Here is a 905,390-nt window from a genome sequence, read left to right on the forward strand (position 1 = left end):
TAACGATATCGATCTCATGGCGTTTTAGAACCTCTAGAACTGCGCTCGCATCACAAACGTCGGCGTGCTCGAACCTATAATTGTGGGCTTTCTCTATTGGCCGCAGCGACGTGAGGTTTCCTGCATAGGTGAGCTTGTCCAGATTCGTCACACGGTAGTCTGGATTGCTACACAAATGACGGCAGACCGCCGAGCCAATGAAGCCGGCTCCTCCGGTTATCAGAAAGTTCATGGCGCCCCTCCTAGTGCACTCACCCCTTGAGCACCCCCATGACGACGTTATCCAGCGAGCATTGGCGCTAGGTTCCCGTCTGAAGCTGATGCCTTGGCCGTGCTCAGGCTGTTCTGGGTAGCATGCACAAGCTCTGCCCGCCCGTCGGGCCGCCGAGCGCTCCTTCGCCGGGCAAGCGCGCTCGCGACGCCTCGTGAAGACAAATAGTGGATCCCTACGTCCTAGGCAGTGATACTCATCGCCATAGCGACAGCTCATCCAACGAAATGCCCCTCCCCATTGTTGATATTTAAGACGACGCCCCGATTGGAACAAACAGCTTGTCGCCATTATGGTCGATCTCGATCACCTCGTTCTTCCGGCTCAAACGTTCCGCAAATCCGCTATGGAAGATGACGGCATTCATATAGGCGAAGGCCATCGCCAGCGCTCCGCTTCGCAGCGGATAATCAACCAGCGAATGAATAAGAAGAAAAGACACTGAAAGAAAAGCGGCTTTCTGAAGTGGATCACGACGAACGCTGACCGAGGCAGCCATGAGCAATACGAAATAACCCGCCATTAGCAAGATAGCAGGAATACCACCTTCGAAGGCTATCTCAAGATATTCATTGTGTGCATGATTTACGAATTTTTCGAAGATCATGGTTTCCTTCTCGTAAATCTGGTAGGCCTCTTGAAAATTGCCGAACCCAATGCCTGTCGCCCAATTCTCCTTTATTCCATCGATCGTAGTGCGAGCAAACTCACCTCGCCCGAACGCCGGATCGACTGCGTCCGCATCAATCTTGGTCCACGCACCTATTGTGTAGACGGAAAGCCCCACGAAAATCACTAGAACGCTGAACCCACTTGCCCTCGAACGGGCAGAGAGAAAGACGACGGACAACACGGTAGTCGCCAACCCAATCAGGACACCGGCACGGGAACCGGCGGCCAGGAGCAGCAGCAATAGCGAGATCAATCCGATCGATCCAGATAAAAGATGCCCTCGAAATATTCCATAGTAGACGACGAACGGGATCGAGACAAATAACAGAGCTGAAAAGTGATTTACGTTGGCAAAAAGACCAGCGTTAATTGTAAACGGCAAGAGGCCGACAATGGCGATGTTGTTCGAAAGTGAATATTGAATCGCTCCTGCCAAGCCATTGCATATAACGCCCATGAAAAAGAACGGAAGAAGTGCGTTGACCTGCTCGACGCGCAGCCGCAGTACAGCAAGAAAAAACGCCGAGGCGGCCAAAAGATAAAGCAAACATTCGACTGTGCGGCCGACCCCAACGCTAATGAAGCGAAATTGCATCTCTGCAGCCCACGTATCTCCAAGCAGCAGTTTCGGCCGCAAACCGTTGAAAACCGCTGCCGGCAGGGGGACGATTTGCAAAAGTGCCAGCAAGACGGCAAGAGCGAGCAGCCACAGAACAGAAGGCGAGGTTCTTTGGCTAGAGGAGTGCGAAAAGACGGCAGCCGCTGACAAGAATGCCGCGACCTCGATCAGCGTATCCGTATAGAGGCCGCTCGCAGTACCGCCGCCGATCAGCAGCGATACAAATAGGACCGTGCCGAGGAGATATTTGTCCCACTCCGATGGCCGGCTGCTCAAGACGGAAGCCTCTCAATACTCAATTTGTGCATCGCCAGCGTACCGACATACCGAAAGCGCCAGCTCTCAGCAATCGTAGCAGTCTCCAGGCGGAGCAACTGCATTGGACATGCGGACAGTCCAACTGTAAAAGTCTGGCTCAGATTCTGACGGTTATATGTTCCCTCCGGAATGTTCAGCCGCGCTATCTCATCGCTTGGATCCACACACCTCACCGACCAGAACAATTCCTTTGGGAGCTTTAGATTTTTTGCCGATGCAGCCACGGAAATCTTGTATGAACCAGGAGGTAATTCGATATATTGCTGAAGAGCTGCGCCCTTGACTGGCGTGTTCAAGAATCGGGCTGTCGCCCCGCCCTCACCCTCAACTGCGCCCAGGGATGTTGCGAATGTAACTTCCAGACCGGATTGATCAGGGACCTGCCAGTCAAACGGCTTGCCACCAAAGCCCGGCTCGAATGTGCTGTTGAAGACATACCCGCCCAGCTTCCGTTCTTCGTCCGTGAGACTGAAAAGAAACAGCCGATATGCTGATTCATATTTCTTTTGACCAATATAGCCATTGATGACACCGGACAGTTCGTCCCTGGTCGGTGGTGCCGCTGATTTATTTAGATCGAGTAACAGTCGATTTGCGGCATCGAGCCCTTCCGACGTACCGCGAAGCGCAGCAATCAAACTTGGCCTCCAGGGTGCTTCTGCCCCGATGGCTGTCAGCACGGCCTGATATCCTTGGGGATCTGAGAGAATTATCGGTATTCCCTGCGCGATCGCCTGAAATTGGTCCGGCCATCGCCGCAGCAACACGTCGATCTCACCAACGGCTTTCGACAGATCGCCCATCTCAATAGAGTGACCAATTAACTTTTGTAGCGCGTGGATTTCTGTTTTAGAAAGTCTTCGAGCTTGATCGAAAAGCTGGTAGGCTTCCACTTTTTCCTCTTGGCGATATTTAATCTCTCCGATCAAGCTATAAAGACGCGCGTCGGCCAGATTAAAGGCAAGCGCTCCTTGGGCCTTCGCAAGCAAGCGGTCAAGATCAGGAGGATTGCTCATGTCGTTCAGTTCGCTGGTGATTTCAGCCACCAACGCGTCGACATTGAGCGGATCCAGCGCAAGCGAGACGGCAGGGGTTTCGGCCTCAAGAAACCGACTTAGCCCGATCGAGGAAGCCGCCAACGCCAGTACGGATGCGACGAACCAAACGCTTGAACGCCGGAGATTTTGCATAAGCGGGCTGGCCTGCGCCGTCATCGACTTTGCCCTCAATTTTCGGGGTACTCGTGTCCGTACCGTAGCTGTAGTACTGATAGTTCATGTATTTGTAGGCATAATTGTAATCGAACTTGTTCACTGCAAACTTCGACATGGCGGCTCCAACCACGTTAGCGCCGGCGGCCTTTAGACGTTTCAAAGCTGTCTTTGCCGACTTGCGTGTCACCTGATTGGTGGAGATGACCATCAATGTTCCCTCGGCAAGCCGGCTTAGGATGGGCGCATCTGAGAGGCCGACAATCGGGGGCGCGTCGATGATAACCAGATCGAAGCGTTTGCCGAGATTTGTAACAATCAGCGCCATCTTCGGGGACGAAAGCAAATCCGCAGGATTTGGCGGGATCGTTCCAGAAGTCAGAACGGTCACGTTCGGATATTTTGTTGCCCTAAATATACTGGAAAGATCCTCCTTCCGGACCGTGTTTGTCAGCAGATTGCTGAGCCCGATCGTGTTGTCGAGACCGAACATGCGGTGAAGATTCGGCTTTCGCAGGTCACCATCGACAATGAGAACTCTTGCACCGAGTGCTGCAAAATCCTGCCCGAGCTTAAACGACGTGGTTGATTTGCCTTCAGAAGGTTCCGAACTCGTGACTAGCAGTGATCGCGGCGCACCTTCGGCCCCGGAGAATTGCAACGATGTTCGAAGCGAGCGGTAGGCTTCCGAAAGTCCAGATTTCTGATCGGCGATGCTCGCTATCAGTTCGCGGTCGTCGACAAGAGGCAAGATGCCAAGCATCGCCAGCCCCAGTTCTTTTTCGATCTGCTCAGGATTCGTAAAGGTATTGTTCAATAACTCGATAATGTAAACAATTGACGCACTCAGAGCCATGAACAGAGCCAGCGCGATTGCAACATTAACGCTCAAGCGTGGAGAAAAGGGTCTACTAGGCTGATTCGCAAAGTCGACAATTGCTGCACTCTGTGTCTTAAGTTCCGAGCTGACACCAACCTCATTCAGCTTGGCGATCAGATTGTCATACTGCGATCTGTTCGAATCAACGTCGCGCTTCAGAATTGTGTACTTGATGTTCTTGTCATTGAAGACAACTTGCTGTTTTTCCATTTCAGCAAGTTTGGACTTGAGGTCAGCCTCCTTGTTCAGCGCCTCCTGATATTTTAATCGCAGGGAATCGGTGATCGCCAGAACACCGTTGTTATATACTCGTTGCAATTCCTTGATCTGCGACTGAAGCTGCTGCATTTCCGGAAAACCGGGTTTCAAGATCCCCAATTTCTGCTGATATTGGCCGGTCAGGTCCGCCAGTTTTTCGCTGAGCTTCTGTAGACCCTCACTTTCGAGTACGGGCGCCAGGCTTGCCCCGCGGCCCTTCTCAATCTGGTCCACTACCCGTCCTGCATCGAGACGGTCCTGGATGGCTGTCGCAAGAGCAGTGTTCAGCGCCTCGATGTTCGACCCTATAAGCGATTTGTCGTCCCCCGTGACCGTGATGCCGGCGTCCTTTGCATAAGCGACCAGATCCTCTTCGGATTTTTGAAGCTTTTGCTTCACCTGCAAGACCTGTTCCTGGATGAATTGCCGTGCCAGGTCCGAAGTCTCGCTGGTTTGATCAAGTCGTTGATCAATGAAACTTTGCGCGACCTGATTGGCCACGTCACTTGCATATTTTGGCTTCTGGTCAGCAAACGCAATCGACAGCAGGCTCGTATTGGGGACCAGGTTCACGCTGAGGTCGTTCAGGATGCGATCGATCGCAATTGCTTCACGTTGCTCCGGGGTCTTTTCTTCTGTGGACGGCGATTTGGAAATTCCAAAAGCACGATAGAAGATGTTGCTCATCGAGAAGTCCGGCGTCGGGAACAGAAAATCGGGCTTTTCGCTGAGCCCAAGTTGAAACACTACACGCTGTGCCAACGCGCGGCTTTTAAGTTTTTCGCGGGCGGTCAAAAAGGCTCGGACATCACTGTTCTCCGAAACCACTTCGATGTCTTGGAAGACCTTGGCCGACGGTACCAGAACCTCCAGTTGTGTTGTTGCCTGATATTTCGGCGTTTGCATCATCGTAACGACGATGCCGGCTACCAAACCAGCTGCCATCATCATGGCGATTAGCCATCGATATTGAACCACATAAAAGAGCAGCTTGAGTGGATTGAACCCTTCATTCTGCTCCGTGTAGTCGTGACCATAGGTGCTATAATTTTGCGCACCGTCATAATAGAGGTCCGCAGACAACGCGTGGCTGTGTCCTGGACCTGCAATTTGATGCTGTCTGTTACGATCGAGCATGGTGCGGGGTGATCCTAGGTTTTGTCTGCGTTTGACTGGCTACACTTATATTCCGGGAATCACAGCAATCCGAGCTGCGTTCGAGGCGACACCAAGGGCGTCCTTTAGATTATTTATCGCAATTTTCGACTTTGAAGCGAATACGACGATCTTGTCACCACCGTAGATGCGAGGATTCCTGCTTTTGCCAGCACGAATGTCCTCCACATTGTAATTCGCGACCAACGTATTGGGTCCGAAATTGCGATAGACAAAAACCTTTTTTGCGTCCCCGATATTATTGAAACCACCGGCGACCGCGATTGCATCAATTAGAGATGAATTGCTCGACACCGGAAAGATGCCGGCCTTGTTGACCTCGCCATCCACGGTTACGCGTTGCCCGATCGATTCCCTCACGAAAATCGAAACGTCAGGGGACTGCAGATATTTGGCGCCATAGGCGGTCTCGATTTCCTGCTCCAACTGACGGACGGTCTTCCCCGCGGCAGTAATGGCGCCGACAAGCGGAAGCGAAATCTGGCCATTAGAGTCGACTTGAACCGTTCTATTCAAATTGTCGACCTGAAAGACATTCACATCGAGCACATCGTTCGGAGACAAAGGCTGCTCGCTGCCGTTCTGCGTGTTTTGCGGTGCCGGCAGATCCTTGACCACCCGCAGAGCACCACCGCCCGAAATTGGCGCCGACGACGATGTCAATTGCAGCGCATCGACCGAACCCGACGAAGGCGCTGTCGTCGACGAAGTGCTCGTGCATGCCGACATTCCAAGTGAGGCGAGCACGACGAACACGGGTGCCATATGGCTTCTTGCGAAACGAAACATATGCATCATGCTGTTCCGCCTTTAAATAACCGGCCAAATCCTCCAAAACGGCCGCCATTGCCGGCGTTTGGTCCTTTTGGGCGTGCTTTTCCAACCGGCTCGATAGGCCGGTTCGCTAATATTTCTCCTGGACGCTTCAACACCATGTTGCGGGCCTCGTCTTCGCCACATCGCTTTGCAGCTGCGGCAGCCGCCTGCGAAAGTCCAGGGCGCCGGCGCGTAGCGCTATGACTGTCCGATGCGATAATATCCACCCTACCCTCATCAATCAGCTTTTCCGAATAGTAAAGTGCAGTGCGTCCAAAAGCACCAACAATCGAGTCTGCAGTAAGCTGGATGAGGCAGCCCACTGCGTTCAACCTCTCGATAACGTCGTAATTCGTTTTGATCCAGGTCAAACGCTCGGGGTGAGTAAGAATCGGGATGAAACCGGCGTTTATGAGGCGTAGTACGAGATCCTCCATTCGCGGAGGTAAAACATGATGCGGCGGTTCGAACAGAAAATAGCGTGACCTGTTTAAGGTCGGCACGCTGCCACCCGCTAGTTGGTCCGGAAGATTCGGTGCTATGTGAACATCGGCGCCGACGTAAAGAGCAAGTGGTATAGCAGCGCGGCGGAGCGCCTGGTGCAACTCTTGAACCGCCCGGACAATATTCGATGTTCCGTTTTCGTATACGCCCGGCGTCACGTGCGGCGTGCACGCCATATGGGTCGTTCCGTCGGCAACCGCCAGCCGAGCCATTTCCAGCGATTCGGCAAGATTGGGTGAGCCGTCGTCGAGGCCGGGCAAGATATGGGAATGTAGATCGATCATCGGCGTTTGCGGCTGCAACGAAGCAACGTGGCGACATCATCGCAAAAAACCACAAATGCGTCACCTGGAGGGCAGCAAATGACCCGCTTGCCATGCTCACTCAATAGGATGAATGGCGGATCCCAATTACTGGCTGTCAGAGTCGTCATCATGCAGGCCGATGATCAGCGCCACACTGCCGCTAAAAGCGGCAGATACCCGCACAAAAGGACCGGAACTAAAACAGGCGACGCCTGCAATCGCTGATACACAAAAGAAAACGGGACCAAGCGGTTGGCGGAGCTTCATTTTCGTCCCTCTAGAAACCTGTGGCCTGACGCGCCAACGCAATCGCCCAAGACGAATTACTTTGGCGCCAGATCGAAGCAATAGAGCGACACGGTTAACAAAATTTCGCGAAGCTAGAACCGTCCGAGCGGAAACATCTCCATCGACACCAGCAGGCATTGGGTATCGGCAGGAACAACACAGCAGAGGCGCTCGCCCCTGCTGCCGCCATTTGTTAGCACCCGCTTACTGGCTGACCCCGTGGTCTTTATCAGCCGTTGCAGCCAGAATACCGGCCCCAAGAGCCATGCCACCAAAGATGTAGAGCGGCGTGTTGTTATTATTGTTGGCACCACCCGTTTGGGCAGTCTGCTCAGAACCGAGGACATTGAGGCAAATCTTGTTCTCGACACGGGAAATGTCGAGGGTCGAATTGGTCGGCACGCTCAAATTGCACCCGCCAACATGGACCGAAGCCGAGCCCTTGCCGCCAACCACGACGCGGCTGCCGAAATCCAGAGCGCCGCCCGCTTGAGCCGGGCCATAGCCAGCAACCTGCGAGATCATTACATCGCCATCGACGTGACCGATTGACCCAATCGGGCCTACGCCCTGATAGGCGGTTGCACAGGTGCACGATGCATCCTGCGCGAAAGACGGAACCGGGCCGAAGCCGGCCAACGCAACAACTCCGGCCAACGCACTTTTCACAACTGGGTTCATCCGCATCAATCCTTCTGTCCCACGTTACCTGAGGCCCACCCAACCACCAAGCTATTCATCAGCGCGTAACAGCTTTCTGCGCCAATTCCAACCTATTTCGCATATGCGAGATAATTTTTGGTTTCAGTGTGATTGATAGAACACACACTTGATTAAAGTAGATGCACCATCTGTGCAACGGGCTGGGATCGCGATTGGCCGAAGGCCGATCCGACATTCTTTGCGGCCGCTGAAACAGCATCCGCCCGGACGCGGTGCAGCGTAGCCCACCGGCTTTGACATCCCCCGGGTTTCGTTGATAACACACAACAGGTAACTAGAAGTCTCGCTAGCAAGTCCGGTAGGCCGAGCCCGCTTGGGCGGGTTGGCCGCACAGCAGGCCGCTCTCAATCAGCTTCGCGGCCAAATCCGTGCCATCAGCCATAAAGCACTGAACAACGAGGGCGTCGCCAAATTTCGACGCGATATTGCCGTCGCAAGGTGTGCCCGTGCCGACTGGTTTGCACTTCACGGACCGCCCTTGATAATCTCGGCGCGCGACTTCTGTTGCCATGGCCTGCATCGATCGGGGTTTGGTGAAGCCCGCTCCGCACAGCAAAACCTTGCGACCAGCGACGCGCAGATCATCGATAGCCCGGATGGAAAGCTTGCCATCGAACTGCTCCAGCGCTTCAGTCGGCCTAGATGCCGATGTATTTGATTTCTTTTGTTTAACGACGATGCCGAGGAAGATAGCGGCAAAAGCCAACGCTATTAACGCAAGCATACCTTTCTGTCTAAACGACAAGATTCTCTCCTTTCCGAGATCCCGCGTCGTGCACCGGCAAGCTCAGGGGGCCATGTGACGAGTTCGGCCCTTAGCCAACCGTCTCGACGGCCTCCCCGCAGTTTCGTGCTTTATCCGGAAGTGCTCATCATAACGCCATTCCGAAGATGAACAGCAAGGGGAAAACCACGAAGTCGGATGTTGGCAAAGCTCGAGCTTCATCCGTAGCCGCCCGAGATGACCCTAAGAGCCGCCAGACCAAGATGTTCCGGTCTTAACCTGCATGCATATTGCACACGCCCGACGGCAGCCGCGACTTGCTCTTCCGGTGCCGTGCCATATCGCGCAGGCTGTTTCTCAAGCCAATCCAGGTGGTGGCTCGTCGGTTTCAGGCACAAACGTCGCCGCGACCAGCTGCTCCTTGTCCTCCCCAAACCATCGCCGGTACGCCGGCGCCGCTCAACCCACGTGATACATCGATCTGACGCTTCGTCACAGCCTCCTCACGCTTGCACTTGGAGTAGCGACAGCCTACCTCCGCGAGGCGGCCGTCATCACAGGGGACTTTAAGTGAAACAGCTGCCAGCTCCACGAACTCATAGCTCGGCTCGACGAGTTTCAGATATTCGCTGATGTTGTGCGGCGCCCAATTGGCGGGGTTTTTGGCGTCGTTGGTTGGTTTGCGTGTTAGTTCTGATCCTGCAGTCGGCTCTGTCGTTGTAGCTGCCTCGAGAGGTAGCTTGCTGCTATGCAGTCGAATTATACAGGCGGGCGGATGAAGCCGCCGCGGATTTCAATGCCAGGCCAGACGAACGAGACTTGATAGCCAAGAGCGAAAATACATTCGCCTCCGCCGGTTCAAGCGTCCGGCCGTCATAAAATTCAAACCCCGCGCCAGCCAAGCGCTCGCGGATCTTCCCTTGTTCTTTGGCCCCGTCGAAGTATATCGCCTTGACGCGGTCATCCTCGAACAGTGACCACGCGCCGCAGAGGACCTCCCACTCCATCCCCTCGACATCAACTTTGATGACGATCGAACGGCCAGGGATTTCAATGTCTGACAGCGGCAAAAGCTTAGCGGCGAACGTCAGCCCTGGGATATTGTAAGAATTAACGTGATCTTCTCTTGTGGTCACGTGGGACACGGCCCCCCGTACAAACGTTGCGGTCGCCGCAACTTCCGCGACACCCACATTCATGCAGTCGAACCCATGTTCCTTCCCGTTCGCGGCGAGACGCACGAAGGTGCTCGGATCAACCTCGAATGCCATTATTCTGACGCCCGGCTTTAGCCTCGCGGATCGTGCGATCACGGACGAAAAGATTCCGATATTAGCTCCGACATCAAGAAAGGTGTCACCGCGGTCGATAAGAGCGATAAGATTCATCAGTGTCGCGGTTTCGTCTTTCAGCAGGCTATATTTTCGAGAAGCGTTCGAGGCCCTCAAGTACCCATTTTCTCTGGCCGAATTCACAAGCAATTTCAGCCCAAAGACATTCACATTAGCGTCATCTGTCCCATAAACCGCTCTAGTGACAAGCCGTCTGAAACGTGGCTTTTTGATAAATAGGCGATCGACAATTTTCCCGAGAAACATCTGTACCCTCATCCCGAACTCAAGCTTACCTACATTGCGCACAAATTTGCAACATCGGGAACTTTTAACCGCTGCGATACCAAGTGGTTTGCGGTTGCCGCTCCGCTTCATTGAAGCCCGCGGACGGCTTCGAAAGCAATGGGAGATCGCCGGCACCCCGGGGCGTGCCGGCATTAGCGGCGATGTCGGTCAGCTCGAAGAACTGGTGCTTCGCGTGGCTGCAGCATAGCCCCGGCGTAATCGCTCCCCGAGTCCGCGATAGCATTGTAGCCGCCACTAAACCAAACTGCGTCTCGTCAGCGTGCGCATCAAGCCTCGTTAATTAGCAGGTTCTTAAAATAATCAACCGTCCGTTCGATGCCGTCGCGCAACTGAGTCTTAGCTTCCCAACCAAGCACGGTGCGAGCCTTGGTAATATCTGGTTGCCTTTGCCTAGGATCGTCCGATGGCAGTACCAGATGTCGAATCTCGGAGCGCGAGCCGGTGACCTGGATGACGAGAGAGGCCAGTTCCAGCATCGAAAATTCGCTCGTGTTTCCGATGTTAATGGGTCCGATGACCTCGCCCGACGTCCCCATTAGCTTCATAAGCCCTTCGATCAGGTCGTCTACATAGCAAAAAGACCGTGTCTGGCTGCCGTCCCCGTAGATCGTTATCGGATGACCTAGCAGTGCCTGAACGATAAAGTTGGACACAACCCGACCATCTTGTCGGTGCATCCGCGGTCCGTAGGTGTTGAAAATGCGCGCCACCTTGGTTTCAAGGCCGTGCTGGCGATTGTAGTCAAAGAAAAGTGTCTCGGCCGCGCGCTTGCCCTCGTCGTAGCAGGATCGCAGGCCTATAGGATTTACGTTTCCCCAGTACTCCTCGGTTTGAGGATGAATGTCAGGGTCGCCATAGACCTCGCTGGTAGACGCCTGCAGCACTTTGCACCGCAAACGCTTGGCAAGTCCTAGAATGTTAATTGCGCCGTGTACCGAGGTCTTCAGGGTCTGGATAGGATCGTGCTGATAGTGGATTGGCGAAGCCGGGCATGCGAGATTGTAGATTTCGTCAACCTCCACATAGAGCGGAAAACAAACGTCGTGGCGCAAGAACTCGAAGCGAGGATTGGCATGCAGATGATCTATGTTGCGCTTGGTCGAGGAAAACAAATTGTCAACGCAGATTACCTCATGGCCCTGATCGAGCAGCCTGTCGATAAGATGCGAGCCAAGAAAACCGGCGCCACCGGTAACGAGAATGCGTTTGCGGCTTTCGGAAATGGGTGGCAAGGATCATGATCTCCTACATGGAAGGCCTGCGGTCTAACGCAGATACCGGCGTTTAGCAAACGCGTTGAGACATATCGGCCGGCAGTGGCCAGCTGTGGCGCAGCACGAAGAACTCGCGCCCCAATCGGCTCTCAATCTACCTTTTGCACACCTTCGACGATCAGGTTCCAGACCGCGTCCTCCTCAACCGAGGCATAGGCTAGAGGGGCAGTCGCGCCGATCTGCAGTACACCAATGGGATCACCGTCAAGTCTGGTCAGCATATCGTGGGCGGTTGCGCCAGTCTCTGTCAAAGAGTCGATCATTCGCTGTCCTGTCACCTTTAGGTCAATGATCGCAATCGACGTGGCGGACCCGGGTCGCCGAATGCGGAGCGTCGCAACTGGCGTCGGGCCGGTATAGGCCCGCGCCACGACTACCGTCAGTTTTGTTACCTCGACCAGGAAACCCAATTGGAAATAGAAGGGTGTGTTCGAAATCTGAGGGTTAATGGTGCTCGGCAATACCCAGCGCCCATCAGCGGAATATTCATCGTATCGCTTTGACAACATCGGTCGGGACTGGCCTCTTCCGCCGACCATTGCGAATATTTCTCTCGGCCCGTCATTGCCTATCAGCCGGTTCCGAAGCCCCTCGACATACGGGTACCGGCAGCAATACAGCATGTCGCCGTCAGAGTACGATCCATCGAGCCTCTGGCCATCGAAGAACGTCCTGCTCGACGCCTCCCGCGGAGTGGCCTCGCACCGAAACACCGCCTCGCCGCCCGCATTATAGAGGATGGTCCCTGGCCGCACTACTCGCACTAAATTGCTGCTTACGAATAGCGTTGTTGGCATGTCGAGTCGCGTGCGGCTAACCTCAGTGAACGACGCCGACACGTCGCTCTCGCCCCTCAGGCTTCGGAGACCGCTATGAGATTTCAGCTGATTATCGGTGAATATGGACTTGGGCGTACCAAAGGTGCCGTTGAAGGCCCGTGAAGTGGGTGAGGCTCCATAGCCGTCGATGCGGCAACGACGAATTTCCAATGTGTCGAGCGCGTCAATGGGGCCGACATTGCGTAGGATACTGTCGCTGATGGCGACCTGGTAAGCGCCCGTTCCCTCTGAGATCGACTCGTAATCTACCCCCTTCATTTCGGCCAGATCAACGAACTTGTCCAACTCGACGCGACCGGAAAATTTGCTGCCGTTATCAGTGAAAAACTGCCCCTGTGAGACATACATGCCACCGTCCCCCAAAACATCGTTCAGGACGGCCCGCTGATAGTTGGCGATGGTGATGCGACCGTTGCGCGCAGAGGTACCCCCGTCGTACTTCGTCCAGCCAGGATCGGCCATGCAGCGAAGGCCATTGATCTCGATATATTTTGTCTCAAGGTATGTGCTGTCACGGACCAACGAGATGATCCGCGCCGGTCCGTTGTATTCAGCGCTGTCGGTCACAACAGGCCAGTCCGAATAGTAATGGAATCGCAGCGGTTCGGCGACCGTCAATTCGAAGCCGTTAATCGCCGTGATCACCACATATTCGAAGTAGACAGATGTGTTCGGGAATGCAGCAGTCTGCGTCGCGAAACCGTAGATCAGAGCACGTTCACCAATCACGAAGGACGAAGGCACCTCGCCGGACGCAAGCGTGACCCTCGTGCTCCCCGCCGCAACGGTTTCGATAAGTTCCCCGTACCCGTACAGAGGGGTCATAGTACCGATTAAGGATCGACCACCGCGATAAAAGATGGATGGAAATACGAGGCATTCATTATTTGCAGAAATGGTGTGAGCGCCATGGGTAGTAGCACGGATGTTCTGGAACGATGCACCGTACCCGTCGATGGTCAGGACTTCCCTGATCCCGGTAAGCCAGAGCGGGTTGGTATATGAGTATTTCCTGCCCGGCCTGAGACGAATATGAAGCCTACCCCGACCCCTTGCCCAGTCTCCGATGGCAGTGGCAGCGGCGTTTTCATCAATAGCCGTATCCGCTATATTTGTTCCCATAAAACCGAACATCTCGGGACGGACGACGTCTTCGGCAATTTCCCACCACGCGCCGTCGCGCGACCGCACTTTGCCCCCGAGAGGCTCAATATCAACTTTCTTATAAATTGCGGCCCCGCCATCATCGACTGCCGCATAGCCCTTTACCCGAAGAAAACTCGTGCCGTTTGGCACGTCAGCGCCCGACACACCAACTGCTGTATCGTAGATGGGCGGGGCCACATGCCCGAAGGCCCTGAAGGCTCCCAGAGCCGAAGTCGATGCGACGCCAATTAGGGCAGCGCGCCTACTGATCCGCGATATGCAGTTCGACAATGTTAGATCTCTATCCCAAACACGCGAAAAGCGGGCGCCGCTCGCAAGCGTTCCTGTACCGACGCAAAATCCCGGACCAACAGAGTGTTCGAATGCTTCAATGAATTCGCAGCGGATGTTAAATTACGCGTATAAGGATCGTAGTGGAAACGACTGAACCCTATTCTCCCCAAGGCCTCCGAGATGCTTGGTGTAAACAGTTCAGTAGAGATGGCAAGAAGCCTCGGATCAGCGAGCGTCAACTGCGCTCCCGAGAACACTTCTTCTTCATATCCCTCCACATCAATCTTGAGTAGTAGCGGACATCTCCCGTTCAGAACGGTATCGAGCTTGCGCATGGGAAGCAGACGAGTCACCTGATCCCCCTCCCTTGCGACATGATTCATCGTATCTTGGTCGACCGAAAAATTCGCCAGTCCATCCTGCTGGCCCAGCACAACCTCGTGTACGGAAACCAGTTCGGCCATCCGATTTACCTGAATGTTCGCAGACAAACGGCGAACAGTCTCCGGTACCGGTTCAAACGCAAGGGTCTGGGCCTTGGCTACTCCAGAGGCCAAGATCGTGTAACTGCCAATATTGGCGCCGACATCACAGAACAAGTCCGAAGGCCGTAGTAGATGTAACAGAAATCCCATTTCCGGAAACTCGTGCAGTCCGCAATAAATATTGCCCGTGGCACCCGTCATGCCGCGGCTTGCCACCAGCTTAGTGCCTTCAATCCATTCAACTGTGACATTATTCTTAAGCCGACTCCTTGCTTGCCACAACAAATAGCGAGACAATGCCCGTCTCTTGAATTTACCGGCGATAGGATGCTCTAAAATAAATTTTATTGTACGATTCATTTCCGTTTTCCCACTGCAGATTTTGCGCAATTTCCCCCAATCACTCTTCTTTGGCAATTTCTGATTTCAATTCGTGAATCATTCTTCTTATCGACAAGAAATACCAAAGCTTATAAAATGCATACATAAATCCCGCCTGTCCATCCATAAAACCTAGACGAACCACGTACGAATAAGTAAAATACAACCAAGAAAACCACCAGCTCGTAATATACTTATATTTCAATCCCTGTCTTCTAGTAAATCTTTCAGTTTCCGTCGACCCTATTTCGAAATAGCGTCTGGCCTCCCACTTTGCGTACTGAACATGCTTCGTCAAGAATTTGCCAAGTCCATTATAATCCTCATGGTTTATTGGGGTATTTATCTCACCGATGGCTCCCTTTAGCACTGGATGCTCATGAACCTCCATGTCAAGGGAGCTCCAGTTGGATTCCTCGATTCGCTCATATAGGCCGGAGCCCACCCTAAACAATGAAAGCTTACGTTGAGGCACTCCGTAACGCAGCTCGCGACCAAGGAAATGATTTGTATATGTAAGCCAGAATCCCACAAAGTTCTGGTCATCAATAGCCTTTACCAGTGCGTCACAAAATTGGTTATTTATATATTCATCCGCATCAAGAAAAAGAACCCAAGGTGTCTCGAAATGGTAATTTAGCAAAACCCAATTTCGTTTCTTTGGGTAGTGGCCGTCCCATTTGAACTCCAAAATTATGGCATTGAAGGCCGCGGCAATTTCCCTTGTGCGATCCGTACTGCCTGAATCAACCACCACGATTTGGGCGAACCGTTCCAATTTCTCGAGGCACCGAGGCAAATTGTGCTCTTCATTCTTGACGGGAATGACGACAGTGACCGGAAGTTGGGTCAACAGCGAGCCAACTGTTCTGGAATGTGCATCGTCTCCGAAATTATGGCCGCGAGAGACCGCATCATCTTGCATCATCTTCGTTCTCTTTATCTGCCTCGCGGGAAGCCCTCTTGCGCGAAGACATGCCATCGGCAGGATTTGTGGGTTCGGTCGACCTCGGCGGTTGAGCTTGTCGCTCCCCGACCTTTCTCGCAGGATTGCCAGCCACAACGAGCCCTGGGGCGACGCTTCGCACTGCAACAGCTCGTGCTCCAACAACCGCACCTGACCCTACTTCCACGCCGGGTCCAATGAATGCGTCCGCGCAAATCCAGGCGTTGTCCGCGATGTGGATTGGTGATTTCAAGAGCGTCATTGAGGGCGACCGGAAATCATGAGTACCAGCACACAGGTGGGCTCCTTGCGATACGGTAGCGTTGGCCCCAATTGTGATTGGGCCCAATGCATAGAGAATAGCACGGTCGCCTATTGCCGAATGGTCTCCGATCGCGAGATTCCATGGAATCGTGATTCGGACGGTGGGATATAGATGAACATGTGAGCCTACCTGAGCTCCGAAGAGCCGCAAGAGAACACTCCGGATCGCCCAGAACGGCCGCGGCGAGAAGCGGAAAAACGGCCAAGCCAAGGACCATAAGACCCGACCGACTTGCTCCCGGCGGCTCCATTTCGCTGCGGAGCGGTTCGCTTCGATGTCAACCTTCAGGGGAATGCTCGAATTTAGCCGAGAACTGCGGGCCATTACACTTCATTGCTCAACTTCAACGCACGGAGGTGGCCTTCCACCATCGAGCATCCAGCGGTAAACTTGGATATGGTGCCGAGCGATCTCATCCCAAACATACCGCTCCTCCACCAGACGTCGACCTGACGTGCCATAGTACGCAAGATCAGGGCGCATTAAGGCCTGTGAAAGTATGGCTGCAAGGGCAGCCGGATCCGTCTCGATCCGTATTGCCGCCGCCTCCGCAAACCCTTCAGGCAGATTGCAAGCGTCAGTCATGAACACAGGAAGCCGGTAGGCCCAGGCCTCCAGCACCGACATGGGCAGCCCTTCGGAATACGATGGCAGTATGAACGAATCAGCTTGCCGTAGCGCAGCGTCCTTCGCTGCGCCGTAGAGTGGGCCCACAAACACTACATCATTCTGGAGTCCCCTCTTCGTTACCAATTCTCGAAGCCGAAGCTCGTGGCCGCCGTCGTCCCACCCAGCGATCACGATCTGCCACGCAGCGGCTATCGTCGGAGCATCGCTCCGAAGTATCGACCAAGCCTCGATCAACTCTTCGATGCCTTTCTTGGGATGTAGCCTGCCAAGGGAAAGCAGGACACGTCGCCCGGCTGCAGGCTTAATTTTTGGCGCTAGGCCATCGCTTGGCCGGTCATGAGGAAGGTCTATACCATTGGGAATGATTGCGATCGGGTTGGCAAGCCCATAGCTTCGGAACGCTTCGGCTTCGGATCGGTTCAGCGCATGGAGGCACGATGCCCCCCGCAAATTCGACCTTTCAAAAAGTATCTCGACAGCTTTCTTTTTCCATCCTGAATTTCGCAAAGCCCAGGGATCTAGCATTCCGCGAGGCGAGACGATCACCTTCCCCCCGGTTCGCCGTCGCCAAGCAGACACCTGAACTGAAGTCGTGTGCCAGATTCCATGCTGATGCACCACATCGAAGCGTGTCTGGCTCAGCGCGTGGCCGATCGATGGTGCATATCTGATCGAGGAAACGCCGTAATGCGGAGCCGCAAGGGGAACGATCGGCGACCACGAGCTGATGTCTTGGGCCGTGAATTTGTCGCTGTACCCTAAGACGGAGATGTCAGTATGTGCCTTATGCAACGATAAAGCGGATCCGCGAACCGAATTGTACAATCCCCCGGCGAGCCTTGATATGCTTCCAGTCACGATGGCGAGCGCGAGATTCTGTCGCACAATTGGCGCCGTCATAAGCAACCCCATGTTAGGTTGCACTTCATTGTCCGACATCGCTCATCGATAGCTAGACCTTCTAAAAACCAAGTGCGCCGGCCGTGCGATCTCATTTCCTTACGCCTAAACTTCACTGTGGAAGATCGTCAGGTGGGAGCACCATCTCGCCTGTCTGGAGAATGATTCGACGTATTTTGGCCGGCGCCCCGGCAAGGAGCACATTTGGAGGGAAATCACCACGCACAACACTGTTCGCCGCAACAATCGTTCCAGCGCGTATTGTCGTGCCGGGACCTATATAAGCGCCACGCCCTATCCACACATTTTCTTCGATAATAACCGGAGCCACTTTGTAGTCCTGGCCTCTTACACCGGAAGCGGGTTTGAACCGATGTTCCTGATCACGAATTGACACATACTCTCCGATAGCGACGTTTGAACCGATTCTAATCAGTTCACTTGCTACCAAATGACAACCTGTATTTATACTGGTTCTATCTCCTATCGTTATCTCTGCTGCCAGGGCTGTTTGAAAGAAGAGGCTGTGGCCGAGCATGCAGTCCTCGCCAATGCCAATGTTGAGCATTGGCCGGGACAGCCGGAGCCCACCCCATATCAAAGTGCCTTTGCCTACTTTCCGAAAGAAAAGTGGCACAGTTGAGCGATAAAATACCCCCCGAGCAGTTGGCAAAAAAAGGTGCACCTGTTTCATCTCAAAGATCCGGGCCATGAGAAAACCCAGCAGCCGTGCCCCGCAGCGTTCAGCTTACGAATCATGGACATCTTCATCTGAGCTAAACGATCCCGCCGCCCGTTCACCCAACACCGCAGTGACGAGCCGCTGTCTGTACCGCTCCCATGAAAACGTGCGAGCGTGATCACGGGCCGATAAGGACATTCGATCGCGCAAAGCGCGATCCGACACGATCTTTGCAATGGCTTCTGCCAGTGCCAGCGGACTTCCTTCCTCGACAATAAGCCCATCTGTGCCGTGTCGAACTACCGAGCCGGCGGCCCGCGTCGTGACGGTGGGCACCCCGGCTGCGAGCGCTTCATAGGTGACTCCTGCCGATCCCTCCACTAAGCTGGGCAGCACGAGGACATCGGCTCGCTGAAATTCGATATGCACCTTGTCACGTGGAACCCTTCCAAGGAAGGTAAGTGCGCCGACCTCTGGTCGGGCACGAATGCGAGGTGACACCTCCCCCGCAACACGAAACTCATAGTGATCGCCCGCCTTCATCAACATCTGACTGGCTTGGCCAAAAATGTGAATTCCTTTTCGGAGATCCGCCGTTCCTGCGAAGAGCACGCGTCCGCGTTGCGGGCGGGGCGCGATGTCGAACCAACTCGGTGCGACAGCGTATGGAACGATGCGCGTGCGAGCCGGCTCGACACCGAAATTGTCCACCAAATCGGCTCTTACAAACTCGGACGGACAGACGAGTATATCGGCGTGGTCGAGCATTGTGGCATATGGCCGAAATCGTGGGCCCATAGCCTCAGCGAAAGTCGGACGAGGATCGTCCCATCCTGGATATCGCTCATGCTCCGCCCGAAGTATCCGTTGCCACGAGGGTGCAATGCAGACATCGGCCCCCGTGACGATCCCCTTCGCCTTGGCGGCCGCCAGCAGGTGCCCGGTTTCATGCATTACCGAAAACAAGTGGGTAGCAGCTCCGAAACCAGTATTTACCATCCTCTCACCGAGAGCGACTGCAAACTCCTCCCAGAGACGAGTTGTCGCAATGGCGTCCGCCGACCGGAGCCGAAGCATATGACGTATTGACACCCAGTCAAAGGTCCGGCTCTTCCTAGCGATGCCCGTGGGCAACTGACGCCTTCCTAGGGCACGCACTTGCGGAAGTCTCTGCCCGGACAGGCGAAATACCGCCTCGGCAAAACGCCCAATGCCCACAGTACCACACATGTCAGTGTAAAAAGCTTCCAGGACCCCGCTAGCCTCGAACGCTGCGGGTATTGCATAGTTGTGCCGGGATCCAATCTGCGCGGCAATCACTCTCGCGTGTTCACATGTCACGGAGCAGTCGCCCCCCGGCCCGTGTAACCCGACGACCGTTTGGCGCTTTGCACGCGGCTGGCCGCGTTCACTCCATTACCTATGATTGGACCACCCGTGACTGGGGTTCCAAGGAAATAGCGGGCACCGTAGATTGCACCACCGTAGAGGATCATCACATTAAAAAAATAGAACGCATAGGCCGTAGGCATGATTAGCGCGGGAGCCAGGCCGCAGGCATAGAAGGTGGCCGCCCAGACATCACCACGGTTGGCTCGAACCCACCACCTACCCATAACATATGCCATTGCAACAAAAAAAATGACACCAAAAAAGCCAAATTCGAGATACGCATCTCCCATGGCCGTCGAGGTTGCCCCGGTACTCCCTGCATAATAGAGTTGGTTGTACAGGCGCTCGGCAACGCCCAGATCAAACATCAGCCAGTTCTTCAAGTCTGCGCCGACAAGCTGGGCTGGAACGTACTGAAATATGATCCGGTTCCAAGATCCGGCACCAAATGTGTGGAAGCTCCACTGGTCTGCCAACCGAACAAGGTAAAGCGCGTTGGTGAGTTCAGGGCTGGCGTGTTCCGTCGCAAATGGCGTTAACGACCAGAAGTCAATGGCCCTGATTTGCGCCAAAGTGGGCATTTTCCATTCCCCGGTTTCGCTCGCGATGCTCCGTAATGCGCCCACGCCGAAGATGACCAAGGTGGCAATAGGCATACCGAAGATAATAAAAATACGCGGGACTATCACGTGACGGGCGAACCATACTGCAAGCACCACGCAGGTAAACATTTCAACCATCGCTCGACGCCGGAAATAAATCAGTATTAATGGAATATACAGCGCGGCAGCCGACGCAAGCAAAACGTATGACGCAGTACTCCTGTATTTCAGCGCAAGATAGATTGACAAGAACAGCGAAATAACCTTCACATTGAACACAAAGTACATGATCGTAAGGGGACCTGACCACTGCGTCATATTCAGTTCGTCCGGTGGCCGCATGCCCATTCCGATTTGCATAACCCATGCAACGGCTGAAATGGCAAATCCGATACGCAATAGGCCCTTGTAGGAGGGAACCCGGAACCGGAAGCTGGGTGAACTCCTGCGAACCGCACTTACTCCCCAGTTCCACCCGAGATGGATGCTGAGGAAGCAAGCTAAAGTGAACAGGTTTAGAGTGACAAAGTACTCCGATTCAACGAATGTCACTGCCTGGCGGACTTGCCACAATTGCGGCACGACCCAGCCCAAAAATACCGCAGCCACCAGCGTGGGGAACTCAAGGTATCCGGACGGCTTTCGAAGACCGAAAATCACCGCCAAACCACACGAGCCAGTGAGACACCAAAAGGCGAACTCAACCATTATGCTATTGCTCCCGTAGGAACTTGAGCGTTATCGCTTCGCGCCTTACATGCTGATCGTACCACATAGCTTTCCATGTCCACTGCCGAAGGCCAAGACTCACATGCCGGTCCGTATCGCTGGCTGGGTGGCCTTACGGCGCTCTTTTGTAACCCGGGAGCCGCGTTACGCAACACCGCCTATCAGGAGCGTCACTTAGTTTCTTGCCGGGAACTTGCTCCCGAGACAAGCGCGAGACATTCAGCCAACGTGGCGTAATGCGGGCGTAGCCAGCTTCCCACCGTTACATCCGGCAAGTTTCTTTTTACCATCATTGATACAAACAGCAGACTTGCGACGTTCGCCACAAGAATTGAGAGTATTACAGAATACATCCCGATAAAAGCCATCGTCGATGCGCAGACCAGCAAAAATGATACAATAAACAAAACGTGCGCTAAGACAATAATACGGGTCTTACGCAATATCTTGCAGGTTTCGAAAAGCACATCCTTTACTGGATTGAAGGCGTACGCGACCGCCAAGAGCGATCCCATTGTTCCAGCAGTCGCAAATTTTTCTCCAAATAAGATCGGTGCGACTGCCGGAGCTAAGATAATTGTGGCGGCCGTCCCTGCAAAGGACGCAACCCAGGTCAACCGCATGATCCGAAGCACTATGAGAGAGAGGTTCTCACTTGTCCTATTCGCAAATGCAGGAAGTGCCACTGATCTTATTGCAGTACTAAACACGCCCGTGAACAACGATGAAAGCGTCACTGCTACAGCATAGTGTCCGACAATTTCCGGCTGCCACAGCAGAGCCACTGCGATGCGGTCGGCCTGCGCAGTGAACAGCCTGGCTGCAGTGCTCAAGTGAAGCGTTGCGGCAATCGTCAACAGCTGTTTCCCGATATGCCAGTTCGGCTCACCACTAAGCCCAACCTTCATTGTTGCGGCTCGCATTGCAAAAACCATACCGATACTGATGATTTGGGCCGCCACAAAATACTCGACACTGGGCAAAAACATGAAAGACGCAATACAGAATCCACAATATATCAGCGGCTGAGACACAGTAAACGCTTGCAAATAGAAGAACTTCTGCCGTGATCTCAATATACCTCTGTACATATCCCCGATTATCCCAAATAACGCAGAAAAGAAGGCAAAGGCCACGCCAACCAATACCGGAATCCCCTCTCCATATCGCATCATGACGATGTACATTGCGCCCGCGCAGGCAGGCGCCAGAAGAAACGATAGCAGCCGAGCCACGGACAGCGCAGCCCGTTCGACCTGGTCCCTATTGTTGGCTCCCGCAAGAAGCACTACCGCGTCGGAAATAGATATCTGTACCAATGTGGCGAACAAACCACCCCATGTCAGAACTATCGCAAGTATGCCGCGACCCTCGGGTCCCAACACCCTGGCTGTAATCATGCCTGAAACGAGCCCCGCCGCGAGCACGACGCCAGATGCGGCGAAGGATCCGAAGGCAAATCGCGCCCATGCCGTGTGCGTCCCTTTAGACACGGAGGATTGAATCTAAAAACTGGTTCCGAATCCAAGCGGAGTGCCGCTCGTATTCCCGCTCGTGGGCCTCTTCGTCAATCTGAAACACCCCCCCAACACGCTTTATCGGGGCGTAGGAAAACAGATCAAACCTCGAATCAACTGGCACAATACGGGCCGGCCGACCGAAGGAGAGTGCGGCCACTCCGGCGTGAACGCGATCTGTGACAACACCGTCACAGTACTTATAAATCGCCAGCATGTTTAGTGGATTATATGTTATGTATGAGTTAGGGCGGCTGAATGTCAGGTAAGGGAATGGATACAAACCATGGACAGGCCGTATCACCCTCCACGGCCCGAGCGTTTCTTGGTAGGTGCGTCGGAAATCCGCGTGCCGTTCTAACTTCCAGGGTATGCGGCGTTTCGTCACCTCAAACGAAACATCTGCTCCAATAAAGCTGGTGTCCTTTGAAGTCGAATTGACCGTTAGGAGTGGCTCTTTCATACTATGAAAGCTGGAGCATATATATGGAATGTTCGGGGATAGCGTGGGAATGTCGTCAAGGCGGCTAACAAAAAATGCGAAACAGATGCCGTCGAGACTTGGATTTACGAGATCCCCGATCTTTTCATATGTTAGATGATCCCTAGTGTGAATTGCTGTCGGTGGATATTTGGCCAAGAACGCGCGAAGGGCCGGTATTTCTGCATCGAAGGCGTTTGAATGGACGCTGATTAGACTATACGTCGAGCCCTTTTCAATTATGTGTTTGATGAGGTCACCGTAGTGTGCTGTAAAACCTCGCAGTATCGGTCCCGAAAACACATAGTGATCCGCCTCGGTCCAACTTCTGACGTCAAAACAATTGTTTTCAAAGCGTCCCGGCCGAAAAGCACGCTTAATAGGGCCATCAAATGGCACGACGCGATGGTTTGGCAATTCTTTCTGTAACACACGTTGCAGCGATGTTTGATAGAATGCATCCCCCAAGTTGTTCCAAGTGGAATTCTCAACAGCGATTGTAAGCAACCCTATTTTCTCCTGTGACTCTCGTTAGTTTCGGTTTTGCAGACCGACTACAAAAAACTGACTTAGTTTGCGAGCTGGCTTACTAAACACAGCAAAATCGACGATCCCTGAATTCAACCAGCGTCTTCGAGAATACAACGACTCGATGTTGTGACTAATGTAGGACGTAAGCCCTCTTGTGCTGGCCCCGCCATGCATCATGTCCACCAAAATATGGTCGACTACGACCGAGCCAAATCCAAACAGCTCCGTAGCTCTCAGCATCCAATCATAATCTGATGCTATGGCAAAAGAGAGGTCGAAAGCTCCAACCTGTTCAGCTACCCCGCGCCGCACGTAAAACGTTGGATGTGCGGGCATCCATCCAGAACGAAAGCCACGCGGCGGTCGCGGCGTCGCGGTCCACCTCCGAACGAGCGCTTTGCTCTCGTGATCCTTTACGAAGTCCAGATGACCAATTGCGATATCGGAGGTCGCAAGGGCAGTCGCGAGGCGCCCTAGGACCGACGCATCATGGTAAGCATCGTCCGAATTCAGCACACCTACAGCATCGCCGCTAAAGAGGCCGAGCGCCTTATTGAGGGCATCGTACATGCCTCGATCCGGCTCGCTAACGACCACCATTTGCTCCTGCGGGTAGGAGCGGATGATCGAAAGCGTCTCATCCGTCGACGCACCGTCGACTACGATCAGCTCTTTGTCTTCATGCTCCTGAGCGAAGAAGCTGTCCAGCGTATGGCCGATAGTGCCGGCGGCGTTCCGGCAGACCGTAAGGACTGAGATCTTCACGGGCTTCGTCCTAGCACTACTGTGCCGCGACCCGGCTATGCTCCTCGTCGAGCCGCCGATGCTGCACCTCCTGCTTTACGGAATGGAGGTCCGCTTCCACCATCTCGCCCACCATGTCGTCGAAGGAAGTGGATGCCTTCCAGCCCAGCACGCGCTGGGCCTTGGCCGGATCGCCAACCAAGAGTTCGACCTCTGTAGGCCGGAAATATCGAGGATCGACTTCGACCAGCACACGCCCGGATTTCCCGTCGAAGCCAGTCTCGCTCACACCCTCACCTTGCCAGCGTATGTCGATCCCTACCCTGGCGAAAGCGAGCTCGACGAACCTGCGGACGGAATGTTTATGACCTGTCGCCAGTACGAAATCGTCGGGTTTCTCTTGCTGCAACATGCGCCACATCCCCTCCACGTAGTCGCGGGCATGGCCCCAGTCACGCTCTGCTGAGAGATTACCCAGATAAAGCCTCTCCTGCAGGCCGAGGCTGATCGCGGCGACGGCCCGCGTGATCTTTCTGGTTACGAAGGTTTCGCCGCGAATCGGGCTTTCGTGGTTGAAAAGAATGCCGTTAGAGGCGTGGATGCCGTACGCTTCGCGGTAATTGATGACGATCCAATAAGCGTATAGCTTGGCGGCGGCGTATGGTGAGCGAGGATAGAACGGCGTAGTCTCGGACTGCGGTGTCTCCTGCACCAAGCCATAGAGCTCCGACGTGGAGGCCTGGTAAAATCTCGTTTTCGCCGTCAGTCCAAGAATCCTGATCCCCTCCAGCAGCCGCAAAGTTCCAAGGGCATCGGCATTGGCGGTGTATTCTGCGGTCTCGAAACTTACCTGGACATGCGATTGCGCGGCAAGATTGTAGACCTCATCCGGCTGCACGTCCTGAATAATACGGATGAGGTTAGTTGCATCCGTCATGTCGCCATAGTGAAGCGTCAGTCGCAAGTCACTCTCGTGCGGGTCTTGATAGAGGTGGTCGATCCTGCCGGTATTAAATGAGGAAGAGCGGCGTTTGATGCCGTGAACTGTGTATCCCTTGGACAGAAGCAGATCGGCGAGATAGGCGCCATCCTGGCCCGTAATGCCCGTGATCAGCGCGGTCTTTTTTTTGGTCATTCGACACTCCGGTCAGCGAAACGTACTTCTGATATTCTTGCGGTGGCTTGAAATCGATGTGCGCCTTTGAACGATCCAGGACCCCACCGCCAAGGGCCGCCAGACTATCGACGAAACCTAGTCGAAGGCTGTAACCGCGCCTGCCGTTCTCCTCACGTGGAAGCGATTGATTTCACCTGCCATGTAAGAATTCAACCGACGGGCTGGAATTGGAGTGAAGCCGACGTGGAATAGCCGCCAAATTCCGAAACCAGCCTCGATATCTCGGTGGCAAAGCGCTCTGGACCAAAGTTGCGGGCGCGGGCTATTGATTCCGATCCAGCTTGGATCAGCCATTCGGAGTTTTGATCTGCCGCAGAAAGAAGTGCGGCTAAGAGCTCGGGCTTTTTCCCCGCCCGAAATCGGATTGAATTGCGCTCCGAAGCAAGGTCGTCTCCGCTACCGACAGCGCTGCTTAGTATCAACCCACAACCACATAGCGAAGCTTCGTGAACCACCAACCCCCAAGCTTCGACTAAGGACGGCAACACCAAAAACCGCGCTGAGCTATATCGGCTGGCCAGTTCGTGCGGCTGCACAAAATCCTCGACGACGATTTGGGAATGCTCGGGTATTTGCTTTCGCAGCTCGCCGCTTCCACAAATTCGCAGAGTCCATCCAGGTCGTTGGCGGGAAAATTCGGCAAACGCACTGGTGAGGCCGAGGATGTCCTTGCGGTGGATCAGTTGCCCGACAAACAGAAATTCGCGCGGTCGCTCGTTAAGCGGGCGCCCAGGGGAGAAAAGTGAAGGGTCGGCTCCATACATCCCGGTGCGAATGAGGTTGGGTGGCATCCCGAAGTGGCGCATAAGTCGCTCCCCCTGGCGACCTGGCACGAGGAATGCATCGAAGTGTCGGCGATAGCGAAGCCGAAAAGCCAACGGCCCGAGCAGCAGCTGGCGAAAATCCCCCCGCCAGTTGGCATCACTCAGACCAACCACCTGTCCGCCCGCAAGCTTCACCTCACGGCCAAGCGCCGAAAAAGCAGGATAGGACCAGCCGGACTGCATGAAAAGTCTCGGCACTGGCACACCGATATCGGACCAAGAAACGGGCTTTCTCGCGTTAATCCAATTCACCGGCTGACCAAGTACCTGTTCCATGCCGTCGATCGGGACTACCGGGCGAGATCCAATGACCACGCAGGGCATATCCACCCTTTCCGCGGCTGCCCGTATGAGTCGAGCGGCATATTGCGGAAGGCCATGCCAGGAAAAAGCCACTCCCTCTGCATGCGGCTGACGCATTACCATGCACCGACCTCGGTTAGCATCGATTCTAGCATCCCTGGTTTATTTCCTTGACCGAAATGCCTTCGGTTTTTGCTCGCACTATCGCGTTAAAAGACGAGATGCCAGTGCAGGCACCGTAAACGCCTTCTAGGCCTATATCCTGCACGTCGACCAAATCGGACCGGTGCTTACCTCCACAATGCTGGTTGGCTGCCACCGCACCGTGAAAAGTCAACGCGCACCGAACCCTGTCAGCATGGTTCGCATAGTGCGAAACACAATGAGCATGTCGAGCCAAGGAGAGAAGTTCTTGATGTAATAGAAATCATAGTGAAGCTTTTCCAAAACGTCGTCTACTGCTGCAACATGGCCCTGGTTGACTTGCGCCCAGCCGGTGATGCCAGGCCGAACGATGTGACGGTACCGATAGAATGGCAGCTCCGCCTCGTACCATTTTGACAGCACGAGTGCTTCCGGCCGCGGACCGATCCAGCTCATCTCGCCGCGCAGGATGTTGAAGGCCTGCGGCAACTCATCGATCCTGGATTTTCTTAAGAACTGCCCCAATCGGGTGATACGTGTGTCGCCGGCCTTCGTAATGGCCGCTTCCTTCTCGTCGACAGCTGTGTCGCTGAGCTTCATCGTTCGAAACTTGTAGACCTCGTAGGGATGCCCTCGATAACCCATTCGCTTCTGTCTAAATAGCGCCGGTCCAGGCGAATCGATCTTAACCGCAATCGCCACGAATAACAGCAATGGCGAGAAAACAACAAGCACAAATAATGCAGAAGCCCAGTCTATCGCCTGCTTTATTTTCAGGTAGGCTTGGTTTGGATTCAAGGAGCCTAGAGTGTTTTCAGAAAGATGCTCGATCTCTACCCTGCCTGTGAGCGACTCGCTTATTTGCTTGACATGATAGACGGGCGTTCCCGAGAGAGCGCGGTCGGCAATATACCGCTCCCACTCGTCGGAAAGGTCGGCTCGGAGGTCAGCCACCACACCGGTCGCATATTCAACGACCATGTCGGGTGTACGAATTCTGTGCCAGTTCACACCAGGTATGCTTTCCAGCCTATGGACGTCTCCGCCGGGAATTATCGCCAGCCGGTGTGCATCGAGCCGACGCGTCACCAGGCTCAAGCCAAAATACCACAACGTGGACTGAATGAAGCTTGCTGCGGCTTGGAACCGGCTATAATCGAACCTGAAGAAGAAAATGGTAACGAAAACGAGGCCGTAGGTCAGGGCGAAGGTTGGCAAAATATAACCAGCCGCTGCGACTCCCGGGAAATTGCCGATTCGCTTGTAGAAAGAATAGCCTGTCGCGTGTGCGATAAATGCTGCAAAAATTGTAACCTGCATGTTCGACGACCAGATTACCCTGGGATCAACCGACATGCGAACAAACGCCGGCAGCAGAATCGCGAACGTCAATCCGCCAAGCAGCTGAAAGCGCATCCGGAGCAGGAAGTGCCTTCTGTTGGGGAGTTGGATGGTGGTGGCGTTCAAATTGAATCCCGCGAACCAGACCCTAGGCGTTTACGTGAAACCTGAAGTTTAATAGACGGAATGCCGCTCTCGGCCGACACTCGAGTAAGCTATGCCTTCCTTCACAACGTCCACGCCGCGGTAGACGTTTCGAAGGTCAACCATCACCGGCATCGCCATAACTGTGCGGAGCCGCTTCAGATCGAGCGACCGAAACGCATTCCACTCGGTGACGATGACGATCGCATGCGAGCCATCGGCAACTGCATAGGCGCTTTCCCCGAACTCAATGCCCTCAATCATCTTGCGCGCCTGCTCCATGCCGACCGGATCATATGCCTTAATCGAAGCGCCCGCATCCTTGAGTGCCTGAATGATAGCCAATGAGGGCGCATCGCGCATATCGTCGGTATTCGGCTTGAATGTAAGGCCCAGGATACCGATGGTCTTGCCACGCACCGAGCCGCCGCAGGCCTCGATCACCTTGCGCGCCATCGCCCGCTTGCGCTGGTCATTTATGGACACAGTCGTTTCGATGAGCCGGACGGGACTTGCCGCGTCCTGCGCGGTCTTGACCAGCGCCAGGGAATCTTTCGGGAAACAGGAGCCGCCATAGCCCGGCCCGGCATGAAGGAACTTTGCACCAATGCGGTTATCCATGCCGATGCCGCGCGCGACGTCCTGCACATCGGCTCCTAATCGCTCGCACAGATCCGCAATTTCGTTGATGAAGGTGATCTTCATGGCTAGAAATGCGTTGCCGGCATATTTGGTAAGCTCCGCCGTACGCCGGCTGGTATAGAATATCGGTGCGACATTCAGCGAGAGGGGACGGTAGATTTCGCCCATGACGGCTTTGGCCCGTTCGGCATCGGTCCCGACAATGATGCGGTCGGGCCGCTTGAAATCCTCGATTGCCGATCCTTCGCGAAGAAATTCCGGATTGGAAACCACCGCAAAATCGGCGGTGGGATTTTGCTCCCGGATGATTCGTTCTACCTCATCGCCGGTACCGACAGGGACGGTCGATTTCGTCACCACGACCGTAAATCCCTTGAGCGCGCGCCCAACTTCGGCGGCCGCATCGTAGACGAAGGACAGATCGGCGTGCCCATCGCCACGTCGTGACGGCGTGCCCACGGCGATGAAGACGACATCCGATTGAGAAACGGCATCGGCCAGATTGTCGTCGAAACGCAAGCGACCTTGCGCGGTGTTCGTGGTGACGAGGTCGTCGAGCCCTGGCTCATAAATCGGCATCTTGCCGAGTTTGAGCATGGCAAGCTTTTCCGCATCACGATCGACGCAGCAGACCTGATGGCCAAAGTCGGCGAAACAGGCGCCCGAGACGAGCCCTACATAGCCGGCACCAATCATTGTTATTCGCATATCGCGTACTCTCAATCAGCGCCGACGAGACGATCTCGCCAGACAGCGCCTATCCCCACCGAACGACGGCTACCGCACTCCCGGGTGAAAACCCGAGAGCCGATCCTACAACAATTTGCATCGCCTCGCCGCACCTCGATGCTTGCGATTCATGCGATGGCGACGAGATCCCTGGCATCAAGGTCGACAGGTATCTCGCCATTCATGATGGCAACCAGAACCCGAGCCCTTCCGGCTGGATCGAGCCGGTCAAGGCGACCGATCATTTCCGCGAAAGGGCCAGAAAGGATCCGGACCGAGGCACCGGCTTCAAGACCGCCGCTGAAGTCGAGCAGGCCGTGCCTGCCGGTCAACGCAATGAAGCGCTCTATCAGACCGGAGGGGACAGGCAAAGGCCGGTCTCCTTGCATGACGAGGGAACGCACACCGAACGTTCCGTTGATCGAGCGCCAACGTTGCAGCGCGACGTCAAGGGCGATGAACATATAACCCGGGAAATAAGCTGCGGACCGTGTTTCGAGCCGGCGGGCATGACGCACGGTTTTCTCACAGCGCGGCACAAACGGCTGAAATCCCTGGATCCGGAGATGCCGTTCGGCGACATGCTCCTTTCCGGGAAAGACGCCGGCCGCATACCAGCGGGTTGCCTGCCTGGCGGCTGGCTCTGTCGACAGGATATTCGCCTTACCCGTAGTTTTTTCCGCGCTACTCACGTGTCTTCCCTCGGCGGTTTGCGGCAGGATCTAAGGTCAACGGTTAGGACAGTGTGTGGATACCAGCAAGCAACCAAGCCACTAGAGTCAAGGCGGTTGGGTTAATAATTTCCTACAAATTGTCCGGAAGTTTAGTTGTGCCTAAATAATCATCGGGCCGCTTTCTTTTTCAGCTGGCTGAGATGCTATGTCGAGCAATTTGTCTCCATACGTAGGTGCGTGGTTACGCTGGTTGTGACGAATCGCCCGTCGGTTCTGGTGCTTAGTCCGTCGACTTGAAGCTAATGTGACGGGCTCGCTGGATGGCGTCGCGCTGCAAGCCTGCCGGCCAGCGAGACAGATCCTGCACGGCCACACAAACTACGACGAAAAACCATTTCGAGAGGTCGTCGCGGAGACCACGTTACCATAGAGAGTCATGGGATTCAGGCAATAACATGGTGACAGTGATGCAACGTGTAGTTCCGTTTTGACTTCAGTTCCGCTTGACCGGTTCACTACCGCTTCAGCAGCGACCAGACAGCCGGCACCAGGCTCGCTGCCAGCGCAACCTTGATCAGATCACCGACCATAAAGGGCAACACCCCGAACTGCCAGGATTTTTCCGAGCCGATCAACAGCGCCAGCCAGGCAAAGCCCATTGCCATCATGACGATCTCGGCCACCAGCATGGCATTGAAGAGCTTGATAGGATGGCGATCCCAGCCACGGTCGGCGGCCGAGCCGACGATCGCCGCCATGACGACGAAGCCGGCTAGATAACCGCCGGTCGAACCGAGCATGTAAGCGACACCGATGCCCTTTTCGGGCGTGCTCTGGAAGACGGGAAGGCCCAACGCGCCCTCAGCCATGTAGAGAAGCAGCGTTGCGACACCGAGGCGCATGCCGAAGGAGGCAGCGATCAGCAAGACGGCGAGCGTCTGCATCGAGATATCGACCGGTCCGAGCATGACCTTCGTCTTGGCAGACAAGGTCAGCAGCAGCGTTCCGGCGAGCGCCAGCAAAAGCTGTCCCGCCAAGCGGGCCGCGCCCTTTTCAGGCAAAGCGAGAGAAATGAGCGGACGCATCGTCGTTGCAATTGCCATGGTCTTCCCCGTTCCGGATTGCCGCCGAACGCGGCCTTGCGTTTTCCTATATTGGCTTCCGTGCTATGCGGCAATCGGTTTTGCCCTCGCCCCAAAAAAGGTCGCGACGTTCGCATGGCGCTGAAATTCGATACACGGTTCGATCCGGCCTACGGCCAGGGCGTAGCCGTTGCGCCTGGTATTCAACGCGTCACCGCCAGGAACCCAAGCCCGTTCACATTTCACGGAACCAACAGCTATATCGTCGGGCGCGAGACGCTGGCGGTGATCGATCCCGGACCGGATGACGAGGTACATCTTCGAACACTGCTCGAAGCGATCGGGACAAGGCCGGTCAGCCATATCTTCATCAGCCACACGCATCGCGACCATTCGCCGCTGGCGGTGCGGTTGAAGCAGCATACCGGTGCGGTGGTTCTGGCGGAGGGCCGGCATCGCCCGGCGCGGCCGTTGCGCACCGGCGAGGTCAATCCGCTCGATGCCAGCGCCGACACCGACTTTGTTCCTGATGTCGCGCTGCCTGACGATATGATGATCGACGGCGACGGCTGGGCGATCCGGACGGTGCTGACGCCCGGCCATACCGCCAATCACGCGGCCTTCGCGCTGGAGGGAACCGGCATCCTTTTCTCGGCCGATCACGTCATGGCGTGGGCAACCACGATAGTCGCGCCGCCGGATGGCGCGATGGCCGACTACATGACATCGCTCGATCGGCTGATCGAACGTGACGACCGGCTGCTGCTGCCCGGTCATGGTGGGCCGGTGACCGAGCCGCGCAGCTTCATGCGCGGATTGAAAACGCATCGCAAAATGCGCGAACGGGCAATTCTGGAGCGGATCAACAGCGGCGACCGGACAATCAAGGACATGGTGGACGCGATCTATCGAGACACCGACCCGCGCCTGCATGGCGCAGCCGGCCTGTCGGTGCTTGCCCATCTGGAAGACTTGGTGGCGCGCGGCCTGGTCCACACCGATGGCGCGCCGGCTATCGACGGCATCTATTCGCCGGCAAAGTAGTACCCTTCGGATATCACTCCGCCGGCGCGACGCCCACCTGGCCGGCGACTTCCTCGTCAAGCCCGGCAAGGAAATCGGTGATGCGCGCTGCATTGTCGCCAAGGTCGTAGCGGCCGTAACGCGAGGCCGAGCGCATATCGACGATGACCGCATCGCCGTCATCGGTCACGCGGATGGCGACATCGGCGGGAAGGCCAAGCAGGAAGCTCTTAGCCAGCGCATCGACCGTCACGTCGCTTTGCCCTGCTGCGTCTGGAAATGGCGCCGTGAGCTGCCAGCCGCGCCGATCGAGCACGGTTTTGACCGCCTCCAGAACGCGATCGAAAGGCAAGGTGTAGCTGCGTCCGGTAACAAGCGGATAAGCTTCGATTTGCAGGCGCTGCTCGCCGGGCGTCGGCGGCAAAAGCTCGTTCATGTCCTTTGTCCGGGTAGAAATATCGAGCGCCGGCGGGTCGTCAAAATCAGTCGAGATGTCGCGCAGCGGCGGATAGGTCGCTGTCCAATAGGCCGCGACAGCGTAAGGGATGAGCACCAGAAGCGCCAGCAAGGCGCCGGCGGTCAGGTCATGGCCGCCACGATCACCGAAATTCCACAATCGGGCAAAGGCAAACCCGGCAAACAAAAGCGCAACCGCGGCCAGCAAGGCGACAATGCCAAGCACCCACAGGAAGGCCGGGGTCTCGACGAGGTCATAGCGATGGCCGATGAGAGCGGTCAGCAGCAGGACTGCCGAAAACGCGCCGGCGCGCCGCGACCAACCGGCAGCCCTCGACGTCTGTCGCTCGGGAATTCCCGTCATTGTCTTCCGCGCTGCCCCAACCCGAACAAAGGCATAGTGCCTTTCAGCAGCCGCTTGAAGGCGCAAAGACGCCGCATCTCCGGTCAATCCGTCGGCAGGTGATAGTCCCGGAACTGTTGGCGCAAGGTAATCTTCTGGATCTTGCCGGCAGCGGTGTGAGGGATTTCGCCGACGAATGCGATGTCGTCGGGCATCCACCACTTCGCCACCTTGCCGTCCATGAAAGCGAGGATGTCCGTCTTGGTCGGCTCCCTGCCCGGCTTACGCACCACCACGAGCAAAGGCCGCTCGCCCCATTTGGAATGCGGAATGCCGATGGCGGCGGCCTCCGCCACATCGGGATGGCCGACCGCGAGGTTCTCGAGCTCGATGGACGAGATCCATTCGCCGCCCGACTTGATCACGTCCTTGGCGCGATCGGTAATCTGCATGTAGCCGCCGGGATCGATGTGCGCGACATCACCGGTGTCGAACCAGCCGTCTTCATCGAACTGTTCGGATCCGGTGCCGCCATAATAGGCGCGCGCGACGGCCGGCCCGCGGACCTTGAGCTTGCCGAAGGTCTTGCCATCCCATGGCAGTTCGTTGCCGGCATCGTCCGTCACCTTCATTTCGATGCCGAACGGCGTAAAGCCCTGCTTCTGCTGGACGCCAAGACGGGCCTCGCCCATCAGCCCGGCATAGTCCGGCTTCAGGGTGCACAGCGTGCCGAGCGGCGACATCTCTGTCATGCCCCAGGCGTGGACCACTTGCACATCGTAATTGTTCTGGAACTTCGTCGTGAGCGCGCGTGGACAGGACGAGCCGCCGATGACGACTTTCTGCAGATAGGGCAGTTTCTTGCCGGTATCTTCCAGATGCTGGAGGAGCATCATCCACACGGTCGGCACGGCGGCGGTGAAGGTCACCTTCTCGGTGTCGAGCAGCTCGTAGATCGAAGCGCCATCCATCTTGCAGCCGGGCATGACCAGCTTGGCGCCGATCATCGGCGCGCTCTGGGCAAGGCCCCAGGCGTTGGCGTGAAACATCGGCACGACCGGCAGTATGGTATCGCGCGACGACAGGCCCATGGCGTCGGGCATCGCGGCGATCCAGGCGTGCAGCACGTTCGAACGATGGCTGTAGAGGACGCCTTTCGGGTCGCCCGTCGTGCCCGAGGTGTAGCACATGCCGGCGGCGGTGTTTTCATCGAATGTCTTCCAGGCGAAGTTGCCGTCGGCTTCAGCAAGCCATTCTTCATAGGCAACGACATTCGGCAGCGCAGTCTCCGGCATATGCGCCGTGTCGGTCAGCACAATAACCTGCTTCAGCGACTTGACCGCGCCGGCGATCTTTTCGAGCAGCGGCAGGAAGGTCAGGTCGACGAAGATCGCCTTATCCCCGGCATTGTTCATGATCCAGGTGATCTGCTCGGGAAAGAGCCGCGGGTTGAGCGTGTGATAGATCGCTCCGACACCCATGATGCCGTACCAGGCCTCGATGTGGCGCGCAGTGTTCCAGGCCAGGGTCGCGATGCGGTCGCCAAGCCCGAAACCATCACGATCGAGCCGCCCGGCAACCTTGAGGGCACGATCATGGATTTCGGCATATGTGCTGCGCACGATCGGCCCCTCGATCGAGCGCGACACGATCTCGCGTCTGCCGTGCTGCCTCTCGGCGTTGTCGATCAGCTTGTGGCAAAGCAGCGGCCATTCCTGCATCAGCCCGAGCATCTTGTTCCTCCCGTTATTTTTTTGCCATTGTGCGACGAACCGGCGAATTGTCCAGTCAGGACCGGGCTGGAGCGATGCGTAGAGCCAAATGAGGCGAAATTCGCCACAATCCGGCCATGCTCGGCGCTAACGTGGATTAACGGGCGGGGCGCGATTGGCGAATGAAAGAGGTTCGCATGGACCCGCAGTTCGACGACAAAGCCCTCGAAAATACACTTGCCGAAAGTCTGGCCGATCTGGTAGCGGCCGACGTCGCGCCGGCCGATCTGGTGCCTGACGCCAAAGCCGTTTCCGAAGATGAATTCGTCGAGGTCGTCGGTGGCGCCCTCGAAGCGGTCGGCGGCACGCTCTTGTTCAAGATGTGCGTCGAGAACGAGGGCGAAAGCCAGCACGTCGCTGCCGCGTGCGTCGGCGACGGCGGCAATCGCCAGTTCCTGCTGCTCACCTTGCCGACCACCGGTGGTGCGCTGAAGGTCGAGACCACCTCGAAAAGCACCAATCCGGTGGCCGGTATTGCCGCCGCCTATGCCGGGCTGATGGACGCATTCCAGGCCGCGGCCTGATTTCCAGGCGGGATACCGGAGGAGAGCGCAAGACTACCGCCTGCGGGCGACACCTGCCTGGTGGCAGGCAGCTCTTGCGCAAGGCTCTTGCCGGACACATCTTGGGCCAGACACATCTTGGGTTGAGGCAAGGAGATCCGACATGGACCAGATCGCAAACCCGTCACCCGGCTTTCAGCGCAATCCCGGCAAGACGATCACTGTCGAACCTTACAAGGGTACCGTGACGGTGCGCGCCGGCGATGTCGTCATCGCCTCGTCCAGCAAGGTCAAGGTGCTGACCGAATCGCCCTATCCCCCCGTTTTCTACATTCCGTTCGGCGACATCGACTTCAAGCAGCTTGGCAAGACGGAACACTCGACTCATTGCCCCTACAAGGGCGATGCCAGCTATTGGAGCGCGCTGCCCGCCGGCGATGCAGGCAAGGATGCAATGTGGGCCTATGAGCGGCCCTTCGACGAGATGGCGGACATCCGCGATCACGGCGCGTTCTATCCGAACAAGGTGACCGTCGAGGCCACGCCCGACTGATCAGTCGGTGGTGTCTTGATTGCCGACGCAGTCGGCATCGTCGAGCCGCACGAAGGTGAGGCCCTTGGCCTTCAGCGCCAGAAGTCCCTGCACCACGCCTTCGCCAGCGGCATGGGTCGGCTGGTTGATGTGAGCAATGATGACGTCGCCGTCTTTTGCTGCCGCAATGCGCCGGGCAGTCTCTTTTGCGCCGAGCAATGACCCGCCGTCGCCGTTGACAGTGAATCCGGCGATCTTGAAGCCAAGCTTGCGTATCATCGCGATTGCTGACGGGCTGTATTCGGCGGTTGCGCCGCGAAACCATTTCGGCGCCGGTTCGCCGGTCACGGCAAGAGCGGCAGCACCCGATTCGACCTCGGCCAGCACGGCCTCCGGGCTGCCGGCACTGCGAATGCCGTAGATCTTTTGCGGTGTGTCGACGGCCGGGACGTGGCGGCCGCCATGGTTTTCCAATTCAAACAGTTCGGGATGCGCCCGCATGATCTCGACGGCGGCGGCGTTGTGCTTCAGCCAGATGCCGGTGACGAAAATGGTGGCGGGAATGTTGTTTTCCACCAGCGCCGAGAGAATCCGTGTGTCGGTCCTTCCGCCGCACGCATCGAGCGTCAGCGCGACGCGGCCGCCGCCCGCCTCGGCCTTGATGTGCAGCGTAGGTGCGACGAGCAACTGGGCGTTGCCAGGAGAGGCAGCCCACAGCGATATGGCAACGGCGCAAAAATACTTTTGGAACAGGCGCATCGATTATTCCAGGTCGGCCGGATCAAGGTTGAAGCGGCGAGCCCGAGACCGGCATCAAGGCGGAAATCGGGACGATGCCCCTGCAAAAGCGTCGGCAGCGGCAATTTGACCGCCGGCCTGACCTTTGGCAAGCGCGAGGTCACAATGCGTGCTCCACGTCCTTAACCGTACGTGAAAGGATCGCGCGCACCGCGTCGACCACCGCTTTGACCTCAAGTCGCCAGACGCAGCAAGCCTTGCTCGGATCGGGACGGCGGCACAGGTCCCTGGCTATGCACTCGCAAGGCATGGAGGGCCGCAGCGTAACGCTGGCCACGCCGACAGGTCCCCAGACGGCCGGGTCGGTCAGGCCGAAGAGGCCGACAACCGGCGTTCCCGCGGCGGCGGCCATGTGCATCGGGCCACTCTCGTTGCCCATAAACAGGCGTGCCTGGCCGAGGACCGCCAGCAGCGTTGCAAGCGACAGCGCCCCGACCAAGTTGACGACCGGCGAAGCGCCCTTGGCGACGATGCGCTCGGCAGATGCCCGTTCACTGGGCCGCCGACAAGCAGGAAGTCCAAGCCGGTCTGTCGCGAGAGCTCGTCCATCGCCAGCGCAAAACGTTCCGGTTGCCATTGCCGCCCTCGGAAGCTCGCTCCCGCATGAACGGCTATGAAGGCTTTGCGCCGAAGATGATGCCGGTCGAGAAGCGCCAATGCCTTGGCGGTCTCTAACGGCAGCGGCTCAATCGTCGGGACCTGCGCACGCAACTCCACGCCAAGCGCCTCAAGCGGCGAAAGATAGCGGTAGAGATAATGCTGGCCACCAAAGCCAAACGGCTTGGCTAGGACGTTGGCGGGCTGGCGTTTCAGCCAGCGCAACGGTTTTTCGGGAGGATCATATCCGACGCGGGTCTTGGCGTTGACGAGCCTGACGATGATGCGTGAGGTTTTGGAATCGGCCAGGTCGACGGTCAGGTCAAATCGGAACCGGCACAGAGCGCGCACCATCGCATAAAGCTCGCGACCACGCTGCACAGGGGTGCCACGCATCCGTACGCGTCGGAACGCCACTACGTCCGAGGCGATGCCATGGGCCATCAGGAAATTGGCAAAGCTCGCCTCGCAAAGGAACACGATCCTGGCCTTTGGATATTGGAGGCGCAGATTACTGGCGAGCGCGGAGGCGAGGACAAGATCGCCGATGAATTTAGTCTGAAGGATGAGAATCGAGCGGGACGTGCGTGGGCGGGTTCTGCAACATCTGTTTCTGGCACCGGAGCGGGTTCGGAGGCTGGAAACTGGGCAGAAACGATGTCGGGATTTGGAGCCGTCACGCGCACGTTCGCGTGAATTTCGTTACAAATCGGTAAGGTCAGATACTTGGTGGATTCCAACGCATACCGCGGCCGTTCTTTGCAGCCTGCGCCGCCGATTGCGCGGCGCATCTGTTCCAGATCGAGCAGATCAAAGTCGACGCCGCGATCCCAAAAGCGCCATCAAAGCGCAAGCTTACGGTGCCTGCTTCGCGTCTTTAACCGCACATGAAGGGTCACGTCCACCGTGCCATCAACCGATTAATCTCAAGCAGTCAGATGCAAGCTTTGTTCGCACCCGCCCGCGGCACACTTTCGTGGAACACATACATAAGATTGTCAAAGCGGTCTTCACGAAGACTATTGCCACCCGAAGCTTCCGCCATTGTGTGCGCCCCCAGGGATCAAGCCACATGACCCACTAATCTAGTGAGAGTTGCTCTGTGCCTTTTCCTGGCCTTGAGACTTCGACCACCAGACAAAATACAGCGAGCCCATCCTCATCATAGGCACGCGGCGGTCGCGTTCTCGGGCTCGCAACTCACGATAGGTCTTCATCTTCAGAGTGCCGCCCGGCAACCTGATACGCACTGCCATCGGTCGAACTCCCGTTGTGCAACGCAGCAATTGTGTGCAATGCGGCAAGTAGAGACCTTCCGTTACGGAAGAGTCAACAGCAGCATCATCAACTTAATTTGCGAGCTCGCCTGCGGAGGCTCCGCGCGGCTTTCCCAGGCGCATGGCAAGCCGAAAGAATTGATGCGTCACCCTGGCGACTGTTCATCAATCAGGCGCTGGCGGTTCGACCACCAGGTGAAATAAACCCGGCCGATCTTGACGACGGGTATGCGGCGGGCGCGCTCGCGGTCGCGCAGTTCGCGGTACACTTTCACCTTCAGCGTGCCGCCCGGCATTCTGATACGCACTGCCATCGCTTCCGCCGCCCCAAATTGTGCAATGCAGCATCGCCTTCCGTGGCGGAAGAGTCAACGCCTGACCGCTGACTTTTTCTGGGATCTGTCGAGCGGTCGCGGAAGTTTTGGCGCGCACGGTGGTTCCTGATCCAGCACCGAGGCATCAGTGCCCAGTCGGGATGGTCGGGTGCGGGGGCTTTTTCCTAGGCGAGGACTTGTTGGGCGAGGATGGACGATCGGGCATGCCGCTCGGCCACCAGACGACGAAGTAATTGCCGACCTGCCAAACCGGCACCTCGCGCTTCTGCTCGCGCCGCCGCAGCTCGTCCCTTTTCTTGATCTTCAAAGTCCCGCCCGGAAGCCTGATTCTTATCGTCACGTGTCCTCCCGCACCCCTCCAAGTACGAACGATAGTCGTAACAGTTTCATCCCGGCTAAGCAATTTCGCCCAGGTCGAGCAATTTCGAGCGCGGTAGACGCAGGACTCGGGACCGGAGCGAGATCGGCGGCACCGGCTTCATTTGAAGAAATCCGCAATGCCGTTGATGGCCAGCACCGCATAGACGATCGGTCCGGCGATAAACGCACAATAAAGACAGAGGATCGCCGCCAGCACGAGCAGCAGCGGCTTGTCGCGCGCGACGGCGCGGAGTTCGGACTTCACCGACCAGCGCGCCGCAGCGGTTTGTCCATCATCAGACATGTGCACCATCCCGCGGCCATTTCACACGGCGGATCGAAAACATCAATCTTGCTCGCTGCGCGGAAGAATCTTCGGTCGGTCGGGATCCATTCACGATCCGGCTTTCGCAGCCTGCACCGCCGCTTGCGCGGCGGCCAGCCTGGCGATCGGCACACGGTAGGGTGAGCACGAGACATAGTCGAGGCCGACCTTCTCGCAGAAATGGATCGAGGCCGGGTCGCCGCCATGCTCGCCGCAAATGCCGAGCTTGAGGTCGGGCCGCGTCGCCCTGCCCTTCTCGGCCGCCATCCGCACCAGCTCGCCGACACCCTCTATGTCGAGGGACACGAACGGATCCTGCTCGATGATGCCTTTTTGCCGGTAGGTCTCGAGGAACGAGGCCGCGTCGTCGCGCGAGATACCGAACGTGGTCTGGGTCAGATCGTTGGTGCCGAAGGAGAAGAATTCGGCCGCCTCCGCGATGACGTGGGCGCGGATCGCAGCACGCGGCAGTTCGATCATCGTGCCGGTCAGATACTCGATCCTGACACCGGTCTCCTCCATTACGCTTTTCGCCACAGCGTCGATGCGCGCCTTGACGAAGTCGAGCTCCTTCACCAGCCCGACCAGCGGCACCATGATTTCCGGCACCACCAGCGCGCCGGCCTTCCTGCCGGCCTCGACGGCCGCCTCGAAGATGGCGCGTGCCTGCATCTCGGCGATCTCGGGATAGGAGACGGCAAGCCGGCAGCCGCGATGGCCGAGCATCGGATTGAACTCGTGCAGCGCTTCGGTACGCCGCCTGAGCTTGTCCGGCGACACGTTCATGGCAGCGGCGACCTCGGCCACCTCCTCTTCGGTCTTGGGCAGGAATTCGTGCAGCGGCGGATCGAGCAGACGGATCGTCACCGGCAGCCCGGCCATGATCTCGAACAATTCGAGGAAATCCGAGCGCTGCATCGGCAAGAGCTTGGCCAGCGCCGTTCGCCGGTCCTTTTCCGTATCGGCCAAGATCATCTCGCGCATGGCAACGATGCGGTCGCCGTCGAAGAACATGTGCTCGGTGCGGCAAAGCCCGATGCCTTCGGCGCCGAAGGAGCGCGCCATGCGCGCGTCCAGCGGCGTCTCGGCGTTGGTGCGCACCTTCATGCGGCGCGCCCCGTCGGCCCACTCCATGATGGCGGCGAAATCGCCTGAGAGTTCGGGCTGCAGCATCGGTACGACGCCTTTCAGCACCTGGCCGTTGCCGCCGTCGATGGTGATGATATCGCCCTTACGGAAGGTCGATCCCATCGCCATCAGCGTGCTGGCCTTGTAGTCGACGCGCAGCGAGCCTGCCCCCGAAACGCAAGGCTTACCCATGCCGCGCGCAACAACAGCGGCGTGGCTAGTCATGCCGCCGCGGGTCGTCAGGACGCCTTCGGCCGCGTGCATGCCATGGATGTCTTCGGGGCTGGTCTCGATGCGCACCAGGATCGCCTTGCGGCCTTGGGTCTTGGCCTCCTCGGCGTCGTTCGAGGAAAACACGATTTCGCCTGTCGCAGCACCTGGAGACGCCGGCAGGCCAACGCCGATGATGTCGCGCGCCGCCTTCGGATCAATCGTCGGATGCAGCAACTGGTCGAGCGAGGCGGGATCAATGCGGGCGATGGCCTCCTCCTTTGAAATCAGCCCGTCCCTGGCCATGTCGACGGCAATCTTCAGCGCCGCCTTGGCGGTGCGCTTACCGGACCTGGTCTGCAGCATCCACAATTTGCCGCGCTCGATGGTGAATTCGAGATCCTGCATGTCGCGGTAGTGCTTTTCCAGGCGATCGGAGATGCTGACGAAAGCCTGGAAGGCGTCAGGCATCAGCTTCTGCAGCGACGGCTTGTCGGAACCGGCGGTAATGCGCGCCGCCTCGGTGATATTCTGTGGCGTACGGATGCCGGCAACGACATCCTCGCCCTGGGCGTTGACCAAGAACTCGCCATAAAGCTGCTTTTCGCCGGTCGATGGATTGCGGGTGAAGGCAACGCCAGTGGCCGAGGTGTCACCCATATTGCCGAACACCATGGCCTGGACGTTGACCGCCGTACCCCAGCTTTCGGGAATGTCGTGCAGGCGCCGGTAAGTGATGGCGCGGTTGTTCATCCAGCTGGAAAACACCGCGCCGATGGCGCCCCAGAGCTGCTCGTGCGGATCCTGCGGAAACGGCTTGCCTAGTTCCTCCTCGACTTTGGCCTTGTAGAGCGCGATCACGCCTTGCCATTCGATGGCCGTCAGCTCGGTGTCCAGCTCATGGCCGAGGCCGCCCTTCTGGTCTTCGAGGATTTCCTCGAACACCTCATGGTCGAGACCCATGACGACATCGGCATACATCTGGATGAAACGGCGGTAGCTATCATAGGCAAAGCGCGGATCGCCTGAATCGGCGGCCAGGGCTTCGACCGTCTCGTCGTTCAGGCCGAGATTGAGCACGGTGTCCATCATGCCAGGCATTGAAGCGCGGGCACCGGAGCGCACCGACACCAAAAGCAGTTTCGACGGATCGCCGAAACGGCGCCCGGTCAAGCGGCCGATATGATCGAGGGCGACCGCAACATCAGCCTCCAGCGAGGCCGGATAGGTGTGGCCGTTGGCGTAATAGGCGTTGCAGACTTCGGTGGTGATGGTGAAGCCCGGCGGCACCGGCAGGCCCAGGCTGCACATTTCGGCAAGGTTGGCGCCCTTGCCGCCGAGCAGGTTGCGGTCGCCGGCACGGCCTTCCGCGGCGCCGTCGCCAAAGGTGTAAACCCATTTGGTCATGCTTACTCCCCGGTTGCAGGAGATTGGAAATATAGGCAAATCGAGCGATATGATGGTGCAGTGCGAAAGGCAAGCCGTCGGCAATGCCCGCCGGCCTCTACAATCGATTAAGAGAAAGCGGGGTCGAAAAGACCTGCTTTTGCGCTTCTCGTAAGCCACACAAGGCAACGAGGGCTGGGACCAGCACCATCGCCGAGGCTATCTTTTGGTTCCCGGCTGTAAGCGCGATTCAAAACGTCGCGAACATTCTCAGGTCCTGTAGCCATGCTGTCCGTTTATCCCCAGCCTCGAAGGACTGGCAAGAAAACCGGATAGCTCACGTGCCACCTAATCCGGACAACTCATCTGCTTATGACATTTTGTATCTTCGCCGTTGAGCTTTCCCCCCGCTCGTCTTATAAGCCCGCGCGCTGGGGGCACGTGCTGATGGGGCGTCGCCAAGTGGTAAGGCATCGGTTTTTGGTACCGACATTCCCAGGTTCGAATCCTGGCGCCCCAGCCAATTTCTCTCAGTCCGCTCCTGACGGCTCCGAATGCACGTGCTCACTGGAGTCCTCCGCTCCATAGGGGCACGACAATTTACGCGCGAGAGAGAGACAGCGTTTGACGTATCGCAAGGTTTTATTGACGAATGTGGCGGCTCAATATGTAGTTCAGTTGATTTGGACAAATCGGATACGGTCGTGACGGGGAAGCAATAGCCTCGCCTCGCACCATGCGGGAGCCGATGTCGACCTCGGAGCCGGGCATTACATGCCAACGCCCGGCCCGCAAACAACATCGCAGGAGCAGAATGAGATTACACCCAATTGCCGAAAAAGCAGCCTTTTTCGTTACGCTGCTTGCCGTTCTCCTGCTCGCACTTCTGCCAGTTTTCCGTCTCAAGGAGCTCGGTTTTGGCATAGGCTTCCACTGTGACAAGCTTAATCACGGTGTCGCTTTCGCGGCCCTGATGCTTGTTGGCAGCCTCGGTTGGCCGGAACGCAAAATGAGTTTGATAGCCTTCCTCGCTCTGGTTGGTGCTGCGATTGAAATCCTTCAGGGTACGACCTTAATAGGACGGGATCTCGATGGGTTTGATTGGGCGGCTGATTGCTTCGGCATCGGGTGCGCTCTGGCAGCCATCGGCTGGGCAAATTCGCTTGTTCGACGAGCGACTTGAGGGACATCTCTGAACGGCGCCAATCTGTTCCGGTAGATATACTCTCAAGCGCCGAACGGATGTAGGTCGCCGTCATGTTGCCGTTGGTTGCCGCGGTTACTTTTTGCTGCGAGACCGTACAATTCGAATGCCGCGCAAGGCCTGCAGGAAGGGCCTAACCGTCCTCATCGGCACGGAGTTGCTTGACGCGCCGACGTGCCCTCGTCTCTTTCGACATGCGTTCCGAGTCCCGACCATCTCGGCCCAAACCGGCGCGTTTGCAGTCCGGGCATTGTTCCGATGGTCACTAGGTGTTGCCGGATTCTGATTGAACCGCATTTCAGTTTGCCGTGTCTCAATGTTAGTTGCAGACAACTTGGTCGGGGGCTGCCACTTGCGGTTATCTGTCCACAAGAAAATGGCGTCGACGGCAGAGGGCGAGGTGTGGCAAGAATCCTAGTTTAAGGTCAACTTAGTTGGCCGGCCTGACGATGCATATTGAATAGAAATTTGGCGCTTTACTGCCAGTGCGACCTGGAATTCACACTTATAACTTAATTTTTTCACTAATACAATCGCCAGTTCTTGGCCGCATTCGCGTGATATGACCATGACTGTTTTTACCTAAAATACACATGATTATGCCACTCTACTATTAAATTAAATAAAGCAAAATTGATTTATGAGTAATGTCCGTTGTGTTATTCTGTGATATCAGAATGGTTAGTATATCGTAAAATACCATGTATCGTAAAAATACCATTGATAGCACTTATCAGCTATTAGAACTATTCCGTGTTAGATTTTGCTCTTCATCCCTATCGTCGACTATCCTGAAGTATATTTTTCTCCACAAGGTGACAATCCTGCCACCGATCAACCATTCTATCAGAGCCTGCAGGTATGTGATTTGGCGCTAATATACACCCTCTAGTAGGCAGACATCCGCGGGGCGCTATCGAATCAAGAGGGATTATGGATGGCAACTCTGCACTACGCATCGGGTGGATCCGCCACCGAAATCGCAACCGCCGGCTTCAATCTGGCTGACGTTCAGTATGTTTCGCTGGTCAACGCATTGCCGGAAGGCATGAAGGGCCTGGTCTATCTCAATGAGCACGAGGGCGTAACCGCATCCTTCATCGAGAAAATGACCCCCTTCCTTGGCAATCCGAATGTGTTTGGGTTCTATCTTGTTGACGAGCCCGATCCCACCGGCAGGTGGGGCACCTACGCAACCGCTGAGAACCTGAAGGCGGAATCCGACTGGATCCATGAGCATTTTCCAGGTGCCAAGACCTTCATCACCATGATGAACATGGGATCCCCGACCAATCCGGATTTTACGAATACCTACAATCCGGCCAACACGCATATCGACTATTTCGGCATAGACCCCTATCCGGTGCGCACGGGAACGGACACGGTCGACTACGACATGATCGATCGAGCCGTGGCTGCAGCGGTGAAATCCGGCATCCCGGTTAGCAATATCGTTCCGGTCTATCAGGCCTTCGGCGGCGGTAACTGGGAGACTTCCGACGGCGGAAGACAGGTCATGCCCACCCCCGAACAGATGCAAATCATGATCGATCATTGGGCCGCATTGGTTCCGTCACCTGCCTTCGACTACACCTATAAATGGGGAACGCAGAACGGCGACACCGCGCTTGAAAGCTCCCCGGAACTGCAGGCCGTTTTCCGGGAGCACAACCTCGCTACCTCCGGGACCGAACCGCCTCCCGTCGACACAAGCGACACCTTATACGGCACCAGCGGCGACGATGTGTTCCACGGCGCCGGCGGCCACACGATGATCGGCTATGGCGGCAATGACACTTATTATGTCGAGGATGTCCGCGATAAGGAGGTTGAGGCGGCGGGCGGCGGTGCCGACAAAGTGTTCGCTTCGGTTAGCCATGCGCTTGCGGCTGGCTCCGAGATCGAACTTCTTGCCACCAACAGCCCGTCCGGCACCACGGCAATCAACCTAACCGGCAATGAGTTCGCCCAGACCATCCAGGGCAATGCCGGCGCCAATGTCATCAACGGCCTCGGCGGCGCCGACACCATGACCGGCTATGGCGGCAACGACACCTATTATGTCGACAATGCCGGTGACAGGGTGTTCGAGGCGGTGGGCGGCGGCTCAGATAGGGTGGTCACTTCGGTGAGGCATGCCCTTTCGGCCGGCTCCCAGATTGAGCTTCTCGCCACCACGAACCCGTCAGGCACGACTGCCATCAATTTGCTCGGCAACGAGTTCGGCCAGACTATCCAGGGGAATAACGGCGACAACATCATTAAAGGCGGCGGCGGCGCTGACACAATGGTCGGCTATGGCGGCAACGACATCTACCACGTCGAGAATGCCGGCGACAGGGTGGTTGAGGCGGCCGGCGGCGGTGCCGACAGAGTATTTTCCTCGGTGAGCTACGCTCTTTCGGCCGGCTCGCAGATCGAGATTCTTGCCGCCGACAACCCGGCCGGTACGACGGCTATGAATCTTACAGGCAACGAATTCGGCCAGACAATCAGGGGCAATGCAGGCGGAAATGTCATCAACGGCGGCGCTGGCGCTGACAAAATGGTTGGCTATGGCGGCAATGACACCTACTTTGCGGATAGTGCCGGCGATAGGGTATACGAGGCAGCCGGCGGTGGCACTGACAAAGTGCTTGCTTCGGTGAGCCATGCGCTAACAGCAGGCTCGCAAATTGAGTTCCTCGCCACCACCAACCCGTCCGGCACGTCGGCAATCAACCTGACCGGCAACGGCTTCGCCCAGACCATCCAGGGCAATGCCGCCGCCAATCTCATCAATGGTGGCGGCGGTGCCGACATCTTGACTGGTAACGGAGGCAATGATGCATTCGTGTTCAACAGCGCTCTTGGGGCCGGCAATATCGACAGGATCACCGACTTCAACAAGCTCCAGGACAAGATCCAGCTCGACGACGCGGTTTTTGCCGGGCTTAAGCTGGGTGGCCTTTCATCCGATGCTTTCTTTGCTGGCACGGCCGCGCATGATAGCTCCGACCATATAATCTACAACAGCTCAACCGGGGCGCTGTCTTTCGACAGCGACGGGATCGGTGGCGCAGCTCAAATACAGTTCGCCACTCTCTCTCCAGGTCTGTCGCTTGCGGCAGGTTCGTTTCTTGTGATCTGAACGACCCGGAACGGCGGACCTTCTGCTCGAGCCGGTCCGCCGCTCCGTCTTTGTTCAACCGCAGTATGACCGAGCGCGAATCAACAGCTCGGGGTTTGAAAACGTCCAATTTGACGTGTCGCCATCTGTGCGCATCGGCTAAACGACCGCGGCTAGGCGGCGCACGCACCCGGAGACGACCCTCAGCTATCAACGCCCTTCCTAGCACGCGGCAATACTCACTGTCGGTGAATGTGCAGGCACCTCATCTTGGACACTCCCAGCGTCCCAGCGTCGGCAGGCATGTGCGTTGATCGTGCCACGACGCATGGATTTCATCCTGAGCAAGGTCCGGTGCACCCAGAACATTGGATTAAATTCCCTTCCGAGTCATTGTCTAATCGGCGAACGGCTTGCTGCCCGCCATTGAGGTGTCCTTGTGGCGGTTGCGACAGGGATGGTGGATGCTCATCAGTGAGTGGCAATTGCCGGCACGCTCTCACGGGCAAGTTATTCGACGTAGGGAACCAGATCGCGATGAGCCAGGGCAGGCAACTCAACCGGCCGGCCATCAGGAATGCCGGAGAGCTTCAGCTTGGCTACGACGGATCCTTCGAGGCCGCACCCGATCACTTCGAAAGGCTCAGCGATACGACCCAGATCACTGAGCGCTGAGCGGACTTGCGGCCAAGGAAACTCGGAGCATTCCTCCCAGACCACCCCCTCCCTCAACACGGCATCGAAGACGCCGCGGCACTGGCCAGAGTGGGGTATGGTCGAGAACCTCCAGCAGATGCGCTCCCGCTCGCAGCTCCACGGTCGGCCCCGGGGCACATCAGTATAGCCGCCCTCCTCGGCGGTTTCATCCGAAATCAGCTTCGGCTTTTTCGCGGAAAGGCGCCATGGCCGGCCTTTGCCGAGCACGTCATGGAGCGACTCGATGGCTAGTCACGATTCAACCACAACAACATCCCCTCTCCAGAGTGAAGTTCCCCGCTAATCAAGCTATGAACCACCTCAATCCTCGAACCGGGATGCGCTTCCGAATACCTGACAAGTCGCTTCTGAGCCTCTTTCGACATCGTGGTGGATGAATAATGACGCCGGTCTTTATCTGCGTCGCTATTATCTAGATATATCAGGGAACCAGGTTTCATTAGGGGAAGAACAGATTCAACACAACGCCACCGCCAACTTCCATCGATGATAGCCAGATCGAATGATTGTTGCGATATCCAGCCCAAGTCATAATAATCTGAATTTTCCGCATGCCGCACGGTCGCGTTAAATACCGATCTTTCCTTCAACCTTTTATTTGTGGTCTCCGCCCATTTCTTACTATCTTCTATGGAATTAACCGCCTTTGCTCGCTCAGCAAGCCAAATTGTTGAACTCCCGGACCCGAACTCAATAACGTCTCTGGGTTTGGCTTTGAGAAATTCTCCTATTATCGGAATCACCGAAACGGGCCACCATGGCACTGCCGGGCGAACGCCGAACAGGCGCGATTGCGTGAACTCCACAGCCACTCGCGGCAGGTGGCGCAGCTCTTTCCACGGCATGAGATTTCCGCTTTCACTATGCAAACGCGATTTCCTGCTGGGGCCCCCGGCGATCAGCTTTGTGATGGGGTTCATAGGTGATATCCTTGCTGTCGTTTCAGTGGGCAGATTGGTTATTTCAGACTGAAGCAATAATCCCTTTTAGGGCAATACGTCACCGGCTTTCAAGATAGTCGGTTCTACCTAGGCGATGTGAGCGGATGAAGCCCGGTGTGAGTGCGACAGTGGAAGCGAAATTAGTTTCGTCTTCTCGCGTGTGGGCCGACGCATTTGAAGCATTGAGCTTGTCGACATCTTGTTCATGAAGGCGGCCTCTGTATTGGCGAAAGGCCCAGCTTTTGTTCCCATTGGCATTGTGCGGAAAGAAAGGGGACGATGCCGCCCTTTGGTGGCGCCTGCCGGTCGGCTTTGCTGGCATAGCCGTTGTCGGCGACTGCTGCACACAGCTGGAAGCTAGGCGACGGTCTGTCCAGTCTCGCGGCCGAGCAATTCAGCGTAGGCGACAAGATCGCCGTGAACGGCGGCGGGCAGTTCGACCGTGATCTTGACCGGGCTATCGTCGGGAATGGTGGCGAGTTTCAGCTTGGTCAGGACGAATCCTTCGGCGCCGCTCTCGTTCAGCACCAAAGCCTTCGGCGATGCGTACCAGATCATTGAACGCAGAGCGGATTTGCGGCCAAGGAAACTCGGAGCATTCCTCCCAGGCTTCGCCCTCGCGCAACGCGGCATCGAGCTTGCCCGCTACACCGGCGAGAGTCGTAGCGGGGGTGGTTGAGAAGGCTTCCAGAAGATCCTTCGTCCGCTCGCCAGCCTCGCGTTCGGCTCTGAGCGCAGCAATGTAACCGGTCTTCTCGGCAGCCGCATCCCAGCGTGCCTGATGCGCAGCAAACTCCGTTTCGGCCTTCTCTCGGAGAGCGGCGGCATTCGGCCCGTTGCCGAGCACCTTATTGAGTGCCTCGATCGAGTAGAGTGTCAGTTCCTCGCCATCGGGCAGGCGGACGTCTACACAAGGAAAGCCGACACATTCGATAAGCCTGGCCTCCAGGCGCTGCTGCCTACGGCAAAGCCGATCGGTCAACCTGTGGGCTGTCTGCCATTCCCGCCGAAGCGCCAGTGCTGGGTCGAAAGGCACGTTGGTCCTGCCGGCATCGCCTGCGGACGCGTTACCTTCAAGCGTCCACGCGGTAGTTGCCACCACGGTTCCCGCAAGCACTCGCCTGCGGGTGACGAATGGCAGACTCGTGATATTGTCGGAATCAGTCATGATCCGAGCTCCTTGGAAGCCTAGGGTTGTGATCAGGCCGGGTAAGGTGTTGCACCACCTTATTCGGCCGTTTTACACGGGCTCGTCCTGCCCCCGTTCCAGTATTGTTGGGGCGGAGCGAGCGCAGTATCCACTCTACGGTCTTAAACGAAAAACTTGGCACAATCAAGACTTCTGGCATCAAATGATGCGTAAGGTATAATAATGATAACGAGTGAGCAGTTGCGAGCAGCCCGCGCACTTTTGCAATGGGATCAAAAAGCCCTAGCCGCGAAATCAAAAGTGTCTGTCGCAACCATTAAGCGACTTGAGCCGCTCGCTGGCATGTTGAAGGCCAACCAGGTGACGATCGAAGCATTGACGCGCGCACTGGAAGCCGGTGGCGTCGAATTCATTCCCGAAAATGGTGGCGGGCCTGGCGTTCGGCTAGCACGTCCTCTGGAAAGAAAATGACTGCAGCAAAACGGACGGGCAAAGACTTCGTTCATCTAACTCCGGCCCAGTGTTTTCGATGACGGTTGCGGTGCGTCCATCTGCAGCTCAACTTACGATGTCTTTGTTTGTTACAGACGGATTGCCCTCACTAGAAATGCGGGAGCATCCCGCGAAGTCAAGGCCGAATTGGCGAGCAGGCAAGCGACTGCAGAGAGCAGAAATCAGCCGACAGCTGGAATGGTACGTGAGCGGCACATTGCCGCCCCTACCCGCCCTCGGCCGTTACGGACCTGCCAACCAAACGCTGGCCGTCGTATACTAGACCGGCAGGCGCACTCTCTTCTTACATCATCGAAAACAGGATCGAAAAGACGCGCACGGGCGATCTGCGTAATGCGGAACGGCTCGCTGCCAACGAGTTCGGCAGCTCTGGCCGACATTGGCAGCACCACAGCGGGATTCTCGACCGTTAGTTCGCCGCCCCGCGCTCGGCGCAATTGTTGAGCGCAATGAGGTTTCTAGCCCGGGCCAGGCAGTCAGGCTGCTCATTGCGATACCGGGGTCCTATTTCCATGATGAGGACGGTCCCAAGAAAGAAGACGAGCTCGCTGAAAATGTCATCCCTTCGATATCGCCCCACCCGACCGGTAAGTGCAGGTCGCCCAGACCTGCGCTGCATCCTCCTGCGGGAGGTAGGTTCGATGGAAACCCTGCGGGCGCCCGAAGGAATTATGGACATGCAGGTGCCCCGCGACCGGCGCCATGGCCCGCAGCTGCTCGCGGAAGTTCAGGCCGCAATGAGTGGATCCAATATAGGCGTGACTGAAATCGATGAGCGCCACCAGGTTCGGATGGCCGACCGCCTTTACCGTCTGCGCCACCTCGGCCGGGGTCTGCCGGCACTGACCCGGGTCCATGGTGAAGCGGTTCTCGAAGGCGATGCGCACACCATAGGGCTTGCAGAATTCGGCGAGCTCGAACAGAGCTTCGCGTTCGCGTTCCCCGAAACCATCGAGAACCTGGTCGGCGCGAAAATGCCCGCTATGCTGGACAAGCACGCATCGATCCGGTCGCAGAGTTCCACCAAGGCCTTGGCGGCTTCAATCTGGTAACGGCAGACCGCGGGGTCCATGAGGTTCGATGAGACGACGCCGTGAACCGTATAGCGGAAATCGAATTGGCTGGTCAGTTCGAATAAGCCTCTCGGCTCGCTCGGGGATGATACGGCACCCGCTATGAGGTCGAGGGTGGTCAGTCCCAGTTCAACGGCTTCGACGGCTATATCGGCAAAGCTGCGAAAATCCGCCGCAAGGCTCTCCAACCCGCCATTGGCAGAGATTGAGTTAAAACCTGTGGCGATAATGTTGCTCATGCATCCGCCGATGACGGGCGGCCAGGAATCCCAGGCCGGTCCGGATCACCTAGGTGAGATGGCAATTGCCGAACCGATGCCACTCTCGAACGAGTCTTCGTTCGCCCCCAGGTGCGATCAAGCGGGCTACCTGTGATCAGTAGGCCACATTAACTCGGACTGGACCGCAACGACCTCGAATCTCATAAAGCAGACTGCCTGCCCCGGACCCGCAAGCTCTGAAGAGCACCTCTCGTTCCGGACAGACTTCATACAGAGAGACCCTTCCTCCGCGTAAACTATTACGGTCTCAAGCAAATCACCTTGTCATCCTGGCGAATTCATCCGCCTCCAGAGCTGGTAACTGGCAAGATGCGCCGGATGAGGCAAAATCAAGTCGAACGCCGGAGGCCTTGCCTCTGCAGAATTTCCGGGTTTGCGATTCATTGGTGCGGCGTGCTTGCGAAGCCCAGGAAAAGACCGGTGAAGTTCGCAACACGTTGAATTCTCGGCGACACGCAGACGTTACAGCCCGCCTGTATGCACCCGCAATGGCTCAGATTTGTCTGGGTACGGTCTACTCGGCGCCTGGAGAGGCGAAGTTTTCCGGATTGAGGCGCTTGGGCCACTGCGCGCCAGGGCAGAGCGATCAGATTCGTGTCATACCGTCAAAGGCAAGACACTCGCAATTGGGGGAACAGATGAAGGAAGAGAACGACGTTGAGAAGCTGGTGCGCACGCTGCGTGCTCGAGCACCTGATGACGCGGCGGTATTGCTGGCCCGAGAGTCTCCCGAGTTCATTCGGGACACACTAAAGTTGTTGCCGGACCGGCACGCCCGTAAGGTGGCGGAGCATTTGCCGCCGCATATGCGGCCTGCAAAGCCTCATGGCGATGGCAAGGACCTCGCGATCCCCGAGTCGCTCGTCGAACTGATGGACCCGATTCCCGCCAGCGTTCACGTCGGCACCACGGTAGCCGCCGCAGTGGAGGCCGTCAGACGCACCCCGGTGCCGACCGAGCTCACTTATCTCTACGTAACCGACCAGGGCGACAAACTGGTCGGCCTCGTGGTCCTGCGCGATCTGATGCTGAGCGAAGCGGACGCCACGGTGGATCAGATCATGCTGCCAAAGCCGTTCGCCCTCCCCGGCGATCTGTCCTTGAGCGACGCCTGCAAGGCTGCGGTGCGCCGCCACTACCCTGTCTATCCGGTGGTGGACGCGGAGGACCGGCTGCTCGGGCAGGTTCGCGGCTGGCGCTTGTTCGAGCAGCAAATCATCGAGATTTCTGCCCAGCCTGGCCAGATGGTGGGTGTGCAGAAGGAGGAGCGTTCTTTCACGCCTCTGTTTTCAGCCTTCCTGAAGCGTCATCCCTGGCTGCAGCTCAACCTGCTGACGGCCTTCATGGCCGCTTTCGTGGTCAGCTCGTTCACAGGCACGATCGAGAAGATCGTCGCCTTGGCGGCGTTCCTCCCGGTCTTGGCCGGGCAGAGCGGAAACACCGGCTGCCAGGCATTGGCTATGACGCTGCGTGGCCTTGCCCTGGGCGATGTGGACAAACGACCGAAACTGCACCTGCTGATGAGGGAGGGCGCGCTCGGGATCGCCAACGGCGTGCTCGTCGGTCTTGTGGCGGCTGCGGCCATGTGGTTCTACGCCTCGCGGCAACCGGAGTCGGCCGCCCAGGCGCCTATGCTGGCACTTGTCATCCTGCTCGCCATGTCCGGATCGTGCCTCATGTCCGGAATCTCCGGCGTGCTGATCCCATTGGGCCTGCGGCGGATCGGCGCCGATCCGGCCGTAGCTTCGGCGATCTTTCTTACCACCGTCACCGATATCGTAGGCATGGGCCTGATGCTGGGGCTCGCCACCATGCTCGTGCTGTAGTTTTGGCGTGTCCGCCGATGCGCGTCCTGCACAGGACGCGGTCGGCGGGATCACCACCGTGGGATTTTTGGGGCTTTGAACCGCCGTGACTGAGCAGGTTGCGATACAGACGGATTTTGCGCGCAATTTAGCCGCAGGGATGGGCTTTCTGGCCCAGGAACTCACCGCGGGCGTGAAGCATTGCCCGCCAGCTCTCCGATCGCCCCCGCAATGCGACGGAAGACCTTCGGATGAGCCACATGTGACATCGATGGGTCAGGCAGCGACCAAATACGCGCAGAATCACGCGAACTATATTGATCTTGAAGAAAGCTAGATTCGCTATGGTACGATGAGTTTTGTTAGTTTCCATCGTGACAGAATACTTCGACAATACAGCAACGCTGAGAAGGTGTTTTGGCAACCAGCGCAGCCGAAATACGAAGGAACCCGATAGTTTGTTGCGCGGCTGCAACAGCTGTTGAAAACTCGGACGATTTCGTCAAAGTTCAGTCGCCTTTTTTCTTGCGGTCGTGCTAAGTCGTTCGCAGTGGTCGGGTTTGGGGTGGGTTCTCGGCATGCAATCCTCGTTTCGAACGATCGTCGGCTGCGCCGCGGCGCTGCTTTGTACTGGCATATTGCCGGCCGGCGCCCAGGGTCTTTTTTCGGCCTATGACGATGCTTTTTCAGCCCGCATCGCCAGTCCGGCCGACAACGGGACGCTCGCCCAGTTCGTCACGGTTGCCGTCAACGCCGGGCAGTACGATCAGGCGATCTCCTCAATCGAGCAGTATCTGATCAAATATCCCCGCGATGCGCGCGCCCGGCTGGCGGCCAGCCGGTTGTACTATCATGTCGGCTCCTATGAACTGGCCCGGCGACAGGTGCAGTACGGCATCGAAGTCGGCGGCCTGTCGGCAAGTGAGCAGCAGGAAGCCGTTCGCCTGCTTGCCCGCATCGAGCGCGCGTTGCGTGGCGTCACCTGGGAACTCGCCCTGACCGGCGGCGTATTCAGCGCATTCACCGATTTTGAGCCAGGCGGGGCGCAGGACGACGAGAGCTTCGTCTCGCCCTATGGGCGGGCGGAAGGCTTTGTCCGGTGGGACGTCGGCACGCCAAGTGCCGACGCCCTCGTCCTATCGGGGGCCTTGACGGCGACAGAGCGCTTTTTCACGGCAGACCTGTCGGTTCCGGGTGGCAAGGAAACCTTCATCCACGGCAACGCCGCGATCACCTGGGACAAGGGATTACCCAATAGTGGGATCGATTCGCTGCGCCTGCTGCTTTCCGCCTTCACAGTTACGGATCGCTTCGACAGTGATATCCAGGAAACCGGCATCGGCCTCAGCGGACGCTTTCTTGTGCGCCCGACGGTCGAGACGACGCTTTTCGCCGGTGGCGGCTACATCGATCTAAGCCCCTCGCAAGGCATTTTTGCCGACAGCAGGGTTTTCTATGAGGCAGGCGGCAGCTACCGCTTCCGCAATGGCCAGGCGCTCGGACTGCGCTTTGTCGGCTCGAATGACTTCGCCTCCGGATCTGGCGAAATCGGCCGCAGCTACACGGGCGAGGTCCGCTATGGCGGCCTGTTGATGAACGTACCGGATCTTTTCGCATGGTCGCACCAGGTCGCCTTCCTGGCCGGCCATAGCGACGCTCCCGATCTGTCCGTCGGCATCGGCACAAGTATCAAGAGCGACTTCTGGCGCGTTGCCTCGGAAAGCGATTTTCAGCTGACGGAGTCTCAGAAGATCAGCGTCGATCTCGCCTATCGCGAAACCAACTTCGACATCGCCAGCCGCGACCGAAAATCGTTCGAAATGCTCATGAGCTACACGTTGACGCTCAATTGAAAGAGGCCGCGATGAGGACCCCGTACCGTCAGATCGCCATTTTTGTCGCCTGCCTTGCCTTTGCGGCACCGTCCGCCGCTGAAACGGTCGGGTCGATGACGGCCTACCAGACCAACATCGTCCGCAACAACGGCGGGACAATGGACGTAGGTGCCGGCGTCGAACTCGGCGACCAGCTGCGCAGCGATCCCACTGGTCTTGGAATGCTGGTGTTCCGGGACGAATCGAGCGCCAAGATTGGTCCGAACACCAACCTGACGATCGATGAATTCGTCTACAATCCGGGCTCCGGATCGGGAAAGATCGACATCGGGATGAACAGCGGCCTGGCCCGTTTCTATGGCGGCCAGGTTTCGAAAGGCGGCGTAATGCAGGTTGCGACGCCGCATATGGTGCTGGGGGCCAGAGGCGGCATCATCGAAGTACTGGTGGCAGCCGGCCAGACCGTCGGCATATTGCGCGCCGGCCGCATGACCTGCACGATCAATGGCAAACGGCTGGTCATCACAAACCCGGGCTTCGCCTGCACGTCCGAGGATGGCAAGCTGCTGACCGGCTACGGCGGAATCGACACCTTCCCGATATTGGACAGCATCGACCGGATAGCCGGCACCGGCCTGCCAGGCGCGCCGGGTCCGGGACTGGACGTAAGCGCGCTTTGTGCGTCGGGACTCGGCGGCTCGCTCAAAGTCTGCGATTCCACCGACGGCGCATTGCCAGGAGTGGTCATGGAGTTCCCCGACAGCCCAACGCCACCTGTGGGCGGCGGTGTGGAGGATGAGGGTGGGTGTGAGGGTGAGGGTTGCTGCTACTACTGCAATTAAGCCCGGCGGCACGACATGAGCCTCTTGGTCGGTTCGCGCTGGGCTGATTGGCGGCAAGCTGCCAGGCGCAAAATATCCGGTCTTGTGATCGTGCTCCTGCTGCTCGCTTGCCATTTAGCTTTCGACGGGCCGCTGTCGCGGCTGCGCGAACGCACCTACGACTTCTACCAGTTTCTCGCCCCGCGCCAGGCGACGAGCAATCCTGTCGTGATCGTCTCGATAGACGACGCCAGCCTCAAGGCACATGGGCGATGGCCCTGGAACCGTGGCCTCTTGGCCGATCTGGTCGATGGCATCACCGAATCCGGCGCCGCGGTGATCGGGCTTGCGCTGGTGCTGCCCGAGGCCGACACCTCGCCTGAGGGCATCGCCGGAGACAAGCGCCTGGCAGCGGCACTGGCGAAAAACCGAACGGCGCTTGCCGTCAGCCTGGGCAACGAGGCGACGGTTTCAGAAGCAGAGCCCAAAGCCGGCTGGTCGATCGTCGGGCAAGTACCCGACACGCTTCCCGGCTTCACCGGTTTGACCGGCTCGCTTGCCGACTTCTCGAAGGCCGCCGCGGGGCTCGGCGTAATTCGCACCTTGCCCGATCCCGACGGCGTACTGCGCCATGTGCCGCTGCTCTGGCTTCGCAATACCGCTCAAGGCGTGCAGCTGTGGCCGTCCTTCGCGCTCGAGCTTCTGCGCCTTTACGCCGGACAGGACGGCTACATAGCCCGGATGAATGCCGCCGGGTTTGACGCACTCAGGATGGCCGGCGCTATCGTGCCGCTCGAGCCGGAGGGGAGCATCCGCCTTTGGGAAACCGCCACGGATACGCTCCGTATATCTGCCAGCACTATCCTTTCGGGTGACAGTGACCTGCGGCTGCGGGACGCCATCGCCATTGTCGATCTGTCGGCCGTGGGACTGACGCAGTATCTACCCACCCCGACGCGTCCAGCGCGACCAGGCGCTGACATCCACGCCGATGCAATCGGTCAGTTGCTTGCCGGGCGCTACCTTGCAGAGCCAACGCACGCGCGCACGGTGGAGCGGCTCTGGTTTGTCCTCACTGCCGTCATTTTCATCGGGCTTTCCGGAGTGCTCGCCGGGCGGATCGTGCTTGGTGCCCTGGCTCTGGCGCTGCTGGCCGTCACGCCCTTCGTGTTCGGCGCTCTCGAATACAGCCTGCAGGGAGAACTCTATGACCCGCTGCAGCCGGCGCTTGCGACGATCCTGGTAGCCGGCTTCGAAGGCTATGCCCTCTACAGGCGCAGCGAGCAGCGCCGGTCCACCCTGGCACGGCAATTCTCCCAATACCTGTCGCCCTCCGTGGTGCAGCGCCTCGCAAACTCGGATACCGAAGCGATTCTATCCGGAGAGAAGCGCGAGATCACAATCCTGCTCAGCGACATACGCGGCTTCACGACGATGAGCGAACAGCTCGATACCCAGGAAATCGCAAAGGTGGTCAATCACTTCCTCGGCATTGCGACCGATGAGATCCTCAGGCGGGACGGCACCATCGACAAGTTCATGGGCGACGCCGTGCTCGCCTTCTGGAACGCGCCGCTTGATCAGCCGGATCATCGCGAGCGCGCGCTCGACGCGGGCCTTGCCCTGATCGAGCGGGTGAAGCGCGAAGACGCCGCCTTCAGCGCGGACGGCCACCCCTCCATCGCAATCGGCGTCGCCATCGAGACCGGCATCTGCTCGGTAGGGAATTTCGGCTCCGAACGACGCTTCGATTACACCGCGATCGGCTCGCCGGTGAACCGCACGGCACGGCTCGAGTCGACGACCAAGAAGCTGGGCATCCCCCTGGTGCTTGGCCCCGGCTTTGCGGCAGGAGCATCGATGCCGGTCGTCCAGGCGGGTGCCTTTGAACTTCAAGGTTTTAAGGGCGAGGTGCCGGTTTTCACCATTCCGGAGATGTTAGCCACTCACCAGCGTATGGGCCGGGAAGATAGGGGCCAACACGGCGAGCAATCTGGCGCCCCAGCCACGCTGGACGGTTCGCCGCTGTCGCCGGAAATGGCTCCGCCTGATCTTGCAGCCCGAACCTGATCGGATCCAGTGGATAGCGGGGTCGGCCCAGTATCGTGACCTGACTACCCGTTTCGGGAGACCTCGCAATTTGCGTGCCCTCCCGTTTGTCATTCGCCGCGCATCGTCGCCTGGAAGCTCGGCAGGTGCTTCTTCTGCGCCTCGAGCATTCTCTCGCGATAGACACCATAGATGACGTCGGTGTCGTGCAGTGTGACGCCGGCAATTGTCGGCGAGGCGAAGACCGGCAGTTCGATGCCGCGTTTCGAAAGCGCCTCGGCGGTGCGGGCGATCAGCTCATGCGCCAGGATCATGGCAAGCACGTTCGAGGAACCGGAGACCGGCCGGCTCCAGCCCTCGACCGGCACGATGGCATCCTCGATCGGCGAGCAGGTGTCGATGACAAGGTCGGCGGCATCGGCAAGCCGCTTGCCGGAAGAGTGCGTCGCCGGCTTGTCGAGATTGTTCTTGCTGGTCACCGCAACGACGAAGATGCCGCGTTTCTTAGCGTAGAGCGCAGTGTCGATGCCGGACGAATTGCGGCCGCTGTGCCCGAAGATGATGATCGAATCGCCTTTGTTGAGTGGCTGGTGGTCGAGGAATTTCTCGGCATATTTCTCGGTCCGCTCCAGCCATAGAAGTTCGCGCACACCGCCTGCGCCGAGCACGTTGCGCTACATGACACGCGGGTCGGTCAGCGGATTGAAACCGACATAGCTGCCGTAGCGCGGAAACACTTCCTGGACCGTCAACACCGAGTGGCCTGCGCCATAAAGATGAACCAGCCCACCGCTCTCGAGCGTGTCGGCAGAGCGGCTGGCCGCCTCGCCAAAGGCTTCGGCATTGGCTTTCGAGGCCTGTTCGATGAGGGCGGCAAACCGGACTGGTTGTGCCGCTGGTGGTGCCGGCGCAGATCAGCATTAGCGATCACGAGTTGTCGGTGGAGGTGCGCTGGCCGATGACGTGCGTCGAACCGAACGTGACGTGCTCCCACCAACGCGGATCACGCTCACCGGCGTAGCTTTCAGGCGAAGCCACGCTATGCGGCGCTGCTGGAGGGCGGCCGGCTTCGAGCGTCGGACGACCGGTTCGCGCTGGTGCAGATGGACATCGACGGTGAGGCCTCAACCTGCGTGGAAGACGCCCTGATGGAGACTGCCTCTGCCTCACGCCGCCTGGCATGCCGCAGCACCGGCCGACGTCACGCCGTACGGGACGTGCTCGTATGCGCCTGGCCTGTCGCGATGGCGACAAACCGGCGCTTGACCGCCGCAAACAACGCCGGTGGCAGCGGCCCGTAATAGCCGCTCTCCGTCTCCAGCGGCCGTATGTCGGGCCCCGGCCAGGCGAACCGGTTACTTTCCGTCAAAACGATCCACGACCGCTCACCGTCAAGGCGCAAGCGCAGCTTGACCGCAGCCGGGATCTCGATGGCATCATCGGGATCGGACGGCGGCGTATGCGTGATCGGCAGGACCCGGACGACCGGCGAGCCGTCCTCCTGCATCGCGACCAGCGCAAGCACCAGGCAGGGCCGGTCCTTGTCGCCTTCCTCTCGGCCTTCGCGGTGTTGCCAATGCCAGAGGTAGGAGTAACGGAAGACATGGCCGACCTTGATTTCAGCCGGTAGCATTTTTTGCTGTCAGCCTGTTGCCCCGGAGGGTTTTGACCCAGAGGGTTTTGACCCAGAGGGTTTTGAATCAGAGAGCTCGTGGTCGAGATGGTCGAGATCCGGCTCCATTTCAGAGGCTTCGACCGCGGCGATGTCGTCCGCGCCGAGCTCCGCTGTCAGCTCGACCCGCCGGTCGCGCTTCGACAGCCGGACAAAATCCTCGTAGGCCAGCAGCACCGTGCGCGGGCGACCGTTCTTGGTGATGATGACCGGGTCGCGGACCGCGGCATCCTGATAGGCGCCAAAATTTTTAGAGACGGCGGCGGCAGTGACGGTCGTGGTCATCGGCGAGACTCCTTTATTCCGGAATATAGGGGTTTTCCGGGATTTCCGCAAGCGTCGGGCGCCCGCTAGATGGAAACGAGGCAGTGACAGGGCAGCTTCCAGAGGCCCTCGTCCGTTCGCCTGATTTCGTTCTGCGAGTGCGCCGCCGCCGATATCGATCAAGACACAACATCCAGAACACCTCACTTGGCAGGCCGCAACTGGAACGATGCCGGAGGTTGCTGTGACGAAAAGGAATAAGGCTGTCTGTGGCAACGGCGGAAGTCGCTGAGAACGTTCAAAGCATCGTCGGGGCGGACCTGTGGTTTTCCACTATTATGATCGGCTGGTGTCCGAATTTTCTACCCGACATCGCCGACTCGAGTATTAGATTTTGCTTATGGAGCGTCGGCACGCCATCCGAAGGATTAAGGACGGGCTTTGGGAGGGTCTATGACATAGACGATGAAAAGGTTGTCTTCGTAGACAGCGTAGCTCTGACGAATTTGCGGGCTTGAGGCATTGGAGTTGCCAATGGGCGGATTTCTTCTTCCGAGCAGATTTCCAGGGCTCGGCTGATGGTTCCTCGAGGGGGCCACGTTCGCGCGCACATTGGGCGACCCCACGCCAGAACCGCACGGCATGAGCTTCCAGCGCCGGTTGCCCTGGGACGGGAGGTTGGGGGTGGCGCCAAGAGGTGGGGGAGGATGATCGCCACTAAGCACCGACTTACGCTGCAAATCTTGGCTCCGGTACTCCCGTCACGCCGTGGCCGGTGATGGCAAAGAGGCTGCCCCGTAAAACTCCGTCGCCCGGAAAACGCGGCAACGGCGGCTTGGCCATCGACGTGACGTACAGGGTGTCGAGCTTCGGCCCGCCGAACATGACGCTGGTAATCTTCTTGACGGGCATGTCGATGATGCGGTCGACGCTGCCGTCGGGCGCGTAACGTACCAGCCTGCCGTCATAGACCAGCGCGTTCCAGAGGAATCCTTCCGCATCGACGGTCGAGCCGTCGGCCGCCCCTCCCCGGCTGGTGTCGACGCGGGTGAAAGTGCGTCGGTTGGTGGCGGCACCGGTTTCGATGTCGTAGTCGTAGGCCCAAATCTCGCCGGTCCAGGTGTCGGCGAAATAGAAGGTGCGGTCGTCCGGGCTCCAGCACGGACCGTTGGAGCAGATGATGCCGGAATCTATTCTGGTGACGGAGAAATCCGGATCAAGCCGGTAGAGCCCGCCGGAGGGCCCCTCTTCCATCGTGTCCATTGAGCCGGCGAAGAAGCGGCCGCGCCGATCGACCTTGCCGTCATTGAGCCGATTCATCGGCCTGTCCGGCTCCGGATCGTGGATCGGCGTGACCTCACCGGTGGCGAAATCAAGCAGATGGAAGCCGCGCTGCAGCGACACCACCGCGCCACCGCCGTCCTTGCGCAATGCCATCGAGCCGATCTTCATCGGCACGTCCCAGCAACGGATCTCGCGGCCGTCTGCGGTCGCCCGAAACACGCGCCCGTCGAAACTGTCGATCCAGTAGAGGCGCTCCTGTTCGACGTCCCACAGCGGTCCCTCGCCCAGCGTGGTCTTCACGTCCACCACGACCTCGATCTTCATGCCGTCCTCCTCTGTTCGAACCTTGCAGAAACCGGTCAGAACGCGACCTGGCCGCCGCCCTTCAATGACAGGATTTCGCGGGCCTCGTCGGGCGTCGCCACTTCCATGCCGAGGCCTTCGATGATCTTGCGCGCAAGCACCACCTGCTCGGCGTTCGATTTGGCAAGCTTGCCCTTGCCGGCCCACAGACTGTCTTCGAGACCAACGCGAATATTGCCGCCAAGCGCTGCCGATTGCGCGGCAATGCGCAACTGGCTGGCGCCCGCACCCAGCACCGACCAGCGGTATTGCAAGCCGAACAGGCGATCGGCGGTGCGCTTCATATGGGCGACGTCTTCGGGGTGCGTACCGATGCCGCCGAGCAGGCCGAACACGGACTGTACGAAGAACGGTGGTTTCACCAGCCCGCGATCGGCGAAATGGGAGAGGTTATAGAGATGGGCGATGTCGTAGCACTCGAACTCGAAGCGCGTGCCGTTGTCGTAACAGGTTTCCAATATGTACTCGATGTCCTTGAACGAGTTGCGAAAGACCAGGTCACGCGTCGCTTCCAGGTGCGGCCTTTCCCAGTCGAACTTGAACGTTTCGTATTTGTCGACGAGGTGATAGAGCCCGAAATTGATCGACCCCATGTTGAGCGAGGCGACTTCCGGCTTGAACTGCGCGGCGGGGCGCACACGCTCCTCCACCTTCATGTAAGGACTGCCGCCAGTGGTGATGTTGATGGCGGCATTGGTGCCTTGCTTGACGCGAGGCAGGAAACGCGCGAACGCCTCCGGCGTCTGGTCGGGCTTGCCGGTCTCAGGGTCGCGGGCATGCAGATGCAGGATCGCCGCACCAGCCTCCGCCGCCGCGATCGCCTCCGAGGCGATCTGGTCCGGCGTGATCGGCAGATAGGGCGACATGGTCGGCGTATGGATTGCCCCCGTCACCGCACAGGTGATGATGACCTTGCCCTTGGCTTGCTGAGCGCCGGGCTTGCGGCTTGTTTCCGTCATCGTCCAAACTCCTGATCCGATTTTTTCTTGTGCGCCGCCAGCGCCATCAGCCGGCGGTCGCGCCAGACCTGCCGTTCGCCGAGTTCTTCTCGCGGCAGCCGTTTGCGGCGCTCGGCCTCGACCGTCTCCATGACCTCGCCGGCCCAGTCGACGCGACGCAGCATCTGCGGGAAGATGTTGGAATAGATCGTCTGGTAGCGCTCCACATAGTCGCGCACGCCACCAGGCGCGTTGAGGTCGATGGTTTCAAACGGACCCATGAACGACCAGCGCAGCGCCAGCCCGTCGCGCAAACCCGTGTCGACGTCCTCGACGCTGGCATAGCCGTCGGCGACGAGCCGGAACGCCTCCTCCAAGAGTGCGCCCTGCAAGCGGTTCATGATGAAGCCGTCGAGTTCGCGCTTCATCACCAGCGGCGCATGGCCCGCCTCGACAAGAAAGGCGCGGGTCCTTTCCACCGTTTCGGCGGAGGTCCATGGCGCCGGCACGACTTCCGCCGCCGGGATGAGATAGGGCGGATTGATCGGGTGCACGACGAGGCAGCGATGGCGCCCCTGAAGGTGATCGGTGAATTTCGACGGCAACAGCGCCGAGGTGGAACTGGCGATCACCGCCTGCGGACCGGCAAGGGCGTCGATCCGGGAAAACACTTCACGCTTCACCTCGAGGTTTTCCGGTGTGTTCTCCTGGACGTGGACGGCATCGGCCAAGGCTTCGCCAAGCTCCGCCACAATGGTGATGCGGCCGAGCACGGCATCAACCGGCTGTCCCTGCAGCAAATCGTTGGCGGCGAGGTCGTCGAGCACGCCGGCGATATAGTCGCGCGCACCGCTGGCCGCGGCAGGAGCCTGGTCCCACATGCGCACATCGTGCCTGGCACGGGCGAAGCTGATAGCCCACGCTCGCCCGATGAAGCCGCTTCCGACAATTGTTACCTTCGCCATGATCTCCCCCTCAGAGTGTCTCGACGTTGCCGTCGACGCCGAGCGACTGGCCGGAAATGTTGACGCCCGCATCGGAAAGCAGGAAAGCCACCATCGCCGCGACATCGTATGGGCTGGTCATGCGGCGCAGCGAGATATTCTGCAGATAGCGTTGTGTCATCTCTTCGTTTGAAACACCTAATTGCTTTGCCCGGTCGGCAATGACCTTGTCGATGCGCGGCCCTTCGATGATGCCGGGCAAGATGGCATTGACCCTGATCCCATGCGGTCCGAGTTCCTTGGCAAGACTCTGGGTCAGGCCGACAACGCCGAACTTGGCAGCCGAGTACGGCGTACGGAACGCGTAGCCGTGTCGGCCGGCGGCCGAAGACATCGAAACGATCGAGCCGCCGCCTGCCGCCTTGATTAGCGGCACGGCACGCCGCGCGCACAGGAACTGGCCGGTCAGGCAGATATCTATGCAACGCCGCCAGTCCGCCGGATCGATCTCATCGACGCCGCCGGTCGGCCCGGCAATGCCGGCATTGTTGATCAGGGCGTCGAGCCCGCCGAGCTTCTCCTTGACAGTCTCGAACAGCCGGTCGACATCGTCGTCGCGAGAAACGTCGGCTTTGAATGCTGCTGCGAGCGAAATCCTCTCTGGAGCGGCGGCCAGCGCCTCGTCGGAAATATCGCAGATCACGACACGTGCGCCCAGCCGCGACAGCGTCTCGGCAATGGCAAAGCCGATGCCGCCGGCACCCGCCGTGACCAGCACGCGCTGGCCTTTGAGCCCGGTCAGGAATTCGTCCGCCGATGCCGGTGCGCTTGAGCTCATTGTTCCATCCCTTTCACTGAATCCGCCTTTCGCGCAGCGCCATGACGGCGCCGAGCACCACCAGCCCGAACAGGATCGCCCGCGTCGCGTAAGGCAGCGTCGTGCCGGCGAGCAGCATCTGCAATGCCGTCAGGAGCAGCACCCCGCCCAGCATGCCGAGATAGTGGCCGCGTCCGCCGGTGATCAGCGCACCGCCGACCACGACGACGGCGATGGAGGGCAGCAGATAGTCGTCACCCATGCCGAGGCTGGCCTGGCCGGAAAAGCCGGTGAGCATGATCCCGACGACCCCCGCGCAGACTGCCGACAGCACATAGACGAGGATGAGCGTGCGACCGACAGCGATGCCGGAGAGCTGGGCTGCGCGCAGGCTGTTGCCGATGCCGTAGACGCGGCGGCCGAAAGCGGTGCGGCCAAGCAGCAGCACGGCAAAGACGACGAATGCGATCATGAACAGCACCACCGGCGTGATGGCGAATACCTTTCCGGTCATGAACCAGCGCAGCATCGGTGAAGAGAAGCCGGCCGGCGTGCCTTGCGAGTAGAGCAAAGCGAAACCTTGCAGAATGCCGTTGGTGGCCAGCGTCATAACGATCGGCGAGATGCCGAGAAAGACGATGCCGATGCCGTTAGCGAGACCGATCAGGCAAGCGACCGCGAGCACTGCCGGCAGCGCATAGACAAGTGCAGCATCCGACCCATTGACCATGCCGGCAAGCAGGATTCCCGACAGGCCGATCGTCCACGGCACCGACAGGTCAAGCCCGCCGGTGAGAACCACGCTGCCTTGCCCAAGCGCCAGGATGGCAAGGAAGCTCGACAGCACGAACAGCGAATTCCAGTAGCCAAAATTGACGATGGCGCGTCCGAGCCAGATCTGGGTGACGATCACGACAATGGCAAGACAGACATAGGCCGGCAGCGCATAGCGCAGCGTCTCGGCGTTACGCACATGGAAGGCCGGCTGAGGCCTCTGCTGGTCGCCGGCGCTGCCCCGGGCAATTCTCAGCCGCCGGTCGGTGCGATCGATCTGCGAGGGCAGCATTCCGGCGCGCCACGCGGCCAGGCGAGCCCGCAGCGCACGTAGTTGGCGGGCAAGCACGGAGCCATGCGACAGGGAACCCGCAAGCACGGCAAGGATCAGGATCGTGCCTTCGGCGATCGTCGAATAATAGGCCGAGACGTTGAGCACGAGCAGTATGTTGACAACCATCATCAGGATGTAGGCACCGAAGACGGTGCCCACCGGCCCACCTTGACCGCCGCCCAGCCTTGTACCGCCGACCACGACCGCCGCGAACATCGACAGCAACAACGGGTTGCCGACCAGCGGATCGCCGCTGCCGGTCTGGGCGCTGATGAAAACGCCGGCAAGCCCATAGCAGCCGCCGGCGATGACATAGACGAGGAAGCGCACGAGAACGACGCGCACGCCGACCGAGGCGGCGGCATCCGGGTCGCTGCCGAGCGCATAAAGCGCTGTCCCGAAGCGTGTGGCTTTGAGCCAGAACCAGCCGAGCAGGACGACGCCGATGACCACCAGCGGCATCGGTATCCAGCCTGCGAGGGCATCACCGAGATAGAACGCGCCAAGATCGGGCGAGACGAAGCCGCCGGGCTTGTCCATGACCAGCAGCGTTACCCCCTGCAGGATGAACATGGTCGACAGCGTGACGACGATAGGCTGCATGCGCAGGACGGCAATGAAGCAGCCGTTGAAGGCGCCGACCAGCATACCGACGCCAATTCCGGCCAAAGTCCATAGCGCGACACTCGTGCCGGTCGCCATCGGATCCATGCCGTTTGCCAGGACGACATTGACCAGTGAGATCACCGCCCCGGCGGACAGGTCGAAACCGCCGGACAGGATGACTAGTGTCTGGCCGATCGCAGCCAGCGCCGAAGTGGCGCCGCCGCTCGACAGGAACGAAATGTCGAAATAAGTGAGCCGCCCGGCACCGACCAAATCGACGACCAGCAGGAGCGCCGCAAAGACGATCGCCGCGATGATCGCGCCGCGATGCCGCGCGAGGAGCCGCGACAATGTCGCGGTCGGTGACGCGGCGGCCAAGCTCGTTACGCTCATTCCGCCGCCTCCCGGACCAACTCGCCATGGCCAAGCGCTGGCCGCATGATCGCGCCTTCCGTGATCTCGTCGCCGGTAAGCTCCGCCACCGGATGGCCGTCATAGAGGACGAGCACCCGGTCGCATTGATGGACCAGCTCGGGAATTTCGGTTGAATGCAGAAGGATCGAGCCGCCGGCCGCCACATAGTCGCGCATCATCACGTAGAGCTCGTGCTTGGTGCCTACGTCAATGCCGCGGGTCGGGTCGAAAAGCAGCAGGATCCGGCTTTCGGCGACGAGCCATTTGGCAATGGCTATCTTTTGCTGGTTGCCGCCCGAGAAGGCCCCTGCCCTCGTCCACAAGGCTCGACGGTCGACCTCCACGGTCGAGAAGGCGGACTGAACGGCCTTTGCCTCCTCGTCTTTTCTGATCAAGCCAAACCGGGTGAAGCGCGCGACCACAGGCAGCGATGCATTTTGCCGGCCCGAGAGCTTCAGGAACAGGCCTTCGGTCTTGCGGTCCTCCGGCACCAGCCCGATTGCCATGTTGGGCTTGAGCGCATCGGCGGGCGAGCCGAGCCACACATTGCGGCCGTCGACCAGGATGTGGCCGCGCTCGATCTCGGCCATGCCGAAGCATGCGAGGAACAGGTCGAGCTGACCCATGCCCTGCAGCCCGGCAATGCCGAGGATCTCTCCCTTGCGCAGGTCGAAACCGACGCCGTCGAGCTTCCTCCCGGCTTTGAGATCGCGTACGCCGAGCACCGGCGGACCAAAGGCGGCCTCGCTTTCTGGTTTCGGCGGGAAGGTCTGGGCGATGCTTCGGCCGATGATCTTTTCGATCACCTCACCATCCGAAACATCGGCAACCGGCGCGGTCACGATGTGGCGACCGTTCCTGAGAATGGTCAGAGTGTCGCAGAAAGCCCGCACCTCACGTATGCGATGGGTGATGAACACGACCGTGGTACCGGCCGCCTTCAATTGCGTGATGATCGCGCCCAGCCACTCGACATCGCCACCTGACAGCGTCGAAGTCGGCTCATCGAGCAGAAGGATGCGCGGCTTGCGATAGAGCGCGCGCGCGATTTCGATCTTCTGGCGGACGGCGAGATCGAGCGTCGCTACCTCGGCATCGAGATCGACCGTAAACCCCAGATCGGAGATGTGCTTGCGGACGGCCTTGCGCGCGCTCAACCGCCTGATCAGGCCGATCGGACCGACGGGCGCGTATGGCAGCAACATGTTATCGAGAACGCTGAGATCGCGTACCAGCGTCATTTCCTGGAAGGCTGTCTGCACGCCTTTGGCGTGCGCGGCGCGCGGCGAACCGAATGGCGCCGGTTCGCCAAAAACGGTGATTTGCCCGTCGTCGGGCCGTACCAGCCCCGACAGCAGCTTGACGAGCGTGGACTTGCCGGCACCGTTCTCGCCAAGCAAGGCATGCACGCTGCCGGAATTGATCTCGAAGGAAACGCCATCGAGGGCGACCGTCGCGCCAAACGCCTTGCGGACGCCCTCAATGCCGACAGCTGTCGAATGCGCTGACATTATGATCCCAGTATGATCCCCGTGCTGGCCTGCATGAAGGGTGCGTGGAGCGTCTCGAAAGCACCCCGCGCCCCACTTCGGAGAGCCTACTGCTCGGGCTGGCCTACAAGGGCAGCCGCGAGACCGATTTCGGGTGTCTGATCGGAGAAGATCGAGGCGAACCAGCCTGGGTTCGAGACCAGCGACGGCTTGAACGCGTTGCAACCAGCCTTCATCTCCGCCCAGGTGCCCTCGTCGCAAAGCTTTATCGTCTCGTTGGTGACGACAGGCAGCGGCAGGATCGTCTTCTTGGCAACTTCCTTGCCTTCAAGCGCCTCGACGGCAAGCTTGAGAGCGAGTGCCCCGGAATAAGGCGGCGAGGCGTAGGAAATGCGCGAGGCGCCGAGCGGCGCATAGGGAGACGTCGCGCCCTCGACCTCCGTGCCCTCGGGCAGCATCTGGATACGCCCGCCATTGGAACCCTCGCCGGCGCAAGGCAGGAGTTCGCTGGTCTTCTTGCCGGCCTCGAGCTGCATGGAATTGGCGGTGAAGCAGCCGACCTGCATCCATAGCCCGTTGATGTCGTCCCAGCTGCGCGTCGCCAATATCTTGGAAAGTTCGGTACGTGCCACCGCCTGGCTCCACATGCCGACAGCCTCGCCGACGATCTTGATGTCGGGATGCTTGGCAAACACCTCCTTCGCGGCCTTGGTGCGCAGATCATCGACCGAGGTGCCGGGAACGCCGGTCACCGCGATAATGTTGCCCTTGCCTTTGAGCTTCTTGACCAGCCACTCCGCCGTTACGCGGCCAGCCTCTTCCTGGTCGATATGGACATTGTAGGCGCAAGGCTCCGTGATCTCGGCATCATAGGCAAACACCTTCACGCCCTTATCGCAGGCGTTTTTCACAACCTGGTTGAGGGCTGTCGGCGAGATCGGGAAGATCACGATGGCTTCGGCGCCGGCTTGGACCATCGCGTTGATCTGCTGGATCTGGCGCTGTGCGTTCGGCCCCGCCACCTGGACCTGGAGGTCCACCTTGTCGACCATGCTCTTGTGCGACGCCATCGCCTTGACCATGTTGGCGGCCTCGGCCTGCCAATCGTTGCCGATGAAGCTCATGCTGAGAAATATCTTGTGCTTGCCCGCCGCTTCGGCGGCGGACATCCCAAAAGCGCAAACAGCCATGCCGGCAAGCAGCGCGAGCCGCCGGGCTTTCGATCCGATACCCATTCGAAACTCCTCCCAGTTCAGACGACCGAATGCCTCCCAAGGGCACGAAACGTACGCCTTGTCATTCGAGACGCTTGACCGTATCATGCTTTGATCAAAGATCAATGATGAAATCGCTGAAGAGGCAAAAGCCGGGCACGCGGGCGCTTGACGCGGCAATTCGAACCTTGCATTCCGGGCACAGGCGCCGGGTAGCGTCGCCCGGAATGGGGGAAGGTTGGCAGAAATGGCTGGGGCGGCATTCAGGAAGCCGGGCGTCGAGATCACACCGCTGTCCAGGGAAACCCTGCAGGACAGGGTTTACCGGCACGTTACCGAGTTGATCCTCGACGGCAGCATCGTTCCAGGTGAGATGGTGACGGTCCAGAGCCTCGCCGACGCTTTCGGCGTCAGCCCGATGCCGGTTCGCGAGGCACTGCGGCGTCTGAGCGCCGCCAACGCCCTGATGGTGGTTTCTGGCCGTTCAATCGGTATCCCGGCGTTAAGTCGTGCGCGGCTTATGGATCTCAGGAACGTCAGGTTCGAAATCGAGGCGATCGCCGCCGCATGGGCCGCAGAACGCATTGACGATCACGGCGTGATGCTGCTTAGCCAGCATCTGGAGGCACTCGAGCAGGCCAATGCCGCCGGCGACGTCAAATCCTATCTCAGGGCCAATTACGCCTTTCACTTTTCCATCTATCGGGCCGCGGGCTCGGAAAACATGCTCAGCATCATCGAGAACCTGTGGCTGCAGATCAGCCCCTATTTCAACATGCTGCATGATTCTGGAAACTATTCGACCGCCAACCAGCACCATCAGCAGATGTTTGCAGCGCTGCGAGACCGCAATGCGGAAGGGGTCCGGGCGGCGGTTCGCGCTGACATCGACGCGGCTTTCACAGTACTGATCAAACTGCTGAAGTAACATTCCTCGAAGGCGCGCCGGTACGGCGGCGAGCCGCCGCCAGGCACGAACATGTCCATCAGTTACGTTTGGAACGTACGCGAAGTAGAAAACATTGTTGGCGACGGCAGAAATGGGCCGGATGATACGGTGGTCACGAAAGCCAGGCTGGATCACAATCTGTCTGAGGAACAGGACGAAGCTGACGCCGCCTTCGATCACGAGGCATCTTGGCCGGGTACGCGCTCGCTCGTGCGTATTTTCTATGAGACCCGCTCACCTCTAGTGCGCCATCTCAATTTCGAACTTGATCCTGGCGTGTAGCAAAACCTCGCCCGTCTCGGTGCGAACGATCATCGCAAAGCTGCGGTCAGAACCGTCAGCGTTGTCTTTCACGATCGCCGCCTTTGCGGCTTCGACCTCCGTCACCTATCCGTCGCGAACGGTTCATGCTCGGGAAGGTGATGATGCAGCACTTCGACAAGGTTTCGCTTGTCGAATGTCTGGCCGCAAATTGGGCAGAACTCCAAATGCCCCAGCTCGTCGTTGTCCGGCGACCTCTGGGTTTTGCCCTTCATAGTTGGCGGATTGTGCTTATCCCGTCTCACGTCGTCACCCATCATAACCTGTTGGGATAGCGCGACGGCATTTGGGGGACGATTTGGCCGCTGGGCGTACCAGCTGAGAGCGTTCGCCCCCAGCTGGAGCGGATTATACGCCCGTTCATGCATCATTACTAATTTAACAAAATGATCATGGTACGTTCCCTTAGTCGCCAGTGCGATCGGGCCTAGACTCGATTCCGTGCGTAAACGAGTGAGTAGCAAGGGGGCGGCTAAAGTTCATTCGTCCGATGGAGCCCAAGCTGGTCTCAAGCCACCCGAGGGTGAACACTGGATCACGAGATCAAGCGCGAGGGCTTAAGCCAATTCGCGGCCCCTCGCGGTTGGTGCCCTCGGGGGAGACTCGACCTGATAGCTTCGAGGAGCTTGGCCTCGTCCGACCCCGTCTCCTGAAAGGCTTCAGAAGGCCGTTACCAAGCAGTTGAGGGATCAAAACTGACGCCCGTCGGGGATGGATGAACCAACGGCAGGCAAAGAGCGTAAAATTTGAGACCGGCGTCGGCTCTGCTGCCTCGCGCGAAGGATCGAACCAGCAAGACTTTGTGTGATGGGAAGAAACAAGGCCGGCTGGCCTAACCTAGAGTATCCGTCTTGGTCAAGGACTCGATGGGGCCCATTTTCGGTCGTCGCTGATTAGAGTGTTTGCGAGGACGATGAGCTTTCGCATGATAGCGGTAATGGCGACTTTTGGTGGTTTGCCGCCGGCTCTGAGGCTTTCGTATTTTACCTTGAGTGGTTCGTTGAAGCGGGTGGCGACGAGGGCCGGCATATAGAGTGCCTGCCTGAGGGTTTGCCGGCCGCCCTGGATGAAGCTCTTACCCTTCCATTGGCCGGATTGGCGATCAACCGGTGCGAGGCCTGCGAGACTTGCAGCCTGCTTGTTGGCAAGGGTTCCCAACTCCGGCATGTCAGCGACGAGGGCGAAGGCGGTCGCCTCGCCGAGCCCCGGAATGCTGATGAGAATGTCGAAGCGGCGGCTGAGATCAGCTTCGCTGGCGATCCGGATACGGCATTCGGCGTCGATCGCCGCGATCTGGGCGGCGATCTGTTTCAACCGTTGCTCGGCCTGGCGCTTCAAAAGCGGGATGGTCAACGACTTTTGTCGGTTCAATGTGGCGGTGCGGTCCTTGATCAGCGCTCGCCGGGTGGCGACCAGTTCGCAAAGCGTATCAAGGGTCTCGTTGCGGATCGGTCGGATCTGCGGCGTCATCAGCGCTCCGAAGCGAGCCAGCATAGCGGCGTCGATCCGGTCGGTCTTGGACAACTGGCCGGCGGCCTTTGCGAAGGCGCGCGTGTGCTGCGGGTTCATCTTGACCAATGGCAGGCCCTTGGCACCCAAGGTGCGCTCGAGCAGCCGGTGGTAGGCGCCGGTTGCTTCATAGACGATACGGGTGGGCGTCAGTTGCGCCAGCCAGCGGATCAGCTCGCGCAGGCCATTAGCGTCGTTGGCATATCGCCGCTCCGTCCCTTCCGGCAGGAGATGGACGTCTAGGCGATCTTTCGAGATGTCGATTCCGAGCGTGCGTGCTATGATTGCGGTCATCTTTTCCGTCCCGTGCTTGTCATCCGGGCCTGGAAACCCGGCTATCCGTTCAGGCCTCATGGAAAAGAGAGGGGCGATCATCCTCTAGCTCGGTCCATCACGACCGGCGGTTCATCGATCCCACCCCTCCCGCCGCCTGCGGGTGGTGAAGGCCCGCAGGCGGCAACCCACTTTGGCCTCGAAACAACCGAAAGTCATAAGACAAGCGGTTCAGCTTTTGATAGAATCGCCGAGCCGTTCTATCTCTTTGTTTTGACGCAATTCCAAACGGAAAACCGTTTCACACGTTTCCTGGAATTGCTCTAGCGCCAAGCGGAGCAGGAAAAACATGACCCTGACCAATCGAGACATTGTCGAGCTGACGGCATGGCGCCGCAGGCTGCACCAGCATCCGGAAATCTCGAATGAGGAAGAGAAAACCGCGAGCGAGGTTGTCGATTTCCTCGCCGACACAGCGCCGGACAAGGTGCTGACCGGGTTGGGCGGCCACGGTGTGGCGGCGGTATATGAAAGCGGCAAAGCCGGTCCGACAGTCCTGTTCCGGTCGGAACTCGATGCGCTGCCGATTTATGAGCTTTCAGGCGTTTCTCATTCGTCGCTCGTACCGGGAAAGTCGCATATGTGCGGCCATGACGGACATACCGCGATCCTCGCCGCACTTGGCCGCCAGTTCGGGCGCGAAAGACCGGCCCGCGGCCGCGTCGTGCTGATGTTCCAGCCGGCGGAAGAGACCGGCAATGGCGCGGCCGGCGTCATCGCCGATCCGCGCTTTTCCGAGATCGCGCCGGATTTGGCCTTCTCGCTGCACAATTTGCCCGGTGTGCCGTTCGGCGAGGTGCGTATCAAACCCGGCGTGGTCAACTGTGCTTCACGCGGGATGCGAATATTGCTGGAGGGCAAGACCGCGCATTCGTCGATGCCCGAAACGGGTGTCTCGCCAATGATGGCGGTCAGCCAGCTGATGCCGGCACTGCCCGCGCTCGGGCGCGGAAGCTTCGCTGACGACGATTTCAGTATGGCGACCGTCACCCATGCCCTGATGGGCGAAGCCGTGTTCGGCATTGCGCCGGGAAATGCGGAAGTGTGGGCGACGCTGCGCACAAGGCGCGATGAGCGCATGGCGGACCTGTGCGCCGCTGCGGAAGCGCTGGCGGAAAAGATTGCTGGAGAGCATCGTCTTTCGGCCCGCTACGACTATCACGAGATCTTCGTTGCCAGCGTCAACGCGCCGGATGCCGTGGAACATCTGCAGCGCGCGCTCGACGAAGAAGGTGTGCCACGCACAGAGGAAGCCCTGCCAATGCGCGCTTCGGAAGATTTTGGCCTGTTCGGCCATCGGGCAGCGTCCGCCATGTTCTTCCTCGGCGCCGGCGAGCGGTATCCTGCGCTGCACAACCCCGACTATGACTTTCCAGACGACCTGATCCCGATCGGATCCAGAATATTCATGCGCACGGCTCGCAACCTTCTGGGCTGATTGGCTCCGGGGCTGGCCGCCTATTTGAGCAAAAGCTCGATCTCAGGCGGGATATTAATGACGTCGCCCGGTTCGTCATCGGTTCCACCAATGACTGGGGCGTTCACTCCCACGACCCCGGCACTCGGCATGTTCCCTTACCTCAACGATCGTTCGTTCGTCTGAGTTCGTTTCTGCGAGTGCGCCAGTCTGCCCAATCAACCGGCTCTGAGTTGACGACCCTTAAATCGGCTGGAGTAAACAGCTCTGTGAAGAGCACCAGGTTTTGACATGGCCAGCGTGCACTCGGCGCCAAGATGCCGTCGAAGCCGAGAAAGGCGGCTGCATCACCGATCTCCTGCGTTCGTTCGTAGCTCAGCGATCCATAGGTTTCGGGCGAGACTCCGAGGGCTTCCAATGCAGCAAGATCGGCTATCCTCAGCGTTCGTTGGGTGCGGACCAAAATCCGGTGAAGAACCGACCGAACTTTCGAGGGAAAGACAGGTTGCCGACTGAGGTGGAAGTGGATCTCTTCTAGGGCGCCTTCGCGCTCGAGCGAGGTGGAAAGGACATCGAAGGTGCCCGGATCCCATCGAGCGCGAGACGGATAGCCCTCCAAAGGCTCCCGCTCTTCCCGCACAATGCGCCACACTTCACCTTCAAACGAAACGCCGTCATGAGCGTCGAGCGCGTCGAGCAGATCCGGATCGCGCGCTCGCCGCTCCACCCGAAAATCTCAGACGTATGCGCCGGCGTCGAGCCGCTCAATTACAGCCAGAACTTCCTGCGTCCGGTCCGCATTGATGAGATCTATGGCACGCTCATTGTTGAGGAGCGGATGACGCGAATGCAGCCAAAGCCGCGTTTCGTCGGCTGTGTAAAAATCCGACAGGCGCTCGACGACGTAGCGCAAATCCGCGATGACCGTCTGGGTCCGCAGATTTGGGGAACCGTTACCATGAGACCACCGCGAGACGGTCGCCGTCGACACGTCAACGATGTTGGCTATGTCCTTGCCCTGAAGTCCACCGCGTGAGCGCAGATCATCCAGAATTCTCACCACCGCTGTGCTCATGACATTACCCTTGAAGCAGCTCTGGGCGCCGTTGTCTGCCGGCGCGGCGGAACCAGTGCACCTGATTGGCCCGATCGAAATTCTTGCCCATCGGGCAAACACTCCAGGCCAATAATTACAGATTGATTTCACGAATGTCAATCTGTGGAACCAATTCGTAACGGCTGAGTTCGCTGGTCGCCGCCGCAGATCGCGCTATACGCAACGCCCAAATCACCTTCGCTTGCCGTCGGGACACCCGCAACTGGAAACGATGGCGGGCGTTTCTGTGACGAACGGGCTATAAGGCTATCTGTGGCAGCGAGCCTGGTTGAGGAAAGCCCAACCGTCATGAAGCCAATGACCGAAGAGCATCTCGCGGTGCTACGCAGGCACATGGTTGAGATGATTGCAATCTATACCGACCTTGCAAGCGAAGAACTTGGCAAGGCGGCGCTCGATCAGCGGGTGATGGCAGCGATGCGCCGAGTGCCGCGGCATCTCTTCGTGCCGGCCTCGGTTGCGACTTATGCCTACCAGGACACTCCCCTGCCGATCGGCTTTGACAAAACCGTCTCGCAGCCTTTCATCGTCGCTCTCATGACCGATCTCCTCGCGCCGCAACCTCACGAGGCGGTACTCGAGGTCGGCACCGGCCTGGGCTACCAAACCGCAATTCTGGCCGAGCTCGCCGGGCACGTTTGGAGCGTCGAAATCATCGAGGAATTCGCAAGCCATGCGGAGGCTCTCCTGCAAGGCCTCGGCTTATCCAATGTCGGCATTCGTGTCGGAGACGGGTCTCGCGGCTGGCCCGAGCACGCCCCATTCGACAAGATCCTGGTCACGGCGGCGGCTGAGCGGACACCGCCGGCTTTACTGAAGCAGCTCAAGCCGGGGGGACGCCTGGTTCTGCCTTTGGGACCTGAAGAAACACAGTTTCTGACTGTCATCGACAAGGATGCTTCAGGGCAACTCGAGACGCGGCAGCTTATCCCAGTTAGGTTCAGCCGGCTCGAAACGGGCTAATGAAAGGTGCAGACAGCCGCGGCGGGTGGTTCCCATCGTCACCCTAGCCAATTACCCGGCCATCCTCGTCGGTGACCCATTAGCTTTCAAAGCGGCCATCAGCATCGGCCCGACCGAAAACTTCCCTGACGGCACCTTCGATGACGACGCCCGCGGTCACGTATTTCCACAGCGCCACGAGCAGCTTCCTTGCAAGGGCGACGATGGTTGTCTTTTTGAGGCGCAAGCTTGCGCGGCGCTTTCAAACTTTTCCACTGCAAATTTCGCCCGTTCTCAATTTTTTGCCTTCATTTCTCACGACTCAATTAGCATCCTCTGATGGAACGTCGTCACGCCCTCCGAAGAGTCACGAACGGGTTTTGGGAAGTCTATGATATAGATGACGACGAGGTTGTCTTCACAGACGGGGTAGCTCTGACAAATTTGCAGGGGGAAGAGGCACTCGACGCCCTGGAGTTACTAAAGAGCGGATTCCTGATCCCGAGCAAGCGAAAGTATTCCCCATTCTGACCCGGCGGTGAACTGCTGTCCGACAAGGTGCAGCATGGAATTCTCGCGCATTTCAGATGCGCGACAATTCATGTCGGCCCTCAGGTGGCAAGGTTTCGCGCAAGGCCGGGCGGAGCCCGTTATCTTCGGAGATCGCGACAGCCAACGACCACTCGGATGCATTCTAGCGCTGCTAGGGGCCTTCGTGATGTGAGCTTCACCTGAGCAAGTCTTGCTAGACTTCTGCTAGGCCATTTCAGGGGACTTGGAAGCGGCGCCTATTGCCTGTGGACGTTGCGACACAGCAGCGATTGGGGCACATTCCAGGCCATGTGCAATCTCTACAACATCACGACCAGCCAGGAGGCAATTCGCCAGTGGACACGCGCCTTGCGCGATATCCTCGGCAATCTCGAACCCTCCGTCGACATCTATCCCAATCAGCCAGGCCCGGTGGTGCGCAATGCGCCGGACGGCGAACGCGAACTGGCCAATCTGCTGTGGGGCATGCCGACGCCGCTAGAGCGGGTGAAGGGCAAGGCCGACTACGGCACCACCAATATCCGCAATCCGCAATATGGCCATTGGCAGCAATATCTCGGCATCGAGAACCGCTGCGTTGTGCCCGTCACCAGCTTCGCCGAACCCAGCCCGACGCCCGGCGACAAGGACCCAGAGACCGGCATCCAGCGCAACTACTGGTTTGCACTCGGCGAGGACCGCCCGCTGTTCTTCTTTGCCGGCCTGTGGACGCATTGGCAGGGCATTCGCAAGGTCAAGGACGGCGCCGCCGATCACCAGGTCTATGGCTTCATGACGACCCAGCCCAACGCGCTGATCGCGCCGATCCACGACAAGGCAATGCCGGTGATCCTGACCACACCGGAAGAAACCGAGACCTGGCTGACCGCGCCATGGTCGGAGGCAAGGCACCTGCAGCGCACGGCGCCCGATGATGCGCTGGTGATCGTCGAAAAACCGGCGACGCAGATCAAGTTTCCGCAGCAGGCACCGGCGCAAGGCTCATTGTTTTAGCGCTTGAATTTCTGCAGCACCCAGATGTAGCCCTTGGGCGGATGATCCTGGTCGATGAACTGCGTCTTCACCGTCGTGTCCTTGCGGCTGCATCGCTTGCACCTGAATCTGATGGCTTCCAGCGGCTTGTTCCAGCCCACCACCTGGGCCACGTCATTCGCCCTGAAGCGCCCGACGTGGTAGCAGTGGCCGCATTCCACGATAAGCAGCATGTTGGCCTTGGCGGCACGCCCAACGCTGTCCATCGGCCCGGCCATGGCTCATTTCCGGGTCGAGTAATCCTCGGGGAGGGGAAGCAGGCCAAGCTCCGCCATCCGATAATCGGGCTCCTTCTCCGCGACGCTGGCCAGCACCTCGTGCAATTTCTCGACAAGCCCGCAAAGCTGCCAGAACAGCTCGCCATGCGCCTTCAGATGCAGCTGCGACGACTGCACCGTCCGGCGCAGGCTCAAAGGGTCCCTGATGATCGCCTCCGCATCCCTCGCCGACAGCCGGTCGAACCGGCTTTTTCGTCTGCCCATCGCGGCTCTCCTCGATTTGTGAGCAACCGCCCCGCCTACTGACAAATAGGAAGGCATTCCTCGCAGAGTCAATTCGCTCTTGACATTTTTGTTCCTGTTTTGTTCAATTTCAACAGGAACGATCGGAGGCACCGCCATGGACCACATCGTGACGCTAGACAGCCGCCAGGAGGCTGCGCTGCAGGCCATCGCCGACAGGTTCATTGCATTGCATAAGGGCGATGCGGTGAAGGCGCTGAAGGAGATGATTGTGCTGAATGGGCATTTGCAGGAGCGGCTTGACGGACTCTCGGCTCCGCGTCGGGCAAACATTAGGAGGAACGACAATGGGCATTATTCGCCTGGACGCTGAAGCGAAAGCCGAACTCCATTCCGAAGCGGTCAAACTCATCGCCCGATACGACAGCCCCCTTGAGACCGTAAAGGCGCTCATGGCGTATAATTGCGAGCTTGAGAGTCAAATTCTGGCTCTCGCTCACCGGCACCCTGGACTGGTAGCGTTCGGTTACGACGACACGCTGCCAATCTTGGGATGAGCCATGAACGTCGGAACGACCGCCATGCCGCCCGACGGGCATGGTGATGACGGCGAGTGACTCAGGATCTTCGAGATGAATGAACACGGACGATTCGCGACAAATATGACAACCAGGGCAGCCGAGCCAGCCGGCGCCGATAGCTCGCTTGTTAGCAGCACGACGGGGTCGAGTTGACCATGCAGGATCTTATCAGCTTTTTGGAAACCAACTCCGCGCTGATGCTGGCCAACCCAGCCGCCTTTGCCAGTTTTGCCGTCCTTTTCGGAGGAGGCGGATTTGCCATCGGCCGCTATTTGTTTACCGAGCGTCTCGCCAATCTGGAAAGCCGCATTGCAAGACGTGATGAGGAAATCACTGAGCTAAAGACTGGGAAGAAAATGCAAGATGACGAGCCGGCCATGGTGCCTATAGTCGGCACTGCTGCAATAGGTCCAATCAGTCGAAGCGACTCTGGAGCTCTGGCCATCGGACGAGCCCAACGCACCGACCCGGCAACGGCAAATGAAGGACGACGAGCATACTAAGGCCAGCCATCCTCTCTCTCCAAAAAGCGCCGAAACTTGTTGTGTCCTTATTGCCTTTAGACCCGCTGATAGCCGCGGCCTTGGCCAATCACCAGCCAACTGAGCAGCAGAAGGCCGGATGCCATGCACCGAGTGATACCAATGACACGCCGGTCTGTTGCTGAAGATCTCGAAAGCGCAGCTGAGCGCATAGCCGACACGTCTCGCGCAGATTTGCAGATCCTCCTGCGTCGCGCTGCTTTGATGCTCCGAAACGTCGGTGGCGTGCCGCTGGAGCCCGCGACGGCAGATGCACTCGATTCCGTAGCAGCCGAGATGAAAATCGGCAGGCCAGACCTTATTCAGATCATTTTGCGAGAATGGCTGGAAACCAATGCCTATTTGCCGGTTCGGGCGATCGACGAGGAAAGCGACACGGACGGGAGCGCGTAACTACCCTCAGCTAAACTCGGGGTCCAATCGCTGACAGATTTTCCGTGTCTTTCGAAGTGTCCTGTTCAAAGCGAAGTGGAACGCGCAAGCTCTCACCCCGCTGCCGTTCCAGTCCACATAGGAGGCGAAAACGCGATCGAGGCTTTCAGGCTTGGTCCAGTCCTTGGTCCAGCGAGGTTGCTATTGCCTTCGGACGTCAACTTAACTTTTGGCCGTGCGCGGGGCGGATCCGTATCCCCGTTGGCCGCTGGCCGTGCAAGGTTGCCCGCCGGTGGCGCCGCCACCACGGACCCGGCGCTCGAAAAGGAAGTCACGCCCAGTTCAAGACAATGCTAAGCCGGGCCGGGTGACAGTTCCGCATCCCAAGCGAGACATCCCGATCGGCACTCTCAAAAGTATCGAAAAACAATCCGGCGTGAAGCTGAGGTAGAGAAATGCGCAACTACATCGGACTGATCCACAAGCAAGCGGACAGCGACTTCGGCGTCTCCTTTCCCGATTTTGCGGGCCTGGTGACGGCTGGCGTCAGCCTGGATGATGCCCGCGCCATGGCCGAGGAAGCACTGGCCTTTCATGTCGAGGGGTTGGCCGAGGACGGCGAGGCCATTCCCGAGCCGTCGTCCCTCGAGGAAGTGATGTCGGACGAGGACAATCTGAGCGGGGTCGCCATCCTGGTTCCCTTGAAAGCCGAAGCGGCGAAAGTCGTGCGCGTCAATGTCACCATTCCCGAAGATGTTCTCGACCAGATCGACCAGTATGCGGAGCGCCACGGCTACAGCCGATCCGGATTTTTGACTGCGGCGGCGAAAAAGGTGATGCAGATCGAGGCAGCGTAGCCCCTCCAAGGATTAGGCTTGGGATGGACTTGAAAGCTGGGCCTTCAGAAGAAAACAACCATGTCTCATTTCGTGAGGCACGATGCCTATGTTCCGCCGCAAATGCGACCGCACTTGGTAAAATCAGCCTGCGTATTAGTTCATAGGCTTCAACGGAGTACCAGACGATGACCATATCAAAAGCCATTGCCGCCATGCTCGTAACCGCCGCGCTGGCAGGCTGCGCGCAGACCGAAGCTCAGCAGAGAACCAGCACCGGTGCGCTGCTCGGCGCCGGCGCCGGCGCGCTTGCCGGCCAGGCGATCGGCGGCAACACCAAGAGCACGGTCATCGGTGCCGGAGCCGGCGCCTTGCTGGGCGCCGTCGTCGGCAACGCCACCGCCCCGCAGCCGCGCGGCGAACAGCTTTGCCGCTATCAGGATCGCAACAGCGGCCGTATCTACACCGCGCCCTGCGACGACCGCTATTACAACGGCGATTATTGACCATTAACGCTTATCCCCGTCACTATTACAGGGAGATCGCCCCACCGGGGGTGAGGGGCAGCGCAAAGTTCTGAAATGCTGGCACCGCCCTCACCTGTCTGTCGGCATATCTCTCTGATCGAAGCTGTCGATTGGCGCCTCGTCGAGCACCGCGAGCGCCATGTTGTCGATGTCGAGCGGGATGAGGGCCATGGCTCAGGCCTCCGTCTGCCTCGTGGGTCGGGGATAACGGGGCATGGCGCCTCCACGGCAAAAAGCCGCTTCAAGGCGGCCGGGGACTTTTTGTGATTTGTGGCCTGGGCGAACCGTCGCACGTTTCGTGCATGGAGCCGTCACGGCGCCAACGCCCGTCTGCGTGACCGGTCTTTTTCCATTACAGGGAGGAAGAAGGCAATGCTTCGGTTATTGCAGTTTCACGACACCGCCGCGCAACGCGGCGATGTCTTGCCTGAATTGTGTCAGCCGATGCGTGCGCTGGTCGAGATCCCTGTTTCGGCTGACTTGGCAAAGGCGCTTGGTTTCATCCTTCCGGCACCTCCCGCCATAGCCAGGCCCTTGTCCAGGGCATCCTGAAGAGTTGGTGTGTAGTAGGCGGTGTTTTCCAGACCGCTGAAGAAGTTTATGCGATGAACTTCCCCCTTCTTGCTCATGACAATGCCCGCTTTTCGGAGCACTTCCTGAACTGTTTTGTACTTCACGTTCATAGTTACCTCCCTTACCGAGACAGGCAGCATCGCCCTTTCTTGTAACTGTTTAGTGCCGTCGATTGGCCAAAGTGCAACATGAATGTTGTAGCAACCCGCAAAATTCAAATCACTCTGACGCAGCGCAGCGGTGAACTTGGGATTCGCCACAGTGCCCGACCCGGCGTCCCGAAGGGCGGGACGTCTGACGCCTGCCCCTTCGCCCGATCACGCCTCGGTCGTCATCAGCGCGATGCACGTTATGTGCTTCAGGCTCGACACCGTGCGGTCCCAGTTTGCCGCCAGTGCTAGCTCGGCATCGGTGGCGAATTCGCTGAACCCAACGATTGGGACGCGCGGTTCAGCGAAATGCTGGTGGCGGCGCTCGCCATCAAGATGGCGCATTGCTTGACCTACAAGGCCAGCATGATTGACGTCGCCCTCAGCCCCAATGACAGAGCGCTGGTGCAGATCGAACCCGTCTGGCGGCTGGTCATGGACCGGGCTTGACCGCCTCGAGCGCCGGGCTCCGCCCAAAGCGCTGCACCACGAAACGGCCCATCTTCTGGCCGGGCACTTCGATCAGCGTGTAGGTGGTCCAGGACAGCAGGCACACAACCGGCAACACGACGGCAACAACGATCGCAAAGCGCAGCGGTGCCGACAGCTCGTGGCCGAACTGGGTGATGACCAGAGCCGCAACCGGCTGGAGAACCAGCAGATGGATCAGATAGATGCTGAAGGAAAGCTCACCCATCAGATGGAAGAACCTGTTGGCGAGCGTCATGGCGATCTTTCTGGCCACGATGCCCGCTATTCCCGGCAGCATCCGGTAGAGGACCAGGGCAAAGAAACCCACCACGAGCGCTTCGCGCATCAAAAACTTGCCAGGCCCGTAGCCGCCGCCGAAGGGCAGCGCGGCCAGAGCCATGGCCAATGCCAGATACATGAAAGGCCGCTTCTGCCTTTGATGGACGACGCCCGCCAGCAGCATCCCACACAGGAAAATCTGCATCTTCAGCGGCAGGAACGACGGCATCGGAAAGTGCACCGATAATTGTCCCATCAAGAACACGATCGCGCTGCCGACCGCCGCGACAAGGATGCCGCTCCATATCCAGTCAAGCCTGCGCACCAGCAGCATGACGGCCGGGAAGAGTGCGTAGAACTGCATCTCCAGCCCCAGGCTCCAGTCCGGCAGCGGCGTGCGATAGGCGAAATTCGGCACCAGGCCGAACAGGAACAGCAGATGGGCGCCGATATTCTTCACGCCGCTGTCGAGATAACGCTCGGGCGCTTGCGGCGACCGCAGCAGGAACTCGTCGATGACCATCCTGGACTGGTAGAGATAAGGGCCGAGCGCCAGGGCAGCGAACAGCATGAAGTAGAACAGCGGCGCTATCCTGAAGTAGCGGCGGCTCCAGAATTTCAGCCAGGTTTCCGGCCTTTGCCAGGGTTCCTTGTCCTGGCGCAGCTGGTAGTGGAACACCATCAGGAAGCCGGACAGCATGATGAACAGATCGACGCCGAGATCTGGTTCGACAAGAATAGGAATCTGCCAGCCGGTCAACAGCAGGCAGTGCCCAATGAGTACCCAGATCGCGGCGAGCGCCCGAAGCCCGTCCAGGCACTCGATGCGCGATGACCGGCCTTCCGTCATGCCGAACTCCTCGATGGCCATGTTGCAATGCAGCATGGCGGCTGACGGAGGAATGTCAACCGTGCCGAGGGAACACGATTTGCGCTGGGTTGTTACGCAAAAACGCTCAAGGCCATGATTTGCATGCGGCCGCGCATTTGTATGGCTGACTGCCATCATCTATAATGACGATTAGGTTCGGTCACAGAACGAGTTAATCCGAGCTGCTCTTGAACGGCGTGCCGCGCCAAAGCGTCGATGAGACGTTGAGCCGGACGCCAATTGCCCCGCTGAAAGGCAATCGTGCCGGTCAACCGCATCAATGATCAATTCCGTGTCTGCTTTCGGTGGGTAGCTGGGGCGGCAGAGGATGTAGAAATCACCGACTATCACTAAGGATATCGCGACTGTCGATGCCCTTGGCAAACAACCTAAGCAAACCAACCTATCGCTCACTGCCAGGAGCTTAACAATGTTGAACCTCGACACCCCGATCCATCCGGGAGAAATCCTTCGCCAGGAATATCTCGCACCGCTTGGCCTGAAGCCCTATACGCTGGCGAAGAAGCTGCATGTACCGCGCACCCGCATTGAGCGCTTGACGCACAAGGCGACCCCGGTCACTCTGGATACCGCTCTGCGCCTGGCCAAGTTCTTCGGCACCACACCGCAGTTCTGGATGAACATGCAGGCCAGCTATGACCTCGCCGTCCAAGGCCGAGCGGAGCAAGCCGAGATTGCTGAGATCGAACAGCTCAAAGTCGCGGGCTGAACAGTTTTGCGGTCGCGACACCCGACTGGAGACGAAGCGGTCTGGAGCCGGCATGGCGGCCAACTGGCGAGGCCGCATCTTAGGCACAATATTCGCCTTCCGGTCTGCAGCAGCCGTGAATGTCATCGGTCAATCCAGCGCGCGCAGATAGCGGATGGGGCGCCCACCAGCAATCCGGTCGGCGGCTGTCGCTATCGAATTGGCGTCGATTCCGAAGTGCCGGTAAAGATCACCGATTGTCCCCGACTGGCCGAAGTGCTCGACGCCGAGACTACGCGTGCGGTGGCCGTAGACTGAGCCCAGCCAGCCGAGTGCCGCTGGGTGGCCGTCTGCGACGGTGACGATCGCACAATGGGCTGGAAGGTCGGCGAACAGCCGTTCGACATGGCTTCTGGCATGAACAAGGCCGCGCTCACGTGCGCGGCTTGCCGCAGTCCAGCCTGCGTTCAACCGGTCGGCCGAGGTCACCGCCAAAAGACCGACGTCGCGACGATCCTCGGCCATCATACCGACCGCCTCGATGGCTTCCGGCGCGACGGCGCCTGTATAGGCGACGATCACCTCGGCATTCGGACCCGGGGGCCGCAGCCAATAGCCGCCATCGACAATATCCTGCTCGACGTCCTGCGTCATGGTTCGAATGATCTGCGCAACCGGGCGCGTCGAGAGCCGCAGATAGACCGAGCCGCCGGTCTCGTCGCGCAGCCAGGTGCGCTCCGACTGCACGGCGTCGCCGTCGCGCTGCATGTAATCCAGTGCAAAACGCGTGATGACGCTCAACTCATCGACGAATGCCGGCTCGTAGGCGGCAAGCCCGTCCTGCGCCATGCCGATCAACTGGGTGGCGATCGACTGATGCGCGCCACCCTCCGGCGCCAGCGTGACGCCCGAGGGGGTGGCTGCAAGGAGAAAGCGCGCATCCTGGTAGCAGGCATAGTTGAGCGCATCGAGACCGCGCTGGATGAACGGATCGTAGAGCGTGCCGATCGGCAACAGCCGTTTGCCGAAGACCGAATGCGACAACCCGAGGGCCGAAAGCAGGATGAACAGATTGTTCTCGGCAATGCCGAGCTCGATGTGCTGGCCGGAGGGGCCGAATTCCCATTTCTGCACCGAGGCTATGCGTTCACTGCGGAACGTGTCGGCGAGCGAGCGACGCGCAAACAGGCCGCGCCGGTTGACCCAGGGTCCGAGATTGGTGGAAACGGTGACATCGGGCGATGTCGTGACGATCGCGTCGGCAAGCGGCCCGCCGGCCCGTGCAATTTCATCCAGGATCCTGCCGAAGCCGACCTGGGTGGAAACGCTGCCCCTGGCTTCCGGGCCGAGACGATCGGGGACGAGTATCCGTTGGGCGTGCCGGCGGCGTCGGCCTTTCGCGGCAAAAGGCACCGCATCGAGGAAATGTCGGAGATCAACCTTGCCGATTTCCAGGCCTTCGAAGGCATCCCACTCCCGCCCCTCGCCGATCGACATCGCAGCACGAAATAGTGCCATCTGATCCTTGGTCATCAGCCCGGCGTGATTGTCTTTGTGGCCGGCGAGCGGCAGGCCGAAACCCTTGATGGTATAGGCGATGAAGCAGGTAGGCCGGTCGTTGCCGCGCGCCCTCTCGAAAGCTTCGATCAGGCACTGCAGGTCGTGGCCGCCGAGATTTGTCATCAGCGCGGCGAGTTCGGCATCGGACCGCCGGTCGAGAAGCGATTTCAGGACCGGCCTTTCGCCCATGTCGGCAAGCAGCCGCTTGCGCCATGCGCCGCCGCCCTGATAGGTCAGCGCCGAATAAAGCTGGTTCGGGCAGGCGTCGATCCAGGCCTTCAGCGCCTCGCCGCCCGGCTCGGCGAAGGCGGCCTCGAGCATCGAACCATATTTCAGGATGACCACATCCCAGCCGAAATTCCTGAAGATGCTTTCGAAGCGTTCCCAAAGTCCTTCGCGCACAACGGCATCGAGGCTCTGGCGATTGTAGTCAACGATCCACCAGCAATTGCGCAGGCCGTGTTTCCAGCCTTCCAGCAGCGCCTCGAAGATGTTGCCTTCATCCATCTCAGCATCGCCGAGCAGCGCGACCATGCGGCCCTCGGGCATGTTTTGGTCGCGAGCGCCGAGATAATCCTGCACAAGGGAGGCAAACAGCGTCTGCGCGACGCCGAGACCTACGGAGCCGGTGGAGAAATCGACGTCGTCGACATCCTTGGTCCGCGACGGATAACTTTGCGCGCCACCGAAGGCGCGAAATCCTTCGAGCTGCTCCCTCGTCTGATTGGCCAGAAGATACTGGATGGCGTGAAACACCGGCGAGGCGTGGGGCTTCACTGCGATGCGGTCGTCCGGCCTCAGCACTAAGAAATATAGCGCGGTCATGATCGTCACCAGCGACGCCGAGGACGCCTGGTGTCCGCCAACCTTCAGCCCGTCGGCGTTCTCGCGCAGGTGATTGGCGTTATGGATCATCCATGTCGACAGCCAGAGCACCTTCTTCTCCAGCGCCGAAAGTGCCTCCAGTTTTTGTTTGTCCATGCTGCAAGACTCCCGGTTGCGATCGTCGCAATCATAGGGCTGAGCAAAAACCGATTGTCGCTAAACTTGCATGAGATTGGCAGCTGCGTTAGCTGCTTTCGGCAATATCGACCAATGGAGTAACGTTCCATGCCAAAACGGCGACTGGACGATATCGACCGAAAGATCATTGCCGCGCTGCAGGTCGATGGCAGGATGACGGCGCAGCAGCTTGCCGAGCGGGTCGGCCTTTCGGCCTCGCCCTGCGCCCGCCGGGTCCGCCTGATGGAGGATATGGGGGTGATCACCGGCTATGCCGCCCTGATCGACCAGGACATGGTTGATCTGCCGATCTCGGTGTTTGCCTCGATCAAGCTGGAGCGCCAGCGCGAGAACGAGCTGAAGCGGTTCAACGCGGCGATCGCACGCTGGCCGGAGGTGGTCGATTGCTATCTGATGACTGGCCAGCGCGATTATCTGCTGCGTGTGGTGGTGCGCGACTTGCACGCCTATGAGCGCTTCCTGAAGGAAAAGCTGACGCGGCTCGATGGGGTCTCCTCGATAGAGTCCAGCTTCGCGCTTGCGCAGATCAAGCGGTCGAACCGGCTGCCGGTCGGGACATGATTTTTTCCAAACATTGGCAAGTCAATCGCCCAAGTCATGGTGAATTCAGCCTACCACAACTGGCTCCAGAAACGCGCCACGAGACGTTGTGTACGGCCTCGATGCTTCGTCTGGCGGCGCCGGCCTGGATACTCAGCCACCTCACCGTACCTGTAGCCACGTGTCCCTGGAACATGACGCCATCGCCGAAATCCTCGATGCGGTCACACCTACCGAGTGCCACAACCACATCGAAAACGCTGGGTACAGCTCAACCTAAATGCGAACTGCTCAAGCCGGACCATCAGCCTGGCAGCCGTCCTCGCACTGGGCTCCGACGAATGATGCGGAACACACGAGTCATCTCTTGATGGCTGCACGCGGCATTGTTCATGACAAGGCCAAAGATGTCATCGAACTACAGACTGGGTCGGAGGATTTCGCGGAAATGCTGCGCATTGTGCCTCGGCCACGGCGGCAACGCCCCGCTCCACAATGCTGGCTTCGTGCTGGATGATGAAATTTTGCCGATTTGCGCAAGCCTCTTCGCACGGCTCGTAGAAGAACGGGACGACAATATGTATGCTATAGTGCCTCCGAATTGACACTTGCCACCATCGAAGTCGGCGCCCTCGACCCAATTCAAGAGCAGCACTACGAGACAGCAGCTCTGAGACAAAGCCAAACTTCCTCGAACGTGAGCCGCAGTGCTCAGCGCGGCAGTGAATATCAAGTTCTATCATGCCGTGAAAGCAACTTCGCTGCGCCCTGCTGCCGAGCAGCGTCTAGCGCCGCATAACCCTGCTCCCGAGATTCCTGATCGCTTGCCGGACAGGCTGGAAGCCCGCAATACGGTGCTGCCTCCGTAAAAACTGGTCCTGATTGAGACAACTTTACCGGCTCAAGAAACGAACCCTCAACAGGCAGTCTCTACATCAGGTTAAGCTAAAAGGGGGGGTGTTATGCGGGTAACCGAGCTGACCGAACGATTTTGGCGTGCAGAACGCGGCAACCTCGCCGTGGTGTTTGCATTGGTTTTGCCAGTCGTGCTTTTGGGCGTCGGAGTGGCGATAGACTTTGCGCGCTTGAGTCGAACCGCTCAACAGTTGCAGGAGGGAGCTGACGCCACGGCCCTTCAGTTGGCCGTGGCAAACGCGAACAGCAGCGACATGACGTCGGAGGAGCGTCAGGCGAACGTTGATACTTTCGCCAGCCCCACCTTTGTGGCCACGCGAAGTCCCTATAGTGGTGACGCCCACCAGACGGTTGGATCGACCAATCCCACAATCGTGACGGTTGTATTGCACCAACCGCAGGAGTTGGCCTTCTCGGCAATCCTTGGCCTCGATAGACTTGATATCAGCCGAAGCGCAACCGCGATTGCCTATCCTCGATACCCTGTCTGTCTTCTCGTGTTAGATCAGTCCGCCTCGAAAGCTTGGTCGAATTCGGGGACTTCATCGATAAATGGCCAGAAGTGCGTTGCGCAGGTGAATTCAAGATCGGGGTCTGCGCTGGCCACGAATGGCTCATCGTCGGTCAGGACATTGGTGACGTCAGTCGTCGGCCCCTCCGGGCCGTCTCCCGGCTTCAACCCTCAACCGCTTTTCAATCAGAAAGAGCTGGCAGATCCCATTATCTCCCGACTGGTCTGGCCAACAGACAATGTCTGCACCTACAATAATCTGGTGATCAAAAACGCCACCGCAAATCTCACTCCCGGCACTTTTTGTGGAGGGCTCACTCTATCGGTCGGAGCGGTGGTCAATCTTGCCGCGGGAACATATGTTATCAGGACGGGAGGGCTTTCGCTCTCCTCCGGCGCGGTTCTCAATGCAGCTGAAGGTACTACCATCGTTCTACTCGATGATCAGGCAACCACCACAATGCAGGCCGGCGCCAAGCTACGCCTTACGGCGCCGACCAGCGGCCCGTGGATGGGGATCGTGCTAGCTCAAAAACCCCAAAGCATGGAGAGAACCTCGACGCTCATTGGCGGAGGCGATACAGATCTAGGCGGCATAGTCTATCTGCCGTCACAAAAACTTTTTCTTACAGGTGGCGGTGCATTGTCGACCGACAGTAAGCCTCGCATCTTTGTCGTCAACCGGATCGAGATGAACGGCAATGGGTCAATTTATCTTGCTGGCGCAAGTGACTTGTTGACGACGAATTCTGCTACCAGACTGATGAATTGAACTTGCTGACACCGGGACGAGGAGGTTCGTTGCGGGCGACGCCGGCGTAAGGAGTCGGCGATGTGTGCCAGGCAGCATGTTCGTTCGAGGCGTGACGCCCAACGACGGCCCGCGGTCAGGCCAGCCGCTTGACTGGCGTTTCGGCCCAAAGCACTGGCTCCGAAATGCGGTAGAATTGTCGCGTCGCGGCCAAGGCGGACGGGCCGACGTCGACCATCACGCCGATGATGGTCATGTCATCGCACTTGGATGAAGGCCCAAGCTGCCTTGGGCACCAGCCGATCGATGCCAAGCGGTCGAACCAGTAATCCTCACAGACAATCGTCAGATTGCTTATGCCTCTTTGAATGCAGAATTCCAGAATTCCGCAGTAGATCACGCCGGCGGCCTGGCAGGGTCGGCCGGGCTCGCGAAAATCCCGGGCCACGAAAAATCTCGTCCACTCATAGATATCGGCTCGGCGCGGAACGCCACCTTCGGCAAGTTGCGGAAAGATTTCGCTCATCAGATGCGGTCTGAGGCTCGGCACCAGGCGGGATCCGGCAACGACACCCCTTCCCGGCTGGATGCCGAGCAGATGAATCGCTTCTGGTGTATCAAAGGGATCGATCTCGCGACTGTCGGGGCGCCTCAGCTCGTGCCAGCCACGTTCATCGACATAAATTTCATGTCGCAGGCGGAAGTAACTGTCGAGATCCCTTCGATAGGCAAAGCTGTTTGACGCGTCGACGACGTGGATCTGAATCATTGCGGTTCCTCGAGATGGAACCCCATCCGACCACGCGACGATTGCCGATGAAATACCCAGATCTGAGGATGGATCAAAGTTCGATTTCGCGCCTGCGATAAGCCTCGACGATAGCGTGCACGACGTTGGCGGTGCTGAGCTTCTGCTTGATGTTGCGCAGATGGGTCGTCACGGTGTTTTCCGAAATACCAAGTATTCGGGAAACTTCCCATGCGGTCTTCCCGCCAGCGACCCACTGCAGGATTTCACGCTCCCGTTGGGAAAGCTTTTGTCTCGGCCGCCTGAGCGAGCTGCCAACGAGTCGTTCGGCAGCTGAGTAGGCATGGCGCGCAAGGGCATGAACGGTGCAGCGCACCGTCGGCGCCAAATCAATTTCGCGTCCCGCAACCGTTACACAGGCCGGATCGCCAAATGAAGCCTGGATTGGGATGCAGATCCCGTCCCAAAGCCCAAACTCTTTTGCCTCATCCATCACCTTCCTGGCATTGCTGTTCGTCAAGCCGTGATGGACGTCCCTCCAAAGGAACGGCCCGATCGCACCACGGCACAAAGCAACGCAAGGGTCATGGCGATAGTGTCCGGCAGCCATATAGTGGTCGTACCATTCCCCCGGCCAACCGTTGACAAGGATGTGTCCATCCAGCGATCCGGTGTCCTGGCGTGGCAATTCGGTGACGAGACAGGCTGCATAGCCGTGACGTTCGATGCTCTTGCGCAGTTGCCGAATGATTTCGGCGACGCTGCTTGCACGATCAATCAGCGAGGTTGCTTCAAAGATTTGCGTTAGCTGGTGCTGTAAAACGCTCCCATGAACCGCCGACATTTCACGCCCTTCAATGTACTGAGACAAAGAAAGAATAAATAAGTTAGGCCCGACCGCAACCTGCGGCATCACGTTTGACTACTATAGTGGTGGCACTAAAGGGCGCGTTCTGACTGCCTCGCCGCATGAGGCTGAGGTCGGTTTTTGCTCGCAATCTGAGGTTGCTTCGCCAAGGTACCGGCTTGTCGCAGGAACAGCTTGCGGACCTTGCCGGCCTTGATCGCAACTATGTCGGCAAGCTCGAGCGGGAGGAGAACTCACCGACCGTCGATACCTTGGAGGTACTGGCGTTAGCATTGCAGGTTGACGTGGAGCAGCTCATCCGTCGCAACGCGCCGTGATCCACCGGCCAGGAGGCCAAGGAAGGATTAGGATTTTCTGCTCCGTCGCGCACGCGGCGTCACGGCCAGGGCGTCTTTGCCTGGCCGTTTGGTCAATACCTCGATGTCGACGCTTAATGCAGTGGCAAGCTTTGCAAGCGACAGAAGCGTAGGATTGCGCCGGCCGGCCTCGAGACCACTCAGATAGGCGCGCGTGAACCCTGAACGGAACGACAGTTCCTCTTGAGAGAGGGCTTGTGCGCGCCGAATCCTCTGTACGTTCAGGCCGACAACCACCCGTAGGTCCATGAGGGCATGGTCGTCGCCGCGTACACTTTAGGACGACACACTATAGTGAACATTCGTCATTGACAGGCGTCGCCATTGCTGCTTTTCTCATCATATTGCGGAACGCCATTCCGAAATAAGGAACGCCAGTGACAGGAAATCTTTCGTTGGAACGTGGCCTTGCGGTTCTCAATGTCCTCAAGGAAGCGGACGAAGCGGTCGGGGTGCGCGAACTCGCCCGCCGGCTTGAGCAGAGTGCTCCCGCCGTGCAGCGAATTCTGAACACCCTGGCAGAGCAGGGCTATGTCGAGCAGTCGCCAGACTCGCGGCGCTACCGGCTCGGTCACTCCGTTCTGGCGCTGGCGCGGAAGGTCCTGGGCAGAGATCGCCTGGTTGGTTTGGCTGAAATCGAACTGCAGGCGCTGGCCGCCGAAGGTTGCTTCAACGCATTCCTCGGCATCAGGCGGGGCAATTGCGGTATTTATCTCCTGACCGTGCAAAGCAAGAGTCCGGTCGTCATTCGCTCGTCACCCGGCGAAACGTTCCCCTTGCACTCCACCGCGTTGGGCAAGGCACTCCTGATGGAGCTGAGCGGCGAAGCAGTCATTGGGATCCTTGGACGCGGTCCGCTGGAGCAGGTTGCCGTACGCACCGTCACGGACCCGCACAAGCTCGTGGCTCAGATCAGGGCGTCCGAGTCTGTCGGTTACACAACCTCCCTGGATGAGAACTTTACCGGGCTGATCGCGGTCGGCGCACCGCTTCGCGATGCATCGGGCACAATCATCGCTGCGATAAGTGTGGCCTACCCGCGGTCTGTGGGGCCGCATGTGGAGATCGCCGAGATTGGAGAGGCAGTAATGGCAGCTGCGGCACGCATCTCAGCCGGCCTCGGCTTTCCAGAAGCAAAACAGCCTCGGGATTCCCACCATGCTGCTTAACGAGGCCCGCCTGAAACAATACATCTCGGCAGCTGGGCTTGATGCCGTTATAGCCACGACGCCGGAAAACGTGACCTATATGAGCGGCTTCTGGGCTTTGCCGCAATGGATTCGTCGTGGCCCGCAGGCCTATGTGGTGTGGCCGGCTCCTGACAAGGGCACGCCTGAAATCATCGCCAGCACCAGTACCCTCGACCTCGTTGCCGATCAGGAAGTCTGGGTAAGCAAGGTGCGGCGCTACGGCGATTTTTACGCCGATGTCGGTTCCTCGACGGCCGTGGACCGCGCCAATGAACGACACCTCCAGCTTCGCGACCTGCCGAGGCATGGCGATGCCATTGCGGCTTTGATTGCCGCATTGGAAGAAGCCCAGCTCGGCCGTGGGCGGATCGGCATAGACGAGGCGGGGCTTGCGCCAGGATACCAGGAAACCCTCAGAGCCCATTTTCCCAATGCATCGTTCCTACCAGCCACCGCGCTGCTTCGCGAGGTTCGTGCCGTAAAGACGGCAGATGAAATCGAACGGCTCGGCCAAGTTGCCCAGATTGCCGAACGCTCTATTCAAGCAGCGCTCGCCGTTGCTCAGGAAGGCGTCACCGAAGCAGATCTGGCGCGCGCTTTTCACGTCAGGACGGTAGAGGAAGGCGCCCTGCCCGTCCTGGGATGCATCGGCTTTGGCGAGCGCAGCGCTCTCATGAACGTCCAGCCGTCTGACCGCAAGTTGCGCGCTGGAGAAATCATCCGCTTCGACGTCGGTGGCCGGTTTCGGCACTACCGCGCAGACATTGCCCGCATCGCCACGCTGGGCGAGCCGCCGCCGCAGGCGCATCGGCTTCAGCAGGCGCTGCTGCGCGGCGTTCAGCATGCCTGCGACATTATCCGGCCAGGCATGCCGGCGGCACAGCTCTTCGAGACGGTGGTGCGTGTGGTTCAGCGCGAAGGAATTGCCCACTACGAGCGCGATCACGTCGGCCATGGCATCGGCCTTGATGGTTATGATGCGCCGACGCTCTCGGCGCGCAGTACAGACGTCCTTGAAGAAGGAATGGTGCTGTGCATAGAGACCCCCTACTACGAAATCGGCCGCTGGGGACTCCAGGTGGAGGACATGGTGGTTGTTCGCCAGGGCGGCGTGGAGCGGCTGACGCAGACGCAAGCCGCGATCATCCAGGTGCCGTCATGAGTCGCGCGACAGGTTTTTCCTGTATTCGATGCGGTGCCTTGTTCCCGATCGATACCAAAATCGACTCACGCGGTTGCCCGATATGCTGCGCCGAAGCCCCAGCCAATCTTAAGGTCGTCTACGATCCATCCGGAGCTACATCGGCCGCTTCCGCAGCGCGTGCCGCGCTGCCCTCGCTCTGGCGCTATGCCGACATGCTTCCTTGTGGGCCCAGCGATGCAATCTCGCTGGGCGAGGGCCTGACCCCCCTGCTGAGCGCCGAGAGGCTGGGAAAGCAGCTCGGCGTCCCCAAGCTTCTTATCAAGGACGAGGGCGCAAACCCTACGTGGTCCCACAAGGACCGCTTCTCGACCGTGGCGGTGTCGATGGCACGTTTGAGTGGGGCGCGGGTCGTGGCGACTGCTTCGTCGGGCAACGCCGGGGCCTCACTTGCCGCCTATGCTGCACGGGCGGGCCTGAAGTGCGTCGTTGTCACATTCTCAGGCACCGCCGGCGCAATGTTGGCCCAGATCCGCAAATACGGCGCAAGCGTCGTATCCCTGGCCGACAAGTCCCATCGCTGGCCATTGCTTGCCGCTGGTACCGAGCGCCTCGGATGGTTTGCGACGTCCCCGTTTCACAGCCCCGTGGTCGGCAGTCATCCGGTCGGGATCGAGGGCTACAAGACCCTGGCTTACGAGATCGTCGAACAGATGCACGGATCCGTGCCGGACTGGTGCGCCTTGCCTGTTTGCTATGGCGACGCGCTTGCCGGGCTCTGGGCGGGATTCAAGGATCTTCTCAGCCGAGGCAAGATCGATCGGTTGCCGAGACTCGTGGCGGCGGAAGTGCACGGATCTTTGGCCAAAGCGCTTGCCGGCAAGGCCGACCTGGTCGCCGAGGTTCCCGCGGGTTTCGACACGCTTGCCATCTCGATCGGCACCACACGAAGCACGTTTCAGGCGCTCAATGCGCTGCGTGAATCCGGCGGCATGGCGATGCCGGTCGGCAACTTCGGCCTGATAGACATGCAGCAGCAGCTTGCGGCCACCGAGGGAGTATTTGCCGAGCTTGCCTCGGTGACGCCATTTGCAGCGATTGAATCCTTGAGACGCGAGGGCACGATCGCGCGGTCGGACAGCGTCGTTGCCATCGTGACAGCGAGCGGCCTCAAGGATTTGGATAGTTCGACCGGCCCGGACCAAGCACAACAATCATTTCGGTCAGTTGTCGACGCGTGGAAAAACCTTGCCGAGGACTGCGACTATTTCACGCCCTCTCACGAACAACGCGCGACCAAGATGTGCTGAAGAGAAGATAGAGACGATCATGAACAGATGCGACTTCTGATCGATTGATGATCTCGTCCACCACTGGACGGTATTGCGACTTCCAAAAGCTATCCACGAGAGGCAAATCAACTCGCTTGGCGAGCGGACATCGATTCAAACATGATGAAAGGGGAATTTTCGTGCTTCGTAAAACGCTCATCGGCTGGCTCGCAGCCATCGGTATCGCAATGGCAACTCAAACGATGGCTGAGGAAACGCTCAGAGTCGGCGTCACGCCAACCGGAGTGCCGTTCACGTTTGTCGACACCGCAACTCGAAAGCCGACTGGCGCGATGGTCGATCTGGCAAGTGCGATTGCCGCGAACCTTGGTACGACCGCCGACTTCCAGGTAAACGCTTTTCCAGCCCTGATCCCGGCATTGACGACCGACAAGATCAATCTGATTTCCGCCAGCATGTTCATAACCGACAAGCGCAAGCAGGTGATCGATTTCAGCACGCCGGTTTACGCTTATGGCGAGGCGATGTTTGTTGCTGCCGGCGACAGCAAGAACTACACGATCGAGGAGCTGAGGGGCGAGACTGTCGGGGCGCAGATCGGCTCGACCTACGCTGACGCTCTCGAAGCGCTTGGCGTCTTCGGCCAAGTCAAGCTCTACGACTCTATCGCTGACATGATGCGTGATGTGGTCCTGGGCCGCATCAAGGCCGGCTTTGGTGACGCCCCGATCGTCGCATATCAGCTTTCAAAGAACCCTGAACTCGGTGTTCGCCTCGTCGACGGCTATCGGCCGATGAAAAAAGGCGAAGTCGCGTTGGCGGTTGCCAAGGAAAATCCACTGCTTCTCGAAAAGGTGAATGCCTCCATCGCCAAGCTGAAGGAAAGCGGCGAATTAAGCCGAATATTTGCCAAATATGGCCTCTGAAACCATCCCGCATTGACCTCGAAGCAAGCGCCGGCTGGCAGGACCATAGGATCGCATCGAAATGACCGGCTGTGAGAGCCGGGGTACGTGCCAAGAGGAAGCCGGCCATGACCAAGTTCATCGCGCACGCAACGGAATATCTACCGCTTCTTCTTCAAGGCGTTTGGCTGACCGTCATGATAACCCTTCTTGCGCTCTGTCTTGCGACGGCGCTCGGCCTTGTCTGGGCGCTTTTCAGGACATCGGGGATACGCTGGCTCACCTTGCCGACGCGGCTTCTTGTCGACTTCGTGCGCGGCATACCACTGCTGGTGGTTCTCTTTTATATCTACTTTGTCGCGCCCGAGATCGGCATCAACCTGACTGCGCTCGGGGCTGGCACGATCGGGCTGGGCCTGGCTCACTCCTGCTATCTCGGGGAAACCTTCCGGGCGGGCATCGAGGCGGTCGACAAAGGTCAGGTCGAAGCGGCAAAATCGATCGGGATGAAGCGTGCGTTGATGATGCGCCGCGTCGTGCTGCCGCAGGCAGTCAAGATTATCCTGCCGCCTTACGCCAACAACATGATCATGCTGCTGAAGGACTCCTCGCTTGTGTCGGTGATTTCGGTTCAGGAGTTGACGATGCAGGGTAAGATGCTTGCGTCGTCCACATTCGACAACATGACAGTGTTTACCTTGGTTGCACTGCTTTACCTGTGCCTGACGGTTCCGCTGAACCTCTTTATGCGCAGAGTCGAGAGCTATCTTGGGGCGGCGGGATGATTACCTTCGAAGACGTGCACAAGTCCTTCGGCGCCCACGAAGTCCTCAAGGGGATCAACGCCGAGATCGCCAAGGGACAGGTCGTATGTTTGATCGGGCCCTCGGGTTCCGGCAAATCGACGCTTCTACGATGTGTGAACGGGCTTGAGACCTATCAGCGCGGTCGCATCAGCATCGACGGCACCGTAGTGGATGCCGCCTCGCCCCAGGTTCACGCCATCTGCACCCGCGTTTCCATGGTTTTCCAACGCTTCAACCTGTTTCCGCACCGCACCGCCCTGGAAAACGTCATGGAAGGGCCGCTTTACGTGCTGAAGGAAAATAGGAACCAGGTCCGCGAGCGGGCCATGGCATTGCTCAATCGCGTCGGCTTGGCCGACAAGACGAATGCCTATCCCGCGTCATTGTCGGGCGGCCAACAGCAGCGCGTGGCCATCGCCCGCGCCCTGGCGATGCGCCCACAGGCCATTCTTTTCGACGAGCCCACCTCCGCACTTGACCCTGAAACGGTCGGCGAGGTCCTGCAGGTCATGCGCGCGCTCGCAGACGAGAACATGACGATGCTCGTGGTTACGCACGAAATTCAGTTCGCCCGCGAGGTTTCCGATAGCGTCCTCTTTCTCGACGGCGGCCGGATCGTTGAGCAAGGCCCGGCCAAGGAGCTCCTTCGACATCCGAAACACGAACGCACTAGAGATTTTCTTCACCGGGTCATGCACCCTGTCTGACTCCTGGCCGATGTCGCCTAGCCTGGATTCGGACCTGTCACTGCGTAGCGGACAGGCCGCCCAGCCCTGCGAGGACGGCGTTTAAAGTTCTGCGGTTCCAAGGGAATCTCGTCCATGCCGTCTCTTCGGCCGGACGAATTTGCGTCAGAACAGTTGGTTCAAGAGGAATCGAGACTGGCCAATCCTTCAAACCGGCGAGCCAGTCGGGGTTGTAGACCGTATCGGAATGACGATGCCCTTCATCTGGCATTATCACGACGGTGGAGGCTTCCGGATTTTGCCTGGCGAACCAGGCGCCGACCAAGGCTGCGGCGCCGCTGGTCGGCCCCATGAAGAGCCCGTGATCGCGAAATAGCCCATGCGCCATCGCGTAAGCTGGCAATGCGCCCACCCAATGAACATCGTCGATCATCTCATGACGAACATTGTCCGGCAAAACGCTATTGCCGAGCCCGCGCAGCATGCGACGTCCGACAGGCTGGCCAAAGAGCATGCTTCTGTGGGTATCGACAGCAATCATCCTGAGATCAGGAAAGAGCTCACGAAGGAAGCCTCCGGTTCCACAAAGCGATCCCCCGGTGCCCACGCATCCGACAAGGCAATCGATGTGGCCGAATGATCGAACAACGAGGTCGGCCAGGCGCGCGTAGGCAAGGCGGTTTTCCGGACTGTCGTATTGTCGAGGCCAATACGTGCCCGGGCTATCTTGCAGGGTCTGCTGAAGATACAGGAGCCGACCGCGCTGATTGCCGTCTCCTTGAGGATCGTCGATGGCCATGACTTTGGCACCAAGTTGTTCCAGTCGCCGCCTGAGTTTCAGGTCGATGAGGCTGGAGGCCGTGACAAGTGTAAGCGCATAGCCACGAGCCGCAGCTAGCATGGCCATGGCGAGGCCGAATGTGCCCGACGTCGTTTCGATGATGTGACCTTCCCGCATGAGGCGCCCTGACGCTTCCGCCTGATCGACCATGAACCGGGCGGGCATCAGCTTCATGAGGGAAAAGCAGGCGGCGTTGAGGTTAGGTGCGAGTTGGGCAAAACGCGGTGTCTCATAGGCGCGTAAATAGTCTTGCGCCGCGCTCACTGGATTAGCCCCGTTTCGGCATTAAGGGCAGACGTATGGACGCCTTGGAGGCCTGCGCCACTCACCTGCCTTGCGAGTTCAGCAGCGCGCATGGCCGCCCTGGACGCTGCCGCATCCAGAAGGATGCCGATCAATGTTCCGCTGTGGGCCACCTGCACACCGCACGCATTATGCGCCCGTGCTATATCCAAAACGGTATTGAAGGATGCCTTCGGCAGATGCCTCTGACTGATACTGGCGCTGATGGTTGCGACACGTCCAAGCAGGCGGGGATCTTGGTGCCGGATGGAGCGGTTCGCCAGTCCCCGCAGAACACGGAACAGCCCGATTTCCTCACCATCGTAGCGTGCCCGCGGCATTGTTAGCGTATCGATCGGCCGGGCACTGCCGTCCCTGAACCCTACCAAGAGAAGGGGTGGGAACTCGCCACCGAAGTGTTCGATCGTACGGCCTTCCCGGTGGGCGAAAAGGATAGGTTGGTCGCCGTAGGCAATGGCGTCGCTTGCGCCTTCGGCGGCCACCGCCAGTCGCGCAATCGTGGACTGGCGCAGCGTGAGGCCCGCTGCAGCTGCCACCGCACGAATCGCCGCAATGACATCTGCGGTCGAGGAACCGTAGCCATGCCCTATCATAATTGGGCTTTCGATCGTAAGTTCTCCACCTCCTTCAGCCATTCCGATATGCTCGAGCGTAAGGGCTGCCGCGCGAGCCGCTTTGGTCCGGTTTGCAGGCCGCGGTCGAATCCCATTTTGTTCATGCGGCCAGAAAGTCGCCAGCGACTGTTGCGACGTGAGCGGCAGGGTTATCAGTCCGCGACAAAGCCTTCCGTCTTCCCCTTCAAAGACGCCTTGGAGGAATTCCCCGTGATGGGCGTGCGCTCGTCCCACTCCTACCGCCAGAGGCAGCCTGATAGTATCATTATTGATGTTGCTCGAACTTGTGCGATGGCCGGATCTCGGCATCCCCGTCTTTGTCACCACGTCATCTCCTCACCTGTAATTGACAGATGATGCGTATGACTGATCCATGCTGTCACTCGCCAAATCTTGGTAGTGCCAAAGGCAAGCGCATCATGCAAAGATACAGACAAGATCGTCCCCACCAATTGGGGCGTCCAATACTGGGCTAGACACAGCAGCACTGGCCGAGCGCGGTTGGTCATGCGGACAACCGTTCCAAAACAAGTGCGCCACGCACGCGTGTCTTCATTATTGTCCTTGTAAGGAGAGTTGGCCTGCTCACCCTGTGTCAATACTGAGATTTGGCGATAGCCCGCAGCGGCCAAAAGCGCTCAAACGCGTTTTGTCGCCAACTTGACTTTGAGCAGAGATGCGGACCTCCATCCAACTTGCGACCCTCAATTATGCACTTGTGATCGCGGAGGAGGGCAGCTTTCTTCGTGCCTCGCGACGTACAGGGATCGATCACACCGCGCTCAGCCGGCGCATCCGCGATCTGGAATACGCGGTGGGTACGAGGATATTTCATCGCCATGCCCGCGGCGTCGGCCCAACCCCGGCCGGCGAGCGCTTCCTGGAGCGTCTGCGCTCGGTGCTGCTCGAGCTCGACAACACGCTCACTCTGGCCAGATCCGGCACCAAAGATGACCAACAAAAGCTTTCCATCGGCTCCAACGGGATCATCCTTGCCGGGCGAGCCTTGGATGCAATCATCGAGTTCGGGCAATCTCATCCCAATGTGACCGTCAGCTTGACAGAGAGTCCTTACCCTTCGCCTGAGGCTGCTCTGGGTGCCACCCAGGTCGACGTGGTCGTGACCTCCTCCTCCCGATTTACCGGCGGTGCGTTCGAATTGACGCTGTGGAAAGACACTCTGGCTGTCGTTCTTGCCTCAAATCATTCTCTCGCAAGCCGTTCCGTGATCGAGTGGCACGAGTTGCACCAGGAAACGTTGCTGGTGCGCAGGGGCGAAGCATTTCAGCTCGCCGACGCTGTTGGACGCGGCGTGCAGCTTCCTCCAGTCGTCGAACATCACGTCAGTGCGGGGATCCTTTTGCGCCTTGTCGGAAACGGGCTTGGAGTCGCTCTGATCCACGACCGAGATGCCGATAGTGTTCCTCAGGATGCGGTCTGTCGTAAGCTGCGGATCGGGGGCAAACCAATCCAGATCTCCAGTTTAGCCCGTTGGCGCCCCGACAACGCCAACCCCGCCCTGCCGACCTTCATCTCTTTCCTGCGCGATCGGTATTCGTGCTGACAGTCATCCGACCGGCATGACCCAACAGTCACCCGGTTTTCAGAGTGCGTCTGGCCGTTGCAAACGCCCTGTCAGTTGGTAGGAACCGGGCCAGCATTGGCGCGATCGGTTCCGGGCCAATCTCATCAAAGCGTCCGCGCTTTCAACGCTCTTGCCTTGCAAAACTGGAACTATACTCCACAATTGCAAGGATGAGCGAAGGCACGGCCGACGCGGTTTGAGCGTCGAGATCGGCCTAGCCGCTGCAAGTTGTCGGGCGGACCTTCCGTTGGATGACGCATTGGCTCGCCTGATAGGCGACTAGGGAAAGCGCATCCCGATCCCGGCCGCCATGAACAATCACCGCCCAGTCGGTCGAGGACGGGCGGGTATCCATTCCAAATGAACGAGACATGTCTGAGCTGCTGTGGTTTCGGTTGTGACGCCTTCTCGGCGCTTACGGGAGATCGCAGCGTGGCGGGGAGCAAGCGTTTGAAGGCCGTCGTTTCGCTGGCTGCGGATCTGGCCCTGTTCACTGCCGGCTGACCCAAAAAACCTCTCGTTTTCCCACTGTCGTTCCAACTGCACGTCAAACGCTGCCGGCTGAGGCTTAGCCATCCGGGGCGGTCCCGGTCGCGCAACATCAGAACCCAGGAGTGAATGACATGCAGGACGATACAATGGTCATGGAAAAGTCTGCCGTTAAGAAGGCGCCGCGGGAGCCAAGGAACGGCGTTGACACGCCCACCCTTCTGGCCACCATCAACGCCGTCGCGGGGCAGCCCGAGCTTGCCAAGTTCCGGTTCCGTGCCAAGAGCCGCTGGATTGCCGGCACGCACAGCAGCAGCACTATGGCCAACTTCTTCGGCGCCGGCGCCGAGCAGTCTCACAAGATGGCCTACCAGGCTGACAGCGACCATCCAGCGGTGCTGTGCGGCACAGACAACGGCCCGACGCCGGTCGAATATCTTCTCCACGCGCTTGCTTCCTGCCTTACGGCCGGCATCGCGAACATCGCGGCCGTGCGCGGAGTGACGCTGCATGAGGTGGAATCGACCGTCGAAGGCGACATCGACCTTCGCGGCATCCTCGGCATCTCGAACGAGGTCCGCAACGGCTACCAAGGAATCCGTATCTCCTTCAAGATCAAGGGCGATGCTCCCGCTGAGAAGATCGAGGAAATCGTGATGCAGTCGCGCGCCCGTTCCGCCGTGTTCGACGTGCTGACCAACGGCGTGCCGGTCTCGGTTGCCGTGAAAGGCTGACTTCGGTCCGCAAGAGCAATATCGCCGGCCTCGTCCTGGAAAAAGGATGGCGCCGGCGATCTGTTGCCCCTGCTTACGAGGCGCGAATCCCATGCAGCGTACAGACGTAGCCATCATCGGCGCCGGACAGGCGGGTCTCGCCATGAGCCGGTGCCTGTCCGAGCGCGGCGTCGACCACGTCGTGCTGGAGCGCGGCCGGATCGCGGAGCGCTGGCGCAGCGAACGGTGGGACTCGCTCCGCCTGCTGACGCCCAACTGGATGACGCGCCTGCCCGGCGGCGGCTATCGCGGCGCCGATCCCAACGGCTTCATGACAATGGCTGAGACCGTCGCGTTCCTGGAGGATTACGCGTGCTCGATCACCGCGCCGGTGGAGGACGGTGTGGAGGTGCTTTCGGTCGAAAAGATCGACGGAGGCTTCCGGCTGCTGACCGATCGCGGCCAATGGAGCGTGCGTGCGGTCGTGATCGCGACCGGATACAGCGACGGGCCCCGAATTCCATCAATCGCAAAGCACATCTCCTCCCGTATCAGCCAGATCGTGCCGCGGGACTATCGCAATCCTCTGCAGCTGGCTCAGGGCGGCGTTCTCGTGGCCGGGGCCTCTGCGACCGGCATACAACTTGCGGAGGAGATCAATCGGTCCGGCCGCCCGGTAACCCTGTCGGTGGGCAGCCATACACGCCTGCCGAGGCTTTACCGCGGGCACGACATCCTGTGGTGGCTCGACCGGCTAGGAATGCTTGCCAAGCCCGTCGCCGAAGTTTCGGATCTCTCCGCGGCACGGCGGCAGCCCTCCCTGCAGCTCATAGGGACACCCGAGCGCAGGTCGCTCGATCTCGCCGGCCTTCGGGAGCAAGGCGTTCGTCTTGTCGGTCGAGCCATTGCCGCTAGCGATACACGCATTCGGTTCAATGTTGATCTCGCCGACACGACGGCGGCGGCGGAACGCACACTGAGGCGCGTGCTGGCCAACATAGACCGCGCGGCCGCCGCCGAGGGCCGCGACTCAATCGATCCCGGTTCCATTCCGAGCCTGATCCTGAGCGCCGAACCGACTGAAATCGACCTCATCGATGAGGGTATCGAGACCATCATATGGGCCACCGGCTATCGCCGGGAATACCCATGGCTGAAGCTGGATGTGTTCGACGCCCGGGGCGAAATCCTGAACGATGGCGGCGTGTGCGCGTATCCGGGACTCTACGTGCTCGGCCTCAATTTCATGCGCCATCGAAGCTCCAGCTTCCTCGACGGCGTCGGCCGCGATGCCGAGGCTTTGGCGGCTCACATGGCAATGTTTCTCGACGCCTCTCGTCGAGCCGCGGCCTGACCGCCGAATACAACGCTGGCGCGGCAAAAATCGACGTTGCCTTCAACGATGACGCTCACGGCCGACCACGACAAGAGGCTCCACTGGCGCCGTAGTCAGCGCTCGCAACCATGGAGAAAATCAAAATGAGTGCAATGGTGAACCCATCCCTCTCGATCACCACAACGCGAGGTTTGCGCTGGGCCGGCGGAACAATGCTGGCCGCAGTCTGGCGTTTCATTCGCATCCAGCGGGACCGTCGACAGCTTCATGAGCTGCCTGACTACCTCCTGCGCGACGTCGGCATCACCCGCTTCGAGATCAACTGGATCACCTCGTTTGCCGGGCGTGATGCCAGCCGCCGCTCGCGTTTTTGAGGCGGGAAGAGGGAAGGGCGCAATGACCGCCGCATCGACGTTCCACGTCTCGCATAAGGCGTGCCACGCACCGCTTGTCATCGCCCTGCACTGCTCCGGCGGCAGCGGACGGCAATGGCGCAACCTGGCGGAGCGGCTCGATGACAGCTGCCGGTTCATCGCACCCGACCTGATCGGCGCGCCGGGCGGCGGCACCTGGACTGGTGCCGGCGCTTTCCATCTGGCCGACGAAGCCGTCGGGATCCTGGAGATGATCGACCACCATGACGGGCCTGTGCATCTTGTTGGCCATTCCTATGGTGGCGGGTTGGCCCTGCATATAGCAGCGACGCGTCCAGACCGGCTGGCCAGCCTCTCACTTTATGAGCCGTCGGCCTTTCCACCTGCTGCACGAGCTGGACTCTGAGGGCCACGAGGCGCTCGGCGAGATCTCCGCGATCGCGGGCGCGATCCACGACGGCCTGATCAACGGTAGCTATCTCTCCGCGACAGCTCGTTTCATCGACTACTGGACTGGAGCCGGCACCTTCAACGCGATGAAGCCGGAACTGCAGGCGGCACTCGTGCGGTTTCTGCCGAAGGCCAGCCTCGACTTCCACGCGTTGATCCATGAGTCGATGCCGGCAAGCGAATATGCCCGATTTGGCTTTCCGGTCTTGGTATTGCGCGGCGAATTTGCACCAGTTCCGACGCGGCTCATCGCTCGCGAACTGGTTTCCCGAGTTCCGGCCGCGATCGGTACGATTGTTCCTGGCGCCGGACACATGGGGCCGCTGACCCACGCAGATCTGGTGGCGGATCGTTTGATCCGGCAGATTTTGTCCCATGACACCGCGGGATCGCGAGCTGCATAAACGCAACTTGCCTGTCCTATACGCAGCACGACCCTTCGAAGCAGATCCGTGGATGCGGAGGATTCACACTGTAGCTTCTGCGCGATCACGTATGATATCTTCGGCCGGCTCCTCCGTGTCGAAGAAATTGTCCCTCATGTGCATTTCTGTGTAGAGCCTGTCCGCTTCCGCGAGAGTGGCATCCGCGCCAGCGATCTTGCCGCGCCGCATCGCAAGCCCGAGAGCTAGCAAGGAGCGGGCAAGCTCCGGCCGCAATTCAACCCGCCTGGCAAGATTGCAGGCCTGTTCGAGCAAGCTAATGGCCGATCTGGAAGGTTTCAGCTCGGCAAGGCCGCGCAGTACGATGATCTCGCTCCACGGATCGCAACGTCCCCGTGCAAGCTCGAGCGCATGGCCGAGATTGGCCGCAGCTTCCGGCTCACAGAGGCGCGCACGCACGGATGCGAGCACAGCGCGCGCGTGACATTCGAACTGGGCAAGATCGAGCCGCTCCGACTCGGTCACCGCCATTTCCAAAGTGGCGCCCGCGTCGCGGTTGCGGCCTAGCAGGAATTCCGCATGCCCGAGCACCGTCAACAGCCATGGCCGGAGTAGGATAGATCCGCTGGTCGCGGCTTCGGAGGACCACAATTGCAGCGCCTCGACAAGCGTCGGCTCGGGTCCGCGCAGGACGCCCACCACACCGGCGAAATAGGCGGCCGCGCAGCTGTCGATCGGGCGCGCCACTTCGGCAGCGACCTTCTGCAGTTCGGCAAGCGAGCGCTCCGCATCGTTGAACCGGCCAAGGCGCGCTTCCGCCTGCGCGCGGTGCCCCAGGTACCAAACCGCACGAGCACCGAGCTGTCCGAAACGCTCAAGACGCCAAGCTTTGGTGAATCTCTCCTCATGCGGAACAAGCCGCTCCAGCACCTGCCGCGCCTCGCTGCGTATCAGAAGCGCCTGTGAGGCGGCCAGATCCGACTCGCTTATGCAGCGCTGCACGCCGTTTGCCGTTGCGCCGCGCTTGAGTGTATCGGCCGGTTCCAGCGCCTCCTCGTAGCGGCCGTGGGAGCTGTTGAGATAGCTCAAGTGGAGCAACACGTCGGAGATGAGTTGCGGATCGCCCAGTTCCATGGCCAGTTCGCGCGCTTCCAACAACTGCGGCAGCGCTTTCCGGTAGGCCCCGAGGGCGCCGTAGGCGGGCCGCATCCGCACCCGCAAGTTGATTGCCTGGGCGAGTGTTTTCGGATTTCGGGGCAACGCGGCGACCGCCTTGCGGGCGCTTTCGAGGAACTGGACCGCGGCGGAATAGGCCGAGCGTTCCTCGGCCCGACCCGCCGCTTGCAGCAGATAATCTGCGGCAGCTTCCCATGCCTCGGCACGAAGCGCGTGTTCGGCCAGTTCCTCGATGTGGTGGTTCAGCGATCCGGCATAGAGTCTGTCCATCGCAACCAATGCAGCCCGATGCAGCCTTTTTCGATCCTCCGCCAGCAGGGATTCATAGGTCACCTTCAGCGTCAACGCATGCTTGAAGGTATATTCCACGTGAGGATAGCTCTGGACCTCGAACAGGAATTCCAAAGTCTGCAGTTTGGCCAGGCATACCTCCAGCTCCGCCTCCGAGAGCGGCGAGAGCGCCCTCAGCAGCGGATACGGAACATTCTTGCCGACAACCGAAGCCAGTTGGAGTGCCTGCCTTTCCGAGTCACCCAGCTGCTGGATGCGTGCGGCGATGAGCGATTGAACAGTCGACGGAATGGTGATGGATTCCACCGGCCTTTTGAGCTCGTAGCGGCCGGACTGGCCGGCAAGTGCACCGTCCGCAACCAGTCCGCGCACCATTTCTTCCAGGAATAGCGGCGTGCCCTCGGCACGCTCGGCAAGTGATTTCCGCAGTTCCCCCAGACTGGGATCGGATCCCAGCAATTCGGTGAGGAACTGCTCCATTTCCTCCCGCGCGAACCTCTCCAGCCTTATCTGCTGGAAATAGCCGCGACGGTTCCATTCGTGCCGGTACTGCGGCCTATGGGTGGCGAGCAGCATGATACGGTTGGCGCCCATGACGTCCACCAGCCTGTTCATTACCGCCTCGCTCTCGGCATCGATCCAGTGCAGATCCTCGATTAGCACGGCTACGGGCGCGGCTCGGCTCAAGGCAACGAGAAAAGCGCTCATTGCCTCTGATACCCGTGAGGTCCGCTCCCGCGCATCGAGATGCCGCCAGGAAGAGTCATTGACTGGTAGGTCCGCGAGGAAGGAAAGCGGCGCTGTATGACGGGGATCCAGGTTCAGCTCCGCCTGTTTGAAGGCAAACAGGCGCTGGGCTTCCGCCAAGCCGTTTTCGCCGCGAATGCCACATGCCGAGAGCAGCAGCTTCTTTACAGCGCCCAGAGTAACTGACGAATCAAATTCCAGACCGCCGCATTCAAGCACAGTAAAACCGGCCACCTCGTCGAGGGAGAGAAATTCATGGGCAAGCCTCGACTTGCCCATGCCGGGGTCGGCGACGATCCCGACGACCTGGCCGTGGCCCTCCCTGACCCTGCGCCACGTTGCAAGAAGGCTTTTGAGCTCGAGCTCGCGCGCGACCAGTCCGGTGAGGCCGCGGTTGGCCCTCAGGTGCCAGCGAGATAGAGCGTGATTTTCGCCCAACAGCTCGTAAATGCGTTCGTCGCGGCCAAGGTGCGGATGCTCCGAATGCGCTAAGCGGTGCATCTGCACATAGCCCCCGGCGGCTGCGCGCGCCCGGCCTGTTGCGGCGATCGTCGCACGATGCAAGGCACGCATCAGCCGGTTGGCCGCACGCGGCGCAGCTCCAGCCAGTTCAACCTTGCTGGCTTCGGTCGTCCATTGCTGCCGTACGATCACCTCGCCGGTGTCTATTCCGGCCCTCAACTGGATCCCGCCCTGGGAAAGCTCTTCCACTGCCAGCTTGGCCGTAAGCGCGGCGCGGCATGCAAGATAAGCATGATCCTCGGTGGCGCGAGCGAGTCCGAATGCTGCGGTGATTGTCCCGTCAGCAGCCGACGTGACGACGCCGCCATGGCTCTCCACGACCTGTATCACCCGATCCTCGACGGGCTGGAATTCGCGGATCGCCTCTTCCGGATCTTCCGCTTCGAGGAGATGCAGGGGGCTGACCACTTCCGCGGCAAGCACGGTTATGTACTGCCGAGAGCGGTTGATTCCCAAGGACGCGGGAGGGCCTGCCAGTTGCTGCGTCTGTTCGGGGTCGGCAAGGAAACGACGCGTTTCGTCCACGAAAGTCGCAAATGCCGGTTCATGGCCAAGCAGCACGTGATTGGCGCTGTCAAGCGAGACGAAGCGCGCGCCGGGGATTTTGCCGGCCATCGCCTGGCCATGATCGAACGGAATGACCGCGTCCCCCGTGGCATGCATCACCAGCGTCGGAACCCGGACCCGCGGTAGCAGCTCGTCCACGTCAATGACGGCCCCTTCCTCGAAGATGCGATGGGCAATCTCGGGCGAGACGGTATTGCGTTGCAGCTCGTTATACCAATTCCTCTGCTCCGGCGTTGCTTGCGGAATGAAGAGGGAAGTGAACATCTGCCGGAACACCGGGTCGTCTTGGCCCCAGCCTTCCTGTATCAGCGCTCCCATCGCTTCGCGGCGCGCTATTTCGCGCTGATTGCCCCGTTTGCGCCAGCCTTTGGTAAATCCGCCATAGAGCACCATCCCGGCCACGCGCTCAGGGTGCCGGACGGCATAGGCGATCGAAACGGCGCACCCCTGGGAAATGCCAAGCAGGGAAACGCGGCGCAGACCGGCCGCATCGATAATGCTCTCCAGGTCGGCGACCATGGCCTCGAAGGACAGGTCGGCGGGATACCGGTCCGACAGGCCGTTGCCGCGCTGGTCGTAGCGTATCAGCTGGTAGTGCGCCGAGAGGCCCTCGATCCAATGCTTCCACACCGGACTGTCCCATTCGAGCTCGAGATGGGACATCCAGTGCGCGGCCCTTACCAAAGGTGGCCCTTGACCACTCAAGGAATAGGCCAGGCGCGCGCCATCGGGCGTCGTGCACCGGCGGATCTCCTGCACGAGGACCCGCTCCGGCGCGGGGCGGAGCTGTATCTCCGCTGCAGGCCAAACCTGCGGAGTGACGGTCTCACCGCTGGGAGCGGCCGCGGCGTCGGTTCTCGAGGCGCGGCTCTGGACCATGGCGGATTGCCGTGCTGCCTCGCTCAGCCGGCGGATATCCGCTCGAAGAGCCTCGTCTTCGGGCTCCAACCCGTGAAGGACATGGGCGTACGGAAGCGCCCGCGCCGGCTCATCCGCCAGCCGGTCGACGAGCACCCGAAGGATGCGCAGATGCGTCACGTTCAGTTCATCAGCGGTCGCAATGCGCCAGGCTTCGAATTCCGGACAGCGCGGCAGTGAGAGGTCATCCAGGAAACGTCCGCGGAACGCTCCGGCGAGTGCCTCCAGTTTCTCCCCTTCGAGAGCCTCTATGTCGCGGGTGCCAAGACCGCGGAGCGGCGCGATGTCCATTAGGATTTCGCTGGTGTTCAGGCGAACTGCGTTGCGGTCGGCTTGCAGGACCTCGCCGTCCCCGAGGTCGACGACCTGTCGGATCTTGGAGAGGCTCCAGCGCAGGGCGCCGCGAGGATCGTCCGGTACCTCCCAGAACATCTCGCAAAGGCGCTCGCGCCGCTGTGGGCGCTCTACGAGCGCAAGATAGGCCAACAGCGCCCGCGTTTTTTTCGAAGGCGGCAAGGAAACGACCTCGCCATGGCGAAGGACGGTCAGATCTCCGAGAACGCGAATTTCGAGCGACACTTTGTTGATCCTAGTGCGCCTACTAATTTAGCGATGGATTGTATCAAGTCCGTGCCGCTGCCGAAAGCGTTCGTTTCCGGAACGCGAGGTTTCGGTTTGCGGGAAGGCTGACACGGACAAGTGCGCATGCAAGCTGAGCCGGAACGGGATCGCGCCTGTTCCGCTCGCTTGATGGTGGCGACGGCACTGTGAAAAGCCTAGAGGCGGGGATCTCACGCTGCCGCGCGCACCCATCGGGGCAGTAGGCTCTCGGGATTTGCGCATGCGCCGGGCGTGTAGTTAGCGCCGATGAACTCGAGCCGGGCGGCGAGCGTGCCTTCCCGCCAGGCCGCAAGCGTATCCATGCAGCCACCGATATGCTCGCCGCCGGCAAAAACCTGCGGAATTGTAGGCGAACCGATCCGGGCCCTCAGGGCCTTGCGGATTTCCCCGTCCAGGCCGTTCTTCTGGAATTCCGGAGTATCGATTTCGATGGACGTGTAGGCGATTCCGGCACGGTCGAAGAGCTTTCTTACCGTCCAGCAGAATTCGCACCATGTCAGCGCGAACATGACCACCGGATGCTCCGGATCATGGATCGCCTTGTCGACAAGCGCATGCGCCGACTGATCGATTTGGATTTCGTTTACGGGTGCCGATGAAAGGGCGAAGGACGGCGGCCGGTCGAAGCGGTAGCCGGGTGTGGAGTGAGAGATCGCCTCTTCGGCGGGCGACATTTCCTCGCTGATGTGATCGAACAGGATCGTGCTGAGATACCGCTCACCCGTATCAGGCAACATACAGAGCACGTTCCGGTCCGGGCCGACGCGTCGAGCAATTTCCAGTGCCCCGCTCAAGGTTGCTCCGCCAGAGATGCCCGCCAGTATTCCTTCTTCCGTCGCAAGCCGGCGCGCGGCTTCCAGAGCGCTGGCGCCTGAAACGGGTAAGATCTCGTCCACAAGATCGTCAGCCATCGCGTTGCCGACGATCTGCGGAATGAAATCAGGGCTCCAACCCTGCATTGGGTGTGGCCGGAAGCGAGTATGCGCCCGAGTCGGCAGCCCGTGTTCGTCGAAAGTTTGGGGAATGCCACTCGACAGCAGCGCCGAATTGTCGGGCTCGCAGACTATGATCCGCGTTTCCGGCCGCTCGCGCTTGAGCACTCGCGCCACACCGGCCAGCGTTCCGCCGGTGCCGGTGCCGGTGACCCAGTAGTCGAGTGGACGGTCCTGGAATGCCGCGATGATTTCGAGCGCTGTCGTGCGGGCATGAATATCGGCGTTGACGGGCGTCTCGAATTGCCGGCAGAGGAACCAGCCGTGCGCTCCGGCCAGCTCGACCGCCTTGGCGAGCATGCCGCTGCCGCGCTCGACGGCAGGGGTCAACACGACCTTGGCACCGAAGAAACGCATCAGCTTGCGGCGTTCGAGGCTGGCGTTTTCCGGCATGACGATGACCAGAGGGTAGCCTTTCCTCGCGCAAACCATGGCAAGACCTATGCCTGTGTTGCCACTCGTCGCCTCGATCACCGTCTGGCCAGGCCGAAGTGCACCGGAGCTCTCCGCTTCTTCGATGATCGCGGCGGCAAGACGGTCCTTGACCGAGCCGCCAGGATTGAACGCCTCGAGCTTGGCATAGAGCGAAGCGGCGCCGTTGTTGATACGGGAAAGGCGAACGACCGGCGTATCACCGATGGTGTCGAGAATGCTGTCGTAGATACTGCTCATCTCAGCTGGTCCTTGCTTGGTGAGGACGGTGCTCCGCCCGTTTCATCGATCTCTGAGGTTGGCAGGAGGCCGTGGTTTGCAGCGTTCGAACCAACGTGGAAGTAAATGGATTTCGACGTTTGAATCAGCGGCACATCGCAGGATCCGGAACGCGGCTGCATGGGACCTGCGCTCTTGCGCTGGATGATGCCGCCAATGCGCCCAGAACCACGAGATTGGCCGCGCCTGCGACAAATGCCACTAGGAAAGCGGGCCCATAGCTGCCGAAGTTGTCATAGACAAAGCCGCCGAAATATCCGGCCACGCCCATCCCCACCCAGGCGATCAGCATGACGATGCCGAGTGACTGGCCAAAGCGTTCGGCTGGCGCAAATTGGCGCACGCAAAGGATCAGGCATGTCATGTTTCCCGCAAAGCCGAAGCCAAAAACCGCCGACAGCGCCAGCAGGCTCAGCTGCTGGTCTAGCGCGGGAAAAATCGCAACGCATGCCGTCTGAGTAAACGACGCCAGGGCGTAGGCAGAAATGTTGCCTGCCCGGTCGGCGAGGAGCCCGAATGCGATCCGCCCGATGGCGCCGAACAGCATGGCGATCAGCAGGCTCAGCGATCCGACATCCGAAGATCCGCACACGGCCGTGACGAAGCTCGTGAGGTGCATCAGCGGGACGCCCATGCAGGCGCAGCAGAGGAAGGCTGCGGCAGATAGCAGCGTCACCGGGGAAAGGCGGCCACCTTGGAAGCCTGGTTTCGCTGAAAAATGCACCGGTGCGGCAACGATCCGATCGACGGGCGGCGCCTGAACCGCCGGCATGAAGATCGCCAGCGCAGCCATCGTCGCCACAGCCATGATCGCGTATGCGAGGCGCCAGCCTACGCCGTCGATCAAGGTATTTGCGGCGTAGGGCATTATGCCCTGGCCTAGGGCTCCGCCTGCTGTGACGATCCCTATCACCAGGCCGCGGCGGCGGTCGAACCAGAGTCCGGTCACGGCAAGTACCGGCGCGTAGAGACAGGCAAAGCCTAGCCCGCCCAAAGCGAAGTTGGCCGCATAGATCTGCCAGAGCGAAGTGGTGAAGGAAAGCGCGGCGAGCGCGATCGCCATGCCTGCCGAGCCGATGAATAGCAGGCTTTTGATATTCAGGCGGTCCGACAGCCGGCCCCAGAACAGCCCGCCCAAGGCCATGCCGACGCTTGATAGCGTGTAGGCAAGGCTGATGTCGGCTCGCGACCAGCCAAACTCCGCCTCAAGCGGTCTGATGAAGACGGATGTGAGCGCCAGGCTGCCAAATCCGAACGCCATGGCGATCGTGGCGCCGGCCGCAGCCAAAAGGCCGCGCGGCCGTATTGCGCTGTCCCGAACCTTCCTGGCTGCCGTTGGTGATATTCGATGATTCGACATGTTCCTGCCTCGAAAGACCTCTTCGAAGCTTTCATCGGCCATCGATATGGAAGCAGGCGTGTGCGTCAGCGTGGAAAGCTTCAACGCAGGCCGTGGAAACGGCGGTACTAAGACCTGCAATCTCATCACGGCGAAGGGTTGGTCAGAACTTGCTTCCTGCGAATGATCCCTGTGGGGTTTCAGAAAGGCGCAGAATGGCGCAACCGCGACGTGGTCGTCTGCAATCGAATGTGTCTCGGCATCTCACACTGGCGCCGATATCCTCCATTCTAATCCGCACAGCGCTCTAGGCGTGAGCTTTCGGGAGGTTGTCCATTCGGACCGGACCGTGGAGACTGGAGTTACCACGCTTTAGCATCCACCGGAGGGTCCGAATGAACATCCACAAGAATGGCCGTCTCACACCGCTGCGTCGAGAGAGGATAGCGCTGTGGGGTGGCTCTCTGTGCACCGTCAGGCCCAGCAGACAACCGTCAGGCCGATCGGCCTGACTTCGTCTCGGAACGCATTCGGCCGAACGCCCTGTCGGTTGCCATGAATCGTGCCAACATCGGCGCGATCAGCTTTGCCGGATCTGCGATTGCCTGGCCGCTTTCACGGCCAAGCACATCGGCATAAGCGACAAGGTCGCGATGAACGGCGCCAGGCAGTTCGACCGTGATCTTGACCGGACGGTCATCGGGAATGGCGGAAAGTTTCAGCTTGGTCATGATGGATCCTTCGGCGTGCCGTAAGGCACAAGAACAAGGTCGCGATTGACAATCACGCGAACCGGAAAACCCGGCCGCACGGTGAGCGTCGGCTGGACATTGAGCTGACTGCGCACGAGCTGCTGGCCAATATCGGAGGCCGAATCCTGCGCGCTTTCGCGGATGGCCTTGGCGATTTCGCTTTCGTCGTCGCTGGACCCAAGCGATGTCCCAATGCCCAGCAATGTCGAGAGTGCTGCGGCACGGAACATCTGGCCCCAATGACGGTCGACCTCGTCCTCCGGCCCGGAAAATCCCTCAGCGTCTGCGCCCTGCTGGCGCTCCAGGACGATCGAGGTGCCATCCGGCATGATCAGCCGGTTCCAGACCAGCAGCACGCGCGACTGGCCGAAGGCGACGTGGCTGTCGTACTGGCCGATCAGCCGCGCACCCTGCGGGATCAGGAGATGGGCTCCTGTCGGGCTGTCGTAGACATTTTCCGTGACCTGAGCGGTGATCTCGCCGGGCAGGTCGGAGCGGATGCCGGTGATAAGGGCAGCTGGAATGACGGTGCCGGCTTGCACCACATAGGGCGAGGCCTTCTCGACGAGCCGATTGGGACTGACGGTGCGACGGTCTGGCTCGGCATTGACGAAGGCCAGCTTGCGATCCTGCATGTTTTGCGCGGCCCCAGGATCGATCGGTGGTGGCCCGGGGGGCTGAGTCAGACCAGATTGGGTGTCCGGTTCTATGACTCTGCTGCCAGCACCCTGTCGTGCGGGACCAGCTCTCGTGCTCGTATCGGTGAAGAGCTTCGCCACGCGTGCGGCCTCGATCTCCGCCAGTCGGCGCTGCTCCTCCGGATCGGCGCGCGGTCCACTGACTTTGGATGCCCCAGCCGGCTGGCCGCGCTCCTGGGCACGCAAGATCGGCCGGCCCAAATCGCCAGGCAGCGCGGGGCCGAGTTGCGGAACACCGGCATAGTCTTTCGGCAGCTTCTGTAGCCCGTCGGCCGTTGAGCGGGTTTCGGTGGTGAAGAGCTCGGGCCGCTGTTCGGTTCCGCGCTGTCTGGTGTCGAGTGCCCAAATCAACGTGCCGAGGATCGCAGCGCTGGCAACTCCACCAACGCCTATCAGCACCTTGCGCGACAGTCGCGTGACTCTGGCCGGTTCGGGCCGCAGGCGCAGTTCCGCTCGAATGTCCTGGTTGGGTGCATTTGCAGGGTCGCTCATCGGAACAGCCTCGTGCCGCCGGGCGAGGTTCGTTTGCCGTCCGTGCGCACGATGCGGACGCGCTTTTCACTTGTTTTGTCGCCGAGCCTCAGTTCAGCGGCGGCAAACAGCCGATCAACGACATAGTAATTCTGGCGAGCACGGTAGTTGACCAGTTCCGAGCCGCCCGACGGGCCGATGACGAAGAGCGGCGGCATTTCGCCCTGCCCTATGCCTGACGGGAACTCGATGTAGACTTTTGCACCGTCGTCGAAGGCGCGAAGCGGCCGCCAGGGTGCTGTGTCGCCTTCGATGCGATAGCGAAAATTCAGCTTCTGGATGTCGACGCCGGAGGCGACCGGCTGTGCGGCGGAAGCCTGCGCGTTCTGCCGCCGCAGCGCAATCAGCTGGTCCTGCGGATACTGCCAGGAGACCGAGGCCATGTAGGTCTTTTCGGTCGAGCGCAGCTCGAGATGATAGGTGCGGCGGTCGCTGTTGATGACGAGATTGGTCTGGAGATCCGGCCGTGTCGGCTTCACAAGAATATGGACCTGCTGGCGCTCCCCTGCCCCGCTTTGCGTATCGCCGATGATCCAGCGCACCGTGTCGCCGGCGGCAACAGGCCCGGAGCCGACAAGCTGCTCGCCGGGCTGCAAGGCGATGTCGGTGACCTGGCCGGGCGCGGCATAGATCTGGTAGAGCGCGCCCTCGCTCCAGGGATAGAGCTGGATGGCATTGACGAAACCGTCGCGAACCGGCTGCATTCTTGCTGCCTCGTTCGCCTGGCTGATCCGCTGCTTCGGATCGGTCGGCTCCGGCCTCACCTTCGTGGCTTCGACCGGTTTCAACTGACCAGGCAGCGGAAGCGGTTTCGGCACTTCCACCACCTTGACCGGAGCAGGCGGGTCGACGTTGCGCACGGCAGGCACTGCATCGTCATAGGCGATCTGCGGCGGAATGTATTTTTTCGACGCACAGCCGGCGAGCGCCGATGCTGACAGCAGTGCCAGGATAAGCATGCGTGCCTTGGGCCCATTGCGCATGGCCGGTCTCGATGTTCTTGCTCGTGCCGCACGCATCATGAAAGCTCCTTCGACCAGTTGATGGCGTTGACATAGACGCCGAGCGGATTGGCTTTCAGCCGATCGGCGTCGCGGGGTTGCTGAATCACGATTGTGAGGATTGCGGTCCAGCGCTCGGTGCCGGCCAGATTGCCGTTTTCGTAGCGGCGCTCGACCCAGGCGACGCGGAAGGAATCGAGCGAAGCACGGATGACGCTGGAAACCTCGGTCGCGATCTGGAGTTTGCCCACTTTGGCAAAAGGGTCATTCAAGCGAGCGTAATCGTTGAGGGAAATGACGCCTCTGTCCGTGGTGTAATCGTAGGCGCGCAGCCAATTTTGGCGGACGATGACCGGGTCGGCCGGAATGCTTCTGACCTGTTCGATGAAGCGGGCCAGATGCCAGGCGATCTGGGGATCGGTCGGCCGATAGTCGGCAACAGCCGGGGCGACAAGCTGCGCCTCGCCAAACTTATCGACCTGAACCACCCAGGGAACCACCGAGCCGCGTGTCGATTGCCAGACCAATGCGGATGCAAAACCGCCGGCCAGGAGGAGCGAGCTGAAGGCCATCAGCCGCCAGTTCTTCGCCTGGACGCGAGCCGAGCCGATGCGCTCGTCCCAAATCTGGGCTGCACGCTGATATGGCGTCTCAGGGTGAGGCGTTTTTGAGTAACGAACCAAAGGGCGTCTAAAGGGGGTCATCGGCGGTCGTCCTGATCGAGGGAAACATTCATCGAGCCGCCGCCATCGTTGCTCGAGTGGACCGAATGGGCGGCGATGCTGGCGCCGTGGCTCATGGCCTGGCTGCGCTTCATGCGTTTTGCCCATGCGGGCGGAGAGTCGGCACTGGCCTCGGTGGTCGGCCAGTCACCGGAGGAAGCCGTGCCCGACGAGTGCTCTCCACTCGTCGCAGTCCAAGCCGCAAAGCGGCCGGCCTCATAGCTGTCGGACAGGGCCGACGCAGCGCGCGACATGGCCTGCCTCACCGGTCGAACGGCAGCGCTGGCACCGGCCCTTGCGACGCCCGCCATGCCGGCGGCGACCGAGCCTGCACCACCTCGTCCAGATGTCGCTGCACCAAGTTCCCAGGCGGCCGAAGTGCTGCCGGCCAGGTGCGCGCCGCCGCGCGCAGCCGCTGCCGACATGCGCGCCCCGGCATTGAGTGCGCCTGCAGCACCGCCCATTGCGGCGTGGGCACCCATAGCGCCGGCCACGCCAAGGCCGCCAGCGACGAGGCTCGTGCCAACAGCGGCACCTGCGCCTAGTTGCGGGGCACCAGAGACCAGCCCCGTCGCAATGCCGGGACCGAAGATCGACAGCCCCATCAGCGACAGAGCGCCCAGGACAAGCGACAGCGCATCCGTGATCGTCGGTTGTTCGGCGCCGAAGCCTTGGGTGAACTCGCCGAACAGGCCCGAGCCGATACCGACGATGACGGCAAGGACCAGAATCTTCACGCCGGAGGCAACGATGTTGCCGAGCACTTTTTCGGCAAGGAAGGCGGTCCGGTTGAACAGCGCAAAGGGAATCAGCACAAACCCGGCGAGCGTCGTCAGCTTGAATTCGACCAGCGTGACGAAGATCTGGACGGCCAGAAGAAAGAACGCAATCAGTACGATCGCCCAGGCGATCATAAGCACTACGATCTGGACGAAATTTTCGAAGAACGAGACGTAGCCCATCAATTGGCTGGCGGCCTCGAGGATCGGATTGCCGGCATCGATGCCGACTTGCGCGACGCGGCCCGGCTGCAGCAATGCCGACCCTGAAAGTGCCGAGCCTCCAGCCTTCAGGCCGAGCCCGGAAAAGCTCTCGAAGACGATACCGGCCAGACGATTAAAGTTGCCGATTATGAAGGCGAAGAAACCGATATAGAGCGTCTTCTTCACCAGCCGGTGCAGCACGTCCTCGTCAGCACCCCAGGCCCAGAACAGGCCGGCCAGTGTGATGTCGATGACGATCAGGGTCGAAGTGAGAAACGCAACCTCCCCACCGAGCAGACCAAATCCGGAATCGATGTAGCGAGTGAAAGTCTCCAGGAAGCGGTCGATGACGCCGGTGTCGTTCATGGCGCCACCGTTTCCGAATGGAGCCGGTCTTCCGCCGGGGACGGCGTTGGCGGCTGCAGCGGCAAAATTCCGCTCGGGTCTTTTTCGATCGACGGAGCCGCGTTTGGCACGATCGGGCGGGATGGCCACAGGAAGCGTCGGCGGCTTTCAGCCCAGGCTTTCCTGCAGGCGTCGTCATCAATCGCCGCCATGCCAATGTCCCGGCATCGGGCAAGGTCGACCCTTGCTGGCTCGCCGCCCGGATGTGCGGAGCGCGGGGAGGACGCGTCCTGCGAGCCGTCGCCGCGCAGCGCCATGAAGGCGGCGGTCATGGCGGCGCCAAGGGCAAGAACGGCTATCATCCGGGCGGCGATCTTGAGATCCATGCGGTCTTCGCCTCAGTCGTGGAACATTCTTACCGGTGACGGGCTGTAGCTGCTGCCCGTCATGAAACGGCTGAACTGTTCCCGTGCCTGCTCCTGCGCGGCTGCCCTCCTCGCCTGCTCAAGGGCCTCGGCCCTTCCTTGTGCCGCCAGCATCGCGGTGAGATCGGCAACTTGCTTGGCCTGCACGGCAAGAAGCTGGTTGCCGGCCTGCGTCGCCTGCAGCACGCCGACAGCCGACTGGCTGGCGCTGACCAGCGCACTCGTCTGCTCCTGTGTCCCTGCGATGTTGTCGACTGCGACGGCGCCGGTTTTCAGAGAATGCTCAAAGGCAGACACCGAGGTCTGCCAGCGCTGACGCGCGCCCTCGACAAGCTGCTGGCTGGAGAGATCCGAACCGAAATTCGTGTAAGTGGAGGCAAACTGGCTCTCGATATCCTGGACGCTATAGGCCAGCTTCTCGGCCTCGCCGAGCAGGCTCTTCATCTGGGAAAAATTGCCCTCGATCTGGCCAAGCAGCGAGGTCGGCAGCGCCGTGAGATTCTTCGCCTGGTTGATCAGCATCTGCGCTTCGTTCTGCAGGGAGGTGATCTGGTTGTGGATCTGCTCCAGGGCGCGCGATGCCGAAAGCAGGTTTTCGGCATAGTTCTTCGGATCGAACACGATCAGCGCCGATGCCGGTGGCGATGACAGCGCCGTGGCGATGGCGATGGCTCCGGCCGCCGCCATGCGACGAATAGGGCTGCCTGCAAGAATGGAATTCATGACGAAATCTCCTCTGTGGACTGGCCGATCACGTTGGTGAGACCTGGGATGAGGCCGGCCGCCCAGGAGAGACCGCGCTCCGCTAGCCAGGCCTCGAGGAAATGGTCTCGGCCGGCCTCGGCGATTATCCGATCGATCGCGACCTGGTCCGATTTGGACGATGTGGCGCAGAGCGCCAGCGCGATCGGACCGAGCCCCAGTTCGAACAGACGGTTGCCGCGGCGGCTTTGACAGTAATAGTCGCGCTTCGGTATCGCCCGGGCGATGATCTCGATCTGGCGATCATTGAGACCAAAGCGTCGGTAGATCTCAGTGATCTGCGGCTCGATGGCGCGCTCGTTCGGCAAGAACAGCCGCGTCGGGCAGCTTTCGACGATTGCCGGCGCGATTGGCGATCCGTCGATGTCGGAAAGTGACTGCGTGGCGAAGACAACGCTGGCGTTCTTCTTTCTCAGCGTCTTCAGCCATTCGCGCAGCTGGTCGGCGAAACCGCCATCGTCGAGGGCCAGCCAGCCCTCGTCGATGAGCAGCAGTGTCGGCCGGCCGTCCATCCTCTGCTCGATGCGGTGGAACAGATAGGCAAGCACCGCGGGAGCAGCACCCGTGCCGATCAGGCCCTCGGTTTCGAACGCCTGGACGGAGGCTTCGCCGAGACGCTCATGCTCGGCATCAAGCAGCCGGCCAAAGGCACCGCCGATGCAGTAGGGACCAAGCGCCTGTTTCAGCGGCGAGGACTGCAGCAGCACGGATAGGCCAGTCAGTGTCCTCTCCTGGACTGGCGCAGAAGCCAGCGACGTCAGCGCCGACCACAGATGTTCCTTGACCTGCGGCGTGATGGCCACGCCTTCGCGCAGTAGAATGTTGAAAAGCCAGTCGGCCGCCCAGGCCCGCTCTGGCGTATGATGGATGCGGGCAAGCGGCTGCAGCGACACGGTATGAACGTCGTCCGACAGATCAGCCAAGGTTAGGAAGGGCAACGGATCGTCAGACCCCTGCCCGCTTTCAGCATTGCTTCCGAGACTGTGCCAATCACCATTCATGGCGAGCATGGCAGCGCGGATTGAGCCACCGAAATCGAAGGCAAAGACCTGGCTGCTCTCGTAACGCCGGAACTGAAGCGCGATCAGCGCCAACAGGACCGACTTGCCGGCGCCCGTCGGGCCGATGACGAGGGTGTGGCCGACGTCGCCGACATGCAGGCTGAACCGGAACGGTGTGGCGCCTTCTGTTCTAGCGAAGAACAGCGGCGGCGCTCCAAGATGCCCGTCCTCGATCGGACCTGCCCAGACCGCGGAGAGCGGAATCGTGTGCGCGAGGTTTAGCGTCGAAAGCGGCGGCTGGCGAACATTAGCATAGACATGGCCAGGAATGCCGCCCAGCCAAGCTTCGACGGCGTTGACGCCTTCGGCGATGCAGGTGAAGTCCCTGCCCTGAACGATCTTTTCGACCAGACGCAGCTTTTCGTCGGCAATCGAGGGATCGGCATCCCAGACCGAAACGGTGGCGGTGACATAGGCTTCGCCGATCTGGTCAGAGCCCAGGTCCTGGAGCGCCGCGTCCGCATCGGCCGCCTTGTTGGCGGCATCCGAGTCGATGAGAACGGACGCCTCGTTCGTCATCACCTCCTTGAGGATCGCCGCGACGGATTTCCGTTTCGCGAACCACTGACGGCGAATCTTCGTCACCAACTTGGTCGCGGCGGTCTTGTCCAGCATGATCGCCCGCGTCGACCAGCGGTAGGGGAAGGCAAGCCGATTAAGATCGTCGAGAATCCCCGGGAAGGTCATCGTCGGAAACCCGGTTATGGTGAGTGTGCGCAGATGCGCATCGCCAAGCCTCGGCTCTAACCCGCCGGCCAACGGCTGATCGATGAGCAGAGCGTCGAGATGCATCGGCGTTTCTGGCACGCGAACGCGATGCCGCTTGGTCGAAATGGTTGAGTGCAGGTAACTCAGCGTCTCTCCATCATCGAGCCAGTGAGCTTCGGGAACGAAGCCTTCAATGAGGTTGAGCACGCGGTCGGTGCGATCGACAAAACTCTTCAGGAGCTCCCAAGGGTCGACGCCGGTCTTTTCCCGGCCTTCGAAGAGCCAGCTCTCCATTCGCGACGCTTCCTCGGCCGGAGGCAGCCACACGAAGGTGAGAAAGTAGCTGCTTTCAAACAGCACACCGGAGTCTTCGAACTGTTCGCGACGCTCGATGTCGAGAAGTGCGGATGCGCAATCCGGGAACCGGCTGTCGGGGTAGCCGCTGGCAGGATTGCGCTGCGCTTCGACAAAAAGTGCCCAGCCGGAGCCGAGCCGGCGCAGCGCGCCATTGAGCCGCGCGGTCGTGCCGAACAGCTCCGCCGGCGTGGCGGAGTCCAGATCCGGCCCGCGAAAACGCGCCGTCCTTTGAAAACTGCCGTCCTTGTTGAGCACCACGCCCGGCGCTACCAGGGCAGCCCACGGCAGATAATCGACGAGGCTGGCACTCTTCTTTCGGTATTCCGCGAGGTTCAACATGATGAGGACCTCAACAGCCGAAGTGCGAGGGATAGCGAAGGTGCCGGCGGGCCACGTCGACGAACTGCGCATCGCGCCTTGCCGCCCAGACGGCCGCGAAATGCCCGACCGCCCAGATGATGAGCCCGGCGATCCATAAACGAAGCCCCAATCCGATCGCGCCGGCCAGCGTGCCGTTGGCGATGGCAACCGCACGCGGCGCGCCGCCGAGCAGGATCGGTTCGGTGAGTGCGCGATGAACCGGCGCGAAAAAGCCGCGGACTTCCTCCTCCATCAGATGAGCGCTCCGCCGCCGAAGGAGAAAAAGGACAGGAAGAACGAGCTTGCTGCGAAAGCGATCGACAGCCCGAAGACGATCTGGATCAGCCGGCGAAATCCGCCCGATGTGTCGCCGAAAGCGAGCGACAGGCCGGTGACGATGATGATGATCACCGCCACGATCTTGGCGACTGGCCCCTCAATCGATTCGAGAATTTGCTGAAGGGGCTCCTCCCAGGGCATGGAGGAGCCGGCAGCATGGGCGGGCGCAATCGTCATGATCGCGGCGGTCGCCGCATACGATAGCTCCACGGCAAGTTTGCGGATAGCCGATGAATTGAAGCGGATCGGGGTCATTCTGAAGCTCCAAAGGGCGAGTGGTGATTCACGGTCATTGTGGGCTCGAGGTTTGCTTCCAGGATGCGGTAGTCGCCGGTGGCCGGATCGAGCCCGTCGACCAAGGCGATTTCGACGAGCCGGCGCGCGGGGCCACGGCCGGCGAGGACGGCGATGAGGTCTATGGTTTCGGCTATCAGCGCGCGCGGGACCGTAACGACGGCCTCCTGTACGAGCTGTTCCAGTCGCCGCAGTGCGCCAATGGCAGAATTGGCGTGGATGGTGCCGATGCCACCGGGATGGCCGGTGCCCCAGGCCTTCAACAGATCGAGCGCTTCCGCGCCGCGTACCTCGCCGATCGGGATGCGGTCGGGCCGAAGCCGCAATGATGACTTCACTAGATCGGACAGCGAGGCGACACCGTCCTTGGTGCGCAGCGCTACAAGATTGGGCGCAGCACACTGCAACTCGCGTGTGTCTTCGATCAGCACGACGCGCTCGGCGGTTTTAGCCACCTCCGCCAAAAGAGCGTTGACCAGCGTGGTCTTGCCGGTCGATGTGCCGCCGGCCACCAGCACGTTCTTCCGTGTCTCGACGGCAAGCTGCAGTACGTCAGCCTGGCCTTCGGTCATTATGCCGGCAGCGACATAATCTTGAAGCGTGAACACCGCGACTGCCGGCTTGCGGATGGCGAATGTTGGTGCCGTGACGACAGGCGGCAACAGACCCTCGAACCGTTCGCCCGTCCCGGGCAGTTCAGCCGAAACGCGCGGCGAGCCCGAATGCACCTCCGCACCGACATGGTGCGCGACCAGCCTGACGATCCGTTCGCCGTCGGCCGCGATCAGGATTTCATTGCTTGCAACGAGTCCTTCGCTGAGACGATCAACCCACAAGCGACCGTCGGGATTGAGCATCACCTCGACAATGGCTGGATCGTCAAGGAAGCCTGCGATGGCCGGGCCGAGAGCGGTGCGCAGCATGCGCGCGCCGCGCGACACCGCTCCCTTGCTGGCATGATAACTGGTGGCCACGATGGTCCCCGTTTTCTCGCGGCGGACTGGTTGGTGCCGCGCTCGGGGATAATTAGAAAAAGCATGAACATCGACCCTGCAACAAGTAAAACCGGCTATCGCGGCATGACGTGCAGAGACTTGCGAAATGCGGTGCCGCGACCGCGATAGCTCAGCACCCGGTGCCCGACAGGACATCGCCGCTCCAGCAGAACGGCCGGCCATATCTAGGGCCGCAAGCGAAGCCCGATTAGGAAATCATTGTTGGCATCGACGTTTCCAAGGATCGGCTCGACGTGCATGTTTTGCCGTGCGGCGAGACGTTCTCGGTGGAGAATGACCACGCCAGGGTGAAGGATCTGGTTCGGCGGCTGGCAGCCCTTTCGCCGGCCGTTGTCGCCGCCTTGGCAGGCGCCGGCCTGACGATTGTCGTGGTCAATCCGGCGCGGGTGTAGGCGAGGCTAGCAGGTATGTTGAAGAGCCTCGAGAACTATGGTGGAATTGCCAGAAAGGTAGATTTTTTGGAGTTTCTCGTGTCCCTGAACATCAAAAATCCGGCCACCGTTGCTCTCGCCGATGAACTCGCACGCCGCCAGGGTATCAGTAAGACAGCAGCCATCCATCAGGCCCTTAGCGAGCGCTTGCATCGCTTGGGCTTTAGAGAGACCGCTCAGGAGCGTCTGCTGGCAGAATTGCGCGCCATCCCAGAAAGAGTGGCACGATTGCCTGAACTGGATAGTCGCAGCGACGAGGAGATCATAGGGTATGACGGGCATGGAATCCCTAGCTGATGGTGATCGATACGTCAGCTGTTGTAGCGATCCTTCGGAGCGACCCTGAGGCAGCAAGGCTGGAACGAGCGCTGGTCTCCGACCCAATCCGACTGGTCCCGGCAACGTGCGTGCCCGAGGCACGCATGGTGCTGGTCAGCAGGCGGGGCGAACACGCGTTGGCCGAGATCGATCTTTGGCTGTGCAAAAACGAGGCCGACATCGTTCCTGTAGACTCCGAATTGGTTGATCTGGCGAACCCAGGGTTGGCTGACCTACGGCAAAGGCCACGACGCGCTGAATTTTGCCGATTTCCTCTCCTATGCTTTGGCAAAGCGTGCAGACGAACCGCTGCTTTTGATCGGCAAAGACTTCTCCCAAACGGATATCGAACCGGCATGAGCACGAGACTCTAAGATCATCGGCTGTCTCCAGCTTGAACCCTGTAATAGCGCCCAATTAGTTTCGATTCTGTCGGCTGGGCCTGCATCAAGGGGTGTCATGCCAACTTGGTCCCAAAGCAGAGCAAGCTGGCGTCTTCAGTCCCTCGGATGTGGCGCTGCTGGGCCGCGTCTTCGATCGGTTGGAAGTTGAGGGCCAATCCAGCCAGCCAACATGTAGCTCAGACATTCACAGCCGCGACGCTGGTCGCGCGAATAAATGATTGGCCTCGTCGAAAACGGCCCTTGGGAGGACCCGAAGCTCGCTCGCTTCGTAGGGGAGATGCTCGAGATACTGCGTCGTCAGCCGGGCAACCACTTGTGCTTGGGCCAGGTCGCGACGGCGCTTGATTGGCTCGCGATCAGCTCGTTTTGAGACCCAGAATTTGTGAGCGGCAAAAATGCGCGGATCGGGAACCACGAGCCGCAACGGTCCGCCTTTTTCATCGATGGCGATTGCTTCGAAAGCAGGGGCATTTTCCAACCATGCCAGGCCGGCGATCTCGGCGGCCACCAATTCGTCGTCGGCCTTCCCGACAGTTTCCCGGCTCGGTTTCCACGCCGGGTTTGCAAGCGGTTTGATCAGATCCACGAGGTATCCGTCGCGGTTCACCGCGCGGAACGTGGCGGATGAACGCTCGAAAGACCGATCGACCTTGCGCAAAAGGTTGATGAGCGCTCCATGTTCCACATTGGCGCCAGACATGATCCTGAGGGACTGGCGCGAGTCCATGAGGAGATCGATATCTTGCGTCGATGTGATTCCGGGATCCACGAACACTCCGGCCGCCGCCTCATAGGCGTAGATCGCATTCGTGCCTGCAATACGAATGCCTTCCCCGAGAAGACCGGCGTTATCGATTGCTCTGATAATTCTTGCGGCGATCAGGGGAACACGTCCAAGCCGGAGCGCGCGATTGACAGCAGATTGGCGCTCCATCTGCTCCTGTCGCGCAGAGAGCGTTTCTTGGGCCGACGCGCGAGCTGCTTCCCAATCCGCCTTGAGAGCTTCGCTCGTCGGCGAGCGCCGACCCTCTGCCTTTTGGTGTCGTACGCCCGCGGCGTCGTAGTAGCTTCGCATCAGGTGGTCGATGCTGTTCACGGTGTGCCAGACGAGGGATCCCCGAAAGCTCTTGGCCTTCCTTTGGGCCTCCTTGAGCGCAATGAAGCGTTGGTCGGAATTGACTTTTTCCCGACGCTGATCGTTATTTAATTCAACAAAATCAGCCAATTCAACAGTTATCCTACGTTTAGCTCCGAGCTGTTGCAAAGACACAATAGGCGGCGGAGTGGCGGATTGCAACAGCTCTCACGTGATTCCATTGCGACTGTTGAAGTAGCTGAATTAATTAAAAAATATGACGACGAAGCAGCTTTTCTACGGCAGCGCAGTCGAAGCAAAAGCGCCGCTCGAACGCGGCCTTCGCTAGTTCTATTCGATCCGCAGACCGGGCCGGTGCAAACGGTCTGAGAAAGCTACCAATGTGGCGGAACAAATCATGATCATTTCTCATTGTGGTGATCATCAAGGGAGATTGAGCATGGGCGACCGGCACAACCCAAAAATCGAGGCATCGGCAAATGTCGAAAAGGACCCGGAAGATTGGGTCAGCGGAGATGACCCAATGACTCCCGCACAAGCCTCCTATTTGAAAACTCTGGCCGAACAGGCCGACGACCCTGACGCCTATGCTGACGGCCTTAGCAAGGCGGAAGCTTCTAAACGCATTGATGCACTGCGGGAGAAGTTAGGCCTGTAGCGTCCGCTCGTGGGTTTTCGTCTCCAGCGAAGGACAGCCGATCGGGTCGGATTGGGACACTTTCTGAATTCAGCACGTTGCTGCTCGACTCGCGATCGAGACGACAAACGGCGGAGGGGAGTGGCTCATACGGGCAGCAGCCCGGCATCCGCCTAAGCTCGGCAAGACTCGCGCCCGCCGGTCCAATCCTGCTGTCGAAACAGATCAGGACGTCCCGATGAGGGCGATGGTCAGCAGAGACACAAAAAGGATAAGGGCGATTGCAGTGCCCCAGAAGAGAACTTTTTCGGTGCCGCGTTGCTCTTCCTCGCGAGATACGTCTTTCGCCATTGCATGCATCCTTTGCGAAGGTCAACGACTTAGCAACGTGCCGCGCCAAGGCTGAGTTCCCGCAACTGTCTTGCCCCTTCGGCAATGAGAGAAAGCTCTCGGACTCAAGCTTGGTGTTGTCCAACCGTCGGTTGGTGGACGCATTGCAGCTGATGCATCTAAAGTCCCTGTGATCCGCGCGCACAGGGCGTGCCCGACCCCGAGCCCCCGCCCGGTGCAACAGCGCTTGATCGGCCCCGCCGCGCCAAACTGTGCGGCGGGCTTTTTTACTCACGCGATGGAACACGGGCGCGCACGGAAAGTTCTGCCCCGGCAGCAAACTCTTTCCCTCATATTTTTGCTGCCAGATCGGATAGCTCCGATCGGCCCGCGTCGTTCTTTTCCTCCGGCGACGCGGGCTCGCCGTCCTCGCTATCGGTTGAGTAGCCACAGAACAAACGAAAGCACGATGCTGATCAGAATCCCGGTGCCGATCGGAGCATAAAACGTGAAGTTCTCACGTTGGATCACGATGTCACCGGGCAATCTGCCTAGACCGACCCGCGACAGCCAGGGCCACAATAGGCCTATGGCAACTATGATCAAACCAACGACAATCAGAGTTCTGGACATAGCGGCATCCGGCCGGGAATATAGTGGGTGCCCATGGCTGGGCTCATTCTCATTGCTGTTTTGCTGTCGTTGCGTCTCAATTTCTTTTGGTTCTTTCTTGTCGATCTTCGCCGTCTCGTTGTCAGCATCGCCGACCACCGGGCCGAACTTGCGCTTGGCCTGCGTGTGAGGTGAGCCCCGGCAGAGCAGGGCCGGGAATCGTCCCTTGACGCCGTTTGCGTTGAAGGCTGCGATGGTGGTCATTCGTCACCTCAAGCCGATCCGCTCGAATTGCAACTCCGCGGATGCCGTGACAAAGCTCCCTTTCCTCGGCTTGGAAGTGCTTAGCTGTCTTGGCGGCTTCATCGATCTTACGCCAATCGTTTCCGTGCCGCCGCACAAGCTCTCGCGCCTGGGCTGGCGATACACTTTGCGTTTCGACGATGTGGTTCACTTCCGTCTCCTCGCCTTTCAGGGGACGCGAACGAGGGCTCGTTGGCCGTCTGGCCGCTGGGTTTTTTGCATCTCGTCTGGGCATGAATGGACCTCTCCTGGGGCAGAATAAACGGTCTGGCGCGGCGAAGGTTTCCACGCTAGCTCGTTGAGCAGTTTCACCGATCGCCTCATTGGCTTCCCCTTGCGGCTCTGACCATGCGTTCTGGTGTTCTTGGACCCAAATGAGCTGCACCGCGTTGTTTGCTAGCAGTGCTGTGCTTCGCAATCTGATGGAAAAATCCGACGCCCCTGCTGTACCGCAGACAGCTCCTGGTGCCGAAGCGCGCTTTCCGTACGATCGAGCGGCGGTTGAGCGGTTTCGACAGGCATTCCCGCGCGCCAGGTGGAGTGACGAGCGCAGAAGCTGGTTCGTGCCGGGAAAGACTGCCGCGCGGCGCATCCAGCGCTGGCTTGCGCAAGAGGCGGATCTACGAGTAGCACATGATGACAGCAAGGGACGAGACGCCTTCGCCTTCGATCCCCTGTCGAGCCGGTATCTGGAAGTCGCGGACGACCTGCGCATCCGCACGCCATATTCGCGGACGGTTCTCGAAGAACTGCGAGCCGTTCCATGGGCGAGCTGGGACGACGAACTGCGGGCCTGGAGGGTGCCTTTCCGCTCATACGAGGAGTTGAGGCGCCATTGGCCAAGCATCGAAAGGGCCGCAGGCCGCGCAGAACCGGAGGAGAGGAAACGGCGACGGGAAGCGTCCAAAGACTCCGAGGAATATAACGCCGCCAGATTGCGGTATGCCGAACGCAGGCGATGTCGCTATCCACTGCCCCCTGACGATTTACCCCGGCTTGGCCGTGCGGTGGCAACGGAGCAATACGGCATCGTGGTCTTCACCGAGATATCGGGTGAACTCGTCGACGCCTCGGAGTTAGCAGCGTTCTATCCGCATTTGATCGAGGCGAACGTCGACCATGTCTGGGGCAGATGGCGTCCGGCGACGTTGGCTGAATTGATTAGAACATGGCCCGCTCGGCGTACTGCCGGGTTAACGGAACGGCAGCGAGGCTGGTGGCAACCAACGCTGCCCGAGCTCAGGATCGCTCGCCAAAAAGCTCGAAGCCTGGCGCGCAGAAGGGCAAGGGTTGTGTCATCGTTCTAGCCTTTCAGGCTCCCCGCTTCCGGCGTCTGTCCGGTTGCCCCTGGTATTGAAATGTCACCCCGATCGCCGCCGCTCCGCTAACACATGGCTGGGCGGGCGCGCCAAGATCATCGCTGCATGTCAAACCATTTCTCCAGAATTTGACGCACACAAGGCCGATCCGAGGCCAACTGGGAGTGCATACCCCAGCATGGAATTGTGCGTAACCGTACGAAGTCGATTGCAAGCAACCAACCTGGTTGGCCGGGCATTAATTTAGCAAAGCGTGAATTAGGAAAGCATCGGGAGGAAGACCATGCTGCACGTTAACATGCCTCGCGAATTTGAGGTAGGCGATGAGGTTGCGCTAGCAGGTACCGTCATCACGATTCTCCCCAGCGGGCGCGCCAGGGTGAGCATTCCTTCGTATGACCATCCTTATACGATTGATCCGCCACCCAAAGTCCGGGCCGGCGACGGAGTGGTTCTTGTTGGGGACGTTACCCGCATCGATCGCGGGGCGAACAAACTCTCTGTGCGGATTGACTGCGGCGGGGTGATCACGGTCGACAAGTCGGCAATCACTCGGCTGAGAAAGCACCGCCGGACTTCAGCGGGTTGACGCTCCGGCGATACAACGGCCGGTGTCGGCGTAGGCAAGATACAAGCGCCTTTGAACAGCCCAAGGGTGCGGCGCGGTCCAGCCGGCTATGGAGCGGACGAACGGATCAATGGGAGCTCGATGGCTAGGGCACGCGTCCAGCGTAGTGCGTACTTGGCGTCTTCGGATTACTGATGGATATGGATCAAGTCAGATCTGGGCCTATCGCAACCGCGCTTCACCTGCCGTCCAGCGTTCGCATTCGCGATCGTCGCTCTCGGCAACAGGCGGCGCGCCCGCCCAGGACGCGTCGCATGTGTGCGCTGTGGGAGGAGACGCCCAGCACATTTCGTGTGAAGGCAACGCGGGCGTCCCGCTCGACCGCAACCTTTCTCTGCAATGAGCGCTTGGTCGCCGGTCGGCAGTTTCAATCGCGATGGCTCCGGCTCGTACCCATTATGGAGATCACATGTTCGTCCTGGCCCCCGATGCCGGCAATAGGTCTGCTTCGGAGTGTCGCCACGAAACTGGGCGACATGGTTGCGGTGGAGTAAGCGCCCTCCCCTGGGTTAACAACCCGGTCGGTGACGGCCGCGACCGCATCGACAACAACCGCAACGGCAATCAAGTCGTCGCTGAAAGCCCGCAAGGTATCTGTCACGAAATAGCGTGCCGGCGAAGCTCCGCCCTCGCGACGGGGATTCGTTGTAAGCCGATCGGACGGCAACGCCGGCCAGATGAGCGAGAACTTACCCTCGGTGTTGGTCTCGACCAGGCTCGACGTGTCAACGGTCGTCGGTAACTGCCGACTACGAGTCGAGGTCGTAGGGCTCGTGGCCCAGCTCGTTGTGATGAAGCGCCTCTGACATACACCTGATGTCGAACGCGTGGCCGCACGCAGGGCAGACGACGAAACACTCCTCCTCCCGAAGTGGCGATGCATCGTGGTCTTGGGGGATGGGGATGCATTGTATTCGTCGGGCATTGGGTCCTCCGGCAACGCCGCCCGCCATGCTGGAACGCCTGCCGGCAGGATTTGTTTCAAAGTTACTGCGCCTAAGAAAAAGCCCTGGGCATCGATTGTGGCCCGATGTCCGGTTTCGACAGCGATGCCGTGCCACCAGACAGTTCAAAGTGATTTTCATATGCAATCTTTGGTTACGGCACGGCCAAGAACCTGTTCCCGCGGGCGGCAAGGCTCGAATTCAACCAAGCATGCGCGGTCGAAAGAACTCCAATCCGGCAACGCACACTGCTAGGCCGAGATCGACTATGGAGACGAATGCCGAGGCCCGCCACTCCGATGAAAGGTGATCTGATGGGCATCAGCTGCGCAAAATGGCTCCGCAATCGGGCACCGGGGGTTGGGCTGTCGAAGCGCCTGTCTTGCCGGCAGCTCATCCAGTCGCTGGCGGCGCTGGCGGGACATCGTCAGCTATCTCCTGCCTGAGCCTTGGTCCTTTGCTGAGCCGGCGACCGAGCGCATCGACGAAATTGTCGTAGCGCTGCAAGCCCTTGGCGCGCGCCTCCGCTTGCGCCGATTCCGGCAAGGCTGGAGTCGAGTTGAGCCAAAACCGGACGAACAATGCTAGCGTCTCAATAGCAATTCCGACGTCACGCTCGACCCGCTGCACGCGTCGATCGATCTGGTCGAGGCGGCGAGTTATCGCCGCTTGCTTTCGTTCTTCGGCGTCCGGCGACAGGAACGAGGCGAGCGCAGCCTCGGCGACCAGTGACAGCGAGACCTCGCGCCGCCCAGCGTAATCGGCGAGCGCGTTCATCACGTCAGGGTCAACATAGGCAGACAAACGTCTTTTCTTGGCGTTCTTCATGCGCTCAAAGCTCAATGCCATCATTGGGGTCAAGGGCGGCCTGACGTGCTGCGCGTCTCATGGCTTGATCGACACTGCGGCGACGAACGGCGTCATCATCGGGCTCGTCCCTGTCGAGGTTGAACTCATCGTCGCAGCGTGGCGTTCGCTCCGGCGCGATATCTTCGTGTTCGGGAAGCTCGGGCTGGCGGCGAATGCCGCCATTGGCCGGATCCTCGTCCTGCTGATCCCTGGCAGGCCTCAGCTTGCGAGATTTGCCTTCCGGCTCAGCAAGAAGTGTGGTGTCGGTCCAGTCGTCAGAGCGAGCGTTTTGCGTTGTCTCTCCGGTCCTTGGTGGCGGCAAGACACGCTCGGCAAGACGCGGGTCGGCAAAGTAGCGTGCCTTCTTCGCACGGATTGGGAACTGGCCCGAGATCATGATGATCGCATCGGTCGGCGGCAGCTGCATGATCTCGCCCGGCGTCATCAGTGCACGCGCCGTTTCCTGCCGCGACACCATCAGATGCCCGAGCCAGGGCGACAATCTGTGCCCCGCATAGTTTTTCATGGCGCGCAACTCGGTCGCGGTTCCCAGAGAGTCTGAGACGCGCTTGGCTGTCCTCTCGTCATTGGTGGCGAAGCTCACTCGCACATGACAATTGTCGAGGATGGAATTGTTCGGTCCGTAGGCCTTCTCGATCTGATTGAGCGATTGTGCGATCAGGAACGACTTGATGCCATAGCCGGCCATGAAGGCCAGCGCGCTTTCGAAAAAATCGAGCCTGCCGAGCGCGGGAAACTCGTCCAGCATCATCAAGAGACGCTGTCGATGATCCTTCGCGTGAAGATCTTCGGTGAGCCTGCGGCCGATCTGGTTAAGCACAAGTCGGATCAGCGGCTTTGTGCGACTGATGTCTGATGGCGGCACGACCAGAAAGAGCGTCGCCGGCCGTGTCTCCTCGACGAGGTCTGCGATCCGCCAGTCACAGCATGACGTCACCTTGGCCACAACTGGATCGCGGTAGAGGCCCAGAAAACTCATGGCCGTCGAGAGCACGCCGGAACGCTCGTTCTCGGACTTGTTGAGCAGTTCCCGTGCAGCCGACGCCACCACGGGATGCGGGCCTGCATCACCCAAATGCCGCGTGAGCATCATGGCGCGCAGCGTTGCCTCGATTGGCCGCTCTGGATCGGAAAGGAAGTTCGCCACGCCGGCGAGGGTCTTGTCTTTCTCCGCATACAGCACGTGCAGTATTGCGCCGACCAGCAGCGCATGGCTGGTCTTCTCCCAGTGGTTGCGCCGTTCCAATGTGCCTTCTGGGTCGACCAGGACATCCGCCACGTTCTGCACATCTCGAACTTCCCACTCGCCCCGTCGCACCTCCAGCAGAGGATTGTAGGCTGCGGATCCAGCATTGGTCGGATCGAACAGAAGCACCTGGCCGAAACGGGCCCGCCATCCGGCCGTCAGTTCCCAGTTTTCGCCTTTGATGTCGTGGACGATTGCCGAACCCGGCCAGGTCAGCAGTGATGGCACGACCAGGCCGACGCCTTTGCCGCTTCGGGTCGGTGCGAAACATAGCACGTGTTCCGGACCGTCATGACGCAGATAGCGTCGGTCCAACATACCCAGGACCACCCCATCCTGACCGATCATCCCAGCGGCCTTGATTTCGTCTCGCGTCGCCCAGCGCGCCGAGCCGTAGGTCGTGGTGTCCTTTGCCTCGCGCGCCCGCCACAGCGACATCCCGATCGCTGCGGCGATCGCCATGAGGCTGCCGCTCGCCGCAATCGCCGCGCCCTCCAGGAAGACCTTAGGCGCGTACGCGTCGTAGAAAAACCACCACCAGAAAAAGGCTGGCGGCGGATAAACGGGCTGTCCAGCCAGTTCGAACCACGGTGGACCGAGTTGGCTTTGAAAGCCGAGCCGCCCTGCCGTCCACTGTGTGGCCCCCCATGTTGTCGCGACGATGATCAGAAAGGCGGTGAGGACCTGGCCCCATAAAACCTTGCTTGCCGGCATCCGTCGTTTCCCCAAATGGATGATCGGAAACAACCGAAAAGCTCGAATTCCCGACTCCGCAAGACAAAAGGAGCGGTCGAAGCAGCAGCGCGTACCCGGACGTGAAAAGACTTGCCCGATGCGGTCTCGAATGGATGCCGAGCCAGCGCGACCAGGATTTGTTCATCGCCTCGCTGATCGTTGCTGAAATCCGCCGCGGGATTCTGGAGGAGCGCGGGGCAACATGCCTCGACCGCCGGGAATGATCTCGGCGTTCTCTGTCGACGCACAGCCGCCGCCATGGCTTGCCGGAGAGCTTCAAAGCGCTGGCGACCGCCTCACCTCGCGACCGTGTTGCGTGGGTCTACGCGCCAAGGGAGCTATACAGAGCGGGCGGCCATACCGGCCGATGCTCTCGTGCCGATTCCCGACGAAATCGACGACCGCACCGCGGCGGCTGTGATCATGCAGGACTTACTGCCAGCCATTTCGCGACGGATTTCTATCCCGTACAGCCCGCCGACATAACGGACGGGACCGCAAAGGCTCGTCTTCCGCGATCACGGAGTTACCTGTATTTCCAGACTCATTATTATTCCCGGTGGCGGACCCCAACCCGCTGGGCCGGCGTCTACTAGGCATCTATCCCAACTGCCCCAATGACGCCGGCCACTTGCCGCGGCCGCAGTGACGCCGGCGGTTAAGGCCTTCGCGCATGGGACTAACACTTCGCGATTGCTATTGGTTTTTCCGCGTGGTCCAGGCGGCCTTCGCCGGCCGAAATGGGCTCTCCAACGTAAACGCGTCTGGCAAAATTCCCTTTTCGACCTGCGTCCATGTGACTGGAGCGGCTATCGGAAAGCTTGAACGGGCTCGAGGCGAGTAAGCGCCGACAGCTGTGTTGCCGCGGCCATTGCGGAGGTAATCCAGAAAGATGCGCCCACAACGAGCCGACGGCGCAGCCGACAAAAGATAGCGATCGGGATGCTTGCTGACCAAGTGCTGCGCCAGCTTTCGGGCATACTGCCGGGCGGCGTCGTGGGTGATCACCGCCTGCACAGGCGCCATCACATGCAGGCCCTTGCCGCCGGTCACCTTCGGCCAGCTATCGAGTCCTTCCGAACGCAGCATGTCCCGGACCTTCAGAGCCGTCTCGACGATCATCTCCCATTCGACCCCTTCGCCAGGATCCAGATCGATGACAACCCGGTCGGCATGCTCGATATCATCGACGGTGGCGTTCCACGGATGCAACTCGACAGCGCCTATTTCCACCAAGCCAAGCAGGCCATCAAGATCATCGACCCACAGCCTCACGCCTTCTCCACCCTCGCGCTTCTGAACACGCAGTTGGTGCACCGTATCCGGAATGTCGGGCAATCTGCCCTTATGATAGAAGGTGACCCCGTGCGAGTGGCGAACCAGCTTGAGCGGGCGCCGGCCGAGGTGGACAAGCGCCTTTTTCGCCACCTTCGTCCAATAGCTCATCAGCTCCTCTTTCGACGGCACCAGGGCGTCGGGCAGCAGTTGCAGAATGTTCTCGCGAGGGACGCCGAAACTTTCACTGGACGGCCGCGTCTTGCCGACCAACGGCGCACCGGCTGCTGGGCTCAGATCGTCGCGCAGGCCTTTGAACACGGCTTCCCGCAGCAGCCCGTCATCGGTGATGCCGCTGTACTGGATTTCGGCCTCGACTGCCGGCTGCACCCAAGTCGCCTTGGGCTTGTCTATCGGTTCGGCGAGTGGAGATTTACTGATGATCAGTGGGTCCAGCCGTTCGCGCACTTCGCGTGAGTCGGTGAGGCTGTAGCCGCTCTGCGCCTTGCCGGCGTAGTGGATGCGATTGCCCTTGCGACGGCCGAGATAGAGCGAGGCAATCCTGCGTGGCCGCGCACCCAACTTCTCGACGAAGGCGACGATCGGAAAATTGTCGCTCTTGACGCATTTGAGCTTGAGCCAGCTCTCCTGCCGGCCGGAGCGATAAGGGGAATCAGCACGCTTCGAGACAATCCCCTCAAGGCCCATTTCGCACGCGTGCTCGAACACAGTTGGGCTGTCGCCATCCACATGATCGACGTAGACGAGCGCCGGGGGCGCGTCTTTCAATAGACGTTGCAATGCCCCCTTGCGCTCGAGGAGCGGAGCCTCACGCAGATCTTTGCCGTTGAGGTGGAGGAGGTCGAAGGCGTGAAAGACCAGCTTCATCGACTCGGCCTTTCCAAGTTCCCGGCGTAGCGCCTGGAAATCCGGACGCCCCGTGGCGCCGAACACTGTCGCTTCGCCATCGATGATTGCCAGCTTCGCTTTTAGCTCAGCCGCAGCGCGGACGATCGGGAGGTATCTGTCGGTCCAGTCGTAGCCGTTTCGTGTGAAGGCCTGCACGCGCCCCAAATGAATGATCAGCTGTGTGCGGTAGCCATCATACTTGATTTCGTGAATCCATCCGCTTCCCTTAGGTGGCTTATCGACCAGCGTGGGCATTTGGAATTCAATGAAGGACAGCCGGCCAACGCCAAGCTCGGTAAGCATGCACCCCTCACTCCAAACACTGCGATTTAATTCAATATCGCTGGTTCGAATCGGTTCCGAAACAAAGCGTAGGTAGGGGCGCAGATCGCAACCTCTCCATAATTGGCGACCTCTTGACGACCGCCAAAGCCGCCCCAGACTCATGGACATGGCTTGGAAAATTGAGGACATCAATGTCGGCGAAGAGGTGGCAATTGCCGTCACGGTCCTGAAGCTGCTCGACGACGGCAGAGCTAGCGTCAGCATCCCCTCCTACGGATTTCCGCATTCGATCCCGGCACCGAGAAGGTCAAACCGGGTGACGAGTTACAGCTGACAGGCGAAGTGGCGCGCGTGGACGAGGAGGATCGGACAGTGACCTTGAAAGCGGGGGCGCTGATCACCGTCGATGCGGACACCATCACGGCCTGGACGCCGAATTCGCGCAGAAAGGAGCCTGTGCTCCGAAGCGAGGCGGATTAAAACCAACAACGAGGCCGGCTACAAAGGCAAGGATCTTGATCGGTCCGATCAAGCCATCGGACGCTTCGCCGAACTGACCGTCCAGCAAGCCCGAAAAGATCGACCAGAATTGGCTGGCCTCATTCAGGCGATCGTCCACTGCAGGTTGGAAGCGCGATGGACCCGCGGGAGCTGATGGCGGCCGACAACATGACACAGAAGGAAATGCCAAGAGTCGAGGCTCGTCATTGCGCCCGCCATGATGCGCTTCGGCCGGCCTTGACGATCGACAGCCCAGCGCCAGTATCCTGGCGATGGAGGGGAACGATATCGGCCCCCATGTGTTAGAAATCCATGGATACTATGGAACCCCAGGGCCACGGGATGGCGGCCCATATTTTGACATCGGAAGTTGCCAATGCCAGGCAGCGCATCCACCGGACCGAGCTCGCGCTTCAACGCACTGAAGAAATGCTGGCCGAGAATCTCGCGCTGTGCAGCAGGATGCGAACTGCGGTCGAGGCCGCAGACCGCTTGGTGAAGATCGATTCCCTCAGCACTGAAGGACGTCGCGCGGGTTGAACTGGGCCGGCGTTTCATTCGTCGCGACCTTCAGGCCACCGGAGCCATCACTCTCGCTCTAGAACTGTGCCAGCCACATCGACCGTCTGGGCTGCACGCTTGCGAACAGCCGGAACCAACGGCGACCACAAGCGGTTTACCAATCGAAGGGACCGCAACGGATTCGGAATAATGGAACTTTTGGATATGGAACTGGCGAGAGCCCGACAGCGGCTTAACCGGGCCGAGCGCTCCCTCGAACGTGCAAATGAAATGCTGGATGAAGGCTGCGGTGTCGGCATCAATATCACGCTGTGCAGCAGGATCCGGGCTGCGCAACGACGCGTGGCCGAGGCGAGATTGCGGTTGACGAAGATCGAGCCTGGCCAGCCTGGCCGCACGGAGCAGCTCAAGGTTTGAGCCTATTGGCCGATAGCCGCACAGCGATCTAGCGGCAGAGCGATAGGTCTGGCCGCTTATGCGAAGCGGATGCGGCGTGGGCTGAACCGGCCTGCAGCTCGTGCGCCTGGCGATCGAGCTGACCTGCCCAGCCGGCGTTCTGCCGAGCGAGGAGGCGGTCAACCTGCTCTATGGACCTTTGCCGGTGCATGAGGGTGAGGCGCTTGCAAAGGCCGTCAGTGACCAAGCCCTAAAGCTTCGGCCGTAGATCACTGGTCAACAGACGCGCTTCTCTCAGGATCGAGCCACGATCGAGCCCGATCAAAGATGCAATGTCACGTATTTGCTGCTCAGTGGCACCGGACTCCCGTGCAAGCGCGCGTACATTTTCGTCCGTCAGGCCTGCCAGCCTTGATTCTTCGGCCATCACACCAATGCCTTCGGTTGGGGCAGGAGTGCGATGGTCGCTCCCAAGCGTCAGCGCCCATGGTGCGTAGCTGGCGATTTTTCATAGTACGTTCTCGCACCGATTTTAGCCAGTGGCCTTCCTATTAGGCAGTGTCTCGGGTGACACTACCTCCTTTTGTGGTCCTGATCCTCGTCGTCGAAGCCCAGCAGCGAAGCGTGACGTATGTACTTATGTTCGCCACGAAGGTGCTTGATCCGCAGCTTCACGCCTGGCTGGACCCAGTGCGTCGCGGGTCGCTTCTCTTTCCGGAGCTGGTGCGGCGATGATTGAAGAGCCTTGGGATCACCAGGCAGCGATTCGCTGAACTGGATCCTGCTGTTCGACTTGATGATACCGAACAGGATCTCGCGGCGCGCCTTGCAGCCGATGTGGCGCAGATCGTGGCGTCGAGATGCATGATGTCGAAGGCGCCGAGGATCATGGCGTAGGGGTCGCTGTGGACGGCCCTCTGTAGCGCGTCGAAGTCCGGCAGGCCGGCCGCATTCGTGACCACTGCCTCACCCTCAAAGATCGCGTTCTTAACATCGAGCTCGCGCGCGGCTTCGACGAGGCCGGTGTATTTACTCGTCCAGTCCGCACCACTTTTGGTAAAGGCGCGGATATCGTCGGGGCTGTTGATGACGATCTGCGTTCGACAGCCGTCGAGCTTGATCTCGTGAATCCAGTGCTCACCCTCGGGCGGCTTTGAGACCAGCCTGGGCTCCATCGGCGGAATGAACTCGAGGCGGCCGCCGCCGGTACTTACAATTTTACGCACCCAGTCAAAACTAGATACAAAGCTATATTAGCCAGAGTGAACGGAACGTGATTCCACAGGGGTGTGGCAACAAAAGCTGCTTCCCGGCGTTGCTGTTGATCCGAATCCGAAGGAGGGCCAGCATGGCTGACGACAGGAGCAAGCGGGATTTCCGAGACCGCAACCGCATATCGGCGGACGAAGACTATGAGGTAGAATACTTCGCCGAGCAAAAGGGCCTGACGCCCGACCAGGTTCGGCAGTTGATCAAGACCTACGGCAACGATCGCGGCCGCCTTACAGAAGCAGCAAAATCGCTTCGTCTCAGTTGATCCCTGAACAAATGCACCAACACAATGCCGCGATATTTCTTCGACTTCGCGGATGCCAATGACGTATATCCGGACGATCAAGGCACCGATCTTCCAGACGTCGAAGCAGCCAAGGTCGAGGCTGCAAAGGCCTTGGCGGCGATCGTGAAAGACAAGGCAGACGGTTCTGACCGCAGCTTTGCGATGATCGTTCGCACCGAGACGGGCGAGGTTTTGCTACACGCTAGGATCAAATTCGAAATTGAGATGGCGCACTAGAGGTGAGCGGGCGTCATAGAAAATACGCACGAGCGAGCGCGTACCCAGCCAATATCAACATTGAGAGCACATAAAGAACCAGGAGCAACGGAACCACAGATGGTTCGCGATCGAAGGTGTCAGCTTCGTCCTGTTCCTCAAACAGGTTGTGATCCAGCTTGGCTTTCGTGACCACCGTATGGTCCGGCCCATTTTGCCGTCGGTCTCTCTCGAAATCCTTGTCGCGATATCCGCTCGGATCACTGGATCCTCCGGCAGGTCGCTCGGGGTCACCGCGTCAATGTCGAATAAGCCCGCCCCCTCCGGAAGAGGACGCGGCCGGGCCGATCGGTGAGAGACTTGCTGCGTTAAGATGAACCGCCGCGCCGGTCGGGTGTTACAGCAGTAAAAAGTCCCGCCGCACATGCCAGGACGGCGGGACCCGATCAAGCGACTTGCACCAGGCAGGGGGGATGCGGGGGGTGGGCTTGCCCGGTTGCGCGCGGACCCTCAGGGACCATAGGCGCATCAGTTGCCATGCGTCCACCAATCAACGGTTGGATCACTAGACTAGCTTCGCCCATCGCAACGATTTCGGGAACTGGTCAGATCATCCCGGGTCGCTATCGTCAGCATCCGAATGAAAGGAACGCAAGGCCGCCGATGACGTCCTACAAGTCACGCTGCGAGCTGATCCTCGCGGGCATCCGCGAAACGAGCAAGGAGCGCTAGGGGCGGTCATTAAAGCGATCGGGGCGAGCGGCGGAGCCGAGCCGAAATGGACATTTGGCTTCCCCCAAACCACTGCCTCACCAAGCCGTCTTTCCGAATATTCTACGGACAATCTCGTCTTCATTCGCATCAAAGCAGCGGCCGTGACTGAGAATCACTCGCCGCGGTTGCCACGACTGGAGTTTGCCTATTACGGCCCGTGCTTTCTGCCGATGCAGGAGAATTGGCAGCCGCATGCCAAAGAAGGTCCGCCCGTGCGGGTGAGCCATCCCAGTCAGCTTCGTCACCGTGCGCCAAGGCTCATCGATCATGTCCAATTCGAGATTGATGATCGTGTCTGTAAGAATCAGCGTCTTTGACGCTTGGTGGAAGAATATGAACTCTTTGAAGTAGCCGCCGGGAAACAGTGTCTGGTCCATGTCCCGCCGCCACTCCTCCGGCGGATCGGCTTCCAAATCTCGAGCGAACGTCACATCAGCATGCCGTGCGCGGGCTCTTTGGCGGACTCCGGGCGATGCCCATGTGATTGCCTCTGGAAAGACTTTCGACCACTCACGAGCGTAGTGAAACTGGTTGGGTGACACGAGGTGGCGAATTCTGCCCAAGTTCCGTAACTCTTCGGCCACCGTCGAAGCAAACTTGATGGGCGAATGAAGGAACAGATCGCCGTTGGACAGGCGCACCACCGTCATCCGAGTGGTGAATGGCAGCGGAAGTTTTATTCCTGCTACCGTCAGATATTCAAACCGATGTATAGTGTCTTTACATAGCAGAAAGGAACACAGGATAATGAAACGGGCCGTCGCTTATATCCGCGTTTCGACAGCACAGCAGGGCAAGTCTGGCCTGGGCCTGGAAGCGCAGCGGGTGGCGATTGCGAAATTCGCTGAGGCTGAAGGCTTAGCTGATCGCCGAATTTCGGGAAGTCGAGACAGGCAAAGGCGCGGACGCTTTGAACAAACGTCCCCAGCTCGCAGCGGCGTTGTCGGAAGCCAAGCGCAACGATTGCGCGGTCGTCGTCGCCAAACTCGATCGGCTGTCCCGTGATGTGGCCTTTATCTCGGCTCTTATGGCGAAGCGAACGCCGTTCATTGTCGCAGAGCTGGGCGCGGACGTATCGCCTTTCATGCTGCACATCTATGCAGCCGTTGCGGAACAGGAACGCGCAATGATTTCACAGCGCACGAAAGACGCGCTCGCAGCCGTCAAGGCCCCTGGCGTAAGGCTCGGCAATCCACAGATCCGCAAGGCTCAGAAAGCCGCTGCAGAGCGCCGTACGGCCATTGCCGACGGCTTCGCATCCAACGTCCTGCCTATTATCAGAGAAATTCAGGCAACGGGCGCATCCATGCGGGAAACGGCCGCCGGCCTCAATGCGCGGGGTATCCCGACGGCTCGCGGTGGCACATGGGCGGCAACGCAGATCAGCGATATTTTGAAGCATAGCGTGGTCTGAAGGCGCAACCGAGGGCATAGACGTGCTGCTACATCAAACAAGCGAAGGAAAAATCCCTCAGTAAACGGCGTTCCTATCTGCGGCGAGCTTCTATAGTGCCCGCGACTGTTAGTAGTTTCATTGGAGCCACGAGCCTCACCTCCCTCGGGAAGTCCTTCAGTCGCTTCAATCGTACGACGGGTAAAATACAAAACGGCCGTCACTGGCACGGTTGCTGGCCACAGCGATCCGGGGATGACCGATCTCTCGGTGGCCGAATTTCCTTCCAACTGACGGTTGGTGGACGCGTTGCAGATGATGGGCCTAAAGTTCCTGACGGTCTGCGTGCACCGGGCAAGCCCACCCCCGCATCCCCCAGCTTGGCGCAAGTCACTTGATCGGGTCCCGCCGTCATGGGGCATGTGCGGCGGGACTTTTTTGTGGTCCTGGTGGAACACTCGTCTGCGATTCACGGTTTGATCAAGCAGCAGCGTGCCCTCAGGTCAGAGGCACGCAAAAAGATAGGACTGCGACGCTTGGCCACTTGGACACAAAGAGATGAGAGAGAGCAGCGCACGTCAGATGCTGCACGGTCATTAATCGATGTCGAGCGCGCGGCCCGAGACGCAAAGACGGCTCGGCTCCGGGAGCAGCGGCTGAAGGCTGAGAAAACACCCTCCTTGGAAACACGCGATGGAACAGCTTCGCAGTGAAATGGCTGTTTGGCGGACCCCGGCTTTTGGGTAGCGCTGGCGGTCGTTCTGGTTCCCTACGGGGCCGGCGTTGCCCTGCTTCTGTGGGTAGCTAGTCCCCCGGCTCTGCAATAGGGCGGCTAAAGGGGTTTCATCTTCCCTCAATCGCTTCAATCGATGACGCCGCATAACGGTTCGTTAGGCCTGTTTGAGGCCGTGATGGGACTGTCTCCAAACGTTTATCGACCGTCTTCGAAGCGCTCGGTAGGCGGGCAGGCATGCATCATCTCCCAATGGGTGTCGCCCTCGCCATTTCGCTTGCATTAGTCGTGACGGCGATTGCCGCGAAGATCAGTCGGAAGGCTGCGGCACGCGATGCTCATCCGTCCCTGGCGATGTTCCCATGAGGGGCACGCGAGACGATGTGGAGGCGGGACCGAACATCGGGCACACCGAGCCCTAAACTGAGGGCCGTAGCATCCCCTCCTCCTTCGCAGCCTCGAAGGCCATACGTGCCTCTTCTGGTGCCCGCCAATGCCTCTGTGCAGAGCTGCACAGCCTTCTTATACTTGGGTCTCTTCTTGGTCAGATGGATTTCTGAGCCGTCGGGAAATGCCAGTGGATTCTACGTGTCATTGTCCGCTATTGACAGCCGAAGGGCATCGGCAACTTCGACTATGGCGTCTCTTATCTCTTGGTCTGTCGCGACCAAATGAGGTGCCGCCTCCCGAACCCGGCGTAACGCGACAGAAATCGATATTGTGTCCTCCCAGTCAGCCCTGTTGAGGACTGCATCAATTGCCTGCTCCAAAACTGGATTGATCCTTGCAACGCCCATCCAACCCCCCGGTTGTAAGGGTTCGATGATACTACCGTGGTCTTAAGGATCAATTCGATGTACGAAAGCGAACGGAAGGGGTCGGAAGGCTGTCCCCGCTCTTGTAGTGCCGGAATAATCACAGCGAGGCAAACATGCACCGCCAAGTTTCACTGAGGGCGACGGTTGGTCCACTTCAGGAGTTCCTTAACTCCTGCCAGTGCGTTGTTGACGTGGCACGTCACATTGGGACCTTCAGTCCTGACGTACACCGGAGGGGAGAACCAATGGGTTGCCATGAGGGGAACTTAGGGCGGCAGGATCAGGCTGCCCACACAGTCGCAGCGCCACACGCATTTAGGGCACAAATGCAAGCCCTCCCCGGTTAAGGACGCGCAGCGGTCGATCCGTCTCGGTGCAGCCACTGTCGGGGTCCGTCGCCATCCCTTCGGGGCGGCGGGCCTCCGATGATAGTTGGAGTGGACCAGAACGTCGGCCGATCTCGCGCTCCAGGGCAATGCGGGCCTTCCCTAGTGAGATCAACAGCCACTTCAAAACGGCTTCGTCCGTTTCGGCAGGTTCACCGAAGCGCCGGTCGCGTTCAACGATCCTGTCCTGTATGAAGGATTTCATACCGAGCGACAACGCTCGTCAGGATTTCCTGATGATGGGAGACTTTCCGCGCTACAATCGGGCATAAAGTCGAAGGCGTTCATAAAGAACTGCCTCCTCGAACTCGCCCTCGAGAAGAGTTCCATTGCGCTCACGCTCAGGCGCTCCGCCTGCTCGCTTCCTACTGGAATGCTTTCCTCGGCGCATACACGATCAAAGACCTGCTTCAACAGAATCAGGTCGCCAGGATAGGCAGTACCACTGGTTGAGCTGCTGCTGGTCATAGGCTGTCACCATTGGGGCGGACGCGCGGCGGGCTCCCTCTAGCCGAGCCCAATGCCAAATCGCCTAAGCTTCAAGTCGCACGACCCAGAGCGGATGAAACTACAGCCGCTTCCGTTCCCGGCAGTTCGAACAGCATGGGCAGATGGCGACACTCGGCTTCGTCCACGATCAGCTCCTCAATAGTCGCGATGGAAAGATGGCTTTTAAGGCGCAGCCGGACAACCGCCGCGAGTTTGTGAACGGGGACCGGTACCGCCCCGGCGTGATGGTCTAGCAGACTATTGATCTCGGCAACTATCTTTGGATCGGCGGCGTGGGGTAATGGTAGCATGGAAGCCTCCCCTTCGGAAAAGTAACTATAAGCCGATGGGGACGATGAGTCTGGCCGCGTACGTTTTTAACCAAACATCGTGGACAGTTCACAGCCAACACGTACTCACTCTTTGTCGGCCTGATCGATTCATCAAGAAAAGACTTATGCTCATCCGGCAACCCCTCTTCTACGGGAAGATTTAGCGCCTTGCGAAGGTAGTTGCGGATGGCTTCTGCCCTGATCCACCGTCGTACAAGGTCAGCGATAACCTTCTGCTTCCTTTTGTCGACCTCAACCATGGGCGAGCCTGCATGCTACATACAACCGAACCAGCTAGGAGCCGGACTTGTTCCTCGGGAATGTTCGGTAGAAATTTCTGAGCGGGGGATGAGTGGCTCGCGTGCCCCCCCGGCGCGCTATGCGGTTCAGTTCGAATTCCGTCCTGGCACGTGCGGCGGGAAAACCGGGGCGGCTTCTACGTCCGTCACCTATCCATCGCGAACGGCTCATGCTCGGGAAGGTGATGATGCAGCACTTCGACAAGGTTTCGCTTGTCGAATGTCTGCCCGCACATTGGACAGAATTCCAAATGCCCCGGTTCGTCGTTGTCCGGCGACCCGTGGATTTTGCCCTTCATAGTTGGCGGATTGTGCTTATCCCGTCTCACGTCGTCACCCATCATAACCTGTTGGGATAGCCCGACGGCATTTGGGGGACGATTGGCCGCTGGGCCTACCTACCGGCTGAGAGCGTTCGCCCCAGCTGGGCCGGATTATACGCCCGTTCATGCATCATTGCTAATTTAATAAAATGATCATGGTACGTTCCCCTAGGCGCCAGTGCGATCGGGCCTAGACTCGACTCCGTGCGTAAACCAGTGAGTGCAAGGGCCGCCTCGAGTTCATTCCGCCGATGCAGCCCAAGCTGGTTTCAAAGCCGCCCGAGGGCGAACACTGGATTCACGAGGTCAAGCTCGACGGCACCGCAACGTCAGTGGATGCGGATTGTTGCCCACAGCGTATATTTCCGGAACCTAATATAACCAGAAGGATTGAATGGCGGTCTCGTGAGTGCCGTTCATGCCTTTGCAGTTTGTAGAGCCGTTGATGCCGACCTTGGTGGATAAGCCTCCAGAAGGAGGCGACTGGATCCACGAGGTCAAGTTCGACGGCTACCGCTCGCAGGTCATCATCGACGAAGTGGGCACGCGAATCTTCACGCGCAACGGAACGGACTGGACGGCGAAGTATCCCGACCTGGTCGAGACGGCCAAAGGACTTGTTGTCGACAGCGCCATCATAGATGGGGAAATCATCGTTCCGAATGAAGCTGGTCTCGCCGATTACGCTGCTTTGCGGAAGGCGATTACCCGTCGCCAACATGACCTCTATTTCGTCGCCTTCGATCTCCTGCACCTCAACGGTCATGACCTACGCGACGTGCCCCTTGAACATCGGCGCGAACTGCTGGTTGGCTTGATCCCTGCGGCAAGTCGCATCCAATTCAGTGAAGCTCTTCCGGGGAGGCCAAAGCTAGCTTTCATCTACTTGATAAGGCCGGTCTGGAGGGGATGGTCTCCAAGCGCCGTCGCAGTAAGTATCGCAGCGGGCGGTCGATCAACTGGCTGAAAGTGAAGTGCTACACCGTTGACGAATATGAACTGCTCGGCGTCGACCGCGAGGCGGGCAAGCCAGCCTTCGCCCTAGCGAGATCGGCACGCGCAAATATGTCGGACCTGCTTTTCATCAATTCGAGCCTCGGGATTGGCTGTTTGCTGAGATGCATCCAAACGACGCCCTTATGGCAAGACTGAAATGCGCCCAAGAAGAGCCACCAGTTCCGCCTGACGTTTCGTTTCGGTCTTGGCGAACAGCGAGGCAAGCTGGGAGCGGATCGTGGTGCGGCTGAGGCGCCAACTGCGGGCAATTTCCAAAGGCGCATCGCCCTGAGCCAAACGCAACGCGAGGTGCGTTTCCGCGCTCGTCAAGCCAAACATCTTTTGCAGTGTCTGAGGATTTGGCCCCGACCTGTTCTCGCGGTCCAGCAACGCCACAATGCTCGTTCCGTCAGGAGCGATAAACCCGTTCTCGTCCAATATCACCGGCCTGTCGCCGCTGCTGCGGATCACTACCCACGATAGTGAGCCCGGCAGGAAATGGGCCGGAACATTCGCGATCAGCCGCCTCAAGGCCAGCGAAAGCCCGCTGGCCGTATCGGCCACTTCGCCCTGGCGCTCCAGCGTGGTTTGAGCGGCGGCGTTCCATTCGACCACTTTCCTCTCGCGGTTCAGCACGAGATAGCCGCAGCCGATGCGATCAAGCATGCCGGTTATGGATTCCAGGCTGCGTGCTCTTGGCTCCCCGACCCCTGCGCTCAGTCGATCTGATTGACGATCTGAATAGGCATAAGAGGGCCCCTTTGTATGCGCCTCACGGTCATACTTGGTCCTCATCACAATGTATCGGTTGCCAGCTGCAGCTTCAGTGTGTCTATCGATCAGAGTCATTTTCTACCCCTGCCCAAAGTTTCACCAGCCCGAAGCAAATGGATTCCTCAACCACGCTTCCACAATACGCGGTTCTATACGAACCAAATTGAAGATTGTCGTTAGCTTCGCATCCAGAAACTTATCTCGGAATGCATTTCTTAAGATTTCTTCATGCCGGCAAGCTGCCGATAGTATTCCTGCTCACCTGTTTCCGACACCACACGGCCCTCCCACGAAAGGGCAAGATTATCAGAACTTCGTACAGCTCTTTTATCTCAAAACTGACCATAAATATGGGAGATCCCCATGACCACCACCGCCACCACGCCCCGCTCAACGAGCGTTACGAGCACCACCGAGTCAGCCAAGCCGTATCGCGGACGGCGGATGTCAATTTCCCGAAAAGCTCAACCTCAGGGGGGCAGCATAGTAAGCAATCTGCCTACGGTCTGCAGGACTAGCATCAACAGAAAAAACCCAAAGAACGACCCAAGAACCCCCGCCACCATAACGGTGCGACGCCTGCCTCGCATGCTTCCTCCCTAGAAAGCGCTTCTCCCTCAGGGAGTAGACATCGCTGCTAGCTAGAAAGCCAGCTAATTGTCGTGGGGGTGTTGCTTGCTCGACCACCAGATCAGGTAGATTGATCCCATCCTAAGCACCGGGACGCGCCTGTCGCGCTCGCGGCTACGCAACTCGCGATAGGTTTTCACCTTCAGAGGCGCGACAACGCAAAGTTCACCGGCCCGGCCAAGCGCCGACTATTTGACAAGCGCGCAAATGGCATATGCTGTCAGCGTCCAAGCTGTTGGGGGCGTAGTGGCTACATGCGCTTGTGCTACCCACCCTTGAGATGGGGAAGTAACCGGCAAGCTCCTAGAAATTAGAGCATTTGAATTTGACGCGCTGGCACCGCCACCTATGACGACTTTTGGCTTGGGACACCAAGCCTGTGCGGATTTGTCTGCGCTTGTATCACTCGCACTTGCATAGTGGGTGATTTCCCAGCCGCTGACGCCGTCCTTCCCCGCTGGACCCGCAGCCCCCATTGCACCTTTAGGTCCCTGCTTGCCGGGCAGACCTTGTGGACCGACAGGCCCTTGGGGGCCAGGGGGCCCCGCCGTTGCACAGCCTACAAGTAAGGCGACACATGCGAGAGTGGTAATAATTCTCATGACCACCTCCCCGGTTTCCCGGTGAGCTTGACGACAAAAAACATTCGCCAAATCAAACGAATGTATCACCCCGCGATTGTCGTGGATAGGAACGTAATCGGCGGCTAACGGAACGTCGTATATGCGCCGTGACGACGGGCAGCCAGCAATCGTGGCGTAGAGTGTTGACGCACCTTCCTTGCGGCCTCTTTCAAGGTTATCGGGTCATCGTCCAGTATGTCTTCTCGGTTTCGCCTCATGTGAAACCCTTGCACAATTCCCAGGCGCTCGCCCGGTCATTTTTGCCCGCCCTGGGGCGCCGACAACGCTGCGTCCTTCTTCTTTTTCAAGCGCTGAGGCACTTTAGATCGGACCTCCGCTACGCCGTCAGCAGACTTCTTCCGCAATTGAGGCGTAACAAATTTGTCGGTGATGAACTGTTCCAAGCTGCCAATGAGAGGATCGAGATCCTTGAACGAAGGGTTCCAGCCACGATGGGCGGAAGCATTGCCGGCATTTATCAGCACCTCGAAATCGTCGCGTTGTGACGGGGTAATCAGGCCCGAGTCCTCCATAGTTTTTGATCTTGGCTTCAAATGCCTGCTCTGGATCGACGCCAAGAACTTCCGATGCCACATCGAAGGCAGAGCGGATCCCGATTGCTGCGAGGATATTCAGATCGTGGTCAAGAGCTTCATAAATCTGAAACAGGCAAGCTTCAGGGATAAGGCTTTGCGGGTACGCGGCGGGATGGCTAGGGATGGCTGGTAGCGAATTTCAAGTCCGGTGCCTTGGCAACAGCGCGTCGCGACTGAACGGATTCATGCGACGCGCCTTCCCGCAGCCTTTTTCCGATGAGACTTGACCGCCTCAAGCAGTTCGCGCTCGCTGGTGTGAGCATTTCGAAAAATGGCCACAACCATTACTGTCAAGATTTCGGCCGCCTGGTCCAAAGGGTCGAGATGCTCATCCGCGCAGACCTGATCGAACACGCGTTCGCAAATAGCCAGATCATGAGGGCTGAGGCAGGTGCGATTGAAATGCCGACGCAGCATCTGTGCGAACCTTTTCAGGGCCCGCTACCGTGCTTGCGGCGGGCTTTTTGCTGATGAACCGCTGAAGCGATGGCTGTTTGAATGACAATGTCATCCGCAGTGCATAGGAATCAATTTACTTGGTTCCTGACTGCTCCGTTATTAAGCCCAGCATAAGCGCACACTCACGGGCTTTATATTGTCCGGTAATCATAAGTCTATAGTAATCCTGCCGCTTGTTTTCCGGGACGTGAAATCCGCGCCGAAATTCGGCTGCCTCTTTCGGAGTTCGAGTGCAACCGAGTTTGCTGGCGGTGACTTTCAAACTCGCCAGTGAGCATCCGACCTTTGCCGCAATGTTTTTCAACGGCTCGTTGTTACCGTATCCATCCAGAATTATCCTGCGACGAGCTTCGCTGTTGAGCCTAGTGGCCATTTTGGTGGTCCTCAACTGATATTCCACGATGCCCGATTCTATACGCACCAGGTTGAAGAGTGTCGTTGGCGTCGCATCCAGAAACTTATCTCGCAATGCATTTCTTGCCGTAATCCAGCGTGATCGCCGTTTCACTCGACTCGAGTTCACCAGTCTTGCCAGATGCCCGAAGTACACCACATGATTGAGACGGGCATGGGCATACCCGATTCGGATATGGCACCACGCGATGGACACTAAGAGGCAAGACGAGGTCCGTGCGGGGCAGCCGCGGGACCGTGATCGGCGTCGTTGGCCGCGCGAAGATCAACCCCACAATGAGGACGCTCCATCGCCCGCGCCGGCGTTCGAACCTCTGCCCTTTTCGACGCTGGAACTGGCGCCAGAGGATCAGTTCGCCGCTTGGCAAGCGCATATGGCGCCGCTTGTCGAGGTCAGGTTGCCCGATGACAAATCGTTGAACGATGGCTTTCCCGCCGACCACACGGCTTGGAATCTCGGTGGCATGCTGATGATTCAACAGCGCGCGCCGGCACATAGCTTCATGCGTTCCGCCGCGAAGCTCCGATCCAGTTCGATCGATCACTGGTATATCGTCTTGCCTCGTACCGGCCGGTCGTGGACGGAGATCGATCGCCGCGTTGCGGAAAACCAGCCGGGCAAGTTGGAGATCAGATCACTTGGCTATCCGTTTCGCGGGAGGGTAACGGACTCGGAAAGTCTCGTTCTCTATCTGCCGCGTGATTTGTTCTCTGATGCGGCGTCAACCCTCGATGCAAAGAACAATTCAATTCTGTCCGGTAACTTTGCCAACCTTTTGGTCGACTACGTCAACAGCATCGAAGCAAGGCTGCGCAGTCTCACCGCTGACGATCTACCCCGCATTGTGCACGTAACACGCAGCATGATCATTGCCTGCCTCGGGCCTCCGGCCGAACAGGCTGCGGCCGCCGAACAATTGAGAAGTGTCGCCCTAATGGAGCGAGCGCGTCGATACGTCCAAAACAATTTGGATGCAGCTCATCTCACACCGGATTCAATGTGCCGGGCGCTCGGCGTATCGCGCTCTCGTCTCTATCAGGTGTTCGAACCGAGCGGTGGCGTTCTCCATTACATACAAAGTCGCCGCCTTATGGCAGCCCATGTTGCGCTTAGCGATCCAGCGGACAGCCGGCGCATTGTTGAAATTGCTGAGGCCTTTGGGTTTAGTTCAGCGGCTAATTTCAGCCGAGCATTCAGCAAGGAATTCGGTTACAGCCCCCGCGAAGGCCGCAGTACTGTGGTATTGCCGCGCCCCGCCCACTCTGTTTCGCATGCCGGAGACAAGGAGGCCTCTTCCTTTGAAGGTTGGCTCAAGGCGCTCGGAAACTGATTACAGGATCGCGAAGCTGATGGGGCTGACTCAGAAGAGGGGTTGCCCGGGGCGGCGAAGGTCACGCCACCTCATGGATCACAATATCTTCGTGTCGCGCCTACTGCGCATCAATCACACAGCTGATTCTGGCCAATTCACGGTTTGTTAACGAACTGTGACGGTTTCATCGTTATCGATAATTTGCCGCCAATCACGGCGGAGAATACATGGAACTAGGCTGCGGGCGGCTCTTATTAAGACTGCGATTTGAAAGTTTGCCAAGCTCGACAGTTATGCTATTTTTAGACTGGGGGTCGCGAGTCTGCACCGCCTATGGAGGTGGTTCTTGCCCTCAGAGGCTTCAGGCGTCGGCACGGAGAGTGAGGGGCCTTCATCGAGCGATGCTCCAAGTGTCGGCGAAGGCGTTCTCGCAGACCTTTTGGCGAACACGACCGAACTTTTGTCGTTCTATGACCGTGACTTTCGCCTGACGCACTACGCGGCCAGGCTCAAAGGCGTGTACGGAGGCGCGGTAGCGCCAGGCGCCGCCGTCTGGGAGATCTACCCGAGCTTTCTCGATACGAGCTATCGCGACGAATTTCTTCGTGTGTTCCAGGGTGGCTCTCCGGCAAGCATCGACTTGCCGCGATCATCGGGCGGAGCGCACCGGTCCGTTTTTGTGTTCACCACGGCAAATGGTGCGGGAATCATCGAATTAAGGGAGGACGGCGGGCGGAGCGCAGCGGAGGAACAAGAGCATATAGTTCTACTCCATCAGGCGACGCACGACGTGCTAACCGGACTGCAGAATCGGCGGCGATTCGGCGAGCGGCTGCAGCAGGCAATGGCGGCCCTCGGCGGATCAAAGCCGAAAGCCGCCCTTCTGCAAATCGACCTTGACGATTTCAAAGCGGTCAACGACACGCTCGGCCATGGAGCAGGCGACACTCTTCTTCAACTCGCGGCGGGTCGTATCCGCGACGCACTGCAGGACGGCGAATCCGCATACCGGTATGCCGGCGATGAGTTCGCTGTCATCCAATTGGGAAAGGAGCAGCCAGCAGAGGCTGAGCGCCTCGCCGGATCGCTAGTCGACGCGTTCAAAGACCCGTTCGTCATCAACGGCATTCCCGTGTTCGTCGGCTCGAGTATCGGAATTGCTTTCGGGCCGGAGCACGGGACCGATGGCGAACAGTTGATGAAAGCCGCTGACATTGCTCTTTACGCAGCCAAGACAGATGGACGCGGCTGCGCTCGAACATTCAACCGTTCGATGCTGCTCTTGCTCGAGCAACGCGAGAATCTCAGGCGCAGCCTTCGAACCGCTCTGGAGCGCGGCGAGCTTTATCTGGAGTATCAGCCGCTCATTCGGCCTCCCTCGTCAGTGACCGGTTTCGAAGCGCTGCTGCGGTGGCGGCACCCCGAGGTCGGAATCATTCCACCCAACGTGTTCATACCGATCGCCGAAGCCGACGGTCTGATGGACGAGATTGGACGATGGGTGCTCGAGGAAGCCTGTCGCCAGGCGTTGACGTGGCCTTCCTCGCTGACAGTCGCAGTGAACCTGTCGCCGGCTCAGTTCCTCAGCGGTTCGCTGACGGACACCGTCGCTCAGGTCGTCGACGCAGTTGGGATTGAAGCCGACAGACTTGAACTTGAGATAACCGAGAGGGTTCTACTTGAGAAGACGATCGACAATATAGACACATTGAATACGCTGAATGTCTTGGGAATACGAATATCTCTAGACGATTTTGGAACATACTATTCTTCGTTGAGCTACCTTAAAAATTTTCCCTTCGATACGTTGAAGATAGATCAGTACTTTATTGCGGACTTGGAGACCGATCTCAAAAGCCAAACGATCGTGCGATCGATCATGAATCTGGCGCACGGCCTCGGGATAAATGTCACTGCCGAGGGGGTCGAGACCCCGGCACAGGCACGGTGGCTGATCAAGGAGAATTGCGATTGCCTGCAAGGCAACTTCCTGGGAAAGCCGCTTGGAGCCGAGGCGATCAGCGGTTTCATCAGGCGGTCCCCGCTGAGGGTGGTACGCGCGATGGAGGAATCAAAACAAGCGCTCTAGCGCCTTGCGCCCTTCGTTAACGGTGAGGCGGAGATTTGTAGAACGATCGAGGCAGATACCGCGCAATTCTTCGAGTCGGTGCGAGACTGACTCATTACGGGCGCGGGAAATTTTTCATCGCGGAGGCCATCACCCCGCGAGAGCTCAATACTGATGGAACAAATGAGGATGCCGATGGGACCTGTTCATCATGACCTAGCTGGCGAGCCGACTTTTGAGCCGATGATCCAGATCGACATGGAAATCAAAGCGTTTGTCTCCGCTTGGAAACATTGCGATTATGTCTCGACATACGTGGCCCGGATGATCAGTCAAAACAGGTCAGACTCGGTCCACCATTCAAATCTCTTTTCCTCTGCCTTCAACGAATTGCTGGAAGTCGCCTTTCGTACTCGCCATGCCGACGGCGAACTGGCATGCAGGGTGTCTCGCCATGGCGCGACGGATAGGATCGAGTTGACATTTCCTTGCGTGCCAGAGGAGCGCCAATTCTACGAAGAAGCCGTGTCGCAGTTCGTAGGAATAGAGGCCAGAGAGCGGTATCTCAATTCGGTATCTGGGGATCTCGCGCCGAGCCGCGAGGTCGTACTCCTGGAACTGGCTGTTGACTACAACGCGACACTCTGGATCGAGGACGCCGACGGCGATGCAATCAAGCTTGTCGTGGACCTTCCGCTTGAGGGCTTGCAACATTGAGCCCTTACGACCTTCTCCCGCGCTTCAAGACGCAATACGACGCCAATAACCAGGAGTTCTCCATTTCGGGAGTGGTCCGGCCTCAGGCGATCGATGAACTTGGGCCGAGCATAGCATTGCTCCGCGATGCGATCGGCCATGTGCGCGGCGTTCTCTACGTCAATGTCAGGCGCCTGACGCAGATGAACAACGCTGCGTTTCACAGCTTTTCGAGGATCATCATCGACGCTTGTCGCGCTCGACCCGATCTCAAATTCGTGGTCATCACGTCAAGTGTCGTCGGATGGACCTCGCGAAAATTCGGTCGCCTGAGCGCAATCGAACCGAACATCACGGTCGAGGAGTATGACACCGAATTCTATCCCGGGCAGGGTTTCCTTGAGGAAGGCGGGTTCGTACCCATCCTGCGCACTCAGACAAAGTTGACCTGGCGCCACGAGCGCGCAATCTTGCCGCGACACGGCATGAGGTCCGGGATCGTCATGGCTGACATCTGTTGCGGGATCGGTGATTTCGCCGTGCTCGCGCAGAAGGAGTTCCAGCCGTCGCGGATCGTCGCCCTCGACCACTCCATATCAAGCCTGACCTATGCTCGACGAGTGATGCGGGAGTTCGACATCCGGGGCATCGAATATACCTATGGCGATGCGTCGGAGATGCTGCTCGACGAAGCGCAGTTCGACCTGGTCACCTGCCGACATTCCCTTCAAATCTTCAATCGACCTGAACTCATTCTCAAGGAGCTCTACCGCATCTGCAAGCCAGGCGGGCGGGTCTATATCACCAACGAGAAGAATTCGCATTGCCTCGGCGAGCCGCGCGCCGAAAGCATTCGTTGGACCTACAACGAGGTGGCGAAGCTGTTCGGGCATTTCGAGATGGACGTCGAGCTTGGACCCAAGAGCCGGCGATACCTGATCGAAGCCGGATTTGAAGACATCCGTGTGGAGACCTTCATGGTCACTAACCTGGACGGGGATCCGCAGGACTTCGCCGATGTCATTGCGGCCTGGGCGGATGTCTATGCGGGCGAGATGGCGACCAGACGCGGCGATGGACCGGAGTTCGTCGCACGGTTTCGGCAAGGCTTCCAGGACCACATTTTCGTTGCGCTCCACCCCAAGGGTTATGCGGGTTGGCCGATCTGGGTGGCATCGGGGCGGCGGCCGCAATGAAAGCCGATGATGAGCAAACACCGCGATTCGGCCTGCGCTCCTTTCGAGCGAAATTCGTATTGGTCGTTGGCGGCGCCGTGCTGTTCGACCTCCTGCTGAGCGGTGGCCTGGCGCTTTGGAATGTTCAAACACTGTCGCGCGACGCCACATCCGAAGTCGGTGAGGGCCTGACGACCGCAAACCAAGAATACATTCGTTCCTATGCCGAATCGACAGCGTTAAGCGTCGACCTGCTGCTCGATCGAGTCCATGGGGACGTCAAGGCGCTGGCGGGCGTGCTGCAGGCCCAGATCGACGATCCAAGCAGGCAACAACAGGTCGGGGCCACGCTTTCGAAGGAGGTGCCCGGCTCCGTGAGGGTCGTCTACGACGCACAGGGCGATTGGGCACAGAACCTGCCGGGAGCGCCTTCCGTGGTCAGCGTCTGGGGCTACCTGCTGGGCGCCGACCACAGTCCAATGCCAAGCGTTCAGCGGGAAATAGAAGACAGCACCGTGTTGGACCTCATTGCGCCGACGCTCATGGCCAGCGGGTCGTCCAAACTGCAAATGTACTATATTGGTCCAAAGGAACGGCCGATCTTCAGGACCGTACCGTATACGGACCAGGCACAGACCTTCGACCGGCTCTATCCAGGCCACAACAAGGCGGAGTTCTGGGAGTTTTTCTTTCCGGGAATCTATGGGTCATGGCAGCAATGGGCCAAGAATCCAGCCTCGCGTCCGGTCCCTGACGATATCACCCAGACAGCGCCTTACACCGATGCGATCACGGGAAAGCTAATCGTCAGCTTTTTCCACCCGCTGTGGACGCGTGATCGCACCGGTATCGCTGGTACGGCGGGAGCAGACATCACTCTCGATCAACTCGCGGAAGTCGTCGAACGTGTGAAGATCGCTGAGACCGGGTTCGGCTTTCTCACAATGTCGACTGGCAACGTGGTGGCGATCAATCCGTCAGGCCAGGCAATCATCGGCCTGACTTCATCGAGCGATGCGGGCACCCAGGGCGTCACCGGCCTGGAGAGGTCCCTGCGGGGAAGTACGCAGCCGGCTATCGCGTCGCTGCCTCTCGACCAGAACAATGATGGTGTCATTCAGCATGTCATGCTCGGCGACAAGGGCGAACGCGTACCCTACATTGTTGTCCTCAAAAGATTGAAGCCGACCAATCTGTGGAGTTCGGGACCGATCAAGTCCGAAATGATGTCGGTCGGGATCGTCGTTCCCGAACGAGAGATCTATGCGTCCCTGTTCGCCGCGCAGAAGAGTATTTCCCGCGCAACCAACCGTATCCTGCTCTTTCAGATCGCCGCGATCGTCGTTTCGCTTCTGATTGTTTTTGCCGCCGTGCTTGGAATTTCGAAGCGGATCACCGCGGGCCTCAGAGCGCTTGCCAGCGCCGCCCAGCGGCTCCAGTCCAAAGACTATTCAGTCCGCGTGAGCATCCCAACGCGCGACGAAGTTGGAGCGGCAGGGGTCGCTTTCAACCGCATGGCTGAGCAGATCAGCTTTCACACGGAAAACCTCGAGCAACTCGTCGACGAACGAACCAGGGAACTTGGGGACGCAAATCACGAGATTTCCGCACTCAACGAAAAGCTGCAGGACGAGAACGTTCGCCTTGGTGCCGAACTCGCGGTCGCCAGACAGATCCAGATGATGGTCCTGCCGAAACAATTCGAACTAGAAGCGATTCCGGGGCTGGAGATCGCAGCCTACATGCGGCCGGCCGACGAGGTCGGCGGCGACTATTACGACGTCCTGCAGAACGGGCCACGGGTCAAGATCGGCATCGGCGACGTGACCGGTCATGGTCTCGAGAGCGGCGTGCTGATGCTGATGGTCCAATCCGTTGCACGTGCGCTGCAGGAGACCAACGAGGGGGACCCGCACCAGTTTCTGGATCGATTGAACAGGGCAATCTACAAAAACATCGAGCGGACGAACACCGGCAAGCATCTCTCGTTGGCCTTTCTTGACTTCGAGGATGAGCGGGTAACGCTATCCGGCCAGCATGAGGACGTTCTCGTCTTGCGTGCGGATGGGGAAGTTGAACGTATCGATACAATTGATCTTGGTCTGCCGGTTGGCTTGGAGAATGACATCTCGAAGTTCATTGCCACGCGTGACATCCTGTTCGGGAGCGGCGACGTGATCGTGCTGCACACAGACGGTGTGACCGAGGCCGAAGCCCAAGACAGAGAATTGTTCGGGTTCGAGCGCCTCTGCCAGAGCGCACAAAAACGTCACGGCAGCAGCGCCGAGGACATCAAAACCGGGATCATCGACGATCTGATGGCCCATATCGGGGTCCAGAAGATCCACGACGACATCACCCTCGTGATCATAAGGCACAAATAGCCATGACAACGCTGTTCGGTACTCCTGACATTGCAATCGGGATGAAGGAGAGCGCCAGTCGCGTGCGGCTGTACGACGGACCTCTCGACTTGAGTTGGCGTCATTGTGCTACGACCGCGGACTTCATCGCCGATCTTTTCGCGTTGCGCTTCCGGTCGTCCCGCAATGACTACATAGAAGTGCGGCACAGTATCGGATATCTGGTCAACGAACTCATCGAAAATGCCGTCAAGTTTCGCGCACCAGGTGAGATCTTGATCGAGGCGTCGATGGATTCGGAGTGCTTCAAGCTCAAAGTGTCGAATGACGTCGATGGTGAAGATGCCTCTAAGTTCCAAAGTCTCCTGGCGGATCTCACGGTTGGCGACCCCAAGGACCTGCTGATACAGCGAATTGAAGAGAATGCCGCCAACCCCGACATGTCAGGCTCCGGACTTGGATTGCTGACCTTGATGAGCGATTACGGCGCACGCCTGGCTTGGATATTCAGCGCCGCCGACGAAAGCGATCGGCTTTGCGTGGAGACATATGCCTCTATTCCGATCTCGCAAATTCACAACTAGAAGAAACGAAGCCAGGCTATGGAAATCAAGACAGACGACTACCGTGTGTGGACTGAAGGAAGCGAAATTTTCTTCGACGGTGCAATGCGGCTTGCCAGTTCCGAGGCCGGTGCGCCTATCACGGCGTTGGCGACCAGTGTTCTTGCCTCTAATCCCGCTTCCATTACGCTCAATCTGAAGGACCTTCACTTTCTAAACTCTTCCGGCATCAACCTGCTGGCGAAATTTACCATCGAGGTGCGCAAGCATCCCGATGTTCGACTCGTCGTGCGTGGAACGCCAGACATACCCTGGCAATCGAAATCATTGCCGAATCTGAAGAAGCTGCATCCCGCTGTGGTGCTTTTGATGGACTGACGAAGGTCGTCCGAAATTAGCCAAAGGACGGCGTGCAAGCGCGCTGCAAGAGCGAGATATGTACGCCCGGATAAGTATTCGGATGCGAAGCTAACGACAATTCGGCCACGTGCGCAGATGCTCGCAATGGCTTGGCGGGGGCTGGCACAGGCGGCAGGCGTCCGGGTTGGGGGGATGTCGGGCCGCCTGTGCCGATTAGCCGTCGCTGCGCAGTCAAAGGTGGCGTCATTGAGTAAGCGTGCCAAGGTCAACGGTGGCCGGCTGGAGTTCATTCCGCCACAGATCCCGACTTGGGTCGAGCAGCCGCCCGAAGATGGGGGATGGGTTCACGAGATCAATCTTGACGGCTACCGAACGCAGCTCATCATCGACAAAGACGGCGTGCGTCTTTACAACAAGAACGGCCGTGACTGGACCACGAAATACTGGCCCATCGCGCTGGCTGTCGAGCTGCCATGCCGGGCTGCCATTATCGACGGCGAGGTCATTGTGCCAGGCGACCAGGGCGCTCCCGATTACCCCGCGCTGGAAGCCACGATCTGGAACGAACCCAGCCGGCTGGTGTTCGTCGCGTTCGACATCCTCCATCTCGACGGTCGCAATCTAGCCTCCTTGCCCCTGCTGCAGCGCAAGCAGGCGCTGTGGCAACTGGTTGAGCACGGCCTCGGCAAGATCCAGTACAGCGAGCATTTCGAGGACAGTGCGCTAGCGATCTTCCGCGCGATCGAGAAGATGGGGCTCGAGAGCATCATCTCGAAGCACGCCGACAGCCGCTACAGGAGTGGACCGTCGAACACATGGCTGAAGGCCAAATATTTCGAAGAAGCCGATTTCTGAGCGTCGACGACCGCCTCTGGCGCAACCGCAAGCTGAGCCCAAGCGTTGTAGATGCTCATCGATGCTCGCTTCCACATTCACGAGGACACGGGTGAGCGCTACCTCCCGACGCCGCTCGCCGAGGCGATCGAGCAGGAGATGGATAGCGACGAGCTGGCGATCTCAGACTCGACGCCGCTTTGACGCTTCGGCGCCGCCCCGCCTGGGCGTCAACTTCGGACACCGAACCCTCGTCGGAGCACGCCCGTACACTCGTTGGGCAGATGATCTCAGACCCTGAGCAGCCGGCGGACCAGTAGCCGATGATCGAAAACGGCAACGTCCATCTGCCGAAGGAGGCCCACTGGAAAGATGACTTCCTGCTCGAAATCTTGGCGTTGCCGCACGGCGAGCACGACGACATAGATCGATCCCATTACGCAGGCACTGATCTGGATGAAGGACGACGTAGAGCCACGCTATGCCGCGATCTGTCATGTGCAGATTTGCTAATTAAAAGAGTGGATCAGATCGAGCGAGGTGACGGTGACAGCCAGACGAGCTTGCACGCTGAGAGGCTGGGAGCGTTCGTTCCCATAAGTGTGGCGTCATTGGTTCGGCCACTGGCGAGGACAGCGGGAACTTGCTACTCTCCACCTCATGATCGCTGCGTCTGCTTTGCGGTAGGAGGTCGTGAACGAGTGGAATGCATGGGCGGGCGCAGCCGGTCAGGTTTGAAGCGCCCAACGCGTATGGGCAGAGCGAGGTACGGCCGCTCCATGACGACGCTTTACCCGCCGCGACTGATCGTCGTTGATGATGAGGAGGGCGTGCGAGAAACGCTCGCCGAGTATCTCGGCCAGCAGGGCTTTGACGTAAGGACCGCGGAGGGTGGTCGGGCACTCGACGCTCATCTGGCAGCCGCCCCTGCGGATCTCATCATGCTTGACGTCAACATGCCTGGCGAAGATGGCTTTGCCATCGCGCGCCGCTTGCGCGGGACCAGCTCGGTGCCGATCATAATGGTCACGGCTGCCGGTCACGTGATCGACCGCGTCGTCGGGCTTGAGATCGGCGCCGATGACTACATTACGAAGCCGTTCGACCTGCGGGAACTGCACTCGCGGCTTAGGGCGGTTTTGCGGCGGCTCAAGACAGGCAACGCGGGTGACTTGCCCAATGCGGGACCAGTTGCCGGGGCCAATCGGATGGCGTCGCAGAAAGAAAGGCTGATTCCATTCGGAAGGGTGATGCTCGATCTTTCCGGGCATTGCCTGGTGGCTTCCGATGGCCAGAGGCAGCGCCTGACGTCAATGGAAACAGACCTCTTGAGAGTATTCGTGGAAAACCCGCATCGCGTACTCAGCCGCGAACACCTTTTCGAGTGCGCTTACGTCCGCGCAACCGAACCTTTCAACCGAAGCATCGATATCCGCATCACGCGGTTGCGTCGCAAAATCGAGATCGACCCGGCCAAGCCCGAAGTCATTCGGACCATCCGCGGTGTAGGTTACCTATTTGCCCCACCCCAGACGCCCGAATGATGGATGAACCCCTGGACCTGGTTGAACAGGTGGTCACAGGCGCTGGAGCGGGCCAAACGAGCAATTTCGACGCGCCAGATATTCGCGTTCTGCGCGCCCTCCTCGACGCGATGCCGGCCTGGGCCGTATTCGTCGATCGCAATAACACCTATCGATATGCAAACGGCAAATTTCTCGAGTTCGTGAAGCTACCGATGGATCGGATCATCGGGCAGCACATGGCCGATGTGCTCGGACAGCCGGTGTATGAGTCCTACTCGGGAATCGCGGCGAAGGTCTATTCTGGAGACAGAGTTCGCTGGGAAGATTGGGCGCACTATGGCGAGCTGGGCAGGCGCTATATTCAAGAGAACTTCGTTCCCTTCATGTCCGCCAGCGGACAAATCCAGGGCGTCATAGCAATCGGTCTCGACCTCACAGAACACAAGCTACGCGAGCGCGAGCTCGCCGAGCGGCTCGAAGCGCAGACCGCAGTGGAAACCATGTCCTCCGCGATCATCGCATCCGCGCTCGACTGCGTTATCGTTATCGACGAAGACGGCCGCGTCGTCGAATTCAATCCCGCCGCCGAGACGGCCTTCGGCTATAGCCGCGAAGCGGTTGTCGGCAAGCCGATCGCTGAATTGATCGTTCCTGAGCACCTGCGTGCTCGACACCATGCCGGCATGGAACGTTACATGGTCACCGGTGAAGCGGCGGTCCTAGGCCGCCGGTTTGAGATCGAAGCAATGCGTTCCGACGGTTCCTTGCTTCCGGTAGAACTAGCGATAACGGACGTGCGGCTCCCAGACCGCAGGTTGTTCACGGCTCATATTCGTAACTTGACCGAGGTCCGCCGTGCCCAGGAGGAGATCGAGCGACAGCGCGACGCGCTGCATCAGAGCGAGAAGCTTGCGGCTCTAGGCTCGCTGCTCGCCGGTGTCGCGCATGAGCTCAACAACCCGCTTTCAATTGTCACCGGTCAGGCGCTCATGCTGCGTGAAGCTGCCAACTCTTCGCCGCTACGCGATGCCGACCTCCACAAGATCGCCGAGCGCGGTGCAAAAATCGAAGCCGCGGCGGAGCGCTGTGCCCGAATAGTGCGCACTTTTCTCGCCATGGCCCGTCAGCGCGCAGGCGAGCGGCGTGAGGTTGACCTTTCCACTTTGGTTGATGGGGCGATAGACCTTCTTTCCTATGGCCTCAAAACGGGTGGCATCGAACTTGGCAAAGACGTCCAGCCCGGCCTGCCGCGCGTCTGGGCCGATGGCGACCAGATCCATCAGGTTCTGGTTAATCTCGTCCTCAACGCCCAACAGGCGCTCGAGGAAATCTCTGGCCCGCGCCGGATCACCGTGGCCGTTCGGAACGATCCTGCCAGATCCACAGTCGCCCTGACCGTCAGCGACAACGGCCCGGGCGTTCCGGAGCAGATCCGCAATCGCATTTTCGATCCGTTCTTCACCACGAAGCCGCAAGGTGTTGGTACGGGTATCGGCTTGGCCGTTTCCCGGGGTCTGATCGAGGCCCAAGGGGGAAGCCTGGTTCTGCAGGCATCACAATTGGGCCGGGGCGCCTCTTTCCTCGTCGAGATCCCGGTCGGTGCAGCCGCGATGTTGGCAATCGAAAGAATTCCTGAACCGATCGACAAGACGACGCCCGAACCCAATGTCCGGCGGGCTCTTGTCGTTGACGACGAAGACGAAATCGCAGGTATTCTTGCTGAACTCCTCGACCGGGAGGGTTTCACCTGCGACTTATCACCGAGTGGCGAGGACGCGAAAGAGCTTGTGCGCACCAATGACTATGACGTCATCCTTTGCGACATCCGAATGGCCGATGGTGATGGGCCGTCATTTTTTTACTGGCTTCAGGAGGCGAAGCCTCATCTTGCACGCCGCATTGGCTTTGTCACCGGCGATACACTTGGCCCGGCCGCCGGCCGGTTCCTCGAGCGGACCGGGTGCCCGGTTATCGAGAAGCCGTTCCGCCCGGAGGACGTGTCCCGCCTGGTCCGGCTTCTTGCAGATGACACGTAACTCCGCCCTGAATTGCGTCGATGCGAAATCCTATGCGAACACGCCCACTGCTCGATCGTAAAAATGGTCGAGAGCGCAACGCCTGGCGGCAAGCCGGGCGGCTTCAAGCAATTCCTCGCGACCAAGGCGCCGTCGCTGTAGGCGTGAGATGACCACGCGCGCAATCATTTCGGCGTCGCGCCTTGGCTCCGCTGCTGTGTTAGCTTTGTTTGGCACATGCCGTATTCGCCCTAAGAGAACGCTCCGCTATCCTGAGTGTCCGACAAGCAGGCTGACATGGAGATGAGCCGCGCAAAATCGCGTTCGCGGCAGGAGCTGGATTTCACTCTAGCGGGGTATCCGCAGCGACTCATTTGGGAGTTGGCAAGCCGGCAGTGTTCTGATGTTGTCAATGAGCCGTGTTTGACCGAGCCAGGCGGCTGCGAGCAGGCGGACCGGCTGATCGATGCTTGCTATCGGTTGCAGATCTGCCTCGCCACGGAGTTCCAGGTACTCGACCTGGCGATAGCCTGCGGACAGGATCGCTGCGCGCGCTTCGGCAAGCGTTGGCAGGACCGGAGAGCCGTTCGAGAGCCCCTCCGCCGTATCGCGCAGGACCGATGCGAGCCTTGGGGCAACGGCGCGCTCTGCCGGCGAGAGCCGGAGATTGCGCGATGACAAGGCGAGACCATCGGCTTCCCGGACTGTCGGACAGGGGACGATGGTGATCGGAATGTCCAGGTCCCGGACCATGCGCCTGATAAGTAGAAGCTGCTGAAAGTCCTTCTCTCCGAAAAAGGCAAAATCAGCGCCGGTCTGCAGAAAGAGCTTGGCAACGACGGTCGCCACCCCATCGAAATGGCCAGGCCGGAACGCACCGCACAGGCCTTCGCTGACGCCGGACACGGACACGGTCGTGGTGAAGCCGTCAGGATACATCTCAGTCGCGTTCGGAACATAGAGCAGGTGTGCGCCCAACGGAGTGAGTTTTGCAGCGTCTTCGTTTTCGGTGCGGGGATAGGCGGCAAGATCCGCGGCATTGTTGAACTGCTTGGGATTGACGAACAGCGTCACGATCACACGATCGGCCTTTTGAAGCGCACAACGCACGAGACTCAAATGCCCTTCATGCAAGGCTCCCATAGTGGGCACCACGGCGATACTGGCACCAGAACGGCGCCATCCCGCCACAACGGCACGAAGTTCGACAATGGTGCGGACAATCGGCACGCTCATGGGACATCTTCTCCGGCCTTCGGCGCATCGGCGAAGAGATGTTCGGCGGCTGGAAAGCGCCCTTCCCGCACATCAGCCGCGTAGGCCGCAATGGCAGCTTCGGCCGCTGAGCCCAGTTCAGCATAGCGCTTGACGAATTTCGGCCGAAAACCGGTGAACATGCCCAAGATGTCGTCGATCACAAGAATCTGCCCATCGCAGGCGTCCGAGGCACCGATGCCGATCGTGGGAATTGTGGCTCTCTCGGTTATTCTCCGTGCGAGCGGCTCCGTGACCTTTTCCAGCACTATGCTGAACGCGCCGGCCTCGGCAACAGCAATGGCGTCGCGAAAAATCCTGTCGCCATCTCCGCCCCTGCCCTGGACTTTATAGCCCCCGAACACATTGACCGATTGCGGCGTCAGCCCGACGTGGGCCATGATGGGAATCCCGCGAGCAGTGAGAAAGCGGATCGTCTCAACCACGCTCTCGCCGCCCTCCAGCTTGACGGCGGCGCATCCGGTTTCCGCCATGAGCCGCGCGCCGTTGCGAAAGGCCTGTTCGGGGCCTTCTTCATAGGAGCCGAACGGCATGTCAACGACCATCAACGCGCGCTCAAGACCGCGTCGCACGGCCTTGCCATGCATGATCATCATGTCGAGTGTGACGCCGAGGGTCGAGGGCAGACCGTGAAGCACCATGCCGACACTGTCGCCGACCAGCACGACGTCGCAATATTTGTCGACGAGCTGCGCAACGGGTGTGGTGTAGGCGGTCAAGCAGACGACCGGATCCTTGCCCTTGCTGGCCGCGATGTCCGGCGGCGTCAACGCCTTCGTTTCTACCGCCACACTCATCGGCACATTTCCCATGCGTCAGGTTTAAGCGGTCAACGGTTTTGCATAGTTTTGTGCAGGTGCGAAGGCCAAAATCAAACCGCATCGGAAAAGTTGGTGCGTTGCGAAGCGCTTCAAACCAAGGGCTGAAGGCCGCCATTTTCTGCTGCTTCGGCCGAGTTTCGCAGCACCCTTATTGTGATTGTTTTGAGCAATCAGCGTGGTGGCGGTCTCAGGGGTGTGCTTCGGCCGAGCCACGCAGGCGCATCAACGCCGCATTTAGAATCGGTTTTCGGAAAATTCGTCTTGCAGCATCAATTTTCATGAAATAGGATCGTTTTTCATTAGTGTTTGGCTGAGTTGCACTAAAATACGAAGAAAGGATCCGCTTTTCATGTCTGTGGCGCAACAGCACCAATTTTCAGGTCCTGTTATCGTTTTTCAGGAAATCCGCCTTCCGGAGATGGTGACCCCGGCCGGATACAGCGCGCTGATCGGAGCCTACGAGCTCGCCGTGCCCTTGCCCCGGACGCTGTCGGCCACTGGCGAGCATCATCGCATTACGGACCGGGATGGTTGGCGGATCATGACGCCCCGCCATGCCCCACATCCAACACTCGAAGGCCACCTGACCTTCGCGCTCAAGTACGAGGGGCTCGACCTTGCCGTCCTCAAGCGGCTCTTCCAGGTGACCGGTCCCGCGCCGATCGAGGCGCTCGTCCGTGAAAGCCCCACAGGCAGTTATGCCCGCCGCATCTGGTTTCTATATGAATGGCTGACGGGCACGCGTCTCGATCTGCCGGACGCGGAGGCCGGACGATACGTTCCGGTTGTCGATCCCGAGCTGCAGTGGCCCGGATCCGAGAAGACCGCTTCGCGCTACCGCCTAAGGGACAATCTCCCCGGCACGCCTGAGTTCTGCCCGCTGGTGTTCCGAACCAAGACTCTCGAAAAATTCATCGGCCTTGAACTACCGCGGCGCGCGGAGGCAATCATAGCGAACGTGCCGCGCGACCTTCTTGCTCGGACCGCCGCCTTTCTTTTGCTCAAAGACTCGCGATCAAGCTATGCGATCGAGGGCGAGCGCCCGCCGCAAGATCGCATCCAGCGCTGGGGCCGCGCCATCGGCGAAGCCGGCCGCTGGCCGGTCGATCGCGATGAGCTGCTGCGTCTGCAAAGAATTGTATTTGGCGACGCCCGTTTCGTAAGACTTGGCTTCCGAAAAGAAGGAGGCTTTGTCGGTGAGCATGACCGAGACAACGGCACGCCCCTGCCCGATCACATCAGCGCTCGGCCCGAGGACCTGCCGCGGCTAATCGATGGAATGGCGGCCTTCGATCAGGGCCCCGCGAAAAACCTTGATGCAGTCATAGCCGCCGCAATCCTCGCCTTCGGCTTTGTCTACATCCACCCGTTCGAGGACGGAAACGGCCGCATTCACCGCTACCTGATCCACCACGTCCTTGCCATGCGCGGCTTCAATCCGCCGGGAGTGGTCTTTCCCGTCTCGGCCGCGATCCTGGACCAAATCAACGAGTACAGGGGCGTGCTCGAGAGCTATTCGCAGCGCCTTCTGCCGTTGGTGGAATGGGAACCGACGCCGCAATTCAACGTCCGGGTGCTGAATGACACCGGTGATTTCTACCGGTTCTTCGATGCAACCCCGCACGCCGAATTTCTCTATGCCTGCGTTCGGCGGACGATCGAACGGGACCTTCCCGAGGAAACCGCATTTCTGCAGCGCTACGATCAATTCCGGCAGCAGGTGGACGCCTTTATCGACATGCCCGAGCGGCTGACCGATCTGCTCTTCCGTTTTCTTCACCAGAATGATGGACATCTGTCGAACCGCGCGCGCGAAAAGGAATTCGCCGCGCTGACCAGTGACGAGGCAGGAAGAATCGAGGCGATCTACGCGCAAACCTTTGGTGCCGATTGAAGGCGTGATCATCAGGACCGATTTTAGTCCAACGGTTTGCGATTCCCTTGTCCCTGCCTTCATCTCCGACGCTTGACTTGTCGCCGAGACATGCACGATTTTTCCGCACCGTCTGACCGGCCGCCGATCAGCCGCGGTCCGAACGCGCTTGACAAGATAGCGCAGGCCCGTTCAACCTAGGGCATTCACCAGGGGAGTCCCGGCAAGGGGCTGAGATACTGCTGGCTTTCGCGGCGCAGTGACCCGTTGAACCTGATCCAGTTCATACTGGCGTAGGGACGGTGCAAGCGCTTGCGGGAGTTTACGCCCGAGGTCCTGTTTCGGCAGGTCGAGCAAAGCGTCTTTTCATCCTTCCGGCACAGAACTGGGTCTCCAATGCATGAGCAAAGGAGCCTCAAGATGAATGCCCTCACCCCCGCCGTCTCGACGGGACCGCTGCCCGCCTCGCGGAAAATCCACAAACCCGGTTTCATCCACCCGCAGATCAGGGTGCCGATGCGCGAAATCTCTGTCCATCCGACGGCCGGCGAGCCGGCCGTCACCGTCTACGATCCGTCCGGCCCCTACACCGACCCGGCTGTCGAAACCAGCATCGAAAAGGGCCTTGCCCGGCTACGCCACGAATGGATTTCAGCGCGCGGCGATGTCGAGGCCTATGACGGCCGCCACGTCCAGCCGGAAGACAACGGATTTGTGACAGGCGAACGCCTGACGCCGGAATTTCCCATTCGCAATCGGCCGCTCAGGGCCAAGGCAGGCAAGGCGGTGACCCAGCTTGCCTATGCGCGCGCCAGCATTATCACGCCCGAAATGGAGTTCGTCGCCATCCGCGAGAATCTTGGTCGTGAGATGCTGCGCGGCAAGCTTGAGCGCGACGGCGAGGCATTTGGCGCCGCGCTCCCCGACTTCGTCACGCCGGAATTCGTCCGCGACGAGGTGGCGCGCGGACGGGCGATCATTCCCGCCAACATCAATCATCCCGAGAGCGAGCCGATGATCATCGGCCGCAATTTCCTGGTCAAGATCAACGCCAATATCGGCAACTCGGCGGTCACCTCCTCGATGGCCGAAGAGGTCGACAAAATGGTCTGGGCGATCCGCTGGGGCGCCGATACGGTGATGGATCTGTCGACCGGCCGCAACATCCACAACATCCGCGACTGGATCGTTCGCAATGCGCCGGTGCCGATCGGCACGGTGCCACTTTACCAGGCGCTGGAAAAGGTCGGCGGCATTGCCGAGGACCTGACGTGGGAGGTTTACCGCGACACGCTGATCGAACAGGCCGAACAGGGCGTCGACTATTTCACCATCCATGCCGGCGTGCGGCTGCACTACATCCCATTGACCGTCGACCGGGTCACGGGCATCGTCTCTCGCGGTGGATCGATCATGGCCAAATGGTGCCTGCATCATCACCGGGAGAGCTTTCTTTACGAGCATTTCGCCGATATCTGCGACATCTGCCGCGCCTATGATGTGTCCTTTTCGCTCGGCGACGGGCTTCGTCCGGGCTCCATCGCCGATGCCAACGACGCAGCGCAGTTCGCCGAACTGGAAACGCTTGGCGAGCTGACCAAGATCGCCTGGGCAAAGGATTGCCAAGTGATGATCGAGGGGCCCGGCCATGTGCCGATGCACAAGATCAAGCAGAACATGGACAAGCAGCTCGCCGTCTGCGCCGAGGCGCCGTTCTATACACTTGGGCCGCTGACCACCGACATCGCGCCGGGCTACGACCACATCACCTCAGGCATCGGGGCGGCGATGATCGGCTGGTTCGGCACCGCCATGCTCTGCTACGTCACGCCCAAGGAGCATCTCGGCCTTCCCGATCGCAACGACGTCAAGACCGGCGTAATCACCTACAAGATCGCCGCCCATGCCGCCGACCTGGCGAAGGGTCATCCGGCTGCAAAGGTCAGGGATGATGCCCTTTCCGGGCGCGTTTCGAGTTCCGCTGGGAGGACCAGTTCAACCTGTCGCTCGATCCTGGAACGGCGCGCTCCTTCCACGACCAGACATTGCCCAAGGAGGCGCACAAGGTGGCGCATTTCTGCTCGATGTGCGGCCCGAAATTCTGCTCCATGCGCATTTCCCACGACATTCGCGCCGAGGCACAGAAGGAAGGCATGGCGGCGATGGCGGCGAAATATCGCGAAGGCGGCGATCTCTATGTGCCGGCGGACGAGACCGGCGCACCGCTCATGCTTGAGGCGCATGAACCATCATGAGGGTGCTGGTCAAAGGGGCCGGCGTCGCCGGCCTCACCGCCGCCTTCGAGCTCGCCACACGCGGCGCGGCGGTGACCGTTGCCGAGACAAGACACAGCCTTGGCGGCAATGCGTCGTGGTTCGCCGGCGGCATGCTGGCGCCATGGTGCGAGCGTGAAAGCGCCGAGCAGCCCGTGCTGGATCTCGGATGCAACGCCGCGGACTGGTGGGAGGCGGCAACGCCCGGCCAGGCGACACGGGCGGGAACGCTGGTCGTGGCCGCGCCGCGCGATGCGGGCGAGCTCGACCGGTTTGCCAGCCGCACGTCGGGTCACCGGCACGTCGATGAAGATGAAATGTCGCAGTTGGAAGCTGACCTCGCCGGCCGCTTCCGCCGCGGACTGCTCTTCCCCGATGAGGCCCATCTCGATCCGCGCCAGGCGATGGCGGCACTTCATAATAGGCTGGCGGCGATGGGCGTCGAGTTCCACTTCGGCGCCGACGCTTCGGCTGTTTCCGGTTTCGATCGCCAGATCGAATGCACGGGAATGGCGGCGGGCGATGACCGACTGCGCGGTGTTCGCGGCGAGATGCTGATCCTGAATACGCCTGATGTCTCGCTGTCGCGCCCGGTCAGGCTCCTTCATCCGCGCTTTCCGCTTTATGCGGTGCCACGCACCGGCCACCGTTTCATGATCGGCGCGACGATGATTGAAAGCCAGTCCGTCGGACCGGTCACGGCGCGATCGATGATGGAGCTGCTGGGTGCCGCCTATGCCCTCCATCCGGCCTTTGGCGAGGCCGAGATCGTTGAAACCGGTATCGGCGTCCGTCCAGCCTTTCCCGACAACCTGCCGCGCGTAGAAACGAACGGCGAGATCATAGTGATCAACGGGCTCTATCGTCACGGCTTTCTCCTCGCCCCCGCCATGGCGCGCCAGGCTGCCGCCCTGGTTTTCAGTCAAGACAGAACCAAGGAGCTTGCCCATGAAACTAATGGTCAACGGCGAAGCGCATGAGGTTGCCGCCACCACGCTGGCGGAGCTGCTTGCCGCGCTCGACTATGAGGGCGATTGGCTGGCGACGGCCGTCAACAGCGACCTCGTGCACAAAGCCAACCGGGCGGAGTTCCAGTTGAGCGACGGCGACCGGATCGAAATCCTCTCGCCCATGCAGGGAGGCTAGCATGTTCGATCTTCTCGGGACGACGCTTCCCTCCCGCCTGCTTCTCGGCACGGCTCAGTATCCTTCGCCGGCCATCCTTGCCGATGCGGTCAAGGCGTCAGGCACGTCGGTGGTGACCGTCTCCTTGCGACGTGAGATGGCAGGCCGCAGGGGAGGCGAAAAATTCTGGTCGCTGATCCGCGCGCTCGGCACGAGAATCCTTCCCAACACCGCAGGCTGCCACTCCGTCAAGGAAGCGGTCACCACCGCGAAAATGGCGCGCGAGGTGTTCGGGACGAGCTGGATCAAGCTCGAAGTGATCGGCAACCACGACACTCTGCAGCCTGACGTCTTCGGCCTGGTCGAAGCCGCCCGCATCCTGTGCGAGGACGGCTTTTCGGTATTCCCCTATACCACCGACGACCTTGTCGTCGCAGAGCGGCTACTGGAGGCCGGCTGCAAGGTCCTGATGCCGTGGTGCGCCCCGATCGGTTCCGCCCTCGGGCCGGTCAACATCATGGCCCTGCGCTCGCTACGCGGACATTTCCCCGACGTCCCGCTGATCGTGGATGCCGGGCTCGGACGGCCGTCGCACGCGGCGACCGTCATGGAACTCGGCTTTGACGCCGTGCTCCTGAACACGGCGGTCGCCAAGGCGGCCGATCCGGTCGGCATTGCGCGTGCTTTCGGCAAGGCGGTCGAGGCCGGTCGTGAGGCTTTCGGTTCGGGAATGCTCGAACCGCGCGACGTCGCCGTGCCATCGACGCCGGCGATCGGCAGGGCAGTTTTTTCATGAAGCTCGATCCCTTCTACCTGATCGTCGACAGCGCTGCCTGGATCGAACGGCTAGTGCCGCTTGGCGTCAGGCTGGTGCAACTGCGCATCAAGACCATAGATGAGGCCAGGTTGTGCACCGAAATCCGGAAGGCGAAGGCCCTGTGCGCCGAGCACCAGTGCCAGCTCATCGTCAACGATCATTGGCGTCTGGCAATCGAGGAGGGCTGCGACTTCGTGCATCTCGGCCACGAAGATCTGCAAACCGCCAACCTCTCAAGGATACGGTCAGCCGGTGTCAGGCTCGGGTTGAGCACGCATGATCATGTCGAGCTTGCAACGGCCATTTTTGCCGATCCCGACTATGTTGCGCTGGGTCCGATCTATCCCACCATCTTGAAGAAAATGAAGTGGGCACCGCAAGGGCTAGAGCGGATCAGCGAGTGGAAGCGGCGGGTGGCGCCAATCCCATTAGTCACTATCGGCGGCCTCAACCCTGGCCGCCTCGACGGCGTCTTTAAAGCCGGCGCCGACAGCGCCGCAGTGGTCACCGACATCACTTTGAGCTCCGATCCCGAAGCCCGCACCAGGGAATGGATCGAAAAGACGGACCGTTGGCGATGAGACGAGAACCGCATGTGCTTGTCGTTGGCGGATCGGATTCCAGCGGGGGTGCTGGAATAGCACGCGATATCGAAACGATCGCATCCATTGGCGTGCGCACCTGTCTGGCCGTCACAGCGCTAACCGTGCAAACGCACGACGCCGTGATGGAAATTCATCATTCTCCACCAAGCCTGGTCGCCGATCAGATGTGCGCCGCGCTGCGGGCCAACGAAGTGGCGGCCATCAAGATCGGCATGCTGGCGAATGCCGATATCGTTGTTGCCGTTGCCGCTGTGCTGCGCAAACACCCGCAAGTGCCGGTAATACTCGACCCAGTGCTGGCCTCCACCTCAGGCCGGGCGCTCCTAGAGGCAGGCGCTATCGCTGTCATGAAGCGCGATCTGATGCCGCTTTGCTGCCTTGTCACGCCAAACCTTCCCGAACTGGCGCTCCTTATTGGCTCCGAACTGGCAGTGGATGAGGACGGTGCGCTCCAACAAGGACAAAGACTGTTGGCCGCCGGCCCTCAAGCCCTGCTGATCAAGGGTGGGCATGCCTCGGGACCCCAATCGACCGATATTCTATTACGCTCCGATCATGAACCCATCCACGTCGATACACCGCGCCTTGCCACATCGATGCGCGGAACAGGTTGCATGCTGGCCAGCGCGATTGCGACGCATCTGGCGAAGGCGAAGCCGCTCGAAGACAGCGTGCGCGACGGCAGGCGGCTTGTCTTCGCCAGGTTTCAGAAGAATGGAGCAGAATGAACGCGGCTATGTGGTACAAGCAGCCTTGGCCGCTAATATGCTGGATCCTGAGCGTCTTGCTCGCCGGCGCAAACTCTTCGATGAAAATCGCAACAACACGGCGGTTCGAACCGGACCTCGTGGCAGCAATTCGCCTGCGGTCGCGGCAATCGTCCATGAACGAGGAGAACTGGTCATCTTGATAGTGAGCTGTGGCGCAGTTTCGAGGGGGATCGGCAGCTCGTAGTTCGCAGTTTCGTTCAGTCCGGGGAGCCATCGTCTTTCGTACGCTACGGCGCGATGCCGCGCGTGGACGTATTCAATTCCCAATAGGATCATGCGCCCCGCTACGGCGCGCGCGGATGACGAAAAAGCTGCGGCCACCCCTCGCCAAATATTGACGCGGTGTCCTGGTGGTAAATGACGCTTCGCGCCTGAGTTGGAAACCGGACCTCGACGTAAGCCGTCACCTGGTTTCGTTCAGCTCAGGGAGTCGGAGTGGATTCGAACGGCGTGACCTCCCAATGCTAAATTTGAGAAAGTGGTGTGGGTGGCTTGAACCTGCGACCCCATCGTCCCGAACGATGTGCGCTACCAGCAATGCCGCAGCCTTTTGGGCTTGATCGTCACACTTGCTTCGCAACGATTGCGTTCCTTTTCGAGCTTTGTGTGGGGAACGTATGGGGCGACCAGGCCGAGTTCATATTTTCATTGTCACCAATCCTGAGCGCGGTTTTCGTCGCCTTGTCGTGCTTCTTCGCGATCTTCTCGGCGGCGTCTACCTGGAAGTCGGGGTGATGGTGGCCATAAGTATCGATCAGGACATCCACGGTAATGCCGAGAAAGCCCGCCGCCTGCCACATATCGGCGCCGGCCCGCATCAGCCAGGTCGCAGCGGTGTGCCGAAGCGTGTGCGAAGTGACGTCGGGACCGAGGCCGGCTGCCTCGCAAGCTCTCCTAAAGCTCTTCTTTACCGACACCACCGGCTTTCCATTCCACTCCACGACAAAATCTTGCGATATTTTTCGGCCGATATTTGCGCTCTTGCCGCGCGCCTTGGTTCTGATATCGAGATCGGTGCACGCCCAGCGGCGGAGGTGAGCCAATAGCCGGTCCGGCAGGCGCACGGGCGGCTGGCGTTTTTTGGTCTTCTTTGCGCCGTCGGCGCGGCGGTAAAAAATGCCGCGGTCAAGGTCCACATAACCACGCCCTTTGGTTGGACGGACGGCGGCGCAGCAGACTGCGGCCGAGCGTGTTCCTGTATAAAGCGCGACAAGCATGAAGCGGGCGAGGTGTCGTCCGGTACGCCGGCCGCTCTCCTGGCCCTTCCATTTCTGCTTCATACGCCACGCTGCCCAGATGAGGGCGGCGGCTTCACTGCGCGTCAACCAGCGCTCGCGTGCACCGGCCTTGTCGGGCAGGATAATCGTCGGTGCGGCAGTCGTGTAGCCTTCCCTGCGATAGTAGTTGATGGCCGCACGAAAATCCTCGAGTTGCCGGCGCGCAACGGCTTCTGTGGGACAGGACGCGGCGTAGTCGCGGCAGAGTTTTCCGTTGATAGCGGCGAGCGTCTTTTCACCGAAGAAATCGAGGATTTTGTCCAGCCGAGCCGCCGTCTCTTCTGGCGCGGCATGCTTCGGTGCAACCTCTCTCAGGTAGATGTTGATGACCTCGGCAATCAAGACGTCTTCTGCGCCGCGCACTCGGTGGTACTTGCTTGCGATGTAGGCCGCGAGCGCCTTTTCAGCTTCAGGTCCTGGACGGCCTTTTTCGCAGCTCCCAGCGCTGATGAACGTTGTTCTATCGCGGATAAACCATCCAGCTTGATTTCGGAGTGTTCCGTCCTTTTTCCAGCTTTCGTCACGCCAGACGAGGTGTGGCCCTTTCGACGTCCGCGGCATAATTCCCTCATTCTGGTGATCGCCAGCAAGGTGACGTACTCCTTTCCGGCGATTAGCTCGGTTTCAAGTCGACCGGCGTCACGCTCCTTGCGCAGGCCCGCCGCGCGCATCGAGCCATCCGGAAAGGCAATCCGTGCTGCAATCTCGACGCGCAGAGGCGTGGTCTCATCGAATTGGTCGGGGATTTTCAAAACGGAGCCTTCAGCCAATCTTTATGATCCGATAGTTTCACTCGGAAACAGAACGATCGCGGGTCTCGTTGAGCGCATTTTCTGTCTCGCCGTGCCGGATGCCCTGCCGCGCGATCTTTCCTCTGACCACGCTGCTGCGAAAAGCGCCAACTGGAGCTGCTGCGGCAAAGGTGCTCCTTCGACCTGCTAATCGGAACGGTTGTCCTGACACGCTTTCGCCTTTGCGCCTCGACGCTCGACGAGCCTTTCGGCTGGCTCCCCACTCGTGGCCGGTCAAACAGCTTCTGACTGAATTTCGGCCATCTGTGCGGCTTCCGTCTCCATGGACTCACTGGCCGGCGCCCCGCGCGCCCGGCATTTGGGGGTTCTGCTGATCGCCTCGCGCTGCAGTTTCGGAAACCTCTCTCGGAGTTGGCCGGCAACCGAATCTTCGTTCGCGTTCATAGAGTTAGAGGGCCGCGCTTGGCGCACTGACGGGTTGAAGGCAGGGAGAGAGGCTCCCGGCGCCCGGCGCGGAGACTGGCAATGATCAAGCATCGGCACGAAGCTGCCCCCACCCGGGCCAGCTTATATGACGAAATCACCAATAAGATCATCGGCGAGTTGGAGGACGGTCGGCTACCTTGGGTTCAGCCATGGGGGACGGCGGCGGCGAAAGCGCCGCTGGCCTTGCCGAAGAACGCCGTCACCGGCCGGCAATACTCTGGGATAAATATCCTGATCCTCTGGGGTTCGGTGATCGAGCAGGGCTTTTCGGGACAGAGCTGGCTGACTTTCCGTCAGGCGCTCTCGCTTGGCGGCAGCGTCCGCAAGGGTGAGCATGGAACGACGGTCGTCTACGCCGACCGATTCGTGCCCGAGGACGAGAAAAAGCGCGCCCGCGAAACCGGCGAGCAAGCCCGTTCGATCCCATTCCGCAAACGCTTCACGGTGTTCAACGCCGCGCAGTGCGACGGGCTGCCCGACGATGTTGCGATAGCCATACCCCCACCCTTGTCCGTCCTGATCGAGCCCAAGGTCGAGACGCTGATCAAGCAAGCCGGGATCGATTTCCGGATCGGGGGCAGCTGCGCGTTCTACGCTCCGGCCCACGACTATGTGCGGGTCCCGCCACCCCAGGCCTACTTCGAGCCGATCAACTGGCACCAGACCGCCCTGCATGAGCTTGCGCACGCCACGGGTCATGCCTCACGCCTCAACCGGGATTTCTCTGGTTCCTTTGGCACCAACAAGTATGCCTTCGAAGAGTTGGTTGCCGAGATAAGCGCGGCTTTTTGCTGCGCCTCGCTTGGCATCACGCCGACCGTGCGTCACGCCGACTATATCGGCTCGTGGCTGGAGGTGCTGCGCGAGGACAACCGTGCGATCTTTCGCGCCGCCTCACTTGCAAGCAAGGCTGCGGATTATCTCCTGAGGTTCTTGCCTGACCGCATCGCCACTGACGATGATCAGTGGGAGGCAGCGTGATTGCCGCCTGCTTCCAGGTCGGCTTCCCCCTGCGAATGCGTTTGTGATCGAAGTCTCCCTCGATGCCGGACGCCGCTGCGGCGAAGTCGTTGCAGGACGCCAGGGCCGAGCTGCAGCTCCGCGACAAACGTGGTGTGGCTGTCGAGCACATCAGAGGAGAGGCGTGACGGAATTCTCATGACGGGTTTGGAGGTCGAGAGAGAGGCTCTCGGCTGCCCGTCGCGGAGTAAATCCCGATGGCTACTGCTGTTCAGAAGATCATCCTGTCGTCCTCGCGCGACATCCCCTTCAACAAGCTGGTGCTCTCCCAGTCCAACGTCCGGCGCGTCAAAGTCGGCGTCTCGATCGAGGATCTCGCGGCCTCGATCTCCCGCCGCGGCTTGATCCAGAGCCTCAGTGTCTTGCCCGTCATCAATAACCACGGCAACGAGACTGGCATGTTTGAGGTGCCTGCCGGAGGCAGGCGCTTCCGCGCCCTTGAGCTGCTGGTGAAGCAAAAGCGCCTCGCCAAGATCGCGCCGGTGCCCTGTGTGGTGCGCGACCGTCACAGCACGATCGTTGCCGAGGAGGTGTCGCTCGCCGAAAACATCGAGCGTGCGCCGCTGCGTCGCATCGAGACGCAGGAGGATGCATGATGTCCCGGCACGACGCGTCCAACCTGGCGCAACGCTTGGGCCGCCAGGCCGAGGCGGTTTGTCGCCACTATCTATCGAACGGACATCGCGAGGGCCGCTACTGGTTTGTCGGCGATGTCCGAAACACGCCGGGCCGCTCGATGTTCGTGCGGCTCGTCGGCTCGCAGAGCGGAAAGGGCGCAGCCGGCAAGTGGACTGACGCGGCGACCGGGGAGCATGGCGATCTTCTCGATATCATCCGCGAAAGCCGCGGCTTGAGCGACTTCAGGGACGTTGCCCATGAGGCAATAGCGTTTCTCGGCTTACCGCATCCCGAACCAGAGCAGACATCAACCCGGTCGAAGTTGCTGGCCGCGCCGTCGGAAACGTCGGAGAAAGCGCGTCGGCTGTTTGCGGTGTCGCGGCCGGTTGCAGGCACGGTCGTAGAGACGTATCTGCGCAACCGCAGTATTACTGCTTTGCACGGGACCGAAAGCCTGCGTTTTCACCCCCACTGCTATTATCGGCCGGACCAACACTCGCCGACTGAGACCTGGCCGGCGATGATCGCTTCCGTCACCGATGTCTGCGGTCATTTGACCGGCGCACATCGCACCTGGATTGACCCTTCCGGCAGGGGCAAGGCACCGGTAGATACCCCGAGGCGCGCTATGGGCGACCTTCTCGGGCATGCGGTTCGCTTTGGTCGGCCCGGCGAAGTCATGGCGGCCGGCGAGGGCATCGAGACGGTCCTGTCGCTTCGGTGTATCTTGCCCGACATGGCCATGGCCGCAGCACTCTCGGCCGCCCATCTTGCTGCCATCCTGTTCCCCGTCACCCTCAGACGGCTCTACATTGTCCATGACCCCGATCCAGCCGGTGACGGCGCGCGTGATGTCTTGATAGAAAGAGCAAATGCTGCCGGGATCGAGGCGATCGTGCTCTCGCCGGCATTTGGCGATTTCAACGAAGATCTCTGTAGGTTCGGCATCGCTGATCTTCGAGCGCGCGCCCGGGTCCAACTCGCCCCGCAGGACATCGCCCGATTTATGCCAGTGGCGGCGTAGCCCGGAACCGGCAGCTCCCCACTTCGTGGCGTTGCTAAGGTGCTCCTGAGATCGGAGAGAAACCGCGCCTCCGGCCTTCAAGAGGGCGATCGGCCGGCAAACGACCCGGCCCCGCAATGTCTTCGGCCGACTATTTTCCGGCGCGCTCCCAAGGGAGCGCTTTCCATCGCGAAGCAAAATAGCCGGCCTGCGCCCTCCTCCGCTGACGCTCCGGCCCTCCGCTTCGCTGCGGGTGCAGAACCGTCCCGCACGCCGGCTTTCGTCGCCATGAAGGCCGCGAGGGTCGCGGTCCAACCGACGGAGGCATCCAAATGAGCGAGCATGACGACTACGAACCGCAGCATTCGTCTTCACCGATCGACCACGCCCTCACCGAACTCCAGCTCTATGGCTACCGGCCCTTCGCGGATGAGCCGGATCCCCGACCGCTTCCGGAGGGCCACCGCGTCGCCGGCGCGATTGCAGACATCTTCGACGCGTTCGTCGCCACCCTGCAAGATACCCGCCTCGAGCCAGACCTCGACGATCTCCTTTGGTCGACCGTCAACGTCTTTCACCGCGCCGCAGATCGGATCGAGCGTGAACTTCACCATAACGAGCAGGCGCAGCGCCGCAGCCAGCGTGAGCAGGACGGCAGCGAAGTGAAATCGGTCGAGCTGGAACGCCTGACGGCCGAAGGACAGACTCTCATCGAACGCCAGAACGCCTTGGAACTGATGCGCGATCAGGCCGCCGAGCACTATGAGCGCCACACCGGATCGAGCTGGCGACCGCGCAGCGGATCAATGGTCAACCACCGCAACGTGACCTCTGCGGTGATCGACAGCCGCGATTTTCTCAGCGCCAAGAAACGCGCCTCGCAGGAAGTCCTTTTGCCACCAGGCCCGAAAATCGCCTTCACCGCCGGTCTCGACTTCAATGATCACCAGTTGATCTGGGCCAAGCTCGACCAGGTCCACGCAAAGCATCCTGATATGGTCTTGATGCACGGGAAATCGCCGAAAGGTGGCGAAAAGATCGCCTCCTGCTGGGCCGACCATCGTAAGGTACCGCAAATCGGCTTTGCCCCCGATTGGACAAAGCATGCGAAAGCCGCCCCGTTCAAGCGCAATGACGCTATGCTGGACGCGCTGCCGATCGGCGTCATCGTCTTTCCCGGGACTGGAATTCAGGACAATCTTGCGGACAAGGCAAAGAAGCTCGGCATCCCAGTCCTCGACTTCCGCCCCAAGGGAAGCGGCGCATAGCGCCGGCGCATAGCGCCGCTCTCTTACCTTTTTGTCCGTTGCACGATACGGCAGCGGTCGGGCCGGGGGGCTTCTCCCGGTTCGCCGGATTGGATGGCTCCAGTATGCCGGATTTCCGCTCCCGGCGCGCCGGTTGTTGGGGTATTCAAATCCACGTCCATGCGCAGGTGCACGACGCTATCACGCTTACGTTCCACGTGTCAGCTGCTTCGCAGCCGGCATCACAGGCGAGATAGTGACGTCCGCTCAACCGGACGGGGCGTGGATCGGGGCGAACGCACCGAAGAACCCAGGCGGATCCGATGCTGTTTCCGACCAGCCTGTGCATTGTTTTGGTTATCGCCGACGCGGTGTCGCGCGACGCACAGTTCGGATCCGCCACGACGTGCCGTCCCGTTCCAAAGATGGCGAATTTCCGGTGATGCACGTCAGCCTTGAGCTGAGCCATGGCGTGCGTGTCTTAGGCGCGGTGCTAGCACCAGCTTGCGGTCTCCGGAAGTCTCCGGGGGAGGCATCGACAGCGGTGATCGTGGTAACCGAGCTTTCGCCAGTGCGATGGTTTCGCCTGAAATTCTCCGTTGATGCCTCTATCTGGTCGGCCGCTCCAAACGACCTCTTTGATGGGCTGATCTGGCCGAAGGTCGGCTTCGCCTCAATCGCCTAAGCCGCAATGGCGCCGATCGACTTTCTTCCCCTGCCGGCTTCGCCGTCATTCCTCGCGAAACAACAAAGTCGCTTGGCTGTCATCCTCCGCTGACGCTGCGGTCGCAAGCGATGCGGCGTCGATCGCCTCCGGCCCGCAGATCGCCATCGAGGTCGCAATGGTGCGGGCTCGAAACAGAGTTCAAGGAGAAAGCTCATGGCGACCATCGGAACCTTCAAAAAGGCCGGCAACAACGAGTTCACCGGCGAAATCGTCACCCTCTCGCTTCAGGCCAAAAACGTCCGCATCGTGCCCGAGGCAAACCACTCCGGCGACAGCGCCCCCACCCATCGCGTCTTCGTAGCGCAGGTCGAGATCGGCGCCGCATGGGCCAAGCGCCCCAGTGAGGGCCGCGACTATCTCGGCCTGAAGTTGGACGATCCAAGCTTCACCGCTCCGATCTACGCCAACCGCTTCGACGATAAGGACGGAGAAGGCCACAGCCTCATCTGGTCCCGGCCCAACGGCCGCCGCAACGGCGATTGAGAAAGCCGCGAGCTCCCGCCCGCGAACCGAGCGGGAGCTGTCTTTGTTTGTGGACGCTGCAGTGGAGTGCCGTTGCAGTTCACAGCGGCCATCAAGACCGCAATCCGAGAATCGTCCGTATCATCTTTGAATATTCGGTGCAGGACGTCTGAGCAGATCTGCGGCCTCGATGCCGAGAACGTTTGCCAACTTGTCGACAACGTCTATCGTCGCGCCGTAGACGCTGCGTTCCAATGCACTGATATAGGTGCGATCAATGTCCGCACGGTGGGCAAGTTCTTCTTGCGAAAGCGCCGCCGCCTTTCGGTGCTGCCTCAGATTGCGCGCAAATACCTCGCGTATTTCCATGTCCGCGAGTGCAATGCTTGTCGAGTATTCAGCCACGGAGTATTCTCGACAAATTGACTTCGACGATTGGAAATCGCTTGCTCAAGCCACTGCTCGATCCTGATGTCGCCGACATTGCACCGGATGCCCCGATCCTGACCGGCTATGATGAGGAGCGGCTACTTACCTACATTCGCCTGCTCGACGCGGCGGCGGAAGATGCCGACTGGCGAGAGGTGGCCAGGATCGTCTTGCACATTGACCCAGAACAGGAGCCGGAGCGGGCGTTCCGGTCTTGGGAAACCCATCTTGCACGCGCGCGATGGATGACGACCAGCGGCTACCGGTATCTTCTCGCAGGCGGCGCTCCCCATTGAGCGCCTGCCATGCTTTGCTGAATCTGCGCAACGATTTGCCGACTCTCCAACTATTCAAATTTCTCATCACCCTGAATGTTGATGCCGGGGCCTCAGATGCGGTTATGCGGAGAGGACAGGAACCGTGCAGGGCGATTGGACAGAACCGGCGGCCTACGTGCACATGTGCAGCTACCAAGCTGAGGAGTTCGCCGCCGAATATCTGATCCGGAACGATAAATTCATCGCCGAGTGCCGCCAGATCGCCTCGCGGCTCTCAGGTTCCGGAGATCCTGTCGATCAGCGCGACTTCGCTGCCCGTTGGGGTGCGCGATTTCAAAACTGCCGGTGCCGGATTTCCGCAGGCTGAGAATATCATCTGGACAGAACAGGCCTCGCCCCGCGTGCTGCGGGCCACGCGGATGTCTACCTCCATCAGCCCCTCTCATCAGAGAATTCGGCTTTCCAGACTTATCGGAGCCAGCGTTTGGCAGCGGGAGGAAGGACTTCACATTCTTTGGTCTGCTTCAACAGGGAAGAGCCATTTGGTCTGCGAAGACCGCTCCGGCGAATTCGATGCTATCTTTCTGCCGCTTGACGCTGCATTTGAGACGCGGCTCGATGCGGCGCGCCGGCTCTGGCGGGCGCTGAATGGCCGAGCTGCGAGTCCATCCTACGGCTCGCTACCGCAACAGACCAAGACCAGGCACATCCTCAATTTGCGCGCGCATGATGGCCGCCACATGGGTGCAACCTATCGTCAGATCGCGGAGGTGCTGTTGTCGCGAGAGCCGATTGTACCGCGGGACTGGCGTGATCATCATCTCCGCCACAAGGTCCGGGCTATCTTGCGCCGTGCCGCTTTTTTAGTCGCTGGCGGCTATCGCGATCTTCTCTTCTACCCCCACAGTCGCACCGGGAAGTCCGGCCGCCGAAGTCTTTCTTCGGGGTAGCAACAAGACGCCCCCCGATCTTTGCCCTCCCTCCCTTTTCCCCATTTCGAGCATGGTCCGCTTTGCGCGTCCCGGCAGGCCAGGATGACAGCACAACCGAATGGAGATCAAGCAATGTCGAAGGGCCCCGCGGACGCGCCCCGAAAATACCTGCGCACGAAGGAGGCAGCACCCATCGTCGGGCTCTGCGCCCGTACTCTCGAAAAGCACCGGACCTATGGCACCGGGCCAAAATACCGAAAGATCGGCGGACGCGTCCTCTACGACATCGACGACTTGCATGCCTGGATAGAGCTCGGCGCACGCACCTCCACCAGCGATGCGAACGCGACCAATGTTCCGCCGGCAAAACCACATGCAGCCCGCGCGCCGGCTTATGTCGGCAGGCGCGACTGCAGCTCCTGATCTGTGGCACAATGAAATGCAATATACCGAGACCATTCAGCAGCAGCTTGCGCTGCCTCATGCCTACTCATCTGGCTTCGCTCCACGCGGTACGCGGGATCTTGTGGTGTGGCTGCTCGCCCTATTGGTGAAATCCCGCCGCCTGACAACGATCTACTCTCATGCGGACAAGGAATCGTCCTGCGTTGAGGCGACGGATGTGCATGGCATGGCAACGATTTGGAACGCTGACATCCTGGTCTGGGCCGCGCCGCAAACCATCCACGCCCATGCCAGGAAATTGCGACAGCGCCTGCTCGCGACGAAACAGCACCAAACGCCGACCTTCATGTGGCCTGGTCAACGCGTCCACAGCCGGATGGCCGCAAGCGAGCAGCCGAGTCCCTACAGGCGCAAGGGTCGTAACGTTCACCTGCTGCGCCCCAGGATCGAGTCATGAGCAAGCACATGAAGATTATCGCCGCGATGGTTGGCGGCTCAGTGCTCGCCGCGGCGCCGGCACTGATTAGCCATCCGCCGCTGGCCATCTGGAATGCGTCCGCGAGCGTCCCCATCGGGCTCTATCGCATTCTGCCGGCCGACAAAATCCGTGTTGCCAGCATCGCCGTCATCATGCCGCCCGAACCATTGGCGGCCTTCATGGCAAGACGCGGATATCTGCCGAAAAACGTGCCGCTCCTGAAGCAGGTTTTGGCACTCGGGGGCGCGACCGTCTGCCGCAAAGGTACAGCGATCATCGTCAACGGCAGGACCTATGGACATGCACGCGAGCGTGACAGCCGCGGTCGCCCCCTGCCCAGCTGGCGGGGCTGCCGCGAGATCGCCGACGACGACGTCTTCCTCATGAACCCGGACGCTGCCGAAAGTTTTGACAGCCGCTATTTCGGCCCGCTCCCGCTCTCATTGATTGTTGGTCGCGCGGTTCCCGTCTGGACCACGGAGCGCGCCGCTCCGGCGCTCGATGCCACCAACGACGTTTCCCGGCGAACCGTCACGTCTCGGCTCAACGCTTACTAAACACTCATGAAAGGAGCACTGCAATGCCCCAGATCGGCACCTTTACGCGCAATGATGACGGCTTCTTCGGCAATCTCTCAACGCTGACAATCGAGGCGAAGATTGCCATCCTGCCTGCTGAGAAATCCAAAGCCGAAAACGCGCCCGACCACCTCGTCTATTGCGAGGGAATGGCGGTCGGCGCGGCGTGGGACCGGACCGGAGACAAGGCTGGGAACTATATCTCCGTCTCAATTGACGACCCGTCCTTTACGCAGCCGATCCGCGCGAAGCTGTTCCGGTCCGACGCCGAGAACCGCGTCTGGAGCCTGCACTGGAACCGGTCATCGAAGCGCGAGGGGCGAGGCTGAACAGATGTTGTTTGAGCCCTTCGATGAATCTCTCTCGTCAACGTCTTTGACCGAGCGGACGCCGGTCAAACCCTTGGAGAGGATCGCCAGTCCGGCAGCAGCACGCGACGAACATCAGAGGCGGCCGGACACTTGCTTTTCACTCCAGAGGCCGATTTCATCAGCGTTTTGGCAAAGCTGGTCCGGCCAGCGAGGCGTCGCGCTTAACGGAAGTGAACACCGAAGCGGGCTGGCAGCTCATCGGTTCCGGCGTCGGCGGGATTCCGTCCACAGAGGTGTGACAAGGATTGCCACATGCGTCGTGCTCGCCTTCGCAACTCCGGAAGCTGTTGCAGACGCGTGCTCTCATGGTGAACGGCCGGCTCACTCCGAGAGCACGATCTTGTCGGCTGGCCAGTGGTCGCGGCATATCCGGGAAGCGGCTAAACGGTTCGCCATTCCGGAGCGTTTGCTTAGGGGCGTCATGCATGTCGAGAGCGTCGGCGATGTTCGAGCGCGTTCAAGCAAGGGCGCAATGGGGCTGATGCAGATAATGCCGGCGACCTGGGAAGAACTGCGCGTTAAGCATCGACTCGGCGATGATCCCTATCAGCCGCGTGACAACATTCTTGCAGGCGCTGCGTATCTTCGTGAAATGCTCGACAGCTTCGGGCGCAGCGGCTTTCTTGCCGCTTACAATGCCGGCCCTGGGCGGTACAAGGAACATCTGTCCACCGGCCGTCCGCTGCCGCGCGAGACGGTCGACTACGTCAGGAAACTCGCGCCGCTGATCAATAACGCAGCTCCCAGTCCGAGGTGTGCACGGCAAGGAAGAGACAGAGCCAACTCACGCAGTACCGCGCTTTTTGCGCATACCAATGACATTCGGAACGCCGCTGCATTGAATGGCACTGGTTATGCAGACACGATTTTTACGGCGATGCATTCGTCCACAATGCGGTCGCTAATGGGCAATTCTGTTGCTGACCTGACCGCGATCGAACCATGGCCAGGTGAGACCCGTTTCTGGTCGAACCCCACTGTTCCCGGACTATTCGCTCAGCGCGCTTCACCGGCATTGCGGTGATCGGCACATTCCTCCTCGATTGCATTCCGGCCTGTTCCATCGCCGAAATTGCGCCGGAAGGGTTGGCCGCAGATGAGGGCGGAGAGATTGGCAGGATAAAGGGCCGCGAGGTGCGGCTCGGTCGGCCGATTGTTTTCCTTGTGAGTTTCAACTCAATTCGCGATGTGCTGGCACAAACGGCGATGTGCGCTATTCCTATTTTTCGGTTTTTCCAACGGAAACCGCACCTCTTGGCCGCCTAGCATGAAACGTAACGATAACTTTCAGGTCCGCCCTGGTCGCATCCGCTCCCGCGCCGGCCAGCGCGCGCGACCCTTCATCTTCCAGGCGCTTGCGGCCACACAGCGCGCTGGCGGTCACCTTACAAGCAACGGCCGGATCACCTCCCCACGAGCTTCAACGTTTGGCCGCGGCAGGTCGGCGGCCATCCGCGCCAGTCACCTCATGTCTGAGCGCTCACGAGGCGCCGTCGTCAAGACCCGTGTGGTGCGGCAGTTCAGGGGGTCTCAACCACTCGCCACCTATCTCAAGTACCTTCGCCGCGAAGGTGTTACACGTGATGGCGAGAAGGCGAGGATGTTCGGTCCCGACACCGAAGAGGCAGATGATGACGCCTTCTCCGACCGCTGCAAGGACGATCGGCATCACTTCCGTCTCATCGTTTCACCGGACGATGCAATGGAACTCGGTGACCTCAAGAACTTCGCTCGTGAACTGATGGTCGACATGGAACGCGACCTCGGCACGAGGCTCGACTGGATTGCCGTCGATCACTGGAACACCGAACATCCGCACGTTCACATCCTTGTTCGCGGCGTTGCCGACAATGGCGAGAATCTTGTCATCTCTCGCGACTATATCCGCCAGGGCATGCGCGATCGGGCGAGCGACATTCTCACCCAGACGCTGGGGCTCCGCACCGACCTCGACGTCCGCCAGGTCATCGAGCGGCAGGTCGACACGGAGCGCTGGACGCAGCTCGATCGCCAGCTTGTTCGCGACATCAACCGTTATGGCGTCATTGAAGTGGCGCCACGTCCTGATGGCCAGCCCGACGAATTCCTGGGGCTCAAGGTCGGCCGGCTCCGGCAACTGGAACGCCTAGGCCTCGCTTATGAGATCCATCAGGGCCAATGGATGATGGCCGAAGAAGCCGAGCCGACTTTGCGCGCCCTCGGCGAACGCGGCGACATCATCAAGCGCATGCACCGCAGCCTCACCGCGCGCGGGCTAGAAAGAGGGACAACGGAATATGTGCTCGCGGCCGAAAAGATTGATGCGCCGGTGATCGGCCGACTGCTCGAACGTGGCCTCGAGGAACTGCGCGGCTCGGCCTACGCCATCGTCGACGGCATCGACGGTCGCCCGCACCACATTCGCTTCTATGACCCTGAAGCGGCCGGGGACTCTACCCCAGGCTCGGTCGTGGAGTTGTGCCGCGATGCGGGTGCAAATGGCTCTGGTAGGGTCAGTCTCGCCGTCCGCTCTGACCTTTCGATCGAACAGCAGGTCCATGCTTCCGGCGCGACTTGGCTCGATCGGCAACTTGTTGCGTGCAAGCCAGCCGAACTCCGCGACGGCGGCTTTGGCAGGGAGGTAAGACAGGCACTGGAAGATCGGGTCGACGAGCTTGTCAGGCGCGATCTGGCCAGGCGCGAGGGACAGCGCGTAATTCTAGCGCGTAATCTGATCGATACGCTACACGATCATGAGGTGGAATCGCTCGGTACCCGCCTCGCTGCCGAGACCGGCATGTCATTCAGAAACGCTGCCAACGGCGATCATGTGGCTGGGATTTACCGGCAGCGTTTCTCGCTGGCTTCCGGCCGGTTCGCGATGATCGACAATGGGCTGGACTTCAGGCTCGTGCCCTGGTCGCCATCGCTCGAAAAGCGCTTTGGCAATCAGGTTTCCGGAGTCGTGTGTCCGGATACAGGGGGCATCGATTGGAGCTTGGGAAAGAAGCGCGGCATCGGGTTGTGAGACGATAGGCGCAGATTCTGTCTGATGCTAGTCTCAGGAAGCCAGCACCGGGCGACTCACATTCTGTATGTACCTTCCCAGCCGACCGCCGTGGCCTCTTTCAAAACAGGCCTGCAAATTCTCAATCAGTCCGCTGTCAGCACGACCTTGACACTCTGAGTGCGGTCGGCGGCAAGACGGAAGGCATCGGGGGCCGAAGAAAGCGTGCGCTCCGCTGTCACCAGCTTCAGGACGTCGACCTCCCGCGACACGATGAGATCGACCGCCCGGCCGAACTCCGTGCCGAAGCGGAAGGTGCCTTTGAGGTCTATCTCCTTGGCCATCACCGCATTGGCCGGCAGTGGGATCTGGCCACCGGGAAGGTTGCCGACCTGGACCACCGTGCCGCCACGCCGGACGCTGGCGATCGCAGCGGCAAGGCCGGCCGCGCTGCCCGAAATCTCGAACGCCACGTCAAGCGAACCACCGGCGGCGAGCGCCTGGAGCTCGGCGTCGCCGCCGGAAATATCGACCGTCCTGTCGGCGCTCAAACTGCGGGCGAAGGCGAGCGGCGCGGCGGCGATGTCGACGACGGTCAGTTCAGCGCAGCCGGCAAGCCTGGCCGCAAGCATGGTCAAGAGACCGATGGGGCCGGCACCGAACAGGACGACGTTGCGGCCCCTGACGTCGCCGGCCCGCGCGACGGCGTGCAGGCTGACCGCCAGGGGTTCGGCAAGTGCCGCCGCCTGGTAGGCCACGTCAGATGGAACCTTGAAGCATTGCGCGGGCGTGGCGTCGAACAGACTGGCGAAGCCGCCCTGCATATGCGGTGTCTTCGATGCCGAGCCCATGAAATAGATGTTTTCGCAGAGATTGGCGCGGCCTTCCAGGCATCGCGCGCAATGCCCGCACCAGCGCGACGGATTGACCGCGACGTGGTCGCCGAGGCCAAGGCCGGGTGCCGCGCCGTTGATCTCGACGATTTCGCCTGAGATTTCGTGGCCGAGGACAAGCGGCGAGGTCACCACGAAGTCGCCCGTACGGGCATGGCGGAAATAATGCAGGTCGGAGCCGCAGATGCCCCCTGCCCCGAAGCGCACCCGCACCATGCCTGGCGCCGGCGGTTCGAGCGGACGCTCCACGACGCGCAGGTCCTGCGGGCCGAACAGCGTCGCGGCAATCGCCTGGCCACTCACCGGATCAGGCCCATCTCGGTCGGCAGCCAGAGCGTGATGGCGGGTATGAAGGTGATCAGAAGCAGCGCCACGATAAGCGGCACCAGCCACGGCAGGATCGCCATGGTCGTGCGCTCGACAGAAAGCTTGGCGACGCGTGACAGCACGAACAGCACCATGCCGAGCGGCGGGTGCAAAAGCCCGATCATCAGGTTGAGCGTCATGATCAGCCCGAAATGCACCGGGTTGATGCCGTACACGGCGGCAACCGGCAGCAGGATCGGCACCAGAATCGTGATCGCGGCGATCGTATCGAGGAAGCAGCCGACCACCAGCATCAGGATGTTGACCAGGATCAGGAAGACCCACTTGTTTTCGGTGAGCGCGAAAATGAAGTTCGAAAACAGATGTGCTGCCTGGCTGACGGTGAGCAGCCAGGCGAAGATCGATGCGGCGGTAACGATGAACAGCACCGACGCGGTCGTTTCGATCGTGTCGAAGCTGGCCTTGGCAAGCAAACGCAGCGTCATCGTGCGGTAACGCACCAGCCCGAGGAAAAGCGACCAGATCACGGCCGCCATCGCCGCCTCGGTCGGCGTGAACCAGCCCATCGTCATGCCGCCGATCAGGATGACCGGCGTCATCAGCGCCATGACCGCGGAGAAATCGAAATACCAGTCCGCCACGATCAGCACCAGCAGCGCGATGCCGACCGCGACGTTGATCGACAGGCCAAGCTGCACAAGCACGTAGCAGCCAATCGGAAAGGCAGCCACTACCAGCACCTCGCCCGCCGCTTCGGCCAGCCGGCGAAGCTCGAAAGGTGTGTCGGAACCCCAGCCGCGACTGTAGGCAAAGATGGCAACCGTAATCATCATCAGCACGGTCATGACCACGCCTGGCAGGATGCCGGCCATGAACAGCGCGCCGATCGAGACATTGGCCATCATGCCGTAGATGACGAAGGGCAGCGAGGGTGGAAAGATCGGCCCGAGCGTGGCGGAAGCGGCGGTGACGCCGACCGCAGCGTCGATCGGATAGCCGTGGTCCTTCATCGCCTTGATCTCGATGGTGCCGATGCCGGCGGCGTCGGCGAGCGCGGTGCCCGACATGCCAGAAAAGATGACCGATCCGATGATGTTGACCTGCGCCAGGCCGCCTTTCATCCAGCCGACCAGGGCGAGGGCGAAGGAATAGATGCGCCCGGTGACGCCGGCGATGTTCATGAGGTTGCCGGCCAGGATGAAGAAGGGAACGGCGAGCAGTGGAAAGCTCTCGACCCCGGCGATCATGCGCTGGGCCGCGATGATATCGGGCGCCACGCCGTAGATGACGAGGTAAAGGATCGAGGCGGCCGCCATCGAAACAGCGACCGGCACGCCGATGAGCATCAGGACAAGAAAGCCCCCTACCAGAAGCAGCATCGCTCAGACCCCCGCCGTCTCGAACGCACCAGGACGCTCGAGCACCGAATAGCCGCGTCTGTAATTGCCGATGAAGACCTGGATCGAGCGCAGAAGCATCAGCACGAAGCCGGCCAGAACGGCGTAGAAAAACCAGCGCCGCGGCAGGTTCACAGTGACCATGCGCTCATGCGCCACGATCGTGACGTAGCGCCACATCAGCCATGTTCCGTAGGCGAAGAATGCGATGCGGACAATATCGACGGCGAGCGCCAGCCAGCGGCCGACACGCTCCGGCAGATAGTGGTAAAGCACGTCGACGTGGATATGGCGCGACAGGCGCACGCACATGGCGGCGCCGAGAAAGACAACGACAACGAGCGCGTTGATGGCGATCTCCTCGGTCCAGGCAAAGCTGTTGTTCAGCGCATAGCGGGTGAAGAACTGCAGGAAGACACAGACGACCATCCCCCAGAACACGGCAAGCGTGACCCAGTCCTCGATGCCGTGGTCCGACAGGTCGACGTGTACCGGCACCTCCTCGAAGGCGTGGGCGATCTCTTCGACGGTGATCTCGGTGTGGTGTTCCTCGGCCATTGGCGCGGACTCCCGAAGCTGGTGGATCGTCAAGGATTGGAAAGGCCGTCTGGCGCAACTTGAAGCCGGACGGATGGGCAGGTTAAAGCGGCGAATCCGATCGCCGCCCTATCCTCTTGATTGAGCATCCGGTTTCCGATGCTCTACTTGATGGCGCGGATCGCTTCCCAATCGGCCTTGTTGTAGCCGAACTCCTCGAAGGTGACCTTCTCCAGCACATTCTTCTCGAAATCGGCACGGTCGACATCGGTTACGGTGATGCCGCGGTCCTTGAATACCTGCACCAGTTCCTTTTCGCGGGCGACGATCTTCGCCGTGGCGCGGGCGGCAGCCTCCTGCATCACCTCGGTAAAGATCTTCTTGTCCTCGTCGGACAGCGAGGCCCAGCGCGACGCCGATATGATGGTGTTGAGATGATCGACGATATGGCCAGTGAGCACGATGTTCTTCTGCACCTCGTAGAATTTCTTCGCCTCGATGGTGGTCAGCGGGTTCTCCTGGGCCTCGACCGTGCCGTTCTGCAGGGCCAGATAGACCTCGGCGAAGGCAATCGGCGCGGTGTTGGCGCCGCAGGCACGCGGCATGGCCAGATAGGCCGGCACGTCGGGAACGCGCATCTTCAGGCCCTGCATGTCGGAGCACTTGGCGATCGGCCGGTTCGAGGTGGTCTGCCGCGTCCCGTAATAGGTGGTGGCGGCGATATGATTGCCGGTCTTGTCCTCATAGCCCTTGGTCAGGGCCTTGTAGACGTCGCTCTTGGTGTATTTCAGCAGATGGTCGGCATCGCGGAAAGTATACGGGAAATAGGTGACGCCGATCGGTGGATATTCGCGCGCCGCGAAGCTTGATCCGGAAATGATGATGTCGACGGTGCCGAGCATCAGGCCCTGGTTGATGTCTGCTTCCTTGCCAAGCTGCGAGGCCGGATAGACGTCGATGGCATAGCGGCCCTGGGTGCGCTTCTTGATTTCGTCGGCAGCCCACACGGACTCGGTGTGGAAGGGCTCCGTCGTCTCGTAGACATGTGCCCATTTCAGGACCGTTTCCGCCGAGGCCGACGCCATGGGTATGGCAATTGCGGCGATCGCACCGAGCAGAACTGTGTATTTTCTCAGCATCTAATTCCTCCCTGGTTGAACTTGACGGCCGGATCTCCCCCCGGCCAACTGCTATTCCGCAACCTCCTTGGCTGCGGCTCGCTCATCGAAATTGCGTGAGAATCTGATTTGCGACTGGCGCAGATGTTGCTGCATGGCGCCCTTGGCCCGCTCGGGGTCGCGCGCGGCAATTGCATCGCGCACGGCACGATGTTCCTTTGCCGCGACCTGCCAGGAATCGCTGGTCTCGAAATAGATCGACAGGCGTTCGAAGTACGGGTTCATGCGCTGGTCGAAAAGCTCGCCGATGAAGCGCACCAGCACCGCGTTCTCGAGAATGCCGGCGACCGCGGTATGGAATTCCCGGTCGAGCGCAATGGTCATCTTGTTGGGATGACGCATGGTCTCCATCCGGCGCAGCACGTCGTCGAGACGTTCGATATCTGCGGGCCGGACATGGAGAGCCGCTTCGGCGGCGATCGCGCCTTCGACGAATTCGCGCGCGCGCAACAGCTCGAACGGGCCTTCCTCCATTTCGGGTTCGGAGGCGGCGCTCGGCGGATCGGTGACGTAGATACCCGAGCCGACGCGGATGCGTATGCGGCCTTCGACCTCCAGCGCTATCAGCGCTTCACGGACCGTCGGGCGGGAAATTCCGAGTTGGTCGGCCAGATCCCGCTCGGTCGGCAGACGGTCGCCGACGGAAAACTCGCCGGCATCGATCAGCTGCCTGAGCTGATCGGCGACCTGTCGGTAAAGCCGGCGTGGTTCAACGGCCTGGATCGGCATGCGCGTTTAGTTCCCTCCCGGGCCACCCCTGGTACATTGGTCTGACCCATTGACCGCAGCTTAGACAGAGGATGCAGAGAGTCAAGCTCGATAGAACCGCGGCCCCGCGCAACCGGAACGCGGCGGCATTGCGCAAGCATTCCATGCGTCAGCGCTGTCCCCCGCGAATGACCAGGACGTTTCCGGCGGCGACGAGGACGAGCCCGATGATCGCGTACGCGGTCCAGGCATAGCCTTCCAGCGCCGTGGAGATCAAAAGTGCAAAGACGGGAAATATGACGGTCGTATAGCCGGCGCGGGCCCCGCCAATGCGTCCGAGCAGCGTCAGGTAGGCGGCGAAAGCCATGACCGTCGATATGACGGCGAGGAAAACCAGCGAGCCGATATAAGAGGCGGTCGTCGCGAATACGAACGGCTCACCGAGCAGGAGGGCCAGGAACGCCGACCACAGAGTGCCGTAAAGCATGCCCCAGGCGCTCGTTGAAACGAGCGGCAGGCCGCGGCGCTGGTTTGCGACGGAGACGAGATTACCGGCGCAGAAGCTCAGCGTGCCGCAGAGGCACAGCAGAAGGCCCACCAACGTGCCGCCGGAAAGCCCGTTCGCGGCGATTTCGGGAAAGAACATCAGCGCTATTCCGGCGAAGCCAATGATGCCGCCGGCGAGAATGCGCGGCGCCGGGCGCTCGCCGATGACCAAGGCACCGAGCAGCATGTTGATGACCGAGGCGAGCGAGAAGACGACCGAGAGCAAGCCGCTGACGAGATAGCCGGCGCCATAATAGAAAAACAGGAAGTTCGACGAGAAGATGAGGATGCCGAGCACAGCAAAGCGCAAATGATCGGTGATCGGAAAGCGGAGCCGCCGACCGGAAAAACCCGCCCAGGCAAACATCAGCAGCGTGGCGATGGCGAAGCGCCAGACCAGATTGACCTCGTTCGATACGCCGCTGCCGACCTGAAGTTCGATCGCGAACCACGATGCGCTCCAGGCAATGACCGTCAGCGCGTAAAGCCCGTAGTCGACGGGTTCGAAGGGGCGGTCGCGCGTCGTCATGCGCATTTCCGCGTTAGCCGGTTCCGCGGCGCCGTTTGGTTCTCTTGTTACTGACATGCTGGCAATGGCCCGTTTTTGCCTGGTCCTCATGTAAGTGAGGCAGGCCGAGGGGTCACCAGGAAAATTGCGTTGGGGTACGCCGCTGGCGCTCCGATGTTGCAGGAGTTTGATATTGATAGGCTCCCTGCGCCGCGAAGCGATGATCACTATCGCCAGCCACGAAAGGACGACGCATCCCCGCCCGCGGCGCGGCGATTGCAACAACAGTGCCGGTCGTTGTAACCATTCCGGCCGCTTGATTTTGGAGGAGACGCAGCATGGACCGATTCACCGGCGGTTGCCTGTGCGGCAACGTCCGAATTGTCGCGTCGGGGCGCCCATACCGGGTCGGCCTTTGTCACTGTCTCGACTGCCGCAAGCATCATGGCGCCCTTTTTCACGCTTCCGCGATTTTTCCTGAGGATGCGGTGACGATCGACGGCGAAACACGCGACTACGCCGGGAGGTTTTTCTGTCCCCGCTGCGGCTCCTCCATTTTCGCACGCACCGCAGACGAAATCGAAGTAAACCTGGGGTCCCTGGATGCGCCTGACCAGCTGATGCCAACCTACGAAAGCTGGATCATCCGACGCGAGTCCTGGTTGCCCCAGTTTCCGCTGACGAGACGATACGAGCGCGATCGTGACGCTACGGGTCGCTTTGAAGAGTAAGGTCGCACGAACGGTGCGCCGGCGCGTCAGTCCGGAAGGCCGGCCTTGCGGAAGCCGTCAACGAAATGCTCAAGCGTCGCAGCATCGCGGAATGGCTCCGTTGTCGCCCAGTGGCGGATTGTGAAATGCGGGTTGCCGACGAGGAACAGTTCGACCTCTGCGCGTGCCTCATCGAGCCGGCCGAGTTGGGCAAGGCTTGCCGCTAGGAAACGGCGTGAGCTTGTACGATAAGTCTCGTCCCTGCGCAGCGTCTCGACAGCAGCTTCGTATTCGCGGGCCGCGTATTGCGCCTGCCCGAGCGTCAGATAATACCAACTTGCCGGAAACGGGTTCAGCCGGAAGGCCTTGCGAATGTGCTCAAGGCCCTCCTCGACCTGCCCCGCCAAGACCGTTCGCGCTTGATCCGGGCGCGGGAACGCTCCTCCGGAACGGTGTCCCCGTTGCCGTTGGCTTCCGCGGGCAAGCCTGCCCGGGACGCGTTCTTTGGCGGATATGCCGGATATTTCCCGCGACCCGAACGGGCACCTGTGGGAGGTCGTCTGGAACCCCGCCAACATACCGAGTGAGGATCCTCTTTAAGGGCGGCGCGGGCCTGCAGTCTCGAACCACGTCAGTCATCGTCGGTGCTGGCAAATTCTGTCGGCATCGGGCGGGCGGCCATGCTTTCCCTGGCAACGAGGCCAGTTCGACGGCAGGTCACCGGCATAATCTTAAGCGCTGACTATGTTGCTCTATCCAGATTCGCCTCGCCTGCATGACGCATCATACGGCGAAAGCTCATTGAGATATGCGCCCGCCTTATGTGCCCTATGGACTCCCAGTCGCCGATCTCGGCGGCGGCAAGGACCTCTTCCATTTCGCGGCGGAACGCGGTGAACTCCTCGACAAGGCCCAATTGCGGCATCATCTTCAGGACGACGCGCGCGACTTGAAAATACAGGCGCTCGTTGATCTCGCGCAGCGGCTGGTTGCCGGTCATCGCCGTAAGCTCGTAGAAAAAATCCATGTTGAGGCGCAGGAAAGCGCGCTGGTCGGGATTGAGTATGTCGGCATCGCAGCGCGCGATGAGCGCCCGTATCCGGTCGAGGTCGTCCGCCGTGCGCGGGATCGGCGAAAGCTTGCCGACGAGGAGCGCCAGCTCCAGGCGCAAATGATAGACCTGCTGCAATTCCTCGATGTCGACGTCGGTGACGATCGTGCCGACGCCGTGGACGGATTGGACCAGACCCTCGGATTCGAGACGCGCCAGGACACGCCGGACCGGCGTGCGGCTGATCTCGAATTCCTGGGCAAGTTCTTCCTCGGACAGATGGCTTCCCGGCGCATAGTCGAGCAGGCAGATGCGGTCGCGCAATATCCGGTAAATGCGCTCGAACCGCTCCCGTGCCGAGAGCGGGCGCGGCGGCGCGGCGGTCACCGTCGTGGGCAGCCTGGCATCTGTCGCGATCGTCACCCAGCCTCCAGGACAGCGTGCAGGAATTGCCGTGTCCGCTCGTTCTTGGGGGCGCCAAACAGTTGGCTTGGCGGTCCCTGCTCGCAGATCTTGCCTTGATAGAAGAAGCAAACGCGGTCGGAAAACTCCTTGGCAAAGCCCATCTGGTGGGTCACCATAAGCATGGTTAGATCATGCTCGCGCCCGATCTGCCTTATCACCTGCAGCACTTCGCCGACAAGCTCCGGGTCGAGCGCCGACGTCACCTCGTCGAACAGCATGATCTTGGGCCGCATGGCCAGCGCCCTGGCGATGGCGACACGCTGCTGCTGGCCACCGGAAAGCTGTGATGGATAGTGGTCCTTCTTCTGGGCCAGGCCGACCAGTTCCAGCAGCTCGGCCGCCCTTGCCTCGGCGTCCGCCCGCTTCATGCCGAGCACCGTTATCGGCGCCTCGATGCAGTTCTGCATCGCCGTCATATGCGGAAACAGGTTGAACGACTGGAACACCATGCCGATCTTGGCGCGGATCTTGCGGATGTGGGCGAGATCGGCGGGAACAAGCTTGCCGTTCCTTTCCATATGGGTCAGCGGCTCGCCTTCGACCCAGATGACGCCGTCATTGATCGTTTCCAGCGTCATCAGCATGCGCAGCACCGTCGTCTTGCCCGAACCCGACGGACCGATAACGGAGACTTTTTCGCCGCGCGCTATTTCGAGATTGAGCCCGTCGAGAACGGTTAACGTGCCGTAGCGTTTCGATACATTGTCGAAGCGGACCATCGGTTGTTCCGTCATCGCGTGGTCCTCCGGTTGAGCAGCCCTTCGAGGGAGCGGATGAGCGCCGCCGAAACCAGGCTCATGGCAAGGAAAAACAGGCCGACCAGCGTGATCGGCTCGGTGTAGCGGAACGTTTCGGAGCCAATGATCTTGGCGGTCTGCATCAGTTCCATCACGGCGATTGCGGAGAGCAACGGCGTCTCCTTGAACAAGGCCACCAAATAATTGCCGAGCGCCGGAACGATCGGCGGGATCGCCTGCGGAATGATGATGTCGCGGAACGTCGTCCAGGACGAGAGATTTAGCGCGATCGAGGCCTCCCACTGGCCGCGATGGATGTTGTCGAAACCGGCGCGATAGACCTCGGAGCAGTAGGCGGCGTAGTGGATGCCGATGGCCAGCACCCCGGCGGTGAAAGCGTCGAGCACGACACCGAATTTCGGAAAGACGAAATAGAGAAAGAATATCTGAATGAGCAGCGGGGTCGAGCGGATCAGCTCGACCAGCACCGAAATCGTCCAGCTGGTCCATGGCACGGCGATGCGGACGACCGCCAGCACCAGGCCGAGCGAGGCGGCAAGCGCAAAGCCGATTAGCGTCGCCTCGATGGAAATGACGGCGGCGCGGGCAAGCACCGGCAGGATTTCCAGGGCAAATCCCCAATCCCAGATCATGCCGCCTTCCCCCGCGCCAGTCCGAGCGACGCCCGCCTTTCGAGAAGCCGCATGCCGATGGTGAGAACCAGCGACATTGCCAGGTACATCAAAAGCACGAGGGTGAAGATCGGAATGGTCTTGAACGTGTTCTGGTTCATTTGCTGCGCCTTGAAGGCGAGGTCCGAAAGCGTGATCAGCGAGACCAGCGCTGTCGATTTCAGAAGCTCGATGAACAGATTGCCCCAGGGTGGGATCATCGCAACAAAGGCCTGCGGCAGGATGATCCGGCGCAACATCTGTGGGCGGCTCATGTTCAATGCCGTACACGCTTCCCACTGCCCGCGGGCGACGGACTGGATCGCGCCGCGCACGCACTCCGATCCGTAGGCGCCGACATTCAGGCCGAGCGCGAGCACTGCCACAACGAACGCGTTGATCGTGACGCCGAATTGCGGGAGCACGAAAAACAGCCAAAACAATTGCACCAGTGCCGACGTTCCGCGGAAGATCTCGACGTAAACCGTGGCCAGCCATCTGAGCGGCGTCGGGCCGTACATCCTTGCAAGTGCTGCAAGCACGCCCATGACAATTGCGAGCAGGCTGCCGAGGACGGCGATCTCGACCGTCAGGACCGCGCCTTGCAGCAGCCCCGGCATGAACACTCTATAGCTTTCCTGTGTTGCCAACGCGCCGATCACGACGAGCGCGATGACCAGCATGGCAATGAGTGTACGGATTCCCATGCGATTCCCCCGGGAAAAGAGGGCGGCGCTTTCGCGCCGCCAGCAGTTGGGAACCTATTTGCCAGCGCAGAGCTCTGCGGTGGTCTTGTTGGGGAGATAATCCTTGCCGAAGCCGAGTGGCTCGACCAGCGCGATATGCTCCGGCGAACCGAGGAACTTCTTCAGCTCGGCGTTGAACGCCTCCTGCAGGTCGGTGTCTTCCTTGCGGAAGCCGAAGCCGCCATGACCTTTCACCGATTTGCCGGCGACCTCGCCGAAGGGCTTGGTCGATTCGACGCCGTCGGCTTTCTTGGCCATATCGGCGATCGAAAGAGCGGTCAGCGCGGCTGCATCGGCGCGGCCCGACTGGACGGCGGCGAGCAGGCTGGACTGGTCGGGCAAGGAGACAATCTGTCCACCGGCAACGCCCGCTTCCTTGGCGAAGCCGCCTTCGACGGCGCCGGCCATCACGGCAAGCTTGAGATCCGGATTGTCCTTGATGCTGGAAAAATCCTTGATGCCTTTCGGATTGCCTTTTGCCACCAGCATAGCCTCGCCGATGCCGTAGGACGGCTCGGAGTAGTTGATCTCGGCGCAGCGCTTCGGAGTGATGAACATGCCGGCGGCGATGATGTCGAAGCGGCCGGCCTTGAGACCCGGAATGAGCGAGCCGAATTCGGTCAAAACACCGTCGACCTGCGGTATGCCCATCTTGGCGAGCACCGCCTTGGCGACTTCCGGCGCTTCGCCGGTCAGCTTGCCGTCTGGCGTGGCGTAACCGAACGGCGCCTCGTTGGCGAAACCGACGCGGATGTAGCCGTCTTTCTTGGCCCGTTCGAGGGTGGTTTCCGCGTGAGCGGACTGCGACGTCAATGACGTCGCTGCGAGCGCAATGCAGGCAGCCGCTTTCACGACCATGCGGCGCGATATCGATGAATTGAACATGCTTTTCTCCCATTGGACAACTGACGGATGGTTCCCAGGGCGCGGCCTTCTTCGAGGTCGACGCCTGCTTGATAAGACGTATACAACTGCCCTAGACATTTCGCAAGCAGAGATATAGAAACCAAGAAAATTCGACGATAATTCGTAGTTAGCCAATAAATCGACGTCGAGTTGTGCACAATTTGGCCTGTTTGCTTTTTTGCGAAAGGGGCAAACAGCGTACCTGGAAGGCAGGATTTCGGTGGCGACTGCGAACGGGTTCGGGACATTCACGCAAGCGGAGTATGGGCAGCGCCTCGCCGGCGTGAAGACACGCATGCAAAAAACCGGCTTCGATCTCATCGTCTGTCAGGATCCAGCCAACATGTGCTGGTTGACCGGCTATGACGGATGGTCGTTCTACGTTCCGCAGTGCGTGCTCGTCCATCTGGAGGAGGACCGGCCGATCTGGTTCGGCAGGGCGCAGGATGCCAAGAGCGCACGCCTAACCACTGGCCTGCCCGAGACAAACATCGTGCCGTTCTCGGAACGGCTGGTGCAGCAGCCGGTCGAACACCCCTATGACGAACTCGCCCAACTGATCCGGTCGCGTGGCTGGGGAAAGGCCCGCATCGGCGTCGAGATGGACGCGCATTATTACACCGCGCGCTGCCACGCCCATCTCGTCCAGGGCCTGCCTGATGCGCACTTCGCCAACAACCACGATCTCGTCAACTGGGCGCGGCTGGTCAAGTCCGAAGCCGAGCTGGTGCTGATCCGCGAGGCCGGCGCGATCTGCACGCATGCCATGAACCGCGCCGTCGAAAAAATGCGGCCTGGCGTGCCGCAGAACCACGTCATAGCCGAAATCTATCACGCGCAGATCATGGGCGTGCCCGGAGCGGGCGGCGACTATGCCGCGATCTGTCCGCTGATGCCCGTTGGCGAGGGCACCAGCACGCCGCACCTGACGTGGTCCGACGCGCCGCTGCCGGACAGCGGCCTCGCCATTCTAGAGATCGCCGGCGTGCGGCGCCGCTATCATGCAGCGCTGACCCGAACGGTACATTTCGGCAAGCCGCCGCAAGCCATCCTCGACATGGCCAAGGCGATCGTCGAGGGCGTCGATGCTGGCCTCGAGAAGGCGCGCCCCGGCAACACCGCCGAACAGGTGGAAGCCGCCTGGCAGGCAGTCTTGAGGAAGAACGGGCTGAAGAAAGACAGCCGCGTCGGCTATCCGGTCGGACTCGCCTACCCGCCCGATTGGGGCGAGCGTACCGCGAGTCTTCGTCCCGGCGACACCACCGAGATGCAGCCTGGGATGTGCTTCCATTTCATGGCCGGCGTCTGGCTCGACGATTTCGGCATCGCCATCTCGGAATCGTTCGTTGTCACGGAACGTGGCGGCGAACGCCTCTGCGACGTGGCGCGCGAACTCATCGTTATCGACTGACATGGCGGCCGGGAAACCGGCTGCCGAAAAGACCATGCCCGCCACCAAGCCGGCAACAAGCACGAGGACGCCCGATGGACCGCAATCCTTTCTCCGATGCCGAAATCGCCGACCGCTTGGTAAAGGTCCGCATTGCACTGGCCGAACGCGAGCTCGACGCGGCGGTGTTTGCCTCGCCGGAGAACGTCTTCTATCTCACCGGGCTTGATCACTGGGGGTATTTTGCCCCCCACCTGCTGATCGTCCCGCTCCGGGGAAAACCTGTTCTGGTCACCCGCTCGATGGAGAAGGTGACGATCGAGAAGCAGGTGAAGGCAGCGGAATTCCGTGGCCATTCCGACAGCGAAACGGCGGCCGACCTTGCCGCACGGGTGCTTGCAGAGCTCGGCCTGTCCGGCAAGCGGATCGGCCTCGAATACTGGACAGCCGGCCTTAGCCATGGACTTGCCGTGGCACTCCAGATGCAAGCAGATGCAAAGTGGAGCGATGTCTCCGGTCTGATCGACAAGATGCGGCGGGTGAAGAGCGCCGAAGAACAGGCGCTGATGCGGCGGGCCGCCAAGGTGACGGACGCCGCCGCCGGTGCCGCGATCGCCGCGATCTCCGATGGCGCTTCCGAACAGGAGGTCGCCGCCCAATGTGTTGCGGCAATGATCCGCGCCGGCGGTCATGCGCCGGGCTTCGGACCGTTCATCCGCCCGGCCGCGCGCCTGGGTGAAGAGCACACGACCTGGGGCGACGGGATCTACCGCAAGGGCGAGCCGGTCTTTGTCGAACTGTCCGGGTGCATCTCGCGCTACCACGCCCCGCTCGGCCGGCTCGTTCGGATCGGCCACATCAGCGACGAAGACGCCACAATGGCGGAGGTGACCGCCAAGGCGTTCAACGCGGTCGTCGAGGCGCTGCAGCCGGGCGCCAAGGCGCGCGATGTCTACGCCGCCTGGCAGGCCGTCGCCGACGAGGCCGGTCTTCCCCACTATCGCCGCCATCACTGCGGTTACCTTGTCGGCGCCGGCCAGCCGCCGTCATGGACCGGCGGCAATTCGGTGACCGGCTTGAGACACGATTCCGACCTCGAGATCGAGACCGGGATGAGCTTCCACATCCTGTCATGGCTGATGGGAACGGGTCGCGGCAATGACTTCGTCTCCAACACGGTGCTGTTGACCGATGCGGGCGCCGAGGTGCTTACCCGTACGCCGGCCGGCCCGATCGTTCGATAGGCCTGCACACATGGCGCGCTACTCGGCATTTTCGATTTTACGCAACGCGCTGTCCGGCCAGAAGAACTGGCAGCGCGCCTGGCGTGCGGCGGAGCCAAAACCGTCCTATGACGTGATCGTCATCGGCGGCGGTGGACACGGCCTCGCCACCGCCTTCTACCTCGCCGAGAACCACGGCATCCGCAATGTCGCGGTGCTCGAAAAGAGTTATGTCGGCGGCGGCAATGTCGGCCGCAACACCACCGTCATCCGCTCCAACTACCTGCTCGACGGCAACACCCAGTTCTACGAATTCTCGATGAAGCTCTGGGAGGGCATGTCGCGGGCGCTGAATTTCAACGTCATGTTCTCGCAGCGCGGCCAGCTCGTCACAGCGCATTCCGCCGATCAGCTCGACGGTTTCAGCCACCGGGCCAATGTCATGCGGCTGAACGGCATCGATGCCGATATCCTCGACCGGGAAGAAGTGCGCAGGCTGGTGCCCTATCTCGATTTTTCCGACACCGCCCGCTTTCCGATCCATGGCGCTATCTTCCAGGGCCGGGCGGGCACGGCGCGCCACGACGCCGTCGCCTGGGGCTATGCGCGCGCCGCCGACGGCCATGGCGTCGACATCATCCAGAACTGCGAAGTGACAGGCTTCGTCCGCAACGGCGACAGCATCGTCGGCGTCGAAACGACGAAAGGCCGGATCGGCGCCGGCAAGGTCGGCCTCGCTGTTGCCGGTCATACATCCGTGCTTGGTGCCAAGGCCGGCCTTGAACTGCCGATCGAAAGCCATGTGCTGCAAGCTTTCGTCACCGAGCCGCTGAAGCCGCTGGTAGATCACGTCGTCGCCTATGGCGCCGACCATTTCTACGTCAGCCAGTCCGACAAGGGCGGGTTGGTCTTCGGCGGCAATCTCGACGGCTACAATTCATACGCCCAGCGTGGCAATCTCGGCGCCGTTCGCGAGGTGGCGGAGGCGGCGATTGCACTGATGCCGTGCATTTCGCGCGTCCGCCTGCTGCGCCACTGGGGCGGCGTCATGGACATGACCCCCGATGCCAGCCCGATCATCTGCCCGACGCCGATCGACGGCCTCTATCTTAATGGCGGCTGGTGCTATGGCGGCTTCAAGGCGACGCCGGCTTCCGGTTGGTGCTTCGCCCACACGATCGCCACCGGGAAGCCGCATCCCTTGATCGCGGCCTACAGGCTCGATCGTTTCCGCACCGGCCACACGCTCGACGAAGCCGGCGTCGGTCCTTCCGCCTGGCTGCAATAGGAGGCGGAACAAAATGCTGCGCATCGAATGCCCCTGCTGCGGCCCGCGCGACCATGACGAGTTCCGCTATGGCGGCGATGCCTCGGTCACGCGTCCGGCCCATGACGACCCCGATCCGGAGGCCTGGTATCGTTATGTCTATGTCAGGAAAAACCCGGCCGGCCCGCACCGTGAATACTGGCAGCACGTGACCGGTTGCCGGCAATGGCTGGTGGTCGAACGCGACACACGCAACCACGTCATCGCAGCCGTCGACTTCGCCAGGAAATCACGCCCATGAGTTCGAACCGCAAACGCCTGCCGGTGGGTGGCCGCATCGTCCGCGAGCAGCCGGTCGAGTTTACCTTCGACGGCCGCAAGCTGGCTGGATATCGCGGCGACACGCTTGCCTCCGCGCTGCTCGCCAACGGCGTCACGCTGGTCGGTCGCAGCTTCAAATATCATCGCCCGCGCGGCATTTTTTCCGCCGGGCCCGAAGAGCCGAATGCGCTGGTTACGCTCGGGAGCGCCGGCAGGCGCGAGCCGAACCTGCCGGCGACGACACTGGAACTCGCCGACGGCATGGTCGTGGAAAGTCAGAACCGCTGGCCGTCGCTTGCCTTCGACGTACAAAGCGTCAACGGGCTGTTGGCACCGTTTCTGTCCGCCGGCTTCTACTACAAGACCTTCATGGGCCCGACGCGCCGCGCCTGGATGTTCTACGAGCACTTTATCCGCAAGGCGGCCGGTCTGGGCAGGGCCGGCACCAGCCCGGATCCCGACCACTACGAGGTTCGTCATGCCTTCGCCGATGTCGCCGTCGTCGGCGGCGGTCCGGCGGGATTGTCGGCGGCGCGAGCGGCGGCCGCGGCCGGCGCGCGGGTCGCGCTCATCGAGCAGGATTTCCTGCTTGGCGGCCAGCTTCTGGCGGAACCGTCCGACAGCGCAGCGGCCGCATGGCTGAGGCAGGCCGAGGCCGAGTTGGAGGGCTTCGAAACCGTCGCGCTGATGAAGCGGACGACCGCTTTCGGCAGCTATGACGGCGATGTCCTTGGACTGGTCGAACAGCGCGATCCAACCGATCCGCAGCCGAATGGCGAGACACGGCAAACGGTCACCATGCTGCGCGCCCGCTCGATCGTTTTCGCCACCGGCGCCATCGAGCGGCCGATGGTGTTCTCGAACAATGATCGGCCCGGCGTCATGCTTGCCTCGGCCGCCCGGACCTATCTCAATCGCTTCGCCGCCCTGCCGGGCAAAAAAATCGTCGTCGCCACCACCAATGACGGTGCCTGGCGCACCGCCTTCGACTATGCCGCAGCCGGCGCGGAGGTGACGGTTGCCGATCTGCGCGCCGTCCCGCCCGCAGCACTTGCCGCGGAAGCCGCACGGCAAGGCGTGGTGGTGCGGGCCGCAACGCGCATCGTCGACCTGCACGGCGGCCATGCCATCAGGCACGTAACGCTCAGCGGGCCGGACGGCCCGTCCGCGGCCGCCTGCGACCTGGTCTGCGTGTCCGGCGGCTGGTCGCCAACCGTGCATCTCACCTCGCACCTTGGTGTCAAACCTGTCTATCGCGACGACATCGGCGGCTTCGTGCCGGGCGCGTTTCCGGCCGGCCGGTTCGGCGCCGGCGCGATGATGGGGGCCCATGCAACTGCCGAAGCCATCGAGGACGGTCATCGCGCCGGCATCGACGCGGCAGTCTCCTGCGGCAAGTCGGCGCCGGTGCCCGATCCGTCCAGACTCGATCTCGGCGAGACCGCCACGATTTCACTTCGCGAAATCCCGTCGGTCGGACGCGGAAAAGCCTTCGTCGATTTCCAGATGGACGTGACGACAAAAGACATCGAACTCGCCCATCGCGAAGGCTATGAATCGGTCGAGCACCTGAAGCGCTACACTACGCTCGGCATGGGCACCGATCAGGGCAAGACCAGCAATTTTCCCGCACTTGCCACCATGGCAGCGCTGCGCAACGCAACGATCCCCGAGACCGGCACCACGACCTTCCGCCCGCCCTATACGCCGGTTGCCATCGGGGCGCTTGCCGGACGCGCCGTCGGCCATCATTTCAAGCCGATCCGCCGCACGCCGGTGCACGACTGGCACATGGCGAACGGCGCCGAGATGCTCGAGGTCGGGCTCTGGATGCGGCCCTATTTCTACCGGCAGTCGGGGCGCGACGTGAACGAGGCCTATGTCGCCGAAATGCGTACCGTACGCCAGGCGGCGGGCCTTATGGACATTTCCACCCTTGGCAAGATCGATGTCCAGGGCCCGGATGCGGCAATCTTCCTCGACCGCGTCTACGCCAACGGCTTTGCCAAACTGGCGGTAGGCCGCGCCCGCTACGGCGTCATGCTGCGCGACGACGGCATTGTCTTCGACGACGGCACCACGACGCGGCTCGCGGAAAACCGGTTCTTCATGACGACCTCGACCGCCAAGGCCGCCGATGTGCTGTCGCGTCTCGAATTCGTGCTCGACACGGCCTGGCCGGATTTGCGCGTGGCCGTCACCTCGGTCAGCGATGAATGGGCGGCGATGTCGGTTGCCGGGCCTAACAGCCGCGCAATCCTCAGCGCTGCTTTTCCTGGTCTCGACGTCTCCGACGCGGCGCTTCCGCATATGGGGCTACTCGAAAGCGAGTGGCAGGGCCGTTGGCTCCGCATCCTGCGTCTTAGTTATTCCGGCGAGCGTGCTTACGAAGTCTATGTCGGCGCCACTGCAGGTGAACAGCTCTGGAGCCGCTTGCTCGAAGCCGGCAGACTGTTCGACTTGAAGCCTTACGGCGTCGAGGCGCTTGGCGCGCTGCGGGTCGAAAAGGGCCATGTCGCCGGACCGGAGATCGATGGGCGCACGACGCTCGACGATCTCGGCCTCGGCCGCATCGCCGGCAAGCGCAGCGGCTTCGTCGGCGACGTCCTGCGACAGCGCCCTGCCCTCCGGGCGCCCAACCGGCAGCGTCTGGTCGGACTGGAATGCGTCGAGAACGGAAAACGTCTGCGCGGCGGCGCCATCCTGTTCCTGCCGGATGAGAAACCCTATGGCCATGGGCGCGGTCGCGTCACCGCCGTCACTTTCAGCCCCGAACGCGGCCATTATGTCGGTCTGGCACTGCTTGCCGGTGATGTCGCGGCAGAAGGAAGCGAGGTCGTGGCGGTCTATCCAATGAAGGCCGAAACGGTTCGCGCTCGCGTTGTCTCGCCGGTATTTGTCGATCCACAGGGAGAACGGCTGCATGGCTAGCTTGACCTCTTCTCGGGATTTCAGCCTGTCCGTGGCAGATTGTCCGCTTATCCAGATCGAGGGCTGGGACGCGACACTGACGCAATTCGAAAAGAGTGTCTCGGCGTCGCTCGGCAAGAAACTTCCCGCTTCGGTCGGAGAGACGGTTCGCCACAAGGGGCTTCTAATCATCCGCGTTGCACCTCGCCGCCTCTGGCTGGTTCTCGACGAAGGCGCGCAAGCGCCTGCCCTTGTCGTCGACCCCGATCTCGGCTGTTCAGTTCCCCTCGGCGAAGGTCGTGTTCGTTTGAAAATGGCCGGCTTTGACATCGCAAGGCTTCTGTCCGGCTGCATTGCAGTCGACTGGCACGCGCCGGCCGCTGCTCCGGGCCGCGCCGTACTGACATCCTTCCATCACGTGTCCGTTCTCTTCCTGCACACCGGCGAGACCGCATGCGAACTCATCGTGCCGCGAAGTTTTGCCCGCAGCCTCTCGGATTGGATTGCCCGCGGCTAGCCAATACCGGTTTAACGGACGGCGAAGCTGCAACGGGCCGCCAGGCTCTCGCCAGCCCCAAGCACCGACAGTCCATTCCATTTTTCGATCGAACCGCGATTGTGAGCATCGACAGCATGACTGACCGGTTCAAAACAGAAGAAGTCGCTCTCGTCCGATGGCGAATAGACCAGGAAAAAATTCAAGGGCGATGAAGCTTCAATCCGAAGGCTGCAACTGTGCTCCGGCCACGATATGGTGGCGACGCCGTTCCAACCGGCAAACAGATTGTTTATCCATCCACTCGGCAATACGGCCGGTGCGCTGAAATCCCAATCGGGACGGGTTTTGATATCCACAAACCGTTCGGGGAGATGGTTGGGCAGTTCGAGACAAACCTGCGACGCCGGCGCATGAAGCGCGGTTCGTGCCGTTCTCGGGAACCATGGATGGATGCCAAGCCCGAACGGCAATCTGATCGATGCCCGATTGACGATGCGAAGCTTCAGCTCGAGCCCCTGTCCGGTCAGAGCGTAGCTCACCTCGGCGCGATATCGATATGGGCCGGGTCCGCTGCTGATGAGGGACAGCTTTGCGTTGTCTTGCGCTACGCTGTCGACGTCCCACTCGCTCGAAAATCCATTGCCGTGAATGGGAAATGGCTCGCCTGCAACATTGGCAGGCAGTTCCTGGAATTTGGAGTCGAATGTGAACCCGCCGCCTGAGATGCGATTTGACCACGGCAAAAGCAGGTTGCAGGCAAGATCGACCGGGCTGCTGCTCCCGCCATCCGGCCATGGCCTGAAGAGAGGCACGCGCCCATAGTCCAGTCTCGCAAGACCTGCCCCAAGCGACGGGACGATTTCAGCGGATAGGTCTCCGCTTCTGATCTTTATCGTCCCGACCATCGGCTTCAGACGGTGTCGGCCTTGGCAGCGGCGATCGGCTGTTGATGGCGGCCTTTGCGAGCCACTGCAAGAAGGTCGTTCGACGCGATCCCGATGAGCGCCTTCATCTGATCGTGAGCGTCGTCGGCCCTGCGCATCCTAATTGCCTCCAGCACGTCGCCGTGCGCGCTCAGTGTCTGCTGGTAGTTGGCGGTGGCCGATGTGGTCAATCGGAAGGAGAAGCTGAGGGCGGCAGCAAGCATGTTGCCGAGATTGGCGAATACCGGGTTGCGGCTGGCACGAAGGATGGCCGTATGAAACCTGACGTCGGCATCGAGACACGCAGCAAGATCGTCCTGCGGAGCAATGCGCATGGCTTCATACGCCGCTTCGATGACTGCGAGATCGCCTGACGTCGCCATCTTGGCCGCAAGTTGGGCGGCAGCGGGTTCAATGACCAGCCGCGCCTCGATCAATCCCCGAACGAAATCGAGATCGGGCTCGATATCGCGCATCCATTCCAAAACCTGTGCATCCAGCCTGTTCCATTCGCTCGACACGCGCACGCGCGTCCCGGCCCGCTTGCGTGCCTCGATCAATCCTTTCGCCGAAAGCGTCAGAAGAGCATCGCGAAGCGCGGTGCGGCTCGCCCCGTAGATGACGCAAAGTTCGGCTTCCGTCGGCAGGACGGAGTGCTGCGCGTAGGAGCCGGCGAGGATTCGCTGTCCGAGATCGCGTGCGATGCGATCCTTGAGCGATGACGTGGCGCCCTCTGCGGCAGGAATGTCCTGCGTGCCTTGGCCAGTCGAAGCGATCGCCGCGTCCATCGTCATGTCCTGTTCAAGTGGTACTCGGCAATTACCACAGCAAGTATCAGCAGCGAGCCCTTGGCAAGCAACTGATAGAAGGTTGGCACGGACGTCAGTATCATTCCGTTGTTGAGGACGCCAATGATGGCGACGCCCAGCAGCGCGCCGATGATCGTACCCTTCCCGCCCTGCAAGGCGCAGCCACCCAGCACGGCCGCTGTGATGGCCTCGAGTTCCAGACCTTGGGATCCGGATACGGGCTGGCCCGAGCCGGTACGGGCAGCCAACAGAATCCCGGCCAATCCGGCTGCCACTCCACTCATGATGTAGATGCCGACGCGGTAGCGATTGATATTGATGCCGGAGAAGCGTGCGACAACGGGATTGCCGCCCAGGGCATAGATGTTGCGGCCAACGATCGAGCGGGCAAGGAAGAGATGGAACACGATCGCGGTCAGCAAAAGAATCCAGATCAGCAGAGGCAGGCCGAGGATTCGTCCGATCCCGATGAAGCGGAAAGTGTCGCTGAAAATCGCGATCGATTGCCCATCGGACATGATGAACGCGATGCCGCGGAAGATCGCCATCGTACCGAGAGTTGCGATGACAGCGTTGACCCGCCCATAGGTGATGATGATGCCGTTCACGAGGCCGGCAAGACCGCCCAGGACCAGGCCGGCAAGAATGCCCGCGGCGGGCGATCCAGTGGCCTGGATGGCCATTGCCGTCGATACTGTGGTCAGACCGACAATTGCGCCGACGGCAATATCGAGCCCTCCGGCGACGATGACCACGGTCTGGCTCATCGCCAGAACGCCCAGGATGGTAATGCCTAGACCGATGTTCAGCAGGTTTCGGCTCGAGAAGAACACGTCGCCTCTCAGGGTGCCGAAGATGAGCACGAGAATGGCGAGAGCAACAAGAAGGCTTATGGTGTGAATGCCGATGCGCTCTGCGATGCGCAAGGAAGCGCGCCTTTTGCCGGTTTGTGTTGTTGCTGTGCTGAGCTCAAGGCTGTTCACTGAATTTGTCCTCCGAGCGATGCTACAGATTGCGGCATGGCGTGTTTCAGGATCGTGGTCTCGTCGATGTCAGGGCGGGAAAGTTCGGCCGTGATCCGACCTCCAGCCATGACAAGCACCCTGTCGGCGAGCCCGATCAGTTCCGGCATTTCCGAGGAAATCAGGATGATGCCGATGCCGCTGGCGGCGAGTTCGTCGATCAGGCGATAGATTTCCGCCTTGGCGCCGATGTCGATGCCGCGGGTCGGCTCGTCGAGGATGAGAAGCATCGGCTGCCGCGCAAGCCAGCGCGCGAGAACGACCTTCTGTTGATTGCCACCCGACAGTTTGGAAACCTCTTCGTCGAGGTTGGGTGCCTTGATCGACATCTTTGCTGCAAGCGGTGAGACGATCTCCAGAGCCTTGCGCCGGTTGAAGAAGCCGAAGGTCGACGTCTTGTCGGGCACGCACAGCGAGGCATTGTCAAGAATGCTTCGGAACAACAGCAGGGCTTCGTGCTTGCGGTCTTCCGGAGCGAAGCCGATGCCTGCCGCGATCGCTGCATGCGGACTGTTAGGGCCAACGGACACGCCGTTCATCGTTATGGTTCCGTCGACGCGCCGATCATAGCCGACAATCGCCTTTGCCAGCTCGGATCGACCCGCACCCATAAGGCCGGCAATGCCGAGCACCTCGCCGCGGCGGACCTTGAGGCTCACATCGGTGACGTGGTCGGTGGTCAGGCCCGTCACCTCCAGCAACGGTTTAACCGATTGCCACGTCTCGCGGGTAAACAGATCGGCAATGTCGCGGCCGACCATGAGCTTGGCTATGGTCTGCTCGCTGGCACCGGCCGCGGGGGAATCATCGACCAGCCGGCCGTCCCGCAAAACGACAATGCGATCCGCAAGGTCGATGACCTCGTTCAGCCTGTGAGAGATGTAGACGATCGAAGTGCCCTCTTCGCGCAGCCGGCGAATTACTGAAAACAGACGGCGCGCTTCGTCGTCGGTCAGCGACGAGGTTGGCTCATCAAATGCGATCAGCCGGCCGCCGGCACGTATGGCGCGCATGATTTCGATCATCTGGCGCTGTGCCGGACCGAGTGTGCTGCAGAGTTGACGCGGCCGCATATCCTGCTGCATGCCGAAGGTCGCAAGCACCTTATCGGTCTGGTCCTCGAGCCTGTGCCAGTCGAGCAGGACGCCTGCCAACCGCGGCAGTTCGCCGACGAAAATGTTCTCGGCCACGGTCAGGTTCGGAACGATCTCCGGCTCCTGATGGATGACGCGTATTCCGGCTCTGTGGCTGTCGCGCGGTTCGCTGAAAACGATCGGCGTGGAGCCATGCAGCACGATGCCGGTGTCCGGTGCGAACACGCCCTCGAGAATTCGCATCATTGTCGACTTGCCGGCGCCATTCTCGCCAACCAGGGCAAGCACCTCTCCTGGCCGAAAGGCAATCGAGACATTGTCGAGCGCCTGCACGACGCCGAAGCGCTTCGATATCCTATCGAGCGAGAAGAAATCCGATTGCATCAAAGCTCACTCCCGAGGATCGATCCCGTGTGCCTGCGGACGAACTGCCGGCCCAAAAAGCGTCATGCGCCTGCGGCGCATGACGCATATCTGGTTCAGTGGCAGAGCTTGGCTTTGTAGTCCGACGCAAAATTGTCGGCAGTGATGTATTCCGGATCGGTGAAGGATTGCACGGGTAGCTTGGTTCCATCCTTGATGGAGGCCAACAAGATCTTCACCGCCAGTGCGCCGTGATTTGCCGAATTGAGCCACATCGTACCACGGAATGCCGAAGGCTTTCCGGATCCGAAGGCGTCGCAGGCGCGGCTCCCGTCGATGCCGATCCCCATGCCCTGGTCTGCGGAATAGCCGGCATTCTCCAGTGCTCGCGCACCACCCAGCACACCATCATCGTTGCATGAATAGAATATCCAGTTCGTGACGCTGGGATTGGCCGTCAGTGTGGTGGTCATCACGTCGATGGCGTTGACCATCGTGTTATCGTAGGGGACGCGAACGATGTTGCCCGGCTTGAAATCGGGCACCGCCTTCAAGAACGCCTCTTCCGCGCCCTTGTTGCGCTGCATGCAGGTATCAGCCTTGCGGTCCTCGATCGAGGCGATGCGCACCTCTTTGCCCGCCCAGCCATCAGCCTTGTAGAGCTTGGCAAGCTCTTCGCCCACCCGCGCACCGATGTTGTAGGCATTCATGCCGACATAGGGGACCTGGGTGCCATCCTGGTAGTAGATATCGTCGTCCACCGCCACCAAGGGAATTTTTGCGGCCTTTGCTTTCTCCGCGATGACCGGTCCCAGCGCCTTGTCGGGGACAACGATGGCGATGCCTTTCACGCCATCGCCAACCATCGTATCGAAGGTCGTGATCGTCAAATTGGCGTCGAACTGAACGTCCTGCGACACGAATGCAGCCCCTGCCGTCTCAGCCGCTTTCTTGGCGCCGCCGACTTCGGCGACGAACCATGGGTGGTCTCCCATCTTGTTGATGTAGCCGATCTTGATATCGTCCGCGCTTGCTGCGCCACTCATCAGTCCGGCAGCCAGTATCGCAAATGTCGCCAAAGCCTTTGTTGTGGTTTTCATGAAGATCCTCCCTGAGCTCTATGGTGGTTGCTAGTCGTGGTAGAGAACCGAGCGCCCACCATCGATGGTGATCGTCTCGGCATTTATGAACGGCGCTTCGTCCGAAGCGAGGAAAACCGCCGTCATTGCAACCTCGTCCGGCCGGCCAATTCGCTTGGGCGGATGGAGGTCGTAGGCTCGCCGCTTCTCCTCGGCGGGGTTCGGGAATGTGTTCCAGTAGGCTTCCGCGATCGGCGTCTCGATATAACCGGGGGCGATCGCGTTCACCCGGATGCCGCGCGCGGCATATTCAATGGCGAGCGAGCGGGTGAGGCCCAGAAGCGCATGCTTGGCGACCGGGTACGGAAATGTATGGGGAATGATCTGGAACGCGTGACAGCTCGCTATGTTGACGATAGAGCCTGAGCCGTTCGCCAGCATCGTCGGCAAAACCGCCTTGGCGCAGAACCACGCGGCCTGGAGGTCGAGCTTGAGGCAGCGCTCCCATTCCTCATCCGGCATCGCCAGCGGTTCGTAAAAGACGTTGGCACCGGCATTGTTGACGAGAATGTCGACGCCGCCATAGGTCGTGATCGTCCGGGAGACCATGTCCGCGACCGCGGATGCGCCGGTGACGTCCGTCTCGATGAACAGGGCGTCCGCGCCCTGGGCACGCAATTCGTCGGCGATCGCTTTTCCGCTTACCGCATTCAGTTCGGCAATAACGGTCTTTGCCCCATGTGTTGCAAAGGCGCGGGCGGTGGCGGCACCGATGCCTTGGCCGGCGCCCGTGATGATTGCGATCTTTCCTTGCAGCCGTCCTGCCATTGCATTCACCAATCCACCACGGTGCCGTCCGGCATGACGGCGTTGCGGGCATGCAGCACTTCCTGCTTGAAGGGGTGGCGCGCGATCACGTCCTCATTGACGGTGACGCCAAGGCCCGGCAGTTCGGGCAGATCCCAGCGGCCTGGTTTACGCTGAATTGGCCAGGTGACCACGTCGTCGTACCAGGCGACGGCACCGGACATCTCCTCCTGAATGACAACGTTTGGCGTCGATATGCCGAAATGAAGAGCAGCCACACCGGCGATCGGACCGAGCGGGTTGTGCGGCGCAAGGCCGATGCCTGCGGTTTCCGCCATGGCCGCGATCTTCTTTGTCTCGAGCAGACCGCCAGTGTGGCAAATATCAGGCTGGGCAATGTTGAAGGCGCGGGCTGCGATCGAGTGCGTGAATTCGCGGCGCCCGATCAGCCGCTCGCCGGACGCGATCGGCACGGCCGATCGCGCCGTAATATGCGCCAGTCCGGCAACATCTTCGGGTGGAACGGGCTCTTCCGCGAACATGATGCGGGCCGGCTCGATTGCCTTGAGGTAATCCATCGCCGCGTTAACCGATGCAGGGCGCCCGTGGAAATCGACCATGATGTCGATATCCGGGCCTATGGCCTCGCGAAGTGAGCCAACCATGTTGGCAACGGAGTCGACTGCCTTGGCGGGCGATACGTAGTGGGTGTAGGGGATGCAGACGACCTTGACCGCGTCGTAGCCTGCTTGCGTCACGATGCGTCCGCGTTCAACGATCGCGTCCGTGGATCCGGTCTCATAGACCGCCTTCATGTCCCCGAGGCCGAGATGCGTATAGGTGCGCAGATAGTTGCGGACCTGGCCGCCCAAAAGGCGCCAGAGGGGGACGCCCAAAGACTTGCCCAGGATGTCCCATAGCGCGATCTCGATGCCGCTGACGGCGGACATTCCCTCGACGCCGAGACGCCAAAAGCCGTGCCGCGTAAGTATCTGGTAGCACTGCTCCACATTGCGCGGATCTTGCCCGATGAGCAGGGCTTCAAGATCCTGAAGCGCCCCAACGACGGCTCGGGTCTTCCATTCCAGCGTTGCCTCACCCCAGCCAAACAGGCCGGGCTCGTCGGTTTCGACGCGAACGAAGACCCAGTTGCGCATTTCCGCATTGCAGACGCGCGCCTTGATGGCCGTGATTTTCATTGATCCTCCCAGACCTGCTGTCTTTTTTCGAGGCAATATGTATGATTTATTACGAATAATATCGACGAGTCAAGCGCAACGTCGATGTGGACCAAGGCCGCGCCTCGATGTTCAGCTCGCAACCATCATGTCCTCACCCATCAAGCGCAGGCATCAGCAGCTCACTCTCAGCTTGCCTGATCAGTATTCGCCGACGTCAATGACAGCCTGGGCAAAGGCTTGCGGGGCTTCTTGAGGCAAGTTGTGGCCGATACCGCCGGTGATGATCCGGTGCGTGTATCTGCCCGAGAATTTCTTGGCGTAGGAACTGCTGTCGGGATGGGGTGCGCCATTGGCATCACCCTCAAGGGTAATGGTCGGCACTGTGATCACGGGAGCTTCGGCCAGCCGGTTTTCCAGAACGTCATATTCCGGCTCGCCATGTGCCAGGCCGAGCCTCCAGCGGTAATTGTGAATGACGATGCTGACGTGATCCGGGTTGTCCAAGGCTGCGGCGCTGCGCTGGAAGATGTCATCGTCGAAATTCCACTGCGGCGAAGCGAGTTGCCAGATGAGTTTGGCGAAATCGCGCGTGTATTTCTCGTAGCCGGCGCGGCCGCGATCCGTGGCGAAGTAATACTGATACCACCATTGAAGCTCAGCCTCCGGTGGCAGCGGCACCATGCCGACCTGCTGATTTCCGATGAGATAGCCGCTCACCGAGACGATCGCCTTGCAACGCTCCGGCCAGAGCGCGGCAACGACATTGGCCGTTCGGGCGCCCCAGTCGCAGCCGGCGATCGTGGCCTTCGCGATCCCCAGCGCATCCATCAGGGCAATCGTATCCGCGGCGAGCGCCGACTGCTGGCCGTTGCGCATCGTGTCGTCCGACAGGAAGCGCGTAGTGCCGTAGCCGCGCAGGTAGGGCACAATCACGCGGTACCCCTTTGCGGCAAGCAGGGGAGCGACGTCGGTGTAGGTGTGAACGTCATAAGGCCAGCCATGAAGCAGGATCACTGGGGCACCTACGGCAGGCCCCAGCTCCGCATATCCGACGCTCAGTTTTCCGGCATTGACCTGTCTGAGCGAGCCGAATGATTTCTGCCTGGCTTGCGTCGCGGATGCCCTTGCCTCGACCGTCCAAGTGGCTGCCGGCACGCTCAAGCCGAGTTCGGTGGCGGCGAACGTCATTGCTGTTGCACCAACAATGCGCCGACGGCGATGATCGACCGTCTCGGGAGCCTTACTCGCATTCATGATGAAGCCTCTATGATGACCAACAAGTGGGAAACGACTAGACCGTCGGCCACATCGGCGGACAGGAAATATTGCGCTTATTTCGACGGTGACTGCGGCGAATCCAGGATTGTAACCACTCTGCCAGGAGGCAGTGCGGCGAGCTCTGACTGAATGTCGGTAAGGTCCAGCGTTTCCTCGATTTCGCTCCGGAGAAATTCGAGACGTAGGCCATCCCGGCGCTTGGAAGCGGCTGGATGTAGCATCCGCAGAAACGGCAGCATGAGAATGACTCCTGACCTTCTGTTGGGGCGAGAGAATATGTTGCGTCTGATCTTGTGCTCGGAGCCACCCCCGGCTTTAGACGAGGCCCTCACGATCCATTGCGATGCGCACAGCCGGTCGGGCAGCCATTCGGGCGCGAAGCGCTTGCAAAGGCGCGGGAACAGGGACGTGGAAGCGCGCCGCCCAAAGCAGCATCACGAAAAGATAAAAATCCGCGACTGTGGGTTTGTCGCCGAACAGATAGTCGGTCTCGAGCCCCTCAGCGAAGAACTCGAGTTGGCTCGTAATCGTCGCGCTCGCCTTGGCCCTTTCGGCATCGCTGCTTTGGTGCCACATGGGCTTGAAGCTTCGGTGTATTTCAGTTGAGACGTAGGCCAGCGCTTCGAGAAGGTGGGTACGGCCCAGCGGCCCAGCCAGTCCCAGTGCCGGGTATTGCGACGCAATCCAGTCGAGGACGGCGATATTTTCCGTCAGCGTTTCGCCGCTATCCAGCACGAGGGCTGGAACATAGCCCTTGCGCGTGACGGTGGTGAAATCATCCCCGGAGCCTGTTCGTTTGGTCTTGAGGTTCACGCTTTCGCGCTCGAAGGAAACACCCGCCTCTTCCAGTGCGATGTGGTCCGCCATGCTGCAGGCGAGAGGGCTGTAGTAGAGTTTCACCGCTTTTCCCTTTTCTGAACCCGATTGAATCGGCGCAATTGGTCGTCGCCGGGCGGAAAACCTGCCACGCAAGACAACCGCTCCAAGACTTCGCACTTGGCGGGGACGACGACTACGACACCGACAGCTAGACGTGCCTATCCCGAGGTATGGTCGGGCTGAAGTTCGGGATCGCCGTGCGCAATGCCGGGGCATATCCCAGCTCAGTGGCCAACGGTTATCTGGAGGAATCCAGAATTTTCCGTGATGGCATCATCGACAGCCCGGCCAGTCCTTCGCTCAGGAAATCCTAAACGAAAGTATTGGACGCACGTGCCGTTGGCACGATGGCTCACACCCGGCCACGGCCGGCATATTTCGCGCGACATAAGCAGACTGGAAAGGCGAAAGCCGTGGCCTGCTTTTGCTCGATTGCCACCAACGCGATGAAGCAGCTTCCAACAACAGGAGTCGCCATCATGGCCGACCTTTCCGAAGCCTCCAAAGCCGAGCACACATTGAGCGTCGAAGCGCCCGCCGCGATCGAGATCGACGTCTCCTCGCTGACGCCGGGAACGTCGCTGATCGTCGACTGGCACGGCAAGCCGGTGGTCGTACGCAACCGCACCGAAAAAGAGAGGAAGGACGGCCAGGCAGTCAGTCTCGCCGAGCTCAAGGATCCAATTGCCCGCAACGCCAACCTGTCGGCCGATGCGCCGGCAACCGACGCCAACCGAACTATGCCGGGCAAGGAAGCCTGGGTGGTGATGGTCCAGGTCTGCACCCATCTCGGCTGCATCCCGCATGGCCAGGAAGGCGATTTCGGTGGCTGGCTCTGCCCTTGTCACGGTTCTCAATACGACACCGCCGGCCGCATCCGAAAGGGGCCGGCGCCCGAGAACATGGCGGTACCGGTGTTCCAGTTCGTTTCCGACACCAAGATCCGCATCGGTTAAGGCAGGGGGCATTTCGATGAGCGGCGACAAACACTCGACCTATACGCCCCAAACCAGAATCGAACGTTGGTTCGATGCCCGCCTGCCGCTGCCGCGGCTGGTGCACGACAGCTTCATCGTCTATCCCGTCCCGCGCAACCTGAACTATGCCTATACGTTCGGCGGCATTCTCACGATCATGCTGGTTTCACAGATCCTGACTGGCATCGTGCTGGCGATGCATTACGCTCCTGATACGGGGCTGGCCTTCAATTCAGTCGAGCAGATCATGCGCGACGTGAATTCGGGCTGGCTGCTGCGCTATCTCCATTCCAACGGCGCGTCGTTCTTCTTCATTGCCGTCTACATCCATATCTGCCGTGGGCTCTATTATGGTTCGTACAAGGCGCCGCGTGAGCTGCTGTGGGTGCTCGGTTGCACCAATCTCCTGCTGATGATGGCGATAGCCTTCATGGGCTACGTGCTGCCTTGGGGACAGATGTCGTTCTGGGGCGCTACTGTCATCACCAACTTCTTCACGGCCGTCCCACTGGTCGGCGACTGGCTCCAGCAGCTTTTGCTCGGCGGCTTCGCGGTCGACAATCCGACGCTGAACCGCTTCTTTGCGCTGCATTACCTTCTGCCATTCGTGCTTGCGGGCGTGGTGACCTTGCATATCTGGGCGCTTCACGTCGTCGGCCAGAACAATCCGACCGGCATAGAGGTCAAATCGAAAACCGATGTCGTGGACTTCACGCCCTATGCCACCGTCAAAGATGCCTTCGGCATCCTCGTGTTCCTGTTCTTCTTCGCCTATTTCGTCTTCTACCTGCCGAACTATCTCGGCCATCCCGACAACAACAGCATCGCCAATCCGCTGAAGACGCCGGCCCACATCGTGCCGGAATGGTACTTCCTGCCGTTTTACGCGATCCTGCGGGCCATCACGTTCAATATCGGGCCGATCGATTCCAAGCTCGGCGGCGTGCTCGCGATGTTCGGCTCGATCGCGGTGCTGTTCCTGGTGCCGTGGCTCGACACCTCGACGGTGCGCTCGGCGGTCTATCGCCCCTGGTACAGGGTGCTCTTCTGGCTATTCGTTGCCAATACCCTCTTTCTCGGCTGGCTCGGCTCCCGACCGGCGGAAGGCGCATACGTCGTCATGTCCCAACTGGCGACGCTTTACTATTTTGCGTTCTTCATCATCGCCATGCCGGTGCTCGGGCTGATCGAAAAGCCGCGACGGCTGCCGAATTCGATCACCGAAGCAGTTCTCGAAAAAGACAAGGCCGGCGGCAGAGGCCCGATCGCCCGGCCGGAGACTAAACGTTGAACTGGGCATCGCGGTGATCGTTCATGAACTGGTGGAACTCTCCTCTGGTCTACATCGTGTTGCTCGGCCTCGCCGGGATCGTCGTTTGGACCCTCATCCCCAGACGCTTCGCCAATGCGAAGCTGGTCGTCCAACTTGGTTTTTTTCTCGCGATGTCGGCCATGGTTCTCCACCTGCGCGTCGTGCCATACGAGGCCGCAGGGAACAACGAGACAACCGGAGGAGCGATCCTCATCGGCTCGGTCAAGCTGCTCTGGTGGGTTCACCTTGCCTGGGCGCTGATCGGATTTGTCCGTATCTATCTCGTCTTTGAGCGAAAGCCGCGCGAGGCACGTCTCCTGCAGGACGTCGTGGTCGGTGTCGTCTACGCTGGAATGTTCCTGTCGATCCTGGCGTTTGTCTTTGCAGTGCCGGTCGGAACGCTCATTGCCACCTCGGGCGTCTTTGCCGTCATTCTGGGACTGGCGCTCCAGAATACGCTTGGTGACGTATTTTCGGGGATCGCGCTTAACCTCGGCCGCCCTTACGTGCTTGGAAACTGGATCATTCTGGGTGACGGAACCGAAGGCCGCGTTGTCGAGACCAATTGGCGGTCGACTCAACTCCTGACCCCGACCAATAATGTCGTCGCGCTGCCAAACAGCCTTCTCACCAAGATCGGGGTAACAAATCTAAGCGGTCCGGACGAGAGTCATGGACTTGCCGTAACCGTCAAGATGGCGCCAACGAAGACGCCGGCGATCACCGTAGATCTCATGCGCACTGTCTTGCTGAGCTGCAATTCAATCCTCCAGGACCCTTCGCCTTCGGTTACCATCAGAAGCCTGGATGCGGCAGCTATCGAGATCGAGTTGTCGTTTCGCGTCGCAAGTATTGACCAGCGAAGTACCGCTCGGAACGACATCTTCGATCTCATTTATCGCCATTCAAGGTCGACCGGCATGCTGCTGGCGCAGCCACTTTCGGCTTCGATTGCCATGACCAACCGGCCGAGCCACGAGACGGCAGCCTCGCAAGGCTTCACCCCGATCGACCTCATCAATTCCATACCGGTATTCTCGGCACTGACGGGTACCGAGCAGGAGTCGCTCGCCAAAGCGGCCTCGGTTCGCACCTACCATAAGGGCGAGATCATCGCACGACAGGGAGAGATGCTGCCGTCGCTCATGATCGTACGGACGGGAGTCATCGTCCGGCAAATTGGCGAGGACGATGATCAACTGAAGGAGATCGGCCGGTTTGCACCTGGCGATTTCTTCGGCGAGACCGGATTGCTCGCCGGCATTGGCGAGATGTCGAGTTTGCGGGCAATGACCCCCGTCACGGTTTACGAGATAGACCAGGAAAGCTTTGCGCCGCTGCTGCACGACAGGCCCGAAATGGCCGAAGATCTTGCCGCGATCCTGTCGATGAGGGTGTCGGCTTTTAATGAAAGCGGCATCGCCGGACAGCACCACGCGAGCTCCAAATTCGCGCTCCTCAAAGCCATTCAGACGGTCTTTCGCGCCGCTCCGTTCAAGCGCGTTGGAGCACCTGGCTGACAAGGCATGCAGAAGGACAGAGATCCATGACCATCCGCCAAAGCGATATCACAGGCATCGATACACTCATCCAGCCGACTATCCGTGATTTTATGGACGGACTGAAGATAAGGCGCGCATTGCCCTCCTCGAATCGCCTCATGATCGGGCCCTTCATCCTGTTCGACCATTTCGGCCCCGCCATATTCGACGCAGGTCACGGTTTCGATATGGGACCGCATCCGCATATCGGCGTTGCGGCCGTGACCTACCTGATCGATGGCGAGATCGTCCATCGCGACAATTTCGGTAAAGTGCAGACCATCCGTCCTGGCGAGGTCAACTGGATGACGGCCGGGTCGGGCATCGTCCATTCCGAGCGCACGCCACCGGAAGTCCGGGCCTCGGGAAGCAATCTCTTCGGCGCTCAGGCCTGGATCGCCCTCCCCTCCCGCTATGAAGAAATTGCTGCCGATGTCGCACATTTTGGCGCCCCCGAAATACCGAGGATCTGTGCCGACGGCGTCGAGTTTACGTTGATCGCCGGCGCGTCCGACGGGTTGGTCTCGCTGGTAAGGACGTTCTCCGACATGGTCTATGCCGAAATTGTGCTCACGAGCAGTGCGCGCTACCAGGTGAAACCCGAATACCGTGAGCGTGCGATCTACATCGTCGCCGGTGAGGTTGGAATTGTCGGCCAGTTCGGTACGTTTCATGAGGCTGAATTGATAGCTCTGGCGCCCGGCGCTGAGATTGTGCTCCAGGCGCCTGCCTTCCATGCGGCGAGACTGATGCTGATAGGAGGCGAGCCCTTTTCCGAGCCACGTCATATCTATTGGAACTTCGTCTCCACTTCAGCCGAACGGATCGAGCAGGCAAAGGCGGATTGGCGCGAACGCCGCTTCCCCCGCGTGCCGGGAGAGCATGAGCTCATGCCTCTGCCAGATGGCAGCGTGTGAGGGACAAGGCAGCGGAATGGTGACCTCAGCGCCGCCAATGCTTCACGCCGGGTGGCGCAGGCAGACCACTACGACATCAAGTAGAGATCGTTCATCGTTTCCTCATCGAGCAAACCATCGAACCAGACGTCGAAGATTGTCTCGAGCAGGAACTCGTCGTTGCTTGCTTCGGAAAACAGCGTGAGAGACGCGTGCAACTTCTTCGCATCAACCTCACCGAAGACTGCGCGAGCGTTTAGGCCGGAGAGCCGCTGCAGGATGCCAACGCATTCCCGATAACGGGCTCCGAGGATTGGAAATGAGAGATAGGCGCTGGCTTCATCGAGCGATGTGATTGCATATGGCTCCGGCGCAGTACCGCCTCGCCCCGTGGCCAACCTTGGGAAGATGAACTCCATATAGGGAGTGCACATCATGCCTCGACGTAGAATAGCCAGCACGTCGTCGTAGACCGGATCCTGCGCGCTGACGAACCTCTGCAAATCATACTCGTCGTGCATTTGGATGGATCCCTGGAAAACCCTCAACATTCGTGCCCTGACTAGCCGTCGACGACATCTGCGTAGTCCGGGTGCTTGGCGAAAAAGCGGCTCATGAAGGGACATTTCAAGATCGCTTTACGGCCGGTTTTGCGGAGCAGTTCGAAGGTCCCTTGCGCCAATTGCGACGCGATCCCTTGTCCGGAAAATTCCGACGGGACTTCGGTGTGTATCAGCGCGACCTTCCCGCCCTCGAGCCGATAATAGGCCGCCGCAAACATATCGCCGGCAATCGGCAGCTCGAAACGGTGCTGTTGGACGTTTTCAACGACTTGTGCATCCATCTTTATCTCTCGATTGTATGTCACGTCTGTCACCGGAGGCAGATTGGCGGGCCGCTATCGCACCGCAGGCAACCGCAGAGTGACGGTCGTGCCTGCCCCAAGCGTGCTCTGAATATCGATGCTTCCGCCTGATTGCTCGGCAAAGCGCTTCACCATCGGCAAACCGACGCCGCCGAGGCCTTCGCTTTTGGTGGTGAAGAACGGATCGAAGGCGCAGACCATTGTCTCGCTGGTCATCCCGATACCGTTGTCCGCGACACGGATATCTACCTGACCGGCGGTAGAGCTTTCAGAGGCCAAGCCGGCATCGATCGAGATGAAACCGCCGTCAGGCATTGCATCGCGCGCGTTGAACAGAAGATTCAGAACCGCATTTTGCAATCCAAAGCGATCGCATCTCACCAAAGGCAGGTCGGACCCAACCCGAAGCTCAAGACCGAAATTGGCATCCAAGGCGCTCCGCACGAGGGTCTCAATCTCAGCCAGGCAAGCACCTACGTTTGTGTATTCGATTTCCGCGTGGCTCTCTCGGGCTAGACTGATGGTTTGCCGGACAAGGCCACCAGCCCGTTCCAAAGCCGTTTTGGCGCCGGCAATTACAGGCCCAAGCGCCGGAGCCGCTTGGATGCCCGGATCGCGGGCCAGGTGATTCAACGCCGACGAGGCGACCTGAATGAGATTGCCCAGATCATGGACGATGCCGGCGGTCGACATTTGCACGGACATATCACTTCCAGGACCATCGGGCGGGCTGTCGAAGACATCCTCTTTTATGTCCGGACGAAGCATTTCATTCCCCGCTGGCTAAGTCGGCACCTATTTTCTGCAATACGCTATAATCTGCAGAATTTACTTTCCATTATGTCTAGGAATATGCCGATGCATACTTATGTATATCCAAATGCGAGACTATGATCTATTGATAGCCGATCCCGCTGATGTAGTTGGCAAGCAGCCGTTCCTGCAGCTCCTCTTGTTTGAAGAGCGCCTTCATCGCATCGCGGATATCGAGGACGCCTAGCGGTTTCGAGTCAGCCCCGAGCACCGGCACATTCTGAAGGCCTTGCGCGGCCATGGTCTGCCAGACCGAATGAAGGTCGTCATCGGGACCACAGGACACGATGGACGTGCTCATCAATGCCGCAATCGGCGCTTCTGTTGGCCCTGAATTCGCCAGATGACGGACAAGGTCCGACTTGCTCAGCACGCCTGCCGCCTCCCCACTGCTGTGGCACACCACGACCAGGCCTATTGCGGGCCTGGAAAGTGAGAGTGCTGCACTGCGGAGTGGAGCGTCGACATCGACCACCATGAGACGGGCCGATATTAGTGGATGCAGACTGTCAATGCGCATGACGTCCTCCTGAGAGCGCCTCGCGGCCGCGGCCGGGAGGCTGGGTCGGTTCCAGGGTTTGGTTGCCGAGCTCGGCGCCTTCGCCTGTCCGGTCAGAATGGCGCGCAAACTGGCGCCATTCTGACCCATTCCAAAGATTAGCTTAGTGCTGCTTTGCTCAGGCCAAGCTTCGCATCGCCTGAGCCCGGGACGGGTTTGAAGCCGATGTTCAGACGGTTCCAAGAATTGACCGCCATCACAACGAAGGTCAGATCGGAGATTTCCTTCTCGGAAAGCTGCGACCTGACCCGATCGTAGATCTCGTCCGGGACACCCTGCTCGGGCAGCTTGGTCAAGACTTCCGTCCATGCCAAGGCTGCACGCTCGCGAGGAACGAACAAGGTCGAATCCCGCCAGGCTGCCAGGTGGTAAAGGCGCAGTTCGCGCTCGCCGTGGATCTTCGCCTGTTTGACGTGCATATCGAGGCAGAAGGTGCACCCGTTCAGCTGCGCGGCTCGGACTGCAACAAGGTCGCGGATCGGTTCTTCGATCGACCCCTCTCGCGTCGCACCAAGAAATTCAATAAATTTCTTCAGAAGTTCTGGCGACTGCTCCGCATAACTCGCGCGTTGGGCGACGGCTTTTCCTTTCGGAGCGACCGGTGACGCTGCAATATTCATTACTTATCTCCTTGAGGTGTTTGCAATCCATTGCAGCGTAAGGATGACCGGTGAGCCACACTGTTGCTATCGTGCCTATGATATGTATTGCCGCTCGATTGGTTTGGGGCGCCTAAACCGAAGTATAGGAGGTGGAAATTGACACCCTGAACGCTGCCCTCGGCAATTCGCTTTGCCGCAGGCATGCGGCAGGCGCGCGGCGTTTGGATCATATGAAGGGCTCGGCTGAGCTGGGCGGCGTCGATCGAGAGACCTGGATCGAAACTGCGTTCACTCTTCGAAGGGAGCGTTCATCACAAGATTAACTGCCGAAGTCGCCTTGTAGCCTGAAACAAAGCGCTCGCCGAAGTCCCGGGCAAAGTTGTCGTAGGTGGTTTCCGGCCTGACCTCGGCGATATGGCAAAAGCATCGGGTCATCCGTCGCTTCATTTGGAGGCGTGGAAACTCACCGATGATCTTTGCAATCTCGGCTGACGAAACGAGGCTGTATTGCAAGCCGACGACATCGAGGCAGATGCCAGCTGTGCAAAGCGCCACCTCAGCCTCCTTGTAGAGGCCGATCGACGGCGTCGAGTTGAGGGCAACGCTGTCCCAGATCAATTGGGCGCGCCGCTCGTCGAAGCCGCCCTCCCGAACGAAGGTGCGGGCAAGATCGGCGCCTTCCACTTCGAAACGGCGCGGCCCGGCGAAGTCCTCATTGAGCGTGACATCATGCAACAGGGTTGCAACGGCAACAACCTCCGCGTCGTGCTGGATATTCTGAATCTGTCCGATCCGGGCCGCGAAAAGCCAGGATCGGACCACGTGGTTGAACAAGTAGGGTTCACATCGCTGGCGGGCATGTTCGATCGCCCGGCCAACAAGCGGTGTATCGGGGACCGAAATCCCCGCAAGTGTGCGGATGGCGATCGAATTCATGTCACTGACCGTCCCTTCGCGTACGCCCCGATGGTCCCAGGGGCTACGATTTCATTTCGCGTTCGTCGTCAGTTCCGTCTCGCTGGTGTCGACGACGAAGATCGCAAGCAGGCGAGCGCGTTCGGTCTTACTGGCGTTTTCGCTGACGGCATGACGATCGCCCGGAAATTCCGAGAAACTTTCGCCGGCGCGATAAGTCTTCACGGGGCCATCGTTGACCTGGCTTCGCATAGCTCCCTCCAGGACGGTGGCATAGATGAACGCGGATTTGGGATGGGTGTGGGCCGGCGATGTTCCGCCCGGCTCGTACTCGACCAGCACGGCTTTCATACTCTTGCCGGGCACGTTTGGAAGAGCCTGGTCGTAGACAAGCTTCACGCTTGCATCATCGGCCATCGCTGCAGTGACAGAAGCGGCGGCGAGCGCCGCCGCGCAGAGAAGTGTTTTGATCATGTCTGGTCTCCTTGTTGAAATACGAATGGTAAGAGAGTGCTGATCTGATGGATCAGAGGATCGGCGTTCGCTTTTGTTTGCTTATTTCGGCGGCGTGTATCGGCTGAGCCAATCATCGAAACGCACGGCGCCGATGCGCGCGTTGTCGCCGGGCACCAGCGTTCGATCGTCGATTGCCACTTGGCCGTAGTAGAGCGCGCCCGGATCCGGAACGACTTTGCGCGGGTCGTTGGTGGCCTTCAGGAAGCGCTCGACAAGTTCGCTCATGCGAACACGCTCCGGACCGGCAATTTCGATCATGCCGTTCAACGGCGCGGCAACCGCGACGTCCGCCATCGCATCGGCAACATTGTCAGCCGCCATGGGTTGGAAGTAGGCCGGCGACATATGAATGGTATCCCCGACGGCGCCCGTGTTTGCGATGGCGGCGGTGAATTCGAAGAACTGAGTGGCGTGAACGATGGTGTAGGGAATTCCGGACTCCCTGATCAGCTTTTCCTGAAGCAACTTGCCGCGGAAATAGCCCATGCCCTGCAGCCGATCGGTACCGACGACCGACAGCGCCACGTGATGACGGACGCCGGCGGCCGTTTCGGCCGCAAAAAGATTACGCCCGGATGCCTCGAAGAACTCCAGGGCAGCCTTTTCCTCGAACGACGGCGAGTTCGCGAGGTCGACGACGACCTGCGCACCAGCAAGCGCGGCCGCCAGACCCTCGCCCGTAACGGTGTTGACGCCCGAATTCGGCGACGCCGCAAGCACGTCGTGTCCTTTGTTTCGCAGTCTCTCCACGGTCTTTGAACCGATCAGCCCGGTTCCGCCGATGACGACGATCTTCATGTCTAGTCTCCTGGTGTTGCGTGTCTATTTTCGTTGCTCGATCGGATGCTGGCGTTTCCGGCCTGCTACTGACTGACCGATGCAGCAGCATCCTCGATGAGTGACGTGACCTCGTCGGGATGCGAAACCATGAGCGCGTGGGACGCACCCTCGATGACGACGGTCTTTACCGCGTGCGCACGCTTGGCCATGAAGCTCATGACGGCTGCCGGGATGTTCCGGTCATCCGAGCCGTAGATCATGTAGGACGGCAGCGTCTTCCACGAGGCGACGCCCGAGGTTTCAGCCAGAGCTGCCTGTGCAACAGGGCGTTGAGTGGCAGCCATCAGCAAAGTCTGCTCTTGCGGAACGTCGGCGGCGAACTGGGCGCGGAACTTGGCCGGCTCGATGAAGAGGTCTTGTCCGCCGTCCGGCAACGCGACTGGAGCAAGCGCGCTCCCCAAGGTGCTGCCGGGAAACATGCTGGACAACGTAAGGCTCGATTCGCCGGTATCCGGCGCGAAACCCGCCACGTAGACCAACGCCTTTACATTGGGATTGCCATTGGCGGCCTCGGTGATGACAGGCCCGCCATAGGAATGCCCCACCAGCACGACCGGCCCGGAAACCGACCGGACGATGGCTGAGACTGCTTTCGCATCGCTGGCAACGCCGCGGAGCGGATTAGCTGCGGCTATCGCTACATAACCGTCTTTGCTGAGCTTGGTGATGACTGCGTCCCAGCTCGACGATTCCGCGAAGGCGCCGTGCACCAGTACGATCGTCGGCTTGGGCTGAGAATTCGCGGCCTGCGCCATCCCGCCGCCCGACGCGGCAAGCGCTGCAGTGAGCGCCAGGACTCGAGTTATGTTTCGCATTTGCTTTCTCCCGTGTGGCCCGTGGTGACCAATGCTCAGGAGAATGCGCCGACGCGGCCCGCCAACCTATTGTGCGGAAGGGTCTGTCATACAATGCCAAGGTGCAGGGTAGGTCACCGGGGAGATCAGGTGCCCTGCAGCATGTTTGAGGTAGCTATGCCGGGTGTGCACTGTCGGCAGCCGCCGGAACAGACACTGAGGGCGCGCGGGCCGGAGAGCTGTCTTTGCAAGACGCCGCTGCCGCCGTGGCCAGTACCTGGCGCAGTCGATCCGTTGAGCGCTGGTCAGCCGGCCGGATCGAACACGATTTCCGCCTGACAATGCTCGGCCCGGCAGCAAAAGCCTCCTCTCGTCAACGACATAGTTCCTGGCCTTCGGCCCGCATCGCCCAATGCCTTGGTATGGGTCAAACAGCCGGACCGTCTGATCGTGTCGCTGCGTCACGACATTTATATTTGTATGGGTGAATACCATCCAAGCTATTAATGGAGTTACTGAAATGAAAATGACAGTCCTTGCTGTCGCCGCGCTTGTTATTACAGCAGGAAGCGCCATTGCCGGAAGCGACCACTATGGATCAAACGGAACCCAGCAGCCTGCGACTGCGTCTGACAACATGTATACATCCTCGATCAGAAAAATGAACAGCGATACCGGGGTGCCGAAAACCGTACGCAAGCCGACTGTTCCCAACGATGAATATGGCCAGGGCATCTGGGGTCACTGATCCAGACCAACAGAAAATTGAAGGGCCGGGGCGTGATCTCGGTCCTTCCGCCGTGTCGGCGAGCCGACTTCTCTCTTGCGCGTCGATCCCTGCAATGCGACTCTTGCCGCTTACGTGGCTCAATTTGCACCACGTCGACGAAACGTCTCGCCTCCGACCTATTTGGCGGGAATCGTGCGGCAGCTTCCCGGAAAATCGTCGTGAGGAAGACCGATTGCTCAGGCGTTATTCGGCGGTCTATTGGCGCGACGACATCGCAGTCGTGGCTCAGAGCACTGCCATCCCGCCGTCGACCCGCAGATTGATGCCCGTGACGAAACTGCTCGCGTCCGAGGCAAGGAACAGCGCGGCTTTTGCCAGCTCTTCCGGCTGCCCCATCCGGCCCAGGGGTATTGCCTCCGCCATCGCCTTTTCAAACAGCCCGCGCTGCTCAAACGGCACGCCTAGCTTATCGAGAATAGCCGTATCCACCGGACCTGGGCTGAGCACGTTGACCCGGATGCCGCGAGACTTCAGTTCGATCGCCCAAGCGAGCGCAAAGGCATTTATGGCGGCCTTCGAGCCCGCGTAAACAGCATGACCGTCCAGAACCTTCTCGCTGGCAAGCGAGCCTGTGAGGATGATTGCGCCGCCGTTCCGCATGATCGGAATCAGCTTCTGGACGCCGAAGAAGACGCCTCGCGTGTTGACGGCAAATTGCGCATCATATTCTGCCTCGGAGACGTCGGCCGAGTGCGTGATGGTGTTTATTCCGGCGTTCGCCATATAGATGTCGAGCGCCCCGAACCTCTGGAGGATCTGCTGCGCCACCTCATCATGGTGCGCCACGTCGGCCACATTTCCCTGAATGCCCAGCGCGCCTGCCCCGATCTGTGCGACCGCTTCCTCGACCGCCTGCCGCCGGCGGCCGGTAATGACGACTTGCGCGCCCTCGGCGGCAAAGATTTTTGCAGCCGATAGTCCGATCCCGCTGTTTCCGCCGGTGACCACCGCGATCTTGCCTGATAGTACGCCCATATCGTACCTGCCTTCGAAAAATTGTGCCGGCGCTGCTGCGATAGTCGCAACTGCTGGCCAAGAAAATTTCACGCCGAATTGAGACCGCCAAAATGAGCGGCAATCGCAAACGACTACCGATTGATAAACTCCCGGCGCTTAGCCAGTTTGACGTCTTCGAGAGCACTTTGGCCTTCAAGGCAGAACAAGCGCGCGGCGACGACCCCCGATAGCGCGACGTAGTGTCGAACGCCGGCGATCGCCTCCGCGCTGCACAGCCGCAGTTGCCCGAATGGCAGCCGTGGCGCAGCATATGTTTCGCGCCTTTGCCAGCGCTCCAGCTCGATGGCGCAGTGGTTCGCTTCCACAATCCGAGACATAAGCCGACAGAACCAGCATTCGGGCCAGCGCTCGGCTATGCGAGCGCATAAAGTTTGGCCTCGCGGGCCGCCTGACATGCGGTTCAAACCCCGCGAGAGGTTGCCAAAGATGGTCATTGACCTCTCCATTGCATAGGCGACGAGCGGTCGTGATTGCAGGAACGCTATCCTTTGATGAAGGCGAGCAGATCGGCGTTGACCTGGTCCTGGTGCGTGGCCGTGATCCCGTGGGGCGCCCCGGGGTAATATATGGCCTTTGCACCCTTGATCAGCCGCGCCGACTTGACTGACGAATCCTTGACCGGGACGATCTGGTCGTCCTCGCCATGCAGGATCAGCGTCGGTATATCGAACTTCTTGAGGTCCTCGGTGAAGTCGGTTTCGGAGAACGCTTTGACGCATTCATATGCGTTCACGAGACCGACCTGCATGCTCCAGAGCCAGAACTGATCCAGAATCCCCTGGGAGACCATGGCGCCTGGCCTGTTTGCACCATAAAACGACGGTGCGAGATCCAGGTAGTGCTGCGAGCGATCCTTGAGGAGGCCAGCCCTTATGCCGTCGAATACTTCGATCGGCAGACCTTCCGGATTGGCCAGCGTCTTCACCATGATCGGCGGAACCGCAGCGATAAGGACAGCCTTGGCCACCCGCTTCGTCCCGTGCCGTCCGATATAGCGAGCAACCTCGCCTCCTCCGGTCGAATGGCCGACCAATGTGGCGTCCCGGAGATCCAGCGCCTCGATCACGGCTGCAAGATCGTCGGCATAGCCGTTCATGTCGTTGCCGGACGTGGCCTGGCTCGATCGGCCATGGCCGCGCCGGTCATGGGCAACGACGCGGAAGCCGTTATGGGCAAGAAAGAGCATCTGGCTGTCCCAGGCGTCGGAATTCAGCGGCCATCCGTGCGAAAATGTGACGACAGGACCCTTGCCCCAATCCTTGTAGTAGATTTCGGTGCCGTCCTTGGTCGTGATGGTGCTCATCGTCTTGGTTCCTTTGATTGAGGGGGAAGAGGGAAGGTTTTGCTTTCGGCTCGTTGCCGAAGCAGCGCGGGGCAGTCCGGCGGCAACCGTAGAGATCAGACCTGCCAACAAGACATCGCGGCGAGATCCGCCGACGGAGAAAAGTCCATCCTTGTTCATCATGTCCATCCATGTGCTTTGAACATCCTGCTCACCATCACGACCGTCGAGTCGGCCTGTGCGGTCGCGTTCGGGGAGGAGCGAGCGAGGAGCGCTCGAACCCGACGGTCGTGATGGCTTGCAAGAACAAGATGCGTCGATCCGGGCCGCGAACCTATTCTACGGAAGCATCTGTCATACGATGCCAAGGTGCAGGGCAGGCACCCCGAGGTCCTGGAGCTGTCGCCGAGGTGGGCTAAAATTGCCATGACGTTAGTGTCGTGCGCGAAGCGCCGCTCGTGCGGCAGCGGCTACAAACAGAACCTATCTGTCCGTATGAGGATCCGCTTCTCAAAACGCAAAGCGGCTGATCAGGAGCAAGTCATCGCCCGAACACAGCGCGACAAGATTTGCCAATGTGGTCCTTATACTGAGGAATCAACTCACCGCCGGTTAAAAGCGTATATACTTATGTATACTGCGTGTAAGCATCAGGCCAAAGATCCGCTAGCTTTCGTTTTATAGACATTAAGTGGCATTTGCCGCTCTTGGAGCCCTTTGGACCTCACAATCCCGGAGTGCTTTAATGCGCCTTAGCTTTCTTTCTGGTTTCCTCATTGCGGTCCTTGCTGCCGGACCATCGACTGCTGCCAACGCTCCGCACTCAGACGTGCCGCTCGGACATTCGACTGACCTGTCAGCACGTATCGTCGACGGCAAGGCCGACGTTAACGGCGTGGTCTATCACTATTTGCTGGCGGTAGGCGGCCCGAAAACTGTTGTGTTGTTGCACGGTTGGGGCACGACCTCATACATGTGGCGCTTTGTAATGCCACAACTGGTGGCGCGCGGTTACACTGTACTTGCGCCCGATTTGCGCGGTTTGGGGGACACCGCCAAGCCTGCGGCCGGCTACGAAAAGGCGTCGATTGCCGAGGATATTCACGCACTCGTCAATCAGTTGAACCTTGGTCCGGTCGTCAATCTTGTCGGCCACGATATGGGTGGCATGGTGGTTTATTCCTATGCGGCGCAGCACCCGGAGGAAGTCACCACACTAACCATCCTTGACGTTCCACTGCCAGGCATCGAACCATGGAACGAATTGATCCAAGGCCCTCGCACTTGGCATTTTCGCTTCCATTCCGTACGCGACGTACCGGAAATGCTCATTGCCGGTCGCGAGCTTGAGTATTTAAAGTGGTTTCACAATGCAGAGGGGGTAAATACTCGCGCGTTCGACAACGAAGCCGACGAAGTCTACGGCCGTTCCTATGCCCAGCCTGGCGCATTGCGCGCAGGCTTCGAGTACTACCGAGCCTTTCCCCGTGACGAAGAGCAGAACAAAGCCTTTGCAAAACACAAGCTAACGATGCCGGTACTCGGAATAAGCGGCTCAGGTGGCTTAGGATCGATGTACGAAGACCATCTCCGCCACGTCGCCGAAAACGTACACGCCGTAGTAGTCGAGGGCTCAGGCCACTGGGTTCCGGAGGAGCAGCCAGCCGCCGTCACCAAAGCCCTGATCGAGTTCCTGCCACCAGCATACTAAGCTTCGCTGATGCCTGAAGGCACGACATTTAGCGATAGTCGTCGTGATGGAGATACGGCCGCTCCAAAGCTTTCCCAATGCGCCGCTGCCAGCTGGCGACGCGCGGCAGGAACTTGGCAGTGCAGCGTCAACATCAGATTACACGCGGCGGTTATCGCTCTAAGCTCTATAAAGGTTTTCTGAGTCCGGATGGTCCTGGGCAAGCTTTTCTTAACGAAGAAGCGCCCGCCGCCTGGGGATCTTATCGGACGGAGGCATGGTTCAGCCTATTCGAAAGTCTTGGCCGCGCCGGCCTCGCGCATCGGCGCGGGCAGCGTTTCCCACGCCCGGATCAGCTCACCGATAGAAGCGGCCTCCATCTTCCGCATGACATTGCCGCGGTGAAGCTTGACCGTCACTTCACTGATGCCGAGGTCGAAGGCGATCTGCTTGTTGAGGCGTCCGCGCGCCACTTCTCGGAGAACCTCGCGCTCGCGCGGCGTCAGCGTCTCGACGCGCTCGATGTTGCGCTTGACGATCACCGCATCCGCCCGCCGCTTGGCGTCGACCGCAATGCCCGTGATCACGGCGTCAAGCAGGGTCTGATCCCGCACCGGCTTGGTGAGAAAGTCCACGGCGCCGGCTTTCATCGCCTGGACAGTCATCGGGATGTCACCATGCCCGGTCAGGAAGATGATGGGTTTGGGGTTGCCGTTTTTCGCAAGATGGTTCTGCAGATCGAGACCGCTCGTCCCTGGCATGCGCACGTCGAGGATCAAGCAGCCGGGGCTCTCCAACACGTCGGCATCAAGCAATTCACGGGTCGAGGTAAAGCACACCGGCAGAAAACCCGCCGACAGGATCAATTCAGACAGCGCCTCCCGAACAGAGGCATCATCATCGACAATAATGACCAGCGGCTGCTCGGCTTCAGCCCTCCGCTGCTGTGATGACGGCGTCGATCGCCGTAAGGGCAATAGGTCAACTCTCATGTTTGGGCTCCGTTTCTGGGTTGCGTAAAGCGTCGCCGATCGCCGCAAGCAGTGCCTGGCCATCGAACGGCTTGCGGAAAAGCCTGCCAACGCCCTTGGCACGGTGCTGATCCACTATCTCGTGGCGGCCGGTGATCAGGAACACAGGCAGATCCGGACGCGCCTTCTTGACCAAGTCGCGAAGTTCAAAGCCGTCCATGCCGGGCATCCCGATGTCGGTGATAAGCATGTCCAATCCAGACAGGCCGCTGACCAGCAACGACCTCGCCGACGAGAAGCTGCACGCCACATAGCCGGCGGACTCCAAGAGGTCCTCCAGCGACTCGAGCAGTCTTGGGTCATCGTCGACAATCGCCACGACAGGCCTCCGCTTGCTCACGCTCAGCTCCCCCCTGCCCTGCGCGAGTGCGTGATCGGTATTCCCAATCGCTCGGCGATGCGCACTAGGTCGGCGAGCGACGCCGCGACCATCTTCTGCATGACGTTCCTTCTATGAATTTCCAGCGTAACTTCGCTGATCCCCAGTTCAGCGGCGGCCTGCTTGTTGAGCAGGCCGCTGACCACCAGCGGCAGCACCTCACGTTCGCGCGGCGTCAGCTCGAGATAACGTTGCTTCAGCACGCCCAGCTCGGCGCGCTCCGATCGCTGTACCCGATCCTGGGCAATCGCTGCATGGATTGCGGCCATGAGGTCTGCATCGCTGAAGGGCTTAGTCAGGAAATCCACGGCGCCGTGCTTGATCGCACGTACGGAGGACGGGATATCGCCATGTCCTGTCAGGAAAACGATCGGCGGATGATCGCCCTCGGCAATCTGCCGCTGCAGATCGAGGCCGTTAATATCCGGCAACTCGATATCGAGGATGAGGCAGGCAGGGACGTCCGGCTTGTCAGCGCGGATATAATCGCCCGCCGATCCGAACGCTACGGCACGCATGCCGTGCGCGGCCAGAAGCTCACTGAGCGCCTCCCGGATGCGTTCATCGTCATCTACGATGAAGACAATTTGGCCGTCCGTCGTCATGACGCTGCTTTCGCTTCAATCGGCAACGTGAAGATAAACGTCGCTCCACGCGGTTCGTTCTTCTCGACCCATAAACGCCCGCTGTGCGACTCGATGATCGAACGGCAGATCGCCAGTCCCATGCCCATCCCTTGCTCTTTCGTGGTAAAGAACGGTTCGAATATCCGGTCGGGAAACTCGACGCCCCGGCCGCGATCGCTGACTTCGGTCTGGACAACATCCCCGATATGGCGCACGCGGATGCTGATAGCTCCATCGTCCATCGCCTCCATGCCGTTGCGGATGAGATTGACCAGAACCTGCTGGATTTGGACGCGATCGAACGCGACTAGCGGAATGTCGCTTGCGACATCAACGCTGACGCGAACGCCCTGCCGCATCGCTTCCTCGGCCACGAGGTCGCGTGCCTCTGCGATGACACTGCTGAGCGTCGCATTGGTCCTCGTCTCGGTCGATTGCTTGAACAGTGCACGGATGCGGCCGACGACGTCCGCCGCCGAATTGGCGTCCCGGATAATGCGCTCGGCCGTAATCTTCGCGCGTTCGACGTTCGGCGGGACGGCGCCCAGCCAACGGTGGCATGCATGGGAATTGGCGACGATCGCGGCCAGCGGCTGATTCACCTCGTGCGCGATCGAAGCGGAAAGCTCGGCGAGACTTGCAGCCTGAGTGGCTTGCGCGAGTTTGTCGGAGGCTTGTCGCAGCGCTTCCCGCGCGCGCACCTCTTCGTCGATGTCGAGGGAAACGCCGTACCATTGCACAACCGCCCCGCCTTCATCACGCCGCGGCTCGACCCTGCACTCCGCCCAGCGATAGCCATCTGTTTCGCGCCAGCGAAACCGCATGGCGGAACCAACGCCTGTTTCGAAACAGGTCAGCAACGTGCGCAGCACCTCGGGAGCATCTTCGGGATGAACCAGTTCTTGCAGCAATTCCTCGATGCGCGGCTCTCCGAGTGCTTCGAAGTCAGCGATCACGGAGCGGAAATGGTCCTGGTATCGCTTGTTGAAGTAGACCGGCCCGCCGGTCGGCACCGCGCTCCAGATGCGGACCGGCACAGCGTCGATCATCTGCTGAAGCTGCAATTCGCTCCGCCGCAGGGCCTCTTCAGCTTGCATTTGATCGTCTATGTCGTGACAGAGGCCGTACCACTGGACGATGCGGCCAGTGTGATCGCGCATCGGCTCCGCCCGGCTCGACATCCAGTGATAGACGCCATCGGCGCGGCGCAAGCGATACCTCATGGAGAAGCGCTCGCCGGTGGCGAGGCAGTGACTGAGCGTATCGCCGAATGATGCTGCGTCGTCCGGATGGACGCCGGCCTTTATCATCGCCGCCAGCCGGCTGATGCCCGGTTTGTCCAAATCCGTTACGTCCAGGCCGAGAAAGTCGACCATGCGCTTGTTGAAAAAGGTCGGATCGCCATCGGGCCTCAGGCGCCAAACGTGGCTCGGAACCATGTCGACAAGCTGCGAGAGCTCCCGCTCCCGGTCGCCCAATGCCTCAAGGCTTTCACGCAAATTGAGCACCGCCGCCTGATGCTGCCGGGATATGGCGGCCACGACGAGCGCCGAAAATGCCGAGATGGCCAGAAAAAGCTGCAGCATGATCTGGTTGTGCTTCTGGGACTCGGGATCGCCCGCAAATTGGCTGGCGCCGGATATCGTGAATACCGCCGTGATCAGAGCGAGGACGGTCAATGCTACGGCGGCGCCTCTGAACTCAAAACGCACCGCGGCCCAAAGAAGAGGCGGCATGATGATGTAGGCGAAGGGCAGATAGCCGCTCAAGGAAAGGGCGGCGATACCAAGAAAGATCAGCCCCAGGACGCAGGCTTCCATCCATCGCGCTGCCGAGAGCTGCGCCTTTCCGCGCCAGTTCTGGAACACGACCAGCGCCAGTGGAGCTACGATCAGGACTCCCGTCGCGTCTCCGATCCACCACAGTGGCCAAGCCGTCGCAAAGGTTTGCGATTGTATGCCAAACCACGCAAGCGCCGCACTTCCCACCGTCGCGCTTGCAACTGGCGCAATTCCGGCGGCCAGTACGACGAATGCAAGAACGTCCCGCAATGTTTCCAGCCGAACTGGGCGCTTGCAGGTCTGGTTCACAAGCCATGCGCCGGCCACCGCTTCAAGAGCGTTGCCGGCAAAGATCAGGAAGGCCGCGGGCAGCGGAGTGTGGAACCACAAGAAGTTGCTGAACAGTTCGGCCAGACAGGCCCCTAACACCCACCACAGCCAGCTATACCTGGAGGCGAAGACAAGCGTAGCGATGAAAAGCCCGCTCGGAGGCCAAATGGAAATCCCTGTTCCAGGTGTGATTGCGAGCGACTGGGCGAAGCCGCAGCCCAGGAAATAGGCCGTAATAAAAAGCCCCAGATGCAAGAATTGGGGACGGTGCGACCAGACGCGCGATAACCTGCCTCTTTCAAGATCGCTGATCATGTTGCCGCGAATCAGGCCCGGTTCATTCGTCGCGAAAGGTCGGCCAGTTCCCGGTCCGGATCGGTCCAAGTCATGCGTTAACGCGCGCATTGCGTTGGAATCGGTCTCGCCAAGTGAGTTGGGCGCTGTCGTCATCGGGTGCCCCTGACGGACAAACAAACTCTGGAGATTGTCGGCGCTTCGTGTAGCACTTGCTCTTGATAGCTGGACTGGGCTGACGGACTCACGTCGCCACCCTAGTCCCGCCAGGCCTCAACCGCACCTCATGGAAATCCATGCATTGCACGGGGCGGCGGCGCCCCTTCACCGAGAGCCAAAAAAACCAAGCGCTGACTGAGCGCCGCCAGTTATTGCGCAGCTTTCGCTTCAACCGGGAGGGTGAAGATGAATGTCGCCCCACGCGGCACGCTATTCTCCGCCCAAAGGCGTCCGCCGTGAGACTCCACGATCGAACGGGAGATCGCGAGCCCCATGCCCATTCCGTTCCCTTTCGTCGTAAAGAACGACTCGAATATCTTGTCAGGATGCTCGACTCCTGGGCCGCGGTCGCTGACATCGATCTGGATTTTGTCCTCTATCCGGCGCGCGCGTATCCCAAGAACCTTGTCGCCAGCAATGGCGTCCATCGCCTCCACGCCGTTGCGGACGAGATTGACCAAGACCTGCTGGATCTGGACGCGATCGAACGCAACGAGCGGAAGGTTGCTTTCGATGTCGACATCCATGCGCACGCGACGCCGCATGGCTTCCTCAGCCATGAGGTCACGCGCTTCCGCAATGACACTTGGGATCGGCATGCTGGTTCTCATTTCAAGCGATGGCCTGAACAAGGCGCGGATGCGGCTGACGACATCCGCCGCCGAGTTGGCGTCGCGGATGATGCGTTCGGCCGTGATCTTCGCGCGCTCGAGGTTCGGGGGATCGGCGGCCAGCCAACGATAGCAGGCGTGTGAGTTGGCCACGATCGCTGCCAGTGGCTGGTTCACCTCATGCGCGATAGACGCCGAAAGCTCGGCGAGGCTTGCCGCCTGGCTCGCCCGTGCAAGTCGCTCTTGCGCCAGACGCAGCTCCTCCTGCGCCCGAACCTCACCGTCGATGTCCAGGCAGATGACATTCCACTGCACAATGGCGCCTTCGGCATTGCGCATCGGCGCCGCGCGCGTGTCGACCCAGAGATATTCGCCATCGAAGCGCCGTAGACGGTGCTTCCGCGAGTATGGCTCGCCGGTCGACAACGAATGTGCGTACTGCTCCTTGACTCCCGCGACGTCGTCGGGATGAACGCCGGCGTCGAGTGTGCCGGCCAACCGGGATTTTCCCGCATCATCCAATTCCTCAAGTTCGTAGCCGAGGAATTCGCGGAGCTGCTGGCTGCGATATATCGGCTCGCCGTCCGGCGCAGCGCAATCGATCATTACGGGCAGTGTTTCGACGAGTTGCCAGAGCGAGCGCTCCCTTTCTCGCAGCGCTTCCTGAGAAATTACAAAATCGTGGATGTCGACGTTGGCGCCGTACCACCGTATTGTGCGACCGCTCTCATCGCGAAGCGGATCCGCGCGTCCCTCAGTCCAGCGGTATGCACCGTCCCATCGACGGTTGCGAAACTTCAGCCCGAACGGTTCACCCGTGCTAAAGGAATGGGTTAGAGCTCCCAGCAATACAGCCCTGTCCTCCGGATGGACGATCGTTTCAATGGCGCTCGGCAATCCTGGAGCATCAAAATCTTCCAGCTTCAGGCCGATATAGTCCACCATAGTTTTGTTAATGTATGCGGGCTCGCCGCCTGGCGTTACGCACCAGATCTGCATTGGCACTGTATCAATGAGCTGCTGAAGCTGCCGCTCGCTGCGTCGCAGCGCCTCTTCGACGCGCAGCTGATCATCGACGTCGTGTGAGAGGCCGTACCACTGGACGATGCGTGCGCTCTCATCCCGCAGTGGCTCCGCGCTGCCTTCCACCCAGCGGTAGACGCCATCCGCACGCCGCAGGCGATACTTCTTGGAGAAGCGCTCGCCGGTGACGAGGGAATGGTTGAGCGCTTCCCTAAGGCTGTCCGCATCATCGGGATGGACGGCGGCTTTTATGAGGGCTGTCAGCCGGCTCATGCCCTGCTTGTCTGTGTCTGCTATGTTCATGCCGAGAAAATTTACCAGGCGCTTATTGAAGAAGGTCGGCTCGCCCTCTGGGCTCAACCGCCAGAGCAGGCTGGGAACCATATCCACGAGTTGCGAGAGCTCCCGCTCCCGATTGCGCAGCGCGTCCTGTGCGCGCATCTCATCATCGATGTCGATGGAAACTACGTACCATTGCACAATCGCTTCGCTTTGATCTCGCAGCGGTTCCCCGCGGCCATCAACCCAGCGATACGCACCATCCGCACGACGCATACGATACTTCAAGGAGAAGGGGGCGCCGGTGGCGAAGGAGTGGCGGGCCGTCTCCAGCAAGTTAGCCGCATCATCGGGATGGACGAGGGTCCCTATGACTGCAGCCAGCCGGCTCATGCCCGGCTTGTCCAAAGCCGCTACGTCGTCCAGACCGAAAAAGTCCAGCAAGCGCTTGTTGAAGAAGGTCGGCTCGCCGTCCGGCGTCAGACGCCTGATCTGGACCGGGACCATGTTCACGAGTTGCGAGAGCTCGCGCTCCCGATCGCGCAACGCCTCTTGCGCGCGCACCTCATCATCGATGTCGAGACAGAGGCCATACCATTGGACAATGCGTCCGTCCTGATCCCGTATCGGGTCCGCCCGGCTCGACATCCAGTGATAGACGCCGTCGGCGCGGCGCAGGCGATGTCTCATAGAGAAGGGCTCGCCGGTGGCGAGGCAATGGTGGAGCGCGTTTCGGAACGCTGCTGCGTCGTCTGGATGGATTGTCTCTATGACCACCTCCAGCCGACTCATCCCCGGCTTGTCCGCATCCGTTACGTTCAGGCCGAGGAAATCGACCATGCGCTTGTTGAAGAAAATCGGCTCGCCGTCCGGAGCCAGCCGCCAGATGTGGCTCGGAACCATGTCCACGAGCTGTGAGAGCTCACGCTCCCGATAGCGCAACGCCGCCACGGTTTTCTTGTAAACGTCGATGTCGAGCGCGATGCCAAACCATCCCGTGATACGACTTTGACTGTCGCGCACTGGTCGTGCCGCGGTTCGAGCCCAGACATAGATGCCGGTCGCGCGCCGAAAGCGAAACTCGACATTAAAATGATCGCCGGTCTCCAGGCAGTGACGCCATGCGGCGGCGATCTGGTCATAGTCATCCGGATGAAGCAACCGCTTCCAGCCGGTATGACCCTCCTTCAACGAAGCATTCAGATCCTCCAGCGTCACCCCGAGGGAATTCTGGGCAAACGGGTGCAGGTAGATCCACCTACCGGCCGCATCGAATGCCCATCCGTTGCCGAATATGCTCTCGACGACCCTCGCCGACCGGATTGCTTCGGCTTCGTTTTCGCCCGACGGGTCTGACCCTGTCGTAGTTGGCCGAGGCTCCCTGTCTGTCACCAGATCGTCGATATCGACACTTACACTGTACCCCGGCTCTGAGCGGGTTTCGGACCAACGATAGTTACCGTCGGCCTGGAGTTGCCGATGTCTTGTGACTTGTGGGACGCCCGTCCAGAAGGCGCGCGCGGCCGCATGAGCCGCCGCAGCCCGGTCGTCCGGATGAATACCCCTCAGCGAATGCGGTACGTCGGGCGCGGCTTTTTCCTCAAGCGCAGCATTGGCGACATCCGCGAATCGCTTACTGACGACGGACGGAACATCGCCGTCAATCACTGCACCGTACCATGCATGGATACGACCTTGGCTGTCGCGCAATGGCTGTCCCGAACTTCGCCCCCAACCGTAAGCACCACTCGGGCGCAAAATGCGGTGCTCGACATTGTAATGCTCACCTGATTGCAGACAGCGACGCCATGTGGCGACGGCGCCGTCATAATCGTCTGGATGGATTATCCGCTTCCAACCGGAACGGCCCTCTTCCGAAGGCGAATTGAGTTCCTCCAACGTCATGCCAAGAAGCGAAAGCGCCGCCGGAGTCACGTAGGTGAATTTGCCGGCGGCGTCGGTCGCCCATGCGTTACCGACCACGTTTTCGATGATCCGCGCCGCTCGCAATGCTTCGGAGTCGGTTTCGTCAAATGAGTTGGACGCTGCTGTCATGGGCTACTCCTGCCGCACAAAGGAACTGTCAGCGCTTCGTATAGCACTTGTTCCCTATCTGGACAGGCGAACTCACGGCCCCAAGTCTAATACCGCCATGCCCCCGCGTCTCATGGACATCCGTGCATTACACGGAATGTGGGTGCTGCGGCCGCCTTTACGGAAGCTGGAAAAGGCCGGATTCTCCTGCGCGCGTAACGATCGCCTCGTGCAAGGAGCGACTGGAATGACGCATCAAAGAGTGGCAGCGCCACTCACCGCTGGAAAGCGCGCGCCGGACAGGTAAGACCCTCGCCTGCCTCTCCGTTGGCTGCAGAGCGAAACCGGAAAAACCCCTGCATTCGTCATCCCCATCTCGTCCAGTTGACACGGCTCATGAGATAATCTGGAAGCCTCTCCCGACCAATACATCTGTTCCAAAGTATAGGGCGTGGACGCGGTTTTAGTTCTGCGGAGCGGCTTGGCGGCCGAGCAATTGTTTGGCGACAATGAGACAGGGCGCAGCGACCGCGAACAGCAGGACGAGTGCGAAGAAAGCTTCGTCGAACGAGATCGTGGCGACCTGCTTCTCAAGCGCGCGCTGCAGCAGCGGCAGCGCGGCCTTGGTCGCCGCACTGCTGTCGACACTGTTCGCCAAAGCGTTCGCAGTGGCTCTCAAGCGCTGGTCTACGGCTGGATCGCCATTGACGAGGTGGGACGCCAGTATCGTCCGATTGTGGACATTCTGGTGATCAATATACGTTTGCAAGAGGGCTGTGCCGGTCAGACCGCCCACCTGCTTGCCGAAGTTGAACAGCCCGATGCCGAACGGCAGCGCATTGGCGGCAAGGCCCTGCAGCGTAACCAGTGTCAATGCCACGAACAGAAGGCCGAGGCCGAATCCTCGCAGCAGCAGAGCAAGGGTCAGGTCCGGTGATCCGCTACCGCTCGTCGAAGCGGACAGCAGCCACATGGCGCCTGCGAAGAGCAGAATGCCAAATGGCGCAAGCGTGATCGGGCGCATCCCGGTCCTTTGGATGACGAAGCCGGACAACAGAAGTCCAAGCGCGAGCATGGCTCCGCTGGGCAGCAGAAGCACTCCTGCGCCCGTGGCGGTAAAATCGAGCACGTTGAGGGCAAAAGCCGGAATGAGATAGGCGCTGCCTGAAAGGGCAGAGCCGGCGACGAAGCTGACGAGAAGGCCAAAGCGAAAGTCCGGATTGCCAAGGGGCGAGATGGCCAGCAGTGAGCCTTCTGAACGAAAGCGGGTCTCCCAGACGGCCAGGAGGCCGGCAGCCGTCACACCGGTTGCGGCAAGGAAGGTGATGTCGGTGTCGTCGAACCAGTTGAACCTGCTGCCTTGCAGCAGGACGTAGGTCAAAAGCGCGGCGCTGATGCCGAGCAACAATATCTCGACGGCAGGAAACCTGGTTTTCCGCCAAAAGGCCCGATCGCCGTCCGCCGCCAACAGGACAAGGGAGACGATGCCGAGCGGAATGATGCTCAGGAATATCCACTCCCAGGTCAGATGATCGACAAGCCAGCCCTGCAGGGCCGGCGTGACGGTTGTCGGAGCCATGACGGCGCCTACGGCAAAAACCGCCTGAACGACCGGCTGATGCCGGTGCGGGAACCGAAAGAACAGCAGTGTCTGGCCGGCGACGAGAACTGTGCCGCCAGCCAGCCCTTGGACAATGCGGCAGATGCAAATCCAGGTGAGGTCCACCGACAACGTCAAGGCCGCGGATGCCAGCAGAAGGGCGACAACCCCCGCGCGCAGGCAGGCGGTCGGCCTGGCTGCCGTCACAAGAAGCGGAGCGACAAGGAACGCCGTCAGCTTGGCCGCGATGAAAACAACGTCGATCATCGCCAGTTCGTCCAAGGTTGCGTAGGTGTCGCCGAGCATGTCGATCCGGCCGATGGACAGTGCAGTGGATGCGACCGCGTCCATGAAGGCGGCCAGCACAACGCCGGTTGCTATCAAGGAAGCGCGCAGGGTGCCGGGATGGCACTGCACAGCCGCCGTTTCGGCGAGGTGCATCATTGTGCTGAGCGCCCGTCCGCTGTCCCGCCTGTCTGCATTTCCTGCGCTACTGCCGGAGCATCCTTGGTGCCGACGGTGATGGCAACACGAGCCGAGAGTCCCGGAACCAGGCGGCCGGGCAACGGATTGCGCGTCATCCTGATCTTGACCGGCACGCGTTGGACGACGCGGATCAAGTTTCCGGTGGCATTGTCCGGCGGCAGCAGGCTGAATGCCGCGCCGCTGCCCGGAGCGAAGCTGTCGACAAGGCCGTCGATTTGCAGATCTGGATATTCGTCAACCATGACACGGACCCGTTGGCCGATCTCAACCTGCTTCAGCTGTGTTTCCTTGAAGTTGGCGACGATCCAGACATCGTTAACCGGAACGATGTCCAGGGCTGCTGTCCCTGGGTTGACATAGCGGCCGACACGGATCTGGCGATTGCCGACGATGCCGTCGACCGGGGCCCTCACGACGGTGTTGGCCAGGTCGAGCATTGCCAGGTCGAGCGCTGCCTGTGCCTGCGACAGGGCTGCCTGCGCACCGGACAATTGTGCATCCAGGACACCGAGCTTCAACTTTTGAGCCAGCAGATTGGCCTCTGCACCATCCAGCGATGCCTTTGCCTTGTCATGGCCGGCCTGCGCATCCTGCAGCTTCTGATCGCTTGCGGTCCCGTTCTTCTGCAGCGTGACGTAGCGGTTCAGGTTGGCGCGGGCGAATTGCAGGTCGGCTGCGGCAGATTGCTTCTGCGCCTCAGCCTGCGCGATCAATGCGTCCTGCAGTTCACGGGTCGCCTTGATGTTGGCGATTTCCGCCTGCCGGGCGGCGACGTTGGCTTTCGCCTGCTCCGCCTTGGCTTTGTAGTCGCTGTCGTCGATGCGAAACAGGACAGCACCCTTTGACACACTGGCATTGTCGTCTATGTCGACTTTGACGACGTAACCGGCGAGCTTCGGAGCGATGCTGGTAATGTCTCCGCGGAGATAGGCGTTATCGGTCGTTTCCTCGAACCGGCCCCTTGTGAACCACTGCCAGCTCCAAATAGCTGCCATTGGAATCACCATGAGGGCAACGATGGCGATTGCGATCTTGCGGGCTCGGCTCATGATTGCCTCGACATCCGGTCGATGCGCTCGCTGTCGAAGGAGGTATCCGCCTCCCGAAGAGCGAGATATTCGGCGAGGCTGGAAGCCCACGGTGCGCAGTACAGTTTCACGAGAACGTCTCCGTCGAGCTGCGGTTCTGCAACAAAGCAGAACTGCAGAACGATCGCGGATTTCACGGCCTCGCCGCTATCACGCGGACGAACATCCCATCTGCCCTGATCAGTGGTTCGTACTGAACCTCAGCACAGGTCGTATTATCAGTCAGCCGGATTCCTCAGGCGCGCGAACGTGCCGGCGCGAACCTTCGCATTGCCGAAGACCGTGGCAGCAATGATCGCAGAGAGCGCCCTCTTGAAGAGTTCGGTTGTCTTAATGTTCCCCTGTTTTGACAAGCGCGCAACAGTTGCGACGGTTCATGAAAGCAACCCGCTATCTTGCCGCCGGCTAACGCGGTGCGACACGCAGCCCGGCGGAATCGAAGAGATGCATGCGCTCCGGCGGCAGAGCGAGGTTGATCGGCGGCTCTTGCGATTCAACGCCCTGCTGCTTGAGAACGGCGATGAGTTTGCTATCGCCGGCAATGGTGGCGTGGACAACGGTTTCCGGTCCCAACGCCTCGGCCAGCGTTACCCGCGCTTCCACCGATCCCTTGCTGCCATCCGAAAGTTGGATGTCGTGTGGCCGGATGCCAAGCGTCGCGTCGTCTCCCGGTTTCAGCGCGACCCCGTCGGCCGCGACCGAGGCCGACAGCCCGCCCGGACCTTCGACACGCACCTCACCAGCGCTTGCCGAACGCACCTTTACCGGCAGCAGGTTCATCCGCGGCGCGCCGATGAAGCCGGCGACGAACAGGTTGGCCGGCGCGTTGTAGAGATCGAGCGGCCGGCCGACCTGTTCGATCCGCCCCGAGCGCATGACCACGATGCGGTCCGCCAGGGTCATCGCCTCGATCTGGTCATGGGTGACGTAGATCATCGTGGTTGCCAGCCGCCGGTGCAGGCCCGCCAGTTCAGCGCGCATGGTGATGCGCAGTTCGGCATCGAGGTTGGACAGCGGTTCATCGAGCAGAAAGGCGGTCGGATTGCGCACCACCGCACGGCCGATCGCCACGCGCTGCTTCTGGCCGCCCGACAATTGACCGGGCCGGCGGTCGAGATAGGGAGCAATTTCCAGCATGCGCGTCGCTTCCGTGATCCGCGCGTCGATCTCGGCCTTCGGCATACGAATGTTTTCAAGCCCGAAGGCGAGGTTCTGGCGCACGCTCATGTGCGGGTAGAGCGCGTAAGACTGGAACACCATCGCCAGACCGCGCTGTGCGGCCGAAACGTTGGTGACGTCGACCCCGTCGATCTCGATCTTGCCGTCGGTCGGCCGATCGAGCCCGGCAATCAGCCGCAGCAGCGTGGACTTGCCGCAACCCGACGGGCCGACGAGGACCAGCATCTCGCCGTCACCGACGTCGAGATTGATGCCGTGCAAGATCTTCATCTTGCCGTAAGCGCGATCGATGTTGGTCAGCGTTATCCGTCCCATGACATCCTCACTTCAGCCCGGTGCCGGCAATGCCGGAAGTGATGTAACGCTGCAGGAAGACGAAGACGAGGACGACGGGGATCATCGTCACGACTGTCATCGCCAGGATGTAGTGCCACTGCACGTTTAGCTGGCCGGCATAGGTGTTGAGGCCGACCTGGAGTGTGTAGAGTTCCTTGCGCGACAGCACCACCAGCGGCCACAGAAAGTCGTTCCAGCGCCAGACGACGGAGAAGATCGCCAGCACGGCGAGCGCCGGTGCTGCAAGCGGCAATACGATGCGCCAGTAGATCTGCCATTCGGAAGCGTTGTCCATGCGCGCCGCATCGAGCAGCTCGTCGGGAATGGTCAGCATATATTGACGCAGCAGAAAGACGCCGGTCGGCGTCGCCACGGTCGGCAAGATCACGCCCCATAGCGAATCGAGCAGCCCGACGGCGCCCACCACCGAATAGAGCGGCACCAGGATGACCGACAGCGGCACCATCAGCGTACCGACGATCACAAGCATCGTCAGATCGCGGCCGCGGAACTTGTATTTCGACAAGGCGAAGGCGGCCATCGAATTGGTGAGCAGCGTGATCAGCGTCGCCATTGCCGTCACAAAAACCGAATTGCGCAGATAGCGCAGGAAGTCGAAATGGACGAAGGGCTCGGTGTAGTTCTCCGTCGCGAAGCCGATTTCGCGCACCGGCTGCCGGTCGGCGATGTTGACCTTGACGACATCGTTCGGCGCCTGGGGGTCCACCATCTGCGCCATGATGCCGATGCGCCGCACCTCGGCCAGCACCTTGGTCGAACCATCCGGCAGCTTCACCCTGTAGAGGGCCAGCGGCTTGTCGTAGCCTTCAACCCTCGCCTGTTGGCTGACATAAGGCATTATGGTCGGCGGAAACTCGGCAAGCTGTGCCGGCGTCTTGAATGACGAACCCACCAGCCAGATGGCCGGACCGAACATGGCGACAACGCCGCCGAGCAGCCACAGCCAGCTTACGATATCCGTCCAGTGCCAGCCGCGACCGCCGCGCCGACGGGTCAGGAATGTCACGATCCGGCTCATTCGCGGGCTCCTTTCCGCTCACCCCTGCGTCCGACCTGCAGCTGAACCAAGGTGAGCACGACCAGCACCAACGCCATCAGGATCGAAGCCGCCGAAGCCAGCCCCGGATTGCGCAGCAGAGAGGCGAAGCCGATCTCGTAGATGTACTGCGTGATATAGAGGGTCGAGGTTCCCGGCCCTCCACCCGTCAGCACGTAGACTTCGTCGAAGATCTGCACGGCGCGGATCAGCGTCAGTACGATGACGACAAGCAGATTCGGCATCAGCAGCGGCAGCGTGATGCGCCAGAACACCCGCGCCGGCTTCGTGCCGTCCATCTCGGCCGCTTCGTAAAGGTCGCGCGGGATCGCCTGCAATCCGGCAAGCAGGATGAGCGTGTAAAAGCCCATATGTGCCCAGACCGAAACGCTGACGGCGGCGGCGAAAGCCCAGAAACGGTCCGTCAGCCAGTTGTGCGGCTCGCCGCCCAGATCATGGACGATCAGGTTGAGCAGGCCCTGGCGCTGCAGGATCCAACGCCAGATCAGGCCGGTGACGACGGGCGACAGCAGCACCGGAAAGAAGAACACCGCGCGCCAGAAGCTGCGCCCGACGATCTCGCGGTTCAGGATCAGCGCTGTCGCCATCGACACGACCGTCATCAGCGCCACCTGCACGACGACGAACAGGCCGGTATTGTGCACGGCCTTCCAGAAGAGATCCTCGTGGCAAGTGGCAGTGTCCAGGTAGTTGCCGCAATCGAGCAGGCGCCGGTATTGCTCGAGCCCCACATAGGTTCGGTCCTGCAGGAAGTAGGCCGTTCCTGACGTGGCCGAATAGAAAAAGTTGATGATCATCGGCATCAGGACGAAAATGCCGAAGATCGCCATGTTTGGGGCTAGGAAGAACGCGGCCATGCCGCCGGTGCCCGTCGCGCGCTGCCAGAACTTCAGCGGGACGTTGACGATCGATGCCAGCCACACGACCGGCGCCGCGAGGGCGGCGCCAGTCCATGCCTTCAGTGTCGCGGCGGCAGTCACTTCGCCTCGGCAACCTTGTCGGCGATATCCTGGTCGATCCTGCCCCAGGCATCGTCGAGGCTGAGCTCGCCGGCCATCACCTGGCTGACGCGCGTCACCAGCGCGGCGAAGTAAGCGTTGGCCCACTTCCACGGCGGCAGTGCATCGGCCGCCGGCAGGGTTTCACCCGCCGCCTTGACGAATTTGTCGAGCGCCGGACCGACGTTCTTGTCGGCCGAGACCCATTTCAGCCCGCCCTTGTCTACGACGCCCTTGTGCGCGGGCAGAAACAGCGTGCGCTCGCTGAACTCTTTCACCACGTCTTCACGGGCCAGATAATCCATGACCTTGGCGACGTCCTTGGGATTCTTCGTGTATTTGATGGCGACCAGCGCCGCGCCGCCCTTCACGCCCGAACAGCCTGCGGTACCGCAAGGCGAGCCGGTTGCCACCCAATCGAAACTGTCGCCGATCTTGGTCGACAGATTGGCGACCTGCCAGCTGCCCGAATAGTAGAACGGGATCTGGGCGTTGATGAAGTCATCGGCGGCCGCGCGGTAGGTCGAGCCTGCCGCCGACACCCAGGTATCCTTCAGCATTAGGCCCTTGGCGGTCCAGTCGACGAGCTTGCCGACGAACGCCTTGGTGCCGTCGTCCACTTTCGCCGGCATACCATCGGGGCCGATATAGTTCGCTCCAAAGGAGACATTCGGACCCGAAATGCGGTGACCGGAACGGTCGATGGCGAAGGCAGCCGGAAGCTGCTGGCTCTTCGCCACTTCGGCGGCGGCGTTGATCCAGTCGTCCCAGGTCGCCTTGTCGCCGGGCAGCGGCACGCCGGCCTGTTCGAACAGCGTCTTGTTGGCGAAGCCGCCGGTGAGCGTGAGCTGGGTCATGAAACCCGGGATGGCGTTGGAGCCGTCGGGGCGCATCCAGTCCAGCGTGTCAGCGAAATTGTCCTCCCAATATTTCGGGTCAGCCACCAGTGGCCTGAGATCGAGCCAGTGCTGGGCAAGCTCTTTGATGTTGGTGACGCGGGCGATGTCCGGGCCCTGGCCGGCTTCGAGCTGGATGGGCAGCTGCTCCTGGATCACCTTGTAGGCGACGTTGTCGAGCGTGACGTGGATGTCGGGATTGTCCTTCATGAAGCGGTTCAGAATGTCCTGGATGACATCGCCTTCGACACCGTCCGAATACCACATGATGCGCACGTCGCCGGCAAACGCGCTGGTCGATGCGAGCAGACTGACCGATAGCGCGGCCAGCAAAGTGCGGGACTTATTCATGCTTTCGTCTCCTCCTTTAGCGGGGCGGCGCCCCGATAGTTCAAGCCGCTACGCCCTCTCCTCTTGAGCGTCGCAGCCGATTTCCTCCCTACTCTCTGTGCTTCATGCGCATCGCCTCACCGCGCACGGTCCAGTTGGTCGGATCGAGTGTACGTCCCTCAGCCACGATCCTTGCGTCGGCGAGGAAATGCACCGTGCCGTACTCCGGATCCTCGACGATCAACTCGCCGTCGGGACCCGACCGCACCGACAGGCCGGCAAAGGCGTCCGCCCAGGCGTCGAGCGCCGGCAGATTGGCATTCCGGTCACCGAGGCGAATGATCCACGTCGTCCTGCGTCCCGCCGCCCGCAGCTCGTTGCCGGCGGTCGGGCCGGCCACGACCTGCGTGAGAGGCACATCCGTCTTCAGCATGACGAAGGCGTCGCCGGATTGCGCGAACGCCCGATCGCCACCCACTTGCACGGCATCGAAGGCACGTGCGGGGAACCAGGCGTGCGTGAAGTCGGGCTGTTCATCCGAGCAGGAGAAGCTGACGATGGCGAGGTCGCGATATTGGTGAAGCCGGGGCAAAGTGCCTGAGCCGCCCCAATATGATGGTCTGCCATATCCCGACTGCAGCACTTCGCCGGGGTGGTTGATCCAGATCTGCGCATCCGGATTCTTGCCCAGCCGGGCGTGAATGACGGTCTCCTGATAACCCCATTGATTCCAGCGATAGCCAGCGGCGCTGCCCATCGCATGGTTGCGCGTCTTGTAGTGGTAGAGCCGCGCGAAGCGGTCTTGTCCCTGCGCGAAAGTCCATTCCCACGCCGTATCGTCGGTGAGGGAAGCAATTGGTGCCAACCCGTCCGGAACGCTCAAATCGTGATCCCGCAGGCACAGTGCCAGCTGTGGCAGCGCATGAAAGCGCATGCCGTAATTGCCCTTGCCCCAAAGCATGCGGCAGATGCCGGATAATTCCAGCGAACGCGCGGCGCGCAGCGTGTGCTCGTAGGAGCGGCCCTGCGCCCCGGTGAGGATGCCGCGATGCGCCGAGCGGGCGACGATTTCAAGCAGGCGTATGATTGCCTTGCCGGCACGTTCGGCGATGTCCTTGTCCGGGGCCAGCGCGTAGAGCGCGCACAGGCCCTTGAGGTCGATGGGAAAATAAGGCGCCGAGTTGAACTCGGCCATCTCCCATGCCTCGAAATGGTCGAGCCAGGCCCGCACCCGCGCGGCTCCCACCGCGGACTGTTCGCGGCCAAGGCGGCCCGACCGCACGAACCGCACATCAGGCAACAGGCCACCAGCAATATAGGCGGCGGTGTGGAAGAGCAGCGCGTGGTTCTCGGAGAAGTACCACTGCACATCATTGCCGGGCTCGTCCATCCAGTAGCGATAGCCGAGGATGGCGTTGTCGACGCGCGCGCGCAGGCTCACTTCCAGCCGATCGCCAAAGGCCTTGCGGCACCACAGCAGCGGCACCAGGATGAAGTCGGCGCAATCGTGACAATCCTCGATCGCCGGCAGCGTGCCGGAGATCATGGCATCGGTCTCGGAGCCCTGCTGTCCGATCGCCAGGCGCGCCAGCGCGCGCACCGTATCGGCCTCGGCGTGACCGGCGACCTCGCGCAAGGCCTCATCGATACGCGCGGTAACCGTTTCCGGCGCATCGCCCTGACGGCGCGCGTGGCATATCTCGACGCCGAAGACACGCGATACGGCATGGTCTGCGACCCTCAGCGTCACCTTGAAATGGCGAAAGTCGGCCGGCAGCTGCTCGGTATCAGCGATCGGCAGCCGCGGCTGGCCCGCCGGCAGTTCGAAGGCGAAGCGCACCGGCGTCTCGATCGACATGAAATCGCCTTCGATCTCGATCTCGACTTGCGCGTCGCGCGGCAGGGCCACGCCGGTGACGAGCGCCACCTCGCCGCCGTCATAGGCGGGACGGTCGAAATGCATGTCGTCGAGGGCTGCTTCCATCGCATCGGCAACGCCGCTCTCGACTTCGATCGGCAGTGCGACCGAAGCAGCCGGACCGGATAGATAATCGAGCTGGAAATAGTAGCGGGCGTCGCGCTCGGCGAGATCGTCGAACCATATCCGGACGTCGTTGCGGCCGGCCTTCAGCGCGATCTTGAAATGCCCGGCACTTTCCAGATTGCGGCCGTAGGGCGCCATCCAGCCGGCTTCCTCGCCATTGGCAAAGAGTATGGCGCCGCCGCATGTGCGCAGCCGCACCATCACCTCGCCACTCGAGGCCGCCTCGATGGTGGTCTCGGCCCATGTTCCAAGCACCGTTGGCCGAAACCAGAAGCCCGACAGGTCGATGCGCGGCGAGGCGAAGGGCAGCCACAGGCGCTCGGCGCCGAATTCGGCGCTGACCTGTGGTCGCTTGCCGCGGCGTTCCGCTGCGAACTGCGTGCGGCACGGATATTCATGGGGAATGAAATTCTTGTGCTTGGTCAGGAAGAAGAAGGGATCCATCTCGCCTTGCATGGGCTGGTCGGCCACGTCGTAGCGTTGCTCGGCGATAGACCCGAGCCGCCAATAGACGATAGGCTGCCCCGCCATGAGCGGCCGGCGCAGCGTAAAGTCCGTCCGAACGCTTTGCGCGGCCTCGCTCATCGCAAATCCTTCACGGCAACTGGATCGACATCGGTGTAGGCCTGGTTCTCGCCGGTCATGCCCCAGACGAAAGCATAGGGGCCGGTGCCGGCACCCATATGGATAGACCAGGCGGGCGACAGGACAACGTCACCGTCGGCGACCATCAGGTGGCGCGTCTTGTCTGGCCGGCCCATCAGATGGATTACACGGTCGGCCTCGGCGAGGTCGAAGTAGCAATAAGCTTCCATGCGCCGCTCATGCAGATGCGGCGGCATGGTGTTCCATACACTGCCCGGCGCGAGGTCGGTGATCCCCATCAGCAAGAGGCAGGACGGGGCCACTTCGGGATGGATGTACATGCGCAGCGTGCGCCTGTTCGCGCGAGCCTCCTCGCCGAGCACAAGCGGCTTGGCTTCGCTGCTGACGATGAGACGGTGCGCAATATCGGCGCCGGCCGGCACCGAGTTCATGTAGAAGCGTGCCGGCCTCTCCGGATCGTCGCTCTCCAGCGTCACCTCGCGTGCTCCGCGTCCGATATAGACGATGTCGCGGTTAGCCGCGGGAAAGCGCCGGCCGTCCACCGCGACGGCGCCATTGCCGCCGAGATTGGCGATGCCCATCTCGCGCGCGTCAAAGAAGAGCGGGGTGCCGACTTCGGCCCCGTTGCCGAATGTCAGCGGGTTGGCCAGCGGCACCGCGCCACCGACGATCATGCGGTCGACATGGGTGTAGGCGAATTCGATCGCGCCAGGCCGGAACAAGCCGTCGACCAAGAACTCGGCCCTCAGCCGGTCCGTGTCCATGCCGGCAATATAGCCCGGCGACGCGCCATAGAGCGTCCGCATCATGCCGCCTCCACCTTCGACTGCAGATGCCGCGCCCCTTCGGTCAGGCACAGAATGGCGAGCGCCTGCCCGTAGCCCGTCGGATGGATGGGTATATCGCGATAGAACTGCAGGTCGGCGCCCATGCGTGTGCCATAGGACACGTTCGCCACCACACCTTTGTCATCGATGTTGGCCACCACGGCTTCCAAGGCGCGGAGGCCGGCGGCACGGCACTCTGTCGAGCCGATTCCGAGCCGCGCGGCCTTCATCAACCCGTAGCCGAAGCCGGCCGTGGCGGAAATCTCCTCGTAAGACGTCGAGTCGTCGAGCAGAGTGTGCCATGCGCCCGAACCTGCCTGCACCTCGAGCAGGGCGTTGATCTGGGTCCCCAGCACGCCGAGCAGATAGGCCCGAACCGAAGGCGCAATTTCGGCGAACTCCACCAGGTCGAGGATACCGACGGTAATCCAGGCATTGCCTCTCGCCCAAAGCGCGCGGGCGAAATTGTGCCGTCCCGCGAACGTCCAGCCGTGGAACCACAGCCCTGATGCCGGGTCGGCGAGATAACGGGCGTGGACCAGGAATTGCCGTTCTGCTTCCTCGACGAAGCGACGCTGGCCGGCAGCCTGGCCATACGATGCGAGGAACAGCGCCACCATGAACAGCGTGTCGTCCCACAATTCGTCGTCGTTGACCCGATCCGAAACATCGTGCTGGAAACCGCCCTCGGGCGTCCGCGGCAAGGCGGTGACCACCCGCTCGGCCCATTCGCGCAGGACCGGCTCGAAGCGCGGCTGGCGCCGGCGCCGCCACAATTCGCTTAGCGCCAAAAGAGGCGCAGTGGTGTTGACGTTCATCGCAGGGAGACCGGCAGCGATGCGTCGGTCGTACCAGGCCTCGATCGTCTGCAGCAGCCGATCGTCGCCGGTCTGCGCCCACAGCCGAACCAGCCCGTAGAGCCCGACGCCCTGCGGCCATTCCCAGCTGTCGAAGCTGACATAGTCGCCCGGCGTGCCGTCGAGATTCGGCTCATGGAACCGCCCGTCATGACGCAAGCCGGTCATGCCGGCAACGAGGCTGGCAAGCGCGGAATTCAGGCGTTCGGCCGATAGCGGCATCACTCCTCCCGTTTCTCCCGCTTCATCAGAACTGTTTCACAGCCATTTTTCTTGCGCAATCTGAAAATTTTTTGCATTAATCGGATGACTTTGGCGGAGGTGACGGAGCGCATGAGTATCCAGGGCAAGCGCGGCCGCCCCAGCCGCCGCATTCGACTTGAGGAGATCGCGGCGCGTTGCGGCGTGTCGGTCAGCACCGCCTCTCGTGCGCTGAGCGGCGTCGGCGGCGTGAGGAACGAGCTTCGCACCAGGATCATCGAAACGGCGAAGTCGATGAACTATGCCATTCCCGCCTCGGTTGCCGGCCGCAAGGTCATCCTGGCCGCAAGCAGCGTGGCAATGGTGGACAGTGCCCGCAATCAGTTCACCTACCATGTCCTTGATGGGCTCAACGAGCGCGCCCGGTTGCTGGGCGTCGAACTGGTGACCCGGCCGGTTTCGGCGCCCGAGGACGAAATCGCGCTGCTGCGTGAATCCGAGCGCGACGACAGCGTCGCCGGCTGTCTGTTTCTGACGCTGGACGATGACGATGTGCTGACGCTGACAGCCGGATTCGCCAAGCCGATCGTGCTCGTCAACGGCGACGATCCCTCGATGCGCCATTCGAGCGTGACGCCCTGCAATCGCTCTGCCGCCATGCTTGCCGCGCAGCATCTGATGGGCCTCGGCCACCGCCGCATCCTGTTCCTGATGCGGCGTGGCCGGCGCACGATCGAGCGGCGCTACGAAGGTTGGCGCGACGCGCTGATCGCGGCCGGCATTGCCGGCTTCGACGACTTCGTGGTCGAGGTGCAGGACTGGCTGCCGGAACTTGCGAACAGGGCCGTGGCCGAGCGCATCGCGTCTCGTGGCCTCGATTTCACCGCCGTGCTGACGGCCGGCGACAGCTTGGCGTTTGGTGCCATCGCCGGCGTCCAGGAGGTCGGATATTCGGTGCCTGGCGATGTGTCCGTGGTCGGTATGGACGACTTGCCGCTCGCTGCCTTCTGCAACCCGCCGCTGACGGCGATGCACATTCCCATGCGCGAGATCGGATCGGCGGCGCTTAGCCTGCTGCTCGACGACATGGCCCATTCGGGGTCGCCGCCGCGTCGCGTCGAACTTGCCTGCAATCTCGTGGTGCGCCAGTCGACGGCTCCAGCCCGAAGCGGCGCCGGCGGTCATCAGCTGGCCTCTTGAGCGCGCGACTTGCCGCCAGCAAAGAGCAGCGGCAAACCCTCTTGCGTCTGCAGTTCAAGGACACGTCCAAGCAGGATCATATGGTCGCCAGCCGGGAAGCGGTCGGCGACGCTGCATTCGAACCGCGCCAGTGCGCGCGGCAGCAATGGCACGCCGTGCTCGCTCCACGACAGGTCAAGATCGGCAAAGTCCGTCCCGGACTTCGAAAAACGCCAGCACAGATCGATTTGATCTTCCGCCAACACGTGAATGGCGTAGTGCGCGGAATTGGCGAAGGCTTCGAACCGGCGCGAGTGGCGGCCGATAGACCAGAGCACCAGCGGCGGATCGAGCGACACGGATGAGAAGCTGTTGGCAGTGATTGCGACCGGGCCGTCGGCCGTGCCGGTGGTGACGACCGTGACGCCGGTGGCGAAACGTCCGAAGGCGTTGCGCAAAAGGCGTGGATCGCACACGACATGCTCCATCAGCGGCGCTCTCCCGTTCCCAATGGTGTCGCCGGGATCCGTTCCGGCACACGGCCATAGGCGTGCGGGAGCGAGCATGTCTTGAGCTGGGGCAGCACCTTGGTGCCGAAATGACGCGCTTCGTCGAGATGCGGGTAACCGGAAAAGATGAAAGCGCGGATCCCCATCTTCATATACGCTTCGATTTCCGACAGAACCTGATCGGTCGAGCCCACCAGCGCCGCGCCGCAGCCAGAGCGCGCCCGCCCGACGCCCGTCCACAGATGCGGCTCGACATAGCCTTCGGCATCGGCGATCTGGCGGTTCCTGGCCTGGTGCGATACGCCGAGCGATCGGGCGTCGAGCGCGCGCTCGCGGATCGCCCTGCCCTGCTCGTCGTCCAGCCTCGAAACCAGCTCCCGGGCATATTCCTTTGCCTCGGCCTCGGTATCGCGCACGATCATGTGGACGCGCAGGCCGTAGTCGAGCGTCCGCCCATGACGCTCGGCGCGCTCGTGGACGGCTCTCATGCGGCCGGCGAGCTCCTCCCTGGTTTCCGGCCACATCAGGTAGACGTCGCACTGTTCGGCGCAAAGCTCGAGCGCGTCGGGCGAATAACCGCCGAAATAGAGCAGCGGACCGCCATTTTGCTGATAGGGCTTCGCCGGTGCCGTCGAGAGCCCCTTGAAACGATAGACCTCGCCCTCGAAATCGATGCTGTCGCTGGTCCAGGCCTGGCGCAGTATCTGCACCACCTCGCGGGAACGCTGATAGCGGTAGGCGCTGTCAGCTGTCTCGCCCGGAAAGTCCGACGAAATAATGTTCACCGTCAGCCGGCCTTCCAGCATGTGGTCCAGCGTCGCAATCGTGCGCGCCAGCATGATCGGCTGCATCTCGCCGCAGCGCACAGCGGCGAGCAGATTGATCTTCGAGGTGATCGGCGCACAGCCGGCGACGAAGCTCAGCGTGTCCTGTCCGACCTGATAGGACGATGGACACAAGATGTTGCGGAAACCGAGTTCCTCGGACGTCTTCACGATCTGGGAGCAATGCGCCCAGCTCGAGCGCAGCGCGCCGTCCGGCACGCCGAGATACCGGTAGTCGTCCGAGCAGAGTGCGGCGAACCACGAGACTTCGGCAGCATCGAGATCCGGCGAGGTGATTGGGACGGTGCTCATTTCCACTCTTCAGAAAAGACGTCCGGGCCACTCTTCAATGACGTCCGGAGCTGCGAATAGGGCTTGCGTAGCATTCGTTTTGGTGTAGATCAATACTGTATCAATTTTGGAGCCAAACCCGAAACCGGAATGCGATTGGAACACGGGATGCATTTGACAAGGGCGGACCCCGGCCACCGATCCAGCCAGATGCGCGGGCCCTTGCCTGTGCACTTGCAGACCAGCGAAATGCTGATTCGCGAAATCGCGGCCGGACGGCTGGCCGACGGGGCGCGGCTGCCGCCCGAGCGCGAGATGGCCGCGAGCCTGGGGATTGCCGTCGGCACGCTCAGGCGGGCGCTTGCCGATTTGACCGAAAAGGGGCTTCTCGATCGCATCCAGGGCTCGGGTAACTATGTGCGGGCGCGCGGCGACTTGCTCGGGATCTATGCCTTCTTTCGCCTGGAGCGTATCGGCGGTGGCGGCCTGCCGAGCGCCGACGTGCTATCCATCGATCGACTGCCCAAGCCCGCCGACCTGCCGCAATTCGGCAGCGCCGGCGAAGCCCACCGTATACGCCGGCTACGGCGGCTCGACGGCGAGCCGGCCGCGGTCGAGGAAATCTGGCTCGACGCCAGCCGGGCCGAGCGGCTCAAGCGCGAGGATTTGTCGGAATCGCTCTATCTCCACTACCGGCTCGCGCTTGGCTTTTCGATCGTTCGCGCCGAAGACTATGTCGCCGTCGCGCCCGCGCCGGACTGGGTCCCGCTCGAGTTCAGGCCACCGCCGGGGACGGTCGTGGGTTTCATAGAACGTATCGCCTGGGCTGGCGACGGCGCCAGCGCGGAATATTCCCGCAGCTGGTTCGATCCGGGCGCGGCGCGGTACGTCACGCGTTTCAGATAGGCCGGAGGAAGTCGCAGCGTGACCAGATCATCGATCGGCTACGGCATCATCGGCTGCGGCATGATGGGCCGCGAGCACATCCGCAACATCGCCCTGTTGCCCGACGCGCATGTGGCAGCGATCTTCGAGCCGGACCCCGGCATGTTGGCAGCATCGCTGGCGACGGCGTCGGGCGCGCGATCGGCGGCGTCGATCGCCGAACTGCTGGCCATGGACGAGGTGGACTGCGTCTTGATTGCCAGCCCCAACCACCATCACCTCAGTCAGATGGAGGAGATCGCCGCACTTCGACCGCTGCCGGTGCTGGTGGAAAAACCGCCCTTCACCGAGGCCGCCGACGAGGGGCGGATCGCGGCGTTGAAAGCTCGGCTTCCGCTCGTCTGGGTGGCCATGGAATATCGCTATATGCCGCCCGTCGCCGCATTCGTCGAGCAGGCCCGCCACGCCACCGGCGGCATCCGCATGCTGACGGTCCGCGAGCACCGCTTCCCGTTTCTGACGAAGGTCGGCGACTGGAACCGGTTCAACCGCAACACCGGCGGCACGTTCGTCGAGAAGTGCTGCCACTTCTTCGATCTGATGCGGTTGATCCTCGGATCCGACCCCGTCCGCGTGATGGCGAGCGCTGGACAGGCCGTAAACCATCTCGACGAACGCTATGGCGGTGAGAGGCCGGATATCCTTGACCATGGCTATGTGCTGGCTGATTTCGCGAGCGGCGCGCGCGCCATGCTGGAACTGTGCATGTTTGCCGAGGGCAGCCGCTACCAGGAGGAACTCTGCGCTGTCGGCGGCGACGGAAAGATCGAATGTCTGGTGCCCGGACCAGGCCGTTTCTGGCCGACCCACCTTGGCCCTGCGCCAGTGCCCCAGTTGATCGTTAGTCCGCGCAATCCGCCTGGACCACGACTGCTGGAGATTCCCGTCGACCCCCGGCTGCTCGAGGCAGGCGACCATAACGGTTCGACCTATTTCGAGCACGCCCGCTTCACCGCTGCGGTGCGCGGACAGAGCAAGGTGGAAGTGACCTTGCAAGACGGCTGGTGGGCCGTCGTCATGGGTCTCGCCGCCCAGAGATCGGCCCGCGAAGGCCGCGCCATCGAACTCGCCGGTGAATTCGCGTTGCCGACCTAGGCCGACCACGCATTCACCGGACCACCGAGTCAGATGCGCCGACCAGTTTCGGCGTCGAACAGATGCGCACATGCGCGGTCGACCTCGATCCGCACTCCTTCGCCTTGCTTGAGCGCAAGCCTTTCTCGGAAAAGGCAGGAGATTTCTTCACCGGAGCAGTCGACCCTGGCGAAGATTTCCGAGCCGGTCGCCTCGAGAAGCGTGATCGTGCCCGGCACGCCCTGCCCGGTTGCCCGGATATGTTCCGGTCGAATGCCGTAGACGAGTTCGCGTCCCGCGGCATCCGCCGGCTGGGCGCCTTCCGGCAACGGCAGGATCAACCCGCCGGCGCTGCGGAACACGCCCTCCTCGATGCGGCCGGCAATGAAGTTCATGGCGGGCGAGCCGATAAAGCCGGCAACGAAGAGATTGGCCGGATGGTCGTAGAGATCCAGCGGCGCGCCGATCTGCTCGACCAGGCCGTCATGCAGCACGACGATCTTGTCGGCCATCGTCATGGCCTCGATCTGGTCGTGCGTGACATAGATCGTCGTCGTACCCAGCCGCTGGTGCAGGGCCTTGATTTCGCCGCGCATCTGGACGCGCAACTTGGCATCGAGGTTGGAGAGCGGCTCGTCGAACAGAAAAACCTGCGGGTCGCGTACGATCGCGCGGCCCATGGCGACGCGCTGGCGCTGGCCGCCGGAAAGCTGGCGCGGATAGCGGTCAAGCAGCTTTTCCAGGCCGAGAATGCCGGCTACCTTCCTGACACGGCCAGCGGTGTCGGCCGGGTCGGCTTTCTTGATCTTCAGGGCAAAGCCCATATTGTCGGCCACAGTCATATGCGGATAGAGCGCATAGTTCTGGAACACCATGGCGATGTTCCGGTCCCGCGCCCGCAGATTATTGACCATACGCTCGCCGATGGCGATCTTCCCGCCGGAGATCGTTTCAAGTCCCGCAATCATGCGCAGCAGCGTCGATTTTCCGCATCCCGACGGGCCGACCAGGATGACGAATTCGCCGTCGGCGATATCGACGCTGACGTCGTGAATGATCTTGGTGGCCCCGAAGGCCTTCTGCACGTTGTTGATCGTTACCGATGCCATTGGATCTTTCCTGGAAACGAGTGATGTCAGGGCGCGCCGTCAGCCGCCTTTGACGGCGCCGGCGGTCAGCCCCGCGACGATCTGCCTTTGCGCGAACATGGTCAGGATCAGCACCGGCAACGTCACCACCAGCGCCGCCGCGGCGAGCGGCCCCCAGCTGACCTGTTCGTAGGACAGCATGTTGTAGACGGCGACCGGGAGTGTGCGCGTCTCACGGCTGGCGAGCACCACGCCGAAGACGAAATTGTTCCACGAGAAGATCACGGACAGGATGAAGGCGACGACGATGCCCGGCTTGGCGATGGGCAGGGCAACCAGCCGGAAAACCTGCCAGGAGCTGGCGCCGTCGATGTTGGCCGCCTCTTCCAGTTCCATCGGCGTGGTCTCGAAATAGCCGATCATCACCCAGACCACGATCGGCACCGTCACCACCAGGTGGATGATGATCTGCGGCCAGAGCGTGCCGAGAATCCCGATCCATTGGAACAGCAGAAACAGCGGGATGAGATAGGATAGCCCAGGCGTCATGCGGGCGATCATGATGACGACCGCCGACCGTTCAGCCTTGAGCCGTGCGATGCCATAGCCGGCCGGCACGCCGATCAGCAGCGCCAGCAAGGTCGCCGTGCCAGTCACCAGAACCGAATTCCACAGATAGAGCAGGAAATTGTTCTCCTCGAACACCTTTACATAGTTCGACCAGGCGAAGCGTTCCGGGATCAGGATCGGCGGATAGGCACCGTTGTCGATCTCGAATTTCAGCGACAGCGAGATCATCCAAAGGAAGAACAGGATCGCCGGCGAGACGAAAACCAGGGCAGCGAAAAACAGACCGATCTGGTTGAGTAGCCGTGAACTCATCTATTTGCCCTCCGTATCGATCCACTGCGAGCGTTGGCGCAGCATCAGCAGCACGAAGGACAGGGCCACGATGACAATGAAGAACACCACGGCCATGGCCGAGCCGTAGCCGATATCGTAGTAGGAGAAGGCGGTGTTGTAGAGATAGATGTTGATGGTCTCCGACGCCGTGCCCGGGCCGCCCTGGGTCATCGCGTAGATGATGTCGAAACTCTTCAAGGCATCGATGGTGCGGATGATGACCGCGATCATCAGGAACGGCGCGATCATCGGCAGAGTGAGATAGCGGAATTGCTGCCAGGCATTGGCGCCGTCGATCTCGGCGCTTTCGAAGGGCTCGCGCGGCACCGAGGCCAGCCCGCCAAGCACGATCAGCATGACCAGCGGCGTCCACTGCCAGGTCTCGACCGCAACAAGCGACGGGATGACCGTGTTGGCATTGAATATCCATTCCTGAGCCGGGATGCCGACCAGCGACAGCAGGTAGTTGAGCACGCCGAGCTGAGGATGGAACATCATTGTCCAAACCAGTGCCACGGCAACGGGTGTCGCCATCATCGGCATGACGAAGACGCCGCGCAGCAAGCCGCGCAGCGGAAACCTGGCGTCGAAGATCAGGGCGGCCAGAGTGCCCAGCAGCATCGGCGCTGCAACCGAGAGGAAGGTGTAGGTCAATGTATGAACAAGGGATTCCCAGAACCGTGGGTCGCTGGCCAGGCGGAGATAGTTTTCCATCCCGGCAAAGCTCCGCGACTGGCCGAGCGTCCAGCGGTTGACGCTCATCCACAGGGTGAAAGCCCAGGGGAAGACGATGACGGCGCCGACGACGACGAGTGCGGGGACAACGAAAGGCCAGTAGTTGGGAGCCAGCCGGATCGTCTGGCTCCCGTCGATAACCGGCATCGTCACCCCGGCCTGTTCTGGGGTGGTGGCCGACATCAGCCCTGCTCGCTCCTGTCGAGAACCGGCTGGAACTGTTCGGTGGCCTTCTTCAGCTCCGCGGCGGGATCGGCGCCGGCAATCATGTTGGTCAACGCCACCCCAAAGATGTCGCGGAATTCCGTGACGGGGATGATGACCGGCAGCGCCAGCCGGCTGATATTGCCCGAGCCGACCACGGCATCGAGCCAGCTTGCTGGCATGGTGACACCTTCGCGCACCTTGGGATCCTCCAGCACGGATTTGCGGAACGGAACACCGGCGCCGGCCTGCAACAGCCGCGCGCCCATGGTTGGCGATACCGCCCACTGGCAGAACAGATAGGCGGCCTCCTTCTTCTCGCTGGCGGAGGTAACGCCAATCCCGTCGCCGAAGGTGCCCGAAGCATGCGCCTTGGGACCCTTGGGCATCACGCCATAACCGACCTTGCCGACCACCCTCGATTTTTCCGGATTTTCCATCGGCGGGGCAAAACCCACGCCGTCGAGCCACATGCCGATCTTGCCTTGCAGGAAGGCAGACTGTGCTTCGGCCCAATTGAACCCGGTAACGCCCGGAGGGGCGGACTTGGTCATCAATCTTTGATAGAGCGCGGCAGCCTCGATCGCCTCGGGAGCCTCGGTGCGCAGCTTGCCCTTGTCATCGAGCGGCGTCATGTCGTAGCCGAGCATCAGCGACGTCCACACCGGCGTGTTTGCGTTCTTGAGCCCTCGGGCGACGAAGCCGTATGTATTGGTCGACGGGTTGGTCAGCGCTTCGGCGGCGGCCACCAGTTGCTCGAAGGTCTCGGGGTATTTGAGGCCCTTGGCCTCGAACAGCTCCTTGTTCCAATAGAGGATCCAGTAGTCCACCGAGAAGGGTAGTGAGCGCAGCACGCCCTGGCCGTCCTTGGCAAACAGCATGCCGGCTTCGGCGAAGTCGCTTTCGACCAGCGCCGGATCGGTAAGCGACGGATCGGCGAGATAGCCGGCGATGTCGGCGAGCCAGCCACCCTTTTCGAACTGGCGCTTCTGCACGTGGTAGCTCAGATGCACGACGTCAAAGCTCGGCTTGCCCGAGCTCAACTCGATCACCGTCTTCTGGCGCTGCTGCTGCTCGGGTGTGGCCTCGGCATTGACCTTGATTCCGGTCAGTTCCTCGAACTCGGCGAGATATTTCAGGATGGTGTCGCTGCGCGGGCTTTTCACCAGATTGACGTCAAGCGTCGTCCCGGCAAAGCGTTTCCAGTCGACACCTGCGGCAAAGCCGGGGCGAAGCCCCACAAGGCCGGCAGCGGTGAGCGCCGCCGTTCCGGCAAGGAGTTGCCTCCTGGTTGGGTTGAACAGATTGGACGACATTTCTTCCTCCCGGTTGCTGTCGTTGTGGATGCGCCGCGAACCGCGGCGCGGCTATATTTCCTCAGATCTGGAGCGCCAGCCGGCGCGCATTGTCGATATGCAGACTGATCGCTTCAACCGCTTTTTGCGGATTGCGGCTCTCCATGGCTTCGATGACCGCCAAATGTTCGCGCATCACCGGCACCACACGACCGTCGATGCGGAAACGCTCCTGGTGGATCAGCCGGATTTTCACCGAGTTGACCAGATACGCCTTGGCGATAATCTCGTTGCCGAGCGCATTGATGAAAGTGTCGTGCATGGCCCAGTCGATGTTCTGGGCCTTGGCTTCCATTTCCGGCGTCGGCGCCTGCCCGAGAGCTTGCGCCAGCATCTCTTCATGTTCGCGCCGCATGCGGGCAAGTTCGGCGTCAGAAGCGCTGGTCGTGAATAGCGCCACTGCCTCGCGTTCCATGAACAACCGAAACTGAAACGCCTCGCGGATCAGATTGATATCGATATGCGCGATCTGCATGCCGCGCTGCGGGATGGTGGTCAGCAGTCCCTCAGCCTCGAGACGCGGGACGATCTCGCGAATGGCACCCAGCGGCAGCCCGGTGAAAGCGACCAGTTCGCGCTGTGACACGAACTGCCCCGGCCGCAGATCACGTGCTAGCAAATGCCGCGTGAAGCTGGCATAGGCTTTCTCCCGGAGAGTGATCGGTTCGCTGCCGTCTTCCACTTCAGCTCGCTTCCTTGTCGGTCAGCCCGGCCTTGTCGGTCAGGCGGCCTCTGTCGCAAACAGCCTGTCGTAGGCAGCGGCAAGCTGCCGCTGTCCTTGCGGATCGATCGCCTCCAGGGGCGGGCGGACCGCCAGCCAGCGCTCGTCGCCGGTCTTGCGCGCGACCATGACCTTCACCGCCGGCGTGACCGGGTATTTGAGCAATTCGAGCACGAAGTCCTCGACGCGTGAGTCGTCGCGGCCCTCTTCGACCATTGCGCGGATTTCGCCGGTAACAAAATTAGCCATGCCGGAAATCGCACCCTGTCCGCCACGGCGCACGCTTCTCGCCAGATGCCGTTCGTCGCCGATGAGGATCACCAGATCGCCGTGCGCTTCAAGCAGCGCCTCACTGTAGCTCCAGTCCCCGCCGGAATCCTTCACCCCGGCCACCACAGCGGGAAAAGCGGTGCGCAGCCGGCCGATCAGCCCAAGCGGAAGCGGCACCATGGTGACTGAGGGGATGTTATAGAGGAGCACGTCGCGCGCCAGCGGACCGAGTGCGGTGAAGACGGCGGAAAACCATCCGAACAGCCCGTCCTCGCCGACATTCTTGAAGTAGCTCGGCGGGGCGAGCAGAATGTTGCGAACGCCGCGCTGTAAAGCGTGCCGGGCCTGATCGGCGGCATCTTCGGCTGCATCGACCAGCACTCCGGCGACGAGCTGATGTGCCGGAATACCGGCCGCCAGCATGGCCTCGGTGACGATCCGCCGCTCGTCGGTGCCAACCGAGGCCCCTTCGCCAGTGGTGCCGAACAGCGTCGCGCTGCTGCAGCCGGCGCCAAGGCAGGCTCGGGCGTGCGCGATCATCGGCGCGAGCGCTATCTTCCCCGACGGGTCGAAGGGTGTGGTTAGGGCAACCGAAAGACCAAAGCGGGAAGCCAATGCGATCTCCGTTGAAATCAATGTGCACGTAGCGTTAGCATGCTAACATGTCAGATGTAAACTGGTGATCTTGCCAACTTGGCATCGCCCAACGGCGCTGCCGCGGCAGCGCCATCGCCGATCATTTCCCGCCGCTCGAACATCACCTATGCAGCTGTCCCCGAGCCTCTGCGGGATTGGCTGGACGAGGCAGCCTAAGCTCGATCACGTGGCGACGAGGTGGCCGTCGCCAACATCTTCGAGCTTGAGTTTCCGGGGCTTCTCACCGATGCGCCGCACAGCGCTTGGAATTTCGCCGTCCAAACGGGCGAACCGGGCGCGGCGCAGGCCCGGATCGGGAACCGGAACGGCTTCGATCAGCCGCTTTGTGTAAGGATGGCGCGGGTTGGAGAAGATCTGGTCGCGGGTGCCCATCTCGACGATCTGCCCCAGATACATTACCGCCACGCGATCGGAGATGTTCTCCACCACTGCCATGTCGTGCGAGATGAAGAGATATGCGACGCCGAATTCGCGCTGCAGCTCCTTGAGCAACCTTAACACGCGCGCCTGCACCGACACGTCGAGAGCAGAGACGCTTTCGTCGGCAATGATCAGCTTCGGTCGCAGCGCCAGCGCCCGTGCAATGCAGATTCGCTGGCGCTGCCCGCCGGAGAATTCGTGGGGGTAGCGCTCCATCTGGTCAGCGGAGAGGCCGACGCGTTCGAACAGGGCGGCGATCTGGGCATGCCGTTGCTCTCTGTCGCCGAGGCCGTGGATCAGCAGAGGCTCGGCGACGAGATCGCCTACTCGCATGCGCGGGTCGAGGGACGCGAAGGGATCCTGAAAGATCATCTGCACATTGCGGCGCACAGCCTTGCGCTCCTTGCGGCTGAGCGCCGACAAGTCGTGGCCGCCGATTGAAATGCTGCCGGTGTAGGGCACCAGCCCGGCGATCGCCTTGGCCGTCGTCGACTTGCCGCAGCCCGATTCGCCGACCAGCGACAGGGTTTCGTGCGGCGCGATCGAGAAACTGACGCCTTCGACCGCGTGCACCCTGCGGTCAACGCGGCCGAAGAAGCCGCCGTGCAGGTCGAAGCGGACGTGAAGATCGCTGACAGATACAAGCTCGGCCGGCATGTTGGTGGCATCTTGTCGGTCTTCGGCCGTCCGTCCGCCGCCGATGCGCGGCACGGCGGCCAGAAGCTCGCGTGTATAGTCGGCCTGCGGGCGATTGAAGATGTCAGCCGCGCTGCCCTGCTCGACCATCCGGCCGTCGCGCATGATGATGACGCGGTCCGCCATCTCGGCGACGACCCCCATGTCGTGCGTGATCAGGATAATACTGGTGCCATGCTCGCGCTGCAGGTCGCGCAGCAGCTCCAGCACCTCGCCCTGAACGGTGACGTCGAGGGCGGTCGTCGGTTCATCGGCGATCAGCACATCCGGGTTCAGGGCCAGAGCCATGGCAATCATCACGCGCTGGCGCATGCCGCCTGAGAGTTCGTGCGGATAGTGCTCGAGCCGCCGTTCGGCATCCGGAATTCGGACTGCCTTCAGCGCCTCGAGCGCCCTCAGCCGCGAGTTGGAGCGCGACAGCGATGTGTGGGCCTCGATCGCCTCCGTGAGCTGACGGCCGATGGAAAGAACCGGATTGAGCGATGTCATCGGTTCCTGAAAGATCATGGCAATGCGGTCGCCGCGGATGCGGCGCATACCGCTCTCGCTGAGAGCCGCGAGATCCTGATCGCCGAGCCGGATGGAGCCTGATCCGATGCGTGCCGCCGGCTGCGGCAGCAAGCCCATGATGGCCAGCGCCGTCATCGACTTGCCGGAACCGGACTCGCCGGCGATGCAAAGCGTTTCGCCGCGCATCAGGCTGAAGGTGAGGTCGGAAACGACGTCGCGCTCGCCCTCCTCGCCGCGCACGGCGACGCTCAGACCTGAGACGCTGAGTACCGGCCTGATGGAGCCACTCTCCGCGGCGGCCTGGGTGGATCGTTTGATGTCATCCACCTTCATTCAAAGACGCAGCGGGGGAAGTAGAAAGAAACCACCCAGTTGGGTATGTCGACGATCTCGCTGATGCGCAGGTCGCCGCAAACCGACACGAGCATATAGGCGTCTACCGGATCCATGCCGTAGCGGCTGGAGAGCAGGTCGATCATCTGGGAGACGGCGCTCCTGGCGCCGTCCATGAGATCCGGCCCGACACCGGTTGTCACCTCATAGCCCTTGGCGTCGAGATGTCGCGACACCGGACCGGGCGTTGTGAAACGCGGCGTCCGCAGCCGGGCATCCTTGACCAGATCGAGCGTCAGCACGGCGTTCATGGGGCTCTCGATCGCCGTGCCGCAGACCTCGCCGTCGCCTTGCGCGGCGTGCGTGTCGCCGACCGAGAACAACGCTCCCGCGACCTCTACGGGAAGGTAGAGCACCGTGCCGGCAGCAAGATCACGGATGTCCAGATTGCCGCCCACGCGCCGCGGCGGGACCACCGAATGCAGACCCGGCTCAGCCGGGGCATTGCCGATGGTGCCGGCGAAGGGCTTGAGCGGCACCCGGCCGCTCTTGCCGAAGAGCGCCGGTTCGAGCGAGGCGGCGTCGTACTTCCAGATATTCAATGCCGGTTGAGTGAAGTCATCCGCCAACAGACCGAATCCCGGGATATTCGCCGTCCAACCGAAGCCGGACGGCTTGAACGCCTCGATGGTGATTTTCAGGGCATCGCCCGGCTCTGCCCCGTCGACATAGATTGGCCCAGTAACCGGGTTCACCTTGGCGAAGTCGAGCAAAGCAACGTCGTCGACGGTGCTCTCCATCGTCAGCTGCCCGCCGGACGAGTCCAGGCACTGGAACTCGATGGTCGACCCTGGCGCGACCCGTTCGGCCGGGACAAAGGAATTGTCCCAGCCGAAATGATGGTGGCGCCCGTGGATGGTGTAGTCGCAGTTATTGCACATCGGTCACGTACACATTGTCGTAGTTGATCGGGATGTGGACCGGGTCGACATAGAGGTTGTCGGCACCACCCATGCGGGGTGATTTCATGGTGAAACGCTGCTCGTTGAACACCGGTGCCCAGGGCGCGTCTTCCATAATCTTGCGGTAGATCTCGCTCCACATCTTGGCTCGTTCGCCAGCCTTGGCCGGGTCGACGATGGAGTCGGCTTCGGCCGCCTTGGCGTCGAGCTCCTTGTTGCAATACCACGACCAGTTCCAGCCGCCCGGGACGGCACCAGCGCAGCCGAGGATCGGGCCGTAGAAGTTCGACGGATCGGGGAAGTCGGCGATCCAGGCCATGCCGCCGGACCAGATCATCGGCGCGCCGGTCTTGTCGCCGCCGGCGGCAATGACGTTGGCCTGCGCGAGCGACTGAATGCTGGCCTTGATGCCGACCGCCGCCAGATCCTGCTGAATGGCCTGCGCGATGCGCGGGTTGGGATCGGTGTTCATGGCAAACAGCTGCGTGTCAAATCCGTCGGGATGCCCTGCCTCGGCAAGCAAGGCCTTGGCCTTGGCCACGTCATAGGGATAGCCCTTGAATTCCTTGTCATAGCCAGGCATCGACGGCGGCAACGGCTGATTGGCCGGCACCGCACGGTTGTTGATCAGCTGGACGATGCGGTCCTTGTTGATCGCCATGTTGACCGCCTGCCGCACCTTCACATTGTCGAAGGGCGCCATGGTGGTATTCATGGTGACATAGCCGGTGTGCAATTGGCCGCCCTCGACGACACGGGCCTTCTGCTCGGGATCGGCCATCACCTCCTGGAATTTCGCCGGCGGAATGCCGTCGCCGGGAACGTCGATCTCGCCTTTCTGGAGCCGCAGCAGCGCCACGATCGGCTCCTGGCCGATCTCAAAGGTGATCTTGTCGAGATGCGGCAGGCCCTTGTGCCAGTAATCCGGGTTGCGCTCGAAGACCACGCGCTGGCCGAGCGTCCATTCGGCGAGCTTGAAGGCGCCGGTGCCGACCGGATGCTTGCCGAAGTCCGCGCCGTATTTTTCGACCTCTTCCTTCGGCACGACATGCGAGAAGTTGATCGCCATGACATGCAGGAAGGTGGCGTCGGGCCGGGTCAGCTCGAACTTGATGGTGTAGGGATCGACGACGGTTATGCCCGCCAGGCTTTCCGCCTTGCCGGCAGCGACATCGTCATAGCCTTTGATCGAGCCGAAGAAGCCGGCACCCGGGCTCTGTGTCTTTGGATTGGTGACCCGGTCGAGCGAATATTTCACGTCGTCGGCGGTCATCTCGCGGCCATTGTGGAACTTCACTCCATGGCGCAGCTTGAAGGTGAAGGTCTTGCCGTCAGGCGCAATCTCGTAGCTCTCGGCAAGGTCGGGCCGCAGGTTGGTGGTGCCCGGCGCGTAGTCCATCAGCCCGTCGAACAGGCTCTTGATCATCGACCAGTTCTGCCAGTCATAGCCGATGGCTGGATCGAGCGTGGCGACGTCGTCCTTGTAGGTGATGGTGATCGCGCCGCCCTGCTTAGCATTCGGATCGACGGCGTCTTCGGCGCGTACGCTTGTCATGCCAAGCACCAGCGCAAGCGCCGATGCCGCCACGGTCGATATCAGATATTTTCTCATGTCATGTTCCCTTTCTCTGGTTTTCTTGGTTTCATCTGAGCTTGATGCGTGGATCGATGAACGGTGCGACAGTGTCGGCCAGGAGATTGCCGAGCACGATGGCAAAGGCCGAAACCAGAGTGACCCCCATGATGATGGGAATGTCGATGCGCTGTATGGCCTGCCAGGCTAGCTGGCCAATGCCTGGCCAGCCGAACACGCTTTCGACAACCACGATGCCGCCCATGAAGATGCCGATGTCGATGCCGATCATGGCGATGACCGGCAGGATGGCGTTGGGCAGCGCGTGGCGGAAGATAATGGCGCTGCGTGCAAGACCCTTGGCACGCGCGGTACGCACGTAATCCTGGCGCAGCACGTCGATCATCGACGAGCGCATCATGCGGGCGTACCAGCCTGCGCCGAGAATTCCCATGGTCAGCGACGGCAGCACCAGATGGCGCCAAGTGCCGTAACCGCCGATCGGGAACCAGCCGAGCCGCACCGCGAACACATAAAGCAGCAGCAGGCCGACGACGAATTGCGGCGCCGAGACGCCGACGAAGGAGGCGACCATCAGCGACTGGTCGGTGGCGGTGCCACGCTTGACGGCGGCGATGAGGCCCATCGTCAGCCCGATCACGACTTCGCAAGCAATGGCGCCGACCATCAGCAGCAGGGTTGCCGGCAGCCGCGAGACGATAAGCTCCGTGACCTCCGAGCGCTGAATGTAGGAGCGTCCCAGATCGCCGCTGAGCAGGCTGGTCAGGTAGTGCCAGTACTGGACGACAAAGGGCTGGTCGAGGCCGAGCTGCCGGCGGATGTTCTCGACCGTCTCGGGCGTCGCGCTGCGGCCGGCGATCTGGCGGACAGGATCGGCAGGCAGCAGATAGAGCAGCGCAAAGGTGATCAGGGAGACGCCGAGCAAGATGAGCACGGACTGGACAACGCGCCGGCCGAGATAGGCGATCATGCCCGCCCCCTTTGCGTGGGATCGAGGATGTCGCGCAGCGCATCGCCGACCAGGTTAAAGGCTAGCGCCAGCGCCAGGATCGCCGCACCCGGAAAGAAAACCAGCCAGGGCGCTGCCTGAAAATAGGTTTGGTTTTCGAAGATGATGTTGCCCCAGGAAGCAGTCGGCGGTTGCACGCCGATGCCGAGATAGCTGAGCGTCGCTTCCAGAAGCACAGTGGTCGAGATGCCGAGCGTGCCCCAGACGATGATCGTCGGCAAAAGGTGCGGCAGGATGTGACGAAACAGGATGCGTGGGGCGCTTGCGCCGATGGTGCGCTCGGCATCGATGAACTCGCGCTCGGCGAGCGAACTTGTCTCGGTGTAGATGACGCGGGCGGTCTGCACCCAGTTCACCAGTGCAATCACCATGGCGACGATCCACAGGCTCGGCTGGAGCACCGCCGCCAGGCAGATGGCGAGCAGCAGCGCCGGGAAAGCCATCATCAAATCGGTGAAGCGCATAAGCGCGCTGCCGATCCAGCCGCGGAAATAGCCGGCCGTGATGCCGACCAGCGTGCCGATCAGAAGCGCCACGCCATTGGCGACGATGCCGATGATCAGCGACGTGCGCGCGCCGAAGAGGAGACGGGTCAGCAGGTCGCGGCCAAGCAGGTCGGTGCCCAGCCAGAACTGGGCCCCCGGCGGCAGTGGCGCGCCTTCAAGCGTGAGCCCGTCGAACATCTGCTCGTTCGGATCGTAGCCTGTCAGCCACGGTGCAAGAATGGCGCCGGCCAAGACAACGGCAATAATCCCGAGGCCGAGCAAAGCGAGAGGCCGTTTTAGCAGACGTCGCCAGACGCCGGCGCGAGGCTTGGCTGGCATACGCCCGGCGGCTGAAAGCTCAGGCGCGATCGGATTGGTCATCGCCGCCTTCTTCTTGTGTCATCGCCACGATCCTGCGCGCGGCGTCCTCGACGCTGATTTGCCAGCTCATCGCCAGCGAGCGGAGCTGCGCATACGCACGGCCGTCCTCGGCGCCCTTCGACAAGACCTCCACCGCGCGTACAATGGTCTGGCGCTCCGCGACCCGCTGACGAAGCGAGGCGATCTCGCTGGCCAGAAGCTTGCGCGCCTCGAAACTCTGCCTTGCGATCAAAAGCGCGCTATAGACGCCGGCATTGCCGACCGGTTTCAGCAATTGGGCATCGGCCTTGTGCGACAGTGCCCATTCGACACGCCCCGGCGCCTCGGAGCCGATCAGCGCTATCAGCGGCATCGGTGCCTCACCCGGCTTCCACGGAAATTGCTCGTCAAAGCCGAGGTCGACGTCGAAGAAAACGAAATCCGCCGCCAAGGCTTCGGCCGGCAGTTCCGGCCAGAAGCCAATCGCCTCAAGGCCGATGGCCGACAATTGCCTTGTGATCGCCTGCACGGTCGGATGTGGACGATGCAGGACAAAAGCCCTGGCGCCTCCAAGGTTGGGGATACGCGCCATCTTGCTCACGACACCACCCGCAGGCGTGGCCGCCCGAACGTCTCCGTCCGGTCATAGCGGGAAAGGTAGGGATCGGGTGCCACGCCCTTCGTCAGCGTGACCGTTTTGACGATGTTCCATCGATACGTCCAATCTGCACCGGCAAGGTAGCGTGCTGGGTTTGCGGGTCGATGGCGATGTCGCCCAGCGGTGTTCGAAATGATGTTCCGGTAAAGACCTTGGGAAGGTCCGTCCATTGTGCACCGGGATTGCGGGTGAGGATCTCGGCGAGCGTGCGCACCGAGGCATAAGCCGCCGCCTCGAAGGATGAGGCAGGCATGACGGAAGACACTGAAGCCGCTCCGCGATCCGCCCCCGAGATGTCGTGAAAATAGGGCCCAACGGAAAGATGGCCATCGCCTGCCCCGTTGAGCGCCGGCAATTCGCATTCCGTGAGATTGCAGGACAGGATCGGGCAACGCTCCGGCCTGAAATGCGGGTCGCGCCGGCCAAGCTCGGCATAGGCGGCGATAAACGCATAGGAAGAAGGGCCGATGAGATTGTTCAGAATGAAATCAGGTTTCGTCGCCTGTATCTCCGCGATCAGCCGCGCAACATCGACCTCGCCGAGCGGCAGGTAGCGTTCGCCCAGCACCTTGCCGCCGGCGTCCGCAATCAGGTCGCGCGCCACGCGGTTGGTCTCCCAACCCCAGATGTAGTTGGAACCGAGCAGGAAGCCGTCGGCGCCGAAGCGAGGCACGACATAGGCAAGCAGCGGTACGAGATGCTGATTGGGGCAGGCGTGCGTGTAGACGACATGCTCGTTGGCTTCGAAGCCCTCGTACGGGCAGGCGTACCACAGCGTGCCGCCTGCCCTTTCCAGGATTGGAATGACCTCCTTGCGGCTCCACGAGGTGACGCAGCCAATGATGTGACGCGCGCCGCTGTTGGCGAGAATGTCCGCGCAGCCGCTTGCATACCGATCGATGTTGCCCTGCGGGTCGCGCTCGACCGGGATGAATTCGAATGGGATAGCGGGATCGGCGTTGACGTCGGCGATGGCGTTCATCGCACCCGCACGGCAGGATTCGGACACCAGCCGGTAGTTGCCGGACCGCGAATAGAGAATGCCGATCTCGATATGCCGTTTCAAGCAAAGCCTCAAAATGACAATGCCCCGCAGCCACCGCCGCAAGGCGAGGCATACGAGGCATTCTTGCCGCCCGGCGGCCAGAGCCGGTATTTGTCCTCACCGTATTACGCCGGCGCCCCCAGTCAAGAGCCGCCACACGAAACTTTGGCCAGCCGAAACGGTTCGACGTGGAGCACGCAACTCATGCCGCTGGTCGTGTAGAGTCCGCCAGCAACCAAAATTGCTGATGTCCAGGTATGAGGCCGGACAACCTGGTTCGCTACCATTCAAAGCAACGACTTTAATATCGGTTTACCTGAATCTGCTAGCAGCAATGACGCCGGTTTTTCGTCGGTCAAGCAAAGGGTTCCACCTTGCCGCAGCAATTCAGCACTCCGTTCGGTCACCGGGGCGATCGCAACTGGTCGAGGTTGCACGGCTTCATGGGCCTCGAGTTGGAACTCGCGTCCGATGGTCTCGTGCCTCGCGTCGCCTTGGCCCGGAAGCTCGGTGGACGGGACTTTGGTGGCGGGAGCCGGGCTTGAGCGTCATTCGCGCCTTGCAAGGCGCCGACCTCCCGGCAGTTGCGAACATGTTTCAGCGCGTGCTGTTGAAGGAAAGGACCGAAGCGCCGGCTTCCCTCGTAGAATACATGAAACGGTTTTATCTGGATGCGCCCGGTTGCGGAGACGACCTCCGGTCGCTTGTCCACGTCAACAACGCCGGTCGCGTCTCCGGATTTGTTGGTGTCCACGTGCTGCCGATGACGTTCAACGGCCGACAACTACGCGCCGCCATCTGTAGCTCGCTCATGGTCGAGGACCATGAGCACGATCCGCTGGCCGGCGCCCGCTTGCTGAAAGCTTACCTGGATGGTCCGCAGGACATCTCCTTCAGCGAGACGGCCAACGATATCTCCGTGAAATTGTGGACCCGGCTGCGCGGCGTGGTCCTGCCGCAATACAGCCTTGACTGGGTCCGCGTGATGCGACCGGCGGCCTTCATGCTCAGCCTTTCCGCCAATCGCATGGCGCTCGCCCGAATGCTAAATCCGTTGGCGCGTGCCGTCGACCGATTTTATTGCAGCAGGATGACATCCCGCGAACGACGCTGGTCGGGTGTGGCGGTGGATGGGGCAGGCCACGGAGCATTTCGTACATCCGAAATCGACAGCCACGCATTCGCCAAGCTCATCGAGCCGTTTACCGCTCAATTCACCCTGCGGCCGGACTGGACGGAAGACCAACTCGACCACATCCTGACCGATGCGGCACAAAAGCCGGATCTGGGCGAGCTTGTCTACGTTTGTGTGACATCGCCGGTCGGCACCAATGTTGGCGCTTTCGCCTATTACGCACGGAAGTATGAAATTGGTCGCGTGCTGCAGATCCTCGCCCTCCCCGGCCAGGCGGGCTCCGTGATAGATTGCCTGATCGATCATGCCGCCGCGCGCGGCGTCAGCGGCCTGCGCGGACGTATTCAACCTGCACTTCTAGAGGCGATGCTTGGACGACGCATCGCTTTCCTGACCGTTGCCTCAACGGTGGTGCATTCACGCGATCCAGAGCTTTTGGACGCCATGAAGAACTCGCACGTCTTCCTGAATGGGCTTGCGGGCGAGCAGTGGAGCCGGCTGATCGGCAGCCGTTTCAGTTAAAGCCGGACGCATTCAAATCGAACCGTGCACACCGCTTTACCTGTTTGTCAGGTACCGATTTCCTCTACGTCATCAACGAGTTGCGGACGCTGGTGAAGATAGCGGGTCGCCTTGCGTTTGGCGATGATATCGGCCCAGACGCGTTCCACTTGTGTGGCGGCCAACCCCGCCGCCTGCCCCACCACCTCAGCCGCCACGCCGTTGTTGAGACCGTAAAGGCAAAGATCCATACGGTCATAAGGAAGCGAGAAGTAGAACTCCTCCTGGGTCTGCGCCAGCGAGTAGGTATCGGTTGTCGGAGGCCGGTTCAGGATTTCCTCCGGAACGTCGAGATGGGCCGCCAGCGCATAGACCTGCGTTTTGTAGAGGTGGGCGATCGGCTTGACGTCCGCGGCGCCGTCACCGTTCTTCACGAAGAAACCCTGATCGTATTCCAGCCGGTTCGGCGTTCCAAGAACGGCGAAGTTCAAGCGATCGGCATGATAGTATTCAATCTGCTTGCGGGTGCGTTGTTTCATATTGGTAGCGGCGACGACGCCGAGATAGACAGGCAGCGGCATTCTCAGTTTCGTCTGCTTGCCTTCCGGATCCTGCACCACCAGGGATGAGATATTGTAATCCCCGCCCTCAAGGACGTTCGCGATCACGATCTTCGAGGCCCAGCCTTCGCCGTATTCCGGGACCAATTCGCGGATGAAGGCGTCGCGACGCTTGTAGCACCCCATTGCGCGCAGGATCGGCCCGATATCCTCCGTCACAGCCTCGACACCAAAAGTTTCGGCGACGAGTCGGCCGAGCCGCAGACTTTCAGGATCGGAATCGCTTTCCGGCATGAACAGGCAAAGCACATTCTTGGGGCCGACGGCTCGTGCCGCCAACGCGACCGAGACGCTCGAATCGATCCCGCCCGAAAGACCGAGCACAAGGCCCCGCTTGCGAAGCCCGCGCAACTGCTGGCGCAAGGCCGTTACGATACGGTCCGTTTCGGTGATCAGGTCGATTGCCAGAGCCTGCGCCAGAAAGGTCCGCGCATCCTCGGTGGGGCGAACATTCATTGCGCGGCCTCCATGGTTTCTGCCGCAAGCCGACGGCTGACCTTGCCGGTATCGGTCTTCGGCAGCTCGCCGCGGAACTCGATGACCTTGGGGACCATGAAGTCCTCAAGGTGGCGTGCACAGTGACGTATGATGTCCTTTTCGCTAAGCGCCGGGTCGGACCGTACGATAACTGCCCCGATCGCATGCCCGAGAACGGGATCCGGCACACCGACAACCACCGCTTCGGCAATGCCCGGATGAGCATGAAGCACGGCTTCCACTTCCTTGGGCGCCACCTTCTCTCCCCGCGACTTTATGATGTCGTCCTTGCGGCCGACGAAATAAAGAAAGCCTTCCTCATCGGCCCTGAACAGATCGCCGGTGTAGAGAACTTTCTCCCAAGGGTTCGGACCCGGGCGCAGGGCTCGTGCCGTCGCAGCTTCGTTTCGCCAATAACCCTGCATGACGTGCGGCCCGCGAATGACCAGCTCACCTGCTACGCCCGGCGACACCCGTTGCCCGTGGTCGTCGACGACAAAGGCTTCGGTGTTCGGAATGGCTATTCCGACCGAGCCCGGCCGGCGGTCGAGCTCCTCGGGCGGCAGATAGGTGCAGCGCTTGCATTCCGTCAGGCCATACATCGAATAGAGCCTGACACCGGGGAAAAGGAACCGAAGGCGTTCTATGTGAGGCGGCGGCAAGGCAGCCGCCGTGTTGGAAATATAGCGAAGGCTGGGCAGGAAGCCAGGCGCCAGGTCCCTCATCTGCAGGATCATCGCTGCCATCGTGGGCACGAGCGGAAGCCCGGTGACGCCTTCCTGGCGGATGCGTTCAAATATCGCCTGGGGAAAAGCGAAGGACTTCTCGAGCACGAGCGTGGCGCCGAGCCTGACAGCCATCAGCAGCTGATAGAGGCCGTAGTCGAAAGCGAGCGGCAGAACATTCAAGATGATGTCGTCTGGCGAGTTGCGCAGATAAGTGGTGATGGAGTTGGCCGCCGCGTCGCAATTGCGGTGCGTCATCATCACGCCCTTAGGCCGGCCGGTCGAGCCCGAGGTGTAGATCAACATCGCAAGATCGACGTCAATGCCGCGATGGTCAATCTCCCTGGCTTGGAACGTCAAGCAATCCGCCAGCGATGTGGCACCTGCCGGGCATTGATTATCGGCAGAAACGGTGGAAGCCACGAAGATGCCGGTCTTGCCGGAGGATCCGGACGCCTCGGCGACCACGGGCATCAATTTTGCTTGCGTGAGGATCGCAGCGGCATCGCAATCGGCGATGATGTAGGCCAGCTTTTCGGCCTTGGTGGATGCGTTGATCGGACTGAAAGTCGCGCCTGCTTTAAGAACCGCGAAAATCGAAACCGCAGCCTCCCAGCAATTGTCCATGAAGATCAGCACCCGGTCGTCGCGCCTGACGCCATTCATAAAAAGGGCGGCGGCCAGGCGGCTCGAGAGATCGTCCAGCTCTTCGTAGCACAGCCTTTTGTGCTCGGTGATCAATGCCGTTTTGGCTGGATGGGCAGCGGCTTTCGCCGTCAGAAAATGTTCGATCCGCACGGACGCTCCTCGCCGATGGCGCCTACGCTGCCAGCGCTTCTGCTTTTGCCTTGATGAAGGCTGAGATACGGTCAATCGAATCCAGATTGGCCGGTACGATGTCGGCATCGACCATCGCTATGCCGAAATCATCCTCTATGAATGCCACGAGCTCCAACACGGCCGTCGAGTCGATGATGCCGTTCTCGATCAGTGATGCGGTGTCTGCAAGCTCGTAGGACGTGTCCCCGAACAGGAAGTTGTCGACGATAAAGGTTTTGACCTTGTCCTTGATTGCTACCATGATTTTTTCATTCCCTCGATTTCTCAGGCCGCTCGTGCTGCACCGACCTTTTCGCCGGTGAAAATCTTCTGCCACAGTTGCGCCGACAAAATGCCGACGAAAGCCGCATTGTCGCGGAATCCGGACGCTGGCTGCAAGCGGCATTTCTCGTGCAGGTTCGCTACCGCCTTGGCGTTGAATAGTCCTCCGGCGGCGATACTCGCCTCGCTGAGTGAGTCGCGTACGTAGTCCAGTTCTCCGGCTCCAACGAAGGAGCGGGCTTCCGGCGCCCGGTAGGGCTGTTTGGTACGCTCGCGGATGGCCCTCGGAAGCAGGTGCTTGGCAACTTTGCGCAGTATGTGTTTTTCCACCAATCCCTTCAGCTTCATTTCCGGCGGAAGTCTCGCCGCAAACTCCACCAAGCGATGGTCAAGGAAGGGGAAACGCCCTTCGATACCGTGCGCCATGGCCATGCGATCGCCCTGGCTGGAGAGGATGTAGCCCGGCAGGAGAAAGCGGGTTTCGAGATATTGCGCCTGATGCAGCGGATGCCACCGGGAAAACGCCTCAGGCAACCGGCTGGCCAGGTCCTCGGCCGCGTCATACCCCCTCAATGTCGCGCGCAGGTCACCGGAAAAGAACATCTTCGCCGCTGATGTGGTCTTGAAACGCGGCCGATGGGAGAACAGCGGATCGTCCAGGGCAGCGCTGCCGGTGCCGAAAAACGCGGCCAGGTACTCTACGGACTGCTGTTGCAGACCCGGCAGATAGGGATAAAGCTTGCGGAAAAGCTGTGGCCTTACGCGCGATGCTGGCTGTCGTGCGCAGAAACGGCGAACCCGCGCTTCCTTGAAGACATCATAGCCGGCAAAGACCTCGTCGGCGCCTTCGCCTGTCAGCACTACTTTCAAACCGGCCTGGCGAACGAGGCCGGACAATTGATAAAGGGGCGCCGGGGCGGTGCGGATGATCGGCCGCTCGGTAAAGCGGATGACTTCGGGAAACACACCGGCGATATCGCCGGCACGGCAGGCTATGGTTCGATGGCGCGTGCCAAGTGCTGACGCCATTTCGGTCTGGAAGGCGCTTTCGTCATGCTCAGCACTGTCGAACGTCACGGAAAATGTCTGCAGCTTAAGAGGAGTCATGCCGGCCGCGAGTGCCGAAACGAGGGATGAATCGAGCCCGCCCGAAAGGTAAGAACCGACCGGCACGTCGGCGCGCATGCGAAGCCTCACCGCGTCGGTTAAAAGGGCCTGCAGTTCTTCGGCCGCGTCATCCTCATTGGTGATCTTCGATGGCGCATCTCGATGAGGATAGTCCAGATGCCAGTATGGTTTGACCGTCACTTGCCCCTGTGTCGCGATCATCACGCTTGCCGGCTCCAGCTCGTGGATATTGCGGAAAGCCGTGCGTGGAGCGATCGGCGCCCACAGCGTAAAGATCTGGTCGAGTGCAATCGGATCGATTTCGGCCGAGATGCCGGGTACCTTCAGCAGGGCTTTTATCTCCGACGCAAAGTAGAGCACCCCGTCCTTGCTGGTGTAGAACAGCGGCCTGACGCCCATGCGGTCTCTTGCAAGCACCATCCGCCGCCGCCGGTTATCCCAAATCGCGAAGGCGAAATCACCGTTCAGGAGCGACAGGCAGTCTTCGCCCATCTCGTCATACAGCTGCAGGAGAACTTCTGTATCGCTCGACGTGCGGAAGCGTCGGCCCTTGGCCAGCAGCCCTTCGCGCAATTCCACGTAATTGAAGATCTCGCCGTTGAACGCAATCGTCAAATTGCCGGTTTCGTCGGACATCGGCTGCTGGCCATCGCCAATCCCGATCACCGACAGCCGCGCATGCCCAAGTCCAGCCTCGGGCGCTACGAATTTCCCTTGTTCATCCGGCCCGCGATGGGCGATCGCGGACGTCATGTGCGTAAGCAAAGCTTCCGCATCCCGGACTGAACCGAAATAGCCCCCGAATCCGCACATCCACACAGCTCATACTGAACAGCAAGCCACGAAACATAGCGGTCATAAGCGCCTCAAAGGTTAATCGGATACTTTTCAGCGAGCACGTGGTTAACAGGATGCTAGGACAAAATGATGCTTTTGCAGTCCGACTTGTGCCCACTCTAGGTCACGCTTGATGGTGAGCTACTGTCGCACGAGCACCATGGGCCAGGTTCTTCAAAGCTTCACGCCGGATCAGTTGCGGATTTAGGCCGAATGCCAGTGACATCGGTTCGCATCGAGATAGAAGACGTCACGGCGAGCGGTGCAAATTAGTGTTTCGAGTACGGCCGGTACCAATCGACAAACTTCTTCAGCCCGTCCTCTATCGAAACGCTAGGCCTGAAGCCGAAATCCCGCTCCAGCGCGGTCATGTCGGCGTAAGTCTTCTCGACGTCGCTCGTCTGCATCGGCTCGTTGTGGCGGATTGCCTTGACCTCGAGCAGCCTTTCCAGAATGTCGATGAAGTCGCCCAGGCGCACCGGCCGGTTGTTGCCGACATTGTAAAGCCTGTTCGGCGGAACGTCAGCCGCCGGCGGCTTGTCGAGCACGGCGACAACCGCCTTCACAACATCGTCTATGTAGGTGAAATCGCGCCACATTTCGCCGTTGTTGAAAACCCGGATCGGCTTGCCCTCGAGCATCGCCCGGGTGAACATCCAATAGGCCATGTCAGGGCGGCCCCAAGGACCGTAGACCGTGAAAAACCGCAGGCCGGTCTGCGGTATGCCGAACAGATGGGCGTAGGTGTGGCTCATCAACTCATCGGCTTTCTTGGTGGCAGCGTAGAGCGAAACGGGCTTGTCGACCTGATCGGCTTCGCTGAACGGCACGCTGCGGTTGCCGCCATACACCGAGCTCGACGAGGCATAGACCAGATGCTCGAACGCCGGTTCGGCGCGACAGAATTCGAGCACTTCGAGGTGGCCCATGACATTGGAGCGGATATAGAGCCGCGGATTGTCGAGTGAGTGGCGGACGCCCGCCTGCGCGGCAAGGTGCACGATCCTGACGATGTCTTGCCCGGTCAAAGCGGCCGCGAGCGCGCCCTGTTCGGCAATATCGATCTGGTGGAACGAAAAATCCTTATGGGGCAGAAGGCGGGCAAGCCGCCCCTTTTTGAGCGCCAGGTCGTAATAGTCGTTCATGTTGTCGACGCCGACGACCGCTTGTCCCCGGTCGAGCAGATGGTGGCAAACGTGACTGCCAATGAACCCTGCGGCTCCGGTGACAAGTATAGGCAACAAGCTTCTCCACGCGCACAGCCGGGCCGGTATCTGGAGCGGCAGATCCGGCCCATTTCGTCGTGCTATAGTCGAAAGCCGAGGTGGAGACCACCATTAAGCTGATGCGTCAGCTTGCCTCGCGCATGGCTTCGGCCGCCTGCAGGTCGACCGACACCAACTGGCTGACGCCTTGCTCGGCCATGGTCACCCCGAACAGCCGGTCCATGCGCGCCATGGTGATCGGGTTGTGTGTGATGATGACGAAGCGTGTCTCGGTGGTTGCGGCCATTTCGTCCATCAAATTGCAGAAACGCTCGACATTGTGATCGTCGAGCGGCGCGTCGACTTCGTCGAGCACGCAAATCGGCGCCGGGTTGGTCAGGAACACGGCGAAAATCAGCGACATCGCCGTCAACGCCTGCTCGCCGCCGGACAGCAGCGTCATCGTCTGCGGCTTCTTGCCGGGCGGGCGCGCCAGGATCTCGAGCCCCGCTTCGAGCGGATCGTCGGACTCGATCAGTTGCAGCTCGGCGGTGCCGCCGCCGAACAGATGCGAAAACAGCCGTTGAAAATGGCCGTTAACCACCTCGAAGGCAGCGAGCAGCCGCTCGCGGCCTTCACGGTTCAGGCTGTGGATCGCCTGCCGCAGCTTGCGGATCGCCTCGATGATGTCGTCGCGCTCGGAAACGATGGTCTCCAGCCGGTCCGACAGTTCCTTCTGCTCTTCCTCGGCGCGCAAATTGACAGCGCCCAGCCGTTCGCGTTCGACCTTCAGCCGGTCGAGCTGACGCTCGATCTCGGCCATTTCGGGCATCGGGCTGTCGGGTTCGAGGCCGGTGTGGCGGATCATAAGATGCGGCGGCGTGTTCAGCGTTTCCTGGATGCGCGCTTCGACTTCCAGCCGCCGCTCGTCGGCGGCGGTCAGCCGCTCTTCGGCGCGAACACGCGTTTCGCGAGCTTCGGCGAGCGACTGGATGGCAGCGGTCGCAGCCTTGTCCATCTCGGACTGCCGGTTCTCCGCTTCCTGCAAGCGGTCGCCCGCAGCTTTTCGCAGGCTTTCGGCCTCGGCGAGCTGCGACAGCAAGGCGCGCCGCTTGGCGTCGATCTCGTCGGGTGCGTCGGCCAGTTGCTCGCGCTCGGCCTCCGCCTCGGCCTTACGTTCGCCGAGTGCCGCAATCTGCGTCGAGGCGTTTTCGGCGCGCTCCACCCAGTTGCGCCGTTCAGAGCCGATGGCATCGAGCCGGCGCGCACGTGCCTCGGCTTCCCGCCTCAGGCCCTCGTGAACGGCACGCGCATCGGCAAGGGCGGCGCGATCGCGGGCGACGTTGGCGGCCGACTGCTCGAGCTGCAACTGCAGATCGCCGAGATCGGGCGCGTCTTGCAGCAGCATTTCCGCCTCGATGAATGCCGCCGCCGTTTCCTCATGGCTGTCGACAATGCGTGCGCGCGCCTCGTCAAGTGCTGCACGCCGGCTCGACAGTTCGCCGCCGGCTTTTTCGGCCTCAGCCAGCGTATTGCGGGCAGCATCCAGCCCATGCTGGGCGTCGCGCCCGGCCTGTCGGGCATTGCGTTCGGCCTCGCTCGCCTGGGCAAGCGCCTGTTCGGCCTGGGCAAGGGCTTGTTCAGCTTCGCGCAGGGTGCGCGTGGCTTGGACCGCTTCGGCGTCGAGTTCGGCCAGCCGGTTTTTCTGCGCCAGCCGCTGCGCAGCGGCGGTCGGAGCATCGGCGCTAGCGGTGAAGCCATCCCAGCGCCAGAGCGCGCCTTCACGGCTGACCAGCCGTTGACCGGGAGCAAGCAGCGTATGCAGCCTTCTTCCGTCGGCGGCTTCGACAATGCCGATCTGGGCCAGCCGGCGGGCCAGCTGGGCCGGCGCGCGCACAACGCTGGCGAGGCTCCTTGTGCCTTCGGGCAATGCGGCGTCGGCGGGCTGGATTTCGCTCTGGCCCCAATGCACCGGCGCACTGCGGTCGAGCGGCACGTCGAGATCTTCGCCAAGCGCGGCACCCAGCGCCGTCTCGTAGCCGCGCACGACGCTGATCTGCTCCAGCACCGAGGGAAATAGATCGCCGCTGGCGGCGTTGAGGATCTTGGCCAGCGTGCGGGCCTCGGTTTCGATCCGCGCCAGCTCGGCCTTTGCGTCCTGAACCGGTGGGCGGGCAGCACTTTCGCCAGCACGCGCCTCGGCGACCGCCTGTTCGGCGGCAATGGCGGCTGCCTCGGCCTCTTCGAGCAGCGCCAGCGCCTGTTCGACCAGCAGCCGCTTCTCGGCGGGATCGGGCAGGCCGGCGACCCTGGAGACGATCTCCGACAGTTCGCGGTCGACATCGGCAAGCTGGCGGGCAAAGCGGTCGCGGCGCTCAGCGGTGTCGCGCAGCGTCCGTTCGATCTGGTTGCGCGAGGCGGCGGCCTCCGCCCGTTCGGCGGTCAGCGCGGCGAGCCTGGCCTCGCTCAGGGCAAGCGTCGATGCCGCCTGCTCGAAAGCCGCGCGGGTGCTGGCCTCGCGCTCGGCGGCGCCGGCGTTTTCGGCGTTGAGCGCGGCTTCTTCGGCGGCGAGGCGTTCGAGGATATCCGCATTGTCGCGGACCATGCGCTCCTCGCGGGCAAGGTCGCCATCAAGCTGTTGCAGTCGGCGGTCGAGCTCTGCCTGGCGGGCGCGGATGCGGCCCGCCTCTTCCTCGATCTGCGCCTTGGCGATCGACAGACGCTGGAAGGCGGCGGCCGCAGCGGCTTCCGCATCGCGCAAGTCCGGCAGCCGGTGGGCGTTGATGCCTTGTTCCCTGGCGGCAGCCATCTGGGCGGCGGCACGGTCGCCGACCAGCGCGGTGGCAATCGCCAGCGCCGAACGCGCTTCGCCTTCCTGCGTCTTGGCCAGCGTCCAGCGCAGATGCAGCAGCGTCGCTTCGGCCTTGCGGATGTCGGCCGACAGGTTCTTGAAGCGCGAGGCCTGGCGGGCCTGGCGTTTCAGGCTTTCGATCTGGCTTTCCAGCTCGCCGACGACGTCGTCTAGCCTTTCGAGGTTCTGTTCCGCCGCCTTCAGCCGCAGCTCGGCTTCGTGGCGGCGCGTATGCAGGCCGGAAATTCCGGCCGCCTCTTCCAGGAGCGCGCGGCGCGCCTGCGGCTTTGCCTGGATCAGCTCGCCGATGCGGCCCTGGCCGACCATCGAGGGCGAGCGGGCGCCGGTCGACTGGTCGGCGAACAGCAGCTGGACATCCTTGGCGCGGGCTTCCTTGCCGTTGATGCGGTAGAGCGAGCCGGCTTCACGCTCGATGCGGCGCGAGACCTGCAACTCATCGGCGTCGTTGAAGGCAGACGGCGCGGTGCGGTCGCTATTGTCAAGGAAGAGCGTGACTTCGGCGGTGTTGCGGGCCGGACGCGTTCCCGAGCCGGAAAAGATGACGTCGTCCATGCCGGACGCACGCATGTTCTTGTAGGAGCTTTCGCCCATAACCCAGCGCAGCGCCTCGACCAGGTTCGACTTGCCGCAGCCGTTCGGCCCGACGATGCCTGTCAGGCCGCGTTCGATGACGAACTCGCCGGGTTCTACGAAGGATTTGAAGCCGAGCAGGCGAAGGCGCGAGAACTTCATTCGCGCCTGCCCATCGCCAAGTTTCGCAAAACTGTTCCGCGGTTTTGCGAGGAGAACCCGCGGCAGGACAAAAATCCGCGGCAAGACAAAGAAGTGCGCACGCCGAAGCGACGCCGCTTCGGCGCCGCCGAAACGTCAGAGCAGAGGGTCGATGATGGCCGACATTTCCGCAATCGACATCGCCCCTTTGTAGGTCTTTCCGTTGATGAAAAAGGTCGGTGTGGAATCAACCTTGAATTCGTCGGCGCCGCGCTTCTGGACGGATCTCACATCGTCCAGAAGTTTCTGGTCCGTCAAGCAGGCCTCGAAGGACTCCTGTGTAAAACCGGCAAGCTTGGCGATTTGCAGCAGTGCGTCCTTGGTATTGTTCACACCAACCCAGTTCGCCTGCTGCCTGAACAGCACGTCGACCATCGGGAAATAATTGTCCTTGGAGCAGCGCGCCAGCATGAAACCGGCCTCGGCGCTGGGATCGAACGGAAATTCGCGCAGGATATAGCGGGCCTTGCCGGTATCGATATATTTCGTCTTCAGCTCCGGGAATGTGGTTTCGGCGAAATGCGCGCAATGCGGGCAGGTCATCGAAGCATATTCGACGATAGTGACCTTTGCGTCGTCCTTGCCGAGCTGCATGTCGGGCAGCGCGCCGGGCTTCAACAAGGCTGCCATATCCACCGTGCCCTGAGCTTCAGGCGCTTTGGCGGCGGCCGGAGCGGCCGGCTTCGCAGGTTCCGCCGGAGCCGCAGGCTTCACATCCTGCGCCTCGGCTTTCTCGCCCGAGTCGCTGCAGGCGGCAAGCAGGGCCGCAGCTGGTATTGCGGCCAGCGAAGTCAAAAGGTTTCTGCGGGACAAGGAACGGACCATACGAATCACCTGGCAATAGTTGGATTTTGCAATGCAAAGGCTACAAAAAGCGAGAGTTGGCGCGAATTAAGGCATTACCGCCCCTATTCCAATCGCCAAATCCGGGCATACCATCACGATAGCGCGAGATCACGGCTTCTTTTGACCGAGAATGGTGGCGCCAAGCCGCTCCAACGAGGCGCGCAGCCCGCCGTCCTCGATCAAGCCGACGGTGCCGGACAGCTTCGCTTTCTCGGCCGCAGTCAATGGCCGCAAACTGGGTTTCGGCTTGTCCTTGCCCGCCATTACAGGCTTCTGCACGATCCTGATCCGGCCGATCGCATTGAAACCGAGGAAGGCATTGACCCGGTTGATGACCTCGCCGGTCTCGTGCTGCAGATGCAGTGCCGCTACACCCTCGCAGGCAATCACCAGCACCGCCGGTTCGAAAGGATCGTCCTCGTGCATGCGGCGCGGCCACTGGATCTTTTCCGGTCGCGAGCGGCCCGCAAGCCGCGGCCCGGCAATTTCTTCCCATGACTGGACCAGCCCGATCGACATGCCGGCCCGCTTGCGCAGCACCGGGTCGAGGATCTCGGTTGCGAGATCGCTCACCGGAACGGGATTGCCGAAGGGCCTTTTCCCTGCCATGTGCGTTCTCCAATCACCAGCTTCAGCACCAATGGATTAGGGCCGACCCTCGATCAATGGCACTGCACGACCAGACCCGCAAGGCCGTATCCGGAGACAATGGCGAGATCGCATCCCGGCTGCTTGGCTGGTACGACGCGCATCACCGCGACCTGCCCTGGCGCATTCCGCCGCGCGCGTTGGCAGGCGGGGCGCGGCCCGATCCCTATCTGGTCTGGCTTTCCGAGGTGATGCTGCAGCAAACCACGGTCGAGGCGGTAAAATCCTATTTCCGGGCGTTCGTGCAGAAATGGCCAACGGTCCAGGCGCTGGCGGCGGCACCGACCGAAGACGTCATGAAGGCCTGGGCCGGGCTCGGCTATTATTCTCGCGCCCGTAATCTCAAAGCCTGTGCCGATCTCGTCGCGCGGCAAGGCGGCCGCTTCCCGGACAGCGAGCCCGGCTTGAAGGAACTGCCCGGCATCGGCGCCTATACGGCGGCGGCGATCGCAGCGATCGCCTTCGACCAACCAGCCGCGGTCGTCGACGGCAATGTCGAACGGGTGGTCTCACGGCTGTTTTCGATCGCGACGCCGCTGGGCGAAGCCAAGGGCGAGATACGCGGCCAGGTCGAACGCATGGTCCCCGGGACAAGGCCCGGCGACTTCGCGCAGGCGATGATGGACCTGGGCGCGACGATCTGCACGCCGCGTCGGCCCCGCTGCATGCTCTGCCCCGTTCGCGAAGATTGCAGCGCCACAATGTCGGGCGACCCCGAACGCTTTCCGGTCCGCCTGCCCAAGGCCGAAAGACCCTTACGCCGCGGTGCCGCCTTCGTTGCGGTCAGGGGCGACGGCGCTGTGCTTTTGCGCAAGCGCATCGAAAAGGGCCTCCTCGGCGGCATGACTGAGGTGCCGACGACCGGCTGGACGGCGCGCATCGACGGCGCCACCACGGAAGCGGCAGCCCCGTTCCCCGGCAATTGGCGGCAGGCCGGACGCATCGGCCATGTCTTTACCCATTTTGCGCTTGAACTCGACGTGTTCAAGGCGGAGACCGACAGTGCCGCCCCCGCCGGGCATTTCTGGTCGCTGGCCGATGAAATTTCCGGGGAAGCGCTGCCGAGCGTCATGAAAAAGGTAATCGAAGCGGCGATACCGGGCGCGACGAAAAAGCAGCGGCCGCGTTGAAAGAGAGAAGAATGACTGAAATCCGCCACATCGTTTTCGACATCGGCAAAGTGCTGATCCACTATGATCCGGACCTGCCCTTCAGTCGCTTGATCCCCGATCCCGACGAACGGAAATGGTTCTTCGACAATGTCTGCACGCATGATTGGAACATCGAGCAGGATCGCGGCCGCAGTTGGGAAGAGGCCGAAGCGCTGGCGATCGGGCAATATCCCGAGCACGCGGAAAATATCCGCAATTTCCGCCGGCACTGGCACGAGATGGTGCCTCACGCCTATGAGGACAGCGTCGCCATCATGATCGGCCTGATCGAGAGCGGCCACGACGTGACGATGCTGACCAATTTCGCTGCGGATACGCTTGCCGAGGCCCGCGAGCGCTTCGATTTCCTCAATCGGCCGCGCGGCGTCACCGTTTCCGGCGACATCCACCAGATCAAGCCGGATCGCGCCATCTACGATCACCACGTCGCCGCGTTCGGCCTCGAACCGTCAGCCACGCTGTTCATCGACGACAGCCCGAAGAATGTCGACGGTGCCAAGGCGGCCGGCTGGCAGTCGGTGCTGTTTACCGATGCAAAGACGCTCAGGGCGGACCTTGAGCGTCTTGGGATCAAAGTGTGATTTGAATCGGTCCCAGGAGTTGGTTGAGCCTTCGCATTAACCGATCTGTCGCAACTCGGAAGCCGTCAGGCCCCTGCCCGCTCCATGCCCAGGCGGGCGATGCGGCGAAGCTCGTCGATCGGGGTCAGGCCGCCGCTGCGCTCATAATGCCAGAAGGTCCAGCCGTTGCAGGCGTCCAGCCCCTGCACTTGTGCGCCGATCTTGTGGATCGACCCGGCGCTGTCGCCGATTGCCAGCGTGCCGTCGGCACGCACCTTTGCCGCCCAGCGCTTCTTGGCATCGTAGAGCGTGGCGCCGGGCGCCACCAGGCCATTGTCGAGAAGCGTGACGAAGGCGACGCGCGGCTCAGCCCGCTTGCCGGTTAGTACCGTCAGATTGGCGCCTTCCAGCGGCCGGACCGCATCGATGCGTTCCATGGCGGCATCGATATAGGTTTGTTCGCGCTCGATGCCGACGAAGTGGCGGCCAAGCCGCTTGGCCACAGCTCCGGTGGTTCCTGAACCGAAGAAGGGATCGAGGACAATGTCGCCGGGCCTGGTCGAGGCCGTCATCACGCGGGCGAGCAACGCTTCCGGCTTCTGCGTCGGATGCAATTTGTCACCATTGTCGTTCTTCAGGCGCTCGCCGCCGGTGCAGATCGGAAACAGCCAGTCCGAGCGCATCTGGACGTCGTCGTTCGATGCCTTCAGCGCCTCGTAGTTGAAAGTGTAGCCCTTACCCTTCTGGTCGCGAGAGGCCCAGATCATCGTCTCGTGGGCATTCTGGAAACGGCGGCCACGGAAATTGGGCATTGGATTGGTCTTGCGCCAGACGACGTCGTTGAGGATCCAGAAGCCCAGGTCCTGCATCTTGGCGCCGACCCTGAAAATATTGTGGTAGGACCCGATAACCCAGATCGTGCCGTTGGGCTTCAACACGCGGCGCGCCGCCAGCAGCCAGGCGCGGGTGAAGGCGTCGTAGGCCTCAAAACTGTCGAACTGGTCCCAATGGTCGTCGACGGCATCGACCTTGGATTGGTCGGGCCGGTGCAGATCGCCATCGAGCTGCAGATTGTAGGGCGGATCGGCGAAGATCACGTCGATCGACTTTTCCGGCAGCCGTTCGAGCGCGGCGACGCAGTCGCCCTTCAGGATCGTATCCAGCCACTCGGATTGCTGGGGAGCATCGGAAAGCTCGTCGAGAAGACGCACGGCAGACATTGTGACACCCAAGGCACGCGTTACTGTTTACTGTCCGTTATGGTTACCGATCAGCGTAAATATTCAGTGAAGCAGACTGCCGAATTTGCGAAGCCCGGCCTGTTGGTGTATGCCGCGCCGCCTGAGCCGTTTGGACCAAAGGGCCCTCGGCATACCTTCATCCCGCTTTCCGGATCACCATGCCCCAGCCAGATCTTGTCATCTTCGATTGCGACGGCGTGCTCGTCGATTCCGAAATCATCGCCGCGCGTATCGATGCCGAGCTTTTGACCTCGGCCGGCTACGAGATATCGGCCGAGGAGATTTCCGAGGTCTATGCCGGGTTGACTTTCAAGGACATCATGATGCGGGTCGAGGAAAAGTCCCGGATCCCGTTCCAGGCCTCCCTGATCGACAAGGAGGAACAACTGGTCGATCGCCGGCTGCGCAGCGACGTGCGTGCCATCGACGGGGCGCACGAAGCTGTCGCCGCGGTAGCAGTGCCGCGCTGCGTCTGTTCGAATTCGCGTTCGGAGCGGATCGAATTCATGCTGGAGAAGGTGCAGCTTTTGCCGTTCTTTGCCGGCCGTATCTTTTCCTCGCTGGAAACCCCGACCGGGAAAACCAAGCCGGCGCCGGACGTGTTTCGGTTCGCCGCGGAAAAGCTCAAGGCCGATCCTGCGAACACCTTCGTCATCGAGGATTCCGTGCATGGCGTCACCGGCGCCAAGACGGCGGGAATGCGCGTCATCGGCTTCACCGGCGCGGCGCACAGCTATCCCGGCCACGCCGATGCGCTGACCGAGGCCGGCGCGGAAACGGTCATCCGCCGCTGGGCGGAACTGAAAAGCGTGATCGCCGCGCTGTCGGAATGGTCGGCGGACGCCTGAGAGGCCGCCTCCAACCGCCGTGGCGCGAATGCAGCGGCTCAGTTGGTCGCGGCGGCTTTCTTCTTCTTCGGCTTGTCTGTCGCTACTTTCGGAGCGCCCTCGTCATACCCGGCATATGCCTGGTAGTCCCGCGCCGTCGGCTCCGGAACGACGACGCTGGAATCGGTGAAGACGAACTGCGTGGCACTCGAAGGATCGGTGACCTGGACCTGATAGGAGTGAAGCTGCGAATAAAGAACTTCGGTGCCGTGCATCACCGCGATGCGGATCGGCATGGTGATGGTGCCGGGGGTAAACATCGGGCCAGGCACGACCTTGCCGGCGACGGCTATCTTCATCGACATGGAGCCGTTGGCGCGGCTGCAGTCGCGGGTCACATCGGTGATCGAAGCCTGATAGATGATCTTGGCGGAATCGTCCGGCTGATCGACGCCTGCCCCGTCCGCTGCCGGCTGGGCGGCTTCCTCGGCGGCGACATCGGTTTTTTTCTTCGGCTTCGGACCGCTCTTGGCGTAAGTATTGAAAAAAGCGGTGCCGTCACGCAACGTCACTTTCGGACAATAGGCCTGCAGCTGGCTGGAAAGCACCTTGGGGTCGGGTGGCGGTGTCGTGTCCTTCTTGCCGAAGCCGAGAATGCCATTGTCGCTCGATTGGCAGCCTGCGGCGGCAAGCATAAAGCCGGTGAGCGCCAGACCCGCGACAAAACGACCGTTGAATGAATGAAACGCCATGAACTGCACTTCCCTCTCGCAAAGCCGGTGACGTATATCAACCGCGCGGCAAAAATGCGACTGAGCCAGCGCAGAAATCCACCACCTCGCGGCGGGCGAAAATTCCCGGCAACAATGGAAACGTGACGATGCAATATGTGAGTACCCGCGGGGAAGCGCCCGCGCTTGGATTTTCCGACGCGGTGCTGGCCGGACTGGCGCGCGACGGCGGGCTCTACCTGCCGAGCGCCTGGCCGCATTTTTCCGCAGCCGAGATCCGCGCGATGCGCGGCCTTGCCTATCCCGATCTTGCCATCCGTGTGCTGTCGCCTTTCCTCGGCGGCGAGATCGCGGCGCCGGTGTTCGAACGGCTGGTGCGCGAAGCCTATGCGACCTTCCGCCATGAGGCCGTCTGCCCGCTGGTGCAGACCGGGCCGAACAGCTTCGTGCTCGAGCTTTTCCACGGCCCGACGCTCGCGTTCAAGGACGTGGCGATGCAGCTTCTTGCCCGGCTGATGGACCATGTGCTGGCCGAGCGCGACCAGCGCGCCACCATTGTCGGTGCCACCTCCGGCGACACCGGAGGGGCCGCCATCGATGCCTTTGCCGGGCGCAACCGCACCGACATCTTCGTGCTTTTCCCGCACGGCCGCGTCTCGCCGGTACAGCAGCGGCAGATGACGACCTCGATCGCGGCAAACGTCCATGCCTTGGCGATCGAAGGCAATTTCGACGACTGCCAGGGTCTGGTGAAGGACATGTTCAACGACCACGGTTTTCGCGACCGGGTATCGCTGTCCGGCGTCAACTCGATCAACTGGGCCCGCATTATGGCCCAGATCGTCTATTATTTCTCCTCCGCGCTGTCGCTGGGCGCGCCCGACAGGCTGGTTTCCTTCACCGTGCCGACCGGCAATTTCGGCGACATCTTCGCCGGCTATGCCGCCAAGAAAATGGGGCTGCCGATCGAACGGCTGATCATCGCCACCAACGACAACGATATTCTGGCGCGCACGCTGGCGACCGGCGAATACCGCATGAAGGGGGTTTTTTCGACCACCTCGCCTTCGATGGACATCCAGGTCTCTTCCAATTTCGAGCGCTTGCTGTTCGAGGCAGCCGGCCGCGATGCCTCGACCGTGCGGCGCTACATGGACGGGCTCAAGCAGTCCGGCGCCTTCACCATCGAGGCCGGCGAAATCGCCAAGATCCGCTCCGAATTCGACGCCGGCCGCGCCACCATGGACGAGGTCGCCGCCACCATCCGCACCACACTTGCGGCGAGCGGCTATCTGCTCGACCCGCATACGGCCGCGGCCGTGCATGTGGCCGCCGGCAAGGCTGCGGGTGAGGTGCCGATGGTGGTGCTGGGCACTGCACACCCGGCAAAGTTTCCCGCCGCCGTCGAAGCCGCCAGTGGCGTGTCGCCTGCCCTGCCTGCATGGCTAGGCGGGTTGATGAGCGCCGAGGAAAAATACACGGTACTTCCATCCGACCTGAAAATGGTGGAAGATTATCTCGGCCGCCACACGCGGGCGGCGCGTTAGGGAGTAATTGCCATATGGGTGTTGAGGTAAGCCGTCTGTCGAACGGCCTGACAGTCGCCACCGAAACCCTTCCAAGCCTCGAATCTGTTGCCCTTGGCGCCTGGGTCAAGTCGGGCGCACGCAACGAGCGTGACGAAGAGCACGGAATGGCGCACTTGCTCGAGCACATGGCTTTCAAGGGCACCAGGCGGCGAAGCGCCTTCGAGATCGCCTCGGAGATCGAGGACGTCGGCGGCGAGATCAATGCCGCCACCAGCGTCGAGACGACCTCCTATTATGCAAGGGTTCTGAGCGACGACGTGCCGCTGGCGGTCGATATCCTCTCCGACATCCTGCAGGAATCCGAATTCGATCCGCAGGAGCTGGAGCGCGAGCAGCATGTGATTCTGCAGGAGATCGGCGCCGCGCACGATACGCCCGACGATGTCGTTTTCGATCACTTTACCGAGACCGCCTTTCGCCACCAGACTATCGGCCGCTCGATTCTCGGCACGCCGGAAACCGTCAAATCCTTCACTTCGAAGCAGCTGCACGACTTCATCGAACGACAGTACGGCGCCGAGAACATGGTGATGGTGGCGGCCGGCGATATCAAGCACGACGATTTCGTGCGCGAGGTCGAAAAGCGTCTCGGCAGCTTCCGCGGCAAGGCCGACGGCACCATCCCGCAATATGCGCAGTATGTCGGCGGCGATTTTCGCGAGGACCGCGACCTGATGGACGCGCAGATCGTGCTGGGTTTCGAGGGCCGCGCCTATCACGTCCGCGATTTCTATGCCTCTCAGGTCCTTTCGATGATCCTGGGCGGCGGCATGTCGTCGCGACTTTTCCAGGAAGTGCGCGAAAAACGCGGGCTGTGCTATTCGGTCTATGCCTTCCATTGGGGTTTTTCCGATACCGGCGTCTTCGGGGTCCATGCGGCGACCGGACAAAGCGATATTGCCGAGCTGGTGCCTGTGATCATCGACGAGCTGCAAAAGGCCGGTGAAAACATCCTGCAGGAGGAGCTCGACCGGGCGCGTGCCCAATACCGCGCCGGGCTGATCATGTCGGCCGAGAGCCCGGCGAGCCGCGCCTCGCAGATCGCCAGGCAGTTGCTTCTGTTCGGCAGGCCGATCGCCAAGGAAGAGCTGATGGAGCGGCTGTCGGCGTTGACTGTCGAGCGGCTGACGGATCTGTCGTCTCGGCTTTTTTCGACCAAGCCGACGCTTACAGCCGTCGGGCCGGTGGGTACGCTCGCGCCCTATGAAGCGATCCTCGATTCGCTTTCGGGCACGCAGACCACTGCCCGCAAGCTCGCCGTCTAAGCCTATTCGAGCGTCGTGTTCGCGCTCCCTTTCTTTCGCCGAGACCTGCCGGCACTGAAGGGCGACCTTGTCACGCTGCGCGTACCGCTGACCAACGACTATCGCGAGTGGTCGGTGCTGCGCGGCGAAAGCCGCGCCTTTCTTGAGCCGTGGGAACCGCGATGGACCCCTGACGAGCTCGACCGAACGGCGTGGCGGCATCGTATCGGCCGCTACCGCGAGGACTACGCGCAGGGGACGGCGATCGCCTTCTTCATCTTCGAGAAAAGCAGCGGCAAGCTGGCCGGCGGTATCACCCTCGGCAATATCCGCCACGGGGTCGCCCAAAGCGGCCATATCGGCTACTGGATCGGCGAGCGCTTCAGCGGACGCGGCCTGATGACTGATGCCGTCAAGGTGGTGACGCGTTTCGCCTTCGAAACGCTGCGGTTGCACCGGATCGAAGCTGCCTGTATCCCCGATAACGCCCGGTCGATCCGCGTGCTTGAAAAAGCCGGATTCCGGCGCGAAGGACTGCTACGATCCTATCTGAGGATCAACGGCATCTGGCAGGACCATTACCTATACGCCCGAATCGCGGACGATCCGCCGGGCGTTGGAACAAAGGACTGATTTTTGACGAATTTTCTGCGCAACGGGTCGCTGCTTGCCTTTATGCTGGCGGCAATCGTCACGCTCTGCGCGGCATCCTCGGCGTTTGCGGTCGAACCGATCAAGATTGCCCGCGACGACGTGGCGCTCGACCTTTCGGGCGCCGTCGAAATCTACCGCAACCAAGGCGAGAATTTCCAGGTCTCGACGGCACCCGGCCCGGACGGCATCGTGCGGCGCATCGAGGTCGAGGCCAATGACGCACGCTCGACCGGCGACTGGGCGGTGTTCGCGCTCGCTAACACCACCGACCAGCAGCTCGACAGGCTGATTGTCGCGCCGCATTTCCGGCTGGTGAATTCCGGCCTGTTCTGGCCGGATCTCGGCTCGACACGTATCGCCGCGATCACGCCCAGCGAAGGCTTTGCGCTCGACCGCCAGACCAGCCCCGACGCCGACGTGTTCCGGGTGACGCTCAACCCCGGAACGGTGATTACCTTCATCGCCGAACTCGCCTCGCCCAAGCTGCCGCAGGTCTATCTGTGGGACCCTGAATCCTACAAGGACTCGGTCAATTCCTACACGCTGTTTCGTGGCATCGTCATCGGCATCGCCGGCCTGCTGGCGCTGTTCCTGACCATTCTTTTCGTCGTCAAGGGGACCTCGATGTTCCCGGCAACGGCGGCCCTGGCCTGGGCGGTGCTTGCCTATATCTGCGTCGATTTCGGCTTTCTCAACAAGATAATAGAAATCTCGCCGGGCAATGAGCAGATGTGGCGCGCCGGAACGGAGGTGGCGCTTGCGGCGACCTTCGTGGTGTTCCTGTTTGCCTATCTCAACCTCAACCGGTGGCACGGCCATTTCAGCTACGGCGCACTGGTCTGGATTCTCGGGCTGGTGCTGATCGCCGGCGTCGCCATCATCGATCCGGCGGTTGCCGCCGGCATTGCCAGGCTGTCCTTCGCCGCCACCGCGCTGACCGGGCTCGGCCTGATCATCTTCCTCGGCATCCGCGGTTACGACCGCGCCATCATGCTGGTGCCCAGTTGGGTGATGGTTCTGCTATGGCTATGCGGATCGTGGATGGCGATCACAGGCATGCTCGACAACGATATCGCCCAGCCGGCGCTGGGCGGGGGGCTGATCCTCATCATCCTGCTGATCGGCTTCACCGTGATGCAGCACGCTTTTGCCGGCGGCGCACTGCATCAGGGCCTGTTCTCCGATCTCGAGCGCCAGGCGCTGGCGGTTGCCGGATCGGGCGATACTGTGTGGGACTGGGACGTGCTGCGCGACCGCGTCGTCACTCGTCCCGACGTAAGCATCCAGCTCGGCCTTGCCCCCAACAGCCTCGGCGGCCCAGCCCGCAACTGGCTGCCGGTGCTGCATGCCGACGACCGCGACACGTTTCGTACGACGCTCGACGTCGTGCTCGAGCACCGGCGCGGCCGGGTGTCACAAAACTTCCGCCTGCGCGGCGCCGACGGGCATTATCACTGGTTTGCGCTGCGCGCCCGGCCGGTGATCGGCTCGGACGGCGAGGTCATCCGCTGCGTCGGCACCATGGTCGACGTGACGGAGCAGAAGAAGTCCGAGGAACGGCTGCTGCATGACGCCGTACATGACAATCTGACCGGCCTGCCCAACCGCGAGCTGTTCATGAACCGGCTGGAGGCGATCATTTCGATCGCTCGCACCGAAGAGAAGGTGCGCCCGACCGTCTTCGTCATCGACATCGACCGCTTCAAGCAGGTCAATGACGGGCTCGGCATCTCGGCCGGCGACACCATCCTTTTGACCATCGCGCGGCGGCTGCACCGGCTGCTCAAGCCGAAGGATTCGCTGTCGCGCTTTGCCGGCGACCAGTTCGCGCTGATGCTTTTGTCGGAGCAGGATCCGGCTCGCATCGCGGCCATTGCCGATGCCATCAAGCACGCCATCAACAACCCGATCACCTTCGCCAAGCGCGAGATCGTGCTGACCGCCTCGATCGGGCTGATCACCTGGACCTCCACGCAGACCTCGGCCGAGGACATGGTCAAGGATGCCGAGCTTGCCATGCATCAAGCCAAGCGCTTCGGCGGCGACAGGATCGAGCCGTTCCGGCCCGCCTTCCGCACGGTCGGCACCGACCGGCTGCAGTTCGAGTCCGACCTGCGCCGCGCCATCGAGCGACGCGAATTCACGCTTGCCTATCAGCCGATCGTGCGGCTGGAGGACGGCAGCGTTGCCGGCTTCGAAGCGTTGCTGCGCTGGGACCATCCGCGGCGTGGCATGATCCCGCCGGCGGATTTCATCCCGGTCGCCGAAAACTGCGGCCTTATCGTGCAGCTTGGGCTATTCGCCATGCAGCAGGCTGCCGAAGACCTGGCGGGATGGCAAAAGCAGATCGGCGATGCGCCGCTGTCGGTCTCGGTCAATCTGTCCAGCCGTCAGCTCATCCGCCGCGACCTGGTCAGCGACGTCCGCTCGGTGATCGCGCGGGCCAATCTGAAACCGCGCTGCTTCCGGCTCGAACTCACGGAATCGCTGGTGATGGACAATCCCGAGCAGACCGCTCATGTGCTGACCAAGCTAAAGCAGCTTGGCATCGGCCTGTCGCTGGACGATTTCGGCACCGGCTATTCATCGCTGGCCTATCTGACGCGCTTTCCGTTCGACACCATCAAGATCGACAGGAGCTTCGTCGACGACGCGACGCCGAAACGCGCGGTGCTGCTCAAATCCATGGTCAACATGGCGCATGAACTCGGCCTGTCGGTTGTCGCCGAAGGCATTTCGGACGAGAGCGATGCGCTGGAGTTGCGGCAGATGGGCTGCGAATACGTGCAGAGCTTCATGTTCGGCGCGCCGATGCCGGGCGACCAGGTGCTGAAGACGCTGAAGGAACAGTACCCGCTCACTCAAGCGTGACAAGTTTCGGGACGTGATGAGGCTCAGGCGTGACCGGCAGCCAGGCTGAGATGCGCGAGATCGATGCCGATCGAGGCAAGAATCCGGTCGTATTTGCGGTCGATGTCGGCGTCGAACAGAAGCTCGGCACTTGCCGGGCAAGTCAGCCAGCCATTCTCGACGATCTCGTTTTCAAGCTGGCCCGCACCCCAGCCGGCATAGCCGAGCGCCATCAGCGCCCGCCGGGGTCCGCGGCCGGAGGAGATGGCGCGCAATATGTCGACGGTCGCGGTCAGGCAGACGTCGTCGGACACGGCGAGCGAGGATTCCACCCGGTAGTCGCCCGAATGCAGGACGAAGCCGCGGCTGCGATCCACCGGTCCGCCATTGCGCACGACGAAGTCGCGCGCCGGCGGTGGCAGGCGGATCGCCTCCATCTCATTCATGATGCCAAGTTGTACGAGCAGGTCCGGAAACAGCATCTGCTGCGTCTGGTTGATGATCAGCCCCATCGCGCCTTCGTCGCTGTGCGCGCAAATGTAGATGACAGAGCGCGTGAAGCGGTCGTCCTTCATGCCGGGCATGGCAATCAGGAACTGGTCGTCGAGAAAGCCAGGTCCTGCGGCCGTCCTTTTATGGCGCAACAAATCCATGGCCACAGCGTAACGCGTTTCCGAAGCGTCGAAAAGATGGGCGGCGCCCGATTTGATCAGGCTCGTAAATCGAAGGTCACGCAAATATGATGCCGGCCGCGTCATGAAATCATTGTGCGGCCATCAACGGACGATCAAATCACCGTCATGCAAAGCTTGAAAATCCTGCTGCTTAGTGTGGCCATTGGATCGGCGACCGGCCTCCCAGCCTCAGCCTCCTCGTCGGCCTGGTACAACAGCGAAGGCGGCAGGGTGCGGCTGGTAACAAGCGGCAAAGCCGACGAGGCCGGACGTCTCCAGGGCGTCCTCGACATTGCGCTGAAGCCCGGCTGGAAAACCTATTGGCGCGATCCGGGCGATGCGGGCGTGCCGCCACAGATCGACGTCTCGGCCAGCACCAACATTGCCGACGCGACGCTTTCGTTTCCGCCGCCGCAGCGCCACGACGACGGCTATGGCAAATGGGCCGGCTACGACCACCCGGTTTCGTTGCCGGTGACGTTCACACTTGCCGCGCCCGGCCAGCCGGCCGTCATCGATGCGGATATCTTCCTCGGCATTTGTGAAACCATCTGCATCCCGGTGCAGACGAGGCTGACCGTCGATCCCGGCGCCGATCCGGACAACGCCGAGGATGCGGCGCTGGTCAAGGCAGGCCTTGCCACCCTGCCCGCCACGGCAACGCCCGATTTCGGCGTAAGCGTACTGCCGGGCGACCACGAAACGCTGATTGTCGAAGCGAGCTTTCCGGGCAGCCCCGAGGGCGCCGACTTCTTCCTTGCCGGCGAACGCGACTACATGTTCGGTGCCCCGGCGCGCAGCGAAAAGGATGGCAAGCTGATCTTTACTGTGCCGATCCTCGACAGGCCGTCGACAACGCCAACCGATGGCGGCCTGCACTACACACTGACAAGTGCCGCTGGCGCGGTCGAAGGCCTGCTGCCTTTTCCGTGATGCCAACGTCTGGACGGTTGCCGGGCGCGCCTTAGTTCGCTATCGCAAGGACACTCCCTTTCCATTCTCAAGCGAGGACCATCATGACGATCTCCGTTGGCGACAAACTGCCCGATGCGACCTTCAAGACAATGACCGCCGACGGTGCAAAGCCGATCACGACTGGCGAGATATTCTCAGGAAAGACGGTCGTGCTGTTTGGCGTTCCAGGCGCTTTCACGCCGACCTGCAGCAACAATCATCTGCCCGGCTACCTGGATAATTACGACGCCATCCTGGCGCGCGGCGTCGACACTATCGCCGTCGTCTCGGTCAACGATGTTCACGTCATGGGGGCTTGGGCCCGCTTCAGCGGCGGTGAAGGCAAAATCCTTTATCTTGCCGATGGCAATGGCGATTTCGCCAAATCGGTCGGCCTCGACGCCGACCTCTCCAGCGGCGGCATGGGGCTGCGCTCGAAGCGTTTTTCGATGATCGTCGACGACGGCAAGGTCACCGCGCTCAATGTCGAGACAAAGCCCGGCGTCGACGAATCCGGTGCGGCTCACATTCTCGGACAGCTTTCCGTCTTGGCGACAGCCTAGGCCAGGGACGGCAAAGGGCGCCTTCGAGCGCTCAGCGTCCAAAGGACGCTGACTTTTGCATCGGCGCATGATCCTTCCGAAAGCCGACCCGGTTTTCGGGGCCATGCGTCGGCGCTTCGGAACTGCTTGCTTTTGGGGACCTCGATTATGTCTGACATCGTCTGGCGCAGCGTCGCGATCGGTATCGGCGCAACCGCGCTTATGGATGTGTGGGCGATTTTCCTGAACAAGGCCTTTGCCCAACCGCGACCGAACTGGGGGCTGGTCGGCCGCTGGGTCTGGCATCTCAGGGGAGGCAAGGTCTTCCATGACGACATTGGCGAGGCCTCGCCCTACGCGCATGAATCGGCGCTTGGCTGGGCCTTTCATTACGCTGTCGGCATCGTCTACGGCATCATTCTGGTCGTGCTGGCCGGAACGGCCTGGCTCACCGCGCCGACCTTCCTGCCGGCCTTTACCCTCAGCATCGTCACCGTCGGCGCCGGGTGGTTTCTGCTGGCGCCCGGCATGGGCGCCGGCTGGGCCGCTTCGAAGCGGCCCAATCCGATGCAGGTCCGCGCCCTGAATCTTGTGTCGCATACGGTGTTTGCAATCGGACTGTTCGGCACCGCCCTTCTAATCCGCTGACACGCCAGTTCAACCGGATCAATAACTCTGGGTCGAGCGCCGAACCTTCTTGGCCGCCGATTGCTTGGACTGGGTGCCTTCCTTCGGCGGCACGGACGCGAGCACGGGTTTCGCCGACTTCGTCTTGAATGGCGCCATGCCGAGCCGCGCCAATTCGTCGGCACGCTCGTTCTCGGGATGGCCGGCATGGCCCTTGACCCAATGCCAGGTGACCTGATGGCGGTTACGCGCTGCGTCGAGCTGCTGCCACAGCTCGGCATTCTTCACCGGCTGCCTGGCGGCCGTCTTCCAGCCGTTGCGCTTCCAGCCGTCGATCCAGCTGAAAATACCGTCCTTGACATAGTTGCTGTCGGTATAAAGATCGACGGCACACGGCTCCTTGAGCGCATTAAGCGCCGAGATGGCGGCCAACAACTCCATGCGGTTGTTGGTGGTCAGAGCCTCGCCACCATGGAGCTCCTTGATGGCGCCGTTGAAGCGCAGGATTGCGCCCCAGCCGCCAGGCCCGGGATTGCCCGAACAAGCACCATCGGTGAAGATTTCAACGCGCTTGGTCATGTCAGTCCATATTCGGAAGGAGAGTTGATCGCCCGGTGGAAGCGCATCCGGCGGATATACTCGGTCGGGTCGCGTTTCATCACCAGCCCGCCGTCCGGAACCGTCAGCCAGTCGTAGAGCCGGGTCAGCATGAAGCGCAGCGCCGAGCCGCGCGCCAGCATCGGCAGCGCAGCTTTCTCGTCACCGCTCAACGGCCGCACGCCTTGGTAGCCGGCAAGCAGCGCCGTGCCCTTGGTCAGATTGAAGGAAAAATCCTTCTCGAAGCACCAGGCGTTCAGGCACGTGGCAACGTCATAAGCGTAGAGGTCGTTGCAGGCGAAATAGAAGTCGATCAGCCCGGACAGTTTCTCGCCGAGGAAGAACACATTGTCCGGGAAAAGATCGGCATGGATGATGCCCTGCGGCAGACCGTTCGGCCAGTTTCGCTCGAAATCGGCGAAATCGGCATCGACCTCGGCCGCCAGTCCCGGCTCGACCTCATCGGCGCGGGCGCGGGCGGCATTCCACAGCTTGCGCCAGCCATCGATGGCAAGGGCGTTGGGGCGGGTCATCGGAAAATCCGCGCCTGCGAGATGCAGTGCCGCCAGCGCCTTGCCGACCTCGCCGCAATGCGCAGCCGTCGGCCGCCGCAGCGACAGGCCTTCGAGAAAGGTGATGATGACCGCCGGCCGGCCGGCAAGTGTTCCGATCACACCGCCATCATGTGCGGTGACCGGGAGCGGGCACGAAATGCCCTTTCTGGCGAGGTGGGCCATGAGGCCGAGAAAGAACGGCAGGTCAGCCTTGTCGACGCGCTTCTCGTAAAGCGTCAGGATGTAGGAGCCGCTGCTGGTGTGCAGTAAAAAATTCGAGTTTTCGGTGCCTTCGGCGATGCCCTTGTAGGACAAGAGATCGCCGACCGGATAGTTGCTGAGGAACGCGCCGAGCTCGCCCTCATTGACGTCGGTGTAGACCGCCATCGTTGCTACGCAGCCCCGTTGACGAAGGCCATGTCGGCTGCCGTCAGTTCGACATCGCGCAACACCCGCATCACCGGAAAATCCTCCGTCTCCGTCGCCGTCACGGCCAGCTCGATGGTCACGTCGAAGCGCTGCCTGAACGCATCGACGATCTCGTCGACGATGATCTCCGGCGCCGAGGCGCCCGCCGACAGGCCGAGCGTCGAAATGCCGGCAATGTCATTCCACGGAATTTCGGAGGCGCGCTGCACGAGAAGCGACATCGAAGCGCCGGCGCGCTCAGCCACTTCGACCAAGCGTCGCGAGTTGGAGGAGTTAGGTGCGCCGACAACCAGGAAGAGATCGGCGCCGGCAGCTGTTTCCTTGACCGCTTCCTGGCGATTGGTGGTGGCATAACAGATCGATTCCGCCGCCGGCGCGTGCAGCTCGGGAAAACGTTGCTGCAGCGCGCGGATGATACCGGCGGTGTCCTCGACCGACAGCGTCGTCTGGGTCACGAAGCCGAGCGCTTGCGGGTCTGCAGGCACGACGCTTGCGGCGTCGGCTTCGGTCTCGATCAGAGTGACCGCGCCGTCCGGCAACTGGCCCATTGTGCCGATCACCTCCGGATGCCCGGCATGGCCGATCAAAAGCACGTGGCGGCCCAGCCGCTGATGGCGCATTGCCTGCTTGTGGACTTTCGAGACCAGCGGGCAAGTCGCGTCGAGATAGAACAGGTTGCGGGACCGGGCGTCGGCCGGCACCGATTTCGGCACGCCATGCGCCGAAAAGACGACCGGGCTCTGGCGATGCTCGGGCGGGATCTCGGAGAGCTCCTCGATGAACACCGCGCCGAGGCTTTGCAGCCCTTCGACGACGTAGCGGTTGTGCACGATCTCGTGGCGGACATAAACCGGCGCGCCGTACTTCTTCAGCGCCAGCACGACGATCTGGATGGCACGGTCAACGCCCGCACAGAAACCGCGCGGCTGGCAGAGCCGGATGGTCAGCGGTGGCTTTGTGTGAAGCATGATTGCATCTTACGCTGATTGTAGGCCGGTTGATCGGACTATGACTTCTGAGCTCAAGGCGCGAAATGAGGTGTGCGGCCCTGCCCTGTCAAGGGTAGTGGCGGCGATCATTGGTCTTTCGCCGGGCGGCGGAGCCAGGAGATCAGGACGCCGGCAAGGGCGGCGGCAAGGCCGTACCAGGTTATCGCATATTGTAGATGGCTGTTCGGCAGGTCGATGACGGTGACACCGCCAACCGGCAGCCCGCCGGGGTTGGCCGTGGCATTCGCATCGATGAAGATCGGCACCAGCGCCGCTCCTGCCGGCAAGCCGGCGCTCGAGGCCATCGCGTCACGATCTTTCCAGTAGAAGATGTTCTTCTGCGGATCATTGTCGGGAAGCATCATCGAGGGCTTGGCCGGCAGTGGGTTGCGGGCGAGCCCCGTCACCGTCACTTCGCCCGTTACCTGCCCCTGCGGCCGCTTGGCTGGGTCCTTGAAATCGTAAGGCACGAAGCCGCGGTTGATCAGTACGAAACGGCCATCGTCGAGCTGCAGCGGCGTGAAGACATCGAAACCGGACTGGCCTTCCCAGGTGGCGAGGAAATGCCGCTCGCCTTGATGCAGGAAAGTGCCGGTCACCGTTGCCGGCGTGTAGTCCACGTCGCCAGTGGCAGCAAACCGCTTTTCGACCTCGGCCAATGGCACAGGCGCCGAATGCGTTCGCTGGTCTATCGTCTGGAGAAGGCCCTCTTTCCAGTGCAGGCGCTGAACCTGCCAGGTGCCGAGCGCCAGCAGTATCAAAAACACGACGATACCCAGGCCGAGCGCCAATGCGCGCTTCGGCCGCGACCGGCCGGCCACCAAACCTGATGCCTCGCTCATTCGCCGCGGTCCAGCCGGCCCTCGGCCGCCTTGTTGCGGTATTGCAGCGTCAGCAGCACGCCCTTGATCAGCCGGAGCGCCGCCAGGCAAAGCACCAGCGTCAGCGGAATCCACAGCAGCAGATGCAGCCAGAGCGGCGGATTGAGCGTCACCTCCATCCACAGCGCCAGACCGACGACGATGAAGCCGATGATCAGGATAACGAACACCGCCGGCCCGTCGCCGGCATCGGCGAAGGAATAATCGAGGCCGCAATTGGTGCAGCGATTGCCGACCGTGAGGAACCCGGAGAACAGTCTGCCCTCGCCACAGCGGGGGCAGCGGCCATGCAGGCCGGCCGAGATCGGATCGATTGGTGGCCAGATCGCCTTGTCGTCGCTCATGAGGTCATCCTAGGAGCATTTGCCACAAAAAATAAGGCAGCCACGTCGCCGCAGCCGCCTTGTCGATTTCCTCAGGTCGATCTCAGTGCGGTTCGATCATCGCGCCGTTCGATGCCCAGACGTAGATCGAGGCAAACAGGAACAGCCACACCACGTCGACGAAGTGCCAGTACCAGGCGGCGGCCTCAAAGCCGAAATGCTGCTTGGGCGTGAAGTCGCCCTTCATGGCGCGGATCAGGCAGACCAGCAGGAAGATCGTGCCGATGATGACATGGAAACCATGGAAGCCGGTCGCCATGAAGAAGGTGGCGCCGTAGATTGAATCCCTGAAGCCGAACGGCGCGTGCATGTACTCGTAGGCCTGCACCATGGTGAACAGCATGCCGAGGCCCACGGTCAGCACCAAGCCGTTGATCAGGCCCTTGCGGTCGCCGTGGATGAGCGAGTGGTGCGCCCAGGTCACCGTGGTGCCCGACAGAAGCAGGATGACGGTGTTGTAAAGCGGCAGATGGAAGGGGTCGAGAACTTCGAGGCCCTTGGGTGGCCAGACGCCGCCGGTGAAGGCGGTACGGGCGTATTGATGGACCTCGCCCGGAAACAGGCTGGCGTCGAAGAAGGCCCAGAACCAGGCGACGAAGAACATCACCTCGGAGGCGATGAACATGATCATGCCGTAGCGCAGATGCAGCGACACGACACGAGTGTGGTGCCCCTCATGCGCTTCCTTGATCGTATCCGACCACCAGGCGAACATCGTGTAGATGACGATCAGCAGGCCGATGAAGAACAGCCATGGGTTGGCGATGTTGAAACCGAAGATCGGGAAATCGCCGCCCTTGAGATATTGCATGTAACAGACGCCGCCGAGCGCGGTCACCAGCGCCCCGACGGAGCCCAGGAAAGGCCACGGGCTCGGGTCGACAAGGTGGTAGTCATGTTGTGGTTTTGCGTGTGCGTCTGCCATATCAACCCCCGAGGCTTGCTTCGGTATCTGAAATCTTGTTGCGGCGGCCGTCGGCCGGCACCGATGATGCGACCGGCTTGGTCTTGTCGACCGGGAACATCGTGTAGGACAGGGTAATCGTCTTCAAATCCTTCAATTCCGGCGCGTTGACGATATCGGGATCGACATAGAACACGACCGGCATATCCAGCGTCTCGCCCGGCTTCAGCGTCGTGTCGGTGAAGCAGAAACACTCGACCTTGTTGAAGTAAGGTCCGGCCAGTTCCGGCTGCACGTTGAAGGTGGCACGTCCGGTGATGGGTCGGCTGAATTTGTTCGTCGCGCTGAAATGCGCCTCGGCGGTCTCGCCGATCTTGATGGTGATCGAGCGGGCGACCGGCTGGAATTGCCAGGGAACGTCGACGGTGTTGGCATCGAAGCGGATGGTGATGTCGCGGTCGAGCACCCGGTCGGCATATTGCTGGGTCGCCCGTTTGACGGTGCCGCCGTAGCCTGTCGCCTGGCAGAACATCGCATAGAGCGGCACCGCGGCGTAGGCCATGCCGATCATGCCGCCGAAGAACGCGATGCAGACGCCGGCGACGACGCGGTTCGTATTTTTCTTCGTAGGATCGGTGACTGTTTGCCTGGTCATTGTCAGCTCACATCGAGCCGGGGAAACTGTGACCAAATTTCACGATGGTCGCGACGTAGAATATGACGACCAGCGCCGCCAGCGCGAAACCGATTGCGGCCGAGCGACTGCGGCGGGCCTTCTGCTGACGTTCGGTCAGCGTGACCAGTTCAAGCTTTTTTTCGGCCATGCTCATGCTCCACCGATGGTCAGCGCGCGCGCGACGACGCAATCGCCAAGGTAGGCGGCAAAGATGGCGAAGAGATAGAGCAGCGAATAGCCGAACAAGGCCTTGGCCGGCTTCATCGCCCGGTCGTCATCGGCCATTTGCAGCACCTTCCACGCATACCAGACGAAGCCGGCGCCGAGCAGCAATGCAACGATGCCATAGGCCGGCGTGGTGAAGCCGAGAACCCAGGGCAGAACGCCAACCGGCGCGAGGACCAGCGCATAGGCAAAGATCTGGCGCCTGGTCGAGGCCTGGCCGGCGACATTCGGCATCATCGGAATGCCTGCCTTCGCATAGTCCTCCGACTTGAAGAGCGCGAGCGCCCAGAAATGCGGCGGCGTCCACAGGAAAATGATCAGGAACAGCACCAAGCTTTCGAGGCTGAACGATCCGGTTACCGCCGCCCAGCCGATGACCGGCGGAATGGCACCGGCAGCACCGCCGATGACGATGTTCTGCGGCGTCCAGCGCTTCAGCCACATCGTGTAGATGACGGCATAGAAAAAGATGGTGAAGGCCAGAAGCGATGCGGCCAACCAGTTGACCAGCACGCCGAGCGTCATCACCGACAGAACCGACAGCACCAACCCGAAACTCAATGCCTCGCCTGGCCGGATGCGGCCGGTCGGCACGGGACGGCCGGCGGTGCGCGTCATCACCGCATCGATGTCTGCGTCGTACCACATGTTGAGCGCACCGGACGCGCCAGCACCGATGGCAATAGTCAGGATCGCGATCACCGCCAGCAGCGGATTGATGGCCACCGGGGCGGCGACCATGCCGACAAACGCGGTGAACACCACCAGCGACATGACGCGCGGCTTCAGCAAGGCGAAGAAATCGCCCGCCGTCGCTTCCGACATGCGGAAGCCCGGCTCGTCAATCAGTCTGTCTTCGGCAAGGGCCATGCGTACTTAAAGTCCATCATTCCGTTGGCCAAAACCGCCGGCGGGCCGGCGGTTCCGTATTAAAGGAGGCAACCGCCTACTTGATCTTCGGCAACTGTTCCCACTGGTGGAACGGCGGCGGCGAAGGCAGCTGCCATTCCAGCGTGGTCGCACCCTCGCCCCAAGGATTGGCGCCGGCGACGCGCTTCTTCTGGAACGCCTCGAAGACGCCGAACAGGAAGATGACGACGCCGACAGCCGAGATGTACGAGCCGTAGGACGACACCATATTCCAGCCGGCGAAGGCATCCGGATAGTCGATATAACGACGCGGCATACCGGAAAGGCCGAGGAAGTGCTGCGGGAAAAAGACCAGGTTGACGCCGACGAAAGTGACCCAGAAGTGGGTGTTGGCGATCACGGGCGAATACATGTAGCCAGTCATTTTCGGGAACCAGTAGTACCAGCCGGCGAAGATGGCGAAGACCGCGCCCAGCGACAGCACGTAGTGGAAGTGCGCGACCACGAAATAGGTGTCGTGCAGCGGGCGGTCGAGGCCGGCATTGGCCAGCTGCACGCCGGTGACGCCGCCAACAGTGAACAGGAAGATGAAGCCGATCGCCCACAGCATCGGGGTCTTGAGCGAAATCGACCCGCCCCACATAGTGGCGATCCACGAGAAGATTTTCACGCCCGTCGGCACCGCGATGACCATGGTGGCAAAGACGAAATAGCGCTGCGTGTCGAGCGACAGGCCCGTCGTATACATGTGGTGGGCCCAGACGATGAAGCCCACCGCCCCGATGGCAACCATCGCATAGGCCATGCCAAGATAGCCGAACACCGGCTTCCTCGAAAAGGTCGAGATGATATGGCTGATGATGCCGAAACCTGGCAGGATCAGAATGTAGACCTCTGGATGGCCGAAGAACCAGAACAGGTGCTGGAAAAGGATCGGATCGCCGCCGCCGTCCGGGGCGAAGAAGGTGGTGCCGAAATTGCGGTCGGTCAACAGCATGGTGATGCCGCCGGCCAACACTGGAAGCGACAGAAGCAGCAGGAAGGCGGTAATCAGCACCGACCAGGCGAACAGCGGCATCTTGTGCATGGTCATGCCGGGCGCGCGCATGTTGAAGATGGTGGTGATGAAGTTGATGGCGCCAAGAATCGAGGAGGCGCCGGCGATGTGGATTGAAAGAATCGCCAGGTCCATGGCCGGTCCAGGCTGGCCCGATGTCGACAGCGGCGGATAAAGCGTCCAGCCGCCGCCGACGCCGTAGGCGCCGGGCGCACTCGGGACGAAGGCCGAGAAAATCAGCAGGATGAAAGCCGGCGGCAGCAGCCAGAACGAGACGTTGTTCATGCGCGGGAAGGCCATATCCGGCGCGCCGATCATGATCGGCACCATCCAGTTGGCAAAGCCGCCTATCAGCGCCGGCATCACCATGAAGAAGATCATGATCAGGGCATGCGCGGTGGTGAAAGCATTGTACATGCTCTTGCCGCCGTCGATGGCGGCGTCACCATTCATGCCGTAGACCATCTGCGCCAGGCCAGTGAATATCTGGATGCCCGGCTCCTGCAATTCCATGCGCATGACGACCGACAAGGCGGCGCCGATGCAGCCCGCCATGATCGCGAAGATCAGATAAAGCGTGCCGATGTCCTTGTGGTTGGTCGAATAAACCCACCGGACCCAGCCATGATACGGCTTGTGGTCGTGGTCGTCGTGAGCTGCAGCGTGCGCCATGGTCGGCTCCGTTCCCTGAATCTTTTCTGGTCGCGGCATCAGTTGCCGGCGGCCGCTACCTTGTTCGTGCCATCGACCTCGGCCATCAGCGCCTTGTTGGCGCCGGGAAGGTCGGTCTTGGCTGCCGCCAGCCAGGTCTTGTATTGCGCATCGGAGACGACGCGAATGGCGATCGGCATGAAGGCGTGGTCCTTGCCGCAGAGTTCCGAGCACTGGCCGTAATAGAGGCCTTCCTTGTCGGCTTTGAACCACACCTCGTTGATGCGGCCCGGCACCGCGTCGGTCTTGATGCCGAAGGACGGCATGGCAAAGGCGTGAATGACGTCGGTTGCTGTCACCAGCACGCGGGTCATGGTGTTGACAGGCACAACCATCTCATTGTCGACGGCGAGCAGGCGCGGATAGGCGGCGCGATCTTCCTTGCCGGCAGCAGCCCTGTCAGCATCCTGAAGGATCGCGGAATTGAAGGAAAGCGTGTTGTCGACCTGGTATTCGTAGTCCCAGTTCCACTGATTGCCCGTCGCCTTGACGGTCAGCTTGGCTTCTTCCGGCGGCGTGTATTGGGCGGTCAACAGCTGGAACGAAGGAATGGCGAGACAGAGCAGGATGACGACGGGACCGACAGTCCAGATGACCTCGATCAGCGTGTTGTGGCTGGTGCGCGACGGGGTCGGGTTGACGCTCGCCCGGAACCGCAAAATGCAGTAGGCGATCAGAAAAAGCACCAAGGCGGTGATCACAATGATGAAAGCGAACGAGTAGTTCCCGAACCACTCGATCTGCCTCATAATGTCGGTCGCCGGAGGCTGAAAACTGGTTTCCCAAGGTTGGGGCTGGGCTGCATGAGCGGATGCAGCGGCAAACAACGTGGCGGCGGCACTAGCTACGATTTTGGCGGTTGCCAGGAATTTTCTCATCGCCCTCGTCATCTCCCAGTTCCTCGCGATCGGACCGCAAGAATGTCGAACAAATGCCGGGACGGGAATCCCGGACAATTCAAGGCTGGTTCAAACCATACTCTATTTGCCTCCGCAAGAAAGGAGCGCCGGAACCCGTGCGGCATTTTTGCGCGCAAGCGCGGCGCTGGCTTCCTGCGGTGACGGCTCGCCGCGAATCACCGAAGCGGCGTCCGGGTAGAATGAGCCGCGCGGCGCGCGGAACCGTCGCAATTAGGGCGAAATTCGCACTGAAAAGCGCATTGTCGCCTATGTCGGGGCAGATCGCCCGGGTCTCGTCCTTTACTTGGGTTTAGTGCGGCTTAAAGTGCCGTGATTCGCAATGGAGCCGTCATGAACCCTTGGCTTTCGAGAACCTTGGCGAAGGTCATCCTTGTTGCCGCCGCAATAGCCTTGTCCGGCGGCGGCCTGGCCAATGCCGCCCAGCCAAGCGGCACGGTGAAGTCGACGCATGGAGCGTGGTCGATCATCTGCGATACGCCGGCCGGTGCTACGTCCGAACAATGCGTGATGATGCAGAACGTCGTCGCCGAGGACCGTCCGGAAATGGGTCTTTCCGTCGTCGTGCTGCGCACAGCCGACAACAAGGCCGAAATCCTGCGTGTGCTGGCGCCGCTCGGTGTGCTGTTGCCCAACGGCCTCGGCCTTAATGTCGACGGCAAGGATATCGGCCGCGCCTACTTCGTGCGCTGCTTCCAGGACGGCTGCTATGCCGAGGTCATCCTGGAAAAGCCGCTGCTCGACACGCTGAAGACCGGTACGTCCGCCACGTTCATCGTCTTCCAGACACCGGAAGAGGGCATCGGCATTCCCGTCGACCTCAAGGGTTTCGCCGACGGCTTCGCCGCCCTGCCCTGAACGCGGTGTTGTAGCACGATCCAGTGATGTTGACCGGCCGCGGTCACGGCAAAATCTCATTTCAGATTGTCTGTGCGGGCCTTCGCGCTTACATCGTGGGAAACAATCCTCCTGCGAACGGATACGCTATGAACAGCCTGATCGGCCAATTCGACATTTCCGACGATCGCATCAAGCAGATCGTCGCCGAGACTATTAACGGTGCCGACGACGGCGAACTGTTTCTCGAATACAGCGAAAGCGAAGCGCTGATGTTCGACAATGGCAAGCTGAAGACCGCGAATTTCAACACCGACCAGGGTTTCGGCCTGCGCGCCGTCGCCGGCGAAGCCAGCGGCTACGCCCATTCCAGCGATCTCTCCGAAGCCTCCCTGCTGCGCGCCGCCGATGCCGTTTCGACGGTGAAGAGCGGCTATTCCGGCACGCTTGCCGCAGCGCCCGCCCGCACCAACCGCCATCTCTATGGCGACGGAAACCCTATCCCCTCGCCTTCCTTCGAGACCAAGGCCAAGCTGCTCCAGGAAATCGATGCATGGCTGCGGGCCGAGGATCCACGAGTCAGGCAGGTGACGGCGTCGCTCGCCGCCTCCTGGCAGCATGTCGAGATCGTACGCGCCGACGGCCAGATGGTGCGCGACATCCGCCCGCTGGTCAGGATCAATGTGTCTGTGGTGGTCGGCGACGGCGACCGCCAGGAGAGCGGCTCCTACGGCATGGGAGGCCGCAAGGATTTTGGCGAATTCCTGGTCGAGGATAGCTGGCGGCACGCGGCCAGGGAGGCACTGCGGCAAGCGCTGGTCAATCTCGAAGCGGTTCCAGCACCTGCCGGCACTTTCGACATCGTGCTGTCGAGCGGCTGGCCGGGCGTCATGTTGCACGAGGCCGTCGGCCACGGGCTGGAAGGCGATTTCAACCGCAAGAAGACGTCGGCCTTTGCCGGCCTGCTTGGTCAGCAGGTGGCGGCGAAAGGCGTCACCGTCGTTGACGACGGCACCATGCCCGAGCGGCGAGGTTCGCTGACCGTCGATGACGAAGGCACGCCTTCGGCTCATAATGTGCTGATCGATGATGGCAAGCTGGTCGGCTACATGCAGGACCGCCAGAATGCCCGGCTGATGGGCATGAAGGCCACCGGCAACGGGCGACGCCAAGGTTACGCGCACGAGCCCATGCCGCGCATGACCAACACCTATATGACAGCAGGCGACATGGAGCCGGACGAGATCATCGCCTCGGTCAAGAACGGCATCTATGCCGTGTCGTTCGGCGGCGGCCAGGTCGACATCACTTCGGGCAAGTTCGTGTTCGGCTGCACCGAGGCTTACATGATCGAGAACGGCAAGGTGACGCAACCGATCAAGGGCGCCATGCTGATCGGCAATGGGCCGGATGCCATGCATCGCGTTTCGATGGTCGGCAACGACATGAAGCTCGACACCGGCATCGGCATGTGCGGCAAGGCCGGACAGGGCGTGCCGGTCGGTGTCGGCCAGCCGCATCTCAGGATGAACCAGATGACGGTCGGCGGCACCAGGGTTTGATGCGGCTGGCGGCTGGTTTATGTCTTGCGTTCGCTAATAGGATGCGCGGCGATGCCTACTACGAAAAGGCTCACGACCACCGACGGAAGCGTCGTCCTGCCCAGCGCGATCCGAGAGCGGAGGCAATGGGCCGCCGGCACATGCCTGCTGGTCGAAAATACTCCGGAGGGCGTGCTGCTGAAGCCGGCGCGGGTCTTTGCAGAGACGCGGCCAGTGGACGTGTTTGGATCCCTGCCCCATGGAAGCAGGCCGAAGACGTTGGAAGAGATGGAGGCGGGTATGCTCGCCGCAGCTCGAACTGCCCTAAATTCGGCAGCGATGGTCGGGATCGATGATTTCGAGACCCGGAGCGTCGTTTTCGTTCCAGCGCCACAGCGCGATGCATGTGCCGCCGGGCGACATGAAGGACGGGTAGATCACGCCGTGTAGCCCGTCGGTGAGCGAGCGGACTCTCAGCTGGTGCGTCTCGGGCACAAAACCTCTATCCACGATGTCGCGCCATTCGCATCGGCGAATGCCCGCCGCTCACACCAAGTTGCGCCAGCGTATCGGCGTCTGTCAGGTCGGCCAGCCGGGCGCCTGACAGTTTCAATTGTGCAATCGGCGCCGGGTGCTGGACAAACCCTGATTGTACTCGGCTCGAGCCGTGGACAGTTCGCGGCCAGCGTACATCGCCGGCGCGCCAATCGGATTCCAGCAGCCGCCGAAGCGTTCCGCGCCTTCACCAGAAAGCGGCAGATGGGCCCAGCGCGGCACAAAAGCGTGCCCTAGGGTCAGCCTGGTTTCAGGCATATATGCCGGAGCGGACTGCCTCCAGATAGGCAAGCACCTTGTCCGTCTTGCCTTCGCGAACGAGATCGTAGGCGGTCTTTCCAGCCCGACCGGGGATCGGCTGATGCTTGAACCATATCGCCGCACGCTGTTCATCGCCGGCCATCTCGCCGGCCATCGCCAAGATGCGGACTATGGGACTCAATGCGGCGTCCACCTTGCGCGCGCCGGTCTTGGCGGCAAGCGTGTTGCGCGCGAGACCGGTCAGGCCCGCCAGTTCTGTCATATTGATCCCCAGCAGTTCAGCGACCCGCCTTGGCGAGAGAAACGGCGCCCGCTCCTCGCCGAAGCGCGATGCCGAAATTTCAAAGGCTGCGGTGCTCATTACAATTTCCTAGCACATTTTGAAAAACGCACGTTCAAGTGCGCTTTGTTGGTGCGCATTTTCACGCCCCATAAATGCTGCTAGCGCCTTCGCCTCGGCTTCTCCAACAGCGCCACGGCCTCGACATGCGGCGACCACAGGAACTGGTCGATCGGCGTCACGCTTTTCAGGGCGTAGCCGCCATCGAGGAGGATCCGAAGATCCCGCGCCAGCGTTACCGGATTGCAGGACACCGCGGCGACGAGCGGCACGTCGGAGCGCGCGATCTGCTTCGACTGGTCCTCGGCGCCGGCGCGAGGCGGGTCGAAGACTAGGCCGTCAAAGGCATTCAACTCCTTGAATGTCAATGGCCGCCGGAACAGGTCGCGACGTTCGCCGGTCACCCGCTTCAGGCCGCTAGCGAAACGGAAGGCCCGGTCAAGCGCCGAGAGTGCTGCCGCATCGCCTTCCACCGCATGAACCTCCGATCTTGCGGCCAGGCGCAGCGCGAAGCTGCCGCAGCCGGCGAAGAGATCGGCGACCTTTTTGGCACGCGCGAGATGCTGGCCGACAATGTTGGCCATCGCTTGTTCGGCAGCCTCGGTCGCCTGCAGGAAAGCGCCCGGAGGCACTGCGACGGCGACGCCACCAAACAGGACGACCGGTTTCTTTGGTTCGATAATGATCTCGCCGTCGACCGACAGCCTGGCTAGCCCCTCGGCGATGACGAAGTTGGAGGCGACGCGGCGCTGGTTCTCGCCGAGCTTGCCGGAATCGTGAACCGCGACATCGAGGCCGGAACCGGTCACCGTCACCGCCATGTGGAACGATTTGGTCGTGGTGCAGATCAGCCCAGCAAGGGCTTTCAAGCGGTCGAGCGCAGCGACGATCTGCGGCGCCGAGATCGGGCACTCCTCGATGGAGATGATTTCGGACGACAGCGCGCGAACGAAGCCGAACTGCATTCCCGCCTCGCTCCGCCGGGCGGTGAAGACGACGCGGCGGCGCGTGTGCGGCGCGCACGGCACCAGCGCGCCGACATCGCAGGCGATGCCCTTGCTCCTCAGTGCGTGTACGACCTTTTCGCGCTTCCACCGGTTATAGGCTTCAGTCTCGAGATGCTGGACGGCGCAGCCGCCGCACGCGCCGAAATGCCGGCACGGCGGATCGACCCGCAGCGGCGAAGCCTCAAGCACCGACATCAAGGTAGCGCGATCTTTCTCCCGCGCGGCGGTGACGACCTCTCCCGGCAGCGCGAACGGAATGAAAACCTCGCCGGTTTCCGTCTCGGCAATGCCGTCGCCCTGCGAGCCCAATTTTGCGATCGTGAAACGGGTGCTCATCGCTTCTGGGTCTCGACGTCCTTGATGCCGCCGAGCAGGAACTCGCGGTTGCCGTCGCCGCCCTCTATCGGCGACAGATGCAGCCCCAGCGAGCGCCAGCCGGGAATGGTGTCGAGCCAGTCCTGCATCAGGCCGGCGATGCGCGCCGCATCATAAGGGTCCTTCAGCAGGCCGCCCTTGCCGATCGCCTCGCGGCCGGCCTCGAATTGCGGCTTGACCAGAAACACGGCTTTTGCGCCGTCCCTGGCCAAGGCAAGCGCCGGCGGCAGCGCCAGTTTCAGCGAGATGAAGCTGACATCCGAGACGATGAAATCCGGCACACGGCCGCCGAGATCGGCGGTGGTCAGTTCGCGCGCATTCAGGCCTTCGACTACCGTCACGCGCGGATCGCCGGCAATGTCGGAGTGCATCTGGCCGTGCCCGACATCGATCGCCGTGACATGCGCCGCGCCACGTTCGAGCAGCACCTGCGTGAAGCCGCCGGTCGAGGCGCCGACATCGAGCGCTTCGCTACCGGCGGGGTCGAGGCCGAAATGGTCGAGACCGGCCTTCAGCTTCAGTGCGGCGCGCGACACGTAACCTTGCGCCGGATCGTCAACGACGACGTTGCACTCAGGCAGAACGGCCTGGCCCGGCTTGAGGGCGACGACGCCATCAACCGTCACGGTACCGCGCTCGACCGCGTCGCGAGCACGCGAGCGGCTGGCAAACAGGCCGCGCTGGACGAGCAATTCGTCGAGCCGCTGGCGTATGCTGGCTGGCGGAAGGGAAGTCATCGGCCTTCATGGCGAAAGCCAACGATGATGGCAAGGATATTGGCGATGAGACAAGGCATAGTTGGAAAAGCGGGTGAACTCATCAGCCGCTGCGCTGTTTGTCGAACCTCGCACGAGACCCGACGCAATGCTAAGAAAGAGATGCCGTTTAGCCGTCGAAACGTGGAGGAGGAACATGCTGACGGGAACCTGCCACTGCGGCGCAGCCCACTGGACCCTGGAGGGCGATCCCGGTTCGATCACTGCCTGCAATTGCACACTTTGCCGTCGCTACGGCACGCTCTGGGCTTACGACTATGTCGGCGAACGCATCCGCCTTGCTGGGCCCGTAAGCGCCTATCGGCGCGTCGGAAAGGCTCATCCTTCGCTTGAGATTCTCTTCTGTCCAACGTGCGCTTGCGTCCTGGCATGGCGCGGTTTGCATCCCGATGCGGCTGGGCGCCACCGCATCGCCGTCAATGTGAGGCTTGCGCCGCCCGAGGCCGTCGCCGACCTCCCGATCGACCATTTCGATGGTTTCGATACATTCGAGGATTTGCCGAGAGATGGTCGCTGTGTGCGGGATATGTGGTTCTAGTTTCTAGAGCCTTATCGGGACCATGCTTTGGAAGATGGTCCGCGAAGCCCGCCGTTCGACGGCCGGCGTCAGACCGTCGCTGCTGTCGCCGGACACCTGCGGGCGCGGCCGGTCAACGGAAATGGACGCCTTCGGCAAGGTATCGGGAACGACGAATTGCGGCGCCTGTTTGTAGGTAAAGCCGCCACGGATTTCGCCGATCTTGCCGGCGACGATGCCGGCAGCGTTGAAGACCAAAGGACACGGTAAGCACATCGCCAAACGGCAGCGTAAACAGCATCTTACGACTGTTCGCCGGCAATTTGATTCAAGCAGTTGAGATTTTGATTCAGACTAGATGTTTAGTCTCGGCTTTTGCAGCCGGGCGGAAGCAACTTCGGCGTCGCCCCGAACGCGTCTAAAAGCTAGGCGCGCTGGGCCTGCGCGGTATGCCCCAGCGCCACGAACACTGTGCGCACGATGCCGGCGCTGTCCAGCCCGGCATCGGCATACATCTTTTCCGGCTTGGCATGGTCGACGAAAGCGTCGGGCAGCACCAGTGGGCGCACCTTCAAGCCGCTCTCCAGCAGCCCTTCATGGGCCAGGAACTGCAGCACATGGCTGGCGAAGCCGCCGACCGCGCCCTCTTCCACCGTCACCAGTATCTCATGCGAACGGGCCAGCCGCCGGATCAGATCCTCGTCGAGCGGCTTGGCAAAACGGGCATCGGCCACCGTGGTCGAAAGCCCGGCCGCGCCGAGCTCCTCGGCCGCGGCCAGGCAATCCTGCAGCCTGGTGCCGAAGGAAAGCAGCGCAACCTTGGTACCTTCCCTGACGATCCGGCCCTTGCCGATCTCCAATACCGAGCCGCGTTGCGGCATCTCGACACCAACGCCGTTGCCGCGCGGGTAGCGGAAGGCGATGGGGCCGTCATCGTAGCTTGCAGCGGTGCGTACCATGTGGCGCAGTTCGGCCTCATCGGCCGCGGCCATGACGACGAAACCGGGCAGCGTCGCCAGGAAGGTCGTGTCGAAGGCGCCGCAATGGGTGGCGCCATCGGCGCCGACGAAGCCGGCGCGGTCAATCGGAAAGCGCACCGGCAATTTCTGGATCGCCACGTCGTGAACGACTTGGTCGTAAGCGCGCTGGAGGAAGGTCGAGTAGATCGCCGCGAAAGGCTTGAAGCCTTCCGTGGCAAGGCCGGCGGCGAAGGTCACCGCATGCTGCTCGGCAATGCCGACATCGAAGGTCCTCGCCGGAAACGCTTCGCCGAAGAGGTCAAGCCCGGTGCCGTTCGGCATGGCGGCGGTGATGGCGACGATGCGGTCGTCCTCTCGGGCCTCCTGGATCAGGCTTTCGGCAAACACCTTGGTGTAGCTCGGCGCATTGGCGGGCGCCTTGGCCTGGGCGCCGGTGATAACGTCGAATTTGTTGACGCCGTGATATTTGTCGGCGGCCGCCTCGGCCGGGGCATAGCCCTTGCCCTTCTGGGTCACGACGTGGATCAGCACCGGGCCGTCGGCATTGTCGCGGACGTTCTTCAGCACCGGGATCAGGTGCTCGAGGTTGTGACCGTCGATCGGACCGATGTGGTAGAAACCCATCTCCTCGAACAGCGTGCCGCCGGTGACGTAACCGCGCGCGTGCTCGACCGCGCGCTTGATGGCACGATCGGCGCGCTCGCCGAGATAGGAAGTCAGCTTCTTGCCGAAATCGCGCAAGCCCAGATAGGTCTTGCCCGACGCCAGACGGGCCAGATAGGCGCTCATCGCACCGGTCGGCGGAGCGATCGACATGTCGTTGTCGTTCAAGATGACGATCAGCCGGGCATCGAGCGCGCCGGCATTGTTCATCGCCTCATAGGCCATGCCGGCCGACATGGCGCCGTCGCCGATGACGGCAATGACGTTGTTGCGGCCATCGGATAGATCGCGCGCCATCGCCATGCCGAGGCCGGCTGAAATCGAGGTCGAGGAGTGGGCTGCGCCGAACGGATCGTATTCACTCTCGACGCGACGGGTGAAACCGGACAGGCCGCCCTCCTGGCGCAGCGTGCGGATGCGGTCACGGCGGCCGGTCAGGATCTTGTGCGGATAGGCCTGGTGGCCGACATCCCAGATCAGCCGGTCGTCCGGCGTGTTGAAGACGTAGTGCAGCGCGACGGTCAGTTCGACGACGCCAAGGCCGGCGCCGAGATGCCCGCCGGTGTGGGAAACGACGTCGATCAGCTCGGCGCGAAGCTCGGACGCCAGCTGCGGCAGGTCGCCTTCGGCAAGCGTGCGCAAATCGGCTGGGACGCGGACCTTGTCGAGAAGCGGCGTATCGGGCTTTGCGTTCACTGTTTGCGAGCCTGGTCAGATTTTCTGTTCATCGTGAAATATGCCGCTGGCCGGCGAATGTAAATGTGGCGGTAACGCGCATCAGCTTTCGGGCAGCGGGATGAACTCTTGCTCGTCTCCAGGAACGATATCGAAGCGGCCCGTCTTCCATTCTTCTTTCGCCTGTTCGATGCGTTCCTTTGAGGACGATACGAAATTCCACCAGATATAACGTTTCGAACCGAGCGAAGCGCCGCCAAACAGCATGAAATGGGCGCCGCCTTCCGATGAGACAACGATCTCATCGCCAGGCCGGAAAACCAGCAGCCGCTCGGCCGGAAAGCTGTCACCGGATATCGAAACCACGCCTTCCAGCGTATAGATGGCGCGCTCCTCGGCTTCGGCCGGGATTTTCACGCTGGCACCCGGCGCCAGCCTGAGATCGGCATATAGCGTGTCCGAAGCGGTGGCGACCGGGGAGCGCAGCCCGGAAAACGCACCGATGACGATACGCCCGCTGACACCCTCTGCATCGATCTCGGGCAGGCGCGGGGCCGCGGTGTTTTCGAAGACCGGTGCGACCTCTTCCTTGCCGTCCGGCAGCGCCAACCATGTCTGCAGGCCGGAAACCGACATTGGCGCGCCGCGCAATTCTTCCGGCGTGCGCTCCGAATGGACGATGCCGCGGCCGGCAGTCATCAAATTCACGTCGCCGGGCTGGATCACCATCTCGGTGCCGAGCGAATCGCGGTGCCTGATCTTGCCGTCGAACAGGTAGGTCACCGTCGACAGGCCGATGTGCGGATGTGGACGTACGTCGAGCGCCTGACCGGCCCGCAGAACGGCCGGACCCATGCGGTCAAAGAAGATGAACGGTCCGACCAGCCGGCGCCTGGCCGTCGGCAGGGCGCGGCGAACCTGAAATCCGCCAATATCCTTGGCGTTCGGAATAACCATCAGCTCGATCTGATCGCTGGCGAAGGCATCGCCCATCTGCGGATCGTTTCCGGGAAAGAAGCTCACGCGGTCCCCTCAGGCGAAGCGAAGTGCAGATTTGGCCTTCGCCTTGGCCGCCACCTCTTCGCGATTGCGCGGATGCTGCGTCGTCTCGAGGCTGTCGAGCAATTCGCGCGCCGAGGCGGCAATGGCCTCGACGGCATGGTCGAACGCATGCTGGTTCTGTTTCGACGGCCGCGTCGTCCCGCTCAGCTTACGAACAAACTGAAGTGCGGCATCGCGGACCTCGTCATTGGTTGCCGGCGGATCGAAATTGAACAGGGTTTTGATGTTTCTGCACATCGTTCGCAATCTCCTCTCGTCCTGGAGCCGTTTCAAACGGGATGAGTTTTATCCTCAATCATGATGTCCAAAGCCGGTAAGCACAATCGTCGTTCGAGGCCGCGCCTCAATCCGCATCCAACGGCTCTGTCCCCACCGGCTTGCCGTCACGCGACAGCCTGATTTTCTCGACCTTGTCCTCGGCCGCCTTCAGCAGCCGGTCGCAATGCGCCTTCAGCGCCTCGCCGCGCTCGTAAATCCGGATCGACTGGTCTAGCGGCACATCGCCGCGCTCCAGATCGTCGACGATCCTCTCCAGCGCCTCGAGTGCCTGCTCGAAGCTCATCGCCTTGACGTCCTCGTTGGTCTCACCAGCCATCATCTATCCCTTCATCAGCCGCCCGACATGGGCGGCGACTGAAAATGCCAATCCCTGCAGATCGTAGCCGCCCTCGAGCAGACTGACGAGCCGGTTGCCGCTATGGCGTCCGGCACGTTCGAGCAACTGGCCGGTTGCCCAGTCGAAATCATCCTCGGTCAGGTTGATCTCGGCCAGCGGATCGCGGTGGTGGGCGTCGAAGCCGGCGGAGATGATGATGAGGTCGGGCGCAAAATTATCGAGCGCCGGCAGGACACGTGAGAGAAAGGCGTCGCGGAAACTGTCGCTGCCGCTCTGCGGCGCCAGCGGCGCGTTGACGATGTTGCCGGCGCCGGTCTCGCTCACGGCCCCGGTTCCCGGGTAAAGCGGCATCTGGTGTGTCGAGCAATAGAGCACCGACGGATCGTCCCAGAAGATGTCCTGCGTGCCGTTGCCGTGATGCACATCCCAGTCGACGACGGCGACGCGGTCGGCGCCATGGTTCTTCTGCGCGTAGCGTGCGGCGATCGCCGCGGTGTTGAACAGGCAAAAACCCATCGAGGTGGTCTTTTCGGCATGATGGCCGGGCGGCCGCGCGGCAACGAAGACGTTGTCGGCACGGCCGTTGAAGACGTCGTCGACAGCGGCGTTGGCTGCGCCGATCGCGGTCACGGCCGCCTGCCAGCTCTTCGGGCTGGCGGTGGTGTCGGCGTCGATACGGGCGATGCCGGTGTCCGGTATCGCTGTGCGGACCCGTTTGACGAATTCGGGCGGATGTGCGTAGAGGATGGTTGCCTCGTCGCCTTCCGGCGCCTGGACGCGATCGAGCGTCACGAAAGCCTCATCGTCAAGCACACGCTCAATGGCGCGCAAACGATCCGGCCGCTCCGGATGACCGGGCGGTGTTATGTGCTCGAGGAAAATCGGGTGGGTGTAAAGTCTCGTAGCCATGCCCCGATATAGGCGCGCCTCGCCGCTTTGGCCATGTTTTCGCGCGGTGGTGACACGATGTTCAACAGGGTTTAGGCAACCGGCGTCGGCTGAGCCCACCGCGAGCCGCCTTGGATCGGCCAAAAGATGACCTCAGGCCGGTGATCGGTCAACCTCGGGCTGTATCGCCGACAGTCGATCAGGTTGATGCAGCCTGCCGGTGCGATTGAGCAGCCCTTCCAGAAGAACCTTGAACGCCTTCACTGCCTTCTTCGATGTCGCTTCGGGATCGTTCGAATTTGCGATCCACTGCGCCGCATGCAGCGAGGCGCCGCTGACCAGCCTTGCCGCGGCTTCGGGATCGACGGCGAGAATTGTCCCCTCGTCGCTCAGTCTTTGCAGGCTCTCTGTCATCGAACGGATGCATGTGCTCTGGCTTGGCCATTGCGATGGGTCGCCGAGCACCGCCGGCCCGTCACGAAGCACGATACGCTGGATCTCCGGCTCCAGCGCCATCTCGATATAGGCAGTACATTCGTCGACAAAGCCCTGCCAGAGATTGTCCGGCTTGGCCGAAACGACCTTCAACCGGGCCGACATTTCCGCGTCGATCTCGGCGATGACCGCCTGGAGAAGGCCTTTCTTGTCACCGAAGTGATGATAAAGCGCGCCGCGCGTCAGCCCGGCCGACGCCGTGAAATCGTCCATCGAGGCTTCGGCATAGCCGAGCGTGCCGAAGGCCTGGCGCGCCGCGGCAATCAGCTTGGCGCGGGTTTCGGCAATCATCTCCTTGCGTGGTCTATGCATGCTCTGGCCCTATTAACATACGTCTCGTATGCCAATTGACATACGCGGCGTATGATATATCTAAACTCATACGTTACGTATGTAATCGCCGAACCGTCCGTTGTCGAGGAGCCAGACGATGCAAAATCCCTATTCCCAGATCTTTCGCGCGCCCGGCGCCAAAGGCTTCGCCGCCGCCGGGTTTGTTGCCCGGCTGCCGATCGCCATGGCTCCGATCGGGATCGTCGCAATGCTGTCGCAGACCGATGGCGAATACTGGCTGGCCGGCGCCGTCTCCGCAACATATGCGCTTGCCAACGCTTTCGTCGCCCCGCAGGTATCGCGACTGGTGGATCGTCTCGGCCAGACGCGGATTGTGGTGCCGACTACCGTGATTTCCACGCTCGCTTTCGTGATCCTGATCGCGGCGGCCAATCAGCATTGGCCGATATGGACGCTATTCGTCTCGGCGCTGCTCGCCGCCGTCATGCCCAGCATCCCGGCAATGGTGCGCGCACGCTGGACCGAGATTTTTCGCAACCGCCCCGAGCTGAACACGGCGTTCGCCTTCGAATCGGCGGCGGACGAACTGGTGTACATCGCCGGCGCATCGCTGTCGGTCGGACTGAGCGTCGCGCTTTTCCCGGAGGCGGGAGTGCTCGCGAGCACATTGTTCCTCGCCTTCGGTTCGACGGCCTTCATCCTGCAGCGCTCGACCGAACCGCGAGCCCGACCGGTGGAACACGGTTCGGGCGGCTCGGCAATCCGCCTGCGGCCGGTCCAGATCATCACCTTGGCCCTGATCTTCATCGGCGCGACCTTCGCCACCACCGAGGTGAGCACCGTGGCGATCACCAAGGAGCTTGGCCAGCCGGGCGCCGCCAGCTTCGTCATCGGCGTCTACGCGCTCGGATCGTTCGTGGTCGGCATCATCATCGGCGCCCTGAACCTGAAAATGCCGCTGCAAATTCAGCTTGCCATCGCAATCGCCATCATTGCGCTTACCACGCTGCCGCTGCTCGCCGCCGACACTGTGCCGCTGCTGGCACTGGCCGTCTTCGTCAGCGGCGTGGCGATCTCGCCGACCTTCATCACGGCATTCGGCCTGATCGAGCGGCGCGTGCCCGAGGCGATGCTGACCGAAGGCGTGACCTGGGTGATGACCGGCATCGGCATCGGCATGGCGCTCGGCTCGTTCGCCGCCGGCTGGGTGGTAGACGCTTTCGGCGCGCAGAACGGGTTCTGGGTATCGGTGGCATCGGGCACAATCGCGCTGGTCATCGTGCTCGCCGGCCAGCGCAGTCTGGCCATCCACACATGCGAGCTGGACGGATGCAACGCAGCCGCCGTTCCCGCGGAATAGCCGCACACGCGTCCGGTCCAGCTCACGAACCGGACGCAGTTCTCTTTGAAGAAGCCCGGCTTTTTTGGGACTGTTCAAGCCGGTTGCGAATCTCGTCCCCGTCAAGAACGACAATAGGAGTCCCCAATGCCTCGACCATATCCGGGTTCAGATGGGGCATGGTTTCAGCGCGCCCAACCATTGGCGGGCACTCTCCAGCGCAATAAACGGCAGAATTGGTGACACGCAGAATCTCCCACAACACTTTGTAGAGACGCGGATCATTTGGCGGCCGCGCGACGGTGAAGCCGGAACAGCGCGACGCATCATCAGGATCAAGGTTGAGATAGAGGTCGGCTTGAGCAAGGGTCGGCGAGACCTCGTAGGTGACGACCCAGCATGAGAATTCAGGCTCACGCCTGGTGATGAACGGCGCGAAGGCGTCGTCTACGATCGATGTGGGGAAATAGCTCTGCTCCCCATCCTTAAAACAGCCGAGATATGCCTCGAAGCTCATCTCAATTGCCTCCAGTAGGCTAAAGAATCTCGGTCTTGGCGATGTGGATGCCAAAACCTTCGAGGCCGACATAATGGCGCTCGCGCGAGGCGATAAGATTGATCGAGGAAATGCCGAGATCCTTGAGAATTTGCGCGCCGAGGCCGATCTCGCGCCATTCGTTTTCGCGGCGGCGCGCCTCTTCATGATCTTCGCGGTCGCCGGCAGCCGGCCGCTTGCGCTCCTGATGGGCGACGCCGACCGAGCCTTCGCGCAGATAGACGATGACGCCGCGCTGGCGCTCGCCCATCGCCTTCATGATGGCGTCCAGCCTGTGGCTGGTGCCGAAGACGTCACTGACCACGTCCTCGGAATGAAGGCGCACCGGCACCTCGACGCCGTCGCGGATGTCGCCGAAGACGACCGCCACGTGATGCATGGAATCCCAAGGCAGCGTGTAGGTGAAGACCTGTGCCTTGCCGCCGGGCGTCTCGATGTCGGAACAGGCGACACGTTCGACCAGCGTTTCTTTGCGTTGCCGGTAGGCGATGAGGTCGGCAACCGAGATCTGCTTCAACCCGTGCTTTTCGGCGAAGGCCTGCACCTGCGGGCCGCGCATGACAGTGCCGTCATCATTGACCAGCTCGGAAATGACGCCGACCGGCGGCAGGCCGGCGAGCTTGCAGAGGTCGACCGCGGCTTCGGTATGGCCCGAACGCATAAGCACGCCGCCTTCGCGCGCGATCAGCGGAAAGATGTGGCCGGGGCGCACGAAATCGGACGCGCCGACATTGCCGTTGGCGAGATTGCGCACCGTCAGCGTGCGGTCATCCGCCGAAATGCCGGTCGTGGTGCCGTGCTTGAAGTCGACGCTGACGGTAAAGGCAGTGGTGTGGGCAGAATCATTGTCGGCCACCATCGGCGACAGGTTGAGCCGCTTGGCTTCCTCGCGCGGCATCGGCGTGCAGACGATGCCTGACGTGTTGCGCACGATGAACGCCATCTTTTCCGGCGTGCAATGGACGGCGGCGACGATCAGGTCACCCTCGTTCTCGCGCCCGTCATCGTCCATGACGACGACGATCTCGCCGCGCTCGAAGGCGCGCAGGGCTTCAACGATCTTCTTCTGGTCGTAAGGCATAAGTGCTCGCTTCGCTCGCAGGGAATAGGGGAGTAGGGCAGTACGGCAGTAGGGGAAAGGAAAAAATTGGCTGCTTGGCGTGCACCAACATACTGCCCTACTGCCCTACTGCCCTACTCCCCTACCTGTCTGTCCCCGATGCCGCAGATAATGATCGGCAATGGCGCAGGCAACCATCGCCTCGCCGATCGGCACGGCGCGGATGCCGACGCATGGATCGTGCCGGCCCTTGGTCATGATCTCAACATCGTTGCCGTCCTTGTCGATCGACTTTCGCGGCGTCAAGATCGACGAGGTCGGCTTGACGGCGAAACGCGCGACGATCGCTTGGCCGGTCGAGATGCCGCCGAGGATGCCGCCGGCATTGTTGGACAGGAAGACCGGCTTGCCGTCATTGCCCATGCGCATCTCATCCGCATTCTCCTCGCCGGTGATGCGGGCGGCCTCGAAACCGTTGCCGATCTCGACGCCCTTGACGGCGTTGATCGACATCAGGCCGGCGGCGATGTCCTGGTCGAGCTTGGCATAGATCGGCGCGCCAAGCCCCGCCGGAACGCCGTCGGCGACGATCTCGATGACCGCACCGACCGAGGAGCCCGCCTTGCGGATGCCGTCCAGATATTTGGTGAAAACGGCGACCGACGCCGGATCGGGAGTGAAGAACGGGTTTTCGGCGTCGCCGACAAAATTCCAGTTCCAATTGGCGCGATCGATCGATTTTTCGCCCATCGACACCAGCGCGCCGCGCACCACCAGGCCTGGCACGACCTTGCGGGCAAGCGCCCCGGCCGCCACCCGCGCCGCAGTCTCACGCGCCGAGGAGCGACCGCCGCCGCGGTAATCGCGCAGTCCGTATTTGACCTCGTAAGTGTAGTCGGCATGGCCCGGCCGGAACTGGCGGGCGATGTCGCCATAGTCCTTGGAGCGCTGGTCGACATTCTCGATCAGCATCGACACCGGCGTGCCGGTGGTGATCATCGTCTCGCCGTCCTCATCGAGAATGAAGCCGGACAGGACCTTGACCTCATCCGGTTCGCGACGCTGCGTCACAAAACGTGACTGGCCGGGGCGGCGCTTGTCCAGCTCGGCCTGGATCTCGTCGCGAGTGAAGCGGATGCCTGGCGGACAGCCGTCGACGACGCAGCCCAGCGCCGGCCCGTGGCTTTCGCCCCAGGTGGTGACGCGGAAAAGATGGCCGAACGTGTTGTGCGACATGGAACCAGCCCTGCCGGCGGCGGAGCCGGCCTAGCGCATGACCTCGAAAATCGGAGCGATTTTCGGAAACGATCATGCACAAAATCAAAAGTGCTATAGCGTCCTTTGCGCGTCCAGGGGGACGCGCGGCGCTATAGCTTGCCTTCTATTGGCGTTTTCCACAGTGGTCAAACTGTGATCCGGCGGATTTAGTTTTGACACATTCGATTGGTTTCTGCTCAGTTCCGTTCCGTTGGACCGAGCCGCCGTACCGGCAATGATTAAAGAGGACGATGATGCGTATCCTGATTGGCGCTGTTGCCGCCACGCTGTTGATTTCCACCGCCGCCTTCGCCGGCCAGACCGAAGGCCTGATCAAGAAGGTCGACAAGGATGCGCTGACGCTGACGCTTGACGACGGCAAGTCCTACAAGCTGAACGCCGAAACCGACCTCGATGCACTGAAGCCAGGCATGGACATCGTCCTCGCCTACGACGTGACGAATGGCGAGAACGTCGTCACCGACATGGAACTGCCGGACACCGGATCGACCGAATAGGGCACGTCGATATTCAGCTGATGCCGGCCTGATCTGATCTCAACATACGCTACGTCATCGGTTTCAAAGCCACTCCAGGCGCCGGCCGTCCAGCCTGAGCACGCGATCCTGCGGCACTTCCATGCTGACCGCATCTTGTTCGGACATCCCCACCACCAAGCGGAACAGCGCGCGCATGACGCCACCATGGGTCACGCAGACCGTCTGGCGATCGAGCGCGTCGAACCATGGCTTCACCCGTTCCAGCAGCATCTGGTAGCTTTCGGCGCCCTCGCCGGGCGGCTGGAAATTCCATTTGTCGAGGCGGCGTTGCCTGGTCGAACCGGGATTGTTCGCCTCGAGTTCGGCAAAGGTGAAACCCTGCCAATCGCCAAAGCTCAATTCTACGAGCAGCGGCTCGATACGATAGGCGTGCGGATCGAGCTTCATCGCCGCGCGCAGGCGCTCCATCGTCTCGCGCGTGCGCCGCATCGGGCTGGCGACAAAGTCGAAATCCTGGGGGTTGTGGACGAATTCGGCCAGCCGGTGCCCGTTGCGGGTCGCCTGCTCGCGGCCAAGCTCGTTGAGGTCGGTATCGGCCTGCCCCTGCAGCCGGGCCTCGGCGTTCCACGCCGTCTGGCCGTGGCGCACGATATAGACGAGCGGGTACATCAGGTCTTCCGGAAGAGGTCAGGCGGTGGCGTCAGTCTTTGACGGTCGAAATATCCGGCGCGTCGACCGCCTTCATGCCGACGACATGATAGCCGGAATCGACGTGATGGATCTCGCCGGTGACGCCGCGCGAAAGGTCGGACAGGAAATAGACGCCGGAATCGCCGACCTCCTCCTGCGTGACCGTCTGCTTCAGAGGTGAATTGTATTCGTTCCACTTCAGGATATAGCGGAAATCGCCGATGCCGGATGCGGCAAGCGTTTTGATCGGGCCGGCGGAGATGGCGTTGACGCGGATCTTCTTGGCGCCGAGATCGACGGCCAGATAGCGCACGCTGGCCTCGAGTGCCGCCTTGGCAACACCCATGACGTTGTAGTGCGGCATCACCTTTTCCGCACCGTAATAGGTCAGCGTCAGCAGCGAGCCGCCATCGGTCATCAGCGCCTCGGCGCGTTTGGCGATGGTGGTGAAGGAATAGACCGAAATATCCATGGTGCGCAGGAAATTGTCGCGCGTCGTCTCGACATAGCGGCCGGTCAGCTCGTCCTTGTCGGAAAAGGCGATGGCGTGCACGAGGAAATCGAGCTTGCCCCAATGGCTGGCGATGTCGGCGAACACCGCATCGAGGCTGGCCGGGTCGGTCACATCACAATGGCCCGCGACATGCGCGCCCAGTTCCGCCGCAAGCGGCTCGACGCGTTTCTTGAACGCCTCGCCCTGATAGGTCAGCGCGATCTCGGCGCCGTGATCGACACAGGCCTTGGCGATGCCGTAAGCGATCGAGCGATTGTTGGCGATGCCAAGGATAAGGCCGCGCTTGCCGGCCATAAGGCCCCGTCCACCCGCCATGTCAGCGCTCTCCGCAAGGTTCTCTACTTTGTGGAGTGCCTATCGCACAGCCACAGTGCCCCTTCAAGCGTTCAAAGCGGACAGTTCGGGGGACAAAGCCGTTGGTCTACAGAGCCGCGCATGCTTTGGACGCGCAAAGGACGCTGTAGCGCTTCGACCATGCGGTCGTGGGCCCAGTGGAAGAATTCGAACTTGGCGTCGGTGTGGAATGGCGGAAGATGCGCTGGGGGCCGGCATTCGAAACCCTTCACAAATAGCCGTCATTCCGGAAGCTTCTTAGAAGCGGCCACTTAAGATTAGGAGTCGCCTATTGCAGTTCGATGCGTCCCGTGGCCGACGAAAACGCGGATAAGAAGCTAAACCGCGCTGGAGATCACATCGAAGCCAGTCGAACCTCCGCCTGGACAACGGCTCCCGACAAACAGTCCACGCACCGCCGGTATCCCGGCAGCGCCTGGGAATATTTTAGCCATTGCTCGGTCAGGAAGACGCAGGTGTTCCGTCAGCACGCCCTTTATGATCGATCGTACGTCCGTCGTAGCAGCCAAGTCTGTTCCGCCATGAAGCGTATTTCGAGCAAGACCGGGCCAGCGATTGCCTACTCGCCCGCCGGCAACGGCGCCACCCATTAGCAAGGTGACACTCGCGACGCCGTGATCAGTGCCGCCGTCGGTGTTGGGCACCACGGAACGGCCGAACTCCGTGACCACCAGCACCGCCGTCCTGTTCCAGGCAGGCCCGGACGCTTGGGCAAATGCAATGAGACCTCGCGCCAGCCCATTCAAACTCCGCGCCAGCCTTCCGAAGTCCGCTCCCTGCGCCACATGCGTGTCGAAGCCGGCCACCTCGAGCATCGCGATCCGCGGTCCGCCGGTAGCTGAGAGGGCAAGCGCCGCGCTCCTGGCCGCGTCGCCGAAGCGAACCGCGTCGCATGCGGCATGTTGTTCCAGCAGGCTTTCGCTGCCGTTTCCGCCGGACGGCCAAGTGCCCTCGGCGCAGAGGCGGACGAGGTCGAGCCGAGGATTGGCCAGCGCAAGATCAGCCAGCATGTCCATCGATCGATCGGCCGGTCTGGCCCGCCACACCGCCTTCTGCCGGCGCGACAGTACAGACGAAGCCCGGTCGAGCCATCCGGCGCTGTCGCCGTCGATATCGCCGTCGAACAGCGCCGCCTGGGCGGCCGCGTGGGACCGGCCCGCATCTGGAATGGCGGTCGCGGGCACGATGAGCAACTCGCCGCACGAGTAGTGCGGCAGGAGGGGCCTGAGCGCCGGATGAAGCGCGAAGAGCCCGTCGAGCTTGAGCATCTCGGCGACGCCGGAGTTCGGGAAAGGCACGAGGGGCCCGCGCGCCGAGGCAAAATGCGGATCGCCGTAGGGCGGCACGGCAGCTAATGCATCTAGTCCGCCACGCACGTGGACGAGCAGAAGGCGAGGATCTTCGTCCACAAGCGAGGCACCGGCGAGACGCACGCTACCGAACGCGGACGCCAAGGCCAAACCTTGCAGCGCTGCCCTTCGGGTCAGTTGCATTTAGGCTCGTCCGAACTTGGGTTCACCGGCGTACCCGCGGTCATATACCCTAGCAGATCCGTATTCGGGATAAGACTTCCCGTTGTCAGAGCCTTGTTAGTCGGCTGCGCATTGCGAACCAAAAGGCCGGCAAGTGCCGGGGCTGCGAAAGATGTGCCCGAACAGATGTTCCTCCGGAGCTTGCCGCTCTTTCGGCTCTTCCACAGTGACAGGACATTGACGCCCGGTTCAGCATAGGACGCGCCGAATGCCCCCCTGCGCCATAGCGTGTCGCACCAGGCGTTGCTGATGCCTTGGCATTTCCCAGGAGTTGCCACCTGAATATATTCGCTGTTGGAAGCCGACGCGCTGTATATCGCTCCCACCTTGTTTCCTGTCGTCACAGGCGAAAAATAAGTCGCCGCATTGGCCGGGAAATAAGACTGTACCCAAGGACCCTCTTCGTCTTCCCGGGGGTTGCCCGCAGCTATCACAACGCGCACCTGACGGTCGGCGATCTGATAAAGAAGGGCGTCGAGAAACTTAAGATCTTGCAACGTGCTTCCGCGTCTGGTGCTCTCCAGATATGATGCACCCCAACTCACGTTCAGAATATCCCCGGCGACCGCGTTGTCCCGAACATAGCGAAGCGCGAGAAGAGGCGGGCCGAAAATTTCGGTCTTCAGCTTACTGAAGGCCTTTACGATCTTGAGCGGGGCGTCGGGGCTGACACCAACCAGACCTATATACTGGTCGCCCTGCTTGACACGCTTTCCGCCGATAACTGCTGCCACCATCGTCCCGTGCCCTACCGTGTCGTCGAGGCTCGACACGGTCTGGCATGGGCTGCTCGTGCAATCGATGGCTTCCTGAACCTTGAGGAGCCCGGCGGTGACAACGTTCCAATCCACTCCGCTGTCGATGATCCATACGGTGGGCGATCCTGAAGCCACCGGCTGTGGTGACCCGACGACCCTGCAGACGCTGGGAGGGACAACGTCCGCAGTCGGCGAGATGCCCAGGAGTTCCGGCCCCTCGCAGCTGGCACCATCGAACAGGTTCACCACGAAAGGATCCGGCTCCTCATATCCCCTGGAGCGCAGCTCTTCGATCTCGCTCTCGGAAAAGGTCCCCGTCACGATGCTGATACCGATATCCGGCATATCCACCGCTTCCAGCTTGCCCTTGCCTGCGATGAACTTGTTCAGCGCGCCGATATCCTTGCGTAACTCCGCCGCCCTGGCGATGTCGACGATGAAAGTCCTTTCGATGTCACCGCTGTCGGTTAGGCCCTCCTCGCTTGACGCTTCCGGTCTCACTGTTCCGACAACGGCGAGGAGACAGCCGAGCAACAGCACACGAAGTTGAGCAAGTATCATTCGTACACCCTCCGGCTGTCGTTACTGATACCGCGAGGATCAGAATGCTCCCAATACGGCTTTCTGTCCATGAAAACATCGAGTCGATGGGAGCATGCCGCCTGCGCATTGCTTGCGACAGATGCAAAATGCGTTTAGGCTATTTGCATTGACCTCGGAGGGGAGCCTCGGCGATGCCCAGGGCAGAATTGAAGCCAGGTCGGCAAGTCCAAGAGATCGGCGCAGCGATCGTAGGGGCCTGGCTCAAGCTTTTGCCGGCCTCATCACGTATCTTGTCCATGGATTCAACAGATCCCCTAACAATTACCATTGATCGGCAGATTTTCGCCGTCGGTGATACTATCAGACTTCGGCCGGAAGCAGGCCGTGCCATCGGCAACATCAGGGTCCGGACCGCCGCCGCCGGAACAGCGCCACATTCGCAGACACTGACGATAGAAGATCTAAATGGGCAGCCCATAAAATACGAGGATGACCCTCTCGACGGGGGCGACGCGATCCCGGATGCTGTCGCCTATGCGGACCTGAAGCGTGATCTCAAGATCGTGCTGGAAGACATCGTGGAAACGGGAGTGTCTGTCGAAGTTCACGTGGACGAACCGAACTTGATCAATGTGGTGGTGCCCCAGGTGCCGAGGGGGGTCCTGACCCGCGGCGATCTGATCGATTATCTCCACGACTATCACAAATATGCCCAGGGCAGGCACTACCATGACGAGCTAGCCACGGCCGTGCTCTTCGGCTGCAGATAGTCGCCAGTCCCTACTCGGGCAATCCCGCTTCCCGCATGCCGTTGAGCAGCGTGTTGCGGTCTCCGTCCAGCTTGTAAGGTTCCTTGGTGGCGAACCGCCGCCGGGAGAACTCCGGTGCGCCACGCAGAACCAGCAACGTGTAGCTCTTCGCCTCTTGGCTTCGGCCAAGCAGGGCGTTCGCTGCAGCCAGATAGACCTTAACCCAGGTCGGCATGGTGGACGAGCGGCCCAGATCGACAACTGCCTTATCCGGACGGTGGGCTATGAAATGGGCAAGACCGCGGAACGGCCAATACCATGAAGGCTCGTACAGGGGATCGAGCACTCGCGCCCGTTCGAACCAGTCCAAGGCACTTTGGGGCTCGCCGGCAAATGTTTGATAAGTCCCTTGATAGGAGACCTGCTCGGGATCGTGCGGATTGAGTTCGAGCGCGCGTGTGTAAAGCTGAGATGCGACGTCGAAATCACGACGGTGGAGGAGCACCCAGCCCAGTATGTTCAGGCAGACTGGATCGTTGGGGGAAAGCGCCACCGCTTTTTTGGCGATGTCATAAGCCTCGGCAAGCACCGCATCCGACGGCCCCATGTCGCGAAACCATTCAAGCTGTTTGTAGTGGGCGAGCTTGGCGTACGCGCGCCCGTAGGATGGATCGAGCTCGATCGCCCGCTGATACCACTGTCGAGCCTCCATTTCGGCCGCGATGTCGCCCAGGGGCAGGGCATTGCCCCGCAGCACGCACTCATAGGCCGCGAGATTGGCAGGTGGTTTACGCCGCGCCTTCTCGGCGCCTGCGGCCGTAAGACGGCCGATAACGGTCCCGACGATCTTTCCGATCAGTTCGTCCTGGACATCGAAGATGTCCTGCTCGTCCCCGTCGTAGCGCTCGGCCCACAAGCACTCACCCGAGATTGCGTCGACCAGCTCGCATGTAATGCGCATTCGCCGGCCCATGCGGCGGATCCCGCCTTCAATGACGAAATCCACGCCGTTATCCGCGACCAGGTCCACATCCTTGAGCCGCGTCGACGTATAATGGGACGCAACCGTAAGCTGAGTAAAGCGCGTCAGTTCCGTGACGATGTCTTCGGTGAAGCCGCCACTGAAATAGGGTTGGACGTCGCCCGCGCTCTTGAACGGGCGAACGAGAATGGAGGGCTTGCTCGGACCAGCCACCTGCGCAGTCGATGCAGGTGGCAGCCCTTTGGGCTTTTGGAACAACGAGTATACGGGAATCGGGCGTGGAATGTTCTTGAGATGCTGTTCGCCGCAATATTCAAACGGAAGATTAATTTTGTCGCGAACTTCGTCGTGCACCTTTCCGGAAAGGCAGATACCGCCCGGGCTGGCGAACTGTTCCAGACGCGCGGCTATGTTGACGGTATCTCCAAACACATCGCCATCGGTATCGACAATGATATCACCGAAGTTGAGCCCAATCCGGAGAAAAATTTCCTGGCTGGCCTTCCCCGAAGACTGGCCAACAAGCAGTTCCTGGACTTCCACTGCCGACTGCACGGCTTCGAAAGCGCTTGGGAACTCGGCCAGCATCCCGTCTCCGGTCGTTCTCACGACCCGTCCCCGGTGCTGCGTGATCCTAGGCTCTATGTCGTCCTGCATGAGATGCTTGACGAGCGCGAAGGTGCGCTCCTCGTCCCGGGCCATCAGCGACGAGTAACCGACCATGTCAGCAGCCAGGATAGCCGTCAGACGTCGCTGAAGATTGCTGTCGCCCGCGTTCATTCTCTCCCTCGGCGGGTTATATTATGTTCGAAATTGGCTTGACGATATCAAAGCGTCTCGCAGGAGTTTGCATCATACTCCAGTGCGTGTCAGCGTGCGAATGAGCAATTGGTGTAGAGGATTGAACAGTGAGGGCCGTGCTTGGGTGAAGGGTCCATAGTGTCGGAGCGGCAGGCGTCCGAGGCAGGGGCCGGCGGGTCAAGCTTGGTTTACGGCCCCATCGTGATCACCGATCCCACGCTCGGATGCCCGATCACGGTCGCGGTCGGTCCCGTACGAGGGGCCAGACCTTCTCGTTTTGTGTCAGGGTGGGGCAACACCACCCAGGAGGCGGCAACCGCCTGCGGGTATGAGGCCGATGAAACCTATTTCGCCCAGATGATCCCTCATGAGCGACTCTCACGCGCCCGCGCCGGCGAATTGCGCGGGCGCGTGATCGAGCCGCCTGCACTCACACTTTTCAGTGATGCGCAGTATTGCGAGCGGCTGCATTGGAACAAAAACGTCGATGATAGCCGCGCGGTCCCGATCCGCTGGCGCAGGTCGCAGCCGCTGGACTGGATCCGGAGTGATCCGCGCTTCAGCACGAGCGAGGCCTGGGTGCCTGCGGGATTGTGCTTTCTCGGGTATCCCAACAATGAGTCATCAGGTCTGCCCCCGGCGGACTCCAATGGTCTTGCGAGGGGATCGAGCATAGAGGACGCGGTCGTGCGCGGCTTCTGCGAAGTCGTGGAGCGCGATGCAACAGCCATATGGTGGTACAATCAGCTGGTTCTGCCTCGGATAGACCTGACTTCGCTGTCGGATGGACTGGCGTCCCAGTACGCCGATTGGCTGCTGACGCAGAACCGCGAATTGCGGCTTCTGCTCCTGACGCTTGACCTGCCCATCCCCATTGTCGCTGCAATTTCTCATCACGTCGGGGGTGGCGCGATTGCGTTCGGATTCGCGGCCGGACGATCCATGTCGGAGGCGACCCGGCGCGCGGTGGGGGAACTTGCAGAATGTGAGGCGAACCTTACCCTGCTCAAACGGAACGCCGATATGTCCGGCACGGCGGCCTTCACCCCCGGCGCGCTGCACCTCTATCGGTGGCACATGGACGAGAACATTCACCGCCGTCCTCACCTGTCCGGCAATTCAGCAGTTCAGGCCTCGTCAGCCGAGTTGCGACTGGATTGGAACTATTGCCTCGACATCTGCCGCGAGCAGGAACTTGAGATCTTTGCGGTCAACCTGGCGCACAACGCCGAATCGCCTGTTGCACGAGTGTTTGTACCTGGACTTCGTCCTACCAAGCCCCGGTTGGGCGGCGGCAGGCTCTATGATGTTCCTATGCGCCTAGGTTTGAGGCCATCAGTTTCCCAGGCCATCCACGAGGTTCCCTTTCCACTGTGATCCGTATGGTCGCGGGCATGCCCACCCACTCATGCCCGCTTTTCACACATGGTATCAAGCGCCGGCCTTTTCGACTGTCAGCTCTTTCGCCGGCGCATCAGCGCCTCGAGCTCGGTGTCACCGCCTTCCGGCAGCATCAGTCGCACATGCGCGTAGAGATCGCCGTGACCGCCGGCTTTTTCCGGCAGGCCCCTGCCCTTCAGCCGCAGAACCTTGTCCGAGCTCGACCAAGGGGGAACATTGACCGCAATCCTGCCGGTCGGGGTTTCGACCGCCACCTTGGCGCCATGCACCGCATCGGCCAGTTCCACCGGCAGGTCGACATGCAGGTCGCGGCCCTCGACGCGGTAGCGAGGGTGCCGGCGAAAGCGGATCTTGACCAATGCATCGCCCGGCTGCCCCGGCCCTTGCTCACCCTGACCTTTCAGGCGGATGGTCTGGCCGTCCTCGACATAGGCCGGCAACTTGACCGCCATCTTGCGGCCGTCGGGGAACATCGCCGTCACCTTCTCCGCGGTTGCGGCTTCCTCGATGGTGACGTCCAGCGCCACGTTCAGATCGGCGGCGGTCGTGGCCTGACGGCGGCCGCCCGTGCCGGCGCCGCGCTGCTGGGTGAAAGCATCGCCGAAGATCTGGCTGAAGATGTCGCTGTTGCCGTCGAACGGATCACCGCCGGGACGGCCCGTGCGGAATTCGAAATGCGCACCGCCCGGCCCTTGCTGCCGGCGGAAACCGGCGAAAGGATCGGCGCCGCCAGTCGCGCCTTCGAACCCCTGGAACCGCGGTTTGCCTTCGGCGTCGATCTCACCGCGATCGAAAGCCGCCCGGTTCTTCTCGTCGCCGACGATCTCGTAAGCCTGGTTGGCGGCGGCAAAACGCTCCTTTGCCTTGGGATCCGGGTTCTGGTCCGGATGGTACTTCTTGGCGAGCTTCCGGTACGCCGATTTTATGTCCTTGGCCGATGCGTTCTTGGCAACGCCCAGCACCTCATAGGGGTCGCGCATGCTTACTGCCCTGGAGAAGGAGTGGTTCCATGATCGCCTCCTATATGCGCTTGCATAGGAAGAAATTCCAGTGGGTTACCACTATATCACCGGCGGAAAATCAGAGCGCCTTGAAGTCCTGCATTCGCCAGGCGCTGCCGCCGGCCAGGCATACTTCGCCCTTGAACAGCACGACGCCGTCGAAGCTTTCGCGCGACGCTGTGAAGCGACGGCATATCTCGCCGTTAGCCCTGAATTCCGCGAGCTCGGTGATGGAGCCGCGTGAGCCGGTGTCAGCATTCGCCCAGGGAACGGCCTGCCCGGCCAGTTGCTCGACGTCGGCGGAGGACACGGCGTTGCGGATCGTGGCCTGGTCGGAGGCGCGGTCCTGATCGAGCGGCGTGACCGAGGCCGGCGTGCTCGAGGTCAGAACCGAGCGGTCGACCTCCGCCTGTTCCAGGCTGAAGCCGCCACCGCCACAGGCGGCAAGCGGCAGGATGACTATCACGATCATAGCTTTGGCGCTGGCCGAAGCGATAACGCTCCATTGCCCACTGTCAAAAGCTTGCGCGATACGCGACAATCGGCAATCTCCCCAGCCGGCGACAAATTTGGGAAAACTATGAGCGAAACCGGGTTAACAAGCAGTGACTTTACCGAAGCGGCGGAGCCGTTCCGGCTTTTTGCGGCGTGGCTCGACGACGCGACGAAGAGCGAGATCAACGACCCCAACAGCGTGGCGCTGGCGACGGTCGATGCCGAGGGCATGCCGAACGTGCGCATGGTGCTGCTCAAGGGGTTCGATGAGGGCGGCTTCGTCTTCTACACGAATTTCGAGAGCGCCAAGGGTCGTGAGATTCTTGGCAGCATGAAAGCAGCGATGTGCTTCCACTGGAAATCTCTGCGCCGGCAGGTGCGGGCGCGCGGCCCGGTGGAGATCGTCACAGACGCCGAAGCCGATGCCTATTACGCGACCCGCCCGCGCGGCAGCCGCATCGGCGCCTGGGCCTCCAAACAGTCGCGGCCGCTGGAAAGCCGCTTCGCGCTGGAAAAGGCTGTTGCCGAATATACGGCGCGCCACGCGATCGGCGACATTCCGCGGCCAAAACACTGGTCGGGCTTCCGCATCGTGCCGCAGACCATCGAGTTCTGGCACGACCGTCCGTTCCGACTGCACGACCGTGTCGTCTTTTCGCGCAACGCCGAGGGCGGCTGGGACAAGGTGAGGCTTTATCCGTAGGTATATCATCCCTTATCGCGTCGACGGCGAGATTGTCGAAATCCTCACCGTCATGTACGCCGCCCAGCGGTGGCCCCGGGCCTTGTAAGTCGCTTGGCACCCAGGTCAGGCCATACCGCCTGCGCCGACCCCGCCAGAACTCCCGGGCACAGAGACCTTGTGCTTCCCACTATCACGATCTCGTGTGCGTGAAACGTTCCAGCTTGCCGCAACGAACCAGGAAAGGGCTCAACGCGCCGCTGGCGCAAATTCAGGAGGACGCAATGCATTCACTCAAGTTGGTCACGATAGCCGGTCTTGCCGGCCTTTTCGCTTCGCAAGCCTTTGCGGAGGACGCGATGGGAACAATGACGGTGATGAAGGGTGGGGAGGTCATGGCGATCATGCCCGATGGGCATATGGGCACCATGATGCCCGACGCGAAGATGAGCGCCGAAATGATGAAAATGGCGAAACCGATCAAGCATTGCATGATGTTGATGACCGACGCCAAAGGCAAGACATTCATGATCGACACGTCTTCGGCAAAGGCCCAGGCCGAATGTAAAAAAATGGCGATGTGACAAAGAGATCATGGCAAGAAACCCGCCGGTTGCTGCCGGCGGGTCCACGATGCGAGGCAAGGCCAGAGGGTCTAGGCCTTCTTCCTGGTCATGAAGGCCGTCAAGGCTGCGCGGGCCTCGTCGGATTTGAGCCGCTCGCGGAAATGCTGGCTTTCCTGGCCGATGCGCTCGACAAGGGCGTCGCGCGAGCCGCGCATCAGGTCGCGCGCGATCTTCAGCGCTTGCGGCGGCTTGGCGGCGATCTGGCCCGCCGCCGCTAATACCGATGCCTCGAGTTCTTCCTCCCCGACCACCTCGTAGATCAGCCCGGCGGCCTTCGCCCGCTCAGCCGAAAAGCCCTCGCCGAGGCCAAGCAGCGCGAAGGCGCCTTGGCGGCCGAGGATTTGCGGTGCGAGCAGGCTCGATCCTGCCTCCGGCACAAGGCCGAGATCGACGAAGGGCGTCCGGAACATTGTGCGCGGCGTGGCGAAGGTCAGGTCGCAATGCAGGTTGAGCGTGGTGCCGATACCGACCGCAATGCCGTCGACGCCGGAAACCATCGGCTTTTCCACCTTGGCCAGCGCCATCAGGAAATCCCAGACCTCGGTACCGCCTTCACCGCCCGAGGCGACAATCATGAAATCGGCAAGGTCGTTGCCGGACGAGAAGGCACCGGGCACGCCGAGAAAGACATGGACGCGGATCGCCGGATCGGCGTCGCCGCCGGCAAGAGCCGCCGACATCGTCGCGTACATGGCGCGGGTCAGGGCGTTCTTCTTGTCCGGACGGTTGATGCGGATGATCTGGATGGCGCCCTGGCGTTCGACGAGGATGTGGTCTGTCACGGATTGGTCCTTTGTGAATTTCGGGCCTTTGTGAATTTCGGCACGTGCGAACGTCAGGCTGAAATCAGCGCCTTGCCGGCAACGGCAAGGCTGTCGGCGCCGCCGACGACGCGCTCCTTCAGCGCGCCCACCTCGCCAAGCAGGTTCTCGGCGAAGAAACGGCACAGCGCGATGCGGCTTTGGTCGGCAAGCGCGCCGCGTGCCAGATAGGTCCCACCAGCGGCAAGCGAGATCAGCCTGAGATAGGGTGTGGCGCCGGCCAGCGCATCGTCCGAACGGCCTTCGGCTTGCAGGTCTTGCAGGAAACGGCTCGCCTGTGACAGGTCGTCGAGCGCCTGGTCGAGGTGATCGGCGGTGCGGCCGAAGCCCTCAAGGTTCGACGCTCGCACCGCATCGGCGACGGCCTTGAGTTCGGCGATATAGCCATGCACATGCCGGCCGCCGCCGAGCGGCAGCTTGCGCGTCACCAGATCGATCGCCTGGATGCCATTGGTGCCTTCGTAAATGGGCGCGATGCGCGCGTCGCGATAAAGTGCTGCGGCCCCTGTCTCCTCGATGAATCCCATGCCGCCATGCACCTGCAGCCCAAGCGAGGCGACTTCGACGCCGACATCGGTGGAAAACGCCTTGGCCAGCGGCGTCAAAAGATTGGCGCGCTCCTGCCAGTGCTTTGCATCCTCGCTCCGCGACGCCAGATCGATGGCGTGGGCGCAGGAATAGCAGATGGCGCGGGCAATCTGGGTCAGCGCCTTCATGGTCAAAAGACTGCGTTGGATGTCGGGGTGATGCACGATCGGCGCCATGCCGGCACCGCGATAGCTTGCCGCCTTGCCTTGCCGGCGGTCGTTTGCGTAGGCGAGCGCCTTCTGCGTCGCCGCCTCAGCGACCGCGACGCCCTGTATGCCGACGGCAAGGCGCGCATTGTTCATCATGGTGAACATGCAGGCGAGGCCCTTGTTCTCCTCGCCGACCAGCCAGCCGATCGCGCCAGGCGTGCTGCCTTCGAAGCCATCGCCATAGATCATGGTGCAGGTCGGCGAAGCGTGGATGCCCAATTTGTGCTCCAGCCCGGAGCAGAAGACGTCGTTGCGTGCGCCCAGCGCGCCATCGTCGCCGACGAGGAATTTCGGCACCAGGAACAGCGACAGGCCGCGCGTGCCGGCCGGCGCGTCCGGCAGCCGCGCCAGCACCAGATGGATGATGTTGTCGGTGAAATCGTGCTCGCCATAGGTGATGAATATCTTTTGCCCGAAGATGCGGTAGGTGCCGTAGCCGGCCGGGTCGGCGCGCGTTCGCAAGGCATTCAGGTCCGAGCCTGCCTGCGGCTCGGTCAGGTTCATGGTGCCCATCCATTCGCCGGAGACCAGTTTTTCCAGATATCTGGCCTTGAGTGCCTGCGAGCCATGCTTGTCGAGTGCTTCGACCGCGGCCATCGTCAGCGTCGGGGCGATGCCGAACGCCATCGAGGCGGAGTTCCACATTTCGAGCGCGGCGACGCCGAGCATGGCCGGCAACGCCTGGCCGCCATACGCTTCCGGCGCGGACAGCGCATTCCAGCCGCCGCCGATCCAGCGGCGATAAAGTTCCTTCCAGCCGGGCGGGGTAGTGACTGCAGCGCCGTTGAGCACCGCGCCGTGCTGGTCGCCGACTGTGTAGAGCGGCGCCACCTCCTCGCTGGCGAAGCGGCCGGCCTCGGCCAGAATGGCGTCGACGAGGTCCTCGCCGAGTTCGCCAAAGGCGCCGGCATCGAGCGCCGGCTTCAAGCCGGCGACATGCTTCAGGATGAAGGCGATTTCCTCGACCGGTGCCCGATACATGGCGCTCGCTCCTCCTCAGTCCAGCGGGTCAACTTAAGACCCGTGCCGATGCAAAACCATCTGCTTTTGGAATTCCCTGCCCATCTTCTTTTTACGTAAACGTCAACCTTTGTCACGGGGATTTTGCAGTTGCTGCCTCGCCTGTAAAATTACGCAAAGTCGGACCACGAACTTGATCTGTACGGCTAATTCCCGTACAAGCTCAGCATCAAGGATGACGATAATGCCAAACCAACAGACCCGTACCGCTCGTCTCGAAGCTCGTATTTCGCCGGACATGCTGGACGTGGTGAAACGCGCCGCCGAAATCCAGGGCCGTAGCGTCAGCGACTTCGTGGTCGCTGCCGCTCAGGAGGCGGCTCAGCGCACCATCGAGAACACCACCATCATGCGTATTTCCGTCGAGGATCAGCGCGCCATGATGGAGGCGATTCTCAATCCGCCCGAGCCCAATGAAGCACTGCGCAAAGCTGCCGACGCCCACAAACGGCTGGTCGTCGAAACCCGGTGACTTTCGCCGTCATCATCGAACCGCTCGGCGGATCGCATGATCGCAAGGCTTTCAGCTGCGGGGTACCGGCGCTCGACCGCTACATCCGGGAGCAAGCCAGCCAAGATGTCAAACGCCGAGTCGGCAATTGCTTCGTTGCCGTGGATCGCGATGGCGGCGCGATCGCCGGATATTACAGTTTGGCGGCGTCGAGCATACCAATCGCGTCCTTGCCTGACGAACAGACAAGACATCTACCACGCTACCCGGTCCTGCCTGCGATATTGGTCGGCAGGCTGGCCGTCGATGCCCGATACCAGGGGCGGCGGATCGGGTCGGCGCTGATCGTGGATGCGCTACGACGCAGCGTTGGCGCTGCCCCGGCAGCCTTCGCGTTGATTGTCGATGCAAAGGATGACCAGGCGGTCGCGTTTTATCGCAAACATGGCTTCACCTCATTTCAGAGCCGCCCGCTATCACTGTTCCTGCCCATAGCAACAGCGTTGAAACTATTTGGCTGACAATCGCAACCTTCGCTTTCCTCTAGAGGAGCACCAAGGGTCGCTTCGCCTGCGCTCCAACTCGCCCCCTCGGCAGCCGAAGCATTTCCTTAACCATGGCGGCTCAGGATTGGACTTTGGCCAGCAAGGACCTGCTGTTTGAAAACGCCGGCGCACCCTCTTATCCGCTCAGCGCTTCTCCTTGTCGCCGCGATGACCCTGGTGCTGACGCCGGCAAAGGCCTCGGATTTCTCCGAACCTTGGAAGGATGCCGACCGGGCGCTGGTCGTCGACGCCTACGAATACAATTCCATCGACTGGACCCGGCTAGCTGCCGACAAGCGTCTTGTCGGCTTTATCAACAAGGCATCTGACGGAATGCCGCCACCCTATTTCTGTTTCGGCGACGAGATCGAGATGCGGCTGTGCAAGACGCTTTGGAAGCGCCATGCAATGGCACAGGAACTGTTCCAGACGCGCAAGGTGGTGGCCAAGGCGCTGGGCCTGAAATGGGGTGCCTATCATCTCGCCCGCCCCGGCAACCCCGTGGGACAGGCCAATAATTTCATCAATTTCGTGAAACCCGGGCCGGATGACCTGCTTGCCCTCGACATCGAGGACGATGATCCCACCCAATGGATGTCGCTCGAGGATGCCGAGGAATTCGTGCGCCATGTGCATCGTCGGGTCGGCCGCTTTCCGGTGCTCTACACCAACGGCACGACAGCCCGGCATATCGCCGGCAACAAGTATAAATACCCGCTCCTGTCCCGGCTGCCGCTGTGGTATGCGCGCTACAAGCCAGACATCGATGTGCATTTTCCGATGGGCAACTGGCAGGGCTATGCGCTCTGGCAGTTTTCGGCGCGAGCCAATTGCGGCCGGTTCCGCTGTCCTTACCGGGTCGCGGGCACACCCAACGATATCGACGTCAGCGTCGCGCCGATGAACGCGACGGAATTGCGCGCGCAGTGGCCGTTCGGCGGCCTGATCGACGTGCAGCCGGATTACCTCGCCTCGATACCGGTGCCGCTCTCACGCGAGGCCGGGCTCGCCGGCACTGCCATGACCTACGCCACCGTGGCAGCACCCGCGAGCCTCGAGCAACTGGTCGCGGTATTTAGGACGCGCTTGGCCAGGTTCAGCAGCGGCTTTCAAATGCCTGCGGCGAAGGCGGCGCCGAGCCTTCCGCGCGGGATTGCCGAATATGTTGCCTGGACGCGAAACGAAGAGCGCCTGGCATCGATGTCTGGAATTGCCCCCACCGCCGATGCGGTCAGCAGCGTCTCGACCGGATTCGACCGCGGCCTGCGCTGAGGTCGAGGGCCGCCTGAAGCGTCAGTTCGCCTGCTCGCGCGCCACGGCCAGCCAGCCAATGTCGCGGCGGCAAAAGCCTTGCGGCCAGTCGATCCGGTCGAGCGCTGCGTAAGCCTTCTTCTGCGCCTCGCCGACGGTGCGGCCGGTCGCCGTGACGTTGAGCACGCGACCGCCATTGGCGACGAGTGCGCCGCCGTTTATGGCGGTGCCGGCATGAAATATCTCGACGCCCTCGCCCGCCGCCGCCTCGACGCCGCGGATGACCGAGCCCTTTTCCGGCGTGCCGGGATAGCCCCTGGCTGCCATCACCACGGTGAGCGCCGCCTCGTCGTGCCAGCGCACCGAAGTATGCGCCAACTGGCCGTCGGCGGCGGCGTTGAGCAGGACGAGCAGATCGTCCTTCAGCCGCATCATCAGCACCTGGCATTCCGGATCACCGAAACGGGTGTTGTATTCGATCAGCTTCGGCCCCTTGTCAGTGATCATCAGCCCGGCGAACAGCACGCCGGAAAACGGCGCGCCTGTTTCAGCCATGCCGCGCATGGTCGGCTCGACGATCTCGTGCATGGTGCGGTCGATCATCTCCGGCGTCATCACCGGGGCCGGCGAATAGGCGCCCATGCCGCCGGTGTTCGGGCCAGTGTCGCCGTCACTGAGGCGCTTATGGTCCTGCGCGGTGCCGAAGGGCAGCGCGGTGGTGCCGTCGCACAGGCAGAAGAAACTTGCTTCTTCACCGACGAGAAACTCCTCGACCACCACTTCCGCCCCGGCCTGGCCGAAGGAGCCGTCGAAACAGGCCTCTAGCGCCGCCCGCGCCTCGTCAAGCGTCATGGCGACGGTGACGCCCTTGCCGGCAGCGAGGCCGTCGGCCTTGATGACGATCGGCGCACCCGTCTTCTCGACATAGGCCCTGGCCGAAGCCAGATCGCCGAAGCGACCATAGGCGGCGGTCGGGATGCCGTATCTGGCGCAAAGGTCCTTGGTAAAGCCCTTCGAGCCTTCCAGCCGCGCCGCTGCCTTTGACGGGCCGAAGACGCGGATGCCCTGGGCGCGCAGGTCGTCGGCAATGCCGGCGACCAGCGGCCCTTCCGGCCCGACCACGACGAGGTCTATTTCATTCTCGCGGCAAAACCGGACCACCGCTGCGTGATCCGCAATATCGAGCCTCACCAGTTCGGCTTCGCGGCCGATGCCCGGATTGCCGGGAGCCGCGTAGAGTTTGGTCAGCAGCGGCGACGCCGCGATCTTCCAGGCCAGCGCGTGTTCTCGTCCGCCGGAGCCGATCAACAAAACACGCATGCCCAGATTCCTCGTCATTCCAAGACCAGGACTGCGCTATTGCGCCGCGCGCGACGGGTCAAGACATTTGGCTGGCGAAGCGCCGATTGCGCGTGGCGAGCGGTCCGAGCCTGCTTGACGCTTGACGGCATTCGCCGCTGCTGCCACTCCAGCAAAATGGAAACCGTCCAGTCGAAAGCGGCGCAGGGCCGCGTCGCCGATGCGCCGAGCGGCCACTGGGTCTATCGCGCGCTGCCGCGGCGATTGTGGCCTTATGCGCAGCTTGCCCGGTGGGACCGGCCGATCGGCTGGCAATTGCTGCTGTGGCCATGCTGGTGGTCGGCTGCCCTTGCGGCGAGCGCCTATCCGCGTCCGGCGGATCCGCTGCTCTCGCTGCTGCCGTCGCCGTGGTATCTGCTGCTGTTTTTTCTCGGCGCGTTCGCCATGCGTGGCGCCGGCTGCACCTACAATGATTTGGTCGACGAGGACATCGACAACCAGGTGGAACGCACGCGCTCGCGGCCGCTGCCGGCCGGCAAGGTCACGCGCCGGCAGGCCTGGATGTTTGTTGTCGTGCAGGCACTGGTCGGCCTCGCCGTGCTTTTGCAGTTCAACAGCTTCGCCATCTCGCTCGGCATCGGCTCGCTGGTCATCGTCGCCGTCTACCCATTCATGAAGCGGTACACCAATTGGCCGCAACTCGTTCTTGGCCTTGCCTTTTCCTGGGGAGCTCTGATGGGATGGGCGGTCGAGTTCGGCGATCTCGATGGACCGGCAATCATGCTCTATATCGGCTCGATCCTGTGGGTGATCGGCTACGACACGATCTATGCGCATCAGGACAAGGAAGACGACGCCATCGTCGGCGTGCGCTCGACGGCGCGCCTGTTCGGCGACAATACCAAGGCCTGGCTGGCCGGGCTTTATGGCGGAGCGCTGGTCTGCTTCGCCATCGCCGTTGCTTCGGCGCAGGCACCGGTTCCTGCACTGGCCGGGCTGATCGCCGCCGGCGCGCATATGGCACGGCAGATCGGGGTGCTCGACATCGACGATCCGGACCAGTGCCTAAGGCTGTTCAGATCGAACAACCAGGTCGGCTGGCTGATCTTCCTCGGCCTGATCGGCGGCGCGGCTTGGGTGGCGCTGAAGCCGCTGGTTTAGCGGAAGTCATTGTGGGGGCAGTCAGTAGAAGCCGCCTTTTTTCGATGCTTCGCGCTGCCCCTCATCGCCCTGCCGGGCACTTCTCCCCGTATAGTGACGGGGAGAAGGGGCCTTCACAAAGGATTTCGCCAATTTCCACGTTGCAGAAAGGGCGCCGAAATTGCGGCCAGTGTCCCTTCTCCCCGTCACTTACGGGGAGAAGGTGGCGGCAGCCGGATGAGGGGCAGCGCCAACCTTGCAAGCAGATTTCAACCTACTCCCGCGAAATGAGCTCCTCGCCGCCGATGACCAGCCTGAGGCCGAGGTCGCCGGCGCGGCGGCGGGCGAGGAAGCGCGGGCGGCGCATGGTCGAGACGCGGCCCTTGCGGCGGTCCTGCGCCGGCAGCGCCTTGATGGCGGCGCCGAGCGATTCTTCCAGCGTGCGGGCAATGCCGTCGGCCTCGATCAGCAGCATCGGCAGGCGGTAGGCGTCGGCCCAGGCGCGCCAGTCGGCGGCGACGTCGTCGAGATCGTCGGCGACCAGCAGCGGCACCGACAGCATCGGGTCGTTGTGCAGAAGCTCGAGCGTCACTGTGACATTGCCATCAGGATCCTCCATTGCGCGGGCGGCGACGCCGCGAAACGCGTTGGCGGGCAGAGCGATGATCGCCGGCACGCCGCTCATCTCCAGCGTGCGGCGGATAACCGCGCCGCGCTGGTCGATGGTGAAGGTGACGTCGCCATAGTCGTCGCGCGTGGCGTAGCTCACCACCTGCGGCAGGCGGAATGGGTCGAGACGCATATTGCGCCCGGCCCAGACTGGCTTCAGTCCAGTGTTCATATCGTGCCTTTCCTGTTTCTCCTGAGAGCCGGTGTTTCCGGTTCTCCGGGCCGGTTTTCCCAGCCTCGTTGTGGAGAAACATTAGCGCGAGCTTCTTATCCTCGCGCTTAAGAAAGTCGGTTAAATTTTGCTGATCCGGGGCGGATGGTTATCGGAATGCGAACCGGCGCAGGCCGGCGAAAGGATCAGATAACCTTACCGGGATTCATGATGCCGGCCGGGTCGAAGGCGGCCTTCACCCTGCGCATCAGCTCGATCGCCGTCGGCGGCGCCGTCGCGATCAATTCGTCTCGCTTCAACTGGCCGATGCCGTGCTCGGCGGAGATCGAGCCATGAAACGAGCGCACGACGTCGTGCACGGCCTTGTTCATGACGTGGTAAAGGCCGAGAAACACCTCGTCGTCGCCGTCGACCGGCCGGGAGATGTTGTAGTGCAGATTGCCGTCGCCCATGTGGCCGAAGCAGACGACGCGTGCGCCGGGACTGACCGATTGCACGGCGCCGGCGGCCTTTTCGATGAATGGCGGGATCGACGCCACCGGCACCGAGATGTCGTGCTTGATCGAGGCACCTTCGGGTTTCTGCGCCTCGGGCAGCACTTCGCGGAAATTCCAGAACGCATCGCCCTGGGCGATGCTTGACGCGATCACCGCATCGCTGACGATCCCTTGCTCGAGGCCTGCCTCCAGCACCTCCTCGATCAGCGCCCGTGCATCGTCGGCCGAGCGGCCCGACGAGATCTGCATCAGCACATACCACGGCCAATCGCCGGCCAGCGGCCGCACTACGCCTTGTGCGTGGCGTAGCGTGAAGTCGTAGGGCCTCTGGCCGATCAGCTCGAAGGCGGTGAGCGCTGCCCCCGCACGGTCCATCGCGAGGCTGAACAGCGACAGTGCGGCCTCCGACGATGACAGGCCGGCAAACGCCACCTCGCGCCCCTTGGGCTTGGGGAACAGCTTGAGCACGGCGGCGGTGATGATGCCGAGCGTGCCTTCCGCGCCGACGAACAGGTCCTTCAAATCGTAGCCGGTATTGTCCTTTTTCAGCTTGCGCAAATCGTCGAACACTTCGCCGGTCGGCAGCACCACTTCGACGCCGAGGCAGAGCTCGCGCGCATTGCCGTAGGCAAGCACGCCGGTGCCGCCCGCGTTGGAGGATAGATTGCCGCCGATCTGGCAGGAGCCCTGCGCGGCAAGCGACAGCGGAAACAGCCGGTCGGCGGCATCGGCCGCTTCCTGCAGCGTCTGCAGGATCACGCCGCTTTCGACCGTCACCGTGTTGGACAGTGTATCGATCTCGCGGATGCGGTTCAGCCGCGACAGCGACAGCACGATCTCGCGGCCGGATGCGTCCGGCACCTGGGCGCCGACCAGCCCGGTGTTGCCGCTTTGCGGCACAATCGGCGTGCCCGTTTCGCTCGCCAGCCGCATGATGCGGCTGACCTCCTCGACGGTCCCCGGCCTCAGCACCAGCGCCGTCCTGCCGTGCCAAAGTCCGCGCCGCTCGGCGAGGTAAGGCGCGATGTCCTGCTGGTCGCGCAGCGCATATTTGTCGCCGACGATTGTGGCAAAGCGCGCGACGACGGCGGGGTCGAGATCGGGGGAAATGTCGTTCATGGGTGGAAACTATGGTGCTAGGTCGATCTTGTCACGCGGGGCGGCGGCGCGCGAAAGCCTGTCGTTGATCGCCTCGCCCAGCCCTTCGAACGGGATCGGCTCGACGGCGATGGTTTTGGTGCCGCTGCGATCGAGATCCTGCAGATGAGCGAAGAGATTGCTTGCCGCCTCGCGCAGGTCGCCGGTCTCCGACAAATTGCGCAGTGCGGCTGCATCGCGCCAGCCTTCGGCACGGCGGCCACCGAAGGCCAGCAAGGCTTCGCCTGGGGCAACTTTGCTCGCATCGAGCCGCACCGCCGCACCTGGCGCATAGTGCGAGGCGAGCATGCCGGGCGCCTCGATGCTCGAAGCGCCGCGCAGCAACTTCACCCCGGCGACCGCTTCGATCTCTTCGGCAGCAATGCCGCCCGGCCGCAGCAGCCGCAGCTTTCCAGCTTCGACCTTGAGGATGGTCGATTCCAGCCCGACCGGCGTCGCGCCGCCATCGACCACAAGCTTGATCCTGGGGCCGAGGTCGGCGGCCACGGCTTCGGCCGTCGTGGCGCTGATCCTGCCCGAGGAATTGGCGCTGGGCGCCGCAAGCGCGCGGCCGAACCTGGCGATCAGCTCGCCGCCAAAGCCTTTCGGCATGCGCAGCGCGATGGTGTCCAGGCCGGCGGTGACCAGCGGATGAATGCCGTTGCCGGGCCGTTGCGGCAGCACCAAGGTCAGCGGCCCGGGCCAGAATACCTGCGCCAATTTTTTCGATAGCGGATCAAACAGCGCGATGCGCTCGGCCATCGCCGGATCGGCTATATGGGCGATCAGCGGGTTGAAGCGAGGTCGGCCCTTGGCTTCGAAGATACGAGCCACGGCAACGCCATTGGTCGCGTCGCCGGCCAGCCCATAGACGGTCTCGGTCGGGATGGCGACGACATCGCCGCTCTCGAGCAGCGCCAACGCCCTTTCCATCGCCTCGCCGACGGCACGAATTTCAGCCACTGTCGTCACCTCACGGATGCGGCTGCCTAATACGGTGACGCCGGGCGAGCAAGCCCGGCGTTGGCGAATCGCAAATCGTTAAAATGCTATGTTTCCCCGCAAGCCGGCATCAATTGCCCTCGGCTAGGGTGCCGTCTTGTTGGGCAAGGGGAATTGTCATGCTTTCGATGCGTATCCTTGGAGCGCTTGGTCTGGTGGTTATAGCCAGCACGGCACAGGCCTCGTCGCTGGTTTTTCTCGGGCAGACGACGGCGACGCCGTCGGTGGCAAGTGCCAACGCGCTCGAGCGGGCGAAAACACCGTCGATCGTCGCGCTCGGCGAGAAGCTGCCTAACGTCAATGAAAACGTCACCGATGAAAAGGTCGCGGCGATCCCAAGCCAGCCGAGCCATGGCTTCGCCGGAAAGCCGATGATCATTCGCGGCGGTATCGTCGGCGATGCCTTTGCAACGCCCGCGCCCAAAGCCGCGCCGGCCACCACTGCCGCGCCCGCCGCGGACAATAAGGCCGATCCAAAGGTCGCCAGCAAAACCCCTGAACCAGCGGCGTCGGAGCCTGCACCGCTAGCAGCTCCCGACCAGCCTAAATAGTGCCTGAAGTAGCGCCGGAATCCAGGGCCGCGCGAGAGCGCCGCCCTGGTTCACTGACTGAAGCGGCGTGAGGTCTCAGGCTGCTTCTTCTTCGTCCGTATCGTCGGCGTCGTCCGATTCGTCGTCGTCAGCGTCTTTTTCGCCGGCGGCGCTTTCGGCCTTCACGCTGTCCTCGTCGTCTTCCTCTTCCTCTTCATCGTCGTCGTCGTCGGAGAGGGTAGCCGACTTATCGTCTTCAGTAGCTTCCTTGTCGGTGTCTTCATCGTCGCCGTCCTCGTCATCCGACAGATCGGCAGCCTCGATCGCGGCGGCAGCGGCCTCGTCGAGCGTCGTTTCGGAGGTGGGTTCAGGCGTCTCGGTCGCTTCTGTCACTTCGATGTCGTGAGCGGAATTCATGGAAGCCTCCGTGGGTTGGGAACACGTCCCTTTTGCCACGCACAGATCATCGGCATATGACTGTAAGCCGGCTCGAATGGCCGGTAAGCGATGATTTTTTCGCGGATGTCAGCCGCCTATTTTCGAGAAATCGGCGACCCGGTCGGTCGCTGCGCGGATGCGGGCGAGCAATGCCAGGCGATTGGCGCGGACGGCCTGGTCCTCATCGTTTACCAGGACTTTCTCAAAGAATGAATCAACCGGCTCGCGCAACACGCTAAGCGCCAGCATGGCGGCGGAAAAGTCTTCGTTTTGAATTGCTTCGCCGGCTTGCCTCTCGGCCTGATTCACCGCGGCGAACAGCTTCTTTTCCGCATCTTCGCGGAAAAGCGCCGGCTCGACACGGTCGGCGATCAGCGTGTTCTTCTTCTCCTCGGCGGCGAGAATGTTGGCCGCACGCTTGGTGCCGGCAAGCAGGTTCTTGCCGTCCTCGGTATCGAGGAATGAGCCGAGCGCTTCGACGCGGCGGACGATTTGCAGCAGGTCGTCGTTTTGTGATTGGTCAATCTCCCCCCTTGTGGGGGAGATGCCCGGCAGGGCAGAGGGGGGCGCCTCGCGCCGAGAGGCCGGCGGGACAGCGCCCCCCTCTGTCGGCTGCGCCGACATCTCCCCCACGAGGGGGGAGATTGGGCGCGAACCTGCCGCCAGCACCGCGTCAATCAGATCATGCCGCGCACCCTGGTCGCGGAGATAGACTTTGAGGCGATCATGGAAGAAGGACAGGAGGTCGCGATCTGCGTCGCGGCTAGGCTTCTCATTTTCGAATGCACCGGTTTCAAATAGCTGTTGGCACAGCGATCGCGAGAATGTTGAAAAGGGGAAAGGTACTAATATCCCCGCTATTTGCACTGTAATTCCCGTTTCAGAGTTCATAACGCGCGGCCAAATTTCGCCTTTGTGCTCAAGCCATTCACGAAGTTCGCTAGGGGACAAATCGAGTCGCGCAATTTCGCGTGCAAGCATTGTCTCGTGTTCGGCGTAGCTTTGTGCCGCAGTGTCGATCAGATCGAAAAGGCGGAGAGTTAACCCATTCTCCAACACCAGTCGCACGATACCCAGTGCCGCTCTCCTCAGCGCATAGGGGTCCTTCGATCCCGTCGGCTTTTCATCAATCGCCCAGAATCCAACCAGCGTGTCGAGCTTGTCGGCGAGCGCTACTGCGATCGAAACCGGATCGGTGGGAACACGATCCGACGGGCCTTGCGGCTTGTAGTGTTCCTCGATCGCCGCGGCGACCGAAGGATGCTCGCCCTGCAGCAGCGCGTATTTGCGGCCCATGGCGCCTTGCAGTTCCGGGAATTCGCCAACCACTTCGGTGGTGAGGTCGGCCTTGGCGAGGACGGCAGCGCGGCGCGCGAGCGCGGTAATCTCTCCCCTTGTGGGGGAGATATCGCCGAAGGCGACAGAGGGGGTCGTCTCGCGTGGAGCGCCAACTTCCTCTTGCTTCGAAACGTCAGGTCGCGTCGCGCCAGCCGAGGCGACCCCCTCTGGCCTACCGGCCATCTCTCCCTCAAGGGGGGAGATCGACTGCGCCACGATTGGTGCCAGTTCTTCGGCCAAGCGCGCAATCCGCTCCACCCGCTCGCCTTGCGTACCGAGCTTGGCATGAAACGTCACATTGAGGTGGTCGAGGCGGGCCATGCGCTGGTCGAGCGGCTTTTTGAGATCAAGCCCGAACTTTTCCGCCGATGCCTGCAACTGGTCGAGATCCGGCAGGTCGCCCTGGTCGGTCTTCCAGAAATAGAGCGCGTCGGACAGGCGGGCGCGCACCACCTTGCCGTTGCCATGGGCGATCTCCTTGCCGCCATCCTTGGCCTCGATATTGGCGGTCAGGATGAAGCGGTTGGAAAGCTCTTCGCCAGCGCCGTGCGGCCGCGTCACAAAACACTTCTGGTTGGCGCGGATGGTGAGCCGGATCACCTCGGCCGGAATGGCCAGAAAATCCTGCTCGAATTCGCCCATCAGCACGACGGGCCATTCGACCAGGCCCGACACTTCCTCCAGCAGCCCCTCGTCCTCGACGAGGTCGAGCCCGCTGGCGAAGGCGAGGTTCCTGGCATCGGCAAGAATGATCTCCTTGCGCCTGTCGGCATCGAGCACGACCTTGGCTGCCTCCAGCTTGGCGACATAATCGTCAAAGCGGCGCACCGTGATGGCGCCCGGCGCATGAAAACGGTGGCCGTAGGTGACGTTGCCAGAGCGGATGCTGTCGATCTCGAAATCGACCACCACCGGCTCCTCGGTTTCCGGGCCGAAGGTGCACAGGATCGATTGCAGCGGCCGCACCCAGCGCAGCGACCCGGGCTTGGCCGACGCCGGCCCCCAGCGCATCGATTTCGGCCAGGGGAAGTTGCGGATGATGCCCGGCACCAGCTCGGCGATGATCTGCTCCGCCGGCCTGCCCGGCCTGGAAATATGGGCGACATAGAAGTCGCCCTTCTTCGGATCAGAATGAACATGCGCCTCGGCAATCGAGGCAAGGCCGGCCTTGCGCAGAAAACCTTGCACCGCCTGCTCGGGCGCCTTGGTCGAGGGGCCCTTAATCTCCTCGCTGATGTCCTTCGAGCGCGCGGTCAGGCCGCGGATGTCGAGCGTCAGCCGGCGCGGCGTCCAATATTCGCGCGCAGCCTCATAGGTCAGCCCGGCTTCGACCAGACCGTCGGTCAACAGCTTCTTCAGATCGCCGGCCGCCTTGCGCTGCATGCGCGCGGGGATTTCCTCGGAACGAAGTTCTAGAAGCAGGTCAGGCATTGAAAGAGCTCACGCGACAAAAAACAGCCGCCGCTTCGCGGCGTCCTCCCCATCGAGGCGGAGGTAAGCGGGGCATAGCAACTCGGTCGGCTGCTGTCACCCTTCCCGGCAAGATCGGGCCAGCACGATCAAGGCGTCCAACGGCGATTTCCGAAAAAATTCAGCCGCCTGTCGGACACGCGCCGGTCCGCCCGTCCTTGGATCAAAGATTTCATGAACCGAACGCGGCGCTGAAGCGACCAACGCTCAGGCAGAGAGCTATTGGCTGGACGACCATGAAAACGGCATCGACATTCCTGCAAATCCTTGCGCTCAGCGCCTGTTTTGCAGCGCAGGTGCATGGTGCCTTCTCGATGCCTGGTGTTCGGCAAGCGTTGCGGACAATGGCCGGTGCAAGCGGCCAAGGCACGTTGCCAATCAGCGTCCCTGCCGAAACCGCCTGGAGCTAAGCCGCCATTCCGCCCGCCTGCGTCAGCAGAAACGCCTCGCCGCAGGCCTTGGCCAGATTGCGCACCCGCAAGATGTAACTCTGGCGCTCTGTGACCGAAATCACGCCGCGGGCGTCGAGCAGGTTGAAGACATGGCTGGCCTTGATGCACTGGTCGTAGGCAGGGAATACCAGGCGGTGGTATCCCTCCCCCTTGAGGGGAAGGTGGCCAGACAAGGTCTGGCCGGGAGGGGTCGCCCGTGCAGTGCTCGACGCCTGACTTGCGGTGCCTTCTGAGGCGACCCCCTCTGCCCGCTTCGCGGGCGTCTCCCCCTCAAGGGGGGAGATGGGCGCGCCGGCTTGTAGCAGCGCCTTGCACTCGGCTTCGGCGTCTTCGAAATGGCGCAGCAACATCGCGGTGTTGGCAAATTCGAAATTGTGGCGCGAATATTCCTGCTCGGCCTGCAGGAAGACGTCGCCATAAGTCACCTTGTCGGCGCCTTCGCGGCCGTTGAAGTTGAGGTCGTAGACGTTGTCGACGCCCTGCACATACATGGCCAGCCGTTCCAGCCCGTAAGTGAGCTCACCCGCAACCGGTGCGCATTCAATGCCGCAGACCTGCTGGAAGTAGGTGAACTGCGAGACCTCCATGCCGTCGCACCAGCACTCCCAGCCCAGCCCCCAGGCGCCCAGCGTCGGGCTTTCCCAGTCGTCCTCGACGAAGCGGATGTCGTGCAGCAGCGGATCGATGCCGATCGCGGCCAGCGAGCCGAGGTAAAGCTCCTGCAGATTGGGCGGATTGGGCTTCAGGATCACCTGATATTGGTAATAGTGCTGCAGCCGGTTCGGGTTCTCGCCATAGCGGCCGTCCTTGGGGCGGCGCGAGGGCTGGACATAGGCCGCGTTCCAGCGTTTTGGGCCGAGCGCGCGCAACGTCGTTGCCGGATGGAATGTGCCGGCGCCGACTTCCATGTCATAAGGCTGGAGGACGACGCAGCCATAGTCCGCCCAGTAATTATGCAAGGTCAGGATCAGCCCCTGGAACGAGCGGCTGGGATGCATGTGGGCAGGGATATCAACGGTCACGGCGGCCTCCGGCGGGATGCGGCACCTCGTAGAGTGCCGCTCCGCGACCGTCAAGGCGATGGGGTCACCCCTTCGGCGCAGGCGCCGGCACGGGCTTTACGTTCGGGGTTTCCTGCGCCGTGTTGGATTCGATCGGCGGCAGGCCCTTCATCAATTTCTGCTGCAAGGTGGCAAGCACATCCGGGTCCGGCTTCAGGTCGCGGGCCTGGTTCCACTGGAAGGTGGCTTCCAGCTTACGGCCAACGCGCCAGTAGGCATCGCCGAGGTGATCGTTGAGTACCGGATCCTCCGGCTTCAACGAAACGGCGCGTTCCATTTCGCGCACCGCGTCGTCGAATTGGCCAAGGCGGTAATAGGCCCAGCCCAGCGAGTCGACGATGTAGCCGTCGCTCGGCCTCAGGTCGACGGCCTTCTGGATCATCGCGAGGCCTTCCTTGAGGTTCATGTTCTTGTCGACCCAGGAATAGCCGAGATAGTTCAGGACCTGCGGCTGGTCGGGATAAAGCTCCAGCGCCTTGCGGAAATTCGGCTCGGCCTTCGGCCATTCCTTCAGCCGCTCATAGGCGATGCCGCGCTGGTAGAAAATGTTCCAGTTGGCGGCGGTCGGCGTCTTCAGCACCTCGACCGCCTTGTCGTAAAGAGTGGCGGCGGAGCGGAAATCCTCCTTCGAGGAATAGACGCCGCCGAGCGCCAGATAGGCGCGCATGTCGTCGGGATGCGCATCGACGATGGCCTTGAGGTGAGCGATCGCCTCGTCGTTGCGGTCGAGATCGGCAAGATTGAGGCCAAGCTGCAGGTCCGAAAGCTCCTTCAGCGGCGAACCGGCCGGAATGCGGCTATAGAGCGCGATGGCCCCTTCGCCATCCTTCAACTGCTCGGCAACGGCGGCAAGCTGAACGAGCGCCGCGTCGTTGTCGGGCCTCAGCGCCAGCGCATATTGCAGATAGAGCCGCACGAACGGCTCGCCGCCGCCGCGGTTGAGCGCGGTGGCGAGATCAAGCAGGATTTCCGAGGCGCCGTCCGACGGACCGGCAACGAAGGGTTCGATCTTTTCGCCCTTGTTGATCTTGTCGCGAAGGGCTGCAATCTCGACCTTGCCGGGCGCAAACGCCTCGGCCTTGTCGAGCACCGACAGCGCCTTGGCCTTGTCGCCTTTGCGGGCGAGGAAAGAGGCGTAGGCCTGCGCGTTGCGCATCCATGTTTCGGGGGCCGCACCGCCTGCGGCCGTGTCCTGCAGGGTGGCGGTGTAGAGCGCATCCGCCCTGTCGGGCAGGCCGGAGGCGTCGGCAATCAAGGCCCGGTGGAAGGATTTGAACAGGCTGAACCAGTCGGGGCCCTGCAGCTTGTCGATGGAAGCCATGGCCTCGCCGGCGTCACCCGCACCCTGCTTGGCCCAGCCGGTCATGACGCCGGAGATCAGGCGATCGAGATCGGATTCGAGCGACAGCTTGAGCCAGTATTCGGCCTTGGAGAAACCTTTCTTGTGGAAGGAATCGATGGCCAGCGCCAGGCGCGAGAAGCGCTCGACGTCGGGAACCGCCTTGAGCTTGTCGGCATAGACCAGGGATTCATCGAAGCGCCCCTGCGCGATCAGCGACAGCATCAGGCTCTGCTGCAGTCCGGTATCGTTCGGATCGAAGGCAAGCGCCTGCTTGTAATAGGAAATGGCGCTGTCGAGGTCGTTGTCGCCTTCGGCAATCCGCGCGGCGAGATAGGCTCCCGAGAAGGATGTGATCCTGACCGGCTCGGCGGTCTGTTTGGCATGCGCCGGCAAAGCCGAGATCGCCATGCCCGTCGCGATTGCCAGCCCCGTCAGCCAGCGCGCATATCCTTGCCGCATCATATCCCTTTCAGCCAAACGCCATCTCCGCGTCAGCGGGATCGCCGTAGACTCGATCTTTACAGGTAAAGCATGGCCTTTTTGGGGTCGTGCTTCAACCCGGCCCGAATTCACAATCGGGTCAAGCAATTAATAAACCATGCCGAAAGGGGTCGCACGACCGCATTGCGACAATCCGGCAATGAGAAACCGGCGTCACGGCCCTGAAACTCAGGACGTTTGCGAAAGCCTTGCGTCGAGCGCCTGCATTGCGACGGTGACAAGATCGTGCAGCCGCTTTTTCGGCACGCCGTCGCGTGCCTGCACCGAAAGGCCGTGCATCAGCGTGGCGTAATAGTCGCCCAGCGTCTCGGCGTCGGTGTCCGGCTTCAATTCGCCATCGCGCACCGCTTGCTTCAACCGCTCGACGATCGATGCGGTACGCGCCAGCCGGTGCTCCGCCAGCCATTGCAGCACGGCGTCATTTTCGACGGCGCAATTGGTGGCGGCCGTCACCACCATGCAGCCCTGCGGCCGCCCCGGCCTTGTATAGATTTCGACGGCGTCGCGAAGCATGCGCTCGATGACGTGCCGGACGTTTGGTTCTTCCTCTAGCGCCCGCGTGGCAAAGCCGCCCTCATTGGCCTCGTAAAGCGCAACCGCTTCGCGAAACAGGTCCTCCTTCGAGCCGAAGGCGGCATAAATGCGCGCCGATGCGAGGCCAAGCGCCGATACGAGATCGGCCATCGAAGTGCCCTCGTACCCACGCCTCCAGAAGGCGTCGCGGGCTTTCTCCAGCGCCTGGTCGCGGTCGAATTCCCTTGGCCTGCCTGCCATGGCGGTCTCCAATTTTTGTCGATCAACAAATAATCCGCTTGACTTCGGATTGCAAATCTCAATTCTTTGTCGATCGATAAATAATTATCGACAAGGAGCCGACATGAGTTCACTCGATCAAGGCGCGCCGCTCGGGGCGATAACGCAAGGAGCAAGCAGGGCGAAACATGGCGCAACGCTGGCGCTCCTCGCCTTCGCGCAGCTCATCATCTCGCTCGACCTCAACATCGTCTTCGTGGCGTTGCCGGAGATCGGCGCCGGCCTGGGATTTTCAGGCCAGACGCTCCAGTGGGTGGTCAGCGCCTACACCGTGTTCACCGGCGGCTTCCTGCTGTTCGGCGGCCGGGCCGCCGACCTGATCGGCCAGCGCCGCGTCTTCATGTTCGCGCTCTGGCTCTACGCGCTCTCATCTCTGGTCGGCGGCCTCGCCTGGTCGCCGGAAATCATCATCGCGGCACGCGCCGTTCAAGGCATCGGCGCCGCGTTCCTGTTTCCGGCGACGCTGTCGCTGATCAACCGTCTGTTCGCCGAGGGACCGGAACGCAACCGGGCGCTCGCCGTCTGGGGCGGCGCAGGCGCCAGCGGCCTGACGCTCGGTTCGCTTGCCGGCGGGTTTCTGACCAGCGCCTTCGGCTGGCCGTCGGTCTTCTACGTCAACGTGCTGTTGGCCGGGATCGCCATCATCGCGGCTTTCGCCATCATTCCGCGTGACAGCAAGCCGCACGAGCAGCGCAGCTTCGATCTGCCGGGCGCACTGACCGTCACCGCCGGCGCGACGCTGCTTGTCTTCACCCTGGTTCAGGGGCCCGAATATGGCTGGGGCTCGACCGCAATCATCGTCAGCGCGGCACTGGCGGCATTCTTCCTGATCGCCTTCACCGTGATCGAGGCCAACAACGCCGATCCGCTGATGCCGCTGCGCCTGTTCCACAACCGCAGCCTTGTCGCGGGCATGACGATCACCTTCCTCTACATGGCCACTTTCGGAGCGCTGCCCTACTTCCTCACCGTGCTGCTGCAGAACGTGCACGGCTTCACCGCCTTGCAGACGGGCCTCGCCTTTCTCGTGCCGTCGGTCGCCATCGCCACCGGCACGCAAGCCGGCGAGCGTCTGGCGACGCGCTTTTCGACACGCTGCACGCTGGTCGGCGGCATGATCGTCGGCGCGGTCGGCACAGCATTGATGGTATCAGGCGCGACCGCGGAGAGCAGCTATCTGTCCCTGGTACCTGGCCTGATCGTCTCCGGCGTCGGACAAGGCATCGTCTGGACCGCTATGTGGATTGCTGCCGCTTCCGGTGTTGCCCACGACCAGCAAGGCGTCGCCTCGGGGATGGCTTCGACGACGCTCAATGTCGGCAACGCCATCGGCATGGCCGTGCTGATTGCGATTGCGAACAGCCAGATCGGCGAATTGTCAGGCGACGCCTTGAAGATCGCCGTCGCCGACGGCATCCGGGTCGCCTTCTGGCTCGCGGCGGCGGGCATCGTCGTCAGCCTGCTGGCAGCAATGGTGCTTCCGGCAAAGGCGCGATGAGAACAGGCGGCGTCCCGGCCTCGCGCCGCGACGCCTCTCAGTTCACCCGGCTGATGCAGAAATCGATGACGTCGATCAGCGCCGATTTCTGCGGCGTCGCCTCGAGCGGTGCCAGCGCGTCACGGGCGATCTCGCCGAAATGGCGGGCGCGCCCGATGGTGTCGGCAATCGCGCCGTGGCGGAGCATCAGGCCGATGGCCTTCTCCAGCCCGGCATCGTCGGCAGCATTGTCCTCGATGGCGCGCTTCCAGAAGCTGCGCTCGGCCTTGGTGCCGCGCCGATAGGCGAGGATCACCGGCAGCGTCACCTTGCCCTCGCGGAAATCGTCGCCGACATTCTTGCCGAGATCCTTGCTGGTGCCGCCATAATCCAGCGCGTCATCGATCAGCTGGAAGGCAAGGCCGAGATTCATGCCGTAGGAGCGGAGTGCTGCGCGATCGTTGCGCGTCGCCTGGGCGATGACCGGGCCGACCTCGGCGGCGGCTGAGAACAGCGCCGCGGTCTTGGCCTTGATCACCGCGAAATGCTCGTCCTCGGTGGTTTCGAGGTTTTTGGCGGCGGCAAGCTGCATCACCTCGCCTTCGGCGATCACCGAGGCCGCACTCGACAGGATGTCGAGCGCCTCCAGCGAGCCGACATCGACCATCATGCGAAAGGCCTGGCCGAGCAGGAAATCGCCGACCAGAACACTGGCCTGGTTGCCCCAGATCATGCGCGCCGTCTTCTTGCCGCGCCGCATGCCGCTTTCGTCGACAACGTCGTCGTGGAGAAGTGTCGCCGTGTGCATGAATTCGACCGATGTGGCGAGCTTGACATGGCCGTCGCCGGAATAGCCGAACATCTGGGCGGCGGCGAGCGTCAGCATCGGCCGCAACCGTTTGCCGCCGGACGAGATCAGATGGTTGGCAATCTCCGGGATCATCTCGACATCGGAGCCGGCCTTCGACAGGATCAATTTGTTGACGCGCCCCATATCGGCAGCAGTCAGGTCGATGAGGTCCTTGATCGAAGCGGCTTCGCGCTTCCCGTTTTCAATGTTGAGAACGACACCCACGGCAAAACTCCCAACCTCGATATGCACGACGGCAACATGGTCCCTGGACAGACTCTAGGGTGTCACCCACCGGCGCGGCAAGAGGCGAATTGGCGCGCCGGCTCTGGTACATGATCACGCCTACGTTTACATCAACGCCGCAAACTGCGAGTTTCATCCGATGATAGAGCTCATCCGCACCAACGACGCCGTCATCATTTCGTTTGTCGAATCGCTGATGCGCGATGCCGGTATCGGCTGTTTCGTCGCCGACCAGAACATGAGCGTGCTCGACGGCTCGATCGGCATCCTGCCCCGCCGTGTCATGGTAGACGCCGACAAGGCCGATGCGGCACGGCGCATCCTGACGGATGCCGGCATCGCCAACGAGATCCGCCAGAAATAATGTCCGCGTCGCCCGCTGCCCTTGTCCCGGACATGCCGGCCCATACGGTCGATGCCTTTCATCGCGGTCGCTTCTGGCTGGTGCAGCCGAGAAAGGCAGGCCATCGCGCCGGCATGGATGCGATGATGCTGGCGGCTGCCGTGCCGTCCTCCTTCGCCGGGCGGCTATCCGACTTTGGCGCGGGTGCTGGTGCCGCCGGCCTGGCGGTACTGTCGCGCTGCCCCGCTGCCGAGGCCGTGCTTGTCGAGCGTTCCCCGGAAATGGCGGCCTTCGCCACCACCACGCTTGCCCATCCCGGTAATGCGCATCTCAGCGATCGCGCCTCGGTGCTCGTCGCCGATGTCGCGCTTTCGGGCCGGGCGCGTACGGCCGCCGGCCTCGAGGACAACAGCTTCGATTTCGTTATCATGAACCCGCCGTTCAATGCCGCCGTGGATCGCGCGACGCCCGATCCGCTGAGAAAGGCCGCGCATGTCTCGGAGGATGGATTGTTCGACAGCTGGATCCGCAGCGCGGCCGCGGTGGTCAGGCCGGGCGGCGGGCTGGCCGTCATCGCCCGGCCGGAACAGCTCGGCGCCATCCTCGATGCCGTTGCCGGCCGCTTCGGCGACGCCAAGATGCTGGCCGTCCACCCTCGCCCCGAAGCGGCAGCGATTCGCATCGTCGTCCGGGCAGCACTCGGCGCACGCGGCAAACTGTCGATCCAGCCGCCGCTGATGCTGCATGCCTATTCAGGCAATGGCCCCTCGGAACGGGCAGAGCTGATCAATAACGGGCTGGCGTCGCTGTTCGGAGACTGATCCATTTTGATTGCCGGGGTGACGGCATTGCCGTTGGCCGGCGAATTCCTACATGCCTCAAGCAAATCGACCGGAGACCGCCCCCTCGTGAAACGCCTTTTCAACCGCCTGCTGCCGAAATCCTGGCGCTCCACCGTCGTAACCATTCCGGTCATCCGGCTGCACGGCACCATCATGCCCGGCGGCGGCCAGTTCCGGCCCAGCCTGTCGCTCGCATCCACCGCCGGTCTTCTCGAAAAGCTGTTTTCCTTCGACGCGCCGGCGGTCGCCATCTCGATCAATTCGCCAGGTGGTTCTCCGGTGCAGTCGCGGCTGATCTTCAGACGCATCCGCGACCTGGCGAGCGAGAAGAACAAGAAGGTCCTGGTTTTCGTCGAGGACGTGGCGGCATCGGGCGGCTACATGATCGCGGTCGCCGGCGACGAGATCTTTGCCGACCCGTCCTCCATCGTCGGCTCGATCGGCGTGGTGTCGGCCTCGTTCGGCTTTCCGGAGCTGTTGAAGAAGATTGGCGTCGAGCGCCGCGTCCACACCGCCGGCCAGAACAAGGCGGTGCTCGACCCGTTCAAGCCGGAAAAGAAGGAAGACGTCGAGCGCCTGAAGGCGCTGCAGCTCGAGGTCCACGAGACCTTCATCGATCTCGTCAAGGACAGGCGCGGCAGCAAGCTGAAGGACGATCCCGACCTGTTCACCGGCCTGTTCTGGACGGCCAAGAAGGGGCTCGAACTCGGGCTGGTTGATGCGCTCGGCGACATGCGCAGCGTGCTGAAGAGCCGTTTCGGGCCAAAGACCCAGCTGAAGCTGATCACCGCGCCGCGCGGCCTGTTCGGCCGCTTCGGCCTGTTCGGCTCGCGTTTTTCGGCGCCCGATATTGCCGCCGCCGCGGCAAGCGGCGTCATCGATGCGGCGGAAGAGCGCGCGCTGTGGGCGCGCTTCGGGCTTTGAAAAGCCGGTGAAAACGTCTAGCATAAATCATCAACCGACCCGACCGGCCGCCTTGCCGGCCTTGCGAGGGAGGAGTTTGACATGCCGCAGATCATTTTCTTCGCCGTCGTCGGCATTGCCGCCTATTTCGGCTACCGCTCCTTCGTCAGGGAAGCCGAGCGGGTGACCGCCAAGATACGTCTGGCCGAAAAGCAGACGGCCAACGGCACGATGGGAACACTGGTCAAGGATCCGAAGACCGGCGAATACCGTCTGGCCAAGGATTGACCGTCGTCCCCCTCGCGGCCGAGCCAATGAATTCCGGGGCCGGTATCCGGGCGTCGCATGCGCACGCCAAGATAAATCTCGCGCTGCACGTCATCGGCCGGCGCGCCGACGGTTATCACACGATCGAAAGCCTGGCTGTGTTCACGCGCTTTGGCGACCGCATCGAAACGGAACTTGCCGACAGCGATGGGTTTTCGATGTCCGGCAAATACGCCTCAGCGGTGCCGGCCGACGATAGTAACCTGGTGCTGAAAGCGCGCGACGCGCTGCGGCGGGAGGCCGGTCCCCAGCACGCGCCGGCTGTCGCCATCACGCTCGAAAAGAACCTGCCGGTCGCGTCCGGCGTCGGCGGCGGATCGAGCGACGCGGCGGCGGTGCTGCGCGCCCTGGTCCAGACCTGGGGACTTGATGTCGGCGATGCCGAACTGGCGCGGATCGGCCTGTCGCTCGGCGCCGACGTGCCGATGTGCATCGCCGCCAGACCGCTGATCGCCCGCGGCATCGGCGACGAGCTGACGCCCGTGCCGGATTTCCCGGCGCTGGGTCTGGTGCTCGTCAATCCCGGCACTGCCGTCTCGACGGCCGACGTGTTCGAGGCGCTTGGCCGCCGCGACAATGCGGGGCTGCCGCCGCTGCCGCGCAACCTCGACTTCCACAGCATCCGCAACTGGCTGGAGATCACCCGCAACGATCTCGAGCCTGCGGCGCGCGCTATCCAGCCCGCCATCGGCAAGGCGCTTTCCGTGCTCAACAAGGCCGGAGCCGGTTTTGCCAGGATGTCCGGTTCCGGCGCCACCTGCTTCGGCCTGTTCGAGACCGGCAATGTGGCCAAGCGCGCGGCGGTCGATATCCGCGGCCGCCATCCCGACTGGTTTGTCGCGGCGACGCGAAGCGTGACATCGAAGGCTGATGCCCATGGCCAGGATTGACGAGAGCCGCCCCTTCGTTCCCGTGCGCATCGCGGTACTGACCGTTTCCGATACGCGCAGCCTCGCCGACGACAAATCCGGGCAGACGCTTGCCGACCGCATTGCCGAGGCCGGCCATGTCCTGGCCGCCCGCGACATCGTCACCGACGACCGCGACAAGATCCGCGACAAGGTCCTGGGTTGGTCAAGAGACGAAGCGATCGATGTCGTCATCACCACCGGCGGCACCGGCTTCACCGGCCGCGACGTGACGCCGGAAGCGCTGGAGCCGATCTTCGAAAAGCGCATGGACGGCTTTTCCGAAGTGTTCCACCGCATCTCCTACGACAAGATCGGCACTTCGACGATCCAGAGCCGGGCAACCGGCGGCGTCGTCAACGCCACCTTCGTCTTCGTGCTGCCGGGCTCGCCGGGCGCCTGCAGGGACGCCTGGGACGGCATCTTGAAGCCGCAGCTCGACTATCGGCACATGCCCTGCAACTTCGTCGAGATCATGCCGCGCCTGGACGAACATTTGCGGCGCGGCTGAGGCGAGCCAAGGGGTCAGCCGGCTGATCCCTTCAGCGAATGACCGGCTCGCCGTGAAACCGGCGGCGCGACGGCGGCGACACGCCGAAGCCGACTTCCATCATCAGCCGCGGCGTGCGCGTCGGCACGGTACCCATATGGAAGCCGAACGGGTCCTCGACAAAGCCGAGACCGGCCTGCCCGGTCAGCGTGACCGGGCTCTGCTCGCCATAGACGCCCAGCACCTCTTCCGCCGAATGGCCGACCAGAAGCGTCAGCTGATGCTTCAGGATGCGGCGGTTGTGGGAGCCGCGGACATAGACATGCGGCCCGGTGTCGGCGTCGACCGGCACCAGGTAGAAAAAGAACTTCAGCATGCGCCAGTCGTCGAGGTCGAAATGGTATTTGCCGAGGGAGGCCATGTTCTTGTCGGCGTCCGAGACGCCACCGGTCGGAAAGCTCCACCAGATGCGGGTGGTGATCAGCTTGGCCTGACTGCCGAGATAGTGCGCCGCGACGTCGAGAAGCAGCGGATCGCGCTGCACGGCGACCGCCGCGCTGCAGTCGAGGACCCGCTCGAAGTAATGGCCGCTGAGGAGCGGACGGCCGAAATGCTTTTCGGCATCGGCGTGTTTTTCGGGCAGGAATTCCAGCCGGCGGTCGAAATTGCCGAAGCATGGCGTGTGCTCGGCGAAGCGGGCGATCTCCTCATGGATGGCGGCCGGCAGCATCAGGCCCGAATAGAGCCCCTCCGTCTGCAGCGCGCCAACGACGGCATCGCGATCGACGCCGGCGAACATCGTTTCACCGACATTGCGCGCCGGCGGAACGGGCTTCGCACCGCGCCAGTGCAGGCGCCGCGCCGGCATCGTGCGCGCCAGCATGAACATCGGCAGCCATGCCGGATTCTCGCGAAGGTCGGAAAGATAGGTCGGAATGCGGGCGGCGATGCGGCGCAGCGTACCGCCGTTGCGTGCGATCGCCTCGAGGCTTGCAGCGCCGGACTTGTCAGGGCTTGAAAGGGTCATCGGGGTCCTCAAAATGTCGAGGGAACAGCATCGACATTAGTCGTCGCCGCTCCGGCACACCCCAAACCCTATTCGCCCATATCGCTGGGAATGGTAACGCCCGGCCAGATTTTGTGCAATGCACAATAAGCGACGACCCGCCAGAAAATTTGCTTGGCCCCCGGACCGGGACGGTAAGCCGTCACTTCCGCGGCGCGACCCAGATCTCGGCGTGGAGCCTCCTGGTCGCCAGACCGCGGGCGATCGCTTCGGCGCTGCGGGCGTTCTTCGACAGCGCTGCGGCCTGACGCTTGCTGATCACCAGGCCTTCGGCGAGAGCGCGATTTCCGGCAAAGACGCGCGACAGGAACGGCGCGCGGCTGCCGCGTGCCCGCGAGAACCGCGCCGCCATGGTTTGCCTGGCGGTATGAGCAACGACCTCGTCGATCCAGCCCTCCCCCAGCCGCGCGCCCGGTTCCAGCAAAAGCAGCCAGTCGCCCTTGGCCTGCCTGATGCCGGCGGCGATGCCGCCGCTGACATAGTGGCAGCCGGCATGTTCGGCGACGCGGTGCGTCTGATCGGTCGAGCCGGTGTCGCAGACGAGAACGTCGCGCACCACGCCCTCGACGGCGCCGCCGATCAGCGAGGCGAGCGTGCGGGCAAGGCCCTCCTCGTCATTCAGGGTTTCGATCAGGACGCTAAGCATGTTTAGCCGAATAGCGGAAAGCGGTGGGCAGCGCCAGTTTTTGCGGCGCACCGCGAGAAAGTTCTTGCTTTGTTCTCATCGATGCGATAGGAATACATTCATGAGCAGAGCGATTCGACAGCGGGCGGACAGTCCCTGGGAGAGGGCCAAAATGGAACAGATCGTGCGTGCCGATATTGCAGCCTTCGGCGCTGGCAGGGCCGAGATAGCGAATGCGATGATCGAGCAGAGCGGCATGCGCGTCCGTCCGGACCGCAATCGCGGCAGGTCGGCGGGCATCAATCCGTCCGGCCGTTTCGAGCCGGTCAGCCGGCATGTGTTCGACGATGGCTGGAATTCGCTGGAAGAGCTGCCGCCGTTCAAGACCGAGGTACAGGTCGAGAAGCCGCGCACCATCATCACGCGCAACGAATCGCCCGACATCTCCTTCGACCGCTCGATCAATCCCTATCGCGGCTGCGAACATGGCTGCGTCTATTGTTTCGCGCGGCCGACGCACAGCTTCATGGGCCTGTCGCCGGGGCTGGATTTCGAATCGAAGCTGTTTGCCAAGCCGGATGCGGCGCGGCTGCTCGACAAGGAATTGTCCAGGGATAATTACCAGCCGCGCACCATCGCCATCGGCACCAACACCGATCCCTATCAGCCGATCGAGAAGCAATACCGGATCATGCGCGAGATCCTCGAAGTGCTGGAGGCGCGCGGGCATCCGGTCGGCATCGTCACCAAGTCGGCGCTGGTGACACGCGATATCGACATTCTGTCACGCATGGCCGAACGCGGGCTGGCCAAGGTGGCATTGTCGGTGACGACGCTCGACCGCACGCTGGCGCGCACCATGGAGCCACGCGCGTCGACGCCGACCAAGCGGCTGGAGGCGATCCGGCAGCTTTCGGATGCTGGCATTCCGGCCTCGGTGATGGTCGCGCCGATCATCCCCGGACTGACCGACCCGGAGATGGAGCGCATCCTCGATTCGGCGCAGGCAGCGGGTGCGCGCGAGGCCGGTTATGTGCTGCTGCGCCTGCCGCTGGAGGTCGCGCCGATCTTCAAGGACTGGCTGCTGCGCCACTATCCCGACCGCTATCGCCACGTCATGTCGCTGATCCGTTCGATGCGCGACGGCAAGGACTACGATTCGGAGTGGGGCAAGCGCATGAAAGGCTCCGGCCCGTATGCCTGGCAGATCGGCCGGCGCTTCGAGATCGCTGCCAAACGGCTCGGCCTCAATGCCGAGCGGCGCTCGCTGAGGACCGACCAGTTCGTCCCCGCAGCCAAGGCAACCGAGCAGCTGATGCTGCTGTGACAAAGCGTCTCGCGCCAGCCGCTTGAAGCGGCCGCAGCAGGCGAAAAGTCCCGTCCGGCCTGTCCTGTCCCCGGGCTTCCGACGGTAACCCTCCGGGTCCGGTGCCCCGCCCGACCCGGAGGGGACTTGCGGAGAATCGGAGCCGATGCGAACCTCGCCGCACCATGGCTCGCCCGCGTTCCGATTCTCCGCTTCTCTTCGAAATCGTCGAGAAACCCGACTTCTCGTTCGAGACGAGGGCGATGGCCGAAGGCCTTTGGCCGGTGGCTGGGATGGACGAGGCCGGCCGTGGCCCGCTCGCCGGGCCGGTGGTGGCGGCAGCGGTGGTGCTCGATCCCGCCAACATCCCCGACGGCCTCGACGATTCCAAGCGGCTGACGCATTTGCAGCGTGAGGCGCTGTTCCTGAAAATCCTCGGCTCCGCGCTCGCCGTATCGATGGCGTCGGTCAGCGCCGAAGGCATCGATGCCTCCAACATCCTCAAGGCCAGCCTGGAGGCGATGCGCCGTGCCGTGGCAGGCCTGTCAATCCGGCCGAAGCTGGCGCTGGCCGACGGCCGCGACGTGCCGCCTGGCCTGCCCTGCGAGGGCAGAGCGCTGATCAAGGGCGACCAGCGCTCGCAGTCGATCGCCGCAGCCTCGATCGTCGCCAAGGTGATGCGCGACCGCATGATGTGCGGCTGCGGCAGCCATCATGCGCATTACGGCTTCGAGTTGCATATGGGCTACGCCACTGTGCGCCATCGCACGGCGATCGATCTGCATGGACCAGTGGCGCGGCTGCACCGCGCCTCCTTCGCGCCGTTCCGGTTCGGCGGCACCGAGGTGCTCGAGGAAGAGGGTTTTTCGGGCCTGGATTGAGCGATCCGGCCAGGCGTAATCTCCCCCTTGAAGGGAGATGGCCGGCAGGCCAGAGGGGGTCGCCTCGCGTGAAGCGCCAACCTTCTCTTTCATCCCACATGGCGTCGCGCCAGGACGTACCGACCCCTCTGTCGCCTTCGGCGACATCTCCCCCTCGAGGGGGGAGATTTGCGCTCTGCCGCTTTCGCTAACAAAAAAGCCGCCAGGTTTCCCAGGCGGCTTCGATGAATTTCTCGACGAAGTCGCTTAATTCAGCTTCGACTTCAAATCCTGCAGCGAGGCGTTGAACAGGTCGGCGCCGGCCTTGGCGTCCATCTTGCCGGCCAGCAGCGCGCGCGCGGCTTCGACCGCGATATCGACGGCGCTGGCGCGCACTTCGCCGATCGCCTCGCGCTCGGCCTGGCCGATCTTCTGCTCGGCCAAGGCGGTACGCCGGGCGACATAGTCCTCGGTCTTCTTGTGCGCCTCGGCGGCAAGCATGTCGGCTTCGCGCTTGGCGGCGGCGACGATGGCTGCGGCCTCCTGCTCGGCTTCCTTGCGCTTGCGCTGGTATTGGCCAAGCAGCTGCTGGGCCTCTTCGCGCAACCGGCGCGCTTCCTCGAGCTCGGAGCTGATCTTGTCGGCCCGCGCATCGAGCGCCTTGGCGATCATGCCCGGCACCTTGATGTAGATGGCAATGCCGAGGAAGATTACGAGGGCGACGGTTGCCCAAAGCGTCGCGAGAGATGTGGCGTCCATGATGCGCTCCTCACCCGGCCACGGATTTGACGGCGGCCGCGATTTCGGCCTTGCTGGCCTTGCCGCCGACAAGCGCCTCGACGATGGCCGAAGCGGTGTCCTCTGCGATGGTGCTGACTTCCTTCATGGCGTTGGCCTTGATGGAAGAAATGCGCGCCTCGGCCTCGCCAAGCTTCTGGTCAAGCGCTGCCTCGATCGTCTTGCGGGCAGCTTCGGCTTCCGCCTTGGCCGCATCGTTGGCCTGCTGACCGATCGCATTGGCCTTGCCCTTGGCTTCCGCCAATTCCTGCTCATAGGCGGCAACGGCGGCGTCGGCCTCGCTTTTCAGCCGGGCAGCATGATCGAGATCCTGCGTGATGCGGTCGTTGCGAACGTCGATGATGCCGCCGACGCGCGGCATCACTACTCGCTTCAAGAAGAGGTAGAACAGCCCGAAAGTGATTGCCAGCCACAGCAGCTGTGACGGGTACGTCGCCGGATTGAATGGCGGGAACGTGCCATGCGCCTCGGCAGGCACGCCGGTGGCGGCGTGCGTTTCGCCTTCCGTTGCGGCGGGCGCGGACTCTTGCGCAAAGGCAGATGTCACAAACATGGACTATCCCCGAAATTCAGACCCGCCGCAGGATCGCGGCCGGCCTGTTCAATTCTTCCCAATGTTCAGCCGAACAAGTATTCAGCCGAACAGGGCGAGAAGCGCGATGAGAAGCGAGAAAATACCAAGCGCTTCGGTCACGGCGAAGCCGAAAATCAGGCGGCCGAACTGGCCGTCGGCGGCCGATGGGTTGCGCAGCGCGCCCGCCAGATAGCTGCCGAAGATGTTGCCGAGGCCAATGCCCGCGCCGCCCATGCCGAGGCATGCGATGCCGGCGCCAATGTACTTTGCTGCTTCTGCGTCCATTTATTCAACTCCTTTGGATCTAAAATTCCGTTGCGATTCCATCCGGCGGCAATGCCGGAAACCTTGTCAGTGCCCGGGATGCAGGGCGTCGTTGAGATACATGCAGGTCAGCACGGCAAAGACGTAGGCCTGCAGGAACGCGACCAGCAGCTCCAGCGCCGTCAGCGCCACGGCCATCGCCAGCGGCAGAACTGAGCCCGCTACGCCGACCGCGCCGAGCGCGCTCAGGCTGACGACAAAGCCCGAGAACACTTTCAGCGTGATGTGACCGGCGAGCATGTTGGCGAACAGACGAACCGAGAGGCTGACCGGACGCGAGACGAAGGAAATCACCTCGATAAGCACCACCAGCGGCAGCAGGTAGATCGGCACGCCATGCGGGACGAACAGCTTCAGGAAGCCAAGGCCGTGCTTGGTGAAGCCGTAGACGACGACCGTTCCGATCACCAGCGCAGCGAGGCCGAAGGTGACGATGATGTGGCTGGTGATGGTGAAGAAATACGGGAACAGGCCAAGCAGGTTAGCGACAAGCACGAACATGAACAGCGAGAACACGAAGGGGAAGAACTTCATGCCTTGCGTGCCCGCGGCGTCCCTCAGCATATTGCCGACAAATTCATAGGCCATTTCCGAGACCGACTGAAGGCGGCCCGGGACGAGACTGCGGCTCGACGTGCTGAGGTAGAGAAACGCCGATGCGACAGCAACCGTCGCAAGCATGAACAGAGCCGAATTGGTGAAAGACAGGTCGTAGCCGCCGATGTGAATCGGAATGATCGGATGGATCTGGAACTGGTGGATCGGATCGACCTTGTCAGCAGCCACTTTAAAATCCCCATCAAAGCCGCAGACGGCTTCAGTATCCTGTTCAATGCGCCGGCATGCGGCGCCTCAATTCATTCTTTCGGATCGCGCGGTTTGTCGCCCGTTCCGAATTCCGACACAAGCCCGGCTGAACGCAGGACATTGAGCACGCCGGCGACAAAACCCAGCAGCAGCCCGACTATCAGACCCCATGGCGATGTCCCCGCCACGCGATCGATAAACCAGCCGAGAGCCGCACCGACCACTATCCCGGCGATGAACTCGCTGGACAGCTTGAGCGCCTGGCCGTACCCGGCCACACTGCCCGCTTTCGCGTCGTCTTTCCCCTCGAGCCGATCCGGCCGCCTTGTCGCAAGCGATGCTTCAAGGTCGCGCCGGCGGCGCTCAAGATCGTCGTCGCGGATGTCGGCTTCATGCTGCTTGCCGCGGCCGGTTTTTCCGGTTCCGTCTGGCCCATTCTTGTCGGCCACGCAACCCCCCTGCCCGGTCAGACCGTCACCGTCCGTCCGCTTCTTAAAGTCGCCGGCAACATAGTTAGAGGGTCCGCGCCCGTCAAGCCACGGGCGGACGTTCAAGCTCAAGTATTTTTTCGTTATAAATCAGCTGCTTGCCCGGGTGCGACATCGTGCCCGACGCAGTCCCCGGCGGGCTGTGGCCGAATCCTCACGGCGATGCGTCTTCGATCGGCCGCTCTCCCGCGAAAGACGCAACGGCTGCCCGAGCACTCAGCTCCAGCCGCCGCCATAGGTGCGATAGAAGATATGCAGGCCGATCCTGGTCATTTTCTTCATCGTCCGCGCCCAGCCCGGATGGACGTAGTTGGCGTAATAATGCGTCGACGAGCCGACTTCCGGAATGAAGATCTTGCCGGCAGTGACGGCCATGGCGACATCCTGTGCGGTCTTGTAGGCGGCGGGGTTGTCGATGCGCTTCTTCCTGCCATCGCAGGCGAAGGAAAACTGGCAGCGGTTAAACCAGTTGTCGTTCTGGTAGACGACGCCGCAGATCGAGTTCGGGTAGGCCGGGTTGCGGACGCGGTTGAGGATGACCTGGGCAACGGCGGCCTGGCCGCGCACGGATTCGCCGCGCGCCTCGAAATAGATGCCATTGGCAAGGCAGGCCTGCTCCGGTTTGGAAAAGACGCTTGCCGGCAGCGGCGTCTGCATCCACGAATGATCGCCCTTGCTCAGCGGCGGAATGAAGCGGCCGTCGTTCGGGTCCTCGTCCTGCAGCAAGGCCTCGAACGGCGACGCCTTGGCGTAATCGGGGGCGGACGAGGCATAGGCGGTCGCCAGCACGTCGGGATGATCATTGTTGACCAGCGCGGCAAGCATCGCCGGCACGCCGGGATCCGGCTTCTTGTCGATGCGCGCGTGGAAGGCGGCGGCGATCTGGATTTCCTTGCCTTTGATCTCGGGCTTGGCGAAAGCCATCCTCAGGCCGCTGTCCATGCTCGGGCGGAGCAGCGAAGAGGTGCGCTCGAAGATCGAGCCGGCGTTGAAGTTCTTCGGCGGCGAGACGGGCGAGACCTGGATGATGCGGCCCTTCTTGTCGGCGCGCATGATGCGGTTCTCGTCCGGCGTCGTGCCGGCGCTGCCGCCCTTGCCGCGAAACGAAACGGTGCCGATGCCGGGCAATTGCACACCGGAGCCGGAGAGCGAGCCGGTGCTGCTGGAATCGAGGAAGGGCATTTCGGCGGCGTGAACGGAGCCGGCGACGGATTTCTCGACATAGGCGTTCCAGCGGACGCTCGGCGCCTCAAGGCCGGAGACCAGGCTGGTCATGTCCTGATAGGCAACGACAGTCGGAAAGCCGACCCAGATGCCAAGGCCAATAACGAGAGGAGACAGGAAGGAACGCTTTTTCTCACCGGCGGCGGCGACAAGCCGCGTCAAAACACGTCGATGCACGGAACTCTCCAGAAACGCAACGGACCCCACTGGAGAGCTACAATGATGCATTAACCTTGATGGGGCGTTAACAGCTTAGAACGTTGTTTTCCCATCTCGTGTCGAAGTCAGGCGCTTTTGCGGCCATCGCTTGACGGAAGAAAGATCGGCCAGGCGATCAGCGCGCAAATAGCCGCACCCAGCCAGACGCCTGCCCATGAGCAGAGCACGAGAAGCCCCGGAATGGCGATCGGCACCAGGAAGAAGGCGATGAAGACCAGGCTGTTGGCAAGGCCGAGCGCCGTTCCGGCCTGGCTCGCGCCGGCGAGCGTCGCAAGCTCGGTGTAGGCGACGCCGTGCCAGGAGGAGACGCAGATGCCGGCCACGACCAGCACCGCAACGATCGCCGGCGACAGCATCGGCACTTGGCCTGACAAGAATTGGGCCGCCAACAAGACGAGCGCCGCAAGCACGGTGAACGCGGCCACGCTCAGCATGCTGCACAGACGCAGAAACGGCCGGCGGTTGCCGTGACGGTCGGTGTAGCGGCCGCTCCAGACGCGCATGACCATGGCGCCGACCTGCACAGCAGCCAGGCTGGCGCTGATCACGGCTGTTCCCATGCCGGCGAAATCATGCAGGAAGACGGAAGCAAAGGTGAGCACCGCCACCTGCGGAAAGCATAGCAGGCCGATGGCTGTTGCGATGCGCCAGACGGCCGGGTTGCGCAGCGGCGCCGGGCCGGCCGGCAATGCCGTGCTGCTCGAATGCGCGCCGTCATGCGCCGGCGGCTGATGCAGCCAGCGCCAGGCGAGCGAGGTCGAGACGGCGGATGCAACCGCCAGAAGTCCGAAGACCGCCGTGAAGCCATGGGCTGAAGCGAGCGATGGCAGCACGAGCGCGCCAAGCCCGCCGCCAAGCGGCACCGCCGTCTGCCTGATGCTCATGGCAAAGCCGCGCTCGCCTTCGCCGAACCAGGCCATGATGGCGCGGCCGCTGGAGCCGTTGACGCTGCCGCCGAGCAATCCGGTGACCAGCAGGGCAGCGGCGAGAAGCGCGATGCTGGGAATGTGGGCCGGTGACGGCACAACCAGCGCGGCCATGACAAGCAGCCAAACCGCGGTTGCACCGAGCCCGGTCAGCAGCACGCGGCGGTCGCCCCAGCGATCGGTCAGCAGCCCCCACGGCAATTCGCTCAGCGCCACGCCCAGGCCGAGAAGGCCAAGCGCCAGGCCGAGTTCGCCATTGGAGAGATGATAGCCCGAGCGCAGGAACACCGCCGTCGCCGGAATGCCGGAGAAGGTCGCGGAAAAGCAGGCATTGGCGGCGACGCCGATGCCCAGCACCTTCCAGCGATGATTGGCTCGAAGTGCCGCCGCTTCTGACGGGGCGGCAACGGCGCCTGGGCGAAGCGGTTTGCAATCTGGTCCTGTGGCGATAGCGGACATGGTTCAGCTCCTGCCTGGGCTGGTTGCGTTCGGTCTTGACGCGCTGTCCCTACCGCCATAGCTTCGTACTGAATATCAGGAAGTTTTTGACGTAATGTCCCAAATATCAGGATTATCGCTATGCGACGTGTGACATTCGATCTCGACGTGCTGCGCAGCTTCGTCACCGGCATGGAGTTGGGCAGCTTCGCCAAGGCCGCCGACCGGCTCGGCCGCTCGACCTCGGCAATCAGCGCACAATTGAAGAAACTGGAAGAGCAGGCGGCGACGCCGATCTTCCGCAAATCGGGGCGCGGTCTGGCGCTGACGGACGCGGGCGAGACCATGCTCGGCTATGCGCGGCGGCTGATCGAGCTCAATGATGAGGCCGCCTCCGCCATCCACGATGTCGAGCTGGAGGGTTGGGTGCGGCTTGGGCTGCAGGAGGATTTCGGCGAGGCGGTGCTGCCGGAGGTGCTCGGGCGCTTCGCCCGCGCCCATCCCAAGGTCAAGATCGAAGCCAGGATCGCACGCAGCCATGAGCTCGCCGAACGGATCATTTCGGGCAACCTCGATATCGCGCTTGCCTGGCACAATGGCGCGACGCTGCCTTACAGCCGGCATGTCGCCGACGTTCAGATGCGCTGGATCGGCCCGGCAAAACAGATCGAGACCAGCCTGCGCGAAGGCGAGCCGTTACCGCTGGTGGCGCTCGAGGCGCCGTGCCTGCTGCGCAGCGTGGCGACCGAAACGCTGGACCGTGCCGGCCTGTCATGGCGGATGGCCTTCTCCAGCCCGAGCCTTGGCGGCATCTGGGCAGCCGTCGCCGCCGGGCTCGGCCTGACGATCCGCACCGATATCGGCCTGCCGGCCACCGTCAGGGCAATGACGCCGGAGATCGCCGGGCTGCCCGCTTTGCCCAAGATGGCGCTGTTCCTGCATCGCAAGGAGGCCGAGCCCGACCCGGTAGCGGCGCGGCTCGGCGACATCCTGCTGCAGGCGGCGCTGGAAGCGTTGCCGGGAAATGCTCGGGGAATGAGGGGCTGAGAGACGTCGCTTAGACACCAGGTACCAGCGTCGCGTTCCGTCACACCCCCCTCTGTCCTGCCGGACATCTCCCCCTCAAGGGGGGAGATTGGCTGTCACGTTGGCTTTCGCCAATCTCAGACGCTGGGAAAAAGGCGCGGGGGAGAAGCTGCCAATCTCCCCCCTTGAGGGGGAGATGCCCGGCAGGGCAGAGGGGGGTGCTGGCCCGCCAGCGCTGCATAAGCTTCCCCTCAGTGGCGCTTCTTCGCCCTGCTGGCAAAAGGATTGTCCGAGGTGCGCAAGGCGATGCGGATCGGCACGCCTGGCATGTCGAAGGCTTCGCGCAGGCAGTTCGAGAGGTAGCGGACAGAGGATGCGGCATCGCGTCCGGCCGTGAGCAGGACACGACGAAGCCCGGCGGCCGCGTCTTGGCCTGGGTTACATATTTGATCTTCAGCCGGCGTCCGGCGACGGCGGGCGGTCTCTTGCTTCAATGAGGTTTTTCGGTGGCGTGCTGCGGTCAGGGGCTAATTCCCCGAGGGCCCCGGCGTAGCTGAATCTGGCGGGTACCGCAGCATTTCTTGAACTTCATACCTGAACCGCAAGGACATTGATCATTGCCGCCGCGTTGTAGCCGGCCTACCAGGGGCAGCAGCGCTGCGGAAGGCAGGAGCGCTGCCGCAAGGGCAGCCAACTTGGCCGAGATTCCCGGTACGACGAGGCGACGACCGGATTTGAACCCTCGCCACGCCCGTTCGGCCACATACTCCGGATCCACCTTGGGCAAGATGTTGAAGAGCACCGTCTGATTGGCGCCTGACCTTGCGAGAAACTCGGTCGACACCGGGCCTGGTGCAACGCATGTGACCGTCACACCGGTTCGGCGCAATTCTTGGTGAAGCGCTTCTGAGAAGAAGCGCACGAAAGCTTTGCTAGCGAAGTACAGAGCCATATAAGGCCCGGGAACGAACCCGGCCACGGAACTGAGATTGAGCACCCCGCCCCGTCGGCGCGCCACCATTCCCGGCAGAAAATGGAGGGTCAGTTCTGTGAGGGAATGTATGTTGAGATCGATGATGCCGAGTTGACCATTAATAGGCAGCGCCGTCGTCGCGCCCCGCAGGCCATAGCCGGCGCTGTTGACCAGGACATCACAGACTAGGCCGTGTGCCGACAGAAAGCCCTCCAGGCGCGTTGGCGCATCGCCTGCCACGAGATCCAACTCGAGCGTGAATGCCTCGCCACCCCTCTCCCGAACCTCAGACGCCGCAGCGGCCAAACCCTCGGGCGAGCGGGCAACCAGCACAACCGCACCGCGCTCCTGTGCAGCGACGCTCGCAATTGCCCGGCCAATTCCACCCGAGCCGCCAATCACGACGATAGCTGGCCGGAATTCACAGTGCGAAATCATGTCGCGTTCCTCTGTCTTGCAGGAGCGGCAACACTTTGACCGAGCAGCACCACTTCATTGGCGACAGTGCCGTTCAGGATTTTTTCAAATCTCTCCAGTGCACGTGCGACGTTCGCTCCATCCATTACCCGGTGATCGTAGTGGATGCGGACATTCACCGATCCGTCTTTGCCGATCGGACCGTAGTTGAGAAGCGTGGTCAATGGTGTCAGCGGGTTGAGTGATTCCGCACCGAGACCAGAATAGACGGACAGTTGGAAGGTACCGAAGTAATTTGCCCTTTGCCGGGCGATGTTCAACCCTAGCCACATAAGCAGCCACCTGACTGGCGCGGGCGCACCTGCCATCCGCAAGGCACGCCGGAACTCCGGGACCTCCAGGATCGGCCGTGATCGAGCCGCGTGGATGGATCCCTCAAGTTCCGTGATGGAGTAGCGCTCCGGGCGCTTGATGCAGCTCAGCAGAACGGCCGGCTCGCCATCATATTCGCGCTCGTGGGCAATCGAGGCTACGCTTGCCGGATACTCGTAAAGCTGCGGCCAGGGCAACTTGACATAGGCGCGCCGCAGTTCCGGCATCTCTAGGGCGAGAAGCGCATATCCTTTCAGGAAGATCGCGGTCCACGAGGGCCTGGTCTGCTGCCCCGTTCGAGCCGTTACGAGGGGGCCGAGGTTCATCTGACGCTGCACCGCGACCCGTGGCACGCCGATCGAAAACCTCATCAGATCGCCAACAAGGCGCCGGGGCGCGGAAAGCTTGAGGGCTCGGCCTCGCATCAAACGTACCTCTAATAAAGATAAGGGAATATTCGCTTGGTCTTTTCCATATAGGCACGGTATTGCGGGCCGAAATTCTCCAGCATCATACGCTCTTCCTCGTCCACTCTCAGCAGGAAAAGGACTGCGAACCCAATCAAACCCGATATGCCCGCAATCCAGTTCGGCAGCAGAAAGACCTGGCCGAGGCCCATGAGCAGGAACGAGGTATACATCGGGTGGCGGACCAAAGCGTATGGTCCGGCGCAGATGAGTTCATGCCGTTCGCGGATCTCCAGCGTAATCGACCAGTTCCGGCCAAGTTCCTTGTGGGACCTGCGAAAAACCCATAGCGCGGAGCAGAAGATGATTGTGCCGAGAGCCACGGCCCACGCGCTGGCCGGGTGGTCAGCCGCTGCGGGCATGCCGGTGACAACATAGAAGGCAGGCAGGATTGCGAGGCCAAACAGAGCAGATGCAAGCCCGACGATGTCGGAACGTGAGCGGTAGCCAGTTACAATTCGCACGCGCCTTGCCCGGCGCTCGAAGGGATACCGGATCACGTACCAAGCAACGATGCCGATCACCCAGATGACCTCGCCAAGTGAGGCTGCCGCAATGCTCACTTCAGGTCACCAGCGCCCTTTCTGCGATCGCGACTGTAGCAGCTGCCCCTGAGTATGGCCACTTCACCCATCGCCTCGATTTCGTCACCGGCCGACCTTCAGGCGCAGCGATCCTCTCCGAGTTAGTCCGCAGACGCGAAAGCCGGAGGGGCAGTACCGATCGCATTCGGTCCCATTCATCCCTCGAATCTTGGTTATGTATTCATCTCCCGAAGCTCGGTTATGAATTGTTGCGGCCGGAGCTGAATGGCGGGAGTCTTATATCCCATGGAATGAGCGATGTCCGCCACGAAGCCGTTGCAGTTCAAGACCGTCGCCTGCCAGACATGCGAGCTCGCCTGCAGCTTGCGGATGTAGGCAACGACTTTGTCGTATTCGGCCCGGGTCAATATGATTTGCCAGCTTGCGGATCTGTATGGTTCTTCCAGATCACCGTCGCTCCACCCGGTTTCAGCTGGCACCGGCACGATATGGCCCAGAACATAGGGAACCGCACTGTTCGAAGCCGGGTGAAGGCCCGCGACTTGGGGATCGATCATTCTCCCGGCCCGGTCCAGGCGCCCAAAAACTGCGTAGGTGTGGCCGTAGCTTAGGGCGTAGCGGGAGCGGAACTCGATGAAGTACCGCTCGTCGTTTTTTTGAGGCGCAGCTCCGCCATCGGCATAAGATACGAAATTCGGCTGGGGCGGCAGGTCTTTCGTCTGACATGCCGCTGCCGGGAGGGCCACCAACGCCACAAGCAAGAGACGGCTACTTACAAGCGTCATCGCCGCGTCCATTCCCGAACTTCACAAAGCACAGACCTAATAACGACCTATGCCCGCCAACCGCGCCGTACGCTATGAAGCCGGCCAAAGCCCCGGCTGCGTATGTATGGGGAAGGGCTTGGCACCCCTTCCCCATACAAGCCGGTCCTTACTTAATCACTGGTTGCTCAACCGGAGCGGGTGCCGGAGCCTTACCCTTTCCTTTGCCGATCCAGTCGTTCGCGCAGCCGCTCAGGCTGGCAACGGCGAGCACAGCAACCATTGCAATCAATATCCTGTTCATCAAGCAATCCTTTCCCCGGGGGCGGAATAGCCTATAGAATCGCCACAACTAAAACGATATGCAGCCCCACCAAGTTAGCTGCGATCTACACCAACGCCTAGTGCAGAAATGACACAGTTGGCACCCGGTTGCCGGCGGCACCTTTGCGGTGACGTGCTGGCAGGGTTCACCATCCAACGGAGATCAGGCCTGCCCACCATCAAACAACCACCACCGTCGTGCCCAAAGGAGTACGGTCGTAGAGGTCAATGACGTCGTCATTTATCATACGGATGCACCCGTTCGATACCGCTGTGCCTATCGTCCATGGCTCGTTTGTACCATGTATCCGGAAGTGGGTGTCGCGCCCGTCGCGATAGAGATAAAGGGCACGCGCACCAAGCGGGTTGTTTGGTCCGCCAGGGACCCCCCCTGCATACTGCACCAGGCGCGGCTTGCGCTTCATCATGCTGTCGGTGGGTGTCCATGACGGCCAGTCCGCCTTGCGGCCGACGGTCGCTGTACCCTTGAACGAAAGTCCCTGCTCGCCGACGCCGACGCCGTAGCGCGTCGCCCACCCGTCCGTCTCGACGGCATAGAGAAAACGTTGCGAAGTATCGACGACGATCGTTCCGGCCGGCTCGTTTCCGTCGTACCGCACATGCTGCCGTCGGTAACGAGGATTCAGGCCACGCCTTGGTCCGAACGCGGATGAAATCGACGTACATCCGGAGATCATCAGAGCCAGACTACCCAGCACGAGCCCCCGGCGCGCAATGTGGTGTTCTTCCATTTCTACCTGCTAGGAAACTGGTCATCTACCGCCGCCCTCGTCTCTACCATTCCAAGGGCTGCGGGCCAAGTCTCGCTGTGTGGTGGCAAAATGAATTCACAGGATTGACAAGCGAATTGGAGCGAAACTTCTTGCGATGACCGTCTGCCTCTGTTCGGTTATGTCAAAAATGGGCATAGGACAGAGCCGATGAAGCCTGACTTCCATGGTAAAGTCGCGATTGTGACCGGCGCAGGCTCCGGAATAGGGGCGGCTGTTTCACGGCAACTCGCGCAAGAAGGAGCCGAGATTGTTGTCGCCGACCTTGATGCCGAGGCCGCGCACTGCACAGCCGCCGAAATAAGCTCGCAAGGAGGCAGGGCCTACGACTTTGCGGTAGATGTCACGGATGCGGCAGCAGTGGAAAAGCTGATCGAGTTCACTGTCCAGAAATGCGGCGGACTGGATATGGCGGTAAACAATGCAGGTATCGACGGCGTTCGAAAAGCAACGGCAGACTATCCGCTCGACAACTGGCACAAACTGATAAACGTTAATCTCAATGGCGTTTTCTACAGCATGAAGTACGAAATCGCCGCGATGCTGGATCGAGGCGGAGGCGCCATCGTGAACATGTCCTCCGTTCTCGGTTCCGTCGGCTTGCCAACTGCGTCCGCTTACACGGCAGCGAAACACGGGGTCGTTGGATTAACCAAGGTCGCGGCGATTGAATATGCTAGGATGGGCATCCGGATCAATGTCGTCGGCCCCGGCTGGATCGAAACGCCTCTTTTATCGGAGCAAATGGAGGCATTAGCCAGCCGGCGCATGGCAGGTCTTCAGCCGATGGGCAGGCGCGGGAAACCGGAAGAGGTAGCGGCTCTTGTATGCTTCCTCCTGTCCGACCAGGCCAGCTTTATCACTGGGAGCTACCATCTGGTGGACGGAGCTTACACCGCCCATTAGTGCAGAGGCTGTCCCACCCGCGCTGGGTACCGTCAGGGCGATGACGCCGCAGATCGGCGGGTTGCCCGCCCCGCCTGAGATGGGGCTGTTCCCGCATCGCAAGGAAGGCCGAGCCAGACCCGGTGGCGGCGCGACTTGCCGACATCCTGCTGCAGGTGGCGGTGGAATCGCTTACCCGAAAATGTGCAGGCGCTGCCCGCGAGCGGCCTGCGGAGCGTAGCCTGATGCTGGCGCCCAGAAGATGCGCAGGTCAGCGGCGCTTCTTCGCCCTGTTGGCGAAAGGATTGTCCGAGGTGCGCAAGGCGATGCGGATCGGCACGCCGGGCATGTCGAAAGCCTCGCGCAGGCTGTTCGAGAGATAGCGGACATAGGATTGCGGCATCGCATCGGGGCGTGAGCAGGAGACGACGAAGCCCGGCGGCCGCGTCTTGGCCTGCGTGACATATTTGATCTTCAGCCGGCGCCCGGCGACGGCGGGCGGCGGATGATGCGCCAGGATGCCTTCCAGCCAGCGGTTGAGCTTGCCGGTCGACACACGGCTGTTCCAAACTCGATGCGTCCTGATGACAGCATCCATCAGCTTGTCGAGGCCACGCCCGGTTTCGGCCGAGACCGGCACCGCCTGCATGCCGCGCGCCTGGGGAAGAAGCCGCTCGGTTTTTTCGCGCAGCTCGGCCAGCAACTCCTGGGGATGGTCGATAAGGTCCCATTTGTTGAAGGCGATCACCGGGGCACGGCCCTCGCGGATGATCAGGTCGGCAATCTGCAGGTCCTGCTTCTCGAAGGGAATGGTGGCGTCGAGCACAATGATGACGATCTCGGCAAAGCGGATGGCGCGCAAGCCGTCCTGCACCGACATCACTTCGAGCTTTTCGTGGATCCTGGCCTTGCGGCGCATGCCGGCGGTGTCGAACAGTTTTAAGCGGCGGCCATGCCAGTCCCAGTCGACCGAGATGGAATCGCGGGTGATGCCGGCCTCGGGGCCGGTCAACAGCCGTTCCTCGCCGATCAGCGCGTTGATCAGGGTCGACTTGCCGGCGTTGGGACGGCCGACGACGGCGATGCGCATCGGCTTGGTGTCGTCATAGCTCGGCTCTGCGTCCGGGTCGGTGATGTCTTCGCCGATCAGCACCTCGCTGGCGGCGATCTCCTCCTCACCGGCCTCTTCGTCCTCACCGAAGGCGCGCGCCTCGCCAAGTGCTGCGATCACCGCGTCGCGCAAATCGGGCAGGCCCTGGCCGTGTTCGGCCGAAACCGGGATCGGCTCGCCAAGGCCGAGCTCCCAGGCCTCCAGCATGCCGCCCTGGGCGCCGCGCGCCTCGGCCTTGTTGGCGACGACGACAACCGGCTTGCCGGACTTGCGCACGATCTCGGCGAACGTCTTGTCGTCGGGCATCAGCCCGGACTTGGCATCGATCGTAAAAAAGATCAGGTCGGCCTCGCGGATGGCGATCTCGGTCTGGGCACGCATGCGGCCGGGCAGCGTCGAGGCCGCCGCATCCTCGAAGCCGGCGGTGTCGATGACGTCGAAATGCAGATCGTAGAGCTTGGCGGCATGGACGCGTCGATCGCGGGTAACGCCCGGCGTGTCGTCGACAAGCGCCAGCTTCCTTCCCACCAGCCGATTGAAAAGGGTCGATTTGCCGACGTTAGGCCGGCCGATGATGGCGACTTTGAAGGTCATGGAATATCACGACACGCCGCCCGAGCCGCGGATCAGCTCGGACATCAATGTCGCCCGCTCGCGCGTGTTGCGCGGGGCGCCGTCATCCGCGGCGATCTGGTCGAACAGCTTCAATGCCTCCGCCGCCTTGCCTTCCTTCCAGGCGGCAAGGCCAAGCGCCTCGCGCGCAGTATGGCGAAGCGTGTTGGTGTCGGCGGTAAGCGCCTCGACGCGGCTGGAGACATCGGCGAAAGTGCCGTGGTCGACCAGAAGCAGAGCGGCCCTGAGGCGCGCCATGTCGCGAATGCCGGAGGGGATCTTGGTGTCGGCGGCGACCTCGTCGAAATCCTTGACGGCGGCGTCGACGTCGCCCTTGTCCGCCTTGACGGTTGCCGCGCGCATGCGGGCGAGCAGCGGATAGGCGCCGTAGCCGTCCTTCTCCAACGCCTCCAGGGCGGCAAGCGCCTCGTCGTTCTTGCCGTCATTGGCAAGCTTCAGCGCCTGCGAAAAAGCATCGCCCGAGCGGTTGGCGCGGGTCTCGTCCCAATAGCGGTAGCCGACGACGGCAGCGGTGCCAAGCACCACCAGCACGGCCAGCACGAGCAAGGCGGGACCGAAACGGTCCCACAGCGCATGCGCCTGGTCGCGACGAATCTCTTCGTTGACTTCGCGGATAAAACTGTCGTCCGACATGGATCAAAACCATTCATGCCCCGGCCGGGGCGGTTGATGAGCCCGCGTTTTAGCGAAATTTTGCCGGCATGGAAGGGGTTCGGCAGGAAAATCGCCTATTCACGAGGCAGTCGCCGCCAACTGCGGCCGTACAGGTCGATCGTACCCGTGCCATATTTCGCCGGTAGGCGGTGCTTCTACATTCCTTGATCCGGTCAGATGCCTTTGCCCCGTTTGTCTCGCGTTGTTGCGTTTTCGATCGCGTCGCTTGCTACCGGCGCGACTTTTGCCGACCCGCCGGCGGCGCCGGCAAAGCCGAAACAGATCGTCATCATCTCGTTCGACAGCGCCCGCGACATTTCGCAGTGGCAGCGCAGCCGGGCCTTGGCCGCGCGCACAGGTGCGCATTTCACCTACTTTGTCTCCTGCGTGTTCCTGCTGTCGCCCGAGACACGCAAGCAATACACCGCGCCCGGCAAAACAGGCGGCAAATCGAACATCGGCTTTGCCGCCTCCAAACAAGAAGTCGCCGACCGGCTCGAGCAGATCAACCTTGCCGCCTCCGAAGGCCACGATATCGGCAGCCATGGCTGCGGCCATTTCGACGGCAAAGACTGGAGCAAAGCCGACTGGCTGAGCGAGTTCGGCTCATTCAAGCATATTCTCGAAAACGCCTATTCGATCAACGGCATTGCACCTGAACCAAAGGGCTGGCGCGATTTCGCGCGCAAGTCGGTGGTCGGGTTCCGCGCGCCTTATCTGTCGGCAAACAAGGCGCTCTACGAGGCGCTGCCAGCGGCCGGCTTCCTGCTCGACGCAAGCGGCGTCTCGCGTGGGCCGGTTGAGCCGCCGACCGTCAACGGCATCACGCGTTTTTCGCTGCCGCAGATCCCGGAAGGGCCGAGCTCAAGGCGGGTGATCGCCATGGACTACAATCTCTATATCAGGCATTCCGGCGGCTTCGAGCGGCCGAGCATGGCGGAAGAGTTCACTGAGCGGACCTATCAAGCCTTTCGCGCCGCCTTCGATGCGCAATACCATGGCAAGCGCATCCCGCTGGAGCTCGGCTTCCACTTCACGCTGATGAACGACGGCGCCTACTGGAACGCGCTGGAACGCTTTGCCGGCGAGGTCTGCGTCAAAGCGGACGTCGAGTGCATCAGTTTTCACGACTACGTTTCGCGGCGAGGCGAACGGCAGGCGGCGGTGGGCGGCTGAGCCGCAGCAATCGCCGCCCGACTTTCTTAGCTTGCTGGCTGATCCTCAGGACGTAAGCCGGCTTGCTCACGTTCCAGATAGCGCTGGTCGATTTCGGGCAGTGGTTCGCCCTCGAGCGTCGCCTCGAAGGCGCGCAGGCGCTTGTAGATCGAGATCAGTTCCACGATCGTCGGCCAGGCATTCACCAGATACTGAAATGAAGATCGGACCTGCTCAAAGGAGTTGAGAATCTGGTTCAGAGCGCCGAGCTTGATTTTCCCCGCGACCATCGTAGGAACAAGAACAATGTATGGAAATATATTATCAATTTGTAGATAAAATATTCTAGCGACGTTAAAATATAAATAATGAAAGTATTTACGAAAATAGATGCTTCTTACACTTCTAAAAAGGTCAGCGACAGTTGGCGGTTGCGCGCGATCTTCATCGTCCTCACCATAGACTAATTCTTTTCGGTAGGCTGCTTCGACACGTTGGGTGCGGAACTCGAGACCCGGTAGCTTGATTCCTACCACTGCCAAGAAAGTAGTCCCGAAGAGCGACCAGAGGATTGCCACAACGACCAGGGAGTAAGGAACCGTGCCTATAATCGGCAGTTCCGTGACGTTCTGGGAGAGATGCAGCAGCACAGGAAGGAACGCAATCAGTGTCATGATGGACCCGACTAAACTTACGCCCAGATCCTCCATCGTGCTGGAGAAACGCATCGTGTCCTCTTGAACACGTTGGGATGCACCTTCGATGCGCCTCAATCTTTCCCAGTTGGTCATGTAGTATTCATTCATTGCGGTACGCCAACGAAATATCCAATGGCTTACAAAAAACCGGTTGAGGGCGCCAACCGTCACAGCCAGAAGCGCAATCCACATAATTGTCAGCAGTTGGATATAGAAATCCCACGGCGTCGTAGAGTACGGTGTGCCTAAAGCCTTCTGGATAAGATCATAGAAAGGGCCATACCAGTCATTGAAGGCGACATTTACCTGCACCTGGTAATAGATCACAAAGAGAATCAGTGAGGTGCCAAGGATCGACCAATTCCGCCATGGATGAGGTCGGTACCAGGCCCAAAAGCCGTAGAAAATGAGGACGACAGCCGCAAAATATATGTAGAACCAGAGAAATGGCTTCGACCAAAAGAGCGACACGCCAATGATCTTGTCAACGCCGGCGGCCATCGGGGGCAGTCCAAACACTGCGCCAAGTTGCTCTCCTCCAAAAAACCAGAACAGAACGGCCGCGAGGCTCCAGACGGCTACCGAAGAGAAGAAGAGCTTCGGCTGCGGAAAAAACGATACAAACACTGTGGGAAAATCCTCGGTCGATGCGCAAATCAGCGGGTTCAGCGCGCATAAAGTCACACATTAGTGGGAAAGCAAATGCCCGCTACCCGACGCCCGGTGCCGAGCAAGACCATAATCATGGCGATTTTGGCGCAGCCGTCCAGGCGATCGCGCCCGAGGCCAGCAGGACGGCGGCGGCCACGATCGAGGCAAGGAAAAAATTACCCGAGGCCTGCGCAAGCAGCCCGGCGACGATCGGGCCGATGATCTGGCCGAGGCCGAAGGCGGCCGTCATTACCGCCAGCATCCGGCGTGGTGCTTGCGGAGCAAGCTGCCTGCCCGTCTGCAGGCCAAGCGCGGTGATGGCGATGAAGGTGCCGCCGACGAGAAGGCCACCGAGCAGCGGCCCGGTGCGCCCGCCCATGACGACACTGGCGCTGACGCCGACCACCTCGACCAGGCACCCCAGGGCATAGGTGGCATAGAGCCCGATTTTAGCCGCGAGCTTCTGCCACAGCCAGACCGATGGGAAACCGGCAAGTCCGGTGACCATCCAGACCACGGCCTCGAAGACGCGGCCGCCGCCGCCCTGGCGGACGATGGCGACCAGGAACGTCGCCGTGACGATGTAGCCGAAGCCGAACAGGCCGTAGGCGACAATGATCTTCACCAGCGACGGGTCTTTCGATAGTGCCGGCTCGCTCCCGGTGGTGCTGTTCGCGGCCGAGGTGCCGCCGGCCAGCAAGGCAACGGCGGCAAAGCCGCAGGCCGAAATTACCGCGGACCACAGCCAGCCCGCAGCCCAGCCGGCATGTTCGGTGACGAGGACCGCCAACAGCGCCGAGGACGCCGCGATGCCGAGGCCGACACCGCCGAAATACAGCGCCTGCAGGTCGTTTCGCCCAGCCGCGGCGAGATGACCGAAAACGATGCTGGTCATGAAGACCAGCACAAAGGCGCTGGCAAGGCCGGCAAGAAAGCGGATCACGAGAAAGGCGGCCATCGTGCCGCTCAGGCCCATCAGCCCGGCAAGGATTGCGGTGGCGGCAAGGCCGGCCAGCATCAGCTGGCGCTCGCGGCCTTGCGCCCAGCCGCCGGTGGCGGCAAGCGCGCCGACGAGGTAGCCGAGATAATTGGCCGATGCGATCCAGCCGGCATCGGCCGGCGACAGGCCGAGCTCTTCCATCATGCCAGGCAGGATCGGCGTATAGACGAAGCGGCCGATGCCCATGGCGACGGCCAGGGCTATCATGCCGGCGATTGCCAGGCGCAAGGGTGAAGCGATGTTCATCGCGGTGCACCATAGGTGCGCCTGCCGGTGAGACAATCCGCCTTTTATTGGGCCAGAAGGGCTGCGCAGCCACGTCGGCGGCCGGCTCACCTGAAGTGCCAGCACGTCCTTGTTCAGCCGCAGCAGGTCCTTGGCGGGGCCGTCTCGAAGCGGGTACGACGCGCAGTCAGCCTGAACGGCATGTCGGCGAGTTGGCGCTCCGACATGGTGTCGAGCACGGGATGCGACAGCGGATCGGTCCCCCAGCTGGTGGCCCCGCTGTCATGCCGGTGTGGCTGCGTTCCGATCGGGGAAAAGGCGCTGAGCCATGATAAAATCTTCATCAGGTTTGCCTCCTCACTCTGAGTAGCCCACTTAGAATCCGGCATCCGGCAGTGTCTGGCAATTGAGATTTCAGCCGTTCGAGTTTAGAAAAACTGTATGGCTATGCTGAACCGCGTCCATCTCAACGGCTTGCGCGCCGTCGAAGCCGTCGCCCGCCTGGGCTCGCTTGGGGCGGCGGCGGGCGAGCTCAACGTCTCGGTCAGCGCCGTCAGCCAGCAGATCAACCGGACAGAAAAGCAGCTCGGCCGGGCGCTGTTCGAACGAACGCCAGCTGGCCTGGTGGCGACGGAATTTGGCACCGTCTTTACCGCGCGGCTCAGCGCCGGCTTCCGCGAGCTCGCACAGGCGGTCGCGCTTGCCGACGAGAATTCCGAGTGCACGCTGGTGGTTTCGGTGGCGCCGGCTTTCGCCTCGAAATGGCTGCTGCCGCGGCTGTCGCGGCATTTTGCCCGCCATCCGAACGTGCTTCTGCGCATCGATGCCTCGGTGCGGCTTGCCGATCTCGATCGTTCGGACATCGACGTCGCCATCCGGCTCGGCGACGGCAAATGGCCGGGCGGGCGCGCCGAATTGCTGCTGGCGCAGGAGGTGTTTCCGGTCTGTGCACCGGTGATCGCCAGCAAGCTGAAATCGATCGAGGACCTTGCTTTGACCTGTGCGATCACCGACGAAAGGTCGATGATCAGTTGGGAAAGCTGGTTCGAAGCCGCCGGAGTGGAGCCGGTCACCTTCATGAAGGGGGCGCGGTTCACCGATCCAATGCTGTGCCTGGAATCGGCGATTGCCGGTCACGGCGTCATGCTCGGCTGGCAGTTGCTGGCCGCCGACGCGCTGGCCGACGGCCGGCTTGTCGCGCCGTTCGGCGTACGCGCGCAGAGCGGGCTCGGCTATTGGCTGGTGACCTCGGCCAGCAAGAGCGAAAGCCGCAAGGTCAGGGATTTCAAGATCTGGGTGCGCCAAGAGATCGAGGCGACGATGGCGCAGTTCAGGTTGCTCGAGAGCGCCAGCTAAACCTGCTGGCACATCACGGTGGAAAGGTCGGTAGCGCCGGTCTATGTAAGAAACAGTCCCCAATCACGGCAGGCAGGATCATGACCACACATTCGCGCGGCGTTTCCGCAACCATCGACCCGGTGAAGCTCGACAGGCTGGCGGAGGTCGCCGTCAAGGTCGGGCTGCAATTGCAGCCGGGTCAGGATCTGGTACTGACCTCGTCTATCGCCGCGCTGCCTTTGACGCGGCGGATCGTCGAGCACGCCTACAAGGCAGGTGCGGGCCTGGTGACGCCGATCTTCAACGACGACGAGATCACGCTGGCGCGCTTCCGCTACGGCGCCGACGCCGGTTTCGACCGCGCCGCCGGCTGGCTCTATGAAGGCATGGCCAAAGCCTTCGCCAGCAATGCGGCGAGGCTTGCCGTGCGCGGCGAGGATCCGTCGCTGCTTTCGGCTCAGGACCCGGCAAAGGTGGCGCGTGCCAACAAGGCGAATTCGATGGCCTACCAGCCGGCGCTGGAGAAGATCACCGGCTTCGACATCAACTGGAACATCGTCGCCTATCCCGATCAGGCCTGGGCCAAGCAGGTATTCCCGGACGACGCCGAAGACGTCGCCGTGGCCAAGCTCGCCGACGCCATCTTTGCCGCCTCGCGAGTGGATGTCGAAGACCCGATCGGCAACTGGACGGCGCACAATGCGGCGTTGAAGAGCCGCACCGAATGGCTGAACGGCCACAATTTCCACGCGCTGCATTTCACCGGCCCCGGCACCGACCTGACCGTCGGGCTGGCCGACGGGCACGAGTGGATGGGCGGCGCCTCCACTGCCAAGAACGGCATCACCTGCAACCCCAACATCCCGACCGAAGAGGTTTTCACGACGCCGCATGCAAGGCACGTCGAAGGCTATGTCACCAGCACCAAGCCGCTGTCCTATCAGGGTACCCTGATCGACGGCATTGCGGTGCGTTTCGAGGCGGGCCGCATTGTCGAGGCCAAGGCCACGAAGGGCGAGGATGTGCTCCAGAAGGTGCTGGACACAGACGAAGGCTCGCGCCGTCTCGGCGAGGTGGCGCTGGTGCCGCATTCCTCGCCGATCGCCAAGAGCGGGCTCTTGTTCTTCAACACGCTGTTCGACGAGAACGCCGCCTGCCACATCGCGCTTGGCCAGTGCTATTCGAAGTGCTTCGTCGACGGGGCCTCGCTCAGCCAGGACGAGATCGCGGCGCGCGGCGGCAACAAGAGCTTCATCCACATCGACTGGATGATAGGCTCGGACAAGATCGATATAGACGGCGTCCACAAGGAAGGCGGCCGCGTGCCAGTGATGCGCAAGGGCGAATGGGTCTGACAGGACCGCGCGGCGTGGATATCGAGGTCAAGCGCATCTATGAACCGCCGGCGCCCGCTGACGGGCAGCGGGTGCTCGTCGACCGGATATGGCCTCGCGGCGTGCGCGGAAAAGACGCCGCGCTAACTGTCTGGCTGAGGGATATCGCGCCGAGCAATGCGTTGCGCAAATGGTTCGGCCATGAGCCGGCGCGCTGGGCGGAGTTCCAGCGGCGATACCGCGATGAACTCGACCGGAACGGCGAGGCGGTGGCGGAACTGCGCGCCTTGCTCCGTGAAGGCAAGGTGACGCTGCTCTACGGCGCCCATGACGAGGCGCACAACAATGCGGTGGCACTGGCGAGCTATTTGCGCGAGATCAATTAGTCACGCCGGCGGGCGGCGCCCCCCTCTGTCCTGCCGGACATCTCCCCCTCTAGTGGGGAGATCGGCAGCTTCGCCGAAAGCGCCCTTCTTTGGAGACTAGCGAAAGCCGAAGTGACATCCAATCTCCCCACTAGAGGGGGAGATGTCCGGCAGGACAGAGGGGGGCGCGACGGATCGCGGCGAGTCGGTTCTATTTCCCCCTCACCGCCTCTTGATAAACATCCGGCTTGAACCCGACGAGAACCCTGTCGCCAAGTTCCAGCACCGGTCGCTTTATCATCGTCGGTTTGGCCAGCATCAGCGCCTTGGCCTTCTTCTCGTCCAGGCCCAGTCTGTCCTCCTCAGACAGTTCACGGAACGTTGTGCTCGCCTTGTTGAGCAGGATTTCCCAGCCGACCTTGCCTGACCAGCCATTCAGCCGATCCGCGTCAAGCCCGTCTGCCCTGTAGTCGTGAAAGCGATAGGCAACATCGTGGCTCGCCAGCCAGGAACGCGCCTTCTTGACCGTATCGCAGTTGGTGATGCCGTACATGGTGATCGTCAAAACGCGTCCTCGGACCAGTCGAATCTGACGGCACCCTAAAACCGCGCCTCTCGGTTTTCCAGCGGCCTCGCCGGGCTCCGCGATTTTCGCGCTTGCCAATAGTAAGGAATTTACCTAAGTGTTTTTCTAAGCCAACTCTGGTCACGCGGAATGGCCGAGGCAAGGAAATGACCATGACGAGCCTGCAGACCGAAAGCCCCCCGCCGATCGACGGCATTTTCCGGGCGCTCGCCGATCCGACCCGGCGACGCGTGGTCGAGCGACTGAACCGAAGCCCCGCCTCGGTCAGCGAGCTTGCGCAGCCGTTCGAGATGGCCCTGCCATCCTTCATCGAGCATCTCAGGGTGCTGGAAGGCTGCGGGCTGGTGCATTCGGAGAAGGCAGGCCGCGTCAGGACCTACCGGCTCGCGCCGGAGCCGTTGAAGCTCGCGGAAAACTGGTTGGCCGAGCAGCGTGCGCTGTGGGAGCGCCGCCTCGACCAGTTCGACGACTACGTGCTGAAACTTAAGGAGAAAGACAGATGAATATGGTCCCGTTGTTCCAACCCGATCCGAAGCTCGACCTCGTGCTCGAACGAACGATCGAGGCGCCGCGAGAACTGCTGTGGATGGCCCTGACGAGACCCGAGCATGTCCGACAATGGTTCACGCCGAAGCCGTGGATCATCACCGATTGCGAGATCGACCTGCGGCCCGGCGGCCTGTTCCGCACCCGCATGCAGTCGCCCGACGGCAAGGAGGTCAACGACAGGCGTTGCTGCTACCTCGAGATTGTCCAGAACGAGCGCCTGGTGTGGACCGATGCGCTGCTGCCAGGCTACCGGCCGTCAGGCGACCCATTCATTACAGCGGTCATATCGCTGCAATCGTATGGCGAGACGACGCGCTACACCGCCACCGCCATCCACCGCGACGAAGCCACGCGCAACAGCCACGAGGAGATCGGCTTCTACGACGGCTGGGGCACAGTGGCGGATCAGTTGGCCGGCTATCTCAAGACGATCTGAGGCGACCCTGCTTCGCACTCAGATTGCGGCCACGGAGCCGTCGTGGCCGTTCAACCGAACGGCGGTGCCGAAGGCACCAACGCTCGCAACAAATTTGACGGTTGGCGTAATGCCAATGTTGAAGGCTCAGGCGCCGTAGCCGATGATGCCCTTGATCTCGAGGAAATCGTGGATCGCCCAGTCGGCGTATTCGCGGCCGTTGCCGGACTGCTTGTAGCCGCCGAAGGGCGCGAACGTGTCCCATTCCGGATAATTGATCGAGACCTGCCCGGCACGCAGCCGGCTGGCAATCTTGCGGGCGTGGTCGATATCACCGGACTGCACATAGGCGGCCAGGCCATAGACGGTGTCGTTGGCGATCTTCACCGCATCATCATCGTCCTCGTAGGAGATGACCGACAGGACCGGCCCGAAGATCTCCTCCTTCTCGATGGTCATGCCGGGCCTGACGTGGCCGAAAACGGTCGGCCGCACATAGTAGCCACGGTTGAGGTGCTCCGGCCGGCCGGGGCCGCCGGTGACCAGCGTTGCGCCCTCGGCGATACCGGCCTCGATCAGTCGCTGGATCTTGTCGAACTGGATGTTGCTGACCACCGGCCCGAGCTTGGTCTCTTCCGAGCGCGGGTCGCCGACCTTGTGCGCTTCGGCCGCCTTTTTGGCGATGGTCAGCGCTTCGTCGTGGCGGGCGGCCGGCACCAGCATGCGGGTCGGCGCATCGCAAGACTGGCCGCTATTGCCGAAACACGCCTTGACACCCTTGCGCACCGCCGTCTCGAAGTCGGCGTCGGGCAGCACGATGTTGGCCGATTTGCCGCCCAGTTCCTGCGCCACGCGCTTGACCGTCTCGGCCGCCGTCTTGGCGACGATGATGCCGGCCCGGGTCGAGCCGGTGAACGAGACCATATCGACATCAGGATGGCCGGCCATGACCTGGCCGACATCCGGGCCGGTGCCATTGACCATGTTGTAGACGCCCTTCGGCGTGCCGGCAGCCTCCATCACTTCAGAAAAGACGATGCCGCTGATCGGCGCTATCTCGGAAGGCTTCAGCACGACGGTGCAGCCGGCGGCAATGGCCGGCGCCACCTTGCAGACGATCTGGTTGAGCGGCCAGTTCCACGGCGTAATCAGCGCGCAGACGCCGATCGGTTCCTTGGCCACCATGGTGGTGCCGCGCTTCTCGCTGAATTCGTAATCCTCCAGCGCCTTGATGGTGGCTTCCATATGCGCCCTGCCCGCCCAGGCCTGCGCCTCGCGCGCCCACCTGATCGGCGCGCCCATTTCCTGGCTGACCGCCTGGGCGATGTCCTCGTAGCGCTCATTGTAGACTTCGAGGATACGCTTCAGCAGCTTCAGGCGCTCGGCCTTGCTAGTTTGCGAAAAGGAGGGGAATGCCGCCTTGGCTGCCGCCACGGCCTTGTCGACATCGGCCTTCGAGCCGACCGAGATTTTCGTGCAGGCCTCTTCAGTGGACGGATCGATCACATCCAGCGTTGCCGGCACCACGGGGCCGACCCACTTGCCGCCGATGAAAAAGTTGAGATGATTGCTCATGGGCCGTGCTCCGGTTTCTAGAAATGAGTGAGACTAGCTAGGCAGCATAGGGCAGTTGGCGCCACGGCGCAGGCTGATATGCGCCACGTCGCCGACGCTGAATTGAAAACCCTCCGCCCGGCGCGGCGCGTCGATCACCACCTGTGTCCCCTGCCCCAGCTCTGCATGAAGGCGCAAGGTGCGGCCGTGAAAGACGATGCTGTTCACCCGCACCGGTGCAGTACCGGCCGCAGCCTCGGTCGTGGCCAAAAGGTCCTCCGGACGCACGCCGATGGTGCGCACCGTGCCCTCGCCAGGCAGCTCGCCTTTATCCGAAATCGCTTCCAGCGGCAGAGCGCCGGCGGTGAACCGCAAGCGCTCGCCATCACGGCCGACAAAGCGCGACTGCAAAAGGTTCATGGTACCGATGAAGCTGGCGACGAATTTGGTGGCGGGCCGATCGTAAAGGGTCGCCGGCGGCGCAATCTGCTCTATGCGGCCCTTGTTCATGACGACAATGCGGTCTGAGATCGACAGCGCCTCGGTTTGGTCGTGCGTTACCATGACGAAAGTGGTGCCAAGCCGCGACTGCAGCCGCTTCAGTTCGACCTGCATCTGCTCGCGCAGATGCGCATCGAGCGCCGACAGCGGCTCGTCGAGCAGCAGCACACGCGGCTCGCAGACGATGGCGCGGGCAAGCGCGACGCGCTGGCGCTGGCCACCCGACAATTCGGACACACGGGCGCGGAGCTTCTCGGCAAGTCCAACCATGTCGAGCGCTGCGCCGACGCGCCTTGCCTGTTCGGCACCTGAGAGCTTGCGCAGCGACAAGCCGAAGCCGACGTTTTCGGCGACGTTCATGTGCGGGAACAGCGCATAGTCCTGGAACACGGTATTGACGGGACGGTCGAAGGGCCTGAGCGCCGTGATGTCGCGGCCTTCGAGCAGGACCTTGCCGTTCGACGGGCTCTCGAAGCCGGCGATGACCCGCAGGCTGGTGGTCTTGCCGCAGCCGGACGGTCCGAGCAGGGTCAGGAACTCGCCGCGCGAAATGTCGAGATCGACGGTGTCGAGCCCGACGATGCCGCCGGGGAAAATCTTGGAGACCTTGTCCAGCCGGACGAGTGGATCAGGCGCCATCGCGAACCTCGGATGGTTTGGTGGTGTTGACCCACAGGATCTGGCAGCGCTCGCTGCCCGGATTGCGGAAGGCATGCAGCAACGTGCTCTTGAAGGCGAAGCTGTCGCCGGCCTTCAGCCCGTATCTGGTCGAATCGACCACCAGTTCGACCTCGCCCGACAGGACGAAGCCGAATTCATGGCCGGCATGGGCGTAGGCTTCGGCGGTGCCGCCACCGGCTTCCACCGTTACCAGCATGCCGGTCAGCGTGGCGGCCGGCGGCGACAGCAGCGCCTTGGCGATGCCTTCCGACTTGACCGGGATCTGCCGCCGGCTGTTGGCGCGCACGCAATAAAGATCGTTGCCGGCATCGTTGCCGTCAACGATCAGCGCCGACGGCTCGATGTCGAGTGCGGCGGCGAGCGGCCAGATCACTCGCACCCGCAATGACGACATGCCGCGCTCGATCTGGCTCAGTGCACCGATCGACACGCCGGCTTTGGCGGCAAGTTCGGCCAGCGAGAGATTGCGCTCCAGCCTGAGCGCCCGCACGCGCCGGCCGACCCTGACGTCGGCGTCGTCCTTCGGCTTCTCAGCCGCTTCGTCCAGCATGTCCATCCATTCGTCCTTTTTGCCAACGCTTTCCCTTCTCCTTGCGGGAGAAGGAAGAGCGAGCTCAGCCGCCTGCCTTGACCTTCTCGAACATCTTGGCGAGTTCGTCATTCTGTTTCATCGGCCCGGTGAAGATGGTGGTCTTCAGCATCACCTCGGGATCGGAAGGCAGCTGCAGTTTCTCCAACTCCTCCTTCGGCACGGCGGCGAAAGCCGAGCTGGTCGAGCTGCCATAGCCGTAGGCCTGGATCAGGTATTTTCCGGAGTCCGTCTCGAGCCGGCTGTTGATGAAGTCATAAGCGAGGTCGACGTTCTTGGCGTCCTTGAGCATGACGAAACCGCAAGCCCAGGTCAGCATGCCTTCCTTCGGTTTCATGAACTCGACCGGCACGCCCTGCTTCTTCAGCGAGGTGGCCGAGGCGTTCCAGGTCATGGCGGCGACCAGCTGGCCGCTCGCCAGCGCCTGTTCGACCGAGGTCATGTCGGTGGTGTAGTTGGAGAGCAACGGGCGCTGCTCGCGCAATTTTTCCGCAACCTTGTCCATCTGCTCCGGCGTCATGTCGAATGGATTGACGCCGGCAAGAAGGGCTGCCACCACCGGCGTGTCGTGAACGGCGTCGATGGTCGCCATGCGCCCGGCATATTGCTTGTCCCAGAGCAGGTTCCAACTGGCTTCCGGGTTCTTCACCAGATCGGTGCGGTAGAGGATCGAGGTGTTGCCCCAGTCCCATGGCACCATCCAGACCTTGCCGTCGCCGGCCTGCAGGTCGGGCAGGTTCTTGAAGACCGAGAAGATCGAATCCCAGTTCTTGATGCGCTTGGTGTCGATCGGCTGCAGCAGGCCTTCCTTGTTCCAGCGCGCCACCTTGTCATAGCAGGGATGCGCGATGTCGGGGCGGAAGCCAGCCTTGACCTTGGTGAAAGCGTCATCGTCATCGCCAAACATCGAGGCTTCGACACCATCGGGGTGCGCGGCGAGGAAGCTCTTGTTGAAGTCGGGCAGTTCATAGCCCGACCAGGTGAAATATTGCAGCTTGTCGCCGGCGAAGGCGACAGTCGACGCAAGCGCCAGCGCGAAGGCAGCCAGTCCGGTTTTCGCTGTCTTTGCCGTTATCGATTTCAGGTCGAATGCCATTGCAGTTCTCCTCTTTCGGTTTCTTCTGGTTTTGACAGGTTGGCGGGCGCTGACCGCCGGGTGGCAGCAAGCCCGCGATGGCGAAGGATTTCGGCGAGCGCGGCGATGACGAACGACGCGGCCAGGATCGCGGTGCCGAGCGCCATGACTGTCGGCAGCGATTTCGGGAAGCGCAGCTGGCTCCAGATATAAAGCGGCAGCGTCGGCTCGGTGCCGGCGAGGAAGAAGGCGACGATGAACTCGTCGAACGAGGTCAGGAAGGCCAGCATGAACGCCGAAATAATGGCCGGCAGGCTGAGCGGCAGCATCACCCGTCTGAAGGTCGTCCAGTCCGAGGCGCCGAGGTCGAGCGCTGCCTCACGGATGGTCTTCGGGATGGCGGCGAAGCGGCTGCGCATGACCACCACCGTCGTCGGCAGCGCCGCCAATATGTGGCCGAGCACGATGGCAATGCGCGACGGCCCGAAACCGGCGAGGTTGACCAGGATCAACAGCGAGATGCCTATGATGACGCCGGGGATCAGGATCGGCAGCCGGGCTATGGCACTGATCGTGGCGGCCAGCGGCGAGCGCCCGTAGAGGTCCATATAGGACACGGTGATGCCGCAGAGTGTTGCGCCGGTGGCGGCAATGGCGCCGATGATGAGGCTGGTGGCAAGCGCACCGGACAACGCCGAATTGCCGACCAGCGTGCCATACCATTCCAGCGTGAAGCCTTGCAGGGGAAATGCCGCCTGGATCGAATTGTTGAAGGAAAACAGCGGGATCAGCAATATCGGCAAATACAGGAACACCAGATAGGCAAGGACGTAGGCTCCCAGCCAGCCGCCGCCCTGCCTTGCATCGATACGCGCCGTGTTCATGTGCGGCTGCCGTATCGGCGGTCGGCGAAGCGCACGACCAGCACCACGGCGAGAATGACCAGCATGACGGCGACGGCGAGTGCGGCGCCGAACGGCCAGTCATTGGCCTTGCCGAACTCGGCCTGGATCAGTGTGCCGATCATTGTACTGGCAGGGCCGCCGACCAGCGCCGGCGTCACATAGTCGCCGACGGTCGGCACGAAGACGACGAGAGCGGCCGCCAGCACGCCCGGCATCGAATTCGGCAGCACGATGCGGCGGAAACTGGTGAACGGTTTTGCGCCGAGATCGGAAGCAGCTTCGAGCAGCGATTTCGGGATCGTGTCCAGCGCCACATAGATGGGCAGGATGGCGAACGGGGCATAAGCGTGGGCAAGCGTGACGACGACCGCTGCCGGCGTATTCAAGAACGCCAATGTCGGCTCCGACCAGATGCCGCTTTCGATCAATGCCGAGTTAAGCACGCCATTATAGGCAAGCACGATCTTCCAGGCGAAGACGCGCAGCAGATAACTGGTCCAGAACGGCAGGGTCAGCAGGAACAGCAGCAGCCCACGCCGCTGCCCGGCATGGAAAGCCAGGTAGTAGGCGACGGGATATGCCGTGACGACGGTTGCCAGCGTCACCAGGCCGGCGATGCCCAGCGAGCGCAATGTCACCGTCCAGTACAGCGGATCGGTGGCCACGGTGACGAAATTCGCAAGGGTGAAACCGGCCCCCAGCAGCGAGCCGTCATTGCCGCGAAAGGCCAGGAAGAACACCAGGCCAAGCGCGAAAAGGATCAGCAGAAAGGTGACCAGCCCGCCGGGCAGCAGCATGGCGAAGCGAAAACCCGACGAAGACCGGGTTTCCGGCAGCGGCTGCGTTGCGGCGATAGTCGACATCGACGGCCCATCATAATTTGAAATCGACCAAGCTTTTTTCATATTGGTGAAGCTGTCAAGCTGTTTCACGCTTGGGCGTGAACGTCAGCGTTCGAATGCGTCCAGCATCCGGTACCAGGCGATGGTCGCGGCAACGCCGACCTGCCGAAAGGCGTGAAACGGGATCGGCCGGATCGGCGATATCGGGAACGGCAATTGCCTGGTATCGCCGCTCAACAGGTAGGAGGCGATGCGCTCGCCAAGCGCGGTCATCAGACCGATGCCGCGGCCCTGGCAACCGACGACCGCAAGCAGACCCTTCTCTGGCTCGTGGATATGCGGGAGATGGTCCGGCGTCATTGCCACCCGGCCGAACCAGCGCTTTTCAATGGCCACATCGGACAGCGCCGGGTAGAGCCGCAGCAGCGCGCGTTCCAGATGCGCCCAGTCGGCCGGGCCGTTCGGCAAGGCCATGCGGCCGCGCCCGCCGAGCACCAGCCGGCCGTCGGCACTCTTGCGATAATAGACGAGGATGCGGCGCGAATCCGAAACCGCCTGCCCGTCCGGCAGGATCGCCGCCGCGAGATTGGACGATAGCGGTGCTGTCGCGATCTGAAAGGAATGCAGCGGAACGATCGTCTCGGCGAGGCGGGGGAGCAGGCCGCCGGTATAGGCGTTGGTCGCCAGGACGACCGCCTTGGCCTTGAGTTCGGCGCCGCTTTCGGTTGAAACGTGCCAAATGCCAGCATCCTTGCTGATCTGCATCACGTTCTGGCGCTCGGCGACCTTTACGCCCACCGCTGCAGCGACGCGCGCCAGTTCCGACGTGTAGGCGAGCGGATCGATGACACCAGCACGGTGATCGAGCCAGCCGCCGAGATAGCCCTGCGCGCCGGTCATCGTCGCGATCTCCGTCCCGCTCAGCAGCCGGACATCGGCGCCGCGGGCGCGCCACTGCCGATCCCGGTTCGCCGTCGCTTTCAGCGTGGTCTCGGTATGTGCGGCCTGGATCCAGCCATTGCGGACGAACGGCACCGCCATTCTTTCGTCGCGGATCAATTCGAAAACGGCGTCCGCCGTCGAGGCGGCAAAGTTGACGAGCGCTTCGCCGCGTTCGAGACCAAAATGCTCCAGCAGCCAGTCCGGATCGTATTTCAGGCCGGGAATGACCTGGCCGCCGTTCAGACCGGACGCGCCGCTGCCGATTTCGCCGGCCTCCAGTACCTGGACGGCAAGGCCGAGCCGGGCGGCGTGCAAGGCTGTCGACAGCCCCATGATGCCGCCGCCGACGACGACGACATCGACGCATTGGCCGGCTGGAAAAAGCGACTGGAACGCGGTGGCTGTCCGCGGCTTCTGCCAGATTGGATCGGAAAACCGTAGGAGCAAGCGTCACCTGGAGATTTCAGTAGGTGAAAAACCCTAGCGACGGTTTCATTATTTTGAAAGAGCGTTTTCCGTCGCCGTTGGCGCACGTCAGGCTCGATCAAGGTCCAGCGATGCGAAGACCGCTTGAAAGAATTGACAAAGCTCGCCCTGCAAGCGGGATAGACCTTTGGCGGGAATTTGTTGAAAGTGCCGCGGCCGAAGGACAAGAAAACAGGAAATGTAAGCCATGACGAACGCCACACATTTGCCCGCCGAAGGCCTCTTCGTAGGCCGCGCCCGGGCGAGCGATGCTTCCCATCCGCTGGTGGTCACGGTGCGTGACGGCACGGTCTTCGACATCACGTCAAATGTGGCGCCGACCGTACGCGACGTTTGCGAATTGCCGGATCCGGCGGGGCACGTCCGCTCGGCCAAGGGGCGGCCGATCGGTCCGCTCGATGCCATTGCCGCCAACAGTTTTGAGACAGCGCGCGATCCGGGGAAACCGTACCTGCTGTCCCCCGTCGACCTGCAGGCGATCAAGGCGTCTGGCGTCACCTTTGTCGTCAGCCTGCTCGAACGGGTGATCGAGGAGCAGGCGCGCGGTTCGGCGGAAAAGGCCGACGCCATTCGCGCCGACATCGCCGGCCTGATCGGCCACGATCTGTCGAAGCTCAAGCCCGGCTCGCCGGAAGCGATGGAGATCAAGGCCAAGCTGATTGCGCGCGGCGCCTGGTCGCAATATCTGGAAGTCGGCATCGGCCCCGACGCCGAGATCTTCACCAAATGCCAACCGATGGCCTCGGTCGGCTTCGGCGCCGATGTCGGCCTGCATCCGGTTTCGACATGGAACAATCCGGAGCCGGAGATCGCCATGATTGCCGCCAGCAGCGGCAGGATTGTCGGGGCGACGATCGGCAACGACGTCAATCTGCGCGACGTCGAGGGGCGCTCGGCGCTGCTGCTCGGCAAAGCCAAGGACAACAACGCTTCGGCAGCACTTGGCCCCTTTATCCGGCTGTTCGATGAGACATTTTCCATCGGCGACGTGAAGCAGGCGATCGTACGGTTGAAGGTCGAGGGCGAGGATGGGTTCTCGCTGGAGGGCGCCAGTTCGATGGCCGAGATCAGCCGCTCGCCGGAAGAGCTGGTCGCCGCCGCCATGGGGCCGCACCACCAGTATCCGGACGGGCTGGCGCTCTATCTCGGCACGATGTTCGTGCCATCGAAGGATCGCGGCGAAAAAGGCAAGGGCTTTACCCACAAGGTCGGCGACATCGTCACCATCTCGTCGGAGAAGTTCGGTGCCCTGGTCAACCGCGTGCGGCTGTCGCCCGACTGCCCACACTGGACCTACGGCGCCAGCCACCTGATGCGCGACCTCGCCAGGGCCGACCTCATCTAGTCCCCCAGCCTAACATCCGATAGATTCTAGAATTCTCTGATTGGAAATTACCTGCTCGTCGGCATTCGGGAGAGCCCATTGATCGTCGCTCTTGAGGGCAAGACCCTTGTCGTTACCGGCGGAACGCGAGGGCTTGGCGAGACCATCGCCCGGCTAGCCTCAGCCGATGGCGGCGAAGGGATCGCCATTGTCGGCCGCAATGCCGAGCGTGGCAGACGCATCGCCGAAGAGCTTTCACGACCAAGCCGCCCGTTGTCTTCATCCAGGCCGACCTTGGAGATCCGGCCGCGCCTGCAGCTGTCATGGCGGAAGCGATCAAAAGACTCGGCCGCATCGATTGTCTGGTGAACGCCGCGGCCCTCACCGACCGGGCCTCGCTGGAAACTGGCACAATCGACGACTGGGACAGGTTGTTTTCCGTCAATGCGCGCGCGCCGTTCTTCCTCATGCAGGCGGCCCGTAGCCGACATGAAGACACGGCGGGCGGCGGGCGCCATCGTCAACATACTGTCGGTGAATGCGCATTGCGGTGCGCCGGACCTTGCCATCTATTCCGCAACCAAGGGCGCGCTTTCGACGCTGACCAGAAACATTGCCAACGCGCATCTTTCCGATCGCATCCGCGTCAACGGCATCAACATGGGCTGGGTAGCGACGCCGGCCGAACAAGAGATGCAGGCGCGCACGCTGGGCAAGGGCGAAAACTGGGCAAAGATCGCCGCCGCCGGCCTGCCGCTTGGTCGATTGCTGACCATGGACGAAGTCGCCCAGCTAACGCTGTTCCTGCTCAGCGACGCCTCCGGGCTGATGACCGGGACGCTTATCGACCTAGAGCAATCCGTGCTCGGCGCGCCGCCGCGCGGCATTGCATGACGGTCGCAAGGCCGGTCGTCGGCCGCCTGGAAAATATCAGCCAAACTGATGCAATCTGATGGGATTGCTGATGGCGTGGTGCCTTGCGGCAACGTCCATTGGCGATGGAGGCTTGCCATCGATCGAAAAAGGGAATGCTCTAATGCGCCCAGGTCGACGCTGGCAAAATGCGATCACGGTTTTGGCCGCGCACGGTTTTTGGCCGCGATCGTCGTCGGAGGAGGAGTTCGGTTCAAATGGGAGGAAATCAAATGCTGACGAGGCTAAGACTGCTCGTACTTGGCTTGGTGGTGGCGCTGGCCATTCCGGCCGCGGCACAGGCCAAGACGTTCTACTGGATTTCGCATGGCGGCCCGGCCGATCCGGTCTGGACCTACTTCCTTGCCGGCGCCAAGCAATGGGCGGCGGATACCGGCAACACTGTCAACACGTCGTTCCACAATGGCGACGTGGCGTCGCAGCAGGAGGCTGTTCGCGCCGCGATTGCCGCCAAGGCCGACGGCATCACCACGACCAGCCCTGATCCGGGCAGCCTTGTCGAGATCGTCAAGGAAGCGCGGGCAGCGAACATCCCGATCATCAACTTCAACACGCCCGACCCGAAGGCGGATTTCAACGCCTATGTCGGCGGCGACAACGTTACCTTCGGCAAGCATTGGGCGCAGTATTTGGTCGACAAGGGCCTGGTGAAGAAGGGCGACTTCGTCTGGATGCCGGTCGAAATTCCCGGCGCCACCTATGGCGTCCAGGAAGAGGAAGGTATCAAGAGCGTATTCGAGCCGCTCGGCATCACCTATGAAATCACCGAAGCGACGCTCGACCAGGCCGAAGTGATCAACCGCATGGTCGATTACCTCACCGCCAACAGGGCCAAGGTCAAGGCGGTTATCGGCCTCGGCGACCTTGTCACCGGTTCGATCAAGCGGGTGTTCGACCAGGTCGGCGTCAAGCCGGGCGAAATCCCGGTCGTCGGCTGGGGCAACTCGCTCGACACCACCCAGGAAGTGCTGAACGGCTACGTCAATGCCGGCCAGTGGCAGGATCCGCAGGCGACCAGCTACGTCGCGCTCTCGCTCGCCAACATGGCGGCGAGCGGTATTCCGCCCGGCTTCGACGTGATCACCGGCGCGCTCTACGAGAAGGACACCGCGGCAGTCTACGACAAGATCCTGTCCGGCAAATAAATCCGCGATCGAGTTGGTCACGGCCGCTTCGGCGGCCGTGACTGTCTCATCATTCCGCCGAAGCCGGTTGCGGTCTCGGCCAAATCCAATCCTATCGCGGGTCCAAGGTGGAAAATCGTTCTCTTATCCAACGCTCGATCGCGCGGCCCGAGTTCGGGCCGTTCGTGCTGCTCGTCGTCGAGATCGCCGTGTTCTGGGGCATCAACCACGACTTCTTGTCGCCGCAAAACATCTCGAACACGCTGGCCTTCACGGTCGAGCTCGGCCTGATCGCGCTGGCGATGACGCTGTTGATGACATCAGGCGAATTCGACCTCTCGGTCGGCTCGGTGTTCGGCTTCTCGCCGGTCCTGATGTGGACGTTGTTCAACAGCGGCGTCGCCTCGCTCGAAGCCGCCTTCGTCATGGCGCTGGTGGTCGCTGCGTTCATTGGACTGGTCAATGGCTGGTTCGTGACGCAGCTCAAGATCCCGTCCTTCCTGGTGACGTTGGGCATGCTGCTGGTGGTGCGCGGCACCGCTTTGTTCGTCACCAACGGGTTTCCGCAGCGGACCTGGAGCGCCGAGGGCAGCTGGCTGGCGGAAGCGCTGGTCGGCGATTTCTTCATCGGGCCGTTCCGGATCTATATGTCGCTGTTCTGGTTCATCGCCGCCGCAATCGCGCTCGGCTACGTGCTGACGCAGAGCCGGACCGGCAACTGGATCCAGGCGGCCGGCGGCAACCCGAGTGCTGCAAGGGCGCGCGGCGTCAATGTCAGCGGCGTCAAGATCGGCCTGTTCATCCTGTCGTCGATCCTGGCCTCGCTTGCCGGCGTCATCTCCTCGCTGCGCACCTCGGCGGCCAACCCCAACAGCGGCACCGGCTACGAGCTCGAAGTCATCGCCATGGTGGTGATCGGCGGCACGGCGCTGACCGGTGGGCGCGGCACAATCATCGGCACGGTGCTCGGTATCCTGATCCTGCGCGTGATGCGCAACGGCATCGTGCTGATCGGCGTGCCCGGCCTTGCCTATAATATTTTCATCGGCGCCATCATCCTCGGCATGATGGCGCTCCACTCATGGCTGGAACGCCGGCATCAGGCAGGGACTTGAGACGATGGTCGAGCCACTGATCCGCATGACGAACATCTGCAAGTCCTATGGCCGCGTGCAGGCGCTGGTTGATGCCAATTTCCACGTCAACGAAAGGGAGATCGTCGGGCTGCTCGGCGACAACGGCGCCGGCAAGTCGACGCTGATCAAGGTGCTATCGGGCGCGGTCCCGCTGACCAGCGGCGACATCTTCATCCGCGGCAAGAAGGTGAATTTGCGCAGCACCAGCGACGCCATCGCCCATGGCATCGAGACGATCTACCAGGACTCCGCGCTGGTGACGCAGCTGTCGATCGCCCGCAACCTGTTCCTCGGACGCGAGCCGATCAAGCTGCCGCGTTTCCTCAACCGCATGGACCAGGAGGCGATGAACGTGGTTGCCCGCGACCTGCTCAAGCAGGTCGGCATCTCGAAGAACATCCCGCCGACGACGCCGATCGGCTCGCTCTCCGGCGGCGAGCGGCAGGCTGTGGCGATTGCACGCGCCATGCATTTCGACAGCGACCTCATCATCCTCGACGAGCCGACCAACAATCTCGGCGTCGCCGAAACGCAGGGCGTTCTGAGCTTCGTGCGCAGCGCCCGCGATTCCGGCCATTCCTGCATCTTCATCGCCCACAACATCCACCACGTCTTCCAGGTGGTCGACCGCATCGTCGTCATGCGCCGCGGCAAGGTGGTCGCCGACGATATCGACCCGAAGAAGACCAGCGTCGCCGAAGTCGAACGCGTCATCACCGGCATGTCGGACAAGGAGATCCATGACGCGCTGGTCGAGGGCACGCAACGGCCCGGCTGAGCAGCCGAGCCGGGCTTATCGTCGAGGCACTGGATCGCATCGCCACATGGTTGCGACATGAAAGCCACCGTTTCGGATATTGCCAGGAGCTGTGGCCTGTCGACCGCGACGGTCGACCGTGTGCTCAACAACCGGCCGGGGGCGAGTGCCGCCAACCGGCAGCGCGTGATGGAGGCGGCCAAGCAGCTCGGCTATCTGCCGGTCGTCGACCAGGTCGCGTTGCCTTCGCGGCCGGCGCATCTCGAATTCTTCCTGCCGATCGGCAGCAATGCCTTCATGGCCGATCTGGCCAGGCACATCGAGGATTATGCGGCGCGCCTGCCGCTGGTTGCCTCCTGCCGCATCCACAAGCTCGCCGGCATCTCGCCGAGCGCCTTGCAGGCGGCCGTCGAAAACCTCTCGCTCAAGGCGAACGGCGTCGGCGTCATCGCCATCGATCATCCGAGAACGCGCAACATCTTGCGCGAGATCGTCGAGGCCGGCATCCGCCTGGTCACGCTGGTGTCCGATGTTCCGGCCGCGCCCCGGTCGGCCTATGTCGGCATCGACAACCGGGTGGCCGGCCGCACGGCGGCGCTGCTGATGGGACGGTTCCTCGGCGGCCGCCAGGGCCATCTGGCGATGGTCGTCGGCTCACGCTCCTATCGCGGCCACGAGGAGCGCGAAATGGGCTTTCGTTCCGTGCTCGGCGAGGAGTTCCCCAACCTGACCGTCACCAGCGCCGTCGAGATCAACGACGAGCCGGAGGTCAGTTATACCGCGACCATGAAGGCGCTGCACAACGAGCCGGAGCTGCTCGGCATCTACTGTATCGGCGCCGGGCGCTCGGGCGTTGCGAAGGCGCTGCGCGAAGTCAGGCCGCAGAAGAAGCCGGTGTTCATCTGCCATGATCTGACGCGCGAGACGCGCGGCTATCTCGTCGACGATCTGCTCGACGTCGTCATCGACCAGAATGCGCGGCTGATCGCCGAACAGTCGGTCATTCGCCTGCTCGGCTCGATCGCCTCGTCGGCGCCCTATCTGACGCGGAAATTCATCGAGCCGCGCCTGATCTTCAAGGAAAATGTCCCGGTGCAGTGATGCCGCGCGAGGGCGATGGTCGCTCGGCCTTGATCGTTAAAATTCGGTTGATACCGCAAATCTGCACATCACCTATGCAACTTTTGTGGTTGCCGAATCATTGGGCAATCGATAGTTTCGCAGGTGTCGGCCATCTACTCCTCCCAGATGCGATGCCGACGCTGAGTGCGGTACACCTCCTCCCGTGCCGTATTCGAAATCGAGCCCGCTGCCACCTCCTCCCGGCAGCGGGCTTTTTTTGTTCCGGCTCCGGGATAGCGGCCGATGCTTGGGGCCTGACTAGCAGCGGACGCGACTCTTGATCCGCAGATCGATGAGCTTTGCTGCGATCGCCGCGGCTTGTCGCGCAGAATCCTGTCACACTTGTCACTCTCACCGGTTCGCCGGCGGCCCTATCCTGCCTTACGACCAGCAAACAACGCCGCGCCGGCATTGGTGCGGAGGATCGGCAAGGGAGACGCGAGATGGCACATCCGGATGGGACGAGACATCACCCCGCGGCGCGGCGCGCAATCGAAACGCCACGGATCGTTTCGCCGCTTGCGAGATTATCTGGCCCTGAAAGAAGTGATCAGGCCTTCCGCCATGCGGACGAACTGCGCGCTCGGGCCCTCGGCGCCGACGCTTTGCAGGCTGACACGGGCGCCCTCGAGCAGAAGCGACAGCGTGTCCGCAAGAAGTTCGGCCTGTCCGATGCCGGCATCGCGACACAGGGAGACCAGCCGCTCGCGCTGCGCTTCCTTGAGTTCCTTGATCACTTGCCTTGCCGGATGATCGGCCTCGCTCAGCTCGATGGCGGCGTTGGCCATGTCGCAACCGCGACGGTCGGACATCAGGCAATCGGCCGCCATCCGGACCCAGGCGTGCAATTGCGCCAGCTTGTCGCCCGGATTCTCGGCCTCGAACTTTTCCCACATCGCGTTGGCGCTGCAGGCGGTCGCCCGCAGACATTCGATGATCAGGTCGTCCTTGGACTCGAAATGCCGGTACAGCGTCATCTTGTTGGTGCCGGCGGCCTCGGTGATGGCGTCGATGCCGACGCCGCGAATGCCATGCTTGTGAAACATGTCCCGTGCCGTCTCCAGGATCCTGTCCCGGGGGCGAACACGCTCCACAACACCGTCTGTCATCAAAACCTCCGTGATTGCGTTTCCCGAAATTCCCTCGGTGCACCTCTTGACTAGGGTGTTACCGGTCTGTAACGTTAGAGATGTTACTTACCTGTAACACCCGCATTGCATCATGTCAAACTCGCAAGTGCTGGCCATCACCCCCGCCCCAATCGGCAAGGGGACGAACCGCACCTTACGGCCTCGGCCGGCGAGCAAGAGAACACCCGATCCGCGGCTTGCCGCGGATCGCCAAAAACCAGGAGCCGCTTCGATGTCGCAGCGCAATGATCTGACGATCGATGAAGTCGTGGGGGATCCGATGATCCGCATGCTGATGAAGGCCGACCGTGTCGACCCACGGTCTTTCGAGGCGATGCTGCGTGCGCTGGCGGATGAGCAGGCCGAGCGCCGCAATGCGCCGCGTCGCCCCCTGCAAGATTTCGGCTTTCTCGAAGATTCCGGCTCAATGCGCAGCCGGCGGCTGTCCAGGGTGGCCAAGGCCTTTGGCCGGGCCAGAGCATCGGGCGAGGCGTGCATCTCATGGTAAACTTCTTCATTCATCGTCCGATCTTTGCGTCGGCGATCGCCATCATCATGGTGCTCGCCGGGGGGATCTGTTATTTCCTGCTGCCCGTCTCGCAATTTCCCGACATCACGCCGCCCCAGGTCGTGGTCAGCGCCCATTACCCGGGCGCCAGCGCGCAGGTCGTCGCCGACACGGTGACGACGCCGCTCGAACAGCAGATCAACGGCGTCCAGGGCATGACCTATATGTCGTCGTCGAGCTCGAATGACGGCTCGTCGACGATCACCATCACCTTCGACGTCGGTTATGACCTGAGCACCGCCGCCGTCGACGTCCAGAACCGCGTTTCACAGGCGGCTTCCTCGTTGCCGGCCATCGTCAACCAGGGCGGTGTGACGATCAAGAAACAGAACCCGAACTTCGTCCTGATCGTCGACCTCACCTCGCCGGACGGTTCCGTCAACCCGGTCGCGCTGAGCAACCTCGCCTATCTGCAGGTGGTCGATCCGCTGAAGCGCCTGCGCGGCGTCGGCGACGTGCAGATTTTCGGCGAGCGGCGCTATTCGATGCGCATCTGGCTCGACCCCGACAAGCTCGCCAATCTCGGCATTACTGCCGTCGACGTGCAGAACGCCGTCGCCGAGCAGAACGTCCAGGTGGCGGCCGGCAAGATCGGGCAGTCGCCGGCTCCGGCCGGCACCGCCTTCGAGATGCAGGTCAACGCCGTCGGCAGGCTGAGCGATCCCAAGGAGTTCGGCGACATCGTCGTGCGGGCCAATACCGCCAACGGCTCGCTAGTCCGGCTGCGCGACGTTGCGCGCATCGAGCTCGGCGCGCTGCAATATTCGTCGTCGGCCTTCTTCGGCAAGGATCCGACGGTGGTGCTCGCGGTCTACCAGATGCCGGGCTCCAACGCGCTCGATCTGCAGCAGCGCGTCAAGGACAAGATGCAGGAGCTGTCGGCCCGTTTCCCGAAGGGCGTCAGCTACGCCATGCATTACGATACGACACGTTTCGTTTCGGCCTCGATGCACGACGTGCTGATCACGCTCGGCGAAGCGCTGGTCCTGGTCGTCGCCGTGGTGTTCATCTTCCTGCAAAGCTGGCGCACCACGATCATCCCGACGATCGCAATTCCGGTGTCGCTGGTGGCGACGCTGGCCGTCATGCATATGCTTGGCTTCTCACTGAATATGCTCAGCCTGCTCGGCATGGTGCTGGCGATCGGCCTTGTCGTCGATGATGCGATCGTCGTCGTCGAGAATGTCGAACGCCAACTCGAGGCTGGCCTCAAACCTCTGGCTGCCACGCGCACGGCGATGGCTGAGGTCACCGGCCCGATCATCGCCACGACCGCCGTGCTGATGGCCGTGTTCGTGCCGGTCGCCTTCATTCCCGGCGTGTCCGGCCGGCTCTACAACCAGTTTGCCCTGACGGTGGCGATCTCCTTCGGCATTTCGGCCTTCGTCTCGCTGACGCTTACCCCGTCGCTCAGCGCCGCCTTCCTGCGCCACCGGCCGGAAACGCAGTTCGTGCTGTTCCGCTGGTTCAACATGGGCTTCGAACGGCTGGCGCATGCCTATGCGAATGGCGTGCGCATTCTCATCCGCCTGCGCTGGATCATGCTCGGCGTGTTCGCGGCCGGACTTGTCGCGACCTATTTCGTCTGGCAGCGCCTGCCCTCGACCTTCCTCCCGGTCGAGGACCAAGGCTATTTCTTCGTCGTCATCCAGCTCCCCGACGGGGCCTCGCTGGAACGCACCGACGCCGTGGCGCAAAAGGCACGCGACATCCTGCAGAATACCCCCGGCGTCGACATCGTCGGCTCGATCAGCGGCTTGAACTTCCTGACCAGCGCCGCGCAGTCGAACTCGGCGGTCGAATTCGCCATCCTGAAGCCATGGGACGAACGCGGCCCCGACCAGAGCGCCTCGAAGCTCGTCGCTGACGTGCGCAACAAGCTGCTGCAAATTCCGGAGGCTTTTGCGCTGAGCTTCGACCCGCCGTCGATCCCGGGCATCGGCACCACCGGTGGCTTCGAGTTCCAGGTCGAGGACCTGACCGGCCGCGGCAGCGTGGCGCTCAACGATGCGACGCAAGCGGTGATTGCCGAGGCGCGCAAGCAGCCCGAGCTCAACCCGCAGCAATTGTTCTCGTCGTTCTCGACCTCGACGCCGCAGTTCAACTACGATCTCGATCGCGCCAAGGCGAAGCTGCTCGGGCTCAACCTGCCGGACGTCTTCAATACGCTGCAGATCTATCTCGGCTCGCTCTATGTGAACGATTTCAACCTGTTCGGCCGCACCTTCCGGGTGACGATCCAGGCCGACAAGGACTCTCGTGCCGGCCCGGCCGACATTTCGCGGCTCTATGTCCGCAATGCTTCGGGTGGCATGGTGCCGCTGAGCACGCTGGGCAAGCTTGTGCCCATCGTCGGCCCCGAGACCGTGCCGCACTACAACAACAATGCGTCGGCCCTGATCAATGGCGGCGCCGCGCCCGGCTTCTCGTCCGGCCAGGCGGTGGCGGCAATGGAGCGTGCCGCTGCCACGGCGTTGCCGAGAGATTTCGGCTACGAATGGACTGGCATCACCTATCAGGAGCTCAAGGCGGGATCGATCGCATCCGTCGTCTTTGGTCTCGCGATCGTCTTCGTCTTCCTGATCCTCGCCGCGCAATATGAGAGCTGGGCGATGCCGTTCATGGTGCTGCTGGCGGTGCCGCTTGCATTGTTCGGTGCGTTCGTCGTGCTGTGGCTGCGCGGCATGCAGATCGACGTCTATTCGCAGATCGGCTTCGTCATGTTGATCGGACTGGCGGCCAAGAACGCGATTCTGATCGTCGAGTTTGCCCGGCGCCGGCGCGAAGAAGGCCTCAGCATCGTCGACGCCGCGATGGAAGCGGCGCGGCTTCGGCTGCGACCGATCCTGATGACCGCCTTCGCCTTCATCCTCGGCGTGCTGCCGCTGATGTTCGCTACAGGTGCAGGTGCCGCGAGCCGGCAGTCGATCGGTACCACCGTCTTTGGCGGCATGGTCGCGGCGACGATCCTGTCGCTGGTGTTCGTGCCGGTCTTCTATGCGGTGATCGAGCAGCTGCGCGAGCGCCGCAGCGAGGGCGAACCGGTCTCCGAAGCGACTGAACAACCAACTGCCGAACCCGCCTTCGAGCCATTGGCCGAAGCGGCTGAATAGGACTGGAGAATTGATCATGCGTAAATGGAAAATCGCGCTGGGAACGGCCGTCGCCCTTGGGGCGATTTCAGTGGCGAGCGTTCACCTGCTCGACATGGGCAGCCTCAGCCTCAACGCCGGCACAGCCGGGGCGGCGACACCCAAGCCGGAAGCCTTTGTCATGCCGGTGCCGGTGGTGAGCGTCGTCAAAAAGACGATCCCGATCTATCTCGACTATGCCGCCCGGGTGGAGCCCATTCGCAGCATCACGCTGCAGGCGCGCGTGCCGGGGTATCTGCAGGAGCAGGTCGCCACCGACGGCAGCGACGTTGCAAAGGGCGACCTTCTCTACAAGATCGCCCCGGAGGATTTCCAGGCTGCCCTCGAGCAGGCGAAGGCGCTTATCCAGCGCGACACGGCAACACTCGACTATGCGCGCTCCAATCTCGGGCGCGGCAGCGAGCTCGCCAAGAGCGGCTATCTCGCCAAGGACGTGTTCGACCAGCGCACCAGCACCTTGCGCGAGGCTCAGGCTTCGCTCGCCGTGAATCAGGCCGCCTTGCGGACCGCAGAGCTCAATTTGAGCTATACCGAAATCCGTGCCCCGTTCGCGGGACGCATCGGTCGCAGCCAGGCTTCCGTCGGAACGCTGGTCAGCGTTGCCGGCACCGTGCTCAACTCCCTGGTGCAGCTCGATCCGATCTACGTCACCTTCAATCCGAGCGAGACCGACCTGACGCAGATCGAGGAAGCCCGGGCCGCGGGACCGATCAGTGTCGACGTCCTGCTTCCCGGTGAAACGGAACCGCGCCAGAAGGGCGATCTTACCTTCATAGACAACACGATCGATCGCTCGACCGGCACGATCACGGCACGGGCGACGATCGGCAACGGCAAGTTCACGCTGCTGCCCGGCCAGTATGTCCGCGTCAGACTGCACGTCAAAGAGCAGCCCGATGCGCTGATGGTGCCGCAGACGGCACTCGGCTCAGGCCAGCTTGGCAAATACCTCTATGTCGTCGGCAAGGACAACACCGTCGACCAGCGTATCGTTTCGCTCGGACCGACCAATGGCGATCAGGTCGCCATCTTGAGCGGTGTGGCCGAAGGCGACCGGGTGATTACCGGCAATCTGCAGAAGATCGGCCCGGGAATGCCGGTCTCGCCGCTGCCCGAGAAACCGGCCACCTGATAACCCCCATCAGGTCCGGTCCCGCGGCGCCCTCGGCTCCCACGCCAAGGGCGCCGTTTTTGCTGATAGTTTCGACACGGTCGATTCAAGCCGTCGCGCGAACGGCGGTTCTGGCGACGATGGCAGCATAGAGGCGCTCTCTAGCTGTGAAACAGTTTGTGGATCAGCAAACGGCGATATCCATCCAGCCGACGGCTTGTCGCGGCTGCACGTATCACTCGCGCGAAGGCCCGCTTCGACCCTGGATGGATGGACTGCTGGATTTAGGCGGCATAAGCCAGGTCAAATCCTGAGCCTGGCGCAACGGTTTCGCCGGTCAGGCCGCCTGCAGGATCTGGATTCCGTGGCGTCCGGTAAGCTCGATCACGCGGTTAATCATGTCAGCGGTCGGCGGGCCGGAGGGCGCGTCCTTGGATGCAGCCTCTTCGAAGAATGCGATCATCTCGTAGTCGACGATCGCCATGAATATAACCGGCACGGGACCAGCATTGCGATAGCCATGGGGCGCCTTGCCCGGAATGGTGACGACATCACCGGGTTCCACCTCATATTCTTGCGCGACACCATCGATCACTGTCCACATCGTGAGAGTGCCCTCGAGAATGCGGAAAATTTCCGCGGAAGGATGCGTGTGGGGCGGCGTGCCGCTTCCAGGAGGTACCGTGACGTCGATCACGTTGAGTGCCGTCCCAGCGAGCTTTGCCCGGACAGCGACCTGATCGCCCATCACCCAGAAGCCTTGAACCGAATCGGCCCGATGGACCGTCGCTTTGGTCTTATGCCAAGTCACTTGCTTTTCCCTTTCGAACAGCGCCCTGCTGCGATTTTGCCGCATTGAGCAAGGCGCGAATTGCCCAGGCGGCTGCCTCTCCGGCCTCACGGCCGGTAAGACCCCAGTAGTCTTTCATCGTCTGCCAGGCAGTGGCGCTGAACAGGAGCTGGATCACGGCCTCAAGCTGGCGCGCCGCTTTCGGGTCCATTCCGTTTGCGACTTGCGAAAGGCTGCTCCGAAAGGCACGTTGCCGCTCACTATTGGCTTGCAGGCGCATCTCGCGCCCGGTAGCACTCGCATGCGAGGCCCTGACTACGCCCTCGATTGCGTCCAACGAGGCGAAAAGGTCGGGAGGAAGATCGATCAGATCCTGCTCCCGCTCAGGCCAGAACCGCACTCCCAGCGAGGCATTGGTGCTGGCCCAAAAGGCTTCCAGAAGCGCTTCCTTCGTCGGGAAGTGGCGGAAGATCGTCCTTCGGTTCACGCCCGAAACCTCGGCAACCTCATCGAAGCCAAGGAGGCTGTACGGATTTTGCTCCAGGATCGTTCGAATGGACGCGAGGATGCGCTCGCGCGTCGCCTGCGCCTGCTCCGCCCGCAGCGGGCTCTCGTATTTCTGAGTCATCATTTGTGAATTCATGTCACTGCTAGTGACACAAAGGTTCCCAGTCGTCAATGGACATTGCGAAGGCTACGCACCAGTCCGTTTCCCGCTGCGAGAAGCCAGCTGACGCTCAGCGAGGCGAGCGGGAAGGCTTGCATGGCCAGGCTGGCTGAGGCCGGAAGAGCGCCAATGTCATGCAGGATCGACAATCCAGAAATTCCTCTTGTTAGATTGTCGACAATCTGCTTGTGTCGCTTTTGGTCTCGTGGAGCAGCCGGATGGCAAAGCTGGATTTCAATCCGATCGCCGATACGACACGCAGGGCAGAGATCGTCGCGCTGCTCCGGCGGGCGATCCTGACCGGCCAGCTGGAGCCGGGGCAGAAGCTCAACGAACTCAGGATTTCCGAGCAGATGCGGGTGAGCCGCGCGCCGCTGCGCGAGGCGATGCGCGAACTGGTGCAGGAAGGCATCCTGACCAGCATCCCCTACGCCGGAACCTTCGTCATCGACGTTACCGCCAAGGATATCGACGATGCCTATTCGCTCAACAAGGTGCTGGACGAATTCGCCATCGCGCGGACCTGGCCGCTTCGCGACCAGCGCTTCTTCGACGAACTCGACCGGCGCCATGCGGCGGTGAAGCAGGCGACGCGCGAACTGGACACGACGCGGCAGATCGAAACGGCGCTGCAACTGCATGGCCTGATCCACGAATGGGCCGACAATTCGGTGCTGCTTGAAACGTGGCAACGGCTGACCAGCCGGCTGCAGATGTATTTCGCGTTGCACCAGCGGGCGCGCAACGAGCCGGTGCCTGCCGAAGATGCTCACGAGACCTATGTGCGGCTGCTCAAGGGCACCGACATGCGCGCCGCCCAGCGCCATGCCAAGGAGCACATCAATTTCGATTTCGAGGCATTGCTCGCCTATGCGCGCGGGCTGGAGCAACGCGGCCCAAATGACGCTAGTCGTGCAAGTCTGACCCGCGGCCGGCCCGAAACCGCCTGATGAGCCCGATAAGTTTGGTGGGCCACCCTTAATATCGCAGATAACGGACAGAAAACGTGCAGATCAAAACCATCAAAGCCTACCATGTCGTCCAGCCCTTCGTTGACGGGCCTTATCGTATGTCCAAGGGGCGCGTCGCCGATGCGTTCGACGCGGTGATCGTCGCCGTCACCGCCGATAGCGGGCTCACCGGCTGGGGCGAGATGGCGCCGCTCGGCAATTTCTATTCGCCGGCCTTCGCCGCCGGTACGCGCGCCGGTGTCGTCGAGATCGCGCCGTATCTCATCGGCCATGATCCACGCGGGCTTGCCAGTATCAACAGGCTGATGGATACCGTGTTCAAGGGCCATCCCTACATCAAGTCGGCGCTCGACATGGCGTGCTCGGATCTTGCGGCGCGCGCCGCCGACGTGCCGCTGGTGACACTGCTTGGCGGACGCGAAAGCGAGACTGCCGAACTCTACAAGGTCGTCACCCACGGCACGGTCGATGCGATGGCAGCACTTGCCAAGCGCATCGTCAACGACGGCTTTCACCGGCTGCAGGTCAAGGTTGGCGGCAACGTCCATGACGACATCGAACGCGTCACAGCCGTCGCCGCCGCGGTGCCGAAGGGCACCGTCATCTTCTGCGACGCCAATGCCGGCTGGACCCCTTACCAGGCGCGCCAGTTCGCCGATGCGACGCGCAACATCGACTATACGTTCGAGCAGCCCTGCACGACGATAGACGAATGCATGTCGGTGCGCCGCTCGCTCGACAAGCCGATGGTGCTCGACGAATCCGTCGCCTCGCTGGATGATATGCTCGACATCCATCGCAAGGGCGCCGCCGACGGGCTGACGCTGAAGATCTCGCGGCTCGGAGGAGTAACCAAAACGCGCCAGATCCGCGACCTTGCCGTCGACCTGGGCTTCATGATCACGGTCGAGGACACTGGCGGCGCCGAGATCGACACATCGGCCATGGCGCATCTGTCGCTGTCGACGCCGGAGGAGCGCCGGCTGCACGCCATCGCCTTTCACGAATGGGTGACGGTGCGCACCGCATCCAACATGCCGCCGGTTTCGGGAAGCCGCATGGGCATTCCGGACGGGCCGGGACTCGGTATCGATGTCGTTCCCGACCTGCTCGGCGCGCCCTTCTTCGAGATCGGCAGCTGAGCGAATAAGGCTGCACCCAATCAACCTGAATATGCCGCGTCCTTCTGACTGCAGAGGCACGGCCGTGTGGATTGACCGCTCATCCAATCGTCTTCGGCCGATTGCAGGGCGACAATGCCCAATTGCCGGTTGAAATATTTTTCATTTGGAAATAGAAATGTTCAAAACGCTGATTTGGACGCTGCGGCGCGTCAGGAACTGGAGGAAGCGACATGTCCCATCCGCAATTTGCAGCGGAACTTCTGCAGCGCGCTGAACAGCAGGGACCGATCACCATCGGGCTTGCCGGCGCCGGGCAAATGGGCACCGACATCGTCGTCCAGGTCGCGCTGATGCCGGGCATGCGGATCGGCGCTATTTCCGAAGTCAGGCCGCAGGCAGCGATCGACGCGGCGCTGCTCGCTGGCCACGACCGTTCCGACATCGTCCAGGCCGGCAATGCGGCAGCGATCGACCGCGCCATCGAGGCCGGCAAGATCGCGGTGACCGAAGATTTGCATGCGCTGGCGGCGGCCGGCCGTATCGACGTCATCATCGACGCGACGGGCAATCCCAATATCGGCACGCTGTTCGCGCTCGAAGTGATGAAGAACGGCAAGCACATCGTCATGCTCAATGTCGAGGCCGACATCACCATCGGCCGTTTCCTGAAGGACGAAGCGCGCAAGGCCGGCGTCGTCTATACCGGTGCGGCCGGCGACGAGCCGGCCTGCACGCTGGAGATCATCGGCTTTGCCAAAAGCCTCGGCTTCAACATCATCGCCGCCGGCAAGGGCAAGAACAATCCGCTGAAGATCGACGCCATGCCGGCCGACTACGAGAAGGAGGCGGCCGAGCGCAACATGAATGCGCGCATGCTGGTCGAATTCGTCGACGGCTCGAAGACGGCGATCGAAATGGTGGCGATCGCCAATGCGACCGGGCTGGTGCCCGACGTGCCGGGCATGCACGGCCCGACCGCGACGCTGGAGGAACTGGCCAGCGTGCTCTGCCCACGCGAGGACGGCGGGGTGCTGCATCGCAAGGGCGTGGTCGACTATTCCATCGGCAAGGGCGTCGCGCCCGGCGTGTTCTGCATCATCGAGACCCGGCATCCGCGCGTGCTGGAGCGCATGATCGACCTCAAGGTCGGCAAAGGCCCCTACTTCACGATCTTCCGGCCGTATCATCTGACCAGCCTGGAAGTGCCGCTGTCGGCGGCGCGTGCCGTGGTCTACAAGCGCGCCGACATGGAGCCGCTCGACCGTCCGGTCGCCGAGGCGGTGGCGGTTGCCAAGAGCGATCTTGGCGTTGGCCAGTCGCTTGGCATGATCGGCGAGAACGACTATCGCGGCTTCGCCATGACCTGGGACGATGCACGCGCCCGCGGCGCCCTGCCGCTTGGCCTTGCCGAACGCGCCAAGGTGGTCAAGCCGCTCAAGACCGGCGACTTCCTGACCTATGAAAATTGTGTACCCGACGATTCGATGGTGATAACCCAGATCCGCCGCCGTCTCGACCAGTCGGACGGACGGTTCGTTACAAACGCAGCCTGACCCCGCCGGATCTCCGCCTGATGGACGATGTCGTAATCGGGATCGACGCCTCGACCACGGCCGTGAAGGCAATTGCCTTCACCCGCGACGGCGAGGAGCTGTTCCAGGCGCGCGAGCCGTATCCGCTTTCAAATCCGAAGCCCGGCCATTTCGAGCAGGACGCCGAACATTGGTGGACGGCGCTGCTTGGGGCATTGAAGCAGGTCACCGAGGCGGTCGGCGCTGCGCGGGTGGCGGCGATCTGCATCGCTCACCAGCGCGAGACCTTCACTCTGGTCGACAGCGCCGGCAAACCACTCATCCCGGCGATCCTGTGGCTCGACGAACGCGCCCGGCCTCAGGTTATCAGGCTTTCGGCCGAACTCGGCCGCGAGGCGATCCGCGACTGGAGCGGCAAGCCGCCGGACCCGACGCCGGCGCTCTACGCCATTGCCTGGCTTGCCGAGCACCAGCCGCAAGTGCTTCACCAGGCAGCGGCGCTGGTCGACGTGCACGGCTTCTTCGTTCAGCGGCTGACCGGGCGATTGGTCACCAGCACCGCAAGTGCGGATCCGCTCGGGCTGCTCGACATCGAGAAAGGTACCTGGCATACCCGCCTCGTTGCGGCCGCCGGACTGGAGATGGAGCAATTGCCCGAGCTGGTCGCGCCGGGCGCAATTTGCGGCGGGCTTTCCGCAACCGCGGCGCAGCTGACCGGCCTGAAGGCTGGCACGCCGGTTGTGGCAGGAGCCGGTGACGGGCAAGCTATGGGCCTCGGCATGGGCGTCTATGGTGAGGGCAAGAGCTATCTTTCGCTCGGCTCCGGCGTGGTCAGCGGCTGCTATTGCGGCAAGGTGAAAACCTCGGACGCCTTTCGAACGCTGGTCTCGCCGACCGGCTCCGGTTTCATGCTGGAGACCGTGCTGCGCTCGGGCATGCAACTGGTCGACTGGATCGTTCGCACGACCGGTTCGCCCTCGGCGGCAGCGCTGGAGAACGCGGCGCTGGATGTTGCCGCAGGCAGCGACGGCCTGCTCATCATGCCCTATTGGGCCGGCGTCATGAGCCCCTATTGGGACGGTGCGGCACGCGGCGCCATTGTCGGCCTGTCGCTGGACCACCGGCCGGAGCATCTGTTCCGCGCTGTCCTGGAAGGCATCGCCTTCGAGCAGGCCGTTGCCACCGAGGCCATGGAAGCCCAGGCCGGCGGCAAACCGGTGGCGATGATTGCCGCCGGCGGCGGCACCAATTGCGCGCTGCTCATGCAAATCATGGCAAGCGTGCTTGACCGGTCGCTTTCGGTTTCGCCGGTCAACGAAGCCGCCGCACTCGGCGCTGCCATGCTGGCGGCCTCGGCTGTCGGCTGGTTTGCCTCGCCGGAAACCGCAGCAAAGACGATGGCCGCGCAGCCGTCAAGACAGGTCGACCCCGTCAAGGCGCTGGTCCCGACCTATCGCGCCCGCAAAGAAATCTACCGCGACCTCTATCACGCGACGCGGGACATCCACGCGCGGCTGGATGAGGTTGGGTAGGTTTAGTTAGCGAGATGCTGGCGGGACAGCGCCCCCCTCTGTCCTGCCGGACATCTCCCCCTCTTGGGGGGAGATCACGCGCTCAGCCGCGTTCGCCAATCTCCAACGTTGCAGGATGAGCGCCGGCGCCAAAGCTGCCAATCTCCCCCCAAGAGGGGGAGATGGCCGGCAGGCCAGAGGGGGGCGCGAAGGATCGCTACAGAATTACGGATGCTGCATTTGAGATCAGACTGAGACCTGCGACCCAACAGATATCAGCGGCCCAGTAAGCCCTTCGCCGCGTCTTCGTCGGTGATCAGAACCGATACCTTGGTGTTGGCGAGCGCCGCCCGCATCACCGCAACCTTCTCACTGCCTCCCGACACCAGGATGATGCTCGGGATATCCGACAGATCCTGCAGCGGATAGGCACAGACGCGGCGGTTGACCTCGTGGTCGACCGGGCGGCCCTCGGCGTCGATGAAATGACACAGAATATCCCCGACGGCACCGGCCGCCTGCAGTTCCTCGAGTTCGCTTGGCTTGATGAAGCCATAATTGGCGATCGGGCTGTCGTTGGAAAACGAGCCGACGCTGAGCACGGCGATGTTTGCCCGGCGTGCACGGAAAACGACGTCCTGAACGCTGCGCTGGCTCATGAAAGCGTCGCGCTGCTCCGGCCTGTCGGCATAGACCGGCACCGGCAGCAGGAAGCACTCCGCACCGATCTTTTCGGCGAAATCCCAGGCGCTTTCTGTCGGGTTGAGCGGCTGGGCATGGGTGAGGCCGCCAAGCATCGAAACCACCGTCGTCCTGGCGATGGGCCGCCGCGGCAATTCATTGATGGCGAATTTCAGTGTCCGCCCCCAGCCCAGTGCGATGACATCGCCGGCATTCACATGGTCGGCCAGGTAGGCGGCAGCGGCGTGCCCGATCATCAGCGGCGCATTGCTTCGGTCGGCCGCCGACGGCACGACCACGGCCTGGCTGAGCCCGAACCGCTGCTTGAGGCTTTCCTCCAAAATCACGCATTCGACGACGCTGTCGCGGATGCGAAACTGGACGACACCCTCTTCGCGGGCAGCGGAGAGAATGCGATGCACCTTGATGCGGCCGACGCCGAGAATTTCGGAAATCCGCTCCTGTGTAAGACCCTCGACATAATAGTGCCAGGCGGCGCGGGCCTTGAGTTCGGCGTCGGGGAAGCGCGCGGCTCTTTCGTTCTCTACGATCGTCATCTGTTTGCCTTGCCGCAGCCGCCGGCTCTGCTCATGATATTCCAATCCGGCGACTTCGAAATGCCCAAGATTTCGCAGACCTTGCGTAAGGCAAACCGGCGGACAGCGCAAACCCGTCGTCGAATGAAGCGGCAGGCCTTGACAATTTTCCGACGAACAGTTTAGCTGAACAAAATTGCATGTTAAAGATAAATTGTTCACAGGGAGGGGCCTGGTGAACAAAGTGGCCCGGTGATGCAGCGCCGGATTGCTGTGGAGGAGACAAAGTGGCTGTGAGCAACGACACAAGCGAGTTGAAGGCAGGCTCTGGCGCGCAGGCTACGGCGGGCGCAAGGTTTTCGGCTGTCTTTGCCGGAACCATGGGCCCGCTGATCGGGCTGGTTCTGCTGTGCCTGGCGCTCTCGCTGACCACCGACACCTTCCTGACCATCCGCAACATCCTCAACGTGCTCGACCAGGTCACCGTGCTCGGCATCATGGCGATCGGCATGACGCTGGTCATCCTGATCGGCGGCATCGACCTGTCCGTCGGCTCGGTGCTGGCACTGGCTTCCATGGTGATGGGTTTCGTCGCCCATCCGGACTATCTCAATCTCGGCCTGCCAATGGGCATTGCCGCAGCCCTCGTCGTCGCCGGTCTTTGCGGGCTGGTTTCGGGCCTGCTGGTGACGGTCACCAAGCTGCCGCCCTTCATCGCCACGCTGGCAATGATGTCGGTGGCGCGCGGCCTCGCCAACATGATCACCGACGGCTCGCAGATCGTCGGCTTTCCCGACTGGTTCACCAGCCTGTCGATCATCCGCCATTTCGGATTCCTGTCGGTCACCGTCGGGCTGATGATCGTGCTTGCCGTCATTTTCGCGATCTTCCTGAATTATCGCGCCACCGGCCGTAGCCTCTACGCAATCGGCGGCAGCGCCGAAGTCGCCCGGCTGTCCGGCATACCGGTCAAGTCGCTGACCAACTGGGTCTATGCGATCTGCGCCGTGCTCGCCGGTCTCGCCGGCATCGTGCTTGCCGCGCGGCTCGATTCCGTCCAGCCGAGCTCCGGCCTCGGCTACGAACTCGACACGATCGCCGCGGTGGTAATCGGCGGCGCCAGCCTGTCGGGCGGCGTCGGCTCGATCGGCGGCACAGCCATCGGCGTCCTCATCATCGGCGTGCTGCGCAACGGGCTCAACTTGCTCGGTGTCTCGCCCTTCATCCAGCAAGTGGTTATCGGCGTGGTGATCGCGCTGGCGGTGGCCACCGACACGTGGCGGCGCCGAGCACAATGAAGAATGGGGCACAATGAGATTCACCCGGATATTCGGGCGAAAACGGATCGGTGATCCGAAACTGGGAGTTGTTCGGCCAAGGGGCGCCGCGATGCGCGGGCAGGACAGATTGAACATCAACGGAGGAATAAACATGCTGACCAAACGTTCATTGCTGCTTGCCGCCGCGGCCGTCATCCCGCTGCTTAGCCTGTCCGATATGGCCTCGGCCAAGGAGGCCAAGAAGCTCGGCCTCGCCGTCGCCAATCTGCAGGCCGACTTCTTCAACCAGATCAAGCAGTCCGTCGAAGCTTACGGCAAGGAAAAGGGGATCGAGGTCGTCACCGTCGACGCCAAGGGCGATTCGGCGACCCAGGTCAGCCAGGTGCAGGACCTGATCACGCAGAACATCGATGCGCTGATCTACATTCCAGCCGGCGCCACCGCCGCCACCGTGCCGACCAAGACCGCCAAGGCTGCCAGCATCCCAGTCATCAATGTCGACCGCAACGCCGACGGCGCGCCCGGCGACACCTTCATCGCCACCAACAGCGTGGCCTCGGCCAAGGCGGTTTGCGACTACATCGCCAAGCAGGCCGGCGGCAAGGGCGAGCTGATCATCATCCACGGCCAGAAGGGTACGACGCCCGAGGTCGACCGCTCGAAGGGCTGCGGAGAAGCGCTGAAGGGCTATCCCGACATCAAGGTGGTCGGCGAATTGTGGAGCGAAGGCTGGCACCAGGACGAAGGCTTCAAGCTGACGCAGGATCTGTTGCAGTCGCATCCCGACGTGTCGATCGTCATCGGCCAGGCCGATGCGCTGGCGCTCGGTGCGGCGCAGGCCGTCAAGGTCGCCAATCCCGGCCACAAGGTCTGGGTTGCCGGCTTCGACGGTGACGTGGCGGCGCTCAAGGCACTGAAGGACGGCGTCTTCGACGTGACCGCGACGCAGCAGACCCAAGGCATGGGCCGGCTTGCCGTCGATGCAGCAATCAAGCTGGTGGCCGGCGAGACCATTCCCGCCGAACAGCTGCAGGATGCGACGCTGACCACCAAGGACAATGTCGAGCAGTTCATCGCCAAGCATCCCTGATTGAGACCAGTCCGGCAGTCGACGAGCGCAACGATGTCCACCGATCCTCGCCACACGCACAGCCTCCATAGCGGGCTCGTCGTCAGCGGCCTCTGCAAGAGCTACGGGCCGGTACAGGTCCTGGCCGATGCGAGCTTCGAGGTGCGGCCGGGCGAGGTCGTGGCGCTACTTGGCGAAAACGGCGCCGGCAAATCGACTGTCTCAAACATCATCGCCGGGTCGACCAAGCCCGATGCCGGCACCATCACCTGGCGGGGGAACCCTTATTCCCCCGCCAATCCTGCCGCGGCGATCGACGCCGGCATCGGCATGATCCACCAGGAGCTGAAGCTCTTGCCCGATCTGTCGGTCGCCGAAAACGTCTATGTCGGGCGCCTGCCGATGCGCAGCGGCCGCATCGACCGCGCGGCAATGAATGCCCGGGCATCGGCCCAGTTGAAGCGCCTCGGCCTCGATGTCTCTCCCGAGCGCAAGGTGCGCACGCTGCGTATCGCCGCCCAACAGCAGGTCGAGATCGCCAAGGCGCTGACGCTCAATGCCGAGCTGCTGATCTTCGACGAACCAACGGCAGCCCTCGGCGGCGAAGAGACGGAACTTCTGTTCCAGCAGATCCGCAAGCTCAAGGCGGAAGGCATGTCCTTCATCTATATCAGCCACCGGCTGGACGAGATCGCCCAAATCGCCGACCGCGTGGTGGTGATGCGCGACGGGCGCATCGTCGCCCGGCACGAGCGCGCCGACATTCCGGTGCGCACCGTCGTCGAGCAGATGGTCGGCCGCAGTGTCGAGCGGATGTTCCCTACGGTATCGGCGCCGGGCAACGACACGCTGCTCGAGGTCGAGAACCTGTCCTCGCCGGAACGCAGCTTCCAAAATGTCAGCTTTTCGGTGCGGGCCGGCGAAATCCTCGGCATTGCCGGGCTGATCGGCGCCGGACGCACGGAGCTGGTGCGGGCGATCGCCGGTGCCGATCCGATCTCATCGGGATCGGTGCGCGTCGCCGGCAAGCCGGTGCATCTCAATGGCCCGGCGGCGGCGATCAAGGCCGGCGTCGTTCTGGTACCGGAAGACCGCAAGGCACAAGGCGTGGTGCTCGACCAGACGATCGGCGAGAACCTGGCGATCGGCAATTTCGACCATGTCGCGCCGAATGGCTGGGTATTCCCGAAGGCGGTGCAGAAATTCGCCGAGGCTGGTATTCGCCGGCTCGGCGTCAAGGGCCGGCCGAACCAGGAGGTCAGCAAGCTCTCCGGCGGCAACCAGCAGAAGGTGATCATCGCCAAATGGGTGTCGCGCCCGCCCAAGGTGTTTATCCTGGACGAGCCGACGCGCGGCATAGACGTCGGTGCACGCGCCGCGATCTATGATGTCATCGCCGACCTTGCCCGCTCCGGCATGGCGGTGGTGGTGGTGAGCTCCGACCTCGAGGAAGTGCTCGGCCTGTCGCATCGCGTGCTGGTGCTGAGCCGCGGCCGGCAACGCGGCATTCTCGACCGCAGCGAGGCAAGCAACGTCGCCGTCATGGAACTCGCCACGAGCTAGGACGGCCCATCGAAACAAAGCGCAGCAGGTGGTATCCTCCCGGGCACCAGACCGCGCGGGGCGCCAGCAACAGAGTTGGCGCCCCTTTATTTCCGGAGGACGGCGGTTGGAGCAGAGGGACCGACGATGAAACTATTCGAACTTCATGGTGACGTGGCACTTGTGACAGGCGCCGGCAGCGGCATCGGGCAAGCAATCGCCATTGGGCTGGCCGAGGCCGGCGCCGACATCGCTTGCTTCGGCCACGCCTCCAAAGGCGGGCTGGAGGAGACCGCACACCAGATCACCGCATTGGGCCGCAAAGCACTGGTGCTGACCGGCACGGTGACTGCAGAGGCCGATCTCGCGGCCGCGATCGAGCGTACGGAGGCGGAACTCGGCGCGCTGACGGTCGCCGTCAACAATGCCGGAATCGCCGGAGCTGAGCCGGCAGAGACGCTGTCGCTGGAAAAATGGCAGAAGCTCTATGACGTCAATGTCAGCGGCGTGTTCCTGTCCTGCCAGGCCGAGGCCCGCGCCATGCTGACGCGACGCAAGGGCTCGATCATCAACATCGCCTCGATGTCGGGCTCGATCGTCAATCGCGGCCTGACCCAGGCGCATTACAATTCGTCGAAGGCAGCGGTCATCCACATGTCGAAGAGCCTCGCCATGGAATGGGCCGATCGCGGCCTGCGCGTCAATGTCGTCAGCCCGGGCTACACGCTGACGCCGATGAACAAGCGGCCGGAGGTCGCCGACCAGGTCAGGATCTTTGAGCGCGATACGCCGATGGGCCGCATGGCGGCGCCGGAAGAGATGGTCGGCCCGACCGTGTTCCTGGCCAGCCGCGCCGCGAGTTTCGTCACCGGCATCGACCTGATCGTCGATGGCGGCTTCGTCTGCTGGTAGGAGAAAAGATGCAGAAGCGATTCCAGGGAAAAACGGCGGTGATCACCGGCGCCAGCGGCGGCATCGGCGCGGCAATGGCCAGGCGCTTCGCGGCGGAAGGTGCCGCGGTCGTCGTCAGCGCCATCGACCCGCGCGTCGACGAGGTCGCCGCCGGTCTGAAGGCTGCGGGCGCCAGGGTCGCATCGCTGCGCATGGACGTGACCAAAAAGGACGAGGTCGTCGCCCTCTATGACCTGGCCGAGCAACAGTTCGGCCGCGTCGACATCTCCGTGCAGAATGCCGGTGTCATCACCATCGCCAGGATCGAGGCGATGACCGAGGGCGAGTGGGACAAGGTGATGGCGGTCAACACCAAGGGGGTGTTCCTGTGCTGCCAGGAGGCGATCGCGCGCATCCGCAAGCATGGCGATGGCGGCCGGCTGATCAACACCGCATCCGGCCAGGCGCGGCAGGGTTTTATCTACACGCCCCATTATGCGGCCTCGAAATTCGGCGTCGTCGGCATCACCCAGAGCCTTGCCAAGGAAGTGGCCAAGGAGAAGATCACCGTCAACGCGATCTGCCCCGGCATCATCGACACCGACATGTGGGCCTATAACGATGCCGCGTGGGGCAAGTTGATGGGCGACTACAAGCCCGGCGAGCTGATGGCCGAATGGGTGAACAACATCCCGATGGGCCGCGCCGGCAGCGGCGAGGACGTCTCCGGCCTGGTCAGCTTTCTCGCCAGCGACGATGCGGCCTACATCACCGGCCAGACCATCAATGTCGATGGCGGCCTGATCATGTCGTGAGATATGAAACAGGCCAACGTTCCATCCGCCGGGATCTGAAAGCCCTTCACTGCATTCAGGCTGCTCGGCCGGCCCGTGCCAATCCATGTTCCACGAGCCGGTCGATGATTTCGGAATAGCTGACGCCGCTTGCCGCCATTGCCTTGGAATACATGCTGATATCGGTGAAGCCGGGGATGGTGTTGATTTCATTAACCAGGAATTGCATGTCCGGTGTCAGGAAGAAGTCGATGCGCGCCATCCCATCACAGCCGACGGCTCTGAAAGCCCTTGCGGCTACATCCCGCATGCTTGCCTCGACCTCCGGCGGCAGTTCGGCCGGCACTTTCAGCACCGCGCCGTTCTCGTCGATGTATTTGGCATCGTAGCTGTAGAAACGGTGGCTTTCCGCCGGCACAATCTCGCCCGGCCGCGAGACGAACAGGTCGCCTGCCGGGTCCTCCAGCACGCTATATTCGATCTCGCGCCCACGAACGAATTCCTCGGCCAAGAGCTTGCAATCGTGCTGGAAGGCTTCAGCAAGCGCTCCATCGAATTCCTGGCTGGCATTGACCTTTCTGACGCCTACAGACGATCCCTGACGCGCCGGTTTGATGAAGAACGGCAGGCCGAGTTCGCTTTCCAGTGTAGCGAGGGCGGGCGCCGCTCCTTCATGAATCGTCACTGAGCGCGCGATTGGCAGCCCCGCCGCTTTCAGGAGCCGCTTGGCGATATCCTTGTCCAGCGCGGTTGCTGAACCAAGGATGCCGCAGCCGACGAGCGGCACCAGAGCCACCTCGGCCACCCCCTGTACCGAGCCGTCTTCGCCATGGGGGCCGTGCAGGACGGGAAACAGGATGTCGATCTTAGGCAGATCATAGGGCATGCCGTCGGCCGGGATCGCCATCATCCGTCCGCGCCCACCCGGAACCAGGCAAACTTCCGTGCCGCCCGCAGGTTTTGCGAGCGTACCATCCTGGAAGCTGCTCAGCAGCCACTGTCCTTCGCGCGTGACGAAGATTGGGACGGCATCGTATTTGGCGGACAGCAGCGCACGCGTGACATTGGTTGCTGAAAGCACCGAAACGTCATGCTCGGCGGAACGTCCGCCAAAGAGCACGGCAATACGCAGTCTGTTCAAGGAAGAGGTCATGAAAGCCTCGGATATGATCTGGTGTTGAAAAGGTCAGAAGCCGACGGCGATACCGCGGTTGGCGAAGAAGTAAGGAGCTTTGGTCTGCTGCATTGTATCGGTACCCTGTCCTCGCGGCTCGCATACGGGATGACTGGCAACCTTGGCTTTTTTCAAACCCATCTACGGGTCCATGCAAAAAGACAGGCCGTGAAATTGGCACCGGCGTTAATCGTTGCGCGACATGAACGTTGGTATATATAATTTCATCTCATGAAAGTGGCTCTGGGCGAGTTGCCGAGCCAACAGCCGAGATCATGGGACTTTGATGGTTTGCACCTCAAGACCGGCGATCGATCCGCGGATGACTGCTTCGGCAGCAATCCTTCGGCAGTCATGACGCGGCCGGTCCCCGCGCCGCATCTTCACCAATTTGGGCACCACCCCGTTTTGCGCCGGCATCCGCTTCGGCAGCATTGTGGCGCCTACGGCCTTGCGCAACGACCAGCTTTTCCAACACAATCAAAAAAAGACGCAAGAAGGGAACTAACGATAACGTCCACCAGAGCTTGACAGGAGAACAAGCATGTCACTTCGGAGCATGATTTCAAATTTCTCAATGGGAGCCTTAACACTTGCCGCCGCAAGTGCACTGATACCTTCGGCCTATGCGGCGCCGCCGGAATCCAACGACCCGATCAAGATCGCGCTGTTCGACTGGACCAGCGTCAATCTGAACGCCAAGATCCTCGGCGGCATCCTCGAAAAGCTCGGCTATACCGTCGAGTACCCGACCGCCGACTATCTCTCCAGCCTGACCACCGGCCTGACCAATGGCGACATCGATGTCGGCCTGGAATTCTGGGACACGACGGCCGGCGAGGCGATGAAGGCCTCGGACGCGACGGGCCAGACCGAACGCCTCGGCAAGCTCGGACCCAAGGCCAAGGAAGAATGGTGGTTTCCCGAATATATGAAAGAGAAATGCCCCGGCCTGCCGAACTGGGAGGCGCTGAAAGATCCGAAATGCGCCGAGGCCTTTTCGACGGCCGAAACCACACCGAAGGGGCGCTATCTCGGCGGACCTGTGACATGGGAAGGTTTTGACGACGAACGCGTCGAGGCGCTGAAACTGCCCTTCACCGTCATCCATGCCGGCACCGATGCGGCGATGTTCGCCGAACTGGACTCGGCCTATCAGCGCAAGGCGCCGATCATGCTGTGGATCTATTCGCCGCATTGGGCGCCGGCCAAATACAAGGGCGAATGGGTCGAATTCCCCGACTATACTACAGAGTGCTACACCGACCCGAAATGGGGTGTGAACCCCAACGCGAAATATGACTGCGGCAAGCCGCATGGCGAGATCTGGAAATATTCCTGGGCCGGCATGAAGGACAAATGGCCTGTCGCCTACAAGGTCGCGAAAAACTACACGGTCGACACCGACGAGCTCAACAAGATGAGCGGCGAGATCGATCTCGAAGGCAAGACGCCGGAAGACGTCGCCGCCGCCTGGATCGCCGCCCACGAAGCCGACTGGAAAGCCTGGGCCGAGTGACCGTCTGACTGGAAATCCGACGACCCGGCCATTCGTGGCCGGGTCTCGATCCCGTGCTCCAGAAGGACGATCGCATGACCGATACGATTGAACAGGCGGCGAAATCGGGCAACGATGCCCGCCCGATAAAGCTTGCCTGCCGCAATGTCTGGAAGCTGTTCGGGGCGGACGCGGCCAATTTCATCCGCCGGCGTGACGGCAAGGCCAGCCTGGCGGACATCGCCGCTGCCGGACTGGTTGGCGCGGTGCGCGCCGTCGATCTCGAAATCCGTCAGGGCGAGATCTTCATCATCATGGGACTTTCGGGGTCCGGCAAATCGACGCTGGTGCGCTGCATGTCGCGGCTGATCGAGCCGACCCACGGCAAGGTCGAGTTCGAGGGCAAGGACCTGCTCAAGATTTCCGATGCCGCGCTGATCGAGCTGCGACGCCACCGTATGGGCATGGTGTTCCAGAATTTTGCCTTGCTGCCGCATCTCAACGTATTGGAGAACATTGCCTTTCCCTTGGGCATCCAGGGGCAGGACCGGCCGACGCGCGAGGCGCGCGCGCGGGAAGTGATCGAGCTGGTCGGCTTGCGCGGTCGCGAGCATTTCTATCCGCGCGAGCTTTCCGGCGGCCAGCAGCAGCGTGTCGGCATCGCCCGCAGCCTCGCCACGAAGCCGGAAATCTGGTTCCTCGACGAGCCGTTCTCGGCCCTCGATCCGCTTATCCGCCGTGAGATGCAGGACGAGCTGATGCGGCTGCAGACCATGCTGCACAAGACCATCGTCTTCATCACCCATGATTTCGACGAGGCCATCCGGCTGGCCGACCGGATCGCCATCATGAAGGACGGCGAGGTCATCCAGATCGGCACGCCGGAAGAGCTGGTGGTCAACCCGGCGACCGACTACGTCGCCGAATTCACCCGCGACGTCGATCGCGCCAAGGTGATCTCGGCCAAAAGCCTGATGCGCGCCTGCGACGGCGCCGAACATGGCGGCAAGGTGGCGCCGGATGCCAAGATTGCCAGCTTCTCGGCAGACATAGTCTCTGCCGGCAAGCCCTTTGCGGTGGTCAACGGCACCGGCAAGCCGATCGGCGAAGTCACGCCGCAGGCGGTGATCGATCTTCTGGCAGGCATCGAGCGTCGTGGGGCCGGCACATGACGGTCACGGCAAGCGCCAGCGCAGCGAGGCCCCGGCCGGTTCAAACCTGGCTGGCGATCTGGGCCTGCGCGCTCGCCGCCGTGCTTATTGTCTTCCTGTTGCAGGAAAGCCTGCCCTGGGCGGTCAATTACCCGACCGACTCGACCGTTCCTGTCGCTGACTGGGTCAGTGCGCTCATGAACTGGGTGAAGTCGAACTTCTCCTGGCTGACCCGCTCGATCACCGCGGTGCTCGGCGTGCCGCTCGATTTCGCGCTCGGTCTTCTGGCCAAGAATTTCAAGATCGGCCATGGCGGGGATATGATCGTCTTGCCGCGCCTGTCCTGGGTCGGCGTCTGCGCTGCCGCCTACCTTGCCGGCCGCGCCGCCGGCGGCTGGAAGCTGGGTGCGCTGGTCGGCGGCTGTTTTCTCTACACCGCGCTGTTCGGGCAGTGGACCAGCGCCATGCTGACGCTGGGCTTGATCTCGATCGCCGTACCGTTTTGCATTGTCACCGGGCTGTTCGCCGGCATCTGGGCATGGCGCAAGCCTTGGGTGGAGAGGCTGTTGATCTCCCCTGCCCTCGATCTGATGCAGACGATCCCGACCTTCGCCTATCTGATCCCGATGCTGCTTTTGTTCGGCAACAGCCCGGTCTCGGCAATGATCGCTACGGCAATTTTCGCGACGCCGCCGATGGTGCGGGCGACGATGCTGGGCCTGTCGCGGGTGCCGTCGGAGATCGACGATTTCAGCGAGATGGCCGGCTGCACGGCACGGCAGAAACTGTGGCGGGTGCTGCTGCCGTCGGCGCGGCCGACATTGATGGTCGGCGTCAACCAGGTCATCATGCTGGCGCTCAATATGGTGATCATCGCCTCGATGATCGGCGCCGGTGGGCTCGGCTATGATGTGCTTTTGGCGTTGCGCGCGCTCAAGGTCGGCGAGGCCATGGAAGCTGGCCTCGCCATCGTCGCACTGGCAATTGCACTCGACCGGCTGAGCCAGGCGATCGCCCACAATCACGCCAAGGGCAATGTCCGCCATCAGCCCGGCACCAGCTTCTGGCGGCGCTATCCCAACCTGACGCTGGCCGTCGCCATCCTCGCCGTCACCACACTGCTCGGCCTGTTCGTGCCGGCCTTCGCCGCGGTGCCGAAAGCGATCACCTTCACCACCGCGCCTTTGTGGAAGGCGGCGGTGAACTGGATCACCATCAACTTCTTCGACACGATCGAGGCGTTCCGCGTGGCGCTGATCCTCAATGTGCTGAACCCGGTGCGCGCCTTCTGCGAGGGCTTTCCGTGGCTGGGCGCGGTATTCCTGCTCGGCCTTGCCGGATACCAGCTCGGCGGCTTGCGCCTCGCCGCCCTGGTCGCGGCATTGACAGCGTTCTGCGCCGTCACCGGCCTTTGGGAAAAGACCATGGCGACGGTCTACCTGTGCGGCATCTCGGCCTTTGTCGCTTGCCTGATCGGCATTCCGATCGGGCTGATGGCATCGCGCGGCGACCGCTTCGAAAAGATCGTCACGCCGGTCATCGACACGCTGCAGGTGCTGCCGTCGTTCTGCTTCATCATTCCGGTGGTGATGCTATTCAGAGTCGGCGACGTCACCGCGATGATCGCGACCGTCGCCTTCGCCGTGGTGCCGGCCATCCGCTACACCAATCACGGTATCCGGCAGGTGCCGCCGGCGCTGATCGAGGCGGCGAAGGTTTCCGGCTGCACCAAGCGCCAGACCTTCTTTCGCGTGCAGCTGCCGCTGGCGTTGCCGGAGATCATGCTCGGCGTCAACCAGACCATCCTGATGGCGCTGGCGATGATCATCATCTGCGCCATGGTCGGCACGCGCGATCTCGGCCAGGAGGTGTTCATCGCCCTGTCCAAGGCCGATTCCGGCCGCGGCATCGTCGCCGGCCTGGCCATCGCCTTCATCGGCATCGTCGCCGACCGGCTGTTCAACGCCTGGACGGCCAAGGCGAGAGCGAGGCTGGGATAGCCGGGAATAGGACGGCCTCAGGAAGCTGCCGCTAATGGCGCCCCGGTGACGAGTTACCGATCCCTACGCCTAACGACATAGCCCTTCGGGATTATTGCTCGCTCTTGCCTCACATCGTACGGCTGTCATGGGACGGGCAGGCTCAACAGGAGAGCGAACAATGTCTAAACGTGTTCCCTTTACTTCCGGTGATCTAAGAGATCATCAACGCGGCACCGATGACACCCTCGCAGGCGATCCAAATACAAACATCTTAATCGGCGATGCTGGCGGCAGCCTGCTCGATTTCTCGAGAGGCGGCAACGATACCTTTACGGAAACCGGAGCGCCGACCTACACCTTCTACGGTGACGCGGCTCGGAGCTTGTTCAATTTTGCTCGGGGCGGTGACGACACCTTCACCACGGGGCTTTCGTCCACCACGACCACTGCCTATGGTGACGCGGGCGACGATATGTCGGACCACAGCAAGGGCGGCAACGATACCTTCAACAGTGGATTGGCAAGGCAGGTAGTCGATACCTTCTATGGTGACGCCGGCGGCAACATGCTCGGCCATGCTCAGGGGGGTGACGACACTTTCCTGACCCAAACCAAACAAGGAGCCGACCACACCTTCTACGGTGATGCAGGCGGCGAGATGTCCGATCGCAGCAAGGGCGGCAACGACACCTTCGAGGGCTCGACAGAAGCCAATAACATTTTCTACGGTGACGCCGGCAGCAACATGTCCGGCAATGCGCAGGGCGGCGACGATAGCTTCACGGGCAAGAGCGATTCATTCAACACTTTCTACGGCGATGCCGGCGGCGACATGTCGGACGACAGTAGGGGTGGCAACGATACCTTTACGGGCCGCTCCTTTTCCGCCAACACTTTCTTCGGCGACGCTGGCGGCAACATGTCTGGCCATGCTCTGGGCGGCGACGACTATTACACAGACACGTTTGGGGATCTCGGGGGCAAAACTCTCTATGGCGATGCTGGCGGCGATCTTTCCGATTTTGCGACGGGCGGCAACGATACCTTCACGAGCGTGGGTGGGTCCCAGGTAACGTTCTACGGGGACGCCGGCGGCAGTATGCTCGACCATGCGCTTGGGGGCGATGACGTGGCCGTGCTGCAAGGCACCGCCCATAATGTGGGGTATGGCGACGCCGTGACGATGCTCGGCAACGCTATGGGCGGCAATGACACCCTGACCGGCGGCGACAAGAGCGCCTTTCCTGATGTTCTAAACGAGTTGTACGGCGACGCGCGCGCTATGTCCGGCTCCGCCCAGGGCGGCAACGACATTCTTACCGGGGGCCACAACAACGAAAGCGGCCAGGTCCGTAACTTCCTGTGCGGCGACGCTCTACAAATGTCCGGTTCGGCGAAAGGTGGAAATGATACCCTGTACGCTGGGAGCGCGGCACCCGGCTGCACGGTCATCAATGACATGTGGGGGGATGGACAACTGAGCGAGTTGGCTCAGGGCGGCGCAGACCAATTCATATTCAAGGATGATGGTTCAATGACGGTCGGAACCCAAAACACCATCTACGACTTCAGCCAGACCCAAGGCGACACTATCGTCTTTAGCGGCGTGGAGGGCGTGCAATCGTTCGATGATCTCACAATTGCGCAAAGTGGAACCGACACCATTATTACCGCGGGAGTCGATCAAGTTACTCTCGCAAACTTTGCGAGCCCGCTGACAACGAGTGACTTTTTGTTCGTCTGAAAGCGAAACCTTACCTGTTCGAAGGAGCTGGAATGCGGTGAGAGTTCGTTGAAGATGGTCGCGCGGCCGGTCGCCCCAATTCTGCTCGACCGGCCGATCGACAATCCAAGCCGCAGGTATGGCTCAAGCGGCCAGAAATCTCTCGGTTAATCGAGCCCAAAGCGCTGCGCCGACGGTCAAATTGCCGTCGTTGAAATCATATTTCGAGCTGTGCAGGATGGCTGAATCCTCGCCGTTGCCGAGGCGGAGGAAGCAACCGGGTTTGTGCTCGAGGAAATAGGAAAAGTCTTCGCTGCCGGGGATCAACGGGCAGACGGCCACCTTGTCCTGACCAACGAGTTCAACAGCGACGTCTGTCGCAAAGGACGTCTCGCTCTCGGAATTGACCACCACCGGGTAGCCGCGCTCGTAATCGATCTCGACCGTTGCGCCATGCGCCTGCGCCACAAGTGCTGCGATGCTGCGAATACGCTGCTCGAGCGTGTCGCGAATCTCGGCCGAGAAAGAGCGAACGCTCAGCGTGATCTCGGCGTGTTCCGGGATGACGTTGGAGGCCGTGCCGCCGCGAATGGTGCCGACCGTAACGACAGCCGTCTCGATCGGGTTGACGTTGCGCGACACCACCGTCTGCAGGGTCATGACGATGTTGGCGGCAGCGACGATCGGGTCGACCGTCAGGTGCGGACGGGAGGCGTGGCCGCCACGCCCGGCGATCTTGATGGTGACAGTATCGCTCGCCGCCATCAGCGGCCCGGCGCGCATCAGAAACGAACCCGCCGGCGCGCCCGGATGGTTGTGCAGCCCGAATATCGCATCGCAGGGAAAGCGCTCGAACAGGCCGTCGGCGATCATCGCCTGCGCTCCGCTTCCCTTGCCGGCTTCCTCGGCCGGCTGAAAAATGAGGTTCACCGTGCCGTTGAAATGCCGCGTGCGCGCCAGGTATTCGGCCGCGCCGAGCAGCATCGTGGTGTGGCCGTCATGGCCGCAGGCGTGCATCTTGCCGCTGGCTTGGCTGGCATAAGGGAGATTGGTCGCTTCGGTGATCGGCAAGGCGTCCATGTCGGCGCGGATGGCGATGCTGCGGCCGCTGCCCTGGCGCAAGCGGCCGACGACGCCGAGCCCGCCGACATTACGCGTCACTTCGTAGCCCCAGCTTTCGAGGCGTTCGGCAACGTATGCTGCCGTTTCGTGCTCCTGGAATGAAAGCTCGGGATGCGCGTGCAGGTGCTGGCGAGCCGCCGCAAGCTCGGCCGCCTTGTCGGCGAAGTCGGAAATATCGGCGAACTGGTTGGAGGTCTTTGGCATCGAAGGTCCTTTGCCGGCCGAATAGGTAAATCGCGCCGGCTTTGCTGTTAGATGAAACGGCTCAAAAAAGCCCGCGTGCGCGGGTGCCTGGGTTTGGCGAGAACCTCGTCCGGAGGCCCGGCCTCGATCACATTCCCGTCGTCCATGAACACCACCCGATCCGCCGCTTCGCGGGCGAAGCCGATCTCATGCGTGACCACGATCATGGTCAAGCCCTGCCTGGCGAGATCGCGCATGGTGGCGAGCACCTCGCCGACCAGCTCCGGATCGAGCGCCGACGTCGGCTCGTCGAAGAGCATCAATTTCGGGCGGACGGCGAGCGCACGGGCGATGGCGACGCGCTGCTGCTGGCCGCCTGAAAGCTGGCGCGGATAGGCGTCGATCTTGTCGGCAAGACCGACACGGGTCAGCAGTTCGCGGGCGTAGCCGATCGCCTCCTTGCGGTTCTCCCGATGAACGCCGACCGGAGCCTCGATGACGTTCTGCAGGGTCGTCATGTGCGGATAGAGATTGAACTGCTGGAACACCATGCCGATCTTGCGCCGCTGCGCGGCGATCGCCCTGTCGGAGAGTTTGTCGAGGCGGCCGTCGTGCAACCGGTAACCGATCTGCTCGCCATCCACTTCGATCGACCCTTGGTCGATCGCCTCCAGATGATTGATGCATCGCAGGAAGGTCGACTTTCCGGAGCCGGACGGTCCGAGAATGACCACCACCTCGCCAGGCGCGACGTCCAGGTCGATGCCCTTCAGCACATCGAGCGGGCCGAAGGCCTTGTGAACGTTGCGCGCCCGAACCAGGGGCGTGTCATGCGCGCTCATTGGCAGCCTCCAGGGTGGCGGTCGCCGTCTTCTCGCGGGCGCCGCGGTCGCCGCGGCTGTAGTGGCGTTCGATCGCGCCCTGCGCGACGTTGAGAACCGAGGTGATCAGCAGGTACCAGAGCACTGCAACCATCAGCAGCGGAATGATTTCGAAGGTGCGGTTGTAGATCGACTGCACCGAGTAGAGCAGGTCGGCCATGGCGATGACGCTGACAAGCGACGTCGCCTTGATCATGCTGATCAGCTGATTGCCGGTCGGCGGGACGATCGACCGCATCGCCTGTGGGATGATGATGCGCCGTAAAGCCCGGGCGCGGGTCATGCCGAAGGCTTCAGCCGTTTCGGCCTGCCCCTTGTCCACCGACAACAATCCACCACGGATGATCTCGGCCATGTAGGCGGCCTCGTTCAGCGCCAGACCAAGAACCGCGGCCGTCAAAGGCGTGATCAGGTCGTTGGTGTTCCAACTGGCGAAGCCGATGGAAATGCGCGGAAACAGCGTCGAAAGGTTGTACCACAAAATCAGTTGCACCAGCAGCGGCGTTCCCCGGAAGAACCAGATGAACAGGCCGGAGAGGAAGGATGCCAGCCTGTCCTTCGACATGCGCGCAATGGCGAGCAGCAGGCCGAGCACGATACCCAGGATCATCGCCACGACCGTCAGGCCGAGCGTTACGGAAAGCCCCTGCATGACCGTGGGATCGAAGAAATACTGGGCGACCACCGGCCAGCCGAAATTCGGGTTGACCGCAACGATATAGGCGAAGCCGGCCGCCACGGCGACGGTGAACGCCCAGAGCGCCAGCCGGACAAGCGGAAACGGCCGGTGGGCTCGTTTGACGTCGCGCAGCGCGTCGTCGGGACGTCGCGGCAGTCCGGCCGCGTAGGCAGCGGTCGCGTCGGTCATGGCAGCCTCTACTGGCCCTGGTTGATGCCGGGCGCGTCGATCATGTTCTTCTCGAGGCCCCACTTCTTCATGACCGCGGCGTAGGTGCCGTTTTTCATCAGGATCTTGAACGCGTCGAGCAGCACACCGCCCAGCGGCGAGCCCTTCTTGACGACGGCACCTTGATAGATGTCCTTGAAGCCGTTGGCCTGGCCGACACCGGCGAGTTCCAGTTGGCCCTTCGCCTGCTCGACGAAATAGGTCAGCGGCGCCTGCGAGGAGAAGAATGCGTCGGAGCGCTTCGACCGGACGGCCAGTATCGAACTCGGCTGGTCGGTGAAAGATTGCACCTCGACGGCCGGCTTGCCGCCTTCGGTGCATTTCTGCGCCTGCTGCTTGATGACCTTTTCGGCCGAGCCGCCCGACATGACGGCGATGCGCTTGCCGCAAGCGGTGTCGAGGGAGGTAATGGCTTGCGGATTGCCCTTCTCGACGGCGAAGACGACGTATTCGCGCACCCAATCGATGAAGTCGTTGGATTTCTGCCGGTCGGGATAGTCGCCGACAGGCCCCATCGCGAACTGATAACGGCCGGCATTGATGCCGCTCAGCAAAGCCGGCAGGCCGGCGACCGAGGCGTGATCGACCTCGACCCCGAGCAGCTGGCCGATAGCGTCTGAAATATCCTTGGTCGCCCCCGTCAGTTCGGTGCCGGTGACGATCTCATAGGGCGGGAACGAACCGTTGTTGACGGCTGTGATCTTTCCCGCCGTGCGGATCTCTTCCGGCAGCCCGGCGCGCAAATCTTCGTTCACCGATTGCTTCTGGATATCCTGGGCAAAGCTGGCCTGCGCCAGCATGGTGACGAGCGAGGCGAATATGAAGCTGATTGTCCTCATGGCATTCTCCTTCGTGTTCTTCGTTGCACGTTGTCAGGCTGCGGTGGCCCGCGACCTGGCCTCGAAAGGAAACAAGGCTTCGGCGGAAATCGGTTCCGTCAGAATGCCCTGGGCATGTAGCTCGGTGACGAAATCCTCGATCATGCGCCGGTTGACCGGCAGGCCGCTGGCGTTCCAGGAGGCAGGCAGGTCGCGCCCCGCATGAAGCAGCTCCTCGAGGATCCAGGGCGAGGTGTCGGCATATTTTCGGCGCTTTGCCGTCCAGACGCGCTGGCTTTCGTCGATCAGCCTGGCGAGTTCCTGCGGCAGCCAGGGGTGCTCCCTGGCTATTGCGGCCTTGACGGCGACCAGATGCATGCCCGGGACATAACCGACCTCGGCAAAATAGGCGCGTTCAGCCGCGCGAAAATCGCGCAGCACTTGCCGGAAGCCGGAAGCCGGGCCGAAAAAGCCGTCCGGCATGAAGGGCGTGAAAACGGCGTCGAGCTCTCCTTGTGCCAGCAGTTCCATCATCGGGCGTTCGCCCGGTGCCGCTTCGATACGACCCGGCATGCCGAATCCGTCGAGGCGGTCGGCGACCGGGTGCTCGGCTGTCAGCCTGCCGGCAAACCAGTAGGCGTCCTCGACGCCGACACCTTCCCGACGAAGCGCCGCGCGCGTCCATGTGTTGCCGGAATCGCGCCAGCCGGTCACGCCGATGCGTTTGCCGGCAAGGTCGGCGAGCCGCTCCAGCGGGCTGGTCTCGACCGTTATGATGCAGCGATGGCGAAAGCCGCGCATGATGAAGCACGGTAGTCCAACCACCGTATCCCGGCCCGAAGCCATGGCCGACACATAACGGCTGAATGAGACCTCCGCCGCATCGTAGTTCGGATCGGTGCCGAGATCCGCGATCAGCGTAGCGACGCGGTCAACCTTCACCGACAGGCGGCTCGACGTGACGTCACCCAGCATCAAAGGGGTGAGATAGTCCCAATCGCGGGTGGCTATAGTGATGGAGACGGGCATCGGCATGAACTTCAAAGCTACGTTTGACCGGCGATTGGTAAATGTTTATTTTTTGCCGATCAAATGTTATTATGTTACTGAACATTCAAACTGACAGTTGTCGATTCGATGGATTTCGATGCAGGATGGTTCGCTGAACGCCTTGGCGACAGCACGACGCGCGGCATCGCGCGCGAGACCAGTGCGCTGATCAGAAGCGGCGCGCTGCCTGTCGGCGCGAAACTTCCGCCGGTGCGCGATCTTGCCTATGTGCTCGGCGTCAGCCCGGCGACGGTCTCGCAGGCGTGGAGCGAGCTGCGGCGCTACAAGATCATCGGCGGCCGTGGGCGCAACGGCACCTGGATCATGGGCAACCGCTTTGCCGCCCGGCCCGAGCGCCACATGAGCGGCGGCAATTACGGTGCGGACATTCTGAACCTGGCGATCGCGGAGCCCGATGTGAAGCTCTTGCCGCCGCTCGACATCGCGCTGGCGCATGGTGCGCGCGCCGAAAAGCTCAACAGCTACGAGCGGGTGCGCATCCTGCCCGAGCTGGAGGCCGCGGTGCGCCCGTCATGGCCGTACGATCCCGGCGCGTTCCTGGCCACCAATGGCGGCTACAACGCCATCTACACCTTGCTGCATGCGCTGGTTCCGCCGGGGGCGCCGGTGGCTATCGAGAACCCGACGGCGCTTCGCCTGCTCGACATCCTCGAGGATCTCGATGTGCCGATCATCCCGGTGGACTGCGACAGTGAAGGTCCCTTGCCGGATGCACTTGCCAACGCTCTGCGGCAGCGGCCCGTCGCGTTCCTGTTCCAGCCGCGCGTCCATTCGGTGACCGGCGCCTGCATGTCGTCGGCGCGGCTGGAAGTCATCGGCGACCTGCTCGCCGGCACCGACGTGCTGATTGTCGAAGACGACGGCGTCGGCGATATTGCCTCGGCGCCGCGCATTTCGCTTGGCCGGCGTTTTCCCGATCGCGTCATCCATATCCTGTCCTATTCCAAAACCCATGGCCCGGACCTGCGGCTCGCCGTGCTGTCCGGATCGGCGACAATCGTCGAGCAGATCCAGTCCTACCGCAGCTTCAGCTCGGGATGGACCAGCCGTATCCTGCAGGCGGCCACCGCCTGGCTGCTGCAAGACCCGGCCACGGCTGCCCTAATCGAACGGGCCAAGGACGTGTATCGCCGCCGCCGCGAACGGCTCGCCGGCGAACTGGGCAAACGCAATGTCGCGATCGACGCCGGACACGGTCTCAGCGTCCTCATTCCGGTTGCTTCGGAACCTTACGCGATGGTCACGCTGGCCGCACACGGCATCGCGGTCCATGCCGGGGCGAAGTTTTCGACAGGAAAAACGAACGCCGTCCGCGTCGCGACCAGTATCTTGGACGAGGAGCACCTCGAGCACGTCGCAAATTCCCTGGCGCTGGCAGCCGACCCCGCGCGCGAGGTTAACTGAAGGCCGGTCAATCTATTGGCGCTAGGCTGGCTGAGCACATCGAATTCGTGCCTCTCGACTTTTTTTTGTAATTCAGACGTTAATGCTCTTGCCGGATACCAGACCAGTAGAGCCATCTATATCTTTTCACGCAGGGGGTGATCAAAAATGTCTAGGCTTAATGTATTCGTAGCATGCCCATACAAAATTTTTCCACTCGATGATTACAAGGCGACATTCACCTCTGTATCAAAGGCCTACTCTGTCAACTTCAAATTCGCCGACGAACAGATAACAAGTGACCACATACTTCACAAGATTACCGAGTATATCAGAAATTCTGATATTTCGTTGTTTGACATAACGGAATGGAATCCTAACGTCGCCCTCGAGCTTGGTATAGCGATTGGGCTGTCTAAGAGATATTTTATCCTATTGAATCCAAAGCTTGATCAAAACCAGGATGTCCCTTCGGATATTAAAGGAATAGATCGTGTTCAGTACTTATCTAATTCTGAGCTTGAGGCAAAGCTCATAATTTTGATCAGGCAAGAGGCACCACTGCTTACAGGTCGGTCGGACTCTGCTTTTGATACACTTAAGATACGGATCAATGACGCGCTTAAAAATATGCCAGGCCTCAATTTGGCTAAACTGGCGTTGGCGACGTCAGAAGACAAAACACTGGTCCAATCAACCATTCGTGCTATGGCAACAGCGGGCGAGTTGAAAACAAAAGGAAATAAAAAAGGTATGACATATTACACAGCAGACACAGATCTTCGCAAATTTAAGAAAAAGCGGTGACCTTGGACGGCTCCTTCTGAACTGGCATAGCTGCGCCGGCCTTCGTCTTCAGCCCTACTCCGCCGCGACGCCCTTCACTTCGAGATAGCTCTCCATCGAATCGTCCATCGCCTGCAGCCAGGGCGTATGGTGCAGCGGCGCCATCGTGCCGGTCATCAGCGAGCGATAGGAATGGTCGCGGAAGCCCATAATGTCTTCCGCCTTGTGGTGCTCCCATTCCATGAAGGTCTGATTGACGGCCTCGACGTCGAAGCCGGGATAATCGGTCTGCTCCATCAGCTCCCTGGTGTAGTCACCCTGGAACCAGATCATCTGCTCGGCGTCTTCCAGCGTTTCCTCGCGTGCCCGCCACTTTTTGCCGTGCTCGGCCATCGCTTCGGCCGAGTGCAGCTTGATGCGGCCCATGATGACGTCGCGGGCGAACCAGGCCTGCGCGTCGAACATGTTGAAGGTGTAGAACTGGTCCTGCATGCCGATATAGGACAGCTTCGGGTTCTTCTCCCAGACGACGCCCTCGTAGAGCCCGTCCGGCCACATGCGGTTGGCGGTCTTCAGCTTCAAATCCTCGGTGAGGAACGGGAAGGAATGGAGGTAGCCGGTGCACAGGATGATGGCGTCGACGTCTTTAGTGCTGCCGTCCTTGAAATGCGCGGTCTTGCCGACGACCTTCTGCAGCAGCGGCACTTCCTTCCAGTTCTCCGGCCATTTGAAACCCATCGGCTTCGAGCGATAGCTGGAGGTGATCGATCTGGCGCCGTATTTGTAGCATTGCGAGCCGATGTCCTCGGCCGAATAGGAGCGGCCGATGATCAAAATGTCCTTGCCTTTGAATTCCATGGCGTCGCGGAAATCGTGGCTGTGCAGGATACGGCCGTTGAAGGTCGAAAAGCCCTCGAAATAGGGAACGTTGGGCACGGAGAAATGCCCCGAAGCGACGACGACATTGTCGAACTCTTCCGAATAGGTGACGTCGTTGGTGCGGTCATGCGCGGTGACCGTGAATTTTTTTGTCGTTTCGGAAAAGGTGACCATGCGCACCGGGCTGTTGAAGCGCACCCATTGGCGCACGCCGGATTTTTCGACGCGGCCCTTGATGTAGTCCCACAGCACGGCGCGTGGCGGATAGGAGCCGATCGGCCGGCCGAAATGCTCCTCGAAGGTGTAGTCGGCGAATTCGAGGCATTCCTTCGGCCCGTTCGACCAGAGATAGCGGTACATCGACCCATGCACCGGGTCGCCGTGCTCGTCGAGGCCGGTGCGCCAGGTGTAATTCCACAGGCCGCCCCAGTCGGACTGCTTTTCGAAGCAGACGATTTCGGGAATGTCGGCGCCCTTGTCGGCAGCCGACTTGAAGGCCCGGAGCTGGGCCATGCCGGACGGCCCGGCTCCGATGACGGCAACACGATCTTTCATTGCGGGCCTCCCGATCTCATTTCCCTAACGAAACAAATTTCACTGACAGGACAGTAATTGCCCCTTCGATGCTGTCAACAGGCCTTGTCGCGAAACCCTCGTTTCATCAAGCCGGATTTCCAAGCGACGCAGTAGTTCGGGCGAAATCCGGACATTGCGCAATTCGACACGGGTGGCTTGCCGTGGCAGTTGCGCTTCTGTATCGGCACCGAATATGTTCACCGTGAGTGAAATGAATCGGCAAGGTCCGGGGTGGCGACATGGCGAAAAAAGCATCCAGTCTAAAGCCTGCTGCAGCCGCCGCGGGCAAAGCCAAGCCGTCGGTTGCTGTAATCGATCCGCGCAAGATACGCGCGCCGCTCACCCAGAACCCGCACGCCATTCGCGACACCCGCGAAAAAGTCCTGGAAGTCGCGATCGGCCGCGAGGTGCGGGCCTTCCGCAAGAAGCTTGGCATTACGGTGGCCGATCTGGCTGCCGCCACCGACATTTCGCTTGGCATGCTGTCGAAGATCGAGAACGGCATCACCTCGCCGTCGCTGACAACTTTGCAGGCGCTGTCACGGGCGCTCGGCGTCCCTGTCACCGCTTTCTTCCGCCGCTTCGAAGAAGAGCGCAGCGCCGTCTTCGTCAAGGCCGGCGAAGGCCTCGACGTCGAGCGCCGCGGCACGCGCGCCGGCCACCAGTACAATCTGCTCGGCCATATCGGCTCCAACACCAGCGGCGTCGTCGTCGAACCCTATCTGATCACGCTGACCGAGGATTCCGACGTGTTCCCGACCTTCCAGCACGAGGGCATGGAGTTCCTCTATATGCTCGAAGGCGAAGTGGTTTACCGGCACGGCAGCAATCTCTACCCGATGAAGCCCGGCGACAGCCTGTTCTTCGACGCCGACGCGCCGCACGGACCGGAAGTGCTGAGCGTTCTGCCGATGCGCTATCTCTCGATCATCTGCTACCCGCAGAGCGCAGGGTGAGAGCTCGATCTCCCCCCTCGTGGGGGAGATCGGCAGCTTCGGCGACGGCAGCAGTCAATCCGGCCCAAACCCCGGCGACGTCGCACTGCCGTCATCCAACTTCGACAGCCACTCGACCAGCGTCGGCCGATAGCGCGTCAGGCCTTTGTAATTGGCGAGTTCCTCGGGCAGGTCGCGGATCACGCGATGCAGGCGCCGTGCCCATTTCGGCTGCGTCACCAGCTCGTCCATCTTGATCAGGTAGCAGCGGATCGGGAAGACGATCGCGTTCGAGCGCGGCAGCCGCCAGAAGCTCTGCAGCTCAACGCGCAGATGCACTTTTTCGCCGACATTTTCCGGCGTCACCGTGGCGCGGTCCGAGCCCCATTTGTGGTAATTTTCCGGGCTGGTGTCGAGGCGCGGATTGATGGTCATCGTCCAGTTCAGCCGGCGCGCCGGCTTGCCCTGCTGAATGTTGGTGAGGAACTTCAGCGCCCGGACGAATATCCCCTTCTCATGCGCCAGCGGCACCGGCGCGTGCCATTCGAAGAAGTTCATGCCGATGTCGAAATCGAGCGACCAGTCGGCCTGGGTGGTGACCATGCCGGCATCCATCCACAGATTGCCGTCGCGCTGGTCGAGGATGCAGAAATCGCCCTGGCTCTGGCGGGTGATATATTCCATCGGCCCATAGGGCAGCGTCGAGACGTCACCGAAGGTGAAGCTGTCGTCGATGCCGAGCGGCCGGTTGATCCAGCGCCAGCGGTCGCCGTCGCGCGTCAGCGTGAAATGCTCGGGATAGCCCAGCGCCTGCTGCTCCATCAAAAGCTCGAGCAGATCCCAGCCGGCCAGCGTCATGTGCGGCAGCGACTGGCAGCGCAGCGGGTCTTCGGCCAGCACCAACGCGCGGTCCCGCATTTCGGCGACATAGTGCTCGTCGACGTCGATCAAATTCTCCAGCACGCTGCCCTTCGGCCCGACGACATGCGGCTCGATATTGACCGCATACATGTAGCTGTCTTCATGGAACGGGAAAGGAAACCGCCTGATGTGCTCCGGGCTGTTCCTGAAGGTGAAGTCGTCGCGGAACGTTTCCTTGCGAAAGGTGATGCCCAAGCTCGCCTCCTATCTTTCCAGCACCAGCGACCGACCCTCGAAGCGCGACACGCAGGGCATGATCTTGCAGCCCGAACGGTGGTCTTCCTCGCTCAGCCAATGGTCGTTGTGGATGAATTTGCCGTCATGCGAAATGACGTTGGTCTCGCACTGGCCGCAGACGCCGCCACGGCAGAGATAGGGCGGATCGACGCCGGCCGCCTCGATTGCCTCGAGCAGGCTCTGCTGCTCGTCGACACGGATTGTCTTGCCGCTGAGCGCCAGCGTCACGTCGAAAGGCGCGCCGGGTTGCGGTGCCGCGAAATGCTCGAAATGCACGGTCTCGGGAGGCCAGCCGAGGGCGGCAGCACGCTCGCGCACCCAGCCGATCATGCCGGACGGGCCGCAGACATAGAGATGGGTGCCGAGCGGCTGCGACGACAGCAGCCGGTCGAGATCGACGCGCTCGTCGCGGTCATCGTGATAGAGCCTGACCCGGCGATCGTAGCGCTCTCTCAGCAGGTCGGCATAGGTGCCGAGCGAGGCGGTGCGGCAGGTGTAGTGCAACTCGAAATTGCCGCCTTCCGCCGCCAGCTGCGCGGTCTGCGCCATGAACGGGGTGATGCCGATGCCGCCGGCCAGCATCAAGTGCTTCCTGGCGCGCAGATCGAGCGAGAACAGGTTGACGGGATAGCTGACCACCATCTCCGTGCCCGGCCTGACCTTCCTGTGCATGAACAGCGAGCCGCCGCGGCCGGCGTCGTCGCGGCGAACCGAGATGGTGTATTCGCGGGTGTCGAGCGGCGAGCCCATCAGCGAATAGGGATTGAGCCTGGTGCGTTCGCCATCGCGCATCTCGACGACGACATGGGCGCCGCCGGAAAAAGTTGGCAAAAGCTGGCCGTCGCGCCTGCGGAAATGAAAACGCGTCACCAGCTCGTTGACCGGAACGACATCGCTGACGACGACATCGAGCTTGGTGGTGCCGGTGCTCATCGAAAGACCTCCTCCGTTGGAGGAATTTCGCTGCGGTCCTCGGCATTGATGCAGACGCCCTGGAACGCGGCGAGGCGTCGCGAATAGTGATCGCGCACCAGAAGCAGCAGGCCGCAATGCGAACAGGTCGCCGGCTGCGTCGTCACGTTCTCGGTGATGCCCTTGCAGTGGACGCACTGCATGCGGCGCGCCAGCGAGCCGCGATGCTCAGTCTGGATCGAGGTGTGGTCGATGCCGGCTTCTAGCGCCGCCTGCATGGCCTGGCCGATCAGGCCTTCGGTGCCGGCAAGGTAGAGCCTGAGCCCCATATGGGCGTTGGCCAGCGTCTGCTTCAGCCGCGGCAGGGCGCTGGCGAAGGAATGGCCGAGGTAGAACTGCGCCGGCTTCAGTGCTTCGAGCGCATCGGCATATTTACCGTCGCGGGCGGGAATGAAGATGATGTGGGCGCCGCCGAAGAAATCCGCCGGTGCCTTGGCGGCCAGATCGGCAATCGCCAGCGCTCCCTCTCCATCCGCTATGAAAAGATGATGCTTGCCGGGCTGCGGAGACAGGGTCCCATAGACCGGCCGGCTGATGATGCTTTTCGCTGCCATACCCGCAGTATGCCTCAGCCTTTCGCCGTGCGCTTGGTCTTCTTCGGATCATCGAAGGGAAGCGGCTCGGCGGTTGCGCTGATGGCGCCGCTCTTGTTGCGGATCTCGAGCCTGGTGCCCTGCACCGCGCAGTCGACGTCGAGCCGGGCGATGCCCATCGATTTTTTGACCAGCGGCGAATACATGGCGCAGGTCACCACGCCGACTTTCTTGCCGCCGCGGTAGACCGGCGCGCCCTCGTCGGCCGGCTCCTTGCCTTCGAGCAGCACGCCGTAGATCTTGAAACGCTCCTTGCCCTTGAGGCGGTAGTGTTCCTCGGCGCCGCGAAAGCCCGTCTTGCCGGGGCTGACTGTGAAGTCGAGGCCGAGCTCCCACAGCGTGTCGCCGGGGCCTTCATTCTCGAACGGGTATTTCTGCGAATTGTCGTAGGGATAAAACAGGAGGTAGCTCTCGACGCGCAGCATGTCGAGCGTGGTGAAGCGGCACGGGATGATGCCGGCGCTCTTGCCCTCGTCGAGGATCCTGTCCCAGATCGTGCCGGCGTCCTGGCCACGGCAGAAGATCTCGTAGCCGCGCTCGCCGGTATAGCCGGTGCGCGAGATCATCACCGGGAAGCCGAACAGCTGCTTCTGCATGTGGTGGAAATAGTTGAGGTCGCGAATGCCGGGCACATGCTTTGCCAGGTAATCCACGGCTAGCGGCCCCTGCAGCGAAAGGTCGTGCAGATTGTCATCGAAGCGCAGCGACACGTCGCGACCGACCGAAGCGCGCTGCAGCTCTTCATGGCCGGTGCCCGAGCCATGCACGACCATCCAGGAATTCGGGCCGGTGCGGTAGAGGATGCAGTCATCGGTGAACTTGCCGGCCTCGTTCAGCATGCAGGCATAGGCCGACTTGCCGGGATAGATCTTTTCGACGTCGCGCGTCGTCGCCAGGTCGATCAGGTGCGAGGCGTGCGGCCCGGTGATGTGGACCTTCTTCAAGCCGGACACGTCCATCAGGCCGGCCTTGGTGCGGATGGCGATGTACTCTTCGTCGGCGTCCTTGTCGTAGGTCCAGGCGGTGCCCATGCCGCTCCAGTCCTCGAGCTTCGAGCCGAGCGCGCGATGGCGGTCCGCAAGCGTCGAAAATCTCCAGGATGCCGTCATCCGCTGGTCCTCCGTTCGAAAGAACTTTTTGCTTTCCCCTGCTCCCTGCACAGTGGCGGGAGCGTTGCCCGAATATTGATCGCAAACGCCGGGAGCCTGCAATACCCGTAAGCAAATAATTTCATTGTCAGGCAAATCCGGCGGACCAAACAAACAGTTAACGCTGCGTAAAATCGTCTTGACAATTCCAGAATTCGGCCGGATTTTATGAAAAAAATTTCACTCTCTTGAAAGAGGGCAATGGCCGGCCAATCCGGACCGGGCGTTGAAAAAGGGGAAAGCCGATGTCCGACCTGCAACAGCGCGTCGAAGCGTTGTACCGTTCCGACGTGCGTGGATCCATGCTCCTGATCGTCTGCCTGTGGGCGACGATCCTCTTTGTCCTGTTCATGACATGGCCGTACATCCCCGACGCCGGCATCAAGCTCGTCGTCGCGGTCGCCGCCGGCGCCGTGCTGATCTTCAACACGGCCGCGATCCTGGCGATGGTCAACCACTACAAGGAAGACAAGGACTTCATCTACGGCCTCGACATCAAGAATGCCGACGCCTACCGCAACCGCAAGTCCTGAGGGGGAGACGCATGGCCCGCTATACACCGCCCGAACAGAGCAAGGCCGGACAGGTCTTCGATATCGCCGTCGTCGTGGTCGCGATTTTCGTCGCGCTGTGGCTGCCGCTGAAACTGGGGCTGGCAGGGGCGGCAAAATCCATCGACGCGCTCGACGCCAAGACGTGGGAAGCGCTCGGACAGAACCCGACCATGGCCTCGATCTGGGAAAAGCTCGGCTACACGCCGGAAACCGCGCACGACATCATTCAGAACCGGTTCCACTACATCATCGACTGGCCGACGTTGATCATCATGGCCGCGGTGCTGATCGGCTATTTCATTTTTCTGTTCCGCGCATCGGACCGCGAATACCGCGACGTCATCAACGAAAAATTCGACGACAAATAAATCAGGGAAGCATCGTCATGTGGGTGGCACTCTCTTACGCATGCTGGGGCATCTCGATCGTGCTCGCGCTGTGGATGCTCTACGACTGGTTCAAGATCGACACGACCTATTCCGAAGAGATGCTGACCTCGTCCAGGGAAGGCGAACTTGAAGCCGTGTCCGAAAAACACCGGATCTGAGTGGGGGATTGAACGATGACGATCACGGCTGAACCAGCGGTGCAAGTGCAAGGCGACAGGGTTTCACTGCTCAGGGTGCTTGGCCCGGCCCATGTCTGGGCACTCGGCGTCGGCATCGTTCTGGTCGGCGAATTCACCGGCTGGAATTTCGCGGCGGACAAGGGCGGCGCGCTGGCGGCGCTGATCGTCTGCTGGATCGTCGGGCTGCTCTACACGTCGGTCGCGATGATCGATTCCGAAGTTACCTCGACGGTTGCCGCCGCCGGCGGCCAATATGCCCAGGCAAAGCACATTGTCGGGCCGCTGATGGCCTTCAACGTCGCGCTTTTCCTAGTCTTTGCCTACACCATGCTCGAAGTGTCGGACGCTATCCTGCTCGGCGACACGATCGTCGCCAAGGCCGGCGTCGAGGGCCTCAACCACAATTCCTTCATCGCCGCGACCATCGTCGTGCTGGCATGGCTGAACTATCGCGGCGTGCTGATGACGCTCAACGTCAACTTCGTCATCACCGCCATCGCTTATGTCTCGATCGTCATCCTGTTCTTCTCGGTCAGCCCGTGGACGCAAGGCGCCGTGCTGAAGCTGAACGAGCTGGTCACCCCCGGCAACGCCCTGCCCTATGGCTGGATCGGCGTCATCGCCGCCTTCCAGTTCGGCATCTGGTATTATCTCGGCATTGAGGGCACCACGCAGGCGGCCGAGGAAGTGCGCTCGCCGGCACGCTCGCTGCCCTACGGCACGATGGCCGGCATGATCACGCTTTTGATCGCCGCCGCCATGACCTGGTATGTCTGCGCCTCGCTGATGCCCTGGGAATATCTCGGCATCACCTACTATCCGCTTTGGGACGCAGGCAAACTGACCGGCAGTGCGCTGCTGGAAAACCTGTTGTTCATCGCGACGCTGCTTGCGGCGCTGGCCTCTGCCAATGGCTGCATCAACGACGCCGCGCGCGCCTGGTTTTCGCTCGGCCGCGACCGCTATCTGCCGACCTGGTTCTCGGCGGTGCATCCGAAATACCGCACGCCCTATCGCTCGATCCTGTTCCTGCTGCCGATCGCGCTCGCCTTCGCCTTCATCGCCGACCTCAACCAGGCGATCACCTTCTCGATCCTGTCGGGCGTGCTGCAATACACCTTCATGAGCATCAACATCATCATGTTCAGGAAGAAGTGGCCGCTCGGCTCGATCCGCCGCGGCTACACCCATCCGTTCCATCCGCTGCCGGCGATCGTCTTGTTCTGCCTTTGCGTGGTCACCTTCTTTGCGATCTTCCTCGGCTTCGGTTCACAGCTGATCGCCATGGTCGCCTTTTACTTCCTGATCTCGCTATGGTTCCACTTCTACCGCTACAAATTCGTGCGCCGTGGTGCCCAGTTTACCATGCCGTGGCCGAAGCCGCAGGGCTACTGACGGGAGGCGCGCCCTGTCGGGCGGACATTTGCGTGACAAGGTGCGTTAGGTGATCTCAGCATTGCTCGCCGGGGCGGTTGCCCTGGCTCTCGTCCTCCATTTAACCTGGCTTGCGCGCTCCAACCGCGCCAAGGCTTCGACCCCGCTTGCCGCCGACGAAGCGGGGCTTCGCGATGTCATCCCCGACGTGGCCAACATCTCGGATGGCACTGCCGGCGTCGTTACCTTCGCCGGCTCGTGGAACGGCCGGCGGGTGCAGGTACGGACCATCGTCGACACGCTGGCGATCAGGAAGCTGCCGGCGCGCTGGCTGAGCGTTTCGATCACCGAAAAGGTCGCGGTACCAGGCACTTTCGACATGATGATGCGGCCTGGATCGCCGACGACTTTTTCCAATTTCGATCATCTCGATCATACGCTGCCGAAGACGGCGGCGTTTCCGCCCGAGGCGGTGCTGCGGACCGACCGCAAGGGCGTGCGCTTTCCCGAGGCTCTTATCGCTGGTCACCTCGACATCTTTGCCGAGGGGCGCGCCAAGGAACTGCTGATCACGCCGAACGGCGTGCGCATCGTCTGGCTCCTGGCCGAGGCCGAGCGGGCGCGCTACGGCGTATTCCGGCAAGCCGAATTCGGCACGGTCAGGCTCGATCCGGGGCTGATCGAGAGGCTGCTGTCGTCGGCTTCGGCGCTGCGCGATGCCATCAATCAAAGCGAACGGCAGGCGGCATGACCAGCCAGATCACCACCTCCCCCGCACCACCGAGCCCCTATCTGGTTCTCGGCGCCGCGATCGTCTTGCCGGCAAGCGGGCATATCGTGCTCGGCGTGCCGGTGCGCGGCCTGCAATTCCTGTTCTTCATGGTGATCCTCGCCTGGGTCACCGCCAAGATCGCGCCGCCCGACGCCAGCTTCGTCGGCCGCCATGCTGGCGGCTTCCTGATCTATGCCCTGTCGATCCTGGATGCCTACAAGATCGCCCGCATCCGCTATGCCAAATGGGTTCACAATCGCGGCGGGCGCGGCGATAGTGCGGCCGGCGGCGCCTCGACCGATATATAACGGCAGGAAAATTTTTTTCATACCAATTGAATTCCCCGGACGCATTCGATACATCTCCAAGGGAACAAATCTCGGGAGCCTGACATGTGCGGAATCGTCGGACTGTTTTTGAAGGACAAGTCGCTCGAACCCCAGCTTGGCGCGATGCTGTCGGAGATGCTGATCTCGCTCAGCGATCGCGGTCCCGACAGCGCCGGCATCGCCATCTATGGCGCGTGCTCCAATGAAGCCAAGATCACCATCCAGTCGGCCAAGCCGGAGCGCGATTTCCGCGGCCTCGACGCTGAACTCGCCAAGGCAATCGGCGCGCCGGTGAGCATTGCTGCGAAGTCGACGCATGCGGTGGTCAGGACGACGCCTGCCAAGATCGACGAAGCGCGCGAGGCCATCCAGGCGCTGCGCCCCGACATCCGCATCATGGGCGCCGGCGACGTCGTCGAAATCTACAAGGAAGTCGGCTTGCCGGAAGCGGTCGTCGACCGTTTCGGCGTCCGCGAGATGACCGGCACGCACGGCATCGGCCATACCCGCATGGCGACCGAATCGGCGGTGACAACGATGGGCGCGCATCCGTTCTCGACCGGCGCCGACCAGTGCCTGGTGCACAATGGCTCGCTGTCCAACCACAACAATGTCCGCCGCGAGCTGATCCGCGAAGGCATGACATTCGAGACCGAGAACGACACCGAGGTCGCCGCCGCCTATCTCTCCTCGCAGATGGCGCATGGCAAGAACCTGGGCGAGGCGCTGGAAGGCACGCTGAGCGATCTCGACGGCTTCTTCACCTTCGTCGTCGGCACCAAGAACGGCTTCGGCGTGGTGCGCGATCCGATCGCCTGCAAGCCTGCCGTAATGGCCGAAACCGACCAGTATGTCGCCTTCGGCTCGGAATATCGTGCGCTCACCAAACTGCCCGGCATAGACAATGCGAAGGTCTGGGAACCCGAGCCCGCAACCGTCTATTTCTGGGAGCATTGAACCAATGCCGGCAATCAACCTCTCCAAGGCCGCGCGTGAGCCGGGCCAGGCATCGAGGGTCTTCGACCTGGCCGAAATGTCGCTGCGCGAGCTCAACCAGGCGCTGCACGATCTGGCGCCCGGTTCGAACGAGACCGCCTGGGAAGTACTCCACCCGCGAGGCAGCCATTCGGTCGCCGTCGGCGTCGACCAGCCGGTCGCCATCGATGTGCGCGGCAGCGTCGGCTATTATTGCGGCGGCATGAACGACGGCGGCACCATCACCGTGCATGGCTCGGCCGGACCCGGCGTCGGCGAGAACATGATGTCCGGCGCAATTATCGTCAAAGGCGACGCCAGCCAGTATGCCGGCGCCACCGGCCGGGGCGGGTTGCTGGTCATCGAAGGCAACGCGTCGTCGCGCTGCGGCATCTCGATGAAAGGCATCGACATCGTCGTGCATGGCAATATCGGCCACATGTCGGCCTTCATGGCGCAATCCGGCAATCTGGTGGTGCTGGGCGACGCCGGCGACGCGCTCGGCGATTCCATCTACGAGGCGCGGCTTTTCGTGCGCGGCAAGGTCGAAAGCCTCGGCGCCGACTGCATCGCCAAGGAGATGCGGCCGGAGCATCTGGAATTGCTGCAAAACCTGCTCGACCGTGCCGGCGTGACCGGCGTCAAGGCAGCGGAGTTCAAGCGCTACGGCTCGGCGCGCACGCTTTACAATTTCAATATCGACAACGCCGACGCGTATTGAGGCTCAATGACCTATCGCAACCCGCCGACGACGCCGCGCAAATCCGCGACCTTCGACGACTACACGCTTTCCGAGATCCGCCGCGCCGCGGCGACCGGCATCTATGATATCAGGGGCGCCGGCGCCAAGCGCAAGCTGCCGCATTTCGACGACCTTCTGTTCCTCGGCGCCTCGATCTCGCGCTACCCGCTCGAAGGCTATCGTGAGCGCTGCGACACCAGCGTCGTGCTCGGTTCGCGCTATGCGAAAAAACCGATCGAACTGAAGATCCCGATCACCATTGCCGGCATGAGCTTCGGCTCGCTGTCCGGCCCGGCCAAGGAAGCGCTCGGCCGCGGCGCAACGCTGTCCGGCACCTCGACGACCACCGGCGACGGCGGCATGACCGAGGAAGAGCGCGGCCATTCGAAGACGCTGGTCTACCAGTATCTGCCGTCGCGCTACGGCATGAACCCACGCGATCTGCGCCGCGCCGATGCGATCGAAGTGGTTGTTGGCCAGGGCGCCAAGCCCGGCGGCGGCGGCATGCTGCTTGGCCAGAAAATCTCCGACCGCGTCGCCGAAATGCGCACGCTGCCGAAAGGCATCGACCAGCGCTCGGCCTCGCGCCACCCTGATTGGACCGGGCCGGACGACCTCGAGATCAAGATCCTCGAACTGCGCGAGATCACCGACTGGGAAAAGCCGATCTACGTCAAGGTCGGCGGCGCGCGGCCCTATTACGATACCGCGCTTGCGGTGAAATCGGGCGCCGATGTTGTCGTCGTCGACGGCATGCAGGGCGGCACGGCGGCAACCCAGGAAGTGTTCATCGAAAATGTCGGCCAGCCGACGCTTGCCTGCATCAGGCCGGCCGTGCAGGCGCTGCAGGATCTCGGCATGCACCGAAAGGTGCAACTGATCGTCTCCGGCGGCATCCGCAACGGCGCCGATGTCGCCAAGGCGCTGGCGCTCGGCGTCGACGCGGTGTCGATCGGCACGGCAGCGCTTGTCGCGCTGGGCGACAACGACCCGCGCTGGGAAGCGGAATACAACGAGCTCGGCACCACCGCCGGCGCCTATGACGACTGGCATGAGGGTCGCGACCCGGCCGGCATCACCACGCAGGATCCCGAGCTAATGAAACGGGTCGATCCGATTGCGGCCGGACGACGGCTGGCGAATTATCTTAAGGTGATGACACTTGAGGCTCAGACAATCGCCCGCGCCTGCGGCAAGAACAGCCTGCACAATCTCGAGCCCGAGGATCTTGTGGCCTTGACGATCGAAGCCGCCGCCATGGCCGGCGTGCCGCTGGCCGGCACCAATTGGATACCGGGCAAGAACGGCTTCTAAGACAAACCAAAAATGCAGTAAGCGAGGAATTATAATGGGGAACGATCTCGCCGCCTTCGCCAAGGAGAAGGGCGTCAAATATTTCATGATATCCTACACCGACCTGTTCGGTGGGCAGCGTGCCAAGCTGGTGCCGGCGCAGGCGATCGCCGACATGCAGCGGGACGGTGCCGGCTTTGCCGGCTTTGCCACCTGGCTCGACCTGACGCCGGCGCATCCCGACATGCTGGCGGTGCCGGATCCGGCCTCGGTGATCCAGTTGCCGTGGAAGCCGGAGGTCGCCTGGGTCGCCGCCAACTGCATCATGGACGACAAATCGGTCGAGCAGGCGCCGCGCAACACGCTGAAGCGGCTGATTGCCGAGGCGGCCGGCGACGGCATGCACATCAAGACCGGCGTCGAGGCCGAGTTCTTCCTGATCTCGCCGGACGGCAAGACGATTTCCGACGAATACGACACGGCGTCGAAGCCCTGCTACGACCAGCAGGCGGTAATGCGCCGCTATGACGTCATCGCCGAGATCTGCGACCACATGCTGGCGCTCGGCTGGGGCGCCTACCAGAACGACCACGAGGACGCCAACGGCCAGTTCGAGATGAACTGGGCCTTCGACGATGCGCTGGCGACCGCCGACAAGCATTCCTTCTTCAAATTCATGGTGAAGTCGGTTGCCGAAAAGCACGGCCTGCGCGCAACCTTCATGCCTAAACCCTTCCAGGGCCTGACCGGCAATGGCTGCCATGCGCATATCTCGGTGTGGGACAGGGACGGCAAGACCAATGTCTTTGCCGATAATGCGATGGAGCTCGGCCTGTCGGCAAAGGGCCGGAATTTCCTCGGCGGCATCATGAAACATGCTTCCGCGCTTGCCGCCATCACCAACCCGACGGTCAATTCCTACAAGCGCATCAACGCACCGCGCACCATCTCCGGCGCCACCTGGGCGCCGAACACGGTGACCTGGACCGGCAACAACCGCACCCATATGGTGCGCGTGCCCGGCCCCGGCCGCTTCGAGCTGCGCCTGCCGGACGGCGCGGCAAACCCCTATCTGCTGCAGGCCGTGATCATCGCCGCCGGGCTCGACGGTGTCCGCTCGAAGGCCGATCCCGGCCGGCGCTACGACATCGACATGTACCAGTTCGGCCATACGGTCGAAGGGGCGCCGAAGCTGCCGCTCAACCTGCTCGACGCATTGCGCGAGTTTGACAACGACAAATCGCTCAAGGCGGCGCTGGGTGAGGAATTCTCGTCGGCGTATCTAAAGCTCAAGCAGCAGGAATGGAATTCCTATGCGTCCCACTTCACCCAGTGGGAGCGCGACCACACGCTCGACATCTGATCCGGAATTGTTGCACGCCCGGCGCGAAACAGGTTCATGAAATACTCGATCTTCTCCCTCGCCCGGGCGGCATTTTCCGGCCACAAGAACTGGCAGCGCACCTGGCGCGACGCCAGCCCGAAAAGCCATTACGATGTGGTGATCATCGGCGGCGGCGGCCATGGCCTGGCGACGGCATGGTTCCTCGCGAGCGAATACGGCATCAGGAATGTCGCGGTGCTGGAAAAGGGCTGGATCGGCTCCGGCAATGCCGGCCGCAACACCACCATCATCCGCTCCAATTACGGGCTGCCCGGCAATACCGGCTTCTACGAGCTGTCGATGAAGCTGTGGGAGCGGATGGAGCAGGACCTCAACTACAACACGATGGTCAGCCAGCGCGGCGTCATCAACCTCTACCATTCCGACGCACAGCGCGACGCCTACGCGCGGCGCGGCAACACCATGCGCATCAACGGCATCGACGCCGAATTGCTTGATCTGGCGGCGGTCAGGAAGATGATGCCGTTCCTGAACTTCGACAATGCACGCTTTCCGGTGCAGGGCGCCCTTTTGCAGCGACGCGGCGGCACGGCACGCCACGATGCCGTGGTCTGGGGCTACGCGCATGCGGCGAGCGCGCTCGGCGTCGACATCATCCAGAATTGCGAGGTGACCGGCTTTGTCCGCGAGGCCAACGGCAAAGTGACCGGCGTCGAGACGTCGCGCGGCAGGATCGGTGCCGCCAAGGTCGGCATGGCCGTCGCCGGCTCCTCGTCGCGCGTCGCGGCGATGGCCGGCATGCGGCTTCCGATCGAAAGCCATGTGCTGCAGGCCTTCGTCTCCGAGGCGATCAAGCCGCTGATCCCCAATGTCATGACCTTCGGCGCCGGGCATTTCTACGTCAGCCAGTCCGACAAGGGCGGCCTGGTCTTCGGCGGCGATATAGACGGCTACAATTCCTACGCCCAGCGCGGCAATCTGCCTGTCATGGAAGACGTTTGCGAGGGCGGCATGGCGCTGATGCCGATGATCGGCCGGATACGGCTTCTGCGTCAGTGGGGCGGCATCATGGACATGTCGATGGACGGCTCGCCGATCATCGACAAGACGCCGGTCGACGGGCTCTATCTCAACGCCGGCTGGTGCTATGGCGGCTTCAAGGCGACGCCCGGCTCCGGGCTCGTCTTTGCCCATCTTCTGGCACGCGACGAACCGCACAAGGAGGCGGCGCGCTTCCGCCTCGACCGCTTCCGGCTGGGCGCTGTGATCGACGAAAAGGGCCAGGGCGCCCAACCGAAGCTGCATTGAAGGCTGGCTGAAGAAGCATGCGTATTGTCTGTCCCTTCTGCGGCGAACGCGAACTCGGCGAGTTCACCTATCTCGGCGACGCCAAGCCGGCGCGCCCGGCAGCCGAGGCCTCCGAAGACGAGGTCTTCGATTACGTCTATCTGCGCGACAATGTCGCCGGGCCGATGAGCGAATTCTGGTATCATGGCGGCGGCTGCCGGGCCTGGCTGAAGGTCGCCCGCAACACGCTGACGCATGAGATTTCGTCGGTCGAGCCGGCGGTGGGCGTTGGTGCGAGGCTGGCTGCCAAATGAGTATTCTTTGCCAACTCAGCGCTGCCCCTCATCCGCCTGCCGGCACCTTCTCCCCGTATAGTGACAGGGAGAAGGGACCTGGCCGCAACCTCGGCGCCCTCCCTGCTACGCTGGAGATTAGCAAAATCCTCGGTGAAGGCGTCCTTCTCCCCGTCACTATACGGGGAGAAGTGCCTGGCAGGGCGATGAGGGGCAGCGCGACGCTCCTGCTTGAGGGCCGGCAAACGTGACCTCCAGCCAGCCCTATCGTCTCGTATCAGGCGGTCTCATCGACCGCTCTGCACCGCTGGCCTTCCGCTTCGACGGCAAGAGCTTTGCCGGCTTCCAGGGCGACACGCTGGCCTCGGCGCTGATCGCCAATGGCGTCAAGCTGGTCGGCCGCTCGTTCAAATACCATCGGCCGCGCGGCATCCTGACCGCTGGCTCCGAAGAGCCCAACGCACTGGTCGAATTGCGCACAGGTGCGCAGCGCGAGCCGAACACCAAGGCGACCACGGCCGAGCTTTATGACGGGCTCGAAGCCGCGAGCCAGAACCGCTGGCCGTCGCTGCGCCACGATCTGATGGCGGTCAACCAGCTGTTTGCGCCGATCTTCGTCGCCGGCTTCTACTACAAGACCTTCATGTGGCCGGCGAAATTCTGGGAAGCGGTCTATGAGCCGGCGATCCGCCGCGCCGCAGGCCTCGGCCGCGCCGCGGGCGTCGCCGATCCCGACCGTTACGACAAGGCGTGGGCGCATTGCGACGTGCTGATCGCCGGTTCCGGCCCGGCCGGACTGGCGGCGGCATTGGCGGCGGGGCGCAGCGGCGCCCGCGTCATCCTGTGCGAGGAAGATTTTGCGTTCGGCGGCCGTCTGCTTGCCGACGGCGGCACGATCGACGGCGTGCCGGCCGCCGAATGGATTTCGCGCACGCTGGGGGAACTCGCAGCACTGCCCGATGTCCGCATTATGAACCGCACGACATTGTTCGGCGTCTATGATGGCGGCACCTATGGCGCCATCGAGCGGGTCAACGACCACCTGCCCTCGCCGCCCGAGCACCAGGTGCGCCAGCGGCTGTGGCGGATCGTGGCCAAGCGCTGCATCGTTGCCGCCGGCGCCATCGAGCGGCCGATAGTCTTTGCCGGCAACGACACGCCCGGCGTGATGATGGCTTCGGCTATGCGGACCTACGTCGCGCGCTACGCGGCAACGCCGGCAAGGCGCATCGCGCTATTCACCAACAATGAGGATGGCTGGCGCACCGTCCAGACCGCGCTTGCCGCCAGGTTGCAGATCGCGGCGGTCATCGATGCGCGCCCGGATGTCTCCGCCGCGCATCGCGCGCTTGCCGCAAAGGCCGGCTTTGCCGTGCTCAACGGCTCGGTCAGCGGGGTCGAAGGCGGCAAGGACGGTGTCCGGAAAATCGCGGTGGCACTCACTAGCGGCGCGCGCGCCGAAGTCGAGGCCGACGGGCTTGCCGTGTCCGGCGGCTGGAATCCGGCGGTCGGGCTGACCTCCTATCATCGCGGCCGGCCGAAATGGCAGGACGATATCGCCGCTTTCGTACCCGATGGCGCTCCTCCCGGCATGGTGGCCGTCGGCGCCGCCGACGGCGCCTTCGGCCTGGGCGAATGCCTGCGCCAGGGATTTGCCGCCGGAGCCGCAGCGGCACAGAGCACTGGGCGCAGCGGCAATGCCGGCACGCCGCCGGTCGCCGACGAAGAAGCGTTTTCGCTGACGCCGCTCTGGCATGTCGCCGGCAAAGGGAAAGCCTTCGTCGATTACCAGCATGACGTGACCGCGTCCGACATCGAACTGGCGCAGCGCGAAGGCTTCGAATCGGTCGAGCATCTCAAGCGCTATACGACGCTCGGCATGGCCACCGACCAGGGCAAGACCTCGAATGTCGCCGGCCTCGCCATCATGGCGGCGGTGTCAGGCAAGTCCATTCCCGAGACCGGTACGACGATCTACCGGCCGCCCTATGTGCCGGTCGCCATCGGCGCCTTCGCCGGCCATCATCGCGACGAGAATTTTCATGCGACGCGACTGACGCCATCGCATCACTGGGCCGCCGAACAGGGCGCGGTGTTTGTCGACACCGGCTTGTGGAAGCGCGCGCAATGGTATCCGAGCGCCGGCGAAAAGGACTGGCTGGACTCGGTCACCCGCGAGGTCAAGGCGGTGCGCTCCGGCGTCGGCTTCTGCGACGTCTCGACACTCGGCAAGATCGACGTGCACGGCCCGGATGCCGGCGCCTTCCTCGACCGCGTCTACATCAACACCTTCTCCAATCTTGCCGTCGGAAAGGCCCGCTACGGGCTGATGCTGCGCGAGGACGGCATCGTCTATGACGACGGCACGACGTCGCGGCTGGCCGAGGATCACTATTTCCTGACCACCACCACCGCCAAGGCCGGGCTGGTGATGCAGCATCTCGAATTCTGCCGGCAGGTGCTGTTCCCCGAATTCGACGTGCAGTTGACCTCCGTCTCCGATCAGTGGGCGCAATTCTCGATCGCCGGGCCGAAGACGCGGGACCTGCTTCGCGAAATCGTCGATCCGGCCGAGGATCTGTCGAATGAAGGTTTTCCATTCATGGGGGCGCGGGAAGTCGCGCTTCGCGGTGGCATCAAGGCGCGGCTGTTCCGCATCTCGTTCTCCGGCGAGATGGCGTTCGAGATTTCGGTTCCCGCCCGCTACGGCGACGCGCTGGTGCGCAATTTGATGCTGGCCGGCAAGCCGTTCGGCGTGACGCCCTACGGCACCGAGGCACTCGGCGTCATGCGCATCGAAAAAGGGCATGTCGCCGGGCCGGAGCTGAACGGCACGACGACCGCCGCCGACCTTGGCCTCGGCAAGATGATGTCGACCAAGAAAGACTTCATCGGCCGCGTCATGGCGAGGCGCGAGGTGCTGGTTGCGCCGGACCGGCAGGTCGTGGTCGGCATCAAGCCGGTCGACAAGACACGCCGCCTGCGCTCCGGCGCGCATATCATCCCGAAGGACAAGACACCCGGTCCCGATAACGACCAGGGCTACGTCACCTCGGTCTGCTTCTCGCCCATGCTCGACCAGTGGATTGGGTTGGCACTGGTCGAGCGCGGCCGCGAGCGCATCGGCGAGATCGTCCACGCGCACGATCCGCTGCGCGGCGAAGACTACGATGTCGAGCTGTGCAGTCCCGTCTTCTACGACCCGGATGGAGGGCGCCAGCGTGGCTGAGTTTTCCTGGATTGCCCGCAGTCCGCTGGAGAAAGCGCTTGTCGGCGGCGGCTATGGCGCGCGCGACACGGCGGCCGGCGTATCGCTCACCGAGATCCGCAATTTCGACCTGATCCAGGTGATGGCGCGGCGCGGCAAAGCGGCGGAACTGGCGAAGGCTGCCGAAACCCGCTTCGGCGTTGCCGCCCCGGAAACGCCCAAGGCGGTCCGAGCTCCCGACGCTACGCTGATCTGGTCGGGACCGGATCAGTTCCTCGTCCTGTCCAATGGCGGCAAGCACGCGTGCGAACCGCTGAGCCAGGCGTTTGCGCAATCCGCCTCGGTGTCCGACCAGTCGCATGCCCGCGTGCTGATCAGCGTCTCGGGAGAAAAGGCGCGCGCGATGCTGGCCAAACTGTCGTCGCTAGACCTGCACCCCGCGGCGTTCCCGGCCGGCACCGTCGCCGCGACCTCGGTAGATCACACCAGCGTCAATCTCTGGCGCGGCAATGACCGACCAGATGGACAGGCGGTGTTCAATCTTCTGGTATTTGCAACCTTCGCCGAAAGTCTGTGGCACACGATGCTCGATGCCGCCGCGGAGTATGGCGTCGATATCCGGCATTCCGAGGAATTGGGGTAAACTGTCTGCGTCGGCGCCGCCCCTCATCTGCCTGCCGGCATCTTCTCCCCGTATAGTGACGGGGAGAAATGCCTGGCAGGGCAATGAGGGGCAGCGCCGACAATCGGAAGGATAAGGCCGAGCTGCTCCACCTTCACTTGCCAACTCCGGCTCTTCTGCCCTATTCTTCCCGCTAAAATAATTTCACACACAGGCAAACTTGTTTCTCGAAACCAGGGTTGAGATGAGCCAGTCGCCCTACCCCGCCGTCGCCGCCGGACCGCCGCGGCCGAGCCTGATCCTGCGGCCAGGCCAGATTGCGCTGCCGGCCGGGATGGAGCGCTACTCGGTTCAGGGCAATGGCGCGGTGCTGATCGAGGTCGAGGCCGGCGATACGATCAGCGTGCGCAATGTCGAGGGCGGGCAGGCTTGCGAGCTGCTGGCATGGGACAGCAGCGGCGCGACCGATCCCGGCATTTTCGGCGAGAAGTCGAACAGCAATGCCGCCGGCATCAAGGCGCTGCTGGCCGAGGGCGACGACAGCCTCGCTTCCTTGCGCCGGGGGCTCGAGCGACGGCAGGTGCGGCTCGACCAGGCAAAGGCGGTTCGCGTCTTCGGCGGCGCCACCCCCGCCGGTACCGAACAGGCTTTTACCGTCGCCCGCGACGGTTCGATGCTGATTGCGGCGCCCGGCGGGCCGATGCTGGTCGACGGCCACGATACCGCGACGCCGCTTAGCGTCCTCGTCCGGCGCGCCACCGTCCGCCCGGCGGCGAAATCCAGGCTTGCCGACCCGCTGACCGATCCGGTGCTCGATCTGCGTGTCCATTCGGCGACGGCGGAGGCCTATTTCGTCAAAGCGGGCGACTATCTGCAGATCATCGATGTCGACGGGCGTCAATGCACGGACTTCCAGTGCTTTTCGGCGCGCAAGCTGGACAAGGGACGCGATCACCCGCTCGACGTGACGACGACGCGCACGCTGATGGGTTCGAGCTATCCGATGCCCGGCCTGCACTCGAAATACTACGACCAGGACATGGAGCCGCTGGTCGAGGTTATCCAGGACACTTGCGGCCGCCACGATGCATTCGCGCTCGCCTGCGCCGCCAAATATTACGACGACATCGGCTATCCCGGTCATCCCAACTGCTCGGAGAATTTCAACCGCGCGCTGGCCGATAAGGGTGTAACGCCTCGCGCCGGCTGGATGGCGATCAACTTCTTCTTCAACACGGCGATTGACGCGCATGGCGTCGTGGTATCGGACGAGCCGTGGTCGCGGCCGGGCGACTATGTGCTGCTGCGCGCCTTGACCGACATCGTCTGCGTCTCGTCAGCCTGCCCTGACGATACCACACCCGCCAATGGCTGGAACCTGACCGACATCCATGTGCGAACCTATTCCGGCCAGCACAAATTCTCGCGAGCAATCGCCAGACGCATGACGCCCGATTCGGAACCGAAAATGACCCGCGAGACCGCCTTTCATTCGAGCTTTGCCAAGCACACCCGCAACTTCATCGAGTACAAGGGTTATTGGTTGGCCAATTCCTTCGCGAGACAAGGGCCGATCGACGAATATTGGGCCTGCCGGCAGGACGCCGTGATCATGGACCTGTCGCCGCTGCGCAAGTTCGAGGTCACCGGGCCGGACGCCGAGGCGCTGTTGCAATACACACTGACCCGCGACATCAAGAAGCTCGGCGTCGGCCAGGTCGTCTATTCCGCCATGTGCTACGAGCATGGCGGCATGATCGACGACGGCACGCTGCTCAGGCTCGGCAAGGATAATTTCCGCTGGGTCGGCGGCGACGATCTATCCGGCGAATGGCTGCGCGAAACGGCGCAAAAACTCGGCCTCACCGTGCTGGTGCGCTCGTCGACCGACCAGATGCACAACGTCGCCGTGCAGGGACCGAAAAGCCGCGACATCCTGCGGCAGATCATCTGGACCTCGCCGCTGCAGCCGTCGATCGACGAGCTTGAATGGTTCCGTTTCGCGGTCGCCCGCATCGGCGGCGGCAACGGCATTCCCGTCGTGGTTTCGCGCACCGGTTACACCGGCGAGCTCGGCTACGAGATCTGGTGCCATCCGCGCGACGCCGAAAAGGTGTTCGACGCGATCTGGCAGGCCGGCCAGCCGCACGGCCTGAAGCCGATGGGGCTGCAGGCGCTCGATATGGTGCGCATCGAGGCCGGGCTGATCTTTGCCGGCTACGAGTTCTCGGACCAGACCGATCCGTTCGAGGCCGGCATCGGCTTCACCGTGCCGCTGAAGACTAAGAGCGACGATTTCATCGGCCGCGAGGCGCTGATCCGGCGCAAGGAAAATCCGCAGAGGAAGCTGGTCGGCCTCGACATCGACGCCAATGTCGCCGTCGGCCACGGCGATTGCGTGCATGTCGGCCGCGCCCAGATCGGCGTGGTCACCTCCGGCATGCGCTCGCCGGTGCTGAACAAGACCATCGCGCTGGCCAGGCTCGACGTCGCGCATTCGGCGATCGGCACCGAGGTCGAGATCGGCAAGCTCGACGGCCACAGCAAGCGGCTGCCGGCGCGCGTCGTCGCCTTCGCCCATTACGACCCGCAAAAGACAAGGCCGCGCTCCTGATCGATCGCCCCACGGGAGGCTTAGTCCGGTCTTTCGGCGATGCGGCTGCTTGTTCTGTCCTTCACAGCAATGTGCACAGCGTCACAAAGCGCTTGACGTGAAAGCGCCTTGGGTCAATCTTCACTGCTAAGAATAAAATACTACTGAGCGGAAAACGCCTGGGCCGTTCAACGTGAGCGTCGATGACGCCTCGCGAGATTGCGGCTGTTGCCGATGGGGAACATCAAAAATGGGGAATCCACGTACATGAGCACGATAGTCACCACCCTGGTGCCGCCTGCCGAAGGGCAGCTGCACCGGAACATCGATTGGCGCGGCGCCTTCTGGGTCGCAAGCGGCGTTCCGGCCCTTGTCCTGTTTTCGATCGGCGGCATCGCCGGCACCACCGGAACGCTGGCCTTCCTGATCTGGACCGTATCCATGGTCATGGGCTTCCTGCAGTCCTTCACCTATGCGGAAATCGCCGGGCTGTTCCCGAACAAGTCCGGCGGCGCCTCGGTCTACGGCGCCACTGCCTGGCTGCGGTATTCCAAGTTCATCGCGCCGCTTTCGGTGTGGTGCAACTGGTTCGCCTGGTCGCCGGTGCTGTCGCTCGGCTGCTCGATCGCGGCGGCCTATATGCTCAACGCACTGGCGCCGGTGCCGCTGTTCACCGACGCCTCGCCGGAAGTCGCCGCCTATATCGCGGCCCACGCCGGAACCAGCGCCGCCGACGCCATCACCGCGGTCACCGCGGCGGCGACGCCGGCGATCCGCAACTGGACGCTCTACGGCCACACGCTTGGCCCGGTTTCCTTCACTTTCAACGCCACCTTCTTCATCGGCGCGGTGCTGATGCTGATCATCTTCTCGATCCAGCATCGCGGCATCCTGGGCACGGCCAATGTGCAGAAATATATCGGCCTGCTGGTTATCATCCCGATGCTGATCGTCGGCGTGGTGCCGATCGTCACCGGCCAGATCAACTGGACAAACTTCTCGCCGCTGGTGCCGCTTGCGGCAGCCTATGCGCCGGAGCCCGGCGCGTGGAACATCGCCGGCTGGACGCTGGTGCTCGGCGGCATGTTCATCGCGGCATGGTCGACTTACGGTTTCGAGACCGCCGTCTGCTACACCTCCGAGTTCAAGAACCCCGGCACCGACACGTTCAAGGCGATCTTCTATTCCGGCCTGTTGTGCATGCTGCTGTTCATCCTGGTGCCGTTCACCTTCCAGGGCGTGCTCGGCTTGAACGGCATGCTGGCGACGCCGATCGTCGACGGCTCCGGCGTTGCCGATGCGCTGGCCGGTATGGTCGGCGGCGGACAGCTGATCCACAGCCTGCTGGTGATGCTGATGATACTGGCGCTGGTGCTCTGCATCATGACGGCGATGGCCGGCTCCTCGCGCACGCTCTATCAGGGTTCGGTCGACGGCTGGCTGCCGCGCTACCTCAGCCATGTCAACGAGCATGGCGCTCCGACGAGGGCGATGTGGACCGACCTGGTCTTCAACCTGATCGTGCTGGCCATCGCTTCGGCCGACGCGACGAGCTTCTTCTTCATCCTCGCCGTGTCGAATTGCGGCTACATTATCTTCAACTTCCTCAACCTCAATGCCGGCTGGATCCATCGCATCGACAATGGCCACATCGCGCGGCCATGGAGGGCACCGAGTTGGCTGCTCGGCCTCGGCGCTATCTTTGCCTATATCAACGCGGTCTTCATGGGCGCCGGCGCCAAGGTGTGGAACCCGATGGCATTGTGGGCCGGGCTGATCACTGCAGCCTTGATCATCCCGGTGTTCTGCTTCCGGCATTACATCCAGGACAAGGGCAAGTTCCCCGACCATATGCTGGCCGATCTCGGCATGAGCTCGTCCGACCTTACGGTGCGAAAGGCGGGGATGCTGCCCTATCTGACGCTGGTCGCCGGCGTCGCAGTGATGCTGCTTGCCAACTGGCTGTTCGTCATCTGAGGCTTGCCTTGAGGGATCGGGTGCGCAATGCGCCCGATCCCCTGCCGGAACATCGAGACGCCTGGCACGTCGATTATTTGAGGCATAGCCCTATTTTGTTCTTGCTTTGTGCCGGCAGCTATGCTACTAAATTGGGTATGATGCCAATTGGCTCCAAAAGGCCCGCCCCTCCAAGGCGGGTTTTTTCGTTTCTGACCCTGTTTGGCGCAGGCTCAATCGATCTTGATGAACACGCCCTTGGTGTTGAGGTATTCGTCGAGGTGTTCGGCGCCGCCCTCGCGGCCGTAGCCGCTCATTTTGTAGCCGCCGAAGGGCACGGCCGGATCGATCGCGTGATAGGTGTTGACCCAGACCGAGCCGGCGCGGATCTTTCGCGACAGCCGGTGGGCGGTGGCGAGATTTTGGGTGAAGACCCCTGCAGCCAGGCCATAAGGCGTGTTGTTGGCCCGCTCGACCGCCTCGTCCAACGTGTCGAACGGCAAGGCTGAAATCACCGGCCCGAAGATCTCCTCGCGGGCGATCTTCATATCGTCCGAGACGCCGGCAAAGACAGTCGGAGCAACGAAATTGCCGGCGGCAAGCGCGCCTTCCACAAGCCGGGTGCCTCCGGTGACGAGTTTCGCCCCTTCCGCAGTGCCGGCTTCGAGGTAACCGGTGACCCGTTGCAACTGCTTTTCGGAGACGAGCGGACCGATCTCGGTCGCCGGGTCGATGCCGTCGCCTACCCTGAGACCCTTGGCATATGCCGCGAGCCGCTCGACGAACTCGTCATGGATGGCGCGTTCGACAAACAGGCGCGAACCGGCAATGCAGATCTGGCCGGAATTGGCGAACACCGACATCGCGGCCACCGGCACCGCTTTGTCGAGATCGGCATCGGCGCAGACGATGACCGGCGATTTGCCGCCGAGTTCCAAGGAGACGCGCTTGAGGTTGCCGGCCGAGGCCCGCACGATCGACTGGCCGGTCGCCGTCGAGCCGGTGAAGACGATCTTGTCGACACCCATGTGCTCGGCGAGTGCCGCGCCCGCCTCGGTGCCGGTGCCGGTGATGATGTTGACGACGCCTTGCGGGACGCCGGCTTCGTTCATGATGTTGGCGATCAAAAGCGGCGTCAGCGGCGCCTCTTCCGATGGTTTCAGCACGATAGTACAGCCAGTCGCCAGCGCCGGGCCGATCTTCCAGATCGACGCTGCCGTCGGTGCGTTCCACGGGATGATGGCGCCGACGACACCGACCGGCTCCTTGCGGGTGAAGGAGACGATTTCGCCGGGCAGCGAGTTCTCGATGGTCTCGCCGTGCAGCGCCGTCGCCATGCCGGCATAATAGCGCAGCATGCCGATGACGCGGTTGCGGTTGGCTCGGGTGCGCACGATCGGCATACCCATGTCGGTGGTGTCGGAGCGGCTGATCTCTTCCCAGTTCTTTTCGAAGAGATCGGCAATCCTCAGCAGCAGCACCTGTCGCTCATACGGCTTGAACCGGCTCCACGGGCCCTCGAACGCGTTGCGCGCAGCAGTCACCGCCAAGTCGACGTCCTGGCGGTCGCCGCGCGGTACTGTGGCGATGACCGCGCCGGTGGCGGGGTTGCGGCTCTCCATGGTCCGGCCGGAGCGGGCATCGACCCAGTCACCGCCGATGAACATCCGGCGATGGCGCCCGTCGATCGGCAGCCGCAGCGGTGCCTTTGTCTGAGCCATGGTCATGACGGTCCTCCTCCGGCGCCTACGCCTGGTGGGCGGATTAAACCGCCGGAGGTCACATTTGCCAACAGCTCTATTCGGCCGCCAGGGCCAATTGCGGCCTTTCGTTCTTTTCTTCCGTCTCGGCCGCCTGCTCCACCACCTTCTTGGGCTCCTTGCCGAAGAACAGCGCGTAGGCTGCCGGCAGGACAAGGATGGTCAGCACCGTGGCGACGAGAATGCCGCCCATCATGGCGTAGGCGAGCGGCCCCCAGAAGACGCCGCGCGAGATCGGGATCAGCGCCAGCACCGCGGTCAACGCCGTCAGCACGATCGGCCGGAACCGGCGGACCGCCGAGCCGATGATGGCCTCGGAGCGCTCCACGCCGGCGGCGATGTCCTGATCGATCTGATCGACCAGGATGATCGAGTTGCGCATGATGATGCCGAGCAGGGCGATGACACCGAGGATGGCGACGAAGCCGAACGGGGCGCCGCTGATCAAGAGTGCCGCCGCCGCGCCGATGATGCCAAGCGGACCGGTCGCCAGCACCAGCATGGCTTTGCCGAAATGCTGCAGCTGGATCATCAGCAACACGACGATGACGGCCAGCATGATCGGCGCTTTCGCTGCAATCGAGGCCTGGCTTTCGGCCGCATCCTCGGCGCCACCCTGGATCTCGATCTTGTAGCCGGGTGCGAGGCTGGCGCGCAGGCCCTGCATGTCGCTGTACATTTTCATGGCGACATCGTTCGGCTGCACGCCGTCCGGCAGCGTGGCGCGTACGCTGATGGTCGGCAAGCGGTCGCGCCGCCATTCAACGCCTTGCTCCAGCACCGGAACCACCTTGGCGACCTGCGACAGCGGCACGGAGCCGCCGAAATCGGTCGGGATATAGACGGAATCGACCGCCGACAGCAGGTGACGGTTTGCCTCCGGTTCACGGGCGACGATCGAAACCGTCTCCTCGCCGTCGCGGAAGTCATCGAGCGGCGCTCCCGACATGGTCGCCTGCAGCATCTGGCGGATGCGCTGCGAGGTGACGCCGAGCGCACGGGCACGATCCTGGTCAATCACCAGCTTCATCGCCGGCACCGGCTCCAGCCAGTCGTCGTGGATGGCGCCGAGCAGCGGATTTGCCTGGAACTTTGCCTTCACCTCATCGGCGATGCGGCGCACCTCCTGGCGATCCGGACCCATGACGCGCATCTGTACCGGCCAGCCGGTCGGCGGACCGAGGAACAGGCGATCGACCTTGGCGCGGATCGATGGGAAATCCTCGGCCAGGATGGTGCGCAGCTTGACGATCAGCCGCTCGCGGGCCGGTTCGTCATTGGCCATGACCAGAAGCTGGGCGAAGTTCGGGTTGCGAAGCTGCTGGTCGAGCGGCAGGAAGAAGCGCGGCGCGCCTTCGCCGATATAGGTGGCGATGAAGCGCTTGTCCTTGTCGTCCATCATCCTGGCTTCGAGCGCCTTGGCCTGCGTCTCGACTTCCTTGATGCTGGTGCCTTCCGGCAGCCAGAGATCGACGAGGATTTCCGGACGCGACGATTGCGGGAAGAAATTCTGCGGGATGAACTGGAACGCCCACAGGCTGGTGGCAAAGGTCATCAGCGTCATCACCAGGACGATGATGCGATGGCGCACCGCCCATGACACGGTCGAGCGAAGACGGCGGTAAAAACCCGTGTCGAAGACATCGTGATGGCTGCCGGCGTGCTTGCGCTGCTTCAGGATCATGTGGCCGAGCCATGGCGTGAAATAGACCGCAGCGAACCAGGACACGACCAGCGCGATGCCGACGACGTAGAACAAGGTGCGCACATATTCGCCGGCCGTCGAGGCTGCGAAACCGACGGGGATGAAGCCGGCCGTGGTGATCAGCGTGCCGGTCAGCATCGGGAAAGCGGTCGAGGAATAGGCGAAGCTCGCCGCCTCGACCTTGACCAAGCCTTCCTCGAGCTTTCGCTCCATCATTTCGACGACGATCATCGCGTCGTCGACCAAGAGCCCAAGCGCGATGATCAGCGCGCCGAGCGAGATGCGCTGCAGGTCGATGCCGAGTTCGTACATGATGGCGAAGGTGGCTGCCAGGACCAGCGGAATGACGATGGCGATCACCAGGCCCGAACGCCAGCCGATCGACAGGAACGAGACGACAAGCACGATCAGCAGCGCTTCACCGAGCGCTTCCATGAACTCGGCCACCGCATCCTTGACGACGCCCGGCTGATCGGAAATCTGGTTGACCGAGACGCCATAGGGCAGCGCCTCCTCGAAGCGCTTGTAGGTCGCTTCGACGTCCTTGCCGACGTCGGTGACGTTGAAGCCCTTTGCCATGACGACGCCAAGCTGGACGCTGTCGTGACCGTTGAAACGGTATTTGCGCTGATAGGGATCCTCGAGGCCGGAGATCACCGTGGCGATGTCGCCGAGGCGCGTCACCTGGTTGCCGGCGCGCAGGCGAAGCTCGCGGATGTCGGCCGCCCTGGTGACGTCGCCTTCGACCGAGATGCGCACGGAACGCTGGCCGGTGTCGACCGAGCCCGCCGGGTCGACATTGTTTTGGCCCCTGATCGCATTCTGCAGGTCGGTCAACGTCAGGCCGCGTTCGGCAAGCACCTTGGATGAAACGTCGATATAGAGCTTTTCCGGCTGGTCGCCGATGATCACGGCTTTCTCGACGCCGGGCGTCGTCAGCAGCATGTCGCGTGCCTGGATGGCGAATTTCTTCAGCTCGGGATAGCTGTAGCCGTCGCCGCTGATCGAATGCAGGGTGATGAATGTGTCGCCGAATTCGTCGTTGAAGTAGGGCCCGAGCAAGCCCTGCGGCAGTTCATTGGCGATATCGCCAACCTTCTTGCGCACCTGATAGAACGCATCCGCGACCTGCGCGGGATTGGTGTCGCCCTTGACCTGCAATGTGATGATGGCGCTGCCGGCGCGGGTGTAGGAGCGGACGAAATCGAGATGCGGCGTTTCCTGCAGCTTGCGCTCGATCTTGTTGACGACCTGGTCCTCCATCTCCTTGATCGAGGAGCCTGGCCAGATCGCCTGGACGACCATGACGCGGAAGGTGAAATCGGGGTCTTCCTTCTGGCCCATGCGCATCAGGCCGAGCGCACCGGCGACGATGATCAGCCCGAACAGGAAGCGGGCAATGCTAGGGTGGCCGATTGCCCAGCGCGAAAGATTGAAAGACCGCTTTTCATTGGTGTCGATGGTCATCGGCGTCAGTCCATTTCAATTTGATCAACAGAGCACGCGCTTGGCATGCCTACGGAACTTCCGATGTGGGCTTCCGGACGGCGAGGCCTTACCGAGTTGAGAGATCTACATCGCGGTGGGACGCGAGGACCGACGTGGGGGTTACATCGACCTGAGATCTCGAAAATCGGGGGCGCTTGCCGCCCGGAAACCGTGAATTGCCTGGCCGTCAGCGCAAGCGCCTTGCAGCGTCGTCATCGGCCGACGCCGACTGTTGCGCTGCATCACCGGTCAGCTTGACTTTCAGATTCTCGGTCATGAACTGCGTCCCGGCGGCGACGACGACGTCGCCCGGCTTTAGCCCATCGGCGACACTGACGCCGTCGGGGGTGAAGGCGGCAACCTTGACCGGATGCGCATGGACGGTCCCGCCATTGCGGTCCACCGTCCAGACGATCGATTGGCTGTCCTTTTGCGCCAACGCGGCCAGCGGGATCGACACCAGCTGCTGCCGGTTGTCCGCCGCGGCTTCGATGGAGGCGGTCATGCCTAGCAGCACGCGAGGATCGTTGGGCAGGCTGACGCGAACGGCAAAGGTGCGCGACTGCGGATCGGCGCTGCCGGCGACTTCGCGGACCTTGCCGTCGAGCGTCAGCGCCTCATCGGACCAGAAGCCGGCCTTGACGGTCTTGCCCGGCTTGAATTCGGCGATATCGGTTTCCGGAACAGCGATCAGCACTTCCTTCTCGCCGTCGATGGCAACGGTCACCACCGGCGTGCCGGAGCCGACGACCTGGCCGACATCGGCGGCAACGGCAGTGACGATCCCATTCTTGTCCGCCTTGAGATCGGTATAGCGGACCTGGTTCTGTGCCTGGGCAAGCTGCGAGCGGGCGGAGTCTCGCGTGGCGACCGCCTGATTATAGGCGAGCGTCGCCTGCTCGAGCTGCGACTTCGGCGCGAAATTCTTGGCGTAGAGCTGTTCGGCGCGCTTGCGCGTAAGCTCGACTGTCTCGACCTGACGGTCGGCAGCATCGAGGCTGGCCTGAGCGCTTCTCACCGAAAGCTCGTAGTCGGTGGGATCGATGCGGGCGAGAACGTCGCCCGGCTTGACGCGGTCACCGATGTCGACAAGGCGCTCGGTGATCTTGCCGTTGATGCGAAAACCGAGATTCATCTCGGTGCGGGCACGCACCGATCCGGAATAGGAAAGCTGACGGGTATCGCTCGCCTTAGCGATCTCGACCACCTTGACCGGGCGGATGATCTCGGTGACCTCGGCTTTCTCCTGCGAGCAGCCGGCGAGGCCGAGCGCGGCAACGATAATCAGTGCCAGGCCGGCGGCCGGTCGCCTGTAGGTGATGGACTTGGACAAAGACACTTTTCGTACTCCCGAACTGTGGGGATGAATTGCCGACATCACCGCCCGACGGGCGGCAACGGTCATTTCTTCAAGGCTCTGATGGCAAACTCGGTAAGCTCGTCCGGTGTCGCCCGGTTCTTCTTGGCGAGGCACTGGGCCATCATCTGCGGATGACAGAGGCTGATAATAGCAGCACCGAAACACCGGGACGCGATCACCGGATCCTGATCGACGAACTCGCCGGTGGCGATGCCCTCGCGGATCACTTCCGCAACCAGTTCGTGGATGCTGTCGATGTGCTTTTCGATGACATGCCAGTCGCGCTCGATGGCGACGATGACCATCTCATGCACCTTCTCCTGGTCGATCATGGTCTCGAGCGTCCACTGATAGTGCGTATGCACGTAGCGGCGGAGCTTTTCGCTAGCGGTGCCGGGACTATGGCAGGCTTCGTAGGTCAACCGGTAGCAGGTCTCAAGCATACGGCCGCAAACCGCCTGGTGGATTTCCACCTTGGAGGCGAAGAAGCGGTAAATGTTGGCGGTCGACATGCCGAGTTCGCGCGCTATGTCGGCGACGTTGGTCTTGCCGTAGCCGTAGTGGCGGAACAATCGCTCCGCGCAATCCAGGATGCGCGTGACATTTTCCTGGCGGGCGGAATCGGCGGTGGTGTCTAGGGTTTCAAGCATCTCGTTGGCCAAATTTACGACTGACGAATTTACAATTTCGTCACTCGTAATTTGAAAACCATCACCTGTCAAGGGCCGATTTTGGCCGCTGATGACAGATGGTGACATCTCTGGACGGAGTTGGACCATGAAACGCATGTGGTTCCCGCCGGGCGCGCCTGCAACGCCGCCCCGTCTTTTCGACGCAAAGGATTTTGAATTGATGTTTTCAGATCAGGCGTTAAGGCTGCTTCGTCATCTCCCGCAGCCGGAACTTCTGGATCTTGCCCGTCGAAGTCTTCGGGATTTCCGCGAAGATCACAGCTTTCGGCACCTTGAAGCGGGCGAGCAGCGCGCGGCAGTGCTCGATTATCTCCGCCTCGGTCGCCGCCTTGCCCGGCTTCAGTTCGACATAGGCGACCGGCACCTCGCCCCATTTGTCGTCGGATCTGGCGACAACGCCGCAGGAACCGATGGCGGGATGCTTGTACAGTGCCTCCTCGACCTCGATCGAGGAGATGTTTTCGCCGCCGGAGATGATGATGTCCTTGGAACGGTCCTTAAGCTGGATGTAGCCGTCCGGATGCATGACGCCGAGGTCGCCCGAATGGAACCAGCCGCCGGCAAAGGCCTCGTCGCTCGCCTTGCGGTTTTTCAGATAGCCCTTCATGACGATGTTGCCGCGGAACATCACCTCGCCGATGGTCTCGCCGTCGGCCGGCGTCTCTTGCATCGTCTGCGGGTCCATCACCGTCAAGCCTTCGAGCGCGGCGTAGCGCACGCCTTGCCTGGCCTTCTTCGCCGCCCTCGCCCCTTTCTCCAGCCGGTCCCACTCGCCGTGCCATTCGTTGACGACGGCCGGGCCATAGGTTTCGGTCAGGCCGTAGAGATGGGTGACGGCAAAGCCCGCATCGGCCATGCCCGACAGCACCGCCTCGGGCGGCGGCGCCGCGGCGGTGTTGAAGCTGACGGTCTGCGGGAACTGCCGCTTGTCCTCGTCCCTGGCGTTGATCAGCACCGACATGACGATCGGTGCACCGCAGAGATGGGTGACGCCGTGATCGGCAATGGCGTCGTAGATCGGCTTCGGCCGCACCCAGCGCAGGCAGACATGCGTGCCGGCCTGCACGGCAAGCGTCCAGGGAAAGCACCAGCCGTTGCAGTGGAACATCGGCAACGTCCACAGATAAACCGGGTGCTTGCCCATCCCGGCATGGATGGTGTTGGCATAGGCCATCAGTGCCGCGCCCCGATGGTGACAGACGACGCCCTTCGGATTGCCTGTCGTGCCGGAGGTGTAGTTGAGCGAAATGGCATCCCATTCATCGTCCGGCATCGACCAGGCGAAATCCTCGTCGCCATCGGCGACAAACGCCTCATAGTCCAGCGTCCCGATCCGCTCCCCCTTGGGATAGGGCGCATCGGCGGCATAGTCTGGATCGTCGTAATCGATCAGCAGCGGCCTGACCTTGGCCAGCGTCAGCGCTTGCCGAACCACGCCGGCGAATTCGCGGTCGACGATCAGCACCTTGCTTTCGGCGTGATCGAGCTGGAAGGCAATGACGGCGGCATCGAGGCGGGTGTTGAGCGAATGCAGCACCGCCCTGGTCATCGGCACGCCGAAATGCGCTTCCAGCATCGGCGGTGTGTTGGACAGCATGACGGTGACGGTGTCGCCCTTGCCGATACCGCGCTTCGCCAGCGCCGAGGCAAGCCTCAGCGAGCGCTTCCAGAAATCGCGATAGGTCGTGCGCTGGCGGCCATGGATAATGGCGGTCTGGTCGGGAAAGGTTTTTGCCGCCCGCTCGAAATAGGTCAGCGGCGTCAGCGGCTGGTGGTTGGCCGGGTTCCTGTCGAGGTCCTGTTCGTAAGGATTGCCCATCCCGTCCTCCGCAATGTGTTATTAGGCCTTCTTACCACCAGGCTTTGAACACGGTGTAGGATTTGTGCATCGCCGGTCTGTTGCGACCGTCTTTTCGCGATGCAAGTGCCCTCCGTTGGTGAATATCTCATCGAAGCCACCTCAACGGTATGCGGCTTCGCCTATCCACCTGGGCGCCCCTACTCGCCTTCACCCTCTGGCCACAAAGCATCGATGTCCCGATGTCCTTCCACAATGTTCGCCACCTCGAAGAAATCGCTATTGTAACGGAAGAAAATAACATACCCCCTGAAAGCGAAACTTCGGACGTCCGGCCGGAGTTCGGGACGAGCACGACCGATCGTCGCAGGCAAGCTCGCCAGATCGCGGCATTTCTGGCGCAACGCATCCACAAAGCGCCGGCCGATCAACAGGCTGCCGCTTTGGCCGGAGATGTATTCAAAGATATTGACCAAATCTGTCTGTGCTGACGGCAGCATGCGCAGCCGTGGCACCCCTAAAAGCCTTCCTTCGCGAGTTGCTTGGCCTTGGCTTCCAAGGCCGCGTCAATATCCTGCTCAGTGGCCTCGCCGCCTTCGGCAAACGACTTGTCCACCATGGCACGCAGCGCCTTCAGCTTTTCCTCGCGTTCTTCGACCAGGCGTAGGCCCTCACGCACGACTTCGCTGGCAGAGCCGTAGCGGCCGCGTTTGACAATATTGGACACGAAGGTTTCCCATCGCTCTCCCAACGATACGTTCATTCTCGGATCTCCTGTCTGATCAAATGGTACCGCAATAACAATAAATGTGCAATTACTGACATCGGCAATGCTCCCATGCCATATCATGCCTCCTCACTCAATTTGACTTTTGTCGAGAGCCGTGAATAATGTCAGCGAGGAGATGGCATGGCGATCCGACCGGCAGAACAGCTTATCCACAAGGCCGCCTGGCTGTACTACGCACACGGCCTGCGCCAGGACCAGGTGGCCAGCCAGCTCAAGATTTCCCGTGCCTCGGTGGCGATGTATCTGCGCAAGGCGCGCGAGACCGGCATCGTCAACATCTCGACCTCGACCCAGCTTTTCACCGACGACGTGCTGGCACGCAAGCTGGAAGACGCGCTGAAACTCGACGCGGTCTGGATCGCGCCGGAAAACGGCTATATCGCCGACCCCTCGACCGACATTGCGGTGCTGGCGGCAAGCGTCTTTCTCGAGCTGATCAGGAAGGGCGACCGCATCGGCGTCGCCTGGGGACGGACGATCTACACCATCGCCGACATCATGTCCTATGCCGATCTGCAGGACGTCACCGTGGTGCAGCTCTGCGGCAATCTGGGCGCCCCCTATTCGTACCGGCCGGACCAATGTACGATGGAAATCGCACGCCGGCTCAATGCCAAGGGGCTGAATTTTTACGCGCCGCTGGTGCTGACGACGGAAGAACTGGCACGCGGCCTGCGCGCCGAGCCGGTGATCCGCGAGCAGTTGTCGGGCATCGGCGAGTGCGACCTAGCGCTGTATTCAGTAGGCTCGGTGGACACCGACAGCCATCTGGTCAAATGCGGCGCGCTGACGCCAAGCGAAATGGCTGTATTGCGTAAATCGGGTGCGGCCGGCGTCATTGCCGGGCAGATCATCGACGCCCAAGGCCAGGCGCTCGACTGCAGCTACAACCGCCGGCTGATTTCGGCAGAGCTGTCATCGCTGCGCCAGATCGAAAAGCGCCTTGTGGTGGTGCAGGAAGAGAGCAAGTTCGAACCGCTCGTCGCGGCCATCGCCGGCGGGCTCTGCACCCATCTCGTCGTCGGCGCGCGCATGGCGCGACGGCTGCTCGACAATGCCGGAGCGGCAGCAGAAAAGGTCGCCTGATAGTTAATTCCAGCCGCCGGTGCATTGTCATCAAAGCGTCGCGGCATTCCTGTTCACAACAAAGAGAAATCGGACGAAGCTGACATGAAGAACCTGTGGAATGACGGCGACGCGGAGAAGCTGGTCGCCGACTATGCAAAGAAGGGTGTGGCCCGCGACCTGGCGCTGCGCGTCTACACGACCAGGCTGCTGGGCGGCGAGCCGCGGCTCGTCCTGCATGGCGGCGGCAACACCTCGTGCAAGACCAGGGCCACCGATCTTGTCGGCGACGAATGGGACGTGCTCTGCGTCAAGGGCAGCGGCTGGGACATGGGCGTCATCGAGCCGCAGGGCCTGCCGGCGGTCAAGCTCGGCGCGCTGTTGAAGGCGCGGTGGCTCAAGAAGCTCTCCGACGAGGACATGGTCGCGCTGCAGCGGGCGAACCTCATCGATCCGTCCTCGCCCAATCCGTCGGTCGAGACGCTGCTGCACGCCTTTCTGCCGCACAAATTCGTCGACCACACGCATTCGACCGCAATCCTCGCCATCGTCGACCAGGAGGACAGTGAGGTGCTGAGCCGGAAGGTGTTCGGCGAAAAGATGGGCTTTGTGCCTTACATCATGCCGGGCTTCGATCTGGCGAAGGCGGCCGCTGATGTTTTCGACGCCGATCCGACGGTCGAAGGCCTGATCCTCGACAAGCATGGCATTTTCACCTTCGGCGACGATGCCAGGCAGGCCTACGACCGGATGATCCATTACGTGAACGTCGCCGAGGATTTCATCGCCAGCCACGGCAAGCCGCGCACCGAAAAGGTGGCACTGCCGGCCAGGCTGGCGAAGCCCGCGGAGATTGCTCCGATGCTGCGCGGCGCGGTGGCAGTGGCGCGCGGTGAAGGCCGCTTCGACCGGATGATCAGCGATTTCCGGACCTCGGATGCGATCATCGATTTCATCAATTCGGCAAAAATTGCCGACTATGCCGGGCGCGGCGTGTCGACACCCGACCTGTCGATCCGCATCAAGACCGGACCGATGGCACTGCCGGCGCCCGACGCTGACAAGGTCGGCGACTACAAATCCGTCATCCGCCAGCATGTCGAGAAATTCGCCAAGGACTATCGCGCCTATTTCGAGAGCAATGATGCGCTCGACGATGTGAAGCGCACCATGCTCGACCCGATGCCGCGGCTGACGCTGGTGCCCGGCCTTGGCATGTTCGGCCACGGCCGCACGCTCAAGGACGCGAAGATCGCCTCCGACGTCGGCGAAATGTGGATCGAGGCGGTGCGCGGTGCCGAAGCCGTCGGCGATTTCCGCCCGCTCTCCAAAGCCGACCTGTTCCCGCTCGAATACTGGTCGCTGGAACAGGCCAAGCTCGCCGCCAACAAGCCGAAGCCGCTGACCGGCCAGGTGGTGCTGGTCACTGGCGGCGCCGGCGCGATCGGTGCGGCCACGGCAAAGCTATTCGCCGACAACGGTGCCCATACCGTCGTCGTCGATCTCGATGCGTCAAGGGCTGCCGAGGCGGCAAAAAAAGCCGGCAACGGTTCGATCGGCATTGGCGCCGACATCACCGATCCGGCGCAGATGCGCGCTGCGTTCGACAAAGCGGTCGCCGTCTACGGCGGCCTCGACATTCTCGTCTCCAATGCCGGTGCTGCCTGGGAGGGCCGGATCGGCGAGCTCGACGACGCAACCTTGCGCAAGAGCTTCGAACTCAATTTCTTCGCCCACCAGTCGGCGGCGCAGAATGCCGTGCGCATCATGCTGGAACAGGGCACCGGCGGCGTGCTGTTGTTCAACACCTCCAAGCAGGCGGTCAATCCGGGGCCGAAGTTCGGCGCTTATGGAATTCCCAAGGCGGCAACGCTGTTTTTGTCCAGGCAATATGCGCTCGACTACGGCGCGAATGGCATCCGCTCCAATGCCGTCAACGCCGACCGCATCCGTTCGGGGCTGTTGACCGAAGCCATGATCGCCAGCCGCTCGGGCGCGCGCGGCGTGTCGGAGAAGGAGTACATGTCCGGCAACCTGCTCGGGCAGGAAGTGACGGCCGAAGACGTCGCCCAGGCCTTTCTGCATCAAGCGCTGGCCGAGCGGACCACCGCCGATGTGACGACGGTCGACGGCGGCAACATCGCAGCGGCGTTGAGGTAGATCTAAACACCGGACCAACAAAAAGAGCGGCCCGCGAGCCGCTCTTTTTCTTTGCCGATAGCGAAAGACTACTTCGCGTTCGGGTTCGGCATCCAGGCCGGCATCGCGACATCGGCATGGGCGAATTGCGGCAGCTTGGCCGAGAGGTCCTCCATGTTCTTGATGTCCTTGTCGATCAGATCCTTTTGGGTGATCAGCGTCGGCGGCACGATGACGTTGTGGCCCGGGTCTTCGCCGGCCAAGAGCTGCGCCAGCGCACGCACCGAGACCTGGCCGACGACGGCCGGGTTGGTGGCGGCGGTTGCCGCCCAGGCGCTGTCCGGCTCGCGCATCGCGGCGATGTCCGAGGTCGAGATGTCGGCCGAATAGATCTTGATGTCCTTGTTCAGCCCGGCCTCGTCGACGGCGATCTTCACGCCCTTGGCGAATTCGTCATAGGGCGCGAACATCACCTTGATGTCGGGGTGGGCCGACAACACCGAGCGGGCCTGGTTGGCGACCGAATTGGCGATCGGGTTGTCGAGCGTGCCGAACATGGCAACTTCGTCGATGCCTGCATACTTCTTCTTGAATTCGACCCAGGTCTCGTTGCGGCGGTCGAGCGGCGCGATGCCGGCGACATAGACATAGCCGGCCTTCCAGCTCTCGCCATTGTCCTTGACCGCCTGTTCGAGCGCCAGGCGCGCGAGGTCGCGGTCGGATTGCTCGATCTGCGGGATCTTGGGGTTTTCGACATTGACGTCGAAGGCGACGACCTTGATGCCGGCGTCGACCGCGCGCTGGGCGGCGTCCTTCATCGATTCCGTCAAGCCGTGCTGGATGATGATGCCCTGGACGCCGAGCGCGATGGCCTGGTCGACCATGTCCGCCTGAAGCGCCGCGTCCTGGCGGCTGTCGAGCACGCGCAGGTCGACGCCGAGTGCCTTGGCCTGCGCCTCGACGCCGGACAAATACGCCTGGAAGAAGTCGCCGGTCGAGAGATAGCGGACCAGCGCTATCTTGACGGCGCCCGGCTTGTCGAACGGCGCCGGCCTGTCCTGCGCCATCGCCGGCAACTGCATCAGCAATGTTGCGCCGGCAAGCCCGAGCGCTGCCTTCCCCAAAAGTCTTCTTGTGATGTTCACGTTGCTTCCTCCACTTGTTGAACCCAAAATGTAACCGGTCGAAACCTATCTCCTGCCCCTGCCGGACAGGGCGAAGGTGAAGACAAGGGCGACCACGAGAACCACGCCCTTGACGAAATCCTGCGTGTAGTAAGGCGCGTTCATCATCGTCAGGCCCTGCAGCAGCACGCCGACAAACACCGCGCCGACGGCCGTGCCGAAGGCGTTCGGCTTGGCGGCGCCGAGAACCGCGTAACCGATGAGTGCCGCAGCCACCGCGTCGAGCAACAGATTATTACCCGAGGCGATGTCGCCGCGTCCAAGCCGGGCAGCGAGCAAAATGCCGCCGATCGAGGCAAAAACTCCCGAAATCACATAGGCCCAGATTTTGTATGCCTTGACAGGCGCGCCGGCGAGTTCTGCGGCGCGTTCGTTGCTGCCGACCGCATACATCATGCGCCCGAAACGGGTGTATTCGAGAAAGAACCAGATCAGCACCGCCAGCACGAGCAGGACGACGACCGACACCGGAATGAGGTTCGGGATGAAGAAATCGAAGCGATGACGGCCAAGCGCCAGGAACGCGGCGCCGAAGCTGCCGTTGGCGACCGAGCCGTCGGGCATGGTCATTCCGGTGGCGATCGAACGGCCCTCGGTCGGTATGCGCTGCAGACCGACAAGCAGGAACATCATGCCGAGCGTCGCCAAAAGATCCGGCACCCGCATATAAACGATCAGCCAGCCATTGATCAGGCCGACCACGGCGCCGATCACAAGACAGACGACGACCGCCACGACGGCGTTCTGTTCCAGCACCACCATGACATAGGCAGCCGCCATCATGGCGCTGGTGGCGACAGAGCCGATCGACAGGTCGAAGCCGCCGACGACCAGAGTGGCGGTGACGCCGAGGGCCAGAACGCCGGTGATGGCGACCGACTGGAAGATGAAGACAGCACTTTGCGGCGAGACGAAGCCATCGGCGGCGACGGCGAAATAGGCGATCAACCCGAACAACAGGACGATGAAGCCATAGCGGATGGCATTGTCGCGCAGGATCATTCAGCGCTCCCGCATGCTGGCACCGTCTTTACCCAACCTGAACTCATGCCCTCTCCATTCCAATTCTCATCGTCTTCCCGTCCTCAGGCTGCGCTGTGCAACGGCCCACCCGCCACTTCGGCCAGCAGACGCTCGAGATCGATATCGGTGTTGCGGTGCTCGCCGACGATCGTCTGCTCCGACATCACCAGAATGCGGTCGGCCGTCTCCAGGGCCTCATCGAGTTCGGTGACGAACAGCAGCGTCGCGCGGCCGCTGGCGCTGGCCCGCAGCTTGCCGGCGATGTCGCGCCTGGCCGAAATGTCGACGCCCTGAAACGGCTCGTCGAGGATGAAAAGCCTTGCGCCCTGCGACATCCAGCGGGCGACCATCACCTTCTGCTGATTGCCGCCGGAAAGCGACGACATTTCGTCCTTCTCCGAGCGGCAGACGATGCCGAGCTCCTGGATCTGCTGGCGGGCAATAGCGCGTTCGATACGGCGTTTGAGAACACCGAGACGCGACATGCGGCTGTGGAACGGCAGGCTGATGTTTTCCTGGATATTGAAGTCGCCGACGATGCCGTTTTCGCCCCGGTCCTTGGCGACGAGAAACACGCCGGCGGCAATCGCTTCGCCGGTCGACGCCGGCGCATAGGGTTTCCCGTTCAGCATCATGGTCCCGGACAGCGGCTTGCGCAGGCCGAACAGCGTCTCGGCGAGCGCGGTCTTGCCGACGCCGACGAGGCCGGTGATGGCGACGACCTCGCCGTCGCCGAGCGTCAGCGAAATCGGCCTGGCGCCTTCAGCAATCCGCAAGCCGTCGGCAGTAAAAATTGCTTTGGCCGAATTCCTGGCGACGATCCGCTCGAGCTGGATCTTGCGGCCGAGCATGGCGTTGACCGCACCTTCGTAATCCAGCGGCTTCTTGTCGAAGATGCCTGAGATGACCCCATCGCGCATCGAAATGATGCGATCGGCAAGCCGCCTGATGTCAGACATACGGTGCGAAATGTAGAGAATGGCCACGCCTTGCTGGCGGAGCCGGTCGAGCAATGCGAACAGCCGGTCGGCTTCGGCACTGGACAGTGAGGAGGTCGGCTCGTCTAGGATCAGCACTTTCGGCCGGTGCGCCATGGCGCGGGCGATCGCCACCATCTGGCGGTCGGCCAGAGAGAGATCGCTGATCCGGGCCTTGAGGTCGATGGCCAGTCCCATGCGGCCGGCCACCGCCTTGGCCTCGCGACGCACCCGGCCTGGATTGAACAGGGTCGGCACGCCGCTGCCGCTCAACCTGTCGAGGGTAAGATTGGTGGCGACGTCAAGGTCTGCGACGACACCGTCATTGATGTTCTGGTGGACGGTAACGACACCGGCGCGGATCGCCTCCGCCGGCGTTTTCGGGTCGAAGTCATGACCGGCAAGCGACATCGAGCCGCCGCCATGGTCGTAGACGCCACTGATGATCTTGACGAGGGTGGATTTGCCGGCACCGTTGGCGCCCATCAGCACGGTCACTTCGCCGGCATGCAATTCGAGCGAGACGCCGCCAAGCACCTCGATATGGCCAAAGGATTTCCTCAGGCCGTCGACGCGGAACACGGCATCATTGCCCATTCGTTCCTCCCTGACCGTGACGCTATGGGCTATATCGGCAATTGTCAACACGATTGACAATTGCCAGAAGGCTTCCTAGCTTGGCCCGACCGCGTTGGCTCCGCTATCATCGGAGCACATGAGCGGGAGGTGAGGATGACTGGGAAATCGCCGTTCGAAGCACTGTCGGTCGAGACGCTGGCGGGCCGTCTCGGTGCCAACGGGCCCCTGTGTTCGCAGATCGGCAAGAATACGAGCCAGTGGAAGGTTCGCGAAGTCGGCGACGGCAATCTAAACCTTGTGTTCATTGTCGAGGGTGCTGAGGGTGCGGCCGTGGTCAAGCAGGCCCTGCCCTACGTCCGGCTGGTCGGCGACAGCTGGCCGCTGCCGTTGAAGCGTTCCTTCTTCGAATATCATGCGCTGACGCGGCAACAGGCACGGGCGCCGGGTTCGGTGCCTGAGATCTACCACTTCGATGAAGGCCAGGCGCTGATCATCATGGAGTATCTGTCGCCGCATATTATCTTGCGGCGGGCGCTGATCGAGGGCCGGCAACTGCCCAACATCGCGAGAGACATCGGCTTGTTCATGGCCCGCACGTTGTTTCGCGGCTCCGACCTCAGCATGGCGACCAAGGACCGCAAGGCCGATCTGGCGCTATTCGCCGACAATGTCGAACTCTGCGACATCACCGAGAACCTGGTTTTCTCGGATCCGTATTTCGATGCCAAGATGAACCGGCACACCAGCCCACAGCTCGATGACATCGTCGCCGAGCTGCGCGCCGACCGCGACCTCAAGGTCGAGGCGCAGCGCATGAAGCACATCTTCGCCGCCAATGCCGAGACGCTGCTGCATGGCGACCTGCATTCCGGCTCGATCATGGTCACCGACACCGAAACGCGGATGATCGACCCCGAATTCGCCTTCTACGGGCCGATCGCCTTCGACGTCGGCATGCTGCTCGCCAATTTCTGGATGGCGTTCTTCTCGCAGCGCGGCCATGAACAGGGCGGCAGCCGCGACGCCATGCGCGACTATCTGCTCGGCGTTACGGTCGAGACATGGTCGGTGTTTCGCGCCGAGTTCTCGCATCTGTGGCGGACCGAGCGTACCGGCATGCTCTACCAGAAGAGCCTGTTCGAAGATCAGGACGACAGGCTTGGCGCCGAGCAGGCGCTAGACCACATGCTGCAGTCGATCTGGACCGATCTGCTCGGCTTTGCCGGCGTCGAGGTTCACCGGCGCATTCTCGGCCTTGCCCATAATGCTGATTTCGAGACCATTGCCGATCCGGATCTGCGCGCCAGATGTGAAGCAAAGGCGCTGAAATTCGGCCGTCACCTCGCCGTCAACCGGCGCCAGATCCACAGCATCGACGAGGTCAACCAGTTGGCCGCGCTGATCGAACGGGAGAGCAAGACTTGAACGTCGGCGACCGCCACTACCGCACCATCTGGCCGAGTGACGACGGGCGTTCGGTGGAGATCATCGACCAGCGTTGGCTGCCGCATGATTTCCGCATCGAAAAGATCGATACCGTCGCCGGCATCGCCACGGCAATCCGCGACATGTGGGTGCGCGGGGCGCCACTGATCGGCGTCACCGCCGCCTATGGCGTCGCCATGCAGATGGCCGACGATCCGTCGGATGCAGCACTCGACGCGGTCTGGGCAACCTTGCACGAAACGCGCCCGACGGCGATCAATCTGCGCTGGGCGCTGAACGAAATGCAGCGCTTCCTGCTGACGCTTCCCCTGGCAGAGCGTGCCGCGGCTGCCTATGGACGTGCCGGCGAGATCGCCGACGAGGATGTCGGCCTCAACCGCGCCATCGGCGCCCATGGGCTCGAAATCATCAAGGCGATCGCGGCGCGCAAGCAGCCGGGCGAACCGGTCAATATCCTGACCCACTGCAACGCCGGCTGGCTGGCCACCGTCGACTACGGCACCGCCACCGCGCCGATTTATCTGGCGACGGAAGCCGGCATTCCAGTCCATGTCTATGTCGACGAAACGCGACCCCGCAACCAGGGTGCCCAATTGACCGCCTGGGAGATGGCCGGCCACGGCGTGCCGCATACGCTGATCGTCGACAATGCCGGCGGCCATCTGATGCAGCGCGGCCAGATCGACATGGTCGTCGTCGGCACCGACAGGACCACCGCCGACGGCGATGTCTGCAACAAGATCGGTACCTATCTCAAGGCACTGGCCGCCGCCGACAACGACGTGCCGTTCTATGTCGCGCTGCCGTCGCCGACGATCGACTGGACGGTGGGCGACGGGCTGGCCGAAATTCCGATCGAACAGCGCTCGCCCGACGAGGTCTCGCTGGTCTGGGGCAAGACCAACTCCGGCGAGATCGCCCAGGTCCGCGTGTCGCCGGAAGCGACGCCGGCGGCCAATCCGGCCTTCGATGTGACGCCGGCGCGGCTGGTCACCGGCTTGATCACCGAACGCGGTGTCGCTACGGCCTCGCGCGAAGGCCTGAAGGCGATGTTTCCCGAGCGCGGATGATCCGCTTTGCCGGGAGGGCGCTGGATTGCCTGATCTCACGATTTCTTGAACACGGCACGGTTAAAACGCCCGTTGCCTGTCCCACATGGACGGCCGTATGCGTAGCGGCGGGGCGGCGCCCAACGCTCGAAGCCGGGGTTGCCCACGGCTCGGCGAGTGAACCAGCGGGATACCGCGATGTCATTCAGACCGTTGCTTGGTGACGGACTGGTTCGGAGCCAGGAGGAGAAGTCGGAGCCCCTGCAAACCGCGTCATGGGTCAGCTCCTCGATCGTCTTCGACAACCGGCGGTGGGCGTGCCGGGAGGCGGAGCTCCGCTGGACAGCCCCTCATCATCTGATCGTGCTGACCGAAGAAGGCGGCACGTCCCATACATCCATCCGACACGAGGCACGATCCCTTTACGACGGAATGGACCGTCCCGGAGCCCTCACCTTCGTCCCGGCAGGCGCGGAACGACAGGGCTTCTATCGCGATGTAAACCTCTCCTACTCAGCCCTGTGGAATCGATCCCGATATCAGGCTTCCCGGATGCGAACGCCTGAGGAACCTGCCGATCCTGGTGAACAAGAAGGACGCGGTCGTCGCCACGTTGCTGAGTTCGCTTCGTGACGAGATGGCACTCGGCCACAAGCCAGACACTGCCTATGTCGAGCATCTGGTCGCCCTCGTCAGCCTCCGCGTGGCCAACCTGAGCCGGGAGCAACAGCGGTTTGTACGTCACGGCTGTCTCAGCCGCCGGGCACTTGGTCGCGTTCGGGATTACATCGATGCGCATATGAATTCCGACATTTCGCTAAGCGAGCTGGCAGCCGTCGCGGGCATGGCCGTCGACAGTTTTGCGCGTCGCTTCAAGGCGACGACCGGCCTTGCACCCTATGCCTATGTGATCGAGGAACGGGTGCGGCGAGCGGAGGCGCTGCTGCGCGAAACGGGTTTGTCGATCGGTACCATTGCCTTTCGGCTCGGCTTTTCAAGCCAGAGCCACTTCACCACGACCTTCCGGCGTCTCAGGGGCATGACGCCTCGTGCCTATCGGGTGAATTCTTCTCCAGAATCCTGATAGTGCCGCCGGTTTCTTGAAAGAAAGCCGCCACGCGCACTCCCACCTCCAGTGTCGTTAGGTGACAGAACCCGAGGGTTTGCTATCGGGTCAAGTTGCCGTCTGCGCTTCATTGCGACTGGGAGATCATGCATGGCCAAAACGGACAACAGGAGCGGGCCGACGCGTCGGATGGTATTGGAAGGCGGTGTTGCGACCGGGGTGCTCCTGGCTACCGGACTACCGGTTGACGCGGAGCCGGCCGAGACCGTCACGGCGGCTGCATCGTCCTCGCCGGTACCGACGATACCGGTATCATTGCGGATCAACGCGAAGGATCTTGCCATCGAGCTCGACCCGCGGACGACGCTGCTCGACGCCCTGCGCAACCATCTCGGCCTCACCGGCTCGAAGAAGGGCTGCGACCACGGCCAGTGCGGCGCATGCACGGTGCTCGTCGATGGACGCCGGATCAATTCCTGCCTGACGCTTGCCGCAATGCATGAAGGCGACGAGATCACCACGATCGAGGGCCTTGCCGTAGGCGACCGGCTGCATCCGGTCCAGGCCGCCTTCATCGCCCGCGACGGTTTCCAGTGCGGCTACTGTACGCCAGGCCAGATCTGCTCGGCGGTTGGTATGCTGGGCGAGGCGCGGGCCGGCTGGCCAAGCCATGCGAGCGCCGACGTGGCAGCGGCTTCCGTCGCTCTCAGCGATGCCGAGATCCGCGAGCGGATGAGCGGCAACATCTGCCGTTGTGCCGCCTATCCGAACATTGTCGCTGCGATCCGCGACGCGGCAGAGGAGGCATGAGCAATGCAGTCCTTCACTTATGAACGTGCGACGAGTGCCCAGCAGGCGGCCGCCGCGGTCGCGGCCCGGCCGGACGCCAAGTTCATCAGCGGCGGCACCAACCTGCTCGACCTGATGAAGCTCGAGATCGAGCGCCCAGCGCATCTCATCGACATCAGCCGGCTGCCGCTCGATCGGATCGAGGATACGGCGGAAGGCGGGCTCCGGGTCGGCGCCCAGGTCCGCAACAGCGATCTCGCCGCCGATCCGCGGGTGAGGTCGCGTTATCCGATGCTCACGCAAGCGCTGTTGGCGGGAGCGTCCGGCCAGATACGCAACAAGGCCTCGACCAGCGGCAATCTCCTGCAGCGGACGCGCTGCCCCTACTTCTATGACCGCAACATGCCCTGCAACAAGCGCCAGCCGGGTTCGGGCTGCGCGGCACTTCAGGGCTTCAACCGTATGCACGCCGTACTCGGCGCGAGCGAAGCCTGCATCGCGGTCCATCCTTCGGACATGGCGGTCGCCATGTCCGGGCTCGACGCCAGGATCGAGACCGTCTCGCCCGGCGGCGAGACCCGCACGATCCCGATCGGCGATTTCCATCGATTGCCCGAGACGATGCCCCATGTGGAGACCGTGCTCGGCCACGGCGAAATGGTCGTCGCGGTTGCCCTGCCGCCGCCACCGCCCGGCCGGCAGGTTTACCGCAAGGTGCGCGACCGTGCTTCCTACGCCTTCGCGCTAGTGTCGGTGGCAGCAATCGTCGAGAAAAGCGGCGACCGTATCCGAAGTGCTCGGATCGCCATGGGCGGCGTGGCAGCGAAGCCCTGGCGCGCGACGGAGGCGGAGCGCACGCTCGCAGGAGCGTCGGCGTCCGACGGTGCCTTTACCGACGCGGCCGAAGCCGCGCTCGCAGGGGCGGTCGGGCATGGCGGCAATGATTTCAAGATCCCGCTGGCGAAACGGACGATACGGCACACGCTCGCTGCTGCCGTCGAGAGTGCGTGAGGTGACACGATGACGGAGACGAAGACCCGCGAGAACCGTGCGTCCGAACCACGCAATGGCATCATCGGGCAGCCGATCGACCGCATCGACGGTCCGCTCAAAGTGACGGGCGGCGCCACCTACGCTTACGAGAATGAGCTGGATGGTACAGCCTATGGCTACATTCTCGGCGCCGCCGTCGCCAAAGGCCGCATCGCCGAGATCGACACGACCGAAGCCGAACGGGCGCCGGCGGTGTTGCTCGTCATGACGCACCGCAATGCGCCGGCCCAGCCGGATTTCGGCCCATCGGTCACGCCGACGGTGCCGGAGGTCTTCACCCGCGCCCGGCCCGCGCTCAACAGCGATCGGGTGCGGTATTACGACGAGCCGGTCGCGCTGATCGTTGCGGAGACGTTCGAGGCGGCACGCGCTGCAGCGGGCCTCATCAAAGTGCGTTACGACGAGGAGCCGGGCGTCTACGATCTACCGGGACATATCGCCGACGCCTACGCGCCAAAGCGGACCAATGCCGGCTTCGAGACCGACAGCGTGGTCGGCGACTTCGAGCGCGCCTTTGCGACGGCGCCGATCAAGATCGATGCCACTTACGGGACCCCCTTCGAACATCACAATCCAATGGAGCCGCATGCGACGCTTGCTGCCTGGTCAGGCAACGAGCTGACGATCCGTACATCGGCGCAGACCCTCGCGAACTTCCGGGCCGGGGTCGCCAGCACGCTTCGCATCCCGCCCGAGCGGGTACGCATCGTGAGCCCCTTCATCGGCGGAGGCTTCGGCTCCAAGCTGATTGCCCATGCCGACACGATCCTGGCCGCACTTGCAGCGCGGGTGCTGCAGCGCCCCGTGAAGATCGCGCTGACGCGGCAACAGATGTTCGCCAATGCCGGTCACCGCGCAGAGATGGTCCAACAGGTACGTCTCGGCGCGGACACCGACGGGCGGCTCACCGGGATCGCGCACGATGTCTGGTCCGCAACGTCCAGCTTCGAGGAGTACTGCGAACAAACGGCAGTTTTTGCGCGCTCGCTCTATGCGGCGCCGAACCGTCTCACTCGCCATCGCCTGGTTCCGCTGGACATCAACCGCGGCGAATGGATGCGCTCGCCCGGCGAAGCGCCCGGCATGCTGGCTTTCGAATGCGCCATGGATGAACTCGCCGAGCGGGTCGGTCTGGACCCGATCGAACTCAGGATCCGCAACGAACCGGCACAGGATCCCGAGCGCGGCGTGCCGTTCTCCACCCGCAATCTCGTCGCCTGCATGGAGGAAGGCGCCCGCCGTTTCGATTGGAAGCGGAGAAACCCGACACCGGGCCGAACCCGGGAGGGCCGCAAGCTTATCGGCTACGGCATGGCGGCGGCGATCCGTCCGAACTACATCGGCGCGGCGATGGCGCGAGTTGGGATCGACCGGGACGCTCGGGTTACAGCGCGGCTCGACATGACCGATATTGGGACCGGCACCTATACGATCCTGACCCAGATTGCCGCCGAGAGCCTCGGCCTGCCGATCTCGTCCGTCAAGGTGGAGCTCGGCGACAGCCGCTTCCCGCGTACCGCTGGCTCCGGCGGGTCCTGGGGCGCAGCAAGCGCGGGTTCGGCCTTGTATAATGCGTGCAACGTCCTCAAGAAACAGATCCTGGAGGCGGCGCAGTCGAGCGAGGCCTCGCCGTTGCGCGGCGCGAACGCCACCGAGGCAAGCTTTGCCGACAGCGAGGTCAGGATCGGCCAGCGATCGGCGAGCCTGGCCGATCTCATAGGGAGGGTCTCTCCCGACGGGTTCGAGGCCGAAGGCTCCGTAGCCGCGGGCGCCACCACCCAGTCATACAAGACTTATTCGCAGCATTCCTATGGCGCGCATTTCGCCGAGGTCGCTGTCGATTGCGATACCGGTGAGATCCGCATGCGCCGGATGCTGGCTGTGATCGGCGCGGGCCGCATCCTCAACGCCAAGACCGCGCGTTCGCAAATCATCGGCGGCATGACCTGGGGGATCGGTGCGGCGCTGATGGAGCAGACGGTGCTCGACCCGCGCCACGGCCACTTCGTCAATCACGATCTTGCTGAATATCACGTCCCGATCAATGGCGACGTCCCCGCGATGGAGGTTGTCTTCCTCGAGGAAGACGACGACAAGGCCAACCCGCTTGGCGCAAAGGGTCTCGGCGAACTCGGCGTGTGCGGTGCGGGGGCTGCTGTCGCCAACGCCATCTACAACGCGACCGGCGCGCGAGTGCGTGAATTTCCCATCACCTTGGACAAGGTGCTGCCTGCCTTGCCTGTGATCGCCATTTGACGCTTTCCTCTCTCGCTCTCAATTGTGACAAGTCGAAACGGATGGCTATTTCTGCGCCATCCGCGACGACGCCGGTGGTTGACAGCGCCATCCAGCCCTTTCATACAAAGGCCGTCAATGTTCTCAGGGCGGGGTGAAAGTCCCCACCGGCGGTAAGGGTCTCGGCCCAAGCCCGCGAGCGCTTTCCAGATGATCGGAAAGGTCAGCAGATCCGGTGCGATTCCGGAGCCGACGGTCACAGTCCGGATGGAAGAGAACGAAATGGAAGACGGTCCGCTTTCGCGGTTCGGACTCCGTATCGTGCGTCCTGATTCTGGATCGAAACGGAAAGATGGACCCATGAATCAGCATTCCCACAACGACTATGAAACGATCCGCGTTGCCGTCATTCGGGCGCGCTGGCACGCCGATATCGTCGACCAATGCGTTGAAGCATTCGAGGCGGAACTGGCGGTTCTCGGAGACAAACGCTTTGCCGTCGATGTCTTCGATGTGCCAGGCGCCTATGAGATTCCCCTGCATGCAAAAACGCTTGCCGAGACCGGCCGCTATGCCGCTATCCTCGGCGCCGCGTTCGTCGTCAATGGCGGCATCTACCGGCATGAATTCGTGGCAAGTGCGGTCATCGACGGCATGATGACCGTGCAATTGTCGACTGGCGTGCCGGTGCTTTCGGCGGTGCTGACGCCGCACAACTACCATGACAGCGCGGACCATCACCGCTTCTTCTTCGAACACTTCCAGGTCAAGGGCAAAGAGGCGGCCAGTGCCTGCGTGCAACTGCTGGCGGCACGCGAACGCATCGCGGCGTGAAATCTCCGTCGCCGGGTGGAAATCCCGGTAAGGCGCTGTAGTATCTCACGAAAACTAGGGAGGATACCGGTGCAGACCAAGAAGATCATCAATGACGGCAACCGCACGGTCGACGAGATGCTGGAAGGCATCCTGGCCGCGCATCCCCGCCATCTTAAAAGCGCGGAGGGAAGTCCGCGCTCCATCATCGCCCGCGACGGACCGCGCCAAGGCAAGGTCGGCCTCGTCATCGGCGGCGGCTCGGGCCACGAGCCGACCTTCCTCGGCTTGGTCGGCAAGGGGCTGGCCGACGCCGCGGCCATCGGCAATGTCTTCGCCTCGCCGCCGCCGGACCCGATCCTCGAATGCGCCAAGGCGGCCAGCGGCGGTGCCGGCGTGCTCTTCATGTATGGCAACTATGCCGGCGACGTGATGAATTTCGACATGGCCGCCGAGATGGCGGCGATGGACGACATCGAGGTGCGCACCGTGCTGACCACCGACGATGTCGCCTCGGCGCCGCGCGACCAGAGGCAGAAGCGGCGCGGCGTCGCCGGCAATTTCTTCATCTTCAAGGCCGCCGGTGCTGCTTGCGACCGGATGCTCTCCTTCGACGAGTGCGAACGCATCGCCCGAAAGGCCAACGACCACACCTTCACCATGGGGGTGGCGCTGTCGCCGTGTTCGCTGCCGCAGACCCGCCGGCCGAATTTTGAAATAGGCCCGGACGAGATGGAGATCGGCATGGGCATCCATGGCGAACCCGGCATCGCGCGCGGAAAATTGAAGACGGCCGACGAGATCACCGACGAGATGCTGGACAAGATCATCGACGAGATGGCGCCGGCGCGCGGTGACAAGGTGGCCGTGCTGGTCAATTCGCTCGGCTCGACGCCACTGATGGAGCTCTACATCATGAACCGGCGGGTCAATCAGAGGCTGGATGATGCCGGTGTTTCCGTCCACGCCAACTGGGTCGGCAATTATTGCACCTCGCTCGAAATGGCTGGCGCCTCGGTCACGCTGATGCATCTCGACGGCGAATTGCAGGCGATGCTCGACCACCCTTGCGACTGCGCCATGTTCCGCGCCGGCTGAGAGAGCATCATGACCTCGATCGATTCAGCCGGCTTGAAAAGAATGTTCGATGCGATCGCGGCGGCGATCGACGCCGACAAGGACAGGCTCTGCCAACTCGACGGCGTCATCGGCGACGCCGACCACGGCATTGCCATGGCGCTCGGCTTCGGGGCGGTGCGCGACGCGCTGGCGTCGCTCGATCTCTCGGCGATCGAGCCGACAATTTTGCTCAACACCGCGGCAAAGTCCTTCCTCAACGCCGTTGGCGCCTCGTCAGGCCCGCTCTATGCGACGGCCTTCATGCGCGGTGCCGCCGCCGTCAAAGGCAAGGCAATTCTGGAGGATGCTGACATCATCGCCATGCTCCGGGCGATGGCGCAAGGTATCCAGGATCGCGGCAAGGCCGAGCTCGGCGAAAAGACCATGGTCGACGCCTGGCTGCCGGCAGCACAGGCAGCGGGCGCCGCGCAGGAAGCCGGCAAGACCCTGTTGGAGAGCTTGGAAACTGCACTCGCCGCAGCCGAACGGGGCGCCGAGGCAACCAAGAACATGATCGCCGCCAAGGGCCGCTCCTCGCGGCTCGGCGAGCGCTCGTTGGGGCATATGGACCCCGGCGCCGCATCGGCCGTCACGATCGTCAAAGCGATGCGGGACAGTCTTGCGTAGAGCGGGATGTGTTTAAATTGAACTTGCTATGCGCCGAGAAGCAGATGGCGCTCGGGCGTATTGCTCAACCACCTAAGCAGTTTCCATTTGGTCGAGCCTAATGCAATCGAAGATCCTGCCGTCCGATGCGTAGCTGCGCGTACGAGAGTCGGATTTGCTTTTGAAAGCAGCATTCCTCCAGATATTGGTACAACGACAAATGACGTCGGCGATATCTCAGCTTTCCACCCGCTGCAGACATCCCTGCGACGACGCTATTTACTGTTGTCATGCAGCCTAACGATTCGCTTCAGAACGCAATAGAGATTTGTTACGATCTGTTTGCACGATACCCACGCCCTCTGGCTCTTCATGCCTCTCCCCTTCGCAATCCTGCCGAAATCCTGAGGACACTGACATCAGCGCCGTTGCGAGAACTGACTGGCAAGCAAATCGGGCCTTACGCGGGTTATGCCATCACGACAGTGGGTGACGTCGAGGACTATAAACACTTCCTGCCGCGAATTCTTGAGCAAGCGATTAGGCAGCCGGAATGGATGGGCACGGATCCGCCGATCATTGCTGTTCGGCTTAAGATGGCCAATTGGCTTGATTGGCCATCTTCGGAGCGAGCAGCGATCCGGACTCTATTTGTCGAGGCATGGACGCAGTCAGTCCAGGAGCATCCGGATGATGTTGACGCCGAAGCATGGACATGCGGCGCAGCGATTCTCAATCTTGATGTACCGACCATGCTGGAAAAATGGCTAGCGGAGCCTTCGCTCAACGCAGCCATGCAACTGGCAGAATTCCTCGCGGCGCATGCAGCATCGATGTTTGAAGACGATATCAACGAACGGGCATACTGGGGCTATGTAGACGAAACGACACTTCACCTCGTTAGGCGGTGGCTTCTGAGTGACCCCGTGCTTCGGCTGCTGCTGACCGCACGTGGCCAGATCGCCGCGGCTGATCAGTGGCTGATAGGTGAGGCGCTGAAGAGACTTGTTTCGTTGGGACGATCAAGTGTGCAGTAACCGGCCGACAGGGTTAGAAGGACCGCTCTTCACCTATGACTAGCTAATCGACTGAGTTTTTGACCTAACCCCGCTTCGCCGCGTCGAGCCTGTCGATCGCCTGGACATTGCCGGCAGATGGTCCCTTCTCATCGAATTCCGATGCGAGCCATGCGTCGACGATCGACTTGGCCAGTTCCGGGCCGATGACGCGGGCGCCCATGGTGATGATCTGGGCGTTGTTGGATTTTGCAGCGCGCTCGGCCGAATAGGTGTCGTGGGTGAGTGCGGCGCGAATGCCGGGCACCTTGTTGGCGGATATGGATACGCCGATGCCGGTGCCGCAAAACAGGATGCCGCGATCGTTTTCGCCGTCCAGGATGGTCTGCGCGAGCTTCTGTGACAGGTCGGCATAGTAGCCCGCCTGGCTGAGGTCGCTGACCGTGAGGCCGGGCTTGGTGGCGAGGTGAGCGGCAATGACGTCGAGCAGCGGCTTGCCGGCGCTGTCGGCTCCAATGGCTATTTTCATGTTCGGTTTCCTTCCTGTTCGATGCTTCAGATCGCCGCCGAGGCGCGTTTGAGGATGTCGACATAGCCGTCCGCCTGCCAGGCGGAACGGCCGATGAACAAGCCGTCGATATTGGGCTGGCCGACCAGTTCGGCGGCATTTTGCGGATTGACGCTGCCGCCATAAAGCACCGGCGGCACAACTCGCAGCAGGTCGCGGGCGATTTTCTTGATCAGCGCCTGCTGCCTGTCGGCATAGTCCGAACTGGCCGGCACGCCCTTGTCGCCGATCGCCCAGACCGGCTCATAGGCAAACAGGATCGTCGCCGCCTTGGCCGCGCCTTCGAGAAACTGTAGCGCGCCGTGCACCTGCAAGGCCAGCACCGCATCGGCCTGGCCGCTGTCGCGCTGTGCCAGGGTCTCGCCGACACAGATCAGCGGCACCAAGCCGTGCTTCACCGCGGCCGCAGTCTTCAGCCCGACAGCCTTGTCGGTCTCGCCGAAATGCTCGCGCCGTTCGCTGTGGCCCAACTCTACCATATCAAGTTCGCAGTCTTTCAGCATTACCGGCGAGATCTCTCCGGTCCAGGCGCCGGCGTCGGCCCAATGCATGTTCTGCGCGCCGACCTTGATGCGCGTCGGCGACAGCGCTTTCTTGACCTCGCGGATTGCCGTGAAGGGCGGGATGACGAAAGGCTGAATGCGCTCGTCGAAACCGGAGACGAACTCGGCCAATGCCTCGGCGAAAATCATCGCCTCGGCGAGCGTCTTGTTCATTTTCCAGCTGGTGCCGACCCAATAAACCATACGTGCCCTCCTACTCTGCGATCACCGTCAGCGAAACGCCAGCGCCATCCAACGCCGCGCGCATCTGCGGCTGTGGCTCGCGGCCGGTGAAAACCGCATCGAAGGCCTTGAGATCGGTCAGGAAGTGCAAGGCAGTGCGGCCGAATTTCCCATGATCGACCAGCAGATATTTGCGCGCCGCTGCGGCCATCATCAGCCGTTTGGTCTGGACCACTTCCTGATCTTGGTGAAAGGCAGAGGCACCATGGATGGCTGATGAGGACAGGAAGGCGACATCCGCGCGCAATGATTTCAACGTGTCTTCGGCAAGCAGGCCGAAGAAGCCGTGAAACTTCTTGCTGTACTGGCCGCCGAGCGCAATCAGGTTGATCCCGGCAACGCCCGCCAAATCCTGGATGACGGCCAGATTGTTCGAGATCACCGTCAGCGGACGCAGATCGGCAAGATGCCGAGCAACGCCCCCGGCGGTCGAGCCGTCGTCGATGATCACCGTCTGACCCGGTTCGATCATAGTCACGGCAGCGGCGGCGATGCGCTTCTTCTCGTCGCCGGCCAGCCGCTGGCGGTAGCGGAAATCGCTCTCGAAAAGGCTGCTCGGCTGGATCGAGGCGCCGCCGCGCACCTTGCGCAGAAAGCCGCTTTCCTCGAGCTCGTCGAGGTCGCGGTGGACGGTCATCTTCGACACCCCGAAACGTGAGGCAAGATCGTCGACACTGGCGGTGCCGATGTCCATCAGAAAATCCATGATGCCTTGCCGACGGCCGTCGCTCTTCATTTCCGCGGCTTCCTCGTGCAACTCGGTGCCGAGATATAACAGCAAACGTCGCACAAGTCACCGAATTTTTTGTGATAATGTTATATCTCTATGGGATATCATGACGCTTCTGGTCGCGTGCTGTAACAAGAATTGCTGCCGGCCGAGCGCCCAGCGGTTGCGGTGCCGCGGAAATCCGGCCAGAAGCATCAGGGGCTCGACGACAACCGAACAGCCCGCAAACACTGGCTCGAAACCGGATACGGGAGACTACTGAGTGGCTCGCATCACACTGAGACAATTGCTCGATCATGCCGCCGAATACGGCTATGGCGTGCCTGCCTTCAACATGAACAATATGGAACAGGGCCTCGCTATCATGGAGGCAGCCGAGGAGACCAAATCGCCGGTTATCCTGCAGGCGAGCCGCGGCGCGCGAGCCTACGCCAACGACGTGGTGCTGGCCAAGCTGATCGACGCGCTGGTCGAAATCCATCCCGATATCCCGGTCTGCATGCACCTCGACCATGGCAACAACGAAGCGACCTGCGTCACCGCGATCCAGCACGGCTTCACCTCTGTGATGATGGACGGATCGCTGAAAGAAGACGGCAAGACCCCGGCCGACTACGCCTATAATTCCGGCATCACCCGCCGCGTCGTCGACATGGCGCATTGGGGCGGCGTCTCGGTGGAAGGCGAGATCGGCGTTCTCGGATCGCTGGAGATGGGCGGCGGCGAACAGGAAGACGGCCATGGCGTCGAGGGCGTCATCAGCCACGACCAGCTGCTGACCGATCCGGTGCAGGCCGAACAATTCGTGCGCGACACCCGTGTCGATGCGCTGGCAGTCGCCATGGGCACCAGCCACGGCGCCTACAAGTTCAGCCGCAAGCCGGACGGCGCTGTGCTGGCCATGAACGTCATCGAGGAAATCCACCGCCGCCTGCCGAACATGCATCTCGTCATGCACGGCTCGTCCTCGGTGCCGGAGGAGCTGCAGGAGATCATCAACAAATATGGCGGCCAGATGAAGCCGACATGGGGCGTGCCGGTCGAGGAGATCCAGCGCGGCATCAAGCATGGCGTGCGCAAGATCAATATCGATACCGACAACCGCATGGCGCTGACCGGCGCGATCCGCAAGGTGCTGACCGAGAACCCGAGCGAATTCGATCCGCGCAAATATCTGACGCCAGCAATGGCAGCCATGCGAAAACTCTGCAAGGAGCGTTTCGAACAGTTTGGCACCGCCGGCAACGCTTCCAAGATCAAGCCGCTGCCGCTGCCGGAAATGGCCAAACGCTACAAGTCCGGAAGCCTCGATCCGAAATTTGGCTGACATATTCCGGTTCTGAGCAGGAGCCGCGTCGGCTCCTGCTCATCCGATCATGCTCGCGGCAAGAGATCGGCCCTGCCGGTCTCGATAAATGGCGCCCAGTAGTCGACCGACTCGCGGATCATGGCGACGACCTGATGGTCGACCGGCTCGCGCTCGCGGAACGACAGTTCGAGGCAGATCTCGTTGTCGGCGCCGCCGCCACGGCGAACCGTGTCCAGCAGCTTTTCCGGCGTGATGCGGCCGTCCTTGTTGTGGGCGGCAATGAACGGCCAATGGCCACCCTTGTTCATCGACGACTGCTTGACATGGATGATCGGCGATTCCTTTGGAAAAGCTTCAGCCCAGGCATAAGGGTCGATGTCGTCCGGATTGCTCGACGTCACGTCGCCATGGTCGATGTCGACCATCATGTTGAGCGGGATCGCCATGCCGGCGGCATCGATCTCGCGCTGCAGCGTCCGGCAGCTCTCGATCGTATGGCCGAACTCGCGGCCGACCGACATCGGCTCCCAGAACAGGTAGGTCAAGCCGGCTTCTTTGGCATGCTCGGCGACCTCGCGCCAGCATTCCAGCGCGATCTCGAAAAGCCGCGCGCGACGCTCAGGATCGTCGTAGTCACGATGGGTGAAGATCGCGAATTGCGTGCCCATGCCGGCAGCGCCGAGTTCGGCCGAAATTTCGGCAAAGGTCTTGAACCAGTCGACATAATAGCGCCGCACGTCGGCGTCGGGATGGCCGAAATGATTGAGCCTGCCGTAGGGGCCGGTCATCGCCGATGTTACGCGCACACCGGTGCGGTCGAGCGCGGTACGGAACAGACGGATGAATTTGGCGATCGTTGCGGCCGGCCAGCCGGGATTGACGAACTCATGCGTAAGCTGCACGTCCCGGATGCCGATGTCGTAGGCGATCGTATCGATCAGGTCGTCCGGCTCGGCAAATCGGTTGACCAGCGGATTGGTGTTGAGGGACAGTGTAAAAGCCATCAGCCGGCCTTCGCCAGCCGACTCGAACACCAGTCCTCGAACGCTTCTCTTTCCGCGCCGGACAGATGCAGGCCATGCTTGGTGCGCCGTTCCAAGATATCGGCCGCGGTCTCGGCCCATTCGTGCTCGAGCAGGTAGTTGGCTTCGCGCTCGAAAAAATCCTTGCCGAAGCGCCGCCCCAGTTCGGCGAGCGAGCCGGCTGCGCCAACCAGATCACGCGTCCTTGTGCCATAGAGCCGGCCATAATGCTTGACCAGCGAAGCCGGCATCCAGGGATATTCGTGGCCGAGATCACCGAGGAACTGCTCGAAATCGGCATTGGCGATATCGCCGCCCCGCAGATGCGCTTTCGAGGTCCACGGCTTGCCCATCTTCGGGAAGAACGGGGCGATGCGGTCCAGTGCGTGCTCGGCCAATTTACGGAAGGTGGTGATCTTGCCGCCGAAGACAGAAAGCAAAGGCGCCTGCCCCGCCGAAGCGTCGAGTTCGAAAATATAATCGCGGGTCACCGCGCTCGGATTGTCGGCATTGTCGTCATAGAGCGGCCTGACGCCGGAAAACGAATAGACGACGTCGCTGCGCGCAAGCTGGCGCTTGAAGTAGCGGTTGACCACTTTGATCAGGTAGTCGATTTCGCCGGCATCGGCGGTCACATCCTCCGGCCGCCCGTCATAGGGAATGTCGGTGGTGCCGATCAGCGCGAGATCGTTTTGATAGGGATTGATGAAGATCACGCGCTTGTCGCTGTTCTGGACGAGATAGGCCTGTCGCCCTTCCCAGAATTTTGGCACGACGATGTGGCTGCCCTTGACCAGGCGCACGTTCCGCTTGGAGTTCTGGCCGGCCACGCGGTTGACGATGTCATTGACCCAGGGACCGGCGGCGTTGATCAGCGCCCGTGCCCGGACTGTGGTCCTGACGCCGGTTCGACCGTCGCGCATCTCCACCGACCACAGGCCGTTTTCGCGACGGGCGGCAATGCAGGCGGTGCGGGTGAATATCCTGGCTCCGCGCTCGGCGGCGTCGAGCGCGTTGATGACGACCAGGCGGGCGTCGTCGACCCAGCAGTCGGAATATTCGAAGCCGCGCTTGAAGGCGTCCTTGATCGGCGCGCCTTCTGGCGCGGTGCGCAGGTCGAGCGTGCGCGTGGCCGGCAGCCGCTTGCGGCCGCCAAGATGGTCGTAGAGGAACAGGCCGAGCCGGACCAGCCAGGCCGGCCGGTCATCGGGGCTGTGTGGCAGCACGAAGCGCATCGGCCAGATGATGTGCGGCGCGGATTCGAGCAGCACCTCGCGCTCGATCAGCGCCTCCCGCACCAGGCGGAACTCGTAATATTCGAGATAACGCAAACCGCCATGAACGAGCTTTCCCGATCGCGAACTGGTGCCCTCGGCGAGATCGTCTTTTTCGCAAAGAATGACCGACAGGCCCCGGCCTGCCGCATCGCGCGCGATCCCGGCGCCATTGACGCCGCCGCCGATGACGAAGAGGTCGACGATTTCGGTCTCACCGCTCATCTCGCTCTATGCCCTGTCGTCAGCATGGATTGACCGGAGGCAGACCGGCGATGAAGCGGCGCACTTCCTCGGCCGCCTGCTCGGCCGCATAAGTCACCGTGCGCACCGACGCGCCGGCGATATGCGGCGTCAGTGTCACGTTCGGCAGCTGCAGCAAGGGCCAGTCGGCAGGCACCGGCTCGACGGCGAACGTTTCCAGCATGGCGCTGCCGATGTGCCCCGAGACGAGCGCCTCATAAAGCGCATCGTAGTCGACCAGCGGTCCGCGCGCGGTGTTGACGAAGATCACGCCCGGCTTCATCCGGGCAATGGCGTCCTTGCCGATCAGACCGCGCGTCTCTTCGGTGACCCGGGAGTGCAGCGTGACCACATCGGAGCGCGACAGCAGATCGTCCAGCGCAACCAGCTCGACGCCGGCATTGCGGTCCTCGGCGCTCAATTGCACATAGGGATCGCAAACCAGGATGCGGCAGCCGAACGCGCGCAGCAGCCGAACCAGCCTGGTGCCGATATTGCCGTAGCCGATGACGCCGACGGTCATTTCGTTGAGCTCGCGGCCGGTGCGGTCGGCGCGGTAGAGATCGCCGCGCCACTCGCCCTTGCGCAAGGCTTCGTGGCCGACGCGGATCAGCCGCGTCTCGGCGAGAATGGCGCCGATGGTGAACTCGGCCACGGCGCTGGCATTGCGACCGGGCACATTGACCACCGTGATGCCATGGGCCTTGGCGGCCGCCATGTCGATGTTGATCGGCCCGCCGCGCGATACCGCAACCAGCTTGAGCGTCGGCAGGCGCTGCATCATGCTTTCGGAGAGCGGCGCAAGCTGGGTGACGAAGATTTCGGCGTCGCCGATGAAATCCACCACCTCGTCGGGATCGCCGAAATACTCCTTGACCTTGTCGAGGCCGAGCGCGGCATTGCCGAATTGCATCGGCTCGTCGGGCCACGCGGTCTCAATGGTGCGGACGTCGAGATTGTCGCCGCAGGCCGCCTCGATTTTCTCGCGAAACACTTCCGGAAGCATGAAGCGGTCGCCGATGATCGCAATTTTCTTGGGCATGCTCTTCTCAATTCACGTCGGTTTGCCTGGATGCGGCCATCGAACGCCAGACCGGCCGCAGCGCCTCATGCGCCAATGCGTAGGACGGAGCCATCGCCTCATAGGCGGCGGCAAGTTTCCGGTCGCTGGGCTCGGCCGCACGGAGCAAAGGTGTGACCCATTCACTGACGCAATCGTCCATCGATGCGTACTGGCCGACGCAGACCGCAGCAATCATTGCAGCGCCCGCAGCACCGGCCTCCTCGCGCTCGCTGGTGCGAATATCCGCGCCGACCGCAGCACCCAGGATCTTGCGCAGAGCCGGGCTCCTGGCCGCTCCGCCGGTCAGGCGGATTTCCTTGGGCAGCGGCCCCATGGCGGCGTAGCAATCGCGTGCCGCGAAAGCCAGCCCCTCGAACACCGCGCGGACCATGTCGGCATAGCCGTGCCTGGACGAAATGCCAACGAAGCCGGCCCTGGCGTTGGCATCGACGAACGGCCCGCGCTCACCGGCCTCCGAGACATAGGGCTGGTAGAGCAGCGAGCCTGGCTCGGACGACGCTATCCACTGGTCGACCAGCGCGATCATCTCGCCATTGGTCCGCGTGATACCTTGCGAGGCGAGAATGCCGGAGGCGAGGCCAAGGACCCAGTCGATATTGAGCGTTGCCGCCATATTCGACTGCATCTGCGCAAAAACGCCCGGTGCCGGCATCGTCATCGTGTAGCCGGTTGCAGCCTCGTTGAGCAGCACCTCGTCCGGCGTTTCGGCAAGCCGCATATGCATTCCGGTGGAGCCGATGATCGAGCATCCCGGCTTGCGCTCGCGATCGAACAGGCCGGCGCCGAGCGCCGTGCAGGCGACATCGACATAGGCCAGGACGACCGGTGTGCCGGCGAGCAGGCCGGTCGCATCGGCTGCTGCCGCCGACAGCGAGGTGCTTTGCCTTGTGCCATCGACGATGGGCGGCAACAGATGCCGGAGATCGGTGACGCCGAGTACCTCGAGCACATCATCTGAATAGCCGCGCGTGCGGAAGTCGCCGAAGGTGAAGGTGCCCTCGGACGGGTCGGTGGCGCGGTGGCCGGTCAACTTGAAATAGAGCCAGTCCTTGCAGTGGAACGCCGTCGCTGCATTGGCAAGCATCGCGGGCATGTGGCGCTTCATGAAGACGAACTGCGATCCCTGCTGGCAGGCAGCGAGCCCGCTGCCGGTCTTTTCGAAGCGCAGCCGGTCCTCTGGCCGCGCGCGGATCTCCTCGACGACCGCGGCAGCGCGCGCGTCGAGCCACAGCCAGCCCTTGGCTACCGGCTCACCATCCTTGTCGATCAGCCAGGTGCCGTCGCCCTGGCCGGTCACGGCAACGGCAATGGTCCGGCCGGCAAGGTCCGGCACCTTGTCGGCGAGCTGGCGCAAGGTCGTCGCGGTATCGGCCCAGGTGCGCGTCAGGTCCTGCTCGGCGCCGCCGCCCGGCAGTGTCTCGTATTTATTGGGCAGCGCGGCGGACGCGATCTGCCTGCCCGCCGTGTCGAAGGCGACGGATTTGATGACTGACGTGCCGGCGTCGATGCCGATCAGCACATCCCGCATCAGGCAAGCTCCGTGCCGTGCGAAATGGCATTGCCGCTCGCCTGATCGAAGACGTGAAGGTTTTTCGGATCGATGCTGATCTTGATCGGCGCGCCAAGCTCCAAGCGGGTTCGGTCATGCTCGACCAGGACCAGCGAACCGCCGGCGAAATCGGCGGCGATGTGGGTCTGGTCGCCGAGCCATTGATTGGCCGAAACCGTCGCCGGCACACCATCCTTCGAGCGGCGAACCGCATAGGGCCTGACGCCGATAACGACGCGCTGCCGGTTGAGCAATTCGTCGCGAACCGGGCCGCTGAACGCATCCTTGTCGTAGTCGAGCGAAAGCCCGTCGGGCAGCTTGAGATTGATCTTGCCGTCAGCTGTGCCGACATAGGCCTCGAAGACATTCATCGGCGGCTCGCCGACGAAGGTGCCGGTAAACAGGTTTGCCGGCCGCTCCTTGAGCCTGTCAGGCGTGTCGAACTGCTGCAGCACGCCGCCCTCCATGACGGCGATGCGGTCGGCCAGCGCATTGGCCTCGGTCTGGTCGTGCGTGACCAGGATCGCGGTCAGGCCGCGCTCCTTGATGAAATGCTTGATGCGGCCGCGCAGCACGGCGCGAAGCTGTGGCTCGAGCTGGCCCATCGGCTCGTCCAGCAGATGCAGGTCGGCCTCGCGGATCAGCGCCCGGCCGAGGCTGGCGCGCTGCTGCTGGCCGCCGGAGATCGAGCTCGGATAGCGCTCGAGAATGTCCTCTATCTCGAGCAGCTTGGCGATGTTGGCAACCTTTGCATCGACCGCACTCTTCGCCAGCCTGGCGGCCTTGAGGGCGAAGGCGATGTTCTCACGCACGGTCAGCGGCGGGTAGAGCGAATAGCCCTCGAAGGCCATTGCGACGTTGCGCCTGACTGGCGGCAACGTGTGCACCTTGCGGCCGGCAACCGAGATGCTACCGCGCGAGACCTCTTCGAAGCCTGCGATCATGCGCAATGTCGAGGTCTTGCCGCAGCCGGACGAGCCGAGCAGCGCCACGATCTCACCCTTGGCGATTTCCATAGTCAGGTTCTTGACCGCATGCACGCCGCGGTCGATCGGGCCATAGAACTTGTCGACGCCTGAGAGGGCGATTGCGCTCGGGCTCATGCCGCTTCTCCACTGCGCAAATTGACGACGTTTTTTGAGCCGATGCGTTCGCCGCTTGTACGATCGAACAGCACGGCGCTTTTACTGTCGACGGCAATGTGGACATTGCCCTCGGATTGGCCCGGTGTCCCGGAAGGACGTGAAACCAGGATTTCACGGCCGCGCACGGTTCGCACCAGCGTGACGATCTTCTCGTTGAGCGGCGTCTCAGCCTCGACCGTCACCGGGATAGCGCCGGGCGTGCGTTCATCGACAAAAGCCAGCGCCTCCGGCCGCAAACCGATCACGCAGTCGCGGCCGACCGCCGCCTCATGAGCGCCGGCAAGATGGACCTGGACGTTGGACAGGCCGACATAGATGCCCTTGGCGTCCCGCGACGGCTTGACGTCCAGAAGGTTGATCGTCGGGTCGCCGAACAGCCGGGCAATCTCGACATTGGCCGGCTCGCGATAGATCTGCTCGGGCGTGCCGAGCTGTTTGACGACGCCCTGCGACATCACCGCGATGCGGTCGCCGAGCGCCATCGCTTCCTTGTAGTCCTGGGTGACGTAGATGACGGTCGCGCCGCGATCGGCGAGCAGCCTTGGCAGTTCGAGGCGCATCTCGAAGCGCAATTTGGCATCGACGTTGCGCAAGGGGTCATCGAGCAGCAGAAGCGGCGGCGAGCCGACCAGCGCGCGGGCAAGCGCGGTGCGTTGCTTCTGGCCGTTGGACAGCGCCCGCGGCTTGTGGCTGAGCACATGGCCGATTTTCAACAACTTGGCGACGCTCTCGACGCCGGCCTTGATCGTGCCCTGCGATGAGTGCTTCGCCTGCAGCGGCGTCGCAATGTTATCGAACGCCGTCATATGCGGGAACAGCGCGAAGTTCTGGAATGCCATGCCGACGCCGCGGAACTCGGCGTCGAGATCGGTCATGTCCTCGCCGCCGATGAGGATCTTTCCCTCGTCGGGATCGATGACGCCGGCGACCAGCCGCAATAGCACCGTCTTGCCGGCGCCGGACGGTCCGAACAGGACCAGCGTTTCGCCGTCGGCGACGGTCAGCGACAGATCGTCGAGAACTGTCTGGCTTTTATAGCGCTTGACGATGTTTCGCAGTTCGAGGCTTGCCATCGGACTATCCTTTCACCGCGCCAAGCGACAGGCCTTCGACGAGATAGCGTTGCGCATAGAGCGCGAGCGCCAGCGTCGGCGTGATCGACAGCACGATCGCCGCCGAGATCTGGCCATACTGGATGCCCGAAGACGTGATGAAGGCGAGCGCGCCGACCGTCACCGGCTGCTTGTCGGCCGAGGCGAGCACCAATGCAAAAACGAAGTTGTTCCAGGCAAAGATGAAGGCGAGCAGACCGGCAGCGGCGATTCCCGGACCGGCGAGCGGGAGCGCGATCTTGCGAAAGGTGGCAAACCAGGAATGTCCGGCAATGCGGTAGGCGTATTCGATGTCGGCCGGGATATCCTCGAAATAGCCGCGCACGATCCACAGGATCAACGGCAGGCAGATTAGCTGGTAGACCCAGATCAGCCCGATATAGGTGTTGGCCAGCCCGAGCTTCTGGAAATAGAGGGTGAGCGGCAGGAGCACCAGCAGCGCCGGCGCGAACCGGAACGACAGGAGCGTGAAGGCAATGTCCTCCGAGCCGCGGAATTTGTGCCGCGCAAAGGCGTAGGCCGCCGGAACGCCGAGCAGCAACGCGACGGCAACCGAGGTGACCGACAGAAAGACGGAATTCCACAGATTGCGCATGAAGGCGATGTCGAGCGTGCCGGCTGCCGTCATCAGCTTGCCGGTGATCAAGGCAGTGTAGTTGGCGAGCGTCGGCTCGAAGACAAGCTGCGGCGGAATCCGCAGGATTGTCTCGTTGGTCTGGAACGACATCATCAGGATCCAGACGATCGGGAACATGAAGAAGATCACGACCAGCGCCAGGGCAATGCCGCGCAGGATGCGTTCGAGAAGGGAGGTGTGTTCCATGCCAGCCTCCTATGCCTGTCCGCGGGCGCGTTCGCGGAGCCGCAGCCAGTTCTTGATGAAAATATTCGAGAGGAAATAGGTGATCGCCCACAGAATGATCATCAGCGCTGCCGAGCGGCCGACATTGGTCGACTGGAAGAAGTTGAGATAAGCCTCAACCTGGAACACGGTCAGCGTATCGCCCGGACCGCCCTGCGTCATGGCATAGATGATGTCGAACTGCTGGATGGAATCGAGCAGGCGGAACAATGTCGCCGTCAGGATATAGGGGGTCAGCATCGGCAGGGTGATGCGGAAGAAAACGAAGCTCCTCGGCACGCCGTCGAGTGCTGCCGCCTCGAATGGCTGCGTGGGCAGGCTGCGCAGGCCAGCAAGCAGCAGGATCATGATGAACGGCGTGTAGACCCAGATGTCGACAAGCACGACGGTGAGCAGTGCCGTCGACGGGGACGAGGCCCAGCGGAAATCCTGCAGCCCGATCAGGCTGGCGAGATAGCTGAGCACGCCAAAGCCGGGATTGGTCATCAGCTTCCACATCAGCGCGGCGAGCGCCGGCGCGGTCATCAGCGGCATCAACAGCATGATCGAGATAAAGTTGTTCAGCGTCGAGCGCTTTTGCAGCAGCATGGCGATGCCGAGACCGAGAAGCAGCTCGAGCCCAACGGTGATGCCGGCGTAGAGCAGCGACACCTGCAGCGTGTTCCAGAACTTCGGGTCAGTGAAGAACGAGATGTAGTTGTCGCCCCAGTTGAACTGCCGCGCCCAAGGCTGGCTCAATCGGTAGCGCTGGAAAGAATAGACCACCGATGTGAAGAACGGGATCAGGATGCCGATGCAGACCAGCAGGGCCGGCAAGCTGAGGAGATAGGGCAGCACCCGCTTGCTGATCCTGAAGCCCGACGGCCTGTTTCTTTGTGTTGTCGCCGCAGTCATCTGCTGCTCCGTCATCCTGTTGCTTCGCCGTCCCGGCCGCCCAAGGGAGCAAGGCGGCCGGTCGGGCGAGCAGGCGGTACCGCTCGGCACCGCTTCGCAAACGTGTCACATCCTAAAGGCTGGCCCGCGGGACGGGCCAGCCCTGGCCGCGGCTTAGCCGAGCCCGGCTTCCTTGAGCTGGCCGTTGATGCTCTCGGCCAACTTGTCGAGGCCCTCGTCGACTGGCACTTCCTTGGCCACCATCTTCTGCAGCGTCGCCGCCCATTCGGTGGTGAGATCGAAGAACAGCGGCTGCGGAGTGAACTTGATGCTGGCGCCCGGTGCCGAGACGTCGAACATCTCGACATAGCCCGGATAGCTCTTGTTCAGTTTGTCGCGGAACATCTGGTCGTTCCAGACCGACTGACGGACCGGATTGACGAAGTCCATCTTGGTCGCACCGAACAGACCGTGCTCGGGTCCGGATGCCCATTGCATGAAGTACCAGGTGGCGTCCTTGTCCTTCGAGAAATTGGACATCGACAGCGACCAGATCCAGATATTGGGCGTCGGTGCCTTGGCGGCGGGATTGGCCTTGAAAGCGGAAAAGGCGAGCTTGCCGGCCATTTTGTTGTCGCCGCCATTCATGAAGTAGCCGAGGATATCGGCGTCGAAAATCATCGCCGAGGCGCCGGCACCGAGATCGGTGCCGACCTGGTACCAGGTGTAGGTCGACCAGTCCTTGGGGCCGCTCTCCTGGATCATCTGGACCCACTGTTTGTGGAAAGCCTTGGATTCGGCGGTGCTCATCGCGGCCGACAATTTGCCGTCGGCCGAGACGTTCAGGTCCTTCTGGTCGAAATTGGCGTAAGCCGACAGGAAGCCTGGGTGGATCGTCGCCCAGGAGCGCGAGCCCCGCACGCCGATGCCGTAGACACCGCCACCGACGTCCTTGGTGAGCTTCGCTGCCGTAGCTACCATCTCATCCATATTGCCGGGAACGCTGACGCCGACTTTGTCGAACATGCCCTTGTTGTAGGTGATGTTGTTCTGCTCGAAGCCCCACGGAATGCACCATTGCTTGGCGTCTTCCGACCCGAGCGCGCCGCCCGGCTTGCCGTTCCAGGCGCAGGAACTCCTGACACCAGGCAGGAAGTCGTCCCAGGCATATTTCGGGTTGGTCTTGGCCGGATCCTTGATCCATTCGTTGAGGTCGGTGATCCAGCCGGCCGGACCGTAGGTCCAGGTCATGTAGGCGCCGGTCATGAAGGCATCGTATTCGGGCGAGCTGGCCGACAGTGCCGCGGTGACCTTGTCGAAATAGACGTCTTCCGGAAATACGTCGTAGACGACTTCCATGCCGGTCAGCTGCTTGAAGTTGTCGAGGTCGGCAATCATCGCATCGGCATAAGGATGCTTGTTGAGCAACAGCTTGATGGTCTTGCCCTTATGCGCCTGCCAGTCGAAATCAGCCGCCAGGGCGCGGGTCTGCCCGAGGTTGAGCAGGGTGCCGGCGGTGCTGGCGGCAAGGCCCATTGCACCGAGGCCCTTGATCAGCCCACGGCGGTCGACTTGTCCACGCAGGAACGCGTCGATGAGGTCTTTCTCTTTCTCATGCATTTCTCTTCTCCTCCACAGGGTAGTTTCAACGAAATGATTGCCGGCTACCCGACCGGCGTCTGTTCCACGAGCGATCGCGCCGTCCGCTCGTCGGTTATCAGGCCTTTGAGATAGCGGCCCTCCAGCACTGACTTGATGGCGCGAACCTTCACCTTGCCGCCGGCAACGGCGACAATCCTGCGGTTGCTGATGTCCTCGCGAGCCAGTGCCAGCGCCCGGTCGGAAAGCGTCGTCGCAACGGCCTTTCCGGCATCGTCGAAGAAATGGCCGAGCAGTTCGCCGACGCCGCCATTGCGGCGGATCTCCTCCATCTCGCCCTTCTCGATCATACCGGTGGCGACAAGCGAGGCCTCACGCTCGGCGGTGCCGATGCCAGCGATGAGCAAGTCGGCGGACTTGGCGAGGTCGAAGACATCGCTGACGCCTTTCTGCCCGAGCAACACGGTTCGATCCTCGACCGTGTTGGCGAACATCGGTACGGGCATCACATAGGCCTCCGCACCAGTCCGCTCGGCGACGCGGTGGATGACGTCATGCGGATTGGCCGAGAACTTGCGCGTCAGGCCGCCAAGCAGCGAGACGAAACGGATCCTGCCGGCCGATATGCGCGGCAGATATTCCACGCAGGCGGCAAGCGTGCGGCCGTGGCCGACCCCGATCAGCGCCTCTTCGCCGCGTTCGATCTCGCGCTTGAGAAACTGCGCGCCGGCGATGCCGAGCGCCTTGAGCGGCAGGTCTTCGGCATCGAAGTCCGGAACCACCTCGCAATAGTCGAGGCCGTACCGGCCGGACAATTCGTCCTCGAGCTCCACGCATTCGGAGACTTCACCGTCGATGTAGACTTTGACCAGGCCTTCCTGATTGGCCTTGGTGATGAGGCGATGCGCCTTGAGACTGGTCAGGCCAAGCCGTTTGGCGACCTCCGACTGGGTCAGGCCGCCGGCATAATGAAGCCAGGCGGCACGGGCGGCCATGCCTGTCTCATCGTCGCGCAGCAGGCCGTTGCCAAAACCAACCATTCCGCCCTCTGATATTTTTATCAGTTGCTGCAAAATTTTTCACAAGGCGTCGCCCGAGTCAAGCAACCGTTGCGTTTAAATCTCCGTCCGGGAGCTTGCCGGCCGGGGCCCGGGTGTTGGCCGAGCAGGGCCAAGCGAAATCAAATGGGCAGGAAACAATACCGCCCGCGCGTATTTAAAACGTTTGCAATCTCGCTTGGACTGATTACAAACGTTTCAAACTTCGTTCGGGAGGAACGATGCCGCCCCGCGTTACGACCCTCAAGGAACTTGCTGCGCAGCTCGACCTGTCGATTACCACCGTTTCGCGCGCGCTTGCCGGCCACGAGCAGATCGCCTTGAGAACGCGCCAACGCGTCGCCGAGGCCGCGCGCCAGGCCGGCTATGTGCCGAACACGGCAGCCCGCACGCTGGTCTCCGGCCGCAGCGGTTTTGTCGGCATGGTGCTGCCGATCCGCGGCCCCAATCTGGTCGATTCCTTCCTCGGCGAATTCGTCACCGGGCTCGGCGAAGGGTTGGTTCCGCACGGCTCCGACCTGATCCTGGCCGCAGCGGCGCAGGGCCAGTCAGAACTTTCCGTGCTTCGCCATGTTGTCGAATCCGGCCGCGCCGATGGCGTTGTCGTCACCCGCATCGCCGAGGTCGACGAGCGGCTCGCCTATCTGCGCCAACGCAATTTCCCGTTCGTCGCGCATGGCCGGCTGCTCGACGGCGACTTTGCCTACCATTGGCTCGATACCGATGGCGCGCACGCATTCGGCGAGGCCTTCGACATGCTCTACGATCTCGGACACCGCCATTTCGGCCTGGTGACGATTTCCGAGCCGATGACATTTCGCCATCTCAGACAGGACGGGCTCGCTGCCGCGATTGCGCGCCGGGGCGATCCGTCCGTCAGGCTCGATGTGGCGACGGCGCCGCGTTTCGATCGCGGTGCCCGCATCCAGGCAATCAACCGGCTTCTGCACGCCACCGAGCGGCCGACGGCGATTATCGCGCTGTTCGACGAGCTGGCGCTGACGGTGATGGAAGAGGCGAGGCGCGCCGGACTTGCCATTCCTCGCGACCTTTCGGTGATCGGCTTCGACAACATAGCCGCCTCCGCCTATGCGCCGCCGGGGTTGACCACTTTCGACGCTTCGATCCGGCAGTGCGCGCGCGAGATCGGCGAGATGCTGCTGACTGTCATCGGCAACAGGCCGGCGGCGCCGCTGACGCGACTGGTCCGGCCGACAATCGTGTCGCGGGCAAGCCATGGCTCGGTACCCACAGGACAGAACTGATGCCCGCTTCGCGGCGCAACCCAGGGAGGAAGATGACGATGAATGCTTTGAGGATATTGGCAGGCGCCGTGCTGGCGCTGTCGCTTGCTGCCAGCGCAGCACAAGCCCAGCAGGTGTTGTTCTGGTCGACACAGGCGCGACCCGTGGAAGAGACGCAGAAAATGCGCGGCGAAGTGCTGAAGGGGTTTGACGGCCAGGTCGACTATCAGGTCGCCGAGGACGGGCCTTGGCTCACCCGACTGCAAGCCGAGCTGCAGGCGGGCTCCGGCAGCATCGGCGTGCTCGGCGGCCTGCACGGAGATTTCTCCACCGTCGGCGCCAACCTTGTCGATCTGTCCGGCATAGATCTCGGCGGCGTCAAGGTGAACGATGCCTACAAGAAGCTCGGCATGCTCGGCACCGGAGAGCAGAAGTACCTGCCATGGATGCAGGCCACCTTTCTGATGGTGGCCAACAAGCAGGCGCTGCAATATCTGCCGGCCGGCACCGATCTCAACGCCATCACTTATGACCAGCTGATCGAGTGGGCGAAAAACATCGCTGAAAAGACCGGCTCACCCAAATTCGGTTTTCCGGCCGGTCCAAAAGGGCTGAAGCACCGTTTCTTCGAGGGTTTTCTCCTTCCATCGTATACCGGCTCGATGGTGACCAAGTTCCGCTCGGCGGAGGCCGAGACGGCGTGGAACAAGTTCAAGGAACTGTGGCAATACACCAACCCGAACTCGACCAACTATGCCTTCATGCAGGAGCCGCTGCTGACCGGCGAAGTCTGGGTGGCATTCGACCACGTGGCGCGCCTCGCCGACGCCTTCAACCAGAAACCCGACGAGTTCGTCGCCTTCCCGGCGCCGGCCGGCCCGGCAGGCCGCGGCTACATGCCGGTGGTCGCCGGCGTCGCTATCCCGAGGACCTCGCCTGACATGGACAAGGCCAAGGCAGTGGTCGCCTATATGCTGAAACCGGAAACTCAGATCGCGACGCTGAAGGCGACAAACTTCTTCCCCATCGTCGACGTCAAGCTGCCCGATGACATGCCGGCCTCGGTGAAGGCCTTCAGCCCAGTGATCGCCACCATGACCGGAGCTCCCGATGCGTTGCCGGCGCTGCTGCCGATGGGACTTGGCGGCCTCGGCGGCAAGTTCAATCAGATCTACACCGACAGCTTCGAGCGCATCGTGCTCGGCGGCGAGGATGTGCACGGCGTGCTCGACGAACAGGCGACGGCGCTGAAGACGATCATCGACCAGGTGAAGGCGCCATGCTGGGCGCCCGACAAGCCCTCGCAAGGCGCCTGCCCGGTCGATTAAGAATCCTCCCCGGGCGTCCGGACTTTTCAGCGCGCCGGGCGCCCACCCCTTTTTAAGCGTCGAATAGAGAGCGCTCCATGCATGGCAAGGCCCTGCCCTATCTGCTGCTGATGCCGGCGACGCTGTTCCTCTGTGTCTTTTTCCTCTATCCGTTCGTGTTGGTCGGCTTCGAGGCGTTCACCCGCGACGGCGGCTTTACGCTCGACAATTTCCGCACCATGGCGGGCAGCTGGAAGTTTCCGGTCACTGTTCGCAACACGCTGCTTCTCAGCGCCGTCGTCGTGCCCATCCAGCTGGTCATGGCGCTGCTGATGGCAACGGTGGTGTCGCGGCTTGAAACCGGGCGCAGCGCCGCGCTTTACATCTTCGCTATTCCGCTCGGCATCTCCGATCTCGCCGCCGGGCTGATCTGGCTCGCCATCTTCGACCAGTCCGGCTTCCTGAACACCTTGCTCTCCAATCTCGGCGTCATCGACAGGCCGGTCATGTTCCTCGGTTACCAGAGCAAGCTGACGATCTTCATTGCCGTGGCGCTGGCCGAGATCTGGCGCGCGACCGCCATCATGATGGTCATTCTGGTCGCCGGCATGGGGCTGATCCCCCGGGAATATTACGAGGCAGCCGAGGTCTTCGGCGCTAGCCCGTGGAAGCGCCTCATCAAGATCACGCTGCCTCTGTTGCGCCCAAGCCTGCAGACGGCGATCATCCTGCGCGTCATCCTTGCCTTTGAGGTCTTTGCCGTGGTTGCAGCACTCGGCGGCACCAATCTGCCGGTGCTGATGGGCGAGACCTACAATTGGCAGTTCACGCTGCAGGACCGCAATGTCGCCGCCGCCATGGCGCTGTTCATCCTCGCCATCTCGATCGGCTTCACGCTGTTCTTCCTGCGGGTGCTGCGTGTACCGAAGGAGGCTCGCATATGAGCACCGTCGCGGAGCTCTCGATCGCCGCGCCTGAGGCCCGCAAAGCCGGCAACTGGTTGCTGGTCGCAACCGTCATCCTGCTTTGCGTCTGGGTGCTGCTGCCGATCTATCTGTTGATCGTCAACGCGCTGTCGTCGCCGGAAGAGGTGACCGCCTTTCCCAAGCGCTTCTTCCCGTCATTCGATTTCGGCAGCCTTTCTTTCTTCATCAATTTCGCCGGTGTCGCCAAGGCGCTGTGGAACTCCGTTCTCGTCGCCACGCTGACGATGCTCCTCTCGATCGGCTTCGGCGCACCCGCGGGCTACGCGCTGTCGCGCTTCGAATTCCCGGGTAAGGAAACGTTCCGTTTCCTCGTGCTGATGACCCGCGCCTTCCCACTGCCGCTGCTGGCGCTACCGCTGGCGGTGATGTTCATCCGCACCGGCCTCGACGATACCGCGATCGGGCTGGCGCTGGTCCACACCACGCTGGCGCTGCCATTCGCGGTGCTGATCACTTTCTCGCTTTTCTCCGGCATTCCAGTCGAGCTGGAGGAAGCAGCCTGGACGCTCGGCTGCACGAGATTGCAGGCATTCCGAAAAATCAATCTACCGCTGGCGCTGCCAGGCATCGCGGCGTCGGCGGTATTTGCCTTCACAATCTCCTGGAACGAGGTGTTTGCCGCCGCCGTGCTCACCATCGAGAACCGGACGCTGACCGCCTTCCTGCTTCAGAGCCTCGGCGAATCGCCGCTCTACCTCAAATTCGCCGGTGGCGCGGCACTGGTCATCCCGGCGCTGATCTTCATCTTCGCCGTTCGCAAATATCTGTTCGCCATGTGGGGGATCGCCAACCGATGACGCGCACAAAAGAGAACGCCGATGGCTGAGATCGCCATCAAGCAGGTCGCAAAACGTTTCGGCGGCTTCACCGCGCTGCATTCGATCGACCTGACCATCGCCGACCAGGAATTCATGGTGCTGCTTGGCGCCTCGGGTTGCGGCAAGACCACGCTGCTGAGGATCGTCGCCGGGCTGGAAACGCCAAGCCAGGGCGAGGTCTGGATCGGCGGCCGTCGCGTCGACCATCTGCCGCCGCGCGAACGCGGCATCGCCATGGTGTTCCAGAATTACGCCGTGTTTCCGCACCTGACCGTGTTCGAGAACATCGCCTTCGGTCTGCGCATGAAGAAGCTGCCGCAGCAGGAGGTCGAGGGGCGCGTCAACCGCACCGCGGAGCTCATGCATATCGAGCAGCTTTTGAAGCGCTATTCGGGCCAGCTTTCCGGCGGCCAGCGCCAGCGCGTGGCAGTCGCTCGGGCACTTGCAATGGAGCCGGACGTGATCCTGATGGACGAGCCGCTGTCGAACCTCGATGCGCTGCTGCGGCTCGAAATGCGCGCCGAGCTCAAGGGCGTGCTGGCGGCGTCAAAGACCACCACCATCTACGTCACCCACGACCAGGTCGAGGCGATGAGCCTAGCCGACCGCATCGCCGTCATGCATCAGGGCCATATCGTCCAGGCCGCCTCGCCGGTAGAGGTCTATCGCAATCCGGCCGCACGCTTCGTCGGCTCCTTCATCGGCAACCCGCCGATGAATTTCATCCTGGCGACGAAGGCGGCAGATGGCAGCTGGACCGTCGCCGGGCTGACGCTGCCCGGCCCCAAATCGGACAAGCAGACGATAGAATTCGCCATTCGCCCCGAGGATGTCGACGCCGGCACCGAAGGGCTGCACGCCACCGTGCGCGTTGTCGAGCCGCTCGGACCGCACACGCTGGTCACCTGCGATGTCGAGGGCGGCCTGTTCCGCGCCATCCTCGAATCGAATGTCACGGTCGCTGTCGGCGATCACCTGCGGCTCTTGCCCAAACCCGACCGCATCCGCTGGTTCGATCCTGAAACCACCAACGCCCTTTGATCCCGCCAACGCCCTCAATCTCGAAAGTACGAACGCATCAATGATCTCTCTTGCCGTCAACGAAACCATCGCTCGTGCCGTCGAGGTGCTCAGGGAAAACGACCACGGCGACTACACCATCCCGACCAAGGGCCTCTATCCGTTCCAGTGGAACTGGGATTCCTGCCTGACCGCGCTCGGTCTTGCCCACTATGACGAGGCTCGGGCCTGGACCGAGATCGACACGCTGTTCGCCCACCAGTGGCCAGACGGCATGGTGCCGCACATCGTCTTCCATGTCTGGAGCGACGGCTATTTCCCCGGGCCGGAGGTCTGGCGAACGGACCGCCCGACCGCCACCTCGGGCATCACCCAGCCGGCGGTCGCCGGCTTTGCCGTGCGCCGCCTGTTCGACCGGGCAAAGGACAAGACGCTGGCGGCCGCGCGCGCCCGAGCGCTGCTGCCGAAAATCGATGCCTGGCACCGCTGGTTCTACGAACATCGCGACCCGAACGGCGAAGGGCTGGTCGCCATAATCCACCCATGGGAGTCCGGCCGCGACAACTCGATCGACTGGGACGAGGCGTTCGAGCGCGTGCCGACCGAAGGCGTCGAGCCCTACACCCGCCGCGACATCCTGCACGCCGATCCGGCGCATCGTCCGACCGAGGCACAGTATGACCGCTATATCTGGCTGCTGCAGCATTTCCGCGGGCTTGGCTGGGACAACGCCCGGCTGCACGATGCCTCGCCATTCCAGGTCGTCGATCCCGGCTTCAACGCCATCCTGATCCGTTCCGCCGCCGATCTTGCCGATCTCGCCGAGGCACTTGACGAAACCGAAATCGCCAAGGCCAACCGCGCCCGTGCCGAAAAGGGGCTTTCAGCAATGGAACGGCTGTGGAGCGACACACATGGCCAGTACATTTGTTTCGACCGAGTGGCCGGAAAGCTCGTTGACAGCGCGTCGGTCGGCGGCATTCTGCCGGTGTTTTCGGCCATTCCGGCAAGCCGGGCAGCGGCCATCGCTGCAACGATCGAGCGCATCGCCGGCAAGGCGCGTTACATCGTCCCCTCGCACGATCTCGATGATCCCCGCGTTGATGCCAAGCGCTATTGGCGCGGCCCGGTCTGGCTGGTGGTCAACTACATGATCGCCGACGGCCTTGCCGCGGCCGGCCACAGCCAAATCGCACAACGGATCACCCAGTCCAGTCTCGACCTGATCGCCGAGAGCGGTTTTGCCGAATATTACGATCCCCTTAGCGGCGAGCCGCTCGGCGGCAGCCGCTTCACCTGGACCGCAGCGATGGTGATCGAGTTCCTGAAAGGCAGAGCCTGAACGCTTCCGCCTGGGCCGCCGGCTATCAAAGCCCGTTCTGTCTGCCGAATAACAGTCGACACCATTTGCGTCTGAGGCATGTCCTGGCCCGTCAAAACAGGGCCAAGGCATGCCGATCTTCACCATGCCAGAGCTATAATAATTCTTCACAAACCGCTATCTATACTGCGTTGGGGCGGGGAGAAGCGAGGCTTGGAATTCGATCTGAAAACCATTGAGGCGCTTGCTCCCGATCAGGCGTCGCTGAGCGCCGCCTCCAAGCTCACCAAACGAACGAACTGGCCGCGGCTCGAAAAGCATGAGCAGCAGGCGCTCATCTGGGGCGAATGCCAGGGCTCCGGTTCCAATCCTTATCGAGTGGTGGTCGACACGGGCGATCACGGCTACAAATGCACCTGTCCCTCGCGCAAATTCCCATGCAAGCACACGCTGGCCCTGATGTGGATTGCCGCCACCGCGCCAGCCAGTTTTGCCGCTGCCAATACCACGCCGGAATGGGTGAATGACTGGCTTGGCCGACGCAGGAAGACAACGCCACAGCCGGCGCAACCGGTACCCGGCGCGGAAGCCAAGCGCATCGGCGAAGCCGCACAAGCCGACGAAAGCACCGCCGTTGAAGACATCGCGGCGCTGGAGCGTCGCGAGGCGGCGCAGCGCAAGCGGGCGGAAAGCACACGAGAAGCACTGTCGGCTGGGCTCGATGAGCTTGACCAGTGGATTGCCGACCAGTTACGGCTCGGTCTGTCCGGGTTTGTCGACGCCAGCAGCGACCGTTGCCGGCGGATTGCTGCGCGGCTGGTCGATATGAAGGCAGCCGCGCTCGCCGGCCGTATCGACGAGATTCCGTCGCGGCTGATGGCGCTGCGCAGCGAGGAACGGTCTGATGCGGCAATCCGCGAGCTCGGCAAGCTCGTGCTGCTGGCCAAGGCGTGGCGGGCGGCGCCCGACGACCCCGAGCTGAAGCGCCTCGTATCGACGTCTGAACCCCGCGAACAGGTTCTCAGCAGTCCGGATGCAAGACAGGTTGAAAGCCTCTGGGAAGTTCTCGGCGAGAAGATCGAGAGCCGCCGCGATGGTCTGGTCAGCCATTCGACCTGGCTGCTCGATTTGAAGAGCGCCACCCCGCAATTTGCCTTGCTGCTCGACTTTTTCCCGGCTTCGGCCGGGCGCCGGTCCAACGCGTTTGCACCAGGCGACCGTTTCAACGCCCGACTGGTGTTTTATCCGTCACGTATGCCGCTCCGCGCCCTGGTGGCGGAGCGCACTGGCGAAGTTGCGCCCGGCGCGTGGCCCGATTTTGCTTTTGGTACCGCGAAGGATCCGCTCGCCACGCATGCTTCCCATCAGGACGCCGCGCCCTGGATCGCCGATTGTCCCCTCATGTTGCCGCCCGGCGCTATCCTGCTCGACGATCGGAGCACGGCATGGTGGCAGGCGGAGGATGAACCGCAGGGGATCGCCTTGCCGATCGCCGGCGCGGTAGATCAAACCTTGCTCGGCCTCGACCTTGCGGCCACGGCAGCGCTCTGGAACGGCGCCCGGCTTGAGCTTCTGGCGGCGCAAAGCGAGTTTGGGAGGCTTGATCTGGCGTGAACGAAAGCGAGCAAACAGGCCTGGCGGCAATGCGCGATTGCTGGATCACCGGCGGTGCTACGTTCGATCTGGCTCCGACCGGATGGAAGGCAATCGCCGGCGGTGCAAGTCCCGACGAACAGGAGCGCCGGCTCCTGGCAATCGCAGCACAAGCGCTCGACGTCGCGCTGCGGCCGGCCGCGCCGACGACACTCAAGCGTCGTCCGCCGCTGCCCAGACTTGCCCTGCCCATTCTGCCGGCACGATTTCGCCCGTTGTTGAGAGCCGCTCTGAAGCACGCCGCCGACGCGAGGCGAAAGACACGCGTGGCGGCGCTCGTCGCCAGCCGCGATTTTGTGCTCCATCCCATGGACTGGATGCCCTCGGATCAGACCTGTCCTGACGTCTACGCACCATGGGTAGACTGGCAAGCAAGCATGGACGGGGAAAGACATGCCCCGCGAGAGAAACTGACGGCGGAAAACTGGGATGAGTTCTATCCCGCCGCGCGACGCTTGGCCCTTGCCGATTTGCGCCGTACCGACCCGACATCGGCTCGAATGTTGATCGAAGCCAAGGCGTCGGGCGAACCGGCGGAAGTCAGGCTTGCGCTGGTCGAGCTTATGCGCTTCGGCCTGAGTGCCGAGGACGCGCCTTTCCTGAAAAGCCTTTCCGCCGACAGGTCCGGCAAGGTGCGCGAACTGGCTGGCCGGCTGCTGGCAAGATTAGGAGAGCACGTTCGCCCGAGCGACGGTGGACCGGACGATCCCGTAGCCGAGCCCGCCGCCCTTATCACTGAAGGCAGATCGGGCTTCATCCGCCGCCGGACGATCTACACTCCGGCAAAACTAAAATCCCAAGCGCAGGAGCAACGCCGCGCCGAGCTGTTCGAGATATGCAACCTCGTCGACCTTACCGAACGGTTCAACACTACGGAAGCCGAATTCATAGCAGGCTGGCAATTCGGCGCCGACAATAAAGCCGACATCCTGATCGCACGAATGGTCGCCGCCTCAGGGAGCGAAGCCGCCCTTACGCAGATGGCGGATACGCTTATCGCCGAAGGCGGCAAACCGGCGCTGTTCGTGCTTCACCTCATGCCGCGCCTGGACAGCCGCAGAAAGCGTGTCCTCATCAGGCTGATCCTCAAGGAGACGACTTATCTTGGCATGATCAACCTGGCGGAAGGCACCGATGCCGACTGGCTGGAATGGGACGACCTGACGAATGGACAGGCGCTCGCCGCACTGCGTTCCGCCGCCGGCGGAAAAGACGACGCCGCGCGGCGGGGTCTCGACGATGTACTGGAGACGATCGGCTTCCTTGCCACCGCGACCACGGCAGCGAAATTGATCGACGACATGGTCGAGGCGGGCGTGCCGCCCGCGGCTCCTTCACTCGGGCTTCTACGTCTCAACGCATCACTGGCGGGGCCTGGAACCAACACATGACCAATCCGGAGAACAGCAAAATGAACGCAGCCATCCGCCTCCCGGTCGAGCAGGCCTACGCTTCGGAATTGCAGGCGCTGGCGCGCGACGACGATCGGCAGAGGCCTGCCGGCTGGAGCCTGTCGCCACAGGCTGTGCTGACCTATCTGCTAGGCGGGAAGGCCGGTGACGGCACCTTGGTAACGCCAAAATATGTCGGTCGCCGCCGGTTGATGGAAACCGCGGTAGCGACGCTCGCCACCGACCGAGCACTCTTGCTGCTCGGCGTTCCCGGAACCGCCAAGTCCTGGGTGTCGGAACATCTTGCCGCCGCCATCATGGGCGACTCGACGCTGATCGTGCAGTGCACGGCCGGCACCGACGAGAACCAGATCCGCTATGGCTGGAACTATGCGCAGCTACTGGCAAAGGGCCCGAGCCAGGAAGCGTTGGTGCCGACGCCGCTCTACCGAGCCATGCAGAACGGCAAGCTCTGCCGGCTGGAGGAACTGACCCGCATGGGCTCGGACGTGCAGGACACGCTGATCACCGTGCTTTCCGAAAAGATGATGCCGATCCCGGAATTGAACACCTCGATCTACGCCCAGCGCGGCTTCAACATTATCGCCACGGCAAACAACCGCGACAAAGGTGTCAACGAGCTCTCCTCGGCGCTCAAGCGTCGCTTCAATGTCGTGGTGCTGCCATTGCCGGAAGACATGGCCGAAGAGGTGGCTATCGTCTCCAAACGGGTCGATGAGATGGCTGGCGGCCTCGACCTGCCGGTACCGAAAAACGTCGGCGAGGAGATCGCCCGTGTGCTGACCATCTTCCGCGAATTGCGCTCCGGCGCGACTGCCGACGGCAAGGTGACGCTGAAGACGCCTTCCGGCTCGCTGTCGACCGCAGAAGCGATCGCCACGATGGTTGGCGGGCTCAGCCAGGCGGCGTGGTTCGACAGCGGCAAGCTCGGCGCCGAAGGTCTCGCCGCCAGCCTTGTCGGCGCGATCGTGAAGGATCCGGTGCAGGACAAGGTGGTGCTGGAGGAATATCTGGAAACGGTGCTCAAGAAGCGGCCCGACTATGCCGGCTATTACGCGGCGCTGAACGCAGCGATCTGACGCCATGGGCCACGGCGACATTGCCTATTTCGGGATACGCCATCACGGGCCGGGTTCCGCCGACAGCCTGGTGCAGGCACTGCAGGATTTGAACCCGGTCGCCGTGCTGATCGAGGGGCCGATCGACGCCTCTGAGCTTCTGCCCATGCTGGCCCGCCCGGAAATGCAGCCGCCGGTGGCGCTCCTTTGCTATCCGGAGGAGGATCCGGCTTCGACAAGCTTCTGGCCTTTCGCCGAGTTCTCGCCCGAATATCAGGCGGCGCTTTGGGCTGTGGGCAATAAGACGACGTTGCAGTTTATCGACCTGCCGTCATCGGCACGATTCACCACTGCTACGATCGGTGGCGCGGCGGACGCCGATGCGACCGAAGCTATCCAAGCCCCCGAGAATGGTGACGCGGCTCCGCTACCGCGTGATCCGATAGCCATGCTGGCGCACGCCGCCGGTTATGAGGATGGCGAAAGCTGGTGGTCGGACATCATTGAACAGAACCCGGAACCCGGCCCCATATTTGCCGCCATCGCCGATGCGATGACGACACTGCGGGATGGCGAGGGTCCGATCGCGCAGCTCGAAGCAAAACGCGAGGCGCATATGCGGCTCGAAATCGCCGCGGCGCGCAAGGAGTTCGACGGGCCTATCGCCGTCGTCTGCGGGGCATGGCATGTGCCGGCGCTGCAGACCACCCACACGCAAAGAAACGATCAGGTCCTGATCAAGGGAATTGCGCGGCGCAAGACCACAATGACATGGGCGCCATGGACGGGACCGCGTCTGGCGCTGGAATACGGCTATGGCGCGGGCGTCGTCGCACCGGGCTGGTGCAAGCATCTCTGGCGTACGCGCGGCCGTCACGATGCGGCAACCCTGTGGCTTGCAATGATCGCGGCGGTGTTGCGGGCGAAGGGTCACCTGATCTCGACCGCTTCGTTGATCGAAGCTGAGCGGCTCGCCCGGACCCTCGCCGCAATTCGCGAGCGGCCGAAACCCGGGTTTGAGGAATTGCGCGACGCCGCGATTGCAGCCCTCTTCAACGGCGAAGCGTTGCTGTGGAGGCTGGTTGAGGCCGAGCTGCTTCTGGGTTCGGACGTCGGGGAAATTCCGCCCGACACACCGCTGGCGCCGCTGATCGAAGATCTCCAGCGCAACCAGAAGGTGGCGCGGCTGAAGCCTGAGGCGCTGGAACGGGAACTGTCGGTCGACCTGCGAAGCGAAAGCGGGCTGTTCCGCTCGACATTGCTGCATCGGCTGAACGTGCTCGGTGTGCATTGGGGCAGACTGACCGATGCCGGTCGCAGCCGTGGCACCTTCCGCGAGCGGTGGACCCTAGCGTGGGAACCGGAACATGCCGTTCGTCTGGTCGAGAACCTGATTTACGGTCCGACCATCGAAAAGGCTGCCAACGGTCGCCTGATCCAGATGATCAATGCTGCGGCGACGCTCGATACGCTTGCGGCACTGGTCCAGAGCGCCATCACGGCAGACTTGTCGGAAGCATCTACTGCCGGCCTCACGGCGTTGGAGGCACGCGCGGCGCGCAGCAGTGAATGCCTGGAGATCCTGGCGTCGGTGCCGCCGCTCGCCGACATTGTCCGCTACGGCGAGGCCCGCAAAACGCAAACGGACCGGCTGTCCGGGCTCATGGAGCGGCTGATCGTCGAAGGTGCGATCGCGCTTCCCTATGCTGTGCGCGACCTGGACGAGCAGGCCGCCGCGACATTGGTTGGTGCGATGCGCAAGGCCGATGAGGCGATCAGGCTGGTTGAACCCGGGCAAGACGTGCTGGACGGATGGCGCAACGGGCTGGCTGCCGTGCTGGACGCGTCACGGTCGACAGCACTGCTGGCCGGGTGCGCCGCACACCTGCTGTATGAAGCCGGTCGCCTGTCCGCCGAAGCCGCTGCCGGACTGATCGGGCGACCCCTGTCACCGGGGACGCCTGTCACTGAAGCGGCCGGGTTCTTCGAAGGCTTCTTCAGCACAGCCGGTCAACGGCTGATTTATGACGAGGGTCTGCGCGGTGCGGTCGATGGGTGGCTCAGATCCCTGGACGAAGATGCTTTCATCGCGCATCTACCGCTGCTGCGCCGTGTCTTTTCCAATCTGGACAGCATGGAACGCCGCCGGCTGATCGAAGCGGTCCTCGGCGGCGCCGCGCGCTTGCCGGCTGGCGTGACGCCGACGCCGGATGGCGGCGACGCATGGCGTCGACACCTGGGGCTGCTTGGACCATTGCTCAACGGAGAAACCGGCAATGGATGACGAGGCCGCAATGAACGAACCGGGCCCGCTCACTGCCGATGGCGGAAGGGAGCGCCGCTGGCGACTGGCGATCGGCGCCGATGACGAGGCGTCGCCGGCACTTTCCAGCGACGACAAACGGCTTTCGGCGGCGCTCGACGCGCTCTATGGCGACGGTACCAACGCCGGGGCCAGCGACCCCCGCAAGCGGCGTGGCGGCCTTGGCCGGTCAGCGCCGCGCGTTGCACAATGGATGGGCGACATTCGCTCCTTCTTTCCGGCGCAGGTCGTCCAGATCGTCCAGAAGGACGCCTTCGAACGGCTGGACCTGAAGCAGATGCTGATGGAACCGGAATTCCTCAAGGCGATCGAGGCGGACGTCAATCTCGTCGCCGACCTGATTTCGCTGCGCTCGGTCATGCCGCCCAAGACCAAGGACATCGCCCGCACGATCATCGCCGACATCGTCGCCAAGCTGATGCAAAGGCTGGAGCAGAAGACCGCCGAGGCGATACGCGGCGCGCTCGACCGGTCGAGGCGCACCAACCGCCCGCGTGCGCGCGATATCGACTGGCAGCGCACCATCTCGGCGAACCTTCGCCACTACCAGCCCGAGCACAAGACCATCGTGCCGGAAAAGCTGGTCGGTTTCATGCGCAAGCAGCGCCGGCTTGTCGATCTTGACGAAGTCGTCCTCTGCGTCGACCAGTCCGGCTCGATGGCGAGCTCGGTGATCTACGCCTCGATTTTCGCGGCGGTGATGGCCTCGCTGCCGGTTGTGCGCACCAAGCTCGTCTGTTTCGATACGGCCATCGTCGACCTTACCGAGGAACTCAGCGATCCCGTCGAAGTGCTGTTCGGCGTGCAGCTTGGCGGCGGCACCGATATCAACCAGGCGGTCGCCTATTGCGCCGACCGTATCGAGCAGCCAACCAAGTCGCATCTGGTGCTGATCACCGATCTCTATGAAGGCGGTAATGGCCAGGACCTGCTGCGGCGACTGGCAGCGTTGGTTCGATCCGGTGTAGATGTTGTCGTGCTTCTGGCGCTGACGGATCAAGGCCGGCCCGGCTACGATCCCACAATGGCAGGCTCGGTAGCAGCCCTTGGTATTCCCGTCTTCGCCTGCACGCCGGATCTGTTTCCGGGCATGATGGCTGCGGCCTTACGCCGCGACGATATCGGAGCATGGGCGGCAGGCGCCGACATCAAGGTGGTCCGCGCCGAAACGCAGGCGTCGAGCCCGTCACCAACTGCCATATAGGTTTGACAAACAGCAGCCCGTGCCTATCGTCGGCGTATTACAGGAGCGGCGCATGACAATAGCAACCGGCTGCGGTTTTGGCGGGTTTCCCGCATGCGTTCTTTGCAGCGAAAATCATCTCCGGACGCGCTCACAATCCTCACCTATCACTGCTCGCGTCGCATCACTGTATGCGCGCCAATCGCATCCGTGAGCGCTCTGTCCCCGCTGACCGCCGAGCTTCTGCCGCGACTTGAGGGTCGGCTGGATCGGTCGGCGATCGTCTCGGCCGATGAGGCCGGGCCGCGTTACAGGGAAGACCCCGACGGCAAGACCGGTGCGCGGCCGGAGGTCGTGCTGCGACCGCGCACTGCCGGCGAGGTGTCGGACATACTGCGCCTGTGCAATGAAATCGGGCAGAGGCTTGTGATCCAAGGTGGCCGGACCGGGCTCGCCGGCGGCGCTCGCGTCCAACCCGGCGAAGCTGTGCTGTCGCTGGAGCGCATGACTTCCGTTGAAGCCCTCGACCGCGAGGCGGCGACCATCATCGCCGAGGCCGGCGCGCCGCTGCAAACGGTGCAGGACGCCGCCGATGAGGCCGGCTTGCTGTTCGGCGTCGACATCGGAGCGCGCGGATCGGCCACCGTCGGCGGCAATGTCGCCACCAATGCCGGCGGCATCCGCGTGCTGCGCTACGGCATGTACCGGGCGCAGGTGCTTGGGCTGGAAGCGGTGCTTGCCGACGGCAGTATCCTGACCTCGCTCAAGGGTTTGGCGAAGGACAACTCCGGCTACGATCTCAGCCAATTGTTCATCGGCAGCGAGGGCACGCTCGGCGTGGTCACGCGCGCATCCCTGCGGCTGCATCCGAAGCCAGCCACCGAGGTCAACGCCTTCTGCGCGCTTGCTTCGCTGGACGCAGCGATCACGTTGCTTGCGCTGCTCAAGCGAAAGCTCGGGCCCTTGCTGTCGGCCTATGAGGTGAATTTCGCACCGCTCTATGGCGCCATGATCGCCGGAATGGAGGCGCCGGCGCCGCTGCCCGCCGGCTCGCCCGTCTATGTGCTTGCCGAGATACAGGGCAGCGAGCCCGACCGCGACGGCGAACGTTTTGCCGCGGTGCTGATGCAGGCGGTTGAAGATGGAGTGATCGACGACGTGGTCGTCTCGCAATCGCCGCGCGAATTCCGGGCGCTCTGGGCGGTGCGCGAGGAGGTCAACCGTTTCCTGTTTTCGATGGCAGGCCTGATCGGCGTCGATGTCAGCATCCCGCTGGCGAAAATGGCGACTTTCCTGCGCGAAACAGAAGCCGCCATCAGGGCCGTCGACCCTGGCGCCGACATCTACGTCTTCGGCCATCTCGGCGACGGCAATCTGCATTATCAGGTTCGCACCGCGGATCCGGCGGCCGCATACGGCATCGTGTACCGCGGTGTTGCCGCCGCCGGCGGCGGCGTCTCGGCCGAGCATGGCATCGGCCTCGACAAGAAGGAATGGCTGCACCTTGTGCGCAGCGATGCAGAGATCGCGGCCATGCGCCGCCTGAAAGCAGCCTTCGACCCGAACAACATCCTCAATGCCGGGCGCATATTCGACCTCGCGCCGGGCTGAAATCGAAGGCAGGTAGCGCTGGCCGGGTGCTGCCTCTATCTGGTCGCGCCCTTCAATTCCGCATGCGCAACCGCGATGCGGGCAGCAAGCGCGGCGTTGTTGCGGACCAGCGCGATGTTGGCCTTCAGGCTGCGGCCTTGCGAAAGCTCATTGATGCGTGCGAGCAGAAACGGCGTTAGTTCCTTGCGCCCGATGCCGCGCTTCTCGGCCTCAGCCACGGCCGCTGCGATCGTGCCGTCGATGAACGCCGGATCGAGCGCGTCCGCTTCGGGGATAGGGTTGGCGACGAGAATGCCGGTGCCGGATTCCATTTCGTCATGCAGCAGCATGGCTCGCGCGATCTCGTCCGGCGTGTCGAGGCGATGATCGGCCTTGAGCCCGCTGGAGCGGGTGTAGAAGGCCGGAAAATCATCGCTCCCATAGGCGATCACCGGCACGCGCTGAGTTTCCAGATATTCCAGCGTCTTCGCAATATCGAGGATCGACTTAACTCCGGCGCAGACGACGGTCGTACCGGTTTGGCCGAGTTCGGTCAGGTCGGCGGAGATATCGAAAGTGGCTTCGGCGCCGCGATGCACGCCGCCCACGCCGCCGGTCGCAAAAATGCCGATGCCGGCTAAAGCGGCGATCCGCATCGTCGCCGAGACGGTGGTTCCGGCCGAGCCGCCGCGTACCATGATGGCGGCGAGATCGCGCCCGGAAGCCTTGACCACGTCCTTTGCCGCTGCCAGCTCTTCCAGTTCACGGTCGTCGAGGCCAACCTTGATCTTGCCGGCGACCACTGCGATCGTGGCGGGAACGGCGCCGTTTTCACGCACCACGGTCTCGACACCGCGAGCAGTTTCCAGATTGGCCGGATAGGGCATGCCGTGGGTGATGATTGTCGATTCCAGTGCCACCACGGCGCGGCCTTCATCAAGCGCCGTAGCGACTTCGTCGTTCAAGTGGACAAGGGAAGGTTTCATATCATCTCGCTTTCAGGCAGGAATGCGATACATGCCGGCGGCAAGGAAGCGCGGCGACAGATCAGGATGGACGCTGGATTCGCTCTCGGTAGTCAGCGTGGCAAGCAGCGCGCCGGTGCGCACGGCATGAGCGAGCGGCTCACCCGAAAGCACCTTGTACAGAGTGCCGGCGATCATCGCGTCACCGGCGCCGGTGATGTCGACGGGCTGGGCCGGGACGGAGTGCATGGTCGTCACACCGCTCTCGGTCGCAACGGCAAATCCATGCGCGCCTACGGTCACGATCACCTCGCCAGCGCCGGCCGCGCGCAGCGCTGCCGCTGCCTCCTCCGGCGTCAGCCGCTTGTCGGCATCCGTCATGCCGAGCATCGTACTGGCCTCGTCATGGTTGGTGAACAGAAGGTCGATGCCGGTCAGGTCCTTCGGCAGCCGCGCTGATTTCGGCGACGAGACCGTGTCGACGGCGAGCTTGAAGCGCGCGCCCTGCTTGCGCGAGATCAGTGCTGCGAGGGTCGCAGCCGGCAGATTGCAGTCGATGAACACCCATGTCGCTGAAGCCAGATGCGGCCAGAAGCGGTCGAAATAGGACGACGAAAACAGATCGAAGATCTCCATGTCGGCAATGCCGAGCACGAGATCATTGTTGCGGTTGAGGATGGCCGCATATTCGGCCGTCGGCCGTTCCGTGGTGGTGATGACCTGACTGACATCGGCGCCGAGGTCGCGCAGGTGCCGCACCAGCGAGCGGCCGGTTTCATCGTCGCCGACGATCGAGACGAAGCTTATGTCGACGCCGAGGCGTGCAAGGTTTTCGGCGACGTTGCGGGCAACCCCGCCGAAGCTGCGATAGCCGTCGACCGGGTTCGACGTCTCGAAAATCAGATCCTTCTTGGCGTGGTATTTGCGGTCGAGCACCGCGCCGCCGACGCAGACCATGCGTTTGGACGTCGGCAAGACGTAACCACGGCCGAGAATGTAGCCCTTGTTGACGAGTTGCACGATGTGGGCCGCGACCGTCGAGCGGGCGATGCCGAGCACCGTTGCCATGTCCTGCTGACCGGCGAATGGGTTCGCCGCAATGAGGTCGAGAACCGCTTGTTCCTGTGCTCCAAGGTCGTCCATTGTTTTATCCGGCAGTCAAATTCAAGGCTTTCAATATTCAGACAACAGATGCTGTTGTCAACATTTGTTTGTTTCGCCGCATTGGCCACCGGCGCCCGCCAGCGGACTCCCTGGCCGCCTGACGAGGAGAGCGGTTGCGACGCATTGAAGAAAGGTACTTCACCAAAGAGGGCGAAACTTGCTCTTGGCGGCGTGCAGGACCAGGGGAGGACTGAGTGCCTTTACGCGAAACTGCGAAGGCCGCTAAGCCTTCAGCACCGAGACGGCCAATTCGCTGTTGTGGACGTATTCGTTGGCGTCAGGCTGCTTCTGCACGAGCAGGATGAACAGCAGGTCGGTCAGCGTCAGTTGTGCGTCGCGCGCGGTTATCGATGACGAGCGGGCGCGCTCTTCATCGGCGATCGTGTGGAGGCGAATGTCGGCAACCCGGCTCAGCGGATTGTCGCGAAGTCCCGTGACGGCGATAACGGTGGTGCCACGTTTGCGAGCGAGTTCGGCTATCCGCAGGGTTTCGATGCTCGCCCCGGAATAGGAGAGCGCGAACAGCACGTCACCTCGCCCAAGCGTCGAGACATTGGCCATTTGCACATGGCTGTCGCTGTCGTGCAGCACGTTGCGGCCGAGCTTCATCAGCTTGTAGGAAAAATCGCGCGCCACCAGCGAGGATGCGCCGACGCCGGCCAAATGAATGCGGCGCGCACCGTTCAACGCTTCCAGGGCTTTGCCGATTTCCTGCTCGGTGTTGGCCGCGACGGTCTGCTGCATCGACAAAAGCTTGCTGCCGATCAGCTTGCGCAGGATGACCAGATAGCTGTCGCCGACCTCGATCGAACCGTGGATCATGCCAGCCGGCACGTGCCATTCCTGCGACTTGGCCTCGCTGACGGCGAGCTTAAGCTCCTGATAGCTGGCATAGCCGAGCTTCTGGCTGAACTTGACGACGCTCGACTGGCTGCGGCCGATCTCGGCGGCAAGCCCCGCCGTCGATAGGCGGAGCATCTGGTCGGGATTGTCGACGATATAGCGCCCGATCTCGCGGTCGCCGGGCGCCATGACTTCGAGCTTGGCCTCGATCTTCTTCAGGACGGACATGCGTTCCCCCGTTGCCTGTCATCGACAATGCCAAGCCAAGGAATAAATTATTCCGTCCCTGATTGACAGCCAAGAATGAACCATCAAATCTCGACCGGTGCGGTTTCGGCCCAGCCTTCGGCATGTCGACGATTCGGCCATGAAAGATCGTAGACTCGGCGACAGCTCGGGATTAGGTCAGAGCCATGGACAAATTGCGGATCGTCGGCGGGCACAGGCTTGAGGGCGCGGTGACGATCTCCGGCGCCAAGAACGCGGCCTTGCCGCAAATAGCGGCGGCGTTGCTCAGCCCCTATTCGCTGCAGCTGACCAACCTGCCTGACGTGACCGATGTCGAGAATATGCTTGGCGTCGTCAGGCTCCACGGCGCCGAGATCACCCGATCGGCGCATGCTGCCACGATCGCCACGAGCGCTGCCGTGTCCAAGGAAACCACGTACGATACAGTCAGGCGCATGCGCGCGACGGTGCTGGTTCTCGGCCCACTGCTTGCCCGCTTCGGCCATGCCCGGGTCTCGCTGCCTGGCGGCTGCGCGATCGGCGCACGGCCGGTCGATATGCATGTCGCCGCACTTGCCGCACTTGGCGCCGATATCGCGATCGAAAACGGGCTGATCGTCGCGTCTGCGCCGAGCGGACTGAAAGGCGCGCGCATCGTCTTGAGTTCACCGTCGGTCGGCGCGACCGAAACTGCGATGATGGCGGCGACGACTGCAAAGGGAGAAACCGAGATCCTGAATGCGGCGCGCGAGCCGGAGGTGGCCGATCTTGCCGCCTGCCTGAACGCCATGGGCGCGCGGATCGAGGGTGCCGGCACGCACCGCATCCTGATCGAGGGCAGCACAGGCTGGCGCGCCGCCACGCACGACATCATCCCGGACCGGATAGAGGCGGGCACCTATGCCGTCGCAGCGGCTATCACCGGCGGTCAGCTCGAGCTGACCCACGCGCGGCTCGAGCACATGGCATCCGTCGTCCAGCTGCTCGAAGCAGCCGGTGTGAAAATATGGCCGGGCGACCGCGGGCTGATCGTCTCGAGAGACGGGCCGCTCAAGGCGGTCGACGTAACGACGGAGCCCTATCCGGGCTTTCCGACCGATCTCCAGGCGCAGTTCATGGCGTTGATGTGCTGTGCCGAGGGCGCTTCGCTTTCGCGCGAGACTATCTTCGAGAACCGCTTCATGCATGTGCCCGAACTGATGCGGCTCGGCGCCAACATCAAACTGCAAGGCACCATGGCGCTGGTGCGCGGAGGCGAGAAGCTGAAGGGCGCGCAAGTGATGGCGACCGACCTGCGCGCCTCCGTCTCGCTCGTGCTGGCAGCGCTGGTGTCCGAGGGCGAGACGACGATCAACCGCGTCTATCATCTCGACCGCGGCTACGAGCAGTTGGACCGCAAGCTCCGCCTGTGTGGCGCCCAGATCGAACGAATAAGGCAATGAGTGCCGGTGGGGCGTCTCCGCATTATTTCCTGGGCGTCGATGGCGGCGGAACCGGCTGCCGGGCGCGTATCGAAGACGAGGCAGGAACCGTGCTCGGGCACGGCCTGTCGGGCCCGGCGACAACGCGGCTCGGTATAGAGACGGCCTGGGCCTCGATTGCCAAAGCCTTTGGCGCGGCGATCGAAGAGGCAGGGTTCGCGGCGGCGGAAATCGCCAGGGTCCGCGCCGGCATCGGTGTTGCCGGCATCGGCCGTAAGGGTGCGCTCGAGGCGTTTCGTGGCATCGAACATCCCTTTGCGAGCATCGACTTCGTCAGCGACGGCATCGCGGCATGCCTTGGCGCGCATTCGGGTCAAGACGGCGCCATCGTCATAGCCGGGACCGGTTCGATCGGGCTCGGCTTTGTCGAAGGGCGCGACCTGCGCGTTGGCGGCTACGGTTTTCCGATTTCCGACGAGGGCAGCGGCGCCGATCTCGGACTGAAGGCAGTGCAGCTTGCCTTGCGTGCCCATGACGGCCGGCATGAGCGGACGGCGCTGCTGGCCGAGGTGCTGCAGCGCTTCAAGGACGATCCGTTCGAGGCGGTGGCCTGGATGGACCGCGGCAGCGCGACGGACTATGCCGCAATGGCGCCCATGGTGATCCGCCATGCCGACCAGGGCGATCCGGCCGGTCGGCGGATCGTGCAGGGCGCTGCCGAGCAGATCGACACGTTCGTGCGGGTGCTGTTCGAAAATGGCGCGCCGCGGGTTACGCTGCTCGGAGGTTTGTCCAGCCCGCTTGAGCCATGGCTCGCTCCCGACGTCCGCCGACGGCTGAAGCCGGCGGACGGCGATGCGGTTTCGGGAGCCATAATCCTGGCCAGAAAATCGCTCTGCCGCCAGTGATGCCTTGCCCGGCAAGGAATATAATATTCGTACTTTCCGTTGACAGAGGGAATATCGAATTCTAAAAAGTTAACGAAACAGAACCGGCACGGCCGGTACGGAGCCGACGGCCAGGTGCAGGCACTGGACGCCGCTTACCGCGGGCATCACAGTCCTGCTCGCAGTCGCACTTGAAAGTAAGCGAAGTGGTCGAACAAGGGTTGATGTCGGAGCTGGAGCGGCTGGTTTCCGAGGACCGGAACCCAAAGACGATGGACATCGATCTGTTGCCGACCCTCGAGGTGCTGCGCAAGATCAATGACGAGGACAAAGGCGTTGCGGCAGCCGTCGAGAAGGTCATCCCCGATATTGCTGCGGCCGTGGACCGGATCGTGAGTGCGTTCCAGAAGGGGGCACGCCTTGTCTATATGGGCGCCGGCACCAGCGGCCGGCTCGGCGTCCTCGACGCCTCGGAATGTCCGCCGACCTTCGGCGTACCCGAGGACATGGTGGTGGGCCTGATCGCCGGCGGCGTCGACGCGCTGATGCACTCTGCGGAAGGCGCCGAGGACGATCCGAAACAGGGAATAAAGGCGCTGCAGGACATCAAGCTGACCGCCGGCGACGTGGTGGTCGGCATCGCTGTCAGCGGACGCACACCCTATGTCATCGGCGGCTTGACCTATGCCAAGGAGGTGGGAGCCACCACCGTGGCGCTGTCCTGCAATCCTCGATCGACCATTGCCGGCATTGCCGATATTGCCATCTCTCCGGTGGTTGGCCCGGAGGTCCTCACCGGCTCGACCCGGCTGAAATCGGGAACCGCGCAAAAGCTGGTGCTCAACATGCTGTCTACCGCCAGCATGATCCGCATCGGCAAGAGCTATCAGAACCTGATGGTTGACCTCAATCCGAGCAACAAGAAGCTTGTCGCCAGGGCGATCAGGATCGTGATGCAGACGACCGGCTGCGCGGCGCAGCAGGCACGACAGGCACTCGATCAGACCGGCAATGATGTAAAACTGGCAATCCTGGTGACGATCACCGGCGTGGGCGTCGAAGAAGCACGTAAGGCGCTTGCCAACGCGGGAGGTTTCCTGCGCAAGGCGATAGGCGAAAAGACGGTGTAAGACTGCATGGATACTGGGCCGATGTTCCGGGGCGTGTGTCCCTTTGAAGCGGTCCGGCGAACTGCAAGGCATCAGGTTAACGATAATGGGAGACGACAATGGTACGGCACATTGGCAAGAAACTGCTTTCCGGCATGACGCTCGCGGCAATGATTGGAATCGCCGCGCTACCGGTGCGGGCGAGCGCGGCGACGCTGCATATGGCGTGGTCGCAGGACGCCACGGGTCTTGATCCGCACAAGCAGACGGCATTCTCCTCACTGCGGCTGCTGGAGCTGATCTATGAGCCACTGGTGCGGCTCGACGCAAACCTGCAAATCGCGCCCGCGATTGCCGATTCTTGGCAGTTCTCGCCGGACGGCAAGGAGCTGAGCTTCAAGCTCAATCCGAAAGCAAAATTCCAGAACGGCGCCGCCGTGACCTCGGCCGACGTCAAGGCATCGTTCGAGCGCATACTCGACGAGAAGACGGGTGCTGCCGCCCGCGCCAACTTTCTCTCGATCGCCAGCATCGACACGCCCGATCCAGCCACCGTCGTGTTCCACCTCTCGCAGCCGGACGTGCCGATCCTGACGGCGATGAGCGACGTCAATGCGGCGATCGTCCCGGCAAGCGAAATCGCGGCCGACTCGATCGGCACGACGACGGTCGGCTCGGGTCCGTTCAAGCTCGAGAAATGGGATCCGAATTCCAAGGAAGTGCTTGTCGCCAACAAGGATTGGGCAGGCGGCGCGACCGGCGTCGACGGCATCGATATCAGCGTGCTGCCGGACGAGACGGCGATACTGGCGGCGATGCGCACCAAGCAGATCGACTTCGCCCTGCTCAACGATCCGCTTGTCGCCACGCTGGTGCCCAAGGAAGCCAGTCTGCAGTTGAACCGCGTGCCGGTGCTTGCCTATCACGTGCTGCAGCTCAATCCCTCCCGCAAGCCGATGACCGAACTCAAGGTGCGTCAGGCGATTTCGTGCGCCATCGACCGGCAGGAAGTGCTGGACACCGCCTCGCTCGGCGAAGGCAAGGTCACCGGCCCGCTGACCATCCCGGCGCTGGCGACCGATCCGAACCAGTTGTTCTGCTATAAGCGCGACATTGAGAAGGCCAAGCGGCTGATGGCCGAAGCCGGCTATGCCGACGGCTTTTCGGCGACCGTGATTGGCGCCACCGGCGAGCCGCCGACGGCAGCGGCGGAAGCCCAGGTTATCCAGTCGCAACTCGCAGAAATCGGCGTGAAGCTCGATATCAAGATGATGGAGCTCAACGTCTATGTCGACGCCTGGCTGAAGGGCGACTTCGACATGGCCGTCGCGCTGAACGGCGGCAGGGCCGATCCCTACACTATGTACAACCGCTACTGGACCAAGACGGGCAATCTGCAGAAGGTCGCGAACTATATCGACGACACGCTCGACAGCCTTATGCAGAAGGGCCGCACCGAGACCGACCCGGCAGCGCGCAAAGCGATCTTCGCCGACTTCGAGAAGCACATCACTGAGATGTCGCCCTGGATCTGGCTCTACACGTCCTACAGCTACACGGCACAGCAGAAGAATATCGCAGGATTCGAACCGGTGCCGACAGGTTCGCTGTTCAGCCTCGCCAAGGTGTCGATCCAGTAGCTGCTTTGGTGCCGGACGAGAGGATATTCTTCGCGTGAACTATCTGATGCGGCGACTGGCGACCTTCCCTCTCGTCCTGCTTGGCGTGTCCATCGTGGTGTTCCTGGCGATCCGGATGGTTCCGGGCGATTCGATCACGGCAATGCTGGGGACCGAAGCCGGCCTGCTGACGCCGCAGCAGCGCGATGCGCTTGCAGCTTATTTCGGCATCGACCAGCCCTGGTTCATCCAGTACTGGCGCTGGCTGCTTGGTCTTTTCCAAGGTAACCTCGGCATTTCGTCCACCTATGGCAGGCCGGTGCTCGACGTCATCCTCGAGCGTTTCCCGCTAACGTTGGAGCTCGCCCTGCTGTCGATGGTCATCGCCCTGGTTGTCGGCATGCCGGCCGGGATCTTTGCCGCCACTCATAATGAAAAGCTGGCCGACCTCGGCGTGCGCGTTGTCGCAATGATCGGGCAGTCGACGCCGAACTTCGTCCTTGCCCTGCTGATCATCTACACGCTGTCGGCGGGGTTTGGCGTTTTGCCGGCGATGGGTGAGTTTTCGCCGCTGTGGCAGGATCCGCTGCGCAATCTCGGCCAGCTGTTGCTGCCCGCCGTGACGCTCGGTTTTGCCTTCGCGGCTTCGGTGACCCGTATATCGCGTTCGGCGATGCTCGATGTGCTCAGCGACGATTATGTCAGGACGGCGCGCAGCAAGGGCGTTTCGGCGCGCGACGTCATCTGGCGGCATGCTTTGCCCAACGCGCTCATCCCGGTCGTGACGCTGAGCGGCATAGAGTTCGGCTATCTCCTGGGCGGAGCAGTCATCGTCGAGCAGATCTATGCACTGCCCGGTCTCGGCCGCATGGTGCTGGATGCCATCCTGCAGCGCGACTACGCGCTGGTGCAGGGAAGCGTGCTGTTCATCGCCTTCAACTTCATGATCGTCAATCTCCTCGTCGACCTCGCCTATGTCGCGCTCGACCCGCGTATTCGGCTAAGCGAGCACTGATGGCGACCTTGCGGGCCATACTTGCGCACACCAGCGGCCGCATCGGCGGTGCCATCGTTGCGCTTTATCTGCTGCTTGCCGTGCTTGGCATGCTGGGCCTGACGCCGGACAATCCGCTGACGCAGCACCGGGTCGAGCGGCTGCATGCGCCTGACAGCACGTACTGGATGGGCACAGATCTGTTCGGCCGCGATGTCGCAAGTCGGCTGATGACCGGGATCGGCCAGTCCTTCATCGTGGCCTTCTTTTCGGTCGCCTTTGCGACACTGGCCGGCACCGTGCTCGGGCTGGCGGCAGCCTGGTTCGGGCGCCGCTGGGACGGCCTGGTGATGCGCATCATGGACGTTCTGCTGGCGTTCCCGGCGATCCTGCTGGCGCTGCTGATCGTCGCGGTTGCGGGACCGGGAACCTCGACCAGCGTCATTGCCATCGCCATCGTCTACACGCCGATTTTCACCCGCGTGGTGCGCGGCCCGGCTCTGTCGCTCAAGGCGCGCGAGTTCGTCGACGCGGCCCGCACGTTCGGCAGCAGCTCGAACTACATCGTGACACGGCATCTTCTGCTCAATCTGGTGGCGCCTCTGACGGTCCAGGTGACGCTGGCGCTGGCCTGGGCACTGCTGACCGAAGCCGGCTTAAGCTTCCTCGGGCTCGGCACGCAGCCGCCCGCCGCGTCGCTCGGCCTGATGCTGAGCGACAGCCGCAATCTGATGGAGACAGCTCCCTGGCTGATGATCTTCCCGGGGGTGGCGATCATGATCAGCATCCTCGGTTTCAACCTGCTCGGCGATGCGTTGCGCGATGTCCTCGACCCGAAGATGCGGAGATCGATCGCATGATCCCGCTGCTGTCCGTCAGCGGTTTGCGCGTCGGCTTCGGCCGCAACCCGAAAGCCAATGAGGTCGTGCGCGGCGTCAGCTTCGATCTCGCCGACGGCGAAACATTGGCAATCGTCGGCGAAAGCGGCTCGGGCAAATCGGTCACCGCGCTGTCGATCAATCGCCTTGTCGATTATGGCGGCGGCCGCATCACCTCGGGCTCGATCAAGCTGAGGCGGGCCGACAACAGCATTTTCGACCTGACCGCCGCGGCCGAGCCGCAACTGACGAAGATCCGCGGCGGCGAAATCGGCATGATCTTCCAGGAGCCGATGAGCTCGCTCAATCCGGTGCTGACCATCGGCAGGCAGATCGAGGAATCGTTTCGCCTGCATCGCGGCCTGACCGGTCGGCAAGCGACGGCGGCGGCCAAGGACGCGCTCGACCGCGTGCGTATTCCCGACGCTGCACGGCGGCTGAAATACACGCCCAACCAGCTTTCGGGCGGCATGCTGCAGCGGGTGATGATCGCCATGGCGCTCGCGTGCAACCCGCGCCTGCTCATTGCCGACGAGCCAACGACGGCGCTGGATGTTACGGTGCAGGCGCAGATCATGGCGCTGCTCGCCGAGTTGAAGCAGGAAACCGGGATGTCGATGATCTTCATCACCCACGACATCGGTCTGGTTGCGGGCATCGCCGACAAGATCATGGTGATGCAAAGCGGAGAAGCTGTCGAGCAGGGCGCGCTGAACCAGATATTGGACGATCCGCGGCATCCCTATACGCGGCATCTGCTGCATGCGGTGCCGCATTTCACCGGCGGCAGTGCGACACGCAGGGACGCGCAACGCGAAAAGCAAAAGGCTGCCGAGCCGGCGCTGAAGGTCGATAGCCTCGTGGTGCGATTTCCGGTCAAGGGTGGTTTTCTCAGCCGTACCAGCGGTGCCGTCCATGCCGTGGACGGTGTGGATTTCGAGCTGATGCCGGGCGAGACATTGGCGGTCGTCGGCGAGAGCGGTTCCGGAAAGTCCACCACCGCCCGTGCGATTCTGGGGCTGGTGCGCTCGACGCGCGGCACAATCTCGGCCAGCGCGCGCAAGGCCGCCGCCGGGCAGAGCGCCCTTCCCGTGCAGATGGTGTTCCAGAATCCCTATGGCTCGCTCAATCCCAGACTGACCATCGAAAGCATCCTCGCAGAGCCGGTGATCGCCACCGGCGGACGGATAACTGTTGAACCGCGGGCGAAAATGGCCGCGCTGTTGAAACGCGTCGGCCTTCCGGAAAACAGCCTGCAGCGCTATCCGCACGAATTCTCCGGCGGCCAGCGGCAACGCCTGTGCATCGCTCGCGCGCTGATGCTCAATCCTTCGGTTGTCGTCCTCGACGAAGCGGTTTCGGCGCTCGATGTGTCGGTGCAGACCAGGGTGCTGGAGCTCTTGATCGAGCTGCAGCGTGAATTCGGGCTGGCCTATCTGTTCATCTCGCATGACATGGCTGTCGTCGAGCGGATCGCCCATCGCATCGCGGTCATCTATGCCGGCCAGATCGTCGAGATCGGCGATGCCAGATCGGTGCTCTCGGAGCCGAAGCACTCCTATACCAAACAGCTTATCGCGGCCGTTCCCACCATAGACCGGCGGCATGAACGTTTCGAGCTCGACACGCGCCAGGTCCCCTCGCTCGTGCGTCCGCTGGGATTTGAGCCGGGCCCGGCCAATTGGCAGCAATTCGGGCCGGATCATAGAGCACGGGTGGACGTGTGATGATTATCACCCGAAAGCATGCAGAGTCAGACGGACAGCCCCTCGCTGCCTTTCAGACGGAGGCCGCAATGATCGACCATGATATCTTCGACCGCGCATTCGCCCCGCTCGAAGCGGCCGTGGCTGCATCGCGCATTCCAGGCGGCGTGCTCGGCATAGTCGACCGGGACGGCGAACGCATCGTCCGAGCAATCGGCTCGGCTCAGCGCGTGCCGAAGGTGCGGCCGATGCATGCCGAAACATGGTTCGATCTGGCGTCGCTGACCAAAGTCATCTTCACCACGCCGCGAATCCTGGCGCTGGCGGAAGAAGGGGTCATCGATCTCGACGCACCGCTGATCTCGGTCCTACCCGACCTGCGCCAATATGACGAAAAAGCCTGGGAACGGAAGGTGACGTTTCGCCAGTGTCTCGGCCATCAGACGCCGTTTCCCGCCGTCGCGCCGATCTACACCTATGGGCGTGACCCCGAGCTGCTGCGCGCCTTCATCCTGCAGCGCGAATGGCAGGCTGGGGAGCCAGTCTATTCCGATATCAACTTCATCCTGCTCGGCTTTGTGCTGGAGCGCCTGTCCGGCAAGACCATTCGCGACATGGATCCCGGCCCGGGCTTCGCGTTCTCCGCCGAACCGGATCGAGCGGCGGCGACCGAAGACTGCACATGGCGCCATCGCGTGCTGTCAGGCGAGGTCCACGACGACAATTGCTCGGCATTGCAAGGGGCCGCTCACGCCGGGCTGTTCGGAACGGCAGCTTCGGTCCTCGACTTTGCGCGAGGGCTGCTCGACGGGACCGGCGCGTCGCAGCGTTCGATAGCGCTGATGCGCACGCCCTTGTCGGCAACCCGCACCCATGGCTGGGAGCGACCCTACGAAGGTTGGTCCGGCGGCGCGCTGTGCAGCCCCGAAACCATCGGGCATACCGGCTTCACCGGCACCGGGCTGTGGATCGACTTCGACGAAGGCAGAGCATGGACCTTGCTCACCAATCGGATTCATCCGACACGTCATTTCAACAGCGGGATCGCAGCGCTTCGCCAAGCGGTCGGCGATCTCGTCAATGGAGCCTGACAATCATGAATCCGAAAAATGGCGAACCAATGTGGGCCGTCGGCCTGATGACCGGCACCGTACTGGACGGCAATATCGACGTCGCGCTGATCAAGACCGACGGCGAGCGGATCGCGGATTTCGGCACCTACACGCTGGCCCCCTACCCGCAGTCGATCCGGACCTTGCTGGAAGAGACGCTTAGGCAGGCAAGGAGCTGGAATTTCACCGGGCCGGAACCGGAAATCTTCCGCGAGGCCGAAGAGGCGCTGACGCGCGCGCAGTCTCAGGCAGTCAACGACCTGGTCGAACGCCACGGGCTGACGATGGCCGATATCGGGGTGGTCGGTTTTCATGGCCAGACCGTGCTGCATCGTGCCCCGCAAGCCGGCCGGCTTGGCCACACCCGCCAGCTCGGCGATGGCGAGCTGATGCATGCGATCCTTGGCACCAGGGTCGCCTATGACTTCCGCTCGGCCGACATACGCGCCGGCGGCCAGGGCGCGCCGCTGTCGGCCGCCTATCACGCCGCGCTACTGCGCGAAGCCGACGCCACCGGCGACACGGCGGTGCTCAATCTCGGCGGCGTCGCCAACATCACCTGGTGGGACGGCAAGGACAATGTCGTTGCCTTCGACACCGGGCCGGCCAATGCACCGCTGAACGATTTCATCAAGTCGAAGGGGCTCGGCGAAATGGACCGCGACGGCGCCCTTGCCCGCGCCGGGACGGTCGACGAGGCACGGTTGGCCAAGCTCCTGCAGCACCCGTATTTGACCAAGCCCTATCCAAAATCGCTGGACCGGTTCGATTTCGGCGCCTCTATGGCGGACGGGATGAATGCCGAGGATGGCGCAGCCCTGCTGACGGCCTTCACCGCGGCCGCCGTCGGCAAGGCGCTCGATCTTCTGCCACACCGGCCGAAGCGGCTGGTGGTCAGCGGCGGCGGTCGACACAACCCGACGATCATGGCCATGCTTGGCAGCCGCGCCGGTGTCGACGCCGTGCCGGCCGAGGCGATGGGCTGGAAGGGCGATGCGGTGGAGGCGGAGTGCTTTGCCTTCCTGGCAGTGCGTGTGCTCAGGGGCTGGCCGATCAGCTTCCCCAGTACGACCGGAGTGCCCCAGCCGATGTGCGGTGGACGCCTTGCCGGCTAGTTAAGCCACCAATTTCTTCTGCAGGAAGATGCGGCTGCGGCCAATGGGGAAATCGGCAAGCACGCCGAAGGGCAGATAGCCCTGGCGCTCATAGGCCTTGGCAGCCTTGGGATTGAACGTGTCGATCCAGGCGCCGTGACAGCCGCGGGCGATCCCCTCCCTCTCGGCCGCCTCGAGCATCGTGCCGGCCATATGCTGGCCGCGCAGTTTTTCATCGACCCAGAGCCATTGCACATAGAGCCAGCCCCAGGCGGTGTATCCCGAGATGCCGGCGACAATAGCGCCGCGCTTATCGCGGACGAACACGGCCAATGTCTTCCTGCCGGAGGCGCCGACATCGCTGTCGTTGAACGCCGTAAGCCGCTCTCCAAGAAAAGCGAGCTCGTGCGGCAAGGGATCGGCGGTTGTCTCAAGCGTTGTATTGTCCATCCAACGAGCATCTATCGAAGAACCGGACCGAGACGCAAGCCTTGCTGCGCTATAGCTTCGGCGAACGCCACGCCGCTGCCGCAGCAGCGATCAGCATGAGCAAAGCTGCAACCACCGCCGATGCTGCAAAACCGAACGTGGAATAGAGCGGTCCGAACGCCGTGGTGCCGACGAACACCGCAAGATAGGTCACCGCGCTGTTCAAACCCATGATCGTGCCGCGGCGCGCAGGGTCGAGCGCCGACAGGCGCATCACCAGGACGTTCAGCCCGAAATGATTGGCAAGGCCCCAGACGGCTATCATCGCTATGGTCAGATGAAAACTACTGCTTGCCGCGGCAAGCACTACATAGACGGCCGCGACAAGCAGATAGGCAAATGGCATGACACGCCGCGCGCCCAGGCGGTCGATAACGCCGTCAAGAAGTGCCGCCGCACCAAAGCCGGCGCCATAGGCGAGCGCGGCAAGCCCATTGGCACTGACCGGCCGTCCCAAGCCGTTGTGAAGGTGATCGCCAAGATAGCCGTAGACGCCGTAGAACGCGGTCATGAAGGCGGCGCAGGCAACCAGAAGCGGCACTATGCCGGGAACGCTCAAGGCGCCCAGCGGCGTCGGCGCCGGACCACTCTTCCTGACATCGCTCAACGACGTCAGCGACAGGCTGGCCAAGGCGAGTGCTGCCAGCACCGCGACCGCCGCGAAAACCGCGCGCCAGTGCACCAGATCGGCAAGTACGGCCGACAGCGAAACGCCGGCGACCATGCTTAGCGTCCAGCCGGTCAGCAGGACGCCTATGGTGCCGCTTTCGCGGCCGGGCGGTGCAATCGCGGCGGAGCTGGCATAGATTGCCGGCATGGCGACACCTGCAGCGATGCCGGCGAGAAGCTGGGCCGCGACCAGCGCCGTCACTGTCGGCGCAGCGGCGCTGGCGACGAGCGCAATTGCCAGCAGCAGCAACGCCGCTTGCAGCATGCGGCGGGCGCCGAGCCGGTCGATGTAGCGCGCCAGGAACAAGGCGCTTGCCGACGTCCCGAGCCCGAACGCGGCGGAAGCGATCATAACCGCCGGCACGCTTGTGCCGAAGGATGCGGCCACAGCCGGTGCGATCGGACCGAGCACCAGCGAGTTCGAGCCGATCACGGCAATGCACCCGGTCAGCAGGTAAGCTAGTGCCGGGATTGGCGGCTTGGGGGCCGCTGCGAATGTGGCGACTTGATCACTGTTCGACATATGGCAATAATGGCCGTATTAAATTCTGCATCAATCGGGAATTTTAATATGGATGAAGAAACAGATGGCATTCCGCAGAACAGGCCTGCCGCCCGCGATATCGATGCAACCGACCGAAAAATATTAGGCGTCCTGGTCGAGGACGCCACGATCAGCTATGCCGACCTCGGCGACCGCGTCGGCCTTTCGCCGCCGGCAGTCCATGAACGCGTCAAGCGCCTGCGGCGCAGCGGCGCCATCCGCAATACCGCGGTCATCATCGATCCCAAGGCGGTGCACAAGCCGCTGCTTGCCTTCGTCCATATCGACACCAAGGGGTGGGGAAAGACGCCGGAGCTGATGGCGATTTCCGAACATCCCGAAGTCGAGGAGATCCATTCGGTGGCCGGCGACACATGCATGTTGATCAAGGTCCGCACCGAGGACACGCGGGCGCTCGAAGGCCTGCTGTCGCGCCTCTACGAAACACCCGGCGTCACCTCGACGCGAAGTTACGTGGTGCTATCGACCTATCTGGAGCGGCCGGTGCAGCCGGGGATTACGACGGAGTGGCCGACGCCCCGGCACATGGCCAAGCCGCTCTATTAACTCAAACGATCCTCACGCGTATCCAAAGTCGAACCGGGAACGTCTTAGGCACTGCATCCTGTGATCATCCGTCGGGCCGGTTTCGTTTTCGCCGGTTCCTTGGGTCCGACGGGATGTCTGTTGCGCAACCGGAGACACGCGATGAGAAAATTGATAGTGGGCAGCTTCATTTCGCTGGACGGCGTCATTGAGGCACCAATGGAGTGGGCGTCACCCTTCTTCGATGAGGAGATGAAGGAGCACTCCTATGAAAAGGCCGGCGAGGCGGATTTTTTCCTGCTCGGCCGCGTCACCTACGAAATGTTTTCGGCGCGCTGGCCGCAGGTCAAAGGCAGCAAGTACATGGACCGCATGAACGGGCTGAAGAAGCTCGTCGCGTCGCGCAGCCTCAAGGAAGTGAGCTGGAACGCGTCGCTGATCGAAGGCGACGTCGCTGCCAAAATCGCTGGGATCAAGCAGCAAAACGGCGGCAACATATTGAAGTATGGAGTGAGCAATCTCGACCAGACGCTGCTCGCCAACAGGCTTGTCGACGAGTATCAACTCTCGATCGTGCCGACCCGCGTCGGCCAAGGCAAACGCGCTTTCCAGGATGTCGAGCCGTCCCTGGTCAAGCTGGAGCTTATAGATACGCACCGTTTCAAGAACGGCGTCATTACACTGACCTATGTCCCGCTGTGATCGTGTGCCATGAAGATGCAGCCAAGACTTGACCCGACCGGGCTTTTCGACGTCCGCTACGCGGGCTTCCTGGAGACGGTCGCGCATTTGCGTGGACGGCTGCACCGCTACTGCGCACGCATGACCGGTTCGGCGCTTGACGCCGAAGACGTCATGCAGGAAGCGCTATTCGAGGCCTATCGGAAGATCGAGAAGCTGGACGATGCGAGCGCCCTTCGCCCCTGGCTGTTTCGCATCGCTCATAATCGCTGCATCGATTTCCTGCGAAGCCGGCAGGTGCGCCAGCAGGCTGAGGCCAATTTCGTCGAGGACGAGATCATCCTGCCGGTCGAGCCGGCGGGCCAGGGCGCGGATCGCGCGATCGAGCGGCTGGTGATCCACCTGCCGCCCAAGGAGCGCGCCTGCGTCCTGCTCAAGGATGTATTCGACTATTCGTTGGACGAGATCGCCGATCTCGTCGGCTCGACCGTGGGTGGCGTCAAGGCTGCGTTGAACCGTGGCCGCTCGAAATTGGGCGCCTTGTCGGGCGAGCCAATCGTCCGTTCGGAGCGCCAAAGCGATCCGGAACTTCTGGAATTGCTCAGGCGCTACGTCGAACTGTTCAACCGCCGCGACTGGGACGGGGTACGGGCGTTGACCAGCGCCGACGCACAATTGCGGGTCGCGGATTGCTTCAAGGGCAGGCTGTCGGAATCACCTTACTTCGTCGAATACGAAAAAGCCTCGACGGCCTGGAAAATAGCGATTGGCGAGATTGATGGCGAGGCGGTGCTGCTCGTGCTCCACCATGGCGAAGACGGTTGGAAGCCGGCCCATCCCGTTCGGATCGAAGCCGCCGGCGGGATCATCAATCGCATCACTGATTATTATGCCTGCCCCTGGATCGTGCCGACGGCTGGTGCGGTGGTCGTTTCCGGGCCGGCCTAAGCGGCAGCAGGACCTGCAAGTGTCCGGCATCAACCTCAATGAAATGGGATCGATGCCGGACAAGACATAGGCAGTCTACTGAAGCTTCGCCTGCAAGGCGTTGACGTCATCCGTCGTCATTTCGCCGTCGGTCGTCACCTTGCCGTCGACGATCTTCCAGAGCCGGAACGGGCCGGTGATGTCGCCATACTTATCGAAGGCGACCGGACCGATGACGCCTTCGTAGCGGATCGGCTTGCCCTCCTTGATCAGGCCGAGCGCCTTGGCGAACTCGTCCTTGCCGGCATGGATCGGCGTGCCGGCCGGGTCGACTGCCTTGTACATCGCATCCTTGATCTTGGCCGGATCCTCGGAGCCGGCAATGGCGATGGCCAAGCCGACGATGGCGCCGGCATCATAGGATCGGTCGGCCGCTGGGTTCGAGGGTTCGATGCCCGAAAATTCCTTGTAATTCTTGGTGAAATACTCGGTCGATGCGGTCGGGCTGGTGCCGGATGAAGTGCCGTACGCATCCTTCAGGTAATCCGCGCCAACGGATTCGATGAAGTCCGGGCTGTTCATGCCGTCATTGAGCAGGAATTTCTGGACACCGCCCTGCGAAATCCAGGTGCGGGCGATGGTTGCGCCGTCGACAGGCGTGCTGACGAGATAAAGCCCATCCGGTTCGCCGGCCATAGCCGCGGTCACCTCCGAGGCATAGCTCGACTGCTTTTCATTGTAGGGCGTGTCGGAAACGATGGTGCCGCCGAGCGCCTTATAGGCGCGCGAAAATTCCGCCACCATGTTGACGCCGAAGTCGTTGTTGACGTGGATGACCGACAGCTTCTTGAAGCCTTTGTCGATGGCATATTTGGCGGCGGCGACGCCTTGCAGTGCGTCCGAGGTGATGGTGCGGAAGAAAATGCCGTTGGTCTTGCCGTCGCGTCCGAGCGCCGTCAGCGTTGGCGATGAAGAGGCTGGCGAGACCTGGACGATCTTGGCCGGAGCGGTGACCGAGGTCAGGATCGGGATCGACACCGAAGAGATGATGCCGCCGATGATGACCGGTACCTTCTTGACCTGCACGAGCTGCGTCGCTGCGTCGACCGCGATGTTGCCCTGGCTCTGGCTGTCGCGGGTGTCGGTCGCGAGATCGCAGCCGCGGACGCCGCCCGCATCGTTGATGTCGCGGAAGGCCATCTCGACCGACTTGGCGCCTGCCTGGCCGTATTCGCCGGCCGGGCCGGTCAGTTCCATGACAAGGCCGACGGTGATCTTGCAATCGGCGGCGTGCGCTGCGCCGGCCGCTGTCAGCAGAGCGAGCGCGGTGGTGATCTGAAGTATGGTCTTTTTCATTGTTGTTCCCCTTTCGTTACACGTCTCTCATTGATATCTTGAGCCTGTTCAGCCTTCAGGCATCTGCAGCCAGGTTTCATGCAGATGTCGCCATTCAACGCCGTTGGGCGCCGATGAACTGGTGGTGAAAACGGCACTCGAGCGACGGCGGCTGTGCTTGCCGGCGCGCTGCTGCGCTTCGATGTAGCTGACGACGATCGTGTCGCTTTGTTGCCAGCCGGCCCGGATATCCTCTATCGAGATGGTGAAATCGCCGTCAGAGGTGGCGCGGCTTGCCCTGATATGATCGAGCACCGTGTCACGATCGAGGACCTGGCCGTCCGGCGTAACCATGCAGAAGGCTTCGCCCATGACGCTTTCGAACCGGTTGAAATCTGCATTGTCCGCACTCGCCGCATTGAACCAGTCGACGAAGAAGCGGTGGAGACCGACCACCTCGGCGCTGGCGCGGGAAAGCAGGGAAGGCCTCTCGTCCATGGCCGCGCTCATGTCCGGCCCGCATTCAAATTGTAGCGCATGATCGAGCCGTGGCGGCCGTTGCGGTCGCGTTCCAATGTGTAGACGTCGCCCAGCGGCCCACGGCTTTGCGCGATCACGGCAGCGATCCTCGCCCGGTCGTCGACATCGAGCGCGACGTCCATGATTCTGGCATTGGCAAGGGCGTGCGCCTGGTTGCGGGCGCCGATGATAACGGCCGCCACTTGCGGCTGCTCCAGCACCCAGGCGCTGGCGATCGTTGCGATGTCGACGGCGTGGCGGTCGGCGACGGCCTTCAGTGTGCGAAGCAATTCCTGGAAAAGCTCCCAACCGCCGAAGTCGTCGATGATCAGCTTGTATTTCACCAGCGACCGGTTTTCGAGCGGCGTCTGCGGCTCGGCAACGCCAAGCCATTTTTCGCTGAGGAAGCCGCCCGCCACCGAACCGTAGCAGAGGAAACTGACGCCATGCCGGCTGGCGAGTGCTGCAAGGCTGTTGGCCGGCCGCTGGTCGAGCACGGAGTATTGCAATTGCTGGCTGACCAGCGGCACACCTGCGGCCAGGATCTCGGCCAGCCGCGGCGTATCGAAGTTCGTGGTGCCGATGTTGCGCACCTTGCCTTCCCTGCGGATTTCCTCGAGCCAGCCCATCGCATCGACATAGCGGGGCACCGAATAGTCCCACCAATGGAACTGCACAAGATCGAGGCGCTCAGTCTTCAACCGCCGCAGCGACTGGTCGACGATGCTGCTGATGTAGTCGCGGCTGATCGTGGAAAGCCGTTCGAGGTCAGGCACCAGCTTGGTGTGCACCTTCATCTTGGCGGCAGCGTCGAGGCCACGCTCATTGGCAAGGCGCAGGCGCGCCGCGCCGATCAGCTCTTCGACACCGGTATAGATATCGGCGCAATCATAGGTCCTGATGCCGGCGTCGAAGGTGGCGATCAGGTCGGTCACCGCCTGTTGGCGGTCGATCGCGCCGTGCCCGCCGGCAAGCTGCCAGCCGCCGCGAATGACCCGCGAGATCGTATAGCCGGGGCTGAGCTCGAAAGCCTTGGCGGTCATCTCCGGTCATTCTCCTTCGGCAGCGGCACCGCCGTGGTCTCTGAATGGCTGAACCGCCGCTTGCCGGTCCTGATGATCCGCAGCCGGCTGGCGCAATTGGGATCGGGACAGGCGATCTCGGCGTCCGATGTCATCCAGTCGTTCCTGTGGGTCGGGCGCTGCTTTGCTGCTAGAAGCGGCAGCACAGCCGCGATGGAATAGATCGAAAAACCCTGCCCCGCCGGCATCGACAGCATCTCACCCTTGAGCTCAAAATAATCACCTGATTTGGCGCCGCAATAGATCGGCTTGCCCTCAGGAATGACCGCCTCGACGCGAAGGTCGAAGAGTTCAAAACTGTCGTCGCTCTCAGCCATTCAGATATCCACCCGGGTAAAGGTGATTTCGCAGGCGCCGTTGCGGCGGATCACGCCACAAGCGGCTGCGAATTTATCGCGCTCCTCAGGCACCACCTGCGCGACGACGCTTCCGGCAAGCCAGCCGATCGGGAATAGCAGGCGTGCACCCGCTCCGTAGAACAGGCCGACGTCAAAGATGGCATTCGGGTTGCCGCCCCACATGCGCGGCGGCACGTAGGATAACACGATGTCGCCCGGCTGCGGCGTCAGCGTTGCATTCTCCGCCGGCAAGGGCCTGGCATAGGTTTGGCCCTCAAGATCGCCTGATGGAACCGGGCAGGAGATTTCCGGCCCCGTCCACATCGCATGGATGCCGGCAACGACGCGCGGCTGCTCGAGATACGCTAGCAGGAAGGCAGCGTTGTCGGGCGCCTTTTCAGGCAACAGCAGCGCAGTTACGGAAAGCTGTGATCGCGGCTCGGTGATGCTGATGCCAGGCGCCGTCATGCCCTCAATCCTTCCTTGCTTGCGGATTGGAGCTTGTCGCGCAGAAAGGCGAAGGGCCGGCTGATGTCGGCCACCAGAGCCTCGCGCGCCGCTTGCGCATCCTGCCTTGAAAGCGCTGCGACGATGCTGCGGTGGTAATGGGCCGTATCCACTTCCCCAGCGTCTGAAAAAGCGTAGATGGCGACGCGGATGCATGGCCCCGACTGCAGCCAAAGACTCTCGATCATCGGGATCAGCACGGCGGAACCGCAGCAACGATAGATTTCGAAGTGGAAGCTCTGGTTGAGCGTGGCCTCGCGGTCGATATCCTTCTTGTGCTTCAGCGCCCGCATCTCGTCCCACTCGCCGAGCATGGCTTCGACCGAAGCAATCTGGCGCGCGTTCATGCGCGTGGCGGCCAAGGCGATCGCTTCCCCCTCGATCAGGGAGCGAGCCCGCAAGAGGTCGTCGATGCGCTCCAGCGTGATCGGCGGCACGCGCACCGAGCGGTTGGGAAGCGCCTCCAGCGCCTTCTCGGTGATCAGCCGTCCGAGCGCCTCGCGCACCGGCATGGTGCTGGTGACCAGTGCGTCGGCGAGGCCGCGGATGGTCAGAACCTGGCTCGGCTCGAAAAGGCCGCCGATCAAGGCGCGGCGCAGCTCCGAATAGACGCGATCCTGCACGGTCTCGCGGCCGACCGGCGTAAGCTGGGCGGCGATCACCTCATTGTTCTTTTCGATGGCGGCCTTCTGCATGGGCAATCCCGGTCTCTGGCCCGTTTTCGGCTTGCGGAAGAAATTAAAGCCGAATAGCGTGATCAAAGCAAGTGTGATCACAAATCATAGACGGCGAAGATCGCTTTCGGCCAAAGGGATTCATGGGCGACACGACAGAACGGCAGGAGGAGATCCGCACGCCGGTTCTGACGGCCAGGAACGTCGTCAAACGCTTCGGCGGCCTGGCCGCGGTCAACAATGTCTCGTTCGACGTCCGGCCGGGCGAAATACTTGGCCTCATCGGCCCGAACGGCGCTGGCAAGACCACGATGTTCGACCTGCTCGCCGGCAGCATTCTGCCGACCAGCGGCGAAATCCTCCTCAACGGCGTATCGGTGTCCGGGGAAGCAGCCCATCGCCGCATCGGCCGCGGCCTTGGCCGCACGTTCCAGATCCCCCGGCCCTTGCCTAACCTGACGCTGATCGAAAACGTCATGCTGGCCGCGCAAGGGCAGGCCGGAGAAAAACTGCTCGCCAATTTCCTGACGCCCCGGCGGGTCGCTGCCGAAGAAAGGGCTGCCGAGACAAGAGCCGTCGAACTACTCGAGCTCGTCACGATCGCTCACCTCGCACACGAGCCGGCGCGTGTGCTTTCCGGCGGCCAGCGCAAGCTGCTCGAGCTGGCCCGCGTCATGATGGCCGACCCGGCGATCATCCTGCTCGACGAGCCGGCGGCCGGGGTCAACGCAACCCTGCTCGAGATCATTATCGACCGCATCCGCGACATCAATGCGCGCGGCATCACCTTCCTGCTGATCGAGCACAATATCGATATGGTGACCCGGCTCTGCCACCGCGTGCTGGTCATGGCGAGCGGGCAGCTGCTGTGCGAAGGCACCCCTGACGAAGTGGCGCGCGACCCGCGCGTCATCGACGCCTATCTCGGGGGCGCGGCATGAGACAAAGGGTACTCGACGTCCGCGATCTCGAAGCCGGCTACGAGCCTGGCGTTCCGATCGTGCGCGGCGCTTCGATCACCGTCGACCAGGGCGAGATCGTCGTCGTTCTCGGTCCCAACGGCGCCGGCAAGTCGAGCCTTATCAAGGCAATCGCCGGCCTTGTCCCGATCACCGGCGGCACGGTGCTGCTGGACGGCAAGGATATCACGGCGTCGCCCGCCCACACCATGGTCCGCCTTGGCCTTGCCTTCGTGCCACAGACAGAGAACATCTTCCCGCTGATGTCGGTCGAGGACAATTTGAAGGTCGCCTGCGGCATCCTGAGGCCGCGCGAGACCCCCGCCCGCATCGAGGAAATGTATGCGGCCTTTCCCGATCTCGCCCGTCAGCGCAGAACGGCCGCGGGCAATCTCTCGGGCGGACAGCGGCAGATGCTGGCCGTCGCCCGGGCGTTGATCGTCCATCCCAAGGTGCTGGTGCTCGACGAACCGTCGGCCGGCCTGTCGCCGAAATTCGTATCGATGGTGTTCGAGATGCTGGCCGGCATCCGCAAATCCGGCGTCACCATCCTGCTGGTCGAGCAGAACGCCAAGGCAGCGCTTGCCATCGGCGACCGCGCCTACGTGCTGGTCGAGGGCAAGGAGCGGCACCAGGGCGTCGCCTCCGAGCTCTGGAACGACCCGGTCGTCGCTGAGCTCTATCTTGGCCAGCGCCGCCTCGACCTTGGACAAGGAAGCGCGGCATGAACCTGCAATTCGTCGTCGACGGACTGCTGGCGGGGTCGATGATCGGCCTCGGCGCCATCGGCGTGACACTCACCTATTCGATCCTGCGCTTCTCGAACTTCGCCCATGGCGACTTCATGGCCTGGGGCGCCTATGCGACGCTGGCCGTGGTTGGCGCCATTGGCGCGATGTTCGGCAAGATCGCGCCGATCGCTCCCCTCTCCTTCGGCTGGCCGCTGATCGCCGCGCTCATCATAGGCATGGCGGTGACCGGCCTGCTGGCGCTAGCGCTCGATATGGTGCTGTTCGCCCGGCTACGGGCCAAGGGCCAGGCGATTATCGTGGTGATGGCGAGCTTCGGCGCCTCGATGGCGCTGAGAAGCCTGCTCGAATTCATCTTCACCTCGCGGCCGACCTACTTCAGCCGGGCCATCCAGATCGCCATGCCGATAGGCTTCGGCATTCGCATCACCCCGGACCAAATCGCGCTGCTGTTGCTGACCGCCGTCCTGGTGCTCGGTGTGCATCTTCTGATGACGCGGACCCAGACCGGCCGCTCGATGCAGGCGTTGAGCCAGAACGCAGCACTTGCCCGCATTGTCGGCATCGACGTCGCCAAGGTCGTGCGCGTCACCTGGATCATCGGCGGAGCGCTGGCCTGCGTCGCCGGCGTCATGATCGGCATTCTCATCCAGATCCGCCCATTCATGGGTTTCGAGATGCTGCTGCCGATGTTCGCGGCCGCCATCCTCGGCGGCATCGGCAGCGTGCCTGGCGCCGTTCTCGGCGGCCTGATCATCGGTCTGGCTGAAGCAGGCGCGGTGCAGCTGATCGGCGCCGAATGGCGGGCGGCCGTCTCGTTCATCATCCTGATGGCCGTGCTGTTCGTCCGGCCCATCGGCCTTTTCGGAGTGAGGGAACGCTGATGGATCTGCTCGGCTACGGCGCCTTCTTCCTGACCACCGCGCTGATCTTTTCGCTCATCACGCTCGGGCTCAACCTGCAATGGGGGCTGACCGGGCTTTTCAATGTCGGGGTCGCCGGCTTCGTTGCCATCGGTGCCTACACCTCGGCGCTGCTGACCACGCCCGACGATGCCGCGCGACTGGGCGGCTTCGGTCTGCCTATCCTTGTCGGCTGGCTCGGTGCAATGGTCGTTGGCGGCGTCGCGGCCGCCTTTACCGGCATTGCCACGCTGCGCCTGAGATCGGACTATCTGGCGATCACCACCTTTGGCGTCGCCGTCGTCGTGCAATTGGTGGCGCTCAATGCCCAGACGCTGACCGGCGGTCCGTTCGGCATCGGCTTCATTCCGCGTCCGTTCGGCGGTCTTGCCGAAACGCCGTTGCTGTTCAACCTTTCGAACCTTGCGATCGTCTCGGTGGTGACGCTGATCGTCTATCTCGCGCTGGAGCATCTGTCGCGCAGCCCGTGGGGGCGCGTGTTGAAGGCGCTTCGCGAGGATGAGCGGGCCGCGATATCCCTAGGCAAAAGCGCACGGTTCTACCGCGTCCAGGCCTTTGCCGTCGGTGGCGCCATCATGGCGCTTGCCGGTGCGCTGCAGGCGCATTTCACCGGCTTCATCGCCCCGGACAATTATTTGCCGGCGCTGACTTTCCAGGTCTGGGTGATGCTGATCGTCGGTGGCTCGGGCAGCAATATCGGCGCCGTCATCGGCAGCATCCTGGTCTGGGCGATATGGGCCGGATCAGGAGCCTTGACCAGTATGTTGTTCTCGCCGGAACAGCAGGCACGCGCCGCTTCGCTGCAGATCGTGGCGATCGGCGTGATGCTGTGCGTCATCCTGCTGGTCAGGCCGAATGGCCTGTTCGGCGACAGGCCGCGGCGTGCAAGGTTCGGCAAGGCTGCGAAAGCGGCTCCGGACGAGAGCGCCGCAAGGCCATGAGCAGCGTTGCCGTGCCACGCGGCCTATCGCTATGGCATGCGGTCGGGCGTAACCGCCGCGACCGGCCCGCTCTCGAAGGTGCACTCGATGTCGAACTGGCGATTGTCGGCGGCGGATTTTCTGGCCTTTCCACCGCGCTGCACACCGCCGAGAAAGGCATCTCGGTCGCCGTTCTCGAGGCAGAAATCATCGCCTGGGGCGCGACTGGCAGGAATGCCGGCTTCGTCGTGCCGAATTTCGCGAAAAGAGACCCCGACGATATCATTGCCCAGCTCGGGCCCGAACGCGGCGAACGCCTTGTCGATTTCGCCGCCGGCAGCGCCGACCTCGTCTTCGACCTGATCAGGCGGCATGCCATCGAATGCGATGCCGTCCAGAGCGGCTGGATACAACCAGCCCATTCACCGGCCGCTTTGCAAAAGACCAGATCGCGCGCCGAACAATGGGCACGACGCGGAAGGCCGGCTGTTGCGCTGGATAGACAGGCGGTCGAGGAACTGACCGGCGTTCGCGGTTATCTCGGCGGCTGGATCGACAGGTCGGGTGGCGTCCTCAATCCGGTCGAATATGCGCGCGGATTGGCCGACGCGGCGGAAAAGGCCGGCGCGCGCATCTTCGAGCATACGCGTGTCGCGTCGATCGATCATATAGGCGATGGTTGGGCTTTGAAGACGGCCTCCGGTTCGGTACGCGCAGGAAAGGTGCTGGTCGCCACCAACGCCTATGGCGGGGCGCTGGATCGCGCGTTGCAGCGAACCTATTTCCCGCTGAAAATCTTCCAGATCGCGACAGCGCCGCTGCCGCGCGAAATACGCTCTCGCCTGCTTCCTGGCGGGCAAGGCGTCGGCGACACAAGACGCAATCTCTTGACCTTCCGCTTCGACAGCGGAAACAGGCTGATCACCGGCGGCATGCATGTTTTTGGCCCCGGAACCGACACGCGGGTGCCGCGGGCGATCTGGCGACGGCTCGCCAAGCATCTCGATCTCCCGGACATCCCGCCGCTTGAATACAGCTGGTCGGGGATGGCTGCCGTCGAGCCCGACTTCCTGCCGGACCTCGTCGATCTCGGGCCCGGCCTGATCGCGGGCTTTGCCTGCAACGGACGCGGCATCGCCATGACCACTGCCATGGGCAAGGTGCTTGCGGATTGGGCTGATGGAACAAAGCCTCAGGATTTGCCGCTGCCGTTTGCGCCGCCGTCGCCGATCCCGTTCCACAGCCTGATGCGGCATGCACCAAACATGGTCCTCCCCTGGAGCATGCTGCGCGACCGGCTGGATGGCTGATCGACGTGGGTGTCCGTCCGCCGTCCTGATACCCGAACTGCTAGACTCGCCCACATCATGTTGTTAACGACAGCGGATGAAGCAGAACTATCTTTATCTCATCATCGGCGCTTTGGTCGTCGCCGTTATTGCGTTGGGGATTTACGTTTATCGCGAGGAGACTAAGCCGAAAGGCGTGGAACTTCGTATCGACGATTCCGGCATTTCAGTTCAGGAAAAGTAGATCACATATTCCTGTTGCCCGACTTTGCGCTGGAAGTCGGCTTGCACCGCCTCACCCCAACTCCAGCGTCGTTATCGCAAAAACCCCGGACTGCATGAGCTGCGGCGCCTTTCCCTTGTACATTCGAGCGGTCTCGAAGCCCGGTTGAAGGCCGGCGGACGACAGCAAATCTGCAAATTGTCCGCTGGTTTCGGGAACGTCGAGATGGACGTTTCCAGGACCGGACATGTGCGCGAGCGCGGTGAAGAGATGGCTTGCCGCGTCCAGATCGTCGGCAAAGAGCGGGCCGATCTTGCAGCCGTCCCGGCATTGGCGCGCGACGCCGTATCCCGCAATGGCGCCGTGCTTGAGGATCGCAAGCGCGATATGCGGCGGGCGCAGCCAGTGTTCCAGGAATGATCGCCTCGGGCCGGGGAAGAAACGGCGGTCATAGTCCAGTATGTCGGCCAAGAGTTCCGGCCCTATGGCGCGAATGTCGTTGTCGGCGGCTGCCGGGACATTCGGTGACCCCATGAACCGGATCGTCCGGTAGGCCGGCGCAAAGCCCATGCTGCGGTAGTTGGCCTGCTGTTCGACGACGCCGTCGAGGCCGATCGTGCGCTTGCCGAGCCGCGCCATGCCGGTATCCCAAACGGCCTTGCCGTGGCCTTGGCCACGCCTGTCCGGCCGGCAGATGTAGAGGCCGATGAAGCCGAAATCCTCGCCATAGGCAACGGCCGAAATACCGGCCGCCAGTTCGCCGTCGACAAAGGCGCCGATGAAGCCCTGCGGGTCGGCTGCCTGGAACAGCGCGGCGTCACCGAGGCCGGGGTTCCAGCCTTCCGCCGCCGCCCAATCGACAAGGGTCTCCACTTCTTCACATGCGAGCGTTCGGATCGTTCGGGGCATTGCGATCAATCGGCGGCACCAGGGGCGAAGGATTTCAGCGCACCATGATAGGGCTTTGCCAATGGGCTTGCATAGGCGCCGCGCTTGGATGTCGTCAGGCCAAGCGCGATCAATGCCTCGGCCTGTTTCACCGCAGCGCCCACGCCGTCGACGACCGGAAGCCCGAATTCCCGCTGCAGCGCCACCGCCAGGTCGGCCATGCCGGCACAGCCGAGCACGATCGCCTCGGCGCGATCCTCGTCGATGGCGCGCGCGATCTCGTCCCGCAGCCTGAGGAGTGCGCCGGACGCCGGATCTTCGAGGGCAAGAACCGGGATGTCGGCGGCGCGCACACGCGCCCGCCCCGCCATGCCATAGCGCTGCACCAACCCTTCGACCGGCACGCGCGAGCGCCCGGTGGTGGTGACGACGGTGAAGCGCTGGGCGATGAACGAGGCCGTGCTGAGCGATGCCTCGCATATGCCGATGACCGGAATGTTGGCCATGGCGCGTGCAGCATCGAGGCCGGTATCGTCGAAACAGGCAATGATCGCGGCTTGCGCGCCCGATCGTTCGCCGGCGGCGATCTCGACCAGCAGGCCGGGCACGGCCAGCGCCTCGTCATAATAGCCTTCGATGGACACAGGTCCCATCGTCGAGGTGACCGCAACGATCGTCGTCGATGCGCCGGCGACAGATCGGGCCGCGGCTGCGATAGTGTCGGTCATGCTGGCGGTGGTGTTTGGATTGACGACGAGGATCTGCACTGTCAGGCACGCTCGCGGCGGCGGCCGACATAGACGATCGCGCCGAGCGTCAGCAGGATCACCAGGAAGGAAAACACGGTCGTCACTGTGCCGAGCGCATAGAGCACCGGCGTCGTGACATTCGTCGTCATGCCGTAGATTTCGAGCGGCAGCGTGTTGAAGGTTCCCGAGGTCATCAGCGTGCGGGCAAACTCGTCATAAGACAAAGTGAAGCCGAACAGGCCGACGCCGATCAGGCTGGGTGCGATCATCGGCAGGACGACATGCGCGAAGGTCTGCCACGACGATGCTCCGAGATCGCGCGCGGCTTCCTCGTAGGCCGGCGAGAACCGATTGAAGACCGCGAACATGATCAGCACGCCGAAAGGCAAGGTCCAGGTCAGATGGGCGCCGAAAGCGGACGTGTACCAGGCGGGGCGGAAGCCGATCTGCTGGAAGACGACGCCAATGCCGAGGCTGATGATGATCGAGGGCACGACGAGGCTGGCGACGGCCAGATAAAACAAGGCAGTTGCGCCGCGAAATTTTTGCCGGAAGGCGAGGCCAGCGAGCAGCGACACGGCGACCGTAACGACCATCACCATCAGGCCAAGGACGAGCGAGCGCCTGAAGCTGCCGCCGAAGTCGCCGACCGCCTGGCGCTCGAACAGGTTGGCGAACCAGTGCAGCGAGACGCCGTTCAGCGGAAATGTCAGACCGCCGTTCTCGCCCTGGAAAGAGAGGATCAGGATCGCCGAAAGCGGGCCGTAGAGGAACAGCACGAAAAGCGCGAAGAACGCCGCCAACACATAGAATTCGAGGGTGCGCTTGTCGTGGCTCATCGCCTCACAGCTCCTTGCGAATATCGACGATGCGCAGGATGCCCGCGACCATCAGCAGGACCAGCACCAGCAACACGACCGCGTTGGCAGCGGCCGCCGGATACTGCAGCAGCGACATCTGGTTCTTCATCATCAGCGCGACGGAGGCGCTCTGCCCGCCGGACATCACCTGCACCGTCGAGAAGTCGGCCATCACCAGGGTGACGACGAAGATGGTGCCGATCGCCATGCCGGGCTTGGCGAGCGGAATGACGACGTTCCACAGAACCTGCCAGCCGGAAGCGCCGGCGTCGCGTGCGGCTTCGATTAGCGACTTGTCGATGCGCATCAGCGTGTTGAAGATCGGCGTCACCATGAACAGCGTGTAGAGATGCACCATGGCCAGAACCACGGCGAATTCGGAATAGAGCAGCCACTCAATCGGCTTCGGGACCAGCCCCATCTGCACCAGCGTCGAGTTCACCAGGCCGTTGCGGCCAAGCACCGGAATCCACGAGATCATGCGGATGATGTTGGAGGTCAGGAACGGCACGGTGCAGACCAGGAACAGCACCATCTGCATGGCCGTGGTCCTGATATGGAAGGCGAGGAAATAGGCGACCCAGAAACCGATGAACAGCGTCAGCGCCCAAACGATGGCGGCGTATTTCAGCGTGTTCAGGTAGGTTTTCCAGGTGACCCAGGAGCCGAGCGTGTCGGCGTAGTTGGTGGTCAGGAAATCCGGGTACATCGCCGCGAAATCGTAGTCCCAGAATGAGACCACGGCGATCATCAGGATCGGCAGCAGGAGAAACGCGCCGAGGGTCAGCGCCAGCGGTGCCGCCTGGAGATAGGGTGCGAGGCCGGCAAAGGAGCGCCTACGTCTGGCCGGCTTTGTGGCAATGGTTGCGGGCTGATCGAGTGCCACTGTCATCTGGAACAGCCTCGGTGGTATTTTGCCGGGCTGTGATCCTTCGCGCCTCCCTCTGTCCTGCCGGACATCTCCCCCACAAGGGGGGAGATTGGCTTGCATGCCGGCCTTTGCCAATCATCGCCGTATGACGAAGAGCGCTGAAGAGAGCCACAGCCGATCTCCCCCCTTGTGGGGGAGATGTCCGGCAGGACAGAGGGGGGCGCGAAGGAATGCAACATCTCAGTTATCGCCTAGCATCAAGCAGCGATAAACTCGTTCCAGCGCTTCACCATGTAGCGGTCCTCGTCCATGACCGAGTTCCAGCAGGCGACCTTGCCCATGCGCTCTTCGAACGAGCCGCCGTCACGCACGGCGCCGGCCTTTTCCATGACCTTGCCGTCCGGCGACAGGATATCGCCCTTTGCCGGCTTGCCTTCGATCCAGTAGCCCCACTCGTCCTCGGACATGAACTTCTTGGCCGACACCATGTTGGCCGAGTAATAGCCCTGGCGGTTGAGATAGCCGCCTACCCAGCCGGACGTGTACCAGTTGATGTATTCGTAGGCGGCATCGAGTTCGGCGCCGGAGAGATGGGCTGCCAGGCCAAGCCCGCCACCCCAGGACCGGTAGCCTTCCTTGAGCGGCTGGAACCGGCACGCGATGCCCTTGGAGCGGACCGCGGCCACGGCCGGCGACCACATCGACTGGATCACCACTTCGCCTGAAGCCATCAGGTTGACGCTTTCGTCGAAGGACTTCCAGAAGGCGCGGAACTGGCCGGCTTGCTTGGCCTTGATCAGGAAGTCGATCGTCTTGTCGATCTCCTCCTTGGTCATGTTGCCCTTGTCGGCATATTTGATATTGCCGGTGGCTTCCATGATCATCGCCGCATCCATGATGCCGATCGACGGGATGTTGAGGATGGCGGTCTTGCCCTTGAAGGCCGGATCCATGATGTCGGCCCAGGTGGTGATGTCACGGCCGACTAGGTCGGGACGGATACCGAGCGTATCGGCATTGTAGATCGTCGGCACCATGGTGAACCAGTTGGTCGGCGCCTTGGCGAAGGCCTTGCTGTCCTGCGCCTCGACGTAACCGACCGTATGCGGCGCGGTGCCCTGGGCGATGACGCTGTCCGGCGTCAGCTTGCCGGTTTTGAACAGCGGCACCAGCTCGTCATAATATTTCAGCTTGGTGACATCCATCGGCTGCAGGACGCCTGTCGGGAACACCTTCTTGCAGATCCAGTATTCGATGTCGGCGATGTCGTAGCTGTCGGGCTGCGTCACGGCGCGCTGCGCGGCGGCGTCGGAATCGGTTGCCGTCATCTCCAGCGTGATGCCGAGATCGGCTTTGCACTTGTCGGCGATGGCATTGAGGTTGGACACGCCGGTGCCGAACTGGCGCAGCGTGATGTTCGATTGCGCCCAGATGGTCGGAAAGCCTGATATGGCGCCGGAACCGGCGGCGAAACCGACGGCGGCGGCGCCTGTCTTGAGCAGCGAACGACGCGATATTCCTGTCTTCTTGTCGGTGGTGTTGGTCATGTTCAGTTCCCCTGTTTTGGTTGGTTATGCTGGGTTTTCAGGAATCGAGACGGCCAAGGACGATGGCGTCCTCAGCGTCCCAGGCGATCGGCACGGCGTCGCCGACGGCAACCGGCCTGGCGAAGAAACTGGTGTCGTCGACGATTACCGTGAAATCGTCGATGCCGGCGCCATTGACCGAGAGCTTCACGGTCGAACCGCGGTACTCGACGTTTGAAACGATGCCGGTGAAGCCGAGCCCGGCTGCAGGCGGCTCACCGAGGCGCACGTGGTCGGTGCGAATGGCGATGTCGATGGGTTCCCCGGTCTCCCTGCCCTGCCCGCTCGCGGCGAGCGCGACGCCGCCGGGCACGTCGAAAACGACCATGCCGTCGCGACTGCCGCTGACGCGGCCGGAGATGACGTTGTGGTCGCCCATGAAACGAGCGACGAAGGCGGTGGCCGGCCGCTCGAACACGATCCGGGGATGCGCCGCCTGCTCGATGCGGCCATCATTCATGACCACGATCATGTCGGCCAGCGCCATCGCCTCTTCCTGGCTGTGGGTGACGTGGACGAACGTGATGCCGAGCGACGTCTGCAGTTTCTTCAGCTCGGCCCGCATGCGTATTTTCAGGAACGGATCGAGCGCCGAAAGCGGTTCGTCCAGCAGCAGCGCCTCAGGGTCGGTGATGAGCGCGCGGGCCAGAGCGACGCGCTGCTGCTGTCCGCCCGAAAGCTGCGCCGGACGGCGGCTGGCATAGGCTTCCATCTGCATCAGCTTCAGCATGTCGAGCGCCTTGGCGCGGCGCTCCTCCTTGCCGACGCCTTTCATCTTCAGGCTGAACGCGACATTGTCGATCAGGTCGAGATGCGGAAACAGTGCGTAGGACTGGAACATCATGGCGGTGCCGCGCCTGGCCGGCGGCAGGTCGGTGACCACTGTGTTGCCGAGACGCACGTCGCCGCTCGATATGCTCTCGTGCCCGGCGATCATGCGCAGCGTCGAGGTCTTGCCACAGCCGGAGGGACCGAGCAGGCAGCAATAGGTTCCCGCAGGGATTTTCAGGCTGATCCCTTCGACAGCAGTCGTCGCGCCATAGACTTTCGAAACGGACACAATGTCGATTTCGGCGGCTTTGGACATCCAGCTTCCCCTTTGGTCGGATTAGCCAAAGCATCATGCGTGCCAGTTGCGCGCCGCCGCACCAACCGACTGAATCCTCGAAGAAATCGGGGCTGCATCTACGTGGCTGCCGATACGGCATCCTTGTGCAATGCACAAATTATAGGCGATTGCCGCCGATCCTCGCAAAAATCGTATGCAATCTTTTTCATCCCTGTATTCACTTTGTCTCTCGTCCAAGCGATGCGATTCAGGGTAGAAGTACGCAGGATCACCGCCATGAACATTGCCGACCAGACTTTCCCTGCTATCGAGGCCGCCAACGAGGATCGCGCGCAGGCGATCCGCGACCAGTTGCGCGACGCGATCGTTGATCGCCGGCTGGCGCCGGGAACCAAGCTTTCCGAAGGCGAAGTCGGCACGCTGTTCGATGTCAGCCGCACCGTGGCGCGCGCCGCACTGCAGATGCTCTCCTTCGAGGGATTGGTGCGCACCGAACGCAATCGCGGCGCCTTCGTCGCCAATCCGTCGCCGGAGGAAGCGCGGCAGGTCTTTGCTTCGCGCCGGCTCATCGAACCAGGCATCGCGATTGCCGCCGCCGGACGGATGACGTCGGCACATGTCGCCGCGTTCAAGGCCCAGCTCGACGAAGAAGGCCGTTTCATCGCCGAACGCGGACCGAACGCAAGGCGATCGGAGATCAAGGCGTCGGGGGATTTTCACCTGCTTCTGGCTTCGGTCGCGGGAAACGTCATCCTCCAGCGTTTCATGGAGGAATTGGTCGCTCGTTCATCGCTGGTGATCGCACTCTATGGCCGCTCGGGTATCTCGAGCTGCGGCCACAACGAACACACGCAGATCCTCGAGGCGCTGGAAAATGGCAATGCCGAACGCGCCAGCGCGCTGATGCTGCACCACATCGACCATATCGAGGCCGACCTCGATTTGCGCATCAGGAGCGGCCCGGCACTCAGGCAGGCGCTCGAGTTCTGAGATCACGTCAACGCACGATCCTCACGCACATCGGCGTACCAATGTCGATGGATCGGCCGGTGTCGGTCAGCCGGCCGGTTGCGGCATCACGGGCGAAAATCGAGATGCGGTCGGCATTCTGGTTGGCCGAGAACAGATGGCCGCCCGAGGGCGTCAGTGCCAGATTGCGCGGCGTGGCACCGCCGCAAGGCGTATAGTCGACGAGCGCAAGCCTGCCGGTTTGCTGGTCGACCGAAAACACCGCGATGCTGTCATGGCCGCGGTTGGAGCCGTAGAGAAAGCGGCCGTCGGGCGAGATCTGGATGTCGGCACAGTGATTGCCGTCGCGTGCCTCGGGCGGCACGGCCGGCTTGCTGTCGATCGCCGTAAGCTTGCCTGATGCTTCGTCCAGGGCCAGCGAGACGACCGTCGAATCCAGCTCGTTCATGACGAACACGAAGCGGCCGCCCGGATGCAGCGCCAAATGGCGCGGACCAGCACCCGGCGCAAGCGCCGACTCGGCGAGCTTCGTCAGGCTGCCGTCTGGCCCGATGCGGTAGGACACCAGCCGGTCGATGCCGAGGTCAGCGACGATCGCAACATCGCCGGAAACCGTCTCGGTTACGCTATGGGCATGCGGCCGCTCCTGGCGCGCCGGGTCCGGTCCGGTCCCGCTATGCGCGACGCTCGACAACGGCGCTGTCAGGCCGCCATTCTCACCCACCCCATAGACCACGACCGAGCGATCGGGGCCGCCCTCGCCCATGCCGTAATTGGCGACCAGCAGCTTCGTCCGGTCGCGCGTGATGGTGTTGTGCGCCGTGATACTGCCCAGCGTCGGCTGCTTGTTGATGTAGGACAGCGTGGCGGTCTGCCTGTCGAAACGGTAGGCCGAGACCACCCCTTCGCGCCAGGTGAACACTTCTGAGTTGGCATAGATGTGGGAGCCGTCCGGCGTCACCGACAGGAAGGTGGGATTGTCGATATCTCCCGTCTCGGCCAGTTTCTTGGTCTGCAGCGTCCCTTCGTCGAAACTGTAGACACCCAACCCGACACCGCGCGCGCCTTGAAAATACGGGGCGTCGCGATTGAGGCTGCCGACGAAAACCAGACAGGCATTCTGCATCACTTCCTCCCTTGTTCCGCCGGCATTGGCCGCGACGGAGCGGGCAAAATTTCGCCGAGACTCGCTTGCAACACAACCCCATATGTGAAAATACTATTCACAAAAGAAGATTGACGGGAGGATCGATCATGCATTTCGCTGGTCTGCGGCGCGCCCTGATGGACGATTCCCGCTCCCAGAGGAAGCCGTCATGAGCGGTTTCGCGCCAACCGTGGGCGTGGCATCGACACACCCCGCTAATATGCCGAAGGAACACGCCGACCTTCCCGTCTGGAACGCGGAGAACTGGTTCTACGAAGACTGGCCGGTCGGCCAGAAGATCCGCTCGCTGCGCCGGACCATTGCCGAGGGCGACAGCCATCTCTTCAACACGCTGGTGCTCGACATCCATCCATACGTGCAGGACCAGATGTTCGCCGAAACGCAAGGCATTTTCGGCAAGCGGCTGGTGGCAGGGGCTTTCGTGTTCTCGGCCGGGCTCGGGCTCGTCGCCACCAATTGCATCAACGCCTTTTCGTATGGCTACGACAAATTGCGCTTCATCAAGCCGGTGTTCATCGGCGACACGATTTATTCGATCCGCTCCAACCTCGACAAGAAGCCAAAATACAAGGAGATGGGGCTGATCCGCGCCAGCTATGAAGTCTTCAAGGGTGAAGGCGAGCTCGTGCTTTATTGCGAGCACCTGCAGACGGTGAAGTACCGCAATCCGGCCGATTTCGCCGGCAAGGCGGAGAAATAGGCAATGGCTGCCATTGCCGAATTGCCGCTGACCGGGCTCATCGTTGTCGATATGAGCCAGTTCCTGTCCGGGCCCTACTGCTCGCTCAGACTGCTCGACCTCGGCGCCCGCGTCATCAAGATCGAACGGCCGGATGGCGGCGACCTGTCGCGCCGGCTCTATCTCAGCGACACCGAGATCGGCGGCGATTCCACCATTTTCCACGCGATCAACCGCGCCAAGGAAAGCTTTGCCATCGACCTGAAGAACGAGGCCGACCTTGCGGCACTGCGTGGCCTGCTGGCCAAGGCCGACGTGCTGATCCAGAATTTCAGGCCCGGCGTCATCGAACGACTGGGCTTCGATTACGAGGCAGTGCGCAAGATCAATCCGCGCCTGGTCTATGCCTCGATCAGCGGCTATGGCGAGGAAGGCCCCTGGGTCAAACGGCCCGGCCAGGATCTGCTGGCCCAGGCCCGCTCTGGCGTGATGTGGCTGAACGGCGACGAGGACCAGGGCCCGGTGCCCTTCGGCCTGGCGATCGCCGACATGCTGGCGGGTTCCGCCGCCGCGCAAGGCATTCTTGCGGCACTGGTGCGGCGCGGCGTGACCGGCAAGGGCAGCCATGTCGAGACCAGCCTGCTCGAGGCGCTGGTCGACTTTCAGTTCGAGGTGCTGACCACGCATCTCAATGACGGGCGCCGGCTGCCGCGGCGGTCGAGCTTCCGCAGCGCGCACGCCTATCTGTCGGCGCCCTATGGCGTCTATCCGGCCAAGGACGGCTATCTGGCGATCGCCATGACACCGATCTCGAAACTCGCCGATCTCCTCGACCTCGAGGAGCTTGCGCCCTATCGCGACCAGCCGTCGACCTGGTTCACCGCCCGCGACGAGATCAAGGCGATCATCGCGCAAAAAATCGCGACCAGGACGGTCGATGAGTGGCTCGGCATCCTCGAGCCCGCCGACATCTGGTGCGCCAAGGTTTTGACCTGGCCGGAAATGATGGCCAGCGAAGGCTTCCAGGTTCTCGACATGCTGCAGACGGTGACGCGCGAGGATGACGTTTCGATCCTCACCACGCGCTCGCCGCTCAGGGTCGACGGCATCCGCGCCAAGGTCGAGCGGGCCGCGCCGCGCATCGGCGAGCACAGCGCAAAAATCCGCGCGGAGTTCGGGCTGTGAGCGACGTCACGCTCAAAGGCATGACCTGGAGCCATCCGCGCGGCTATGACCCGATGGTCGCCTGTTCGGCGCTGTGGAAGGAACGGACCGGCGTCACTATCGAATGGGACAAGCGCTCGCTGCAGGATTTCGAATCCTTCCCGGTCGAGGAACTGGCCCGTATCTATGATCTGATCGTCATCGATCATCCGCATCTCGGCCAGATCACCGCAGAGAATTGCCTGGCGCCGCTCGATGTCGCCGGCCGGGAAGCCGAACGTGCAGCACTTGCGGCGGGCAGTGTCGGCCGGTCCTTTCCGAGCTACAACTGGCAAGGCAGGCAGTGGGCGTTTCCGATCGACGCGGCCAGCCAGGTGCAGGCATGGCGGCCCGACATGCTTTCGGCTGCGCCGGCGAGCTGGGCCGATGCGCTCGATGTGGCGCGGCAAGGCCGCGTGTTGTTGCCGCTGAGGCCGCCGCATGCGCTGATGACGTTCTACACGCTTGCCGGCAATCTCGGCCGGCCCGCCGGTGAAGGCCCTGGCGACCATGTGGATCCGGCAACGGGCAAGCAAGTCTTCGAGATGATGCGCGAGATCGCGGCCCTCGTCGACCCGGCCTGTCTTGGCATGGATCCGATCGCGGTTCTGGAGCAAATGGCCGGATCCGACTCGCGGATCGCCTGTGCACCGCTGATCTATGGCTATGTCTCCTATGCCATCGCCGGGTTTCGACCCAACCGCCTGACTTTCGCGGATATCCCGGCCGCGGGCAATGTCGGCCCCAAAGGCTCGGCGCTCGGCGGGACCGGCATCGCCGTGTCGGCCTTCTCGAAGGCCAGGCAGGCGGCAATCGACTTCGCCTACTGGATCGCCAGCGGCGAGGTTCAGCGCGGCCTCTATGCCTTGGCCGGCGGCCAGCCTGGCCACGCCGCGGCCTGGGAGGATGCCGCCGTCAATGCCGCCGCCGGCAATTTCTACAAGGACACGCGGGCCACGCTCGAAGGTGCCTGGGTCAGGCCGCGGCACGACGGCTACATGGCGTTCCAGCAGGCGGCGTCCGATCGCATCAATCTCGGCCTGAGCGAAAGGCACAATGCCGCTCGCGTCGTTGCCGATCTCAATCGCCTGTTTCGGGAAAGCCTTTCGACGCAGGTGTCCGGCGTTGCCGGCGGAGGGGCGGCGTCAGAAACTCCATAGCCGCTTCGCGTTGGCTGACAGCAGTTTTTGCCGCTCATCGGCGCTGGTGCCGGCAAGCAGCGCGTGCGTTGCCGCAATCCAGGTCGCAAGGCCGCCGCCGAGCGTGCAGACCGGCCAGTCGCTGCCCCAGACGACGCGGTCCCAGCCGAAACATTCGATGGTGTGCTCGACATAGGAACGCAGCGTATCGACAGTCCAGGATCCGGCATCCGCATAGGCGACCACACCGGAAATTTTGCCGACGACGTTCGGGCGCCGCGCGATCTCGGCCATGTGCTCGCGCCAGGGGTGCTCGGCACCACCCTTGATGTCGGGCACACCGCAATGGTCGAGCACGAACTGCACGTCCGGCGCGAGGTCGGCGAGTGCGATCGCCTTGGGGATCTGGTGCGGCAGAACGACAAGGTCGAAGGTCAGGCTGCTGCCGGCCAGCCGCTTGATGTTTTCGCGAAACAGCGCGCCTTCCGAGAGCTCATCCGGCATGACGTGCAGCACACGGCGAAAGCCTTTGACGAAAGGATCGGCACGCTGGCGCTCGATATAGGCGGCAAAGCCGGGCTCTTCCGGACGGCAGGAGGCAATTGCCCCGCGTAGCAAGCTGGCCTTGTGCCGCGATAGCGCTTTGACACGGCTGGTTTCAGCCTCGATGTCAGCTGGATCGACATCGACTTCCATGTGCAGCGCCGCCTCTATGCCAGCCCGGCGCGCCTGGAGTGCATATTCTTCATAGGAGAAATCGCGGTTGAGCGCCGGCACGCCGGCCAGCCAGGGATAGCGCAGCGCGGACTGGTCGATCAGGTGCAGATGGGTATCGAAGATCATGGTGGCGCGCTCCTCCTTGGCGACTTCGAGATCATCTCACGGAGAAATTCTTCATTCAAATAAGAAATCATCTCGATTGCTTGACGGTCGAACCCGCCAGTTGCGACAGCTTTTCGGTCGCCGTCAGCAACAGCTCTATCGTCCTGGTAATGTCGGGCGCCTTGAGTGCGTTGACCAGGGTTATGTACGGGATCGACAGTGCGGCGATCGCCTTGCCATCTGAGCCGAGAACGGGCGTCGACAGGTTGAACACGCCGGCCGTCTGCATCGACGCCATCATCTCGTAGCCGCGTTCCCTAATCTGGTCGAGGCGAGCAAAGAATTCCGGCGACTGCGGCGGCTTGTCGGTGCTGCGCAGATGTTCGGAGATCATCATCTGCCGCTCTTCCGGCGAGCGGAACGCCAGCAATACATGGCCGGACCCGGTGTCGAACAGGCTGATATGCGAGCCGACGCGGATAGAGATGCCCCAGTAATCCGGCGCTTCCTGCTGGGCAATGACCACGGCGGAACCGCGATCGAAGACGACGAGCTGGTTTGCCTGCTGTGTGGTTTCGGCCAGTTCGCGCATCAGCGGCGTCGCATAGGAAGCCAGCCGACGCACCGGCGCGTGCAGCTGCGCCAGGCCAAACAGCTTGAGCGTCAGCGAATAACGGTCGCCGTCCGGGCGCGTGACGTAGCCGCGACGCACCAGCCGATCCAGCATGCGGTAGAACTCGTTCGGGCTGCGGTCGAGTTTCTTGGCGATTTCCGCCTGCGTCAGGCCGCCGTCGACGCCGGCCAGCAGCTCGAGGATGTCGAGCCCCTTGTCCAACGCCGGGGCTCGATAGCGCTCGTCTTCCTCGTCCTCTGCCATTGGGCTTCTCCAGTGAATTTCACATTTCATATACGCATAACGGTTGCTTCCGGAAGAACTTTCGGCTTGACGATCCTATAAATATTTTGTTTGTATATGAATGAAGCTGCCGATCAGCCCTCGCTATGGATCGACGCAGACTCTTGGGAGGATACCAATGACGAAACTGTTTTGCGGCCTGTCGGCCGGCGTAACGCTGCTCGCACTGGGTGCGAGTGCTGCCCTTGCTGCCGACCTGCCCGGTAAATTTGACGGCGTCACCATCGACGCCAAGCTGATCGGCGGCCAGCAATATGAAGGGCTCTACGCGCGCATCGGCGAATGGGAAAAACTGACCGGCGCCAAGGTCAACGTGATCTCGAAGAAAAACCATTTCGAGCTCGACAAGGAGATCAAGTCGGACATCGCCTCCGGCAGCATCAACTGGTGCGTCGGCTCGAACCACTCGTCCTTCGCGCCGCAATATCCTGATATCTACACCGATCTCAACAAGCTGCTGCCGAAGGAGGAGATCGACGCCTTCGTGCCGTCGACGATCAAGGCCTCGACGCTCGAGGGCAAGCTGGTAATGCTGCCGCGCGCGCAATTCGACGTCTCGGCGCTCTATTACCAGAAGAGCCTCTACCAGGACGAAGCCAAGAAGGCCGCCTACAAGGCCAAATACGGCAAGGAGCTGACACCACCCGACACCTGGGACGAGGTCGCCCAGCAGGCGGAATTCTTCGCCAGCCCGCCCGATTTCTACGGCACCCAGTTCGCCGGCAAGGAAGAGGCGATCAACGGCCGTTTTTACGAGATGCTCATCGCCGACGGCGGCGAATACCTCGACAAGGATGGCAAGCCGGCCTTCAACTCGGAAGCCGGCGTGCACGCGCTCGACTGGTTCGTCAATCTCTACAAGGCCAAGGCGGTGCCGGCCGGCACCACCAACTATCTGTGGGACGATCTCGGCCAGGGCTTTGCCTCGGGCACCGTCGCCATCAACCTCGACTGGCCGGGCTGGGCAGGCTTCTTCAACGATCCGAAGTCGTCGAAGGTCGCCGGCAATGTCGGGGTGAAGGTGGCGCCGAAGGGATCGGCAGGCATTCGCACCGGCTGGTCGGGGCACCACGGATTTTCGGTCACCGAAAACTGCGCCAGCAAGGAAGCTGCGGCGTCGCTGGTCTGGTTCCTGACCAATGAGGACAGCCAGAAGCTCGAGGCGGCAAGCGGCCCACTGCCGACCCGCACAGCGGTGTGGGACTGGGATATCCAGCAGGCGGCCAGCGATCCTTACAAGAAGGAAGTGCTGGCGGCTTTCCAGGAGGAGGCAAAGCACGCTTTTGCCGTGCCGCAGACACCTGAATGGATCGAAATCTCCAACGCCGTCTATCCCGAATTGCAGGCCGCCATCCTTGGCGACAAGACCTCCAAGCAGGCACTGGACGACGCTGCTGCCAAGGCTACCCAGATCCTCGAGGACGCCGGCAAGCTTTGACCATTCTCCCAAGGGGCGCCGCGCTTATCGAAGAGCGGCGCCCCGCATTTTTTTCGAACCATGCGCAACACGCTTTGTCTTGATCCCAGCTCGCCGATGGCGGCCTTCGGTGTCCGGGCGTCAACCAGAACCGGATCGACATGAAAGGCTGGAGACCCTCGCCACCTTTGCTGCTCCTGCTGCCGGCGGTGATCGTTCTGGCGGCGGTGGTGGTGGTGCCGTTGCTGCTATCGCTCTACTCGAGCTTCACGCCGTTCCGGCTGACCAGGCCGGAGACGTTCTGGGTCTTCATCGGCGCGCGCAACTACCTCGCCATCCTGACCAGCCGCGCTTTCTGGGTCGCCTTTGCCCGCACGGTGGTGCTGCTGACCGTCGCGCTCAACCTGGAAATGCTGATCGGGCTCGGGCTGGCCCTGCTGGTGGAGAAGGCATCGCGAGGCCAGCGGATCCTGCGCACCATCATGATGTTTCCGATGATGTTTTCGCCGATCCTCGTCGGCTTCCAGTTCAAATTCATGTTCAACGACAATATCGGCCTGGTGAACAACGCCCTGCAGGGGCTCGGCCTGACCGACCGCGCCATCCCGTGGCTGATCGACGGCAATCTCGCCTTCATCGCCATCCTGATCGCCGAGATCTGGTCGTCGACTTCGGTGTTCGCGATCCTTATCCTGGCCGGGCTGCTGGCGATGCCGCGCGAACCGGTCGAGGCGGCCCGCGTCGACGGCTGCACGCCGTGGCAGACATTCCGCTATGTCACCTGGCCGTTCATCATGCCGTTTGCCTTCATCGCCATGACCATCCGCTCGCTCGACGTCGCGCGCGCCTATGACATCGTCAAGATCATGACAGACGGCGGTCCTGCCGGCCGCACCGAACTGGTCTGGACGCTCGTCGCCCGCACCGCCTACAGTGATGCCAGGATGGGCCTGGCAAACGCCATGGCCTATTTCTCGATCCTGCTGTCCATCCTGTTCACCGTCTATTTCTACCGCAAGCTCGCCGCGGCGCGCACGCAGATCGCGGCGGAGTGGTGAGGATGGACCAGAACAGCCTGCATCGCGTCGGCAACAAAGCGCTCGGCATCGTTCACGGCATCGGACTGTTCCTGGCCATGCTGGTCATCTGCCTGCCCGGCATCTGGATCGTGCTGTCGTCGCTGCGGCCGACCGTCGAGATCATGGCCAAGCCGCCGGTGTGGATCCCGCAGCAACTCTCGCTCGACGCCTACATCGCCATGTTCAGCGGCGTCGGCCAGGGCGGCATTCCGGTGCTCGACTATTTCCGCAATTCGCTGATCATCTCGGTGACCTCGACGGTGATCGCCATCGTCATCGGCATGGCCGGCGGCTATGCCTTTGCGCGCTATCGCTTCCGCGCCAAATCGGCGATGTTCCTCGGCCTGATGCTGACGCGCACGGTGCCCGGCATCGCGCTGTCGCTGCCGCTGTTCTTCGTCTTTGCGCGGCTCGGCATCATCGACACGCATTTCGGGCTGATCCTGGTCTACGTCGCGCTCAACGTGCCCTTCACCGTCTGGCTGATCGACGGCTTTTTCCGTCAGGTGCCGAAAGATCTCGCCGAAGCCGCGCAGATCGATGGCTGCACGCGCTGGCAGGCCTTCTGGCAGGTCGAATTTCCGTTGGCCGGGCCTGGCATTGCTTCGGCCGGCATCTTTGCCTTCCTCACTTCGTGGAATGAATTCGCGCTGGCCTCGCAGCTGACACGCTCGATCAACTCCAAGACCCTGCCAGTCGGCCTGCTCGACTATACGGCCGAATTCACCATCAACTGGCGCGGCATGTGCGCGCTGGCCGTGGTCATGATCATACCGGCGCTCACGCTTACCTTCATCGTCCAGAAACACCTCGTCGGCGGCCTCACTTCCGGCGCGGTGAAAGGCTGACATGGCAACAGTATCGCTCAAGAAACTCACCAAGAGCTATGGTCCGGTGGCGGTCGTGCACGGCATCGACCTCGAGGTCGCCGACCGCGAGTTCATCGCGCTGGTCGGTCCGTCAGGCTGTGGCAAGTCGACGACCCTGCGCATGATCGCCGGCCTCGAGGCGATCAGCGACGGCGTCATCGAGATCGGCGGCCGCATGGTCAACGACCTGCCGCCGCGCTCGCGCAACATCTCGATGGTGTTCCAGTCCTACGCGCTCTATCCGCATATGACGGTGCGCGAAAACCTCGGCTTCTCGCTGAAGATAGCGGGCGCCGCGAAAGAAGAAATGGACCGCCGCGTCGCCGAAGCGTCCGGCATTCTCGGCCTCGACCAGTTGCTCGACCGCCGGCCGTCGCAACTGTCGGGCGGACAGCGCCAGCGCGTCGCCATGGGCCGCGCCATCGTGCGCGATCCCGACGTCTTCCTGTTCGACGAGCCGCTTTCCAATCTCGACGCCAAGCTTCGGACGCAGATGCGCACCGAGATCAAGAAGCTGCACGCCAAGGTCAAGTCGACGGTGATCTACGTCACCCATGACCAGGTCGAAGCGATGACATTGGCCGACCGCATCGTCATCATGCGTGACGGTTTCATCGAGCAGGTCGGCACGCCCGACGAGGTCTTCCGCCGGCCGCAGACACGCTTCGTGGCGGGCTTCATCGGCTCGCCGCCGATGAATTTGCATGAGGCGGTCGTCGACGACGGACAGTTGCTGTTCGCCAGCGGCGAGAGATTGCCTCTGCCCAGCCAGTTCAAGGCAAATGTCGGAACAGGCGACAAAGTCGTGTTCGGCCTCAGGCCCGACGACATCTATCCGACGGGGCACGGCATCAGCTCCGGCGAAGACGTCGACGTCCACCAGGTGGAACTGCCGGTGACGGTTACAGAACCGCTCGGCAACGAGACGCTCGTGTTCGCCGAATTCAACGGCAGCGACTGGGTATCGCGGATGCTCAATCCAAAGCCGCTCAAAGCCGGCGACCGGGTCAAGATGAGCCTGGACCTGTCGCAGGCCCATCTGTTTTCTGCCGAAACAGGCAAGACATTGCGAGGTTAGAATCATGGCAAAGATCGAGAAAATCGAACTGCGGATGGTCGACCTGGTGCCTAAGGTCAAGCGCACCGATGCCATCCAGAGTTTTGTCAGCCAGGAAACACCGATCGTCACCATCACCGATGCCGATGGCGCGGTCGGCACCGGCTACAGCTACACGATCGGCACCGGCGGCTCCTCGGTGATGCGGCTGCTGGCCGACCACCTTGCACCGCGGCTGATTGGCCGCGACGCCGACAGGATCGAGGCGATCTGGCACGAGCTGGAGTTCGCCACCCATGCCACGACGATCGGCGCGATCACGGCAATCGCGCTCGCGGCCATCGACACTGCGCTTTGGGATCTGCGGGCGAAGAAACAGAGGCTGCCGCTGTGGAAGCTGGCCGGTGGCGCCAAGGACCGCTGCCCGCTTTACACGACCGAAGGCGGCTGGCTGCATATCGAGACCGAGGCGCTGGTCGAGGATGCGCTGGCCGCCAAGGCCAAGGGTTTTCGCGGCTCGAAGGTCAAGATCGGCAAGCCGCACGGCTCCGAGGATCTTGTCCGGCTGACGGCGGTGCGCCGGGCGGCTGGACACTCCTACGAAATCATGACCGACTGCAACCAGGGCTTTTCGGTCGACGAGGCAATCCGCCGGGCCGAACGCTTGCGTGAACTCGACCTCGCCTGGATCGAGGAACCGCTGCCGGCCGACGACATTGACGGCCATGTGCGGCTGTCGAGTGCCACATCGACGCCGATCGCCATCGGCGAGTCGCTCTATTCGATCCGGCATTTCCGCGAATATATGCAAAAGGGCGCATGCTCGATCGTGCAGGTCGATGTCGGTCGCATCGGCGGCATCACGCCGTGGCTTAAGGTGGCGCATGCAGCCGAGGCGTTCGACATACCGGTCTGCCCGCATTTCCTGATGGAACTGCATGTCAGCCTGACATGCGCCGTTCAGAACGGCAGATATGTCGAGTATATTCCCCAGCTCGACGAGCTGACCGGCAAGAAAATGCGTATCGAGGACGGGCACGCATTGGCGCCGGACGAGCCCGGCATCGGCATCGACTGGGACTGGGATGCGATCAAGGCGAAGAGCATCGCGGAATTCACCATGACGATAGTGAAATAGGAGTCGGACATGCAGCGAATGGGAATGGTGCTCGGCCTCAAGCCGGAGAAAGTCGCCGAGTATGTGCGGCTTCACGCTGCCGTCTGGCCGGACGTCCTCAAGATGATTTCCGCCTGCAACATCAAGAATTATTCGATCTATCTGAGGGAGCCGGAGCACCTTTTGTTCAGCACCTTCGAGTACCACGGCACCGACTATGCCGCCGACATGGCCAAGATGGCCGCCGATCCCACGACGCAGGAATGGTGGGCGCTGTGCATGCCGTGCCAGGAGCCGCTGCCGACCCGCAAGGAGGGCGAGTGGTGGGCGTCGATGGACGAAGTCTTCCATTATGACTGATGACATTTTCGATCCTGCCTCGCTTTCCCAGGCCTGGGCACAGCCGACAAAGCCCAGGCCGATCGTGATTTTCGGCGCCGGCTCGATCGTCGGCGATGCGCATTTCCCGGCCTATGGAAAAGCCGGTTTCCCGGTTGCCGGGCTATTCGACCCCGACCTGGCCAAGGCGGAAAAACTGGCGCAGAAATGGGGCGTCACCGCTTACCGGTCGCTCGAGGAAGCTGCGTCAATCAAGGACGCCGTCTTCGATCTGGCGACGCCGCCGGCCTATCATGCCGGCGTGCTCAGGACGCTGCCCGATGGTGCGGTGGCGCTGATCCAGAAGCCGATGGGCAGCAATCTCACCGAAGCGACCGAGATCCTTGAAATCTGCCGTTCCAAAAACCTCAAGGCGGCGGTGAATTTCCAGCTGCGCTTTGCGCCGATGATGCTGGCGCTCAAGGATGCTATCGCCAAGGGCTGGCTCGGCGACGTGGTCGATTTCGACGCATGGCTGGCGCTGGCAACACCCTGGCAGCTCTGGGAATTCCTGTTGCAGGCGCCGCGCGTCGAGATCGCCATGCATTCGATCCATTATCTCGACCTGATCCGGCAATTGCTCGGCGACCCCAAGGGGGTTCACGCCAAGACACTCGGCCATCCCGGCCACAAGGTTGCGCAAACGCGCACCAGCGCGATCCTCGACTATGGCGACACCGTGCGCTGTGCGCTGTCGATCAACCACGATCACAAATTCGGTCGAAAACTCCAGGCCTGCGAATTCCGCATCTGCGGCACCGAGGGCGCCGCCTATCTCAAGCTCGGGCTCAATCTCGATTATCCGCGCGGCGAGCCTGACATCCTTGAAATCTATCCGAAGGGCGGCTCCGACTGGATTACGGTGCCGCTCGTCGGCGCATGGTTTCCAGATGCCTTTGCCGGTCGCATGGCCAATGTCCAGCGCTACGCATCGGGCGAGGACGCCGAACTTGTCAGTTCCGTCGAGGACGGCTGGAACACCATGGCGCTGGTCGAAGCCGCCTATCAATCGAGCGCGGCGCCGGCAACACCGATCGCGGCGAGGCCCTGACATGGAGCAGACGATCTATTTCGAGGACTATCAGATCGGCTCGTCGCGCATGACCAGCGGGCGCACCATCACCGAGACCGACTTCGTCGTCCATGCCGGCCATACCGGCGATTTCTTTCCCCACCACATGGACGCCGAGTTCATGAAGACGACGCCGTTCGGCCAGCGCATCGCCCACGGCACGCTGGTGTTTTCGGTCGGCGTCGGGCTGACGGCAAGCGTCGTCAACCCGGTTGCCTTCTCCTATGGCTACGACCGGCTGCGCTTCATCAAGCCGGTGTTCATCGGCGATACGATCAGGACCCGCACCACCATCTCGGCCAAGGAAGACGACCCGAAGCGACCCGATTCAGGCCGGGTCCTCGAGCGCTGCGAGGTGATCAACCAGCATGGCGACGTGGTGCTGGTCGCCGACCACATCTACATCGTCGAGCGCCGCGACAAGCCGAGCAGGGCCCCGACGGATGACGCTGAAACCTAAAAACAAAAAACCGCCTTGCGGCGGATCCTCGGTGCGGCACCATACCCAGATTAGTAGCATAGCTGCCGGCACAAAGCAAGACCAAAATGTGGCAAATCCGGACAAATCGCGACGGGTTGCGCTGCCCCTCATCGCCCTGCCGGGCACTTCTCCCCGTATAGTGACGGGGAGAAGGACGCCTTAGCAAAGGATTTCGCCACTCTGCGGCGTTGCAGAAAGCGCGCCGAAATTGCGGCCAAGTCCCTTCTCCCCGGTCACTATACGGGGAGAAGGTGCCGGCAGGCGGATGAGGGGCGGCGCCAACATCGGGAATTGGTCATACCCGGTTGACCGGATAGACCGGCTTGCCGCCGCGCAGGACCGATGCGACATCGGCAAACACCTTGTTGCGAACCTCGGCGTAAGATTGCGTCGAGTAGTGCGCCGCGTGTGGACTGACCAGGACGGTGTCCAGCGCCAGCAGCGGATTGTGGGGCGAAGGCGGCTCCCGCTCGAACGTGTCGATGCCGGCGCCTGCCAGATGGCCGCTCCGGATCGCGTCCGCCAATGCGACCTCGTCGACCAGGCCGCCGCGCGACACGTTGATGAGTATCGCCCCTTCCTTCATCCGCGACAGGGCTTGCGCCGACATGATGTTTCTGGTCTCCGGTGTCGCGGGAACGTGCAGCGAGACGATGTCGGCCCTGGCAAGCAGCTCGTCGAAGCCGACCGGTTCGGCACCACCGGCCCTGATGCGCTCTGCCGGCATATGCGGGTCGTAGGCGATGATATGATAGCCGAAGACCCGCGCCCGCTCGGCAGTCAGCCGCCCGATCTGGCCAAAGCCGATCAGGCCGAGGATCTGCCTGTCGGGCCGCGTGATGCCGGCGCCGTCGGTCATTGCAGCCCAGCGGCCGGCGCGCACCGCGCTGTCGAACTGCTTCAGCCTGCGCGTCAAGGCCAGGATCAGGGCCATGGCGTGGGTGCTGACTTCAACCAGATTGGCGTCCGGCACGTAGGTCACCTGAACACCGGCGCGGCTGGCGGCCTCGACGTCGATCGAGTCGAGCCCTACGCCGAACCGCCCGATGACCTTAAGGTTCTTCAGTTCGGCCAAAACGCGAGCCGTGATCGGCTCCCGCAATACCATCAATGCGTCGGCGTCACGGCAGTGTTCGATCAGGGCATCTTCCGTGAGCAGCGTCTTTTCGACAAACTCGACGTTCAAGCCGTCGAGGTAGTGCAGCTGCTCTTCCTCGACTGACAACACGCCGTCGGTCTTGATTATCTTCATGCCAAACTCTTGCTATCAGGCGCTGCGCGCGGAGGCGGCACCGGCGGCAAGGCCGGCGCCGAGAAACATCGTGTCGCTGGCCAGCATGTAGAAACTGATGCCGTGCTTCGACCATTTGCCGACATCATCCGCCGAGGGGCGAAAGATGCCGACGGCCTTGCGGGCCGCACGCGCCGCAGCCGCGATCCTGATAATCGCGGCATTGAGCTTGTCCTGGCCGGCCGGCCCCATGGCGTCGATCGAGACCGACAGGTCGCCGGGACCAATGAAGATCACGTCGACGCCGTCGACCTGGACAATGTCGTCGATGTTGGCGAGACCTTCGGCCGTCTCCACCTGGATCGCGACCGTCAGGACATCGTTGGCCGACTTGAGGTAGTCCGGAATCCTGTAGCCATAGCCGGCGGCTCGGCCTGGACCAACGCCGCGTGCGCCGACAGGCGGGTAACGGCAGGCCATCACCGCCATGCGGGCTTGCTCGGCCGTCGAGACGCGCGGCACCAGGACGCCTGACGCACCGGCGTCGAGCGCGGCCGCAATCCACTCCGGCGTGTGGCCGGGCACACGCACCATCGCGGGAACCTTGTGGACATCCGCGGCGCGGATCAGATCCTCGAGCCGTTCGCGGCCGATCTGCGAATGCTCCCAGTCGATGCACAGGAAATCGACCCCGCTGGCGGCCGCCACTTCCACCGCCACAGGGTGCGGGATGGCGCAGAAGGTGCCGATGAGGCGATCGAGAGAGACACATTTCTTGCGAAAGTCGTACATGAAATCTCCAGAAATTTTCGGCGTCGGCAAAATCTGTTTGCGCTATGTGGCCCTTGACGAAGGATGCACGGCTTCCGTCGACATCGGGAAATGCCGGCTGCCGCCTGAAAACGGCGGGAAGGTCTTGTAGTCGGCGCGCATCTCCAGCCGCGCCGGCGATTGCAGCGCGTGCGTCAATGCCGCGGGACTGTCGAACATGACGCGATTGCGCTGCATATGGTCGATCCGCGGCCAGGGCAGCGAACCGCACCAATCCAGTCGCGACAAAACCTCGATGTGGCGAATGCCGGGGAAGCCCCGCATCAATTGCGGATGATGCGTCACATAGTGATGGAGCCAGACATTCATGTCTTCGGCCGGCCCGGGATAATGGACAAGATAGCTGCAGGGCAGCCCGGATGTCTTGACGCCAGCGTCATCGACGGGGAACGGACGCACGCACATTGCCTGCTGCGTCGGCCTCGAACCGGTGATGCTCGACAACATACCCGGTACGGCAAGCGCCTGCAGATGGCCGGACGGCGCCAGGGCCGCCTCCAGGTCCGCCAATTCGTCGAAATAGAGCTGGAAGCCAAAGACCGGCGGTGGACCATCCTTGTTGAACATGTCCGTCGCCACTTCGGGCAGATAGATGTTTGCAAGCGCAAGGCCCGGCGTCGATGCAATCACACGCCGCACAGCGTCAACATCTTCACCGGCGATGGCCAAATTTGCCTCGCGGTCATCATGGAAGAAAGCAAGATAGGCAAAGCGCATGTGGACACCTGCTGGATCGAGTTCGACTAGATCAAATTCGGAAGAAAGAGAGCGATCTGCGGAAAGAGGACAATCAGCAGGATCAGCAAAAGCGTCAGCGCGATGTAAGGCGCCGCCGACATGGCAACCGTCTTGAGCGATGTGCCTTTCGGCGCGACACCGATCATGATGAACAGCAGCAGACCAAAAGGCGGCGTGGTGAAGCCGACCTCGTAGGCGAGCAGCAGGATCAGCCCGAACCATACCGGCTCGTAGCCGAATTGCTGGGCGATCGGCAGGAAGATTGGCAGCGTGATCAGCATCATCGAGACCTGATCCATGAACATGCCGAGCAGCAGGATGACGAGCACCATCATGAGCAGCATGGGATACGGTCCAAGATCGTAGCCCACGATGAACTGGATAAAGCCGTTGGAAGCGCCGGAGAAGGCGAATATCTGTGAGAACGTCGTCGAAGCCGAGATGATCAGGAAGGTCATGCCGGTGACCTTCATCGCATCGTCCAGCGACTTCCAGACAACCGACCAGCTGAACCGCCGGTAGACAAACAACAAGGCGAAGACGGCGGCACAGCCGAGCCCTGCCGATTCCGTCGGCGTCGCTATTCCAAGGATGATCGTGCCGACCACCATGAACACGATGACGCTCATCGGAATGATGTTGACGGCGACCGCCCTCACCTTCTCGGCCGCGGGAACGGCGGGCACCGGATAGTGCGGGGCGGCGTCCGGATCGATCTTCGTCTGTGCGAAGATCAGGGCCGCGTACATGACAACGAGGAGCAGTCCGGGCAGAGCCCCCGCTATGAGCAGCGCGCCGACGTCGATCTGGGCAAGCGAGCCGAGCAAGACAGCCAGCGAGGATGGCGGGATGATGACGGCAAGGCTTCCGGCGCCAAGCACCGGGCCGTAGGCCATGTGCGGCTTATAACCCCGCTTCAGCATCTCGGGCACCATCAGCGAGCCCATCATGCCGGTATTGGCGAGGCTTGAGCCTGACAGCGCGGAAAAGATCGTGCCGGCGGCGAGAACGACATAAGCAAGGCGTCCGCGCAGATTGCCGACGCACAGGTCAAGCGCGTAGATGACTTTCTCGCCGAGGCCGGAGCGGAAGAACAGGCTGCCCATGACGAGAAACATCGGCAGCGGGGCAAGCGAATAGGTCGAGACAGCGTCGGAGAAGTTGGCGACCATCTGCGTCACGCCGATCGAACCGCCGAAGAACAGGTACAGCCCGATCACGTTGGTGACGAAGAACGCGAAAGCGACCGGCAGCCCAAGCCCCATCAACACCAGGATGGTGCCAACGAGCACGGCGAATGGAAACAGCCAGGCCACCGGTCAGAGCCCTTCCATTTCCAGCGGATCGAGCGTGTACAGCGTGTCACGGCCGAGCAGGTATCTGAGCCATTCCAGCGCCGAGAGATAGAAGGCGAGCATGATGGGCAGAAAGACCAGCCATTTCGGCATGTCGAAACTGCGCGTTTCATATTCGCCGCCCGCAACGGCACTTGTCAGGGACGACAGAGCGACGCTGCCGAGGTAGAGGCTGACGCCGATGCAGGCGAGATAGACCAGCTTTTCAAGCACCGCCCGTGCCCGGACGGGCAGCGCCTTGCGCAGGAACTCGACGAAGACATGGCCCTTGCTGTGGACCAGCCAGGGCATCGGCAGAAATGCCGCGTAGAGCAGACCGTATTCCGTCGCGGATACTGCCCAGGCAAGCGGCCTCAGGCCCAGATTGCGGACGCACACATCGGCGACCACCGCGACAATGATGAGGCCAAGCACCACTTTTGCCGCCGCCGCCAACGCAAGGCTCAGCTTCCCAATCGCTGCAAACAATCTGTCCATGTCCGACGACCCTCATGTCCACCTTTGCCCCCTTGGCGCCCAGCTTTGATGGAGGGCGCACAAGGCACCCTCGGCTCGGGCTATTGGAAGAATTTCTTCAACTGATCGATGTTGGTGGGATCGCGTTTGGCCATTCTCGCCCAGCTCGCCTGCGTGGCAGCCGCCAGGAATTTGTCGCGGCCGGCGCCGGTCAAGCTGACAACCTTCTGCCCGCCGTCGATCATCGCCTGTGCCTGCTTTTCGGACTCGGCAAGGTTGGCGTCATGGCTCGCGCGCTCGTATTCGACGGCCGTGTCGGCAAGCAGCTTCTGCGCCTCGGGCGACAGCGTGTCCCATTTGGCCTTGTTGATCGAGACCAGCACGTCGGTTTTGAAGAATTGCGGGTCGACACGGTATTTGGTGAATTTGTCCCAACCGAAGGACGCATAGCCAAATACGGTATAGGCGTTGGCATTGACGACGCCGCGCTCGAGCGAGGTATAGACGTCCCCCGGCGCTTGCACGATCACAGTCGCGCCCAGGGATTCGAGGAAATCGCGATAGAGCGGCGACGAACGGATTTTCAGATTGCTCCAGTCGATGCTGCCTTCGCTGTTAAGCTTGGGTTCGTCGATGGTGAAGACGTTGAAGCCCGAGCCCGCGTCGACATGCGCCAGCAGATGGGCATTCGCCTTCTTCTCGAAAATCCCGCTGATGAAGTCCCAGCCGCCATTCTCGCGGACCTCCCACGGCGTCTTCGTCGATGCGGAGAAAACCTCGCCTTCGGGCACGAGCTCGAGGAACTGCCCTGCCGGTGTGTCGATCACATCGATCAGGCCGCTCCTGAGCGCCGCGCCCTGCTGGATCGGCGGAATGACCTCCGGCCCGCCGCGCACATTGATCTGGACCACGCCCTTGCCCTTTTCGTTCACCTTCTGAACGAACTTCAGGAAGCTCTGGGCGTAGCCGTTCTGCGTCGGCGTAAAATGCACAGCGTTGAGGACGACCTCTTCGGCCGTGGCGATACCCGCTACACCCGACATGAGTGCCGCCAGAACAAGGGATTTCCAAATGCGCATTGCCGTACTCCCTCTGATAGATTCACTTCGCCGGGGCCCATCATCGGGCCGATCTGAAATTGCACGCTGCGCCGCCACACGAACGGCGGTTAGTTGACATCATCTCCTACTGTCAGAAACCGCCCATGCGCGTAGAAGACCGGCGATCGGTGAGCGCGATCCAGCGCGACGCCTGAGACGATGCCGATGACGATCATGTGCGACGCCCGCACAATGATTTCGGCGACCCGGCATTCGAACATTGCCCGCGCGCCGACAAGCAAGGGCGCGCCGGTTTCGCCGCGCACCCATGATCCGGACGAGAACCGCGCGGCGCCCTTGGCTTTGGTCATGCCGCCAAAGGCGCGCACAACGTTCTCCTGGTCGCCGGCGGGAAGATTGACCGAAAAGGGCAAGCCTTCGCGAATGGCCGAGGCAAAGGTGCTGCCGCGGTTGACACAGGCCAGCAGCGACGGCGGCTCGGCACTGAACGAGCAGAGAGCCGTCGCCGTGATGCCGCAAAAGCCGATCTCGTCATGCTCCGAGGCGAGGATGGCGACCGAGCCCGCCACGGCCCGCATCGCCTGCTTGAACGCGCGCGGATTGACGGCGTCGTGCCCATCCACCCACGGCGTCGGTATGGCGGCCGCCGGCATCAATTTACTCGAAGCCCGGCCTGGCGCATCAGCGGCAGCACGCGGTCGCAGAAGAAGGGCAGTTCGTAGGTGTAGTTGACGAATGTGAGGGCGGCGCCGGAGTAACCCTGGTCCATGATCTCGGTGAGACCGTCGACGATCTTTTCCGGCGTGCCGATGAGCGGGAAGGTTCCAGCACCGCCGGCGAACCTCTGCCGATATTCGGTGAAGGCCTTCGCGTCATGCGAGTTCGCGAATTCCTTCTTCTTGCGCATATGCTCGTCGACCGCGCCCTCGTCCGCGCATTCCAGCGCGTAGTGCCGGTAATAATCCTCGGCTTCCTGCTGGGTCTCCCGGCAGACGACGTGACAGACCGTATAGACGCCGACTTCGCGTCCGACCTCGGCCGCTCGGTTGGTGATGTCGACCACATGCGCACGGCCGTCGGCGATTTCGGAAAAAGTCGAGAACAAATAATCGCAGTGGCGCGCCGCATAGTTGCGCCCCGGCGCGCCGAAGGCGGCGTTCATGGTCACCGGGCGCGGCGCCTGCAGGCTTGGCGGCCGGCTGACGACACCCTTCAGATCATAGAACTCGCCGCTGAAGTCGAACGGCTCCCTGGATTGATAGGCACGCACGATGATGTTGATCCATTCCTCGGCCTGATCGTAGGTCCGCTCGCCGACCGTCTGCCCGAACATGGCGAACTCGTCCGGGTTCCAGCCGCAGACGATGTTCAAGCCGGCACGCCCGTTGGAGATGTGGTCGACCGTCGCCAGCGCTTTGGCAGCCTGCAGCGGGTGAACCAGCGGCACATGCACCGTCATGAACAGGCCGATGTTTTCGGTGGCGACGGCAAGGCCCGCCGCCCAGGTGAAAGTCTCGAACGACCATTCTCGCACATGCGTCAAACCGCCGAAGCCGCGCCAACGGGCGATCGGCAGCAGAAACTCGAGGCCGGCGCGATCGGCGATACAGGCGGAGTTGAGGTTGTCTTCCCAGCGAGCGCGCCAGCGCTCGGGGACGGTGGTCATTGCCAGGCCGCCATCGGCGTTCATGGAAAAGACGCCGAGCTTGAACCTGTTCGGCCCTTTCAGCGGGTGCTGCTTCCTGATCATGATTTCCCCCGCCGCGACATGCTCTCACCTTCACCGCTGGAATGTTGAAGCGGTGGGCTCAGCTTCATGAAACGCTCCTCGGCGTTCTGAATGAAGTGGGTCATGCAGTCGTAAGCGGCGACGGCGTCGCGCTTGACGAATGCCTCGTAGATGGCGCGCATGCCGGCCACGACGACGGCCTGCGTCGGCTGGTGCGACAGCGTCCTTAAGCGGACGACGAGCACGTGGTCGGCGAAGCGGGCAATCGTTTGTGAAAGGCGCTCGTTCTCGACGGCACCGAGCCAACAATTCCTGAATGCCGAATTGGCTTGGAAAAAGCGATCGGCATCGCCGGCGGCGGCCGCAGCCTCCGCCTCCCGAAGCGCGGCTGCAAGCGTCTTGAGGCCAGCGGCGTCAAGTGTCCGCGCAGCGTGTGCGGCGGCCCGCGGCTCGAGCAAGCGGCGGACCTCGAAGATGTCGGCAACATCCGTTGCGGTAAGTGTGGGCAGCGTGAAGCCGCGTGTGGTGCCGACGAGGTAGCCCTCATGCACCAACTGCATCAAGGCGTCGCGGACAGGCATTCTGGAAATGCCGAGCTGGGCGGCGATGTCGACATCGACGAGCTTCTGGCCAGGCGCCAATTCGCCGTGCTGTATGGTCAGCCGGATTTGTTGATAGACCTGGGCACGCAGATTGCCATCGCCAACCCGTTTGAGCTCTATCGTTTCCGTCATCCGCGCCTTCCCATGCGAAGATTTCGTATATGGTTTGAGGCTGGTGTTCTCGCAGTGATCCGTTGAAATGCAGCCACATATCGATAGAATTCGACCTGCAGGCCATGTTCCAACGCGAAGTGGAGCACAGGCTGGACCGCCTGGCAAGATGTTTTAAGTTTATAATGTATACTGTTTGGTTCGCCGTCCGGAGGCAGCGGAGCCCGCGACGGCAGGGATGGCTAATGATCCGGGTGGGTCGGTAAAAAACGTACAGATGTTTTTCCGTGACACATCGAAGCTGTCGGATTTAAGTAAAATACTTGCGATCTGCGCGCGCCGGCACGCCCACCCGATCCCCTCGCCGGTACGCACTGCTGGATCGCCCGCCGTATCGAAAGGTGCGGCGGGCTTTTCGATTCGTTTGGCGGGGAGGCGCTTATGCGAGACTTGCCTAGGGATATCGACGCAGACGTCGTGATCGAAATCAGCAGGTTGCTCAACGACCGAGCGAAGTCCGTGCCGGTGCCGGTGCACAAGCTGGCGGCGATGATCCGGCTGGGCGTCGAGACCCGTCTGACCAATCACTCCATCGAAGAGCTGATCGTGGAAATGGCCGCGACGCGGGGGCTCCCGATGCTGTTCGATTTGCCGGTGGCAAATGTCGACAATGTCGTGCCGTTCGCCTCGGCGCGCCGTCCCCGCTGACATTTCGCTCGAGCTCTACCTACCTTTCGCGTCGCCACCCGATTTCACTTGCCCTGATGCGCGGGCCGAGTGTCGCCTTTCTTTTCAGGGTCGTGGGTATGATGGCTGTCGCGTTCGCCGCCACCGCCGGAGACCTTGCTGTGGCTGCGCCGGTCGGATTCGGCCGGCGGCTTTTCTACGCTCAGCGGCTTCTTGGCGTTTTCGTGCGCGGCGCCAGGACCGCCCTGGCGGATGCTGGCAGGAGTTTTCTTCGACGTGGACATGACCTAGCGATCTTGAACGTTGCCTTGATGGGTGGTGTTGACCTTCGTGTTGCCTTGCTGGCCCTGCTTGTCGGGATCTGGAACGGCAGATTGCGGTGCCTGGTCGGCTGCTACCGATTTTTTGTCACCGGCGCCCTTTGGGCTCAGATTCTTCGGCGGCACAGGGGGAGGTTTTGTGCTCATGGCGTGTCTCCTTCCGCCACCCAAACAAGCGGCTCGGGAGAAAGGTTCCCGAGGGTCCGATACGAAGGGCGGTTGCCGCAACGAGCCGGGTCCACAGGCCGTGGCTTGGCCGGCGGGAGGCCGGTATAATCCAGGACTATTTCTTGATGATGTTTCCGTTGTTCAGATCGAAGGCCTGGGCGCCGAAAGCCTGCCTGAAAAAATCCTCCTGCAGATCGCCCCATTCGCCGAGATAGGCGCCGCAACTGCTGCAATAGATCGGCGTCGAATCCTTCGGGTTGTCGGGAATCTCCATCAGGATCGTCCCGCACGCCTTGCAATCGAGCTTGTCATCCAAGCGGCGGCCCATTGGCACATGATCGCGCGTTTTCAGCCGCGCGCCAATCGTCATTTTCGTACGAAGCCAGAATGGCACGTTTTCCAACCAGCGAGGGGATCGAAAGCTAGCGTTCCGCCGGATTTCCGAAGGCTGGATCTCGCCGCCTCGAATACGTCCTCACCCGCGGCAGCTCATCTGGAAAGTCGACCCAGGGCAGCCTCATGTCCCAATATGCGTGGGCCTGTGGCGGAAAGCGTTCGGGGTGATCGAGAAAGCCGATCGCCAGATAGAGTTCGTCGGGCAGGCCCTGGTCGATATAGCCGATCGAAGTTCCGCAATCCGCGCAGAAGGACCGGAGCACGCCGGGGGTTTTCGAAAAGGTCTTCGGTGTGCCGGTGAGCACTGTGAATTCAGAGGGCCGATAACCGACCCACACCGTTAGTGGGCTTCCCATCGCCCTGCGACAGTCGTCATCGTGATCGGAGCAAACCCAGAACGGCTCGCCCCGCATTTGCGCCGTTATGGCGCCGCAAAAACAGGAACCCGTTTCAGTTCGTGGCATTGGCTAACTTCATTGCCGGACCGGCCTTCATTGCTGGCCTGGCATTTCGGTATTTTCCTTGGGGTTCTTCTTGATGCCTGCGGCAGGCGAGGTATCGGCCGGAGCATTGCCACCCTGGTTCTGCTCAGGGGCTCGTTTGAGCGGCGAAGTCTGCCAGCCCATGTCGCCGTACAAAAAGCCTATGAGAAAGCCGACGATGATGATGGCCGAAATCACCATCGCAATTAACGCGTTACGTCGCTCCATTTCGCACGGCTCCTTTCATCGAGCCGAACAAACGATGGCGGAAATGGTTCCGGTTAGACGGACGGCGTGACGGGACGGAGCCGGCCGGGAACATTCAGCCCCACGGCGGGTTCGTATGAGTGCTCTTCTATAGGGAGTGGCTTGCATGAAACCCGCGGTAACCGATCGCATCGAAACCAAGAAATACGACCACCCGACCGGCGGCTGGGGATCGCTCAAATCCCTGGTCCGCAAGGCGCGCGGCGAAGGCCTGCTATTGTCGGGGATATGGAGCACGCTGCTCAAGCAGAACAAGGCCGACGGCTATATGTGCGTATCTTGCTCATGGGCAAAGCCGGCCCAGCCGAGGCCTTTCGAATTTTGTGAAAACGGCGCCAAGGCGACGATGTGGGACCAGACCAAGCAGCGCTGCGAACCCGCATTCTTCGCCGAGCATTCGGTGGCGGAATTGCTCGACTGGCCGGACCACGATCTGGAGAAGCAGGGCAGGCTTACCGCGCCCATGCGCTACAACGCCGCCACCGACCATTACGAGCCGGTTTCCTGGGACGATGCATTCCGCGACATAGCCGCCGAATTGCGACGGCTCGATCCAAAATCGGTGGTCTTCTACACGTCCGGCCGCGCCTCGCTCGAGGCCTCGTTCATGTACCAGCTCTTTGCGCGGATCTATGGGTCTTCGAACCTGCCCGATTCGTCCAACATGTGTCATGAATCGACGTCTGTCGGCTTGCCGGAATCGATCGGTTCGCCGGTCGGGACCGTGCAGCTCGAAGACTTTGCGAAATGCGACATGATGTTCTTCTTCGGGCACAACACCGGGGTGACGGCGCCGCGCCTGCTGCATCCGCTGCAGGAGGCACGCCAACGCAACGTGCCCGTCTTCACTTTCAACCCCTTGCCCGAGCGGGGACTAAAGCGCTTCAAGAACCCGCAAAACCCCATCGACATGCTGTCACCCGGACCGGGCACCAAAATGTCCAGCGATTACTTCCAGGTTCGTTCCGGTGGCGACATCGCCGCGATGACGGGCATCGCCAAGGCGTTGCTTGCGCTCGACGATGCCGCCCGCGAGAGCGGCAGGACGCGTGTCCTCGATACGGCTTTCATCGCCGAACACACGCATGGCTTCGCCGAGTTCGAAGCCTTCCTGCGTAACACCCAGTGGAGCGATATCGTCGCACGATCGGGCATTGCGCAGGCCGATCTGGAGCATGTCGCCGAGGTCTACAGCCATGCCAACGCCGTGATCGGCAATTATGGCATGGGCCTGACCCAGCATCGGCACGGCACCGAGAACGTCCAGATGCTATGCAACCTTTTGATGATGCGCGGCAATATCGGAAAACCCGGCGCCGGCATTTCGCCGCTGCGCGGCCATTCCAACGTCCAGGGGCAGCGCACCGTCGGCATATCGGAAAAGCCCGAGCTCGTCCCGCTCGACAAGTTCGCCGAGTTCTACGCCTTTGAACCGCCGCGCGAGAAAGGTCTCGATACAGTCGAGACCTGCGAGGGCGTCATCGACGGATCGGTCAAGGGCTTCGTCGGGCTGGGCGGCAATTTCGTGCGTGCCGTTCCGGAAACCGGCCTGGTCGAAAAAGCCTGGCGTGGGCTCGACCTGCATGTCGAGATCGCGACCAAGCTCAACCGCAGCCATCTGATCGCCGGCCAGACAACCTACCTGCTGCCATGCCTGTCACGGCTGGAAAAAGATCATCAGTCGAGCGGCGACCAGAGGGTGTCGGTCGAGGATTCCACCGCCTGTATCCACGGCTCGTTCGGATCGCGACCTCCGGCTTGGCCACATCTTCTTTCCGAGCCCAGGATCGTCGCCGAGCTTGCCAAGGCGACGGTGCCGGGCAGGAGTTCGATCCCATGGGATGAATGGGTTGCGGATTATTCCCGCATCCGCGACGAAATCGAGCGCTGCTACCCCCAACATTTCCGCGACTTCAACAAGCGCTTCCTCACGCCCGGCGGCTTCCATCGCGACATCAAGGCGAGCAAGCGGGTGTGGGAGACGCCGAACAAGAAGGCCAATTTCAAGCTCCCAAGTGGCCTTGAAACCGACCCTGACATCGATGTCGCCGGCGGTGACGTGCTGACACTGATCACGGTGCGCTCCAACGACCAGTTCAACACGACCGTCTACGGCTACAACGACCGGCTGCGCGGCATCAGCGGCACACGCATGGTGCTGTTGATGAACGAAAAGGATATCCAACGCCTCGGTTTGAGCGCGGGACAGGAGGTCGATCTCGAAGCCAATGCGCGGGATGGTGTGGAGCGCCGCGTGCGCGGGCTGCGCATCACGCCTTTCTCGGTGCCGGAGGGAAATTGCGCCGGCTACTATCCCGAGCTCAACCCGCTGGTTCCTTTGTGGCACAGAGCCAAGAAGGCTCATGTTCCGGCAGTCAAATCGGTACCGGTGCGGATCTTGCCATAGGCGTTCGTTGTTCGCGGCAGGCACGCACCACGCCGATGTGACCTGGCGCGACTTTCAAAATCGCGACCTCAGCCGGCTCGCGCGAGTTCATCCACGGCATTCAGGATCGCGCTCTGGCTCGCCGGCTTCTGCACGATCCTGCATGTGCGGAACCCGGCCGGAATTTCGCGTTCGCCATACCCGGAGAGGAAGGCGAACGGAACATCGCGCGTCCGCAACGCTTCCGCGATGGGATAGCTGGTCTCGTCGTTCAACTGGATATCCAACAACGCCGCGTCGATGCCGCCTTCGCCAACGAGGCGGAGTGCTGCCGTTACGGACGAAACTGGTCCAACCACCTGATGGCCGGCTTTGCGCAGGTAAGCCGCCGCGTCGTCGGCGATCAGCCATTCGTCCTCGACGATCAGCACGCGCATCTTTCCGGTCACGACGAGCCCTCGCGGGTCAGAGGGAATGCGATTTCCGCCTCCAAACCATTTGAGTGGAAACTTGTTTCAACCTTTCCGCCCAGCCGATAGCCGATTTCGCCACGTAGAAGGGTAAGGCCGAAGCCGCTGTCGGTTGGCTCCTTGATGCGGGGGCCGCCCTTCTCGGACCAAGTGAGCCTGAAGGTTCCGTCTGCGACCGACCATTTTACGACTATCCGCCCGGCAGGTTTCGACAGTGCGCCATATTTAGCGGCATTCGTCGCCAGTTCATGGATTGCCATGCCGAAGGAAAGCCCTTGTACCGGCTTGAGGCTCACCCGTTTGCCATGGAGTTCGAACCGTTCGGCCCCGAAGGGATCGAGTTCCTGGCGCAGCAGTTCCTCGACGGAGGCTTCCGTCCAACTTTCGCGCGAGAGCAGACTGTAGGCTCGTGACATCGCCTGCAGCCGGCCGATCAAGGCTTCGGCGAACTCGTCTTTCGACGCCGAGTTTTCACGCGTCCGGTTGGTGATGCTCGCAACGACTGCCAACATGTTCTTGACGCGATGGTTCAGCTCCGAGATCAGCACCTGCTGACGCTCTTCCGCCTGCGCCAGTGTCGTCACGTCGATCAGTGTCACGACGACGCCCTGGACGCCGCCGCCCTTGTCCCGATAAGGGTTGATGCGAACCAGGTGAAACCGGCCGTTGTCATCGCGCGCAAGATGATGGTTCAGGGTCTCTCCGGTCTCGAACACAGCCTGGATGTGCCGCTTCAGCTCGGGGTAATCGAGCTGGCTCGAAAGATCGGTCAGCGGCCGGCCGACGTCGGATGGACGCAAGTTGAAGAAGGATGATGCGGCGGGAGTGAAGGTCCGCACCACAAGGTTGCGGTCGAGGAAGATGGTCGCGATTTCCGTGCTTTCGAACAGGTTTCTGAGGTCGCTGTTGGCGCGGTCGAGCTCCTCTATCTTGCCGGTCAGCTCCGCGTTGATGGTGTTTAGCTCTTCATTGAGTGACTGCATCTCCTCCTTCGAGGCCTCAAGCTCCTCATTGGTCGACTGCGCCTCTTCATTGACGGAGACGAGTTCCTCGTTCGAAGATTTTACTTCCTCCAGCGCGGTTTCGTATTCCTCGATGGTCGATTGCAACCGCTCGCGTGTGTCGCGCAACTCCCGCTCGAGATCGGCCGCGCCGTCGGTGCCGCGGCCTTCGCGTGCCGGCTCGGAGCGCATCTGCGCCTGTGCCACCGGATTGAACAGGACGAGGTAGAGGGGCTCGCCGTTGCCGCGCCCTGTGTACGGTTCGACCGTCAGTGTAATGAACTGAAGCTGTCCGTCGTCTTCCTCGACAGCTATGTTCTCCCGCACGACCGTGCGGCGCGTCGTGGCTGCTTCCCGCAATGCGGCGCGCAGCTCAAGTCTCAGCCCGCGGCGGGCCAAGGTCACCAGCTGCCGGCTCGGGGCGCCTTGCGGCGCTTCCAGATATTTGCCCGTCCTCGCCGAATAGTAGACGATGTCGCCATCGCCATTGACCAGCACGTGAGGCGGGGCGAACCGCTCCAGCACCTGAGCCTCGATCGCCTGGCGGAGCGAATGGCTGGCAGCATCGTTCTTCGAGCCGCCGCGTCCGACCGGACGGAGATCCGTGTGGCCATTGCCGACAAGGACCGGCGGCCGCGGCGTGGCATGTTCCCGCGCCTGGAATATCCGGTGCTTCTTGTCGACCGTGGCGAACAGATCGCCGTGCTGACCGACGCTTTCCGACGTGCCGAGGAACAGATAACCGCCCGGCCTCAGCGCGTAATGGAAGATCGGAATGACCCGGTTCTGGATCTGCGGGCCGAAATAGATCAGCAGGTTGCGGCACGAAATCATGTCGATGCGCGAGAAGGGAGGATCGCGGATAACGCTGTGGGGTGAAAAAATGCACAGTTCGCGCACCTCTGGACCCAGCACATAGCTCTCGCCGTCGCTGTGGAAAAAGCGTTGCCTGCGCTGTGGCGATAGCCCGTGCAGCAGCGCTTCGGGATAACGCGCCGCACGCGCCACCGCGAGCGCCGGCTCGTCGATGTCGGTCGCGAATATCTGGACGCGCGGCGGAGCGGAAAGCTTGTCTATGCGCTCGCGCATCAGCATGCCGATCGAGAACACCTCCTCGCCGGTGGCGCAGCCGGGCACCCAGATACGCACTGGATCGGAGGCGTTCTTGCCTTCGAAAATCTGCGGTATGATCTTTTCCTCCAGCAATTTGAACGCTTCGGCGTCGCGAAAAAAGCTGGTGACATTGATGAGCAGGTCGCGGAACAGCTTCGCCACCTCGTCGGGATCTCTCTTCAGCCGCTCTATGTAGGTGGTGATCGACTGCAGCTGCGTGATCTGCATGCGCCGCTTCACGCGACGCAGGAACGTCTTGGGCTTGTAGCCGGAAAAGTCGTGACCGGAATGACTGTGCAAAATGGCATAGATTTCATCGCGGGCCCGATCCATCTCGGCCTTGTGCTCGTCGTCCGCTTCGGCCAGTCCGCTCAGCACCTCGAAGCCGCGGGCAAACGCCTGAAGCTTTGCACCGATCTGATCGGCGGGCGCCGCTATGTCGATCAGGCCGCTCGAAATCGCACTCTGCGGCATGTCCGGGTTGCGGGGGCCGTACCCGTTGGACGCCTGGGCTATGGTCAGCCCGCCATGCTCCTTGATTGCCCTAGCGCCGAGCGTGCCGTCCGAATCGCCACCCGACAAGATAATGCCGACCGCATACTCGCCCTGGTCCTCGGCCAATGCACTGAAGAAGATGTCAATCGGCTTGCGCTCGCGGTTGAGCGTGTTCGGCCGGCGCAGTGAAAGCGCGCCCTTACGGATAGTGAGGACGACGTTTTGTGGCATCACATAGACCTGGTCCGGTTGGACCGCTACGCCCTCTTCGGCCACGACGACCGGCATTTCGGTGTAACGTCGGATGACCTCGTGCAGCAGGCTCTCCCGTTCCGGGCTGAGATGCGTGACGATGACAAACGCCATGCCGGTGCCGTCGGTCAGTCCTTTGAACAGGCCCTCCATTGCGGGAATGCCACCGGCCGATGCACCGACGCCGACTATGGGAAATCTTCCATTCTGGGATGCCACGCCAAGCCCCTGGTAACCGCCGCGAACACGAAGCCGTCAAATCAGGCCTCAGACCCAAATCGCGCCTGAGACTAAGACCGGGCCGAGCCTCAGGCCAGCGAATAGTCTACCAACGGAACAAAGCACCGCCGGTGGGCATTAACATTTGACTTTGGAGGCGGTTCCAATGGCAAAACGACCACCTGAAATAAAGCGGGCTAGGCAAATCCTGTTGCCCTCGCCGGATCTGACCAAGTTTCCCGTAGCTGAAAACATTCCGCCTCGCCTGCTCGCGCTCGCGGAACGATTGCAAGAGCTTCTGGCCAGCCACTTTGAACAAGTCTGCGCCGACGGCCGTAAAACCCGCAGGAAGAAGGAACAATGAGGTGCGCGACCTGCAAGGCTTGCATATCCTGATCGTCGAGGACGAATGGATGCTGGCGGGCGATCTTGCACGTTACTTCAGCAAGATGGGCGCCGTCGTGCTTGGCCCAGTGGCGACGGTCGAACAGGCATCGAAACATACGGACGAGGCGGAAGCTGCGATCCTGGACGTCAATCTCAACGGACGACGGGTATTCCCGATCGCCGACGAGTTGATGCGCCGTGGCGTGCCGTTCGTGTTTTTCAGCGGCGATGAAGACATCGTTATTCCTGAGCGCCTTCGGTATGCCAGCAGCCTCCGAAAATCCTCGGACACCCAGGCTGTCTTCGATGCTCTCTTCCCAGCCGAGACGTCGGCATCGAAAGGAGGTCGAATGTCGGAGCCCTCGGACGACGTATTTTCGCTGCTGCCTAAGCTCAGGCTCGCCGCGCGTCTGCTGCTGGGAGATGTGGAGGCTTCCGACCGGCTGGTCGAGCGAACACTCGAACAGGCCATCGGCGAAATCGACAAGAGAAGATCGGGCTCCTCCACCGAGGACTGGCTCAACGGCATCATGCGAAACATCGTCAGGGCACGTGGAGCAAACCTGCTGCACTGACCGTGGCCGCTGCCGGCAACTAGACGATGTTAGCCTTTCCGGCTGCGCTCGACGAATTTGTTGAAGCGGCTGGTTTTTCCGCCGCTGGTCTCATCCTGGTAGAGGAAGGCCAGTTCGTTCTCATCGAATATCCTGAAGAATTCGTCCCACTCGACGGGCTCGAACGTCTCTTCAGGCTCGCCGAAATCGATGCGCAGTATGCCGCCCTCGCCTTTGGTGCGCACCACCGCCGGCCGCCCGTCGCGGTCCTCGGCCCAACGGCGGATTTCGTCGTGATCGGTGGTCGTCTTCGATTCAGACATCGCAATCTCCCTTCGATTCCACCGCCAGATCCCCCGCGTTGCACAACCAGCAGATGCATCGCTGCCCGGCATGTGCGCGCGGTTGGTCGAACATGGCTCCTAACACCAAGCAGCCTTCGATGTTCCCACGCCTGCTTGAAACCTACCCCGGCGAGCCTCCTGAACTTTGTTGAAGCAAGGGAACAAACCTTTCGCCCGGAAGTTTGGGGCGGCAAAGCCATTCGTATGAGGAGTTGTCGTGAAACGTATACTGGTCACGGGAGGCTGCGGTTTTATCGGCCGCCACGTCGCCCAGGAACTCGTTGAACATGGCTATGGGGTTTCAATTCTCGATGCGTTGCTGGACCAGGTGCATGGCGGCGAGGCAATCAGCCTGCCGCCAGGCGCCAAGCTGATCAAAGGCGACGTTCGCGATCGCGACGCCATCGCAGAGGCGGTCGACGATGTCGACGCGATCATTCACCTGGCGGCTGAAGTGGGCGTCGGCCAGTCCATGTACGAGATCGCCCGCTATGTCGGCGCCAACGACCTCGGCACCGCCACGCTGCTGGAGGCGCTGATCAAACGGCCGATCGAACGGATCGTCGTTGCTTCTTCGATGAGCGTCTATGGCGAGGGTCTCTATGCCACGCCAGACGGCCGGCGCGTCGACAATGCAAGACGGCAGCCGGACGACATCCGCAGCGGCCAATGGAATCCCCTGTCGCCGGAAGGTGAAGTCCTGTCGCCGCTGCCCACCGACGAGCAGAAACCGGTCGACCTCGCCTCGATCTACGCACTGACAAAATTCGCCCAGGAACGCGCCGTACTGATCTTCGGCGAAGCCTATGGCGTCGACGCGGTGGCGCTGCGCCTGTTCAATGTCTTCGGCGCCGGACAGGCGCTCTCGAACCCGTATACCGGCGTCCTGGCGAACTTCGCCTCGCGCATCGCCAATGGCCAGCGGCCGCTGATTTTCGAAGACGGCGAACAGCAGCGCGATTTCGTGCATGTGCGCGACGTTGCCCGCGCCTTCCGGCTGGCGCTGGAACAGCCCCAGGCGCGCGGCCATGTCATCAATATCGGCAGCGGGCGAGCCTACGCGGTCAGCGACGTCGCCCGGTTGCTCGCCGAAGCAATGGGCGTGCCTGGCCGCCAGCCGGAAATCCTCGGCAAGGCACGCTCCGGCGATATCCGCAATTGCTTTGCCGACATCTCGAAGGCGCGCGAACTCCTCGGCTTCCAGCCGCAGTACCGGCTGGAGCATTCGCTCGGCGATTTCGTCGCATGGGTGCGCAACACGGTCGCCATCGATCGCAGCGCCGAGATGAAGCGGGAACTCGAAGCGCGAGGGCTGGTGTCATGAGACCGGATTCACCCGATTTTCGCGAAGCGCCCGTCGCCATTATCGGCGGCAGCGGCTTTATCGGCTCCAACCTCGCCGACAGTCTGTTGTCGGACGGCGAACCGGTGCTGGTCATCGACAATCTGAGCCGTCCGGGCGTCAAGCAGAACCTCGAATGGCTGACGCAAAAGCACGGCAACCGCCTCGCCGTCGAAATCGCCGATATCCGTGACGCCGAGGCGCTGATGCCGCTGGTGGCGCGTTCGAAGGCGGTTTTCCACTTTGCCGCGCAGACCGCCGTCACCACGAGCCTGGTTCGGCCGGACGAGGATTTCGACATCAACCTGCGCGGGACATTCAACGTCCTGGAAGCCGCTCGCCGCAGCGGCAAGCGCATCCCCGTCGTTTTCGCCAGCACCAACAAGGTCTATGGCCGCCTCCCCGATCTCGCCATGCGCGAAGTGGACGGCAAATACGCGCCTCGCGACGCGGGCATCCATGCGCACGGCATCGACGAGACGCGCGGCCTCGATTTCTGCACGCCCTATGGCTGCTCCAAGGGCGCGGCGGACCAGTATGTCCTCGACTACGCCAAGTCATACGATCTGCCGACGGCGGTACTGCGCATGAGCTGCATCTATGGCCCGCGCCAGTTCGGGACGGAGGATCAGGGCTGGGTCGCCCATTTCCTGCTCAGCGCCTTCTCCGACCGGCCGATCACCATCTATGGCGATGGCAAGCAGGTGCGCGACATCCTCCACGTCGCCGATGCGGTCGCGGCTTACCGCGCCGTGCTTGACCGCATCGAGGCGGTCAAGGGCCAGGCATTCAATCTCGGCGGCGGACCGGACAACGCCGTCAGCCTGCGCATGCTGTTGAAGGAGATTCGCGACATAACGAAACGGGACGTTCCGATCCGTTACGACCGCGAACGCACCGGCGACCAACCGTTCTTCGTCGCCGACACACGCGCGATCGAGGCGACGCTGGACTGGAAAGCACACGTCTCATGGCGAAACGGCATCCGCGACCTCGCCGACTGGCTGCAGCGTCATCGCCTCGACCCGCATCCCGAACCGGCGAGGTACGTGGCATGAAGATCGCTCTGGTCAATCCGTCCTGGACGTACCAGGACAGCATCTATTTCGGCTGCCGCCAGCCGCATTTGCCGCTCGAACTCGGCTATTCGAAAGCCTTGCTCGAAACCGCCGGCCACGAGGTGCTGATGCTGGACGGGCAGATCCAGAAGCTCGACAACGCCGCGCTTGCCGATCGCGTCGCCGCCTTCGAGCCTGACATGACCGTCGTCAGCACCGCGCCGACCTACCTGTTCTGGCGCTGCGCACCGCCCGAGTTGCGCGTGCCGGCCGATTTCCTCAACCATCTTGCCGGGCGCGGCGGCCGCACCGTCGCTGTCGGGCCGCATGGCTCGGCGACGCCGGTGCCGACTTTGCGCAAGCTTGGCGTCGACATTGTCGTGCGCGGCGAATGCGAGGAAGTGGTCGCGGAACTTGCCCGGCGCGACGACTGGAGCGCAGTGCCGTCCACGGCCCATTTCGAGGATGGAGAACTGGTTTCGAACGGCGGCGTGCATGCGAGCTCGTTCATCGATCACCCACCGCTCGAATGGCCATCGGACTGGATTGCCGCCCATCAGCACCATCATCACCGCTTCGACGATGATCAGGTCGGTTTCGGAGCGGAAGTCGAGGCGTCGCGCGGCTGCCCGTATAATTGCAGCTTCTGCGCCAAGATCGATTTCCGCGATGCCTATCGCCGACGGAACCACGAAGCAGTGATCGCCGAGATCGACCGGCTGATCGCACAGGGTGTCGGCTACATCTACTTCATCGACGAGATCTTCCTGCCGCAAAAGGCATTACTGGAAGCGCTGGTCGATCGCGATGTGAAATTCGGCGTGCAGACACGTATCGACCTTTGGAAACCGGAACTGCTGAGGCTGCTCGGCGCTGCCGGCTGCGTCTCGATCGAGGCGGGCCTCGAAAGCCTGACGGTGGAAGGCCGCGCCATGCTGGCAAAACGCTGCCGGCTGGGCACCGAGGAACTGGCTGCGTTGCTGGTCGACGCAAGGCGCCACGTGCCGTTCGTGCAGGCCAATCTGATCGGCGTGGTCGAGGACGACCCCGCGCTGGTCGACTATTGGCGGAAGCACCTGATCGACAACGGCGTTTGGGCCAACGAGCCGGTGCCGCTTTATCCCTATCCGAGTTCGCCCAGCTATCGCGAACTTTGGGGCGAGCCTGACGATCTCGCCTGGGAGCGCGCGCATGAACATTACCTCGCATCCTTCCGAACGTTCAGCGACATCCAGGAGAAGCGTCCGCGTCCGCTGGCCGAATTGGAGGCCACATGTTGCGGACACTGAGCCCGCCACGGCGTATCCTAATGACTGTCGATGCGGTTGGCGGCGTCTGGCGCTATGCGCTCGATCTGGCCAGGCAACTGGTCGCCGGCGGCGACAGCGTCGTGCTTGCCGGGCTTGGTCCGGAACCGTCCAGGCAGCAGGCCGAGGAGGCCCAGTCGTTCGCGGCGCTGACCTGGCTCAACACGCCGCCCGACTGGATGACCCGCAACGAGCACGACCTCGACGCACTGCAGCAGGAGCTGCACCCACTCATCCGTGACTACGCCATCGACGTCGTCCATCTCAACGCGCCGACGCAGGCCGCGGGGCTCGACGTGCCGTGCGCGGTCGTGGCGGTGTCGCATTCCTGCCTGGTGACATGGTTCCACGCCGTCAAAGGACAGGCGGCGGACGGCGAATGGGCCTGGCAGAAGGACCGTAACCGGCGCGGTTTCGACAAAGCGGGGATGGTCGTTGCGCCCAGCCGCAGCCACGCCGACATGCTCGAAACCTGCTACGGACCGATCGCGCGCCTGAGCGTCGTCGGCAACGGCGCGCGGCCCGGCGCGAAGGGCGAAAGGCGGGAATCGGTCGCTTTCGCCGCCGCGCGTTGGTGGGACGAAGGAAAGAATGCGGCGGCGCTGGACCAGGCCGCCTCCCTGACGCAATGGCCGGTCTTCGTCGCCGGATCATTGCAAGGGCCGGACGGCCAGCATGTTGGCTTCAGCCACGCCGTTCCCGTCGGGCCGGTACCGCATGAGGAAGTGCGCTTGCTGATGGCGCGGGCAGGCATTTTCGTATCGCCGTCGCTCTACGAACCGTTCGGCCTGGCCACGCTGGAAGCCGCGATGTCGGCGACGCCTTTGGTGCTCGCCGATATCGCGACCTATCGCGAATTGTGGGACGGCGCGGCGTTGTTCTACGACGTGCGCGATCCGGGCGATCTCGCCAGATGCATCAATAGCCTTTGCAGCGACGCGCAGCGCCGGCGAGAGCTCGGTGAGGCAGCCGCCCGCCGAAGCCGCAGATTTTCATTGGCAAGACAGGCGACCGCCATGCGCGGCGTCTACGACAAGGCGGCCCTGGCCACCATGGCGGATAGTTGATTATGCGGTTTTTGTTCTACACCCATTCGATCGTTTCCGACTGGAACCACGGCAACGCACATTTCCTGCGCGGCATCATGCGCGAGCTGGTCGCGCGCGGGCACCAGGCGATCGCGCTGGAGCCCGCCGACGGCTGGAGCCGGTCGAACCTGCTGGCCGAGAAAGGGTCCTTCGCAATCGAGCGATTCCGGAAGGACTTTCCCGAGTTGATGCCGGTCACCTATGACGCCGCATTCGACCACGAAGCCTGGATTTCCGACGCCGATGTGGTGATCGTGCATGAGTGGACCGAGCCGGAGCTTGTCGCGCGGCTGGGCAGGGCAAAAGCGAGTGGCGGGCGTTTCACGCTGCTGTTCCACGACACGCACCATCGCGCCATCTCGGCCGCGCAAGCGATTTCCGCCTTGCGGCTTGAACATTATGACGGCGTGCTCGCCTTCGGCGAGGCGCTGCGGGAAAGCTATCTCCGCGCTGGATGGGGCAAGCGGGTCTTCACCTGGCACGAGGCAGCCGATGACCATCTGTTCCAGCCACATCCTGAAATCGAGCGTAGTGCCGACCTGATCTGGATCGGCAATTGGGGCGACGACGAGCGCAGCGCCGAAATCAGGGAGTTCCTGGTCGACCCGGTGCGTGAGCTCGGCCTGAGCGGAACCGTGCACGGCGTTCGCTATCCGCGGGAGGCGCTCGCCGACCTTGCGGCCGCCGGCCTGCGCTACGAAGGCTGGATTGCCAATGCCGACGTGCCGAAGGCATTCGCGGCGAACCGTATCACGGTTCACATCCCGCGGCGCCCATACCGCGAAAGCCTGCCCGGCATCCCGACCATCCGCATGTTCGAGGCGCTCGCCTGCGGCATTCCGCTCATTTCGGCGCCTTGGTCCGATGTCGAACGTCTGTTCAGGCCGGGCACCGATTTCCTGTTTGCAAACACCGGCTTCGAGATGCGGCATCATCTTCGCGCCGTGCTGCGTGACGCGGATCTCGCCGCATCTCTGGCGACATCGGGCCTCGAGACGATCCGCTCACGGCACACATGCCGGCACCGGGCGGATGAATTGTTCGGCGTGCTCGCCGAATGCGGGCACCGCCAAGCCGCCGACACGATCCTTGCAAAGGAGGCCGCCGAATGAAGATCGCATTTTACGGGTCGAGCCTGCTGTCGTCCTATTGGAACGGCGCGGCCACCTATTACCGCGGACTGCTCAAGGCCCTGGCAAGGCTCGGCTATGACATCACCTTCTACGAGCCGGACGTCTACGATCGACAGAAAAATCGCGACATCGAAGCGCCGGACTGGTGTGCCGTCGTCGTCTACGAGGCAACCCCGCATGCCATGATGCAGGTGGCGGCGCGGGCGGCGGAGGCGGATATCGTCGTCAAGGCGAGTGGCGTCGGATTCGCCGACGACGCGCTGCTGCGGGCGGTGCTCGATCACGCCCGTGCCGATGCGCTGACCGTATTCTGGGATGTCGATGCGCCGGCGACGCTTGGCCAGTTGCGCGACGAGCCGGATCATCCGCTGCATCGCGCGCTGCAGGAAATCGACCTCGTGCTGACTTATGGCGGCGGCGACCCGGTGGTCTGGGCCTATCGGGCAATGGGGGCGGCCGAATGCGTGCCGATCTACAATGCGCTCGATCCGGAAACGCACCATCCGGTCGGCAAGGATATGCGCTTTGCCTGCGATCTCGCCTTTCTCGGCAACCGGCTGCCGGACCGCGAGGCGCGCGTCGAGGCTTTCTTCCTCGACCCGGCCAGCCGCTCGGCCGATCAGCGCTTCCTGCTCGGCGGATCGGGCTGGGGCGACAAGCAGATGCCCGCCAATGTCCGATGGCTCGGCCATGTCGGCACGCGTGACCACAATGCATTGAACGTCACGGCCAAGGCGGTCCTCAACATCAGCCGCGACAGCATGGCGGCCAATGGCTTTTCACCTGCGACGCGCGTTTTCGAGGCGGCGGGCGCCGGCGCATGCCTCATCACCGACGCCTGGCTCGGTGTAGACCTGTTCCTGAAACCCGGCGAGGAAATCCTGGTCGCGCGCGATGGCGACGATGTCGCCGAAATCATGCAAGGCCTTAGCGCCGAACGGGCCAAGGCGATCGGGGCATCTGCGCTTCGGCGGGTGCTTGGCGAACATACCTATACGACACGGGCCGTTTTGGCCGACGCCATTTTCAGGCGCCATTTCGAGCGTCCGACCGTGGAGGCGGCCGAATGACAAAGCCGCTCGACATCGTCTTTCTTGGCCTGTCGCTCTCCTCATCCTGGGGAAACGGCCACGCCACCACCTTTCGGGGGCTGCTTAAAGGTCTCCACGAACTCGGCCACCGCGTCACCTTTCTCGAGCGCGACGTGCCATGGTATGCAAAACACCGCGACCTGCGCGATCCCGATTTCTGCGCCCTGCGCTACTACGAAACGACCGATGATCTTCGCCGCAATTTTGCGCGCTGCCTGCGCGAGGCCGATATCGTGGTCGTCGGCTCCTTCGTTCCGGAAGGCCCCGAAATCATCGACGTCGTGGCATCGCTGTGCACGGGTCAGTTCTGCTTCTACGACATCGACACGCCGGTCACGCTGGCAAGGCTTTCAACCGATGATTGCGAGTACATTGCCAGGCGGCAGGTCCCGTATTTCGACGTCTATTTCTCGTTCACCGGCGGGCCGACGCTTGCCCGTCTGTCGGCGGAATTCGGCGCGAGGCGGGCCGAGCCGCTCTACTGTTCCGTCGACCCGGAACGGCATCACGGAACCGGCGATCCAGTCCGCTGGGATCTCGGCTATCTCGGCACCTACAGCCCCGACCGCCAGGCGACGCTGGAGGCGCTGCTGTTCGAACCGGCGCGTCGCATGCCGGAGCGCCGCTTCGTCGTGGCAGGTTCGCAATATCCGCGCGAAATCGTCTGGCCGGACAATGTCGATCGTATCGAACACCTGCCGCCGGCAGATCACGCGGCCTTTTACAGCCGCCAACGCTACACGTTGAACGTCACGCGCAGTTCCATGATCGCGGCCGGATGGTCGCCCAGCGTGCGACTCTTCGAGGCAGCCGCCTGCGGCACGGCGATCATCAGCGATAGCTGGGCTGGACTGGACAGCCTGTTTCCGGAGCGGACGATCCACACCGCGCGCACGACCGAGGACGTAATCGGTATCCTGTCTGGGGAATCCGATGGCGCCCGGCTTGCCATGGCCAAGCAGGCGCGCGTGCTCATCCTGGCAGCTCACACAAGCATCGCAAGAGCCCGCGAATTCGTTTCGCTGCTGGCGCAGGCCAAATCGCCACGTTCTGTTCTCGATCTGGATGTCGAGAGCGCAGCATGACCCGCAGACGGGAGAAGATAGAGATGCAGCTATCAAGAAAGGCGCAACGGACCAGGACCGTGCTTGTCGCCGGCGGCGCAGGCTTCCTCGGTTCGCATCTTTGCGAGACAATGCTCCAGGCCGGCTGGCGCGTGATCTGCGTCGACAATTTCCTTACCGGCCGCATGGAGAACATAGCATCGATCGCCGATCGTCCGGATTTTCGGCTGATCAAGCAAGACATTTGTCGGCCGCTGGAGCTTGGCGAACCGGTTGACCGCATCTTCAATATGGCATGCGCGGCCTCGCCGCCGCGTTACCAGGCCGACCCGGTCCACACGACGCGGACTTGTGTCATCGGGACGCTTAATCTGCTGGAGCTCGCCGCTCGTAATTGCGCCCGCTTCCTGCAGGCGTCCACCAGCGAAATTTATGGCGATCCCGAACAGCATCCGCAGAAGGAGGACTATGTCGGCCACGTAAACTGCATCGGCCCTCGCGCCTGCTATGACGAAGGCAAGCGCACCGCCGAAACCCTGTGTTTCGACTATTTGAGAATGGGAAAAGCCGATATCCGTGTCGCCCGCATCTTCAACACCTATGGTCCCAGGATGGACCCTGCGGACGGACGGATCGTTTCCAATCTGATCATGCAGGCACTCGAGAGACGGCCTTTGACGATATTCGGCGACGGGCTGCAGACCAGGTCGTTCTGCTATGTTTCCGATCTGGTCGACGGCTTGATCCGGTTGATGGAGGTCGATCCCAATCCGCGCCAGCCCGTCAATCTGGGCAATCCGGGGGAGTTCACCATCCTGCAACTGGCGAGCCTGGTGAGAGGCATGACCGCAACCAAATCGGGCCTGAAATTCCTACCGCTGCCGCAAGACGATCCTCGTCGTCGGCAACCCGACATTTCCCGCGCAAGGAAACTTCTCGGCTGGTCGCCAAAAGTGCCGCTCAGGCAGGGTTTGATGCGCACGATCGGTTATTTTGCCGAGCTTGAGGCGGCGCAGATGATCAACAGAAGACGTCGAATTCCCGCCACCGTGCGTTCTGCATCAGGCCGGCTGCAAAACCTGCCGGCCTGAAGGCCGGGAGCGTCTGGCCGCTGCTTGGTCATGACGGAAAGCGCCGTCGTTTCGGATTTGGTCACTTTTTCTCGTCGCGGGAACAACCCGCCCAGCTTCTGGTTCTGCCAAGGTACCGGCATGGAGACGATTGTGCATCCGAAGCGATCCGCCAAAGACATCGACCAAATGGCCGCAAAGGAGACGGCTGCCTTCCTGCGGCGCGCCTCCATCACCTATCTGGAATGTTGTGTGAGCCTGATGATGACGCATCTTCAGCGCGAGGAGGTAGTCGCCATCCTCGAAAAGGAAGCGGATATGCTGCGCCGGCTGGACTGATCCCGCTCGGGCGGCCGCAGGTCGCCTTGGCTTTCCAGGAAACGAAGCAGCGCGGCAGCGTAACGTCTTGCCGCGGCCGCCAGCCGGATCTGTTCCCGATCATCGCCCGATCGCTGAGCCATGCTCCACAAGCCAAGCTGGAAGGCGAGATAGCAGGGCTCGTAGTAGTGGACCAGATTGGCATCGACGGGACGAGACGTAGTCGCCTCGACAGCCTTGCAAAGCGCCGCAGTCGCCGTGTCGGAGAGGCTGTACTCGACACGGGCGCCGGCAATGTCCCAGGCGATGTCCTGGCAGCCGATCAGATCGTGCGATCGGCAATGGTCGAGGGCGTCCGTCTTGACCAGCCTTCGACCGCGCGAAAGGATGAACTCCCAGTGATGAAGCCGCCCGTCGATCTCGATCCGCTGCATGGTCTTGGGTGAAACCTGTTTCGAGAACCAGGTCCGCAACTCCGTGGCACGGCCTTCGCCCAAAGCCTCGCTTGTATTCTGCACGGCCATGTCGGCAAGCGCCTCCAGCGAGGCGCCCGGCTCGGACGCGGGCAGATTGGCTGCGCGCCAGGCCAGATAATGTCCGAGATGCGCGACTACTTTTTCTTTCGAAAGCCTTGCCCGGTCCAGCGTTGTACCGTCGATCCAACGTTCAACGAGAAAGCCATGGCACAGCCCGGCGACGTCCGGGCCAAAGCCTGCGTCATGCAGCCTTCTGGCAGTCTCGGCCTTGTGCATTCCAATTTCGCCGAGGCCGACGAATTTGACCGACCATTTTTCCCGGCCCGCAGAAGCAAGAAACTTTCGCCGCTCGAAGCCGCGGTGGACGGGCGGCCAATGATCCTGCGAGCCATAATGCAAGCGACGCCACTCTCCGCCAGATATTTCGGTCAGGCTGACCGCTGTGCGGCCGATCGTCCTGGCCACCCAATCCCGCAGCGCCGGCAGAGCGGAGCCAGCGGGAAAAGTCCGTTCGAAATCCGCGGTGTGTTTTTGGCAAACCGTCCATGCCTCACGACTGTCCGCCGATGCCTCGGGACCCGGCCCACCCGAATGGCTGGGGAACAGATGGATGCGCCCGGCATCGATGCCCAGCGCTTGCAGCCATGCGACGACGGCGTGGAACGAACTGCCTGACAGGCCCGGGCCTTCGTCGACGATGGCAAAGCGGGCCGACTGCCTCGCCCTCCAGCCGCCGATCAGCTCCGGATCGGTGGCAAGCCGCCTGCGAAACGGATGGCCGGTCGGTCGGACGCTGACGGGTGCCGGTGCGCCGATGGCTGCCGCCACCATTGCCGCCAGCCCCAGGCCGATGCTGCGGATGCCGATCACGCATGTGTTCGCATCGAGACCCGACTGCCGCGCGGCGACGAAATAGCTCTCCGGATAGAGCGCGTAATGGGCAAATCCTTCAGCCGTGCCGGTCAGGATTTCGCCATCGCAATCGAGTTCGGCCAGCATTCGCGGCACTTCGGCATCGATCGGGCCGTCGATGGCGAATCCGGCCCCCCACGATCTGCCAACGTCCCGGGCCAAGCCGACCAGGAGATTTGCGCCCGCGATCCGCTGTCGGGAATTCCTGTCCGTGCCCTTGGCCTCGAATTCAGCATCGGCGAGGCCCTGGACCAGTTCCGAAGCCCTGATGAACAGGCCGACCAGCGCTGCGTGGCGTTCGATCCCACTTGGCATGTCCGCAATGTACCCGGCCGCGTCGCAGGCCGAGGCGCGAACATATCGCGCGCTCCGCATTTGCTTGTGGTCGCCATAGACGATCATTGTCCCGTCCCGGTTTGCCTCACCCCTCGCTGCACAACTCGGCGGGCGCTACTTTGATCCACTATCGGTTGCACGATTTTTGCAGCAGGCAAGGAACAATCCGGGAGGAAGGCGGTTTGGCACGAAGAACTTACCTTCAACAGCATAGGCAGCGGTTTCGTGGGCTCGAAGAAAGTTCGAATCGGTATAGTCGGTGTCGGCAACTGCGCCTCCTCCCTTGTTCAGGGCATCACCTATTACCGCGACGCAAGGAGCAATGAGCCCATACCCGGGCTGATGCATGCCGATCTTGGCGGCTATCATGTCAAGGACATCGAGGTGGTCTGCGCTTTCGATGTCGCCAAGGGCAAGGTCGGACGCGATGTGGCAGACGCGATCTACAGCGCGCCGAACAATACTTTCCGCTTTGCCAATGTCGCGCCTACCGGCGCTCGCGTCGAACGCGGACCGACGCTGGACGGCATCGGCAAATATCTGCGCGACGAGATCGAGGAGGCCGACGAGCCGGTCGCCAACGTCGGCAAGATCCTCGCCGAAAGCGGCGCCGAAATCCTGGTGTCCTATCTGCCAGTCGGTTCGGAGGAGGCAACGCGCTTTTATGCCGAGTGCGCGCTCGAGGCGGGCTGCGCCTTCGTCAACTGCATACCAGTCTTCATCGCTTCGCGGCCGGAGTGGCGCCGGCGCTTCGAGCAGCACGGCCTGCCGCTGATCGGCGACGATATCAAGAGCCAGGTCGGTGCGACGATCGTCCACCGGCTGCTCGCCAACCTGTTCCGCGAGCGCGGCGTGCGCATCGATCGCACTTACCAGCTCAATTTCGGCGGCAACACCGACTTCCTCAACATGCTTGAGCGCGAGCGGCTGGAATCGAAGAAGATCTCAAAGACCCAATCCGTCACCAGCCAGATCGACGTTCCCCTGGAGCCCGGCAACATTCATGTCGGGCCAAGCGATCATGTTCCATGGCTGACCGACCGCAAGTGGGCCTATATCCGGGTCGAAGGCACGACCTTCGGCGGCGTACCGCTGAATGCCGAGCTCAAGCTGGAAGTGTGGGATTCGCCCAACTCGGCCGGTGTCGTGATCGATGCGGTGCGTTGCGCCAAGCTGGCGCTCGACCGCGGTATCGTGGGCGCGCTGACTGGTCCCTGCAGCTATTTCATGAAATCGCCGCCCGAGCAGTTCACCGACGCGGAAGCCCGCCAGCGCACGCTCTCTTTCATCGCCGGCAAGGACGAGCCGATGCTCGATGCCGCGGAATGACGACGACGTTCTTTCTGGTGCGCCACGCCGCGCACGACAATGTCGGCTGTTATCTTGCCGGACGGATGGCTGGCGTGTGCCTTGGCGAAGCCGGCAGGGCACAGGCCTCGCATCTGGCTGACCGCATGGCACGCGAGGCGATAGCGGCAATCTTCTGCAGCCCGCGCGAACGGACGCAGGAGACGGCCAATCCGATCGCGCTCGCCTGCAATGCCGGTGAAATCGTGATCCGCGAGGAACTCGATGAGATCGACTTCGGCACCTGGTCGGGAAAGACCTTCGAGGAGCTGAACCAGGATGCCGACTGGCGAGCGTGGAACGACCAGCGTCAGCAGGCGAGAACGCCGAGCGGCGAGACCATGCTGGACGTGCAGCAACGCGTCGTCTCGCTGATCGAGCAGGTCCGCGGAACATACCAGAACCAGTGCGTCGCACTGGTCAGCCATGCCGACGTCATCAAGGCCGCGGTGTGCAAAGTGCTCGGCCTGTCGCTGGGAAACTGCTTTCGCTTCGATATCGACCCAGCGTCGATCACCACGGTTGTTTGGGGGGACTGGGGGTCGAAGCTGATCAGACTCAACGAAGCTGCCTGACGAGGAATTGTCGGATGCGCATGGTCATTTTCGGTCTTACCGTGACATCGTCGTGGGGCAACGGCCACGCCACGCTGTGGCGCGGATTGATCCGGGCGATGGCCGGGCTGGGCTGGTCCATCACCTTCTTCGAACGCAACACTCCCTATTATGCCGGGACGCGCGACCTCGACCAGTTGGATGGCGGCAGCCTTGTCCTTTATCCGGACTGGCAGGACATCCAGCGCGTTGCCGAGCAGGCGATGAAAGAGGCCGATGTCGTCATCGTCACCTCCTATTGCCCCGATGCCGTGAGCGCGTCGCGCCTTGCCCAGCAGGCCTGTCGCGGGCTGAAGGTCTTCTACGATCTGGACACGCCGGTGACGCTGGCGCGGATCGAACAAGGTGAGCCTCCGGCTTATTTCGGGCCGGAAGGGCTTCGCGATTTCGATCTCGTGCTGAGCTATACGGGAGGAACCGCGATCGACGCATTGAGGTTGATGCTGGGTGCACGCCGCGTCATGCCGCTCTACGGCCATGTTGATCCAGAGCGACACCGGCCCGCCCCGCCCAAGCCGGAGTTTGCCGGCGACCTTTCCTATCTCGGGACCTATGCGGCAGACCGCCAGGCCGGGGTCGAAAGGCTGCTGGTCAGTCCGGCTGCGCGCCTGCCGGAGCGCCGTTTCATTATCGGCGGCGCACAATATCCGCAAGAATTCCCGTGGAGCGACAATATCTTCTTCGTCCGGCATCTTCCGCCAGCCGACCACCCCGCCTTCTTTTCATCATCACGGCTGACCCTGAACGTGACCCGCGAGGCGATGGCCGAAAGGGGCTGGTGTCCTTCCGGCCGGCTATTCGAAGCCGCCGCTTGCGGTGCTGCGATGGTGAGCGACACATGGCCCGGACTGGAGGCCTTTTTCCGGCCCGGTGAAGAGATCGTCGTGGCCAACAGCACCGACGACGTGGTCGCCGCGCTCGACCTGTCCGACGCCGAGCTTGACGCGATCCGGCGCCGTGCGCGCGAGCGGGTACTGGACGAACACACCTCGGCGCGGCGGGCGAAGGAATTCGACCGCATCCTGTCCGATGCACTGCACGGCTCCACGCTTGGCGAGCCGTTGAAGGAGGCAGTTTGATGTTGGGCATCGTGCCCGCAGCCGGACGGGGAAGCCGCATCCAGCCGCTCGGCTTTTCGAAGGAGCTTCTGCCGGTCGGCAGCCGCATCGACGGCAACACCGAACGGCCTTGCGCGGTCAGCGAATATCTGGTGCGCCGCATGGTGCGCGCAGGGGCCGACAAGATCTGCTTCGTCATCGGCTCGGGTAAGTCGGATATCCTCGAATATTATTCTGCCGGCTATGCCGATGCGGCCGCTCTGTTTGTGGTGCAGCCGTCTCCGGTCGGCCTTTGCGACGCCATCTTCCGCGCCGCACCGCTCGTCGCGGCAGACGAGACCGTTCTGGTCGGGCTGCCCGATACGATCTGGTTTCCCGAAGACGGCTTCCTGGCCCTCCCGGACGACGGCCTGTCCTTCCTGCTGTTTCCGGTGGACCAGCCGGAGTTCTTCGATGCCGTCGTTGTCGACCAGGACGGCCGGGTGAAGCAAATCCAGGTCAAGCAGCAGAATGCCCAATCGAACTGGATTTGGGGTGCGTTCAAGATGCCCGGCCGCACTCTTCACCAGCTCGGCGCGCTGTGGCGGGAACGGGACCGGTGCGACGAATATATCGGCACGCTGGTCAATGCCTATCTCGCCGCCGGAGGCGAAGCCTATGGCATCAAGGCTGGCACCGCCTATGTCGACGTCGGCACCTTCAACGGCTACCGCACCGCACTTCGCCTGCTTGAAAGCGCCGCCGGTACCAAGGACGACCAAGCCGCCATTACGCTGCCCGGCCACCAGCACGTTCCTATCCTCGCAGGCGAAGGAGGCTAGCCATGCTGCATTCCGATGCCGAAATCCGCCGCCGTATCGATGCGCTCGGCCCATGGTTCCACAACATGGAACTGGCCGGCATCGAAACCGCTCCCGACCATTTCCTTGGCAACTATCCGCTGATCAAATGGCGCAAATTCGCCGACGCGATTCCCGCCGATCTTTCCGGCAAGGCGGTGCTCGACATAGGCTGCAATGCGGGTTTCTACTCGATCGAGATGAAACGCCGTGGCGCCGGCCGCGTGCTAGGCATCGACTTCGATGAGGCTTACCTGGCGCAGGCGCGCTTTGCCGCCGAGGTAGCGGACTGCGACATCGAATTCCGGCAGCTCTCGGTCTACGACGTTGGCGCCCTGCATGAGCGGTTCGACATCGTGCTGTTCATGGGAGTGCTCTACCATTTGCGCCATCCTTTGCTCGCACTCGATCTGATCCGGGAGCATGTCGCCGACGACCTGATGATCTTCCAGTCGATGCAGCGCGGCAGCACCAACGTGCCGGCACTCGAGCAGAATTATCATTTCTGGACCCACGACCTGTTCGACCGGCCGGAGTTCCCAAAGCTGCATTTCATCGAGCATCGTTACGCCGACGACCCGACCAACTGGTGGATTCCCAACCGTGCCTGCACCGAAGCCATGCTGCGCAGCGCCGGTTTCGAGATCGTGCTGCAACCGGAGCAGGAGGTCTATTTCTGCCGCACTGCCGACGCGCCGGCCGGCGGCGGCGCCGTCTACCCGTCGAAAGGACAGATAAATGATTGAAGCCGCGATGATCTGGAACGAGCCCAACAACAAATCCCACTGGGATCCCGAGCTCGACCCCGACTGGAGCCGCTTCGCCACTACGGCAATCCTGGCCGCCGACGCGATCGCGTCGGAGAATCCCGCCTTGACCAAAGTCCTTGGCGGCATCTCGCCGATCGATGCCGGCTTCATGACACGGATGAAGGAATTCGGCGTGCTCGATCATGTCGACGCGGTCGCCGTGCACGGCTTTCCGCTCGACTGGAACCTCTGGCAGATCCACGAATGGCCGCAGAAGATCGGCGAGATCTCGGTTGTTACCGATCTTCCGGTATGGGTCAGCGAGGTCGGCGTGTCGACCTTCGGCGCCGAGGAGGTACAGGTCTGGGGCCTGCGCCGGACCGCGGAATTGCTGATCGGCAACGCACCGCGTATCCAATGGTACAGCCTCTACGACCTGCCGCGCGAGTGGGAAGCGACGACGCGCCATCGCGAGGCGGAAGGCTCTTCCTATTACCGCCATTTCTACATGGGCCTGCTTCGCCAGGACGGCACGCCAAAGCCCGCGTTCGAGGAGTTCCTGCACCACACGCCGGCAATGGGACTGGTGCAGTGGTTCCATTTCGAAGATCACCGGCTGGACGACGCCGTTGCCTGGATGAAACGGCTCGGCGTCACCAATCTGCGCACCGGGCTTTCCTGGGCCGACAGCTTCAGGCCCAACGCGCTTGACTGGTTCGACAGGCAGATGGAGGCTTTGGCCGACTTCGACGTGACGGTCACCTTCTGCTTCACGCCGGAACACCGCGGAATGATGCCGCACCACAGCAGTCCGCCACTGGTGCCTGAGGAATTCGCCGAGTTCTGCGCGGCAATGACGCGCCGCTATGCCGGCAGCATCGCTGTCCCTTCCGCCGGTAGGCTGCGCGCCTCTGCAGCGTGAGGAGCTTTGGCTCTCCAGCCATGACGCTCACCGTCCTCAACGTCGCCTATCCCCTCGCCCCGGTCGGGCCGGATGCGGTCGGCGGCGCCGAGCAGGTGCTGTCGATGCTCGACCAGGCGCTCGTACAGGCCGGACACCGTTCGATCGTGATCGGCTGCCAGGGCTCGAGCGCTGCGGGCACTCTCATCGAGACGCCGGCCGAGCCGGGCGTGCTCGATGAAGCGGCGAAGCGCCGGGCGCAGCGTGCTCATCGCGCCGCAATTGCTACCGCTCGCGCTCGCTGGCCAATCGACGTGGTCCATTTGCATGGCATCGATTTCGATGCCTATCTGCCGGGCGACGGGCCGACATTGGTGACCTTGCATTTGCCGCTCGACTGGTATCCGGCCGACGCTCTCAATCCGGCGCGGGAGGATCTGTGGCTGCATGCGGTATCGGCGGCTCAGCAAAGAACCGCGCCACCGGGAGCCAGGCTCATCGAACCTATCCCCAACGGAGTGGACATCGATGCGCTGAGTGAGCGGCAGGCCAAGCGCGACTTTGCGCTCGTGCTCAGCCGCGTCTGCCCGGAAAAGGGCATCCATCTGGCGCTGGACGCAGCCAAGAAGGCCAGCGTGCCGCTGGTCGTCGGCGGCAAGGTCTACCCCTACGAAACCCACACCGCGTATTTTCGCGACGAGGTCGAACCCCGGCTGGACGACCGGCGCCGCTTCCTTGGTCCGCTCGGCTTTGTCGCCAAGCGGCGCCTGCTGAACACAGCCCGCTGCCTGGTCATCCCGAGCCTTGCGGCGGAAACCAGTTCGCTCGTCGCCATGGAGGCGCTCGCCTGCGGCACCCCCGTGGTGGCCTTCCCGAATGGCGCACTGCCGGATGTGGTCGAGCATGGCAAGACCGGGTATCTGGTCGGGGATGTCGACGAGATGGCGGAAGCCATCGTTGCCGCACGCGACCTCGACCCCGAGACCTGCCGGGCCGAGGCGCGGCGGCGCTTTTCACTCGACCGCATGGTTTCCTCCTACATGGACGCCTATCGGGCGCTGGCACGGCTCGGCACAGACAGCGGGCAGTTCGCAACGGCGAGGTGAGCGGGACATGCTCCGCAGCGAGATTATCGACCATCCGGCGGACCTCGAAGCCCTCGAGCCGCACTGGTGGGAACTCTGGTCGCGCAGTCCCTCGGCGACGCCGTTCCAGTCTCCCGCATGGTTGCTGCCATGGTGGCGGACATTCGCTCCCGGCGAGCTCGCCACGGTCGCCGTCTTGCGTGGCGACGATCTGGTCGGCCTAGCGCCACTCTATCTGGAATGCCAGGCCGCCGGGGCGCGGCTGCTTCCGCTCGGCATTTCGTTGAGCGACTATCTGGATGTCCTTTGTATTCCCGAAACCGCCGAACCGGTCGCCGTCGCCATCGCCGACACGGTTCTTTCCCTCGGCTGGTCACAGTGGATCTTGCAGGACCTGCCTCCCGGCGGCGCTGGCCTTGCCATCAGGCATGCCGCGCTCGAATCGTGCCAAGCCGTCGACCACGCCGCTTGCCCGGTGCTCGCTCTCGCCGGCGACCAGACCCTTCAAGGCTGTGTTCCGGCGCGGCGGAGGCGCCAATTGCGCCGCGCCCACAGGGCCGCGTCGAGACGCGGCCGGGTCCGCATCGAACCCGCTTTGTCCGATCCGCAGACATTCCTCGATCACCTGATCCGCCTTCACCGCGCGCGCTGGGCCGGACACGGCGACGGCGTTCTGTCCGATACCCGCGTGGAAGAATTCCACCGTCAGGCACTGCCGCAGTTGGTCGCACAAGTGCTTGCCCGATGCTGGCTTATGACCATCGGTGACGCGATCGTAGGCGCCTATTACGGGTTCCATCATCGTGGCCGCGCCTACGCTTATCTCGGTGGCTTCGATCCGGCCTATGCGGAGGAAAGTCCCGGCGCGCTGCTCATCGGCCAGGCGATAAGGCAGGCGATCTGCGAAGGCGCGGAAGAGTTCGATTTTCTGCGCGGACAAGAGGCCTACAAATACAGCTGGGGCGCCGTCGACCGGTGGACGATGCGCAAGATCTGGACGCGGAGCAAACGGCGATGAGCGCGACCCAGCCGGGATCGCGGCGGTCGACATCGGCAAGGCGGGTGCTGGAGGACTGCATGGCAGACGGTGCCGGCGCCGAAGCCGTCATCGCCAGGCTGGCTCTCCGTTTCGAGACAGGAATCGATGCCGCAGAACTGGCGAAGATCGTGCAAAACACGCACTCGGCCGATCCGCGAAAGACGGCAAAACTACAACGGATTGCGGACCTGCTTCAGCGCAGGCCCGAGATCTTCGCCATGCTGTGCAAAACGGGTGGTGCCGTTCGGCACGAACGCGGTGAGGGAGAGACCGACGATGCGGTCGTCAAGCGGCTGGCGGCCGGGTTTGACGCGGCGGCGGCGATCTCACCGGCGGCGAGCGTCCAGCTGTCGTCGCTGGGCAATGAGGAAAAGCTCTCTGCCGCTACGGCTGAGGTCGTTGCATGGCTGGAGAGGCGAGGTTTTACCGGCACCAGCCGCGACATACTGGATATCGGCTGTGGTATCGGTCGGTTCGAACAGGCGCTCTCCGCTCTGTCGCACCGGATCGTCGGCAGCGATATATCCCGAGCGATGATCTCGATCGCCCGCCGGCGATGCGCCGGGCTCGGCAATGTGGAATTCCGCCCTACCCGCGGTTTCGATCTTGCCGATTTTCGCGATGCCAGCTTCGACCGCGTGCTGGCCGTCGACAGCTTTCCCTATCTGGTGCTGGCCGGCCTCGCGGAACGACACTTCATGGAAATCGCGCGCGTGCTGAAGAGGCCGGGCATGGCGGTGCTCTTGAATTATTCATATCGCGGATCGCCGGCGCTGGATCGCGCCGACGTTCATAACTTCGCCAATGCAAATGGCATGCAAGTCCTCGTCGACGGCGAAAAGCCGTTCCGGCACTGGGATGGCGATGCCTTCCTGCTTACGATTTCCGGCGGAACATTGCGGCCCAACGCTGGTTCGGATGCCGAACGGGAAAAGCCGCTCGACAGTATGAAGGAGGACAAGATGGCGTCCGGCAGCAAGAAGCACATCGGTCGCGGCAGTCACGGCAAAGGCGCTGGCGCAGGCGCGATGACCGATCTTCCCAAGGACAAGATCGGAGAGAACGCCGTTCTGTCCAACAGAGACAAGAAGCAGCATACCAAGGAGCGTGGGCTCGACGGCAATCGGGTCAAGTCCGAGCAGTACCAGGATCATTCAGCGGATCGGCGGCCTGAAGACTGATCGTTGCGGCAGCATGTGGCTTGCGGCCGGCGGGCAATTGAAACGCCGCGAGAGCCCAACCGCTGACGAAGCTCAAGGGACCGAAGCCGGTCGCATGGCTGGCCTGCAAATTCTTGCAAACTCGCACTGTTGCCACCAGAGTGAGGTGAAGGGACCAACATTTGCCAAGAGAACGCGATGTCTCGCTCAAGGGAAGATTCCGTCACCACGCGTGCCGATCTGACGATAGACCGGGAAATCGCTTCCTTGCTTGCGGCCATCGAACAGGAAAGGGTTCCTGACCGGCTGACCAAACTTGCGATCGAATTGCAGAACGCGCTTGTGGAAAGACGATTGCGCGAAACCAGTAATTAGCGTGACATGTATTAGCGGCGCCTTTCGGCTTCGAAGTCCAGTTGTCCTTCGGATAGATAGCTGCGCCTTTCCATCAGCGTTTGCGAGGAACTTTCGCCAAGGTATTGCAGCACGCCGGCGCGTGCGCGGTTGAGCCGGCTTTTCACGGTTCCCACCGCGCAACCGCATATTTCGGCCGTCTCCTCATAGCTGACGCCCAGCACGCCTATCAGCATCAGAACCTCGCGCTGGTGCTCGGGAAGGCTCTGGATGGCCTGGTGGACTTCCTTGCCCTGTATGGACCATTCCTGCGTCGCTTCCGAGATCGGCCGCAGGGAAGCGCAGTCGAGCAGGCCGGGCGCTTCCCTCACGGCGGCCCTGACACGCGTGTAGTATGTGTTGCGCATGATGGTGAAGAGCCATGACTTCATACGCGTTCCAGCCTCGAACTTGTCGATGTTGGCCAGCCCCTTGGTCAGCGTCTCCTGGACCAGGTCGTCGGCATCATCGGGAGTGCGGCAGAAAGTACGCGCGAAAGCCCTTAAAGCGGGTATGAGGTGGACGATGGAAACTTCTTCGGTTTCGCGGGTCGCGAAGGCGTAGGCTGTGGGTGGCAATGGTCCAGCTCCCGTCCAGAATGAGTTCGTGAGCGCAGACCTGTTAAATGCATTGGGCGAAAGATCGTTCCGGTGGGCGAAATCACCCAACCAAGAACCGGAGCGGCTTGGCTGGGCAGCCCGGCCGGCGGCGATATTTTTGACGGAACAACCACCGGGATCGCGGAGTTCAAATCAAGGTCGTCCGACAATTCGGGGCGCCGCCATTTGGCGCGTCGAAACGCGGTTTCGCAGCGAGCCTTGGCCGCGACCTCAAGGACGGCCCGCCACCTCAAGAAACAGGAGGAGTCCATGACAGGAAACAAGCACGCCAAAGGCAAAACGCCGGCCGATAGCGATCTTGCCAACGATCCCGGCATCGGCAGTTCCAGGGGCACGATCAAGGAGGGCGACCGGCTCGACCAGGGCAACAACACGTTCGAAGGCGATGTCGAGAACGACACCACGCCACAAGGCGGTATCAATCCTCGCCAAAAGATGCGGACCAACAAGTGACGCCAGGACCGGCGGCGCACGATCGAACAAACCCGCTGCAACCTGTGCAGCAATCCCGCGTTAAGGAGCATGGGCCTCGTGTCCGCCCCGAGCGTTGATGCGACAGGCTCTTTCGCGGAGACACAGATGACAAAAAGATCGTTTGGCCGCCCCGTTCCAATTCTCGTCGGCCTTGGTTTCCCTCGCTATGTCGAAAACATCTGGCAGGCCTATGACGTCTTAAATGAATGGCCGAGCCGCGGTCCGGCGCACAAGGCGGCGTTCGACGCCTGTCGCGCCGGGCTAGCTGACGAGGTCGACGTCGAGACGGTGCGCGCGGCGTTCGATACATTCGCCCGCAAGGCGGGCATTCTGGCCCACGATATCGCAGCCGAAACACCAGCACGCCCCAAAACACCTGCGAAGGCCCACGATGTTTGGCTGAAACGCCCATCGGACGGCCCTGTAGACCCTGGGGACGCCCAGCTTACTTGAACCGGCCAGCTTGCTTGAACCGGCCAGCTTGCTTGAACCGGCCCGCTTGCTTGAACCGGGAGGAATAAGGTGCTGAGAATAGAATTCGATACTCCTGTTTGCATCTATTTCGGCAAGCCTGGGCGATCGCGATTGGTCAGTTCCGTTTTCGAAGCAGTATATTGCCTGAAAAGCGAGAAATGGCCGGCGCGCAATGCCCCACTGGCGCTGGTGGCGGCTGATGTATTGAATCGCGCCCGGACCGGTGAAATTACGGCCGGCAAAGCGCGGCAAGCATTTGTCGATGCCGCTTGGGAAGCGAACATTCTTGTCGAAGGCGAGCCGCATGACGCGCGTGGCTTGACAGCCTTCTTGTCGGACAGCGGGTAAACCGCCAGGCTGCCTCCCCGCAGTTCCGTCCAAAGCTTAGTTTATCGCGAATGATTGGCGTTCTCGGCCTTTTTTTGGCGCTGCTGCCTGAGGACCTCGTCGGTTCCGACGAGCTTCTTCGATCCGCCGGGGATCGTGGTGGAGACGACGGCCGGCGGATCGCTCGCAGGGAAGGAATCTTCCAGGCCTGCCTGCAACTGGTCTTCCAGCGTTTGCGGCTCTTCAGAGCGGCCGGGGGTCCTTCGAGTATCTACGTTCTCCAGCGGCTGTGTCATGTCCGGTGAAGACTTGACTTCTCGAATCCAGCCATAGAGCTGTTCGATGGCAAATTCCTTCATTGCATCGAAATCGGCTTTGTCGTCACGCGATGCCTCGATTTGATCTACCATGGTCTTCTCGAAACGTTCAAGGCTATCGCTTCCGCAGGCCCGGCATAGACGCACCAACGCCTCGCGCAATATGAGCGGCGCAAAGTGCGCCGTCGCCTCAAGCCTGAGCTGCTGCAAACGCTCCGGGGTGGCGGCTTGGAAGTTCGACATGTTCGACCTCTCGCCTTGTGGAGCATGTCAACGAAAATTGTCGGCGGATGTTCCATCGGCGGCCGGTGCATCGCTCGATCCTCAGCGGTGCGCGCCACCACCGACTGCCATGCGGATACCGAGACCGACGACGAAGCAGCCTGCCACCCGCTGCTGCCAGAGCCTTACCATCGGTCGTTTCATGATCCAGGCCCCGAGCGTGCCGGATGCGAGCGCATATGCCCCCAGCACCAGCACACCGGTCATTTTCTGGGTACCACCGAGCAGCAGCAATTGCAGCGTGACCGATCCGCGCGCGGGATCGACGAACTGCGGAAGGAATGCCACCATAAAGGTTATCGGCCAGGGATTTATCAGATTGGCGATCATCCCTTCGCGCGCAGCCGCGAGCGGCCCAACGGCCCCAGGCTCCTCGACAGCGACGCTGTCCGACCGCAATAATACCATGCGTGATCCAAGCCAAACGAGATAGGCCGCGCCCATCCAGCGAAGCATCGCAAAGGCAAGGGGCGATGCCTGGAGCAGCGACGATATGCCGAGGGCAAGGAGCGGCAGCTGGACCATACCGGCGCCCAGGGTCATTCCGAGGACGGTGAACAAGGCAACGGCACGGCCCTGTCCGATGCCGCGCGCCATCACCAGCAGACTGTCAGGCCCTGGCGGCATCTGCATCAGGATGACCGTCCCGAGAAAGGCCGCCCACGAGGCGATATCCATGCCGCTACTTCGACCCGGTTTCGTAAGACGGCTTCGCACCACCCTTCAACCGGCCGGCATCTCGCATCATCTTGAGCGCTTCGTCCCTGGTCAGGCCGCACCTGCGGGCAAAGAAATTGATCTCATAGACCTGCTCGGCCGAGAGGCAATCTTTGTCATCGACTCTTCGTTTGTGTTTGCGCCCGCTCATACGGCGTGGTCCCGTATAACTTAGCCTTCCCCAAACTCACATCGGGCCGACCGGTTCCCGCTGCGTCGTCACTCCCGCAGATTTTCAGTCGCTGTCTGGTCGGTCGACCTTATCCTTGAGTTCGTTCAGGAATGCGAGCAGCGCGTCCTCTGGATCGTCGGCATCCTCGGTCAGCATATCGATGCCCCAGCGTCCGAGGACGGCCTCCTGGACGATGCTTGGCTGCGGCATGAAGATGAAGGATTTCGGACGGTTCTTCTCGTAGCCCGACCGCCGCCAGGTCTGCCAAAGCCGATGCAGCAGCAGACGGATGTTCATGTCGGACATGCTGTAGCCGATGAACAGGATGGTGCGCCCTAGCGCGTCGGCTCGAAATTTCACATCGAGCGGCGAATCGAACGATAGCCGTTCAAAATAATCGGTCTCCGCCAGGACCAACGATTTATCGTCGTCGAAATCGCCGTGGAATTTGATGATCTGCGTCACCTCGCCGGTGGCCTTTGGCAAGTCCTTTGCATTGGCGACTTTGACAAAGGGCTGGCCATGGATCTCGAAGGCGACTTCGAGGTTGCGATCATAGTTGGTGGTGTAGATGATCGGGAAATCGAGCGACACGATGAGCTTGTGGATCGCCGAGCCCTGCACTTTTTCCGGTGAGACGCTCCATTCGCGATCCATCCAACTGCGCAAAGGGCCGAGGCTCCCCTGCTTTAACCGGTAATATTCGGCAAGGGCCTGATAGCTGGCCTCCGGTGCGCCGATCATATCCTCGTCGAGGCCGAGCTCGTTTTGCATGTGCTCGATGAGCTTTTGCCAAGACGGCAAGCCGACGCTCATCGATACCCCGGCTCCAACGAACAGGATCGCTCGTCGCTCTTTTACCGATTGAGCCAGTTGCTCGACTGCAGACGCCATTCGACACAACTGCGATAGGCGCCGCTCCGTTCCAGCCGAGCCCGGACCACTGCCGGAATAGATTTACTTCCGACTTGAGTGCGAACATTCGGATCGGCTGTCCCGAGCGTCCGGCCGCCGACTTTTGGCCAACCGAATCCGACATTTATTTCGTTGCATTTGGCACTTCTGCGCCGCTCACGCGTTGGAGAGTGTTCAACAAACACGGCGCAGCTGCAGCTAATGGAGCTCTGCACGAACAACTCGACAGCAAATGAGGCAAGCGCGACCGGTGGCGGCGAAAAATAGGGTGCCTGGTAAAAGGGGAAAGAGGCCAATGGCTGCAATACTGGGATGGAGGCTGCTGGCGGGGTTTGCACTGATAACCGCGGCGGTTGCTCAGCCAGCATCAAGCCCTGCGATAAATCCGCCGGCCGCAGCTGCTCCGCCCGACGACGGCCAGTGGGCGATGCCGGCAAAGAACTACGCCTCGACCCGCTACAGCGAACTTGCGGAGATCACCGAAGACAACGTCAAAAACCTGCAGGTGGCCTTCACCTTCTCGACGGGCGTCAACAAGGGCCATGAGGCTGCGCCCTTGGTCGTCGGCAACACGATGTACATCGTGACGCCGTTTCCCAACATCCTCTATGCGCTTGACCTTACCAAGCCCGGCGCGCCGATGAAGTGGAAGTTTGAGCCCAATCCCGAGCCCGCGGCGCAGGGCGTTGCCTGTTGTGACGTGGTCAACCGCGGTGCGGCCTTCTTCGACGGGCGCATCTATTTCAACACGCTCGACGGCCATACCATCGCCATCGATGCGGCCACCGGCAAACCGGTCTGGAACACCCATATCGGCAACATCAATATCGGCGAGACCATCACCATGGCGCCGCTGGTGCTGAAGGGCAAAGTGTTGGTCGGCAATTCCGGCGGCGAAATGGGGGTACGCGGCTGGATCAAGGCGCTCGACGCCGGCGACGGGCATGTCGTCTGGACGGCCTACAATACCGGCCCTGACGCCGAGGTGCTGATCGGCCCCGATTTCAAGCCGCATTACGACATGGACAAGGGCAAGGATCTCGGCGTGACGTCGTGGCCGCCCGAGGCCTGGAAGATCGGCGGCGGCAATGTGTGGGGCTGGATCTCCTATGACCCGGACCTCAACCTGATCTTCCATGGCACCGGAAATCCCGGTCCGTGGAATCCGGATCTGCGGCCCGGCGACAACAAATGGACCGCCGGCATCTTTGCCCGCGATCCCGACACCGGCGCAGCCAAATGGTTCTATCAATGGACCCCGCACGATTTGCACGACTACGACGGCATCAACGAACAGGTTCTGCTCGACATGACCTGGCAGGGCAAGCCCCGCAAGGTGCTGGTGCGGCCGGAACGCAACGGCTACGTCTATCTGTTGGATCGCACCACGGGCGAGGTCCTGTCGGCAGTCCCGTTCGGGCCAGTCAATTCCAGCAAGGGCGTCGACCTCAAAACTGGCCGGCTGATTGTAAATCCGGACAAGAAGACCGGCACCGGCAAGGTGGTGCGCGACATCTGCCCGACCGCGTCCGGCCTCAAGGACTGGCAGCCTTCGGCGTTCTCGCCAAAGACCGGCCTGCTCTACATTCCGCACAATAACATGTGCATGGACGAAGAAGGCGTCGAGGTAAATTACATCGCCGGCACGCCCTATGTCGGCATGAACGTGCGAATGATTCCCGGGCCGGGCGGCAATCGCGGTGCTTTCACCGCCTGGGATGTCGCCGCCGCCAAGCCGGCGTGGAGCCTGAAGGAGAACTTTCCGGTGTGGAGCGGCGCCGTCGCCACCGCTGGCAACGTCGTGTTCTATGGCACGATGGAAGGCTGGTTCAAGGCGGTCAGCGCCAGGACCGGCGAACTGCTTTGGCAGTTCAAGACGTCGTCCGGCATCATCGGCCAGCCGATCACCTATCGCGGCCCGGACGGGCACCAATATGTCGCGATTCTTTCGGGCGTCGGTGGCTGGGCCGGCGCGATCGTATCCGGCGATCTCGACCCGCGCGACGCCACCGCCGCGCTCGGCTTCGTCAACGTCATGAAGGATCTGAAGGATGTAACCACGCCGGGAGGTACGCTGTATGTGTTCCGGCTGCCTTGAGACGATCGGCCGAGTTGCGCGGCCACGGAGAACGCGTTCGCGGCGGTTAGCCGTCGCGGTTGGCGCACTGGCAGTCTCGCTTGTCGCCACCCTTGCCGATACGCGCGAGTTGAGGATCTGCGCCGATCCCAACAACATGCCGTTCTCCAATGCCGCCAGGCAGGGCTTTGAAAACAAGATTGCCGAACTCGTCGCCCGGGAGCTTGGTGCGACTGTTTCCTACACGTGGTGGGCACAGCGGCGCGGCTTCGTCCGCAACACGCTGAAAGCCGGCTTGTGCGATCTGGTGCCCGGCACGCCCGCCAATCTCGAGATGCTGCGCACGACCGCGCCCTACTACCGGTCTTCCTATGTGTTCGTGACACGCAAGGATGTGCCGGAAATCACGTCCTTCAACGATCCTCGCCTGCGCGATCTGCACATCGGCGTCCAACTGATCGGCGACGACGGCGCCAACTCGCCGCCCGTCCAGGCGCTTGGCCGCCGCGGCATCGTCGGCCATCTCATCGGTTTCCCCGTCTATGGCGACTATTCGGCGCCGAACCCGCCAGCGCGCATCATTGAGGCGGTCGCGAATGGTGACATCGATATGGCCGTGGTCTGGGGACCGCTGGCCGGGTACTTCGCATCCAGGCAGAAGGTGGCGCTGCGGATCACGCCGGTTTCGCCGCGCGTGGACGGCCCGCAACTGCCGATGATCTACGACATCTCGATGGGCGTGCGCCGTGGCGACGATACGCTGCGCAGCGAGGTGAACGCCGCCCTGACCAGACACCGCGCCGAGATCGACGCGATCCTGGCGGCCTACCAGGTGCCCCGCCTCGATCCTGTCGGAGCGCCTTGAAATGAAGCGCGGTCTTCCCTTGCTGGTGTTCGCAATCCTCGCGGTTTCCGGGTGCCAGCGTGAGGAACGCGACACGCGTCCACAGTCGGCGCTCGGCTCGGGCGACCAACCGGTAGCCGTGACGGCCCTCGAGCCGGGCGGCCAACGGCCGGCCTCGTCCGACACCAAGGCCGGCGTGTTCGAGGCCAACGCCTTCCACCTCAGCGAGGGCAAGCGTCTGTTCAACTGGTTCAACTGTTCCGGCTGCCATGCCAATGGCGGTGGCGGCATGGGCCCGGCCCTTATGGACCAGAAGTGGCTCTATGGCAGCTCGATCGAAAGCATCCACGCCACGATCAGGGACGGTCGGCCAAACGGCATGCCGAGCTTCCGCGACAAGATCCCGGACGACCAGATCTGGGAGCTTGCCGCCTTCGTCCGCGCGTTGAGCGGCAACGCGCCAAAATCCGCTGCGCCGAGCCGCGACGACGACATGATGCCCCATCCATCCGAAAATCGCCTGCCGGATGCCGCCACTCTGGGGAAGTCGCCGTGAACCGCCTTGTTTGCAGGGTGTGCTGCGGCGCAGCCTGCATGCTGCTCCTTGCAGGATGCAGCGGCTGGCAATCCGCGCTCGACCCAAAAGGCCCGGCCGCGGGTGAGCTTGCGTGGCTGATCTGGTTCTTCACAGCACTCTGCACGGTGGTCTGGCTTCTGGTGATGGCCGTGCTGATCGTGCCATTGGCCCGGCGCTCGGCGCCGGTCGGCGATCCGCTTGTCCTCGACGCTGCCGCCGAGCGCAGCAAAATGCGAATTGTCGTCGCCGCACTCGCCGCTACCGCCCTGATCCTGGTCGGCCTGACGCTGCTGAGCTACTTCGCTAACCGGACGCTCGCTGCTATCGGCTCGGATGCGGTGCTGACGATCCGGGTGACCGGGCATCAATGGTGGTGGGAGGTGCGCTACGAAAACGACCAGCCGAACCGCATCCTGACGACCGCCAATGAAATCCACATCCCGGCGGGCGAGCCGGTGCGGCTTGTAGTGGCCTCGACCGACGTTATCCATTCCTTCTGGGTGCCGAACCTCTCGGGCAAGCTGGACCTCATTCCAGGCCACGAGAACGTTCTCGATCTGAAGGCGGACAAGCCCGGCGTCTATCGCGGTCAGTGCGCCGAGTTCTGCGGCGCGCAGCATGCCAATATGAGCACCTTCATTGTCGCCGAACCCAGGCCCATCTTCGACGCGTGGCTGAACGATCAGCTGCGGCCGGCGCTCGCCCCTGCCTCTAGCGAGGCAAAAGCCGGCCATGACCTATTCCTCAAACGGCCTTGCGTGATGTGCCATAAGATCGGCGGCACCATCGCCGGCGGTACGGTCGCTCCCAACCTTACACATATCGCAAGCCGGCGGACGCTCGCTGCCGGAACGCTGGCGATGAGCCGCGGCAATCTCGCAGCCTGGATAGCCGATCCGCAAGGGATCAAGCCAGGTGCCCACATGCCCGTGGTGGGACTGAACGGAGACGAGCTGAATGCGATCGTCGCCTATCTCGAGGGCCTGAAATGAGCAGCGCCGACCTGGCCCATGAGCGGGACCTCGCGCAGCAAGGCGCCGCGGCGCGAAAGGGTGACCTCGCTCCCGAGCGCGACGGTCCTCGCGATACCGGCCTCGACGATGCCAGCCTTGACCGCCGGCTGGCGCGGACATGGCGGACGCCGCCGGGCATCATCGGCGCGCTGTCGAGCGTCGACCACAAGATCGTTGCCCGGCGCTACCTGATCACCGCTTTCGTCTTCCTGTGCCTCGCTGGCCTCAGCGCCGTTGCCATGCGCATCCAACTGTCGGGGCCGGAGCGCGGGCTGATCGGGCCCGACCGCTACAACCAGTTGTTCACCATGCATGGCGTAACCATGATGTTCCTGTTTGCGGTGCCGATCGTGCAGGCGACCGGCATCTACCTCGTGCCGCTGATGGTCGGCACCCGCAACATCGCCTTCCCGCGCCTCAATGCATTCAGCTTCTGGATTTATCTCTCCGGTGGCCTCTTCGCCTGGGTGTCGTTTGCACTCGACATGGCACCCGACGTCGGCTGGTTCTCCTACGTGCCGCTGTCCGGTCCTGAATTCGGGCCAGGCAAGCGCTCCGACGTATGGGCGCAGATGATCACCTACACCGAAGTGTCATCGCTGGCCGTCGCGGTCGCCACCATCGTCACCGTCCTGAAGCAGCGCGCGCCGGGCATGTCGCTCGACAAGATTCCGCTCTACGTCTGGGCGATGCTGGTCACCTCTTTCGTGATCGTGTTCGCTATGCCGGCGGTCATGATCACGTCGACGTTCCTGATCCTCGACCGGCTGGTCGGGACCCATATCTTCAATCCCGCCGAGGGTGGCGACGTGCTGCTCTTCCAGCACTTGTTCTGGTTCTTCGGTCACCCCGAAGTCTACATCATTTTCCTGCCGGCCACCGGCATGGTGTCCTCGATCATTGCCGCTTTCGCGCGGCGTCCGGTATTCGGCTATCTGGGCATGGTTCTGTCGCTGATTTCGGTTGGCTTCCTATCGTTCGGCCTGTGGGTCCATCACATGTTCGCAACGGGCCTGCCAAAGCTCGGCGCGAGCTTCTTCACCGCATCGAGCATGCTGATTGCCATCCCGAACGGGCTGCAGATCTTCTGCTGGCTGGCGACATTGTGGGATGGAAAGCCGATAGTCAGGACGCCGCTACTGTTCGTGTTCGGCTTCTTTTTTACGTTCGTTGCAGGCGGCCTGACCGGCGTGATGCTGGCGTCGGTGCCATTGGACCTGCAAGTGCACGACACCTATTTCGTGGTCGCGCATTTTCATTACGTGCTGATCGGCGGGTCGGTATTCCCGCTGCTCGGCGCGACCTATTTCTGGTTCCCCAAGATCACCGGCCGGATGATGAGCGAGCGTCTCGGGCGCTGGCACTTCTGGCTTGCCTTCATAGGCTTCAATGCGGCGTTCTTTCCGATGCACATTGTCGGCCTGTGGGGCATGCCGCGCCGGGTCTACACCTATCCGGTGGAGCTCGGCTGGGGCAACATCAACCTGTTCATCACAGCCGGCGCGGTCGTCCTGTTCCTGAGCTTCGTTCTGTTCACCATAAACCTGGTGTACAGCGCCTCGAGAGGTGCCCCGGCCGGGGACAATCCGTGGAATGCGGGCACGCTGGAATGGGCGACGACATCTCCGCCGCCGAGCTATAATTTCGCTCGGATTCCGGTGGTTACCCACGCCGAGCCGCTCTGGGCCGAACGTGACACGCTGCCTGTCGCGACCGGGCTTCGCGTCGACGTGCGCGAACTTGTTGTTTCGACCGTGGCAGAGGCGCATGCCGATGTGCGCGAGAAGTCGGCGACACCGTCGATCTGGCCGTTGTTCGCCGCGCTCGCGATCGGCGCCACCTTTCTCTATTCGATCTTCAGCCCTTGGGCGGTGGTCTGGGGAGCCGGGCCGATCGCCATCACTCTGATCGGCTGGTTCTGGCCGAAAGGCGATCCGGAGGACGAGGAATGAAGCAGCTTCCTGCCGTCGATCTTTCCAAACTCCCAACCTTCGGACTCGGACCGCGCAGCCCGACCTGGTGGGGCACTCTCTCCTTCATGGCGCTGGAGGGCACCGGCTTCGCGCTCGCCGCAGGCGCCTATCTTTACCTCGCCTATCTCTCGCCCCAATGGCCATTGGGTGTGCCGCCGCCCAACCATTGGCCGGGCACCATCGTCACGCTGTTGCTGCTCGCCAGCGTGGTGCCCAATCACATACTGAACCGCTACGCCGAAGCCTGTGCCATGGTGCCCGTGCGCATCGGCCTGATCGTCATGTCGCTGCTCGGTATCGCACCGCTTGTCGTGCGGTGGTTCGAATTTCCGGCCCTCAACATTTATTGGGATACCAATGCGTACGGCTCAATGCTGTGGGTCCTGCTCGGACTTCACACAACGCATCTGATTACCGACGTCGGCGACACGCTGGTGCTGACGGTCCTGATGTTCACGCGCCATGGCTATAGCGGCCGGCGTTTCGGGGACGTTGGCGACAACGTCTTCTACTGGGATTTCGTGGTCGCGACCTGGATCCCGATCTATCTGTTGATCTACTGGATGCCGAGGCTTGACTGAGATGCGTGCGCTTCGCTTGGGCACATCATGGGGCGGGCTGTTATCCGGGCCTTTGGCCTGGGCGGTGTCGACGCAGCTGAATTATGCGTTCGTGGAGTGGCAGTGCGCCCACGGTATTCCCGTCATACCGGTCATTGCGCTGGTGCTGACAGTGCTGGCCTTGCTCGGCGGCGCGCTTTCGTGGCGGGCGCGACAGCAAGGTGGCGCCGCCTTTAAACCGGATCGTACGCGCGGCACAGAGGATTTCGTCGCCAATATCGGCATTCTCAGCGCGGTGCTGTTTGCGCTGGTTATCGTCATGCAAGGCGCCGCCTCGCTCATTCTTGACGGCTGCCTACGATGAGCTTCGGCGCGCTCTTCTCGACCTCGATCTGCTACGGTGCCGGCGCCCCGCAGGCCGGCTGGACGCTGGCGTTGCCGATCACGCTGCCGCTGACCGTGGTCGCACTGCTTTACGCGGCAGGCGCCTTTCGGCTGTGGCGGCGGAGCGCCCGCAGCCGCCCGTTGCGGCTGCGGCAAGCCCTGCTGTTTGCGACCGGCTGGGCCATCTTGGCGGCAGCACTGGTCAGTCCGCTCCATGCATTGGGCGAGCGCGTCTTCACCGCCCACATGATCGAGCACGAGCTGTTGATGGCGGTGGCGGCACCCCTGCTGGTCGCCTCCCGGCCGGCGGCGGCGATGATGTGGGCATTGCCGGTCAAGCTGCGGCTGGCATTTGGCGCAGCCGGACAGGCGAAGGTGCTTCGAACCGTTTGGGCCGCCATCAGCCGCCCTGTAGCCGCGACCTTCTTGCACGGCGTCGCGATATGGGCGTGGCACGTTCCGGCGCTGTTCGAGGCGGCGCTTGCACAGGGTGTCCTGCACTATGCGCAACATGCCAGCTTCTTCGGTACGGGGCTGCTGTTCTGGTGGGTACTGCTGCCGCGTTCAGGCCGCGAACAAGCCTGTGGCAGCGCGGTCATGCACCTCTTCTTCACCTCGCTGCACACCGGCCTGCTCGGAGTACTGCTCCTGGTCTCGCCAAGGCTGTGGTATCCGGTTAACGCAGCCGGCGCGGAATTGTGGAACCTCAGCCCGCTCGAGGACCAGCAACTCGCCGGTCTGGTCATGTGGGTTCCAGCCGGCCTGATCTATGGCGGCGCGGCGTTGCTGCTGGCCGGCCTGTGGATCCGCTCGAGCAGCCGAAAGGACCGGGAGGCGTCGCATGCGCTTCATGCTGTCTAAAGCCGTAATCGGCGCTGCGGTTATTGTCGTGCTCGTTGCAGCCCTGGCCGGGATTTCGTTGTACTTCGAGCAAAGCCGTCGGGTCGAGCAGAAGGCCGACAATGCGACCGGCGGTGTCAGCGCCCGCGCCATTCCGATCATGATGGCCAATGGCTGCGCCGGTTGCCACACCATCACCGGCGTTCCCGGCGCGCAAGGGTTAGTCGGTCCACGCCTCGACGCAAGCCTGGCCACCCGGGTCTATGTCGGCGGCGTCTTGCGCAATAGGCCGGAGAACCTGATCCGCTGGATCCGTGCGGCAAGGGAGATCAGTCCGCATACGGCAATGCCTTCGACCAGGATTTCTGAGCAGGAGGCGCGAGACGTCGCTGCCTACCTCTACTCGCTGAAATGACATCGTTGCTCGCCTAGTCGAGATCAAACCCTGCCGGCGGTCTACCGATGCCGGTTTGCCGGAACCGGCAATCGTCACCGCCTTCGGCTCGATGCCTTACTTGCCGACGAACCTTTCGGAACCGGCCCGCATCGGCGAGGCTGCGCGCGATCACGTCGGACATCGCGGCCAACGCGAGCGCCCACTATGGCCCGGCAATCTGCTGTGCGGATTGTTTCGCGGGCATCTCGGATATGAGCTTCTTTGGCGAGGGGGCCGAGTGCGGTCTCGACGTCGTCGTCTGCAACCACGCCGATGTGGCGGGACGGCATTCGCTGGCCGGAGTCAGGTGGGCTGGCCAACATTCCTACCGTCAACATCGGCCTGTGGGGACGAGACTACCATACGCCGTTCGAGCGCCTGCACATCGGCTATGTTTTCGACGTCCTGCCGCAAGTCGTGAGAGCTGTTTGTGCTGCATTCTTGAAGAGCGGGGTTAGGTGTGAAACCTCGACACTCAACACCTCGCCAGGAACAAATCGGCATAGCCACGGTTTGGTTCTACACGTCAAACCGCGAGGAAATCCTATGGATACTGATGTCAATTCCGAAACCCGCTCGATCTTCATTGTCGGGCTGCGCAATGCCCACGCCATGGAGAACCAAGCACTGTCAATCATGAAACCTCAGGTCAAGCGGATCGAGAACTATCCGCAGGTCGCCGACCGCCTGCAGCAGCATATCACGGAGACCGAAGGGCAGATCGCCCGCCTGGAATCCATTCTGGATGGCCTCGGTGAGGACCATTCCACATTGAAGGATACGGCTATGTCGATGGTCGGCAGCATGGCCGCGATGGGACATTCCGTAGCCGGCGACGAAATCCTCAAGAACAGCTTCGCCAATTTTGCATTCGAAAATTACGAGATCGCCGCTTACAACTCGTTGCTCGTACTCGCCGAGGCCGGAGGGTTTGGTCAGGCAACCAACTCTCTTCAGCAGAATCTCAGCGAAGAAGAGAAAATGGCCGACTGGTTGAAGCAGAACCTGCGCGGCGTCACCTTGCAATACGCCAGGCTGCGTGAGGCGGGAGAGACCGCCAAGAGTTAGGCCGCCCCGCTGGCCGAGAGGAATTTCTGGCAACCACCCCAGTCGAATTGACGGGGTGGTTGCTTTTTTTCAGAATGGACAGTGCTGCTGAGACTGCGCGCCATGCCGTTGGCCTGACACGCTTCATGGAGCCCGAAGAACCGAACGGATTCAGAGCGAAGAATCGGAACGGACCGGAGCGCCTCGGTTCTAATGACTTGAGCGCCGCGATCACATTTGTCTGCGGAAGGTTGCGGACTCCTAGCCGACTTCGATGTTCCAACCGCGAGGCGACCCGCGGTTGGAATAGCCACGAACGACCGCAGCGCTATCACGTCGTTTCGGGAGACTCGTTCGATTTGGGAGCCTCGTCGGTCTCCGGCAAACGATCGCGAATGGCTTCCTCGGTCTTGCTTGCCGTCTTTTTCACGACTTTCTCGACGCGGTCGACCAACGTGTCGGCGTCGCCGCTGGAACCCTGTCGGTCAGCCTCTTCCTTTACAGTCTCATATGCTTCGGCGGCGACCTGCTTGGCTTGCTCCACGCCTTCTTCAAAGACTTCTTCGGCACTGTCACGAAGCTTGTCGCGGTAAGGGCCGAGTTGCGCGTCTTCCGCGGCGGTGTGAGGCAGCATCACGCCGATGGCTGTGCCCACGGCAAGGCCCACCGCGGCCATTGCCAGAGGTTCGCGCTGGAACAGGTCCTGCGCCGACTGCCGCACCTGCCCCGTGATATCGGTGGCGGCCGAGCCGACCTGCCCGGCTGTGCTTGTCAATCTTTCTTTGGCGCCGCTCGCAATGTCTGCCACAGCCTCAGTCGCACCCCCTGCCACGGACGCAACCGAACGAGCGGCATCGGAGAGCATGGAGCCGGCGGAATCTTCGCCCTCGGCACCGTACTCATCGCCGCGTGAGTCCTGCCAGGCCCCGCCCAAGCCCCCCTGGTCAGAGAAGTTTCGGGTGCCGTCAGGCTCCCTGCCGGTCGAATAGGCACCAAGTGCTGAACTGTCTACCGACGTGCCCTTGCCAAGCATCAGCCAGGCCAGGCCCGCGCCAACCAATGTAAGCGGCAACGGATTGTCCCTGACCTGAGTCTTAAGATTGCTGAGCATGGCGGATCCCTCGCCGCTGAACATCCCGGTGAATTCGTCGATCAGTTGGCCCGGTGTCATCTTGCTGCGAATCGAGTCTGCGGTATCTGCCACTCTGGCGCGCGCAATATCAGCATCGCGTTCCAACTCGGCTGCGGATTTGTCGGTCATCTTATCTGTTCCTTGATCACGCGTGCGTCGCGTTTAAGTTGGTCTTGTGTCCGGTCGGGGGTCAACTCTGAGGGAGCCATGCTTGCCTTGCCGGAGCGCAAGAGTATGACGCCCAGTACTGCCACCACGACGCCGACGAGCAGCGAGGACCATCCGGCTCCCAGCCCGGCGCTCGCCAAGGCAATCACCAGCGCCTGCAAAAGCACCATCAGGGCGGCGAGCAGGCAAATGGCGCCTCCCATTACTTCCACGGCGCCGGCGCCGGCCTTGCTTACCTTTTCCGACATTTCAGCCCGCAACAGCCTGCTTTCGGTCTGAAGCAGTGTTGTGACCTGCTGTGCCAGATCGCTGACAAGGGTTGTCAGGCTGCGAGTGTCCTGATTGTCAGTCATGGGTTTCGCTCCAGGCTTGCATTGGCCCAGTCATCGCCGGACTGATCGGATCCTAGCGGGGCCGGCTCACCGGCCTCTGCCGATCGCCATCCGAACTCATTCGAGCTAGGACCCGTCTCGGGCGCCCGGCCTGTTCCCGACTGGCCCGGTGCTCCGGTTTGGGCAGAGGGTGGCGAGCTCTTGATGAACCGTCCCAACGCCAGGCCTGCCAATACCGAACCGGCGATCAGCGCCCCCGAGTTTTCGCGGCCGAACGACTGAATTTCGCCAAGCACCTCGTCGAACGGTTTATCCTTCAGGGAGGAGGAAAGCCGCTCGAGCCCGCCTGCGGCGTCAAGGGCGAATTTCGAAGCGGTCCGTTGATCATTGTTGGCAAGATGCTCGCTTGCCGCGCGCAATGCGCCGCTGAAGGCCTTGAGATTGGCGCTCACGTCGCGCTGCGTTCCCTCCGCCTTGTTGAACAATGCTTGCTTTGCTTCCGAAGCGTAATCTCCGGCTTTCCTGGTGATCTCGTCACGCGCATCGTGGAGCGCTTCCGTCGCGGTCTGCTTTTCCCGTTGTAGTCTTTCCGAAAGCTCGCTTCTGGCGGTCTCGAAATCGGCCGTCTGACGGCCCTGATCGTCCTGGTCCTGCATGGTGTCTCCTAGTGGAATCCGAGGAAGGAGAGGATTGCAAGCACGACGACGACGAGGCCGATGAGATAAATAACACTGTTCATGGCGCAATCTCCTCCACTGCGCACCGAACTTGCCTGTGCTTCCCGTGTTCCCTCTGACGTCATCTTTTTTGGTAAGCGAAGCCTAACCAGCCTCGAGACGGGATCTTGTCCTGTGCCGATGGCGGTGAGCGCGCGGTTGGAAATGATACGGGACCGGACTCCGGTGCGACTTGCAGGTCGAGGCGCAGGTCCGCTCCGGCAGATATTCGCGCTGCATTGGCCGGAATTTTTCCGCAGTGCTTTGACTGGGCATTATCGCAGGGGGACCTGCCTGCGACCTACCATTCGATCGCAGGCCGCGCGATCATCAGCCAGAAAATCCCGAGTACCGCGGCGAAGGCGGGGAAGCCGAATGCGAACCACATCCAGAAAAGCCGGTGATAGCGCGCCGGCAACGGTGCGCCTCCAGCGGCGGCTTGCGATGCCAGCTTGCGCATCTCCATTTGCATCCAGACGACCGGGAGCCAGAACATTCCGGTGAAGATATAGAGCGCGATCGAAAGTACGATCCAGCCCTCCGACAGCGAGTAGCCTGCCTGCCAGGCGAGCGCGGCTCCCGTCAAAGGTTGCGCGACCACGGCCGTCGCTGTGAAAAGGAAGTCGGCGACGACGACGATACGCGCCACCGCCGCAACCGTCGCGACATTGCCGGTCCTGTGGGCGAGCAGCATGAAGAAAGCGATGCCGGCGCCGGTGCCAAGCAGCACGGATGCGCCGATGACATGCAGAAATTTCAGCAAGAAATAGAGCATCAACGCTCCTCCAGCACCGCCAAGGCCACAAAGTGCATGACCAGGATCGGCAACACCTTGAGGAACGGCCCAAGCGGTTCGTTCCACAGCTCTGGGCGCAGGAAACTTCCGACGGCCAGGTAGAAGAGCGAGAGCGCGATGCCGCCATAGAGGCCTTTTCGCGTCGCCGGCCGCCAGGCTGTGAGCGCGCCGATGACGATGTCGGCAAGGGCACCGGCTATCACGGTCGGCACCGACAAGATGCCGGCCCCCGTGCTTTTCATCAGATCGACGCCGCTGACGTAGCCGGTGGTCAGCGACACAATTCCCGTCATGATCCAGAAGACGGGCAGGACGACGAAGATCGCCGGCTTGATGAAGTACAGCCGGGCAAACCATTTTTCCTGCACCGTTGCCGGATTGAGCGCGAGGAAGCCCGCCAGGGTTTGCGGGCGTATGCCGGTCGCGGCGGTCCAGTCCGAGGGATCTCCAACCGCTCCTCGGGCGATCTCTCTGGCCGCGTTGGTGCGCATCGGAGGACGCCAGCCGAACATCGCGGAAAGGTCGCCGAGGCGGTAGAGAAGCCTTGCAACAGCCGCCGGCAAGACAAACCTGGCTGCCGGAGCCCAACCGAGCCATCGGCGATAACTGCCGACGACCTCGTCCATGCTCAGCTGTTCGGGACCGACAAGTTCCAGCACGACGCGAGACGGACTGGCGGGATCGAGAAGGAAGACGACGGTTGAGACCACGTCATCGAGTAGTACCACCTGGAGCCGGCCGGTGCCGGGCATGGACGGCAGCACTGGCAGCGAAGCGAGACCCCGAAACAATGCGCTGGCTCCGAAGACCGGCCGGCCGAGCACCACGGACGGGCGCAGGACCACCCAATCCAGATCAAGCGCCATAAGCGCCTGGTCGCCGGCCAGTTTCGTCGCCGAGAACGTCGAAGGCTGCGCCCGATCGACGCCTATCGCCGAGAAGTGGATCACCCGGGCAACCCCTGCCAGCGCACAGGCGAGAAAGAGTGCGGCCGCCGCATCGCGATGGACTTCGCGCGTCTTTTCGCGGGGGCTGTCCTGCAGAACGCCGACACAATTCACGACGGCGTCGACACCCCTGAGATGCGGCAACCAGTCTTCGGGCTGCAGCGCCACCGCCATGTCCAGCACCAGCAATTGGTAATTGCCGGCCCGGTTTGCGCCGGGGCTGCGGACCAATCCGATCACCTCATGCCTTTCGGAAAGAAGGCGTGCGACGACGGAGGCACCGATCAGGCCGGTGGCGCCGGTAACCAGGACTTTCACTGGACCCCATTCTCCGACGGCGGGAAAGTATCGTTCATTCCGGTTTATCGCCCTCGATACTCTCCTTCATACCGGAAAGTTCTTCCTTCGTGCACAACAACCGCGGCTGCGCTGGGTCGGAGATGTCGAGCTTGTCCCAGGGAATGCGGTACATGCTGTCACGACTGCGCAGTCGAAAGGCGTCGAGGACCGCAATGCCGATGGCCGAAGCGGACAGACGCTCGAAGGCCGCGTAGATGCCGACATGGTACTCGGTAATTACCAGGTCGTCGCCATCCGGTTCGGCGCGTAGCTCCTCGATACGGCCGATGCTTTTGCCGCGCAGCGAAAGCACATTCCTGCCAGCCAATTGCTCGAGATTGACGGTGGCCATCATCCAGCTCCCGGAATACGCCCAATGACATGATCGCGCAGCCAGTCCTGCCAGTCGAAAATCGCCGTTTCGCGGACGTCGATATCGAACTCGATGTCGACGCCGATGTCGCGCACCTTGTTCCAGGCAATGCGGTGCGGCTCGGCATGGCGCTTGCCGCCGAGCTTTGCCGCAACCCGCGCCATCCAGCGCCCGGGTCGCTCGCCAAGCCGACGCGCCAGCGTGATCGAACCGAGCTCGACCGCAACGATTTTAGGCGGCTTGCCTGGCCTGAGCTCGGCCACCAGCCCGTCTACCTTGCCGATCTTGACCTGCTCGCGGTCGACCACTTGCTTGTCCAGGATGTCGCGCAGCAACTCCATCACGTGCCTCCGAATATCTGCAAAGGAATGGTCACGATCGCGAGCACGAAACCCAGCGCGATGATGAAGATGACCGCGGCATTCGCGATCATGCCATTGCGGTGCTCGCCGACATAACGCTCGTCATTCAGCAGGAAGAGGAACGGCACCACGGTCAGCGGCAGGCTGGCCGCCGTCAGCGCCATGGAAAAAATGGTGAGCTTCAGCGGATCGAGACCCAGTGCGATCGGAATGGCGGCGAGAAAGAGCGAGATTGTGTAGACGGTGCTGAAGCCGGGATCATCGCGCGGTTTCAGGTCCTCGCCCCAGGTCCAGCCGAAACCCTGCGCCACAAGGTAGGCTTGCTGCAGGCCGATTTCGAGCGCGGCACCGAAGCAGGCAATGCCTAGTGAAGCAACGAACAGGACAAATCCCCAGAAACCGAAGATCGGAATCAGCATCAGTGGCAGTTGGTGGTAGTCATCGACCTGCTCTATGCCGTGCGCGGCCAGCACCAGCGCCGCCACAATCAGCACACCGATAGCGATTGTGCCGCCAAAACTCATGCCCAAGCCGGCAATGGCCCGATTGGCTCCGAGATAGCTCTTGTCCCACTCGTCCTCGATCGCTCCCGACGAATAGAACATGAACAGATAGGGCGAGATCGACGCACCAAGAATGCTGACCGCCATGAACCAGTAGCTGGCCGCGTCGTGATCCGGCAGTGTGGGCACGGCCCCGGCCGCGACCTGCCCCCAATCGGGCTTCAGCATGACTGCGCCAACCACGAAGCACAGCGTGACCAGCCCGAGGATTGCGACGCCTTTTTCGATGAATCCGAACGTGCCTTTCCAAAGGAACAGCCATGCCAGAAACGCGACTGGCAGCGCCCACCACTGAAAGCCGATGCCGGTGGCGAGCTCGAGCGCAATGGCAACACCGCCGATTTCGGCTGCCATGACCAGGAAGTTGACCAGCAAGGCCGCAAGCAACGGCCACAGAAAGGCATTGAAGCCAAACCGTTCCCGGATCCCGTCGGCGATGGTGTGATGGCTAACGGCGGCGAACCGGCCGGCCATCTCGACCAGGAAGATGATGCAGATCGTGCCAAGGACGACGGCCCAAATCAGCTGGAACCTGAACGCCGCGCCGGCCTGAGCTGCGGTCGCCATTGATCCGACCTCAAGAAAGCCGCCAACGCTGGTGACGACGCCGAGCGATATTTCGAGCAGCTTCTTCATGATTTCGGCGCGAAATATTTCGCGTAGGACGTGCCCAGATCGGCGGCGGCGGCCCGAAGATCCTGCTGCGCATGTTCCACTTCCGAGCGGTTACCGTTCTGCACGGCCGTCGCCGCGCGAATTACCGCTGCCGAAAGCCGTCCAACCGCCATCGTCAGACCGGCTTGCCCGCTGGGCTCAGGCGACTTGACGGACTGGATTTGCGCACCGGCATCGGCGAGCGCCTTCCCGACCGATTGCAAAGTGCGCGACGTGTATTCCGACGGGGCTCCCCCAGCGATCCAGCTCTCCAGGACCAGCGATGCAGTCTGTGTGGCGGAAGCCGCGGTTTTCGACTGCTGCTCGACCTGGTCGGAAGGCGAGCATGCCGTCAGGACAAACATTATCAGCAGCAAGCACAGGCGGTCTGGTCGAAGGCCGACGGCTGTAACGGCATTTACAATACGTGCTTGTAGCGTTGCTGCCACACGATTGTTCTCCCCGCACCAAACGACTTCGGCGCGAAGTTTGATCTAGAGCGCTGGGTGATCAGGTCAACCGAACCGCGATGAACGGCGCTGGCAGGGCGGAACAAACCAGCGATCGCCGGATTAGGGGATGAGGAGGCAAAGGCATGGACAGGGAAGAGCGTATCAGGCAGCGAGCCCATGAGATCTGGGAGCGCGAAGGCCGTCCGCAAGGACGCGAGCGCGAACATTGGGATCAGGCCGTGCAGGAGATCGAAGCTGAGGGTTCCGAGGCCGAACGCGGCCCGGTCGTGCCCGATCCAACGGTCGAGGCCGGCTCCGATCAGGAGGCACGCGGCAGCAAGCGGCGGGGGAAGTGAGGCCCGATGCCTCGTCTCGTCGCCTGGATCGTGGTCGTACTGGTCGTGCTGTTCGCCGCCTGGCTGATGCTCGGGCGCGACAGAACCGGCGGCGCAGGTCAGCCCACGCCGCACGCAATTGATCAAAATGGATAGGAGCCGACATGACGGGAACCGATACTCATCCTGAACAAGACCCGGCGGAAGGATCGCGATCGATAGTGGAAAAGCAGCTCCGCAAGGAGCAAGGCGGCGAGGGTCAAAATCGCAAAGCCGAGCCAGCTTCCGACAAGTCCGGCAGCAAGACCAAGACGCCTTTGGAAGCGCGCAAGAAAGGCTCAGGCTTGGATTGAGCCGGCCGACGGCGGGCTCACACTGCCGTTTGCCTCGAAATAATGGGGATAGCGCTCCTGGACGATTTCGAGCACCTCGAAGATGCGGCGAAGATGCGTTCGCATCGCCTCTTCCGCCGCAAGCGCGTCGGCCTGCTCGAGCGCATCGACAATCCGCCGATGCTGGCCGAGGACCACCGACATGCTGTCGAGGCGCGGAAAAGACAGGAAGCGGAAGCGGTCCATGTGCAGCTTCGCCGCGCTGATGTCGGCCCAGATGCCGGGGAACCCGGCATGGCTGGCGATGTGCTGGTGGAACAGCTCGTCCGACCTGAAGAAGCGCCTGTCGTCCGCGATGGAGGCGAACGTCTCCTGGACCGCCAGTTCGCCTTTGAGCATGGCAAGCAGGTCGGCACGGCGCGGGTTCTCGACCGCGCGCTTGATCAGGCCGACTTCGAGCGATTCGCGCAGGAACTGCGATTTCTCAAGATCGGCGATCCGGAGCGGCGCCACCATGCTGCCGCGCTGCGGATAGATGTCGATCAGGCCAAGACCGGCCAGCCGGGCGAGCGCCTCCCTGACCGGCGTGCGGCTCACGCCAAGGGCTTCCGACATCGCCTTTTCAGAAATCAGCTCGTGCGGCTTCAGGCGGAAGGTCAGGATCTGGTCGAGCAGAACCTCGAACGTCCTCGCCGCGACCGACGCGCCGGGGCCGGTTTCGCCCAACCGCCCCTCAGTGATGGTCCGCATTCCCAAAAGCCCTGCCATCGGCAATCCCCTTAAGCCTCTGCAGTTTCAAGCCGTTCATGAAATGCCTGCGCAAGCAGCAGCGCCGGCATTACTCCTTGCGCGGAGAACCGCCGATGCGCGCCAGCAGCCCGCCATCGACGCGCACGACCTCGCCGGTGACGAAGGAGGCATCGTCGGACAGCAGGAAGGCAACGACTGCGGCAATCTCTTGCGGCCGGGCGGTACGGCCGAGCGGATGCATGTCGTCGAGGATGCGCAGGATCTCGTCGGGCTTATCGTTGAGCTTGACCGCATCCCGCAGCATCGGTGTGTCGACGGCTCCCGGAGCGACGGCATTGACGCGCACGCCGAGCGGCGCATAGTCGACGGCCATCGATTTTACCAGGCCGATCAGGCCGTGCTTGGCCGTACTGTAGGCCAGAACCCCTTCCTGGCTGGCCAGGCCCTGCACCGAGCTCATATGGACGATGGCACCGCGGCTTTGCCGCAGCAGCGGCATCGCCGCGCGCGACAGCAGATAGGCAGCCTTGAGGTTGACGTTCATCACCTCGTCCCAAAGCGCCTCATCCGTGGTCTCCACCGTTCCGTAACGCTGGATGCCGGCATTGTGGGAAAGCATGTCGAGCCCGCCTAACGCGGACCGGGCAAGCTCGACGGCGCGGCCGCAGGCTTCAGTGTCGGCGGTTGAGCCAAGCACGGTGCGCACGGTCACGCCGCGCGCCGAAAGCTGCGCCGCGACCTCATCCAGCTGATCGCCCGCCCGGTCGAACAGGATCAGATCGACGCCTTGCTCGGCCAGCCTTTCAGCGACGGCACGGCCGATGCCCATGGCCGCCCCGGTGACCAGTGCGCGTTTTTTGAATTCAGCCATTTATCCTCCCAAGAACAGTGGCCGATCGATTACCATGGTAGTCCATCGGCGCCATTTGACGCGCTCTTTTCCGCGGAGCCGGCCCAAGCGTGTCCGGCATCATGCCGATCGTTCCATGAAAGCCAGCGTTTCCGCACGCGTCGGTGCGCCAAGACGTCCGCCAAAGCGCAGGCATTTCAGGGCGGCGGCGGCGCTGGCCACTGCTATGGCCCGCTCTTCGTCCCAACCTTCGGCCAGACCGAGGGCGAAGGTGCCGTGAAACACGTCGCCTGCCGCCAGTGTGTCGACGGCTTCGACCCGCGGCGACGGCAGATGACGGACGTTGCTGCCCGGGTGCCGGAACGCGGTGCCGTTCGCCCCATCGGTGACGGCCATGAAGGCGCCGGTCCGTTCGCCGAGAATGGCGACGGCGGAATCGGCGGATATCTCCGGACCGCAAAGGATGCGTGCCGCCGGCAGCGAAGCAACAACATGCGATGCGAGCGGCAGCAGCCGGTCGAGCACTGGTCGCGACGCGACATCGGCGTCAAGGACCGCCGGAATGCCGTATTCACGAGCTTTCGCCAGCGCCAGGGCGGCGGCTCCGGGCCAGCGGACATCAACCAGCACGGCGTCGAAGCGGGAAAAATCCGCCGGCGGAAGACGGTCCGGATCGGCTTGCGTGACGGCATCGTAGAACGGTACGATCATACGCTCGCCGGCGGCATCGACCAGGATCGTGGCAATGGCCGAGCGGCCACCTTCAACCCTGCGCACCAGCGAACAGTCGACCCGCTCCGCCTCCATCTGGCCGATGACATCGCGGCCGACGGCATCGTCGCCGACGCTTGCCCATAGCCAGACCTGCCCGCCCTGGCGGCTGGCCGACGCGGCGGCGCTTGCCGCCATGCCGGCCGCGATCTGCACGGCCTCGGTTGGCAGGAACTTGCCGGCGCCGGAGGGCAGGACATCGAGGCGCAAGATCGTGTCGTAAGTGAGCGCGCCGACGCAGAGCAGGCGGGGTGCCGTCATTGCAGCCGGTAGCCGCGCTGATGGGCAATCGCCATCATCACGCCTCTCAATTCGGCAAGGCCGCGAAGACGGCCGATCACGGGGTAGCCGGGATGGGTGTGCCGCGCAGCGTCATCGATCAGCTCGTGGCCATGATCCGGGCGAAACGGCAGCAGCGCCGCCTGTTCGCCGGCGTCGCGGCGGCGTTGCTGCTCGTCGAGCAAGATCGAGACCACCGACACCATGTCGACATCGCCGCTCAGATGCTCGGATTCCATGAACGAGCCGTCCGGATCCTTGCTGACGTTGCGCAGATGCACGAAGTTGATCTTGTGCGCAAAGCGCCTGGCGATGGCGGGCACGTCATTGGCCGGGTTGGCGCCCAGCGACCCCGTGCACAAGGTGAGGCCGCTATTGGCCGATGGCACCGCGTCCAGGATAAAGGCGATGTCGTCGGCGTTCTTGACGATCCGGCACAGGCCGACGAGATCGCGCGGCGGATCGTCCGGATGGATCGCCAGCGTGACGCCTGCCTCTTCGGCGGCCGGCAGTACGTTTTGCAAGAAGCGGACGAGATTCTCGCGCAGCCGGTCGTGCGACAGGCTCGACTGCTCGGCCACCACTTCGCGCAATTCCGCTATGTCGTAGCGCTTGAAAGCGCCCGGCAGGCCGGCCATGATGTTGGCAAGCAGACGCTCTTTTGACGCACCCAACGTCGTCTCGAACCATTCGCTCGCCCGCTGGAGAACATCGGACGCATAGTCGCGCTCCGATCCCTTGCGCTGCAGCATGTAGCAATCGAAGGCGGCAAGCTCGTGCATGTTCATGCGGAGCGCCCGTCCGCCGCCCGACAGCGGCGCAGCCAGGTCGGTCCGGGTCCAGTCGAGGATCAGCATGAAGTTGTAGCAGACCGTGCGCACACCGCAGGCACCGAGATTGCGTAAGGTCTGCCTGAAATTGTCGTAGAGCCGGTCGAGATCGCCGCGGCCGAGCTTGATATCCTCGTGCACGGGGACGCTCTCGACGACGCTCCATTTCAGGCCCATCGCCGGATCCGCCTCGATCAGCGCCTGGCGCTGCCTGATGGCGTCGATCGGCCAGACTTCGCCGTAAGGGATGTCGTGCAATGCCGTCACGATGCCGGTCGCGCCGGCCTGCCTTGCATGGGCAAGCGTTGCCGCGTCGCTCGGGCCAAACCATCGCCACGTCTGCTCCATTCGACCTCCAGCTGTGGAATTCTCCGAGGGACCGCTAGTGTATTGGATGCTACCATGGCAGTCAATTGCCCGCAGTCCAGTGCCTGTGTCGGCGTTCGGGCGGCCGCTCTTTGAAAGATTACAACGATACGTGGCGTTCAGATTGAACGGCTACGCAAGATCCGCGTTTCGGCCGGCCCAAATCGCGCCGCGTTCGAACATCGTGCGCATTTGTGGCACGGTGAACTCGTCAGCGGTGTGGCCGAGCGCGCTGTAAAAGACGCGGCCCTTGCCGTAGCGGCGCTTCCAGACAACCGGCATGACGACGCCGGCGATGAAATCGAGATGCTCGCCGGTGAAAGTAGTCGTCGCCAGCACCTCGTTGGTCGGATCGACATGCATGTAATACTGCTCTGAACGGTAGGCGAAGCCGTCGATGCCCTGCATGACTGGATCGTCTGGCCTGGTGATGTCGACGTGATAGTCGATGATGTTGCCGGGATGGGCGACCCACTGGCCGCCGGTCATGAACTGGTATTCCGGCTCGTTGCGGAAGCTGTCGCACATCGTGCCGTGAAAGCCCGCAAGGCCGGTGCCGGCCCCGACGGCGCTGGTCAGGTTTTGCAGCTCCGGCTTTTCGATCGTCGACATGGTGATCACCGGGACAATGAGATCGAGCTTGCCCAGCTGCGGATCGGCAAGCGCCGAAGTCCCCTGCTCCAGCTGCACGTCGAAGCCGTTGCCGGCCAGCATCTCCTTGACGATTTCGGCGCTTCGGGCCGGGGTGTGACCTTCCCAGCCGCCCCAGAAAATCAGTGCCGTCTTGCTCATCGCATTATTCCCTATTCCAGAATTCCGAAAGGCAGGTCGGCGCGCATCGGCGCCGGCCGGGCGCAGCCATATCTCAGGTCGATACGCTGCCCTATCTCTGCTGAAGAGATGATCGATTCCATGATTTCCAGGACATGGAGGGAAAGATCGAGACTAGCACGGTGCTGCCTGCCGGAGACGATCGCCTGCGCCATGTCGGCAAGGCCGAGGCCCCGGTAATTGCCGTCGCCATAAGAATGGATCTGATCGGCCACCGTCCAGTCGCCCTTGCGCAGGCTGGTCCTGATGTCGCCCTGGAACTGATTGGGATCGGAGACGATCATCGAGCCGGTGGTTCCGTAAAGTTCGATGTGATTGTGTTCATGCTTCCAGACGTCGAAGCTGGTGGTGATCGACACCGCCGCGCCATTCTCGAATGCGAGCAGGCCGGAAATATGGGTCGGCACCTCGACCTGGATTGTTTCGCCCTGGCGCGGTCCAGAACCGACGGTGCGGGTGGCATATGATGACTTCGCCTGCCCGGTCACCGATTTTGCCGGACCCAGAAGATTGACCAGGCAGGTCAGATAGTACGGTCCCATGTCGAGCATCGGCCCACCGCCGGGCTGATAGTAGAAATCCGGATTGGGATGCCAGAGCTCGTGGCCGGGCACCTGCATGAAGGCAGAGCCGGCGACAATGGTGCCAACCGTATCCTCATCGACCAGCCGCCGCGCCGTCTGGTGGGAGCCGCCAAGAAAGGTGTCGGGTGCGCAGCCGACACGCACGCCCTTTTCGCGCGCGGCCGCGACGAGCCGCTCGGCGTCGCTGAGCGTCGTTGCCAGCGGCTTCTCCGAATAGACGTGCTTGCCTTGTCCGACAGCCTGCAAGCCGACCGGCACATGATGCTGCGGCGTCGTCAGATTGAGCACGATCTCGACGCGCGGATCGGCCAACAGCGCGTCGACCGGCATGGCAGCCAGGCCGTAGGCCGCTGCCTTGGCCTCGGCCGCCGTCCGATTGATGTCGGCGACGCCGACAATGTCGAGCACCGGAAATTGTGGCGACGCCTTCAGATAGGCATCCGAAATGTTGCCGCAGCCGATAATGCCGACACCGATCCTCCGCATGGGCTTCTCCTCAAAAGGCGGCATTGATGAAACAGCAGAACTCGTTTGTCACCCCCCTTTCAGCCAGACGACGTTATCCCGTGACAAGGATATACCTCGAGAGCCTCAGAACCGCCGCTCGATCACAATCGCGCGCCCATGCGCGAGGCGCTTGCTTTCGAGATCGAACGGCCGGTACTCAGCAACATTGCTTCATGTAGTTTGCTCGACATTCTTGATGCCGGCTTTGAGCACAGCACCGATTTTCACCCGTAGAAGGACGCACATGATCCGCCCACAAGGAACCATCGCACCGATCCTGACGCCGTTCGAAAACGACGGCCGCATTGCCCGCGACCTCTGGATATCACACGCCAAGTGGGTGCTGGATCAGGGAGCGCATTTCCTGTCACCGTTCGGCACGACAGGCGAGGCGTTGTCCGTCTCGTTGCGCGAGCGCATGCAAGCGCTGGAGTGGCTGGTCGAGGCCGGCATTTCGCCGGGCCGTCTGATGCCCGGCACCGGTGTCACAGCACTTGCCGAAACCGTCGAGCTGACGGCGCATGCGGTCGGTCTCGGCTGTGCAGGGGTGATGGTGCTGCCGTCGTTCTTCTATACGGCCGCCGGCGACAACGGCCAGGCCCGCTACTACAGCGAGCTGATCGGACGGGTGGCGAACCCGGCGATGAGAATGATCCTCTACCATATCCCGCAGAATTCCGGCGTGGCGGTGAGCCCGGCGCTGACTGCCCGGTTGAGCGAAGCGTTTCCGGATGTCGTGGTGGCTTACAAGGACAGCGCCGGCGATTGGAACAACACCGCGGCGGTGATTGCGGCAGCCCCAAGGGTCGCGGTGTTCCCGAGCTCGGAAGCACAGCTGACGAAAGGCCTCGCCAACGGTGCTGCCGGCTGCATCTCGGCGACAGTCAATCTGAATGCCGCAGCGATCCGGGCCCTCTACGACGCAGCGCTGGCGGGAGAGGACACTACCGACGCGGACGCCGCCATCAAGGCATTCCGCAAAATCATCCAGGACGCCGGCCTCATCGCCGCGATGAAGGCAGTGCTGGCGGTACGGTCCGGCGACAGACGCTGGCTGAACCTGCGCGCACCGCATGAGAACGCGACGCAAGCCACCGGCGAAGCTTTGCTCGCCCTTCTCGGCCAGCTAGCCGACCATATCGGCCGGAGCTGACTATCGGGCCGTGTTCAGGGCGGCAGCAGCGCGTATCAGCGCCTTGAACGCATTCTCATCTATGTCTTCGCCCTCACGGATATCGATGGCGCGCCTGGTGTTGCCTTCGAGGCTGGAGTTGAATAAGCCTGAAGGGTCCGGCAGGGAGGCGCCCTTTGCGAAGGTCACTTTCACGACGTTCTTGTAGGTCTCGCCGGTGCAGATTATTCCGGCGTGCGACCACACCGGAACGCCTCGCCACTTCCACTCCTCGACCACTTCCGGGTCAGTCTGCTTGACGAGAGCGCGGACATGGGAAAGCGTCTTGCCTCGCCAATCGCCCAGCTCACTGATCCTCGCATCGATCAGCTGAGAGGGAGAGCTCTCTGCATTTCCTTCCATAGAGCCACTCTTCATCATCATTGTCGCTTTCCCTTGGGTTGTTGCCGCTCGCCCGTCACATGAATACCGCTGGTCGGCACCAGGTTTGCGGGGATGACTGGCATTCCACTCACATTCGCTCGCCAGGCAACTGGCTGGCTTGCTGTACCCAGTCGGTGAGTTGAGCTTCGTCGAGCTGGTCGTCCTCGCGGATGTCGAGGTAGCGCACGTCCTTGTGCTTGGACTCGCCGGGTGGGACGGGACGCAGCGACGCGCCGCGGAAGAAAGCCAGCTTGATGTACTTTGTGAAGCAATGGAAGTTGAGGAACCAGCTTTGGCCCTCTACGCCATAGAAGGGCGAGTTCCATTTGACGGCCTTGCGCAGGTTGGGAACGTTGCGCTCGATGAGTGCGTCGAGGCGGCGCCCGACATCGCGTTTCCAGCCCGGCATGGCCGCGATGTAGGCCTGCACAGGAGCGTCACCATGACCCTTCGGGATCTGCGGGTTGCCGCCTGCGAGGAGGACCGGCTTGGCGGCTGCACGCTTGGCGGCGGGCTTCTTCGCGACCGCCGCTGACTTGATGGACGTCTTGTCGGCCATGCGTTCACTCCAATGCGCCGGTGCCCCCTGCGCTGCGCCACTTGGGCGCGTAAGGCAGCACGAACATGTACAGTCCGGTAAGCAGGAGCAAGCCGAGTGGAAACAGCGGCAAGAGGTACACCCAGTAGGCGGGTTCCTTGCCTACTCCCAGGCTGATGAAGATGGCGGCGACGACCGCCGCAAAGATAATCGACAGCCAGCGGTGGATCTGCCGAACCCATTTGTTCCAATCCATTGAGACCTCCTCTGAAGACGAACCGAGCGGATCGGCGGCCCGTTTGGCGGCTCTCGCCGGGCAGCCACGCCACCGAACGCGTGCTTTACCGGCGTGCCAGCTGGGTGATTTGAACGAGATTGCCGCAGTTGTCGTTCAGCTGGGCGATGGTCGAGCCGGTTACCTCGGTCGGCGGCATCGTGAACTCGGCGCCGCGCGCTTTGATGCGCTCGTAATCGCTCTTGACGTTATCGGTGAAGAACATGACCGCGGGCTGGCCCTGCTGGAAAATGGCTTTCTGGTAGGCCTTTGCGGCCGGGTTGTCATTGAGCGCGAGTTGCAGCTCGGTCCCGTCCGGCTCGTCGGGTGATGCGACGGTCAGCCAACGAAACGGCCCATTGCTGAAATCGGCCTTTTTCGCAAAGCCAAGCGTTTCGGTGTAGAAACCCAGAGCCTTTTCCTGGTCATCCACGTATACTTTTGTCAACTTGATCTTCATTGCCTTGCCTCCATTATCGCCCCGCCAACTGCCGCTCTGTAACAGAGTCCCTGCTTGAATAGCGCCCGCGGATCTCAGTCCGTCCGAGCCAGAACCTGCTCCAGATCGTCAAAGAATCTCGGCCAGCCGACTTTGGCACCCCGGAAGTAAGGCTGCTGATCCGGCCGGAAGCCCGACTGTTCCATGCGCAAGCGGGCTCCGGTGCTCGTGGGGGTGAGGGTCCAGGAGACGACACTCTTGAGATCCTTGGTATCCCACGTGTAAGTCAGCGTTCTGTTCGGCTCGACCGTCTGCACCTGACACTCGACAGAGCCCCAGTCTGCGTGAAGATTGAAGCGGTGGTTCGCGACAGGTTTGAAGTCATTTTTCATGAGCCACTCCTCGATCAAGTGTGGTTGCGTGAGCGCGCGCCAGATCTTCTCGGGCGGATAAGCGATTTCCCGTTCGACAATGACGGAGAGCGTTTCGGTCGCCATTTCGTTCACTGGTCCATCCTTTTGAGCAGGTCTTCGAGGTCGTCGAACCGGCTCTGCCAGAACCCGGTCATCTGGCTTGTCCAGTCGATCAGGGGGGCAAGCGCAGCAAGCTGCGCGCTATAATGGGTCTGTCGCCCTGCATGGCGGTCGCGCACGAGCCCGGCCTGCCTCAAAACGCCGAGATGTTTTGACACGGCCGGTTGCGAGATCCCGGCCTGAGCCGTCAGAGCCCCGACCGTCTGCTCTCCTTCGCGACACAGTCGCTCAAAAATAGCGCGCCGAGTCGGATCAGCAAGCGTTCTGAAGAGCACATCGTGAGCGTTTGGCATTGAGATCGATAACCCTTCGGCTATTGATCGATGTATAACCACCGGGATATGCATGAGTCAAGCGGGAAGCGGCGCAATTCTCGTTGCAGGTCACCTGCTTCGCTCACGCAGCCGGTTGCTCATTCACCGTACTCTGCACCGGAATTGTCACGCGTAATGCGCTACATGACCATCTACATGGTCAGGAGCTGAGATGGACGCGGTCAATCTGGCGGACGCCAAGGCACATCTGAGTGAGCTCGTCGACCGGGTCGAGGCTGGAGATTCGATCGACATCACCCGGCGTGGCAAGCCGGTCGCTAGGCTCACGGCCGTGGACCGCCCTCGCAAACGGATCGACGCCGTCCTGCTCCAATCCCTGACCGCAACCATGCCTCTGCAGGCTCAGGCTGCCGCCGATCTGGTGCGATCGATGCGAGATGGCGATCGCTATTGATGCTCTATCTCGATACTTCGCTGATCGTCGCGGCGCTATCCAACGAAGCCATGACCGCGCGCGTTCAGGGCTGGCTGGCGGAGCAGGACCCAGCGCAACTTGTGATCAGCGACTTGACCATCATCGAGATGTCCTCCGCCATGACGATCAAGCTTCGGACCGGACAGATCGACCTGGAGCAGCGCGCAGCAGCGCTCGCGATTGTTCAATAAGCTGGTCGCTGAGAGCTTCACCGTGCTGCCGGTGACGGGCGGGTATTTTCGGGTCGCCGCGAAATTCGCCGATCAGCATATGCTCGGGCTTCGTGCTGGCGACGCCCTGCACCTCGCGGCGGCATCGGAGCATGGCGCCACGGTGTGGACCCTCGACCAGCGGCTCGTCGAGGCAGGACCGATTCTCGGCGTACCGACGCAGTTGCTGGCATGATCAAGGCCTCTCCCCCAAAATGAACATACCCCAAGCTGCGAAAACCGATTGGCTGCGATCCTTGACCTTGACGCCTTCTGGATATACATTTTTTCCATCGTATATCCAGCAGAGGCAGTGACATGCAGGTTGCCAAATGGGGAAATAGTCTTGCGGTCCGCCTTCCCGCCGCTGTGGTCGAAGCGCTTGAACTCAGGGAAGGTGATGAGATCGAAATCCATGTCGCTGACGCCCGCCAGCTTGGCGTTGCGCGGAAGCCCGGGCGCGAGGAGTTGCTGAAGCGTCTCCGCGCCTTCCGCGGTCGGCTTCCCGCTGACTTCAAATTCGATCGGGACGAGGCGAATGCCCGTTAGTTTTTTCGATACCAATGTCCTTCTTTATATCGCGTCAGGCGATACGGCGAAGGCGGATCGGGCCGAGGCGGTTATCGCTGCTGGCGGGGCGATCAGCGTGCAGGTTCTCAACGAACTCACCAATGTCGCGCGTCGGAAGATGCAAATGTCATGGGACGACACGCATGCGCTGCTGACCATGCTGCGCGGCCTGTTGACGGTTCATCCGCTCACGCTCGAGACCCACGAAACAGGATTGAGGCTCGCCGAGCGGTACGGCCTTTCCACCTATGACGCGATGATCGCCTCCGCAGCGATTCACGCTGGCTGCGACACACTTTGGTCAGAGGACATGCAGCACGCAATGGCGCTCGAGGAAGGCTTGCGCATCGTTAATCCCTTTCGCGTTGCGAGTTGATCGAGCTCATTGAAGGGAGCTGGCCGGGAGCGAACTGGCGGCTTTCGGCCTTGCCGAGCCGCGCTTCGGCACGGAGAGCGATGCTGTCAACCACAAGCGTCTGCGCGGGCGAGGAGAAAGGCCGCCTCGCGTACGTTGCGGGTGAGCTTGGCCGCAGCCTCGAATTCGGCGCGGGCCTCGGCCAGCCGGCCGGCCCGAAACAGAAAATCGCCCCTCGCGGCTGGCAATGGCGCATAATTGCGCAGGGCGGCGGCGTCGGCAATCTCGTCCACCAGCCGCAGGCCCGCTTCGGGCCCGAAAGCCATGCTGTGGGCGACCGCTCGATTGAGATCGACCACCGGCGATGGCATCACTGCTCGCAGCCGGTCGTAGAGCGCTGCGATGCGGGGCCAATCGGTATCGGCCGGACTGCGCGCCCGCGCATGGCAGGCTGCAAGCGCGGCTTGTAACGCATAGGGGCCATCGCCCCCGAGAGCTTCGGCGCGGGCCAGCGCGTCAAGGCCTCGGCGGATCAGCAGTTGGTCCCAGCGTGCGCGGTTTTGCTCGGTCAGGGTCAAGAGGGCGCCGTCCGGCCCGATGCGTGCGGGCAGGCGCGACGCCTGGATTTCCATCAGAGCCAGCAGCCCGAACACCTCGGCATCCTCGGGCATCAGCCCCGCCAGCATGCGGCCCAGCCGTTGTGCCTCCACGCACAGGCCCGGCCGGACAAGGTCGTCGCCGGCCGTGGCAGCATAGCCTTCATTGAAGATGAGATAGATGACCTCCAGCACCGAGGACAGACGCGCCGCACGCTCGGCGCCGCGCGGCACCTCGAAGCTGAGCCCGGCCTTTCCGATCGTCTTCTTCGCGCGGACGATGCGCTGGGCGATCGTCACCTCGCTCGACAGGAAAGCACGGGCGATCTCGTCCGTCGTTAGGCCGCCGATGACGCGCAGCGTGAGCGCCGCGCGGGCGTCGGCCGAAAGTATGGGGTGACAGGCTGTGAAGATGAGGCCCAGCAACTCGTCGCCAAGATCGTCGTTCATGGCCATTTCGTTTCCCTCGGCCGTACCGTCGCACTCGCCGTCCAGCTCCCGCGCGATCTCCTCATGCTTGCGCTCGCGCATCTTGTCGCGACGGATCGCGTCGATGGCGCGGCGTTTGGCGACCGTCATCAGCCAAGCGCCGGGATTGGCCGGAACGCCGGTCCTGGACCATTCGGATAGGGCTATGACGAGGGCGTCCTGCACCAGTTCCTCTGCAAGATCGACATTACGCACGAGGCGGGCCAGGCCCGCGATGAGCCGGGCCCGTTCAATGCGAAAAATCGCCTCGATCGCCTGCTGCGTCTCGCCTGCAGTCATGCTGCCTTGTCGGCCAAAGCCATAATGGAGGCAGGCAGGTTGCGGCCGACAGGTTCAGTTGCCGCTGAGCTTCTCGCGCGTCCGGTCATGGATTTCCGTGACCTCCGGCGTCAGATTCCCATTGCCAATCAGCCAACTCGTACAGCGGCCGGATTTCAATCTCGCTCGGTCCCGGCATGGGATTGGGGCAGCGCTCCACCCAGGCGACCGCCTCGTCCATGTCCTTGACTTCCCAGAGCCAAAAGCCGGCGACCAGTTCGCGGGTCTCGGCGAAAGGCCCGTCGATGACCGTCCGGCGGGGACCATCGAACGCAACGCGCTTGCCCTGCGAGGAGGGCTTGAGGCCGTCGGCGTCGAGCAAGATGCCGGCATTGCGCAGCTCGTCGTTAAATCTGCCCATCGCCTCCATCGCTTCCTTCGCCTCGGGCGTGGGGAGAAAGCCCTTTTCGCTGTCCTCGGTAGCCTTCACGAGCACCATCACACGCATCGTCGGTCTCCTTGTTGAGCCGGCCTCACCGGCCGGCATCGAAACGACGAACGGAGTTTAGGAAATCGACATTGTCCTGCAAATTTTTTTCGAGGTTGAGGAGCAGGACGCCAATGGCGGCTCCCCTGGTCGGGAATTTGCGATGGCGCGATATCGAGATTGGGCGCAACGCTGGTCGCGATTGTAAGTAATTGAGTGGTCCGCCTAAACCATTTCGGGACGTTTTGAAGCCTCGCGGATCGCCTTGTGCACGCTGCGCTGCAAATCCATGAAGGCCGGGGTTTCCATGACCTCTTCCCGGCGCGGGCGCTCGATGTCGACATTGAAGGTCTGCGTGATGCGTCCCGGGCCGATCCCCATCACGATGATGCGGTCCGACAAGTAGACGGCTTCTTCCACATCATGAGTGACGAAGAGCACGGTGAGCCTGTGCTCCTCCCAGATCTGCGTCAGGAGTTCCTGCATCTGATGCCTGGTCAAGGCATCGAGCGCGCCAAAGGGCTCATCCATCAGAAGCATTTTGGGTCGATAGGAAAGAGCACGCGCTATGGCCACACGTTGCTTCATGCCGCCCGAAAGCTCAGACGGATAGCGATTGGCGCTGTGCGGGAGCTTGACCAGATCGAGATGCTCGCGCGCTATCCTGCGACATGTCGCGCGATCATGACCCGCGGCCTTGAGGGCGAACTCGATGTTCTGCTGCGCCGTCAGCCAGGGAAGCAGGGTGTAGGACTGGAAAACGACGCCGCGGTCGAGGCCCGGCTGCAGGATCGGCGCGCCATCGATGGCAAGATCTCCCGCGTCGAAATCCTGCAGTCCGGCAACGATCGACAGCAGCGTGCTCTTGCCGCAACCCGACGTGCCCACCAGCGAGACGAACTCGTTGTCGGCAAGATCGAGATTGATATCGCGCAGCACTTCCGTGCGCCGCGCGCCCGTGCCGAAGCTCTTGTGGAGACCTTTGATCCGCAGTTTGGGCAAACTCATCGGCGCGGCCTCATTGCACGTGGCCTTCCTGCCGGAACAGCACTTTTCCCAGTGCCTTCATGACCTGGTCAGTGATGAGACCAAGCACGCCCAGCAGCAGGATGTAGCCGATGATGGTGTTTGTCTGGAAATAGCGCTGGGACACGGTGATGCGGTAGCCGAGGCCTGATGTCGCCGCGACAAGTTCCGCCAACACCAGCCAGGTCCATGCCCAGCCGAGACTGATGCGCAACGTATCCCAGATGCCCGGCAAGGCGCTGGGAACCACGATGCGCGTCAGGATCTTGCGATCCGGCAGCCCGAGCGTCCTGCCAAGGCCGATGAAATCAGCGGGAACCCGCTTCACATTGTCCATGATCATCAGCACCTGCTGGAAGAAGGTGCCGATGAAGATGATCAGGAACTTCTGGGCATCGCCTGTCCCCGACCACAGGATGGAGAGGGGCACGAAAGCGACCACCGGCATGTAACGGATGAAATCCACAAGCGGCTCGATGGCCGCTTCCCAGGTCCTGAAGCTGCCGATCAGCACGCCAATCGGAATCGCCAATGCCGAGGCGATGAGGAAGCCAACGGAAATACGGTATATCGAGGTCCTGAGATCCAGCCACAGCGTGCCGTCACCCGAGAGCTTGCCGAGTTGGGTCACCACGCTTCCCGGCGAGGGCAGGAAAATTGGCTTTACCAGTCCCAGCCCCGTTGCCGCCCACCAGGCGAGGCCGAGGCCGGCAAAGACGGCCACTGCTATCATCAGGAAGCGCGAGCGTGCGATGGGCGCGCCGATCCCGGAGGATCGGCGACGGCGTGTCGGTTGTTTGGTCACCGGCCTCGGTGCTGCGTGAGACGGGCTCGTTTTGGTGGCACGCTGCTCGGACATTTGCGTCACCACCGCGAGCCGGCCCTCGTCATTTCGCGGCCTTGACGAATGACGGGTCGATCATCTGCTCCGGCGTCACGTCCGCCTGAAGCAGCCCGGCGTTCTTGGCGGCCGCTTCGACATCGGCGAATATCTTGGTGGAGAATTCGCCCATCAGCGCATCCTTGTTTTCGGCGAGACTATAGTAACGCACGCCATCAAAGGCGGTGTTGAGGTCTTCGACGCTCGAACCGACCGCCTTGGAGATGATCGCCCGGCCCTCGGGCGTGTCGGCGTTGTAGGCCTTCAGGGCCGCATCCCAGGTCTTGATCATGGCAAGCACCTGGCCAGGACGCGACTTGATCACCTCATCGCGCACCACGAACACGTCGCTGATCAGGCCGGGATCTTCGCCTGCGGTGAAGAGTAGCTTGACATCCTTGTTCTGCGCCCTGGCGGCGGTGAGATAGGGCTCATAGGTCACCGCGACCGGGACCTGGCCGGCGATCAACGCACTGCCGGCATCCGCCGCCGGCATTGGAACCGGCTGGACATCGGCGATGGACATGCCGTTCTTGGCGAGCGCGTACTTGAGCAGGATGTCGCTCGTCGTGCCTTCCTCGAAAGCGACCTGTTTGCCCTTGAGGTCGGCGACGGAGGCGACGTCCTTGCCGGCGATCATGGCGTCTGCCGTCATGCTGACGTCGAGCAGCAGCACGATCTTCACCGGCAGGCCGGCCGCAACCATGCCCATAGCCGTGTGGGTCGCGATGTTGGCGGCATCGAGCTGGCCGCTCGCCAGCGCGGCGTTGATGTCCTTGTCCTCGGCGAAATTCACGATCTGCACGTCGGACAGCCCGTTTGCCTTGAACAGGCCCTTGGCTTCGGCGACGTGCCACTGGCCGTAGCCAAGCCATGGCTCGATGCCGATCTTGAATGTTCCCGCCTCGGGCGTCGCCGGAATTGTCGTGTCGGCCGCGTAGGCCGCCGGGGCAAACCCGACGGCAGCAGCCATAACGAGTGCCCGAAATTGTCCTGTTAGGTTACGCATCATCTTGTTCCCCTTGATGATCAGGCCGCTTTTTTGAACCAAACATCCGGCCTGGTGAGAATGCGGGCTTCTGCTCTTGCGGCACCGTGCCTCGGCATCTTAGCTGTCCGTTCAACGAAAGTGCGACGACACTTCAACGTCAGCAACAGCGGATGTCAAGGCTAAATACATACATGCATATACAAGTTAGACCCCTCCTTCCGACTCTGAATCGCTTTACTGCGATCAGGTTTTTTTGGACGGAGAATACCGACTGCCAAGCGAGTAGCGGCTTCCAACGTAAGTCAGCTTGCTGATCGTGGCAACGACGGCGCCCGTCCATGTCCGGCGATGCAGAAACAGGCAGCAGCTGCCGACATCGATGCCCAGATACCGCGCCGTCTCGGCATCGGCAGGGGTCGCCGAGATGATGTGCTCGACCTCCGTCACCGGGGTTTTCTGCATCAGGTAGTCGTAGGTCGCTGTCTTGGAAAAGTCCTGCTTGTCATAGTCGGGTATCAGGCCCGGGTTTACGAAGCGCTCTTCCAGTTGCACAGGCAGGTCGTTCTCGAAGTTAACGACGATGGAATGATAGACCGACGCGCGTTTTGCGAACTCGAAAGAAAGCGCGAGCTCCTTTGTCGGCGTGATCTTTTCGAGGACGATAACCTCCGAGCGATGCCTGTTTCCCCGCGCGACAATTTCCGCCGCGATGTTGTTGATCTCGATCAGTGCGGATTGCGGTCGAGGTGGCGCGATGAATGTACCGACGCCCTGGAGCCGGATCAGAAAACCCGCAGAGGTCAACTCCCGCAAGGCACGATGGACCGTCATCCGAGAAACGCCGAGTGTCGCCACGAATTCATTTTCGGACGGCAGCTTCCGATCCTTGCTCCATCGTCCGGTTCCGATGTTCGTCAGGATGTAGTCCTTGACCTTCTCGTAAAGAGGGCTGGCGGTGTCGGGCAAAGTGATCATTTCAAAAATCCTTTCCGGCAAGGTTCGGAAATCACACGCGCCCGGCAGACCGCATCCGGATGATTGTTTTCAAGCCATCGCCCTGCCCCGCCAACAGCAGCTCATAGGCTGCGGGAACATCGTCCAGGCCAATCTCGCGGTCGATCAGTTCGACCATGGGCTCAGTCAGTTCGCCGAGCATCCGGATGGCGTCGGGAAGCTCATCGGCGAAGGCGTGGCATCCCAGCAATGCGATTTCGCGTTCAACCAGGATGTTGGGATCGATATCGAGGCGGCCATGGAATATGCCGACCATCGCAACGGTGCCGCCGGCATCCAGAACGCCGAGCAACTGGCTGAGTGCTGCGATGCTGCCGGTCGCTTCGACGGCAGCAAGCAAGGGGGCATCCGCGGTGGCGGCGGCAATGGCGTTCCGGTTCAAGTCGACGATGCTGGCGCCGGTCACCCGCGCCACCCGGGCGCAGCGGCCCTGATTGCGATCGGCGACGAGCACGGTACCTGCGAATGTCCGGGAAAGCAGCAGTGCGGCAAGCCCGCCGATAGTCCCGCAGCCGACGACAAGAACGGAGCCCGCCGTTTTCGGCAGACGCCGCACTGCATGCAACGCTACAGCTAGCGGCTCGGCCATCGCCGCGACCCGTTCGTCCAGCACGGCATCGATGATGTGCAGGAGGCGCGCGGGCAGGACCGCCTGTTCGGCAAATCCGCCGTCGCATATCTCGCCGACAAAGCCCAGCGACGTGCAAAGATGCCGCCTGCCTGCATGGCATTGCGCGCATTTTCCGCACCAGAAACGGGAATCGGCGACCACTCGGTCGCCGACGGCGACGGTGTCCACGCCCTCGCCGATGGCGATCACCGTGCCTGTCAGCTCATGGCCAGCCGTCGAAGGCGACCGGCTTATCCATTGGCCCGTGCGAAAGTTGTGAAGATCGGAACCGCAAATGCCTGCGGCATCGACCCTCAGCTTCACCCAGCCTGGCTCGGGAGCGCCTGGCGCGGCGATATCCTCGACGCGCAAGTCGCCGGGTCCATGGAGTCGCGCCGCCCTCATCATCATCGTTTCCGCTCAGCCGGCGAGATAGCGATCGCGGATCTCCGAAACCGCGTTCTCATGCGAGCTGAAGCCTTCGTAGCGGGCGAGCCTGCGGGCATGCAGTGCGAGTTCTGGATAGGCCGCCGAGGTCACATAGCCGACCGACGATCTCTTGACGAAATCCGTCACGGAAAGCGGTCCAAAGGTTCGCGCCCACCGACTGGTCGGCAGCACCGCATTGGGTCCGAGGACGAAATTGGCGAGGGTCACCGGCGTATGCGGTCCCATGAGGATCTCGGCGGCTTCTGTGATACGTCCGAGATGCGCAAATGGCTCCGTTGACAGAATCTCGAGGTGCTCCGGCGCATAATCGTTGATGAAGCGGTAGCTGTCCTCCAGCGACTCGGTCAGCACGATGCCGCCGCGCTTTCCAGTCAGCACCGCGCGCGAGAACTCCACACGCTGTTCGCTCATCCGGGACCAGTGTTCCGGTATCGCAATCAATGCGGCTTCGGCGACCTTGCGGCTGTGCGTCACCAGGTAGGCCGAGGAATCCGGCCCGTGCTCGGCTTCGATCAACAGGTCAAGAGCGGCCAGGCCGCCGTCGACGCTGTCATCGGCAAAAATAATCGCTTCGGACGGACCGGCCGGGAGACCTGTGTTGATGATCGGGGACAACACGCTCTTTGCCGCCACCACCCACGGGCTCCCCGGCCCGACGATCTTGACGGCAGGCTTCACGGTCTCGGTTCCATAGGCGACGGCGGCGACCGCATGGGCGCCGCCGCATTTATACACGGTCTCCACCCCGGCGAGGCGGGCAGCAACCAGCGTCGCGGCGTCGACGGAACCATCCGAAGTCGCAGGCGTCACGATCGCGATCTGGGGAACCCCGGCAATCACCGCCGGAACCGACGTCATCATCGTCACCGAAGGGAACGCGCCTTTGCCGCGCGGAACATAAAGCGCGACCGAAGCGATCGGTGTGTATCGGTCGCCCGCATAGGCGCCTGGCCGAACTTCCTTGAGCCACATCGTTTCCGGGCGCTGCTCCTCGTGGAAATGCCGGATGTTCTCGATGCCGAACCGGATACTCTCCACGACATCCTTCTCGACCTTATCGAATGCCGCGTCGAACTCCGCTTCCGAAACTTTCAGTTCACCGTCGGCAACATCGGCTTTGTCGAGCTCGCGTGCAAACCGGAGCAAGGCCGCGTCACCTTCATCCTTGACGGACTGGATGATTGGACGGACTTTTTCGATGAAGGAAGACAGATCTCCTTCGGCGCGTTTCAGTAAACTGGCCCGCTGATCGACACTGAGGGATGACAGGCGGTGGAAGCTGACGTCAGACATGGCGGCTCCTTTTCTTAGGACGCAATTGCGATTAGCGCTTGTCGATCACTTCTGGGACACGTCTCCAGCCCCTGAAGCCTTCAAATCGATGCGAGAAAGCCTCCATCCACGGGAATGGACTGGCCGGTTATGTAGGCTGCCGCATCCGAAGCGAGGAACACCGCGATTCCGTGCAGGTCCGAGAGATCACCAAAACGGCGCTGCGGAATCTTGGCGAGCATCGATTGCTGCCATGCCTCGTTGCTGTAGAACACGTCTGTCATCGCTGTCCTGAAATAGCCAGGCGCGATGGCGTTGACCCGGATCCCAAGATCGGCCCACTCCGCTGCAAGCGCCCGCGTCATGCCGAGGAGTCCTGATTTCGACGAGCCGTACGGCACCGCCGTGGGAATCCCGACCTCGGAGGTCAGCGAGCAGAGATTGATAATGACGCCGGGCCGTCCGGCGTCTCTCATCTGCCGCGCGGCGGCTTGGGCGCAGAAGAAGGCGCCTTTGAGATTCGTATCGACAATCCTGTCCCACAGCGCTTCATCGACGTCGAGCGAGGGCCGGACCTCTTCCACACCCGCATTGTTGACGAGAATATCGAGACCTCCGAGCAGGCTGCCGGCCTCGGCTGTCGCCGCCCGGCACCGGTCGACATCGGTGACGTCCAGGGCGATGGCGTGCGCGACCCCGCCGGCGGTGCGGATGGCGGCCATCGTCTTCTCGAGCGAGGCCACGCTGCGCGCCGTGACCGCGACGTCGGCGCCGGCCGCGCTGAGCGCCTCGGCGATGCTGCGCCCGATGCCACGGCTTGCGCCGGTTACAAGCGCCTTCCTGCCTGACAGGTCGAAGAGAGATGCGTTGCGCATGTCATCCTCCTTGGTAATGTCGCGCCTGGACCGATCGCGTCGAGACTATCCGAATGCAGCTTATCTATACAAGCATGTACATCATGGCTGTGCGCCATGCGAAACTTTGCTTGTCAGAGCGGCAGCGCATCGGCCGACATCGGACCGGTCTATGCGGTTCGCCACAGCCCATCTGGAGTTCATCGGGAGGGATAGATGAAGCGCGCAGTAGACCACGACGCGATGAGCGTGGTTGGCTATACCACCCCCTGGAGTGCCAAAGCAGGCCAGCGGATCAACCTCAGCCTGTCATGCGATCGGCCGATAAAGGCCACACGAATTTGCCGGCTCGACAAGCCGGCTCCGGAATTTCTCGCCTGGCCCATCGAAACGATAGGTGAAGCACGGCATCGGCATTTCGACCAGGGGTCGTTCCTGTTCGTGCGAGCCGGCGAACTGGCCAAAGTACAAGCCCTCCACGGCATACGTTTTGAGCTGTTCCTCACGCGCAACGAAGGTGCGCGCACGATCCTGGAGGCAGGCGCCCTCGGGCTGCGCCTCCGCGACGGCGCATTTGTCGTGGAAATCGGCGGCGAAACTCTTGTCGAGAAGAAGGCGCCAACTGGTGTGTGGCTCACTGTCGAGTTGGATCTGCGGCAGGAGCAATCGCGTCTGCTCATCAAATCCCATGATCTTCTCGCGCCTTACGAACTCCATGAACGTTTTGACCGCCCTGCGCGGAACCTCCAGGCGCACGGCATCCATTTCGGAGCAGGTGCTACCCACCACGAACCTACCCTCAACGCGAAATTTGCTGCGATCCGGCTCGACACCCCACAGGGGACTGTTGCCTGGGATTTCCCGACGCTGTTACCAACGCCGCCGATCCTGTCGTCGGACGGAGCAGATCCGCTGCTCCTAGATGTGATCAATCAGCCAGCCTTCTGCGTGACTTCGGCACGCTGGGACGGATCGAGCTTCGAGCCTCGCTTAGTGCCGTCGCACTACGACGCTATCCATTGCCACGACGACGACATCGGCCCGCTTGAGTGGCCGGTATCGCACCGCGTGACGATCCCTGAAAACGCACACCCAGGCGTCTACGCGTTCCAGGTCGAATGGGAGGGTGGCTACGAACGCGTGGTGTTCTTCGTCACCTCTTCACAGGTTTCGTCGCCGCTGTTGTATCTCGTGCCGACGGCCACCTATCTCGCTTATGCGGACGAATATCTCCCGGATCATCTTTATGAATGGAAAGGCGACGACCGGGGACATCGCTTCGCGATCGCCAACAATCTGAAATCTCTTTACGACTACCACTCCGACCTCAGCGGCGTTTCCATCTGCTCCTACAAAAAGCCGAAAGTGACGCTCAGGGACGATTACGACTATCCGCTCTGCGGCTGCCCACACAATTTGCCGGTCGATCTGCACTTCCTCCGATTCTGCCACGGCAATGGAATCGTGTTTGACGTCCTGACCGATCACGATTTGCACGAATGCGGCATAGACGGTCTGCGTCGACATCAGGCCGTCGTCACCGGCAGTCACCCCGAATATATGTCGATCGAGATGGAGCAGGCACTGCGGCAGTTTGTGGCCGAAGGCGGCAGCATTGCCTATCTCGGCGGAAACGGCTTCGCTGCCACTGTGGCTTTCAAGGACGACCTGATGGAGCTGCGGCGCTCGCCGCTGGAGGCTGGCCGCACCTGGGACGGCCCGGTCGCCGAACAGGCGCTGTCGATCACCAACGAACCAGGCGGCTATCTCCGCTCCCGCAGCCGAGGCGAATTCTCGCTGATCGGCGGCGCGATCTCACTGATGGGCTTCGAAGGCGCGCGCCCCTTCACGCGCACTGATGAAAGCCGTGAAGCAGGATGCGCATGGCTGTTCGAAGGCGTTGAAAATGCGACCTTCGGCACGGACGGCATCGTGCTGGGCGGTGCCGCGGGTTACGAAGTGGATGCGACGGATCCAGCCCTCGGCACGTCCGCTGACACCGTCGTGATCGCGCGTGCGACCGGATTTCCCGACAGCTTCTTCCAGGATCCGACGCGCTGGTATGAGGGTGGGGATACTCAACGCATCGCCCGCCGCTGCGCCGAAATGACCCTGCGAAAGCTCGCAGCAGGCGGCTTGATCTTTTCGGCAAGCTCGGTTGCCTGGTGCGGCGCGCTGCCAGCCGCAGGCGCCATGAACGATGTCGGCAGGATCACGCTCAATCTGCTCAACCGCCTCGGCGCGACGAAAGGAGAACCCAATCCAGTCGAGAAAATCTAAAGACCCGTATCCGCTTGGCGGCGCTATGCACGTCGAGTTCTGAGCCCCGGCTTCAACCGCGCAATGCGGCCGCGACAAGGCTCTGCATCGAGGTGGTCGGACGACCGATTAGCCGCCCCAGGGCGCCTCCGTCATCGAACAACGCTCCGCGTGCGGCTGCAGCGTCGGTATCGGCCAGAAGAGCAGCAAAGTCGGCCGGCAGCCCGGCCCCCGTCAACACATCCTGATAAGCGGCTTGGGAAAGATGGTTGTAGGCGATAGCCTTGCCCGACTGCCGCGAGACCTCCGCCGCAAGCTCGGCGAGCGTGAAGGCCTGGTCTGCGGCGAGCTCGTATGTTTTCCGCGCCTGGCCGTCGGTCGTCAGCACCACGGCTGCGGCCTCGGCATAGTCCCGCCGCGCGGCGGACGAGAAGCGCCCGTCTTGCGCGGCGCCGACGAAGACGCCGTGCTGCAGAGCCGCCGGAAGCGCCAGCAGATGGTTCTCGGTGTACCAGCCATTGCGCAGGATGACGGCAGGAAGGCCCGAGGCCGCGATGACCTCCTCCGTCTGCCGATGCTCGATTGCGAGCGTTGCGGGAGACGTGTCGGCGTGCAGCATGCTGGTGTAAGCGATTAGCGAAACCCCGGCGCGTTTGGCTGCCTCGATCACCGCCTGATGCCGCGGCAGGCGGCCGCTGACCTCGGTCGACGAAATCAGCAGCAGTTTCTGGACGCCGGCGAAAGCTGGGGCGAGCGTGTCGGGACGGTTGTAGTCCGCCTCTCTTACGATGACACCGCGCTCTGCCAGATCGCTGGCCTTTGCCGGATTGCGAACCGCCGCGACGATCCGGTCGGCGGGAATGGTCTTCAGCAGTGCCTCGATCACCAGGCGGCCAAGCTGTCCCGTTGCTCCAGTTATTGCGTACATCGTTCAGTCCAGTTCGTTGTTGCGTGGACCGGAGAGCCTTCGAATAGCGGCCATCGTTACCATTGGAAACCACGTATCTTGTGGTTACCACTATTTTCCGGTAACCAACTGGAAACTCCCCGAGAAGGGTGCGCGATGGTTCTCAAGACGCGAAAAAAGGTAAAGGCTCTCCCCGGCTGCCCCATGTCGAGGTGCATGGCGCTGCTTGGCGGCTGCTGGACACCCGAGGTGCTCTGGTCCCTGAGCGACGGCCCGCGTCGGTTCTCCGAACTCCGCCGCGATATCCCAGCCGTTTCGGCGAAGGTACTGACCAGCAGACTGCGAGACCTCGAGGAGCGCGGCGTCCTCTATCGCAACGTGATGGCGACATCACCGCCGACCGTGGAATATGAGCTGACCTCGTTGGGGCAGGAACTGCTTCCCGCTATCAGGTCTATTGTGGACGTCGGGTCGCGCCTGCTGCTCCGTGATTCTTCGGCTGAATGATCGTGAGCACATCGTTTGGCGGCCGGACTGCATTCGGGCTGTCCCCCGAACAGGGATGACGCTTGATGTGCCCGTTGATCTGGTGGTGGAGCAGTTCCGCCCGCCGGCAGGTCGGGCGTTTCAAATGGATGCCAGCTTCAGCCTCGGGTCATTGTTGGCGTGAACGCCCCTTCAGACCGGCCCGACGCAGCAGTTGGGAGATCGTAGAACGTGGCGAGGGTTACTTCGCCGAAGCGGGAGATCAGGAGTTGCTCCGCTCAAGCAAAGACTGGTCTAGGTGTGTTTACGGCAATCCGGCGCGCCGGAGCGATCGCCGAGGGTGAACAAGGCAGCCCCCATAAACTCGGACCTGCGCTCACTGATAGGCATCGACAGGACTGACGCAAATAGCGGGCGGGCATTTAGAGGGTGGTAATGCGCAGTGACTTGGGCCCTCCAGGAGACTAAGCTAGCATGCTTCTGCCAGCATGAAGAAAAAACCGCCGCATGCCCCGTTTTCTTGCCGTCTACACCATGAAGCCCGAAGACCTCGCCCGCTTTCGTAGCCTGCCTAAGCCCGAGCAGGATGCGATTGATGCCGTCGGCCTACAGCAGTGGGCGGACTGGGAGGAGAGAAATGCCGCATTTTTCCCCGATCGCGGCGGCATGGTCGGTAAGACGAGGCGCATTACCAGGGACGGCATCGCCGACGCCGTGAACCCTTTCTGCGGCTATATTGTCGTCGAGGCCGATACCATCGATGCCGCCGCCCGCCTGTTCGAGAACCACCCGCATTTCACGGTCTTCCCAGGAGACGGCGTGGACATCATGCCCTTCCTCACCGACCCTGCTCCGACTTGAACATCCGCTAATCGCTTGCGATTTACCAGAAGGGGCGGCCGGCAACGCAGCCCACTCGGCCTCCCCTTGCACGCCGCCAACCTGTCTGTTAAATACTGAACCATATGGTTCAGTATTTAATGCCCCACCTCGATGCCTCGTTCGCCGCGCTCTCGGACGCCACCCGGCGCGGCGTTTTGGAGCAACTCGGACGAGCAGACGCCTCGATCACGGACCTTGCCGAAAAGTTCCACATGACCCTCACGGGCATGAAGAAGCACGTCGGCGTCTTGGAGAAGGCGGGGCTCGTCACCACGGAGAAGGTTGGGCGCGTGCGGACCTGCAAGCTTGGCCTACGCGCACTGGAGGAAGAGGCGGCATGGATCGAGAGGCACCGCCAGCTCTGGGACGCACGCTTCAACGAGTTGGACAAGGTTGTCGAGGAATTGAAACGGAAGGAGAAAGTCGATGGACGAAACAAGAGCTAGTGAGCCCACCCCCATGCAGAACCGCACGATGGTGGAACGGAAGTCCGACCGGGAGCTGGTCGTTACGCGAAACTTTGACGCGCCGGCGCGCACCGTGTTCGAGGCTTGGACCAAGCCCGAGCTGTTCATGCGGTGGTGGGCACCGAAGTCGATGGGCATGTTCCTGCGTTCCTGCGAGATGGATGTTCGTGTCGGGGGCAGGTACCGTTTGGTGTTCGGTCACGATACCTCAAACCCTGACGAGTTCTTCGGTAGGTATATCGAAGTGACACCGCACTCGCGCCTCGTCTGGACCAATGACGAAGGTGGTGACGGTGGACCCATCACCATGGTGACCTTCGAGGAAAAAGGTGGCAAGACGCTGCTGGTCATGCACGAGCTCTATCCCTCAAAGGAAGCTCTCGACGCTGCCGGCACCGGGGCGGCGGATGCGATGGGCGAGACGTTCGAGCAACTGGACGAGCTTCTCGTCACGCTAGGCGCGAGCGTGCGATGGTGATGAAGTCGTCGATCTCCCGGTCGGCCGCCTGGATCTTCAACTAGGCGGAAGAGAACCCCGACGAAATCGTCGCCGCCCTCTGTGAACCCACGAGGCCAATCATCAAACTCATTGAGGTTTCGCCAACTATCGGGACCAATCGAGCGATTTTCGCACCTTGCGACGTTCGGCGACGCGCTCAGGTCATCTCAAAAAGTACCGTCACCGCCCCAGCTAAGGCATTAGCCAGAGGCCAAAGCGACCGACAAGCAACCGGTGTTGCACACACCCTGCTGCAGGCGGTGTGTTGTGAGCGCTGGCATCCACTCGATTCCTGCCGAAATTCCGGCTAGCTTGGGCGATAGATGGCTCAGTTCTGGTCGGTGAATCATAATCAGACCGCCGGTCAAGAGATTGATGGGCAGCACCTTTGGTCCCCCAAGACCGAGACCAATGGCGCGCGAAATGAGTTCTACAACAACATGCGCCGTGCGACGCCCGGCGACCCTGTCCTTTCGTATACCGATCAAGCAATTGACTATATGCGCAGGATAGCGGAATTCGCTTTCACCGCTCCGAAACCAATCGAGTTCGGAGAGACCGGAGCTTATTGGAATCAAGAGGGATGACTTCTGCCGATCTTTTGGACACCGCTTTCCCCGTCCACCCATCCGAAAACAACAACAGGGAGTCTCGGCCCGCTCCCGCCGAGGCGATATTCGCCAATCCATCTAGTTTCGGACTCAGGCAATCAGAAAGTTATCTGACAGGCATTCCACAGAAGTAATACAAATTGAAAATCGCGGCCTCATGTTTCAAAACCAGGATGGTTTCGAAGCCGTCGGGTCGCCCACGGTCCTCAAAGCGAGAATTCTAAGAGACGTTCAACAATGACCCAGCACGCAGAAAACGCTCGAATTCTCATGTACAGCCACGACACGTTCGGGCTCGGCCACTTGCAGCGCTGCCGGACTATCGCGCATTCGCTGGTCGAGGATTTCCGCGGACTTCAGGTGCTTATCATTTCGGGTGCGACTATCGCTGGCGCCTTCGACTACCGCGCCCGTGTCGATTTCGTGAAGATCCCCAGCGTCATCAAGCTGCGCAATGGTGAATACACCTCGCTGGAAAAGGACATCGATCTGCATGAGACGCTAAGGATGCGCCAGTCGATCATCCGCCATACAGCTGAGACCTTCCGGCCGGATATCTTCATCGTCGACAAGGAACCGCTCGGCCTGCGCGGTGAGATTGAGGACACGCTGTCCTACCTCAAGACGCGGGGCACCACGCTGGTGCTTGGCCTGCGCGAGGTGATGGATGCGCCGCATCTGCTCGAAGCAGAGTGGGCACGCAGGGATGTGATGCGCAAGATAGGCCTGTTCTACGACAAGGTCTGGGCCTATGGCCCGCCGGATTTCTACGATCCGTTGACCGGCTTGGATGTGCCGCCGGCTGTCAGGGCAAAGATGAGGTTCGTCGGTTTCTTGCAACGGAGCCTGCAGCGGAACGAGTTGCCCGGCCACCGGCCAGAGGGCGACTATATCCTCGTTACCACCGGTGGCGGCGGTGACGGCGCCGAACTGATCCACGACGTCATCGATGCCTATCAGCAGGATCCGCAATTGCAGCATAGAGCCCTGATCGTGCTTGGACCTTACATGCCGGCGCGCAAGCGCAACAAGCTGCTCAAGAAGGGGTCCAAGATCCCCTACATCAAGATCATCGAGTTCGACAACCGCATGGAAGACCTGATTGCCGGCGCCAAGGCGGTAGTGGCGATGGGCGGCTACAACACCTATTGCGAGATACTGTCTTTCGACAAGCCGGCGCTGATCGTGCCGCGCGTCGAGCCCCGCCAGGAACAATTGATCCGCGCTCGGCGCGCAGCCGAACTCGGCCTCATCGAGATGCTTTTGCCGGAGGAAGCCAAGGATTCCCAGCGGTTTGCCGATGCACTGGTGGCGCTGCCGGACCGGCCCCACCCATCACAGAGCAATCCGCATCTGACGCTGGAAGGGCTGCCTCATATTTCCGAAATCGTCGCGGAACTGCTCGACCGGCGGGCCGGCCATCACCTTTCGGTCATTGAAGGAATGACCTGAGTTGCAACATCGCAAGATCGTCGTGGTTCTGAAGGGCTATCCGCGGCTGTCCGAAACCTTCATCGCGCAGGAACTGCTCGGTCTTGAGCGTGCGGGGTTCGACCTGATACTCGTCGCGCTCAGGCGGCCGACCGACGCAAAACGCCACCCCGTGCATGACGAGATCAAAGCGCCCGTTCATTATCTGCCGGAATATCTGCATGAAGAGCCGCTGCGCGTGCTTCGCTCGCTGTTTGCCTATCTGCTGCGACCGGGCTTCTGGCGCGCGCTCGGATCGCTGGCTGCCGATATGCCCCGCGACTTTACGCGCAATCGCGCGCGCCGCTTCGGGCAAGCGCTCGTGCTGGCGGCCGAATGGCCGGAAGACGCAGGCTGGCTGCATGCACATTTCGCGCACACACCGGCATCGGTGACGCGCTATGCCAGCCAGCTTCGTGGCCTGCCCTGGAGCTGCTCGGCCCATGCCAAGGACATCTGGACTTCAGCGGACTGGGATCTGGCTGGGAAGCTTTCCTCGGCCCGCTGGACGGTCACTTGCACGAAAACCGGCTTCGACCGTCTGAAAAAACTCGCTAACGGCAACTCGTCTGTGCATCTGAGCTATCATGGGCTCGACCTTGATCGCTTCGGCAGTTTCGGCGAGGCGCGAAAACAGCATGACGGCTCGGCGCCGGACGAACCCGTTATCGTTCTGAGCGTCGGGCGCGCCGTTGAAAAGAAAGGTTACGATACGTTGCTGGAGGCCCTTGCCCTGTTGCCCGGTGATTTGGCGTGGCGTTTCGAGCATATCGGCGGCGGCGAGGAACTGGAACGGCTCAAGGCGCTGGCGCAAAAGCTCGGCCTGGATGGTCGCGTCTCTTGGAAAGGCGCGCTGGCGCAGGAGGAGGTGCTTGAGCACTACCGTCGCGCCGACATCTTCGCCCTTGCCTGCAGGATCACCGCAAATGGTGACCGGGACGGTCTGCCGAACGTTCTGGTGGAGGCGGCTAGCCAGCGGCTTGCCTGCGTGTCGACCGATATTTCCGGCGTGCCGGAGCTTTTATCGCCGGATGAAACCGGGTTGCTGGTTCCGACGGAAAACCCGATTGCCCTGGCACAGGCGCTGGAGCGCCTGATCCGTGATCCCGTGCTCCGCGACCACCTCGGCGACGCCGCGGAGCGGCGCGTGCGCGGCAATTTCGATCATATGGCAAGCATTGGACAGCTCAAGGAACTGTTCGAGCGGGAGTGGCGGGCCGCCGAATGAAGCGGCTGCGCGCTTTCTTCTATGTCCAGCACCTGCTCGGCATCGGCCATCTCGCGCGCGCCAGCCGCATTGCAGCGGCTCTGGTCGATGACGGGTTTGACGTAACCGTCGTGACCGGCGGAGCGCCGATCGCCGGGTTTCCGGGATTGGGAGTAAAATCTGTAACCCTGCCACCTGTCACCTCCGGTGATGAGGGATTTTCGGGACTTGTCGACCTGCAAGGCAACCCGATCGACGATGATTTCAAGAAATGGCGTTCAGAGATGCTGCTGCAGGCATTCCGGGATTGCAGGCCTGATATCGTCATTGTCGAGGCGTTTCCATTTGGACGCCGGCAGATGCGTTTCGAACTCTTGCCGCTGATCGAGGCCATCGACGCGACGTCGCCCAGACCGCTGCTGGCGACGTCCGTCCGTGATATCCTCCAGGAGCGCGTCAAGCCGGGCCGAAACGAGGAAACGGTCGATCTCATCAACAGGCATTTCGATCTTGTTATGGTCCACGGCGATCCGGCTTTCGCAACCATCGACAAGACATTTCCACTGGCTGGGGCGATCAGGGCCGACGTCACCTACACAGGGCTCGTTGCCGCGCCGCCATCGCCCGCGGCCTCCGAGCGCTTCGACGTTCTGGTGTCGGTTGGCGGCGGGGCTGCCGGAAAGAGCCTTGTCAGCTCTACCATCGCAGCTGCGCGGAATGCCAACAACGCTTGGAAATGGTGTTTGATCACCGGCCCAAACCTGCCGAAAGACGAGTTTGACGCGATCGCACGCGATGCCACGCCAGGCCTGTCCATCTTCCGGTTCCGCGAGGATTTCGCCAGCCTGCTGACCGGCACCCGCCTGTCGGTCTCGCAGGCGGGTTACAATACGGTCTGCGATGTCCTGCGCGCGGGTTGCCGCTCCCTGCTCGTTCCATTCGCGGCCGGCGGGGAAACCGAACAGACGGTTCGCGCCCTGATGCTCGAAGAACTCGGTCTTGCAACGGTGCTGATGGAAAAGGACCTAACGCCTGAAGGTTTGGCGCAAGCGATCGAACAGGCGCTTGTGGGACCGATGCCATCCGCGCATCGTCTCGATCTGGAAGGCGCGCGTCGCTCCGCGCAGATCCTGCGCGAGCGGCATCGAACATGGTCCCTAAATGTGGGGCCCGGTTTCGAAAAAGTTCATGATCAAACAGACGATAGATCGTAGAGCGGTTCATCGTTTCACGCAGAACCGCTCTATCTCTTTGTTTTGACGCAATTCCCAAGGGAAAGCGCTACGCGCTTTTTCCCGGGAAAACCGTTTCACACTTTTCCTGGAATGCTCTAACGCGCGTCGCATCTGGTGAGATTCGTGCGACGCGCTTCAAGTCCTGTTTTTATGCGTGTCGTTGTCCCAAAACCGCTACGCGCTTTTGGGCGAAATGCATTAAACAGTTCCAATCAGCATGAAGCGCGTATAATTTTTTGTCGGCAGTTCGCCGGAGAACCGCACCTCCCGTAGCGCCGCCATTTCCTCGAAGGCTGCAAGTGAAGCCACGCAGTTGATGTGCGTCGGCTCGCTGAAATAATCGTTCGATTGCAGCAGTACATTCGTGCCCGGCGGAAGCAGAGCAAGCCAGGCGCGCAGATCGGCTATGTGTTCGCAGCTCGTATTGACCATCAGGTCGGGCCGCCCAGCCGCATAGTCGAGTGCGTACATATCTGCCGTCAGCGCCCGGAACCGGTCGCCGGCTTCCCGGTTGAGGGTTCGGGCGACCGGCGCGACTTCGGGATCGATGTCGATGCTATCGACCGCCGCGATGTCGAAGCGGGCATCGTTGAAAAGCATTGCAGGCAATACGCCGTACCATCCACCCAGAACCCATATGCGCTCGAACCGGCCGCCGCAGCTTTCGAACAGCCTGTCGAGCGCCCACATCTTGCAGGCGACCTGCTTGTGGTTGAAGGCGTTGGCGATATCGGCCTTCGGATGCTTGGCGACGACGCGCGCCAGCCCTGCCACGAGAGGGCAGTTGACATAAGCAGCAATTCCCCGCGTGAGGTCCAAGGCTTGCTCGTGCCAGTCCATGGCATTGCGTGGTTGCGTGACATCCATCATAATTCGTCTTGTATGTTGGGATTTTGGGCGACACAACGCAATCTTGCCTCCCGCAAGACTGTTTGATTCCGCGGACGTGATCATGCTGCAAGCCGCTTGGCTGTTGCCCGGTGCCGGAGAGCGCCTGTTGCATCTGTCCGGATCATCGGCGTCCATTCGCCGGCACCAGCCGCGCAGCTGCTGCCTCGTGCTGCTCGGCTGTTCGCCGAAGCCCTACGGAAGCCGCGAACCGTTTGGCCAGCTGCTTTCTTCGCCGATCAACAATGCCCATGTCGTTGCCATCGACCATGCGCCGGAACTGGATCGCGCCGCCTCGCAGGTTCCCTGCATCGTTGAGCGCAGGACAAAGTCCGTGCACAGCAGCTTCGAACCTGTCGTTGGCGACGAAGAAATTGCCGATACGCCATTCGCCAGCAGGTGCTTTTACATCCTGCATCCTTCCAACTGAAGGGTCCACAGTCGCATATGGAAGCCAGCCTAGCCCGCTATATCTGGACGCACACCAAGAAGCAGCAGCTCTGGATATTGATGATCGTCGTGCTTTCGATGATCCCGTATTTCATGTCCTTCGACCTGCCGAAGCTGATCGTCAACGGACCGATCCAAGGTCGCGGCTTCGAGCAACCGGGCGCGACCCAGCCATTCATGAGGCTACACTATAACCTGCCGTTCATTGGAGAAGTCCAGTTCTTCTCCGGTTTTCAGCTCGACCGCAAGGAGACCTTGTTTGCCCTGAGCCTTGTGTTCCTCTTGCTAGTCGTCATCAACGGCCTGTTCAAATTCTACATCAACACCTACAAGGGCCGCCTCGGCGAACGCATGCTGCGGCGTATCCGCTTCGATCTGGTCGACCGTGTGCTGCGTTTTCCGCCGGTTTACTTCAAGCGGGTCAAATCCGCCGAAGTGGCGACCATGGTGAAGGACGAGGTGGAGCCGCTGGGCGGCTTCATCGGCGACGCCTTCCTGCAGCCGGTACTGCTCGGCGGCCAGGCGCTGACGGCCATGCTGTTCATCATGATCCAGAACGTCTGGCTCGGAATGATAGCAGTCGTGATCGTGGCGATCCAGATCGTGCTCATCCCGCGAATGCGGCGGCGGCTGATCGTGCTCGGGCGCCAACGGCAGTTGACGGCGCGCGCGCTTTCGGGCCGGGTTGGCGAAATCGTCGACGGCATCGGCGCGGTTCACGTCCACGATACATCAAACTACGAGCGCGCCGACATAGCTGCCCGGCTCGGGCTCATCTTCAAGATCCGCTTCGATCTTTACCAATGGAAATTCATGGTGAAGTTCCTCAACAATTTTCTCGCGCAGCTCACGCCCTTTCTGTTCTACATGATCGGCGGGTATCTGGTCATCCAGGGGCGGCTGGACGTCGGCCAGCTCGTGGCCGTCATCGGCGCCTACAAGGATCTGCCCGGACCGATGAAGGAACTGATCGACTGGGATCAGGATCGGCAGGATGTCCAGGTCAAATATCAACAGGTCGTTGAACAGTTCACCGTCGAGGGTCTCATCGCGCCGAAAATCGGGGCATTGACGATCGACGATCCCGATCCGATGACCAAGCCGCTGTCGGCGATCAATCTATCCATAGCAGACGATGGCGGTGCAATGCTCCTCAACCGCATCTCCCTCCAGGTCAAGCCGGGTGAGACGGTGGCGCTGGTCAGTACCGCAACAGGTGGAGCGGAGGCGCTTGCAGAAGCCTTCGCGCGGCTGAACTGGCCGGACAGCGGAAGGGTCGCTTCGGGCACCGACGACCTGCTTGAACTCCCCGAAGCAGTAACCGGCCGGCGCATGTCGTATGCCTCGTCGGATGTTTTCCTGTTCCAGGCAAGCCTCCGCGACAACCTGCTCTACGGGTTGAAGCATGCGCCGCTGACATCGGTGCCTTACGACGGTGCTGCGGCAGACCAGCACCGCTGGAACATCCACGAGGCGCGCCGGTCGGGCAATCCGGATCTTGATATCCACAGCGACTGGATAAACTATGCTTCCGCTGGCGCTACCGGCCCGCACGACCTCTTTGAAGCCGTGCGCCGGGTGCTGGACGCGGTTGTTCTGTCGCGTGACATTCTGGATCTTGGCTTGCGCTCTTCGGCCGACCTCACGCGTCACACGGAGCTTGCCAGGCGGATCGTCGAACTGCGTGCGGCGCTGCGGACCCGGCTGGAACAAGAAGGGCTGAGCGGACTGGTGGTTCCTTTCGAACCGGGCGCGTACAATAAGGAAGCAACGATCGGCCAAAACCTGCTCTTCGGCGCTGCCGCCGGCCCCGAACTGGCCGACAGGGCCCTGGCGGCCAATCCCTATTTTGCTTCCGTGCTGAGGCAAGCCGGCCTCGACCGCACGCTCTACGAAATGGGCTTGGAGATCGCCAAACAGGCGATCGAGCTGTTTGCCGACCTGCCGCCCGATCACCAGTTCTTCCAGCAGCTTGCCTTCATGAGCGCGGAGGAGATACCCGCCTACGAAACCTTGCTGCAACGGCTCAAGAATCGTCCCTACGAGGCGGTTCCGGAGCACGATCGCGCCATGATCGTCACCTTGAGCTTTGCCTATATCGAGCCCCGGCACCGCTTCGGCCTGCTGAGCGACGAGCTGATGAGCAAGATCGTCGCTGCACGCAACCGGTTCTATGAAGACCTGCCGCCCGAGCTGCACAATGCGGTCGAACGGTATGATCCTGCCAAATACATTGCCGCGGCCACCGTCATGGATAATGTCCTGTTCGGGCGTGTGGGCAACAATCATCCCGACGCGCCGGACCGCATACGCTCCATCGTCTATGACATTCTTGACGAACTGGGGCTTTATGGCGAACTTCTGGATGTCGGCCTGGACTTCAACGTCGGCTCCGGCGGCAGGCGGCTCACCGGTGGACAGCGACAGAAGCTCGATGTTGCCCGGGCCTTGCTCAAGCGTCCCGATTTTCTCATTCTCAACCGGCCGCTGTCGGCGCTCGACCAGCGCATGCAGGATAAGGTGCTGCGAAATGTGCTCGAGGAAGCCAGGCGCGACGGCCATTCGCCGGCAATTGTGTGGGTCGTGACGAATCCGGCAATGGCGATGATGTTCGATCGCGTTATCGTCTTCGACTCGGGTCAATTGGCGGAAGACGGATCACACGAGACACTTTTGGCAGGGAACGGTATCTTCAAGGAACTGTTGTCATAGAGCAACGGACATGCAGATGGGATCATTCTGCCGGTGCACGACATCGGGCTCGCGGCCTTTCGCGTGGTTTGTCTCGCCATCCCGGAAAGAGAATTGATTCCATCTGGGCGTCCGTTGCTCTAGTCTGGCAAACGCGAATTTTGGAAGGTTTGCGACAATGCTGCTCAAGGATGAAGTTGGAATGCTGCAACGCGTTCCCTTGTTCTCTGCCATCGAGCCGACAAAGCTCAAGCTGCTTGCGTTCACATCCGATCGTGTGAGCTACAGCGCCGGCCAGATCCTTTTCCGGCAGGGCGACGAGGGAGACGCCGCCTATGTCATCCTTTCAGGCAGGGCGGATATTCTTGTCGATTCCGACAGCGGACCGATAAAAGTTGCCGAACTGGAGCCAAATTCGATCGTTGGCGAGATCGCCATATTGTGCAACAGCTCCCGCACTGCCACCGTCAGAGCGGCAAGTCCGCTGGAAGCCCTGAGAATCCGCAAGGATCATTTCCTGAGGCTTATGAGGGAGTTCCCGGAAATGACCATCGAGATATTGCGGGTTCTTGCCGATCGCCTAAGCCATACGACCGCGGATCTGATCGACGCACGAAGCGCCAAATGACGCCTCGCCGTCGTGACGGCACTGTCCTCTCGCTGAGAAGATCACCCGGACAAAGCCTGTCTCGCCTAGCAGCAGTTGTTTGGATATGATGGGCGAAGGGGTAGCATGGACGACAACGTTTTCCTGGTCAGGTTTTGGGGTGTCCGCGGCAGCATTTCGGTATCAGGGCCAGAATTCTCTCGCTATGGCGGCAACTCAATCTGCGTCGAGATGCGATGCGGTAAGCATACGCTTCTGTTCGACGCAGGCTCTGGCCTACGGCCTGCCGGCGCGGCGCTTCAGGCGTTGGGCGTGACCGATTTCGACCTGCTTTTCACCCATTGCCATTACGATCACATCATCGGGCTGCCGTCTTTTGCGCCGATCTATGACCGGAGCGCCAAGGTTACGCTTTGGTCCGGGCATCTTGCAGGACACATGACGACCCGGCAGATGGTCGATGAGTTCATGCTGCCGCCGTGGTTTCCGGTGAAACTGGAGGCCTGCAAGGCAAGCCTCGACTATCGCGATTTCGTATCCGGAGACGTGCTTCGGCCGCGCGAAGGGGTGGTGGTCCGAACCGGCAGTCTTATCCATCCGGGCGGCTGCATAGGCTACCGGGTCGAATGGGGCGGCCGCGTCGTGGCGGTGATCACAGACACTGAGCACGAGCCGGACAAACTCGATCAGGCGGTGCTCGGCCTGATCGAAGATGCCGACCTCGTCATTTACGATTGCACCTACACCGAGGAGGAAATGGAACGCCGCCGCGGTTACGGGCACTCGACGTGGCAACAGGGCGTCAAGCTCTGTGAGGCGGCGGGTGCGCGCGGGCTTGCCCTGTTTCACCACGATCCGACACGCACCGACAAGGAACTGGACAAGATCGAGAAACTGGCCAAGGACAGGTTTACCGGCGCTTTTGCCGCGCGGGATGGCCAGACGCTCAAACTTCCAGTCTCATTGCGCAAAAAGCGCTGAGCTATTTTCCTCTATCTCTTTGTTGACGCAATTCCCAAGGGAAAGCGCTACGCGCTTTTCCCGGGAAAACCGTTCACGCTTTTCCTGGAATTGCCCTACGGGCGCTGCGCCCGATCAATGTCCTGATCGGAAGCCATGCGCAGGCTTCAGTCTGTGCGGTGACGGTGAACAGCCGTTCGAGGAAAAGCCAGGCCGATTCATCATGTACGAGATGGTGGGTGAGCAGGCCGACCGGTTCGCCGCCATCGAATGCATGCTGCAATTGCGCGATGATAGCCTGAACCAATAGGCCGTGATCGCGGCAGCCGCGCGTACCATGCCAATCCATGATGTCGACATTGCTGTTGATGACCGCCAGCGAAGCCGGCCTCGGCGGCCCATAGACCGACAATGCCGAAAATCCTATCGATCCAAGGTCGGATACCAAGCCGGCGTCGATCCTGTTCCAGGGTGGCACCAGCATCGGAACGGCACGTGCGCCGTGCAGGCCGGTTACGTGCGACAGCCCGCGAGCCAGATCATCGAGCACCGCCTCGCGTGGCCGATGCGCGCCGAGCTCCTGCTTCTTCTGGCCCTCGGGCGCATGATTTCGGTGCGCCCAGCCATGGATGGCGACCGTGGCATGCGGCGCCTCGTCAAGCCGAACGGCAAGCTTCTCGTCAGTCAAGGCGGGAATGACGGCCAGGGTCACCGGAACCGCGAATTCACCGGTGAGGTCGAGCAGCCGATCAAGCGCAGGCGTCGGATCCACGGCGTCGTCGTCGCGCAGCCAGAACTCTGCCTTACGGTTTGCCCGTTGCCGGCTCGCCAGTTCCTCCACCAAGGGTTGCCAGATCTGATCTGATGTCATGAGACCGGGATCGTCGCAAGAAGTTCGGCCAGACGCGCCGCCGCAGCACCGAGAGAACGTTCTTCGAGGATGAAACGTCTGGCTTCTGCGGCCATGATGGATCTTTCGTCGTTACGAGCCAGAAGCCTTTCAATGGCAGAAGCGAATGCCGCCACATCGCCCGGCGGGGTGAGAAACCCGGCCTGGCCATTCCGCACGACCTCCGGCACGCCGGCGATGTCCTGAGCCACAACCGGAAGGCCGGCGGCCTGTGCTTCAAGATAGGCAACGCCATAGGCCTCGCCGAAACCCGGCCAGACGTAAATTCCCCCACTGTAAAGGACATCCGGCACGGCGGCTGGCTCAATCGCGCCAAGCCATTCGATACGGTCGGCGGGCAAGCCGGCGAATTGCGCTTTGACCTCTTCGCGCGCAGGTCCGTCCCCGACGACTGACATGGTCCAGGGCACATGACCGATCGAACCGAGCGCTTGCGCCAGCATGCGATAGCTTTCGACTTTGTCGCCCGGGCGCATCATGGCGACCGTAACGAGGCGCGTCGGACAACCCCGTGTCGGCGTTTCCCGGAATACCGATGTGTCGATGAAAGGCGAAAGCATGCCGAAAGCGGCGTCGGGTATCGCATCTGCCAGCCCCTGACGATCCCTTTGCGTGAAGCAGATGTTCAGCGCCGCCTGTTCGACGGCTCGCGCCACCAACGCTTGCGTATCGGCCCACAAGCCGGTGTTGCGCCGCCTCGAATAGGAGGCTTCCGCTGTCACATAGGGGATAGCAAAGGCCGACGCCAGTTCGGGTCCGATCAGGTCGGGGGCCTTATAATAGGGATGATAGGAGAACCAGAGATCGGGCTTGCCGTCACGATTCCAAAGCTTGGTCAGCCGCGCGGCCTCCTCTCGGGCCTCGATCTTGAGCGCATCGAAACTCTTCGACTCCGGTTCGCGTAGATACAAGCGCAATTCGGATGCCAGTTCGACGCTATGCCCTCCATGCTCCAGCGCCTTGACCAGCATCCGTGCCATCTGGCGGTCGCCCGAGGCAACGGGATGATTGGGCGACTTCAGCGGCGCGTAGAAAGCAATTCGCATCGCCGGACCCTATCATCGGAAATCCTGCGCAAGTCAATTTCGAAGCATGATCGACTTCACCTTCACGCACTGGAATGTGCTATCTGATGCTCATGGAAACAGCTGCCGCGTCCGACCCGTTTGTCGCTTCTTTGCCGGTCTTCGCAAAGTTCGAAAGCGTTGCCGATATCGATAACTATCGGCCTCTCCCCGATAGCTGGGCGCTGGCTACCGCCGACATCGTCGGCTCGACCAGGGCGATCGAGGCGGGGCGCTATAAAACCGTCAATATGGCCGGCGCCAGCGTCATTTCGGCGTTGCTCAATGCGCTGGGTAGGCAAGATCTTCCCTTTGTCTTCGGCGGCGACGGCGCGCTCGTGGCGTTTCCCGGCTCGGCGCTGGAGATCACCCGCAACGCGCTGGCGGCTGTCCAGAGATGGGTGGCGGACGAACTGGATCTGACCTTGCGTGCCGCAATCGTGCCGATAAAGGATATAAGAGCGCAAGGCCTCGACGTTCGCGTGGCGAGGTTCCAGGCCTCCGATGCGGTCTTCTATGCCATGTTCGCCGGCGGTGGCGGCAGTTGGGCGGAAGCCGAGATGAAAGCGGGGCGCTACCGCATCGATCCTGCGCCGGCCGGCACGCGGCCGGACCTGACCGGCCTCTCGTGCCGCTGGAACCCGATCGAAGCCCGGCACGGCGAAATCGTCTCGATCATAGCCATACCGGGGGCGTCGCGCGACTTGCGCGGTTTTCAGTTTCTGGTTTCCGACATCATCGCGCTTGCCGGCAGGCAGGAACGCGATGGCCACCCGGTGCCGGTGAACGGGCCGGACTACAGTGTGCTGCCCGCCGGCCTCGATATCGAGGCGCGTGCCACGGCGCCGGCAGGACGGCGGTGGCTGTCGAAGCTGTGGATAGTGTTCCTGATGACGCTTACGGCTGTTACTGATAGATATGGCTGGACGATCGGCAGATTCGATCCGAAGATCTACAAACGCGAAGTGGCCAGCAATTCGGATTTCCGGAAGTTCGACGATGGCTTGAAGATGACCATCGACGTTGACGCGGATGTGTTGCAACGGATCGAGAACCGGCTGAAACAGGCGGAAGAGGCGGGCATCTGCAACTATGGCCTGCACCGCCAGAAATCGGCCTTGATGACATGCCTCGTCGCATCGCCGCTGCAGCGCGATCACGTTCATTTCATCGATGGCGCCGCCGGCGGCTATGCGATGGCTGCCGCAAGCCTGAAGGCGAAGGTGCGGGTCTGACGGCTTGCGGACGTCGATTTTCCGCAATATGCCTCGGGGCTCTTGGGACCGGTGAGCCTCACCATGGAAGCGGACGGCCCGTCCGAACTAACGGAAAGCAGATTGTTGGACGCCTCACGATCGATATATGACCGTCTTCTGAACCGGATTTCGACGCGCGCCGCGCAAGTCGGCGTGATCGGACTGGGCTATGTCGGGTTGCCGCTGGCGGTTGCGATCGCACGCGCCGGCTTCCCGGTTTCCGGCTTCGACATCGAAGGCCAGAAGGTCGAGAGCCTTAACAACGGCCAATCCTACATCGAGGCGGTGACGTCGACAGCCCTTGCCGGCCAGGTGGCAAGCGGACGGTTCCGCGCCACTGCGGATTTTGCCGAACTGGCCGTCTGCGATGTCATCATCATCTGCGTTCCGACACCGCTGACGAAACACCGCGAGCCGGATCTCTCCTTTGTCAGGAACACCGCAGGCACCATCGCGAAGCATCTGCGTCTCGGCCAGCTGATCGTGCTGGAATCGACCACCTATCCCGGCACCACCGACGACGTGATCAAACCCATCCTGGAAAAAACCGGCTTGCAGTCGAGGACAGACTTCTTCCTCGGCTTTTCGCCCGAACGCGAGGATCCCGGCAACCGCAGCTTTGAAGTCGCGACGATCCCCAAGGTCGTGGCAGGTGACGGCATTGAAGCGGCGACGCTCGTGCAGGCCTTTTACCAGGGCGTGGTCAAGACCGTCGTTCCGGTTTCCACCACGGCGACCGCCGAGGCGGTCAAGCTGACGGAAAACATCTTCCGCTCGGTCAATATAGCCCTCGTCAACGAGTTGAAGATCGTGCTCGGTGCGATGGGAATCGACATCTGGGAGGTGATCGAGGCGGCAAAGACCAAGCCCTTCGGCTACATGCCTTTCTATCCTGGCCCTGGACTTGGCGGGCACTGCGTTCCGATCGATCCCTTCTACCTGACGTGGAAGGCTCGCGAATACGAACTGCCGACCCGCTTCATCGAGCTGGCGGCTGAGATCAACACGGCCATGCCGCGTCATGTGGTCGATGAACTGGCGAAGGCGCTGGACCGGTGCTGCGGCAAGGCGCTCAGCCGCTCGCGCATTCTCATCATCGGGCTCGCCTATAAGAAGAATGTGCCCGACATCCGCGAAAGCCCCTCATTGCGGCTCATTGAACTCATCGAGGAATGGGGCGGCAAGGCGGAATTCCACGATCCGCATGTTACCGAAATCCCGGCCACACGGGAGCATATGGCGATCAAGGGGCGTCGCTCGGTCGAATTGACCGAGGTGGCCTTGAAGGATTTCGACGCTGTCGTAGTTGCAACCGACCACGACGCGATCGACTATCAGGCGATCGCCGATCACGCTCGACTGATCGTCGATACACGCAATGTTTTTGGCCGCCTCGGGCTAGCCCGAGAGACGGTGGTGAAGGCCTGACGGCGTTCGAGCCGGCGAATTTGTGGCGGATCAAGGAGATTTCGAGATAGCATGAGCACAGCGCAAGCAGAAATTTCTGCCATTCTCATGGATAAGGTTGCCGATTGGGTGACCCAATCGGCGTTGGCGGGCGACGACCTGGAAACATTGGTAAGGGGCTTTTGTGAACGGCTGGCTGCTGCCGGCCTGCCGTTGAAGCGGGTGCATTTGAGCTTTTCGATGCTTCATCCGCTTTATGACGCGCTCGGCTTCACCTGGCTCCGCGGCCAGGGCCTGGAAGTGGAAGGCTTCCGCAAGGAGAACGGCGTTCATTCCGACAGATTCCTGACCAGCCCATACTACCATCTGCTCAGCCACAAGCTCGACCATCTGCGGCGCCGGCTCGACCCGTCGGTGCCGTCGGAATTTCCTGTTTTCGATGACCTCAAGCTCATGGGCGTCACCGATTACATGGCCTTCGTCCATCCCTTCAGCGGCAACACCAGTCAGGGCATGATCGGGTCTTGGTCCACCGACAGTGCTGCAGGCTTCAGCGACAGCATGATTTCGGCGCTGCTGCGCATCCAGAACCATCTCGCTATCGCAACCAAGATGGCGGTGCTCACCAAGCTTGCCGACAACATGATGACCACTTATCTCGGCGGCGACGCCGGCAGGCGGGTGCTGGACGGCCAGATCAAGCGCGGCGAGGGTGATACAATCCGGGCGGCACTGGTCATGGGCGACATGCGCGGGTCGTCAAGACTTGCCGAAACCTCCGGCCGCGAAGTCTATATCGATACGCTGAACCAGTTTTTCGACGCCGCTGCTGCACCTTTCAATCGCAAGGGCGGGCAGATCATGAGTTTCATAGGTGATGGCTTCATTGCCGTCTACCCTTGCGCAAGGCACCGTTCGCAGTCCGAGATCGCCTGCCAGGCTGCTCTTGCAGCAGCGCACAAGGCCACCGCGCGCATGATGGATCTCAATCTGCGCAGAAAGCAGCAGGGATTGAGCGACATAAACTATGGTATCGGCCTGCATGTCGGCAATGTGATGTTCGGCAATGTCGGGCTTACCGACCGGCTCACATTCTCTGTCTTCGGCTCGGCTGTAAACGAGGTCCAGCGCCTCCAGACCCTGACCAAGAAATATCCCCACAGTGTTCTCGCCAGCAAAGACTTCGCCAGCTACTGCGGCGCCAACAACTGGCTGGCGCTCGGCATGGAGGAACTGGCGGGCATCAAGCAAAAGCTGACGGTGCTTTCACCCGATTTGTCGGGTGCTCTCGCACTCGATGAAGACAGTGCGCTGGAGCCGATTTATGACCGAATATCGGACGCCGAGCAGGTCATGCTGCTTCATCGCAATGCCGCGCGGGTCTCCGCGGGCGACCCGAGGAAGCTCCAGTAACCGCCACGATCTGATCCGAACGCGTTTGGTATGCAGTCCGGTCGCCGGTTCCGCCAGGGAACTGACGAGTGTTCGAATCCAAGTTGCTCTAGGCTGGCAATGCGTTAGTCTCGCCTTGTGGGCTTGCCGACCGGCAGGCCGCCAGAGTGGGGCTGGTGTGAGAATGAATTCGTGCGTTGATCTGCTGCGGATCGAGGATGTTGGCATCTCTTTTGCCATTATCGGGGGACCGTTGCATGCCGTCAGGCGTGCAAATCTTCGCGTCCTGCCCGGCAAGGTTACCGCGCTTGTAGGCGAGTCCGGTTCCGGAAAATCGGTTCTCAGCCAGGCAGTGATGGGCATTTTGCCGAACACAGCCCATGTTCGCGGCCGTATCCTGTTTTCCGATCCTGAAAAGCCCGGCACGACGCAGGATATCCTGCAGATGCCGCGTGACGGACCCGAAATCCGCGCGTTGAGAGGCAGCCGCATTGGCAAGATCTTTCAGGAGCCGATGACATCACTGTCGCCGCTGCACACGATCGGCAATCAGGTCAGCGAATCCCTGCAGATTCATACGCCCATGGCTCGGGTGGAGCGCAAGGCGCAAGCCGAGGAAATGCTCAGCCTTGTCGGCTTTCCCAATCCCAAGCGCGCCTATGACATGTATCCGTTTGAACTTTCGGGAGGATTGCGTCAGCGCGCAATGATCGCCATGGCGCTTATCTGCCGGCCCGCCCTGTTGATCGCCGACGAGCCGACGACGGCGTTGGACGTCACCATCCAGGCGCAAATCCTGCAATTGCTGCGCGAGCTTCAGACGAAGCTGAACATGGCGATGCTGCTGATCACGCACGACCTTGGCGTAGTCGCCAATGTCGCCGACGAGGTGGTGGTCATGTACCATGGCGAGATCATGGAAGCGGGACCTGTGGAGGCGATATTCCGCCGGCCGGGCCACCCTTACCTGAAGGGCCTGATGGCAGCCGTTCCGCATTTCGACCTGAAGCCTGGCGAAAGGCTAAAGGCGCTCCGCGAGGTGCCGGTGAATGTCGGGAACCTGCTCGGCAAGCAGACGGCGCCGGCATCGAAGGGGCCGAACGACCTCCTGCTGTCGGTCAGGGATCTGACAAAGACCTTCACGATCCGCAAGTCCGGATGGTTCGGCGGAGATCATCAAACCTCTGTTCGCGCCGTGGACGGCGTGAGCTTTGATATCAGGCGGGGTGAGTGCCTTGGTCTTGTCGGCGAAAGCGGCTCCGGCAAAACCACCGTCAGCAAGATCCTCATGCGGGCTGTCACCCCTAGCGGCGGCTCTGTGATCTTCAACGGCCGCGATGGTCCGATCGACGTCTTGGAAGCCGAGGGAGACGCGCTGCGCCTGTTGCGCGCGAAAATCCAGATGGTCTTTCAGGATCCGGTTTCGTCGCTTTCACCTCGCATGACGGTGGAGAACATCTTGAGCGAGCCGCTGGAAATCCATCAACGCGGCAATGCCGCGTCCCGAATCGCCACGGTCAAGAGCCTGATGCAGGCAATCGGGCTCGATCCGCGCTTCATCAAGCGTTATCCGCACAGTTTCTCCGGCGGGCAGCGTCAGCGTATCGGCATCGCGCGCGCGTTGGCGCTGGGGCCTGAACTCCTGATCTGCGACGAGCCGGTTTCGGCGCTCGATGTCTCTGTCCAGGCGCAGATCCTGAACCTCCTGAAGGACCTGCAGAAGGAGCTGGGCCTGACCTACCTGTTCATATCCCACAACCTGGCGGTGGTGGACTACATGGCAGACCGCATCGCGGTGATGTGCGGGGGGCGTATCGTCGAGCTTGCGCCGCGCGAAATTCTGCTTAGGAAACCGGTCCACCCCTACACGCGCTCACTGGTCGCCGCAGTACCTTTCCCCGATCTCGACAGGCCGATGGATTTCAAGACGCTGAAGCTCAGCGGCGCTTCCGACACCAGCGCATGGGGACCGCAATTCCATGACGAGGGCGACGAGGATATGCTGTCGCCGCTCGATCTTGGCGGCGGCCACCTCGTGCTGGCTCGACGTTCGGCCGATGTCAGCGAGCTACGCCATTGATCAGCCGGCGGACCGTCCTTGGGCTCATGGCTTCGGCATTTCTGCCGGGCACGTTGCGCGCCGGCGATCTGGAGCCGGAATTTCTTGAGCCGCAGCTGAAGGCCAGGGCGCTGCCGGCACTCGCTGAACGCCTGCCCAAGCGCCCCCGCGCGTTGAATCTCGCTGCGATGGGCCGGCAGCCGGGCCAATATGGCGGCACGCTGCGCACGATCATCGGCAGCCAGAAAGATATCCGGATGATGACGATCTACGGGTACGCTCGCCTGGTCGGCTATGACGAAAAGCTTAACTTGCAAGCCGACATTCTCGAAAGTTTCGATGTAGCGGATGATCGTGTCTTCACTTTCAAGATACGGGAAGGGCATAAATGGTCTGACGGTAGCCTGCTGACGCCGGAGGATTTTCGCTATTGCTGGGAAGATGTCTGGCTGAACGATGAGCTTTCGCAAGGCGGGCTCGCCCCGGCCCTGCTGGCGGACGGCAAGCCGCCACGCTTCGAGATCGTCGATCCGTCGACGGTCCGCTACAGTTGGGATGCGCCCAATCCCGACTTCCTGCCCAAGCTCGCCGCTGCTTCGCCCCTATCGCTTGTTCTGCCCGCCGCCTATCTCAAGCAGTTCCACAAGAAATACCAGGATCCATTCCGGCTCGCCGGCCTAATGAAGGAGAACCGCGCCCAGAAATGGACGCTCTTGCATATCCGCATGTCGCGGCAGTATCGCCCGGAGAACCCGGAACTGCCGACGCTCGATCCCTGGCAGAACCGGACCAAGCCGCCGGCTGAGCAGTTCGTCTTCGAGCGGAACCCGTTCTTTCATCGAATAGACGAGAATGGCCGGCAACTGCCCTATGTTGACCGGATTGTTATGAATGTCAGCTCGTCGGCGATCATTTCCGCCAAGACCGGTGCGGGCGAGAGCGACCTGCAATGCATGGGAATTGACTTCAGCGATTACTCCTTCCTGAAGGACGCGGAGAAACGATACCCGGTGAAAATGCATCTCTGGAAACGCACGCAGGGTTCGCGGCTGGCGCTGCTGCCCAATCTGAATTGTGCCGACCAGGTGTGGCGTGGCCTTTTTCGTGACGTGCGCGTGCGCCGCGCACTTTCGCTCGCTGTGGACAGGCGCGAGATCAATTTGGCTGTGTTCTACGGATTGGCGCAGGAAAGTGCCGATACGGTCCTGCCGGAGAGCCCGCTCTACCGGCCGGAATTCGCGAAAGCCTGGGTCGCCCATGATCCCGACCAGGCCAATGCCCTGCTCGACGAGGTCGGGCTTCAGGCGCGTGACGATGACGGCCTGCGGATACTTCCCGACGGACGCCCGGCGCAGCTCGTAGTGGAAACGGCCGGCGAAAGCACGCTGGAAACCGACGCGCTCGAGCTCATCACCGATCACTGGCGCAAGATCGGCATCGCCCTGTTCATCCGGACTTCGCAGCGCGACATCTTCCGCAGCCGCGCGCTTGGTGGCCAGATCATGATGTCGATGTGGTCGGGCATCGACAATGGCGTGCCGACCGCCGACATGAACCCGTACCAACTGGCCCCCACCGTCGACGACCAGCTGCAATGGCCGCTCTGGGGTGCTCACTACTTGTCTCATGGCAAGGTCGGTGAAGCGCCCGATCTTCCGCCTGTGGTCGAGTTGATGGCTTTACTCAAGCGCTGGAACGCATCGACCGAAGCCACGGAGCGCGCCGAAATCTGGAATTCAATGCTGTCGATCTATACCGATCAGGTGTTTTCGATCGGCACGGTGAACGGAACGCATCAGCCGATTCTGGCGTCCTCGCGGCTGCGCAATCTGCCTGACAAGGCGCTCTACGGCTACGACCCGACCGCCTATTTCGGTGTCTACATGCCGGATACATTCTGGCTTGGAGAGTCCTGAGCGTGCTTCGATATTTTGTCTGGCGCATCGCCGTGATGGTTCCAACGCTGCTGGTCATATCGGCACTGGTGTTCACGATCATCGAACTTCCACCAGGCGACTATTTCGACAGCTATGTTGCCGAGCTTCGGGCTCAGGGCGAAGCGGTGGATTCCGATCGCATCCAGATGATGCGCAAGGAATATGGTTTCGACCAGCCACCGGTCATTCGCTACTTCTACTGGGTCGGCGGGATGCTGCACGGCGATTTCGGCTATTCCTTCGAATATGAGCTGCCGGTTCGCGACGTCGTCGGGGACCGAATGTGGCTGACCGTGCTGGTTTCCTTCGTCACGATCATCTTCACCTGGCTCATCGCCTTTCCGATCGGCATGTACTCCGCTACGCATCAATACAGCTGGGGCGACTACGGCCTGACTTTCTTCGGCCTTCTCGGCCTTGCCATTCCGAACTTCATGCTGGCGCTGATCCTGATGTATTTCGCCAACATCTGGTTCGGCACGTCCATCGGCCATCTCATGGACCAGCAATATCTCGGCGAGCCGATGAGCTTGGCCAAGGCGAAGTCGATCCTCGCCCATCTCTGGATCCCGGTCTTGATCATCGGCACCGGGGGCACGGCAAGCATGATCCGGCGGCTGCGCGCCAATCTGCTCGATGAGCTACATAAGCAATATGTCGTGACCGCGCGCGCCAAAGGCCTTCATCCCTTCAGGGCGCTGGTCAAATATCCGCTGCGCATGGCGCTCAATTTCTTCATTTCAGACATCGGCTCTATCCTGCCGGCCATCATCTCCGGCGCCGAAATCACGGCGATCGTGCTGTCTTTGGAAACGACCGGGCCGATGCTGATCAAGGCGCTGCAAAGCCAGGACATGTATCTGGCGGGGTCGTTCCTGATGTTCCTCGCCTTCCTGACGGTCATCGGCGTCCTGATTTCCGACCTGGCGCTGGCGTTACTTGATCCGCGAATTCGTTTGCAAGGCGGCAGCACCAAATGAACACGCCATCGCCGCTGCCCGCTCCGGGTGCCCCACTGCAACACTACGTTTCCATCGAGCCCTTTGACCTGCAGTCCGTCGAGGCGATGACGCCGGAGCAGGAGAAGGTCTTTCAGGCGTCGCAGTTGCGGCTGATGTGGTGGAAATTCCGTCGGCACCGGCTTGCCCTTATATCCGGCATATTCCTGGCAGCGCTTTATTTCGGGATACTGATCTGCGAATTCCTGGCGCCCTACGATCTGCACACGCGCAACATGGACTACATCTATTCGCCGCCGCAGCGGGTGCACCTGTTCCACGACGGCCAGTTCGTCGGGCCGTTCGTCTATGGCCGCCAGATGACGCTGGATATGGACACGCTCAAGCGGAACTACATCGAGAAACAGGATGATGTCCAGCGGATCCGTTTCTTCTGCAAGGGCGACAGTTACCGGTTCTGGGGCCTGATCGAAGGTGACAGGCATTTTGTCTGCCCCGCCGAAAACGGCCAGCTCTTTCTGGCCGGCACTGACAGGCTGGGGCGCGATGTGCTCTCGCGCATCATCTATGGCGCACGCATTTCACTGACAATAGGCCTCGTCGGCATCAGTTTCAGCTTCCTGCTCGGCATTGTCATCGGCGGACTGGCCGGCTATCACGGCGGTATCTTCGACCTGATCGTTCAACGGATAATCGAAGTTCTGCAATCGATCCCCAGCATTCCGCTATGGCTGGCTCTGGCGGCGATCATGCCGATAACCTGGAGTCCGATCCTGATCTATTTCGGCATCACCGTCATCCTCGGGCTGCTCGACTGGACCGGACTGGCGCGGGCCGTGCGTTCAAAGCTTCTAGCCTTGCGCGAGGAGGATTACGTTCTGGCCGCGCAGTTGATGGGCGCCAGAAGCAGCCGCATCATCGGGCGGCACCTCATTCCCGGCTTCATGTCGCATCTGATCGCGACGGCGACGATCTCCATACCCGGCATGATCCTGGGCGAGACGGCGCTGAGCTTCCTCGGGCTCGGCCTGAGGGCACCGATAACCAGCTGGGGCATCCTGCTCACCGAGGCGCGCAGCGTCAGCGTGATCGCGTTCTATCCATGGCTGCTTTTGCCGATGCTCCCCGTCGTTCTCGTCATCTTGGCGTTCAATTTCCTCGGCGACGGGTTGCGGGACGCCGCGGACCCATACAAGTGACATCGCTGTTCGGCCGCGCCAGTGCCGCCAGCCGCGAAATGCTCTGGTCGGGGGCAGTTGATTTCGTGGACTGGTTCAGGACATACAATCGCACATGAGTCGCCTCGACAGTTTCATCCGGAGGATGACCGCACAGCGCGACATACTCGATCATGTCTGCGCCGAGGTGGCGAAGATGGAGGGACCCGTGCTCGAGCTCGGCCTCGGCAATGGCCGGACGTTCCACCATCTGCGGGAGCGCCTGCCCGGACGCCGGATCGTAGCGTTCGACCGCGCACTTGCCGCACACGCCAGCTCAATTCCTGAAGCTGAAAACCTCGTGCTCGGCGAAATACGCGAGACCGCGAGCAGGTTCATTGGCATCGACGCCGCTCTTGTTCATGCCGACATCGGCACTGGCTATGAAGATCGCGATGCAGTGACCCTTACCTGGCTTCCCGATCTGACCGCGCGCCTGCTTCGCGTCGGCGGCATCGCGGTCAGCGGCATGCCGCTCGATCATCCGCAGTTGCAACGCCTCCCGCCGCCGCCATCGGTTCCCGCCGATCGTTATTTTGTCTGCAGGCGCGTGTGAGGGGCCGAGACGACCCAAATCTTCAGGGGCCAAGTCTTCAGGGGATCGTATATACTGCTATCTCCCGCTCAATGCCGCGCAGCGAGACCTCGTGGGGCACTGGCGTCAGCGCCTTCCTGTGCAACAGATCGGCGGTGAGATTGTCGTCGATCACCGCACGAGTTGCGAAGATCGCCTGTGCGTTGGCAAGGTTCTGGACCCGCGAAGCAATGTTGACCGTCTGGCCGAAATAGTCCTGTCGCTCGTTCATAGACACGGCGATGCAGGGGCCGGCATGGACTCCGATCTTGAGCAGCAGATCCTCGCGCCCGCTCTTGTCGTTGAGCGTACGCATCGCATCGCGCATCCTGAGGGCTGCAGCAATCGCACGATCAGGCGTCGCGAAGGTCGCCATCACCGCATCACCGATCGTCTTCACCACCGCGCCTGCCTCCGCCGCGACGATCTCGTGCAGAACCTGGAAATGCTCGCGCACGAGATCGAAGGCTGAAAGGTCGCCCACCCGCTCGTAAAGCTCGGTCGATCCGCGCAGGTCGGTGAACAGGAACGTCAGGCTGGTGATCTTCAGGCGCTGGTTGATGTCGAGTGTATCCGTGCGATAGAGATCGCGGAACGTCTGGTTGGTGAGCAGGCGCTTGGCGGTCAGGAAGGGCCGGCGTTTTCCCAGGAAATCATGCAATGCCTGGCCGGCTATGAAGACCGTCGGCAGCACGCGGGTGTCGGTCCTGTTTTCCAGCGAAATGCGCAACGGGCCGGGTTGCATCTCCAGCGTCTGGTTCTGGACATGGTCGCGGTCGAAGATCAAAGAGAGACTCCGGCGCTCCTTTGTTGGTTCGCCCTTCCCGTCGATGAACTGCGCTGAATGGGTGACCGGCTCGAAGACGATGATGAATTCGGACGGAAGCTGTATGGGCAGAACCGCCTTTTCACCGGGCGCAAGCTCGATATCCTCCAGCGAGAACGCTTCTATCTTTTTCGCGAAATCCTCTTCCGGCAGATCGACGCCGGACGCCCAGTAGATCTGCCGGAAATATTCCGCCACCGGCAGTTCGTGTGGATTGTGGGCGGCAATCCTGCGCACGCGGGGACTGACGGTGAATGTCACCTCGACCATCTCGTCGAGGGTGGGCGAATAGCCCTCGGAGCACAACGCGCAGGTGTATTCGTCCTTCTGCAGGGTTTTCAGCGTGGCGTTGGTGTCGAGCACGCCGCCACAGCCGGGGCACAGAACATTCCAGGAAATGTCGAAGATGCCCACCCGCGCCGCATGGAGAAAGGCGCTTATGGCGCGCTCCTCGTCGAGGCCATGCTTGCTGGCGAAGGCTGGCGCATTGATGCGGCAAAGTTCGCGGTCCTCACCTTCTGCGATGGTTCGCTTGATCGCGTCGATCGCCTGCGGATCGACATCGGCCGATTGTCGCAGAAGTGAGAACAGATCCTGAGCTTCGTTCATCGTGCAGGCTCCGGAAAATGCACCCCGAGGCGTTTTGACCGGACCGGTCTTTGGTCCGAGTGCTCTATCTTACTTCGAAACGGACCGTACGGCCATTCGAATGGATAAGCCTAATGACCGTTCAATTTCCATTCCGCGGATTTTAACCGGCCGCAAGCAGCACTATGATGTCCATGGAGCCTTCATCTTTGGGATCTTCTCCCATGCCGACATCCGACAATCCGCCATTTCCCGCGGCCCTGCGCCTTTTCTCTGCGGTGGTCATCATCGTCCTGATCGTAGGCGCCGGCCTGTTTTTCATGCCTGTGCTGGTGAAACCGGGCTGGCCTTGGGCCGTCACGCCGTTCAATGCGCGCTTTCTCGGCGGCTTCTACACCGCCGAAATGGTCGTGATGGCGGCGCTGCTGGTCTGGAATCGCTGGTCGCCCGGCAGGCTCGTGCTCGTCATGGCCTTCATCTTCACCGTCATCGTGTCGGTGGCTTCGTTCATCAATCTCGGCTATTTCAACTTCGAGCGCAAAGCGCCCTGGCTGTGGTTTTTGGTCTATCTTGCTTCGGTCGCGGTATCCGGGCTGTTTCTGTGGCGAGCCAGGGCCCGTCCTTCTGCAAAAGGCGTGACCTTAAATCCCGCATGGCGAGGCTACATGCCGGCGGAATCCGCGATCCTTGGGCTCTATGGCGTCGGCCTGTTGCTATTTCCTCTGACATTCAGTGGCATCTGGCCATGGCCGATCGATGCCTTCCACGCTCAGGTCTACAGCGCCATCTTCCTCGCCGGTGCGGGCGGTACATATCTCGTTTGGAGAAGCGCGCCGCGCGAGGAACTGCTGGTGCTCGGGTTGGCGCAGTTTCTGGTTGGCCTACTTGCCATCGTCGGCGTCGTCATCACCGACGCTGCGGTGCACCGGATCGACTGGATGGCGACCGGAACATTGTGCTGGCTCGCCCTTTTCGGCTGGATCGGCATCAGCGGCGTCTTCAAACTCTACGCCGCCTCCCGGTATTTTAGCTCGCAATCGGCATCATAGGTGCAGAGACGGCTGGATTTTCAGGTGACGTCCGGTGCATCGTACCGGCCCGATTGCCTTCGCCGGGAACGCCATGACCAGCACGACCTCGCCACCCTCCGAGAAAATCCAGCCGCTGCTCCGGTCCGTCCGGCCAAGCGATGCGGAGGCGCTTTGCGCTATCTTCAACATGCCGGGCTTCCGCTGGGGCACGCTCAGGATGCCTTTCGAGATGGTGGAGCAGGTGGCGCGGCGCATCGCCAAGTCCGGCCCGGAAACCACCTGGATCGTTGCCGAGCTGGACGGCAAGGTCGTCGGCCATGGCAGTCTGGTCGTGCAGGGTTCGCCGCGCCGTTCGCACATCGGCGAGATCAATATTGGCCTTGACGATGCCTTTGTCGGCAAAGGTATCGGCTCCGCCATACTTGGCGCGCTGCTTGACGTAGCCGACAACTGGCGCGCCCTGAAGCGGGTCGAATTGACCGTCTATGCCGACAACGAAGCGGCCCTTCGTCTCTACAAAAGCCACGGCTTTGAGGTCGAAGGCCGGCATGTGAAGGCCGGCTTTACCGACGGGCAGTACCACGACCTCCTGAGCATGGCCCGGCTGCGGTTCTAAGATCCGCTGTTTGCCTTGGCTGATTGGCCAATCTGACAATTCGTGCCGGGTCAGCGAACAGGTGATTGCTCATGGAGAACTGCGTAGGGCACGGTCATTTTGTCTCACACCATCTTGATCGAATTGACAATCTGTGTGCGGGCCGGCCGCATCCAGCAAGTCTGGTCTCTCCCTTGGCGTTTGCACCGCAAGCGGCTAGACGGGACCAATGACCGCCGTCTTTGACCCAAGCCCTACGCCTCCGGCGGAAATTCTGGCTGTGCTGTCGCTGCTCTGCCCGGAGGTCGTGCGCGACATCGAGCAGAACTGGAATGCACCGGTTTCCGACTACGCCCGCCATCTGTGGCGGCCGGTGGCAAGGCCTGCATCGGACCCGGCGATCGCTGCCCGCTCGATCCTACGCGAGGTCCTGCATCAGCGCCTCGGTAGGATTATGCAGCCTGAGGAGATCGGCAAAGCCCTCGACGAGTTCGAGCACAGACCGGTGATTCAGTCCGGCCTGCACTGCCTGCTTCTGATGGACCGGGTCACCTTCGATGCCCTCCTGCTTGCCTGGCTCGGCGCGGTCGAAAACGGGCTGTCGGCCTTCGTCGGCTTCATGGGAACGACAATGACCATGGAGACAGTTGGCCGGGAGGGGCCCGGATGGCTCGATGTCGGCGACGACAAGGTCAACCTGTTTGGCATGGGCCGCCACAAACTGTGCCGCAAAAGCGCCTGCGTGGCCGGTCCCGTCTCCCTCAACAAGCGCGCACTCGAAGCGGTGGGCGACGAAACGGATGCCAGCCGCTGGCTGGGCACCCTGCTTGCCAGCCAGGACAAGGTGTTTGGAACCGCCGCCGATGCGCTGACAGCCCTCAACGAGGATCTGGTCGCCAATTGGGATCGTGCCGGCATGGCCCTGCCGGTTTTCATCGATGATCGGCTCGCCGCGGCTGCCATGGCGCGGCATCTAGAATATGACGGCAGCCTTCTTTCCAGGCTGCTCACTGAGCCCGCAAGGCGCCAGCGTCTCGAACATGCCTTGCAAGAGGCCGCATCGAGCCCATTTGGCAGATTTCTGCCCAATGCCACGGACTATTTCTGGGGCATCCGCGAGGAGCGCGTGCGCAAGCTCGTTCTTGAGAACGGGCACCTGATCGAGCCCGACAGGCCGCAAGGTCTTTCCATCCCATTCGAGCGGCCGCATCTCAGGCAGGCACTGCTGGACGGCGTGCTGCTGCCGAACTTGTTCCTGACGTTCCTCGTCCTTGCCATATTGCCGCGCGTGCGAGTCGTGGGGGGCCTGAGGCAGATTGGCTATGTAGCGCTTTTCCACTCGGTCCTTTTGGCCGCGCTGGACGAAAACGCGCCGGAAGAGCGCGATCTGGCCGCGGAGCTGCAGGTTCGGGAAAATGCCTGGGGAATGCGGGTCATCGATGAAAAGATCTCGGTCCGCGAGCAGCTTGCCGGCCTGCCGGAAGGGGCGCTCTTCCCGGACCTGCTCCGGCAATACCGTTTGCGGACATTTGCCGAGACGACCGACGACCTGAAACTGGTTCGCGAAAACGCCCGATGGCGCAAGATCGGCCGGGCAGAGATCAAGGCGACCTGAGCCTTACTTCAAGCCTTATTTCAGGTTGATTTTCTGGTGCGCAACCGCAAGCGACGGCGATTTATCGGTGAGCCTCTGGCGTCTGGTCCGGCCGCTTCCTTGACGCTGATGCCTTTTGGGATTTCGACGACCGCTTCCGCCTCGACAATCATAAGGCTTGCCTGGGAGCTGTCTGCAGTTCGGGCCCGACCTGACATGGCCTCACCTGTCATTGCACGACACCGGCCTTGCTGAACTCGTCCACCACGAGTTCGAAATCGGCAACGACGGCTCTATCACCCTTTCGGACGTACGACACTGTCACGCCGAGCGCCCGCTCTGGGTCAAACTTTGCCGTTTAAGGCGGCGCCCGGAACGGGCAACTCGCGCCATATCCGGACCTTCAGTGATGCCGTGAATGTTGAGTCTCGGCTCCGATGCGGACGTTCCGCCCGAGTTCGAAGACTGCCCGCGACCGTTCTACGGCCTCCGCATCGGTAGCGCCAATGAGCGGCGTCCCACATCCCACTCCTTGCGTCCATTGGGAGGGTCATTGTGGACCAAGCCCTACTACCCGGGCTTGTGACAAAGCCGATCCAGCGCGTCTCGAAGTGCAGTGGCGGCATCGCCACGCTCGTCAGGGGACATCAGCTCCGGTTCAAGTTCCAGCCTGAAGTGCGGCAGCTCGGTTCGAACGGCACGACGAGCGGCCGCCAGATTGGCCTTTAGATCGATGACGCGGTAGGTGGCGACGGGATAGGCGATCCCCTTGACCTGGACGTGCCCCAGCTCCTCACAGTCAATTGAGTCCTTCACTTGCGCAAACGTCTCGTAGGAAATGAGGATGGCCCCCGGCGGCGCCTCCTGCTCCAGGCGCGAGGCGAGATTCACGGCGCCGCCGATTATCGTGTAGTCCATCCTGTCCTCGCTGCCGAAGTTACCGACGGTGCAGTAGTCGGTATGGATGCCGATGCGACAGCGCAGCGGTGTTTCGATCCCTATGTCCCGCCAGACTTCGGCAAGCTCACTAATCCGCTTTTGCATTGCAAGTGCCATCTGCGCGCAAGCCAGCGCGTCCTCCTTGACGCCGCGAGTCTCGGGATCGCCGAAAAACATCAGGATCGCGTCGCCGACATATTTGTCGATCGTCGCGCCGTGATCCGAAGCAATTTTCGACATTTCCGTCAGATAGTGATTGAGGAGTTGGGTGAGATCCTCGGATTCCATTTTGTCAGTGGTCTCGGTAAAGCCGGCGATATCGGAGAAGCATATTGTCAGTTTCTTCCGCTGGCTGGCGATCCTGACCTCCTGGCGGCCGGTGAATATCGAACGATACACTTGGGGCGCCAGATATTTCGCCAGCTTGCTGGAAAGCGCCTCCAGAACCACGGATTTCTCGGCGAGGTTCTCCTCCCTTTGCTTCAGCTCAGTGATGTCCGAATAGACGGCGACCGTGCCGCCGGCGCTGATCCGCCGCTCGCTGATCATGACCCACCGCCCGTCGCCTCGCCGCTGCACCCAAGGTTCGCCAGGCTTGCGGTGCCGCGAGAGGCGCTCGGCGACCCACTCCTCGACCCGCCCCTCGGCGTCCTTGATGTAGCCGCGCTCAGCGGATCGGCGAATGATTTGCTCGAATGTCGTGCCGGGCGTCAGTTCGGTCTCCAGACCGGTGTAGAGCAATTCGCGGTAGCGGCTGTTGCTGAGGACGAGCCGGTCCTCCCCGTCGTACAGAGCGAATCCTTCGGAGATGCTTTCGATGGCGTCGATGAGCCGCTGACGAGCTTCCGCAACGTCGCGCAGGTTCTTTTCCTCGACCTCGACAGCAGTATCCCGGAAGAGTCTCAGCGCTTCGGCCATGCGCCCGATTTCGTCGCTGCCCGCGGCTGGCAGCGGCGCACGAAGGTTGCCCCCCGCAATCGCAAGCATGCCCTGGCTCACGGCCCCCAGTCGGGCGAGGAGGCTGCGGTCGACATAGAGCCAGACAACCAGAACCGAACTCAGGAGGCTGAGGAAGGCGGAGCCGAGCACAACCGCGGTGCCGTAGCGCTGGACGAGTGCAGCTTCGCGACCGGACGCAGCGATCTCCTGGTCTGCCGTGGCGACCAGGCGATCGACGCCAGCGGTGAGATTGCGCGACAGTCGATTGTTCTCGGCCAGAAGCCTTTCACCCTGTGCCAGGACAGCAAACTCGTCCTCCCGCGCCTTGGGGATGCTGTCCTCGCCGTCGGTCAAACCCTTGAATTCGTCGACACGCTGCCGGAAGCGGGTCCGCAGCTTTTCGTCGATCTCCGTGGAAACCTTTTCAAGAGCAGTGAGCGAACGGCGTAGCGGAAAAAGGATCAACGCCAGGTCGCCCGGCGTCGGCGCGTTCGCGACCTTCACCAGCGCGTCGTTGACCGCCGAGATCTCCAGCTGCGCCTTCTGCTGGGGGATGTAGGCCGCAATCGCCTGGACCAGGTCGGCCATCGCCGCTGCGCGTCGATCGGGCGACAGCGACGTGTCGGCCGCGACCGCCCGCCATTGCGGGAGCCTGGAATCCATCACTAGGATGCCGGTGGCGACAAGGCGCTGGCTTCCGGTCGTCGTCGCGGCGAGGCGGTTCAGGAGCGCCTCCTTGCGGGTGACCACGTCGAGCCGGGCGACAACAAGAGAGTCGAGCTCCTTCAGGTTGCGCCTCAGAACAATCGCCGCTTCCTCGATCTCGGCCAGAGGCACTGTGCCCAACGTGGTGCCCCGGAGGTCCGTGCGCAGGGCCTCGAGGCGGGACATCTCGAGCGCGACGGCAGCCGAGACCTCGCTGTGCTGAGCCCTGCTTGTCGCTGCCAGCACCGATGGCGCGGCAGCAGCGACCCGTTCGGCCTGGCGCGACAGCTGGAGGGAGGCGAGCGCCGAGGGCACTCGATCCGTGGTAATTCGGTCGACGACGTCGCCAACCTGGAGGAAGGCAAAAAGCGCCGCAGCGGTTGCCAGCACCGCAAGGGCGCTGATCCCGAAAAAGGCGAGCAACAGCCGGCCGCGTATGCCGAGGCGTTCAAGCATCTCGGCGAGTCGGAACAGTCGGGCCACACTGGTCTGCATCAGACTAGACGTCCCAGCCGGCACGCCGGCGATCAACGAACCCTATTCAACCGGCACGTACTCTCCGCCGCGCCAGACGTACCAAACCCAGCTCTGCTTCGTGAGGTCGCCCTTGTCGTCGAAATCGACCCGGCCGATGACGGTGTCGAATTCCCGTTCGTGCAGTGCCGCAATGACGGCCTTCGGCTCCAGCGAACCTGCCTTCGAGACTGCCTGGGCCCAGACCTGGACCGCGCAGTAGCTCAACAGCGTGTAGCCCGCGGGTTCGAAGTTCTCCGCACGGAACTGCTCAACGACCGCGGCCGCTTCGGGGCCTCGCCTGGGGTCCGCCGGGAACGTGAAGAGGGTCCCCTCCGCCGCCGGGCCGGCGATCAGGGCAAATTCCTCGGTCGCCAAAGCATCTCCGGATATGAGCTGAACCGTGTAGCCACTGTCGTGTGCAGCGCGAGCAATCAGCGCAACCTCGGCATGATACCCACCCACATATAAGGCGGAGACGCCGGCGGTCTGCAATGCAGCGACCTCGGCCGAATAGTCGTCCTTCCCGGGAATGTATGCGTCGTAAACGGCCTCAGTCACGCCCCGCTTGTTCAGCTGCTTCCTGGTCTCGTCGGCGAGACCCTTCCCATAGGTCGAGTTGTCGTGGAGGATCGCAATCTTCTTGTTGCCCCAGCGATCGGCAAGGTAGTTGCCGGCGATGAAACCTTGCGCGTCGTCGCGGCCAATGGTGCGAAACACATTGGCACGGCCCTGTTCGGTCAGCTGCGGATTGGTCGAGCCTGGGGATATCTCAACGACGCCCGCCTCCTCGTACACTTTTGATGCGGGGATCGAGGCCCCGGAACAATAATGCCCGACGACGAGCACGACCCCGTCAGCCACCAGCTTCTTGGCGGCCGCTACAGCTTGCTCGGGATCGCAGAAGTCGTCGACCGAGATGAGCCTCACCTTTTGGCCGAGCACGCCGCCCGCCGTGTTGACGTCGGCCACCGCCATCTCCGCGCCGCGCTGTCCCTGCTCGCCGATCCAGGCGAGCCGTCCCGTCATCGCAGCCGAGACGCCGATCAGCACCTCCGCCCGCGCGGAGCTGAACGCGGCCGCGAGAACTAAGATCGCTATGGCGATGATGCGGTGCATGTGCGCACCCCTTTAGCTGTAGCTTACGCCAATCCCGCCAGAGCCGACAGCCCCTTCGGCAAGCGCGACTATCTCGGCGGCGTTCGCGGATCCGACAACTATTGCGCCTTCAACAATGCCTGCCCGCAGCGCTCTGCCACAGGATCCGCACGATCGCTCGATGCCCATTTGCGCTGCCGCTTGCCCGTCGACGGCTATCGGTGCATCCTTGTGAATAGCCTGGCCGTGAAGTGCGGGCGAGATCACGCCGTCACGGCCTCTAGTGAGGTCTTGTTCGATGGACTGCTCGGGCTGCGGTTTCGAGGTTGAGGGCGGTTACGCCTTCTGTCCGAGGTGTGGCAGGCGCCAGCCCGTGCCATGCGGCAGTTGCGGCTACCCCTGCGAACCTGATTTCGAGTTCTGTCCGAAATGTGGGGCGAGCGTCGGTGCGCCCGCAAAAGCCGTCGAACGGCCTGCTCCGACACCAAGCCGGACCATTGTGCCGCCTTCTCGAACTCCGTCGCTGCTTCCGAACATCGAAAGCGAAGAAGGGCTGCATCCCGTCTCTGACGCCGATCGCCGGACGGTAACGGTGCTGTTCGCCGACCTTTGCGGCTTCACGACACTCAGCGAGCAGCTCGACCCCGAGGTCATGCAAGCGCTGCAGAACGAACTATTCAAGGAATTGACGTCGGCCGTGCGAAACTTTGGTGGTTTCGTCGACAAATTCATCGGCGATGCGCTGCTGGCTTTGTTCGGTGCGCCGGTCGCGCATGAGGACGATCCGGAACGTGCACTTCGCGCCGCTCTCGACATGATCGCCCGGACGGCGCGGCTCGGCGAAAGCACCTCCCACTCCGGCTCGCCTCTGTTACTCCACATCGGCATAAACACTGGTCCGGTCGTTACTGGCGGATTGGGCATCGGCACCGCCAAATCCTATTCGGTGACCGGCGACACAGTGAATACGGCGCAACGCCTGCAATCGCTGGCCGCACCGGGTGAGGTGCTGGTAGGCGAGCTCACTCACAGGCTGACCCGGCATGCCTTCTCTTACGAGTCGATGGGTGATGTCGTGCTTCGCGGCAAGGCTGGCAGTGTGCTCGTCCATCGACTGGACGCACCGCTAGCGGTGCCGCGTGCAGCGCGTGGGCTCGAGGCGCTCGGCCTCAGTGCCCCGCTAATAGGTCGTGGTGCGGAGCTCAATAGAATGCTGGCGAGCCTTGACCAGGCGTGCGGCGGCTCGGCCCAACTTGTCCGCCTCGTCGGAGAAGCCGGCATCGGGAAATCGCGGCTGGTGAAGGAGTTCGTCGCCCGCGTCGGCGACGAGGATCGTTTTCGCAACGTCGCCGTGCGGCAGGCCACGTGCTCACCGCTGGGCGAACAATCTTTCGGCGCCTTGGGCGCAGTGGTGCGCAGCGCTGCCGGTATGATGCAAAACGACAATAGGAACGAAATGCGGGGGAAGCTCGCAGGCTTGCTTACCGATCTCGGCCTGCAGGGCGAGGAGGCGATGCGGCTGATGCCTTTGCTCTACCATGTGCTTGGCCTTGGCGACCCCGATGCCACCTTGCAGCATGTCGAACCCGAGCAGCTGCGGCGGCAAATTCTCTACGCAGTCCGCACAATCATCGAACGGCGGCTTGCGTTGTCGCCGCTGTTGATTGTCGTCGAAGACCTGCACTGGGCCGACGCCGTGTCGCTTGAGGCACTACGTTTCGTGATGGACAGGTTGGAACGTACGCGGTTGATGTTGCTGGTCACGCATCGTCCGGCGCCGGACAACGACCAGCTCGACTCAAGTCGGGTCAGTCACACAGCGCTCAGGCTTCCGCCGCTCAACAGAGATGACGGACGCAGCCTGCTGGCAGCGCTTTTCGGCGAGAGCTGGGTAAACTCCGCAGGAGGGCTTCTCGACCAGATCCTCGAGCGCGCGGGCGGCAACCCCCTTTTTGTAGAGGAGATCGTTCGCGGCCTTATCGATCGCGGTGTACTGATGCGAGAGGGCCAGCGATGGCGGGCTGTGGCAGGCGAAGTCGCAACCGGCATCCCCGCCACTATCCAGGCAATGTTGCTTGCCCGCGTCGACCGGCTGCCCCAAGAGGTGCGCCGGTTGGCCCAGGAGGCCGCGGTAATCGGCCCGCGCTTCGATGCCACACTTCTGAAAACCGTGACAGCCGACCCCGCCCGGCTAGAAGCCGGCTGCGAACTGCTTTGCGATGCGGAAATCATCGAGGAAGTTGCCGGATCAGGCTCGGTCTCGTCGCAAAGCTACCGCTTTACGCAAACATTGCTGCAGGACGTGATCTACCAGAATCTGCTCCTGCAACGCCGGACCGACATCCACGGGCGGGTCGGAGCTGCCTTGGAGCAACTGTGCGGCGACAAGCCGGAACGGCTCGAGGATTTGACCGTGCTCGGTCATCATTTTGCACAGAGCGCCGAGCGGGAGAAGGGCGCGCACTACCTGGAGGCGGCGGGCGATCGCGCTCGTATGATATACGCCAACGACGACGCCCTTCGTTTCTACGAGCGAGCACTGACTGCATTGGACGCGATCGGGCAAACACCGCTCAAACTGGCAATTGCGGAGCGCATTGCCGATTTGAGCGGCCCGGCAGGCCGCCGCGAGATCGCGCACCACCACTACGAGACGGTGTTGCAGGCATACCGCGAGTCGGCCAATCGCGTCGCCTCGGCGCGAGTTTTGCGTAAGATCGGTCGGCTGCTCTGGGACGTCGGCAAGCGGGACAAGGCAGAACTCCGCTATGCTGAGGCGGCAGCGCTCCTCGATGGAGCGGATGCCCCGATCGAGCAGGCGCATCTGTGGCAAGAACGTGGCCGGCAGGCGTTCCGTAGCGGAGATCACGCTCTCGCGGCAAAATGGGCAGACGCGGCGCTGGATTGCGTACGCACTCTGACAACGGAGCATGTCTCCGAGGTAGGGCGTGATGCCACTCTTGTGACCGCCGAGGCACTCAATACCAAGGCTGTCGCGCTGGCTCGCCTTGGGCGAAACCGTGAGGCCGTGCGTCAGGTTGAGCGCAGCATTGAATTGGCTGAAGCCGCCGGTCTGCTGGGCGCGGCCTGCCGCGGCTACACCAATCTCGGCGTGCTTTACACGACCATCGATCCGGCACAGGCGATGGAGGTCTGTCGGCGCGGTCTTGAAGTGGCGCGCCGTATTGGTGATTTGGGTTTCCAGGCGCGCCTTCTCGCCAATCTGGCTGTCGCTTGTTGTACTTTCACGGATCGCTGTCCAACGGAGGGCGTGCCTGCTGCCGAGAAGGCCATCGAGATCGACCGGGCGCTCGACCAACGCGAGCACCTGCCGGTGCCGTTGATCGTGCTTGGACAGATCCACCAGTGCAACGGCCGTCCGGACCTGGCGGTTGGGTTGTTTCACGAAGCACTGGACGTAGCCCGCGAAACGGGCGAACCCCAACTGCTGTTTCCGTGCTATGATGGTCTTGCAACGCTTAATCTCGACCTCGACAATCTGGTCGAGGCCGAACGCTACTTTTCCCTGGCGCAGGGTATATGCGCCCAGCACGGGCTCGACCCGGAAGCGCTTGTGGTGCTGCCTTTTCTCGACTAGCCGGGGTTGGAGGTTGGAAATGTCCGCGCGTAGTGACTTGGTGCCGCTTCAACCGGGCGACCGTGCGCCGAACTTGGTACTCGACGCCATTACCCAGGAAGGCAAGATCGCGCTTGACGACTTTCGCGGCCAAAAACCGGTGCTGGTCGGCCTGTTTCGAGGTCTGCATTGTGCGTTTTGCCGGCGCTATATCGCCGCCCAGGCGCGGCTTGATCCGGAGCTGCGCGAAAAGGGCGTGGAGAGCCTGACGGTGGTCAACACGCCGATCGAACGGGCACGTCTCTATTTCCGCTACCATCCGATGCCGAATCTGCTTGCGGCCTCCGACCCTGAACGTGCTTCGCATCGTGCCTTTGGGCTGCCGAATCTCGAATTCACCCAAAACGAGACGAACTGGCCGTACAAGGTCTCGATGGCAGCGGCAAAGGATATGCGGGTCGACATACCCGGCGAGTTGCCCGGTCCTATGGATCCTTTGGTGGCCAGCGAATTCCTCAACAAGAAGGACCATTACGAAGTGACCGAAGCCGACGAGCAGATGATGGCAACAGGACACGGACAACTGGTCGGTCAATTCCTATTGGACCGGCAGGGGATCGTCCGCTGGAGCTTCACGGAGGTTCCAGAGGGTGGGCGATACATGTTTGGGAAGCCAAGCCCGCAGGAGCTGATGTCAGCCGTGTCCCAAGTCGCCCAATAGATTTGCGAACGAGGTAAACGGGCGGGACACTGACCAAAAGCGGAACTAATTTGTTACAAGTCTAGACACCGACAAGTTCACCGTTCATGCGAGCACGGCCTCGACTTTGGCAACAAAGTCATCGAGCGAGCGATCCCCGCGAATCTCGATGCGCGGAAGGTCGATGGGATCGCAATCGAGGTCCGCCGGCCCGTGTCTGCCGCCGAAGCCGATTCGATAGCCGCACTCCTTGGCCAGCCTGCCAAGCCGTCGGTCGGTAACAGAGAAGGGTGCCGCGAACGCCGTGGTTGGCCGACCGGTCCACCGTTCGATGAACATACGAGAGCGCAGGAGCTCGGCGGCCAAGTCAGAGCTCGACAGACCATCGATCGCGCGATGCGTCGCCAGATGGCTTCCGAAGAACGCACCTTCGCCGGCGAGGCGTCGCACCGTCCCGGCGTCCATAAGCTGCGTCGGCGGGCCGCTGTAGGCGTCCCACTGTGCACTTTCACCCACCCAGTCCGTCACCAGGAACATTTCCGCGGTCAGATCGTTCGCGCGCAAGGTCGGCCAGGCATAGTCGGCAAAGTTCTGGAAGCCGTCATCGAACGTGATGAGCACTGGGCGGCCAACGAAAGGCTGACGGTTGGCGATGAACCACTCCAGCTGCTCGGACCTAATCGCGTGAAAGCCATTGGCGCGCAGCCATGCCATTTGGCTGGCGAATGCGGCGGGCGTGAGCCGAAAACGGGCGAGCGCGGCCGGACCTTCATCGGAGACGCTGTGATACATGAGGACAGGGATACGCTGTCGCCGCTCGCTACGTGCGACGTCGCGGCGCAAGGCCCGCGCCCCGCCCCAGACGATATTTCGCGCGACCCCGATTTCGACGGGTGCGCGGATTGGCACATGATCTATCATCGGTTCCGTCGCCACGTCGCCTGGTGACAGGCGGCGGAAGCGGTCTATGCGGTAGAGCTCGGTCTGGATCGATTGCTCGAGGACGAGGCCGTCGGTCGCTGCCAGCGTCTCTGAGATCGCTTGTGCACCGAATGTGTTCCAGTCGAAGCCCGTCCTTTCAACATTGTCACGTAGCACGAATGCGTGTGCGCTGATGAAACTGCCGCCAGGCGCCAACGCCCCAGCGAGTTTTTTGGCGATGCGCCGCAACTCGGCGAGATCATCCAGGTAGTAGAGCACTTCCGAACAGACGATCAGATCCATCTCGCCCGGCAGCATGTCCGCAGAAAAATCCAGTACGCCGAACTCAACATTCGGCTGATCGCTGCATCGCGCGCCCGCCCGCCCGACGGCTACGGCGGAGATGTCAGTTGCGGTCAAATGGCCCACGCGCGGCGCCAGCTGCCGCGTGAAGTGGCCCTCCGCGCAGGCCAGCTCAAGCGCCCGTCCGATGGGAACGGCAGGCAGAATTTCGAGCTGCCGCTCATATTTTTCCTGCTCATAAGGCGAACCGTAGTTCCAGGGATCCTCGGTCGCGAAATGGCGATTCCAGAAAGACGTGCGATCATTGTCGTGCCCATCCGCGGCCCGTGCACGGCACGGCGCTGCAAAAGGCTCTTTAGTTTCGGCGCTCGACCGAACCAGCGCCTGCGCTTCCGCGGCCAATCCCGCGAGTTTGCCGAAGTGGCTGTCCCGATCAGACCGGCGTCCCGCCATGGACAACAATGCCTCGGCTGCAAACATGTTTGACTTGTCGGCACCGGCGCCCTTTTGCGGTGCATGTACAGGCGATCGCCTCGCAAGCCGCGCGGCACTGTGCATAAGCCGCTCAGGGGGCACGAAATTCAGGATCAATTCAATCCAATGACGCCTTGTCACTTTCCCGAGTACGCCGAACTGCACGAGAGCCTCGATCTGGCCATCCATCATCAGATAGGCATAGATTTGATCGATTCCTTCCGGCACTTCGATGGAGGTCGGATTTCGCGCGTCGACACGAATTCCAAGTGTCCGCGCGAGCCTGCGCGGCGCGGCAAGATCGTCGACGTCGAGAAGCATTTGCTCAAGGTGATACTGGACGCGGCGAGCCGCGACGGGATTGTCCCAGACCTTGCCGAGTTCGATGATCAACTCGGTGAGGGAGCCGCCGAACCTGTCCCACCTGGCAGCCAATTGCGCTGGCACCGACAGGCTTCCTGCCATAAGGCCATCGATGGCCACCTTGGCGATCTCACGCGCCCATTTACGTCCTGGCGGGAGCGCGCGCAGGGACTGCGGGTTGATCGAGCGCGAGCCGCAGCCGCAATCCGATGCGGCGTTCCACAACGCGAACCACGCGAGTGCTTCTGAAGCGGTGCCGCCGTTCGCCTCGATCGCTCCATTGGCGTGAGCCGATGCCGGGTGTTTGACCCTGGGATCGGCTGAAAAGCCTCGAGCGATCACGATTTCGGCATCTGCCAGCATCTGCGTCGAATTGCGGCTGAGCGCGTTGGGGCTGGTCCGATAGAAAGCGAGCGGCTCGTCGACCACCACCCATTTTTTGTCCAGACGTGCGAGGCGCTGCCACAGGTCCCAGTCCTCGCAGGTGCGCAGCGACATATCGAAACCGCCCAACTCAATAATTGTCTCCCGGTCGACCAGCTGACCGTGAATGGCGATGGCACACCGGCGGGCGAATGTCTCGAAGGGCTGGATCGCGACATCCGTTGGGATGCTCGCCGGGGTGAGTTCGCCGTCGGGCATCACGCGCCGGGAACCGCAATAGGCGGCCACTGCATCGGGAGCGGATTTCAGTGCGGCCAGCATTTTCGCAAGGAAGCTGGCATCCACCCAATCGTCCGCATCCAGAAACATGAGCCAGCGGCCGCGCGCTGTCGAAATCCCGTTATTGCGCGCGCCGGCGGCGCTATACGCGCAAGACCTCAACGCCCGAAATCGGGCATCGTGCTCTACATAACCGGCGATGATCGCGGGGGTGCCGTCCGTGGAGGCGTCATCGACGATGATCGCCTCCCAATCCACTATTTCCTGATCGAGAAGGCAATCGAGTGCGCGCGCCAGCGTTACCTCCGCGTTGTGCGCAGGAACCACGATTGAAACCAAGGGATCATGCGCCACGCCGTCTTACCCGCGCCCGGTTCGAAGGTAGAACAAGATGCGTTGATCTTTCTCGGCGTAGGCCGTCACAATCGACGCCGATCAGTCTGTCAACCCATCGTCCACCACGACTATATCCAGTATCTGGTAGGTCTGCCGGCGGATGCCGGCAAGCGTTGCGCCGACGGTTTGCTCGGCATTGAACATCGGTACCACACCGCCTTGCGGTAGCATTGTCCTGGATCATCGAGCTTTCGTCTTCTTCGGCAAGAGTCGGCAAATGTCAAAACCGGATGACGGCATCGGCTGGCAGCACTGCCCTGTCAAGATAAGGGCGAATTAGAGGCGGGCAAAAAAGACTTGAAGACAGGCCGAATGGCAAGCGCGCATGCCCGACGGCTTGGAGCTGAGGTCGATGCGCATGTCGAAATCTACCCGAATGGGGACGTACGAACTGACTTAAGCCGAGAAGATTCCGGCTTGCGGGTCGGCAATTTTGCTGGCAAGTTTATCAGTTGCTAAATTAGCGCTGTGAAAATGTTCAAAAGGAGGGGCATGGGATGGCCAAGGAATCTTCGAGTACCGCTTCTTCGGCAAATAAAGCGGACGCAAATCTGATAAGTAATGCAGAAGGAAGCGGGCTGACCTTCATGGCGGGCCAGGCTCGCGAGAGCGGGGCCCCCGGCGACGCTGTAGGTGTCGACAAGATACGTGATCTGCTGTTCGGCAACCAGATGCAGGACTATGACCGCCGCTTTTCCAAGCTTGAAGAACGGGTCTTGCAGCGCTTCAAGGATGTCGAATCCGAGGCCAAGCGCAATCTTGAAATGTACGAGTCAAATGCAAAGAAGCAGGTCGACTCGCTTGCGGCGCAATTGCGGAATGAAAAAGACGCGCGAGCCGACGCCGACAAGGAGATTGATCGGAATCTTCGGGAGCAAAATCAGGCGCTCGAAAAGCAGGTGCGCGCGTTGTCGGATCAGTTGAGCGAGCTTGAGCGGGAAGTTGCGGACCGGATAAATCGAAACGATCATTTGCTGCGTGAGGAAATCAAGCAAAAGAATGAAAGCATTCAGATGCTGATGGAGAAAATGTTTTCCGATCTTGGCAATGTCAAGACCGACCGAAATCTTTTGGCTGGCCTGTTTGTCGAGGTTGCAAAATGTCTAAATCAGGATCCCGCAGGCAGCAAGAACAACTCGGAGCGTACGTGGAAAGTGAGTTGATCGGAACTTGACGTCGACTGTCGACCCAATCAGCCTTCCTCAACGAGCAGCTTCGAACGATACAGAGATTGATCGCGAGGCTCTGGCTCGCCTTTTGATCGAAATTGCCCGGAACGTTGATCCGGACTATCGTGCGCGTCTCGACGGAATCCCAACCGCCGATCCTCGCATGGAAACGCTCCGCCAGTTGCTGGTCGGCCGCGAAATTTCGGAGCTTTCGCGAGTTACGCATCTGCTCGACGAACCTGAGCAGCTTGCGGCTGCAGTTGGGGGTGTTCTCCCCAGTGCAGCCGCACGTGCGCCTCATGCGCAACTCGGAGAGGCCCTTGCGCCAGCTGTCGAGAGGGCCGTGCAACGGTCCATCCAGAAGAGCCCGCGTACGCTTACGGATATATTGTACCCGGTGTTTCTGCCGGCTATTCGCAAGTCGATCGGCGAAAAGATCGACCAAACCTTTCAATCGCTGAATGAAACTTTAAGACATATATTTACCTGGCATGGACTCAAGTGGAGGCTTGAAGCTTGGAGAACAGGTGCAAGCTTCTCAGAAGTTGTTCTTAAGCATTCTCTTGTCTATCGTGTGGAACATGTCTTTCTCATCAATCGCAATTCCGGTCTTTTGATAGCGCATGTAACTGCCGATAATGCGACTAGCGAAGATCCTCAACTCATTTCTTCGATGCTTAGTGCAATTCAAGATTTTGTGAAAGACTCATTTAACGAGAAAGAACAGAGTGGCCTGGACACTATTCGTTTCGGGGAGCTTCGTCTCTGGTCGGAAGTTGGACCGTTTGCGACCTTAGTTGCGGTGATCCGGGGAAATCCGCCCGAGGAATTACATGAAAAAATTCGCGATGTATTGCTTCGCATCCATGATGAATGCTCACAGGCTCTAGAGCAGTTTGACGGCGACAGTTCGCAGTTGGCCGGCGTAGAGACGCAGTTGCAGACCTGCGTTGAACTGAAGCAGGAGGAATCAAACCAGGGATTTCCGTGGCTGGTAGTGGCTGCAGTCCTGCTGGTTTTGATTCCCGCAGGCGGTTGGTTCTTTCTTTCCTGGCAATCCGGGCAGCGCTGGCAGGCGTATGTGTCGCGACTGGGGACCCAGCAGGGCATCATCGTTGCCGAACAAAAGGTGCGTGATGGCCAATTCTATATTGCCGGCCTGAGAGACCCGCTTGCCGCCGACCCGCAGTCGCTGTTGGCCGGAACGCAGGTCGATCCCGCCCGCGTTCATTCGCGCTGGCAATTCTATCAGAGCCTTGAGCCGGAGTTCGTGTTGAAGCGGCTAACGGCGTCGCTGGTTCCGCCGGATTCAATACGACTTTCGATCGTCAATGATCGCATCGTTGCCGAGGGTGAGGCTCCCGACAGCTGGATAGATCGCGCACGCGCAACGGCCCGACAGCTTTCGGCAGGCGGACCGGAATTCGATATCTCCAGGGTTCGTGATGTGAGCCCCGAAGCACGCGCGGCGGAGCGCTGGCAGGCCTATGTGTCGCGACTGGGGAGCCAGCCGGGCATCATCGTTGCCGAACAAAAGGTGCGCGATGGCCAATTCTATATTGCCGGCCTGAGAGACCCGCTTGCCGCCGACCCGCAGTCGCTGTTGGCCGGAACGCAGGTCGATCCCGCCCGCGTTCATTCACGCTGGCAATTCTATCAGAGTCTTGATCCGGAGTTCGTGTTAAAGCGGCTAACGGCGTCGCTGGTTCCGCCGGATTCAGTACGACTTTCGATCGTCAATCATCGCATCGTTGCCGAGGGTGAGGCTCCCGACACCTGGATAGATCGCGCACGCGCAACGGCCCGACAGCTTTCGGCAGGCGGACCGGAATTCGACATCTCCAGAGTTCGTGATGTGAGCCCCGAAGCACGCGCGGCGGAGCGCTGGCAGGCCTATGTGTCGCGACTGGGGAGCCAGCCGGGCATCATCGTTGCCGAACAAAAGGTGCGCGATGGCCAATTCTATATTGCCGGCCTGAGAGACCCGCTTGCCGCCGACCCGCAGTCGCTGTTGGCCGGAACGCAGGTCGATCCCGCCCGCGTTCATTCACGCTGGCAATTCTATCAGAGTCTTGATCCGGAGTTCGTGTTAAAGCGGCTAACGGCGTCGCTGGTTCCGCCGGATTCAGTACGACTTTCGATCGTCGAGGATCGCATCGTTGCCGAGGGGGAGGCTCCCGACACCTGGATAGATCGGGCGCGCGCAGCGGCCCGACAGCTTTCGGCAGGCGGACCGGAATTCGACATCTCCAGAGTTCGTGATGTGAGCCCCGAAGCACGCGCGGCGGAGCACTGGCAGACTTATGTGTCACGACTGGAGGCCCAAGCGGGAATCATCGTCGCCCAACAAACGGCGAGGGGTGGACATTTCTATATTTCCGGCCTGAGAGACCCGCAGGCCGCCGACCCGCAGGCTCTGCTGTCCGGAACAGGGGTTGATCCTGCTCGCGTTCATTCGCAGTGGCAATTCTATCAGAGCCTTGATCCGAAGTTCGTGCTGAGGCGGCTGGTAGCGTCTCTGGCTCCGCCGAAATCGGTTCGGCTTATGATCATCAAGGATCGCATCGTTGCCCAGGGTGAGGCTCCTGCCGCCTGGATAGATCGGGCGCGGCTCGCCGCCCAACAGCTGTCCGCGGACGGACTCTCTCTAGAAATCTCCGAGCTGCGTGAGTTGACCCCTCCGGAACTCACTCATTTGAGGGAGGCTATTCAAGCGGTCGACATTTTCTTCGATTCTGGCAAGGCTGTACCGGGACCAGAGCAACTGCCGGTTCTCGACAAATTGGCGAATCAGTTGAAGCAATTGGCCAAGGACGCCCGCAAGGCAGGCGTAACAGCACAGTTCATGTTGACCGGCCATTCGGACGAGACGGGCCGTGAAACGGCCAAATTGTCCATCAGCGCCGCGCGCGCGGAAACAGTTCGTGCGCTTCTCAAGAAGCGCGGCGTCGATCCGGAATTGCTCTTGGTTCGCGGCGCGGGCACCTTTGAGCCAGCGGAGACTGAAAATAGCCGAACCGGGAGCTCGGCCAATCGCAGAGTTTCGGTTACGGTAAACTTCCACTAGGGCGGAGCCCAGGATATTGCAAAAGAAGATCTGCATGTTGGGCGGGTTCGCTGTCGGAAAGACGAGTCTGGTTCGCAGGTTTGTGCAAAGCATCTTTTCCGAAACCTACTTGACCACGGTGGGAGTGAAAATCGACAAGAAGAGTGTCGCATTCCCGGACAAGACCGTGGATCTGATTTTGTGGGATTTGGCCGGCGAAGACGATATCGGCTCATTCCGCGTCAGCTATGTGCGAGGTGCCAGCGGGCTCGTGCTTGTCGTCGATGGAACGCGCGCCGCCACTCTTGCCGTGGCGCTCACGTTGCGCGAGCGGGCCGAGGCGGAATTCGGCGCTATGCCGTTTGTATTGCTGTTCAACAAATCCGATCTGGCCGATCGGTGGGCAATATCGGATAGTGAAATTAACGAACTGAGGCAACTTGGATGGCAAATCTATCTAACAAGTGCGCTTTCGGGTGAACATGTTGATGATGCGTTTCGTCAGCTTGCTTCGATGGTCAGCAAATAAACCATGCATGAATTGCCAAGAGAAGTAAGCAGTTGGATTTACGATTTCTTCTACAACGAGCACTCCGTCGCATATTTGAAAATCGACGCCCAGCTTTGCATAACTGCGAAGGGCGGTAACGTTAAACATTACGGACTCTCATCAGTTCGCATTGGTAAGCCTGTTGCCGAGCAGCTTGAATTCATGGAAGGGTTGCTGCCCTGCCCGGAGCTTCCATATCATATGGCCATGGTCGAACTGCCCAGCGGGCGGGTGGCGGACCTTCATCTTTTTGCTGGCAATGCCTGCGTGTGGCTGCTCTTTCTTGACGCCACTGCCGAACGCGACAACAGGCAGCGGCTTCAACAGAAGGCTTATGAAATGACGCTCCTGCAAGAGAGGGAGCGTCAACTCAACGAGAAATTACAATCGATGAACGAGGCGTTGAGGGCGAGCCAAGAGGGATTGTCGCGTGAATACCAGCGCGCCGAAGCCCTGCTCCTCAACATTCTTCCGGCGTCTATCGCGGAGCGGCTAAAAGCGCACGAAGAAATTGCAGACAACTACGCAGAGGTGAGTGTGCTTTTTGCCGACATCGTCGGTTTTACGGAAAGAGCGCGGAACGTCGGAGCCGTGACGACGCTCGCTATTTTAAATTACTTCTTCAAGGCGGCGGATCTGCTCTCGGAGCGATACGGCTGCGAAAAGATCAAGACAATCGGCGATTGTGTGATGGTGGTCGCTGGCCTGCCCGCCGCGCGATCCGATCATGCGGAAGCCCTTGCGCACTATGCACTTGAACTGCGGAAGGCGGTTAAGCTCGAACGCTTCGCAGGAGAACCGATAAGACTCAGAATTGGAATTCACTCAGGACCAATTGTGGCGGGCGTTATAGGCAAAAGGCGGTTTGCCTATGACCTATGGGGCGACACCGTTAATCTCGCCGCACGTATCCAAACGTCCGCGGAGCCCGATGAAATCCGTATTTCGGATGCAACTCATCAACTGCTTGGACCAAATTTTGCTTGCGATCCACTCGCGGAAACGGAATTGCGTGGTACAGGTCGTGTGCGAATGTGGCGGCTCCCGGCCTGATTTGCCGCATGGCAGTGCCGACCCTGGAGCGCGTTGCATCTCAAGCAACATCATGGTTTCGAATGTCCGCAGCGGTGCGCGAAGCAGTCGACCACCGAGCGACCGATGCCCAGTTCATAGAACGGCCGGAGGCCTGGGCCGAGGTCGGAATGCCCTGCCCCGCGGCTAAATAAACACCGCCAAGTACCTGGCGCAAGGTCTAGCTCGGAACGATGACGTCTTGCACCACAACATCGGTTTCTCCAAGGTAGGAACAACGGCGGACATAGATGTCGTTGCTTGCCGATTTGACCGGAAGGTTACAGCACGATGCCACTCATGATTCGACGATTGGGAGCCAGGAACCTGGCGCGCCCGGCACGGCGTCTCGGAGACCTGACTGCGATGTTTGCCCTGATTGCCAGACCGCTCGTCTTTGGGATCGCCCTTTTGTTGGCTGGTCAGGCAGAGGCCCAGGCGCCGGCGACCGTCCCGCCTGCGAGGGTCAAACAGCTATTCGAGCTTCTCGACGATCCGTCAGTGAAGGCCTGGGTGGCCGAACAGCGAAATCAGGACGCCGGGTCAACGGGAGCGCCTGCCGAGGCAGGAGCTTCGCCGGCCGACGCATCGTCCGACGCCGTGGACGCACCCGGCCAGATGAATACGATGGCATCCTCGACGCTCGATCGGATCAGGCATCATATCGAAAGAATCGTGCGAACTTTGCCCTTGCTGCCAGGCCAGTTCGCGCGCGTTCGGGCAGAGACGATGGAGGATATGTCCAGCAAGGGGTCTGCGGGCGTATTTGTGCTGATTGCGATGTTCATCGCTGCCGGCCTGGCACTCACTTGGGCAACGTACAAAGTCACCCGTCCATTTCGTCTTTGGATTATCGCGCAACCGAAGGATACGCCGGTTGGGCGAGCCAAGAAGATTGGGGGGCGCGCGCTTTATTCCAGCATGCTGATCGTCTCTTTCGCACTGGGCAGCGCCGGCGCGTTCATGTTGTTCGACTGGCCAATGCTTATCCGCGAGATTGTACTGACATTTCTGATGGCGGCGGTCGTTACATGGGGTGTGCGCATGTACGTCATGGCCATGCTCGTCCCTTCCTTCATGAACGTCGAGAACGCTGTCGAGGTTCGTGCTTTGCCGATCACCAACGAAGCGGCTGACCATTGGTCCTATTGGCTACCTCGGATCGTCGGCGTCTTCGCCTTCTTCGGCGCCGCGTTTATTCTCTTGCCAGGTCTCGGCATCGATCAGGACGGAATGATGGTCCTGTCACTGGGCGCAGATTTCGTGCTGCTGTTGCTCCTGCTGCTCGCCATTTGGCGTCGGCCAAGAACGCAGCGAGACGGTGCGCGCCACATCGGTCACACGGAAGCGACATGGCTATTGACTGCCTATTTCGTCGTCCTGTTCCTGCAGCGCATCGCCGGCCTTTATACATACTTCTGGTTCACCTTCGCCGCATTCTTCCTGCCTTTGGCAATCGTGATGACGCAGCGCGGGGTTAATTTCGTTCTGCGGCCAGGTTCGGAAGATGTCGGCCGGCCTACGATCCCGGCGGTGACGATCGCTGTCATCGATCGCGGAATCCGAATGATTTACATCCTGGTGGCGGCTTACTTTCTCGCACGTGTCTGGGGTCTGGACATGCAATCCATGCGGGACAGCGACACGACGACGACGTTCATATTGCGCGGCTTGATCAATGTCGTGGTCATTGCCCTCGCAGCCGATTTCGGCTGGTCGATCATCAAAGCTTTGATCGAACGAAAGCTGGGCATCGAAATACCGCACCCTGTGATCAGCGACGAGGAGGTCCCGATCCTCGATCCGCAGCAGGCGCGGCTGCACACGCTCTTGCCGATCCTCCAGAACATTCTGCTCGCATCGATCATCGTGATGGCAGTACTTATGATGCTCGCCTCGCTGGGTATCCAGATCGGCCCATTGATCGCCGGCGCCGGCGTCGTTGGCGTCGCAGTGGGCTTTGGGGCACAAACCATCGTCAAGGACGTCATTTCAGGCGTGTTTTTTCTGCTCGATGATGCGTTTCGTGTTGGCGAATACATTTCGTCGGGCAATTACAAGGGTACTGTGGAAAGCTTTTCGCTGCGCTCGGTGAAGCTGCGCCACCATCGTGGTCCGCTGTTCACGGTACCTTTCGGTGAACTCGGGGCAGTCCAGAACCAGAGCCGTGACTGGGTTATCGACAAATTCAACATCACCGTTGGCTATGACACCGATATCGACTTCGCTCGCAAGCTGATCAAGCGGATCGGCCTCGAACTGGCGGAAGATCCCGAGTTCAAACACTGGGTGCTCGACCCGATCAAGATGCAGGGCGTACAGGAGTTCGGCGAGTACGGCATCGTATTGAGGGTCAAGGCTACAACCAGACCGGGAGGCGCCTTCGGTATGAAACGCAAATTCTATGTACGCCTCCGCCAAGTCTTCAAGGAGCAGGGCATCGAACTCCCATTTCCGACCGTCCAGGTCCAGGGGCTACAGAACCCACATGGGGCAGAGAATGCGCCATTGGAGATCACACCCGAGTTGAAAATGGCCGTCGCGCAGTCGCACACTATTCGACGCAGGAAAAAAGCTAGCACAACGGAGTAGAAAAACTGTGACACCTGCCGGTCACAACGGGGCTTTCCGCGCATCGCCCGTGGCAGGGATACTCTTTTATCTTCTACCGTTTAAGACGAAAAACATACCGTCACGAGCCTCACCGACCCTGACGGTACTTTGAAAGATTCGGCCGGTAGTATGCCGGAGGTCCGTTGGACCTGGCGTTAGCGTCAAACTCTACCTGCCGATAGATGCCGAACGCCCAACGAACGGATTTATTTCAATGGTTTGTAGCGTGCCATAACGTATTTTCGGATACGTTCGGATGGGCCTGTATCATTCCCATTCGATTGTTCTGAAGCATCATAACGCATTAATCCATCGAGGAAACTCTTTCCGCTGACGACGAAGAACCGTATCCCGGATCCGTCAGAAATTCTCGCTCTTGAATTCAAAGGAGAATTTCGGCGATCCGCGATTTGCTCGGTTTCAAAGACTATCGATATCGGTTGGTCTATTTTCCTCGGAGTTCTCCGCAAAAGCGGCGTCTCCAGCCTGACAAAAAGACCGTCAGCGATGGTGAAGTCCGTCGCCGTCAGTAGTGTGGCCCTCGCGCCGGTTGCGATACGGCGCAACATTCGCGCATTGAACGACGCCGCTTCAAGCGATCGCAGCTCGGCTTCCGACCGGATTACGGCAAGCGTCGCCGGCGACCTGCCGGACGTCAGTCGCGCGATATGGACAGCCCTGCGAGAAACGGCGCGTACGCGGCGAGCCTGCGGGATACGAACTCAGTGAAGAGCCGCACGCGCTTCGTCTTGCGTGTCTCCCCCTGTGTGAGAAGCCAGAGCGTTCCGTACATGTGCAGGTCGGTGCCCGGCACCCTCACCAGTAGGGGGTCGGCATCTCCGACGAAGCACGGCAGTGTCGTCATCCCGAGCCCTTGCCGTACTGCAACGATCTGCGCCTCGCCGTCCGTGGTCCTGAACGGAACCCCCGTGGTACGAACCTCACCCTCGCTGGCCCAATCCGGAATTCCATGAATGCTTATGACGATCCACCGGATGGGATCGGGCGCACCCGCACGCCACGCGGCTAGTCGATCGCGAGACATGTAGACCCCGCCGAACAGCTCCGGTCCCTTCAGGCCGTGAAGATTGAGCGGCAGGGTTTTGCGGTCGTAGACGACGCGGATCGCTACGTCGGCCTCTCGGTTGGTCAGATTTGCCAGCTCGCCGGACGACAAGATTTCCATCTCGATGTCCGGATGCAGACGCGCGAAATCGGCGAAGTCCGGCATGAGCAGGTGTGTCGCGAGGGTCGGAGCCAACGTCACCCGCAGAAGCCCGCGCACGCTCTGGTCGCGCCCGAAGACGCGCGTCTCCAGCTGGTGCGACGACGCTTCCATCTGGTTCGCGAGCTCGAGGACCTCCTCGCCCGCAGCCGTCAGGCGGTAGCCCGAAGGCAGCTTTTCGAACATCTGCGCCCCGAGGCGTTCCTCGAGCTGTGCGATGCGTCGCAGCACGGTCGAGTGATTCACTCCGAGGCGCTCGGCGGCGGCCCGCACTGAGCCTCTGCGCGCGACGGCAAGAAAGTAGCGAACGTCATCCCAGTCGATCATGGTGCAATCCCGCACCGCGCGGTGCGCCTTCCAAAGCCCGTATCTAACACATCGAACAGCAGTACGGGCGGTCATCATCGCCTATGTCGACGAGCGCGGCGGCCCAATTCCGAACGGCGGACACCGATCGTCGCGGCTGGCGTCCAGCCGGATCGATTTTGCACCACCGATGTGCGTGCTTCCGCACTCAACAACTGACGCCGGCGGACCCATTTCGAGGTTCTCGGAGGCAGATGCTGTCCCGACAACACGAAAGGAGAAGTCATGGGAAAGCTTGAGGGTAAGGTTGCAGTCGTCACGGGTGGATCGAGCGGCATGGCGCTGGCGAGCGCCAAGCGGTTCGTAGAAGAAGGCGCCTATGTTTTCATCACGGGCCGGAGACAGGAGGCGCTGGACGAGGCCGTCAAGCTGATCGGCCGGAACGTGACCGGCGTGCGCGGCGACGCGGCCAATCTCGACGACCTCGACCGCCTGTTCGATACAGTCAAGCGGGAAAAGGGCAGGATCGACGTCCTGTACGCGAGCGCCGGCACGGGCGAAGCCGTCCCACTGGGCGAGATTACCGAACAGCACTTCGATGCGACCTTCGGCCTGAATACGCGCGGCACGCTGTTTACGGTTCAGAAGGCGTTGCCGCTGTTCAACGACGGCGGATCGATCTTCATGACCGGGTCAGTTGCTTCGATCAAAGGTTTTCCTGGTTACAGCGTGTATGCGGCGAGCAAGGCGGCGCTGCACGCATTCGCACGCGGGTGGCTCAACGAACTGAAGGGCAGGAATATCCGGGTGAACGTGCTGCACCCGGGGCCGATCGCCACACCGATGCAGGACCAAGTTCTCACTGAAGAAGCGAAGCAGATGTTCGAATCCCTGATCCCGCGGGGAAAGATGGGGCGTCCTGAGGAAATTGCGGCGGCCGCGCTGTTTCTTGCTTCAGACGATTCGAGCTTCGTGAATGGGGTGGAATTGTCTGTCGACGGCGGCTTCTCGGCCATCTGAAATCGCGTCTCATTCACCGCAGGACCTCTACGCGGTCGCCACAGCGGACCGGATAACCCAGCGCCCTTGAAAGCCGCGAACCAATCTCAAAACAAATCGGAGAAGATTATGAGCTACGCAATTGTAGGATTCGGTAAGATAGGCCAGGCCCTCGCCCACGCCTTCGCCCGTAAAAACATCGACGTGACCGTCGCAAGCCGCCGGCCGCCCGAGGCGTTGGCGCCGCAGGCTCGGGCGATTGGACCCACGGTCGTCGCCAAGTCGCTGCGGGATGCACTCGAGGCCGACACAATCATCTTGGCGGTCCCGTTCGGGGAGCATCGCGAAGTTGCGAAGGCCCTGCCGAGCTGGAAAGGCAAGACGGTCATCGACGCGATGAACGCGTTTCCAGTCCCTGAAGAGCTGGACGGTCTCCCGTCCTCCGCCTTCGTCGCGAAGGCGTTCACCGGCGCCAAGCTCGTGAAAGGGTTCAATCACCTGATTGCGGCCACCCTGGCTGCCGATCCGATCGTCGAGGGCGGGCACCGGGTCGTCTTTCTGTCGAGCGACGACGAGGACGCGATCGCTCCCGTGGCGGCCTTGGCCAAACAACTCGGGTTCGCACCCGTCAAACTGGGAAAGCTCAACGAGGGTGGCGCGCTGGTGCACGCACGCGGCCGCACTTGGGGCCAGCTCATCTTCCAGGATTTGTTCAAGAGGGAGCAGTGACCGATGTATGACCACGTGATTTGGCCCGAGCGATATGATCCGAAAACGTCGGCTATCTACGCACTCAACGACATTGACGTGAAGGCGCCGCCTGACGTGGTCTGGAAGCTGCTGGTCGATGCCGAGAATTGGTCGAGCTACTTTCCCGCCGAAAATCAGGTCAAGATCCTGACCGGCAAGCCGGAACTGGCGCTTGAAACCAGATACATCCGTGTGACGGTTGGCTTTCCGATGAGTCTGGTCGTGACGGAGTGCGAACCCTTCCACAGGCTGGCATGGGCGACAACAGTCGATGGCGACGAGACCGGCTCGAGCGCATACCACGGCTGGGTCATCACCCCTACGGTCGATGGCTGCCATGTGCTGACCGAAGAAACGCAGCAGGGCCCTTGGTTCCTTGAGGAACTCGGGCGCAAGCATCCCGGTGCACTCTACCGCTATCACCAGGAATGGGTCGAAAGCCTCGCCCGCGCTGCGGAGGCGGAAGCGGTAAGCAAGGCAACTTGATGCGCGTGTCTTGAGGCCTGGCCCGTTGCTTGGGCCGCAACGCTTTCGACCGAACAGTACTGGGCCTGCCTTCGTCCGAATATTGTCGGTACTCAACAGACGACGGGCGCTTCCAGCCTGGATCGGCGGATGATCACCCACCTACCATTGGAGATAGATGATATGAATATTGAACTCAGGGGCCGCAAGGCGATTGTCACCGGATCGACCGCCGGTATCGGCCGCGCGACGGCGGAGGGGTTGGCCCGTGCCGGTGCATCGGTCGTCGTCAACGGCCGTGGGAATACCCGGGTCGACGAGGCGGTGCGGCAGATGCGGCAGGCCTTTCCCGGAAGCGACATCTCGGGCATCGCCGCCGATCTTGCGACAGCGGAGGGTGCCGAGGCCTTGATCGCGCAGGCGCCGGACGCCGATATCCTTGTGAACAATGTTGGTACGGCTCACATCCGGAGCTACAGTGGCGTCGAGGACATCGCGAAGATCCCCGACGAGGACTGGCTTGGCCTCTTCCAGTTGAACGTAATGAGTGGCGTGCGCGTGACCCGTCATTACCTGCCGCGGATGGTGGCGAAGGGCTGGGGCCGTGTCGTGTTTGTAAGTAGCGAGTCCGCAGTCAACATCCCCAAGGAAATGCTCGACTACGGCATGACCAAGACAGCTCAACTCGCGATCTCGCGCGGGCTTGCCGAGGCGGTCGCGGGCACGGGCGTCACTGTCAACGCCGTCTTGCCGGGACCTACCCGCTCTGAGATCCTGGGCGACTTCATGGCGAAGCAGGCTGACGCAAACGGGATCACGCAGCTGGAAGCCGAGCAGGGCTTCCTAAAGGCGATGCGTCCAACCACCCTCATCCAACGCTTCGCCACCACCGATGAGGTGGCCAACATGGTCATCTACGCATGCTCGGAGCAGGCTTCGGCGACAACCGGCGCGGCTTTGCGGGTGGATGGCGGCGTGGTCCGCTTCGTCGCGTAGCTGCCGAGACGGTTATGGCGCCAATGGCGCCGACCAGCGGACGGTCGACACCAGCGGCTGAGCGTCCCTTGAGTTTCTCCTGCCCGGTGTCTTCAGGGGGAATGCTGGCCGTGACCTTCACTTGTTTCTCGACACACCCTGCAACAGGTCGAGGAAGGCGCGCACAGCGGGATTGGCGCGCCGGCTTTCCGGCCAGATCGCCGTGATATTGTGCCGCTCGACCGCATGGTTGGAAAGCACCGGCACCAATTCGCTGCGCGCGACATGGGGCGCCGCGATGAAGTTTGCGCTGATGCCGATGCCGCCGCCTGCAACCAGCGTTGCGATCAGCGCTTCGCTCGCGTCCACGACAATGCCGGATGGAGGCATGATTTCGATTTCGCGATCGCCGACACGGAAAGGCCAGCGCAACACTTGGCCGCTGCTTTGATAGCGCAGGGTCACAGTGTCGTGTCCTTCCAGTTCGTCCGGATGCGAAGGAGTGCCCCGTGCGGCCAAATAGGCTGGCGACGCGAAGCAGCAGAGCCAATGCGGTGCGAACTGGCGCGACAACAGCCGCGAGTCAGCGAGATCGCCGATCCGCACCGCAATGTCGATTCGCTCTTCAATGATATCGACGAACTGGTCGCTCAAGCGAAGGTCGACTGCGACCTTGGGGTGCAGCCGGCGAAAACTCGGCAGCGTGGGTGCGATCATATGGATGCCGATCGGCAGTGAGGTGGCGATCCGCAGAGTGCCTGACGGTTCCGAGCGCGCCATCGTCGCCAGCTGCTCGATCTCCTCTGCTTCGCGCAGCAGCCTAAGCGCGCGCTCATGCAGGTCGCGCCCTTCTGGTGTGAGGGTCAGCGAGCGGGTCGTGCGGGTAATGAGGGATATGCCCAGGTTCTGCTCCAGCCGCTGGATGCTTTTGCTGATAGCTGAGGGCGAAATCGACAAGGATCGGGCGGCCGCGGTGAAGCTGCCCATCGACCCGACACGGGCAAAGGCGATCAGCCCCGTTAGCCTTTCAAGTGCTATTTGTTCCCTCATGGAATTACTAAAGCGAATTCGAGCATAATTATCAATCTTGTACGATTTGACTACATCACGTTCAACCTTGGACACACACCTAACGGAGTGATGATGAGCGATGTGATGAAAGCAGTCCGTCTGCACGAGTTCGGCGGTCCAGACTTGTTGCGCTACGAGAATGCGCCCCGCCCCGCTGCGACGCCGGGTGAGGTTCTGGTCCGGGTCCACGCGGTCGGCCTCAATCCGCCGGACTGGTATCTGCGGGATGGCTACCGGTCGCTCCCTCCGGAGTGGCAACCTTATCCCGCCTTTCCGCTGATCCTCGGATCGGACATGTCGGGCGTTGTCGAGGCTGTCGCCAGCGACGTGCGGGGCGTTGGCGTCGGCGACGAAGTCTACGCCATGGTGCGTTTCCCAGAGCATGTCATGGAAGGCAGCAAAGCCTATGCCGAGTATGTCAGCGTGCCAGCTTCGCAGCTGGCGCGGAAACCAGCCAACATCGATCATGTCCATGCGGCCGGCGCGCCCATGTCGCTGCTTACCGCCTGGCAGTTCCTGATCGAGTTGGGTCACGACGAACCCAACCCGTTCCAATCGTTCACGCATGTGCCGGTGCCCCTTGATGGCAAGACGGTTCTCGTCAACGGCGCCGGAGGTGGCGTCGGGCACTTGGCCGTGCAACTCGCAAAATGGAAGGGTGCGCGTGTCATTGCCGTGGCATCGGGCAAGAATCGGGGTCTGATGGGCGACCTCGGCATCGATCAATTCATCGATTACACCAGAACGTCGGCCGACGAGGTCGTGCGCGATGTTGATCTCGTCCTTGATGCCGTGGGCGGTCCGGACACCGGCCGCTTCCTCCGCACCTTGAAGCGGGGTGGTGCCCTGCTACCGGTGTACCCGCTTGGCTTTACCGGCCACGACGAAGCCGAAACGCGTGGTATCACGGTTTCGACCACGCAGGTCCGTTCGAATGGCGCACAACTAGCGCAAGCCTCTCGCCTGCTGGACGATGGCACCGTCCGCATCGTCATCGACAGCACGTTCCCCCTCGCCGAGGCGGCAAGAGCACACGAGCGCGCCGCTCGCGGGAACATCCAGGGCAAGATCGTCCTGACCGTTGCATAATCGAAAGGATGGGAAGGCTCAGGGGAAAAAACGATGCTTATCGTGACCGGTTATGTCCACGTCGAACCATCCGCGGTGGCCGAGTTCGTCACCGATATCGAGGCGCTTGCGCACGGTGCCAAGCAGCGTGACGGGGGCCTGTTCTACGCTGTTGCCGTGGATGGTCGTGCCGCCGGGCGTCTGCTCGTCGCAGAGCGGTGGAGAGATCAAGCATCTCTCACTGCTTATCTTCATGCGCCCGAAACTCTGACATTCGTGGAGCGGTGGCGGGACCGGATGAGAGCCGACCTCCGCAAATACGACGCGGCGAACGAACGGACGCTCTTCGATGAATAACGGCGTTATCTTATGTTCTATACGCCCGCCGGGAGTGATATCCGGACTGGAACGGCAACGGCGCGGCAGCGAAAATCGCTGCGGAGACACCCTACTGCCGCCGCTTCCCTTCACTCCCACTCGATGGTGCCTGGCGGTTTGCTCGTCACGTCGTAGACGACGCGGTTGATGCCCCGCACCTCGTTGATGATGCGGGTGGCGGCTGCTCCCAGGAATGCCATGTCGTAGTGGTAGAAATCCGCGGTCATGCCATCTACCGACGTGACGGCACGCAACGCGCAGACGAATTCGTAGGTGCGGCCGTCGCCCATGACGCCGACGGTCTGCACCGGCAGCAGCACGGCGAAGGCCTGCCAGATGGCGTCGTAGAGGCCGGCCTTGCGGATCTCGTCGAGATAGATGGCGTCGGCCTCGCGCAGGATCTCCAGCTTTTCGCGGGTGATGCCGCCCGGGCAGCGGATGGCGAGACCGGGACCGGGGAACGGATGCCGACCAATGAAGCTGTCGGGCAGGCCGAGCTCCTTGCCGAGCGCCCTCACCTCGTCCTTGAACAATTCGCGCAGCGGCTCGACCAGCTGCATGTTCATGCGCTCGGGCAAGCCGCCGACATTGTGGTGCGACTTGATGGTCACCGACGGTCCGCCGCTGAAAGAGACGCTTTCGATGACGTCGGGATAGAGGGTGCCTTGCGCCAGGAAATCGGCGCCGCCGAGCTTCTCGGCCTCCTCCTCGAACACTTCGATGAACAGCCGGCCGATGGTCTTGCGCTTCTTCTCGGGGTCCGACTCGCCCTCCAGCGCGCCGATGAAACGGTCCGAAGCGTCGACCAGGATCAGCGGCAGATTGTAATGCTGGCGAAACATCTCCACCACGCCGGCCGCCTCGTCCTTGCGCATCAGCCCGTGGTCGACGAGGATGCAGGTGAGCTGGTCGCCGACCGCCTCGTGGATCAGCAGGGCCGCGACCGAGGAATCGACGCCGCCCGACAGCGCGCAGATCACCTTGCCCTTGCCGACCTGTTTGCGGATCGTCTCGACCGCGTGCTCGCGATAGGCGCGCATCGTCCAGTCGCCTTCGATGCCGGCGATGTTGTGGACGAAGTTGCGGAGCAGCCTGGCGCCGTCCGGCGTATGCACCACTTCGGGGTGGAACATGAGGCCGTACATCTTGCGCTCGACATCGCCGAAGATGGCGAAGGGCGAGCCCTCCGATTTTCCGAGCACCTCGAACCCCTTCGGCAGGGTGATGACGCGGTCGCCATGGCTCATCCACACCTGGTGGCGCTGACCGGGCGCCCACAGGCCCTCAAACAGCGGGCTGTCCTTGGCGATCTCGACGAAGGCGCGGCCGAATTCGCGGTGGTCGGAGCTTTCGGCGACGCCGCCCATCTGCACGCACATCGCCATCTGGCCATAGCAGATGCCGAGCACCGGCACGCCGGCATCGAAGACGATCTGCGGCGCGCGCGGGCTGCCGATGTCGCCGGTCGAGGCCGGGCCGCCGGACAGGATCACCGCCTTCGGATTGATGCGCTTGAACGCCGCCTCGGCCGACTGGAAGGGCACGATCTCGGAAAAGACGCCGGCCTCGCGGATGCGGCGGGCGATCAGCTGGGTGAACTGGCTGCCGAAATCGACAATCAGGACGGTGTCGGGATGATTGGCTGTTTTCATGGCGAGCGTTTAGAGAAAGAAACGAGTCGGCGCAATGGGTTGTGAGGTCGCGCTTTCACTTCGATTCCGGTGTGTCGCCCTGAACGCCAGAGGCTTTGTCCAATGCATCAGTTTGCGTTGTATCGAGTGACCGCAAGGCGCCCATCAGCGCCGCGAAACGCTCGTGACCAAGGCGGGCAACATAGCTCCGTTCGATCTGCAGCTTGATGCGGTCGCCATCGCGCAGGGCGTCCAGACCCTTGCGCGTGTAGCGCACAAGCTTGCCGCGGCCGTCTTGCGGATCGGGCAGACGCTGCAACACACCTTCCGTCTCCAGGCCGTCGAGCAATTGCTGAATCGCCTGCTTTGAGATCGCCGAGCGCTCGATCAGTGCCGACTGGCGCATGCCGCCGCGCGGGATGTGTCCAAGCAGGCCGGCACGCGCTTCGGTGAACCAGTGATGGCCGGCAGCGCGCATCGCCGCGGCGAACTCGCTCTGCCAAGCGCGGCTCGCCTGCCACAGCCGCCAACCTATGTGATCCGGCAGCGCCTCGGGTTTTTCGTCAAGGCTCTTGACCAAATTCTTCTCGCCCGATAGATAGTCAAGCATCTTGACTACTAGTTCACTCTAAGTGGCGATGCCGGTCAAGGCAATCGGCGACTTCAATTCAGGAGGAAATCATGGCAGCGCTTCAGAAGGAAACCCTTGCAATGCTCATCCCGGGCATGACCCATGTGTTGGAACGAAACGGCAAGGAGGCTTACGTCTATTTTGAAAGCGAGGGTGCCGCGCACATGCTGCTCGACGATGGCGAGGCGCGCAGCGGGCGTTGGCGGATGCTCGATGACGGTTATGTCGCCGACTGGGACACCGGCGCGACCGGACGCTGGACTCTCGATCATGAGGCCGGGTCAGTCACTTACGTCAATCGCGACAACGCCGTTCGCTTCAGGATGATCGGCGTGCTGTTCGGCAACTCTAAGAACCTGCCGCCCAACCAGCTTGAAGTCGATCGCGCCGGAGGCGATCGCCTGTTCCAGCAGTTGCACCGCCCCGGCCAGCTTCTCGTCGATGACGTGCAGATATTCGGTCCAGTCGCCGACATGCCTCAGATCGGCCGCGCCGTCGGAAATGCCGCGCAGGCCGATAAGCGGCACGTCGAACAGCTGGCAGGCGCGCAGGCAGGCGAAGGTTTCCATGTCGACCATGTCAGCGGCGATCGCGTCGTAGGCGGCGCCGGTGACAATTGCCGCCCCGGTCGACAGCGTCGCCTGCCTGATGCCTGGTATCCTGAACGGCAGCGGCACGCTCACCGGCAGATCGAGAAACGGCGTGGCGCCCTTCTCGAACCCCAAGGGGGAGGCATCCATGTCGCGGTAGGCGACTGAAACGGCCTGGTAGATTTCCGTCTGCTCCAGCGTCCGGCTGCCCGCCGACCCGAGCGACACGACGAGATCCGGCAGCGCGTTTTCGGCCGCCCGCCGGGACAGTTCAGCGCTGAGCCCGACACCGGCCTCGACCGGCCCGACGCCGGTCAGCAGCGGCGTGAACAGCCGCTGCAGGTGCGGACCGTATTCGGCCTCGGCCGCCATGACGAAAAGAACGGACTTGCCGGACAGGCGAGACACTTTACAGGTCACGACGATCTACTCCTTTCTGGCCCTACCACCGAAGCCGGAAGGTAAGAAGGGCGACGTGCCCTCACCGGCCCCCGGCCCTTCGCTATGGCTCCGGGCGTTCGTCGCTCGAAAAGCCCATTTAGGGGCTTTTCGTCCGCTGCGCGGACCGCTCCTCACCCCTCGATACCGTCGCGGCCGAGCACTGTCATCATCGTTCCGGTCATTGTGGCAATCAGCTTGGCCTCGCCGTCGGTGGCGAAGGCATAGGCCTGGCCGTCGGCGACGATGATGGTGCGGCCGGGCTTGGTCACCGAGCCGCGGAACAGAAAACGCTCGCCCCGGCCCGGCGCGAGCAGATTGACCTTGAACTCGATGGTCAGCACGCCGGAATTTTCCGGCATCAGCGAGAATGCCGCATAGCCGCAGGCCGAGTCGAGAGCCGTCGAAATGACGCCGGCATGAAGAAAGCCGTGCTGCTGGGTCAGTGCCGCAGAATAGGGCATTTCGATCTCGATGATGCCGGGCGTCACCAGCGTCAGCTCGGCGCCAATGGTCATCATCGCGTTCTGGCGCGCAAAGGACGTCCTGACGCGGTCCTCATAATCGGGAGCAGGAACGATCTTTGCTGCCATGGCCGTCGACCTTCGTTTCTCGACAAATCTTATTGCAAAGGCATTTATCGCAGAGGGGTGGGCGGCAGGCAATCGCAAATGCTGCACTGCAGCAATTGGCTAAACCTACTGATAAGAAGCGAGATCGGCGACATCCGGCAACCGTTCAGCCGGTCCGCCGCAGCGCGCAGAAGTAAAAGCCGTCGGTGCCGCTCAGCAACGGCGACAGCGAAATGCCGCCCACAGCGCCAATACGCACTGCCGCTTCGTGGCCCGCAAAACGGCTGTCCCAAAGCTGGCGGTGATCGACCGGAGCAAAACCGGGATGGCGATCCCGGAAGGCCGAAACCTGGTCGCCATTCTCCTCGTCGAACACCGAACAGGTGATATAGACCAGCAGGCCGCCGGGTTTGACGAAGTCCCTGGCGGCATCGAGGATCGTCTCCTGCTCGCCCTTGCGGGCGTCGAGCTGCCTCTGCGTCAGCCGCCATTTGGCATCCGGCCGGCGCCGCCACGTGCCGCTGCCGGTGCAGGGCGCATCGATCAGGACGATGTCCATATGCTTGCCGAGCGGCGCGAGCTCCGCCGGCTTGGTGACGATCTGCACATTGCGGTTTTCCGAGCGGCGGATGCGGTCGAAGATCGGCGCCAGCCTGGCCTTCTCGGCATCGTGGGCGAAGACCTGGCCGCGATTGTCCATCGCCGCGGACAGCGCCAGCGTCTTGCCGCCGGCGCCGGCGCAAAAGTCGAGCACCTGCATGCCAGGTTCGGCGCCGGCCAGTTCGGCCGCAATCTGGGAACCCTCGTCCTGAACCTCGAACCAGCCTTTCTGGAAGGCCGGCTCGGCCTGCACGTTCGGGTGCCTGCCGTCGCCTTCGATCGGCGGGATGCGGATGCCGTGCGGCGCGATCCGGGCGGGCTTGGCGCCGGTCTCCGCCAATTCCGCCAGCACCTTGCCACGATCGGCCTTCAGCGTGTTGACCCTTAGGTCGAGCGGCGGGCGAGTGCCAAGCGCGGCACCCTCTTCCACCCAGGCCGTGCCGAACGCCCGTTCGAACAGCGGCATGCACCAGTCGGGGATGTCTGCCCTGACCGCCGGCGGCGCATCGGCAAGGCGGCGAGCCGCAAGCGCTGTTAGTTCGTCGGCGGTAAGCAGCGGCGGCGCGAACTTGTCGCCCTCGAGCGCCTCGTTCAACGACTGCGCCGTCTGGCCCCATTCGAGCAGCAGCGCGCCGAAGCCGATGGCGCGCGGCGTATCCTCGCCGAGCAGCCAGCCGGCCGAGCGCTTGCGGCGCAGCGCGTCATAGACGATGTTGCCGATCGCGGCGCGGTCGCCGCCACCAGCGAAGCGGTGCGACAGGCCCCAGTCCTTCAGCGCATCGGCCACCGGCCGGTGACGCCGGCCAATGTCGTCAAGCACTTCGATGGCTGCCGCCAGCCGCCCGCCCAGTCTCATTGTCGTCTTCCATTACTCAGCAAAATAAAATCCGGCCCTGCTCTTAGAGCTTTTCGTGTCCTGATTGAAACAGTTCTGTTTCGCCGACGGCGAGACAATCCATGCAAGGGGGTGACGAATGTGGGTTGGTGCATCGCGAGCCGCCGCCACCAAGCGGGCGTCGGCATGCGGAACCAAATAATTCGATCAATATATTACAAGTCTCTAATGTGCTTGTCTGACACGCACAAGCACGCCGACTGGTGCAACTGCTCTGCTTTGCAACTTTTGCGGTTGCGAATACTCTTTGCGCGGTGATTCGCGTCGCAGAAAAAGGCGGAGCCGCGGGTCGATACGAGGAGAGGGCAATGAAGACTTATCTGGCGGAAGTTCTAGGCACGTTTCTATTGGTGTTCATCGGCACGGCTTCGGTGGTAACGGGCGGCTTCGGCGGCGCGCTGCCGCTTGGCCAGGAAGGTATCGGTCTGGCGTTCGGCATCGGCCTCATTGCGGCGGCCTATGCGATCGGCCCGATTTCCGGCGCGCACCTCAATCCGGCGGTGACGCTCGGCGTGTTTCTTGCCGGGCGGATGCCGGCCAGGGATGTCATTCCCTACTGGATCGCGCAGATCATCGGCGCCATCATCGCGTCGCTGGCACTGTGGATCATCGTCTCCGGACAGGTCGGCGGCCACACTGGCGGCTTCGGCGCCAATGGCTGGGACGTGACGAAATGGGGCGTCAGCTCGGCCTTCCTGTGGGAGTTGATCGGAACCTTCACCTTCGTCACGGTGATCCTCGGCGTCACCAACGCCAAGCACACGACGGCGTTCGCCGGCCTGGTCATCGGCCTGACGCTGGCAGGCCTGCATTTCGCCATCATCCCGGTGACCGGCACATCGCTCAACCCGGCCCGTTCGATCGGACCGGCGCTGTTTTCGGGAACTGCGGCGATCGGCCAGCTCTGGCTGTTCATCGTCGCACCGCTGATCGGCGGCGCCATTGCCGGCGTCGTCGCCAAGGCCGGTATCTTCGAGAAGGACTGACTTTTCGGAAGCCCAACGAAAAAGGCGCGGGTCGAGGCCCGCGCCTTTTTTTTGCATCGACAAATTCGTATGCCCGGATCAGGCCGCGAGATCAAAAACGGTCGGCGTTCATCACCTTGGTCCAGGCGGCGATGAAATCCCTGACGAACTTCTGCCCGGCGTCGGCCGAGCCGTAGACCTCGGCAAGCGCCCGCAACTGCGCGTGCGAGCCGAAGATCAGATCTGCGCGGGTGCCGGTCCACTTGACCGCCCTGGTCTTGCGGTCGCGCGCTTCGTAGACTTCATCGGAGCCGGCGGCCGGATCCCAGACCGTGTTCATGGAGAGCAGGTTGACGAAGAAATCGTTGGTCAACGTGCCCGGCCTGTCGGTGAACACCCCGTGCTTCGATTGGCCGGTGTTGGCGCCGAGCACCCGCAACCCGCCGACGAGCACCGTCATCTCCGGCGCCGTCAAGGTCAGCAACTGCGCCCGGTCGACCAGCATCGCTTCGACCGACATCGGCGGCTTGCCCCTGACAAAATTGCGGAAGCCATCGACTTTCGGCTCGAGCGCGGCGAAGGATTGGACATCCGTCTGTTCCTGCGAGGCATCCATGCAGCCTGGCGTGAACGGCACCTTGACGTCATGGCCGCCGTCTTTGGCTGCCTTCTCGACCGCGGCGACGCCGCCGAGAACGATCAGGTCGGCAAGCGAGACCTTCTTGCCGCCGGACTGCGAAGCATTGAACTCCTTCTGGATGCCTTCAAGCTTTTCTAGCACCTTGGCCAGCTGCGCCGGCTGGTTGACCTCCCAATCCTTCTGCGGCGCCAGGCGAATGCGGGCGCCGTTGGCGCCGCCGCGCTTGTCGGAACCGCGGAAAGTCGAGGCCGAGGCCCAGGCGGTCGAGACCAGTTCGGAAACGGACAGGCCGGAGGCCAGGATCTTCGCCTTCAGCGAGGCGATATCCTGCTCGCTGACCAGCTCGTGATCGACTGCCGGGATCGGATCCTGCCAGATCAGCTCTTCCTTCGGCACGAGCGGGCCGAGGTAGCGGACGGCCGGACCCATGTCGCGATGGGTCAGCTTGAACCAGGCGCGGGCGAAGGCATCGGCGAACTGATCCGGATTCTGATGGAAGCGCCGCGAGATCTTCTCGTAGGCCGGGTCGGCGCGCAGCGCGAGGTCGGTGGTCAGCATCGCCGGCGCGCGGCGCTTCGAGGCATCGTGGGCGTCCGGCACGGTGCCTGCACCGGCGCCGCCCTTCGGCGTCCACTGATGGGCGCCGGCCGGGCTCTTGGTCAGCTCCCATTCGTAGTTGAACAAATTGTCGAAGAAGTTGTTGCTCCATTTAGTCGGCGTCGTCGTCCAGGTCACCTCGAGGCCCGAGGTGATGGCGTCGCCGGCAATGCCGGTGGCATGCTTGCTCGACCAGCCGAGGCCCTGCGCCTCGATGCCGGCGCCTTCCGGCTCCGCCCCGACCAGCGATGCATCACCGGCGCCGTGGGTCTTGCCGAAAGTGTGACCGCCGGCGATGAGCGCCACGGTTTCCTCGTCGTTCATGGCCATGCGCGCGAAGGTTTCGCGGATGTCGCGTGCCGCGGCCAGTGGATCGGGCTTGCCGTTCGGCCCTTCCGGATTGACGTAGATCAGCCCCATCTGCACGGCGCCGAGATGGCCGTGAAGTTCGCGGTCGCCGGAATAGCGTTCGTCGGCGAGCCACTTGGTTTCCGATCCCCAGTCGACGTCCTGCTCGGGCTCCCAGACATCGGCGCGGCCGCCGGCGAAGCCGAAGGTCTTGAAGCCCATCGATTCCAGCGCGACGTTGCCGGTGAGGATCAACAGGTCGGCCCAGGAGATTTTCCGGCCGTATTTCTGCTTGACCGGCCACAGCAAGCGGCGCGCCTTGTCGAGATTGGCATTGTCCGGCCAGCTGTTGAGCGGCGCGAAACGCTGCTGGCCGGCGCCGGCGCCGCCGCGGCCATCGCCGATGCGATAGGTGCCGGCGCTGTGCCAGGCCATGCGGATGAAAAGCGGGCCGTAATGGCCGAAATCGGCCGGCCACCAATCCTGCGAATCTGTCATCACCTGGTGCAGGTCCCTGATCACCGTATCGAGATCGAGGCTTTTGAATTCCTTGGCGTAGTCGAAGTCCTCGTCCATCGGGTCCGAGAGGCTGGACTGCTGGTGGAGGACGGCAAGGTCCAGCTGGTTCGGCCACCAGTCACGGTTGCTCCTCTTGGCCGATCCATGTGGGACCGGGCATTTGCCGGCGCTGTTGTCGTCGGTTTTCGCGTCCATCTTTGCCTCCGATTTTGTTGATTTTCCGGGATTTTGTTGATTTTCCGGGCAGGGCCAGCGACCCGCGCCATCCTGGAATGGTTCCAGACTAGCCCGCCCGGCCGATAAAGACAAATTGCCTTTGCTGTTTATTCTGATAGGTTTTCCTTATGATCGGTTTGACCGTCCGGCAGATGCATTATTTCGAAGCGCTGGCGCAGACGCTGCACTTCGGCCGCGCGGCAAAGCTCGCCGGCGTCAGCCAGCCGGCGCTGTCGTCACAGATCGCCGAGATGGAGTTGCGGCTCAATTGCCGCCTGTTCGAGCGCGGGGGCAAGGCGGTGCGCATGACCGACGAGGCGCAGGCCCTGCTGCCGCGCATCGAGCGCATTCTTGCCGATATCAGCGACGTCGAGGCCACGGCCCGGCGCGGCCGCCCGGCGCTGCAAGGCCGCTTCCGGCTCGGCATCATCCCGACGGTGGCGCCCTATCTCTTGCCGCATGTGTTGCCGGAGCTGAAACGGCATTTCCCGGCTTTGCAGCTCGAATTGCGTGAGGCGGTGACCGCTTCGCTGGTCGAGGACACGGCCTCGGGAAAACTCGACGCCTTTGTCGCCGCACTGCCGCTCGATTACCCGGGCCTGGTCACCGAGGAACTTTTCTCAGACCGGTTCTTCCTTGCCGTGCCGGCCGGCGACCCCGCCTTCGCCTCACCGCCGGTGCCGCCGGAAAGCCCGGCGCTGGAAAGGCTGATGCTGCTGGAGGAAGGCCATTGCCTGCGCGAACAGGCGCTGGCCGTCTGCGGCAGCGTGCGGCCGGTGGCGATGGCGAGCTATGGCGCGACCAGCCTGACGACGCTCCTGCAGATGGTGGCGCACGGCCTCGGCGTCACGCTCATTCCCGAGATGGCGGCCGGGCCGGCCAGCACTATCCCCGATTTGAAGATCGTGCCGTTCCAGGAGCCGATGCCGCAGCGCACGATCTGCCTCGCCTGGCGCCGCAACAAGGTCCGGCACGATGAATGCGTGGAGTTGGCGAAGATTATTCGCGGGCTGGACGCAGCGGTGCTGGCAGCCTAGAGCGGCGGATGGTCAAGGATGCGGTTTAGCCCCGAAGCCAACCCGCAAGCCCCTTCGAAGGAACGGCTTCAATCCTTGTTCCAGGCAGCAAGCAATGGGCCTTTGCTTCCGTAGACAGGGTCCTTGTGCGGGCGGCCGACCCTGAAGATCGTCACGACCGCCCTGGCATGGTCGGCGGCGGTCGTGCATTCGTCATATGTGCCTGATGGAGGATAGGCGCCGACGACCAGAAAATCGTCGGATGCGGAAAGACGCTGGTGCCCGGTGCCGGCCGGGAGCACCGCGACATCGCCGGCCTTCAGCGGCAGCGTTCGTCCCTTGCTGCCGCCAAAGCGGACTTTCGCCGTGCCGCGCGCGACGCCCAGCACCTCGTGGATCCGCGAATGGTAGTGGACGTAGTCGTAGATGCCGTTGCGCCAGCTATCGCCCCAGCCATTTGCCTCGAAAAGCGCCTCCATGACCGCCGCCGGATCGAAGTCTTCGGGCAGCTTGACGGCGCCGCGATAGACGACCAGCGGCCAAAACGGATGGTTGGGCACCAGGCCGTCATCCTTGAAGCGAAATTCGTTCGGTTTGCGCGGCCTCAGGAGGTCGGCGACCTCGCGCCTGTCCGGCCTGGCGATGCCGGTGACCTGCTCGACGGCTTTCCTGGTGGTTTGCAGAATGCTCATGGTGTGGCCTTGGGTTGGTAGTGAGGTGCATGCGGTTTAACCGGTTGCGTGGCAGGTCGGTTCCGCCGGGGTTAGAATTCCGCGATCTGCACCATGGCGGCTCCGCAACAAGGTCCGGAAATCCTGAATGGCTGCTTTGCGCCGCATGGCAGTCATTCCTGCGGTCCCGTCCATTCAACAAAAGCGGACATCGCCAATGGACAGGCCACAGGCAGCTATGCGCCCGACATTTTGCCTCGAACGACGGGAGTAGATCCTAAGCAGACCATCCGACCAATGGCTCGGAGCTATCTTCCTTTGGCCTAACCGCTCTATGTTGAGACAGCGTGCCTGGTCGGCAGTAGTGTCAGACTGGAGGGAGGGAGCATCACATGAGTGAGACCCGCAAAATAGCAGCGATCCTGGTCTCGGATGTGGTCGGCTACAGCCGGCTAGCCGGCGCGGATGAGGATCGCATCTTGGCACGGCTGCGGGCGCTGCGCAGCGATCTCATCGACCCCACCATCGCCGTTCATCGTGGCCGCGTCGTCAAGCGCACAGGCGACGGGAGCCTTGTCGAGTTCAGCAGCGTTGTGGAAGCAGTGCGCTGCGCGCTGGAAGTGCAGAACGCCATGCTTGAGCGCAATGCCGGGGTGCCGGATGATCGCCGCATCGAGTTCCGGATCGGCATTCACTTGGGCGACGTCGTGCAAGAACGCGATGGCGACCTGATGGGCGATGGCGTCAATATCGCCGCGCGCCTAGAAGGAATCTGCGAACCTGGCAATATCTGTCTTTCCGAGCAAGCCTATTGGCAGGTTAAATCAAGGCTCGATATCGCGATCAACGATCGCGGTGCGGTTCAGCTCAAGAACATCGCCGAGCCGGTCCGGGTTTATTCGCTACAGGTCGGCATTCCCGCGAAGGCCAGACCCGCGGCATCGGCGGAGGCCCTCGTGCCGGACAAGCCTTCGCCGCAGCTCGCGCTGCCCGACATGCCTTCGATTGCCGTGCTGCCCTTTGTCAACATGAGTGGCGACGCCGAACAGGAGTTCTTCACTGACGGGCTGACGGAGGACATCATTACCGATCTGTCGAATGTGCCCGGCTTCTTCGTCATTGCCCGCAACTCCACCTTTGCCTACAAAGGCAAGCCCACCGACGTCCGTCAGATCGCTCGCGATCTGGGCGTCAAATATCTCCTCGAGGGCAGCGCGAGGCGGTCCGTCAAGCGTTTGCGCGTCAATGTGCAGCTGATCAACGCGGCCGAAGGCGGCAATCATGTGTGGGCCGAGCGCTTCGACCGCGAAATTGTCGACATCTTTGAAGTTCAGGACGAGGTCACGCGCCGCGTTGTTGAAGCGATCTCCGGCAAGATTGGTGCGAAGAATATTTCTGCCCGTTCTAGGCCATCAAATCTAGAAGCCTATGACCTTTGTGTTAGGTCACGGGAGAAATGGACCATGTCCAGATCAGACAACAGCGACGCGCGTTCAGCTTTGGAACGCGCCGTTTCGCTTGAACCAAACTATTGTGAAGCGCACAGCAATCTTGCCCTTGTGCTGTTATTTGGCTGGGTTGATTGGGGAGAACCACAGTTACCCGATCGCGCAAATGCTCTGATGCACGCGCAACGAGCCATGGAAATCGATCCCGGCGATTCCAACGTTCGCAGGATCCTGGGCTGCGTTCAGCTTTTTGAGCGCAATTGGGATGAAGCAAAATTCCAATTCGATGCTGCCATACGGATAAATCCCAACAATGCAGATGCGGTAGCATGGATTGGGGAGCTTCAAATCTACTTGGGCAAGCCGCAAGCGGCGCTGACAGCTTGTGAAGAGGCTTTCCGATTAAATCCTCGTCCACCTGGTTGGTACTTCTGGATCGTGGGAATGGCGCAGATTTCCACCGGTCACTACGAAGAAGCTGTTGCGACCTTGAGCCTGGAGGAAACATATGGGACTGGTTCAAGGGTGAACCTGATTGCCGCGCTTGCTCTTGCCGGCCGCTTGCCTGAGGCACAGGAGGAAGCCCGCCTATTTCTTACGGGCAATCCAGGTTGGACGATCGGTGAACTGACAGCGAACTTGCCCTTTAGGAGCATGAGTGCTGCGCAGCCCTTTGTCGATGGCTGGCGTCTGGCGGGCTTGCCAGACTAGGCGGCACGGCAAGGGGGCCGTTTCCAAAGGCAATGGCGTAAGCTAACTACGGCTCCAGCAGTGTCGACAAGCCAATGGCCCTTTCTAGATAGCGCAAACATGGTGGCGCGCTGTTTCGACATCGCATAACTTGTTGCCAGTTTCCTTGGCTGCTCGCATGGGATCGCGCTGCACGATGGGTAAGAACACTTGGACCGCAGAGCAGGATCGGCTGCCTTGATGCCGATGCGGAATTCAATGGGCCTGTCGGACGGCACTTCTGCGTTACGCTCGTGCATCTTGTGCTGGATTTCGACGGCGCAGGCCCCCGCATTTAGCACGCTCGGGAACTCGACCAGTAAGCCGTCGCCGGTTTCCCGACAGCCTTCACGCTGATGGGCCTTGGCATGTTTTTCGGGTTCTATGCGTTCTACAACCCGGCGGAGCACTGGATCGACAACCGCGTCTTCGATCTGATGGTCGAGCGCACTTATGGGGCAATGACCAATGACGTCCTGATCTCCATCCCGCTTTTCGTGCTCATGGGATATGTGATGGAACGCGGGGCGCTGGTCGATAAGATGTTCTACAGCATCCAGCTTTCGTTCCGACGGGTACCGGCGTCGCTGGCCATTGCTACGCTTATCGTCTGCACCTTCTGGGGCATCGCCAGTGGCCTCGTCGGCGCCGTTGTGGTCCTGATGGGGGTGATTGCCTTCAATCCGATGCTGCGCGCCGGATACGATGTGAAGCTCGCTTCCGGCGTGATCACCGCGGGCGGCACGCTGGGCATCCTGATCCCGCCCTCGGTCATGATCATCGTCTATGCGGCGGTTGCAGGCCAGTCCATCGTGAAGCTCTATGCCGCGGCGATGTTCCCCGGTTTTTTCCTCGCTTTCCTTTATCTCGTCTACATTCTTGGCTGGGCGATAATCAATCCGAAGATCGCCCCGCCTTTGCCGGAGGATCAAACAAGGGTTCCGGTGCCGGCGTGGATGCGAAGCTTTCAGACAGTTTACTCGCGCAACACGCTTGTTGGACTTCTTTCCGCATTGTTCTCGCCGTCCAAGGCGACGGCGCTCGAGACGGAGAGCGGACGCCTCACATATTGGAAGCTGTTCAAGAATGTCTGCGCTGCGCTGGTGCCCTTCGCCTTGATAGTACTCACCCTCTTGCTGGTGTGGTGGTATGTCGTCATCTATCCGCAAGCATCGGCCGACGTCGAAGCTCCAGCCGGATTGGAGCAGCTCGGTGCTCCGGCGGTGGAGGAACTCGGCGCACCCGCGGTGGATGCAGGGCCGGCAACCAGCTTCTACGTCACCTTCGGCATCATCGCGGCACTCGCCGCGGTGGTGCTCGCCCGCTACTACCGGAACATGACCGCCGAACGGCTCGATATCCTGAAGCTCCTGGTCTCGTCGGTCATGCCGCTGGGCATACTTACCGTCGTCGTGCTCGGCGTCATCCTATTCGGAATCACGACGGCGACCGAGTCCGCGGCAGTCGGCGCCGCTGGTGCCTTTCTGCTGGCGTTCCAGGCCCGAACGCTCGACTGGAAGCGCATCAAGGAAGCAGTGTTCCTGACGGCGAAGACCACAGCCATGGTTTGCTGGCTCTTTGTCGGCTCGGCGCTGTTCTCCGCCGGTTTTGCGATCCTCGGCGGCCAGGCACTTCTCGAGCAATGGGTGCTGTCGCTCGACTTGTCGCCCGTGCAGTTCATGATCCTGTCTCAAGCGATCATATTCATTCTCGGTTGGCCGCTCGAATGGACCGAAATCATCATCATCTTCGTGCCGATCTTCCTGCCGATGTTGAAGCACTTCAACATCGACCCGATCCTCTGGGGGGTTCTCGTCTTCGTGAATTTGCAAGCGGCGTTCTTGTCACCCCCGGTAGCGATGTCGGCGTTCTATCTCAAGGGCGTTTCCCCACCGCACGTCACCCTCAACCAGATATTCGCAGGCATGATGCCTTACATGCTGATCGTCATCCTCTGCATGATCCTCATGTATATCTGGCCCGGCATGGCGCTCTGGCTTCCGAACTATCTTTACGGCGGCTGAGAAAGACTCGGTTCTCGGACGCCTTCCGCGACAGCGCGTTTTCGGCCGCTTTGACCCACGGGATGTCCTTTTGAACGCCAAAGCAGCATCTCGGAGATACAGGTGATCGGAAGGTCTACTTTCGGCCTACAATCGGCGCGAGCGAATGACGGGTCACAGTTCACGTCGACGCACGCAGGGCATGAAGGTCCGCTTCTGGCCTTCCGAGCCTCGAAGCCGCAAGTCCGCTTTCGGCCGATATCGTTGAAAAAGTCGGCCGCGTCTCGGCCACGACATCGACTGATGTTAGGTCGTGAGCAGACGTCTTCCGCCTCATGCCGGTTTCGGCATCGGCACCGGAATCAGCTTGGCGAGTTTCCGGAGGTTCTGGGCAGTGGCTGCCAGATGGAACTCGTCTCGAGCACCGTTTGGTCCTCGTAGTCGCAAGCGATCCAGCTTCAGGATGCGCTTGAGGTGGGCAAACAGCATCTCGACCTTCTTCCTCTCGCGACGCGAGGTGACATAGGCGTCGGTGGCGGCAATATCGCGGGCCATGTCCCGCGCACCCTCGTGGATAGAGCGTAGGATCTTGCGGGCTGGACCGTTCGGACAGCATCGAGGCTTGAGGGCGCAGACGTCGCAGTCGAGCTTGCTGGCGCGGTAGCGCATGAAGCCCTCGTCGTCGACACCGTCGCGGGGTGAAACGAACCGCCGACGATACTGCCTGAGCTCCTTGCCGCCTGGACAGGTGTAGAGATCGCGCTCGCGATCATAGCTGAACTCTGCCCGCTCGAAGGTCCCATCGCGACGCTCCGACTTGTCGAAGACCGGGATATGCGGCTCGATGCCGCGCTCGTGCACCAACCAGCCCAACATCTCGGCCGAGCCGTACGCGCTGTCGGCGGCCAGGCGTTCCGGATAGAGGCCGAAGCGATCCTGGGCGCGATCGATCATGGTGCGTGCCGCGCCGACTTCCGCCTGGCGTATGGCCCGGCTTGCCTCGACGTCCACGATGACGGCGTGATCCAGGTCGATCAGATAGTTGGTGGCGTAGGCGAAGAAGGCATGCCCCTTCATCGCTCCCGTCCACTGAGCCGCCGGGTCGGACCTCGATATGAACTTCGGCTTCACCTCGCTCGCTGCACCCCACGCGGCATCGTCCAACGTGTCGAGATACTCCTGTACCGAGCGGCGCGTTGCCGCCATCGTCTCCCAGTCGACCTGCTCCGATCCCTCGGCAGAGCGCTGCTTGTTCGCGTCCGCCCTGATGAGGCTGGCATCGACGGCGAAGCCCTCGTTGCCGACGAGACCTTCTTCGATGCAACGGCGCACCGTCGTCTCGAAGAGTTCGCGCAGCAGATCGCTGTCGCGAAAGCGGCCGTGCCGGTTCTTCGAGAAGGTGGAATGATCGGGGACATCACCCTCCAGGCCAAGCCGGCAAAACCAGCGATAGGCGAGATTCAGATGCACTTCCTCGCAAAGCCGGCGCTCGGAACGGATGCCGAAGCAGTAGCCGACGATTAGCATCCGGATCATCAGTTCCGGATCGATCGAGGGCCTACCGATCTCGCTGTAGAACGGCCGCAGATGCGAGCGTAGCCCCGACAGGTCGACGAAGCGGTCGATCGAGCGCAACAGATGGTCAGCAGGGACGTGACGCTCGATGCTGAACTCGTAGAACAGCGCCTCCTGCATCACCGTCGGTTCGCCCATCATCGACTCAATCTCCTTTACCAAGGAGATTGAATCAGTGCTTCAGAGCTGCTTCAAGCCGGAGTTTTTCAACACAATCCGCCCTATTGAGACGTTCAAGCAGTTTTCCTACCTATTCGCACCCAGCACTCTCACGGCACAAAAATCAAAAACACATACGTGCAAAACACCACCAGATGCACCAGCCCGGTCAGGAACGTCGTTCTCTCCGTGCTAAAACTCACATTGCAGATGAAAAGCGCCAGAGCCAAAAGCACCACGTCGGTCGCCGGCAGCCCCAGGGTCAGCCCTCTTCCGGTCAGCAGGCTGGCGGCGGCGATGCCTGGTATTGTCAGGCCGATCGTCGCGCACGCCGAACCCATGGCGACGTTCAGGCCGCGCTGCAGCTCGTTGTTGAGTGCGGCGCGAACCGCCGAAATCGCCTCCGGCATCAAGACCAAGCCCGCGATCATTGCGCCGACAATGGCGTCGGCCTGGGGCACCTGGTAGGCGACGAGCGCGTCCTCGACGCTGGCGGCGACCTGCTCGGCCAGCATGACGATGCCGATCAGCCCGATCAGCAGGAGCACAGCGGCGGCGGCGATGCTTTCGTGAGCGTCGGTTCGCACTACGGCGCCGTGTGCTTGTGCGTCGATAAAATCGTCCCGGTGGCGGACGGTCTGCGCGAACAGAAAACCGGCATAGAGCAGCACCGAAAGCACGCTGACGAAGCCAAGCTGCGCCGCCGAGAACGTGCCCGGATCGGTGGTTCGCGTGTAGGTCGGCAGAATGAGCGTCATGACGCTGAGCGCGACCAGCACCGCGAGATAGGCGCTGGTGCCTTGGCGGACGATCGCCTGCTTGCGATGACGCCAGCCGCCAAGCGTGAGACACATGCCGACAACGCCGGTGGAGGTGATCATCACCGTCGAGAAGACGGATTCGCGGGCAAGCGTCGGGTTGTTGGCGCCGTGCAGCATGATGGAAACGATGATCGACACTTCGATTGCCGTCACGGCAATGGTCAGCACCAGCGTGCCGTACGGCTCGCCTACCCGCCTGGCCACCGCCTCGGCGTGGTCGAGCACGACGAAAATGGTGATGAACATGATCGCGCTCGACAGCGCGCCGATGAATATCCTGGTGCCCAGCGACCCTTCGTCCACCGACACCCCGCTGGCCCTGACCGCGACAGCCATCGCCAGGGCGGCCAACGGCATGCCGTAGGAAACCGCCGTTCTTGCGAAACCACTCATTGTCATTCTTTTGCGTTCCCGCGGTTGCAGCCGCTGTTGCGCACTGCAACCATTCCCGCCCAGAGCAATCGCATATCATGGGTCATGACGTGCCCCATCGCGGCGTACCCTACCCCTAACCCTCCCACGGGAGCAGGGCAATCGCATATGGCGCTCCCCCTCTCCGTCTCGGCTTCGCCGAGCCACCTCTCCCCCACTTGTGGGGGCGAGGAACCCAGGCTTTCCAAGGCCGCGACCTCGGCGATTGGTATTCCTCGCCCCCACAAAGTGGGGGAGAGGTGGCCGCGCAGCGGCCGGAGAGGGGGCTGGCGCCGCCATATGCGATTGCCCTCCCCCTTGTGGGGAGGGTTAAGGTGCGGGTCCGCTCCGCAAAGAATCCTCCTGCCCAGGCACACCTCCTGGTCCGGCAGAAAGCTCACGCGCTAGCCGGGCGTGTTGGCCTTGACGACCTTCTTGCATTCGGGCGTCAGCTCGCCCATGTGATCGGCCAGGCATTTGACGACGCGGCCACCGCCCGGCAACACGCCTTTGCACAATCTCTGGTAATCTGCCTGGCAGGCCTCACGCTCGGCCGCCGTCTGCGCCAGCGCCGCGGTGGCTGCCAGCTGAGTTGCCAGGAAAAGCACGCTTAACCCAATCCGCATGGAACACCCCCTCAATATGTTGCCCAAATAACGTCTCCGTCACGCGTAGACGGAAGCCTTCTCACGCCGTCTTTTGCGTCACCAATCCCAGTTCATCGATCATCGCCTGGCGCATCAGGAATTTCTGCGGCTTGCCGGTCACCGTCATCGGCAATTCGGTGCGGAAGCGGATGTAGCGCGGGATCTTGAAATGGGCGATCTGGCCGGCGCAGAAGGCCTTGATCTCCTGCTCCGTGGTGATCTGGCCGGGCTTCAGCACGATCCAGGCGCACAGCTCCTCGCCATATTTCGGGTCGGGAATGCCGAACACCTGCACCTCCTTGACCTTGGGGTGGCGATAGAGAAACTCCTCGACCTCGCGCGGATAGACGTTCTCGCCGCCGCGGATGACCATGTCCTTGACCCGGCCGACGATGTTGCAATAGCCCTCGGCATCGATGGTGGCGAGGTCGCCGGTGTGCATCCAGCCGTCGGCGTCGATCGCCTCGCGGGTCTTCTGCTCGTCGTCCCAATAGCCCTTCATCACGGAATAACCGCGCGTGCAGAGCTCGCCCGGCGCGCCGACCGCGACGGTGGCGCCTTCGGCGTCGATGGCCTTGACCTCGACATGCGGATGGACGCGGCCGACGGTCGAGACGCGCTTTTCCAGGGGATCGTCGACGCTGCTCTGGAACGAGACCGGGCTGGTCTCGGTCATGCCATAGGCGATGGTCACCTCGGCCATATGCATCAGCGAAACCACCTTCTTCATCACCTCGATCGGGCATGGCGAGCCGGCCATGATGCCGGTGCGCAGGCTGGTGAGGTCGAAGGAGGCAAATTCCGGATGATCGAGCAGGCCGACGAACATGGTCGGCACGCCGTAGAGCGCGGTGCAGCGTTCCGTTGCCACCGCCTTCAGCGTGGCGCCGGCATCGAAACCCTCGCTCGGGAAAACCATGGTCGCACCCTTGGTGACGCAGCCCATCGTGCCCATCGACATGCCGAAGCAGTGGTAGAGCGGCACCGGGATGCACAGCAGGTCGTCAACGGTGAGCCTGATTGCCGAAGTGACGAAATTGCCGTTGTTGACGATGTTGTTGTGGGTCAGCGTCGCGCCCTTGGGCGCGCCGGTCGTGCCGCTGGTGAACTGGATGTTGATGGCATCGTCCGGTTTCAGCCCGTCGGAGATGCGGTCGAGCCTGTCATGCTCGTCGCGCCCGGCCATCGCCAGCACGTCGGCGAAATTGAACATGCCCGGCGAACTCTCCTCGTCCATGCGGATGACAATCTTCAACGTCGGCAGTCTGTTGGCGTCGAGCTTGCCGGGCGTAGCCTTGGCGATCTCCTGCGCCAGCGTCTCGATCATGCCGAGATAGTCGGAACTCTTGAACTTGGCGGCGGTGACCAGCGCCTTGCAGCCGACCCTGTTCAAGGCATATTCCAGCTCGACCAACCGGTAGGCCGGGTTGATGTTGACCAGGATCAGGCCGATGCGGGCGGTGGCGAATTGCGTCACCAGCCATTCCCAGCGGTTCGGCGACCAGATGCCGACGCGGTCGCCTTTCTCGAGGCCGAGTGCCAGGAAGCCGGCGGCGAGCGCATCGACCGTGTCCGACAGTTCCTCCCAGGTGAAGCGTTTGTCCTGCTCGACGAAGACGGCGGCATCGAGCGTGCCGTATTTGCCGACCGTATCGGCAAACAGCGCCGGGATGGTCAGGTTGAGCAGCGGCACGCTGCGCTCGCCCGAGACATGCGCCGTGCCGTCGACAGGCGCAATGAACGAGCCGCCATCGTGCTTGCCGCGCAGGCTGGTGGCATTCTTCAACTCGTCGAGATTGATCGGCATCGCCGTGTCCTCCGCAGACGAGCCGAGCCTATCAGCCCGGCGGGGTGGTGGAAATCCCGCCGATGGTGGGTTGGGGTGAGAACTCGCCTGTCGGGGCCGAAAACAAAAAACCCGCCTTGGCGGGCGGGTCTTCGGGGCCAATTGGCACCATACCGAAATTAGTAGCATAGCTGCCGGCACAAAGCAAGAACAAAATTGCTGTGTTTTAGGGAAATCGCTTCAGGCGCCAGCCGGCCAAGCTGCTTATCTCCCCCCTCGAGGGGGAGATGGCCGGCAGGCCAGAGGGGGTCGTCTCGCGTGGAGCACCAGCCTGTTCTGTCGGTTAAGAGAGTCGCGTCAAGACGAACCGACCCCCTCTGTCGCCTACGGCGACATCTCCCCCTCAAGGCGGGAGATTGGCGGCGTCAACCCGAGTCCACCAGCGCCATCCTTGCCGCAATATCGCGCAACACCGCCTCGTCGGCCGCGGCGCGCACCTTCCTCGACGCCACGAGGCAGGCCTGCGAGCGCAGGATCAGGCCGTCGGCCAGCACCTTGAGATGGTTGGCGCGCAGCGTCGCGCCTGATGTGGTGATGTCGACGACGATATCGGCCAATCCGGCCGCCGGCGCGCCTTCGGTGGCGCCGAGGCTTTCGACGATGCGGTAGACCTGGATACCGTGCTTTTGCGAAAAGAACTGCTGGGTCAGGCGCCAGTATTTGGTGGCGATCCGGAGCCGCCGGCCGTGGCGCTGGCGGAAATCGGCGGCGACGTCGTCGAGGTCGGCCATGGTGTCGACATCGAGCCAGATGTCGGGAACGGCGACGACGACATCGGCATTGCCGAAACCGAGGCGGCCGATGATTTCGGCGCGCGCCTCGCAGTCGGCAAGGTTTTCGCGCAGCAGATCCTCGCCGGTGATGCCGAGATCGACCGAGCCCTGGCCGATTTCGCCGGCGATCTCGGAGGCCGACAGGAAGGCTATCTCGACGCTGTCTAGGCCGTCGATGCGGGCGCGGTATTTGCGCTCGTCGCCCGGCAGGCTGACAGCAAGCCCGGCCTTGGCCAGCACGTCCAGCGCCTGCTCCTTGAGCCGGCCCTTCGACGGCAGCGCCAGCGTGATCATGGCGCCGTCTCCCGCAGCGCCTCGATGCGGTCCAGCCAGACGGAAAAACCAACGCCGGGGATCGGCGTTTTGGCGCCGAGCAGCGTCAGCAACCGGTCGTAGCGGCCACCACCGGCCAATGGCCGCTCGCCATCCCGCGCCGCGATCTCGAAGACCAGGCCGGTGTAGTAATCGAGCGGACGGCCGAAGGCGGCATCGTAGCGGATTTCAGACATCGGCAGGCCGAGGCTTTCGATGGCCGCCGCGCGGGCCGAAAAATTCTCCAGCGCAGCCCCCAGTGAAAGCCCAGCATCGGCGGCAAAACTTTCGAGCGCCCCGGCGGCGCTGTCGAGCGGCACGTCGATGGCCAAAAAGCTCTTCAGTGCCGCGAATGCCTCGTTCGACAGCCGTACGCTGCGCAGCTCGGCCTTCTCGATCAGGCGCCGCGCAATTTCGGACGGCGAACGCCCGGCCGTTGCCGACAGGCCGGCCTCTTCCATGCCGCGGGCGATATGGGCCGAAAGACCGTCCAGATCGCCGTCGAGGACCAGGGCGGCGACCGGGCCGGCGAGCTGGCTGTTGCGCGGCGGATTGGCGAGATCGGCAAGGGCCGCCTCCAGCATCGGCGCCGAGCCGAAGGCCCGCGCCAACCGCATGCGCCAGCCGCGCGGCAGGCCGAGTGCTGCCAGCACCGCCTCGAAAATGGTCTGGTCGCCGAGCGTCACCGCCAACTCCCGGCCGGGCAGCACCAGCGAAAGCAGCGCATGCGCATCGGCCAGCGAGCGCGCGTCGGCGGCGGCCGTGTCGCGGTCGCCGAGGTCCTCGATGCCGGCCTGGAAGAACTCGTTGCCGCCCTCGCGGCGCTGGCGAAACACCTCGCCGAGGTAGGAATAGCGGCGCGGCGTGCCGGCCTGGCTGGCAATGTGGTCGAGGCAGACCGGAATGGTGAATTCCGGCCGCAGGCAAAGCGTCTGCCCGGTCTCGCTTTCGGTGAGAAAAACGCGGCGCCGCAAATCCTCACCCGCCATGTCGAGGAACGGATCGGCCGGCTGCAGCACGGCAACCTCGACCGCATGGGTGTTGCGCGCGGCGAAGAGCGTCGCGATGTCGGATGCGATGGCGGGATAGCGGGAGGTCATGGGGATGTGGGGCGCGAGGCATCCCCCTCTGGCCTGCCCTCTTTGCCACTACTTGGCATCTCCCGCGCAAGGGGGGAGATTGGCAGCTTCGCGGTCGGCGCATCGCTTGCTATTTTGAAAACCTGGCGACGACGGCGGCGAGATTGATCTCCCCCCTTGAGGGGGAGATGGCCGGCAGGCCAGAGGGGGGTGCTCACGCGCCACCTTTCGCCCGGTCGGCCGCCTGCGCCGCCAGTATCTTCTTCACCTCGGCAACCAGCTCACTCTCCGCCACCGTCACCTGCGCCGGCCGTGCGGCGCGCCATTCGGCGTTGTCGGCGATCTCGGCCGACATTTTCGCGCCCTCGATCAGGTCCTTGATCTGCACCTCGCCCTTGGCGCGCTCGTCGCCGCCCTGGATGATGGCGACCGGGCTGCCGCGGCGGTCGGCATATTTCAGCTGCGCCTTCATGCCGGCGCCGCCGAGATACATTTCCGAGCGGATGCCGGCGGCGCGCAGCTCGGCCACCATCTTCTGGTAGCGGCCGAGGCTTTCCGTGTCCTTGTCCATGGTCAGCACGACGACCGGCGCAATGACATCGGAAGTATCGAGCTTGCCGAGGTTCTTCAGCGCCGCCATCAGGCGCGAGACGCCGATGGAAAAGCCAGTCGCCGGCACCGGCTCGCCACGGAAGCGCGAGACCAAACCGTCATAGCGACCGCCGCCGCCGACCGAGCCGAAGCGCACGATCTGGCCGTCCTCGTTGGGGATCTCGGCCAGCAGCTCGGCCTCGTAGACCGGGCCGGTGTAGTATTCGAGGCCGCGGACGACAGAAGGGTCGATGCGGATGCGATCCTCACCGTAGCCGCTTTGTGCGACCATGGTTCTTATCTGCTCCAGCTCTGCGAGCCCCTCGACAAACGAGGCGTTCGTGATGCCCAGATGTTCGAGTTTCCTTTCCTCGATAAGATTGCTGAGACCGGGGTTGATGGATCCCAGTGTCTGGACAATTTTTTCGGGATCGTGCTGCGCCATGACTGTGAAATAGCTGATGACAACGTCGATTTGCGTGTTGTCCAGCCCGGCGCCCTTGGTGAAATCACCGCTCTCGTCCTTGCGCCCGGCGCCCAAAAGCAGGCGCACGCCTGCGACGCCAAGCTTGTCCAGCTTGTCGATCGCGCGCAGCACGGTCAGCCGGCGGCCGATATTCTCGTCGCCGCCGAGGCCGATCGCCTCCAGCACGCCATCGAGCACTTTGCGGTTGTTGACGCGGACGACGTAGTCGCCGCGCTTGATGCCGAGCGCCTCCATCACGTCGGCCATCATCATCGCCATCTCGGCATCGGCGGCGACGCCCGGCGTGCCGACCGTGTCGGCATCGAACTGCATGAACTGGCGGAAGCGGCCGGGACCGGGTTTCTCGTTGCGGAACACCCAGCCGGAGCGATAGCTGCGATAGGGTTTCGGCAGACGCTCGAAATTCTCGGCGACAAAGCGCGCCATCGGCGCGGTCAGGTCGTAGCGCAGCGACAGCCACTGGTCGTCGTCGTCCTGGAACGAGAACACGCCCTCGTTCGGCCGGTCCTGGTCGGGCAAAAATTTGCCGAGCGCATCGGTGTATTCGATCAGCGGTTGGTCGACCGGCTCGAAACCGTAGAGCTCGAAGACCGAGCGGATCGTCGCCATCATCTTCTCGACGGCGCGCAGATCGTCGGCGCCGCGGTCGACAAAGCCGCGCGGCAGCCGCGCTCTCATCTTTTCGGATTTGTCGGCCATGGGATGGGGTACTTTGCTAGGTAATCGGTGACTTATTTCGGGTCGGCGTGTCCTAGCGATGCAGCCCGGAGAAGGCAAGGGTTTGCGCTTCTCCCTGCTCCCTCTGCGCGAGAAGGCAAGAAAAAGAAGCTGAAACAATTGCGCCACGCGCGCGGCATCGTGCCGACACAATCCGGGCCGATAAGCGCGCCGAAACAAGGGGTCGGGGCCATGGCCACGCTAGAAAAGTTCGACATCATCGATAGCGGCGCACGCAACGCCTCGATCCGGCTGCGGCCGGCCGACAATCACGCGCCGAAGGCGACGAAGCAAATGGCCGGACCGTTCGAGATCGCGGCGCAACAGCGCAGCGGGCCGACCATGCGCGACGTGCTGATGACCGGCCTGCTGGTGATCTATCCGGTGTTCGCCGCGCTGGCGGCCATCCTCGCCGGGTTTTTCCTCGCCGGCGCCGGCGGCGCCTGAGCCGCTATTTCGGCCGCTTGAACGCTTTCCGCTCCGCCTCGACCGGCTCGCGGCAGACGCAGCCCTCGAGATGGTCATTGACCAGCCCCATCGCCTGCATGAAGGCGTAGACGGTGGTCGGGCCGACAAAGCTCCAGCCGCGCTTCTTCAGCTCCTTCGAAATGCGGACCGAAACCGCCGTCGTCGGATTGGCGCGCAGATGGGCGAGGTCGACGATCTCGGGCCGTTCGTGCGGGCCGGGCTCGAACTTCCAGAACCAGGCGGCCAGCGAGCCGGCCTCGTCGATGAGTTCGCGGGCGCGCTTGGCGTTGTTGATGGTCGAGACGATCTTGCCGCGGTGGCGGATGATGCCGGCATTGCCAAGCAGGCGCTCGACATCGGCGTCGGTGAAGGCGGCGATCTTGTCGACATCGAAGCCGGCGAAGGCCTCGCGGAAATTGTCGCGCTTGCGCAATATGGTCAACCAGGACAGGCCCGACTGAAAGCCTTCGAGGCAGATCTTCTCGAACAGCCGGCGGTCGTCGGCGACCGGCCGGCCCCATTCGTGGTCGTGGTAGTGCAGGTAGTCAGGCAGATTGCCGTGCCAGAAGCAGCGCGCGATGCCATCGGGTCCGGCGAGCAGGCCTGTCTTTTCGTCCATGGCGGAATTTCCGTTCGTGTCTTGGCGTTAACGCGTTTTGACGCGGCCTTTACCGCGGCTTTACCAGATTCCTGAACCCGGCGGTAACCACACCAAAAGCTTTACTGATAGATCGGCATTTTACGCATTCCGATTCATGTTTCGGTTGCCGCTTCGCGCCCAATGTCGGCGAAATCGGGGAGGCTTTGCACCCCGGCATGTTCGACGATCAAGGTGCGTTGCGATGAAGACATTCTTGTTTCCACTGTTCGGCGCCGCGGCCGTGCTTGCGGCCGGCGCCGCGAATGCCAACGACCGCTATGCCGAGAGGCCGCCGGTGGTGGTCAGTCCCGATCTTTCGGCGCCCTGGGTGCTGCAGCTCGGCCATGCACCGGGCATTGTGCGGCAGAGCCGGCTAGAGACGCAGCCGCAACGGCGCTACCGGCGGCTGGCCGAACCGGATCAGCTGCGCACCGCAGCGGTGCAGGCGCCGGCCAAACGCATGGTGATGCGGCCGCAGATCGACCCGATCTATCTGCCGCAGGAAGTCGCTTATGACGGCCCGCAGAAGCCGGGCACGATCGTCATCGATACGCGAGAGAATTTCCTCTATCTCGTCGGAAAGAACGGCAAGGCGCGGCGCTACGGCGTCGGCACCGGCAAGCCGGGCTTCGAATGGTCCGGCACCCACAAGATCACCAACAAGCGCGTCTGGCCGGACTGGCGGCCGCCGGCTGTGATGATCAAGCGCGAGGCCGCCAAGGGCCGCTATCTGCCGACCTATCTCGCCGGCGGCATGGAAAACCCGCTCGGCGCACGCGCGCTCTATCTCGGCTCGACCGAATACCGCATCCACGGCACCAATCAGCCCTGGACGATCGGCGGCGCGGTATCGTCGGGCTGCATCCGCATGCGCAACGAGGACGTGGTCGATCTTTACGAACGCGTGAATATCGGAACAACGGTGGTGGTGATATAGTTGCCGCAGCGAATCATCTGGTCTAGAAAGACGTTAGCTTTGGCTTTCTGAGGCTATATGAATGAATAACGGGGGACGGGCCGTGTGGGGATGCGGCCAGTCACGAAAGGGCAGCGCGGCAAGCCGTGCTGCCCTTTTTGTTTCCGCCAACGCCAGCAAGAATTGACGGGAAGATTTCGCCGGCACGTCGCGCGACCGGCATGGCGGTTCGCTTTTCGCGCTGCCTTTTCGCCGCCCCTCTGCTATGTGGCAGCCAAAATTCCAGACAAAGGCCCTATCTCGATGTCCCTCTCCGATGACAGCCGCTATCTCAAGGGCGGCCCGGTAGCCCAACGCATCATCGCCGGCGTGCGCGAGGACGCGGCGATCGCCACCGCCGAAGGCTTTCCGCCCAAGCTGGTGTCGATCACCGTCGGCGATACCGCGGCGGTCGACGTCTATGTCCGCAACCAGCGCGCCAAGGCGGGGCTGGCCGGCATCGGCTTCGAGGAAAGGCGCTTTCGCGCCGACATCACCGCCGGCGAACTCGAAGCGGCGATCCACGGCCTGAACGCAGACCCGCGCGTCACCGGCATCATCATCCAGCGGCCGGTGCCGGTGCACATCCGATCAAGACGCTGCAGGCGGCGGTGCATCCGCTCAAGGATGTCGAAGGCATGCACCCGGCCTCGATCGGCAACATCGTCTACAACCAGCTCGACCTGGCGCCCTGCACCGCCGCCGCCTCGGTCGAACTGCTCAGGGAAACCGGCCTCGACCTCAAAGGGCTCGAAGTGGTGGTCGTCGGCCATTCCGAGATCGTCGGCAAGCCGATCGCGTTCCTTTTGATGAGCGAAGGCGCGACAGTGACCGTCTGCCATCACATGACGCGTTCGGTGGCGGCACACGCACGCCGCGCCGACGCGCTGTTCGTCGCGGTTGGCAAGCCGCGGCTGATCAAGGCCGACATGGTCAAGCCGGGCGCGGCGGTCATCGATATCGGCATCAATTCGGAAATCGGGCCGGACGGCGAAAGCCGCATCGTCGGCGACGTCGATGCCGAGAGCGTCAGGCATGTCGCGTCGTGGATCACGCCGGTGCCGGGCGGCGTCGGCCCGATCACTGTGGCGATCCTGCTGCGCAACACCATGGTGGCGCTCAGCCGCCAGCGCGCCCGCTACCAGGCAACCTACGGCACGGCGGACCGGCTGGCAGCCGAGTAGTGGTTTTCGTCACGTGTATTGCGGCACATGGCAGGTGATCCGGGACTCGTCATCCCAGAAAACGTAGAGCATGCCGCCGCTGCCCCAGAAGAAGCCTGCGAGTGAATCGAACTGAAGAAGAAATTTCATTTCCCGGTCCGTTCCGGGAACGAGTGGATACTGCGGTCCCTGAACCCATGAGGGCAGCCCGCCAAGCCGAAACAGATTTTGCCGCGAATTGCTTATCGCGTACGACTGCCTGAGCCACCGTTTAGGGGTAGATGCCAACCAAACAGTTCTTTTCTCGGCGGCTTGTGCAGGCCTCTCAATGAAGGGCGAATGCAGAGGCGCAATCGGCGTCGGCACACCGGCAGCGTCGTGGGAATAATAGGTCGGTTCGAGAGAATTCGCACAGGTGTCGATACGGAGTCTGGGACGAGGCATCGTCAGCTCACTCCCAAGGTCGTCCAGCGTAACCAGATGTATCAGTCGCTCTCGACAGGTCGGGCACACTGCCGATCCTTCGCCGCCGACCGTAAGTGGCCTGCCAGTCGCCGGAAGGTGCCAGCTGGGATGGTTGCGATGCGTCGGAAAAGACATGTCGCTCGGAGCGCCCTCCTCAAAGATGAAGTGATGGCAAGCGGGCGGCGAACGAGGATCATCATGCGTCAGCCAGTCTGCGAAATCGGGAATGTCGCCCAAGGTATTGTCTGGAAACAATCCCGGCGCCTGCAAGGCGACGTGAGCGAGCAGATCCTCGACATCTATTCCGCGTTTGACTTGTCCTTGCAGGAAAAATGCCAGACGGGCCAAGTGCGTGTCGTCGAGAAACGAAATCACGTCGTCAATGAGACTGGTCTGGTGAACGTCGGCTTCGACGGCCGCCTTTATCAGCGCAAACAGGAATTCGGACCCGCCCTTGAGATGCCGGGCCGCGATTGCCGTGCAGTCTTCATAGCGTGCCTGGATTGTTGCGCGCGGCGTCTTCGATAACAGCCGAACGATGGTTTCAATCTCTAATGATTCCAAATCGGACAACGGCCTATTCTCATGAGCGAATGCAGAGCAATCAACTCATTCTTGGTGGTTCGCCGCCATAGGCCCAGTCGAGCAGCTTTATCGTATGCACCACCGGCAGCTTGGCGGCGGAGGCGATCTGGGTGATGCAGCCGATATTGCCGGTGGCGATGATTTCAGCGCCGGTCGCTTCGATATTCCTGACCTTGCGGTCGCGCAGCGTCGCCGAAATCCCGGGCTGCAGGATGTTGTAGGTGCCGGCCGAGCCGCAGCAGAGATGCCCTTCGCGCGGCTCGCGCACGACGAAGCCGGCTCTGGCGAGAAGCTCCTTCGGCTGGCGGGTGATCTTCTGGCCGTGCTGCATCGAGCAGGCGGAGTGATAGGCGACGATGGTGCCCGGCTTGCGGACCGGCTCGGGCAGGTCGAGGCTCGCCAAATATTCGGTGATGTCCTTGGCCAGCGCCGAGACGCGCGCCGCTTTGTCGGCGTAGGCCGGATCGAGGCGCAGCATGAAGCCGTAATCCTTGATGGTGGTGCCGCAGCCGGATGCGGTGATGACGATGGCGTCGAGCCCGCCTTGCTCGACGGCGCGCGTCCAGGCGTCGACGTTCCGTCGGGCCGACGCCAAGGCAGCGCCCTCGCGGCCCATGTGATGCACCAGCGCGCCGCAGCAGCCCTCGTCTTGGGGCACGACAACCTCGACGCCAAGCCGGGTCAGCAGCGAAATCGCAGTTTCATTGATGCCGGGATCGAGCACGGATTGCGCGCAGCCGGTGAGGATGGCGACGCGGCCATTTTTCTTTGCGCCCTGCCCCGCATGGATGCCCGGCGAAGCCATCGGCGATGCAGCGGGGATGTGCGTTGGAGCGAGCTTCAGCATCGCCGCCAGCGGCTTCAATGCCGAGATTTTCTCGAACAGGCCGGCGAATGGCTGGCCGAGCTTAGCCAGCTTGAGCGCGGCGCGGAAACGCGAGGGATAAGGCAGCACAAAGGCCAGCATGGCGCGTGTCAGGCGATCGGCCAGCGGACGCTTGTAGGTCTCCTCGATATGGACGCGGGCGTGGTCGACCAGATGCATGTAATTGACGCCCGACGGGCAGGTGGTCATGCAGGCGAGGCAGGACAGGCAGCGGTCGATATGGGTGACGATCTCCTTGTCGGCCGGCCGTCCGTTTTCCAGCATATCCTTGATCAGGTAAATCCGGCCGCGCGGCGAATCCAGTTCGTTGCCGAGCGTCACATAAGTCGGGCAGGTGGCAGTGCAGAAGCCGCAATGCACGCATTTGCGCAGGATCTTCTCCGATTCCGCGACATGCGGATCGGCGAGCTGGGCAGCTGAGAAATTGGTCTGCACGTAAACGAATCCTACAATCCCAGAAACCAGCTTTCCGGGTTCTTGACCGGCTCGCCGCGCTGCAGCGCCTGCAAGCCGAGAATGCAGCGGGTGATGAACCAGACCGCGACCGCAACCATCAGCACGACGCCGACGACCACGACCATCAGCAGCGCCGAGATCAGTGCGTAGAGCAGGCCGATCCAGAAGGTGCGGATCAGGAATGTGTAATGGCTCTCGACGAAGCCGCCGGCCTTGCCGCGATTGATATAGGCAAGGACGATGCCGACAATGCCGCTGACGCCGATGGCTAGGCCGGCGAGATAGAGGATGTAGATGACCAGCGCATTGGTCGGACCGGGCTCCAGCCAGCGGTCGGTCTGGCGTGAGGTACCGTTTTGACCTGGATCGCTCATTGTGCTCCTCCCTCGGTTGCCGGGGCGAGAGTAGCAGAGCCTGCGCCCGGCGCCATACGGCCGGGATTGAGGATGTTCTTCGGGTCGAATTCGGCCTTCAGCCGCGCCGACAGTGCTGCCAGTTGCGGCGCTTGCGGTTCGAACACCGGTATCGCAGCGCGGTGCGAAGGGGTTGCGCGCACCAGCGTCGCATGGCCGCCGCCATATTTTTTGATCAAGCCGCGCAACAGGCCGGCCTCGGGATCGTCCTGCTGCATGCGCAGCCAGATCAGCCCGCCCTGCCAGTCGTAGAAGGCATCGACCGCGGCCTGCATGCGCAGCGCCAGCACCATCTGGTGGCCCTGCGAGGGCGCCATCGAGACGCGCCACACCGGCCTCTCGCTGCCACCGGCGAACGGCGCGCAATCGCGGATGTCACGCCAGACGGAATACGAGACCGAACCGGAAATCTCATGCAGCGGACCGGCGTTTTTCAGCAGGTCTTTCAGCGCCGCGATGCGGTAGGCGACCGACGGGCCGAAACCCTCAATGCGCAGCAGCGTCGCGGCGTCGCTGCCGAGGCTGCCGCCGGCGACCCGCGCGGCGACGCGTTCGGGAAGATGGGCAGCGCTCGACACTTCCGCGCTGGAACCCAGCGCCAGCGCCATTGCGGCGGTGGCATGATCGTCGAGCAGGCCGCGGATGGCGAGCGTGACTTCAGTCTCGGCAGCAGGCAGCACCTTGAAGGTGACATCGGTCAACACCGCCAGCGTGCCCCAGCTGTTGGCCATCAGCTTGGAGAGGTCGTATCCGGTGACGTTCTTGACCACGCGGCCGCCCGACTTGAAGGCCTCGCCGCGCCCGGAAACGGCCGCGATGCCAAGGATGTGATCGCGCGCAGCCCCGGCCTTCAGCCGCCGCGGGCCGGAAAGGTTCGCGGCTAGTGCGCCGCCGATCGTGCCTCGCGCTGGCTCACCGCCGAGCAGCGGGCCGTAATCCATCGGTTCGAAGGCCAGTTGCTGGCCGTTTTCGGCAAGCAGGCTTTCGATCTCGGCCAGCGGCGTGCCGGCTTTTGCCGACAGCACCAGCTCGGCCGGCTCATAGAGCGTGACGCCGGAGAGTTTGGAAAGGTCGAGCGTGTGCTCGCTCTGCTGCGGACGGCCGATGCCGCGCTTGGAGCCGTGGCCGAGGATTTCGAGCGGCGAGTCTTCCGCCGCTGCCCAGGCGATGGTGGAGAGGGTTTCCGCGGCGGTTGAGGGGGTGAAGGTGGTCATGCGGCAGAGCTCTGGTTCCTCGCCCCCGCGACGCGGGGGAGAGGTGGCTCGGGCGAAGCCCGAGACGGAGAGGGGGCACTCATAGAGCGCCACCTCCAATGAGTCGCTTCGGCATGATTGGTCCCATGACGAAGCGCGCCGGAGCAGGCGATCTTCTCGAGGAAACGCCGACCCAGCACATCGGTCGTAGGCCCCCTCTCCGTCTCGGGCTGCGCCCGAGCCACCTCTCCCCCGCTTCGCGAGGGCGAGGAACCCCTATTCTGAAACGCCCTCGTCTGAAAATCTTGGAATGCTGGGGAATGAGGCAGCAAAACTGGGTTCCTCGCCCCCACAGAGTGGGGGAGAGGTGGTTTGCGAAGCAAACCGGAGCGGGGGCGATCATAGGGCGTCGCCTCTAATCTTTTTGGCCGCAAAAACGAACCGAAGGTCCGGGGCGACCACGTCTTCGGCTAATCGCCCTTCCAGTGCTGCGAGAATAGTCTCGCAAACGCTCCTCGGCTTTTTCAGAACATCGACATTCCAGAACCGGACGACCGAGAACCCTTTGCCGCGCATGAATTCGTCGCGTCGCCTGTCGTAAGTACTCTCGGCGTGTTGACTTCCGTCCAGCTCGACGATCAGCCTTTCGCTTCGGCAGGCGAAGTCTGCAAAATACGGCCCAATCGGCATCTGACGCACGAATTTATGTCCGCCTAGCCTCTTGGCTTTCAGTTCGTTCCAGAGGGTTGCTTCCGCCGGATTGTCGCCATGGCGAAGCTCGCGGGCGCGCGCGACCTTTTCGGGTGAACGCCGGCTTGGCACGTCGGCCGCAGGCCCCCTCTCCGTCTCGGGCTTCGCCCGAGCCACCTCTCCCCCGCTTCGCGGGGGCGAGGAACCATCATTCTGAGACGTTGCCATCAAAACCTCGGAATGTCCGGAAACGCCGTCTGCCCGCGATGCACGTGCATCCGCCCGAGCTCGGCGCATCGCCTCAGTTGCGGGAATACCTTGCCAGGGTTGAGCAGATGGTTGGGGTCGAAGGCGCATTTGACGCGCATCTGCTGGTCGAGGTCGATCTGGTTGAACATTTCGGGCATCAGGTCGCGCTTCTCGACGCCGACCCCGTGCTCGCCGGTCAGGACGCCGCCGACCTTGACGCAGAGCCGCAATATGTCGGCGCCGAAACTCTCCGCCTTGTCGAGTTCGCCCGGCACATTGGCGTCATAGAGGATCAGCGGATGCAGATTGCCGTCGCCGGCGTGGAAGACATTGGCGACGCCGAGCCCGTATTTCTCCGACAGTTCGCGCATGCCGGCGAGCACGCGCGGCAGTTCCTTGCGCGGGATGGTGCCGTCCATACAGTAATAGTCGGGCGAGATGCGGCCGACCGCCGGGAAGGCCGCCTTGCGGCCGGCCCAGAAACTCAGCCGCTCCTGCTCCGACTGCGAGATGCGGCATGTGGTCGAGCCGTTGCTATAGGCAATGGCTTCGACCAGGCCGATCAGGTAATCGACCTCGACACCCGGCCCGTCCAGCTCGACGATCAGCAGCGCCTCGACATCCAGGGGATAGCCGGCCTGGACGAAATCCTCGGCGGCGTGGATGGCCGGGCGGTCCATCATCTCCATGCCGCCCGGAATGATACCGGCGGCGATTATGTCGGCGACACATTGGCCGGCCTGCTCGCTGGTCGGGAAGCCGATCAGCAGGGCACGCGCCGTCTCCGGCTTCTTCAGGATGCGCACGGTGACCTCGGTGACGACACCGAGCAGCCCCTCGGAACCGGTCATCACGCCGAGCAGGTCGTAGCCTTCCGCGTCGAGATGGCTGCCGCCGAGGCGGACCACCTCGCCATTCATCAGCACCATCTCGATGCCGAGCACATTGTTGGCCGTGAGACCGTATTTCAGGCAGTGCACGCCGCCGGAATTTTCCGCGACATTGCCGCCGATCGAGCAGGCGATCTGGGAGGATGGATCGGGGGCGTAATAGAAGCCCTCCTGCTCGACGGCGGTGGTGATGCCGAGATTGGTGACGCCGGGCTGGGCGACGACGATGCGGTTCTGAAAATCGATCTCGAGGATGCGGTTGAAGCGGCTCATCACCAGCAGCACCGCGTCCTGGAGCGGCAGCGCGCCGCCGGAGAGCGAGGTGCCGGAGCCGCGCGGCACGACGCGGATGTTGCGGTCACTGCAATATTTCAGCACCCGCGAGACCTGCGCCACGGTTTGCGGCAGTACAACGACCAGCGGCAATTGCCGGTAGGCGGTGAGCCCGTCGCTCTCGAAGGCGCGCATTGCATTGGCGGCGTCGACGACGCCCTCGCCCGGCACGATGATGCGCATATCGGCGACGATCTCGTCGCGCCGGCGCATTGTGGCGTCGTCTGGTTTCGGCATGGCAAGGCCGGACATCGACAGCCTCCTTCGATCGACTGGTAAAAATCTTTTACCAGCGACGGCGGTCGCTTGCAAATGCCGCTTTGGCCGGGATGAGAGGCCTATGGCCGGGACAGCCTTCCGCAGCGGCAATCTGCCGCTGCGCGCCCCACACTACTCGCCCGGCTGCTTGCCTGGTTCGGAGTGCATGCGGCGGACGCGGCGCACGCCCCACCAGACGAGCACGACGGCGAGCGGCACCGAGGCGGCGGTGACCATTTCCGGCGCGAAGGCATGGCCGAAGATCGAGGCGCCCTTGGCGACGTAGCCGATGAGGCCGACGACATAGTAGGAGACGGCGGCGACCGAGAGCCCCTCCACCGTCTGCTGCAGACGCAATTGCAGGCGGGCGCGATTGTTCATCGATGCCAAGAGATCGCGGTTCTGCTTCTCGACCTCGACGTCGACCCAGGTGCGCAGCAGCGTGGTGGCACGGGTGAGCTTCGTCGACAGGTTGGCCTGACGCTCCTCGACCGAACGGCAGGTACGCATCGCCGGCGCCACGCGGCGCTGGAGAAAACCACCCCAGGTGTCGTAGCCGGGCACCGCCTCTTCCTCGAGCGCCTCCAGCCGTTCGCGGACGATGCCGTCATAGGCGCGGCTGGCGCCGAAGCGGTAGAGGCTGGAGGCGGCATCGGCCTCCAGCTCGGCCGCCAGTTCGGTCAAGTCGGCAAGTAGCGTCTGGCTGTCCCGGGTCTCGGCGACCTTCATTTCCAGCGTGGTCTGGGCCAGCCTGTCCTCGATGCGGCGAGCACGCCCCGAAAGCGTCAGCGCCAGCGGCAGGCCGAGCATGGCCAGCGTGCGGTAATTTTCGATATCGATCAGCCGCTGCGACAGTGCCCCGGTGCGCGCCGGCGTCAGGCCGCGATCGAGCACCAGCATGCGGGTCAGGCCGTCGCCATCCTGACGGAAATCGGTGACGATGGCCGCGTTGCCGCGCTCGACCAGCGAGTAGCACAGGCTGGTCGGGTCGAAGCCGGCGATCAGTTTTTCGTTCGCCGGCGTCCATTTGCGGATTTCCAGCCTGATGCCGGAAATCACCGTGCCCGGCGGCGAAAACCCGTTGCCGAAGGGTGTGTCTTCTTGCCCCCTGCCGTTTTCGGCGAGCGGCCCTTCCCAGAGATAGGTCGAGAACTCCGTGTGGCGTTCCCAGCGCAGTGAGCCCTTGCCCCATTTCATCGCGTGGTGGCGGGCGTGAGGGTCGGGCGCGGCGATGCCGAGGCGGCGCGACAATTCGGAAAGCACGGCCTGATCGACGCCGGATCCAGCTTCGGTCATGAAGGAAAGTTGCACCAGCACGCGCGGCTTTTCGACCAGCGGCTGCGGCCGGGCGTGGACCTCGCCAAGCGCGCCGGGGCGACCTTCATGCGCCGGAAAACCCATGACGCTGCCGCCCACTGCTTTGGCGCGCAGCTGGAATTCGAGGTTGGACGGGTCGGCGTCAGGCACGGCTGGTCCCCCGGGCTTCTCTGAGCCCTTTGGCAATGATGTCCCTCTAGAGCGGTTCATCGTTTCAAGGAAACGCCGAACCGCTCTATCTCTTTGATTCTGTGCAATTCCGGACGGAAAACCGTTTCACACTTTTCCTGGAATTGCTCTAGAGGCAATCTCGAGAGGACGCAAACGGCAGTTTAGCTCAAGCTGATATGAAGCCGCGGCTGTGAAACCGACCCGGCGCGGGCAAATTGGATAAATAATTTGACCAGTTGGCGACGCTGGCTTTATCTTGCGCGACATCGGTTCAACTCCCAGGCATCCCGTTTGAGCGACATTTTCTCCCGGATCGAGCATTCGCGCACCGCCGACGAGGTGGTGCAGCAGATCGAGAGCCTGATCCTCGAAGGCGTCCTGCGCACCGGCGACCGGCTGCCGGGCGAGCGCGAGCTGGCGCGCCAGTTTGAGGTGTCGCGGCCGATCCTGCGCGATGCCTTGAAGGCGTTGGAAGGGCGCGGGCTGTTGACGACACGGCCAGGCGGCGGCACCCATGTCGCCGACGTCATCGGCCAGCTGTTCACCAAGCCGGTGACCGACCTGATCTCTATGCATCGCAAGGCGGTGACCGACTATCTGGAGTACCGCCGCGAGATCGAGGCGGTCGCGGCGGAGTATGCGGCGCGGCGCGCCACATCGGACGATCTGGCGCTGCTCGACCGCATCATGGCGCGCATGGACGAGGCGCACCGGACCGGCAATTTCGACGACGAGGCGGAAATCGACGTCGAGTTCCATCACGCGATCTGCGAATGCGCGCACAACATCATCCTGCTGCACACGCTGCGCTCCTGTTATCGGCTGCTGTCGGAAGGCGTGTTTCAGAACCGGCGGCTGGTGTTCAGCGTGCCGGGCGCGCGCGGGGCGCTGCTTTCGCAGCACCGGGCAATCTACACGGCGGTCAAGGCCGGCGATCCAGCCGCGGCGCGGCAGGCGGCGATGGACCACATCTCCTATGTCGAACGGTCGATGGCCGAGGCCGAGCGCAGCGGCGACTGGCAGCGCGTGTCGCGGCTGAGGCTCAGGCAGCGCACCGAGCCCGGTGACGGCGAGCCGGCAAGAAAACAGCCATAGTCACCGGCCAGAAAATTCAACGACGAACCAGCGAAGAACCAGCGGAAAAAGATCCATGAGCAGCATTCTCACCATCGCCGACCTCAAGGACCTGGCACGCCGCCGCGTGCCGAAGATGTTCTTCGACTACGCCGATTCCGGCGCCTGGACCGAAAGCACCTACCGCGCCAACGAAGAGGATTTCCAGAAGATCAAGTTCCGCCAGCGCGTGCTTGTCGACATGGACAACCGCTCGCTGGAATCGACCATGATCGGCGAGAAGGTGACGATGCCGGTGGCGCTGGCGCCGACCGGCATGACCGGCATGCAGCACCCGGACGGCGAGATGCTGGCGGCGCAGGCGGCGGAAGAATTCGGCGTTCCGTTCACGCTGTCGACAATGAGCATCTGCTCGATCGAGGATGTCGCGTCGGTGACCAGGAAGCCGTTCTGGTTCCAGCTCTATGTGCTGCGCGACAAGGACTTCGTCTTCGATTTGATCGACCGCGCAAAAGCGGCGAAATGTTCGGCGCTGGTGCTGACGCTCGACCTGCAGATCCTCGGCCAGCGCCACAAGGATATCCGCAACGGGCTTTCGGCGCCGCCGCGAATGACGCCGAAGCACATCTGGCAGATGGCGACAAGGCCGCGCTGGTGCGTCGGCATGGCCGGGACAAAGCGCCGGAGCTTCCGCAACATCGTCGGCCATGCCAAGGGCGTCGGCGACCTCGCCTCGCTGTCGTCGTGGACGAAGGAGCAGTTCGATCCGCAGCTGTCGTGGAAGGACGTCGCCTGGATCAAGGAGCGCTGGGGCGGCAAGCTGATCCTGAAAGGCATTCTCGACAAGGAAGATGCGCTGATGGCGGCCAGAACGGGTGCCGACGCGATCATCGTATCCAACCATGGCGGCCGCCAGCTCGACGGCGCCTCGTCGTCGATCATGGCACTCGAAGAGATCGCCGACGCCGTCGGCGACATGATCGAGGTGCATATGGACGGCGGCATCCGCTCCGGCCAGGACGTGCTCAAGGCGCTGTGCCTCGGCGCCAAGGGCACCTATATCGGCCGGCCTTTCCTGTACGGCCTCGGCGCACTCGGCAAGGAAGGGGTTACCAAGACGCTGGAAATCATCCGCAAGGAGATGGACATAACGCTGGCGTTGTGCGGAAAGCGTCTGGTCACCGACATGGGCAAGGATCAGCTTCGGCGCTAAAGTCCCGCGACGGCATGATCACGGAGGCGACGCAAGCATTGACGGAGCCCGGCATCAGTTTTTACGAGGCGCGCGGACCGCAAGGCATGCGCCTTTACGCGATCGGCGATGTGCACGGCCGGCTCGACCTGCTGACCGCAATGCACCGCCGGATCGAGAGCGAGCTGGAGTGGAAGCCCGCTGCCGATTGGCGCGTGATCCATCTCGGCGACTACGTCGACCGGGGCCCGGACGCCAGGGGCGTCATCGATTTCCTGATCGAGGCGCAAAAAAGCGATCCGCGCCACCTGATGCTGGCCGGGAATCATGATCTCGGCTTCCTCGATTTTCTCGATGTCCCCGATCCGGACGGTCTGTTCATGCGTTATGGCGGCATCCAGACGGCGCTGTCCTATGGCGTGTCGCTGACCGCGAACGCCTACTGGTTCGGCAAAGCGGAGACGCTTCGGCAAGGCCACGCCGCGCTGATCGAGGCGGTGCCGCAGAACCATCTCGAGTTTCTGCGCTCGCTGGCCTTTTCAGTGACATTCGGCGACTTCTTCTTCTGCCATGCCGGTATCCGGCCCGGCATTGCGCTGGAAAACCAGAGCCGGCAGGACCTGATCTGGATCCGCGAGGTCTTCCACGATCACACCGGTCTTCATCCCAAGATCGTGGTGCACGGCCATACGCCGGTGCCCAAGGCCGAGATCACCGGCAACCGCGTCAATGTCGACACACTCGCCTGGCAGTCGGGAAACCTCACCGCGCTCGTGGTGAACGGCGCGGACAAGCATATCCTGACGGTGACGGGTGAGCCGGCCTAGGGAGTTGTTGATATTCAGCCGAGGCTGCGGCGTGGAGCCTAGCGCAGCGCGGCGGTGACGCCGTAGCCGTCGACGGCATTGTGGTCATTGGCCGCGTCGGCGGAATAAATGCCGAGGCCGCACAAGACGATGGCCGACAACATGACAAAGGACAAAAAGGCTGCTTTCACGGACGTCATCTCTTGTTGAGCTTCCTGCATCTATGCACGAGCGGGTTACCAATGCGTTGAAACGCAAAACACGTCGCAAATGTCTGCCGGTTTCGCGCTTCTAGGCATGCTCTGTATCGGCGGTGTGTCGCGCGGGTCACAGGAAAGGTTCATCGCGGTTGCACGCAAGATGCAGAGCGCGCGCCTTTTAGGCTGGCGGACAGACACAGGCCAAGGATGAAACGCGTTATCCCCGGCGGATTTGCCGCCGCGTGCCAAATATGCAACGTCGCCAAATACGTTGACTGTATGAGACGTCAGATCGTCGCCACCCAGGCGCGGGCGATGGCCAGGCCGGCGGCATCGGCTTGCGGTCCGTTGCCGGCCATTTCATCGTCGAGCCGGCCCGCCCACTCGGGATGCCGCTCGGCAATGAGCGGTGCAAAAGACGTGCTCCAGTCGCGAACCATCGGCCGGTCGGCCTCGAAATGAAACTGGAAGCCGTAGACGGCGCGTCCGATGCGGAACGCCTGGTTCTCGGCGACGGCGTTGCCAGCCAGCCGCACGGCCCTCTCGGGCAAGACGAAGGTGTCGTCGTGCCATTGGAAGATCGGGAATTTTTCGGGCAAGGCGGCGAGCACCGGATCGGCCTGCGCTGCCGCGGTAAGCGCGACCTCGTGCCAGCCGAATTCCGAGGCACCGCCTATCTGGTTCTCGCCGCCAAAGGCGCGCGCGACCAACTGGCTGCCAAGGCAGATCCCGAGCACCGAGCGATCCCTCTCGCCAAAGTCGCGCGTCAGATCGAGCAGACCCGGGAAATAAGGGCAAAGCTCGTCGTCCAGCGCATTCTGGGCGCCGCCGAGCATCACCATGGCGTCATGCTCGCCGCTATCTTGCGGCAGCGCGTCGCCGCGATAGGGCCGGCGCAGGTCGATATCGGCGCCCGCCTCGACAAGCGCCGCGCCGATCTGACCAAGGCCCTCATTGTCGAAGTTCTGGACAACCAAGACCCGCATCGAAACCTGCTGACATGAAATTGATGCAGCGAGCGATATCATGGCGCCAGCATTGCAGCCAACAGGGAACGCCTATGCCACTACAAAACCGGGTCGATCCGTTCGGCGCCATCCATGCCGTGCCGGAGCGCGGCCTGTTCATGGGCAATCGCGGCATCATTCACGACCCCGAGACGAGAACGCTGTTGAAGAAGCGCTGGGCGCTGCAAGCCTGGATCATCTGCGTCTGCGAACACGGCGACGTGCGGCGCGAGCCGATGGGGCGCAACCGGGCTGGCGGCAAGGCCGGCTGGACCGAGCTGTTTTTCCTCGACGAGGTGACGGCACTTGCCGCCGGGCACCGCCCCTGCTTCTTCTGCCGGCGCGAGCGGGCCAGGGATTTTGTTCAGCGCTTCGGCGACGCCTTCGGCATTGCCGAGCCACGCGCGCCGCAACTCGACAAGCGCCTGCACAAGGAGCGCCTGGCATCGGGCGGACAGGCGCCGAGACTGAAACCGGAGGCGCTTGCGGACTTGCCTGACGGCACGATGATCTCGTCAGGAAACAGGACGTACGCCCTGTTTGACGGCGCCGCGCTGCCCTGGAGCTTCGGCGGCTATGGCGAACCGGTGGGGTTCGGCGGTTTTACCAGTCCAGTCCGCCTGCTCACGCCGGCGACAACTGTTTCGGCGCTAAGGCAGGGCTACAAACCTGTCTGGCACGCCACAGCGGAGACTTGACGCCGGGGACAGCCTCGACCATTCCTCGACGATGCGCGCCAATTACAAGATGCAGCGGCTGTTCGTGCCGGACGAGCTTGGACCGGACATCGAGTTCGACGTCGGCCCGCAGCAGAGCCATTATCTCTCGCATGTGCTGCGGCTCGGCGAAGGCGCCGAGCTTCTGGTGTTCAACGGCCGCGACGGCGAATGGTCGGCGGCAATCGCCGCGAAATCGAAGAAAGCTGTACGCCTGAAGGTGATGGAGCTGCAGCGCCCGCAGCCGCCGGTGCCCGATCTCGTCTATTGCTTCGCGCCGCTGAAGCAGGGGCGGCTCGACTACCTCGTGCAAAAGGCGGTGGAGATGGGCGCCGGCATCCTGCAGCCGGTCATCACCCAGCATACGCAAGTGACAAGACCAGGCATCGAGCGCCTGCGCGCCAATGTCGTCGAGGCGGCCGAGCAATGCGGCATATTGGCGGTGCCGGAGCTGCGCGAAGCGGAAAAATTCGAGCGCCTGCTCAGCAACTGGGACCGAGAGCGGCGGCTGATCTTCTGCGACGAGGACGCATCGACCAACAATCCCCTGCCGGCATTGCAGGCGGTGCGGGAGAACAAGCTCGGTCTGCTGGTCGGACCGGAGGGCGGCTTTTCCGACGAGGAGCGCAGGATGCTGAGAGCGCTGCCCTTCGTTACCGCCATTCCGCTCGGGCCGCGCATCCTGCGGGCGGATACGGCGGCGGTGGCGGCACTGGCGCTGATCCAGGCGACAATCGGCGATTGGTGATCAATTCCAGTTACCCTCTGGCTCAGGATTTTTCGCTTGATCGGCTACTGACATTTCGTCCATCTAGCGCCGGCGATCGTCCGACCGCTCTACAGCGCCGCGGGTCCTTTCGGGCGCGCAAGGGACGCTGTAGCATATTGATTGGGCACATGATCCTTTCCGAAAATCGAAGCCGATTTTCGGGGTCATGTGCGGAGGGCTATTATGGCGCGCGATACTACCGATTTCCGGCCGATCGAAGGCGTCGACGAACTCGTCGAACACCTGGCCGAAGGCAACAAGCCGCGCGACAAATGGCGCATCGGCACCGAGCACGAGAAATTCCCGTTCTACATCGACGGCAATGCGCCGGTGCCCTATGGCGGCGAGCGCGGTATCCGCGCCATCCTCGAAGGCATGCAGGACAAACTCGGCTGGGACCCGATCATGGATGCCGGCCGCATCATCGGCCTGGTCGAGCCGACCGGCCAAGGCGCGATCTCGCTGGAGCCAGGCGGCCAGTTCGAACTGTCCGGCGCCCCCCTGGAGACGATCCACCAGACCTGCCGCGAAGGCAATGCGCATCTGGCGCAGGTGCGCGAGATCGCCGAACCGATGGGCATCCGTTTCCTCGGCCTTGGCGGCAGCCCGAAATGGTCGCTGGCCGAGACGCCGAAAATGCCGAAATCGCGCTACGAAATCATGACCCGCTATATGCCCAAGGTCGGCACCAAGGGCCTCGACATGATGTACCGGACCTGCACGATCCAGGTGAATCTCGACTTCGAAAGCGAAGCCGACATGCGCCGCAAGATGCAGGTGTCGCTGAAGCTGCAGCCGCTGTCGACGGCGCTGTTTGCCAACTCGCCCTTCACCGAAAGCCGGCCGAACGGCCTGCAGAGCTGGCGCGGCGAGATCTGGCGCGACACCGACAATCAGCGCTCCGGCCTGCTCGACTTCTGCTTCTCGTCCGATTTCGGCTTTGCCGATTATGTCGAATGGGCGCTCGACGTGCCGATGTATTTCGTCATCCGCGACGGCCAGTATCATGACATGACGCACATCACCTTCCGCCAGTTCATGGCGGGCGCCGCCCGCAACGAATTGCCGGACGGGCTGCCGACGATGGGCGACTGGGCGAACCATTTGTCGACGCTGTTCCCGGACGTGCGGCTGAAGCGCTTTCTCGAAATGCGCGGCGCCGATGGCGGGCCGTGGCGGCGCATCTGCGCGCTGCCGGCCTTCTGGGTCGGGCTGCTCTATGACGCGGCTGCACTCGACGCGGCCGAGGCGCTGACCTCGAGCTGGAGCTATGACGAAGTGCTGGCAATGCGCAACGCAGTGCCGGAACAGGGCATTTCGGCGCCCTTCCGCAACACGACGTTGCGCGAGATCGCCCGCGACGTGCTCGTCATCTCGCGCATGGGACTGAAGAACCGTGGCCGCAAGAACCGCGACGGCTATGACGAGACCTCGTTCCTCAACACGCTGGACGAGGTCGTCGCGCGCGGCACGACCAGCGCCGAAGAGATGCTCTCCGCCTACCACACACGCTGGGGCGGCTCGATCGAGCCGGTGTTCATGGAATACGCGTATTAACGCTTCGCTATCTGCTTGGCCGATGGTCCGGCAAATTCGCTTCAATCAGTGATGGAAACGAACTAGGCTTCTCCAACGAGGATTTTCCCGGAGGAGAAAACAATGCCTTCCTTGTTCGATATTCTGGCGCAGGCCCAGAACGGCAACGGCATGCAGGCGCTGGCCCAGCAGTTCGGGCTGTCGCAGCAGCAGACGCAGGCGGCGGTCGCGGCGCTGCTGCCGGCCTTTTCGCAGGGACTGAAGCGCAACACGGCGGACCCTTATGGACTCGGCTCCTTCATGACGGCGATGGCCGGCGGCCAGCACGCCAAATATTTCGAGGATGCAAGCCGGGCTTTCTCGCCGCAGGGCCTCGATGAGGGCAACGGCATTCTCGGCCATTTGTTCGGCTCGAAGGACCTTTCGCGCGCCGTCGCCAGCCAGGCCGCCCAGGCGAGCGGCGTCAGCCAGCAGGTATTGCAGCAGATGCTACCGGCGATCGCCTCGATGATGATGGGCGGATTGTTCAAGCAGACCACCAACCAGCTAGGCGGGCAGATGCATGCGGCAGGCGGTGGCGGCAATCCGCTCGGCGAGCTCATCGAGCAGATGATGCGGCAGGCTGGCGGCGGCAGCCAGGCGCCGGCCCCTCAGCCTGCAGGCCCCACGGATAACCCGCTCGGCAAGGTGCTGCAGGACATGTTCGGCGGCGCACAGCAGCCGCAACAGACGCAGAGCCCTTACGGCGACAACCCGCTGGGCAAGGTGTTGCAGGACATGTTCGGCGGCGGGCAGCAGCCGCAAAGCCAGCCGCAGCAGACACAGAACCCTTATGGTGACAATCCGCTCGGCAAGGTGCTGCAGGACATGTTCGGCGGTGGCGCACCGCAGTCTCAGCCGCGTCAGGCACCGCAGCAACCCCAGGCGCCGCAGCCGCAGGCCTATCCGAGCGGCAGGCCGAGAAATCCATTCGACGACCTGTTCGGCAAGATGTTCGAGACTGGCGCCCAGCAGCGCGACGACTACCAGAAAGGCATGGAGTCGATCTTCGACCAGTTCAAGCAGGGCATGGGCCGGCGGTGATGTTGCAAGCGTCCGAGTCGGCATCCTATGGGTAAAAGACTCGAACAAATGCGCCGTAACCCTCGCGGCGATTGGTCAATCGCAGATGTAAGGGCAGTTTGTGACGAGGCAGGCGTCCAATGCATCCCGCCAAGATCCGGCGGATCGCATTACAAGGTCTATCATTCGGCAATGACCGACATTTTGACCGTGCCTTTCAAACGTCCCATCAAAGCCGTATATATTCGGAAACTCGTGGCATTCATCGACGAGGCAAAGAGACATGACGGGCAGACTTGAATATCCGATCGTCATCGCGCCGCTTTCTGCAGAAGACGGAGGTGGATTTTCGGCCTTGGTACCCGATCTGCCGGGCTGTATGAGCGATGGGGATACTCCTGAAGAGGCCATCGCGAACGTCCAGGACGCCATAGCGTCCTGGATAGAAGCTGCACACGAACTTGGCAGATCCATACCGAGGCCGTCGCGAAATCTGGCCTTCGCCTGATTTTAAAAAAGAAAGCCCGGTCCTGGGAGGACCGGGCAGCGCGCAGGCTGGCCGGGGGGATCCGGCAGGGAGTGGGGAGCCTGCGTAACTTGGTGGCGTCGTGCCTCAAAATGGTTCAACGCGCCTGAACGGCAAAACCACGCGATCAGACCACCTTGCGGGCAATATCCTCGATCGTTTCGGCGCGCTCGATGGCGATGACGCGAAGCCGTTCGGTCGGATCGCGGCCAAAGGGTACACCGACAGCGACATGCAGGTCGGCGCGGGTCAGGCCGATGTCGGCGAGCTCGGCATCCGACATCTCGCCGAGGCGATAAAAGGCGCGGCGGTTTTTCCAGGCGCGGTAAACATTGGCAGCGGCATTGGCCACGCGCGTCGCAACGGCCGGACGCGAAGTGATGCGCGAGGTCTCGGTAGCGAAATCAAACGTAGCCATGTCGGTCTCCTTCACATTCGAACGGGCGAAACCGGTCGCTCGGGCGCTGGCGACAGCGGCCGTTCCGGCTTCGATTCACATGCCTTCATGTGGACAATGCGAATTTGCCACGGCGCGATTGATTAATCCAACGAATGTTTCTAATCTTTAGCATCAGCATCAATGATGGATTAGGCCGATGAAAGCGCCGCTCGATCTCGATCAGTTGCAGACCTTCATCTCGATTGTCGACACCGGCAGCTTTACCCGCGCGGCGGAAGCGGTGCATCGGACCCAGTCTGCGGTGTCGATGCAGATGCGGCGGCTGGAGGAACGGATCGGCAAGCCGCTGTTCGAAAAAGACGGCCGCACCAACAGGCTGACCGAGGAGGGCGACCGGCTGCTCTCCTACGCAAGGCGGCTGCTCTATCTCAACAAGGAAACACTGGCCGCCTTCGACGACCGCCGGCTCGAAGGCACCATCCGCATCGGCACGCCGGACGATTATGCCGATCGCTTCCTGCCAGAGATCATGGCGCGGTTTGCGCGTTCCAACCCGCATGTCGAACTGACCGTTATCTGCGAACCGACGCCGGGACTGGTCGAACACATCAAGCGCGGCAATCTCGACCTGGCGCTGGTGACGCACAACGACGCGCGCGGCCAGTCGGAAGTGGTGCGGCGCGAACCGCTGCTGTGGGTCACCTCGGCCAACCATGCGACGCATGAACAACCGATCCTGCCGATGGCCTTCGGCCGGCCGAACTGCATCTGGCGGCGGGCCGCCGCCGACGTGCTCGACCAGCAGAACCGCGACTACCGCATCCTGTTCACCAGCTTCTCGGCTACCGTCATCGCCGCCGCGGTGCTTTCCGGCCTGGCGATCTCGGTGCTGCCGGAATGCGCGCTGCGGCCCGGCATGCGGGTGCTGGGCGAGGCCGACGGTTTCGGCGCCCTGCCCGATTGCCGCATCGGCATCATGCGCGGCCAGACCTCGCGGCCGGAGATCGTCGACGCGCTCGCGCGCCACATTTCGGAGAGCCTCGACAATATTTCGGTGCCACTCGGCGAGGAGACAGGCACGTTCGATTTCGCCGCCCTCGCCTTCGCGAAGATGAAGCGGACCAAGCCGAACCAGATCCTGCCGGGCTGGTGATCGCGCGATTGGGGCGGACATCGAACACGGCCGCCTTGACGCCGGCCAGCAATCGTCCCCCAATCGGCCGATGAGCGACGCAGCATCCGAATCACGCACCAACGCTACCGAATATACGGTGAGCGAGATTTCCGGCGCGCTGAAGCGTACGGTCGAGGACGTCTTCGGCAATGTACGGGTGCGCGGCGAGATTTCCGGCTATCGCGGACCGCATTCCTCCGGCCATGCCTATTTCTGCCTGAAGGACGACCGCGCGCGGCTCGACGCCGTGGTGTGGAAGACCACGATGAGCCGGCTGAAATTCCGTCCAGAGGAAGGCATGGAGGTGATCGCCACCGGCCGGCTCACCACCTATCCCGGAAAGTCCAATTACCAGATCGTCATCGACAATCTCGAGCCGGCCGGTGCCGGTGCGCTGATGGCGCTGCTGGACGAGCGCAAGCGCCGGCTGCAGGGCGAAGGCTTGTTCGACGCCGGCCGCAAGCGGCGTCTGCCATTCATGCCGCGCGTCATCGGCGTCGTCACCTCGCCGACAGGCGCCGTCATCCGCGACATCATCCACCGCATCAAGGACCGGTTTCCGCTGCACGTGCTGGTCTGGCCGGTGCGGGTGCAGGGCGAGACGGCGGGTGCGGAAGTGACCGCTGCCGTCAATGGCTTCAACGCACTGCCATGGGACGGCGCCATTCCGCGGCCCGACCTGTTGATCGTGGCGCGCGGCGGCGGCAGCCTGGAGGATCTGTGGGGGTTCAACGACGAAGCGCTCGCCCGGGCCGTCGCCGCATCGGGCATTCCGGTGATTTCCGCCGTCGGCCACGAGACCGACTGGACGCTGATCGATCTGGCGGCGGATGTGCGGGCGCCGACGCCGACAGGCGCCGCCGAGATCGCCGTGCCGGTAAAGGTCGACTTCGAAGCGACGCTTGCCGGCCTTGGCGCGCGGTTGAAGACCGCACTGTCGCGCAATTTCGAACGCAAGCGGCAGGCAGCACGCGCGGCAGCCCGGGCACTGCCCTCGCCCGACCAGTTGCTGGCGCTGCCGCGGCGGCGCTTCGACGAGGCGACGAACCGGCTCGGCCGGGCGCTGTCGGTCAGCGTCGAGCGCAAGCGGGGCAGGCTTCTGGGGCAGCGGCTGACGCCGGCCACCTTGTCGCGGCGCATGAACGAGGCGCGCACACTGACCCTTCGCGACCTCGCCCGTGCGCAAGCGGCGTTCTTTGCCATCGTGCGCGAGCGTCGGGCGCGGTTTTCGCGCACGGCCGCCAGACTCTCACCGGCGCCGATCGCCAGACGGCAGAAACTGCAAGGCGATACCCTGCTGGCACTGACGCGGCGGCAGGACCAGGCGATTTCGCGGCGGCTGGACCGCCTGCGTGGAAAACTGACGCAGGCCGACCGGCTGCTGGCGACGCTCTCGCACAAGGCCGTGCTGGCGCGAGGCTTCGCGCTGGTCAAGGATGCGGACGGCGCGGTGGTCAAGCATGCGGCGGAAGTTGTGTCGGGAATGGCGCTTTCGCTGGAGTTCGCCGACGGCACCGCGGATGCCGTCGCCATCAGTGGCACGGCGCGGCCGAAGACGGTTGCCAAGCCCGCGGCCAAGCTCAAGGCGCCTGGCGGCCAAGGTTCGCTTTTCTGAGGAAAAAATGACCGACCCGCATCTTGCGACGCCCTCGGGCAAACTGCGCGCCCGCGCCTTCGCGATCCCATTCGATGGCACGCCGGGCCGCTTCAATGCCATCACCGATGTGCCCGGCGTGACGGTCGGCTATACGACGCTCATCTCAGACGACGGGCCGCTCGTCGTCGGCAAGGGTCCGGTACGCACCGGCGTGACCGCGATCCTGCCACGGCCCAGAGACGAGTTGGCCGTCCCTGCGTTTGCCGGCGTGTTCAGCGCCAATGGCAATGGCGAACTGACCGGCTCACATCTGATAGAGGAGCTCGGAGCGTTCAATCTTCCCATCACCATCACCAACACGCATTCCTGCGGCGTCAGCCGCGACGCAACGTTGCGCTGGATGCAGATGGTGCTGCCGCAAGCGCTCGACAGCGCCTGGGCGCTGCCGGTGGCGGGCGAGACTTATGACGGCCTCCTGAACGATATCAACGGCCATCATGTGAGCTTCGAGCACGTGTTTTCCGCGCTCGAAACGGCTGAAACCGGGCCGATCGAAGAGGGTAGCGTCGGCGGCGGCACCGGCATGATCACCTTCGGCTTCAAGGCGGGGTCCGGCACATCCTCGCGCAGCGTTGACTGGAACGGAGAGCGCTTCACGATCGGCTGCTTCGTCCAGTCGAATTTCGGTGCACGGCGAAACCTCGTGATCCGTGGCAACAGGGCCGGAGCGGAACTCGCCGGACCGGCGATCCGGGACAACACGCCGCGAGCGGAAAAGAGCTCGATCATCGCGATCGTCGCCACCGATGCACCATTCATGCCGCATCAGTTGAAAAGACTGGCGAAACGCGTGCCGCTCGGCGTCGCGCTGACCGGCGGCTATGGATACAATTCGTCCGGCGATATTTTTCTGGCCTTCAGCACGGCCAATGCCGATGCCGCGCGCGGCGCGGCCGGCAAGCTGGTCAGCGCCGGCTATATACCGGATGCCGACATCAACCCGTTCTTCGACGCCGTCGTTCAGAGCGTGGAGGAAGCAATCCTCAATGCTCTGGTCGCCAATGAAGACATGACCGGGCGCGACGGCAATTTCGTGCCGGCATTGCCGAAAACATGGCTTGAAGGCAGATTCGGGGTGGATCACACTGCAGATCTTGGTTGAGACTTCGCGGTCTTCGCCATCTTCGGCCTGGAATGGCCCTGAAGCCGCGAAGGATTAACCCAAAGCAGTTCAACGACCGAATAAACGACCCCAACAAATATCAATTGGAAGACTCATCGCCCAATCGGAGCCATAGTATGAGCAACCTAGATGGTCCCGCACGCGTCCACAAGGCGGTGATGAGACATAGCTCGCCTGAAGTCATCCAGGCCATCTCAGAGGGGAAAGATGTCGATGCGTTAGATCGCGAAGGCCGGACGCCGTTGTTTTATGCGTCAAAAGATGGCGAGACCGCAATTGTCGCTGCACTGATCGAGCGTGGAGCGAATGTGAATGTACAGGACAAGAATCTGGAAACACCGCTGCACTTTGCCGCTCGCGAATATCGGCTCGAGGTGGCGGAACTTCTAGTCAAGGGCGGCGCAGATGTTTCTTCCCAAGACATTCATGGGAACACGCCCCTGTGGCGTGCCGTGTTTGAATCACGGGGCCGTGGCGAGTTGATCAAGCTCCTTCTCTCAGCTCGCTCAGATAGGACACTGAAAAACAAGCTTGGCTGTTCGCCGCAAGACCTCGCAAAGACCATTGGAAATTACGACATTAACGCGTTCCTGGGCTGAAAACCCGCTAGCTTCACTCAGCAAGCAGTTAATGGTGTATGCTGTGCTTCAAATAGCTGGCGCCAGGAACTTCGATCTCGACAAGCCACTGTCGCATACTGTTCCTAAGCATATTACTCGGCAGGCTTGTTCGAATGCCGCTCGTCCTGCTCGGCCTCGGCCGCCTCTTCGAGCCTCGAAGCAATGAGCTCCTGAATGTCGCCGACCTCTTCCTGAATATCCTCCAGCGGTATGCCGGCTTCGGCGGCCTTGGCCGCACATTCCCTGGCGAGGGTCTCGGCCTGCTTCTCGATCCTGGCTGGCGAGGGCTGGCAGTGGACTTTTTCGCCAATCCACCCGCGCAGGAACTCGATCGCGTGTTCACTCATACTGCTGTTTCCCTAGCGGCTATGCCGGTTGGTAATCATAAACGTCGGCATCTTCGAAAAGATGCGTGCTGCCATTCGAGCCGAGTCGGCTTCGCCCGGCAAGCCGAACTTGTCCGAGGTCCACAGAGCTGAAGGGAATGGAGGGTTCAAGGAGCACGTTCTAGTTCTTGAGGACTGATTCTCTCGACGAAACTCGTTCGACCCGCGCTATTGTTTCTATTTGCTTTTTTTCGGTTTTCAAGCCGTTTTAGATCACAATAGATGACACAATAGCTAGCATATTTACCGCGCTCTCGCTGGCACCACGTAAAAGGCGAGCCGTCAAAGCCGCCGCTATATAGTGATAACCATTTGCAATGTCGACTCTGCTCGCGGTCCTGCTTCTTTCCGCCGCGCTTGCCGGGAGATATGTGGAGTGACGGGCCTTGCAGTGCAAACTGCTGAGCGCCTCATGCGTCTTGTGGAACCCTGAAGTGCTTGTCTCAGGGTGGCTCTCTACCGCTGGCGGTAAAGAATCATGCCGCCATGATAGAGGACGCCTTCGATGAACTCACCATCCGCGGTGAAGCCCGTATCGTCCCAGTATTCTATGTGGTTGCCCTGCACTTCATAGCGTCCCCGGTAGGCGCTCTCGCGGGCACCGCGCGCTTCGTCATAACGGCCGTTCGGCAGGAGTTCGTGCCTGATATGGCGATCCTCGGTGACCCACAGTCCGACGTAAGCATGATCTTGGTGCGTCATTGGTTCTTCTGCAAGGATTGGAGTTGAAGGAAGGGTCAGGCCGGTTGGAGCTACAGCAACGGCAATACCCGTAAGCACTGCGGCCAAAGTGGATCGCATCAATGCGCCGCCTTCGTCGGACGCACGACGATCTCGTTGACGTCGACATCGTCGGGCTGTTCGATTGCGTAGCGCACGGCCCTGGCGATGGCATCGGGTTGCAGGGCAATAGCACGCCAGGTTTTCATGGCGGCGGCAGCGGCTTCGTCGGAGATCGTGTTCGCCAGCTCGCTTTCCACCACGCCAGGATGAATGCAGGTTACGCGGATATCGTCACTCTCCTGGCGGAGCCCATCGGAAATCGCGCGGACGGCGTATTTCGTCGCGCAATAAACGGCAGCCGTGGGCGAGACGGCCAGTGCGCCGATGGAACCGATATTGATGATATGGCCGGAACCACGTGCCGTCATCTCAGGCAGGACCGCCGCGAAGCCGTACAGAACACCCTTGATGTTGACGTCCACCATCAGCTCCCACTCGTCGACCTTCATGGCTGCCATGGCCGACAGCGGCATGACGCCCGCATTGTTGACGATGACATCGACCTGGCCCCATTCGGCCCGGGCGGCATCGGCGAATGCTGCGACATCCTCCCTCCTGGTGACGTCGAGCGCTCGCACGCGAACCGTTCCACCAGCTGCCTCGATTTCGGCCGCAAGCGCTTCAAGGCGGTCGGTGCGGCGTGCGCCGAGCATCAGCTTCGCACCTGCCGCGCCAAGCTCGCGGGCAATGCCAGCGCCGATGCCGCTGGAGGCACCGGTGATCAGAACAACTTTGTTCATGGTCATCGAGATGATCCTTTTGGTTCTGTGACTATTTTCACGATGGGAAGGGATGGCGTGCGGGTGAGCTCCCGCGGTGCGTCAGCCTTATTTGGGGTCACTGGGCGGTGTAGCCGCCATCGACCAGAAGCAAGGCCCCGGTGATGAAACTGCATGCCGGCGAGGCAAGAAAGGCGATGGCCTCGGCAACTTCTTGCGGTTGGCCGATCCGGCCGATTGGATGCGCGTTGCCAAAGCTGCGCAGCATCTCCCGGCCATTCTCCACCACACCTTCCATGATGTCGGTTTCGATCACGCCAGGGGCAACGGCGTTGCAGCGAATGCCCATGCGCCCATATTCGATCGCGATCACCTTGGTCAGCTGTGCGACGGCCGCCTTGGAGGAGGCATAGGCCGCCTGCGTCTCGAAGGCCGCGACGGCCGAGATCGACGAGACATTGACGATCGCGCCGCCACCGCTGGCGGCCATCAATTCCACCGCGGCACGGGCGGTGACAAAGCTGCCGCGCGCATTGATCTGCAGAATGCGGTCATAGTCGTCGACCGAGGTCTCCGTCAGACGCTTGTTGAGCGTGCGACCGGCATTGTTCACGACCATGTCGAGTCGTCCGAAGCGCTTCGCGGCGAGTTCGACCGAGCGTCTGGCCAGATCCTCGTCGGCGACATCGCCGACCAAGGTCGCCACATCCTCGGCTTCCAATTCGCGTACGCTGTCGCTGAGATCGCTTGCCACGATCCGGGCGCCCCGCGCCCGCAGCAGTTCCGCCGCGCAGCGGCCGATGCCGCGTGCCGCGCCCGTCACGAGGGCGACTTTTCCATCCAGGTCCCAAGAGGAAGGGAGTGATGTCATGGGATATCTCCTTTGTCGGCCGGCTTCGGCTTGGATCAGGAGGATCAAGCCTTCTTGCCGTTGCGACAGAGATAGAGCCATGGCATTGTCGCGATAACCCGCCCGCTGTTAACCTCCGTGGTAAGTATGGCTAACCAATGGACATCGATCTCAATGCAATTGCCGTCTTCATCGCCGTGGCCGAGGAACGCAATTTTCGCGCTGCGGCAGACCGGCTGGGCGTGACGCGCTCAGCGGTCAGCCAGAGCATCCTCAAGCTTGAACAGCGCCTTGGCATCGCTTTGCTGCAGCGCACGACACGCAGCGTCAACCTGACCGAAGCGGGCGAGCGCCTGCTGGCGAGCGTCGCACCGGCGATCGCCGACGTGAACGCGGCAGTCGAAGCCACCACGGAATTTCTGGACAGCCCGCGCGGCCGCCTGCGGATCGCGGTTTCGTCGATCGCAGAGGCCTTTCTGTCAGGACCGTTGCTGGCGTCCTTTGCAGAAAGGTTTCCCGAGGTGCATCTGGATATTGTCGTCACCGACGAGGAATTCGACATCGTTGCCGAAGGCTATGATGCGGGAGTGAGGCTCGGCGAAGTGATCGAGCAGGATATGATTGCAGTGCCGGTATCGGGCGATCAGCGACAGATGGCCGTCTGCGCCCCGCGCTATCTCGAAAAGTTCGGAGCACCCGCCCATCCGCGCGAGCTTGTGGCCCATCGCTGTATCGGCTGGCGGCCGGCGCCGGGAGTTTCGCCCTATCGGTGGGAGTTTGGCGAGGACGGGCGCGAGTTCGACGTGGCGGTTGCGCCCGAGATCACCACCAACGACATGTGGCTGATGATCCGGCTGGCCGTTGCAGGCGCCGGGATCACGTTTGGCATGTCGGATACATTCCGCACTTGGATCGACCGCGGCGAGCTCGTGCCAATCCTCGAAGGCTATTTTCCGCCGTTTGCCGGCTTCTATCTTTATTTTCCCAGCCGACGGAATATCGCGCCGAAGCTGCGAGCCCTCGTGGATCACCTGCGCGGTGCGCGTCAGGCGGGATCGCAGGTGACCGCGCCAGGGTCGTAGAGATCGCTTGGCGCTATTGGTCAGAAACCTGGCTGAAAGCTGAATGGTACCGTTGGCTGGGATCGAACCAGCGACCTCCGGATCCACAATCCGGCGCTCTAACCATCTGAGCTACAACGGCACGCTTGCCCGAGCGAGATCCAGACGGAACGTTCCCGCTCTGTCGTTCGGCGATGCGTCCATACGGGCTATCGGAGTTTAATTCAAGGCTTTTGGCAAAGCAAAAGATCGCTCCGGCATCGCGTCATTTTTCACCGGACAAAGAAAAGGCCGGCGGGAGGAGGTGCCGGCCTTTTCCTGTTACGAGCCAGCGGGAGGAGGTGCTGGCTGGTTATCCCGGTGAGCAGAGGGAGGAGGTTCCACCCGCCGGGTATTCACTTAAACCACTATATCGCACATCTATTTGTCTGACGAAATGCGACGTTTTGATGCATCGTCAAACTGTGTGCAAATATTAGGCGATCTTAATTTCTTTCACGGCCTTCTCGAAGGCGGTCTTGATCGGCTGGGATACGTCCTCGGCTGCCTTGGCAGCAACCGCCTGGAAGTCCTTGGCCTGCTCGACGGTCATTTCGACGCGCTTGCGCAGGAAAGCGGTCTGCAATTCGACGACTTCCGACAGCGACTTGGCGCCGATCAGGGCTTCGAAATGCGAGAAGCCGGCTTCGGCATTGGCGCGCAGGGCGGCGATGGTCTTGAGCGACAGCTCGCTGGAAACGGTTTTGGCGGTCTCGTAGGTCGACTCCAGAGCCTTCTGGGTCTCCTCGGCGCCGGTCTTCAGCTTGGCATAGGCCTCTTTCGACTGCTCGACGCCCTTTTCGGCGAAGGCGCGAATCTGGTCGGTGGCCTTGGAAGCATCGAAGCTCGGGAATTCAACGTTCTCGATCGTGTCAGCGGTCTTGGTCCTGGACATTTTCCATCCTTTTCAGCGGCAGCGGCTTTGACGGAAAGCCGTCTCGTTCATGTATCGTGGCAATATAAAGGCAAATTTTGTGCGATGCAACATGTTTGTTGCATCGCACCATAAATTATTTATCCGTGGCGTTAACCACGCGCCTAGAGATTCCGTTGGTTGCACGCTATGACTTGTGGACCTTCGCGCCGTCGGCTTTTATTAACAAAGCGTTAACCGCAAATTGCCCGCTCTGTGAGGGTCGCCAAGCGCATGCCGGCTGAAAACTACTCCTTCCTCGATGTCGCCGTGCTCGACGCGGTCCGCCTGCGCTTCGCCGCGGGCGACGCGATCGCTATTCTGTCGGCAGATCTCGAGCAGGTGATCTGGGCCAACGGCCCCGGCGCAGCTGTATTCGGCTATCCCGACATCGGTGCGATCATCGGCGCCTCGGCAGGATTGCCGCTGATCGCCAGGCGCCAGATCATGGCGACCAGCGGTTTTCCGCAGATCGGCCGCGATCGTGCCATCACGGTCCGGCTGGCAACCGGGCTGACCAGCCGCGCAGTCGGCTTCCTGGCCAGCGCGGTGACCATGCCCGATGGCGAGGAAGCAATCATGCTGGCGCTGCCGGCGGCGCAGACCGGCTCGCGCAGCGCGGCCGAGATCGCCGATCGCGCCATCGGTGGCTTTACCGAAGACGGCCACTACATCGCCTTTGTCGACGCCAAGGGCAATATCGACGCCGCATCGGACGGCTTTTCGGCGCTCGGCATCCGGCCCGAGACGCTGGCCGCGCTTGTCGCCGACGTGGCGAACGAGAGCGACCGCATCGTCAAGCGCCTGGTCCCGGGTGGATCCAGCTCCTATCCGGCGGGCCTTGCCCGGCTGACGGACGAGCGGCACCTGCTGGTGGTGATCGACGAGGACCGGCTTGACGGCGAGCCCCCTGATGGCGAGCGCGCCGGCGGGGAAACCGAGGCAGCAGCGGCACCGAGCGGGGGCGATCGTCCCCAGCTAACGGATCAGGACAACGAGCAGCCAATCGCCGGCACCGGCGCGGCGGAGATCAACCTTGCAGCGATGGAAGGCAGTTCCGCATCGGCGGAGCACGAGCCTGCCGACGCGGCTGACGATCAGCACGCGTCTGGCGAAGCGCCGGCGCAGCATGACCATTGGTACTTCAATGCCGGCGACGACGCGCAGGTCCCGCCCGGGGCAGCTGCGTCCGGCAAAGTCGAGACCAGCCCGGACGCTTCGCAGGCCGGCGCGGATGCTTCGCCGGAAAGCGCCGCAAAAGCCACCAAAGCCGCCTCCCCGGCCGAACGCCGCGCTTCGGTGATCGATCGCACCGCCGCGCCCATGCGTTTCGTCTGGCGTACCGACGCGGAGGGCCGGTTCAGCGCCCTGTCGCCGGAATTTGCCGAGCTCGTCGGCAAGCCTGCCGCTGACGTGATCGGACGCCGCTTCGAGGATGTTTCGGCCGCCTATGGCCTCGATGCTTCTGGCGAGATTGCCGGCCTGCTCGAACGGCGCGACACTTGGTCCGGCCGCTCCGTGCTGTGGCCGGTCGCCGGCACCGATCTGAAGATACCCGTCGATCTGGCGGCGCTCCCGGTTTACAGCCGCAGCCGCGTTTTCGAAGGTTTTCGCGGTTTCGGCGTGGCAAGGAGCGGCGATGCGGTGGTCGATCCCAATGCCGTCGGCAAGGCCCTTGTCGCCGAGGAGAAGCCTGCCGAGACCATCGGGCCGAAAGCCGTTGAACCTCTCCCCGAGACACCGAAACCCGCCGATCCGTTCAGGGGCGAAGTGCCGGCATTGACCATCGTGCCAAAGCCCGAGCGGCGCTTTGCCGACAAGGTGATCCGGCTGGCCGAGCACCGGCAGCCGGCCAACGACAAGGGCCTGTCGACGCTGGAACGCAGCGCGTTTCGCGAGATTGGCGAGCGTCTCAAGAAGGACAACACCCCGGCCGAAGAACAGCCCAGCGCCGGAAGGCCGAAGCCGGTTGCGACCAAAGTGGAGGCAGCCGGCAAGGCCGACGAGCCAAAGCTGAAAGAAGCCGGCCCGACGGACAAGGGTGAGATGCCGGCACAAGGTCTGGAAAGCGGGGCGGCTGCCGCCGAACCGCCCGAGGCCGATGCCGAGGACCAGAAGGATCTTGCCCGGCTCGACGGCGAGCAGCCCGAGGAGGCGGCAGCAGAGGAGCAAGCCGGCGAACCCGTCACGCGCGCGGCCTCCGGATCGCTGCTCGACTATGCCGACCGCGAACCCAGCGACGAATCGCAGGAAGGCGTTGAGCCCAGCACGAACCGTCGAACGATCGTCGCCGAAGCGTCGCGGGATGGCGACGACGACAGCATGACGGCCGAAGATTTCCGTGACGCCGAGGACAGCGAGGATTGGTCCGATGACAGCGCAGCCGCAGCCGACCTTGCCGGCCAGGTGCCGCCCATCGAGCGGCCGCAGGCACCACCGCTCAAACTCGACGGCTTCATGCCGTCGGCGTTTGCCGGAGAGGACAACAAGGGGCCGGATACCTCGATCCTCGGCAAGCTGCCAGTGCCAGTGCTTATCCATTCCGGCGATCACCTGCATTACGCGAACGACGAATTCCTCGACTTGACCGGCTATGCGACGCTCAATGCCCTGGACGAGGCCGGCGGGCTCGGCGCGCTGTTTGCCGACCCTTATGCGGACGACGGCAGTTCCGACGGCGGCGACCGCGCATTACGGCTGAAGACGCGCGACGGTCAGGAGTTTCCGATCGACGCGATTTTGCGCTCCGTCCCCTGGGGAAACGGCAAGGCGCTGATGCTGGTCGTACGCCGTTCCGGCGACGACGAAGCAGCAGCCATTCCACATGGCGCCGCCGACGACCAAACGCAGCCGGATGTTTCCGAGCTCAAGGCACGCATTGCCGAAATGCGCACCATCATCGACACCGCCACCGACGGCGTCGTGCTGATCGGCCGTAACGGAACGATCCGTTCAATTAGCCGTCCGGCGGAAGCGCTGTTCGGCTTCGACAGCGACGAGGTGGCCGGCAAACCGTTCGTCTCGCTGTTTGCGATCGAAAGCCAGCGCGCGGCGCGTGACTATCTCGAGGGGTTGTCGGAGCCCGGCGTTGCAAGCGTGATGAACGATGGCCGCGAGGTGATCGGACGCGAGGCGCAGGGGCGCTTCATTCCGCTGTTCATGACCATCGGCAGGCTGCCCAACGACAGCGGCTTCTGCGCGGTGGTGCGCGACATCACCCAGTGGAAGCGGGCCGAAGAGGACTTGACCCAGGCGCGCGCAGTCGCCGAGCGCGCCTCGTCGCAGAAGACCGATTTTCTGGCCCGCATCAGCCACGAGATCCGCACGCCGCTCAATGCCATCATCGGCTTTTCCGAGCTGATGGTGGACGAGAAATTCGGGCCGGTGGCCAATGACCGCTATCGCGACTATCTGCGCGACATCAACCGTTCGGGCAACCACGTGCTCGATCTGGTCAACGACCTGCTCGACATTTCGAAAATCGAGGCCGGCCAGCAGGAGATGGCCTATGAGGCGGTGTCGCTCAACGACACGCTGGCCGAAACCGTGGCGATGATGCAGCCGCAAGCCAACCGTGAACGCGTCATCATCCGCTCCAGCTTCGCCTCGCGGCTGCCGGAAGTGGTGGCCGATCTGCGCAGCGTGCGGCAGATCGCGCTCAACATTCTGTCGAACGCCGTCCGCTACACGCAGGCCGGCGGCCAGGTGATCGTGTCGACGGCCTACGAGATCTCCGGCGATGTCGTCATGCGCGTGCGCGATACCGGCATCGGCATGAGCCAGTCCGAGATCGAGCAGGCGCTGAAGCCGTTCAAGCAGATCAATGCGCTGAAGCGCGGCCGCGGCGACGGCACCGGTCTTGGGCTGCCGCTGACCAAGGCGATGGTCGAAGCGAACCGGGCCCGGTTCACCATCAACTCAACGCCCGGCGAGGGAACCCTGGTCGAAGTCGCCTTTCCCTCGACCCGCGTGCTCGCTGGTTAGCTATGGCTGAGCAAAGAAAAAAGGCGTCCAACAGGACGCCTTGATAAATCGGAATTGCTGTCACAACGGGGCTTGAGCGAATCAGATCCTCTCGGGGCCAAGAGGAACGGGATTTCTCCCTCAAGTTACGCACGACTATCGATGCCGGGCCTTAACAAATCCTTACCGCCACGCCGGAAAATTTACCAATGTGTACCACTCATGAAATCTAGGTAAATTCCGAAGAGACAATTCGTTAACGATACCGGAGACCTCAAGCCGGGCTCCACCTTGGACCCGGGTCAGTCGGCAAGCTGCGGCAGGTTGCGGAACAGCTCGAGCGCTTCAGGATTGGCGAGCGCTTCCTTGTTCTTGATGGCGCGGCCATGCACCATGTCGCGTACCGCGAGCTCGGTGATCTTGCCCGATTTGGTGCGCGGAATATCGCTGACGGCGACGATCTTGGCCGGCACGTGGCGCGGGCTCGCCCCGGTGCGGATTTTCGCGCGGATGCGTTTTTCCAGGTCGGCATCAAACTCGACGCCGGCCGCCAGCCGCACGAACAGCACGACACGAACGTCATTGTCGAAATCCTGGCCGATGCATAGTGCTTCGAGGATTTCCGGCATTTGCTCGACCTGATTGTAGATCTCCGCCGTGCCGATCCTGACACCGCCCGGATTGAGCGTGGCGTCCGAACGGCCATGGATGATCAGGCCGCCATGGGCGGTCCATTCGGCGAAATCGCCGTGGCACCAGACATTGTCGAAGCGTTCGAAATAGGCGGCTTTGTATTTCCTGCCGTCAGGGTCGTTCCAGAAGCCGATCGGCATCGCCGGAAACGCCTTGGTGCAGACGAGCTCGCCCTTCTCCTGGCGGAGCGGCCGGCCGTCATCGTCCCAGACATCGACGGCAAGGCCGAGGCCGGGCCCCTGGATCTCGCCGGTCCATACCGGTTCGATCGGCACGCCGAGCACGAAGCAGGAGACGATATCGGTGCCGCCGGAAATCGAAGCCAGATGCACGTCCTTCTTGATGCCTTCATAGACGAAGCGGAAATCTTCCGGCGATAGCGGCGAGCCGGTCGAGGAGATGGTGCGCACGCTGGAAAGATCATGCGTGCGGATCGGCTTCAGGCCGGCCTTGCGCACGGAATCGATGAATTTGGCCGAGGTGCCGAAATACGTCATCTTCTCGGCATCGGCGAAGTCGAACAGCGCATTGCCGTCCGGGTAGAACGGCGAGCCGTCATAGAGCAGCAAGGTGGCGCCCGATGCCAGGCCCGACACCAGCCAGTTCCACATCATCCAGCCGCAGGTGGTGAAATAGAAGAAGCGGTCGCCGTCGAGCAGACCGGCATGCAGCCGTTCTTCCTTGACGTGCTGGATCAGCGTTCCGCCGGCCGAATGGACAATGCATTTGGGAACGCCGGTCGTGCCCGACGAAAACAGGATGTACAGCGGATGCGAAAACGGCAGCCTTTCGTAGGCGACAGGCCTGGCGGCAAAGGGTGACAGCGCCTCTTCCAGCGCAGCCGCCTTGCCGATGGTCGCCGCGACGTCGAGCGAGGTGCCGAGATAGTCGACAATGAGGACCTTGCGGACGGTGGCGAGCTTGCCGGCCACGGCCACGATCTTGTCGGCGACTTCGATCGCCTTGCCATTGTACCAGTAGCCGTCCGGCGCGATGAATATGACCGGCTCGATCTGGCCGAACCGGTCGAGAACACCCTGCTCACCGAAATCTGGAGAGCAGGACGACCAGACGGCGCCGATCGAGGCGGCCGCCAGCATCGCAGCAACCGTTTCTGGCATGTTGGGCATCATCGCGGCGATGCGGTCGCCCTTCTTCACCTTGAGCGACAGGAAAAGCTGCTGCAGGCGCGAGGTCAGCGCATGCAGCTCGTTCCAGGACAGCCGCCGCTCGACCTTGTCCTCGCCGCGAAAGATGATTGCGTCGCCAAGCCCGGTTTTCTTCAGGAGATTCTCGGCGAAGTTCAGCTTTGCGTCAGGGAAGAAGGTCGCGCCGGGCATCTTGTCGCCATCGACCAGCACGCGTTCGCCCTTGTCGCCGACGATGCCACAAAAGTCCCAGACCAGGCTCCAGAAGGTCTCGCGATCCTCGATCGACCAGCGATGCAGGTCGGTATAGGAGGAGAAAACCTTGCCGGCAATGCTCGCCGCGGCGTTCATGAAGGCGGTCATCGGCGCCGCTTCGATCTGCTCTTGCGTCGGGATCCAGAGCGGTGCGTCGTCAGCCATCATTGTTCCTCCGCAGGCTGCATCGCTTATGCATATCGCGATGCAGCAGAGCAAGATTTTGTTGGACCGCGCCGGTCAGGGTGTGCGCAAATGCCATCGCCGGGCCATAAAGACTTGAAATGCGTCAGCCGTCGGTTACACCCGTCGGGCGATTTTGTCGGAATGGAAGCATACGGGGCGATATGCCATCACCTTTGATCCGACGCGGAATATGGGCGATCGGCGCAGCCGTCATCGTCATCGCGCTGGTTGTCGCCGCCTTGCCGTTGATCGCCTCGACCCGCATCGTGCGTGACCGCATCGCGTGGGAAATGAGCGCCTGGAGCGGTTTCCGGGTCACCATCGACGGCGCGCCGCGCATCGAGGTCTGGCCGAATTTCCGGGCGATCCTGAGCGACGTGACGCTATCGCAATGGACAGAGACGGATGCGCCGCCGGTGGTCGAGGCCGAACGGGTCGAGGTCGACCTCTCGGCCATGGCGGCGCTGCGGGGCGACGTGGTGTTTTCGACGGCGCGGCTGGTGCGACCGACGATCAGGGTCCAGCGTACCGCGAGCGGATTTTTTCTGCCTGCGATTCCTAGCGGCGGGCGCATTACGCGTTCGATCGACGCTGCCCGCGCGGTGATCAACACAAATCCCGCCAAGCCGGATCTCGGCAAGCTGCCGACAGATCCGTTCGGCACAGTCGAGTTCAGGGACGGCCGCGTAGTGGCTGCCATCGGCGGCAAGGACCAGGAGATATTGAGCAGCCTGAGCGGCCAGGCGAACTGGGCCGCGATGAACAGCAATGCGACGCTGTCGGCGACCGGGATATGGCGCGGCGAAAGCGTTGCCATCGACGCCGCATCGCCGAACCCGCTCGTGCTGTTTGGTGGCGGCACAGCACCGGTCACGTTTTCCTTCAAGGCGGCGCCGGCCAGTTTTTCGTTCGACGGCCGCGCCAGCATGTCGGAGAACGGCTATTTCGACGGCCAGGCAAAATTCGCCGCACCTTCGCTCCGACGCGTGCTCGAATGGTCGCAGGCCGGCATCGCACCCGGTGCCGCAATCGGCTCGATCTCGGTTTCAAGCAAGATCACGGCGACGGCCGGGCGGGTCAAATTCGAAAACACGGCCCTGACCCTCGACAACAACCCGGGAATGGGTGCGCTGGACTTTACCTATGGTGAGGCACTGCCGGTGATCTCCGGCACGCTTGCCTTCGATACGCTCGACCTCAGATCGTTTCTCTCCGCCTTTACGCCGGTGCCATCCGCCGGCGGCACCGGTCCGGGCGAGATCGACACAAGCTTCGCCGACCGGATCAATCTCGATCTCAGGCTGTCGGCGGCGCATGCCACCGCCGGTGCCATCCAGCTTGCCGACGTCGCCGCCACCGCCCAGGTCAAGAACGGCCTTGCCGTCTTCGACATCTCGGATGCATCCGCCTTTGGCGGCAACGTCCAGAGCAGCGTCCGTTTCGACCGCAAGCCCGCCGGCACGGAAGTCGAGATCCGGCTGCTTGCTTCCGATATCGACGGCGGCGCTTTCGGCACCGCGGCCGGAATGACGCGGCTGGTGCCGATCGGCACCGGAACCGTTTCGGTCATCCTCAAGGGGCCTGGCAGAACCTGGGATTCGATTTTCGAAAACGCCAATGGCTCGCTGTCTGCGACGTTCGGCGCGGGTGCGCTGAGCCGGCTTAACCTGCCGGCGTTCCTCAAGCATACCGAACAGGGCGGATTCTTCGCGCTGGACGACGTCTCGGACGGAACGCTGCCGATCGACGGGGCCGAGCTCAAGGCGAGCATTTCGAACGGCGTGGCGCGCATCGACAAGGCCGAGGTGAATTCCGCGCAATACAAGATCTGGCTTTCCGGCATCGCATCCTATGCCGGACGCGGGCTGGCGCTGTCCGGCGGCATCGTCCAGCCGAGCCAGACTGCCACGCAGACGAACGGCCAGGCGCCCAAGCAGTCGTCGTTCTTCGTCGGCGGCACGTGGAGCACGCCGTTCATCTCGCCGATAAGCCGCGGCGTCTCGGGAGAGTAGCGAGCCCTTCAACCTCGCTGCGCGGCCCGCTCGTCGCGCTGGCGCTGCACCTCGCGCCGTTTGTTTGCGAGCGAAGCGATGATCACGCCAACTGCGACGACCGCGATCAAGATGGTGCAGGCCGCGTTGATTTCCGGCGTCACGCCAAGGCGAACCTGGCTGTAGATCTTCATCGGCAGCGTCGTGGCGCCAGGCCCCGAGGTGAAGCTGGCAATAACCAGATCGTCGAGCGACAGCGTGAAGGCCAGCATCCAACCGGAGACGATAGCCGGCATGATGACCGGCAGCGTGATCTGGAAGAAGATCTTCACCGGTGGCGCACCGAGGTCCATCGCGGCCTCTTCCAGCGAACGATCGAAAGTGATCAGGCGCGACTGAACCACCACCGCAACGAAGCACATGGTTAGCGTTGTGTGGGCAAGCGTCACCGTGAGAAAGCCGCGGTCGAGGCCGACGGCGACGAAGAGCAGCAGCAGCGACAGGCCGGTGATGACTTCCGGCATGACCAGCGGCGCAAACACCATGCCGGAAAACAGCAGCCGGCCGCGAAAGCGCGTGTAGCGTGTCAAGGTGAGCGCCGCCAGCGTGCCGAGCACAGTCGCCACCGTGGCCGAGATGACGCCGACGCGGGCCGTCACCCAGGTCGCGTCCATCAGACCCCGGTTGTGGAACAGCGAGACGTACCATTTCGTCGAGAAGCCGCCCCAGACGGTGACCAGTTTCGACTCATTGAAAGAGAACACAACGAGCAGGACGATCGGCAGGTAAAGAAAGGCGAAGCCGAGCACGATCGATGTGATGTTGAAGCGGCTCCAGGTCGCGTTCATTGGTCCTGCTCCTGGGCACGCGCCTGGGCTCGCTGGAAGAGCATGATCGGCACGATCAGCAGCAGCAGCAAGATGACGGCAACCGCGGACGACACCGGCCAGTCGCGGTTGGCGAAGAACTCGTTCCACAGCGTTCTGCCGATCATCAGCGTCTGCGAGCCGCCGAGCAGGTCGGGAATGACGAACTCGCCGACGGCGGGAATGAACACCAGGAGGCAACCGGCGATGACGCCGGGCAGCGACAGCGGAAAGGTGATCTTCCAGAAGGCGCTGGTCGGCGGGCAGCCGAGATCCTTGGCGGCCTCGATCAGCGTATGGTCCATTTTCTCCAAGGACGAATAGAGCGGCAGCACCATGAACGGCAGATAGGAGTAAACGATGCCGATGAAGATCGCCGTATAGGTGTTGAGGATGATCAGCGGCTGGCTGATGATGCCGGTGGCGAGCAGCAGCTGGTTGAGCAGGCCCTCGGGCTTGAGGATGCCGATCCAGGCGTAGACACGGATCAGGAACGAGGTCCAGAACGGCAGGATCACCAGCATCAGCAAGGTCGGGCGGATCGTCGACGAAGCGCGTGCCATGCCATAGGCGATGGGATAGCCGATCAGCAATGTCAGGACCGTCGAGATGGCCGCGACGATGACGCTCGTCACATAGGCGTTGAAGTAGAGCGCATCCTGCGTCAGCCAGGTGTAATTGTCGAAATTGAGCGCGCCGAATTCCGAGATGAACCCGGAAATGCCGCTGCGGAAATCGAGCACCGGCGTGTAGGGCGGCATGGCGATCGCCGTCTGCGACAGCGAAATCTTGAAGACGATGATGAAGGGAACGAGAAAGAAGAACAGCAGCCAGAGATAGGGGACGATGATGACGAGCCGGCTAACGAAGGCCGCTCCCAGCCTGACCAAGGCGGATTTGCCGGCAGCGCTAGCCGGAGAGCTTGTTGCGACGGTGACAGCGGACATGATCAGCCCCTACCGTGTCAGGACGACGCCGGCGTCGGGGCGAAAAGAAACCCAGGCGCGGTCGTTCCAGGTCAGCGGGTCCTCGGTGAGGCGTGCCGCGTTCATGGTGCTCGCCCGCACCACCTGACCGTCATCCAGCCTGACGTGATAGACGGTCATGTCGCCGAGATAGGCTATGTCGTAGACCTCGCCCTCGATGGCGTTGACGGCACCGGCCGGTTTCGTGGAGGACACCTTGATCTTCTCCGGCCTGATGGCGAAGGTGACGGACGTTCCGGCGGCCGCACTGCCGGCATTTTCGGTGCGGATGGTGATGCCGTTGCCGGCATCGATGCTGGCACTGCCGGCCTCGCCAGCCGCGACCTTGCCATCGAACATATTCACATTGCCGACGAAGCCGGCGACGAAGCGGGAACCCGGCGCTTCGTAGACCTCGGCCGGCGTCGCCACCTGCATCACCTCGCCCTTGTCGATGATGGCGATGCGGTCGGCCATCGTCATCGCCTCTTCCTGATCATGGGTGACGACGACGAAGGTGAGGCCGAGGTTCTGCTGCAGGTCCATCAGCTCGAACTGGGTTTCCTCGCGCAGCTTCTTGTCCAGCGCACCAAGCGGCTCGTCGAGCAGCAGGACTTTCGGCCGCTTTGCCACCGAGCGCGCGAGCGCGACGCGCTGGCGCTGGCCGCCCGACAATTGGTGCGGCTTGCGCTTGGCGAACTGCTCGAGCTTGACCAGCTTCAGCATCTCGGCGACGCGCTTGTCGATATCGGCCTTGGCCATGCCTTCCTGCTTGAGGCCGAAGGCGATGTTGTTCTCGACCGTCATATGCGGAAACAAGGCGTAGGACTGGAACATCATGTTGACCGGCCGCCGGTAGGGCGGAATGCCGCGCAGATCCTGGCCATCGAGCAGGATGCGGCCGGCGGACGGCTCCTCGAAGCCGGCGAGCATCCTGAGCAACGTCGATTTCCCGCAGCCTGAGGCCCCAAGCAAGGCAAAGAATTCGCGTTCGAAAATGGTCAGCGACAGATTGTTGACGGCCGTGAACTCACCGAATTTCTTGGTGACGTTGTCGAACTGGATGTATGGCTTGGCGTTCGGATCGTTCCATGGCGCGAAATCCCTGCGGATGCTGCCAAGCGATTTCATGTCCCACTCCGTCCTGCTGCTTGCCCCATGAGAAAGCGGCCCCGGCAACGGCTGCCGGGGCCTGGTCAGATTGTTATTGGCCGGTGACGATCTTGGTCCAGGTGCGGGTGATGATGCGCTGGGTCTTGGGATCGTAAGGCGAGACGGTGTAGAGCTTCTGCAAGGTGGCAGCATCCGGATAGATCGCCGGATCTTCCAGGATCGCCTTGTCGATGAACTGCTGCGAAGCCTTGTTGCCGTTCGCGTAAAGCACATAGTTCGACGATTTGGCGATCACTTCGGGCTTCATCATGTAGTTCAGGAATTCATGCGCTTCGGCGGCATGCGGCGCATCGGCCGGGATCGCCATCTGGTCGAACCACATCTGGGCACCTTCCTTCGGCACGGAATAGCCGATCTCGACGCCCTGCTTGGCTTCGTCGGCGCGGTTGCGGGCCTGGAAGACGTCACCCGACCAGCCGACTGCCAGGCAGATGTCGCCATTGGCAAGGGCGTTGATATATTCGGAAGAGTGGAATTTGCGGATATAGGGCCGGACCTTCAGCAAGGTTTCTTCGGCCTTGGCAATCTCATCGGGCGACGTGCTGTTCGGATCGAGGCCCAGATATTTCAATGCCGCCGGTATAATGTCGGCCGGCGAATCCAGCACATAGACGCCGCAGTCCTTCAATTTGGCCAGGCTTTCGGGATTGAAGAACACGTCCCAGCTGTCGATCTTGTCGGTGCCGAGCGCTGCCTGCACCTTCTTGATGTTGTAGCCGATGCCGACCGTACCCCACATGTAGTTGATCGAATATTCGTTGCCGGGATCATATTTGGCGGTCCGTTCCATGACCGTGTCCCACATGTTTGAAATGTTCGGCAGTTTCGACTTGTCGAGCTTCTGGAACACATTCGCCTGGATCTGGCGCGCAAGGAAATTGCCGCTGGGCACGACGACATCGTAGCCGCTGCCGCCGGCGAGCAGTTTCGTTTCCAGGATCTCGTTGGAATCGAAAGTGTCGTAGACGACCTTGATGCCGGTTTCCTTGGTGAAGTCGTCGATGATCGAACTGTCGATATAGTCCGACCAGTTGAACACGTTGACGACGCGATCCTCGGCATGCGCGCCCAAGCTAAAAGCTGCCAGAAACGCCGAAGTCGCCGAAAGCCAGAGCGCTTTGCGGATCATGCTATTCTCCTTTGATGAGTGTTCCGTCGCCAGCACGTCGCGGCGTCCGCGCGGCTGGGCATTTGCTTCAGGGTATTGGGCTTGCAGGCAGGCGACAAGCGGGAATTGCCGGCGCCATTATGACCCGGCGGCGAGCCGACAGCGAAGACTTGGCGTGGCGTTGGTGGTGTTCCGGCGCCGTCAGAAGCTTTCGCTACGGCGCGGGCAGGGAGACGACGATGTTGTCCGGCCTCGATGCGGCCGGCATGGAGACTTGGCAAGATACGCCTGTCTTGTTGTTGCCGTGATCGCAGCCTGCCCGCGCGGCTGCGACGTTGTCAATGGTTCATCTCGCTTTGACGCGCGCACTGCATCAATTAGGCGAAGGCACACCGGTGACGCCCGCTCGCGCGGGCCGCGTCTGACGCTTGAACTCGAGCCCGATATGGACGAGCAGCGCAGTGACGACGACCGCACCGCCGACGATGGTGCGCGCCGACGGCACCTCGGAATGGATGAGCCAGACCCAGATCGGGCCAAGGATCGGTTCGAACGTGCCGAGCAGCGCCGCGACGGCGGCCGGTACAAGCCGGGCTCCGGTGGCGAAGAAGGCGAGGCCGAGTCCCAGATTGATCACGCCAAAGGCAAAGAGGAAGCCCATATCGTGGCTGGAGACGCCTAGGGCCGACGCTTGCGATGCCGCAAAGGCGGCCGCCAGCATCGTGCCGAGGCAGGTCGCCGGGGTCATGCGCACATGGGCAAAGCGGCGCGTGATGACCGTGGCGATCGAGAACATGACGGCGATGAGCAGCGCCAGCCCGTCGCCGATCGGCGACACGGAGCCATCGAGCGATTCCGAGACCATGATGGCGACGCCGGCAATGACGGCAGCAATTGCCAGCCAGGTCGCCACAGCCACCCGTTCGCGAAACAGCGCCCAGGCAAACAGCGCCGCCAGAAGCGGCACGCCGGCCTGCATCAGGAGGATGTTGGCGACGGTGGTATAAGCAAGCGCCACGACGAAAGAGGTCGAGGCCGTGGCGAAGCAGAACGCCACCGCAAGGCCGGCCAGGCCCATGCCACGAAACAGCTTCAGCGTGCCATGCCAGCCGTCGCGCCAGACCATGAAGCAGAGCAGGAAGGCGGCAGCCCAGACCGAGCGCCAGAACACCACCGTCCAGCTGTCGCCGGCATCGATGAAACGGGCGATGGTACCGCCGAGGCTCCACATCAGCGCCGACAGGAACACCAGCAGGAAACCGATACGCTCCTCATTTCGCGGAGGCGAAAGGGCTGATGGCAATGCCGCGGTGTCGATCATGACCGGACTGTCGAAATTTTCAGCGCCGCACGATGCGCAACGGACGACGAGAACGTGCCCCATTCGCGTATCGCAAAGGCGATGTTGGGGCGTGATCCAGCGCGGTGTTCCGTTTAGGGCACCCAGCGATCAGCAGGTCTGAGAGTTGAGCCAATGAAATCGACCTAGGAGGTTGTCTTGTTGCCGCGGATGATGCGCCAGAGACCTGCCAGGGGAATCAGCAGGATAAGACCGAATTTTTTCAGCGCGATGAGCGCTACCACCAGAAATCCTGCTTTTGCCGCCAGTTTGCCGGCGATGAGGCCACCGATGCCAATCGCCGCAACCGTATCGACGCCTGGTCTGAAGTCCAAATATGTCTTGCCGGGCTTGAAGACGGCAAGATCAAGCACTTCGTCGAGACTCTGCTTGATTTCCGGCAACTGCTCCACAGTTGCGATGTAGCTCATCACGAAAACGCCCTCTCTGCCGAGAAAGCGAACGTCGTAGTTGAGCGTGTGGACTGCATCGTTTCCGAACTGCAGTTCCTTGGCCCAGTGCAGGCGCTTGTTGACTGCGTCATACACGGGCGGTGATGCCCAGCCGATCAGAGTGATGGGCGAATAGCCGTCCTTTACCCTTTGATCGTTGCCCGACAAGGTATCCGCCCGCATGTTGCGCAGCAGTTCATTGTAGTCGATGGATCCCGCCTCGCTGTCGTCGACGTAGCCTATCTTTTCCCATCGCAGCTCTATCCCCCAATTGTTCTCGGCAATGGGGTCATTGCTGACTGGAAAGATCATGCCAACCGCGTCGGATCCGGCGTCGGGTGGATTGCCCCAGGCTTCCGTCAGGACGGAGGTAGTGTCTTCCTTGTTCAGAAAATAGAATTTGTCCTTGAGATCCAGGTGCACGCCTTCGGCAAGGTCTATCGCGCCAGTCTTCGGATCGATCTTGTCCAGGAATGCTTTGCCGGCGTCATTATACTGTTGATAGGATTTGAAGAAGTCCGCGGATTTTTCCGCAAATGCGGGGCAGACCGAAAAGGCAAGCACCAAGCCAAGCCAAAAAAACGTCCTGCCCATCCTGATCCCCCGATCGTCGCGCAACTCGTCTTTTGATATCTCACGGCCGATGCTGAATCAATACTTCGACGAGCAATGTCCCGGGGGACAGCCTGTAGTTTTCCTGCCGTCAAAACGCGTATGATCTTCTTGGCCAGCAAGCTGCCGCGGCCTTACTGGAAATCGAACGCCGACAGTCCCGTCACCATCTCGTCGAGGCCGAGCGGACGTGTCACGGGTGGCTCGGCGCGGGCGAGGCAACCGATGCGTTCGCACAGCCGGCAGGCAGGGCCTATCGGCGTCGCCAGCGCAGCGGCGCTCTGTCCGGTCTTGCCGATAGCGGCCGGCCCCGGCAATGCCGCTCCATAGACGACCTCGTCGCGAAAACCGATGTCGCAGCCGATCAGCAGCGCCGTGCGCCGCGGGCGCTCGGCAAACGAGCCCTGCGGCCCTTCGAGCGTGCGGGCCATGCAGAGAAACGCTGCGCCGTCGGGCATTTCCACTGCCTCGACCAGGATCTGGCCGGGCTGGGCGAAGGCGGCATGGACCGGCAGCTTCGGACAGCCGCCGCCGAAGCGGCTTTGCGGAAAGCCGTGGCTGCCCGCCTTGCGGAACCGATTGCCGGCACTGTCGACCTCGAGCATGAAGAACGGCACGCCCGACGCACCCGACCGCTGCAGCGTGGTCAGCCGGTTCGCCGCCTGCTCGAAGGAGACGCCGAAGCGCGACCGCAACATGTCGATGTCATAGCGGGCACGGACCGCAGCGGCGTGAAAAGGTTGATAGGGCATCATCAGAGCGTGCGCGGCATAGCGGCCGAGCTCGAAACGTGCCAGCCGGCGGGCTTCGTCCGTGGCCAGCTTCAGCGCCTGGATCTCGGCAGCGACAGCGACGCTCATGCGGATCAGGCAGGCCTCCATAGCCACCTCGCGCAGCTGATCGAATGGCGACAGGCGCTCGGACAGGAACAGGCGCTGCGAGTGACGGTCATAGCGACGGCGCCAGTTGGGCATGGTGGCGACCGGCAGTACCTTGACGACGATGCCGAATTCACGCCGCAGCCAGGCCTTCAACGCACTGAACAGATCATCGCCGGGATCGAGCACCGACGTAAATGACTCGGCTTCCTCTTCGAGCGCGGCAAAATGGTTCGGCCGGCGTTCGAAAATCTCATGCACCTCGTCGATCGGCAGCCGGGCGCCGGAGAGTGCGGTGGCTTTGCCCTCGCGCGCGAGCAGCTCGTTGAGATCGGATAGCCGCTCGGCCTGCTCGCGATAGGCGCGAAACAGCTTTATCACAGCGGCGGAAGCGTTGGGCGCCGCCTCGGCAAGCTCGATGAGTTCCTGGTCGCCCGGCAGTTCGCCGGCCAGCAACGGATCTGAAAACACTTCCTTCAAATCGGCGACCGAACCCCTCGCCTCGCCCTGCAATTCATGTGGGTCGACCTTGTAGACGGACGCCAGTCTCAAGATCAGTTGCACCGTCAGCGGCCGCTGGTTGCGCTCGATGAGATTGAGATAAGACGGCGAGATGCCGAGCCCTTCGGCCATCGCCGTCTGGGTCAGGCCCTTGGCGTTGCGGATGCGACGAATGCGCGGCCCGGCAAAGATTTTGTGGTCGGCCAATCGACTGTCCTTGACAAGAATTTACATCCGTGGATGGCATGGCGGCGTTTACAATCATGACAAATTTACAGCTCTCATCAGTCAAACACAACACAGGTTTTCTCTTATTTCATGGGCAATTTCGGAGTTTGTCTCGCTTGCCTAGGTGCCGACATGTAAATGATGTCACACATGCGGCGCACATATTTCACCTGTACGACGTTTCCGAAACCGGCATTAAAGCCAGCCTGGAGTGACCAATGACCGATTTTTACAACCTTGTCCCGTCGGCGCCGCAAGGGCGCTTCGATGGCATCGAACGGCCGTATTCGCCAGAGGACGTGAAACGGCTGCGCGGCTCGGTGCAGATTCGGCAGAGCCTCGCCGAAATGGGCGCAAACCGGCTGTGGCAGCTCATCCATGAAGAGGATTTCGTCAACGCGCTGGGTGCCATGTCGGGCAACCAGGCGATGCAGCAGGTGCGGGCCGGGCTGAAGGCGATCTATCTGTCGGGATGGCAGGTCGCCGCGGATGCCAACACCGCTTCCGCCATGTACCCGGACCAGTCGCTCTATCCCGCCAATGCGGCGCCCGAGCTGGTCAAGCGCATCAACCGCACCCTGCAGCGGGCCGACCAGATCGAGACTTCGGAAGGCAACGGGCTGTCGGTCGACACCTGGTTCGCGCCGATCGTCGCCGATGCCGAAGCCGGCTTCGGCGGGCCGCTCAACGCTTTCGAGATCATGAAGGCGTTCATCGAGGCGGGTGCGGCCGGCGTTCATTACGAGGACCAGCTGGCTTCGGAGAAGAAATGCGGCCATCTCGGCGGCAAGGTGCTGATCCCGACCGCCGCACACATCCGCAACCTCAATGCGGCGCGGCTTGCCGCCGACGTCATGGGCACGCCGACGCTGGTCGTGGCACGCACCGACGCGGAAGCGGCAAAGCTCTTGACCTCCGACATCGACGAACGCGACCAACCCTTCGTCGACTATGGCGCCGGCCGCACCGCGGAGGGCTTCTACCATGTCAGCAACGGCATCGAGCCCTGCATCGCCCGCGCCGTCGCCTATGCGCCCTATGCGGACCTGATCTGGTGCGAGACCTCCAAGCCCGATCTGGGGCAGGCCAGGACGTTTGCCGAGGGTGTGCGCAAGCATCATCCAGGCAAGCTGCTTGCCTATAATTGCTCGCCGTCTTTCAACTGGAAGAAGAATCTCGACGACGCGACGATTGCGAAGTTCCAGAAGGAACTCGGCGCCATGGGTTACAAGTTCCAGTTCATTACGCTGGCCGGTTTCCACCAGCTCAATTTCGGCATGTTCGAGCTCGCCCGCGGCTACAAGGAGCGGCAGATGGCAGCCTACTCGGAACTGCAGGAGGCGGAATTCGCCGCGGAAGCCAATGGCTACACCGCCACCAAGCACCAGCGCGAGGTCGGCACCGGCTATTTCGACGCCGTCTCGATGGCGATCACCGGTGGCCAGTCTTCGACCACGGCCATGCATGGATCGACCGAGCACGCCCAGTTCAGGCCGGCGGCGGAATAGCGGGGTAGCAGATAAACAGAGGGAACGCCCAAACGGGCATGGCAACACAAGGAGAAGACCAATGGCATCGATAAGCCGCGTCAAGGAACGGGCCGAAGAGCAGGCCACCAGCATGAATGTCGACCAGCAGGCGACCATCCGAATGCTGGCGAACGATCTGCACAGGCTCAATCAGTCGGTGATGAAGGCGGTCGAGGCCGGGGTCTCGGTCGAGCTGGTGCGCTCGGCACGGCACCATGGCGGCGATGGCAACTGGGGCGATCTGCTGATCCCGGTCATCGTCACGCAGCGGAGCCACGACTGATGAACTCGATAGCACCGCGCCTTTTTTGAGCGCATGTTATCGCACCTCGCATGCCGCGGCTCTGCCTAGTCCGGCAGAGCCGCTAGTGCAACGATTTCAATGACAAGATCAGACTGCGCAAGCGCTGCAACTCCAATAACTTCCGAGGGCGGCGGGTTGTTGTAGCTGCAGTGCTTCGGGCAGTGCACCGCAAAGAATTCGTCCAAGACGTCCAGGCGGAAATTGGGGGAGCTCAGAACGCCGCCATCGGGAAATGGCCCCTTAACAAAGAAGGTCAGCCGGATGAGATGCTCGAGCGCACTGCCAAGCTCCTCCAGATCTGATTTGATATTGGTGAGAATTGCGCGCCACTGTGCCGCTGCATCGCCAATGGCGCCGCCGCCGCTTTTGCCGATCGGATCGTAGTCCTCGGCTGTCGCGGTGTTTCCGGAAAGGTAGACAAATCCCTTTGCGCCGGTAACGACCGTACCCTTTCCCCATGGCATCAACCGGCCGTTTTTGAATTTCTTGTGAGTCACGAGTTCCATTGTCATCTCCCGTCGCTCAAAGAGACGTGCTTAGCCAACGAGGAAGGGTAGTCCGGCGAGGCGGTACGACAAGCTTGCGACAGACCTGCCTCGCCTTCATCCAACCTTTCGTCAATCCGGCTACGGCTGCGAGTTGGTGCCTTCGCGCTGCAAAGCCAAACTTCGCTGAAGCCTGCCCGGTCGTGGTGGCAACTTCTCCTTCCGGCGGCGGCAAAGAAAAGCACTTAATTTTAATTTTAATGTTTCTTGCGATATTCTCCTGATATGCCATTTGAGCTTGACATGAGCAGTGATCTCACGCCAATTACCTCTCGAGTTTCAACCCTGCATTGAAACATTGAACAACGGCCTGCCCCGCCATGTGCCCAGCGAATCGCGATATCGAGACTGCAAAACAGCTGCCTTTCGTTAGCCGGGACATGGAGACGCGGATGCTCCCGGATTTCTCGCGGGTGCTGGTGGTCGGAAAATCACCGATCAACCGCGTCGTGGTTTCAAAGATCGTGGAGCGGTCCGGCCTCAAACCGATCTCGGAAACTCCCGAAACCGCGGCAAAGGCCTTGCGCGCGCTGATTCCCGGGGCTGTCGTTCTCGATGGCGGAGCGGAGAACGGGGACTGCGACGCCTTGTTGTCGGGCATCGATGCACTGCGAAGGGCGTCAGGCAAATCGCTTCCGTCGGTGATCCTGCTTTCAGTCAAGACCGGCACTCCCGAGAGCCTGGGCCTGTCCAGCGTCATCGATGCAGTGGTCGTCAAGCCGATCACCACCGAACGGCTGCAGCCGGTGATCGACCGGCTGATCGGAATTGGGCGCAACTGACCCCTACCGCGATGCGTCGACTCCAGACTTGATCAACCGATCTCGCCGATACGCTCGATCAAGCCCGGCAGTTCACCGAGATTGGCTATCTGGCGAAAGCGTGGTGCCGAGACCGGCGGCTCGACATGTTCTAGCACCCAGGTCAGCTCATGCGGAACGTGGATGCCCCAACTGCCGGCTTCGATGGCCGGCACGACGTCCGATTTGAGCGAGTTGCCGACCATCATGCCCTTTTCCGGGCCGTCGCCGTGGCGGCTGAAGATGCGGCTATAGATGGCCGCGCTCTTGTCGCTGACGATCTCGACGGCATCAAACAGCTCGCCCAGGCCGGATTGCGCCAGCTTGCGCTCCTGGTCGAACAGGTCGCCCTTGGTGATCAGCACCAGGCGGTAGGCGCCGGCCAGCTTTTCCACGGTTTCGCGCGCATGCGGAAGCGGCTCGATCGGATGGCTGAGCATCTCGCGGCCCGCGGCGAGAATTTCGGCGATAGTCGAGGCCGGCACCTGGCCGTTGGTGACCTCGATCGCCGTCTCGACCATCGACAGCGTGAACCCCTTGATGCCGAAACCGTAGACCGCGAGGTTGCGCTTCTCGGCCTCCAGCAATCTTGCTGAAATCCGGTCCGCCTCGGCGTGATCGGCGAGCAGTGCGGCAAAGCGCTTCTCTGTCATGCGGAAGAACTGTTCGTTCTGCCACAGCGTGTCATCGGCGTCGAAGCCGATCGTCGTCAGTTTGCGGCTGTGTTGCATGCGGCCCATTGATTGCAGCGTTGCGGGAGGTCGACCCTAGACCAGGAGGCTTTTATCCGGAAGTCGTTGTGTTCCCCCGGTTATCGAGGCGCACGCCAGCCGGCTCCCCTTCCCTTTCATCGTCGGCAACGGCTATACTCCACAATCTGCAACAAATCTGGTGATTGATGCCGCCTGCAAAAAAGGAAGTCCGTCCGTCGAGCCGCGGAGGACGCGCTCGCACGCCTGCCTTCGTGAAAAACCAACGTGGCGTCAAGAACTGGAAGGAAGTCAGCGCCTGGCTGGAATGGCGCGGCATCGAAGACATCGAATGCATCACACCCGACCAGGCCGGGGTTGCGCGCGGCAAGATGATGCCATCGAAGAAGTTCACCTCCAACACCTCGCTGGCGCTGCCGTCGGCGGTGTTCATGACAACGATTTCCGGCGGCTATCCGGAGGACGGCAACGGCTTCCACTATCCGGAGGACGATGGCGACCTCAAGCTGATGCCTGACCTCTCGACGCTGACCGTAGTGCCATGGGAGGAGGACCCTACCGCGGCGGTTATCTGCGACCTCGTCCACCAGGACGGCCGCTCGGTCGAGTTCACGCCGCGCAACGTGCTGAAGCGCGTGCTTGCCGCCTATGACAAGCGTGGGCTGAGACCGGTCGTGGCGCCCGAGATCGAGTTCTACCTGGTGCGCAAGAACCCCGATCCGGACTACCCGCTCACCCCGCCTGTCGGGCGCTCCGGGCGGCCGATCGGCGGCGGTGCCGGCTATTCGATCGCCGGGGTCAACGAATTCGACGAACTGATCGACGACATCTACCATTTCTCCGAAAGCCAGGGCCTGGAGATCGACACGCTGATCCACGAGGAGGGCGCCGGCCAGCTCGAAATCAATCTGCGTCACGGCGATCCGATCGAACTCGCCGACCAGGTGTTCATGTTCAAGCGCACCATCCGCGAGGCTGCGCTCAAGCACGAAATCTACGCCACGTTCATGGCCAAGCCGATCCAGGGGCAGCCCGGTTCGGCCATGCATATCCATCAGTCGATCATCGACAAGAAGACCGGCAAGAACGTCTTTTCGGCGGAGGACGGCTCGGAGACCGACGCCTTCTTCCACTTCATCGGCGGCATGCAGAAACATGTGCCGAACGCGCTGGTGATGTTTGCGCCGTACGTCAATTCCTACCGGCGGCTGACGCAGTCGGCCTCGGCGCCGGTCAACAACAAATGGGGCTACGACAACCGCACCACGGCCTTCCGCGTGCCCCGCTCCGACCCGGCGGCGCGGCGCGTCGAAAACCGCATCCCGTCCTCGGACGCCAATCCCTATCTGGCGATGGCGGCATCGCTCGCCTGCGGGCTGATCGGCATGACCAACAAGATCCAGGCCGAGCCGCCGGTTCTGACGACCGCCAACGAGGACCAGATCGACCTGCCGCGCAGCCTGCTCGAAGCCGTCGACCTGTTCGAGGCAGACGAGGAACTCTGCGCGCTGCTCGGCAAGTCATTTGCCGCCACCTATGCGGCGATCAAGCGAGCGGAATTCGAGACCTTCATGGAAGTGATCAGCCCGTGGGAGAGGGAGTATTTGCTGCTGAATGTGTAGTAGGGGAGTAGGGGAGTAGGGGAGTAGGGGAGTAGGGGAGTAGGGACGAATGGCTGAGCAAACGGGTTCCTACAAGGATTTGATAGTCTGGCAGCAGGCAATGGACCTTGCTGTGGCCGTTTACGGCGCGACGAAATCATGGCCCAAGGAAGAACTTTATGGACTGACCAGCCAAGTGCGGCGCGCTGCAAGCTCGGTGCCGTCGAACATTGCGGAGGGATATGGCAGAGAGATCCGAGGTTCCTATCAACAATTTCTCCGCATCGCTCAAGGATCATTGAAGGAACTGGAAACTCAGCTTCTGATCGCCGAGCGTACCGGCATCGCGCCGAAGGCGACCGCGGCTTCATTGTTGGCGAGTACCGAAAGCGTTGGGAAGCTTCTTCGCCTTCTAATCCGCAAACTGTCACCCGACTAGCTCCCCTACTGCCCTACTGCCCTACTGCCCTACTGCCCTACTGCCCTACTGCCCTACTGCCCTACTGCCCTACTGCCCTAGCCGAGCATCATGACTTACCAATCCCCCATCTCCCCCGGCCGCTCCTGGTACGAAGACACGGCCGGACCAAGGCCCGAATATCCGGCGCTCGACGGCGACCGGACATGCGATGTGGTGATTGTCGGCGGCGGCTTTACCGGACTGTCGGCGGCGGCTCATCTCGCCAAGTCAGGCGCGGATGTCGTGCTTATCGAAACCCATCGTTTCGGTGACGGCGCATCGGGCCGCAATGGTGGCCAGCTCGGCACCGGCCAGCGGGCCTGGGCAGAGGAGCTGGAAGCGGAGTACGGCTTTTCCCGCGCCAAGGCGCTGTTCGACCTCGCCGAAGAGGCCAAAGCGCATCTCCTCGACTTCGCCGCAATGCACCAGATCGAGATTGACTATATGCCCGGCCAAATGTCGGTGGCGCACAAGAAGCGCTATGTCGACGACTACAAGGCGCATGCCGAGATCATGGCGAGCCGCTTCGGCTATCCGCACATCTCATTCATGGACGCCGCGGAGACAGCCGAGCGGCTGGGCTCGACGCATTATTTCGGCGGCACCCGCGATACCGGCACCGGCCACATTCATCCGCTGAAGCTGGTCATCGGCACCGCAAAGGTGGCGGCAGAGGCCGGCGCAAAGCTATTCGAGCAGACGCCGTCGACCGGCATTACCTCCGGCGGGGGCAAAGTCAAGGTCACGACGCCGAAGGGCACGATCACCGCCGCTAAATGCCTGATCGGGGTCAATGCCTATGGCGGCGCGCTCGAACCGGTGAGTGCCGCGCATATTATGCCGATCGGCTCGTTCATCGGCGCAACGGTGCCGCTGGGAGCCGATTCCAAAGTGTTGCCGGGTGGCGAGGCGGTCGACGATTCGCGCTTCGTCGTGCGCTATTTCCGCAAATCGAAGGATGGGCGGCTGCTGTTTGGCGGACGCGAGATCTATGCGGTCAACGATCCCAAGGACATCCACATCCACATCCGCCGGCAGATTGCCGAGATCTATCCCTCATTGAAGGACGTCGAGATCACCCATGGCTGGGGCGGCTATGTCGGCATCACCGTGCCGAGAAAGCCGTTCGTGCGCGAAGTGATGCCCAATGTGATCTCGGTCGGCGGTTATTCCGGCCACGGCGTCATGCTGTCGAACTTTTTCGGCAAGCTTTATGCCGAGACGGTCGCCGGCAACCGCGACCAGCTGAAGCTGATCGAGGACCTGAAGATTCCGCCCTTCCCCGGCGGCCGGCGTTTGCGCGCGCCACTGCTCTTCCTCGCGCTCAACTGGTACGCGTTGCGGGATAGGATCTAACCAGACGTTGCAGAATCCTTAACTGGGACGCAGAATTCCGGCCAAGGGCGCAGTGATGCCACAATCGCGGGCGAAAGATGATGCTCGTGGGCAGCTGAACGGGGAATTTTTGCGGGCCTGCCCGCTTTTGGTTTGGGACCGATGCCGATCGAAATGCCGGCTCTCCGGCATGGGTCGTAAGAACATCGGCCCGCAAATGGAGGTGGCAAGAGTGAGAGAGCCCTTCAGTTTCGGCGCGCCGGAACGACGGCGCCTTGCGATGCAATTCGGTTACGATATGCGGCCGACGTTCTGGCACGGGGTCCGGTCGAACGCGCATCTGGTAATCGCCGCGCTTGGCACGGCCGCACTGCTCGGCGTTGCCGCGGTGGCGCTGTGGCTGGCATTGCCGGCAAATGAGCGACAAGCGGCCGCAAGCCCTGAGCAGATCGTTCCGACCATCCCGGTCAAGACGACGAAGATCATGCCTGCCAAGGTTGCTGCGGCGCCGAGGACGACGGGCAAGGCAGATGCAGTTTCCCCAGCGGTGGCCGCAGCGGAAGCCGAGATACCGGCGCTGGCTCCCAACGATCCGCGCTGGACGGGGCCAAAGACGGCATCGGCCGCCGCCACGGCAGCATCCGACCAGCTGGCAAGCCAGACCGAGCAGGCGGCCGATAAATCATCTGCTTCGGTGGCATTCGCCGACCCGGCAGCAAAACCCGACGCTGCGGCATTGTTTGCCAAGGTGGCGGCTCCCGGCAGCTCGACGAAGAACACAGGGCCTGACGGCGCGCAGACCGCCGCCATTCCCACGCCCAAGCCGCAACCGGCGGCGCAGACCGCGAGCGAAGACGACAACGGCACCAAGGCAAAATCCGGACGGATCCTGAGATCTGTTACCATGCGCACCGGCCCAAAGAAGAATGCGGCCGCCATTCTCACCGTGCCGGCCAAGACCTCGGTGCAAGTGATGAGCTGCAAGCAATGGTGCCAGATCGTCTACAACGGCAAGCGCGGCTGGGTCTACAAGAGCTACGTCAAAACCGGGGCGTAGGGCCGGCAGAGCAATCGGGGGTCGCTCGCCATCAGCCCGTCCTCCGCCGGATGACTGGACCGTTCAAATACAACGCCCGCCATCGACTTCCAGCGCCACGCCGGTGATGAAAGCCGCCTCGTCCGAAGCGAGCCAAAGCGCGGCATTGGCTATGTCGAGCGGCGTCGAAAGCCGGGCGAGCGGGATCGACGCGCGGAACTTCTCGCGGATCTCGGGTGTGTCGGCGCCCATGAATTTCGCGAGCATGCCGGTCTCGCCGGCAACCGGGCAGAGGCAGTTGACGCGGATGTTCTTCGGCGCGAGTTCCACCGCCATCGATTTGGTCGCGGTGATGGCCCAGCCTTTCGATGCGTTGTACCAGGTGAGGCCGGGCCGCGGCCTGATACCGGCCGTGGAAGCCGTCGTCAGAATGACGCCGCCGCCTTGCCGTTCCATGACCGGCACCACGGCAAGTGCTGCGTGGTAGATCGCCTTCATGTTGACTGACGTGATCAGGTCGAAGGTCGCCTCGTCGACTTCCAGCATGTCGCCGTTGCGATGGGTATAACCGGCGTTGTTGACCATGATGTCGATGCGGCCGAAGGCGCTCATTGCAGCACTGACCATGTCGTCGAATTCGGACCGCAGCGAGACGTCGGTCTGGGTCCAGATCGCCTTTTCGCCGATCTCGCCGGCGACGCGCTCTGCACCCTTGGCGTTCAGATCGGCGACGACTACCCGCGCGCCCTCCTCGGCAAAGCGCCTGGCCATGCCCTCGCCAAAACCCGAGGCAGCGCCGGTGATGATGGCGACCTTGTTTTTGAGGCGCATGCTTTTCCCACTCATCGTTGAACGCGATCGACGACGCGTTTGGCCATGGCCATCGAAAGATGTGTGTCCATTGCCGATTTCTCCTTTGGCTTTCGCCTTGATCCCGCTCTATGCTGCACCTGCGAACGCTCCCGGAAGCATCGCTTGCCGACAAGCCTCCGGCTAGCGCCGGTGTCAAGAGCACACGCGGATGTGACGCAATGGCACTGGCAAGTTTAAATCGATTAGATTATATCAGCCGCGTTATCGCGACCGGCGTCAGAGCGGACAGACCATGACCAGCCAGATCATCCCCGTCGATCCTTTCGACTTCATCATTTTCGGCGGCACCGGCGATCTGTCGGAACGCAAGCTTCTGCCGTCGCTGTACCACCGGCAGCGCGACCACCAGTTTTCTGAGCCGACGCGCATCATCGGTACATCACGTTCGAAGATGACCGACGAGGAATTCCAGTCTTTCGCCAGGCAGGCGATTGCCGATCATGTGAAACCGGAAGATATCGACGCCACGGAACTGAAGACGTTCCTCGCGCGGCTCTCCTATATCCCGGCAGACGCAACAACTGGTGCCGGCTTCGACAGGCTGAAGGAGGCGATTGGCAACAGCGAACACATCCGCGCTTTCTATCTGGCAGTGGCACCGGCGCTGTTCGGCGACATCTCGCACAAGCTGAAGGAGCACGGGCTGATCACGCCGAATTCGCGCATCGTGCTGGAAAAGCCGATCGGCCGCGATCTCGTTTCGGCGCGCGCGCTCAACGACCTGGTCGGCGACGACTTCCATGAAAGCCAGATTTTCCGCATCGACCACTATCTCGGCAAGGAGACGGTTCAGAATTTGATGGCGCTGCGCTTTGCCAACGCGCTCTACGAGCCGCTTTGGAATTCCGCCAATGTCGATCATGTGCAGATCACCGTGGCCGAGACAGTCGGCCTGGAAGACCGCGTCACCTATTACGACAAGGCCGGCGCATTGCGCGACATGGTGCAGAACCACATGCTGCAACTGCTCTGCCTCGTCGCCATGGAGGCGCCGTCGTCGATGGACGCCGATGCCGTCCGTGACGAAAAGCTGAAGGTGCTGCGGGCGCTGAAACGCATCAACGGCAACGAAGCGCCGAAGCACACGGTGCGCGGGCAATACCGTGCCGGCGCCTCGGCCGGCGGGCCGGTGAAAGGCTATGTCGAGGAGCTCGGCAAGAACAGCAACACCGAGACCTTCGTTGCGCTGAAGGCCGAAATCGGCAACTGGCGCTGGGCGGGCGTGCCGTTCTATCTCCGGACCGGCAAGCGGCTGGCGACGCGCGTTTCGGAGATCGTCATCGAATTCAAGCCAATCCCCCATTCGATCTTCGGCGAGAGCGCCGGGCCGATTTCCGCCAACCAGCTGGTCATCAGGCTGCAGCCCGACGAAGGCGTCAAGCAGTTCATCATGATCAAGGATCCAGGGCCGGGCGGCATGCGGCTGCGCCAGATTCCGCTCGACATGAGTTTTGCGCAATCCTTCGACGGCCGCGCCCCCGATGCCTATGAGCGGCTGATCATGGACGTCATCCGTGGCAACCAGACGCTGTTCATGCGCCGCGACGAGGTCGAGGCGGCGTGGAAATGGATCGACCCGATCCAGGACGCCTGGGAAAGCGGAAGGCAAGAGGCGCAAGGCTACACCGCCGGCACATGGGGCCCCTCGGCCTCGATTGCGCTGATCGAACGCGACGGGCGGACATGGCACGAGAGCAATTAGGCGGCGCCTACAACTGGCACGAATTTGCCGGACGCCAGGAGTTGGCGACAGCGCTTGCCGGCCACGTCGCCGGCCGTCTGTCAAAGGCGATCGCCGAGCGCGGCGCGGCACTGCTTGCGGTCTCGGGCGGAACGACGCCGGCGAAATTCTTCGCGGCGCTTTCGACCGTTCCGATCGCCTGGGAAAAGGTGACGATAACATTGGTCGACGAGCGCTTCGTGCCGCCCTCATCGCCGCGCTCCAATGCCGGCCTGGTTGCCGCCAACCTGCTGCAGAACGCGGCCGCCGCCGCGAATTTCGTGCCGCTCTACCACGCCGCGGCAAGTATCGAGGGCGCAGCGGTCTCCGACAGTGAGGCGCTGCAAGTGCTGCCCTGGCCACTCGACGTCGTTGTGCTCGGCATGGGAACCGACGGCCACACCGCCTCGTTCTTTCCGGATGCCGACAACCTGGCAAGATTGCTCGATCCGTCGTCGCAAAGGATCGTGCTTCCGGTTCACGCGGCAAGCGCCGGCGAGCCACGGCTGACGCTGTCACTGGCGCGGATCATCAATGCCGCCTCCATCGCGCTGCATATCGAGGGCGCGGAAAAACGCACCGCATTCGAGGCCGCGCTTGGAGCTGGAACACGAAAGCCCATTCGCGCCGTGCTCGATGCAACTCAAAAGCCCGTAGAGGTTTTCTGGGCACCCTGATCTCAACTTGGCTGCAGGTCCCGGCAACAGCCGGAAGGTGTTTGCGGGACCTCGCCTGAAAGGACCGACCGCCATGACCGCAAGACGCGACATCGAAGCCATCACCCAGCGCATCCGTGAGCGCTCCAAGCCCGGTCGCGAGGCCTATCTCGGCCGCATCGCCGAAGCCTCGAACCGCACCGCCAACCGGGCCGTGCTGTCCTGCGGCAACCTGGCCCATGGCTTTGCCGTCTGCAGTCCCTCCGAAAAGGTAGCGCTTGGCGGGGACCGGGTGCCGAACCTCGGCATTATCACCTCCTATAACGACATGCTGTCGGCACATCAGCCTTTCGAGACGTTTCCGGCGATGATCAAGGACGCGGCGCGTGAGGCCGGCGGCATCGCCCAGGTGGCCGGCGGCGTGCCGGCGATGTGCGACGGCGTCACCCAGGGCCAGCCCGGAATGGAGCTGTCGCTGTTCTCGCGCGACGTGATCGCCATGGCCGCGGCGATCGGCCTGTCGCACAACATGTTCGACGCCGCCGTCTATCTCGGCGTCTGCGACAAGATCGTGCCGGGGCTAGTGATCGCGGCACTGACCTTCGGCCATCTGCCGGCGGTCTTCATCCCGGCCGGGCCGATGACGACCGGCATTCCGAACGACGAAAAAGCCAAGATCCGCCAGCTCTATGCCGAGGGCAAGGTGGGGCGGGCCGAACTGCTCGAAGCGGAATCAAAATCCTATCACGGGCCGGGAACCTGCACTTTCTACGGCACCGCCAATTCCAACCAGATGCTGATGGAGATCATGGGCCTGCACACGCCTGGCGCTTCCTTCGTCAATCCCGGCACGCCGCTGCGCGACGCGCTGACCAGGGAAGCGACGAAGCGGGCGCTGGCGATCACCGCGCTCGGCAACGCCTACACGCCGGTCGGGCGGATGATCGATGAACGCTCGGTCGTCAACGGCATCGTCGGCCTGCACGCCACCGGCGGTTCGACCAACCACACCATCCATTTGATCGCCATGGCAGCGGCGGCCGGCATCGCCATTACCTGGCAGGATATTTCCGACATCTCGGAAGCCGTGCCGCTGCTGGCGCGGGTCTATCCGAACGGCCTTGCCGACGTGAACCACTTCCACGCCGCCGGCGGGCTCGGCTTCCTGATCCGCGAACTGCTCGACGCAGGCATCCTGCACGAGGATGTGCAGACGGTCTGGGGCGAAGGGCTGCGCCCCTACGCGGTCGAGGCCAAGCTCGGCGCCGACGGCGGCGTCGTGCGCGAGGCCTCGCCGCGCCAGAGCGGCGACGAGAAGGTGCTGGCGCCGTTCAAGAAGGCGTTCCAGCCGAGCGGCGGGCTGAAAGTGCTTTCAGGCAATCTCGGCCACGCCGTCATCAAGACATCCGCGGTCAAGCCGGAGCGGCGCATCATCGAGGCGCCGGCCAAGGTGTTCGACAGCCAGCAAGGCCTGAACGAGGCGTTCAAGGCGGGGTCGCTGACCGGCGACTTCATCGCCGTCATTCGGTTCCAGGGTCCGAAGGCCAACGGCATGCCGGAATTGCACAGGCTGACCACCGTGCTCGGCATCCTGCAGGACCGCGGCCAGCATGTGGCGCTGGTCACCGACGGCCGGATGTCGGGCGCTTCCGGCAAGGTGCCGGCTGCGATCCACGTGACGCCGGAAGCGGCGGAGGACGGGCCGATCGCCAGGATTCATGACGGCGATATCATCAGGCTCGACGCGGAGGCTGGAACGCTCGAAGTGCTGGTGCCGGCCGGCGATTTCGCACTGCGCCGCCCCGCGGACAGCGACCTCATCGGCAATGAATTCGGCTTCGGCCGCGAGCTTTTTGCCGGGTTCCGGCAGTTGGTGGGCCGCGCCGACCACGGCGCCAGCGCCTTCGGTACGGCGTGACCTTTTTCGGCCATGAGGAAGAGCGGCTGGTGCCGCTCTCCCTCTTTGTTTCTGCGCAATTCCGGACGGAAAACCGTTCCACACTTTTCCTGGAATTGCTCTGGATCTATTGAACCGTCAGCTCGGCTCGCGCGCCGGCCCTGACCGTTACCGTGCCTTCTTTCGAGCTGTTGTCCGATTTCTCGGAAACCACCGCGTAGTCGCCGGCCGACAGGGTGGCTTCATACTTCTGGTCATAGGCGTAGCCCACCGACTTGCGGGTTCCGTCGATGGCCTTCCTGGCCTCGAATATCTCGATCTTCGAGGCCCCTGGCGCGGTGATCGTCAGCATGCCGGCGTTCATCGCGATCTTCAGATCCTGATGTTCGCCAATTTTGACGCTGAACGGCTGCTCGGCCATCGCAAGGTCGACCGTAGCGACCATTACATAATCGTCGGGCGGCAGATCGAACTTGCTGTCAGGACCATAGGCATAAGTCACCTCCTGCCTGGTTCCGTCGACCTGCTTTTTTGCCTGGAGCACCTTGAAGCCGACCCCAGAACCCTCGGCCTTGTCGCCGCCGGCAGCATAATAGGCATTGGCAACGATACGCCCGACGCCGACGATGATGTCCTTGTCGATGACCCTGCCGGCGGCAAGCGGGATCGTCTCGGTAACCATGCCCTGGCCGATCGTGACGGTCACCTTCTGGTCGCCGGCCGGCAGCACGACTTTCGTGTCGCCGTAATAGGTCGGCGGGGTGTCGACGCCCGGATAGCCGACTACGACAGCCGCGCCGCCGTCAACGTCCGCTCCTTCACTTGGCCGCGGGTGGATGACCAGCGTGCCGGCATTCAGGTTGAAGTGCGGCTTGGCGGCCTGGCCAGGCTCTATCTTGATCTTCTGTTCGGCCTTGGCCTCGCCGGCGCGTGCGACGACGATATAGTCGCCCGGCTCCAGATGGCCCTTGTAGGCGCCATATTCGGTGGTGACGGGATCGCCGCGCGTGCCGTCGGAATTCGCCTTGTAGATCTCCCAGGCATTGCCGTCGGTGACGGGATCGCCACCCTCAGCAAGCACGACGGTCGGCACGAAATTGGACTCCGTCGGCTGGGCGGGCGCCGGCTGGGGAGCAGGCTGCGGGGCGGGAGCCGGTTCAGGGGCGGGCGGCGGAGGCGCGACGGTCTCGACGAGGGCGTCCTGCAATGCCTTTTCATCCGATGCTTCGATATATTTGCCGCCGGTGTTGTCGGCGAGGCAAGCGACCTGCTTGCCTTCGGCAGCCGTCAAGCCGAAGCCGACGACATTGACGGTGAAGTCGATGCCGGCAGCCTCCAGTTCCTTGCCGAGCGCACAGGGGTCGCCGTTGCATGTCTCGATGCCATCGGTGATGAGCACGACTGTCGCCTTGTCCTCGGTGTATTTCAACACCTCCGCCGCTTGCTTGACCGCGGCGGTCAGCGGCGTCTTGCCCTGAAATTTCAGGCTGTCGGCCGCGGCTGAGATCGCACTTGCCGAGCCTGCCTGTGGCGGCACGATAAGTTCGATGTCCTCGCAACTGGCCTTCTCGCGATGGCCATAGACCATGAGGCCGATTTCCTCGTCGGCCGGGATCGATTGCAGCACGTTCCGCAGCGATTGACGGGCGATTTCGAGCTTGGGCTTGCCGTCGATCTGCGCCCACATCGAGCCGGAGGCATCGAGAATGACGATGACGCGATCGGCGGCGAAGCCTAACCCGGTCATCCACAGCAGCAGGGCTGCCGCAGCGGCGCTCCGCACGAATCCCGCCATCCAATATCTCCCCGTCAGTCGCTGCCGCTCGGCGCCGGAAAGCTATTTGACGCTGCGTCGCGACACAAGCCCAGGCGGAGCATGAAGCTGCGCCGCCTCTGTGCAAAACCCTCAATAGGTCGTGCGGCGTTCCTCGGAAGGCGGCCGGCCGAATTGCAGGCGGTAGCTCTGGGCAAAATAGGAATGCGAGGTGAAGCCGGTGGCGATCGCCACGTCGAGGATCGGCATGTTGGTCTGGCGCAGCAATTCGCGCGCCCGCTCGAGCCTGAGCCGCATATAGTAGCGCCCGGGCGTCACGCTGAGATGGCGCAGGAACAGGCGCTCGACCTGGCGCACCGACAGGCCCGCCGACTTGGCGAGCTGCACCGCCGACAGCGGCTCGTCGAGATGATCGGCCATCAGCTCGACGATGCGGCGCAGCTTCTCCGACTTGCCGGTCAGGTCGCGCTCCGGGCCGACGCGCTGGCGGTCACCGGCCGAGCGGATGCGCTCATGCTGGAACTGGTTGGCGACGCCATTGGCGAGGCTCGAGCCGAAATCGCCGCGCACGATCTCCAGCATCAGGTCGATCGAGGTGGTGCCGCCGGCGCAGGTGTAGCGCTTGCGGTCGATCTCGAAGACGTTGCCGGTGCAGTTGATCTCCGGAAAGCGTTCGAGGAAACCGGCGCGGTTTTCCCAATGGATGGTGCAGCGATAGCCATCGAGCTGGCCTGCCTCGGCAAGCAGATAGGAGCCGACCGAAAGCGCGCCGAGCGCATTGCCGCGTCGGCCCCAGCTGCGCAGCGCCGCCAGCACCTTGCTCTTGCCAGGAAATTCCGTCGTCAGCCCGACCGAGACAAAAAGGATATCGACCGGCGGCAGATCGGCGACGGCATAGTCGATCTTGAGCGGCAGGCCGTTGGAGGCCATGACGGCATCGCCGTCGGCCGACACCGTCGTCCAGCCATAGAAATCGCGGCCGAGCAGCCGGTTCGCCGACCGGAACGTGTCGATTGCCGCGGCCAGCGAGAACATGGAGAACTTGTCGACCAGCAGAAACCCGAACTGCCGGCCGCCCTGAACGGGATCATTGGTGACCGGCCGCTCTAAGGGAACAGTGAGGTTCGGCAAGGACGCTGCTCTCTGGTCAGAAGGAAGGCCGTTTCAACCCGGCCGCGAGATAGGCGGAAGCTAGCGTGTTGGCCATCAGCATGGCAATGGTCATCGGTCCGACGCCGCCAGGCACCGGCGTGATGGCGCCGGCCGCCTTCGCTGCTTCGGCAAAGGCGACATCGCCGACGAGGCGGGTCTTGCCTTCGCCCTTTTCAGGTGCGGCGATGCGGTTGATGCCGACATCGATGACGGTGGCGCCAGGCTTGACCCAGTCGCCGCGGACCATTTCAGGCCGGCCGACGGCTGCGACCAGAATATCGGCGGTGCTGGCAAGCGCCGGCAGGTCCCTGGTGCGGCTGTGTGCGATGGTGACGGTGCAGTTGGCGGCAAGCAGAAGATTGGCCATCGGTTTGCCGACGATGTTCGAACGCCCGACGACGACCGCATTGAGGCCGGACAGGTCCTTGCCGCGCACCCGTTCGATCAGCAGCATCGAGCCGGCCGGCGTGCAAGGCACGAAGGCGGTATCGAGCTCGCCGGTGCCGAGCTTGCCGACATTGATGAAGTGGAAGCCGTCGACATCCTTCTCCGGCGCGATGGTCTGGATGATCTTGCCGGAATCGATATGGCGGGGAAGCGGAAGCTGCACGAGGATGCCGTTGATGGCCGGATCGGCGTTGAGCTGGCCGATGATCTTCAACAGGTCCGGCTCCGAGGTTTCGGCCGGCAGCGTGTGCTGAACCGAATGGAAGCCGCATTCCTTGGCGGTGCGGGATTTGGAGGCGACATAGACCTGGCTCGCCGGATCCTCGCCGACGATGACCACTGCGAGACCGGGCTGCCGTCCGCCCTTTTCCGCCAGTTCGGCGGTCAGGGCCTTGACCCGCCGCACCACGTCTTCGGCGACGCTTTTTCCGTCAATCAACTCAGCCATGAACTACCCTCGACGCCTATTGTCTAAGCCTGCCGCGTTAAAGCATCCATGCGGCGTGCCCCAGATATGTTTTATGCATGTCGTTGCCCAGAACCACGCGCTGGCGGGCGGACATGCAGCGCGGCATTTTCACGAAAATCGAGCTGGGCAATCCCGTCAATGCGCCGTCCCATGCCGTTAACTCGAAACCGGCATGTTTTATTCGACGCTTAGAAATAGCGGCGGCGCGTGCGGTTTTCGGTGAGCTCGCGAACCGCCTCGCGGAATTCGCGCAGGCTGGCGCGGATTTCCTCGATCTGGCTTTGCTGATCGGCGGCGTCCGAGGCCTGATTTGCCGCCTTCGACCGGGCCTGAGCATGGGCCGAATGCGGCGGCGTGGGTTGCTGCGGGTAAGGTGCCTGTCCGGCATAGAGCGGCTGCGGGTAGAAGGCAGGCGGCATCGCTGCGCTGGAATTTGTGGCGGCGGAAGTCTCGCTGGACGCCATCTCCTCCGGCGCTCTGCCGGGAATGACCCTGCGCAGCGCTGACAACACGGCGCCGATCGGACCCCGACGCGCTGCCCGGTACGCTTTGTCCTCGGCGGAACCGGCATCGGGGCCGCCAAGGGAGCCAGCGGGGTCGAAAACTACATCGGCAGCTGCGGCCTCTTCCATCAGTATGGTGCCGGCCTTTGGCTCATCAGGATGGGGCTGGCTTATGCCGGCGGCTGCCAACAGGATCGGACTGGTACGCGCTTCGCGGCGCGAGCGGGCGAGACGATGGCGTGTGGCGGCATCCTCGCGCCATGACGGGCCTGCACGGTCCTCTAGCGAAACCAGCGATGCTTTGTCTTCGTCGCGCACTGCCTCGACGAGCGACAGCAAAGACCGCTCGTTCCTCCAGTGTTCACGATTATCCCTGTAAGCCATGGTTCCTGGAGCTTTCCCCTAGGGCTGGGACGTAGCGACCGTCCACTGGTTAAGCGATGCTAAACAGGCACAGGAAATAAAAGGTTAATTTGGTCGGCCCGCCCCTGCGCGACTACATGCGCATCCCAACCGCAGGTCCGGGTTTCCGCCTGCTCACAGTCCCGACAGGGGCTTCCCCGCCCTTCCGCGAACGTCTATGGGGAAGCCATCTCTATGGGAGGCTTTCGATGACGATCATGCTTGTTCTCGCCGGTTGCGGCAATATGGGCTACGCCATGCTCTCGGGCTGGCTGAAAGCCGGCAAGCTCGCTCCGGCTGCGGTGTTCGTGGTCGAGCCCAATGCCGAGTTGCGCAAGCGTGCCGAAGCACTGGGCTGCGCTGCTGCCGCGGATGCCGACGCCATCCCGGCGGACGCCGTGCCGGCCCTCGTCGTCATTGCGGTCAAGCCGCAGGTGATCCGCGACGTGACGGCTGGCTACATCCGCTTCAACGATGGCCGAACCACTTTCCTCAGCATCGCCGCCGGGACGCCGGTCGCCACGTTCGAAGGTATTCTCGGCGACCGCGCGCCGATCGTGCGCTGCATGCCCAACACGCCGGCGGCGATCGGCAAGGGCATGATGGTGGTGTTTTCCAACAGGCTGGTTTCCGAGGACACCAAACGCCTTGTCGCCGACCTGCTTTCGGCGAGCGGCCAAGTGGCCGATATCGACGACGAGGGTCTGATGGATGCAGTGACGGCAGTCTCCGGGTCGGGGCCGGCGTATATCTTCCATTTCATCGAAGCGCTGACGGTGGCGGCCGAGAAGGCCGGCCTGCCTGGCAAGGTCGCAAAGCTCCTGGCCATGCAAACGGTCTACGGCGCCGCCTCGCTGGCCGCCGAAAGCGGCGAGGAGCCGGGCGTGCTCAGGCAGCAGGTGACCAGCCCCAACGGCACCACGGCTGCCGCCCTTGCCGTGCTGATGGGCGAGGACCGTCTGACGCGCCTGCTCACCGAGGCGGTGGAAGCAGCGCGGCTGCGGTCGATAGAGCTGGGGAAGTAGGGCTTTTGGGGGAAGCCGGTCGGCGGCGATGGTCTGCCGTGCGTTTCAGCGGCAATAGCCGCCTGTAGAAAGGCCGCTACGCAGCGCTCCTTCGCGCCCCCTCTGTCCTGCCGACGTCAAAGTTTCTGCACCGCACCTACCCCGCCCCATACAGCATCTCGTCCTGCAGCCGGCGCAAGGCGAACAGCTTGGTCGTCGGGTCGGGCGCGGCATTGTCGGCGGTGAGCAATTCGCCTTTCCGCACCGGTTTCAGCACCTTGCCGCCTTCGAGCAGACCGACCGGCACGGCGCGATGGGCGCGGGCCTCTTCGACGGTCATGGTCCAGGAGCGGTAGCAGGTCTCGCCGATCGCGTCGAAGACCTCGCCTGCCGCCAGATCGCGTTTGGCCACCGCGCAGACCTCGGCCACCGGCCGCGGCAGCGGCACCATGTCGGGCTTGCCGTAGAGCGCGATCCGGGCGGCGGTCAGCGGCACTTCCAGCGAGGTCAGATGATAGGGCCTGAAGAAGCTGTAATAAGGGCCGTGGCCGATATGCAGATCGTCCATGCGCTCGATGATGCGCGGATGCGTCGCCTCGACGATGACGAAGACACCGGGCGCCACGCCCTTGCCGACGGTATAGTCGACGACGCCTTTCTTCGACAGGATGCCGCCCTGCTCGCGCGGGATGAGCACCTTGACCAACTCGTCACGGTCGGCCTTGGGGCCGTGCATGCCGGGAACGTCGGGCACCAGCCCGGTGGCGTTGGCGATGGCGCACATCTCGACCATGGTTTTCGAGCCGTCGACGAACTCGACCAGCATGCGCGGATTCATGTTGCGGCGCAGCGCTTCCTCGCGGTAGTCGTCAGGAACGGCGTCGTGGTTGAGCGGGTTGTTCTTGCCCTTGCCGGCGGAAACAATGGTGTAGCCGAGCGCCGAGGCGAACTCGATCAGCTCCATGCAGCTCGACGGCTCGTCGCCGGCGCCGACCGAATAGACGACGCCGAGCCGGTCCGCCTGCTGCTTCAGATAGCAGCCAATGGTGACATCGGCCTCGACGTTCATCATCACCAGATGCTTGCCGTGCTGCATCGCCATCAGGTCGAAATCGGCGGCGACGCCGGGCTTGCCGGTAGCATCGATGACGACGTCGATAAGCGGATTGGTGACCAGCATTTCGTTCGAGGTGACGGCGATCTTGCCGCTTTCGATCGCCTGGCTGACCTTCGAAGTGCTGTCCGCTTCGGCTGCCATCGCCTCGTCGCCATAAGCAATGCGGATGGCGTCACGCGCCGTATGCGGGCGGCGGGTCGAGATCGCGCAAACCGAAATGCCCGGCATCAGCATGCCTTGCGTCACCAGGTCGGTGCCCATCTCGCCCGAACCGATAACGCCGATGCGCACCGGGCGGCCTTCCGCGGCACGCTTGGCAAGATCGCGGGCAAGCCCGGTCAATGCAACATTGGTCATACTGGAAACGTCCACTGCTTTTTGATTTGAAGCGGGAATAGCAGGGAACGGCAACCCATTGCCAATCGAAACCGGCCGCGGCGGTCTTTTCTTGCGCGTGATGCCAAACCGCAATTGGCTCAATCTTGGAACAGCCGACCAATTCGACGGGCGGGAGAGGCTGCAGCAGAAACGACACGCGCCGCCAGGGCGAGGAGCGCGGCTAACAAATGGACGAAAAATATTAGGCAATCCTTTAGTCGTTGCTGCTCAAATGGGCAAATGGAATGGCGTGCCCGCATTTTTAGGTGTGTGTTCCGCTCTCTGCAAGGAATCGGCGAGAGCGGCAACGTTGCTACTATTTTTGCTCTGTCTTTGCCGATTGTCGTCGGCGGTGCGGGCCTCGGAATCGAGACTTCCTATTGGTATTACAGCAGCCTGAAGCTACAAGCGGTGGCGGATGCGGCGGCCTATGCTGGCGCTTTGGAAAAGGTTTCGGGATCCGACACGCCAAAGATTGTCTCCGCAGCGACAGCGTCAGCCACCACGAACGGCTGGGGACCGTCAACAGGTACAATAGAGGTCTTCTCGCCTCCGTCAGCCGGTCCAAATGTCGGAAAAAAGGCGGTTGAGGTAGTCGTTCATCAGAACCTCGATCGGTTCTTTACGTCGATATTCACGCAAAACGCAGTTGGCGCACAAGCAAGGGCGGTGGCTCTTATTACGGATGCTTCAAAAGCCTGCATCTTGACGGTTGATCCTTCCGCTTCGAAAGCGGCGCTCTTTTCCGGCAGTTCGACCACAAAACTGACAGGCTGCTCCGTCATGTCGAATTCGATAGCTCCGGACGCCATCAAACTTCAGGGATCGGCAAGCCTTGATGTCGATTGCCTGATATCGGCAGGCGGTGTTTCGTTGAGCAACGTCGTGAAGACCGTTTGCGCCAGCCTGATAACCCAGGCGCTGCCCGCTGCTGATCCTTTTGCCGACCTGCCGGCGCCGCCGGCCACGAACCCTTGTCAAAACGGCAATCAGTCAACCTTGCAACCTGGAACATACTGCAAGGGGCTCAGCTTGAGCGGCAATGTAACCCTCTCGCCCGGGATATACGTCATTGAGGGAGGCGATTTCAAAGCGAGCTCGAATGCAAATATTTCCGGCGAGGGTGTCGTCATTTATCTGGCCGGTACCTCCGGCGTTAGCATGAACGGCACGGCGACCGTCAAGCTCAGCGCACCGACGTCGGGCACCTATTCAGGTGTGCTGTTCTATGGCGACAGAGCCAACCTGGCGGGATCCAACACGTTTAATGGCACGGCGGATTCGCTATTGACCGGCGCTCTGTATTTTCCAACACAGGGCGTCAATTATCTCGGCAATTTCTCGGGCAAAGGTGGTTGCACACAGGTCGTCGCAAGTACCGTGCAATGGTCCGGCAACGCAAACATCATTCAGGATTGCACGAGCCTTGGAATGCGAGACATTCCGGCCACGCAAACCGTTCAGCTTGTCGAGTAGTTTTCGTGGATCGGCTACAAGTCCGGATGTTCCGGAGTGATTCGGGTGTTGCCGCGGTAGAGTTTGCGCTGGTTCTGCCCATCCTTTGCCTGGTACTTCTTGGCATCATCGACGGCTGGTCTTTTGTCTCGAGCGCATTGTCGATGCGTGCAGGCGTCAAAACCGCGGCGAACCTCGTGATGCAAGGAGCAGTCGAGGATACGACTATCCAAGCTGTCGCTCTTTCGAGCTGGGAAAACCATCCTGATGGCGCGCAGGTGGCAGTGAGCCGGAAATACATGTGCGGGAACATCGTGGCCGATCCATCGATCCTGTGCGACACTTTGAAAGCCCCCTCGGTCTTCCTCGTAATACAGGCGACAGCCACCTGGTCACCGCCCTTCAGTTTTGGCGCGTTTTCCTTCTCGCGCGAACTCAGTCATCAACAGGTGATTCGTGTCCGCTAAGTCGAGAGCTTTCACGGGGGATGCATCAGGCGGAGCTGCATTAGAGTTCGCGCTGATCGCGCCTTTCCTGATAATGCTTTTGATCGGCATCTTTGCATTCGGCTGGGCTCTGAATGCTATGTCGAGTGTTCGGTACACGCTGGAAACGTCGTCACGTGCGCTGCAAATGAAGAACTCGCTGACGCAGGCCCAGATCCAAGCCATTGCCACGGAAAAATTACTGGATTTGGGATTGAAAGACGTCGAGGTGACAATAGCAATCGACGCCCCCAGCGGCGGCTTTCGCATGGCACATCTGACCGCCCAATATGCGTTCGTAATCGAGTTCCCGTATTTCAACCAATATCCGATAAATTATCAGACAACTGTCACAGTTCCCCTGATTGCATCGTGAGCACGTCCCGGCCAGTCGAGCGGCACATTTTCGCAGGATGTTCGCTGCACGCCGCCTTTATAGGCGATCGCCATGTACAGCGTGCCGTTGCCGGCTTTGTTCCGGCCGAGCCCCCGCCCCCTCGCCCAGCGCTGCGCCGCCGCTACTTGTTTGCTGACAGGCATGCGAGGCCTACATGTGGATTTTGGCAGCAGAAGGCTGGAGGCTTCTCAAGCAGAGCGTCCTCGGCTTCATCGATGACAATGCGCTGAGCCATGGGGCGGCGATAGCGTTTTATGCCACGACCTCGCTTGCGCCGATCCTGCTCATCGTTGTCGCTATCGCCGGCATGGCCTTCGGGCACGAGGCGGCGCAACTCGCGCTTTCGGCACAGATCGCCGGCCTGATGGGGCCACAAAGTGCCGAGCTGCTGCAGGCGACGATCGAAAACGCTTCGCAGAAGGAAGCGGGAACCCTTGCCAGCATTCTGGGGCTGGTCACGCTGTTCGTTGCCGCATCCGGCGTGTTCGGCGAAATGCAGCTGGCGCTGAACGAAATCTGGAAAGTCAAACCGAGTGGGGCAACGATTTCACGGCTGGTGCGGGCACGCATTGCAAGCCTGGGCCTGGTCGCCGCCCTCGGCTTCCTGCTGTTGGTGTCGCTGGTTGTGAGCGCCGCGATTTCGGCGCTCGGAGACGTCATCAACGCCTATCTGCCGTTCGGCACCATCATCCTGAGCGCCATCAACGGGATCGTGTCTTTTGCCCTGATCGCGCTGCTGTTTGCCGCGATCTACAAGGTGCTGCCCGACCGCAGCCTGCAATGGCGCGATGTCGGCCTCGGTGCGGTGGTCACCGGGTTTCTGTTCACCATCGGCAAGTCGCTGATTGGCTGGTATATCGGAACCAGCGCCATCTCGTCGTCATACGGCGCGGCCGGCGCCCTGCTCGTCGTGCTGTTATGGGTCTATTATTCGGCCGAGATATTTCTGCTGGGCGCCGAATTCACGCGAGCCTATTCGGTTCGACACGGCAGCCGGTCCGATTTGAAGAACAAGGTGGAATCGCATGAGAAATGAGTTCACACCGAAATTCGCCGCCGGCAAGGTGGCGCTGGTCACCGGCGCCTCGCGCGGCATCGGCCGTGCCTTGATGGTTGAATTCTCCTGAAGGTTGAATGGGGCGGTTTCAGGGCTTGCCGCGTCGCGCTTTTTTGCGCCGGCCACGGAACCTTTAGCGGCCGCTAATCTTTATTCCCGAGCAACAAACATCGCCCTTCGGTGCCTGTTGAAGATCGGATGGATGCGCCCGGTTGGCGTTTGTGGAGATCGAGCCATGAACAGGCGTCTTATGCTCTTTTCCGCACTCACTACCGCGTCCCTTGCGGCCGCTGGACTGTCGCCCTTCACATCTGCCCGCGCTGCCGAGGCGCATTCCGCGGCAGACGTTCGAGCGACAATGCGGAAGCTTTGGGAAGACCACATCACTTTTACGCGGAACTACATCATCAGCGCGCTTGCCAAACTTCCAGATGCAGACGACGTTGCCAAGCGACTTCTCAAGAACCAGGATGACATAGGGGATGCGGTAAAACCATATTACGGCGATGCAGCCGGTCAAAAACTGGCGGCACTCCTGAAAGATCATATCAAGATTGCAACGGAAGTGGTCAAAGCGGCCAAATCCGGCAACAAAGCCAAGCTTGCGGCCGCCCAGAAGAAATGGACTGGCAATGCTGATGATATTGCCATGTTTCTTAGCAAGGCCAATCCGAACTGGTCCGAAAAAGATCTGGAAGACATGCTTCACAAGCATCTGGAACTGACAACCGGCGAAGTGGTTGGCCGGCTGGAAAAGAATTGGTCAGAGGATATCAAGTCCTATGACGAAGGGCACGTTCACATGCTGAAATTCGCTGACATGCTGACCGAAGGCATCGCCAAGCAGTTCCCGGACAAGTTCCAAGGCTAGGGCGGGGACCTTGAGAGCCCGACACTGTTCATTTTGTTATTTTGCATGCTCGGCAAAGCGCGCGGAGGGCAAAGGAGGAACATATGAACTGGGATCAAATCAAGGGAAAATGGACGCAGTTCAAAGGTAAGGCGAAAGAGCAGTGGGGTGACCTCACCGACGATGATCTCGATCGCATCGAGGGCAACCGAGACCAGCTCTTGGGACGTATCCAGGAGCGATATGGCATCGCCAAGGAAGAGGCAGAGCGCCAGGTAGATGACTGGTCCAGAAGCATCAGCTAAGCCCTGAACGCAGCGCCGCCTGCTACCCCACTACCGGGTGAAACTCTGGGTCGCCCGCCGTGCCGCTGGTGCGGCGGGCGCTTTCGACCCAAGGAGGCCCGCGAGGAACCTTTAGCCGCATCTAATGTTCTACTTGCGTGGCGGGCATCGCCTCGGCGTGCGCCCAGCCCGGAGACGAAGGAGTGCAATCATGAACAACATTATCTGGCTGGTCGGCGCCATTGTGATCGTAATCGCCATTTTGAGCTTTTTGGGTCTGCGATAGCCTCTTAACCCTCTCCTCGACCTCTTCGATTCGGCAGCTGCTCCCCTGTCGGCGCGGTCTCACTGCCGTTACGCTCAAGCAGGTCAGACTTAGGTCCCAAGCAAAATACTCCAGGATTGGACCGAAGCCCCGGCTGAGGAACGTAGCCCGCTGGCTCACGTTGTGGTGAGCTTTGGCGCGACGAAGATGCGTCCGGGCGGAAGAGTTCAAAGCCAGGGAGGAGAGGCCCGACGCTCCGAACGAGCATCGGGCCTGGGCGAAAATGCAAACCATCAGCAGACTGTTCAATTCCCATGCCCAGGCAGCACGTGCCGTTGCCAGGCTTCAGGCCGCCGGGATTCGTCGCCGGCAAATCAGCGTCGTCGGATCTTACAATGACAACGATGAACCGATCAGCGTTGCTGGATATTACGATGATGAGGTGAGCGCTCTCTGGCGGGGTGCGGTTGCTGGTGCCGCACTTGGCGCGACGGCTGGTCTGTTGGCCGGTTTTAGCGCTTTTGGAGCTCAAGGCGTTGATCCTGCGGGGATGGCCGGCATGGCCCTGGTCGGTGCGGCGTGGGGCGGCTTTGCCGGCGTGCTTCTCGGAACTTTCGCCAATTTTGCCCAGAAGCCGCGCAAGCCGAAGATCGCAGAGGGTGTCGTACTGGTGATGGCCCGCGTCGATGAAAAGCAGGCCGGCGCCGCGCATACAGTGCTCCGGAGTTCCGCGGAGATGCCTTCCGGGCCGATGAAGAGGAGCGCTTTGCCAAATTCAAGCCGGCTCCGCGTCCGATCTGGTGCCCGATGAAGTTTGTTTCGCGAAACAGGAATCCAAACCGGAGGCGCCCGACGAAAGCTTGGCAAACCAACACTTTGGAAGCATGCGGGCTACTTGCCGTCGTGCTGTCCTTTATTCTTACCGTTCTGTTGGTTGGTCTCATCCTTGGCTGAAGCCATGCCCTTGCCACCGGCGACACGATGCCCGGCAACTGGCGAAGATGTGGCCAGTTCGAAGGATTAAACCATTCATGCTAAGCGTTAATAGCTTGTAGCCATTGGAGAGGACGCCAACGTGGACAAACGGGCTGAAGGGGACGCGGAGAGATTGGCTCGGGGCGAGTTCGAGCTCAAAGCCGAACGATATGGCGTGAACGCCTTTCTTCTCGTTGTCGAACTTGTAAATCTGCTGGAAAAGCGTGGAACGATCAGCAGCGACGACGTCGCGAAAATAGCCGCAGCCGCAGCACTCGCCGTTGCCGCATCCAGCGAACCCGACACCAACAGCATCAATCTGTTGCAGGCCATCGCTGCCGCACGCCGGCCCAAATAGGCTTATATCAAATCTGCCAGCAATCGCGCGAAACGCTAGGTTGAACTGATTTCGGTCGAGGGAGCGGAGCCCTTTCATGTGCAATGACTACGAGCAGCACATCGCCTGGGCCGAGTATTGCCGGATGATGGAATCGCTGGCGCTAAGAATCCCCAGCCATCAAACCGAACTGGATCTGCCGCAGGCAGATGACATCCACATCAACGACCCCGCGCCCGTAATGCGGCCTGCCGGCGACACAATCGAACTGGCGTCGATGACGTTCGGCTTTCCCCCGGCCGGGCCAAAAGGCGGACCTGTGTTCAACTTTCGCTCGGAGGGCCGGCAGTTCGGCAACAGCAAGCGCTGCCTCGTCCCAGCGTCGGCATTCTTCGAATTCACGGGAAGGAAGTATCCGAAAACCAAGCACAGGTTCACGCTGGATGGCCATTCGTTCATGGCGATTGCCGGGCTGTGGCGCGAGGGTGTCGGCAACAAGCCGCCGACGTTCACGATGCTGACGACCGATCCAGGCCCGGATGTCGCGCCATATCACAACCGGCAAGTGGTTGTGCTCCCGCCATCGGACTGGGCGGCGTGGATCCATCTGACGAAGTCCGAGGCTGAACTCTTGCGGCCGTTGCCGGAGGGGTCGCTCAGAGTGGAAACAGCTCGGGCAGGTTCGGAGTAGGAATCATCGAATGAGCGCGGAAAAGATCATATGATTGCGCCAACATCGCAGGTAAATTTGTCGACGGAAGCTGATGCCGATCTTCTCAGTCCAGCACACGACGGTCTACCGCTACAGCCGGCCGGTGAGGTTCGGCGAGCATCGGCTGATGTTCAGACCGCGCGACAGCTTCGATCAAAGACTCCTGGACCACGCCTTGTCTGTCGATCCCGAGCCGAAAGAGGTTCGCTGGATCCACGACGTTTTCGGAAACTGCGTGGCGGTGATCGATTTCGAGAACCCCGCGGAAGAACTGCGCTTTGCGACAGACATTCGGCTGGACCACACGCCGCAGCATGCGCCCGATTTCCGTATCGACGAAGCTGCGCTTCACTATCCATTTTCCTACGATCCCGACGAAGCCGCCGATCTCTCCCAGACGATGGAACGTCAATACGAGGATGACGGTGACGAGGTTGGCAAGTGGGCACGACAATTCCTGAGTGCCGCAGGGCACACCGGGACCGGCAATCTGTTGATGACGCTTTGCTATGCCATCCACGAAAGCTTTGTGTATTCCCGTCGAACCGAGCCAGGAACGCAACCGCCGCTGATGACGTTGCACCTGCGTCGCGGCACCTGCCGCGACTTTGCGCTGTTCATGATGGAGGCGGTTCGTTCGCTCGGTTTTGCCGCCCGCTTTGTGACAGGCTATGTCTATGTGCCGGGCCGCGACAGCGCGGCGGTTCTTGGCGGCGGGTCGACCCATGCCTGGTGCCAGGTCTACCTGCCGGGTGCCGGCTGGGTCGAGTTCGACCCCACCAATGGCATTGTCGGCAACCGGGATTTGATCAGGGTGGCCGTGGCTCGGCATCCTCGACAAGCCATCCCGCTTTCCGGGAGTTACTCTGGCAGCGCCTCGAGTTTTCGCGGAATGACAGTCGAGGTGAAAGTGGCGAAGGAGATCGGTGCGCAGGAAAATTAGCATCCGCTTATGTTTTCCCGGAACTGTTTGGCCGACGCGGAGTTTGCCCGGTTGCTGAATGACAACAATCGGAGCGTCGATGCGGATCCGCGCGGGTTACACCCTCACCTACGAATGTCCGCAGCCAACGCCGATGCTGTTGGCGCTCGAGATCCATCCATCGCGCCAGGTCGATCTGTTGACGGAACAGGTCATCGATTTCGATCGTCCCGTCGAAGCACGCGGCTACGTCGACGGTTTCGCCAACGCCTGCACGAGGATCGAGGCGCCCTCGGGCCTGACGACGATCTCAACCACCTTCGATATCTACGATAGCGGCGAGCCCGATGCGGTCGCCGAGCAGGCTGTGCAGCACAAGATCAAGGACCTGCCGGACGAGGTGCTCGTCTTTCTTCTCGGCAGCCGCTACTGCGATACCGATCGTCTTGGAGATTTTGCCTGGGCGAAATTCGGCAATACCGCGCCTGGATGGGGGCGTGTCCAGGCGATCTGCGATTTCGTTCACAATCACATCGTCTTCGATTACCAGAAAGCCGACCCGCTGCGGACGGCTCACGGCAGCTTCACTGACCAGGCCGGCGTTTGTCGTGACTTTACCCATTTGGCGATCGCGCTGTGCCGTTGCATGAATATTCCCGCGCGGTACTGCACCGGCTATCTCGGTGACATCGGGGTACCGCCGGCGCCGTATCCGATGGATTTCAGCGCCTGGTTCCAGGCCTATCTCGCCGGCACCTGGTTCACATTCGATCCTCGCCACAACCGCCCGCGCATCGGGCGGATATTGATGGCAACCGGGCGCGACGCGACCGACGTCGCCATCTCAACCAGTTTCGGTTTTTCGCGGCTTACCCGCTTCGAAGTCGTGACGGAGGAGGCCCAGGCCGAACCTTCCCCGGCGTCTGTCGAAAATTCCGCGTTCTCACCTTGAGCTGCAAGGTTCGTAGAGGTGCGTCGATGTCCCCCTCTGACCGCGAGGTCGGGGCCGCGCTGCATTCAGGGCGACGCGGGCGCCATGCGAATGCATCCGCCCGCACGATATAAGCGCTTCAGCCCCGCTTGACGTTGCCGGCGGTGACCTCGTCCTTGTGGGCGGCGAAAGCTTCCAGGACCTCGGTTTTTTCAGGCTTCGGAATCTTGAAATGATCCAAGGTCCGCCCGAGTTCGGCTGCGACCTCATCGAACTCCGCGGGGGAAATCCGCAGGTCGCGATGCGCCTCCTCGAGGCCGAGCGGCGTCGTGCCGGGCTTGGTGGCGACGAACTTGAAAGGCCCGCCAGAAACGTCGCAGACCCACAGCGTGCGCATGAACTTGAGGCCGGGCAGCCTTTCAAGGTTCTTGGTGTGCCATTTGCGCAATTGTGGGTTCTTGGACTTCTTGCCGACGATCGGGTTCTTCACGACGGCGTCGCTGAAATGGTCGATCACCGCCGCGATGGCGAACACACCCCCCAGCCGCTCATACAGACTTTTCTCAGATGTGGTTTTCTTCGTCTGCGCGAGCGCCTTGTCGGCAGGCAATACCGACGTCGATGCGGCGGCCAGCGCCAGCCCGGCGACAACACTTCGTCTTGTCAAAGAGGTCGAAATTTTCATCCCTGGTTCCCTTCGAGGTTAGGCCAGAGCAAACCGCAGCCTGCCTGGCGGGCTTCATGAAGTGACATGCGGACGCTTTGCCGTATTTTAGCATCGTCTAAGGAACTAACGAGCCCTTCGCCCGAATTATTCCGATGGACGACATTGTCCTGGTCAACATGCGTAACGGCGGCGCGGATGAGGGATGTTGCGGGCACCGTAGTGTTCCGTAAGCGCCTCACGGATCGCCTATGGATTTGGGCTTGACGTTTTCCGGAATCGCCAGGGCATGAGTTCCTCGATCTGGATCTGCGGATGGCCGTTGATGATGGCGTCGAGGGTTTCGGCGAGGTAGGCGACCGAGTTGACGTCGTTGAGCCTCAGGTGGCCACGATGGAGGCGAGCAGCGCCCAGTTGTCGAACGTAGTGCTGTGCTGCGATTGTCGAAAGTGTCCCAGGAGCCTCTTAGGGACCCATTGGCTCCAACGATCCGTTGCTTTCCCCACCCCAACTTTCAAAATTGTGGTAAAGTCTCGACGTTGTTATTGGCTTTGAGCGAGCGGTGTGAGGGCGCTGGAGGCTACCATGCACTTCATTAAGGTCCTGGTTGGCTCAGCAATATTGACAGCATCGGGGGCAGCGTTTGCGGCAGAGGAGGTGTCTGTCGAGAGAGGACGGCTGGTTTCCATCATCGGCAGCTGTCACGACTGCCATACTGACGGCTACAGGGAAGCCGAAGGCGCACTCGACCCCACCAAGGCATTGAGAGGGAAAGCAATAGGTTGGCGGGGGCCGTGGGGCACAACCTATGCAAGCAATCTGAGATGGAGCGTGCAAGACCTTAGCGAAGACGGGTATGTAACCTACATCAAGACACTTCGCACATTGCCGCCGATGCCTTGGTACAACCTTCGCGTCATGCCGGAGAGCGACATTCGGTCATTCTATCGATATGTGAAGTCGCTCGGTGATCCCGGCGCCTTCCTCCCGAGAACGGCGAGACCGGGGGAAGAGCCAAGGACGCCCTTCGTCACGCTGGAGCCACCGCAAATGCCGAAACCTTGTTCACGCGACCTGGACTGCGGCGTGGGCGAAGTTTGCTCGGCCGCACCAGTCCGCCAATGCGTTAAGAAGTAGGCACCCTGGGCAGCGGCCCTCTTAAGACAGCCGACCCCAATTGCGCGGTAAGGCGAAACTCCGGGAACCTTAAGTTTCGGAATAGTAGCGAACGCCGCCCTCGGGCCAGACGTCAAGTCAGACCGTCAATGATAAAACTTAGAGTGTTCCTGGCCTCGCTGGCGGCGGTCGCCTGCGGCCAATAGCCTGTGCTTTTCGAAGATCGCTAGCTTCTGTGGATAGGTGATCCGCACCTTCGCGTTGCACCCGTCGCATTTGAAGTGCGCGATCGTTCTTAGTGCAGAGCCCTTTCTTACCGCCGGATGCGAGCAATCCGGACATTCGAATGTGAGCGCGACATCCGATAAGTCTTCGGCTAACCCCATTTCCATCCCCTTCGCAAGCTCGGTGGCTACACTCTGGCGATTCTCAATGAGCAATTCAGATGCCAAACGGCTGTGCCAAAGCGGGACTAGACCAATTCGCCTCGGAACGCCGCCAAGCTAGTGCGCCTTCTCTGTGCCTTTTGAGCGACGAAGAGACCTAACTTCCTCCAGCAGTTCGCGCTCATTGGTAGTCACGTTTCGGAAGATTGCGACAATCATCACCGCCAAGGCTTCGGCATCCAGGCTTAAAGGGTCAATGTGTTCATCTGCGCAAACCTGATCAAACACGCGTTCACAAATAGCCAAATCATGAGGGCTGAGGCGAGTGCGATTGAAACGCTGGCGCGACATTTGCGAGCCTTCGAGGCCCGCTGCCGTGCACAAAATGCGCGCCCTAACAAGAAACGCGAGTCGTTGAGTGATTGTTCCCGACTGCAGCTTTGTTACGCCGCCTGCAGCAGGGGCAGACCAGAATGCTTTCCCCGCGCGCATCATGGCGCATGCATCGATCGCTTCAGTGTGGTTCGAATGATGCTGGAGTCTGCCCCGGGGGAACTAGCGACCAGTTGGCGCTGACAGGTGCATACTGAATTCGATGGTGCTGCGAGAGAGGATTGAACTCTCGACCTCTCCCTTACCAAGGGAGTGCTCTACCACTGAGCTACCGCAGCCGCCGATGGCGGGGCTTCTGCCATATCGAACCGGCAAGCGCAAGGCCAAGACAAGGGGCACAAACGGGGGCCGGGTTGAAAGGCCGCACCGGGCGGTTGTTGCGGACATGGCCGTGCCACAATGTTGGCTATCCCTTGATCCGCACTGGCGGGTCGCCGGCCGGGGACGGAACGATGAACGACAAGATAGTTTCTCCGAACAAGGATGGGCCACCGAAGAAGGATGGTTCAGCGAAAAAGGCCGGAACGGGCCGCAACGACCGGCTGGCTGAGCAGCTGCGCGCCAATCTGCAGAAGCGCAAGGCGCAATCGCGGTCGCGACGGACCGGCGACGCCGACAAGCGGCCGGACGGGCTGCAGGCGGTGATGAAAGAAGATTAACGCGAATCGGCTATGCTGGTCGCCGGTACTTTTGGCCAAGTCAGCGTGGGCCAAAGTGGGCAATAGCCTGTTTCTTGAACCAAGCCGGCCAATGGTCTAGATGGCCGCAACAGACTCAACCGATTTAAACCGGCCTTGGCGCCGAGGGGACGCTCTTCATGGATCGCATCAGAATTGTCGGCGGCAACAAGCTTGCCGGAAGCATTCCGATCTCGGGCGCGAAAAACGCCGCGCTGCCGCTGATGATCGCCGCGCTTTTGACCGACGACACGCTGACGCTGGAAAACGTGCCGCATCTGGCCGATGTCGAGCAGCTGATCCGCATCCTCGGCAATCACGGCGTCGACTATTCGGTCAATGGCCGCCGCGAAAAGCAGCAGGAAGGCTATTCGCGAACCATCACTTTCTCCGCCCGCAACATCGTCGACACGACGGCGCCTTACGAGCTGGTGTCGAAGATGCGGGCGTCGTTCTGGGTGATCGGGCCGCTGCTGGCCCGCATGGGCGAGGCCAAGGTGTCGCTGCCCGGCGGCTGCGCCATCGGCACGCGCCCGGTCGACCTGTTCCTGGAAGGCCTGCAGGCATTGGGCGCCAATATCGACGTCGACACCGGCTATGTCATCGCCAAGACCAGGAACGGCCGGCTTGTCGGCAACCGCTATGTGTTCCCGAAAGTCTCGGTCGGCGCCACCCATGTGCTGATGATGGCGGCCTCGCTGGCCAAGGGCGAGACGGTGCTCGAAAACGCCGCGCGCGAGCCCGAGATCGTCAACCTCGCCGAATGCCTCAACGCCATGGGCGCGAAGATCTCCGGCGCCGGTACGGCGACCATCACCATCGACGGCGTCGAGGCGCTGTCGGGCGCCCGCGTCAGGGTCATCCCCGACCGTATCGAGACCGGCACCTATGCGATGGCGGTGGCGATGACCGGCGGCGACGTCGTGCTGGAAGGCGCGCGGCCCGACCTGTTGCAGACGGCGCTGGATATCATTTCGCAGACCGGCGCCGAGATCACGCAGACCAATTCCGGCATCCGCGTCAGGCGCAACGGCGCCGGCATTTCGCCGGTCGACGTGACGACGGCGCCCTTCCCGGCTTTCCCGACCGATCTGCAGGCGCAGTTCATGGGCCTGATGACGATGGCCAAGGGCAAGTCGCGCATCACCGAGACGATCTTCGAAAACCGCTTCATGCACGTCCAGGAACTCGCCCGGCTAGGCGCCCACATCACGCTGTCCGGCCAGACAGCGATCGTCGACGGCGTAGCGAAGCTCAAGGGCGCGCCGGTCATGGCGACCGACCTTCGCGCCTCGGTGTCGCTGGTCATCGCCGGCCTTGCGGCCGAAGGCGAAACCACGGTCAACCGCGTCTACCATCTCGACCGCGGCTTCGAGCGGCTGGAGGAAAAGCTGTCCGGCTGCGGCGCGGAGATCGAGCGCATTTCGGGGTAGAGCCTTTCCGCAAGGCTTGCGGTCCGGTTGCGCGGATCGCCAAGACCGCCTAACAGAAGGCCAAATGTAAATCTTCGCAGGTGCGAATTCCGCATGAATGGCCTCAAGCTTGTCGCGCTCGACGATCAGGATCTGAGCATCATCTCGGCGCATGTCCAGGATGCCGTCATGAAGGTCAGCGATCTCGAATACCTGCCTTCGGTAAAGCGCTTCGTGCTGACCATGAGCCGCTTCGTGTGGGAGGCGAAATCCGGCTTCCTGCGCCAGCACAATGAGCGGCGGCAGGCCGTGCTGCATTTCGACCGGGTGCTCGGCGCCAAGACCAGCGGCATTGCCCGCGACAAGCCCGACGAAGTGCTGTCGCTGCTGGCGATCAGCTTTCTCGCGCTCGATAAGCCGGCCGGCATCGTCGAGCTGATCTTTTCGGGCGGCGGCGCGATCATGCTCGATGTCGAATGCATCGAGGCACGGCTTGCCGATGTCGGCGGCGCCTGGAAAGCGACGTCGCGCCCGGTCCACAGGGTTTGAGCCGATGGCCATCACGCTTCGCCAGTCCGACGCCGATTTCGAGCAGCGCTTTGCCGCGTTCCTGCTGACCAAGCGGGAAGTCTCGGCCGATGTCGACGCCGTGGTGCGCGAGATCATCGCCAAGGTGCGTGCCGAGGGCGACGCGGCGCTTATCGGGTACACGCAGAAATTCGGCGGCGGCGACCTGGCCAAGCTCGGCATCGCCGTCTCCAGGGACGACATGGCCAAGGCTTACGATGCAGCCGATCCGCAGACGGTCGAGGCGCTGAAATTCGCGCGCGAGCGCATCCGCGCCCATCACCAGCGGCAGCTGCCGCAGGACGACCGCTACACCGATGCCGCCGGCGTCGAGCTCGGCTCGCGCTGGACGGCGATCGAGGCCGTCGGGCTCTATGTGCCGGGCGGCACGGCGAGCTATCCAAGCTCGGTGCTGATGAATGCCGTGCCGGCCAAGGTCGCCGGCGTCGAGCGCATCGCCATGGTGGTGCCGGCCTCCGGCGGCGAGGTGCCGCCGCTGGTGCTGGTGGCGGCCGACCTTGCCAGCGTTTCCGAAATCTACCGCGTCGGCGGCGCCCAGGCGATCGCCGCCCTTGCCTATGGTACCGCGACGATAAAGCCCGTCGCCAAGATCGTCGGCCCCGGCAATGCCTATGTCGCGGCGGCCAAGCGCCAGGTGTTCGGCACGGTCGGCATCGACATGATCGCCGGGCCGTCGGAGGTGCTGGTCGTGGCCGACGGCAGCAACGATCCCGACTGGATCGCCGCCGACCTGCTCGCCCAGGCCGAACACGACGTGTCGGCGCAGTCGATCCTGATCACCGACGACCGTGCGTTTGGCGCAGCGGTCGAACAGGCGGTCGAACGCCAGTTGCAGAACCTGCCGCGCGGAGAAACGGCGGCGGCGAGCTGGCGCGATTTCGGCGCCATAGTCCTGGTGCCGACGATCGAGGCAGCACTGCCGCTGGTCGACCGCATCGCGGCCGAACATGTCGAGCTTGCCATCGACGACCCAGAGGCTTTCCTGGCGCGGATGCGCAATGCCGGTGCGGTGTTTCTCGGCCGCCACACGCCGGAGGCCATCGGCGACTATGTCGCCGGCTCCAACCACGTGCTGCCGACGGCGCGCTCGGCGCGCTTTTCGTCCGGGCTTTCGGTGCTCGATTTCGTCAAGCGCACGTCGATCCTGAAGCTCGGGCCGGAGCAGTTGCGGGCACTGGCGCCGGCGGCGATCACGCTGGCCAAGGCGGAAGGTCTCGATGCGCACGGTCGCTCCGTCGGCATCCGGCTGAACATGTAGAAATGTCCGACTACGACCAAACCCGCGCCAGGCTGATCGATGTCGAGCTCGACGAGACGATCGGCCGTTCGACGCCCGATGTCGAGCATGAGCGGGCGGTGGCGATCTTCGACCTGATCGAGGAGAACCGGTTCCAGCCGGTCAATGACGACGGCGCCGGGCCATACCGGCTGAAACTGTCGCTGGCCGAGTCGCGCCTGGTGTTTGCGGTGGCGCGCGAGGACGGCGCAGCCGTGGTCACCCACATCCTGTCGCTGACGCCGCTTAGGCGGATCGTCAAGGACTACTACATGATCTGCGAAAGCTATTACGACGCCATCCGCACCGCGACGCCCAGCCACATCGAGGCGATCGACATGGGCCGGCGCGGGCTGCACAATGAAGGCTCGCAGACGCTGATGGACCGGCTTGCCGGCAAGATCGAGATTGACTTCGACACGGCGCGCCGGCTGTTCACGCTGGTTTGCGTGCTGCACTGGCGAGGCTGAACTGGCCGCCCCGCTGCCCCGCCCGATCCTGCCCCGCTCGATCCTGTTTGTCTGCGGCATGAACGCCGTGCGCTCGCCGATGGCCGAACTGCTAGCGCGCAAGGTGCTTCCGCCCACCACCTTCGTCGCCTCGGCCGGGGTGCGCGGCGGCGAACGCGATCCGTTCGTCGATGCCGTGCTGGCCGAAGAAGGGCTGTCGCTGGGCGAACGGCACCCGAGAACGATGGACGACCTCGAGGACGACTATTTCGACCTGATCGTGACGCTGGCGCCGGAAGCCCACCACACCGCGCTCGAGCTAACCCGCTCGCTGGCCGTCGAGGTCGAGTATTGGCCGATGCCCGACCCGACCGGCGTCAGCGGCACGCGCGAGCAGATCATGGCCGCCTACCGCGACGTGCGCGAGCGGCTGAAGGCGCGGATCGGCCGCCGTTTTCTCGGCAACGGGGCTGAAAACGCTGCGGATTAAGCATGTTCACAAGCGGACGTTTATCATATAGGTTCCGCGCAACTTTCCGGCCGGGGCGCTGGAAGTACCCATCCAAGCAAAGGTATCGAATGCCGAAGGAAGAAGTCCTCGAGTTTCCGGGTGTCGTGACGGAACTGCTGCCCAACGCGATGTTCAGGGTCAAGCTCGAAAACGAACATGAAATCATCGCCCATACGGCCGGCCGCATGCGCAAGAACCGCATCCGCGTTTTAACCGGCGACAAGGTCCTGGTCGAGATGACGCCCTACGACCTGACCAAGGGCCGCATCACCTACCGCTTCAAGTAAGTTCAAGGACCCGGCCGGGATCGCGATGGGCATTTTGCAGAAGCTCGTGCTTGCCTCGGGTTCGCCGCGCCGGATCGAGCTGCTGCAGCAGGCCGGCATCGAGCCGGACCGCGTGCTGCCGGCCGATGTCGACGAGACGCCGCTGCGCGCCGAACACCCGCGCTCGCTGGCCAAGCGGCTGGCGACACAGAAGGCCGAGAAAGCGCTGGCCTCGCTGAAAACCGAGACGGACTACCTGCCGAGCTTCGTGCTGGCGGCCGACACGGTGGTTGCGGTGGGGCGGCGCATCCTGCCCAAGGCCGAGACGCTCGACGACGCCGCCAACTGCCTGGGGCTTTTGTCCGGCCGTTCGCACCGCGTCTATTCGGGCATCTGCCTCATCACGCCGGGCGGCAAGCAGCGCTTGCGGCTGGTCGAGACCAGGGTGCGGTTCAAGCGGCTGCCGCGCGAGGAGATCGAGGCCTACATCGCGTCGGGAGAATGGCGCGGCAAGGCCGGCGGCTATGGCGTCCAGGGGCTTGCCGGCGCCTTCGTCGTCAAGCTTGTCGGCTCCTACACCAACGTCGTCGGCCTGCCGCTCTACGAGACGGTGGCGCTTTTGAGCGGCGAAGGGTTTAAGGTGCACGCCAACTGGCTGTCGGGTGCGCGGCTATGAGCTCGGACGACAAGGTCACGCCACTGCGGCCCAAGCGGCCCTGCCCCGAATGCGGCAAGCCATCGGCGCGCGAAACCTATCCGTTCTGCTCGACCCGCTGCAAGGACATCGATCTCAACCGCTGGCTGAAGGGTGTCTACGTCATCCCGGGCCGCGACGACGAGGACGACAACGACGACCAGAAATAGCGCCGTCCGCCTGCGGTTTTCCACAAGCTTGGGGCGGCTTGCCCGCCCTGACCGCGGCCGGTGAACTGGCCCGCATTGAGGGCCAATCGTTTCTGCCTGAAATCAATGTCCAGCCTGTTCCACCCGGATAGAATCGGATGGAACAGGTTCTGGCTTTTTGTCTGAGCATGATCTTTTCCGAAAACCGGATTCCACTTTTCGAGATCATGCCTTTTGTTGGAGCATGATCCTTTCCGAAAACCGGATTCCACTTTTCGGGATCATGTTCTAAGCGCTGGACAGGCCGAATTCCCGTGCTATAACCCACGCGCTTTCAAGGGGTGCCGACGGCGCTTTCATGAACCCGGTGTGCAGATTGCCGCCCGCCGGAGCAGGCCCAGATAGCTCAGTTGGTAGAGCAGCGGACTGAAAATCCGCGTGTCGGTGGTTCGAATCCGCCTCTGGGCACCATTTTTTCCCGATCCATTCCGGACACATAGGTCACGGCTTATACTGGAGACATGGGTGACGATCTCGCGCCGAGCGGATTGTCGACGGCGTGCAAGAATTATCTGGACCATGGCGCCAGCGACGCCGGCCAAATGTCGATGAAGAACTCTTCAGCATCTTGGATCCCGCTCTGGCCACCCTACAGACCGAGGGCGCAGCCGTCCTTGCGCGGTTCAGAACCGCCCAGCAGGGTCCCGTTTGCCCAATCGATGCGAATAGCCTGCGCACCGCCGATCGGGTCCGTGGCAGGAATGATTTCGAAACCGCGCCGGCTAAGTTCAGCAACGGTTTCGCGAGCGAGCCCGTGTTCGGCCTGGACGTTCATCGTGCCGCTGACGGGGGCGACCCGCGGCAGATCAATCGCCTCCTGCAGATCCATCCCGAAGTCGAGCACCTTCGTCAGCAGGTGCGCGTGGCCCATCGCCTGGTAGTAGCCACCCATAACGCCGAAAGGCATTTCTGCCCGGCCGCCTCTCGCAAGCATCCCGGGTATGATGGTATGCAAAGGTCGCTTGTTCGGCGCCACTGCATTGGGGTGCCTAGGGTCAAGCGAAAAGCTTTGCCCGCGATTGTGCAAGACGACACCGGAGCGTGGCGAGACCAGGCCCGAGCCAAAGCTGTCGAAGACCGAGTTGATGAAGCTGACCGCATTGCGATCCTTGTCGACAACGGAAATATAGACCGTGTCGCTGTGCAGCGGCATGTCGAACGCCGGTAGGTCCGCGCGGGCGCGCTTTAGGTCGATCATGCCGGCCAGACGATCGGCCCAAGCATTCGACAACATGTTGGCCACCGGGACCTCGGACGCGTCGGGATCGGCGACGAGCAGGTCACGCGCGGCGTAAGCGAGGCGTGTCGCTTCAATTTCCAGGTGAAGCCGGTCCGCGGATTGGGGGTCGCCGTGAGCTTCGAAGCGGGAGAGGATGTTTAGAATCAGCAAGGCGATCACACCCTGGCCATTCGGCGGACATTCGAACACATCGCAGCCTCGAAACGCCGTGCTGATCGGGGTCACGTACTCGCCTGTTGCCGAGGCGAAATCTTCGAGTGTGTGCAATCCGCCGAGCCCACGAAGATAGGCGACCATGTCTTCGGCCACAGGGCCAGTGTAGAAAGCCTCTCGTCCCTTCTCGGCGATCAGCCGCAGCGTTGCGGCCAACTCAGGCTGGCGGTGCACTTGGCCAAGGCGTGGCGCGCGACCGTTTGGCAGGAAAATCCGTTTCGCGGTAACATCGGAGGCCAGAAGTTCTTCTTCCAACGCCCAGTCACGATGGACCCGCGGTGAAATGGCGTAGCCTTCCTCGGCGAAACGTATAGCAGGGGCCAGGATTTGATCGAAGGGCATATGCCCATGATCAGCGTGCAATCTGGTCCAGGCATCGATCGCTCCCGGGATGGTCACGGAGCCAGGAGAATTGCGGGCCACCTCGGCCATGCCACGTTCGAGGAACCAGTCAATTGTGAGGGCGGCGGGTGTCCTGCCCGATCCGTTGTAGGCGATGACCTCGCCGGATCCGTTTCGCGACAGAAGAGCGAAGCAATCGCCTCCAATACCGGTCGAGGCTGGCTCGACCACACATTGCACCGCGCAGGCTGCGATGGCGGCATCCATGGCGTTGCCGCCGGCTGCCATGATCTCCACCGCCGTCAGGGTCGCCGACGGATGAGAGGTGGCTGCCATGGCCTCGCGTGAAACGACGACCGAGCGCGTTGGTTTCTCAAAATTTCGCATGCTATGCCCTTCTGAACGTGATCAAGAGGCGACGTCGCTCATCGTCGAGGGGCGATGCCGCAGATGCCGCGACATCCAGTATTCGAGTGCCGCCAAGGCACGGATGATCGCGAAAGTCAAAGTGAGATAAATGGCGCCCGCGCAGATGAAGACTTCAAAGGCGCGGTAGGTCTGTGAGATCAATCCCTGGGCAATTCCAGTCACCTCCATCAAGGTGACGATGGAGGCCAGAGACGTGCCCTTGATCATCAGGATGATTTCATTGCCGTAACTCGGCAGGGCCTGGCGAAAGGCCAGCGCAGGATGACGTGCCGATAGGTCAGATATGTAGACAGGCCGACAGACCGGGCCGCCTCGACAAGGCCGCGTGGCACCGATTGAATCGCGCCGCGCAGGATTTCGCTGCCATAGGCGGTGGTGTTGAGTGTCAGCGCGATGATTGCGCACCAGTAGGGTTCGCGGAAAACGGCCCATAATCCAATTGCCGACAGTTGGTGCCGGAACTGACCAAGGCCATAATAGGTCAGAAAAATCTGCACCAGCAGAGGCGTGCCCCTGAACACGGCAACGAAGCCACGGATCGGCAAGACGACGAAGGGCGATTCCGATTGCTGGGCAAGCGCCAACGTGACGGCAAGAACGAAGCCGGCAACGATGGAAGTCAGGGCCAGTTCCATCGTAAGCGGCAGGCCGGCGAGGAGCTTCGGCAGGATCTCGAGGAAAAAACCGAAATCTATCATGCCGACCGGACGCGCCACGGCGCCTTTCGTTCCAGACGGTAAAAGGCATGGCCGGTGACGGAAGCGATAGCCAGGTAGAGCAAGGCTGCAGCAATGTAGAAGATAAATGGTTCACGTGTCGAACCTGCAGCGATCTGTGCCTGGCGCATCAGTTCAACGAGGCCGATTACCGATATCAGCGAGGAGTCCTTCAGAACCAACTGCCACACATTGCCGAGACCTGGCAGCGCGTATCTCAGGAGCTGGGGAAAAATAACCTGTCGCAGCCGCTGCAGCCGGTTGAGACCAAGCGCGCAAGCGGCATCGTGCTGTCCCTGGTCGATGGCGAGGTAAGCCCCTCGATAGACCTCGGCTTGATAGGCGCCCGAGATGATGGCTATAGCCAAGGTGCCGGTGGCAAAGGCCGGAACGCCGACGAATCCGGACCCGCCCAGGCTATGACCAAGCGAGGTCAGGGCGACACTTCCTCCATAGTAAAGCAGATAAATGGTCAGAAGGTCGGGCACGCCTCTGAAAACCGTGCAATAGCCAAGGGCTAGGAACCCCAATACCTTGGAGTTGCGGAGACGCCCGGCCGCTGCCAGCCCGCCGAATACAGCGCCAAGCGCAAAGCCCAGCACAGACAGAAGCACTGTAACCGAGGCCGCCACGAGAAGAGCAGCCCCCCAACCTCCATGCTGGAAACCAAGCAGCCGGAATGCGTCAACCATTGATACCCCCGGCAGGACGAACGGCTCAGCTCCGAAACGGGTCAGGACTGGCCGCTCGCCGACAAGCGCCTACTTGACTGGCGTGACGTCGCTCTTCAGCCATTTAAGCGACAGGGTTTTGATCGTGCCATCGGCGGTCGCGGCGTCGATGGCCCCGTTGAGCATGTCTTTCAGCTTGGTGTCTTCTTTGCGAATACCGGCCCCGGAGCCAAGACCGAAGAGCCCCCCGACAAATCCTGGTCCTGCAAGCGTATAGTCGCTGAACTCCGGTTTGCTCAGCGTGGCGGCCAGCGCTGTCTGCTGTGCGAAGAGCGCGTCGATGCGACCCGCGGCAAGATCGAGATCGTGTTGCTCGGTGGTCTTGTATTCGCGAATCTCGGCGACGTCCGAGAAGTACTTTTTTACGAATTCCAGGTTCGCCGTTGCGGCCTGAACGCCGATGATCTTTCCCTTCAGCAATGGCTTGAGCTTGTCGATTGCCGCCTGCGCAGAGGCTTCATTCTCCAGCTTGAACCGCTCATTGGAAATGCCGAGCTTGCCCAGTTCGCTATCCTTGGCGACCGCGAAACCTGAGGGATCCACCGCATATGGCTGGGTAAAGTCGATGACCTTCAGACGTTTTTCAGTGATGAACATACTCGCCATGATCACGTCGAACTTGCCGACGGTCAGCGCGGGGATCATGCCGTCCCAGTCCTGTGCGACGATCTTGCATTCGATCTTCATTCGCCCGCACAGATCATTGGCGAGATCGACTTCGAAGCCGTCCAGCTTGCCGTCGGCTGTTGTGAAATTCCAGGGCGCGTAGGCTCCTTCGGTGGCAATGGTAATTGCCTTTGGTGTTTCTTGTGCAACGGCGGCCTGGACCAGGCCGAACAGGACCGACGCAATAGCTGCGATGCGGCTAATTTTCATGTCATTCTCCTCTTTTTGCCGGTATGGCAGTTCCCTTTCGTCGTGCCAGATTATCTTCCGGCTTCAACGAGTTAGATGATATTTTCTAGCGCCGGCCGGGACTTGCGAAGTTGGCCAGAAGCGGCGCTGTCTCGACGATATGATCCCGCATGACGATCTCTGCCTTGCCGGCATCACCTGACCGCAGCACGTCGATCAAGATCTCGTGCTCGGCACGCGCGCTGGCGGGCTTGTCGACGTAGTCGAACCAGATGCGCAGGTAGGGCTCGATCACGACGTGCAGGCTGGCAATCTGCCGGACCAGCTTGGGTCTGTTGCTCAATTGGCAAATCTGCAGATGGAAGGCCTGATGGCGCACGACCCAGTCGCTGCTGCCGGTTTGGCTGGCGCGCTCCATGCGGTCGAGCTGGCGTGCCAGTTCTTCAAGCACGTCGACATCGATGTGCGGCATGGCAAGCCTTACCGCCAGCCCTTCGAGCACCGAGCGCATTTCAAAGGTTTCGTAGATCTCATCGAGGGTAAGCCCAGCGACGATGCAGCCACGGTTCGGGCGAATGACCACAAGACCTTCCGCGGCCAGCTGGCGGAATGCTTCGCGAACCGGCATGCGGCTCATGCCGATTTCCGTCGCGATCTCTTCCGGGATCAGCCGATCCCCCGCCCGATAACGCCCCATCCTCAGGGCCCGCTGAATGTGGCGATAAGCCTCCTCCTCGGCGGTCGTGATGCCCAACGGCTCGATTGCGTCTGCTGCCATGTCCTGGGTCCGATCGAAGCGTATCTGTGTATCCACTTATCCAGTCGTCGAAACCTGTGTCAAGCACCGATGCTTGTGCGTGTTAGAATTTCTCTTGTGAGAATAGACACTTGGAGGGAAAAAGAGGCAAGCAACCGCGATCAGCTAAGCCGCTGATCGCCGCTTGGCGACGTCCTGCAAAAAGGCCCGCCGCCCCATTTGCGAAGCGGCGAGGCCCCATATTCGGGGACATTGCCGGGATTCCCCGGCATTGCTTACAATGCAATTCAGGTGCCAGAATTGTTGACCCAAAACGGATCACCGCACCGGAGGCGCGAGCGCGGACCTTCCGCGATCACGCTACTGCCGCGCATTGCCATTCCTGCTATGTTACTTTGCGGCGGACCTGATTTTTCCGCCTGGCCGGCGCCCCATCAGGCAACTTACCCCAACGCGCCCCCCAGTGGCGCCGGCCATTTTCACACTATTGGAGCGCGGGTGCGCCGGCGCTTTTAGGCTCTCAGCACCTATGGCAATCCGCCGGCGAGCCGCTTTGTCCAGCCTGCAACCATCAGTCCGCACGCGATCCCCGCGCAGTCGGCCACCCAGTCGAATAGATCCGGGTCGCGCCCTATCAGTTGCACGGCCTGAAGACCCTCGATCGCTGCGCCCGTGAGAACGAGGAGTAGGATCAGCTTCGCCTTGTGTTCCGGCCAGCCGAGACTTCCGAGAGCCGCAAGGACGACGAAGGCGGCGGCGTGATTGAGCTTGTCGTGATCAAACGTGAAAGCCAGGCCAAGACCCTGCAGCATCTGCTCCGGCAAAAGGCCGAACAGCAGAACGCCGGCAAACGCGGCGGGAAAGGCAATCCTCGCCACGATCTGATAAGAATCCAGGCGCAACAAGGATAGAATGGCCTTTCGTCCGAAAATCTGCAGGGGAACACCACCGGCCGGCGAATCGAGAGCGAGCGCGGCGTCCAATCTCCGCCGTCCGGGCGTCCGGTGCATCGTCAGAATGAATGAATGCCCCGGTTCAGCCACTGGACAGGCCGGGCTCGTGGCGAGTGCTCTGCAATGGTGTAGCTTCCGCGATCACGCAATTACCTGCCGCGCCAGCGCGGCTACTATCTGGCTGCGGCGGACCTGATTTCCGCTTGGCCGGCGCTGCGTCAGGGCACCTTCCCCCATGCCACACGAAGCGGCGCCGGCCAGAATTCCACCGATTGCGCAAGGAGCGACCCGCGTCAAAAAAGCCCGCCGCCCTGTCGGACGACGGGCTCCGTTGCCTGGGCGCCCAGGGCGCCACGGTAGCGACTGATGTTACGAGTGCTCCCGCAGGTTTCCAATATGCTGCTGCCGAACGGCGTTGCGCATCGGCTAAACAAACGAAGCCCGCGCCTCTGGCGGAGGGCGCGGGCCGACCGGGTTGCACCCCGATCTGCAGCAGAAACCCGGGAGGTTCCCGCTGCTTAGGATAACAATTAGAGACTTCTAATGTTCCGGTCTAGGGAAGATGCCGGCTGCACCAGAAACCTCGTGGTCGGAGCGATGACGATCGAGGCGTCAGTTCGTGCGCAAGTCGATCTGGAAAATCCGCTCGTCGAAGTGCCGCGTTTCGACGGCAAAGGTCAAAGCCACTTCAAGGACCAGACCGCCATAGTCGTCCCGGACCTTGACTGCAATCCTGCGGTGAGGAAGGCCATCCCTGGCCATCTCGGCCAATGTGCGAAGGGCTTCTTTCCTGACCAGCGGGAAATCGTCGTATAACGTTCCCTGATCGTCGAAATAGACGATTCCGTCTTCATCGGAATCGAAGAAGTAGCGGGGCATTGCGCTTGGCCGAAGCGGCGGCATCCGGGCACGTTGTCGATAGCTGGCCGGGATCTCGGCCGATCGTGATCAGTGCCTTTCCACCGTTGGCTTCGCCGGCATCTCACTTGCGCGCGCGCAATGCCTTCACCGCCTGCGAGAGGATCATCCGGTCGCCACCGGTCCTCTTGATCAGCTTGCTCACCTGGCTGGGCGAAACACCATTTTCGCGCGCGAAATATTCGACCTCATAATACTCATCCGCCGAAACGCGATTGCGGTCGCTGAAGTCTCGCTTGCTCTTGTCGTCGGCCATTTCTCTTCTCCTCGCCCCTTCTCTTCGCTTCAGCGTCAACTTTGGTCAGAAGCACGCAGCAATTTGAGGGTTCGCCCGCCACAAAGTGACGCGCGAACCCTATCGGCGCAGGAAGGGACAGGGCTGCGCAGATGCCGGGTTCGATCGGAATGGAACAGCCAAGATCGGTGCGAGCAACCGTCGACTTTTTCCATGGAATCCTCCCGGAACGTGCAGCCAGCAACGGCCACGCGCCGCCGCGGTTCCGGGTCACGCGACAAACTCACCCTTTGCGCGCAAGGATCAGACTTAGGTCCTGCGGCAACACGTCGGTTGGTCCCTGCCGGGCGGGACCGAAGCCCCGTCGACGGAACGTTTTCAACTGCCTTCCGTTCGAGTGAGCCTTGGCGCGAAGAGCGGACCGAGTTCGCAAAGGAGACGACCATGAGAATGCATTTTTCCACCGCGGTGGCGGGACTGTTGCTGCTGGCAGGCGTCGGCGCCGCTGCGGCGCAAGACGTTGTCATCGAGCCGGAGCAGGAAACGGTCATCAAGGAGTATGTGAAGAAGCAGCCGCTGGCCTCGGTGAAAATCCCTGGGGTGGAGCTCAATATCGGCTCGACGCTCCCGGACACCGTCGAGCTTCGTGAGGTCCCGAACGTCAAATATCGTTATGTCATCGTTGACAACCGCACAGTTGTCGTCGACCCAGGCACGCGCAAGATCGTCAAGGTCATCGATTGACGTGAAAGCTCGGGCAGCCGTCGCCCGCCGCTCGGAAAATGAGCGGCGGGCGACGTATGCGTCAGGGGTTCCTCGGCGTCGTCGCTCGGCAGGAACCCCGCCGTACCGTGGAGGGCCGGGGGGCCTCACAGGCAGTTTCAATGCGAACAATCAGCAGACTTTTCGATTCCCTTGACCAGGCGGCGCGTGCCGTCGAAACGCTTCAGGCGGCAGGAATTGCCCGCCACCAGATCAGTGTCATCGGACCCTACGATGACGAAATCGACGCCGTCTTACGCGGTCCAGGCACCGGTGCCGCCCTTGGCGCGGCAGCCGGTTTGTTGGCCGGCCTCGGCGCCTTTGACATGCCCGGCATCGATCCCCTCGGCGCGGGATGGCTGGCATCGGCGCTCGTCGGTGCAGTCTTGGGCGGCGTTACCGGCAGACTACTGGGGAAATTGTCCCAAATCGGCAAGCAGCCGGGCCAGCGGGGTGCCGAACAAGGTGTGATCCTGGTGCTGGCGCATGTCGATGAAAGGCAGGCCGACACCGCACAGGCGGTGCTTGGGGCTTCCATTCAGGCGACGCAGTCTTTGGCTAGGGCGGCTTGAAGATTCAGCTCGGACAAAGCGCTTGACCAGGCCGCGCAACGGGCGATCAAAGCGCAAATCCAAAAATCTCTGGCAAGCCGCCGCCAGAAAGTGTTGAACACCGTGCCGATCACATTCGGCGAGCGGTTGCGCTCGGCGAGGCTTGATGATTTGCTGTCGGTTTGCGGAGAACGAATGATGCATGAGCCTGTCGGTCAAGACGAATATGGGTCGACCAGCCCGTTCGATCCGGACGATCTGTCGAGGTTGAACGCGATCGGCCCGAGCGCCGGCAGCAACGATTTCGAAAAATACGCAGTCGCCGTGATCATCGTGTTCGGCGCCCTGATCATCGGTGGCCTGATGGCTGCCGGCTTGAGCTTCGGGCGCCGCAGCACCTTCTTTTTCGCGCTTGGCGGCGCCACCGCGGCATGGATATCCGGCAATGCGCTTCTGCTCGACCGGCCGCGCATCTACGCCCTGTTCGTCGGCATCGCGGCGCTGATGCTGATCGCGTCCACGATCGCGCTGGTCACCTGATTCAGAGCGAAATCTTCTTGTTGACCGTGATCTTATCCGAAAACCGGTCCCCACTTCTGGGGTCTAATACCCGATAGCCTTGCCGGATGCGGCGCGGCTGTCGATGGCGCCATTGTAGCGGGCGCCGCCACCCTTCTCGATTTCCGCCAGGCTCTTGCCGCCGACCAGGATGCCAGCCGCCTGGCCCCAGGTCGTGTCGGCAAGATCGAGGTGGTAGCCCATGCCGGTGAGCAGCTTTTCGGTATCGGGCGACAGGCCGAAAGGTTCGATATAGACCGTGTCGGGCAACCATTGGTGATGGATGCGCGGTGCGTCGATCGCCTCCTGGATGTTCATGCCGTGGTCGATGACGTTGACGATCGCCTCCAGCGTGATGGTGATGATGCGTGAACCGCCGGGGCTGCCGATGACCATGAACGGCTTGCCGTCTTTGGCGAGGATGGTCGGGCTCATCGACGACAGCGGCGTCTTTTTCGGCGCGATCGCGTTCGCCTCGCCCTGGACCAGGCCATAGAGATTGGGCACTCCGGGTTTCTGGGTGAAGTCGTCCATCTCGTTGTTGAGCAGGATGCCGGTGCCGCCGGCGACAACGCCGGCGCCGAAAGAGCCGTTCAGCGTGTAGGTTACCGCGACGGCGTTGCCATCATTGTCGATGATCGAATAATGCGTCGTCTCGTTGCTCTCGCCAAAGCCCATCGGCATCAGTTCCTGCGAGACGCCGGCCCGGAACGGATCGATCTTTTCGCGGATTTCCCTGGCGTAATTCTTGTCGAGCAGTTTTGCGACCGGGTTGTCGACGAAGCCGGGATCGCCGAGCGCCGAATTGCGGTCGACATAGGCGTGGCGCATCGCCTCGACCATGACGTGGACCGTCTCGGCCGAACCGGCGCCGAGATAGGACAGCGGATAGAACTCAAGCACGTTGAGGACCTCGCAGATGATGACGCCGCCGGAGCTCGGCGGCGGCGAGGAAATGATCTCGTAGCCGCGATAATTGCAGGTCGCCGGCTTGAGCTCGCGCACCGCGTAGTTTTCGAAATCGGCCCTGGCCAGAATGCCGCCCTTCTCGCCGCTCGGCTTGACGATAGCGTCGGCGATCGCGCCTTTGTAGAAGCCATCCGCCCCGCGTCCGGAAATGGCGGCTAGCGAAGCCGCTAGATCGGGCTGAACAAGGCGCTCGCCGACAGCATAAGGCTTGCCGTCCGGCTTGAGGAAAATGGCTGCCGCCGCTGGGTCCCTCGCCAACCGCTCCGCGCCGCCCTGGAGCGAGGCCGCATCGCCCTGCTCCAGCACGAAGCCTTCCTTGGCAAAGCGGATGGCCGGCGCCAGCAAGTCCTGCCGCGTCAGCGTGCCGTATTTCTCCCGCGCCAACTCGAAACCGGCAACCGAGCCCGGCACGCCGACCGCCAGATAGCCGTCAAGACTGGCGCCCTTCACCGGCTTGCCGTCCTTGTCGAGATACATGGTTTTCGTCGCGGCCAGCGGCGCGCGCTCGCGAAAATCGAGGAAGGTCGAGCGGCCGTCCTTGAAGCGGATGGTCATGAAGCCGCCACCGCCGATGTTGCCGGCGGTCGGATGGACCACGGCCAGCGCATAGCCCACGGCGATTGCGGCATCGACGGCATTGCCGCCCTTCTTCAGCACCTCGACGCCGACCTCAGACGCAAGATGCTGGGCGGTCACAACCATGCCGTGCTCGCCCTTCGCCGGCTGCGGCGAGGCGGCAAAGGCGAGGAATGGGACGAAGGTCAGGGTGAGGGAAAGGCTTACGGCGATTAGGGTTCGGCGGGTGTTGTGCATGGCCGTTCTCCGAGCGTGGGTAGGCCTAGGAAACGCGCTTGGAGAGGTTGAGTCTACTGACAATGATGGAAAGATACGGCGAGGCTTCGCGCCTTCTATCAACGCCTGGGGTTCCTCGCCCCCATTCATGAGGGGAGAGGTGGCCGCGAAGCGGCCGGAGAGGGGCCTTCGTAGAGCGCGGCTCCCCTCTCCGTCTCGGCTTCGCCGAGCCACCTCTCCCCCACTTTCGTGGGGGCGAGGAACCCAAGCTGAAATGAAGCCAACATTCAACGCTGACAGGCAATTTTGTTCTTGCTTTGTGCCGGCAGCTATGCTACTAATTTGGGTATGGTGCCAATTGGCTCCAACGACCCGTCCGCCGAGGCGGGTTTTTCATTTTCACCCCAGCTTCAAACAATCCCGCCGCCGACGCTCGCCACCGCCGGCCGTTCCGCTGCAACCTTCGCCCGGTAGCCGGCTGCGCGGTAGGCGGCGACTGGATCGATCGCGCCGCCGGTCTTGAGCCGTGCCATGGCAAGGATCGGCTCGACATCGGTGCGATAGGCTGTCTTCAGCGTCTGCGTCGCCATCAGCGCGTCATTGGCGTCCTGGAAGCCTTCGAGCGCCTTGCGGTCGACCAGCAGCGCCTGGGCATAGGCGCGTTGCACTTCTATCGCCGACAACATCAGGCTTTCGATCGGATCGGTGACGTTGTGGCTCTGGTCGAGCATGTGGGCCGGATCGAAACCTTCGGCACCGGCAAGCTCGGCATCGACCAGCTCGTTGAAGACGAGAAACAGCCGGTAGGGATCGATCGAGCCGGCGTCGAGGTCGTCGTCGCCATATTTCGAATCGTTGAAGTGGAAGCCGCCGAGCTTCTTGAACTGGATCAGCCGCGACACGATCATCTCGATATTGACGTTGGGGGCGTGATGGCCGAGGTCGACCAGGCAGAACGCCTTGTCGCCAAGCTCTTTGGCGATGATGTAGTTGGTGCCCCAATCCTGCACGACGGTCGAATAGAAGGCCGGCTCGTACATCTTGTGCTCGGTGAACAGCTTCCAGTCGCCCGGCAGTCCGGCATAGATCTCCTTCATCGCGTCGAGATAGCGCTCGAACGCCTTGGCAAAATTGACCTGGCCGGGAAAATTCGAGCCGTCGCCGATCCACACCGTCAGCGCTTTCGAGCCCAGCGTCCTGCCGATCTCGATGCATTCGAGATTGTGCTCGACGGCCTGCCGGCGTGTTGCCGCGTCGGCATGCGACAGCGAGCCGAATTTATAGGAAAGTTTTTGGTCCCTGGCGTCGGAGAAGGTGTTGGAGTTGATGGCGTCGAAGCCGAGGCCGAAGCGGGATGCCGCCTGCTTCAGCCGGTTCGGATCGGCCTTGTCCCAGGGAATATGCAGCGAGACGGTCGGCGTCGCCTGCGTCAGCTGCCGGATGACGGCGCAGTCCTCGATCTTGTCGAAAATGTCGCGCGGCTCGCCGGCACCGGGAAAGCGGGCAAAGCGGGTGCCGCCGGTGCCGACGCCCCAGGACGGGATGGCGACGGCGAATTTCTCGACCTTGTCTCTGACAGCATCGATGGCAATGCCGCGGCGGTCGAGGCGCTCGCCGAGGGACTCGTAGTCGCGCTTGAGGTCGGCGTTGCGGGCGGCATTGTGCCTGTCGACGAGGTCGGCGGAGATGATGGTTTCAGACATGGTGGTTTCCTCCCAATTTGCGTTGGTCGGCGCTGCCCCTCACCCTTACCCTCTCCCCGTAAAGAACGGGGAGAGGAGGGATCACCGGCGTTGGAGCGCTTCCCTTCTCCCCGTCACAATACGGGGAGAAGGTGCCGGTAGGCGGATGAGGGGCAGCGCAACCCTCAAAGACGGTCGCTTATCGCGCAAAACTCTGCGCGTTGCCGGCGTCGACGTTGATGATGTTGCCGGTCGATTTTGCCGACATGTCGGAGGCGAAGAAATAGATCGCCTCGGCGATGTCTTCGGGGAATACCGAGCGCTTCAGCATCGAACGCGAGCGGTAGTGCTCTTCGAGATCATCGGTCGACATCTTGTAGGCGGCGGCGCGCTGTTCCTTCCACTCGCCGGTCCAGATCTTCGAGCCGCGCAGCACGGCGTCGGGATTGACGACATTGACCCTGATCTGCGCTTCCGCGCCTTCCAGCGCCAGGCAGCGTGCCAGATGGATTTCGGCGGCCTTGGCTGTGCAATAGGCGGCGGCGTTGGGCGATGCGGCAAGCCCGTTCTTGGAGGCGACGAAGACGACGTTGCCGCCGATGTTTTGCGCCCGGAACAACCGGAATGCTTCCCGCGAAACGAGGAAGTACCCGGTCGACAAAATGTCCATGTTCTTGTTCCACAGCGCCAGCGTGGTGTCCTCGATCGGCGCCGAGGAGGCCAGGCCGGCATTGGAGACCAGAATATCGATGCCGCCGAATTCGACCGCCGTCTCGGCAAAACCGGAGACCACCTGATCCTCGGACGTGACGTTGATGACGACGGGCCGCACGAAATCCTTGCCGTAGGCTTTCGCCAGTTCGTCATTGGCGCTGGCAAGGGCTGCCTCGTCGATGTCGGCCAGCACGACGCAGGCGCCTTCGCGCAACAGCCGGTTGGCGGTCGCCCGGCCGATGCCGCCGGCGCCGCCGGTGACCAGCGCGATCTGGCCGGCAAGAGCCTTTGGTTTCGGCAGGCGCTGCAGCTTTGCCTCTTCGAGCAGCCAGTATTCGATGTCGAAGGCTTCCTGGTCGGGCAGGCCGACATAGGTCGAGACCGTCGAGGCACCGCGCATGACGTTGATGGCGTTGACGTAGAATTCGCCCGAAATTCGCGCCGTCGCCTTGTCGCCGGCGAAGGTGAACATGCCGACGCCGGGCATCAGATAGACGACGGCGTTGGGATCGCGCACCGGCGGCGAATCCGCGTGCTTGCAGCGGTCATAATAAGCCTGATAGCCGACGCGATACTCCGCCACATCGTCGGCAAGACGGGCAATGACGGCATCGACGTCGGGATTTTGGGGGTCGAACTCGATGACCAGCGGCCGGATCTTGGTGCGCAGGAAGTGGTCCGGGCAGGACGTGCCGAGTGCCGCCAGCGGCCGCAAATCCCTGGAATTGACGAATTCGAGCACCGCAGGGGAATCGTCGAAATGGCCGAGCTTGTGGCTATTCTCCGAGATCAGGCCACGGATCCTCGGCATCAGTTTTGCGGCCACGGCGCGACGCGCCGGCGCATCGAGCGATTTGACCGCTTCGCCGCCGAAGATCGGCTTGCCCTGGCTCTTGCGCTCGAACCAGTCGATCGCCTGGTTGATCACCGAGATCGTCGTTTCGTAGCATTCCTTCGGCGTGTCGCCCCAGCTGAACAGGCCATGGCTGGCCAGCACGACACCCTTGGCGTCGGGGTTCTCGAGGCAGAATTTCTCCAGCCACAGGCCGAGCTCGAAACCCGGACGTTTCCATGGCAGCCAGCCGATCGTGTCGCCGAAGATCTCCTTGGTCAGCGCCTGCGAATCCTTGGCGGCGGCAATGGCGATGATGGCATCGGGATGCATATGGTCGACATAAGGCTTCGGCACGAAGGCATGCAGCGGCGTGTCGATGGAAGCCGCGCGCGGGTTGAGGTTGAAGGTGCAATGGGGCAGATAGCCGACCATCTCGTCCTCATGTTCGAGGCCGCGATAGAGACCTTTCAGCGCCCGCAATTTGTCCATGTAGAGCGTGGCGAAGCCGTCTGTTTTAATCGAGCCGCTGTCGCCGCCCGAGCCCTTGACCCACAGCACTTCCACGCTCTCGCCGGTGAGCGGATCCTTTTGCCAGATCTTGGAGGAGGTGTTGCCGCCGCCATAATTGGTGACGCGCTTGTCGGAGCCAAGGACGTTCGAGCGATAGACCAGACGTTCGGGCTCGCTCATTGCTTGCGCTTTTGCGTCATCCCAAAGATTGGCGAGGCGCGTGCCGGAGCGCTTGTCGAGCATAGATATCCTCCCTTTGGGACACGCAAACGGCGCGGGTCCCTTTTGTGCGAATTTCTACGCAAGCGGCCGTCTTGTCAATCACAAACGATCAACATCAATCATATTGCAGTGCACAATGAAATTATCTGATCGGAAATGATTGACACTGCGCGCTTTGGGTGCCTAGATGCTCAGGCAGGGAGGAACCATGCACGAGAAAGAGCGCCACAGGATCATTCTGTCCGCCGTCCAGGAGAAACCTGTGGTGACGGTGCAGGAGATGGTCGACCTGACAGAGTCGTCGGAGGCGACGATCCGGCGCGACATCGCGGCATTGCATGTGCAAAAGCGCCTGCGCCGGGTGCGCGGCGGCGCCGAGGCGCTCTCGCCGCCGCAATTCATCGGCCTTGCCGGCCGGCCCTTTTCCGTCAACGAGACCATCAACGCCTCGCAGAAGCGGGCAATCGCGCGGGAAGCCGTGGAACTGTGCAAGGATGGCGAGCCGATCATCATCAATGGCGGCACCACCACCTTCCAGATGGTGCATTTCCTGACCGGCCGCCGCATGCCGATCTTCACCAATTCCTTCCCGATCGCCGAGCACTTGCTCAGGCACTCCAAGAACACGGTGATGCTGTCGGGCGGCACCATCTACCGCGAGCAGAACATCATCCTGTCGCCGTTCGACAATGACGTGACGCGCAATTTCTACGCGCGCCGCATGTTCATGGGCGCGCAAGGGCTGGGGCCGCTCGGTCTTATGGAAGGCGACCCGCTGCTGATCCAGGCAGAGCAGAAGCTGATCGACCAGGCAGACGAGCTGGTGGTGCTGGTCGATTCCTCGAAGTTCCGCAAACGCTCGAGCCTGATCCTGTGCGGCCTGTCGCGCATCGCCACGGTGATCACCGACGACGGCATCGAGGATCGCGAGGCCAAGATGCTGGAGACCGCCGGCGTGACGCTGATCGTCGCCCGTACAACGCTAGGCAATAAGGAAGAATCTTCGCTGCAGGCCTGAGAAACACTCACGCCCGCAGCGGCGATGGAATGCAACGCTCAAGGGAGGATATTCGATGAGCTTTCTGAAGAAATTGATGGTTACGGCGGCGTTCTCCGCAGCCATGTTCGTGAATGCCGCCTACGCCGAAAACGTCAAGATCGCGCTGGTGGTGAAGTCGCTCGGCAACGGCTTCTTCGACGCCGCCAACAAGGGCGCCGAAGAGGCGGCCAAGGAGCTCGGCGATGTCGACATCATCTACACCGGCCCGACCAAGGCGACCGCCGAAGCGCAGATCGAAGTGGTCAATTCGCTGATCGCACAGAAGGTCAACGCCATCGCCATTTCGGCGAACGACGCCGACGCGCTGGTGCCGGTGCTGAAGAAGGCAATGGAGCGCGGCATTACCGTCATCTCCTGGGATTCAGGCGTCGCGCCGGAAGGACGCCAGCTTCACCTCAACCCCTCCGACACCAACCTGATCGGCGAGACCATCATCAAGCTCGCCGCCGACTACCTGCCGGAAGGCGGCGATGTCGCCATCCTGTCGGCTTCGTCGACCGCGACCAACCAGAACGCCTGGATCGACGCGGCCAAGAAGGTGCTGCCGGAGAAGTTCCCCAAGATCAAGCTCGTCGCCACCGTCTACGGCGACGACGACTCGGCCAAGAGCACGGACGAGGCCAAGGGTCTGCTGAAGTCCTATCCGAACCTCAAGGCGATCATCGCGCCGACCACGGTCGGCGTCGTTGCCGCCGCGCAACTGGTGACCGACGAAGGCCTGATCGGCAAGGTCAACGTCACCGGCCTGGCGCTGCCGTCGGAGTTCAAGAAGTTCATCGACAATGGCGCCAGCCAGGCGGTTGCGCTGTGGAACCCGATCGACCTCGGCTACTCCGCCGTCTACCTCGCCCACGACCTGGCGGTGAAGAAGGAAGAGGCGAAGCCCGGCGCGACGCTGTCGATCGGCCGTGTCGGCAAGGTCACGCTCGATGACACCAACTCGGCTGCGATGGCTCCGCCCTTCCAGTTCGACAAGTCGAACATCGAAAAGTTCTCCAAGATCTATTGATCCTGGAGCCTTCGAAACGGTGCGGCGGGGCTCAGGTCCCGCCGCGCTTTCAAACGAACCTTGTTTCAGGGCTTGATACGATTATGGACACGACAGCCCAGCACGAAGTGGCGAAGGAAGCGCCTTTGTCTTCCGGACCGCGCCTAACGCTGTCCGGCATCTCGAAAAGCTTTCCCGGCGTGCGCGCGCTGCACGATGTCGGCCTGTCGCTCTATCCCGGGCAGGTAACCGCGCTGATCGGCGAAAACGGCGCCGGCAAGTCGACGCTGGTCAAGATCATGACCGGCATCTACCAGCCTGATGCTGGCACGATCAGCATCGACGGCCAGCCGGTCACACTGCCCAGCGCCCACGCCGCGTTCGGGCATGGCATCACCCCCATCCACCAGGAAACCGTGCTGTTCGACGATCTGACGGTGGCCGAGAACATCTTCCTCGGCCATGCGCCGCGCACGCGTTTCAAAACCATCGACTGGCGCACCATGCGCAAGAATGCCCGCGAGGTGCTCGACACGATGGGCGCCGGCCATATCGACGCCGACGCCAGGCTGAAGGATCTCGGCATCGCCAACAAGCACCTCGTCGCGGTTGCCCGCGCCATGTCGATCGACGCGCGGATCGTCATCATGGACGAGCCGACGGCAGCGCTTTCGATGAAGGAGATCGAAGAGCTTTTCCTGCTGATCGAATTCCTCAAGAGCGACGGCAAGGCGATCCTGTTCATCAGCCACAAATTCGATGAGATCTACCGCATCGCCGACCGCTATACCGTGTTCCGCGACGGCGAGATGGTCGGCGAAGGCCTGATCAAGGACGCCGGCCAGAGCCAGATCGTGCGCATGATGGTCGGCCGCTCGGTCGATCACATCTTTCCGCAGCGCAAGGCCGAGATCGGCGCGCCGGTGCTGGCCGTCTCCGGCCTATCGCACCCGACCGAGTTCAACGACATAGGCTTCGAGCTGCACAGGGGCGAAATCCTCGGCTTCTACGGCCTTGTCGGCGCCGGGCGCAGCGAGGTGATGCAGGCGATATCAGGCATCACCCGCACCAGCGGAGGCACGATCACGCTGGAGGGTAAGGCAATCTCGCCGAAATCGGCGGCGGATTCGATCGATGCCGGCGTCGTCTACGTGCCGGAGGAACGCGGCAAGCAAGGCGTGGTGATCGGCCTGCCGATCTTCCAGAATGTCTCGCTGCCTTCGCTCAAACGGACATCCAAATCCGGCATATTGCGGCTGGCCGAAGAGTTCGCGATGGCCCGCTCCTACACCGAGCGGCTCGACCTGCGGGCCTCCTCGCTCAGCCAGGACGTCGGCACACTGTCGGGCGGCAACCAGCAGAAGATCGTCATCGCCAAATGGTTGGCGACCGCGCCCAAGGTGATCATACTGGACGAGCCGACGAAGGGAATCGACATCGGCTCGAAGGCGGCCGTGCACGGCTTCATGGCCGAGCTCGTCGCGCAAGGCCTGTCGGTGATCATGGTGTCGTCCGAATTGCCGGAAATCCTCGGCATGTCGGACCGCGTCGTCGTCATGCGCGAGGGCCGCATTGCCGCGGTCTACGACAATAAGGGGCTCGACGCCGAAACACTGGTCACAACGGCAGCGGGGATCGCGGCATGAAGGCTTTTCTCAGATATCGCGAGGTCTGGCTGCTGGCGGCAATCGTCATGCTGATCGGGCTGATCTCAACGCGTTTTCCAGGTTTTGCCGATCCGGCCAATCTGCGCCAGGTGTTCAACGACACGTCGATCCTGATGATCCTGGCGCTCGGCCAGATGGTCGTCATCCTGACCCGCTCGATCGACCTGTCGATGGCTTCCAATCTCTGCTTCACCGGCATGGCGGTGGCGATGCTGAACGCCGCGCATCCGGCAATCCCGATCCCGCTGCTGATCGTCATCGCACTTCTGATCGGGCTCGTGCTCGGCGCCATCAACGGCCTGCTGGTATGGCGGCTGAACATTCCCTCGATCGTGGTTACGCTCGGCACGCTCACCATCTACCGCGGCGCCACCTTTGTCATATCAGGCGGCGCCTGGGTCAATGCCGACCAGATGAGCGCTGATTTCATCGGGCTGCAGCGCGCGGCTTTCCTCGGCATTCCGGTGCTGTCCTGGATCGCCCTGCTGGTCATTGCATTGTTTTTCCTCGTGATGACGCGCACCGCGCTCGGCCGCTCGATCTACGCCATCGGCGTCAACCCAACGGCATCGGTCTATGCCGGCATCGATGTCGGCCGGACGAAATTCATCGTCTTCTGCATCTCGGGGATGATCGGCGGCCTCTGCGGCTATCTCTGGATCTCGCGCTACGTCATCGCCTCGGTCGAGGTCGCCAATGGCTATGAGCTCAACATCATCGCCGCCTGCGTCATCGGCGGCATCTCGATCGCCGGCGGCATCGGCTCGGTCGGCGGCGCGGTGCTCGGTGCGCTGTTCCTTGGCATCATCTCCAACGCGCTGCCGGTCATCAACATCTCACCCTTCTGGCAGATGGCGATTTCAGGCAGCGCCATCATCCTGGCCGTAGTGCTCAACGCACGCGGCGAACGCCGGCAAGGCCGCATCATTCTCAAGAAGGCGGAAGCGGCATGACCGACACCCCTGCCCCACGCCACATTCCCGACCGGCTCGACAAGCCTTTCACTGCGGCGATTTTCTCATGGGAGGCACTGCTGGTCGCGGTGGCCATCGCTATCTTTGCCGTGAATAGTTTTGCCTCGCCCTATTTCCTCGACGCGTGGTCGCTGTCGGACCTGACTTTCAACTTCACGGAAAAGGCGCTGATCGCGCTGGCCATGGCGCTGCTGATCATCTCCGGCGAAATCGACCTGTCGGTCGCCGCCGTCATCGCACTCGCCTCGACAATGATGGGCATGGCGGTGCAGGCCGGCGCCGGCACGCCTGCCCTGGTGGCAATCGGCCTCGTCGTCGGGGTCGGCTGCGGCGCCTTCAACGGCCTGCTCGTCACCAGGCTCGGCTTGCCGTCGATCGTCGTCACCATCGGCACGATGAGCCTGTTTCGCGGCATTGCCTTCATCATCCTGGGCGACCGTGCCTATAAGGGCTACCCCGCGAGTTTCGCCTTCTTCGGCCAGGGCTATGTCTGGTGGGTCGTGTCGTTCGAACTGACGCTGTTCCTGATCGGGGCGGTCGTCTACTGGTTCCTTCTGCACCGGACGAGCTTCGGCCGCCGGGTCTTTGCCATCGGCAACAACCCGGTCGCGGCGCAGTTTTCCGGCGTGCGCGTCGGCCGCATCAAATTCATCCTGTTTTGCCTGACCGGACTGATGGCGGGCATCGCCTCGGTGCTGATCACATCGCGGCTCGGCTCGACCCGGCCGTCCATCGCGCAGGGCTACGAGCTCGAAGTCATCACCATGGTGGTGCTCGGCGGCGTCAGCATCCTGGGCGGCGCCGGCAGCATTTTGGGCGTGGTGCTGGCGGCCTTCATCATGGGGCTGGTGACCTTCGGCCTCGGCCTGCTCAACGTTCCCGGGATCGTCATGTCGATCTTCATCGGCCTGCTGCTGATCATCGTCATCGCGCTGCCGATCCTGTGGCGGCGCGTGCGGCGGGAGCGCTTTGCCTGATGCCGGAGAAATACGCGTTCAAAATGAAGCTCAATCCGGGCATGAAGGCCGAATACAAGAGGCGCCACGACGACATCTGGCCGTCACTCGTCGCGTTGCTGAAACAGGCCGGTATCTCCGATTATTCGATCCATCTCGACGAGGAGACCAACATACTGTTCGGCGTGCTGTGGCGACGCGATGACCACGGTATGGACGAATTGCCGAAGCATCCGGTGATGCAGCGTTGGTGGGCCGAGATGGCGGACATCATGGAGACCAAGCCGAACAACGAGCCGGTGGCGGTGCCGCTGGAAACAATGTTCCATATGGAATGACCCGCCACGTCGCCGTCATCGATATTGGCAAGACCAACGCCAAGGTGGCGCTGGTCGATCTTGCCGCAGCAAGCGAAGTCGCGCTGCGCAGGATGGTGAACGAGCCGGTTCGGCAAGGCCCATACCCGCACCATGACGTCGAGCGGTTATGGGCGTTTATCCTCGGCAGCCTGGCCGAGATCGATCGCGAGCAGCGCATCGACGCGATATCGACCACCACCCATGGCGCGACGGCGGTTCTGGTCGACGCATCTGGCGAACGGGCGCTGCCGGTGCTCGATTACGAATTCGACGGGCCGGATGCCCTTGCCGGAGACTATGACACGATCCGTCCGGCATTCTCCGAGACCGGCTCGCCGCGCCTGCCGGCCGGCCTCAATCTCGGCGCGCAGCTGTTCTGGCAGCAGAAGCGCTTTCCGGCGGATTTCGCCAGAACCGCAGCGATGCTGATGTATGCGCAATACTGGGCCTTGCGCCTGACCGGCGTCGCAGCGAGCGAGGTGACTTCGCTCGGCTGCCACACTGATCTGTGGAACCCGTGGAAAGCGGATTTTTCCTCACTGGTCGACCGGCTGCAATGGCGCCGGCTAATGGCGCCGGTGCGGCCGGCCAAGGACCGCTTGGGCCCGATCCTGCCCGCTCTCGCGCGGCAAACCGGCCTCGATCCGCAAACGCCGGTGTTTTGCGGTCTGCACGATTCCAACGCCTCGCTGCTGCCGCATCTCCTGTCCGACAAGCCGCCTTTCTCCGTCGTCTCGACCGGCACCTGGGTGGTGTCGATGGCGGTTGGCGGCAGCAAGGTCACGCTCGATCCGGCCCGCGACACGCTGGTCAATGTCAACGCGCTCGGCGATGCCGTGCCGTCGGCGCGTTTCATGGGCGGCCGTGAGTTCTCCGGGCTGACGGAAGGCCAATCGGAAGACTGGACCGAAGACGATGTCGCCGCGGTGCTCGCGCGCAAGACGTCCCTCTTGCCTTCGACCCAACAGGGTTCGGGGCCGTTTCCGCATCATACCGCATCATGGCTTAACGCGGACGGTATGACCGCCGGCCAGCGCTTTGTCGCCATCTCGTTCTACCTGGCGCTGATGACCGCGACCTGCCTCGATCTGATCGGCGCCGATGGTCCCACCATCGTCGAAGGACCCTTCGCCCGCAACCGGCTGTTCATCCGCATGCTGGCGGCAATGACGGCGCGCGCCGTCATTGCCTCCGAGGCCGCGACAGGCACCAGCATCGGCGCCGCCTTGCTGGCGTCGGGCCAGGGGACACCGCGAGGCAGAGGCGAAAGGACCGAACCGTCGGCCGATCCACTCTGGACAAGTTACGTGCGCTCCTGGCGTTCGGCGGTCGACGAACGAGCCTGACCGCCGAGCTCATGGCGCCCTGATTTCCGGAGATGCCTAGCCCGCGTAGAGCAATCCTTGCGGATCGATCTCCGGCTTGCGGCCGGCAACTATGTCGGCAAGGAACTTTCCCGAGCCGCAGGCCATGGTCCAGCCGAGATGGCCGTGGCCGGTGTCGAGGTAGAGATTGTCGTACCGCGCCCGTCCGATGACCGGCACGGAGTTCGGCATCATCGGGCGAAGTCCAGCCCAGAGCTCGGCCTTGCTCTCGTCGAAGGCACCCGGGAACAGGTCCTTGCCGGTGTTCAGGATCGAGTTGAAATCGCGTGGCTTGAACGTGCGGTCGAAACCGTTGAACTCCGCCGTCGAGGACATCCGCAGCCGATTTCCCAGCCTGGAATAGCCGATCAGCCGGTCCTCGTCGGCGCCACCCATGATCGGCCCCTTGCTTTTATCTTCCAGCGGAACAGTCACGGTATAGCCCTTCACGGGATAGACGGGCAGGTCGATGCCGTAGCGGCGGCCGAGCAGACCGCTCTCCGGTCCCATAGAGATGACCACCGCATCGCCGGCCACGGGGCCGGCCGAGGTCATCACCGCGCGCACGCGGTCGCCGTCGATGTCGAGGCCTTCGACAGTGGTGCCGTAGAGGAATTGGACGCCGAGTTTTTCGGCGGCATAGGCAGCGAGGCGCTGCGTGAATTGGCTGGAGTCGCCGGTCTGGTCGATCGGCGAATAGACGCCGCCGGCAATCTTGTCCTTGGCGCCGGCGAGGCCTGGCTCGAGCTCGACCAGCCGGTCGCGGCCGACGATCTCGATCGGCAGGCCGTGTTCGCCGAGATAGCGGTAATTGTCGCTGCCGGTATCAAAGCTCTGCTGCGAGCGGAAGAAATACAGAATGCCTTTCTTGCGCTCGTCATAGTGGATGCCGGTCTCGGCGGTGACGGCGTTGATGCAGTCGCGCGAATAGAGCGCCAGACGCAGCTTGACGTCGGTGTTGGCGCGCATGCGCTTATGCGTGCACTGGCGCAGGAAGCGCAGGCTCCAGGCGAAAAAATACGGATCGAAGCGCAGGCGCACCTTGATGCCGAGATCGTGGTTGTAGAGGCCACGCAGGAACGTTTTAAGTGCGGCGGGCGAGGCCCAGGCGGTGGCATCGCCGGGCGACACCAGGCCGGCATTCGACCGGCTGGTGCCGCGCGCCGCCGCCGGATGGCGCTCGATCACCGTCACCGCATGGCCGTCGCTGGCCAGACAATAGGCCGCCGCCGTGCCGACGACGCCGGCTCCAAGCACCGATATTTTCATTCCGCCCCCAGCGCGCTGAACCAACCTTTGCGGAGAGCCGACTTCACCCCAGAGCCGAATTCTTGCTGGTCAGGATGCGCTCCCAGGCAAGCGCATCGGCAACGATCTGGTCGAGGTTGTCGCGCTGCGGAGTCCAGCCGAGTTCGCCACGCGCCAGCTCCGAATTGGCGACGACCGCGGCGGCGTCACCGGCGCGGCGATCGCCCATCCGCACGTCGAAATCATGGCCGAAGACGCGGCGGACGCTGTCGATGACCTCGAGCACCGAATAGCCGTGGCTGTAGCCGCAATTGGCGACCAGGCTCGATCCGCCGGCACGCAGCCGCTGCAGCGCCAGCCGATGCGCCGCCGCCAGGTCGCTGACGTGGATATAGTCGCGCATGCAGGTGCCGTCCGGCGTCGGATAGTCGGTGCCGAACACCTGCATGAAGGGGCGCTTGCCGAGCGCCGTCTCGCAGGCGACCTTGATCAAATGCGTGGCACCGGGCGTCGACTGGCCGGTGCGGCCCTTCGGGTCGGCGCCGGCGACGTTGAAATAGCGCAGCGCCGTATAGCGCAACCCATGGGCAATCGCTGCGTCGCGCAGCATCCATTCGCTCATCAGCTTGGACAGGCCATAGGGCGATTCCGGCGCAAGCCGGGCATCCTCGCGCACCGGCTCCAGGCCGGCGCCGCCATAGACCGCGGCGGTCGAGGAAAAGATGAAATTGGGCACGCCTTCGCGCACCGCGGTCTCGATCAAGGTGCGCGTCTTGCAGGTGTTGTTCTCGTAATAGGCAAGCGGGTCGACGACCGATTCGGGGACCACGATCGAGCCGGCGAAATGGATGATCGCGTCGACCTTATTGTCGCGGATGATCGAGGCGACCAGTTCCCTGTCGGCGACGTCGCCGACGACGAGCTTTGCTTCCGGAGCCACCGCCCATTCAAAGCCGGTGGAAAGCCGGTCGAGGACGACGACGCTGTCACCCGTGTCCAGCAATTCCCAGACCATATGGCTACCGATATAGCCGGCCCCGCCTGTCACCAAAACCGTCATCCGCATCCTCGCTATTCATGATTTGTCGGCACTGTCTCAATCGTCGCCTTACTGGAAAACCTGCCGCCAAGCCATTAGAACCTGCGGTAACCGGTCTCATCGGCGCGTGGCATTGTCCTGAAACAAGATTGATCCACATCAAGGGAATAGGCCACGTTCCGTGGTCGTTAGGAACAGGCTCGGGGCGTGGCATTTTGACCAAAAAGGCCAGGTGGACGACGAATGGGCCAATGACTATGATCCCGCGCAAAACTGGGAAGGCGACATGAACTATCAGCGGTTTTTCGAGGAAGCGATCGACCAGCTCCATGCAGAGCGTCGCTACCGCGTCTTCGCCGACCTTGAGCGTATCGTAGGGAAATTCCCGCGCGCCATCTGGCGCGCCAATGGCCGCGCCGAGGAAATTACCGTCTGGTGCTCCAACGACTATCTCGGCATGGGCCAGCATCCCGACGTCATTGCCGCGTTCCAGAAGGCGGCAGGCAAGATGGGGTCGGGGGCCGGCGGCACCCGCAACATTTCCGGCACCAGCAACCCGCTGGTCGAGCTCGAACTGGAGCTGGCCGACCTGCACGACAAGGAAGCCGCACTGGTTTTCACCTCCGGCTTCGTTTCCAACGAGGCGTCGATCTCGACCATTGCAAAGCTGCTTCCCAATTGCCTGATCATCTCGGACGAACTCAACCACGCTTCGATGATCGAGGGCGTGCGGCGCTCGGGCGCCGAGAAGAAGATCTTCCGCCATAACGACGTCGCGCATCTCGAGAGCCTGCTGCAGGCGGCCGGCCGCGAGCGCGCCAAGCTGATCGTCTTCGAGAGCGTTTATTCGATGGACGGCGACATCGCGCCGATCAAGCAGATCGTCGATCTCGCCGAGCGTTACAATGCCATGACCTACATCGACGAGGTCCACGCCGTCGGCATGTACGGGCCGCGCGGCGGCGGCATCACCGAGCGCGAAGGGCTGGCCGACCGCATCGACATCATCGAGGGCACGCTGGCCAAGGCGTTCGGCACGCTTGGCGGCTACATCGCCGGCAACACTGCGGTGATCGACGCGGTGCGCTCCTATGCGCCGGGCTTCATCTTCACCACGGCGTTGCCGCCGGCGATTGCTGCCGCGGCAACCACCTCGATCCGCCATCTCAAGCGCTCGCAGGCCGAGCGCGATGCGCAGCTGCGTCAGGCGACACGGACCAAGCAAGTGCTGGCCGCGGCCGGCCTGCCGGTGATGGAGTCGCCTACCCACATCGTGCCGCTTCTGGTCGGCGATCCCGAGCTCTGCAAGATGGCCAGCGACCGCCTGCTTGGTGTGCACGGCATCTACATCCAGCCGATCAACTACCCGACAGTGCCGCGCGGCACCGAGCGGCTGCGCATCACGCCGACACCGTTCCATTCGGACGCGCTGATCGCCTCCCTGCAGGACGCGCTGGTCGAGACATGGGACGCATTGGGGATTCCCTACGGTTCGGCCGGCCGGCCTTCGGTGGCCAAAAGCGACCGCGTCATACCGCTGCTGGTGCCGAAGTCGGGCGGGTAACTCCGCCGTCACGGGCATCATTGCGGTAGCCGCCTATCGGTGCCGCCTCATTTTTCAGTGCTGCGATGCCTGGCGCGAACCCCAACACACCTCACACACTCTTCATCCATTTCGCCAGCCGGTGCGCGGCTTCCTCGAGCTGGTCGAGGCGGCGGTGGAAGCACAGCCTGAGGAAGGCTTCACCGCCGGGGCCGAAGGCGGTGCCGGGCGCCAGGCCGACATTGGCGCGGTCGACCATGTCGAAGGCGGCAGCGCGGGAATCGCTGATGCCGTCGACGGCGAAGAACAGATAGAATGCGCCCTGCGGCACGGTGAACCGCGCCCTGCCGGTTGCGGCGAGAATGCCGCAGACCAGGTCGCGCGCCGCGCTCGCCCGCTCCACCTGCTCGACGATGAAGGCGTCGCCTTCGTCAAGGGCGGCGACGGCGCCGCGCTGCATGAACTGCGCAACGCCGGAAGTCGAATACTGGACCAGATTCTCGAACACCTGCTGCAAGGCGGGATGGATCTTGATCCAGCCGATGCGCCAGCCGGTCATCGCCCAGTTCTTGGAAAAGGAATTGACGAACAGGATGCGGTCCTCGTCAGCCATGATGTCGATGAAGGACGGCGCGCGGCCATGGCCGTAATGAAACAGCGAGTAGATCTCGTCGGCGATGATCCACAGGCCCCTTTCGCGGGCAAGATCGAGGATCGCCTGCAGCGTCTCCTTGTCGGCCGTCCAGCCGGTCGGGTTGGACGGCGTGTTGACGAACAGTGCCTTGGTCCGCGGCGTGATCGCCGCTGCGATCTTGTCGACATCGCAGGACCAGCCATTGCCCGACTGGTCGAGCGTGACCGCGACCGGCACGGCGCCGGCCACCCCGGCGGCGGCGGCGAAGTTCGGCCATGCCGGCGACAGGTAGACGAGTTCGTCGCCCTTGCCGGCCACCGCATCGATGGCCATCTGGATGGCATGCATGCCTGAGCCGGTGACGATGAATTCCTCGTCGGCGAAAGTCTTGCCGAAATGCCTGGTGTAATAGCGGGCGAGCGCCTGCCTGAGTTCAGGAATGCCCCGCTGCCAGGTGTAGAAGGTCTCGCCGCCGGCGAGTGCCTTGGCGGCGGCATCGGTGATGAAGGCAGGCGTCGGCAGGTCGCCCTCGCCGGCCCAGAGCGGGATCATGCCGTCGCGGCCGCGGCCACGGTTCATGACGGCGACAATGCCGCTTTCAGGCGCCGCCCGCGCTTCGGCGCGCAGAGTATCGATCAGGGTCATGGATGGGTCCGTTTTCGTTTGCTCGACTGCTAGCGTGTTTCAGGGCGGACGAAAACAGAAAACCCCGGCCGCAAGCGACCGGGGTTTTGGTCCAGAAAGTTTCTCGCAGGCGCTATTTTCTGGCGAGGAGATCGCGAATTTCTGTGAGCAGCGCGACGTCGGCTGGCGGCGGAACGGCCGGGGCAGCCGGTTTTTCGCGCTCCAGCCGCTGGCGCAGATTGTTCACCGCCTTGATCATGAGGAAGATGATGAAAGCGAGGATAAGGAAGTTCAGCGCCACGGTGATGAAGCTGCCATAGGCGAAGACAGCGCCCTGTTTCTTTGCATCGGCCAGCGAGGTTGCATTCACCGCAGAAGACAGAGGTACGAAGTAGTTGTTGAAGTCCAGTCCCCCGAAGATCGCGCCAACAATCGGCATGATGATGTCGTCGACCAGCGAGGTGACGATCTTGCCGAAGGCAGCGCCAATGATGACGGCGACGGCCAGGTCCATCACATTGCCTCTGGAAATGAATTCCTGAAACTCTTTCAGCATTCGACTCCTCCTTGTCCTGACCGGCCGTTCTGCCGTCCGCTCCTCCGGCATCGACCGGCAGGCAGAATAGCAAAAACCTGCGGTTGCAACAGGAACAAAAGCCGGTCTCAGCCGGTCACGATTGCCCGGCGCAGCCGATATAATACGCCGAAAGCCGCGATGGACTCGATCGCGAAGCTGTGATTGCGTCTGCAAGGCCGGATGAAAAAAGCCGGTGCAGGGAGGAAGTTCGAGGCGTGCAGGGCTGGTTCATCGTCATCATCGCGATCGCCTACGTGACGTTGCTGTTCGTCATCGCCAGCCTGGGCGACCGCCGCTCGACTTCATCCGGGCCCGGCCGCGCCCGGCCCTTCATCTATGCGCTCAGCCTCGCCATCTACTGCACCTCCTGGACCTTCTTCGGCTCGGTCGGGCTGTCCTCCGAGCGCGGACTTGAGTTCCTCGGCATCTATATCGGACCGATCCTGGTGTTCGTGTTCGGCTTTCCGCTGCTGCAGCGCATCGTAAGGCTGGCCAAGACCGAGAAGATCACCTCGATCGCCGACTTTCTCGGTGCCCGCTACGGCAAGAGCTTCGCTGTCGCGGCGATCGCCACGCTGATCGCGACCATCGGCGCCGTGCCCTATATCGCGCTGCAATTGAAGGCGATCTCCGGCTCGGTCAGCCTGATGGTCGAGCACTATACCGGCTCGCCCCCGTCGTTCGATCCGTTCGTCAGCGACATCTCGCTGGTCGTGGCCATGCTGCTGGCGCTGTTTGCGGTGCTGTTCGGCACGCGCCATGCGGATGCCACTGAGCACCAGGACGGGCTGGTGCTGGCGGTGGCGGTCGAAACCGTGGTCAAGCTCGCCGCCTTCCTGGCGATCGGCCTGATGGTCACGTTTCTGATATTCGGCGGGCCAGGCGATATGTTCGACCGGCTCGCCGAAAACACGCAAGTGCGCCAGGCGATGGGCTACAACACCTCGCTCGCCACCTGGCTGGTGCTGACATGCCTGAGCGGCTTTGCCATCCTCATGCTGCCACGCCAGTTCTACGTCACCATCGTCGAAAACCGCAGCGAGGCCGAGCTGCGCACCGCGACATGGGTGTTTCCGCTCTATCTGGTGGCAATCAACCTGTTCGTGCTGCCGATCGCGCTGGCCGGCCTGGAACTGGTCGGCACCAGGACCAGCAGCGACCTCTACGTGCTGTCGCTACCGCTGTTCAGCGGCCACGACGTGCTGGCCATGGCGGCCTTCATCGGCGGCCTGTCGGCGGCGACCGCAATGGTGATCGTCGAAAGCGTCGCACTGTCGATCATGATCTCCAACGACCTGATCATCCCGCTGTTCGTGAGGCGATTGCTGCGGACCACGACCTCAGAAAGCGAGGACTGGTCGACGCTCATCTTGAATGTGCGGCGGGCAGCGATCTTCATCATGCTGTTCATCGCCTTCCTCTACTACCGCGAGAGCACCAACAGCGCGCGGCTGTCCTCGATCGGCCTGATGTCGTTCGCGGCTATCGCGCAGTTCGCGCCAGCAATGATCGGCGGCCTGGTCTGGCGCGGCGCCAACGGCCGGGGTGCCGCACTTGGCATGGTCGCCGGCATCGTCGTCTGGAGCTACACCCTGCTGCTTCCCTCGCTCGTCGCGCCCGATACCGGCATCCTCGTTCACGGCCTGTTCGGCTTCGATGCATTGCGGCCGCAGGCTCTTTTCGGCACCGTTGCCGAGCCGCTGAACCATGGTGTGCTGTGGAGCCTGTCGATCAACACGCTGTTTTTTGTGTTCGGCTCACTGTCGCGCGCGTCGGTGCCGCTGGAACGCATCCAGGCATCGATCTTCGTGCCGCGCGAGGCGGGGCCGCTGCCCAGCCTGCGCCGCTTCCGCACCACCACCACCGTCAACGACCTGAAGGACACGATTGCGCGCTATCTCGGTGTCGAACGCACCGAGCGGTCCTTCCAGTCGTTCGAGAAGAGCAGCGGCACTTCACTGCACGGCAACGAACAGGCCAGCATGGATGTCATCCGCTTCTCCGAGCAGCTTCTGGCCAGTGCCGTCGGCTCATCCTCGGCGCGGCTGATCCTGTCGCTGCTGTTGCGCCGCAACGACCGCGAATCCAAGGACGCCTTCCGCCTGCTCGACGATGCCACCGAGGCGCTGCAGCACAATCGCGACCTGCTGCAGATCGCGCTCGACCAGATGGAACAGGGAATCACCGTCTTCGACCGCGATTTCCGGTTGATCTGCTGGAACCGCCAGTACCGGGCGCTGTTCGACCTGCCCGACGAGATGGGCCAGGTCGGCGTCTCGCTTGATCGTATCCTGCGCCACCTTGCCGAGCGCGGCGATATACCGGCAGACCAGCGTGTCAGCATGCTGAACCGCCTGACCAGCTTCGTCAGCCCCTGGCAGATGGAGTTGAAGACCAGCGGGCGCATCCTGGAATTGCGCTCCAATCCGATGCCGGACGGCGGCATCGTCGCCACCTATGCCGACATTTCCGGACGCGTCGAACAGGATCTGGCGCTGAAGCGTGCCAACGAATCACTGGAACAGCGAGTGAAGAGCCGCACCGCCGAGCTCACCCGCGTCAACGAGGAGCTGGCGCAGGCGCAGATGCTGGCCGAAGAGGCCAATCTCGGCAAGACCCGCTTTCTCGCTGCCGCCGGCCACGACATCCTGCAGCCGCTGAACGCCGCCCGCCTCTATTGCTCGTCGCTGATCGAGAAGACCGGCAAGGGGCCTGCCGGCAAGGCGGCGATGAACATCGAATCGTCGCTGGAATCGGTCGAGACCATCCTCGGTGCGGTGCTCGACATTTCGCGTCTCGATGCCGGCGCGATGAAGCCGGACGATACGAGCTTCGGCCTGGACGGGCTGCTGCGCCAGATCGGCAACGACTTCCGGCCGCTTGCCGCCGAAAAGAAGCTCGAACTCTCGATCATGCAGTCGTCGCTCAGCGTGATGACGGATCGAAATCTGCTGCGCCGGCTGATCCAGAACCTGGTCTCCAATGCCATCAAGTATACGCGCCATGGCCGCATCCTGGTCGGCGTGCGGCGGCGCGGCGAACTGGCCGAGATTCAGGTTATCGACACGGGCATCGGCATTGCCGGCGACAAGCTCAACACCGTGTTCCGCGAATTCACCCGGCTCGACGAGGGCATGCGCGAGGCGGAAGGCCTCGGCCTGGGGCTCTCCATCGTCGACCGCATCGCCCGCGTCCTACGCCTCGAAATCCGGATCTTCTCCAATCCCGGCAGGGGCACGCGCTTTTCCGTGCTGCTGCCGGTGGCGGCCGTGCAGGCACCGCGGCGCGAGGCAGAGGCGAAGCCGCCTGCCCGCGCTACGACCTCGCTTGCCGGGCTCAATGTGCTCTGCGTCGACAACGACGCCCGCATCCTCGACGGCATGCGGCTGCTGCTCGAGGGCTGGGGCTGCAGCGTCGACACGCTTTCCGGCGCGGAGGATCTCGAGAGGTCCGGCATGCATCGGCCGGACATCGTGCTTGCCGACTATCATCTCGACGACAAGACCGGCCTCGAATTGATCGCCCAGTTGCGTGCGATCCATGGCGAGGACCTGCCGGCCGTGCTGGTCACCGCCGACCGCTCCAGCGAGGTTCGCGCCGCCGCCGGCAGGCTCGACGTACCGGTGATCGGCAAACCGCTGAAACCGGCGATGCTGCGCTCGATGATGGCTAGGGTCAGGCCGCTAGCGCCGGCGGCCGAATAGGGAAGTACTCTTTTTGACCATGATCTTGTCCGAAAACCGGTTTCCATTTTTTGCTGCGCCGACTTTCGGTTCGGGATCATGGTCTAGCCGGCGGCCTGCAGTGGGTCGCTGCCGATCTTGGACAAAAGGATGACCGCCTGGGTGCGGCTGTCGACGCCGAGTTTCTGCAGGATGGCCGAGACATGCGCCTTGATCGTCGCTTCGGAGACCCCGAGTTCATAGGCGATCTGCTTGTTGAGCAGCCCTTCCGCCAGCATGCCAAGCACACGCGTCTGCTGTGGCGTCAGCGCCTGTAGGCGCTTGATCAGGTCGGAAATCTCGGGATCGCGCTCGACGCCGAGATCGACCCCGGCGGGTGCCGCGATATCACCTGCGAGCACCGACTGCACCGCATTGCGGATCTCTTCCATGCTGGCCGACTTGGAGATGAAGCCCGAGGCGCCGAGGTCGAGCGCGCGCCGGATCGTCACCGGATCGTCATGCGCCGAGACCACCATCATCGGCACCGCCGGATGAATGCCGCGCAGCGAGATCAGGCCGGAAAGACCGCTTGCGCCCGGCATCGACAGATCGAGCAGGACCAGATCGACATCCTCATTGGCCAGGACCAGCGCCTTGGCGCTTTCGAAATCGCCGGCTTCGTGAATGGCGGCAACATCCCCGATGCCCGCGAGTGCCTCCCTCAATGCACCGCGAAAAAGCGGGTGATCGTCGGCAATGACGAATGTGTAGCCCAACGGTGATATCCCTCCCCGAATCCCGTTGGCGATTTTCCGCCTTGCAGGATCTGAACGATTATAACGCTATGCCTGCTGTTCGGCGTGGCCGGCTTGCTATTCCCGCCCCAGGTCTTTTTTGCGAATTGGCCTATGTCTTTTGCGAATTGGGCTTGGCGCCGTCTTCGTCCTTGTCCATGTCCTTGACGATATCCATGAAGCTGCGCAGGAAGCGCTCCATGTAGCCCATCGTCTTGTTGAAATCCTCCTCGCTGGGCAAAGTCGATTCGAAACGCGCGGCAAGCGAATTTTCGAGCTTGGCGACGCGTTCGTCGAGCGCCTTCACCGAATTTTGCAGCCGGTCGACCTGATCCTGGAAGGCGGCACGTTCGTCGGCCGCCGTCTTGCAGACGAGCTGACCGGAGCGCTCCTCGCAGAGCGACATGGCGCCGGTTTGCGTATCCATGCGGACATAGCCATTGGCCGATTTTTCCAACCGGTAGCGATCGGCTTCCTCGGAAAAGGCCGACGCCGCGACAAGCGAGACCAGTGCTGCGGGGATCAAGATGTGTTTCAGACGCATGTTTTCCTCCATGGCCCAGTTGGCGCAATCTATCATATGTTTGCGCCTGAAATGGGGAAGAGTTCGGAGCCTGCGAAACCCGCTTGCCCCTTCCCCGCATGGCCTGTTCGGACTATAGCGCAACCATGTCCGAGATCATCTACAAGATAGTTCCCGAGGCGCTGTGGCGCGAGGCTGAAAGAGAAGGCCGCTTCGCCCGCGCGCCTATCGACGTCGCCGACGGCTTCATCCATTTTTCCACCGCCGGGCAGGTTCGGGAAACGGCAGCAAAACATTTCGCCGGCCAGGCCGGTTTGCTGCTGGTTGCCATTGACAGCGCGCGCCTCGGCGATGCGCTGATATATGAGGTCTCGCGCGGCGGCGCCTTGTTCCCGCATCTCTACGGCGCGCTCGGCCTCGATGCGGTCGTTTCGGTGCAGGCATTGCCGCTCGGCGCCGACGGCCGGCATGAATTCCCGGCGCTGGAGGCCGAATGAGCGCGCTCGGCCGGATCGGCCAGAAACTGCTGTTCACGCTCGATCCGGAAACCGCGCATGGGCTGTCGATTGCCGCGCTGAGATGCGGCCTGCCGGTCGCCGGTCGTCCGCCGCAGGACAACAGGCTAAAGGTCAGTCTTTGCGGGCTCGATTTCCCGAACCCGCTCGGCATGGCCGCGGGTTACGACAAGAATGCCGAAGTGCCGGACGCGCTGCTCGGCCTCGGCTTCGGCTTCGCCGAGGTCGGCACGATCACACCGCTGCCGCAGACGGGCAATCCGAAGCCGCGCATCTTCCGGCTGCCTTCGGACGGGGCAGTGATCAACCGGCTGGGTTTCAACAATGAAGGCCACGCCGCCGCGGAAAAGCGCCTCGCCGCCCGCAAGGGCCGCGCCGGCATCGTCGGGATCAACATCGGCGCCAACAAGGACAGCGCCGACCGCGTCAGTGACTATGAGCGCGGCGTGATCCGGTTCGCGCGATATGCCAGCTATCTGACGATCAACATCTCCTCGCCGAACACGCCGGGCCTGCGCAACATGCAAGAGCGCGAACAGCTTGGCGAGCTCCTGTCGAGGGTCATGGCCGCGCGTGCGGCGGCACCGGCAAAACCGCCCGTCTTCCTCAAGATCGCGCCGGACCTGGTCGAGGCCGAGCTGGAGGACATTACCGCCGAGGTCACTGAGAAGCAGATGGACGGCGTCATCGTCTCCAACACCACGATCGCGCGGGCCGGCCTGAGCAGCGCCGGCTTTGCCGGCGAGACCGGCGGCCTTTCGGGGAAACCCTTGTTCGAGCGCTCGACCATCGTGCTGGCAAGGATGCGAAAACTGCTTGGCCCGGGTCCCACCATCATCGGCGTCGGCGGCGTCGATTCCGCCGAGACGGCGCTGGAAAAGATCCGTGCCGGCGCCGATCTCGTCCAGCTCTATACCGGCATGATCTATGCCGGTCCTGCGCTGCCGGGGCGCATTCTTTCCGGCATGGCCCGTTTCATGGACAGTCAAGGGCTGAAGTCGCTGCGCGAGCTTCGCGACAGCCGGCTCGATCGCTGGGCGGCGAAACCGCTTTAGCGATCAGTTAAACGCCGTGCGCACCCGCAGCCGCAATATGGCAAGCAGGCTGAAGCCGCGCACCAGCAGGAAGACATGCAGCGCCGCCCACAGGCCGTGATTGCCGAACGCCGGCGCCAGGATCAGCAACGCTGCGCTGAACGCCAGGAACGACAACAGCATCATGTTGCGCATGTCGCGCGACCATGTCGCGCCGATGAACACTCCGTCCATCTCGAAAGCCAGCGCGCCGCTGAGCGCGGTGAACGCCGCCCAGGGCAGGTAGATATCGGCAATGGCGCGGACGTCTGTCGAGGTCGTGATCAGGGCGACCAGACCGGTGCCCTCCAGCAACAAGAAGAGCGTCGCCGCGCCGGCCAGCCCGAGCCCCCAAAACAGCGTCAGCCGCACCGCCTGGTAAAACGCCGTGGCGGCACGGGCGCCGATGGCGCGCCCGGCGAGCTGTTCGGCGGCGGTGGCGAATCCATCGAGGAAATAGCCGGCAATCAGGAAGAGGTTCATCAGCACGGCGTTGGCGGCCAGCGTCAGCGTGCCGAATTGCGCGCCTTGGCGCGTGAACAGCGCGAAGGCGGCGAGCAGCGAAAAGGAGCGGATCATGATATCGCGGTTGAGCGACATCATGCGCAGGAATGCCGGCCAATCGAGCACGCGATGGCGCGGCAGCCTGGGTGCCGCCCAGAAGCGCCGGCCGACGATGGCGAGACCAAGCAGCATGGCGACGAACTCACCGGTGAGCGTCGCCCACGCGACGCCGGCTACGCCCCAGCCGAGCTCCAGGCCTAACAGGAAGCACAGTACGATATTGATGCCGTTCAGCACTAGCTGCAGCATCAGCCCGAGCCCGCCCTCGCCGCGCCCTAGCACGTAGCCAAGGATGGCGTAATTGATCAGCGAGAATGGTGCTGCGAGCATCCTGATGCGGATATAGACGTCCATCGCCGCGCCGACGCGCGGCTCGGCGCCGATGAACCATTGCCCGGCAGCCGAAACCAGGGGCGCAAGTGCGGCAAACACGATGCCGGCGACGACCGCGATCAGCACGGCGCGCCAGAACACCGCCTGCTCCTCCAGCGCATCGCCGCGCCCGAAGGCCTGGGCGACGAGGCCGGTGGTGCCGGAGCGCAGGAAGTTGAAGGTGGTGAAGACGACGTCGAAGATCAGGGCGCCGGCGGCCAGGCCGCCGAGAAGGGCGGCGTCGCCGAACTGTCCAACCACCGCCGTGTCGACAATTCCGAGCAACGGCGTCGTCAGATAGGCAAGCGTCATCGGCACGGCGATGGCGAGCACCGAGCGGTTGGTGACGATGAAGGCCCTGGCTTCGGTGGCGTGGACTTCGGTGGGTAAAGCCTGCTCCAAACGCGTGTTGCTTCCTGTTGCGGCTTGATCGGCTAGCCGATGTGCCCCAGTTTGCGGACCTCGCGCAACCATCCATCCCGGCATGGTCAACCGAAAACCCGCCTCTGGCGCACCGGCCGTCCCATGCCCTTGCAGATCGTTCATAATCCCGATTACGACGCCGGTTTCGCCGTCAACCACCGCTTCCCGATGAGCAAATATCCGCTGCTGATGGAAGCCTTGCGGGCACGCGGTCTGGCGCGGCCCGAAGCACTCAACATGCCACAGGCGGCGCGGCCATCATGGCTGAAGCTTGCCCACGCTGCAGACTATGTCGACCATGTGCTAGCCTGCGACGTGCCGGTGAGGATCGAGCGCGAGATCGGTTTCCCTATTGGACAGCGGGTTTCGCTGAGGGCGCAGCTCGCCACGGGCGGCACGGTGCTGGCAGCCCGGCTGGCCTTGCTGAACGGCATCGCCTGCAACACGGCCGGCGGCAGTCATCATGCACGGCGCGCGCAAGGTGCGGGCTTCTGCACCTTCAATGACGTAGCCATAGCTGCGCTGGTGCTGCTCGCCGAAGCTGCTGTCCAAAACATCCTGGTCGTCGACCTCGACGTGCATCAGGGCGACGGCACGGCCGACATCCTGGGCGACGAGCCGCGCGTGTTTACCTTCTCCATGCATGGCGACCGCAACTACCCCGCGCGCAAGATCGCCTCCGATCTCGACATCGCCCTGCCCGACGGAACCGGCGATGCGGCCTATCTGGAGCGGCTCGGCGCTATCCTGCCGGAGCTGTCGGCGCGAAGACGCTGGGACCTCGTCTTCTACAATGCCGGGGTCGACGTCCATGCCGAGGACCGGCTCGGCAGGTTGTCGCTCACGGATGACGGGCTGCGCGCCCGCGACGATATGGTGATCCGCCATTTCCGCACGCTTGGCATACCGGTGTGCGGCGTTATCGGCGGCGGCTATTCGACGGATGTCGCAGCACTTGCCGCACGGCACGCCATCCTGTTCGAGGTGGCTGCGGGCTACGCCTGAAATTCACTTCCGGTAGTTAGCGATTCTGAGCAGGATGAAGGCCGGCACGACGATCGCGGCGCCGAGCAGGATGTAGCCGAGGAAGCGGTCGATGGCGTGGAAGCCCAGGTTCCAGAGATCGATGAAGAACTTGCGGATGCCGTAAAGCACGTCCATCGGCGACCAGCCGAAGGCGTTCATGACCAGGCCGACGAGGAACGACACCACGAGCAGCTTCAAGATCACCCGGAGCGGCGTATCGCCGAGAAAGCGGTTCAGTGCGGACAAGGCCTGTCTCCACAGTCGAGTGCCGCGATTCGGCACATGCCCAGAAATACGCAGTTGACCGCCCGGCATCAAGCCGAGCCCTCAAACCGGATTGCGCATCGGCGCCGGGCCATGATATCGGAAGAACAGCGCGGGTATGATGTAATGGTAGCTTGTCAGCTTCCCAAGCTGAACGCGCGGGTTCGATTCCCGCTACCCGCTCCAGCTTCTGCCCCGGTGCGTTGCACTTGTTTTGGCCAGGCTGAAAACCAGCGAAATTCACAGCCAGTTTTTTTGCAGCCCGGCTGGCCGCCTTTCATCTGTTCGGCCGATGTGCCAGCTCGTGGAATATCTCACATTGAGGGTCGGCGGGGCCTCGAATGACCCCAACCGGAAATGTCTACCCTTGGCCCGCTGGCTCTGCTGGCGGGCTTTTTTTGAGCACCACGCGGTATTGCCAACGTGCACCGGCGCCGCTCAGGCGGGCCTGTCTGGTCGTCTGGCCGGCCACGGGATGCGCCCCGCTACCCGCTCCAACCCTCAGCCCACCTCTCGCAAAATAAAATCGTGCAGCATCTTGGCTGCCGGTGACAGCGCTCGGTTCTTCACCGTGATCAGGCTGTAGGGCCTGACCTCGATGTCGAACTCGGTCTGGACAACATCGATGGCGCCGGCCAGGCCTTCCGGGTTCTGGATGAACTTCGCGACCTGGATCGACACCGGCGCGATGGCGTCGGATTGCGCGACCATGACCAGAGTCAATAGCAGCGAACTGGTGTTGAGGATGCGGTCCGGCAGCGCGATGTTGCGGTTCAAAAAGTTGCTTTCCATCGCCTGGCGCAGCGGCGAACCGCCCGACTGGAAGACCCAGTCATAGGCGGCGGTGTCTTCCAGCCGCACCGCCTTGGCCTTGGTCAGCGGGTGGCCGCGGCGCACGATCAGGCAGGCCTTCTCGACGCCGATGACGCGGGCTTCGAACAGCCGCGGATTGAGGTCGTCGGGAATGCGGGCGATGATGAAATCGTGGCGGGAGGCGATCAGCTCGCGCGCCAGCACGTTCGAGGTCTCGACCTGCATGGTGATTTCGATGCGCGGATAGAGGCGCCGGATCTCGCGGATCGCCGGCACCGCCAGCTCGATCGCCGGTGCTGTCACCGCGCCCAGGAACACCGAGCCGCCCTTGCCCGCCTTGAGCTCGAAAATCTCGCGGTCGACCTCGCGCATCTCGAGCAGGATCGATCGCGCGCGCCGTGCCAACGCCTTGCCATAGGGTGTCAGCGTGATGCCGCGCGGCAGCCTTTCGCAGAGCTTGACGTCGAGCACCGCCTCCATCTCGGCGATCATGCGCGAGGCCGCCGGCTGCGAGATGTTCATGACCTGGGCCGCGGCGCTGACCCGGCCGTGCTCGTCGAGGGCTGCGATCATGCGCATGTGACGCAGGCTCAAGCCGCTGCGCAGCAAGGTTCCGCCATCACCCGGGATTTCATCGTAACCGGCTGATATTCCGCCAGGATTTCGCAGCGCCGCCATGATTTTCCCTACTTATGTACCCGGCGCCCCGGCTGATCATCCGGCAGCCTCGCCACTAGCTTTAGCCATATCGGTTTCGATATAGCAACCATCAAAGATCGCATTTGACAGTTATGTCAAAGCGACACACCCTTCGCGCGTCCTGAGACTTGACGGGTTGGTGACGAGGGAAAACTCGTATCGATTGAAACCAGAGTCTCGGGGCCGATTGGGAGGATACCGGAGATCGATTGACGGCAGCGGCGCGTTTGGCGCTCCTGCACGATTGCGCGGCCCACGAAACCCAAGGGTACGCGTCCATCAACCAGGGAGAGTTAATGTGAAGATTATCAAGACACTGGCCGCCGTCGCGGCCTTAGGCATCGCGGCTATGACGCTGCCGGCGCAGGCGGGCGAAGGCCTGATCGGCGTGCTGATGCCCACCAAGACCTCGCAGCGCTGGATCAACGACGGCGACGCCGTCAAGTCCCAGCTCGAGGCTCTGGGCTACACTGTCGACCTGCAATACGCACAGGACGACATTCCGAACCAGCTCAGCCAGCTGGAAAACGAAATCACCAAGGGCCCGAAGGCGCTGATCATCGCTTCGATCGACGGCACCACGATGGGCGATGCGCTGCAGAAGGCGAATGACGCCGGCGTCGTCGTCGTCGCTTACGACCGCCTGATCAAGAAGACGCCAAATGTCGACTACTACACCACCTTCGACAATTTCGGCGTCGGCGTCATCCAGGCCAAATCGCTGCTCAAGGGCCTCGGCTATCCCGAGAAGAAGGGTCCGTTCAACATCGAGCTGTTCGGCGGTTCTCCGGACGACAACAATGCGTTCTTCTTCTATAACGGCGCCATGTCGGTTCTTCAGCCGCTGATCGACGACAAGACCCTCGTCGTGAAGTCCGGCCAGATGGGCATGGACAAGGTCGGCACGCTGCGCTGGCTGGCGGCAACCGCCCAGGCCCGCATGGACAATCTGCTCTCCGCCAACTACTCGGACGGCAGCCGCGTCGATGGCGTGCTCTCGCCCTATGACGGCCTGTCGCGCGGCATCATCGCTTCGCTGCGCGCCGTAGGCTACGGCACTGCCGATCAGCCATGGCCGGTCGTCACCGGACAGGACGCCGAGACCGCTTCGGTCAAAGCGATCATTGCCGGCGAACAGTATTCGACCGTGTTCAAGGACACCCGCGAACTCGCCAAGGCGACGGTCGAACTCGTCGACAAGGTGCTCTCGGGCGGCAAGCCGGAAGGCCTCGACACCACGACCTACAACAACGACGTCAAGGTCGTTCCCTCGATCCTGTTGACGCCGCATGACGTCGACAAGTCGAACTACCAGGCCCTGGTGGTCGACTCCGGCTACATCAAGGCCGAAGAACTGAAGTAATCGCGGTTACAAAGCCTGGGGTCCTGCGCAGGCAGGGCCCCTTTTCGTTGGCGAGCCAGCCCGGTATTGTTTGCGGACCTCGCAGGAGTGGTATTCTCAATGGCATCGACGATTTTGGAGATGCGCGACATCACCAAGACGTTTCCCGGCGTCAAGGCGCTGTCGAACGTCAAGCTCATGGTCGAGGAAGGCGAGATCCATGCCGTGGTCGGCGAGAACGGCGCCGGCAAGTCGACGCTGATGAAGGTGCTGTCGGGCGTGTATCCGTCCGGCACCTATGACGGCCAGATCATCTATCGCGGCGATGAGTGCCATTTCAAAGGCATCCATGACAGCGAACGCAAGGGCATCGTCATCATCCACCAGGAGCTTGCGCTGGTGCCGATGCTGTCGATCGCCGAAAACATCTTCCTCGGCAACGAGCAGGCCAGATATGGCGTCATCGACTGGAACGCCAACGAGACGCGCACCAGCGCCCTGCTCAAGAAGGTCGGCCTCAAGGAAGACCCCAACACGCTGATCACCAATATCGGCGTCGGCAAGCAGCAGCTGGTCGAGATCGCCAAGGCGCTCAGCAAGGAAGTGAAGTTGCTCATTCTGGACGAGCCAACGGCGAGCTTGTCCGAAAAGGACAGCCAGGCGCTGCTCGATCTGCTGCTCGAATTCAAGCGGCAGGGCATCACTTCGATCCTCATCTCACACAAGCTCAACGAGGTGAACCGGGTCGCCGACAAGGTCACCATCATCCGTGACGGCCGGACCATCGAGACGCTGACCAAGAAGGACATCTCGGAGGACCGCATCATCACCTCGATGGTCGGCCGTTCGCTCGACGACCGCTATCCGCCGCGCGAGCCGAAGATCGGCGAGACCGTTCTCGAAGTGAAAAACTGGTCGGTCTACCACCCCATCCATGCCGAGCGGCAGGTCATCAAGGGTATCAACCTCAACGCCCGCAAGGGCGAAGTGGTCGGCATTGCCGGGCTGATGGGCGCCGGCCGGACCGAGTTTGCCATGAGCCTGTTCGGCCGGTCCTATGGCCGTCGCATCACCGGCGAGGCGTTCCTTAACGGCAAGCCGATCGATGTCTCTTCGGTGAGTAAGGCGGTGGAACACGGCATCGCTTACGTTACCGAGGACCGCAAGACCTACGGTCTCAACTTGATCGACCATATCAAGCACAACATCACGCTGGCCAACCTGCCCGGCGTGTCGCGCCACGGCGTGATCGACGATTTGCGCGAGCTTTCGGTCGCCAATGATTATCGCGGCAGGACCAATATCCGCGCCTCGAGCGTCTACCAGATGACCGGCAACCTTTCTGGCGGAAATCAACAGAAGGTGGTGCTGTCGAAATGGCTGTTCGCCAATCCGGAAGTGCTGATCCTCGACGAGCCGACACGCGGTATCGACGTCGGCGCCAAGTATGAAATCTATACGATCATTGCGCGTCTCGCCTCCGAGGGTAAGGCAATCATCGTCATCTCGTCGGAAATGCCCGAACTGCTCGGCATCACCGACCGCATTTACGTCATGAACGAAGGACGCATCGTCGGCGAAATGGCGGCAAGCGACGCCAGCCAGGAAAAGATAATGCGCGCCATCGTCCGCGGAGAAGGAAAAGCATCATGACCACCGAAAGCGCTCCCGGGCCGCAGACCGGCGTTGCCCAGGACCTACAACAGGGACCTCGCATTGCCGTCTCGGCGCTGGTCACCAACCTGCGCGAATACGGGTTGGTGCTGGCGTTGATCGCAATCATGGTGTTCTTCCAGTTCACCACGTCCGGAACGCTGTTCAAGCCGGTGAACCTCAGCAATCTGGTTCAGCAGAACAGCTTCATCATCGTGATGGCGCTGGGCATGCTTCTGGTGATCGTTTCGGGCCATATCGATCTCAGCGTCGGCTCCGTCGCCGGCTTCATCGGCGCGCTGGCGGCGATGATGATGGTCATCTGGCCGCTTGGCCCATTGAGCAATCCGCTGGTGGTGTCGATCATCTGCCTGATCGTGGGTGGCGCGATCGGCGCGGCACAAGGCTACTGGATTGCCTATCATCGAATACCGAGCTTCATCGTCACACTGGCGGGCATGCTGATCTTCCGCGGCATCTGCCAGGCGCTGCTGGGTGGCGGGTCTTCCGTGGGGCCGCTCCCCGTCGGCTTCAAGGCGCTCAGTTCCGGCTTTATTCCGGACCTGATCGGCCCATTGACGCTGATACCGCCAACCGTCAACGCCGCCGGCAAAACCATTGTCGGCAGCGGCCTGACGCTGCACCTGACGACGATCGTGATCGGCCTCGTCGCCGTGCTCGCCTATGCCTATTTCGGACTCAGGGCACGGCGCACCCGCGAGAAGCATGGCTACGAAGCCGAGCCCTTCTCGCTGTTCGTCGTCAAGACCCTGGTGATCAGCGCGCTGGCGCTGTTTCTCGTCTACCAATTCGCCACCTACAGGGGTCTCCCCATCGTTCTCATGGTGATGGGCGTGCTGATCGCGTTGTTCGTCTTCGTTACCAAACGCATGACGATCGGCCGTCGCATCTATGCGATGGGCGGCAATGCCAAGGCAGCCCAGCTATCGGGCATCAAGACCGAACGGCTGACGTTGATGGTGTTCATCAATATGGGCGTGCTGTCGGCACTCGGCGGCCTGATTATCGCTGCGCGCCTGGGGCAGGCCGTGCCGGCGGCGGGCCTCGGCAGCGAGCTTGACGTCATCGCCGCGGTGTTCATCGGTGGCGCTTCGGCGATGGGCGGTGTCGGCCAGGTCATCGGCGCGGTGGTCGGCGGCTTTATCATGGGCGTCATGAACAACGGCATGTCGATCATGGGCGTCAATGTCGACTGGCAGCAGGTGGTCAAAGGCCTGGTGCTGCTCGGCGCCGTCGTCTTCGACGTCTATAACAAGAACAAGGCTTGAGAGGCAACCAGGAGGCATACGGGTCACATCGCGGCGCTGCCGGGCGACGCGAAAAAGTCCCCCGAAGGACCTGATCCGCGAGCGCAATCCGGACGAAGAATTTCAACCGAGGCGCGGACAGGGTCCGGGCCGCGCAGGGTAGGGTTTGCCGAGAAAGGCAGGCCAGCCCGCAATTCAGAGAGGGTTACCATGCTGATCTCACAGATCCTCGACGACGCCGAGACGATCCGCGTCGTTGCCCGCAACGGCGGCAAGACCCGCGTCATCAACGGCGCCCGCAGCGTCTATTCGCTGGCGATGGAGGCCGCGCGCACCGGGAGCGGGCTTGTCGCCCTGATCGAGCGCAAGGGCTTCGGCGAAACCGTCGATCTCGACGCAGCCTACAAGAAGGGACGGCTGCTGTCGCCGATCAACCATCCCGATCCGGCGCATCTCCATCTCACCGGCACCGGGCTGACGCATCTCGGCTCCGCCGCGACCCGCGATTCCATGCATAAGAAGCTCAGCACGGACGGCGAGGAACAGCTGACCGATTCCATGAAGATGTTCCGCATGGGGCTTGAGGGCGGCAAGCCGGCGAAGGGCCAGACCGGCGTGCAGCCGGAATGGTTCTACAAGGGCAACGGCACCATGGCAGTAGCGCCCGGGGCGGCGCTTATGTCACCGGCCTTCGCCCAGGATGCCGGCGAGGAGCCGGAAATCGCCGGTATTTATGTGATCGGCGACGACGGCGCCCCGTTCCGCGTCGGCTTCACGCTGTCTAACGAGTTTTCCGACCACGTCACCGAGCGCGTGAACTATCTCTTTCTTGCCCATTCCAAGCTGCGCAACGCTTCGTTCGGGCCGGAGATCCTGATCGGCGATCTGCCCTCCGATATCCGCGGCGCTTCACGCATCCTGCGCGACGGCAAGCTGCTTTGGGAAAAGCCGTTCCTGTCGGGCGAGGCGAACATGTCGCACACCATTGGCAATCTCGAGCATCACCACTTCAAATACTCGGCCTTCCGCCAGCCGGGCGACGTGCATGTGCACATGTTCGGCACAGCGACGCTGTCCTTCGCCGACGGCATCAGGACCGAGGCCGGCGACGTGTTCGAAATCGAGGCCCAGGATTTCGGCCTGCCGCTGCGCAACCCGCTTGAAATCGAGCAGCCGGTGAAGGTGGCGGTGAAGGCGTTGTAAACTGGTGACAGAATTCAGGGGCGAAAGATGAACGGCCTGCGGATTGGCACTGTGTTCGTAAGTTTAGTCCTGTTCCTCGCCTATTTCTCCCCAGCGGCTTATAGCGCCGGACAATGCAGCGCAAAATCCTATCGCGAAGCCCGGATGTCGATGACTAACCGGCTTTTGGCCACCGGCTACTCGAAATCGCAAGTGAGCTTTCTGATGCGTAACGCGGATCGCATGACGTCCGCACTCCGCGCTGACAGAATGAACGACAATGGCAGAGCCTGCGGTATCGACTCCGCCAGAGCCCATGTGCTGGGATGTCTCGGCAAGCAGTTGTTCCCCTTGCAGTCCAGCTCAAGCGCCTCACTTGACGACGAGAAGCAAACCAGAGGATTTTGGGGGAAGAAGCGATTGGCAGTGCGAGAACTGCTCTTTATCGGTCAGTTTCATGGCTGCCTTGGCGCCGCGAAAGAATATCTGTTTCGCGGCTGACGGCTTGTTCGCGGCTGACGGCTTGCGAACAAGATCAGCGCGCGGCGCGGAAATGCTTGGACAGTTTCAGGCCCTGCGCCTGATAGTTCGAGCCAAGATCGGTGCCGTAGAGCGCTTGCGGCCGTTTCAGCATGTGCTCGTAGACCAGCCGTCCGACGATCTGGCCGTGGTCGAGGATGAACGGCACTTCATGGCTGCGTACCTCGAGCACCGCCCGGCTGCCGGTGCCGCCCGACGCCGAATGGCCGAAACCCGGGTCGAAGAAACCGGCATAATGGACGCGGAACTCGCCGACCAGCGGATCGAAGGGCGTCATTTCGGCGGCGTAGAGCGGCGGCACATGCACCGCCTCGCGCGACACCAGAATATAGAATTCGTCCGGATCGAGCACCAGCTCGCCGGCGCCGCTCTTGTAGAGCGGCTCCCAGAAATCGACGACATCCTGCGCGGCGCGCTTGTCGACGTCGACCAGGCCGGTGTGGTGCTTGCCGCGATAGCCGACCAGCCCATCCTTGTCGCCGTCGAGATCGATCGACAGCGCGATGCCACCGCCTGAGATATTGGGTGGTTCGGTGGCGACCAGCATTTCGGCGCGGTGCAACTCGTGCAGCTCGCTTTCCGACAAAAGCGCATTGCCGGTGCGGAACCTGATCTGCGACAGCCGCGAGCCGGCCCGCACCACAATCGGGAAAGTGCGCGGGCTGACCTCCAGATAGAGCGGGCCTTCATAGCCGGCGGCGATCTTGTCGAACTCGTGGCCACGGTCGGTCATCACCCGGGTAAAGATATCAAGCCGTCCGGTCGAGCTTTTCGGGTTGGCCGAAGCCGAAATATGCGCGGGCAGCGCCAGGCTTTCGAGCAGCGGCACGATGTAGACGCAGCCGGTTTCCAGCACGGCACCTTCGGCGAGGTTGACCTCGTGCAGCTTCAGCCGGTCGAGCTTATCGACAACCCTGTGGTCCGGGCCGGGCAAGAAGGAAGCACGCACCCGCCAGGCCTTGTCGCCGAGCCTGAGGTCAAGGCTGGCCGGCTGGATCTGATCGGCATCGAGCGTGCGCGGCGATTTCAGCGCGCCCGACTGGAACAGCGCGGAAATATCCTGATCGGGAAGAATGCCTGTCTGCCGCAAGGGTCTGGCTCCGTTCGAACGCCGGGCGAGGTCTTGTACTGTCGCAGGTCCGACCGTGGACGCCTTTGGCACCTGCTTGGTACAACCCTCTTAATCATGCCGGCAATTGACGCAAGCGTGGCGCGGGTCTAAAGGTCGTTATCCCGTGGTGATTTGGCCGGTCGGCTTGCAGCCACGTTAAACAAGTCGCTAAAGGACCGTCGGGCCGCAAGGCCATATGGACCGGTTGCGACTTTCGCGACCGGTTTTTTGTTGTTTGGACCATTTTTGGTGTTGGATAGAATGATGAACAAGAAGCGCGACTGGAAGCCTCAGACCGCACTCGTGCATGCCGGGACGCTGCGTTCCGGCTTCGGCGAGACCTCCGAGGCGATGTATCTCACCCAAGGCTATGTCTACGAGACGGCGCAAGCGGCGGAAGCCCGCTTCAAGGGCGAGGAGCCGGGCTTCATCTATTCGCGCTATGCCAACCCGACCGTCGACATGTTTGAAAAACGCATGTGCGCGCTGGAAGGCGCCGAGGACGCGCGCGCCACGGCATCCGGCATGGCGGCGGTGACGGCAGCACTGCTGTGCAGCGCCAAGGCGGGCGACCATATCGTCGCGGCGCGCGCGCTGTTCGGCTCCTGCCGGTGGGTGATCGAGACGCTGGCTCCGAAATATGGCATTGAGGCAACGCTGGTGGACGGCACGGACATCGCCAATTGGCAAAAAGCGGTCAAGCCGAACACCAAACTGTTCTTCCTGGAAAGCCCGACCAATCCGACGCTGGAGGTGGTCGACATCGCCGCCGTCGCCGCACTTGCCAACTCGATTGGCGCCAGGCTGATCGTCGACAATGTCTTCGCCACGCCCTTGCAGCAGAAACCCCTGCAGCTCGGCGCCCACATCGTCGTCTACTCCGCGACCAAGCATATTGATGGCCAGGGGCGCTGTCTTGGCGGCATCGTCCTGTCGGACAAGAAATGGATCGACGAGAACCTGCACGACTATTTCCGCCACACCGGCCCCAGCCTCTCGCCCTTCAATGCCTGGACGCTGCTGAAAGGCCTGGAGACGCTGCCGCTGCGCGTACGCCAGCAGACGGAAAGTGCCGGCCGCATCGCGGATTTCCTCGCCGAGCGCCCGCAAATCGCCCGCGTCATCTATCCCGGCCGCGCCGACCACCCGCAAGCGGCCGTGGTCAAGAAGCAGATGTCGGGCGGCTCGACGCTGATCTGCGTGGATGTGAAGGGCGGCAAGCAGGCGGCCTTTGCCTTCCAGAACGCACTCGACATCGTGCTCATTTCCAACAATCTCGGCGACGCCAAGAGCCTGATCACCCATCCGGCGACGACGACGCACAAGAACTTGACCGATGAGGCCCGCGCCGAGCTCGGCATCGGACCGGGAACGCTCAGGCTGTCAGTCGGCCTTGAGGACGCCGACGACCTGCTAGAAGACATCGAGCAAGCGTTGAGAGCTGCCGGATAAGGACTGGCCGAACAGAGGCGAGCGGGGACGCGCCGATCAGGCGCCGGACGGGGTCTCTTCCAGCTCCGCGACGGCCTTGGTCTGGATAGTCATCACATTGCCTCGCCAGTCGACGGCGCCGCTCAGCCATCCGCGCGCCCAAATGGCGGGAAGCATCAGGTCTCGCGCCATCATCGCCGGGATCGTGCGCAGCGACAGGTGCCACCCCTTGGCCGAGGCCAAGGCGCATTCCGGCAGGTAGGCCGCGACCAGCACGGCGATGGCGGTTGCCGGCAGGCTGACGCCGGCGTCAGCCGCCGCGATCAGCGCAAGCACCAGCGGCGGCGCCGCGCCGATCAGGATTTCGGGGGCAAAGAACAGTGCAAAGGTGACGCGGCGCAGCCGCGCCCAGCGCGCCTGCCGCGACCAGATCTCGCCAAGCGTGCGCCGGCCGAGCGGCTGTTCGAAGGGCGAGGCGACTAGATTGACCCGCAGTCCGAGCCGGTTGACCAGCTTGGTCGCGGCGGCGTCCTCGGCGATCTCGGCAGCAAGCGCGCGGATGCCACCATTGGCGTCGAGCATCGGCTTGTTCCACAACATGCTCTTGCCCTGCGCGAAGCCGAGGCCGAGCGCCGCTCCAGCGTACTGCCAGCGTCCCTGCAGCGTGTTGAGAAAGGCGCATTCGACCTCCCCCCAGAACCCGTCCGGCCGCGAGCCGATCGGCGTCGAGCAGACGAGGCCGGTATCGGGCCGCCATGCCGCCATCAGGTGCTGGACGTATTCGCTCGGCATAAGCACGTTGGAATCGGCAAGGATGACCCAGCGATAATGCGCCGCCTCCCAACCCTTCACGCAATTGTTGAGTTTCGGATTGCCGCTGATCCGATCGTCACCGACTAGAAGGCGGGCGCGAATAGCTGGAAACCGCGCCATTGCGGCAGTGATCGGCTTGACCACCGGGTCATCGGCATGAGCGACGCAGAAGATGAGCTCGTAGCGCGGCCAGTCGAGTGAGAAGGCGCGCTCCAGCGTCTCTTCGGCAAACGGCTCGACGCCGCGCGCCGGGACAACGATCGATACCGGCGGCGCGTTGGCCGCGGGCGGTGCAATCCTGGCTGGTCGCTTCAGCTTCAGCGAAGCTAACAGGATGCTGGCGAGATTTGAAAAAAGGAGGGCTATGGACAGGAGGGCGGCTGCGAATGTCGGTTCCATCGAGATCTGGTCACTCCAGAAATGCCGGCCGCATGACGGCCGTTTTCAACAATTCGACAAAACGCTGAGTCGCCCGGCACAAGCCTGCACACCATCATTGTCATGTGTCACTCAAATGACATTGTTTTTCGGCACCTGCGCTTGAGATCGGGCAAGAAGATGCCGCGCATCGTTGACCAAACTGCGCTGAGCATCGAAAGTTCCATCTACATTGCTTTGGAGCCGTTTATGTACAGCGCCGTCACCCGCAACATCGAAGTGCAGGTCAGGCCGTTCTATCTGGAGGATCACTCCGACCCGCCGCAAAACCGCTATGTCTGGGGCTACCAGGTGACCATCGACAATCAGTCGGACGAGTTCGTGCAGCTTCTGTCACGCTACTGGCACATTACCGACGGCACCGGCAAGGTCGAGGAAGTGCGCGGCCCCGGGGTCGTCGGCGAGCAACCCGGACTCAACCCTGGCGACAGCTATCAGTATACGTCTGGATGCCCGCTCTCGACCCCGTCCGGCATCATGGTCGGGCACTACACAATGCGCAACAAACGGGGTGAGACCTTCGACGTCGCTATCCCCGCCTTCTCGCTCGATTTGCCAGGCACGCGGCGCACCGTCAATTGAGGGCCATCATTCAGCCGCTGCAAACTCCGCCGGGTCGAAGTCATATTGCTTCGAGCAGAATTCGCAGGCGACGTGAATGCTGCCATCCTCGGTGCTGTCCCTGATCTCCTCGGCGGAAAAGCCTTCGAGGATGCCGCGGATCTTCTCCCTCGAGCATGAGCACTGGTCGGCGACCGGCACGCCGCCGAAGACGCGGACGCCATGCTCGTGGAAAAGCCGGTAAAGCAGCCGTTCGGCGCCGATCGTCGGATCGATCAGCTCGGTCGGTTCAATGGTACCAAGCAGCGCCAGCAGCTCCTGCCAGGAATTGTCGGTCGGGTCGTGGATTTCCTCACGCGGATCGCCGTCGCCACCGGGAAGGTCGGGTACGCGCATGCGCTCCGCCGACTGCGGCAGGAATTGTGCCAGCAGGCCACCGGCCCGCCATTGCTCGCGGGCACCGCCGACGCCGGGCGTCAGAAGCTTGGCAACCGAAAGCCGGAGGTCGGTCGGAATCTGCTCCGACTGGCGGAAATAGGTGCGTGCGGCATCTTCCAGCGTGACGCCGTCGAGTTGGACGATGCCCTGGTAACGTTGCGTGTGAGCGCCCTGGTCGATGGTCAGCGCCAGGACGCCGCTGCCGAGCAGAGTCTGCGGTGACGTCTCGCCGGCAGAAGTCAAAGCCTGCAGCCGGTCGGCATCGAAGCGGGCATAAGCGCGCAGCGCGTGCGGCGTGGAGAAATCCGCGACCAGCATGTCGACCGGCCCGTCGGTGCGGGTCTGCAGAATGAACTTGCCCTCGAACTTCAGCGAAGTTCCGAGCAGTACAGTTAGCACACAGGCTTCGGCCAGGAGCCGGGCGACCGGCTCGGGATAGTCGTGGCGGCTGAGAATAGCGTCGAGCATCGACCCGAGCTGGACGGTGCGGCCGCGCACGTCGAGCGGGCCGACCTCGAACGGCACGACATGGTCGTCGCCGGCGTAGCCGAATTCGCCGAGCTTGGGTTTATGTTCAGCCAATTGATGAGTTTCCAACATGACAAAGCTCCGGGGCGCGGCGATGCCGCCCTCCGGGGCGCATGCGACGAGACGCGCTCGATTTGCGTGATGCGCCTGAGATAGGCACCACCCACTTCCGGATCAAGGCGGCCCGGATCAAGGCGGCGCAGATCAAGGCGGCGCGGATCAGGCCGGCCCGGATCACCGCGGCCCGTATCAAGCGCCCAGGCACCAGGCCAAGACCGCCTTCTGGGCATGGAGCCGGTTCTCGGCCTCATCGAACACCACCGAATGCGGCCCGTCGATGACCTCGTCGGTAACCTCCTCACCGCGATGCGCCGGCAGACAGTGCATGAACAGCGCGTCCGGCTTGGCTTTCGCCATCAGTGCCGCATTGACCTGATAGGGCAAGAAGACATTGTGGCCGCGGGCACGGTGCTCCTGCCCCATCGAGACCCAGCAGTCGGTGACAATGCAGTCGGCCTCGTGAACGGCCTCCTCGGGCGAACGGGTGAATTTCAGCTTGCCGCCATTGGCTTTCGACCAGTCGACATGCTTCTGAGCCGGTTCGCTGCCCTCGGGCACGGCGACGTTCAGTTTGAAGCGGAACCGCGCAGAAGCCTCCAGCAGCGAATGCAGCACGTTGTTGCCGTCGCCAGTCCAGGCGATCGTCTTGCCGGCCACCGGACCGCGGTGCTCTTCGAAGGTCATGATGTCGGCCATCAGCTGGCAGGGATGGGTCTCGTCGGTCAGCCCGTTGATGACGGGGACCGTAGCGTTTTCCGTCAGTTCCAGCAGCCGGTCATGCGAGGTGGTGCGGATCATGATGGCATCGACATAGCGCGACAGCACCTTGGCCGTGTCGGCAATGGTCTCCGAGCGGCCAAGCTGCATCTCGGTGCCGGTCAGCATGATCGTCTCGCCACCCAACTGCCGCATACCGACGTCGAACGACACGCGCGTGCGCGTCGACGGCTTGTCGAAGATCATCGCCAGCACCTTGCCTTCGAGCGGCTTGCTGCGTTCGCCGGCCTTGAGCCTTGCCTTTCGCACAGCTGCGTCGTCGAGCATGAAGCGCAGATCGCCTTCAGAAACGGCGGAAAGATCGGTGAAATGGCGAAGGGACATCAGGAATTCCAGGATTACTTCGCGGCGGCAGCGACAATGGCATCTGCCAGGCTCTTGGCGCCGGCACGAATGCGCTCGAGCGCTTCGTGGATCTCGGCATCGGTGACGGTGAGAGGCGGCAGCAGGCGGATAACATTGTCGCCGGCCGGAACCGTCAAGAGATGCTGGTCACGCAGTGCCACCGTGACCTTGGTGTTGGGCATCGCGCATTTAAGCCCGAGCATCAGGCCGGTGCCCCTGATGCTTTCGATAACATCCGGAAATTCGTCGGCGACACCGGCAAGCCCCTGCTTCAACAGCAGCGCCTTGCGCCGGACGTCCTCGAGAAAGCCGTCTTCCAGCACCACGTCGAGCACGGCGTTGCCGACTGCCATCGCCAGCGGATTGCCACCGAAGGTGGTGCCGTGCACGCCGGCGGTCATGCCGACCGCTGCCTCGTCGGTGGCGAGGCAGGCACCCATCGGGAAGCCGCTGCCGATGCCCTTGGCCACCGCCATGAGGTCGGGTGTGACACCCGCCCACTCATGCGCGAACAGCTTTCCGGTGCGGCCGACGCCGCATTGGACCTCGTCGAAAATCAGGAGCAGCCCGTGCTGATCGCAGAGCTGCCTGAGGCGCTTCAGCGATTGCGTCGGCACTTGCCTGATGCCGCCCTCGCCTTGCACCGGCTCGATCAGGATCGCCGCGGTTTCAGGCGTGATCGCCTGTTCGACGGCGTCGATATCGTCGAAGCCAACCTGGTCGAAGCCGTCGACCTTGGGGCCGAAACCTTCCAGGTATTTGTACTGGCCGCCGGCGGCGATGGTCGCCAGGGTGCGGCCGTGGAACGCGCCTTCGAAGGTGATTGTGCGGTAGCGCTCGGGATGGCCCTTGACGAAGTGGTAGCGCCGCGCCGTCTTGATGGCGCATTCGAGTGCCTCTGCGCCGGAATTGGTGAAGAACACCTTGTCGGCGAAGCTGGCGTCGGCCAGCCGCTCGCCGAGCCGGCTCTGTCCCGGAATCTCGTACAGATTGGAGACGTGCCAGAGCTTGGCGGCCTGCTCGGTGAGGGCCGCGACCAGATGCGGATGGCTGTAGCCCAACGAATTCACGGCGATGCCGCCCGCGAAGTCGAGATATCGCTCGCCCTTATCGGTGACCAGCCAGGTGCCTTCACCGTGGTCGAAAGCCAGGGGTGCGCGAACAAAGGTCTCGAAAAGCGCCGAACCGCTCATTATATGCGTCTCCGGAACCGGAAAAATCAAAAAGCCGCCAAAGCGGCGGCCCTTGTGGCTTATCGTGTTTTTCGGCCGTGAAGTCAACGAAAAGGTCGCGCAAGGACGTGCGGCAAGCCCTCCAGCACAACGCCGGCTCATAAGCGACCGGGCAAGTTGGGGAAAACCGAAAAAACCGATTCGTGTTGGCCTTGGGACTCTTGTCACCGAGTCAGCGCATAAGGTAATTGTAGTAGAGAAATAACTAGATTTCGTGCGGCGGACCTAATCACCCGATATATGTGGTGTCTGCCCGGCAGAAGCCGGGTCGGGAATGGATTCCGATTGCCGCATGTTTCAGCAGGAGCGCGGTCTCATGAACTGGACTGACGAGCGAGTCGAACTTCTCAGAAAATTGTGGTCGGAGGGTCTAAGCGCCAGCCAGATCGCGGCACAGCTTGGCGGGGTCAGCCGCAATGCGGTCATCGGCAAAGTGCACCGGCTGAAACTGTCCGGTCGCGGACGCACAACCGCCTCACCGGCACGCCAGAAGAAGACGGTACAGGGATCGACGATCCAGAAATCGGTGTCGCGGGCAGCAAGCGCCACGCGCCATGCCACCACGTCGATGTCGATCGGTGCGACCGCGCTCAAGGCGCAGTTCGATGCCGAACCGGTGGCGCGCCACTATATCCGCCCGGTCGAGAACGTCGTCGTGCCGATCTCGCGGCATCTGCAACTCGTCGAGCTGAACGAGCGCACCTGCAAATGGCCGAATGGCGATCCGCTTTCGGAAGACTTCCATTTCTGCGGCAACGACGCCGCCGAAACCGGGCCCTACTGCAAGTACCATGCCCGCGTGGCGTTCCAGCCGGCATCCGAGCGGCGGCGGAGCAGATAGTTAGGGGAGTAAGGCAGTAGGGCAGTACGGCAGTATGTGGTGAATTGCAGAGAAGCGTGGTCAGAAGCGATATCCTACTGCCCTACTGCCCTACTGCCCTACGCTTCATAGCCACCCATTCTTGCGAAACCGCCAGTAAAGAAACGTGCAGATCAGGGCAATTGCCGCCAGGACGGCCGGGTAGCCATACTCCATCCTCAGTTCCGGCATGTCGCTGAAATTCATGCCGTAAATGCCGGCGAATGCCGTCGGCACGGCCAAGATGGCGGCCCATGAGGCAAGCTTCTTGGAGATCGCCGTCTCCTGGCTTTGACCGACCAGAAGGCTCGCCTCGAAGGCGAAGGCGAGAACCTCACGCAGGCTGTCGATCTTTTCCTGGACAGTGCGGATGTGGTCGGTGACGTCGCGAAACAGCGGGTGCATGGCTGTGTGGATTTGCGGCAGATCGGCGCTGGTCAGCCGCCGGCAGACCTCCACCAGCGGCAGGGCCGCGTTGCGCAGGCGCAAGAGATCGCGGCGCAGCATGTAAAGCCGCTCGATATCGGAGCCGGTCATCGGTTTCAGCAGAACCTTGTCCTCGATCGCCTCGACCTCGTTTTCGATCTGCTCGAGCACCGGCATGTAGTTGTCGACGATGAAATCGAGAATGGCGTAGAGGACGAAATCCTCGCCCTTGGCAAGGGAATGCGGGCAGCTTTCCCAATGCTGGCGAACGGCGGCGTAGGAGGTCGACGGGCCATGCCTGACGCTGACGATGTAGCCGGCGCCGACGAACAGATGCGTCTCGCCGAAAGTGACACGGCTGTCGATCAGCTGCGCCGTGCGGGCAACGATGAACAGGGCATCACCATATTGCTCGATCTTCGGTCGCTGGTGCGGATGCTCGGCGTCCTCGATCGCCAGCTCATGCAGATGGAATTGCGCCTGGACGCGCAGCAACAAATTGCGGTCGGGCTCCAGCAGTCCGATCCAGACTACGTGGCCTGGCTTCCCGGCCCATTCACCGGCTTCCTCGATCGGAATGTCGGCGATGCGCCGCCCAGCCGTATAGACACCGCAGGCGATTATGCCTGACATCGGCGGCGCAGGAGCAAACTCGCGGACGTATTCCATCGCAGCCTCCTGAAGGCGGGGCCTTCGTCGCGGAACTGAGAAGTCGGCGCGTCGAAAGCTTAGCGCAATTGTCTCTCAGGTGGCGAATCCGAAATTCGCATCATTGCTGAGAGAACTCACTTCGCTGGTTGCGTTGCGGGAAGAATAATCTTGTCCGTCTTGTCGCCCTTCGGACGATCGGCCGGCATCTGATCGCCGGTGACGATATAGTAGATCGTCTCGGCGATGTTGGTGGCGTGGTCGCCGATGCGCTCGATGTTCTTGGCGCAAAACAGGAGATGTGTGCAGGGCGTGATGTTGCGTGGGTCTTCCATCATGTAGGTCAGCAACTCGCGAAACAGCGAGGTGTACATGGCATCGATCTGGTCGTCGCGGTCGCGTACGAAACTGATTTTTTCAACCGACCGCGATGCGTAGACGTCGAGTACTTCCTTGAGCTGGGTCAGTGCCAGATTGGCCAAAGCCTCGAGGCCGCGGAACAGGCTGTTCGGCTGGCGCCCGTCAGCGACGGCAACCACCCGCTTGGCGACGTTCTTGCCGAGGTCGCCTACCCGTTCGAGGTCCGCCGAGATGCGGATCGCGCCGACAATCTCGCGCAGATCCGTCGCCATCGGCTGGCGCTTGGCGATGATGATGATCGCCTTGTCGTCGATCTCGCGCTGTCCCTCATCCAGAACCAGGTCGTCTCGAATGACTTTCTGGGCAAGCCCCGGATCCGCATTGACCAGCGCCGCGACTGCCTGCTCGACCATGCGCTCGGCATGCCCGCCCATTGCCGCGATGCGCTTCGACAGATATTTCAGCTCCTCGTCATAGGCGCTGACGATATGCACGGACTGCATGGACGAAATGCCTTCCCGGGATCTCGTGGTTGAGTCGTTCCCTCGAATCCCCGTTGATACGCTAGCCGGATGACAGAAAAAAGAAACGGCCCATTATGTCCTAGAGATAGTACCGCGTCAGCGAGCCGGCAAATGGACCGTGAACGCCGCACCCTTGCCGACCTCCGACCTGATGGAGAGCCTGGCGTTGTGGCGCGTCAGGATATGCTTGACGATGGACAGGCCAAGGCCGGTGCCCTTTTGGGTCCGGCTGTTCTCGACGTCGACGCGGTAGAACCGCTCGGTGATGCGCGGGATGTGTTCTTCGGGGATGCCGGGGCCGAAATCCCTGATGGTGACGTCGATGCCCGGTTCGGGATCGCTATCGCTGCGCATGATCGACACCACGACGCGTCCGCCCGACTGACCGTATTTGCAGGCGTTTTCCAGCAGGTTTTCGAAGACCTGGAAAAGCTCGTCCCGATCGCCGGGCATGTCGAGCGGCCCTTCCGCGAAATCACGCTCGATGACGACGCCGTTTTCCTTTGCGAGCGGCCCAAGCGAATCGATGACGCTGTCGATGGCCTGGCGCAGGTCGACCTCGGTTCCCGGCTTGAGATAGGGCTTCATCTCCAGGCGCGACAGCGACAGAAGGTCGTCGATGAGGCGCGCCATGCGGCTGGTCTGGTTCTGCATGATCTGCAGGAACTGCTCGCGCGCCGCGGGGTCGTTGCGGGCCGGCCCGCGCAGCGTCTCGATGAAGCCGGCGATCGAGGCGAGAGGCGTGCGCAGCTCGTGGCTGGCATTGGCAATGAAATCGGCGCGCATTCTGTCGATCCGGCGCGCCTCGCTCTGGTCCTTGAACACCAGCACGTAGAGATCCGTGGCATGGCCGACAGAAGACGCGCTCACCCGATAGGCTCGTTCGACCGGCAGCTTTTCTATGTAGTCGACGCTGTCCGAAGCGATGTTGCCCGCCAAGATACTATCCAGCAAGGCCTGCATTTCCGGCGCGCGGAATTTCAGCGACAGCGACATGCCGGGGGCAATCCCGCCAAAGGCGGCAAAGGCGGCGGCGTTGGCGTGGACGATGGCGGCGGAGCGATCGAAAATGATCAGCGGATCGGCAACCGCCGCCGCGAGATATTCGCCCGAAAGCCGTTGCAGACCGCTCGCCTCGATGGCCGCGGCATTTTCGGTCGATTGACGCGCGACGCCGGCCGGCAGCATTGCAGCGGCAACCAGCACGACGCCTGCCAGCAGCACCACATAGCCGGACATGCCGGCAAAGCCATAGACCATCAGAACCGCAACGAAGCCGGCCGCCAGCAGCCAGCGGCTGTTCCACAGCCGCATGGCGACGGCTTGCGCCCTGCCTTTCCGCTCTGTGCCGATGTCGGCCATTTGCGCTCCGTCTGCGGCCAATTCAAGAACTTCCTGCTGGACCGGCGCTAGAGCACAGTGCGTCCAATTGGACGCACAAAGGACGCTCTACCACTTTATATGCTGCATCGTTCTTTCCGAAAATCGATTCCGATTTTCGGGCCGATGCAGTAAGGCTCCCAATAGCATGAGTCCGGAAGCTGGAAAGGTTCGTCTCGATGAAAAACGCCAGGGAAATCCCCGCCGCACCCTCATCGGGGCCGCTGAAGATCATGATCCACGGCAAGGAGCGGGAGTTCGACATCGAGGCCCCCACGCTTCCCGACTGGGTCGAGGACCGCAAGCTGACCGCCGGCGGCTATCCCTACGACAAGAAGATGAAGAGCGAGGAGTACGACGAGAGGCTAGAGAAGCTGCAGATCGAGCTGGTCAAGGCGCAGGCGTGGCTACAGTCGACAGGCAAGCGGGTAATGTCGCTGTTCGAGGGGCGCGACGCTGCCGGCAAGGGCGGCACGATCTTCGTTTTGCGCCAGTATCTGAACCCTCGCACGGCGCGCAACGTGGCGCTGACCAAGCCGACGCCCACCGAGCTTGGACAATGGTACTTCCAGCGCTACGTCGACCACTTCCCGACGTCGGGCGAATTCGTCACCTTCGACCGCTCCTGGTACAACCGCGCCGGCGTTGAACCGGTGATGGGATTCTGCACGCCCGAGCAGCACGAGCAATTTCTGGACGAGGTTCCGCATTTCGAGCGGATGATCCGCAACGAGGGCATACATTTCTTCAAATTCTGGCTGAACATCGGCCGGGAAACGCAGCTCGAGCGATTCCATGACCGCCGCTGGAGCCCGCTGAAGAGCTGGAAGTTTTCGCCGATCGACATCGCCGGCATCACCAAATGGGACGAATACACCAAAGCGCGCGACCTGATGGTCGAGCGCACGCACAAGGAGTTCGCGCCCTGGATCATTGTGCGGGCGAACGACAAACGGCGCGCGCGGCTGGCCGTCATGCAGCGCATTCTCCTCTCGCTTCCCTATGACGGCCGCGACCTCGATGTCATCGGCAAGGAGGACAAGAAGATCATCGGCGAAGGGCCGACTTTCCTCGAAAAATAAGCTCACCTCATCGATGCGCGGCTCTCATGCCGCCAGCCGGGCAATCCGCTGCAGTCGCTTCAGCGTGGTGTGGTCCTGCAGCGCCTGCTGGAAAAGCGATATCTCCTGGTCGATGCGGTCGCAGAGCGCGCCGGTGTCGCCCCTAAGCAGGTGGCGCGTCTGCTGCAGCGCCGCGACAGGCTTCTTGGCGAGCTGCCTGGCCCTTGCCAACGTGGCTTCCTCGACGCTCCCGTCCGTCACGATCTCGCCGACAAGGCCCAGCGCCCTGGCATCTTCGGCGGCGAGCGTGTCGCCCAGGCAGAAGAAGCGGAACGCACCGGCATAGCCGAGCTTCTGCGGCGCCAGGATGCTGGTCGCCGCGTCCGGCACCAGGCCGAAATCGACGAACGGCACCCGAAAGGTGCTCTTGCTCGAGGCGACCACCATGTCGCAGTGGAACAGTATGGTGCAGCCGACGCCGACGGCGTCTCCGTCGACACAGGCAAGGACCGGTTTCGGGAACGTCGCCAGCGTGCGGAACATATCGGTGACGGCGGCGATCAGTCGCCGATGTTTGGTGGCGTCGAGAAATTCGGAGAAATCGGCACCGAGGCAGAAGCACCCGGCCAAGCCGCGCAGGACCACAACGCGGACGTCGTCGTCGACAGCGGCTTCGTGGAATGTCCTGGCCAGGCTTTCATAGGCCCGCCTGTCCAGCACCGGGCGGCCGTCACCCGACGACACCGTGACGATCAGCGTGTGATTGCGGAATTCTGCTTTTGAGTGAACGTTCATGGCTCTCTCCAATCTCACGAGGCGCGTCTCTGTCCGAGCATGTCCGGGTACCCTCTGGCCAGCACCGGCGCAAAATGGTTGCGGCGCGAACGCACCACGTCGAGCGTGTGCTCGTTGAAGGTGAGCAGTGTGGCAACGACCTGCTGGTTGCCATAGGTACGCTGGTAACCGAGCGGCGTTGCCAGGAAATGCAGCTGCAGCGCGCGAAGCACCCACATCGGCTCGAATTCGATGATCACCTGGTTGACGTTGCGCTTCAGACCCCACTCGACGAAGCCAGCGATCAGCTCGGTGCCCACCGTCGACACGCCGCGCCGGCCGTCGCGGAACCCCGGCGCAACCGCATAGCGGGTCAGTTCATAGACATTCGGGCCCGAAGGTGGGGTTCCCTCATAAAGGTCCGCCAGCACATCGGTTAGAAGATGTGCCCGGGTCGTCGGCAACATCCGCTGGTAACCGGCGAGCTCGCCATTGCGGATGACGATCTGGTGCACTGCCTCGTCGTGGTCGAATTGATCGATCTCGAGGCCATCGGGGCGCTGCAGATCGGTCCATCCCATCTCTTCGACGAAAACTCTGTAACGCAAACGATGAACTGCCTCCCAGAGGTCGGGCCGTTCCATCAATTCCTGGGTCGTGAGGGAAAAAAGCATTTGCCGTCTCCTAGCTTCAATAGGAAGATACGGCCGTGCTTTCCCGAAAAAATTACGCGATCGCGTAGGCAAGAATTTCTAGGCCGGCGCGGCCGACCTAGTTAATATAGCCGCGCCTTATCGCTTCCGCGACGGCCTGGACCCGGTTGACGGCACCGAGTTTGCTTTTGGCGTTAAGAAGGTGTTTCTCTGACGTGTGTTCCGAAATGCCGAGAATTTGTGAAATCTCCCATTCCGACTTGCCAACGGCGGCCCATTGCAGGCATTCGCGCTCACGCGGCGTCAATTCGACATGGTCGATGGTTTTGCCTGCCATGGTGTGGAGCTGCATGGCGCGGCCAATCGCATAAGTCGAGACCAGCGACACCAGCCCGAATTCGGCGCCCGACAATTCGACAGCCTCGCCGCCCAGCGACACCATGACGATCTGGCCATCGAGCGTGATCAGCGGGAAGGCCAGCCCGTCGCGCAGCTTGAATTCGCCGGCATCGCCCATCACCTCGCCGCCGCTCTTGCCGATACGGATCCCCTGAGACGCTTCCCGCCACTGGAATGGCGCTTGAAGCTGCTTCATGTGACTGACGACGGGGTCGTGATCGACGTAGTTGCGCGCAACGTAGCGCTCAAGCCATTCAGCCGGCCAGTCGCAGAGCAGCACATGGTCCTTTTGCTGGTTTCTCGGCGTGCCAGGTTGCGGCACCGTCCCGGCCATCAGCGCCGTCAGCCCGAACCCGCTTGTTACCCCCAGCAGCTTTTCGCAAACGGCGGCCGCTGTACCGGCGTGCTGCAACTGATCTATCAGTTCCAGGGTACGATCGAAATGACCCATCGCAACATCTACCCCATGTTGCCTTCCGCTCTTGAGGCCAATGACAGTGATCAACCCGCACCACGCCATCAACCCCGGACTGCAAAGCTGCTTCCCCTGTGCGTCCTACTGCTCCTCTTCAGCCGGCATCACGCAGTCATTTGCAAACTCACTAAACAATATCCCTAAATCGTCATGATGAAACCAAAAAACCATTGTGCCTGTGTTATTTTCGTACAAAAACCTGTGTTATTTCGTACGAAAGTCGGGGGCAAGACCGGACGGAGTCGTCGCGTGACGTTTCGGCGCATATCCATTTCATTGATCTCGATATTGATCGGAGCGCAATCGCTTGCGGCTGCTGCGCTCGCCGCGGAGCCGCAAGTGCCGGTGTTTTGGGACGCCAAGGAGCGGCTGCCAAAGCCGGACCTTTCGATGCTGCCGCGGCTGCGATTCCTGACCACCACGGATTTCCCGCCGTTCAATTTCCTCGATGGGGCAGGCCGGCTGTCGGGCTTCCATGTCGACCTGGCGCGCGCCATCTGCGCCGAGCTCGGCATTGCCGAAAAATGCCAGATCCAGGCGCTGCCCTGGGCCGAGCTCGAAGGTGCGCTCGGGAAAGGCGAAGGCGAAGCGATCATCGCCGGCATCGCCGCGACGCCGGAGTCGCGGTCGAAATACGCGTTTTCACGCTCCTACCTGCAATTTCCGGCACGCTTCATCATGCTGAAGACACAGGCGCTGACCGAACCAATGTTCGACAGGCTGCGCAGCAAGCGTGTCGGCGTGATCGCCGGCTCCGCGCATCAGCGGATGCTGCGCGATTATTTCGGCGACGTCCAAATCGTCCCCTTCGCAAAGCCGGAGGAGCTTTATGGCGAGCTGAAAGCCGGCAAGATCGACGCCGCCTTCGGCGACGGCATGCGCTTCGCCTTCTGGCTCGGCGGTTCCGATGCGGCGGGCTGCTGCCGCTTTGCCGGCGGCCCCTATCTGGCGCCCGAATATCTCGGCTCAGGCATGGCAATCGCCACCAGGGCCGACGATCCGGCACTGGCCGCCGCGTTCGACTACGCGCTGCAGGAGATTTCGGTGAAAGGCACGTTCGCCGAGTTCTATCTGCGCTATTTTCCGGTCAGCTTTTTCTGAGCCTGGCTGCCGGCTCAGGTCAGCGTGCGAAGGCGGGCCTTGGCGGCTCGCGCAATGGCGGCGACCGTCAGCGCATCGAGGTCGAGTTCCCGGCGAACGAGCTGCAGCACGCGCACCTCCTCCAGGCGCATTTCGAGATCGACGGCTGCGACCTCGAAGGCGGCCGCATAGGCGGTGTCACGCAGGCGTTCGGGCAGCGCCTCGGCGACACGCGCAAGGACGCCCTCCAGCCCGTCCTTTTCCTGCAGCATTTTCTGGCAGGCCTGGGCGACTTCGACCAGCCGCTCCTGGTTGAAATCCTCAAACACCGGCCAGGATCGAACGACGTCGCCGATCCGCGCCAGTTCGACGTCGGTCATGTCGCGGTCTGACGCCGAGGTGATGACCATCAGGTAGATCATGGCTTCGTGTGGCGACAATGGCATTTACAACTCCTTGAGATGGTCCCGAAGTTAGGAACGAGGGACCGGCGCCGCAAGGAAAAACAGCCGCGATCGTTGGCGCTCCGGTCACACCTTGGAACTTGATCCATCCTGACTATCGGGACAGGGGCTCTTAATCTTCTTGCCTGATCACGGTCCTGCCCGGAAACCGGGTTCCACTTTTCGGGATCATGGTCTAGAGCATGCGGCTGCCGGCATGGATGCCGGCAAAGTTGCAGGAATAGCATCATGGCCGAACAACAGCCGATCGATCTCAGCCCGGAAGTCCTCACCGCCGCCGCCGAAAGCAAGGCGTGGCCATTCGAGGAAGCGAAAAAGATCGTCGCCCGTTACGCGAGCAGCGGCTACCCGGAAACGGTGCTGTTTGAGACCGGCTACGGCCCGTCAGGGCTGCCGCATATCGGCACGTTCGGCGAGGTGGCGCGCACGTCTATGGTGCGCCACGCCTTCCGCGTGCTGACCGAAAACAAGGTCAAGACGCGGCTGCTGTGCTTCTCCGACGACATGGACGGATTGCGCAAAGTGCCGGACAATGTGCCTAACAAGGACATGCTGCGCGCCTATCTCGGCAAGCCGCTGACCAGGATACCGGACCCTTTCTCCAATGAGTATCCGTCGTTCGGCGCCGCCAATAACGCAAGGCTGCGCGCTTTCCTCGACCGTTTCGGCTTCGATTACGAATTCGCTTCCTCGACCGACTATTACACTTCCGGCCGCTTCGACGCGACGCTGCTCAAGATGCTCGAGCGCTTCGATAAGGTGATGGCAATTATGCTGCCGTCGCTACGCGAGGAGCGGGCGCTGAGCTATTCGCCCTTCCTGCCGATCCATCCCAAGACCGGCATCGTCATGCAAGTCGCGATCGACGAGCGCAAGCTCGACGCCGGCACCATCGTGTGGCGCGACCCGGACACCGGCGAGCGCTTCGAGACGCCGGTGACCGGCGGTCATGCCAAGCTGCAATGGAAGCCAGATTGGGCGATGCGCTGGGCAGCACTCGGCGTCGATTACGAGATGTCCGGCAAGGATCTGATCGATTCCGTCAAGCTCGCCGGGCAGATTTGCCGCGCGCTCGATGCTCCGGCACCGGAGGGCTTCAATTATGAGCTGTTCCTCGATGAGAACGGCCAGAAGATCTCGAAGTCGAAGGGCAATGGGCTGACCATCGACGAGTGGCTGAGTTACGCGCCGACCGAGAGCCTTAGCCTTTATATGTTCCAGCGCCCGCGAACCGCGAAGAAGCTTTATTTCGACGTCATCCCGAAGGCGGTAGACGAATATTACACGTTCCTCTCTGCCTATCAGAGGCAGGACTGGAAGGAGCGGCTGGGCAATCCGGTCTGGCACATGCATGACGGCAATCCCCCGGCAGTCGACCTGCCGGTTCCGTTCTCGCTGCTGCTCAATCTGGTCAGCGCCTCGAATGCCCAAAACAGGAGCGTGCTGTGGGGTTTCATTTCGCGCCACGCGCCGGGTGTGACGCCGACGACCCATCCCGAGCTCGACCGACTGGCCGAATATGCCATCCGCTATTTCGACGATTTCGTGAAGCCGGCCAAAGTGTACCGTGCTGCCGACGCGGTCGAGCGCGAGGCGCTGACCAAGCTTTCGGAAGCGCTCGCCGCGCTGCCGGCTGATGCCGACAGCGAGGCGATCCAGAACGCTGCCCTCAATGTGGCACGCAAGATCGAGCGCTACCAGGATCATTCCAAGCAGAGCCCGGAGGGCGGGCCCGGTGTCTCCGTCGCCTTCTTCCAGATGATCTATCAGGTGCTGATAGGTCAGGAACGCGGGCCGCGCTTCGGCTCCTTCGCCGCGCTCTACGGCATCGCCGAAACGCGCGAGCTCATTCAGCGGGCGCTGGCTGGTCAGCTGGCGGCATGAGGACGCCGTCCTGCTCCTCCAGGATCGAGCTCGGCGCTTCAGGCGCGGATCGCGGCGCAGCCGGGAGCGGTGGCAGGCCTGAAACGCTCGGCGCCGGCCCGAAGACGCCTCTCTTTGCTGCACGCGCCTTCTCGCCGGCTTCTGCGTAAACGCCGCCCTTGGCGGCGCGCGCCCAGCCGTTTTCGACCAGCCATTGGCCGATATCCTGATTGCCGATCCGGCACTCGGCGGCGATCAGATCACGACCGCCTTCGGGCGGCACGGCACAGACCACCGCACGACTGCGGAGAAAGGCGCGGAAGGCCGTTCGCGCCCGGATGCCGCAATTCCAGGACTTGCCGCCGTCGGTGCAAGTCTCCTCCTGCTTGACGATGTCGATACCGGAAACCGCAATCGAATAGCCCTTTGCTTCGATGAGCCCGGCGGCCAGCGCGACGGGCTGGAATAGTTTCGTGCCTTTCCAGTCGTCGGGCATTTTCGTTTTTGGCGGCTTGGGCGGTCCGGCCAATGCCAGATCGCTCAACGGGGCGCGCGGCTCTATCCGTTCAAGCTCGTTGGAACCGAGCTGCGGCGGCACCACGATTTCTGGATCGATTGCCCTCGAATGCGCCGCCTGCTTGGCCGGCACTGGTTTCGGGATGGCCGACGTAGCCGGCGCGGCGGGCTGCGGTTCAGCGCCGACCTGGATTTGCTCCCAAGGGCCGCCGCCTTCGCTCTGGACGGCGCGGCCGCCGGCGACAATTGCCGTGGCCATCGCCGGGATCGCCAGAACAGCCAAGGCAAGGTGAGGCAGACGCACCGGCCCCGCGCCTACTGGCTTGCCCAGACAATCCGCGCCACCCATTCGACATCGCGCATGGGGATGTCGCGGTCCGGGTGATCGGGATTGAGGGAGACCAGCGCGATCGACCTCGGTGTCTGGCGGTCGAGCACCTTGGCCATCACCTCGCCGGCATTGGTCTTGACGACGACGCGATCACCCTTTCGTATGGTAGCCCCCGGCTCGACGATCAGGACATCGCCATTGCGATAGAGCGGCAGCATGGAATCGCCCTGGACCTTCAAGGCATAGGAGGTTTCGGTTGCGCGTGCCGGAAGCTCGATCAGGTCCCATCCCTGCCCCGCCGGAAACCCGGCGTCGTCGAAGAAGCCACCGGCGCCCGCCTGGGCGAAGCCGAGCAGCGGCACCGACGATCTCTGCACGGGCAGTGCGCCGGAATTACCCCGACCCTCGACCAGCCCCGCAAATTCATCCAGCGAGGCGCCGGTCGCCTCGATGATCTTGGCCAGCGATTCGGTCGACGGCCAGCGCGGCCGTCCATCTGAGGACAGCCGCTTCGATTTGTTGAAGGCGGTCGAGTCGAGGCCAGCGCGCCTGGCCAGTCCGGAGGCCGAAAGCGAATAACGCTCGGCAAGAGCGTCGATGGCGGCCCAAACGCGGTCGTGCGAGAGCACCTTGCTCTTCCTTCGAAACAGGAAAAAATACCTTCCCTGTTCTACCCCTTGGCCGCTATCTTGTCCACCGCCGAAGACGGCGTCAGGCTGCCTCCTTGGCCTCGTCCCTGGTATAGGGATCGAAGCGCTCGTAGAAGGTCTCGCCCTTCTCGGCCATATCGAGCAGCAGCTTCGGCGCCTTGAACTCGGTGCCGTATTTCTTCTGCAGGCGCTTGGCGAGTTTGACGAATTTCTTCGCGCCGATGCCGTCGATGTAGGACAGTGCACCGCCTGTATAGGGCGCGAAGCCGAAGGCCAGGATCGAGCCGACATCGGCCTCGCGTGGATCGGTAACGATGCCCTCTTCCATCACCCGTACCGCCTCAAGCGCGATGGTGACCAGCAGCCGCTGCTTCAGTTCCTCATAGTCGACCTGCTCCGGCGCCAGCTGCGGGTAGAGATCCCTCAGGCCTGGCCACAGCTTCTTCTTGGCCGGTTTTGCCGGATAGTCATAAAAGCCCTTGCCGTTCTTGCGGCCCAAGCGACCATGCGTGTCGACCATCGTGTTGATCAGCGCCATCTGCTTCGGATCGACCGCCTTGTCGCCGAGGTCGCGCATGGTCTGCTTCATGATCTTCTGGGCAAGGTCGATCGCAGTCTCGTCGGTCAACGCCAGGGGACCGACCGGCATGCCGGCGGCTTTCGCCGCATTCTCGATCATCGGCGCCGGAACACCTTCGATCAGCATCTTGTAGGCTTCCGACATGTAGCGCAGCACGCAGCGATTAACATAGAAACCGCGCGTATCGTTGACGACGATCGGCGTTTTCTTGATGGCACGGACAAAGTCGATCGCGGTTGCCAGCGCCTTGTCGCCGGTCTTCTTGCCGAGGATGATCTCGACCAGCATCATCTTGTCGACCGGCGAGAAGAAATGGATGCCGATGAAATTCTTCGGCCGCGCCGAATTCCTGGCCAGCGATGTAATCGGTATGGTCGACGTATTCGAGGCGAAGATCGCCGACGGCTTGAGTACAGCCTCGGCCAGTTCGGTGGCACCCTTCTTTACGGCCGAATCCTCGAATACCGCCTCGACCACAAGATCGCAGCCGGCGAGATCGGCGTAATCGGCCGTCGGCGTGATCAGCGACAGGAACCGATCCTTGTCCTGTGGCTTGGCACGGCCCTTCTTCACCTGATCCGAGATAAGGTTGTCGGAATGCGCCTTGCCCTTGGCGGCAGACTCCATGTCACGGTCGAGCAGTACCACCGGAATGCCTGCCTTGGCCGTCACATAGGCGATACCGGCGCCCATGAAGCCGGCGCCGAGTACGCCGATCTTCTTGAACTTCGTTTCCGGCACACCGGCCGGGCGGCGCGCGCCCTTGTTCAGTTCCTGCAGCGACACGAACAGCGAACGGATCATCGCTGCCGCTTCCCTGGTCTGCATGATCTCGGTGAAGTAGCGTTGCTCGATCCGCAAGGCGGTGTCGAACGGCACCAGCAAGCCCTCGTAGACGCATTTCAGGATGGCGGCAGCGGCGGGATAATTGCCATAGGTCTCGCGGCGCAGGATGGCGATGGCCGGCGGCCACAGATTGGCACCGGCCATCGAATAGATCGGAGCGCCGGGCAGCTTGAAGCCTTTTTCGTCCCAGGGCGCCACGGGTTTCAAGCCGTTCTTGATCATCGCCTTGGCGGTTTCGACCAGCTTGTCCGGCTCGGCAATCTCATGGATCAGGCCCATCGACTTGGCCTTCTGTGGCGACAGGGTCTGGCCGGAGGTCAGCATTTGCAGCGCCTGCTGCTGGTCGGTCAGCCGCGGCACGCGCTGGGTGCCGCCGGCGCCCGGAAAAATGCCGATCTTCACTTCGGGAAGCGCCATCCTCACTTTGTCTGAATCGGCCGCGACACGGCCATGGCAGGCGAGCGACAATTCGAACGCGCCTCCCATGCAGGTACCGTTGATCGCCGAAACCCACGGCTTGCCCGAGGTTTCCAGCTTACGGAATAGTCCGGTCATTTTTCCAGCATTGTCGAACAGCGCCTTGGTCGCCTTCTCCGGGTCCTTGGCCTTGTCGGCGGCGAAGGTCGCCAGCATCTTCTGCAGCATGGTGATGTCGGCGCCGCCCGAGAACGTATCCTTGCCGGAGGTGATCACCGCGCCCTTGATCGCTGCATCGCTCGCCACTTTGTCGACGATGGCGTTCAGTTCGAGCATCACCTCCTCGGTGAAGACGTTCATCGAACGGTCCGGCATGTCCCAGGTGACCAGCGCAATACCGTCGGCGTCGATGTCGAGGGTGAAATTGGTGTAGCTCATCATCTCTCTCCGTCAGACGCGTTCGATGATCGTTGCGGTGCCCATGCCGGCGCCGATGCAAAGCGTCACCAGCGCGGTGTTGAGGTCGCGGCGCTCCAGTTCGTCCAAAACCGTGCCGAAGATCATCGCACCGGTGGCGCCGAGCGGATGGCCCATGGCGATGGCGCCACCATTGACGTTGATCCGGTCATGCGGAATGTCGAAAGCCTGCATGTAGCGCAGCACCACCGAAGCGAAGGCCTCGTTGAGCTCGAACAGCTCGATGTCCGACAGCTTCATCTTCGCCCGCTTCAACAGCTTCTCGGTGACGTCGACGGGGCCGGTCAGCATCAGCACCGGTTCGGAGCCGATGTTGGCGAAGGCACGGATGCGCGCGCGCGGCTTGAGGTCGAGCGTCTTTCCCGCCTTTTTCGAGCCGAGCAGCACGGCCGCCGCGCCATCGACGATGCCGGACGAGTTGCCAGCATGGTGGACGTGGTTGACCTCTTCCACCTCGGGATGCTTCTGCACGGCGACGGCGTCGAAGCCGCCCATTTCGCCCGGCATGACAAAGGACGGATTGAGCGCGGCCAGCGACTGCATGTCGGTCGAAGGCCGCATGTGCTCGTCGTGATCGAGAATGGTCACGCCGTTCTGGTCCTTGACCGAGATCACCGAATTCTTGAAGCGGCCCTCGGCCCACGCCTTGGCGGCACGTTTCTGGCTTTCGACCGCGTAAGCGTCGACGTCGTCGCGCGAAAACCCGTATTTGGTGGCGATCAGGTCGGCCGAGATTCCTTGCGGCACGAACCAGCCGGGCAGGCCGACCGATGGGTCCATGAACCAGGCGCCGCCGGAGGCGCCCATGCCGACGCGCGACATCGATTCGACGCCACCGGCAATGACGATCTCGTCGGCGCCCTGCGCGATCTTGGCGGCGCCGAAATTGATGGCATCCAGTCCCGAGGCGCAGAAGCGCGATATCTGCATGCCAGGCGCCTTGGTGTCGTAGCCGGCCTCGAAAGCGGCGGCACGTGGAATGACCGCACCCGCCTCGCCAACCGGATCGACACAACCGAAGATGATGTCGTCAACAGCGGCGGTGTCCAGCCCGTTGCGGTCGCGGATCGCCTCGAGCACCTTGGCGCCGAGCCGCACCGCCGGCACTTCGTGCAGCGAGCCATCCTTCTTGCCCCTGCCGCGCGGCGTGCGCACGGCATCATAGACATAAGCTTCGGCCATTTTCCTGCTCCTTGGGTTTGCTGAAACTCGCTCAGAGTGAGCGGCCGATCAGCAATTTCATGATCTCGTTGGTGCCGCCGTAGATGCGCTGGACGCGGGCGTCGCGAAACATGCGCGCAATCGGATATTCATTCATGTAGCCATAGCCGCCATGCAATTGAAGGCATTCGTCGACGACTTTTCCTTGCAGGTCTGACAGCCAGTATTTGGCCATCGAAGCCGTCACCGGGTCGAGGCCACCGTTAATGTGGCGGGCAACGCAGTCATTATAGAAGACGCGGCCGATGGTCGCCTCGGTCTTCAATTCGGCAAGCTTGAACTGGGTGTTCTGGAATTCGATGATGGCCTTGCCGAAGGCCTTGCGCTCCTTGACGTAGTCGATGGTAAGCGCCAGGGCCCGCTCGACCATGGCGATAGCAGTGGTGCCGATCTGCAGCCGCTCCTGCGGCAATTGTTGCATCAACTGGACGAAGCCCTGGCCTTCGTCGTTGCCGAGCAGGTTCGAGGTCGGCACACGCACGTCGTTGAAGAACAGTTCCGACGTGTCGTTGGCCTTGAGGCCGATCTTGTCGAGGTTGCGGCCGCGCTCGAAACCCTCCACCTCGTCAGTCTCGACGACGATCAGCGAGATGCCCTTGGCGCCCTTCTCAGGATCGGTCTTGGTAACGACGATGATGAAATTGGCGAGCTGGCCGTTGGTGATAAAGGTCTTCGAGCCGTTGAGCTTGTACCGGTTGCCGTCCTTTTCGGCGCGCGTCTTGACGCCTTGAAGGTCGGAGCCCGCACCCGGCTCGGTCATGGCGATGGCGCCGATCAGCTCGCCGCTCGCCAGCCTCGGCAGCCACTTCTTCTTCTGCTCCTCCGAGCCGTAGTGGAGGATATAGGGGGCAACGATCGAATTGTGCAGGCCAATGCCGAACCCGTCGACGCCGACATGGCCGATCGCCTCGATGATGGCGCTCTCATGCGCGAAGGTGCCGCCCGATCCGCCATATTCCTCCGGCATCGAGGCGCAGAGCAGGCCGGCAGCACCCGCCTTCAGCCAGCTTTCGCGGTCGACCATCTCGTTCTTCTCGAACTCGTCGTAACGCGGCGCGATCTCTTCCGACATGAAGCGGTGCGCCATGTCGTAAAGCATGCCGACCTCGTCCGCCGCCCAAGCGGGCTTGGGAAGGCCAAGGATTTCGGCGGGGTTAGTCATGTTTATTCTCCGATCCTCCTTCCAAGCACGCCGCCAGCATTGAGGCTGGCGCGCTGCCGTGGCGACCCTTCCCGGCCGCTTTCGCGGCCACCCTCCTCTTGAGGAGGAGGGGAGCCTAGAACGCTTCCGCCGGCAGTGCCATCAATGTGTCGGCACCGCTGGCGATGCGGGCAAGATGCGCCGATGTCTCCGGCATGATCCGCTCTATGAAGAAGCGCGCCGTCACCAGCTTGTTGTCGTAGAAAGACGAAGCGCCGTCGGCGCCATCAGCCAATTTCGCTGCGGCCACCTTGGCCATCCGGGCCCACATATAGCCCAGCGCCACCAGGCCGAAGAGATGCATGTAGTCGGTCGAGGCGGCACCGGCATTGTCGGGCTTGGCCATGCCGTTCTGCACCAGCCACATCGTCGCCGCCTGCAGATCGTTGAGGCCCTTCTTCAGCGTCTTGGTGAAGGGCGCAATCTTCTCGTCGGTGCGGTTTTCCTCGCAGAACTCGCCGACTTCCCTAAAGAAGGCCTGCACCGCGCGACCGCCATTCAAGGCCAGCTTGCGGCCGACGAGGTCGAGCGCCTGGATGCCGTTGGCACCCTCATAGACCATGGCGATGCGCGCATCGCGGACGAACTGGCTCATGCCGTGCTCTTCTATATAGCCGTGGCCGCCGAACACCTGCTGCGCCATTACCGCATGATCGAAACCCTTGTCGGTGAGCACGCCCTTGACCACCGGCGTCATCAGGCCGGTGTAGTCGTCGGCCGCCTGGCGATCCTTGTCGTCACTGGAGCGGTGAGCGATGTCGGACTTGATCGCCGTCCACAGCGCCAGCGCGCGGCCGGCCTCGTTGAAAGCCTTCATGGTCATCAGGCTGCGGCGGATGTCCGGATGGACGATGATCTGATCGGCCTTCCTGTCCGGCGCCTTCGGCCCTGACAGCGAGCGGCCCTGCAGACGATCCTTGGCGTAGGAAACCGCATTCTGATAGGCGACCTCCGATAGCGAGAGCCCCTGCAGGCCGACGCCAAGCCGCGCCTCATTCATCATGGTGAACATTGCTTTCAGCCCGCCATTGGCCTCGCCTAGCAGCGTGCCTTCAGCGTCGTCGTAATTCATGACGCAGGTCGAGTTGCCATGGATACCCATCTTCTCCTCGATCGAGCCACAGGAGACGGTGTTCTTCTCGCACGGATTGCCTGAGGCATCGAGCTTGAGCTTCGGCACGATGAACAGCGAGATGCCCTTCACGCCATCCGGCGCGCCCTCGATACGGGCCAGCACAAGGTGGACGATATTGTCCGACATGTCATGCTCGCCGGCCGAGATGAATATCTTCTGGCCGGAGATCCTGTAGGTGCCGTCGCCATTTGGGACGGCCTTGGTGCGCAGCAGGCCAAGATCGGTTCCGCAGTGCGGCTCGGTCAGGTTCATGGTGCCGGTCCAGGCGCCCTCGACCAGCTTCGGCAACCATGTTGCCTTCTGCTCTTTGGTGCCATGGGTGATGATCGCAGCGATCGCGCCCTGCGTCAGGCCGGCATACATCATCAGCGACATATTGGCCGACACCATATATTCGGCAACCGCAGTGTGCACCGCGTAGGGCAAGCCTTGCCCGCCAAACTCGACAGGTGCGGCGAGCCCCATCCAGCCGCCTTCGCGATACTGGTCGAAGGCTTCCTTGAAGCCTTTCGGCGTCGTTACCGAACCGTCGTCATGGCGCATGCAGCCTTCCACGTCGCCGACACGGTTCAGCGGCTGCATCACGTTTTCGGCGAGCTTCGCACCCTCGGCAAGGATGGCCTCGAGCACATCCGGCGTCGCGTCAGAAAATCCGGGAAGATTGGAATAACGCTGATATCCCAACACTTCGTTCAGCACGAACAGCGTGTCCCGGACCGGCGCTCTGTAGATCGGCATGCGTTTCCTCCACCATGCGGTCTTGGCCCCGAAATCAGCCCCGGCATATGAGGATGGGAGCGGACCAACGTTACGGTCGAGATAACAAATATTGACGTTTGCGTAAACGTCAATTCTGCGGTGCGGCAAATTTTCTGCCGCGCGCCAAGACGGCAAACGACGAAGGACGGGAAACGACGAAGAACCGCGCAGCGAAAGCCACGCGGTTCTCATTCGTCGGAAATCGACAGGTTAGTTTAGCTCGCCACGCTGGCCTGCGGCGCCGAGCGCTCAATCAGCATTTGCCGGACGGTCGACATCGAAGCACTCAGTTCGCTGATGGCGTCGTCGATCAGCGCCCGCTGCTTTTGCAGACGGGCAAGCTGCTTTTCCGATTTGTCGAGCGCCAGCCGCAACTGCTTGGTGTTGGAGCCGTTCGGATCATAGAGGTCCATCATCTGCTTGACGTCGCGCAGCGAGAACCCGACCTTGCGGCCAAGCAGGATCAGCTTCAACCGGGCCCTGTCGCGGCGCGTATAGAGACGGGTCGAGCCGTCGCGCTGCGGGTTGAGTAGACCCTTGTCCTCATAGAAACGCAGCGTACGCAGCGTCACTCCGTATTTCTTGGCCATTTCGCCGATGCGGACAAGCTCTTCACCGGCTTCGCTCGACATATCGTTGGTGTTGGCCGCGGCTTGGCCGGGCGAAATAAGTTTCATGGTCACTGGCTTTCCCCGTCTGGTGGCGTCGCGGTCGCGGACCTTGCGTCGCCTGAGTGAAAGCGGGGGCGTGCTTCCACTCGTGGTTTCAACAAACAAATCGCAAACGGCGTAATCCGCTCATTTACGTTTACGTCAATTCTATATCGATAGCCGCCTCACCACGCAAGAGCGTTCTGGTCTTGCAACTTTATGCCGCAGCACCAGCGGATAAACCCAAAAATCGCGGTCGACTTCGGAAAGAACCCTGCGGCAGATCAAAATTCTACAGCGTCCTTTGTGCGTCCAAAGGGACACCCGGCGCCCTCGGCAGCAAGCCGACAAAGTTGCAACTTCTTAAGCTTGGTTAACGCGTTGTTTACCACGTTGGGGCGAAATGTGCGCATGTCGGTTACCCGTGTCTATCCTGTATTGAATTTTTCACGGTTTTCGGAGCGCGGATGAGACCCGGGAAGCTCGTCTTCCACTGCAACAAGCCAAGCAGTCGCCTTCGTCCCGGCAGGACTTTGGGAACCTGGTGAAAGCCAGCAATTCTGAAACGGGCGCATTGATGAACAGCAAGCGGTCCTACCTCGATACACTCAACGCCGGCAGGCAACGCCGGCCGCACACGACGCTTGAAGAGCTCAACCGCTCCCTGGAAACTCTGGAGCAGCGGCTGGAGCGGACGCGCGAGGAGACGGCAAGCCACCCAGATCCGCGCCGACCAGGGGCAGAACCGCGCTATCCCAGCGCCCAACCCTATGGCCAGCAGCGCCGGTATGAGGATCCACGCGCGCAGCGGCCGAAAGGTCCAGCAGCGGCTTTCGACCAGAATTACCAGGCGATCGCCCGCGATATAGACCGGGTGCGCGGGCAGGAGGACGGCGTCGCCCTAGCCGGCAAGATCGCCGGGGAATTGCGCGGCCTGCGCGAAGAGTTGCGCCAGCAGATGACCTCCGGCCTGCAACGCGAGTTCGAGGTACTGCGCAAGAATGTCGAGCGAGCCTTCCAGTCAAATGGCGGCGGCAAAGGCAGCGCCGAACTCGGCGTCGAATTCGAGCGGCTTTCCGGCGCCATCCAGACACTGGCCGAAAAAAGCGACGACAGAAGCGTTAATATGCTGCGGCTCGAGCTTGAGCAGGTCAAGGCCGCGCTCGATGCGCTGGCGCGCGAGGAGAGCGTGCAGGCGGTCGGACGCCGCTGGGACGATTTCGACCGCCGCTGGAACGCCTTCGAGGACCGCGTCGAGGCCGATCAGCGCAAGCGTTCCGATGCACCCGGCCTGTCGGCGCTGACGGAGCGGCTCGAACAGATCAGCAATGCCGTCAGCAATCTGCCGGAATCGCTGTCGCTGCGCTCGCTCGAGGAAAAGGTCCGGACGCTTGCCGGAGCGGTCGACCATTTCGCCCGCCAGCAGGACAATCGCGGCGGCGACACATTCCGTCAGATCGACGAGCGGCTCGACGAGATTTCCCGCGCGATCGTCGCCTCGACGGTTGCCGCGCAAGCCAATTCGTTCGACCCCGAGCCCTTCGAACGCATCGAGAAGCGGATCGATTCACTGGCCCAGCAAATCGAAGAAGTGTCGCAGGATCGTCCGGGTCGGGAGGTCATCGACCGTCTCAACACATTGTCGAGCCGCGTGGATGAGCTGGCCGGCCGAGCCAATCTGCCGGAACAGGCGATGGAGCGCCTTGCCAGGCAAGTCGCGCTTATTGCCGACAAGATCGACCACGCACCTGCCATGCCCGACGCGGACTACATCTTCCAGGGGCTCGAGCAGCGCTTCGACGTGCTGTCCAGCATGATGGAACGTCGCCAGGGCGACGCCATCGAACAAGGCAACATGCTGTTTCGCGACCTTGAGCGCCGGTTGGACGAGGTCGCCGACAGGCTCGACCAGCGCATGCCGCAGGTCGACAGCGCCGGCATCATGGATGCCATCGACGCCCGCTTCACCGCGCTGGCCAAGCGGATGGAGACGCGCGTTCCGGATCCTGCCAACGAGGCGGCGATCCGTGGCCTGGAGAGCCGGCTCGAAGACATCTCAAGCCGGCTGGATTCGTCCGCGGCACAGGTCGCAAGCATCGACCCGGCGTTGATCCGCAGCCTTGAAGCGCAGGTCGCCGGCCTGACGGCGCATCTTTCCCAGCCCGGCACGCCGCTGCCGGAATTCGACGACATCAGCCCGCGTCTCAACGACATCGAGAAGTCGCTGGCCGGAACCCGCGATTCCATCCTCGGCGCGGCGCGCGAGGCGGCTGAGAGCGCCGTCCGCTCGCTGGCCGGATCAAGCGCGAACACGGCGGCCGTTACCGGCCTCGCCCAGGACCTGAAGACGCTTGAGGCACTGACGCGCCGTTCGGACGAGCGCAATTCGAGGACGTTCGAGGCTATCCACGATACGCTGCTCAAGATCGTTGACAGGCTTGGTTCACTGGAGACCGGCGAACCGGCAAGCGCGGAGTTGAGCAAGCGCTTCGGCCGGGCATCCAAGATCTCGGTGCAGGACGCACCGTCGATGGACCTCGACCAGCCGCTGCCGTTGACGGGCAGCATGGCCGATCTCGACGGCCGCGCCGCGGCGCTCGTGCGAGACGAACCCGGTCCGCGTACGCCGGCCGAGGCCGCCGCCGCAGCCGCCCTGGCGGCTCTCGGTTCAGACACGACGCGTGAAAAAACCGAGCAAGGCGGCGGCAGGAAATCGATGTTAGGCGGGCTGGCGCGCGCCTTGAAGGGCAAGAAGGACGCCGAGATGCCGCCGCTTGCAGGCTCGGCGCCGAGCGCCGAGATACCGAGCGTCGATCTCGACGAGCCCCTCGACCCCAAGCTCGCCAACCGGCCACTGGAACCCGGTTCCGGCGCACCCGACCTCAGCGCCATCATGAAGCGCGTGCGCGACGAGCGCGGGCAGCCGGCCCGGGAAGGCGCCGAAGCGGCGAAGTCGGACTTCATCGCGGCAGCCAGACGGGCTGCGCAGGCGGCGGCTGCCGAGGCGGACGCCCTCAAGCGCCAGTCGACGATGAAAGGCCCGGTCAAGGCGCTCAGGATCGGCGACCTGCTCAAGGCGCGGCGCAAGCCGATCCTGATGGGGGCAATCGCCATCATGCTGGCGCTTGCCGGCCTGCAACTGGGCAAAGCCTTCTTCTCCGACCCGGTCGAAGTCGCCAACAATGAGGCGGCACCGGCCGTGGCCGTACAGCCGGTGGAAACCGCATTGGCCAGCGTTGCCAGCGAGCCGAAGGCGGACGCGCAGACGACAACACAGGAGAGTGCGCCGTCGCCCACCGTCAGGCAGGCAGAGCCATCCGCATCGATGACCAAGGACGACACGGCGGCGCAAACCGGCCCCGCCACAGCGGCAACCGAGGCATCGACGGCGCCCTCGGCTGCGGCGGCATCCGCTGACCTGGCGGCGCCAGACACCACGGCCGCAGTGCCCGCGCCGTCAGCGGCGACGGCCAGCTACGCTGAGCCAATGGCTGCCGCGCCTGCTACCACCACCGCCGCGACGCAGGACACGACCGGCACGGTGCCGCCGGCGGATGCTGCCGCGGCAGCAGGCGCCAAGATCGACGTTCCGGCCGATGCCGGTCCGGTCGCCCTGCGCGATGCAGCGGCCGACGGCGACGTCAAGGCGTTGTTCGAGATCGGCTCGCGCTACGCCGAGTCGCGCGGCGTCAAGGAAGACATGGCGGCGGCGGCCAAATGGTATGAGAAAGCTGCCGAACTCGGTTTCGCACCGGCAGAATACCGCATCGGCAATTTCTACGAGAAGGGCATTGGCGTCGCACGTGACGTCAAGAAAGCGAAGACCTGGTACCAGCTTGCCGCAGAGCAGGGCAATGCCAGCGCCATGCACAATCTGGCCGTGCTGTTTGCGATGGCGGCGGATGGCGTGACCGACAATGAATCGGCAGCGCGCTGGTTCCAGGCGGCGGCGGATCTCGGTGTCAAGGACAGCCAGTTCAATCTCGGCATCCTCGCGGCGAAGGGCGTCGGCATGAAGCAGAACCTCGAGGAGAGCTATAAATGGTTCGCGCTCGTCGCCAAGACCGGCGACAAGGATGCGGCGGCCAAGCGCGACGAGATCGCCAAGGCGCTGAGGCCCGAGCAGCTGGAGCGTGCGCGGGCCGCGGCTGAACTGTGGAAGGCCAAGCCGCTCGATCCAGCCGCCAATTCGGCCGACATTCCTGAATCGTGGCAGGACGGCACTCCGCAGACAACGGCCGGCATCGATATGAAGAAAGCGGTCCAGAACATCCAGCGCATTCTCAACAAGAACGGCTACGAGGCCGGCAATCCCGACGGCATGATGGGCCAGAAAACCAAGAACGCGATCATGGCCTTCCAGGCCGACAACGATATGAAGGCAACCGGTGCGATCGACGAAAAGCTGGTGAAGGCGCTACTCGCGCGTAAATAACGGCAGATGCGTCGTTTCCGCGACGCCCTTGCCACAGATTTGCCTGTTAACTGATTGAGTTGTTTTTTGTTTCGGCGGCGCGGCGAAGTTTGACTTGACCGCCCGGCCGGCGCAAGAACGAAATAGTCTTTTGGCGCAAGATGCCCGCAACGGTTGCATTCGCCAGGAGGCAAACTGATCGAGACTGACGGGTGGGCATCTATCTCCCGATCGCGGAAATTTCCGTCAACATCTTCGTACTGCTGGCCATGGGTGCGGCGGTGGGTTTCCTGTCGGGCATGTTCGGCGTGGGCGGCGGCTTTCTCATTACGCCGCTGCTGATCTTCTACAACATACCGCCGGCAATCGCGGTCGCCACCGGCGCCAACCAGGTCATCGCTTCCTCCTTCTCCGGCGCCCTGTCGCACATGAAGCGCGGCACGCTCGATTTCAAGCTAGGTGGCGTGCTTTTAGCCGGCGGCATCGTCGGCTCGACCGGTGGTATCTATGTCTTTGCGCTCCTGCGCCGGCTCGGCCAGCTCGACCTGTTCATATCGCTGCTCTACGTCGTGCTGCTCGGCACCGTCGGCGGGCTGATGCTGGTCGAGAGCGTCAATGCACTGCGCGCCACCCGCAGCGGCGCCGCGCCGGTGTTGAAGAAATCCGGCCAGCACAACTGGATCCACCGCCTGCCGCTGAAGATGCGATTCAGAGCCTCGAAGCTCTTTGTCAGCGTCATTCCGGTGCTTGGGCTGGGCGCGGCGATCGGCTTCCTGTCGTCGATCATGGGCGTCGGCGGCGGCTTCATCATGGTGCCCGCCCTGATCTACCTTTTGAAAGTGCCGACCAACGTCGTCATCGGCACCTCGCTGTTCCAGATCATCTTCACCTCGGCTTACACCACGCTGGTCCACGCCACCACCAACCAGACGGTCGACGTCATGCTCGCCTTCCTGTTGATGGCAGGCGGCGTCGCCGGCGCACAATATGGCGCCAAGGCCGGTCAGAGGCTGCGGGGAGAGCAACTCAGGGCGCTGCTGGCGCTGCTGGTGCTGGCGGTCGCCATCCGGCTCGCCATCGATCTTTTCGTCACGCCTCCCAATCTCTATTCGCTGTCCGGGGTGGGCCTGAGCTGATGGCTGGCTTGAGGACGCTCGCGGCCGCCGCCTTGCTGTCGCTGCTGGCCGCTGGGCCACCGGCGAAGGCGCAGGCGCCACTAACCGAAAACATCCAGATCGGCCTTTCCACCGACAATGTCTCGATTACCGCCGGTTTTTCCGGCGCCGACCTGACCATTTTCGGCTCGCTGGAAAATGCCGATCCGCTTGTCGCGCGGCAAGGGCGCTACGACGTGATCGTCGTGCTGGAAGGCCCGGCCCGACCGGTCGTCGTGCGCCGCAAGGACCGGGTGCTCGGCGTCTGGGTCAATCTGGAGTCGGAGACCTTCGAAAACGTACCTGTCTCCTATTCGGTGGCGACGACGCGGCCGCTGCAGGACGTCACCGATCCGAACAGCTACAAGCAGCTGTCGCTTGGCGCCTCCAACCTCTATTTGCAGCCGGCCGACGCCGAGGACAGCCCGGCGACAATCGAGGAGTTCACCGCCGCGCTGCGCGAGCGCAAGGCGGCGACAGGCCTCTACAGCGAGAATGTCGGCGGTGTGCAGTTCCTGTCGCAGAACCTGTTCCGCGCCACCGTCAGGCTCGCTCCCAACGTTCCGGTCGGCACCCACAAGGCCCGCGCCTTCCTGTTCAAGAGCGGCCTGTTCATCAAGGAAAGCTCCGCCCAGCTCGAAATCCGCAAGTCCGGTTTCGAACAGTCGATCTTCCGCGTCGCCCACGACTACTCCTTCCTCTACGGTGTCTTTGCCGTATCGCTGGCCATGCTGACAGGCTGGCTCGGAAGACTGGTCTTCAGGAAAGACTGAACTCTCGTAAAAGTGGTTTCCCTTTCCGAGGGTATGGGCTAGACCGCGACCCCCGGCCCGACCGGACACGAGCTGCTGCTCCCCAAATCAGAAATACAGGAACGCACGATGCGACCAGCATTTGCCGGGATCGACTTCGGCACTTCAAATTCCACCGTGAGCGTGGTCAGGAACGGGCAGCCGCGGCTGGTGGCGTTGGAAGACGGCCAGGTCACGCTGCCCAGTGCGGTGTTTTTCAATTTCGAGGACAACCGCACCTATTTCGGGCGACGCGCCATCGCCAACTATACGGACAGTATCGAGGGCCGCCTGATGCGCTCGCTGAAGAGCGTGCTCGGCAGCTCGCTCGCTCACGAAAAGACGCGCATCAAGGCGCGCTCGATCGGCTTCATGGAAATTGTCGGCCTATTTGTCGGCCACCTGAAAAAGAAGCTCGAAGAAAACGCCCTCGACACAGTCGAAAGCGTCGTGCTCGGACGGCCGGTACAGTTCGTAGACGACGACGCCGGGGCCGACGCCGAGGCTGAACACGAACTCGAAAATGCCGCTCGCGCCCAAGGCTTCAAGCACATCGCCTTCCAATTCGAGCCGATCGCGGCGGCACTCGATTACGAGCAGAAAGTGACGCGCGAGGAACTGGCGTTGATCGTCGACATGGGCGGCGGCACGTCCGACTTCTCGATCGTGCGGGTCTCGCCTGAGCGCGCCCGCTCGCTCGACCGCAAGAACGATATTCTGGCCAGTCGCGGCATCCACATCGGCGGCACCGACTTCGACCGGCTGCTGAGCATCGCCCATGTGATGCCGCAGCTCGGCTATCTGACGCCAACCAAGGACGGCAAGCGCAATCTGCCGGCGAGCTACTTCATCGACTTGGCGACATGGCAGCGCATCAACCTGGTCTATACCGCAAGGGCGATGACGCATCTTCGCCAGATCCGCTACGAGGCAGAGCGCGCAGACCTGGTCGACCGCTTCATCCACATCGTCGAGCATCGTTACGGCCACGCGCTGGCGGCGCTGGTCGAAAAGGCCAAGATCGAGCTGACGGACCGATCGTCGGCCGGTATCGAGGTCGCGCTACCGGAGGTGAGGTTCATGGCAGAGATCACGCGCGCGGGTCTCGAAGCCACTATCGCTCGGGATATTGAGCGCGTTGCAGGTACGGTCGAGCAGACCGTCCGCGACGCGCAGGTGAAGCCCTCCGATATCACGGCGGTGTTCCTGACCGGCGGATCGACCGCGATCCCGCTGGCCAGGCAGCAGATCCTGGCTCTGGTGCCGCAGGCGTCGGTAATCGAAGGCGATGTGTTCGGCTCGGTCGGGCTTGGGCTGGCGCTCGACGCGCAGCGGAAGTTCGCCTGATCGGCTTAAAGCGGCGCGGCTCTCTCAGCTTTGCCGCCGAGATGCGCCTTGAGCGCCATCTGGGCCAGGCTTGGCTGCCGGTCGCGATGCGTGATCATGGCAAATTCGCGCTTCGGAAGATCGATCGGCACGGAACGCAGACTGCCTTCGGCGACCGCGCGCGCGACGACGAGTTCCGAAATGATGGTGGCGCCGGCGCCGGCCTCGACTGCCTGGCGAATAGCCTCATTGCTCGGCAACACCAGGAATATCTGCAGATCCGCGAACGAAATCCCGTCGCGTCGGGCAAGGTCCTCCAGCGCCTCGCGCGTGCCCGACCCGCCTTCGCGAATGATCCAGCGAAGCCCGCCAAGGTCGGGATGTCCAGGCGAAACTTCCGCGATCTCAGGGTGAGAGCGCGCCACGACCAGCATCATGCGATCGATATCGACCTTGGCACGCCGCAAAATGTCGGATTCGGTGCGCCCCTCTACCAGGCCAAAATCGGCTGCGCCATCAAGTACATTGGTCTCGACCTGCCTGGTGTTGCCAATGCTCACGCTCAGCCTGACGGCAGGATAGGCTTCGTGGAAAGAGGCGAGCCGGCGCGGCAGCCAATAGCTGGCGATGGTCTGGCTGGCAGCGATCGAGAGACTGCCTGATATCGTCTGCGAGACATGCTCCAGCACATTGTGGGCGGCCGCAGCCCGCTCGAGAACCGCCTTGGCCTCCGGCAGGAACCGGCGCCCGGTCTCGGCGAGCTCGATATTGCGGCCCACTCGGTTGAACAACTGCACGCCGTGCTGCTGCTCGAGCGAGCGGATCGCGGCGGATGCCGCCGACTGTGAGATGCCCACCAACTCGGCCGCTTTGGTCATGTGCGCCCGTTCGGCGACGGCGACGAAGATCCGCAATTGGTCCAGAGTCATGCCAGCATTAAGAAGCAAATCCGATTGGAATTACAAGAGCAAGTTGTTAGACAGATCGATTGCCTTGTTCTAGATTTTGGCCCGAAATTGGAAAAAAGTCGCGCCAGAACAGTCGAGGCTAGAAATTGATGAGACTGTTCAAATCCGTGTTTGCGCACTGGAGCCGCAGCCTGCGGTGGCGGCTGGTCGGTGAACGCTATCGGCCGGAACAGCATTACATGCGCGGCCCAGGCCCGAAGACGAGAGCCAAGGCCGCGGAACGCAAAAACATCGCCGGATCATGACCAACGAACCGCTGCGCGGCGCCAACTCAGCACCATCCCAACGACCGCTCGCCGATACGCGCGCGCCCGCTGAGGGCGATGGCGTCGATACGTCGCCCGATGTCTCCGACAGCGTGGCCAAGACGACCTGCTATATGTGCGCCTGCCGCTGCGGCATCGACGTCCATATCAAGGACGGCAAGGTCCGCTACATCAACGGCAACAAGGATCATCCGGTCAACCGCGGTGTGCTGTGCGGCAAGGGCAGCGCCGGCATCATGCAGCATTACAGCCCGGCCCGGCTGAAGAAGCCGCTACTGCGCACCGGTCCGCGCGGCTCGGGTGAGTTCCACGAAATCGAGTGGGAGGAAGCTTTGTCGATCGCGACGGAACGGCTTTCGAACATCCGCCGGACCGACCCGAAGAAACTCGCCTTCTTCACCGGGCGCGACCAGTCGCAATCGCTGACCGGCTGGTGGGCGAGCCAGTTCGGCACGCCGAACTTTGCCGCCCATGGCGGCTTCTGCTCGGTCAATATGGCGGCCGGCGGCCTCTACACGATTGGCGGCTCGTTCTGGGAGTTCGGCGAGCCCGACTGGGACAACACAAAATACTTCATGCTGTTCGGCGTTGCCGAGGACCATGATTCCAATCCGATCAAGATCGGCCTCGGCAAGCTCAAGGCGCGCGGCGCCAAGGTGGTTTCCATCAATCCCTGCCGCACCGGCTACAACGCCATTGCCGACGACTGGATCGGAATCCGGCCCGGCACCGACGGCCTGTTCGTATTCGCCCTCATCCACGAATTGCTGAAGGCCGGCCGCGTCGATCTCGACTACCTCTTGCGCTATACCAACGCCCATCTCCTTGTCATTCAGGAGCCTGGAGCTGTCAATGACGGGCTGTTCATGCGCAATGGCGATGGCAATCCGCTGGCTTGGGACAGGGTGGCGAAGATGCCTGTCGATGCCAGCGATGCCGACGCGAAGCCCGCATTGACCGGCAGCTTTCTCGTCGACGGCCGCCGTTGCGTGCCGGTCTTCCAACTCGTCGCCGACCGCTATCTGGACGAGAGCTATTCACCGGACGCCGTCGCTGACCGGTGCGGCATCTCCGCCGACACCATCCGACGCATCGCCGCAGAACTCGCTCATGTCGCCTTCGAACAGCAAATCGAATTGCCGGTGGCCTGGACGGATTGGGCCGGCCGCCGGCACGAGACCATCAAGGGCCGCCCGGTGTCGATGCATGCGATGCGTGGCATCTCGGCCCATTCGAACGGTTTTCACTCTTGCCGCGCCATTCATCTGCTTCAGGTGCTTCTCGGCACGGTGGACGTGCCGGGTGGCTTCCGCTTCAAGCCTCCCTATCCGCGGTCCGCGCCGCCGGGCCCCAAACCAGCCGGCAAGAATGTGAAGCCAATGACGGCGCTCGAGGGCATGCCGCTCGGCTTCGTCTGCGGACCGGAGGACCTGCTGGTCGATGAAGGCGGCAAGCCCATTCGGATCGACAAGGCCTACTCCTGGGATGCGCCGCTTGCAGCACACGGCCTCATGCACACGGTCATCCGCAACGCCTGGGCCGGCGATCCCTACACGATCGACACACTATTCATGTACATGTCGAACATGGCCTGGAACTCGTCGATGAACACGGTCGAGACGATGGCGATGCTGACCGATGTGGATGCATCGGGTGAGTACAAGATCCCGTTCATCATCTATTCCGACGCTTATTATTCCGAGACCGTGCCGTTCGCCGATCTGGTGCTGCCGGATACGACCTATCTCGAGCGTCATGACTGTATCAGCCTGCTCGACCGGCCGATCAGCCACGCCGACGGGCCGGGCGACGCCATCCGCCATCCCGTCGTCGAGCCGGACCGCGACGTCAGGCCGTTCCAGACGGTGCTGATCGAACTCGGCGCGCGGCTCAGCCTGCCCGGCTTCGTCGAGGACGATGGTTCCGCCAAATACCGTGACTATGCCGACTACATCGTCAATCACGAGCGCACGCCAGGTGTCGGCCCGCTCGCCGGCTGGCGCGGAAAGGACGGGGCCTCGGTCGGCAAGGGCGAGGTCAATCCCGACCAATTGCAGCGCTACATTGATAATGGCGGCTTCTGGCACCAGGATTTCGCCGCCGATCAGCGCTACTACAAAATGGCCAACCGCTCGTATCTCGAATTCGCCAAGAGCATGGGCTTCATCCCGAAGGCCGAGCCTATCGTGTTCCAACTCTATTCCGAGCCGATGCAGCGCTTCCGCCTCGCGGCGCGCGGCCATGGCCGGGTGCTGCCGGAGGCGGAGCGCAGCCGGGTCGAGACCTATATGGACCCGCTGCCGTTCTGGTACGCGCCCTTCGAAGAGGCTGCGGTCGATGGCCAAGCCTATCCGCTCCACGCGCTGACGCAGCGGCCGATGCACATGTACCACTCCTGGGGCGGGCAGAATGCCTGGCTAAGACAGATCACCAGCCAGAACAGGCTGTTCGTGCATCACCGGACCGCAGCCGGCCTCGGGCTTGTCGATGACGATTGGGTTTGGATCGAGAGCATCAACGGCAAGGTCAAGGGGCAGATCAGCCTGATCGACGGCGTCAACGCCGATACGGTGTGGACCTGGAACGCGATCGGCAAACGGCGCGGCAGCTGGGGGCTCAAGGACGACGCGGCCGAATCCAATCGCGGCTTCCTGCTCAACCACATCATCGGCGACCAGACCTCTGCCGATGCCAGCGGCAAACGCTATTCGAATTCCGACCCGGTGACCGGCCAGGCGGCGTGGTTCGACCTGCGCGTGCGCATCGTCAAATGCACGGCCGAGGAAGCTGGCTTCACCGAACCGCAGTTCGAGCGGTTCCGGCAGCCGCCGGGCTTCCAGCCCTCGCCCGACAAACTCAGTTTCGGCGCGGAATTCCGCCGGGAGAGAGAGGCTGCCGAATGACTTGCCTTCCCGCCAATACCGACAAGAAGCTCGGCCTTGTCATCGATCTCGACACCTGCGTCGGCTGCCAGGCCTGCGTTACCGCCTGCAAAGAATGGAACACCGGCGGCCATATGGCGCCGCTAACCGACATCGACCCCTATGGCGGCAATGTCGACGGTGTCTGGTTCAACCGCGTGCACAGTTATGAGCACATGACGGAGATGGGCGGACGCACGGTGAACTTCCCGCGCTCCTGCCTGCACTGCGAGACACCGGCGTGCGTCACGGTCTGCCCGACCGGCGCCTCCTACAAACGGGCGTCGGACGGCATCGTGCTGGTCGACGAGGACAAATGCATCGGCTGTAAACTGTGCAGCTGGGCCTGTCCCTACGGAGCCCGCGAATTCGATACCGATGTCGGCGTGATGAAGAAATGCACGTTGTGCGTCGACCGCATCTACAACGACAATCTGGCGGAAGAAGATCGCGTGCCGGCCTGCGTCGCTGCTTGCCCGACCAGCGCGCGGCATTTCGGCGATCTGGGCGATCCGGCATCGGCTATCTCGCAACTGGTGGCCGAGCGCGGCGGTGTCGATCTGATGCCGGAAATGGGCTACAAGCCGACCAACAAATATCTGCCGCCACGTGCCCACACCACCCGCGCCGCATCGGTGCCTGCCCCGGCCCTAGAAGCGGTGCGTGCGGAAGGCGGCTTCCTCGGCTGGGTCGACCGCATGCTTTCGAACTGACCCGCGTCTCATGCATCCAGCATTCTCGGTCGTCTTTTTCACCACCGTCACGGGCGCCGGTTACGGCCTGCTCGCGCTGCTTGGCGTGCTGGCCGGACAGGGCTTTATCCCGCCCGATTTCTGGCTTGGCCTTACCGGCATAGGGCTGGCGCTTGGCCTGATCTCGGCCGGCCTGCTGTCGTCGGCCGGCCATCTCGGCCGGCCCGAACGCGCGTGGCGTGCCTTCTCGCAATGGCGTAGCTCATGGCTGTCGCGCGAAGGTGTTGCCTCGGTCGCCACCTTCGTGCCGGCGGGACTGTTCGGTATTGGCTGGGTGGTCCTCGGCCGCACGAGCGGCTGGGTGGCTGTCGCCGGGCTGCTCGCTGCCAGCGGCGCGGTAGCAACCGTTTGCACCACCGGCATGATCTACGCGTCGTTGAAGCCGATCGCCCAATGGCACAGCCGCTTCACCCTGCCCGGCTACCTGATTTTTTCGGCGATGACCGGCAGCGTACTGCTCAACGCCCTGCTGCAGGGATTTGCCGCAGGCTCGAGTACGCTTCTGGCGGCTGCCCTGTTGCTGACTGCGCTCGGCTGGGGTTTGAAGCTGGCGACCTGGCGATACAATGACAGGCTGGAGATCCTGACCAATGCCAACACCGCAACCGGGCTCGCCGGCGGCACGGTGCGATCGCTGGAATGGCCGCATACCGAGGAAAACTATCTGCTCAAGGAAATGGGCTTTTGCATCGCACGCAAGCACAGGGTGCGGTTGCGCCAGATCACACAAGCGCTGGCCTTTGCTTTGCCTGCGTTGCTGTTGGTCGCGGCGTTCGCCTTGCCGTGGCCCTATGCGGCGGTTTCGTCGATGCTCGCCGCAATCGTCCAACTCGCCGGCATGCTGGTCGAGCGCTGGCTGTTCTTCGCCGAGGCCAAACACACCGTCACTTTGTACTACGGCAGGTAGGGTCAGCCCGGCCTGAGCATCGCGTGGGAAATCGCGAAGATGCGTTCGGTGCCAAGCATATAGGCCATCAGCGTTTCGCGGCGGAACAGCCCGGCATAGGCGCGATCAAGCAGATTGAGCGAACCGGTATAAGCGCCGAAAGCCGGCATGATCATGCGGCCGCCATCGCCGGCAAAGCAGCGCCGCCGCACGGAGCGGCCTTGCTGCACGATGCGGGCACAAGGATGCAGGTGGCCTGATATCTCGCCTTCCACTCTCACGGCCGAAGGCTCGTGCCGGAAGAGTAGAGAGCCGATTGCCAATTCGCGTACGGTCTCGCCTGGCAAGTCGGCCGGCGCTTCAGGATCATGATTGCCGGCGACCCAGAACCAGTCGCGCCCGACCATCAGCCCTTCCAGCCGTTCGCGAAAGCTTGCGTGCATACGCGCTGCGCCGCCGCCATCGTGAAAACTGTCGCCCAGGCTGATGACGATCGCAGGCTGATAATCGGCGATCACCGCCTGCAGCCGGAGCAGCGTCGCGCCGGTGTCATAAGGTGGGACCAGCGTGCCGCGCCTGGCCAGTGAGGAGCCTTTTTCCAGATGCAGGTCGGACACGGCCAGAAGCCGGAATTCAGGAAAATAGAGCACGCCGCGACGGTCGCAGATCGCGCGTTCGCCGGCGATACGGACAGCGCCCGTATCCGCCAGAGTCGCAGCCATTGCCACCGCCACAGTCATTTCGTCCCCATGGCCTCCTCGACCAGCGTGGCTGCATCCATCAGCAGCGTCTCGTCGGCCTCGCCGTGCACCGGCATCTTGCCAATCTCGAGCATGATCGGCACGGCGAGTGGCGAGATCTGCTCGAGGTTCTTATGCATGATTCGACCCTGGACGCGCGAGAGCATCTCGGCAAGTCTGCTGACATCCAGCAGACCGGTCGCGGCATCGGCACGTGTCGCCTGCAAAAGGATATGGTCGGGCTCGTGGCTGCGCAGTACGTCGTAGATGAGATCAGTCGACACGGTTACCTGGCGGCCGCTCTTCTCCTGGCCCGGGTGGCGTTTCTCGATCAATCCCGAGATCAGCGCGCAATTGCGAAAGGTGCGCTTCAACAGCCAACTGCCGGCGAGCCAGGCTTCGAGGTCGTCGCCCAGCATGTCCTGATCGAATAGCGCAGCCAGCGACGGTTTCTTCGCCCTGAACATGTGGCCCATATCGGCCAGCGACCATATGGCAAGCGCATAGTCGGTGGCGACGAAGCCGAGCGGCTTGGCTCCCGCCCTGTCGAGGCGGCGGGTGAGCAGCATGCCGAGCGTCTGGTGCGCCAGCCTGCCCTCGAACGGATAGGCCACAAGGTAGTAGCGATTGCCTCGCGGAAAGGTCTCGATCAGCAGATCGTCGCGTTTCGGCAGCACCGACTTGTCGGCCTGGAAGCGTAGCCAGTCGGCGACCTGCTCCGGCAGCTTCTTCCAGCGCTGCGGATCGTCCAGCATGGCGCGGACCTGTTCGGCTAGGTACGTCGAAAGCGGGAATTTGCCACCACCGTAATACGGTACCTTGGCGTCGCTGCCGGGCGCGTTCGAGACGAAGCACTCATTCTCGCGGATGCCTTCGAAACGCAGCACCTTGCCGGCGAACATGAAGGTATCGCCGTGAGTCAGCGTCTCGAGGAAGGCCTCCTCGATCTTGCCCAGAACCCGGCCGCCACGCGAAGCCGCGCCTCTGCTGCCGGCCTGCACGTAGCGGACGTTGAGCGCCGGCACTTCGATGATGGTGCCGACGTTGAGCCGGTATTGCTGGGCGACGCGAGGATTTGAGACCCGCCACAGCCCGTCCCTGTTGAGACGAATACGGGCGTAGCGTTCGTAGTTCTTCAGCGCATAGCCGCCGGTGGCGACGAAATCGACGACGCGATCGAATGTCGGCCGATCGAGATCGGCATAGGGTGCAGCCGTCCGTACTTCCTCGAACAGCGCATCGGCATGGAACGGCGCACCGCAGGCACAGCCCAGTACGTGCTGCGCCAACACGTCGAGACCGCCATTGACCAACGGCGGGGTGTCCTGGGCGCCGAGATAATTGGCGTCGAGCGCCGCCCTGCATTCCAGCACCTCGAAGCGGTTGGCCGGGATCAGGATCGCCTTCGACGGCTCGTCCATACGGTGGTTGGCCCGACCGATGCGCTGTGCCAGCCGGCTGGCACCTTTCGGCGCGCCGACATGGACGACCAGGTCGACGTCGCCCCAGTCGATGCCGAGGTCGAGCGTCGATGTGGCGACGATGGCGCGCAGGGCGTTTTCGCCCATCGCTTTCTCCACGCGCCGGCGCTGGGCGACATCGAGCGAGCCGTGATGCAGCGCGATAGGCAAGGTGTCCTCGTTGACCCGCCACAACTCCTGGAACAGCAACTCCGCCTGGCTGCGCGTGTTGACGAACAGCAGGGTTGTCTTGTGGCGCTTGATCTCGTTGTAGATTTCCGGCGTTGCGTAGCGGGCCGAATGTCCCGCCCACGGCACGCGCTCCTCCGAATCGAGAATGGAGATGTCGGGCTTGGCGCCGCCAGTGACGACGATCAGTTCAGCCATCGGCCCCGGTGGATTCTGGTTGACCAGCCAGCGCCGCAATTCGTCGGGCTCGGCGACCGTCGCCGACAGGCCTATCGTCTGCAGGGCGGGCACAAACGAGCGCAGCCGGGCCAGCCCGAGCGACAGGAGATGCCCGCGCTTCGAGGTCACCAGCGAATGCAATTCGTCGAGCACGACATAGCGCAGGTCCTCGAAGAAGCGCCTGGCATTGGGCGCGGCAATCAGCAGCGCCAATTGCTCGGGCGTGGTCAGGAGAATGTCGGGCGGCGCCAGCTTCTGCCGCTGGCGCTTGTGTGCGGGCGTGTCGCCAGTGCGCGTCTCGACGGTGACGGGCAGCCCGATCTCTGCGACGGGTTTGCCGAGATTGCGCTCGATGTCGACGGCCAGCGCCTTCAGCGGCGAGATGTAGAGTGTGTGGATGCCTCGATGCGCCTGCCCCGGCCTTGTCCTCAGTCGGCCAGCCAGTTCGGTCAGCGATGGCAAGAACCCGGCCAGCGTCTTGCCGGCGCCGGTCGGCGCGATCAGCAATACCGACTGCCCGCCCTGGGCTTTGGCCAGCAAATCGATCTGGTGGGCGCGCGGCGACCAGCCCTTTTCCGCAAACCATTTGACGAATGGCTCGGGCAGGACGACGGCGGCATTCTGTTCGGCAAGGCGCGGCTGCTCTGTCACGCGCCAGAGGTAGCGCGGCGACGCGCAATCGCCAAGCAGAATCGGAACAAAAGGTGATCGATTCGCGTTACGGCCGGCGAAACCCGGTCGGGCCGCCATAGAGATAGCCGATACGGGCGATCGCTTCCTTCAACCCTTCACGCGATACCAGCATGGTGTGCCCGTTGGCGTGGATCATCGCCTCTGCGTCGGTCATAACAGCGACGTGGCCTTTCCAGAACACCAGGTCGCCGCGCTGCAGCCCGGAAAAATCCGGCCCCGGAACGAGTGGCTCACCGATCGTTGCCGCCTGCATGTCGGTGTCGCGCAGCACTTGCCTGCCGGCCATGTGCATCGCAAGCTGCACCAGGCCGGAACAGTCGATGCCGAAGCCCGAGGCGCCTCCCCACAAATAGGGCGTGCCGAGAAAGCTCTCTGCAACAGCAACGTAGTCGGCGGCTGCCTCGGCGACAGGCCTGAGATGACCCGAGATGACCGCCTGGCCGGACGGCAACAGCGCATAATGCGTGCCGCGCGTTTCGGCTGAGCCCGTCACCGTCACCAACGATCCCATCGAGAGCTGTCCGCTCACCGGGAAGCGCAAGTCGGGTCCTGGATAGAGAAAGGTGCGCGGCACCGAAACGACATGGGTCGGCGCATGGTCCCGCGCGCCCAGTGCCGTGTCGGCGACATAGCCGACATAACCGTCGCGCTCGGCCTGGATCCAGGCCCAGCCTTCGGCGTCCTCGAAGACGAGAATATCGTCGCCGAACAGAAGCTGTGTGTTGACGCCGGCGTCCGGCCGCGGCGCCTTGCGTATGTCTGCGACAGAAGCGGTGATGCGAGCCGGCCGGCCGGCGACGAAACGGTCGGCGGCGACCTCGCCTCTCAGCCTGGCGTCGGCGAGATCGGAGCGGAAGGCATGGAGGCGGGCATCCCTGGCGGTCAAATCGGCAACTCGTTCAAATGGTCAATTTGGTCAAATGGGCAACTCTTGGGCTCTGGCAATGATAACATCGCCAAAGCGCTCGACAAAGAGCGCGCCTTCGACTGTGCGCCTCACCAGCACGTTGCGCTTGTCCAGCTCGTCGCGGTGGCGCGACACCAGTTTCAGCGCCCCCATCGTATCGAGCGCACGGGTGATCACCGGCTTGGTGACGTTGAGGCGGGCAGCGAGCCCGCGCACCGTGTGTGGCGGCGGATCGAGATAGATGGTGAACAGGATCGCCGTCTGGCGCATGGTGAGGTCGGGCGCGTCGTCGCGCACCTCCGACAGCACCACCTGCTGCCACAGTCGCAAGGCCTGGCTTGGACGCATGATAATCGACATCCGTCCAGCATGACGGAAAATTGTTTCGGTTCCGTTTCAGTCAACACGTTCGTCGGCTATGCCCGAGAGATCAGCCGAAGCGGTTCGAAATGACCCGCTCCAGCGCCCTGATGCCTTGCGCTTCGCCACCGGCAGGGCCGTGCGGGCGATCGGACGGGTTCCAGGCGAAGATGTCGAAATGCGCCCAGCTGGCGGTCTTTTCGACGAAGCGCTTCAGGAACAAGGCCGCCGTGATCGAGCCCGCGAAACCATCCGATGTGACGTTGTTGATGTCGGCCACCTTCGACGCCAGCTTGGCGTCATAGGGTTTCCACAACGGCATGCGCCATAGCGGATCCTCGACCGCAACGGAGGCGTCCGCCAGCTCGGATGCAAGCGTCTCGTCACCGGTATAGAACGGCGGCAAGTCGGGACCGAGCGCAACACGGGCAGCGCCTGTCAGCGTTGCCATATCGACCAGCATCTGCGGCTCCTCGTCATCGGCCAAGGCCAAGGCATCGGCGAGCACCAGCCGCCCTTCGGCGTCGGTGTTGCCGATTTCGACGGTGATGCCCTTGCGGCTCACCAGCACGTCGCCTGGCCGGAAGGCGTTGCCGGCTATCGAATTCTCGACAGCGGGGATGAGCACGCGCAGCCGAACCTTCAGCCCGGTGGCCATGATCATGGAAGCGAGGCCCAGCACGTTGGCAGCGCCGCCCATGTCCTTCTTCATCAATAGCATGCCCGAGGACGGCTTGATGTCGAGACCGCCTGTATCGAAGCAGACGCCCTTGCCGACCAGCGTTATCTTGGGGGCATTGTTCGGCCCCCAAATCATGTCGATCAGGCGTGGCGCGTCGCCAGAAGCCCGACCGACGGCGTGGATCATCGGAAAGTTGGCGGTAAGAAGATCGTCGCCATTGGTCACCGATATTTCGGCCTTGTGCGTCGCGGCCAAGGTCCGGGCGGCTTTCTCCAACTGCCCGGGGCCCATATCGCTGGTCGGCGTGTTAACCAGATCGCGCGCCAGGAAAATGCCATCGGCGAGGCGGCGGATGCGGGCGGCGTCGGTGCCGGCAGGCAGCGCGAGGCGCAGCGTCTTGCCTGACTTCTTGCCGTAGCGGGTGAAGACATAGCCGCCGAGCGCCACGGCGAGTGCCGTAAGCTCCGGCTTGGCGGGTGCCGACGCAAAATGCCAGTCGCCTGCTGGCAAGGCTCTCGCCAGTGCGCCGATGGCCAGTGCGCCCTCGCCGTCGCCGGTGCCGAACAGGGCTCCGGCAATCGCGCCGTTGTCGCCAGGCACGATCAGCGTCCTGCCGGCCTCGCCGGAAAAGCCGTTGGCCTTGGCCCAGGCGACCGAGGATGGCGCAAGGCCCGCCGCCGCCAGAGCATCCTTCGCCACCAGATGGACCGGCAGCGCATTGGTCAATTCCTTCTCGACGAGTTCGACAGGCATTCGCTGGTCTCCGGCTTCCGAGTCGGCGTTTCTTAACTCTCCGTTAGGGTTAACAGAATATTTCTGCGGTAGGGAAGATGACCACACAAATGGTCACGCGCATGAACGGAGCCCTGGTGCAGATGCCGACCAACCGCAGGATGAACGCCAGCGCAAATAGGCTGATCACCACGGCGTTGATTATGGTGCTTGCTGCAGGCGTCGCTGGCTGCGGAACCAGCAAATTGACGACTGGCTCGATTTCTCGTCCAAGCGGCAAGCCGCTGGAAACAATGTCGGCGGGCGAACTGCACAACGCTACGATGGCGCTCGGCCAGTCCTATTCGAAAAACCCCAGCGACAAGCGGATCGCGACAAACTATGCCGCGGCGCTGCAGATGGACGGCGACGCAGACCAGTCGCTTGCGGTGATGCGCAAGCTGGCGATCGCCTTGCCGAAGGATCGCGACGTGCTCGCCGCCTATGGCAAGGCGCTTGCCGCCAACGGACAGTTCGAGCCGGCTCTCGATGCCGTGCGCCGCGCCCAGACGCCCGAATATCCTGACTGGAAACTGGTATCGGCCGAAGCTGCCATTCTTGACCAGCTCGGCCAAAAGGACGAGGCGCGCCAAGGCTATCGCAAGGCGCTGGACCTCAGGCCGAACGAACCGACGATCCTATCCAATCTCGGCATGTCGTACGTGCTGGAAGGGGATTTGCGCACGGCCGAAACCTATATGCGCTCGGCCGCCCAGCAGCCGAATGCCGACAGTCGCGTCCGCCAGAACCTGGCGCTGGTCGTCGGTCTGCAAGGCCGTTTCGACGAGGCCGAGAAGATCGCCTCGCAAGAGCTGTCGCCGGAACAGGCGCAGGCCAACGTCGCTTACCTTCGCCAGATGCTGGCGCAGCAGAATGCCTGGAGCCAGCTCAAGGAGCAGGACAAGGCAAAGCCCGCCACCAACTGACCGCTCCGAGCGCCGAACCGGCGCGAGAATTCCGCAACATGTCAAACGCAAAGAGCCGCGCTGCACCGGCAGCGCGGCTCTGAATCATATCAGCTTTGTGGCGACGCGGCTGGCGCTACTCGCTGCTGGATTTCGGCTGGTCGCCAAAGATGCCGCGCTGGCTCACCTGGATGCCGGCGGGACCCAGAATGATGGCGAACAGCACCGGCAGGAAGAACAGGATCATCGGCACGGTGAGCTTCGGCGGCAAGGCCGCGGCCTTCTTCTCGGCGGCGTTCATGCGCATGTCACGGCTTTCGGCGGCCAGCACGCGCAACGCATGTGCCACGGGCGTACCGTAGCGCTCAGCCTGAACCAACGCCTGGGACACCGACCTGACGGATTCCAGGCCGGTTCGGCTTGCAAGGTTCTCGTAGGCCTGCTTGCGCTCCTGCAGATAGGAAAGTTCGGCGTTGGTCAGGATGAATTCTTCCGCCAATGCCACCGATTGCGCGCCGATCTCATCGGCGACCTTGCGAAGCGCTGCTTCCACCGACATGCCGGACTCGACGCATATCAGCAAAAGGTCGAGCGCGTCCGGCCACGCCATCTGGATCGACTGCTTGCGCTTGGTAGCGCGGTTGTTGACGTAGAGCACCGGCGCGTAGAACCCCGCATAGGCAACCACGATGCACACGAACAGCTTCACGAAAATCGGCTGCTCCGGCAATCCTCCGAGCACGAACAGATACATCGCCGCCAATGCAAAGCCGATGAAGGGCAGGACGAGACGGAAGAAAAGGAAGCGCGTCAGCGGATTTTGCCCGCGAAAACCCGCCACTTTCAATTTCTGCAAGGTACCTTCATCCGCCAGCGCACGCCTGAGATCCAGGCGATCGACAATATTGCGCATGCCGACCGACTGTTCTTCGCGCAGGCCCTTGCGGCGGCGGTCGGCTTCGACTGCCAGCCGCGCGCGCTGCTTGGCGCGCAGCTCATCGCGCTCCAGCGCCACGGATTTCATGCGCGCCTTGAGCTGGTTCCCGCCAAAGGCGGGCAGCAGCGTGAAGACGGTCGCAAACACCGCGATGCCGACCAGCAGTGCAATCAGCAGGGATGGGTCGGTGAGAGTTCTGATGACGTGATCGGTCATACGCGCGAGTCCTAGACTTCGAAGTTCATCATCTTGCGCATTACCAGGACGCCCATCGACATCCAGATGCCGGAACAACCGAGGATCAGATGGCCGGTGCTGGTGGTGAAGAGGGGCATGATGTAGTTCGGGCTCGTCAAATAGACGAGAAAGGCGACGACGAAAGGCAACGCGCCGATGATCACGGCGGATGCCTTGGCTTCCATGGACAACGCCTGGACCTTGGCTTTCATTTTCTTGCGGTCGCGAAGCACGCGCGAAAGATTGCCCAGCGCTTCGGAAAGATTGCCGCCGGCCTGAGACTGGATCTGGATGACGATGCCGAAGAAGCTCGCCTCGGTGCACGGCATCGTTTCGGGCATGCGCATGGCCGCGTCGGGGATCGACAAACCCATTTGCTGCGAATCGACTATGCGGCGGAACTCGGTCTTGACCGGCTCGGGGGATTCGTTGGCGATCAGGCGCACGGCATCGTTCAGCGGCAGGCCGGATTTTACCGCACGCACGATGATATCGAGCGCGTTCGGAAATTCGTTGAGGAACGCCTTGACGCGGCGCGCGCGGCGAAACGAGACGAACCAGCGGGGCAGACCCAAGACGCCGACCAGCAGCGCAGCCGGCAAGACCAGCAACGGTGCGCCGATGAAATAGACAAGAGCCGTCAAGACGATGCCGCAGACCGCCGAGTAGACATAGAAGCGCTCAAGCGAAATCTTCATGCCGGCCTGACGGATTTGGATCTTCAGCGGTGGTTTCTTGACCAGGCTCTGATTGGACTTTTGCTTTTGATCGAGATCCTTCAGCGAATCCTGGACGGACTTGCGACGCTTGGCCGCTTCCGCCACGCGATCGCGCGAAGCCTTGACGACGGAACGATCCGTCTCGGCGGTCTTGATCGATTCAAGCCGCTTGCCGACCTGCTTCTCGGTGCTGATCCGGTTGAACAGGAAAGCATAGGCCACAGCGCCGGCGCTGAAGCCGGCGAGCACGACGAATGCCAATACAGTGCCGTCAATTCCGAACATCGACCCTGGCCCCCACGCTTCCAGACGGATCAGTCAGCGCGTTTCTCCATCGCCTCGAGCGCAACCGCGAGGCGCTGCTCCTCACCGTAATAGCGGGCGCGCTCCCAGAAATGCGGACGGCCGATGCCAGTCGACACGTGCTCGCCCAGCAGCCTGCCGTTCGCGTCCTCGCCCTTGATGTTATAGAGAACGATGTCCTGGGTGATGATGACGTCGCCTTCCATGCCGATCACCTCGGTGATGTGGGTGATACGCCGCGATCCGTCGCGCAGGCGTGCAGCCTGTATGATCACGTCGACGGAGCCGACGACGATTT

856 protein-coding genes, 5 tRNA genes, 23 pseudogenes and 3 riboswitches (2 of these 887 running past the window's edge) are annotated in these 905,390 nt (G+C 61.9%); of the genes and pseudogenes, 419 read left to right on the top strand and 465 right to left on the bottom strand.

Features of this window, described 5'->3' with window-relative positions; genetic code table 11:
• From rfbB to RQ479_RS13390, 26 genes are all read right to left on the bottom strand, one after another.
• Positions 1–232, bottom strand: partial view of a dTDP-glucose 4,6-dehydratase gene (gene rfbB / locus RQ479_RS13265; protein WP_376705408.1) — the start only. 839 nt of this gene lie to the left of the window's left edge; only the first 232 of its 1,071 coding nucleotides appear in the window; it begins with the start codon at positions 230–232; the stop codon falls past the left edge of the window.
• Between the two features lie 289 nt (positions 233–521).
• On the bottom strand, positions 522–1,838 hold the full coding sequence (locus tag RQ479_RS13270; protein WP_376705409.1) for an O-antigen ligase family protein: 1,317 nt from the start codon (positions 1,836–1,838) through the stop codon (positions 522–524).
• Entirely contained in the window at positions 1,835–3,094 is a 1,260-nt protein-coding gene (locus RQ479_RS13275) for a tetratricopeptide repeat protein (RefSeq protein ID WP_376705410.1), read from the bottom strand. The genes RQ479_RS13270 and RQ479_RS13275 overlap by 4 nt, the downstream gene beginning before the upstream one ends.
• Entirely contained in the window at positions 2,982–5,366 is a 2,385-nt protein-coding gene (locus RQ479_RS13280) for a GumC family protein (protein ID WP_376705411.1), read from the bottom strand. The genes RQ479_RS13275 and RQ479_RS13280 overlap by 113 nt, the downstream gene beginning before the upstream one ends.
• 45 nt (positions 5,367–5,411) lie before the next feature.
• Positions 5,412–6,203 (bottom strand): polysaccharide biosynthesis/export family protein, encoded by a 792-nt coding sequence (locus RQ479_RS13285; RefSeq protein ID WP_376705412.1) that lies wholly within the window; start codon positions 6,201–6,203, stop codon positions 5,412–5,414.
• On the bottom strand, positions 6,200–7,009 hold the full coding sequence (locus RQ479_RS13290; protein ID WP_376705413.1) for a tyrosine-protein phosphatase: 810 nt from the start codon (positions 7,007–7,009) through the stop codon (positions 6,200–6,202). The genes RQ479_RS13285 and RQ479_RS13290 overlap by 4 nt, the downstream gene beginning before the upstream one ends.
• A 513-nt stretch (positions 7,010–7,522) precedes the next feature.
• Positions 7,523–7,999 carry a hypothetical protein gene (locus RQ479_RS13295; RefSeq protein ID WP_376705414.1) on the bottom strand — a complete coding sequence of 159 codons (477 nt, stop codon included), beginning with the start codon at positions 7,997–7,999 and terminating at the stop codon, positions 7,523–7,525.
• 328 nt (positions 8,000–8,327) lie between these two features.
• Positions 8,328–8,786: a hypothetical protein gene (locus tag RQ479_RS13300; RefSeq protein WP_376705415.1), complete on the bottom strand. Its 459-nt coding sequence runs from the start codon at positions 8,784–8,786 to the stop codon at positions 8,328–8,330.
• A 725-nt stretch (positions 8,787–9,511) separates the two neighbouring features.
• Entirely contained in the window at positions 9,512–10,363 is an 852-nt protein-coding gene (locus tag RQ479_RS13305) for an FkbM family methyltransferase (protein WP_376705416.1), read from the bottom strand.
• Between the two features lie 308 nt (positions 10,364–10,671).
• Positions 10,672–11,637 carry a UDP-glucuronic acid decarboxylase family protein gene (locus RQ479_RS13310; RefSeq protein WP_376705417.1) on the bottom strand — a complete coding sequence of 322 codons (966 nt, stop codon included), beginning with the start codon at positions 11,635–11,637 and terminating at the stop codon, positions 10,672–10,674.
• 131 nt (positions 11,638–11,768) lie between these two features.
• Entirely contained in the window at positions 11,769–13,862 is a 2,094-nt protein-coding gene (locus RQ479_RS13315; protein ID WP_376705418.1) for a hypothetical protein, read from the bottom strand.
• 95 nt (positions 13,863–13,957) lie between these two features.
• Positions 13,958–14,803: an FkbM family methyltransferase gene (locus tag RQ479_RS13320; protein WP_376705419.1), complete on the bottom strand. Its 846-nt coding sequence runs from the start codon at positions 14,801–14,803 to the stop codon at positions 13,958–13,960.
• A 40-nt stretch (positions 14,804–14,843) separates the two neighbouring features.
• Positions 14,844–15,752, bottom strand: coding sequence for a glycosyltransferase family 2 protein (locus RQ479_RS13325; protein WP_376705420.1), 909 nt, complete (start codon positions 15,750–15,752; stop codon positions 14,844–14,846).
• A gap of 673 nt (positions 15,753–16,425) precedes the next feature.
• Positions 16,426–17,664: a glycosyltransferase gene (locus RQ479_RS13330; RefSeq protein ID WP_376705421.1), complete on the bottom strand. Its 1,239-nt coding sequence runs from the start codon at positions 17,662–17,664 to the stop codon at positions 16,426–16,428.
• 73 nt (positions 17,665–17,737) lie between these two features.
• Complete coding sequence (locus RQ479_RS13335) at positions 17,738–18,319, bottom strand: acyltransferase (RefSeq protein WP_376705422.1); 582 nt, start codon at positions 18,317–18,319, stop codon at positions 17,738–17,740.
• Positions 18,320–18,373: 54 nt separating this feature from the next.
• Entirely contained in the window at positions 18,374–19,075 is a 702-nt protein-coding gene (locus tag RQ479_RS13340) for a glycosyltransferase family 4 protein (protein WP_376705423.1), read from the bottom strand.
• 569 nt (positions 19,076–19,644) lie between these two features.
• The gene (locus RQ479_RS13345; protein ID WP_376705424.1) at positions 19,645–21,009 is read right to left on the bottom strand and encodes a hypothetical protein; all 1,365 of its coding nucleotides are present in this window, start codon (positions 21,007–21,009) and stop codon (positions 19,645–19,647) included.
• A gap of 191 nt (positions 21,010–21,200) precedes the next feature.
• Positions 21,201–22,430, bottom strand: coding sequence for an oligosaccharide flippase family protein (locus RQ479_RS13350; protein WP_376705932.1), 1,230 nt, complete (start codon positions 22,428–22,430; stop codon positions 21,201–21,203).
• Positions 22,431–22,515: 85 nt separating this feature from the next.
• Positions 22,516–23,535, bottom strand: a complete 1,020-nt coding sequence (locus tag RQ479_RS13355) for a polysaccharide pyruvyl transferase family protein (RefSeq protein WP_376705425.1) — start codon at positions 23,533–23,535, stop codon at positions 22,516–22,518.
• A gap of 24 nt (positions 23,536–23,559) precedes the next feature.
• Positions 23,560–24,324, bottom strand: a complete 765-nt coding sequence (locus RQ479_RS13360) for a glycosyltransferase family 2 protein (RefSeq protein WP_376705426.1) — start codon at positions 24,322–24,324, stop codon at positions 23,560–23,562.
• 16 nt (positions 24,325–24,340) lie between these two features.
• A complete protein-coding gene (gmd, locus tag RQ479_RS13365; RefSeq protein WP_376705427.1) occupies positions 24,341–25,438 on the bottom strand; it encodes a GDP-mannose 4,6-dehydratase in 1,098 nt (365 codons plus the stop codon).
• Positions 25,439–25,629: 191 nt separating this feature from the next.
• Complete coding sequence (locus RQ479_RS13370) at positions 25,630–26,580, bottom strand: glycosyltransferase family 4 protein (protein ID WP_376705428.1); 951 nt, start codon at positions 26,578–26,580, stop codon at positions 25,630–25,632.
• 360 nt (positions 26,581–26,940) lie between these two features.
• Entirely contained in the window at positions 26,941–28,218 is a 1,278-nt protein-coding gene (locus RQ479_RS13375) for a sugar transferase (protein ID WP_376705429.1), read from the bottom strand.
• Positions 28,219–28,266: 48 nt separating this feature from the next.
• Complete coding sequence (locus RQ479_RS13380) at positions 28,267–29,586, bottom strand: UDP-glucose dehydrogenase family protein (RefSeq protein WP_376705430.1); 1,320 nt, start codon at positions 29,584–29,586, stop codon at positions 28,267–28,269.
• A gap of 149 nt (positions 29,587–29,735) precedes the next feature.
• Complete coding sequence (locus RQ479_RS13385) at positions 29,736–30,299, bottom strand: transcription termination/antitermination protein NusG (RefSeq protein ID WP_376705431.1); 564 nt, start codon at positions 30,297–30,299, stop codon at positions 29,736–29,738.
• Positions 30,300–30,796: 497 nt separating this feature from the next.
• Complete coding sequence (locus RQ479_RS13390) at positions 30,797–31,384, bottom strand: biotin transporter BioY (RefSeq protein ID WP_376705432.1); 588 nt, start codon at positions 31,382–31,384, stop codon at positions 30,797–30,799.
• Between the two features lie 114 nt (positions 31,385–31,498).
• On the opposite strand from RQ479_RS13390, the gene RQ479_RS13395 reads away from it, so the two are divergent.
• On the top strand, positions 31,499–32,407 hold the full coding sequence (locus RQ479_RS13395; protein WP_376705433.1) for an MBL fold metallo-hydrolase: 909 nt from the start codon (positions 31,499–31,501) through the stop codon (positions 32,405–32,407).
• Between the two features lie 13 nt (positions 32,408–32,420).
• Here the strand turns inward: RQ479_RS13395 and RQ479_RS13400 are convergent, their stop codons facing one another.
• Together RQ479_RS13400 and RQ479_RS13405 are read right to left on the bottom strand one after the other, a co-directional pair.
• A complete protein-coding gene (locus RQ479_RS13400; protein WP_376705434.1) occupies positions 32,421–33,206 on the bottom strand; it encodes a DUF1499 domain-containing protein in 786 nt (261 codons plus the stop codon).
• Positions 33,207–33,289: 83 nt separating this feature from the next.
• Entirely contained in the window at positions 33,290–34,918 is a 1,629-nt protein-coding gene (locus tag RQ479_RS13405; protein ID WP_376705435.1) for a fatty-acid--CoA ligase, read from the bottom strand.
• A 176-nt stretch (positions 34,919–35,094) separates the two neighbouring features.
• Between RQ479_RS13405 and RQ479_RS13410 the strand changes: the two genes are divergently transcribed.
• Both RQ479_RS13410 and RQ479_RS13415 read left to right on the top strand, forming a co-directional pair.
• Positions 35,095–35,481, top strand: a complete 387-nt coding sequence (locus RQ479_RS13410; RefSeq protein ID WP_352979446.1) for a hypothetical protein — start codon at positions 35,095–35,097, stop codon at positions 35,479–35,481.
• A gap of 142 nt (positions 35,482–35,623) precedes the next feature.
• Entirely contained in the window at positions 35,624–36,013 is a 390-nt protein-coding gene (locus RQ479_RS13415; RefSeq protein ID WP_376705436.1) for a DUF427 domain-containing protein, read from the top strand.
• Here the strand turns inward: RQ479_RS13415 and RQ479_RS13420 are convergent, their stop codons facing one another.
• Positions 36,014–36,751, bottom strand: coding sequence for a polysaccharide deacetylase family protein (locus RQ479_RS13420; RefSeq protein ID WP_376705437.1), 738 nt, complete (start codon positions 36,749–36,751; stop codon positions 36,014–36,016). It abuts the gene before it with no gap.
• A gap of 139 nt (positions 36,752–36,890) precedes the next feature.
• Positions 36,891–37,831 (bottom strand): annotated as a pseudogene (locus RQ479_RS13425) (glycosyltransferase family 9 protein).
• On the opposite strand from RQ479_RS13425, the gene RQ479_RS13430 reads away from it, so the two are divergent.
• Complete coding sequence (locus RQ479_RS13430) at positions 37,823–38,083, top strand: hypothetical protein (protein ID WP_376705438.1); 261 nt, start codon at positions 37,823–37,825, stop codon at positions 38,081–38,083. The pseudogene RQ479_RS13425 and the gene RQ479_RS13430 overlap by 9 nt on opposite strands.
• 727 nt (positions 38,084–38,810) lie before the next feature.
• On the opposite strand, the gene RQ479_RS13435 is transcribed toward RQ479_RS13430, so the two are convergent.
• From RQ479_RS13435 to ppdK, 4 genes are all read right to left on the bottom strand, one after another.
• Complete coding sequence (locus RQ479_RS13435; RefSeq protein ID WP_376705439.1) at positions 38,811–38,978, bottom strand: hypothetical protein; 168 nt, start codon at positions 38,976–38,978, stop codon at positions 38,811–38,813.
• A gap of 145 nt (positions 38,979–39,123) precedes the next feature.
• Complete coding sequence (locus RQ479_RS13440) at positions 39,124–39,339, bottom strand: hypothetical protein (RefSeq protein ID WP_376705440.1); 216 nt, start codon at positions 39,337–39,339, stop codon at positions 39,124–39,126.
• 138 nt (positions 39,340–39,477) lie between these two features.
• Entirely contained in the window at positions 39,478–39,663 is a 186-nt protein-coding gene (locus RQ479_RS13445) for a hypothetical protein (protein ID WP_376705441.1), read from the bottom strand.
• 90 nt (positions 39,664–39,753) lie between these two features.
• Positions 39,754–42,429 (bottom strand): pyruvate, phosphate dikinase, encoded by a 2,676-nt coding sequence (ppdK, locus tag RQ479_RS13450; RefSeq protein ID WP_376705442.1) that lies wholly within the window; start codon positions 42,427–42,429, stop codon positions 39,754–39,756.
• A gap of 427 nt (positions 42,430–42,856) precedes the next feature.
• Between ppdK and RQ479_RS13455 the strand changes: the two genes are divergently transcribed.
• The 4 genes from RQ479_RS13455 (at position 42,857) to RQ479_RS13470 (ending at position 47,396) form a co-directional block, all read left to right on the top strand.
• Positions 42,857–42,931: transfer RNA gene (locus RQ479_RS13455), tRNA-Gln, on the top strand.
• A gap of 291 nt (positions 42,932–43,222) precedes the next feature.
• Positions 43,223–43,591, top strand: coding sequence for a hypothetical protein (locus RQ479_RS13460; protein ID WP_376705443.1), 369 nt, complete (start codon positions 43,223–43,225; stop codon positions 43,589–43,591).
• Between the two features lie 958 nt (positions 43,592–44,549).
• Complete coding sequence (locus RQ479_RS13465) at positions 44,550–46,742, top strand: calcium-binding protein (protein ID WP_376705444.1); 2,193 nt, start codon at positions 44,550–44,552, stop codon at positions 46,740–46,742.
• A gap of 516 nt (positions 46,743–47,258) precedes the next feature.
• On the top strand, positions 47,259–47,396 hold the full coding sequence (locus RQ479_RS13470) for a hypothetical protein (RefSeq protein ID WP_376705445.1): 138 nt from the start codon (positions 47,259–47,261) through the stop codon (positions 47,394–47,396).
• A 269-nt stretch (positions 47,397–47,665) separates the two neighbouring features.
• On the opposite strand, the gene RQ479_RS13475 is transcribed toward RQ479_RS13470, so the two are convergent.
• From RQ479_RS13475 to RQ479_RS13485, 3 genes and pseudogenes are all read right to left on the bottom strand, one after another.
• Positions 47,666–48,358 (bottom strand): hypothetical protein, encoded by a 693-nt coding sequence (locus RQ479_RS13475; protein ID WP_376705446.1) that lies wholly within the window; start codon positions 48,356–48,358, stop codon positions 47,666–47,668.
• Between the two features lie 384 nt (positions 48,359–48,742).
• Positions 48,743–48,874: pseudogene (locus RQ479_RS13480) on the bottom strand (DUF2274 domain-containing protein); the annotation flags it as partial.
• Positions 48,837–49,547: a hypothetical protein gene (locus RQ479_RS13485; protein WP_376705447.1), complete on the bottom strand. Its 711-nt coding sequence runs from the start codon at positions 49,545–49,547 to the stop codon at positions 48,837–48,839. The gene RQ479_RS13485 and the pseudogene RQ479_RS13480, both read right to left, overlap by 38 nt.
• Positions 49,548–49,751: 204 nt before the next feature.
• On the opposite strand from RQ479_RS13485, the gene RQ479_RS13490 reads away from it, so the two are divergent.
• Positions 49,752–50,000 carry a multiprotein-bridging factor 1 family protein gene (locus RQ479_RS13490; protein ID WP_376705448.1) on the top strand — a complete coding sequence of 83 codons (249 nt, stop codon included), beginning with the start codon at positions 49,752–49,754 and terminating at the stop codon, positions 49,998–50,000.
• A 451-nt stretch (positions 50,001–50,451) separates the two neighbouring features.
• Here RQ479_RS13490 and RQ479_RS13495 read toward each other — a convergent pair.
• Positions 50,452–51,354 (bottom strand): annotated as a pseudogene (locus tag RQ479_RS13495) (sugar phosphate isomerase/epimerase family protein).
• A 680-nt stretch (positions 51,355–52,034) separates the two neighbouring features.
• On the opposite strand from RQ479_RS13495, the gene RQ479_RS13500 reads away from it, so the two are divergent.
• From RQ479_RS13500 to RQ479_RS13515, 4 genes are all read left to right on the top strand, one after another.
• Entirely contained in the window at positions 52,035–53,222 is a 1,188-nt protein-coding gene (locus RQ479_RS13500) for a magnesium transporter (RefSeq protein ID WP_376705449.1), read from the top strand.
• A 557-nt stretch (positions 53,223–53,779) separates the two neighbouring features.
• On the top strand, positions 53,780–55,054 hold the full coding sequence (locus tag RQ479_RS13505; protein WP_376705450.1) for a tetratricopeptide repeat protein: 1,275 nt from the start codon (positions 53,780–53,782) through the stop codon (positions 55,052–55,054).
• Positions 55,055–55,065: 11 nt separating this feature from the next.
• Positions 55,066–55,878, top strand: a complete 813-nt coding sequence (locus RQ479_RS13510; RefSeq protein WP_376705451.1) for a FecR domain-containing protein — start codon at positions 55,066–55,068, stop codon at positions 55,876–55,878.
• A 24-nt stretch (positions 55,879–55,902) separates the two neighbouring features.
• Positions 55,903–57,927, top strand: a complete 2,025-nt coding sequence (locus RQ479_RS13515) for a CHASE2 domain-containing protein (protein ID WP_376705452.1) — start codon at positions 55,903–55,905, stop codon at positions 57,925–57,927.
• An 89-nt stretch (positions 57,928–58,016) separates the two neighbouring features.
• Here the strand turns inward: RQ479_RS13515 and RQ479_RS13520 are convergent.
• The 10 genes and pseudogenes from RQ479_RS13520 to RQ479_RS13565 all read right to left on the bottom strand — a co-directional run bounded on the left by RQ479_RS13520 (position 58,017) and on the right by RQ479_RS13565 (position 69,041).
• Positions 58,017–58,772, bottom strand: a pseudogene (locus RQ479_RS13520) (sugar isomerase domain-containing protein).
• 335 nt (positions 58,773–59,107) lie between these two features.
• Positions 59,108–59,539: a plasmid maintenance toxin (PemK-like) gene (locus RQ479_RS13525; protein ID WP_352492805.1), complete on the bottom strand. Its 432-nt coding sequence runs from the start codon at positions 59,537–59,539 to the stop codon at positions 59,108–59,110.
• 9 nt (positions 59,540–59,548) lie between these two features.
• Positions 59,549–59,863 carry a type II toxin-antitoxin system Phd/YefM family antitoxin gene (locus RQ479_RS13530; protein ID WP_376705453.1) on the bottom strand — a complete coding sequence of 105 codons (315 nt, stop codon included), beginning with the start codon at positions 59,861–59,863 and terminating at the stop codon, positions 59,549–59,551.
• Between the two features lie 708 nt (positions 59,864–60,571).
• The gene (locus RQ479_RS13535) at positions 60,572–61,450 is read right to left on the bottom strand and encodes an SMP-30/gluconolactonase/LRE family protein (protein WP_376705454.1); all 879 of its coding nucleotides are present in this window, start codon (positions 61,448–61,450) and stop codon (positions 60,572–60,574) included.
• A gap of 35 nt (positions 61,451–61,485) precedes the next feature.
• Positions 61,486–62,448 (bottom strand): 3-keto-5-aminohexanoate cleavage protein, encoded by a 963-nt coding sequence (locus tag RQ479_RS13540; RefSeq protein ID WP_376705455.1) that lies wholly within the window; start codon positions 62,446–62,448, stop codon positions 61,486–61,488.
• Entirely contained in the window at positions 62,445–63,392 is a 948-nt protein-coding gene (locus RQ479_RS13545) for a 3-hydroxyacyl-CoA dehydrogenase (protein WP_376705456.1), read from the bottom strand. The genes RQ479_RS13540 and RQ479_RS13545 overlap by 4 nt, the downstream gene beginning before the upstream one ends.
• Positions 63,393–63,402: 10 nt before the next feature.
• A complete protein-coding gene (locus tag RQ479_RS13550) occupies positions 63,403–64,209 on the bottom strand; it encodes an SDR family oxidoreductase (RefSeq protein ID WP_376705457.1) in 807 nt (268 codons plus the stop codon).
• 13 nt (positions 64,210–64,222) lie between these two features.
• Positions 64,223–66,295, bottom strand: a complete 2,073-nt coding sequence (locus RQ479_RS13555; protein WP_376705458.1) for an ABC transporter permease — start codon at positions 66,293–66,295, stop codon at positions 64,223–64,225.
• Positions 66,292–67,827 (bottom strand): sugar ABC transporter ATP-binding protein, encoded by a 1,536-nt coding sequence (locus RQ479_RS13560; protein ID WP_376705459.1) that lies wholly within the window; start codon positions 67,825–67,827, stop codon positions 66,292–66,294. The genes RQ479_RS13555 and RQ479_RS13560 overlap by 4 nt, the downstream gene beginning before the upstream one ends.
• 86 nt (positions 67,828–67,913) lie before the next feature.
• Positions 67,914–69,041 carry a sugar ABC transporter substrate-binding protein gene (locus RQ479_RS13565; protein ID WP_376705460.1) on the bottom strand — a complete coding sequence of 376 codons (1,128 nt, stop codon included), beginning with the start codon at positions 69,039–69,041 and terminating at the stop codon, positions 67,914–67,916.
• A 226-nt stretch (positions 69,042–69,267) separates the two neighbouring features.
• Between RQ479_RS13565 and RQ479_RS13570 the strand changes: the two genes are divergently transcribed.
• Entirely contained in the window at positions 69,268–69,948 is a 681-nt protein-coding gene (locus tag RQ479_RS13570) for a GntR family transcriptional regulator (RefSeq protein ID WP_376705461.1), read from the top strand.
• 51 nt (positions 69,949–69,999) lie between these two features.
• Entirely contained in the window at positions 70,000–70,251 is a 252-nt protein-coding gene (locus RQ479_RS13575; RefSeq protein WP_376705462.1) for a hypothetical protein, read from the top strand.
• Between the two features lie 894 nt (positions 70,252–71,145).
• On the opposite strand, the gene RQ479_RS13580 is transcribed toward RQ479_RS13575, so the two are convergent.
• Positions 71,146–72,093 (bottom strand): IS110 family transposase, encoded by a 948-nt coding sequence (locus tag RQ479_RS13580; RefSeq protein ID WP_376702159.1) that lies wholly within the window; start codon positions 72,091–72,093, stop codon positions 71,146–71,148.
• 328 nt (positions 72,094–72,421) lie between these two features.
• Here RQ479_RS13580 and RQ479_RS13585 point away from each other — a divergent pair, with 328 nt between their 5' ends.
• Entirely contained in the window at positions 72,422–73,570 is a 1,149-nt protein-coding gene (locus tag RQ479_RS13585) for an amidohydrolase (RefSeq protein WP_376705463.1), read from the top strand.
• Between the two features lie 142 nt (positions 73,571–73,712).
• Here the strand turns inward: RQ479_RS13585 and RQ479_RS13590 are convergent, their stop codons facing one another.
• Together RQ479_RS13590 and RQ479_RS13595 are read right to left on the bottom strand one after the other, a co-directional pair.
• Positions 73,713–74,276: an RES family NAD+ phosphorylase gene (locus RQ479_RS13590; protein WP_376705464.1), complete on the bottom strand. Its 564-nt coding sequence runs from the start codon at positions 74,274–74,276 to the stop codon at positions 73,713–73,715.
• A gap of 9 nt (positions 74,277–74,285) precedes the next feature.
• The gene (locus RQ479_RS13595; RefSeq protein ID WP_352785429.1) at positions 74,286–74,624 is read right to left on the bottom strand and encodes a hypothetical protein; all 339 of its coding nucleotides are present in this window, start codon (positions 74,622–74,624) and stop codon (positions 74,286–74,288) included.
• A 330-nt stretch (positions 74,625–74,954) separates the two neighbouring features.
• Between RQ479_RS13595 and RQ479_RS13600 the strand changes: the two genes are divergently transcribed.
• The 3 genes from RQ479_RS13600 (at position 74,955) to RQ479_RS13610 (ending at position 77,153) form a co-directional block, all read left to right on the top strand.
• Complete coding sequence (locus RQ479_RS13600) at positions 74,955–75,629, top strand: protein-L-isoaspartate(D-aspartate) O-methyltransferase (RefSeq protein ID WP_376705465.1); 675 nt, start codon at positions 74,955–74,957, stop codon at positions 75,627–75,629.
• Between the two features lie 25 nt (positions 75,630–75,654).
• Entirely contained in the window at positions 75,655–75,948 is a 294-nt protein-coding gene (locus tag RQ479_RS13605) for a hypothetical protein (protein ID WP_376706086.1), read from the top strand.
• Between the two features lie 500 nt (positions 75,949–76,448).
• A complete protein-coding gene (locus RQ479_RS13610) occupies positions 76,449–77,153 on the top strand; it encodes an SOS response-associated peptidase (protein WP_376705933.1) in 705 nt (234 codons plus the stop codon).
• Here RQ479_RS13610 and RQ479_RS13615 read toward each other — a convergent pair.
• On the bottom strand, positions 77,150–77,410 hold the full coding sequence (locus tag RQ479_RS13615) for a hypothetical protein (protein ID WP_023677293.1): 261 nt from the start codon (positions 77,408–77,410) through the stop codon (positions 77,150–77,152). The genes RQ479_RS13610 and RQ479_RS13615 overlap by 4 nt on opposite strands.
• Positions 77,411–77,413: 3 nt before the next feature.
• Positions 77,414–77,674, bottom strand: a complete 261-nt coding sequence (locus RQ479_RS13620) for a hypothetical protein (protein ID WP_376705466.1) — start codon at positions 77,672–77,674, stop codon at positions 77,414–77,416.
• A 136-nt stretch (positions 77,675–77,810) separates the two neighbouring features.
• On the opposite strand from RQ479_RS13620, the gene RQ479_RS13625 reads away from it, so the two are divergent.
• The 7 genes and pseudogenes from RQ479_RS13625 to RQ479_RS13655 all read left to right on the top strand — a co-directional run bounded on the left by RQ479_RS13625 (position 77,811) and on the right by RQ479_RS13655 (position 80,490).
• The gene (locus RQ479_RS13625; RefSeq protein ID WP_376705467.1) at positions 77,811–78,026 is read left to right on the top strand and encodes a hypothetical protein; all 216 of its coding nucleotides are present in this window, start codon (positions 77,811–77,813) and stop codon (positions 78,024–78,026) included.
• The gene (locus tag RQ479_RS13630) at positions 78,001–78,210 is read left to right on the top strand and encodes a hypothetical protein (RefSeq protein ID WP_376705468.1); all 210 of its coding nucleotides are present in this window, start codon (positions 78,001–78,003) and stop codon (positions 78,208–78,210) included. The genes RQ479_RS13625 and RQ479_RS13630 overlap by 26 nt, the downstream gene beginning before the upstream one ends.
• Before the next feature lie 179 nt (positions 78,211–78,389).
• A complete protein-coding gene (locus RQ479_RS13635) occupies positions 78,390–78,737 on the top strand; it encodes a hypothetical protein (protein ID WP_376705469.1) in 348 nt (115 codons plus the stop codon).
• A 141-nt stretch (positions 78,738–78,878) separates the two neighbouring features.
• The gene (locus RQ479_RS13640) at positions 78,879–79,169 is read left to right on the top strand and encodes a hypothetical protein (RefSeq protein ID WP_376705470.1); all 291 of its coding nucleotides are present in this window, start codon (positions 78,879–78,881) and stop codon (positions 79,167–79,169) included.
• A 296-nt stretch (positions 79,170–79,465) separates the two neighbouring features.
• Positions 79,466–79,599, top strand: a pseudogene (locus tag RQ479_RS13645) (type II toxin-antitoxin system HicA family toxin); the annotation flags it as partial.
• 4 nt (positions 79,600–79,603) lie between these two features.
• Positions 79,604–80,005 (top strand): type II toxin-antitoxin system HicB family antitoxin, encoded by a 402-nt coding sequence (locus tag RQ479_RS13650; protein WP_376705471.1) that lies wholly within the window; start codon positions 79,604–79,606, stop codon positions 80,003–80,005.
• Positions 80,006–80,172: 167 nt separating this feature from the next.
• Positions 80,173–80,490, top strand: coding sequence for a YMGG-like glycine zipper-containing protein (locus tag RQ479_RS13655; protein ID WP_376705472.1), 318 nt, complete (start codon positions 80,173–80,175; stop codon positions 80,488–80,490).
• A gap of 458 nt (positions 80,491–80,948) precedes the next feature.
• Here the strand turns inward: RQ479_RS13655 and RQ479_RS13660 are convergent, their stop codons facing one another.
• From RQ479_RS13660 to RQ479_RS13670, 3 genes are all read right to left on the bottom strand, one after another.
• Positions 80,949–81,344: a hypothetical protein gene (locus RQ479_RS13660; RefSeq protein ID WP_376705473.1), complete on the bottom strand. Its 396-nt coding sequence runs from the start codon at positions 81,342–81,344 to the stop codon at positions 80,949–80,951.
• A 57-nt stretch (positions 81,345–81,401) separates the two neighbouring features.
• Entirely contained in the window at positions 81,402–81,578 is a 177-nt protein-coding gene (locus tag RQ479_RS13665) for a hypothetical protein (protein WP_376705474.1), read from the bottom strand.
• 88 nt (positions 81,579–81,666) lie between these two features.
• Entirely contained in the window at positions 81,667–82,833 is a 1,167-nt protein-coding gene (locus tag RQ479_RS13670) for an acyltransferase family protein (protein ID WP_376705475.1), read from the bottom strand.
• A gap of 294 nt (positions 82,834–83,127) precedes the next feature.
• On the opposite strand from RQ479_RS13670, the pseudogene RQ479_RS13675 reads away from it, so the two are divergent.
• Together RQ479_RS13675 and RQ479_RS13680 are read left to right on the top strand one after the other, a co-directional pair.
• A pseudogene (locus RQ479_RS13675) lies at positions 83,128–83,208 on the top strand (type II toxin-antitoxin system RelE/ParE family toxin); the annotation flags it as partial.
• 76 nt (positions 83,209–83,284) lie between these two features.
• Entirely contained in the window at positions 83,285–83,584 is a 300-nt protein-coding gene (locus RQ479_RS13680; RefSeq protein WP_376705476.1) for a HigA family addiction module antitoxin, read from the top strand.
• A 129-nt stretch (positions 83,585–83,713) separates the two neighbouring features.
• Here the strand turns inward: RQ479_RS13680 and RQ479_RS13685 are convergent, their stop codons facing one another.
• The gene (locus tag RQ479_RS13685) at positions 83,714–86,104 is read right to left on the bottom strand and encodes a 1-deoxy-D-xylulose-5-phosphate synthase N-terminal domain-containing protein (protein ID WP_376705477.1); all 2,391 of its coding nucleotides are present in this window, start codon (positions 86,102–86,104) and stop codon (positions 83,714–83,716) included.
• Positions 86,105–86,233: 129 nt separating this feature from the next.
• Here RQ479_RS13685 and RQ479_RS13690 point away from each other — a divergent pair, with 129 nt between their 5' ends.
• Both RQ479_RS13690 and RQ479_RS13695 read left to right on the top strand, forming a co-directional pair.
• Positions 86,234–86,707 carry an Lrp/AsnC family transcriptional regulator gene (locus RQ479_RS13690; protein ID WP_376705478.1) on the top strand — a complete coding sequence of 158 codons (474 nt, stop codon included), beginning with the start codon at positions 86,234–86,236 and terminating at the stop codon, positions 86,705–86,707.
• A gap of 941 nt (positions 86,708–87,648) precedes the next feature.
• Positions 87,649–88,884 carry a pilus assembly protein TadG-related protein gene (locus RQ479_RS13695; protein ID WP_376705479.1) on the top strand — a complete coding sequence of 412 codons (1,236 nt, stop codon included), beginning with the start codon at positions 87,649–87,651 and terminating at the stop codon, positions 88,882–88,884.
• A 115-nt stretch (positions 88,885–88,999) separates the two neighbouring features.
• Here the strand turns inward: RQ479_RS13695 and RQ479_RS13700 are convergent, their stop codons facing one another.
• Both RQ479_RS13700 and RQ479_RS13705 read right to left on the bottom strand, forming a co-directional pair.
• Positions 89,000–89,632 carry an acyl-homoserine-lactone synthase gene (locus tag RQ479_RS13700; RefSeq protein ID WP_376705480.1) on the bottom strand — a complete coding sequence of 211 codons (633 nt, stop codon included), beginning with the start codon at positions 89,630–89,632 and terminating at the stop codon, positions 89,000–89,002.
• A 73-nt stretch (positions 89,633–89,705) separates the two neighbouring features.
• Entirely contained in the window at positions 89,706–90,524 is an 819-nt protein-coding gene (locus RQ479_RS13705) for an autoinducer binding domain-containing protein (RefSeq protein WP_376705481.1), read from the bottom strand.
• 113 nt (positions 90,525–90,637) lie between these two features.
• Between RQ479_RS13705 and RQ479_RS13710 the strand changes: the two genes are divergently transcribed.
• Positions 90,638–90,796, top strand: coding sequence for a helix-turn-helix domain-containing protein (locus tag RQ479_RS13710; protein ID WP_376705482.1), 159 nt, complete (start codon positions 90,638–90,640; stop codon positions 90,794–90,796).
• A gap of 27 nt (positions 90,797–90,823) precedes the next feature.
• Here RQ479_RS13710 and RQ479_RS13715 read toward each other — a convergent pair whose 3' ends face one another.
• On the bottom strand, positions 90,824–91,084 hold the full coding sequence (locus tag RQ479_RS13715) for a helix-turn-helix domain-containing protein (RefSeq protein WP_376705483.1): 261 nt from the start codon (positions 91,082–91,084) through the stop codon (positions 90,824–90,826).
• 146 nt (positions 91,085–91,230) lie between these two features.
• Here RQ479_RS13715 and RQ479_RS13720 point away from each other — a divergent pair, with 146 nt between their 5' ends.
• The 6 genes from RQ479_RS13720 (at position 91,231) to RQ479_RS13745 (ending at position 96,876) form a co-directional block, all read left to right on the top strand.
• Positions 91,231–92,004, top strand: coding sequence for an IclR family transcriptional regulator (locus tag RQ479_RS13720; RefSeq protein ID WP_376705484.1), 774 nt, complete (start codon positions 91,231–91,233; stop codon positions 92,002–92,004).
• Entirely contained in the window at positions 91,994–93,187 is a 1,194-nt protein-coding gene (locus RQ479_RS13725) for a M24 family metallopeptidase (protein WP_376705485.1), read from the top strand. The genes RQ479_RS13720 and RQ479_RS13725 overlap by 11 nt, the downstream gene beginning before the upstream one ends.
• Complete coding sequence (locus RQ479_RS13730) at positions 93,184–94,476, top strand: threonine synthase (RefSeq protein WP_376705934.1); 1,293 nt, start codon at positions 93,184–93,186, stop codon at positions 94,474–94,476. Before RQ479_RS13725 ends, RQ479_RS13730 begins: the two co-directional genes overlap by 4 nt.
• Positions 94,477–94,523: 47 nt before the next feature.
• Positions 94,524–95,384, top strand: coding sequence for an ABC transporter substrate-binding protein (locus RQ479_RS13735; protein ID WP_376705486.1), 861 nt, complete (start codon positions 94,524–94,526; stop codon positions 95,382–95,384).
• A gap of 107 nt (positions 95,385–95,491) precedes the next feature.
• Entirely contained in the window at positions 95,492–96,148 is a 657-nt protein-coding gene (locus RQ479_RS13740; protein WP_376705487.1) for an amino acid ABC transporter permease, read from the top strand.
• Positions 96,145–96,876: an amino acid ABC transporter ATP-binding protein gene (locus RQ479_RS13745; RefSeq protein ID WP_376705488.1), complete on the top strand. Its 732-nt coding sequence runs from the start codon at positions 96,145–96,147 to the stop codon at positions 96,874–96,876. Before RQ479_RS13740 ends, RQ479_RS13745 begins: the two co-directional genes overlap by 4 nt.
• Positions 96,877–96,913: 37 nt before the next feature.
• On the opposite strand, the gene RQ479_RS13750 is transcribed toward RQ479_RS13745, so the two are convergent.
• Positions 96,914–97,960: a pyridoxal-phosphate dependent enzyme gene (locus tag RQ479_RS13750; RefSeq protein ID WP_376705489.1), complete on the bottom strand. Its 1,047-nt coding sequence runs from the start codon at positions 97,958–97,960 to the stop codon at positions 96,914–96,916.
• Positions 97,957–98,634 carry a kinase gene (locus tag RQ479_RS13755; protein ID WP_376705490.1) on the bottom strand — a complete coding sequence of 226 codons (678 nt, stop codon included), beginning with the start codon at positions 98,632–98,634 and terminating at the stop codon, positions 97,957–97,959. Before RQ479_RS13755 ends, RQ479_RS13750 begins: the two co-directional genes overlap by 4 nt.
• Before the next feature lie 655 nt (positions 98,635–99,289).
• On the opposite strand from RQ479_RS13755, the gene RQ479_RS13760 reads away from it, so the two are divergent.
• On the top strand, positions 99,290–100,177 hold the full coding sequence (locus RQ479_RS13760; protein WP_376705491.1) for a LysR family transcriptional regulator: 888 nt from the start codon (positions 99,290–99,292) through the stop codon (positions 100,175–100,177).
• A 28-nt stretch (positions 100,178–100,205) separates the two neighbouring features.
• On the opposite strand, the gene RQ479_RS13765 is transcribed toward RQ479_RS13760, so the two are convergent.
• Positions 100,206–100,274: a hypothetical protein gene (locus RQ479_RS13765; protein ID WP_376705935.1), complete on the bottom strand. Its 69-nt coding sequence runs from the start codon at positions 100,272–100,274 to the stop codon at positions 100,206–100,208.
• A 547-nt stretch (positions 100,275–100,821) separates the two neighbouring features.
• On the opposite strand from RQ479_RS13765, the gene RQ479_RS13770 reads away from it, so the two are divergent.
• From RQ479_RS13770 to RQ479_RS13790, 5 genes are all read left to right on the top strand, one after another.
• Positions 100,822–101,421, top strand: a complete 600-nt coding sequence (locus tag RQ479_RS13770) for an OsmC family protein (protein WP_376705492.1) — start codon at positions 100,822–100,824, stop codon at positions 101,419–101,421.
• Positions 101,422–101,467: 46 nt separating this feature from the next.
• The gene (locus RQ479_RS13775; protein ID WP_376705493.1) at positions 101,468–102,754 is read left to right on the top strand and encodes an NAD(P)-binding domain-containing protein; all 1,287 of its coding nucleotides are present in this window, start codon (positions 101,468–101,470) and stop codon (positions 102,752–102,754) included.
• A 110-nt stretch (positions 102,755–102,864) separates the two neighbouring features.
• Positions 102,865–103,110, top strand: coding sequence for a DUF1127 domain-containing protein (locus RQ479_RS13780; RefSeq protein ID WP_376705494.1), 246 nt, complete (start codon positions 102,865–102,867; stop codon positions 103,108–103,110).
• Positions 103,111–103,132: 22 nt separating this feature from the next.
• Positions 103,133–103,516 carry an alpha/beta fold hydrolase gene (locus RQ479_RS13785; protein ID WP_376705495.1) on the top strand — a complete coding sequence of 128 codons (384 nt, stop codon included), beginning with the start codon at positions 103,133–103,135 and terminating at the stop codon, positions 103,514–103,516.
• The gene (locus tag RQ479_RS13790; RefSeq protein WP_376705496.1) at positions 103,473–103,964 is read left to right on the top strand and encodes an alpha/beta fold hydrolase; all 492 of its coding nucleotides are present in this window, start codon (positions 103,473–103,475) and stop codon (positions 103,962–103,964) included. The genes RQ479_RS13785 and RQ479_RS13790 overlap by 44 nt, the downstream gene beginning before the upstream one ends.
• A gap of 63 nt (positions 103,965–104,027) precedes the next feature.
• Here RQ479_RS13790 and RQ479_RS13795 read toward each other — a convergent pair whose 3' ends face one another.
• The 14 genes from RQ479_RS13795 to trbB all read right to left on the bottom strand — a co-directional run bounded on the left by RQ479_RS13795 (position 104,028) and on the right by trbB (position 122,088).
• Positions 104,028–108,743, bottom strand: coding sequence for an alpha/beta fold hydrolase (locus RQ479_RS13795; protein ID WP_376705497.1), 4,716 nt, complete (start codon positions 108,741–108,743; stop codon positions 104,028–104,030).
• Positions 108,744–108,955: 212 nt separating this feature from the next.
• Positions 108,956–110,449 carry a cysteine synthase A gene (gene cysK, locus RQ479_RS13800; protein ID WP_376705498.1) on the bottom strand — a complete coding sequence of 498 codons (1,494 nt, stop codon included), beginning with the start codon at positions 110,447–110,449 and terminating at the stop codon, positions 108,956–108,958.
• Between the two features lie 124 nt (positions 110,450–110,573).
• Positions 110,574–111,776: an MFS transporter gene (locus tag RQ479_RS13805; RefSeq protein ID WP_376705499.1), complete on the bottom strand. Its 1,203-nt coding sequence runs from the start codon at positions 111,774–111,776 to the stop codon at positions 110,574–110,576.
• Between the two features lie 545 nt (positions 111,777–112,321).
• Positions 112,322–112,558 carry a DUF2274 domain-containing protein gene (locus tag RQ479_RS13810; protein ID WP_376705500.1) on the bottom strand — a complete coding sequence of 79 codons (237 nt, stop codon included), beginning with the start codon at positions 112,556–112,558 and terminating at the stop codon, positions 112,322–112,324.
• Positions 112,555–113,769: a TrbI/VirB10 family protein gene (locus RQ479_RS13815; protein WP_376705501.1), complete on the bottom strand. Its 1,215-nt coding sequence runs from the start codon at positions 113,767–113,769 to the stop codon at positions 112,555–112,557. The genes RQ479_RS13810 and RQ479_RS13815 overlap by 4 nt, the downstream gene beginning before the upstream one ends.
• Positions 113,766–114,791, bottom strand: a complete 1,026-nt coding sequence (trbG, locus tag RQ479_RS13820) for a P-type conjugative transfer protein TrbG (RefSeq protein ID WP_376705502.1) — start codon at positions 114,789–114,791, stop codon at positions 113,766–113,768. The genes RQ479_RS13815 and trbG overlap by 4 nt, the downstream gene beginning before the upstream one ends.
• Positions 114,792–114,826: 35 nt before the next feature.
• Positions 114,827–115,513 carry a conjugal transfer protein TrbF gene (gene trbF / locus RQ479_RS13825; RefSeq protein ID WP_376705503.1) on the bottom strand — a complete coding sequence of 229 codons (687 nt, stop codon included), beginning with the start codon at positions 115,511–115,513 and terminating at the stop codon, positions 114,827–114,829.
• Complete coding sequence (trbL, locus tag RQ479_RS13830) at positions 115,510–116,880, bottom strand: P-type conjugative transfer protein TrbL (protein ID WP_376705504.1); 1,371 nt, start codon at positions 116,878–116,880, stop codon at positions 115,510–115,512. The genes trbF and trbL overlap by 4 nt, the downstream gene beginning before the upstream one ends.
• Positions 116,877–117,191, bottom strand: a complete 315-nt coding sequence (gene trbK-alt, locus RQ479_RS13835; RefSeq protein WP_376705505.1) for a putative entry exclusion protein TrbK-alt — start codon at positions 117,189–117,191, stop codon at positions 116,877–116,879. The genes trbL and trbK-alt overlap by 4 nt, the downstream gene beginning before the upstream one ends.
• A 66-nt stretch (positions 117,192–117,257) precedes the next feature.
• Positions 117,258–117,971, bottom strand: coding sequence for a P-type conjugative transfer protein TrbJ (gene trbJ / locus RQ479_RS13840; RefSeq protein WP_376705936.1), 714 nt, complete (start codon positions 117,969–117,971; stop codon positions 117,258–117,260).
• Between the two features lie 32 nt (positions 117,972–118,003).
• On the bottom strand, positions 118,004–120,511 hold the full coding sequence (trbE, locus tag RQ479_RS13845) for a conjugal transfer protein TrbE (protein ID WP_376705506.1): 2,508 nt from the start codon (positions 120,509–120,511) through the stop codon (positions 118,004–118,006).
• Positions 120,512–120,521: 10 nt separating this feature from the next.
• Entirely contained in the window at positions 120,522–120,785 is a 264-nt protein-coding gene (locus RQ479_RS13850) for a VirB3 family type IV secretion system protein (RefSeq protein ID WP_376705507.1), read from the bottom strand.
• The gene (locus tag RQ479_RS13855; RefSeq protein WP_352474837.1) at positions 120,785–121,048 is read right to left on the bottom strand and encodes a TrbC/VirB2 family protein; all 264 of its coding nucleotides are present in this window, start codon (positions 121,046–121,048) and stop codon (positions 120,785–120,787) included. The genes RQ479_RS13850 and RQ479_RS13855 overlap by 1 nt, the downstream gene beginning before the upstream one ends.
• Before the next feature lie 74 nt (positions 121,049–121,122).
• On the bottom strand, positions 121,123–122,088 hold the full coding sequence (trbB, locus tag RQ479_RS13860) for a P-type conjugative transfer ATPase TrbB (protein ID WP_376705937.1): 966 nt from the start codon (positions 122,086–122,088) through the stop codon (positions 121,123–121,125).
• Positions 122,089–122,414: 326 nt separating this feature from the next.
• Between trbB and RQ479_RS13865 the strand changes: the two genes are divergently transcribed.
• The 3 genes and pseudogenes from RQ479_RS13865 to RQ479_RS13875 all read left to right on the top strand — a co-directional run bounded on the left by RQ479_RS13865 (position 122,415) and on the right by RQ479_RS13875 (position 123,290).
• Positions 122,415–122,573: a hypothetical protein gene (locus RQ479_RS13865; protein ID WP_376705508.1), complete on the top strand. Its 159-nt coding sequence runs from the start codon at positions 122,415–122,417 to the stop codon at positions 122,571–122,573.
• A gap of 15 nt (positions 122,574–122,588) precedes the next feature.
• Positions 122,589–122,909: a type II toxin-antitoxin system VapB family antitoxin gene (locus RQ479_RS13870; RefSeq protein ID WP_376705509.1), complete on the top strand. Its 321-nt coding sequence runs from the start codon at positions 122,589–122,591 to the stop codon at positions 122,907–122,909.
• Positions 122,909–123,290 (top strand): annotated as a pseudogene (locus RQ479_RS13875) (type II toxin-antitoxin system VapC family toxin). Before RQ479_RS13870 ends, RQ479_RS13875 begins: the two are co-directional and overlap by 1 nt.
• A 228-nt stretch (positions 123,291–123,518) precedes the next feature.
• On the opposite strand, the gene RQ479_RS13880 reads toward RQ479_RS13875, so the two are convergent.
• Positions 123,519–124,559, bottom strand: coding sequence for a GSU2403 family nucleotidyltransferase fold protein (locus RQ479_RS13880; RefSeq protein ID WP_376705510.1), 1,041 nt, complete (start codon positions 124,557–124,559; stop codon positions 123,519–123,521).
• Between the two features lie 268 nt (positions 124,560–124,827).
• Here RQ479_RS13880 and RQ479_RS13885 point away from each other — a divergent pair, with 268 nt between their 5' ends.
• Complete coding sequence (locus tag RQ479_RS13885) at positions 124,828–125,088, top strand: DUF3072 domain-containing protein (protein ID WP_376705511.1); 261 nt, start codon at positions 124,828–124,830, stop codon at positions 125,086–125,088.
• A gap of 204 nt (positions 125,089–125,292) precedes the next feature.
• Here the strand turns inward: RQ479_RS13885 and RQ479_RS13890 are convergent, their stop codons facing one another.
• Together RQ479_RS13890 and RQ479_RS13895 are read right to left on the bottom strand one after the other, a co-directional pair.
• Positions 125,293–125,418, bottom strand: a complete 126-nt coding sequence (locus tag RQ479_RS13890) for a hypothetical protein (RefSeq protein WP_376705512.1) — start codon at positions 125,416–125,418, stop codon at positions 125,293–125,295.
• Positions 125,419–125,829: 411 nt separating this feature from the next.
• A complete protein-coding gene (locus RQ479_RS13895; RefSeq protein WP_376705513.1) occupies positions 125,830–126,273 on the bottom strand; it encodes a DUF2905 domain-containing protein in 444 nt (147 codons plus the stop codon).
• 461 nt (positions 126,274–126,734) lie between these two features.
• On the opposite strand from RQ479_RS13895, the gene RQ479_RS13900 reads away from it, so the two are divergent.
• On the top strand, positions 126,735–127,619 hold the full coding sequence (locus RQ479_RS13900; protein ID WP_376705514.1) for a hypothetical protein: 885 nt from the start codon (positions 126,735–126,737) through the stop codon (positions 127,617–127,619).
• Between the two features lie 295 nt (positions 127,620–127,914).
• The gene (locus tag RQ479_RS13905) at positions 127,915–128,220 is read left to right on the top strand and encodes a hypothetical protein (RefSeq protein WP_376705515.1); all 306 of its coding nucleotides are present in this window, start codon (positions 127,915–127,917) and stop codon (positions 128,218–128,220) included.
• 1,376 nt (positions 128,221–129,596) lie between these two features.
• On the opposite strand, the gene RQ479_RS13910 is transcribed toward RQ479_RS13905, so the two are convergent.
• Together RQ479_RS13910 and RQ479_RS13915 are read right to left on the bottom strand one after the other, a co-directional pair.
• Positions 129,597–130,031: a CopG family transcriptional regulator gene (locus tag RQ479_RS13910; RefSeq protein ID WP_376705938.1), complete on the bottom strand. Its 435-nt coding sequence runs from the start codon at positions 130,029–130,031 to the stop codon at positions 129,597–129,599.
• Between the two features lie 4 nt (positions 130,032–130,035).
• Positions 130,036–132,033: a conjugal transfer protein TraG gene (locus RQ479_RS13915; RefSeq protein ID WP_376705939.1), complete on the bottom strand. Its 1,998-nt coding sequence runs from the start codon at positions 132,031–132,033 to the stop codon at positions 130,036–130,038.
• A gap of 125 nt (positions 132,034–132,158) precedes the next feature.
• On the opposite strand from RQ479_RS13915, the pseudogene RQ479_RS13920 reads away from it, so the two are divergent.
• Both RQ479_RS13920 and RQ479_RS13925 read left to right on the top strand, forming a co-directional pair.
• Positions 132,159–132,245: pseudogene (locus RQ479_RS13920) on the top strand (VapC toxin family PIN domain ribonuclease); the annotation flags it as partial.
• A gap of 114 nt (positions 132,246–132,359) precedes the next feature.
• Positions 132,360–132,539, top strand: a pseudogene (locus tag RQ479_RS13925) (quinone oxidoreductase); the annotation flags it as partial.
• A gap of 211 nt (positions 132,540–132,750) precedes the next feature.
• On the opposite strand, the gene ligD reads toward RQ479_RS13925, so the two are convergent.
• Complete coding sequence (gene ligD / locus RQ479_RS13930) at positions 132,751–134,541, bottom strand: DNA ligase D (RefSeq protein WP_376705516.1); 1,791 nt, start codon at positions 134,539–134,541, stop codon at positions 132,751–132,753.
• Positions 134,542–134,689: 148 nt separating this feature from the next.
• On the opposite strand from ligD, the gene RQ479_RS13935 reads away from it, so the two are divergent.
• From RQ479_RS13935 to RQ479_RS13945, 3 genes are all read left to right on the top strand, one after another.
• Positions 134,690–134,857 (top strand): hypothetical protein, encoded by a 168-nt coding sequence (locus tag RQ479_RS13935; RefSeq protein ID WP_376705517.1) that lies wholly within the window; start codon positions 134,690–134,692, stop codon positions 134,855–134,857.
• 509 nt (positions 134,858–135,366) lie between these two features.
• Complete coding sequence (locus RQ479_RS13940) at positions 135,367–135,564, top strand: hypothetical protein (RefSeq protein WP_376705518.1); 198 nt, start codon at positions 135,367–135,369, stop codon at positions 135,562–135,564.
• 171 nt (positions 135,565–135,735) lie between these two features.
• A complete protein-coding gene (locus RQ479_RS13945; RefSeq protein WP_376705519.1) occupies positions 135,736–135,963 on the top strand; it encodes a hypothetical protein in 228 nt (75 codons plus the stop codon).
• Between the two features lie 650 nt (positions 135,964–136,613).
• Here RQ479_RS13945 and RQ479_RS13950 read toward each other — a convergent pair.
• Positions 136,614–137,168, bottom strand: coding sequence for a hypothetical protein (locus RQ479_RS13950; protein ID WP_376705520.1), 555 nt, complete (start codon positions 137,166–137,168; stop codon positions 136,614–136,616).
• A 122-nt stretch (positions 137,169–137,290) separates the two neighbouring features.
• Here RQ479_RS13950 and RQ479_RS13955 point away from each other — a divergent pair, with 122 nt between their 5' ends.
• Positions 137,291–137,479, top strand: a complete 189-nt coding sequence (locus RQ479_RS13955; protein WP_376705521.1) for a DUF3606 domain-containing protein — start codon at positions 137,291–137,293, stop codon at positions 137,477–137,479.
• Between the two features lie 24 nt (positions 137,480–137,503).
• Complete coding sequence (locus tag RQ479_RS13960; protein WP_292665332.1) at positions 137,504–137,737, top strand: DUF6894 family protein; 234 nt, start codon at positions 137,504–137,506, stop codon at positions 137,735–137,737.
• Between the two features lie 788 nt (positions 137,738–138,525).
• Here RQ479_RS13960 and RQ479_RS13965 read toward each other — a convergent pair.
• Complete coding sequence (locus tag RQ479_RS13965; protein WP_376705940.1) at positions 138,526–139,239, bottom strand: DUF4336 domain-containing protein; 714 nt, start codon at positions 139,237–139,239, stop codon at positions 138,526–138,528.
• On the opposite strand from RQ479_RS13965, the gene RQ479_RS13970 reads away from it, so the two are divergent.
• A complete protein-coding gene (locus RQ479_RS13970) occupies positions 139,238–139,495 on the top strand; it encodes a recombinase family protein (RefSeq protein ID WP_376705522.1) in 258 nt (85 codons plus the stop codon). The two genes, RQ479_RS13965 and RQ479_RS13970, sit on opposite strands and share 2 nt — an antisense overlap.
• Positions 139,401–139,904, top strand: coding sequence for a recombinase family protein (locus RQ479_RS13975; RefSeq protein WP_376705523.1), 504 nt, complete (start codon positions 139,401–139,403; stop codon positions 139,902–139,904). The genes RQ479_RS13970 and RQ479_RS13975 overlap by 95 nt, the downstream gene beginning before the upstream one ends.
• Positions 139,905–142,359: 2,455 nt before the next feature.
• Here the strand turns inward: RQ479_RS13975 and RQ479_RS13980 are convergent.
• Positions 142,360–142,620 carry a hypothetical protein gene (locus RQ479_RS13980; RefSeq protein ID WP_376705524.1) on the bottom strand — a complete coding sequence of 87 codons (261 nt, stop codon included), beginning with the start codon at positions 142,618–142,620 and terminating at the stop codon, positions 142,360–142,362.
• A 1,061-nt stretch (positions 142,621–143,681) separates the two neighbouring features.
• Between RQ479_RS13980 and RQ479_RS13985 the strand changes: the two genes are divergently transcribed.
• Complete coding sequence (locus RQ479_RS13985; protein ID WP_376705525.1) at positions 143,682–144,230, top strand: hypothetical protein; 549 nt, start codon at positions 143,682–143,684, stop codon at positions 144,228–144,230.
• 170 nt (positions 144,231–144,400) lie between these two features.
• Here RQ479_RS13985 and RQ479_RS13990 read toward each other — a convergent pair whose 3' ends face one another.
• The 3 genes from RQ479_RS13990 to RQ479_RS14000 form a co-directional block, all read right to left on the bottom strand.
• Complete coding sequence (locus tag RQ479_RS13990) at positions 144,401–144,925, bottom strand: helix-turn-helix transcriptional regulator (protein WP_292655046.1); 525 nt, start codon at positions 144,923–144,925, stop codon at positions 144,401–144,403.
• Between the two features lie 1,615 nt (positions 144,926–146,540).
• Positions 146,541–146,819, bottom strand: a complete 279-nt coding sequence (locus RQ479_RS13995; RefSeq protein WP_376705526.1) for a hypothetical protein — start codon at positions 146,817–146,819, stop codon at positions 146,541–146,543.
• A gap of 246 nt (positions 146,820–147,065) precedes the next feature.
• Entirely contained in the window at positions 147,066–147,299 is a 234-nt protein-coding gene (locus RQ479_RS14000; RefSeq protein ID WP_376705527.1) for a hypothetical protein, read from the bottom strand.
• A 644-nt stretch (positions 147,300–147,943) separates the two neighbouring features.
• On the opposite strand from RQ479_RS14000, the gene RQ479_RS14005 reads away from it, so the two are divergent.
• The 11 genes from RQ479_RS14005 (at position 147,944) to RQ479_RS14055 (ending at position 160,689) form a co-directional block, all read left to right on the top strand.
• A complete protein-coding gene (locus RQ479_RS14005; RefSeq protein WP_376705528.1) occupies positions 147,944–149,086 on the top strand; it encodes a helix-turn-helix domain-containing protein in 1,143 nt (380 codons plus the stop codon).
• Between the two features lie 328 nt (positions 149,087–149,414).
• Positions 149,415–151,157, top strand: a complete 1,743-nt coding sequence (locus RQ479_RS14010) for a putative bifunctional diguanylate cyclase/phosphodiesterase (RefSeq protein ID WP_376705529.1) — start codon at positions 149,415–149,417, stop codon at positions 151,155–151,157.
• Positions 151,158–151,331: 174 nt separating this feature from the next.
• A complete protein-coding gene (locus RQ479_RS14015; RefSeq protein WP_352458039.1) occupies positions 151,332–151,853 on the top strand; it encodes a ubiquinone biosynthesis methyltransferase UbiE in 522 nt (173 codons plus the stop codon).
• A complete protein-coding gene (locus RQ479_RS14020) occupies positions 151,850–153,028 on the top strand; it encodes a methyltransferase domain-containing protein (protein ID WP_376705530.1) in 1,179 nt (392 codons plus the stop codon). The genes RQ479_RS14015 and RQ479_RS14020 overlap by 4 nt, the downstream gene beginning before the upstream one ends.
• Positions 153,025–155,391, top strand: a complete 2,367-nt coding sequence (locus RQ479_RS14025) for a SpoIIE family protein phosphatase (RefSeq protein ID WP_376705531.1) — start codon at positions 153,025–153,027, stop codon at positions 155,389–155,391. The genes RQ479_RS14020 and RQ479_RS14025 overlap by 4 nt, the downstream gene beginning before the upstream one ends.
• A 2-nt stretch (positions 155,392–155,393) precedes the next feature.
• Positions 155,394–155,954: an ATP-binding protein gene (locus RQ479_RS14030; RefSeq protein ID WP_352465037.1), complete on the top strand. Its 561-nt coding sequence runs from the start codon at positions 155,394–155,396 to the stop codon at positions 155,952–155,954.
• A gap of 18 nt (positions 155,955–155,972) precedes the next feature.
• The gene (locus tag RQ479_RS14035; RefSeq protein WP_352465038.1) at positions 155,973–156,311 is read left to right on the top strand and encodes a hypothetical protein; all 339 of its coding nucleotides are present in this window, start codon (positions 155,973–155,975) and stop codon (positions 156,309–156,311) included.
• Positions 156,312–156,485: 174 nt separating this feature from the next.
• A complete protein-coding gene (locus RQ479_RS14040; protein ID WP_376705532.1) occupies positions 156,486–157,148 on the top strand; it encodes a DNA ligase in 663 nt (220 codons plus the stop codon).
• Between the two features lie 51 nt (positions 157,149–157,199).
• Entirely contained in the window at positions 157,200–157,331 is a 132-nt protein-coding gene (locus RQ479_RS14045; RefSeq protein WP_376705533.1) for a hypothetical protein, read from the top strand.
• A gap of 575 nt (positions 157,332–157,906) precedes the next feature.
• Positions 157,907–158,671: a response regulator gene (locus RQ479_RS14050; RefSeq protein ID WP_292655074.1), complete on the top strand. Its 765-nt coding sequence runs from the start codon at positions 157,907–157,909 to the stop codon at positions 158,669–158,671.
• Positions 158,668–160,689 carry a PAS domain S-box protein gene (locus tag RQ479_RS14055; RefSeq protein WP_376705534.1) on the top strand — a complete coding sequence of 674 codons (2,022 nt, stop codon included), beginning with the start codon at positions 158,668–158,670 and terminating at the stop codon, positions 160,687–160,689. Before RQ479_RS14050 ends, RQ479_RS14055 begins: the two co-directional genes overlap by 4 nt.
• A gap of 327 nt (positions 160,690–161,016) precedes the next feature.
• Here RQ479_RS14055 and panC read toward each other — a convergent pair whose 3' ends face one another.
• Both panC and panB read right to left on the bottom strand, forming a co-directional pair.
• Positions 161,017–161,904 (bottom strand): pantoate--beta-alanine ligase, encoded by an 888-nt coding sequence (panC, locus tag RQ479_RS14060; protein WP_292655079.1) that lies wholly within the window; start codon positions 161,902–161,904, stop codon positions 161,017–161,019.
• On the bottom strand, positions 161,901–162,740 hold the full coding sequence (panB, locus tag RQ479_RS14065) for a 3-methyl-2-oxobutanoate hydroxymethyltransferase (RefSeq protein WP_376705535.1): 840 nt from the start codon (positions 162,738–162,740) through the stop codon (positions 161,901–161,903). Before panB ends, panC begins: the two co-directional genes overlap by 4 nt.
• A gap of 373 nt (positions 162,741–163,113) precedes the next feature.
• Between panB and RQ479_RS14070 the strand changes: the two genes are divergently transcribed.
• The 7 genes and pseudogenes from RQ479_RS14070 to RQ479_RS14100 all read left to right on the top strand — a co-directional run bounded on the left by RQ479_RS14070 (position 163,114) and on the right by RQ479_RS14100 (position 170,185).
• Complete coding sequence (locus tag RQ479_RS14070) at positions 163,114–164,658, top strand: Fic family protein (protein WP_376705536.1); 1,545 nt, start codon at positions 163,114–163,116, stop codon at positions 164,656–164,658.
• A gap of 180 nt (positions 164,659–164,838) precedes the next feature.
• Positions 164,839–164,955, top strand: a riboswitch (TPP riboswitch).
• Positions 164,956–165,057: 102 nt separating this feature from the next.
• Positions 165,058–166,892: pseudogene (thiC, locus tag RQ479_RS14075) on the top strand (phosphomethylpyrimidine synthase ThiC).
• The gene (gene thiO, locus RQ479_RS14080; protein ID WP_376705537.1) at positions 166,889–167,890 is read left to right on the top strand and encodes a glycine oxidase ThiO; all 1,002 of its coding nucleotides are present in this window, start codon (positions 166,889–166,891) and stop codon (positions 167,888–167,890) included. The pseudogene thiC and the gene thiO overlap by 4 nt, the downstream one beginning before the upstream one ends.
• The gene (gene thiS, locus RQ479_RS14085; RefSeq protein ID WP_095486993.1) at positions 167,859–168,056 is read left to right on the top strand and encodes a sulfur carrier protein ThiS; all 198 of its coding nucleotides are present in this window, start codon (positions 167,859–167,861) and stop codon (positions 168,054–168,056) included. Before thiO ends, thiS begins: the two co-directional genes overlap by 32 nt.
• A gap of 1 nt (position 168,057) precedes the next feature.
• Positions 168,058–168,831: a thiazole synthase gene (locus RQ479_RS14090; RefSeq protein ID WP_376705538.1), complete on the top strand. Its 774-nt coding sequence runs from the start codon at positions 168,058–168,060 to the stop codon at positions 168,829–168,831.
• The gene (locus tag RQ479_RS14095) at positions 168,828–169,433 is read left to right on the top strand and encodes a thiamine phosphate synthase (protein WP_376705539.1); all 606 of its coding nucleotides are present in this window, start codon (positions 168,828–168,830) and stop codon (positions 169,431–169,433) included. The genes RQ479_RS14090 and RQ479_RS14095 overlap by 4 nt, the downstream gene beginning before the upstream one ends.
• Positions 169,430–170,185: a hydroxymethylpyrimidine/phosphomethylpyrimidine kinase gene (locus tag RQ479_RS14100; RefSeq protein WP_376705540.1), complete on the top strand. Its 756-nt coding sequence runs from the start codon at positions 169,430–169,432 to the stop codon at positions 170,183–170,185. The genes RQ479_RS14095 and RQ479_RS14100 overlap by 4 nt, the downstream gene beginning before the upstream one ends.
• 605 nt (positions 170,186–170,790) lie before the next feature.
• Here RQ479_RS14100 and RQ479_RS14105 read toward each other — a convergent pair.
• Together RQ479_RS14105 and RQ479_RS14110 are read right to left on the bottom strand one after the other, a co-directional pair.
• Positions 170,791–171,846 (bottom strand): tyrosine-type recombinase/integrase, encoded by a 1,056-nt coding sequence (locus RQ479_RS14105; RefSeq protein ID WP_376705541.1) that lies wholly within the window; start codon positions 171,844–171,846, stop codon positions 170,791–170,793.
• Positions 171,843–172,274 (bottom strand): excisionase, encoded by a 432-nt coding sequence (locus RQ479_RS14110; protein WP_376705542.1) that lies wholly within the window; start codon positions 172,272–172,274, stop codon positions 171,843–171,845. Before RQ479_RS14110 ends, RQ479_RS14105 begins: the two co-directional genes overlap by 4 nt.
• A 507-nt stretch (positions 172,275–172,781) precedes the next feature.
• Between RQ479_RS14110 and RQ479_RS14115 the strand changes: the two genes are divergently transcribed.
• From RQ479_RS14115 to RQ479_RS14135, 5 genes and pseudogenes are all read left to right on the top strand, one after another.
• Positions 172,782–173,723, top strand: a complete 942-nt coding sequence (locus tag RQ479_RS14115; protein ID WP_376705543.1) for an ArdC family protein — start codon at positions 172,782–172,784, stop codon at positions 173,721–173,723.
• Positions 173,724–173,959: 236 nt separating this feature from the next.
• Positions 173,960–174,340: pseudogene (locus tag RQ479_RS14120) on the top strand (ParB/Srx family N-terminal domain-containing protein); the annotation flags it as partial.
• Between the two features lie 17 nt (positions 174,341–174,357).
• On the top strand, positions 174,358–175,404 hold the full coding sequence (locus RQ479_RS14125) for a toprim domain-containing protein (RefSeq protein ID WP_376705544.1): 1,047 nt from the start codon (positions 174,358–174,360) through the stop codon (positions 175,402–175,404).
• A 311-nt stretch (positions 175,405–175,715) separates the two neighbouring features.
• Positions 175,716–176,651, top strand: a complete 936-nt coding sequence (locus tag RQ479_RS14130; protein ID WP_376705545.1) for a DUF2493 domain-containing protein — start codon at positions 175,716–175,718, stop codon at positions 176,649–176,651.
• An 859-nt stretch (positions 176,652–177,510) separates the two neighbouring features.
• Positions 177,511–177,840 carry a DUF736 domain-containing protein gene (locus RQ479_RS14135; RefSeq protein ID WP_376705546.1) on the top strand — a complete coding sequence of 110 codons (330 nt, stop codon included), beginning with the start codon at positions 177,511–177,513 and terminating at the stop codon, positions 177,838–177,840.
• Positions 177,841–177,960: 120 nt separating this feature from the next.
• On the opposite strand, the gene RQ479_RS14140 is transcribed toward RQ479_RS14135, so the two are convergent.
• Complete coding sequence (locus RQ479_RS14140) at positions 177,961–178,188, bottom strand: helix-turn-helix domain-containing protein (protein ID WP_376705941.1); 228 nt, start codon at positions 178,186–178,188, stop codon at positions 177,961–177,963.
• Positions 178,189–178,265: 77 nt separating this feature from the next.
• Between RQ479_RS14140 and RQ479_RS14145 the strand changes: the two genes are divergently transcribed.
• From RQ479_RS14145 to RQ479_RS14190, 10 genes are all read left to right on the top strand, one after another.
• The gene (locus RQ479_RS14145; RefSeq protein ID WP_352716625.1) at positions 178,266–178,544 is read left to right on the top strand and encodes a DNA -binding domain-containing protein; all 279 of its coding nucleotides are present in this window, start codon (positions 178,266–178,268) and stop codon (positions 178,542–178,544) included.
• 124 nt (positions 178,545–178,668) lie between these two features.
• Entirely contained in the window at positions 178,669–178,893 is a 225-nt protein-coding gene (locus RQ479_RS14150) for a transcriptional regulator domain-containing protein (protein WP_376705547.1), read from the top strand.
• Between the two features lie 175 nt (positions 178,894–179,068).
• Entirely contained in the window at positions 179,069–179,476 is a 408-nt protein-coding gene (locus tag RQ479_RS14155; RefSeq protein WP_376705548.1) for a DUF2285 domain-containing protein, read from the top strand.
• Between the two features lie 114 nt (positions 179,477–179,590).
• A complete protein-coding gene (locus RQ479_RS14160) occupies positions 179,591–179,881 on the top strand; it encodes a helix-turn-helix domain-containing protein (RefSeq protein ID WP_352716621.1) in 291 nt (96 codons plus the stop codon).
• A gap of 16 nt (positions 179,882–179,897) precedes the next feature.
• The gene (locus RQ479_RS14165) at positions 179,898–180,320 is read left to right on the top strand and encodes a replication initiator protein A (protein WP_376705549.1); all 423 of its coding nucleotides are present in this window, start codon (positions 179,898–179,900) and stop codon (positions 180,318–180,320) included.
• Positions 180,317–180,898, top strand: a complete 582-nt coding sequence (locus RQ479_RS14170; protein ID WP_376705550.1) for a S26 family signal peptidase — start codon at positions 180,317–180,319, stop codon at positions 180,896–180,898. The genes RQ479_RS14165 and RQ479_RS14170 overlap by 4 nt, the downstream gene beginning before the upstream one ends.
• Before the next feature lie 23 nt (positions 180,899–180,921).
• On the top strand, positions 180,922–181,248 hold the full coding sequence (locus RQ479_RS14175; protein WP_376705551.1) for a DUF736 domain-containing protein: 327 nt from the start codon (positions 180,922–180,924) through the stop codon (positions 181,246–181,248).
• A gap of 382 nt (positions 181,249–181,630) precedes the next feature.
• Positions 181,631–182,314: a lytic transglycosylase domain-containing protein gene (locus RQ479_RS14180; protein WP_376705552.1), complete on the top strand. Its 684-nt coding sequence runs from the start codon at positions 181,631–181,633 to the stop codon at positions 182,312–182,314.
• Complete coding sequence (locus tag RQ479_RS14185; RefSeq protein WP_376705553.1) at positions 182,311–182,556, top strand: hypothetical protein; 246 nt, start codon at positions 182,311–182,313, stop codon at positions 182,554–182,556. The genes RQ479_RS14180 and RQ479_RS14185 overlap by 4 nt, the downstream gene beginning before the upstream one ends.
• Before the next feature lies 1 nt (position 182,557).
• Entirely contained in the window at positions 182,558–184,297 is a 1,740-nt protein-coding gene (locus RQ479_RS14190) for a relaxase/mobilization nuclease domain-containing protein (RefSeq protein WP_376705554.1), read from the top strand.
• 125 nt (positions 184,298–184,422) lie between these two features.
• On the opposite strand, the gene RQ479_RS14195 is transcribed toward RQ479_RS14190, so the two are convergent.
• The 6 genes from RQ479_RS14195 to RQ479_RS14220 form a co-directional block, all read right to left on the bottom strand.
• On the bottom strand, positions 184,423–185,472 hold the full coding sequence (locus RQ479_RS14195; protein ID WP_376705555.1) for an L-idonate 5-dehydrogenase: 1,050 nt from the start codon (positions 185,470–185,472) through the stop codon (positions 184,423–184,425).
• Positions 185,469–186,875 (bottom strand): TRAP transporter large permease, encoded by a 1,407-nt coding sequence (locus RQ479_RS14200; protein WP_376705556.1) that lies wholly within the window; start codon positions 186,873–186,875, stop codon positions 185,469–185,471. The genes RQ479_RS14195 and RQ479_RS14200 overlap by 4 nt, the downstream gene beginning before the upstream one ends.
• Before the next feature lie 3 nt (positions 186,876–186,878).
• Entirely contained in the window at positions 186,879–187,451 is a 573-nt protein-coding gene (locus tag RQ479_RS14205; protein ID WP_352463986.1) for a TRAP transporter small permease, read from the bottom strand.
• Between the two features lie 143 nt (positions 187,452–187,594).
• Positions 187,595–188,569 carry a sialic acid TRAP transporter substrate-binding protein SiaP gene (locus RQ479_RS14210; protein ID WP_376705557.1) on the bottom strand — a complete coding sequence of 325 codons (975 nt, stop codon included), beginning with the start codon at positions 188,567–188,569 and terminating at the stop codon, positions 187,595–187,597.
• A gap of 51 nt (positions 188,570–188,620) precedes the next feature.
• Positions 188,621–189,337 carry a FadR/GntR family transcriptional regulator gene (locus tag RQ479_RS14215; RefSeq protein ID WP_376705558.1) on the bottom strand — a complete coding sequence of 239 codons (717 nt, stop codon included), beginning with the start codon at positions 189,335–189,337 and terminating at the stop codon, positions 188,621–188,623.
• 148 nt (positions 189,338–189,485) lie between these two features.
• Complete coding sequence (locus tag RQ479_RS14220) at positions 189,486–190,391, bottom strand: DMT family transporter (protein WP_376705559.1); 906 nt, start codon at positions 190,389–190,391, stop codon at positions 189,486–189,488.
• A gap of 317 nt (positions 190,392–190,708) precedes the next feature.
• Between RQ479_RS14220 and RQ479_RS14225 the strand changes: the two genes are divergently transcribed.
• Entirely contained in the window at positions 190,709–191,101 is a 393-nt protein-coding gene (locus tag RQ479_RS14225) for a GFA family protein (protein WP_376705560.1), read from the top strand.
• 26 nt (positions 191,102–191,127) lie between these two features.
• Here the strand turns inward: RQ479_RS14225 and RQ479_RS14230 are convergent.
• From RQ479_RS14230 to ehuB, 6 genes and pseudogenes are all read right to left on the bottom strand, one after another.
• Positions 191,128–191,490, bottom strand: a pseudogene (locus RQ479_RS14230) (adenylate cyclase); the annotation flags it as partial.
• A 332-nt stretch (positions 191,491–191,822) separates the two neighbouring features.
• On the bottom strand, positions 191,823–192,554 hold the full coding sequence (locus RQ479_RS14235) for a GntR family transcriptional regulator (RefSeq protein WP_376705561.1): 732 nt from the start codon (positions 192,552–192,554) through the stop codon (positions 191,823–191,825).
• Positions 192,551–193,330 (bottom strand): ectoine/hydroxyectoine ABC transporter ATP-binding protein EhuA, encoded by a 780-nt coding sequence (ehuA, locus tag RQ479_RS14240; RefSeq protein ID WP_376705562.1) that lies wholly within the window; start codon positions 193,328–193,330, stop codon positions 192,551–192,553. The genes RQ479_RS14235 and ehuA overlap by 4 nt, the downstream gene beginning before the upstream one ends.
• Positions 193,327–193,986: an ectoine/hydroxyectoine ABC transporter permease subunit EhuD gene (gene ehuD / locus RQ479_RS14245; RefSeq protein ID WP_023674259.1), complete on the bottom strand. Its 660-nt coding sequence runs from the start codon at positions 193,984–193,986 to the stop codon at positions 193,327–193,329. The genes ehuA and ehuD overlap by 4 nt, the downstream gene beginning before the upstream one ends.
• Complete coding sequence (gene ehuC / locus RQ479_RS14250; RefSeq protein ID WP_376705563.1) at positions 193,983–194,711, bottom strand: ectoine/hydroxyectoine ABC transporter permease subunit EhuC; 729 nt, start codon at positions 194,709–194,711, stop codon at positions 193,983–193,985. The genes ehuD and ehuC overlap by 4 nt, the downstream gene beginning before the upstream one ends.
• Before the next feature lie 54 nt (positions 194,712–194,765).
• Positions 194,766–195,635 carry an ectoine/hydroxyectoine ABC transporter substrate-binding protein EhuB gene (gene ehuB / locus RQ479_RS14255; RefSeq protein WP_376705564.1) on the bottom strand — a complete coding sequence of 290 codons (870 nt, stop codon included), beginning with the start codon at positions 195,633–195,635 and terminating at the stop codon, positions 194,766–194,768.
• A gap of 316 nt (positions 195,636–195,951) precedes the next feature.
• Here ehuB and RQ479_RS14260 point away from each other — a divergent pair, with 316 nt between their 5' ends.
• The 6 genes from RQ479_RS14260 (at position 195,952) to RQ479_RS14285 (ending at position 203,284) form a co-directional block, all read left to right on the top strand.
• Positions 195,952–197,067 carry a M24 family metallopeptidase gene (locus RQ479_RS14260; RefSeq protein ID WP_376705565.1) on the top strand — a complete coding sequence of 372 codons (1,116 nt, stop codon included), beginning with the start codon at positions 195,952–195,954 and terminating at the stop codon, positions 197,065–197,067.
• Positions 197,068–197,141: 74 nt separating this feature from the next.
• On the top strand, positions 197,142–198,290 hold the full coding sequence (locus RQ479_RS14265) for a M24 family metallopeptidase (RefSeq protein WP_376705566.1): 1,149 nt from the start codon (positions 197,142–197,144) through the stop codon (positions 198,288–198,290).
• A gap of 10 nt (positions 198,291–198,300) precedes the next feature.
• The gene (locus RQ479_RS14270; RefSeq protein WP_376705567.1) at positions 198,301–199,557 is read left to right on the top strand and encodes a sarcosine oxidase subunit beta family protein; all 1,257 of its coding nucleotides are present in this window, start codon (positions 198,301–198,303) and stop codon (positions 199,555–199,557) included.
• Between the two features lie 13 nt (positions 199,558–199,570).
• Complete coding sequence (locus tag RQ479_RS14275) at positions 199,571–199,837, top strand: sarcosine oxidase subunit delta (protein WP_376705568.1); 267 nt, start codon at positions 199,571–199,573, stop codon at positions 199,835–199,837.
• Complete coding sequence (locus RQ479_RS14280; protein ID WP_376705569.1) at positions 199,834–202,788, top strand: sarcosine oxidase subunit alpha family protein; 2,955 nt, start codon at positions 199,834–199,836, stop codon at positions 202,786–202,788. Before RQ479_RS14275 ends, RQ479_RS14280 begins: the two co-directional genes overlap by 4 nt.
• Positions 202,781–203,284, top strand: coding sequence for a sarcosine oxidase subunit gamma family protein (locus RQ479_RS14285; RefSeq protein ID WP_376705570.1), 504 nt, complete (start codon positions 202,781–202,783; stop codon positions 203,282–203,284). Before RQ479_RS14280 ends, RQ479_RS14285 begins: the two co-directional genes overlap by 8 nt.
• 11 nt (positions 203,285–203,295) lie before the next feature.
• On the opposite strand, the gene RQ479_RS14290 is transcribed toward RQ479_RS14285, so the two are convergent.
• The 9 genes from RQ479_RS14290 to RQ479_RS14330 form a co-directional block, all read right to left on the bottom strand.
• A complete protein-coding gene (locus tag RQ479_RS14290) occupies positions 203,296–204,171 on the bottom strand; it encodes an aldose 1-epimerase (protein ID WP_376705571.1) in 876 nt (291 codons plus the stop codon).
• Positions 204,172–204,176: 5 nt separating this feature from the next.
• Positions 204,177–204,977, bottom strand: a complete 801-nt coding sequence (locus RQ479_RS14295) for a FadR/GntR family transcriptional regulator (protein ID WP_352463963.1) — start codon at positions 204,975–204,977, stop codon at positions 204,177–204,179.
• 2 nt (positions 204,978–204,979) lie between these two features.
• Positions 204,980–205,981, bottom strand: a complete 1,002-nt coding sequence (locus RQ479_RS14300; protein WP_376705572.1) for an ABC transporter permease — start codon at positions 205,979–205,981, stop codon at positions 204,980–204,982.
• Positions 205,978–207,498 (bottom strand): sugar ABC transporter ATP-binding protein, encoded by a 1,521-nt coding sequence (locus RQ479_RS14305; protein ID WP_376705573.1) that lies wholly within the window; start codon positions 207,496–207,498, stop codon positions 205,978–205,980. Before RQ479_RS14305 ends, RQ479_RS14300 begins: the two co-directional genes overlap by 4 nt.
• Positions 207,499–207,593: 95 nt before the next feature.
• Positions 207,594–208,577, bottom strand: coding sequence for a substrate-binding domain-containing protein (locus tag RQ479_RS14310; RefSeq protein ID WP_376705574.1), 984 nt, complete (start codon positions 208,575–208,577; stop codon positions 207,594–207,596).
• 30 nt (positions 208,578–208,607) lie between these two features.
• Positions 208,608–209,384 (bottom strand): SDR family oxidoreductase, encoded by a 777-nt coding sequence (locus RQ479_RS14315; RefSeq protein WP_376705575.1) that lies wholly within the window; start codon positions 209,382–209,384, stop codon positions 208,608–208,610.
• Between the two features lie 5 nt (positions 209,385–209,389).
• Complete coding sequence (dgoD, locus tag RQ479_RS14320; protein ID WP_376705576.1) at positions 209,390–210,562, bottom strand: galactonate dehydratase; 1,173 nt, start codon at positions 210,560–210,562, stop codon at positions 209,390–209,392.
• Between the two features lie 180 nt (positions 210,563–210,742).
• Positions 210,743–211,798 (bottom strand): alpha/beta fold hydrolase, encoded by a 1,056-nt coding sequence (locus RQ479_RS14325; RefSeq protein WP_376705577.1) that lies wholly within the window; start codon positions 211,796–211,798, stop codon positions 210,743–210,745.
• A 339-nt stretch (positions 211,799–212,137) separates the two neighbouring features.
• Positions 212,138–212,722: a glutathione binding-like protein gene (locus RQ479_RS14330; RefSeq protein ID WP_376705578.1), complete on the bottom strand. Its 585-nt coding sequence runs from the start codon at positions 212,720–212,722 to the stop codon at positions 212,138–212,140.
• Positions 212,723–213,180: 458 nt separating this feature from the next.
• Between RQ479_RS14330 and petA the strand changes: the two genes are divergently transcribed.
• Genes petA through RQ479_RS14350 form a run of 4 tightly spaced genes read left to right on the top strand, consistent with a single transcriptional unit; the run spans position 213,181 to position 217,448 of the window.
• Entirely contained in the window at positions 213,181–213,657 is a 477-nt protein-coding gene (gene petA / locus RQ479_RS14335) for a ubiquinol-cytochrome c reductase iron-sulfur subunit (protein WP_376705579.1), read from the top strand.
• A 16-nt stretch (positions 213,658–213,673) separates the two neighbouring features.
• A complete protein-coding gene (locus tag RQ479_RS14340) occupies positions 213,674–214,969 on the top strand; it encodes a cytochrome bc complex cytochrome b subunit (RefSeq protein ID WP_376705580.1) in 1,296 nt (431 codons plus the stop codon).
• 23 nt (positions 214,970–214,992) lie between these two features.
• Entirely contained in the window at positions 214,993–216,510 is a 1,518-nt protein-coding gene (locus RQ479_RS14345) for a mechanosensitive ion channel family protein (RefSeq protein ID WP_376705581.1), read from the top strand.
• Positions 216,511–216,536: 26 nt separating this feature from the next.
• Positions 216,537–217,448, top strand: coding sequence for a pirin family protein (locus RQ479_RS14350; RefSeq protein WP_376705582.1), 912 nt, complete (start codon positions 216,537–216,539; stop codon positions 217,446–217,448).
• Positions 217,449–217,516: 68 nt separating this feature from the next.
• On the opposite strand, the gene RQ479_RS14355 is transcribed toward RQ479_RS14350, so the two are convergent.
• The 9 genes from RQ479_RS14355 to RQ479_RS14395 all read right to left on the bottom strand — a co-directional run bounded on the left by RQ479_RS14355 (position 217,517) and on the right by RQ479_RS14395 (position 223,352).
• Positions 217,517–217,948 carry a DUF1810 domain-containing protein gene (locus RQ479_RS14355; protein ID WP_376705583.1) on the bottom strand — a complete coding sequence of 144 codons (432 nt, stop codon included), beginning with the start codon at positions 217,946–217,948 and terminating at the stop codon, positions 217,517–217,519.
• A gap of 41 nt (positions 217,949–217,989) precedes the next feature.
• Positions 217,990–218,271: a GNAT family N-acetyltransferase gene (locus RQ479_RS14360; RefSeq protein ID WP_376705584.1), complete on the bottom strand. Its 282-nt coding sequence runs from the start codon at positions 218,269–218,271 to the stop codon at positions 217,990–217,992.
• Positions 218,272–218,325: 54 nt separating this feature from the next.
• A complete protein-coding gene (locus RQ479_RS14365; protein ID WP_376705585.1) occupies positions 218,326–219,060 on the bottom strand; it encodes a sensor histidine kinase in 735 nt (244 codons plus the stop codon).
• Between the two features lie 127 nt (positions 219,061–219,187).
• A complete protein-coding gene (locus tag RQ479_RS14370; protein ID WP_376705586.1) occupies positions 219,188–219,625 on the bottom strand; it encodes a cyclic nucleotide-binding/CBS domain-containing protein in 438 nt (145 codons plus the stop codon).
• A 137-nt stretch (positions 219,626–219,762) separates the two neighbouring features.
• Entirely contained in the window at positions 219,763–220,284 is a 522-nt protein-coding gene (locus RQ479_RS14375; protein WP_376705587.1) for a carboxymuconolactone decarboxylase family protein, read from the bottom strand.
• Positions 220,285–220,554: 270 nt separating this feature from the next.
• Positions 220,555–221,202: a hypothetical protein gene (locus tag RQ479_RS14380; protein WP_352463948.1), complete on the bottom strand. Its 648-nt coding sequence runs from the start codon at positions 221,200–221,202 to the stop codon at positions 220,555–220,557.
• A 51-nt stretch (positions 221,203–221,253) separates the two neighbouring features.
• Entirely contained in the window at positions 221,254–221,655 is a 402-nt protein-coding gene (locus RQ479_RS14385) for a cupin domain-containing protein (protein ID WP_376705588.1), read from the bottom strand.
• An 81-nt stretch (positions 221,656–221,736) separates the two neighbouring features.
• Positions 221,737–222,495, bottom strand: coding sequence for an SDR family oxidoreductase (locus tag RQ479_RS14390; RefSeq protein ID WP_376705589.1), 759 nt, complete (start codon positions 222,493–222,495; stop codon positions 221,737–221,739).
• A 65-nt stretch (positions 222,496–222,560) separates the two neighbouring features.
• Positions 222,561–223,352, bottom strand: coding sequence for an alpha/beta fold hydrolase (locus RQ479_RS14395; protein ID WP_376705590.1), 792 nt, complete (start codon positions 223,350–223,352; stop codon positions 222,561–222,563).
• A 499-nt stretch (positions 223,353–223,851) separates the two neighbouring features.
• Between RQ479_RS14395 and RQ479_RS14400 the strand changes: the two genes are divergently transcribed.
• Complete coding sequence (locus RQ479_RS14400) at positions 223,852–224,079, top strand: DUF680 domain-containing protein (RefSeq protein ID WP_376705591.1); 228 nt, start codon at positions 223,852–223,854, stop codon at positions 224,077–224,079.
• Between the two features lie 267 nt (positions 224,080–224,346).
• On the opposite strand, the gene RQ479_RS14405 is transcribed toward RQ479_RS14400, so the two are convergent.
• From RQ479_RS14405 to RQ479_RS14415, 3 genes are all read right to left on the bottom strand, one after another.
• Positions 224,347–225,096 (bottom strand): SDR family NAD(P)-dependent oxidoreductase, encoded by a 750-nt coding sequence (locus tag RQ479_RS14405; protein WP_376705592.1) that lies wholly within the window; start codon positions 225,094–225,096, stop codon positions 224,347–224,349.
• A gap of 113 nt (positions 225,097–225,209) precedes the next feature.
• Entirely contained in the window at positions 225,210–225,572 is a 363-nt protein-coding gene (locus RQ479_RS14410; protein WP_376705593.1) for a hypothetical protein, read from the bottom strand.
• A gap of 47 nt (positions 225,573–225,619) precedes the next feature.
• Positions 225,620–226,600, bottom strand: a complete 981-nt coding sequence (locus tag RQ479_RS14415) for an alpha/beta fold hydrolase (protein WP_376705594.1) — start codon at positions 226,598–226,600, stop codon at positions 225,620–225,622.
• 565 nt (positions 226,601–227,165) lie between these two features.
• Between RQ479_RS14415 and RQ479_RS14420 the strand changes: the two genes are divergently transcribed.
• Positions 227,166–228,131 carry an alpha/beta fold hydrolase gene (locus RQ479_RS14420; RefSeq protein WP_376705595.1) on the top strand — a complete coding sequence of 322 codons (966 nt, stop codon included), beginning with the start codon at positions 227,166–227,168 and terminating at the stop codon, positions 228,129–228,131.
• Positions 228,132–228,397: 266 nt separating this feature from the next.
• Here the strand turns inward: RQ479_RS14420 and RQ479_RS14425 are convergent, their stop codons facing one another.
• From RQ479_RS14425 to RQ479_RS14495, 15 genes are all read right to left on the bottom strand, one after another.
• A complete protein-coding gene (locus RQ479_RS14425) occupies positions 228,398–229,102 on the bottom strand; it encodes a response regulator transcription factor (protein ID WP_376705942.1) in 705 nt (234 codons plus the stop codon).
• The gene (locus RQ479_RS14430) at positions 229,092–229,481 is read right to left on the bottom strand and encodes a response regulator (protein ID WP_376705596.1); all 390 of its coding nucleotides are present in this window, start codon (positions 229,479–229,481) and stop codon (positions 229,092–229,094) included. The genes RQ479_RS14425 and RQ479_RS14430 overlap by 11 nt, the downstream gene beginning before the upstream one ends.
• Before the next feature lie 2 nt (positions 229,482–229,483).
• A complete protein-coding gene (locus RQ479_RS14435) occupies positions 229,484–230,125 on the bottom strand; it encodes a response regulator (protein WP_352449842.1) in 642 nt (213 codons plus the stop codon).
• Positions 230,122–232,572, bottom strand: a complete 2,451-nt coding sequence (locus RQ479_RS14440; RefSeq protein WP_376705943.1) for an MASE1 domain-containing protein — start codon at positions 232,570–232,572, stop codon at positions 230,122–230,124. Before RQ479_RS14440 ends, RQ479_RS14435 begins: the two co-directional genes overlap by 4 nt.
• 347 nt (positions 232,573–232,919) lie before the next feature.
• A complete protein-coding gene (locus tag RQ479_RS14445; protein WP_376705597.1) occupies positions 232,920–236,738 on the bottom strand; it encodes a PAS domain-containing protein in 3,819 nt (1,272 codons plus the stop codon).
• A 442-nt stretch (positions 236,739–237,180) separates the two neighbouring features.
• Positions 237,181–238,761 carry an MFS transporter gene (locus RQ479_RS14450; RefSeq protein WP_376705598.1) on the bottom strand — a complete coding sequence of 527 codons (1,581 nt, stop codon included), beginning with the start codon at positions 238,759–238,761 and terminating at the stop codon, positions 237,181–237,183.
• Positions 238,758–239,852 carry an HlyD family secretion protein gene (locus RQ479_RS14455; RefSeq protein WP_376705599.1) on the bottom strand — a complete coding sequence of 365 codons (1,095 nt, stop codon included), beginning with the start codon at positions 239,850–239,852 and terminating at the stop codon, positions 238,758–238,760. Before RQ479_RS14455 ends, RQ479_RS14450 begins: the two co-directional genes overlap by 4 nt.
• Positions 239,849–240,028 (bottom strand): hypothetical protein, encoded by a 180-nt coding sequence (locus tag RQ479_RS14460; protein ID WP_352463935.1) that lies wholly within the window; start codon positions 240,026–240,028, stop codon positions 239,849–239,851. The genes RQ479_RS14455 and RQ479_RS14460 overlap by 4 nt, the downstream gene beginning before the upstream one ends.
• A 268-nt stretch (positions 240,029–240,296) precedes the next feature.
• Positions 240,297–241,385: an ABC transporter ATP-binding protein gene (locus RQ479_RS14465; protein ID WP_376705600.1), complete on the bottom strand. Its 1,089-nt coding sequence runs from the start codon at positions 241,383–241,385 to the stop codon at positions 240,297–240,299.
• Positions 241,386–241,392: 7 nt separating this feature from the next.
• Positions 241,393–242,445: a carbohydrate ABC transporter permease gene (locus tag RQ479_RS14470; RefSeq protein ID WP_376705601.1), complete on the bottom strand. Its 1,053-nt coding sequence runs from the start codon at positions 242,443–242,445 to the stop codon at positions 241,393–241,395.
• Positions 242,442–243,464: a carbohydrate ABC transporter permease gene (locus RQ479_RS14475; RefSeq protein WP_376705602.1), complete on the bottom strand. Its 1,023-nt coding sequence runs from the start codon at positions 243,462–243,464 to the stop codon at positions 242,442–242,444. Before RQ479_RS14475 ends, RQ479_RS14470 begins: the two co-directional genes overlap by 4 nt.
• Positions 243,461–244,729 carry an ABC transporter substrate-binding protein gene (locus RQ479_RS14480; RefSeq protein WP_352846120.1) on the bottom strand — a complete coding sequence of 423 codons (1,269 nt, stop codon included), beginning with the start codon at positions 244,727–244,729 and terminating at the stop codon, positions 243,461–243,463. Before RQ479_RS14480 ends, RQ479_RS14475 begins: the two co-directional genes overlap by 4 nt.
• 88 nt (positions 244,730–244,817) lie before the next feature.
• Positions 244,818–247,337, bottom strand: a complete 2,520-nt coding sequence (locus RQ479_RS14485) for a hypothetical protein (RefSeq protein WP_376705603.1) — start codon at positions 247,335–247,337, stop codon at positions 244,818–244,820.
• The gene (gene kduI / locus RQ479_RS14490; RefSeq protein ID WP_376705604.1) at positions 247,334–248,167 is read right to left on the bottom strand and encodes a 5-dehydro-4-deoxy-D-glucuronate isomerase; all 834 of its coding nucleotides are present in this window, start codon (positions 248,165–248,167) and stop codon (positions 247,334–247,336) included. The genes RQ479_RS14485 and kduI overlap by 4 nt, the downstream gene beginning before the upstream one ends.
• Positions 248,164–249,264, bottom strand: coding sequence for a glycoside hydrolase family 105 protein (locus RQ479_RS14495; protein ID WP_376705605.1), 1,101 nt, complete (start codon positions 249,262–249,264; stop codon positions 248,164–248,166). The genes kduI and RQ479_RS14495 overlap by 4 nt, the downstream gene beginning before the upstream one ends.
• Before the next feature lie 111 nt (positions 249,265–249,375).
• Between RQ479_RS14495 and RQ479_RS14500 the strand changes: the two genes are divergently transcribed.
• Positions 249,376–250,443 carry a LacI family DNA-binding transcriptional regulator gene (locus tag RQ479_RS14500; RefSeq protein WP_376705606.1) on the top strand — a complete coding sequence of 356 codons (1,068 nt, stop codon included), beginning with the start codon at positions 249,376–249,378 and terminating at the stop codon, positions 250,441–250,443.
• On the opposite strand, the gene RQ479_RS14505 is transcribed toward RQ479_RS14500, so the two are convergent.
• Together RQ479_RS14505 and RQ479_RS14510 are read right to left on the bottom strand one after the other, a co-directional pair.
• Positions 250,428–250,910: a flavin reductase family protein gene (locus tag RQ479_RS14505; protein WP_023674185.1), complete on the bottom strand. Its 483-nt coding sequence runs from the start codon at positions 250,908–250,910 to the stop codon at positions 250,428–250,430. The two genes, RQ479_RS14500 and RQ479_RS14505, sit on opposite strands and share 16 nt — an antisense overlap.
• Positions 250,910–252,067 carry an LLM class flavin-dependent oxidoreductase gene (locus RQ479_RS14510; protein ID WP_376705607.1) on the bottom strand — a complete coding sequence of 386 codons (1,158 nt, stop codon included), beginning with the start codon at positions 252,065–252,067 and terminating at the stop codon, positions 250,910–250,912. Before RQ479_RS14510 ends, RQ479_RS14505 begins: the two co-directional genes overlap by 1 nt.
• 228 nt (positions 252,068–252,295) lie before the next feature.
• Between RQ479_RS14510 and RQ479_RS14515 the strand changes: the two genes are divergently transcribed.
• Positions 252,296–252,952 carry a GntR family transcriptional regulator gene (locus RQ479_RS14515; RefSeq protein ID WP_376705608.1) on the top strand — a complete coding sequence of 219 codons (657 nt, stop codon included), beginning with the start codon at positions 252,296–252,298 and terminating at the stop codon, positions 252,950–252,952.
• Between the two features lie 60 nt (positions 252,953–253,012).
• Complete coding sequence (locus RQ479_RS14520; protein ID WP_376705944.1) at positions 253,013–254,086, top strand: Gfo/Idh/MocA family protein; 1,074 nt, start codon at positions 253,013–253,015, stop codon at positions 254,084–254,086.
• A gap of 29 nt (positions 254,087–254,115) precedes the next feature.
• Here the strand turns inward: RQ479_RS14520 and RQ479_RS14525 are convergent, their stop codons facing one another.
• From RQ479_RS14525 to RQ479_RS14585, 13 genes are all read right to left on the bottom strand, one after another.
• Positions 254,116–255,174 (bottom strand): ABC transporter ATP-binding protein, encoded by a 1,059-nt coding sequence (locus RQ479_RS14525; protein ID WP_376705609.1) that lies wholly within the window; start codon positions 255,172–255,174, stop codon positions 254,116–254,118.
• Positions 255,175–255,213: 39 nt separating this feature from the next.
• Entirely contained in the window at positions 255,214–256,035 is an 822-nt protein-coding gene (locus RQ479_RS14530; protein ID WP_023674179.1) for a carbohydrate ABC transporter permease, read from the bottom strand.
• Positions 256,036–256,938 (bottom strand): carbohydrate ABC transporter permease, encoded by a 903-nt coding sequence (locus RQ479_RS14535; protein WP_245274609.1) that lies wholly within the window; start codon positions 256,936–256,938, stop codon positions 256,036–256,038.
• A 35-nt stretch (positions 256,939–256,973) separates the two neighbouring features.
• Complete coding sequence (locus RQ479_RS14540) at positions 256,974–258,311, bottom strand: extracellular solute-binding protein (protein ID WP_352463922.1); 1,338 nt, start codon at positions 258,309–258,311, stop codon at positions 256,974–256,976.
• A 61-nt stretch (positions 258,312–258,372) separates the two neighbouring features.
• Complete coding sequence (locus tag RQ479_RS14545; protein ID WP_023674176.1) at positions 258,373–259,032, bottom strand: GntR family transcriptional regulator; 660 nt, start codon at positions 259,030–259,032, stop codon at positions 258,373–258,375.
• 39 nt (positions 259,033–259,071) lie between these two features.
• Positions 259,072–259,956: a dihydrodipicolinate synthase family protein gene (locus RQ479_RS14550; RefSeq protein ID WP_376705610.1), complete on the bottom strand. Its 885-nt coding sequence runs from the start codon at positions 259,954–259,956 to the stop codon at positions 259,072–259,074.
• Between the two features lie 204 nt (positions 259,957–260,160).
• The gene (locus RQ479_RS14555) at positions 260,161–261,942 is read right to left on the bottom strand and encodes a dipeptide ABC transporter ATP-binding protein (protein WP_376705945.1); all 1,782 of its coding nucleotides are present in this window, start codon (positions 261,940–261,942) and stop codon (positions 260,161–260,163) included.
• 11 nt (positions 261,943–261,953) lie between these two features.
• Positions 261,954–262,898: an acetamidase/formamidase family protein gene (locus tag RQ479_RS14560; RefSeq protein ID WP_376705611.1), complete on the bottom strand. Its 945-nt coding sequence runs from the start codon at positions 262,896–262,898 to the stop codon at positions 261,954–261,956.
• Positions 262,888–264,531, bottom strand: coding sequence for an ABC transporter substrate-binding protein (locus RQ479_RS14565; RefSeq protein ID WP_376705612.1), 1,644 nt, complete (start codon positions 264,529–264,531; stop codon positions 262,888–262,890). The genes RQ479_RS14560 and RQ479_RS14565 overlap by 11 nt, the downstream gene beginning before the upstream one ends.
• A 31-nt stretch (positions 264,532–264,562) precedes the next feature.
• Positions 264,563–265,483 (bottom strand): ABC transporter permease, encoded by a 921-nt coding sequence (locus RQ479_RS14570; RefSeq protein WP_376705613.1) that lies wholly within the window; start codon positions 265,481–265,483, stop codon positions 264,563–264,565.
• The gene (locus tag RQ479_RS14575; RefSeq protein WP_376705946.1) at positions 265,480–266,346 is read right to left on the bottom strand and encodes an ABC transporter permease; all 867 of its coding nucleotides are present in this window, start codon (positions 266,344–266,346) and stop codon (positions 265,480–265,482) included. The genes RQ479_RS14570 and RQ479_RS14575 overlap by 4 nt, the downstream gene beginning before the upstream one ends.
• A 19-nt stretch (positions 266,347–266,365) precedes the next feature.
• Positions 266,366–266,968 carry an ANTAR domain-containing response regulator gene (locus tag RQ479_RS14580; RefSeq protein WP_376705614.1) on the bottom strand — a complete coding sequence of 201 codons (603 nt, stop codon included), beginning with the start codon at positions 266,966–266,968 and terminating at the stop codon, positions 266,366–266,368.
• 82 nt (positions 266,969–267,050) lie between these two features.
• Complete coding sequence (locus tag RQ479_RS14585) at positions 267,051–268,091, bottom strand: transporter substrate-binding protein (RefSeq protein ID WP_376705615.1); 1,041 nt, start codon at positions 268,089–268,091, stop codon at positions 267,051–267,053.
• A 520-nt stretch (positions 268,092–268,611) separates the two neighbouring features.
• Here RQ479_RS14585 and RQ479_RS14590 point away from each other — a divergent pair.
• Positions 268,612–269,727, top strand: a complete 1,116-nt coding sequence (locus tag RQ479_RS14590) for a hypothetical protein (RefSeq protein WP_376705616.1) — start codon at positions 268,612–268,614, stop codon at positions 269,725–269,727.
• Between the two features lie 47 nt (positions 269,728–269,774).
• Here RQ479_RS14590 and nadE read toward each other — a convergent pair whose 3' ends face one another.
• From nadE to RQ479_RS14630, 8 genes are all read right to left on the bottom strand, one after another.
• Positions 269,775–270,782 carry an NAD(+) synthase gene (nadE, locus tag RQ479_RS14595; RefSeq protein WP_376705617.1) on the bottom strand — a complete coding sequence of 336 codons (1,008 nt, stop codon included), beginning with the start codon at positions 270,780–270,782 and terminating at the stop codon, positions 269,775–269,777.
• Positions 270,779–272,326, bottom strand: a complete 1,548-nt coding sequence (locus RQ479_RS14600; protein ID WP_376705618.1) for a class I adenylate-forming enzyme family protein — start codon at positions 272,324–272,326, stop codon at positions 270,779–270,781. The genes nadE and RQ479_RS14600 overlap by 4 nt, the downstream gene beginning before the upstream one ends.
• Positions 272,327–272,348: 22 nt before the next feature.
• Complete coding sequence (locus tag RQ479_RS14605; RefSeq protein WP_376705947.1) at positions 272,349–272,612, bottom strand: acyl carrier protein; 264 nt, start codon at positions 272,610–272,612, stop codon at positions 272,349–272,351.
• A 20-nt stretch (positions 272,613–272,632) separates the two neighbouring features.
• Complete coding sequence (gene asnB / locus RQ479_RS14610; RefSeq protein WP_376705619.1) at positions 272,633–274,570, bottom strand: asparagine synthase (glutamine-hydrolyzing); 1,938 nt, start codon at positions 274,568–274,570, stop codon at positions 272,633–272,635.
• Between the two features lie 293 nt (positions 274,571–274,863).
• Positions 274,864–275,835: an NAD-dependent epimerase/dehydratase family protein gene (locus RQ479_RS14615; RefSeq protein ID WP_376705620.1), complete on the bottom strand. Its 972-nt coding sequence runs from the start codon at positions 275,833–275,835 to the stop codon at positions 274,864–274,866.
• Between the two features lie 109 nt (positions 275,836–275,944).
• Entirely contained in the window at positions 275,945–279,403 is a 3,459-nt protein-coding gene (gene smc, locus RQ479_RS14620) for a chromosome segregation protein SMC (protein WP_376705621.1), read from the bottom strand.
• Between the two features lie 135 nt (positions 279,404–279,538).
• Complete coding sequence (locus RQ479_RS14625) at positions 279,539–280,267, bottom strand: DsbA family protein (RefSeq protein WP_376705622.1); 729 nt, start codon at positions 280,265–280,267, stop codon at positions 279,539–279,541.
• 129 nt (positions 280,268–280,396) lie between these two features.
• Positions 280,397–280,897 (bottom strand): DUF721 domain-containing protein, encoded by a 501-nt coding sequence (locus RQ479_RS14630; protein ID WP_352463908.1) that lies wholly within the window; start codon positions 280,895–280,897, stop codon positions 280,397–280,399.
• 56 nt (positions 280,898–280,953) lie between these two features.
• Between RQ479_RS14630 and mutY the strand changes: the two genes are divergently transcribed.
• Positions 280,954–282,066, top strand: coding sequence for an A/G-specific adenine glycosylase (mutY, locus tag RQ479_RS14635; protein WP_376705623.1), 1,113 nt, complete (start codon positions 280,954–280,956; stop codon positions 282,064–282,066).
• An 11-nt stretch (positions 282,067–282,077) separates the two neighbouring features.
• Positions 282,078–282,689 (top strand): HAD family hydrolase, encoded by a 612-nt coding sequence (locus RQ479_RS14640; RefSeq protein WP_376705624.1) that lies wholly within the window; start codon positions 282,078–282,080, stop codon positions 282,687–282,689.
• A 65-nt stretch (positions 282,690–282,754) separates the two neighbouring features.
• Here the strand turns inward: RQ479_RS14640 and RQ479_RS14645 are convergent, their stop codons facing one another.
• Positions 282,755–283,888, bottom strand: coding sequence for a site-specific DNA-methyltransferase (locus tag RQ479_RS14645; RefSeq protein WP_352463905.1), 1,134 nt, complete (start codon positions 283,886–283,888; stop codon positions 282,755–282,757).
• 179 nt (positions 283,889–284,067) lie between these two features.
• Here RQ479_RS14645 and RQ479_RS14650 point away from each other — a divergent pair, with 179 nt between their 5' ends.
• Positions 284,068–284,757, top strand: coding sequence for an HAD family phosphatase (locus RQ479_RS14650; protein ID WP_254818468.1), 690 nt, complete (start codon positions 284,068–284,070; stop codon positions 284,755–284,757).
• Positions 284,758–284,795: 38 nt separating this feature from the next.
• Here the strand turns inward: RQ479_RS14650 and RQ479_RS14655 are convergent, their stop codons facing one another.
• A complete protein-coding gene (locus RQ479_RS14655; protein ID WP_376705625.1) occupies positions 284,796–285,488 on the bottom strand; it encodes a hypothetical protein in 693 nt (230 codons plus the stop codon).
• 128 nt (positions 285,489–285,616) lie between these two features.
• Here RQ479_RS14655 and thrC point away from each other — a divergent pair, with 128 nt between their 5' ends.
• Genes thrC through RQ479_RS14675 form a run of 4 tightly spaced genes read left to right on the top strand, consistent with a single transcriptional unit; the run spans position 285,617 to position 291,825 of the window.
• Positions 285,617–287,014: a threonine synthase gene (gene thrC, locus RQ479_RS14660; RefSeq protein WP_376705626.1), complete on the top strand. Its 1,398-nt coding sequence runs from the start codon at positions 285,617–285,619 to the stop codon at positions 287,012–287,014.
• Between the two features lie 14 nt (positions 287,015–287,028).
• Positions 287,029–288,321, top strand: coding sequence for a pitrilysin family protein (locus tag RQ479_RS14665; protein WP_292657506.1), 1,293 nt, complete (start codon positions 287,029–287,031; stop codon positions 288,319–288,321).
• Between the two features lie 15 nt (positions 288,322–288,336).
• On the top strand, positions 288,337–288,933 hold the full coding sequence (locus tag RQ479_RS14670; RefSeq protein ID WP_292657505.1) for a GNAT family N-acetyltransferase: 597 nt from the start codon (positions 288,337–288,339) through the stop codon (positions 288,931–288,933).
• 3 nt (positions 288,934–288,936) lie between these two features.
• On the top strand, positions 288,937–291,825 hold the full coding sequence (locus RQ479_RS14675; RefSeq protein ID WP_376705627.1) for an EAL domain-containing protein: 2,889 nt from the start codon (positions 288,937–288,939) through the stop codon (positions 291,823–291,825).
• Positions 291,826–291,848: 23 nt separating this feature from the next.
• On the opposite strand, the gene RQ479_RS14680 is transcribed toward RQ479_RS14675, so the two are convergent.
• On the bottom strand, positions 291,849–292,457 hold the full coding sequence (locus tag RQ479_RS14680) for a YqgE/AlgH family protein (protein WP_292657500.1): 609 nt from the start codon (positions 292,455–292,457) through the stop codon (positions 291,849–291,851).
• 147 nt (positions 292,458–292,604) lie between these two features.
• On the opposite strand from RQ479_RS14680, the gene RQ479_RS14685 reads away from it, so the two are divergent.
• From RQ479_RS14685 to RQ479_RS14695, 3 genes are all read left to right on the top strand, one after another.
• Entirely contained in the window at positions 292,605–293,411 is an 807-nt protein-coding gene (locus RQ479_RS14685; RefSeq protein ID WP_376705628.1) for a protein-disulfide reductase DsbD domain-containing protein, read from the top strand.
• A gap of 83 nt (positions 293,412–293,494) precedes the next feature.
• The gene (locus RQ479_RS14690) at positions 293,495–293,995 is read left to right on the top strand and encodes a peroxiredoxin (protein ID WP_292657494.1); all 501 of its coding nucleotides are present in this window, start codon (positions 293,495–293,497) and stop codon (positions 293,993–293,995) included.
• Positions 293,996–294,142: 147 nt separating this feature from the next.
• A complete protein-coding gene (locus RQ479_RS14695; RefSeq protein ID WP_376705629.1) occupies positions 294,143–294,622 on the top strand; it encodes a DUF2938 domain-containing protein in 480 nt (159 codons plus the stop codon).
• Between the two features lie 18 nt (positions 294,623–294,640).
• Here RQ479_RS14695 and rnhA read toward each other — a convergent pair whose 3' ends face one another.
• The 11 genes from rnhA to coxB (RQ479_RS14750) form a co-directional block, all read right to left on the bottom strand.
• Positions 294,641–295,180 carry a ribonuclease HI gene (gene rnhA, locus RQ479_RS14700; protein ID WP_376705630.1) on the bottom strand — a complete coding sequence of 180 codons (540 nt, stop codon included), beginning with the start codon at positions 295,178–295,180 and terminating at the stop codon, positions 294,641–294,643.
• A complete protein-coding gene (locus RQ479_RS14705; RefSeq protein WP_292657487.1) occupies positions 295,177–296,139 on the bottom strand; it encodes a homoserine kinase in 963 nt (320 codons plus the stop codon). Before RQ479_RS14705 ends, rnhA begins: the two co-directional genes overlap by 4 nt.
• 5 nt (positions 296,140–296,144) lie before the next feature.
• Positions 296,145–297,149: a 4-hydroxy-3-methylbut-2-enyl diphosphate reductase gene (ispH, locus tag RQ479_RS14710; RefSeq protein WP_376705631.1), complete on the bottom strand. Its 1,005-nt coding sequence runs from the start codon at positions 297,147–297,149 to the stop codon at positions 296,145–296,147.
• 107 nt (positions 297,150–297,256) lie between these two features.
• The gene (locus tag RQ479_RS14715) at positions 297,257–298,012 is read right to left on the bottom strand and encodes an SURF1 family protein (protein WP_376705632.1); all 756 of its coding nucleotides are present in this window, start codon (positions 298,010–298,012) and stop codon (positions 297,257–297,259) included.
• On the bottom strand, positions 298,009–298,395 hold the full coding sequence (locus tag RQ479_RS14720) for a DUF983 domain-containing protein (protein WP_352463894.1): 387 nt from the start codon (positions 298,393–298,395) through the stop codon (positions 298,009–298,011). Before RQ479_RS14720 ends, RQ479_RS14715 begins: the two co-directional genes overlap by 4 nt.
• 82 nt (positions 298,396–298,477) lie before the next feature.
• Positions 298,478–299,359 (bottom strand): cytochrome c oxidase subunit 3, encoded by an 882-nt coding sequence (locus RQ479_RS14725; protein WP_292657474.1) that lies wholly within the window; start codon positions 299,357–299,359, stop codon positions 298,478–298,480.
• Between the two features lies 1 nt (position 299,360).
• Positions 299,361–299,993: a cytochrome c oxidase assembly protein gene (locus tag RQ479_RS14730; RefSeq protein ID WP_376705633.1), complete on the bottom strand. Its 633-nt coding sequence runs from the start codon at positions 299,991–299,993 to the stop codon at positions 299,361–299,363.
• A 7-nt stretch (positions 299,994–300,000) separates the two neighbouring features.
• The gene (locus tag RQ479_RS14735) at positions 300,001–300,162 is read right to left on the bottom strand and encodes a hypothetical protein (protein WP_376706087.1); all 162 of its coding nucleotides are present in this window, start codon (positions 300,160–300,162) and stop codon (positions 300,001–300,003) included.
• Between the two features lie 2 nt (positions 300,163–300,164).
• Complete coding sequence (locus tag RQ479_RS14740; protein ID WP_376705634.1) at positions 300,165–301,109, bottom strand: heme o synthase; 945 nt, start codon at positions 301,107–301,109, stop codon at positions 300,165–300,167.
• A gap of 76 nt (positions 301,110–301,185) precedes the next feature.
• A complete protein-coding gene (gene ctaD, locus RQ479_RS14745) occupies positions 301,186–302,838 on the bottom strand; it encodes a cytochrome c oxidase subunit I (RefSeq protein ID WP_376705635.1) in 1,653 nt (550 codons plus the stop codon).
• A gap of 38 nt (positions 302,839–302,876) precedes the next feature.
• On the bottom strand, positions 302,877–303,755 hold the full coding sequence (coxB, locus tag RQ479_RS14750; RefSeq protein WP_352489615.1) for a cytochrome c oxidase subunit II: 879 nt from the start codon (positions 303,753–303,755) through the stop codon (positions 302,877–302,879).
• Between the two features lie 372 nt (positions 303,756–304,127).
• On the opposite strand from coxB (RQ479_RS14750), the gene RQ479_RS14755 reads away from it, so the two are divergent.
• The 3 genes and pseudogenes from RQ479_RS14755 to RQ479_RS14765 all read left to right on the top strand — a co-directional run.
• The gene (locus RQ479_RS14755) at positions 304,128–304,652 is read left to right on the top strand and encodes an invasion associated locus B family protein (protein WP_352716436.1); all 525 of its coding nucleotides are present in this window, start codon (positions 304,128–304,130) and stop codon (positions 304,650–304,652) included.
• Positions 304,653–304,780: 128 nt separating this feature from the next.
• Positions 304,781–306,193, top strand: coding sequence for a metalloprotease TldD (gene tldD, locus RQ479_RS14760; RefSeq protein ID WP_376705636.1), 1,413 nt, complete (start codon positions 304,781–304,783; stop codon positions 306,191–306,193).
• Positions 306,194–306,244: 51 nt separating this feature from the next.
• Positions 306,245–306,490, top strand: a pseudogene (locus RQ479_RS14765) (AbrB/MazE/SpoVT family DNA-binding domain-containing protein); the annotation flags it as partial.
• A gap of 6 nt (positions 306,491–306,496) precedes the next feature.
• Here RQ479_RS14765 and RQ479_RS14770 read toward each other — a convergent pair.
• The 4 genes and pseudogenes from RQ479_RS14770 to RQ479_RS14785 all read right to left on the bottom strand — a co-directional run bounded on the left by RQ479_RS14770 (position 306,497) and on the right by RQ479_RS14785 (position 309,447).
• Positions 306,497–306,985 (bottom strand): annotated as a pseudogene (locus RQ479_RS14770) (RES family NAD+ phosphorylase).
• Complete coding sequence (locus tag RQ479_RS14775; protein WP_376705637.1) at positions 306,978–307,349, bottom strand: antitoxin Xre/MbcA/ParS toxin-binding domain-containing protein; 372 nt, start codon at positions 307,347–307,349, stop codon at positions 306,978–306,980. Before RQ479_RS14775 ends, RQ479_RS14770 begins: the two are co-directional and overlap by 8 nt.
• A gap of 80 nt (positions 307,350–307,429) precedes the next feature.
• Positions 307,430–308,671: a class I SAM-dependent RNA methyltransferase gene (locus tag RQ479_RS14780; RefSeq protein WP_376705638.1), complete on the bottom strand. Its 1,242-nt coding sequence runs from the start codon at positions 308,669–308,671 to the stop codon at positions 307,430–307,432.
• Positions 308,668–309,447: a TlyA family RNA methyltransferase gene (locus tag RQ479_RS14785; RefSeq protein WP_376705639.1), complete on the bottom strand. Its 780-nt coding sequence runs from the start codon at positions 309,445–309,447 to the stop codon at positions 308,668–308,670. Before RQ479_RS14785 ends, RQ479_RS14780 begins: the two co-directional genes overlap by 4 nt.
• 175 nt (positions 309,448–309,622) lie before the next feature.
• Here RQ479_RS14785 and RQ479_RS14790 point away from each other — a divergent pair, with 175 nt between their 5' ends.
• A complete protein-coding gene (locus RQ479_RS14790) occupies positions 309,623–310,024 on the top strand; it encodes a GFA family protein (RefSeq protein ID WP_376705640.1) in 402 nt (133 codons plus the stop codon).
• Positions 310,025–310,027: 3 nt separating this feature from the next.
• Here the strand turns inward: RQ479_RS14790 and RQ479_RS14795 are convergent, their stop codons facing one another.
• The 7 genes from RQ479_RS14795 to RQ479_RS14825 form a co-directional block, all read right to left on the bottom strand.
• Positions 310,028–310,261: a hypothetical protein gene (locus tag RQ479_RS14795; protein ID WP_376705641.1), complete on the bottom strand. Its 234-nt coding sequence runs from the start codon at positions 310,259–310,261 to the stop codon at positions 310,028–310,030.
• Positions 310,262–310,428: 167 nt separating this feature from the next.
• Entirely contained in the window at positions 310,429–312,342 is a 1,914-nt protein-coding gene (dxs, locus tag RQ479_RS14800; protein WP_352516531.1) for a 1-deoxy-D-xylulose-5-phosphate synthase, read from the bottom strand.
• Between the two features lie 81 nt (positions 312,343–312,423).
• Positions 312,424–313,344 carry a pirin family protein gene (locus RQ479_RS14805; protein ID WP_376705642.1) on the bottom strand — a complete coding sequence of 307 codons (921 nt, stop codon included), beginning with the start codon at positions 313,342–313,344 and terminating at the stop codon, positions 312,424–312,426.
• A gap of 9 nt (positions 313,345–313,353) precedes the next feature.
• On the bottom strand, positions 313,354–313,620 hold the full coding sequence (locus tag RQ479_RS14810; RefSeq protein WP_023716908.1) for a DUF2277 domain-containing protein: 267 nt from the start codon (positions 313,618–313,620) through the stop codon (positions 313,354–313,356).
• Positions 313,621–313,726: 106 nt separating this feature from the next.
• Entirely contained in the window at positions 313,727–313,978 is a 252-nt protein-coding gene (locus RQ479_RS14815; protein ID WP_031211056.1) for an exodeoxyribonuclease VII small subunit, read from the bottom strand.
• A 3-nt stretch (positions 313,979–313,981) separates the two neighbouring features.
• Entirely contained in the window at positions 313,982–314,908 is a 927-nt protein-coding gene (locus RQ479_RS14820; RefSeq protein ID WP_376705643.1) for a histone deacetylase family protein, read from the bottom strand.
• A 132-nt stretch (positions 314,909–315,040) separates the two neighbouring features.
• The gene (locus tag RQ479_RS14825) at positions 315,041–315,694 is read right to left on the bottom strand and encodes a TetR/AcrR family transcriptional regulator (RefSeq protein WP_376705644.1); all 654 of its coding nucleotides are present in this window, start codon (positions 315,692–315,694) and stop codon (positions 315,041–315,043) included.
• Between the two features lie 118 nt (positions 315,695–315,812).
• Between RQ479_RS14825 and RQ479_RS14830 the strand changes: the two genes are divergently transcribed.
• Positions 315,813–317,036: an MFS transporter gene (locus tag RQ479_RS14830; protein ID WP_376705645.1), complete on the top strand. Its 1,224-nt coding sequence runs from the start codon at positions 315,813–315,815 to the stop codon at positions 317,034–317,036.
• A 22-nt stretch (positions 317,037–317,058) separates the two neighbouring features.
• Here the strand turns inward: RQ479_RS14830 and RQ479_RS14835 are convergent, their stop codons facing one another.
• From RQ479_RS14835 to aroC, 3 genes are all read right to left on the bottom strand, one after another.
• On the bottom strand, positions 317,059–317,532 hold the full coding sequence (locus tag RQ479_RS14835) for a hypothetical protein (protein ID WP_376705646.1): 474 nt from the start codon (positions 317,530–317,532) through the stop codon (positions 317,059–317,061).
• 19 nt (positions 317,533–317,551) lie between these two features.
• Entirely contained in the window at positions 317,552–318,652 is a 1,101-nt protein-coding gene (gene ribB / locus RQ479_RS14840) for a 3,4-dihydroxy-2-butanone-4-phosphate synthase (protein WP_023674113.1), read from the bottom strand.
• 105 nt (positions 318,653–318,757) lie between these two features.
• Positions 318,758–319,867, bottom strand: a complete 1,110-nt coding sequence (gene aroC, locus RQ479_RS14845) for a chorismate synthase (protein WP_376705647.1) — start codon at positions 319,865–319,867, stop codon at positions 318,758–318,760.
• Between the two features lie 275 nt (positions 319,868–320,142).
• Here aroC and RQ479_RS14850 point away from each other — a divergent pair, with 275 nt between their 5' ends.
• On the top strand, positions 320,143–320,406 hold the full coding sequence (locus RQ479_RS14850) for a DUF1344 domain-containing protein (protein ID WP_023716902.1): 264 nt from the start codon (positions 320,143–320,145) through the stop codon (positions 320,404–320,406).
• A gap of 63 nt (positions 320,407–320,469) precedes the next feature.
• Here RQ479_RS14850 and RQ479_RS14855 read toward each other — a convergent pair whose 3' ends face one another.
• From RQ479_RS14855 to RQ479_RS14870, 4 genes are all read right to left on the bottom strand, one after another.
• Entirely contained in the window at positions 320,470–321,057 is a 588-nt protein-coding gene (locus tag RQ479_RS14855) for a histidine phosphatase family protein (protein ID WP_376705648.1), read from the bottom strand.
• 31 nt (positions 321,058–321,088) lie between these two features.
• Entirely contained in the window at positions 321,089–321,907 is an 819-nt protein-coding gene (gene fabI / locus RQ479_RS14860; RefSeq protein WP_031211054.1) for an enoyl-ACP reductase FabI, read from the bottom strand.
• Between the two features lie 356 nt (positions 321,908–322,263).
• The gene (locus RQ479_RS14865; RefSeq protein WP_376705649.1) at positions 322,264–323,214 is read right to left on the bottom strand and encodes a DUF1501 domain-containing protein; all 951 of its coding nucleotides are present in this window, start codon (positions 323,212–323,214) and stop codon (positions 322,264–322,266) included.
• A gap of 215 nt (positions 323,215–323,429) precedes the next feature.
• Entirely contained in the window at positions 323,430–324,797 is a 1,368-nt protein-coding gene (locus RQ479_RS14870; protein ID WP_376705650.1) for a S8 family serine peptidase, read from the bottom strand.
• Positions 324,798–324,970: 173 nt separating this feature from the next.
• Here RQ479_RS14870 and RQ479_RS14875 point away from each other — a divergent pair, with 173 nt between their 5' ends.
• On the top strand, positions 324,971–325,549 hold the full coding sequence (locus RQ479_RS14875) for a hypothetical protein (protein WP_292663892.1): 579 nt from the start codon (positions 324,971–324,973) through the stop codon (positions 325,547–325,549).
• A gap of 10 nt (positions 325,550–325,559) precedes the next feature.
• On the opposite strand, the gene RQ479_RS14880 is transcribed toward RQ479_RS14875, so the two are convergent.
• The gene (locus RQ479_RS14880) at positions 325,560–327,290 is read right to left on the bottom strand and encodes an adenylate/guanylate cyclase domain-containing protein (RefSeq protein ID WP_352463870.1); all 1,731 of its coding nucleotides are present in this window, start codon (positions 327,288–327,290) and stop codon (positions 325,560–325,562) included.
• Between the two features lie 204 nt (positions 327,291–327,494).
• Between RQ479_RS14880 and RQ479_RS14885 the strand changes: the two genes are divergently transcribed.
• Complete coding sequence (locus RQ479_RS14885) at positions 327,495–328,688, top strand: YcaO-like family protein (protein ID WP_352463869.1); 1,194 nt, start codon at positions 327,495–327,497, stop codon at positions 328,686–328,688.
• Positions 328,689–328,765: 77 nt separating this feature from the next.
• On the opposite strand, the gene RQ479_RS14890 is transcribed toward RQ479_RS14885, so the two are convergent.
• On the bottom strand, positions 328,766–329,692 hold the full coding sequence (locus tag RQ479_RS14890; protein ID WP_376705651.1) for a DnaJ C-terminal domain-containing protein: 927 nt from the start codon (positions 329,690–329,692) through the stop codon (positions 328,766–328,768).
• A 100-nt stretch (positions 329,693–329,792) separates the two neighbouring features.
• A complete protein-coding gene (locus tag RQ479_RS14895) occupies positions 329,793–330,254 on the bottom strand; it encodes an RT0821/Lpp0805 family surface protein (protein ID WP_376705652.1) in 462 nt (153 codons plus the stop codon).
• A gap of 39 nt (positions 330,255–330,293) precedes the next feature.
• On the opposite strand from RQ479_RS14895, the gene pdxH reads away from it, so the two are divergent.
• On the top strand, positions 330,294–330,911 hold the full coding sequence (gene pdxH / locus RQ479_RS14900) for a pyridoxamine 5'-phosphate oxidase (RefSeq protein WP_352463866.1): 618 nt from the start codon (positions 330,294–330,296) through the stop codon (positions 330,909–330,911).
• A gap of 338 nt (positions 330,912–331,249) precedes the next feature.
• Positions 331,250–331,474: a hypothetical protein gene (locus RQ479_RS14905; protein WP_352993843.1), complete on the top strand. Its 225-nt coding sequence runs from the start codon at positions 331,250–331,252 to the stop codon at positions 331,472–331,474.
• 71 nt (positions 331,475–331,545) lie between these two features.
• Here the strand turns inward: RQ479_RS14905 and RQ479_RS14910 are convergent, their stop codons facing one another.
• Together RQ479_RS14910 and RQ479_RS14915 are read right to left on the bottom strand one after the other, a co-directional pair.
• On the bottom strand, positions 331,546–332,298 hold the full coding sequence (locus RQ479_RS14910) for a crotonase/enoyl-CoA hydratase family protein (RefSeq protein WP_376705653.1): 753 nt from the start codon (positions 332,296–332,298) through the stop codon (positions 331,546–331,548).
• A 53-nt stretch (positions 332,299–332,351) separates the two neighbouring features.
• A complete protein-coding gene (locus RQ479_RS14915; RefSeq protein WP_376705654.1) occupies positions 332,352–334,115 on the bottom strand; it encodes an acyl-CoA dehydrogenase in 1,764 nt (587 codons plus the stop codon).
• A 223-nt stretch (positions 334,116–334,338) separates the two neighbouring features.
• On the opposite strand from RQ479_RS14915, the gene RQ479_RS14920 reads away from it, so the two are divergent.
• From RQ479_RS14920 to RQ479_RS14930, 3 genes are all read left to right on the top strand, one after another.
• Positions 334,339–334,626, top strand: coding sequence for a DUF1778 domain-containing protein (locus RQ479_RS14920; protein WP_352463862.1), 288 nt, complete (start codon positions 334,339–334,341; stop codon positions 334,624–334,626).
• Positions 334,623–335,126 carry a GNAT family N-acetyltransferase gene (locus tag RQ479_RS14925; protein ID WP_376705655.1) on the top strand — a complete coding sequence of 168 codons (504 nt, stop codon included), beginning with the start codon at positions 334,623–334,625 and terminating at the stop codon, positions 335,124–335,126. The genes RQ479_RS14920 and RQ479_RS14925 overlap by 4 nt, the downstream gene beginning before the upstream one ends.
• Before the next feature lie 138 nt (positions 335,127–335,264).
• Entirely contained in the window at positions 335,265–336,422 is a 1,158-nt protein-coding gene (locus tag RQ479_RS14930) for a glycoside hydrolase family 25 protein (protein WP_376705656.1), read from the top strand.
• A gap of 21 nt (positions 336,423–336,443) precedes the next feature.
• Here the strand turns inward: RQ479_RS14930 and purD are convergent, their stop codons facing one another.
• Positions 336,444–337,721, bottom strand: a complete 1,278-nt coding sequence (gene purD / locus RQ479_RS14935; protein ID WP_376705657.1) for a phosphoribosylamine--glycine ligase — start codon at positions 337,719–337,721, stop codon at positions 336,444–336,446.
• A gap of 156 nt (positions 337,722–337,877) precedes the next feature.
• Here purD and ubiA point away from each other — a divergent pair, with 156 nt between their 5' ends.
• The gene (gene ubiA / locus RQ479_RS14940; protein ID WP_376705658.1) at positions 337,878–338,861 is read left to right on the top strand and encodes a 4-hydroxybenzoate octaprenyltransferase; all 984 of its coding nucleotides are present in this window, start codon (positions 337,878–337,880) and stop codon (positions 338,859–338,861) included.
• A gap of 253 nt (positions 338,862–339,114) precedes the next feature.
• Here ubiA and RQ479_RS14945 read toward each other — a convergent pair whose 3' ends face one another.
• The 3 genes from RQ479_RS14945 to RQ479_RS14955 all read right to left on the bottom strand — a co-directional run bounded on the left by RQ479_RS14945 (position 339,115) and on the right by RQ479_RS14955 (position 342,278).
• The gene (locus tag RQ479_RS14945; RefSeq protein WP_023674094.1) at positions 339,115–339,681 is read right to left on the bottom strand and encodes a DUF6101 family protein; all 567 of its coding nucleotides are present in this window, start codon (positions 339,679–339,681) and stop codon (positions 339,115–339,117) included.
• 185 nt (positions 339,682–339,866) lie between these two features.
• Entirely contained in the window at positions 339,867–341,297 is a 1,431-nt protein-coding gene (locus tag RQ479_RS14950) for an FAD-binding oxidoreductase (RefSeq protein ID WP_376705659.1), read from the bottom strand.
• Positions 341,298–341,306: 9 nt separating this feature from the next.
• Positions 341,307–342,278 carry an L-threonylcarbamoyladenylate synthase gene (locus RQ479_RS14955; protein ID WP_376705660.1) on the bottom strand — a complete coding sequence of 324 codons (972 nt, stop codon included), beginning with the start codon at positions 342,276–342,278 and terminating at the stop codon, positions 341,307–341,309.
• A gap of 158 nt (positions 342,279–342,436) precedes the next feature.
• Between RQ479_RS14955 and RQ479_RS14960 the strand changes: the two genes are divergently transcribed.
• On the top strand, positions 342,437–342,868 hold the full coding sequence (locus RQ479_RS14960; RefSeq protein ID WP_376705661.1) for a hypothetical protein: 432 nt from the start codon (positions 342,437–342,439) through the stop codon (positions 342,866–342,868).
• A 75-nt stretch (positions 342,869–342,943) separates the two neighbouring features.
• On the opposite strand, the gene RQ479_RS14965 is transcribed toward RQ479_RS14960, so the two are convergent.
• The 6 genes and pseudogenes from RQ479_RS14965 to RQ479_RS14990 all read right to left on the bottom strand — a co-directional run bounded on the left by RQ479_RS14965 (position 342,944) and on the right by RQ479_RS14990 (position 350,223).
• Positions 342,944–343,240, bottom strand: coding sequence for an ATPase (locus RQ479_RS14965; protein WP_376705662.1), 297 nt, complete (start codon positions 343,238–343,240; stop codon positions 342,944–342,946).
• A gap of 132 nt (positions 343,241–343,372) precedes the next feature.
• Entirely contained in the window at positions 343,373–346,054 is a 2,682-nt protein-coding gene (gene glyS / locus RQ479_RS14970; protein ID WP_376705663.1) for a glycine--tRNA ligase subunit beta, read from the bottom strand.
• Positions 346,055–346,499: 445 nt separating this feature from the next.
• Positions 346,500–346,682: pseudogene (locus RQ479_RS14975) on the bottom strand (glycine--tRNA ligase subunit alpha); the annotation flags it as partial.
• A 147-nt stretch (positions 346,683–346,829) separates the two neighbouring features.
• A pseudogene (locus tag RQ479_RS14980) lies at positions 346,830–347,543 on the bottom strand (glycine--tRNA ligase subunit alpha); the annotation flags it as partial.
• 88 nt (positions 347,544–347,631) lie between these two features.
• Complete coding sequence (locus RQ479_RS14985; protein ID WP_376705948.1) at positions 347,632–349,407, bottom strand: tetratricopeptide repeat protein; 1,776 nt, start codon at positions 349,405–349,407, stop codon at positions 347,632–347,634.
• A gap of 210 nt (positions 349,408–349,617) precedes the next feature.
• Positions 349,618–350,223, bottom strand: coding sequence for a TetR/AcrR family transcriptional regulator (locus RQ479_RS14990; RefSeq protein ID WP_376705664.1), 606 nt, complete (start codon positions 350,221–350,223; stop codon positions 349,618–349,620).
• Between the two features lie 103 nt (positions 350,224–350,326).
• Between RQ479_RS14990 and RQ479_RS14995 the strand changes: the two genes are divergently transcribed.
• On the top strand, positions 350,327–351,760 hold the full coding sequence (locus RQ479_RS14995) for an MFS transporter (RefSeq protein WP_376705665.1): 1,434 nt from the start codon (positions 350,327–350,329) through the stop codon (positions 351,758–351,760).
• 37 nt (positions 351,761–351,797) lie between these two features.
• On the opposite strand, the gene RQ479_RS15000 is transcribed toward RQ479_RS14995, so the two are convergent.
• A complete protein-coding gene (locus RQ479_RS15000; RefSeq protein WP_292663011.1) occupies positions 351,798–352,814 on the bottom strand; it encodes a polyprenyl synthetase family protein in 1,017 nt (338 codons plus the stop codon).
• Between the two features lie 160 nt (positions 352,815–352,974).
• Between RQ479_RS15000 and RQ479_RS15005 the strand changes: the two genes are divergently transcribed.
• From RQ479_RS15005 to moaB, 6 genes are all read left to right on the top strand, one after another.
• Entirely contained in the window at positions 352,975–353,199 is a 225-nt protein-coding gene (locus RQ479_RS15005) for a DUF2007 domain-containing protein (protein WP_023674082.1), read from the top strand.
• Complete coding sequence (locus RQ479_RS15010) at positions 353,199–353,999, top strand: tRNA1(Val) (adenine(37)-N6)-methyltransferase (RefSeq protein WP_376705666.1); 801 nt, start codon at positions 353,199–353,201, stop codon at positions 353,997–353,999. The genes RQ479_RS15005 and RQ479_RS15010 overlap by 1 nt, the downstream gene beginning before the upstream one ends.
• Positions 354,000–354,086: 87 nt before the next feature.
• On the top strand, positions 354,087–354,944 hold the full coding sequence (locus tag RQ479_RS15015; protein ID WP_376705667.1) for a S49 family peptidase: 858 nt from the start codon (positions 354,087–354,089) through the stop codon (positions 354,942–354,944).
• Positions 354,945–355,025: 81 nt separating this feature from the next.
• Entirely contained in the window at positions 355,026–355,211 is a 186-nt protein-coding gene (locus RQ479_RS15020) for a hypothetical protein (RefSeq protein WP_376705668.1), read from the top strand.
• Between the two features lie 26 nt (positions 355,212–355,237).
• Positions 355,238–356,140: a 4-(cytidine 5'-diphospho)-2-C-methyl-D-erythritol kinase gene (locus RQ479_RS15025; RefSeq protein WP_376705669.1), complete on the top strand. Its 903-nt coding sequence runs from the start codon at positions 355,238–355,240 to the stop codon at positions 356,138–356,140.
• The gene (moaB, locus tag RQ479_RS15030; RefSeq protein ID WP_352469055.1) at positions 356,127–356,669 is read left to right on the top strand and encodes a molybdenum cofactor biosynthesis protein B; all 543 of its coding nucleotides are present in this window, start codon (positions 356,127–356,129) and stop codon (positions 356,667–356,669) included. Before RQ479_RS15025 ends, moaB begins: the two co-directional genes overlap by 14 nt.
• A 31-nt stretch (positions 356,670–356,700) precedes the next feature.
• Here the strand turns inward: moaB and RQ479_RS15035 are convergent, their stop codons facing one another.
• Together RQ479_RS15035 and RQ479_RS15040 are read right to left on the bottom strand one after the other, a co-directional pair.
• Positions 356,701–357,675 carry a hypothetical protein gene (locus RQ479_RS15035; protein WP_352469056.1) on the bottom strand — a complete coding sequence of 325 codons (975 nt, stop codon included), beginning with the start codon at positions 357,673–357,675 and terminating at the stop codon, positions 356,701–356,703.
• Positions 357,676–357,856: 181 nt separating this feature from the next.
• Positions 357,857–358,360 carry a glycosyltransferase gene (locus RQ479_RS15040; protein WP_292664385.1) on the bottom strand — a complete coding sequence of 168 codons (504 nt, stop codon included), beginning with the start codon at positions 358,358–358,360 and terminating at the stop codon, positions 357,857–357,859.
• Between the two features lie 151 nt (positions 358,361–358,511).
• Between RQ479_RS15040 and RQ479_RS15045 the strand changes: the two genes are divergently transcribed.
• Both RQ479_RS15045 and RQ479_RS15050 read left to right on the top strand, forming a co-directional pair.
• On the top strand, positions 358,512–359,666 hold the full coding sequence (locus tag RQ479_RS15045) for a PA0069 family radical SAM protein (RefSeq protein WP_376705670.1): 1,155 nt from the start codon (positions 358,512–358,514) through the stop codon (positions 359,664–359,666).
• A 164-nt stretch (positions 359,667–359,830) separates the two neighbouring features.
• On the top strand, positions 359,831–360,526 hold the full coding sequence (locus tag RQ479_RS15050; RefSeq protein ID WP_376705671.1) for a ribonuclease HII: 696 nt from the start codon (positions 359,831–359,833) through the stop codon (positions 360,524–360,526).
• Positions 360,527–360,772: 246 nt separating this feature from the next.
• On the opposite strand, the gene RQ479_RS15055 is transcribed toward RQ479_RS15050, so the two are convergent.
• The 7 genes from RQ479_RS15055 to RQ479_RS15085 all read right to left on the bottom strand — a co-directional run bounded on the left by RQ479_RS15055 (position 360,773) and on the right by RQ479_RS15085 (position 366,324).
• Positions 360,773–361,264 (bottom strand): F0F1 ATP synthase subunit B, encoded by a 492-nt coding sequence (locus RQ479_RS15055; RefSeq protein ID WP_376705672.1) that lies wholly within the window; start codon positions 361,262–361,264, stop codon positions 360,773–360,775.
• Between the two features lie 10 nt (positions 361,265–361,274).
• On the bottom strand, positions 361,275–361,856 hold the full coding sequence (locus tag RQ479_RS15060; RefSeq protein WP_376705673.1) for a F0F1 ATP synthase subunit B: 582 nt from the start codon (positions 361,854–361,856) through the stop codon (positions 361,275–361,277).
• 81 nt (positions 361,857–361,937) lie between these two features.
• Entirely contained in the window at positions 361,938–362,162 is a 225-nt protein-coding gene (locus RQ479_RS15065; protein ID WP_006206606.1) for a F0F1 ATP synthase subunit C, read from the bottom strand.
• Between the two features lie 66 nt (positions 362,163–362,228).
• Positions 362,229–362,987 (bottom strand): F0F1 ATP synthase subunit A, encoded by a 759-nt coding sequence (locus RQ479_RS15070; protein ID WP_376705674.1) that lies wholly within the window; start codon positions 362,985–362,987, stop codon positions 362,229–362,231.
• A gap of 71 nt (positions 362,988–363,058) precedes the next feature.
• Positions 363,059–363,457 carry an AtpZ/AtpI family protein gene (locus RQ479_RS15075; RefSeq protein WP_376705675.1) on the bottom strand — a complete coding sequence of 133 codons (399 nt, stop codon included), beginning with the start codon at positions 363,455–363,457 and terminating at the stop codon, positions 363,059–363,061.
• Between the two features lie 255 nt (positions 363,458–363,712).
• The gene (locus RQ479_RS15080; protein WP_376705676.1) at positions 363,713–364,897 is read right to left on the bottom strand and encodes a cell wall hydrolase; all 1,185 of its coding nucleotides are present in this window, start codon (positions 364,895–364,897) and stop codon (positions 363,713–363,715) included.
• 107 nt (positions 364,898–365,004) lie between these two features.
• Positions 365,005–366,324 carry an MFS transporter gene (locus RQ479_RS15085; RefSeq protein ID WP_376705677.1) on the bottom strand — a complete coding sequence of 440 codons (1,320 nt, stop codon included), beginning with the start codon at positions 366,322–366,324 and terminating at the stop codon, positions 365,005–365,007.
• A 120-nt stretch (positions 366,325–366,444) separates the two neighbouring features.
• Between RQ479_RS15085 and RQ479_RS15090 the strand changes: the two genes are divergently transcribed.
• Positions 366,445–367,350 carry a LysR substrate-binding domain-containing protein gene (locus RQ479_RS15090; RefSeq protein WP_376705678.1) on the top strand — a complete coding sequence of 302 codons (906 nt, stop codon included), beginning with the start codon at positions 366,445–366,447 and terminating at the stop codon, positions 367,348–367,350.
• 230 nt (positions 367,351–367,580) lie between these two features.
• Here RQ479_RS15090 and RQ479_RS15095 read toward each other — a convergent pair.
• The 7 genes and pseudogenes from RQ479_RS15095 to RQ479_RS15125 all read right to left on the bottom strand — a co-directional run.
• Positions 367,581–367,810, bottom strand: a pseudogene (locus RQ479_RS15095) (ribosome biogenesis GTPase Der); the annotation flags it as partial.
• Positions 367,811–367,849: 39 nt separating this feature from the next.
• Positions 367,850–368,740, bottom strand: coding sequence for an SDR family NAD(P)-dependent oxidoreductase (locus RQ479_RS15100; protein WP_376705679.1), 891 nt, complete (start codon positions 368,738–368,740; stop codon positions 367,850–367,852).
• Positions 368,737–369,516, bottom strand: coding sequence for a hypothetical protein (locus RQ479_RS15105; protein ID WP_376705680.1), 780 nt, complete (start codon positions 369,514–369,516; stop codon positions 368,737–368,739). Before RQ479_RS15105 ends, RQ479_RS15100 begins: the two co-directional genes overlap by 4 nt.
• 11 nt (positions 369,517–369,527) lie before the next feature.
• Positions 369,528–370,115, bottom strand: a complete 588-nt coding sequence (locus RQ479_RS15110) for a protein-S-isoprenylcysteine O-methyltransferase (protein WP_376705949.1) — start codon at positions 370,113–370,115, stop codon at positions 369,528–369,530.
• 200 nt (positions 370,116–370,315) lie between these two features.
• Entirely contained in the window at positions 370,316–370,888 is a 573-nt protein-coding gene (locus RQ479_RS15115) for a hypothetical protein (RefSeq protein WP_352529312.1), read from the bottom strand.
• Between the two features lie 148 nt (positions 370,889–371,036).
• Complete coding sequence (locus RQ479_RS15120; protein ID WP_352503875.1) at positions 371,037–371,171, bottom strand: ABC transporter; 135 nt, start codon at positions 371,169–371,171, stop codon at positions 371,037–371,039.
• A 199-nt stretch (positions 371,172–371,370) separates the two neighbouring features.
• Positions 371,371–371,943 (bottom strand): L,D-transpeptidase, encoded by a 573-nt coding sequence (locus tag RQ479_RS15125; RefSeq protein ID WP_376705681.1) that lies wholly within the window; start codon positions 371,941–371,943, stop codon positions 371,371–371,373.
• A 189-nt stretch (positions 371,944–372,132) separates the two neighbouring features.
• Between RQ479_RS15125 and RQ479_RS15130 the strand changes: the two genes are divergently transcribed.
• Positions 372,133–372,888, top strand: a complete 756-nt coding sequence (locus RQ479_RS15130) for an SDR family NAD(P)-dependent oxidoreductase (protein ID WP_376705682.1) — start codon at positions 372,133–372,135, stop codon at positions 372,886–372,888.
• A 250-nt stretch (positions 372,889–373,138) separates the two neighbouring features.
• Here RQ479_RS15130 and der read toward each other — a convergent pair whose 3' ends face one another.
• Complete coding sequence (der, locus tag RQ479_RS15135) at positions 373,139–374,572, bottom strand: ribosome biogenesis GTPase Der (protein WP_376705683.1); 1,434 nt, start codon at positions 374,570–374,572, stop codon at positions 373,139–373,141.
• Positions 374,573–374,578: 6 nt separating this feature from the next.
• Positions 374,579–375,244 (bottom strand): tetratricopeptide repeat protein, encoded by a 666-nt coding sequence (locus tag RQ479_RS15140; protein ID WP_376705684.1) that lies wholly within the window; start codon positions 375,242–375,244, stop codon positions 374,579–374,581.
• A gap of 204 nt (positions 375,245–375,448) precedes the next feature.
• Between RQ479_RS15140 and RQ479_RS15145 the strand changes: the two genes are divergently transcribed.
• A complete protein-coding gene (locus tag RQ479_RS15145) occupies positions 375,449–376,441 on the top strand; it encodes a polysaccharide deacetylase (RefSeq protein ID WP_376705950.1) in 993 nt (330 codons plus the stop codon).
• Positions 376,442–376,467: 26 nt separating this feature from the next.
• On the opposite strand, the gene sbmA is transcribed toward RQ479_RS15145, so the two are convergent.
• The 3 genes from sbmA to RQ479_RS15160 all read right to left on the bottom strand — a co-directional run bounded on the left by sbmA (position 376,468) and on the right by RQ479_RS15160 (position 379,338).
• A complete protein-coding gene (gene sbmA, locus RQ479_RS15150) occupies positions 376,468–377,745 on the bottom strand; it encodes a peptide antibiotic transporter SbmA (protein ID WP_376705685.1) in 1,278 nt (425 codons plus the stop codon).
• A 115-nt stretch (positions 377,746–377,860) separates the two neighbouring features.
• The gene (locus RQ479_RS15155; protein ID WP_376705686.1) at positions 377,861–379,015 is read right to left on the bottom strand and encodes a YbfB/YjiJ family MFS transporter; all 1,155 of its coding nucleotides are present in this window, start codon (positions 379,013–379,015) and stop codon (positions 377,861–377,863) included.
• Between the two features lie 113 nt (positions 379,016–379,128).
• Positions 379,129–379,338 carry a hypothetical protein gene (locus tag RQ479_RS15160; protein ID WP_376705687.1) on the bottom strand — a complete coding sequence of 70 codons (210 nt, stop codon included), beginning with the start codon at positions 379,336–379,338 and terminating at the stop codon, positions 379,129–379,131.
• Between the two features lie 97 nt (positions 379,339–379,435).
• Here RQ479_RS15160 and RQ479_RS15165 point away from each other — a divergent pair, with 97 nt between their 5' ends.
• The 3 genes from RQ479_RS15165 to RQ479_RS15175 all read left to right on the top strand — a co-directional run bounded on the left by RQ479_RS15165 (position 379,436) and on the right by RQ479_RS15175 (position 382,052).
• The gene (locus RQ479_RS15165) at positions 379,436–380,350 is read left to right on the top strand and encodes a LysR substrate-binding domain-containing protein (RefSeq protein WP_376705688.1); all 915 of its coding nucleotides are present in this window, start codon (positions 379,436–379,438) and stop codon (positions 380,348–380,350) included.
• 80 nt (positions 380,351–380,430) lie between these two features.
• Positions 380,431–381,687, top strand: coding sequence for an aminopeptidase (locus RQ479_RS15170; RefSeq protein ID WP_376705689.1), 1,257 nt, complete (start codon positions 380,431–380,433; stop codon positions 381,685–381,687).
• Entirely contained in the window at positions 381,678–382,052 is a 375-nt protein-coding gene (locus RQ479_RS15175) for a DUF488 domain-containing protein (protein ID WP_376705690.1), read from the top strand. The genes RQ479_RS15170 and RQ479_RS15175 overlap by 10 nt, the downstream gene beginning before the upstream one ends.
• A gap of 190 nt (positions 382,053–382,242) precedes the next feature.
• On the opposite strand, the gene RQ479_RS15180 is transcribed toward RQ479_RS15175, so the two are convergent.
• Positions 382,243–382,596: an ArsC family reductase gene (locus RQ479_RS15180; protein WP_376705691.1), complete on the bottom strand. Its 354-nt coding sequence runs from the start codon at positions 382,594–382,596 to the stop codon at positions 382,243–382,245.
• Between the two features lie 173 nt (positions 382,597–382,769).
• On the opposite strand from RQ479_RS15180, the gene RQ479_RS15185 reads away from it, so the two are divergent.
• Positions 382,770–383,120: a metalloregulator ArsR/SmtB family transcription factor gene (locus RQ479_RS15185; RefSeq protein WP_352720665.1), complete on the top strand. Its 351-nt coding sequence runs from the start codon at positions 382,770–382,772 to the stop codon at positions 383,118–383,120.
• A complete protein-coding gene (locus RQ479_RS15190) occupies positions 383,117–383,602 on the top strand; it encodes an SRPBCC family protein (RefSeq protein WP_376705692.1) in 486 nt (161 codons plus the stop codon). Before RQ479_RS15185 ends, RQ479_RS15190 begins: the two co-directional genes overlap by 4 nt.
• 126 nt (positions 383,603–383,728) lie before the next feature.
• Here RQ479_RS15190 and RQ479_RS15195 read toward each other — a convergent pair whose 3' ends face one another.
• The 7 genes from RQ479_RS15195 to RQ479_RS15225 all read right to left on the bottom strand — a co-directional run bounded on the left by RQ479_RS15195 (position 383,729) and on the right by RQ479_RS15225 (position 391,117).
• Positions 383,729–385,156 carry an aldehyde dehydrogenase family protein gene (locus RQ479_RS15195; RefSeq protein WP_376705693.1) on the bottom strand — a complete coding sequence of 476 codons (1,428 nt, stop codon included), beginning with the start codon at positions 385,154–385,156 and terminating at the stop codon, positions 383,729–383,731.
• A gap of 33 nt (positions 385,157–385,189) precedes the next feature.
• Positions 385,190–386,275 (bottom strand): ABC transporter ATP-binding protein, encoded by a 1,086-nt coding sequence (locus RQ479_RS15200; protein ID WP_376705694.1) that lies wholly within the window; start codon positions 386,273–386,275, stop codon positions 385,190–385,192.
• Entirely contained in the window at positions 386,265–386,873 is a 609-nt protein-coding gene (locus RQ479_RS15205) for a cupin domain-containing protein (RefSeq protein WP_254820400.1), read from the bottom strand. The genes RQ479_RS15200 and RQ479_RS15205 overlap by 11 nt, the downstream gene beginning before the upstream one ends.
• A 58-nt stretch (positions 386,874–386,931) precedes the next feature.
• The gene (locus tag RQ479_RS15210) at positions 386,932–388,002 is read right to left on the bottom strand and encodes an ABC transporter substrate-binding protein (RefSeq protein WP_376705695.1); all 1,071 of its coding nucleotides are present in this window, start codon (positions 388,000–388,002) and stop codon (positions 386,932–386,934) included.
• Complete coding sequence (locus RQ479_RS15215; RefSeq protein ID WP_376705696.1) at positions 387,987–388,865, bottom strand: ABC transporter permease; 879 nt, start codon at positions 388,863–388,865, stop codon at positions 387,987–387,989. Before RQ479_RS15215 ends, RQ479_RS15210 begins: the two co-directional genes overlap by 16 nt.
• A complete protein-coding gene (locus tag RQ479_RS15220) occupies positions 388,862–389,749 on the bottom strand; it encodes an ABC transporter permease (protein ID WP_376705697.1) in 888 nt (295 codons plus the stop codon). Before RQ479_RS15220 ends, RQ479_RS15215 begins: the two co-directional genes overlap by 4 nt.
• Positions 389,750–389,833: 84 nt before the next feature.
• Positions 389,834–391,117 (bottom strand): NAD(P)/FAD-dependent oxidoreductase, encoded by a 1,284-nt coding sequence (locus RQ479_RS15225; RefSeq protein WP_376705698.1) that lies wholly within the window; start codon positions 391,115–391,117, stop codon positions 389,834–389,836.
• Positions 391,118–391,343: 226 nt separating this feature from the next.
• Between RQ479_RS15225 and RQ479_RS15230 the strand changes: the two genes are divergently transcribed.
• From RQ479_RS15230 to RQ479_RS15260, 7 genes and pseudogenes are all read left to right on the top strand, one after another.
• Positions 391,344–392,501: a fumarylacetoacetate hydrolase family protein gene (locus RQ479_RS15230; protein WP_376705699.1), complete on the top strand. Its 1,158-nt coding sequence runs from the start codon at positions 391,344–391,346 to the stop codon at positions 392,499–392,501.
• A gap of 260 nt (positions 392,502–392,761) precedes the next feature.
• Positions 392,762–392,905, top strand: a pseudogene (locus tag RQ479_RS15235) (short-chain dehydrogenase); the annotation flags it as partial.
• Between the two features lie 64 nt (positions 392,906–392,969).
• The gene (locus RQ479_RS15240; RefSeq protein WP_376705700.1) at positions 392,970–393,374 is read left to right on the top strand and encodes an SDR family oxidoreductase; all 405 of its coding nucleotides are present in this window, start codon (positions 392,970–392,972) and stop codon (positions 393,372–393,374) included.
• Positions 393,375–393,625: 251 nt separating this feature from the next.
• Positions 393,626–394,558, top strand: coding sequence for a substrate-binding domain-containing protein (locus tag RQ479_RS15245; RefSeq protein WP_292659924.1), 933 nt, complete (start codon positions 393,626–393,628; stop codon positions 394,556–394,558).
• A gap of 107 nt (positions 394,559–394,665) precedes the next feature.
• The gene (locus tag RQ479_RS15250) at positions 394,666–395,652 is read left to right on the top strand and encodes an ABC transporter permease (protein WP_352466112.1); all 987 of its coding nucleotides are present in this window, start codon (positions 394,666–394,668) and stop codon (positions 395,650–395,652) included.
• A 4-nt stretch (positions 395,653–395,656) separates the two neighbouring features.
• Positions 395,657–396,451: an ATP-binding cassette domain-containing protein gene (locus tag RQ479_RS15255; RefSeq protein ID WP_376705701.1), complete on the top strand. Its 795-nt coding sequence runs from the start codon at positions 395,657–395,659 to the stop codon at positions 396,449–396,451.
• 57 nt (positions 396,452–396,508) lie between these two features.
• Positions 396,509–397,531, top strand: coding sequence for a LacI family DNA-binding transcriptional regulator (locus RQ479_RS15260; RefSeq protein WP_376705702.1), 1,023 nt, complete (start codon positions 396,509–396,511; stop codon positions 397,529–397,531).
• 548 nt (positions 397,532–398,079) lie between these two features.
• Here the strand turns inward: RQ479_RS15260 and RQ479_RS15265 are convergent.
• Positions 398,080–398,661 (bottom strand): TetR/AcrR family transcriptional regulator, encoded by a 582-nt coding sequence (locus tag RQ479_RS15265; RefSeq protein WP_031211029.1) that lies wholly within the window; start codon positions 398,659–398,661, stop codon positions 398,080–398,082.
• A gap of 253 nt (positions 398,662–398,914) precedes the next feature.
• On the opposite strand from RQ479_RS15265, the gene RQ479_RS15270 reads away from it, so the two are divergent.
• The 3 genes from RQ479_RS15270 to RQ479_RS15280 are packed head-to-tail and all read left to right on the top strand — an operon-like array spanning position 398,915 to position 403,534.
• Positions 398,915–399,190 carry a hypothetical protein gene (locus RQ479_RS15270; RefSeq protein ID WP_376705703.1) on the top strand — a complete coding sequence of 92 codons (276 nt, stop codon included), beginning with the start codon at positions 398,915–398,917 and terminating at the stop codon, positions 399,188–399,190.
• Positions 399,184–402,363 (top strand): efflux RND transporter permease subunit, encoded by a 3,180-nt coding sequence (locus RQ479_RS15275; RefSeq protein ID WP_376705704.1) that lies wholly within the window; start codon positions 399,184–399,186, stop codon positions 402,361–402,363. Before RQ479_RS15270 ends, RQ479_RS15275 begins: the two co-directional genes overlap by 7 nt.
• A gap of 16 nt (positions 402,364–402,379) precedes the next feature.
• On the top strand, positions 402,380–403,534 hold the full coding sequence (locus tag RQ479_RS15280; RefSeq protein WP_352466107.1) for an efflux RND transporter periplasmic adaptor subunit: 1,155 nt from the start codon (positions 402,380–402,382) through the stop codon (positions 403,532–403,534).
• A 316-nt stretch (positions 403,535–403,850) separates the two neighbouring features.
• Here RQ479_RS15280 and RQ479_RS15285 read toward each other — a convergent pair whose 3' ends face one another.
• Positions 403,851–404,261, bottom strand: a complete 411-nt coding sequence (locus RQ479_RS15285; RefSeq protein ID WP_376705705.1) for a cupin domain-containing protein — start codon at positions 404,259–404,261, stop codon at positions 403,851–403,853.
• Between the two features lie 49 nt (positions 404,262–404,310).
• A complete protein-coding gene (locus RQ479_RS15290; RefSeq protein WP_352466105.1) occupies positions 404,311–404,982 on the bottom strand; it encodes a helix-turn-helix domain-containing protein in 672 nt (223 codons plus the stop codon).
• A 206-nt stretch (positions 404,983–405,188) separates the two neighbouring features.
• Here RQ479_RS15290 and RQ479_RS15295 point away from each other — a divergent pair, with 206 nt between their 5' ends.
• The 4 genes from RQ479_RS15295 (at position 405,189) to RQ479_RS15310 (ending at position 410,129) form a co-directional block, all read left to right on the top strand.
• Entirely contained in the window at positions 405,189–405,920 is a 732-nt protein-coding gene (locus RQ479_RS15295; RefSeq protein ID WP_376705706.1) for a GntR family transcriptional regulator, read from the top strand.
• Positions 405,921–405,976: 56 nt separating this feature from the next.
• Positions 405,977–407,083 (top strand): mandelate racemase/muconate lactonizing enzyme family protein, encoded by a 1,107-nt coding sequence (locus RQ479_RS15300; RefSeq protein ID WP_376705707.1) that lies wholly within the window; start codon positions 405,977–405,979, stop codon positions 407,081–407,083.
• A gap of 212 nt (positions 407,084–407,295) precedes the next feature.
• The gene (locus RQ479_RS15305) at positions 407,296–408,618 is read left to right on the top strand and encodes an NAD(P)H-dependent oxidoreductase (protein ID WP_376705708.1); all 1,323 of its coding nucleotides are present in this window, start codon (positions 407,296–407,298) and stop codon (positions 408,616–408,618) included.
• 20 nt (positions 408,619–408,638) lie between these two features.
• A complete protein-coding gene (locus tag RQ479_RS15310) occupies positions 408,639–410,129 on the top strand; it encodes an FGGY-family carbohydrate kinase (protein WP_376705709.1) in 1,491 nt (496 codons plus the stop codon).
• 254 nt (positions 410,130–410,383) lie between these two features.
• Here RQ479_RS15310 and RQ479_RS15315 read toward each other — a convergent pair whose 3' ends face one another.
• Entirely contained in the window at positions 410,384–411,346 is a 963-nt protein-coding gene (locus RQ479_RS15315) for a sugar-binding transcriptional regulator (RefSeq protein WP_376705710.1), read from the bottom strand.
• Positions 411,347–411,612: 266 nt separating this feature from the next.
• On the opposite strand from RQ479_RS15315, the gene RQ479_RS15320 reads away from it, so the two are divergent.
• From RQ479_RS15320 to RQ479_RS15340, 5 genes are all read left to right on the top strand, one after another.
• Entirely contained in the window at positions 411,613–412,623 is a 1,011-nt protein-coding gene (locus RQ479_RS15320) for an ABC transporter permease (RefSeq protein WP_376705711.1), read from the top strand.
• A gap of 133 nt (positions 412,624–412,756) precedes the next feature.
• Positions 412,757–413,695 carry a sugar ABC transporter substrate-binding protein gene (locus RQ479_RS15325; protein WP_292653899.1) on the top strand — a complete coding sequence of 313 codons (939 nt, stop codon included), beginning with the start codon at positions 412,757–412,759 and terminating at the stop codon, positions 413,693–413,695.
• 33 nt (positions 413,696–413,728) lie between these two features.
• Positions 413,729–415,237, top strand: a complete 1,509-nt coding sequence (locus RQ479_RS15330) for a sugar ABC transporter ATP-binding protein (protein ID WP_376705712.1) — start codon at positions 413,729–413,731, stop codon at positions 415,235–415,237.
• Positions 415,238–415,363: 126 nt separating this feature from the next.
• Entirely contained in the window at positions 415,364–416,128 is a 765-nt protein-coding gene (locus tag RQ479_RS15335) for an SDR family oxidoreductase (RefSeq protein WP_376705713.1), read from the top strand.
• Positions 416,129–416,136: 8 nt separating this feature from the next.
• Entirely contained in the window at positions 416,137–416,922 is a 786-nt protein-coding gene (locus tag RQ479_RS15340) for an SDR family oxidoreductase (protein WP_376705714.1), read from the top strand.
• 55 nt (positions 416,923–416,977) lie between these two features.
• On the opposite strand, the gene RQ479_RS15345 is transcribed toward RQ479_RS15340, so the two are convergent.
• Both RQ479_RS15345 and RQ479_RS15350 read right to left on the bottom strand, forming a co-directional pair.
• The gene (locus RQ479_RS15345; RefSeq protein WP_376705715.1) at positions 416,978–418,054 is read right to left on the bottom strand and encodes a D-alanine--D-alanine ligase family protein; all 1,077 of its coding nucleotides are present in this window, start codon (positions 418,052–418,054) and stop codon (positions 416,978–416,980) included.
• Between the two features lie 33 nt (positions 418,055–418,087).
• Complete coding sequence (locus RQ479_RS15350; protein WP_376705716.1) at positions 418,088–418,216, bottom strand: hypothetical protein; 129 nt, start codon at positions 418,214–418,216, stop codon at positions 418,088–418,090.
• Between the two features lie 403 nt (positions 418,217–418,619).
• On the opposite strand from RQ479_RS15350, the gene RQ479_RS15355 reads away from it, so the two are divergent.
• The 4 genes from RQ479_RS15355 to RQ479_RS15370 all read left to right on the top strand — a co-directional run bounded on the left by RQ479_RS15355 (position 418,620) and on the right by RQ479_RS15370 (position 424,450).
• On the top strand, positions 418,620–419,594 hold the full coding sequence (locus tag RQ479_RS15355; RefSeq protein WP_376705717.1) for an ABC transporter substrate-binding protein: 975 nt from the start codon (positions 418,620–418,622) through the stop codon (positions 419,592–419,594).
• Between the two features lie 74 nt (positions 419,595–419,668).
• On the top strand, positions 419,669–420,745 hold the full coding sequence (locus RQ479_RS15360) for a glycine betaine/L-proline ABC transporter ATP-binding protein (protein ID WP_376705718.1): 1,077 nt from the start codon (positions 419,669–419,671) through the stop codon (positions 420,743–420,745).
• Entirely contained in the window at positions 420,742–422,724 is a 1,983-nt protein-coding gene (locus RQ479_RS15365; RefSeq protein WP_376705719.1) for an ABC transporter permease, read from the top strand. Before RQ479_RS15360 ends, RQ479_RS15365 begins: the two co-directional genes overlap by 4 nt.
• A 160-nt stretch (positions 422,725–422,884) precedes the next feature.
• Positions 422,885–424,450: a hypothetical protein gene (locus RQ479_RS15370; protein WP_376705720.1), complete on the top strand. Its 1,566-nt coding sequence runs from the start codon at positions 422,885–422,887 to the stop codon at positions 424,448–424,450.
• 123 nt (positions 424,451–424,573) lie between these two features.
• On the opposite strand, the gene RQ479_RS15375 is transcribed toward RQ479_RS15370, so the two are convergent.
• The 5 genes from RQ479_RS15375 to RQ479_RS15395 form a co-directional block, all read right to left on the bottom strand.
• Positions 424,574–425,755: a M20 aminoacylase family protein gene (locus RQ479_RS15375; protein WP_376705721.1), complete on the bottom strand. Its 1,182-nt coding sequence runs from the start codon at positions 425,753–425,755 to the stop codon at positions 424,574–424,576.
• A gap of 47 nt (positions 425,756–425,802) precedes the next feature.
• On the bottom strand, positions 425,803–426,576 hold the full coding sequence (locus RQ479_RS15380; protein WP_376705722.1) for an amino acid ABC transporter ATP-binding protein: 774 nt from the start codon (positions 426,574–426,576) through the stop codon (positions 425,803–425,805).
• The gene (locus RQ479_RS15385) at positions 426,563–427,483 is read right to left on the bottom strand and encodes an amino acid ABC transporter permease (protein ID WP_292653887.1); all 921 of its coding nucleotides are present in this window, start codon (positions 427,481–427,483) and stop codon (positions 426,563–426,565) included. The genes RQ479_RS15380 and RQ479_RS15385 overlap by 14 nt, the downstream gene beginning before the upstream one ends.
• Positions 427,484–427,491: 8 nt before the next feature.
• Complete coding sequence (locus tag RQ479_RS15390) at positions 427,492–428,322, bottom strand: ABC transporter substrate-binding protein (RefSeq protein ID WP_376705951.1); 831 nt, start codon at positions 428,320–428,322, stop codon at positions 427,492–427,494.
• 72 nt (positions 428,323–428,394) lie between these two features.
• Positions 428,395–429,369, bottom strand: a complete 975-nt coding sequence (locus RQ479_RS15395) for a nitrate ABC transporter substrate-binding protein (RefSeq protein ID WP_376705723.1) — start codon at positions 429,367–429,369, stop codon at positions 428,395–428,397.
• Positions 429,370–429,477: 108 nt separating this feature from the next.
• On the opposite strand from RQ479_RS15395, the gene RQ479_RS15400 reads away from it, so the two are divergent.
• Both RQ479_RS15400 and RQ479_RS15405 read left to right on the top strand, forming a co-directional pair.
• Positions 429,478–430,815 (top strand): PLP-dependent aminotransferase family protein, encoded by a 1,338-nt coding sequence (locus RQ479_RS15400; protein WP_376705724.1) that lies wholly within the window; start codon positions 429,478–429,480, stop codon positions 430,813–430,815.
• Between the two features lie 330 nt (positions 430,816–431,145).
• Positions 431,146–431,601: a hypothetical protein gene (locus tag RQ479_RS15405; protein WP_376705725.1), complete on the top strand. Its 456-nt coding sequence runs from the start codon at positions 431,146–431,148 to the stop codon at positions 431,599–431,601.
• A 54-nt stretch (positions 431,602–431,655) separates the two neighbouring features.
• Here the strand turns inward: RQ479_RS15405 and RQ479_RS15410 are convergent, their stop codons facing one another.
• A complete protein-coding gene (locus RQ479_RS15410) occupies positions 431,656–433,014 on the bottom strand; it encodes an NAD(P)/FAD-dependent oxidoreductase (protein WP_352466080.1) in 1,359 nt (452 codons plus the stop codon).
• A gap of 260 nt (positions 433,015–433,274) precedes the next feature.
• Here RQ479_RS15410 and RQ479_RS15415 point away from each other — a divergent pair, with 260 nt between their 5' ends.
• Positions 433,275–433,991: an XRE family transcriptional regulator gene (locus RQ479_RS15415; RefSeq protein WP_352717928.1), complete on the top strand. Its 717-nt coding sequence runs from the start codon at positions 433,275–433,277 to the stop codon at positions 433,989–433,991.
• A gap of 54 nt (positions 433,992–434,045) precedes the next feature.
• Here RQ479_RS15415 and RQ479_RS15420 read toward each other — a convergent pair whose 3' ends face one another.
• Genes RQ479_RS15420 through RQ479_RS15435 form a run of 4 tightly spaced genes read right to left on the bottom strand, consistent with a single transcriptional unit; the run spans position 434,046 to position 437,802 of the window.
• Positions 434,046–435,086, bottom strand: coding sequence for a DUF3445 domain-containing protein (locus RQ479_RS15420; protein WP_376705726.1), 1,041 nt, complete (start codon positions 435,084–435,086; stop codon positions 434,046–434,048).
• 9 nt (positions 435,087–435,095) lie between these two features.
• Positions 435,096–436,061, bottom strand: a complete 966-nt coding sequence (locus tag RQ479_RS15425) for a PDR/VanB family oxidoreductase (protein WP_376705727.1) — start codon at positions 436,059–436,061, stop codon at positions 435,096–435,098.
• Positions 436,058–436,654 (bottom strand): dimethylamine monooxygenase subunit DmmA family protein, encoded by a 597-nt coding sequence (locus RQ479_RS15430; RefSeq protein ID WP_376705728.1) that lies wholly within the window; start codon positions 436,652–436,654, stop codon positions 436,058–436,060. Before RQ479_RS15430 ends, RQ479_RS15425 begins: the two co-directional genes overlap by 4 nt.
• Before the next feature lie 14 nt (positions 436,655–436,668).
• Positions 436,669–437,802: an aminomethyltransferase family protein gene (locus RQ479_RS15435; RefSeq protein WP_376705729.1), complete on the bottom strand. Its 1,134-nt coding sequence runs from the start codon at positions 437,800–437,802 to the stop codon at positions 436,669–436,671.
• Positions 437,803–438,086: 284 nt separating this feature from the next.
• Here RQ479_RS15435 and RQ479_RS15440 point away from each other — a divergent pair, with 284 nt between their 5' ends.
• From RQ479_RS15440 to RQ479_RS15515, 16 genes are all read left to right on the top strand, one after another.
• Positions 438,087–438,374: a hypothetical protein gene (locus RQ479_RS15440; protein WP_292653877.1), complete on the top strand. Its 288-nt coding sequence runs from the start codon at positions 438,087–438,089 to the stop codon at positions 438,372–438,374.
• A gap of 11 nt (positions 438,375–438,385) precedes the next feature.
• Positions 438,386–438,763, top strand: coding sequence for a hypothetical protein (locus RQ479_RS15445; protein ID WP_023716770.1), 378 nt, complete (start codon positions 438,386–438,388; stop codon positions 438,761–438,763).
• Positions 438,764–438,780: 17 nt separating this feature from the next.
• Positions 438,781–438,942, top strand: coding sequence for a hypothetical protein (locus RQ479_RS15450; RefSeq protein WP_023673991.1), 162 nt, complete (start codon positions 438,781–438,783; stop codon positions 438,940–438,942).
• A gap of 15 nt (positions 438,943–438,957) precedes the next feature.
• Entirely contained in the window at positions 438,958–440,358 is a 1,401-nt protein-coding gene (locus tag RQ479_RS15455) for an APC family permease (protein WP_292653875.1), read from the top strand.
• 49 nt (positions 440,359–440,407) lie between these two features.
• Positions 440,408–441,088: a hypothetical protein gene (locus RQ479_RS15460; protein ID WP_376705730.1), complete on the top strand. Its 681-nt coding sequence runs from the start codon at positions 440,408–440,410 to the stop codon at positions 441,086–441,088.
• Complete coding sequence (locus RQ479_RS15465; protein WP_376705731.1) at positions 441,085–441,417, top strand: hypothetical protein; 333 nt, start codon at positions 441,085–441,087, stop codon at positions 441,415–441,417. Before RQ479_RS15460 ends, RQ479_RS15465 begins: the two co-directional genes overlap by 4 nt.
• Positions 441,418–441,501: 84 nt before the next feature.
• The gene (locus RQ479_RS15470) at positions 441,502–442,395 is read left to right on the top strand and encodes a glutamine amidotransferase family protein (protein WP_376705732.1); all 894 of its coding nucleotides are present in this window, start codon (positions 441,502–441,504) and stop codon (positions 442,393–442,395) included.
• A gap of 4 nt (positions 442,396–442,399) precedes the next feature.
• Positions 442,400–443,134, top strand: coding sequence for a protein GlxC (locus tag RQ479_RS15475; RefSeq protein ID WP_376705733.1), 735 nt, complete (start codon positions 442,400–442,402; stop codon positions 443,132–443,134).
• Between the two features lie 6 nt (positions 443,135–443,140).
• Positions 443,141–444,469 carry an FMN-binding glutamate synthase family protein gene (locus RQ479_RS15480; protein ID WP_023673984.1) on the top strand — a complete coding sequence of 443 codons (1,329 nt, stop codon included), beginning with the start codon at positions 443,141–443,143 and terminating at the stop codon, positions 444,467–444,469.
• 34 nt (positions 444,470–444,503) lie between these two features.
• Positions 444,504–445,811 carry a type III glutamate--ammonia ligase gene (gene glnT, locus RQ479_RS15485; protein WP_352476570.1) on the top strand — a complete coding sequence of 436 codons (1,308 nt, stop codon included), beginning with the start codon at positions 444,504–444,506 and terminating at the stop codon, positions 445,809–445,811.
• 36 nt (positions 445,812–445,847) lie between these two features.
• Positions 445,848–447,101 (top strand): sarcosine oxidase subunit beta family protein, encoded by a 1,254-nt coding sequence (locus RQ479_RS15490; protein WP_376705734.1) that lies wholly within the window; start codon positions 445,848–445,850, stop codon positions 447,099–447,101.
• 17 nt (positions 447,102–447,118) lie between these two features.
• Entirely contained in the window at positions 447,119–447,394 is a 276-nt protein-coding gene (locus RQ479_RS15495; protein ID WP_376705735.1) for a sarcosine oxidase subunit delta, read from the top strand.
• 226 nt (positions 447,395–447,620) lie between these two features.
• A complete protein-coding gene (locus RQ479_RS15500) occupies positions 447,621–450,602 on the top strand; it encodes a sarcosine oxidase subunit alpha (protein ID WP_376705736.1) in 2,982 nt (993 codons plus the stop codon).
• Positions 450,595–451,224 carry a sarcosine oxidase subunit gamma gene (locus RQ479_RS15505; RefSeq protein ID WP_376705737.1) on the top strand — a complete coding sequence of 210 codons (630 nt, stop codon included), beginning with the start codon at positions 450,595–450,597 and terminating at the stop codon, positions 451,222–451,224. The genes RQ479_RS15500 and RQ479_RS15505 overlap by 8 nt, the downstream gene beginning before the upstream one ends.
• A gap of 223 nt (positions 451,225–451,447) precedes the next feature.
• On the top strand, positions 451,448–453,817 hold the full coding sequence (locus RQ479_RS15510; RefSeq protein WP_376705738.1) for a DUF1989 domain-containing protein: 2,370 nt from the start codon (positions 451,448–451,450) through the stop codon (positions 453,815–453,817).
• A gap of 246 nt (positions 453,818–454,063) precedes the next feature.
• Positions 454,064–455,773 (top strand): APC family permease, encoded by a 1,710-nt coding sequence (locus RQ479_RS15515; RefSeq protein ID WP_376705739.1) that lies wholly within the window; start codon positions 454,064–454,066, stop codon positions 455,771–455,773.
• A 212-nt stretch (positions 455,774–455,985) separates the two neighbouring features.
• On the opposite strand, the gene RQ479_RS15520 is transcribed toward RQ479_RS15515, so the two are convergent.
• From RQ479_RS15520 to RQ479_RS15550, 7 genes are all read right to left on the bottom strand, one after another.
• A complete protein-coding gene (locus RQ479_RS15520) occupies positions 455,986–457,479 on the bottom strand; it encodes an aldehyde dehydrogenase family protein (RefSeq protein WP_376705740.1) in 1,494 nt (497 codons plus the stop codon).
• 70 nt (positions 457,480–457,549) lie between these two features.
• The gene (locus RQ479_RS15525; protein WP_376705741.1) at positions 457,550–460,684 is read right to left on the bottom strand and encodes an efflux RND transporter permease subunit; all 3,135 of its coding nucleotides are present in this window, start codon (positions 460,682–460,684) and stop codon (positions 457,550–457,552) included.
• Between the two features lie 208 nt (positions 460,685–460,892).
• The gene (locus RQ479_RS15530; protein WP_352466059.1) at positions 460,893–462,044 is read right to left on the bottom strand and encodes an efflux RND transporter periplasmic adaptor subunit; all 1,152 of its coding nucleotides are present in this window, start codon (positions 462,042–462,044) and stop codon (positions 460,893–460,895) included.
• Positions 462,045–462,106: 62 nt separating this feature from the next.
• Positions 462,107–462,715 (bottom strand): TetR family transcriptional regulator, encoded by a 609-nt coding sequence (locus RQ479_RS15535; RefSeq protein ID WP_352466058.1) that lies wholly within the window; start codon positions 462,713–462,715, stop codon positions 462,107–462,109.
• Positions 462,716–462,935: 220 nt separating this feature from the next.
• Positions 462,936–464,576 (bottom strand): acyl-CoA synthetase, encoded by a 1,641-nt coding sequence (locus tag RQ479_RS15540; RefSeq protein WP_376705742.1) that lies wholly within the window; start codon positions 464,574–464,576, stop codon positions 462,936–462,938.
• 179 nt (positions 464,577–464,755) lie between these two features.
• On the bottom strand, positions 464,756–465,070 hold the full coding sequence (locus RQ479_RS15545; protein WP_376705743.1) for a type II toxin-antitoxin system RelE/ParE family toxin: 315 nt from the start codon (positions 465,068–465,070) through the stop codon (positions 464,756–464,758).
• Between the two features lie 2 nt (positions 465,071–465,072).
• Complete coding sequence (locus RQ479_RS15550) at positions 465,073–465,318, bottom strand: type II toxin-antitoxin system ParD family antitoxin (protein ID WP_352660697.1); 246 nt, start codon at positions 465,316–465,318, stop codon at positions 465,073–465,075.
• 147 nt (positions 465,319–465,465) lie between these two features.
• Between RQ479_RS15550 and RQ479_RS15555 the strand changes: the two genes are divergently transcribed.
• Positions 465,466–466,431 carry a sugar-binding transcriptional regulator gene (locus RQ479_RS15555; RefSeq protein ID WP_376705744.1) on the top strand — a complete coding sequence of 322 codons (966 nt, stop codon included), beginning with the start codon at positions 465,466–465,468 and terminating at the stop codon, positions 466,429–466,431.
• 84 nt (positions 466,432–466,515) lie between these two features.
• Complete coding sequence (locus RQ479_RS15560; RefSeq protein WP_376705745.1) at positions 466,516–468,570, top strand: bifunctional aldolase/short-chain dehydrogenase; 2,055 nt, start codon at positions 466,516–466,518, stop codon at positions 468,568–468,570.
• A gap of 68 nt (positions 468,571–468,638) precedes the next feature.
• Here the strand turns inward: RQ479_RS15560 and RQ479_RS15565 are convergent, their stop codons facing one another.
• The 3 genes from RQ479_RS15565 to RQ479_RS15575 form a co-directional block, all read right to left on the bottom strand.
• Positions 468,639–469,694, bottom strand: a complete 1,056-nt coding sequence (locus RQ479_RS15565; RefSeq protein ID WP_376705746.1) for a substrate-binding domain-containing protein — start codon at positions 469,692–469,694, stop codon at positions 468,639–468,641.
• 45 nt (positions 469,695–469,739) lie between these two features.
• Positions 469,740–470,735, bottom strand: a complete 996-nt coding sequence (locus RQ479_RS15570; protein WP_352466051.1) for an ABC transporter permease — start codon at positions 470,733–470,735, stop codon at positions 469,740–469,742.
• Positions 470,736–470,818: 83 nt separating this feature from the next.
• Positions 470,819–472,330 (bottom strand): sugar ABC transporter ATP-binding protein, encoded by a 1,512-nt coding sequence (locus RQ479_RS15575; protein ID WP_352466050.1) that lies wholly within the window; start codon positions 472,328–472,330, stop codon positions 470,819–470,821.
• A gap of 135 nt (positions 472,331–472,465) precedes the next feature.
• Between RQ479_RS15575 and mtnK the strand changes: the two genes are divergently transcribed.
• The 10 genes from mtnK (at position 472,466) to RQ479_RS15625 (ending at position 483,525) form a co-directional block, all read left to right on the top strand.
• Complete coding sequence (gene mtnK / locus RQ479_RS15580) at positions 472,466–473,737, top strand: S-methyl-5-thioribose kinase (RefSeq protein ID WP_376705747.1); 1,272 nt, start codon at positions 472,466–472,468, stop codon at positions 473,735–473,737.
• Positions 473,734–474,828, top strand: a complete 1,095-nt coding sequence (mtnA, locus tag RQ479_RS15585) for an S-methyl-5-thioribose-1-phosphate isomerase (protein WP_376705748.1) — start codon at positions 473,734–473,736, stop codon at positions 474,826–474,828. Before mtnK ends, mtnA begins: the two co-directional genes overlap by 4 nt.
• 562 nt (positions 474,829–475,390) lie before the next feature.
• Positions 475,391–475,891 (top strand): helix-turn-helix domain-containing protein, encoded by a 501-nt coding sequence (locus RQ479_RS15590; RefSeq protein ID WP_376705749.1) that lies wholly within the window; start codon positions 475,391–475,393, stop codon positions 475,889–475,891.
• Between the two features lie 132 nt (positions 475,892–476,023).
• Entirely contained in the window at positions 476,024–476,683 is a 660-nt protein-coding gene (locus RQ479_RS15595; RefSeq protein ID WP_376705750.1) for a 2Fe-2S iron-sulfur cluster-binding protein, read from the top strand.
• Between the two features lie 3 nt (positions 476,684–476,686).
• The gene (locus RQ479_RS15600) at positions 476,687–477,673 is read left to right on the top strand and encodes an FAD binding domain-containing protein (protein ID WP_376705751.1); all 987 of its coding nucleotides are present in this window, start codon (positions 476,687–476,689) and stop codon (positions 477,671–477,673) included.
• A gap of 9 nt (positions 477,674–477,682) precedes the next feature.
• The gene (locus RQ479_RS15605) at positions 477,683–479,971 is read left to right on the top strand and encodes a xanthine dehydrogenase family protein molybdopterin-binding subunit (RefSeq protein ID WP_376705752.1); all 2,289 of its coding nucleotides are present in this window, start codon (positions 477,683–477,685) and stop codon (positions 479,969–479,971) included.
• A 115-nt stretch (positions 479,972–480,086) separates the two neighbouring features.
• Positions 480,087–480,233: riboswitch (FMN riboswitch) on the top strand.
• Between the two features lie 77 nt (positions 480,234–480,310).
• Complete coding sequence (locus RQ479_RS15610; protein WP_376705753.1) at positions 480,311–480,784, top strand: 6,7-dimethyl-8-ribityllumazine synthase; 474 nt, start codon at positions 480,311–480,313, stop codon at positions 480,782–480,784.
• 69 nt (positions 480,785–480,853) lie between these two features.
• Entirely contained in the window at positions 480,854–481,861 is a 1,008-nt protein-coding gene (locus tag RQ479_RS15615; RefSeq protein WP_376705754.1) for a dihydroxyacetone kinase subunit DhaK, read from the top strand.
• 9 nt (positions 481,862–481,870) lie between these two features.
• Entirely contained in the window at positions 481,871–482,509 is a 639-nt protein-coding gene (gene dhaL / locus RQ479_RS15620) for a dihydroxyacetone kinase subunit DhaL (RefSeq protein WP_376705755.1), read from the top strand.
• A gap of 269 nt (positions 482,510–482,778) precedes the next feature.
• Complete coding sequence (locus RQ479_RS15625) at positions 482,779–483,525, top strand: hypothetical protein (RefSeq protein WP_376705756.1); 747 nt, start codon at positions 482,779–482,781, stop codon at positions 483,523–483,525.
• 64 nt (positions 483,526–483,589) lie between these two features.
• On the opposite strand, the gene RQ479_RS15630 is transcribed toward RQ479_RS15625, so the two are convergent.
• From RQ479_RS15630 to RQ479_RS15640, 3 genes are read right to left on the bottom strand one after another with little or no spacing between them, the layout of a single operon-like run.
• Complete coding sequence (locus RQ479_RS15630) at positions 483,590–484,033, bottom strand: RpiB/LacA/LacB family sugar-phosphate isomerase (protein ID WP_254818715.1); 444 nt, start codon at positions 484,031–484,033, stop codon at positions 483,590–483,592.
• 26 nt (positions 484,034–484,059) lie between these two features.
• Positions 484,060–484,818: a triose-phosphate isomerase gene (locus tag RQ479_RS15635; RefSeq protein ID WP_376705757.1), complete on the bottom strand. Its 759-nt coding sequence runs from the start codon at positions 484,816–484,818 to the stop codon at positions 484,060–484,062.
• A gap of 10 nt (positions 484,819–484,828) precedes the next feature.
• Positions 484,829–485,593, bottom strand: coding sequence for a DeoR/GlpR family DNA-binding transcription regulator (locus RQ479_RS15640; RefSeq protein WP_376705758.1), 765 nt, complete (start codon positions 485,591–485,593; stop codon positions 484,829–484,831).
• Between the two features lie 256 nt (positions 485,594–485,849).
• Here RQ479_RS15640 and fba point away from each other — a divergent pair, with 256 nt between their 5' ends.
• Positions 485,850–486,914 (top strand): class II fructose-bisphosphate aldolase, encoded by a 1,065-nt coding sequence (gene fba, locus RQ479_RS15645; protein ID WP_376705759.1) that lies wholly within the window; start codon positions 485,850–485,852, stop codon positions 486,912–486,914.
• Between the two features lie 47 nt (positions 486,915–486,961).
• On the opposite strand, the gene RQ479_RS15650 is transcribed toward fba, so the two are convergent.
• From RQ479_RS15650 to RQ479_RS15695, 10 genes are all read right to left on the bottom strand, one after another.
• Positions 486,962–487,900, bottom strand: a complete 939-nt coding sequence (locus RQ479_RS15650) for a sugar phosphate isomerase/epimerase family protein (RefSeq protein ID WP_376705760.1) — start codon at positions 487,898–487,900, stop codon at positions 486,962–486,964.
• Positions 487,900–489,417, bottom strand: coding sequence for a glycerol-3-phosphate dehydrogenase (locus tag RQ479_RS15655; RefSeq protein WP_376705761.1), 1,518 nt, complete (start codon positions 489,415–489,417; stop codon positions 487,900–487,902). Before RQ479_RS15655 ends, RQ479_RS15650 begins: the two co-directional genes overlap by 1 nt.
• 19 nt (positions 489,418–489,436) lie before the next feature.
• Complete coding sequence (locus tag RQ479_RS15660; RefSeq protein WP_376705762.1) at positions 489,437–490,477, bottom strand: 2-hydroxyacid dehydrogenase; 1,041 nt, start codon at positions 490,475–490,477, stop codon at positions 489,437–489,439.
• Positions 490,478–490,484: 7 nt separating this feature from the next.
• Positions 490,485–492,047, bottom strand: coding sequence for an FGGY-family carbohydrate kinase (locus tag RQ479_RS15665; protein ID WP_376705763.1), 1,563 nt, complete (start codon positions 492,045–492,047; stop codon positions 490,485–490,487).
• Positions 492,047–493,171: an ABC transporter ATP-binding protein gene (locus RQ479_RS15670; RefSeq protein WP_376705764.1), complete on the bottom strand. Its 1,125-nt coding sequence runs from the start codon at positions 493,169–493,171 to the stop codon at positions 492,047–492,049. The genes RQ479_RS15665 and RQ479_RS15670 overlap by 1 nt, the downstream gene beginning before the upstream one ends.
• Positions 493,168–494,286, bottom strand: coding sequence for an ABC transporter ATP-binding protein (locus RQ479_RS15675; RefSeq protein ID WP_376705765.1), 1,119 nt, complete (start codon positions 494,284–494,286; stop codon positions 493,168–493,170). Before RQ479_RS15675 ends, RQ479_RS15670 begins: the two co-directional genes overlap by 4 nt.
• A 4-nt stretch (positions 494,287–494,290) precedes the next feature.
• Entirely contained in the window at positions 494,291–495,148 is an 858-nt protein-coding gene (locus RQ479_RS15680; RefSeq protein ID WP_023676025.1) for a carbohydrate ABC transporter permease, read from the bottom strand.
• Positions 495,149–495,157: 9 nt separating this feature from the next.
• Positions 495,158–496,081: a sugar ABC transporter permease gene (locus tag RQ479_RS15685; protein WP_352466031.1), complete on the bottom strand. Its 924-nt coding sequence runs from the start codon at positions 496,079–496,081 to the stop codon at positions 495,158–495,160.
• A 153-nt stretch (positions 496,082–496,234) separates the two neighbouring features.
• On the bottom strand, positions 496,235–497,680 hold the full coding sequence (locus RQ479_RS15690) for an ABC transporter substrate-binding protein (RefSeq protein WP_376705766.1): 1,446 nt from the start codon (positions 497,678–497,680) through the stop codon (positions 496,235–496,237).
• Positions 497,681–497,724: 44 nt separating this feature from the next.
• Positions 497,725–498,699, bottom strand: a complete 975-nt coding sequence (locus RQ479_RS15695) for a sugar-binding transcriptional regulator (protein WP_023676028.1) — start codon at positions 498,697–498,699, stop codon at positions 497,725–497,727.
• Between the two features lie 239 nt (positions 498,700–498,938).
• On the opposite strand from RQ479_RS15695, the gene RQ479_RS15700 reads away from it, so the two are divergent.
• From RQ479_RS15700 to RQ479_RS15755, 12 genes are all read left to right on the top strand, one after another.
• Positions 498,939–499,982: a substrate-binding domain-containing protein gene (locus RQ479_RS15700; RefSeq protein ID WP_376705767.1), complete on the top strand. Its 1,044-nt coding sequence runs from the start codon at positions 498,939–498,941 to the stop codon at positions 499,980–499,982.
• Positions 499,983–500,020: 38 nt separating this feature from the next.
• A complete protein-coding gene (locus RQ479_RS15705; protein ID WP_376705768.1) occupies positions 500,021–501,289 on the top strand; it encodes an ABC transporter substrate-binding protein in 1,269 nt (422 codons plus the stop codon).
• Positions 501,290–501,366: 77 nt separating this feature from the next.
• Positions 501,367–502,212 (top strand): sugar ABC transporter permease, encoded by an 846-nt coding sequence (locus RQ479_RS15710; RefSeq protein WP_352466027.1) that lies wholly within the window; start codon positions 501,367–501,369, stop codon positions 502,210–502,212.
• A complete protein-coding gene (locus RQ479_RS15715) occupies positions 502,209–503,051 on the top strand; it encodes a carbohydrate ABC transporter permease (protein ID WP_376705769.1) in 843 nt (280 codons plus the stop codon). The genes RQ479_RS15710 and RQ479_RS15715 overlap by 4 nt, the downstream gene beginning before the upstream one ends.
• Before the next feature lie 21 nt (positions 503,052–503,072).
• Entirely contained in the window at positions 503,073–504,113 is a 1,041-nt protein-coding gene (locus RQ479_RS15720) for an ABC transporter ATP-binding protein (protein WP_376705770.1), read from the top strand.
• 40 nt (positions 504,114–504,153) lie between these two features.
• Positions 504,154–505,434, top strand: coding sequence for a trehalase family glycosidase (locus tag RQ479_RS15725; protein ID WP_376705771.1), 1,281 nt, complete (start codon positions 504,154–504,156; stop codon positions 505,432–505,434).
• Positions 505,435–505,626: 192 nt separating this feature from the next.
• Positions 505,627–507,027 carry an SWIM zinc finger family protein gene (locus RQ479_RS15730; RefSeq protein WP_376705772.1) on the top strand — a complete coding sequence of 467 codons (1,401 nt, stop codon included), beginning with the start codon at positions 505,627–505,629 and terminating at the stop codon, positions 507,025–507,027.
• On the top strand, positions 507,024–508,457 hold the full coding sequence (locus RQ479_RS15735; RefSeq protein ID WP_376705773.1) for a DUF5691 domain-containing protein: 1,434 nt from the start codon (positions 507,024–507,026) through the stop codon (positions 508,455–508,457). Before RQ479_RS15730 ends, RQ479_RS15735 begins: the two co-directional genes overlap by 4 nt.
• A gap of 20 nt (positions 508,458–508,477) precedes the next feature.
• Positions 508,478–509,557 carry an AAA family ATPase gene (locus tag RQ479_RS15740; protein WP_352466020.1) on the top strand — a complete coding sequence of 360 codons (1,080 nt, stop codon included), beginning with the start codon at positions 508,478–508,480 and terminating at the stop codon, positions 509,555–509,557.
• Positions 509,558–509,561: 4 nt separating this feature from the next.
• Positions 509,562–511,820: a DUF5682 family protein gene (locus RQ479_RS15745; protein WP_376705774.1), complete on the top strand. Its 2,259-nt coding sequence runs from the start codon at positions 509,562–509,564 to the stop codon at positions 511,818–511,820.
• The gene (locus RQ479_RS15750; protein ID WP_376705775.1) at positions 511,813–513,063 is read left to right on the top strand and encodes a VWA domain-containing protein; all 1,251 of its coding nucleotides are present in this window, start codon (positions 511,813–511,815) and stop codon (positions 513,061–513,063) included. The genes RQ479_RS15745 and RQ479_RS15750 overlap by 8 nt, the downstream gene beginning before the upstream one ends.
• A 198-nt stretch (positions 513,064–513,261) precedes the next feature.
• Positions 513,262–514,653 (top strand): FAD-binding oxidoreductase, encoded by a 1,392-nt coding sequence (locus RQ479_RS15755; RefSeq protein ID WP_376705952.1) that lies wholly within the window; start codon positions 513,262–513,264, stop codon positions 514,651–514,653.
• Positions 514,654–514,688: 35 nt separating this feature from the next.
• Here the strand turns inward: RQ479_RS15755 and RQ479_RS15760 are convergent, their stop codons facing one another.
• The 3 genes from RQ479_RS15760 to RQ479_RS15770 form a co-directional block, all read right to left on the bottom strand.
• On the bottom strand, positions 514,689–515,618 hold the full coding sequence (locus RQ479_RS15760) for a pseudouridine-5'-phosphate glycosidase (RefSeq protein ID WP_376705776.1): 930 nt from the start codon (positions 515,616–515,618) through the stop codon (positions 514,689–514,691).
• A gap of 12 nt (positions 515,619–515,630) precedes the next feature.
• Positions 515,631–516,740, bottom strand: coding sequence for a carbohydrate kinase (locus tag RQ479_RS15765; RefSeq protein WP_376705777.1), 1,110 nt, complete (start codon positions 516,738–516,740; stop codon positions 515,631–515,633).
• Positions 516,741–516,983: 243 nt separating this feature from the next.
• A complete protein-coding gene (locus RQ479_RS15770; protein WP_376705778.1) occupies positions 516,984–517,832 on the bottom strand; it encodes a MurR/RpiR family transcriptional regulator in 849 nt (282 codons plus the stop codon).
• Positions 517,833–518,017: 185 nt separating this feature from the next.
• Between RQ479_RS15770 and murA (RQ479_RS15775) the strand changes: the two genes are divergently transcribed.
• The 9 genes from murA (RQ479_RS15775) (at position 518,018) to RQ479_RS15815 (ending at position 528,673) form a co-directional block, all read left to right on the top strand.
• A complete protein-coding gene (gene murA, locus RQ479_RS15775; RefSeq protein ID WP_376705779.1) occupies positions 518,018–519,274 on the top strand; it encodes a UDP-N-acetylglucosamine 1-carboxyvinyltransferase in 1,257 nt (418 codons plus the stop codon).
• Positions 519,271–520,161, top strand: a complete 891-nt coding sequence (locus RQ479_RS15780) for a BadF/BadG/BcrA/BcrD ATPase family protein (protein ID WP_376705780.1) — start codon at positions 519,271–519,273, stop codon at positions 520,159–520,161. The genes murA (RQ479_RS15775) and RQ479_RS15780 overlap by 4 nt, the downstream gene beginning before the upstream one ends.
• A 185-nt stretch (positions 520,162–520,346) precedes the next feature.
• Positions 520,347–521,270, top strand: coding sequence for an N-acetylmuramic acid 6-phosphate etherase (murQ, locus tag RQ479_RS15785; RefSeq protein WP_352718000.1), 924 nt, complete (start codon positions 520,347–520,349; stop codon positions 521,268–521,270).
• Positions 521,271–521,368: 98 nt separating this feature from the next.
• Positions 521,369–522,889, top strand: a complete 1,521-nt coding sequence (locus RQ479_RS15790; protein ID WP_376705781.1) for an ABC transporter substrate-binding protein — start codon at positions 521,369–521,371, stop codon at positions 522,887–522,889.
• A 34-nt stretch (positions 522,890–522,923) separates the two neighbouring features.
• Complete coding sequence (locus RQ479_RS15795; RefSeq protein WP_376705782.1) at positions 522,924–523,883, top strand: ABC transporter permease; 960 nt, start codon at positions 522,924–522,926, stop codon at positions 523,881–523,883.
• The gene (locus RQ479_RS15800) at positions 523,883–524,722 is read left to right on the top strand and encodes an ABC transporter permease (RefSeq protein WP_376705783.1); all 840 of its coding nucleotides are present in this window, start codon (positions 523,883–523,885) and stop codon (positions 524,720–524,722) included. The genes RQ479_RS15795 and RQ479_RS15800 overlap by 1 nt, the downstream gene beginning before the upstream one ends.
• Positions 524,719–526,467 carry an ABC transporter ATP-binding protein gene (locus RQ479_RS15805; protein WP_376705784.1) on the top strand — a complete coding sequence of 583 codons (1,749 nt, stop codon included), beginning with the start codon at positions 524,719–524,721 and terminating at the stop codon, positions 526,465–526,467. The genes RQ479_RS15800 and RQ479_RS15805 overlap by 4 nt, the downstream gene beginning before the upstream one ends.
• Positions 526,468–526,535: 68 nt before the next feature.
• Positions 526,536–527,537, top strand: coding sequence for a serine hydrolase domain-containing protein (locus tag RQ479_RS15810; RefSeq protein ID WP_376705785.1), 1,002 nt, complete (start codon positions 526,536–526,538; stop codon positions 527,535–527,537).
• Between the two features lie 5 nt (positions 527,538–527,542).
• Entirely contained in the window at positions 527,543–528,673 is a 1,131-nt protein-coding gene (locus RQ479_RS15815; protein ID WP_376705786.1) for an anhydro-N-acetylmuramic acid kinase, read from the top strand.
• Here the strand turns inward: RQ479_RS15815 and RQ479_RS15820 are convergent, their stop codons facing one another.
• Together RQ479_RS15820 and RQ479_RS15825 are read right to left on the bottom strand one after the other, a co-directional pair.
• The gene (locus RQ479_RS15820; RefSeq protein WP_376705787.1) at positions 528,674–529,102 is read right to left on the bottom strand and encodes a GNAT family N-acetyltransferase; all 429 of its coding nucleotides are present in this window, start codon (positions 529,100–529,102) and stop codon (positions 528,674–528,676) included.
• Positions 529,103–529,151: 49 nt separating this feature from the next.
• A complete protein-coding gene (locus tag RQ479_RS15825) occupies positions 529,152–530,333 on the bottom strand; it encodes an MFS transporter (protein ID WP_376705788.1) in 1,182 nt (393 codons plus the stop codon).
• 48 nt (positions 530,334–530,381) lie between these two features.
• Between RQ479_RS15825 and RQ479_RS15830 the strand changes: the two genes are divergently transcribed.
• From RQ479_RS15830 to RQ479_RS15840, 3 genes are all read left to right on the top strand, one after another.
• Positions 530,382–530,921 carry an Lrp/AsnC family transcriptional regulator gene (locus RQ479_RS15830; RefSeq protein WP_376705789.1) on the top strand — a complete coding sequence of 180 codons (540 nt, stop codon included), beginning with the start codon at positions 530,382–530,384 and terminating at the stop codon, positions 530,919–530,921.
• Between the two features lie 141 nt (positions 530,922–531,062).
• Positions 531,063–531,602, top strand: a complete 540-nt coding sequence (locus RQ479_RS15835) for a dihydrofolate reductase family protein (RefSeq protein ID WP_376705790.1) — start codon at positions 531,063–531,065, stop codon at positions 531,600–531,602.
• Between the two features lie 9 nt (positions 531,603–531,611).
• Positions 531,612–532,529 carry a sigma-70 family RNA polymerase sigma factor gene (locus tag RQ479_RS15840; protein ID WP_376705791.1) on the top strand — a complete coding sequence of 306 codons (918 nt, stop codon included), beginning with the start codon at positions 531,612–531,614 and terminating at the stop codon, positions 532,527–532,529.
• A 75-nt stretch (positions 532,530–532,604) separates the two neighbouring features.
• Here RQ479_RS15840 and RQ479_RS15845 read toward each other — a convergent pair whose 3' ends face one another.
• Genes RQ479_RS15845 through RQ479_RS15870 form a run of 6 tightly spaced genes read right to left on the bottom strand, consistent with a single transcriptional unit; the run spans position 532,605 to position 536,984 of the window.
• The gene (locus RQ479_RS15845) at positions 532,605–533,864 is read right to left on the bottom strand and encodes an ABC transporter substrate-binding protein (protein ID WP_376705792.1); all 1,260 of its coding nucleotides are present in this window, start codon (positions 533,862–533,864) and stop codon (positions 532,605–532,607) included.
• 48 nt (positions 533,865–533,912) lie between these two features.
• The gene (locus tag RQ479_RS15850) at positions 533,913–534,341 is read right to left on the bottom strand and encodes a DUF4440 domain-containing protein (RefSeq protein WP_376705793.1); all 429 of its coding nucleotides are present in this window, start codon (positions 534,339–534,341) and stop codon (positions 533,913–533,915) included.
• Positions 534,342–534,349: 8 nt separating this feature from the next.
• Positions 534,350–535,405 (bottom strand): aldo/keto reductase, encoded by a 1,056-nt coding sequence (locus tag RQ479_RS15855; protein WP_376705794.1) that lies wholly within the window; start codon positions 535,403–535,405, stop codon positions 534,350–534,352.
• Entirely contained in the window at positions 535,402–535,761 is a 360-nt protein-coding gene (locus RQ479_RS15860; RefSeq protein ID WP_376705795.1) for a TIGR04076 family protein, read from the bottom strand. The genes RQ479_RS15855 and RQ479_RS15860 overlap by 4 nt, the downstream gene beginning before the upstream one ends.
• Entirely contained in the window at positions 535,762–536,250 is a 489-nt protein-coding gene (locus tag RQ479_RS15865) for a DUF3830 family protein (protein ID WP_292657037.1), read from the bottom strand.
• Positions 536,247–536,984, bottom strand: coding sequence for a GntR family transcriptional regulator (locus RQ479_RS15870; protein ID WP_376705796.1), 738 nt, complete (start codon positions 536,982–536,984; stop codon positions 536,247–536,249). Before RQ479_RS15870 ends, RQ479_RS15865 begins: the two co-directional genes overlap by 4 nt.
• 122 nt (positions 536,985–537,106) lie before the next feature.
• Here RQ479_RS15870 and RQ479_RS15875 point away from each other — a divergent pair, with 122 nt between their 5' ends.
• The 6 genes from RQ479_RS15875 (at position 537,107) to RQ479_RS15900 (ending at position 542,047) form a co-directional block, all read left to right on the top strand.
• Positions 537,107–537,904: an ABC transporter ATP-binding protein gene (locus RQ479_RS15875; protein ID WP_376705797.1), complete on the top strand. Its 798-nt coding sequence runs from the start codon at positions 537,107–537,109 to the stop codon at positions 537,902–537,904.
• A complete protein-coding gene (locus RQ479_RS15880) occupies positions 537,901–538,650 on the top strand; it encodes an ABC transporter ATP-binding protein (RefSeq protein ID WP_376705798.1) in 750 nt (249 codons plus the stop codon). Before RQ479_RS15875 ends, RQ479_RS15880 begins: the two co-directional genes overlap by 4 nt.
• Entirely contained in the window at positions 538,647–539,555 is a 909-nt protein-coding gene (locus RQ479_RS15885) for a branched-chain amino acid ABC transporter permease (protein WP_352465991.1), read from the top strand. The genes RQ479_RS15880 and RQ479_RS15885 overlap by 4 nt, the downstream gene beginning before the upstream one ends.
• Positions 539,552–540,535, top strand: coding sequence for a branched-chain amino acid ABC transporter permease (locus RQ479_RS15890; RefSeq protein ID WP_352466138.1), 984 nt, complete (start codon positions 539,552–539,554; stop codon positions 540,533–540,535). Before RQ479_RS15885 ends, RQ479_RS15890 begins: the two co-directional genes overlap by 4 nt.
• Positions 540,532–541,824, top strand: a complete 1,293-nt coding sequence (locus RQ479_RS15895) for an NAD(P)/FAD-dependent oxidoreductase (RefSeq protein WP_376705799.1) — start codon at positions 540,532–540,534, stop codon at positions 541,822–541,824. Before RQ479_RS15890 ends, RQ479_RS15895 begins: the two co-directional genes overlap by 4 nt.
• Positions 541,825–541,900: 76 nt before the next feature.
• Entirely contained in the window at positions 541,901–542,047 is a 147-nt protein-coding gene (locus RQ479_RS15900) for a hypothetical protein (RefSeq protein ID WP_023716676.1), read from the top strand.
• Between the two features lie 51 nt (positions 542,048–542,098).
• Here the strand turns inward: RQ479_RS15900 and RQ479_RS15905 are convergent, their stop codons facing one another.
• The 6 genes from RQ479_RS15905 to RQ479_RS15930 form a co-directional block, all read right to left on the bottom strand.
• Positions 542,099–542,935, bottom strand: a complete 837-nt coding sequence (locus tag RQ479_RS15905; protein ID WP_376705800.1) for a GNAT family N-acetyltransferase — start codon at positions 542,933–542,935, stop codon at positions 542,099–542,101.
• 5 nt (positions 542,936–542,940) lie between these two features.
• A complete protein-coding gene (locus RQ479_RS15910; protein ID WP_376705801.1) occupies positions 542,941–543,681 on the bottom strand; it encodes an aspartate/glutamate racemase family protein in 741 nt (246 codons plus the stop codon).
• Positions 543,682–543,683: 2 nt separating this feature from the next.
• Entirely contained in the window at positions 543,684–544,502 is an 819-nt protein-coding gene (locus RQ479_RS15915; protein ID WP_352465986.1) for an ABC transporter permease, read from the bottom strand.
• Positions 544,503–544,506: 4 nt separating this feature from the next.
• Entirely contained in the window at positions 544,507–545,415 is a 909-nt protein-coding gene (locus tag RQ479_RS15920; RefSeq protein ID WP_376705802.1) for an ABC transporter permease, read from the bottom strand.
• 236 nt (positions 545,416–545,651) lie between these two features.
• The gene (locus RQ479_RS15925) at positions 545,652–546,941 is read right to left on the bottom strand and encodes a PotD/PotF family extracellular solute-binding protein (RefSeq protein WP_352660485.1); all 1,290 of its coding nucleotides are present in this window, start codon (positions 546,939–546,941) and stop codon (positions 545,652–545,654) included.
• A gap of 37 nt (positions 546,942–546,978) precedes the next feature.
• The gene (locus RQ479_RS15930) at positions 546,979–548,067 is read right to left on the bottom strand and encodes an ABC transporter ATP-binding protein (RefSeq protein WP_376705803.1); all 1,089 of its coding nucleotides are present in this window, start codon (positions 548,065–548,067) and stop codon (positions 546,979–546,981) included.
• Between the two features lie 258 nt (positions 548,068–548,325).
• Between RQ479_RS15930 and RQ479_RS15935 the strand changes: the two genes are divergently transcribed.
• Positions 548,326–549,039 (top strand): GntR family transcriptional regulator, encoded by a 714-nt coding sequence (locus tag RQ479_RS15935; protein ID WP_376705804.1) that lies wholly within the window; start codon positions 548,326–548,328, stop codon positions 549,037–549,039.
• A gap of 7 nt (positions 549,040–549,046) precedes the next feature.
• Here RQ479_RS15935 and RQ479_RS15940 read toward each other — a convergent pair whose 3' ends face one another.
• Entirely contained in the window at positions 549,047–550,144 is a 1,098-nt protein-coding gene (locus RQ479_RS15940) for a lactonase family protein (RefSeq protein ID WP_376705805.1), read from the bottom strand.
• Positions 550,145–550,334: 190 nt separating this feature from the next.
• Between RQ479_RS15940 and RQ479_RS15945 the strand changes: the two genes are divergently transcribed.
• The 3 genes from RQ479_RS15945 to RQ479_RS15955 are packed head-to-tail and all read left to right on the top strand — an operon-like array spanning position 550,335 to position 553,228.
• Positions 550,335–550,886 carry a MaoC family dehydratase gene (locus RQ479_RS15945; RefSeq protein ID WP_376705806.1) on the top strand — a complete coding sequence of 184 codons (552 nt, stop codon included), beginning with the start codon at positions 550,335–550,337 and terminating at the stop codon, positions 550,884–550,886.
• A gap of 3 nt (positions 550,887–550,889) precedes the next feature.
• A complete protein-coding gene (locus tag RQ479_RS15950) occupies positions 550,890–552,050 on the top strand; it encodes a CaiB/BaiF CoA-transferase family protein (protein WP_352465980.1) in 1,161 nt (386 codons plus the stop codon).
• A gap of 20 nt (positions 552,051–552,070) precedes the next feature.
• Positions 552,071–553,228, top strand: coding sequence for an extracellular solute-binding protein (locus tag RQ479_RS15955; protein WP_376705953.1), 1,158 nt, complete (start codon positions 552,071–552,073; stop codon positions 553,226–553,228).
• On the opposite strand, the gene RQ479_RS15960 is transcribed toward RQ479_RS15955, so the two are convergent.
• Both RQ479_RS15960 and RQ479_RS15965 read right to left on the bottom strand, forming a co-directional pair.
• Entirely contained in the window at positions 553,214–554,050 is an 837-nt protein-coding gene (locus RQ479_RS15960; RefSeq protein ID WP_376705807.1) for an amidohydrolase family protein, read from the bottom strand. The two genes, RQ479_RS15955 and RQ479_RS15960, sit on opposite strands and share 15 nt — an antisense overlap.
• Before the next feature lie 67 nt (positions 554,051–554,117).
• Positions 554,118–554,906, bottom strand: coding sequence for an IclR family transcriptional regulator (locus tag RQ479_RS15965; protein ID WP_292657085.1), 789 nt, complete (start codon positions 554,904–554,906; stop codon positions 554,118–554,120).
• A 157-nt stretch (positions 554,907–555,063) separates the two neighbouring features.
• Between RQ479_RS15965 and RQ479_RS15970 the strand changes: the two genes are divergently transcribed.
• The 8 genes from RQ479_RS15970 (at position 555,064) to RQ479_RS16005 (ending at position 562,394) form a co-directional block, all read left to right on the top strand.
• Positions 555,064–556,383, top strand: coding sequence for a sugar ABC transporter substrate-binding protein (locus tag RQ479_RS15970; RefSeq protein ID WP_292657088.1), 1,320 nt, complete (start codon positions 555,064–555,066; stop codon positions 556,381–556,383).
• Positions 556,384–556,523: 140 nt separating this feature from the next.
• Positions 556,524–557,420 (top strand): carbohydrate ABC transporter permease, encoded by an 897-nt coding sequence (locus RQ479_RS15975; RefSeq protein ID WP_376705808.1) that lies wholly within the window; start codon positions 556,524–556,526, stop codon positions 557,418–557,420.
• Between the two features lie 2 nt (positions 557,421–557,422).
• Positions 557,423–558,289 carry a carbohydrate ABC transporter permease gene (locus RQ479_RS15980; protein ID WP_376705809.1) on the top strand — a complete coding sequence of 289 codons (867 nt, stop codon included), beginning with the start codon at positions 557,423–557,425 and terminating at the stop codon, positions 558,287–558,289.
• A 1-nt stretch (position 558,290) separates the two neighbouring features.
• Entirely contained in the window at positions 558,291–559,388 is a 1,098-nt protein-coding gene (locus tag RQ479_RS15985) for an ABC transporter ATP-binding protein (protein ID WP_376705810.1), read from the top strand.
• Between the two features lie 4 nt (positions 559,389–559,392).
• The gene (locus RQ479_RS15990) at positions 559,393–560,505 is read left to right on the top strand and encodes a mandelate racemase/muconate lactonizing enzyme family protein (protein WP_376705811.1); all 1,113 of its coding nucleotides are present in this window, start codon (positions 559,393–559,395) and stop codon (positions 560,503–560,505) included.
• Positions 560,506–560,514: 9 nt separating this feature from the next.
• Positions 560,515–560,844 carry an L-rhamnose mutarotase gene (locus RQ479_RS15995; protein WP_023676093.1) on the top strand — a complete coding sequence of 110 codons (330 nt, stop codon included), beginning with the start codon at positions 560,515–560,517 and terminating at the stop codon, positions 560,842–560,844.
• Positions 560,837–561,913 (top strand): Gfo/Idh/MocA family protein, encoded by a 1,077-nt coding sequence (locus RQ479_RS16000; protein WP_376705812.1) that lies wholly within the window; start codon positions 560,837–560,839, stop codon positions 561,911–561,913. The genes RQ479_RS15995 and RQ479_RS16000 overlap by 8 nt, the downstream gene beginning before the upstream one ends.
• 1 nt (position 561,914) lies before the next feature.
• Positions 561,915–562,394: a MaoC/PaaZ C-terminal domain-containing protein gene (locus tag RQ479_RS16005; RefSeq protein ID WP_376705813.1), complete on the top strand. Its 480-nt coding sequence runs from the start codon at positions 561,915–561,917 to the stop codon at positions 562,392–562,394.
• A 316-nt stretch (positions 562,395–562,710) separates the two neighbouring features.
• Here RQ479_RS16005 and RQ479_RS16010 read toward each other — a convergent pair whose 3' ends face one another.
• From RQ479_RS16010 to RQ479_RS16050, 9 genes are all read right to left on the bottom strand, one after another.
• A complete protein-coding gene (locus RQ479_RS16010; protein WP_376705814.1) occupies positions 562,711–563,667 on the bottom strand; it encodes a C-terminal binding protein in 957 nt (318 codons plus the stop codon).
• A 15-nt stretch (positions 563,668–563,682) separates the two neighbouring features.
• On the bottom strand, positions 563,683–564,438 hold the full coding sequence (locus RQ479_RS16015) for an HpcH/HpaI aldolase/citrate lyase family protein (RefSeq protein WP_376705815.1): 756 nt from the start codon (positions 564,436–564,438) through the stop codon (positions 563,683–563,685).
• 42 nt (positions 564,439–564,480) lie between these two features.
• Positions 564,481–565,194 (bottom strand): hypothetical protein, encoded by a 714-nt coding sequence (locus RQ479_RS16020; RefSeq protein WP_376705816.1) that lies wholly within the window; start codon positions 565,192–565,194, stop codon positions 564,481–564,483.
• A 26-nt stretch (positions 565,195–565,220) separates the two neighbouring features.
• Complete coding sequence (locus RQ479_RS16025) at positions 565,221–566,531, bottom strand: TRAP transporter large permease subunit (RefSeq protein ID WP_376705817.1); 1,311 nt, start codon at positions 566,529–566,531, stop codon at positions 565,221–565,223.
• Positions 566,532–566,534: 3 nt separating this feature from the next.
• Entirely contained in the window at positions 566,535–567,047 is a 513-nt protein-coding gene (locus RQ479_RS16030; RefSeq protein WP_352660414.1) for a TRAP transporter small permease, read from the bottom strand.
• 80 nt (positions 567,048–567,127) lie between these two features.
• A complete protein-coding gene (gene dctP / locus RQ479_RS16035; protein ID WP_376705818.1) occupies positions 567,128–568,105 on the bottom strand; it encodes a TRAP transporter substrate-binding protein DctP in 978 nt (325 codons plus the stop codon).
• Positions 568,106–568,194: 89 nt separating this feature from the next.
• On the bottom strand, positions 568,195–568,740 hold the full coding sequence (locus tag RQ479_RS16040) for a flavin reductase family protein (protein WP_376705819.1): 546 nt from the start codon (positions 568,738–568,740) through the stop codon (positions 568,195–568,197).
• A complete protein-coding gene (locus RQ479_RS16045) occupies positions 568,740–569,834 on the bottom strand; it encodes an LLM class flavin-dependent oxidoreductase (RefSeq protein WP_376705954.1) in 1,095 nt (364 codons plus the stop codon). Before RQ479_RS16045 ends, RQ479_RS16040 begins: the two co-directional genes overlap by 1 nt.
• A complete protein-coding gene (locus RQ479_RS16050) occupies positions 569,834–570,550 on the bottom strand; it encodes a GntR family transcriptional regulator (protein WP_376705820.1) in 717 nt (238 codons plus the stop codon). Before RQ479_RS16050 ends, RQ479_RS16045 begins: the two co-directional genes overlap by 1 nt.
• A 456-nt stretch (positions 570,551–571,006) precedes the next feature.
• Here RQ479_RS16050 and RQ479_RS16055 point away from each other — a divergent pair, with 456 nt between their 5' ends.
• Positions 571,007–571,237, top strand: coding sequence for a hypothetical protein (locus RQ479_RS16055; protein WP_376705821.1), 231 nt, complete (start codon positions 571,007–571,009; stop codon positions 571,235–571,237).
• Positions 571,238–571,281: 44 nt separating this feature from the next.
• On the opposite strand, the gene RQ479_RS16060 is transcribed toward RQ479_RS16055, so the two are convergent.
• From RQ479_RS16060 to RQ479_RS16080, 5 genes are all read right to left on the bottom strand, one after another.
• Positions 571,282–571,500 (bottom strand): hypothetical protein, encoded by a 219-nt coding sequence (locus tag RQ479_RS16060; RefSeq protein ID WP_292657136.1) that lies wholly within the window; start codon positions 571,498–571,500, stop codon positions 571,282–571,284.
• A gap of 3 nt (positions 571,501–571,503) precedes the next feature.
• Positions 571,504–571,683 (bottom strand): hypothetical protein, encoded by a 180-nt coding sequence (locus RQ479_RS16065; RefSeq protein ID WP_292657139.1) that lies wholly within the window; start codon positions 571,681–571,683, stop codon positions 571,504–571,506.
• Positions 571,684–571,819: 136 nt separating this feature from the next.
• The gene (locus tag RQ479_RS16070; RefSeq protein ID WP_376705822.1) at positions 571,820–572,074 is read right to left on the bottom strand and encodes a hypothetical protein; all 255 of its coding nucleotides are present in this window, start codon (positions 572,072–572,074) and stop codon (positions 571,820–571,822) included.
• A 52-nt stretch (positions 572,075–572,126) separates the two neighbouring features.
• The gene (locus RQ479_RS16075) at positions 572,127–572,564 is read right to left on the bottom strand and encodes a GFA family protein (protein ID WP_376705823.1); all 438 of its coding nucleotides are present in this window, start codon (positions 572,562–572,564) and stop codon (positions 572,127–572,129) included.
• 27 nt (positions 572,565–572,591) lie between these two features.
• Positions 572,592–572,810 (bottom strand): hypothetical protein, encoded by a 219-nt coding sequence (locus RQ479_RS16080; RefSeq protein ID WP_254818791.1) that lies wholly within the window; start codon positions 572,808–572,810, stop codon positions 572,592–572,594.
• A gap of 145 nt (positions 572,811–572,955) precedes the next feature.
• Here RQ479_RS16080 and RQ479_RS16085 point away from each other — a divergent pair, with 145 nt between their 5' ends.
• A complete protein-coding gene (locus RQ479_RS16085; protein ID WP_376705824.1) occupies positions 572,956–575,256 on the top strand; it encodes an FdhF/YdeP family oxidoreductase in 2,301 nt (766 codons plus the stop codon).
• 68 nt (positions 575,257–575,324) lie between these two features.
• Here RQ479_RS16085 and RQ479_RS16090 read toward each other — a convergent pair whose 3' ends face one another.
• Both RQ479_RS16090 and RQ479_RS16095 read right to left on the bottom strand, forming a co-directional pair.
• Positions 575,325–575,672, bottom strand: coding sequence for a response regulator (locus RQ479_RS16090; RefSeq protein WP_376705825.1), 348 nt, complete (start codon positions 575,670–575,672; stop codon positions 575,325–575,327).
• Positions 575,673–575,680: 8 nt separating this feature from the next.
• Positions 575,681–578,785 (bottom strand): CheR family methyltransferase, encoded by a 3,105-nt coding sequence (locus RQ479_RS16095; RefSeq protein ID WP_376705826.1) that lies wholly within the window; start codon positions 578,783–578,785, stop codon positions 575,681–575,683.
• Positions 578,786–578,951: 166 nt separating this feature from the next.
• Here RQ479_RS16095 and RQ479_RS16100 point away from each other — a divergent pair, with 166 nt between their 5' ends.
• Both RQ479_RS16100 and RQ479_RS16105 read left to right on the top strand, forming a co-directional pair.
• Positions 578,952–579,149: a hypothetical protein gene (locus RQ479_RS16100; RefSeq protein WP_376705827.1), complete on the top strand. Its 198-nt coding sequence runs from the start codon at positions 578,952–578,954 to the stop codon at positions 579,147–579,149.
• 49 nt (positions 579,150–579,198) lie between these two features.
• A complete protein-coding gene (locus RQ479_RS16105; protein ID WP_376705828.1) occupies positions 579,199–579,747 on the top strand; it encodes a response regulator in 549 nt (182 codons plus the stop codon).
• Positions 579,748–579,776: 29 nt separating this feature from the next.
• Here RQ479_RS16105 and RQ479_RS16110 read toward each other — a convergent pair whose 3' ends face one another.
• Positions 579,777–580,049 carry a hypothetical protein gene (locus RQ479_RS16110; protein ID WP_023676123.1) on the bottom strand — a complete coding sequence of 91 codons (273 nt, stop codon included), beginning with the start codon at positions 580,047–580,049 and terminating at the stop codon, positions 579,777–579,779.
• A 238-nt stretch (positions 580,050–580,287) separates the two neighbouring features.
• Here RQ479_RS16110 and RQ479_RS16115 point away from each other — a divergent pair, with 238 nt between their 5' ends.
• The 9 genes from RQ479_RS16115 to RQ479_RS16155 are packed head-to-tail and all read left to right on the top strand — an operon-like array spanning position 580,288 to position 589,562.
• On the top strand, positions 580,288–581,394 hold the full coding sequence (locus RQ479_RS16115) for an NAD-dependent epimerase/dehydratase family protein (protein ID WP_376705829.1): 1,107 nt from the start codon (positions 580,288–580,290) through the stop codon (positions 581,392–581,394).
• Positions 581,391–582,470 carry an NAD-dependent epimerase/dehydratase family protein gene (locus RQ479_RS16120; RefSeq protein ID WP_376705830.1) on the top strand — a complete coding sequence of 360 codons (1,080 nt, stop codon included), beginning with the start codon at positions 581,391–581,393 and terminating at the stop codon, positions 582,468–582,470. Before RQ479_RS16115 ends, RQ479_RS16120 begins: the two co-directional genes overlap by 4 nt.
• Complete coding sequence (locus RQ479_RS16125; RefSeq protein ID WP_376705831.1) at positions 582,467–583,759, top strand: TIGR04295 family B12-binding domain-containing radical SAM protein; 1,293 nt, start codon at positions 582,467–582,469, stop codon at positions 583,757–583,759. The genes RQ479_RS16120 and RQ479_RS16125 overlap by 4 nt, the downstream gene beginning before the upstream one ends.
• Entirely contained in the window at positions 583,744–584,844 is a 1,101-nt protein-coding gene (locus RQ479_RS16130) for a glycosyltransferase family 4 protein (RefSeq protein ID WP_376705832.1), read from the top strand. Before RQ479_RS16125 ends, RQ479_RS16130 begins: the two co-directional genes overlap by 16 nt.
• Positions 584,845–584,846: 2 nt before the next feature.
• Positions 584,847–585,977 (top strand): glycosyltransferase, encoded by a 1,131-nt coding sequence (locus tag RQ479_RS16135; RefSeq protein ID WP_376705833.1) that lies wholly within the window; start codon positions 584,847–584,849, stop codon positions 585,975–585,977.
• Entirely contained in the window at positions 585,974–587,068 is a 1,095-nt protein-coding gene (locus RQ479_RS16140; RefSeq protein ID WP_376705834.1) for a glycosyltransferase, read from the top strand. Before RQ479_RS16135 ends, RQ479_RS16140 begins: the two co-directional genes overlap by 4 nt.
• Positions 587,065–588,174, top strand: coding sequence for a glycosyltransferase (locus RQ479_RS16145; RefSeq protein ID WP_376705835.1), 1,110 nt, complete (start codon positions 587,065–587,067; stop codon positions 588,172–588,174). Before RQ479_RS16140 ends, RQ479_RS16145 begins: the two co-directional genes overlap by 4 nt.
• A 23-nt stretch (positions 588,175–588,197) precedes the next feature.
• On the top strand, positions 588,198–589,244 hold the full coding sequence (locus RQ479_RS16150; RefSeq protein WP_376705836.1) for a UDP-glucuronic acid decarboxylase family protein: 1,047 nt from the start codon (positions 588,198–588,200) through the stop codon (positions 589,242–589,244).
• Between the two features lie 30 nt (positions 589,245–589,274).
• Positions 589,275–589,562, top strand: a complete 288-nt coding sequence (locus RQ479_RS16155) for a hypothetical protein (protein ID WP_376705837.1) — start codon at positions 589,275–589,277, stop codon at positions 589,560–589,562.
• On the opposite strand, the gene RQ479_RS16160 is transcribed toward RQ479_RS16155, so the two are convergent.
• On the bottom strand, positions 589,499–591,331 hold the full coding sequence (locus tag RQ479_RS16160; RefSeq protein WP_376705838.1) for a hypothetical protein: 1,833 nt from the start codon (positions 591,329–591,331) through the stop codon (positions 589,499–589,501). The two genes, RQ479_RS16155 and RQ479_RS16160, sit on opposite strands and share 64 nt — an antisense overlap.
• Positions 591,332–591,490: 159 nt before the next feature.
• On the opposite strand from RQ479_RS16160, the gene RQ479_RS16165 reads away from it, so the two are divergent.
• From RQ479_RS16165 to RQ479_RS16215, 11 genes and pseudogenes are all read left to right on the top strand, one after another.
• A complete protein-coding gene (locus tag RQ479_RS16165) occupies positions 591,491–592,594 on the top strand; it encodes an inositol-3-phosphate synthase (RefSeq protein ID WP_376705839.1) in 1,104 nt (367 codons plus the stop codon).
• On the top strand, positions 592,591–593,187 hold the full coding sequence (locus tag RQ479_RS16170; protein ID WP_352467989.1) for a histidine phosphatase family protein: 597 nt from the start codon (positions 592,591–592,593) through the stop codon (positions 593,185–593,187). Before RQ479_RS16165 ends, RQ479_RS16170 begins: the two co-directional genes overlap by 4 nt.
• Before the next feature lie 14 nt (positions 593,188–593,201).
• Positions 593,202–594,305 (top strand): glycosyltransferase, encoded by a 1,104-nt coding sequence (locus RQ479_RS16175; RefSeq protein ID WP_376705840.1) that lies wholly within the window; start codon positions 593,202–593,204, stop codon positions 594,303–594,305.
• A complete protein-coding gene (locus RQ479_RS16180; RefSeq protein WP_376705841.1) occupies positions 594,305–595,105 on the top strand; it encodes a nucleotidyltransferase family protein in 801 nt (266 codons plus the stop codon). Before RQ479_RS16175 ends, RQ479_RS16180 begins: the two co-directional genes overlap by 1 nt.
• 2 nt (positions 595,106–595,107) lie before the next feature.
• Entirely contained in the window at positions 595,108–595,869 is a 762-nt protein-coding gene (locus RQ479_RS16185) for a TIGR04290 family methyltransferase (protein WP_376705842.1), read from the top strand.
• The gene (locus RQ479_RS16190; RefSeq protein ID WP_376705843.1) at positions 595,862–596,794 is read left to right on the top strand and encodes a beta-xylosidase; all 933 of its coding nucleotides are present in this window, start codon (positions 595,862–595,864) and stop codon (positions 596,792–596,794) included. Before RQ479_RS16185 ends, RQ479_RS16190 begins: the two co-directional genes overlap by 8 nt.
• A 20-nt stretch (positions 596,795–596,814) precedes the next feature.
• Positions 596,815–597,879 carry a glycosyltransferase family 4 protein gene (locus RQ479_RS16195; RefSeq protein WP_376705844.1) on the top strand — a complete coding sequence of 355 codons (1,065 nt, stop codon included), beginning with the start codon at positions 596,815–596,817 and terminating at the stop codon, positions 597,877–597,879.
• Between the two features lie 7 nt (positions 597,880–597,886).
• Complete coding sequence (locus RQ479_RS16200) at positions 597,887–598,876, top strand: GNAT family N-acetyltransferase (RefSeq protein ID WP_376705845.1); 990 nt, start codon at positions 597,887–597,889, stop codon at positions 598,874–598,876.
• 239 nt (positions 598,877–599,115) lie between these two features.
• Positions 599,116–599,622: pseudogene (locus RQ479_RS16205) on the top strand (class I SAM-dependent methyltransferase); the annotation flags it as partial.
• A gap of 237 nt (positions 599,623–599,859) precedes the next feature.
• On the top strand, positions 599,860–600,078 hold the full coding sequence (locus RQ479_RS16210; protein WP_023676213.1) for a hypothetical protein: 219 nt from the start codon (positions 599,860–599,862) through the stop codon (positions 600,076–600,078).
• Between the two features lie 177 nt (positions 600,079–600,255).
• Positions 600,256–600,432 (top strand): hypothetical protein, encoded by a 177-nt coding sequence (locus tag RQ479_RS16215; RefSeq protein ID WP_292657610.1) that lies wholly within the window; start codon positions 600,256–600,258, stop codon positions 600,430–600,432.
• Between the two features lie 11 nt (positions 600,433–600,443).
• On the opposite strand, the gene RQ479_RS16220 is transcribed toward RQ479_RS16215, so the two are convergent.
• The gene (locus RQ479_RS16220; protein WP_292657609.1) at positions 600,444–601,028 is read right to left on the bottom strand and encodes a sigma-70 family RNA polymerase sigma factor; all 585 of its coding nucleotides are present in this window, start codon (positions 601,026–601,028) and stop codon (positions 600,444–600,446) included.
• 291 nt (positions 601,029–601,319) lie between these two features.
• Here RQ479_RS16220 and RQ479_RS16225 point away from each other — a divergent pair, with 291 nt between their 5' ends.
• The 3 genes from RQ479_RS16225 to RQ479_RS16235 all read left to right on the top strand — a co-directional run bounded on the left by RQ479_RS16225 (position 601,320) and on the right by RQ479_RS16235 (position 602,366).
• Entirely contained in the window at positions 601,320–601,523 is a 204-nt protein-coding gene (locus RQ479_RS16225; RefSeq protein WP_292657608.1) for a hypothetical protein, read from the top strand.
• A 126-nt stretch (positions 601,524–601,649) separates the two neighbouring features.
• On the top strand, positions 601,650–601,997 hold the full coding sequence (locus RQ479_RS16230) for a DUF982 domain-containing protein (RefSeq protein ID WP_292657606.1): 348 nt from the start codon (positions 601,650–601,652) through the stop codon (positions 601,995–601,997).
• 69 nt (positions 601,998–602,066) lie between these two features.
• Positions 602,067–602,366 carry a DUF982 domain-containing protein gene (locus tag RQ479_RS16235; protein ID WP_376705846.1) on the top strand — a complete coding sequence of 100 codons (300 nt, stop codon included), beginning with the start codon at positions 602,067–602,069 and terminating at the stop codon, positions 602,364–602,366.
• A 41-nt stretch (positions 602,367–602,407) separates the two neighbouring features.
• Here the strand turns inward: RQ479_RS16235 and RQ479_RS16240 are convergent, their stop codons facing one another.
• The 4 genes from RQ479_RS16240 to RQ479_RS16255 form a co-directional block, all read right to left on the bottom strand.
• Positions 602,408–602,905: a hypothetical protein gene (locus RQ479_RS16240; RefSeq protein WP_376705847.1), complete on the bottom strand. Its 498-nt coding sequence runs from the start codon at positions 602,903–602,905 to the stop codon at positions 602,408–602,410.
• An 81-nt stretch (positions 602,906–602,986) separates the two neighbouring features.
• The gene (locus RQ479_RS16245; protein WP_376701812.1) at positions 602,987–603,622 is read right to left on the bottom strand and encodes a LysE family translocator; all 636 of its coding nucleotides are present in this window, start codon (positions 603,620–603,622) and stop codon (positions 602,987–602,989) included.
• A 4-nt stretch (positions 603,623–603,626) separates the two neighbouring features.
• Positions 603,627–603,812, bottom strand: coding sequence for a hypothetical protein (locus tag RQ479_RS16250; RefSeq protein WP_292657600.1), 186 nt, complete (start codon positions 603,810–603,812; stop codon positions 603,627–603,629).
• A gap of 84 nt (positions 603,813–603,896) precedes the next feature.
• Entirely contained in the window at positions 603,897–604,727 is an 831-nt protein-coding gene (locus RQ479_RS16255) for an SIR2 family protein (protein ID WP_376701813.1), read from the bottom strand.
• Between the two features lie 316 nt (positions 604,728–605,043).
• Here RQ479_RS16255 and RQ479_RS16260 point away from each other — a divergent pair, with 316 nt between their 5' ends.
• From RQ479_RS16260 to RQ479_RS16305, 10 genes are all read left to right on the top strand, one after another.
• Positions 605,044–606,846, top strand: coding sequence for a methanol/ethanol family PQQ-dependent dehydrogenase (locus RQ479_RS16260; RefSeq protein ID WP_376701814.1), 1,803 nt, complete (start codon positions 605,044–605,046; stop codon positions 606,844–606,846).
• Complete coding sequence (locus RQ479_RS16265) at positions 606,827–607,690, top strand: substrate-binding domain-containing protein (RefSeq protein ID WP_376701815.1); 864 nt, start codon at positions 606,827–606,829, stop codon at positions 607,688–607,690. The genes RQ479_RS16260 and RQ479_RS16265 overlap by 20 nt, the downstream gene beginning before the upstream one ends.
• A 1-nt stretch (position 607,691) precedes the next feature.
• Positions 607,692–608,225, top strand: a complete 534-nt coding sequence (locus tag RQ479_RS16270) for a c-type cytochrome (protein WP_376701816.1) — start codon at positions 607,692–607,694, stop codon at positions 608,223–608,225.
• 38 nt (positions 608,226–608,263) lie between these two features.
• Positions 608,264–609,238, top strand: coding sequence for a cytochrome c oxidase subunit II (gene coxB, locus RQ479_RS16275; RefSeq protein ID WP_376701817.1), 975 nt, complete (start codon positions 608,264–608,266; stop codon positions 609,236–609,238).
• On the top strand, positions 609,235–611,211 hold the full coding sequence (gene ctaD, locus RQ479_RS16280) for a cytochrome c oxidase subunit I (RefSeq protein ID WP_376701818.1): 1,977 nt from the start codon (positions 609,235–609,237) through the stop codon (positions 611,209–611,211). The genes coxB (RQ479_RS16275) and ctaD (RQ479_RS16280) overlap by 4 nt, the downstream gene beginning before the upstream one ends.
• Positions 611,208–611,813 (top strand): heme-copper oxidase subunit III, encoded by a 606-nt coding sequence (locus tag RQ479_RS16285; protein WP_376701819.1) that lies wholly within the window; start codon positions 611,208–611,210, stop codon positions 611,811–611,813. Before ctaD (RQ479_RS16280) ends, RQ479_RS16285 begins: the two co-directional genes overlap by 4 nt.
• A 1-nt stretch (position 611,814) precedes the next feature.
• Complete coding sequence (locus RQ479_RS16290) at positions 611,815–612,156, top strand: hypothetical protein (protein WP_376701820.1); 342 nt, start codon at positions 611,815–611,817, stop codon at positions 612,154–612,156.
• Positions 612,153–613,037 (top strand): cytochrome c oxidase assembly protein, encoded by an 885-nt coding sequence (locus RQ479_RS16295; protein ID WP_376701821.1) that lies wholly within the window; start codon positions 612,153–612,155, stop codon positions 613,035–613,037. The genes RQ479_RS16290 and RQ479_RS16295 overlap by 4 nt, the downstream gene beginning before the upstream one ends.
• Positions 613,018–613,431: a c-type cytochrome gene (locus tag RQ479_RS16300; protein ID WP_376701822.1), complete on the top strand. Its 414-nt coding sequence runs from the start codon at positions 613,018–613,020 to the stop codon at positions 613,429–613,431. The genes RQ479_RS16295 and RQ479_RS16300 overlap by 20 nt, the downstream gene beginning before the upstream one ends.
• Before the next feature lie 567 nt (positions 613,432–613,998).
• Complete coding sequence (locus RQ479_RS16305; protein ID WP_376705955.1) at positions 613,999–614,520, top strand: ferritin-like domain-containing protein; 522 nt, start codon at positions 613,999–614,001, stop codon at positions 614,518–614,520.
• A gap of 310 nt (positions 614,521–614,830) precedes the next feature.
• Here the strand turns inward: RQ479_RS16305 and RQ479_RS16310 are convergent, their stop codons facing one another.
• The 9 genes from RQ479_RS16310 to RQ479_RS16350 form a co-directional block, all read right to left on the bottom strand.
• Positions 614,831–615,760 (bottom strand): hypothetical protein, encoded by a 930-nt coding sequence (locus RQ479_RS16310; protein ID WP_376701823.1) that lies wholly within the window; start codon positions 615,758–615,760, stop codon positions 614,831–614,833.
• A complete protein-coding gene (locus RQ479_RS16315) occupies positions 615,757–616,152 on the bottom strand; it encodes a phage holin family protein (RefSeq protein WP_292657573.1) in 396 nt (131 codons plus the stop codon). Before RQ479_RS16315 ends, RQ479_RS16310 begins: the two co-directional genes overlap by 4 nt.
• Positions 616,149–616,877 carry a hypothetical protein gene (locus RQ479_RS16320; protein ID WP_376701824.1) on the bottom strand — a complete coding sequence of 243 codons (729 nt, stop codon included), beginning with the start codon at positions 616,875–616,877 and terminating at the stop codon, positions 616,149–616,151. Before RQ479_RS16320 ends, RQ479_RS16315 begins: the two co-directional genes overlap by 4 nt.
• Positions 616,878–617,148: 271 nt before the next feature.
• Positions 617,149–617,622: a DUF2269 family protein gene (locus tag RQ479_RS16325; RefSeq protein WP_376701825.1), complete on the bottom strand. Its 474-nt coding sequence runs from the start codon at positions 617,620–617,622 to the stop codon at positions 617,149–617,151.
• Positions 617,622–618,908, bottom strand: coding sequence for an SDR family oxidoreductase (locus RQ479_RS16330; protein ID WP_376701826.1), 1,287 nt, complete (start codon positions 618,906–618,908; stop codon positions 617,622–617,624). Before RQ479_RS16330 ends, RQ479_RS16325 begins: the two co-directional genes overlap by 1 nt.
• A gap of 34 nt (positions 618,909–618,942) precedes the next feature.
• Positions 618,943–619,281, bottom strand: a complete 339-nt coding sequence (locus tag RQ479_RS16335) for a hypothetical protein (RefSeq protein WP_376701827.1) — start codon at positions 619,279–619,281, stop codon at positions 618,943–618,945.
• Positions 619,281–619,643 carry a hypothetical protein gene (locus RQ479_RS16340; RefSeq protein WP_376701828.1) on the bottom strand — a complete coding sequence of 121 codons (363 nt, stop codon included), beginning with the start codon at positions 619,641–619,643 and terminating at the stop codon, positions 619,281–619,283. Before RQ479_RS16340 ends, RQ479_RS16335 begins: the two co-directional genes overlap by 1 nt.
• A complete protein-coding gene (locus RQ479_RS16345; RefSeq protein ID WP_376701829.1) occupies positions 619,643–620,863 on the bottom strand; it encodes an NRAMP family divalent metal transporter in 1,221 nt (406 codons plus the stop codon). Before RQ479_RS16345 ends, RQ479_RS16340 begins: the two co-directional genes overlap by 1 nt.
• Positions 620,860–621,258, bottom strand: a complete 399-nt coding sequence (locus RQ479_RS16350; protein ID WP_292657556.1) for a hypothetical protein — start codon at positions 621,256–621,258, stop codon at positions 620,860–620,862. The genes RQ479_RS16345 and RQ479_RS16350 overlap by 4 nt, the downstream gene beginning before the upstream one ends.
• 218 nt (positions 621,259–621,476) lie before the next feature.
• Between RQ479_RS16350 and RQ479_RS16355 the strand changes: the two genes are divergently transcribed.
• From RQ479_RS16355 to RQ479_RS16365, 3 genes are read left to right on the top strand one after another with little or no spacing between them, the layout of a single operon-like run.
• On the top strand, positions 621,477–621,689 hold the full coding sequence (locus tag RQ479_RS16355) for a DUF2934 domain-containing protein (protein ID WP_376701830.1): 213 nt from the start codon (positions 621,477–621,479) through the stop codon (positions 621,687–621,689).
• Positions 621,690–621,695: 6 nt separating this feature from the next.
• Positions 621,696–621,824, top strand: coding sequence for a hypothetical protein (locus tag RQ479_RS16360; RefSeq protein WP_292657551.1), 129 nt, complete (start codon positions 621,696–621,698; stop codon positions 621,822–621,824).
• Between the two features lie 8 nt (positions 621,825–621,832).
• Positions 621,833–622,021, top strand: a complete 189-nt coding sequence (locus tag RQ479_RS16365; protein WP_376701831.1) for a hypothetical protein — start codon at positions 621,833–621,835, stop codon at positions 622,019–622,021.
• Here the strand turns inward: RQ479_RS16365 and RQ479_RS16370 are convergent.
• The 6 genes from RQ479_RS16370 to RQ479_RS16395 all read right to left on the bottom strand — a co-directional run bounded on the left by RQ479_RS16370 (position 622,007) and on the right by RQ479_RS16395 (position 627,747).
• A complete protein-coding gene (locus RQ479_RS16370; RefSeq protein ID WP_292657547.1) occupies positions 622,007–622,768 on the bottom strand; it encodes a GntR family transcriptional regulator in 762 nt (253 codons plus the stop codon). The two genes, RQ479_RS16365 and RQ479_RS16370, sit on opposite strands and share 15 nt — an antisense overlap.
• A gap of 70 nt (positions 622,769–622,838) precedes the next feature.
• Entirely contained in the window at positions 622,839–623,621 is a 783-nt protein-coding gene (locus tag RQ479_RS16375; RefSeq protein ID WP_376701832.1) for an SDR family NAD(P)-dependent oxidoreductase, read from the bottom strand.
• A gap of 99 nt (positions 623,622–623,720) precedes the next feature.
• Complete coding sequence (locus RQ479_RS16380; RefSeq protein WP_376701834.1) at positions 623,721–624,632, bottom strand: PfkB family carbohydrate kinase; 912 nt, start codon at positions 624,630–624,632, stop codon at positions 623,721–623,723.
• On the bottom strand, positions 624,629–625,828 hold the full coding sequence (gene uxuA / locus RQ479_RS16385) for a mannonate dehydratase (RefSeq protein ID WP_376701835.1): 1,200 nt from the start codon (positions 625,826–625,828) through the stop codon (positions 624,629–624,631). The genes RQ479_RS16380 and uxuA overlap by 4 nt, the downstream gene beginning before the upstream one ends.
• 150 nt (positions 625,829–625,978) lie before the next feature.
• On the bottom strand, positions 625,979–626,638 hold the full coding sequence (locus RQ479_RS16390; protein WP_376701836.1) for a ThuA domain-containing protein: 660 nt from the start codon (positions 626,636–626,638) through the stop codon (positions 625,979–625,981).
• A gap of 11 nt (positions 626,639–626,649) precedes the next feature.
• A complete protein-coding gene (locus RQ479_RS16395; protein WP_376701837.1) occupies positions 626,650–627,747 on the bottom strand; it encodes a Gfo/Idh/MocA family protein in 1,098 nt (365 codons plus the stop codon).
• A gap of 265 nt (positions 627,748–628,012) precedes the next feature.
• Here RQ479_RS16395 and RQ479_RS16400 point away from each other — a divergent pair, with 265 nt between their 5' ends.
• Positions 628,013–628,921 (top strand): dihydrodipicolinate synthase family protein, encoded by a 909-nt coding sequence (locus RQ479_RS16400; protein WP_376701838.1) that lies wholly within the window; start codon positions 628,013–628,015, stop codon positions 628,919–628,921.
• Here RQ479_RS16400 and RQ479_RS16405 read toward each other — a convergent pair whose 3' ends face one another.
• The 6 genes from RQ479_RS16405 to RQ479_RS16430 form a co-directional block, all read right to left on the bottom strand.
• Complete coding sequence (locus tag RQ479_RS16405) at positions 628,922–629,320, bottom strand: DUF1801 domain-containing protein (RefSeq protein ID WP_376705956.1); 399 nt, start codon at positions 629,318–629,320, stop codon at positions 628,922–628,924.
• 91 nt (positions 629,321–629,411) lie between these two features.
• On the bottom strand, positions 629,412–629,882 hold the full coding sequence (locus tag RQ479_RS16410; protein ID WP_376701839.1) for a DUF1801 domain-containing protein: 471 nt from the start codon (positions 629,880–629,882) through the stop codon (positions 629,412–629,414).
• Between the two features lie 4 nt (positions 629,883–629,886).
• Positions 629,887–630,117, bottom strand: coding sequence for a hypothetical protein (locus tag RQ479_RS16415; protein WP_352468028.1), 231 nt, complete (start codon positions 630,115–630,117; stop codon positions 629,887–629,889).
• Between the two features lie 85 nt (positions 630,118–630,202).
• A complete protein-coding gene (locus RQ479_RS16420; protein ID WP_352516462.1) occupies positions 630,203–630,595 on the bottom strand; it encodes a VOC family protein in 393 nt (130 codons plus the stop codon).
• Between the two features lie 74 nt (positions 630,596–630,669).
• Positions 630,670–631,080, bottom strand: coding sequence for an SRPBCC domain-containing protein (locus tag RQ479_RS16425; protein WP_376701840.1), 411 nt, complete (start codon positions 631,078–631,080; stop codon positions 630,670–630,672).
• Complete coding sequence (locus RQ479_RS16430; protein WP_023716560.1) at positions 631,077–631,400, bottom strand: helix-turn-helix transcriptional regulator; 324 nt, start codon at positions 631,398–631,400, stop codon at positions 631,077–631,079. Before RQ479_RS16430 ends, RQ479_RS16425 begins: the two co-directional genes overlap by 4 nt.
• 193 nt (positions 631,401–631,593) lie before the next feature.
• Here RQ479_RS16430 and RQ479_RS16435 point away from each other — a divergent pair, with 193 nt between their 5' ends.
• From RQ479_RS16435 to RQ479_RS16450, 4 genes and pseudogenes are all read left to right on the top strand, one after another.
• Entirely contained in the window at positions 631,594–631,836 is a 243-nt protein-coding gene (locus RQ479_RS16435) for a type II toxin-antitoxin system Phd/YefM family antitoxin (RefSeq protein WP_376701841.1), read from the top strand.
• Positions 631,836–632,262: pseudogene (locus RQ479_RS16440) on the top strand (type II toxin-antitoxin system VapC family toxin). Before RQ479_RS16435 ends, RQ479_RS16440 begins: the two are co-directional and overlap by 1 nt.
• Before the next feature lie 122 nt (positions 632,263–632,384).
• Positions 632,385–632,615, top strand: coding sequence for an AbrB/MazE/SpoVT family DNA-binding domain-containing protein (locus RQ479_RS16445; RefSeq protein ID WP_023676182.1), 231 nt, complete (start codon positions 632,385–632,387; stop codon positions 632,613–632,615).
• Entirely contained in the window at positions 632,605–633,012 is a 408-nt protein-coding gene (locus RQ479_RS16450; RefSeq protein ID WP_292654409.1) for a PIN domain-containing protein, read from the top strand. Before RQ479_RS16445 ends, RQ479_RS16450 begins: the two co-directional genes overlap by 11 nt.
• Positions 633,013–633,098: 86 nt before the next feature.
• Here RQ479_RS16450 and RQ479_RS16455 read toward each other — a convergent pair whose 3' ends face one another.
• The 9 genes from RQ479_RS16455 to RQ479_RS16495 all read right to left on the bottom strand — a co-directional run bounded on the left by RQ479_RS16455 (position 633,099) and on the right by RQ479_RS16495 (position 641,939).
• Positions 633,099–634,355 (bottom strand): RNA polymerase sigma factor, encoded by a 1,257-nt coding sequence (locus RQ479_RS16455; RefSeq protein WP_376701842.1) that lies wholly within the window; start codon positions 634,353–634,355, stop codon positions 633,099–633,101.
• A gap of 85 nt (positions 634,356–634,440) precedes the next feature.
• Positions 634,441–634,842, bottom strand: a complete 402-nt coding sequence (locus tag RQ479_RS16460) for a YciI family protein (protein WP_376701843.1) — start codon at positions 634,840–634,842, stop codon at positions 634,441–634,443.
• Between the two features lie 204 nt (positions 634,843–635,046).
• Entirely contained in the window at positions 635,047–635,829 is a 783-nt protein-coding gene (locus tag RQ479_RS16465) for an ABC transporter ATP-binding protein (RefSeq protein ID WP_376701844.1), read from the bottom strand.
• Between the two features lie 10 nt (positions 635,830–635,839).
• A complete protein-coding gene (locus RQ479_RS16470; protein ID WP_352843751.1) occupies positions 635,840–636,580 on the bottom strand; it encodes an ABC transporter permease in 741 nt (246 codons plus the stop codon).
• A 154-nt stretch (positions 636,581–636,734) separates the two neighbouring features.
• Positions 636,735–637,736: an ABC transporter substrate-binding protein gene (locus RQ479_RS16475; protein ID WP_376705957.1), complete on the bottom strand. Its 1,002-nt coding sequence runs from the start codon at positions 637,734–637,736 to the stop codon at positions 636,735–636,737.
• Between the two features lie 225 nt (positions 637,737–637,961).
• The gene (gene hutC / locus RQ479_RS16480) at positions 637,962–638,693 is read right to left on the bottom strand and encodes a histidine utilization repressor (RefSeq protein WP_376701845.1); all 732 of its coding nucleotides are present in this window, start codon (positions 638,691–638,693) and stop codon (positions 637,962–637,964) included.
• A 31-nt stretch (positions 638,694–638,724) separates the two neighbouring features.
• Positions 638,725–639,747, bottom strand: coding sequence for a zinc-binding dehydrogenase (locus tag RQ479_RS16485; RefSeq protein WP_376701846.1), 1,023 nt, complete (start codon positions 639,745–639,747; stop codon positions 638,725–638,727).
• A 15-nt stretch (positions 639,748–639,762) separates the two neighbouring features.
• Positions 639,763–641,085: a histidinol dehydrogenase gene (gene hisD / locus RQ479_RS16490; protein WP_292654386.1), complete on the bottom strand. Its 1,323-nt coding sequence runs from the start codon at positions 641,083–641,085 to the stop codon at positions 639,763–639,765.
• A gap of 80 nt (positions 641,086–641,165) precedes the next feature.
• The gene (locus RQ479_RS16495) at positions 641,166–641,939 is read right to left on the bottom strand and encodes a 3-oxoacyl-ACP reductase family protein (RefSeq protein ID WP_352784049.1); all 774 of its coding nucleotides are present in this window, start codon (positions 641,937–641,939) and stop codon (positions 641,166–641,168) included.
• 195 nt (positions 641,940–642,134) lie between these two features.
• Here RQ479_RS16495 and RQ479_RS16500 point away from each other — a divergent pair, with 195 nt between their 5' ends.
• A complete protein-coding gene (locus RQ479_RS16500; protein ID WP_376701847.1) occupies positions 642,135–644,198 on the top strand; it encodes a N,N-dimethylformamidase beta subunit family domain-containing protein in 2,064 nt (687 codons plus the stop codon).
• A gap of 52 nt (positions 644,199–644,250) precedes the next feature.
• Here the strand turns inward: RQ479_RS16500 and RQ479_RS16505 are convergent, their stop codons facing one another.
• Positions 644,251–645,105 carry an SDR family oxidoreductase gene (locus RQ479_RS16505; protein WP_376701848.1) on the bottom strand — a complete coding sequence of 285 codons (855 nt, stop codon included), beginning with the start codon at positions 645,103–645,105 and terminating at the stop codon, positions 644,251–644,253.
• A 195-nt stretch (positions 645,106–645,300) separates the two neighbouring features.
• Here RQ479_RS16505 and RQ479_RS16510 point away from each other — a divergent pair, with 195 nt between their 5' ends.
• The 8 genes from RQ479_RS16510 (at position 645,301) to RQ479_RS16545 (ending at position 651,920) form a co-directional block, all read left to right on the top strand.
• On the top strand, positions 645,301–645,591 hold the full coding sequence (locus RQ479_RS16510) for a winged helix-turn-helix transcriptional regulator (protein WP_376701849.1): 291 nt from the start codon (positions 645,301–645,303) through the stop codon (positions 645,589–645,591).
• Positions 645,592–646,077: 486 nt separating this feature from the next.
• Entirely contained in the window at positions 646,078–646,431 is a 354-nt protein-coding gene (locus tag RQ479_RS16515) for a hypothetical protein (protein WP_376701850.1), read from the top strand.
• Between the two features lie 104 nt (positions 646,432–646,535).
• On the top strand, positions 646,536–646,898 hold the full coding sequence (locus RQ479_RS16520) for a helix-turn-helix transcriptional regulator (RefSeq protein ID WP_023716541.1): 363 nt from the start codon (positions 646,536–646,538) through the stop codon (positions 646,896–646,898).
• The gene (locus RQ479_RS16525) at positions 646,879–647,397 is read left to right on the top strand and encodes an SRPBCC domain-containing protein (RefSeq protein WP_376701851.1); all 519 of its coding nucleotides are present in this window, start codon (positions 646,879–646,881) and stop codon (positions 647,395–647,397) included. Before RQ479_RS16520 ends, RQ479_RS16525 begins: the two co-directional genes overlap by 20 nt.
• A 344-nt stretch (positions 647,398–647,741) precedes the next feature.
• The gene (locus tag RQ479_RS16530) at positions 647,742–648,005 is read left to right on the top strand and encodes a hypothetical protein (protein WP_376701852.1); all 264 of its coding nucleotides are present in this window, start codon (positions 647,742–647,744) and stop codon (positions 648,003–648,005) included.
• Between the two features lie 261 nt (positions 648,006–648,266).
• Positions 648,267–649,481, top strand: coding sequence for a glycosyltransferase family protein (locus RQ479_RS16535; RefSeq protein ID WP_023716538.1), 1,215 nt, complete (start codon positions 648,267–648,269; stop codon positions 649,479–649,481).
• A 1-nt stretch (position 649,482) separates the two neighbouring features.
• Positions 649,483–650,727, top strand: coding sequence for a glycosyltransferase (locus tag RQ479_RS16540; protein WP_376701853.1), 1,245 nt, complete (start codon positions 649,483–649,485; stop codon positions 650,725–650,727).
• Positions 650,724–651,920, top strand: a complete 1,197-nt coding sequence (locus tag RQ479_RS16545) for a glycosyltransferase family protein (protein ID WP_376701854.1) — start codon at positions 650,724–650,726, stop codon at positions 651,918–651,920. Before RQ479_RS16540 ends, RQ479_RS16545 begins: the two co-directional genes overlap by 4 nt.
• A gap of 219 nt (positions 651,921–652,139) precedes the next feature.
• Here the strand turns inward: RQ479_RS16545 and RQ479_RS16550 are convergent, their stop codons facing one another.
• Entirely contained in the window at positions 652,140–652,808 is a 669-nt protein-coding gene (locus RQ479_RS16550) for a class I SAM-dependent methyltransferase (protein WP_376705958.1), read from the bottom strand.
• An 85-nt stretch (positions 652,809–652,893) separates the two neighbouring features.
• Between RQ479_RS16550 and RQ479_RS16555 the strand changes: the two genes are divergently transcribed.
• From RQ479_RS16555 to RQ479_RS16570, 4 genes are all read left to right on the top strand, one after another.
• Entirely contained in the window at positions 652,894–653,259 is a 366-nt protein-coding gene (locus RQ479_RS16555; RefSeq protein ID WP_376701855.1) for a hypothetical protein, read from the top strand.
• A 17-nt stretch (positions 653,260–653,276) separates the two neighbouring features.
• Positions 653,277–655,991: an ABC transporter transmembrane domain-containing protein gene (locus tag RQ479_RS16560; RefSeq protein WP_376701856.1), complete on the top strand. Its 2,715-nt coding sequence runs from the start codon at positions 653,277–653,279 to the stop codon at positions 655,989–655,991.
• A gap of 157 nt (positions 655,992–656,148) precedes the next feature.
• On the top strand, positions 656,149–656,598 hold the full coding sequence (locus RQ479_RS16565) for a cyclic nucleotide-binding domain-containing protein (RefSeq protein WP_023675957.1): 450 nt from the start codon (positions 656,149–656,151) through the stop codon (positions 656,596–656,598).
• A 105-nt stretch (positions 656,599–656,703) separates the two neighbouring features.
• Positions 656,704–657,558 carry an MBL fold metallo-hydrolase gene (locus RQ479_RS16570; RefSeq protein ID WP_376701857.1) on the top strand — a complete coding sequence of 285 codons (855 nt, stop codon included), beginning with the start codon at positions 656,704–656,706 and terminating at the stop codon, positions 657,556–657,558.
• 73 nt (positions 657,559–657,631) lie between these two features.
• Here RQ479_RS16570 and RQ479_RS16575 read toward each other — a convergent pair whose 3' ends face one another.
• Positions 657,632–658,408: a polysaccharide deacetylase family protein gene (locus RQ479_RS16575; protein ID WP_376701858.1), complete on the bottom strand. Its 777-nt coding sequence runs from the start codon at positions 658,406–658,408 to the stop codon at positions 657,632–657,634.
• The gene (locus tag RQ479_RS16580) at positions 658,405–659,493 is read right to left on the bottom strand and encodes a glycosyltransferase family 4 protein (RefSeq protein WP_376701859.1); all 1,089 of its coding nucleotides are present in this window, start codon (positions 659,491–659,493) and stop codon (positions 658,405–658,407) included. Before RQ479_RS16580 ends, RQ479_RS16575 begins: the two co-directional genes overlap by 4 nt.
• Positions 659,494–659,585: 92 nt before the next feature.
• Between RQ479_RS16580 and RQ479_RS16585 the strand changes: the two genes are divergently transcribed.
• The 8 genes from RQ479_RS16585 to RQ479_RS16620 all read left to right on the top strand — a co-directional run bounded on the left by RQ479_RS16585 (position 659,586) and on the right by RQ479_RS16620 (position 670,294).
• The gene (locus RQ479_RS16585) at positions 659,586–660,746 is read left to right on the top strand and encodes a DUF3095 domain-containing protein (protein ID WP_376705959.1); all 1,161 of its coding nucleotides are present in this window, start codon (positions 659,586–659,588) and stop codon (positions 660,744–660,746) included.
• A 105-nt stretch (positions 660,747–660,851) separates the two neighbouring features.
• Positions 660,852–662,195 carry a nucleotide sugar dehydrogenase gene (locus RQ479_RS16590; protein ID WP_376701860.1) on the top strand — a complete coding sequence of 448 codons (1,344 nt, stop codon included), beginning with the start codon at positions 660,852–660,854 and terminating at the stop codon, positions 662,193–662,195.
• 51 nt (positions 662,196–662,246) lie between these two features.
• A complete protein-coding gene (locus RQ479_RS16595; protein WP_376701861.1) occupies positions 662,247–663,587 on the top strand; it encodes an adenylate/guanylate cyclase domain-containing protein in 1,341 nt (446 codons plus the stop codon).
• A 163-nt stretch (positions 663,588–663,750) separates the two neighbouring features.
• Positions 663,751–665,646, top strand: a complete 1,896-nt coding sequence (locus tag RQ479_RS16600; RefSeq protein WP_376701862.1) for an ABC transporter ATP-binding protein — start codon at positions 663,751–663,753, stop codon at positions 665,644–665,646.
• Complete coding sequence (locus RQ479_RS16605) at positions 665,643–667,541, top strand: ABC transporter substrate-binding protein (RefSeq protein WP_376701863.1); 1,899 nt, start codon at positions 665,643–665,645, stop codon at positions 667,539–667,541. The genes RQ479_RS16600 and RQ479_RS16605 overlap by 4 nt, the downstream gene beginning before the upstream one ends.
• Positions 667,542–667,543: 2 nt before the next feature.
• Complete coding sequence (locus RQ479_RS16610; RefSeq protein ID WP_376701864.1) at positions 667,544–668,542, top strand: ABC transporter permease; 999 nt, start codon at positions 667,544–667,546, stop codon at positions 668,540–668,542.
• Complete coding sequence (locus RQ479_RS16615) at positions 668,539–669,720, top strand: ABC transporter permease (RefSeq protein ID WP_376701865.1); 1,182 nt, start codon at positions 668,539–668,541, stop codon at positions 669,718–669,720. The genes RQ479_RS16610 and RQ479_RS16615 overlap by 4 nt, the downstream gene beginning before the upstream one ends.
• Before the next feature lie 94 nt (positions 669,721–669,814).
• The gene (locus RQ479_RS16620; protein ID WP_376701866.1) at positions 669,815–670,294 is read left to right on the top strand and encodes a class I SAM-dependent methyltransferase; all 480 of its coding nucleotides are present in this window, start codon (positions 669,815–669,817) and stop codon (positions 670,292–670,294) included.
• 37 nt (positions 670,295–670,331) lie between these two features.
• Here RQ479_RS16620 and RQ479_RS16625 read toward each other — a convergent pair whose 3' ends face one another.
• On the bottom strand, positions 670,332–671,747 hold the full coding sequence (locus tag RQ479_RS16625) for an adenylate/guanylate cyclase domain-containing protein (RefSeq protein ID WP_376701867.1): 1,416 nt from the start codon (positions 671,745–671,747) through the stop codon (positions 670,332–670,334).
• 203 nt (positions 671,748–671,950) lie between these two features.
• Between RQ479_RS16625 and RQ479_RS16630 the strand changes: the two genes are divergently transcribed.
• From RQ479_RS16630 to RQ479_RS16640, 3 genes are all read left to right on the top strand, one after another.
• Positions 671,951–672,775, top strand: a complete 825-nt coding sequence (locus RQ479_RS16630) for a hypothetical protein (RefSeq protein WP_376701868.1) — start codon at positions 671,951–671,953, stop codon at positions 672,773–672,775.
• A gap of 34 nt (positions 672,776–672,809) precedes the next feature.
• The gene (locus RQ479_RS16635; RefSeq protein ID WP_376701869.1) at positions 672,810–673,373 is read left to right on the top strand and encodes a GNAT family N-acetyltransferase; all 564 of its coding nucleotides are present in this window, start codon (positions 672,810–672,812) and stop codon (positions 673,371–673,373) included.
• A gap of 208 nt (positions 673,374–673,581) precedes the next feature.
• A complete protein-coding gene (locus RQ479_RS16640; RefSeq protein ID WP_376701870.1) occupies positions 673,582–674,967 on the top strand; it encodes a hypothetical protein in 1,386 nt (461 codons plus the stop codon).
• 549 nt (positions 674,968–675,516) lie between these two features.
• Here the strand turns inward: RQ479_RS16640 and RQ479_RS16645 are convergent.
• On the bottom strand, positions 675,517–677,985 hold the full coding sequence (locus tag RQ479_RS16645) for an adenylate/guanylate cyclase domain-containing protein (RefSeq protein ID WP_376705960.1): 2,469 nt from the start codon (positions 677,983–677,985) through the stop codon (positions 675,517–675,519).
• Between the two features lie 81 nt (positions 677,986–678,066).
• Positions 678,067–679,161, bottom strand: a complete 1,095-nt coding sequence (locus tag RQ479_RS16650; RefSeq protein ID WP_376701871.1) for a branched-chain amino acid ABC transporter substrate-binding protein — start codon at positions 679,159–679,161, stop codon at positions 678,067–678,069.
• A 277-nt stretch (positions 679,162–679,438) separates the two neighbouring features.
• On the opposite strand from RQ479_RS16650, the gene RQ479_RS16655 reads away from it, so the two are divergent.
• Positions 679,439–682,738: an adenylate/guanylate cyclase domain-containing protein gene (locus tag RQ479_RS16655; RefSeq protein WP_376701873.1), complete on the top strand. Its 3,300-nt coding sequence runs from the start codon at positions 679,439–679,441 to the stop codon at positions 682,736–682,738.
• A gap of 19 nt (positions 682,739–682,757) precedes the next feature.
• Positions 682,758–683,438 carry a peroxiredoxin-like family protein gene (locus tag RQ479_RS16660; protein ID WP_292654305.1) on the top strand — a complete coding sequence of 227 codons (681 nt, stop codon included), beginning with the start codon at positions 682,758–682,760 and terminating at the stop codon, positions 683,436–683,438.
• 84 nt (positions 683,439–683,522) lie between these two features.
• Here the strand turns inward: RQ479_RS16660 and RQ479_RS16665 are convergent, their stop codons facing one another.
• Positions 683,523–686,495, bottom strand: a complete 2,973-nt coding sequence (locus tag RQ479_RS16665) for a glycosyltransferase (protein ID WP_376701874.1) — start codon at positions 686,493–686,495, stop codon at positions 683,523–683,525.
• An 81-nt stretch (positions 686,496–686,576) separates the two neighbouring features.
• Positions 686,577–686,708 (bottom strand): glycosyltransferase family A protein, encoded by a 132-nt coding sequence (locus tag RQ479_RS16670; RefSeq protein ID WP_376701875.1) that lies wholly within the window; start codon positions 686,706–686,708, stop codon positions 686,577–686,579.
• Positions 686,709–687,034: 326 nt separating this feature from the next.
• Between RQ479_RS16670 and RQ479_RS16675 the strand changes: the two genes are divergently transcribed.
• The 5 genes from RQ479_RS16675 (at position 687,035) to RQ479_RS16695 (ending at position 694,965) form a co-directional block, all read left to right on the top strand.
• The gene (locus RQ479_RS16675; protein ID WP_292654294.1) at positions 687,035–687,700 is read left to right on the top strand and encodes a hypothetical protein; all 666 of its coding nucleotides are present in this window, start codon (positions 687,035–687,037) and stop codon (positions 687,698–687,700) included.
• A 94-nt stretch (positions 687,701–687,794) separates the two neighbouring features.
• Positions 687,795–690,773 (top strand): OmpA family protein, encoded by a 2,979-nt coding sequence (locus tag RQ479_RS16680; protein ID WP_376701876.1) that lies wholly within the window; start codon positions 687,795–687,797, stop codon positions 690,771–690,773.
• Positions 690,774–690,789: 16 nt separating this feature from the next.
• Positions 690,790–691,281, top strand: a complete 492-nt coding sequence (locus RQ479_RS16685; protein WP_245525621.1) for a Rab family GTPase — start codon at positions 690,790–690,792, stop codon at positions 691,279–691,281.
• Between the two features lie 3 nt (positions 691,282–691,284).
• A complete protein-coding gene (locus RQ479_RS16690; protein WP_376701877.1) occupies positions 691,285–692,355 on the top strand; it encodes an adenylate/guanylate cyclase domain-containing protein in 1,071 nt (356 codons plus the stop codon).
• A gap of 384 nt (positions 692,356–692,739) precedes the next feature.
• Entirely contained in the window at positions 692,740–694,965 is a 2,226-nt protein-coding gene (locus tag RQ479_RS16695; protein WP_376701879.1) for a mechanosensitive ion channel family protein, read from the top strand.
• A gap of 676 nt (positions 694,966–695,641) precedes the next feature.
• Here RQ479_RS16695 and RQ479_RS16700 read toward each other — a convergent pair.
• Positions 695,642–696,538: a LysR family transcriptional regulator gene (locus RQ479_RS16700; protein ID WP_376701880.1), complete on the bottom strand. Its 897-nt coding sequence runs from the start codon at positions 696,536–696,538 to the stop codon at positions 695,642–695,644.
• A gap of 264 nt (positions 696,539–696,802) precedes the next feature.
• Between RQ479_RS16700 and RQ479_RS16705 the strand changes: the two genes are divergently transcribed.
• The 4 genes from RQ479_RS16705 (at position 696,803) to RQ479_RS16720 (ending at position 699,727) form a co-directional block, all read left to right on the top strand.
• Positions 696,803–697,537 carry an SDR family NAD(P)-dependent oxidoreductase gene (locus tag RQ479_RS16705; RefSeq protein ID WP_376701881.1) on the top strand — a complete coding sequence of 245 codons (735 nt, stop codon included), beginning with the start codon at positions 696,803–696,805 and terminating at the stop codon, positions 697,535–697,537.
• 108 nt (positions 697,538–697,645) lie between these two features.
• Positions 697,646–698,245 carry an NADPH-dependent F420 reductase gene (locus tag RQ479_RS16710; protein ID WP_376701882.1) on the top strand — a complete coding sequence of 200 codons (600 nt, stop codon included), beginning with the start codon at positions 697,646–697,648 and terminating at the stop codon, positions 698,243–698,245.
• A 3-nt stretch (positions 698,246–698,248) separates the two neighbouring features.
• Positions 698,249–698,752, top strand: coding sequence for an SRPBCC domain-containing protein (locus RQ479_RS16715; protein WP_376701883.1), 504 nt, complete (start codon positions 698,249–698,251; stop codon positions 698,750–698,752).
• A 162-nt stretch (positions 698,753–698,914) separates the two neighbouring features.
• The gene (locus tag RQ479_RS16720) at positions 698,915–699,727 is read left to right on the top strand and encodes an SDR family NAD(P)-dependent oxidoreductase (RefSeq protein WP_376701884.1); all 813 of its coding nucleotides are present in this window, start codon (positions 698,915–698,917) and stop codon (positions 699,725–699,727) included.
• Between the two features lie 117 nt (positions 699,728–699,844).
• Here RQ479_RS16720 and RQ479_RS16725 read toward each other — a convergent pair whose 3' ends face one another.
• Positions 699,845–700,756 (bottom strand): LysR substrate-binding domain-containing protein, encoded by a 912-nt coding sequence (locus RQ479_RS16725; protein WP_376705961.1) that lies wholly within the window; start codon positions 700,754–700,756, stop codon positions 699,845–699,847.
• Positions 700,757–700,846: 90 nt separating this feature from the next.
• On the opposite strand from RQ479_RS16725, the gene RQ479_RS16730 reads away from it, so the two are divergent.
• Positions 700,847–701,866 carry an NADP-dependent oxidoreductase gene (locus RQ479_RS16730; protein ID WP_376701885.1) on the top strand — a complete coding sequence of 340 codons (1,020 nt, stop codon included), beginning with the start codon at positions 700,847–700,849 and terminating at the stop codon, positions 701,864–701,866.
• A gap of 33 nt (positions 701,867–701,899) precedes the next feature.
• Positions 701,900–702,202, top strand: coding sequence for a putative quinol monooxygenase (locus RQ479_RS16735; RefSeq protein ID WP_376701886.1), 303 nt, complete (start codon positions 701,900–701,902; stop codon positions 702,200–702,202).
• A 110-nt stretch (positions 702,203–702,312) separates the two neighbouring features.
• On the opposite strand, the gene guaA is transcribed toward RQ479_RS16735, so the two are convergent.
• The 5 genes from guaA to RQ479_RS16760 all read right to left on the bottom strand — a co-directional run bounded on the left by guaA (position 702,313) and on the right by RQ479_RS16760 (position 707,541).
• Positions 702,313–703,875, bottom strand: coding sequence for a glutamine-hydrolyzing GMP synthase (gene guaA, locus RQ479_RS16740; RefSeq protein ID WP_376701887.1), 1,563 nt, complete (start codon positions 703,873–703,875; stop codon positions 702,313–702,315).
• Between the two features lie 55 nt (positions 703,876–703,930).
• Positions 703,931–704,464 (bottom strand): MarR family winged helix-turn-helix transcriptional regulator, encoded by a 534-nt coding sequence (locus tag RQ479_RS16745; protein WP_376701888.1) that lies wholly within the window; start codon positions 704,462–704,464, stop codon positions 703,931–703,933.
• A 302-nt stretch (positions 704,465–704,766) separates the two neighbouring features.
• Complete coding sequence (locus RQ479_RS16750; RefSeq protein WP_376705962.1) at positions 704,767–705,447, bottom strand: 5'-methylthioadenosine/S-adenosylhomocysteine nucleosidase; 681 nt, start codon at positions 705,445–705,447, stop codon at positions 704,767–704,769.
• A gap of 200 nt (positions 705,448–705,647) precedes the next feature.
• Positions 705,648–706,106, bottom strand: a complete 459-nt coding sequence (locus RQ479_RS16755; RefSeq protein WP_292654248.1) for a PaaI family thioesterase — start codon at positions 706,104–706,106, stop codon at positions 705,648–705,650.
• A gap of 145 nt (positions 706,107–706,251) precedes the next feature.
• Positions 706,252–707,541 (bottom strand): RsmB/NOP family class I SAM-dependent RNA methyltransferase, encoded by a 1,290-nt coding sequence (locus RQ479_RS16760; RefSeq protein ID WP_376701889.1) that lies wholly within the window; start codon positions 707,539–707,541, stop codon positions 706,252–706,254.
• 347 nt (positions 707,542–707,888) lie between these two features.
• Here RQ479_RS16760 and RQ479_RS16765 point away from each other — a divergent pair, with 347 nt between their 5' ends.
• Positions 707,889–708,566, top strand: coding sequence for an MIP family channel protein (locus RQ479_RS16765; protein ID WP_352641539.1), 678 nt, complete (start codon positions 707,889–707,891; stop codon positions 708,564–708,566).
• Positions 708,567–708,657: 91 nt separating this feature from the next.
• Here the strand turns inward: RQ479_RS16765 and katG are convergent, their stop codons facing one another.
• A complete protein-coding gene (gene katG / locus RQ479_RS16770; RefSeq protein ID WP_376701890.1) occupies positions 708,658–710,844 on the bottom strand; it encodes a catalase/peroxidase HPI in 2,187 nt (728 codons plus the stop codon).
• Between the two features lie 149 nt (positions 710,845–710,993).
• Here katG and RQ479_RS16775 point away from each other — a divergent pair, with 149 nt between their 5' ends.
• A complete protein-coding gene (locus tag RQ479_RS16775) occupies positions 710,994–711,902 on the top strand; it encodes a hydrogen peroxide-inducible genes activator (RefSeq protein WP_376701891.1) in 909 nt (302 codons plus the stop codon).
• 68 nt (positions 711,903–711,970) lie between these two features.
• Here the strand turns inward: RQ479_RS16775 and RQ479_RS16780 are convergent, their stop codons facing one another.
• A complete protein-coding gene (locus RQ479_RS16780) occupies positions 711,971–712,573 on the bottom strand; it encodes a cupin (protein WP_376701892.1) in 603 nt (200 codons plus the stop codon).
• Positions 712,574–712,944: 371 nt separating this feature from the next.
• Between RQ479_RS16780 and RQ479_RS16785 the strand changes: the two genes are divergently transcribed.
• Together RQ479_RS16785 and RQ479_RS16790 are read left to right on the top strand one after the other, a co-directional pair.
• Entirely contained in the window at positions 712,945–714,711 is a 1,767-nt protein-coding gene (locus RQ479_RS16785; protein ID WP_376701893.1) for an adenylate/guanylate cyclase domain-containing protein, read from the top strand.
• 386 nt (positions 714,712–715,097) lie between these two features.
• Positions 715,098–716,753 carry a TRAP transporter large permease subunit gene (locus RQ479_RS16790; RefSeq protein ID WP_376701894.1) on the top strand — a complete coding sequence of 552 codons (1,656 nt, stop codon included), beginning with the start codon at positions 715,098–715,100 and terminating at the stop codon, positions 716,751–716,753.
• Between the two features lie 312 nt (positions 716,754–717,065).
• Here the strand turns inward: RQ479_RS16790 and RQ479_RS16795 are convergent, their stop codons facing one another.
• From RQ479_RS16795 to hisS, 7 genes are all read right to left on the bottom strand, one after another.
• On the bottom strand, positions 717,066–718,448 hold the full coding sequence (locus RQ479_RS16795; RefSeq protein ID WP_376701895.1) for an IS1182 family transposase: 1,383 nt from the start codon (positions 718,446–718,448) through the stop codon (positions 717,066–717,068).
• A gap of 128 nt (positions 718,449–718,576) precedes the next feature.
• Positions 718,577–719,680, bottom strand: a complete 1,104-nt coding sequence (locus RQ479_RS16800; protein WP_376701896.1) for a calcium:proton antiporter — start codon at positions 719,678–719,680, stop codon at positions 718,577–718,579.
• Positions 719,681–720,102: 422 nt separating this feature from the next.
• Positions 720,103–720,324, bottom strand: a complete 222-nt coding sequence (locus RQ479_RS16805) for a cysteine rich repeat-containing protein (RefSeq protein ID WP_376701897.1) — start codon at positions 720,322–720,324, stop codon at positions 720,103–720,105.
• 61 nt (positions 720,325–720,385) lie between these two features.
• Positions 720,386–722,152 (bottom strand): AMP-binding protein, encoded by a 1,767-nt coding sequence (locus tag RQ479_RS16810; protein ID WP_376701898.1) that lies wholly within the window; start codon positions 722,150–722,152, stop codon positions 720,386–720,388.
• A 404-nt stretch (positions 722,153–722,556) separates the two neighbouring features.
• Complete coding sequence (gene hisG, locus RQ479_RS16815) at positions 722,557–723,258, bottom strand: ATP phosphoribosyltransferase (RefSeq protein ID WP_376701899.1); 702 nt, start codon at positions 723,256–723,258, stop codon at positions 722,557–722,559.
• Positions 723,255–724,376, bottom strand: a complete 1,122-nt coding sequence (locus RQ479_RS16820) for an ATP phosphoribosyltransferase regulatory subunit (RefSeq protein WP_376701900.1) — start codon at positions 724,374–724,376, stop codon at positions 723,255–723,257. The genes hisG and RQ479_RS16820 overlap by 4 nt, the downstream gene beginning before the upstream one ends.
• A 193-nt stretch (positions 724,377–724,569) precedes the next feature.
• Positions 724,570–726,132, bottom strand: a complete 1,563-nt coding sequence (hisS, locus tag RQ479_RS16825) for a histidine--tRNA ligase (RefSeq protein WP_376701901.1) — start codon at positions 726,130–726,132, stop codon at positions 724,570–724,572.
• Positions 726,133–726,342: 210 nt separating this feature from the next.
• Here hisS and RQ479_RS16830 point away from each other — a divergent pair, with 210 nt between their 5' ends.
• Positions 726,343–726,597: a hypothetical protein gene (locus RQ479_RS16830; protein WP_376701902.1), complete on the top strand. Its 255-nt coding sequence runs from the start codon at positions 726,343–726,345 to the stop codon at positions 726,595–726,597.
• 4 nt (positions 726,598–726,601) lie between these two features.
• Here RQ479_RS16830 and RQ479_RS16835 read toward each other — a convergent pair whose 3' ends face one another.
• The gene (locus RQ479_RS16835) at positions 726,602–727,237 is read right to left on the bottom strand and encodes a DNA-3-methyladenine glycosylase I (RefSeq protein WP_352457566.1); all 636 of its coding nucleotides are present in this window, start codon (positions 727,235–727,237) and stop codon (positions 726,602–726,604) included.
• A gap of 223 nt (positions 727,238–727,460) precedes the next feature.
• Between RQ479_RS16835 and RQ479_RS16840 the strand changes: the two genes are divergently transcribed.
• Both RQ479_RS16840 and RQ479_RS16845 read left to right on the top strand, forming a co-directional pair.
• Positions 727,461–728,195 (top strand): L,D-transpeptidase, encoded by a 735-nt coding sequence (locus RQ479_RS16840; protein ID WP_376701903.1) that lies wholly within the window; start codon positions 727,461–727,463, stop codon positions 728,193–728,195.
• A 282-nt stretch (positions 728,196–728,477) separates the two neighbouring features.
• Positions 728,478–729,397, top strand: a pseudogene (locus tag RQ479_RS16845) (bifunctional 5,10-methylenetetrahydrofolate dehydrogenase/5,10-methenyltetrahydrofolate cyclohydrolase).
• Positions 729,398–729,406: 9 nt separating this feature from the next.
• Here RQ479_RS16845 and RQ479_RS16850 read toward each other — a convergent pair.
• The 7 genes from RQ479_RS16850 to RQ479_RS16880 form a co-directional block, all read right to left on the bottom strand.
• Positions 729,407–730,414 carry a hypothetical protein gene (locus RQ479_RS16850; RefSeq protein WP_376701904.1) on the bottom strand — a complete coding sequence of 336 codons (1,008 nt, stop codon included), beginning with the start codon at positions 730,412–730,414 and terminating at the stop codon, positions 729,407–729,409.
• A 31-nt stretch (positions 730,415–730,445) separates the two neighbouring features.
• Positions 730,446–731,747, bottom strand: coding sequence for a glycolate oxidase subunit GlcF (gene glcF / locus RQ479_RS16855; protein ID WP_376701905.1), 1,302 nt, complete (start codon positions 731,745–731,747; stop codon positions 730,446–730,448).
• An 11-nt stretch (positions 731,748–731,758) separates the two neighbouring features.
• Positions 731,759–732,142: a hypothetical protein gene (locus tag RQ479_RS16860; RefSeq protein ID WP_292664478.1), complete on the bottom strand. Its 384-nt coding sequence runs from the start codon at positions 732,140–732,142 to the stop codon at positions 731,759–731,761.
• On the bottom strand, positions 732,139–733,395 hold the full coding sequence (locus RQ479_RS16865) for an FAD-binding protein (RefSeq protein WP_376701906.1): 1,257 nt from the start codon (positions 733,393–733,395) through the stop codon (positions 732,139–732,141). Before RQ479_RS16865 ends, RQ479_RS16860 begins: the two co-directional genes overlap by 4 nt.
• A gap of 378 nt (positions 733,396–733,773) precedes the next feature.
• On the bottom strand, positions 733,774–734,241 hold the full coding sequence (locus RQ479_RS16870) for an endonuclease domain-containing protein (protein WP_376701907.1): 468 nt from the start codon (positions 734,239–734,241) through the stop codon (positions 733,774–733,776).
• A 50-nt stretch (positions 734,242–734,291) separates the two neighbouring features.
• Complete coding sequence (locus tag RQ479_RS16875) at positions 734,292–735,788, bottom strand: FAD-linked oxidase C-terminal domain-containing protein (protein WP_376701908.1); 1,497 nt, start codon at positions 735,786–735,788, stop codon at positions 734,292–734,294.
• A gap of 138 nt (positions 735,789–735,926) precedes the next feature.
• A complete protein-coding gene (locus RQ479_RS16880) occupies positions 735,927–737,261 on the bottom strand; it encodes a DUF3422 family protein (protein WP_376701909.1) in 1,335 nt (444 codons plus the stop codon).
• A 312-nt stretch (positions 737,262–737,573) separates the two neighbouring features.
• Between RQ479_RS16880 and RQ479_RS16885 the strand changes: the two genes are divergently transcribed.
• Genes RQ479_RS16885 through RQ479_RS16895 form a run of 3 tightly spaced genes read left to right on the top strand, consistent with a single transcriptional unit; the run spans position 737,574 to position 740,375 of the window.
• Positions 737,574–738,377: a FadR/GntR family transcriptional regulator gene (locus RQ479_RS16885; protein ID WP_376701910.1), complete on the top strand. Its 804-nt coding sequence runs from the start codon at positions 737,574–737,576 to the stop codon at positions 738,375–738,377.
• A 55-nt stretch (positions 738,378–738,432) separates the two neighbouring features.
• The gene (locus RQ479_RS16890) at positions 738,433–739,569 is read left to right on the top strand and encodes an L-lactate dehydrogenase (RefSeq protein WP_376701911.1); all 1,137 of its coding nucleotides are present in this window, start codon (positions 738,433–738,435) and stop codon (positions 739,567–739,569) included.
• A 38-nt stretch (positions 739,570–739,607) separates the two neighbouring features.
• Positions 739,608–740,375, top strand: coding sequence for a metallophosphoesterase (locus RQ479_RS16895; RefSeq protein WP_376701912.1), 768 nt, complete (start codon positions 739,608–739,610; stop codon positions 740,373–740,375).
• Between the two features lie 38 nt (positions 740,376–740,413).
• On the opposite strand, the gene RQ479_RS16900 is transcribed toward RQ479_RS16895, so the two are convergent.
• Positions 740,414–740,554, bottom strand: a complete 141-nt coding sequence (locus tag RQ479_RS16900; protein WP_292664785.1) for a hypothetical protein — start codon at positions 740,552–740,554, stop codon at positions 740,414–740,416.
• Positions 740,555–740,841: 287 nt separating this feature from the next.
• Complete coding sequence (locus RQ479_RS16905; protein WP_376701913.1) at positions 740,842–741,540, bottom strand: type 1 glutamine amidotransferase; 699 nt, start codon at positions 741,538–741,540, stop codon at positions 740,842–740,844.
• Between the two features lie 74 nt (positions 741,541–741,614).
• Here RQ479_RS16905 and RQ479_RS16910 point away from each other — a divergent pair, with 74 nt between their 5' ends.
• The 5 genes from RQ479_RS16910 to RQ479_RS16930 all read left to right on the top strand — a co-directional run bounded on the left by RQ479_RS16910 (position 741,615) and on the right by RQ479_RS16930 (position 746,152).
• Positions 741,615–742,259 carry a hypothetical protein gene (locus RQ479_RS16910; RefSeq protein WP_376701914.1) on the top strand — a complete coding sequence of 215 codons (645 nt, stop codon included), beginning with the start codon at positions 741,615–741,617 and terminating at the stop codon, positions 742,257–742,259.
• Between the two features lie 31 nt (positions 742,260–742,290).
• Positions 742,291–743,025 (top strand): 16S rRNA (uracil(1498)-N(3))-methyltransferase, encoded by a 735-nt coding sequence (locus RQ479_RS16915; protein ID WP_376701915.1) that lies wholly within the window; start codon positions 742,291–742,293, stop codon positions 743,023–743,025.
• Between the two features lie 204 nt (positions 743,026–743,229).
• On the top strand, positions 743,230–744,603 hold the full coding sequence (locus RQ479_RS16920; RefSeq protein ID WP_376701916.1) for a glutamate--cysteine ligase: 1,374 nt from the start codon (positions 743,230–743,232) through the stop codon (positions 744,601–744,603).
• A 102-nt stretch (positions 744,604–744,705) separates the two neighbouring features.
• Entirely contained in the window at positions 744,706–745,665 is a 960-nt protein-coding gene (locus RQ479_RS16925) for a DUF937 domain-containing protein (RefSeq protein ID WP_376701917.1), read from the top strand.
• Positions 745,666–745,927: 262 nt separating this feature from the next.
• Positions 745,928–746,152 carry a type II toxin-antitoxin system HicB family antitoxin gene (locus RQ479_RS16930; RefSeq protein WP_292663850.1) on the top strand — a complete coding sequence of 75 codons (225 nt, stop codon included), beginning with the start codon at positions 745,928–745,930 and terminating at the stop codon, positions 746,150–746,152.
• Between the two features lie 145 nt (positions 746,153–746,297).
• Here RQ479_RS16930 and RQ479_RS16935 read toward each other — a convergent pair whose 3' ends face one another.
• Positions 746,298–746,588 carry a DUF1127 domain-containing protein gene (locus RQ479_RS16935; protein ID WP_292663848.1) on the bottom strand — a complete coding sequence of 97 codons (291 nt, stop codon included), beginning with the start codon at positions 746,586–746,588 and terminating at the stop codon, positions 746,298–746,300.
• A gap of 178 nt (positions 746,589–746,766) precedes the next feature.
• Between RQ479_RS16935 and RQ479_RS16940 the strand changes: the two genes are divergently transcribed.
• From RQ479_RS16940 to RQ479_RS16960, 5 genes and pseudogenes are all read left to right on the top strand, one after another.
• The gene (locus RQ479_RS16940; RefSeq protein ID WP_023716458.1) at positions 746,767–747,723 is read left to right on the top strand and encodes a LysR substrate-binding domain-containing protein; all 957 of its coding nucleotides are present in this window, start codon (positions 746,767–746,769) and stop codon (positions 747,721–747,723) included.
• 70 nt (positions 747,724–747,793) lie between these two features.
• A complete protein-coding gene (gene xseA / locus RQ479_RS16945) occupies positions 747,794–749,359 on the top strand; it encodes an exodeoxyribonuclease VII large subunit (RefSeq protein ID WP_376701918.1) in 1,566 nt (521 codons plus the stop codon).
• Positions 749,360–749,366: 7 nt separating this feature from the next.
• The gene (locus RQ479_RS16950) at positions 749,367–750,503 is read left to right on the top strand and encodes a P1 family peptidase (protein ID WP_376701919.1); all 1,137 of its coding nucleotides are present in this window, start codon (positions 749,367–749,369) and stop codon (positions 750,501–750,503) included.
• Positions 750,504–750,535: 32 nt separating this feature from the next.
• A pseudogene (locus RQ479_RS16955) lies at positions 750,536–750,598 on the top strand (hypothetical protein); the annotation flags it as partial.
• 42 nt (positions 750,599–750,640) lie between these two features.
• Entirely contained in the window at positions 750,641–751,123 is a 483-nt protein-coding gene (locus tag RQ479_RS16960; RefSeq protein WP_376705963.1) for an ankyrin repeat domain-containing protein, read from the top strand.
• 113 nt (positions 751,124–751,236) lie between these two features.
• Here RQ479_RS16960 and RQ479_RS16965 read toward each other — a convergent pair whose 3' ends face one another.
• From RQ479_RS16965 to RQ479_RS16980, 4 genes are all read right to left on the bottom strand, one after another.
• Complete coding sequence (locus RQ479_RS16965; protein ID WP_376701920.1) at positions 751,237–751,491, bottom strand: hypothetical protein; 255 nt, start codon at positions 751,489–751,491, stop codon at positions 751,237–751,239.
• Positions 751,492–751,986: 495 nt separating this feature from the next.
• A complete protein-coding gene (locus RQ479_RS16970; RefSeq protein WP_352465000.1) occupies positions 751,987–752,331 on the bottom strand; it encodes an Atu4866 domain-containing protein in 345 nt (114 codons plus the stop codon).
• The gene (locus RQ479_RS16975) at positions 752,331–753,059 is read right to left on the bottom strand and encodes an SDR family oxidoreductase (RefSeq protein WP_376701921.1); all 729 of its coding nucleotides are present in this window, start codon (positions 753,057–753,059) and stop codon (positions 752,331–752,333) included. The genes RQ479_RS16970 and RQ479_RS16975 overlap by 1 nt, the downstream gene beginning before the upstream one ends.
• A 91-nt stretch (positions 753,060–753,150) precedes the next feature.
• Positions 753,151–753,903 carry an SDR family NAD(P)-dependent oxidoreductase gene (locus RQ479_RS16980; RefSeq protein ID WP_376701922.1) on the bottom strand — a complete coding sequence of 251 codons (753 nt, stop codon included), beginning with the start codon at positions 753,901–753,903 and terminating at the stop codon, positions 753,151–753,153.
• Positions 753,904–754,040: 137 nt separating this feature from the next.
• Here RQ479_RS16980 and RQ479_RS16985 point away from each other — a divergent pair, with 137 nt between their 5' ends.
• Positions 754,041–754,964, top strand: a complete 924-nt coding sequence (locus RQ479_RS16985) for a LysR substrate-binding domain-containing protein (protein ID WP_376701923.1) — start codon at positions 754,041–754,043, stop codon at positions 754,962–754,964.
• Positions 754,965–755,008: 44 nt separating this feature from the next.
• Here the strand turns inward: RQ479_RS16985 and RQ479_RS16990 are convergent.
• Together RQ479_RS16990 and RQ479_RS16995 are read right to left on the bottom strand one after the other, a co-directional pair.
• Positions 755,009–755,085 (bottom strand) — tRNA-His (locus tag RQ479_RS16990).
• A gap of 333 nt (positions 755,086–755,418) precedes the next feature.
• Positions 755,419–755,877 (bottom strand): phasin, encoded by a 459-nt coding sequence (locus tag RQ479_RS16995; RefSeq protein ID WP_376701924.1) that lies wholly within the window; start codon positions 755,875–755,877, stop codon positions 755,419–755,421.
• Between the two features lie 252 nt (positions 755,878–756,129).
• Between RQ479_RS16995 and RQ479_RS17000 the strand changes: the two genes are divergently transcribed.
• The gene (locus tag RQ479_RS17000) at positions 756,130–759,879 is read left to right on the top strand and encodes a PAS domain S-box protein (RefSeq protein WP_376701925.1); all 3,750 of its coding nucleotides are present in this window, start codon (positions 756,130–756,132) and stop codon (positions 759,877–759,879) included.
• A gap of 281 nt (positions 759,880–760,160) precedes the next feature.
• On the opposite strand, the gene RQ479_RS17005 is transcribed toward RQ479_RS17000, so the two are convergent.
• A complete protein-coding gene (locus RQ479_RS17005) occupies positions 760,161–762,119 on the bottom strand; it encodes an acetoacetate--CoA ligase (RefSeq protein WP_376701926.1) in 1,959 nt (652 codons plus the stop codon).
• 182 nt (positions 762,120–762,301) lie between these two features.
• Between RQ479_RS17005 and RQ479_RS17010 the strand changes: the two genes are divergently transcribed.
• Entirely contained in the window at positions 762,302–764,152 is a 1,851-nt protein-coding gene (locus RQ479_RS17010) for an AsmA-like C-terminal region-containing protein (RefSeq protein ID WP_376701927.1), read from the top strand.
• Positions 764,153–764,160: 8 nt separating this feature from the next.
• Here the strand turns inward: RQ479_RS17010 and RQ479_RS17015 are convergent, their stop codons facing one another.
• The 7 genes from RQ479_RS17015 to RQ479_RS17045 form a co-directional block, all read right to left on the bottom strand.
• On the bottom strand, positions 764,161–764,979 hold the full coding sequence (locus RQ479_RS17015; RefSeq protein ID WP_376701928.1) for an ABC transporter permease: 819 nt from the start codon (positions 764,977–764,979) through the stop codon (positions 764,161–764,163).
• Positions 764,976–765,944: an ABC transporter permease subunit gene (locus RQ479_RS17020; protein WP_376701929.1), complete on the bottom strand. Its 969-nt coding sequence runs from the start codon at positions 765,942–765,944 to the stop codon at positions 764,976–764,978. Before RQ479_RS17020 ends, RQ479_RS17015 begins: the two co-directional genes overlap by 4 nt.
• A 9-nt stretch (positions 765,945–765,953) precedes the next feature.
• Positions 765,954–767,093: an ABC transporter ATP-binding protein gene (locus RQ479_RS17025; protein WP_376701930.1), complete on the bottom strand. Its 1,140-nt coding sequence runs from the start codon at positions 767,091–767,093 to the stop codon at positions 765,954–765,956.
• Positions 767,094–767,166: 73 nt separating this feature from the next.
• Positions 767,167–768,264, bottom strand: coding sequence for a polyamine ABC transporter substrate-binding protein (locus RQ479_RS17030; protein WP_376701931.1), 1,098 nt, complete (start codon positions 768,262–768,264; stop codon positions 767,167–767,169).
• A gap of 352 nt (positions 768,265–768,616) precedes the next feature.
• The gene (locus tag RQ479_RS17035) at positions 768,617–769,564 is read right to left on the bottom strand and encodes a DMT family transporter (protein WP_376701932.1); all 948 of its coding nucleotides are present in this window, start codon (positions 769,562–769,564) and stop codon (positions 768,617–768,619) included.
• Positions 769,565–769,728: 164 nt separating this feature from the next.
• Positions 769,729–770,652 carry a DUF2167 domain-containing protein gene (locus RQ479_RS17040; protein ID WP_376701933.1) on the bottom strand — a complete coding sequence of 308 codons (924 nt, stop codon included), beginning with the start codon at positions 770,650–770,652 and terminating at the stop codon, positions 769,729–769,731.
• 128 nt (positions 770,653–770,780) lie between these two features.
• On the bottom strand, positions 770,781–772,232 hold the full coding sequence (locus RQ479_RS17045; RefSeq protein WP_376701934.1) for a short-chain fatty acyl-CoA regulator family protein: 1,452 nt from the start codon (positions 772,230–772,232) through the stop codon (positions 770,781–770,783).
• A 239-nt stretch (positions 772,233–772,471) separates the two neighbouring features.
• On the opposite strand from RQ479_RS17045, the gene aceA reads away from it, so the two are divergent.
• Positions 772,472–773,761 (top strand): isocitrate lyase, encoded by a 1,290-nt coding sequence (aceA, locus tag RQ479_RS17050; RefSeq protein WP_376701935.1) that lies wholly within the window; start codon positions 772,472–772,474, stop codon positions 773,759–773,761.
• Positions 773,762–773,822: 61 nt separating this feature from the next.
• A complete protein-coding gene (locus RQ479_RS17055) occupies positions 773,823–774,065 on the top strand; it encodes a hypothetical protein (RefSeq protein ID WP_023719402.1) in 243 nt (80 codons plus the stop codon).
• Between the two features lie 65 nt (positions 774,066–774,130).
• On the opposite strand, the gene RQ479_RS17060 is transcribed toward RQ479_RS17055, so the two are convergent.
• Entirely contained in the window at positions 774,131–774,592 is a 462-nt protein-coding gene (locus RQ479_RS17060) for a RidA family protein (RefSeq protein ID WP_376701936.1), read from the bottom strand.
• 431 nt (positions 774,593–775,023) lie between these two features.
• Here RQ479_RS17060 and RQ479_RS17065 point away from each other — a divergent pair, with 431 nt between their 5' ends.
• The gene (locus RQ479_RS17065; RefSeq protein WP_376701937.1) at positions 775,024–775,413 is read left to right on the top strand and encodes a response regulator; all 390 of its coding nucleotides are present in this window, start codon (positions 775,024–775,026) and stop codon (positions 775,411–775,413) included.
• A 32-nt stretch (positions 775,414–775,445) separates the two neighbouring features.
• Here RQ479_RS17065 and RQ479_RS17070 read toward each other — a convergent pair whose 3' ends face one another.
• Positions 775,446–776,162, bottom strand: a complete 717-nt coding sequence (locus tag RQ479_RS17070) for an HAD family hydrolase (protein ID WP_376705964.1) — start codon at positions 776,160–776,162, stop codon at positions 775,446–775,448.
• Positions 776,163–776,329: 167 nt separating this feature from the next.
• On the opposite strand from RQ479_RS17070, the gene RQ479_RS17075 reads away from it, so the two are divergent.
• From RQ479_RS17075 to RQ479_RS17090, 4 genes are all read left to right on the top strand, one after another.
• Positions 776,330–777,763 (top strand): glutamine synthetase family protein, encoded by a 1,434-nt coding sequence (locus tag RQ479_RS17075; protein ID WP_352464968.1) that lies wholly within the window; start codon positions 776,330–776,332, stop codon positions 777,761–777,763.
• 49 nt (positions 777,764–777,812) lie between these two features.
• Positions 777,813–778,181 (top strand): four helix bundle protein, encoded by a 369-nt coding sequence (locus tag RQ479_RS17080; RefSeq protein ID WP_376701938.1) that lies wholly within the window; start codon positions 777,813–777,815, stop codon positions 778,179–778,181.
• 90 nt (positions 778,182–778,271) lie between these two features.
• Entirely contained in the window at positions 778,272–779,558 is a 1,287-nt protein-coding gene (locus tag RQ479_RS17085) for an NAD(P)/FAD-dependent oxidoreductase (protein WP_376701939.1), read from the top strand.
• 259 nt (positions 779,559–779,817) lie between these two features.
• Positions 779,818–780,594, top strand: coding sequence for an SH3 domain-containing protein (locus RQ479_RS17090; RefSeq protein WP_376701940.1), 777 nt, complete (start codon positions 779,818–779,820; stop codon positions 780,592–780,594).
• Positions 780,595–780,657: 63 nt separating this feature from the next.
• On the opposite strand, the gene RQ479_RS17095 is transcribed toward RQ479_RS17090, so the two are convergent.
• A complete protein-coding gene (locus RQ479_RS17095; RefSeq protein ID WP_376701941.1) occupies positions 780,658–781,404 on the bottom strand; it encodes an SDR family oxidoreductase in 747 nt (248 codons plus the stop codon).
• Between the two features lie 274 nt (positions 781,405–781,678).
• Between RQ479_RS17095 and zwf the strand changes: the two genes are divergently transcribed.
• From zwf to edd, 3 genes are all read left to right on the top strand, one after another.
• Positions 781,679–783,148 (top strand): glucose-6-phosphate dehydrogenase, encoded by a 1,470-nt coding sequence (gene zwf, locus RQ479_RS17100; protein WP_352464961.1) that lies wholly within the window; start codon positions 781,679–781,681, stop codon positions 783,146–783,148.
• Entirely contained in the window at positions 783,130–783,843 is a 714-nt protein-coding gene (pgl, locus tag RQ479_RS17105; RefSeq protein ID WP_376701942.1) for a 6-phosphogluconolactonase, read from the top strand. Before zwf ends, pgl begins: the two co-directional genes overlap by 19 nt.
• A gap of 73 nt (positions 783,844–783,916) precedes the next feature.
• Entirely contained in the window at positions 783,917–785,740 is a 1,824-nt protein-coding gene (gene edd / locus RQ479_RS17110) for a phosphogluconate dehydratase (protein WP_376701943.1), read from the top strand.
• Between the two features lie 106 nt (positions 785,741–785,846).
• Here edd and RQ479_RS17115 read toward each other — a convergent pair whose 3' ends face one another.
• From RQ479_RS17115 to RQ479_RS17130, 4 genes are all read right to left on the bottom strand, one after another.
• Positions 785,847–787,514 (bottom strand): VWA domain-containing protein, encoded by a 1,668-nt coding sequence (locus RQ479_RS17115; protein ID WP_376701944.1) that lies wholly within the window; start codon positions 787,512–787,514, stop codon positions 785,847–785,849.
• Positions 787,515–787,625: 111 nt separating this feature from the next.
• A complete protein-coding gene (locus RQ479_RS17120) occupies positions 787,626–788,624 on the bottom strand; it encodes a GlxA family transcriptional regulator (protein ID WP_352464953.1) in 999 nt (332 codons plus the stop codon).
• A gap of 16 nt (positions 788,625–788,640) precedes the next feature.
• A complete protein-coding gene (gene folD, locus RQ479_RS17125) occupies positions 788,641–789,540 on the bottom strand; it encodes a bifunctional methylenetetrahydrofolate dehydrogenase/methenyltetrahydrofolate cyclohydrolase FolD (protein ID WP_376701945.1) in 900 nt (299 codons plus the stop codon).
• A 209-nt stretch (positions 789,541–789,749) separates the two neighbouring features.
• Positions 789,750–790,448 (bottom strand): hypothetical protein, encoded by a 699-nt coding sequence (locus RQ479_RS17130; protein WP_376701946.1) that lies wholly within the window; start codon positions 790,446–790,448, stop codon positions 789,750–789,752.
• A 227-nt stretch (positions 790,449–790,675) separates the two neighbouring features.
• On the opposite strand from RQ479_RS17130, the gene proC reads away from it, so the two are divergent.
• On the top strand, positions 790,676–791,491 hold the full coding sequence (gene proC / locus RQ479_RS17135; RefSeq protein WP_376701947.1) for a pyrroline-5-carboxylate reductase: 816 nt from the start codon (positions 790,676–790,678) through the stop codon (positions 791,489–791,491).
• Between the two features lie 136 nt (positions 791,492–791,627).
• Here proC and RQ479_RS17140 read toward each other — a convergent pair whose 3' ends face one another.
• Positions 791,628–792,944 carry an NAD(P)H-dependent oxidoreductase gene (locus RQ479_RS17140; RefSeq protein WP_376701948.1) on the bottom strand — a complete coding sequence of 439 codons (1,317 nt, stop codon included), beginning with the start codon at positions 792,942–792,944 and terminating at the stop codon, positions 791,628–791,630.
• A gap of 261 nt (positions 792,945–793,205) precedes the next feature.
• Here RQ479_RS17140 and RQ479_RS17145 point away from each other — a divergent pair, with 261 nt between their 5' ends.
• From RQ479_RS17145 to RQ479_RS17170, 6 genes are all read left to right on the top strand, one after another.
• Positions 793,206–794,441, top strand: a complete 1,236-nt coding sequence (locus tag RQ479_RS17145) for a pilus assembly protein TadG-related protein (RefSeq protein ID WP_376701949.1) — start codon at positions 793,206–793,208, stop codon at positions 794,439–794,441.
• A 26-nt stretch (positions 794,442–794,467) separates the two neighbouring features.
• Complete coding sequence (locus RQ479_RS17150; RefSeq protein WP_352916630.1) at positions 794,468–794,887, top strand: TadE/TadG family type IV pilus assembly protein; 420 nt, start codon at positions 794,468–794,470, stop codon at positions 794,885–794,887.
• Entirely contained in the window at positions 794,877–795,281 is a 405-nt protein-coding gene (locus RQ479_RS17155; protein ID WP_376701950.1) for a TadE/TadG family type IV pilus assembly protein, read from the top strand. Before RQ479_RS17150 ends, RQ479_RS17155 begins: the two co-directional genes overlap by 11 nt.
• 175 nt (positions 795,282–795,456) lie before the next feature.
• Positions 795,457–796,338, top strand: coding sequence for a YihY/virulence factor BrkB family protein (locus RQ479_RS17160; RefSeq protein WP_376701951.1), 882 nt, complete (start codon positions 795,457–795,459; stop codon positions 796,336–796,338).
• 256 nt (positions 796,339–796,594) lie between these two features.
• Positions 796,595–797,230, top strand: coding sequence for an acetylglutamate kinase (locus tag RQ479_RS17165; protein ID WP_376701952.1), 636 nt, complete (start codon positions 796,595–796,597; stop codon positions 797,228–797,230).
• Between the two features lie 83 nt (positions 797,231–797,313).
• Entirely contained in the window at positions 797,314–797,514 is a 201-nt protein-coding gene (locus RQ479_RS17170; RefSeq protein ID WP_023677416.1) for a CsbD family protein, read from the top strand.
• A gap of 269 nt (positions 797,515–797,783) precedes the next feature.
• Here RQ479_RS17170 and RQ479_RS17175 read toward each other — a convergent pair whose 3' ends face one another.
• On the bottom strand, positions 797,784–798,470 hold the full coding sequence (locus RQ479_RS17175; protein ID WP_376701953.1) for a hypothetical protein: 687 nt from the start codon (positions 798,468–798,470) through the stop codon (positions 797,784–797,786).
• 363 nt (positions 798,471–798,833) lie between these two features.
• On the opposite strand from RQ479_RS17175, the gene RQ479_RS17180 reads away from it, so the two are divergent.
• From RQ479_RS17180 to RQ479_RS17195, 4 genes are all read left to right on the top strand, one after another.
• Positions 798,834–799,091 (top strand): hypothetical protein, encoded by a 258-nt coding sequence (locus RQ479_RS17180; protein ID WP_376701954.1) that lies wholly within the window; start codon positions 798,834–798,836, stop codon positions 799,089–799,091.
• Between the two features lie 76 nt (positions 799,092–799,167).
• Positions 799,168–799,761: an SOS response-associated peptidase gene (locus tag RQ479_RS17185; RefSeq protein ID WP_376701955.1), complete on the top strand. Its 594-nt coding sequence runs from the start codon at positions 799,168–799,170 to the stop codon at positions 799,759–799,761.
• Between the two features lie 73 nt (positions 799,762–799,834).
• A complete protein-coding gene (locus RQ479_RS17190; RefSeq protein ID WP_376701956.1) occupies positions 799,835–800,725 on the top strand; it encodes a transglutaminase N-terminal domain-containing protein in 891 nt (296 codons plus the stop codon).
• Between the two features lie 79 nt (positions 800,726–800,804).
• Positions 800,805–801,656, top strand: a complete 852-nt coding sequence (locus tag RQ479_RS17195) for a transglutaminase family protein (RefSeq protein WP_376701957.1) — start codon at positions 800,805–800,807, stop codon at positions 801,654–801,656.
• 118 nt (positions 801,657–801,774) lie between these two features.
• Here RQ479_RS17195 and RQ479_RS17200 read toward each other — a convergent pair whose 3' ends face one another.
• The 4 genes from RQ479_RS17200 to RQ479_RS17215 all read right to left on the bottom strand — a co-directional run bounded on the left by RQ479_RS17200 (position 801,775) and on the right by RQ479_RS17215 (position 804,472).
• Positions 801,775–802,320, bottom strand: a complete 546-nt coding sequence (locus RQ479_RS17200) for a group 1 truncated hemoglobin (protein WP_376701958.1) — start codon at positions 802,318–802,320, stop codon at positions 801,775–801,777.
• Between the two features lie 228 nt (positions 802,321–802,548).
• Positions 802,549–802,740, bottom strand: a complete 192-nt coding sequence (locus tag RQ479_RS17205) for a transposase domain-containing protein (protein WP_376705965.1) — start codon at positions 802,738–802,740, stop codon at positions 802,549–802,551.
• Between the two features lie 1,178 nt (positions 802,741–803,918).
• On the bottom strand, positions 803,919–804,296 hold the full coding sequence (locus tag RQ479_RS17210) for a hypothetical protein (protein WP_376701959.1): 378 nt from the start codon (positions 804,294–804,296) through the stop codon (positions 803,919–803,921).
• Between the two features lie 101 nt (positions 804,297–804,397).
• A tRNA-Thr gene (locus tag RQ479_RS17215) sits at positions 804,398–804,472 on the bottom strand.
• Positions 804,473–804,646: 174 nt separating this feature from the next.
• Between RQ479_RS17215 and RQ479_RS17220 the strand changes: the two genes are divergently transcribed.
• The 10 genes from RQ479_RS17220 (at position 804,647) to RQ479_RS17265 (ending at position 810,687) form a co-directional block, all read left to right on the top strand.
• Positions 804,647–804,853, top strand: coding sequence for a hypothetical protein (locus RQ479_RS17220; RefSeq protein WP_376701960.1), 207 nt, complete (start codon positions 804,647–804,649; stop codon positions 804,851–804,853).
• A 158-nt stretch (positions 804,854–805,011) separates the two neighbouring features.
• Positions 805,012–806,304, top strand: coding sequence for a UDP-N-acetylglucosamine 1-carboxyvinyltransferase (gene murA / locus RQ479_RS17225; RefSeq protein WP_352783582.1), 1,293 nt, complete (start codon positions 805,012–805,014; stop codon positions 806,302–806,304).
• Positions 806,305–806,397: 93 nt separating this feature from the next.
• Positions 806,398–806,832, top strand: coding sequence for a DUF2948 family protein (locus RQ479_RS17230; RefSeq protein ID WP_376701961.1), 435 nt, complete (start codon positions 806,398–806,400; stop codon positions 806,830–806,832).
• Positions 806,833–806,836: 4 nt separating this feature from the next.
• Positions 806,837–808,129: a histidinol dehydrogenase gene (hisD, locus tag RQ479_RS17235; protein WP_376701962.1), complete on the top strand. Its 1,293-nt coding sequence runs from the start codon at positions 806,837–806,839 to the stop codon at positions 808,127–808,129.
• Between the two features lie 2 nt (positions 808,130–808,131).
• Entirely contained in the window at positions 808,132–808,617 is a 486-nt protein-coding gene (locus RQ479_RS17240) for a UPF0262 family protein (RefSeq protein ID WP_292663977.1), read from the top strand.
• Positions 808,618–808,675: 58 nt separating this feature from the next.
• The gene (locus tag RQ479_RS17245) at positions 808,676–809,086 is read left to right on the top strand and encodes a low molecular weight phosphatase family protein (protein WP_353006212.1); all 411 of its coding nucleotides are present in this window, start codon (positions 808,676–808,678) and stop codon (positions 809,084–809,086) included.
• Between the two features lie 89 nt (positions 809,087–809,175).
• Positions 809,176–809,394, top strand: coding sequence for a translation initiation factor IF-1 (gene infA / locus RQ479_RS17250; protein WP_006200926.1), 219 nt, complete (start codon positions 809,176–809,178; stop codon positions 809,392–809,394).
• A gap of 25 nt (positions 809,395–809,419) precedes the next feature.
• On the top strand, positions 809,420–810,049 hold the full coding sequence (locus tag RQ479_RS17255; protein ID WP_292663975.1) for a Maf-like protein: 630 nt from the start codon (positions 809,420–809,422) through the stop codon (positions 810,047–810,049).
• A complete protein-coding gene (gene yacG / locus RQ479_RS17260; RefSeq protein ID WP_376701963.1) occupies positions 810,046–810,237 on the top strand; it encodes a DNA gyrase inhibitor YacG in 192 nt (63 codons plus the stop codon). The genes RQ479_RS17255 and yacG overlap by 4 nt, the downstream gene beginning before the upstream one ends.
• 374 nt (positions 810,238–810,611) lie before the next feature.
• Positions 810,612–810,687, top strand: a tRNA-Phe gene (locus RQ479_RS17265).
• Between the two features lie 178 nt (positions 810,688–810,865).
• On the opposite strand, the gene ggt (RQ479_RS17270) is transcribed toward RQ479_RS17265, so the two are convergent.
• The 8 genes and pseudogenes from ggt (RQ479_RS17270) to RQ479_RS17305 all read right to left on the bottom strand — a co-directional run bounded on the left by ggt (RQ479_RS17270) (position 810,866) and on the right by RQ479_RS17305 (position 817,686).
• Complete coding sequence (gene ggt / locus RQ479_RS17270; RefSeq protein WP_376701964.1) at positions 810,866–812,458, bottom strand: gamma-glutamyltransferase; 1,593 nt, start codon at positions 812,456–812,458, stop codon at positions 810,866–810,868.
• A 21-nt stretch (positions 812,459–812,479) separates the two neighbouring features.
• Positions 812,480–813,198 (bottom strand): annotated as a pseudogene (locus tag RQ479_RS17275) (ABC transporter permease).
• Complete coding sequence (locus RQ479_RS17280; protein WP_376701965.1) at positions 813,195–813,908, bottom strand: ABC transporter permease; 714 nt, start codon at positions 813,906–813,908, stop codon at positions 813,195–813,197. Before RQ479_RS17280 ends, RQ479_RS17275 begins: the two are co-directional and overlap by 4 nt.
• A 69-nt stretch (positions 813,909–813,977) precedes the next feature.
• Entirely contained in the window at positions 813,978–814,823 is an 846-nt protein-coding gene (locus RQ479_RS17285; RefSeq protein ID WP_376701966.1) for a transporter substrate-binding domain-containing protein, read from the bottom strand.
• A gap of 85 nt (positions 814,824–814,908) precedes the next feature.
• Entirely contained in the window at positions 814,909–815,556 is a 648-nt protein-coding gene (locus tag RQ479_RS17290) for a GntR family transcriptional regulator (protein WP_376701967.1), read from the bottom strand.
• A 530-nt stretch (positions 815,557–816,086) separates the two neighbouring features.
• On the bottom strand, positions 816,087–816,542 hold the full coding sequence (locus RQ479_RS17295; RefSeq protein WP_376701968.1) for a hypothetical protein: 456 nt from the start codon (positions 816,540–816,542) through the stop codon (positions 816,087–816,089).
• A gap of 582 nt (positions 816,543–817,124) precedes the next feature.
• A complete protein-coding gene (locus RQ479_RS17300) occupies positions 817,125–817,391 on the bottom strand; it encodes a DUF6894 family protein (RefSeq protein ID WP_376701969.1) in 267 nt (88 codons plus the stop codon).
• Positions 817,392–817,494: 103 nt separating this feature from the next.
• Positions 817,495–817,686, bottom strand: a complete 192-nt coding sequence (locus RQ479_RS17305; RefSeq protein WP_292663960.1) for a DUF3606 domain-containing protein — start codon at positions 817,684–817,686, stop codon at positions 817,495–817,497.
• 423 nt (positions 817,687–818,109) lie between these two features.
• On the opposite strand from RQ479_RS17305, the gene RQ479_RS17310 reads away from it, so the two are divergent.
• The 3 genes from RQ479_RS17310 to RQ479_RS17320 all read left to right on the top strand — a co-directional run bounded on the left by RQ479_RS17310 (position 818,110) and on the right by RQ479_RS17320 (position 819,518).
• Complete coding sequence (locus RQ479_RS17310; RefSeq protein WP_376701970.1) at positions 818,110–818,409, top strand: DUF1236 domain-containing protein; 300 nt, start codon at positions 818,110–818,112, stop codon at positions 818,407–818,409.
• A gap of 140 nt (positions 818,410–818,549) precedes the next feature.
• Positions 818,550–818,999 (top strand): hypothetical protein, encoded by a 450-nt coding sequence (locus tag RQ479_RS17315; RefSeq protein ID WP_376701971.1) that lies wholly within the window; start codon positions 818,550–818,552, stop codon positions 818,997–818,999.
• Between the two features lie 174 nt (positions 819,000–819,173).
• Positions 819,174–819,518: a hypothetical protein gene (locus RQ479_RS17320; protein ID WP_254820014.1), complete on the top strand. Its 345-nt coding sequence runs from the start codon at positions 819,174–819,176 to the stop codon at positions 819,516–819,518.
• Between the two features lie 63 nt (positions 819,519–819,581).
• On the opposite strand, the gene ggt (RQ479_RS17325) is transcribed toward RQ479_RS17320, so the two are convergent.
• The 3 genes from ggt (RQ479_RS17325) to RQ479_RS17335 form a co-directional block, all read right to left on the bottom strand.
• Positions 819,582–821,318 carry a gamma-glutamyltransferase gene (ggt, locus tag RQ479_RS17325; protein WP_376701972.1) on the bottom strand — a complete coding sequence of 579 codons (1,737 nt, stop codon included), beginning with the start codon at positions 821,316–821,318 and terminating at the stop codon, positions 819,582–819,584.
• Positions 821,319–821,707: 389 nt separating this feature from the next.
• Complete coding sequence (gene rhaI, locus RQ479_RS17330) at positions 821,708–823,000, bottom strand: L-rhamnose catabolism isomerase (protein ID WP_376701973.1); 1,293 nt, start codon at positions 822,998–823,000, stop codon at positions 821,708–821,710.
• A gap of 178 nt (positions 823,001–823,178) precedes the next feature.
• The gene (locus RQ479_RS17335) at positions 823,179–825,281 is read right to left on the bottom strand and encodes a bifunctional rhamnulose-1-phosphate aldolase/short-chain dehydrogenase (protein ID WP_376701974.1); all 2,103 of its coding nucleotides are present in this window, start codon (positions 825,279–825,281) and stop codon (positions 823,179–823,181) included.
• Between the two features lie 187 nt (positions 825,282–825,468).
• Here RQ479_RS17335 and RQ479_RS17340 point away from each other — a divergent pair, with 187 nt between their 5' ends.
• The 7 genes from RQ479_RS17340 to RQ479_RS17370 all read left to right on the top strand — a co-directional run bounded on the left by RQ479_RS17340 (position 825,469) and on the right by RQ479_RS17370 (position 832,610).
• A complete protein-coding gene (locus tag RQ479_RS17340) occupies positions 825,469–826,278 on the top strand; it encodes a DeoR/GlpR family DNA-binding transcription regulator (RefSeq protein ID WP_292660987.1) in 810 nt (269 codons plus the stop codon).
• Positions 826,279–826,333: 55 nt separating this feature from the next.
• On the top strand, positions 826,334–827,329 hold the full coding sequence (rhaS, locus tag RQ479_RS17345) for a rhamnose ABC transporter substrate-binding protein (RefSeq protein ID WP_376701975.1): 996 nt from the start codon (positions 826,334–826,336) through the stop codon (positions 827,327–827,329).
• A gap of 83 nt (positions 827,330–827,412) precedes the next feature.
• Positions 827,413–828,954, top strand: a complete 1,542-nt coding sequence (locus tag RQ479_RS17350; RefSeq protein WP_376701976.1) for a sugar ABC transporter ATP-binding protein — start codon at positions 827,413–827,415, stop codon at positions 828,952–828,954.
• Positions 828,951–829,928, top strand: a complete 978-nt coding sequence (locus RQ479_RS17355) for an ABC transporter permease (RefSeq protein ID WP_376701977.1) — start codon at positions 828,951–828,953, stop codon at positions 829,926–829,928. The genes RQ479_RS17350 and RQ479_RS17355 overlap by 4 nt, the downstream gene beginning before the upstream one ends.
• On the top strand, positions 829,925–830,926 hold the full coding sequence (locus RQ479_RS17360; RefSeq protein ID WP_376701978.1) for an ABC transporter permease: 1,002 nt from the start codon (positions 829,925–829,927) through the stop codon (positions 830,924–830,926). The genes RQ479_RS17355 and RQ479_RS17360 overlap by 4 nt, the downstream gene beginning before the upstream one ends.
• Entirely contained in the window at positions 830,926–831,243 is a 318-nt protein-coding gene (gene rhaM / locus RQ479_RS17365) for an L-rhamnose mutarotase (RefSeq protein WP_352715637.1), read from the top strand. Before RQ479_RS17360 ends, rhaM begins: the two co-directional genes overlap by 1 nt.
• Positions 831,240–832,610 carry an FGGY-family carbohydrate kinase gene (locus RQ479_RS17370; protein WP_376701979.1) on the top strand — a complete coding sequence of 457 codons (1,371 nt, stop codon included), beginning with the start codon at positions 831,240–831,242 and terminating at the stop codon, positions 832,608–832,610. Before rhaM ends, RQ479_RS17370 begins: the two co-directional genes overlap by 4 nt.
• 36 nt (positions 832,611–832,646) lie before the next feature.
• On the opposite strand, the gene RQ479_RS17375 is transcribed toward RQ479_RS17370, so the two are convergent.
• A complete protein-coding gene (locus RQ479_RS17375) occupies positions 832,647–833,897 on the bottom strand; it encodes a D-amino acid dehydrogenase (protein ID WP_376701980.1) in 1,251 nt (416 codons plus the stop codon).
• Positions 833,898–833,940: 43 nt separating this feature from the next.
• Positions 833,941–834,936: a UDP-glucose 4-epimerase GalE gene (gene galE, locus RQ479_RS17380; RefSeq protein ID WP_376701981.1), complete on the bottom strand. Its 996-nt coding sequence runs from the start codon at positions 834,934–834,936 to the stop codon at positions 833,941–833,943.
• A gap of 265 nt (positions 834,937–835,201) precedes the next feature.
• Between galE and hemA the strand changes: the two genes are divergently transcribed.
• Entirely contained in the window at positions 835,202–836,479 is a 1,278-nt protein-coding gene (hemA, locus tag RQ479_RS17385; RefSeq protein ID WP_292661001.1) for a 5-aminolevulinate synthase, read from the top strand.
• A gap of 91 nt (positions 836,480–836,570) precedes the next feature.
• Here the strand turns inward: hemA and RQ479_RS17390 are convergent, their stop codons facing one another.
• Positions 836,571–837,737, bottom strand: coding sequence for a pyridoxal phosphate-dependent aminotransferase (locus RQ479_RS17390; protein ID WP_376701982.1), 1,167 nt, complete (start codon positions 837,735–837,737; stop codon positions 836,571–836,573).
• 112 nt (positions 837,738–837,849) lie between these two features.
• Positions 837,850–838,272, bottom strand: coding sequence for a large conductance mechanosensitive channel protein MscL (gene mscL, locus RQ479_RS17395; protein WP_376701983.1), 423 nt, complete (start codon positions 838,270–838,272; stop codon positions 837,850–837,852).
• Positions 838,273–838,508: 236 nt separating this feature from the next.
• Between mscL and RQ479_RS17400 the strand changes: the two genes are divergently transcribed.
• On the top strand, positions 838,509–841,997 hold the full coding sequence (locus RQ479_RS17400; RefSeq protein ID WP_376701984.1) for a NahK/ErcS family hybrid sensor histidine kinase/response regulator: 3,489 nt from the start codon (positions 838,509–838,511) through the stop codon (positions 841,995–841,997).
• 83 nt (positions 841,998–842,080) lie between these two features.
• Here the strand turns inward: RQ479_RS17400 and RQ479_RS17405 are convergent, their stop codons facing one another.
• Both RQ479_RS17405 and RQ479_RS17410 read right to left on the bottom strand, forming a co-directional pair.
• On the bottom strand, positions 842,081–842,743 hold the full coding sequence (locus tag RQ479_RS17405) for a response regulator (protein WP_376705966.1): 663 nt from the start codon (positions 842,741–842,743) through the stop codon (positions 842,081–842,083).
• Between the two features lie 121 nt (positions 842,744–842,864).
• On the bottom strand, positions 842,865–843,296 hold the full coding sequence (locus tag RQ479_RS17410; RefSeq protein ID WP_376701985.1) for a hypothetical protein: 432 nt from the start codon (positions 843,294–843,296) through the stop codon (positions 842,865–842,867).
• Between the two features lie 125 nt (positions 843,297–843,421).
• Here RQ479_RS17410 and RQ479_RS17415 point away from each other — a divergent pair, with 125 nt between their 5' ends.
• Positions 843,422–843,772 carry a DUF952 domain-containing protein gene (locus tag RQ479_RS17415; RefSeq protein ID WP_376701986.1) on the top strand — a complete coding sequence of 117 codons (351 nt, stop codon included), beginning with the start codon at positions 843,422–843,424 and terminating at the stop codon, positions 843,770–843,772.
• Positions 843,769–844,845: a quinone-dependent dihydroorotate dehydrogenase gene (locus RQ479_RS17420; RefSeq protein WP_376701987.1), complete on the top strand. Its 1,077-nt coding sequence runs from the start codon at positions 843,769–843,771 to the stop codon at positions 844,843–844,845. The genes RQ479_RS17415 and RQ479_RS17420 overlap by 4 nt, the downstream gene beginning before the upstream one ends.
• A 3-nt stretch (positions 844,846–844,848) precedes the next feature.
• Here RQ479_RS17420 and RQ479_RS17425 read toward each other — a convergent pair whose 3' ends face one another.
• Positions 844,849–846,273, bottom strand: a complete 1,425-nt coding sequence (locus RQ479_RS17425; protein ID WP_376705967.1) for an MATE family efflux transporter — start codon at positions 846,271–846,273, stop codon at positions 844,849–844,851.
• A 51-nt stretch (positions 846,274–846,324) separates the two neighbouring features.
• On the opposite strand from RQ479_RS17425, the gene RQ479_RS17430 reads away from it, so the two are divergent.
• The gene (locus RQ479_RS17430; RefSeq protein WP_376701988.1) at positions 846,325–847,227 is read left to right on the top strand and encodes a histone deacetylase; all 903 of its coding nucleotides are present in this window, start codon (positions 846,325–846,327) and stop codon (positions 847,225–847,227) included.
• 3 nt (positions 847,228–847,230) lie between these two features.
• Here RQ479_RS17430 and RQ479_RS17435 read toward each other — a convergent pair whose 3' ends face one another.
• Positions 847,231–847,494: a DUF6460 domain-containing protein gene (locus RQ479_RS17435; RefSeq protein ID WP_023677362.1), complete on the bottom strand. Its 264-nt coding sequence runs from the start codon at positions 847,492–847,494 to the stop codon at positions 847,231–847,233.
• Between the two features lie 130 nt (positions 847,495–847,624).
• On the opposite strand from RQ479_RS17435, the gene RQ479_RS17440 reads away from it, so the two are divergent.
• Positions 847,625–847,698: transfer RNA gene (locus RQ479_RS17440), tRNA-Gly, on the top strand.
• 315 nt (positions 847,699–848,013) lie between these two features.
• On the opposite strand, the gene RQ479_RS17445 is transcribed toward RQ479_RS17440, so the two are convergent.
• Positions 848,014–849,003: a LysR family transcriptional regulator gene (locus RQ479_RS17445; RefSeq protein ID WP_376701989.1), complete on the bottom strand. Its 990-nt coding sequence runs from the start codon at positions 849,001–849,003 to the stop codon at positions 848,014–848,016.
• Between the two features lie 319 nt (positions 849,004–849,322).
• On the opposite strand from RQ479_RS17445, the gene chvE reads away from it, so the two are divergent.
• From chvE to RQ479_RS17470, 5 genes are all read left to right on the top strand, one after another.
• Entirely contained in the window at positions 849,323–850,387 is a 1,065-nt protein-coding gene (chvE, locus tag RQ479_RS17450) for a multiple monosaccharide ABC transporter substrate-binding protein (protein ID WP_376701990.1), read from the top strand.
• Positions 850,388–850,486: 99 nt separating this feature from the next.
• Positions 850,487–852,019, top strand: coding sequence for a multiple monosaccharide ABC transporter ATP-binding protein (gene mmsA / locus RQ479_RS17455; RefSeq protein ID WP_376701991.1), 1,533 nt, complete (start codon positions 850,487–850,489; stop codon positions 852,017–852,019).
• Positions 852,016–853,308 carry a multiple monosaccharide ABC transporter permease gene (gene mmsB, locus RQ479_RS17460; protein ID WP_376701992.1) on the top strand — a complete coding sequence of 431 codons (1,293 nt, stop codon included), beginning with the start codon at positions 852,016–852,018 and terminating at the stop codon, positions 853,306–853,308. The genes mmsA and mmsB overlap by 4 nt, the downstream gene beginning before the upstream one ends.
• A gap of 189 nt (positions 853,309–853,497) precedes the next feature.
• Positions 853,498–854,490, top strand: coding sequence for an AraD1 family protein (araD1, locus tag RQ479_RS17465; protein ID WP_292659523.1), 993 nt, complete (start codon positions 853,498–853,500; stop codon positions 854,488–854,490).
• Positions 854,491–854,517: 27 nt separating this feature from the next.
• Entirely contained in the window at positions 854,518–854,970 is a 453-nt protein-coding gene (locus RQ479_RS17470; RefSeq protein WP_376701993.1) for a hypothetical protein, read from the top strand.
• Between the two features lie 34 nt (positions 854,971–855,004).
• On the opposite strand, the gene RQ479_RS17475 is transcribed toward RQ479_RS17470, so the two are convergent.
• Positions 855,005–856,099 (bottom strand): 2'-deoxycytidine 5'-triphosphate deaminase, encoded by a 1,095-nt coding sequence (locus RQ479_RS17475; protein ID WP_376701994.1) that lies wholly within the window; start codon positions 856,097–856,099, stop codon positions 855,005–855,007.
• A 135-nt stretch (positions 856,100–856,234) separates the two neighbouring features.
• Positions 856,235–856,312: riboswitch (SAM riboswitch) on the top strand.
• A 69-nt stretch (positions 856,313–856,381) separates the two neighbouring features.
• Between RQ479_RS17475 and RQ479_RS17480 the strand changes: the two genes are divergently transcribed.
• Positions 856,382–857,572, top strand: coding sequence for an O-succinylhomoserine sulfhydrylase (locus RQ479_RS17480; protein ID WP_376701995.1), 1,191 nt, complete (start codon positions 856,382–856,384; stop codon positions 857,570–857,572).
• A gap of 36 nt (positions 857,573–857,608) precedes the next feature.
• Here the strand turns inward: RQ479_RS17480 and RQ479_RS17485 are convergent, their stop codons facing one another.
• Complete coding sequence (locus RQ479_RS17485) at positions 857,609–858,763, bottom strand: ceramide glucosyltransferase (RefSeq protein WP_376701996.1); 1,155 nt, start codon at positions 858,761–858,763, stop codon at positions 857,609–857,611.
• Between the two features lie 228 nt (positions 858,764–858,991).
• Here RQ479_RS17485 and apaG point away from each other — a divergent pair, with 228 nt between their 5' ends.
• The gene (gene apaG, locus RQ479_RS17490) at positions 858,992–859,384 is read left to right on the top strand and encodes a Co2+/Mg2+ efflux protein ApaG (RefSeq protein ID WP_254816331.1); all 393 of its coding nucleotides are present in this window, start codon (positions 858,992–858,994) and stop codon (positions 859,382–859,384) included.
• A 6-nt stretch (positions 859,385–859,390) separates the two neighbouring features.
• On the opposite strand, the gene RQ479_RS17495 is transcribed toward apaG, so the two are convergent.
• The 3 genes from RQ479_RS17495 to RQ479_RS17505 form a co-directional block, all read right to left on the bottom strand.
• Positions 859,391–860,401: an Hsp33 family molecular chaperone gene (locus RQ479_RS17495; protein WP_376701997.1), complete on the bottom strand. Its 1,011-nt coding sequence runs from the start codon at positions 860,399–860,401 to the stop codon at positions 859,391–859,393.
• 177 nt (positions 860,402–860,578) lie between these two features.
• Complete coding sequence (gene argF, locus RQ479_RS17500; protein WP_292659512.1) at positions 860,579–861,490, bottom strand: ornithine carbamoyltransferase; 912 nt, start codon at positions 861,488–861,490, stop codon at positions 860,579–860,581.
• A gap of 14 nt (positions 861,491–861,504) precedes the next feature.
• Positions 861,505–862,704 carry an aspartate aminotransferase family protein gene (locus tag RQ479_RS17505; protein WP_376701998.1) on the bottom strand — a complete coding sequence of 400 codons (1,200 nt, stop codon included), beginning with the start codon at positions 862,702–862,704 and terminating at the stop codon, positions 861,505–861,507.
• A gap of 355 nt (positions 862,705–863,059) precedes the next feature.
• On the opposite strand from RQ479_RS17505, the gene RQ479_RS17510 reads away from it, so the two are divergent.
• Positions 863,060–863,584, top strand: coding sequence for a GcrA family cell cycle regulator (locus RQ479_RS17510; protein ID WP_023677348.1), 525 nt, complete (start codon positions 863,060–863,062; stop codon positions 863,582–863,584).
• A gap of 105 nt (positions 863,585–863,689) precedes the next feature.
• Here RQ479_RS17510 and RQ479_RS17515 read toward each other — a convergent pair whose 3' ends face one another.
• The 3 genes from RQ479_RS17515 to RQ479_RS17525 all read right to left on the bottom strand — a co-directional run bounded on the left by RQ479_RS17515 (position 863,690) and on the right by RQ479_RS17525 (position 866,922).
• Entirely contained in the window at positions 863,690–864,697 is a 1,008-nt protein-coding gene (locus RQ479_RS17515; RefSeq protein WP_023677347.1) for a magnesium and cobalt transport protein CorA, read from the bottom strand.
• A gap of 116 nt (positions 864,698–864,813) precedes the next feature.
• On the bottom strand, positions 864,814–865,539 hold the full coding sequence (phoU, locus tag RQ479_RS17520; protein WP_376701999.1) for a phosphate signaling complex protein PhoU: 726 nt from the start codon (positions 865,537–865,539) through the stop codon (positions 864,814–864,816).
• Between the two features lie 117 nt (positions 865,540–865,656).
• Positions 865,657–866,922 (bottom strand): sensor histidine kinase, encoded by a 1,266-nt coding sequence (locus RQ479_RS17525; RefSeq protein ID WP_376702000.1) that lies wholly within the window; start codon positions 866,920–866,922, stop codon positions 865,657–865,659.
• 197 nt (positions 866,923–867,119) lie between these two features.
• Between RQ479_RS17525 and ppk2 the strand changes: the two genes are divergently transcribed.
• Positions 867,120–868,022, top strand: a complete 903-nt coding sequence (ppk2, locus tag RQ479_RS17530) for a polyphosphate kinase 2 (protein WP_376702001.1) — start codon at positions 867,120–867,122, stop codon at positions 868,020–868,022.
• Between the two features lie 24 nt (positions 868,023–868,046).
• Here ppk2 and RQ479_RS17535 read toward each other — a convergent pair whose 3' ends face one another.
• From RQ479_RS17535 to RQ479_RS17545, 3 genes are all read right to left on the bottom strand, one after another.
• Positions 868,047–868,796: an enoyl-CoA hydratase-related protein gene (locus tag RQ479_RS17535; protein ID WP_376702002.1), complete on the bottom strand. Its 750-nt coding sequence runs from the start codon at positions 868,794–868,796 to the stop codon at positions 868,047–868,049.
• 14 nt (positions 868,797–868,810) lie between these two features.
• On the bottom strand, positions 868,811–869,449 hold the full coding sequence (locus RQ479_RS17540) for an acyl-homoserine-lactone synthase (protein WP_023677342.1): 639 nt from the start codon (positions 869,447–869,449) through the stop codon (positions 868,811–868,813).
• A gap of 97 nt (positions 869,450–869,546) precedes the next feature.
• Positions 869,547–870,278, bottom strand: coding sequence for a LuxR family transcriptional regulator (locus RQ479_RS17545; protein WP_352898518.1), 732 nt, complete (start codon positions 870,276–870,278; stop codon positions 869,547–869,549).
• 273 nt (positions 870,279–870,551) lie between these two features.
• On the opposite strand from RQ479_RS17545, the gene RQ479_RS17550 reads away from it, so the two are divergent.
• Positions 870,552–871,403, top strand: coding sequence for a transporter substrate-binding domain-containing protein (locus RQ479_RS17550; RefSeq protein WP_376702003.1), 852 nt, complete (start codon positions 870,552–870,554; stop codon positions 871,401–871,403).
• 14 nt (positions 871,404–871,417) lie between these two features.
• Here the strand turns inward: RQ479_RS17550 and RQ479_RS17555 are convergent, their stop codons facing one another.
• Positions 871,418–871,828 (bottom strand): tellurite resistance TerB family protein, encoded by a 411-nt coding sequence (locus tag RQ479_RS17555; protein WP_292659499.1) that lies wholly within the window; start codon positions 871,826–871,828, stop codon positions 871,418–871,420.
• Positions 871,829–872,074: 246 nt separating this feature from the next.
• Between RQ479_RS17555 and RQ479_RS17560 the strand changes: the two genes are divergently transcribed.
• Entirely contained in the window at positions 872,075–873,730 is a 1,656-nt protein-coding gene (locus tag RQ479_RS17560; protein ID WP_376702004.1) for a lysine--tRNA ligase, read from the top strand.
• Here the strand turns inward: RQ479_RS17560 and RQ479_RS17565 are convergent.
• The 7 genes from RQ479_RS17565 to RQ479_RS17595 form a co-directional block, all read right to left on the bottom strand.
• Positions 873,693–874,529 carry a thermonuclease family protein gene (locus RQ479_RS17565; protein ID WP_376702005.1) on the bottom strand — a complete coding sequence of 279 codons (837 nt, stop codon included), beginning with the start codon at positions 874,527–874,529 and terminating at the stop codon, positions 873,693–873,695. The two genes, RQ479_RS17560 and RQ479_RS17565, sit on opposite strands and share 38 nt — an antisense overlap.
• 11 nt (positions 874,530–874,540) lie before the next feature.
• Positions 874,541–875,185: a helix-turn-helix transcriptional regulator gene (locus tag RQ479_RS17570; RefSeq protein WP_023677336.1), complete on the bottom strand. Its 645-nt coding sequence runs from the start codon at positions 875,183–875,185 to the stop codon at positions 874,541–874,543.
• Positions 875,186–875,267: 82 nt separating this feature from the next.
• Positions 875,268–877,487 carry a 3-hydroxyacyl-CoA dehydrogenase NAD-binding domain-containing protein gene (locus RQ479_RS17575; RefSeq protein WP_376702006.1) on the bottom strand — a complete coding sequence of 740 codons (2,220 nt, stop codon included), beginning with the start codon at positions 877,485–877,487 and terminating at the stop codon, positions 875,268–875,270.
• A gap of 12 nt (positions 877,488–877,499) precedes the next feature.
• Entirely contained in the window at positions 877,500–878,708 is a 1,209-nt protein-coding gene (locus tag RQ479_RS17580; protein WP_376702007.1) for an acetyl-CoA C-acetyltransferase, read from the bottom strand.
• 31 nt (positions 878,709–878,739) lie between these two features.
• Positions 878,740–879,909, bottom strand: a complete 1,170-nt coding sequence (locus RQ479_RS17585) for an acyl-CoA dehydrogenase family protein (RefSeq protein ID WP_352715714.1) — start codon at positions 879,907–879,909, stop codon at positions 878,740–878,742.
• A gap of 115 nt (positions 879,910–880,024) precedes the next feature.
• Positions 880,025–881,821 carry an acyl-CoA dehydrogenase gene (locus RQ479_RS17590; RefSeq protein ID WP_376702008.1) on the bottom strand — a complete coding sequence of 599 codons (1,797 nt, stop codon included), beginning with the start codon at positions 881,819–881,821 and terminating at the stop codon, positions 880,025–880,027.
• Positions 881,822–882,057: 236 nt separating this feature from the next.
• Positions 882,058–882,519, bottom strand: coding sequence for a MerR family DNA-binding transcriptional regulator (locus tag RQ479_RS17595; protein WP_023719513.1), 462 nt, complete (start codon positions 882,517–882,519; stop codon positions 882,058–882,060).
• A 550-nt stretch (positions 882,520–883,069) separates the two neighbouring features.
• Here RQ479_RS17595 and RQ479_RS17600 point away from each other — a divergent pair.
• From RQ479_RS17600 to RQ479_RS17615, 4 genes are all read left to right on the top strand, one after another.
• A complete protein-coding gene (locus tag RQ479_RS17600; RefSeq protein ID WP_376702009.1) occupies positions 883,070–886,927 on the top strand; it encodes a peptidoglycan-binding protein in 3,858 nt (1,285 codons plus the stop codon).
• Positions 886,928–887,118: 191 nt separating this feature from the next.
• Positions 887,119–888,042 carry a sulfite exporter TauE/SafE family protein gene (locus tag RQ479_RS17605; RefSeq protein WP_023676949.1) on the top strand — a complete coding sequence of 308 codons (924 nt, stop codon included), beginning with the start codon at positions 887,119–887,121 and terminating at the stop codon, positions 888,040–888,042.
• Positions 888,042–888,833 (top strand): TIGR02186 family protein, encoded by a 792-nt coding sequence (locus RQ479_RS17610; RefSeq protein ID WP_376702010.1) that lies wholly within the window; start codon positions 888,042–888,044, stop codon positions 888,831–888,833. Before RQ479_RS17605 ends, RQ479_RS17610 begins: the two co-directional genes overlap by 1 nt.
• Before the next feature lie 108 nt (positions 888,834–888,941).
• Positions 888,942–890,198, top strand: coding sequence for an Hsp70 family protein (locus tag RQ479_RS17615; protein ID WP_376702011.1), 1,257 nt, complete (start codon positions 888,942–888,944; stop codon positions 890,196–890,198).
• 5 nt (positions 890,199–890,203) lie between these two features.
• Here RQ479_RS17615 and RQ479_RS17620 read toward each other — a convergent pair whose 3' ends face one another.
• A complete protein-coding gene (locus tag RQ479_RS17620; protein ID WP_352464877.1) occupies positions 890,204–891,106 on the bottom strand; it encodes a LysR substrate-binding domain-containing protein in 903 nt (300 codons plus the stop codon).
• 280 nt (positions 891,107–891,386) lie between these two features.
• Between RQ479_RS17620 and RQ479_RS17625 the strand changes: the two genes are divergently transcribed.
• Genes RQ479_RS17625 through RQ479_RS17635 form a run of 3 tightly spaced genes read left to right on the top strand, consistent with a single transcriptional unit; the run spans position 891,387 to position 895,991 of the window.
• Complete coding sequence (locus RQ479_RS17625) at positions 891,387–894,314, top strand: molybdopterin oxidoreductase family protein (RefSeq protein WP_376702012.1); 2,928 nt, start codon at positions 891,387–891,389, stop codon at positions 894,312–894,314.
• Positions 894,311–895,045 (top strand): 4Fe-4S dicluster domain-containing protein, encoded by a 735-nt coding sequence (locus RQ479_RS17630; protein WP_352464875.1) that lies wholly within the window; start codon positions 894,311–894,313, stop codon positions 895,043–895,045. Before RQ479_RS17625 ends, RQ479_RS17630 begins: the two co-directional genes overlap by 4 nt.
• 10 nt (positions 895,046–895,055) lie before the next feature.
• Positions 895,056–895,991, top strand: coding sequence for a dimethyl sulfoxide reductase anchor subunit family protein (locus tag RQ479_RS17635; protein WP_376702013.1), 936 nt, complete (start codon positions 895,056–895,058; stop codon positions 895,989–895,991).
• A 2-nt stretch (positions 895,992–895,993) separates the two neighbouring features.
• Here the strand turns inward: RQ479_RS17635 and pdeM are convergent, their stop codons facing one another.
• The 5 genes from pdeM to RQ479_RS17660 form a co-directional block, all read right to left on the bottom strand.
• Positions 895,994–896,692, bottom strand: coding sequence for a ligase-associated DNA damage response endonuclease PdeM (pdeM, locus tag RQ479_RS17640; RefSeq protein WP_376702014.1), 699 nt, complete (start codon positions 896,690–896,692; stop codon positions 895,994–895,996).
• 14 nt (positions 896,693–896,706) lie between these two features.
• Positions 896,707–899,229, bottom strand: a complete 2,523-nt coding sequence (locus RQ479_RS17645) for a ligase-associated DNA damage response DEXH box helicase (protein WP_376702015.1) — start codon at positions 899,227–899,229, stop codon at positions 896,707–896,709.
• Positions 899,230–899,296: 67 nt separating this feature from the next.
• Entirely contained in the window at positions 899,297–900,157 is an 861-nt protein-coding gene (locus RQ479_RS17650) for an NlpC/P60 family protein (protein ID WP_376702016.1), read from the bottom strand.
• 30 nt (positions 900,158–900,187) lie between these two features.
• A complete protein-coding gene (locus tag RQ479_RS17655) occupies positions 900,188–900,538 on the bottom strand; it encodes a MarR family winged helix-turn-helix transcriptional regulator (protein ID WP_023676939.1) in 351 nt (116 codons plus the stop codon).
• A gap of 70 nt (positions 900,539–900,608) precedes the next feature.
• The gene (locus tag RQ479_RS17660) at positions 900,609–901,973 is read right to left on the bottom strand and encodes a M17 family metallopeptidase (protein WP_376702017.1); all 1,365 of its coding nucleotides are present in this window, start codon (positions 901,971–901,973) and stop codon (positions 900,609–900,611) included.
• Positions 901,974–902,095: 122 nt separating this feature from the next.
• Between RQ479_RS17660 and RQ479_RS17665 the strand changes: the two genes are divergently transcribed.
• Complete coding sequence (locus RQ479_RS17665; RefSeq protein WP_292654038.1) at positions 902,096–902,917, top strand: tetratricopeptide repeat protein; 822 nt, start codon at positions 902,096–902,098, stop codon at positions 902,915–902,917.
• 115 nt (positions 902,918–903,032) lie between these two features.
• Here RQ479_RS17665 and RQ479_RS17670 read toward each other — a convergent pair whose 3' ends face one another.
• The 3 genes in view from RQ479_RS17670 to RQ479_RS17680 are tightly spaced (at most 29 nt apart) and all read right to left on the bottom strand, a layout consistent with a single transcriptional unit that may run on beyond the window.
• Complete coding sequence (locus RQ479_RS17670) at positions 903,033–904,049, bottom strand: type II secretion system F family protein (RefSeq protein WP_376702018.1); 1,017 nt, start codon at positions 904,047–904,049, stop codon at positions 903,033–903,035.
• Between the two features lie 11 nt (positions 904,050–904,060).
• Positions 904,061–905,074: a type II secretion system F family protein gene (locus tag RQ479_RS17675; RefSeq protein ID WP_376702019.1), complete on the bottom strand. Its 1,014-nt coding sequence runs from the start codon at positions 905,072–905,074 to the stop codon at positions 904,061–904,063.
• Positions 905,075–905,103: 29 nt separating this feature from the next.
• Positions 905,104–905,390, bottom strand: the end of a protein-coding gene (locus tag RQ479_RS17680; protein ID WP_292654022.1) for a CpaF family protein. 1,216 nt of this gene lie beyond the right edge of the window; the window shows 287 of its 1,503 coding nt (coding positions 1,217–1,503); its start codon lies beyond the right edge, outside the window — the gene reads right to left on this strand; its stop codon occupies positions 905,104–905,106.

This window comes from Mesorhizobium sp. ISC25 (genome assembly GCF_042295465.1).
Classification (GTDB): domain Bacteria; phylum Pseudomonadota; class Alphaproteobacteria; order Rhizobiales; family Rhizobiaceae; genus Mesorhizobium.

Excerpts from the sequence above, each read along its gene's own strand:
- RQ479_RS13275 (WP_376705410.1), bottom strand. The coding sequence starts at position 3,094 with ATGACGGCGCAGGCCAGCCCGCTTATGCAAAATCTCCGGCGTTCAAGC.
- RQ479_RS13280 (WP_376705411.1), bottom strand. The coding sequence starts at position 5,366 with ATGCTCGATCGTAACAGACAGCATCAAATTGCAGGTCCAGGACACAGC.
- RQ479_RS13285 (WP_376705412.1), bottom strand. The coding sequence starts at position 6,203 with ATGATGCATATGTTTCGTTTCGCAAGAAGCCATATGGCACCCGTGTTC.
- RQ479_RS13290 (WP_376705413.1), bottom strand. The coding sequence starts at position 7,009 with ATGATCGATCTACATTCCCATATCTTGCCCGGCCTCGACGACGGCTCA.
- RQ479_RS13295 (WP_376705414.1), bottom strand. The coding sequence starts at position 7,999 with ATGAACCCAGTTGTGAAAAGTGCGTTGGCCGGAGTTGTTGCGTTGGCC.
- RQ479_RS13305 (WP_376705416.1), bottom strand. The coding sequence starts at position 10,363 with ATGTTTCTCGGGAAAATTGTCGATCGCCTATTTATCAAAAAGCCACGT.
- RQ479_RS13320 (WP_376705419.1), bottom strand. The coding sequence starts at position 14,803 with ATGAATCGTACAATAAAATTTATTTTAGAGCATCCTATCGCCGGTAAA.
- RQ479_RS13325 (WP_376705420.1), bottom strand. The coding sequence starts at position 15,752 with ATGATGCAAGATGATGCGGTCTCTCGCGGCCATAATTTCGGAGACGAT.
- RQ479_RS13330 (WP_376705421.1), bottom strand. The coding sequence starts at position 17,664 with ATGTCGGACAATGAAGTGCAACCTAACATGGGGTTGCTTATGACGGCG.
- RQ479_RS13335 (WP_376705422.1), bottom strand. The coding sequence starts at position 18,319 with ATGAAACAGGTGCACCTTTTTTTGCCAACTGCTCGGGGGGTATTTTAT.
- RQ479_RS13340 (WP_376705423.1), bottom strand. The coding sequence starts at position 19,075 with ATGCTCGACCACGCCGATATACTCGTCTGTCCGTCCGAGTTTGTAAGA.
- RQ479_RS13345 (WP_376705424.1), bottom strand. The coding sequence starts at position 21,009 with ATGGTTGAGTTCGCCTTTTGGTGTCTCACTGGCTCGTGTGGTTTGGCG.
- RQ479_RS13350 (WP_376705932.1), bottom strand. The coding sequence starts at position 22,430 with ATGATTACAGCCAGGGTGTTGGGACCCGAGGGTCGCGGCATACTTGCG.
- gmd (WP_376705427.1), bottom strand. The coding sequence starts at position 25,438 with ATGACCAAAAAAAAGACCGCGCTGATCACGGGCATTACGGGCCAGGAT.
- RQ479_RS13370 (WP_376705428.1), bottom strand. The coding sequence starts at position 26,580 with ATGGAACAGGTACTTGGTCAGCCGGTGAATTGGATTAACGCGAGAAAG.
- RQ479_RS13380 (WP_376705430.1), bottom strand. The coding sequence starts at position 29,586 with ATGCGAATAACAATGATTGGTGCCGGCTATGTAGGGCTCGTCTCGGGC.
- RQ479_RS13390 (WP_376705432.1), bottom strand. The coding sequence starts at position 31,384 with ATGGCAATTGCAACGACGATGCGTCCGCTCATTTCTCTCGCTTTGCCT.
- RQ479_RS13395 (WP_376705433.1), top strand. The coding sequence starts at position 31,499 with ATGGCGCTGAAATTCGATACACGGTTCGATCCGGCCTACGGCCAGGGC.
- RQ479_RS13400 (WP_376705434.1), bottom strand. The coding sequence starts at position 33,206 with ATGACGGGAATTCCCGAGCGACAGACGTCGAGGGCTGCCGGTTGGTCG.
- RQ479_RS13405 (WP_376705435.1), bottom strand. The coding sequence starts at position 34,918 with ATGCTCGGGCTGATGCAGGAATGGCCGCTGCTTTGCCACAAGCTGATC.
- RQ479_RS13410 (WP_352979446.1), top strand. The coding sequence starts at position 35,095 with ATGGACCCGCAGTTCGACGACAAAGCCCTCGAAAATACACTTGCCGAA.
- RQ479_RS13415 (WP_376705436.1), top strand. The coding sequence starts at position 35,624 with ATGGACCAGATCGCAAACCCGTCACCCGGCTTTCAGCGCAATCCCGGC.
- RQ479_RS13420 (WP_376705437.1), bottom strand. The coding sequence starts at position 36,751 with ATGCGCCTGTTCCAAAAGTATTTTTGCGCCGTTGCCATATCGCTGTGG.
- RQ479_RS13430 (WP_376705438.1), top strand. The coding sequence starts at position 37,823 with ATGGGCCATCAGGAAATTGGCAAAGCTCGCCTCGCAAAGGAACACGAT.
- RQ479_RS13435 (WP_376705439.1), bottom strand. The coding sequence starts at position 38,978 with ATGGCAGTGCGTATCAGAATGCCGGGCGGCACGCTGAAGGTGAAAGTG.
- RQ479_RS13445 (WP_376705441.1), bottom strand. The coding sequence starts at position 39,663 with ATGTCTGATGATGGACAAACCGCTGCGGCGCGCTGGTCGGTGAAGTCC.
- ppdK (WP_376705442.1), bottom strand. The coding sequence starts at position 42,429 with ATGACCAAATGGGTTTACACCTTTGGCGACGGCGCCGCGGAAGGCCGT.
- RQ479_RS13460 (WP_376705443.1), top strand. The coding sequence starts at position 43,223 with ATGAGATTACACCCAATTGCCGAAAAAGCAGCCTTTTTCGTTACGCTG.
- RQ479_RS13465 (WP_376705444.1), top strand. The coding sequence starts at position 44,550 with ATGGCAACTCTGCACTACGCATCGGGTGGATCCGCCACCGAAATCGCA.
- RQ479_RS13470 (WP_376705445.1), top strand. The coding sequence starts at position 47,259 with ATGAGCCAGGGCAGGCAACTCAACCGGCCGGCCATCAGGAATGCCGGA.
- RQ479_RS13475 (WP_376705446.1), bottom strand. The coding sequence starts at position 48,358 with ATGAACCCCATCACAAAGCTGATCGCCGGGGGCCCCAGCAGGAAATCG.
- RQ479_RS13485 (WP_376705447.1), bottom strand. The coding sequence starts at position 49,547 with ATGACTGATTCCGACAATATCACGAGTCTGCCATTCGTCACCCGCAGG.
- RQ479_RS13490 (WP_376705448.1), top strand. The coding sequence starts at position 49,752 with ATGATAACGAGTGAGCAGTTGCGAGCAGCCCGCGCACTTTTGCAATGG.
- RQ479_RS13500 (WP_376705449.1), top strand. The coding sequence starts at position 52,035 with ATGAAGGAAGAGAACGACGTTGAGAAGCTGGTGCGCACGCTGCGTGCT.
- RQ479_RS13505 (WP_376705450.1), top strand. The coding sequence starts at position 53,780 with ATGCAATCCTCGTTTCGAACGATCGTCGGCTGCGCCGCGGCGCTGCTT.
- RQ479_RS13510 (WP_376705451.1), top strand. The coding sequence starts at position 55,066 with ATGAGGACCCCGTACCGTCAGATCGCCATTTTTGTCGCCTGCCTTGCC.
- RQ479_RS13525 (WP_352492805.1), bottom strand. The coding sequence starts at position 59,539 with ATGCTACCGGCTGAAATCAAGGTCGGCCATGTCTTCCGTTACTCCTAC.
- RQ479_RS13530 (WP_376705453.1), bottom strand. The coding sequence starts at position 59,863 with ATGACCACGACCGTCACTGCCGCCGCCGTCTCTAAAAATTTTGGCGCC.
- RQ479_RS13535 (WP_376705454.1), bottom strand. The coding sequence starts at position 61,450 with ATGAAGATCGAGGTCGTGGTGGACGTGAAGACCACGCTGGGCGAGGGA.
- RQ479_RS13540 (WP_376705455.1), bottom strand. The coding sequence starts at position 62,448 with ATGACGGAAACAAGCCGCAAGCCCGGCGCTCAGCAAGCCAAGGGCAAG.
- RQ479_RS13545 (WP_376705456.1), bottom strand. The coding sequence starts at position 63,392 with ATGGCGAAGGTAACAATTGTCGGAAGCGGCTTCATCGGGCGAGCGTGG.
- RQ479_RS13550 (WP_376705457.1), bottom strand. The coding sequence starts at position 64,209 with ATGAGCTCAAGCGCACCGGCATCGGCGGACGAATTCCTGACCGGGCTC.
- RQ479_RS13555 (WP_376705458.1), bottom strand. The coding sequence starts at position 66,295 with ATGAGCGTAACGAGCTTGGCCGCCGCGTCACCGACCGCGACATTGTCG.
- RQ479_RS13560 (WP_376705459.1), bottom strand. The coding sequence starts at position 67,827 with ATGTCAGCGCATTCGACAGCTGTCGGCATTGAGGGCGTCCGCAAGGCG.
- RQ479_RS13565 (WP_376705460.1), bottom strand. The coding sequence starts at position 69,041 with ATGGGTATCGGATCGAAAGCCCGGCGGCTCGCGCTGCTTGCCGGCATG.
- RQ479_RS13570 (WP_376705461.1), top strand. The coding sequence starts at position 69,268 with ATGGCTGGGGCGGCATTCAGGAAGCCGGGCGTCGAGATCACACCGCTG.
- RQ479_RS13575 (WP_376705462.1), top strand. The coding sequence starts at position 70,000 with ATGTCCATCAGTTACGTTTGGAACGTACGCGAAGTAGAAAACATTGTT.
- RQ479_RS13580 (WP_376702159.1), bottom strand. The coding sequence starts at position 72,093 with ATGACCGCAATCATAGCACGCACGCTCGGAATCGACATCTCGAAAGAT.
- RQ479_RS13585 (WP_376705463.1), top strand. The coding sequence starts at position 72,422 with ATGACCCTGACCAATCGAGACATTGTCGAGCTGACGGCATGGCGCCGC.
- RQ479_RS13595 (WP_352785429.1), bottom strand. The coding sequence starts at position 74,624 with ATGAGCACAGCGGTGGTGAGAATTCTGGATGATCTGCGCTCACGCGGT.
- RQ479_RS13600 (WP_376705465.1), top strand. The coding sequence starts at position 74,955 with ATGAAGCCAATGACCGAAGAGCATCTCGCGGTGCTACGCAGGCACATG.
- RQ479_RS13610 (WP_376705933.1), top strand. The coding sequence starts at position 76,449 with ATGTGCAATCTCTACAACATCACGACCAGCCAGGAGGCAATTCGCCAG.
- RQ479_RS13615 (WP_023677293.1), bottom strand. The coding sequence starts at position 77,410 with ATGGCCGGGCCGATGGACAGCGTTGGGCGTGCCGCCAAGGCCAACATG.
- RQ479_RS13620 (WP_376705466.1), bottom strand. The coding sequence starts at position 77,674 with ATGGGCAGACGAAAAAGCCGGTTCGACCGGCTGTCGGCGAGGGATGCG.
- RQ479_RS13625 (WP_376705467.1), top strand. The coding sequence starts at position 77,811 with ATGGACCACATCGTGACGCTAGACAGCCGCCAGGAGGCTGCGCTGCAG.
- RQ479_RS13630 (WP_376705468.1), top strand. The coding sequence starts at position 78,001 with ATGGGCATTATTCGCCTGGACGCTGAAGCGAAAGCCGAACTCCATTCC.
- RQ479_RS13635 (WP_376705469.1), top strand. The coding sequence starts at position 78,390 with ATGCAGGATCTTATCAGCTTTTTGGAAACCAACTCCGCGCTGATGCTG.
- RQ479_RS13640 (WP_376705470.1), top strand. The coding sequence starts at position 78,879 with ATGACACGCCGGTCTGTTGCTGAAGATCTCGAAAGCGCAGCTGAGCGC.
- RQ479_RS13650 (WP_376705471.1), top strand. The coding sequence starts at position 79,604 with ATGCGCAACTACATCGGACTGATCCACAAGCAAGCGGACAGCGACTTC.
- RQ479_RS13655 (WP_376705472.1), top strand. The coding sequence starts at position 80,173 with ATGACCATATCAAAAGCCATTGCCGCCATGCTCGTAACCGCCGCGCTG.
- RQ479_RS13665 (WP_376705474.1), bottom strand. The coding sequence starts at position 81,578 with ATGCGCCATCTTGATGGCGAGCGCCGCCACCAGCATTTCGCTGAACCG.
- RQ479_RS13670 (WP_376705475.1), bottom strand. The coding sequence starts at position 82,833 with ATGACGGAAGGCCGGTCATCGCGCATCGAGTGCCTGGACGGGCTTCGG.
- RQ479_RS13680 (WP_376705476.1), top strand. The coding sequence starts at position 83,285 with ATGTTGAACCTCGACACCCCGATCCATCCGGGAGAAATCCTTCGCCAG.
- RQ479_RS13685 (WP_376705477.1), bottom strand. The coding sequence starts at position 86,104 with ATGGACAAACAAAAACTGGAGGCACTTTCGGCGCTGGAGAAGAAGGTG.
- RQ479_RS13690 (WP_376705478.1), top strand. The coding sequence starts at position 86,234 with ATGCCAAAACGGCGACTGGACGATATCGACCGAAAGATCATTGCCGCG.
- RQ479_RS13695 (WP_376705479.1), top strand. The coding sequence starts at position 87,649 with ATGCGGGTAACCGAGCTGACCGAACGATTTTGGCGTGCAGAACGCGGC.
- RQ479_RS13700 (WP_376705480.1), bottom strand. The coding sequence starts at position 89,632 with ATGATTCAGATCCACGTCGTCGACGCGTCAAACAGCTTTGCCTATCGA.
- RQ479_RS13705 (WP_376705481.1), bottom strand. The coding sequence starts at position 90,524 with ATGCCGCAGGTTGCGGTCGGGCCTAACTTATTTATTCTTTCTTTGTCT.
- RQ479_RS13715 (WP_376705483.1), bottom strand. The coding sequence starts at position 91,084 with ATGGACCTACGGGTGGTTGTCGGCCTGAACGTACAGAGGATTCGGCGC.
- RQ479_RS13725 (WP_376705485.1), top strand. The coding sequence starts at position 91,994 with ATGCTGCTTAACGAGGCCCGCCTGAAACAATACATCTCGGCAGCTGGG.
- RQ479_RS13730 (WP_376705934.1), top strand. The coding sequence starts at position 93,184 with ATGAGTCGCGCGACAGGTTTTTCCTGTATTCGATGCGGTGCCTTGTTC.
- RQ479_RS13735 (WP_376705486.1), top strand. The coding sequence starts at position 94,524 with ATGATCTCGTCCACCACTGGACGGTATTGCGACTTCCAAAAGCTATCC.
- RQ479_RS13740 (WP_376705487.1), top strand. The coding sequence starts at position 95,492 with ATGACCAAGTTCATCGCGCACGCAACGGAATATCTACCGCTTCTTCTT.
- RQ479_RS13745 (WP_376705488.1), top strand. The coding sequence starts at position 96,145 with ATGATTACCTTCGAAGACGTGCACAAGTCCTTCGGCGCCCACGAAGTC.
- RQ479_RS13755 (WP_376705490.1), bottom strand. The coding sequence starts at position 98,634 with ATGGCTGAAGGAGGTGGAGAACTTACGATCGAAAGCCCAATTATGATA.
- RQ479_RS13760 (WP_376705491.1), top strand. The coding sequence starts at position 99,290 with ATGCGGACCTCCATCCAACTTGCGACCCTCAATTATGCACTTGTGATC.
- RQ479_RS13770 (WP_376705492.1), top strand. The coding sequence starts at position 100,822 with ATGCAGGACGATACAATGGTCATGGAAAAGTCTGCCGTTAAGAAGGCG.
- RQ479_RS13775 (WP_376705493.1), top strand. The coding sequence starts at position 101,468 with ATGGCGCCGGCGATCTGTTGCCCCTGCTTACGAGGCGCGAATCCCATG.
- RQ479_RS13780 (WP_376705494.1), top strand. The coding sequence starts at position 102,865 with ATGGAGAAAATCAAAATGAGTGCAATGGTGAACCCATCCCTCTCGATC.
- RQ479_RS13785 (WP_376705495.1), top strand. The coding sequence starts at position 103,133 with ATGACCGCCGCATCGACGTTCCACGTCTCGCATAAGGCGTGCCACGCA.
- RQ479_RS13790 (WP_376705496.1), top strand. The coding sequence starts at position 103,473 with ATGAGCCGTCGGCCTTTCCACCTGCTGCACGAGCTGGACTCTGAGGGC.
- cysK (WP_376705498.1), bottom strand. The coding sequence starts at position 110,449 with ATGAGCAGTATCTACGACAGCATTCTCGACACCATCGGTGATACGCCG.
- RQ479_RS13810 (WP_376705500.1), bottom strand. The coding sequence starts at position 112,558 with ATGACCAAGCTGAAACTTTCCGCCATTCCCGATGACCGTCCGGTCAAG.
- RQ479_RS13815 (WP_376705501.1), bottom strand. The coding sequence starts at position 113,769 with ATGAGCGACCCTGCAAATGCACCCAACCAGGACATTCGAGCGGAACTG.
- trbG (WP_376705502.1), bottom strand. The coding sequence starts at position 114,791 with ATGCGCAATGGGCCCAAGGCACGCATGCTTATCCTGGCACTGCTGTCA.
- trbF (WP_376705503.1), bottom strand. The coding sequence starts at position 115,513 with ATGACCCCCTTTAGACGCCCTTTGGTTCGTTACTCAAAAACGCCTCAC.
- trbL (WP_376705504.1), bottom strand. The coding sequence starts at position 116,880 with ATGAACGACACCGGCGTCATCGACCGCTTCCTGGAGACTTTCACTCGC.
- trbK-alt (WP_376705505.1), bottom strand. The coding sequence starts at position 117,191 with ATGACCGCCGCCTTCATGGCGCTGCGCGGCGACGGCTCGCAGGACGCG.
- trbJ (WP_376705936.1), bottom strand. The coding sequence starts at position 117,971 with ATGGCGGCGGCCGGAGCCATCGCCATCGCCACGGCGCTGTCATCGCCA.
- trbE (WP_376705506.1), bottom strand. The coding sequence starts at position 120,511 with ATGTTGAACCTCGCGGAATACCGAAAGAAGAGTGCCAGCCTCGTCGAT.
- RQ479_RS13850 (WP_376705507.1), bottom strand. The coding sequence starts at position 120,785 with ATGGAGGAGGAAGTCCGCGGCTTTTTCGCGCCGGTTCATCGCGCACTC.
- RQ479_RS13855 (WP_352474837.1), bottom strand. The coding sequence starts at position 121,048 with ATGACGATTGCGCCCGCCCATGCTGCCGGCTCCTCCATGCCCTGGGAG.
- trbB (WP_376705937.1), bottom strand. The coding sequence starts at position 122,088 with ATGCTGCGCACCGCTCTCGGCCCGGCCATCGCAGGCTTCCTTGACGAT.
- RQ479_RS13870 (WP_376705509.1), top strand. The coding sequence starts at position 122,589 with ATGTTGAAGAGCCTCGAGAACTATGGTGGAATTGCCAGAAAGGTAGAT.
- RQ479_RS13885 (WP_376705511.1), top strand. The coding sequence starts at position 124,828 with ATGATCATTTCTCATTGTGGTGATCATCAAGGGAGATTGAGCATGGGC.
- RQ479_RS13890 (WP_376705512.1), bottom strand. The coding sequence starts at position 125,418 with ATGGCGAAAGACGTATCTCGCGAGGAAGAGCAACGCGGCACCGAAAAA.
- RQ479_RS13895 (WP_376705513.1), bottom strand. The coding sequence starts at position 126,273 with ATGACCACCATCGCAGCCTTCAACGCAAACGGCGTCAAGGGACGATTC.
- RQ479_RS13900 (WP_376705514.1), top strand. The coding sequence starts at position 126,735 with ATGGAAAAATCCGACGCCCCTGCTGTACCGCAGACAGCTCCTGGTGCC.
- RQ479_RS13905 (WP_376705515.1), top strand. The coding sequence starts at position 127,915 with ATGCTGCACGTTAACATGCCTCGCGAATTTGAGGTAGGCGATGAGGTT.
- RQ479_RS13910 (WP_376705938.1), bottom strand. The coding sequence starts at position 130,031 with ATGAAGAACGCCAAGAAAAGACGTTTGTCTGCCTATGTTGACCCTGAC.
- RQ479_RS13915 (WP_376705939.1), bottom strand. The coding sequence starts at position 132,033 with ATGCCGGCAAGCAAGGTTTTATGGGGCCAGGTCCTCACCGCCTTTCTG.
- ligD (WP_376705516.1), bottom strand. The coding sequence starts at position 134,541 with ATGCTTACCGAGCTTGGCGTTGGCCGGCTGTCCTTCATTGAATTCCAA.
- RQ479_RS13935 (WP_376705517.1), top strand. The coding sequence starts at position 134,690 with ATGGCTTGGAAAATTGAGGACATCAATGTCGGCGAAGAGGTGGCAATT.
- RQ479_RS13940 (WP_376705518.1), top strand. The coding sequence starts at position 135,367 with ATGGCGGCCCATATTTTGACATCGGAAGTTGCCAATGCCAGGCAGCGC.
- RQ479_RS13945 (WP_376705519.1), top strand. The coding sequence starts at position 135,736 with ATGGAACTTTTGGATATGGAACTGGCGAGAGCCCGACAGCGGCTTAAC.
- RQ479_RS13955 (WP_376705521.1), top strand. The coding sequence starts at position 137,291 with ATGGCTGACGACAGGAGCAAGCGGGATTTCCGAGACCGCAACCGCATA.
- RQ479_RS13960 (WP_292665332.1), top strand. The coding sequence starts at position 137,504 with ATGCCGCGATATTTCTTCGACTTCGCGGATGCCAATGACGTATATCCG.
- RQ479_RS13970 (WP_376705522.1), top strand. The coding sequence starts at position 139,238 with ATGAAACGGGCCGTCGCTTATATCCGCGTTTCGACAGCACAGCAGGGC.
- RQ479_RS13980 (WP_376705524.1), bottom strand. The coding sequence starts at position 142,620 with ATGCTACCATTACCCCACGCCGCCGATCCAAAGATAGTTGCCGAGATC.
- RQ479_RS13985 (WP_376705525.1), top strand. The coding sequence starts at position 143,682 with ATGCCTTTGCAGTTTGTAGAGCCGTTGATGCCGACCTTGGTGGATAAG.
- RQ479_RS13990 (WP_292655046.1), bottom strand. The coding sequence starts at position 144,925 with ATGCTTGATCGCATCGGCTGCGGCTATCTCGTGCTGAACCGCGAGAGG.
- RQ479_RS13995 (WP_376705526.1), bottom strand. The coding sequence starts at position 146,819 with ATGGAGGACTCGGGCCTGATTACCCCGTCACAACGCGACGATTTCGAG.
- RQ479_RS14000 (WP_376705527.1), bottom strand. The coding sequence starts at position 147,299 with ATGCTGCGTCGGCATTTCAATCGCACCTGCCTCAGCCCTCATGATCTG.
- RQ479_RS14005 (WP_376705528.1), top strand. The coding sequence starts at position 147,944 with ATGGACACTAAGAGGCAAGACGAGGTCCGTGCGGGGCAGCCGCGGGAC.
- RQ479_RS14015 (WP_352458039.1), top strand. The coding sequence starts at position 151,332 with ATGGGACCTGTTCATCATGACCTAGCTGGCGAGCCGACTTTTGAGCCG.
- RQ479_RS14025 (WP_376705531.1), top strand. The coding sequence starts at position 153,025 with ATGAAAGCCGATGATGAGCAAACACCGCGATTCGGCCTGCGCTCCTTT.
- RQ479_RS14030 (WP_352465037.1), top strand. The coding sequence starts at position 155,394 with ATGACAACGCTGTTCGGTACTCCTGACATTGCAATCGGGATGAAGGAG.
- RQ479_RS14035 (WP_352465038.1), top strand. The coding sequence starts at position 155,973 with ATGGAAATCAAGACAGACGACTACCGTGTGTGGACTGAAGGAAGCGAA.
- RQ479_RS14040 (WP_376705532.1), top strand. The coding sequence starts at position 156,486 with ATGTCGGGCCGCCTGTGCCGATTAGCCGTCGCTGCGCAGTCAAAGGTG.
- RQ479_RS14045 (WP_376705533.1), top strand. The coding sequence starts at position 157,200 with ATGCTCATCGATGCTCGCTTCCACATTCACGAGGACACGGGTGAGCGC.
- RQ479_RS14050 (WP_292655074.1), top strand. The coding sequence starts at position 157,907 with ATGACGACGCTTTACCCGCCGCGACTGATCGTCGTTGATGATGAGGAG.
- RQ479_RS14055 (WP_376705534.1), top strand. The coding sequence starts at position 158,668 with ATGATGGATGAACCCCTGGACCTGGTTGAACAGGTGGTCACAGGCGCT.
- panC (WP_292655079.1), bottom strand. The coding sequence starts at position 161,904 with ATGAGCGTGCCGATTGTCCGCACCATTGTCGAACTTCGTGCCGTTGTG.
- panB (WP_376705535.1), bottom strand. The coding sequence starts at position 162,740 with ATGAGTGTGGCGGTAGAAACGAAGGCGTTGACGCCGCCGGACATCGCG.
- RQ479_RS14070 (WP_376705536.1), top strand. The coding sequence starts at position 163,114 with ATGTCTGTGGCGCAACAGCACCAATTTTCAGGTCCTGTTATCGTTTTT.
- thiO (WP_376705537.1), top strand. The coding sequence starts at position 166,889 with ATGAGGGTGCTGGTCAAAGGGGCCGGCGTCGCCGGCCTCACCGCCGCC.
- thiS (WP_095486993.1), top strand. The coding sequence starts at position 167,859 with ATGAAACTAATGGTCAACGGCGAAGCGCATGAGGTTGCCGCCACCACG.
- RQ479_RS14090 (WP_376705538.1), top strand. The coding sequence starts at position 168,058 with ATGTTCGATCTTCTCGGGACGACGCTTCCCTCCCGCCTGCTTCTCGGC.
- RQ479_RS14095 (WP_376705539.1), top strand. The coding sequence starts at position 168,828 with ATGAAGCTCGATCCCTTCTACCTGATCGTCGACAGCGCTGCCTGGATC.
- RQ479_RS14100 (WP_376705540.1), top strand. The coding sequence starts at position 169,430 with ATGAGACGAGAACCGCATGTGCTTGTCGTTGGCGGATCGGATTCCAGC.
- RQ479_RS14115 (WP_376705543.1), top strand. The coding sequence starts at position 172,782 with ATGATCAAGCATCGGCACGAAGCTGCCCCCACCCGGGCCAGCTTATAT.
- RQ479_RS14125 (WP_376705544.1), top strand. The coding sequence starts at position 174,358 with ATGTCCCGGCACGACGCGTCCAACCTGGCGCAACGCTTGGGCCGCCAG.
- RQ479_RS14130 (WP_376705545.1), top strand. The coding sequence starts at position 175,716 with ATGAGCGAGCATGACGACTACGAACCGCAGCATTCGTCTTCACCGATC.
- RQ479_RS14135 (WP_376705546.1), top strand. The coding sequence starts at position 177,511 with ATGGCGACCATCGGAACCTTCAAAAAGGCCGGCAACAACGAGTTCACC.
- RQ479_RS14140 (WP_376705941.1), bottom strand. The coding sequence starts at position 178,188 with ATGGAAATACGCGAGGTATTTGCGCGCAATCTGAGGCAGCACCGAAAG.
- RQ479_RS14160 (WP_352716621.1), top strand. The coding sequence starts at position 179,591 with ATGTCGAAGGGCCCCGCGGACGCGCCCCGAAAATACCTGCGCACGAAG.
- RQ479_RS14165 (WP_376705549.1), top strand. The coding sequence starts at position 179,898 with ATGCAATATACCGAGACCATTCAGCAGCAGCTTGCGCTGCCTCATGCC.
- RQ479_RS14170 (WP_376705550.1), top strand. The coding sequence starts at position 180,317 with ATGAGCAAGCACATGAAGATTATCGCCGCGATGGTTGGCGGCTCAGTG.
- RQ479_RS14175 (WP_376705551.1), top strand. The coding sequence starts at position 180,922 with ATGCCCCAGATCGGCACCTTTACGCGCAATGATGACGGCTTCTTCGGC.
- RQ479_RS14190 (WP_376705554.1), top strand. The coding sequence starts at position 182,558 with ATGAAACGTAACGATAACTTTCAGGTCCGCCCTGGTCGCATCCGCTCC.
- RQ479_RS14200 (WP_376705556.1), bottom strand. The coding sequence starts at position 186,875 with ATGCTGCTTCTGGTAGGGGGCTTTCTTGTCCTGATGCTCATCGGCGTG.
- RQ479_RS14205 (WP_352463986.1), bottom strand. The coding sequence starts at position 187,451 with ATGGCCGAGGAACACCACACCGAGATCACCGTCGAAGAGATCGCCCAC.
- RQ479_RS14210 (WP_376705557.1), bottom strand. The coding sequence starts at position 188,569 with ATGCTGAGAAAATACACAGTTCTGCTCGGTGCGATCGCCGCAATTGCC.
- RQ479_RS14215 (WP_376705558.1), bottom strand. The coding sequence starts at position 189,337 with ATGCCGATCCAGGCCGTTGAACCACGCCGGCTTTACCGACAGGTCGCC.
- RQ479_RS14220 (WP_376705559.1), bottom strand. The coding sequence starts at position 190,391 with ATGACGACGCGCGACCGCCCCTTCGAACCCGTCGACTACGGGCTTTAC.
- RQ479_RS14225 (WP_376705560.1), top strand. The coding sequence starts at position 190,709 with ATGGACCGATTCACCGGCGGTTGCCTGTGCGGCAACGTCCGAATTGTC.
- ehuA (WP_376705562.1), bottom strand. The coding sequence starts at position 193,330 with ATGACGGAACAACCGATGGTCCGCTTCGACAATGTATCGAAACGCTAC.
- ehuD (WP_023674259.1), bottom strand. The coding sequence starts at position 193,986 with ATGATCTGGGATTGGGGATTTGCCCTGGAAATCCTGCCGGTGCTTGCC.
- ehuC (WP_376705563.1), bottom strand. The coding sequence starts at position 194,711 with ATGGGAATCCGTACACTCATTGCCATGCTGGTCATCGCGCTCGTCGTG.
- ehuB (WP_376705564.1), bottom strand. The coding sequence starts at position 195,635 with ATGTTCAATTCATCGATATCGCGCCGCATGGTCGTGAAAGCGGCTGCC.
- RQ479_RS14260 (WP_376705565.1), top strand. The coding sequence starts at position 195,952 with ATGCAAAAAACCGGCTTCGATCTCATCGTCTGTCAGGATCCAGCCAAC.
- RQ479_RS14265 (WP_376705566.1), top strand. The coding sequence starts at position 197,142 with ATGGACCGCAATCCTTTCTCCGATGCCGAAATCGCCGACCGCTTGGTA.
- RQ479_RS14270 (WP_376705567.1), top strand. The coding sequence starts at position 198,301 with ATGGCGCGCTACTCGGCATTTTCGATTTTACGCAACGCGCTGTCCGGC.
- RQ479_RS14275 (WP_376705568.1), top strand. The coding sequence starts at position 199,571 with ATGCTGCGCATCGAATGCCCCTGCTGCGGCCCGCGCGACCATGACGAG.
- RQ479_RS14280 (WP_376705569.1), top strand. The coding sequence starts at position 199,834 with ATGAGTTCGAACCGCAAACGCCTGCCGGTGGGTGGCCGCATCGTCCGC.
- RQ479_RS14285 (WP_376705570.1), top strand. The coding sequence starts at position 202,781 with ATGGCTAGCTTGACCTCTTCTCGGGATTTCAGCCTGTCCGTGGCAGAT.
- RQ479_RS14290 (WP_376705571.1), bottom strand. The coding sequence starts at position 204,171 with ATGGTCGGGACGATAAAGATCAGAAGCGGAGACCTATCCGCTGAAATC.
- RQ479_RS14295 (WP_352463963.1), bottom strand. The coding sequence starts at position 204,977 with ATGGACGCGGCGATCGCTTCGACTGGCCAAGGCACGCAGGACATTCCT.
- RQ479_RS14305 (WP_376705573.1), bottom strand. The coding sequence starts at position 207,498 with ATGCAATCGGATTTCTTCTCGCTCGATAGGATATCGAAGCGCTTCGGC.
- RQ479_RS14310 (WP_376705574.1), bottom strand. The coding sequence starts at position 208,577 with ATGAAAACCACAACAAAGGCTTTGGCGACATTTGCGATACTGGCTGCC.
- RQ479_RS14315 (WP_376705575.1), bottom strand. The coding sequence starts at position 209,384 with ATGGCAGGACGGCTGCAAGGAAAGATCGCAATCATCACGGGCGCCGGC.
- dgoD (WP_376705576.1), bottom strand. The coding sequence starts at position 210,562 with ATGAAAATCACGGCCATCAAGGCGCGCGTCTGCAATGCGGAAATGCGC.
- RQ479_RS14325 (WP_376705577.1), bottom strand. The coding sequence starts at position 211,798 with ATGAATGCGAGTAAGGCTCCCGAGACGGTCGATCATCGCCGTCGGCGC.
- petA (WP_376705579.1), top strand. The coding sequence starts at position 213,181 with ATGGCCGACCTTTCCGAAGCCTCCAAAGCCGAGCACACATTGAGCGTC.
- RQ479_RS14340 (WP_376705580.1), top strand. The coding sequence starts at position 213,674 with ATGAGCGGCGACAAACACTCGACCTATACGCCCCAAACCAGAATCGAA.
- RQ479_RS14345 (WP_376705581.1), top strand. The coding sequence starts at position 214,993 with ATGAACTGGTGGAACTCTCCTCTGGTCTACATCGTGTTGCTCGGCCTC.
- RQ479_RS14350 (WP_376705582.1), top strand. The coding sequence starts at position 216,537 with ATGACCATCCGCCAAAGCGATATCACAGGCATCGATACACTCATCCAG.
- RQ479_RS14355 (WP_376705583.1), bottom strand. The coding sequence starts at position 217,948 with ATGCACGACGAGTATGATTTGCAGAGGTTCGTCAGCGCGCAGGATCCG.
- RQ479_RS14360 (WP_376705584.1), bottom strand. The coding sequence starts at position 218,271 with ATGGATGCACAAGTCGTTGAAAACGTCCAACAGCACCGTTTCGAGCTG.
- RQ479_RS14365 (WP_376705585.1), bottom strand. The coding sequence starts at position 219,060 with ATGCTTCGTCCGGACATAAAAGAGGATGTCTTCGACAGCCCGCCCGAT.
- RQ479_RS14370 (WP_376705586.1), bottom strand. The coding sequence starts at position 219,625 with ATGCGCATTGACAGTCTGCATCCACTAATATCGGCCCGTCTCATGGTG.
- RQ479_RS14375 (WP_376705587.1), bottom strand. The coding sequence starts at position 220,284 with ATGAATATTGCAGCGTCACCGGTCGCTCCGAAAGGAAAAGCCGTCGCC.
- RQ479_RS14380 (WP_352463948.1), bottom strand. The coding sequence starts at position 221,202 with ATGAATTCGATCGCCATCCGCACACTTGCGGGGATTTCGGTCCCCGAT.
- RQ479_RS14385 (WP_376705588.1), bottom strand. The coding sequence starts at position 221,655 with ATGATCAAAACACTTCTCTGCGCGGCGGCGCTCGCCGCCGCTTCTGTC.
- RQ479_RS14390 (WP_376705589.1), bottom strand. The coding sequence starts at position 222,495 with ATGAAGATCGTCGTCATCGGCGGAACCGGGCTGATCGGTTCAAAGACC.
- RQ479_RS14395 (WP_376705590.1), bottom strand. The coding sequence starts at position 223,352 with ATGCGAAACATAACTCGAGTCCTGGCGCTCACTGCAGCGCTTGCCGCG.
- RQ479_RS14400 (WP_376705591.1), top strand. The coding sequence starts at position 223,852 with ATGAAAATGACAGTCCTTGCTGTCGCCGCGCTTGTTATTACAGCAGGA.
- RQ479_RS14405 (WP_376705592.1), bottom strand. The coding sequence starts at position 225,096 with ATGGGCGTACTATCAGGCAAGATCGCGGTGGTCACCGGCGGAAACAGC.
- RQ479_RS14410 (WP_376705593.1), bottom strand. The coding sequence starts at position 225,572 with ATGACCATCTTTGGCAACCTCTCGCGGGGTTTGAACCGCATGTCAGGC.
- RQ479_RS14415 (WP_376705594.1), bottom strand. The coding sequence starts at position 226,600 with ATGAACAAGGATGGACTTTTCTCCGTCGGCGGATCTCGCCGCGATGTC.
- RQ479_RS14420 (WP_376705595.1), top strand. The coding sequence starts at position 227,166 with ATGCGCCTTAGCTTTCTTTCTGGTTTCCTCATTGCGGTCCTTGCTGCC.
- RQ479_RS14425 (WP_376705942.1), bottom strand. The coding sequence starts at position 229,102 with ATGAGAGTTGACCTATTGCCCTTACGGCGATCGACGCCGTCATCACAG.
- RQ479_RS14435 (WP_352449842.1), bottom strand. The coding sequence starts at position 230,125 with ATGACGACGGACGGCCAAATTGTCTTCATCGTAGATGACGATGAACGC.
- RQ479_RS14440 (WP_376705943.1), bottom strand. The coding sequence starts at position 232,572 with ATGATCAGCGATCTTGAAAGAGGCAGGTTATCGCGCGTCTGGTCGCAC.
- RQ479_RS14445 (WP_376705597.1), bottom strand. The coding sequence starts at position 236,738 with ATGACAGCAGCGTCCAACTCATTTGACGAAACCGACTCCGAAGCATTG.
- RQ479_RS14450 (WP_376705598.1), bottom strand. The coding sequence starts at position 238,761 with ATGATGCACCTCGCCGAAACGGCGGCTGTGCAGTGCCATCCCGGCACC.
- RQ479_RS14455 (WP_376705599.1), bottom strand. The coding sequence starts at position 239,852 with ATGAGCCGAGCCCGCAAGATCGCAATCGCCATCGTTGCCCTCATGGTG.
- RQ479_RS14465 (WP_376705600.1), bottom strand. The coding sequence starts at position 241,385 with ATGGGACGGATAACGCTGACCAACATCGATCGCGCTTACGGCAAGATG.
- RQ479_RS14470 (WP_376705601.1), bottom strand. The coding sequence starts at position 242,445 with ATGAGCCGGATCGTGACATTCCTGACCCGTCGGCGCGGCGGTCGCGGC.
- RQ479_RS14480 (WP_352846120.1), bottom strand. The coding sequence starts at position 244,729 with ATGAATAAGTCCCGCACTTTGCTGGCCGCGCTATCGGTCAGTCTGCTC.
- RQ479_RS14485 (WP_376705603.1), bottom strand. The coding sequence starts at position 247,337 with ATGAGCGAGGCCGCGCAAAGCGTTCGGACGGACTTTACGCTGCGCCGG.
- kduI (WP_376705604.1), bottom strand. The coding sequence starts at position 248,167 with ATGATGCGGACGCTCTATGGCGCGTCGCCGGGCTATATTGCCGGCATG.
- RQ479_RS14495 (WP_376705605.1), bottom strand. The coding sequence starts at position 249,264 with ATGCCGCTATCGGCCGAACGCCTGAATTCCGCGCTTGCCAGCCTCGTT.
- RQ479_RS14500 (WP_376705606.1), top strand. The coding sequence starts at position 249,376 with ATGAGTATCCAGGGCAAGCGCGGCCGCCCCAGCCGCCGCATTCGACTT.
- RQ479_RS14505 (WP_023674185.1), bottom strand. The coding sequence starts at position 250,910 with ATGGAGCATGTCGTGTGCGATCCACGCCTTTTGCGCAACGCCTTCGGA.
- RQ479_RS14510 (WP_376705607.1), bottom strand. The coding sequence starts at position 252,067 with ATGAGCACCGTCCCAATCACCTCGCCGGATCTCGATGCTGCCGAAGTC.
- RQ479_RS14515 (WP_376705608.1), top strand. The coding sequence starts at position 252,296 with ATGCTGATTCGCGAAATCGCGGCCGGACGGCTGGCCGACGGGGCGCGG.
- RQ479_RS14520 (WP_376705944.1), top strand. The coding sequence starts at position 253,013 with ATGATGGGCCGCGAGCACATCCGCAACATCGCCCTGTTGCCCGACGCG.
- RQ479_RS14525 (WP_376705609.1), bottom strand. The coding sequence starts at position 255,174 with ATGGCATCGGTAACGATCAACAACGTGCAGAAGGCCTTCGGGGCCACC.
- RQ479_RS14530 (WP_023674179.1), bottom strand. The coding sequence starts at position 256,035 with ATGAGTTCACGGCTACTCAACCAGATCGGTCTGTTTTTCGCTGCCCTG.
- RQ479_RS14535 (WP_245274609.1), bottom strand. The coding sequence starts at position 256,938 with ATGCCGGTTATCGACGGGAGCCAGACGATCCGGCTGGCTCCCAACTAC.
- RQ479_RS14540 (WP_352463922.1), bottom strand. The coding sequence starts at position 258,311 with ATGTCGTCCAATCTGTTCAACCCAACCAGGAGGCAACTCCTTGCCGGA.
- RQ479_RS14560 (WP_376705611.1), bottom strand. The coding sequence starts at position 262,898 with ATGTGCAATAACTGCGACTACACCATCCACGGGCGCCACCATCATTTC.
- RQ479_RS14565 (WP_376705612.1), bottom strand. The coding sequence starts at position 264,531 with ATGAGAAAATATCTGATATCGACCGTGGCGGCATCGGCGCTTGCGCTG.
- RQ479_RS14570 (WP_376705613.1), bottom strand. The coding sequence starts at position 265,483 with ATGATCGCCTATCTCGGCCGGCGCGTTGTCCAGTCCGTGCTCATCTTG.
- RQ479_RS14575 (WP_376705946.1), bottom strand. The coding sequence starts at position 266,346 with ATGCCAGCCAAGCCTCGCGCCGGCGTCTGGCGACGTCTGCTAAAACGG.
- nadE (WP_376705617.1), bottom strand. The coding sequence starts at position 270,782 with ATGAATGTTCGCCCCACCGAGGATGCGCGGACCTTTCTGGCGCAGGCT.
- asnB (WP_376705619.1), bottom strand. The coding sequence starts at position 274,570 with ATGTGCGGATTCGGGGGCTATTTCGGTTCAGTCCGGGATGCGGAAGCT.
- smc (WP_376705621.1), bottom strand. The coding sequence starts at position 279,403 with ATGAAGTTCTCGCGCCTTCGCCTGCTCGGCTTCAAATCCTTCGTAGAA.
- RQ479_RS14625 (WP_376705622.1), bottom strand. The coding sequence starts at position 280,267 with ATGGTCCGTTCCTTGTCCCGCAGAAACCTTTTGACTTCGCTGGCCGCA.
- RQ479_RS14630 (WP_352463908.1), bottom strand. The coding sequence starts at position 280,897 with ATGGCAGGGAAAAGGCCCTTCGGCAATCCCGTTCCGGTGAGCGATCTC.
- mutY (WP_376705623.1), top strand. The coding sequence starts at position 280,954 with ATGGCACTGCACGACCAGACCCGCAAGGCCGTATCCGGAGACAATGGC.
- RQ479_RS14640 (WP_376705624.1), top strand. The coding sequence starts at position 282,078 with ATGACTGAAATCCGCCACATCGTTTTCGACATCGGCAAAGTGCTGATC.
- RQ479_RS14645 (WP_352463905.1), bottom strand. The coding sequence starts at position 283,888 with ATGTCTGCCGTGCGTCTTCTCGACGAGCTTTCCGATGCTCCCCAGCAA.
- RQ479_RS14650 (WP_254818468.1), top strand. The coding sequence starts at position 284,068 with ATGCCCCAGCCAGATCTTGTCATCTTCGATTGCGACGGCGTGCTCGTC.
- RQ479_RS14655 (WP_376705625.1), bottom strand. The coding sequence starts at position 285,488 with ATGGCGTTTCATTCATTCAACGGTCGTTTTGTCGCGGGTCTGGCGCTC.
- thrC (WP_376705626.1), top strand. The coding sequence starts at position 285,617 with ATGCAATATGTGAGTACCCGCGGGGAAGCGCCCGCGCTTGGATTTTCC.
- RQ479_RS14665 (WP_292657506.1), top strand. The coding sequence starts at position 287,029 with ATGGGTGTTGAGGTAAGCCGTCTGTCGAACGGCCTGACAGTCGCCACC.
- RQ479_RS14680 (WP_292657500.1), bottom strand. The coding sequence starts at position 292,457 with ATGGATTTGTTGCGCCATAAAAGGACGGCCGCAGGACCTGGCTTTCTC.
- RQ479_RS14685 (WP_376705628.1), top strand. The coding sequence starts at position 292,605 with ATGCAAAGCTTGAAAATCCTGCTGCTTAGTGTGGCCATTGGATCGGCG.
- RQ479_RS14690 (WP_292657494.1), top strand. The coding sequence starts at position 293,495 with ATGACGATCTCCGTTGGCGACAAACTGCCCGATGCGACCTTCAAGACA.
- RQ479_RS14695 (WP_376705629.1), top strand. The coding sequence starts at position 294,143 with ATGTCTGACATCGTCTGGCGCAGCGTCGCGATCGGTATCGGCGCAACC.
- rnhA (WP_376705630.1), bottom strand. The coding sequence starts at position 295,180 with ATGACCAAGCGCGTTGAAATCTTCACCGATGGTGCTTGTTCGGGCAAT.
- RQ479_RS14705 (WP_292657487.1), bottom strand. The coding sequence starts at position 296,139 with ATGGCGGTCTACACCGACGTCAATGAGGGCGAGCTCGGCGCGTTCCTC.
- ispH (WP_376705631.1), bottom strand. The coding sequence starts at position 297,149 with ATGCTTCACACAAAGCCACCGCTGACCATCCGGCTCTGCCAGCCGCGC.
- RQ479_RS14715 (WP_376705632.1), bottom strand. The coding sequence starts at position 298,012 with ATGAGCGAGGCATCAGGTTTGGTGGCCGGCCGGTCGCGGCCGAAGCGC.
- RQ479_RS14720 (WP_352463894.1), bottom strand. The coding sequence starts at position 298,395 with ATGAGCGACGACAAGGCGATCTGGCCACCAATCGATCCGATCTCGGCC.
- RQ479_RS14725 (WP_292657474.1), bottom strand. The coding sequence starts at position 299,359 with ATGGCAGACGCACACGCAAAACCACAACATGACTACCACCTTGTCGAC.
- RQ479_RS14730 (WP_376705633.1), bottom strand. The coding sequence starts at position 299,993 with ATGACCAGGCAAACAGTCACCGATCCTACGAAGAAAAATACGAACCGC.
- RQ479_RS14735 (WP_376706087.1), bottom strand. The coding sequence starts at position 300,162 with ATGGCCGAAAAAAAGCTTGAACTGGTCACGCTGACCGAACGTCAGCAG.
- RQ479_RS14740 (WP_376705634.1), bottom strand. The coding sequence starts at position 301,109 with ATGGCCCTTGCCGAAGACAGACTGATTGACGAGCCGGGCTTCCGCATG.
- ctaD (WP_376705635.1), bottom strand. The coding sequence starts at position 302,838 with ATGGCGCACGCTGCAGCTCACGACGACCACGACCACAAGCCGTATCAT.
- coxB (WP_352489615.1), bottom strand. The coding sequence starts at position 303,755 with ATGAGAAAATTCCTGGCAACCGCCAAAATCGTAGCTAGTGCCGCCGCC.
- RQ479_RS14755 (WP_352716436.1), top strand. The coding sequence starts at position 304,128 with ATGAACCCTTGGCTTTCGAGAACCTTGGCGAAGGTCATCCTTGTTGCC.
- tldD (WP_376705636.1), top strand. The coding sequence starts at position 304,781 with ATGAACAGCCTGATCGGCCAATTCGACATTTCCGACGATCGCATCAAG.
- RQ479_RS14775 (WP_376705637.1), bottom strand. The coding sequence starts at position 307,349 with ATGAGCACCGCAGCCTTTGAAATTTCGGCATCGCGCTTCGGCGAGGAG.
- RQ479_RS14780 (WP_376705638.1), bottom strand. The coding sequence starts at position 308,671 with ATGAGCACCCGTTTCACGATCGCAAAATTGGGCTCGCAGGGCGACGGC.
- RQ479_RS14785 (WP_376705639.1), bottom strand. The coding sequence starts at position 309,447 with ATGACTTCCCTTCCGCCAGCCAGCATACGCCAGCGGCTCGACGAATTG.
- RQ479_RS14790 (WP_376705640.1), top strand. The coding sequence starts at position 309,623 with ATGCTGACGGGAACCTGCCACTGCGGCGCAGCCCACTGGACCCTGGAG.
- RQ479_RS14810 (WP_023716908.1), bottom strand. The coding sequence starts at position 313,620 with ATGTGCAGAAACATCAAAACCCTGTTCAATTTCGATCCGCCGGCAACC.
- RQ479_RS14815 (WP_031211056.1), bottom strand. The coding sequence starts at position 313,978 with ATGGCTGGTGAGACCAACGAGGACGTCAAGGCGATGAGCTTCGAGCAG.
- RQ479_RS14820 (WP_376705643.1), bottom strand. The coding sequence starts at position 314,908 with ATGGCTACGAGACTTTACACCCACCCGATTTTCCTCGAGCACATAACA.
- RQ479_RS14825 (WP_376705644.1), bottom strand. The coding sequence starts at position 315,694 with ATGCATAGACCACGCAAGGAGATGATTGCCGAAACCCGCGCCAAGCTG.
- RQ479_RS14830 (WP_376705645.1), top strand. The coding sequence starts at position 315,813 with ATGCAAAATCCCTATTCCCAGATCTTTCGCGCGCCCGGCGCCAAAGGC.
- RQ479_RS14835 (WP_376705646.1), bottom strand. The coding sequence starts at position 317,532 with ATGAGCTTCGAGGCATATCTCGGCTGTTTTAAGGATGGGGAGCAGAGC.
- ribB (WP_023674113.1), bottom strand. The coding sequence starts at position 318,652 with ATGCCTTACGACCAGAAGAAGATCGTTGAAGCCCTGCGCGCCTTCGAG.
- aroC (WP_376705647.1), bottom strand. The coding sequence starts at position 319,867 with ATGTCGCACAACACGTTCGGCCATCTTTTCCGCGTCACCACCTGGGGC.
- RQ479_RS14850 (WP_023716902.1), top strand. The coding sequence starts at position 320,143 with ATGCGTATCCTGATTGGCGCTGTTGCCGCCACGCTGTTGATTTCCACC.
- RQ479_RS14855 (WP_376705648.1), bottom strand. The coding sequence starts at position 321,057 with ATGTACCCGCTCGTCTATATCGTGCGCCACGGCCAGACGGCGTGGAAC.
- fabI (WP_031211054.1), bottom strand. The coding sequence starts at position 321,907 with ATGGCGGGTGGACGGGGCCTTATGGCCGGCAAGCGCGGCCTTATCCTT.
- RQ479_RS14865 (WP_376705649.1), bottom strand. The coding sequence starts at position 323,214 with ATGCTCAAGCTCGACGGGCTCTTCGCGCTTCATCCGGCGCTCAGGCCC.
- RQ479_RS14870 (WP_376705650.1), bottom strand. The coding sequence starts at position 324,797 with ATGATACTTGCTCAACTTCGTGTGCTGTTGCTCGGCTGTCTCCTCGCC.
- RQ479_RS14875 (WP_292663892.1), top strand. The coding sequence starts at position 324,971 with ATGCCCAGGGCAGAATTGAAGCCAGGTCGGCAAGTCCAAGAGATCGGC.
- RQ479_RS14880 (WP_352463870.1), bottom strand. The coding sequence starts at position 327,290 with ATGAACGCGGGCGACAGCAATCTTCAGCGACGTCTGACGGCTATCCTG.
- RQ479_RS14890 (WP_376705651.1), bottom strand. The coding sequence starts at position 329,692 with ATGCGCGACCCCTATGAGGTGCTGGGCGTTGCCAAGAACGCATCGGCC.
- pdxH (WP_352463866.1), top strand. The coding sequence starts at position 330,294 with ATGAGCGAAACCGGGTTAACAAGCAGTGACTTTACCGAAGCGGCGGAG.
- RQ479_RS14905 (WP_352993843.1), top strand. The coding sequence starts at position 331,250 with ATGGGAACAATGACGGTGATGAAGGGTGGGGAGGTCATGGCGATCATG.
- RQ479_RS14915 (WP_376705654.1), bottom strand. The coding sequence starts at position 334,115 with ATGTATCGGGCACCGGTCGAGGAAATCGCCTTCATCCTGAAGCATGTC.
- RQ479_RS14920 (WP_352463862.1), top strand. The coding sequence starts at position 334,339 with ATGCCAAACCAACAGACCCGTACCGCTCGTCTCGAAGCTCGTATTTCG.
- purD (WP_376705657.1), bottom strand. The coding sequence starts at position 337,721 with ATGCGTGTTTTGTTGATCGGCTCCGGCGGACGAGAACACGCGCTGGCC.
- ubiA (WP_376705658.1), top strand. The coding sequence starts at position 337,878 with ATGGAAACCGTCCAGTCGAAAGCGGCGCAGGGCCGCGTCGCCGATGCG.
- RQ479_RS14945 (WP_023674094.1), bottom strand. The coding sequence starts at position 339,681 with ATGAACACTGGACTGAAGCCAGTCTGGGCCGGGCGCAATATGCGTCTC.
- RQ479_RS14950 (WP_376705659.1), bottom strand. The coding sequence starts at position 341,297 with ATGAACGACATTTCCCCCGATCTCGACCCCGCCGTCGTCGCGCGCTTT.
- RQ479_RS14960 (WP_376705661.1), top strand. The coding sequence starts at position 342,437 with ATGCTTTCGATGCGTATCCTTGGAGCGCTTGGTCTGGTGGTTATAGCC.
- glyS (WP_376705663.1), bottom strand. The coding sequence starts at position 346,054 with ATGCCTGACCTGCTTCTAGAACTTCGTTCCGAGGAAATCCCCGCGCGC.
- RQ479_RS14985 (WP_376705948.1), bottom strand. The coding sequence starts at position 349,407 with ATGCGGCAAGGATATGCGCGCTGGCTGACGGGGCTGGCAATCGCGACG.
- RQ479_RS14990 (WP_376705664.1), bottom strand. The coding sequence starts at position 350,223 with ATGGCAGGCAGGCCAAGGGAATTCGACCGCGACCAGGCGCTGGAGAAA.
- RQ479_RS14995 (WP_376705665.1), top strand. The coding sequence starts at position 350,327 with ATGAGTTCACTCGATCAAGGCGCGCCGCTCGGGGCGATAACGCAAGGA.
- RQ479_RS15005 (WP_023674082.1), top strand. The coding sequence starts at position 352,975 with ATGATAGAGCTCATCCGCACCAACGACGCCGTCATCATTTCGTTTGTC.
- RQ479_RS15010 (WP_376705666.1), top strand. The coding sequence starts at position 353,199 with ATGTCCGCGTCGCCCGCTGCCCTTGTCCCGGACATGCCGGCCCATACG.
- RQ479_RS15020 (WP_376705668.1), top strand. The coding sequence starts at position 355,026 with ATGCCGCAGATCATTTTCTTCGCCGTCGTCGGCATTGCCGCCTATTTC.
- RQ479_RS15025 (WP_376705669.1), top strand. The coding sequence starts at position 355,238 with ATGAATTCCGGGGCCGGTATCCGGGCGTCGCATGCGCACGCCAAGATA.
- moaB (WP_352469055.1), top strand. The coding sequence starts at position 356,127 with ATGGCCAGGATTGACGAGAGCCGCCCCTTCGTTCCCGTGCGCATCGCG.
- RQ479_RS15035 (WP_352469056.1), bottom strand. The coding sequence starts at position 357,675 with ATGACCCTTTCAAGCCCTGACAAGTCCGGCGCTGCAAGCCTCGAGGCG.
- RQ479_RS15040 (WP_292664385.1), bottom strand. The coding sequence starts at position 358,360 with ATGCTTAGCGTCCTGATCGAAACCCTGAATGACGAGGAGGGCCTTGCC.
- RQ479_RS15045 (WP_376705670.1), top strand. The coding sequence starts at position 358,512 with ATGGAACAGATCGTGCGTGCCGATATTGCAGCCTTCGGCGCTGGCAGG.
- RQ479_RS15050 (WP_376705671.1), top strand. The coding sequence starts at position 359,831 with ATGGCTCGCCCGCGTTCCGATTCTCCGCTTCTCTTCGAAATCGTCGAG.
- RQ479_RS15055 (WP_376705672.1), bottom strand. The coding sequence starts at position 361,264 with ATGGACGCCACATCTCTCGCGACGCTTTGGGCAACCGTCGCCCTCGTA.
- RQ479_RS15060 (WP_376705673.1), bottom strand. The coding sequence starts at position 361,856 with ATGTTTGTGACATCTGCCTTTGCGCAAGAGTCCGCGCCCGCCGCAACG.
- RQ479_RS15065 (WP_006206606.1), bottom strand. The coding sequence starts at position 362,162 with ATGGACGCAGAAGCAGCAAAGTACATTGGCGCCGGCATCGCATGCCTC.
- RQ479_RS15085 (WP_376705677.1), bottom strand. The coding sequence starts at position 366,324 with ATGTCCGCTATCGCCACAGGACCAGATTGCAAACCGCTTCGCCCAGGC.
- RQ479_RS15090 (WP_376705678.1), top strand. The coding sequence starts at position 366,445 with ATGCGACGTGTGACATTCGATCTCGACGTGCTGCGCAGCTTCGTCACC.
- RQ479_RS15100 (WP_376705679.1), bottom strand. The coding sequence starts at position 368,740 with ATGATTTCGCACTGTGAATTCCGGCCAGCTATCGTCGTGATTGGCGGC.
- RQ479_RS15105 (WP_376705680.1), bottom strand. The coding sequence starts at position 369,516 with ATGCGAGGCCGAGCCCTCAAGCTTTCCGCGCCCCGGCGCCTTGTTGGC.
- RQ479_RS15115 (WP_352529312.1), bottom strand. The coding sequence starts at position 370,888 with ATGACGCTTGTAAGTAGCCGTCTCTTGCTTGTGGCGTTGGTGGCCCTC.
- RQ479_RS15120 (WP_352503875.1), bottom strand. The coding sequence starts at position 371,171 with ATGAACAGGATATTGATTGCAATGGTTGCTGTGCTCGCCGTTGCCAGC.
- RQ479_RS15125 (WP_376705681.1), bottom strand. The coding sequence starts at position 371,943 with ATGGAAGAACACCACATTGCGCGCCGGGGGCTCGTGCTGGGTAGTCTG.
- RQ479_RS15130 (WP_376705682.1), top strand. The coding sequence starts at position 372,133 with ATGAAGCCTGACTTCCATGGTAAAGTCGCGATTGTGACCGGCGCAGGC.
- der (WP_376705683.1), bottom strand. The coding sequence starts at position 374,572 with ATGACCTTCAAAGTCGCCATCATCGGCCGGCCTAACGTCGGCAAATCG.
- RQ479_RS15140 (WP_376705684.1), bottom strand. The coding sequence starts at position 375,244 with ATGTCGGACGACAGTTTTATCCGCGAAGTCAACGAAGAGATTCGTCGC.
- RQ479_RS15155 (WP_376705686.1), bottom strand. The coding sequence starts at position 379,015 with ATGAACATCGCTTCACCCTTGCGCCTGGCAATCGCCGGCATGATAGCC.
- RQ479_RS15160 (WP_376705687.1), bottom strand. The coding sequence starts at position 379,338 with ATGAAGATTTTATCATGGCTCAGCGCCTTTTCCCCGATCGGAACGCAG.
- RQ479_RS15165 (WP_376705688.1), top strand. The coding sequence starts at position 379,436 with ATGGCTATGCTGAACCGCGTCCATCTCAACGGCTTGCGCGCCGTCGAA.
- RQ479_RS15170 (WP_376705689.1), top strand. The coding sequence starts at position 380,431 with ATGACCACACATTCGCGCGGCGTTTCCGCAACCATCGACCCGGTGAAG.
- RQ479_RS15175 (WP_376705690.1), top strand. The coding sequence starts at position 381,678 with ATGGGTCTGACAGGACCGCGCGGCGTGGATATCGAGGTCAAGCGCATC.
- RQ479_RS15185 (WP_352720665.1), top strand. The coding sequence starts at position 382,770 with ATGACGAGCCTGCAGACCGAAAGCCCCCCGCCGATCGACGGCATTTTC.
- RQ479_RS15190 (WP_376705692.1), top strand. The coding sequence starts at position 383,117 with ATGAATATGGTCCCGTTGTTCCAACCCGATCCGAAGCTCGACCTCGTG.
- RQ479_RS15195 (WP_376705693.1), bottom strand. The coding sequence starts at position 385,156 with ATGAGCAATCATCTCAACTTTTTCATCGGCGGCAAGTGGGTCGGCCCC.
- RQ479_RS15200 (WP_376705694.1), bottom strand. The coding sequence starts at position 386,275 with ATGGCGCCTGATCCACTCGTCCGGCTGGACAAGGTCTCCAAGATTTTC.
- RQ479_RS15205 (WP_254820400.1), bottom strand. The coding sequence starts at position 386,873 with ATGGACATGCTGGACGAAGCGGCTGAGAAGCCGAAGGACGACGCCGAC.
- RQ479_RS15210 (WP_376705695.1), bottom strand. The coding sequence starts at position 388,002 with ATGGCATTCGACCTGAAATCGATAACGGCAAAGACAGCGAAAACCGGA.
- RQ479_RS15215 (WP_376705696.1), bottom strand. The coding sequence starts at position 388,865 with ATGAACACGGCGCGTATCGATGCAAGGCAGGGCGGCGGCTGGCTGGGA.
- RQ479_RS15220 (WP_376705697.1), bottom strand. The coding sequence starts at position 389,749 with ATGTCGACTATCGCCGCAACGCAGCCGCTGCCGGAAACCCGGTCTTCG.
- RQ479_RS15230 (WP_376705699.1), top strand. The coding sequence starts at position 391,344 with ATGACGAACGCCACACATTTGCCCGCCGAAGGCCTCTTCGTAGGCCGC.
- RQ479_RS15240 (WP_376705700.1), top strand. The coding sequence starts at position 392,970 with ATGAAGACACGGCGGGCGGCGGGCGCCATCGTCAACATACTGTCGGTG.
- RQ479_RS15245 (WP_292659924.1), top strand. The coding sequence starts at position 393,626 with ATGCTGACGAGGCTAAGACTGCTCGTACTTGGCTTGGTGGTGGCGCTG.
- RQ479_RS15255 (WP_376705701.1), top strand. The coding sequence starts at position 395,657 with ATGGTCGAGCCACTGATCCGCATGACGAACATCTGCAAGTCCTATGGC.
- RQ479_RS15260 (WP_376705702.1), top strand. The coding sequence starts at position 396,509 with ATGAAAGCCACCGTTTCGGATATTGCCAGGAGCTGTGGCCTGTCGACC.
- RQ479_RS15265 (WP_031211029.1), bottom strand. The coding sequence starts at position 398,661 with ATGACAGACGGTGTTGTGGAGCGTGTTCGCCCCCGGGACAGGATCCTG.
- RQ479_RS15270 (WP_376705703.1), top strand. The coding sequence starts at position 398,915 with ATGTCGCAGCGCAATGATCTGACGATCGATGAAGTCGTGGGGGATCCG.
- RQ479_RS15275 (WP_376705704.1), top strand. The coding sequence starts at position 399,184 with ATGGTAAACTTCTTCATTCATCGTCCGATCTTTGCGTCGGCGATCGCC.
- RQ479_RS15280 (WP_352466107.1), top strand. The coding sequence starts at position 402,380 with ATGCGTAAATGGAAAATCGCGCTGGGAACGGCCGTCGCCCTTGGGGCG.
- RQ479_RS15285 (WP_376705705.1), bottom strand. The coding sequence starts at position 404,261 with ATGGGCGATCAGGTCGCTGTCCGGGCAAAGCTCGCTGGGACGGCACTC.
- RQ479_RS15295 (WP_376705706.1), top strand. The coding sequence starts at position 405,189 with ATGGCAAAGCTGGATTTCAATCCGATCGCCGATACGACACGCAGGGCA.
- RQ479_RS15305 (WP_376705708.1), top strand. The coding sequence starts at position 407,296 with ATGTCCCATCCGCAATTTGCAGCGGAACTTCTGCAGCGCGCTGAACAG.
- RQ479_RS15310 (WP_376705709.1), top strand. The coding sequence starts at position 408,639 with ATGGACGATGTCGTAATCGGGATCGACGCCTCGACCACGGCCGTGAAG.
- RQ479_RS15315 (WP_376705710.1), bottom strand. The coding sequence starts at position 411,346 with ATGACGATCGTAGAGAACGAAAGAGCCGCGCGCTTCCCCGACGCCGAA.
- RQ479_RS15325 (WP_292653899.1), top strand. The coding sequence starts at position 412,757 with ATGCTGACCAAACGTTCATTGCTGCTTGCCGCCGCGGCCGTCATCCCG.
- RQ479_RS15330 (WP_376705712.1), top strand. The coding sequence starts at position 413,729 with ATGTCCACCGATCCTCGCCACACGCACAGCCTCCATAGCGGGCTCGTC.
- RQ479_RS15335 (WP_376705713.1), top strand. The coding sequence starts at position 415,364 with ATGAAACTATTCGAACTTCATGGTGACGTGGCACTTGTGACAGGCGCC.
- RQ479_RS15340 (WP_376705714.1), top strand. The coding sequence starts at position 416,137 with ATGCAGAAGCGATTCCAGGGAAAAACGGCGGTGATCACCGGCGCCAGC.
- RQ479_RS15345 (WP_376705715.1), bottom strand. The coding sequence starts at position 418,054 with ATGACCTCTTCCTTGAACAGACTGCGTATTGCCGTGCTCTTTGGCGGA.
- RQ479_RS15350 (WP_376705716.1), bottom strand. The coding sequence starts at position 418,216 with ATGGGTTTGAAAAAAGCCAAGGTTGCCAGTCATCCCGTATGCGAGCCG.
- RQ479_RS15355 (WP_376705717.1), top strand. The coding sequence starts at position 418,620 with ATGTCACTTCGGAGCATGATTTCAAATTTCTCAATGGGAGCCTTAACA.
- RQ479_RS15360 (WP_376705718.1), top strand. The coding sequence starts at position 419,669 with ATGACCGATACGATTGAACAGGCGGCGAAATCGGGCAACGATGCCCGC.
- RQ479_RS15365 (WP_376705719.1), top strand. The coding sequence starts at position 420,742 with ATGACGGTCACGGCAAGCGCCAGCGCAGCGAGGCCCCGGCCGGTTCAA.
- RQ479_RS15370 (WP_376705720.1), top strand. The coding sequence starts at position 422,885 with ATGTCTAAACGTGTTCCCTTTACTTCCGGTGATCTAAGAGATCATCAA.
- RQ479_RS15375 (WP_376705721.1), bottom strand. The coding sequence starts at position 425,755 with ATGCCAAAGACCTCCAACCAGTTCGCCGATATTTCCGACTTCGCCGAC.
- RQ479_RS15380 (WP_376705722.1), bottom strand. The coding sequence starts at position 426,576 with ATGAGCGCGCATGACACGCCCCTGGTTCGGGCGCGCAACGTTCACAAG.
- RQ479_RS15385 (WP_292653887.1), bottom strand. The coding sequence starts at position 427,483 with ATGACCGACGCGACCGCTGCCTACGCGGCCGGACTGCCGCGACGTCCC.
- RQ479_RS15390 (WP_376705951.1), bottom strand. The coding sequence starts at position 428,322 with ATGCTGGCGCAGGCCAGCTTTGCCCAGGATATCCAGAAGCAATCGGTG.
- RQ479_RS15395 (WP_376705723.1), bottom strand. The coding sequence starts at position 429,369 with ATGCCCGTCTCCATCACTATAGCCACCCGCGATTGGGACTATCTCACC.
- RQ479_RS15400 (WP_376705724.1), top strand. The coding sequence starts at position 429,478 with ATGGATTTCGATGCAGGATGGTTCGCTGAACGCCTTGGCGACAGCACG.
- RQ479_RS15410 (WP_352466080.1), bottom strand. The coding sequence starts at position 433,014 with ATGAAAGATCGTGTTGCCGTCATCGGAGCCGGGCCGTCCGGCATGGCC.
- RQ479_RS15415 (WP_352717928.1), top strand. The coding sequence starts at position 433,275 with ATGGCGAAAAAAGCATCCAGTCTAAAGCCTGCTGCAGCCGCCGCGGGC.
- RQ479_RS15425 (WP_376705727.1), bottom strand. The coding sequence starts at position 436,061 with ATGAGCACCGGCACCACCAAGCTCGATGTCGTCGTCAGCGATGTCGTT.
- RQ479_RS15430 (WP_376705728.1), bottom strand. The coding sequence starts at position 436,654 with ATGGCAGCGAAAAGCATCATCAGCCGGCCGGTCTATGGGACCCTGTCT.
- RQ479_RS15435 (WP_376705729.1), bottom strand. The coding sequence starts at position 437,802 with ATGACGGCATCCTGGAGATTTTCGACGCTTGCGGACCGCCATCGCGCG.
- RQ479_RS15440 (WP_292653877.1), top strand. The coding sequence starts at position 438,087 with ATGTCCGACCTGCAACAGCGCGTCGAAGCGTTGTACCGTTCCGACGTG.
- RQ479_RS15445 (WP_023716770.1), top strand. The coding sequence starts at position 438,386 with ATGGCCCGCTATACACCGCCCGAACAGAGCAAGGCCGGACAGGTCTTC.
- RQ479_RS15450 (WP_023673991.1), top strand. The coding sequence starts at position 438,781 with ATGTGGGTGGCACTCTCTTACGCATGCTGGGGCATCTCGATCGTGCTC.
- RQ479_RS15455 (WP_292653875.1), top strand. The coding sequence starts at position 438,958 with ATGACGATCACGGCTGAACCAGCGGTGCAAGTGCAAGGCGACAGGGTT.
- RQ479_RS15465 (WP_376705731.1), top strand. The coding sequence starts at position 441,085 with ATGACCAGCCAGATCACCACCTCCCCCGCACCACCGAGCCCCTATCTG.
- RQ479_RS15470 (WP_376705732.1), top strand. The coding sequence starts at position 441,502 with ATGTGCGGAATCGTCGGACTGTTTTTGAAGGACAAGTCGCTCGAACCC.
- RQ479_RS15475 (WP_376705733.1), top strand. The coding sequence starts at position 442,400 with ATGCCGGCAATCAACCTCTCCAAGGCCGCGCGTGAGCCGGGCCAGGCA.
- RQ479_RS15480 (WP_023673984.1), top strand. The coding sequence starts at position 443,141 with ATGACCTATCGCAACCCGCCGACGACGCCGCGCAAATCCGCGACCTTC.
- glnT (WP_352476570.1), top strand. The coding sequence starts at position 444,504 with ATGGGGAACGATCTCGCCGCCTTCGCCAAGGAGAAGGGCGTCAAATAT.
- RQ479_RS15490 (WP_376705734.1), top strand. The coding sequence starts at position 445,848 with ATGAAATACTCGATCTTCTCCCTCGCCCGGGCGGCATTTTCCGGCCAC.
- RQ479_RS15495 (WP_376705735.1), top strand. The coding sequence starts at position 447,119 with ATGCGTATTGTCTGTCCCTTCTGCGGCGAACGCGAACTCGGCGAGTTC.
- RQ479_RS15510 (WP_376705738.1), top strand. The coding sequence starts at position 451,448 with ATGAGCCAGTCGCCCTACCCCGCCGTCGCCGCCGGACCGCCGCGGCCG.
- RQ479_RS15515 (WP_376705739.1), top strand. The coding sequence starts at position 454,064 with ATGAGCACGATAGTCACCACCCTGGTGCCGCCTGCCGAAGGGCAGCTG.
- RQ479_RS15520 (WP_376705740.1), bottom strand. The coding sequence starts at position 457,479 with ATGACCATGGCTCAGACAAAGGCACCGCTGCGGCTGCCGATCGACGGG.
- RQ479_RS15525 (WP_376705741.1), bottom strand. The coding sequence starts at position 460,684 with ATGACCATCGACACCAATGAAAAGCGGTCTTTCAATCTTTCGCGCTGG.
- RQ479_RS15535 (WP_352466058.1), bottom strand. The coding sequence starts at position 462,715 with ATGCTTGAAACCCTAGACACCACCGCCGATTCCGCCCGCCAGGAAAAT.
- RQ479_RS15540 (WP_376705742.1), bottom strand. The coding sequence starts at position 464,576 with ATGGGCAATCCTTACGAACAGGACCTCGACAGGAACCCGGCCAACCAC.
- RQ479_RS15550 (WP_352660697.1), bottom strand. The coding sequence starts at position 465,318 with ATGAACGTATCGTTGGGAGAGCGATGGGAAACCTTCGTGTCCAATATT.
- RQ479_RS15555 (WP_376705744.1), top strand. The coding sequence starts at position 465,466 with ATGGCGATCCGACCGGCAGAACAGCTTATCCACAAGGCCGCCTGGCTG.
- RQ479_RS15560 (WP_376705745.1), top strand. The coding sequence starts at position 466,516 with ATGAAGAACCTGTGGAATGACGGCGACGCGGAGAAGCTGGTCGCCGAC.
- RQ479_RS15570 (WP_352466051.1), bottom strand. The coding sequence starts at position 470,735 with ATGATCCTGCGCGACAATGCCATCCGCTATGGCTTCATCGTCCTGTTG.
- RQ479_RS15575 (WP_352466050.1), bottom strand. The coding sequence starts at position 472,330 with ATGGGCAATGATGCCGTGTTCCGCGTCGACGGCCTGAGGAAATCCTTT.
- mtnK (WP_376705747.1), top strand. The coding sequence starts at position 472,466 with ATGACTGGGAAATCGCCGTTCGAAGCACTGTCGGTCGAGACGCTGGCG.
- RQ479_RS15595 (WP_376705750.1), top strand. The coding sequence starts at position 476,024 with ATGGCCAAAACGGACAACAGGAGCGGGCCGACGCGTCGGATGGTATTG.
- RQ479_RS15600 (WP_376705751.1), top strand. The coding sequence starts at position 476,687 with ATGCAGTCCTTCACTTATGAACGTGCGACGAGTGCCCAGCAGGCGGCC.
- RQ479_RS15605 (WP_376705752.1), top strand. The coding sequence starts at position 477,683 with ATGACGGAGACGAAGACCCGCGAGAACCGTGCGTCCGAACCACGCAAT.
- RQ479_RS15610 (WP_376705753.1), top strand. The coding sequence starts at position 480,311 with ATGAATCAGCATTCCCACAACGACTATGAAACGATCCGCGTTGCCGTC.
- dhaL (WP_376705755.1), top strand. The coding sequence starts at position 481,871 with ATGACCTCGATCGATTCAGCCGGCTTGAAAAGAATGTTCGATGCGATC.
- RQ479_RS15625 (WP_376705756.1), top strand. The coding sequence starts at position 482,779 with ATGCAGCCTAACGATTCGCTTCAGAACGCAATAGAGATTTGTTACGAT.
- RQ479_RS15630 (WP_254818715.1), bottom strand. The coding sequence starts at position 484,033 with ATGAAAATAGCCATTGGAGCCGACAGCGCCGGCAAGCCGCTGCTCGAC.
- RQ479_RS15635 (WP_376705757.1), bottom strand. The coding sequence starts at position 484,818 with ATGGTTTATTGGGTCGGCACCAGCTGGAAAATGAACAAGACGCTCGCC.
- RQ479_RS15640 (WP_376705758.1), bottom strand. The coding sequence starts at position 485,593 with ATGAAGAGCGACGGCCGTCGGCAAGGCATCATGGATTTTCTGATGGAC.
- RQ479_RS15650 (WP_376705760.1), bottom strand. The coding sequence starts at position 487,900 with ATGGCTTTTACACTGTCCCTCAACACCAATCCGCTGGTCAACCGATTT.
- RQ479_RS15655 (WP_376705761.1), bottom strand. The coding sequence starts at position 489,417 with ATGAGCGGTGAGACCGAAATCGTCGACCTCTTCGTCATCGGCGGCGGC.
- RQ479_RS15660 (WP_376705762.1), bottom strand. The coding sequence starts at position 490,477 with ATGCCCAAGAAAATTGCGATCATCGGCGACCGCTTCATGCTTCCGGAA.
- RQ479_RS15665 (WP_376705763.1), bottom strand. The coding sequence starts at position 492,047 with ATGCGGGATGTGCTGATCGGCATCGACGCCGGCACGTCAGTCATCAAA.
- RQ479_RS15670 (WP_376705764.1), bottom strand. The coding sequence starts at position 493,171 with ATGAGCCCGAGCGCAATCGCCCTCTCAGGCGTCGACAAGTTCTATGGC.
- RQ479_RS15675 (WP_376705765.1), bottom strand. The coding sequence starts at position 494,286 with ATGGCAAGCCTCGAACTGCGAAACATCGTCAAGCGCTATAAAAGCCAG.
- RQ479_RS15680 (WP_023676025.1), bottom strand. The coding sequence starts at position 495,148 with ATGGAACACACCTCCCTTCTCGAACGCATCCTGCGCGGCATTGCCCTG.
- RQ479_RS15685 (WP_352466031.1), bottom strand. The coding sequence starts at position 496,081 with ATGACTGCGGCGACAACACAAAGAAACAGGCCGTCGGGCTTCAGGATC.
- RQ479_RS15690 (WP_376705766.1), bottom strand. The coding sequence starts at position 497,680 with ATGCATGAGAAAGAGAAAGACCTCATCGACGCGTTCCTGCGTGGACAA.
- RQ479_RS15695 (WP_023676028.1), bottom strand. The coding sequence starts at position 498,699 with ATGGTTGGTTTTGGCAACGGCCTGCTGCGCGACGATGAGACAGGCATG.
- RQ479_RS15700 (WP_376705767.1), top strand. The coding sequence starts at position 498,939 with ATGCCGCCCCGCGTTACGACCCTCAAGGAACTTGCTGCGCAGCTCGAC.
- RQ479_RS15705 (WP_376705768.1), top strand. The coding sequence starts at position 500,021 with ATGAATGCTTTGAGGATATTGGCAGGCGCCGTGCTGGCGCTGTCGCTT.
- RQ479_RS15710 (WP_352466027.1), top strand. The coding sequence starts at position 501,367 with ATGCATGGCAAGGCCCTGCCCTATCTGCTGCTGATGCCGGCGACGCTG.
- RQ479_RS15715 (WP_376705769.1), top strand. The coding sequence starts at position 502,209 with ATGAGCACCGTCGCGGAGCTCTCGATCGCCGCGCCTGAGGCCCGCAAA.
- RQ479_RS15720 (WP_376705770.1), top strand. The coding sequence starts at position 503,073 with ATGGCTGAGATCGCCATCAAGCAGGTCGCAAAACGTTTCGGCGGCTTC.
- RQ479_RS15725 (WP_376705771.1), top strand. The coding sequence starts at position 504,154 with ATGATCTCTCTTGCCGTCAACGAAACCATCGCTCGTGCCGTCGAGGTG.
- RQ479_RS15740 (WP_352466020.1), top strand. The coding sequence starts at position 508,478 with ATGAACGCAGCCATCCGCCTCCCGGTCGAGCAGGCCTACGCTTCGGAA.
- RQ479_RS15745 (WP_376705774.1), top strand. The coding sequence starts at position 509,562 with ATGGGCCACGGCGACATTGCCTATTTCGGGATACGCCATCACGGGCCG.
- RQ479_RS15750 (WP_376705775.1), top strand. The coding sequence starts at position 511,813 with ATGGATGACGAGGCCGCAATGAACGAACCGGGCCCGCTCACTGCCGAT.
- RQ479_RS15760 (WP_376705776.1), bottom strand. The coding sequence starts at position 515,618 with ATGAAACCTTCCCTTGTCCACTTGAACGACGAAGTCGCTACGGCGCTT.
- RQ479_RS15765 (WP_376705777.1), bottom strand. The coding sequence starts at position 516,740 with ATGGACGACCTTGGAGCACAGGAACAAGCGGTTCTCGACCTCATTGCG.
- RQ479_RS15770 (WP_376705778.1), bottom strand. The coding sequence starts at position 517,832 with ATGTCCGTCCTGAAGAAGATCGAGGCCAAGCTCGAAGTCATGGCGCCC.
- murA (WP_376705779.1), top strand. The coding sequence starts at position 518,018 with ATGGACAAATTGCGGATCGTCGGCGGGCACAGGCTTGAGGGCGCGGTG.
- RQ479_RS15780 (WP_376705780.1), top strand. The coding sequence starts at position 519,271 with ATGAGTGCCGGTGGGGCGTCTCCGCATTATTTCCTGGGCGTCGATGGC.
- RQ479_RS15790 (WP_376705781.1), top strand. The coding sequence starts at position 521,369 with ATGGTACGGCACATTGGCAAGAAACTGCTTTCCGGCATGACGCTCGCG.
- RQ479_RS15800 (WP_376705783.1), top strand. The coding sequence starts at position 523,883 with ATGGCGACCTTGCGGGCCATACTTGCGCACACCAGCGGCCGCATCGGC.
- RQ479_RS15805 (WP_376705784.1), top strand. The coding sequence starts at position 524,719 with ATGATCCCGCTGCTGTCCGTCAGCGGTTTGCGCGTCGGCTTCGGCCGC.
- RQ479_RS15810 (WP_376705785.1), top strand. The coding sequence starts at position 526,536 with ATGATCGACCATGATATCTTCGACCGCGCATTCGCCCCGCTCGAAGCG.
- RQ479_RS15815 (WP_376705786.1), top strand. The coding sequence starts at position 527,543 with ATGAATCCGAAAAATGGCGAACCAATGTGGGCCGTCGGCCTGATGACC.
- RQ479_RS15820 (WP_376705787.1), bottom strand. The coding sequence starts at position 529,102 with ATGGACAATACAACGCTTGAGACAACCGCCGATCCCTTGCCGCACGAG.
- RQ479_RS15825 (WP_376705788.1), bottom strand. The coding sequence starts at position 530,333 with ATGTCGAACAGTGATCAAGTCGCCACATTCGCAGCGGCCCCCAAGCCG.
- RQ479_RS15830 (WP_376705789.1), top strand. The coding sequence starts at position 530,382 with ATGGATGAAGAAACAGATGGCATTCCGCAGAACAGGCCTGCCGCCCGC.
- RQ479_RS15835 (WP_376705790.1), top strand. The coding sequence starts at position 531,063 with ATGAGAAAATTGATAGTGGGCAGCTTCATTTCGCTGGACGGCGTCATT.
- RQ479_RS15840 (WP_376705791.1), top strand. The coding sequence starts at position 531,612 with ATGAAGATGCAGCCAAGACTTGACCCGACCGGGCTTTTCGACGTCCGC.
- RQ479_RS15845 (WP_376705792.1), bottom strand. The coding sequence starts at position 533,864 with ATGAAAAAGACCATACTTCAGATCACCACCGCGCTCGCTCTGCTGACA.
- RQ479_RS15850 (WP_376705793.1), bottom strand. The coding sequence starts at position 534,341 with ATGGACGAGAGGCCTTCCCTGCTTTCCCGCGCCAGCGCCGAGGTGGTC.
- RQ479_RS15855 (WP_376705794.1), bottom strand. The coding sequence starts at position 535,405 with ATGACCGCCAAGGCTTTCGAGCTCAGCCCCGGCTATACGATCTCGCGG.
- RQ479_RS15860 (WP_376705795.1), bottom strand. The coding sequence starts at position 535,761 with ATGGCTGAGAGCGACGACAGTTTTGAACTCTTCGACCTTCGCGTCGAG.
- RQ479_RS15865 (WP_292657037.1), bottom strand. The coding sequence starts at position 536,250 with ATGACGGCGCCTGGCATCAGCATCACCGAGCCGCGATCACAGCTTTCC.
- RQ479_RS15870 (WP_376705796.1), bottom strand. The coding sequence starts at position 536,984 with ATGCAGAAGGCCGCCATCGAAAAGAACAATGAGGTGATCGCCGCCCAG.
- RQ479_RS15875 (WP_376705797.1), top strand. The coding sequence starts at position 537,107 with ATGGGCGACACGACAGAACGGCAGGAGGAGATCCGCACGCCGGTTCTG.
- RQ479_RS15880 (WP_376705798.1), top strand. The coding sequence starts at position 537,901 with ATGAGACAAAGGGTACTCGACGTCCGCGATCTCGAAGCCGGCTACGAG.
- RQ479_RS15885 (WP_352465991.1), top strand. The coding sequence starts at position 538,647 with ATGAACCTGCAATTCGTCGTCGACGGACTGCTGGCGGGGTCGATGATC.
- RQ479_RS15895 (WP_376705799.1), top strand. The coding sequence starts at position 540,532 with ATGAGCAGCGTTGCCGTGCCACGCGGCCTATCGCTATGGCATGCGGTC.
- RQ479_RS15900 (WP_023716676.1), top strand. The coding sequence starts at position 541,901 with ATGAAGCAGAACTATCTTTATCTCATCATCGGCGCTTTGGTCGTCGCC.
- RQ479_RS15905 (WP_376705800.1), bottom strand. The coding sequence starts at position 542,935 with ATGCCCCGAACGATCCGAACGCTCGCATGTGAAGAAGTGGAGACCCTT.
- RQ479_RS15915 (WP_352465986.1), bottom strand. The coding sequence starts at position 544,502 with ATGAGCCACGACAAGCGCACCCTCGAATTCTATGTGTTGGCGGCGTTC.
- RQ479_RS15920 (WP_376705802.1), bottom strand. The coding sequence starts at position 545,415 with ATGACAGTGGCACTCGATCAGCCCGCAACCATTGCCACAAAGCCGGCC.
- RQ479_RS15925 (WP_352660485.1), bottom strand. The coding sequence starts at position 546,941 with ATGACCAACACCACCGACAAGAAGACAGGAATATCGCGTCGTTCGCTG.
- RQ479_RS15930 (WP_376705803.1), bottom strand. The coding sequence starts at position 548,067 with ATGTCCAAAGCCGCCGAAATCGACATTGTGTCCGTTTCGAAAGTCTAT.
- RQ479_RS15935 (WP_376705804.1), top strand. The coding sequence starts at position 548,326 with ATGAACATTGCCGACCAGACTTTCCCTGCTATCGAGGCCGCCAACGAG.
- RQ479_RS15940 (WP_376705805.1), bottom strand. The coding sequence starts at position 550,144 with ATGCAGAATGCCTGTCTGGTTTTCGTCGGCAGCCTCAATCGCGACGCC.
- RQ479_RS15945 (WP_376705806.1), top strand. The coding sequence starts at position 550,335 with ATGAGCGGTTTCGCGCCAACCGTGGGCGTGGCATCGACACACCCCGCT.
- RQ479_RS15950 (WP_352465980.1), top strand. The coding sequence starts at position 550,890 with ATGGCTGCCATTGCCGAATTGCCGCTGACCGGGCTCATCGTTGTCGAT.
- RQ479_RS15955 (WP_376705953.1), top strand. The coding sequence starts at position 552,071 with ATGACCTGGAGCCATCCGCGCGGCTATGACCCGATGGTCGCCTGTTCG.
- RQ479_RS15960 (WP_376705807.1), bottom strand. The coding sequence starts at position 554,050 with ATGATCTTCGATACCCATCTGCACCTGATCGACCAGTCCGCGCTGCGC.
- RQ479_RS15965 (WP_292657085.1), bottom strand. The coding sequence starts at position 554,906 with ATGGCAGAGGACGAGGAAGACGAGCGCTATCGAGCCCCGGCGTTGGAC.
- RQ479_RS15970 (WP_292657088.1), top strand. The coding sequence starts at position 555,064 with ATGACGAAACTGTTTTGCGGCCTGTCGGCCGGCGTAACGCTGCTCGCA.
- RQ479_RS15975 (WP_376705808.1), top strand. The coding sequence starts at position 556,524 with ATGAAAGGCTGGAGACCCTCGCCACCTTTGCTGCTCCTGCTGCCGGCG.
- RQ479_RS15980 (WP_376705809.1), top strand. The coding sequence starts at position 557,423 with ATGGACCAGAACAGCCTGCATCGCGTCGGCAACAAAGCGCTCGGCATC.
- RQ479_RS15985 (WP_376705810.1), top strand. The coding sequence starts at position 558,291 with ATGGCAACAGTATCGCTCAAGAAACTCACCAAGAGCTATGGTCCGGTG.
- RQ479_RS15990 (WP_376705811.1), top strand. The coding sequence starts at position 559,393 with ATGGCAAAGATCGAGAAAATCGAACTGCGGATGGTCGACCTGGTGCCT.
- RQ479_RS15995 (WP_023676093.1), top strand. The coding sequence starts at position 560,515 with ATGCAGCGAATGGGAATGGTGCTCGGCCTCAAGCCGGAGAAAGTCGCC.
- RQ479_RS16000 (WP_376705812.1), top strand. The coding sequence starts at position 560,837 with ATGACTGATGACATTTTCGATCCTGCCTCGCTTTCCCAGGCCTGGGCA.
- RQ479_RS16005 (WP_376705813.1), top strand. The coding sequence starts at position 561,915 with ATGGAGCAGACGATCTATTTCGAGGACTATCAGATCGGCTCGTCGCGC.
- RQ479_RS16010 (WP_376705814.1), bottom strand. The coding sequence starts at position 563,667 with ATGAAGATAATCAAGACCGACGGCGTGTTGTCAGTCGAGGAAGAGCAG.
- RQ479_RS16015 (WP_376705815.1), bottom strand. The coding sequence starts at position 564,438 with ATGTACGACTTTCGCAAGAAATGTGTCTCTCTCGATCGCCTCATCGGC.
- RQ479_RS16020 (WP_376705816.1), bottom strand. The coding sequence starts at position 565,194 with ATGCGCTTTGCCTATCTTGCTTTCTTCCATGATGACCGCGAGGCAAAT.
- RQ479_RS16030 (WP_352660414.1), bottom strand. The coding sequence starts at position 567,047 with ATGGACAGATTGTTTGCAGCGATTGGGAAGCTGAGCCTTGCGTTGGCG.
- dctP (WP_376705818.1), bottom strand. The coding sequence starts at position 568,105 with ATGCGCATTTGGAAATCCCTTGTTCTGGCGGCACTCATGTCGGGTGTA.
- RQ479_RS16040 (WP_376705819.1), bottom strand. The coding sequence starts at position 568,740 with ATGCCGGCGGCCGCCATACCGACGCCGTGGGTGGATGGGCACGACGCC.
- RQ479_RS16050 (WP_376705820.1), bottom strand. The coding sequence starts at position 570,550 with ATGACGGAAACGATAGAGCTCAAACGGGTTGGCGATGGCAATCTGCGT.
- RQ479_RS16060 (WP_292657136.1), bottom strand. The coding sequence starts at position 571,500 with ATGTCCACGTCGAAGAAAACTCCTGCCAGCATCCGCCAGGGCGGTCCT.
- RQ479_RS16065 (WP_292657139.1), bottom strand. The coding sequence starts at position 571,683 with ATGAGCACAAAACCTCCCCCTGTGCCGCCGAAGAATCTGAGCCCAAAG.
- RQ479_RS16070 (WP_376705822.1), bottom strand. The coding sequence starts at position 572,074 with ATGACGATTGGCGCGCGGCTGAAAACGCGCGATCATGTGCCAATGGGC.
- RQ479_RS16075 (WP_376705823.1), bottom strand. The coding sequence starts at position 572,564 with ATGCCACGAACTGAAACGGGTTCCTGTTTTTGCGGCGCCATAACGGCG.
- RQ479_RS16080 (WP_254818791.1), bottom strand. The coding sequence starts at position 572,810 with ATGGAGCGACGTAACGCGTTAATTGCGATGGTGATTTCGGCCATCATC.
- RQ479_RS16085 (WP_376705824.1), top strand. The coding sequence starts at position 572,956 with ATGAAACCCGCGGTAACCGATCGCATCGAAACCAAGAAATACGACCAC.
- RQ479_RS16090 (WP_376705825.1), bottom strand. The coding sequence starts at position 575,672 with ATGCGCGTGCTGATCGTCGAGGACGAATGGCTGATCGCCGACGACGCG.
- RQ479_RS16100 (WP_376705827.1), top strand. The coding sequence starts at position 578,952 with ATGGCAAAACGACCACCTGAAATAAAGCGGGCTAGGCAAATCCTGTTG.
- RQ479_RS16105 (WP_376705828.1), top strand. The coding sequence starts at position 579,199 with ATGCTGGCGGGCGATCTTGCACGTTACTTCAGCAAGATGGGCGCCGTC.
- RQ479_RS16110 (WP_023676123.1), bottom strand. The coding sequence starts at position 580,049 with ATGTCTGAATCGAAGACGACCACCGATCACGACGAAATCCGCCGTTGG.
- RQ479_RS16120 (WP_376705830.1), top strand. The coding sequence starts at position 581,391 with ATGAGACCGGATTCACCCGATTTTCGCGAAGCGCCCGTCGCCATTATC.
- RQ479_RS16125 (WP_376705831.1), top strand. The coding sequence starts at position 582,467 with ATGAAGATCGCTCTGGTCAATCCGTCCTGGACGTACCAGGACAGCATC.
- RQ479_RS16130 (WP_376705832.1), top strand. The coding sequence starts at position 583,744 with ATGTTGCGGACACTGAGCCCGCCACGGCGTATCCTAATGACTGTCGAT.
- RQ479_RS16135 (WP_376705833.1), top strand. The coding sequence starts at position 584,847 with ATGCGGTTTTTGTTCTACACCCATTCGATCGTTTCCGACTGGAACCAC.
- RQ479_RS16140 (WP_376705834.1), top strand. The coding sequence starts at position 585,974 with ATGAAGATCGCATTTTACGGGTCGAGCCTGCTGTCGTCCTATTGGAAC.
- RQ479_RS16145 (WP_376705835.1), top strand. The coding sequence starts at position 587,065 with ATGACAAAGCCGCTCGACATCGTCTTTCTTGGCCTGTCGCTCTCCTCA.
- RQ479_RS16150 (WP_376705836.1), top strand. The coding sequence starts at position 588,198 with ATGCAGCTATCAAGAAAGGCGCAACGGACCAGGACCGTGCTTGTCGCC.
- RQ479_RS16155 (WP_376705837.1), top strand. The coding sequence starts at position 589,275 with ATGACGGAAAGCGCCGTCGTTTCGGATTTGGTCACTTTTTCTCGTCGC.
- RQ479_RS16160 (WP_376705838.1), bottom strand. The coding sequence starts at position 591,331 with ATGATCGTCTATGGCGACCACAAGCAAATGCGGAGCGCGCGATATGTT.
- RQ479_RS16170 (WP_352467989.1), top strand. The coding sequence starts at position 592,591 with ATGACGACGACGTTCTTTCTGGTGCGCCACGCCGCGCACGACAATGTC.
- RQ479_RS16175 (WP_376705840.1), top strand. The coding sequence starts at position 593,202 with ATGCGCATGGTCATTTTCGGTCTTACCGTGACATCGTCGTGGGGCAAC.
- RQ479_RS16180 (WP_376705841.1), top strand. The coding sequence starts at position 594,305 with ATGTTGGGCATCGTGCCCGCAGCCGGACGGGGAAGCCGCATCCAGCCG.
- RQ479_RS16185 (WP_376705842.1), top strand. The coding sequence starts at position 595,108 with ATGCTGCATTCCGATGCCGAAATCCGCCGCCGTATCGATGCGCTCGGC.
- RQ479_RS16190 (WP_376705843.1), top strand. The coding sequence starts at position 595,862 with ATGATTGAAGCCGCGATGATCTGGAACGAGCCCAACAACAAATCCCAC.
- RQ479_RS16195 (WP_376705844.1), top strand. The coding sequence starts at position 596,815 with ATGACGCTCACCGTCCTCAACGTCGCCTATCCCCTCGCCCCGGTCGGG.
- RQ479_RS16200 (WP_376705845.1), top strand. The coding sequence starts at position 597,887 with ATGCTCCGCAGCGAGATTATCGACCATCCGGCGGACCTCGAAGCCCTC.
- RQ479_RS16210 (WP_023676213.1), top strand. The coding sequence starts at position 599,860 with ATGGCGTCCGGCAGCAAGAAGCACATCGGTCGCGGCAGTCACGGCAAA.
- RQ479_RS16215 (WP_292657610.1), top strand. The coding sequence starts at position 600,256 with ATGTCTCGCTCAAGGGAAGATTCCGTCACCACGCGTGCCGATCTGACG.
- RQ479_RS16225 (WP_292657608.1), top strand. The coding sequence starts at position 601,320 with ATGACAGGAAACAAGCACGCCAAAGGCAAAACGCCGGCCGATAGCGAT.
- RQ479_RS16230 (WP_292657606.1), top strand. The coding sequence starts at position 601,650 with ATGACAAAAAGATCGTTTGGCCGCCCCGTTCCAATTCTCGTCGGCCTT.
- RQ479_RS16240 (WP_376705847.1), bottom strand. The coding sequence starts at position 602,905 with ATGTCGAACTTCCAAGCCGCCACCCCGGAGCGTTTGCAGCAGCTCAGG.
- RQ479_RS16245 (WP_376701812.1), bottom strand. The coding sequence starts at position 603,622 with ATGGATATCGCCTCGTGGGCGGCCTTTCTCGGGACGGTCATCCTGATG.
- RQ479_RS16250 (WP_292657600.1), bottom strand. The coding sequence starts at position 603,812 with ATGAGCGGGCGCAAACACAAACGAAGAGTCGATGACAAAGATTGCCTC.
- RQ479_RS16255 (WP_376701813.1), bottom strand. The coding sequence starts at position 604,727 with ATGGCGTCTGCAGTCGAGCAACTGGCTCAATCGGTAAAAGAGCGACGA.
- RQ479_RS16260 (WP_376701814.1), top strand. The coding sequence starts at position 605,044 with ATGGCTGCAATACTGGGATGGAGGCTGCTGGCGGGGTTTGCACTGATA.
- RQ479_RS16265 (WP_376701815.1), top strand. The coding sequence starts at position 606,827 with ATGTGTTCCGGCTGCCTTGAGACGATCGGCCGAGTTGCGCGGCCACGG.
- RQ479_RS16270 (WP_376701816.1), top strand. The coding sequence starts at position 607,692 with ATGAAGCGCGGTCTTCCCTTGCTGGTGTTCGCAATCCTCGCGGTTTCC.
- coxB (WP_376701817.1), top strand. The coding sequence starts at position 608,264 with ATGCTGCTCCTTGCAGGATGCAGCGGCTGGCAATCCGCGCTCGACCCA.
- ctaD (WP_376701818.1), top strand. The coding sequence starts at position 609,235 with ATGAGCAGCGCCGACCTGGCCCATGAGCGGGACCTCGCGCAGCAAGGC.
- RQ479_RS16285 (WP_376701819.1), top strand. The coding sequence starts at position 611,208 with ATGAAGCAGCTTCCTGCCGTCGATCTTTCCAAACTCCCAACCTTCGGA.
- RQ479_RS16290 (WP_376701820.1), top strand. The coding sequence starts at position 611,815 with ATGCGTGCGCTTCGCTTGGGCACATCATGGGGCGGGCTGTTATCCGGG.
- RQ479_RS16295 (WP_376701821.1), top strand. The coding sequence starts at position 612,153 with ATGAGCTTCGGCGCGCTCTTCTCGACCTCGATCTGCTACGGTGCCGGC.
- RQ479_RS16300 (WP_376701822.1), top strand. The coding sequence starts at position 613,018 with ATGCGCTTCATGCTGTCTAAAGCCGTAATCGGCGCTGCGGTTATTGTC.
- RQ479_RS16305 (WP_376705955.1), top strand. The coding sequence starts at position 613,999 with ATGGATACTGATGTCAATTCCGAAACCCGCTCGATCTTCATTGTCGGG.
- RQ479_RS16310 (WP_376701823.1), bottom strand. The coding sequence starts at position 615,760 with ATGACCGACAAATCCGCAGCCGAGTTGGAACGCGATGCTGATATTGCG.
- RQ479_RS16315 (WP_292657573.1), bottom strand. The coding sequence starts at position 616,152 with ATGACTGACAATCAGGACACTCGCAGCCTGACAACCCTTGTCAGCGAT.
- RQ479_RS16325 (WP_376701825.1), bottom strand. The coding sequence starts at position 617,622 with ATGCTCTATTTCTTGCTGAAATTTCTGCATGTCATCGGCGCATCCGTG.
- RQ479_RS16335 (WP_376701827.1), bottom strand. The coding sequence starts at position 619,281 with ATGGCCACCGTCAATCTCGAGCAATTGGCTGGCAGGAATGTGCTTTCG.
- RQ479_RS16340 (WP_376701828.1), bottom strand. The coding sequence starts at position 619,643 with ATGGAGTTGCTGCGCGACATCCTGGACAAGCAAGTGGTCGACCGCGAG.
- RQ479_RS16345 (WP_376701829.1), bottom strand. The coding sequence starts at position 620,863 with ATGAAGAAGCTGCTCGAAATATCGCTCGGCGTCGTCACCAGCGTTGGC.
- RQ479_RS16355 (WP_376701830.1), top strand. The coding sequence starts at position 621,477 with ATGGACAGGGAAGAGCGTATCAGGCAGCGAGCCCATGAGATCTGGGAG.
- RQ479_RS16360 (WP_292657551.1), top strand. The coding sequence starts at position 621,696 with ATGCCTCGTCTCGTCGCCTGGATCGTGGTCGTACTGGTCGTGCTGTTC.
- RQ479_RS16365 (WP_376701831.1), top strand. The coding sequence starts at position 621,833 with ATGACGGGAACCGATACTCATCCTGAACAAGACCCGGCGGAAGGATCG.
- RQ479_RS16370 (WP_292657547.1), bottom strand. The coding sequence starts at position 622,768 with ATGGCAGGGCTTTTGGGAATGCGGACCATCACTGAGGGGCGGTTGGGC.
- RQ479_RS16375 (WP_376701832.1), bottom strand. The coding sequence starts at position 623,621 with ATGGCTGAATTCAAAAAACGCGCACTGGTCACCGGGGCGGCCATGGGC.
- RQ479_RS16380 (WP_376701834.1), bottom strand. The coding sequence starts at position 624,632 with ATGACGGCACCCCGCCTGCTCTGCGTCGGCGCGCTCACTTACGACACG.
- uxuA (WP_376701835.1), bottom strand. The coding sequence starts at position 625,828 with ATGGAGCAGACGTGGCGATGGTTTGGCCCGAGCGACGCGGCAACGCTT.
- RQ479_RS16390 (WP_376701836.1), bottom strand. The coding sequence starts at position 626,638 with ATGAGCAAGACGGCACTGATTTTCTGGGGCGGCTGGGAAGGTCACACC.
- RQ479_RS16395 (WP_376701837.1), bottom strand. The coding sequence starts at position 627,747 with ATGCGGAGGATCGGTGTCGGCATTATCGGCTGCGGCAACATTTCGGAT.
- RQ479_RS16400 (WP_376701838.1), top strand. The coding sequence starts at position 628,013 with ATGATCCGCCCACAAGGAACCATCGCACCGATCCTGACGCCGTTCGAA.
- RQ479_RS16405 (WP_376705956.1), bottom strand. The coding sequence starts at position 629,320 with ATGATGAAGAGTGGCTCTATGGAAGGAAATGCAGAGAGCTCTCCCTCT.
- RQ479_RS16410 (WP_376701839.1), bottom strand. The coding sequence starts at position 629,882 with ATGGCCGACAAGACGTCCATCAAGTCAGCGGCGGTCGCGAAGAAGCCC.
- RQ479_RS16415 (WP_352468028.1), bottom strand. The coding sequence starts at position 630,117 with ATGGATTGGAACAAATGGGTTCGGCAGATCCACCGCTGGCTGTCGATT.
- RQ479_RS16420 (WP_352516462.1), bottom strand. The coding sequence starts at position 630,595 with ATGAAGATCAAGTTGACAAAAGTATACGTGGATGACCAGGAAAAGGCT.
- RQ479_RS16430 (WP_023716560.1), bottom strand. The coding sequence starts at position 631,400 with ATGCCAAACGCTCACGATGTGCTCTTCAGAACGCTTGCTGATCCGACT.
- RQ479_RS16435 (WP_376701841.1), top strand. The coding sequence starts at position 631,594 with ATGGACGCGGTCAATCTGGCGGACGCCAAGGCACATCTGAGTGAGCTC.
- RQ479_RS16445 (WP_023676182.1), top strand. The coding sequence starts at position 632,385 with ATGCAGGTTGCCAAATGGGGAAATAGTCTTGCGGTCCGCCTTCCCGCC.
- RQ479_RS16450 (WP_292654409.1), top strand. The coding sequence starts at position 632,605 with ATGCCCGTTAGTTTTTTCGATACCAATGTCCTTCTTTATATCGCGTCA.
- RQ479_RS16455 (WP_376701842.1), bottom strand. The coding sequence starts at position 634,355 with ATGACTGCAGGCGAGACGCAGCAGGCGATCGAGGCGATTTTTCGCATT.
- RQ479_RS16460 (WP_376701843.1), bottom strand. The coding sequence starts at position 634,842 with ATGCGTGTGATGGTGCTCGTGAAGGCTACCGAGGACAGCGAAAAGGGC.
- RQ479_RS16465 (WP_376701844.1), bottom strand. The coding sequence starts at position 635,829 with ATGAGTTTGCCCAAACTGCGGATCAAAGGTCTCCACAAGAGCTTCGGC.
- RQ479_RS16470 (WP_352843751.1), bottom strand. The coding sequence starts at position 636,580 with ATGATAGCAGTGGCCGTCTTTGCCGGCCTCGGCCTCGCCTGGTGGGCG.
- RQ479_RS16475 (WP_376705957.1), bottom strand. The coding sequence starts at position 637,736 with ATGCGTAACCTAACAGGACAATTTCGGGCACTCGTTATGGCTGCTGCC.
- hutC (WP_376701845.1), bottom strand. The coding sequence starts at position 638,693 with ATGATCACTTTGCCCGACACCGCCAGCCCTCTTTACGAGAAGGTCAAG.
- RQ479_RS16485 (WP_376701846.1), bottom strand. The coding sequence starts at position 639,747 with ATGAGGGCGGCGCGACTCCATGGACCCGGCGACTTGCGCGTCGAGGAT.
- hisD (WP_292654386.1), bottom strand. The coding sequence starts at position 641,085 with ATGTCTGACGTCAGCTTCCACCGCCTGTCATCCCTCAGTGTCGATCAG.
- RQ479_RS16495 (WP_352784049.1), bottom strand. The coding sequence starts at position 641,939 with ATGCGCAACGCATCTCTCTTCGACCTGTCAGGCAGGAAGGCGCTTGTA.
- RQ479_RS16500 (WP_376701847.1), top strand. The coding sequence starts at position 642,135 with ATGAAGCGCGCAGTAGACCACGACGCGATGAGCGTGGTTGGCTATACC.
- RQ479_RS16505 (WP_376701848.1), bottom strand. The coding sequence starts at position 645,105 with ATGTACGCAATAACTGGAGCAACGGGACAGCTTGGCCGCCTGGTGATC.
- RQ479_RS16510 (WP_376701849.1), top strand. The coding sequence starts at position 645,301 with ATGGCGCTGCTTGGCGGCTGCTGGACACCCGAGGTGCTCTGGTCCCTG.
- RQ479_RS16515 (WP_376701850.1), top strand. The coding sequence starts at position 646,078 with ATGCCCCGTTTTCTTGCCGTCTACACCATGAAGCCCGAAGACCTCGCC.
- RQ479_RS16520 (WP_023716541.1), top strand. The coding sequence starts at position 646,536 with ATGGTTCAGTATTTAATGCCCCACCTCGATGCCTCGTTCGCCGCGCTC.
- RQ479_RS16525 (WP_376701851.1), top strand. The coding sequence starts at position 646,879 with ATGGACGAAACAAGAGCTAGTGAGCCCACCCCCATGCAGAACCGCACG.
- RQ479_RS16530 (WP_376701852.1), top strand. The coding sequence starts at position 647,742 with ATGGCTCAGTTCTGGTCGGTGAATCATAATCAGACCGCCGGTCAAGAG.
- RQ479_RS16535 (WP_023716538.1), top strand. The coding sequence starts at position 648,267 with ATGACCCAGCACGCAGAAAACGCTCGAATTCTCATGTACAGCCACGAC.
- RQ479_RS16545 (WP_376701854.1), top strand. The coding sequence starts at position 650,724 with ATGAAGCGGCTGCGCGCTTTCTTCTATGTCCAGCACCTGCTCGGCATC.
- RQ479_RS16550 (WP_376705958.1), bottom strand. The coding sequence starts at position 652,808 with ATGGATGTCACGCAACCACGCAATGCCATGGACTGGCACGAGCAAGCC.
- RQ479_RS16555 (WP_376701855.1), top strand. The coding sequence starts at position 652,894 with ATGCTGCAAGCCGCTTGGCTGTTGCCCGGTGCCGGAGAGCGCCTGTTG.
- RQ479_RS16560 (WP_376701856.1), top strand. The coding sequence starts at position 653,277 with ATGGAAGCCAGCCTAGCCCGCTATATCTGGACGCACACCAAGAAGCAG.
- RQ479_RS16565 (WP_023675957.1), top strand. The coding sequence starts at position 656,149 with ATGCTGCTCAAGGATGAAGTTGGAATGCTGCAACGCGTTCCCTTGTTC.
- RQ479_RS16570 (WP_376701857.1), top strand. The coding sequence starts at position 656,704 with ATGGACGACAACGTTTTCCTGGTCAGGTTTTGGGGTGTCCGCGGCAGC.
- RQ479_RS16575 (WP_376701858.1), bottom strand. The coding sequence starts at position 658,408 with ATGACATCAGATCAGATCTGGCAACCCTTGGTGGAGGAACTGGCGAGC.
- RQ479_RS16580 (WP_376701859.1), bottom strand. The coding sequence starts at position 659,493 with ATGCGAATTGCTTTCTACGCGCCGCTGAAGTCGCCCAATCATCCCGTT.
- RQ479_RS16585 (WP_376705959.1), top strand. The coding sequence starts at position 659,586 with ATGGAAACAGCTGCCGCGTCCGACCCGTTTGTCGCTTCTTTGCCGGTC.
- RQ479_RS16595 (WP_376701861.1), top strand. The coding sequence starts at position 662,247 with ATGAGCACAGCGCAAGCAGAAATTTCTGCCATTCTCATGGATAAGGTT.
- RQ479_RS16600 (WP_376701862.1), top strand. The coding sequence starts at position 663,751 with ATGAATTCGTGCGTTGATCTGCTGCGGATCGAGGATGTTGGCATCTCT.
- RQ479_RS16615 (WP_376701865.1), top strand. The coding sequence starts at position 668,539 with ATGAACACGCCATCGCCGCTGCCCGCTCCGGGTGCCCCACTGCAACAC.
- RQ479_RS16620 (WP_376701866.1), top strand. The coding sequence starts at position 669,815 with ATGAGTCGCCTCGACAGTTTCATCCGGAGGATGACCGCACAGCGCGAC.
- RQ479_RS16625 (WP_376701867.1), bottom strand. The coding sequence starts at position 671,747 with ATGAACGAAGCTCAGGATCTGTTCTCACTTCTGCGACAATCGGCCGAT.
- RQ479_RS16630 (WP_376701868.1), top strand. The coding sequence starts at position 671,951 with ATGCCGACATCCGACAATCCGCCATTTCCCGCGGCCCTGCGCCTTTTC.
- RQ479_RS16640 (WP_376701870.1), top strand. The coding sequence starts at position 673,582 with ATGACCGCCGTCTTTGACCCAAGCCCTACGCCTCCGGCGGAAATTCTG.
- RQ479_RS16645 (WP_376705960.1), bottom strand. The coding sequence starts at position 677,985 with ATGCTTGAACGCCTCGGCATACGCGGCCGGCTGTTGCTCGCCTTTTTC.
- RQ479_RS16650 (WP_376701871.1), bottom strand. The coding sequence starts at position 679,161 with ATGCACCGCATCATCGCCATAGCGATCTTAGTTCTCGCGGCCGCGTTC.
- RQ479_RS16655 (WP_376701873.1), top strand. The coding sequence starts at position 679,439 with ATGGACTGCTCGGGCTGCGGTTTCGAGGTTGAGGGCGGTTACGCCTTC.
- RQ479_RS16660 (WP_292654305.1), top strand. The coding sequence starts at position 682,758 with ATGTCCGCGCGTAGTGACTTGGTGCCGCTTCAACCGGGCGACCGTGCG.
- RQ479_RS16670 (WP_376701875.1), bottom strand. The coding sequence starts at position 686,708 with ATGCTACCGCAAGGCGGTGTGGTACCGATGTTCAATGCCGAGCAAACC.
- RQ479_RS16675 (WP_292654294.1), top strand. The coding sequence starts at position 687,035 with ATGGCCAAGGAATCTTCGAGTACCGCTTCTTCGGCAAATAAAGCGGAC.
- RQ479_RS16690 (WP_376701877.1), top strand. The coding sequence starts at position 691,285 with ATGCATGAATTGCCAAGAGAAGTAAGCAGTTGGATTTACGATTTCTTC.
- RQ479_RS16695 (WP_376701879.1), top strand. The coding sequence starts at position 692,740 with ATGTTTGCCCTGATTGCCAGACCGCTCGTCTTTGGGATCGCCCTTTTG.
- RQ479_RS16700 (WP_376701880.1), bottom strand. The coding sequence starts at position 696,538 with ATGATCGACTGGGATGACGTTCGCTACTTTCTTGCCGTCGCGCGCAGA.
- RQ479_RS16705 (WP_376701881.1), top strand. The coding sequence starts at position 696,803 with ATGGGAAAGCTTGAGGGTAAGGTTGCAGTCGTCACGGGTGGATCGAGC.
- RQ479_RS16710 (WP_376701882.1), top strand. The coding sequence starts at position 697,646 with ATGAGCTACGCAATTGTAGGATTCGGTAAGATAGGCCAGGCCCTCGCC.
- RQ479_RS16715 (WP_376701883.1), top strand. The coding sequence starts at position 698,249 with ATGTATGACCACGTGATTTGGCCCGAGCGATATGATCCGAAAACGTCG.
- RQ479_RS16720 (WP_376701884.1), top strand. The coding sequence starts at position 698,915 with ATGAATATTGAACTCAGGGGCCGCAAGGCGATTGTCACCGGATCGACC.
- RQ479_RS16725 (WP_376705961.1), bottom strand. The coding sequence starts at position 700,756 with ATGAGGGAACAAATAGCACTTGAAAGGCTAACGGGGCTGATCGCCTTT.
- RQ479_RS16730 (WP_376701885.1), top strand. The coding sequence starts at position 700,847 with ATGATGAGCGATGTGATGAAAGCAGTCCGTCTGCACGAGTTCGGCGGT.
- RQ479_RS16735 (WP_376701886.1), top strand. The coding sequence starts at position 701,900 with ATGCTTATCGTGACCGGTTATGTCCACGTCGAACCATCCGCGGTGGCC.
- guaA (WP_376701887.1), bottom strand. The coding sequence starts at position 703,875 with ATGAAAACAGCCAATCATCCCGACACCGTCCTGATTGTCGATTTCGGC.
- RQ479_RS16745 (WP_376701888.1), bottom strand. The coding sequence starts at position 704,464 with ATGCTTGACTATCTATCGGGCGAGAAGAATTTGGTCAAGAGCCTTGAC.
- RQ479_RS16750 (WP_376705962.1), bottom strand. The coding sequence starts at position 705,447 with ATGGCGGCCGAGGCCGAATACGGTCCGCACCTGCAGCGGCTGTTCACG.
- RQ479_RS16755 (WP_292654248.1), bottom strand. The coding sequence starts at position 706,106 with ATGGCAGCAAAGATCGTTCCTGCTCCCGATTATGAGGACCGCGTCAGG.
- RQ479_RS16760 (WP_376701889.1), bottom strand. The coding sequence starts at position 707,541 with ATGAGACTGGGCGGGCGGCTGGCGGCAGCCATCGAAGTGCTTGACGAC.
- RQ479_RS16765 (WP_352641539.1), top strand. The coding sequence starts at position 707,889 with ATGAAGACTTATCTGGCGGAAGTTCTAGGCACGTTTCTATTGGTGTTC.
- katG (WP_376701890.1), bottom strand. The coding sequence starts at position 710,844 with ATGGACGCGAAAACCGACGACAACAGCGCCGGCAAATGCCCGGTCCCA.
- RQ479_RS16775 (WP_376701891.1), top strand. The coding sequence starts at position 710,994 with ATGATCGGTTTGACCGTCCGGCAGATGCATTATTTCGAAGCGCTGGCG.
- RQ479_RS16780 (WP_376701892.1), bottom strand. The coding sequence starts at position 712,573 with ATGAGCATTCTGCAAACCACCAGGAAAGCCGTCGAGCAGGTCACCGGC.
- RQ479_RS16785 (WP_376701893.1), top strand. The coding sequence starts at position 712,945 with ATGAGTGAGACCCGCAAAATAGCAGCGATCCTGGTCTCGGATGTGGTC.
- RQ479_RS16790 (WP_376701894.1), top strand. The coding sequence starts at position 715,098 with ATGTTTTTCGGGTTCTATGCGTTCTACAACCCGGCGGAGCACTGGATC.
- RQ479_RS16795 (WP_376701895.1), bottom strand. The coding sequence starts at position 718,448 with ATGATGGGCGAACCGACGGTGATGCAGGAGGCGCTGTTCTACGAGTTC.
- RQ479_RS16800 (WP_376701896.1), bottom strand. The coding sequence starts at position 719,680 with ATGAGTGGTTTCGCAAGAACGGCGGTTTCCTACGGCATGCCGTTGGCC.
- RQ479_RS16805 (WP_376701897.1), bottom strand. The coding sequence starts at position 720,324 with ATGCGGATTGGGTTAAGCGTGCTTTTCCTGGCAACTCAGCTGGCAGCC.
- RQ479_RS16810 (WP_376701898.1), bottom strand. The coding sequence starts at position 722,152 with ATGCCGATCAATCTCGACGAGTTGAAGAATGCCACCAGCCTGCGCGGC.
- hisG (WP_376701899.1), bottom strand. The coding sequence starts at position 723,258 with ATGATCACGCTGGCGCTGCCGTCGAAGGGCCGGCTCAAGGAGCAGGCG.
- RQ479_RS16820 (WP_376701900.1), bottom strand. The coding sequence starts at position 724,376 with ATGACCTCCCGCTATCCCGCCATCGCATCCGACATCGCGACGCTCTTC.
- hisS (WP_376701901.1), bottom strand. The coding sequence starts at position 726,132 with ATGGCCGACAAATCCGAAAAGATGAGAGCGCGGCTGCCGCGCGGCTTT.
- RQ479_RS16830 (WP_376701902.1), top strand. The coding sequence starts at position 726,343 with ATGGCCACGCTAGAAAAGTTCGACATCATCGATAGCGGCGCACGCAAC.
- RQ479_RS16835 (WP_352457566.1), bottom strand. The coding sequence starts at position 727,237 with ATGGACGAAAAGACAGGCCTGCTCGCCGGACCCGATGGCATCGCGCGC.
- RQ479_RS16840 (WP_376701903.1), top strand. The coding sequence starts at position 727,461 with ATGAAGACATTCTTGTTTCCACTGTTCGGCGCCGCGGCCGTGCTTGCG.
- RQ479_RS16860 (WP_292664478.1), bottom strand. The coding sequence starts at position 732,142 with ATGAGCGATCCAGGTCAAAACGGTACCTCACGCCAGACCGACCGCTGG.
- RQ479_RS16865 (WP_376701906.1), bottom strand. The coding sequence starts at position 733,395 with ATGACCACCTTCACCCCCTCAACCGCCGCGGAAACCCTCTCCACCATC.
- RQ479_RS16875 (WP_376701908.1), bottom strand. The coding sequence starts at position 735,788 with ATGTCCGGCCTTGCCATGCCGAAACCAGACGACGCCACAATGCGCCGG.
- RQ479_RS16890 (WP_376701911.1), top strand. The coding sequence starts at position 738,433 with ATGAGCAGCATTCTCACCATCGCCGACCTCAAGGACCTGGCACGCCGC.
- RQ479_RS16900 (WP_292664785.1), bottom strand. The coding sequence starts at position 740,554 with ATGACGTCCGTGAAAGCAGCCTTTTTGTCCTTTGTCATGTTGTCGGCC.
- RQ479_RS16905 (WP_376701913.1), bottom strand. The coding sequence starts at position 741,540 with ATGCGGGTCTTGGTTGTCCAGAACTTCGACAATGAGGGCCTTGGTCAG.
- RQ479_RS16910 (WP_376701914.1), top strand. The coding sequence starts at position 741,615 with ATGCCACTACAAAACCGGGTCGATCCGTTCGGCGCCATCCATGCCGTG.
- RQ479_RS16915 (WP_376701915.1), top strand. The coding sequence starts at position 742,291 with ATGCGCGCCAATTACAAGATGCAGCGGCTGTTCGTGCCGGACGAGCTT.
- RQ479_RS16920 (WP_376701916.1), top strand. The coding sequence starts at position 743,230 with ATGGCGCGCGATACTACCGATTTCCGGCCGATCGAAGGCGTCGACGAA.
- RQ479_RS16925 (WP_376701917.1), top strand. The coding sequence starts at position 744,706 with ATGCCTTCCTTGTTCGATATTCTGGCGCAGGCCCAGAACGGCAACGGC.
- RQ479_RS16930 (WP_292663850.1), top strand. The coding sequence starts at position 745,928 with ATGACGGGCAGACTTGAATATCCGATCGTCATCGCGCCGCTTTCTGCA.
- RQ479_RS16935 (WP_292663848.1), bottom strand. The coding sequence starts at position 746,588 with ATGGCTACGTTTGATTTCGCTACCGAGACCTCGCGCATCACTTCGCGT.
- RQ479_RS16940 (WP_023716458.1), top strand. The coding sequence starts at position 746,767 with ATGAAAGCGCCGCTCGATCTCGATCAGTTGCAGACCTTCATCTCGATT.
- xseA (WP_376701918.1), top strand. The coding sequence starts at position 747,794 with ATGAGCGACGCAGCATCCGAATCACGCACCAACGCTACCGAATATACG.
- RQ479_RS16950 (WP_376701919.1), top strand. The coding sequence starts at position 749,367 with ATGACCGACCCGCATCTTGCGACGCCCTCGGGCAAACTGCGCGCCCGC.
- RQ479_RS16960 (WP_376705963.1), top strand. The coding sequence starts at position 750,641 with ATGAGCAACCTAGATGGTCCCGCACGCGTCCACAAGGCGGTGATGAGA.
- RQ479_RS16965 (WP_376701920.1), bottom strand. The coding sequence starts at position 751,491 with ATGAGTGAACACGCGATCGAGTTCCTGCGCGGGTGGATTGGCGAAAAA.
- RQ479_RS16970 (WP_352465000.1), bottom strand. The coding sequence starts at position 752,331 with ATGCGATCCACTTTGGCCGCAGTGCTTACGGGTATTGCCGTTGCTGTA.
- RQ479_RS16975 (WP_376701921.1), bottom strand. The coding sequence starts at position 753,059 with ATGACCATGAACAAAGTTGTTCTGATCACCGGTGCCTCCAGCGGCATC.
- RQ479_RS16980 (WP_376701922.1), bottom strand. The coding sequence starts at position 753,903 with ATGACATCACTCCCTTCCTCTTGGGACCTGGATGGAAAAGTCGCCCTC.
- RQ479_RS16985 (WP_376701923.1), top strand. The coding sequence starts at position 754,041 with ATGGACATCGATCTCAATGCAATTGCCGTCTTCATCGCCGTGGCCGAG.
- RQ479_RS16995 (WP_376701924.1), bottom strand. The coding sequence starts at position 755,877 with ATGTCCAGGACCAAGACCGCTGACACGATCGAGAACGTTGAATTCCCG.
- RQ479_RS17000 (WP_376701925.1), top strand. The coding sequence starts at position 756,130 with ATGCCGGCTGAAAACTACTCCTTCCTCGATGTCGCCGTGCTCGACGCG.
- RQ479_RS17005 (WP_376701926.1), bottom strand. The coding sequence starts at position 762,119 with ATGGCTGACGACGCACCGCTCTGGATCCCGACGCAAGAGCAGATCGAA.
- RQ479_RS17010 (WP_376701927.1), top strand. The coding sequence starts at position 762,302 with ATGCCATCACCTTTGATCCGACGCGGAATATGGGCGATCGGCGCAGCC.
- RQ479_RS17015 (WP_376701928.1), bottom strand. The coding sequence starts at position 764,979 with ATGAACGCGACCTGGAGCCGCTTCAACATCACATCGATCGTGCTCGGC.
- RQ479_RS17020 (WP_376701929.1), bottom strand. The coding sequence starts at position 765,944 with ATGTCCGCTGTCACCGTCGCAACAAGCTCTCCGGCTAGCGCTGCCGGC.
- RQ479_RS17025 (WP_376701930.1), bottom strand. The coding sequence starts at position 767,093 with ATGAAATCGCTTGGCAGCATCCGCAGGGATTTCGCGCCATGGAACGAT.
- RQ479_RS17030 (WP_376701931.1), bottom strand. The coding sequence starts at position 768,264 with ATGATCCGCAAAGCGCTCTGGCTTTCGGCGACTTCGGCGTTTCTGGCA.
- RQ479_RS17035 (WP_376701932.1), bottom strand. The coding sequence starts at position 769,564 with ATGATCGACACCGCGGCATTGCCATCAGCCCTTTCGCCTCCGCGAAAT.
- aceA (WP_376701935.1), top strand. The coding sequence starts at position 772,472 with ATGACCGATTTTTACAACCTTGTCCCGTCGGCGCCGCAAGGGCGCTTC.
- RQ479_RS17055 (WP_023719402.1), top strand. The coding sequence starts at position 773,823 with ATGGCATCGATAAGCCGCGTCAAGGAACGGGCCGAAGAGCAGGCCACC.
- RQ479_RS17060 (WP_376701936.1), bottom strand. The coding sequence starts at position 774,592 with ATGGAACTCGTGACTCACAAGAAATTCAAAAACGGCCGGTTGATGCCA.
- RQ479_RS17065 (WP_376701937.1), top strand. The coding sequence starts at position 775,024 with ATGCTCCCGGATTTCTCGCGGGTGCTGGTGGTCGGAAAATCACCGATC.
- RQ479_RS17070 (WP_376705964.1), bottom strand. The coding sequence starts at position 776,162 with ATGCAACACAGCCGCAAACTGACGACGATCGGCTTCGACGCCGATGAC.
- RQ479_RS17075 (WP_352464968.1), top strand. The coding sequence starts at position 776,330 with ATGCCGCCTGCAAAAAAGGAAGTCCGTCCGTCGAGCCGCGGAGGACGC.
- RQ479_RS17080 (WP_376701938.1), top strand. The coding sequence starts at position 777,813 with ATGGCTGAGCAAACGGGTTCCTACAAGGATTTGATAGTCTGGCAGCAG.
- RQ479_RS17085 (WP_376701939.1), top strand. The coding sequence starts at position 778,272 with ATGACTTACCAATCCCCCATCTCCCCCGGCCGCTCCTGGTACGAAGAC.
- RQ479_RS17090 (WP_376701940.1), top strand. The coding sequence starts at position 779,818 with ATGCAATTCGGTTACGATATGCGGCCGACGTTCTGGCACGGGGTCCGG.
- RQ479_RS17095 (WP_376701941.1), bottom strand. The coding sequence starts at position 781,404 with ATGCGCCTCAAAAACAAGGTCGCCATCATCACCGGCGCTGCCTCGGGT.
- zwf (WP_352464961.1), top strand. The coding sequence starts at position 781,679 with ATGACCAGCCAGATCATCCCCGTCGATCCTTTCGACTTCATCATTTTC.
- pgl (WP_376701942.1), top strand. The coding sequence starts at position 783,130 with ATGGCACGAGAGCAATTAGGCGGCGCCTACAACTGGCACGAATTTGCC.
- edd (WP_376701943.1), top strand. The coding sequence starts at position 783,917 with ATGACCGCAAGACGCGACATCGAAGCCATCACCCAGCGCATCCGTGAG.
- RQ479_RS17115 (WP_376701944.1), bottom strand. The coding sequence starts at position 787,514 with ATGGCGGGATTCGTGCGGAGCGCCGCTGCGGCAGCCCTGCTGCTGTGG.
- folD (WP_376701945.1), bottom strand. The coding sequence starts at position 789,540 with ATGGCTGAGTTGATTGACGGAAAAAGCGTCGCCGAAGACGTGGTGCGG.
- RQ479_RS17130 (WP_376701946.1), bottom strand. The coding sequence starts at position 790,448 with ATGGCTTACAGGGATAATCGTGAACACTGGAGGAACGAGCGGTCTTTG.
- proC (WP_376701947.1), top strand. The coding sequence starts at position 790,676 with ATGACGATCATGCTTGTTCTCGCCGGTTGCGGCAATATGGGCTACGCC.
- RQ479_RS17140 (WP_376701948.1), bottom strand. The coding sequence starts at position 792,944 with ATGACCAATGTTGCATTGACCGGGCTTGCCCGCGATCTTGCCAAGCGT.
- RQ479_RS17145 (WP_376701949.1), top strand. The coding sequence starts at position 793,206 with ATGGAATGGCGTGCCCGCATTTTTAGGTGTGTGTTCCGCTCTCTGCAA.
- RQ479_RS17150 (WP_352916630.1), top strand. The coding sequence starts at position 794,468 with ATGTTCCGGAGTGATTCGGGTGTTGCCGCGGTAGAGTTTGCGCTGGTT.
- RQ479_RS17160 (WP_376701951.1), top strand. The coding sequence starts at position 795,457 with ATGTGGATTTTGGCAGCAGAAGGCTGGAGGCTTCTCAAGCAGAGCGTC.
- RQ479_RS17165 (WP_376701952.1), top strand. The coding sequence starts at position 796,595 with ATGAACAGGCGTCTTATGCTCTTTTCCGCACTCACTACCGCGTCCCTT.
- RQ479_RS17170 (WP_023677416.1), top strand. The coding sequence starts at position 797,314 with ATGAACTGGGATCAAATCAAGGGAAAATGGACGCAGTTCAAAGGTAAG.
- RQ479_RS17175 (WP_376701953.1), bottom strand. The coding sequence starts at position 798,470 with ATGCGCGGCGCCGGCCTGCTTTTCATCGACGCGGGCCATCACCAGTAC.
- RQ479_RS17185 (WP_376701955.1), top strand. The coding sequence starts at position 799,168 with ATGTGCAATGACTACGAGCAGCACATCGCCTGGGCCGAGTATTGCCGG.
- RQ479_RS17190 (WP_376701956.1), top strand. The coding sequence starts at position 799,835 with ATGCCGATCTTCTCAGTCCAGCACACGACGGTCTACCGCTACAGCCGG.
- RQ479_RS17195 (WP_376701957.1), top strand. The coding sequence starts at position 800,805 with ATGCGGATCCGCGCGGGTTACACCCTCACCTACGAATGTCCGCAGCCA.
- RQ479_RS17200 (WP_376701958.1), bottom strand. The coding sequence starts at position 802,320 with ATGAAAATTTCGACCTCTTTGACAAGACGAAGTGTTGTCGCCGGGCTG.
- RQ479_RS17210 (WP_376701959.1), bottom strand. The coding sequence starts at position 804,296 with ATGATGCGCGCGGGGAAAGCATTCTGGTCTGCCCCTGCTGCAGGCGGC.
- RQ479_RS17220 (WP_376701960.1), top strand. The coding sequence starts at position 804,647 with ATGAACGACAAGATAGTTTCTCCGAACAAGGATGGGCCACCGAAGAAG.
- murA (WP_352783582.1), top strand. The coding sequence starts at position 805,012 with ATGGATCGCATCAGAATTGTCGGCGGCAACAAGCTTGCCGGAAGCATT.
- RQ479_RS17230 (WP_376701961.1), top strand. The coding sequence starts at position 806,398 with ATGAATGGCCTCAAGCTTGTCGCGCTCGACGATCAGGATCTGAGCATC.
- hisD (WP_376701962.1), top strand. The coding sequence starts at position 806,837 with ATGGCCATCACGCTTCGCCAGTCCGACGCCGATTTCGAGCAGCGCTTT.
- RQ479_RS17240 (WP_292663977.1), top strand. The coding sequence starts at position 808,132 with ATGTCCGACTACGACCAAACCCGCGCCAGGCTGATCGATGTCGAGCTC.
- RQ479_RS17245 (WP_353006212.1), top strand. The coding sequence starts at position 808,676 with ATGAACGCCGTGCGCTCGCCGATGGCCGAACTGCTAGCGCGCAAGGTG.
- infA (WP_006200926.1), top strand. The coding sequence starts at position 809,176 with ATGCCGAAGGAAGAAGTCCTCGAGTTTCCGGGTGTCGTGACGGAACTG.
- RQ479_RS17255 (WP_292663975.1), top strand. The coding sequence starts at position 809,420 with ATGGGCATTTTGCAGAAGCTCGTGCTTGCCTCGGGTTCGCCGCGCCGG.
- yacG (WP_376701963.1), top strand. The coding sequence starts at position 810,046 with ATGAGCTCGGACGACAAGGTCACGCCACTGCGGCCCAAGCGGCCCTGC.
- ggt (WP_376701964.1), bottom strand. The coding sequence starts at position 812,458 with ATGCGAAATTTTGAGAAACCAACGCGCTCGGTCGTCGTTTCACGCGAG.
- RQ479_RS17280 (WP_376701965.1), bottom strand. The coding sequence starts at position 813,908 with ATGGTTGACGCATTCCGGCTGCTTGGTTTCCAGCATGGAGGTTGGGGG.
- RQ479_RS17285 (WP_376701966.1), bottom strand. The coding sequence starts at position 814,823 with ATGAAAATTAGCCGCATCGCAGCTATTGCGTCGGTCCTGTTCGGCCTG.
- RQ479_RS17300 (WP_376701969.1), bottom strand. The coding sequence starts at position 817,391 with ATGCCCCGCTACTTCTTCGATTCCGATGAAGACGGAATCGTCTATTTC.
- RQ479_RS17305 (WP_292663960.1), bottom strand. The coding sequence starts at position 817,686 with ATGGCCGACGACAAGAGCAAGCGAGACTTCAGCGACCGCAATCGCGTT.
- RQ479_RS17310 (WP_376701970.1), top strand. The coding sequence starts at position 818,110 with ATGAGAATGCATTTTTCCACCGCGGTGGCGGGACTGTTGCTGCTGGCA.
- RQ479_RS17315 (WP_376701971.1), top strand. The coding sequence starts at position 818,550 with ATGCGAACAATCAGCAGACTTTTCGATTCCCTTGACCAGGCGGCGCGT.
- RQ479_RS17320 (WP_254820014.1), top strand. The coding sequence starts at position 819,174 with ATGATGCATGAGCCTGTCGGTCAAGACGAATATGGGTCGACCAGCCCG.
- ggt (WP_376701972.1), bottom strand. The coding sequence starts at position 821,318 with ATGCACAACACCCGCCGAACCCTAATCGCCGTAAGCCTTTCCCTCACC.
- rhaI (WP_376701973.1), bottom strand. The coding sequence starts at position 823,000 with ATGTCTGAAACCATCATCTCCGCCGACCTCGTCGACAGGCACAATGCC.
- RQ479_RS17335 (WP_376701974.1), bottom strand. The coding sequence starts at position 825,281 with ATGCTCGACAAGCGCTCCGGCACGCGCCTCGCCAATCTTTGGGATGAC.
- RQ479_RS17340 (WP_292660987.1), top strand. The coding sequence starts at position 825,469 with ATGCACGAGAAAGAGCGCCACAGGATCATTCTGTCCGCCGTCCAGGAG.
- rhaS (WP_376701975.1), top strand. The coding sequence starts at position 826,334 with ATGAGCTTTCTGAAGAAATTGATGGTTACGGCGGCGTTCTCCGCAGCC.
- RQ479_RS17350 (WP_376701976.1), top strand. The coding sequence starts at position 827,413 with ATGGACACGACAGCCCAGCACGAAGTGGCGAAGGAAGCGCCTTTGTCT.
- RQ479_RS17355 (WP_376701977.1), top strand. The coding sequence starts at position 828,951 with ATGAAGGCTTTTCTCAGATATCGCGAGGTCTGGCTGCTGGCGGCAATC.
- RQ479_RS17360 (WP_376701978.1), top strand. The coding sequence starts at position 829,925 with ATGACCGACACCCCTGCCCCACGCCACATTCCCGACCGGCTCGACAAG.
- rhaM (WP_352715637.1), top strand. The coding sequence starts at position 830,926 with ATGCCGGAGAAATACGCGTTCAAAATGAAGCTCAATCCGGGCATGAAG.
- RQ479_RS17370 (WP_376701979.1), top strand. The coding sequence starts at position 831,240 with ATGACCCGCCACGTCGCCGTCATCGATATTGGCAAGACCAACGCCAAG.
- RQ479_RS17375 (WP_376701980.1), bottom strand. The coding sequence starts at position 833,897 with ATGAAAATATCGGTGCTTGGAGCCGGCGTCGTCGGCACGGCGGCGGCC.
- galE (WP_376701981.1), bottom strand. The coding sequence starts at position 834,936 with ATGACGGTTTTGGTGACAGGCGGGGCCGGCTATATCGGTAGCCATATG.
- hemA (WP_292661001.1), top strand. The coding sequence starts at position 835,202 with ATGAACTATCAGCGGTTTTTCGAGGAAGCGATCGACCAGCTCCATGCA.
- RQ479_RS17390 (WP_376701982.1), bottom strand. The coding sequence starts at position 837,737 with ATGACCCTGATCGATACTCTGCGCGCCGAAGCGCGGGCGGCGCCTGAA.
- mscL (WP_376701983.1), bottom strand. The coding sequence starts at position 838,272 with ATGCTGAAAGAGTTTCAGGAATTCATTTCCAGAGGCAATGTGATGGAC.
- RQ479_RS17410 (WP_376701985.1), bottom strand. The coding sequence starts at position 843,296 with ATGCGTCTGAAACACATCTTGATCCCCGCAGCACTGGTCTCGCTTGTC.
- RQ479_RS17415 (WP_376701986.1), top strand. The coding sequence starts at position 843,422 with ATGTCCGAGATCATCTACAAGATAGTTCCCGAGGCGCTGTGGCGCGAG.
- RQ479_RS17420 (WP_376701987.1), top strand. The coding sequence starts at position 843,769 with ATGAGCGCGCTCGGCCGGATCGGCCAGAAACTGCTGTTCACGCTCGAT.
- RQ479_RS17425 (WP_376705967.1), bottom strand. The coding sequence starts at position 846,273 with ATGGTTGCGCGAGGTCCGCAAACTGGGGCACATCGGCTAGCCGATCAA.
- RQ479_RS17430 (WP_376701988.1), top strand. The coding sequence starts at position 846,325 with ATGCCCTTGCAGATCGTTCATAATCCCGATTACGACGCCGGTTTCGCC.
- RQ479_RS17445 (WP_376701989.1), bottom strand. The coding sequence starts at position 849,003 with ATGGCGGCGCTGCGAAATCCTGGCGGAATATCAGCCGGTTACGATGAA.
- mmsA (WP_376701991.1), top strand. The coding sequence starts at position 850,487 with ATGGCATCGACGATTTTGGAGATGCGCGACATCACCAAGACGTTTCCC.
- mmsB (WP_376701992.1), top strand. The coding sequence starts at position 852,016 with ATGACCACCGAAAGCGCTCCCGGGCCGCAGACCGGCGTTGCCCAGGAC.
- araD1 (WP_292659523.1), top strand. The coding sequence starts at position 853,498 with ATGCTGATCTCACAGATCCTCGACGACGCCGAGACGATCCGCGTCGTT.
- RQ479_RS17470 (WP_376701993.1), top strand. The coding sequence starts at position 854,518 with ATGAACGGCCTGCGGATTGGCACTGTGTTCGTAAGTTTAGTCCTGTTC.
- RQ479_RS17480 (WP_376701995.1), top strand. The coding sequence starts at position 856,382 with ATGATGAACAAGAAGCGCGACTGGAAGCCTCAGACCGCACTCGTGCAT.
- RQ479_RS17485 (WP_376701996.1), bottom strand. The coding sequence starts at position 858,763 with ATGGAACCGACATTCGCAGCCGCCCTCCTGTCCATAGCCCTCCTTTTT.
- apaG (WP_254816331.1), top strand. The coding sequence starts at position 858,992 with ATGTACAGCGCCGTCACCCGCAACATCGAAGTGCAGGTCAGGCCGTTC.
- RQ479_RS17495 (WP_376701997.1), bottom strand. The coding sequence starts at position 860,401 with ATGTTGGAAACTCATCAATTGGCTGAACATAAACCCAAGCTCGGCGAA.
- argF (WP_292659512.1), bottom strand. The coding sequence starts at position 861,490 with ATGTCCCTTCGCCATTTCACCGATCTTTCCGCCGTTTCTGAAGGCGAT.
- RQ479_RS17505 (WP_376701998.1), bottom strand. The coding sequence starts at position 862,704 with ATGAGCGGTTCGGCGCTTTTCGAGACCTTTGTTCGCGCACCCCTGGCT.
- RQ479_RS17510 (WP_023677348.1), top strand. The coding sequence starts at position 863,060 with ATGAACTGGACTGACGAGCGAGTCGAACTTCTCAGAAAATTGTGGTCG.
- RQ479_RS17515 (WP_023677347.1), bottom strand. The coding sequence starts at position 864,697 with ATGGAATACGTCCGCGAGTTTGCTCCTGCGCCGCCGATGTCAGGCATA.
- phoU (WP_376701999.1), bottom strand. The coding sequence starts at position 865,539 with ATGCAGTCCGTGCATATCGTCAGCGCCTATGACGAGGAGCTGAAATAT.
- RQ479_RS17525 (WP_376702000.1), bottom strand. The coding sequence starts at position 866,922 with ATGGCCGACATCGGCACAGAGCGGAAAGGCAGGGCGCAAGCCGTCGCC.
- ppk2 (WP_376702001.1), top strand. The coding sequence starts at position 867,120 with ATGAAAAACGCCAGGGAAATCCCCGCCGCACCCTCATCGGGGCCGCTG.
- RQ479_RS17535 (WP_376702002.1), bottom strand. The coding sequence starts at position 868,796 with ATGAACGTTCACTCAAAAGCAGAATTCCGCAATCACACGCTGATCGTC.
- RQ479_RS17540 (WP_023677342.1), bottom strand. The coding sequence starts at position 869,449 with ATGCTTTTTTCCCTCACGACCCAGGAATTGATGGAACGGCCCGACCTC.
- RQ479_RS17545 (WP_352898518.1), bottom strand. The coding sequence starts at position 870,278 with ATGGGTCATTTCGATCGTACCCTGGAACTGATAGATCAGTTGCAGCAC.
- RQ479_RS17555 (WP_292659499.1), bottom strand. The coding sequence starts at position 871,828 with ATGCCATTGTCGCCACACGAAGCCATGATCTACCTGATGGTCATCACC.
- RQ479_RS17560 (WP_376702004.1), top strand. The coding sequence starts at position 872,075 with ATGGCCGAACAACAGCCGATCGATCTCAGCCCGGAAGTCCTCACCGCC.
- RQ479_RS17575 (WP_376702006.1), bottom strand. The coding sequence starts at position 877,487 with ATGAGCTACACCAATTTCACCCTCGACATCGACGCCGACGGTATTGCG.
- RQ479_RS17580 (WP_376702007.1), bottom strand. The coding sequence starts at position 878,708 with ATGGCCGAAGCTTATGTCTATGATGCCGTGCGCACGCCGCGCGGCAGG.
- RQ479_RS17585 (WP_352715714.1), bottom strand. The coding sequence starts at position 879,909 with ATGACTAACCCCGCCGAAATCCTTGGCCTTCCCAAGCCCGCTTGGGCG.
- RQ479_RS17590 (WP_376702008.1), bottom strand. The coding sequence starts at position 881,821 with ATGCCGATCTACAGAGCGCCGGTCCGGGACACGCTGTTCGTGCTGAAC.
- RQ479_RS17595 (WP_023719513.1), bottom strand. The coding sequence starts at position 882,519 with ATGAAACTTATTTCGCCCGGCCAAGCCGCGGCCAACACCAACGATATG.
- RQ479_RS17600 (WP_376702009.1), top strand. The coding sequence starts at position 883,070 with ATGAACAGCAAGCGGTCCTACCTCGATACACTCAACGCCGGCAGGCAA.
- RQ479_RS17610 (WP_376702010.1), top strand. The coding sequence starts at position 888,042 with ATGGCTGGCTTGAGGACGCTCGCGGCCGCCGCCTTGCTGTCGCTGCTG.
- RQ479_RS17615 (WP_376702011.1), top strand. The coding sequence starts at position 888,942 with ATGCGACCAGCATTTGCCGGGATCGACTTCGGCACTTCAAATTCCACC.
- RQ479_RS17620 (WP_352464877.1), bottom strand. The coding sequence starts at position 891,106 with ATGACTCTGGACCAATTGCGGATCTTCGTCGCCGTCGCCGAACGGGCG.
- RQ479_RS17625 (WP_376702012.1), top strand. The coding sequence starts at position 891,387 with ATGACCAACGAACCGCTGCGCGGCGCCAACTCAGCACCATCCCAACGA.
- RQ479_RS17630 (WP_352464875.1), top strand. The coding sequence starts at position 894,311 with ATGACTTGCCTTCCCGCCAATACCGACAAGAAGCTCGGCCTTGTCATC.
- RQ479_RS17635 (WP_376702013.1), top strand. The coding sequence starts at position 895,056 with ATGCATCCAGCATTCTCGGTCGTCTTTTTCACCACCGTCACGGGCGCC.
- pdeM (WP_376702014.1), bottom strand. The coding sequence starts at position 896,692 with ATGGCTGCGACTCTGGCGGATACGGGCGCTGTCCGTATCGCCGGCGAA.
- RQ479_RS17655 (WP_023676939.1), bottom strand. The coding sequence starts at position 900,538 with ATGTCGATTATCATGCGTCCAAGCCAGGCCTTGCGACTGTGGCAGCAG.
- RQ479_RS17660 (WP_376702017.1), bottom strand. The coding sequence starts at position 901,973 with ATGCCTGTCGAACTCGTCGAGAAGGAATTGACCAATGCGCTGCCGGTC.
- RQ479_RS17665 (WP_292654038.1), top strand. The coding sequence starts at position 902,096 with ATGCCGACCAACCGCAGGATGAACGCCAGCGCAAATAGGCTGATCACC.
- RQ479_RS17670 (WP_376702018.1), bottom strand. The coding sequence starts at position 904,049 with ATGACCGATCACGTCATCAGAACTCTCACCGACCCATCCCTGCTGATT.
- RQ479_RS17675 (WP_376702019.1), bottom strand. The coding sequence starts at position 905,074 with ATGTTCGGAATTGACGGCACTGTATTGGCATTCGTCGTGCTCGCCGGC.